Annotated in this window: 765 protein-coding genes, 15 tRNA genes, 4 other RNA genes, 50 pseudogenes and 3 riboswitches (2 of these 837 running past the window's edge); of the genes and pseudogenes, 427 read left to right on the plus strand and 407 right to left on the minus strand. The window is 60.7% G+C overall.

Annotated elements, in window-relative coordinates:
• Positions 1-199, minus strand: partial view of a DUF1107 domain-containing protein gene (locus tag ACPDZI_RS05885; protein WP_016349931.1) — the 5' portion only. The gene continues 17 nt to the left of window position 1, outside the view; the window shows 199 of its 216 coding nt (coding positions 1-199); its start codon is at positions 197-199; its stop codon lies beyond the left edge, outside the window.
• A gap of 188 nt (positions 200-387) precedes the next feature.
• Here ACPDZI_RS05885 and yfcD point away from each other — a divergent pair, with 188 nt between their 5' ends.
• Positions 388-891: an NUDIX hydrolase YfcD gene (gene yfcD / locus ACPDZI_RS05890; RefSeq protein WP_202011035.1), complete on the plus strand. Its 504-nt coding sequence runs from the start codon at positions 388-390 to the stop codon at positions 889-891.
• A 60-nt stretch (positions 892-951) separates the two neighbouring features.
• Here yfcD and ACPDZI_RS05895 read toward each other — a convergent pair whose 3' ends face one another.
• Positions 952-1,878: a phenylacetate--CoA ligase family protein gene (locus tag ACPDZI_RS05895; RefSeq protein WP_207137154.1), complete on the minus strand. Its 927-nt coding sequence runs from the start codon at positions 1,876-1,878 to the stop codon at positions 952-954.
• Between the two features lie 126 nt (positions 1,879-2,004).
• Here ACPDZI_RS05895 and ACPDZI_RS05900 point away from each other — a divergent pair, with 126 nt between their 5' ends.
• Positions 2,005-2,478 carry a peroxiredoxin gene (locus tag ACPDZI_RS05900; RefSeq protein ID WP_187268172.1) on the plus strand — a complete coding sequence of 158 codons (474 nt, stop codon included), beginning with the start codon at positions 2,005-2,007 and terminating at the stop codon, positions 2,476-2,478.
• Positions 2,479-2,602: 124 nt separating this feature from the next.
• Complete coding sequence (locus ACPDZI_RS05905) at positions 2,603-3,571, plus strand: calcium/sodium antiporter (RefSeq protein WP_207137156.1); 969 nt, start codon at positions 2,603-2,605, stop codon at positions 3,569-3,571.
• Positions 3,572-3,640: 69 nt separating this feature from the next.
• Here ACPDZI_RS05905 and ACPDZI_RS05910 read toward each other — a convergent pair whose 3' ends face one another.
• Positions 3,641-4,792, minus strand: a complete 1,152-nt coding sequence (locus tag ACPDZI_RS05910; protein WP_011705184.1) for a type III PLP-dependent enzyme — start codon at positions 4,790-4,792, stop codon at positions 3,641-3,643.
• A 497-nt stretch (positions 4,793-5,289) separates the two neighbouring features.
• A riboswitch (glycine riboswitch) is annotated at positions 5,290-5,400 on the plus strand.
• A 249-nt stretch (positions 5,401-5,649) separates the two neighbouring features.
• On the opposite strand from ACPDZI_RS05910, the gene ACPDZI_RS05915 reads away from it, so the two are divergent.
• Positions 5,650-7,026 carry an alanine/glycine:cation symporter family protein gene (locus ACPDZI_RS05915; protein WP_263675816.1) on the plus strand — a complete coding sequence of 459 codons (1,377 nt, stop codon included), beginning with the start codon at positions 5,650-5,652 and terminating at the stop codon, positions 7,024-7,026.
• 108 nt (positions 7,027-7,134) lie between these two features.
• On the opposite strand, the gene ACPDZI_RS05920 is transcribed toward ACPDZI_RS05915, so the two are convergent.
• Positions 7,135-7,836, minus strand: a complete 702-nt coding sequence (locus ACPDZI_RS05920; RefSeq protein ID WP_438834181.1) for a lipoyl protein ligase domain-containing protein — start codon at positions 7,834-7,836, stop codon at positions 7,135-7,137.
• Positions 7,837-7,935: 99 nt separating this feature from the next.
• Positions 7,936-9,333 (minus strand): nucleobase:cation symporter-2 family protein, encoded by a 1,398-nt coding sequence (locus ACPDZI_RS05925; RefSeq protein ID WP_029301526.1) that lies wholly within the window; start codon positions 9,331-9,333, stop codon positions 7,936-7,938.
• 246 nt (positions 9,334-9,579) lie between these two features.
• Here ACPDZI_RS05925 and ACPDZI_RS05930 point away from each other — a divergent pair, with 246 nt between their 5' ends.
• The gene (locus ACPDZI_RS05930) at positions 9,580-10,719 is read left to right on the plus strand and encodes a GGDEF domain-containing protein (protein ID WP_077096198.1); all 1,140 of its coding nucleotides are present in this window, start codon (positions 9,580-9,582) and stop codon (positions 10,717-10,719) included.
• A gap of 34 nt (positions 10,720-10,753) precedes the next feature.
• Here the strand turns inward: ACPDZI_RS05930 and ACPDZI_RS05935 are convergent, their stop codons facing one another.
• Complete coding sequence (locus tag ACPDZI_RS05935) at positions 10,754-11,002, minus strand: YciN family protein (RefSeq protein WP_077096197.1); 249 nt, start codon at positions 11,000-11,002, stop codon at positions 10,754-10,756.
• A 139-nt stretch (positions 11,003-11,141) separates the two neighbouring features.
• Positions 11,142-12,521, minus strand: coding sequence for an MATE family efflux transporter (locus ACPDZI_RS05940; protein ID WP_187268179.1), 1,380 nt, complete (start codon positions 12,519-12,521; stop codon positions 11,142-11,144).
• 120 nt (positions 12,522-12,641) lie between these two features.
• Here ACPDZI_RS05940 and ACPDZI_RS05945 point away from each other — a divergent pair, with 120 nt between their 5' ends.
• On the plus strand, positions 12,642-13,499 hold the full coding sequence (locus tag ACPDZI_RS05945; RefSeq protein ID WP_438834182.1) for a helix-turn-helix transcriptional regulator: 858 nt from the start codon (positions 12,642-12,644) through the stop codon (positions 13,497-13,499).
• Positions 13,500-13,568: 69 nt separating this feature from the next.
• Positions 13,569-15,263, plus strand: a complete 1,695-nt coding sequence (locus ACPDZI_RS05950) for an NAD-dependent malic enzyme (protein ID WP_438834183.1) — start codon at positions 13,569-13,571, stop codon at positions 15,261-15,263.
• A gap of 140 nt (positions 15,264-15,403) precedes the next feature.
• Here the strand turns inward: ACPDZI_RS05950 and ACPDZI_RS05955 are convergent, their stop codons facing one another.
• The 4 genes from ACPDZI_RS05955 to ACPDZI_RS05970 all read right to left on the minus strand — a co-directional run bounded on the left by ACPDZI_RS05955 (position 15,404) and on the right by ACPDZI_RS05970 (position 20,043).
• Complete coding sequence (locus tag ACPDZI_RS05955) at positions 15,404-16,459, minus strand: OmpA family protein (protein WP_146062248.1); 1,056 nt, start codon at positions 16,457-16,459, stop codon at positions 15,404-15,406.
• Between the two features lie 210 nt (positions 16,460-16,669).
• Positions 16,670-17,671, minus strand: coding sequence for a porin OmpA (ompA, locus tag ACPDZI_RS05960; RefSeq protein ID WP_016349943.1), 1,002 nt, complete (start codon positions 17,669-17,671; stop codon positions 16,670-16,672).
• A 431-nt stretch (positions 17,672-18,102) separates the two neighbouring features.
• Positions 18,103-19,137: an OmpA family protein gene (locus ACPDZI_RS05965; protein WP_011705194.1), complete on the minus strand. Its 1,035-nt coding sequence runs from the start codon at positions 19,135-19,137 to the stop codon at positions 18,103-18,105.
• A 309-nt stretch (positions 19,138-19,446) separates the two neighbouring features.
• Positions 19,447-20,043: a hypothetical protein gene (locus ACPDZI_RS05970; protein WP_438834184.1), complete on the minus strand. Its 597-nt coding sequence runs from the start codon at positions 20,041-20,043 to the stop codon at positions 19,447-19,449.
• 258 nt (positions 20,044-20,301) lie between these two features.
• Between ACPDZI_RS05970 and ACPDZI_RS05975 the strand changes: the two genes are divergently transcribed.
• Both ACPDZI_RS05975 and ACPDZI_RS05980 read left to right on the plus strand, forming a co-directional pair.
• Entirely contained in the window at positions 20,302-20,568 is a 267-nt protein-coding gene (locus ACPDZI_RS05975) for a helix-turn-helix domain-containing protein (RefSeq protein WP_005298604.1), read from the plus strand.
• 205 nt (positions 20,569-20,773) lie between these two features.
• Positions 20,774-22,135: a sodium-dependent transporter gene (locus ACPDZI_RS05980; protein WP_438834185.1), complete on the plus strand. Its 1,362-nt coding sequence runs from the start codon at positions 20,774-20,776 to the stop codon at positions 22,133-22,135.
• A gap of 87 nt (positions 22,136-22,222) precedes the next feature.
• On the opposite strand, the gene ACPDZI_RS05985 is transcribed toward ACPDZI_RS05980, so the two are convergent.
• Together ACPDZI_RS05985 and ACPDZI_RS05990 are read right to left on the minus strand one after the other, a co-directional pair.
• Positions 22,223-23,089: a patatin-like phospholipase family protein gene (locus ACPDZI_RS05985; protein ID WP_011705198.1), complete on the minus strand. Its 867-nt coding sequence runs from the start codon at positions 23,087-23,089 to the stop codon at positions 22,223-22,225.
• A gap of 33 nt (positions 23,090-23,122) precedes the next feature.
• Complete coding sequence (locus tag ACPDZI_RS05990) at positions 23,123-24,676, minus strand: sensor domain-containing diguanylate cyclase (RefSeq protein WP_438834186.1); 1,554 nt, start codon at positions 24,674-24,676, stop codon at positions 23,123-23,125.
• 208 nt (positions 24,677-24,884) lie between these two features.
• Here ACPDZI_RS05990 and ACPDZI_RS05995 point away from each other — a divergent pair, with 208 nt between their 5' ends.
• The 4 genes from ACPDZI_RS05995 (at position 24,885) to ACPDZI_RS06010 (ending at position 32,005) form a co-directional block, all read left to right on the plus strand.
• Entirely contained in the window at positions 24,885-25,934 is a 1,050-nt protein-coding gene (locus ACPDZI_RS05995) for an efflux RND transporter periplasmic adaptor subunit (protein ID WP_029301519.1), read from the plus strand.
• On the plus strand, positions 25,934-29,053 hold the full coding sequence (locus ACPDZI_RS06000) for an efflux RND transporter permease subunit (protein WP_438834187.1): 3,120 nt from the start codon (positions 25,934-25,936) through the stop codon (positions 29,051-29,053). The genes ACPDZI_RS05995 and ACPDZI_RS06000 overlap by 1 nt, the downstream gene beginning before the upstream one ends.
• Positions 29,054-29,147: 94 nt before the next feature.
• A complete protein-coding gene (locus ACPDZI_RS06005; RefSeq protein ID WP_011705202.1) occupies positions 29,148-29,516 on the plus strand; it encodes a hypothetical protein in 369 nt (122 codons plus the stop codon).
• Positions 29,517-29,653: 137 nt separating this feature from the next.
• Positions 29,654-32,005, plus strand: coding sequence for a YgiQ family radical SAM protein (locus tag ACPDZI_RS06010; protein ID WP_438834188.1), 2,352 nt, complete (start codon positions 29,654-29,656; stop codon positions 32,003-32,005).
• Positions 32,006-32,177: 172 nt separating this feature from the next.
• Here the strand turns inward: ACPDZI_RS06010 and ACPDZI_RS06015 are convergent, their stop codons facing one another.
• Positions 32,178-32,993 carry a hypothetical protein gene (locus ACPDZI_RS06015; RefSeq protein WP_168966059.1) on the minus strand — a complete coding sequence of 272 codons (816 nt, stop codon included), beginning with the start codon at positions 32,991-32,993 and terminating at the stop codon, positions 32,178-32,180.
• A gap of 43 nt (positions 32,994-33,036) precedes the next feature.
• Entirely contained in the window at positions 33,037-33,894 is an 858-nt protein-coding gene (locus tag ACPDZI_RS06020) for a hypothetical protein (RefSeq protein WP_168966057.1), read from the minus strand.
• A 453-nt stretch (positions 33,895-34,347) separates the two neighbouring features.
• On the opposite strand from ACPDZI_RS06020, the gene ACPDZI_RS06025 reads away from it, so the two are divergent.
• The gene (locus tag ACPDZI_RS06025) at positions 34,348-34,575 is read left to right on the plus strand and encodes a hypothetical protein (protein ID WP_438834189.1); all 228 of its coding nucleotides are present in this window, start codon (positions 34,348-34,350) and stop codon (positions 34,573-34,575) included.
• A gap of 1 nt (position 34,576) precedes the next feature.
• Here the strand turns inward: ACPDZI_RS06025 and ACPDZI_RS06030 are convergent, their stop codons facing one another.
• On the minus strand, positions 34,577-35,617 hold the full coding sequence (locus ACPDZI_RS06030; RefSeq protein WP_438834191.1) for a helix-turn-helix transcriptional regulator: 1,041 nt from the start codon (positions 35,615-35,617) through the stop codon (positions 34,577-34,579).
• Between the two features lie 191 nt (positions 35,618-35,808).
• Between ACPDZI_RS06030 and ACPDZI_RS06035 the strand changes: the two genes are divergently transcribed.
• Positions 35,809-36,150 (plus strand): DUF805 domain-containing protein, encoded by a 342-nt coding sequence (locus ACPDZI_RS06035; RefSeq protein ID WP_438834192.1) that lies wholly within the window; start codon positions 35,809-35,811, stop codon positions 36,148-36,150.
• The gene (locus tag ACPDZI_RS06040; protein WP_438834193.1) at positions 36,147-36,629 is read left to right on the plus strand and encodes a hypothetical protein; all 483 of its coding nucleotides are present in this window, start codon (positions 36,147-36,149) and stop codon (positions 36,627-36,629) included. The genes ACPDZI_RS06035 and ACPDZI_RS06040 overlap by 4 nt, the downstream gene beginning before the upstream one ends.
• 55 nt (positions 36,630-36,684) lie before the next feature.
• Here the strand turns inward: ACPDZI_RS06040 and ACPDZI_RS06045 are convergent, their stop codons facing one another.
• Together ACPDZI_RS06045 and ACPDZI_RS06050 are read right to left on the minus strand one after the other, a co-directional pair.
• A complete protein-coding gene (locus ACPDZI_RS06045) occupies positions 36,685-37,119 on the minus strand; it encodes a hypothetical protein (RefSeq protein WP_411583555.1) in 435 nt (144 codons plus the stop codon).
• Positions 37,116-37,649: a DinB family protein gene (locus tag ACPDZI_RS06050; protein WP_438834194.1), complete on the minus strand. Its 534-nt coding sequence runs from the start codon at positions 37,647-37,649 to the stop codon at positions 37,116-37,118. The genes ACPDZI_RS06045 and ACPDZI_RS06050 overlap by 4 nt, the downstream gene beginning before the upstream one ends.
• 187 nt (positions 37,650-37,836) lie before the next feature.
• Between ACPDZI_RS06050 and ACPDZI_RS06055 the strand changes: the two genes are divergently transcribed.
• From ACPDZI_RS06055 to aqpZ, 3 genes are all read left to right on the plus strand, one after another.
• Positions 37,837-38,745, plus strand: coding sequence for a Gfo/Idh/MocA family protein (locus ACPDZI_RS06055; RefSeq protein WP_438834195.1), 909 nt, complete (start codon positions 37,837-37,839; stop codon positions 38,743-38,745).
• Positions 38,746-39,018: 273 nt separating this feature from the next.
• Positions 39,019-39,540 carry a crossover junction endodeoxyribonuclease RuvC gene (gene ruvC, locus ACPDZI_RS06060; protein WP_017766544.1) on the plus strand — a complete coding sequence of 174 codons (522 nt, stop codon included), beginning with the start codon at positions 39,019-39,021 and terminating at the stop codon, positions 39,538-39,540.
• Between the two features lie 325 nt (positions 39,541-39,865).
• Positions 39,866-40,552, plus strand: a complete 687-nt coding sequence (gene aqpZ, locus ACPDZI_RS06065; protein WP_017766545.1) for an aquaporin Z — start codon at positions 39,866-39,868, stop codon at positions 40,550-40,552.
• 124 nt (positions 40,553-40,676) lie between these two features.
• Here the strand turns inward: aqpZ and ACPDZI_RS06070 are convergent, their stop codons facing one another.
• The 3 genes from ACPDZI_RS06070 to ACPDZI_RS06080 all read right to left on the minus strand — a co-directional run bounded on the left by ACPDZI_RS06070 (position 40,677) and on the right by ACPDZI_RS06080 (position 44,354).
• Positions 40,677-41,426, minus strand: coding sequence for a lytic transglycosylase domain-containing protein (locus tag ACPDZI_RS06070; RefSeq protein ID WP_065476411.1), 750 nt, complete (start codon positions 41,424-41,426; stop codon positions 40,677-40,679).
• 172 nt (positions 41,427-41,598) lie between these two features.
• The gene (locus ACPDZI_RS06075) at positions 41,599-42,996 is read right to left on the minus strand and encodes an alpha-amylase family protein (RefSeq protein WP_438834196.1); all 1,398 of its coding nucleotides are present in this window, start codon (positions 42,994-42,996) and stop codon (positions 41,599-41,601) included.
• 194 nt (positions 42,997-43,190) lie between these two features.
• Entirely contained in the window at positions 43,191-44,354 is a 1,164-nt protein-coding gene (locus ACPDZI_RS06080) for a M23 family metallopeptidase (RefSeq protein WP_438834197.1), read from the minus strand.
• Between the two features lie 428 nt (positions 44,355-44,782).
• On the opposite strand from ACPDZI_RS06080, the gene ACPDZI_RS06085 reads away from it, so the two are divergent.
• Positions 44,783-45,262 (plus strand): GNAT family N-acetyltransferase, encoded by a 480-nt coding sequence (locus ACPDZI_RS06085; RefSeq protein WP_017408522.1) that lies wholly within the window; start codon positions 44,783-44,785, stop codon positions 45,260-45,262.
• A 4-nt stretch (positions 45,263-45,266) separates the two neighbouring features.
• Here the strand turns inward: ACPDZI_RS06085 and ACPDZI_RS06090 are convergent, their stop codons facing one another.
• Positions 45,267-45,809 (minus strand): DUF1439 domain-containing protein, encoded by a 543-nt coding sequence (locus tag ACPDZI_RS06090; RefSeq protein ID WP_026080151.1) that lies wholly within the window; start codon positions 45,807-45,809, stop codon positions 45,267-45,269.
• Positions 45,810-45,906: 97 nt separating this feature from the next.
• Between ACPDZI_RS06090 and cls the strand changes: the two genes are divergently transcribed.
• Positions 45,907-47,388 (plus strand): cardiolipin synthase, encoded by a 1,482-nt coding sequence (gene cls, locus ACPDZI_RS06095; protein ID WP_011705220.1) that lies wholly within the window; start codon positions 45,907-45,909, stop codon positions 47,386-47,388.
• Between the two features lie 95 nt (positions 47,389-47,483).
• Complete coding sequence (locus tag ACPDZI_RS06100) at positions 47,484-48,746, plus strand: DUF945 family protein (protein ID WP_049048324.1); 1,263 nt, start codon at positions 47,484-47,486, stop codon at positions 48,744-48,746.
• A 69-nt stretch (positions 48,747-48,815) separates the two neighbouring features.
• On the opposite strand, the gene purU is transcribed toward ACPDZI_RS06100, so the two are convergent.
• Positions 48,816-49,652 carry a formyltetrahydrofolate deformylase gene (gene purU / locus ACPDZI_RS06105; RefSeq protein WP_438834198.1) on the minus strand — a complete coding sequence of 279 codons (837 nt, stop codon included), beginning with the start codon at positions 49,650-49,652 and terminating at the stop codon, positions 48,816-48,818.
• A 197-nt stretch (positions 49,653-49,849) separates the two neighbouring features.
• A riboswitch (FMN riboswitch) is annotated at positions 49,850-50,007 on the plus strand.
• 102 nt (positions 50,008-50,109) lie between these two features.
• On the opposite strand from purU, the gene ribB reads away from it, so the two are divergent.
• Both ribB and ACPDZI_RS06115 read left to right on the plus strand, forming a co-directional pair.
• Complete coding sequence (ribB, locus tag ACPDZI_RS06110) at positions 50,110-50,763, plus strand: 3,4-dihydroxy-2-butanone-4-phosphate synthase (RefSeq protein ID WP_011705223.1); 654 nt, start codon at positions 50,110-50,112, stop codon at positions 50,761-50,763.
• Between the two features lie 224 nt (positions 50,764-50,987).
• Positions 50,988-51,230 (plus strand): Lpp/OprI family alanine-zipper lipoprotein, encoded by a 243-nt coding sequence (locus ACPDZI_RS06115; protein ID WP_010634682.1) that lies wholly within the window; start codon positions 50,988-50,990, stop codon positions 51,228-51,230.
• Positions 51,231-51,372: 142 nt separating this feature from the next.
• Here ACPDZI_RS06115 and ACPDZI_RS06120 read toward each other — a convergent pair.
• A pseudogene (locus tag ACPDZI_RS06120) lies at positions 51,373-52,138 on the minus strand (tetratricopeptide repeat protein).
• Entirely contained in the window at positions 52,135-52,857 is a 723-nt protein-coding gene (locus ACPDZI_RS06125; protein ID WP_438834199.1) for a 4'-phosphopantetheinyl transferase family protein, read from the minus strand. Before ACPDZI_RS06125 ends, ACPDZI_RS06120 begins: the two are co-directional and overlap by 4 nt.
• Before the next feature lie 275 nt (positions 52,858-53,132).
• Here ACPDZI_RS06125 and ACPDZI_RS06130 point away from each other — a divergent pair, with 275 nt between their 5' ends.
• From ACPDZI_RS06130 to ACPDZI_RS06145, 4 genes and pseudogenes are all read left to right on the plus strand, one after another.
• The gene (locus ACPDZI_RS06130; protein WP_005298673.1) at positions 53,133-53,621 is read left to right on the plus strand and encodes a C40 family peptidase; all 489 of its coding nucleotides are present in this window, start codon (positions 53,133-53,135) and stop codon (positions 53,619-53,621) included.
• Between the two features lie 148 nt (positions 53,622-53,769).
• Positions 53,770-54,725 (plus strand): annotated as a pseudogene (gene rlmF, locus ACPDZI_RS06135) (23S rRNA (adenine(1618)-N(6))-methyltransferase RlmF).
• Positions 54,726-54,847: 122 nt separating this feature from the next.
• Positions 54,848-55,810 carry an IS1595 family transposase gene (locus tag ACPDZI_RS06140; RefSeq protein ID WP_331412788.1) on the plus strand — a complete coding sequence of 321 codons (963 nt, stop codon included), beginning with the start codon at positions 54,848-54,850 and terminating at the stop codon, positions 55,808-55,810.
• 223 nt (positions 55,811-56,033) lie between these two features.
• Positions 56,034-56,753 carry a MaoC family dehydratase gene (locus ACPDZI_RS06145; protein WP_076361190.1) on the plus strand — a complete coding sequence of 240 codons (720 nt, stop codon included), beginning with the start codon at positions 56,034-56,036 and terminating at the stop codon, positions 56,751-56,753.
• Between the two features lie 149 nt (positions 56,754-56,902).
• Here the strand turns inward: ACPDZI_RS06145 and ACPDZI_RS06150 are convergent.
• Positions 56,903-57,902, minus strand: a pseudogene (locus ACPDZI_RS06150) (DUF481 domain-containing protein).
• A gap of 27 nt (positions 57,903-57,929) precedes the next feature.
• Positions 57,930-58,847, minus strand: coding sequence for a L,D-transpeptidase family protein (locus ACPDZI_RS06155; RefSeq protein ID WP_263675837.1), 918 nt, complete (start codon positions 58,845-58,847; stop codon positions 57,930-57,932).
• 419 nt (positions 58,848-59,266) lie between these two features.
• On the opposite strand from ACPDZI_RS06155, the gene ACPDZI_RS06160 reads away from it, so the two are divergent.
• Positions 59,267-59,356: transfer RNA gene (locus tag ACPDZI_RS06160), tRNA-Ser, on the plus strand.
• A gap of 158 nt (positions 59,357-59,514) precedes the next feature.
• Here ACPDZI_RS06160 and ACPDZI_RS06165 read toward each other — a convergent pair.
• The 5 genes from ACPDZI_RS06165 to ACPDZI_RS06185 all read right to left on the minus strand — a co-directional run bounded on the left by ACPDZI_RS06165 (position 59,515) and on the right by ACPDZI_RS06185 (position 62,953).
• Positions 59,515-59,685: an alcohol dehydrogenase catalytic domain-containing protein gene (locus tag ACPDZI_RS06165; RefSeq protein WP_438834200.1), complete on the minus strand. Its 171-nt coding sequence runs from the start codon at positions 59,683-59,685 to the stop codon at positions 59,515-59,517.
• Between the two features lie 15 nt (positions 59,686-59,700).
• On the minus strand, positions 59,701-59,865 hold the full coding sequence (locus tag ACPDZI_RS06170) for a hypothetical protein (protein ID WP_438834201.1): 165 nt from the start codon (positions 59,863-59,865) through the stop codon (positions 59,701-59,703).
• A gap of 129 nt (positions 59,866-59,994) precedes the next feature.
• Positions 59,995-61,107, minus strand: a complete 1,113-nt coding sequence (locus tag ACPDZI_RS06175; RefSeq protein ID WP_276843285.1) for an MFS transporter — start codon at positions 61,105-61,107, stop codon at positions 59,995-59,997.
• A gap of 108 nt (positions 61,108-61,215) precedes the next feature.
• Positions 61,216-61,665: a cyclophilin-like fold protein gene (locus tag ACPDZI_RS06180; protein WP_228520171.1), complete on the minus strand. Its 450-nt coding sequence runs from the start codon at positions 61,663-61,665 to the stop codon at positions 61,216-61,218.
• A gap of 82 nt (positions 61,666-61,747) precedes the next feature.
• A complete protein-coding gene (locus ACPDZI_RS06185) occupies positions 61,748-62,953 on the minus strand; it encodes an alpha/beta hydrolase (RefSeq protein ID WP_438834202.1) in 1,206 nt (401 codons plus the stop codon).
• A gap of 131 nt (positions 62,954-63,084) precedes the next feature.
• Here ACPDZI_RS06185 and ACPDZI_RS06190 point away from each other — a divergent pair, with 131 nt between their 5' ends.
• Entirely contained in the window at positions 63,085-63,978 is an 894-nt protein-coding gene (locus tag ACPDZI_RS06190; RefSeq protein ID WP_228520173.1) for a LysR family transcriptional regulator, read from the plus strand.
• A 798-nt stretch (positions 63,979-64,776) separates the two neighbouring features.
• Here the strand turns inward: ACPDZI_RS06190 and ACPDZI_RS06195 are convergent.
• The 18 genes from ACPDZI_RS06195 to ACPDZI_RS06280 form a co-directional block, all read right to left on the minus strand.
• On the minus strand, positions 64,777-65,016 hold the full coding sequence (locus ACPDZI_RS06195; RefSeq protein ID WP_374700832.1) for a phage integrase central domain-containing protein: 240 nt from the start codon (positions 65,014-65,016) through the stop codon (positions 64,777-64,779).
• 236 nt (positions 65,017-65,252) lie between these two features.
• A complete protein-coding gene (locus ACPDZI_RS06200) occupies positions 65,253-65,582 on the minus strand; it encodes a DMT family transporter (protein ID WP_010634671.1) in 330 nt (109 codons plus the stop codon).
• Positions 65,583-65,598: 16 nt separating this feature from the next.
• Positions 65,599-66,012: a DMT family transporter gene (locus ACPDZI_RS06205; RefSeq protein ID WP_076361195.1), complete on the minus strand. Its 414-nt coding sequence runs from the start codon at positions 66,010-66,012 to the stop codon at positions 65,599-65,601.
• Positions 66,013-66,031: 19 nt separating this feature from the next.
• Positions 66,032-66,724 carry a hypothetical protein gene (locus tag ACPDZI_RS06210; RefSeq protein ID WP_438834203.1) on the minus strand — a complete coding sequence of 231 codons (693 nt, stop codon included), beginning with the start codon at positions 66,722-66,724 and terminating at the stop codon, positions 66,032-66,034.
• Between the two features lie 11 nt (positions 66,725-66,735).
• A complete protein-coding gene (locus tag ACPDZI_RS06215) occupies positions 66,736-67,356 on the minus strand; it encodes a phosphate propanoyltransferase (RefSeq protein ID WP_045790354.1) in 621 nt (206 codons plus the stop codon).
• Complete coding sequence (locus ACPDZI_RS06220; RefSeq protein WP_438834204.1) at positions 67,353-67,796, minus strand: BMC domain-containing protein; 444 nt, start codon at positions 67,794-67,796, stop codon at positions 67,353-67,355. Before ACPDZI_RS06220 ends, ACPDZI_RS06215 begins: the two co-directional genes overlap by 4 nt.
• 12 nt (positions 67,797-67,808) lie before the next feature.
• The gene (gene cutD / locus ACPDZI_RS06225) at positions 67,809-68,756 is read right to left on the minus strand and encodes a choline TMA-lyase-activating enzyme (protein WP_049048312.1); all 948 of its coding nucleotides are present in this window, start codon (positions 68,754-68,756) and stop codon (positions 67,809-67,811) included.
• Between the two features lie 113 nt (positions 68,757-68,869).
• Positions 68,870-72,256: a choline trimethylamine-lyase gene (gene cutC, locus ACPDZI_RS06230; protein ID WP_438834205.1), complete on the minus strand. Its 3,387-nt coding sequence runs from the start codon at positions 72,254-72,256 to the stop codon at positions 68,870-68,872.
• A gap of 25 nt (positions 72,257-72,281) precedes the next feature.
• Complete coding sequence (locus tag ACPDZI_RS06235; RefSeq protein WP_438834206.1) at positions 72,282-73,436, minus strand: 1-propanol dehydrogenase PduQ; 1,155 nt, start codon at positions 73,434-73,436, stop codon at positions 72,282-72,284.
• Between the two features lie 15 nt (positions 73,437-73,451).
• The gene (locus ACPDZI_RS06240) at positions 73,452-73,709 is read right to left on the minus strand and encodes a EutN/CcmL family microcompartment protein (RefSeq protein ID WP_010634663.1); all 258 of its coding nucleotides are present in this window, start codon (positions 73,707-73,709) and stop codon (positions 73,452-73,454) included.
• A 26-nt stretch (positions 73,710-73,735) separates the two neighbouring features.
• On the minus strand, positions 73,736-75,322 hold the full coding sequence (locus ACPDZI_RS06245; protein WP_438834207.1) for an acetaldehyde dehydrogenase (acetylating): 1,587 nt from the start codon (positions 75,320-75,322) through the stop codon (positions 73,736-73,738).
• Positions 75,323-75,375: 53 nt separating this feature from the next.
• Positions 75,376-75,657 carry a BMC domain-containing protein gene (locus ACPDZI_RS06250; RefSeq protein ID WP_017408466.1) on the minus strand — a complete coding sequence of 94 codons (282 nt, stop codon included), beginning with the start codon at positions 75,655-75,657 and terminating at the stop codon, positions 75,376-75,378.
• A gap of 11 nt (positions 75,658-75,668) precedes the next feature.
• A complete protein-coding gene (locus ACPDZI_RS06255; RefSeq protein ID WP_011705244.1) occupies positions 75,669-75,953 on the minus strand; it encodes a BMC domain-containing protein in 285 nt (94 codons plus the stop codon).
• Between the two features lie 16 nt (positions 75,954-75,969).
• Positions 75,970-76,248: a BMC domain-containing protein gene (locus ACPDZI_RS06260; RefSeq protein WP_010634659.1), complete on the minus strand. Its 279-nt coding sequence runs from the start codon at positions 76,246-76,248 to the stop codon at positions 75,970-75,972.
• Between the two features lie 722 nt (positions 76,249-76,970).
• Entirely contained in the window at positions 76,971-77,486 is a 516-nt protein-coding gene (locus ACPDZI_RS06265; protein ID WP_438834208.1) for a FidL-like protein, read from the minus strand.
• Positions 77,486-78,295 carry a winged helix-turn-helix domain-containing protein gene (locus ACPDZI_RS06270; protein WP_438834209.1) on the minus strand — a complete coding sequence of 270 codons (810 nt, stop codon included), beginning with the start codon at positions 78,293-78,295 and terminating at the stop codon, positions 77,486-77,488. The genes ACPDZI_RS06265 and ACPDZI_RS06270 overlap by 1 nt, the downstream gene beginning before the upstream one ends.
• 21 nt (positions 78,296-78,316) lie before the next feature.
• On the minus strand, positions 78,317-78,889 hold the full coding sequence (locus ACPDZI_RS06275; RefSeq protein WP_024946438.1) for a TetR/AcrR family transcriptional regulator: 573 nt from the start codon (positions 78,887-78,889) through the stop codon (positions 78,317-78,319).
• Between the two features lie 413 nt (positions 78,890-79,302).
• The gene (locus ACPDZI_RS06280) at positions 79,303-80,217 is read right to left on the minus strand and encodes a LysR family transcriptional regulator (protein ID WP_268031396.1); all 915 of its coding nucleotides are present in this window, start codon (positions 80,215-80,217) and stop codon (positions 79,303-79,305) included.
• A gap of 148 nt (positions 80,218-80,365) precedes the next feature.
• Here ACPDZI_RS06280 and fdhD point away from each other — a divergent pair, with 148 nt between their 5' ends.
• Together fdhD and ACPDZI_RS06290 are read left to right on the plus strand one after the other, a co-directional pair.
• A complete protein-coding gene (gene fdhD, locus ACPDZI_RS06285) occupies positions 80,366-81,172 on the plus strand; it encodes a formate dehydrogenase accessory sulfurtransferase FdhD (RefSeq protein WP_323943784.1) in 807 nt (268 codons plus the stop codon).
• A complete protein-coding gene (locus tag ACPDZI_RS06290) occupies positions 81,159-83,447 on the plus strand; it encodes an FdhF/YdeP family oxidoreductase (RefSeq protein ID WP_438834210.1) in 2,289 nt (762 codons plus the stop codon). The genes fdhD and ACPDZI_RS06290 overlap by 14 nt, the downstream gene beginning before the upstream one ends.
• A 116-nt stretch (positions 83,448-83,563) precedes the next feature.
• Here ACPDZI_RS06290 and ACPDZI_RS06295 read toward each other — a convergent pair.
• Together ACPDZI_RS06295 and ACPDZI_RS06300 are read right to left on the minus strand one after the other, a co-directional pair.
• Positions 83,564-83,639, minus strand: a tRNA-Thr gene (locus ACPDZI_RS06295).
• Positions 83,640-83,724: 85 nt separating this feature from the next.
• Positions 83,725-84,465 carry a phosphatase gene (locus tag ACPDZI_RS06300; RefSeq protein WP_118881649.1) on the minus strand — a complete coding sequence of 247 codons (741 nt, stop codon included), beginning with the start codon at positions 84,463-84,465 and terminating at the stop codon, positions 83,725-83,727.
• A 467-nt stretch (positions 84,466-84,932) separates the two neighbouring features.
• Between ACPDZI_RS06300 and ACPDZI_RS06305 the strand changes: the two genes are divergently transcribed.
• From ACPDZI_RS06305 to ACPDZI_RS06320, 4 genes are all read left to right on the plus strand, one after another.
• Entirely contained in the window at positions 84,933-85,586 is a 654-nt protein-coding gene (locus ACPDZI_RS06305; RefSeq protein WP_011705252.1) for a TetR/AcrR family transcriptional regulator, read from the plus strand.
• A 48-nt stretch (positions 85,587-85,634) separates the two neighbouring features.
• Positions 85,635-87,959: an acyl-CoA dehydrogenase gene (locus ACPDZI_RS06310; RefSeq protein ID WP_168966011.1), complete on the plus strand. Its 2,325-nt coding sequence runs from the start codon at positions 85,635-85,637 to the stop codon at positions 87,957-87,959.
• Positions 87,960-88,129: 170 nt separating this feature from the next.
• A complete protein-coding gene (locus tag ACPDZI_RS06315; protein ID WP_202011126.1) occupies positions 88,130-91,192 on the plus strand; it encodes an efflux RND transporter permease subunit in 3,063 nt (1,020 codons plus the stop codon).
• A gap of 15 nt (positions 91,193-91,207) precedes the next feature.
• Positions 91,208-92,254, plus strand: a complete 1,047-nt coding sequence (locus ACPDZI_RS06320; RefSeq protein ID WP_118881646.1) for an efflux RND transporter periplasmic adaptor subunit — start codon at positions 91,208-91,210, stop codon at positions 92,252-92,254.
• A 65-nt stretch (positions 92,255-92,319) separates the two neighbouring features.
• On the opposite strand, the gene pyk is transcribed toward ACPDZI_RS06320, so the two are convergent.
• The gene (gene pyk, locus ACPDZI_RS06325; protein WP_011705256.1) at positions 92,320-93,759 is read right to left on the minus strand and encodes a pyruvate kinase; all 1,440 of its coding nucleotides are present in this window, start codon (positions 93,757-93,759) and stop codon (positions 92,320-92,322) included.
• Positions 93,760-93,922: 163 nt separating this feature from the next.
• Positions 93,923-94,777, minus strand: coding sequence for a MurR/RpiR family transcriptional regulator (locus ACPDZI_RS06330; RefSeq protein WP_005298732.1), 855 nt, complete (start codon positions 94,775-94,777; stop codon positions 93,923-93,925).
• 349 nt (positions 94,778-95,126) lie between these two features.
• On the opposite strand from ACPDZI_RS06330, the gene glk reads away from it, so the two are divergent.
• Positions 95,127-96,095: a glucokinase gene (glk, locus tag ACPDZI_RS06335; RefSeq protein ID WP_438834211.1), complete on the plus strand. Its 969-nt coding sequence runs from the start codon at positions 95,127-95,129 to the stop codon at positions 96,093-96,095.
• Between the two features lie 298 nt (positions 96,096-96,393).
• Here the strand turns inward: glk and ACPDZI_RS06340 are convergent, their stop codons facing one another.
• From ACPDZI_RS06340 to rimO, 3 genes are all read right to left on the minus strand, one after another.
• The gene (locus ACPDZI_RS06340) at positions 96,394-97,776 is read right to left on the minus strand and encodes an ATP-binding protein (RefSeq protein WP_258116249.1); all 1,383 of its coding nucleotides are present in this window, start codon (positions 97,774-97,776) and stop codon (positions 96,394-96,396) included.
• The gene (locus ACPDZI_RS06345) at positions 97,776-98,450 is read right to left on the minus strand and encodes a response regulator (protein ID WP_168965999.1); all 675 of its coding nucleotides are present in this window, start codon (positions 98,448-98,450) and stop codon (positions 97,776-97,778) included. Before ACPDZI_RS06345 ends, ACPDZI_RS06340 begins: the two co-directional genes overlap by 1 nt.
• A 221-nt stretch (positions 98,451-98,671) precedes the next feature.
• Complete coding sequence (rimO, locus tag ACPDZI_RS06350; RefSeq protein WP_011705268.1) at positions 98,672-100,000, minus strand: 30S ribosomal protein S12 methylthiotransferase RimO; 1,329 nt, start codon at positions 99,998-100,000, stop codon at positions 98,672-98,674.
• 270 nt (positions 100,001-100,270) lie between these two features.
• Between rimO and ACPDZI_RS06355 the strand changes: the two genes are divergently transcribed.
• From ACPDZI_RS06355 to ACPDZI_RS06555, 41 genes and pseudogenes are all read left to right on the plus strand, one after another.
• Positions 100,271-101,362 (plus strand): HD domain-containing phosphohydrolase, encoded by a 1,092-nt coding sequence (locus ACPDZI_RS06355; protein WP_438834212.1) that lies wholly within the window; start codon positions 100,271-100,273, stop codon positions 101,360-101,362.
• Between the two features lie 228 nt (positions 101,363-101,590).
• Positions 101,591-102,367 (plus strand): beta cell expansion factor BefA, encoded by a 777-nt coding sequence (gene befA, locus ACPDZI_RS06360; protein WP_268031384.1) that lies wholly within the window; start codon positions 101,591-101,593, stop codon positions 102,365-102,367.
• 201 nt (positions 102,368-102,568) lie between these two features.
• Positions 102,569-102,886, plus strand: coding sequence for a flagellar hook-basal body complex protein FliE (fliE, locus tag ACPDZI_RS06365; RefSeq protein WP_268031382.1), 318 nt, complete (start codon positions 102,569-102,571; stop codon positions 102,884-102,886).
• Positions 102,887-102,943: 57 nt separating this feature from the next.
• A complete protein-coding gene (gene fliF, locus ACPDZI_RS06370) occupies positions 102,944-104,656 on the plus strand; it encodes a flagellar basal-body MS-ring/collar protein FliF (RefSeq protein WP_016350050.1) in 1,713 nt (570 codons plus the stop codon).
• A complete protein-coding gene (gene fliG, locus ACPDZI_RS06375; RefSeq protein ID WP_011705273.1) occupies positions 104,649-105,710 on the plus strand; it encodes a flagellar motor switch protein FliG in 1,062 nt (353 codons plus the stop codon). The genes fliF and fliG overlap by 8 nt, the downstream gene beginning before the upstream one ends.
• 64 nt (positions 105,711-105,774) lie before the next feature.
• Positions 105,775-106,581 (plus strand): flagellar assembly protein FliH, encoded by an 807-nt coding sequence (fliH, locus tag ACPDZI_RS06380; RefSeq protein ID WP_373881128.1) that lies wholly within the window; start codon positions 105,775-105,777, stop codon positions 106,579-106,581.
• A 72-nt stretch (positions 106,582-106,653) separates the two neighbouring features.
• Positions 106,654-107,985, plus strand: coding sequence for a flagellar protein export ATPase FliI (fliI, locus tag ACPDZI_RS06385; protein WP_011705275.1), 1,332 nt, complete (start codon positions 106,654-106,656; stop codon positions 107,983-107,985).
• Between the two features lie 26 nt (positions 107,986-108,011).
• The gene (fliJ, locus tag ACPDZI_RS06390) at positions 108,012-108,452 is read left to right on the plus strand and encodes a flagellar export protein FliJ (RefSeq protein ID WP_011705276.1); all 441 of its coding nucleotides are present in this window, start codon (positions 108,012-108,014) and stop codon (positions 108,450-108,452) included.
• 91 nt (positions 108,453-108,543) lie between these two features.
• Positions 108,544-110,523, plus strand: coding sequence for a flagellar hook-length control protein FliK (locus ACPDZI_RS06395; protein WP_438834213.1), 1,980 nt, complete (start codon positions 108,544-108,546; stop codon positions 110,521-110,523).
• Positions 110,524-110,580: 57 nt separating this feature from the next.
• A pseudogene (gene fliL, locus ACPDZI_RS06400) lies at positions 110,581-111,100 on the plus strand (flagellar basal body-associated protein FliL).
• A 9-nt stretch (positions 111,101-111,109) separates the two neighbouring features.
• Complete coding sequence (gene fliM / locus ACPDZI_RS06405) at positions 111,110-112,180, plus strand: flagellar motor switch protein FliM (protein ID WP_438834214.1); 1,071 nt, start codon at positions 111,110-111,112, stop codon at positions 112,178-112,180.
• Positions 112,181-112,231: 51 nt separating this feature from the next.
• On the plus strand, positions 112,232-112,624 hold the full coding sequence (fliN, locus tag ACPDZI_RS06410) for a flagellar motor switch protein FliN (RefSeq protein WP_011705280.1): 393 nt from the start codon (positions 112,232-112,234) through the stop codon (positions 112,622-112,624).
• Positions 112,621-113,004, plus strand: a complete 384-nt coding sequence (gene fliO / locus ACPDZI_RS06415; RefSeq protein WP_017781141.1) for a flagellar biosynthetic protein FliO — start codon at positions 112,621-112,623, stop codon at positions 113,002-113,004. Before fliN ends, fliO begins: the two co-directional genes overlap by 4 nt.
• The gene (fliP, locus tag ACPDZI_RS06420) at positions 112,991-113,770 is read left to right on the plus strand and encodes a flagellar type III secretion system pore protein FliP (RefSeq protein ID WP_011705281.1); all 780 of its coding nucleotides are present in this window, start codon (positions 112,991-112,993) and stop codon (positions 113,768-113,770) included. The genes fliO and fliP overlap by 14 nt, the downstream gene beginning before the upstream one ends.
• 27 nt (positions 113,771-113,797) lie before the next feature.
• Positions 113,798-114,067 carry a flagellar biosynthesis protein FliQ gene (fliQ, locus tag ACPDZI_RS06425; RefSeq protein ID WP_011705282.1) on the plus strand — a complete coding sequence of 90 codons (270 nt, stop codon included), beginning with the start codon at positions 113,798-113,800 and terminating at the stop codon, positions 114,065-114,067.
• A gap of 67 nt (positions 114,068-114,134) precedes the next feature.
• Entirely contained in the window at positions 114,135-114,926 is a 792-nt protein-coding gene (fliR, locus tag ACPDZI_RS06430) for a flagellar biosynthetic protein FliR (RefSeq protein WP_011705283.1), read from the plus strand.
• 134 nt (positions 114,927-115,060) lie between these two features.
• The gene (gene flhB, locus ACPDZI_RS06435; RefSeq protein ID WP_060388869.1) at positions 115,061-116,191 is read left to right on the plus strand and encodes a flagellar biosynthesis protein FlhB; all 1,131 of its coding nucleotides are present in this window, start codon (positions 115,061-115,063) and stop codon (positions 116,189-116,191) included.
• A gap of 107 nt (positions 116,192-116,298) precedes the next feature.
• Positions 116,299-118,400 (plus strand): annotated as a pseudogene (flhA, locus tag ACPDZI_RS06440) (flagellar biosynthesis protein FlhA).
• A 16-nt stretch (positions 118,401-118,416) separates the two neighbouring features.
• A complete protein-coding gene (flhF, locus tag ACPDZI_RS06445) occupies positions 118,417-119,838 on the plus strand; it encodes a flagellar biosynthesis protein FlhF (RefSeq protein WP_268031376.1) in 1,422 nt (473 codons plus the stop codon).
• A gap of 1 nt (position 119,839) precedes the next feature.
• Positions 119,840-120,715 (plus strand): MinD/ParA family protein, encoded by an 876-nt coding sequence (locus ACPDZI_RS06450; protein ID WP_010634619.1) that lies wholly within the window; start codon positions 119,840-119,842, stop codon positions 120,713-120,715.
• Positions 120,708-121,427 (plus strand): RNA polymerase sigma factor FliA, encoded by a 720-nt coding sequence (locus ACPDZI_RS06455; RefSeq protein WP_017409955.1) that lies wholly within the window; start codon positions 120,708-120,710, stop codon positions 121,425-121,427. Before ACPDZI_RS06450 ends, ACPDZI_RS06455 begins: the two co-directional genes overlap by 8 nt.
• 123 nt (positions 121,428-121,550) lie before the next feature.
• Entirely contained in the window at positions 121,551-121,922 is a 372-nt protein-coding gene (gene cheY / locus ACPDZI_RS06460; protein WP_005298814.1) for a chemotaxis response regulator CheY, read from the plus strand.
• A gap of 12 nt (positions 121,923-121,934) precedes the next feature.
• Positions 121,935-122,675, plus strand: a complete 741-nt coding sequence (locus ACPDZI_RS06465) for a protein phosphatase CheZ (RefSeq protein ID WP_011705289.1) — start codon at positions 121,935-121,937, stop codon at positions 122,673-122,675.
• Positions 122,676-122,686: 11 nt separating this feature from the next.
• Complete coding sequence (locus tag ACPDZI_RS06470; protein ID WP_438834215.1) at positions 122,687-124,873, plus strand: chemotaxis protein CheA; 2,187 nt, start codon at positions 122,687-122,689, stop codon at positions 124,871-124,873.
• A 32-nt stretch (positions 124,874-124,905) separates the two neighbouring features.
• Complete coding sequence (locus ACPDZI_RS06475) at positions 124,906-126,021, plus strand: protein-glutamate methylesterase/protein-glutamine glutaminase (protein ID WP_017409957.1); 1,116 nt, start codon at positions 124,906-124,908, stop codon at positions 126,019-126,021.
• A gap of 2 nt (positions 126,022-126,023) precedes the next feature.
• Positions 126,024-126,761, plus strand: coding sequence for a flagellar motor protein (locus ACPDZI_RS06480; protein ID WP_024943899.1), 738 nt, complete (start codon positions 126,024-126,026; stop codon positions 126,759-126,761).
• Positions 126,762-126,763: 2 nt separating this feature from the next.
• Positions 126,764-127,690 (plus strand): OmpA family protein, encoded by a 927-nt coding sequence (locus ACPDZI_RS06485; protein WP_438834216.1) that lies wholly within the window; start codon positions 126,764-126,766, stop codon positions 127,688-127,690.
• Positions 127,691-127,694: 4 nt separating this feature from the next.
• A complete protein-coding gene (locus ACPDZI_RS06490; RefSeq protein ID WP_139388689.1) occupies positions 127,695-128,489 on the plus strand; it encodes a ParA family protein in 795 nt (264 codons plus the stop codon).
• On the plus strand, positions 128,486-129,358 hold the full coding sequence (locus ACPDZI_RS06495) for a chemotaxis protein CheW (RefSeq protein WP_011705295.1): 873 nt from the start codon (positions 128,486-128,488) through the stop codon (positions 129,356-129,358). The genes ACPDZI_RS06490 and ACPDZI_RS06495 overlap by 4 nt, the downstream gene beginning before the upstream one ends.
• A 69-nt stretch (positions 129,359-129,427) precedes the next feature.
• Entirely contained in the window at positions 129,428-129,916 is a 489-nt protein-coding gene (locus ACPDZI_RS06500; RefSeq protein WP_005298836.1) for a chemotaxis protein CheW, read from the plus strand.
• 18 nt (positions 129,917-129,934) lie between these two features.
• Positions 129,935-130,321 (plus strand): DUF2802 domain-containing protein, encoded by a 387-nt coding sequence (locus tag ACPDZI_RS06505; RefSeq protein ID WP_011705296.1) that lies wholly within the window; start codon positions 129,935-129,937, stop codon positions 130,319-130,321.
• 153 nt (positions 130,322-130,474) lie between these two features.
• Entirely contained in the window at positions 130,475-131,110 is a 636-nt protein-coding gene (gene ccmA, locus ACPDZI_RS06510) for a cytochrome c biogenesis heme-transporting ATPase CcmA (RefSeq protein WP_076361229.1), read from the plus strand.
• A gap of 5 nt (positions 131,111-131,115) precedes the next feature.
• Positions 131,116-131,783 (plus strand): annotated as a pseudogene (gene ccmB, locus ACPDZI_RS06515) (heme exporter protein CcmB).
• A 163-nt stretch (positions 131,784-131,946) separates the two neighbouring features.
• Positions 131,947-132,687, plus strand: a complete 741-nt coding sequence (locus tag ACPDZI_RS06520; protein WP_076361231.1) for a heme ABC transporter permease — start codon at positions 131,947-131,949, stop codon at positions 132,685-132,687.
• 2 nt (positions 132,688-132,689) lie between these two features.
• The gene (ccmD, locus tag ACPDZI_RS06525; RefSeq protein WP_011705300.1) at positions 132,690-132,896 is read left to right on the plus strand and encodes a heme exporter protein CcmD; all 207 of its coding nucleotides are present in this window, start codon (positions 132,690-132,692) and stop codon (positions 132,894-132,896) included.
• Positions 132,893-133,384, plus strand: coding sequence for a cytochrome c maturation protein CcmE (gene ccmE, locus ACPDZI_RS06530; RefSeq protein WP_011705301.1), 492 nt, complete (start codon positions 132,893-132,895; stop codon positions 133,382-133,384). The genes ccmD and ccmE overlap by 4 nt, the downstream gene beginning before the upstream one ends.
• 82 nt (positions 133,385-133,466) lie before the next feature.
• A complete protein-coding gene (locus ACPDZI_RS06535) occupies positions 133,467-135,422 on the plus strand; it encodes a heme lyase CcmF/NrfE family subunit (protein WP_060388876.1) in 1,956 nt (651 codons plus the stop codon).
• Positions 135,419-135,949 (plus strand): DsbE family thiol:disulfide interchange protein, encoded by a 531-nt coding sequence (locus tag ACPDZI_RS06540; RefSeq protein ID WP_005298853.1) that lies wholly within the window; start codon positions 135,419-135,421, stop codon positions 135,947-135,949. The genes ACPDZI_RS06535 and ACPDZI_RS06540 overlap by 4 nt, the downstream gene beginning before the upstream one ends.
• Positions 135,950-135,960: 11 nt before the next feature.
• Positions 135,961-136,440 (plus strand): cytochrome c-type biogenesis protein, encoded by a 480-nt coding sequence (locus ACPDZI_RS06545; protein WP_011705303.1) that lies wholly within the window; start codon positions 135,961-135,963, stop codon positions 136,438-136,440.
• On the plus strand, positions 136,437-137,711 hold the full coding sequence (gene ccmI / locus ACPDZI_RS06550) for a c-type cytochrome biogenesis protein CcmI (RefSeq protein ID WP_438834217.1): 1,275 nt from the start codon (positions 136,437-136,439) through the stop codon (positions 137,709-137,711). Before ACPDZI_RS06545 ends, ccmI begins: the two co-directional genes overlap by 4 nt.
• A gap of 80 nt (positions 137,712-137,791) precedes the next feature.
• Complete coding sequence (locus tag ACPDZI_RS06555; protein WP_016350065.1) at positions 137,792-138,604, plus strand: MlaA family lipoprotein; 813 nt, start codon at positions 137,792-137,794, stop codon at positions 138,602-138,604.
• 124 nt (positions 138,605-138,728) lie between these two features.
• Here the strand turns inward: ACPDZI_RS06555 and sodB are convergent, their stop codons facing one another.
• Positions 138,729-139,313 carry a superoxide dismutase [Fe] gene (gene sodB / locus ACPDZI_RS06560; RefSeq protein ID WP_011705306.1) on the minus strand — a complete coding sequence of 195 codons (585 nt, stop codon included), beginning with the start codon at positions 139,311-139,313 and terminating at the stop codon, positions 138,729-138,731.
• A 286-nt stretch (positions 139,314-139,599) separates the two neighbouring features.
• Here sodB and ACPDZI_RS06565 point away from each other — a divergent pair, with 286 nt between their 5' ends.
• Positions 139,600-139,944, plus strand: coding sequence for a Grx4 family monothiol glutaredoxin (locus ACPDZI_RS06565; RefSeq protein ID WP_168965964.1), 345 nt, complete (start codon positions 139,600-139,602; stop codon positions 139,942-139,944).
• Between the two features lie 77 nt (positions 139,945-140,021).
• Here the strand turns inward: ACPDZI_RS06565 and ACPDZI_RS06570 are convergent, their stop codons facing one another.
• On the minus strand, positions 140,022-141,233 hold the full coding sequence (locus tag ACPDZI_RS06570) for an RsmB/NOP family class I SAM-dependent RNA methyltransferase (RefSeq protein ID WP_438834218.1): 1,212 nt from the start codon (positions 141,231-141,233) through the stop codon (positions 140,022-140,024).
• 209 nt (positions 141,234-141,442) lie between these two features.
• Between ACPDZI_RS06570 and ACPDZI_RS06575 the strand changes: the two genes are divergently transcribed.
• The 7 genes from ACPDZI_RS06575 to ACPDZI_RS06605 all read left to right on the plus strand — a co-directional run bounded on the left by ACPDZI_RS06575 (position 141,443) and on the right by ACPDZI_RS06605 (position 150,854).
• Positions 141,443-143,428, plus strand: a complete 1,986-nt coding sequence (locus ACPDZI_RS06575) for a reprolysin-like metallopeptidase (protein WP_263675872.1) — start codon at positions 141,443-141,445, stop codon at positions 143,426-143,428.
• Positions 143,425-143,748 (plus strand): hypothetical protein, encoded by a 324-nt coding sequence (locus ACPDZI_RS06580; protein ID WP_076361236.1) that lies wholly within the window; start codon positions 143,425-143,427, stop codon positions 143,746-143,748. The genes ACPDZI_RS06575 and ACPDZI_RS06580 overlap by 4 nt, the downstream gene beginning before the upstream one ends.
• A 182-nt stretch (positions 143,749-143,930) precedes the next feature.
• Positions 143,931-144,569 (plus strand): pyridoxamine 5'-phosphate oxidase, encoded by a 639-nt coding sequence (gene pdxH, locus ACPDZI_RS06585; protein ID WP_146062195.1) that lies wholly within the window; start codon positions 143,931-143,933, stop codon positions 144,567-144,569.
• Positions 144,570-144,598: 29 nt separating this feature from the next.
• A complete protein-coding gene (locus ACPDZI_RS06590; RefSeq protein WP_438834219.1) occupies positions 144,599-145,213 on the plus strand; it encodes a glutathione S-transferase family protein in 615 nt (204 codons plus the stop codon).
• Complete coding sequence (locus tag ACPDZI_RS06595; protein ID WP_438834220.1) at positions 145,213-146,829, plus strand: GNAT family N-acetyltransferase; 1,617 nt, start codon at positions 145,213-145,215, stop codon at positions 146,827-146,829. Before ACPDZI_RS06590 ends, ACPDZI_RS06595 begins: the two co-directional genes overlap by 1 nt.
• Before the next feature lie 32 nt (positions 146,830-146,861).
• Positions 146,862-147,371, plus strand: coding sequence for a GNAT family N-acetyltransferase (locus ACPDZI_RS06600; protein WP_039215280.1), 510 nt, complete (start codon positions 146,862-146,864; stop codon positions 147,369-147,371).
• 615 nt (positions 147,372-147,986) lie between these two features.
• Positions 147,987-150,854 carry a hypothetical protein gene (locus tag ACPDZI_RS06605; protein WP_438834221.1) on the plus strand — a complete coding sequence of 956 codons (2,868 nt, stop codon included), beginning with the start codon at positions 147,987-147,989 and terminating at the stop codon, positions 150,852-150,854.
• A gap of 140 nt (positions 150,855-150,994) precedes the next feature.
• Here the strand turns inward: ACPDZI_RS06605 and ACPDZI_RS06610 are convergent, their stop codons facing one another.
• The 14 genes from ACPDZI_RS06610 to ACPDZI_RS06675 form a co-directional block, all read right to left on the minus strand.
• Positions 150,995-152,125 carry a JmjC domain-containing protein gene (locus ACPDZI_RS06610; RefSeq protein WP_438834222.1) on the minus strand — a complete coding sequence of 377 codons (1,131 nt, stop codon included), beginning with the start codon at positions 152,123-152,125 and terminating at the stop codon, positions 150,995-150,997.
• A gap of 165 nt (positions 152,126-152,290) precedes the next feature.
• Entirely contained in the window at positions 152,291-153,661 is a 1,371-nt protein-coding gene (gene purB, locus ACPDZI_RS06615; RefSeq protein WP_017409972.1) for an adenylosuccinate lyase, read from the minus strand.
• Between the two features lie 126 nt (positions 153,662-153,787).
• Positions 153,788-154,402, minus strand: a complete 615-nt coding sequence (hflD, locus tag ACPDZI_RS06620) for a high frequency lysogenization protein HflD (protein ID WP_060388888.1) — start codon at positions 154,400-154,402, stop codon at positions 153,788-153,790.
• A 211-nt stretch (positions 154,403-154,613) separates the two neighbouring features.
• Positions 154,614-155,720, minus strand: a complete 1,107-nt coding sequence (mnmA, locus tag ACPDZI_RS06625) for a tRNA 2-thiouridine(34) synthase MnmA (protein WP_268030314.1) — start codon at positions 155,718-155,720, stop codon at positions 154,614-154,616.
• Positions 155,721-155,878: 158 nt separating this feature from the next.
• Positions 155,879-156,346 carry an NUDIX hydrolase gene (locus ACPDZI_RS06630; RefSeq protein WP_017409973.1) on the minus strand — a complete coding sequence of 156 codons (468 nt, stop codon included), beginning with the start codon at positions 156,344-156,346 and terminating at the stop codon, positions 155,879-155,881.
• Between the two features lie 96 nt (positions 156,347-156,442).
• Complete coding sequence (locus ACPDZI_RS06635) at positions 156,443-157,378, minus strand: pseudouridine synthase (RefSeq protein WP_438834224.1); 936 nt, start codon at positions 157,376-157,378, stop codon at positions 156,443-156,445.
• Between the two features lie 77 nt (positions 157,379-157,455).
• Entirely contained in the window at positions 157,456-158,223 is a 768-nt protein-coding gene (locus ACPDZI_RS06640; RefSeq protein WP_438834225.1) for a PTS sugar transporter subunit IIA, read from the minus strand.
• Complete coding sequence (locus ACPDZI_RS06645; RefSeq protein WP_017409976.1) at positions 158,224-158,529, minus strand: PTS fructose transporter subunit IIB; 306 nt, start codon at positions 158,527-158,529, stop codon at positions 158,224-158,226.
• A 265-nt stretch (positions 158,530-158,794) separates the two neighbouring features.
• Complete coding sequence (uhpT, locus tag ACPDZI_RS06650) at positions 158,795-160,201, minus strand: hexose-6-phosphate:phosphate antiporter (RefSeq protein WP_029303556.1); 1,407 nt, start codon at positions 160,199-160,201, stop codon at positions 158,795-158,797.
• Positions 160,202-160,613: 412 nt separating this feature from the next.
• On the minus strand, positions 160,614-162,521 hold the full coding sequence (locus ACPDZI_RS06655; protein ID WP_438834226.1) for a PTS fructose transporter subunit IIABC: 1,908 nt from the start codon (positions 162,519-162,521) through the stop codon (positions 160,614-160,616).
• An 825-nt stretch (positions 162,522-163,346) separates the two neighbouring features.
• Positions 163,347-165,548 (minus strand): DEAD/DEAH box helicase, encoded by a 2,202-nt coding sequence (locus ACPDZI_RS06660; RefSeq protein WP_429120294.1) that lies wholly within the window; start codon positions 165,546-165,548, stop codon positions 163,347-163,349.
• A 1-nt stretch (position 165,549) separates the two neighbouring features.
• On the minus strand, positions 165,550-166,491 hold the full coding sequence (locus ACPDZI_RS06665; protein WP_438834227.1) for a HamA C-terminal domain-containing protein: 942 nt from the start codon (positions 166,489-166,491) through the stop codon (positions 165,550-165,552).
• Between the two features lie 460 nt (positions 166,492-166,951).
• The gene (locus ACPDZI_RS06670; protein ID WP_016350086.1) at positions 166,952-167,215 is read right to left on the minus strand and encodes a hypothetical protein; all 264 of its coding nucleotides are present in this window, start codon (positions 167,213-167,215) and stop codon (positions 166,952-166,954) included.
• 251 nt (positions 167,216-167,466) lie between these two features.
• Positions 167,467-168,504, minus strand: coding sequence for a Mal regulon transcriptional regulator MalI (locus ACPDZI_RS06675; RefSeq protein WP_438834228.1), 1,038 nt, complete (start codon positions 168,502-168,504; stop codon positions 167,467-167,469).
• A 275-nt stretch (positions 168,505-168,779) separates the two neighbouring features.
• On the opposite strand from ACPDZI_RS06675, the gene malX reads away from it, so the two are divergent.
• Both malX and ACPDZI_RS06685 read left to right on the plus strand, forming a co-directional pair.
• A complete protein-coding gene (malX, locus tag ACPDZI_RS06680) occupies positions 168,780-170,366 on the plus strand; it encodes a maltose/glucose-specific PTS transporter subunit IIBC (RefSeq protein WP_076361252.1) in 1,587 nt (528 codons plus the stop codon).
• Between the two features lie 74 nt (positions 170,367-170,440).
• On the plus strand, positions 170,441-171,643 hold the full coding sequence (locus ACPDZI_RS06685) for a MalY/PatB family protein (RefSeq protein WP_438834229.1): 1,203 nt from the start codon (positions 170,441-170,443) through the stop codon (positions 171,641-171,643).
• A gap of 27 nt (positions 171,644-171,670) precedes the next feature.
• Here ACPDZI_RS06685 and ACPDZI_RS06690 read toward each other — a convergent pair whose 3' ends face one another.
• From ACPDZI_RS06690 to ACPDZI_RS06700, 3 genes are all read right to left on the minus strand, one after another.
• A complete protein-coding gene (locus ACPDZI_RS06690) occupies positions 171,671-172,450 on the minus strand; it encodes a hypothetical protein (RefSeq protein WP_323902317.1) in 780 nt (259 codons plus the stop codon).
• A 39-nt stretch (positions 172,451-172,489) separates the two neighbouring features.
• Entirely contained in the window at positions 172,490-172,777 is a 288-nt protein-coding gene (locus ACPDZI_RS06695) for a hypothetical protein (RefSeq protein WP_438834230.1), read from the minus strand.
• Between the two features lie 201 nt (positions 172,778-172,978).
• Positions 172,979-174,865, minus strand: a complete 1,887-nt coding sequence (locus ACPDZI_RS06700; RefSeq protein WP_438834231.1) for a PTS fructose transporter subunit EIIC — start codon at positions 174,863-174,865, stop codon at positions 172,979-172,981.
• Positions 174,866-175,600: 735 nt separating this feature from the next.
• On the opposite strand from ACPDZI_RS06700, the gene ACPDZI_RS06705 reads away from it, so the two are divergent.
• On the plus strand, positions 175,601-175,750 hold the full coding sequence (locus ACPDZI_RS06705) for a hypothetical protein (protein ID WP_011705333.1): 150 nt from the start codon (positions 175,601-175,603) through the stop codon (positions 175,748-175,750).
• Positions 175,751-175,826: 76 nt separating this feature from the next.
• Here ACPDZI_RS06705 and ACPDZI_RS06710 read toward each other — a convergent pair whose 3' ends face one another.
• Both ACPDZI_RS06710 and manA read right to left on the minus strand, forming a co-directional pair.
• Entirely contained in the window at positions 175,827-176,333 is a 507-nt protein-coding gene (locus ACPDZI_RS06710) for a hypothetical protein (RefSeq protein ID WP_273775314.1), read from the minus strand.
• 239 nt (positions 176,334-176,572) lie between these two features.
• Positions 176,573-177,772, minus strand: a complete 1,200-nt coding sequence (gene manA, locus ACPDZI_RS06715) for a mannose-6-phosphate isomerase, class I (RefSeq protein WP_438834232.1) — start codon at positions 177,770-177,772, stop codon at positions 176,573-176,575.
• A gap of 129 nt (positions 177,773-177,901) precedes the next feature.
• Here manA and ACPDZI_RS06720 point away from each other — a divergent pair, with 129 nt between their 5' ends.
• Positions 177,902-178,777: a helix-turn-helix transcriptional regulator gene (locus ACPDZI_RS06720; protein WP_005298937.1), complete on the plus strand. Its 876-nt coding sequence runs from the start codon at positions 177,902-177,904 to the stop codon at positions 178,775-178,777.
• Positions 178,778-178,979: 202 nt separating this feature from the next.
• Positions 178,980-180,233: an NADP-dependent isocitrate dehydrogenase gene (icd, locus tag ACPDZI_RS06725; RefSeq protein WP_011705337.1), complete on the plus strand. Its 1,254-nt coding sequence runs from the start codon at positions 178,980-178,982 to the stop codon at positions 180,231-180,233.
• 86 nt (positions 180,234-180,319) lie between these two features.
• Here icd and ACPDZI_RS06730 read toward each other — a convergent pair whose 3' ends face one another.
• The 3 genes from ACPDZI_RS06730 to dsdX all read right to left on the minus strand — a co-directional run bounded on the left by ACPDZI_RS06730 (position 180,320) and on the right by dsdX (position 183,515).
• Entirely contained in the window at positions 180,320-180,496 is a 177-nt protein-coding gene (locus tag ACPDZI_RS06730) for a hypothetical protein (protein ID WP_011705338.1), read from the minus strand.
• A gap of 333 nt (positions 180,497-180,829) precedes the next feature.
• On the minus strand, positions 180,830-182,161 hold the full coding sequence (locus tag ACPDZI_RS06735; protein WP_438834233.1) for a D-serine ammonia-lyase: 1,332 nt from the start codon (positions 182,159-182,161) through the stop codon (positions 180,830-180,832).
• A gap of 16 nt (positions 182,162-182,177) precedes the next feature.
• On the minus strand, positions 182,178-183,515 hold the full coding sequence (gene dsdX, locus ACPDZI_RS06740; RefSeq protein WP_041217737.1) for a D-serine transporter DsdX: 1,338 nt from the start codon (positions 183,513-183,515) through the stop codon (positions 182,178-182,180).
• 213 nt (positions 183,516-183,728) lie between these two features.
• Between dsdX and dsdC the strand changes: the two genes are divergently transcribed.
• On the plus strand, positions 183,729-184,697 hold the full coding sequence (gene dsdC / locus ACPDZI_RS06745) for a DNA-binding transcriptional regulator DsdC (RefSeq protein WP_438834234.1): 969 nt from the start codon (positions 183,729-183,731) through the stop codon (positions 184,695-184,697).
• 88 nt (positions 184,698-184,785) lie between these two features.
• A complete protein-coding gene (locus ACPDZI_RS06750; protein WP_331412788.1) occupies positions 184,786-185,748 on the plus strand; it encodes an IS1595 family transposase in 963 nt (320 codons plus the stop codon).
• A gap of 72 nt (positions 185,749-185,820) precedes the next feature.
• On the opposite strand, the pseudogene ACPDZI_RS06755 reads toward ACPDZI_RS06750, so the two are convergent.
• The 7 genes and pseudogenes from ACPDZI_RS06755 to smpB all read right to left on the minus strand — a co-directional run.
• Positions 185,821-186,066, minus strand: a pseudogene (locus ACPDZI_RS06755) (M949_RS01915 family surface polysaccharide biosynthesis protein); the annotation flags it as partial.
• Positions 186,066-190,025, minus strand: a complete 3,960-nt coding sequence (locus ACPDZI_RS06760; RefSeq protein ID WP_438834235.1) for a type I restriction endonuclease subunit R — start codon at positions 190,023-190,025, stop codon at positions 186,066-186,068. The gene ACPDZI_RS06760 and the pseudogene ACPDZI_RS06755, both read right to left, overlap by 1 nt.
• Positions 190,026-190,131: 106 nt before the next feature.
• A complete protein-coding gene (locus ACPDZI_RS06765) occupies positions 190,132-191,541 on the minus strand; it encodes a restriction endonuclease subunit S (RefSeq protein WP_438834236.1) in 1,410 nt (469 codons plus the stop codon).
• Positions 191,531-193,135 (minus strand): N-6 DNA methylase, encoded by a 1,605-nt coding sequence (locus tag ACPDZI_RS06770; RefSeq protein ID WP_438834237.1) that lies wholly within the window; start codon positions 193,133-193,135, stop codon positions 191,531-191,533. Before ACPDZI_RS06770 ends, ACPDZI_RS06765 begins: the two co-directional genes overlap by 11 nt.
• A gap of 3 nt (positions 193,136-193,138) precedes the next feature.
• Positions 193,139-194,077, minus strand: a complete 939-nt coding sequence (locus ACPDZI_RS06775) for a restriction endonuclease (protein WP_438834238.1) — start codon at positions 194,075-194,077, stop codon at positions 193,139-193,141.
• A 201-nt stretch (positions 194,078-194,278) separates the two neighbouring features.
• Positions 194,279-194,638: a transfer-messenger RNA gene (gene ssrA / locus ACPDZI_RS06780) on the minus strand.
• A 179-nt stretch (positions 194,639-194,817) separates the two neighbouring features.
• Positions 194,818-195,306: an SsrA-binding protein SmpB gene (gene smpB, locus ACPDZI_RS06785; RefSeq protein ID WP_011705343.1), complete on the minus strand. Its 489-nt coding sequence runs from the start codon at positions 195,304-195,306 to the stop codon at positions 194,818-194,820.
• Positions 195,307-195,475: 169 nt separating this feature from the next.
• Between smpB and ACPDZI_RS06790 the strand changes: the two genes are divergently transcribed.
• Both ACPDZI_RS06790 and ACPDZI_RS06795 read left to right on the plus strand, forming a co-directional pair.
• On the plus strand, positions 195,476-195,910 hold the full coding sequence (locus tag ACPDZI_RS06790; RefSeq protein ID WP_011705344.1) for an SRPBCC family protein: 435 nt from the start codon (positions 195,476-195,478) through the stop codon (positions 195,908-195,910).
• Positions 195,903-196,250: an RnfH family protein gene (locus tag ACPDZI_RS06795; protein ID WP_024943861.1), complete on the plus strand. Its 348-nt coding sequence runs from the start codon at positions 195,903-195,905 to the stop codon at positions 196,248-196,250. The genes ACPDZI_RS06790 and ACPDZI_RS06795 overlap by 8 nt, the downstream gene beginning before the upstream one ends.
• Before the next feature lie 126 nt (positions 196,251-196,376).
• Here the strand turns inward: ACPDZI_RS06795 and ACPDZI_RS06800 are convergent, their stop codons facing one another.
• From ACPDZI_RS06800 to yiaY, 3 genes are all read right to left on the minus strand, one after another.
• The gene (locus ACPDZI_RS06800) at positions 196,377-197,012 is read right to left on the minus strand and encodes an NAD(P)H-binding protein (RefSeq protein WP_438834239.1); all 636 of its coding nucleotides are present in this window, start codon (positions 197,010-197,012) and stop codon (positions 196,377-196,379) included.
• 124 nt (positions 197,013-197,136) lie between these two features.
• On the minus strand, positions 197,137-197,475 hold the full coding sequence (locus ACPDZI_RS06805; RefSeq protein WP_043118793.1) for an outer membrane protein assembly factor BamE: 339 nt from the start codon (positions 197,473-197,475) through the stop codon (positions 197,137-197,139).
• Between the two features lie 135 nt (positions 197,476-197,610).
• Entirely contained in the window at positions 197,611-198,762 is a 1,152-nt protein-coding gene (yiaY, locus tag ACPDZI_RS06810; RefSeq protein ID WP_207137246.1) for an L-threonine dehydrogenase, read from the minus strand.
• Positions 198,763-199,154: 392 nt separating this feature from the next.
• Here yiaY and udp point away from each other — a divergent pair, with 392 nt between their 5' ends.
• Positions 199,155-199,910, plus strand: a complete 756-nt coding sequence (gene udp, locus ACPDZI_RS06815) for a uridine phosphorylase (protein ID WP_011705364.1) — start codon at positions 199,155-199,157, stop codon at positions 199,908-199,910.
• Positions 199,911-200,027: 117 nt separating this feature from the next.
• On the opposite strand, the gene ACPDZI_RS06820 is transcribed toward udp, so the two are convergent.
• Entirely contained in the window at positions 200,028-200,792 is a 765-nt protein-coding gene (locus ACPDZI_RS06820; protein ID WP_438834240.1) for an RluA family pseudouridine synthase, read from the minus strand.
• 151 nt (positions 200,793-200,943) lie between these two features.
• Here ACPDZI_RS06820 and rihA point away from each other — a divergent pair, with 151 nt between their 5' ends.
• Together rihA and ACPDZI_RS06830 are read left to right on the plus strand one after the other, a co-directional pair.
• The gene (rihA, locus tag ACPDZI_RS06825; RefSeq protein WP_124253124.1) at positions 200,944-201,879 is read left to right on the plus strand and encodes a pyrimidine-specific ribonucleoside hydrolase RihA; all 936 of its coding nucleotides are present in this window, start codon (positions 200,944-200,946) and stop codon (positions 201,877-201,879) included.
• Positions 201,880-201,913: 34 nt separating this feature from the next.
• Complete coding sequence (locus ACPDZI_RS06830; RefSeq protein WP_016350162.1) at positions 201,914-202,384, plus strand: hypothetical protein; 471 nt, start codon at positions 201,914-201,916, stop codon at positions 202,382-202,384.
• A 109-nt stretch (positions 202,385-202,493) separates the two neighbouring features.
• Here ACPDZI_RS06830 and ACPDZI_RS06835 read toward each other — a convergent pair whose 3' ends face one another.
• The 3 genes from ACPDZI_RS06835 to ACPDZI_RS06845 all read right to left on the minus strand — a co-directional run bounded on the left by ACPDZI_RS06835 (position 202,494) and on the right by ACPDZI_RS06845 (position 205,148).
• Entirely contained in the window at positions 202,494-202,790 is a 297-nt protein-coding gene (locus ACPDZI_RS06835; RefSeq protein WP_017779588.1) for a winged helix-turn-helix domain-containing protein, read from the minus strand.
• A 28-nt stretch (positions 202,791-202,818) separates the two neighbouring features.
• On the minus strand, positions 202,819-203,349 hold the full coding sequence (locus ACPDZI_RS06840) for a DUF1523 family protein (RefSeq protein ID WP_201886538.1): 531 nt from the start codon (positions 203,347-203,349) through the stop codon (positions 202,819-202,821).
• A gap of 176 nt (positions 203,350-203,525) precedes the next feature.
• A complete protein-coding gene (locus tag ACPDZI_RS06845; protein WP_438834241.1) occupies positions 203,526-205,148 on the minus strand; it encodes a methyl-accepting chemotaxis protein in 1,623 nt (540 codons plus the stop codon).
• 164 nt (positions 205,149-205,312) lie between these two features.
• On the opposite strand from ACPDZI_RS06845, the gene ACPDZI_RS06850 reads away from it, so the two are divergent.
• Together ACPDZI_RS06850 and ACPDZI_RS06855 are read left to right on the plus strand one after the other, a co-directional pair.
• The gene (locus ACPDZI_RS06850) at positions 205,313-205,945 is read left to right on the plus strand and encodes a LysE family translocator (RefSeq protein WP_076361270.1); all 633 of its coding nucleotides are present in this window, start codon (positions 205,313-205,315) and stop codon (positions 205,943-205,945) included.
• 253 nt (positions 205,946-206,198) lie between these two features.
• Positions 206,199-206,987 carry a DUF1460 domain-containing protein gene (locus tag ACPDZI_RS06855; RefSeq protein ID WP_438834242.1) on the plus strand — a complete coding sequence of 263 codons (789 nt, stop codon included), beginning with the start codon at positions 206,199-206,201 and terminating at the stop codon, positions 206,985-206,987.
• Positions 206,988-207,088: 101 nt separating this feature from the next.
• Here ACPDZI_RS06855 and ACPDZI_RS06860 read toward each other — a convergent pair whose 3' ends face one another.
• The 9 genes from ACPDZI_RS06860 to ACPDZI_RS06900 form a co-directional block, all read right to left on the minus strand.
• Entirely contained in the window at positions 207,089-208,297 is a 1,209-nt protein-coding gene (locus ACPDZI_RS06860) for a cation:proton antiporter (protein ID WP_438834243.1), read from the minus strand.
• Between the two features lie 34 nt (positions 208,298-208,331).
• Entirely contained in the window at positions 208,332-209,435 is a 1,104-nt protein-coding gene (locus tag ACPDZI_RS06865; protein WP_024943852.1) for a beta-N-acetylglucosaminidase domain-containing protein, read from the minus strand.
• A gap of 42 nt (positions 209,436-209,477) precedes the next feature.
• Positions 209,478-211,205: a potassium/proton antiporter gene (locus ACPDZI_RS06870; RefSeq protein ID WP_011705375.1), complete on the minus strand. Its 1,728-nt coding sequence runs from the start codon at positions 211,203-211,205 to the stop codon at positions 209,478-209,480.
• Positions 211,206-211,447: 242 nt separating this feature from the next.
• The gene (locus tag ACPDZI_RS06875; RefSeq protein WP_005298986.1) at positions 211,448-211,594 is read right to left on the minus strand and encodes a hypothetical protein; all 147 of its coding nucleotides are present in this window, start codon (positions 211,592-211,594) and stop codon (positions 211,448-211,450) included.
• Positions 211,591-212,280: a M15 family metallopeptidase gene (locus ACPDZI_RS06880; RefSeq protein WP_438834244.1), complete on the minus strand. Its 690-nt coding sequence runs from the start codon at positions 212,278-212,280 to the stop codon at positions 211,591-211,593. The genes ACPDZI_RS06875 and ACPDZI_RS06880 overlap by 4 nt, the downstream gene beginning before the upstream one ends.
• Complete coding sequence (gene dapE / locus ACPDZI_RS06885; RefSeq protein WP_438834245.1) at positions 212,277-213,404, minus strand: succinyl-diaminopimelate desuccinylase; 1,128 nt, start codon at positions 213,402-213,404, stop codon at positions 212,277-212,279. The genes ACPDZI_RS06880 and dapE overlap by 4 nt, the downstream gene beginning before the upstream one ends.
• A gap of 22 nt (positions 213,405-213,426) precedes the next feature.
• Complete coding sequence (locus ACPDZI_RS06890) at positions 213,427-213,777, minus strand: ArsC family reductase (RefSeq protein WP_438834246.1); 351 nt, start codon at positions 213,775-213,777, stop codon at positions 213,427-213,429.
• A 195-nt stretch (positions 213,778-213,972) separates the two neighbouring features.
• A complete protein-coding gene (locus ACPDZI_RS06895; protein WP_005298997.1) occupies positions 213,973-214,884 on the minus strand; it encodes a LysR family transcriptional regulator in 912 nt (303 codons plus the stop codon).
• Positions 214,885-215,199: 315 nt separating this feature from the next.
• Positions 215,200-215,514 (minus strand): hypothetical protein, encoded by a 315-nt coding sequence (locus ACPDZI_RS06900; protein ID WP_016350173.1) that lies wholly within the window; start codon positions 215,512-215,514, stop codon positions 215,200-215,202.
• 286 nt (positions 215,515-215,800) lie between these two features.
• Between ACPDZI_RS06900 and dcuC (ACPDZI_RS06905) the strand changes: the two genes are divergently transcribed.
• Positions 215,801-217,177 (plus strand): C4-dicarboxylate transporter DcuC, encoded by a 1,377-nt coding sequence (gene dcuC / locus ACPDZI_RS06905; RefSeq protein ID WP_438834247.1) that lies wholly within the window; start codon positions 215,801-215,803, stop codon positions 217,175-217,177.
• Positions 217,178-217,261: 84 nt separating this feature from the next.
• Positions 217,262-218,401: a M20 family metallopeptidase gene (locus tag ACPDZI_RS06910; protein ID WP_438834248.1), complete on the plus strand. Its 1,140-nt coding sequence runs from the start codon at positions 217,262-217,264 to the stop codon at positions 218,399-218,401.
• An 81-nt stretch (positions 218,402-218,482) separates the two neighbouring features.
• Here ACPDZI_RS06910 and ACPDZI_RS06915 read toward each other — a convergent pair whose 3' ends face one another.
• The 3 genes from ACPDZI_RS06915 to asnS all read right to left on the minus strand — a co-directional run bounded on the left by ACPDZI_RS06915 (position 218,483) and on the right by asnS (position 222,397).
• Positions 218,483-219,139 carry a hypothetical protein gene (locus ACPDZI_RS06915; RefSeq protein ID WP_438834249.1) on the minus strand — a complete coding sequence of 219 codons (657 nt, stop codon included), beginning with the start codon at positions 219,137-219,139 and terminating at the stop codon, positions 218,483-218,485.
• Positions 219,140-219,274: 135 nt separating this feature from the next.
• Positions 219,275-220,618 (minus strand): anaerobic C4-dicarboxylate transporter, encoded by a 1,344-nt coding sequence (locus ACPDZI_RS06920; protein WP_076361279.1) that lies wholly within the window; start codon positions 220,616-220,618, stop codon positions 219,275-219,277.
• A gap of 378 nt (positions 220,619-220,996) precedes the next feature.
• Positions 220,997-222,397, minus strand: coding sequence for an asparagine--tRNA ligase (asnS, locus tag ACPDZI_RS06925; protein ID WP_268030362.1), 1,401 nt, complete (start codon positions 222,395-222,397; stop codon positions 220,997-220,999).
• A 193-nt stretch (positions 222,398-222,590) separates the two neighbouring features.
• Here asnS and ACPDZI_RS06930 point away from each other — a divergent pair, with 193 nt between their 5' ends.
• The gene (locus ACPDZI_RS06930) at positions 222,591-222,941 is read left to right on the plus strand and encodes a hypothetical protein (RefSeq protein WP_438834250.1); all 351 of its coding nucleotides are present in this window, start codon (positions 222,591-222,593) and stop codon (positions 222,939-222,941) included.
• Here ACPDZI_RS06930 and ACPDZI_RS06935 read toward each other — a convergent pair.
• Positions 222,938-223,771, minus strand: coding sequence for a HAMP domain-containing protein (locus ACPDZI_RS06935; protein ID WP_226033239.1), 834 nt, complete (start codon positions 223,769-223,771; stop codon positions 222,938-222,940). The genes ACPDZI_RS06930 and ACPDZI_RS06935 overlap by 4 nt on opposite strands.
• A gap of 135 nt (positions 223,772-223,906) precedes the next feature.
• On the minus strand, positions 223,907-225,181 hold the full coding sequence (bioA, locus tag ACPDZI_RS06940; protein ID WP_226033240.1) for an adenosylmethionine--8-amino-7-oxononanoate transaminase: 1,275 nt from the start codon (positions 225,179-225,181) through the stop codon (positions 223,907-223,909).
• Positions 225,182-225,372: 191 nt separating this feature from the next.
• Here bioA and bioB point away from each other — a divergent pair, with 191 nt between their 5' ends.
• From bioB to htpX, 5 genes are all read left to right on the plus strand, one after another.
• Positions 225,373-226,461: a biotin synthase BioB gene (gene bioB / locus ACPDZI_RS06945; protein WP_438834251.1), complete on the plus strand. Its 1,089-nt coding sequence runs from the start codon at positions 225,373-225,375 to the stop codon at positions 226,459-226,461.
• Positions 226,458-227,654, plus strand: coding sequence for an 8-amino-7-oxononanoate synthase (gene bioF, locus ACPDZI_RS06950; RefSeq protein ID WP_438834252.1), 1,197 nt, complete (start codon positions 226,458-226,460; stop codon positions 227,652-227,654). The genes bioB and bioF overlap by 4 nt, the downstream gene beginning before the upstream one ends.
• Positions 227,644-228,447, plus strand: coding sequence for a malonyl-ACP O-methyltransferase BioC (gene bioC, locus ACPDZI_RS06955; RefSeq protein WP_438834253.1), 804 nt, complete (start codon positions 227,644-227,646; stop codon positions 228,445-228,447). The genes bioF and bioC overlap by 11 nt, the downstream gene beginning before the upstream one ends.
• 82 nt (positions 228,448-228,529) lie before the next feature.
• Positions 228,530-229,210 carry a dethiobiotin synthase gene (bioD, locus tag ACPDZI_RS06960; protein WP_408753965.1) on the plus strand — a complete coding sequence of 227 codons (681 nt, stop codon included), beginning with the start codon at positions 228,530-228,532 and terminating at the stop codon, positions 229,208-229,210.
• A gap of 112 nt (positions 229,211-229,322) precedes the next feature.
• Positions 229,323-230,195, plus strand: coding sequence for a protease HtpX (gene htpX, locus ACPDZI_RS06965; protein ID WP_011705391.1), 873 nt, complete (start codon positions 229,323-229,325; stop codon positions 230,193-230,195).
• A gap of 60 nt (positions 230,196-230,255) precedes the next feature.
• Here the strand turns inward: htpX and ACPDZI_RS06970 are convergent, their stop codons facing one another.
• Positions 230,256-231,968, minus strand: a complete 1,713-nt coding sequence (locus ACPDZI_RS06970) for a methyl-accepting chemotaxis protein (RefSeq protein ID WP_194760302.1) — start codon at positions 231,966-231,968, stop codon at positions 230,256-230,258.
• A 222-nt stretch (positions 231,969-232,190) separates the two neighbouring features.
• Complete coding sequence (locus ACPDZI_RS06975; protein ID WP_336989139.1) at positions 232,191-234,005, minus strand: MOSC N-terminal beta barrel domain-containing protein; 1,815 nt, start codon at positions 234,003-234,005, stop codon at positions 232,191-232,193.
• 390 nt (positions 234,006-234,395) lie between these two features.
• Here ACPDZI_RS06975 and ACPDZI_RS06980 point away from each other — a divergent pair, with 390 nt between their 5' ends.
• The 3 genes and pseudogenes from ACPDZI_RS06980 to ACPDZI_RS06990 all read left to right on the plus strand — a co-directional run bounded on the left by ACPDZI_RS06980 (position 234,396) and on the right by ACPDZI_RS06990 (position 240,996).
• Entirely contained in the window at positions 234,396-236,057 is a 1,662-nt protein-coding gene (locus tag ACPDZI_RS06980; protein ID WP_438834254.1) for an NAD(P)-binding protein, read from the plus strand.
• Positions 236,054-239,658: pseudogene (nifJ, locus tag ACPDZI_RS06985) on the plus strand (pyruvate:ferredoxin (flavodoxin) oxidoreductase). The gene ACPDZI_RS06980 and the pseudogene nifJ overlap by 4 nt, the downstream one beginning before the upstream one ends.
• Before the next feature lie 273 nt (positions 239,659-239,931).
• Entirely contained in the window at positions 239,932-240,996 is a 1,065-nt protein-coding gene (locus ACPDZI_RS06990) for a hypothetical protein (protein ID WP_202011281.1), read from the plus strand.
• A 346-nt stretch (positions 240,997-241,342) separates the two neighbouring features.
• Here ACPDZI_RS06990 and ACPDZI_RS06995 read toward each other — a convergent pair whose 3' ends face one another.
• The 6 genes and pseudogenes from ACPDZI_RS06995 to ACPDZI_RS07020 all read right to left on the minus strand — a co-directional run bounded on the left by ACPDZI_RS06995 (position 241,343) and on the right by ACPDZI_RS07020 (position 246,699).
• A complete protein-coding gene (locus tag ACPDZI_RS06995) occupies positions 241,343-241,558 on the minus strand; it encodes a YdcH family protein (RefSeq protein WP_011705396.1) in 216 nt (71 codons plus the stop codon).
• A 285-nt stretch (positions 241,559-241,843) separates the two neighbouring features.
• Entirely contained in the window at positions 241,844-242,434 is a 591-nt protein-coding gene (locus ACPDZI_RS07000) for a hypothetical protein (protein ID WP_029303482.1), read from the minus strand.
• Positions 242,435-242,445: 11 nt separating this feature from the next.
• Positions 242,446-243,792 (minus strand): MATE family efflux transporter, encoded by a 1,347-nt coding sequence (locus tag ACPDZI_RS07005; protein WP_076361292.1) that lies wholly within the window; start codon positions 243,790-243,792, stop codon positions 242,446-242,448.
• Positions 243,793-243,938: 146 nt separating this feature from the next.
• Complete coding sequence (locus tag ACPDZI_RS07010) at positions 243,939-245,762, minus strand: SulP family inorganic anion transporter (protein WP_438834255.1); 1,824 nt, start codon at positions 245,760-245,762, stop codon at positions 243,939-243,941.
• Between the two features lie 70 nt (positions 245,763-245,832).
• Positions 245,833-246,453 carry a nucleotidyltransferase family protein gene (locus tag ACPDZI_RS07015; protein ID WP_438834256.1) on the minus strand — a complete coding sequence of 207 codons (621 nt, stop codon included), beginning with the start codon at positions 246,451-246,453 and terminating at the stop codon, positions 245,833-245,835.
• Positions 246,443-246,699 (minus strand): annotated as a pseudogene (locus tag ACPDZI_RS07020) (GNAT family N-acetyltransferase). The gene ACPDZI_RS07015 and the pseudogene ACPDZI_RS07020 overlap by 11 nt, the downstream one beginning before the upstream one ends.
• Positions 246,700-246,833: 134 nt before the next feature.
• Between ACPDZI_RS07020 and cysM the strand changes: the two are divergent.
• Entirely contained in the window at positions 246,834-247,739 is a 906-nt protein-coding gene (gene cysM, locus ACPDZI_RS07025; protein ID WP_408767380.1) for a cysteine synthase CysM, read from the plus strand.
• 165 nt (positions 247,740-247,904) lie between these two features.
• Entirely contained in the window at positions 247,905-248,186 is a 282-nt protein-coding gene (locus ACPDZI_RS07030; protein ID WP_323945080.1) for a hypothetical protein, read from the plus strand.
• A gap of 33 nt (positions 248,187-248,219) precedes the next feature.
• Here the strand turns inward: ACPDZI_RS07030 and ACPDZI_RS07035 are convergent, their stop codons facing one another.
• From ACPDZI_RS07035 to ACPDZI_RS07050, 4 genes are read right to left on the minus strand one after another with little or no spacing between them, the layout of a single operon-like run.
• Positions 248,220-249,404 carry an iron-containing alcohol dehydrogenase gene (locus ACPDZI_RS07035; protein ID WP_408767382.1) on the minus strand — a complete coding sequence of 395 codons (1,185 nt, stop codon included), beginning with the start codon at positions 249,402-249,404 and terminating at the stop codon, positions 248,220-248,222.
• Between the two features lie 17 nt (positions 249,405-249,421).
• Positions 249,422-249,937 carry an SCP2 sterol-binding domain-containing protein gene (locus ACPDZI_RS07040; RefSeq protein WP_336752711.1) on the minus strand — a complete coding sequence of 172 codons (516 nt, stop codon included), beginning with the start codon at positions 249,935-249,937 and terminating at the stop codon, positions 249,422-249,424.
• Positions 249,927-250,520 carry a TetR/AcrR family transcriptional regulator gene (locus ACPDZI_RS07045; protein ID WP_438834257.1) on the minus strand — a complete coding sequence of 198 codons (594 nt, stop codon included), beginning with the start codon at positions 250,518-250,520 and terminating at the stop codon, positions 249,927-249,929. Before ACPDZI_RS07045 ends, ACPDZI_RS07040 begins: the two co-directional genes overlap by 11 nt.
• Positions 250,521-250,530: 10 nt before the next feature.
• On the minus strand, positions 250,531-251,961 hold the full coding sequence (locus tag ACPDZI_RS07050) for a coniferyl aldehyde dehydrogenase (protein WP_207137276.1): 1,431 nt from the start codon (positions 251,959-251,961) through the stop codon (positions 250,531-250,533).
• A gap of 211 nt (positions 251,962-252,172) precedes the next feature.
• On the opposite strand from ACPDZI_RS07050, the gene ACPDZI_RS07055 reads away from it, so the two are divergent.
• The gene (locus ACPDZI_RS07055; protein ID WP_005299095.1) at positions 252,173-252,466 is read left to right on the plus strand and encodes a hypothetical protein; all 294 of its coding nucleotides are present in this window, start codon (positions 252,173-252,175) and stop codon (positions 252,464-252,466) included.
• Between the two features lie 55 nt (positions 252,467-252,521).
• Here ACPDZI_RS07055 and ACPDZI_RS07060 read toward each other — a convergent pair whose 3' ends face one another.
• Positions 252,522-252,971, minus strand: coding sequence for a C40 family peptidase (locus ACPDZI_RS07060; protein WP_168965793.1), 450 nt, complete (start codon positions 252,969-252,971; stop codon positions 252,522-252,524).
• 854 nt (positions 252,972-253,825) lie between these two features.
• Here ACPDZI_RS07060 and ahh1 point away from each other — a divergent pair.
• Positions 253,826-255,692: pseudogene (gene ahh1, locus ACPDZI_RS07065) on the plus strand (hemolysin Ahh1).
• Positions 255,693-255,757: 65 nt separating this feature from the next.
• On the opposite strand, the pseudogene ACPDZI_RS07070 reads toward ahh1, so the two are convergent.
• Positions 255,758-256,665, minus strand: a pseudogene (locus ACPDZI_RS07070) (hydrogen peroxide-inducible genes activator).
• Positions 256,666-256,811: 146 nt separating this feature from the next.
• Here ACPDZI_RS07070 and ACPDZI_RS07075 point away from each other — a divergent pair.
• On the plus strand, positions 256,812-257,414 hold the full coding sequence (locus ACPDZI_RS07075; RefSeq protein ID WP_005299113.1) for a peroxiredoxin C: 603 nt from the start codon (positions 256,812-256,814) through the stop codon (positions 257,412-257,414).
• 223 nt (positions 257,415-257,637) lie between these two features.
• Here ACPDZI_RS07075 and ACPDZI_RS07080 read toward each other — a convergent pair whose 3' ends face one another.
• The 6 genes from ACPDZI_RS07080 to ACPDZI_RS07105 form a co-directional block, all read right to left on the minus strand.
• A complete protein-coding gene (locus ACPDZI_RS07080) occupies positions 257,638-258,603 on the minus strand; it encodes an alpha-L-glutamate ligase-like protein (protein ID WP_011705412.1) in 966 nt (321 codons plus the stop codon).
• A gap of 3 nt (positions 258,604-258,606) precedes the next feature.
• A complete protein-coding gene (locus ACPDZI_RS07085; protein ID WP_011705413.1) occupies positions 258,607-260,145 on the minus strand; it encodes an inactive transglutaminase family protein in 1,539 nt (512 codons plus the stop codon).
• Positions 260,146-260,148: 3 nt separating this feature from the next.
• Positions 260,149-260,907, minus strand: coding sequence for an ATP-dependent zinc protease family protein (locus ACPDZI_RS07090; RefSeq protein ID WP_016350202.1), 759 nt, complete (start codon positions 260,905-260,907; stop codon positions 260,149-260,151).
• Between the two features lie 82 nt (positions 260,908-260,989).
• Entirely contained in the window at positions 260,990-261,967 is a 978-nt protein-coding gene (gene cmoB, locus ACPDZI_RS07095) for a tRNA 5-methoxyuridine(34)/uridine 5-oxyacetic acid(34) synthase CmoB (RefSeq protein ID WP_041216623.1), read from the minus strand.
• Positions 261,964-262,713 (minus strand): carboxy-S-adenosyl-L-methionine synthase CmoA, encoded by a 750-nt coding sequence (gene cmoA, locus ACPDZI_RS07100; RefSeq protein WP_438834258.1) that lies wholly within the window; start codon positions 262,711-262,713, stop codon positions 261,964-261,966. The genes cmoB and cmoA overlap by 4 nt, the downstream gene beginning before the upstream one ends.
• Before the next feature lie 393 nt (positions 262,714-263,106).
• Positions 263,107-263,955, minus strand: coding sequence for a DUF72 domain-containing protein (locus ACPDZI_RS07105; RefSeq protein ID WP_438834259.1), 849 nt, complete (start codon positions 263,953-263,955; stop codon positions 263,107-263,109).
• A 431-nt stretch (positions 263,956-264,386) separates the two neighbouring features.
• Between ACPDZI_RS07105 and aspS the strand changes: the two genes are divergently transcribed.
• From aspS to ACPDZI_RS07120, 3 genes are all read left to right on the plus strand, one after another.
• Positions 264,387-266,153, plus strand: coding sequence for an aspartate--tRNA ligase (gene aspS, locus ACPDZI_RS07110; protein ID WP_319866511.1), 1,767 nt, complete (start codon positions 264,387-264,389; stop codon positions 266,151-266,153).
• Between the two features lie 95 nt (positions 266,154-266,248).
• On the plus strand, positions 266,249-266,989 hold the full coding sequence (locus tag ACPDZI_RS07115) for a YebC/PmpR family DNA-binding transcriptional regulator (RefSeq protein WP_076361304.1): 741 nt from the start codon (positions 266,249-266,251) through the stop codon (positions 266,987-266,989).
• A gap of 289 nt (positions 266,990-267,278) precedes the next feature.
• Positions 267,279-268,895: a phosphoethanolamine transferase gene (locus ACPDZI_RS07120; protein ID WP_438834260.1), complete on the plus strand. Its 1,617-nt coding sequence runs from the start codon at positions 267,279-267,281 to the stop codon at positions 268,893-268,895.
• 113 nt (positions 268,896-269,008) lie between these two features.
• Here the strand turns inward: ACPDZI_RS07120 and nagC are convergent, their stop codons facing one another.
• The 3 genes from nagC to nagB are packed head-to-tail and all read right to left on the minus strand — an operon-like array spanning position 269,009 to position 272,183.
• Entirely contained in the window at positions 269,009-270,223 is a 1,215-nt protein-coding gene (nagC, locus tag ACPDZI_RS07125; protein ID WP_016350209.1) for a DNA-binding transcriptional regulator NagC, read from the minus strand.
• A gap of 4 nt (positions 270,224-270,227) precedes the next feature.
• Positions 270,228-271,373: an N-acetylglucosamine-6-phosphate deacetylase gene (nagA, locus tag ACPDZI_RS07130; RefSeq protein ID WP_187267615.1), complete on the minus strand. Its 1,146-nt coding sequence runs from the start codon at positions 271,371-271,373 to the stop codon at positions 270,228-270,230.
• Between the two features lie 9 nt (positions 271,374-271,382).
• Positions 271,383-272,183 carry a glucosamine-6-phosphate deaminase gene (gene nagB / locus ACPDZI_RS07135; RefSeq protein WP_016350211.1) on the minus strand — a complete coding sequence of 267 codons (801 nt, stop codon included), beginning with the start codon at positions 272,181-272,183 and terminating at the stop codon, positions 271,383-271,385.
• Positions 272,184-272,456: 273 nt separating this feature from the next.
• Here nagB and nagE point away from each other — a divergent pair.
• The 3 genes and pseudogenes from nagE (at position 272,457) to glnS (ending at position 278,704) form a co-directional block, all read left to right on the plus strand.
• Positions 272,457-273,912 (plus strand): annotated as a pseudogene (gene nagE / locus ACPDZI_RS07140) (N-acetylglucosamine-specific PTS transporter subunit IIBC).
• Between the two features lie 121 nt (positions 273,913-274,033).
• A complete protein-coding gene (locus ACPDZI_RS07145; protein WP_194760195.1) occupies positions 274,034-276,697 on the plus strand; it encodes a beta-N-acetylhexosaminidase in 2,664 nt (887 codons plus the stop codon).
• Positions 276,698-277,042: 345 nt separating this feature from the next.
• The gene (gene glnS / locus ACPDZI_RS07150) at positions 277,043-278,704 is read left to right on the plus strand and encodes a glutamine--tRNA ligase (RefSeq protein ID WP_438834261.1); all 1,662 of its coding nucleotides are present in this window, start codon (positions 277,043-277,045) and stop codon (positions 278,702-278,704) included.
• A 243-nt stretch (positions 278,705-278,947) separates the two neighbouring features.
• Here glnS and fur read toward each other — a convergent pair whose 3' ends face one another.
• A complete protein-coding gene (gene fur / locus ACPDZI_RS07155; protein WP_011705427.1) occupies positions 278,948-279,376 on the minus strand; it encodes a ferric iron uptake transcriptional regulator in 429 nt (142 codons plus the stop codon).
• A 244-nt stretch (positions 279,377-279,620) separates the two neighbouring features.
• Between fur and ACPDZI_RS07160 the strand changes: the two genes are divergently transcribed.
• The gene (locus ACPDZI_RS07160; RefSeq protein ID WP_167297549.1) at positions 279,621-280,103 is read left to right on the plus strand and encodes a DUF4442 domain-containing protein; all 483 of its coding nucleotides are present in this window, start codon (positions 279,621-279,623) and stop codon (positions 280,101-280,103) included.
• Positions 280,104-280,163: 60 nt separating this feature from the next.
• On the opposite strand, the gene fldA is transcribed toward ACPDZI_RS07160, so the two are convergent.
• The 4 genes and pseudogenes from fldA to ACPDZI_RS07180 all read right to left on the minus strand — a co-directional run bounded on the left by fldA (position 280,164) and on the right by ACPDZI_RS07180 (position 282,084).
• Positions 280,164-280,688, minus strand: coding sequence for a flavodoxin FldA (gene fldA / locus ACPDZI_RS07165; RefSeq protein WP_011705429.1), 525 nt, complete (start codon positions 280,686-280,688; stop codon positions 280,164-280,166).
• Positions 280,689-280,727: 39 nt separating this feature from the next.
• Positions 280,728-281,024, minus strand: a complete 297-nt coding sequence (gene ybfE, locus ACPDZI_RS07170; RefSeq protein ID WP_011705430.1) for a LexA regulated protein — start codon at positions 281,022-281,024, stop codon at positions 280,728-280,730.
• A 20-nt stretch (positions 281,025-281,044) separates the two neighbouring features.
• Positions 281,045-281,266 (minus strand): DUF2788 domain-containing protein, encoded by a 222-nt coding sequence (locus ACPDZI_RS07175; protein WP_011705431.1) that lies wholly within the window; start codon positions 281,264-281,266, stop codon positions 281,045-281,047.
• A gap of 55 nt (positions 281,267-281,321) precedes the next feature.
• Positions 281,322-282,084: pseudogene (locus ACPDZI_RS07180) on the minus strand (alpha/beta fold hydrolase).
• Between the two features lie 292 nt (positions 282,085-282,376).
• On the opposite strand from ACPDZI_RS07180, the gene seqA reads away from it, so the two are divergent.
• Together seqA and pgm are read left to right on the plus strand one after the other, a co-directional pair.
• Entirely contained in the window at positions 282,377-282,886 is a 510-nt protein-coding gene (gene seqA / locus ACPDZI_RS07185; RefSeq protein WP_331413194.1) for a replication initiation negative regulator SeqA, read from the plus strand.
• A 57-nt stretch (positions 282,887-282,943) separates the two neighbouring features.
• Positions 282,944-284,593 (plus strand): phosphoglucomutase (alpha-D-glucose-1,6-bisphosphate-dependent), encoded by a 1,650-nt coding sequence (pgm, locus tag ACPDZI_RS07190; protein ID WP_438834262.1) that lies wholly within the window; start codon positions 282,944-282,946, stop codon positions 284,591-284,593.
• A gap of 84 nt (positions 284,594-284,677) precedes the next feature.
• On the opposite strand, the gene ACPDZI_RS07195 is transcribed toward pgm, so the two are convergent.
• Entirely contained in the window at positions 284,678-285,559 is an 882-nt protein-coding gene (locus ACPDZI_RS07195) for a DMT family transporter (protein WP_438834263.1), read from the minus strand.
• Positions 285,560-285,655: 96 nt separating this feature from the next.
• Between ACPDZI_RS07195 and ACPDZI_RS07200 the strand changes: the two genes are divergently transcribed.
• On the plus strand, positions 285,656-286,138 hold the full coding sequence (locus tag ACPDZI_RS07200) for a MarR family winged helix-turn-helix transcriptional regulator (RefSeq protein ID WP_438834264.1): 483 nt from the start codon (positions 285,656-285,658) through the stop codon (positions 286,136-286,138).
• A 44-nt stretch (positions 286,139-286,182) separates the two neighbouring features.
• Here the strand turns inward: ACPDZI_RS07200 and mltB are convergent, their stop codons facing one another.
• From mltB to ACPDZI_RS07240, 8 genes are all read right to left on the minus strand, one after another.
• Entirely contained in the window at positions 286,183-287,286 is a 1,104-nt protein-coding gene (gene mltB / locus ACPDZI_RS07205) for a lytic murein transglycosylase B (protein WP_011705439.1), read from the minus strand.
• A gap of 95 nt (positions 287,287-287,381) precedes the next feature.
• Positions 287,382-287,984, minus strand: coding sequence for a CDP-alcohol phosphatidyltransferase family protein (locus ACPDZI_RS07210; RefSeq protein WP_408798456.1), 603 nt, complete (start codon positions 287,982-287,984; stop codon positions 287,382-287,384).
• A 14-nt stretch (positions 287,985-287,998) separates the two neighbouring features.
• On the minus strand, positions 287,999-288,637 hold the full coding sequence (locus tag ACPDZI_RS07215; protein ID WP_146062371.1) for an ATP-binding cassette domain-containing protein: 639 nt from the start codon (positions 288,635-288,637) through the stop codon (positions 287,999-288,001).
• A gap of 23 nt (positions 288,638-288,660) precedes the next feature.
• Positions 288,661-290,337: an ABC transporter permease gene (locus ACPDZI_RS07220; RefSeq protein ID WP_438834265.1), complete on the minus strand. Its 1,677-nt coding sequence runs from the start codon at positions 290,335-290,337 to the stop codon at positions 288,661-288,663.
• The gene (locus tag ACPDZI_RS07225) at positions 290,337-291,521 is read right to left on the minus strand and encodes an ABC transporter substrate-binding protein (protein ID WP_438834266.1); all 1,185 of its coding nucleotides are present in this window, start codon (positions 291,519-291,521) and stop codon (positions 290,337-290,339) included. Before ACPDZI_RS07225 ends, ACPDZI_RS07220 begins: the two co-directional genes overlap by 1 nt.
• A gap of 20 nt (positions 291,522-291,541) precedes the next feature.
• Complete coding sequence (locus ACPDZI_RS07230) at positions 291,542-293,695, minus strand: FAD-dependent oxidoreductase (protein ID WP_438834267.1); 2,154 nt, start codon at positions 293,693-293,695, stop codon at positions 291,542-291,544.
• Positions 293,695-294,276: a carboxymuconolactone decarboxylase family protein gene (locus ACPDZI_RS07235; protein WP_207137287.1), complete on the minus strand. Its 582-nt coding sequence runs from the start codon at positions 294,274-294,276 to the stop codon at positions 293,695-293,697. The genes ACPDZI_RS07230 and ACPDZI_RS07235 overlap by 1 nt, the downstream gene beginning before the upstream one ends.
• An 11-nt stretch (positions 294,277-294,287) precedes the next feature.
• Positions 294,288-294,962, minus strand: coding sequence for a DUF1499 domain-containing protein (locus ACPDZI_RS07240; RefSeq protein ID WP_429042257.1), 675 nt, complete (start codon positions 294,960-294,962; stop codon positions 294,288-294,290).
• A 51-nt stretch (positions 294,963-295,013) separates the two neighbouring features.
• Here ACPDZI_RS07240 and ACPDZI_RS07245 point away from each other — a divergent pair, with 51 nt between their 5' ends.
• Positions 295,014-295,574, plus strand: coding sequence for a peptide-methionine (S)-S-oxide reductase (locus tag ACPDZI_RS07245; protein ID WP_438834268.1), 561 nt, complete (start codon positions 295,014-295,016; stop codon positions 295,572-295,574).
• A 14-nt stretch (positions 295,575-295,588) separates the two neighbouring features.
• Here the strand turns inward: ACPDZI_RS07245 and ACPDZI_RS07250 are convergent, their stop codons facing one another.
• Positions 295,589-295,867, minus strand: coding sequence for a peptidylprolyl isomerase (locus tag ACPDZI_RS07250; protein WP_011705448.1), 279 nt, complete (start codon positions 295,865-295,867; stop codon positions 295,589-295,591).
• A gap of 81 nt (positions 295,868-295,948) precedes the next feature.
• A complete protein-coding gene (locus ACPDZI_RS07255) occupies positions 295,949-296,323 on the minus strand; it encodes a hypothetical protein (RefSeq protein ID WP_016350230.1) in 375 nt (124 codons plus the stop codon).
• Positions 296,324-296,897: 574 nt separating this feature from the next.
• Here ACPDZI_RS07255 and tamA point away from each other — a divergent pair.
• Positions 296,898-298,673 carry an autotransporter assembly complex protein TamA gene (gene tamA / locus ACPDZI_RS07260; protein ID WP_024943793.1) on the plus strand — a complete coding sequence of 592 codons (1,776 nt, stop codon included), beginning with the start codon at positions 296,898-296,900 and terminating at the stop codon, positions 298,671-298,673.
• 79 nt (positions 298,674-298,752) lie between these two features.
• A pseudogene (gene tamB / locus ACPDZI_RS07265) lies at positions 298,753-302,536 on the plus strand (autotransporter assembly complex protein TamB).
• A gap of 142 nt (positions 302,537-302,678) precedes the next feature.
• Here the strand turns inward: tamB and ACPDZI_RS07270 are convergent.
• Positions 302,679-302,763 (minus strand) — tRNA-Tyr (locus ACPDZI_RS07270).
• A 52-nt stretch (positions 302,764-302,815) separates the two neighbouring features.
• Positions 302,816-302,900 (minus strand) — tRNA-Tyr (locus ACPDZI_RS07275).
• A 125-nt stretch (positions 302,901-303,025) separates the two neighbouring features.
• Here ACPDZI_RS07275 and ACPDZI_RS07280 point away from each other — a divergent pair.
• Positions 303,026-303,541, plus strand: coding sequence for a VC2046/SO_2500 family protein (locus ACPDZI_RS07280; protein WP_102989926.1), 516 nt, complete (start codon positions 303,026-303,028; stop codon positions 303,539-303,541).
• An 80-nt stretch (positions 303,542-303,621) separates the two neighbouring features.
• On the opposite strand, the gene hpf is transcribed toward ACPDZI_RS07280, so the two are convergent.
• A complete protein-coding gene (hpf, locus tag ACPDZI_RS07285; RefSeq protein WP_187267600.1) occupies positions 303,622-303,960 on the minus strand; it encodes a ribosome hibernation-promoting factor, HPF/YfiA family in 339 nt (112 codons plus the stop codon).
• A gap of 371 nt (positions 303,961-304,331) precedes the next feature.
• Here hpf and ACPDZI_RS07290 point away from each other — a divergent pair.
• The 5 genes and pseudogenes from ACPDZI_RS07290 to yciA all read left to right on the plus strand — a co-directional run bounded on the left by ACPDZI_RS07290 (position 304,332) and on the right by yciA (position 311,628).
• A pseudogene (locus tag ACPDZI_RS07290) lies at positions 304,332-306,844 on the plus strand (putative bifunctional diguanylate cyclase/phosphodiesterase).
• Positions 306,845-306,928: 84 nt separating this feature from the next.
• A complete protein-coding gene (locus tag ACPDZI_RS07295) occupies positions 306,929-308,845 on the plus strand; it encodes a transglycosylase SLT domain-containing protein (protein ID WP_187267598.1) in 1,917 nt (638 codons plus the stop codon).
• Positions 308,846-309,024: 179 nt separating this feature from the next.
• A complete protein-coding gene (locus ACPDZI_RS07300) occupies positions 309,025-310,023 on the plus strand; it encodes a LacI family DNA-binding transcriptional regulator (RefSeq protein ID WP_041218298.1) in 999 nt (332 codons plus the stop codon).
• 258 nt (positions 310,024-310,281) lie between these two features.
• Positions 310,282-311,092: pseudogene (locus ACPDZI_RS07305) on the plus strand (NAD-dependent epimerase/dehydratase family protein).
• A 140-nt stretch (positions 311,093-311,232) separates the two neighbouring features.
• The gene (gene yciA, locus ACPDZI_RS07310) at positions 311,233-311,628 is read left to right on the plus strand and encodes an acyl-CoA thioester hydrolase YciA (RefSeq protein WP_168965743.1); all 396 of its coding nucleotides are present in this window, start codon (positions 311,233-311,235) and stop codon (positions 311,626-311,628) included.
• 6 nt (positions 311,629-311,634) lie between these two features.
• On the opposite strand, the gene ACPDZI_RS07315 is transcribed toward yciA, so the two are convergent.
• Entirely contained in the window at positions 311,635-311,859 is a 225-nt protein-coding gene (locus tag ACPDZI_RS07315; RefSeq protein WP_005299261.1) for a hypothetical protein, read from the minus strand.
• A 111-nt stretch (positions 311,860-311,970) separates the two neighbouring features.
• On the opposite strand from ACPDZI_RS07315, the gene ACPDZI_RS07320 reads away from it, so the two are divergent.
• Complete coding sequence (locus ACPDZI_RS07320) at positions 311,971-312,816, plus strand: endonuclease/exonuclease/phosphatase family protein (RefSeq protein ID WP_016350239.1); 846 nt, start codon at positions 311,971-311,973, stop codon at positions 312,814-312,816.
• An 85-nt stretch (positions 312,817-312,901) separates the two neighbouring features.
• On the opposite strand, the gene ACPDZI_RS07325 is transcribed toward ACPDZI_RS07320, so the two are convergent.
• Complete coding sequence (locus tag ACPDZI_RS07325) at positions 312,902-314,449, minus strand: LysM peptidoglycan-binding domain-containing protein (protein ID WP_011705461.1); 1,548 nt, start codon at positions 314,447-314,449, stop codon at positions 312,902-312,904.
• 70 nt (positions 314,450-314,519) lie between these two features.
• Positions 314,520-315,284: a hydroxyacylglutathione hydrolase gene (gloB, locus tag ACPDZI_RS07330; RefSeq protein ID WP_024943786.1), complete on the minus strand. Its 765-nt coding sequence runs from the start codon at positions 315,282-315,284 to the stop codon at positions 314,520-314,522.
• Positions 315,285-315,355: 71 nt separating this feature from the next.
• Here gloB and ACPDZI_RS07335 point away from each other — a divergent pair, with 71 nt between their 5' ends.
• Entirely contained in the window at positions 315,356-316,078 is a 723-nt protein-coding gene (locus ACPDZI_RS07335; RefSeq protein ID WP_336989046.1) for a class I SAM-dependent methyltransferase, read from the plus strand.
• Between the two features lie 55 nt (positions 316,079-316,133).
• On the opposite strand, the gene rnhA is transcribed toward ACPDZI_RS07335, so the two are convergent.
• Complete coding sequence (gene rnhA, locus ACPDZI_RS07340; protein ID WP_187267594.1) at positions 316,134-316,598, minus strand: ribonuclease HI; 465 nt, start codon at positions 316,596-316,598, stop codon at positions 316,134-316,136.
• A 52-nt stretch (positions 316,599-316,650) separates the two neighbouring features.
• Between rnhA and dnaQ the strand changes: the two genes are divergently transcribed.
• Positions 316,651-317,385 carry a DNA polymerase III subunit epsilon gene (gene dnaQ, locus ACPDZI_RS07345; RefSeq protein ID WP_011705465.1) on the plus strand — a complete coding sequence of 245 codons (735 nt, stop codon included), beginning with the start codon at positions 316,651-316,653 and terminating at the stop codon, positions 317,383-317,385.
• Positions 317,382-318,647, plus strand: coding sequence for a TIGR03503 family protein (locus ACPDZI_RS07350; protein WP_438834269.1), 1,266 nt, complete (start codon positions 317,382-317,384; stop codon positions 318,645-318,647). The genes dnaQ and ACPDZI_RS07350 overlap by 4 nt, the downstream gene beginning before the upstream one ends.
• A gap of 63 nt (positions 318,648-318,710) precedes the next feature.
• Here ACPDZI_RS07350 and ppx read toward each other — a convergent pair whose 3' ends face one another.
• The 3 genes from ppx to ACPDZI_RS07365 all read right to left on the minus strand — a co-directional run bounded on the left by ppx (position 318,711) and on the right by ACPDZI_RS07365 (position 322,847).
• On the minus strand, positions 318,711-320,201 hold the full coding sequence (ppx, locus tag ACPDZI_RS07355; protein ID WP_438834270.1) for an exopolyphosphatase: 1,491 nt from the start codon (positions 320,199-320,201) through the stop codon (positions 318,711-318,713).
• The gene (gene ppk1, locus ACPDZI_RS07360) at positions 320,191-322,260 is read right to left on the minus strand and encodes a polyphosphate kinase 1 (protein ID WP_076361344.1); all 2,070 of its coding nucleotides are present in this window, start codon (positions 322,258-322,260) and stop codon (positions 320,191-320,193) included. Before ppk1 ends, ppx begins: the two co-directional genes overlap by 11 nt.
• Before the next feature lie 74 nt (positions 322,261-322,334).
• The gene (locus ACPDZI_RS07365; protein WP_016351315.1) at positions 322,335-322,847 is read right to left on the minus strand and encodes a glycine cleavage system protein R; all 513 of its coding nucleotides are present in this window, start codon (positions 322,845-322,847) and stop codon (positions 322,335-322,337) included.
• 211 nt (positions 322,848-323,058) lie between these two features.
• Between ACPDZI_RS07365 and ACPDZI_RS07370 the strand changes: the two genes are divergently transcribed.
• The 5 genes and pseudogenes from ACPDZI_RS07370 (at position 323,059) to ACPDZI_RS07390 (ending at position 329,082) form a co-directional block, all read left to right on the plus strand.
• Positions 323,059-323,928 carry a DUF2726 domain-containing protein gene (locus ACPDZI_RS07370; RefSeq protein WP_029299824.1) on the plus strand — a complete coding sequence of 290 codons (870 nt, stop codon included), beginning with the start codon at positions 323,059-323,061 and terminating at the stop codon, positions 323,926-323,928.
• A 279-nt stretch (positions 323,929-324,207) separates the two neighbouring features.
• A complete protein-coding gene (locus ACPDZI_RS07375) occupies positions 324,208-325,629 on the plus strand; it encodes a sigma-54 dependent transcriptional regulator (RefSeq protein ID WP_029303977.1) in 1,422 nt (473 codons plus the stop codon).
• Positions 325,630-325,735: 106 nt separating this feature from the next.
• Entirely contained in the window at positions 325,736-326,770 is a 1,035-nt protein-coding gene (locus tag ACPDZI_RS07380; protein ID WP_024944839.1) for a sensor histidine kinase, read from the plus strand.
• Positions 326,771-326,831: 61 nt separating this feature from the next.
• Positions 326,832-328,174: pseudogene (locus tag ACPDZI_RS07385) on the plus strand (sigma-54-dependent transcriptional regulator).
• A 146-nt stretch (positions 328,175-328,320) separates the two neighbouring features.
• Positions 328,321-329,082: a Nif3-like dinuclear metal center hexameric protein gene (locus tag ACPDZI_RS07390; RefSeq protein ID WP_016351311.1), complete on the plus strand. Its 762-nt coding sequence runs from the start codon at positions 328,321-328,323 to the stop codon at positions 329,080-329,082.
• 111 nt (positions 329,083-329,193) lie between these two features.
• Here the strand turns inward: ACPDZI_RS07390 and purN are convergent, their stop codons facing one another.
• Both purN and purM read right to left on the minus strand, forming a co-directional pair.
• Positions 329,194-329,832, minus strand: coding sequence for a phosphoribosylglycinamide formyltransferase (gene purN, locus ACPDZI_RS07395; protein WP_438834271.1), 639 nt, complete (start codon positions 329,830-329,832; stop codon positions 329,194-329,196).
• Positions 329,833-329,864: 32 nt separating this feature from the next.
• Positions 329,865-330,902, minus strand: a complete 1,038-nt coding sequence (purM, locus tag ACPDZI_RS07400) for a phosphoribosylformylglycinamidine cyclo-ligase (RefSeq protein WP_073350871.1) — start codon at positions 330,900-330,902, stop codon at positions 329,865-329,867.
• A 175-nt stretch (positions 330,903-331,077) separates the two neighbouring features.
• Between purM and upp the strand changes: the two genes are divergently transcribed.
• The 3 genes from upp (at position 331,078) to hda (ending at position 333,793) form a co-directional block, all read left to right on the plus strand.
• Positions 331,078-331,704 carry a uracil phosphoribosyltransferase gene (gene upp / locus ACPDZI_RS07405; RefSeq protein ID WP_005302745.1) on the plus strand — a complete coding sequence of 209 codons (627 nt, stop codon included), beginning with the start codon at positions 331,078-331,080 and terminating at the stop codon, positions 331,702-331,704.
• 143 nt (positions 331,705-331,847) lie between these two features.
• A complete protein-coding gene (locus tag ACPDZI_RS07410; RefSeq protein ID WP_438834272.1) occupies positions 331,848-332,876 on the plus strand; it encodes a DUF2066 domain-containing protein in 1,029 nt (342 codons plus the stop codon).
• A gap of 215 nt (positions 332,877-333,091) precedes the next feature.
• A complete protein-coding gene (gene hda, locus ACPDZI_RS07415) occupies positions 333,092-333,793 on the plus strand; it encodes a DnaA inactivator Hda (RefSeq protein WP_016351307.1) in 702 nt (233 codons plus the stop codon).
• A gap of 112 nt (positions 333,794-333,905) precedes the next feature.
• Here hda and aceA read toward each other — a convergent pair whose 3' ends face one another.
• The 4 genes from aceA to ACPDZI_RS07435 form a co-directional block, all read right to left on the minus strand.
• Positions 333,906-335,219, minus strand: a complete 1,314-nt coding sequence (gene aceA, locus ACPDZI_RS07420; protein ID WP_011706620.1) for an isocitrate lyase — start codon at positions 335,217-335,219, stop codon at positions 333,906-333,908.
• A gap of 75 nt (positions 335,220-335,294) precedes the next feature.
• Positions 335,295-336,902, minus strand: coding sequence for a malate synthase A (gene aceB / locus ACPDZI_RS07425; RefSeq protein WP_263677308.1), 1,608 nt, complete (start codon positions 336,900-336,902; stop codon positions 335,295-335,297).
• Between the two features lie 716 nt (positions 336,903-337,618).
• A complete protein-coding gene (locus ACPDZI_RS07430; protein ID WP_162837656.1) occupies positions 337,619-337,765 on the minus strand; it encodes a hypothetical protein in 147 nt (48 codons plus the stop codon).
• Between the two features lie 285 nt (positions 337,766-338,050).
• Positions 338,051-338,127, minus strand: a tRNA-Pro gene (locus ACPDZI_RS07435).
• Between the two features lie 273 nt (positions 338,128-338,400).
• On the opposite strand from ACPDZI_RS07435, the gene tadA reads away from it, so the two are divergent.
• The 9 genes and pseudogenes from tadA (at position 338,401) to ACPDZI_RS07480 (ending at position 349,520) form a co-directional block, all read left to right on the plus strand.
• Positions 338,401-338,940, plus strand: a complete 540-nt coding sequence (gene tadA / locus ACPDZI_RS07440; protein ID WP_017409854.1) for a tRNA adenosine(34) deaminase TadA — start codon at positions 338,401-338,403, stop codon at positions 338,938-338,940.
• A gap of 206 nt (positions 338,941-339,146) precedes the next feature.
• Positions 339,147-341,384: an ABC transporter permease subunit gene (locus tag ACPDZI_RS07445; RefSeq protein WP_011706617.1), complete on the plus strand. Its 2,238-nt coding sequence runs from the start codon at positions 339,147-339,149 to the stop codon at positions 341,382-341,384.
• 32 nt (positions 341,385-341,416) lie between these two features.
• A complete protein-coding gene (pstA, locus tag ACPDZI_RS07450) occupies positions 341,417-343,066 on the plus strand; it encodes a phosphate ABC transporter permease PstA (protein WP_029303969.1) in 1,650 nt (549 codons plus the stop codon).
• Positions 343,067-343,240: 174 nt separating this feature from the next.
• Positions 343,241-344,059, plus strand: a complete 819-nt coding sequence (pstB, locus tag ACPDZI_RS07455) for a phosphate ABC transporter ATP-binding protein PstB (RefSeq protein ID WP_011706615.1) — start codon at positions 343,241-343,243, stop codon at positions 344,057-344,059.
• A 96-nt stretch (positions 344,060-344,155) separates the two neighbouring features.
• Positions 344,156-344,866, plus strand: coding sequence for a phosphate signaling complex protein PhoU (phoU, locus tag ACPDZI_RS07460; protein WP_005334097.1), 711 nt, complete (start codon positions 344,156-344,158; stop codon positions 344,864-344,866).
• A 192-nt stretch (positions 344,867-345,058) separates the two neighbouring features.
• On the plus strand, positions 345,059-346,378 hold the full coding sequence (locus ACPDZI_RS07465; protein WP_146062136.1) for a hemolysin family protein: 1,320 nt from the start codon (positions 345,059-345,061) through the stop codon (positions 346,376-346,378).
• Positions 346,379-346,397: 19 nt separating this feature from the next.
• Positions 346,398-346,940, plus strand: coding sequence for a hypothetical protein (locus ACPDZI_RS07470; RefSeq protein WP_024944846.1), 543 nt, complete (start codon positions 346,398-346,400; stop codon positions 346,938-346,940).
• A gap of 268 nt (positions 346,941-347,208) precedes the next feature.
• Positions 347,209-348,111 (plus strand): homocysteine S-methyltransferase family protein, encoded by a 903-nt coding sequence (locus ACPDZI_RS07475; protein WP_076361353.1) that lies wholly within the window; start codon positions 347,209-347,211, stop codon positions 348,109-348,111.
• A 9-nt stretch (positions 348,112-348,120) separates the two neighbouring features.
• Positions 348,121-349,520, plus strand: a pseudogene (locus tag ACPDZI_RS07480) (basic amino acid/polyamine antiporter).
• 76 nt (positions 349,521-349,596) lie between these two features.
• Here ACPDZI_RS07480 and ACPDZI_RS07485 read toward each other — a convergent pair.
• Complete coding sequence (locus ACPDZI_RS07485; RefSeq protein WP_429042306.1) at positions 349,597-350,436, minus strand: sterol desaturase family protein; 840 nt, start codon at positions 350,434-350,436, stop codon at positions 349,597-349,599.
• A 229-nt stretch (positions 350,437-350,665) separates the two neighbouring features.
• On the opposite strand from ACPDZI_RS07485, the gene ACPDZI_RS07490 reads away from it, so the two are divergent.
• Together ACPDZI_RS07490 and ACPDZI_RS07495 are read left to right on the plus strand one after the other, a co-directional pair.
• Positions 350,666-351,433, plus strand: coding sequence for a substrate-binding periplasmic protein (locus tag ACPDZI_RS07490; RefSeq protein WP_411583868.1), 768 nt, complete (start codon positions 350,666-350,668; stop codon positions 351,431-351,433).
• 376 nt (positions 351,434-351,809) lie between these two features.
• Positions 351,810-352,145, plus strand: a complete 336-nt coding sequence (locus tag ACPDZI_RS07495) for a DUF2059 domain-containing protein (RefSeq protein ID WP_438834273.1) — start codon at positions 351,810-351,812, stop codon at positions 352,143-352,145.
• Positions 352,146-352,216: 71 nt separating this feature from the next.
• Here ACPDZI_RS07495 and ACPDZI_RS07500 read toward each other — a convergent pair whose 3' ends face one another.
• The 3 genes from ACPDZI_RS07500 to ACPDZI_RS07510 all read right to left on the minus strand — a co-directional run bounded on the left by ACPDZI_RS07500 (position 352,217) and on the right by ACPDZI_RS07510 (position 354,782).
• The gene (locus ACPDZI_RS07500) at positions 352,217-352,960 is read right to left on the minus strand and encodes an amino acid ABC transporter ATP-binding protein (protein WP_323995709.1); all 744 of its coding nucleotides are present in this window, start codon (positions 352,958-352,960) and stop codon (positions 352,217-352,219) included.
• Positions 352,944-353,903 (minus strand): amino acid ABC transporter permease, encoded by a 960-nt coding sequence (locus tag ACPDZI_RS07505; RefSeq protein WP_167824962.1) that lies wholly within the window; start codon positions 353,901-353,903, stop codon positions 352,944-352,946. Before ACPDZI_RS07505 ends, ACPDZI_RS07500 begins: the two co-directional genes overlap by 17 nt.
• Before the next feature lie 90 nt (positions 353,904-353,993).
• Positions 353,994-354,782 (minus strand): transporter substrate-binding domain-containing protein, encoded by a 789-nt coding sequence (locus tag ACPDZI_RS07510; RefSeq protein ID WP_168967060.1) that lies wholly within the window; start codon positions 354,780-354,782, stop codon positions 353,994-353,996.
• A 501-nt stretch (positions 354,783-355,283) separates the two neighbouring features.
• Between ACPDZI_RS07510 and ACPDZI_RS07515 the strand changes: the two genes are divergently transcribed.
• Complete coding sequence (locus ACPDZI_RS07515) at positions 355,284-356,423, plus strand: diguanylate cyclase (RefSeq protein ID WP_438834274.1); 1,140 nt, start codon at positions 355,284-355,286, stop codon at positions 356,421-356,423.
• A 4-nt stretch (positions 356,424-356,427) separates the two neighbouring features.
• Here ACPDZI_RS07515 and ACPDZI_RS07520 read toward each other — a convergent pair whose 3' ends face one another.
• The 8 genes from ACPDZI_RS07520 to ACPDZI_RS07555 form a co-directional block, all read right to left on the minus strand.
• Entirely contained in the window at positions 356,428-357,756 is a 1,329-nt protein-coding gene (locus ACPDZI_RS07520; RefSeq protein ID WP_207137001.1) for an MFS transporter, read from the minus strand.
• 27 nt (positions 357,757-357,783) lie between these two features.
• Positions 357,784-359,304 (minus strand): signal transduction histidine-protein kinase/phosphatase UhpB, encoded by a 1,521-nt coding sequence (gene uhpB, locus ACPDZI_RS07525; RefSeq protein ID WP_017409865.1) that lies wholly within the window; start codon positions 359,302-359,304, stop codon positions 357,784-357,786.
• The gene (gene uhpA, locus ACPDZI_RS07530) at positions 359,301-359,891 is read right to left on the minus strand and encodes a transcriptional regulator UhpA (protein ID WP_011706601.1); all 591 of its coding nucleotides are present in this window, start codon (positions 359,889-359,891) and stop codon (positions 359,301-359,303) included. The genes uhpB and uhpA overlap by 4 nt, the downstream gene beginning before the upstream one ends.
• Before the next feature lie 189 nt (positions 359,892-360,080).
• Complete coding sequence (gene rnk, locus ACPDZI_RS07535) at positions 360,081-360,476, minus strand: nucleoside diphosphate kinase regulator (RefSeq protein WP_011706600.1); 396 nt, start codon at positions 360,474-360,476, stop codon at positions 360,081-360,083.
• 231 nt (positions 360,477-360,707) lie between these two features.
• Positions 360,708-361,478, minus strand: coding sequence for a substrate-binding periplasmic protein (locus ACPDZI_RS07540; protein ID WP_045527420.1), 771 nt, complete (start codon positions 361,476-361,478; stop codon positions 360,708-360,710).
• Positions 361,479-361,519: 41 nt separating this feature from the next.
• Positions 361,520-362,203 carry a hypothetical protein gene (locus ACPDZI_RS07545; RefSeq protein WP_168967064.1) on the minus strand — a complete coding sequence of 228 codons (684 nt, stop codon included), beginning with the start codon at positions 362,201-362,203 and terminating at the stop codon, positions 361,520-361,522.
• Between the two features lie 50 nt (positions 362,204-362,253).
• Positions 362,254-363,660, minus strand: coding sequence for an alkaline phosphatase (locus ACPDZI_RS07550; RefSeq protein WP_236662938.1), 1,407 nt, complete (start codon positions 363,658-363,660; stop codon positions 362,254-362,256).
• An 11-nt stretch (positions 363,661-363,671) separates the two neighbouring features.
• Positions 363,672-365,063: an alkaline phosphatase gene (locus ACPDZI_RS07555; RefSeq protein WP_438834275.1), complete on the minus strand. Its 1,392-nt coding sequence runs from the start codon at positions 365,061-365,063 to the stop codon at positions 363,672-363,674.
• Positions 365,064-365,395: 332 nt separating this feature from the next.
• Here ACPDZI_RS07555 and ylqF point away from each other — a divergent pair, with 332 nt between their 5' ends.
• Together ylqF and ACPDZI_RS07565 are read left to right on the plus strand one after the other, a co-directional pair.
• On the plus strand, positions 365,396-366,346 hold the full coding sequence (gene ylqF, locus ACPDZI_RS07560) for a ribosome biogenesis GTPase YlqF (RefSeq protein ID WP_438834276.1): 951 nt from the start codon (positions 365,396-365,398) through the stop codon (positions 366,344-366,346).
• Positions 366,347-366,769: 423 nt separating this feature from the next.
• A complete protein-coding gene (locus ACPDZI_RS07565) occupies positions 366,770-367,918 on the plus strand; it encodes an MFS transporter (RefSeq protein WP_438834277.1) in 1,149 nt (382 codons plus the stop codon).
• A gap of 159 nt (positions 367,919-368,077) precedes the next feature.
• Here ACPDZI_RS07565 and ACPDZI_RS07570 read toward each other — a convergent pair whose 3' ends face one another.
• The 3 genes from ACPDZI_RS07570 to dinG form a co-directional block, all read right to left on the minus strand.
• Positions 368,078-368,974: a histone deacetylase family protein gene (locus tag ACPDZI_RS07570; protein WP_438834278.1), complete on the minus strand. Its 897-nt coding sequence runs from the start codon at positions 368,972-368,974 to the stop codon at positions 368,078-368,080.
• Between the two features lie 85 nt (positions 368,975-369,059).
• On the minus strand, positions 369,060-369,719 hold the full coding sequence (locus ACPDZI_RS07575; protein WP_076361368.1) for a YccT family protein: 660 nt from the start codon (positions 369,717-369,719) through the stop codon (positions 369,060-369,062).
• Between the two features lie 173 nt (positions 369,720-369,892).
• Positions 369,893-371,965, minus strand: coding sequence for an ATP-dependent DNA helicase DinG (gene dinG / locus ACPDZI_RS07580; protein WP_168967067.1), 2,073 nt, complete (start codon positions 371,963-371,965; stop codon positions 369,893-369,895).
• Positions 371,966-372,346: 381 nt separating this feature from the next.
• On the opposite strand from dinG, the gene ACPDZI_RS07585 reads away from it, so the two are divergent.
• The 3 genes from ACPDZI_RS07585 to ACPDZI_RS07595 all read left to right on the plus strand — a co-directional run bounded on the left by ACPDZI_RS07585 (position 372,347) and on the right by ACPDZI_RS07595 (position 376,006).
• Positions 372,347-373,468, plus strand: coding sequence for a porin (locus ACPDZI_RS07585; RefSeq protein WP_146062150.1), 1,122 nt, complete (start codon positions 372,347-372,349; stop codon positions 373,466-373,468).
• A gap of 230 nt (positions 373,469-373,698) precedes the next feature.
• Entirely contained in the window at positions 373,699-374,640 is a 942-nt protein-coding gene (locus tag ACPDZI_RS07590; protein WP_438834279.1) for a hypothetical protein, read from the plus strand.
• 175 nt (positions 374,641-374,815) lie between these two features.
• Positions 374,816-376,006 (plus strand): amino acid aminotransferase, encoded by a 1,191-nt coding sequence (locus tag ACPDZI_RS07595; RefSeq protein ID WP_438834280.1) that lies wholly within the window; start codon positions 374,816-374,818, stop codon positions 376,004-376,006.
• A gap of 102 nt (positions 376,007-376,108) precedes the next feature.
• Here the strand turns inward: ACPDZI_RS07595 and moeB are convergent, their stop codons facing one another.
• Both moeB and moeA read right to left on the minus strand, forming a co-directional pair.
• Positions 376,109-376,864, minus strand: coding sequence for a molybdopterin-synthase adenylyltransferase MoeB (moeB, locus tag ACPDZI_RS07600; protein ID WP_438834281.1), 756 nt, complete (start codon positions 376,862-376,864; stop codon positions 376,109-376,111).
• Positions 376,861-378,086 (minus strand): annotated as a pseudogene (moeA, locus tag ACPDZI_RS07605) (molybdopterin molybdotransferase MoeA). Before moeA ends, moeB begins: the two are co-directional and overlap by 4 nt.
• 305 nt (positions 378,087-378,391) lie before the next feature.
• Between moeA and folE the strand changes: the two are divergent.
• The 4 genes from folE to ACPDZI_RS07625 all read left to right on the plus strand — a co-directional run bounded on the left by folE (position 378,392) and on the right by ACPDZI_RS07625 (position 382,637).
• The gene (gene folE / locus ACPDZI_RS07610; RefSeq protein WP_011705496.1) at positions 378,392-379,048 is read left to right on the plus strand and encodes a GTP cyclohydrolase I FolE; all 657 of its coding nucleotides are present in this window, start codon (positions 378,392-378,394) and stop codon (positions 379,046-379,048) included.
• Between the two features lie 406 nt (positions 379,049-379,454).
• A complete protein-coding gene (locus ACPDZI_RS07615; RefSeq protein WP_438834282.1) occupies positions 379,455-381,110 on the plus strand; it encodes a methyl-accepting chemotaxis protein in 1,656 nt (551 codons plus the stop codon).
• Between the two features lie 276 nt (positions 381,111-381,386).
• Entirely contained in the window at positions 381,387-381,929 is a 543-nt protein-coding gene (abiEi, locus tag ACPDZI_RS07620) for a type IV toxin-antitoxin system AbiEi family antitoxin (protein ID WP_421322712.1), read from the plus strand.
• Between the two features lie 342 nt (positions 381,930-382,271).
• The gene (locus ACPDZI_RS07625; protein ID WP_139442479.1) at positions 382,272-382,637 is read left to right on the plus strand and encodes a hypothetical protein; all 366 of its coding nucleotides are present in this window, start codon (positions 382,272-382,274) and stop codon (positions 382,635-382,637) included.
• 105 nt (positions 382,638-382,742) lie between these two features.
• Here the strand turns inward: ACPDZI_RS07625 and ACPDZI_RS07630 are convergent, their stop codons facing one another.
• The 9 genes and pseudogenes from ACPDZI_RS07630 to ACPDZI_RS07670 form a co-directional block, all read right to left on the minus strand.
• Positions 382,743-385,376, minus strand: coding sequence for a hypothetical protein (locus ACPDZI_RS07630; RefSeq protein ID WP_438834283.1), 2,634 nt, complete (start codon positions 385,374-385,376; stop codon positions 382,743-382,745).
• 4 nt (positions 385,377-385,380) lie between these two features.
• Positions 385,381-386,223, minus strand: coding sequence for a TRAFAC clade GTPase domain-containing protein (locus tag ACPDZI_RS07635; RefSeq protein WP_104014336.1), 843 nt, complete (start codon positions 386,221-386,223; stop codon positions 385,381-385,383).
• A gap of 16 nt (positions 386,224-386,239) precedes the next feature.
• Complete coding sequence (locus tag ACPDZI_RS07640) at positions 386,240-387,256, minus strand: TRAFAC clade GTPase domain-containing protein (protein ID WP_438834284.1); 1,017 nt, start codon at positions 387,254-387,256, stop codon at positions 386,240-386,242.
• Positions 387,253-387,996: a GTPase-associated system all-helical protein GASH gene (locus ACPDZI_RS07645; RefSeq protein WP_438834285.1), complete on the minus strand. Its 744-nt coding sequence runs from the start codon at positions 387,994-387,996 to the stop codon at positions 387,253-387,255. The genes ACPDZI_RS07640 and ACPDZI_RS07645 overlap by 4 nt, the downstream gene beginning before the upstream one ends.
• A 283-nt stretch (positions 387,997-388,279) precedes the next feature.
• The gene (locus tag ACPDZI_RS07650; RefSeq protein ID WP_139442477.1) at positions 388,280-389,641 is read right to left on the minus strand and encodes a metallophosphoesterase; all 1,362 of its coding nucleotides are present in this window, start codon (positions 389,639-389,641) and stop codon (positions 388,280-388,282) included.
• Between the two features lie 708 nt (positions 389,642-390,349).
• Positions 390,350-390,982 carry a gamma-mobile-trio protein GmtX gene (gene gmtX / locus ACPDZI_RS07655; protein WP_104014332.1) on the minus strand — a complete coding sequence of 211 codons (633 nt, stop codon included), beginning with the start codon at positions 390,980-390,982 and terminating at the stop codon, positions 390,350-390,352.
• Complete coding sequence (gene gmtZ, locus ACPDZI_RS07660) at positions 390,972-393,923, minus strand: gamma-mobile-trio integrase GmtZ (protein ID WP_139442476.1); 2,952 nt, start codon at positions 393,921-393,923, stop codon at positions 390,972-390,974. The genes gmtX and gmtZ overlap by 11 nt, the downstream gene beginning before the upstream one ends.
• Position 393,924: 1 nt before the next feature.
• The gene (gene gmtY, locus ACPDZI_RS07665; RefSeq protein WP_139442475.1) at positions 393,925-395,397 is read right to left on the minus strand and encodes a gamma-mobile-trio recombinase GmtY; all 1,473 of its coding nucleotides are present in this window, start codon (positions 395,395-395,397) and stop codon (positions 393,925-393,927) included.
• A 362-nt stretch (positions 395,398-395,759) separates the two neighbouring features.
• Positions 395,760-397,489 (minus strand): annotated as a pseudogene (locus tag ACPDZI_RS07670) (formate--tetrahydrofolate ligase).
• Positions 397,490-397,555: 66 nt separating this feature from the next.
• Between ACPDZI_RS07670 and ACPDZI_RS07675 the strand changes: the two are divergent.
• Complete coding sequence (locus ACPDZI_RS07675) at positions 397,556-397,972, plus strand: hypothetical protein (protein ID WP_077095547.1); 417 nt, start codon at positions 397,556-397,558, stop codon at positions 397,970-397,972.
• A gap of 23 nt (positions 397,973-397,995) precedes the next feature.
• Here ACPDZI_RS07675 and ACPDZI_RS07680 read toward each other — a convergent pair whose 3' ends face one another.
• On the minus strand, positions 397,996-398,898 hold the full coding sequence (locus tag ACPDZI_RS07680) for a LysR family transcriptional regulator (protein WP_017409884.1): 903 nt from the start codon (positions 398,896-398,898) through the stop codon (positions 397,996-397,998).
• 110 nt (positions 398,899-399,008) lie between these two features.
• On the opposite strand from ACPDZI_RS07680, the gene ACPDZI_RS07685 reads away from it, so the two are divergent.
• The 4 genes from ACPDZI_RS07685 to ACPDZI_RS07700 all read left to right on the plus strand — a co-directional run bounded on the left by ACPDZI_RS07685 (position 399,009) and on the right by ACPDZI_RS07700 (position 401,963).
• On the plus strand, positions 399,009-399,569 hold the full coding sequence (locus tag ACPDZI_RS07685) for a YceI family protein (protein ID WP_011705502.1): 561 nt from the start codon (positions 399,009-399,011) through the stop codon (positions 399,567-399,569).
• Complete coding sequence (locus tag ACPDZI_RS07690) at positions 399,569-400,306, plus strand: hypothetical protein (protein ID WP_438834286.1); 738 nt, start codon at positions 399,569-399,571, stop codon at positions 400,304-400,306. The genes ACPDZI_RS07685 and ACPDZI_RS07690 overlap by 1 nt, the downstream gene beginning before the upstream one ends.
• 186 nt (positions 400,307-400,492) lie before the next feature.
• Entirely contained in the window at positions 400,493-401,614 is a 1,122-nt protein-coding gene (locus tag ACPDZI_RS07695; protein WP_076359897.1) for an adenosylhomocysteinase, read from the plus strand.
• Positions 401,615-401,651: 37 nt separating this feature from the next.
• The gene (locus tag ACPDZI_RS07700) at positions 401,652-401,963 is read left to right on the plus strand and encodes a SelT/SelW/SelH family protein (protein ID WP_146062159.1); all 312 of its coding nucleotides are present in this window, start codon (positions 401,652-401,654) and stop codon (positions 401,961-401,963) included.
• 63 nt (positions 401,964-402,026) lie between these two features.
• On the opposite strand, the gene ACPDZI_RS07705 is transcribed toward ACPDZI_RS07700, so the two are convergent.
• The 3 genes from ACPDZI_RS07705 to ACPDZI_RS07715 form a co-directional block, all read right to left on the minus strand.
• Positions 402,027-403,751 (minus strand): lysophospholipid acyltransferase family protein, encoded by a 1,725-nt coding sequence (locus ACPDZI_RS07705; protein WP_438834287.1) that lies wholly within the window; start codon positions 403,749-403,751, stop codon positions 402,027-402,029.
• 141 nt (positions 403,752-403,892) lie between these two features.
• Complete coding sequence (gene pepT / locus ACPDZI_RS07710; protein WP_438834288.1) at positions 403,893-405,116, minus strand: peptidase T; 1,224 nt, start codon at positions 405,114-405,116, stop codon at positions 403,893-403,895.
• A gap of 785 nt (positions 405,117-405,901) precedes the next feature.
• On the minus strand, positions 405,902-406,159 hold the full coding sequence (locus ACPDZI_RS07715) for a hypothetical protein (RefSeq protein ID WP_139329065.1): 258 nt from the start codon (positions 406,157-406,159) through the stop codon (positions 405,902-405,904).
• A gap of 27 nt (positions 406,160-406,186) precedes the next feature.
• On the opposite strand from ACPDZI_RS07715, the gene speA reads away from it, so the two are divergent.
• Positions 406,187-408,088, plus strand: a complete 1,902-nt coding sequence (gene speA, locus ACPDZI_RS07720) for a biosynthetic arginine decarboxylase (RefSeq protein ID WP_438834289.1) — start codon at positions 406,187-406,189, stop codon at positions 408,086-408,088.
• A gap of 276 nt (positions 408,089-408,364) precedes the next feature.
• Positions 408,365-408,553, plus strand: coding sequence for a hypothetical protein (locus ACPDZI_RS07725; RefSeq protein WP_438834290.1), 189 nt, complete (start codon positions 408,365-408,367; stop codon positions 408,551-408,553).
• Positions 408,554-408,618: 65 nt separating this feature from the next.
• Here the strand turns inward: ACPDZI_RS07725 and ACPDZI_RS07730 are convergent, their stop codons facing one another.
• The 3 genes from ACPDZI_RS07730 to ACPDZI_RS07740 all read right to left on the minus strand — a co-directional run bounded on the left by ACPDZI_RS07730 (position 408,619) and on the right by ACPDZI_RS07740 (position 412,678).
• Positions 408,619-408,909: a hypothetical protein gene (locus ACPDZI_RS07730; protein ID WP_411636465.1), complete on the minus strand. Its 291-nt coding sequence runs from the start codon at positions 408,907-408,909 to the stop codon at positions 408,619-408,621.
• 278 nt (positions 408,910-409,187) lie between these two features.
• Entirely contained in the window at positions 409,188-411,194 is a 2,007-nt protein-coding gene (locus ACPDZI_RS07735; protein WP_323945575.1) for a methyl-accepting chemotaxis protein, read from the minus strand.
• 188 nt (positions 411,195-411,382) lie between these two features.
• Entirely contained in the window at positions 411,383-412,678 is a 1,296-nt protein-coding gene (locus ACPDZI_RS07740; RefSeq protein WP_029303410.1) for an aromatic amino acid transport family protein, read from the minus strand.
• 248 nt (positions 412,679-412,926) lie between these two features.
• Between ACPDZI_RS07740 and ACPDZI_RS07745 the strand changes: the two genes are divergently transcribed.
• The 4 genes and pseudogenes from ACPDZI_RS07745 to ACPDZI_RS07760 all read left to right on the plus strand — a co-directional run bounded on the left by ACPDZI_RS07745 (position 412,927) and on the right by ACPDZI_RS07760 (position 416,062).
• On the plus strand, positions 412,927-413,310 hold the full coding sequence (locus ACPDZI_RS07745) for a Rid family detoxifying hydrolase (RefSeq protein ID WP_438834291.1): 384 nt from the start codon (positions 412,927-412,929) through the stop codon (positions 413,308-413,310).
• 22 nt (positions 413,311-413,332) lie between these two features.
• Positions 413,333-414,621 (plus strand): annotated as a pseudogene (locus ACPDZI_RS07750) (serine dehydratase subunit alpha family protein).
• 58 nt (positions 414,622-414,679) lie between these two features.
• Positions 414,680-415,333, plus strand: a complete 654-nt coding sequence (locus tag ACPDZI_RS07755) for a helix-turn-helix transcriptional regulator (RefSeq protein WP_017779224.1) — start codon at positions 414,680-414,682, stop codon at positions 415,331-415,333.
• A gap of 141 nt (positions 415,334-415,474) precedes the next feature.
• Positions 415,475-416,062, plus strand: a complete 588-nt coding sequence (locus ACPDZI_RS07760; protein ID WP_024943748.1) for a histidine phosphatase family protein — start codon at positions 415,475-415,477, stop codon at positions 416,060-416,062.
• Positions 416,063-416,116: 54 nt separating this feature from the next.
• Here ACPDZI_RS07760 and ACPDZI_RS07765 read toward each other — a convergent pair whose 3' ends face one another.
• A complete protein-coding gene (locus ACPDZI_RS07765; RefSeq protein WP_373881198.1) occupies positions 416,117-416,794 on the minus strand; it encodes an HNH endonuclease in 678 nt (225 codons plus the stop codon).
• Positions 416,795-417,050: 256 nt separating this feature from the next.
• Between ACPDZI_RS07765 and ACPDZI_RS07770 the strand changes: the two genes are divergently transcribed.
• From ACPDZI_RS07770 to ACPDZI_RS07795, 6 genes are all read left to right on the plus strand, one after another.
• Positions 417,051-417,518 carry a hypothetical protein gene (locus ACPDZI_RS07770; protein ID WP_323945583.1) on the plus strand — a complete coding sequence of 156 codons (468 nt, stop codon included), beginning with the start codon at positions 417,051-417,053 and terminating at the stop codon, positions 417,516-417,518.
• A 153-nt stretch (positions 417,519-417,671) separates the two neighbouring features.
• Positions 417,672-418,040, plus strand: coding sequence for a VOC family protein (locus tag ACPDZI_RS07775; RefSeq protein WP_005299484.1), 369 nt, complete (start codon positions 417,672-417,674; stop codon positions 418,038-418,040).
• Positions 418,041-418,489: 449 nt separating this feature from the next.
• Positions 418,490-419,074, plus strand: coding sequence for a radical SAM protein (locus ACPDZI_RS07780; RefSeq protein WP_438834292.1), 585 nt, complete (start codon positions 418,490-418,492; stop codon positions 419,072-419,074).
• Positions 419,071-419,505: a hypothetical protein gene (locus ACPDZI_RS07785; protein WP_438834293.1), complete on the plus strand. Its 435-nt coding sequence runs from the start codon at positions 419,071-419,073 to the stop codon at positions 419,503-419,505. The genes ACPDZI_RS07780 and ACPDZI_RS07785 overlap by 4 nt, the downstream gene beginning before the upstream one ends.
• A gap of 13 nt (positions 419,506-419,518) precedes the next feature.
• Entirely contained in the window at positions 419,519-420,550 is a 1,032-nt protein-coding gene (locus tag ACPDZI_RS07790; protein WP_438834294.1) for a hypothetical protein, read from the plus strand.
• The gene (locus ACPDZI_RS07795; RefSeq protein ID WP_438834295.1) at positions 420,547-421,080 is read left to right on the plus strand and encodes a hypothetical protein; all 534 of its coding nucleotides are present in this window, start codon (positions 420,547-420,549) and stop codon (positions 421,078-421,080) included. Before ACPDZI_RS07790 ends, ACPDZI_RS07795 begins: the two co-directional genes overlap by 4 nt.
• Positions 421,081-421,155: 75 nt before the next feature.
• Here the strand turns inward: ACPDZI_RS07795 and ACPDZI_RS07800 are convergent, their stop codons facing one another.
• Positions 421,156-422,739, minus strand: coding sequence for an alpha/beta hydrolase (locus ACPDZI_RS07800; RefSeq protein ID WP_438834296.1), 1,584 nt, complete (start codon positions 422,737-422,739; stop codon positions 421,156-421,158).
• Between the two features lie 198 nt (positions 422,740-422,937).
• On the minus strand, positions 422,938-424,284 hold the full coding sequence (gene gdhA / locus ACPDZI_RS07805) for an NADP-specific glutamate dehydrogenase (protein WP_438834297.1): 1,347 nt from the start codon (positions 424,282-424,284) through the stop codon (positions 422,938-422,940).
• 628 nt (positions 424,285-424,912) lie between these two features.
• On the opposite strand from gdhA, the gene rluF reads away from it, so the two are divergent.
• On the plus strand, positions 424,913-425,947 hold the full coding sequence (gene rluF, locus ACPDZI_RS07810) for a 23S rRNA pseudouridine(2604) synthase RluF (RefSeq protein WP_438834298.1): 1,035 nt from the start codon (positions 424,913-424,915) through the stop codon (positions 425,945-425,947).
• A 76-nt stretch (positions 425,948-426,023) separates the two neighbouring features.
• Here rluF and ACPDZI_RS07815 read toward each other — a convergent pair whose 3' ends face one another.
• From ACPDZI_RS07815 to ACPDZI_RS07825, 3 genes and pseudogenes are all read right to left on the minus strand, one after another.
• Entirely contained in the window at positions 426,024-427,904 is a 1,881-nt protein-coding gene (locus tag ACPDZI_RS07815) for an exotoxin A binding domain-containing protein (RefSeq protein ID WP_438834555.1), read from the minus strand.
• Positions 427,905-428,248: 344 nt separating this feature from the next.
• On the minus strand, positions 428,249-429,469 hold the full coding sequence (locus ACPDZI_RS07820; RefSeq protein ID WP_438834556.1) for a cyanate transporter: 1,221 nt from the start codon (positions 429,467-429,469) through the stop codon (positions 428,249-428,251).
• Positions 429,462-429,964, minus strand: a pseudogene (locus ACPDZI_RS07825) (nucleoside deaminase). Before ACPDZI_RS07825 ends, ACPDZI_RS07820 begins: the two are co-directional and overlap by 8 nt.
• A 110-nt stretch (positions 429,965-430,074) precedes the next feature.
• Here ACPDZI_RS07825 and ACPDZI_RS07830 point away from each other — a divergent pair.
• Positions 430,075-430,923 carry a LysR family transcriptional regulator gene (locus ACPDZI_RS07830; protein WP_043166442.1) on the plus strand — a complete coding sequence of 283 codons (849 nt, stop codon included), beginning with the start codon at positions 430,075-430,077 and terminating at the stop codon, positions 430,921-430,923.
• Between the two features lie 23 nt (positions 430,924-430,946).
• On the opposite strand, the gene ACPDZI_RS07835 is transcribed toward ACPDZI_RS07830, so the two are convergent.
• The 5 genes and pseudogenes from ACPDZI_RS07835 to ACPDZI_RS07855 all read right to left on the minus strand — a co-directional run bounded on the left by ACPDZI_RS07835 (position 430,947) and on the right by ACPDZI_RS07855 (position 433,804).
• The gene (locus ACPDZI_RS07835; RefSeq protein WP_438834299.1) at positions 430,947-432,146 is read right to left on the minus strand and encodes an MFS transporter; all 1,200 of its coding nucleotides are present in this window, start codon (positions 432,144-432,146) and stop codon (positions 430,947-430,949) included.
• Between the two features lie 111 nt (positions 432,147-432,257).
• Positions 432,258-432,725, minus strand: a complete 468-nt coding sequence (locus ACPDZI_RS07840; RefSeq protein ID WP_438834300.1) for a GyrI-like domain-containing protein — start codon at positions 432,723-432,725, stop codon at positions 432,258-432,260.
• Positions 432,726-432,765: 40 nt separating this feature from the next.
• The gene (gene rsmS / locus ACPDZI_RS07845; RefSeq protein ID WP_005299504.1) at positions 432,766-432,921 is read right to left on the minus strand and encodes a pleiotropic regulatory protein RsmS; all 156 of its coding nucleotides are present in this window, start codon (positions 432,919-432,921) and stop codon (positions 432,766-432,768) included.
• A gap of 81 nt (positions 432,922-433,002) precedes the next feature.
• Positions 433,003-433,472 (minus strand): annotated as a pseudogene (locus ACPDZI_RS07850) (acyl-CoA thioesterase).
• 20 nt (positions 433,473-433,492) lie between these two features.
• Positions 433,493-433,804 (minus strand): hypothetical protein, encoded by a 312-nt coding sequence (locus tag ACPDZI_RS07855; RefSeq protein WP_438834301.1) that lies wholly within the window; start codon positions 433,802-433,804, stop codon positions 433,493-433,495.
• Between the two features lie 142 nt (positions 433,805-433,946).
• On the opposite strand from ACPDZI_RS07855, the gene ACPDZI_RS07860 reads away from it, so the two are divergent.
• On the plus strand, positions 433,947-434,588 hold the full coding sequence (locus ACPDZI_RS07860; RefSeq protein WP_438834302.1) for a tellurite resistance TerB family protein: 642 nt from the start codon (positions 433,947-433,949) through the stop codon (positions 434,586-434,588).
• Positions 434,589-434,723: 135 nt separating this feature from the next.
• Complete coding sequence (locus tag ACPDZI_RS07865; protein ID WP_438834303.1) at positions 434,724-435,242, plus strand: GNAT family N-acetyltransferase; 519 nt, start codon at positions 434,724-434,726, stop codon at positions 435,240-435,242.
• Between the two features lie 33 nt (positions 435,243-435,275).
• Here the strand turns inward: ACPDZI_RS07865 and ACPDZI_RS07870 are convergent, their stop codons facing one another.
• Positions 435,276-436,715 carry a PLP-dependent aminotransferase family protein gene (locus ACPDZI_RS07870; protein ID WP_438834304.1) on the minus strand — a complete coding sequence of 480 codons (1,440 nt, stop codon included), beginning with the start codon at positions 436,713-436,715 and terminating at the stop codon, positions 435,276-435,278.
• Between the two features lie 120 nt (positions 436,716-436,835).
• On the opposite strand from ACPDZI_RS07870, the gene ACPDZI_RS07875 reads away from it, so the two are divergent.
• Genes ACPDZI_RS07875 through cydX form a run of 3 tightly spaced genes read left to right on the plus strand, consistent with a single transcriptional unit; the run spans position 436,836 to position 439,675 of the window.
• On the plus strand, positions 436,836-438,407 hold the full coding sequence (locus ACPDZI_RS07875; protein WP_017409912.1) for a cytochrome ubiquinol oxidase subunit I: 1,572 nt from the start codon (positions 436,836-436,838) through the stop codon (positions 438,405-438,407).
• Positions 438,407-439,534: a cytochrome d ubiquinol oxidase subunit II gene (gene cydB / locus ACPDZI_RS07880; RefSeq protein WP_438834305.1), complete on the plus strand. Its 1,128-nt coding sequence runs from the start codon at positions 438,407-438,409 to the stop codon at positions 439,532-439,534. The genes ACPDZI_RS07875 and cydB overlap by 1 nt, the downstream gene beginning before the upstream one ends.
• 27 nt (positions 439,535-439,561) lie before the next feature.
• A complete protein-coding gene (gene cydX, locus ACPDZI_RS07885; RefSeq protein WP_005310033.1) occupies positions 439,562-439,675 on the plus strand; it encodes a cytochrome bd-I oxidase subunit CydX in 114 nt (37 codons plus the stop codon).
• A 62-nt stretch (positions 439,676-439,737) separates the two neighbouring features.
• Here cydX and ACPDZI_RS07890 read toward each other — a convergent pair whose 3' ends face one another.
• From ACPDZI_RS07890 to ACPDZI_RS07920, 7 genes are all read right to left on the minus strand, one after another.
• Entirely contained in the window at positions 439,738-440,910 is a 1,173-nt protein-coding gene (locus ACPDZI_RS07890) for an MFS transporter (protein ID WP_438834306.1), read from the minus strand.
• Positions 440,911-441,424: 514 nt separating this feature from the next.
• Positions 441,425-442,228 (minus strand): 2,5-didehydrogluconate reductase DkgB, encoded by an 804-nt coding sequence (gene dkgB, locus ACPDZI_RS07895; protein ID WP_438834307.1) that lies wholly within the window; start codon positions 442,226-442,228, stop codon positions 441,425-441,427.
• 90 nt (positions 442,229-442,318) lie between these two features.
• Complete coding sequence (locus ACPDZI_RS07900) at positions 442,319-442,609, minus strand: putative quinol monooxygenase (RefSeq protein ID WP_139737152.1); 291 nt, start codon at positions 442,607-442,609, stop codon at positions 442,319-442,321.
• 153 nt (positions 442,610-442,762) lie between these two features.
• Positions 442,763-443,128 (minus strand): VOC family protein, encoded by a 366-nt coding sequence (locus ACPDZI_RS07905; protein ID WP_261998945.1) that lies wholly within the window; start codon positions 443,126-443,128, stop codon positions 442,763-442,765.
• A gap of 26 nt (positions 443,129-443,154) precedes the next feature.
• Positions 443,155-443,541, minus strand: coding sequence for a DUF6404 family protein (locus ACPDZI_RS07910; protein ID WP_438834308.1), 387 nt, complete (start codon positions 443,539-443,541; stop codon positions 443,155-443,157).
• A 115-nt stretch (positions 443,542-443,656) separates the two neighbouring features.
• Positions 443,657-443,878, minus strand: coding sequence for a hypothetical protein (locus tag ACPDZI_RS07915; protein WP_336988888.1), 222 nt, complete (start codon positions 443,876-443,878; stop codon positions 443,657-443,659).
• A 57-nt stretch (positions 443,879-443,935) separates the two neighbouring features.
• Positions 443,936-444,322 carry a DUF6404 family protein gene (locus ACPDZI_RS07920; RefSeq protein ID WP_438834309.1) on the minus strand — a complete coding sequence of 129 codons (387 nt, stop codon included), beginning with the start codon at positions 444,320-444,322 and terminating at the stop codon, positions 443,936-443,938.
• 190 nt (positions 444,323-444,512) lie between these two features.
• Between ACPDZI_RS07920 and ACPDZI_RS07925 the strand changes: the two genes are divergently transcribed.
• Complete coding sequence (locus ACPDZI_RS07925; RefSeq protein WP_438834310.1) at positions 444,513-445,415, plus strand: LysR substrate-binding domain-containing protein; 903 nt, start codon at positions 444,513-444,515, stop codon at positions 445,413-445,415.
• A gap of 168 nt (positions 445,416-445,583) precedes the next feature.
• Here ACPDZI_RS07925 and glpK read toward each other — a convergent pair whose 3' ends face one another.
• Both glpK and ACPDZI_RS07935 read right to left on the minus strand, forming a co-directional pair.
• A complete protein-coding gene (gene glpK, locus ACPDZI_RS07930; RefSeq protein ID WP_076359831.1) occupies positions 445,584-447,086 on the minus strand; it encodes a glycerol kinase GlpK in 1,503 nt (500 codons plus the stop codon).
• Between the two features lie 54 nt (positions 447,087-447,140).
• Complete coding sequence (locus ACPDZI_RS07935) at positions 447,141-447,989, minus strand: MIP/aquaporin family protein (RefSeq protein WP_011705540.1); 849 nt, start codon at positions 447,987-447,989, stop codon at positions 447,141-447,143.
• Between the two features lie 487 nt (positions 447,990-448,476).
• On the opposite strand from ACPDZI_RS07935, the gene glpT reads away from it, so the two are divergent.
• Together glpT and ACPDZI_RS07945 are read left to right on the plus strand one after the other, a co-directional pair.
• On the plus strand, positions 448,477-449,832 hold the full coding sequence (gene glpT / locus ACPDZI_RS07940; RefSeq protein WP_076359829.1) for a glycerol-3-phosphate transporter: 1,356 nt from the start codon (positions 448,477-448,479) through the stop codon (positions 449,830-449,832).
• Positions 449,833-449,933: 101 nt separating this feature from the next.
• Positions 449,934-450,692: a DeoR/GlpR family transcriptional regulator gene (locus ACPDZI_RS07945; RefSeq protein WP_011705542.1), complete on the plus strand. Its 759-nt coding sequence runs from the start codon at positions 449,934-449,936 to the stop codon at positions 450,690-450,692.
• A 7-nt stretch (positions 450,693-450,699) separates the two neighbouring features.
• Here ACPDZI_RS07945 and ACPDZI_RS07950 read toward each other — a convergent pair whose 3' ends face one another.
• Positions 450,700-450,909, minus strand: coding sequence for a hypothetical protein (locus ACPDZI_RS07950; RefSeq protein WP_202010692.1), 210 nt, complete (start codon positions 450,907-450,909; stop codon positions 450,700-450,702).
• Positions 450,910-451,013: 104 nt separating this feature from the next.
• On the opposite strand from ACPDZI_RS07950, the gene glpD reads away from it, so the two are divergent.
• The 4 genes from glpD (at position 451,014) to tyrA (ending at position 456,334) form a co-directional block, all read left to right on the plus strand.
• A complete protein-coding gene (glpD, locus tag ACPDZI_RS07955; protein WP_076359825.1) occupies positions 451,014-452,501 on the plus strand; it encodes a glycerol-3-phosphate dehydrogenase in 1,488 nt (495 codons plus the stop codon).
• A gap of 102 nt (positions 452,502-452,603) precedes the next feature.
• A complete protein-coding gene (glpQ, locus tag ACPDZI_RS07960; protein ID WP_438834311.1) occupies positions 452,604-453,683 on the plus strand; it encodes a glycerophosphodiester phosphodiesterase in 1,080 nt (359 codons plus the stop codon).
• 319 nt (positions 453,684-454,002) lie between these two features.
• Positions 454,003-455,076 (plus strand): 3-deoxy-7-phosphoheptulonate synthase, encoded by a 1,074-nt coding sequence (locus ACPDZI_RS07965; RefSeq protein ID WP_011705545.1) that lies wholly within the window; start codon positions 454,003-454,005, stop codon positions 455,074-455,076.
• 118 nt (positions 455,077-455,194) lie between these two features.
• A complete protein-coding gene (gene tyrA, locus ACPDZI_RS07970) occupies positions 455,195-456,334 on the plus strand; it encodes a bifunctional chorismate mutase/prephenate dehydrogenase (RefSeq protein ID WP_323932454.1) in 1,140 nt (379 codons plus the stop codon).
• A 72-nt stretch (positions 456,335-456,406) separates the two neighbouring features.
• On the opposite strand, the gene hdfR is transcribed toward tyrA, so the two are convergent.
• From hdfR to ACPDZI_RS08020, 10 genes and pseudogenes are all read right to left on the minus strand, one after another.
• The gene (gene hdfR, locus ACPDZI_RS07975; RefSeq protein ID WP_016350308.1) at positions 456,407-457,282 is read right to left on the minus strand and encodes an HTH-type transcriptional regulator HdfR; all 876 of its coding nucleotides are present in this window, start codon (positions 457,280-457,282) and stop codon (positions 456,407-456,409) included.
• On the minus strand, positions 457,282-457,644 hold the full coding sequence (gene maoP, locus ACPDZI_RS07980) for a DUF413 domain-containing protein (RefSeq protein ID WP_016350309.1): 363 nt from the start codon (positions 457,642-457,644) through the stop codon (positions 457,282-457,284). Before maoP ends, hdfR begins: the two co-directional genes overlap by 1 nt.
• Positions 457,645-457,946: 302 nt before the next feature.
• Positions 457,947-458,429: a serine protease inhibitor ecotin gene (eco, locus tag ACPDZI_RS07985; protein ID WP_005299572.1), complete on the minus strand. Its 483-nt coding sequence runs from the start codon at positions 458,427-458,429 to the stop codon at positions 457,947-457,949.
• A gap of 231 nt (positions 458,430-458,660) precedes the next feature.
• Positions 458,661-459,218, minus strand: a complete 558-nt coding sequence (locus ACPDZI_RS07990; protein ID WP_187267543.1) for a DUF1566 domain-containing protein — start codon at positions 459,216-459,218, stop codon at positions 458,661-458,663.
• Positions 459,215-460,591 carry a DUF1566 domain-containing protein gene (locus ACPDZI_RS07995; RefSeq protein ID WP_438834312.1) on the minus strand — a complete coding sequence of 459 codons (1,377 nt, stop codon included), beginning with the start codon at positions 460,589-460,591 and terminating at the stop codon, positions 459,215-459,217. The genes ACPDZI_RS07990 and ACPDZI_RS07995 overlap by 4 nt, the downstream gene beginning before the upstream one ends.
• A gap of 59 nt (positions 460,592-460,650) precedes the next feature.
• Positions 460,651-463,066 (minus strand): annotated as a pseudogene (locus ACPDZI_RS08000) (proprotein convertase P-domain-containing protein).
• A 32-nt stretch (positions 463,067-463,098) separates the two neighbouring features.
• A complete protein-coding gene (locus ACPDZI_RS08005) occupies positions 463,099-465,177 on the minus strand; it encodes a prolyl oligopeptidase family serine peptidase (protein ID WP_438834313.1) in 2,079 nt (692 codons plus the stop codon).
• Positions 465,177-467,339 carry a TonB-dependent hemoglobin/transferrin/lactoferrin family receptor gene (locus ACPDZI_RS08010; protein ID WP_438834314.1) on the minus strand — a complete coding sequence of 721 codons (2,163 nt, stop codon included), beginning with the start codon at positions 467,337-467,339 and terminating at the stop codon, positions 465,177-465,179. Before ACPDZI_RS08010 ends, ACPDZI_RS08005 begins: the two co-directional genes overlap by 1 nt.
• Positions 467,340-467,645: 306 nt before the next feature.
• Complete coding sequence (locus ACPDZI_RS08015; protein ID WP_438834315.1) at positions 467,646-469,496, minus strand: DUF3413 domain-containing protein; 1,851 nt, start codon at positions 469,494-469,496, stop codon at positions 467,646-467,648.
• A gap of 43 nt (positions 469,497-469,539) precedes the next feature.
• Positions 469,540-469,767, minus strand: a complete 228-nt coding sequence (locus tag ACPDZI_RS08020; RefSeq protein WP_011705556.1) for a DUF1414 domain-containing protein — start codon at positions 469,765-469,767, stop codon at positions 469,540-469,542.
• 73 nt (positions 469,768-469,840) lie between these two features.
• Between ACPDZI_RS08020 and yejK the strand changes: the two genes are divergently transcribed.
• From yejK to ACPDZI_RS08045, 5 genes are all read left to right on the plus strand, one after another.
• Positions 469,841-470,890: a nucleoid-associated protein YejK gene (yejK, locus tag ACPDZI_RS08025; RefSeq protein ID WP_438834316.1), complete on the plus strand. Its 1,050-nt coding sequence runs from the start codon at positions 469,841-469,843 to the stop codon at positions 470,888-470,890.
• Between the two features lie 395 nt (positions 470,891-471,285).
• Positions 471,286-472,467 (plus strand): maltose/maltodextrin ABC transporter substrate-binding protein MalE, encoded by a 1,182-nt coding sequence (malE, locus tag ACPDZI_RS08030; protein WP_011705558.1) that lies wholly within the window; start codon positions 471,286-471,288, stop codon positions 472,465-472,467.
• A 75-nt stretch (positions 472,468-472,542) separates the two neighbouring features.
• Positions 472,543-474,195, plus strand: a complete 1,653-nt coding sequence (malF, locus tag ACPDZI_RS08035; protein WP_045526271.1) for a maltose ABC transporter permease MalF — start codon at positions 472,543-472,545, stop codon at positions 474,193-474,195.
• A gap of 12 nt (positions 474,196-474,207) precedes the next feature.
• Positions 474,208-475,098 (plus strand): maltose ABC transporter permease MalG, encoded by an 891-nt coding sequence (malG, locus tag ACPDZI_RS08040; protein ID WP_005299600.1) that lies wholly within the window; start codon positions 474,208-474,210, stop codon positions 475,096-475,098.
• Positions 475,099-475,166: 68 nt separating this feature from the next.
• A complete protein-coding gene (locus ACPDZI_RS08045; protein ID WP_011705560.1) occupies positions 475,167-476,303 on the plus strand; it encodes an ABC transporter ATP-binding protein in 1,137 nt (378 codons plus the stop codon).
• Between the two features lie 113 nt (positions 476,304-476,416).
• On the opposite strand, the gene ppk2 is transcribed toward ACPDZI_RS08045, so the two are convergent.
• Positions 476,417-477,232 (minus strand): polyphosphate kinase 2, encoded by an 816-nt coding sequence (gene ppk2 / locus ACPDZI_RS08050; protein WP_146061844.1) that lies wholly within the window; start codon positions 477,230-477,232, stop codon positions 476,417-476,419.
• 112 nt (positions 477,233-477,344) lie between these two features.
• On the opposite strand from ppk2, the gene ACPDZI_RS08055 reads away from it, so the two are divergent.
• The gene (locus ACPDZI_RS08055) at positions 477,345-478,145 is read left to right on the plus strand and encodes an alpha/beta fold hydrolase (protein WP_017409933.1); all 801 of its coding nucleotides are present in this window, start codon (positions 477,345-477,347) and stop codon (positions 478,143-478,145) included.
• Between the two features lie 88 nt (positions 478,146-478,233).
• On the opposite strand, the pseudogene ACPDZI_RS08060 reads toward ACPDZI_RS08055, so the two are convergent.
• The 3 genes and pseudogenes from ACPDZI_RS08060 to ACPDZI_RS08070 form a co-directional block, all read right to left on the minus strand.
• Positions 478,234-479,036: pseudogene (locus ACPDZI_RS08060) on the minus strand (MipA/OmpV family protein).
• 39 nt (positions 479,037-479,075) lie between these two features.
• Positions 479,076-480,146, minus strand: coding sequence for an AI-2E family transporter (locus ACPDZI_RS08065; RefSeq protein ID WP_438834317.1), 1,071 nt, complete (start codon positions 480,144-480,146; stop codon positions 479,076-479,078).
• A gap of 15 nt (positions 480,147-480,161) precedes the next feature.
• Positions 480,162-480,404: a sulfurtransferase TusA family protein gene (locus ACPDZI_RS08070; protein ID WP_011705565.1), complete on the minus strand. Its 243-nt coding sequence runs from the start codon at positions 480,402-480,404 to the stop codon at positions 480,162-480,164.
• Between the two features lie 128 nt (positions 480,405-480,532).
• On the opposite strand from ACPDZI_RS08070, the gene ACPDZI_RS08075 reads away from it, so the two are divergent.
• Entirely contained in the window at positions 480,533-481,987 is a 1,455-nt protein-coding gene (locus tag ACPDZI_RS08075; RefSeq protein WP_348981351.1) for a beta-barrel assembly-enhancing protease, read from the plus strand.
• Between the two features lie 118 nt (positions 481,988-482,105).
• On the opposite strand, the gene ACPDZI_RS08080 is transcribed toward ACPDZI_RS08075, so the two are convergent.
• On the minus strand, positions 482,106-482,588 hold the full coding sequence (locus ACPDZI_RS08080) for a TlpA family protein disulfide reductase (protein WP_438834318.1): 483 nt from the start codon (positions 482,586-482,588) through the stop codon (positions 482,106-482,108).
• A 60-nt stretch (positions 482,589-482,648) separates the two neighbouring features.
• On the opposite strand from ACPDZI_RS08080, the gene arsC (ACPDZI_RS08085) reads away from it, so the two are divergent.
• The 3 genes from arsC (ACPDZI_RS08085) (at position 482,649) to ACPDZI_RS08095 (ending at position 484,750) form a co-directional block, all read left to right on the plus strand.
• The gene (gene arsC, locus ACPDZI_RS08085; RefSeq protein WP_045790161.1) at positions 482,649-482,999 is read left to right on the plus strand and encodes an arsenate reductase (glutaredoxin); all 351 of its coding nucleotides are present in this window, start codon (positions 482,649-482,651) and stop codon (positions 482,997-482,999) included.
• A complete protein-coding gene (locus ACPDZI_RS08090) occupies positions 482,996-483,391 on the plus strand; it encodes a DUF2069 domain-containing protein (protein WP_016350325.1) in 396 nt (131 codons plus the stop codon). The genes arsC (ACPDZI_RS08085) and ACPDZI_RS08090 overlap by 4 nt, the downstream gene beginning before the upstream one ends.
• A gap of 288 nt (positions 483,392-483,679) precedes the next feature.
• Positions 483,680-484,750: a linear amide C-N hydrolase gene (locus tag ACPDZI_RS08095; protein ID WP_438834319.1), complete on the plus strand. Its 1,071-nt coding sequence runs from the start codon at positions 483,680-483,682 to the stop codon at positions 484,748-484,750.
• Positions 484,751-484,786: 36 nt separating this feature from the next.
• Here the strand turns inward: ACPDZI_RS08095 and ACPDZI_RS08100 are convergent, their stop codons facing one another.
• A complete protein-coding gene (locus ACPDZI_RS08100) occupies positions 484,787-485,407 on the minus strand; it encodes an ACP phosphodiesterase (protein ID WP_408798504.1) in 621 nt (206 codons plus the stop codon).
• A gap of 175 nt (positions 485,408-485,582) precedes the next feature.
• Here ACPDZI_RS08100 and iadA point away from each other — a divergent pair, with 175 nt between their 5' ends.
• Positions 485,583-486,713, plus strand: a complete 1,131-nt coding sequence (gene iadA / locus ACPDZI_RS08105; RefSeq protein ID WP_438834320.1) for a beta-aspartyl-peptidase — start codon at positions 485,583-485,585, stop codon at positions 486,711-486,713.
• Positions 486,714-486,821: 108 nt separating this feature from the next.
• On the opposite strand, the gene ACPDZI_RS08110 is transcribed toward iadA, so the two are convergent.
• The gene (locus tag ACPDZI_RS08110; RefSeq protein WP_202010643.1) at positions 486,822-487,724 is read right to left on the minus strand and encodes a lysine exporter LysO family protein; all 903 of its coding nucleotides are present in this window, start codon (positions 487,722-487,724) and stop codon (positions 486,822-486,824) included.
• A gap of 533 nt (positions 487,725-488,257) precedes the next feature.
• Here ACPDZI_RS08110 and ACPDZI_RS08115 point away from each other — a divergent pair.
• The 4 genes from ACPDZI_RS08115 (at position 488,258) to ACPDZI_RS08130 (ending at position 491,508) form a co-directional block, all read left to right on the plus strand.
• Positions 488,258-489,028 carry an ABC transporter ATP-binding protein gene (locus ACPDZI_RS08115; protein WP_011705574.1) on the plus strand — a complete coding sequence of 257 codons (771 nt, stop codon included), beginning with the start codon at positions 488,258-488,260 and terminating at the stop codon, positions 489,026-489,028.
• 65 nt (positions 489,029-489,093) lie between these two features.
• Complete coding sequence (locus ACPDZI_RS08120; protein WP_029301292.1) at positions 489,094-489,867, plus strand: ABC transporter substrate-binding protein; 774 nt, start codon at positions 489,094-489,096, stop codon at positions 489,865-489,867.
• A 204-nt stretch (positions 489,868-490,071) separates the two neighbouring features.
• Positions 490,072-490,812, plus strand: a complete 741-nt coding sequence (locus ACPDZI_RS08125; protein ID WP_011705576.1) for an ABC transporter permease — start codon at positions 490,072-490,074, stop codon at positions 490,810-490,812.
• Positions 490,813-490,815: 3 nt separating this feature from the next.
• The gene (locus ACPDZI_RS08130; RefSeq protein ID WP_076359785.1) at positions 490,816-491,508 is read left to right on the plus strand and encodes an ABC transporter permease; all 693 of its coding nucleotides are present in this window, start codon (positions 490,816-490,818) and stop codon (positions 491,506-491,508) included.
• Positions 491,509-491,559: 51 nt separating this feature from the next.
• Here the strand turns inward: ACPDZI_RS08130 and ACPDZI_RS08135 are convergent, their stop codons facing one another.
• The 3 genes from ACPDZI_RS08135 to ACPDZI_RS08145 form a co-directional block, all read right to left on the minus strand.
• Entirely contained in the window at positions 491,560-492,201 is a 642-nt protein-coding gene (locus ACPDZI_RS08135) for an energy-coupling factor ABC transporter permease (protein ID WP_438834321.1), read from the minus strand.
• A gap of 86 nt (positions 492,202-492,287) precedes the next feature.
• Positions 492,288-493,106: a pyruvate formate lyase 1-activating protein gene (gene pflA, locus ACPDZI_RS08140; protein ID WP_011705579.1), complete on the minus strand. Its 819-nt coding sequence runs from the start codon at positions 493,104-493,106 to the stop codon at positions 492,288-492,290.
• 65 nt (positions 493,107-493,171) lie between these two features.
• Positions 493,172-496,111, minus strand: coding sequence for a sensor domain-containing phosphodiesterase (locus tag ACPDZI_RS08145; RefSeq protein ID WP_438834322.1), 2,940 nt, complete (start codon positions 496,109-496,111; stop codon positions 493,172-493,174).
• A 134-nt stretch (positions 496,112-496,245) separates the two neighbouring features.
• On the opposite strand from ACPDZI_RS08145, the gene ACPDZI_RS08150 reads away from it, so the two are divergent.
• The 3 genes from ACPDZI_RS08150 (at position 496,246) to pbpC (ending at position 505,364) form a co-directional block, all read left to right on the plus strand.
• Complete coding sequence (locus ACPDZI_RS08150) at positions 496,246-497,934, plus strand: FAD-dependent oxidoreductase (protein ID WP_438834323.1); 1,689 nt, start codon at positions 496,246-496,248, stop codon at positions 497,932-497,934.
• 166 nt (positions 497,935-498,100) lie between these two features.
• The gene (locus ACPDZI_RS08155) at positions 498,101-502,990 is read left to right on the plus strand and encodes an alpha-2-macroglobulin family protein (protein WP_438834324.1); all 4,890 of its coding nucleotides are present in this window, start codon (positions 498,101-498,103) and stop codon (positions 502,988-502,990) included.
• A gap of 1 nt (position 502,991) precedes the next feature.
• Complete coding sequence (gene pbpC / locus ACPDZI_RS08160) at positions 502,992-505,364, plus strand: penicillin-binding protein 1C (protein WP_438834557.1); 2,373 nt, start codon at positions 502,992-502,994, stop codon at positions 505,362-505,364.
• A gap of 101 nt (positions 505,365-505,465) precedes the next feature.
• On the opposite strand, the gene ACPDZI_RS08165 is transcribed toward pbpC, so the two are convergent.
• Positions 505,466-506,425: a hypothetical protein gene (locus ACPDZI_RS08165; RefSeq protein ID WP_438834325.1), complete on the minus strand. Its 960-nt coding sequence runs from the start codon at positions 506,423-506,425 to the stop codon at positions 505,466-505,468.
• Positions 506,426-506,603: 178 nt separating this feature from the next.
• On the opposite strand from ACPDZI_RS08165, the gene thiI reads away from it, so the two are divergent.
• Positions 506,604-508,052, plus strand: a complete 1,449-nt coding sequence (thiI, locus tag ACPDZI_RS08170) for a tRNA uracil 4-sulfurtransferase ThiI (protein ID WP_438834326.1) — start codon at positions 506,604-506,606, stop codon at positions 508,050-508,052.
• 76 nt (positions 508,053-508,128) lie between these two features.
• Here thiI and ACPDZI_RS08175 read toward each other — a convergent pair whose 3' ends face one another.
• Positions 508,129-508,521 carry a hypothetical protein gene (locus tag ACPDZI_RS08175; protein ID WP_039214967.1) on the minus strand — a complete coding sequence of 131 codons (393 nt, stop codon included), beginning with the start codon at positions 508,519-508,521 and terminating at the stop codon, positions 508,129-508,131.
• A 101-nt stretch (positions 508,522-508,622) separates the two neighbouring features.
• Positions 508,623-509,255 carry a trimeric intracellular cation channel family protein gene (locus tag ACPDZI_RS08180; RefSeq protein WP_438834327.1) on the minus strand — a complete coding sequence of 211 codons (633 nt, stop codon included), beginning with the start codon at positions 509,253-509,255 and terminating at the stop codon, positions 508,623-508,625.
• Between the two features lie 416 nt (positions 509,256-509,671).
• Here ACPDZI_RS08180 and flaA point away from each other — a divergent pair.
• The 7 genes and pseudogenes from flaA to ACPDZI_RS08215 all read left to right on the plus strand — a co-directional run bounded on the left by flaA (position 509,672) and on the right by ACPDZI_RS08215 (position 516,821).
• Positions 509,672-510,582 (plus strand): annotated as a pseudogene (flaA, locus tag ACPDZI_RS08185) (flagellin A).
• A gap of 579 nt (positions 510,583-511,161) precedes the next feature.
• Complete coding sequence (flaB, locus tag ACPDZI_RS08190; protein ID WP_065478065.1) at positions 511,162-512,067, plus strand: flagellin B; 906 nt, start codon at positions 511,162-511,164, stop codon at positions 512,065-512,067.
• 38 nt (positions 512,068-512,105) lie between these two features.
• The gene (locus tag ACPDZI_RS08195) at positions 512,106-512,546 is read left to right on the plus strand and encodes a flagellar protein FlaG (RefSeq protein WP_207136939.1); all 441 of its coding nucleotides are present in this window, start codon (positions 512,106-512,108) and stop codon (positions 512,544-512,546) included.
• Positions 512,547-512,572: 26 nt separating this feature from the next.
• The gene (gene fliD, locus ACPDZI_RS08200; RefSeq protein WP_146061858.1) at positions 512,573-513,982 is read left to right on the plus strand and encodes a flagellar filament capping protein FliD; all 1,410 of its coding nucleotides are present in this window, start codon (positions 512,573-512,575) and stop codon (positions 513,980-513,982) included.
• A gap of 25 nt (positions 513,983-514,007) precedes the next feature.
• The gene (gene fliS / locus ACPDZI_RS08205; protein WP_043166537.1) at positions 514,008-514,430 is read left to right on the plus strand and encodes a flagellar export chaperone FliS; all 423 of its coding nucleotides are present in this window, start codon (positions 514,008-514,010) and stop codon (positions 514,428-514,430) included.
• Complete coding sequence (locus ACPDZI_RS08210) at positions 514,427-514,726, plus strand: hypothetical protein (protein WP_323945636.1); 300 nt, start codon at positions 514,427-514,429, stop codon at positions 514,724-514,726. The genes fliS and ACPDZI_RS08210 overlap by 4 nt, the downstream gene beginning before the upstream one ends.
• 7 nt (positions 514,727-514,733) lie before the next feature.
• Positions 514,734-516,821 (plus strand): motility associated factor glycosyltransferase family protein, encoded by a 2,088-nt coding sequence (locus ACPDZI_RS08215; protein ID WP_438834558.1) that lies wholly within the window; start codon positions 514,734-514,736, stop codon positions 516,819-516,821.
• Between the two features lie 89 nt (positions 516,822-516,910).
• On the opposite strand, the gene ACPDZI_RS08220 is transcribed toward ACPDZI_RS08215, so the two are convergent.
• The 5 genes from ACPDZI_RS08220 to ACPDZI_RS08240 form a co-directional block, all read right to left on the minus strand.
• Complete coding sequence (locus tag ACPDZI_RS08220) at positions 516,911-517,732, minus strand: cobalamin-binding protein (RefSeq protein WP_438834328.1); 822 nt, start codon at positions 517,730-517,732, stop codon at positions 516,911-516,913.
• Positions 517,725-518,675, minus strand: a complete 951-nt coding sequence (locus ACPDZI_RS08225; protein ID WP_438834329.1) for a cobalamin biosynthesis protein — start codon at positions 518,673-518,675, stop codon at positions 517,725-517,727. The genes ACPDZI_RS08220 and ACPDZI_RS08225 overlap by 8 nt, the downstream gene beginning before the upstream one ends.
• Positions 518,672-519,364 (minus strand): 5'-methylthioadenosine/S-adenosylhomocysteine nucleosidase, encoded by a 693-nt coding sequence (mtnN, locus tag ACPDZI_RS08230; protein WP_024946103.1) that lies wholly within the window; start codon positions 519,362-519,364, stop codon positions 518,672-518,674. The genes ACPDZI_RS08225 and mtnN overlap by 4 nt, the downstream gene beginning before the upstream one ends.
• 107 nt (positions 519,365-519,471) lie before the next feature.
• Positions 519,472-520,230 carry a substrate-binding periplasmic protein gene (locus ACPDZI_RS08235; RefSeq protein ID WP_043118914.1) on the minus strand — a complete coding sequence of 253 codons (759 nt, stop codon included), beginning with the start codon at positions 520,228-520,230 and terminating at the stop codon, positions 519,472-519,474.
• 94 nt (positions 520,231-520,324) lie between these two features.
• Positions 520,325-521,257, minus strand: a complete 933-nt coding sequence (locus tag ACPDZI_RS08240) for a ZIP family metal transporter (protein WP_024946105.1) — start codon at positions 521,255-521,257, stop codon at positions 520,325-520,327.
• Between the two features lie 377 nt (positions 521,258-521,634).
• Here ACPDZI_RS08240 and ACPDZI_RS08245 point away from each other — a divergent pair, with 377 nt between their 5' ends.
• Positions 521,635-523,266 carry a methyl-accepting chemotaxis protein gene (locus tag ACPDZI_RS08245; protein ID WP_168965570.1) on the plus strand — a complete coding sequence of 544 codons (1,632 nt, stop codon included), beginning with the start codon at positions 521,635-521,637 and terminating at the stop codon, positions 523,264-523,266.
• Positions 523,267-523,720: 454 nt separating this feature from the next.
• On the opposite strand, the gene suhB is transcribed toward ACPDZI_RS08245, so the two are convergent.
• Positions 523,721-524,524 carry an inositol-1-monophosphatase gene (gene suhB / locus ACPDZI_RS08250; RefSeq protein WP_408754151.1) on the minus strand — a complete coding sequence of 268 codons (804 nt, stop codon included), beginning with the start codon at positions 524,522-524,524 and terminating at the stop codon, positions 523,721-523,723.
• A gap of 202 nt (positions 524,525-524,726) precedes the next feature.
• Here suhB and ACPDZI_RS08255 point away from each other — a divergent pair, with 202 nt between their 5' ends.
• Positions 524,727-525,182 (plus strand): hypothetical protein, encoded by a 456-nt coding sequence (locus tag ACPDZI_RS08255; RefSeq protein ID WP_076359740.1) that lies wholly within the window; start codon positions 524,727-524,729, stop codon positions 525,180-525,182.
• A gap of 800 nt (positions 525,183-525,982) precedes the next feature.
• Here ACPDZI_RS08255 and ACPDZI_RS08260 read toward each other — a convergent pair.
• The gene (locus ACPDZI_RS08260; RefSeq protein ID WP_438834330.1) at positions 525,983-527,527 is read right to left on the minus strand and encodes a hypothetical protein; all 1,545 of its coding nucleotides are present in this window, start codon (positions 527,525-527,527) and stop codon (positions 525,983-525,985) included.
• Positions 527,528-528,007: 480 nt separating this feature from the next.
• Complete coding sequence (locus tag ACPDZI_RS08265) at positions 528,008-528,664, minus strand: DUF6988 family protein (protein ID WP_438834331.1); 657 nt, start codon at positions 528,662-528,664, stop codon at positions 528,008-528,010.
• Positions 528,665-528,951: 287 nt separating this feature from the next.
• On the opposite strand from ACPDZI_RS08265, the gene ACPDZI_RS08270 reads away from it, so the two are divergent.
• The gene (locus ACPDZI_RS08270; RefSeq protein WP_438834332.1) at positions 528,952-529,539 is read left to right on the plus strand and encodes a recombinase family protein; all 588 of its coding nucleotides are present in this window, start codon (positions 528,952-528,954) and stop codon (positions 529,537-529,539) included.
• Between the two features lie 58 nt (positions 529,540-529,597).
• On the opposite strand, the gene ACPDZI_RS08275 is transcribed toward ACPDZI_RS08270, so the two are convergent.
• The 3 genes from ACPDZI_RS08275 to ACPDZI_RS08285 form a co-directional block, all read right to left on the minus strand.
• The gene (locus ACPDZI_RS08275) at positions 529,598-529,960 is read right to left on the minus strand and encodes a hypothetical protein (RefSeq protein ID WP_438834333.1); all 363 of its coding nucleotides are present in this window, start codon (positions 529,958-529,960) and stop codon (positions 529,598-529,600) included.
• A gap of 31 nt (positions 529,961-529,991) precedes the next feature.
• Positions 529,992-530,297, minus strand: coding sequence for a hypothetical protein (locus ACPDZI_RS08280; protein WP_290041962.1), 306 nt, complete (start codon positions 530,295-530,297; stop codon positions 529,992-529,994).
• 197 nt (positions 530,298-530,494) lie between these two features.
• Positions 530,495-530,767, minus strand: a complete 273-nt coding sequence (locus ACPDZI_RS08285) for a helix-turn-helix domain-containing protein (RefSeq protein ID WP_438834334.1) — start codon at positions 530,765-530,767, stop codon at positions 530,495-530,497.
• 107 nt (positions 530,768-530,874) lie between these two features.
• Between ACPDZI_RS08285 and ACPDZI_RS08290 the strand changes: the two genes are divergently transcribed.
• From ACPDZI_RS08290 to ACPDZI_RS08300, 3 genes are read left to right on the plus strand one after another with little or no spacing between them, the layout of a single operon-like run.
• A complete protein-coding gene (locus ACPDZI_RS08290) occupies positions 530,875-531,501 on the plus strand; it encodes an XRE family transcriptional regulator (protein ID WP_438834335.1) in 627 nt (208 codons plus the stop codon).
• A 50-nt stretch (positions 531,502-531,551) separates the two neighbouring features.
• Complete coding sequence (locus tag ACPDZI_RS08295; protein WP_438834336.1) at positions 531,552-532,322, plus strand: abortive infection system antitoxin AbiGi family protein; 771 nt, start codon at positions 531,552-531,554, stop codon at positions 532,320-532,322.
• A gap of 51 nt (positions 532,323-532,373) precedes the next feature.
• On the plus strand, positions 532,374-533,261 hold the full coding sequence (locus ACPDZI_RS08300; RefSeq protein WP_438834337.1) for a DUF2971 domain-containing protein: 888 nt from the start codon (positions 532,374-532,376) through the stop codon (positions 533,259-533,261).
• 265 nt (positions 533,262-533,526) lie between these two features.
• Here ACPDZI_RS08300 and ACPDZI_RS08305 read toward each other — a convergent pair whose 3' ends face one another.
• Positions 533,527-535,287 (minus strand): recombinase family protein, encoded by a 1,761-nt coding sequence (locus ACPDZI_RS08305; protein ID WP_438834338.1) that lies wholly within the window; start codon positions 535,285-535,287, stop codon positions 533,527-533,529.
• A 188-nt stretch (positions 535,288-535,475) separates the two neighbouring features.
• On the opposite strand from ACPDZI_RS08305, the gene ACPDZI_RS08310 reads away from it, so the two are divergent.
• Entirely contained in the window at positions 535,476-536,138 is a 663-nt protein-coding gene (locus ACPDZI_RS08310; RefSeq protein ID WP_268015440.1) for a glutathione S-transferase family protein, read from the plus strand.
• Positions 536,139-536,388: 250 nt separating this feature from the next.
• Positions 536,389-537,588 carry a multidrug efflux MFS transporter EmrD gene (emrD, locus tag ACPDZI_RS08315; protein ID WP_146061862.1) on the plus strand — a complete coding sequence of 400 codons (1,200 nt, stop codon included), beginning with the start codon at positions 536,389-536,391 and terminating at the stop codon, positions 537,586-537,588.
• A gap of 165 nt (positions 537,589-537,753) precedes the next feature.
• On the opposite strand, the gene ssrS is transcribed toward emrD, so the two are convergent.
• Positions 537,754-537,936, minus strand: a non-coding RNA gene (gene ssrS, locus ACPDZI_RS08320) — 6S RNA.
• Between the two features lie 16 nt (positions 537,937-537,952).
• Positions 537,953-538,285 (minus strand): cell division protein ZapA, encoded by a 333-nt coding sequence (zapA, locus tag ACPDZI_RS08325; RefSeq protein WP_016350376.1) that lies wholly within the window; start codon positions 538,283-538,285, stop codon positions 537,953-537,955.
• Between the two features lie 173 nt (positions 538,286-538,458).
• On the opposite strand from zapA, the gene ACPDZI_RS08330 reads away from it, so the two are divergent.
• From ACPDZI_RS08330 to ACPDZI_RS08375, 10 genes are all read left to right on the plus strand, one after another.
• Positions 538,459-539,028 carry a UPF0149 family protein gene (locus ACPDZI_RS08330; protein ID WP_011705605.1) on the plus strand — a complete coding sequence of 190 codons (570 nt, stop codon included), beginning with the start codon at positions 538,459-538,461 and terminating at the stop codon, positions 539,026-539,028.
• Positions 539,029-539,211: 183 nt separating this feature from the next.
• On the plus strand, positions 539,212-540,429 hold the full coding sequence (gene ubiH / locus ACPDZI_RS08335; protein ID WP_438834339.1) for a 2-octaprenyl-6-methoxyphenyl hydroxylase: 1,218 nt from the start codon (positions 539,212-539,214) through the stop codon (positions 540,427-540,429).
• Positions 540,430-540,517: 88 nt separating this feature from the next.
• Positions 540,518-541,753, plus strand: a complete 1,236-nt coding sequence (locus ACPDZI_RS08340; protein ID WP_438834340.1) for an FAD-dependent 2-octaprenylphenol hydroxylase — start codon at positions 540,518-540,520, stop codon at positions 541,751-541,753.
• A 478-nt stretch (positions 541,754-542,231) separates the two neighbouring features.
• Positions 542,232-543,329, plus strand: a complete 1,098-nt coding sequence (gene gcvT, locus ACPDZI_RS08345; RefSeq protein ID WP_016350379.1) for a glycine cleavage system aminomethyltransferase GcvT — start codon at positions 542,232-542,234, stop codon at positions 543,327-543,329.
• 105 nt (positions 543,330-543,434) lie between these two features.
• Complete coding sequence (gene gcvH / locus ACPDZI_RS08350; RefSeq protein WP_010634317.1) at positions 543,435-543,824, plus strand: glycine cleavage system protein GcvH; 390 nt, start codon at positions 543,435-543,437, stop codon at positions 543,822-543,824.
• Between the two features lie 252 nt (positions 543,825-544,076).
• On the plus strand, positions 544,077-546,953 hold the full coding sequence (gene gcvP / locus ACPDZI_RS08355) for an aminomethyl-transferring glycine dehydrogenase (RefSeq protein ID WP_438834341.1): 2,877 nt from the start codon (positions 544,077-544,079) through the stop codon (positions 546,951-546,953).
• 159 nt (positions 546,954-547,112) lie between these two features.
• Positions 547,113-547,463: an ArsR/SmtB family transcription factor gene (locus tag ACPDZI_RS08360; RefSeq protein ID WP_323932524.1), complete on the plus strand. Its 351-nt coding sequence runs from the start codon at positions 547,113-547,115 to the stop codon at positions 547,461-547,463.
• A 45-nt stretch (positions 547,464-547,508) separates the two neighbouring features.
• A complete protein-coding gene (gene arsB, locus ACPDZI_RS08365; protein ID WP_438834342.1) occupies positions 547,509-548,585 on the plus strand; it encodes an ACR3 family arsenite efflux transporter in 1,077 nt (358 codons plus the stop codon).
• Positions 548,582-549,013 carry a glutaredoxin-dependent arsenate reductase gene (gene arsC / locus ACPDZI_RS08370; RefSeq protein WP_438834343.1) on the plus strand — a complete coding sequence of 144 codons (432 nt, stop codon included), beginning with the start codon at positions 548,582-548,584 and terminating at the stop codon, positions 549,011-549,013. Before arsB ends, arsC (ACPDZI_RS08370) begins: the two co-directional genes overlap by 4 nt.
• 69 nt (positions 549,014-549,082) lie before the next feature.
• Complete coding sequence (locus tag ACPDZI_RS08375) at positions 549,083-549,832, plus strand: class I SAM-dependent methyltransferase (RefSeq protein WP_268029208.1); 750 nt, start codon at positions 549,083-549,085, stop codon at positions 549,830-549,832.
• 113 nt (positions 549,833-549,945) lie between these two features.
• Here ACPDZI_RS08375 and ACPDZI_RS08380 read toward each other — a convergent pair whose 3' ends face one another.
• Both ACPDZI_RS08380 and ACPDZI_RS08385 read right to left on the minus strand, forming a co-directional pair.
• Positions 549,946-550,215: a hypothetical protein gene (locus ACPDZI_RS08380; protein ID WP_438834559.1), complete on the minus strand. Its 270-nt coding sequence runs from the start codon at positions 550,213-550,215 to the stop codon at positions 549,946-549,948.
• An 86-nt stretch (positions 550,216-550,301) separates the two neighbouring features.
• Positions 550,302-551,633 (minus strand): GAF domain-containing sensor histidine kinase, encoded by a 1,332-nt coding sequence (locus ACPDZI_RS08385; RefSeq protein ID WP_187267465.1) that lies wholly within the window; start codon positions 551,631-551,633, stop codon positions 550,302-550,304.
• A 171-nt stretch (positions 551,634-551,804) separates the two neighbouring features.
• Here ACPDZI_RS08385 and ACPDZI_RS08390 point away from each other — a divergent pair, with 171 nt between their 5' ends.
• Complete coding sequence (locus ACPDZI_RS08390) at positions 551,805-553,097, plus strand: MFS transporter (RefSeq protein WP_268029206.1); 1,293 nt, start codon at positions 551,805-551,807, stop codon at positions 553,095-553,097.
• A gap of 66 nt (positions 553,098-553,163) precedes the next feature.
• Here ACPDZI_RS08390 and ahpF read toward each other — a convergent pair whose 3' ends face one another.
• From ahpF to ACPDZI_RS08405, 3 genes are all read right to left on the minus strand, one after another.
• Entirely contained in the window at positions 553,164-554,744 is a 1,581-nt protein-coding gene (ahpF, locus tag ACPDZI_RS08395) for an alkyl hydroperoxide reductase subunit F (protein WP_323932532.1), read from the minus strand.
• A 125-nt stretch (positions 554,745-554,869) separates the two neighbouring features.
• Positions 554,870-555,436, minus strand: a complete 567-nt coding sequence (ahpC, locus tag ACPDZI_RS08400) for an alkyl hydroperoxide reductase subunit C (RefSeq protein ID WP_011705621.1) — start codon at positions 555,434-555,436, stop codon at positions 554,870-554,872.
• Between the two features lie 660 nt (positions 555,437-556,096).
• Positions 556,097-556,543: a CBS domain-containing protein gene (locus tag ACPDZI_RS08405; protein WP_207136921.1), complete on the minus strand. Its 447-nt coding sequence runs from the start codon at positions 556,541-556,543 to the stop codon at positions 556,097-556,099.
• A 212-nt stretch (positions 556,544-556,755) separates the two neighbouring features.
• Here ACPDZI_RS08405 and queA point away from each other — a divergent pair, with 212 nt between their 5' ends.
• From queA to nlpI, 7 genes and pseudogenes are all read left to right on the plus strand, one after another.
• Entirely contained in the window at positions 556,756-557,823 is a 1,068-nt protein-coding gene (queA, locus tag ACPDZI_RS08410; protein ID WP_438834344.1) for a tRNA preQ1(34) S-adenosylmethionine ribosyltransferase-isomerase QueA, read from the plus strand.
• A gap of 70 nt (positions 557,824-557,893) precedes the next feature.
• Entirely contained in the window at positions 557,894-559,030 is a 1,137-nt protein-coding gene (tgt, locus tag ACPDZI_RS08415) for a tRNA guanosine(34) transglycosylase Tgt (RefSeq protein ID WP_016350389.1), read from the plus strand.
• Positions 559,031-559,080: 50 nt separating this feature from the next.
• Positions 559,081-559,416: a preprotein translocase subunit YajC gene (yajC, locus tag ACPDZI_RS08420; RefSeq protein WP_011705624.1), complete on the plus strand. Its 336-nt coding sequence runs from the start codon at positions 559,081-559,083 to the stop codon at positions 559,414-559,416.
• 18 nt (positions 559,417-559,434) lie between these two features.
• Positions 559,435-561,288: a protein translocase subunit SecD gene (secD, locus tag ACPDZI_RS08425; RefSeq protein ID WP_076359718.1), complete on the plus strand. Its 1,854-nt coding sequence runs from the start codon at positions 559,435-559,437 to the stop codon at positions 561,286-561,288.
• 9 nt (positions 561,289-561,297) lie between these two features.
• Positions 561,298-562,244: pseudogene (gene secF, locus ACPDZI_RS08430) on the plus strand (protein translocase subunit SecF).
• Positions 562,245-562,343: 99 nt separating this feature from the next.
• Positions 562,344-562,712, plus strand: coding sequence for a rhodanese-like domain-containing protein (locus tag ACPDZI_RS08435; protein ID WP_011705627.1), 369 nt, complete (start codon positions 562,344-562,346; stop codon positions 562,710-562,712).
• A gap of 90 nt (positions 562,713-562,802) precedes the next feature.
• Positions 562,803-563,750: a lipoprotein NlpI gene (gene nlpI, locus ACPDZI_RS08440; RefSeq protein WP_280940144.1), complete on the plus strand. Its 948-nt coding sequence runs from the start codon at positions 562,803-562,805 to the stop codon at positions 563,748-563,750.
• A 115-nt stretch (positions 563,751-563,865) separates the two neighbouring features.
• Here nlpI and ACPDZI_RS08445 read toward each other — a convergent pair whose 3' ends face one another.
• Both ACPDZI_RS08445 and ubiU read right to left on the minus strand, forming a co-directional pair.
• A complete protein-coding gene (locus tag ACPDZI_RS08445; RefSeq protein ID WP_076359712.1) occupies positions 563,866-564,738 on the minus strand; it encodes a U32 family peptidase in 873 nt (290 codons plus the stop codon).
• A gap of 12 nt (positions 564,739-564,750) precedes the next feature.
• Positions 564,751-565,746 (minus strand): ubiquinone anaerobic biosynthesis protein UbiU, encoded by a 996-nt coding sequence (ubiU, locus tag ACPDZI_RS08450; protein ID WP_017410222.1) that lies wholly within the window; start codon positions 565,744-565,746, stop codon positions 564,751-564,753.
• 190 nt (positions 565,747-565,936) lie between these two features.
• On the opposite strand from ubiU, the gene ubiT reads away from it, so the two are divergent.
• A complete protein-coding gene (gene ubiT / locus ACPDZI_RS08455) occupies positions 565,937-566,476 on the plus strand; it encodes a ubiquinone anaerobic biosynthesis accessory factor UbiT (protein ID WP_039214938.1) in 540 nt (179 codons plus the stop codon).
• On the opposite strand, the gene ACPDZI_RS08460 is transcribed toward ubiT, so the two are convergent.
• Positions 566,423-566,839: a hypothetical protein gene (locus ACPDZI_RS08460; protein ID WP_011705632.1), complete on the minus strand. Its 417-nt coding sequence runs from the start codon at positions 566,837-566,839 to the stop codon at positions 566,423-566,425. The genes ubiT and ACPDZI_RS08460 overlap by 54 nt on opposite strands.
• Positions 566,840-567,018: 179 nt before the next feature.
• Here ACPDZI_RS08460 and trmJ point away from each other — a divergent pair, with 179 nt between their 5' ends.
• From trmJ to ACPDZI_RS08560, 20 genes and pseudogenes are all read left to right on the plus strand, one after another.
• The gene (gene trmJ / locus ACPDZI_RS08465) at positions 567,019-567,744 is read left to right on the plus strand and encodes a tRNA (cytosine(32)/uridine(32)-2'-O)-methyltransferase TrmJ (protein WP_438834345.1); all 726 of its coding nucleotides are present in this window, start codon (positions 567,019-567,021) and stop codon (positions 567,742-567,744) included.
• A 93-nt stretch (positions 567,745-567,837) separates the two neighbouring features.
• Positions 567,838-568,341: a Fe-S cluster assembly transcriptional regulator IscR gene (gene iscR / locus ACPDZI_RS08470; RefSeq protein ID WP_011705634.1), complete on the plus strand. Its 504-nt coding sequence runs from the start codon at positions 567,838-567,840 to the stop codon at positions 568,339-568,341.
• Between the two features lie 57 nt (positions 568,342-568,398).
• Complete coding sequence (locus tag ACPDZI_RS08475) at positions 568,399-569,613, plus strand: IscS subfamily cysteine desulfurase (RefSeq protein WP_438834346.1); 1,215 nt, start codon at positions 568,399-568,401, stop codon at positions 569,611-569,613.
• Positions 569,614-569,654: 41 nt separating this feature from the next.
• Positions 569,655-570,038, plus strand: a complete 384-nt coding sequence (gene iscU, locus ACPDZI_RS08480) for a Fe-S cluster assembly scaffold IscU (protein ID WP_005299770.1) — start codon at positions 569,655-569,657, stop codon at positions 570,036-570,038.
• 15 nt (positions 570,039-570,053) lie between these two features.
• Positions 570,054-570,377, plus strand: a complete 324-nt coding sequence (iscA, locus tag ACPDZI_RS08485) for an iron-sulfur cluster assembly protein IscA (RefSeq protein ID WP_438834347.1) — start codon at positions 570,054-570,056, stop codon at positions 570,375-570,377.
• A gap of 122 nt (positions 570,378-570,499) precedes the next feature.
• Complete coding sequence (gene hscB / locus ACPDZI_RS08490; RefSeq protein ID WP_016350399.1) at positions 570,500-571,018, plus strand: co-chaperone HscB; 519 nt, start codon at positions 570,500-570,502, stop codon at positions 571,016-571,018.
• Between the two features lie 28 nt (positions 571,019-571,046).
• Positions 571,047-572,894: a Fe-S protein assembly chaperone HscA gene (hscA, locus tag ACPDZI_RS08495; protein WP_438834348.1), complete on the plus strand. Its 1,848-nt coding sequence runs from the start codon at positions 571,047-571,049 to the stop codon at positions 572,892-572,894.
• A 1-nt stretch (position 572,895) separates the two neighbouring features.
• Positions 572,896-573,234, plus strand: coding sequence for an ISC system 2Fe-2S type ferredoxin (gene fdx, locus ACPDZI_RS08500; protein WP_438834349.1), 339 nt, complete (start codon positions 572,896-572,898; stop codon positions 573,232-573,234).
• Positions 573,235-573,391: 157 nt separating this feature from the next.
• Entirely contained in the window at positions 573,392-574,693 is a 1,302-nt protein-coding gene (gene pepB, locus ACPDZI_RS08505) for an aminopeptidase PepB (protein WP_438834350.1), read from the plus strand.
• Positions 574,690-575,973, plus strand: a pseudogene (pepB, locus tag ACPDZI_RS08510) (aminopeptidase PepB). Before pepB (ACPDZI_RS08505) ends, pepB (ACPDZI_RS08510) begins: the two are co-directional and overlap by 4 nt.
• Positions 575,974-576,242: 269 nt before the next feature.
• Positions 576,243-576,671 carry a nucleoside-diphosphate kinase gene (ndk, locus tag ACPDZI_RS08515; RefSeq protein WP_011705641.1) on the plus strand — a complete coding sequence of 143 codons (429 nt, stop codon included), beginning with the start codon at positions 576,243-576,245 and terminating at the stop codon, positions 576,669-576,671.
• Between the two features lie 168 nt (positions 576,672-576,839).
• The gene (locus ACPDZI_RS08520; protein WP_011705642.1) at positions 576,840-577,943 is read left to right on the plus strand and encodes a bifunctional tRNA (adenosine(37)-C2)-methyltransferase TrmG/ribosomal RNA large subunit methyltransferase RlmN; all 1,104 of its coding nucleotides are present in this window, start codon (positions 576,840-576,842) and stop codon (positions 577,941-577,943) included.
• 12 nt (positions 577,944-577,955) lie between these two features.
• Positions 577,956-578,747, plus strand: coding sequence for a PilW family type IVa pilus biogenesis/stability lipoprotein TapF (gene tapF / locus ACPDZI_RS08525; protein ID WP_263676424.1), 792 nt, complete (start codon positions 577,956-577,958; stop codon positions 578,745-578,747).
• A pseudogene (rodZ, locus tag ACPDZI_RS08530) lies at positions 578,737-579,676 on the plus strand (cytoskeleton protein RodZ). The gene tapF and the pseudogene rodZ overlap by 11 nt, the downstream one beginning before the upstream one ends.
• Positions 579,677-579,686: 10 nt before the next feature.
• Complete coding sequence (gene ispG / locus ACPDZI_RS08535; protein ID WP_016350405.1) at positions 579,687-580,802, plus strand: flavodoxin-dependent (E)-4-hydroxy-3-methylbut-2-enyl-diphosphate synthase; 1,116 nt, start codon at positions 579,687-579,689, stop codon at positions 580,800-580,802.
• A 138-nt stretch (positions 580,803-580,940) separates the two neighbouring features.
• Positions 580,941-582,218, plus strand: coding sequence for a histidine--tRNA ligase (gene hisS, locus ACPDZI_RS08540; protein WP_101148888.1), 1,278 nt, complete (start codon positions 580,941-580,943; stop codon positions 582,216-582,218).
• 3 nt (positions 582,219-582,221) lie between these two features.
• Positions 582,222-582,872: a YfgM family protein gene (locus ACPDZI_RS08545; protein ID WP_076359689.1), complete on the plus strand. Its 651-nt coding sequence runs from the start codon at positions 582,222-582,224 to the stop codon at positions 582,870-582,872.
• A complete protein-coding gene (bamB, locus tag ACPDZI_RS08550) occupies positions 582,865-584,049 on the plus strand; it encodes an outer membrane protein assembly factor BamB (protein WP_076359687.1) in 1,185 nt (394 codons plus the stop codon). The genes ACPDZI_RS08545 and bamB overlap by 8 nt, the downstream gene beginning before the upstream one ends.
• 74 nt (positions 584,050-584,123) lie before the next feature.
• A complete protein-coding gene (der, locus tag ACPDZI_RS08555; protein ID WP_011705649.1) occupies positions 584,124-585,623 on the plus strand; it encodes a ribosome biogenesis GTPase Der in 1,500 nt (499 codons plus the stop codon).
• 103 nt (positions 585,624-585,726) lie between these two features.
• A complete protein-coding gene (locus tag ACPDZI_RS08560) occupies positions 585,727-585,960 on the plus strand; it encodes a zinc ribbon domain-containing protein (RefSeq protein ID WP_041216326.1) in 234 nt (77 codons plus the stop codon).
• Positions 585,961-586,318: 358 nt separating this feature from the next.
• Here ACPDZI_RS08560 and mltF read toward each other — a convergent pair whose 3' ends face one another.
• A complete protein-coding gene (gene mltF / locus ACPDZI_RS08565) occupies positions 586,319-587,809 on the minus strand; it encodes a membrane-bound lytic murein transglycosylase MltF (protein WP_076359685.1) in 1,491 nt (496 codons plus the stop codon).
• A 149-nt stretch (positions 587,810-587,958) separates the two neighbouring features.
• On the opposite strand from mltF, the gene purL reads away from it, so the two are divergent.
• On the plus strand, positions 587,959-591,864 hold the full coding sequence (gene purL / locus ACPDZI_RS08570; protein ID WP_438834351.1) for a phosphoribosylformylglycinamidine synthase: 3,906 nt from the start codon (positions 587,959-587,961) through the stop codon (positions 591,862-591,864).
• A gap of 303 nt (positions 591,865-592,167) precedes the next feature.
• On the opposite strand, the gene nuoN is transcribed toward purL, so the two are convergent.
• From nuoN to mepA, 21 genes and pseudogenes are all read right to left on the minus strand, one after another.
• The gene (gene nuoN / locus ACPDZI_RS08575; RefSeq protein ID WP_017410206.1) at positions 592,168-593,631 is read right to left on the minus strand and encodes an NADH-quinone oxidoreductase subunit NuoN; all 1,464 of its coding nucleotides are present in this window, start codon (positions 593,629-593,631) and stop codon (positions 592,168-592,170) included.
• Positions 593,632-593,692: 61 nt separating this feature from the next.
• Positions 593,693-595,213, minus strand: coding sequence for an NADH-quinone oxidoreductase subunit M (nuoM, locus tag ACPDZI_RS08580; protein WP_011705657.1), 1,521 nt, complete (start codon positions 595,211-595,213; stop codon positions 593,693-593,695).
• A 78-nt stretch (positions 595,214-595,291) separates the two neighbouring features.
• Complete coding sequence (gene nuoL, locus ACPDZI_RS08585; protein WP_438834352.1) at positions 595,292-597,136, minus strand: NADH-quinone oxidoreductase subunit L; 1,845 nt, start codon at positions 597,134-597,136, stop codon at positions 595,292-595,294.
• Positions 597,133-597,441, minus strand: a complete 309-nt coding sequence (gene nuoK / locus ACPDZI_RS08590; RefSeq protein ID WP_005299823.1) for an NADH-quinone oxidoreductase subunit NuoK — start codon at positions 597,439-597,441, stop codon at positions 597,133-597,135. Before nuoK ends, nuoL begins: the two co-directional genes overlap by 4 nt.
• Entirely contained in the window at positions 597,441-597,989 is a 549-nt protein-coding gene (gene nuoJ, locus ACPDZI_RS08595; RefSeq protein ID WP_011705659.1) for an NADH-quinone oxidoreductase subunit J, read from the minus strand. The genes nuoK and nuoJ overlap by 1 nt, the downstream gene beginning before the upstream one ends.
• A 10-nt stretch (positions 597,990-597,999) precedes the next feature.
• The gene (nuoI, locus tag ACPDZI_RS08600; protein WP_011705660.1) at positions 598,000-598,542 is read right to left on the minus strand and encodes an NADH-quinone oxidoreductase subunit NuoI; all 543 of its coding nucleotides are present in this window, start codon (positions 598,540-598,542) and stop codon (positions 598,000-598,002) included.
• Between the two features lie 128 nt (positions 598,543-598,670).
• Positions 598,671-599,639 (minus strand): NADH-quinone oxidoreductase subunit NuoH, encoded by a 969-nt coding sequence (nuoH, locus tag ACPDZI_RS08605; RefSeq protein WP_438834353.1) that lies wholly within the window; start codon positions 599,637-599,639, stop codon positions 598,671-598,673.
• Positions 599,636-602,365: an NADH-quinone oxidoreductase subunit NuoG gene (nuoG, locus tag ACPDZI_RS08610; RefSeq protein WP_438834354.1), complete on the minus strand. Its 2,730-nt coding sequence runs from the start codon at positions 602,363-602,365 to the stop codon at positions 599,636-599,638. The genes nuoH and nuoG overlap by 4 nt, the downstream gene beginning before the upstream one ends.
• 79 nt (positions 602,366-602,444) lie before the next feature.
• Positions 602,445-603,811: pseudogene (nuoF, locus tag ACPDZI_RS08615) on the minus strand (NADH-quinone oxidoreductase subunit NuoF).
• On the minus strand, positions 603,808-604,350 hold the full coding sequence (nuoE, locus tag ACPDZI_RS08620) for an NADH-quinone oxidoreductase subunit NuoE (protein WP_024944068.1): 543 nt from the start codon (positions 604,348-604,350) through the stop codon (positions 603,808-603,810). Before nuoE ends, nuoF begins: the two are co-directional and overlap by 4 nt.
• Before the next feature lie 61 nt (positions 604,351-604,411).
• Complete coding sequence (gene nuoC, locus ACPDZI_RS08625; protein ID WP_041218270.1) at positions 604,412-606,217, minus strand: NADH-quinone oxidoreductase subunit C/D; 1,806 nt, start codon at positions 606,215-606,217, stop codon at positions 604,412-604,414.
• 2 nt (positions 606,218-606,219) lie between these two features.
• On the minus strand, positions 606,220-606,894 hold the full coding sequence (locus tag ACPDZI_RS08630; protein WP_005299840.1) for a NuoB/complex I 20 kDa subunit family protein: 675 nt from the start codon (positions 606,892-606,894) through the stop codon (positions 606,220-606,222).
• A gap of 29 nt (positions 606,895-606,923) precedes the next feature.
• Positions 606,924-607,328, minus strand: a complete 405-nt coding sequence (locus ACPDZI_RS08635) for an NADH-quinone oxidoreductase subunit A (RefSeq protein WP_016350419.1) — start codon at positions 607,326-607,328, stop codon at positions 606,924-606,926.
• 258 nt (positions 607,329-607,586) lie between these two features.
• Entirely contained in the window at positions 607,587-608,465 is an 879-nt protein-coding gene (locus ACPDZI_RS08640; protein ID WP_175610165.1) for a flagellar motor protein MotB, read from the minus strand.
• Positions 608,440-609,198: a flagellar motor protein gene (locus tag ACPDZI_RS08645; protein ID WP_076359669.1), complete on the minus strand. Its 759-nt coding sequence runs from the start codon at positions 609,196-609,198 to the stop codon at positions 608,440-608,442. Before ACPDZI_RS08645 ends, ACPDZI_RS08640 begins: the two co-directional genes overlap by 26 nt.
• A gap of 441 nt (positions 609,199-609,639) precedes the next feature.
• A non-coding RNA gene (locus ACPDZI_RS08650) (RtT sRNA) lies at positions 609,640-609,768 on the minus strand.
• A gap of 54 nt (positions 609,769-609,822) precedes the next feature.
• Positions 609,823-609,910, minus strand: a tRNA-Ser gene (locus ACPDZI_RS08655).
• A gap of 145 nt (positions 609,911-610,055) precedes the next feature.
• On the minus strand, positions 610,056-610,673 hold the full coding sequence (locus ACPDZI_RS08660) for a TPM domain-containing protein (protein WP_073349820.1): 618 nt from the start codon (positions 610,671-610,673) through the stop codon (positions 610,056-610,058).
• 20 nt (positions 610,674-610,693) lie between these two features.
• Positions 610,694-611,425 carry a TPM domain-containing protein gene (locus ACPDZI_RS08665; RefSeq protein WP_438834355.1) on the minus strand — a complete coding sequence of 244 codons (732 nt, stop codon included), beginning with the start codon at positions 611,423-611,425 and terminating at the stop codon, positions 610,694-610,696.
• Complete coding sequence (locus ACPDZI_RS08670) at positions 611,422-612,027, minus strand: LemA family protein (protein WP_438834356.1); 606 nt, start codon at positions 612,025-612,027, stop codon at positions 611,422-611,424. The genes ACPDZI_RS08665 and ACPDZI_RS08670 overlap by 4 nt, the downstream gene beginning before the upstream one ends.
• A gap of 42 nt (positions 612,028-612,069) precedes the next feature.
• Positions 612,070-612,835: pseudogene (gene mepA / locus ACPDZI_RS08675) on the minus strand (penicillin-insensitive murein endopeptidase).
• A gap of 175 nt (positions 612,836-613,010) precedes the next feature.
• On the opposite strand from mepA, the gene ACPDZI_RS08680 reads away from it, so the two are divergent.
• Together ACPDZI_RS08680 and ACPDZI_RS08685 are read left to right on the plus strand one after the other, a co-directional pair.
• Positions 613,011-613,553, plus strand: a complete 543-nt coding sequence (locus ACPDZI_RS08680) for a hypothetical protein (protein ID WP_438834357.1) — start codon at positions 613,011-613,013, stop codon at positions 613,551-613,553.
• Between the two features lie 219 nt (positions 613,554-613,772).
• Positions 613,773-614,051: an RNA recognition motif domain-containing protein gene (locus tag ACPDZI_RS08685; RefSeq protein ID WP_026080382.1), complete on the plus strand. Its 279-nt coding sequence runs from the start codon at positions 613,773-613,775 to the stop codon at positions 614,049-614,051.
• A gap of 71 nt (positions 614,052-614,122) precedes the next feature.
• Here the strand turns inward: ACPDZI_RS08685 and ACPDZI_RS08690 are convergent, their stop codons facing one another.
• Positions 614,123-615,022, minus strand: a complete 900-nt coding sequence (locus ACPDZI_RS08690) for an aldo/keto reductase (protein ID WP_438834358.1) — start codon at positions 615,020-615,022, stop codon at positions 614,123-614,125.
• Between the two features lie 114 nt (positions 615,023-615,136).
• On the opposite strand from ACPDZI_RS08690, the gene ACPDZI_RS08695 reads away from it, so the two are divergent.
• The 3 genes from ACPDZI_RS08695 to ltaE all read left to right on the plus strand — a co-directional run bounded on the left by ACPDZI_RS08695 (position 615,137) and on the right by ltaE (position 617,437).
• Positions 615,137-615,544 carry a helix-turn-helix domain-containing protein gene (locus ACPDZI_RS08695; protein ID WP_011705676.1) on the plus strand — a complete coding sequence of 136 codons (408 nt, stop codon included), beginning with the start codon at positions 615,137-615,139 and terminating at the stop codon, positions 615,542-615,544.
• A gap of 81 nt (positions 615,545-615,625) precedes the next feature.
• Complete coding sequence (locus tag ACPDZI_RS08700; protein ID WP_438834359.1) at positions 615,626-616,327, plus strand: short-chain dehydrogenase; 702 nt, start codon at positions 615,626-615,628, stop codon at positions 616,325-616,327.
• 90 nt (positions 616,328-616,417) lie between these two features.
• Positions 616,418-617,437: a low-specificity L-threonine aldolase gene (gene ltaE, locus ACPDZI_RS08705; protein ID WP_438834360.1), complete on the plus strand. Its 1,020-nt coding sequence runs from the start codon at positions 616,418-616,420 to the stop codon at positions 617,435-617,437.
• A gap of 61 nt (positions 617,438-617,498) precedes the next feature.
• Here the strand turns inward: ltaE and ACPDZI_RS08710 are convergent, their stop codons facing one another.
• The 4 genes from ACPDZI_RS08710 to ACPDZI_RS08725 form a co-directional block, all read right to left on the minus strand.
• Positions 617,499-617,930 (minus strand): PAS domain-containing protein, encoded by a 432-nt coding sequence (locus ACPDZI_RS08710; protein WP_005346525.1) that lies wholly within the window; start codon positions 617,928-617,930, stop codon positions 617,499-617,501.
• Positions 617,931-617,938: 8 nt separating this feature from the next.
• Entirely contained in the window at positions 617,939-618,973 is a 1,035-nt protein-coding gene (locus ACPDZI_RS08715; protein ID WP_438834361.1) for a response regulator, read from the minus strand.
• Positions 618,974-619,027: 54 nt separating this feature from the next.
• The gene (locus tag ACPDZI_RS08720; protein WP_146061892.1) at positions 619,028-619,966 is read right to left on the minus strand and encodes a LysR family transcriptional regulator; all 939 of its coding nucleotides are present in this window, start codon (positions 619,964-619,966) and stop codon (positions 619,028-619,030) included.
• 73 nt (positions 619,967-620,039) lie between these two features.
• Positions 620,040-620,741: a DUF2982 domain-containing protein gene (locus tag ACPDZI_RS08725; RefSeq protein ID WP_076359648.1), complete on the minus strand. Its 702-nt coding sequence runs from the start codon at positions 620,739-620,741 to the stop codon at positions 620,040-620,042.
• Between the two features lie 166 nt (positions 620,742-620,907).
• On the opposite strand from ACPDZI_RS08725, the gene ACPDZI_RS08730 reads away from it, so the two are divergent.
• From ACPDZI_RS08730 to ACPDZI_RS08745, 4 genes are all read left to right on the plus strand, one after another.
• Positions 620,908-622,845 (plus strand): putative bifunctional diguanylate cyclase/phosphodiesterase, encoded by a 1,938-nt coding sequence (locus ACPDZI_RS08730; protein ID WP_438834560.1) that lies wholly within the window; start codon positions 620,908-620,910, stop codon positions 622,843-622,845.
• An 88-nt stretch (positions 622,846-622,933) separates the two neighbouring features.
• Positions 622,934-623,659: an oxygen-insensitive NADPH nitroreductase gene (gene nfsA / locus ACPDZI_RS08735; protein WP_438834362.1), complete on the plus strand. Its 726-nt coding sequence runs from the start codon at positions 622,934-622,936 to the stop codon at positions 623,657-623,659.
• 188 nt (positions 623,660-623,847) lie between these two features.
• A complete protein-coding gene (locus tag ACPDZI_RS08740) occupies positions 623,848-624,612 on the plus strand; it encodes a DNA repair protein (protein ID WP_146061895.1) in 765 nt (254 codons plus the stop codon).
• On the plus strand, positions 624,606-625,154 hold the full coding sequence (locus ACPDZI_RS08745) for a VOC family protein (protein WP_199796243.1): 549 nt from the start codon (positions 624,606-624,608) through the stop codon (positions 625,152-625,154). The genes ACPDZI_RS08740 and ACPDZI_RS08745 overlap by 7 nt, the downstream gene beginning before the upstream one ends.
• A gap of 52 nt (positions 625,155-625,206) precedes the next feature.
• Here the strand turns inward: ACPDZI_RS08745 and ACPDZI_RS08750 are convergent.
• Positions 625,207-626,414 (minus strand): annotated as a pseudogene (locus tag ACPDZI_RS08750) (MFS transporter).
• Between the two features lie 93 nt (positions 626,415-626,507).
• Between ACPDZI_RS08750 and ACPDZI_RS08755 the strand changes: the two are divergent.
• The gene (locus tag ACPDZI_RS08755) at positions 626,508-627,383 is read left to right on the plus strand and encodes a LysR family transcriptional regulator (RefSeq protein WP_010634255.1); all 876 of its coding nucleotides are present in this window, start codon (positions 626,508-626,510) and stop codon (positions 627,381-627,383) included.
• Positions 627,384-627,456: 73 nt separating this feature from the next.
• Positions 627,457-628,431, plus strand: a complete 975-nt coding sequence (cysB, locus tag ACPDZI_RS08760) for an HTH-type transcriptional regulator CysB (RefSeq protein WP_438834363.1) — start codon at positions 627,457-627,459, stop codon at positions 628,429-628,431.
• 78 nt (positions 628,432-628,509) lie between these two features.
• On the opposite strand, the gene ribA is transcribed toward cysB, so the two are convergent.
• The gene (gene ribA, locus ACPDZI_RS08765; RefSeq protein WP_010634253.1) at positions 628,510-629,103 is read right to left on the minus strand and encodes a GTP cyclohydrolase II; all 594 of its coding nucleotides are present in this window, start codon (positions 629,101-629,103) and stop codon (positions 628,510-628,512) included.
• Between the two features lie 249 nt (positions 629,104-629,352).
• Between ribA and cmk the strand changes: the two genes are divergently transcribed.
• The 6 genes from cmk to pyrF all read left to right on the plus strand — a co-directional run bounded on the left by cmk (position 629,353) and on the right by pyrF (position 634,609).
• Positions 629,353-630,045 (plus strand): (d)CMP kinase, encoded by a 693-nt coding sequence (cmk, locus tag ACPDZI_RS08770; protein ID WP_076359640.1) that lies wholly within the window; start codon positions 629,353-629,355, stop codon positions 630,043-630,045.
• A 93-nt stretch (positions 630,046-630,138) separates the two neighbouring features.
• On the plus strand, positions 630,139-631,809 hold the full coding sequence (gene rpsA, locus ACPDZI_RS08775) for a 30S ribosomal protein S1 (protein ID WP_011705690.1): 1,671 nt from the start codon (positions 630,139-630,141) through the stop codon (positions 631,807-631,809).
• Positions 631,810-631,904: 95 nt separating this feature from the next.
• A complete protein-coding gene (gene ihfB, locus ACPDZI_RS08780; RefSeq protein WP_011705691.1) occupies positions 631,905-632,189 on the plus strand; it encodes an integration host factor subunit beta in 285 nt (94 codons plus the stop codon).
• Between the two features lie 156 nt (positions 632,190-632,345).
• Positions 632,346-632,630, plus strand: a complete 285-nt coding sequence (locus tag ACPDZI_RS08785) for a LapA family protein (protein ID WP_011705692.1) — start codon at positions 632,346-632,348, stop codon at positions 632,628-632,630.
• A 9-nt stretch (positions 632,631-632,639) separates the two neighbouring features.
• Positions 632,640-633,806 carry a lipopolysaccharide assembly protein LapB gene (gene lapB / locus ACPDZI_RS08790; RefSeq protein ID WP_194758543.1) on the plus strand — a complete coding sequence of 389 codons (1,167 nt, stop codon included), beginning with the start codon at positions 632,640-632,642 and terminating at the stop codon, positions 633,804-633,806.
• A gap of 101 nt (positions 633,807-633,907) precedes the next feature.
• The gene (gene pyrF, locus ACPDZI_RS08795) at positions 633,908-634,609 is read left to right on the plus strand and encodes an orotidine-5'-phosphate decarboxylase (protein ID WP_168965503.1); all 702 of its coding nucleotides are present in this window, start codon (positions 633,908-633,910) and stop codon (positions 634,607-634,609) included.
• Positions 634,610-634,656: 47 nt separating this feature from the next.
• Here pyrF and rrtA read toward each other — a convergent pair whose 3' ends face one another.
• Positions 634,657-635,235 carry a rhombosortase gene (rrtA, locus tag ACPDZI_RS08800; RefSeq protein WP_429042571.1) on the minus strand — a complete coding sequence of 193 codons (579 nt, stop codon included), beginning with the start codon at positions 635,233-635,235 and terminating at the stop codon, positions 634,657-634,659.
• On the opposite strand from rrtA, the gene ACPDZI_RS08805 reads away from it, so the two are divergent.
• From ACPDZI_RS08805 to ACPDZI_RS08825, 5 genes are all read left to right on the plus strand, one after another.
• Complete coding sequence (locus ACPDZI_RS08805) at positions 635,165-635,851, plus strand: tRNA-uridine aminocarboxypropyltransferase (protein ID WP_429042574.1); 687 nt, start codon at positions 635,165-635,167, stop codon at positions 635,849-635,851. The two genes, rrtA and ACPDZI_RS08805, sit on opposite strands and share 71 nt — an antisense overlap.
• A gap of 22 nt (positions 635,852-635,873) precedes the next feature.
• Positions 635,874-636,581 carry a 7-cyano-7-deazaguanine synthase QueC gene (gene queC / locus ACPDZI_RS08810; RefSeq protein ID WP_429042576.1) on the plus strand — a complete coding sequence of 236 codons (708 nt, stop codon included), beginning with the start codon at positions 635,874-635,876 and terminating at the stop codon, positions 636,579-636,581.
• A 61-nt stretch (positions 636,582-636,642) separates the two neighbouring features.
• Positions 636,643-637,314 (plus strand): 7-carboxy-7-deazaguanine synthase QueE, encoded by a 672-nt coding sequence (gene queE, locus ACPDZI_RS08815; RefSeq protein WP_175610162.1) that lies wholly within the window; start codon positions 636,643-636,645, stop codon positions 637,312-637,314.
• A gap of 1 nt (position 637,315) precedes the next feature.
• Positions 637,316-637,546, plus strand: coding sequence for a DUF3820 family protein (locus ACPDZI_RS08820; protein ID WP_017410178.1), 231 nt, complete (start codon positions 637,316-637,318; stop codon positions 637,544-637,546).
• Complete coding sequence (locus ACPDZI_RS08825; RefSeq protein WP_011705700.1) at positions 637,543-638,106, plus strand: cob(I)yrinic acid a,c-diamide adenosyltransferase; 564 nt, start codon at positions 637,543-637,545, stop codon at positions 638,104-638,106. The genes ACPDZI_RS08820 and ACPDZI_RS08825 overlap by 4 nt, the downstream gene beginning before the upstream one ends.
• Before the next feature lie 66 nt (positions 638,107-638,172).
• On the opposite strand, the gene ACPDZI_RS08830 is transcribed toward ACPDZI_RS08825, so the two are convergent.
• Complete coding sequence (locus tag ACPDZI_RS08830; protein ID WP_011705701.1) at positions 638,173-638,577, minus strand: H-NS family histone-like protein; 405 nt, start codon at positions 638,575-638,577, stop codon at positions 638,173-638,175.
• Positions 638,578-638,898: 321 nt separating this feature from the next.
• Positions 638,899-639,070: riboswitch (Lysine riboswitch) on the plus strand.
• 86 nt (positions 639,071-639,156) lie between these two features.
• Here ACPDZI_RS08830 and ACPDZI_RS08835 point away from each other — a divergent pair.
• Positions 639,157-640,737, plus strand: coding sequence for a Na+/H+ antiporter NhaC family protein (locus ACPDZI_RS08835; protein ID WP_194758538.1), 1,581 nt, complete (start codon positions 639,157-639,159; stop codon positions 640,735-640,737).
• Between the two features lie 86 nt (positions 640,738-640,823).
• Positions 640,824-641,405, plus strand: coding sequence for a thymidine kinase (locus ACPDZI_RS08840; RefSeq protein WP_076359622.1), 582 nt, complete (start codon positions 640,824-640,826; stop codon positions 641,403-641,405).
• Positions 641,406-641,473: 68 nt separating this feature from the next.
• Here the strand turns inward: ACPDZI_RS08840 and ACPDZI_RS08845 are convergent.
• Positions 641,474-642,810, minus strand: a pseudogene (locus ACPDZI_RS08845) (flavohemoglobin expression-modulating QEGLA motif protein).
• Positions 642,811-642,968: 158 nt separating this feature from the next.
• Here ACPDZI_RS08845 and ACPDZI_RS08850 point away from each other — a divergent pair.
• From ACPDZI_RS08850 to ACPDZI_RS08995, 30 genes are all read left to right on the plus strand, one after another.
• Positions 642,969-643,424 (plus strand): YbjN domain-containing protein, encoded by a 456-nt coding sequence (locus ACPDZI_RS08850; protein ID WP_161969062.1) that lies wholly within the window; start codon positions 642,969-642,971, stop codon positions 643,422-643,424.
• A gap of 146 nt (positions 643,425-643,570) precedes the next feature.
• A tRNA-Ser gene (locus ACPDZI_RS08855) sits at positions 643,571-643,658 on the plus strand.
• Between the two features lie 1,177 nt (positions 643,659-644,835).
• The gene (gene hcp1, locus ACPDZI_RS08860; RefSeq protein WP_010634822.1) at positions 644,836-645,354 is read left to right on the plus strand and encodes a type VI secretion system effector Hcp1; all 519 of its coding nucleotides are present in this window, start codon (positions 644,836-644,838) and stop codon (positions 645,352-645,354) included.
• Between the two features lie 277 nt (positions 645,355-645,631).
• Positions 645,632-647,713, plus strand: coding sequence for a type VI secretion system tip protein TssI/VgrG (gene tssI / locus ACPDZI_RS08865; RefSeq protein ID WP_438834364.1), 2,082 nt, complete (start codon positions 645,632-645,634; stop codon positions 647,711-647,713).
• The gene (locus ACPDZI_RS08870) at positions 647,703-648,431 is read left to right on the plus strand and encodes a DUF4123 domain-containing protein (RefSeq protein ID WP_438834365.1); all 729 of its coding nucleotides are present in this window, start codon (positions 647,703-647,705) and stop codon (positions 648,429-648,431) included. The genes tssI (ACPDZI_RS08865) and ACPDZI_RS08870 overlap by 11 nt, the downstream gene beginning before the upstream one ends.
• Positions 648,428-653,122: an RHS repeat-associated core domain-containing protein gene (locus tag ACPDZI_RS08875; protein ID WP_438834366.1), complete on the plus strand. Its 4,695-nt coding sequence runs from the start codon at positions 648,428-648,430 to the stop codon at positions 653,120-653,122. Before ACPDZI_RS08870 ends, ACPDZI_RS08875 begins: the two co-directional genes overlap by 4 nt.
• Entirely contained in the window at positions 653,119-653,529 is a 411-nt protein-coding gene (locus ACPDZI_RS08880; protein WP_438834367.1) for a hypothetical protein, read from the plus strand. Before ACPDZI_RS08875 ends, ACPDZI_RS08880 begins: the two co-directional genes overlap by 4 nt.
• Positions 653,530-653,720: 191 nt before the next feature.
• The gene (locus tag ACPDZI_RS08885; protein ID WP_438834561.1) at positions 653,721-655,052 is read left to right on the plus strand and encodes a tetratricopeptide repeat protein; all 1,332 of its coding nucleotides are present in this window, start codon (positions 653,721-653,723) and stop codon (positions 655,050-655,052) included.
• A gap of 678 nt (positions 655,053-655,730) precedes the next feature.
• Positions 655,731-656,234 (plus strand): type VI secretion system contractile sheath small subunit, encoded by a 504-nt coding sequence (gene tssB / locus ACPDZI_RS08890; protein WP_005299975.1) that lies wholly within the window; start codon positions 655,731-655,733, stop codon positions 656,232-656,234.
• Between the two features lie 38 nt (positions 656,235-656,272).
• Positions 656,273-657,751 (plus strand): type VI secretion system contractile sheath large subunit, encoded by a 1,479-nt coding sequence (tssC, locus tag ACPDZI_RS08895; RefSeq protein WP_017411069.1) that lies wholly within the window; start codon positions 656,273-656,275, stop codon positions 657,749-657,751.
• A 6-nt stretch (positions 657,752-657,757) separates the two neighbouring features.
• Positions 657,758-658,189: a type VI secretion system baseplate subunit TssE gene (gene tssE, locus ACPDZI_RS08900; RefSeq protein WP_005299981.1), complete on the plus strand. Its 432-nt coding sequence runs from the start codon at positions 657,758-657,760 to the stop codon at positions 658,187-658,189.
• Positions 658,190-658,192: 3 nt separating this feature from the next.
• On the plus strand, positions 658,193-659,959 hold the full coding sequence (tssF, locus tag ACPDZI_RS08905) for a type VI secretion system baseplate subunit TssF (RefSeq protein WP_438834368.1): 1,767 nt from the start codon (positions 658,193-658,195) through the stop codon (positions 659,957-659,959).
• Entirely contained in the window at positions 659,923-660,921 is a 999-nt protein-coding gene (tssG, locus tag ACPDZI_RS08910; protein WP_128272053.1) for a type VI secretion system baseplate subunit TssG, read from the plus strand. The genes tssF and tssG overlap by 37 nt, the downstream gene beginning before the upstream one ends.
• 56 nt (positions 660,922-660,977) lie before the next feature.
• Positions 660,978-662,228: a type VI secretion system-associated FHA domain protein TagH gene (gene tagH / locus ACPDZI_RS08915; RefSeq protein WP_011705717.1), complete on the plus strand. Its 1,251-nt coding sequence runs from the start codon at positions 660,978-660,980 to the stop codon at positions 662,226-662,228.
• On the plus strand, positions 662,228-662,743 hold the full coding sequence (gene tssJ / locus ACPDZI_RS08920) for a type VI secretion system lipoprotein TssJ (protein ID WP_041215374.1): 516 nt from the start codon (positions 662,228-662,230) through the stop codon (positions 662,741-662,743). The genes tagH and tssJ overlap by 1 nt, the downstream gene beginning before the upstream one ends.
• A gap of 2 nt (positions 662,744-662,745) precedes the next feature.
• Positions 662,746-664,080 carry a type VI secretion system baseplate subunit TssK gene (gene tssK / locus ACPDZI_RS08925; RefSeq protein ID WP_213319489.1) on the plus strand — a complete coding sequence of 445 codons (1,335 nt, stop codon included), beginning with the start codon at positions 662,746-662,748 and terminating at the stop codon, positions 664,078-664,080.
• 22 nt (positions 664,081-664,102) lie between these two features.
• Positions 664,103-664,882, plus strand: coding sequence for a type IVB secretion system protein IcmH/DotU (icmH, locus tag ACPDZI_RS08930; protein WP_010634228.1), 780 nt, complete (start codon positions 664,103-664,105; stop codon positions 664,880-664,882).
• A gap of 20 nt (positions 664,883-664,902) precedes the next feature.
• Positions 664,903-667,545, plus strand: a complete 2,643-nt coding sequence (gene tssH / locus ACPDZI_RS08935) for a type VI secretion system ATPase TssH (protein ID WP_438834369.1) — start codon at positions 664,903-664,905, stop codon at positions 667,543-667,545.
• Between the two features lie 2 nt (positions 667,546-667,547).
• On the plus strand, positions 667,548-669,086 hold the full coding sequence (gene vasH / locus ACPDZI_RS08940; RefSeq protein ID WP_438834370.1) for a sigma-54-dependent transcriptional regulator VasH: 1,539 nt from the start codon (positions 667,548-667,550) through the stop codon (positions 669,084-669,086).
• Complete coding sequence (gene vasI / locus ACPDZI_RS08945) at positions 669,086-669,691, plus strand: type VI secretion system-associated protein VasI (protein ID WP_438834371.1); 606 nt, start codon at positions 669,086-669,088, stop codon at positions 669,689-669,691. The genes vasH and vasI overlap by 1 nt, the downstream gene beginning before the upstream one ends.
• Before the next feature lie 8 nt (positions 669,692-669,699).
• Entirely contained in the window at positions 669,700-671,145 is a 1,446-nt protein-coding gene (gene tssA, locus ACPDZI_RS08950; RefSeq protein ID WP_438834372.1) for a type VI secretion system protein TssA, read from the plus strand.
• 41 nt (positions 671,146-671,186) lie between these two features.
• Complete coding sequence (gene tssM / locus ACPDZI_RS08955; protein WP_438834373.1) at positions 671,187-674,672, plus strand: type VI secretion system membrane subunit TssM; 3,486 nt, start codon at positions 671,187-671,189, stop codon at positions 674,670-674,672.
• A 46-nt stretch (positions 674,673-674,718) separates the two neighbouring features.
• The gene (locus ACPDZI_RS08960) at positions 674,719-676,149 is read left to right on the plus strand and encodes a VasL domain-containing protein (RefSeq protein ID WP_438834374.1); all 1,431 of its coding nucleotides are present in this window, start codon (positions 674,719-674,721) and stop codon (positions 676,147-676,149) included.
• Positions 676,150-676,406: 257 nt separating this feature from the next.
• Complete coding sequence (locus tag ACPDZI_RS08965) at positions 676,407-676,694, plus strand: type VI secretion system PAAR protein (RefSeq protein WP_017411057.1); 288 nt, start codon at positions 676,407-676,409, stop codon at positions 676,692-676,694.
• Positions 676,695-676,704: 10 nt separating this feature from the next.
• Entirely contained in the window at positions 676,705-678,750 is a 2,046-nt protein-coding gene (tssI, locus tag ACPDZI_RS08970; protein WP_438834375.1) for a type VI secretion system tip protein TssI/VgrG, read from the plus strand.
• A gap of 9 nt (positions 678,751-678,759) precedes the next feature.
• Positions 678,760-680,943: a hypothetical protein gene (locus tag ACPDZI_RS08975; protein ID WP_438834376.1), complete on the plus strand. Its 2,184-nt coding sequence runs from the start codon at positions 678,760-678,762 to the stop codon at positions 680,941-680,943.
• Positions 680,944-681,020: 77 nt separating this feature from the next.
• On the plus strand, positions 681,021-681,911 hold the full coding sequence (locus ACPDZI_RS08980) for a hypothetical protein (protein ID WP_438834377.1): 891 nt from the start codon (positions 681,021-681,023) through the stop codon (positions 681,909-681,911).
• Positions 681,901-682,452 carry a hypothetical protein gene (locus ACPDZI_RS08985; RefSeq protein WP_438834378.1) on the plus strand — a complete coding sequence of 184 codons (552 nt, stop codon included), beginning with the start codon at positions 681,901-681,903 and terminating at the stop codon, positions 682,450-682,452. Before ACPDZI_RS08980 ends, ACPDZI_RS08985 begins: the two co-directional genes overlap by 11 nt.
• Positions 682,445-682,858: a hypothetical protein gene (locus ACPDZI_RS08990; protein WP_438834379.1), complete on the plus strand. Its 414-nt coding sequence runs from the start codon at positions 682,445-682,447 to the stop codon at positions 682,856-682,858. Before ACPDZI_RS08985 ends, ACPDZI_RS08990 begins: the two co-directional genes overlap by 8 nt.
• Before the next feature lie 1,083 nt (positions 682,859-683,941).
• Positions 683,942-684,295 carry a hypothetical protein gene (locus tag ACPDZI_RS08995; protein ID WP_438834380.1) on the plus strand — a complete coding sequence of 118 codons (354 nt, stop codon included), beginning with the start codon at positions 683,942-683,944 and terminating at the stop codon, positions 684,293-684,295.
• 444 nt (positions 684,296-684,739) lie between these two features.
• On the opposite strand, the gene ACPDZI_RS09000 is transcribed toward ACPDZI_RS08995, so the two are convergent.
• The 3 genes from ACPDZI_RS09000 to ACPDZI_RS09010 form a co-directional block, all read right to left on the minus strand.
• Positions 684,740-684,815 (minus strand) — tRNA-His (locus ACPDZI_RS09000).
• 49 nt (positions 684,816-684,864) lie between these two features.
• Positions 684,865-684,941 (minus strand) — tRNA-Arg (locus ACPDZI_RS09005).
• Positions 684,942-684,977: 36 nt separating this feature from the next.
• Positions 684,978-685,054 (minus strand) — tRNA-Pro (locus tag ACPDZI_RS09010).
• 203 nt (positions 685,055-685,257) lie between these two features.
• Between ACPDZI_RS09010 and folD the strand changes: the two are divergent.
• Positions 685,258-686,122, plus strand: a pseudogene (gene folD / locus ACPDZI_RS09015) (bifunctional methylenetetrahydrofolate dehydrogenase/methenyltetrahydrofolate cyclohydrolase FolD).
• A 107-nt stretch (positions 686,123-686,229) separates the two neighbouring features.
• Here the strand turns inward: folD and cspD are convergent.
• Positions 686,230-686,448 (minus strand): cold shock-like protein CspD, encoded by a 219-nt coding sequence (cspD, locus tag ACPDZI_RS09020; RefSeq protein WP_005300025.1) that lies wholly within the window; start codon positions 686,446-686,448, stop codon positions 686,230-686,232.
• Between the two features lie 228 nt (positions 686,449-686,676).
• Between cspD and clpS the strand changes: the two genes are divergently transcribed.
• Together clpS and clpA are read left to right on the plus strand one after the other, a co-directional pair.
• A complete protein-coding gene (gene clpS, locus ACPDZI_RS09025; protein ID WP_005337111.1) occupies positions 686,677-686,994 on the plus strand; it encodes an ATP-dependent Clp protease adapter ClpS in 318 nt (105 codons plus the stop codon).
• A gap of 59 nt (positions 686,995-687,053) precedes the next feature.
• Positions 687,054-689,305, plus strand: a pseudogene (gene clpA, locus ACPDZI_RS09030) (ATP-dependent Clp protease ATP-binding subunit ClpA).
• Between the two features lie 69 nt (positions 689,306-689,374).
• On the opposite strand, the gene infA reads toward clpA, so the two are convergent.
• The 3 genes from infA to aat all read right to left on the minus strand — a co-directional run bounded on the left by infA (position 689,375) and on the right by aat (position 691,083).
• On the minus strand, positions 689,375-689,593 hold the full coding sequence (gene infA, locus ACPDZI_RS09035) for a translation initiation factor IF-1 (RefSeq protein WP_005300033.1): 219 nt from the start codon (positions 689,591-689,593) through the stop codon (positions 689,375-689,377).
• A gap of 69 nt (positions 689,594-689,662) precedes the next feature.
• Positions 689,663-690,379 carry an arginyltransferase gene (locus tag ACPDZI_RS09040; protein WP_438834381.1) on the minus strand — a complete coding sequence of 239 codons (717 nt, stop codon included), beginning with the start codon at positions 690,377-690,379 and terminating at the stop codon, positions 689,663-689,665.
• Complete coding sequence (aat, locus tag ACPDZI_RS09045; RefSeq protein WP_187267411.1) at positions 690,376-691,083, minus strand: leucyl/phenylalanyl-tRNA--protein transferase; 708 nt, start codon at positions 691,081-691,083, stop codon at positions 690,376-690,378. The genes ACPDZI_RS09040 and aat overlap by 4 nt, the downstream gene beginning before the upstream one ends.
• Positions 691,084-691,102: 19 nt before the next feature.
• On the opposite strand from aat, the pseudogene ACPDZI_RS09050 reads away from it, so the two are divergent.
• Positions 691,103-691,571: pseudogene (locus tag ACPDZI_RS09050) on the plus strand (glycine zipper 2TM domain-containing protein).
• 110 nt (positions 691,572-691,681) lie between these two features.
• On the opposite strand, the gene ACPDZI_RS09055 reads toward ACPDZI_RS09050, so the two are convergent.
• From ACPDZI_RS09055 to ACPDZI_RS09065, 3 genes are all read right to left on the minus strand, one after another.
• Positions 691,682-692,929, minus strand: coding sequence for a response regulator (locus ACPDZI_RS09055; protein ID WP_268029156.1), 1,248 nt, complete (start codon positions 692,927-692,929; stop codon positions 691,682-691,684).
• Between the two features lie 57 nt (positions 692,930-692,986).
• Entirely contained in the window at positions 692,987-693,937 is a 951-nt protein-coding gene (gene trxB, locus ACPDZI_RS09060) for a thioredoxin-disulfide reductase (RefSeq protein WP_017409663.1), read from the minus strand.
• Between the two features lie 602 nt (positions 693,938-694,539).
• Positions 694,540-694,770, minus strand: coding sequence for an alanine dehydrogenase (locus tag ACPDZI_RS09065; RefSeq protein WP_438834382.1), 231 nt, complete (start codon positions 694,768-694,770; stop codon positions 694,540-694,542).
• 149 nt (positions 694,771-694,919) lie between these two features.
• On the opposite strand from ACPDZI_RS09065, the gene lrp reads away from it, so the two are divergent.
• The 8 genes and pseudogenes from lrp to miaE all read left to right on the plus strand — a co-directional run bounded on the left by lrp (position 694,920) and on the right by miaE (position 705,104).
• Positions 694,920-695,411, plus strand: coding sequence for a leucine-responsive transcriptional regulator Lrp (lrp, locus tag ACPDZI_RS09070; protein WP_005300047.1), 492 nt, complete (start codon positions 694,920-694,922; stop codon positions 695,409-695,411).
• A gap of 201 nt (positions 695,412-695,612) precedes the next feature.
• Positions 695,613-698,134 (plus strand): annotated as a pseudogene (locus ACPDZI_RS09075) (DNA translocase FtsK 4TM domain-containing protein).
• A gap of 77 nt (positions 698,135-698,211) precedes the next feature.
• On the plus strand, positions 698,212-698,820 hold the full coding sequence (gene lolA / locus ACPDZI_RS09080; protein WP_011705742.1) for an outer membrane lipoprotein chaperone LolA: 609 nt from the start codon (positions 698,212-698,214) through the stop codon (positions 698,818-698,820).
• A gap of 152 nt (positions 698,821-698,972) precedes the next feature.
• On the plus strand, positions 698,973-700,310 hold the full coding sequence (locus ACPDZI_RS09085) for a replication-associated recombination protein A (protein ID WP_438834383.1): 1,338 nt from the start codon (positions 698,973-698,975) through the stop codon (positions 700,308-700,310).
• A gap of 339 nt (positions 700,311-700,649) precedes the next feature.
• Positions 700,650-701,945 carry a serine--tRNA ligase gene (gene serS / locus ACPDZI_RS09090; protein ID WP_016350460.1) on the plus strand — a complete coding sequence of 432 codons (1,296 nt, stop codon included), beginning with the start codon at positions 700,650-700,652 and terminating at the stop codon, positions 701,943-701,945.
• 186 nt (positions 701,946-702,131) lie between these two features.
• On the plus strand, positions 702,132-702,620 hold the full coding sequence (locus ACPDZI_RS09095; protein ID WP_011705745.1) for a CvpA family protein: 489 nt from the start codon (positions 702,132-702,134) through the stop codon (positions 702,618-702,620).
• Between the two features lie 21 nt (positions 702,621-702,641).
• Positions 702,642-704,162, plus strand: coding sequence for an amidophosphoribosyltransferase (gene purF / locus ACPDZI_RS09100; protein WP_438834384.1), 1,521 nt, complete (start codon positions 702,642-702,644; stop codon positions 704,160-704,162).
• 183 nt (positions 704,163-704,345) lie between these two features.
• A complete protein-coding gene (gene miaE, locus ACPDZI_RS09105; RefSeq protein ID WP_263676676.1) occupies positions 704,346-705,104 on the plus strand; it encodes a tRNA isopentenyl-2-thiomethyl-A-37 hydroxylase MiaE in 759 nt (252 codons plus the stop codon).
• A gap of 154 nt (positions 705,105-705,258) precedes the next feature.
• Here the strand turns inward: miaE and ACPDZI_RS09110 are convergent, their stop codons facing one another.
• The 6 genes from ACPDZI_RS09110 to pspF form a co-directional block, all read right to left on the minus strand.
• The gene (locus tag ACPDZI_RS09110) at positions 705,259-706,044 is read right to left on the minus strand and encodes a peptide ABC transporter ATP-binding protein (protein WP_011705748.1); all 786 of its coding nucleotides are present in this window, start codon (positions 706,042-706,044) and stop codon (positions 705,259-705,261) included.
• Between the two features lie 55 nt (positions 706,045-706,099).
• On the minus strand, positions 706,100-707,098 hold the full coding sequence (locus ACPDZI_RS09115) for a peptide ABC transporter ATP-binding protein (RefSeq protein WP_438834385.1): 999 nt from the start codon (positions 707,096-707,098) through the stop codon (positions 706,100-706,102).
• Complete coding sequence (locus ACPDZI_RS09120; RefSeq protein WP_101149247.1) at positions 707,098-707,991, minus strand: ABC transporter permease subunit; 894 nt, start codon at positions 707,989-707,991, stop codon at positions 707,098-707,100. The genes ACPDZI_RS09115 and ACPDZI_RS09120 overlap by 1 nt, the downstream gene beginning before the upstream one ends.
• 35 nt (positions 707,992-708,026) lie before the next feature.
• Positions 708,027-708,986: an ABC transporter permease gene (locus ACPDZI_RS09125; RefSeq protein WP_011705751.1), complete on the minus strand. Its 960-nt coding sequence runs from the start codon at positions 708,984-708,986 to the stop codon at positions 708,027-708,029.
• A 2-nt stretch (positions 708,987-708,988) separates the two neighbouring features.
• Positions 708,989-710,584 (minus strand): ABC transporter substrate-binding protein SapA, encoded by a 1,596-nt coding sequence (sapA, locus tag ACPDZI_RS09130; RefSeq protein WP_187267918.1) that lies wholly within the window; start codon positions 710,582-710,584, stop codon positions 708,989-708,991.
• A 90-nt stretch (positions 710,585-710,674) separates the two neighbouring features.
• Positions 710,675-711,709, minus strand: a complete 1,035-nt coding sequence (gene pspF / locus ACPDZI_RS09135; RefSeq protein WP_438834386.1) for a phage shock protein operon transcriptional activator — start codon at positions 711,707-711,709, stop codon at positions 710,675-710,677.
• A gap of 196 nt (positions 711,710-711,905) precedes the next feature.
• Here pspF and pspA point away from each other — a divergent pair, with 196 nt between their 5' ends.
• From pspA to ACPDZI_RS09190, 11 genes and pseudogenes are all read left to right on the plus strand, one after another.
• Complete coding sequence (pspA, locus tag ACPDZI_RS09140) at positions 711,906-712,586, plus strand: phage shock protein PspA (RefSeq protein WP_011705754.1); 681 nt, start codon at positions 711,906-711,908, stop codon at positions 712,584-712,586.
• Between the two features lie 3 nt (positions 712,587-712,589).
• Positions 712,590-712,826 carry an envelope stress response membrane protein PspB gene (pspB, locus tag ACPDZI_RS09145; protein WP_005300084.1) on the plus strand — a complete coding sequence of 79 codons (237 nt, stop codon included), beginning with the start codon at positions 712,590-712,592 and terminating at the stop codon, positions 712,824-712,826.
• Positions 712,823-713,227, plus strand: a complete 405-nt coding sequence (gene pspC, locus ACPDZI_RS09150; protein ID WP_017409654.1) for an envelope stress response membrane protein PspC — start codon at positions 712,823-712,825, stop codon at positions 713,225-713,227. Before pspB ends, pspC begins: the two co-directional genes overlap by 4 nt.
• A gap of 131 nt (positions 713,228-713,358) precedes the next feature.
• A complete protein-coding gene (locus ACPDZI_RS09155; RefSeq protein ID WP_323932644.1) occupies positions 713,359-714,765 on the plus strand; it encodes a YcjX family protein in 1,407 nt (468 codons plus the stop codon).
• A 62-nt stretch (positions 714,766-714,827) separates the two neighbouring features.
• Positions 714,828-715,859 (plus strand): YcjF family protein, encoded by a 1,032-nt coding sequence (locus ACPDZI_RS09160; RefSeq protein WP_438834387.1) that lies wholly within the window; start codon positions 714,828-714,830, stop codon positions 715,857-715,859.
• 172 nt (positions 715,860-716,031) lie between these two features.
• A complete protein-coding gene (gene phhA, locus ACPDZI_RS09165) occupies positions 716,032-716,826 on the plus strand; it encodes a phenylalanine 4-monooxygenase (RefSeq protein WP_219312726.1) in 795 nt (264 codons plus the stop codon).
• 54 nt (positions 716,827-716,880) lie between these two features.
• Positions 716,881-717,219: a 4a-hydroxytetrahydrobiopterin dehydratase gene (locus ACPDZI_RS09170; protein WP_139750498.1), complete on the plus strand. Its 339-nt coding sequence runs from the start codon at positions 716,881-716,883 to the stop codon at positions 717,217-717,219.
• Positions 717,220-717,353: 134 nt separating this feature from the next.
• Positions 717,354-718,901, plus strand: coding sequence for a transcriptional regulator TyrR (gene tyrR / locus ACPDZI_RS09175; protein ID WP_016350472.1), 1,548 nt, complete (start codon positions 717,354-717,356; stop codon positions 718,899-718,901).
• 324 nt (positions 718,902-719,225) lie between these two features.
• A pseudogene (locus ACPDZI_RS09180) lies at positions 719,226-719,647 on the plus strand (YfiR family protein).
• Positions 719,631-720,911: a diguanylate cyclase domain-containing protein gene (locus tag ACPDZI_RS09185; protein ID WP_438834388.1), complete on the plus strand. Its 1,281-nt coding sequence runs from the start codon at positions 719,631-719,633 to the stop codon at positions 720,909-720,911. Before ACPDZI_RS09180 ends, ACPDZI_RS09185 begins: the two are co-directional and overlap by 17 nt.
• 2 nt (positions 720,912-720,913) lie before the next feature.
• Positions 720,914-721,402 carry an OmpA family protein gene (locus ACPDZI_RS09190; protein ID WP_011705764.1) on the plus strand — a complete coding sequence of 163 codons (489 nt, stop codon included), beginning with the start codon at positions 720,914-720,916 and terminating at the stop codon, positions 721,400-721,402.
• 57 nt (positions 721,403-721,459) lie between these two features.
• Here the strand turns inward: ACPDZI_RS09190 and ACPDZI_RS09195 are convergent, their stop codons facing one another.
• Positions 721,460-722,194: a TerC family protein gene (locus tag ACPDZI_RS09195; protein WP_016350476.1), complete on the minus strand. Its 735-nt coding sequence runs from the start codon at positions 722,192-722,194 to the stop codon at positions 721,460-721,462.
• Between the two features lie 118 nt (positions 722,195-722,312).
• Between ACPDZI_RS09195 and ACPDZI_RS09200 the strand changes: the two genes are divergently transcribed.
• The 3 genes from ACPDZI_RS09200 (at position 722,313) to ACPDZI_RS09210 (ending at position 725,579) form a co-directional block, all read left to right on the plus strand.
• Positions 722,313-723,428, plus strand: a complete 1,116-nt coding sequence (locus tag ACPDZI_RS09200) for an ATP-NAD kinase family protein (protein WP_438834389.1) — start codon at positions 722,313-722,315, stop codon at positions 723,426-723,428.
• Positions 723,429-723,538: 110 nt separating this feature from the next.
• The gene (locus ACPDZI_RS09205) at positions 723,539-723,817 is read left to right on the plus strand and encodes a YfcL family protein (RefSeq protein ID WP_011705767.1); all 279 of its coding nucleotides are present in this window, start codon (positions 723,539-723,541) and stop codon (positions 723,815-723,817) included.
• A gap of 97 nt (positions 723,818-723,914) precedes the next feature.
• Positions 723,915-725,579 carry an AMP-binding protein gene (locus ACPDZI_RS09210; RefSeq protein WP_438834390.1) on the plus strand — a complete coding sequence of 555 codons (1,665 nt, stop codon included), beginning with the start codon at positions 723,915-723,917 and terminating at the stop codon, positions 725,577-725,579.
• An 83-nt stretch (positions 725,580-725,662) separates the two neighbouring features.
• Here ACPDZI_RS09210 and cdd read toward each other — a convergent pair whose 3' ends face one another.
• From cdd to ACPDZI_RS09225, 3 genes are all read right to left on the minus strand, one after another.
• Positions 725,663-726,544: a cytidine deaminase gene (gene cdd, locus ACPDZI_RS09215; protein ID WP_194759565.1), complete on the minus strand. Its 882-nt coding sequence runs from the start codon at positions 726,542-726,544 to the stop codon at positions 725,663-725,665.
• 187 nt (positions 726,545-726,731) lie between these two features.
• Positions 726,732-727,418 carry an LrgB family protein gene (locus tag ACPDZI_RS09220; RefSeq protein ID WP_101149260.1) on the minus strand — a complete coding sequence of 229 codons (687 nt, stop codon included), beginning with the start codon at positions 727,416-727,418 and terminating at the stop codon, positions 726,732-726,734.
• Positions 727,415-727,771: a CidA/LrgA family protein gene (locus ACPDZI_RS09225; RefSeq protein WP_024944025.1), complete on the minus strand. Its 357-nt coding sequence runs from the start codon at positions 727,769-727,771 to the stop codon at positions 727,415-727,417. Before ACPDZI_RS09225 ends, ACPDZI_RS09220 begins: the two co-directional genes overlap by 4 nt.
• 159 nt (positions 727,772-727,930) lie before the next feature.
• On the opposite strand from ACPDZI_RS09225, the gene ACPDZI_RS09230 reads away from it, so the two are divergent.
• Positions 727,931-729,640, plus strand: coding sequence for a glycoside hydrolase family 36 protein (locus ACPDZI_RS09230; protein ID WP_438834391.1), 1,710 nt, complete (start codon positions 727,931-727,933; stop codon positions 729,638-729,640).
• Positions 729,641-729,712: 72 nt separating this feature from the next.
• On the opposite strand, the gene ACPDZI_RS09235 is transcribed toward ACPDZI_RS09230, so the two are convergent.
• From ACPDZI_RS09235 to ACPDZI_RS09255, 5 genes are all read right to left on the minus strand, one after another.
• Complete coding sequence (locus ACPDZI_RS09235) at positions 729,713-730,219, minus strand: hypothetical protein (RefSeq protein WP_167825122.1); 507 nt, start codon at positions 730,217-730,219, stop codon at positions 729,713-729,715.
• Between the two features lie 154 nt (positions 730,220-730,373).
• Positions 730,374-731,801 carry an exodeoxyribonuclease I gene (sbcB, locus tag ACPDZI_RS09240; protein WP_438834392.1) on the minus strand — a complete coding sequence of 476 codons (1,428 nt, stop codon included), beginning with the start codon at positions 731,799-731,801 and terminating at the stop codon, positions 730,374-730,376.
• A 228-nt stretch (positions 731,802-732,029) separates the two neighbouring features.
• Complete coding sequence (araA, locus tag ACPDZI_RS09245) at positions 732,030-733,529, minus strand: L-arabinose isomerase (protein WP_438834393.1); 1,500 nt, start codon at positions 733,527-733,529, stop codon at positions 732,030-732,032.
• 15 nt (positions 733,530-733,544) lie between these two features.
• Positions 733,545-734,243 (minus strand): L-ribulose-5-phosphate 4-epimerase, encoded by a 699-nt coding sequence (locus ACPDZI_RS09250; protein ID WP_438834394.1) that lies wholly within the window; start codon positions 734,241-734,243, stop codon positions 733,545-733,547.
• Positions 734,240-735,931, minus strand: coding sequence for a ribulokinase (locus ACPDZI_RS09255; protein WP_438834395.1), 1,692 nt, complete (start codon positions 735,929-735,931; stop codon positions 734,240-734,242). Before ACPDZI_RS09255 ends, ACPDZI_RS09250 begins: the two co-directional genes overlap by 4 nt.
• Before the next feature lie 361 nt (positions 735,932-736,292).
• Between ACPDZI_RS09255 and ACPDZI_RS09260 the strand changes: the two genes are divergently transcribed.
• From ACPDZI_RS09260 to araC, 4 genes are all read left to right on the plus strand, one after another.
• Positions 736,293-737,276: an arabinose ABC transporter substrate-binding protein gene (locus ACPDZI_RS09260; protein WP_438834396.1), complete on the plus strand. Its 984-nt coding sequence runs from the start codon at positions 736,293-736,295 to the stop codon at positions 737,274-737,276.
• Positions 737,277-737,348: 72 nt separating this feature from the next.
• Positions 737,349-738,848 carry an L-arabinose ABC transporter ATP-binding protein AraG gene (gene araG, locus ACPDZI_RS09265; protein WP_408754288.1) on the plus strand — a complete coding sequence of 500 codons (1,500 nt, stop codon included), beginning with the start codon at positions 737,349-737,351 and terminating at the stop codon, positions 738,846-738,848.
• Between the two features lie 48 nt (positions 738,849-738,896).
• On the plus strand, positions 738,897-739,763 hold the full coding sequence (gene araH, locus ACPDZI_RS09270; protein WP_438834397.1) for an L-arabinose ABC transporter permease AraH: 867 nt from the start codon (positions 738,897-738,899) through the stop codon (positions 739,761-739,763).
• A 279-nt stretch (positions 739,764-740,042) separates the two neighbouring features.
• Positions 740,043-740,954 (plus strand): arabinose operon transcriptional regulator AraC, encoded by a 912-nt coding sequence (araC, locus tag ACPDZI_RS09275; RefSeq protein WP_045790020.1) that lies wholly within the window; start codon positions 740,043-740,045, stop codon positions 740,952-740,954.
• Between the two features lie 94 nt (positions 740,955-741,048).
• Here the strand turns inward: araC and ACPDZI_RS09280 are convergent, their stop codons facing one another.
• Entirely contained in the window at positions 741,049-741,954 is a 906-nt protein-coding gene (locus ACPDZI_RS09280) for a LysR family transcriptional regulator (protein WP_438834398.1), read from the minus strand.
• A gap of 123 nt (positions 741,955-742,077) precedes the next feature.
• On the opposite strand from ACPDZI_RS09280, the gene ACPDZI_RS09285 reads away from it, so the two are divergent.
• The gene (locus tag ACPDZI_RS09285) at positions 742,078-742,944 is read left to right on the plus strand and encodes a pirin family protein (RefSeq protein WP_438834399.1); all 867 of its coding nucleotides are present in this window, start codon (positions 742,078-742,080) and stop codon (positions 742,942-742,944) included.
• Positions 742,945-742,994: 50 nt separating this feature from the next.
• On the opposite strand, the gene ykgO is transcribed toward ACPDZI_RS09285, so the two are convergent.
• Together ykgO and ACPDZI_RS09295 are read right to left on the minus strand one after the other, a co-directional pair.
• On the minus strand, positions 742,995-743,120 hold the full coding sequence (gene ykgO, locus ACPDZI_RS09290) for a type B 50S ribosomal protein L36 (RefSeq protein WP_005300174.1): 126 nt from the start codon (positions 743,118-743,120) through the stop codon (positions 742,995-742,997).
• Positions 743,117-743,386, minus strand: a complete 270-nt coding sequence (locus ACPDZI_RS09295; RefSeq protein WP_438834400.1) for a type B 50S ribosomal protein L31 — start codon at positions 743,384-743,386, stop codon at positions 743,117-743,119. Before ACPDZI_RS09295 ends, ykgO begins: the two co-directional genes overlap by 4 nt.
• 256 nt (positions 743,387-743,642) lie before the next feature.
• Between ACPDZI_RS09295 and ACPDZI_RS09300 the strand changes: the two genes are divergently transcribed.
• Entirely contained in the window at positions 743,643-743,891 is a 249-nt protein-coding gene (locus ACPDZI_RS09300; protein ID WP_011705785.1) for a DinI family protein, read from the plus strand.
• A gap of 135 nt (positions 743,892-744,026) precedes the next feature.
• Here ACPDZI_RS09300 and ACPDZI_RS09305 read toward each other — a convergent pair whose 3' ends face one another.
• The 5 genes from ACPDZI_RS09305 to dcuC (ACPDZI_RS09325) form a co-directional block, all read right to left on the minus strand.
• The gene (locus tag ACPDZI_RS09305; RefSeq protein WP_263676716.1) at positions 744,027-744,848 is read right to left on the minus strand and encodes a DUF2927 domain-containing protein; all 822 of its coding nucleotides are present in this window, start codon (positions 744,846-744,848) and stop codon (positions 744,027-744,029) included.
• Positions 744,849-744,872: 24 nt separating this feature from the next.
• Entirely contained in the window at positions 744,873-745,376 is a 504-nt protein-coding gene (locus ACPDZI_RS09310) for a M48 family metallopeptidase (protein ID WP_011705787.1), read from the minus strand.
• 141 nt (positions 745,377-745,517) lie between these two features.
• Complete coding sequence (locus ACPDZI_RS09315) at positions 745,518-747,161, minus strand: hypothetical protein (protein ID WP_029303209.1); 1,644 nt, start codon at positions 747,159-747,161, stop codon at positions 745,518-745,520.
• Positions 747,162-747,356: 195 nt separating this feature from the next.
• The gene (locus ACPDZI_RS09320) at positions 747,357-749,015 is read right to left on the minus strand and encodes a bifunctional metallophosphatase/5'-nucleotidase (protein WP_438834401.1); all 1,659 of its coding nucleotides are present in this window, start codon (positions 749,013-749,015) and stop codon (positions 747,357-747,359) included.
• 129 nt (positions 749,016-749,144) lie between these two features.
• Entirely contained in the window at positions 749,145-750,497 is a 1,353-nt protein-coding gene (gene dcuC, locus ACPDZI_RS09325) for an anaerobic C4-dicarboxylate transporter DcuC (protein WP_194759807.1), read from the minus strand.
• Positions 750,498-750,832: 335 nt separating this feature from the next.
• Between dcuC (ACPDZI_RS09325) and ACPDZI_RS09330 the strand changes: the two genes are divergently transcribed.
• Positions 750,833-751,432, plus strand: a complete 600-nt coding sequence (locus tag ACPDZI_RS09330; protein WP_175610096.1) for a DUF922 domain-containing Zn-dependent protease — start codon at positions 750,833-750,835, stop codon at positions 751,430-751,432.
• Positions 751,433-751,514: 82 nt separating this feature from the next.
• On the opposite strand, the gene mnmC is transcribed toward ACPDZI_RS09330, so the two are convergent.
• On the minus strand, positions 751,515-753,533 hold the full coding sequence (gene mnmC / locus ACPDZI_RS09335; RefSeq protein WP_438834402.1) for a bifunctional tRNA (5-methylaminomethyl-2-thiouridine)(34)-methyltransferase MnmD/FAD-dependent 5-carboxymethylaminomethyl-2-thiouridine(34) oxidoreductase MnmC: 2,019 nt from the start codon (positions 753,531-753,533) through the stop codon (positions 751,515-751,517).
• Between the two features lie 90 nt (positions 753,534-753,623).
• On the opposite strand from mnmC, the gene fabB reads away from it, so the two are divergent.
• Positions 753,624-754,835 carry a beta-ketoacyl-ACP synthase I gene (gene fabB / locus ACPDZI_RS09340; RefSeq protein WP_016350500.1) on the plus strand — a complete coding sequence of 404 codons (1,212 nt, stop codon included), beginning with the start codon at positions 753,624-753,626 and terminating at the stop codon, positions 754,833-754,835.
• Positions 754,836-754,899: 64 nt separating this feature from the next.
• On the opposite strand, the pseudogene ACPDZI_RS09345 reads toward fabB, so the two are convergent.
• The 3 genes and pseudogenes from ACPDZI_RS09345 to ACPDZI_RS09355 form a co-directional block, all read right to left on the minus strand.
• Positions 754,900-755,388, minus strand: a pseudogene (locus ACPDZI_RS09345) (GNAT family N-acetyltransferase); the annotation flags it as partial.
• A gap of 112 nt (positions 755,389-755,500) precedes the next feature.
• The gene (locus tag ACPDZI_RS09350) at positions 755,501-755,827 is read right to left on the minus strand and encodes a DUF4377 domain-containing protein (RefSeq protein WP_263676720.1); all 327 of its coding nucleotides are present in this window, start codon (positions 755,825-755,827) and stop codon (positions 755,501-755,503) included.
• 94 nt (positions 755,828-755,921) lie between these two features.
• The gene (locus ACPDZI_RS09355) at positions 755,922-757,208 is read right to left on the minus strand and encodes a citrate synthase (protein WP_005300205.1); all 1,287 of its coding nucleotides are present in this window, start codon (positions 757,206-757,208) and stop codon (positions 755,922-755,924) included.
• Positions 757,209-757,632: 424 nt separating this feature from the next.
• On the opposite strand from ACPDZI_RS09355, the gene sdhC reads away from it, so the two are divergent.
• The 10 genes from sdhC (at position 757,633) to ACPDZI_RS09405 (ending at position 769,463) form a co-directional block, all read left to right on the plus strand.
• Positions 757,633-758,022, plus strand: a complete 390-nt coding sequence (gene sdhC, locus ACPDZI_RS09360) for a succinate dehydrogenase cytochrome b556 subunit (protein ID WP_011705795.1) — start codon at positions 757,633-757,635, stop codon at positions 758,020-758,022.
• Positions 758,016-758,360, plus strand: a complete 345-nt coding sequence (sdhD, locus tag ACPDZI_RS09365; protein ID WP_011705796.1) for a succinate dehydrogenase, hydrophobic membrane anchor protein — start codon at positions 758,016-758,018, stop codon at positions 758,358-758,360. Before sdhC ends, sdhD begins: the two co-directional genes overlap by 7 nt.
• Position 758,361: 1 nt before the next feature.
• Complete coding sequence (gene sdhA / locus ACPDZI_RS09370) at positions 758,362-760,128, plus strand: succinate dehydrogenase flavoprotein subunit (RefSeq protein WP_011705797.1); 1,767 nt, start codon at positions 758,362-758,364, stop codon at positions 760,126-760,128.
• A 16-nt stretch (positions 760,129-760,144) separates the two neighbouring features.
• Positions 760,145-760,861 carry a succinate dehydrogenase iron-sulfur subunit gene (locus ACPDZI_RS09375; protein ID WP_011705798.1) on the plus strand — a complete coding sequence of 239 codons (717 nt, stop codon included), beginning with the start codon at positions 760,145-760,147 and terminating at the stop codon, positions 760,859-760,861.
• Positions 760,862-760,983: 122 nt separating this feature from the next.
• Positions 760,984-763,794 (plus strand): 2-oxoglutarate dehydrogenase E1 component, encoded by a 2,811-nt coding sequence (gene sucA / locus ACPDZI_RS09380; protein ID WP_043162312.1) that lies wholly within the window; start codon positions 760,984-760,986, stop codon positions 763,792-763,794.
• Positions 763,795-763,886: 92 nt separating this feature from the next.
• Complete coding sequence (gene odhB, locus ACPDZI_RS09385; RefSeq protein WP_011705800.1) at positions 763,887-765,074, plus strand: 2-oxoglutarate dehydrogenase complex dihydrolipoyllysine-residue succinyltransferase; 1,188 nt, start codon at positions 763,887-763,889, stop codon at positions 765,072-765,074.
• 222 nt (positions 765,075-765,296) lie between these two features.
• Positions 765,297-766,463: an ADP-forming succinate--CoA ligase subunit beta gene (gene sucC, locus ACPDZI_RS09390; RefSeq protein ID WP_016350506.1), complete on the plus strand. Its 1,167-nt coding sequence runs from the start codon at positions 765,297-765,299 to the stop codon at positions 766,461-766,463.
• A complete protein-coding gene (gene sucD / locus ACPDZI_RS09395; RefSeq protein ID WP_005300222.1) occupies positions 766,463-767,335 on the plus strand; it encodes a succinate--CoA ligase subunit alpha in 873 nt (290 codons plus the stop codon). The genes sucC and sucD overlap by 1 nt, the downstream gene beginning before the upstream one ends.
• A 270-nt stretch (positions 767,336-767,605) precedes the next feature.
• Positions 767,606-768,634 (plus strand): hypothetical protein, encoded by a 1,029-nt coding sequence (locus tag ACPDZI_RS09400; protein WP_273776556.1) that lies wholly within the window; start codon positions 767,606-767,608, stop codon positions 768,632-768,634.
• A gap of 373 nt (positions 768,635-769,007) precedes the next feature.
• Positions 769,008-769,463: a YcgN family cysteine cluster protein gene (locus ACPDZI_RS09405; protein WP_043118980.1), complete on the plus strand. Its 456-nt coding sequence runs from the start codon at positions 769,008-769,010 to the stop codon at positions 769,461-769,463.
• A gap of 116 nt (positions 769,464-769,579) precedes the next feature.
• Here ACPDZI_RS09405 and ACPDZI_RS09410 read toward each other — a convergent pair whose 3' ends face one another.
• From ACPDZI_RS09410 to phnR, 5 genes are all read right to left on the minus strand, one after another.
• Complete coding sequence (locus ACPDZI_RS09410; protein WP_438834403.1) at positions 769,580-770,986, minus strand: FAD-dependent oxidoreductase; 1,407 nt, start codon at positions 770,984-770,986, stop codon at positions 769,580-769,582.
• Between the two features lie 18 nt (positions 770,987-771,004).
• Positions 771,005-772,741, minus strand: a complete 1,737-nt coding sequence (locus tag ACPDZI_RS09415; RefSeq protein WP_438834404.1) for a putative 2-aminoethylphosphonate ABC transporter permease subunit — start codon at positions 772,739-772,741, stop codon at positions 771,005-771,007.
• A complete protein-coding gene (locus ACPDZI_RS09420) occupies positions 772,738-773,832 on the minus strand; it encodes a putative 2-aminoethylphosphonate ABC transporter ATP-binding protein (RefSeq protein WP_438834405.1) in 1,095 nt (364 codons plus the stop codon). The genes ACPDZI_RS09415 and ACPDZI_RS09420 overlap by 4 nt, the downstream gene beginning before the upstream one ends.
• Positions 773,833-774,116: 284 nt before the next feature.
• Entirely contained in the window at positions 774,117-775,136 is a 1,020-nt protein-coding gene (locus ACPDZI_RS09425) for a putative 2-aminoethylphosphonate ABC transporter substrate-binding protein (protein ID WP_438834406.1), read from the minus strand.
• A 120-nt stretch (positions 775,137-775,256) separates the two neighbouring features.
• Entirely contained in the window at positions 775,257-775,994 is a 738-nt protein-coding gene (gene phnR / locus ACPDZI_RS09430) for a phosphonate utilization transcriptional regulator PhnR (protein ID WP_438834407.1), read from the minus strand.
• Positions 775,995-776,239: 245 nt separating this feature from the next.
• Between phnR and phnW the strand changes: the two genes are divergently transcribed.
• From phnW to phnX, 3 genes are read left to right on the plus strand one after another with little or no spacing between them, the layout of a single operon-like run.
• Positions 776,240-777,382: a 2-aminoethylphosphonate--pyruvate transaminase gene (phnW, locus tag ACPDZI_RS09435; RefSeq protein WP_323904017.1), complete on the plus strand. Its 1,143-nt coding sequence runs from the start codon at positions 776,240-776,242 to the stop codon at positions 777,380-777,382.
• Complete coding sequence (locus ACPDZI_RS09440; protein WP_438834408.1) at positions 777,379-778,788, plus strand: aspartate aminotransferase family protein; 1,410 nt, start codon at positions 777,379-777,381, stop codon at positions 778,786-778,788. Before phnW ends, ACPDZI_RS09440 begins: the two co-directional genes overlap by 4 nt.
• Positions 778,781-779,620, plus strand: coding sequence for a phosphonoacetaldehyde hydrolase (gene phnX, locus ACPDZI_RS09445; protein ID WP_438834409.1), 840 nt, complete (start codon positions 778,781-778,783; stop codon positions 779,618-779,620). The genes ACPDZI_RS09440 and phnX overlap by 8 nt, the downstream gene beginning before the upstream one ends.
• Before the next feature lie 121 nt (positions 779,621-779,741).
• Here the strand turns inward: phnX and pflB are convergent, their stop codons facing one another.
• From pflB to sugE, 4 genes are all read right to left on the minus strand, one after another.
• The gene (gene pflB / locus ACPDZI_RS09450; protein WP_331412803.1) at positions 779,742-782,024 is read right to left on the minus strand and encodes a formate C-acetyltransferase; all 2,283 of its coding nucleotides are present in this window, start codon (positions 782,022-782,024) and stop codon (positions 779,742-779,744) included.
• Positions 782,025-782,069: 45 nt separating this feature from the next.
• Positions 782,070-782,918, minus strand: a complete 849-nt coding sequence (gene focA, locus ACPDZI_RS09455; RefSeq protein ID WP_011705812.1) for a formate transporter FocA — start codon at positions 782,916-782,918, stop codon at positions 782,070-782,072.
• A gap of 380 nt (positions 782,919-783,298) precedes the next feature.
• Positions 783,299-785,059, minus strand: coding sequence for a 30S ribosomal protein S12 methylthiotransferase accessory factor YcaO (ycaO, locus tag ACPDZI_RS09460; RefSeq protein ID WP_438834410.1), 1,761 nt, complete (start codon positions 785,057-785,059; stop codon positions 783,299-783,301).
• Between the two features lie 127 nt (positions 785,060-785,186).
• Positions 785,187-785,501, minus strand: coding sequence for a quaternary ammonium compound efflux SMR transporter SugE (gene sugE / locus ACPDZI_RS09465; protein ID WP_011705814.1), 315 nt, complete (start codon positions 785,499-785,501; stop codon positions 785,187-785,189).
• 339 nt (positions 785,502-785,840) lie between these two features.
• Between sugE and asd the strand changes: the two genes are divergently transcribed.
• Both asd and ACPDZI_RS09475 read left to right on the plus strand, forming a co-directional pair.
• Complete coding sequence (gene asd / locus ACPDZI_RS09470) at positions 785,841-786,956, plus strand: aspartate-semialdehyde dehydrogenase (RefSeq protein ID WP_016350519.1); 1,116 nt, start codon at positions 785,841-785,843, stop codon at positions 786,954-786,956.
• 588 nt (positions 786,957-787,544) lie between these two features.
• Positions 787,545-790,320 (plus strand): annotated as a pseudogene (locus tag ACPDZI_RS09475) (M16 family metallopeptidase).
• Positions 790,321-790,415: 95 nt separating this feature from the next.
• Here the strand turns inward: ACPDZI_RS09475 and ACPDZI_RS09480 are convergent.
• From ACPDZI_RS09480 to ACPDZI_RS09490, 3 genes are all read right to left on the minus strand, one after another.
• The gene (locus tag ACPDZI_RS09480) at positions 790,416-791,579 is read right to left on the minus strand and encodes a trans-sulfuration enzyme family protein (RefSeq protein ID WP_438834411.1); all 1,164 of its coding nucleotides are present in this window, start codon (positions 791,577-791,579) and stop codon (positions 790,416-790,418) included.
• Between the two features lie 91 nt (positions 791,580-791,670).
• Positions 791,671-792,741 (minus strand): isopenicillin N synthase family dioxygenase, encoded by a 1,071-nt coding sequence (locus ACPDZI_RS09485; protein ID WP_438834412.1) that lies wholly within the window; start codon positions 792,739-792,741, stop codon positions 791,671-791,673.
• Between the two features lie 443 nt (positions 792,742-793,184).
• On the minus strand, positions 793,185-793,823 hold the full coding sequence (locus ACPDZI_RS09490) for an NAD(P)-dependent oxidoreductase (protein WP_438834413.1): 639 nt from the start codon (positions 793,821-793,823) through the stop codon (positions 793,185-793,187).
• Positions 793,824-793,924: 101 nt separating this feature from the next.
• Between ACPDZI_RS09490 and ACPDZI_RS09495 the strand changes: the two genes are divergently transcribed.
• Entirely contained in the window at positions 793,925-794,830 is a 906-nt protein-coding gene (locus ACPDZI_RS09495; protein ID WP_005300262.1) for a LysR family transcriptional regulator, read from the plus strand.
• A gap of 125 nt (positions 794,831-794,955) precedes the next feature.
• On the opposite strand, the gene ACPDZI_RS09500 is transcribed toward ACPDZI_RS09495, so the two are convergent.
• Complete coding sequence (locus ACPDZI_RS09500) at positions 794,956-795,696, minus strand: SDR family oxidoreductase (protein ID WP_016350525.1); 741 nt, start codon at positions 795,694-795,696, stop codon at positions 794,956-794,958.
• Positions 795,697-795,880: 184 nt separating this feature from the next.
• Here ACPDZI_RS09500 and ACPDZI_RS09505 point away from each other — a divergent pair, with 184 nt between their 5' ends.
• The 3 genes and pseudogenes from ACPDZI_RS09505 to ACPDZI_RS09515 all read left to right on the plus strand — a co-directional run bounded on the left by ACPDZI_RS09505 (position 795,881) and on the right by ACPDZI_RS09515 (position 800,100).
• Positions 795,881-796,858 carry a helix-turn-helix domain-containing protein gene (locus ACPDZI_RS09505; protein ID WP_438834414.1) on the plus strand — a complete coding sequence of 326 codons (978 nt, stop codon included), beginning with the start codon at positions 795,881-795,883 and terminating at the stop codon, positions 796,856-796,858.
• 272 nt (positions 796,859-797,130) lie between these two features.
• Positions 797,131-799,254: a TonB-dependent siderophore receptor gene (locus ACPDZI_RS09510; RefSeq protein ID WP_438834415.1), complete on the plus strand. Its 2,124-nt coding sequence runs from the start codon at positions 797,131-797,133 to the stop codon at positions 799,252-799,254.
• Positions 799,255-799,292: 38 nt separating this feature from the next.
• Positions 799,293-800,100, plus strand: a pseudogene (locus tag ACPDZI_RS09515) (siderophore ferric iron reductase).
• 66 nt (positions 800,101-800,166) lie between these two features.
• Here ACPDZI_RS09515 and ACPDZI_RS09520 read toward each other — a convergent pair.
• Positions 800,167-801,088 (minus strand): annotated as a pseudogene (locus ACPDZI_RS09520) (LysR substrate-binding domain-containing protein).
• Positions 801,089-801,270: 182 nt separating this feature from the next.
• Here ACPDZI_RS09520 and metE point away from each other — a divergent pair.
• On the plus strand, positions 801,271-803,535 hold the full coding sequence (gene metE, locus ACPDZI_RS09525) for a 5-methyltetrahydropteroyltriglutamate--homocysteine S-methyltransferase (RefSeq protein ID WP_438834416.1): 2,265 nt from the start codon (positions 801,271-801,273) through the stop codon (positions 803,533-803,535).
• Between the two features lie 87 nt (positions 803,536-803,622).
• On the opposite strand, the gene ACPDZI_RS09530 is transcribed toward metE, so the two are convergent.
• Positions 803,623-804,744, minus strand: coding sequence for a glycosyltransferase family 9 protein (locus tag ACPDZI_RS09530; protein ID WP_438834417.1), 1,122 nt, complete (start codon positions 804,742-804,744; stop codon positions 803,623-803,625).
• A 285-nt stretch (positions 804,745-805,029) separates the two neighbouring features.
• On the opposite strand from ACPDZI_RS09530, the gene ACPDZI_RS09535 reads away from it, so the two are divergent.
• Both ACPDZI_RS09535 and ACPDZI_RS09540 read left to right on the plus strand, forming a co-directional pair.
• Complete coding sequence (locus ACPDZI_RS09535; protein WP_438834418.1) at positions 805,030-806,157, plus strand: HPP family protein; 1,128 nt, start codon at positions 805,030-805,032, stop codon at positions 806,155-806,157.
• A 71-nt stretch (positions 806,158-806,228) separates the two neighbouring features.
• Positions 806,229-807,191, plus strand: coding sequence for an IS1595 family transposase (locus ACPDZI_RS09540; RefSeq protein ID WP_438834419.1), 963 nt, complete (start codon positions 806,229-806,231; stop codon positions 807,189-807,191).
• Between the two features lie 41 nt (positions 807,192-807,232).
• Here ACPDZI_RS09540 and mfd read toward each other — a convergent pair whose 3' ends face one another.
• Positions 807,233-810,697 (minus strand): transcription-repair coupling factor, encoded by a 3,465-nt coding sequence (mfd, locus tag ACPDZI_RS09545; RefSeq protein WP_438834420.1) that lies wholly within the window; start codon positions 810,695-810,697, stop codon positions 807,233-807,235.
• Positions 810,698-810,706: 9 nt separating this feature from the next.
• Positions 810,707-811,282, minus strand: a complete 576-nt coding sequence (locus tag ACPDZI_RS09550; RefSeq protein ID WP_168967333.1) for a PilZ domain-containing protein — start codon at positions 811,280-811,282, stop codon at positions 810,707-810,709.
• A 76-nt stretch (positions 811,283-811,358) separates the two neighbouring features.
• Here ACPDZI_RS09550 and ACPDZI_RS09555 point away from each other — a divergent pair, with 76 nt between their 5' ends.
• From ACPDZI_RS09555 to lolE, 3 genes are all read left to right on the plus strand, one after another.
• Positions 811,359-812,594, plus strand: coding sequence for a lipoprotein-releasing ABC transporter permease subunit (locus ACPDZI_RS09555; RefSeq protein WP_016350916.1), 1,236 nt, complete (start codon positions 811,359-811,361; stop codon positions 812,592-812,594).
• Positions 812,595-812,670: 76 nt separating this feature from the next.
• Positions 812,671-813,369: a lipoprotein-releasing ABC transporter ATP-binding protein LolD gene (gene lolD / locus ACPDZI_RS09560; protein ID WP_175610106.1), complete on the plus strand. Its 699-nt coding sequence runs from the start codon at positions 812,671-812,673 to the stop codon at positions 813,367-813,369.
• Positions 813,369-814,610 (plus strand): lipoprotein-releasing ABC transporter permease subunit LolE, encoded by a 1,242-nt coding sequence (gene lolE, locus ACPDZI_RS09565; RefSeq protein WP_438834421.1) that lies wholly within the window; start codon positions 813,369-813,371, stop codon positions 814,608-814,610. Before lolD ends, lolE begins: the two co-directional genes overlap by 1 nt.
• An 85-nt stretch (positions 814,611-814,695) precedes the next feature.
• On the opposite strand, the gene yfbR is transcribed toward lolE, so the two are convergent.
• The gene (yfbR, locus tag ACPDZI_RS09570; RefSeq protein ID WP_011705878.1) at positions 814,696-815,286 is read right to left on the minus strand and encodes a 5'-deoxynucleotidase; all 591 of its coding nucleotides are present in this window, start codon (positions 815,284-815,286) and stop codon (positions 814,696-814,698) included.
• Positions 815,287-815,359: 73 nt separating this feature from the next.
• Positions 815,360-815,794 carry a YccF domain-containing protein gene (locus ACPDZI_RS09575; RefSeq protein ID WP_011705879.1) on the minus strand — a complete coding sequence of 145 codons (435 nt, stop codon included), beginning with the start codon at positions 815,792-815,794 and terminating at the stop codon, positions 815,360-815,362.
• A 428-nt stretch (positions 815,795-816,222) separates the two neighbouring features.
• On the opposite strand from ACPDZI_RS09575, the gene tig reads away from it, so the two are divergent.
• The 6 genes from tig to ppiD all read left to right on the plus strand — a co-directional run bounded on the left by tig (position 816,223) and on the right by ppiD (position 824,738).
• Positions 816,223-817,533 carry a trigger factor gene (gene tig, locus ACPDZI_RS09580; protein ID WP_016350912.1) on the plus strand — a complete coding sequence of 437 codons (1,311 nt, stop codon included), beginning with the start codon at positions 816,223-816,225 and terminating at the stop codon, positions 817,531-817,533.
• A gap of 86 nt (positions 817,534-817,619) precedes the next feature.
• A complete protein-coding gene (gene clpP, locus ACPDZI_RS09585) occupies positions 817,620-818,243 on the plus strand; it encodes an ATP-dependent Clp endopeptidase proteolytic subunit ClpP (RefSeq protein ID WP_005301526.1) in 624 nt (207 codons plus the stop codon).
• A 146-nt stretch (positions 818,244-818,389) separates the two neighbouring features.
• Positions 818,390-819,664 (plus strand): ATP-dependent protease ATP-binding subunit ClpX, encoded by a 1,275-nt coding sequence (gene clpX / locus ACPDZI_RS09590; protein ID WP_005301524.1) that lies wholly within the window; start codon positions 818,390-818,392, stop codon positions 819,662-819,664.
• 141 nt (positions 819,665-819,805) lie between these two features.
• Positions 819,806-822,160, plus strand: a complete 2,355-nt coding sequence (gene lon, locus ACPDZI_RS09595) for an endopeptidase La (RefSeq protein ID WP_011705882.1) — start codon at positions 819,806-819,808, stop codon at positions 822,158-822,160.
• 240 nt (positions 822,161-822,400) lie between these two features.
• Positions 822,401-822,673 (plus strand): nucleoid-associated protein HU-beta, encoded by a 273-nt coding sequence (gene hupB / locus ACPDZI_RS09600; protein ID WP_005315375.1) that lies wholly within the window; start codon positions 822,401-822,403, stop codon positions 822,671-822,673.
• A gap of 151 nt (positions 822,674-822,824) precedes the next feature.
• On the plus strand, positions 822,825-824,738 hold the full coding sequence (gene ppiD, locus ACPDZI_RS09605; RefSeq protein WP_438834423.1) for a peptidylprolyl isomerase: 1,914 nt from the start codon (positions 822,825-822,827) through the stop codon (positions 824,736-824,738).
• 226 nt (positions 824,739-824,964) lie between these two features.
• Here the strand turns inward: ppiD and ACPDZI_RS09610 are convergent, their stop codons facing one another.
• The 5 genes from ACPDZI_RS09610 to ACPDZI_RS09630 form a co-directional block, all read right to left on the minus strand.
• Positions 824,965-826,557 (minus strand): ABC-F family ATPase, encoded by a 1,593-nt coding sequence (locus tag ACPDZI_RS09610; RefSeq protein ID WP_011705884.1) that lies wholly within the window; start codon positions 826,555-826,557, stop codon positions 824,965-824,967.
• A 235-nt stretch (positions 826,558-826,792) separates the two neighbouring features.
• Positions 826,793-828,448 carry a cation acetate symporter gene (locus ACPDZI_RS09615; protein ID WP_017408234.1) on the minus strand — a complete coding sequence of 552 codons (1,656 nt, stop codon included), beginning with the start codon at positions 828,446-828,448 and terminating at the stop codon, positions 826,793-826,795.
• Positions 828,445-828,756, minus strand: a complete 312-nt coding sequence (locus tag ACPDZI_RS09620; protein ID WP_017408235.1) for a DUF485 domain-containing protein — start codon at positions 828,754-828,756, stop codon at positions 828,445-828,447. Before ACPDZI_RS09620 ends, ACPDZI_RS09615 begins: the two co-directional genes overlap by 4 nt.
• 109 nt (positions 828,757-828,865) lie before the next feature.
• Positions 828,866-829,492: a 3'-5' exonuclease gene (locus ACPDZI_RS09625; protein WP_408755264.1), complete on the minus strand. Its 627-nt coding sequence runs from the start codon at positions 829,490-829,492 to the stop codon at positions 828,866-828,868.
• 2 nt (positions 829,493-829,494) lie between these two features.
• The gene (locus ACPDZI_RS09630) at positions 829,495-831,282 is read right to left on the minus strand and encodes a putative nucleotidyltransferase substrate binding domain-containing protein (protein WP_438834424.1); all 1,788 of its coding nucleotides are present in this window, start codon (positions 831,280-831,282) and stop codon (positions 829,495-829,497) included.
• Positions 831,283-831,458: 176 nt separating this feature from the next.
• Between ACPDZI_RS09630 and ACPDZI_RS09635 the strand changes: the two genes are divergently transcribed.
• The gene (locus ACPDZI_RS09635) at positions 831,459-832,265 is read left to right on the plus strand and encodes a crotonase/enoyl-CoA hydratase family protein (RefSeq protein WP_438834425.1); all 807 of its coding nucleotides are present in this window, start codon (positions 831,459-831,461) and stop codon (positions 832,263-832,265) included.
• Positions 832,266-832,340: 75 nt separating this feature from the next.
• On the opposite strand, the gene ACPDZI_RS09640 is transcribed toward ACPDZI_RS09635, so the two are convergent.
• Positions 832,341-832,592, minus strand: a complete 252-nt coding sequence (locus ACPDZI_RS09640; RefSeq protein ID WP_438834610.1) for a hypothetical protein — start codon at positions 832,590-832,592, stop codon at positions 832,341-832,343.
• Here ACPDZI_RS09640 and ACPDZI_RS09645 point away from each other — a divergent pair.
• The 3 genes from ACPDZI_RS09645 to ACPDZI_RS09655 all read left to right on the plus strand — a co-directional run bounded on the left by ACPDZI_RS09645 (position 832,592) and on the right by ACPDZI_RS09655 (position 835,408).
• A complete protein-coding gene (locus ACPDZI_RS09645) occupies positions 832,592-832,843 on the plus strand; it encodes an ogr/Delta-like zinc finger family protein (RefSeq protein ID WP_438834562.1) in 252 nt (83 codons plus the stop codon). The two genes, ACPDZI_RS09640 and ACPDZI_RS09645, sit on opposite strands and share 1 nt — an antisense overlap.
• A gap of 540 nt (positions 832,844-833,383) precedes the next feature.
• Positions 833,384-834,022, plus strand: a complete 639-nt coding sequence (locus ACPDZI_RS09650; protein ID WP_152608366.1) for a hypothetical protein — start codon at positions 833,384-833,386, stop codon at positions 834,020-834,022.
• 360 nt (positions 834,023-834,382) lie between these two features.
• A complete protein-coding gene (locus tag ACPDZI_RS09655; protein WP_438834426.1) occupies positions 834,383-835,408 on the plus strand; it encodes a hypothetical protein in 1,026 nt (341 codons plus the stop codon).
• A gap of 522 nt (positions 835,409-835,930) precedes the next feature.
• Here the strand turns inward: ACPDZI_RS09655 and ACPDZI_RS09660 are convergent.
• Both ACPDZI_RS09660 and ACPDZI_RS09665 read right to left on the minus strand, forming a co-directional pair.
• Positions 835,931-836,902 (minus strand): annotated as a pseudogene (locus tag ACPDZI_RS09660) (replication endonuclease); the annotation flags it as partial.
• A gap of 91 nt (positions 836,903-836,993) precedes the next feature.
• Positions 836,994-838,493, minus strand: a complete 1,500-nt coding sequence (locus ACPDZI_RS09665) for an alanine/glycine:cation symporter family protein (protein ID WP_024943954.1) — start codon at positions 838,491-838,493, stop codon at positions 836,994-836,996.
• Between the two features lie 314 nt (positions 838,494-838,807).
• Between ACPDZI_RS09665 and ACPDZI_RS09670 the strand changes: the two genes are divergently transcribed.
• Both ACPDZI_RS09670 and ACPDZI_RS09675 read left to right on the plus strand, forming a co-directional pair.
• Positions 838,808-839,245 (plus strand): GNAT family N-acetyltransferase, encoded by a 438-nt coding sequence (locus ACPDZI_RS09670; RefSeq protein WP_187267325.1) that lies wholly within the window; start codon positions 838,808-838,810, stop codon positions 839,243-839,245.
• An 18-nt stretch (positions 839,246-839,263) separates the two neighbouring features.
• Entirely contained in the window at positions 839,264-840,073 is an 810-nt protein-coding gene (locus tag ACPDZI_RS09675; RefSeq protein ID WP_438834427.1) for a zinc-dependent peptidase, read from the plus strand.
• A gap of 82 nt (positions 840,074-840,155) precedes the next feature.
• Here ACPDZI_RS09675 and ACPDZI_RS09680 read toward each other — a convergent pair whose 3' ends face one another.
• The 9 genes and pseudogenes from ACPDZI_RS09680 to ACPDZI_RS09720 all read right to left on the minus strand — a co-directional run bounded on the left by ACPDZI_RS09680 (position 840,156) and on the right by ACPDZI_RS09720 (position 852,144).
• Complete coding sequence (locus ACPDZI_RS09680) at positions 840,156-840,752, minus strand: acetate uptake transporter (protein ID WP_438834428.1); 597 nt, start codon at positions 840,750-840,752, stop codon at positions 840,156-840,158.
• A 699-nt stretch (positions 840,753-841,451) separates the two neighbouring features.
• Positions 841,452-844,353 (minus strand): annotated as a pseudogene (locus ACPDZI_RS09685) (DUF748 domain-containing protein).
• A gap of 48 nt (positions 844,354-844,401) precedes the next feature.
• Positions 844,402-845,163 (minus strand): substrate-binding periplasmic protein, encoded by a 762-nt coding sequence (locus tag ACPDZI_RS09690; protein ID WP_438834429.1) that lies wholly within the window; start codon positions 845,161-845,163, stop codon positions 844,402-844,404.
• Between the two features lie 37 nt (positions 845,164-845,200).
• A complete protein-coding gene (locus ACPDZI_RS09695; RefSeq protein ID WP_016350898.1) occupies positions 845,201-845,623 on the minus strand; it encodes a MerR family transcriptional regulator in 423 nt (140 codons plus the stop codon).
• 11 nt (positions 845,624-845,634) lie between these two features.
• Entirely contained in the window at positions 845,635-846,591 is a 957-nt protein-coding gene (locus tag ACPDZI_RS09700) for a hydroxymethylglutaryl-CoA lyase (protein ID WP_438834430.1), read from the minus strand.
• Complete coding sequence (locus ACPDZI_RS09705; RefSeq protein WP_438834431.1) at positions 846,588-848,552, minus strand: acetyl/propionyl/methylcrotonyl-CoA carboxylase subunit alpha; 1,965 nt, start codon at positions 848,550-848,552, stop codon at positions 846,588-846,590. Before ACPDZI_RS09705 ends, ACPDZI_RS09700 begins: the two co-directional genes overlap by 4 nt.
• Positions 848,549-849,388 carry an enoyl-CoA hydratase-related protein gene (locus ACPDZI_RS09710; RefSeq protein WP_438834432.1) on the minus strand — a complete coding sequence of 280 codons (840 nt, stop codon included), beginning with the start codon at positions 849,386-849,388 and terminating at the stop codon, positions 848,549-848,551. The genes ACPDZI_RS09705 and ACPDZI_RS09710 overlap by 4 nt, the downstream gene beginning before the upstream one ends.
• Before the next feature lie 9 nt (positions 849,389-849,397).
• Positions 849,398-850,999, minus strand: a complete 1,602-nt coding sequence (locus ACPDZI_RS09715; RefSeq protein ID WP_438834433.1) for a carboxyl transferase domain-containing protein — start codon at positions 850,997-850,999, stop codon at positions 849,398-849,400.
• Positions 850,996-852,144: an isovaleryl-CoA dehydrogenase gene (locus tag ACPDZI_RS09720; RefSeq protein WP_438834434.1), complete on the minus strand. Its 1,149-nt coding sequence runs from the start codon at positions 852,142-852,144 to the stop codon at positions 850,996-850,998. The genes ACPDZI_RS09715 and ACPDZI_RS09720 overlap by 4 nt, the downstream gene beginning before the upstream one ends.
• 243 nt (positions 852,145-852,387) lie before the next feature.
• Here ACPDZI_RS09720 and ACPDZI_RS09725 point away from each other — a divergent pair, with 243 nt between their 5' ends.
• From ACPDZI_RS09725 to ffs, 9 genes are all read left to right on the plus strand, one after another.
• Positions 852,388-853,899 carry a CoA-acylating methylmalonate-semialdehyde dehydrogenase gene (locus ACPDZI_RS09725; RefSeq protein ID WP_438834435.1) on the plus strand — a complete coding sequence of 504 codons (1,512 nt, stop codon included), beginning with the start codon at positions 852,388-852,390 and terminating at the stop codon, positions 853,897-853,899.
• Between the two features lie 65 nt (positions 853,900-853,964).
• Positions 853,965-855,122, plus strand: a complete 1,158-nt coding sequence (locus tag ACPDZI_RS09730) for an acyl-CoA dehydrogenase family protein (RefSeq protein ID WP_438834436.1) — start codon at positions 853,965-853,967, stop codon at positions 855,120-855,122.
• Between the two features lie 140 nt (positions 855,123-855,262).
• Complete coding sequence (locus ACPDZI_RS09735; RefSeq protein WP_076360650.1) at positions 855,263-856,075, plus strand: enoyl-CoA hydratase; 813 nt, start codon at positions 855,263-855,265, stop codon at positions 856,073-856,075.
• A 59-nt stretch (positions 856,076-856,134) separates the two neighbouring features.
• On the plus strand, positions 856,135-857,238 hold the full coding sequence (locus ACPDZI_RS09740) for an enoyl-CoA hydratase/isomerase family protein (protein WP_438834437.1): 1,104 nt from the start codon (positions 856,135-856,137) through the stop codon (positions 857,236-857,238).
• A 27-nt stretch (positions 857,239-857,265) separates the two neighbouring features.
• A complete protein-coding gene (mmsB, locus tag ACPDZI_RS09745; protein WP_438834438.1) occupies positions 857,266-858,186 on the plus strand; it encodes a 3-hydroxyisobutyrate dehydrogenase in 921 nt (306 codons plus the stop codon).
• 71 nt (positions 858,187-858,257) lie between these two features.
• Positions 858,258-859,019: an SDR family oxidoreductase gene (locus ACPDZI_RS09750; protein ID WP_268015090.1), complete on the plus strand. Its 762-nt coding sequence runs from the start codon at positions 858,258-858,260 to the stop codon at positions 859,017-859,019.
• A 389-nt stretch (positions 859,020-859,408) separates the two neighbouring features.
• The gene (gene arcD / locus ACPDZI_RS09755) at positions 859,409-860,845 is read left to right on the plus strand and encodes an arginine-ornithine antiporter (RefSeq protein ID WP_011705952.1); all 1,437 of its coding nucleotides are present in this window, start codon (positions 859,409-859,411) and stop codon (positions 860,843-860,845) included.
• Positions 860,846-860,934: 89 nt separating this feature from the next.
• Complete coding sequence (locus ACPDZI_RS09760) at positions 860,935-861,723, plus strand: sulfite exporter TauE/SafE family protein (RefSeq protein WP_011705953.1); 789 nt, start codon at positions 860,935-860,937, stop codon at positions 861,721-861,723.
• Between the two features lie 102 nt (positions 861,724-861,825).
• An RNA gene (ffs, locus tag ACPDZI_RS09765) (signal recognition particle sRNA small type) lies at positions 861,826-861,922 on the plus strand.
• 560 nt (positions 861,923-862,482) lie between these two features.
• On the opposite strand, the gene ACPDZI_RS09770 is transcribed toward ffs, so the two are convergent.
• The 6 genes from ACPDZI_RS09770 to ACPDZI_RS09795 form a co-directional block, all read right to left on the minus strand.
• Positions 862,483-867,045: a putative Ig domain-containing protein gene (locus ACPDZI_RS09770; RefSeq protein WP_438834439.1), complete on the minus strand. Its 4,563-nt coding sequence runs from the start codon at positions 867,043-867,045 to the stop codon at positions 862,483-862,485.
• A 114-nt stretch (positions 867,046-867,159) separates the two neighbouring features.
• Complete coding sequence (locus ACPDZI_RS09775; protein ID WP_438834440.1) at positions 867,160-867,696, minus strand: GNAT family N-acetyltransferase; 537 nt, start codon at positions 867,694-867,696, stop codon at positions 867,160-867,162.
• Positions 867,696-868,235 carry a phage tail protein gene (locus ACPDZI_RS09780; protein WP_263678668.1) on the minus strand — a complete coding sequence of 180 codons (540 nt, stop codon included), beginning with the start codon at positions 868,233-868,235 and terminating at the stop codon, positions 867,696-867,698. Before ACPDZI_RS09780 ends, ACPDZI_RS09775 begins: the two co-directional genes overlap by 1 nt.
• Positions 868,236-868,265: 30 nt before the next feature.
• Complete coding sequence (locus ACPDZI_RS09785) at positions 868,266-868,841, minus strand: phage tail protein (RefSeq protein WP_076360655.1); 576 nt, start codon at positions 868,839-868,841, stop codon at positions 868,266-868,268.
• Between the two features lie 35 nt (positions 868,842-868,876).
• Complete coding sequence (locus ACPDZI_RS09790) at positions 868,877-869,431, minus strand: phage tail protein (RefSeq protein WP_076360656.1); 555 nt, start codon at positions 869,429-869,431, stop codon at positions 868,877-868,879.
• 925 nt (positions 869,432-870,356) lie between these two features.
• Entirely contained in the window at positions 870,357-871,259 is a 903-nt protein-coding gene (locus ACPDZI_RS09795; RefSeq protein ID WP_438834441.1) for a LysR substrate-binding domain-containing protein, read from the minus strand.
• 157 nt (positions 871,260-871,416) lie between these two features.
• On the opposite strand from ACPDZI_RS09795, the gene ACPDZI_RS09800 reads away from it, so the two are divergent.
• On the plus strand, positions 871,417-872,850 hold the full coding sequence (locus ACPDZI_RS09800) for a glycoside hydrolase family 1 protein (protein ID WP_438834442.1): 1,434 nt from the start codon (positions 871,417-871,419) through the stop codon (positions 872,848-872,850).
• A 107-nt stretch (positions 872,851-872,957) separates the two neighbouring features.
• Here ACPDZI_RS09800 and ACPDZI_RS09805 read toward each other — a convergent pair whose 3' ends face one another.
• On the minus strand, positions 872,958-874,883 hold the full coding sequence (locus ACPDZI_RS09805) for a putative bifunctional diguanylate cyclase/phosphodiesterase (RefSeq protein ID WP_168967376.1): 1,926 nt from the start codon (positions 874,881-874,883) through the stop codon (positions 872,958-872,960).
• On the minus strand, positions 874,883-875,368 hold the full coding sequence (locus tag ACPDZI_RS09810; RefSeq protein ID WP_168967378.1) for a molybdopterin-dependent oxidoreductase: 486 nt from the start codon (positions 875,366-875,368) through the stop codon (positions 874,883-874,885). The genes ACPDZI_RS09805 and ACPDZI_RS09810 overlap by 1 nt, the downstream gene beginning before the upstream one ends.
• A gap of 302 nt (positions 875,369-875,670) precedes the next feature.
• On the opposite strand from ACPDZI_RS09810, the gene ACPDZI_RS09815 reads away from it, so the two are divergent.
• The gene (locus ACPDZI_RS09815; RefSeq protein ID WP_168967380.1) at positions 875,671-876,960 is read left to right on the plus strand and encodes an HD-GYP domain-containing protein; all 1,290 of its coding nucleotides are present in this window, start codon (positions 875,671-875,673) and stop codon (positions 876,958-876,960) included.
• Between the two features lie 44 nt (positions 876,961-877,004).
• Here ACPDZI_RS09815 and ACPDZI_RS09820 read toward each other — a convergent pair.
• Positions 877,005-877,758, minus strand: a pseudogene (locus ACPDZI_RS09820) (SDR family NAD(P)-dependent oxidoreductase).
• 126 nt (positions 877,759-877,884) lie between these two features.
• Here ACPDZI_RS09820 and ACPDZI_RS09825 point away from each other — a divergent pair.
• Positions 877,885-878,808, plus strand: a complete 924-nt coding sequence (locus tag ACPDZI_RS09825; RefSeq protein ID WP_438834443.1) for a LysR family transcriptional regulator — start codon at positions 877,885-877,887, stop codon at positions 878,806-878,808.
• On the opposite strand, the gene ACPDZI_RS09830 is transcribed toward ACPDZI_RS09825, so the two are convergent.
• Complete coding sequence (locus tag ACPDZI_RS09830; protein WP_268015082.1) at positions 878,788-879,798, minus strand: helix-turn-helix transcriptional regulator; 1,011 nt, start codon at positions 879,796-879,798, stop codon at positions 878,788-878,790. The genes ACPDZI_RS09825 and ACPDZI_RS09830 overlap by 21 nt on opposite strands.
• A gap of 232 nt (positions 879,799-880,030) precedes the next feature.
• Between ACPDZI_RS09830 and ACPDZI_RS09835 the strand changes: the two genes are divergently transcribed.
• The 3 genes and pseudogenes from ACPDZI_RS09835 (at position 880,031) to ACPDZI_RS09845 (ending at position 884,104) form a co-directional block, all read left to right on the plus strand.
• Positions 880,031-882,067 (plus strand): glycoside hydrolase family 3 protein, encoded by a 2,037-nt coding sequence (locus tag ACPDZI_RS09835; RefSeq protein ID WP_438834444.1) that lies wholly within the window; start codon positions 880,031-880,033, stop codon positions 882,065-882,067.
• Positions 882,068-882,234: 167 nt separating this feature from the next.
• Positions 882,235-883,081 (plus strand): annotated as a pseudogene (gene nfo / locus ACPDZI_RS09840) (deoxyribonuclease IV).
• A gap of 33 nt (positions 883,082-883,114) precedes the next feature.
• The gene (locus ACPDZI_RS09845; protein ID WP_438834445.1) at positions 883,115-884,104 is read left to right on the plus strand and encodes a Gfo/Idh/MocA family protein; all 990 of its coding nucleotides are present in this window, start codon (positions 883,115-883,117) and stop codon (positions 884,102-884,104) included.
• Between the two features lie 105 nt (positions 884,105-884,209).
• On the opposite strand, the gene ACPDZI_RS09850 is transcribed toward ACPDZI_RS09845, so the two are convergent.
• A complete protein-coding gene (locus ACPDZI_RS09850; RefSeq protein WP_029300743.1) occupies positions 884,210-885,118 on the minus strand; it encodes a LysR substrate-binding domain-containing protein in 909 nt (302 codons plus the stop codon).
• Positions 885,119-885,217: 99 nt separating this feature from the next.
• On the opposite strand from ACPDZI_RS09850, the gene ACPDZI_RS09855 reads away from it, so the two are divergent.
• The 4 genes and pseudogenes from ACPDZI_RS09855 (at position 885,218) to ACPDZI_RS09870 (ending at position 889,625) form a co-directional block, all read left to right on the plus strand.
• Positions 885,218-886,201 carry a TDT family transporter gene (locus ACPDZI_RS09855; protein WP_049049424.1) on the plus strand — a complete coding sequence of 328 codons (984 nt, stop codon included), beginning with the start codon at positions 885,218-885,220 and terminating at the stop codon, positions 886,199-886,201.
• 267 nt (positions 886,202-886,468) lie between these two features.
• The gene (gene lpxM, locus ACPDZI_RS09860; RefSeq protein ID WP_438834446.1) at positions 886,469-887,458 is read left to right on the plus strand and encodes a lauroyl-Kdo(2)-lipid IV(A) myristoyltransferase; all 990 of its coding nucleotides are present in this window, start codon (positions 886,469-886,471) and stop codon (positions 887,456-887,458) included.
• Positions 887,459-887,628: 170 nt separating this feature from the next.
• Positions 887,629-888,623, plus strand: a pseudogene (locus tag ACPDZI_RS09865) (lauroyl-Kdo(2)-lipid IV(A) myristoyltransferase).
• A 141-nt stretch (positions 888,624-888,764) separates the two neighbouring features.
• Positions 888,765-889,625 carry a PA4780 family RIO1-like protein kinase gene (locus tag ACPDZI_RS09870; RefSeq protein ID WP_029300749.1) on the plus strand — a complete coding sequence of 287 codons (861 nt, stop codon included), beginning with the start codon at positions 888,765-888,767 and terminating at the stop codon, positions 889,623-889,625.
• Positions 889,626-889,691: 66 nt separating this feature from the next.
• On the opposite strand, the gene ACPDZI_RS09875 is transcribed toward ACPDZI_RS09870, so the two are convergent.
• From ACPDZI_RS09875 to ACPDZI_RS09885, 3 genes are all read right to left on the minus strand, one after another.
• Entirely contained in the window at positions 889,692-890,204 is a 513-nt protein-coding gene (locus ACPDZI_RS09875; protein ID WP_438834447.1) for a GNAT family N-acetyltransferase, read from the minus strand.
• Positions 890,204-891,442, minus strand: coding sequence for a GGDEF domain-containing protein (locus tag ACPDZI_RS09880; protein WP_438834448.1), 1,239 nt, complete (start codon positions 891,440-891,442; stop codon positions 890,204-890,206). The genes ACPDZI_RS09875 and ACPDZI_RS09880 overlap by 1 nt, the downstream gene beginning before the upstream one ends.
• A gap of 208 nt (positions 891,443-891,650) precedes the next feature.
• Complete coding sequence (locus tag ACPDZI_RS09885; RefSeq protein WP_438834449.1) at positions 891,651-892,145, minus strand: prolyl-tRNA synthetase associated domain-containing protein; 495 nt, start codon at positions 892,143-892,145, stop codon at positions 891,651-891,653.
• Between the two features lie 205 nt (positions 892,146-892,350).
• Here ACPDZI_RS09885 and ACPDZI_RS09890 point away from each other — a divergent pair, with 205 nt between their 5' ends.
• Positions 892,351-894,780 carry a DNA polymerase II gene (locus ACPDZI_RS09890; protein WP_438834450.1) on the plus strand — a complete coding sequence of 810 codons (2,430 nt, stop codon included), beginning with the start codon at positions 892,351-892,353 and terminating at the stop codon, positions 894,778-894,780.
• A 132-nt stretch (positions 894,781-894,912) separates the two neighbouring features.
• Here ACPDZI_RS09890 and ACPDZI_RS09895 read toward each other — a convergent pair.
• The 7 genes from ACPDZI_RS09895 to ACPDZI_RS09925 all read right to left on the minus strand — a co-directional run bounded on the left by ACPDZI_RS09895 (position 894,913) and on the right by ACPDZI_RS09925 (position 897,314).
• A tRNA-Val gene (locus ACPDZI_RS09895) sits at positions 894,913-894,989 on the minus strand.
• Positions 894,990-895,026: 37 nt separating this feature from the next.
• Positions 895,027-895,103 (minus strand) — tRNA-Val (locus ACPDZI_RS09900).
• A gap of 58 nt (positions 895,104-895,161) precedes the next feature.
• Positions 895,162-895,238 (minus strand) — tRNA-Val (locus ACPDZI_RS09905).
• Positions 895,239-895,255: 17 nt separating this feature from the next.
• Positions 895,256-895,332 (minus strand) — tRNA-Val (locus ACPDZI_RS09910).
• Between the two features lie 12 nt (positions 895,333-895,344).
• Positions 895,345-895,421 (minus strand) — tRNA-Val (locus ACPDZI_RS09915).
• 160 nt (positions 895,422-895,581) lie between these two features.
• Positions 895,582-896,961, minus strand: a complete 1,380-nt coding sequence (locus ACPDZI_RS09920; protein ID WP_323933159.1) for an MATE family efflux transporter — start codon at positions 896,959-896,961, stop codon at positions 895,582-895,584.
• Positions 896,962-897,107: 146 nt separating this feature from the next.
• On the minus strand, positions 897,108-897,314 hold the full coding sequence (locus tag ACPDZI_RS09925; RefSeq protein ID WP_005301307.1) for a YaeP family protein: 207 nt from the start codon (positions 897,312-897,314) through the stop codon (positions 897,108-897,110).
• 130 nt (positions 897,315-897,444) lie between these two features.
• On the opposite strand from ACPDZI_RS09925, the gene ACPDZI_RS09930 reads away from it, so the two are divergent.
• Positions 897,445-898,062, plus strand: coding sequence for a riboflavin synthase subunit alpha (locus ACPDZI_RS09930; protein WP_438834452.1), 618 nt, complete (start codon positions 897,445-897,447; stop codon positions 898,060-898,062).
• Positions 898,063-898,156: 94 nt separating this feature from the next.
• Here the strand turns inward: ACPDZI_RS09930 and ACPDZI_RS09935 are convergent, their stop codons facing one another.
• The 4 genes from ACPDZI_RS09935 to ACPDZI_RS09950 form a co-directional block, all read right to left on the minus strand.
• Positions 898,157-898,360, minus strand: a complete 204-nt coding sequence (locus ACPDZI_RS09935) for a CPXCG motif-containing cysteine-rich protein (RefSeq protein WP_005301298.1) — start codon at positions 898,358-898,360, stop codon at positions 898,157-898,159.
• Between the two features lie 138 nt (positions 898,361-898,498).
• Entirely contained in the window at positions 898,499-899,158 is a 660-nt protein-coding gene (gene hxpB, locus ACPDZI_RS09940; protein ID WP_113995309.1) for a hexitol phosphatase HxpB, read from the minus strand.
• 128 nt (positions 899,159-899,286) lie between these two features.
• Positions 899,287-900,465, minus strand: coding sequence for a formate-dependent phosphoribosylglycinamide formyltransferase (gene purT, locus ACPDZI_RS09945; RefSeq protein ID WP_438834453.1), 1,179 nt, complete (start codon positions 900,463-900,465; stop codon positions 899,287-899,289).
• Positions 900,466-900,550: 85 nt separating this feature from the next.
• Complete coding sequence (locus tag ACPDZI_RS09950) at positions 900,551-901,441, minus strand: DMT family transporter (RefSeq protein WP_042006472.1); 891 nt, start codon at positions 901,439-901,441, stop codon at positions 900,551-900,553.
• A 225-nt stretch (positions 901,442-901,666) separates the two neighbouring features.
• Here ACPDZI_RS09950 and ACPDZI_RS09955 point away from each other — a divergent pair, with 225 nt between their 5' ends.
• Positions 901,667-902,254, plus strand: coding sequence for an FMN-dependent NADH-azoreductase (locus ACPDZI_RS09955; RefSeq protein WP_194760270.1), 588 nt, complete (start codon positions 901,667-901,669; stop codon positions 902,252-902,254).
• Positions 902,255-902,352: 98 nt separating this feature from the next.
• On the opposite strand, the gene ACPDZI_RS09960 is transcribed toward ACPDZI_RS09955, so the two are convergent.
• From ACPDZI_RS09960 to ACPDZI_RS09975, 4 genes and pseudogenes are all read right to left on the minus strand, one after another.
• Positions 902,353-902,532, minus strand: coding sequence for a hypothetical protein (locus tag ACPDZI_RS09960; protein ID WP_202010036.1), 180 nt, complete (start codon positions 902,530-902,532; stop codon positions 902,353-902,355).
• Between the two features lie 163 nt (positions 902,533-902,695).
• Positions 902,696-902,885, minus strand: a pseudogene (locus ACPDZI_RS09965) (DUF4250 domain-containing protein).
• Positions 902,882-903,352: a MarR family winged helix-turn-helix transcriptional regulator gene (locus tag ACPDZI_RS09970; protein WP_016350842.1), complete on the minus strand. Its 471-nt coding sequence runs from the start codon at positions 903,350-903,352 to the stop codon at positions 902,882-902,884. The pseudogene ACPDZI_RS09965 and the gene ACPDZI_RS09970 overlap by 4 nt, the downstream one beginning before the upstream one ends.
• A 169-nt stretch (positions 903,353-903,521) precedes the next feature.
• Entirely contained in the window at positions 903,522-904,736 is a 1,215-nt protein-coding gene (locus ACPDZI_RS09975) for a UPF0149 family protein (protein ID WP_438834454.1), read from the minus strand.
• Between the two features lie 212 nt (positions 904,737-904,948).
• Here ACPDZI_RS09975 and ACPDZI_RS09980 point away from each other — a divergent pair, with 212 nt between their 5' ends.
• The gene (locus ACPDZI_RS09980) at positions 904,949-905,821 is read left to right on the plus strand and encodes a CvfB family protein (protein ID WP_039214397.1); all 873 of its coding nucleotides are present in this window, start codon (positions 904,949-904,951) and stop codon (positions 905,819-905,821) included.
• Positions 905,822-906,133 (plus strand): DUF1289 domain-containing protein, encoded by a 312-nt coding sequence (locus ACPDZI_RS09985; protein ID WP_016350839.1) that lies wholly within the window; start codon positions 905,822-905,824, stop codon positions 906,131-906,133. It begins immediately after the preceding gene.
• A 41-nt stretch (positions 906,134-906,174) separates the two neighbouring features.
• Here ACPDZI_RS09985 and ACPDZI_RS09990 read toward each other — a convergent pair whose 3' ends face one another.
• A complete protein-coding gene (locus ACPDZI_RS09990; RefSeq protein ID WP_016350838.1) occupies positions 906,175-906,498 on the minus strand; it encodes an HI1450 family dsDNA-mimic protein in 324 nt (107 codons plus the stop codon).
• Positions 906,499-906,643: 145 nt separating this feature from the next.
• Here ACPDZI_RS09990 and ACPDZI_RS09995 point away from each other — a divergent pair, with 145 nt between their 5' ends.
• Entirely contained in the window at positions 906,644-906,778 is a 135-nt protein-coding gene (locus ACPDZI_RS09995) for a hypothetical protein (protein WP_256681954.1), read from the plus strand.
• 18 nt (positions 906,779-906,796) lie between these two features.
• Here the strand turns inward: ACPDZI_RS09995 and mtgA are convergent, their stop codons facing one another.
• From mtgA to minC, 5 genes and pseudogenes are all read right to left on the minus strand, one after another.
• Positions 906,797-907,504 (minus strand): monofunctional biosynthetic peptidoglycan transglycosylase, encoded by a 708-nt coding sequence (gene mtgA / locus ACPDZI_RS10000; RefSeq protein WP_011705989.1) that lies wholly within the window; start codon positions 907,502-907,504, stop codon positions 906,797-906,799.
• Between the two features lie 59 nt (positions 907,505-907,563).
• Positions 907,564-907,890: an HI1450 family dsDNA-mimic protein gene (locus ACPDZI_RS10005; protein ID WP_016350836.1), complete on the minus strand. Its 327-nt coding sequence runs from the start codon at positions 907,888-907,890 to the stop codon at positions 907,564-907,566.
• A gap of 188 nt (positions 907,891-908,078) precedes the next feature.
• Positions 908,079-908,345 (minus strand): cell division topological specificity factor MinE, encoded by a 267-nt coding sequence (gene minE, locus ACPDZI_RS10010; RefSeq protein WP_011705991.1) that lies wholly within the window; start codon positions 908,343-908,345, stop codon positions 908,079-908,081.
• Positions 908,346-908,347: 2 nt separating this feature from the next.
• Positions 908,348-909,160 (minus strand): septum site-determining protein MinD, encoded by an 813-nt coding sequence (gene minD / locus ACPDZI_RS10015; protein ID WP_011705992.1) that lies wholly within the window; start codon positions 909,158-909,160, stop codon positions 908,348-908,350.
• An 18-nt stretch (positions 909,161-909,178) separates the two neighbouring features.
• Positions 909,179-909,896, minus strand: a pseudogene (minC, locus tag ACPDZI_RS10020) (septum site-determining protein MinC).
• Between the two features lie 107 nt (positions 909,897-910,003).
• On the opposite strand from minC, the gene ACPDZI_RS10025 reads away from it, so the two are divergent.
• The gene (locus tag ACPDZI_RS10025) at positions 910,004-910,285 is read left to right on the plus strand and encodes a YcgL domain-containing protein (RefSeq protein ID WP_438834455.1); all 282 of its coding nucleotides are present in this window, start codon (positions 910,004-910,006) and stop codon (positions 910,283-910,285) included.
• Positions 910,282-911,240: pseudogene (locus ACPDZI_RS10030) on the plus strand (lytic murein transglycosylase). The gene ACPDZI_RS10025 and the pseudogene ACPDZI_RS10030 overlap by 4 nt, the downstream one beginning before the upstream one ends.
• Before the next feature lie 161 nt (positions 911,241-911,401).
• On the opposite strand, the gene ACPDZI_RS10035 reads toward ACPDZI_RS10030, so the two are convergent.
• From ACPDZI_RS10035 to ACPDZI_RS10045, 3 genes are all read right to left on the minus strand, one after another.
• A complete protein-coding gene (locus tag ACPDZI_RS10035; RefSeq protein ID WP_011705996.1) occupies positions 911,402-912,772 on the minus strand; it encodes an L-serine ammonia-lyase in 1,371 nt (456 codons plus the stop codon).
• A 277-nt stretch (positions 912,773-913,049) separates the two neighbouring features.
• Positions 913,050-914,432 (minus strand): L-serine ammonia-lyase, encoded by a 1,383-nt coding sequence (locus tag ACPDZI_RS10040; protein WP_244089825.1) that lies wholly within the window; start codon positions 914,430-914,432, stop codon positions 913,050-913,052.
• A 204-nt stretch (positions 914,433-914,636) separates the two neighbouring features.
• Complete coding sequence (locus ACPDZI_RS10045; RefSeq protein WP_026080125.1) at positions 914,637-914,921, minus strand: pyrimidine/purine nucleoside phosphorylase; 285 nt, start codon at positions 914,919-914,921, stop codon at positions 914,637-914,639.
• A gap of 269 nt (positions 914,922-915,190) precedes the next feature.
• On the opposite strand from ACPDZI_RS10045, the gene ACPDZI_RS10050 reads away from it, so the two are divergent.
• On the plus strand, positions 915,191-916,292 hold the 5' portion of the coding sequence (locus ACPDZI_RS10050; RefSeq protein WP_024941711.1) for a dicarboxylate/amino acid:cation symporter. Its footprint extends 137 nt past the window's final position; only the first 1,102 of its 1,239 coding nucleotides appear in the window; the start codon lies at positions 915,191-915,193; its stop codon lies beyond the right edge, outside the window.

The following is a 916,292-nucleotide window of genomic DNA, read 5'->3' on the forward strand; positions in this document are numbered from 1 at the left end:
TGGTATGACGCAGGCCGCGAACCTCCAGATTGATCTGCCGGGCCAGACTCAGGGTCTGACGGCAGGTCAGGCTCTCTAGATTGATCTCGCCGCCGCTGAACTCGAACCGCCCGTGGGCCTCCACCATGAAGCTGCCGTGATGGAAGCTCTTGATGTAGCGGGCAATCTGGCGGGGAGACAAGTTCTTGAACACCTTCATCACAAAACACCTGTTGCGTGGACAGGGCACACTATGGCGTTGCCAGGTGACACGGATGTGACAGTTTGTGGAGGTTTGTATGAATCCGCTTTGTCTTCTGCCCGCACTGGCCGTCCATGGGAGGCGGGAGTGAAAAAAGGCTGCCATGACAAGCCGTTGCCCCGATATACTGCGGGCAGTTTAACGCCATGAACAAGAAGGGTCTGCGTGTGGAATGGGTGGATGTGGTGGATGGAAACAATCAGGTGGTCGGGGTTGCCGAGCGTGCCAAGGTGCGGCGGGAGAACCTCTGCCACCGTGCCAGCTATATCCTGGTGCTCGACGAGGCTGACCGCATCCTGGTGCAGCGCCGCACCCTCAGCAAGGACTTCTGCCCCGGCATGCTGGATGCCTGCGCCGGCGGTGTGGTCACCACGGGCGAGCAGATGGAGCCCTCCGCTCGCCGCGAGCTGGCCGAGGAGCTGGGGATCCGCGATGTGCCGCTGCAGGCATTCGGTGACTTCTATGCCGAAGGGGAGGGGTATCGGGTCTGGGGCGGTCTCTTCAGTTGCCGCTATCAGGGGCCGCTGCAACTGCAGGCCGAAGAGGTGAGCGAGGTGTGCTGGATGAGCCAAGTGGAGATCGCCGCGCGGGCCGCCGAATTTACCCCCGACTCCCTGCTCGCCATCGCCACCTGGCAGGCGCGGCGCTGACGCGTACCCAGCATGTAAAACGGGCAGCCAGTGGCTGCCCGTTTTGTTTCAGGGGGGATGTTAGACCAGCCTGAGTCGGCGGTTGGTGCGCCCGCACGGACTGGCGCCGGCGAGCCAGTGGCCCTGCCACTCGGTGATCAGACGCAGCAGCGGGTATTCCAGATCGAGCCGGGTCACCACCAGCTGACCGACGCCATCGCCGATGACCGGCTCGCCGCTGGCCAGATCGATGATCTCGATGATGTAGTTCTCGTTGACGATGAAGCCTTGGCCGGGCTGGCTCTCATAGGCGATCACCCCCGCATCCTGCAGCAACAGGCAGTTGAGCGCCCGGATACCGTGCACCGCCTGCAGCGGCCGGGTATCGGGGTGGGAGGATTCGCACAGCAGGGCGCAGCGCAGGCTGTTGCTCGGTACCTCGGCTCGCTCTGCCGCCTCCAGCAGATCCAGCAGCACCGCCAGCGGCCCGACGAAGCCGGTCGGCTCATAGCGCTGCAGTGCCTCCAGCTGGCGCCCGGTATCGTGGGGGCCGCAGGGCACCACGGGGGCACCCAGCTGGCGGGCGCCGTTGTCGAAGATGAAGGCGGTGGGGCTGATGTGGTAGTCGTGGCCGTTGAGCAATACCTCCCCGGCCTTGAAACCGGCAGCGAACAGGGCGCGTGCCGCCCCCCACCAGTCGGCACCGGCGTACTCGGGAATGGCCAGCTGACCCGGGCAGGCAAAGACCCGCAACGCCTGGCTGGCGGGGCGGCCGGTGAGGCCGGCAAAGGGCGGGTGAGCCTGCTGGGCGGCGAACAGTTCGCTGGCATTGAGCAGGGGCAGGCTGGTCAGCTCGCCCAGATCCTGCAGGCGACGCTGGCGGTAGGCACTGGAATAACCGGCGCAATACTGGCCGACATGGGTAAGCAGGTGATTGACTTGATCCAGTTGTTGCTGCTCTCGCAAGGCGGAGGGGCGAATTTCCAGTCCATCGTAATAGTGCTGCATGAGGCCTCCTTGGTCGGCTGATCCTGCTCAAGGTTAGTCCAAAAGGCGGACGGGATCGGGGTCTGTGTCACATGGCGGGAGTGGGGTAGACTGGAGCCCCTGCCATCCAGTTGAGGACGAGAGATCATGATAGCGATTGGCCAAGCCCTGCCTGCGGGCGAATTCACCTTCATCACCGCCGAGGGCAAGCAGCAGCGGGATAGCCAAAGCCTGTTTGGCGGCAAGCGGGTGGTGCTGTTTGCGGTGCCCGGCGCCTTTACCCCCACTTGCTCCAACGCCCACCTGCCCGGCTATGTGGTGCTGGCGGACGAGTTCAAGGAGAAGGGGGTCGATACCATCTGCTGTCTGTCGGTCAACGACGCCTTCGTGATGAAGGCGTGGCAGGATGCCCAGAACGCCGAGGCCATCACCATGCTGGCCGATGGCGACGGCAGCTGGACCCGGGCACTGGGTTTGGCCAAGGAGACCGGGACCTTTGGTGGCGTGCGTGCCCAGCGCTTTGCCCTCATAGCCAACGATGGCGTGGTCGAGCAGCTGTTCGTGGAGGCGCCCGGCAAGTTCGAGGTGTCGGATGCCCAGAGCCTGCTGGCGGCGCTGTGAAATATCAATCGGTGTTTGATTACACCTTGAAATAGCAAGCGGCCTCGTTACACTGAGGCCGCGTTTGGATGGAGCCAGGCAACTTGCCTGGCTCTCGTGTTTGCCGTGGATGAGATAGAACAATATGACCCTGGCTTTTGTTGCCCTGATTGCCGGACTGGCGCTGCTGGTCTGGAGTGCTGATAAGTTTGTCGATGGCGCCGCCGCCACCGCCCGTTACGCCGGCATGCCGCCGCTGCTGATCGGCATGGTGATCATCGGCTTTGGTACTTCGGCCCCCGAGATGGTGGTCTCGGCGCTGGCGGCCTCCCAGGGCAACCCCGGCCTCGCGCTCGGCAACGCCTATGGCTCCAACATCACCAATATCGCCCTGATCCTGGGGCTGACCGCCCTGATCAGCCCCATCGCGGTGGCCTCCCAGGTGGTGCGCAAGGAGATCCCCATACTGCTCGGCATCACCCTGCTCTCCGGCGCCCTGCTGCTGGACGGTCATCTGGACCGCACGGACGCCGTCATCCTTGGCGTGGTGTTCGTCGGCCTCATGGGCTGGTCGATCCGGGCCGGCATGCGCGGCAAGGGGGATGCGCTGGATGCGGAAACCGAGGAGAGCATCGACAGCGAGGGGATGTCCCTCAAGGCGGCCATCGGCTGGCTCATCATCGGACTGGTGTTGCTGATTGCGGCCTCCCGCCTGCTGGTGTGGGGGGCGGTGACCATAGCCCAGGCGCTCGGCATCAGCGATCTGGTGATTGGCCTCACCATCGTCGCCGTCGGCACCTCGCTGCCGGAGCTCGCCTCGTCCCTCATCGCCATTCGCAAGAACGAGCACGATCTGGCCCTTGGCAACGTGCTCGGCTCCAACCTGTTCAACACCCTGGCGGTGGTGGGGATCGCGGCGGGGATCCACCCGCTCGACGTGGCACCGGAAGTGCTCTCCCGCGACTGGAGCGTGATGATGGGGCTGACTCTGTTGCTGCTGGTGATGTGCCTGGGCCGCAAGGGGCTGGGGCGGATCAACCGGCTGGAGGGGGGCCTGCTGCTCGCCTGCTTCGTCGCCTACACCGGCTGGTTGCTTGCCAGCCAGTTTATCTAGCCGTTTGAGCTGGATGAAACGAAAGAGGGGAAGCCATGGCTTCCCCTCTTTGCATTCTGTTGATGGCGCTTAAGCGACTGCCACCAGCTTCTGTCCCTTCTGGCTGCTGTCCAGAATGAGGATGCTCGCCTTGGGGAAGAAGTTGAAGGTGGAGGCCGAGGCCCAGGTGTAGGCCCCCATCACCCGGCCCACCACCAGCTCGCCGATGGCCAGATCCGGCAGCATGATGCCGTCACGGATCACGTCCACGCTGTCGCAGGTGGGGCCGGAGAGCACCGAGTTGTGCAGTTCGCCGCGAGCCAGCGGGGTGCTCACCGGATAGGTGACGTGATCGTAGAGCTGGCCGTTGTAGCTGCCGTAGAGACCGTCATCCAGGTAGTACCAGATCTTGTCGCCGCGATGGGCCTTGCCCATCACGCTGGAGACCGAGGTCATGGCCGGCGCGCTGATGAAGCGGCCCGGCTCGGCAATCTTCTGCACGGTGGCGGGCAGCTTGGCCAGCGCCTCGCGGATCGGCGCGCAGAAGCCGTCGATGTCGAACTCACCGCCCTCATAATCCACCGGGAAGCCACCGCCGATATCCAGTACCCAGGGCTTGAGACCGAGCTCCCAGGCCTGCTCCATGATCTCGCGGCAGGCGTCGATGGCCTGCACGTGGCGACGGGCGTGGGGCACCTGGGAGCCGACGTGGAACGACAGCCCCATCACCTTGATGCCCTTGGCGTGGGCCAGTTGCAGCAGCGGCAGCGCCTGCTCCGGGGTGCAGCCGAACTTCTTGGAGAGATCGACCTTGGTCTCGGGGTTGGGGAAGCTGACCCGCAGCAGCAGTTTCACTTCGTCCTTGTAGGGGATGAACTTCTCCAGCTCCAGTGGGTTGTCGTAGACAAACACGGTGCAGCCGTACTCCAGCGCATAGCGGATGTCGCTGTCGCGCTTGATGGGATGGGTATGAATGCAGCGTCCCGGGCGGACACCCTGACTGCGCACCAGATCCACTTCGCCATTGGTGGCCAGGTCGAAACAGGCCCCCTCTTCCTTCAAGACAGAGACCACTGCCTCGTGGGGCAGGGGCTTGAGTGCATAGTGCAATCGTACATCGGGCAGGGCGGCCGCCAGGGCCCGATACTGTTTGCGGACGGCTGCCTTGTCGAGCAGCAGCAGGGGGGAGCCGAACTGTTCAACCAGCTGACGGTAATCTTGTGCTACCAGGGTCTCGTTCATTCTCTTTTGGTCATCCTTAGGGGGCGTGATATGCCCAAGCCATATGGGGTTGAACCGGCGACGGCCGGCTCAGGCGAGCGGTCCGGAGGGACCAACCAGGCACATTGCATAACTCCATTACAAAGTGCTTAGTTATGCGCGGGATTATCGGCTTATTGCGTTTGTGCGCAACCCTTTTGATTGGATATGTCGGCAAGTTTTTCTGGTCGAGACGAAATATCATCTTGATATGGCGGCCGTATCGGCTAGTGAAGCTGGGCCATCTGTGGCAAGTGGGAATAACTTATTGATAGTTAACGAACAAATAACAGATGGTTCGGTACGAAAAAAAACGGCGGCCGGGGTGGCCGAGTGGGAGACAGCTCACACTTTTTGGATTACCATGCCCGCTTCCTAATCCAAACTAGTTCGGATGAAGGTAGCAGGAGAGCGATGGGCAACCATCCACCGAAGAAGTGAATCTTTCAGGTACCGGGCAACCGGTGTGGACTGCTACTGGACGATACTCTGGAGAGTCCCGTTGAATCGGGCGCCGAAGGAGCAAGGCACCGTGATTGCATCGCAATCTGGCGCCGGAAACTCTCAGGCAAAAGGACAGAGGGGATGGGATGGTTGTACCTGAGCTTGGAACTGTTCACGATCTGTAGCGAGAGGTCGTCAGCAAGGCAAAGAGCAGCGCAGGAACCGGAGTGTATGTAAATACATGAGGCTTCCGAGCCGCGCATGAGCCTTGATCACGGCCTCGTAGCAAGAGTGTGAACACGTTCTTTGCCTGCATCCGATCGCCTTTGGGGATCGCGACACCTATGGGAAGATCATCCTTCTCCTCCTTAATTTCTGTTTCTTAAGGAGGATGCATGTCATCAATTCAATCGGCGCTCGCCGCCATCGATAGCTTTATCTGGGGTCCACCCCTGCTGATCCTGCTGGTCGGGACCGGTATCTACCTTACCCTGCGTCTGGGTCTGCTTCAGGTGGTGCGCTTGCCGCTCGCCCTGCGGCTGGTCTTTGGCCGCGATCAGGGTCAGGGCAAGCAGGGGGATGTCTCCAGCTTCGGCGCCCTGTGCACTGCCCTCTCCGCCACCATCGGCACCGGCAACATCGTCGGGGTGGCCACCGCCATCAAGCTGGGGGGCCCGGGCGCCCTGTTCTGGATGTGGATGGCCGCCCTGTTCGGCATGGCCACCAAGTACGCCGAGTGCCTGCTGGCGGTGAAATATCGCCAGCAGGACGCCAACGGCCAGATGGCTGGCGGCCCCATGTACTATCTGGAGAAGGGGCTCGGCTCCAGGCCGCTGGCCAAGCTGTTTGCCCTGTTCGGCATCGGCGTCGCCTTCTTCGGCATCGGCACCTTCCCGCAGGTCAATGCCATCAGTGACGCCATGAGCCTCTCCTTCTCGGTACCCCGTGAAGTGACCGCCGTGGTGCTGACCCTGATCGTGGCGCTGGTGACCCTGGGGGGCATCCAGTCCATCTCCAGCGTGTCGAGCAAGGTGGTGCCCTTCATGGCCATCTTCTACATCGTCGCCTGTCTGGGTGTGCTGGTGAACAATGCCGCTGCCCTGCCGGAGGCGATCGCCCTGGTGATCGGGAGCGCCTTCACCGGCCATGCGGCTACCGGCGGCTTCGTCGGCGCCGGCATCATGCTGGCGATCCAGTCCGGGGTGGCGCGCGGGGTCTTCTCCAACGAGTCGGGGCTGGGCTCGGCCCCCATCGCGGCGGCGGCGGCCAAGACCGATTCGTGTGTGGAGCAGGGGCTGGTCTCCATGACCGGTACCTTCATCGACACCATCATCATCTGCACCATGACCGGCCTGACGCTGGTGGTGACCGGGGTGTGGAGCGGCGATGCGAGCGGCGCGGCCATGACCAGTCTGGCCTTTGCCCAGGGGCTTGATGCCCATGTCGGCCAGTATCTGGTGAGCATCGGCCTGTTGTTCTTCGCCTTTACCACCATCCTTGGCTGGAACTACTACGGCGAGCGCTGCACCGAGTACCTGTTCGGGGTGAAGGCAATCAAACCCTACCGTCTCATCTATCTGGTGCTGGTGGCGAGCGGTGCCTTCCTGCATCTGGATCTGATCTGGCTGTTGGCCGACATCGTCAACGGCCTGATGGCGGTGCCCAACCTCATCGGTCTCATCGGCCTGCGCCACGTGGTGATTGCCGAGACCCGTGCCTACTTCAGCCGGGACCGGGATGCGGAGTCCGAGCCTGAGCCGCAGACGGCCTGATGCCGCAACCATCCATTCCAACGAAAAGCCACGACCCGGGTCGTGGCTTTTTTATGGGTGTTTTTGATGAGGGGGCCGGTTGTGGTGCCCGGCAGCAGGGCGCTGGGTTCACTCCTGGGTCAGCAGTGCGGTGAGTCGGGTTCGCACCCTCTCCACCAGCTCGTCCTCGCTCTCTTGCCAAGCGATGGCTTGCGCGATGGTGGTGGAGGTGCTGGGGAGAAAGCGCAGCTCGCCGCCCGCCAGCTCGTAGAAGCGGCTCGCCATCCGGGTGTCTTCGTCCACGTTGCCGGCCACCAGCAGCATGGCCTGGGCCAGTACGGCACCACTGTGATCCTGGCCCGGTGCCAGCCAGCGCTGGGCAGTGCCGGTCACCTTGCGACCCCCGATCACCAGATTGTACTGGCCATCGCAAAACGAGCCGGGCACGAAGTCATAGCTGCCCTCAAGACCATATTCCCCCAGCAGGGCGAGCAGCGGCGCCCCCAGCAGCCGGTAGTAGTGAGCCAGATCCGTGGTGGTGCGAGGCAGCATGAGCGACAGATTGAGGGTGCCGGCGCCATGGGGCACGGCGGTGCCGCCGCTGTCGCGCACATGCACGGGCCAGCCCTCGGCGGCAAGCTGCTCGCAGGCGGCCTGGTAGCGGGGCAAACGGGCGTCCTTGCGGGTGACGATAAGGCATTGGGGCGCCTGCCAGAGGTGGGCGCGGGGCTGGAGGTCATGGGCACACTCTCGCAGCCAGCGCTGCTCCTCGGCCAGGATCTGATCCGGGGTGTGGCTGCTGGGCAGGGGGGAAAGCAGGGTATAGGGCATGAAAGGCATCCTGAGCAGAGGCTGCCCAGCACACTACCCGTGGCAGCGAAGGAGGTAAAGCCCCGCATGGCGGGGCTTTGGTGCAAGGATGGCGGAGTGTCAGGCCTGTGCGGCGGCGCGCTTGGGCAGCAGCAGGTTCATGATGATGGCGGTGAGGCCGCCGGTGGCGACGCCGTAGGAGAGCACGCTCTTGGCCAGATCCGGCAGGTGCTGCAGCACTTCCGGCACCTGTGCCACTCCGAGGCCCATGGCTAGCGATACCGCCAGGATCATCAGGGCGCGGCGGTCGAGCTCCTCGCGGGAGATGATGCGTACGCCAGCGGCGGCGATGGTGCCGAACATGACGATGGTGGCGCCCCCCAGCACGGGCTCGGGGATCTGCTGCACCAGGCTCGCCACCGCCGGGAATAGGCCGAGCAGCGCGAGCATGGCGGCGATGAACAGGCCGACGTGACGGCTGGCCACCCCGGTCAGCTGGATGACGCCGTTGTTCTGGGCGAAGGTGGACATGGGGAAGGTGGAGAAGACCGCCGCCAGCATGGAGTTGGCACCATCGGCCAGCACGCCGCCCTTGATCCGCTCCATGTAGACCGGCCCTTCCAGCGGCTCGCCGGAGATGTCGGAGGTGGCGGTCATGTCGCCGATGGCCTCGAGCGCCGTCACCACGAAGATGATGGCGAGCGGCACGAACAGCTGCCAGTCAAAGCCGAGCCCGTAGTGGAGCGGGATCGGCACCATCAGCAGCGGGCCGTCGAAGGTGGGGACGTTGACCTTGCCCAGCAGCAGCGCCACCGCATAGCCCACCAGCATGGCGATCATGATGGCGGAGAGGCGCAGCCAGGGGTTGCGGCTGCGCTGCAGCAGCACGATGAGACCGAGCACCAGCAGGGAGAGGAAGAGGTTGGTGTGGCTGGCGAAGCTGCCATCCGACAGGGCGCCGTAGCCGCCCCCCATGCTGATGAGGCCCACCTTGATGAGGGTCAGGCCGATCAGCAACACCACTATGCCGGTGACCAGCGGGGTGATGATCCGTTTGACCAGGTGCAGGAAGCGGCTCATCACCACTATGGTCAGGGCTGCTGCCAGCATGGTGCCGAACAGGGTGCCCAGCAGATCCTCGGTGGGCATGGCCGCCTGCTTGAGGGCGAGGCCGGAGGCGATGATGGGGCCGAGGAAGTTGAAGCTGGTGCCCTGTACCGAGAGCAGGCCGGAACCGAGGGGGCCGAAGCGGCGGGTCTGGATGAAGGAGGCAATGCCGGACATGACCAGCGACATGGAGACGATATAGCGGGTGTCGGCGGCAGGGAGGCCGAGGGCGTTGGCAATGATGAGAGGGGGAGTGATGATGGCGACAAACATGGCAAGCATATGCTGCAGGGCGGCGAACAGGGTCTGGGGCAGGGGCGGGACATCCTCTATGCCGTAGACCAGTTCGCTGTGGGCTCGCCTGGGTGGATGGGCCTCTCGGGTTGCGCGTACGGCGGCAGCCTGTTCCATAAATACCTCGAATGTGTGGGGGAGGGGGCAGAAAATTGGGCGCTATTTTAGTGATTGAGAACGGGCTGACCAGCGCTAATTCGGGTTGCAACGGGTTTATTTTTTGATGGGTTGAAACGTTTGCGCGTGGCGATTATGATCCGCCGGTTTGTGTGACGACGCTCGCCCGGAAATGGGACCGGTTGCATAGGATTTTGCCGCCGCACGGCGTAGAATGAGCCCTCTGTTGCGATTTGGAGGCTCTGGATGCTGAAGCTGTCGGAGTTCTGGAGTGCCCGTGCCCACTCCGAAGATTTTACCCTGACCCGCATGGGCTTTATGACGGTGCGTCTTCGGCTGCTCACCTGTCTGTTGATGGTGGGCCTGCCCGCCTGGGCGGTGGTGGACTGGCTGACCTTGCCCTCCGCCCAGTTCGATGAACTGCTTCAGGCCCGGATCTTCTGTCTGCTTGCTCTCTCCCCGCTCATCCCCTTCTCCTACCTCATCCATTTCAGACGCGAACGCATGAAGCTGGCGCTCGGCTACCTGATGGCGGTGATGATGCTCTTCTCCCTCATCTGCCTGCACAGCTTCGGCGCGGATCAAGAGCTGCAGGCGGGCTACATGGCGTTCCCCTACCTGCTCATCAGCCTGTTTGCCATCTTCCCCATTCCGCTCTCCCTCGGCCTGCAGCTGGCGGGGGGCATTCTGGTCACCATGCTGGCCGGCAACTGGCTGCTGGTGGGGCAGCCGCTCTGGAGCGTGCAGACCCTCAACCAGATCTGGCTGCTGGGGCTGTTTGCCCTGGCCAGCAGCTGGGTGCAGTGCGGCCAGCTCAACATGCTGCTGCAGCTCTACCGGGAGTCCACCACCGACGAGCTGACCGGCATGATGAACCGCCGCCTGCTGATGAAACAGCTGGAGAAGGCGAGGATGAGCATGATCCGCAAGCAGGCGCCGTTCGCGGTGCTGTTGCTGGATCTGGACCGCTTCAAGCGCATCAACGACACCTTCGGCCATCTGGCGGGGGATGCGGTGCTCAAGGAGGTGGCGGCGACCCTGGCGGAGCAGCTGGAGCCCGGCATGGTGCTGGGCCGCTACGGCGGTGAGGAGTTTGCCATCCTGCTGCCCAACTGCGCCGAGCTGGCCCAGGCCAAGCGGGTGGCCGAACGGCTGCGGGTGGCGGTGGAGGCGCGGCTGGTGAAAAGCCCCACCTCCGACGAGCTGCTGGAGGTGACGGTGAGTATCGGCCTGACCCTGGCCCTGCGTGGCGAGGGGGTGGAGGATCTGCTCAACCGGGCCGACGAGTGTCTCTACATGGCCAAGATGGCCGGGCGCAACTGCGTGGTGGGGGAGCTGGGTGGCAAGCAGGCTCTGCCTGCCGTCATACAGACAGATGCCGCCTGAGGGCGGCATCTTGCTTGAGCGGGGTTGAGCGGGCTCAGCCCAGTTGGTACTTGCCGGAGAGCTGCTGGGCCAGCAGCTTGAACATGTTGAACACCGCCATGGTCTTGCCGGTCGGGGTGCCATCTTCGGCCAGGAAGAACTCCCCCTTGAACACCAGGATCTCCCCCTTCTGCTCCACCGAATCGGCACGCATGCCGTGGATGAAGTCTTCGTGTTCCTTGATGATCTTGTTGGCTATCTCCAGCAGGGCAGTCTCGGTGATCAGCTCTTTTTGTGGTTGCATGCTCGTCTCCTTAAACGACTACTGGGCAGGGGGCATAAGGGTCGGCCCTGCCTCTGATTGAAGAGGGGGTCAGCATACTGCAAAGCGGGATTTTCTGTCATTGATATGACCCCGCATTTTCCCGCTTTGCTCTCTTCCCTTATCCCAGCACCAGATTGCGCAGCCAGCGGCGCTGGCGGATGCGGCGCTGCACCAGCAACACCTTGCTGAGCTCTTCCAGCAACACCACCGCCACCACCCAGGAGAGGGGCCAGCCGAGCAGGTTGACCGCCCCCCAGGCGAGTGGCAGGCCGATGCACCACATGCCGACGATGTCGATGAAGATGCTGTAGTTCACATCCCCGCCCGAGCGCAGCACCCCTATGATGCCCACCATGTTGAACACCTTGAGCAGCATGCCCAGACACATGATGGCGAGCACCTGGCCGGCTTCCGTCATCAGCTCGCCCGGCAGGTTGCCGACCCACTGCAGCAGGTGGGTCTGCAGCAGCCAGACCGCGATCCCCACCAGCAGGGCACCGATGGGGGCGAGCAGCAGGAAGAGCTGAGAGTGTTGCCAGGCAATCTCGTACTCTTCCGCCCCGAGCCGGTGGCCGAGCAGGGTGGAGCAGGCCACCGCCAGCCCGAAGAAGAGGGAGATGAGGATGCTCTCCAGCGTGCCAAGGGTGGTCATGATGGCCAGCGAGTCGGTGCCAAGGTGCGCGTAAAGAAAGCCGTAGAGCAGCATGCCGAAGGCCCAGAGCCCGTCGTGGAACAAGAGCGGCAGGGCGATCAGGGTGAAGCGCACCACCTCCTTGCGCTTGAAGGCGGCCAGCCAGTCATCTTTTTGCGGGATCAGGCGCGCCTCGTAGCGTCTCACGTAGAGCAGCAGCAGGGTCGTTTGCAGCAGCCGGGAAAGGGTGGTGCCCCAGGCCGAGCCGGCCACCCCCATCGCCTCGAAGCCGAAATGGCCGAAGATGAGGGCGTAGTTGAGGATGACGTTGGCGATGATGGCGATGATGCCGATGCGGGTGGGGGCGGCGGCATTGCCGACCGAGCGCAGCGCCGACTCCAGCGGCACCACCACGGCGGTGCAGAGGATGGTGGCACCGGTGATCATCAGAAACTGATCGGCCAGCTCGCGCAGCGCGGGCTCCTGGCTGGCAAAGCCGAGCACGCTGCCCGGTGAGAGCACGTAGACCAGGGCAAACGGCAGGCTCACCAGCAGGGCCCCCACCAGCGCCAGCGCCAGCGAGCGGCGCACCCCGGCCATCTCGCCACGACCGTAATACTGTGCCGCCAACACCGAGACCCCGCCCGAGAGTCCCGCTATCACCAGCAGATTGAAGAAGAAGACCCGGTTACCCAAGCCGACCGCCGCCACAGCCGTGGTGCCAAGCTGGCTCACCATCATGATGTCGATGAGGCCGAGCAGGGAGAACATCATGGATTGCAGCGAGACCGGCAGGGCCAGCCGCCACAATCGGGTCATGAACTCACGATCGGTGGTTTGTTTTAAAATCGCTTGCCAATAATTCATTTATGTTAACCGGGTAGATAAAAAGCAAGGTTTGTCATGGGTATGATAGGGGGAGTGGCGGGCGGCTTCACTGTGAGCCTCTCTCGGCTTTCTTGTGTCAAACTATCCTGTTGAGGTGTTATGCCGTTTGTCAGCGAGTGTCTGGAAATTGCCCCGGCCTGCGAGGAGCGAATGCTAGGGCGCGAAGGGCTGCCGCTGCTGGGCGAGGCGGGCATCTTCCTGACCGGGCTCTCGAGCATCCGCGATCACTACCTGATCCGTCGCAACCGGCCGGAGTTCCACATCCTGATGGTGAGCCACGACGAGGGGGGCGCCCTGCTCACCGATGGCGGCGAGCAGCCCATTCCGGCCGGTTCGCTCATCTTCCTGCCGGCGGCTGTGCCCGGTGGTCTCAAGCTGGTGGGGGGGCAGTGGCGCACCAGCTGGATCCTGCTGGATGACGTGCCGCGCTGGCAGCACCTGCACCGGCTCGGCCACCGTATTTGGCAGGGGGAGGAGGGGGAGCAACTCTATCACCTGCTCAGCCTGATGCAGGGGGAGGGCACTCGTTCACCGCTGCAGCCCCAACTGCTGAGCCTGCTGCTGGCGCTCTTGGAGCGCACCCTGCAGGGGGAGGTGCGTGGCACGCCGGAGCTGCGCCTGCAGGCGCTGTTTCGCCGGGTGGAGGCGCGCCTCGACGAGCCCTGGAGCGTGGCCCAGCTCGCCGACCAGATGGCCTGCTCGGTGCCTCATCTGCACCGCCTCTGTCAGCAGCACTTTGGCATGGGGCCGATGGCAAGGGTGACCGAGCTCAGAATGAACAAGGCGCGCCAGTTGCTGCTTTATACCAATTGGCCGCTCAGCGAGCTGGCCGCCCGGGTCGGTTATAGCGATGGCGCCAACTTTGCCAACTCGTTTCGACGCCTGACTGGTCAGACCCCGGGGGCATTTCGTCGACTCGGTCGCAAACCTTTTGCAACGGATATGCAAACTCTTTGAAATTAATGACACAAGCCCCTAGGATCGGCGGATTCCTGCGTCTAGCTAACCGTTTAGGTATCAAGATCCATGTTTGAAGATAATAACCAGAAACGTCCTCTCTACATTCCCTACGCCGGTCCCGCCCTGCTGGAGACCCCGCTGCTCAACAAGGGCAGCGCCTTCACCAGCGAAGAGCGCAGCAACTTCAACCTCGAGGGGCTGCTGCCCCAGAATATCGAGACCATCGAAGAGCAGGCCGAGCGTGCCTATCGCCAGTTCATGGCGTTTGGCAACGACATGGACAAGCACATCTATCTGCGCAACATCCAGGACACCAACGAGACGCTGTTCTACCGGCTGCTGCACAACCATCTGACCGAGATGCTGCCCATCATCTACACCCCGACCGTCGGCAAGGCGTGCGAGGAGTTCTCCAACATCTATCGCCGCGCCCGTGGTCTGTTCATCTCCTATCCGGACAAGGATAGGATCGATGACATGCTGCAAAACGCCACCAAGCAGAACGTCAAGGTGATCGTGGTCACCGACGGCGAGCGGATCCTGGGTCTGGGTGACCAAGGGATCGGCGGCATGGGCATTCCCATCGGCAAGCTGTCGCTTTACACCGCCTGTGGCGGCATCTCGCCCGCCTACTGCCTGCCGGTGGTGCTGGACGTGGGCACCAACAACCAGCAGTTGCTGAACGACCCCTTCTACATGGGCTGGCGCAATCCGCGCATCTCCGGTGAAGAGTATGCCGAGTTCGTCGATGCCTTCATTCAGGCGGTCAAGCGCCGCTGGCCCGATATCCTGCTGCAGTTCGAGGACTTCGCCCAGAACAATGCCATGCCGCTGCTCAACCGCTACAAGAACGAGCTCTGCTGCTTCAACGACGACATTCAGGGTACCGCGGCGGTGACCCTGGGCAGCCTGATCGCCGCCTGCAAGGCCTCCGGCGCCAAGCTCTCCGAGAAGCGGGTTGCCTTCCTCGGGGCGGGCAGCGCGGGCTGCGGCATCGCCGAGCAGATCGTGGCGCAGATGAAGGCCGAAGGGCTGACCGATGCCCAGGCACGCAGCCGGGTCTTTATGGTGGACCGCTTCGGTCTTATCACCGACAAGATCCCCAACCAGCTCGACTTTCAGCGCCGCCTCTCCCAGCCGGTGGAGCGCATTGCCGACTGGCCGGTGGGGGACAACATCTCCCTGCTGGAGGTGATGGAGCACGGTCGCCCGGACATTCTGATCGGGGTCTCCGGCCAGCCGGGGCTGTTTACCGAAGAGGTGGTCAAGACTATGCACAAGCACTGTGCCCGTCCCATCATCTTCCCGCTCTCCAACCCCACCTCCCGGGTCGAAGCGACGCCGGCAGACCTCATCCGCTGGACCGACGGTCAGGCGCTGGTGGCCACCGGCAGCCCGTTTGCACCGGTGGAGTACAAGGGCAAGCGCTACGTCATCGCCCAGTGCAACAACTCCTTCATCTTCCCGGGGATCGGCCTTGGCGTCATCGCCTCCGGCGCCACCCGGGTGACCGACGCCATGCTGATGTCGGCCAGCCGTGCGCTGGCGGAGTGCTCTCCACTGGTGAAGGGGGAGGAGGGCTCCTTGCTGCCGGATCTGGCGGACATACACCAGGTCTCCCGTTACATTGCCAAGATGGTGGCCAAGACCGCCATGCTGCAGGGCAAGGCGGTACAGACCCCGGACGAGGTGATCGATCAATCCATCGAGGCCAACTTCTGGCGCCCCGAGTATCGTCGCTATCGCCGTACCTCCTTCTGATTTCGGCGGGAAGACGCAAAGCAAAAGGGATGCCTCGGCATCCCTTTTTTGTACATCGCGTTGTGGGTGGGCTTGCTCTCCACCTGTTGTTATCTGCACCTCTTCACACGTCTGGCACTGTGCTCTCTTCGTGGCTGGAATTACTGCTCGGCCGGGGCGGCGGCGGCCTCAGGGGCACCCTGAGTGCCGGTGACCCTGATTTCTACTCGGCGATCCGGTGCCAGGCAGTCGATGAGGGCGGCCCTGGCCTTGATGGCATCACACTGGCTGCCGGTGACCGGGTTGCTCTCGCCATTGCCCTGGATGCTCACCTTGTCAGCGGGCAGCCCCTTGCCGATCAGGAAGTTGGCGACCGTGCTGGCGCGGGCCTCCGACAGCGCCTGGTTGTTGGCATCCGACCCGATACGGTCGGTATAGCCCATCACCACGGCACTGCCATCCTTGGGCTTGACGTCGGCTATTTGCTGATAGAGCGACTCCAGCGCTTGCATCCCCTCCGGTTTCAGCTCCGCCTTGCCAAACGCAAACAGCACGTCCGAACTCAGGTTGAAGGTCTGATCCACCGGCTCGGGAGCGGGCGGTGGTGGGGGAACGACCATGGGCGCGGGGGCCGGCTCAACCGGTTTGCTGCGGTTGGGATGGATCACCAGCTCCAGAGTGGCGGTGCTGATGTCGCTGACCCAGCGTTGGGTACCGCTGCCTACCTTGTCATTGTCGGGATCGTCGCCGACCCGGACCATGTAGCGGTAGCGGGCCTGGATATCGACCCAGTCGTGCAGCTTGGCGGTGAGGCCGAGGCCGGCCAGCGGAGCCAGGTTGTTGTCGCCGCCGTTGATGGACTTGACGTGGTAGACATAACCGCCGCCCTCGGCGAACACCGAGAAGATATCCCCCAGCGGCAGTCGACCAATCACCGACAGGGTGGCGCCCTGGCTGCTGAAGTCGTTGCCCTGCACGTCCCAGTCACCGGTCGACAGGTAGCCGAGCTCGGCCCCCAGATTTTCGGTGAAGTTGTAGCCGCCGAACAGAGAGAGCGCGGTGGCGTCCTTGCTCGCATCCTTGCCAAAGTCACCCAGATCGTGAGCGATGGCCCAGCCACCCCCCACCCCGGCGTACCAGTCGTTGTCCGGCGCCGCCTGTGCGCCCGTGGCTGCCAGTGCCAGTGCAATCCAAACAGGTTTTACTCTTATGTTCATCGCGTATCCTCGTCGATGTCTGGTGTAGTAGGGCGCAAGCCCTGTTGTGTACAACCACCACTATTTATAGGCGATGCAGGTTTTTTAACCACTTAGGTGGTATCGAGGATGGCAATGAGCGGGATCTGCTGGTCAGCCGAGGTGTTCAGGGTGAGCGCCAGGCAATAAAAAAGGAGGCCAGATGGCCTCCTTTTCGGTCACCAAGGTGACTTACTGGGTGACTTGCTGTACGCCGGTGACGCGCACTTCTACGCGGCGATCCGGGGCCAGGCAGGCGATCAGCTGGGCCTTGGCCTTGATGCCGTTGCACTGGGTGCCAGTGACCGGGTTGGCTTCGCCACGACCTTCGATGGCTACCTTGCCGGCAGGCAGACCCTTGCCGACCAGGAAGTCGGCCACGGTACGGGCGCGGGCTTCAGACAGCTTCAGGTTGTAGGCATCGGAGCCGATGCGGTCGGTGTAACCGACGACCACGGCGCTGCCATCTTTCGGCTGTACGTCGACGATCTGCTGATACAGGGTGTTCAGGGCAGCCACGCCTTCCGGTTTCAGGGTGGATTTGCCGAAGGCAAACAGCACGTCTGAACTCAGGGCGAAGTTTTTGTCGACCACGACCGGCTCAGGAACCGGCTCGGGAGCCGGGGCTGCTACCGGTGCCACGTAAGTGGAGCGGTTCGGGTGCATCACCAGTTCCAGGGTGGCCACGCTCATGTTGGTTTCCCAGGTCTTCTGCTCGTCACCCAGGTTCCACATGTAGCGGTAACGGGCCTGCAGATCGATCAGATCAGAGAGCTTGGCGGTCACGCCCAGACCGGCAAGCGGCGCGGTACCGTTGTCGCTGCTGCCGTTGCCGTTGACGTGGTTGAAGTAGGCGCCGCCTTCTGCAAACACGGAGAAGATGTCGCCGAGCGGCAGACGAGCCAGACCGGACAGGGTTGCGCCCTGGGTCTTGAAGTCAACGCCATCGACGCCACCCTTGCCGGCGTAGAGATAACCCAGCTCGGCGCCGAAGTTATCGTTGAAGTTGTAGCCGCCAAACAGGGAGAGCGCGGTGGCATCCTTGTCGGCATCTTTGCCAAAGTCGTTCAGGTCGTGGCCATAAGCCCAACCAGCACCGATACCTGTGTACCAGTCGTTGGCAGCCTGAGCGGTGGAAGTCCCCATGGCCGCGATGGCCAGAGCAATCAGGGCGGGTGCCATTTTCATTTTCATCGTTTTATCCTCGTTGAGTTTGCCGTGCTAGGGCGTACTGCGCACTCTTCAGTTATACCGGTCACAAGTGACAATTCAGCTGTGACCTCCATGGTGAACCACGGTTGGCCTGAATGAAAAAAGAGATGGTTCCTGGATACTCACGAAGCCTTGGCTCCATGGACAACTAACCGGGCCGGAAGCACTTTTAATAGTTCATCCAATGCCTTACAAGCGGAGTTACTGTATTCTTTTGACTCGTGTTGATCAAGTTTCTGTACAGATATCCAGCGCTGGCGCGGCTCTGCACGAAGTAGCAGAAAGCCGGAAGAGGGAAATGATTTGACAGAAAGTGACGCGCCTTGCTGTGTTTTTGGTCAGTTGGTGGCGGGGAGACAAACAAAAGGGGATGCCGTGGCATCCCCTTTTCGCATCATCTGAACGGAGTCAGATTACTTCTGAACTTCTTGTACGCCGGATACGCGAACTTCAACGCGACGGTCCGGAGCCAGGCAGGAGATCAGCTGAGCTTTGGCTTTCACGCCGTTGCACTTGGTGCCGGTAACCGGGTTGGCTTCACCACGACCTTCAACAGCAACTTTGCTGGCGGCCATGCCTTTGCTGACCAGGAAGTTGGCAACAGTGCGAGCGCGGGCTTCGGACAGCTTCTGGTTGTAAGCGTCGGAACCGATGCGGTCGGTGTAACCAACGACAACAGCGTTGCCATCTTTCGGCTGGAATTCAACGATTTGCTGGTACAGACCGTTCAGGGCAGCAACGCCTTCCGGCTTCAGGCTGTCTTTGCCAAAGGCAAACAGCACGTCGGAGTTCAGGGCGAAGTTCTTCTCGACAACTTGCGGAGCCGGAGCCGGCGCTTCTTCAACAACAGGGGCCGGAGCCGGGGCTACGTAGGAAGTGCGGAACGGGTGGTAAACGGCTTCCAGGGTCGCAACGCTCTGGTTGGACTTGTAGCGTACGTCGTCCGGGGCATCGCCTGCGTGCAGGTCAGCCACGTCCCACATGTAGCGGTAACGAGCTTGCAGATCCAGCGCGTCGTTAACCTTGTAGGTCACGCCCAGGCCGGCCAGCGGGGATACTTTGGTGTCGCTGGTGCCCAGACCATCGGTGTGAGCCCAGTAGGCGCCGCCTTCAGCGAAGGCAGAGAAGTCGCCGCCCAGCGGCAGACGAGCGATACCGGACAGGGTGGCACCCTGGTTCTCGTAACGCAGACCGTCGGTGTTGCCGCGGCCAGCGTACTGGTAGCCGAACTCGGTACCGAAGTTTTCGGTGAAGTTGTAACCGACGAAGGCGTTGGCAGCAGCAGCGTCTTCAGTACCAGCGTAACCGCCACCACCGATCTTGTTCAGACCGTTGAAGTGGGCAGCACCGGCACCGGCACCGAAGTAGATGTCGTCAGCGGCGTGAGCTGCAGTTGCACCCATGGCAGCCATGGCGATGGCGATCAGGGAAGGAGCCATTTTCATCATAAAAAAATCCTCGTTGAGATGGCACGTTGTTCACGTGCTTCGCACTTTTTAATTTATGTAAGCTGCAGGCTCTGCCGAACAACAGCGTTGAGTCTGGCAGGGATCCCGGATCCATCCGGGAGGCACACATTCCTGGTGCACAAGCGAGCGGGTGGCAGTGTTAAGCAATGCCTTCAACCCTTCACGAACAGCCGATGTCATTCCGATGACGTGGCGCACTCTATGCCGATTTCAAAACATGATCAAGCTCACACATAATCCATATGGCAAATTGTGTCGTGTGGATAACTGGCTGTTTATCCAAATTAATTAGTGATCCAAATAGGCTCGGTGCAGTCTCTTCTCGAGTTTCATATAGGCCTGAACCCAGTCAGATTGCGCCATGGCGGGAAATTCCCTCGCCTGGAACACGGCCAGGTAATCGGCCTCGGTTGCTTCGCACAGTAAGGGTGTAAAACTGCACAAAAAATGACGGGCCAGGTAGGGATCGAGCGGCCAGATGTTGAGGATGGCCCGCGCCACAGGCTGTACCGCAGCTGAACAGCAGAAATGCAGGTGGCCTGCTTCGAGCCAGTTTGCCATCTCGGCCAGCCCTTTGACGGGGACCAGTCCGCCATCGCCCGGCTCTTTGGCCAGCGCCAGATGCTGGCCATTGCCAAGCAGCAGGGTGCCATCTTCCTGCATGACGCCGTCGTGACTGCGCAATGGCAGCCCGGTTGCGGGCTGCTCAAGAAACAGGCTGCTCTTGTCATCGAGCGCAGCCAAAACTGCTGTCGCCTGATCGTGCAGCGCTGTGGGCAACCAGAAGGCTTCGGCACGAGTCTGCTGGCCTTGCTGCAGTTGACGAGCGAGTTCTGCGGGGGAGGTGACTGGGTGTAAACAGGAGATTATGCCGGGAAGCGCCATGAGTTCTTACTCTTAAGGGATAGCCGGCGAATTATACGAGTTATTCCTGTGGCAACAATAAAGGTTTCTTTTCGAGACTGTTTACCTGAGGCGGTTGAGCGATTACCATCCCCGATGTTTGCAAGGGTTGTCGTCGAAAGACGCTGATTAAAGATAGAGGCTCGACCATAACGAGTCCGTTCAAAACTGATACACTTGACTACGAGTCGTCGCGAAAAATAAAGGTGGAGTCAATCCGCCGTACGGAGTATGGAACACATGAATTCAAATATCGTAACTGTTGGCAAGAAGATCCGTCAGATCCGTGAAGCGGTCGGCCTGAGCCGTCCCAAGTTTGCAGATCTGCTGGGCGTTCCCCCGACCACCCTGAAGAACTACGAACTGGGTTATCGTGAAGTTGGTGGCGCCTTCCTGGTGGCACTGGCTCATCACCCGGAACTGCACAAGTTCACCCTCTGGCTGCTGGCTGACAAAAAAGTCGCCGAAATCGGTCAGATCGGCCCGGACGATATTGCCAAGGCTTGATTTGATTGAGCTTTGACAAAAATGCCGCCATCGAGGCGGCATTTTTTTATCCATCAAACAACCCACGAAATTAATTAAATTTGGCTAATTGTGCTCTCACCAAGGCTTTTCACGAAAATACCTTGGCAAGCCGGATTAATCCTCAGAAAATTCTGACCGCTAAAATTAGCGGTATCCCTCGCATGATGCGCACAGTGAGACAAGCATGAGTCAAATCACCCCCAAGGCCAGAGATGGCTTTACCAGCAAATTCGGCGTCCTTGCCGCCACCCTGGGCTCAGCCGTCGGGCTGGGAAATATCTGGAAGTTTCCCTACCTGACGGGCGAAAACGGCGGCGCCGGTTTCCTGCTGGTCTATGTCATCGCGACGCTGCTGGTCGGTCTGCCGGTGATGATCTCCGAGATCATGCTGGGGCGCAAAGGCAAGTCCGATGCCGTCACCACCCTCAGCAAGCTGGCCCCCAAGGGGCAGCCCTGGTGGTTGATTGCGGCCATGGGGGTGTTGGCTGCCTTCCTTATCATGTCCTTCTATTCCGAAGTGGCTGCCTGGGTCTTTGCCTACATCTTCAAGGCCGTGGACGGCTCCATCCTGTCGATCGATCCCAAGGTGACCGGGGCGGCCTTCGGAGCGCTGATAAGCGACCCACTGCAGAGCCTGCTCTGGCAGTGGCTGGTGCTGGCCCTGATGGGTGGCATCCTGCTGATGGGGGTCTCCAAGGGGATCGAGGCGGTGACCAAGAAGCTGATGCCGGTGCTCTTTATCCTGTTGCTTGTTATCGGCATCCGCAGCCTGACCCTGCCGGGTGCGAGCCAGGGGCTGCATTTTCTGTTCTCACCGGATTTTTCCAAGATAACGGCCGGGGTGGTGCTGACCGCCATGGGGCTGGCCTTCTTCAAGCTCTCCATCGGCATGGGTTGCATGATGACCTATGGCAGCTACTTTCGGGATGATCAGAACATCCCGCTGACCACTTTCCGGGTGATGTGTGCCGACCTGTTCGTCTCCATGCTGGCCGGCATCGCCATCTTCCCGGCGGTGTTCGCCTTCGGTTTTGAGCCCACCGCCGGTCCCTCCCTGCTGTTCATCACCATTCCGGCGGTCTTCGCCAGCATTCCGTTCGGTCACCTGTTCATGGTGCTGTTCTTCGTGCTCTCCGCCATCGCCGCCACCGGCGCCATGCTCTCCATTCTGGAAGTGCCGGTCTCGGTGGTGTCAGAGCGATTTCGCATGAGCCGCCCCAGGGCGACCCTGCTCAACCTGTTGGTGCTGGGGGCGGTGGGGTCGACCTGTGCGCTCTCCAACAGCTCGCTGGCGGAGGTTCATATCGCCGGCAAGACCTTCTTCGACCTGTTCGATTTCGTCTCCTCCAACGTATTGATGCCCCTTGGCGGCATCTTCCTCTGCCTGTTCGTGGGCTGGGTGTGGGGCTTCGAGCGAATGAAGGAGGCGCTGACCAACGGCGGTGAACTGGAGCTGGCGATCCTCAAACCTCTGTTCTTCATCATTCGTTACGTGTCGCCGCTGTTGATCCTGATCGTGATGCTCAAAGGGTTGGGGCTGTTCTAGCCAGCAAGGTTGGGCTCACAGTTTCCACAGCAAAAGAGCGCCATAAGGCGCTCTTTTTGTTGGGGAGGACGAATCTGGTGAACCGTACTAGAGCACACCGAGGCGGCCGAGTTCATCCTTGAGCTGGTCGAGGTTGCGCTCGACGCAGGCTTCGCCCTCGTTGATGGCGTCGCTGGCGCGGTGGAAATCCATGATGGAGAAGCTGCCAAGGCGCGGGCAGAGCTGGATCTCGGGCGGGTCGCCGGCCATCCGGGCGCGGGTGATGCGCTCCTGCATGATGTTGATGGAGCCGGTCATCACGCTCCACATGCCCGGTGTGTTGGGGCTGTCGCCCCGGTTGAACCACTGGCTGAAGCGGTTGCCGCCACTCGGTTCATCCGGCTCGTCGGTCCAGGGCTGGTGCATGTCGGCGTTGAGGTTGACGGCGATCACCACCTCGGCCCCCATGGCGCGGGCCAGCGAGATGGGCACCGGATTGACCACGGCGCCGTCCACCAGCCAGCGATCCTCGACCCGGGTCGGGGTCAGGATGCCGGGCATGCCGCAGGAGGCACGCACGCACTGGCGCAGCGGCCCCTGCTGCAGCCAGATCTCGCGGCCGGTGTCGAGCTCGGTGGCGACGCAGGCAAAGGGGAGCGGCAGCGTTTCGATGGCGGGATCGCCTAGGTGGTTGGCGGCGATGCCGAACACCTTCTCGCCGCGAAACAGGCCGCCGGAGAGGGCCGGATCGAGCAGGCTGACCACCTGCAAGCGGCTGAAGCCGCGCACCCAGCTCTCCAGCTTGTCCAGTTCACCGGCGGCATAGGCGGCGCCGACAAAGCTGCCGATGGAGCATCCCGCCACCAGATCCGGTTTGACGCCGAGTCGCTCCAGCGCCCGTATGATGCCGATGTGTGCCCATCCACGGGCCGCGCCGCTGCCAAGAGCCAGTCCCACACGGGGTTTTCGTGCCACTTTGTCTCTCCAGGAGTGAGTGAGAAAGCCAGCTTACCCGCAGTTGCCGACGCCGTCATCCTGCCAGCGTTCGCTGCGATTGCGACCGTTGGCCTTGGCCTGATAGAGCGCCACGTCGGCCCGCCGAATGGCCTCCTGCAACTGGGTATCGGTAGTGCTGTGGTGGTAACCCAGGCTGACGGTCACCGCCAGGGCCGGCGCCAGCTCCTGCCAGGGGTGGCGGGCGATGCGCAGACGCAGCTGCTCGGCCAGCTGGTCGAGTGGTTCGCCCCCTTTGGCCGCCAGCAGCAGAAACTCCTCGCCGCCCCAGCGGATCAGGGCGTCTTCCCGCCGCAGGTGCTGCTGGCACAGGCGCACCAGCTGGATCAGCACCTGATCGCCCACCTCGTGACCAAAGCGGTCGTTGACCTGCTTGAAGTGATCGCAGTCGAACATGATCACCCCGACGCTGCCCCCGCGCTGCTGATGGCGGCGCTCAAACTCGTCGAAGTAGTGGCGGTTGAAGGCACCGGTCAGGGCATCGTGGCGAGAGAGGTAGTCGAGCTGCCGGTTCAGGCGGCGGGACTTGAGATTGGCAAGCACGGCCCAGGCCATGAAGAACAGGGCGATCAGGGTCGGGGCGGACTGGCAGAGCAGGGCCCACAGCAGCGAGGATAGGGGGATGCGGTGAAGCAGGGTGAGCTCGGTGTCAGGAATGTCGTACTGGAACTGAAAGGCCCCCTGCTGCCAGTGGTAGCCATCCCGAGCCTTTGACGGCTTTGGGACCAGCCCCTCCTCCTGTGCGTTGCTGGCCAGGATCTGCTGATGCTGGTTGATCAGAAACAGGCAGCCGATACCTGGGGTGGATTCGCGCAGCAGCTGCTTCAGCCGGGAGAGCAGCACATCGATGCTGATGACCCCCACCAGCACCTGATCCTTCACGATGGGCTGTGACAAGGTGATCATCTGGCCCGCGCCGGCAAAGTCCTCGTAGGGGCGCGAGACGGTGGCGCGCAGGCTCTTCTCCTTCTGCTTCAGGGCATCCTGCCAGTAGGACTTGAGATAGATGTTGCGCCGAAAGTGAAACTGGCTGGTGGGAACCCAGGGGTAGAGGTAGATGAAGTCATCGACCCCGGTGAAGTAGATCCAGCCAACCTTGTCCCCCAGCAGCTTGCTGGCGGTGGATAGCAGGGGGGAGAGGCTCAGCGCCAGGTGCAGCCTGGCGGCGCGTGGGCTGCCGGGGGCTGGCAGCGGTCCCAGCCCGGTCAGGTTGCCGCTGAGCCCCTTGGGCAGGTTGGCGGGCACCCGATCCAGCGCAAAGCCCTGGTCGCCATTCTCCCGCAGGGCGCCGTAGAGCTGCTGGGTGAGGGCGGATTGCGGGTTGCTGCGCAGCCGCTCTTCTGCCTGACCGCGCATGGCCTCGAGAAAGGTTTCCATCTGCTGAAACTGGGATTTCAAGCGGGAGGCGGTGCTGAGGGTATCGCTCTGATAATGGTCGGTGACCTGGGTCAGGGTCAGCTTGAGAGTGATGGCCAGCAGCAGGGCGACGAAGGCGCAGAGCAGCCATTGCAGACGATAGGTAACAAAATGAGATCTGGGTTCAGGCATAGGCGTTAGGCGGGATCCGGACAGGTTCGGAGCATCAGTTTAGGGCACAATCGTGAAGCCCGTCTTCTGCTACTGCTATTTCAATCAAATATCGCCGTTTCTGTTACGTTTTGTCACATTTATACATAGTCACGGCATAGTCAGGGGGTAACATGGTGACCATCATTGATGAAGTGCCCTCTTTTCTCTTAATTTCATGGATTGCTTGATGAAAATGCGTATATGGCTGGTGCTTGCCTGCCTCTCTCTGCTGATTTCCGCCGGCTGGTATTACCGCCACTCCGCCCCTGCCGGCAAACCCCAGCCACGTCAGGTCAACATCAGGGCGCAGACGGTCAGCCAGAGTCTGGCAGAACCCTCCATCAAGCTGGTGAGCAAGCTGGCCGCCAATCGCTCCGTGGTGATAAGCCCGGAGGTGACCGGCCGCATCGTCAAGATCGCGGTGCGCTCCGGCCAGCAGGTCAAGCAGGGGGACGTGCTGATCGCCCTCGACGCCGGCAAGCAGCAGGCGGAGCTGGCCGAGCAGAGCGCCAGCGTGCGCGACGAGAGCCGCAAGCTGCGGGACATGCGCCGGCTGGTGGCGCGCGGTGCCATCACTACCTCGGAGCTGGAGGGGCAGGAGGCCACGGTCGCCCAGGCTCAGGCCCGGGCCGATGCCGCCAAGTACGAGCTCTCCCTGCGGACCCTGCTGGCGCCATTCGACGGCTCGGTCAGCCTCATCGACCTGAGTGAAGGGGCCCTGGTCAACAGCGGCGATACCCTGCTCCACCTGGACGAGCTGGCCAAGCTGCGGCTCGATCTGGCGGTGCCTGAGCGCTACCTCTCGCTGCTGCGTCCCGGCATGGCGGTGACGGCGACCAGTTCGGCCTGGCCGGATCAAGCTTTCCGCGGCGTGCTGGAGACGCTGGACAGCCGCGTCTCCAACGATACCCAGAACATCAAGGCGCGGGTGATCATCCCCAATCCTGACGGCCAGCTGCGCCCCGGCATGCTGCTCAACGTCGAGCTCTCCCTGCCGCCACAGAAGATGACCCTGATCCCCGCCCAGTCGGTGGAGTATGCCGGCGAGCAGCGCTTCGTCTATCGTCTCGAACCCAATGGCAAGGTCAAGCGGGTGCCAGTGGTGCTGGGGGATACCCATGGCGAAGAGGTGTGGGTGACCGAAGGGCTCAAGGTGGGCGATCGCATCGTGGTCGAGGGGCTGGTCAACCTGCGTGACGGCGTCAGCGTGCACGATCTGGCGGAGGTCAAAGGCTGATGTGGCTCTCCGATATTTCCGTGCGCCGCCCGCTGGTGGCGGTGGTGCTGAGCGCGCTGCTCACCGTGTTCGGTCTGGTGGCATTTTCCAAGCTGACTGTGCGGGAGATGCCGGACGTGCAGACCCCGTCCGTCTCCATCACCACCATGTACGAGGGGGCCGCCCCCGCCGTCATGGAGAGTCAGGTCACCAAGCCCATCGAGGATCAGCTCTCCGGCATCAGCGGCATCAAGAACATCAACTCGGTGACCCGCAAGGGGCGCTCTGTCATCACGGTGGAGTTCAAGCTCGGCTGGAACATGGTGGAGGGGATCTCCGATGTGCGCGACGCCATCTCCCGTGCCCGTCCCAAGCTGCCGGACGAGGTGGACGAACCCCTGGTCACCAAGGACAACGGCAACGGCGACGTGGCGGTCTGGCTCAACTTCAGCAGCACCCAGATGGACCGCACCGCCATGACTGACTATGCCAACCGGGTACTGGTGGATCCCTTGAGCCTGGTGGACGGGGTGAGCGAGGTGTCGCTCTCCGGCGATCTGACCCAGGTGATGTACGTGCGGCTGCGCCCAGCCGACATGGCGGCGCGCGGCGTCACGGTGGCGGACGTGCAGGACGCCCTCAAGCGCGAGAACATCGAGCTGCCGGGCGGCGAGATCCGCAACAACAGCATGACCATGGCGGTGCAGATCGCCCGCCTCTACCACACCGCCGCCGATTTCCAGGCGCTGCAGGTGCGCACCGCCACCAACGGCCAGAGCATCTATCTGGCCGACATCGCCGATGTGGAGGTCGGGGCCAAGAACGAAGACAGCGCCTACCAGCGCAACGGCCGCGAGAGCCTGGGGATCGGCATCGTCGCCCAGTCCACCGCCAACCCGCTGGCAGTGGCGCAGGGGGTCGAGAAGAAGATGGCCGAGATGCAGCGCTTCCTGCCAGAGGGGGCGGCCCTGGAGGTCGACTACGACTCCACCATCTTCATCAAGCAGGCCATCGACGAGGTGTACGAGACCCTCGCCATCTGCGCCGTGCTGGTGGTGGCCGTGCTCTACCTGTTCCTGGGGCAGGGGCGTACCACCCTCATTCCGGCCATCACGGTGCCGGTCTCCCTCATCTCCGCCTTTATCGGAGCCTGGTATCTGGGCTTTTCCATCAACCTCATCACCTTGCTGGCGCTCATTCTCGCCATCGGTCTGGTGGTGGATGACGCCATCGTGGTGGTGGAGAACATTCACCACCATCTGCAGCGCGGTGAGCCGCCCCTGCTGGCCGCCTGGCACGGCACCCGCGAGGTGGGCTTTGCGGTGATCGCCACCACCGCCGTGCTGGTGATGGTGTTCGTGCCTATCGCCTTCATGGATGGCATGGTGGGCCGGCTCTTTACCGAGTTCGCCATCCTGCTGTCGCTGGCGGTGCTCTTCTCGTCGCTGATCGCGCTCACCCTGACCCCGGCCATGGGCTCCTGGCTGATGCGCTCGGTGGATCGGCCCAACCGGCTGACGGCGGCGCTCGATCGCGGCCTCGGTTGGGTGGAGACCCACTACCGCCGGCTGCTCGGCTGGATGCTGCACCACTCGCGCTGGACCCCGCTGGTGCTGGTGCTCTGCCTTGGCGGTATTGGCGCCCTGTTTGCCCAGCTGCCCACCAGCCTGACCCCGACCGAGGATCGGGGCGTGCTCTACGTTTTCGTCAAGGGGGCCGAGGGCACCAGCATCGAGCGGATGAAGCGCAACATGCAGCAGGTGGAGGCGGCCATCATGCCGCTGCTCGGCAAGGGGGTGGTGCAGGCCATGAGCTTCAGCACCCCGGCCTTCGGCCGCGGCGGCGATCAGACCGGCATGGCCATCATCCAGCTCACCGACTGGGCCGAGCGGGATGAAACCGCCACCGAATTTGCCAAGTCCCTGAGCGGGCGGCTGGCCGGTATTCCGGACGTGATGATCCGCACCTTCCAGCCGGGCTTTCGCGGCGGCTCCACCGCGGCGGTGCAGTTCGTGCTGCAGGGCTCCGATTACGCCGAGCTCTATCAGCAGGGGCTGGCCCTGAAAGAGGCGGCGGCCCAGAGCGGCCTGATGGAGACGCCGGATCTCGACTATGCCGAGAAGACCCCGGAGCTGCAGGTGACCATAGAGCGGGATAGGGCCAACCAGCTCGGCATCCCGGTCTCCACCGTGGCGAGTTCCCTGCAGGCCCTGCTCGGCGGCATCAGCCAGACCACCTATGTCGACAGAGGGGAGGAGTACGACGTCTACCTGCGCGCCAACCAGCGCGACTTCAACGGCGTCTCCGACTTGAGTCGCATCTACCTCAAGGCAGCCAACGGCGAGATGGTGACCCTCTCGACCCTGGCCACTGTCAAGCAGGTGGCGAGCCCGCAGCGCCTCAACCACTACCAGCGTCAGAAGGCGGTGACCCTGACCGCGGATCTGGCGCCGGGCCACACCTTGGGCGAGGCGCTGGATTACCTCGACGGCTGGGCTAGCGCCAACCTGCCAAGCGGCATGACGGTGGACTATGCCGGCGAGTCCAAGGACTATCGTGACAACCAGGGCGAGATGGTGATGGTGTTCGCTCTGGCCTTGCTGGTGGTCTATCTGGTGCTGGTGGCCCAGTTCGAGAGCATGCTGACCCCGGCGGTGGTGATGGTGACGGTGCCGCTCGGCATCTTCGGTGGCCTGCTCGGCCTCTGGCTGACGGGGCAGGAGATGAGCATCTACAGCCAGATCGGCATGATCATGCTGATCGGCATGGTGACCAAGAACGGCATCCTGATCGTCGAGTTCATCAACCAGTTGCGCCAGCGCGGCGAGGGGTTCGACGAGGCGATCATCGCAGGTTCGGTGCGTCGCTTGCGCCCGATCCTGATGACCTCGCTCACCGCCATCATAGGGGCCGTGCCGTTGATGCTCTCCATGGGCGCGGGCTACGAGAGCCGGATGTCGGTGGGGACCGTGGTCTTCTTCGGCCTCTCGCTCGCGACCCTGGTGACCCTGCTGCTGGTGCCCGCCATCTACCATCTACTGGCCAAGCGGGCCGGCATGACCGGGGCGCGGGATCAACTGGTGGACGAGGCGCTGGCGGCCAGCGAGGCCGCTTCGCAGCAGGACAAACCGGCGGCCTGATGCCTACACCCATATAGGTGAAAAGCACTGCAAGCTGATGGCATCCTCGGGTGAGCAGGTTAATATGCAGCTAGTTTAACGTTGAGGTGAACATATGTTGCCATCAGCCATTTATGAACCGCTGCCCTTTGCCTATATGGGCAGCGGTTTGCTGTTGTTGGGGATTGCCGATCAGCCGGGGCTGTTGCTGGCCGGGTTGGCATTCTATCTGGCCGGTTCGCTGGCCTGGTTTCGACGCGGCGCCTATCGCCGGCCCGACAAGCAGCAGCTGCGAAAGCAGGGATGGCCGCTGTGGCTCTACGAGAGCCGGCCGTTCGCGCTGATCCTGCTGGGCCTGCTGATGCTGCGCTTGGCCACCCACCCGGTGTTCCTGGCGCCCGCCCTGGTCTGGTGCCTGCTGGGTGGCTATCAGCTGCTGCAGCGTCACTACAATCGCATCGTGCTGGCCCGCGTCCTGGCCTGAGCCGACAATTGACCCGCACTTTTCAGGCGAGCCCCGCTGGCTCGCCTTTTCCGCATCTATCGTAGGGGCAAAAAGCCGTCGCCCCCGCCTTGCTCTGCCGGTATAATGCGCGACCCGAATTGTTCCAGGTGGTCAAAATGCAGCCGGTTACCAACCTCTTCTCCTATCCCCGTTACTGGGCCGAGTGCTACGGCACGGCGCCCTTCCTGCCCATGTCCCGCGCGGAGATGGACAAGCTCGGCTGGGACAGCTGCGACATCGTGCTGGTGACAGGCGACGCCTACGTGGATCACCCGAGCTTCGGCATGGCGGTGATCGGCCGCATGCTCGAATCCCAGGGCTATCGGGTCGGCATCATCGCCCAGCCGGACTGGTCATCGAAGGATGACTTCATGCGCCTGGGCAAGCCCAACCTCTTCTACGGGGTGACGGCGGGCAACATGGACTCCATGATCAACCGCTACACCGCCGACAAGAAACTGCGCCACGACGACGCCTACACCCCGGGGGATGTGGGCGGCAAGCGGCCGGATCGCGCCACCCTGGTCTATACCCAGCGCTGCAAAGAGGCCTATAAAGAGGTGCCGGTGGTCATCGGCGGCATCGAGGCATCCCTGCGCCGCATTGCCCATTACGACTACTGGTCCGAGACCATCCGCCGCTCCATCCTGATCGACGCCAAGGCTGACATCCTCATCTACGGCAATGCCGAGCGGCCGCTGGTGGAGGTGGCTCACCGCATCGCAGGCGGCGAGACCATCGACACCATGCAGGACATTCGCGGCACCGCCGTCATCCGCAAGGAGCCGCTGCCGGGCTGGCGCGGGGTGGATTCGAGCAAGCTCGACCAGATTGGCCGCATCGATCCCATCCCCAACCCCTATATGGAAGGGGCGCCTTGCTCTGATGACGAGGGTACCGCGCCGGTGGAGCAGGAGGCCAAGCCCATCCTGGTGCAGCCCCCTAAGCAAAAGCCATGGGAGAAGACCTACGTCAAGCTGCCGGCGTTCGAGCGGGTGAAGGAGGACAAGGTGCTCTACGCCCATGCGTCCCGCATCCTGCACCACGAGACCAACCCGGGCTGCGCCCGCGCGCTGTCGCAGGCCCACGGCGATCGCATCATCTGGGTCAACCCGCCCGCCTTCCCGCTCGAAACCGACGAGATGGATGGGGTGTTCGGCCTGCCTTACCAGCGGGTGCCGCACCCTGCCTATGGCAACGAGAAGATCCCGGCCTACGACATGATCAAGACTTCGGTCAACATCATGCGCGGCTGCTTCGGCGGCTGCTCCTTCTGCTCCATCACCGAGCACGAGGGGCGCATCATCCAGAGCCGCTCGGAAGAGTCGATTCTGAAAGAAATCGAAGAGATCCGCGACAAGGTGCCGGGCTTTACCGGCGTCATCTCGGATCTGGGCGGCCCTACCGCCAACATGTACAAGCTGCGCTGCAAGAGCCCCAAGGCCGAGCAGACCTGTCGGCGCGCCTCCTGCGTGTGGCCGACCATCTGCCCGCACATGGACACCGACCACAGCCCGACCATCAACCTCTATCGCAAGGCGCGCGACCTCAAGGGCATCAAGAAGATCCTGATCGCCTCCGGGGTGCGTTACGACATCGCGGTGGAAGATCCGCGCTACATCAAGGAGCTGGCCAAGTACCACGTCGGCGGCTACCTCAAGATCGCGCCGGAACACACCGAAGAGGGCCCGCTCTCCAAGATGATGAAGCCGGGCATGGGCAGCTACTACAGCTTCAAGGAGCTGTTCGACAAGTACTCCAAAGAGGCGGGCAAGCAGCAGTACCTGATCCCCTATTTCATCTCCGCCCACCCAGGCACCACGGATGAAGACATGGTGAACATGGCGCTCTGGATCAAGTCCAACCGCTTCAAGCTCGATCAGGTGCAGAACTTCTACCCGTCGCCGCTCGCCAACGCCACCACCATGTATTACACCGAGAAAAACCCGCTCAACAAGGTGAGCCGCCAGGGCGGGGACGTGTTCGTGGTGAAAGGGGAGCGTCGCCGTCGCCTGCACAAGGCGCTGCTGCGCTATCACGATCCGGCCGGTTGGCCGATGATCCGCGAAGCCCTGCTGGAGATGGGCAAGGGTCACCTGATCGGCAACGGCCCCGACTGCCTGGTGCCGCCGGAAGGCCGTGGCGAAGCCAAGGCCGAGCGCAGCCGCAGCAAGGGCCTCAAGCCCGCGTTGACCCGCCACAGCGCCATCACCCATCAGCGCAGCAACGGGGCTAGTAAAGGCAATGGCAAACCAGTGGGATCCCAGCTCCAGAAAGGGGCTGGCAACGGCAAGTCCAGTTCGCAAGGTACAGGTCAGGGCGAAGCTCAGGGGAAATCGGCCGGCAAACCCGCCCATAAGGGCAAGGCACCGACCCGCGCAGGCTCAGCCAAGCCGGGTGCCAAACCTGCCACTCAGGGCGGCAAGCCCGCGGCCAAAGGCAATGGCGCCAAGCGACCTGCTCGGTGATATTTGCTGATTAGCAAAGCGATAGAAATAAAAAGGCGACCAAATGGTCGCCTTTTTTATTTTTTCCGTATGGGAACGTTTCGTTTTTATTTTCTGGAAAGAACCATCTATGTCATAAATATGGTGTATTTAGTACAATACACCACATCTTCATGGTTCATAAACGTCGATACTATATCTTTGTTAAAATTGGTTCTATTTCAAGGAGTTTTCCTACTTCTTCTATTTTCTTTTTTGAAAAATTCCACGCGGAACTACCATCTCGAGTTTTGATCCATTTTCCACCGAGGGATTTTAACTCTTCTTTTTTTGACTTAGTGTCACCACGAACAACAAAGGATTTTTCTGTGTAGTCCTCAAGATAAATGGCTAAGTCTCGAGCGCTTTGTGTATTTTTTGCAATCGGTGATGGAATTGTCGATACAGATTTCGTTGATTCCTTTGCTTCTTTAACTACAGAGGCAGCAACCACAGTTCCCACAGAGATGCCTCGTGTTACAATAGTTAGATGACGAGATAGTTTTGTTTTGAGTTCTTCAACGGTGGAATAGCTTTCTTGAATACCTTGATTGCGAATGCTTGTTTTAAATTCTTCAAGCTTTTCTAGTTGATTATTATCTATTTTGCTTGGCTGAACGGGGGCGTCAGAGTAATAAAGCATTACAGGTTTTTTATTTTTCAGAAACCATTTTATTTCTTCGACAGTTCCACTGTTCTCGACACCTGTTGGTGAGCCAATGCGAGTCCAGAACGCACCAATTAACATATCGCAGGACTTAACAACTAACTCATTAATAATGCCTTGAGGGCGGTCCCCCATGCTAGGAGCGCTGTGAGACTCCCACATAACGGGCAAGAGTACCTTTCCAGTGCTTTCTGAATGAAGTGAATTCCATTCATGCAAACTTTCTGCTATCGCTTGGCGTTCATTCGGCACATCAGATGGTGATGCAATTAATACATTAAAAACTGTTGCTGAGTATGGCATTTTTTCTCATCTCATATGTTCGACTAACGGCCGCTAATTTTACTTATAGTTCAGACTCAAAATTGTAGCGGCGTAATACGATAAAATCTAAATTTGCACACCAAATTACAGGTTTTCCTTTACCGGTATAATAGCAATCACCAATTATTAATGCATGACAGCCTTCAAGTTGCTCTAATGACTCTGTAACCTTGAAGTACTCTCTAAAAGGTTCTGTGATGTCAGGGTTAATTGCAACACTTAGTCCATCTGTTCGACGACCAGCATTCAACCATAATTTGCCATCTGGAGTGTACCCTGCATCACTAATGAATCCCCAGTAGATACGTTTTTTTTGATTGAGATCTTCGCTAACATCTTTAAAGTTAACAAATAGTTTGTTGGCTCTATCTGGCAGCTCTGGAAATCTATTGTCAGGGAGAATGACTTTTGTATCAGACAAATAAAGCTTGTCAGAGCGAACTAATTTATAAAGTATGTTTTTTAACGTTAAGTGTGCTGGATAATCTATTCCACCAGCATTCGTAATTTTTATTGGGGCTCTTTGCTGGCCCGTGGCAATATGAAGGTCAACATCTTTTTGTTTTACATCTATTGAGTAATTCTTATCCAAACCTAAATCGATAATAATTCCACTATCTGGTTCAGCCGCAGGTTGCCCATCTCCACCATCGCCCTCACCTACAACTTCATAATTTGTTGCCTCTATACATTGGTCAATATGGTGGGCACAAAAGTGAGGTGATTTATTTCCATAGCTTGATTGCCTAAACCAAGCGTCACCACCACATGTAGAACACACAAGATTGCGTCTGCGTGTTTGTAGCTCGGCATCGCTTAGTGCAAAGAATTCTGATGCTTTCCAATGTGAGTTATCCAGAGTACATAAAGCGGTATCCATACATTATTCTCCTCACGAAATTTATTTTCTCTCTGGTTTCTAGGCTTCTAATTTCATGCTTAGGAAACACTGTATTAGCGAAAATATGTAGCAGCTCAGGAATTACAGCTTCCAATATGCACTCTTGGCCCGCGCTGGCAGCAACCCATCGCAGTTCAACAGGTTCTGGATGGCTATGGTAAGCCAAACGAAACTGCGGATGTGAGTATCAAATTGACTTAACAATCAGAAAAGTTTCGTTTTTTGATCGGTATCAAACTCTCTTGGCTCCGGATCCTTCACATCACCCAGCAGAGGTCAGCCCCTAGCAGTTGGCCATCGAGCGGTAGTGATAAGGATTGGATGTCCAAGCTCAAAAGATGACTGTCTTCATCGGGGGAGGCTTTGTTATCTTGCCGGGAATGTTCAGGGGCGATAGGTGCCCCTTTATCTCACTCCAACAGGAGCAATCAGATGGCAATAAAAACGCGATCCCGCAGGGAGAAGGTGGGCAGTGGCCTTGGGTTGCTGCTCGGGATCATCGGCTTCAACCTGCTGGTGCCTTTTTTGTTTGAAAAGCAGGTGGGCTTTGATGGCAACCAGATGCTCTGGGCCTCCGTGACGGCGCTGGTCTGCGCCGAGCTGGGGGCCAGAGTGGGCAAGTGGCTGGATCGCCGGGAGCAAACGAGAGCCGGAGACTGACTCAGGAGGCGGCCAACAGGTCGCGCGTTGCTCTGAACTGGCTGGGAGTCAGGCCGGTGATGCGTTGAAACTCGCGATTGAAATTGGATTTGGTCTGAAAACCGGCGTTCATCAAGATCTGGGTGATGCTCTCATCCGTGTTAAGCAAGGCTTGCCTGGCATGGGCAATCCGATATTCGTTGATGACCCTGGGGATGCTCTGCTGGCGCACCAGATTTACGGCACTGGAGAGCTGCTTGGCGGGAATGCCCAGTTTGCGTGAGAGGCGGGCCAGGGTCAGCTCAGGATCCAGATAGCAAGCTTTCTCTTTCATCAGGTTATCGAGCAGGGCCACGATTTCCCGGGCGCGATCGTCGTTCAGCAGCGGTGCTTTCTCCGCAGGCTCGGGTTCGGAGGCTGGCATCTCCTCCTCTTCTGCGTCAGGGGCATTGACCCCCACCATCACCACGGCCGCCGCCAGCATGGGCACCAGCATCAGGTGACCCAGCGACAGGATATAGGGCGCCAGCTGGCCTTGATTGAAGGCGAAGTCGAGGGAGACGGCGGCATCGATGGCCGCCGAAAACAGCAGCATCCAGCCTGCGATATGTTCCGCCCGTCTGACCCCCTCCCACTCATTGAACGAGACATACAGCAGCAGCTGGGTCTTATCGGAAAAACGCACCAGCGCGATGCCGTAGCAGAGATAGATGGCGGTCAGCAGGCCATCCAATGGCAGTGGCAACCAGTTGTGGGTCAGCATGCCGAGGGCAACCAGCGCGGGACCGATGCCGTGCAGCCAAGAGACGCGGGCCCCTGGCGTCTTGGCCCGGCTGAAGATATGCCAGGCGGCCACCGGGATAAGTGAGGCAAGGATCGGCTGCGCGAGAGTGAGCAGCGCCAGATCGAAGGTCCAGCGCAGCCCCACCACACCGGTGGTGATGGCGCACAGCAGTAAAAAGAGGGCGGTCGTTCTGGCCGCCCGGCCGAGGCGCGCCAGCAGCACGGCGGCCAGCAGTGCCAGCAGCAAGGAGACGATAAAGGGTATGGGTATGGCCAGCATCATGTATCCCGTGTGCAAAGAGAGGCCGTTGACCGGCGGCGGCATGCCAGCATAACGGCTTGGGTCAGGCGAATGAAGCCCATGGTGGCGCAGGCGTGGTTCGAGGACGACCTGAAACCGGTTTGAGGACGCCTGGGGGCGCTTTGCTCCCCATGATAAGGGCTCCCAATCACCATACAAGGCAGGTATCCATGTTCTCTTTCTACTGGCTGGCGTGGCAACGCGCCCTGGATTTTTCGGGTCGCGCCACCCGGGCTGAATGTTGGTGGTTCATGTTGTGCCACCTGCTGGTCACCCTGATCTGCATCTGGCTGGACGTGCTGCTTGCCAACCTGGGCTGGCTGGATCTGAGCTACGGCCTGGTGAGCAGCGTGCCCCTGATTGCGCTGATCGTGCGTCGCTTGCACGACACCGGTCGCTCCGGTTGGTGGGGCTGGGTGTTTCTGGTGCCGGCCGTGGGGCCCTTGCTGCTTATCTATTTGCTGGCGCAGCAAAGCGGGGCAACCCATGTTGGCAAGGAGGCATCGGCATGAGACACGCACTCGGGTTGTTTATGCTGTGCTGCTCGCTGGCGGTGGTTGCCGTCGACAATCCCCACGATTTTCCCAAGGGGGCGCTGGGCCTGCTGCAGGTCGACAGCCTGACCCGTGGCGAGCTGCTGTGGATGCAAGGGCGGGTGGGGGAGGGAACCTATACCACCACGGATGCCGAGGGGCGTCACTGCGCCATCCGGGTGCCGGTGGCGGTCGGCAAGGTGGCGAGCAGCGGCCTTGGCATCGACTCCGCCGGGGGGCTTGCCATCATCGTCATGACGCCGCGGCTCGATGCGGCGCTCAGCAAGGGTGAGCGGGTGAACAGCAGCGACTTCATCTTCTCCCGCGAGGCCGCTGACCCGGCGGCTGACGGCTATATCGTCAGCGGGATCGCGGCCGACGAAGGGTTTGTGCTGAACTCGCGGCGGCGCTGGATAGCCTGGCTGCTGGAAGACAAACCGGCGCTGCGCTGTCAATGAGGCCTCCCTCGTCAGAAGGATGCGCCGGCCAAGGAAGGTCCACTGGCCGGTGTGCCTACTGCCACACTTCCTGGCCCTTGGCATTGAGCAGGGTGTGAAACAGATAGTGATCGTCCCGGTCGTAATAGACGGTGAGGGTGTGGCGCTGGGTGTAATCCGCCGCCACGCCGGCCACCGTCATGGGTATCAGGATCAGCTCCCCCAGCCCCATTGTCACGGCGCTCGCCGTGGCCTGGCCATTGCCGTCAGCGCGCTTGTGGATCTTGCCGAGCACGGTAAAGCGATCGCAGCCTTGCACCTTATCCTCGGTCAGAAAGGCGGCCTGCTGGCAGAGCTGGGGCTTGCCCAGCTCGGTGCGAATGGTCGTGCGGGTCTGCCCCGCTGCCAGGGTGTTGCGAAAGCGCCCCGAGTAGTGATCGATGGCGGCGGCGCAGCCGCTCAGCAGCCCGATCAGCAGCAGTGGCGTGAGCCGCAGACCGGCGCGTTTCATGGGCGGGCCTCGTTATCCGCCGAGGGGGCATAGCCCCGTCGCCCGGGTTCGCTGCGATGCAAAAAGGTGGTCAGGGTATCGCGCGGCGGCGTGATGCCGCACTGCACCAGAATGCGCCCGATCGCCCCCCTGTGATAACCGCCGTGGGTGACCAGGTGCAGCAGCATCTCGGCGCGGCTCATCTGCCCCTTGTCACCATCCACGAAGTTGAACGAGAGCACAGCCTCGCCATCTGCCTGGCTCAGGCCGGCGACGTAATCCAGATACCAGGCATCCAGCTTGCCGATGGCGCCGTGCAGCATCGCCAGGGTCGGTGTCTCGGGGGTATTGGTGGCGGTAAAGCCGTGCCGTTCCCCCAGCAGATTGGCCTTGAAGATGGCATCGACCACATGGATATGGTTGAAGATGCGCAGGGCCGTGTGGTGAGCCTCGCCATATTGCGCGGCATCCAGGGTGGCGAGGGCATTCAGCAGTTCGCCATCGGCCCAGGCCTTGTAGCGAAACAGCGAGAGCAGGGTTGAGCTTGGCATGGCACTCCTTGGCGCGTCTTATGGCCAAAAGCGGTCATCTTAGCCAGATGAAGCCAAAAATGACACTCCCCCGGCAAAGGGGGCGGTTGGGCCAGCCATCGGCTGTGTCCAGGTCGGCGGGGATGCTACCCTGTCAGCCGTTGCCGGATAAAACGGCGCCCATAACCCGCCGCCACAAGGAGTCCCCATGCGCATTGCCCTCGTAGGTCTTGGTGATATCGCCCAGAAAGCCTATCTGCCGCTGCTTGCCAGTGACGAGCGAGTCACCCCGCTGCTCTGTACCCGCAATCCAGCGGTATTGGACAAGCTGGCTCGCCAGTACCGGATCGCCGAGTGCTTCACCGGGCTGGGCGACTTGCTGGCAAGCCGCCCGGATGCGGTGATGATCCATGCCGCCACCGCGGTGCACCTTGAGCTGGCCGCCCAGTGCTTGCGCGCCGGCATCCCCACCTTTGTCGACAAGCCGCTGTGCGACACTCTTGCCGGGGTAGAGGAGCTTGCCAATCTGGCGCTGGCACAGAACCGTCCGCTGTTTGTCGGCTTCAACCGCCGCTATCTGCCCGCCATGAGCGCGGCCCGCGGCCAGCTGCTTACCGAGCTCAACTGGCAAAAGCACCGCCACGCCCTGGCGGGGGCGCCACGCTCGTTTCTGTTCGACGACTTTATCCATGTGCTCGACAGCCTCTGCTTCTATGGCGGCGCGCCGGATGGGGATCTGCATGCGGTGCTGCGGCGCTGTGCCCGTCAGCCGGCGCTGCTGGCCGGGGTGAGCGTCGCCTGGCAGAGCGGCCAGACGGCGGTGAGCGGCAGCATGAACCGCAGCGCCGGCCTTACCGAGGAGCGTATCGATGCCTATGGCGACAACCTCTCCCTGCATATCGAGAACTGCACCCGGGGCACCCTGGCCCGCGATAAAACCGTGCAGACCCTGGCCCCCGACGACTGGCAGTCGGTGCTTACCCAACGGGGCTTTGCCGCCATGCTGGCCCACTGGTATCAGCAGATTGAGGCGGGGCGGGCCGACGGTGCGCTGATTGAGAGTTACCTGCACGGCCACCGGCTGGCAGAGCGACTGGTGGCTCTGGCGGGGGAGTGAGGGTGAGCACCGCGCCGGTTTGTTCGGGCCATGGGCGGGGCGGCGGGCGAAAAAATCGCCTGACCACTGTATGAGATGGCGCATCCCTGCGCAGTTGATTGGCGGGGGCGCTGCCGCGCAAGCCAAGCGGGCGCTTGTTTGCTATCTTGGCGGCCATGAACTGCCAGCAGAGCGACAGAGTGTGATGAACCAGCTATTGAAACGGGGTGGCCGGCTGGCCACCCTTGCCAAACGGGAGCGGATCCCCGCCATGATGGCCAGGGTGGCCCGTCCATGAGCATCATTTTGGGGATAGACCCGGGTTCGCGCATCACAGGTTACGGGGTCATTCGCATCGTGGCGGGCAAGGCGGAGTACCTGGGCTCTGGTTGCATCCGCACCGATTTGGGCGAGCTGCCGTCGCGCCTCAAGCAGGTCTATGACGGGGTGAGCGAGATCATCACCCAGTTCAAGCCGGACGAGTTTGCCATCGAGCGGGTCTTTATGGCGCGCAATGCCGATTCGGCTTTGAAGCTGGGTCAGGCTCGCGGCAGCGCCATCGTGGCGGCGGTCAATGCCCTGCTGCCGGTGAGCGAATACTCGGCCACCCAGATCAAGCAGGCGGTGGTGGGCACCGGCGGCGCCGCCAAGGAGCAGGTGCAGCACATGGTGACCCACCTGCTCAAGCTCTCGGCCACCCCTCAGGCGGATGCGGCGGATGCCCTCGGGGTGGCGCTCTGCCACTTCCATACCCGTCAGATCCTGATCAAGATGGCCGGGCGCAGCACGGGAGCGGTGCGTGGTCGTTACCGCTGAGCCGACATTGCCGGTGTGATACCGGCAATCTCAGGCAAGCGGCCATGTGCCGGCCGGTTGCCCCTCTGGTTGCGGCGGCTGTCGGCAAAAGCCTCAACAGAGTCACAAGCTGTCGCACATCCTTTCCGCCTCATGTTGCTGCTCATTCGGGCGCTAACGATAATCTTCTCAGTTAATCAACGGCTTGTGATGCAAGTCACGTTTTTAGGCCTTCATCGCTTCCCTTCGCTTGCCCGATCGGGACTCCCATAATGTGCGCCGGCCGCGTGGTGCGGCCCGGTGAGCCGCAGGCTCCCGCTTCATCCATCATTGGGAGAGTTGAGAAGTGAAACCTTTTGCAGCTGAATTCATGGGCACCTTCTGGCTGGTGCTGGGGGGCTGCGGCAGCGCCGTGCTGGCCGCCGCCTTTCCGAACGTCGGCATCGGCCTGCTCGGCGTGGCGCTGGCGTTCGGTCTGACCGTGCTGACCATGGCTTACGCCATCGGCCATATCTCTGGCTGTCACCTGAACCCGGCCGTGACCATTGGTCTCTGGGCCGGCGGTCGCTTTCCGGCCTCCGGCGTGCTGCCCTACATGGTCGCTCAGGTATTGGGCGGGATTGCGGCAGCGGCGGTGCTCTATGTGATTGCCAGCGGTCAGGCCGGTTTCGATCTGGCGGCGGGCTTTGCCTCCAACGGCTATGGCGAGCACTCCCCGGGCGGCTACAGCATGCTGGCGGCGCTGGTGTGTGAAGTGGTGATGACAGCTTTCTTCCTGTTCGTCATCATGGGCGCCACCGACAGCCGGGCCCCGGCCGGCTTTGCCCCCATCGCCATCGGCCTGTGCCTGACCCTCATTCACCTCATCAGCATTCCGGTGACCAACACCTCGGTCAACCCGGCGCGCAGCACGGGCGTGGCCTTCTTCGTAGGGGACTGGGCACTGGGCCAGCTGTGGCTGTTCTGGGTTGCGCCCATCGTCGGTGCCATTCTGGGTGCATTGGCCTATCGCGCGATCGCGACCAAAGCCTGATCCGTCAGGGCAACAAAGTGTGGTATCGACACGCCCCCGGGCGTGTTTTTTCGTTTCTGGCGGGCACGAAAATGGGCCGCAAGGGCCCGCAGGGTTGTTTGGTCGTCAGAAAGAGGGGAGGGGCTTACAACCCCTTGGCGCTCAGCATGTCTTTGTAGCGCTGGCGCAGCAGTTGTACCCGCTCTACGTAGGCGCGAGTTTCAGCATAAGGGGGGATGCCCCCATGTTTTTGCACTGCGCCGGCGCCGGCGTTGTAGGCCGCGGTGGCCAGTGCCACGTTGCCGCCATACTGCTTGAGCAGCCCCGCCAGGTATTTCACTCCGCCAAAGATGTTCTGCTCCGCCAGCAGGGCGTTGCCCACCCCCAGCTCCCGCGCCGTGGCCGGCATCAGCTGGGTCAGCCCCATGGCCCCCTTGCGGGACACTGCCAGCGGGTTGAAGGCGGACTCGGCGTGGATCAGCGCCCGGATGAGGGCTGGCTCCACCTGATAGGCCTTGGCCGCCGCCTGGATGGTGCTGGCGTAGTCATAGAGAAACAGGCCGGTGGTGTGCCAGTTGACCTTGGAGTCGGGGTCGCAGGCGTAGCAGTCGTTGAACAGCAGCAGCTCGTAGTGACCCTGTTCCGGCATCATGTCGGAGTAGCGCACCACGCCATTTTTCTGCACCGATTTGTAGACCTGGATCTGGCGGGTGCCGGGCGGCAGCGGAGGGCTGGCCGGCTCGGGTGGGGGCAGCACCCCCGGGGTGTGCAGGGTGACGGGGGGCGCCGCGGGGGGCGGTGCCGGCGGCTCGGCGGTGAGGATCACCACCTCGGCCGGGGCGGGTGTCTGGCTCCAGCCGGGTGCGGAAAACAGCGGGATCAATCCCATCAACATCCATGCTTTCAACGGCTTGCTCCTTCAGCCTCGTTAGCCTTGTTGAGTAAAGCATCACGGCGCGGGCAGAACAAGCCCGCCCTGACCGACCCGTACACTCGGCCGAGAAAATAGCGGTGGCAGAGCAAATAAAGAGGCCGCCCGGTGGCGGCCTCGCGCGGCAGTGGCCGGTTTACTCCTGCAGCCAGAGGCGGGCGCTGCGGGCGGGAATGGCGACCCGGACCCACTGGCTCTGCACGTTGATCACGGCGTTTTGGTCGAGCACGTCCCGGTAGTTGCGATACCAGTTCATCTCGAATTTGGCGGTATCGAGCCAGTACTCCTGCTCGTAGTCGCACTTGTTGATGCCGACCAGCCCCTGCTTGCCGCGCTTGAACAGCACGAAGCAGTCGCCGCTGCCGACCAGCTGCATGGGCTGGCCCTGCACCGCGTTGTGGAAGCGGATCATCCCCTTGAGGTCGCTGCGCAGGTAATAGTCCTGCCAGCGCAGCCCGTCCTTGGCCTGGGTCTCGCCGTGATCCGAATAGACCAGCGGCGAGCCACCGTCGCGACCGAGCAGGTAGGCATAGGCCAGCTTCTCGTCGGTCGGGTTCAGGATCTGGTAGCGAAAGCCGTCGTTGGTGGGGATGTCGTGGGTGATGGCGAAGGTGACCGCCCGGCTGCCCGGTAGCGCTTGGCCATAGGCCCCCGGATCCGCCAGCTGGTTCATGCTGCCACCATAGCCGAGGGCCCCGCGCAGGGAGGCAAACAGCGGGAAGTCATAGGCGCCCTGACCGCTGCTGTCGAGATAGGGCTTGAGGAAGCGCTCGTAATCGTTGCTGCCGGCGCCGCCGGTGGTGATCACCTCGCCGAACACGTGCATCCCCTGCTTTATCTCGGGGGTGAACACGGCGTTGATCTGGTAATCGCTCATGTGCTTGACCGCATCGACCCGAAAGCCCTTGATCCCCATCCCCTTGAGCGCCTTGAGGTAGGCCTGCTGCTGGCTCACCACCCAGTTGTTGGGGTCAAGATCCGGCAGCCCCTTGTCACCGGCGCCACCGCACAGCCGCCAGTACTGCACGTTGCCCGGATCGTTCCAGTCGCTGATGCACCCTTCCGGGTGGAAGTCCTGACTGGCGAGCAAGTTCTGGCCCAGATCGCCAAACAGCTTCTGCCGCTCGAAGTAGCCGGGGTTGGCGGCATAGCTTTGCAGCAGCTCGCTGCCGGGGTAGTTGAGATCGCTGCGTTTCCAGCTCTCGTTGGCCATGTGGTTGAGCACCACGTCCGCATAGACGGCGATGCCCCGCGCCTGCATGGCGGCGATCAGCTGTTCGAGATCCTGCTTGTTGCCAAGGGGGGTGTCGATGAGGCGCAGATCCTGCGGTTGGTAGCGTGCCCACCACTCGTTGCCCGATGACTTGAGGGGCGGCGAGATGAGCACCTGTTTGTAGCCGGCGGCCTTGATGAGATTGGCCTTGGCGGTGACTTCACTGTATTTCCAGTTGAAGGCGTGCAGTATGACGTCGGCATGTGCCAAAGGAGCGATCAGCATGCCTGCGATCGCCCAGATTCCCGCTGTGTGTTTCATTATTGTCAGTCCTTGTTTTGGGTGCCCAGATGGGCACCCAGAGCCTCACACCGGCCTGTCTTGCCAGCAATCGCCGTGCGGCGATTTTGTGAGCACTTTCAAAGCGGACTGTGCGGATCTGTGACGGCTTGCAAAAAACCGCGCAGGCCGCGTCATTACTGACTTTTCAATCACTTCACCGGGCTTTTTTCGGCTCAGTCAATCCCGTTGTTGTAGAGTGGCTGCCAGGCGCAGTAGCGCTGGCCATTGCGCTGGTTGTAGAGCCAGAAGCGGTTGCAGTTGTCGTCGTAGTTGCTGGCGCCGACGTTGACGGCATAGCTGCTCAGCCGCTGCCCCTGCAGAGACTGGAACACCCCGTTGTAGAGCAGGGAGAAGTGCAGGTGCGGGCCGGTGGAGGAGCCGCCCTCGCACAGCGCCTCGTTGCGGTTGCTGGCATAGGTGCCGATGGGGGTGTCGGCGGCCACGTAATCGCCGCTGCGCACCGAGATCCCGCTCATGTGGTAGTAGTTGGTGGCCCAGCCGTTGGGGGCGGTGATGCGCACCTGGCAGCGGGAGAAGACGGTGACGGTGCCGCTGTTGGCGGCGGTGACCGTGTAGGTGGCACCGCCCCAGCCCGGCCAGTCGTAGGAGACATCGATGGAGGAGTAGGGATAGCCGGAGCCGGTATGGGAGTGGGCGCCATTGGCCTTCCAGCTGTAGCCCTGGCGCCAGGGCAGCTGGAACTGGCCGCCGGCCAGCGGTGCGGCGGGGGCGGCCGCGCCGCCTCTGGGGGAGGTCATGGCGTCCTGACCGAACAGGGTCTGCCACTGCTCACCGAGCTGGTGCTGCATTGATGTGCTCAGCAGACTGGCAATGGCGGCCTGGTGCGCGGCCTGTGGTGCCAGGGTGGGGGCGCTGCGCTGCATGATTTTTTGCTGGGCGCGGGCCTGATAGAAGCGCTCGGAAAGCTGGCGCGCCATCAGCTCCAGCTGATTGTCAAAGCCTTTGGCTTTGACCAGCTTGGCGAACGGTGCCGCCATGGCCTGCTCGGAGGGGGCCGAGATGAGCTGGCTGCTCGCCTCCATCAGGGCCAGCAGCAGCTGGGGGTTGAGGCTGGTGATGCCGCTCCAGTGCAGGATCACCTCCTCCTTGGGCAACAGGTGGGGCGCCTGTTGCAGCAAAAAGTCGTGCAGATCGAAGGCCATGGCCGCCTCGCCGAACACGAAGTGGGCCTCATCCAGGGGGAGGACAGGGGTCTGACTGGCGGCAAGCTGCTGCGCCGTGAAGTGATAAGGGGCAAGCGGGGCATGGATGTCGCCGGCCCAGCCGGCGGCGGGAAACAGGGCCAGCATCAGCAGGGAGGGGATCGGTCTGGACATGATAACTCCTTGGCAAAGTGGTGAGGTGTCGGTGTGGGGATGGACCCACGCGGGCAACAACAGCGCAAGGCTATGCCAAGGCTTCACCATAGGGGCAAATGCCAAGTTTGCTATTCGAATGGGGCTTTTCATGCCGAGGGATAGCGGTATTTCTTTGTTAACAAATGTTTACGAAAAGGGTTTGTAGAGCCAAATCAGTGAGTTGCGGGCCATGAAATGGCGGACTGCCGTAAAGGGCGGGGAAGAGGCGCAAACAGTGTCTGCCACTGGCTTGCCGTGATAGGATCGCCACTGGCCAGACCGGCTGACGGCATGTTAAAAAATATGCAACTCGGTGTGGTTATTGGCTTTTTTGTTATTAAAGGCCGTGATATCGTCAATCTGGTCGGATCTCTGCGACCGACTTCAATGTAAGAGGACCGGGCCGAATGGCCATGGATGGAACGGGTGTGATAGGCAAGCGGGCGATGGAACTCACGTTCGAAGAGTACTGTGATGCAGACCTTTCCCTGATCAGGGATTACTACGAAACCACTTTCTCCCACTATGTGCCGGATCTGGCCGAGCGGATCTTCGTGGTACGCGACGCCCACTGGCTGGTGGGGGCCGTGCGTCTGCGCGACGAACAGGATTACTACCACCTGTGCGGTTTTCGTCTGCTGCCCCACTACCAGTCGCTGGGACTGGGCTCGCGCCTGTTGCAGCACGCCTGCAGCGATCTGCAGGACAAACCTGTGGTGTGTCAGGCCTTGCCGTTTGAAAAGCCGTTCTACCTCAAGGCCGGCTTTGCCGACCTGCCCCTGCATGAACTGGAGGGGCCGCTCTTCTCGCTTTATGACCAGCAGCGCGAACAGGGTTACCAGATCGAGCTGCTGGTGCGCCAGGCCAAGGCCCCGGTCTACAACTGACGACTCACTGGGGCTTGGTCAACAGATGGATCTTGCCCGGTGACAGCTCCAGCCCCAACAGATTCTCCTTCAGCCAGGCCTGGTTCGGATCCTTGTCGTTGAGCCGATAGACCGGCTGAGTCTCCAGCCGCTTCTCCATGCTCTGCAGCAGCATGCCGAGCATGAAGCCGAACTTCTGCTGCGCCGCCTCCGGCTCCAGCTTGTATTCAATCAATTTCATGTTGTCGAGGAACAGCGCGCTCTGCGCCTTGTCGTAACGCGGTCTCGCCTCATAGGTCATGTTCAGCCGCGCGTCGTACTCGGTCTGATCCGGCAGGGCGATCTTGAGCTTGCCCTTGCCATAGACCCGGGCGGTGTCCGGGCTCTGGCGCCCGATCTGGACATCGCTCTGTTCGAGCTGCACATGAGCCTTGATGATGCCGGGCAGTTCCAGCTGTTTGTTCACTTGCACCTGGGATTGCAGGTACTGGTTTATCTGTTGCTCATTGATGTCATATGAGCCTTGACCTAGCATGGCCAGACTGAGCAGCATAGATTGCAGGATCATACTAACGACCTGATAGAATGGGTGTGTTTTACAGCATACCATCCCGGCTTCGCGGGATCTGCCCACCGCATTTCACTCGTCTGTAAAAGGAGTTCTCGTGATCAACGGTCTGGAGCACGACATCCAACTGCTGTTTTCCCAGTTCCTCGGCTGGTTGCTGCTGCTGTTTCACACCGTGATCGTGGCGGGGGTCTCATTTCGGGTGGTGATGAAGCGGCGCCCCATCGGGGTCTCGCTGGCCTGGCTCGCCCTCATCTATGCCATTCCGTTTGCCGGGGTCGGCTTCTACGTGCTGTTCGGCGAGATCCGCCTCGGCCGGCGCCGCGCCGAGCGGGCGCAGGCCATGTACCGCCCTTACGCCATCTGGATCCGCCAGCTGGCCCGACTCTTCCCCCAACACTGCTGCGAGGTGGGGGAGAAGGCCCAGCCGCTGCACGATCTGATCCAGGGCCGATTGGCTATGCCCATGCTCTCCGGCAACCGGATGACGCTGCTGAGCAAGCCGGAAGCCATCCTGCGCGAGATCGTGCGCGACATCCGCCAATCCTCCCAGTCCTGCTACCTGGAGTTCTACATCTGGCACCCGGGCGGCGACACCGACGAGGTGTGCGAAGCGCTGATGGAAGTGGCGGCGCGCGGCGTGGATTGTCGCTTGCTGCTCGATTCCATGGGCAGCAAGACCTTCTTCCGCTCGTCCTGGCCGAAAAAGCTGCGCAAGGCCGGGGTCAAGCTGGTGGAGGTACTGCCGGTCGGGGCCTGGCGCATCCCGTTCCAGCGCCAGGACCTGCGCATGCACCGCAAGCTGGTGGTGATCGACGACCGGGTTGGTTACACCGGCTCCATGAACATGGTGGATCCCCGCTTCTTCAAGCAGAACGCCGGGGTCGGCCAGTGGGTCGACATCATGATCCGGGTGCAGGGGCCCATGGTGCCGCTGATGTGGTCCATCTTCGTATGGGACTGGGAGATGGAGACCGGCGAGCGGCTGCTCGACAGCCTGCAGCACGAGCCGGAGGCCTGGCCCCAGAGCAACTACCGGGCCCAGCTCATTCCATCCGGCCCCTTCGTCGGCGGCGACTGCATCCAGCAGAGCCTGCTGCTGGCCATCTACCAGGCCCGCCACCATCTGGTGCTGACCACGCCTTACTTCGTGCCGGACGATCCGCTGGCTGCGGCGCTCTCCTCGGCGGCGGCCCGCGGCGTGCAGGTGCAGCTGGTGCTGCCGGCGCGCAACGACTCTCTGATGGCCAATTACGCCTGCAACGCCTTCATGGAGGAGCTGCTGGAGGCGGGGGTGGAGGTCTATCGCTACGACGCCGGCCTGCTGCACACCAAGAGCGTGCTGGTGGATGACGACTTCGCCCTGGTGGGCACGGTCAACCTGGACCGGCGCAGCCTCTGGCTCAACTTCGAGGTGACCCTGCTCATCGACAACCCGGTGTTCGTCGCCGAAATGACCCAGCTGGTGCAGGGCTACATGATAGAGGCGACCCCCATGTCGCTGGCCAAGTGGCGGGCACGCCCCTGGTACAAGAAGGTGATGGAGAACATGTTCTACCTGTTCAGCCCCTTGTTGTGACATCACTTAATTGCGGCAGGCGCCGAATTGCGCTTGCCTAGCCCCAAGCTGGCCCCGTAGAGTGCGGCAATCACTCCCTGGAGAAACAGAAGAAGATGAAGAAGCGAGTAGCGCTGGCCGTCACGGCGGCCTTGGTGGTGGGTGGGCTGGGTGCCTGCTGGTACACGGGCAACACGTTCGATCGCATCATGGCCGAGCAGATCGCCAAGGTGAAGCAGGAGAGCGGCGTCGAACTGAGCTGGCAGCCGAGCTCGAGCAACCTGTTCGCCCGCGATGGCGTGCTGAAGGTGGTGGTCACCCCGCAGACCCTGGCCAGCCTGGATGGTCAGCTGGAGGGGAGCGAGCCGGTCGAGGCGCAGTTCATCGTCACCAGCCGCATCCTGCCGCTCTACATCAAGAGCCACATGCTGCTCGACACCAAGCAGGGTTCGCTGGCGCCGGTGTTCAACGCCTTCAAGATGGAGCAGTGGCAGTTCGGCATCGAGTCGGTCAGCAGTCTGTGGACCGCCAGCAACAGCAGCCGCTTCTGGGCCAACGAGTTCAAGATCAAGCAGGGGCTCGACGAGTTCAACTTCCTGCCGATGAAGGGCGACTATCACGGCGATCTGGAAGGCAATGGTCACGTCACCTTCCACTGGCAGGGCATGACGGTGCACGAAGAGCAGAACAAGATGGACATGGTGCTGGCCGAGCTCAAGGGCAGTGCCGACATGGCCGAAATCAGCGGGATCTGGCTCTCTCCCCGCAGCGACATGACTCTCTCCGCGCTGTCGGTACAGCTGCCTGACAGCGTCAAGGTCTCCCTGAAGGGGCTGACCACCGAAACCCAGCTGGCGGGGGATGATGCCCAGACCCTCTCCAGCAGCTACCAGATGAAGGTGGACACCCTCAATCTGGAGAACGAGACCGACAACCTGGCGTTGACCCAGAGCAAGCTGGCCCTCAATCTAAAGGGGCTCGATCTGGAAGGGTATCAGGCGCTGCAGGCCTCCAGCGGCCAGGGCGTGGAAGAGGAGGCGATCCAGCAGGCGCTGGACAAGATGCTCAAGCGTGGCGCCACGCTGGAGCTGGTGGACTTGAGCTCCCACCTCAATGGCGAGCCGGTGGCCATGAAGGGCGATATCAAGCTGGCGGCCACCTCGCTCGAGCAGCTGTTCAACAGCGAAGAGGGGATGCACGCCCTCTCCGGCCTGCTGCACGCCAACCTGAGCGGCAAGCTGGGCAAGGCGGTGCCGCAGCTGGCGCCCATGCTGGATCAGTTCGCCGCCATGGGTTACCTCAAGGCGGACAAGGAGCTGCTGACGGCCGAGCTCAAGCTCGACAAGGGCGCCATGACCGTCAACGGTCTGCCGCTCTGATTGACGTTGCTTTAGTGCACATACAATAAAGGCTCCCGTGGGAGCCTTTGTTGTTTTCAGTGGCCGGGATTACTTGAATACCACCGTCTTGTTGCCGTAGACGAACACCCGCTCGTTCAGCACCAGCTCCAGTGCCCGGCTCAGCACCGATTTCTCCACGTCGCGGCCAGCCTTGGCCATGTCGTCGGCGCTGAAGGTGTGATCGACGTGGATCACGTCCTGCTCGACGATGGGGCCCTCATCCAGATCGTCGGTGACGAAGTGGGCGGTGGCGCCGATCAGCTTGACCCCGCGATCGAAGGCCTGACGATAGGGGCGGGCACCGATGAAGGCGGGCAGGAAGGAGTGGTGGATGTTGATGATCTTGCGCGGATAGGCCTCGACGAAACTCGGGGTCAGCACCCGCATGTACTTGGCCAGCACCACGTAGTCGGGCCGGTAGCCGTCGATGATGGCGCGCACCTGCTCTTCATGCTCGGTGCGGCTCAGATCCTCGTGGCTGACGGTGTGGAACGGAATGTCGAACTTGCCGGTCAACTCGGCGAGGGTGTCGTAGTTGCCGATCACCGCGACTATGTCCATGTCCAGCGCACCGGCGTAGTTCTTCATCAGGATGTCGCCGAGGCAGTGGGTCTCCTTGGTCACCAGGATGACGATGCGCTTCTTGCCGGCCTTGACCAGGCGGCGCTGGGCACCGGCGGGCAGGGCATCATCGAGGTCGGCCAGCAGGGTCTCGTCGTTGAAGCGTCCCTCCAGCTCGGTGCGCATGAAGAAGCGGCCGTTTTCGTGATCCACGAACTCGTCGTTCTTGTTGATGTTGAGCTGGTGCTTGTAGCAGATGTTGGTGATCTTGGCGATGAGGCCCTTGGCGTCCGGACAGTCCGTCAGCAGTATTTTCTTTTCCATCTCTGTCATGATTCCGTTTGTGTTGTTGGCGCCTGAGTCTGCGCAGGCAGCGCGTTTTTTCAGGCACTATGCCACAAACAAAATCAGAAAAGACAGTGCGCCGTGCGCCCTGATGCAATGCGGCCACAAGCGGTCCGCTATTCATCTTTGATGGGTTTTGGGCTGGTATCCGGCGTTTTTTTCTTTACGCTGTCTGCGCTTATTCTCAGGGCGGGGTGAAATTCCCCACCGGCGGTATCCCGATGTGATTCGGGGAGCCCGCGAGCGCCCGACCCGGTATTGCACCGGGACGGGGTCAGCAGATCCGGTGAGATGCCGGAGCCGACGGTCATAGTCCGGATGAAAGAGGATAAGACAGATATTGCAGGCAAGCCCCATGGGCCGGCCGCTGCATACCTATCTCTGTCTGCCTTTCCATGCCCTGATTCTGGTCCTTGTCTTGTTTAGGAGTCTTACCATGAATCAGTCTCTTCTCAGTGAATTTGGTGATCCCATTGCCCGTGTCGAAGCGGCGCTGGCGGCTCTGCGTGCCGGCCGCGGCGTGCTGGTGGCCGACGATGAAGATCGGGAGAACGAAGGGGATCTCATCTTCGCCGCCGAATCCATGACCAACGAACAGATGGCGATGATGATCCGCGAGTGTTCCGGCATCGTCTGCCTCTGCCTGACCGATGAGCGGGTACGCCAGCTCGAACTGCCGATGATGGTGGAGGCCAACTCCAGCCATTATCAGACCGCCTTCACCGTGACCATCGAAGCGGCGCAGGGGGTGACCACCGGCGTGTCGGCGGCCGATCGCATCACCACCATCCGGGCCGCCATCGCCGACGGTGCCAGACCGTCCGACCTGCACCGCCCGGGCCACGTCTTTCCGCTGCGGGCCCGCACCGGCGGGGTGTTGACCCGTCGCGGCCACACCGAAGCCACGGTGGATCTGATGCAGCTGGCAGGACTCAAACCGTTCGGTGTGTTGTGCGAACTGACCAAGGAAGATGGCTCCATGGCACGGCTGCCGGATCTGGTGGCATTCGGTCGCCAGCATCAGATGCCGGTGCTGACCATTGAGGATCTGGTGCAATATCGTCAATTGCTGTCAGAACGTTCAGCCTGAGCCTCATACGAAATTGTAATAAGCCCAAAATTTGGTTACGCTTTGTGCGAACCTCATCCAGAGACCCTCATTTTTGGCTTAACTTTGCACAAAAAGTGTACGTTTAAAAAAAAATGAGGGTTTTAATGCATTTATCTGTGATGGGGCCTATCCAAACTATGATTTTTTTGTGCCATAATCACGCCGCTTGCTAAACGTCTGGCGAGTTAAAGGGAGCTTTTAAAATGAAAAAAATGTTGTTGGTAGGTGTTGTTGGTCTGTCCGCTCTGCTGGGCGGTTGTGCAAACACCAGCGAACTGGAAACTTCCGTTCAGAATCTGTCTAACAAAGTTGACCAACTGGCTCAAGATGTTAGCGCTGTTCGTGCTGATCAATCCAAGATCGCTGCTGATGTTGCAGAAGCCAAGCAAGAAGCTATGCGTGCTAACCAGCGCATCGACAACATGGCTACTTCCTACAAGAAGTAATCCATGCGAAAAAAATGGCGCAGTTATGCGCCATTTTTTTTTGCCTGTAATTCGTCAAATCCTCGCATTTTCCTCTCTGATACCCGCCTGACAAGGCAATGCCGAACACTCGGCATCACCCCGTTTTTCATTCCCGCATCGATCAGTAGAGCAGGCTGTAGAGCTTGCGACGGTAGCTCTGTGCCGCCGGGTTGCTGCCCATGGTGGTCAGGATGTCGAGATAGGTCTTCTTGGCATCACCGAAAGCGAGATCCCGCTTGAGGATGGTAAACAGCAGCGTCAGCGCCTCTTCCTGCCGGCCGGCCTGGCTGTATTGCACCGCCAGCTCCTGGGCCAGGGCAAAGTTGTCCGGCTCCTGCTGGTGACGGACTTCCAGCGCCCGCAGTTCCGGGCTGTCGGCGGCCTGCTGGGCCAGTGCCAGCCGGGATGTCAGGGTCTGGTAGTGATCGTCCTGGGCGATCATCGGGATCTTGCCGAGGCGCTCCTGCGCTTCGTCCAGCAGATTGAGATCGAGCGCCGCCTGAATGAGCCACAGGCTGATGTCCCTGTTCGAACAGCAACTCCTCCTCCTTGGGGGCGAAGGCGGCAAAGTAGTGGCGCAGGGTGGCTTCGTCCTGCGGGCCTTCCAGAATGGCCTGCTCGTCAGGGCGGCCCTGATGGAACAGCACCAGCGCCGGCAGGGCGCGCAGGCCGAGCTGGCCTGCCAGCGGCTGCAGCTGCGGATCGTTCATGTCCACTTTGGCCAGGGTCACCTGGGGATTGGCCGGGCCGACCAGCGCTTCCACCAGCGGGGTCATGGCCTGACACTCCGGCATCTGGGGGGCGTGGAAATAGATGACGATCGGCTTTTTCATGGAAGCATCGATCAGGGCGCTTTGGAAATTCTGGGGATGGATGTCGACGATCATGAGGCTGACTCTTGGAAAATGGTGTGAGTTAACATGGGGTTGATAGGCACAGAATTCAAGCTGCCGTCGAGCAGCCAGCCGTTGACGGCGAGGGTCGGTGCGGCCAGGCTGAGCCAGCCCCGGCCGATGGGCCAATCCTGTACTTGGTAATCCTGTTCATCGAGTTGGTTGTCGAGCCGCCACGCTTCCTCTGGCACGAAGCGTACCTTGTCGAGGCCGGCGGCGATGCCGGCGCCTTGGGCCTTCAATACCGCCTCCTTGCGCGACCAGAGCCGATAGAAAGCCGACTCTTGCTCCGCCTCGGGCAGGGCGAGCAGCCACTCATATTCACTATGCGCATAAAAACGGCGGGCCAGGGACAGAGTTTGGCGGCGCCGTTGACCCATCTCTATGTCCACTCCGAGCGGGCCGGCGGCACAGAGGGCAATCGCCAGCCAGTCACCGCTGTGACTGAGGTTGAACTGCAAGCGCCCGTCGCTCAGTGCCGGCTTGCCATGCGGGTTGCTGCAAAACTGCAGCGCCTCGGGGCGGCACTGCAGGCGATCGGCCAGCAGCCGTCGCAGCAAGCCACGGCTGAGCAGGTACTCCTGGCGGCGTGCCAGCTGACCGATGGACTGCCATATCAGCCGTTCTTCGGGGGAGAGCAGGGTTTGCAGCAGGCTCAGCTGGTCGGCGTCCGTGTTTGCCGGTTTTAACAAATAGAGATCCACAGAGATCATAATTTTTCACTTAAAAAGCATGCTGAAACAGCGATAAAAGTCAGTTTGATCCGGCCTGGGTGGCCCCTTTCGAGATTGTATATTGTTTGGCCACGATCACATTAATCAGGAAAAATAATGCATTTCCTTGCAAAAATGTGAGGTCGATAGGGATTTTCGCTTGCCTCGATAGAATTCTTGGATATAGTCGGGTGCTGTTGCCTTATAAATTGCCCGTTCGGGCCGTATTTTAACAAGTTTTACTATTTTGCGGGGATAAAGGATTGCGCCACCTGATGCTACTGCTGGTCGCGCTCGGAATGGTGGGTTGTGCCTCGGCACCCCAGCCCGAGGTCGCGAGCAAGATCGAAGTTTCCATGATGGAACCCGTAATTGAACCGGAAGCTTCGCAAACCCCAGATGTAAACGAAATCCTGACAGTATACAAAGAGTGGCGCGGTGTTCCTTACCGCATGGGCGGCAGCAGCCAGCGCGGCATCGATTGTTCCGCCTTCGCCCGTGAAGTGTTCCGCAACGCCGTCGGCATCGAACTTCCCCGTGATACCCGCTCCCAAGTCCATGAAGGCACCCGCGTTTCCAAGCAGGATCTGGTCGAAGGTGACTTGGTCTTCTTCAAGATCAATCGCCGTCTCAATCATGTCGGCATCTATGTAGGCAATGGTGAATTCATTCACGCCTCCACCCGCGCCGGGGTGACGCGCTCCAAGCTAGACAGCTCCTACTGGCGCAGCAAATTCTGGCAGGCACGCCGGATCGACATCTGAGTCAGGCTGGACAAACGGCTCGCAGTACGGACTGTTTTTCCAACCTCACTTGAACCGGGCTCGACAGCCCGGTTTTTTATGGCCGTCATTTAGACTTTCCGGGGCCAAGTCACTATAGTGTGGGCCCGTTTTCCTCGGCAGGCCCAGCATGAAGACCCATTCCGACCGCAAATCCGGATTGCATCCACGCAATCGCCATCAGGCTCCCTATGATTTCGATGCGCTCTGCCAGCGTACCCCCGAGCTGCAATCCTTCGTGTTCGTCAACGAGCACGGCACCCAGACCCTGGACTTTGCCGATCCGGCCGCCGTCAAGGCGCTGAACAAGGCGTTGCTGGCGCTGCACTATGGCATTGCGCACTGGGATCTGCCGGCCGGCTATCTCTGCCCGCCCATCCCGGGGCGGGTGGACTATCTGCATCGGGTGGCCGATCTGCTGGCCGAGAGTGCCGGCAAGGTGCCGACCGGCAAGAGTGTGCGGGTGCTGGATATCGGGGTCGGTGCGAACTGCATCTATCCGCTGCTGGGGGCCCGTGAATATGGCTGGCGCTTCGTCGGCTCCGACATCGATCCGGTGTCGGTCAAGGCCGCTACTCTGCTGGCCAAGAGCAACGGGCTGGGCAGCCAGATCGAATGCCGTCTGCAGTGCAAGGCCGGCGACATCTTTCAGGGGATTGTGGCGCCGCGCGAGCGTTTTGCGCTGACCCTCTGCAATCCTCCCTTTCATGCTTCACTGGCAGAGGCGAGCAAGGGAACAGAGCGCAAGCTGCGCAACCTGGGCAAGGTGGTGACGGCCAAGCCGGTGCTCAATTTCGGCGGTCAGAAGGCCGAGCTCTGGTGCGAAGGGGGGAGGCCGCCTTTCTGGCGAGCATGATCACTCAGAGCAAGGCATTCGCCAGCCAGTGCCTCTGGTTCAGCTCGCTGGTGTCAAAAAAAGAGAACCTGCCGGCGGCCAAGCAGGGGTTAAGCCGGATCGGGGCCCGTCAGGTGCGGGTGCTCGAGATGGCCCAGGGCAACAAGATCAGCCGGGTCCTGGCCTGGTCTTTCCTGGACGAGGCGGCCAGCAGGCAGTGGTGGTCGCCAATGGCGCACGATAACGCCTGAACCGGCTGAAGCGGGACGACGACAAGGGGCATGCCGATGGTATGCCCCTTTTTTTGGCTCTGTCCCAGTTATGTGTTGAAAGGCTAATCTTGAAGTAGGTCATCACCTTGAGGGCCTCCACCATGGATACCCAAGCCTTTCAACACCTACTGTCCCTCTTCCCATTACTCACTTTGCGTCAGCGTCGTCTCGCGCAACATGAACTCACCACCCCTCACCCCATCACCTCGTTGGCCACTCAACTGCCCGCATGCCAATGCTGCCCTCACTGTCAGGCCGAGGCCACACAGTTGGCTCCCTGGGGCTGGTCTCGCGGGCTGCGCCGTTATCGCTGCAAGCAGTGTTTGCGCACCAGTTCCGTTCTCACCAACACGCCTCTCGCCCGACTTCGCAAGCCACAATGCTGGGAAGACTATGCTCAGGCCCTCATCGAAGGTCTGACCGTCCGGCAGGCGGCGCTCCGCTGTGGGGTCGGTAAAAACACCGCCTTTTTATGGCGCCACCGCTTCCTGAAGGCCATGGCTAGCCACCAGGCGGTACGGGAAGAGGGTATCGTCGAGGTCGATGAGACCTTCTTCTTAGCGTCGTTCAAAGGACAGCGCGGATTGCCCCGCCCGGCCCGCCATCGTGGAGGCAAAGGCTGTACCCGAGGCACAGGGCCGGATTACATCCCGGTGATGGTGGTGCAAGACAGAGCAGGTCACCTGGCTGACTTCCAGTTGGAGCAGCTGAATGCCAGGGCAGTTAAGGCGGTGCTTGAGCCGCTTATCGCCCCGGATGCCGTCCTGTGCAGCGATGGCGCTGGGGTGTATGCCAGTTTCAGCAAGTCGCAGGGCATGACCCACCAAGTGGTGCACAACCGTGCGGGAGAGCGAGTGGTAGGTGCATATCACATCCAACATGTGAACGGGTACCACAGGCGATTGAAGGAGTGGATGGAACGGTTCCATGGGGTCGCGACCCACTATCTGAGGAATTATCTGGGTTGGCGAAGGATGTTGGAGCGCTATGGGCGGGAAGTGAATATCTCATGTTGCTTGCATGAGGCGCTGGGGCGCCCCATGCAACACGTAATTGGGACATAGCCTTTTTTTGGGGAGCGTCAGTGGCTAGTCTGGGTCGATACCCGGCACCCATGACAATCGTTTTTCCCCTTGTGGCATCAGGGTTGGCGCCTGCATGTTAGTGATCACTTTCATCCTCGGTACAGTTGTACGCTGAGATTTTTTTGCACTTGCAGTTGAAACTTTCATAAAATAGGACTGGTTAGACCTCTTTACAGGCTTTGAATCGAATAGGGATCGGTACATGAAAGTTGTCGATTTTCTGAAGCGTAAGCGCGAAATACTGGCGCAGCACCCCTTTGAGCTCAAGGATTGGCTCTCTCCGGCGATCCGCGACTACTGGCGTGAGTTTCAGCAAAAGGCACACCTCCACCCTCTGCTGGGCCGGGTGCTGGATTTGCAGAGCGACAGCCAGTCCACGCAGCAACAGCAAGGCGCGGCGCAAGCCGTCAACGGCCAGCCCGCGTCGCTGGATACCCCTGCCGTCGAACTCAGCGGCGAGGCAGCCGCTCTGTTTGCCACCCTGCAGGAGCGCATCGGCGAAGAGACCCATGTCGGTGAGTGGTTGCTGGTCAGCCAGCAGATGATCAACGAGTTTGCCGCCGTGACCGGCGACAATCAGTGGATCCACACCGATCCGGAGCGTGCAGCGGCCGAGTCACCGTTCAAGACCACCATTGCCCATGGCTTCCTGACCCTGGCGTTGTTGCCGCGGTTGACGGGCAGCATCAACGAGGCCGCTCCCGAGTTTCCGACCGCCCGCATGGTTGTGAACTTCGGCTTGGATCAGGTGCGTTTCCCGTATCCCATCAAGGTGGACAGCAACATCCGTGCCCGCACCAAGCTGGCTCGGGTTACCCCGATCAAGGGTGGGCTGGAACTGCTCAAGGAGATCAAGGTCGAGATCGAGGGTATCCGTCGCCCAGGCTGCGTCATTGAATCGGTCACCCGGATCTACTTCTGACGGGGTGACGGTGTCACTCGCGGGCATGAATCGTATTGAAAAAAACAGGCTCACCTCGGTGAGCCTGTTTTGTTTATGGCGCTTGCTGTACTTGCCTATGTCGCCTCTATGTTGCCGCCACTCGCGGCATCCATGAGTTGTCCCGAGTACTAGAAGCTGGCTCCCAGGCTTATCAGATGACGCCACTCTTTGCCTGATAAGGGTGCCTGAACACCTTGATAATCCAATCTGGAGTCTTCCCAATCGAGCTCGCTCGACCAGGAGAGGCGCAGGTGATCGTTGAAGTAGTAGCGCATCCCCAGGCTGCCTTTTACGGCCTGCTCCCGGGTGATGTAGGGCGAGGGCTGGTCCAGATAGCGCTTGTAGGTGCCCTTGCTGAACAGCTCCAGTTGCTCCGACCAGAGCGCGATGGGTTGGCGGTAGTCCCAACCAAGGCCCATCAGGGGATAGTTGATGATCCTGTCGTTGAACAGATCGATGATAAAAATGGTGTTGATGTCATCCGGCCGGAAATAGGAACGCTCCAATCCCGCCTGGCTGATCAGCTCCAGCCGTCGCCGCTTGTCGTTCCAGAACCGGTAACCAGGCCCGGTCACATAGCCCACATCCATGTATTCGGGGCTTAGCATCTGGTATTCAAAGTCGACGGCGGAGCGCAGAAACCAGCGCTGATCGAAAAAGAAGTCCAGCATGGGCTTTAGCCGGTACTCATGGCTGTTGGTGACGTTGTTGGCAGTCTCGTAGATATACTCCCCATCCAGCGTATAGCGCCAGTCTCAGGTTGGCCACCTCGGTGGAGGCCTTCAGGTTGACGTTGTTGGTCTGCTTGTCGCTGTGCTTGAGCTTGACGTTCAGATCGCTGCTGCCGCTCCACAGCCAGGCTTTCTGGTCATCCGGCGTCAGGGCCAGCAGGGTAATGCCGGTCTTGACGGTCGGTTTGGGTTTGTCCTGCTTCTCGATGCGCCAGCGCTTTACCGCCTCGCGCTTGACGGTGACGGGCCCGCTGTAAGGGAGCGCGATGCGCACCTGCTGGTCACCTATCTCCTCTATGGTGCCGGTCAGCCGGTCACCGTTGTCCATCCAGAGGATGTCGGCTGATGCCGCCTGGCTCAGCAGCAGGGCCAGCAGACAAAAAATGCGGTAGCTCATGAAGATCCTCGTGAACATGGTTGGCCATCAGCCGCTGACGGGACGGGGGATACCGTTCTTGCTGTTTAGCACGCTGGCGGCCTTGTCACCATCGACTTCCGGTTTGGCGATGAAGGCCTCCACCTCAGGGGAGAGGATCAGCGGGGCGCCCTGCTCCAGCTCCAGTTCGGTGCGAGATAGCGGGGAGTGCACTTCCAGCCAGTGGTGGCCATCAGGCTCGATGGCGGTTTTGACCGGCTGGTTGATGACCCGCACCTGAGTGCCAATGGGAACAATCTTGAACAGGGCCTCGATATCGTCGGGGCGCAGCCGAATGCAGCCGGCGCTGACTCGCAGACCGACGCCAAAATCCTTGTTGGTGCCGTGGATGAGGTAGTCCTGCTTGCCATAACCGAGGCGCATGGCGAACTTGCCGAGGGGATTGTCGGGACCGGGTGGCACTACCGCCGGCAGGGTGATCCCTTTTTGCTCCAGCCAGGACTTGCGCACCATGGGGCCGGGCACCCAGGTCGGATTGGGGTTCTTGGCGATGACCGTGGTGGTCATCTCCGGCGTCTCCCGCCCTATGTCACCGATCCCGATGGGCAGCACCATCACCTCGTTTTTGCCTTTCGGGAAATAGTAGAGGCGCAGTTCCGGCAGATTGATGACGATGCCTTCGCGAGGCACGTCCGGCAGCAGCATCTGGGTCGGCAGGGTCAGCCGGGTGCCCGGCTTGGGCAAATAGGGATCGACCCCAGGATTGGCTTCGAGCAGCGCCAAAAAACCAATCTGGGTGTGCTTGCCGATGAGCTCAAGATGTTCATCTGGCTGGACTATGTAGTCCTCCAGTTCGCCGATCAGGCGGCTGCCAGCCGGGGGCAGCGGATAGGTGGTGGCGAGGACGGGAGCCGTCAGCAGGCTGGCGGCCAGCGCCAGCAATGAGAGGGTTCGTGCTATGAACATGTACTTCCTGTCTGATTGAGATGAGGGGGCCGCGAGGCGACCGCCTTGGGTAAAAGGGGGAAATTGTCAGTCAAACGGGTGACGATTGCCAGCTTGGCCGACCAGGGGTACAGCCGGGTCCCGACGTGGCAATCCATCATTTTGACCGTTTCTTGCCCGTTTTTAATGCAAAGCAGCATAACCTGCAATGAACAGCGTGCTTGGCGTGCGGTGGGAGAGGGGATGAGTGGTGAGTAGCGCCGGCGACCCCCATACAGGGGGCGTCTCTCGGCGTCGGTACTGCATCGACAGCAGGCACGACCGCGGTGAGCATCTCGCCACCGGGCGTGCTCATCTGCTGGTTTTATGTGCAGTTGTTTGATCTTTAAAGAGATTCAAGTTGATTTCCAGAGGCGGCTCCGGTAACAATGATGCCCCGTGGAGAGATGCCGGAGTGGCCGAACGGGATTGACTCGAAATCAATTGTGGCAGCAATGCCACCCAGGGTTCGAATCCCTGTCTCTCCGCCAAACACCAAGCCCAACCTATTGATTAGGTTGGGCTTTTTTCATTTTTTTATTTTCTGGTATGCCATTTGGTGTTGGCTGACATACTACCCGGATGGATTACATTGGACATCGATCCAGCCAAGTGTCCACGTATTGATGATGTTGCCCTCTCTTAGCGATTATATCAACCAAGGCAACGTAGTCTTGGCACTATCCGAGATAGCTCCCGTCAGCTCCGGCCTATTTTTCAATTCGACCATGCTGCCGACCCCGACCTGATCCCCCAACTTGAATTTGCTCACCTGGCTACCGATGGCCACCACTCGACCGATGATTTCATGACCCGGCACGATGGGATAGTGGGTCTAGCCCCAGTCATTGCGAGCGGTGTGCAGATCGGAGTGGCAGACGCCGCAATGAAGAATGTCGATCTCGACATCATCGGGGCACGCTGGTCGGCGAGTGATGGGGTACAGCGCCAGTGGCGCCGTTGCCGAGGTGGCGGCATAGGCTTTGACGGACTTGATCATGGTTGTCTCCTGTGAATTGGCATCGGATGCCAGCTTTTCTTGTTTTGGCCTGCTTGTGCCTCTGGGGGCCAGGTGCAGGCTCGATTGCACTGTGCGATGGCGAATGGATTTGCTAACGGATGGGTCAACTTACTGGCCAAGCGTGACGGGTTTGAGCCGGCTGCCATTGCCGACCACTAGGGAGGCTGCGGTCAGCAACAGGGCGCTGCCCATAAAGGTGGCGCTGATAGAGAGAGAGTCCAGCAACCAGCCTCCCACGGCGGCCCCCAACGTGATGGATAGCTGAATGGCGGCGACCATCAGACCACCGCCGCTCTCTGGCGTGTCGGCGATGCCCTGGGTGATCCAGGCGGACCAGGCGACCGGAATGGCGGAGTTGAGCGTCCCCCAGAGGATCAGCATCAGGGCCACCCCCCAGAAGTGATGCGCCACCGTCAGCAGAGCCAAGGTGATGACGCCGAGCGCCAGCGGCAACCAACGCAACATCCGGTAGAGATGACGGTGCAGCAGCAAGCTCACCGCCGTGGTACCTGCAAAACCGGCCAGCCCCAGCGCCAGCAGCAGCGCCGAGAGTTGTGGCAGGTCGACCAGGGTACGCGTCTCAAGGAAGGGGCGAAAATAGGTAAAGGCACTAAAGGCGCCGGCAAAGGTCAGGGTCACTCCTATGATGGCAATGACGACATTGGGCCTTTGCATCAGGCGAAATGCGCTTTGCGGGCGCGCTTGGGAACGCATAGAAGGCAGGCAAAGTGCCATCCACAGCAGATTGATCACTACTAGTGGCACCAGCAGCCAGAACACCCCCCGCCAGCCGATCAACCCTCCAAGGTAACTCCCAATGGGGGCCGCAAAGGCGGTCGCGACCGCATTGCCGGTATACAAGATGCCCAATGCTTTGGGGACGGATTGGCTGCCGACCAAACGCATGATGGTGGCCGTTGCCAATGCCCAGAACCCGCCGATGACGATCCCGAGCAGAGCGCGTGCCACCATCAGCACGGTAAAGTTGGGGCTAAGGGCAATCACGATTAAAGAGGTCAGCATCACAACGGCTAGCCCCAAGAGCACATGACGTCGGTCCAGCCTGTGAGACAGGGGGGCGATCAGCAAACTGGTCGGGACGGCAAACAGGCCGGAGATGGCAATAGCAAGACCGGCCATGCCATTGCTGGCACCAAGATCGGTGGCGATCGGCGTCAGCAGGCTGACCGGCATAAACTCGGCGGCAATTAGCAGTGCCACACACAGGGACATGGCGGCAACCGCAGACCAGTGTTCGTTGACGACAGCGGGTGTATGTGATGATAACGATGTTGCGTTCATGGCATGACCTGAAAGTGAAATATGGGCTTATTCGATTGCTTCGATCGTGATGCTGGCGACCGAGGTTGTGGTCAGGTGGGAGAGACCCGACTCAATGCGCCCCAACTTAATCAGTCCGGTTGAATAGCCAAAGTCCCGATAGAAGATCGCCAGATTGCCCCATGGGGCGTAATAGGTTAGATCCCCCATGTTCGGGTCAATGCCCTTTGGGGCGCCCTGCGTGGTCAATTTGCGGGGCAGATAAGCAATCTTCTCTGTGTCGGCGTAATCCTCGAGGGCCAGCGTCAGGGGGAGCATGGCAAAAAAGTCCCGGGCGCTGTGACTATCGTCCAAGGTGGCCGTGATGATCTGGCCGGCTATCGTCATCTTGATGTTCATACTATCTGCTTTGTTCTGAGCCTCAGTACTTGTAGCTGTTGCTGTGCTGGTCACCCCCAGCAACAGGGCCATCACGCTGACAAACACTCCTCTGGTCATTGCTCTTCTCCCTATGTGACGTGAATGGTGGCGTCGAAGCGAGTGAGAAAACGCGGCGAAGAGGCCGCCGCATTTTCGACGCTTACTTCAGGTTTGTTTTGAAGAACTGCTCGAACTTGGCGAACGGGATCTTGCCAGCCTGGTTGTCATACAGGTCGACATGATTGGCGCCAGGCACAACGACCAGCTCTTTCTGCTTGCTGCCAATGGCCTTGAAGGCATCTTCGGCAAAGTAACGAGAGTGAGCCTGCTCACCGGTCACGATCAGAGTGGGAATGGATATTTCGCTTGCATAACTCAGCAGCGGCATATTCATGAATGACAGCGGCATGGTAGTGGTCCAGGCCCCGTTGGAGTTCACCGAACGTGCATGGAAACCACGCGGTGCACGGTAGTAATCGAAGAACTCCTTGAGTACCGGGGGCGGGTTTTCCGGCAGCACCTCTGGCAGGGTGCGGGCAGCCGCTGTGACATTTCCCTTGTCATCGACATAGAGGTCGTGATTGCTATGGGCATAGGTGCCACTTTCCGCGTCTTTCCAGCGTTGTTCATTCAGGTATGCCAGAACGGCGCGGCGATCGGCGGTGGAATATCGATCCTTGCCATCGCCTACCCCGTGCCCCATGGCCCGACTCATGTCATACATCACGCTGGTTGCCACCGCCTTGATGCGGGTGTCGCCGGCGGCGGCATTGAGGGCCATGCCACCCCAGCCGCAAACCCCCAGCAGACCGATACGGTTGCGGTCGACCTCTTTTTGCAGGCCGAGAAAATCGACGGCGGCGCTGAAATCTTCGGTGTTGATATCTGGCGAGGCCACATCACGCGGCTGGCCGCCACTCTCACCGGTGTAAGAGGGGTCAAACGCCAGCGTGACAAAACCACGCTCAGCCAGGGTCTGGGCATAGAGGCCGCTCGATTGCTCTTTTACGGCACCAAATGGACCGCTCAGGGCAATGGCCGCCAGCTTGGCGTCTCCCCGGTTTTTCGGCAGATAGAGGTCAGCCACCAGAGTGATGCCGTAACGGTTCTTGAAGGTGACCTTGCGATGATCGACCTTGTCGCTTTGGGCAAAGGTCTTATCCCATTCGGTGACCATGGAGACAGGTTCAGTGGGGTTGCTGGTTTGGGCATGACTCAATGTCGAGACTCCGGTTAATGCGGCGCCCAGCAGCAGGGCAGACGCGATTGCTGTCAGTTTTTTGGGGAGAACATTCATGGCAAAGTTCCTCGAAATCGGATTTCTGATGCGTGGTCCTGGTGGTGGGGGGCTGGTTTTGTGACCCACGACACACAGTCTAGTTAGAACCATTAGTGATGATTAGAGGCGGTTTTTTGATAACATTAATGCGTATCAGTTCTGAATAAAGGCGTCTGATGCGGACCTGACTCAGGTCGTGGCGGACAGGAACATAGGGGATGAACAAAATGACAGGCCGTGAGAATTACAACGATCTCCACGTCTTTATGCTGGTCGCTCGGGAAGGGAGCTTTACCAAGGCAGCAGCTAGGTTGGGGCTTGCCCAGTCCGGGGTCAGCCGAACGATTCGGGATCTCGAGGCCCGGCTCGGGGTGCAGCTTCTGATGCGCACCACCCGCAGCCTCTCCCTGACTCAGGCAGGTGAGCAGTTGTACCGTACGGCGCAGGGCTGTTTTCAGTCCCTCGATGCAGGTCTGGCCACGCTCGCCCACTATCGTGATACCCCTTCAGGCACGGTACGGATCAACGCCAGCCAGCACGCCATCGACAAGGTGCTGCTTCCCAAGCTGGCTATCTTCAGGCAGCGTTATCCGGATATTCGGCTGGAACTCATCAGTGAAAGCCGCTTCGTGAACATCATCGATGAGCGCTTTGATGCCGGCGTGCGGCTGGGTGACGAGGTGGATGAGGGGATGGTAGCCGTGCGCATTGCGCCCGATCTGGAGATGGTGATGGTGGCCACACCAGATCATTTTCTTCAATACGGATTTCCCCAGACGCCGGCCGATCTGGCTGGACATCCCTGTATCGCTTACCAGTTTGCCGATGGCAGCCTCTATCAATGGGAACTGTGGCAAGAGGGCAAGGCGATTAAGCATCGACCACAGGGGCAGTGGGTCTTCTCTGACAGTTACATGGAGGCGGCTGCCGCCAAAATGGGGCTGGGACTGGCCTATGTGCCAGAAGAATTGGTGAGCGATGAACTTGAGCGCGGTACCTTAATCCAGGTATTGAAACCCTATGCTCACCGACTGGCCGGACAGTACCTCTACTATCCCCACCGCAATGTTTCACCCGCATTAAGAGTGGTTATTGATGCATTAAAATTATGAAAAAATTCATTCGTGGTGGTCTAACCATTCCGGGCACAGTTTTAGGTGGTACAGTCGTAATCATTACTAGGTTGTCAAACCTACGAGGACAAAACCATGAGCTACCAAATTCTCTCTGCTACTGTGACCGCCAGACCCAATATCGAATGGGCACACTGCGAGATGAAGGCCTGGGGGCTCTTTGTAACCTGGTGCATGCCTATGCCTGGCTCTCACTGGTTGCCACTGAAGGAATGCTGGAGGCTGTTATGAACTCGAGGCAACGATGACAAAGCCAGAAGTCAAAAAAGCACCGAAACTCTCTGAGCACTTGTTTGGCAAGATGTCATCAAAGGTTAAGAAAAACTCAAAAAAACATAGAAGGAAGCGGCCTTGGTGGACCACTTCCTTCTTATTTTGTTGGTAAATTGCCAACCACAAACTCAGCCCAATCATCCATCATGGGTCGACGCTGATCCAGCAAATCAGTTCGGTGGTATGCAGCTTCAACCTTGTTCTGCACCGTGTGAGCTAATGCTCATTCAGCGAGGTCGCGTGCATAGCCTTGCTCGCTTCTCCAGAGCGACAGGCTGTCAATATCACAAATGGAAGCAAGGCATGGCTAACATCAAATCTTGCCGAGTTGGCCAAATATTCCTTGTAGAACGCAGGAAGAAGACGCCTGTCCATGGCTGGCTGATGCTGGGTTCTAATTGCGTTGCCAGGTTGTTGCGGCAGGAGTTTGTCTACCACATCGACTGGATTGGCAGGGCAAAACCCATGAGCCCAAGCCAAGACGGCATGCAGCCGCTGTTTCACTCAGGGTGCGGTTTCCGGGATCGTTAACCAGATAGGCTGCAGTACACGTGCAATCTGGGCTGGAGTAATTGAATAAATAGGCTGTTGCCCGATAACTGGGAAAGCGTATTGCTCTAGGGTGGAGAGCCACTGCTTACCGTGTTTGGGATTGCGCCATCCAGGGAGTAACTGTTGGTGAACCTGGCGAGCCGCAATTTCGACAGTGGGTATCGCTGGCTTAGTGGCTTCTGCTTTCTTCATATCTAAGGGTCTAGCCCCTGGGATAATTGCTCACGCATCAGGCGAGCCTGGTTATCTGCATCTGCAACCGTGACTTCCTGTCTCTACGCTATCTTCAAGGCCCAAGCTGCCAGGCAGCTTGGGCCTTTCTCTTTGCAACGCTTGCCGGCTTGTTGCGAGGCAGGGCGTGTCAGGGCTGGCATGCCGGCGCGCGGATGGCAGGGGCAGAGCGCCACTGCCAGGGGCTTGTCACGGCGTTACATGCTGGAGAAGACATTCATGATCACCCCGCCCGAGATGATCAGCGCCATCGCCAGGATGGCGGGCAGATCCGGTTTTTGCTTGTAGAGGAGCATCGAGCAGATGGTGACCCCGACGATGCCGAAGCCGCACCAGAGCGAATAGGCCACCCCGACCGGAATGGTGCTCATGGCGCGGGTGAGGGCGAAGTAGCACAGGCTGTAGGCGCAGACGACCAGTATGGATGGCCCCAGTCTGCTGAAACCGTTGGTCTTCTTGATCATCGAGGTGCCGGTGATCTCAGAGCCGATAGAGAGCGCCAGCCATAAAAATCCGAAATTAAACATGGGTCATTCCTTTTTGTCAGTTGGCGATGTTGTTGTTCATGGGGGGAGAGAGAGGCTCGGCGGAGGCATCGGCGCCCTCTTCGCTGCCCATCTTGGAGAACAGGTTCATGATGACGATGCCGCTGGCGATGACGGCCATGCCGATCATGGCGGCGGTGTCCGGGTGCTGGCCGTAAAACGCCATCCCCAGCGTGGAGACCACCAGAATGCCGGTGCCGGACCAGGTGGCGTAGGCAAGCCCAACGGGGATGTCTTTTACCGCGCGGGAGAGGGAGTAGTAGCAGGTGCAATAGAGCAGCACGAGCAGACCGAGCAGTAGCATCTTGGTGGTTCCTTCACTGCTGCCAAACATCTTGAGAGTGGAGGTGGCCGAGGTTTCGGACACGATCACTAGCAGCATCCATAGCCAACATTTTGTTTTTGAAGACATAAGTTAAACTCCGGGTTTGTTATTTAAGGTAAGGTTGTTTTTCTTTTCTTCTGCTTTTCAAAAAATCGATGGCGGCATCGGTCAGCTGGGCCTCGGCCGTCTGTGCCAGCGTCGGATCTTTCTCAACATCGCTGACCGTGAGATAACGGCGCGCCGCGCCCGCCGGTACCGGGGCCGCGTCGTTCGCCGGTGCCAGCTTCTCCAGCAGCTCATTCATGGTGCACAGCACCACACCGATCTCGCCCAGACGGCTGAGCGCCGCCTGCATGTGCCCGGCGTATGGCGCGCCCGGTTGCGCCCCCAGCAGTTGGTTCAGCTCGCTGGCGGGATCGCAGTGATAGCGCAGCGCCAGTACCGGCAAGCCGCTCAGCAGGGCATCGTGCAGCAGCCGGGCGACGGGGCTTTGCAGTGAGCCGCTCAGCAGATCCATCGCCAGCGGGTAGTCGAGAAAGGGCAGCACCAGTGCGCGATAGGAGGCGGGCGGCAGGGCCTGTTGCCAGATGCTCGCCGGCACTGTCTCCCCCAGCGGTTGCCACAGCGCGACATCCTCGATGTCTGCTGCCAGCGCAAGCTGCAGGGGCTGCCCACAGCCGGCCAGACGGTTTCGAATGACCTGCCGATAGCCCTGGGCCGCGGTCACCATCACCAGCAGTGGCGGCTGCAGGCGCCTGAGTATCTGTTCGACCAGGCGTTCAATCTGTTGGTCGGTCATGGGGATCTCCGTTAGCCGAGCAGCCTGACCTGCGCGCCGTTTTTCAAGCCGGCGGCGTTGGCCTCTTCGGTATCGATGTGAAATTCCAGGGCGAAATCGTCGCGCACCCGCACCACCACCTCATCGAAGGTCAACTGGCGCTCGCCGTCGCTGCGTACGCTCACCTTCTGGCCGTGGGTCACGTTCAGCTGGCGGGCGTCTTGTGGCGAGAGGTGGATATGGCGCCAGGCGCAAATCACCTGGGAGCGCAACTCCACGTGGCCGGCGGGGCCGATGAGCAGGGCGCTGCCGGTATTTTCCAGCTGGCCTGACTCACGGACCGGCGCCTTTATGCCGAGGGTGAAGCAGTCGGCGCGGGAGATCTCCAGCTGTGAAACCGGCCGGGTCGGGCCGAGTACCCGCACCCGGGTTAGCGAGCCCTTGGGGCCGACCACGGTGACGCACTCTTCGGCGGCAAACTGGCCCGGCTGGCGCAGCGGTTTGAGCGGCGTCAGGGTGTAGCCCTTGCCAAACAGGGCCTCCACATCCTGTTGTGCCAGGTGAACGTGGCGATTCGAGATACCGACCGGGATCGCCGGGCTGACCAGGCTCAGACGGGCGGCGATCTTTTGATGCAGCTGGGGATCGATCATGCTTTCTTCCCTTTTCTTGCCGCGGCCTGTCGGTCTTCCGCCTGTTCGGCGGCAGGCTGGCTGGCCGGTGGGGTGGCCGGTTCGGTATCGGTACCGCTTGGCGGTGGCAGGGCCGGGGCTGCGGCCGTCAGCTCGGTCCTGGTGCTGGCCGGTACACGCGGCGGGTAGCCCTTGAGGTTGCCGAGCGCCGCTACCGCACTTGGCTCAGGACGGGCAATCACCAGAGAATGGACCTGCTGGTCAATGGTGGCGGCCACCGCGACGCCACGCTCGATGGCGGTGTGGATGGCGCTGATCTCCCCTTCGAAGCAGACACTCACCAGCCCGGAACCCACCTTGCGATAGCCGATGCAGCTGACGCCTGCCGCTTTGCAGGCAGCGTCCACCGCCTGAATGGCGGCGACCAATCCTCGTGTTTCAATTACGCCCAAACTTTTCATCGTCGACTCCTGTTAATGGCGGACCAAGCGAATATCGAAATCAAATTGTGCAAAGAAGGCCTCCAGCCGATCCAATTCGTCCGGCGTGTAAGAGGGGTCTTGCGCAATCGGGTAGGGCATGTCCAGCCGCTCATATTTCTTGCGGCCCAGCTGGTGGTACGGCAGCATGTCGATCCGCAAGATATTTCCCCGCTTTGCCAATTTCTGTACGTATTCGATGGCACCGGTAATGGCATCCCATGAATCGTTATATCCACGGATGAGCGGCATGCGCACAATCACCTTGGCGCCGTAATCAACCAGCCATTCCAGATTGCGGCGAATACCTTCATTGCCGATACCCAGCATCGCCTTATGCTGTTCGCTGTTGATTTGCTTGATGTCGAACAAAAAGGTATCGGTGACGGGAGCCAGCTGCTGGTAATTGGCCAGCGAGGTGGTGCCCTGGGTCTCGATGGCGGTATTGATCATCATCTTCTTGCATTCGCTAAACAGCGCGACGGCAAAGTCGGTCTGCAGGCTCATCTCGCCGCCGCCGATGGTGACGCCACCGCCGGAGGAGATGTAAAAGTCATAGTCCTGCATGATGATCTCCATCAGCTCGCTGACGGTGACATCCTTGCCCATGATGTCCAGCGCATGCTGGGTGCAGACCTCTTCGCATTTGCGGCAGCCGATGCAATCCTTATTGCGATCGACGAAGTGTTTCATGCTGCCGTTCTCTTCGGCCCGGTAATGGACTCCGGCCGGACAGACATTCACGCAGTCACCGCAGTTGATGCATTTGTCGTGGGAAAACATCACCTGAAATTGGCTGCTGAGCCCTTCAGGGTTGGCGCACCAGGGACAGCGAAGGTTGCAGCCCTTGAAAAAAACCAGCGTGCGAATGCCATCGCCGTCATATATCGAATATTTCTGGATATTGAATATGCGGCCGGTTAATTCATTATTTGCGATCACGCTTGCCTCCTCTCCGGATGTGGCAGGCCGCAGTCGCATTATTTGCGACCTGCCATTGCGGAGTACTTCCGGTTATTTTGGCGATTAAGAAAGACGGGTTATCAACACATCGATCAGAACTTCTCAATCACGGTGCGGCTGATGATCTCGTCCTGCACCTCTTTGCACAGCTCGACGAAATAGGCGCTGTAGCCGGCGACGCGCACGATGAGGTCGCGGTACTTCTCCGGCTCCTGCTGCGCCTTTTTCAGCACTTCGTTGTCGACATAGCTGAACTGCATCTGGCCATTGCCGAGGATGGAGGCGGTGCGCAGCAGGGTGATGAGGCCATGGCGGCCCTCCTGGGTATCCAGCAGCCCCTTGAGGAACTTGAAGTTATGCACCATGCCGATGTTCATGGTCTCCACGTTCATCTTGCTGACGGACTTGATGATGGCCGTCGGCCCCTGCTTGTCTGCCCCCTGGGTCGGGCTGATGCCGTCGGAGAGCGGCATCCAGGCCAGGCGTCCGTTCGGCGTGGCGTTGGTCAGCTCGCCGATGGGGGTGTTGTTGGAGATGGAGAGGGTGCCGTGGCTCAGGGTGGAGTAGAGCATCTTGTACTTGCGGCACTCTCGCTCGGTCCACTCGGTGATATCCAGCGCGTACTGGTCGACGTAGTTGTCGTCGTTGCCGTACTTGGGCGCATTGAGGCAGTCGCGGCGCAGCGCTTCAAACCCTTCGAAGTTGGCCAGCAGGGCATCGCGAATTTGTTCGAGAGTGTATCTTTGCTCCTCGAACACCAGCTTGCGGATTGCTGCCATGGAGTCGATATAGGTCGCCAGCCCCGAGAAGATGAGCCCCGGACCGTGGTTGACCACGGCGCCACCGGCGGCAACGTCCTTGCCCTTCTCCATGCAACCTTCCACCAGCAGTGACATCAGCGGTTTCGGCGCCACGTCGCGATGCACGCGCTGGCTGATCACGGTGCCGATGGCCGACAGGCGAACGATGTGGGCAATCTGCTGTTTCACCGCCGCATCGAACTGCTCGAAGGTGCGCAGATCGCGCAGATCGCCGGTATCCAGCCCCTGATGGCTGTCGAACAGCACCATGCGTCCCCGGTTGAGCACGAACTCGATGGCGATGGGCCACTGGGTGTAACCGGTGGAGGTCCACTGGTAGATTCGCCCCGATTTTTGCGGCTCGACGCAGCCCATCAGGCAGTAGTCGCGGGCGTCTTCAAAGTCGAAGCCCTTGCGCAGCATCATCTTGATGTGGGAGTCATCGAAGTGGCAGGCCGGGAAACCCATCCCCGCCTTCACGACGTCGACGATCTTCTCCATGTATTTCTGCGGTGACTGGTTGTGAATGCGGCAGGCCAGCGACGGCTGGTAGACCTTCACGAACCGCACGGCATCCATGATGAGGTAGGTCAGATCGTTGCAGGCATCGCCGCCGCTGCGCTTCTGGCCGCCCACGGTCAGGTTGATGAAGGGCTGATAGCCGGCGAAGTATTTCGCCCCCAGCTCGCTCGACATCCACATCAGCTCGGCACACTTGATGATGAAGGCCTGCATCAGCTCGAGCGCGCTTTCGTGGGTCAGACGACCCTCGCGGATATCCGCTTCGAACATGGGGTAGCAGTACTGGTCGACCCGACCGAGTGACAGGCCGGTCTGGTTCTCTTCGATCTCGAACAGCGACTCCACCGTCCAGATGCTCTGCAGCGCTTCTTGCAGGGTCTTGGGCGGGTTGGCCGGCACGTTCTCGTTCACCTCGGCGATGGTCAGCAGCTCGGTGCGGCGCTGGGCATCCTGCTCTTTGGCCGCCAGTTCGCGGGCATGGGCCGCGATGCGGCGGGCGTAGTTGACCACCCCTTCACAGGTTTCGACCGCTGCCTTGTAGTAGTAGATGCGATCGATGTCGTCCGGGTTCTCCATGCTCAGCTGATCGAGATGGGCCTGGGCGTCGGCCTTGATGCCGTTCATCCCCTTGGTGAACAGCAGCACGTCGTAGCCCGGGCAGGTGTCGCCGCCCCCGTTGATCTGGTGGTAGGAGAGGTCGCTGACGAAGGTCTCGCCACTGAAAGCCCAGACGCCGGCTTCCCGGTACTGCGCTTCGCAAATCTCGTCCAGCGAGCGACCTTCCCAGAACGGCACTATCTCTTCGCGGATGGTTTTCTTGTCCGCTTCGCTGATTTCAAAGGGATCTTGTGGGCGGGTGCTCATGGTATCGAGCTCGTCGCGTACCCAGCGCCAGGCAATGTCTGGCGAGAAGGCGCCGGCACGCGGCTTGCCGCATGGGTGGCCGACGATCAGCTCGTCGTCCTGGATAAGGATGGGGGCGGTTTCGCAGGCGTGGCGGAACGCTTTGGCCCGCAGCAAGATGGTCGGCATGCCTGGGTTGGCCTTGACGACCTCGGTAAAGGCCAGTGCCCGGTAGATGGAGACGCTGGGGCGCACGGTCAGATAGTGGTTGCGCAGGCGCTGCAGGCGCGGCGTCAGCCCCTCCATCACCGGCGTATCGGCACAGGCGGCAAACGGGACGGCGGAGACGTGCTGCACCGCGCGAAAGAGGCGAACCGGCAGCTTGAGGGCGCTCAGGTTTTGCTGGGCGCAGAGGAACATCTCGGAGAGCGGGTTGATGCTCGCCTGCTCCAGGCTGGCGCCGTGCAGCAGGGCATCAAACATGGGGTAGCCATCGATGGCGCAGGTGGCGCGCACTTCGCTCAGCTCTGCCAGCTTGAACCACAGGCACTCGACGATCTCGTACGCCTGCTGCTCGGTCAGCGCGCCGTTGGCGATGTCGCGCTGGAAGTAGGGCAGCAGCGCCTTGTCGGCCCCTTCCGGGTTGACCGCATAGCTGCCGTTGTCGAGTTGAAGCGCCAGCTGGAACAGGTAGAACGACTGGCAGGCCTCTTTGAAGTTGCGCGCCGGATGGGCCGGTACATGGTGCAAGATGGCGGCGCTGTCGCGCAGCTCGGCCTGGCGGAACGGGTTGGTTTCGGCGGCGGCCAGGGTTTCGGCGCTGTTGGCCAGGTTTTGCGCCAGCGCCATCAGGGCATCGCAGGCGTGGATGGCGGCGCGACAGCCGTTGACCTCGTCCATGCCGCTGCGGCTGACGGCGCTGCCCAGCGCGCGGGTTTTCTCTTCCAGCTGCTGCCTGATGGCCAGCACGCCCTTCTCCACCACCAGCTTGTAGTCGGGGGAGTCGATGGCGCTGTTCAGATTCAGGAACTGGAAGGTGGATGGGCGCTGCCCGGCACTGTCATCGTGGAAAATGGCGCCGTGCGGGGTGCGGGTCTGGTTGCCGACAATCAACTCGTCGGCACTGATGGTCAGCGGCAGCTGGCGCATCAGCTCGTAAAAGCGGCGTGCCGGTTTGACGGCGGCGGGAATGCCCGCGATGTCGCCATCCAGCCCGCTCAGAATCGTGGCGTGTTCAGTGCACAGGGTGCTGGTGTGCGCCAGTAAACGTTCAGCCAGCACGTTGACGCGCGGCGTTAAGCTGTAGTGTGCCATGAGGTAGGTTCTCCAGTTCTTGTTCTTAGTGGCCGGCGGCGAGAGTGCCGCACCATGCCTTGCGATAGAGTTCGGTCAATGCCCGGGCATCCGGTGCGCGCGGGTTGGTCGGGGTGCAGTTGTCGCGCAGCGCCTGGCTGACCATCTCCGCCAGCCGCTGGTCGAAATCGGCAGCGAGGAGGCCGGTATCGCCAATGCCGGCCGGCATCTTCATCTCCTCTTTGAGCGCCTGGATGGCCACCAGCAGGCTGTTGACCCCCTCGCGCGGCGTCTGGGCAGGCAGGTCCAGCAGGTGGGCCAGGCGGGCATACTTGTGGGCGGCTTGGGTATAGCACTGCCCGTCGTGGTCGGCGTTCCATGCCACCACCTGCGCCATCAGGAGCGCGTTGGCACGCCCGTGCGGGACGCGGAACACGCCGCCGAGGGCATGGGCCAGGCTGTGGGTGATGCCGAGCGAGGCGTTGGTGAAGGCCATGCCCGCCATGCAGGAGGCGTTGTGCATCTTCTCCCGCGCCAGCAGATCGTGACCGTCGCGCCAGCAGGCGGGCAGGTAGCGAAAGACCTGCTGCACCACCTTCTCCGCCAATGCGTCGGAAAAGTCGCTGGCCGCCCGGGAGACATAGGCCTCCAGCGCATGGCACAGCACATCCATCCCGGTGTCGGCGGTGATGGCGGGCGGTACCGATGCCACCAGCGACGGATCGAGAATGGCGATATCTGGCAGCAATGACGGGTCGACCAGCACCAGCTTCTCGCTGCGGGCCTTGACCACCGAGAAGCTGGTCACTTCCGAACCGGTGCCGCTGGTGGTCGGGATGGCCACGAAACAGGGGCGCTCGCGCCCCAGGTTCGGGCGGGTTTGCGCCAGGGCGAACATGACCGCTTTGGCTGCATCAATCACCGAACCGCCGCCGAGCGCGATCACCAGATCCGGATAGCAGCTGTCCATGAGCTTCATGCCGCGCACGACCGTGGTGATGTCCGGATCGGCCACTACATCGTCCCAGCACTGGAACGGGATGCCGCGCTGGCGCAGGATCTGCGTCACCCGCTCGGCCAGGCCAACTTTCACCATCATCTGGTCGGTGACCAGCAGTGCCTGGCGGGCGGGCACTTCGGCCAGGGCGGACAGGGCGTCCTGACCGAAGCGGATCCGGGGTTTCAGCAAAAATTCACTCATTGGGTCATTCACTCCTCAAGCGTCCCGAAACACCTTCTCGACAATGGCGACCACCGACATGGCCTTGTAGCGGTCTCTGTTGAGCGCGAGGTACTCCTCGGCCAGTACGACGTCGTGCATGCCTGCGCCGACGCTGTCGACGGCGACCCAGGAGCGGTCCTTCATCGGTTGCTGCTGATCGTCCAGCTGGGTGATCAGCAGCAGGTTGCTGCCACGCAGCTCATCGCACTTCTGGGTGGCGACCACATGTCCGGTTACCTTTGCGAGAATCATGGTTCTTATCGCCTTATCTCAATGGGTTACTTGCCAAGGCGCTCAAGCACCTGACGGATGACCCGCTCCACGTTCTGCTCGCTGATCTCGCCGCCGACCTCGGCGCTGGCGCCGGCAAAGCGGTCGTCGGCGCTGTGGCAGGCCGGCGCCGGGGCACTGAAGCGGGCATCGTCGAGGATGCTGCAGGGCTGGGGCGCGGCCGGGGCGGCGCTGGCGGGCTGCACTGCAACCGGCTGGATGGGGGCGCGCAGCTCTTCGATGGTGCGCACGCCATAACCCACTTTGCGGATATTGAGCAGGTTCATCGGGCCGACGTTGTCGGAGCTGGAGCCGCCGCCGACGGCGCCGCAGCCGAGGGTCAGTGCCGGCGTGAGGTTGGTGGTGGCCCCGATGCCGCCGAGGGCGGCCGGGGTGTTGATCAGGATCCGGTTGACCGGTTTTTCCAGGCTGAACTGGCGGATCACATCCTGATTGCGGGTATGGATCACCAGGGTGTGGCCCAGCCCTTCGTTGGTCAGCAGCTCGACCACCCGATGACAGGCGGCGCGCCACTCCTCTTCCACGTAGAGGCCGAGCACCGGGCAGAGCTTTTCACGGGAGTAGGGGTTGCTGTGGGAGACGGTGGTCTGTTCGGCCACCAGCACGCGGGTGCTGGGGGGGACGCTGAAACCGGCCAGCTGGCTGAGATGGAGCGCCGTCTTGCCCACCACTTTCGGGTTGATGGTGCCGTTCGGGCGTAGCAGCAGGGCAGCCATCTTGGCGGCTTCGTCTTCGTTCATGAAGTAGGCGCCCTGGGCCGCCAGCTCGCGATGAACCTCGTCGTAGATGCAGCGTTCGACGATGATCGACTGTTCGGAGGCGCAGATCACGCCGTTGTCGAAGGTCTTGCTGGTGATGATGTCCTTCACCGCCTGGTGAATGTCGGCGCTGCGCTCGATAAAGGCCGGGCCGTTGCCCGGGCCGCCACTGATGGTCGGGGTGCCGGAGGCATAGGCCGCGCGCACCATGCCTTCGCCACCGGTTGCCAGGATCAGCGACACGTCCTTGCTGTGCATCAGCTCGGAGGTGGCCTCCAGGGTCAGCTGGGTGACGCCATCCACGATGCCCGCCGGGGCACCGGCGGCTTCGGCGGCGCGCTTGACGATCTCGATGGCTTTCCAGCTGCACTGGCGTGCGCCCGGGTGCGGCGAGAAGATGATGGCATTGCCGGCCTTGAGGGCGATCAGGGTTTTGTAAAAGATGGTGGAGGTCGGGTTGGTGGAGGGCACCAGCGCGCAGATCACGCCCAGCGGCACGCCCACGTCCATCACTTTTTTCACCTGATCGTCATGAATGATCCCGACGGTCTTCATCTCTTTGATGGCATCGTAAACGTGCAGCGAAGCGAACCGGTTTTTCAGCACCTTGTCTTGCCAGTTGCCAAAACCGGTCTCTTCTGCGGCCATTTTCGCCAGCGTTTCGGCATGGCGCGCGGCTTCTTCGGCCACGTTCTTCACGATGGCGTCGATTTTCTGCTGCGAAAAGGTGGCCATAATCACCTGCGCCTGTTTGGCGTTGCGCACCAGTTCTCTCGCGTTTTGGCGGGAGAGCAAATCGGTATCGAGTTCAATCATGAATCTATCCTTCATCAGACTAAAAAAGTGCGGGCGGGGCGTGCCCTCTCAGGTCATGCCTTGTGCTGCGCCGCGATTTTTTCGATGTCGTTGTGTGGGCGTGCGATGACGCGAGAGGTGACCACTTCGCCAATGCGTTTCGCCGCTTCCACACCGGAATCCACCGCCGCATTAACCGCGCCGACGTCGCCTTTCACCATGGCGGTGACCAGGCCAGAGCCGACGTTCTCATAGCCGATCAGCTCGACGTTGGCGGCCTTGCACATGGCATCTGCCGCTTCGATGCAGGCCACCAGGCCTTTGGTCTCAATCAGACCAAGCGCTTCTTTCATCATGTTCTCTCCCGTTATTCGGCAATTTTGTAGTGGGCGACAATCTTGCTGATGTCGTTGTGCGGACGGGCGATGACCAGCGAGGTCACCACTTCACCGATGCGCTGTGCGGATTCCACGCCGGAGTCCACCGCGGCTTTCACGGCCCCTACGTCGCCTTTCACCATGGCGGTGACCAGGCCAGAGCCGACGTTCTCATAGCCGATCAGCTCGACGTTGGCGGCTTTGCACATGGCATCCGCCGCTTCAATGCAGGCCACCAGGCCTTTGGTTTCAATCAAACCCAATGCATCACCCATTTGCGATCTCCCGGCCTCAAGCCTTGTGTTTAATGACGATTTTGTTGATGTCGTTGTGCGGACGGGCGATGACCAGCGAGGTCACCACTTCACCGATGCGCTGTGCCGACTCCACGCCGGAATCCACCGCCGCTTTCACCGCGCCGACATCCCCCTTCACCATGACGGTGACCAGGCCGGAGCCGATGTTTTCATAGCTGATCAGCTCCACGTTGGCGGATTTGCACATGGCATCCGCGGCTTCAATGCAAGCCACCAGACCTTTGGTTTCGATAAGCCCCAATGCATCACCCATGGTGATCTCCTCAGAACAGATATGTGTGGTGTGGTTAAGGAACTCCGTCCGTGTCACGGCGTTGAGCCACGGTTGCGGCGTTCAATCGCCACTATAGGTATTGGCAGTATTTGTGGAATTTGAATCTGTAAAATTGAGATATTTAGTTTGTTATTCTGAATTTACTGTTTTTATAAGCCGTATTTATCTATTCATGCTGCGGCCACGAGGCTATTTTATGCCTTGCATAAGGCCGAATTCAGGCCCGGGAAAAGATCGTCGGTCGATGTTAATGAGTTGTTGGGTAATGGGGGTCGAGAGGTAATTTGGCCGGCAGCTAACTGTGGCGGAGCTCATGTTTTGCTGGCGACGCTAAATGTAAAAAGTGAGCCGGGTGTGACGGGAAGGAGAGATAAAGGTAGTGACGGCGGGCCAGACGGGGGAGGTTGCATTGAGAGCGGGCGCGAGTCATGTGGATGCCGGCGTGAGGGGGGATGGGACGGGCTGGAAAAGTAGCGGGAACCGGTCCTGCCTGGTGATGCGCAAGGGGCGTCTTGTCGGCACGGATGTGTAGTCGGGGGAAGGGATGGCCGGCAGTCACCACGGCACTGCCTTCAGGGCAAACAGGCGGACAGGTCACATTGGGGTGGCGTCATAGGGGCTTGCGCGGGTCAGCTTGTGGGGCAGGGCGATATGTGCGCGTCGTCGACGCTTGGGTCGGGACTGCCGCCGTATTGCCGGAACTAGTTCAGTTTGCTGCCGGATTTGAGGGTGCAGATCCAGAGCGGCGAGTTGATGGAGCTCAGCAGTATGGCCTGCTGATTGAGCCGCTGGGCACTCAGAAACAGCCCATCGTGACTGTCGGACATCTCGCGCATGAAGTAGTCGAAGATCACGTCCGGCGACTGATCGATGGAGGAGGCGCTCGCTTCCCATTTGTTGATGCGGTACTGACGCTCGGTGGTGGAGACCCGGTTGCTGCTGTAGGTAAACGTGACGTAGCGCTGGAGGTAGAGCCAGCCTGCGGCCGAATCGGTATAGCCTTCAACCACCATGGAGCCTTTCCCCTGGCGGCCGAAATTGAAGTGGATGTTGCCGTTGACGTTCTCTTTGTTCATGTCCTCAAAGCGCATGATGCCTTTGGTGGCGCAGCTCATGATGCCATCATTTTCGGTCGGCAGCTGATAACAGGCATAGAGTGCCGCGGCGAGAAACAGGGTGCAGGAGAAGAGAAAGAAGGGACGCGGCGCAAGTATCATCACGGCTTCCAGGAGTAGTAGAAATAGTTGTCGCAGTAGCTGAACGGGTTGTCTTCGTGCATGGCGCAGTGGGCCAGAAATACCCGGCCCAGGCCGTTGGTTTCCAGTCTGTCCCCGTAGAAAAACAAAAAACGCTCGCCCGGTTTGCAGCTGACGTTCAAACGCTGGCGCACCTGTTCGAAATGCTCACCGTAGGTCGTGGCGCTGACCGAGCGCAGCATCTCGTCGCTGGCCAGCAATTCGCACTGGCTGTTGGGGATCCCGCTCAGGGTGACGGGGCGCGGCTCACGGCCATTCAAGAGACCAAATGCCAGCAGCATGAGGGCAAACGCGAGCATGCAGCCCCCTGCGATGTACCAGCAGATGCCGCGTGAATGGGAGGTGAGGGGAAGTGGCCATTCGGCAGGCTCGAATGCCGGCTCGGCGGCGGCCAGCGTGGAGGGCGAAGGCACTATTTCAATGGCCGGTGCAGGCGCATGCTCAATAGGCTCGATGATGACCTCGGGATTGAGCTGCAAATAACCGCGTGACACCGTGACGATGATATTGTCGATATCGTAGTGGCGAAAAGCCTTGCGCAATATGCTCAGGTATTGGTTGAGGTTGCTGTTCGATGAGGTTAATCCGTTATCGTCCCAGACTTTTTTAAGCACTTCCTCGCGGCTGACTATCCCGGTATTTCGCAAGAAAAAATAAAACAGCGCATTGGCGGTGATGGATAATTGGCTGTCCGGCTCAACGCTTTCCCGCTGAGTCAGGGAACCATCGGTCGCGTCATAAATGAAGCGGGCATTGATGTGGTAGCGCATCTCGGCCTCAATCCATCCGCTTCACGTGGGGAGCGTCATATTATGCAGGGTCTTGACCAGCGCCTGACGGTGCTCGGTGCTCATGGTGCGCCCTTCGGTCAATTCCGATAGCCAGATGCCGTCTGCGGCATAACGCACCAGGGTGCCGGTATGGCCATTATCCAGCTCATCCCCTTGCGCCAGATGCGCCAGCATCCAGTCACGCCAGCATTGTCGCAGTACCGGCTCATCCGGCATGGCCAGCGAGAGCACCATCAGCTGGCGGCTCTCCTGGGTGTCCGTCAATTCTGGGGCAGAAAGATAGTGCAGGTAAGCACGGGTAAAGCGGCCGTAGGCGGTCTTGTCTGCCGCCATCAGTGCTGAGATGGCCTCTTCCATGATGGCCAGCAGACGCGCAAACAGGGCAAAGATCAGTGCCTGCTTGTTGGGGAAGTGGTGCAGCAAGCCCCCCTTGCTTACCCCGGCCTCAAAGGCAACGGCGTTCAACGACAGGGCGGCGATACCATCCCGGCCGGCGATGGTGGCGGCCGACTCCAGCAGTTGTCGATAAAGACGTACAGGGTCTTTTTTTCTATGTTGGGTTTCAATGTTCATGGCCCAATCATACCGACCAGACGGTATGATCATTCTTGATCGCCATCAATATGAGGAAATGGGGGGCGGGAGGAAAAGTCGTTATTGTGTGGTGCTTCACAAATAACCTTGAAATAAAGATGAAAGAGTCGCTTTAAATATTTTGGCTGGATTTGTTTGAGAACTTTACTTGTCAATTAATCACGACTTGTTTATCTCCTGCTTAAAGTCGTTATTAATAATAAATAACTATTTTAAGGAGTCGGAATAGGGGTTAAGTTGTCATTTATTTACCTCATTGCAGCAATCATTTTTCTGAGGGTTTATCTCTTCTCTTTAACCACGGCGCGGTTTTTTTAGTGGGAAGGTATATATTTCTGCCACCTTTGGTCGTGGCAGAAATATAAAAAAGCAGAGTGTTTGTTGGCGTCACCTTATTTTTCAAGGGGGGCGTCTGCCTCTTGCACCAGTTCGAGGAAGGCGCGCATGGCGGGGGTGATGCTGTGCTGGCGGGTGATGAAGGCGGTGTGGCCGATGTCGCGTTGCGGTGCCAGCGGCAGGCAGACCAGATCCGAGAGCTTGCTGGCGGAGCGGGCGAGGCCGGCACTGACGATGGCCCAGCCCAGCCGGTGGCGCACGGCGCTCACCAGGTGAAACAGGGAGTCGGTTTCCAGCACCACGTCAAGCCGGACGCCGGCCCGCTCGGCGGCGCGGTCCAGGTACTTGCGAAACTGCATGGTGCGGCTGGGCAGTACCAGCGGCTGCTGCTGCAGTGCGGTCAGGGTCAGCTCGTCGCCGGGGAGGCGCTGATCCGCCTCGTCGAGGTTCATCAGCACCGCCATCTGGTTGTTGCCCTGGGGATAGAGGTGAAAAGTCTGTTTGGCGGCGCCGGTGAGCGGCTCGTCAAACCCCAGCCCGATATCGCACTGGTGCAGCTCCAGCTGTGACAGCAGGGCTTCGTTGCTGAGCACCGAGAGACGAATGACGATATCGGGGTAGCGCTGCTTGCAGCGGGCGATGAGCGGCATGATGTCGACATTGGACTGGGGCACTATGCCGATGCGCAGGGTGCCGGAGAGCTCGCCATGAAATAGCGCCAGCTCCTGCTTGAGCGCCTCCTGTTCCAGCAGCATTCGTTCGGCATACTGGCGCACCAGCTCGCCCGCTTCGGTGAGGGCGACGAACTGGCTGGTACGCACCACCAGATCGGTGCCGAGGTTCTTCTCCAGTGCCGTGATGCTGGCTGAGAGGGTCGGCTGGGTGATGTGGCAGGCCTTGGCCGCTCTGGCAAAATGCTGGTGTTTGGCCAGTTCGTGGAAATAGTGCAGCTGCTTGATGTTCATGATCATTGGGGAGGTGAGGATGAACCTAAAAATTAATCAATTGAAAAAACGCCGTCAATAGAACAACTCTATTGCCATATAGATTTATTTCATTGGTTTTGCGTCTGCCGCCTCTCTAAACTTGAATGCAGTTTGCATTTTTAGGCCAACCTGCATGCCTGCCTACACGCCTGTCGACATCCCCGTCAATTTGCCTGCCTCGCCTTCACTGGATCATCTGGTGGAGGAGGTGGCCGTCGCCATCAACATCAATGGCATCAACCATGCGGTGATGATGGCGACCCCGGACGATCTCGACGACTTTGCCGTCGGCTTTCTGTTTGGCGAGGGGATCATCCGGCACAACCACGAGGTCCACGACATCCAGGTTGCGCCAGCCGAACAGGGTATTGTGCTGGATGTGACCATCGCCAACCGTTCCCTGGCTGCTCTGGCCCAGCACAAACGCCGGCTGACCGGGGCGACCGGTTGCGGCATCTGCGGCGTGGCGGCGGTGGAGCAGGCGCTGCCCGCACTGCCGGTGTTGCCGCTGACGCCGCCGCTGGATGGGGCCTTGCTGGCGGGGCTGCGCCCGCAGATCGCCCAGTGGCAGCTCAAGGGTCAGCAGCATGGCGCCCTGCATGCGGCGCTGGCGCTGGATGCCGAGGGCCGGATCCTGCATTGCCGGGAAGATATCGGGCGCCACAATGCCCTCGACAAGCTGATCGGCCTGCTGCTGCGTCAGCACAGTGCGTGCGACACCCTGGTGGTGACCAGCCGTTGCGGTAGCGAGCTGGTGCAAAAAGCCGTCCGCTTTGGTGCCCGTCATCTCATCTGCCTGGCATCGCCCAGCCAGCTGGCGGTCAGGCTGGCCCTCAAATACAACCTCAACGTCGTTCATATTCCCAAGTTTGATGCCCCGGTCAGCTATTCGAGCTATCGCCCGGCGGATCCCATCGGAGAGTGCCATGAGTCATATTGAAAAGCCCGCCAAAGCCGGCGGTTTTTCGTCCCTGCAATCCACCATGAAACAGGTGCTGCGCAGCCAGAAGACCCGTCAGAACATCAAGAACCTGCTGCGGGTCAACCAGACCGACGGTTTCGACTGCCCGGGCTGTGCCTGGGGTGACAACGACCACGGCACCTTCCAGTTCTGTGAGAACGGCGCCAAGGCGGTGGCCTGGGAGTCTACTGGCAAGACGGTAGGGGCCGAGTTTTTCGCCGCCCACTCGGTGCGTCAGCTGGCCACCCAGAGTGACTACTGGCTCGAGTATCAGGGGCGGCTGACCGAGCCGATGCGCTACAACCCGGCGACCGATCACTATGAGCCAACAAGCTGGGACGACGCCTTCACCCTGATCGCCGACACCCTCAAGGGGCTGAATAACCCGGACGAGGTGGAGTTCTACACCTCGGGGCGTGCCAGCAACGAAGCTTCCTACCTCTATCAGCTGTTTGGCCGCCTGTTTGGTACCAACAACTTCCCCGACTGCTCCAACATGTGCCACGAGGCGAGCGGGGTAGCGCTGATCCAGTCGGTCGGTATCGGCAAGGGGACTGTGGTGCTGGATGATTTCGATCAGGCGGATGCGGTGTTCGTCTATGGCCAGAATCCGGGTACCAACCACCCGCGCATGATGAATGCCCTGCGCCAGGCGGCACGTGGCGGCTGCAAGATCGTCAGCTTCAACAACTTGAAAGAGGTGGCGCTGGAGCGCTTCGCCAGCCCGCAGAGCCCGCTTGAACTGCTGACCCCGGCTGCCACCACCATCAGCCACCAGTACCTGACGCCGAAACTGGGTGGCGACATGGCCGCCATCCGCGGCATGGCCAAGTACATACTGGAAGAGGCGCCTGAGGCGGTGGATCGCGATTTCATCGCCCGCCACACCCACCACTTTGCCGACTACGAGGCTCAGGTGCGTGCCACCGATTGGGCGGCGATTGAGCAGCAATCCGGCCTGACCCGCGCCGACATCGTGCAGGCGGCCCGGGTCTTTGCCGCCAGCCAGCGCATCATCAGCTGCTGGGCCATGGGGGTGACCCAGCATCTGCACTCGGTCGATACCATCCGTGAAATCGTCAACCTGCACCTGATGCGCGGCCAGATTGGCAAGCCGGGAGCGGGACTCTGTCCGGTACGGGGCCACAGCAACGTGCAGGGCAACCGCACCATGGGGATCAACGAAAAGCCCACCGCCGCCTTTATCGACCGGCTCGAGCGTCACCTGCAGCTGAGCCTGCCGCGGGCCCGTGGCCACAATGTCTACGAGGCGCTCAAGGCGTTGCACGAGGGCAAGAGCAAGGTGCTCATCTGCCTGGGTGGCAACCTGGCGGCAGCGGCGCCCGATACCGACTTCACCTACGGGGCGATGAAAAAGGCCGAGCTCAACGTGCAGATCAGCACCAAGCTCAACCGCAGCCATCTGCAGGTGGGCAAGGCGGCGCTGATCCTGCCCTGCCTTGGTCGTACCGAGCTCGATATCCAGCGCAGCGGTAACCAGAAGATCACGGTGGAGGACACCTTCAGCATGGTGCACGCCTCGACCGGCGCAGCCGAGCCGGTGTCGCCGCTCTGCCTCTCCGAGACCGACATAGTGGCGCGGATGGCTCATGCCACCGTGGGCAGCGAGCGGGTCGACTGGCTGGCTCTGCGCGATGACTATGCTCGTATTCGCGATCTTATCGAGCAGACCATCGCCGGCTTTGCCGATTTCAATGCCCGTATCCAGCAGCCGTGCGGTTTTCATCTCGATAACTCCGCGGCGCTGCTGACCTGGAATACTGCCAGCGGCAGCGCCGAGTTTCGTGCCAGCACCCTGCCGCACTCTGTGCTGCCGGAGTGTACCCGCCATGCCGAGCAGATGGTGGATCAGCCGGTATTGCTGCTGCAGAGCCTGCGCTCTCACGATCAGTACAATACTACTATCTACGGCATGGATGACCGTTATCGCGGCATCAAGGGCCAGCGCAACGTGGTGTTCATGAACGAGGCGGATGCTCGCCAGCTTGGCTTTGCCGAAGGGGATCGGGTCGACATGGCGGCCATCTGCAACGATGGACGCGAGCGTAGCGTGACCGGTTTTGTGGTGGTGATCTACGAGATCCCGCGTGGCAACATCGCGGCCTACTATCCGGAGACCAACCCGCTGGTGCCCATCGACAGTATCGGCGCCGGTTCGTTTACCCCCACCTCCAAGTCCATTCCGGTGCTGGTGACAGCCTCCCGCCAGCAGGAGAATCTGTTGCTGCTATGAACTGGGAGGTTTGCAGGCGTGAGCCGGTTCAAGCCTGCCAGCCCAATGCAGTAGAGCCCAGACATCCTATAAACAACAACGCCGCATATCTTATGCGGCGTTGTTGTTTGCGTGATTGGTGCCGGTAAGAGGAGTTGAACCCCCGACCTTCGCATTACGAATGCGCTGCTCTACCAACTGAGCTATACCGGCGTGCCACTAGATTCCCGAAAACAGCGGGGCAAGTCAATGAGCTGTGCTCAGTTTTATGAGTGGGCTCATGGAGTTACGGTCAATGTCAGAGGTCGGCGAACTCCGGAATATGGGCCCGGCCGCGGCTTTCGAGAAAATCGAGCAGCGCACGGGGGGAGCGCGCCAGGATCCGCTCTGCCGGGAAGCCGGCTTCGGTGACCAGTCGGTGGCAGTGCTCGAAATCCCCGAGGCTGAATGCCACGTGGGAGTCGGAGCCGAAGGTGAGGTAGGCACCCATATCCCGCGCTGCCTCGACGATGGCGCGGCAGTTGTTTTCACTGCCCGGGCGGGAGTGGCTGAAGGAGGAGTTGTTGAGCTCCAGCGCCACCCGATACTCTGCCGCTGCCTTGACCACGGCCTGGATATCGATGGGGAAGGCGGGATTGCCGGGGTGGCTTATCATGTCGACCCGGCCGCTCCTGATGGCGTTGATCATGGCCTGGGTGTGGGTGGCCTGGTCGCAGGGGGGAAACACCGGCTCGTGAAAGCCCGCCATGATCATGTCGAGCCGCGACTCGTAGCGCTCAGGGAAGTCTATTTCACCGTCGATGTTCTTGATGTTGGCTTCGATACCGCGCAGGATGCCGACCCCGTCGACTACCCGTGGCAACACGTGCAGATTGACGAAGTGCCAGAAGTGGGGGGCATCGGCCATGTCGGGGCCATGATCCGTGGTAGCGAACAGCTTGATCCCCTTTGCCTTGGCGATGGGCAGGTAGTCGTGAATGGTGCTGTAGGCGTGGGTGCTGGCGACGGTGTGGGTGTGGGTATCGACCGTGTACTTCATCTTATCTTCCCCTCTGGCGTGAGGCGCCAGCATAGCAAAGGCGGCGGGTCGAGACCATGTCGTGGCTTGTCATACTTTGTCACAAATTGGGGTCTGGCTGACAAAGTTTGAACACGCTTGGCGGTCATGATGGCGTCATCGATGAAAGCCTGAACTCGCATCGATGGGTTGGATCAGGATGGTGCAACCTAATTTCCCCGCCGTCGCGCCCTGCGACGGTTTTTTTGCCTGTTTGCCAGCACGCTGCGAGGTTACCGGGCAAAAAAATGCCCAACTAGCATGAAGCAGGTTGGGCGAGACTTAATGTTTAATTGCAGTGGCATAGATATAGAGTCCGATTCGTCCGTGAAGTTCCCGCCTTGTTCCCCATTTTCAACAAAAACATTTCACTAACACCTGTTCACATTCTCTTGACACAAAAGGTTGTGAAACGTACTTTTTAAACATTCGTTTAAGTGAGGTGTCCTGTGAGTAAAATCGATACCAAAAACCGCATTCTCGATGCCGCTGAGGTGTTGTTTGCCGAACGGGGGTTCGCCGATACCTCTTTGCGTCTGATCACCAGCGAGGCCGATGTCAACCTGGCGTCGGTGAACTACCACTTCGGCTCCAAGAAGGAGCTGATCCAGGCGGTGCTCGATCGCTATCTGAGCCTGTTCATGCCCGAGCTGGATGCACGCCTCCATACCCTGATGGCGCAGGAGCAGCTCACCCTGCTGCAGGTGTTCGAGAGCTTCGTCGACCCGCTGATGAAGCTGGTGGCGGTGCGCACCAACGGCCCGGCCATCTTCATGCAGCTGCTGGGACGCGGCTACATCGACAGCCAGGGTCACCTGCGCCGCTTCATCACCGCCCACTACGGCCCCATTTTGCAGCGGATCACCCAGGCCATCTCCAAGGCCAACCCGGCCTTGTCGCCGGCGGATCTGTTCTGGCGGCTGCACTTCACCCTGGGCACCGTCGTGTTCACCATGGCCTCGGCCGATGCGCTGCGCGACATCGCCCAGGCAGATTTCGGCCAGCAGCTCGATGTGGAGGGGCTGGTACGCAACGTCATTCCTTATCTGGCGTCCGGAGTCGGGGCACCAGTGGAGTCGACCAGGCTCTCCCTGGCCGTGTAACAACCAACAATAAATCAACGGAAACAGTGAAATAGAAGGAACTTCGGTATGATCACATTGCTTATCCTGCTGGTGCTGGCGATAGCCGTCGTGCTCGGCGTGCCCTCCATCCGTAAAAAGGTGGTCACCCGCCCGGTGTTCGGCATCTTCAAAAAGATACTGCCGCCCTTGTCTGCCACCGAGCGGGAGGCCATGGAAGCCGGCTCCGTCTGGTGGGATGGGGAGCTGTTTCGCGGCAACCCCGACTGGAAAAAACTGCACGGCTACGGCAAGGCGACGCTGACCGCAGAGGAGCAGGCCTTTATCGACAACCAGGTCGAAACCCTGCTCGCCATGGTTGACGACTTCAAGATCGTCAACGAAACCAAAGACCTGCCGGAGCCGGTGTGGGACTATCTGAAGAAGGAAGGCTTCTTCTCCCTGATCATCCCGAAATCCTACGGCGGCCGCGAATTTTCGGCGATTGCCAACTCCACCATCGTTACTCGTATTGCCACCAAGAGCCTGAGCGTGGCGGTCACCGTCATGGTGCCGAACTCCCTTGGCCCGGGCGAGCTGCTGATGCACTACGGCACCCAGGCCCAGAAGGACTTCTGGCTGCCGGGGCTGGCCAACGGCAAGGAAGTACCCTGCTTCGCCCTGACCGGGCCGGAAGCGGGCTCCGATGCGGGCGCCATTCCTGACAAGGGGATCGTCTGCAAGGGGATGCACAAGGGTGAAGAGGTGCTGGGTATTCGCCTCAACTGGAACAAGCGTTACATCACCCTGGCGCCCCGTGCCACCGTGCTGGGCTTGGCGTTCAAACTCTATGACCCGGAAAAACTGCTGGGTGACAAGGAAGAGCTGGGCATCACCTGCGCCCTCATCCCCACCAGCCACCCGGGCGTGCGTGTTGGCGATCGCCACTACCCCATGGGTCTGGCGTTCCTGAACGGCCCGACTTTCGGCAAGGATGTGTTCATTCCGCTCGACTGGATCATCGGTGGCCCGGATTACGCCGGTCGCGGCTGGCGCATGCTGGTGGAGTGCCTCTCCGCCGGTCGCGGCATCTCGCTGCCTGCTCTGGGCACCGCTTGCGGTCACATGGCGAGCCGCACCGTGGGCGCCTATTCCTATGTGCGCAAGCAGTTCGGCATGTCCATCGGCAAGTTTGAAGGGGTGCAGGAAGCGCTGGCCCGTATCGGCGGCCTCACCTATCAGCTGGAAGGGGCCCGTCGCATGACCGCAGGTTCCCTGGACTTGGGTCAGGCTCCGGCCATCGTCACCGCGATCTCCAAGTACCACATGACCGAGATGGCGCGCCAGATCATGGATGATTCCATGGATATCCACGCCGGCCGCGCCATCCAGCTGGGCCCGAAAAACTACACCGGCTACGCCTACATGGGTATTCCGGTGGCCATCACGGTGGAAGGGGCCAACATCCTGACCCGCAACCTGATGATCTTCGGGCAAGGCGCCACCCGCTGTCACCCGTACGTGTTTGCCGAGCTGGAAGCGGCGGCCGATACCGACGTGGAGCGCGGTCTCGAGAAGTTTGACGCCCTGCTGATGAAGCACATCGCCTTCGGCGCCGGCAATTTCTTCGGTTCCCTGTTCCAGGGGCTGACCCTTGGCCAGTTCAACAGCGCGCCGGTGGCCGGTGAAACCGCCCGTTACTACAAGCAGTTGTCTCGCATGAGTAAAGGGCTGGCCCTGTGCGCCGACGTCTCCATGCTGATGCTGGGTGGCGATCTCAAGCGCAAGGAGATGATCTCCGCCCGTCTGGGTGACGTGCTGAGCCACCTCTACCTGGCCTCCGCCACCCTCAAGCACTACGAGGATCAGGGCCGCATGGTCTCCGATCTGCCGTTCGTGCAGTACGCGGTGGAGCGCAACCTCTACCTGATTGGCAAGGCGTTCGAGGGCTTCTTCCAGAACTTCCCGAACAAGGTGGTGGGAGCAGTGCTCAAGCGGGTGGTGTTCCCGTTCGGCGTCGGTTACAAGATGCCGGCCGACGATCGTTGCCACGCCATCTGTCTGGCCATGATGAAGCCGGGCGAGTTTCGCGACCGTCTGACGGCGCTGTGCTACGTAGGCAAGGACGAGGCGGATCCGGTCGGCCTGATGGAGCGTGCCTTCCAGGCCATGGTCTCGGTGCAGCCCTACGAGAAGAAACTGGTGCAGGCCCAGAAAGAGGGCAAACTGCCCCGCAAACTGGCGCTGCCGGAGCTGGTGGCCGCTGCTCTGTCTCAGTCCATCCTGAGCAAGGACGAGGCGGACAAGCTGCTGGCCGCCGATGCCCTGCGCTACGAGGCGATCCAGGTGGACAACTTTGCCCCGGGCGAGCTGGAGGGGTTATCCCAGCAAAATCCGGTGGTGCACGCCGCCTGAGAGAGCGCTCCCTCCTGAACCTGAAACCGGCCGTCATGGCCGGTTTTTTTGTTTGTTAACCCTGCATTTACAACCTCGATTAATTCCAGTTTAATGCAATGGCCCCCCACCCTTGGGGCAGGAAGCAAGGCCAGCGGAATGGCCGACAACAACAAACTCAGGAAGAGTGAATGAATCTCGCCAAAACGGCGATCGAACGCCCCATCTGGGTGGCGGTCTCGATCGTGCTGATTTTTCTGCTGGGCCTGCTCAGCATCCGGGGGCTGCCGATCCAGCTGTTTCCCGACATCGATCGCCCGCACCTCAACATCTCGGTGGACTGGCGCTCGGCCTCGCCCCAGGAGATGGAGTCGGAGATAACCGACCCCATCGAGCAGGAGATGCAGGGGGTGCAGGGGCTCAAGAACCTCACCAGCAACAGCTTCCCCGGCTTTACCGAAATCGACCTGGAGTTTGCCCTTGGCACCGACATGCAGCGGGCCCAGCTCGACGTCATCTCCCGTCTGAACCGGGTCTCCGGCCTGCCGGACAAGATTGGCGGCCCCTACGTCAACAACTACAGCAGCAACGACACCCTCACCTTCTTTTTCATCCAGCAACTGCCTGGTGCCAAGGGGCAGATTGACGATCACCAGGCGCTGATCGAGGCGCGGATAAAACCTGAGCTGGAGCGCATTCCCGGGGTGTCGACCGTCGATATTCAGGGGATCAATGAGCGCCAGATCCAGATCCGTTTCGACCCTTACCGCGCCGCCGAGCTGGGGGTGGAGATCCCGGTACTGGCCAGCCGGGCCAGCACCGGTTGGGACGTCTCCGCCGGTACCCTCGACATCGGCCGCTGGGAGTACAAGCTGCGCTTTGCCGGCCGCTACGACGTGGCGACCCTGGGAGACAAGGTAGTGGACTGGCGCGACGGCCTGCCTATCTATCTGCGGGACGTGGCGGAGATCCAGCTGGCCCGGGAGGAGAACCCGGTGCTGCGCATCCAGAACGGCAACACCGCCATCGCGGCCCAGATCTTCAAGGAGAGCGGTGCCAACGCCCTGGCGGCGCTGGAGGCCATCAAGCTCAAGGTGGGCGAGCTCAACCGCGAGGTGCTGGAGCCGGTCGGCCTGCACATGGAGCAGTCATTTGACGCCTCCCTCTACATCAACCGGGCGGTGAGCATGGTGACCGCCAACCTGGGGCTCGGCGTGCTGCTCTCCTGCGCCATCCTCTGGGTCTTTCTGCGCCAGCTCAAGGCGACCCTGATGATCGCGATCGCCATTCCCATCAGCATCATGCTCACATTCTGCCTGCTCAAGGTGTTGGGGCGGACCCTCAACGTCATCTCGCTGGCGGGCATCGCCTTTGCGGTGGGCATGGTGCTCGATGCTGCCATCGTGGTGCTGGAGAGCATCTACCGGCGCCACGAGCGGGGTGATCTCAGCAAGGCGGAGGCGGCGCTGGAAGGCACCAGCCGGGTGTGGACCGCCCTGGTGGCTTCCACCCTGACCACGGTCGCTATCTTCCTGCCGGTGCTGCTGCTCAACGACGTGGAGGGACAGCTGTTTGCCGATCTGGCGCTCACCATCGCCTGCGCGGTGACCGTCTCCATGCTGGTTGCGGTGACCGTGCTGCCGGCGGTGGCGGCGCGCTGGATGGGGCGTGAGCGGCTGATCGATCCCTATGAGGGGCTGTGGCAGGGCGCCACCCGACGGGTGATCCGTTGGACCGGCACCTCCCGCCAGCGCTGGACCGTCATCACCCTGATGATGAGCCTGCCGGCGCTGGCCACCTGGGCTCTGTTGCCGAAGATGGACTATCTGCCCGACGTGAAGCGCGATGCGGTGGATGTCTGGATGAATTTCACCCCGGGTTTCAACCTGCAGGCCCAGCGCGAGGAGGTGATCGACACCCTGATCGCCCGTCTCGCCCCCTACATGAAGGGGGATCAGGAGCCGGCCCTCAAGAACTACTACATCCTGCGCTACCCGGGTGGCGCCCAGATCGGGGTGCGGCCGAAAGAGGAGGATCAGATCAAGGTGCTGGAGCAGCTGTTGATGAAGCAGCTGCTGGTGGGGATCCCCGACACCCAGGTGTTTGGCGGCCAGGGGTCGCTGTTCGGCGGCTTTGACAGCGAGAACGGCATCTCCCTGCTGCTGCAGGGAGGCGATCTGGCCGAGCTCTACCAGGCGGCGCGGGCCGCCATGGCCATCGTCAAGCAGGATCTGCCGGGCGCTCAGGTGAGGCCGCAGCCGGATCTCGATTTCACCGCCCCCGAGCTGCGGCTGGTGCCGCAGGACAGGCGTCTCGCCGAGGTGGGCTGGGATCGTACGCCCATGCCTGCCATCATCCAGACCTTCGGCGACGGGCTGCGGGTCGGCGAGTATTTCGACGGGGAGGAGCGGCTCGACATCATGCTGATGGGGCAGACCTCGGCCAACCCGGACGAGCTCAAGGCGGTGCCGCTGGCGACCCCGTCCGGGCGCATCGTGCCGCTCGGCGAGCTGCTGCGGGTGGAGCACGACATGGGGCCGGCCAGCATCTTTCGGGCCGACGGCCGGCGCAGCATCAGCCTGCAGATCTCGCCCCCGGCGGGGATGAGCATGGAGCAGGTACTCGATACCCTGCAGAGCAAAAGCTTTGCCGCCATCCGGCCACTGCTGCCCGCTGGCGGCGAGCTGCGGGTCTCCGGCAATGCCGACAGCCTGCAGCAGGCGCTGGGCAACCTGGGGGCCATCTTCCTGTTTGCGGTGATGATCCTGCTGATCCTGTTGTGGGGGGTGTTTGCCTCCCTCAAGGATGCCGTGCTGGTGCTGCTGACCCTGCCACTTGCCACCGTCGGCGGCGTGCTGGCGTTGCACCTGAGCGGCCTCTTGGTGCCGCTGCCGATGGATCTGCTGACCATCATCGGTTTCGTGATTCTGCTGGGGTTGGTGGTCAACAACGCCATTCTCCTGGTGCATCAGACCCGCACCGCGGAGCGGGAGGGAATGAGCCGCCAGCTGGCGGTGGCCGATGCCCTGCAAAGCCGGATGCGGCCCATCGCCATGACCAGCCTCACCAGCATCTTCGGCATGCTGCCGTTGATGCTGAGCCCGAGCGAGGGCAGTGAAATCTATCGGGGGCTGGCCACCGTCATCGTTGGCGGCATGAGCTGCAGCACCCTGTTTACCCTGATCCTGTTGCCCGCCTTCCTGCGACTGGGAGAGCGGGCCGAACCACCGCTCGCCCTGCGCCAGCGGGCCTGAGCAAGGAGCTCATCGATGACACACGGTTTTACAAGGATGGTAGTGGGCGCGGCGCTGCTGGCGGGGAGCGTGTTCCCCGCGCTGGCGCAGGGCAAGATGGTGACCCTGGCGGACGTGACCCGGGGGGAGGCGGCGGCCAGCATCTGGGTCAGCGGCACGGTGGCGAGCCGCCAGCAGGCGGCGCTCAGCGCGGAGGTGAGCGGCCGGGTGGAGTGGATCGCCGAGTTCGGCAGCCGGGTCAGCAAGGGGGATGAGCTGCTGCGCCTCGACAGTGCGGCGCTGCGGCTCTCGCTGGAGCAGGCTCAGGCCGAGCAGGCCAAGTGGGAGAGCAACGTGCGCTTCGCCCGCGCCGAGTTTGGCCGGCTGGCGACGCTGCACCGTCAGAAGAGCACCTCCCAGAGCCAGTATGACAAGGCGCGTTATGACGTGGAGCAGGCTGAACTGGCCGAGCGGCTGGCGCGGGTGCAGGTGCGCCAGATTGAGGAGCAGCTGCGCAGAAGCCACATCTTCGCGCCGTTCGACGGGGTGGTGAACAACCACTTCATTCAGCCGGGGGAGCACGTGGATGCCGGTGAGCAGGCGCTGGAGCTGGTCAATCCCGATCAGCCCGACATCCGCCTGCAGGCCCCCATCGTCTGGGCCGGTCAGCTGGCGCCCCAGACCCGGCTGCGGGTGGAAGGGGAGCAGCTCAGCGGCCACGGTGTCTATTACCAGCGGGCGGCGAGCGCCGACCCCAAGTCGCGCCTCATCGAGCTGCGCCTCAAGCCCGAGGCGGGGCGCTTCATCATCGGCTCGCCGGTGCGGGTGGCGTTGCCGCTGGCGGAGCAGCAGACCATGCTGCTGCCGCGCGATGCCCTGGTGCTCAACACCGAGGGGAGCGTGGTCTATCAGGTGGAGCAGCGCGGTGAGGAGCTGACGGTGAACCGGGTGCCGGTGACAGTGCTGTTCGGCGACAGCCGGCAGGTTGCGGTGAGCGGGGCGCTCAAGCAGGGCGACAGGGTGGTGGTGCGCGGCGCCGGCAGCCTGCAGGACGGCGACAAGGTCGAACTGTTTCGCGGCTGAGGCGGCGGTTTCGCCATAAAAAAACGGCTCCCGCGGGAGCCGTTTTTGGTGCCGGTGAAGGGCGATTACTCGACCATCATCACCTTGCAGGTGTTGGTACTGCCGACGGTTTCCATCTTGTCGCCGTGGGTCAGCAACACCATGTCGCCGCTTTGCAGCAGCCCCTTGGCCTTGAGCACGTCCAGCGCGTCGCGGCACACCTCGTAGACCGGTTTGGTCTCGTCGCCGTCGAACAGCACAGGGGTGACGCCGCGGTAGAGGTTGGTCCAGGCCAGGGTCTTGTTGTGCGGTGACATGGCGAAGATCGGCAGGCCGGAGCTGATGCGGGACATCAGCAGCGGGGTGGTGCCCGATTCGGTCAGCGCCACGATCGCCTTGACCCCTTCCAGGTGGTTGGCTGCATACATGGTGGACATGGCGACGGCCTCTTCCACCGAAGTGAAGGTGTAGCTCATGCGGTGGTTGGAGACGTTCAGGCTCGGGTGCTTCTCGGCACCGACGCAGACGCTGGCCATGGAGGTGACGGTTTCGATGGGAAACTGACCGGCGGCGGTTTCGGCGGAGAGCATCACCGCATCGGTACCGTCCAGCACGGCGTTGGCCACGTCCATTACTTCGGCACGGGTCGGCAGCGGCGCGTTGATCATCGACTCCATCATCTGGGTAGCGGTGATGACGACGCGGTTCAGGCGACGGGAGTGGCGAATGAGTTTTTTCTGCACGCCGACCAGCTCGGGATCGCCGATTTCGACGCCCAGATCACCACGCGCCACCATGACGGCATCGGAGCCGAGGATGATGTCTTCCATCGCCTCGTCGGTGGCGACGGTTTCGGCGCGCTCGACCTTGGCCACGATCTTGGCGTTGGAGCCGGCTTCGCGGGCCAGCTCGCGGGCGTAGCGCAGGTCATCACCGCAACGGGGGAAGGAGACGGCTAGGTAGTCCACGTTCATGCGGGCGGCGGTCTTGATGTCTTCCTTGTCCTTTTCGGTCAGGGCCGGGGCGGAGAGGCCACCACCCTTCTTGTTGATACCCTTGTTGTTGGAAAGCGGACCGGCCACGGTGACCGTGGTGTGGATGCGGGTGCCTTCGACCTGCTCCACCTTCAGCTGCACGCGACCGTCGTCCAGCAGCAGGATGTCGCCGGCGATCACATCGCCCGGCAGGCTCTTGTAGTCGATGCCGACCTGCTCCTGACAGCCTTCACCCTTGCCGAGGGCGGCATCGAGGATGAACTTGTCGCCGACGGCCAGATAGATCTTGCCGTCCTTGAAGGTGGAAACGCGGATTTTGGGGCCCTGCAGGTCGCCCATGATGGCGACGTGACGACCCAGCTTGGCGGCGATGTCACGCACCTGGTTGGCGCGCAGGATGTGGTCTTCAGCAGTGCCGTGGGAGAAGTTCATCCGCACCATGTCGGCGCCGGCACGGATGATCCCCTCGAGGATCCCTTCGCGATCGGTGGCCGGACCGAGTGTGGTTACAATCTTTGTACGTCTTGGCATGAAAGACTCCAGTTTTGAAGTTGATATGACTTGAGATACTGCCCCGTCAAGCGCATGACCCATTGCACCCGCTTGCAAGCCATCTGGGTGGCTTTTGTTACTAAATTACAATACTACACCAAGGAAGGTGGCAGAGACAGCCGGGGGCCGAGGCCCCCGCTGCTTACGAAGAGTGGGGTGTATCAAAGCGGGATTCGCGCAAACCTTCTTTGACTTTCTTCAGGTTTTCGCGAAATTTCATGCCGCGGCGCAGGGTGAAACCGGTTGCCAGCACATCCACCAGGGCGAGCTGGGCGATGCGCGAGGCCATCGGCATGTAGACGTCGGTGTCTTCCGGCACGTCCATGGAGAGCACCAGGTTGCACTCGCGCGCCAGCGGGGAGTCCTTGGCGGTCATGCCGATGACGGTGGCGTCGTTCTCGCGGGCCAATGCGGCAATCTCCACCAGCGCCTTGGTGCGGCCGGTGTGGGAGATGAGCACCACCACGTCCCCTTCGCTGCTGTTGATGCAGCTCATGCGCATCATGACGATGTCATCGAAGCTCACCACCGGGATGTTGAAGCGGAAGAACTTGTTCTGGGCATCGCGGGCGACGGCGGAGGAGGCGCCAAGGCCAAAGAAGCTGATCTTCTTGGACTGGGTCAGGATATCGACGCAGCGATTGATGGCGGAGATGTCCAGGCTGTTCTTGGCAGCATCGAGGCAGGCCATGGTGGATTCGAAGATCTTGGCGGTATAGGTATCGGGCCCGTCTTCCGCCTCCACGTGGCGGTTCACATAGGGCGTGCCGTTGGCCAGGCTCTGGGCCAGATGCAGTTTGAAATCGGGAAAGCCTTTGGTATCGAGACGGCGGCAGAAACGGTTGACGGTCGGCTCGCTGACGTCAGCCATCTTGGCGAGGGTGGCGATACTGGAGTGGATGGCCGTCTGCGGAGAGGCCAGGATGACCTCGGCGACTTTACGCTCTGATTTACTGAAACTTTCCAAATTATTAGTAATTTTATCAAGGGTATTCATCATCACCACCAGGCGTTTTTGTAATTTAGCTTCAGTGTCTTTGCACTAAATTCATGGCTAAGCAGGTTTCCAATCAACTTGATGACTATACAAGACAAGCTCTTATCGAAACTAATCTCGGCCCTGCAAAGTATGACTCATGTCTAATTATTTCGTTGTTTTGGTTACAAACTTCCAGTGATTCCGTGAAAGCGCTTACAAATGTTGCAAAGCAACAACACTGTGAGCGGGCGCACAGTTGCACCCATCAAACGCGCCGCAAGGGGAGGGGCTCGGGTAGAATTGGCACCAAATAATAATTGCGGGACGGTAACGGCCGCCCCGACCCCAGTAACGAAGGAGTTGTTTTATGCAGCATACCCATGCGCTGGTCGGCGACGTAGGCGGCACCAATGCCCGGTTGGCCCTGTGCGAGCTGGCAACCGGCACCATTTCCCAGGCCAAGACCTATTCCGGGCTGGCTCATCCCAGTCTGGAAGCCGTGGTTCGCCTCTATCTGGATGAGCACAAGGTGCAGGTGGGCGAAGCCTGCATCGCCATCGCCTGCCCCATCAACGGCGACTGGGTCGCCATGACCAACCACAGCTGGGAGTTTTCCATCAGCGAGATGCAGGCCAATCTGGGCCTGACCCGGTTGCAGGTGATCAACGATTTTACCGCCGTCTCCATGGCGGTGCCGGTGCTGGACGCGGCTGACTGCATCCAGCTGGGGGGCTCGGCGCCCGTGGCCGGCAAGCCCATCGCCATCTACGGGGCTGGCACCGGCCTTGGGGTCGCCCATCTGGTGCACACTGGCGAGCAGTGGCTGAGCCTGCCGGGCGAGGGCGGCCACGTGGACTTTGCCGCCAACAGCGAAGAAGAGGATGCGGTGCTGCAGGTGATGCGCGCCGAGCTGGGCCACGTCTCGGCCGAGCGGCTGCTTTCCGGCCCCGGCCTCGTCAACATCTACCGTGGTTTGGTGAAATCAGACGGCCGCGAGCCGCAGGCGTTCGAACCCAAGGACATCACCGAGCGCGCGCTGGCGGGCGAGTGCCTGGACTGCCGCCGTGCCTTGAGCCTGTTCTGCGTGCTGATGGGCCGCTTTGCCGGCAACCTGGCGCTCAACATGGGCACCTTCGGTGGCGTCTACATCGCTGGCGGCATAGTGCCGCGCTTTCAGGAGTTCTTTATCGGCTCGGGCTTTCGGGTGGCCTTTGAAGACAAGGGGCGTTTCAAATCCTACCTCAAGGATATCCCCGTCTTCCTCATCACCCACGAGGGACCGGGTCTGCTCGGCGCCGGCGCCTATCTGCGCCAGTCGCTCGGCATCAAGTTATAAGCCGGCGGCTTGGCGGGGGACGGATCGGCCATGGTTCAGCCTTGATTCAGTGACCATGGCGTAGAGTGTCAACACGTACTCAAGAAGGCAGGGCTCCATAAGGAGTTGGGACTTGTCTTCATCCGCTGGGTGCGTTTGTCACCTGACAAGCCTGAACTGTTTCACCGGCCCTCGCGGCCGGTTTTTTTATGCCTGCGGTTTGCCGGCTGGATGGGGATGTCGTCCTTTGCGAAAGGATGGGTCGGTGCCGCAATGCACTGCGCCTGCCGGGTGGCAGGCGCAGTGGGCAGGGATGGGCTCAGGGCAGGTCGAGGGTGAAGCGGGCGCCCCCGAGTGGGGACTCATCCACCATGATCTGGCCGCCGTAGCTGTGCACGATTTCGGTGACCACCGCCAGCCCGATGCCCTGGCCGGGGGAGCTGTCGGCGCGCACCCCGCGCTGGAAGATCTGCTGCGACTTGCCGGGGTCGATGCCGGGACCGTCGTCCTCGATCTCGATCCGCAGCCGGTCGAGCCGGCGGCTCACCGTCACCCTGATCTCGCTGATGGCGAACTTGAAGGCGTTGTCGAGCAGGTTGCCCATCAGCTCCATCAGGTCCCCCTGCTCGCCGGCGAAGAAGACATCGTCATCGAACTTGAAGCGGGTCTGCAGCTTCTTGTGGCGATAGACCTTGGCGAGGCTGGCCAGCAGCTTCTCGATGAGAGGCACCGGCTCGGTGCCTTTGCTGGCGAGGCGCTGGCGGCCGGTAACGGCGCGGCGCAGCTGGTACTGGATGATCTGATCCATGGTCAGGATCTGCTCATTGATGTTGTCGTGGATGTCGCGTCCCAGCTTGACCTCCTGCGCCGTCATCTGGATCAGCGCCAGCCGTGTTTTCAGGCTGTGGGCCAGGTCGTTGAGGGCGTGCTGGTAGCGCTGGGTCTGCTGCCGTTCGTTCTCCAGCAGCTGGTTGACCGACTCGGTCAGCGGCGTCAGTTCCCGTTCATAGTCGTTGGAGAGTGCATCCCGCTTGCCGGCTCGGATCTCGTCCATCTGGCGCGCCATGGTGCGCAGGGAGCCCAGGCTCCAGAAGCTGGTGAGCAGCAGCAGGGCACCGAGCATCAGATAGGCCAGCAGGGCTTGACGAATACGCTGGTGGAGATAATCACGGGTCTGGGCCAGATAGCGCTTGGCCGAATCGACCATCACCACGTAATAGGTGGTGGGTCCGTCGCCGTGATTGCGCAGAAAACGCAGGCTGTAGATGAAGTAGCTCTCGCCATTCTTGATGGTGTGGAGCTTGAAGAAGTAGTCCTGATCCAGCCCACCCAGATACTTCATCAGATCCTGGCAGATGGTGTCCTTGGCCTGGATCACCTCTGGCATATGCATGCTGGACCAGCTCAGCTGGCCGTCGGCCCGGCAGATCAGGGTATCCAGATTGGGGTCGACGGCATCCGGGGTGATCCGGCCGAGATCCGTGGTTGCCCGGGCTTCCGGCAGCTTGGAGGAGAACAGCTTGGAGAGGTTCTCCTGCATGCGGGTGCTGGCTTTCTGGGCCTGCTCCTCGGTGTGACCCAGATAGAGGATGTAAACCGAGAAGGCCATGATGAGCGCGATGACCAGCATGGCGCTCAGCATCAGCTTGATGTGCAGCGAGCGGCGGATGAAGCGCATGGGGCGCAGCAGACGAACGTCCATCAGCTGCACGACAGGTTGAAGATGTAACCCTGGCGGCGGATGGTGGAGATGGGCTGGATGGTCCCCTCCGGATCCAGCTTCTTGCGCAGCCGGCTCACCATCACCTCGATGGTGTTGGGGTCCCCCTCGCCATCGCCATAGAGCTGGTCCAGCAGCTGTTGCTTGGAGACCACCTGGCGGGCGTTGCGCATCAGGTATTCGAGGATCAGGTATTCAAAGCTGGTGAGCACCACCGGGGTGCCGGCGATGGTCAGCTCCTTGCGGGAGAGATCCAGCTCGTAGTCGCCGGCCTTGACCCTGGGGGAGATGAAGCCGGCACTGCGACGCACCAGGGCGTTGAGGCGGGCCAGCAGCTCGTCCTTCTGGAACGGCTTGACCAGGTAGTCGTCCGCCCCGGCTTCCAGCCCTTCCACCTTGTCCTGCCAGTTGCCGCGCGCGGTCAATACGATGATGGGGAAGGGGATCTGCTGCTCGCGCAGCTGGCGGATGAGCTGCAAACCGTCCATGTCCGGCAGACCCAGATCGATGATGGCCACGTCGATGGGATAGTCGGCGGCGTAATGCAGGGCCACCTGGGCGCTGTCGGTGCTGTGTACCTGATTCTGGGCTTCGGTCAGCAGGGTGCTGAGGTGGTGATTGAGCAGCTTGTCGTCTTCGACCAACAATATTTTCATAAGGTGCGCGATCATGGGGATCCAGGCTGTCAATTAGAGGGCTTATGACGGGGAGAGTCAATCCGGATCCTAACAGCCCTGGCTGTATCGGGACTGAATCAGCACTCTATTGGTTAATTCCCTTTAACCCATTGCAGCAACGGTATTTATCCGCCAAGTGGCGCCAACAAAAAAGCCAGTCAGGGTCACTGACTGGCTTTTTTGTTGGCGCTTGTCGCGGGTCAGTCGATGAGACTGGCCCACAGGTCGTACTCGTCCGCTTCATCGATGCGGACCTTGACCATGTCGCCGGGCTTGAGGCCGGTTTCACCGTTCAGGTAGACCAGGCCGTCGATTTCGGGGGCATCGGCGGCGGAGCGGCCAGTGGCACCCTCTTCGTCCACCTCGTCGATCAGCACCAGCATCTCCTTGCCGACCTTGCGGGCGAGCTTGCGGATGGAGACCTGCTGCTGCAGCTCCATGAAGCGCTGGAAGCGCTCTTCCTGCACCTCTTCCGGTACCGGATCCGGCAGCTCGTTGGCCTTGGCACCTTCGACCGGGCTGTATTTGAAGCAGCCGACCCGATCCAGCTCCGCCTTGTCGATGAAGTCCAGCAGCATCTGGAACTCTTCTTCGGTTTCACCGGGGAAGCCGACGATGAAGGTGGAGCGCAGGGTGATCTCGGGGCAGATCTCGCGCCACTTCTGGATCCGCTCCAGGGTGCGCTCGACCGTGCCCGGGCGCTTCATCAGCTTGAGGATGCGCGGGCTGGCGTGTTGCAGCGGGATGTCGAGGTAGGGCAGTACCTTGCCGTCGCGCATCAGCGGGATGACGTCATCCACGTGCGGGTACGGGTAGACGTAGTGCAGGCGCACCCACATGCCGAGCTTGGCCAGCTCTTCGCACAGGGCCACCATGCTGGTTTTGACCGGCATGCCGTCGTAGAAACCGGTGCGGTGCTTGACGTCGACACCGTAGGCGGAGGTGTCCTGGGAGATGACCAGGATCTCTTTCACACCGGCCTCTTTCAGGCGCTTGGCCTCGGCCAGCACTTCGCCGATGGGACGGCTCACCAGATCCCCGCGCATGGAGGGGATGATGCAGAAGGTGCAGCGGTGGTTGCAGCCTTCGGAAATCTTCAGATAGGCGTAGTGGCGGGGGGTCAGCTTGACGCCCTGGGCCGGTACCAGGCTGGTGAAGGGGTTGTGGGTCGGCTTCTCGACGTACTTGTGGACGTGGCCCAGCACCTCTTCATAGGCGTGGGGACCGGTGATCTCGAGCACCTTGGGGTGGATCTCGCGGATCTGGTTCTCTTTGGCACCGAGGCAGCCGGTGACGATCACCTTACCGTTCTCGGCCAGGGCCTCGCCAATGGCTTCCAGGGACTCCTGTACCGCGCTGTCGATGAAGCCGCAGGTGTTGACCACCACCACTTCCGCATCGTCATAGCTGGGCACCACGTCGTACCCTTCGGTACGCAGCTGGGTCAGGATGCGCTCGGAATCGACCAGATTTTTGGGGCAACCCAAGGAGACGAATCCTACTTTGGGGGCCTGTTTTGTGTTGGACATCGCTCAATCACTCTTAGGTGGCTCTAGTTTTAGGGCGCGGATTTTACCGGAATGGCTAACCAAAAACTATACAGCCGGCACGGCGGAATCGAACAATATCTCCGGCGAGGCAGGATTGTGCCAAGGCAGGCCCGTTTTGAGCCGATACGGGCCGATGACGGCACCCTTGCTCCGTCAGTTCGCTGGCTGTTGAGTTTCAACTCAATTTTGCGAGAGCGGGAAGACGGGGGTCACTATACTCCCTGCAGGCAGACTGGAAGGAAGGACGGGATGGACAGCTCATTTGGCGAGAGAATGCAGAACGTGCACGCTACGCTCAGGCAGCGGTTTGACAAGTTGAGCCGGGTGGCCATCGCAATTTATGACCAGCACACGGACAGGCTCAAGACCTTTGCCCACAGCACCGAGGGAAGTTCCCCGCTGGTGCAGTACGAGGTCAAGCTGAGCGACGTCCCCTCTCTGCGCTATCTGGCCGAACACCGGCAAGCAAGGGTGCTCGACACGCTGGATTCGCTGCTGGGCTCCCCCTCCGAGCACAGCCGCAAGCTGCTGGCGGCCGGTTATGAATCCAGCTACACCGAGCCGCTGTTGTTCAACAGCAAGCTGTTCGGTTTTCTGTTTTGCGATGCCAGGGAGCCTGGCTACTTCGCCCCCGCCATCCGTGGCGAACTGGCGGCATACGCCCAGATCCTGGCGGCCATCATCGCGGTGGAATTTTTCTCGATTCAGACCCTGAGCGGCGCGCTTACCACGGCGCGGGAGTTCAGCCGCTACCGGGATGAAGAGACCGCCAATCACCTGCACCGGATGTCGGCCTATTCGCGGCTCATCGCCCGCGCCGTGGCCACCCGTTATCCCTTGAGCGACGAGGAGGTGGAGTTCATCTATCTCTTCTCCGAGCTGCACGACATCGGCAAGATTGCGGTGCCCGACGCCATCTTGCTCAAACCCCGCAAACTGACGCCAGAGGAATACGGGGTGATGAAGATCCACCCGCTCAAAGGGCGGGAGATGATCGCCCTGATGATCAGCGAGTTTGGCCTCGACGGCATCCATCACACCGACATGCTCAAGAACATCATCGCCTATCACCACGAGCGCTTCGATGGGAAGGGGTATCCGGAAGGATTGGCGGGGGAGGCGATCCCGCTGGAGGCCCGCATCGTCGCGGTGGCCGACGTGTTCGATGCGCTCACCAGCGAGCGGCCCTACAAACAGGCCTGGACGTTTGAAGCTGCTTTTGCCTACCTCGAAACCCACGCCGGCAACCAGTTCGACCCCGCCTGCGTCGCGGCGGCGCTGTGCAACAAGGAGGCGTTTCGCGCCATCCATCAGCAATACCGAGAGCCCGCCGCCAGCTAGACGGCGGGCCTGGTGTCATGACTTGCCCTACCTCGTTTTGTCCTGTTGCGACTCTACGCGAGATAGCGTGAGAGCGGCGGCGGGCTTTGCCCCATCGAGGCCGTCAATGGGATGGAGCCCATCATGACGAGCGTCACTGATTGACCCGCCTCGTGCCATTGGGCTTATCCGGCTTAGGCCAGATCTGCTACTGTGACCATCAACTCATCACAAAGGGTGGAGCACAGCATGAAGATTCGATTCCTGGTGATAGCAACGACCATGGCGCTGGCATCGGCCCCCAGCCTGGCTGACTGGGCCAAGGTGAAAGCGGCCGCGAGCGAGCTCGGCAGCGCGGTGAGCGACACCAGCAAGGAGGCGTGGCAGAGCGTCACCGACTTCTCCAAGGCGACCTGGGCATCGGTTTCCCTGTGGGGATCGGAGGCGTTCAACACCGCCGGCGCCTGGACCGACAAGAGCGTGGCGACCGGCAAGGAGTGGCTGACGGTGGCCGACAAGAAGCTCGACGAGATGCTCGAACCCAAGACGGCCGACGAGGCGCGTCTTGCCCTCGATACCATGGCCGACACCGCCCTGGTGCGGCTATTCAACCAGCAGCCCTCGGCCAAGCTGTTGTTTGACAAGGCCTATGGCTATGCGGTGTTCGACTCGCGCAAGTTCTCCCTGATGCTGCACACCAACCAAGGGGCCGGGGTGGCGGTCAATCGTACCAGCGGCAAGCACACCTACATGAAGATGTTCGGTGCCGGGCTCGCGGCCGGGCTCGGCGGCAAGTTCTACCAGCAGGTGATCCTGTTTGAAGACAAGGCCAGGTTCGATGCGTTCGTGAGCCAAGGCTGGGAGGCCACCTCCGAGATGGGGGCCGTGGCGGGCAAGGAGAGCGCCGAGCTCAGCGCCAAGTACAACGGCGGCATGGCCATCTACCAGATCGGCGAGAAAGGCTTGCTGCTGGATGCCAACATCTCTGGCTCAAAATATTGGGTGGACAAGGATCTGACCCGCTAGTCACCCGCTTTCCGGCCTTTTCCGTCGGCCCGCATCTTGCTGGCTGACGGGAAGGCCGTCACTTGGCAAATAATCTGCTCTCGCATCACCTGTTACGGGCTGCTTATCCACCCTCATCCCGCTTGCCTTGTGGTTTTCTACTTGTTGGCACCCTAATTGCTTACACCCTGACAGCGTCAATGATTTGTCTGGGGATGGAATATGGAAATTAGTGCAAGCAGCCTGATGCAAGAGATGCAGGCACTCAAGGTCGAAGCCGGCGCCACGCCGCTGACCCAGCCCGGCCATCAGGTCACGTCCGACTTTGGCCAGTTGCTGCAACAGGCCCTTGGCAACGTCAACGAGTTGCAGGGGGCCGCCAACGATCTGCGTACCCGTTTCGACATGGGCGACAACTCGGTCGACTTGTCCCAGGTGATGATCGCCGGCCAGAAATCCTCCATCGCCTTCGAGGCGACGGTGCAGGTACGCAACAAGATGGTCGATGCCTACAAGACCATCATGAACATGCCGGTATAAGCGCGCTCACCATGGCAACTGAACATCATGAACATGTCAGCAATAAGGACATAAATCGTGGCTAATGACCAAAACGGCGAACTGCTGATGAACGATGAGGGCAGTGCCGCCCTCGATGAGAATGAGCAGAAGAGTTCAGCACTCGGCTTTCTGTCCAACACGGATGTGCTGCGTCAGATCACCCTGATCCTGGGGTTGGCCATCTGTCTGGCGATCGCCGTTTTCATCCTGCTGTGGGGCAAGGAGCCGGACATGCGGCCCTTGGGCACCTACACCACCCAGGAGCTGGTCAAGACCCTCGACTACCTCGATCAGCAGAAGATCCCCTACCAGGTGGATGGCAAGAGCGTGCTGGTCAGTGCCGAGAACTACTCCAGCATCCGGCTGGCGCTGACCCGTGCCGGGCTGGCCAACGCCACCGATACCACCAGTGACGGGGAAGACATCCTGCTCAAGGACTCCAGCTTTGGCGTCAGCCAGCGGATGGAGAGCGAGCGCCTCAAGCTGAGCCGTGAGCGCCAGCTGGCCAGCGCCATCGAGCAGTTCCAGAACGTGGCCAAAGCCCAGGTGCTGCTGGCCATCCCGAAAGACAACGTGTTTGCCCGCAACGAACGCAAACCGAGCGCGACTGTGGTGCTGAGCCTCAAGGGCAATGCCCTCGGCCAGGGGGAGGTGGATTCCATCGTCGACATGGTCGCCTCCGCAGTGCACGGTCTGGAGCCGACCCGCGTCACCGTGACCGACCAGAACGGCCGCCTGCTCAACTCGGGCTCCCAGGATCCCGTCTCTGCCCAGACTCGCAAGGAGTTTGCGATGCAGCAGAAGCAGGAGCTGGAATACAAACAAAAAATTGACGCCATCTTGATCCCGGTACTCGGCGCCGACAATTATACGGCGGAGGTCGATCTCTCCCTCGACTTCTCCCAGCAGGAGCAGACCCGCAAGACCTACAACCCGGACTTGCCGGCGGTGCGCTCCGAAATGACCATGGAAGAGAACAGCGCCAACGGCAGCAACGGCGGCGTGCCCGGCGCCCTCTCCAACCAGCCGCCTGCCGCCTCCAACATTCCGCAGCAGGCGACCGGCCCCAATGCCGAAACAACTGCGTCTTCTTCCGGCCGCTCCCGCAAGGAGGCGACCCGCAACTTTGAACTGGATACCACCGTCAGCCATATCCGGCGCCAGATGGGTGGCATTCGCCGCATGACCGTCTCGGTGGCGGTGGATTACAAGGCGTCTACCGCTGCCGATGGCAAGGTGACCCGCGAGCCCCGTACCCAGCCCGAACTCGATACCCTGCGCCGTCTGCTGAGCGGTGGCCTTGGCTTTGATGTGACCCGTGGTGATACTCTGGAGGTGGTCGCCATCCCGTTCAACCGGCCCGAGCTTGAAAGCGTGGCAGAAGCGCCGCTCTACGAGCAGCCCTGGTTCTGGCGTGCGGTGCGCATCGCCGCCTCCGTGCTGGTCATCATAGTGTTGATCGTCACCGTGGTGCGGCCCATGCTCAAGCGCCTGCTTTATCCGGATGCCAAGCCGGAAGGGGAACTGGACTTCGACAACCACACCGTCTTGGGTGGGGATGACGAGCTCAGTCTGCTTGCGGCTCAGGCTGAATCCGAGCCGGTGTTCGGGGTACGTGACGGCCATCTGAAACTGCCGGATCTGCACCGTGACGAGGACTTGCTCAAGGCGGTACGTGCGCTGGTGGCGAACGAACCGGATCTGGCCGCACAGGTCATTAAAGAATGGGTAGCGAACAAAGATGGCTGACGAAAACAAGACACAGGTCACCGGCAATGACATCACAGACAGTCAGCGCCAGATCCTGGATCAGATGAGCGGTATGGAGATGGCGGCGGTATTGATGCTGAGCCTCAACGAAGAGGATGCCGCCCAGATCTTCCGCCATCTCGAGCCCAAGCAGGTGCAGCGGCTCGGCATGTCGATGGCCTCCATGTCGGATTTCAGTCACGACCGGGTGGCGGCGGTCCACCGTCAATTCATCGACGACATCCAGAAGTACACCAACATTGGTATCGGCAGCGAAGATTTCGTACGCAAGGCGCTGGTGGCGGCCCTTGGCGAAGACAAGGCCAGCAACCTGGTGGACCAGATCATCCTGGGTTCAGGTGCCCGCGGCCTCGACTCGCTCAAGTGGATGGATGCCCGCCAGGTGGCCAGCATCATCCAGAACGAACACCCGCAGATCCAGACCATCGTCCTTTCGTATCTGGAGCCGGAACAGTCGGCCGAGATCCTGAGCCAGTTCCCGGAGCAGGTGCGCCTCGATCTGGTGATGCGTATCGCCAACCTGGAAGAGGTGCAACCGGCGGCACTGCAAGAGCTCAACGACATCATGGAGAAACAGTTTGCCGGTGCGGCGGGTGCCCAGGCAGCCAAGATGGGTGGCCTGAAGGCGGCAGCCAACATCATGAACTACCTCGACACCAACATCGAAGGCCAGCTGATGGACTCCATCCGCGAGTCGGACGAGGAGATGAGTCAGCAGATCCAGGATTTGATGTTCGTGTTCGAAAACCTCATCGATGTGGACGATCGCGGCATCCAGACCATGCTGCGGGAAGTGCCGGGCGATCTGCTGCAACGGGCGCTCAAGGGCTCCGACGATCAGATGCGCGAGAAGGTATTCAAGAACATGTCCAAGCGGGCCGCCGAGATGCTGGCGGACGATCTGGAGGCCATGGGGCCGATCCGGGTCTCCGAAGTGGAAGCAGCCCAGAAAGAGATCCTCTCCATCGCCCGCCGTCTGGCGGATGCCGGCGAGATCATGCTGGGTGCCGGTGGCGGCGAGGAGTTCCTGTGATGAGTGGTCACGTCGGCGTGAATAGCAGAGCGGGCAGCGTTATGGCGAGGAGTGCGGCAGACAGATGAACAACAACAAGCTGCGCGGTTATGTCAGACCTGACGGGGATGAGAGCCAGGTCCAGACCTGGGGCTGGCCCGAGATGGAGGTCGAGGCCGAGGTCGAGACCAACGCCCTCGGGCTGACGCCGGACTGGTATCGGCAGGAAGAAGAGGTCCCGGTCGAAGAACCGGTGGAGGAGCCTGCCCCCAGCATCACTGCCGAGGAGCTCGAAGCAATTCGCCAGGCCGCCTGGGAAGAGGGAATGGCCGAGGGGCGTGACGCCGGTTACGCCAAGGGGCTCGAAGAGGGCAAGCTGGAAGGCCTGCAGCAGGGCCATGCCGCCGGGCTGGAGCAGGGCAAGGAGGAGGGGCTGGCCCTCGGCCGCGAGCTGGTGGATCAGCAGATGAGCCACTGGCAGGGGCTCATCGATCGCCTCGCCAACCCGCTCAAGGAGCTGGACGGTGCGGTAGAGCAGCAGCTCATCGCCCTGGTGATGCAGCTGGCCCGCGCCCTCATCCGTCACGAGGCGGAAACATCGCCCCGGCTGTTGCTCGAAGCGCTCAAGCAGGGGCTGGCGCTGTTGCCGGCCGCCGAACTGGGGGTCACCCTGATGCTGCACCCGGACGATCTGGCCCGGGTCGAGCAGGCGTTCGGCGCCGAGGAGTGCGCCAAGCGCCACTGGCGGCTGCAAAGCGATCCCACCCTCTCCCCCGGCGATCTGCAACTGGCCACCGAACTCTCCAGCATCGATCTAACCCTCGCGGGGCGCATCGATCAACTGCTGCGCAACTTCCTGCGCGACAATGCATCGCAGGATGCCCGCAGCTAAGGGCATGCGGGCCGCCAGGGGGCGGCCCGTCTGCTTTCTCTACCCATTCAACGTCATATCTCAGGAGGCCGGATGAGCGGCTCGTTACTCAATCGGTTGCAAGGGTATCGGGTTCGCGATATCGCCCCGAAACCGCCGGTGGCCGGCAAGCTGACCCGGGTGGTGGGGCTGACCCTCGAAGCCATCGGCTGCCGCGCCGCCATCGGGGCACTCTGTCGCATCGATACCCAGGATGGCTCGCTGGAGGCCGAAGTAGTGGGCTTCTCCGGCGATCGGCTGTTTCTGATGCCGAGCGAGCAGCTCAAGGGGGTCATTCCGGGTGCCCGGGTGGTGCCCATCACCGAGGAGCACGGCATCCCGGTCGGCATGAACCTGCTGGGCCGGGTCATCGATGGCATCGGCCAGCCGCTGGACGGGCTCGGCCCCATCCTCTCTTCCCAGACGGTGCAGTTTGCCCAGCACCGCATCAACCCGCTCTCCCGCCGCCCGATCCATCAGCCGATGGACGTGGGGGTGCGCGCCATCAACGCCGTACTGACGGTAGGGCAGGGCCAGCGGATGGGGCTGTTCGCCGGCTCCGGCGTCGGCAAATCCGTGCTGCTCGGCATGATGACCCGCGGCTCGGTGGCCGACGTGGTGGTGGTCGGGCTCATCGGCGAACGGGGCCGCGAGGTGAAGGAGTTCATCGAGGAGATCCTGGGGGAGGAGGGGCGTGCCCGCTCCGTGGTGGTGGCGGCGCCGGCTGATGCCTCGCCGCTGATGCGGCTCAAGGGGTGCGAGACGGCGCTGGCCATCGCCGAGTATTTCCGCGATCAGGGGCTCAACGTGCTGCTGCTGATGGACTCGCTCACCCGTTACGCCCAGGCCCAGCGCGAGATCGCCCTGGCGGTGGGCGAGCCGCCGGCCACCAAGGGCTATCCGCCCTCGGTGTTCGCCAAATTGCCGGCACTGGTGGAGCGGGCCGGCAACGGCAGCGACGGCCAGGGCTCGATCACGGCCTTCTTCACCGTGCTGACGGAAGGTGACGATCTGCAGGATCCCATCGCCGATGCGGCGCGGGCCATCCTCGACGGCCACATCGTGTTGTCGCGGGAGCTGGCCGATGCGGGCCACTACCCGGCCATCGACATCGAGAAGTCCATCAGCCGGGTGATGCCCATGGTGACCTCGCCGGAACACATGGAGCTGGCGCGCACCCTCAAGCAGTTCTACTCCCTCTACCAACAGAACCGCGATCTCATCACCATCGGTGCCTACAGCCAGGGCTCCGACCCCCGCATCGACCGCGCCATCATCCAGAAACCCTATCTGGATCAGTTCTTGCAGCAAGGCATGCGCGAGGTCATTCACTACGATGCGGGCCTGCAGGCCCTGCAGCTGGTGGCCATGCCGCTGATGCGTTGACGAGAAGATAAGAGGGAGGCGTGCCCATGAGTAAAGGCTTGGTAATGTTGTCGGAGCGGCTGGTGGAGGCCGAACAGCAGGCGGCGCTGGCGCTGGCCAAGGCCCAGCAGGATCTGAAAATCTTCATGGAGCAGCAGGACGCGCTCAACCAGTACCGCCAGATCTACCACCAGCAGTGGACCGACCGCGGCCTGCAGGGCATAGGTGCCCAGCAGAACAGCCAGTATCACGCCTTCATCAACAAGCTCGAGCAGGCCGCCACCCAGCAGTACGAAGGGGTGTTGCAGGTACGCCAGGCGCTGGAACTGCGCCGTGAGGAGTGGCTGGCCGCCCAGCAGCGGCGCAAGGCGGTGGAGTTGCTGCTGGCCAAGCAGGCGGGCCGCGAGCAGCAGAAAGCCCAGCGTCAGGAGCAGAAGATGCTGGACGAGTACGCCATGTTGCGCCGTTTCCACCATTCTGGCCTGTAACTTGCTTTCTTCTTGCCATCCCGTGTGCGCCTCACTTCCCCCGGGGAGCTGAGGATAAACCCGAAGCCGAATGTCGCCAGGAATCTTCACCATGATGCAGACACTGTTAACCAATTCCCCCGCCGCGCCGACAGCTGCCGCTGCCGACAAGAGCGCTGTGCTGACGGCGAGCCAGGATGGCGGTGAAGGGGCGTTGCTGAGCGACGGCAAGGCCGGCTTTTCCGAGGTGATGAACCGGGTGCAGCAGGCTGACAAGGTCAATGCCAAAGCCGATGGCAAGGCCCCGGCCCGGCCCGGCGCCGAGCAGGGGAGTGCTGGTGCATCGGAGAGCAACAAGCCGGTGCCGACCGCCAAGGGCGAGGTTGCCAAATCTTTGGCGAATGAGGCCGAAGAGGCCGCTGGCGCCGACGACAAACCACAGAAGGGAAGCGAGCCCGACCCCGCTCTCGCCCCCAACGATTTCTTGCAGCGTCTGCAGGATGCCCTCAAACAGGACACCTCCCTGGTCGCCCCGGCGGCCATCAATCTGGTCGCCACGGCTCCCGTCGTCGAGACGGACGGCAAGATGTTGCCGCAGAAGGGCCCGGACGCCGAGTCGGCCGAGGCAGCGGCCACCCTCACCCAGCCGCTCGCCGGCAGCGGTGAGAAGCAGGGGGCGACGACCAGTGCCGCCGCGCTGGCCCGCCAGGCTGCCAGCTTGCTCACGGGCGAAACCAGTGTGCCGGTTGATGCGAAGGCCGCGCAGCCGGATGCTGTCATGACGGATGACGCCGCCTTGGCGGCTCAGCTGCAGGAAACCGGGAAAGAGGGAAGCGGCAAGAAGAGCGGTGCCAATGCCGACCAACATGCCGATAACAATGGCAAAGAGACCAAGGGGAGCAAAAGCGAGCTCTCCGCCGCCGAGCGGGCGGCCTTGCTGAGCAAGGTGCCCGCCGCCGCGTTAAGCGAACAGGGTGAGAATGACACCAGGATCCAGCTGGAAGGCGCCGACAAGGGGGCCAAGCCTGTAGTGCCGCCCATGGCGGGCAAGGAAGAGCCGGTAAAAACCGCTCCGCTGCAGGCCACCCACCAGGCCGTAGCCACTCAGCCCGGTGCCGCCAGAGCGTTTGAAGAAGGGGTGACCCGCACCGATGGCGGCTCGAGCAGCGCCGCCGCTGACAAGGCGCCGACGCAGACCGCCGCCGAGGGGGATGGGCAGTCCAAGCCGGTGGCCGCCAAGGCCGAGGGCCAGCCCGCTCCTGCCGCCAGCAGCGGCGCACCGGCACCGGCCACCGCCCCCGCCAGCGAACCCGTGCTGGTGGCGCCACAACAGGTGCTGGCCAGCAGCGAGCCGCAGGGCCCGCAAGCGTCCCTGGCCAGTTTGTCAGCCGGACTCAAGCAGATGGAAGCCACCGAGCGCAGCGAAGCCACCAGAGCTCGCAGCGAGGTGAAAGTCGACGTGAAGCAGAAGGTGGCAGAGCTGGCTCGCGGCGGCGCCCAGGAGAGCAGCGAGACGACCACCACCCCGGAGAGCAGCCGCAGCCAGCAGGTCCAGCAGAACAGCCAGCCCCAGGCGGTGGGTCATGACAACCGGCCGGCGGCCACCGAAGCGACTGCGCGGCGCGAGCCCGCCAACCTGCCCCACCTCAAGCTGGCCGATCCGGAGGCGCCGGCCCAGTTGCATCAGAAGGTCAATCTGATGCTGGCGGACAAGCTGCAGCAGGCGGAGATCCAGCTCGATCCCCTCGGCCTTGGCAAGATGAAGATCCAGATCCAGATGGGGGCAGACAGCCAGGCCAACGTCCATTTCGTGGTGCAGCACGGCCAGACCCGGGAAATGCTGGAGCAGGCCATGCCCCGGCTGCGTGATATGCTGGCCGGGCAGGGCATCCAGCTGGGGCAGACCCTGGTGCAACAACAGCCGCAGCAGCAGTCACAGGGTCAGTCGGCGTTTGCCGGTCAGGGCCAGCAAGGCCAAAAAGGCAGCGGATCTTTTGCCGAAACAGGCCAAACTGAGGCAGAGGTCACGGGCGCTGGCATGCGTTTGTCGACGGAATCGACAAACGACAGCGGAATTGATTTCTATGCTTGATGCCAGCCCGAGTAAGTTTATGATATCGAACAAGTTTGAGACTAGGGTGGACAAGGGATGGCAGACGATAACGAACTGACGCTGAAAGATCCGGCGGCAGGCAAGAAAAAGAAGCTGATCATGATTATTGCCCTGGCCGTGATTGTGCTGGGTGGCGGTGGGGCCGGCGCCTGGTTCATGCTGTCCGGCGGCGACAAACCGACGGGCCGAGGCCGCGGGGGAGGGCAAGGATGCCAAGCCCAAGGAGGCGGCACCTCAGCCTTCGCTCTACGTGGGCATGCCGCGCCCCTTCGTGTTCAACGTCTCCGGTGGTCAGCGTGACCGGCTGGTGCAGATCAAGATCCAGCTGATGGTGCGCGGCACCGCCGACGAGACGCTGGCCAAGCAGAATATCCCCCTCATCGAAGGCACCCTGCTGCGGGTCTTCAGTGCGGCCACTAGCGAGCAGCTGATGACCTTCGAGGGCAAGGAGAAGCTGCGCAAGGATTCACTGGAAGAGTGCCGTCGGGTGCTCAATGACCTGGTCTCTTCCCCCGTTATCGAACAAGTGCTGTTTACCGGCTTTGTCATGCAATAAGGGTGAAGCGTGAGCGATCTGTTAAGTCAGGACGAAATTGATGCCCTCTTGCACGGGGTCGATGATGTCGAAGAGGAAGAGATAGGTGCGGCGGGAGATCCCGGCGTTGCCCAGTTCGACTTCTCCTCCCAGGACCGCATCGTCCGTGGTCGCATGCCGACCCTGGAGCTGGTGAACGAGCGTTTCGCCCGCCACATGCGGATCAGCCTGTTCAACATGATGCGCCGCACCGCCGAGGTCTCCATCAACGGCGTGCAGATGCTCAAGTTCGGCGAGTACGTGCATACCCTGTTCGTGCCGACCAGCCTCAACATGGTGCGCTTCCGCCCGCTCAAGGGGACGGCGCTCATCACCATGGAGGCGCGACTGGTCTTCATCCTGGTGGAGAACTTCTTCGGTGGTGACGGCCGCTACCACGCCAAGATTGAGGGGCGCGAGTTCACTCCCACCGAGCGGCGCATCATCCAGATGCTGCTCAAGCTGGTGTTCGAGGATTACAAGGACGCCTGGGCGCCGGTGATGGACGTGGGCTTCGAGTACCTCGACTCCGAGGTAAACCCGGCCATGGCCAACATCGTCAGCCCCACCGAGGTGATCGTGGTCAGCTCGTTCCACATCGAGCTGGATGGCGGTGGCGGTGACTTCCATGTGGCCATGCCCTACTCCATGCTGGAGCCCATCCGCGAGCTGCTGGATGCTGGTGTGCAGAGCGACAAGGGCGACACCGACGTGCGCTGGAGCAAGGCGCTGCGCGACGAGATCATGGAAGTCAAGGTGGAGCTGCGAGCCAAGTTGCTGGAGACCGAGCTCACCCTGCGCGAGCTGATGGAGCTGCAACCCGGCGACATCATCCCGGTAGATATGCCGGAGAACCTGCTGGTGTTCGTGGAGGACTTGCCGACTTTCCATGCCAAGATGGGGCGGACCAAGGACAATGTGGCGCTCAAAATCACCGACAAACTCAAGCGCCCGGAAGGGGTCAAGACCGAGATGCATCTGGTGACCCGGGGCGGTGTACGCATCGATGGCGAGGCCGAGCTGGAAGAGCTCGAGCGCAGCATCGAAGATCAACAACGATAAACGGCGATCTGCGCTGGCAGGCCGTCAAGAAAGCAGCATAAGGAATTCAAGATGAGCGGAACTGATGAAGAGGATCTGATGGCGGATGCCTGGGCTGCCGCGCTGGAAGAGCAGGTGACTGCCGAAGCCAAACCCGCTCCCCTCGAAGAGCTCAAGGATGATGCCCCCATCAGTGCCGAGGAGCGGCGCAAGCTGGATACCATTCTGGATATTCCGGTGACCATCGCCATGGAAGTGGGCCGCAGCCAGATCAGCATCCGCAACCTGCTGCAGCTCAACCAGGGCTCGGTGGTGGAGCTGGATCGGGTGGCGGGCGAGCCACTGGACGTACTGGTCAACGGCACCCTGATCGCCCACGGCGAGGTGGTGGTGGTGAACGACAAGTTCGGCATCCGGTTGACCGACGTCATCAGCCAGATTGAACGGATCAAGAAACTCAAATGATCCGCGTCTCCCCATTGCTGCTGTTGTCCTTCCCCGCACTGGCTGAACCCGGTGCGGGTGCCAATCCGCCCAGCCTCACCTCCTGGCTGCTCTCCAGCCTGATGGTCATCGGCCTCATTCTGGTGCTCGGTTTCCTGCTCAAGAAGAGCAAGATTGCCACTGCCATGGGGGGCGGCCAGATGCGGGTCATCGCCAGCCTGCCGGTGGGCTACAAGGAGAAGCTGCTGGTGGTCAAGGTGGGCGAACAGCAGCTGTTGCTTGGGGTGACGCCGCAGCAGGTCAACTTTCTCTATCGTCTGGAAGAGCCGCTGGACGAGAGCCAGCCCCAGGCGTTCTCCCAGCAGCTTGGCAAATTGATGGGCAAGCATGAAAAAAGCTAACGGCTCACGGCCGCACGGTGGGCTGCTGGTCGGCCTGTTATCCCTCCTGATCCTCTGCTCGCCGCTGGCGCTGGCCCAGGACGGCATGTCGGCAGTCACCATCAAGACCATGGCGGACGGCAGCCAGGAATACAGCCTGACCCTGCAGGTGCTGGCGCTGATGACGGCGCTCTCCTTCCTGCCGGCCATCGTCATCATGATGACCTCCTTTACCCGCATTATCATTGTGCTCGGCATTCTGCGCCAGGCCATCGGCCTGCAGCAGAGCCCCTCCAACCAGGTGTTGATCGGCATTGCCCTGTTCATGTCGTTCTTCATCATGTCGCCGGTGCTGGATCGCATCAACAACGAGGCGCTGCAACCCTATCTGGCCGAGACCATCCAGGCCAAGGAGGCGCTGGAGAAGGCCGAGCTGCCCATCCACCAGTTCATGCTGGCCCAGACCCGGATCAAGGATCTCAACACCTTCATGGAGATAGCGAACGTGCAGGTGGACAAGCCCGCCGACGTGCCGCTGCGGGTGTTGATCCCGGCGTTTGTCACCAGCGAGCTCAAGACCGCGTTCCAGATAGGCTTCATGCTGTTTCTGCCGTTCCTGGTGATAGACCTGGTGGTGGCCAGTATCCTGATGGCGATGGGGATGATGATGTTGTCGCCGATGCTGGTCTCCCTGCCATTCAAGCTGATGTTGTTCGTCATGGTGGATGGCTGGAATCTTATCCTGGGATCCCTGGCCAACAGCTTCGGGCTGGGTGCCGGTGGTTAAGGGCGAGCAACGCAAGGAGCGAACGGCATGAGTCCTGAAACCTTTATCGACGTGTTTCGCGAGGCGCTCTGGCTGGTCACCATCATGGTGTGTGCCGTGATCCTGCCGAGCCTCTGCGTCGGTTTGCTGGTGGCCATCTTCCAGGCGGCCACCTCCATCAACGAACAGACCTTGAGCTTTCTGCCCCGTCTCATCGTCACCCTGTTTGCACTGGGGGCGGGGGCGCACTGGGGCTTGCAGAGTCTGATGGACTTCTTCCTGCTGATGGTGAGCCAAATTCCGGAGGTGGTGGGATGAGGGGCCCGCTCGATCAGAGCGGCCTTCTGTGCCCGTTGCTGGCCTCGCTGGTCCACAAGGTGCCGGGATGACCTACACAACTGCTCTCATCATGGAGTGGTTGTCTTCCATCGTCTGGCCATTGGCGCGGGTGAGCGGGCTGCTGATGGTGATGGCGGTGTTTGGAAGCCGCCTGACACCGGCTCGCGTGCGCATCAGCCTGGCGCTGGCGCTGACACTGATGATTGCCCCTTTGCTCCCCCCCATGCCCAAGATCGAGCTGTTCTCGGTCGGCAGTTTTCTGGTGCTGGGCCAGCAGTTGCTCATCGGGGTCGCGCTCGGCCTCATGACCCAGTTCCTGATGGAGAGCTTCGTGATGGCCGGCCAGATCATCGCCATGCAGACCAGCCTGGGTTTTGCCACCCTGGTGGACCCCATGAACGGCCAGTCGGCGCCGGTGGTGGGCCAGTTCTACCTGATGCTGGCGACATTGGTGTTTCTGGCGGTGGATGGTCACCTCATCATGCTGCGCATGGTGGTGCTGAGCTTTGATACCCTGCCGGTCTCGGACAGCGGCCTCAGCCTGCCCTCCATTCGCGATCTGATCGGTTTTCTCGGGGTCATGTATCAGGCCTCGCTGGTGATGGCGCTCTCCGCCATCGTCGCCCTGCTGCTCATCAACTTTGCCTTCGGCGTCATGACCCGTGCCGCACCCCAGCTCAACATCTTCAGCATCGGCTTTGCGGTCAGCATGATGTCGGGCCTGCTGATCCTCTGGTTGACCATAGGTGGTTTCCTCGGCCATTTCGACAGCATGTGGGAGCGGGTGCAGGAGACCAGTTGCACCCTCATCGGCACCCAGTGTCTGGGGGGCCAGTAAGATGCCGGCGGCAGGTTGGGGGCTCCATTGCGCGGAGCGGACTGTCTGGGTTTGCCCTATTGGCTGCGTGCGACTCAACAACGGCGCTCAGGCGGCTTTGATGCCTGATTGCCTCGACCTGTACGGGGGTCAGCATGGCTGATACCGATCAGGAACGTACCGAACAACCCACGGGCAAACGACTGCAACAAGCCCGGGAAAAAGGGCAGATTGCACGATCCAAGGAGCTGGGTACCGCCAGCGTCCTGCTGGCGGCCGTGTTTGGCCTGCTGATGGTCAAGGAGAGCCTGGCCGGCGCCATGGTCAAGGTGCTCACCATGGGCTTTACCCTGGATCGGGAGCAGGCGTTCGATCCCAATGCCATGATGACCATGTTGCCGGCCCTGCTGCGTGAGCTGCTGCACCCACTCGGTCTGCTGTTCATGCTGGTGGCCATCGCCGCCTTCGTCGGCAATACCCTGATGGGGGGGATGAACTTCTCCTCCGAGGCCATGCTGCCCAAGTGGAGCAAGCTGAGCCCGCTCAACGGCATCAAGCGGATGTTCGGGGTACAATCCCTGGTCGAGCTGGTCAAGTCCATCGCCAAGGTGGTGTTCATCTCCCTGTTCGCCTGGTGGATGCTCTCCAGCCAGTTCAACCATCTGCTCAATCTCTCCCTCGAGGGCTACCCGGGCGGCATCATAGACGCGCTGGATCTGCTGTTGTGGATGCTGATCATTCTCTGCTGCGCCCTCATTCCCATCGTGGCCATCGACGTGCCGTTCCAGCAGTGGAACCACATGCGCCAGCTCAAGATGACCAAGCAGGAGGTCAAGGATGAGTTCAAGGACAGCGAAGGCAAACCCGAGGTGAAGGGGCGGATCCGCCGCTTGCAGATGGAGATGGCGATGCGCCGCATGATGGGGGATGTGCCCAAGGCGGACGTGGTGATCACCAACCCGACGCACTACTCGGTGGCACTCAAGTACGATACCGCCAAGCCGGGCAGCGCGCCCAAGGTAGTGGCCAAGGGCACCGATGAAATCGCGATGAAGATCAGAGAGATAGCCAGGGAGTACGAGATCCCGGTGATGCCGTCCCCGGCGTTGACCCGCGCCATCTTCCACGCCACCGAGATTGGTCACGAGATCCCGGAAGGGCTGTTTGCCGCCGTGGCCCAGGTGCTGGCCTATGTCTATCAGCTCAAGAAGTTCCGCCGTGGCCGTGGTCGCCGTCCCAATCCGCTGGCCAAGGATCTGCCCATTCCAACCGAATTCCGCAAATGACAAACTTCTGACACAGTCAAAATAAAATCATTATATTTCAATATCTTGTATTATTGGCTTGATGTTTGCTTTAATCTGGCATCAGCGGTTTGAGATTGAGAAAAACGATGAAACTCCAGGCATCATTGGGCCGAATCAAAGAGTACAAGTGGCTGTTGACCAAGGGCCTTGGGACGCCGCTGCTGGTGCTGGCCTCTCTTGGCATGGTGGTGCTGCCCATTCCGCCGCTGATGCTGGATATCCTGTTTTCCTTCAACATCGCGCTCTCCATCGTGGTACTGCTGGTGGCCGTCTACACCCGCCGCCCGCTCGAATTTGCCGCCTTCCCGACCGTGCTGCTGATCGCGACCCTGCTGCGGCTGGCGCTCAACGTCGCCTCTACCCGGGTGGTGCTGCTGGAAGGCCACAACGGCAGTGCGGCGGCCGGCCACGTGATCGAAGCCTTCGGCAATGTGGTGATCGGCGGCAACTACACGGTCGGCATCATCGTCTTCATGATCCTGATGATCATCAACTTCGTGGTGGTCACCAAGGGTGCAGGCCGGATCTCAGAAGTCAGCGCCCGCTTTACCCTGGATGCCATGCCCGGTAAACAGATGGCCATCGATGCGGACTTGAACGCCGGCCTCATCAATCAGGAAGAGGCCAAGAAGCGCCGCCAGGACGTGACCCAGGAAGCCGACTTCTACGGCTCCATGGACGGTGCCTCGAAATTCGTGAAAGGGGATGCGGTGGCGGGGATCATGATCCTCTTCATCAACATCCTGGGCGGTTTCATTATCGGCATGGTGCAGCACCAGCTCACCTTCGGCGAAGCGGCCCAGATCTATACCCTGCTCGCCATCGGTGACGGTCTGGTGGCCCAGATCCCGTCGCTGCTGCTCTCCATTGCTGCCGCCATCATAGTGACCCGCCAGAACACGGATCAGGACATGGGCACCGCAGTGCTGGGGCAGTTGTTCGACAATCCCAAAGCCCTGGTCATCTCGGCCGGTATCCTGCTGATGATGGGCAGCGTGCCCGGCATGCCCCATCTGGCGTTCCTGAGTCTGGGGGCCATCGCCGCCGCCGGTGCCTGGTGGCTGCTGCGCCGCGAGAAACAGCTGGCGGCCAAGGCGGCCAAGGGCGAGCTGATGCCGGCGAGCACGGAGCAGACCCACGAGCAGAAAGACCTGAGCTGGGACGACGTGATGCCGGTGGACATCATCGGGCTGGAGGTGGGCTATCAACTCATCCCGCTGGTGGATCGCAACCAAGGTGGGGAGCTGCTCAACCGGATCAAGGGAGTGCGCAAGAAGCTCTCCCAGGAGCTGGGTTTTCTGGTGCCTGCGGTGCATATCCGCGACAACCTGGATCTCGCCCCGAACCAATATCGCATCACCTTGATGGGAGTCAGTACCGGCGAGGCCAATGTTTACCATGATAAGGAAATGGCCATCAATCCGGGCCAGGTGTTCGGCCAGATCCAGGGGGTTGCGACCCGGGATCCCGCTTTCGGGCTGGAGGCGGTGTGGGTTGCCAAGGAGCAGGTCTCCCAGGCGCAGACCCTTGGTTACACGGTGGTGGATACCGCGACCGTGGTGGCCACTCACCTGAGCCAGATCCTCTCCAACCATGCCGCCTTGCTGCTGGGCCATGACGAAGTACAACAGTTGCTCGACATGATTGGGAAGCACCAGAACAAGCTGGTGGAAGGGTTGGTTCCTGAGGTCATCACCATGGGTAACCTGGTGAAGGTATTGCAGAATTTGCTCAATGAAGGCGTGCCAATCCGCGATATGCGCACTATCCTGCAGACCCTGGTGGAATATGCCCCGCGCAGCCAGGATCCGGAAGTGCTGACGGCGGCCTGCCGTATCGCCCTGCGCCGGCTGATCGTGCAGGAGATTGCCGGCCCGGATCCCGAACTGCCGGTGATCACCTTGGCACCGGAATTGGAACGTATATTGCATCAATCCCTGCAGGCAGGGGGTGGTGATGGCGCCGGCATCGAGCCGGGTCTGGCGGAGCGGATGCAACGCTCGCTGGTGGAAGCCACTCAACGACAAGAACTGGAAGGCCAACCGGCGTGCTTCTGACATCAGGGATACTGCGCAATACCCTGGCGAAATTTGTCAAGAATGCCATTCCTGGATTGCGCGTTCTGTCTTATCAGGAAGTGCCTGATGACAAGCAAATCCGCATCGTCAGTGCGGTAGGGCAGAACTAGTTAGCGGAGATGACGGGTGAAGATTAAGCGGTTTTTTGCCAAGGACATGCGAACGGCTCTGGCCGAGGTCAAGGAGACTCTCGGGCCCGATGCCGTCATCATGTCCAACAAGAAGGTCACCGGTGGGGTGGAGATAGTCGCCGCTGTCGATTATCAATCCCAGGTTCCGGGACCCAAAGATGCGCCGGTTCGCCGTCAGTTGAACGATGAGAGCGTCAATATCTCGTCTGCCGGACGGCAGATGACCCGCCCTGCACCGAGTCCGGCCCAGGAGCAGAACGAACATTATGCCGACACCCTGGCCGCCTTGCTGGCTCGCCAGCAGAAGTTGAACCCGGCCCAGAATGGTCAGGCGGGCCTGAACGGCGCCCCGTCGGCCGCTGCCAGCGGCGCGCCCCGTACTCTGGCCGAGCAGGGGCAGTGGGGGGCCGCTCCCGAGCCCGCCAAACCGAAGGCGAGAGCCGCCGCGCCCGGCCGTGCTCCCCAATCCCCCCAGCGGGATCAGGAGATGGAGGGAATGCGCAAGGAGATGGCCAGCATCCGCAAGCTGCTGGAGCACCAGATCTCCGGTCTGATGTGGCAGGAGGTGGAGCGTCGCGAGCCGATGCGTGCCCTGCTCATCAAGGAGCTCAAGAAGATAGGGTTTGACGATGCCTTTGCCGATCAGTTGGCCGGCCTTATCCCCGAGGATATGTCCATTCATCAAGCTATGGCCCAGTTGGCCGAGGTGTTGACGGCCCAGCTCAAGATCAGTGAAGACGAAATTCTGCGGCAGGGTGGGGCGGTTGCCCTGCTCGGGCCGACCGGGGTGGGCAAGACTACCACTATTGCCAAGCTGGCGGCGCGGTTTGCCATGAAGTATGGCGCCGAGCAGGTGGCGCTCATCACCACCGACAACTACCGGATCGGTGCCCATGAGCAGTTGCAAACCTATGGTCGCATCATGGGCTGCCCGGTGCGGCAGGTGCGGGATGCCGAGGAGCTGGCCAATGCGCTTTATCAGTTCCGCCACCGCCGGCTGGTGCTCATCGATACCGCCGGGGTAGGGCAGCGCGATATCCGGCTGACCGAGCAGCTCGATACTCTGGTCAAGAATGCCAAGGTACGCATCCGCAGCTACCTGGTGATGTCGGCCACTTCCCAGCGTCGGGTGATGCAGGAAGCGGTGGACCATTTCCGGCGTATTCCATTGAGCGGCTGCATACTTACCAAATTGGATGAGAGTCTGAATCTGGGCGAAGTGATTAACGTGTGTATCCAGAATGCGCTGCCCATCAGCTATATCACTGATGGACAAAGGGTTCCGGAAGATATTCAGGTCGCCAATGCGGCACAGCTCGTCGGAGCTGCCATGGGCTCGCTGGAGCGGGAAACAGAAGAACCCTATTTCTGGGGCACAGGCTTTGGCGAGGCCGAAGATTCGGAGTTTTATGAGTAACATGTATATGGATCAGGCGAGTGGTCTGCGCAAAATGCGTCAAAACAATCGAGTAAAAGTGATCGCCGTGTCTGGTGGCAAGGGTGGCGTCGGCAAGACCAACGTGACCCTGAACGTGGCGGGAGCCATGGCCGCCCAGGGCAAACGGGTGATGGTACTGGACGCCGACCTTGGCCTGGCCAACGTGGACGTCATGCTGGGGCTGCGGGTGCATCGCAACCTGTCCCACGTGTTGGCCGGCGAATGCACCATCGACGACATCATCGTCGAGGGCCCGTACGGCATGATGATAGTGCCGGCCACCTCGGGTACCCAGTCCATGGTCGAGCTCTCGCCGGTGCAACACGCCGAGCTTATCCGCGCTTTTAGCGAGATGAAGACCCAGGTCGACATCCTGCTGGTGGATACGGCGGCCGGCATCTCCGACATGGTGCTGAGCTTCACCCGTGCGGCCCAGGACATCATGGTGGTGGTGTGCGATGAACCGACCTCCATCACGGATGCCTACGCCCTCATCAAGATCCTCTCCAAGGAGCACGGCGTCTTCCGCTTCAAGGTGGTGGCCAACATGGTTCGCTCCTTGCGTGAAGGGCAGGAACTCTATGCCAAGCTGACCCGGGTCACCGATCGTTTCCTGGATACCTCGCTGGAGCTGGTTGCCTGCGTCCCCTATGACACCAATTTGCGAGCCGCCGTGCGCAAGCAAAAGCTTATTGTCGAAGCCTTCCCCAAGTCACCGGCCGCGCTGGCGTTCAGAGCGCTGGCCAACAAGGCGGCAAGCTGGCCCATTCCTAACCAACCCGGTGGTCATCTCGAATTTTTCCTGGAAAATTTGCTGCAAAAGCCGGTCATAGCACAGGAAGGTTCCCGTGAATAAAGCCCAAGCGTACTTGCGTCATCAGGATTCCTATGTGCTGGTCGAGCGTCATGCTCCGCTGGTGAAACGGATCGCCCAGCATTTGTTGGCTCGCCTGCCAAGCAGTGTCTTGCTGGATGACCTGATCCAGGCAGGTATGATTGGATTGCTCGAAGCCTCCCGCAATTTTGACGGCAGCAAGGGGGCGAGCTTTGAAACCTACGCCGGGATCCGCATCCGCGGTTCCATGCTCGACGAGATCCGGCGCGGTGACTGGGTGCCGCGTTCGGTACACCGCAACAGCCGCACCATCGCCGAAGCCATCGAAAATGTTGAACAAGCCCATGGCCGTGATGCTCGCGATAGCGAAGTCGCCGCCCAGATGGGGGTCAGCCTTGGTGAGTATCACGCCATGCTGCAGGATGTCTCCTGCGGCAAGATCATCGGCATCGAAGATCTTGGCGTCAGCGAGGATGTCATCGGTCATCCCGATGACGAGCCGGGCAGCAATGGGTTTGATGAACTGGCCGCCGAGCGTTTTCAAGGGGCGCTGGCCGAACACATCGGCCGCTTGCCGGAGCGGGAAGCGCTGGTGCTCTCCCTTTACTACGATGAAGAACTGAACTTGCGTGAAATAGGCGAGGTATTGAACGTCAGCGAGTCTCGCGTGAGCCAGATACACAGTCAGGCGATGCACAGATTACGCGCGCGTTTAAGAGATTGGCATGTATAAGTGTTTGTACTGGCTACACTGAAACAAAACTCTAAGGCATAATCCGCAAAACAAAACCTGCGATCTGCATCATGTAAGTGAGCCGCTCTGGCGGCTATTTAGGAGGGAATTTTGGACAAGAACATGAAAATCCTCATTGTTGACGATTTTTCAACGATGCGCCGGATTATCAAGAACTTGCTGCGTGACTTGGGATTCAACAATACCCACGAAGCAGACGATGGCAACACGGCCTTGCCAATGTTGAAAAATGGTGATTTTCAATTTGTCGTGACCGACTGGAACATGCCTGGCATGCAAGGCATCGACCTGCTCAAGGCTATTCGCGTCGATGACAAACTCAAACACCTGCCGGTACTGATGGTGACTGCCGAAGCGAAACGCGAGCAGATCATTGAAGCTGCCCAGGCGGGCGTCAATGGTTATATCGTCAAGCCTTTCACTGCTGCAACGCTCAAAGAGAAACTCGACAAAATCTTTGAACGAATCGGCTAAGGAGCAGCAGGGATGAAGGCCAAAACGAGTGCAATGATTTCGCTCGATCAGGCAAGGATGCTTGTTGCCCATCTTGAGCAAGGTGAATTTGAACAGGCCGACACTCTCATTGCCGATGCGTGTGCCCCCAATGCGGCGGCCCTGTTTGACAAAGTGGGTCAGTTGACCCGACAACTACATGATTCCCTACAAGATTTTCGGCTAGATCCCCGGATCCCCGATCTGGCCACCCACGAAATCCCCGATGCGCGGGAGCGACTCAGTTATGTCATCGACATGACGGACAAGGCTGCCAATCGCACCATGGATGCCGTGGAAGCCAGTCTACCGATTGCCGATCGACTAAATGACAATATTCAGCTTGTTCTGCCCAACTGGAATGCCCTGATGAGCAGAGAGATGAGTGTTGGGCAGTTCAAGTCTTTATGTCACCAACTGGATGATTTCATTAAGGCTTCTGAATCTGATGCCGATAAATTACGGCAACTGCTGACAGAAATCCTGATGGCGCAAGATTTTCAGGATTTGACCGGCCAGATGATCCGCAAGGTCATCAAGTTGGTTCAGGAAGTTGAAACTAAATTAATAGAAATGCTGACTATGTTTGGTGAGGCATCTGCTGAGCATTCTTCTCGCAGCCTTCCTGTAAGCGGGATTGAAGCTGAAGGCCCCATCATGAACCCTGAGACTCGTTCCGATGTGGTCAATGGTCAGGATGATGTGGACGATCTGCTGTCTAGCCTGGGATTTTAATGGAGTGACGCATGGCCTTCGAAGTTGATGAAGACATACTGCAAGACTTTTTGGTCGAAGCATCCGAAATATTGGAACAGTTGTCTGAACAACTGGTCGACTTGGAAAAGCGACCCGATGACAAGAATCTGTTGAATGCCATATTTCGCGGCTTCCATACCGTCAAAGGCGGTGCCGGCTTTCTCTCGCTGACCGAGTTGGTGGATGTTTGTCACGGTGCTGAAAACGTGTTCGATATCTTGCGCAATGGCAAGCGGACCGTTACTGCCGAGTTGATGGATGTCATTTTGCAGGCGCTGGATGCCATCAATGTGATGTTTGCCCAAGTGCAGAATCGCGAACCGCCAAGCCCGGCTTCCGCTGAAATCCTGCACGACCTGCATGAGCTCTGCAAGCCTGAAGGGGAAGAGCAGCTGTTGACCGCCTCTGTGGGTGGCAATGTGGCGTCCGAAGAGATGGCTCCTGCCATTGAGGAGGTGGTCGAGGTGGCCGCAGCCATCCCGGAACCTATCGCCGATCCTGTCCCCGCGTCTTCCGTCGTCAGCGGTGGGGGTTCCATTGATGAGATCTCTGCCGATGAGTTCGAACGCCTGCTCGATGAACTGCATGGGGTGGGAGGTGCTCCGACTGCTGCCGCCAGCCCTGTGGTGGCAAGTTCCGGAGATATTACCGACGATGAGTTCGAGGCCCTGCTTGATCAGTTGCATGGTCAGGGCCAACATGGCGGAGCCCCCGAAAGCAATCCATTGAAATCAGTACAAAAAGAAGTCGATGAACTTATCGATGATGATGAATTCGAGCGTCTGCTGGATGAACTGCACGGTCGTGGCCAGGGGCCGCAAACCAGTATTACGCCACCACCAGCCACGCCTGTGCAGGCCGCAGTAGTACCCTCTGCCACCACGCCAGCTCCGGCAGCCAAGCCTGCCCCGGCCGCCGCCAAACCGGCTGCTGCACCGGCAAAACCGGCACCAGCCCCTGCGCCAGCCAAGCAACCGGCCCCTGCTCCTGCAGACAACGCAGTACAAAGCGATACCACTGTACGGGTTGATACCAAGACGCTGGACGTCATCATGAACATGGTGGGTGAGCTGGTATTGGTGCGCAACCGTCTGGTCAGCCTTGGTATTGCCAGCAACGATGAAGACATGTCAAAAGCGGTTGCCAACCTGGATGTGGTGACGGCAGATCTGCAGGGTGCGGTCATGAAAACCCGCATGCAGCCCATCAAGAAAGTGTTTGGTCGCTTCCCGCGCGTCGTTCGTGATCTGGCTCGAACCCTCAAGAAAGAAATCGAGCTGGTGATGGTGGGGGAAGAGACGGATCTGGACAAGAACCTGGTTGAAGCGCTGGCTGACCCGCTGGTTCACCTGGTGCGCAACTCCTGTGACCATGGGGTTGAAATGCCGGATGTCCGTGAGAAAGCAGGCAAGCCACGGCAGGGTACCATTACCCTGAGTGCTTCCCAGCAGGGCGATCATATCTTGCTGTGCATCGAAGATGATGGTGCTGGTATGGATCCTGAGAAGCTAAAGTCCATCGCTATCAGCCGTGGTGTGCTGGATGCCGATACGGCGGCGCGGATGAGCGACAACGATGCCTACAACCTGATCTTCGCCCCCGGTTTTTCTACCAAGTCCGAGATCTCGGATATCTCCGGCCGTGGTGTCGGGATGGACGTGGTGAAGACCAGTATCGTCAGCCTCAATGGCTCGGTGCATATCGATTCGACCTGGGGCAAGGGCACCCGGCTTGAAATCAAGGTGCCGCTGACCCTGGCCATTCTGCCGACCCTGATGGTGGAAGTGGGTGAGCAGACCTTCGCGCTGCCTCTGGGCTGCGTGAACGAAATTTTCCACTTGGACCTCAAGAAGGCCAACATGGTGGATGGACAGCTCACCATCATAGTGCGCGAAAAAGCCATCCCGCTTTTCTATCTGTACAACTGGCTGGTCAGGGGCAAGCACAAGAAGTCACGGCAGGATACGGGTCATGTGGTCATCGTACAGATTGGCACGCAGCAGATCGGCTTTGTCGTGGATAACCTGATTGGCCAGGAAGAAGTGGTGATCAAGCCGCTGGACAGCCTGTTGCAAGGTACCCCCGGCATGGCGGGAGCCACCATCACCAGCGATGGTGGTATTGCACTCATTCTGGATGTGCCGAGTCTGCTCAAGGCGTATGCCCGTAGACATTGATAGCCCAGGCCCAAGGAGTTAGAAAAATAACAATGGCAGTCAAGGTATTAGTTGTCGACGATTCGAGCTTCTTCCGTCGTCGGGTCAGCGAGATCATCACTCAGGATCCCATGCTGACGGTGATCGATACGGCTCAAAATGGACGCGAGGCCGTGGACAAGGCGATCCAGTTGCGCCCGGATGTGATCACCATGGACATCGAGATGCCCGTGATGGATGGCATCAGCGCCGTACGCGAAATCATGGCCAAGTGTCCGACTCCGATCCTGATGTTCTCCTCTTTGACCCATGAAGGGGCCAAAGCGACGCTGGATGCGCTGGATGCCGGGGCGCTCGATTTCCTGCCCAAGAAATTTGAAGATATCGCCCGTGACAAGGATGAAGCTGTTCGTCTGTTACAGCAGCGAGTCAAGGAGATTTCTCGAAAGCGTTTCCTGATGGCGGCTCCTGCTCGTCCCAAAGCGCCTGAACCTGCCGCCCGTTCCCCGCTGGGCAGCTCAATCGCCCGGCCGGCAGAGCGTCAGGCCGAGCCGCCGCGCGCCATGCCAGCAGCTGCCTTCAAACGCAGTGGCAAGAGTTATCAGCTGGTGGCCATCGGTACCTCGACGGGTGGCCCGGTTGCGCTGCAGAACGTGTTGACCAAATTACCCGGTGATTTCCCTCATCCCATCTTGTTGATCCAGCATATGCCGGCAACCTTTACCGCCGCGTTTGCCGCTCGACTCAACGGTCTGTGCCAGATCGGAGTCAAGGAAGCGGAAGATGGCGATGTGCTCAAACCTGGCCATGCTTACCTGGCGCCGGGCGGCAAGCAGATGCTGCTGGAAGGGCGTGGTGCGGGTGCCCGCATCCGGATTGTCGATGGCAATGACAAGGTGAATTACAAGCCATGTGTCGACATCACCTTTGCGTCTGCTGCCAAAACCTATGCCGACAAGGTGCTTGCCATCGTGTTGACCGGGATGGGGGCGGATGGTCGGGATGGTGCGCGTTTGCTCAAGGAGCAGGGCTCTACCATCTGGGCACAGGATGAAGCCTCCTGCGTGGTATATGGCATGCCGCAAGCGGTTGCCAAAGCCGGCATCGCCACGGAATCACTGCCGCTTGATCGGGTTGCACAACGAATCCTGGTTGAGCTGGGCCGCTAACGATGGGCATGTTCGGCCTGATCCTGGCACTGGGAGCCATCGCCATTGCCCAGTTATGGCATGGCGGCAACCTGCTTACCCTGCTTGATGGGCCTGCTTTCGTCATCGTGGTGGGTGGAACCTGGGGGGCGGTCATTTTGCAGACGCCACGCAAGTTTCTGCTGGAAGCGATAAGACAGACCCGTTGGATGCTGTTACCTCCCGCCTGGGATCTGGTCGCCCAAGCTGAACGACTGCAAGCCTGGGCCGTGTTTGCACGTCAGCAAGGGTTGCTGGCGCTGGAGAACCAGGCTGATCAGGAGAGTGACGAATTTACCCGGCAGGGGCTCACCATGATAGTGGACGGGGTGTCGATAGATGATATTCGCATGCTGCTCGAAGCGGATATCGACATCGAGCAGGAGCGAAACGAACACTCCGCCAGAGTCTTTGAAGCCATGGGGGGTTACAGTCCGACCATAGGTATCATCGGTGCCGTGATTGGACTTATCCAGGCCATGTTTCATCTGGAAGAACCCGCCTCGCTGGGTGCCGGTATTGCCGTTGCGTTTGTCGCCACTATTTACGGGGTTGGCTTTGCCAACCTGTTATACCTGCCGATTGCCAACCGGTTGCGGGCTTTTCACTATCATTACGCCCTGTTTCAGGAGATGACGCTGGAAGGCTTGATGGCAATCGCCCATGGCGAAAATGGTCCTCAGGTTGAACGGCGGTTGAAGGCTTATCTGAAGGGAGAATAGCCATGCGCAAGCGCTACCGTTTGCATCTGCAAGGTCGGGAACATCTCGATCGCTGGCTGGTTTCCTACGCCGATTACATGACGCTGATCTTTGCCCTGTTCGTGGTGCTCTATTCGGTGGCGCTGGTCAACAAGGACAAGTATCGCGCGGTCATCGATGGCATGACCCAGGCATTCAACGTCATGCAGCCACGCAACGACGGTTTGCTGGAAGGGCAGGGAAAGTCGTTGTTGAACAACGAGGTATCTGCCGCCTCCTCGGTTCTGGAGAGCGCCACAGCCCGCTCACCCTCTTTGGCTCCCATCTCAGGTGTTCCCATCGTGCAAGATGGTATGACTCTTGCGAAGATCGATACGCAATTGCAGGAGAGCATGGGTTCTCTGGTCGATGCCGGGGTAGTCAAGTTGACGCTCAATGACAACTGGTTGACCGTCGAGCTGAGCTCGGGTCTGTTGTTCGGCAGCGGCAGCGCCTTCATGAGTACCAATGCCGATCCCGTGCTAAATACTCTTTCAAGTATTCTGAAGCAGGTCGATAACTATGTAAGAGTGCGCGGTTATACCGATAACCAGCAGATAAATAATGAAATTTTTCGTTCCAACTGGACGTTGTCTGCGGCAAGGGCGGAAGCCGTGCTCACCGCGCTCATCGCCAAAGGGATCGCGCCGCAGCGGTTGGCCTATGAAGCTTACGGGGAGTTTTCTCCCTTCACGGACAACAGTACCGAGCAGGGGCGCTTACAGAATCGCAAGGTGGTGGTCGCTATTTCCAAGTTCGCCTGGGTGCCACCCGTACCGGTATCAACTCCCTCGGTGCAGCCTGTAACGGAGACACCAGTGCCGGCAGTGCAACAGGCGGTCGAGGCAGGAGAGGTCAAGGTGATCACGCTGCCAGGTGGTGGCATACGCATAACAACGAGGCAGGATTGATACAGTGATTGTTTGGACGGTTGCCAACCAAAAGGGTGGGGTCGGTAAAACCACCACAGTGGTCTCGCTGGCCGGTATTCTGGCCCAGCGCGGTCAGCGGGTGCTGTTGATTGACACCGACCCTCATGCCTCCCTGACCTCTTATCTCGATTTTGATTCCGACCGGCTGGATGGCACTCTTTATGAGCTGTTTCAGGCGGTCAAACCAACGGCAGAGCTCGTCAATAAACTGACGCTGCGCACCAAGTTTGACAACATTCATCTGCTGCCCGCGTCAATCACCCTGGCGACCCTGGATCGGGTGATGGGCAATCGGGAAGGGATGGGGCTGGTACTCAAGCGGGCGTTGCTGCGCATTCAGGAGCAGTACGATTATGTGCTGATCGACTGCCCGCCTGTCTTGGGGGTCATGATGGTCAATGCGCTGGCGGCGTGTGACCGGATCCTGGTACCGGTGCAGACCGAGTTTCTGGCGCTCAAAGGGCTGGAGCGGATGATGAAGACGTTTGAAATCATGCAGCGCTCCAAACGGGAGAAGTTCCGTTATACCGTCATTCCCACCATGTTTGACAAGCGAACCCGTGCCTCGCTGATGACTCTGCAGTCCATCAAGGAGCAGCACGGCAATGCGGTATGGAATGCCGTCATACCCATAGATACCAAGTTCCGGGATGCCAGTTTGCTTCACATTCCCCCCTCCATCTATTCGCCGAGCAGCCGTGGCACCTATGCCTATGAGACCCTGCTCAACTATCTTGATGCGCAAGAGCGTCAGCGTGCTCATGAGGTGACATCATGAGAGATACCACCCAAGTTCGGGCCATGGATGATTACTTCCATTCCCTGTTGCTGGATGATGCGCTGCTGCTGGATTCGTCTGACGAGCCCGACTCTGCCCCCGTCATCCAGCTGCAGCGTCAGCCCCAGCCGGTTGCCGATAAGGTGGCGCAACCCTATCTGGAGGCGGATCAACGGCTGGAGCAGTTGAGTGAATTGCTGGCTCAGGTCGGTCAGGTTCAGTTTGAAATCGACGCGCTGAGTCATGAAGAGGTCGTCAGCGAGCCGCTTCAGATTGAGGCCGAGGATGCTCTGCTACCCGTCGAGCCAGTGTGGCCCGAGGTGATGCCTGAGCCTGCAGCTGCGGATCCTGCCACGCTGGTGGTGACAGAGACCGATGTTGCATTGGCGCCGCAGGAGGAGGTTGCACCCTCCACCTGGGAGAATATCGATACCGGCAAGGAGTTTCAGGCGCTGTTCTTTGAGGTCGCAGGTGTCACCTTTGCGGTGCCGTTGACCGAGCTTGGCGGTATTCATCAACTGGGAGAAGTGAACACCCTGTTTGGTCAGCCAGGCTGGTACAAGGGGATCATGACTTCCCGCGAACAGAAGATGAACGTGGTGGACACGGCGCAGTGGGTCATGCCTGGCCAGCATCTGGAAGTGCCCGATTACAAGTATTTGATCATGCTGGGTGAATCTCCCTGGGGACTTGCCTGTCATCATCTGAAGGGAACGGAGTTATTGCATCGTGACCAGGTCAAATGGCGCCATCAGGAGGGCAAACGCCCCTGGCTGGCGGGCATGGTCAAGGAGAAGATGTGTGCCCTGCTGCACGTGAAGGAATTGCTCCTGTTGCTGGAGCGCGGGGTCAACATAGAAGGTCGCTGATAACTTCTGCACTCGGGCTGTTTTATTGCTAGTTTTACCAGTAGACGTTTTCATAAAAGGAATAAAAACATGACAGAAAAGCGCAATATTGCACAGAATCTGGCCGAAGATGAAGTGCTGCAATGGGTCACCTTCCAGCTGGAAAATGAAACCTACGGCATCAACGTGATGCAGGTGCAGGAGGTGCTGCGCTACACCGAGATCGCCCCTGTGCCCGGTGCTCCCGAGTATGTACTGGGCATCATCAACCTGCGCGGCAACGTGGTCACCGTCATCGATACCCGTTCCCGTTTCGGCCTGCCCTCCGGCGATGTGAGTGAAAACTCGCGCATCGTTATCATCGAGGCGGAAAAGCAAGTGATCGGCATCATGGTCGATAGCGTGGCCGAGGTGGTTTATCTGCGCTCCTCCGAGATCGACGCGGCCCCGGCGGTGGGTACCGAAGAGAGTGCCAAGTTCATTCAGGGTGTCAGCAACCGCGATGGTCAGCTGTTGATCCTGGTCGATCTGAACAAGCTGCTCTCCGATGAAGAGTGGGAAGATATCGGTTCCCTCTGATAGGAAGATAATGTGTTGATGATTGAAATTGCCGCCTTGGGGTTGTCCTTGCTGGCGTTGGTGCTGGCCCTGTATGGGGTGATTGGCAGCCGACGTGGCCAGCGAGAGTCCGAGGCCAGGGTGGAGACGCTGCAAGGGCAGCTCGAGAGCCTGCGCAAGCAGATGATGGAGCTGCATACCGGGGCCATCGGCATGGGCCAGCGTCTGCAATCCGTCGAAGGGGCCATGCAGCAGATCAACGATCGCCAGCAGGAGCTGACCCTGCAGGATCCGGAACGGCGCCTGTACAGCCGCGCCGCCAAGATGGTGGAACTCGGTGCCGACCTCGATGAGGTCATGAACGAATGTGAATTGCCTAAGGCCGAGGCTGAACTGTTGATTTCATTGCGAAAAGGCCGCTCATGAATGTTCGGGAAGGCATCCGCCTTCCTGATTTTTTCCCCTCCCTTCAAGGCGGGATCTCCCCCACAAATCCTGCTGATAATTGGCATCTTTGAAAAGACGCTTCCCGATACTGTGTTAATATGCAGGCCGCTTCTTTTCACTGATTACATCCTCATGCTGCTTCAAATTCACAATCTGAGCTGCGTGCGTGAAGATCGCACTCTGTTTGAACATCTCTCCTTTGCGGTGGCTCCTGGTGATCTGGTGCAAATTGAAGGCCCCAACGGGGTAGGGAAGACCAGCCTGCTGCGCTTGCTGACCGGCTTGTCCCAACCACTCGCCGGTGAAGTGTGCTGGAATGGCGAAAATATCCGCAGTTGCCGCGATGAATATCACGCCAATCTGCTCTATCTCGGTCATCAGCCTGGCGTCAAGGCTGCCCTGACACCGCTCGAAAACCTCGCCTTCTACCAGAAACTGCATCATGCGGCCGATACCAGCGTGGATCTGTGGCGGGTGCTGGCCCGGGTCGGTCTGGCCGGGTTTGAAGACAACCCCACCGGTCAGCTCTCTGCCGGCCAGCAGCGCCGTGTCGCGCTTGCTCGCCTGTGGCTCAGTGACAAGCCGGCGCTCTGGATCCTGGATGAGCCGTTCACCGCTATCGACAAGCAGGGGGTGAAGGTGCTGGAGCGGCTGTTCCTGACCCACGCCGAACGAGGGGGCATGGTGATCCTCACCACCCATCAGGACATGACCCTGATGCAGGGACGGTTGAAGACCCTCTCTCTCACGCCCTTGCTGCAGGAGTAGTTCTGATGTTGCGCGCCGTAATGTACCTGATCCACCGCGAGTTGTTGATGGCCCTGCGCCAGCGCTCCGACATCCTCAACCCGCTCTGGTTTTTCCTCATCGTCATCACTTTGTTTCCGTTAGGGATCGGCCCCGAGCCCAAGCTGCTGGCCCGCATCGCTCCCGGCATCATCTGGGTGGCCGCTCTGCTGGCGGCCATGCTGTCGCTGGAGCGGCTGTTTCGCGACGATTTTGGCGATGGTGCGCTGGAGCAGATGATGCTGATGCCCCATCCGCTGGGCTTGCTGGCGCTGGCCAAAGTGATCGCTCACTGGTTGCTGACCGGCCTGCCGCTGCTGCTCATCTCCCCGCTGCTCGCCATTCTGCTGTCACTGGACATGAACACCTATCTGGCGGTGGTCGCCACCCTGGCGCTGGGGACGCCCGTGCTGAGCCTGCTCGGGGCGGTCGGCGTCGCGCTGACGGTCGGTCTGCGCAAGGGGGGGTACTGCTCAGCCTGCTGATCCTGCCGCTCTATATTCCGGTACTGATTTTTGCCACCTCCGCCATCGATGCGGCGGGGATGGGGCTGCCCTATTCGGGGCAGCTGGCGATTCTGGGGGCCATGCTGGCCGGTGCGTTGACCCTGACCCCGCTGGCGGTCTCGGCGGCGCTACGAGTCAGCGTGAATTGACGAAAGCGTCTGAAAAAGTGGCCATGGAAGGGCCGTTATAAAAAATATAATTGAGATAGATCAAGAGGATGGCTGCTTATTGCTTTCGGGGGATGTGATGTTTTCCGGCAGTGGGTATGGTAGGCCTCGCCACGATATTAATAACAGAAAGGTTTTGTGAGCTATGTGGAAATGGTTGCACCCTTACGCTAAACCCGAGCGCGCTTACCAGCTGGCAGGGACCCTGCTGCCCTGGTTTGCAGTGACAAGCCTGCTGGCATTCATCATCGGCACCCTCTGGGGGCTGGCCTTTGCACCTGCGGATTATCAGCAGGGCGACTCCTTCCGGATCATCTACATCCATGTTCCGGCCGCCATTCTCTCCATGGGGGCCTACTCCACCATGGCGGTGGCCGCCTTCATCGGTTTGGTGTGGCAGTTGCGGATGGCGGACATGACGGTGGCCGCGGTCGCGCCGGTCGGCGCCGTGTTCACCTTCATCGCACTGTTTACCGGCGCCGCCTGGGGCAAACCCATGTGGGGCACCTGGTGGGTGTGGGATGCACGACTCACCTCCGAGCTGATCCTGCTGTTCCTCTACCTCGGCGTCATTGCTCTCTACAACGCCTTCAGCGACAAGGTGCTGGCCGGTCGTGCCGCCGGCATCCTGGCGCTGGTGGGGGTGATCAACCTGCCCATCATCCACTACTCGGTGGAGTGGTGGAACACCCTGCACCAGGGCGCCAGCATCACCAAGTTTGACAAGCCTTCCATCTCCCCCGAGATGCTGTGGCCGCTGCTCATCATGATCCTGGCCTTTGCCGCCTTCCTCGGGACCCTCTCCCTGATGCGTTTTCGAAACGAGCTCTTGATGCGGGAGTGGCACCGCCCCTGGGTCAAAGAGATAGCCGAGCAGGAGAAGTAAGCATGCACTTTGCCTCATTCAGTGACTTTCTGGCGATGGGCGGTTACGCCTTCTACGTCTGGCTCTCTTTCGGTCTGACCCTGCTCTGCCTGGTCGGCATCGTCATTTCCACCCGTATGAAAACCCGCGCCCTGCTCGGTGAACTGCGCAACAAGCAGGCGCGTGAGGCCCGCCGCAAGGCGGCCCAGCAGATGGAGAACACCCTATGAACCCGAGACGCAAGAAACGCCTCACCATCATCCTGGCGATCAGTGCCGGGCTTGCCGCGGTGATCGGCCTGGTGCTCTATGCCCTCAGCCAGAACATCGATCTCTTCTATACCCCGAGCGAGCTGGTGGAGGGCAAGGGCCCGGACAAGATCAAGCCGGAAGAGGGACAGCGCCTGCGCATCGGCGGTCTGGTGGTACCGGGTTCGGTACAGCGGGATCCCCAGAGCCTCAAGGTGGCCTTCAAGCTGGTGGACAACGGCGGGCATCTGGTGACCGTCGAGTTTGACGGCATTCTGCCGGATCTGTTCCGCGAGGGGCAGGGCATCGTCGCCCAGGGCACCCTCAAGGATGCAACCACGGTCGCCGCCTTCGAGGTGCTGGCCAAGCACGATGAGAACTACATGCCGCCGGAAGTGGCCGATGCCACCAACGGCATGCACTTCAAGCCGGAATATACCGAGGCGCAGCTGAAGGGGAGCAAGCAATGAGCCCGGCAGCATTTGCACCGTTTTCACCTTTTCAAACCGGTTTACAGGGTCGTGCTGCGGCTCATTTGAAAGGAGTTCAGCCATGATCCCTGAATTGGGACAGTTTTCACTGATCCTGGCCTTCGCCACCGCCTTGTTGCTGGGCAGCTATCCGCTGCTTGGGGCCAAATGGGGGCGCCTTGGCATGATGTCGGCGGCCCGTCCGCTCGCCTATGCCCAGTTCCTGCTGCTGTTGCTGTCGTTCCTGTGCCTGACCTGGGCCTTTATCGACAACGATTTTACCGTGCAGTACGTGGCCACCAACTCCAACAGCTTGCTGCCGCTGGCCTATCGCATCTCTGCGGTGTGGGGCGCCCACGAGGGCTCTCTGCTGCTGTGGGTGCTGACCCTGGGGGGCTGGACTGCGGCCGTCGCCATGTTCAGCCGTCGCCTGCCGCTCGACGCGGTGGCGCGGGTGCTCGGCGTGCTTGGCCTCATCTCGGTCGGCTTTACCGCCTTCGTGCTGTTCACCTCGGATCCTTTCACTCGCACTCTGCCTTACTTCCCGGTGGATGGGCGTGACCTCAACCCGCTGTTGCAGGACCCGGGTCTCATCTTCCACCCGCCCATGCTCTATATGGGCTATGTGGGCTTCTCGGTGGCCTTTGCCTTTGCCATCGCGTCCTTGATGACAGGTCGGCTCGATGCCACCTGGGCGCGCTGGTCGCGTCCCTGGACCATGGCGGCCTGGGTCTTCCTCACCCTGGGTATCGTGCTGGGCTCCTGGTGGGCCTATTACGAGCTCGGCTGGGGCGGCTGGTGGTTCTGGGATCCGGTAGAAAACGCCTCCTTCATGCCCTGGTTGGCGGGTACTGCCCTGCTGCACTCGCTGGCAGTCAGTGAAAAACGTGCCACCTTCAAGGCCTGGACCGTGCTGCTGGCGCTCTCCGCCTTCTCCCTGAGCCTGCTGGGTACCTTCCTGGTGCGCTCCGGCGTGCTGGTGTCGGTGCATGCGTTTGCCTCCGACCCGACCCGTGGCCTGTTCATTCTGGGCTTCCTGCTGGCGGTAATCGGTTCATCCTTGCTGCTGTTTGCCTTCAAGGGTTCCCAGGTGAGAAGCCACGGCAAGCACGAGTTGTGGAGCCGCGAGACCCTGCTGCTGTGCAACAACATCATGTTGGTGGCGGGTCTGCTGACCGTGCTGCTCGGCACCTTGTTGCCGCTGGTGCACAAGGAGCTGGGGCTTGGCAGCATCTCCATCGGAACTCCCTTCTTCAACCACATCTACAGTTGGCTGATCATTCCGTTCGCCCTGTTGCTGGGGGTCGGCCCGCTGTTTCGCTGGCGCCGTCAGGAGCTGGGCGAGCTCAAGGGCAAGGTGGTGCTGGCGCTGGTATTGAGCCTGGCCGCCGCCATTTTGCTGCCGCTGCTGCTGGCCGAGGAGTTCAAGCCCTGGGCTGCGCTCGGTATCGGGCTTGGCGCCTGGATCATCGTGACCAGCGTGCAGGAGACCTGGGTGCGTGCCACCCACAAGCACAGCTTCGCCGTCGGCGTGCGCCGCCTTGGCAATAGCCACTGGGCGATGATCCTGGGCCACGTGGGCCTCGCGGTCAGCATCATCGGCATCGCCTGTACCCAGAACTACAGCATCGAGAAAGATCTGCGGATGCAGGCCGGCGATCGGGTCCAGTTTGCCGACTACGAGTTTGTCTTCACCGGCATCAAGGAGAAGAACGGCCCCAACTACGACGGTTTCAAGGGCGTGCTGGAAGTGCACAAGGACGGCAAGCAGGTCGCCCTGCTCAAGCCGGAGAAACGCATGTACAAGGTGACCCGGATGCCGATGACCGAGGCGGCCATCGATGCCGGCTTCACCCGGGATCTCTACGCGGCGCTCGGCGAGCAGCTCGACAGCGGCGCCTGGGCGGTGCGGATCTACTACAAACCCTTCGTACGCTGGATCTGGTTCGGCGGCGTCTTCATGGCCATCGGCGGCGTGCTGGCGATGCTGGACAAGCGCTACCGTTTCGGTCGCCGTGACGAGGAAGCCAAGGCATGAGCAAGAAGACCTGGTTGTTTCTGATCCCCTTCATCGTGTTTCTGCTGGGGGCCGTGTTTCTGTTCAAGGGGCTCTACTCCGATCCCACCAAGCTCGAGTCCGTGATGGTGGGCAAGGAGGTGCCCGTGTTCACCCTGCAGGACATCTATGACCTCAATAAACAGCATGACAGGAGCATCCTCAAGGGGCGCCCCATGTTGCTCAACGTCTGGGCCACCTGGTGCCCGACCTGCTATGGGGAGCACACCTACCTCAAGCAATTGGCGGGGCAGGGGATCTACATCGTCGGCATGAACTACAAGGATGAACGGGCCAAGGCCATCAACTGGCTGGCGGAGCTCGGCAATCCCTACCAGATCAATCTTTATGATCCCGACGGCATGCTGGGGCTGGATCTGGGGGTCTACGGCGCGCCGGAGACCTTCTTCATCGACAGTCAGGGCATCATTCGCTATCGCCACGTGGGGGACGTCAACCCCGAGGTGTGGGCCAGCACCCTCAAACCCATCTATGACGCCATGAAGTGAGGGAGAGCCTGATGAGAATGTTTATTGCGTCCCTGCTGCTGCTGGCGGGACTGGGCGGGGCAGGCCAGGCGCTGGCCGCCATCGATGTCTACACCTTTGACAGCGACGCCCAAGAGCAGACCTTTCGCGAGCTGACCAAGGAGCTGCGCTGCCCCAAGTGCCAGAACCAGGATATCGCCGACTCCAACGCGGGCCTGGCCAAGGACTTGCGTGACAAGACTTACCAGATGGTGCGCGAGGGCAAGGACAAGCAGGAAGTGGTGGACTACATGGTCGCCCGTTACGGCAACTTCATCCTGTACAACCCGCCGCTGATGGCGTCGACCCTGATCCTCTGGCTCGGCCCCCTGCTGGTGATCGTCATCGGTGTCGTCATGGTGGTGGTGCGCAGTCGCCGTCGTCCCGCGGCTGCTACGCCGGCGGATAGCGCCCTGAGCGCGGAGGAGCAGCGTCGTCTGGCTGCCCTGCTCAAAGAGGAAGAGAAACAATGACCGCATTTTGGATAGTGATCGCGGCCCTGCTGGCGCTGGTGAGTCTGGCGCTGGTGCTGCCGTTGTGGCGGGGTGAGGGCAAGCAGAGCATCAGCCGCTCGGCCCTCAACAAACAGCTTTATCGCCAGCGTCTGCTGGAGATCGGGGAAGAGCGCGAGCAAGGGGTGCTGGCGGAAGAGCATGACACCCTGATCGAGCTGCAACGCAGCCTGCTGGATGACATCCCCGACGTGGAGCAGACCGCCCGCGGCGGCAAGAGCATGATCTGGATCCCGGGTGTGCTGGTGCTGCTGGTGGTGAGCCTGGGGCTCTACTACAAGCTCGGCTCCTGGCAGGAGGTCAGCCGCTGGCAGGATGCCAACAGCCGGCTGGGCGAGCTCAGCAACCGCATCCTGGTGGAGCGGGACGCCGAGGTCACCGAGCAGGATCTGCTGGACTTCACCCTGGCCCTGCGCACCCGCCTGAAGGACGAGCCGAACGATTACCGCGGCTGGCTGCTGCTGGGTCGGCTGTCACTGGATGGCAATGATCCCGAGATGGCCCGCGAGGCGCTGGAGCGGGCCTACGGGCTGGCTCCACAGAAGGCGATGGTGGCGGTGCCCTACGCCCAGGCGCTGATGATGACAGGGGATGACGCGCAGGCCGATCAGCTGCTGCGGGTGGCCATTGCCCAGGATCCTGCCAATATCGAGGCTCGCTCCGTCTACGCCTTCATGGCGCTGCAAAAAGAGGACTTCAAGACCGCCCTGCAACGCTGGCGCGAGATGTTGCCGCTGATGGAGAAGGGTTCGACCCGTTACACCATGGTGGAGCGTTCCATCGACTACGCCGAGCAGCAGTTGAAGAAGCGCGGCATGGCCAGTGCGGTCGTGCCGGCTGAAGCTAGCGGGCAGAACGTGGCCTCTGACCAGGTGCTGGAGGTGAAGGCCGGCGAGTTCCCGCTCAAGGTGACGCTGGCCGATGGCATTGCACTGCCGGAAGATGCCCATCTGTTCGTGTTTGCGGTGATCCCAAACGGACCGCCCATGCCCATCGCGGTCAAGCGCATCCCGGGGCCGCACTTCCCGCTGACCCTGTCGCTGGGTGACGGTGACGCCATGATGGAAGGCAACAAGCTGGCTGCCTACCCCGAGCTGCAGTTCAAGGCGCGCCTCTCCCGTGGCGGCAACGTCATGAACAAGGAAGGGGCGTTTGAAGGCGTCTCCGTTCCGGTCGCGACCGGTTCGATTCCTTCAGCGCCGATTGACATCCGCATCGATCACGCCCTCTAATACGCCTTTGGCCCGGCTCCTCGATGGGGCCGGGCTGCCTATAATTCAGATTAATCACAATAAAAAGCTAGGACTTCCATATGTATGTGCGTGTAGGGGCATTGATGGTGGCCTTGTTGCTGGGCGGCTGTGCTGGCGGCCCGCCCAAGCAGGGGCCCGAGAGCCTTGACCTCAAGGAGACGCCGAGCCGGCCTGGTGCGACCAGCACGGCCAGCGATGGTCGTGACCCGTTTCAGGGCGCCAACCGGGCCATGTGGGCCGTCAACTACGATGTGCTGGAGCCCTATGTGGCCCGTCCCGTGGTGCACGGCTATGCCCGCTATATTCCGCAGGGAATGAAGGACGGCATCGAAAACCTGGTGGAAAACTTCAACGAGCCGAGCAGCATGGTCAACCATCTCATCACCGGCGATTTGAAGGGGGCGGGCACCAACCTGGGTCGCTTCACCCTCAACACCACAGTGGGTCTGCTGGGGATCTTCGATGTGGCCAAGCATGCCGGCTTGGCGCGCAACAAGCTGGAGCTCAATACCGTGCTGGGTCGTGCCGATATCGGTGATGGCGCCTACCTGATGGTGCCGGTGTACGGCCCGACCACCACCCGCAAGCTGGTGGGGGATACCGTGGATACGTTGTATTTCCCTTATGCCTTGCTGACTTTCCCGTTGAAGGTGGTGCACTGGGCGCTGGATGGTCTGGGTACCCGCTCCAAATTGATCGATCAGGAGCGGATCATCGACAACGCGCTCGATCCTTATGCCCTGACCAAGGACTTCTATCTGCAGTACAACCAGAACAAGGTGACCGGTCGTCAGACCGAGCTCAAGCAAGAGCAGCAGGAGAAGCAAGATGACAGCAATCTGGACGACTATCTGGATGAAATCGACCAGTGATGCCAGCGCATCCGGCTCGAGTAACGTAACAAAGGCGCCTGCGGGCGCCTTTTTCGTCTCTGCTGTTGCACAGGCATAAAAAAACGCCCCGCAAGAGCGGGGCGTTTTAGCAAGAACGGGGCTATCAGGCAGCCAGATTCTTGGCCACGAATTCCCAGTTGACCAGGGTCCAGAAGGTTTCCATGTACTTCGGACGCAGGTTGCGGAAATCGATGTAGTAGGCGTGTTCCCACAGGTCGACGGTCAGCAGCGGAGTGGTACCGGCTTCAGTCAGCGGGCAACCGGCGTTGGAGGTGTTGACGATGGCCAGGGAGCCGTCAGCCTTTTTCACCAGCCAAGTCCAGCTGGAACCGAAGTTGCCGATAGCAGACTTGGTGAACGCATCCTTGAACTCGGCGAAGGAGCCGAAGGCCTTGGTGATGGCATCGGCCAGGGCGCCAGTGGGCTCGCCACCGCCGTTCGGGGAGAGGCAGTGCCAGTAGAAGGTGTGGTTCCAGATCTGGGCGGCGTTGTTGAAGATGCCGCCAGTGGAGGTCTTGATGATCTCTTCCAGAGACTTGCCTTCAAACTCGGTACCCGGCACCAGGTTGTTCAGGTTGACCACATAGGTGTTGTGGTGCTTGCCGTGGTGGTATTCCAGAGTTTCCTGGGAGATGTGCGGTTCCAGAGCATTGATTGCATAGGGCAGAGCGGGAAGTTCGAATGCCATTTTCTACTCTCCATTGGCTGGCCGTGCGAAGGCGACGGTTGCAAGACATTGCGTACTCTTTTCTATCTTGAAAAGAATTGTTCTTGAAATAAGGGGGCCAGATGGCCCAAAGCCCATCGATTGTACCAGCATCAAAGATGGGCTAACAACTCTTGATTCTCGCCATGATCCGGATCAAGCTGCGGCGTATTGATTCATCACTTCTTGCACCCGAGGTGGTTTGCCAGTTTGTGGTCTGCCCGGATTGCAGTAGAATGGCCGCCGAAATCGCTCTAGTGAGGCACCTATGGAAACTATTGAAAAGATCAAACAGCAGCTGGCTGAAAACCCCATCATCCTGTACATGAAGGGTTCCCCCAAGCTACCCAGCTGCGGTTTCTCTGCCCAGGCCTCCCAGGCCCTGATGTCCTGTGGCGAGCCGTTTGCTTACGTCGACATCCTGCAAAACCCGGATATCCGCGCCGAATTGCCGAAGTTTGCCAACTGGCCGACCTTCCCCCAGCTGTGGGTGGAAGGTGAGCTGGTCGGTGGCTGCGACATCATGATCGAGATGTTCCAGGCAGGCGAGCTGCAGACCCTGATCAAGGAAACTGCCGCCAAACACAAGCAGGATGACGCCACCGCAGAATAAGGCAGCATCTGCATCATGCAAAAAGGGGAGCCGCTGGCTCCCCTTTTTTATTTCACAACTTTATCTTACAACAGGCATCAGGCGATGCGTTCGATGCGTGCCATGTAGAAGCCATCGAAGCCGGTGGCGGCCGGGCTGACGGTGTGGTCATCCCGCAGACGGTAGTTTTCATTGGCAGCGAGGAACTTGTCCACCTGCTGACGGTTCTCTTCCGGCAGGATGGAGCAGGTTGCATAGACCAGCAGACCGCCCACCTTCACCATCTGGCTGTAGCGCTGCAGGATCTCTGCCTGCAGGGCAACCAGCACCGGCAGCCGCTCGGCGGTGTCGCGCCACTTGGCATCCGGATTGCGCTTGAGCACGCCAAGGCCGGAGCAGGGCACGTCCAGCAGCACGCGATCCGCACTCTCTTTGAGGCGCTTGACGGTCTTGCTACTGGTGATCACCCGGGTTTCCACGTTGTGGGCCCCGGCGCGGCGGGCGCGCTGCTTGAGGTTTTCGAGCTTCCACTCTTCCACATCCATCGCCAGCAGGCGGCCCTTGCCCTCCATCATGGCGGCCAGATGCAGGGTTTTGCCACCGGCACCGGCGCAAGCATCGATGACGCGCATGCCGGGGCTCACTTCCAGCGCGGCTGCAACTTGCTGGGAGCCGGCATCCTGCTGCTCGAACCAGCCATCGGCAAAGGCCTTGGTACGAAACAGGGCGGCATCCGAGGTCACTTGCAGGGCTGAATCGACCCCTTCCACTGGAATGGTAGTGACCTGCTCTTTGGCCAGTGCGGCCTGCAGTTCTTCGCGGGTGCACTTGAGGCTGTTGACCCGCAGGTAACGTTTGGGCATCCAGGCCAGCGCGGCACGCTCGGCAGGCCAGGCTTCGCCCAGTTGCTCGCTGCCGAGTTTTTCCAGCCAGGTCGGGCAGCCATCCATCAGCACCGGGTTCTTCCTGGCTTCGGTCAGACGGCGACGAAACGCCTCTTCATTGAAGCGATCCAGCGTCGGATGGTTGGGTTGAGCTATCTTGTGAAAGGCATGCCAGCTGTGCAGCAGTGGCCAGACGTTCTTCTCGGCCTGACGGACCTGGATGCCGGTCAGGGCGCAATAGAGGCTGAGGCGACGCAGCAGATCGCCGGTGACCAGGGCAATCCTTGCCTGTTCTTGCGGTTTGAGTTCGATGCCGGAGAAGTGACGGGCATAGGCGCGGTCCAGGGTGAGACCCTGACCCAGCACATCGTCAACAATGGCAACGACCAGGTCCCCGAAACGGGGCAACAGTGGGGATTTGAGCATGAGATTAACCTTGGTCAGATAAAGACGAACCGTCGTCATGGTGACGCGGCTCAAAAACTGATAAATCCGCGCAATGATAGGGGCTAGACAGGGTTGGTGCAACACTCCCCATTCGGGGAATATCCGCCAGGTGGTGCTGGACTAAGCAGGGCGGCAGGCGAATGATGTCAGTTGCAGTTTGGGTGAGTGCATTTAAAAGGACTAAAAAGATGCAGTTGATGAAATTTTCTCCCTTGGCGCTGGTGATAGCCAGCCTGATGAGCTCGGGTGGCCTCGTGGCCAAGGAGTGGGACACGGTGGCGGCGCGCGCCAGCGCCGCCGACGGCTATGAAGTGCGGGCCAACCAGTTTCGGGTCGCCAAGGTGCCCATCGATTATTTTGCCGGCCTGCAGGCCGGGGCGCGTTCGCTGACCCTGCCGTTGCCCGACGGGGGAGAGGTGACCTTCACCCTCGAGGCCTATGATCTGCTGCCGGCCGATCAGGCTGCCAAATTTCCCGAGATCCTGACCTTCAAGGGCCATAACCCGGCGGCACCGGTAGAGACGGGGCGTTTTGACCTGGGGCCGCTGGGCTTTCACGCCATGTTCACCCATCAGGGCAAGACGGTGTTCGTCGACCCGCTGCGCAATGCCGACGGTTATGCCGTCTATTACCAGCAGGATGCCTACAGCCGGCTGGAAGAAGAAGCCGACAAGGTTATCGGCAGCGAGGCCAGCAGGGCGCTGGCGCACAAGGTGCAGGTGGATGGCAACGTGCGCAAGCGTTACGTCATCGCCATCTCGGCAGCGGGGGAGTACACCCAATTCCACGGTGGCTCCAAGGTGCTGGCCACCGCCGCCATCGCCACCCTGCTCAACCGGGTCAACGAGGTGTACCAGCGCGATGTGGGGGCCGAGTTTCAGCTGGCCAGCGGCAACGACAACATCATCTTTACCGATCCGGCCAGCGATCCCTTCACCAATGGTGATGCCGACGTTGACATCAACAGCGTGGTGCAGGCCAATGCCCAGACCCTGCCTAGCGCGCCGCTTGGACCGTTCGACATCGGCCATGTGGTCAATACCGGGGGCGGCGGGCTGGCCAGCCTCGGTGCGCTCTGTACCGCCACTCGTTCGCAGGGGATGACCGGCTCGGCCACGCCGGTGGGGGATGCCTTCTTTATCGACTACGTGGCCCACGAGATTGGCCACCAGTTTGGCGCCGACCATACCTTCAACGGCACCACCAACAGTTGTGGCAGCGGCAATCGGGAGGCGACCCAAGCCTGGGAGCCGGGCAGCGGCACCTCCATCATGGCCTATGCCGGGATCTGCGGGGACGAGAACATCCAGCCCCACAGCGATCCCTATTTCCACAGCAAGTCCATCGAGCAGATGCGGGCACACATGGCGACCGTGCCGGCCTGCGGCACCACTCTGAGTCTTGCCAACAATGCACCCCAGGCGGCGGCCGGGGCCAGCCGCATCATTCCGGCCAACACGCCATTCGTGCTCAAGGGAGCCGGCGCCGATCTGGACGGGGATCCTCTGACCTACACCTGGGAGCAGATCGATCTGGGCACGGAGTCGAGCAGTCCGGCCACCATGGTGGACGACGGCAGCCGGCCGCTGTTTCGCTTTGTTTCCCCCACCAGTTCACCGGAGCGGATCCTGCCGAGCCTGCCCTCCCTGCTCTCGGGTACGCTCGCCAAGGGCGAAGCCTGGCCCACCACCAACCGGGATCTCAACTTCCGGCTGACGGTGCGTGACGGCAAGGGCGGTGTCGCCAGCGACGACATGAAGGTCCAGGTGGTCAACACCGGCAGCGCCTTCCGGTTGACCGCCCCGCTTGGGGTGGCGTTGACGCCGGGGGCAAGCCAGGCGGTCAGCTGGGATGTGGCCGGCACCACGTTGGCACCGATCAGCTGCAGCAAGGTGGACCTGTTCATCACCCAGAACGAGGGAACCAGCTGGAGCAATCTGGCGGTCAGCCAACCCAACAGCGGCGCCGCCACCGTCACCCTGCCGGCGGATCTGGCCAGCGCCGCACGCCTGAAGGTGGCCTGCAGCGACAACATCTTCTTCGCCATCAGTCCGGCCAAGCTGCCGGTCGTCCAAAGCGGCGGCAGTTCGGGCAGTGGCGGCGGCGGTGGTGGCGCCCTCGGTCTCTGGACTCTGGCGCTGGCCCTGCTGGGTTGGCAACGGAGGCGCGGATGAGGGCTGGCTGGCTGGTGCTGATGTCCTTGCTTGGCGGCTGTCAGGTCGATGCTGATACCCTGGAGCAGGCGGTCAGCGCCAGTTTGGCCAAGCAGGATTACCGGCTGATCGTGCGGGCCGGGCGCGGCGAAGTGGCGCCCGGTATCGCGCCGGAGCAGCAGGCCTCGGCCAAGGCGCGCTGCGGCGTGCGCTACCTCGATGGCCTAGGGGATGTCATCAAGCCCGGGCAGGAAGAGGCCCAGGCCAAGCTGGCGGCCTATGCGGCCGATTACAACCGGCGCATGCTGGCGCATTGTCCCGCTGCCTCTGGCGAGCAATAAGCCTGCCGGCGGGCATGGCGTACCAAGAGCGTACGAAGGTTATACCAAGGGAGGGAGGCGTGAGCCTCCCTCTTTTTTGCAGCCGTCATTTGCCGGTCACAAGGCTTGTACCCATGGCGTGCTCGTCGCACAATGCCAGCACGCATGGCCGCATGGGCGGCAAAGAGAGAAGGAAAATCAAGATGATGGATGTAGCCGATCTGCGCCGCGAATACACCCGGGGTGGATTGCACCGGGCCGATCTGCCGGCCGAGCCTCTTGCCTTGTTCGAGAAGTGGTTGGCCCAGGCGTGCGAAGCCAAGCTGACCGATCCCACCGCCATGGTGGTGGGCACCGTCGATGCCGACGGCCAGCCCTGGCAGCGCACCGTGTTGCTCAAGCACTACGATGCCGAGGGCATGGTGTTCTACACCAACATGGGGAGCCGCAAGGCGCATCAGCTGGAGGGCAACCCCCGCATCAGCCTGTTGTTTCCCTGGCACACGCTGGATAGGCAAGTGCATGTGACCGGCCGGGTGGAGAAGATGAGCACCTTCGAGGTGATGAAGTACTTCCACAGTCGCCCCAAGGACAGCCAGATCGCCGCCTGGGTTTCCCAGCAGTCGACCCGTATCTCGGCGCGCGGCGTGCTGGAGGCCAAATTCCTCGAGCTCAAGCAGAAGTTTGCCAATGGCGAAGTGCCGCTGCCGAGCTTCTGGGGCGGTTTTCGGGTGCGGATCGACACAGTCGAATTCTGGCAGGGGGGCGAGCATCGCCTGCACGACCGTTTCTACTACACCCGCGAGGGGGAAAGCTGGCACATCGAGCGGCTGGCGCCCTGAGTGCCCGCTGCCGCTGACAAGGAGTCTGTATGCGTCTGTATGGTGACCTGAAGTCCGGCAACTGCTACAAGCCCTGGTTGCTGGCGCGCTGGCTTGAACTGCCCCTCGACTGGGTGCCGGTGGATGTGCTGGCGGGGGAGACCCGTACCCCCGATTTTCTGGCCATCAACCCCAACGGCAAGATCCCGGTGCTGGAGCTGGCCCACGGCGATACCCTGGCGGAATCCAACGCCATCCTCTTCTATCTGGCGCAGGGCTCGCCCCTGTGGCCGACCGAGCCGCGTCAGCAGGCCGAGGTGCTCAAGTGGCTGTTCTTCGAGCAGTACAGCCATGAGCCCTATATCGCGGTAGCCCGTTTCATCGTGCACTATCTGGGGCGGCCGGAGTCTCAGGAGGCACGCCTCGACGGGCTCAAAGCCGGCGGCGAAAAGGCGTTGGCGGTGCTGGAGCAGCAGCTCAAGCAGAGTCCCTACCTGTGCGGTGATTCCCCGACCATCGCCGACATCGCGCTTTACGCTTACACCCATGTGGCGGAGGAGGGGATCTTCTCGCTGCAGGGCTGGCCTGCCATCCGGGCCTGGATCGCCCGTATCGAGGCGCATCCCCGTCACCTGAGCCTGCCGGCTGCCTGCCAGGCCGGCTGATGGAGCTGCTGATCGAGCGGGCCCTGTGGCAGCCCCACTGGGCGCCGGTGCTGCAGGCCTGGCAACGGCAGGGCGGCCGCTGGCTGCTGCTGCAGAGCAAGGCTGATGAGGGTTTGCCGAGCGACATCAGCGGACTCTGGTCCTGTTGTCCGCCCGATGGCGTGCGTTCGGCCAGCGCGCTGCTGGCCGCTTGGCTGGATGGTGACTTGCCTGCCCAGCCCGCGAGGGATCCGAGCCGCCAGATCCTCATCAGCGGCTCGGCCTCCCTGCTGACCCTGGCCCGGGAGGAAGGGCTGCTGACGCTGGGGCCACAGGGCGCCGATCTGACGCTGACGGCGCAAGACGATCTGGGCGCGGTGCTCAACCGCCTGCTGGCCCGCCGCCTGACGGTGCCGGTGCTGGCCGAGCCCGCCTCGCCATCGGGGCCAGCCCTGCAACTGCGTCTCCTGCTGGCGCGCGATGAGGCCGACGTGGTGCGCTATTGCAGCGATGCGGCGCTCGCCCGCTACACCCTCAACATCCCCCATCCCTACCCGCCGGAGGCGGCCCGCGACTGGCTGGCCGGCTGTTGGCGCAAGGCGGCGCTTGGGCTGGGCTGGAGTTGGGCGCTGACCCTGCCGGGGGGAGAGGGCCAGGCGCCGCTGGTGGGGGTGATCTCGCTGCACTGGAATGGCGAGCTCGCCTGGTGGGTGGGCGTGCCCTGGCAAAATCGCGGGCTGGCGACCCGGGCCGCCCGGCTGGTAAAGGTCTTTGCGTTTGAGCGGCTGCAATTGCCAGTGCTGACCGCCCGCCATATGCCTGGCAACCTGGCCTCCGGCCGGGTGATGGCCAAGCTGGGCATGCGCTATTGCGGTCGGCGCGAGCTGAGTGGTCAGCCGCCGTGCGAGGTGAGCTACTGGCAGTTGGAGCGAAGCCAGACGCTGGCGGCGCCGCTGACACGGCAGTTGGCCCCTCTGCTGGCCGACAAACGGGTGGTGGCGGCCATCCTGCAAGCAGGCGCTGAGGAGGATGAACCGAGGCGGTTGGCCCTCTTTCTGGCGCAGCCGGAGCCAGAAAGCGGACTGGCTGTCGACTCCCTGCCCGAGCCGGAGAGTGACGGGCCGCTGGCGGTGGAGTATCACGACCAAGAGGCGCTGGCGCAGGCCGAGCCGGACCAGCTCTATCTGTACCGGGGACTGCTGCTCAAGGACTTTGAAGAGCAAGGGCTGGCTTATCTGCAGCAGCTGGCCAGCCTGCAGCGCCAGGGGCCGGCGCCGCTCACGCTGTCGGAGCGGCGTCAGCGGCTCGGCTGGCTGGGCACCTTGGCCCGCCGGGCGAGCGGCGAGAACAAACAGGGGGAGGGTGTCAGCCGCCGTTATCACCAGCTCTGGCTGCTGGTGGAATTGCCCGCCCTCATCGATGAGCTGGCCGGACGCTGGCATCGCGGCCCAGACCAGACGCTGAGCGGGCTGGAGCAGACGGATGCCGAGCTGTTTGCGGCCTATCGGGCGGCCATGACCACCCTGCAATCGAGCGATCTGCAAACCGTGCTGCACCTGCTGGCCGTGCGGTTTCCTGAGTCCACCCTCCCATTTCTCGACAAAGGTGCTCAGGGCGGCGGTCAGTTTGTGGAATAATGCCCGCTCTGCTGTACGAGGAGTAACGCTGTATGCTGAGAACCGAGCGCCCCGGCGACATGCTGCCGGTCTATGACCTGGTGAGCGCCGCCTTTGGCCGTTCCGACGAGGCCGAACTGGTCAACCGCCTGCGCGAATGTGGCGCCGCAGTGGTGACCATGGTCGAGGAGGAGGAGTACGAGTTCATGGGGCACCTGATGCTGAGCCCGATCACCATTAACGGCATGGAAGGGCCCTGGCTCGGTCTTGCGCCCGTGGCGGTCCATCCCGATTGGCAGGGGCAGGGCATAGGGTCGGATCTGGTACGCGAGGGGCTGGACACGGCGCTGGAGATGGACTGGAAGGCGGTGGTGGTGCTTGGTGACCCGACCTATTACAGCCGCTTCGGTTTTCGCCCCGCCAGCGAGTTCGGCCTTCACTGCATCTACGAAGTGCCCGCCGACTGCTTCATGGCGATGGAGCTGCAGGAAGGCGGCCTGACCGGGATGCAGGGTGAAGTGCTCTACCACCCGTTGTTTGATGAGCTTCCCGAAGAACAATGAGCAATGCAAACGGCAGCCCGCGAGCTGCCGTTTTGTTATCTGCATGAACAGCAGGGGCTGCGCCTTTCCCCTTGAATAGCGATGAGTCGTTGTGCTCCTCCACTCCATCATCCTGGGCGTATCCGCGCCCATGTCATTGAACAAACATCTCTTGAATCCGTGTCGGGATATATGGAGCGCGCCACCATATTCTTTGAATATGGAGTCTGCTGCCTGAGGGCTGGCCGTTGCTTTTTCCGGAGTATTCTGTTGCAATTTCTTGTTACAATTTTTTTATCAGAAAGATCTTTTTTTGTCTAGCGGGTAACATTTTTTGGTTTGACCTCATTATTAATGTTTGACTCAAATGAGGATGTAAAGGTAGGTTGTTGAATATATAAACAAGGAGGCCTGGTGCGATTGCCATGGCTTTAATTATTCATACCCATCCTTGTCTTATATATCGATAGAGTTGCTCTCGTTTGCATATCAATAATGCTGACGTGGTAACCTGTCTTCATCTTACATCCAAGAACAACAACCATATGCTCGGTCATGATGATATGGCCTGCCCAGCTATTGCCTGAAAATATCGGGCAATCTGGAAGAAATTGAGCACTGATAGGGATATATTATATGAAAAAACTTTCAGAAATAATCCATCGTGAGGTTTCACAAGGACGTCGTGATTTTCTGACGTTTTCCTCCATGTCGCTGATTGGTCTGGCTGCCAGCAGCGTTTTCCCTGCCCCGGTGAAGGCAGCCATTGCTGTCTTGAATAATGGCAATTTTGCTGAACTGGATGCGATAAATTTTTATGTGATGGCGTCTAACCAGCCCGCCATTGATTCAAATCGGGTCAACTTTGTACAAGAAACAGATGAAGCGCAATATCTTGCCCAGGTGATGTTTCAAGAGTTGATGAAGTACGAATTCCAGTATCAGAACAGCTCATTAAGCGAAGCATTAGGTCCTGGCATGAAGCCTAATAATAATGTGCTGACAATGAGTGATGGCATCAGCTCGGTCAATGCTATTTACAGCAGCAATCGACGCTATTTTACCGATAATATGGTTGAGTACGTGAGTGGCCTGTTACAGAACTCATATAGCAAGCAAACCAATGTCACAGTAGCTGACCGGAAGCTGTATAACTCTTGGGATATGGTGAAGGTAAATGCGAATATCAAGCAAGCAGAAAAGGGGGCGCAGTTTAAGGAGATTATCGATCAGCTATATTCTGTCGCCACCCATTATTGTCAAAATGGAAAGTTAACCGCCTACAAAGCAGGAGGAGAACTCTGGGCTCGTCAACTTATCGAGCACTACTCCAAGAATGAGGTGTTAGACGAGCTTATCAGTTCTTTTAAAGTTCAGGAGTATCTGGGGTCAGGCTCATCGTTTGAAAAGGCGATGTGGCAAGTGTACAACACCATCAACAAAGTAAGAGCGCTCAATATTTCATCCGGTCGTCGCATCACCGAAGATGAGCTGAAAAAATTTGAACGTACCATGACGGGATCTGTTTATAGCGGGTTTGCCATGAACATGAGCTGGGGTCACCAAAGCGAGAAATACACTGTCCTGGCCAACAGGAGAAATTTTGATGATGTGGTGACCTTGCTGAGAAATGAAAGCGGTACTCAGCGCACCTTCTGGAACAGTTTCTTCAACCAGAATAGTCCGGATAGCTTCTGGAATGAACTGAATAATATGAGCTTGAGAACGAGTACCTTGCAGGATGAAGGGGCTCGGCAGCGTATTCTTCAACGATATCCTGCTCTGGCAGGGACGACAGGCAGTATGGCTCCCACAGCCTTCTCCGGTGTGGCTCCCGCTGCCTTCCCCATAGATTCGTTCCTTTCCATGTTCACCTTGTTGCTGGGGGTGGGCAACTTTACCTGGTTGACGGCGACCGATCGAGAGGAATGGAACAACCCTGTTCCTTTGATGGAGTTGGGGGCAGCCCTTTTTGATGTGACCTTGAATCTGATCCAGCTCGGCCGGTTCCTTGATAAAGTGACCATGTTTATTTATGGCAATGGTGAAGGCATCATCAATAGCATTGCCATTAATATGGGGAAATTCAGTCAATTCTTGAGCAACCTTACCGCCAAAGGTCAGCATCTCACGAATGTGGTAGAGCGACAGATCGCCAGCAAGATGTTTCTCGCCACGCAAAATATTACTCGAGTCATCAATATATGTTTTGTTGGCTTGGCGGCACTGGGGGCGGCCCTGGCCGCGTATAACCTGTATCAGGCTGTCGAGGGCGGCGATATTGGGGATATTATATTTGCGGCAATCAATATGTTGGTCGCCACGGTGGCGTTTGGTGTCGCCATTGCCTCTTTTATGGGGTTTGCCATTGCCGGCCCCTTGGGTATCATTGTCGCGGTGATAGGCATAGTGGTGGCAATTGCCCAGTGGATCTACACGTTACTTAAAAAAGAAGAGATCAAACCTACACCGATCGCGAGATATACCAACGAATATATTAAGCCACGGGGACTTGAGTATGAAGATCTTGGTGCATATATTTGCCGGGTATCCAGTTACTGGAAGCGTACTCTGGTGTGCGCATTCGATGCAAGGACCATGAATACCGATTGGGATTATGTCCCAAGTATCGCTGATCATGATAATCCGATTTATACTCAGCCAGGGGCTCTGGTAACCTCGCCGAGAAATGGCAGGATTTATAACTTTGCCAATATTCAGAAGCCAGGTTACGGAAATATATCGAATTTCTTCACTGCGGGAGCCACCACACCAATCAGTAACTGGCGGCCAGGGAGTGATTTGCAGACCTGTTTGCATGCCGTTGAGAGTCAGTCAAGCAATAATAGTCGCGCCGCGATATTTGTGGCGCTGGGAAACAACTCAAGCTTTTCGCGCGCTTTCTTGACGTCTCACCTGGAAGATGCCCCGACAAACAGCAATGAGCTGACGAGTCAATTAAATCTGGAGTGGCAAGAATATCCGCTGGATGTGGTTGCCATCAATGGCCTTGATGAGACCATGTTCCTTATCTTCACTACCCGACATATCTATCAAGTGAAAGGTGGTGTAGCGCGCAGGATAATCTCTGACTTTGTCGGTCAGCGCGATGCACCGATAACCTACGGCCTGAATGCACTGGCACTCGGTACCAACGTGAATTTGATCTATCGGTTAAATGGTCTGCAGGCTCCCGAGACCCGCTACCATTATCTGCTGACCCGGGATGACAATGGTGACTATTCCCGTATGAAATTACTGCGGACCATCAATAATCCCCTGTCCTCAGACTCGCCGATTGTTGGCAGGTTGTTCAAGAAAACCAGCGATCTGGTTTCGCGGATGGATTTTATGTATCACGACGGCAAAAGTGGTTATGCCCGCTATGGCGCAATTATGAGTAAGACTGATGATGCCTCATTGTCATTGTACAACGGGGTTGAGTTTCAGGTACCGGACAATGGATTCCGATCCTTCTACAAGAATGCATTTATTCCGAAATAGGGGAGGTGACGCCCTTGTCCATTGCTTTACCATGAGTCGTCATTATTGAAGCGGCCATGTACGAAAACCAGGTGCATCCAAATAGGCTGCAAATAACAAAAAGGCGCCCTCGGGCGCCTTTTTTATCTCTGTCCGTCAGCTCAGCTGAAGAACCAGTAGCCGCGGTTGACCAAGCGGGTCAGCAGTTGCAGGAAGCCGGCCTGATCGGCAAGCTCCACCATGTCGGCCTGGGTGACCATGTCCTTGTCGCACAAGAGCGAAATGGCGGCCGCATCTTCGCTTGGCAGGGTCCAGGCTTCGCCGTCGATATAGCACTGCTGGCTCTCGCCGCTGAACCAGACGGTGCGCAGACCCGGCACCTTGATGGCGGGCTCGCCCTGGGTCAGCAGGTCGGCCACTTCCTCGGCGCTGTAGTCCGGCTCCACCGGATTGACGTCCAGATCGTGCTTGGCCTCGGAGATCATGGTGCCGAACCACTCCTTGAACAGGGTCTCGTCATCTAGGGCCTGCTGCATCAGCTCGCGCAGACGGTGCAGCTCGTGGGGCTGGATCTCGCCGTGGCGGGTGCGGGGCTTGAGGTCGGCATCGCCGTAACGCTCGGTGCGCACCTCGTTGTCTATCAGGTGATCGGCAAAGGAGGAGATAAGCGCCTTGGCATCTGGTGCGCGGAAGCCCACCGAGAAGTTCAGGGAGGGCTCGATGGCGTAGCCCTCGTGGGGGAATCCAGGCGGGATGTAGAGGATGTCGCCCGGCTCCATGATGACGTCGATGATCGCCTCGAACGGCTCGCAGTGCAGCAGGGCCGCATGGGCGGCAAACTCGTTCAAGGGCTTGGCATCGCCGACGCGCCAGTGGCGTTTGCCCTGGCCCTGGGTGATGAAGACGTCGTAGTTGTCGATGTGGGGACCGACCCCGCCGTGAGGGGTGGAGAAGCTCACCATCACATCGTCAAAACGCCAGCCCGGGATGAACTGGAACGGCACTGCCAGCTCGTTGACCTCGGGAGCCCAGTGGTTGCAGGCCTGCACCAGCACGGTCCAGTTCTCTTCACCCAGGTGATCGTAGGATTCGAAGGGGCCGTGGGCTGCCTCCCACTTGTTGTTGAAGCGGGTGACGAGGCGCGATTCAATCACCTCTTCCATGGCCAGACCCGCCAGCTCGTCCGGGCTGATGGGATCCTGAAAGTCGGTGAAGCCGCCCTTGATGAGCAGTGGGCGCTTCTGCCAGTAGTGCTCGAGGAAGTGAGCGATATCCAGATTGAGTTGGTACATAGATCTTCTCGTCAAAGGGTTCGACAAAGGTCAAGAGAGGTCTTGCCAGAGGCGGTGGCTGGCCTCGGGCAAGACCTCTTGCAAAGGGTGTATAGGGTGCCACATAAAATAACCGGGGCCCTGTTGCAGATCATGCACAGGGCCCCGGTGGTGTCACTTATCCGCTTATTTCAGCAGATCGACCAGACGCTGGGCGTCGCCGATGTAGTTGGCCGGGGTCAGCTTCTTCAGCTCTACCTTGACCGCTTCCGGCAACTCCAGGGTGTCGATAAAGGTACGCATCCCTTCGGCGTCGACGCGGCGGCCACGGGTCAGCTCCTTGAGCTTCTCGTAGGGCTTCTCGATGCCGTAACGGCGCATCACGGTCTGGATTGGCTCGGCCAGTACTTCCCAGTTGGCATCCAGATCGGCAGCCATGGCGGCGTCGTTGGCTTCCAGCTTGGAGATACCCTTGAGGGTCGCCTGATAGGCAATCAGGGAGTAACCCACCGCCACCCCCAGGTTGCGCAGCACGGTTGAGTCGGTCAGATCACGCTGCCAGCGGGAGATGGGCAGCTTGCTCGCCAGATGCTGGAACACGGCATTGGCCAGACCCAGATTGCCTTCGGAGTTCTCGAAGTCGATGGGGTTGACCTTGTGCGGCATGGTGGAGGAGCCAATTTCGCCGGCGATGGTGCGCTGCTTGAAGTGGCCCAGGGAGATGTAACCCCACACGTCGCGGTCGAAGTCGATCAGGATGGTGTTGAAGCGGGCCATGGCGTCGAACAGCTCGGCGATGTAGTCGTGCGGCTCGATCTGGGTGGTGTAGGGGTTCCAGGTCAGACCCAAGGAGGTAACGAACTCCTCGGAGAACTGGTGCCAGTCCACATCCGGGTAGGCGCTGATGTGGGCGTTGTAGTTGCCGACCGCGCCGTTGATCTTGCCGAGGATCTCCACCGCCATGATCTGCTTGTACTGGCGCTCCAGCCGGTAGGCGACGTTGGCCATCTCCTTGCCCATGGTGCTCGGGGTGGCCGGCTGACCGTGGGTACGGGACAGCAGCGGCATGTCACGATACTCGTGAGCCAGGCGCTTGAGCTCGGAAATCAGCTTCTCGCAATAAGGCTTGATGACCTCTTCGCGGGCGGTTTTCAGCATCAGGCCGTGGGAGTTGTTGTTGATGTCTTCCGAGGTGCAGGCGAAGTGGATGAACTCGCTGACTGCGGCCAGCTCCGGGTTCACTTCGACTTTCTCTTTGAGGAAGTACTCCACCGCTTTCACATCATGGTTGGTGGTGCGCTCGATCTGTTTGATGCGGGCGGCATCCTGCTCGTTGAAGCTCTGGACTATGCCGTCGAGCAGGGCACTGGCGGCCGCGCTCAGGGCAGGGACTTCCGGTATCCCGGCGTGGCTGGCCAGTTTTTGCAACCAGCGCACCTCGACTTCGACGCGAAAACGCAGCAGGCCGAATTCGGAGAAGATAGGGCGCAGGGCATCGGCCTTGTCGCCATAACGACCGTCAATCGGGGAAACAGCAGTCAGCGCGGACAGCTCCATGGGGTGAACTCCTGATGATTGGTGTGGGGGATCCGTATCCACTCATGCGTGGGCCCAGGGTGTCAGCAAGGGGATGTGCGGCTGCCCGCCTTGCTGTCGTCCCTCGGCCTGCGCGCGAGTCGATGATTAGTAACGTTTGGCCAGCTCCACCATCTTCTTGCGAGCGAAGATGATCTGGGTGCGGCTGCCACCGAGCTGACGCCACAGCACGCAGGCCCGGATGCCTGCCAGCAGCAGGGCGCGCACCTTGTGCTGCACCAGCGGCTGCTGCAGGAACAGCGGGGTACCCGCCACCTGGATGCGCGGCCCGATGGGGCTGATGAGATCGCTGTAGATGCTCGCCATGTTGGCCAGGATCTGCTCGTCGAGCAGATCGAAGTGCTGTTGCTGGCGGCCAATCTGGCTGATCCGCTCACCCAGCATGTTGAGGATGTCCTTGCGCTTGGCCAGCTTGCGCTCCAGCGCAATCAGGCTCACCACGTAGCGGGTCAGCTCGGCATTCTTCTGGTTGCCATCGGCGCCCAGCTGCTCGACCAGTGCGCGGTAGCCGTCGCGAATGGCCAGGTGGGTGTTGTTGAACACCTCGAGCGGCTGGCTCGGGTTGGTCACCAGAATGCTGGAGAGGCTCTCGCGCAGGGCCGCCTCGTCGCAGCTGCCGTCACGGGCCACCTTCTGCACCAGATAGGCGGCCTGGCAGATGCCGGCAAAGGCCATGGTTCTGTCTTGGAATTTGTCGCTCATATCTTCACAGCCCTGTTCTGTTCATTCACCGGCCGATGCCATGATCCGGCCCGGAAGTTGCCAATCATGTATCGCTGCCTTGTGCTGTTTTGTCTTTGTCCCCTCTCCCTCAGGGAGAGGGTCAGGGTGAGGGTGGTTACCCCCTCACCCCAACCCTTCTCCCGCGAGGGGAGAAGGGAGTACAGCGCGGACGCTCGTGAGCGCCCAGCCCTTAGACCGGATGGCTGAAACGCTGCTCGATGATGCCGCCGCCCAGACACACTTCCCCGTCGTAGAAGACGGCGGATTGACCCGGGGTGACCGCAGCCTGTTTCTCGTCGAAGATGACCCGGATGGTTTCATCATCGATGGGCTGGATCAGGCAGGGAATATCCTGCTGGCGGTAGCGGGTCTTGACGGTGCATCGACGCGGCTCGCGGATCGGGGTGCGATCCACCCAGTGCAGCTGGCTGGCAATCAAACCATCGGAGTAGAGGCGGGGATGTTCGCCCTGCGCCACCACCAGGGTGTTGCGCTCGACCTCTTTGTCGACCACGTACCAGGCCTCTTCGGTGGCATCTTTGCGCCCACCGATGCCAAGCCCCTTGCGCTGGCCCAGGGTGTGATACATCAGGCCCTGATGCTCGCCGATCACCTTGCCATCGACGGTTTCGATGGGGCCGGGTTGGGCGGGCAGGAACTTGGCCAGGAAGTCCTTGAATTTGCGCTCACCGATAAAGCAGATACCGGTGGAGTCTTTCTTCTTGGCGGTGATGAGATCGAGCTGCTCGGCGATGCGGCGCACCTCGGGCTTTTCCAGATCGCCAACCGGGAACAGGCTCTGACCCACCTGAGCTTCGCTCAAGGTGTAGAGGAAGTAGCTCTGATCCTTGTTGGTATCCAGGCCACGCAGCAGGCGCGGGCGGCCTGTGCTGTCGTCACGGCGCACATAGTGGCCGGTGGCGATGTAGGTGGCCCCCAGCTCTTCGGCGGCAAACTCCAGGAACGCCTTGAACTTGATCTCCTTGTTGCACAGGATATCGGGGTTCGGCGTACGGCCGGCCTTGTACTCTTCGAGGAAGTGCTCGAACACGTTGTCCCAGTACTCGGCGGCGAAGTTGATGGTGTGGAGTTTCATCCCCAGCTTGTCGCAGACGGCCTTGGCATCAGCCAAATCCTGGGCGGCAGAGCAGTACTCGTCCGTGTCGTCTTCTTCCCAGTTCTTCATGAACAAGCCTTCGACCTGATAGCCCTGCTGCTGGAGCAGGTAGGCCGAGACGGAAGAATCCACGCCGCCGGACATGCCGACGATCACCTTGATTTGGCTGTTGTCTGTCATTAGTCGAAGTTACCAGTTCGTTTAAACGGGGCGTATTCTACCAGAATTTCGCGCCCCCGGTCACATATCCATGCCGCCGTTCCCATCAGGAACCCGGCAGCAGGAAATCGTTTTTCTTGTCTCGGCCCCATCGCGTCAAAAAGAGCTTCCAACGGCTCTTAAATGAAGGCCTTGAGGGCCGACAGTGGCAGCCTGGTGCCGGCCAGATAGTCCTGAATGCACTGCCACACCAGAGGGCTTCTCAGGGCCGCTTTGCACTCGGCGATCTCCGCCAGGGTGAGCCAGTGGCAGGCCAGCACGTCGCCGTCAGGATCCTCTGGATGGTGCTGACCCGGCGCCTTTTCAAGGTCGAAGATGACGGCGGTACGCACAAAGGTGGCCTCGCTGTCCGCCGGCTTGTAGAGATAGACCCCGAGCCAGCCGGTGGGGGCGGCGGTGAGCCCGGTCTCTTCCTTCAGCTCGCGGCAGGCCGCCTGGATGAGATCTTCCCCCGGCTCCACATGGCCGGCAGGCTGGTTGAAGCGGCGCTGGCCCTTGATCTCCTCTTCCACCAGCAGGAAGCGGCCCTGCCAGTGTACCAGGGCGGCCACGGTGAGGCGGGTGGGCAGCGGTGGGTGATCGCTCATAGGGACTCCTTGTCTGGTTGGCTGTGCCCCGGCGGGGGCGCTGGATTCAAGTGTGCTGTTCATATGACGGCACGCTGGCCAAATGGCTTACTCGTGTCATTCCGACGGCTTGCTGCGGGCCGGGCGACGGGCGGTGCCGCGCCCGCCGCTGCGATTGCCGGGGCGCGGCGCGGCCTCGCGGCTGCCCCGCCCTTGGCCGGGTGCCAGCTCTTGGCCCTGATGCTGGAGGCGGCGAGCCGCTCGCGGTGCACTGTTGCTGCCTGTCCCTTGCGGCTTTCGTGCTTTACCTTGCGTGGCAGCTGGCCGCGGCGTCGGTGCCAGTTCAGGAGCGGGCAGGGCACGGCTCTCCCCCGGTGCCAGCCCATCGAGGGTCCAGTTGCCGATGGCGTAGCGGATAAGGCGCAAGGTGGGGTGACCGATGTGGGCGGTCATCCGCCGCACCTGGCGGTTGCGCCCCTCGACAATCTTGATCTCCAGCCAGCAGGTGGGGATCTCCTTGCGCTCGCGAATGGGCGGGTTGCGTGGCCACACCGCAGGTTCATCCATGATGCGCGCCCCGGCGGGCAGGGTCATACCGTCGTTGAGCTCGACCCCGGTGCGCAGAGCAGCCAGTTTCTCCTCGCTCGGCACTCCTTCCACCTGCACCCAGTAGGTCTTGGGGGTCTTCTCTCCCGGCTGGGTGAGGCGCGCCTGCAGCTTGCCGTCGTTGGTGAGCAGCAACAGCCCCTCGCTGTCGCGGTCGAGCCGGCCTGCGGCATAGATGCCGGGCTCTTTGATGTAATCCTTGAGGGTCTCGCGGCCTGCCTCGTCGGTGAACTGACAGAGCACCATGTAGGGCTTGTTCAAGAGCAGCAGCTTGCGATCGGCCGGGGCGGGGGCCGGTTTGCGCCCGCCTTCCTTGTCTCTCGTGGCGTGTTGCGCCTCCCGGTGTTGGGATGGGCGCGCCGTGGCGGCGGGTCTGCTGGCTGAACGTTCGGCGTCAGGACGGGCGGAGAGGGAGAGACGGGGGCGGGTTGATTTCATCGCATGCATACCAAAAACAGGGGAAGGGCGAGTGTACCACAGGGGGCTGTCGCGGGCATGAACGACGGGGACGGGAGGCCAGCCGCTCAGCCGAGCAGGCCATCGATGACGATGGCCTGACGGGCGGGAGCCGAGCTCGCGTGCCGCAGTGCGGTGCCTACCTGCTCGTCCATCAGTGCGCGGGCCAGCCGGGTGAGGGGGCGCAACCGCTCGGGAGCCAGGCCGGTGGGCACCGCCAGCAAAATCAGGGTCTGCACCGGCCCGAGTACGGAGCCCCACTCGATGGGCTCGCTGCTGCTGAGCAGCGAGAGCGCGGGGCGGCTGATGGCGGGGCAGATGACGTGGGGCATGGCGAGCCCGGGCCGGATGATGGTGGCGGCCAGCTGCTCGCGCGCGGCGATGGCCTGCTCCAGCGCTGGCCTGTCGCTTATCAGCGCGGCGGGCAGCAGATCTACCAGCACCGCCAGTGCCTGGCCCTTGTCGAGGGGCGCCGTGGCATGGCCAAGTTGAGCCAGGGTGAAGCAATAGTCGGGCAGCGCCTGGCCGAGGCGCAGCTCGGCCAGGGCGGCGCTGCCGGGGCGCCCCAGCGGCTGGCCCAGCTCCACGCACCAGCAGGTGAAGGCCATGTGGGCGAGCTCGGCATCCAGCCCCTCGATCAGCAGCAGACAGAGATCGCCGGGCTGGGTGGCCAGGGTGAGCAGGGAGAGCTGGTTGGTTGCCTCCACCGCCTGATGGCGGGTGACGTTGATGAACTGGATATGGGACTTGAACAGCCCGGCCAGCCGGCTCAACTGCTTGGCCTGGGTGATGGTGAGCCCCAGCCGGCAGTGAAAGGAGATCTCGCGGATCAGCATTCAGACGCCGGGGGCGGCGGTCTTGAGCACGGCCACCGCATCGAGCAGCACCGCCTCCAGCGCGACCTGGTGGATGGGACAGCCGAGGAAGCGATCTTTTTGCTCAATCTCGATATCGGAGGCGATCAGCACCAGATCGGCGCCGGCGATGTCGCGGGCGGTGAGGATGTTCTCCAGCCCCATGGCCCCCTGGGTTTCGACCTTGATCTTGAGCCCCAGCTTGTCGGCGGCTTTTTGCAGCGCCTCGGCGGCCATGTAGGTGTGGGCGATGCCGGTGGGGCAGGCGGTGACGGCGAGGATCTTCATGGGCTCTCACGGCAAATTCGGGTGGGGCAACAAGATAGCGCCAAGGGGCGGCCTTGCCAAAGAGACGGAGGCAAAAATGGGATCCCGACTGCGCTCTACTGAGGGGATGGGCAAGGGGTGAGCGCTTTTGCGGCCCCAAAAGGGACAAGTGGGGAAAAGAGGGGATAAAAAACGGCCCGCCAGAGGGCGGGCCGAATGCACACTACGGAGTGAAACCGTGCGACCGGGCAGTGGCTGCCCGGTCTGCTTGGGCGGATGCCTGGGCTCAGGCGGACTGGGTCGCCAGGGTTGCTGCTTTTAGCTCCCGCTTGATGCGGCGGATCTTGCGCTCTTCGGCAACCGCGACGCAGGCCATCAGCACCAGACAGGCGGCGGCGGCCATGTCCAGCGCCGCGAAGGTGCCGGTCCAGCCGGTCAGGCCGAAGATGGGGGTACCGTCGGCAATCATGCCCAGACCCAGCTTGGCGAAGCTGTCACCGATAAGGTAGGCGAAGGTGCCCTTGACGCCATCGGCCACGCTGATGCCCTGCTTGGGCACGAAGCCCACGGCGGCCACGCCGATCAGCAGCTGCGGACCGAACACCAGGAAGCCAAGCAGGAACAGGGAGCCCAGGAACATGAACTGGGTGGTGGCGTGCTGGTAGAGCCCCAGGGTGGCGATGATCAGCGCCAGCGCGATACAGGCCACCAGACCACGGCGACCGTTGGCCAGATCCGAGAGATAACCCCACATCAGGGTACCGACCAGGGCGCCCACTTCGAAGAAGGTAAAGCCCTGAATGGCGACTTCCTTGGAGAAGCCGAGCTCCTGGTGGGCATAGACGGTGGACCACTGGTCGATACCGATACGCACCACGTAGAGGAAGATGTTGGCAAAGCAGAGCAGCCAGATCACCTTGTTCATCAGCACGTACTTGACGAAGATCTGCCACTTGGTCAGCTGCTGCTCTTCGGTGGCGATATCTTCTTCGCTGGCCACTTCGTCAAACAGCTCTTCCACTTTGCCCAGGCCATAGGCTTCCGGCGAATCGCTACCAAAGCGCAGGCCGATGAAGCCGACGATCAGCGCGATGATGGAGGGGAAGATGAACATGCCAAGCACGTTGCCATCGAACAGGTAGTTGGCACCGAACAGCGCCACCCCGGCCGCACCGGCCCCGCCCACGTTGTGGGAGAGGTTCCACATGCCGAGGTAGGTGCCGCGCTTGTTGCGGGGCGTCCACTTGGTGATGGTGGAGTAGCTGCAGGAGCCGCCACAGCTCTGGAAGAAACCGCTGGCCGCGTAGAAGAAGATCATCAGGTAGAGGCTAAAACCGGTGCCACCCATGCTGGCACTGAAGCCCAGCATGCAGAGGGAGGAGAGGATCAGCATCAGTGGCAGGAACTGCTTGGTGTTCTTGCCATCGGCATAGTAGGAGACGATGGTCTTGCCCACCCCGTAGGTGATGGAGAAGCCAAGGCCGATCATGCCGAGCTCGGTCATGGAGAGACCGTACTCCTGGATCATGTCGTTCTGCGCAATGTTGAAGTTCTTGCGGATCAGATACATGGTCAGGTAACCGATGAACACAACCAGATAGGATTGCATAAACGGTTTGAACCAGAGCTTGCGCCGGGCTTCGACCGGCAGGTTCAGGGTGGGGACCCGGACCTGTTCGAGCAGTTTAAACATCTTCGTTCATCCTCTGCGAGATAGACGCTGTTTCCGCCGCGTTCCTCCCTTTTTGATTGGAGTTGGAGGTCACGCCACGGAAAGAACAACAGGAAGCGGGCGCGGTGCACGGCGAGCCCCTGTCGATTGAACCCATGCCCGTCCCTTGCGCCATGGCGCGGGTCGGGTAACCACATCAGGTAGCGTGACTTTAATGAGGCGCGCTGCAAATGGCGTGAGAGCCATCCCTAGGGGGGTAGGAAAATTTCCTAGTTTGGCGGGATCCGGGCCGCGAAGCGTGAAGAGGATCACAAGCCGGCGTCGTACAGCAGAGGTGAACGGGCTCTCTCGAACCCGACAAAAGAGGAGGCCACCCGCAGGTGGCCTCGTCCGGTTTGGTCGCTCCCAGCAGGGAGGCTTGGTTGGGCGGGGATCAGGCGGCCTTGGCCAGGGTCACCTCGTCACTCTTCTTGACCCGCAGCTTTTTCAGGGCAACTGCCACCACGCCAGTGACGATGGCGCCGCAGATCATGCAGAGCAGCGCCAGCAGCGGCTTGTTGACGGCGCCGAGCAGAGCCACGATGGGGCCACCGTGGGCGACGCTGTTGGTGATGCCAAACAGGAAGGCCATCACGGCGGCGGTCATGCTGCCCAGCACGTTGGCCGGGATGACGGCCAGCGGATCACGGGCGGCGAACGGGATGGCGCCCTCGGAGATCCCCACCAGGCCCATGGCGCCGGCAGCCTTGCCCGCTTCAATTTCGGTGGCGTCGAAGATGCCGAGCTTGCGACCGAGCACGGTGGCCAGCGACATGCCAAGGGGGGCAGCCGGGATGGCGCAGGCCATGGAGCCCATGAACTGGGTCTGGCCGGAGGCGATCATGCCTACCGAGAACAGGAAGGCCACCTTGTTGACCGGGCCACCCATGTCAAAGCCGGCCATGCCCCCCAGCACGATCCCCAGCAGTACCAGGCTGCCACCGCTCATGGAGAGCAGCATGGCGTTCAGACCCGTCATCATGTCGGCAATGGGGGCACCGATGATGAAGATGAAGACCGCAGCGATAAACAGGGAACCGACGATGGGGGCGATCAGGATCGGCACCAGCGGCTGCACCATCTTGTGGTAGTGGCGGGTTGCAATCCAGCGCACCAGATAACCGACCAACAGGCCCGCGATGATGGCACCGATAAAGCCGGTACCGGCGTCAGCGCCGTAGAAACTGCCGTTGTTGGCGATCCAGCCACCGATAAAGCCCGGTGCCAGCGCCGGACGGTCACCGATGGCGTAGGCGATATAGCCCGCCAGAATGGGGATCATCAGGGTAAAGGCGGCCACGCCCACGTTGAGGATCTGGTTCCACATGCTCCCTGCCGGGATCTGCATGCCGCTCGGGGTCGGATCGCCGCCGATAGCCAGAGCCAGGGCGATCAGCAGACCCCCCGTGACCACAAACGGGATCATGTGGGAGACGCCGTTCATCAGATAACGGTAGAGATCCGAGCTGCCGCCTGCGCTCTTCTCCTCGCTCTTGCGCTCATCCTTGTCCGCCACATAGGCGGGGGCCTTGAGCGCCTGCTCGATCAGGCCCTTGCCATCCTTGATGGGGGCCTTCACGCCTGTCTTGATGAGCGGCTTGCCGTTGAAGCGGGCCATGTCCACCTGCTTGTCACAGGCCACCACGATGGCGCTGGCACGGGCGATCTCGGCCGCAGTCGGGCTGTTCTTGACGCCGATGGAGCCGTTGGTCTCCACCTTCACCTCAAAGCCCAGCTCCTTGGCGGCGCGCTCCAGAGATTCCGCCGCCAGATAGGTGTGGGCAATGCCGGCGGGGCAGCCGGTGACGCCGATGATCAACCCCTTGTCGGCGGCCGGGGCGGCCACTGGCGGCTCTTTCTTCTCGAGCAGCAGGGCCAGCGCATCAGTAGGCGTCTTGGCTGCCAGCAGGGCATCGATAAAGCCCTCTTCAATCAGCTTGGCGGAGAGCTCGGCCAGCACCTCGATATGGTGGTTGGCGCCACCGGCCGGGGAGGCAATCATGAAAAACAGCCGGGAGGGCTTGCCATCCTCGGCGCCGTAATCGATACCGGCGCGGCTGATGCCGATGGCCACCGCCGGGGTGCTCACTGCCGCACTTTTGGCGTGGGGCAGGGCAACGCCCTCTTCAAAGCCGGTGTTGTCCAGCTCTTCCCGGGCCCACAAGTCCTTGATGAACTGCTGCTCGTCGCTGACCTTGCCTTGCGCCGCGAGCAGACGGGTCATCTCGGTGAAGACCTCCTCCTTGCGCGTGGCCTTTAAATCGAGCGCGATCAGCTGCTCGTTGATAAGGGTGGTGATCATGGCGTTCTCCCTGCTCCTGGCCGGAGCCTGTTGGCATCTTTTCCTGGGCTACCGCCCAAGAGATGCAGACAAAAGTGACCCCACTATTATCCCGCCCGCAGTGCCGCGCACCTATCGGACAAAACTGCGAAATACTGGATTTTTGTGCGACATCACCTCGAGTGTGACCCTGATCGCAAAGCTGAATAGCTGCTGAAACGGGGGCGGATTGAATCGCTAGTATTTTAATTAATGATTAAAATCAATTGGTTGTGTTTGTGTGTGGTTCAGCGCCTTGGCCGTGTGGTGAGTTTTTACTTAGTGGATGGGAGCGCTCTTTCTGTAAATTTGTGAGGTGAAAAACGGCTGCGGGATGTGAGCCAACGCACAGAAATGGCTTCGTTGGCGGGAAGCGAGAGGGGGCGCAGGGGAGACGTGAGCAGAACAAGCTGGATAAATGGGTTGCACCATCGGTGCCAGACAGCCCACCGCAACGGGCAAGAAAAACCACAGCCATAGACGCACCGTAGGGTGCAATGAACAAAGTGAATTGCACCGCCTGTTTGTACAGATAGGGTGGTAAGAGAGGGGATGGCTGAAAAGATAGAGGTGATAACGCGAACGTCCGAATACGCTCCGCTATTCGAACCTACGGGCTCTTTTCTGGAACAGATATCTGGGGACTAGAAAGTAGAGGTGCAATGAGCTGTGCTTATTGCACCCTACCCATTTTCAGAGCGTCCAGCCACCGATCCTACTAGTGGTAGCTAGGGGAATGCAGATAAATATGCGTGTATGGTGTTTGTAAATACCTCAGAATATACGATTGCGATTATGTATTATTGGTCATGACTTATTTCTTTCGTTATAGTTTGATATTAATTTTTCTCGTTCGTAATTTAAAAATTCAGGCTTGTCATATATTTTTTTATGAAATATTTCTTTCAGTACCAAGTCTTGGTTTATATCCTTGCTTATATATTTCTCAATCTTTTCAATTGCGGATCTTGGAATTCCATATTCAGCAAGAATTGTAAGGTTCTCACGTATGAAGTCGCTTTCAATAGATGTAGCATAAAAGGTGTAATTACCCGCTTTTATGCCAAGCTCACTACACACAAACTTTTGAAGCTCATTTACGACAAGTAACCATTTTGGAATTTTGTATTGAAACCAATGCCTAAGTATTTGAAAACTATCCTTTATTGATTCATCTAGAATTTCATCATCAGTTACATTTTCCTTTGATTCAAGGCCGCGTTTATATTGAAAACTGCTTTTAACTAACTCGAGTATGCTTTTATTAAACCCATAGTCGAAAGTTACTTTGACTATTTTTTTCTTAGTCATAGGTTTTACATTCTCGCCTGGTTTTATCAAGTAATCCCATGCTAGTTCGAGACAATACTCAAGTTGCTTATATGTCGGGGTCGCATCCCAGCATATTAGATGATATTTTTCTAGAATATCAGCACGCAGCTTAGATATTAATGAAACTTGACCTTTTACATATAATGAATTTCGTGAAAATAGCTCACGCTCTTTTGGTGGAAGACTAGATATATATGAATATTGTTCACTTGTCTTATCAAGTACATCCTCATTTTCTATATTTATAAGAATTTCATCAGATATAGGGTTTTGTTCAAAAAAAGGGATGTCAATATATGTTTTGTTATGCTTCGGGGGTGGGTTGAAATTATATATGTTACCAACGTAATGAACCATTAGTCGTCCTGCCCTTCCTTTGATGTTTGAGTAATCGAAATAATCAATGGGAGTGCCACTTCCTTTTGTTGGGTCAAAAAAGATAACATTCTTCGCTGTTGTATTTACACCTTCAATAATTGTTGCAGTGCAAAAAAGAAAATTAAGTTCGCCATTGTTAAAGTAGTCTATTACAGAGGATGTAATATGCTTCTGTAAAGCACCATCATGAACCCCAATGCCATATTTTAAGCAATTAATTAATGACCACTGTGTTGATATGTATTTCTCTATCCATTCAATAATGGACAACTCTTTGTTTTTTATGCGTTCTTTTTTGTTGGTTAGGTATTTTAAAAATTGAACTGATAAGTATCTGGCTCTAGTCGGGGATGAGCAGTAAATAATTGTGCTTTCATTTTTAAGATTGAAAAGTAGGTCGAACAGCACATGTTCTTTATGAGTTTTCTTATTTCCTCTTACACCAAAAAGGCCATCGTGTTCTTTATATATATTTATTTCTTCACAGCTTACCAAGTTGTACTTTGTTTGATAAAAAATAGCATTGTATTTATCCGCAAAGCCATCTGATATTCCATCTATGTTCGGACCAAGTAGATAAAATTGTGGATTGAACCGGACGAGTATATTTCTAAAAGCATTATTTAATGAGTCAGCTCTCTCATCATCTCTCTTTGAGCTTAATTTATAGAACTCATCTAAAACAATAAAGTCAATCTTTGGGATGTTATTATATTCATTAACTCGCTCAGATGTTAAAAGGAATAAGTTGCCTTTTTCATTAGTAGCTTCCTGAGATGTTCTTACAATTATTTTATAATGTTCTTCATACTTTGACAGTTTTTTTCTTGTTTCATCTAGAAGCGCTAATGTAGGTTGTATGACAACAATATTTTTATACTTTAATGAGGCGACCACTTCTTCTATTAACAAGCTTTTGCCAAAGCTGGTTGGTGCGCTAACAATAACATTTTTACCGGACTCTAATAACTTTAAAATATGTTTCTGCTCATCATGGAAGATTTTGTTTACTATATTTGAAGAAATGTTTGTTGCTCGCCTTATCTTCGCACTTGTTGAAGATAGATTAAGATCTTCTTTTTCAAGATATGGATAGAATCCAACCGATTCGATTAAATCAGCCAGCATATTGTCTAAGGATGAAGACAGTTTACTTTTTGAGTTAAGTATCTTTATTAATGTATCAATGCCAGAAGTTTCATTTTGGATCAGTTGTGATGCACATTCACGATAAATATTAAATGTTTCTGAAAAATCAAATGATTGCTTCTGGTTGAGTTTATATACGATATCACTCATGTTAATCTCCAATAGCTTGTAATAACGATAGCTTGTTATGTAGTTTTTTGACTAAAGTTAATTTACATTGCACCGGGAATAATATTATTATTATTTTTAGCTTTGATTTTAAAGGATGATTGTTCTTACTTTCAAAGTATGCATTTAAGCTGCGTATTTTCTTTTCATATTCATCAATAAAATTAATGTCAGTTTCATCATTATACTTTGTAAACAAATCACAACTATATGTACACAATAATGGGATGTAAATTTCATTTAACTTATCTTTTAGTTTGGAAGATGATGACAATAACATTTTCCAGTGTTCAGACTCAGGTATGTTATCAAAGTGCTTTATTTTCTTTGCAATTAAACTAAATTCAGCATCTAGATAGTCAACCTTGAAATGCTCTTCAATATCATTTATTAATTCATTTAAACCCCGTTTAGGGTCGAGATAGAGCTTTGATTCACCTAACCACAGAGTCTTGCTCTCTGGTTCAATATGAACGCAATCAAAACCATGAACAGTATGACCTAAAGAGTCTTTGAAATAAATTTTGGATAGTAGTGGTATGGTATTAAATTGGTCTCTTAAAATTAAATGAAGAATTAACTCACCAAATTCACCTCTTCTTAAATATTTGTCATTAATATCATCATCTATACTACCATTATTATTATATATATCCCTGACCCGTTGAAATTCGTCTATTTTATAGATTGCATTCGCTGCTTCAACTATTTTATCAACAGTTTCTGTGTTATGGGTTACTGTACCTTCGTGAAAGCCAAAAGAAAATTCATGAATAACATTTATTATTTTGTTGATAAGTAAGCGCCATCTATATTGAGATGTGCCATCACTATCTAGGTCGAATCCGACTAAGAAACTTCGTAGTTTCTCTTCTGATATTATGGATTCAATAACGTTCCGTGAGCCGAAAGGACTATTATCCATGTGGTGAAATCCTTTGCTAGTATTAAATTACATTAATTAATGGTGGCTTAAGATTTAATATTGTTTCCAGCCGTTCTTAATAACTCTAATAGATATTCTTGCTATTAATGACGTCAACTTTTTGCTAAAGAAGATTAATAATTTTCCCTTGCACGATTCTACTACCTACTTATTAAGCCGAATAAATAAACCAATCTCCACGCTACCGCCCGTGGATTACAGCCTCCAGCCTGCTGCTGTTATCCGGCGATGTGGTGGATGGCGAAACGGCTGCACAGGGTTATCTCTGCAAAAGTGGTTGCCAAGTGGGGCATATTAATCGAGAGAGAGGCAGGGTAAAACCGCAGTCGGGCAAAAACCTGCCAGAGATCAATAAATTGCTCATTAGGTGGGTGTTATATGTCCGCTTGGCGCGGCGACCGCAAGCTGAGCTTTGCCTCTTGTCAGGGGCAGCAGCCACTCAATACTCCAGAAACTTCTCCCCGCAGCGCTCGCAGATCAGGTGCTTTACATGGGTGGCCTGGTAAGCCAGCGTTTCGCCAAACGCCCAGTTGGTGATGCTGCTGGAAGTAAAGGCTTGCCAGAAGGCTTTGCGCGGATCCTTGGGCATGATGTCCTGAGTGTGATCGCGGGCGACCAGCACCACGATATGGCGGGTGCGCTCCCGGCATTTGTCACAGCGATGGATTTCACTCGGTGGATTCTGGTCGTGCGGGTTGCTCATACAGGGGCTCGTGAAGAGAGTGGGCGCCCATCATATCCCTCTCCACTTGGCTCTCAATCTCTCCTTGCTAACCCAGTGAGCAGGCTCACATTTTTGCGCTCGCGCTTTTCTGCTTGACCACAACAACCCCTTGCCTGCGCACTACAACTGTGTGCCTCAGGCCAATGCCCGCTTTTGAGGTTTGTTGGTGAGCGGTGATGATATGGCGGGTGGAGCAACTTTCCGGGCTGCAGCAGGCTTGCCCAGCCAGCTTAGGCCGATGCCCGCTTTTGCAGGCTGGGGATGATGAGATGGCGGGTGGGGGCGAGCTCGGGTTGCTGCAATCGGGCCAGCAGGCGCAGGGCGGCCTGGCGGCCGATGTCGCGGGCCGGCGAGCTGACGAAGGTAAGGGCGGGGAAGGTGAGCTCGGCCTCCGCCACGTCGTCAAAGCCGAGCAGGGCCACCTGCTGGCCGACGTAGTTGTCCTTGCCTACGCTGCGCCCGCTCGCCTCGACGCCGTAGATGGCGCCGAGGGCTACCTCCGGGTAGTGACAGAGCACGGCGGTCACCTTGGGGTGCCGGTGCAGCAACTGGGCGATGGTGTCGGCGGCGCTGCGCTGGGTGCGCTCGCACTCCAGTACCCACTCCGGTTTGAAGGGCAGGCCGTATTGCAGCAGGCTGGCACAGTAGCCGCCGATGCGCTCGGCGCGGGTGAGGGAATCGGCCCGCCCGCCGACGTAGGCGATATGGCGGTGGCCCTGCTCGATGAGATAGGTGGTGGCCTGCTGGGCGGCGTGGGTGTTGTCCGGGCCGATAAAGTCTACGTCGTCTCGATAGTAGGAGCGGGCGGCGCACACCAGCGGCAGCGCCGAGCCGAGCAGGTGCTCCAGCGGCTTGGCGGCGGCGCCGCGCACCGGGTTGAAGATGATGCCCGCCACCCCCTGGCGCGACAGGGACTGGATGCTCTGCTGCAGCCGCTCTGGGCTGTGGCCGCACTGGGTCAGAAACAGCAGATAGCCCTGCTGCTCCAACACCTCGCTCACCCCGGCGGTCACCTCGGTATAGAAGGGGTCGGTGATGTCGCGCAGGATCAGCCCCACCAGGTTGGATTGCTGGCTGCGTAGGTTGGCGGCGGCGCTGTTGGGCACGTAGTCGAGCTCCCTGATCGCCTGCTGCACCCGCTCGGCGGTGGCCGGCGAGATGCGCCCCTTGCCGCGCAGCACCATGGAGACGGTGGTGACCGAGACCCCGGCCAGCCGGGCCACGTCGGTGATCTTGGGGTTGTTGGCGAGCAGCGGTTTGGGCGACATAGGCAGGCGGTGGCGATCAAGGCGAAGAGACGAGGTGCACAGCATACCCGCTTGGGTTGCCGAGTGAAACGTTACATCCCGCGCCCATGGATCTGCCTCACAAATTTGAGGAACAGCGTCCAGCAGGGCGGTTGAACTGTGATCCTGTCGGCACTTGTGAGTTGATAAAACGTTTTATCATCCAGCAAAACCAGATACGCCTCGCCGTTGCCATCCGTCAGGGAGGCTACCGGGCAGGCGTATCGAATGACCCTCACCTCACAAGGATCTGACACATGGCCAAGTCCCCCGCCAAATCCACCATCTGGGAGTTCCTGCAGAGCCTCGGCAAGACCTTCATGCTGCCGGTCGCCCTGCTGGCCTTCTCGGGCATTTTGCTCGGTGTCGGCAGCTCGCTCACCAGCGATGCGGTCAAGCAGAGCATGCCCTTTCTCGACAATACCGTGCTGCAACTGCTGTTCCTCTGGATGACCAAGGTCGGGCTGGTGGCCTTTATCTACCTGCCGGTGATGTTCGCGGTGGCCATTCCGCTGGGACTGGCGCGCGAAGAGAAGGGGGTGGCGGCCTTTGCCGGTTTCGTCGGCTATGCGGCGCTCAACCTCTCCATCAACTTCTACCTGACCGTGGCCAACGTCATCGGTGATGGGGCGGCGGAGAAGGCCTACGGGGTGAAATCCATCCTCGGCATCAGCTCCATCGACACCGGTATTCTGGGGGCCATCATCGTCGGGGTGATCGTCGCCAAGCTGCACGCCCGTTTCTACACCTACCAGATGCCCGATGCGCTCGCCTTCTTCGGCGGCGCCCGCTTCGTGCCCATCATCACCGCCATCGTGCTGGGGGTGGTCGGTCTGGTGGTGCCCCTGGTCTGGCCCTGGTTTGCCGCCGGCATCAACGGCATCGGGACGCTCATCTCCCACGCCGGCCCCTTCGGTCCCTTCCTGTTCGGTACCGGTGAGCGGCTGCTGCTGCCGCTCGGCCTGCACCACATTCTGGTGGCGCTCATCCGCTTTACCGAGGCGGGCGGCACGTCGCTGGTGTGCGGCAACGAGGTGAGCGGCGCGCTCAACATCTTCTATGCCGAGCTCTCCTGCGCCGACACTACCCAGTTCTCGGTGTCGGCCACCTCCTTCCTCTCTCAGGGCAAGATGCCGGCCTTCCTGGGCGGCCTGCCGGGAGCGGCGCTCGCCATGTATCACTGCGCCCGCCCGGAAAATCGCGGCAAGATCAAGGCGCTGCTGGTCTCCGGTGTGGTGGCCTGCGTCATCGGTGGCATCACGGAGCCGCTGGAGTTCCTGTTCCTGTTCGTGGCGCCGGTGCTCTACGTCATTCACGCCATCCTGACGGGTTTGGGCTTTATGACCATGGGGCTGCTCGGCGTCACCATCGGCAACACAGACGGCAACCTCATCGATTTTCTGGTGTTCGGCGTGCTGCAGGGCACCGCCACCAAGTGGTATCTGGTACCGGTGGCGGCCGCCATCTGGTTTGCCATCTATTACGGGGTGTTCCGCTTTGCCATCGTGCGCTTCAACCTCAAAACCCCTGGCCGTGAAAAAGAGAGCCGCGAGATTGAAGCCAGCGAGGCTGCCCAGCCCGCAGGCAAGAAGGCTGGCAACAGCGGCTACAACGGTGAAATCATCCTCAACGCCCTGGGCGGCGCCGACAATATCCTGGCGCTCGATAACTGCATCACCCGCCTGCGGATGTCGGTGCAGGACATGAGCCGGGTCGATGACAAGGTATTGAAGGCGAACGGCGCCATCGGGGTGATCAAGCTCGACGAGCACAACCTGCAGGTAGTGATCGGGCCCCAGGTCCATCTGGTGAAAAACCAGCTGCAGAGCCTGATGGGGGCCTGAGTCGGCCCTCTGTTACCCTGCGTCGGGGGGCGCCATGCTCCCTTGTTCATTGCTGTTTTACTGGTGAGAAAGAGATGCCCAATACCGACTTCTTTGATTTTGATCGCGTCGTCGATCGCCACGGCACCTACTGCACCCAGTGGGACTATGTGGCCGACCGCTTCGGCCACGCCGACCTGCTCCCCTTTACCATCTCCGACATGGATGTCGAGACTGCCCCCTGTATTCGCCAGACCCTGGCCAGGCGCCTTGAGCACGGGGTCTTTGGTTACAGCCGCTGGAATCACGATGACTTCAAGGGGGCAGTGAGCGACTGGTTCGCCCGCCGTTACTGGGCGCAGCTTGACCCAGACACGCTGGTCTACGGCCCCTCGGTCATCTACATCATCGCCCAGCTGGTGGGCCTCTGGTCAGCGCCCGGCGAAGGCGTGCTGGTACATACCCCCGCCTACGATGCCTTCGGCAATATGCTGGCCGCCAACGACAGGGTGCTGCTGCATTGCCCGCTTAAAAAAGAGCAGGGGATCTACCAGATAGACTGGGCCTGCTTCGAGCAGCAAGCCGCTCGCCCCGATTGCCGCATCCTGCTGCTGTGCAGCCCCCACAACCCCACCGGCCGGGTCTGGACGCGGGATGAGCTCGGCCGGATGGCCACTATCTGTCAGCGCCACGGGGTCAAGGTCATCTCGGACGACATCCATATGGATGTGAGCTTTGCCCGCTACCTGCCGTGGAGCGAGGTGGCGCAGGATGACAACTGGGCGCTGGTGAGCTCGGGTTCGAAATCTTTCAATATCCCCGCCCTTGGTGGCGCCTACGCCTTTATTGCCAACGCAGCGGCGCGGGCCGGCTATCTGCAGCGGCTCAAGGCGGCCCACGGCCTCTCATCGCCCCCCATTCTCGGGGTGCTGGCCCATATCAGCGCCTATCGGGACGGCGCTGCCTGGCTCGATGCCCTGAAAAGCTATCTGCACGGCAACCTCACCCAGGTGGCGGTGCGGCTCAACGCCGCCTTCCCCGCCATCGACTATCGGGTGCCCGAGGGGACCTATCTCGCCTGGATTGACTTGAGCGGCCTTGGCATCGACAACACCGAGCGGATGGATGCGCTGCAAACCTTGCTGGTGGAAAAGTACCGGGTCGCCATCATGCGCGGCGACACCTATGGCGCCGAAGGCAAAGGCTATCTTCGCCTCAACGTCGGCTGTCCTCGCTCAAAAGTAGATAAAGGCCTCGATGCCCTGATCAGCGCACTGCAAGAGCTGCTGGCCAGATAGCGCACCGCCGCCCTCGGGCGGCGGTTGCTATTTCGAGACGGCCTTGTCAGGCCGATAGCGGGTCTCTTCTATCTGATCGAAGCGCAGGATCAGAGTATCACCCCCCTTGAGGCGATAGGCGCAGTGGGAAGCGTTGCAGGCGATGCGGATATGGGGCTCATCCCCCAGCAGGGGAGACTGACTATGGGCCTCAGTCTGCGGCCATTTGTCTTGCCCGAGGCGGGTGATCTGTGTTTGTGCCTCTTCAACACCTTTCACAAAGAACCAGAGCGCACCCATGACGGGGATCAATACGGATAACGACAAGAAGGCAAATTTGTAATAGTTATTCCCCATCCAAACAAATGCTCTGAAAAGAGAGGGGGCGGGGTAACGTCGGCGTTTTTTGGCTCGTGTTACCAGCCAGCGGTATAAACACGACGTTTGCCATAACCAGGTGAGGTGGAGTCTGCCGCGGGAGCAAGTGATGAGGGTAAAAGCCATAAAGAAAATCGTGAATATGCTACCCAATACAGGCCACATCCAGGGTTTGAGCATATTGAGAGTCGTGAGAAGGCCAAAGGCCAGCAGATAATCTGCCGGCGGAGAAAATTCGGCATAGTCGAGGTTAAACGCCAGGGTATAGCCATAGTGATAGGCCATCCCCAGGAGGTAGGTCGCTGCTGTCAGGGCAGGAATGGCCGCCACGAGCAATCCCGCAAAGCGCCAAGTCGTCCCCTTTTCTTCGGGTTCCAGCTCAGCATTGCGCAATGTTTTTATATGTTGGCGAAGCCAGCGCCAACGGGCGGCTGCGGTTCGGTCACTCACTGGGCGTCCCTTCACTCATCTAGTTGATATATGAATCTGTCAGAGAATGGCGCGGCTGCGAAACAGCACCTTGCCGCAGGCCAGGCAGGTGTGGCGCAAACGGTAATCGCCGGCGCCGGTCAGCGGGTTGAACAGCACCTTGTGCGAACCGCAGGCACAGCAGCTGGCGTTTTCACTATCGTCGGTGGCGCATTCGGGATGGCGGGCAAGGTACTCGGGCAGGGTAGGCAGCTTGTCCCAGTCGGGCTGGGTCACCGCGCGATTCTTGAGAATGATGCCGGCGGTCATCAGACCCGCCAGGGTGAGCAGTACGTCCGTCAATTCCATGTTTTGCAAGGCTCCGTCCAGGTGCGGTCGCGAGGCCGGCTGGCAGGCGAAGGCACAATATGACTCCTATCTTATCGATCCTGAGGGGGAGGGTGCTATCCCCGTTCGGGCGGCTGCCGAACGGGGTTTGCTGCTGCCTGATGCCGAGATAAAAGAAGGGGCCCTTGGCCCCTTTTGTCATATATCTCTCAACTGCTGTTGTCAGGCCACCTGGCGCCCCGGCTGGGTGCGGGCCAGCAGCCCTTCCGGGTTGTGGATGGCCTCCCGGGTCTTGACGTCGATGACCTCGATATGGGCGAAGCGTTCCTTGTTCTTGATGGCCACGTCGTGGGCCAGGATGACGCAGCGGGCGTTGGCCACGTCTTTGGGCGTAATGCGGTTGATGATGCCGTTGGCGCCCTGGGTTTCCACTTTGAGCTTGATGCCGGCCTTGGCGGCCGCTTTTTGCAGGCTCTTGGCGGCCAGGAAGGTGTGGGCCACGCCGGAGGGGCAGGCGGTGATGGCCAGCACTTCGGCTTCCCCTTCCGCCTCGATGATCTGGTACTCCTCCTGGCGCTCGTTGCTCTCTTCGGTGTCGCTGACCGGCTTTTTCAGCAGGTTGACGATAAGAGCCGTGGTGAGGGCGCCGAGCAGGGTGCCGAGGATATAACCCATCTTGCCTTCCACCACCGGCAGCACGATCCAGCCGCCCCAGGGTGCGTGGTTGATGCTGTGCATCATGAAACCGGTGATGTTGCCGACGATGCCGCCTGCGACGATGGCCGGGATGACGCGCACCGGGTCGGCGGCGGCAAACGGAATGGCCCCCTCGCTGATGCCGATCATGCCCATGATGGCGGCTGCCTTGCCCGCTTCACGTTCCTCTTTCTTGTAGCGCTTGGGTGAGAGCAGGGTGGCCAGCGCCATGCCGAGCGGCGGCACGCAGATGGCGATGCCGACCCCGCCCATCAGCCAGGGCTGGGTGTTGACCTGGGTCTGGGCGAACAGGGTGGCCACCTTGTTGATGGGGCCGCCCATGTCAAAGGCGGTCATGCCACCGAGGATGGCCCCCAGCATCACCTTGCCGGAGCCCGCCATGCCGGAGAGCCAGTGGTTCATCCCTTCCATCATGGCGGCGATGGGCGCACCTATCACCCACATGACGATGCCGCACACCAGGAAGGTGCCGATGAGGGGATAGATGAAGATGGAGCCGAGCGAACTCATGGAATCCGGCAGCTTGATCCGTTTGAGCTGGTTGACGATGAGGCCGGCGATAAAGCCCACCAGGATGGCGCCGAGAAAACCGGTATGAAACTGCTGCACTGCAATCCAGGAGCCGATCATGCCGGGGGCCAGGCCCGGTTTGTCCGCCATGGAGTAGGCGATGTAGCCGCCCAGCACGGCGGTAAACAGGGTGAGCCCGGCAATCCCCATGTCGGCCATGTCCTTGAGCACGCCCGCCTCGGGCACGGCGCCCTTGCCGCTGATCATCACCGACAGCGACAGCAGCACGCCCCCCGCGACGATGAAGGGGATCATGTGGGAGGTGCCGAACAGCAAATGCTGTTTGAGGGTGTTGAGCTGGGCCTTGATGCCGCGCTCCTGCGGCTCCGTCGGCTGGGCGGATTGCGGCTGGGGGGCGGCTGGGGTAGCGGACGGCCCTGGTGCGGCCAGCAAGGCGAGTACCTCGGCGCGGCTGGTGGCCGCCTGCATGTTGGCGATGAAACCGGGTTCCAGCAGCTTGGTGGAGAGCTCGGCCAGCACTTCGATATGATGGTTGGCGCCGCCCGCCGGGGAGGCAATCATGAAGAACAGCTTGGAGGGCTCGCCATCTTCGGCGCCGTACTCGATGCCCTGGCGGCTGATGCCGACCACGATGGCGGGCTCTCGCACCGCCTCGCTCTTGGCGTGGGGCAGGGCGACCCCCTGCTCGAAGCCGGTGTTGTCGAGTTTCTCCCGCGTCCAGAGGTCGCGGACAAACTGATCCTGACTGGCTATCTTGCCGCTGGCCTTGAGCCTGGCGGCCAGTTCGACAAACAGCGCCTGCTTGTCGCGGGCTGCAAGATCGAGGCAGATCAATCCTTCATCTATCAGGGTGGTGAGCATGGTTCTCTCCTGGCTGGTGCCGTCCGAATGGAAGTGGTCCTGTTGAAAACGGTGGTGCAACTGGTTGACCTGCCTATTGTTTCTCCCAAGTGCCTCGGCTGAAATCGGAGATATGTGCCCTTTACTGGATTTTTGTGTCGATGCTGCCGGCCTGTGACCCTGCTCGCATTTTGTCCTGCCTGAATGAACGACCTCATTTTTATAGAAATACATTTTAAAACAGAAGGTTATTTTTAATCCGAGTAAGACTGATGACCAATAAGTGGTGAGCCTGAATGCTGTCGGCAGGCAGCGGGATGGAGATTTGTGTGCTCGAGCGGGCGGGAAAATTGTGAGCCGGTCGGCAAAAGCGGCGGCCTGGCTTTGGGGGATGCTCATGGTGGCGGGGTGGCAGGAAACGCAAGAATGAGGGGATGAAAAATCAGTGCATAATCGGCCGATTGAAAAGGGTGTGCGAATTTGTAGTGGTGTGCATTTAATTATTTGATAATTAATATGTTTTGGTTTCTTGAACGGAGCGGAAGAGGCGGTTTTGACCTCCTTTTGATGGCCTTCTGGGAGACGTTTAATCATTTTTTAGATTGCTTTTTGCATATCCAATCGTTTATTTAGTTGGACAGTTTTGGCAAACCGGAAGTCAAACCTGATGAACCGACAGGCCAACGCCCTTGATGCGGAGTGTGCCGTCAACCCGTTTTACTTGTCATGTTCACCCAGATGTAAGGAGACATCCCGATGGAAAAACTGGTCCAAGAGATCGACACCATGCGCGAAGAGTTCAAGCAACAGGAGCGCAAACAGGCCCACGACAAATGGCAGGCCAGGGTCGAAGAGCTGCAGCAGATCCGCGCTGAAGAACCTCAGCCGGAGGCAGTGGAGGAGTGACCCCTTGGCCAGCCCGGCGCTGAGGCGCACGCGGCCCGGCAGAATGCAAAACCCCCGCCAGCACGGCGGGGGTTTTTTATTGCGGCTCGATGGCGTTGTGGCTCTGCCACTGGCGCAGGCGCTGCTTGAGCGAGCCATCGCCGGGCGGAATGAAGTCATCCATCAGGTAGCAGCGATTGTCGCCGCTCTTTTGAAAATGAAGGCTGACCGTCTGCGGCTCTTTCTGGCTGTCGGAGAGGGCGAACAGATACTGCATCCTGACCGTTACTCCTTGCTCTTGTGCGTTGGCCAGGGTGAAGCTGACGGGTTCGCTTACCTCGCCATCCTGGGCATTGATCCAGGGGTCGGCATCGATGGCACACACCTCGCCGTCGGCGTTGCAGGCGGCCTCGCTGCTCAGCACGGCGAAGAAGTCGGGGGTGAGCAGCGCCTTGAGCGGCGCCGGGTCGGCGTAATAGAAATCCTTGTGCTCGCTCCAGAACGCCTTGGCCAGCCTGAGCGCCACTCCCTTGTCACAGGCGGCATGCACCGGGCTGCCCAGCAGCGCCAGCAGTAAAACGGATAGTCCGCAGTAGCCTTTCATGATGTTCTTCCTGAACTGGTGCCGGATGACTGTGGTGGCCCCGGCGAGGGTCAAGGCGCAGTGATAGCCAGACGGGCATGATAGCCAACCCGGCAGAGGACGACAGCAGGATCTGATGAATTTATGCCGCACATCAAGAAATTTGTCGGCAGAAGGCAGGGGGACGCGGTGGCTGAGACCGCCAAAAAACAAGGGCCATCATGGATGGCCCTTGTGGTCGTGGGTCGATGCAGACCGGTTTAGCAGCGGTTGCCGGCGCGGGCGACCCGGCCCTCGGCCAGCAGCTGGTAGCGGCCGGTGGCGGCCGGGATAAAGGCGGACTGACCCTTTTCGAGACGCAGGGTGTCGTCACCGCGCTTGAGGATCACGGCCTCGTCGATGGCAAACAGGATCTCGGCGCTGGCGGTGGTAAGCTGGTGCTCGCCCGCCGGGTAGACGCTGAAGGTGAAGTCCGGCACCGGCACCTCGAAGTGCTGCACCGCCCCTTCCATGCGGGGAGCAAGCAGGATCTGGTCGTCCGGCTTGGGCAAGCAGCGGGTACAGGCCAACAGCTCGGCCACATCTATGTACTTGGGGGTGAGCCCGGCGCGCAGCACGTTGTCGGAGTTGGCCATGATCTCGAGGCCGGTGCCGCGCACATAGGCGTGCGGGGTGCAGGCATCCAGATACATCGCCTGACCGGGCTGCAGGGTCACTACGTTCAGCAGCAGCGGCGAGAACAGCCCCACATCCCCCGGGTACTGGGCGGCCAGGCTGGTGATCAGCGCAAAGGTCTCTTCATCCTGATGGGCGGCTGCAAAGGCCAGCAGGCCCGCCAGTGCCTCTTCCTTGCGCGCCCCTTCCAGTACCAGCAACTGGTGGAAGAAGTGTTGCAGACCTGCTTCGTTCTGGCTGGCTGCGAGGGCGGCGACCAGCTCGGCAAGGGCGGGCAGCTTGACCCGCTCGAACAGTGCCAGGATGGCCGGGATGGCGCGAAAGCCGTTCATCGCCTGATAGGGGGTGAGGGCAAACACCAGCTCGGGCTTGTGGTTGGGATCCTTGTAGTTGCGATTGGCGGCCGTTGGCGAAATGCCGGCGGCCTCTTCCTTGGCAAAGCCCGCTTCGGCCTGCGCCTTGCTCGGGTGCACCTGAATGGAGAGGGCCTTCTCGGCGCACAGCACCTTGAACAGGAACGGCAGGCTGCCGAAACGGGCCTGGGTGGCCTCGCCCAGCACGGCGGCGGGGGCGTTCTCTATCAGGGTCGAGAGCTTCTGCGCCTGCCCGGCCAGCACGACCTCGGAGCAGCCATTGGGGTGGGCACCCATCCACAGTTCGGCCTGGGGTTTGCCCGCCGGATTGGGGATGCCGAACAGGGTGGTGAGGGCGTCATGGCTGCCCCAGTCGTAGCCTTGAATCGGATTTTGCATTGACAAAAAAGAGGGCAGATCGCGACTGCTCATAAGGGATGCCTCATTTGGTGTGCAGAAAATCGGGTGCAGAAAAGGGTGGCATTGCTGCCGTGGACCGGACTATAACATGGGCGGTCGCGGGCACCGCAACCGCTTGCCTCTCTCTTGATCAGGATCAGCATGTCTCTTGTCTTCAGCCAGTTGCTCGATGGCGCCCTCCACGAGCAGGCCCCCTTCGACCAGATCTGGTTCGCCCAGGATCAGGGGGTGCCGCCTGGTTTCAGCTATCAGGTCAACTTTCCCCGCCTCGAGCTGGTGTTCAGCGGCGAGTACCGCAACCAGATCTGGGACAGGGAGCAGGGCTGCCAGGAGATCTGCATCGCCCCGGGGCAGGCGCTCTACATCCCCCCCAACGGCTGGAACAAGCCGCTCTGGACTACCGACTGCTCGGTGCTGAGCCTGCTGTTCGGCAAGCGCCAGCTGGGCTTCAGTCTGGTGAGCAAGCGGCGGGAAGACCCCGATTTCTTTGACGTGCAAAAGCACAGCATCATGGCCCGGGCCGGCCATGTGAACGAACACATACTGGCGGCGCTCAACGTGCTGACCGAGGATCCCGCTCGCTCCCCCACCGACAATCACCTGTTGCAGGCGCTGCTCACCAGCGTGCGCCAGCTGCTGGCCGAGTCCACCTTCGAGCGGCCGCGGGGGGCCGAGCTGTTTCACGGGATCTGCATCTATATCCAGGAGAACTTTCACCGCCCCATCAGCCGGGATTCGATCGCCCATCGCTTCAACGTCTCGGCCAGCCACCTATCCCACCTGTTTCGCGAGCAGGGGCATATGCGCCTGGCCGATTACATCAGCTGGGTGCGCATCGATCGGGCCAAGTTCATGCTGAAAAAGTACCGGTTTCGGCTGGAAGAGGTGGCCAGCCGCTGTGGTTACAGCGATGTGAACTATTTTTGCCGGGTGTTCAAGCAGAAGACCGGGCTGACCCCCTCCCAGTACCGGGCACTCAGCCAGCCGCAGGGGCAGGCCGAGGGGCTGGCGGGATAAGCAGGGATGCTGCTGGAGCCTGTCCGAGTCAGGCGCTGGCGGGGCTGCTTCGGATCCGGAGCTGGCTGAATGGACGCATTGTGATCCAGTGCGCGACTATGGTCTGACATGCGTGCTCGCCATTTGATTCTGCAAATGGATGGGCTTAAGATGGCCGCGCGCAACTTACAGATTGATAACAAACGGAAGTTAGGAGATGCCGATGGAAAGCAAAGTAGTTATCCCGACCCAGGGCCAGAAAATCACAGTCGATGCCAACGGCAAGCTGCAGGTTCCCAACCATCCGATCATTCCGTTTATCGAAGGGGATGGCATCGGTGTGGACGTGACCCCGGCCATGTTGAATGTGGTGAATGCCGCGGTCGAGAAAGCCTACAAAGGCGAGCGCAAGATCGCCTGGATGGAGATCTACACCGGCGAGAAATCGACTCATGTCTATGGCGAAGGTGCCTGGCTGCCGGCCGAAACCCTGGATTTCATTCGTGAATACTGCGTGGCCATCAAGGGCCCGCTGACCACCCCGGTCGGTGGCGGTATTCGCTCCCTCAACGTGGCCCTGCGCCAGGAGCTGGATCTCTACATCTGCCTGCGTCCGGTCCGTTACTACGAGGGCACCCCGAGCCCAGTCAAGCGTCCTGATCTGACCGACATGGTGATCTTCCGCGAGAACGCCGAAGACATCTACGCCGGCATCGAGTGGAAAGCAGACAGCGACGAAGCCAAGAAGGTGATCGCCTTCCTGCAAAACGAGATGGGCGTGAAGAAGATCCGCTTCCCCGAGACTTGCGGCATCGGCATCAAGCCCATGTCCAAGGCCGGTACCGAGCGTCTGGTCCGTGCCGCCATCGAGTATGCCATCGACAACGATCGCGACTCCGTGACCCTGGTGCACAAGGGCAACATCATGAAGTTCACCGAAGGTGCCTTCAAGGATTGGGGCTACGCCCTGGCCCAGAAAGAGTACGATGCCCAGCTCATCGACGGCGGCCCCTGGTGCTCCTTCAAGAACCCGAAGACCGGCAAGACCATCGTGGTCAAGGACGTCATCGCCGACGCCTTCCTGCAACAGATCCTGCTGCGCCCGGCCGAGTATGACGTCATCGCCTGCATGAACTTGAACGGTGACTACATCTCCGATGCGCTGGCGGCCCAGGTGGGTGGCATCGGCATCGCGCCGGGTGCCAACATCGGCGACGGCGTGGCCCTGTTCGAAGCAACCCACGGCACCGCGCCGAAATACGCCGGTCAGGACAAGGTCAACCCGGGCTCCCTCATCCTCTCTGCCGAGATGATGCTGCGTCACATGGGCTGGACCGAAGCGGCCGACCTCATCATCAAGGGGATGGAAGCGGCGATCCGCAACAAGACTGTCACCTATGACTTCGAGCGTCTGATGGAAGGGGCCACCCTGCGCTCCTGCTCCCAGTTCGCCCAGGACATGGTCGACCAGATGTAATTTGGTCCCTGAAATGCAAAACCGGCGCCATGAGCGCCGGTTTTTTTATGGGTGATGGGCGGGTGCCGAGGGGGGCACCCAATGGGTCAGGTGGTCTTTTCCACGTGCTGCTGGTAGATCTGCTGCCATTTGCTGAACTCGGCCTCGTCTCCCTGGGCCTGCCAGAACTCGCAGATGGAGCTGGCGAGTTCGGATGCCATGGCGTGATCCCCATCGCGGCGACTCATCAGATATTGTCCCAGCCAGCTTTGATATTGTTTCATTGCCCGATCTCCTTATCTCGTGTGTCTTGCTGACCGCCGCCAGGCTTTGTGCCGGACGGGGCCATCAGGCCACGGTTTTTCTGCATGCCCGTGATGGTTGTGATCGGCGGATTGGGTCGCGATCTCGCCGGATCAGGGCGCCAACGTGGGTGCAGATGTCAAAAAACGGCCACTATCGTATCACAAAATAACCAGCTTGGGGGGATTGTCGGCAATTCAGGGTGTCCAGCTGTCTGGCCGTCTGATGTGTGGGATGATGAGCAGAGGCGCCATCTTGCTGATCCCACACGAGAAAAACCCGCCAGTCTGGCGGGTTTTATGGCTGAAAAAAGATCAGCGGCGGGCGCTGGCGAGGTACTTTTCCATCTCCTCGGCGGGCACCATGCCGCCGCCGGTGGCCCACACCAGGTGGGTGGCCCGAGCCATTCTGGCGGTATCCAGCCCCTGACCGGCCTGCCACTCAAGGTTGGCCGCCACGCGCCATGGGCCTGCCATGCCGGCCAGCGCAGAAGGTTCGAGCTTGATCTGCTCAGCGCGGGCCAAGAGTCCGAGCAGGTCGTACATCTCCTGATCGCTCAGGGTGTAGAAACCTGCCAGCAGCCGCTCCATGGCGCGGCCGACAAAGCCGGAAGCGCGCCCTACGGCGAGGCCGTCGGCCGCAGTGAGGTTGTCGATGCCAAGGTCTTGCACCGAAATGGCATCGTGCAAGCCGGTGTGCACCCCGAGCAGCATGCAGGGGGAGTGGGTCGGTTCGGCGAACAGGCAGTGGACGTTGTCCCCAAACGCGAGCTTGAGGCCAAAGGCCACCCCGCCTGGGCCGCCACCGACACCGCAGGGCAGGTAGACAAACAGCGGATGGTCGGCGTCCACCACAATCCCCATGTCATTAAACTGCTTTTTCACCCGCTCACCGGCCACCGCGTAGCCGAGGAACAGGGTGCGGGAGTTCTCGTCATCGATGAAGAAGCAGGCCGGATCGCGCTCGGCCTCCTTGCGGCCCTGCTCCACTGCGACCCCATAATCCTCGGCGTATTCCACCACGATGGCGCCATGTTCGCGCAACTTGCGCTTCTTCCACTCCCGCGCATCGGCCGACATGTGGACGGTGACGCGAAAGCCGAGGCGGGCGCTCATGATGCCGATGGACATGCCAAGGTTGCCGGTGGAGCCCACCGCGATGCTGTACTGGCTGAAGAACTGGCGGAACTCGTCTGTGAACAGCTTGCGATAGTCGTCCTCTTCGCAGAGCAGACCGGCCTTGATCGCCAGCTGCTCGGCGTGGGCCAGCACCTCGTAGATGCCGCCGCGCGCCTTGATGGAACCCGAGATGGGTAGATGGCTGTCTTTTTTCAGCAGCAATCGACCGGTGACCTCAAGGCCGTAACGCTGGTTGAGAGTGGCCTGCATCGCTGGAATGGCGGCGATCTCGGACTCCAGAATGCCCTTGCTGGCGCGGGTCTCGGGGAAGGCTTCGCACAGGTAGGGGGCGAAGCGGGCCAGGCGGGCGGAGGCATCCGCCACATCGCTGCCATCGAGCCCCACATAGGGAAGACCTTCCACCAGGGGGGTGGCCTTGGGGTTGAACCAGCTGACCGGTTCCAGTTCGATCAGGGATTGCAGCAGCGGAAACTGCTGGGTGAGTTGTGATACGTCGATGTTTTTCATGGTGTTCTCGGCCTCGTTACACGATACAGGAGAGCAGGAAAGTGCCGGCCAGCGCCATCAGGGAGGCGACGAAGGTGGCGGTAGTGTAGTACTTGAGCGTTTCGTTCAGGGTGGCGCCGCAATACTGCTTGACCAGCCAGAACAGGGAGTCGGTGACCATGGTGCAACCAATGGCGCCGGAGCCGATGGCGAGCGTCATGATCTCCGGGCTGATGTTCGGGTAGTGCACCATGATGGGGGAGACGATGGCGGTAGCCCCCATCATGGCGACGGTGGCGGAGCCCACGGCGGCGTGCAGCACGATGGCCACCAGCCAGGCCAGCAGGATGGGATGCATGTCGAGCTGGGAGAGAATGGTGGCCAGGCCGTCCCCAAGGCCACTGGCCTTGAGTACCCCGTTGAAGGCGCCGCCGGCACCGATGATCAGCAGTATGTTGGCAATGGAGGAGAAACACTGCTCGGTCTGGTCCAGCAGCCCTTCCATCTGCATGCGCCGGCGGATCCCCAGCACGTAGTAGGCGGTGAAGGCGGCGATGAACATGGCGGTGATGGGGTTGCCGATAAACTCCAGCAGGGTATAGAGGTGGCTGGCGTGATCCATGTTGAGCTCGGCCACCGTCTTGACCAGCATCAACAGGATAGGCAGCAGCACGGTGAAGAGAGAGGCGCCCAAGGTCGGCAGCTCGTCCTCGTTGCGGGCCTGGATGTCGGCAAAGGCGGCAGGCACCTCCTTGAACGGTACCCGCTTGCCCAGCAGCTTCAGAAACAGCGGGCCGCCTACCAGCGAGGCAAACAGCCCGACCGCGAGGCCATAGACGATGACGGATCCCACATCGGCACCCAGCTGGTTGGTGACATAGAGGGCGGCGGGGTGGGGCGGCACTATGCAGTGCACGGCCATCAGGGCGGTACAGAGCGGAATGGCCAGGGTAAGCAGCGAGGTGTTGGTCTTGCGGGCGATGGAGAAGGCCAGCGGAATGAGCAGCACCACCCCCACCTCCACAAACAGGGTGATACCGCACACCAGCCCGACCAGCACCATGGTCACCTGGGGTGACAGCCAGCGGCACTGCTGCAGGGCGAGGCCGATGCGCTCGGCGGCGCCCGACACCTCCATCATCTTGCCGAGTATGGTGCCAAGACCTATGACGGCGGCCAGAAAGCCCAGGGTGCCGCCTATGCCTTCCTCCATGGCATTGACCATCTTGAGCGGGTTCATCCCCATCAGGGCGCCCACATAGAAGCTTGCCAGCAGCAGGGCGAGGAAGGGGTGGACCTTGCCCTTCACTATGGTGACGACGATCAGCAGTATGCTGGTCAGCAGGGTTCCGACGATCCACATTTCTGAATTCATGGCGTGCCTCTGTCATGGGAATGATGTTGGCGTTATTGAATGAAAATGCAGGTTCCCTGACAAATGATGAAATTGGCAGCTTGGATGAGCTGGGTTGATGCAAAGGTGCCACATTCATCACATTTATGGTGTGAAGGTGGTTTTGCATGGTGTGAGCTGATGCAGAGGGCCACTTTTTCGGTATCATCGGTGCCGGTTTCGCAAGGGGGGCATATGTACGGCGAAGAGAACTATGTGGCGAGAAGCAGTGTTGCGGGAAACAAACTGCTCAACGGCTATCAGCTGGCCAGACTGCACACCTTCGAGGCGGCAGCCAGACACGGCTCCTTTGCGCTGGCCGCCGACGAGCTGGCGCTCAGCCCGAGTGCGGTGAGCCACCGGATAAGCGCCCTGGAGGAGGATCTCGGCTTCAAGCTGTTCCAGCGCTTTCACCGCAAGGTGGCGCTGACGGCAGACGGGCAGCGGGTATTCTGGGCGCTCAAGTCATCGCTGGAGTTCATCAACCAGGAGATCCTGGAGATCCGCCATCAGGAGCTGTCGGGCACCCTGACCGTCTACTCGCGCCCCTCCATCGCCCAGTGCTGGCTGGTGCCTCGGCTGGCGGATTTCTCCCGCCTGCATCCCCAGATCGAGCTCAACATCATGACCGGCAACGAGAACATCAATCTGCATGGTTACGGCATCGATCTCACCCTCTATTTCGACGACAAGACGCCTGCGCGGCTCGCCATCCATCCGCTGATGGACGAGTACATGGTGCCGGTGTGCAGCCCGGAGTATGCCGAACAGCACGGGCTGCTCGGCAACCCGGCCAACCTGGCGCACTGCCGCCTGCTGCACGATCGGCAAGCCTGGGGCCATGACTCCGACGGCGACGAGTGGTCCGGCTGGGCCGAGCAGTCCGGCGTGTCGCTTTCGGCATGCAGGGCCAGCATGGGGTTTGATCGCTCCGATCTTGCCATCATCGCCGCCATGAATCACGCCGGGATCGCCATGGGACGGCAGAACCTGGTGAGCAAGCGGCTGGCACGGCGCGAGCTGGTGGCCCCCTTCCCGGACATGGCGGTGCGCTGCGCCCAGCGCTACTACATCGCCACCCTGCCCAATTGCCAGAACCCCAAGGCGCAAGCCTTCATCGACTGGGCCTGCCAGCAGGCGGGGGAGAGGGCGCCGGTTTTGTAGATAAGGGCTGGCAAATAGAAAGGCTCTGTCCCAGTTATGTGTTGAAAGGCTAATCTTGAAGTAGGTCATCACCTTGAGGGCCTCCACCATGGATACCCAAGCCTTTCAACACCTACTGTCCCTCTTCCCATTACTCACTTTGCGTCAGCGTCGTCTCGCGCAACATGAACTCACCACCCCTCACCCCATCACCTCGTTGGCCACTCAACTGCCCGCATGCCAATGCTGCCCTCACTGTCAGGCCGAGGCCACACAGTTGGCTCCCTGGGGCTGGTCTCGCGGGCTGCGCCGTTATCGCTGCAAGCAGTGTTTGCGCACCAGTTCCGTTCTCACCAACACGCCTCTCGCCCGACTTCGCAAGCCACAATGCTGGGAAGACTATGCTCAGGCCCTCATCGAAGGTCTGACCGTCCGGCAGGCGGCGCTCCGCTGTGGGGTCGGTAAAAACACCGCCTTTTTATGGCGCCACCGCTTCCTGAAGGCCATGGCTAGCCACCAGGCGGTACGGGAAGAGGGTATCGTCGAGGTCGATGAGACCTTCTTCTTAGCGTCGTTCAAAGGACAGCGCGGATTGCCCCGCCCGGCCCGCCATCGTGGAGGCAAAGGCTGTACCCGAGGCACAGGGCCAGATTACATCCCGGTGATGGTGGTGCAAGACAGAGCAGGTCACCTGGCTGACTTCCAGTTGGAGCAGCTGAATGCCAGGGCAGTTAAGGCGGTGCTTGAGCCGCTTATCGCCCCGGATGCCGTCCTGTGCAGCGATGGCGCTGGGGTGTATGCCAGTTTCAGCAAGTCGCAGGGCATGACCCACCAAGTGGTGCACAACCGTGCGGGAGAGCGAGTGGTAGGTGCATATCACATCCAACATGTGAACGGGTACCACAGGCGATTGAAGGAGTGGATGGAACGGTTCCATGGGGTCGCGACCCACTATCTGAGGAATTATCTGGGTTGGCGAAGGATGTTGGAGCGCTATGGGCGGGAAGTGAATATCTCATGTTGCTTGCATGAGGCGCTGGGGCGCCCCATGCAACACGTAATTGGGACATAGCCAATAGAAAGGGCCACCTCTTGGGAGGTGGCCCTCTTTCCGTTCAAGCTGATGGTTGGTAAATCGCACCTGTCACTGGATCACAACGGTGGAAAGCTCAGGCCATTTCTTCATCATGTAGCGGTAGAGTTCTGGGTGCTTTTTAAGATTTTCTCCTGCAACAGGTACAGGCTTTTCCTCTGGGTACAGGGGCTTGTCATCCGCGACAAAATGTTCAACACCACGCAGGGCAAACTTTTTGCCATCTCGGTAAGCAAAATATTTCACATCACCGGGATCGAGCCCGCCGCGACAGGTCATTGAATAAGAGAGCAGCATTATTGTAGTCGCCCTTTTTCTTTTTCATTGAGAGCTTGACGAAATGAAACATCCAGAACGATCACTGATTCGGTGGTAGCGTTTGGATTCTCTTTTGGGCTCTTCCAGCGCTTGGTCAAATCGGCCTTTAATCTGTCAAAACCATCAGAATATGCTGGATATTTTTCAATAAACTTCAATATGGGCATAGCTATGGAGCTGAAACTTCCCGCCATCAGACAGACCTGTAACCACAACTCGGTACTACCAGCTTTGGCTTTTTCGAGCGCGAAAATAAGCTCCAGGCCATTCTCTGTGGCAAGGTCTTTCTCGGGTTTCAGTATGGAGTCAAGATATGCTAAACACGTCATCACGGTATCCAGCGTTTCTGGTGATTTAATGCCGGAATGCATCAAGTCTTGAACATCATTCATCAAGCTCATTGCGGCAAAATTTTCACTGTAGGGGATATCGAGCTTTATGTTGAGAACCCCAAGATGATGCATATCTTCAGCTTGCTCTATACGTTGAGCAAGGTAGAGTCTCTTCTCTCCAATGTCGATATAACTGCGTCCGTTTCCTTTACCTTTAAGGCGTGCGCCACGACCAGATATGGTATTGATTGTGGGTGAGAATTGCTTGAAATTCTCCGCCTGCTCCAGGACGCTCTTGTAGACCTCATCGTTGGCGACCGGCGGAAAGCCGAAGCTGTGTAGCAGCAGGATCAGGTCAACCTTCAGCTTGGCCTTGATATCGTCGCGGTTGCTCCAGTCCGGGTACTGGGTGGAGTCATCCACCGTCACCTTCATCGCCTTGGCTAGCTCCAGCATCCTCTCCTGGTCGTAGGTGAACTGGTACTTCACGCACATATGCTCGAGGATATCGAGAAACGCCTTCTCCTCCATATCGATACCTAGGTTGGCAAACGACATAATCTCGCCCTTGATATCGAGGATCATGTTCGCCATCTGCTCGGTAAAGGCGTCGAACTCCTCGCCATTGAGCACATCGTTCTCTTTGCGCTCGTTGTACTGCTCCACCAAGGCCCGAAAACGCTTGGAGAAGTTGATCCCCTGCAGCTGGTTCACCTTCTGAAAGTCGCTGATGGCTTTTTCCAGCATCTTCTGCAGCAGCTGCATCCGGGTGTTGGGCAGCTTGATCTTGTTGACCCGCGCCAGATATTCCTCGTCGAAGATGTCGATGGTCTCGGCCTGCTTATCCCCCAAGGCAAAGATCTCCTCCACCCCATCGGCCTTGAGCGCCTCGGCGATCATCTCGCGTACCCGCTGGTTCATCTGAGCCGTGTCGGGGGCATCCCCCTTGGTGAGCTTGTAGACGATGGAGCGCACCGCCAGATAGAAGTGAACCCATTCGCGCTCATCATTGATCAGTTCTTCGCTGCCCACACAGACGTCATAAGCGGCCTTGAGGCGCTTGACCAGCCCCATAAAACGCAGCTCCATCTTCTTGGTCTGCAGGGCAAACTCGGCACCCCGGCGCAGGCACTCCAGCTGCTTGGTCGGCTCGCCAGAGAAGTAATCACGGCTGTCGAATTTGTGGAACAGGGTACGCAGCAGATCCAGGTGGTTGCGTACCTCGGTGAGTGACTGGCGGATGTCTTCGAAGTTGACCTCATCGCTCTTGGAGTACATGGCCAGCGCCATATTCATCCGACTCTTGATGCCGATGTAATCGACCACCAGTCCCTTCTCCTTGCCCTCAAACTTGCGGTTCACCCGCGAGATGGTCTGGATCAGGTTGTGCTTTTGCAGCGGCTTGTCGATGTAAATGGTGTCGAGCTCGGGCACATCGAAGCCGGTCAGCCACATGTCCACCACGATGGCAATCTTGAAGTTGGACTTGGGATTCTTGAACTGCTTGTCGAGCTCCTTGCGGTACTCCTTGTTGCCCAGCAGGTCATACATCTCCTGCTCGTCATCCTTGCCGCGGGTCATCACCAGATTGACCATCGGCAGCGCCATCAGCTCCTTTTTATCCTTTTCGCTGAGATCCACCCCGTCGATGGCCTGCTTGGCCTCAAACCACTCGGGACGAAGCACCTTGATGCAGCAATAGAAGTCATAGGCAATCTCGCGGCTGGCGCAGACAAACATCGCCTTGCCCTTGACGCTTGCGCCCTCACTCACCCGATCTTCGTAATGGGCGACAAAGTCTTTGGCAAGCTCGGCTAGCCTGCCCGGGTCGCCCAGGATTGCGTTCATATTGGCGCTGGCTTTCTTGCTCTCTTCAATCTGGTATTCGCTCGCCCCTTGCGTCTCGCACTCCTGATAGTACTTCTCTATCTCGTCGAGCTTGCCGTTATCGAGCACCACCCTGGCGGCGCGTCCCTCATAGACAATGCGCACCGTGATCTCGTCATTGACCGCCTCGCTCATGGTGTAGCTGTCGATGGCCGGGCCAAACACATCCAGCGTGGCGTCGATCGGCGTGCCGGTAAAGCCGACATAGGTGGCGTTGGGCAAGGAATCGTGCAGGTACTTGGCAAAGCCGTAGGTCTTCTTGATGGTGCCGCGTTCAAGATCCATCACCAGCTTCTGATCCAGATTGACCTGGCTGCGGTGCGCCTCATCCGAGATACAGATGATGTTGCTGCGCTCCGAGAGCTGCTGGATATCTTCGGTGAACTTGTGAATGGTGGTGAGAAACACCCCGCCACTGGCGCGACCGGCCAATTTATCGCGCAGATCCTGGCGGCTGGCGACCGGCTCAATCACCGCATCGCCGATAAAGGCGGTGGCGCTGCAAAACTGCTTGGCGAGCTGCTCGTCGAGATCGGTGCGATCTGTGATGAGCACGATAGTCGGGCTCTCGAAATCGACACTCTTCATCAGCAGGCGCGCCAAAAACTGCATGGTGTAGCTCTTGCCACAGCCGGTGGCACCAAAGTAGGTACCGCCCTTACCGCTACCACCCTGGTTTTCTACCACCATCACCCCGGTGCTATCCGGGCGGCTCACCAGCTGTCTGCGCTCTTTTTTGATGTTGTAGTAGAGCTTGCGCGCCGCATAGTACTGGGGATAGCGGCAGCAGATCTTCAGATCAAATTTGGCGTTGTCGGGGAAGAAGACGAAGTTCTTCAGCACATCGAGCAGGCGTAGCGGGTGAAACAGCCCCTGAACCAGAGTGTAGAGCCCCTTGATCCCCTGGGCTTCGTTCTCCTTTTCGGTGGACTCGCAGCCGCTCACCTTGCGCCAGGCGTAGTAAAACTCGTAGGGGGCAAACAGGTTGCCAAGCTTGTTGTTCACCCCGTCGCTGATGATGCAAAGCGCGTTGTAGACAAAGAGCTTGGGGATATCGCGCTTGTAGCGCACACAAAGCTGGCGCCAGGCGTCATGGAGGCTGGCCGCCTCTTCTCGCACCGCCGATTTAAACTCGAATACCACCACCGGCAGGCCGTTGAGGTACAAGATGGCATCCGGGATGCGCAGTTGTACCCCGCCATCCTTGGTTTGTCCTTCTATCTCCAACTGATTGACCAGCCGCAAGCGGTTGCAGTCGCTAAGATCGTGCAGTTCGGCTTCACCGGCCATCCGTGCGGTGCTATTGCTGGCATATTGGTCGGCATTGGCAAACAGCACGGCCAGTTGGGCGGGCAGGGTGCGGCTGTCGAACAGCTCGATATAGAGATCTTTTTGGGTGCGGTCTTCGCGCTTTAACAAAAAGCCATTGCCGAGCCAGTGGCAGAAGGTCTTGTTGCTCTGGTAGAGATCGCTTGCCGGCAGAGTCTCGAGCTTGCGCACGATGTCGGCGATCTCCCCTGTCGTGATCCCCTCATCCCGATAGCGCACGGCCAGATAGGCGCGCAGATCCTCCGTGAGCAGCACCTCGCTCTTCTCTTTGCGTGGCAAACTGCTGCCAAGGACGTGGGGGTAGCAGGGCTTGCCCCCTTGATCGCGGTGTTCCCCTAGCAGGTCGATAATGGCCTGCTCCAGCTTGGCTTCAGTAAAGAGATGGCTCATGGCAATGGCTTCTTGTTTTATAAGTGATGGTTATCCATAACGGGGTTGGGCGAGTCTGATGATTTATCGCCTGGTTGGCAAGGGGCGGCACTGTACCGCCCCTGCATCAGGCCGCTCCCTGCTGGGTCGTCAATTCGACATCCTCGAGGGATAGCTCGCCGGAGATTAGTTTCGGAAGTAGAGTCTCTCGGAGATGTTCTAACGCTGTTCTTTCTAAAACATTGAGTTCCATTTTATTGAGATAACTTTTTGCGATAGCTGAAAATCTCTCAATCGTTTCGTTGTTTGGTACAAGTAGAGGAATGTTGTTGAATGTTTTTTTGCTTATTTCGGCGAAAGTTGTGCCACCGGCAATTCCTTTGATTTCCTCCATAGAGGAACTTAGCCAATATAGTACATATTCCTGTGACAGTCTTTTTGTGGAAGGAATGGCAATATAACCTTGATTAATCGCAAGTGGTATTTTTGTAAGTGTCAGGTAACCAATAGGAGCCCGTGAAGACATCAGCACTGTTTCAACGGGTAGCAACCCAGATGTTATTTTATTCAAGCCAGAAGTGGTGATTTTTCTCTCTGTGTCGAGCATCACTTTTTCTTGGCTTCCAGAGAGATCTTTAGGTGATGTCCAGTGAATATGTCCACCTTCCCAAAACTCAGGATTTGCGGTGCTGGGGGTTGATCCCCCCTTAACTGTCAGCTCATCACCAGTTGTCGATACACTCCACCCCTTCGGCACCCAGCCGCCGAGGCCAAGGGAGGGCTCATCGCACGTTTCAAAGGCGGCGGGGAAGAGCTGGCGAGTAGCTGCTGGCAAGGGCTTAAAGCCCACTTGCGCCCGCACGGCTTTGCGCGCCTCTGCGCGGCGCAGCAGCTCGTCGGGGAGGTCCAGCTCCTGCTCAAAGAAACCTGCATCCAGCGCGTTATCGACCACGGGATCAAAGTCCACAAACCACGACTTAAATAGCGTCTGCGCCATCTGTTCCAAGGTTTGGCTGATTTTTTGACTGAGGGTAATTTTGTTATCAATATCCTTCAAATGCTTTGCAATTCGTTTTTGTGCTGTGATCGGAGGAAACGACAGAATCACTTCTTTCAGCTCTGACTGTTTTATCCCCTTAACGGTACTGCCTGTTCCTCTTCCATCAAGTTGATGTTGGACATCATGGGATTGCAGCAGATAAAGGAGAAAATCGTTGTCTAGTAATCCTTTCTTGCCTCGGAGAGTAATAACCCGTTGTGCTAACGCTATTTTGCTAGCATCTAGTTGAGCTACTTCGCCTAAAGGGGCTTCTGTAGTTAGTACCACATCGCCTGATTGTGGAATGCCTCGACGCATCCAAGATGCATAGTCATCTTCTGCGATGAATTCGGTAGCATCTTGAATTCGACCATTCTTGATTATCTTTGCGGTAATCAAGGGAATACCAGATGTCGTTTTAGTCGGGGTTTTACCTCGATAATCGATTATTGCATCCATGCAATCTTCAAGACGCATTGAGGTCAAATTAATTGCCATAACCCAGCGCCTCCATATTGGCTCGGATCGCCTGATCCAGCGCTGCCGCCTCGTCCAGTTGGCGATAGAGGGTTTGGGTTAACTCCTGCATCTTTGTCTCAAAGGCAATACCATCATCTGCCACTTCGGCAGCCCCCACATAGCGGCCAGGGGTCAGCACATAGTCGTTGGCGGCGATGTCAGCCAGGGTCGCCACCTTGCAAAAACCGGCTTGGTCCTCATAGCGCTCGATGCTGATCGCCTGCGTCTTGATGCGGCGGGCCAGTTCGTCTTCACTGCTGCGCCAAGCGTGGAAGGTGTCGCTGATCCAGGCGATATCGGCGGCGGTCAGTTCCTTGCTGGTGCGACTCACCATGGTGCCCAGCTCGCGGGCATCGATAAACAGGGTCTCGCCACGGCGATCCCGATAGCCGTGCTTGATGCTGGCCCCCTTGTTCTTGCTCATAAACCAGAGGCAGACCGGGATCTGGGTGGTGAAGAAGAGCTGGCCCGGCAGGGCGATCATGCATTCGATGCGGTCATCTTCAATCAGCTTTTGGCGGATCTCCCCTTCGCCGCTGGTATTGGAGCTCATGGAGCCGTTAGCCAGCACAAAGCCGGCGGTGCCGTCTTCCGACAGTTTGGCGAGCATATGGAGGATCCAGCCGTAGTTGGCGTTGCCGGTGGGCGGGGTTTTAAAGCCATCAAAGCGCGGATCGTCGGTGAGCTCCGACTCGCCACGCCACCCTTTCAAGTTGAACGGCGGGTTGGCCATGATGTAGTCGGCCTTGAGGTCCGGGTGCTGGTCGTGAAAGAAGGTATCGACGGCACGCTCGCCCAGATTGCCTATCAGGCCCCTAATGGCCAGGTTCATCTTGGCCAGCTTGTAGGTGGTGGAGGTGAGCTCCTGCCCGTAGATGGCGATATCCTTGCTCTTGCCCTGATGGCTTTCGACAAACTTGAGGGACTGCACAAACATGCCACCTGAGCCGCAGCAGGGGTCGTAGATCTTGCCCTGATAGGGCTCGAGCATCTCGGCCAGCAGGGTGACAACGGATTTTGGGGTATAAAACTCACCGCCGCCCTTGCCCTCGGTGGCCGCAAAGCGCCCGAGGAAGTATTCATAGACCCGCCCCACCAGATCCTCTTCGGTGAGGTGGCACTCGTTGGCCAGGGTGTCGATATTCTCGATGGTATCGATCAGCGACGAGAGGCGGGTGGCCTCAAGCCCCAGACGGGAGAAGTAGTTGTCCGGCAAGGCACCGGCCAGCGCAGGGTTGCGCTTCTCGATGGTGGCCAGCGCCGTGTCGATCAGTACCGCCAGGTCATCTTGCTTGGCGCGGGCCTTCACATAGCTCCAGCGGGCCACTTCGGGCAGGAAGAAGACGTTGTCTTGCTGATAGAAGACATCCATCTCGACAAAGGCTTCCTGACCGCTGGCGATCAGCTGCTTGCGCTTGGCCTCGAACTTGTCGCTGATAAATTTGAGGAACACCAGGCTCAGCACCACGTGCTTGTATTCAGAGGATTCCACGTTGCCACGCAGTTGGTTGGCGGTATCCCAGAGGGTTTCTTCAAAGCCTTTGCCGGCTTTCTTGGCGGGTGTTTTAGCCACGATTTAGTCTTCCAAAAAGTAATCTGAATCCAGGGTTTTAATGGTAAGGGTCTGGCGAATGGTGACGCCAACCCCATATTCGATCATCAGGGCGGCCAGATGCGCGCCGTCAATCAGCACGATACGTTTCTCAATCAACCCCACATATTCATGCGCCTCACGGCTAAAGCAGGAGGTGGTTATAAAGACTCCCTTGCGGGCCTTGTGCAGATCCAGGGCTCCTGCGAAGGATTGGAGCTCGGGACGCCCGACGGTTTTGTCGGTGTAGCGCTTGGCTTGCAGGTAGATGGAGTCGAGCCCCAATCGGTCTTCCTTGATGATGCCGTCAATCCCGCCATCGCTGCTGTAGCGAGTGGGGCGGGCAGCATCTTGCTGGTTGCCGCCATAGCCCATGGCCACCATCAGATCGACGACCAGCTGTTCGAAGAAGCGAGGGGAAAGGCCAAAGATCTCGGCAAGCAGGTCATCGGCAAGGGATTGATTGATGGCGGCCAGCGCTTGCTCAATTTGCTCTTGTGGTGTACTGGCTTGCACGTTATGTGGCTCGTCCGCGGCATCGGTTGTGCCTTGTGGCAGCTTACCTGTGCTTTCACTGGACGCCAGAGTAAAGGTCACGAACTCCTTGAACTGAGCCAGATAGTGGTTGTCAATGGTCTGGCCCGATGCCAAAGCAGCCTTACCTCGTGCGGTGATAAGGCAGATGCCCCGCTTGGGCTGCTTGATGAGCCCCGCCTTGACCAAGTAGGTCTTGGCCCAGCCGACCCGGGAGCGAACCGTGGTTTGCCGCCCGCTAGGCAGGGTGTGAGCCAGTTGTTCAGGAGTAAAAGCATAATGAGCACATACAGCTTCATACACTTGTCGAAGCGTATAGCTGTTGCCGTCTTTCAATGAAAAAAGCACGGCAGGCATCATGTGCTCATAGCTGGGAATGGCGTCGATCATGGACGATAAATCCAGAAACAGTATTGTGCTGAATCATCTCACAAAGTCTGCTTGATTAGGTTGAACCAAGACTCAAAAGATCTCGTTTCCCCCCTATTGTGCAGATGCTCTTTGCGCCGTGAGGCTTGCTGAATGATCCACTGCAAAGAAAGCCCAAATAAAAAAGGGCCACCTCTTGCGAGGTGGCCCTTTCCAAACGTTTGGTGGAGCTGGGGGGATTTGAACCCCCGTCCAAAATTACTACATCCTCGGCACTACATGCTTAGTCACTCTTTACATTCGCCAACCCGCTGCGGAGAGACACGCCACGAATTGACTAGCTCGATTGGTTTTAATGCTTCCGCCCCGAGCAGGACTTCCACACGATCCTGTGAAGGATGACCTTCCGATTCCCTAGGACACAGGCAAGCTAGGGTAGAAGGGCTCAGCGCAGGTTATTAAGCTGCGAGTGCGTAGTTTTCGTCGTTTGCGACTATTTTTTTGCGGTTTATTAACGAGGCCTACCGCACCTCGGCATGCACCTTGGGTTTCGTGAATCTTGTCGAATCCAGAATCAGCCCCAAGTTGTTAAGAGGGATTGTACGCAAAAATCCTGCCATGGCAAGGCGTTGATGGTCATTCCCGCAGGGAGCCGCTTCGTTTGCCGATTTATTGTGCGCTCGCCTGGCGGGGGCGGGTAAGCGGCGGGCCGGAAAAGAAAAAGTCCGGGCAGGAGCCCGGACCTTGCAGCATCAAGCGGATTAACCGCGGTGCTTGTTCTTCATGATGCGCGCTTTTTCCCGATCCCATTCGCGGGCCTTGGTGTCTTCACGCTTGTCGTGTTCTTTCTTGCCCTTCACCAGGCCGATCTCGACCTTGACCCAGCACTGTTTCCAGTAGAGGGCGAGGGGAACGACGGTGTAGCCCTGGCGGGCGATCAGGCTCTCGAGCTTGTCGAGTTCGCGACGGCTCAGCAGCAGTTTGCGGGTTCGGGTCGGGTCGCACACCACATGGCTGGAGGCCGCTTGCAGTGGCAGGAAGCTGGAGCCGAACAGGTAGGCCTCACCATCGCGGAAGATGACATAGGCTTCGCTGATGTTGGCCTTGCCCGCCCGCAGAGATTTGACTTCCCACCCTTGCAGGGACAGACCCGCCTCGATCTTCTCTTCGATGAAGTATTCGTGGCGCGCGCTTCTGTTGAGTGCAATGGTGTTGGACCCGGCTTTGTTTTTACTGTTTTTTTTGCTCATGACGGGCGATTTCCGGCAATGACTGGGAGGAGGGCATTATACGTGGGCAAGGGCGGCTGTAAAACGCGCAGCGGGTCAACTGATGGCTTTATGAGCAGTTTGACCGAGGTTTTACCTCCACAAGATGAAACATGATGATAAAATCGCGGCGATTGGATGAGGAAAAGCCATGCCCCGTATTACTCGCAGTGCCCTGGTGATGTTCAGCGCCGAACAGATGTTCAGGCTGGTCAATGATGTTCACGCTTATCCGGAGTTCCTGCCCGGTTGTGTCGGCAGCCGTGTACACGAAACCGGCGATGACTATATGACTGCCTCGGTCGATGTGGCCAAGGCCGGGATTGCCAAGACCTTTACCACCCGCAATCTGCTCGATGCCAACCGGCAGATCAAGATGGAGCTGGTGGAGGGGCCCTTCAGCAAGCTGGCGGGCTGGTGGACCTTCACGCCGCTGGACGTGGATGCCTGCAAGGTGGAGTTTGATCTCGACTTCGAGTTCACCTCCAAACTCATCGAGCTGGCCTTCGGCCAGATCTTCCGCGATCTGGTGAGCTCCATGGTGCTCGCCTTCTCCAACCGCGCCAAGGTGGTGTACGGTGCCTGATCAACTCAACATCGAAGTGGTTTACGCCCTGCCCGAGCGGCAGACGGTGCTGCGGCTACGGGTGCCTGCACAGACCTCGGTGCTGGCCGCCCTCGAGCAATCCGGCATAGTGCAAAAACACCCCGAGATCGATCTGGCGGTCAACAAGTTCGGCATCTACAGCCGACCGGTCAAGGGCTCCGAGTTGCTGCAAGATGGCGATCGCATCGAGATCTACCGTCCGCTCATCGCCGATCCCAAGGAGATGCGCAAGAAGCGCGCGGAAAAGGCCAAGGAAGAGGGGCGTGCCGATGTGGTCACGGGTGGCCGTCCCAATGCCAATCGCAAACAGTCTGACTAAATGCCTGCATTGGCAGGCATGATACTTCGTATAAAAAGTGTCAGCACTGGCACGATACCTCATATAAAAAAGGCGCCTTGGCGCCTTTTTTGATCCCGTCATCCACCCGCCAGTCGAGGGACTTCACTACAGCTGGAGCAGCTGCTCGTTCTCGACCACTTCGCAGCCAGCGGGCTGGCGGGAGAGGGCGATCATGGCGCGGGCCACCTGGCCGGCCTCGATGGCGCGCCAGCGGCGCAACCTGCCAACCAGGAGCGGCTTCAGCAACGGGTAGATGGCCTGGAAAAACTGCTCCGAGCGGCGCGGTGGCTGGCGATCGCCCAGCAACATGGCGGGGCGCACGATGGCGAGCCTCTGCCAGGGCTGGGCCAGCAGAGCCTGCTCCATCTCCCCCTTGGTGCGCGGATAAAGGGCCGGGGAGCGCGGGTTGGCCCCCAGGCTCGAGACCACCACCAGCCGCTGGCAGCCGTGGCGGCGGGCCAGCTCGGCAAAGGCCAGCACATAGTCGAGATCTACCCGGCGAAAGGCCTCGGCCGAGCCGGCTTCCTTGCGGGTGGTGCCAAGGCAGCAGAAGGCGAGATCCACCGGTTCGGGCAGATTCACCTCGGCCAGCATATCGAAATTGACTGGCAGCCAGTGGTGGGCGGGTTGCGGCTGCCCGGGCTTGCGGCAGAGCAGGGTCAGTTGGTGCTCTGCGGGTAGTTGTCGCACCAGCTCGCGGCCGATGAGGCCGCTGGCTCCGGCGATCAGGATCCGGCTCATGCTGCTCTCCCTGTGTGATGAAAGTGACGCCGGCATCCGGCGAGGTGCCACCCTCTGCCAGCGGGGTGTTCGTGGCTGGCGGCGTTAAAACAAAACCGGCGCGAGGCCGGTTTTGTGGATTGGATCAGAGCGGGGTATGGAAGGCCGCTGGCAGCGGGAAGTCGCCGGTGACCGTGGCCAATCTGTCGTTGGCAAAGGTCAGGGTGAGCTCCTTGCGCTCTTTATCGCCGCGGCCCGGCTGGAATTCATAGAGGTAATACCAGGTGTTCGGGTCAAAGCCATCGCGCAGCATGGCGGAGCCCAGCACGAACTCGACCTGCTCGCGGGTCATGCCCTGGCGCAGTTTGTCGACCTGTTTTTGTTCCACATAGTTGCCCTGAGGAATATCGATGCGATAGACCAGGCTGCAACCAGACAGGGTGAGGGCGGTCAGGGCCGCGGCAATCAGGTGTTTCATCCGCATATCGAGTTCAGATCATCCATTCAAGTCTTTTTAAGCTCGGCAAATCATACCGGCTCCCTCTACGGAAGTAAAAAGCCATTGATCCATCAGCCAATAAAAAGGGCCGCCATGCGACCCTTTCTGCCGATTGCCCCCTTACATGGCGGCGCGGAAGATGGCGACGATCTCTTCGTGGCTCGCCTGTTTCGGGTTGGTGAAGCCACAGGCGTCTTTCAGGGCGTTCTCGGCCAGCAGGTTGAAGTCATCGGCTTTGACGCCGAGCTGCTCCAGCCCGGCCGGGATCTTGACGTCGCGCGCCAGCTGCTGGATGGCGGCAATGGCGGCGGCGGCCCCTTGCTCGTCATTCATGGCGCTCACGTCCACCCCCATATGACGGGCTACATCCTTGAGCCGGCCGGCGCACACCTGGGCGTTGTAGGCCTGTACGTGGGGCAGCAGCACGGCGTTGCAGACCCCGTGCGGCAGGTCGTAGAAGCCGCCCAGCTGGTGGGCCATGGCGTGCACGTAGCCGAGGCTTGCGTTGTTGAAGGCCATGCCGGCCAGGAACTGGGCGTAGGCCATCTGCTCGCGGGCGTGCAGATCGTCGCCCTGATTGACCGCGGTGCGCAGGTGCTTGGCGATGAGCTGGATGGCCATGATGGCGCTGGCATCGGTCACCGGGGTGGCGATGGTGGAGACATAGGCCTCGATGGCGTGGGTCAGCGCATCCATGCCGGTAGCGGCGGTGAGGCCGGCCGGCTTGGCCAGCATCAACTCGGGGTCGTTGACCGACATCAGCGGGGTGACGTGCTTGTCGACGATGGCCATCTTCACGTGGCGGGCCTCGTCGGTGATGATGCAAAAACGGGTCATCTCGGAGGCGGTGCCGGCGGTAGTGTTGATGGCGATGAGCGGCAGCTGCGGCTTGGCGGAGCGATCCACCCCTTCGTAATCCTTGATGCTGCCACCGTTGGCGGCCACCAGGGCGATGCCCTTGGCGCAGTCGTGAGGCGAGCCTCCGCCCAGCGAGATGACGCAGTCGCAGCCATTGGCCTTGAGCATGGCCAGGCCCGCTTCCACGTTGGTCATGGTCGGATTGGGCTTGGTCTCGTCGAAAACTGCGCTTTCAATGCCATGTTCTGCCAAGAGGGCGGCGACCTTGGCGACCACGCCGATCTGATTGAGGATCTTGTCGGTGACGATCAGCGCCTTGCGATGGCCATAACCCTTGATATCGGCTGCCGCCTCTTGCAGACAGCCTGCTCCCATCAGGTTGATTGCGGGAATGTAGAACTTGAATGTCGCCATGATGGACTCCGTTTTATTAGCCATTAAGTGGTATACGGACGCCAACATAACATCGTCAGAGGGGATGAAAAGGGGTCAATGGTATCTGCTTTGCAACTTTATGGACTCGATCACGTACCGGAAACATGGGTCGCGACAGGGATTGACAAGGGCCCTTGCCCGTTCGCGGGCAGAAAAACGTTTTTCAATTAATTCATCAGGTTAGCAAACGTTTTGCGCCGAATTTGTCACTGTCAATGCAAGGAAGTGTGAGATGCTTCAAGGAATTGGAAAGCGCTTTCGACCATAGTTGGCGCCTCCCCGACGAGGGGAGTGAAGGCTTGAAAGTACCATAAAGAATCATCTTAACTTGCGCCCTGACCATGCTGGTGGGGAGCAACCAGGAGTCCACTATGTCTGATGTATTTCACTTGGGTTTGAAGAAAGCGGATCTGCAAGGCGCCACCCTGGCGATCGTCCCTGGTGATCCCGAGCGCGTGAAGCGCATCGCAGAGCTGTTGGATAACCCGGTGCACCTGGCCAGCCATCGTGAATTCACTACCTGGCGCGGCGAGATGGACGGCAAGGCCGTGATCATCTGCTCCACCGGTATCGGCGGCCCGTCCACTTCCATCGCGGTGGAAGAGCTGGCTCAGCTGGGCATCCGTACCTTCCTGCGCATCGGCACCACCGGCGCCATCCAGCCGCACCTGAACGTGGGCGACGTGATCGTCACCACCGGTTCCGTGCGCCTCGACGGTGCCAGCCTGCACTTCGCGCCGATGGAGTTCCCGGCCGTGGCTGACTTCGACTGCACCACAGCGCTGGTCAACACCGCCAAAGAGCTGGGTTCCAAGCTGCACATCGGTGTGACTGCCTCCTCCGATACCTTCTACCCGGGTCAGGAGCGTTACGACACCGTATCCGGCCGCGTCGTGAGCCGGTTCCAGGGTTCCATGAAAGAGTGGCAAGCCATGGGCGTGCTGAACTACGAGATGGAATCTGCCACCCTGCTGACCATGTGCACCAGCCAGGGCCTGCGTGCCGGTATGGTGGCTGGCGTCATTGTCAACCGTACCCAGCAGGAAATCCCGAACGCCGAGACCATGGCGAAAACCGAATCTGATGCCATCAAGATCGTACTGGGCGCCGCCCGCAAGCTGATCTGATAGCACCACACCGAGTGGGGGGTGGGGGCCGTTGCGAAAGCACGGCCCCTATCTTTATCCGCCGTTTACCGTTTTGCTCCTCTTCTGCTTGCCTGCCCCTTGTTTCCCTGCTTCGGGTTACCCCGGTTGCCCCGTCATGGCCGCCAGCGCCTGCGCAAAGGGGGCCTCACAGCTGATCTGCATCAGTTCGCCGCTGACCGGATGAACAAAATCGAGTTCACAGGCGTGCAGCATCAGCCGCGGCGCCTGTTCGCAGCCGGGCGGCAGCAGGCCGCCATAGAGATCGCAACCAAGGATGGGATGGCCCAGCTGCTGGCTGTGGATGCGCAGCTGATGGGTGCGGCCGGTCTCCGGCACCAGTCTGACCCAGGTCAGCGGCACTGTCTGTCCCTGAATCTGCTGCTCCAGCCGCTCAATCACTTGATAGCGGGAGCGGGCGGGTTTGCCGTTGACGGTGCAGATGCTCATCAGCGGAAACAGCGCCGGATCCTTGGCGATAGGGGCATCGATCACCCCTTCGTCTTCGGCCAGGTGGCCGCACAGCAGGGCGCTGTAGGCCTTGCTCACCGTGCGCTGGCTGAACTGGCGGCAGAGCAGGGCGTTGATAGCCTTGTTCCTGGCCACCAGCATGATGCCCGAGGTACCAAAGTCGAGGCGATGGACCAGGGCGCTGCCGGGATAATCCTGCACCAGACGATGGTGCACCGAGTCGAGGTTCTGCGGGTTCTTGCCCGACAGGCTCAGCAGGCCGCTCGGCTTGTTGATGAGCAGCAGGTGCTCATCCTCGAACAGGATCTCGATGGTGGCCGCACAGGGCGGGGCGATGAAGGTGTCGACGATGACGGACATGGGGCGCACGGTTAGAAAAGGGAGGGGGATCATACCCGAACCGGCGAAGCGCGGCGAACTGACTTGAGTGCCGTTGGCAAGTGATTGATCTGTTTGGCCAAGGCGTTTTGTGACTCCCTCCAGAGTTAATCCTGCCGCAGCTTGCTAAGGTATGGCTCCCTGTCATGTTGTAAGGAGTCCGTCCATGGTGTTGCCTGTTATTCTCGATTGCGATCCCGGCCACGATGATGCCATCGCCCTCATCCTGGCGCTGGCCAGCCCCGAACTCAAGGTGCTGGCGGTCACCACCAGCGCCGGCAACCAGACGCCGGACAAGACCCTCAACAATGCCCTGCGCATCCTCACCCTGCTGGGGCGTGACGACATTCCGGTGGCGGCGGGGGCGCCCAAGCCGCTGGCCCGGGAGCTGATCATTGCCGACAACGTCCACGGCGAATCGGGTCTTGATGGCCCCAAACTGCCGGATCCGGGCTTTGCCCCCGTGGCCATGACCGCCCTTGAGCTGATGGCCAAGTGCCTGCGCGAGAGCCCTGAGCCCGTGACCCTGGTGCCGACCGGCCCGCTCACCAACATCGCCCTGCTGCTGGCGGCCCACCCCGAGCTCAAATCCAAGATCGCCCGCATCGTGCTGATGGGCGGCGCAGCGGGAGCAGGCAACTGGACCCCAGCGGCGGAGTTCAACATTTATGTGGACCCGGAAGCGGCCGATATGGTGTTCAAGTCGGGGCTCCCCATCACCATGTGCGGGCTGGACGTGACCCATGAGGCGCAGGTGATGGACGAGGATATCGAACGGGTACGCGCTATCACCAATCCGGTGGCCCAGTGCGTGGCCGGTCTGCTCGACTTTTTCATGATCTACCACCGGGATCCCAAGTGGGGATTTGCTGGCGCGCCTCTGCACGACCCCTGTACCATTGCCTGGTTGCTGGCCCCCGCACTGTTTCACGGGGTCGAGTGCCGGGTCGATATCGAGACCGGCGGCACCCATACTAGCGGCATGACGGTGGTGGATCGTTACGGTCTGACCGGCAAAGCGGCCAATGCGCTGGTGTTGCTGGGGTTGGATCGGGCCGGTTTTATCGATCTGCTGGTCACGCGGCTGCGGGCCTTTGACTGAACGCAGTTCCACTCTTGCAAGAAGGGGCGAAGCGATGTGGAAGACAGGGCTGGCACTGCTGGCCGGGTTGCAACTGACGGGGTGTGCCACGCCGTTCGAATCGATGTGGCAGGGACTGGCGACCTGCGAGCTGGACGATCTTTATCTCGACAGCGAGACCGGCCAGCCGGTGCATCCGCAGCTCAAACACTTCACCCCCTACAAGGTGACGGACGGCTTTGCCTGGTACAAGACCCGCCAGGATCTGCACGGTCTGCCCATCAGCGGCTTTCTCATCCCCTCGTCCACCTTCGAGGTGCATGCCCTGTTTGTGGATACCCCCATCGCCAATGCGCGGCGTCTGACCCACAACGCCTATGGCAGCGAGTTTTCCGACGAGCAGCAGCACGACGCCGGGCTGGCGCCCCTGCTGCTGCGCGACCCCAACAACCCCAAGCGCTCCATCATCGACTGCACCAAGGGGGAGACCCAGGATCCATTGCCGGAGGAGCCGTTCCCCGAGTGAGGGCTCTGTCAGCCGGGCCACTGATACAAGAAGGGCCAGCCTTGTCGGCTGGCCCTTCTTTATTTGACGGATTGGCTTGCCCCAGTCACAGACGATCAAGTCCGCGGCTTCAGGGGTAACCCAATGTCTCCTTGATGGCCGGCAGTTGGGCCTTTATCCAGGCAGGATTGATGGGTCCCCAGTCACTGATGCGATAGTGCCCCTGCAGATGACGAGCCCCCTCGGTCTGCTCGAAGCCGCAGCTGATGTCCAGCTCGGCCAGGGCGCTGAGCGTATCCTGCGCGGTGCGGCGCGGCATGCCGGTCGCCTCCATGATGGCTGGCACCGTATCCGTGCCCTGGCTGATGAGCCAGGCCACGTAGAGCCGGCGATAGAAGCTGGTGCGCGTCTTGCTCGGCTCACTCATTGTCCGTTCCTCCGGCAAGCGGCGTCGCTCATATCTCATCCTCGAGCCGATCGAAGTAGCGCCAGGTGGTGATGGCGGCTTTGCCCATCACCAGAGCCCAGATGCCGAACCAGAACCAGCGGAAGAAGCTCCAGGTGGAGGCGTCGGGCTCGGTGCTCTCAATCTTGGTGACGTTGGGGAACATGGAGAACATGTTGATGCGCCAGCCGTAGGAGGTAATGATGGCCAGCCGTTTTTCGAACTCCATCGACTTGGCCTTGGCCTGCACGTCGGCGGCGTTGAACTTGAAGTAGAAGGGCCAGCCCCACTCGGTGTCTTCGTTGCGGAATACGCGGATCTTCTCGCCGGGCCGTTCGGTATAGATGTAGTAGACGTCGGTGGTGGGACCGTCGGCCGGGTTCTTCTGGCTGATGGGGCCATCCTTGTCGGTGCGTTTCACCTCGACCCCGGTGATGGTGGCGATGGTGTGCTCCGGCAGATAGAAATCGAGCCAGATGGCGGAGACGAGGGCGATGAGCCCGAGGCCGATGAAGGCCGGTTTCTTGAAGGACAGCTTCATGATGATCTCGCATGAGGGGGAGTGACGTGCCTCTACCATACCCACATTTGGCGAGGTAGCCCAGCCCCTAATGAAGCCATGTTATAAAAAGAGCGTTTAAAACAACAACAAGCCGTCAGCTTCATTAACAGCAAGGCCCCGGATCCGGGGCCTTGTCTGCACTCACGAGGGCGTGGTTACAGCTGGAACTGGGCCAGTTGCTTGCGCTGCTGCTCGGCGAGCTGTGACAGTTCGTGACTGGCGGCGGCACTCTGGCTGATGCCGGCCGCGTTCTGATTGACGATCTCGTGGATGTTGGTGATGTTGCGGTTGATATCGGCGGTGACGCAGGACTGCTCCTCGGCGGCGGTGGCCACCTGGGCGTTGGCGCCGTTGATCTGGTTGACTGCTTCGGTGATGCCACCCAGCAGCGCCTGCACTTCGCCGGAGAGTTGCTGGTTGTGGGCCAGGATGGCGAGGGTCTCCTGCACGCCGCAGTTGGCCGACTGGGACTGGCTCTGCAACTGCTCGATGATGGCCTGGATCTCCTTGGTGGAGTCCTGGGTGCGGGCTGCCAGCATGCGCACCTCGTCGGCCACCACCGCAAAGCCGCGGCCGGTTTCGCCGGCGCGAGCGGCCTCGATGGCGGCGTTGAGGGCCAGCAGGTTGGTCTGCTCCGAAATCCCTTGAATGACCTCGATCACCTTGCCGATCTGCTCTGACTGGGACTTGAGCTGGGCCACCTGCGCGGCGGCGCTCTCGAGGCTGCCCGCCATGCGGCTGTTGGCCTGGATGCTCTCGGCAAACAGCGTCAGCCCCTGCTCGACCCTGTCGTTGGCATCGCGCGCGAGTTCATCGGCCAGGGCGGCGTTGTGGTTGACGTTGTCGGCGGTGCTGGCCAGCTCGGTGACGGCGGAGGCCACCTGCTCGGTCTCGCTGCGCTGCTGCTGGGCGTTGGCTTCGGACTGGGTCATCACGGCGGCGAGCTCGGTGGCGGCGGAGGCCACGTTGCCGCTGATGCCGGTCAGGGTCTGGATGGTGTTGCCAAGCTGGGTCAGGGTCTGGTTGATGTCGGCGGCCAGTTGGCTCAGCTCGTTGTCGCCGTCGGCGGCGGCGCGCACGTTGAAGCGGCCCTGGGCCACGGCGCGCATCACCTGCTGCAGCTGGCCGATGGGGCGCACGATCCGGCCGGAGAGCCACCAGCCGCCGAACAGGGCGGCCAGCAGGGCTGCCCCCATCAGCAGCAGGGTACGCAGTAGGGTGGCGTGGTAGTGGGCCTGCTCCTGGGCGATCTCATCCTGGATCAGCTGGTTGATATGGGCCGACATGGCATCGATCTGCTTGATGAGATCTTCCCCCAGTTCGCGAAAGCGCAGGCGGGCCTGCTCATAGGCGGCGGGATCGCCGCTGCCCTGGTGCTTGGCGGCCAGCAGCGGCAGCATGTTGTTGCGGGTGTGGCCGAGGTAGGCCTGCAGGGCGGACGCCACCCGGCTGTTGTCCTGCTCGGCGCCGGCGATGGCCAGTCTGGTCAGGATGGCGCCGATCTCCTGTTCGGCGGCGGTCAGGTCACCTGGCAGCGTGGCAAAGCGTTCGGGGTCGTAGAGGCCATAGATGGCGGTGGTGCGCAGCCGGTAGGTGGCGTGGATCAGGGTGGCGATATCGTCCTTGTGACGGGTTACGCTGACGGTGGTGTCGTTCATGTCGCCGATGGCGCTGTCGATGTCCTGCTTGCCGATCCCGATCATCAGGAGCATCAGCAGGCTGGCGAGCAGGAGAGGAATGAGGACTTGCAGACGGATAGAGAGGTTGTTCAATGACATGAAAGATCCTGACCCAGAAGAGGAACAAGGCGGCATCTTACACAGGCGCGACAAACCTTGTCACAGGTTTTTATGGCTGAAATCATGCTGAACGAAAAGGTTTTTTCTTGTGTTAAATGAATGTGATAGGCAAGATCGTCGGTCTGTTACCATGGAGGTGTAGTGTGTCCGACTGGATCGATCCTGCCATTTTGGCGCTGTTTATTCCCACGTTCTTTTTTGTCTCCGTGACCCCCGGCATGTGCATGACCCTGGCGATGACCCTCGGCATGAGTCTGGGGGTGCGCCGAACCCTGCACATGATGTGGGGGGAGCTCATCGGGGTCGGCCTGGTGTCGGTACTGTCGGTGATTGGGGTGGCGGCCGTCATGCTCAACTACCCGGCGCTGTTTGCCGCCTTCAAATACGTGGGCGGGGCCTATCTTATCTGGCTCGGCATCCAGATGTGGCAGGCCAAAGGCAAGCTGGCGATCCCGGCGGATCTGTCGGCGGCCCAGGAGACCCGTCCCCTGGCGCTGGCCATGCAGGGTTTCGTTACCGCCATCGCCAACCCCAAGGGGTGGGCCTTCATGGTCTCCCTGCTGCCCCCCTTCATCAACGCGGCTAAGCCGATGGCGCCGCAGATCAGCGCCCTAGTGGCCCTGATCCTGATCATCGAGTTCTCCTGCCTGCTGCTCTACGCCAGCGGTGGCCGCACCTTGCGCCACTTCCTCGCCAAGAGCGGCAACGTCACCCTGATGAACCGGATCGCCGGCTCCCTGATGTTTGGCGTAGGGGTCTGGCTGGCGCTGGGTTGATGCCATCGCTTGCCAGCTGGTCTGATTCTGCCGAAAAGCCCCGCCCAGCGGGGCTTTTTCGTGATGCCTGCGGATACAAGGAGCGAGCATGAATGCGGCCGTTGGGACGGGATGGGGGAGGCTGGCCACATTTGCTTACATTTATCCGGTTTGCAAACGGCCGCAATATCGTCAGTCTCGAATGGCATTCGCTTGCAGCCGCACGAGGATGCAAACGGTCCGTTTTTAACATTCTGAGCAAGGAGAATTAAGGATGATGAGGCTAACCAGCATCGCATTGCTCCTCTTTGCCGGCGCGGCGGTCGCCGACAAAGAGAGGAACCTCGATTTTTACAACATCAAGGAGCCGCAGCTTATCGAGTTGTTTGCCCGGCAGCAGGGCTCGCCGGGTCAGTCGATCAGGGATTTTTCCGGGCTCTTTCTGGGCAATCCCTACGTCGCCAACCGGCTGGTCGGCTCGAGCGATACCCAAGAGCAGCTGGTGGTGGATTTTGGCGGGCTCGATTGCTTCACCTATCTGGATTACGTCGAGTCACTGCGTCGCGCAACGAGTGTGCATCACTTCATCGAGAACGTGATGCACACTCGTTACGTGAATGGTGAGGTCAACTACCTGACCAGAAAGCACTTCTTCTCCGACTGGGTGCACGGTGACAACAAGGTGAACGACGTGACCCATCTGGTGGGGGGCGCCGTGGTGACCACGGCCAAGCAGCTCAACCAGAAGGCGGACGGTGGCCACTACATTCCGGGGCTGGGGGTGACGGCGCGGGACATCACCTACATTCCCTCCGCCAGCATCGACGAGAACACCCTGAGCCTGCTGGAAGAGGGCGACTACATCGGCATCTATACCGATCTCGCCGGGCTCGATGTGACCCACACCGGCATCTTCATCCGTGGCGAGAATGGCCCCGTGCTGCGCAATGCCTCCTCCCTCTCGAGCAAGATGCAGGTGGTGGACTCCCCCTTCCTGGAGTACGTGCAGAACAAGCCGGGGATCCTGGTCTACCGGGCCCAGGCCGACGGGTCGAGCTCCTAGGGCAGGCTTGGCTGGGCGCGCCTGGTGCCTGATAGCCTCATAAAGAAAAGCCCCGGGGTGATCCCGGGGCTTTTTCGTTGGCGGCGCATCCCCTCAATGGATCAATGGGGCTTGAAGCGGGCGACCCAGGGGTTGGCGGTCAGGCCGTGCAGGATGACGCTCAGGATGATGGTGCAGAGCACGGTGGCGATGATGGGGCGCTGGCCGAGGAGGGCTGGCTCGTGCTGCAGCACCATCACCGCAAAGACGATGCTGGCCAGTCCCCGCGGGCCGAACCAGCCGATGAAGAGCTTGAGCTCTGGCTTGAGGCCGGTGCCGAGCAGACTCAGCCAGACTGGCAGCATGCGCAGCAGGGTGAGGCTGGCGGCGGCATAGAGCCAGTATTGCCAGTGCAGCAGCTCCGTCAGCATGGGCATCAGGGTGGCGCCGAACACCATCCAGATCACCACCGAGAGCAGATCGCCATACCCCTCGCAGCTGTCCATATAGGCGTGCTTGTGTTCCCCCAGTTTGCGACCCATCAGCAGGCCGCCGACGAAGGCGGCGATGAAGCCGCTGCCGCCCAGGGTCTGGGCCAGCGCGAAGCAGAGCAGGGCCAGTCCTGGCATGGTGAGCTGGCGCCAGAGCGGCAGCTGCCAGCCGTTGAGGTAGGAGGTCTTGAGCAGGCGCAGGGTGAGGCTGGTCAGCCCCCAGGCCACCAGCAGGCCGATGCCGATCTCCTCCAGCAGCAAGGTGAGAGCCAGCGTCGCGGTGCCAGTGTGCTCCTCGGTAGGGGCGATGAGGGCGAGCAGCAGGAGCAGCACAGGCACGCAGATGCCGTCGTTGAGGCCGCTCTCCTGGTTGAGCCCTTCCCGGATGGGGGCGGGCACCGCCGGGTTGCTCACCACGGCTTTGCCGAGCGCCGCATCGGTGGGGGCGAGTATGGTGGAGAGGATGGCCATCTCCAGCAGCGGCAAGTCGGGGAAGAGCCAGTGACCGAACAGAGAGCCGGCTGCCAGGGTGAGCGGTAGACCGATCAGCAGCAGCCGGATGGGCAGGGCGCGGTTGGCTTGCAGCACCTGCCAGTTGGTGTTGGCGGCGTCACTGAACAGCACGATGACCAGGGTCAGCTCTGCCAAGAGCTTGATGCTGTCGCTGTCGATGGAGAGGGAGATCAGCTCGATGCCGCCCGGCCCCAGCAACCAGCCCATCAGCAGAAACAGCAGGGGACCGTTGACGAGGCGCGATTCAAAGCGCCCGGCGATCAGGCTGTAGACCAGCAGAAAGGCGGCGATCACCGCCAGGTTCTGGTAAATCAGGGACGCATCCATACAGCCTCCTGTGGCAGGGTCTCTGTGGTGGGGGTCAGTCGGTCAGGCAGTCCGGGTCGAACACGTATTCGCCATCCAGCCAGCGCAGGATCTCGCCGACGCAGGATTGGTCGCGAAACGGCAGGTAGCGGGCCTTGAGATGGGCCACCTGCTCAGGGGTCAGCTGGGCCAGCCCTATGTCCTGAAACAGCGGCAGATCGGCCTGGATCATGGCGGAGATCTGTGGGCCGCAGGTGGCATTGAGAGAGGCGTGCAGCGCCTTGTCCGGATCGTACTGCTTGCCGAGCTTGTAGCTCATCGGCAGGGTGGCCAGCGGCAGCACCGACAGCGCCGCCTGCTTCATGGGGTTGACCGCATGGCCTGAGGTCAGCTCGGCGAGTTCCGCCGGGCGGTTCTCGAAGGCGCGCAGGTGCAGGAAGCTGCTGGCCTTGCTGCCGTCGTTGACCGGGTAGTTGTCCCACAAGAACGGCTTGCGATGCAGCCACTCGGCCACCTGCTTGAGGTGGGCTGCCGGATAGTCGCTGGAGCAGACTTTGGGGCCGGTCCAGAAGATCTCGAAGCGCTTGTCCAGCCCCTGACCCAGATCCTGCAGATAGTGGGGTGGCATGGCGCCGAACACCTTCTCCAGCACGGGATCCGTGCTGTAGTAGCTGGGGCAGAACAGCAGTCGGCCAGCACGGGTGTGGGCCGCAATATCGTGGGCGATGGTGAGCTGCCAGTGGGCGAGATCCGGGGTATCCCCTTTCATGTCGTCAAACAGCACGGCCAGGATGTCGGGTTTGAGCTCCTCCTCGATGAGCCGCACCTTTTCCAGCAGGGCTGGCCGCTGGCGGGCATAGTCGTGGTGCGCGCCCATGGGGCTCAGGCCCACCCCGAAGGCGAGGCCGTTGTCGCGGCACTGGCGGGCGAGCTGGCGCAGCGCCTCGAGCTGGGCTGCAGGCCAAGGCTTGGCCCAGTGCTTGCGCAGATAGCCATCTTCCTTGGGGGCATAGAGATAGAAGCCGTAACCGTGGCGGGGCAGCCACTGGGCGTAGCGGGCGCGGGCTTCCCAGCTCCAGCCCTTGCCAAAGAAGCCCTCGATCACCCCCAGCTGGGGCGAAGGGGGTTGCAAGCCGGACAACAGGGTTTGGTAAGGCATAGGTAACTCCCTTCTCGCAGAGGACGAGGCAGACAACGACGATCAGACCGGATCTTCTTCCAGAAAGCGCACCCCGATCTTGCGGGGCTCACCCTCGTCCATTTCGGCCACGGTCCAGATCAGTCCCTGCCATTCGACGTGGTCGCCGACCACCAGATTATCGCCCAACTGGTGGGCAATGAAATGGCCAAGGGTCTGATCCGCCACCTCGCTCACATCCAGCCCGTACAGCGGGGCGAGATCCACCAGGTTGGCGGCCGCCTCCAGCAGGAAGTCGCCGAAGAAGCGGGGGCCCAGATCCTGCTCCGGCGCCTGGCTGAACAGCTGGCCGAGGGCGGGCAGGTCGCGCTCGTGGCCGATGACACAGAGGATGTCATCGGATTGCAGACAGGTACTGCCCGAGGGGTGCAGCAACTCCTGATCCCGGAACAGGGCGCAGATGCGGGTGCCCTTGGGCATGCGCAGATCCCGCAGCGGCGAGCCGATGCACCACTTCTCGTCGCTCAGGCGATAGACGAAGGTCTCCCACTGGCTGTCGAGATCGATCTCGAGCCCGGAGCGGTTGATGGGCGAGGGGGGCGCCGGTACCTCCACCCGCGCCAGCCTGGAGGCCAGCGGCAGCGAGCTGCCTTGCAAGATGAGCGAAACCAGCACCACGAAGAAGGCGACATTGAAGTAGAGCTGGGCGTTGGGCAGCCCCGCCATCATGGGGAATACCGCCAGAATGATCGGCACCGCGCCGCGCAGGCCGACCCAGGAGATGAACCAGCGCTCGCGCGGGGCGAAGTTCTTGAACGGCAGCAGTCCGATCCAGACCGAGATGGGGCGGGCGAACAGGATCATCCACATGGCCAGCGCCAGCGCCGGCAGGGCGATGGGCAGCAGCTTGTGGGGGGAGGCGAGCAGCCCCAGCACCAGGAACATGCCGATCTGGCTGAGCCAGGTCAGGCCGTCCAGCACCGACAAGGTGGTGCTGCGGCTGCGCAGGGAGAGGTTGCCGAGCAAGAGGCCGGTGAGATAGATGGCGAGGATGCCGCTGCCCCCCACCGCCGTGGTGAGGGCGAAGATGAGCAGGCCGCCGCTGACGGTGAGCAGCGGGTAGAGGCCGGGGGCAAGCTTGGCGCTGTTGATGAGCTTCCACAGCAGCCAGCCGCCGCCAAGGCCGATGCCGGCGCCCAGCCCGAACTGCTTGAGTAGCTGCAGCAGCAGAAAGCCGGCGTTGAGGTCTTGCTGGGCGCTGGCCAGCACCTCGATCAGGGTGACGGTGAGAAACACCGCCATGGGATCGTTGCTGCCCGACTCTATCTCCAGGGTGGCGCTGACCCGCTCGTTGAGGCTGCGCCCGCCAAGCAGGGAGAAGACCGCGGCCGCATCGGTGGAGCCGACAATGGCGCCGATCAGCATCCCCTGCATCAGGTTGAGATCAAACAGCCAGGCGGCGGCCAGGCCCGTCAGGCCGGTGGTGATGGCCACCCCGACCGTGGCCAGCGAGAGCGCGGGCCAGAGCGCCACTCGAAACGAGGAGACCCGGGTGCGCATGCCGCCGTCGAGCAGGATGATGGCAAGCGCCAGGTTGCCCACCAGATAGGCGATGGAGTAGTCGGCGAAGTGGATGCCGCCGGGGCCATCTTCACCGGCCAGCATGCCGACGGCGAGGAAGATCACCAGGATGGGGATACCGAGACGGGAGGAGAGCGCGCTCAACAGGACACTGGCGCCCACCAACAAGGCCGCGACGAGGAAAAAACTGTTGATGGTGACGGCATCCAATGGCGAACTCCTTCTGTCAAAATGCAAATCAGGCACATTATATGCAGTTTGTTGGGCTCGGTGTGGCTTAATTGTGCATTTATTTGCAGTTTTTTACATTTTTAGTGTCATGGCTGCGAAGGGTTCTGGCCGTCGAAAGGGGGTCGCCGGTGTCGCCAGCGCGATGAGCAACGTGATGATGTTCACAAAGTGGGCAGATAGCGACAGGGGCACCCGTGGGTGCCCCTGTCGGCGGACTCGAGTCAGTCGTCCTCGTCGTCCTTCACTTCCCGGATCTTGTCCTTGTAGCGGGGCAGCTCTTTCTCCAGTCGCTTCATGTCCTTGATGGCGTTGAGAAACAGGCCGAGCAGGAAGAGCAGTGGCAAGCCTATCCAGAGCCAGAGGTTCATGTGCTACTCCTTTCGTCGGTGGCCAGGGTGACATAGCGGGCCAGGATCTCGTCGAGGTTGGCCAGTATGGTCGCCTTGCCTTCAATATCCACCTGTTGCAGGCAAAGTGCCAGCGCGGCCGGGTCGAGCCGCTGCTCGCGTGACTCAGGCGCAAAGCTGAGGTGCCAGGGCTCATAGGCAACCCCGCTGCCGGCACCGACCGGTTTGGCGTAAGGCAGGAAGAAGCCGAAGTCGTTCATGCGATCCTCAAGCCACTCGCTCAGGTCGGCGAACCAGCCCCCGGCTTCATACTCCCAGGGCTCCAGCGCCAGCCTGGTGCCGGCGGGCAGGCAGTCCGGGTCGTAGATGTCGAGATCGGTGCCCCAGTGGTGGCGGCTGGTGCCGGGCAGGGCGCTCCAGCGGAGGATGGCGTGGAGGCGCTCCTCGTCGCTCAGTTGCAGGGCATCGATGGGCTGGCTGTGGGCATCGAGCAGCGGCCGCTCGCCGCGCCACTTGCCGTTCCAGATGGCGAGCTGGCGATCAAAGCCGCGCCAGCTGGAGGCGGGCTGCAGGTTGAAACCGGCGTGGGCGGCGGCCACCTGCATGTCGTTGAAGGCCGCCGCGGTGGCGGCCGTCAGCCGGTGCGGGCCTTGCCCCACCAGGATGAGGTGACCTTCATCCAACCCCAGCAGTTGCTCCTGGGTCATGCCAGCAACCTCGCGAGCACCCCTTGGTACATGTCTGCCAGCAGATCCAGATCGTCCGCCTTCACGCACTCGTTCACCTTGTGGATGGTGGCGTTGACCGGGCCCAGCTCGATCACTTCGGCGCCGGTGGGGGCGATAAAGCGTCCATCGGACGTTCCCCCGGTGGTGAGCAGGGCTGGCTGCTGGCCGTTTACCGCCTCGATGGCAGAGACCGCTGCCGCCAGCAGCTTGCCAGTGTCGGTGAGGAAGGGCTGGCCGGAGAGGGTCCAGCTGATCTGGTAATCCAGACCGTGCCTGTCCAGCAAGGCCTCGACACGCTCGCGGATATCCTGGTCGGTCAGTTGGGTGCTGAAGCGGAAGTTGAACTGGACGTGCAATTCGCCAGGAATGACGTTGGAGGCGCCGGTGCCCGCCGAGATGTTGGCTATCTGGAAGCTGGTGGGGGGGAAGTAGGCGTTGCCCTCATCCCACACGGTGGCGGCGAGCTCGGCCAGCGCCGGCGCGGCTTTGTGGATCGGGTTGTCCGCCAGATGGGGGTAGGCGACGTGGCCCTGCACCCCGCGCACCAGCAGATCGCCGGTGATGGAGCCGCGCCGGCCGTTCTTCACCACATCGCCGACCACGGCAGTGGAGGAGGGTTCGCCGACGATGCACCAGGTGATCTTCTCGTGGCGCGCTTCCAGGGTGTCGATCACCCGGGTGGTGCCATTGATGAAGGGCCCCTCTTCATCGGAGGTGATCAGGAAGGCGATCGACCCTGTGTGATCCGGATGTTCGGCGACAAAGCGTTCGACCGCCACCACCATGGCGGCCAGCGAGCCCTTCATATCGGCGGCGCCACGGCCGTAGAGCACGCCATCCTGGATGGTCGGCTCGAACGGCGGGGTATGCCATTTGTCCAGTGGGCCGGCGGGCACCACGTCGGTGTGGCCGGCGAAGCAGAACAGCGGCCCCTCGCTGCCGCGGCGGGCCCAGAGGTTGGTGGTGTCTTCGAACACCATGGGCTCGATGACGAAGCCGAGCTTGGCGAGGCGCTCCGCCATCAGGGTCTGGCACCCTTCATCCAGCGGGGTAACGGAGGGGCGGCGGATCAGATCCTTGGCCAGTGCGATGACATCCGACATCAGCGTTCCTTAGCAAAAAAGTTTAACGAGAGAAGAGGGATTGGTACTGATCGGCCTTGAAGCCCAGAGTCAGCTCGCCGTCCCGGTCCAGCAGCGGGCGCTTGATCATGGCCGGGTGCTCCAGCAACAGGGCACGCGCCTTGGCGGTGTCGAGCCCCTGCTTGGCCTCGTCCGGCAGGGCGCGAAAGGTGGTGCCGCGGCTGTTGAGCAGCGCTTCCCAGCCGAGCTGGCTTAGCCAGCGGTCGAGATCGTCCGGATTCAGGCCGTCGGCACGGTGGTCGTGAAAGCGGTAGTCGATGCCGGCCTGCTCCAGCCACTTGCGGGCTTTCTTGATGGTGTCGCAGTTCTTGATGCCATAGAGGGTGGTGGCCATGGGGAGTCCTTGTCTGCGGGCATGGGCCCGGAAAGCTGAAACTTGAGTCCTGAAACGGGAAATCAAGAAGAGGCCCGATTCTGGCATTGTGGCGATCTCAAGGCAACGCCGATGCGCATGGGGGAGGTGGGGCGAGGCGCTGGTCGGGCCTGGGGGGAGGGGAAAAGTGCCCGGCGCGGGACGCGCCGGCGGGCATCAGAGTTCGCTCTGGGTGCGACACCAGAGGTGCAGTTCGGATTCGAACCAGTTGAGCATGGCGTTGTTGTCGTCGCGACGATGGCGAATGAGGCTCACTTCGAAGGTGGGCAGGGCGAAGCGGGTCTCGTACTCCACCAGATCCAGCAGCGGCATCAGCGGGCGCAGCACCCGGGCAGGGGAGGTAAGCAGCAGAGGCGCGCACGGCAGGATGAAGGGGGCCGCCAGAAAGCTTTGCACTATCAAGGGGGTGTGCCGGGTCATGCCGTGGGCGGCCAGCAGATCATCGACGATGCCCCCTTCGCTGCCGCGGGGAGCGACCAGCAGGTGCTGGGCCTGGGCGAAGGATTCTATGCACAGCACCTGGCCCTGCAGCGGGTGGCTGCGGTGGGCGGCGCAGATCAGCTTGTCTTCGAACAGCGGGATGCGGCGAAAACGACCGGGCACCTCGTCCTGCTTGCTGATCACCATGCTGATGACCCCTTCGTCGAGCTGGCTCTCGTAGTCCGCATTGAGCGGCACCATGTGGATGCGCAGGTTGGGGGCCTGTTGCTGCAGCCGGGCCAGCAGGCTCGGCATCATCACGTACTCCACATAGGTGTGGGCCCCGATGCGCAGCACTCCCTCGAACTGGGCGGGGTCGAGCTGCTCGGGGGGGCTGAAGGTCTGCTCGATGTCGTGCAGGATCTCCCGCAGTGGCAACAGCAAGGCCTCCGCCCGGGCGGTGGGTTCCATGCCCTGGGGAGTGCGGATCAGCAGGGGATCGTCATAGAGCAGACGCAAGCGGGCCAGTGCCCGGCTGACGGCTGGCTGGCTCATGGCGAGCCGTTCGGCGGCCTTGGTGGTGTTGCGCTCCTCCAGCAGTGCCTTGAGCACCACCAGCAGGTTGAGGTCGACGCCTCGTAAATTCATTCTGTGCATAATGGAATACTAATAAATCATTTCCTTAAGCAGGGCCTTCACTTTAGTCTCGTTTCCCGTCGATGGTCAGCATGAAGCTTGGATAAATCAGCGATTTATGCAAACCCATGTTGTCCTGTTACCTCTTTCGCGTGGTGCCGGAGGTGGCAAGATTCGACAGCCTGAACTCTTTACTCTGGTCATCCAGAGCGTTGCTTGCTTAGTACCCGCCGTCTCGGCGGGTTTTTTTTGCCTGCGGTTCAGGAAAAGGGGCCCAAAGAAGTACAAAACGCGCCGGCGGGCGCGTTATTGTGAGGGGTGGATGACTCAGGGCGCAACCGGCCACTGGTAGTCAAACACCTTGGCACGCTCCCAGGGGGCCTCCGGCAGACTGGAGGAGAGGCCGGTATATTTGCCCACATCGTCCACCACGATGGCGGAGAGGATCGGCAACTGGTGCTCGGTGCAGTACATGCGGATGCGTTGCAGCAGCGTGCGCAGCTCATCCTGGCAATTCTCCAGCCCGGCCTGCCTGGCCAGCTTGGAGTAACGAATGGTGGTGCGTTCCTTTGCAGACTCGACGAGGATATCCCATAGCTTGTAGTCGCAGGTCGTCATGCCTGCGTTGGCTCGGTCTGTCATAACTCTCTCCGGCGCGAAACGGTCGCTGTGTGTCGATGCGCATCTTGGCCAGTTCACTGGCCCCTGACGTTGATCCAAAGCAAAAAAGCCTGAGGTTATTCGCCAGAACGCGTGGCAAAGGGATTCTAAAGGTTTGTCTTTAGTTTAAATTGCTGTTTTTTGTTAATTGAGTAGCATTTTGTTTCATTGAAAAGTGATCAAGCCATCTTTCTTGACGGGGATCAATGGGAAAGCGCGGTCAGACCACTAGATTTCGCTCCTCGATAACTTTATCAGGAGTGAATATTTGGAACTCGTCTTCGTCTTGCTCGTACTGCTGGCCGTGGTCTACGGCATCGTCAAGGATTACAACCCGCAGGCGGTGCTGGCGCTGGCCGGCATGGCCATCTTCACCGTCGCCTACTGGCTGGGACTGCACCCGATTCTGCCCGCCGACAAGAGCACCGGCTTCGCCCTGTTCGACCTGTTCGAGGTGTTCAAGGGGATCTTCTCCTACCGGGCGGCGGGGCTCGGCCTCACCATCATGGCGGTGGCCGGCTTTGCCACCTACATGTCCCATATCGGTGCCTCCCAGGCGCTGGTGCGGGTGGCGGTCAAACCGGTGGCGGGCATCCAGTCCAGCTACCTGATGCTGGCCATCTGCTACCTGGTGGCGGTCTTCGTCTCCCTGTTCGTTACCTCCGCCACCGGCCTTGGCCTGCTGTTGATGGTCACCATGTACCCGGTGATGCGCAACCTCGGCATCAGCCCGGCCTCCGCCTGCGGCGTCATCGCCACCTCCCAGGCGTTCGAGATTGGCCCGACCCAGACCAACGCCATCTTCTCCGCCGGCCAATCCGGCATGGATCCCACCAGCTATTTCGTCGATTACCAGATCTGGCTGGTGGCCCCCATGCTGCTGGTGACCATGGTGTTGCACTTCTTCTGGCAGCGGCACTGTGACCGCCAGGATGGTTGGGATCCGGCCCTGCATCGCGGCGAACACGCCGAGCTGGACGAGCAGGGCACCGAGGCGGTAGCGGCGCCCACCTGGTATGCCCTGCTGCCCATCATCCCCTTCGTGCTGATGATGACCTTCTCCAAACTACTGGTGACCACCATCAGCGTCAGCGTGGAGGTGGCCATGCTGCTGTCCGTCTTTATCGGCATGCTGTGCGAGCTGCTGCGAACCCGCTCGGTGCGCACCGCCTTCGCGGGGCTCTCCAGCTTCCTCGACGGCATGGGCAAGGTGTTCGGCCCCGTGGTGGCGCTCATCGTCTGCGCCGAGCTGTTCGCGGAATCCCTCAAGGCCATCGGCGCCATCGACACCCTGCTGCACTCTGCCAGCAATGCCGGTATCGGCAGCGGTCTGATGACGCTGGTGATGGTGGGACTCATCATGGTGGCGGCGGCCATCATGGGCTCTGGCAATGCGGCGTTCCTCAGCTTCTCGACCCTGGCACCGGCGGTGGCGGCCAAGTTCGGCGTACCTGCGGTGACCATGCTGCTGCCGATGCAACTCGCCTCCAGCATCGGTCGCACCGTCTCCCCCATCGCGGCGGTGCTTATCGCCTGTGCGGGCATCGCCAAGGTCTCCCCCTTCGTGGTGGTCAAACGCACCTGCGTGCCCATGGCCGGCGCCTTGGTGACCGCGCTCACCCTCAACTATCTGCTGTTTATGTAACCGGGTGGCGGACGGCCCGGGTCGTCCGCCCCTTTCATTCGGCCGTCGGGCGGGAGGTGTGTCCTCCCGTCCCAGGAGATGACAATGACAGACTCTCGCAACGCTTTTTCCCTGGACGCCTACCTGGCGGATCTGGCCCCGCTCATCAATCTCGATTGCGGTACCCGCACCCCGGCCGGGGTGGCTCGGGTCGCCGATATCATGGCCGAGAAATATGAAGCCATCGGCTGGCAGGTGACCCGCCACCAGTTTGCCGCCGAGTGCGGCCCCTGCCTCGAGGCAACCAATGCCCCCGGCGCCAGCCACTACGACGTGATGCTGGTGGGCCACATGGACACCGTCTTCCCCGAGGGGACGGCGGCCAAGCGCCCATTGAAAATCGAAGGCAATCAGGCCTTTGGCCCCGGCGTGTCGGACATGAAGAGCGGCCTGCTCTCCACCTGGTATGCCCTCAAAGAGATGGAGCCCGCCGTGCTGGCCAAGCTCAAGGTGCTGGTCTGCTGCAACTGCGACGAGGAGATTGGCTCCCCCTGGTCCAAAGAGTGGCTGGTGGAAAAAGCCAAGCAGAGTGGCTGCGTGCTGGTGGCCGAAGCGGCGCGCCCGAGCGGTGATCTCATCAGCGCCCGCAAGGGCAATGCCAAGTACCGCATTACCTTCCACGGCAAGGCCTCCCACGCCGGTTCGGCGCTAACCGAAGGGGTCTCAGCCATCACAGAGCTGGCTCATTGGGTGCTCGCCATCAACGAACAGGTCAATATGGAGACTGGCACCACCATGAACGTCGGCGTGGTACAGGGCGGTACCGGCGTCAATGTGGTGCCCGACTTTGCCGAGGCGATCGTCGATCTGCGCTTCTGGAGCAATGCAGAGGCGGCAGCGGTGCACGAGCGGTTCACCTTTATGGCCAACAACCCCTTCCTCACGGGCTGTCGGGTCGAGGTGGATCGCCAGAGCTTCAAGCCGGCGATGCGCCCGAGTGGCGACACCGAGGCCGTGATGGCGCAGGTGGAGGCGGCAGCGAAAGAGGAGGGGATCTCCTTCAACTGGCTGGAGGCCGGTGGCGGCTCCGATGCCAATTTCACCGCCGCTGCGGGTGTGCCGTCGCTGGATGGCTTCGGCCCCATGGGCGGCGGTTTCCACTCGGAGGCGGAATTCCTGCTGCTCGATAGCATCGAGCCGCGCATCCGCCTGTTGCAGCGGGTGCTGGGCAAGCTGGCCAACTAGGTCGTCGTCAAAGACAAGCAAAACGGGAGGCCATCGCCTCCCATTTTTTATCTGGCATGCCGGTTCAGACGAGCTGTCCTGCTACCCCTCATCCTCCAGCAGATAGGCGAGCTGCTCCTGACGGGCAACCTGCCAGTGGCCGAGCACCAGCGGCGCCGCAAAGCCCGGGCCGTCGGTCACCATGGTGTGGTACTCCCCCTGCTCGCCGCAGGCATCGAAGCCCTGGCTTGCCGCCAGCTGCTGCAACTCGGCGAGGGTGGTGGCATCGAGGGTGCGCCCCACCCACTCGGAGGCCAACACTTTGGTATCGACGCAGGAGAGGTGGGCGACGATGCCGCGGGTCAGCAGATCCGCCAGCAGCGCCTCGCGGCTTTGCTGCCAGAGCGGGGTGTGGACTTTGATACCAAGCGGGCGGCAGCGCTCGCGGATCCAGTTCGGCGCGCCCCCCACGCTGTCGATATCGCCGGTGACCACTCCATCCAGGCGCCACTCCTCTTTCAATGCCGCCAGCGCCGTTTCATAACCGAGATCGAACGGCGCTTCGATGGTGAGCAGCAGATGGGGCAGCCCGAGGGCCGCCGCCTGCCGACGCACCTGCGACAGGGGATGGGCCAGAAAGCGGGGTTCGGGCGGGGCAAAGGTGGCCAGTGCCACCACCTGATGACCCGCCTCGCGGGCATGGCAGAGGGCCTGCATGGCATCCTTGCCGCCGCTCCAGAGCACGATGACGCGAGACATGGGGGAGATTCCGCAAAGAAAAGAGGGGTCATGCTACCCAGAGTGCGGGCGGTTGGCAAAGCGGGATAGGGCAGGGGGCAAAACAGCAGGCCCCCGGGTGGGGGCCTGCTGGACTGGCTAAGCGGTGCCTGTTGCTTAGAGCAGTATGCTGGTCAGCAGATAACCCAGGGTACAGGAGGTGGCGACCCCGATCAGACCCGGAATGATGAAGCTGTGGTTGATGATGAACTTGCCGATGCGGGTGGTGCCGGAGCGGTCGAAACCGATACAGGCGAGATCGCTCGGGTAGGTCGGCAGCACGAAGTAGCCGTAGCTCGCCGGCAGGAAGGCGATCAGCAGCTTGGGCTCCACACCCAGCGCCAGCCCCATGGGAGCGATGGCGGTCAGGGCTGCAGCCTGGCTGTTGACCAGCTTGGAGATGAGGAACAGCACCAGGGCATAGGTCCAGGGCTGGGCCTGCACCACGTGGGCCAGGGTTTCTTTCAGCAGCGGCATGTGGGCCTGGAAGAAGGTTTCGCTCATCCAGGCGACCCCGAATACCGAGAAGATCGCCACCATGCCGGCCTTGAACACGGCGCCGTTGGAGATGTCACCCGGCTTGACCTTGCAGCGCATCAGGATGATGGCACCGGCAATCAGCATCATCATCTGGATCACCAGGTTCATGGAGAGCGGGCCTGTCTTGCCGCCCATCTCGAACACCGGGCGCAGGGAGGCGTCGGCCCCCAGCACCACCACGGCGGCGATGGCGGCGAAGAAGATCCAGGTCGACCAGTAGGCCTCTTTCGGGAACTTGGTGTTGAGCAGGGTCTCACCACCGCCGTAGACGAAGGCACGCTGTTCCGGATCCTTGATCTTGGCCTGAAACTCTTCGTCTTTGTCCAGATCCTTGCCGCGACGCAGGCTCCAGAGGGCCGCGACTATGACCCCGGTGAGCGAGGAGGGGATGGCTACCATCAGGATGTCGAGCAGGCTGTAGGCCTGACCGATGCCGTGACCGGCCGCCAGGATGGAGACCATGGAGACCACGGCAACGGAGACCGGCGAGGCGCAGATCGCCATCTGGGAGGCGACGGAGGCGACAGCCATCGGGCGCTCGGGGCGGATGTTCTTCTGCAGCGCGATGTCGGCGATGATGGGGAACATGGTGTAGACCACGTGGCCGGTACCGCACAGGAAGGTGAGGGTCCAGGTGGTGAGCGGTGCCAGGATAGTGATGTATTGCGGGTGGCGGCGCAGCAGACGCTCGGCCACCTGCATCATCAGGTTGAGACCGCCGGCGGTCTGCAGGGTGGCAGCACAGCCGATCACCGCCAGTATGGTCAGCATCACCTGCACCGGCGGTTCGCCCGGGGTGAGACCGAACACGAAGGTCAACAGGAACAGACCGATACCGCTGATGAGACCCAGCCCCATGCCCCCAAACCGGGTACCCAGCAGCAAGCAGCCGAGTACCACCAAAAACTCCATCAAGATCATTCCATTACCTCGCGTTATTTAATCCATGTCTGTGCTGTGTTGGGCTCATGGACCGGGATTGTCTGTTTTTTATTTAGCCCTAAAGGGTTAGTGGTTATTGTGCCTGCCAAAAAAGGGCAAAAATTTGAGGTACTTCAATAACTCATCGATTTTTGATTTAACGTCATAAAAACCACGTATTAACGTTTTTGTTATTTCGAGGGCAATAAGTGGCAGCGTATGGGGCTCAACGGCTGGCGCGGGGCGGGTGTGTCAGCAAGGTGGCGTGACGGAGGGGGGGCAAGAGTGATTAATTGTGGTGCTGGCAAGGCCGTCCGGCCGCCGGACGGGCAACAAAAAGCCGACCCTGAGGTCGGCTTTTAAGGCAACGTCCTGTAATCAGAACTCGGCGGTGCGCGGGGTGCGCGGGAAGGGGATCACGTCGCGGACGTTGCCCATGCCGGTCACGTAAACCACCAGGCGCTCGAAGCCCAGACCGAAACCGGAGTGCGGGACGGTACCGTAGCGGCGCAGGTCGCGATACCACCAGTAGTCTTCCTTGTTCAGACCCATCTCGGCCAGACGGGCATCCAGCACGTCCAGACGCTCTTCACGCTGGGAGCCACCAATGATCTCGCCGATACCCGGGGCCAGTACGTCCATGGCGGCGACGGTCTTGCCGTCGTCGTTGAGGCGCATGTAGAAGGCCTTGATGTCTTTCGGGTAGTTCTTCACCACCACCGGGGACTTGAAGTGCTCTTCGGCCAGGTAGCGCTCGTGCTCGGAGGAGAGGTCGATACCCCAGGAGACCGGGAACTCGAAGCTCTTACCGCAGTTTTTCAGCACTTCGATGGCGTCGGTGTAGTCAATCTGGGCGAAGTCGGAGGCGACGAAGCGCTCCAGACGACCGATGGCGTCCTTGTCCACGTGCTGGGCGAAGAACTCCAGATCGTCGCGGCGCTCACTCAGCACCGCGTTGAAGACATACTTCAGCATGGCTTCGGCCAGGGCGGCGTTGTCTTCCAGATCGGCGAAGGCCACTTCCGGCTCAACCATCCAGAATTCGGCCAGGTGGCGGCTGGTGTTGGAGTTTTCGGCGCGGAAGGTGGGCCCGAAGGTGTAGACCTTGGACAGCGCACAGGCGTAGGTTTCGACGTTGAGCTGGCCGGATACGGTCAGGAAGGTCTCTTTGCCGAAGAAGTCCTTGTCATAGTCCACCTTGCCTTGCGGGGTGCGCGGCAGGTTTTCCATGTCCAGGGTGGAGACGCGGAACATCTCGCCTGCGCCTTCGGTGTCGGAGGCGGTGATGAGTGGCGCGGCGATCCACAGATAGCCCTGCTCGTGGAAGAAGCGGTGGATGGCCTGGGAGAGGCAGTTGCGTACCCGGGTCACGGCGCCGACGATGTTGGTGCGGGCGCGCAGGTGGCCCTGCTCGCGCAGGTATTCGATGCTGTGACGCTTGGCGGACATGGGGTAGGTGTCCGGATCTTCGACCCAGCCCACCACCTTGACGTCGGTGGCCTGCAGTTCGAACGCCTGGCCGCTACCCTGAGACTCGACTACCAGACCGGTCACTTCCACCGAGCAAGCCGTGGTCAGACGCAGCACTTCATTCTCGTAATTGGCCAGGGTATTGGGGACGACTGCCTGTACCGGATGGAAACAGGAGCCATCGGAGATGGCCAAAAATGAGATCCCCGCCTTGGAATCGCGGCGGGTCCGGATCCACCCTTTGACTGTCTGGGTGGTGCCGACCGCATACTTACCGGTCAGCACATCTACTACGGATGCGTGCGTCATCGAAATATTGTCTCCAGCTTGTTCTTGCAGCGCTATTTGCAACACTTGGGGTCTGGCCCGGGCAATCTTGGCCCATCATGGCAGACTAAGCCGTCAATCTTACCCGCGCAGGTTTGATAAACAAGCAAAAATGTCGGACTCTGGGGGGGATTTCGGCGCCTATCGGCGGATTGGCAGGCCAGTTGGACGGGGGATGGACGTGAAAGAGCTGCGACGGGGGCCGGACCGGCTGACACGGGTGTTGCAGGGGCTGGTGATGCTCTGCTGGGGCGGCTTCATCGTCCTGCTCTCCCTCTATCATTTCGCCAGACCACAGACGGCCTACGGTTTTCTGGTCTATGGCGGGGTCAGGGTACGCCAGAGCTGGGATCCCCTGCTCACCCCCTGGCTGCTGCACGGGCTCTGGGGATGCTGCCTGCTGACCCTGGCGGTGCTGCTGGCGGAGCGCCGACGCTGCCGGCGGCAGGAGGACACGGGGCGGGTGCACCTGACCATCTTGCTGCTGATCCTGATGGCCAGTCTGCTGTTCTACTACCTGGGCTAGTCCTCTTTTCTTCTCTCTGTCGCCTTCTGCTCGCTCCCCTCCACCGGCGCGGCGGGTCGTTTGCCGAGCTGACGCTCCACGCTGTCGAGCATCTGGTTGTAGGCGAGCGCCACCCGGCCAATCTCGTCCCCTTCATCCCCTTCCAGCCGGTGGCCGAAGTCGTGCAGGTCGGTGGCCTCCTCCATGGAGCGGGTCAGCTGGTTGAGGGGGCGGACGATCCAGGTGCGGATGACCCAGAGGGTCAGCAACAGACCCAGGCCGAAGATGACGGTGAGGCTCAGCGCCGAGGTGAGGATGTTCTGCTCGACCCGGGTAAACAGGGTGTCGAGGGAGTAGTCAAAGCGCACCGCCCCCAGCACGGTATTCTCCGGCACCAGGTGGCAGCTGGTGCAGTCGGTGCCGCGAAAATCCTTCTTGGCCAGCAGCGGGCGGGTCACCACCAGCTTGCTGTGCATGCCGTCGTGCACCACCTCCAGGCTGCCCTTGCCGGCCAGTGCCAGCTCATCAAACCTGTCCTTGGGCTGCTCGCTCTGGTGGCCGCCCCCGTACTGCTTGCTCACCGCCTCGCTGCGCACGATGCGGGCATCCTCCACGTGGGCGTGTTCGAGAAACTTGCCGCGCAGGGTGTCGCGGGCATCCATCTTGCCGGTCAGCATCAGCATGTTGAGGCCATCGAAGTAGGCCTCGGTCTGCTCGCGGCTCTGCTCCTTGATGAGGGTCAGGATCAGGTCGCGTTCACGCACCGCCTGATAGGCGGCGGAGAACACCAGCACCATGGAGAAGATGAACAGCAGGAAGAAGTTGATTTTGGCAGCAATGGAGAGGCGCATGGGAACGGTACATCTGTTGGGTAAAACCCGCGCAGTCTACGCGTCTTGGCCGCCCGGGTCTGGTGTCTTGCTCACATTCTGATGAAAAAGAGTCAAAAGACCCTGCCTGGTCGGGCAGGGCCTGCCACGTCTGACTCAGAACTCGCCGCTGTGGATGGCGGCGGTGATGGCGTTGGTCAGCACGGTTAATTGTGCCGGGCTGATGACGAAGGGGGGCATCAGATAGACCAGCTTGCCAAACGGCCGGATCCAGGCACCCAGTTCGACGAACTTGCGCTGGATGCGCGCCACGTCCACCCGCTCCTTCATCTCTACCACTCCGATGGCGCCAAGCACCCGCACGTCCGCCACCGCCGGGTGCAGGGTCAGTTCCACCAGTTCGGTTTTGAGTTGGTGTTCGATGGCGCGCACCCGCTCCTGCCACGGCGAGGCGAGCAGCAATTCGATGGAGGCATTGGCCACGGCGCAGGCCAAGGGGTTGCCCATGAAGGTCGGTCCATGCATGAAGACGCCCGCCTTCCCATCACACACGGTGCGAGCCACATGCTCGGTAGTGAGCGTGGCCGACAGCGTCAGATAGCCGCCGGTGAGCGCCTTGCCCAGACACATGATGTCGGGGCTGATGCCGGCCCAGTCACAGGCAAACAGCTGGCCGGTGCGGCCAAAGCCGGTGGCGATCTCGTCGGCAATCAGCAGCAGGCCGAACTCGTCGCACAGGGCGCGCACCCACTGCAGGTAGCGGGGATGGTAGAAGCGCATGCCGCCGGCGCCCTGCACGATGGGCTCGAGCACGATGGCGGCGATTTCCTCGTGATGGTCTGCCACCAGGGTGGCGAGCTCCACCACGCACTGCTCGTCCCACTCGGCGTGGAAGCGGCAGCTGGGCGCTTCGACAAAATGGTGCTCGGGCAGAAAGCCCTTGTAGAGCTCGTGCATGCCGCCATCCGGATCGCAGACGCTCATGGCGCCGAAGGTGTCACCGTGATAGCCGCCGCGCAGGGCGACAAATTTGGCCCTTGGCGTCCCCTTGGCGTGCCAGTACTGCTGCGCCATCTTGAGCGCTACTTCTACCGCTACCGAACCCGAGTCCGCCAGAAAGACCCGATCCAGCTTGGCTGGGGTGATCTCCACCAGCTTGCGGCACAGATCGACGGCGGGGGCGTGGGTGAGGCCGCCAAACATCACGTGGGACATCTTGCCGAGCTGGGCAGTGGCGGCTGCATCGAGCTCCGACACTTGATAGCCGTGCACACAAGCCCACCAGGAGCTCATGCCATCCACCAGTTCGCGGCCGTCGCTGAGGGTGAGGGTCACTCCCTTGGCACTGGCCACTTCATAGCAGGGCAGGGGATGGGTGAGGGAGGTATAGGGGTGCCAGACGTGGTGTAGGTCGAATTCTTGGTTGGTCATTTTATATTCTGTTGTCAATTAATTTGATCTGGTTGGTGTTGACAGTCTACGCGTGCTCTCTACACTAGCCAACAATTTCAGCCACTTGGCTGCGTGCAGCCCGACTCGGGTGCAGGCCGGGTGGCGGCTTCTGCGTTTGCCCATGCAAGCTGGCGGCGCAGGATCCCACTTATAACAATTGGAAGCCATGTATGAATGCTCTCACCGCGGGCGCTCACGCCCTTCGTCACGACTGGACCCTCGCCGAGGTTCAGGCCCTGTTTGCCCTGCCATTCAACGATCTGCTGTTCCGGGCCCAGACCGTCCACCGCGCCCATTTCGATCCGAACGAAGTACAGGTGAGCACTTTGCTCTCCATCAAGACCGGTGCCTGCCCGGAGGATTGCAAGTACTGCCCCCAGAGCGCCCGTTATCACACCGGCCTTGAGGCCGAGCGGCTGATGGAGGTGGAGAAAGTGCTGGAGCGGGCCCGCGAAGCCAAGGCCAACGGCTCGTCCCGCTTCTGCATGGGGGCCGCCTGGCGCAACCCCAAAGAGAAGGACATGCCCTATATCCTGCGGATGATCGAGGAGGTGCGCGGGCTCGGCATGGAGACCTGCATGACGCTCGGGATGCTCACCGCCGATCAGGCGGCGCGCCTCGGCGCCGCCGGCCTTGACTACTACAACCACAACCTCGACACCTCGCCGGAGTTTTACGGTGACATCATCACCACCCGCACCTATCAGGACCGGCTTGATACCCTGGAGCATGTGCGCGGCGCCGGTATGAAGGTCTGCTCCGGCGGCATCGTCGGCATGGGCGAGCAGGCGAAAGATCGGGCCGGCCTCTTGATGGCGCTCGCCAATCTGCCGCGCCACCCGGAGAGCGTGCCCATCAACATGCTGGTCAAGGTGAAGGGCACGCCGCTGGAGAACCAGGAGAACCTCGATCCGTTCGAATTTATCCGCACCATTGCCGTGGCCCGCATCATGATGCCGGCTTCCCACGTGCGCCTCTCCGCCGGGCGGGAGAAGATGAACGAGCAGATGCAGGCCATGTGCTTTATGGCTGGGGCCAACTCCATCTTCTATGGCTGCAAGCTGCTGACCACCCCCAACCCGGACGAAAACAGCGATATGCAGCTGTTCAAGCGGCTCGGCATTCGTCCTGCCCAGCGGGCCCAGAAGCCGGATCAGGTCCAAGAAGAGGCGCTGCTGGCCGAGGTGAGCCGTCAGAGCGAACCAAGCGATCTCTTTTATGACGCCACCCGCCCCCGAGCTGGAGCCGCGCAGTCATGAACGGCCCTGCAGTAACGGGCCCCTTTGGGTTGGGCATGGCGCTGGCCGAGCGCGAGCTGGCGGGTCTGCTGCGCAGCCGCGTCGCGACCGACGGGGCGAGTGGCGGATGGCTCAGGGTGGCCGGGTGCGATTACCTCAACTTTTCCGCCAACGACTATCTGGGGCTTGCCGGTCACCCCGCCATCAAGACTGCTTTTCAGGAGGGGATTGACCGTCATGGTGCGGGCGCCGGCGCCTCGCCGCTGGTGACTGGCTACAGTCGTGCCCACCAACAGCTGGAAGAGACGCTTGTTGACTGGTTGGGGGTGGAGGCAGTGCTGCTGTTCAACTGCGGTTTCTCGGCCAATCAGGCGGTGCTCAAGGCGCTGCTTGGCAAGGATCACCTGCTGTGGCAGGACAAACTCAACCACGCCTCCCTGCAGGAGATGGGCAGCCAGTTGCCCTGCAAGATGAAGCGCTTCAGCCACAACGACATGACGGCTCTTGAGCGGCAGCTTGAGCCAAGCCGCGGCTTGATCGTCTCGGAGGGGGTGTTCAGCATGGATGGGGATCAGGGCCCCTGGCGCGAGCTCGCCGCCCTGGCTGCCCAAAGCGGCAACTGGCTGATGATCGACGATGCCCACGGCCTCGGCGTGCTGGGGCCACAAGGGCGGGGCACCCTGGCGGCGCAGGGGGGTGCTCCTGCCAGCGTACACATCCAGATGGGGACCTTCGGCAAGGCGCTCGGGGTGGCCGGCGCCTTTGTGGGCGGCAGTCGCGAGCTGGTGGAGTACCTGGTCAATTTTGCCCGCCACTATGTCTACAGCACCCATATGCCCGCCGCGCAGGCGTGCGCCGTGCGCCAGAGCATCGAGCTGGTACGCGTAGCCGACGAAGCCCGTGCCCACCTGGCTCGCCTTGTCGCCCGGTTCCGGCAGGGGGCGCAGGCGCTAGGCTGGCGGCTTGGGGCAAGCGATACCCCCATCCAGCCGCTGCTGGTGGGGGAGAGCGTCTCTGCCCTGCAACTGGCCGAGCGTCTGCGGAAGTGCGGTGTCTGGGCTGGTGCCATCCGCCCGCCCACGGTGCCGGTCGGCACGGCGCGGCTGCGTATTACTCTGAGCGCGGCTCACCGCGAACAGGATGTGGATCGCCTGCTCGAGGCCCTGGGACCCCGCCCATCCACTGACGAGAGAGGGGGCGCCCATGGTGCATGAGCGTTTCCAGTCGGTGGACAAGGCGCAGCTCGCCCGCCGCTTCGGGGCGGCGGCCCGCCACTACGACGCCCACGCCCGCTTCCAGCAGGAGGTGGGGCTGGCGCTGCTTGAGCGGATGCCGGACAGGCAGGTTGGCACAGATCTGACCGTGAGCGGGCTGGATCTGGGCTGCGGCACCGGTTTCTTTCTGCCAGCTTTGGCCGGGCGCTGCAGCGAGCTGACCGGGCTGGATCTGGCTCCCGGCATGCTGGCGCAGGCCGCCCTTCGCGGCAGCGGCGCCCGTCTGCTGTGCGGTGATGCCGAGCAGCTCCCCTTTGCCGACGAGACGTTTGACTGGGTCTTCTCCAGCCTGGCACTGCAGTGGTGCGAGCGACCGGCCCAGGCCTTCGCCGAGCTGCACCGGGTGCTCAAACCCGGCGGCCGGCTGCTGTTCTCGACCCTGCTGGCCGAGTCGCTTTGGCAATTGCGTGAGGCCTGGCGCACGGTTGACGAGTGTGATCATGTCAATCGCTTCCTCAGCCTGCCACAATTGCAGCATGCCATCGCCGCCGGCGGTTTTGCCGCCCCGACGTTGGAGAATCTGACCTGGTCGCTCGGCTACCCCGAGCTCAACGGCTTGCTGCGCGATCTCAAGGGGATCGGTGCCAGCCAGGTCAATGACGAGCGTCATACCGGACTGAGCAGTCGCCAGCGTCTGCAGCGCCTGAGCCAGGCCTATGAAGCCCATCGCCAACCGGATGGCCTGCTGGCCGCCAGTTATCAGGTGTGCCTCGGCCAGCTGATCCGCCGCTAACCGATCTCATGGGCCGAGAGAATTGAGAAGCCGCTGCCCGCCATTGCGAGCCCGGGCAGCGGCCCCGTATTGAGGAGTCATCATGGTTAAATCCTTCTTCGTCACCGGCACCGATACCGATGTGGGCAAGACTCTGGTCGCCCGCACCCTGTTGCTGGAGTTCGCCGCGCACGGTCTGCGCTGCGCCGGTTACAAACCCATCTCCGCCGGCTGTGCCCGCACCCCGGAGGGGCTGCGCAATCTTGACGCCGTGTTGCTGCAGGAGGCGGCGAGCCTGCCGCTGCCCTACGATCTGGTCAATCCCTACGCCTACGAGCCGCCCATCGCGCCCCATATCGCCGCCAGCGAAGCGCGCGATGCCATTACCCTGAAGGGGCTGTCCGACGGGCTGCGCCAGATTGAACAGGCGGGAGCCGAGCTGGTGGTGGTGGAGGGGGCAGGGGGCTGGTTCCTGCCGCTGGATCGCAAACATCTGCTGTCGGACTGGGTCAAGCAGGAGAACATGCCGGTCATCATGGTGGTGGGGGCCAAACTGGGCTGTCTCAACCATGCCCTGCTCACCTTCGCCGCCATTCGCAACAACAACCTGCCGGTGGCGGGCTGGGTCATCAACCGGCTACACGGCTCCATGAGCCACTATCAGGAAAACCTGGACACCCTGCGGGGCTTGCTGCCGGCTCCGTTTTTGGGTGAAATACCCTTTGTAAACAATCCGCTCGAGGCTGATCTGCGCGGGCGACTCGATATTTCGCCCCTGCTCTGAATCCGACATTCAGCGAACATTCATAGAAACTGTCTATTATGCGTGACAGGTGTGGTCCGACCGGCAGCGAACTGGTGACGGGCCACGCGTCCATATCTCACAAGGAGTCAATATGAAGCGAATTATGCTATTCCTGGTGACCAACCTGGCCGTCATGCTGGTGCTGGGGGTGGTACTCAATATCCTGTTCTCGGTTCTGGGGATCAACAAGTCCAGCATTTCCGGTCTGTTGGTGTTCTGCGCCGTGTTCGGTTTTGGGGGTTCCTTTATCTCCTTGCTGATGTCCAAGTGGATGGCCAAGCGCAGCTATGGCGTCCAGGTCATCGAGCAACCCCGTAACGAGACCGAGCACTGGCTGGTCAGTACCGTGGCCCGTCAGGCCCGTGAAGCAGGCATCAAGATGCCGGAAGTGGGGATCTACGACTCCCCCGAGATGAACGCCTTCGCCACCGGCGCCCGCCGTGACGACTCGCTGGTCGCCGTGTCGTCCGGTCTGCTCTACAGCATGAGCCGTGACGAGGCGGAAGCCGTGCTGGCCCACGAGGTGAGCCACGTGGCCAACGGCGACATGGTGACCCTGACCCTGATCCAGGGGGTGGTGAACACCTTCGTGATGTTCTTCGCCCGCATCGTGGCCGGCGTCATCAGCAACTTCTTCAGCTCCAACAACGACGAGGAGAGCAGCAGCACCGGTGGTTTTGCCTACATGATCACCGTGTTCGTGCTGGAGATGCTGTTCGGCGTGCTGGCCTCCATAATTGTCATGTGGTTCAGCCGTCAGCGTGAATTCCGCGCCGACGCCGGTGCCGCCAAGCTGGCCGGTCGCGACAAGATGATCGCCGCGCTGCAGCGCCTCTCCCGCGGTGCAGAGCCGCAACTGGAAGGCTCCATGATGGCGTTCGGCATCAACGGCAAGCGCTCCATGAGCGAGCTGTTCATGAGCCACCCGCCCATCGAGCAGCGCATCGCCGCCCTGCGCGGTTAAGCGTACCGTGCCAATGAAAACGGCTGCCTTCGGGCAGCCGTTTTGTTTTGTGCGCGCAGGCTACAGCTTGAAGTGGGCCATCTCCTGGCGCAGCAGCCGTGACAGCTGCTTGAGCTTGGCCGCCTCCTGCGAGACATGGCGGGCAGCGTCCCCCGACTGCTCGGAGAGGGAGGTGATGTTGCCGACGGTGGAGACCACCTCGTTGGCGGCGGTGGACTGCTCGCGCAGGGTGTGGCTGATCTCCCCCATCAGGCCGGTCAGGTTGGAGGCGTGGTTCTGGATGCTGGCGATGGCCTCGCCGGTCTGGCTGGCCAGACTTACCCCGCGGGAGACGTTGTTGACCGTGTTCTCCATGCTGCGGATGGAGGCATCCGCCCCGCTCTGGATTTTGCCGATCATGCCGGTGATCTGCTGGGTGGAGGCGGCCGAGCGGCTGGCGAGGTTGCGCACCTCGTCGGCCACCACCGCAAAGCCGCGCCCTTGTTCGCCGGCCCGGGCTGCCTCGATGGCGGCGTTGAGTGCCAGCAGGTTGGTCTGATCGGCGATGCCGCGGATCACCTCGATGATCTCCGAGATCTGCTGGGTGTGGCTGTTGAGATCCGCGATGCTGCTGGCGGCGTTGGAGACGGTATCCGAGATGCTCTGGATGCTGTCGAGGGTCTGCTTGATGACCCCTGAGCCCTCTTCCAGGGTGTTGGCGGAGACCTTGCTCAGCTCGTCGGCGTGGGTGGCGTTGTCAGAGAGGTGGCTGATGCTCACCACCAGCTCCTCGATGGCAGCCGCCATGGTCTGGGTGCTGGTCTGCTGGGAGGTGGCGAACTGGGCGGTCTGCTCCGCTATCTGGGCGATGCTGTCGGCCGAGCCGGAGAGCTCCTCGCTGGAGTGGGAGACCTGGGCGATGATCCCCTTGAGGGTGCCCTGCATGGTGGCGAGCAGGCCGATCAGGCTCTCCTTGGCACCGGCCGGCACCTTGATCGGCTGGGAAAAGTCTCCCTCGGCCAGGCGGTTGAGATCGCTTCTGAGCTGGCTGACCGAGGTACCGACCAGATCGAGCAGTGCCTTGTAAGTGCGCCAGAGGAAGAACATCAACACCAGGCCCAGCGCGATGAACAGGTAGCGCAGCATGGCGGACTGGCTGGTGGCATCGTCCACCGCCTGCTGGGTGCGGTGTTCCATCATGGCGTAGAAGTCGTCGATGGGGGACATGATGCGTCCCTTGTTCTGGTGATAGGCCTTGTCATGCATCATGGCGATGGCCTTTTGCTGGTTGGCGGCCAGATCGCCGTCCGTCTGTTGTACCAGCTTGAAGGCGGCCACCTCGGTGTTGACCAGGGCATCCGAGTTGTTCTTGGCCTCGTTGAGCTTGGCCAGCTCGTCCTCGGTAAAACCGGTGTCCTTCATCAGGTCGATGAGGCCACGGCGTACCTGGCTGTCGGGCCGCGGGTTCTGGCCGTTGGCGGCGACGAAGTCCCAGTAGATGCGGTTGTAGCCCTGCGGCCGGTTCTGCTCCCCGTTGCGAATGGCCAGGATCCGCATGTACTGCTGTTCGTAGGCCGGATCCTTGGTGATCACGTAGGTACGGCCGAGACGGGTCAGATCGTCAGAGGATTGTCGCAGTTCATCGGCCAGCAGATAGGATTGATAGCGCTGTTGATAGCTCTGCTCCACCTTCTTTTCTGACCAGCTGTAGGCAAAAAATACCAGCGACAGCAGGATCAGGGTAATGACGGAGAGCAGCAGGTTGAGCTGAAAGGCGGGTCTGTTCTGTTCCATGGTTTGAGCGTCCTTATTCTCACCAGATAACCCCCTTGGTCAGACGGCAAAGGCCGCTACGTCGGAGGGGTTTTGTTGTTGTTGCTGTGAGTATAGGAGCGGGGCCCGGCAAGGTTGCGCCGGGGGGACGAAAAGGGGCGAGAAAGAAAAAACGGGCCGCTGACGGGACGTGAAGACCGGTCGGGCAAGTAGCCCGGCCGGCCTTTTCAAGACTCGATCATCTTATTTGATGACAAGGTCGGTGAGTGGCACGGCGCAGCATGTGAGGATCTTGCCCTCGGCACGTTCGGCGGCGGTGATGGCCGGGGCATCGGGGTGATCCACCTCCCCCTCGAGCAGGGTCTGCTTGCAGCTGCCGCAGATGCCGGCGCGGCAGCTCCAGGGCAGATCCACCCCCTGCTTGTGGGCCTGATCCAGCACGGTGCCCTGATTGTTGCCGGCAAAACTCTGCTTGCCGATGCGCAGTTGCACCGCCTGGTGGGGGCGAGCCACAGAGAGGATGGCGCCGCCAAAGCTCTCCTGGCGGATGCGCTCGGCAGGCACGCCAAGGGCGGCCAGTCTGGCGGCCGCATCGGCCATAAAGCCGTGGGGGCCGCAGATAAACACCTCCCGTTCGGTGAGCTGCTTGACCTGCTTGAGGTGCTCATCGCCGAGTCGTCCCTTGAGCCCCTGCCAGTGCGAATCGGGCTGGCTCAGGATCAGGGTGAGGGCCATCCCCTGCTGCGCCAGGGCGTGCAGTTCGCTGGCGGCGGGAATGTCCGCCTCGCTGCGGCACAGGTGCATGAAGTGCACGTCGCCGAGCTCCCCGCGCAAGGCCAGAGTGCGGGCAATGGAGAGCATGGGAGTGACCCCCGAGCCTGCCGAGAGCAGCAGCAGGGAGCGCCCGGCACCAAGGTGAAACTCGCCGGCTGGCGCTGCGGCCAGCAACCGGTCACCGGGTTGCAACTGCTGGTGCAGCCAGTGGGAGATGCGACCGCCCCCCACCTTCTTGACGCTGATGCTGTAACGTTCGGGCCGCTCTGGCGTTGAGCTCAGGGTATAGCGGCGCTGCAGGCGCTCGCGCCGCAGACCCAGGCCAATGTCCAGGCTGATGGGCAGATGCTGGCCAGGCAGATAGTCGGGCAGGGGCTCGCCATCGGCCGCTTCGAACCAGAAGGTCTCCAGATCCCGCGCCAGCGGCTCGCGGGCCACGCACACCAGCTCCCGTTTTTTCGGGGCCGCGTTGGGGTAGACGGGGGGACGGGCGCGCTCCAGCACCTCGATCTCGCTGCCCGCCTCAATCCAGCCCTCGTTGAGGGCCACCAGGTTCTGGCCGAAGTAGACCTCGCCATCCTCGCCGCGCCGGTAGCGGGTGAGGGTAGCCAGCGGCTCCTTGAGGGCATTGAAGCGATCCGTACCCGGCTCCACCGTGGTCATGATACAGCGGCTGCAGGGCTTGGCGACCCGAAACTCCACCTCGCCGATGCGGATCCGCTTCCAGCCGTCCTCCTCGAAGGGGAGGGTGCCGCTCGCCACCAGGTTGGTGCGAAACTGGCTCATCTGGTGCAGCGCGTCGGATCTCAGGTTGAGATCCTCAAGCGAGGCCTGGCTTATCAGCAGCAGCGGATAGCCGTCGGCAAAGCTGACTCGGGTGCCGGTCTTCTCCCGAAAGCGGGCGGACTCTTCACCGAGCCAGAGCAGCTGAACCGGCTCCGCCGCCACCTGGCTCAGCCACTGATCGGCCTGGGGCTGGGTCTGCAGGGCGCTGAAGCTGTCGCTCCAGACCCCGGTGGCCCGGGGCGTGCGGGAAAAATCCCGCTCTTGCAGGATGAGAGGGTCAAGGCCCGGATAGCGCAGCTGCAGACCGCCCTCGATGGGGGTGGCCACTACCTGCTGCAACTGGGGATGGGTGCGGGCGGTGATGAAGCTGCCGTCCGGCTTGACCACCATGTAGCGGCGATCCCCTTGCAGCCCCTCTTCGGTGACCAGGGCGCGGGTCAGTGGCATGCCTGCCGTCGACTTGATGGGGTAGAGATGAATGCTGGCGAGCTTGGGCATGGCCGGGTCCTTGTGCTGTGGTGGTTCCAGTGCAGGAGACAAGATAACGGGAGCTGTTCCGTGCAGCAATCGTTGCAGGAGGACGGCCTGATGCGCCCGGCTCACGGGGCCGGAGAACGGCGTGGCGTTGCTTGCGGGGCGCGAGCCCGATCGGTGACTCCAGCAGATGGGCAAGATGTTACACGGGTCACGTTGTGCACTCCATACCTCATAAAGTGCAACATTTTTTGATCCTGATCCGTCATTCGGTACACAAATCAGTCCATTATCGAGTCAGCTTCCAGTTTCTAACGCTTTCGCTTCTTCCCCCTCCGGCCACCGTCTGCCCAGGCAAAACGGTATCAAGCGCCATCGGATGGGGCCTGTCACACAAAAAGAAGAAAGCAATGTATGAGCAAACAACTGGATATGACCCCACAGCCGGATCTCTCCCAGAAAACGGGAACAGGCCCGGTCCGTACTCGGCTACCCGTTTGGCGGCCGGCCCTGCCACCTTGCAACCATGCCTGCCCGGCTGGCGAGAACATCCAGGCCTGGCTTGCCCTGGCCGAAGCGGGCCGCTTTGAAGCGGCCTGGCAACGACTGATCGAAGAAAATCCCCTGCCTGCAGTCCACGGGCGGGTCTGTTATCACCCCTGCGAAACGGCTTGCAACCGTGCCCAGGTGGATGATGCCGTCTCCATCCACGCCATCGAGCGCTTCCTCGGTGACGAAGCGCTGGCCAAAGGTTGGCAGCCTGCGCCCCCCGCACCCGCCAGCGGCAAGAAGGTGCTGGTGATCGGTGCCGGTCCCTCCGGCCTCTCCTGCGCCTGGCACCTCAACCGGCTCGGCCATCAGGTGGAGATCCGCGAAGCGGGCCCGCTCGCCGGCGGCATGCTGCGCTTCGGTATTCCCGCTTACCGTCTGCCTCGCGATGTGCTGGATCGGGAGGTGGCCCGCATCGTCGCTGCCGGGGTGACGCTGACTCTCAACCACAAGGTGGAAGATGTGCTCAAAGTGCGCGACGAGGGTGGCTTTGACGCCGTCTTCATGGCCATCGGCGCCCATCTGGCCAAGCGGGTCGACATTCCGGCCCGGGAGGCGGGCAAGATCCTCGATGCGGTGAGTTTCCTCGAGCAGGCCAGTCTGGCGGAGGAAAAAGGCTTGCCGCCGCCCAAACTGGGGCGGCGGGTGGCCATCTACGGCGGCGGCAACACCGCCATGGACGCGGCCCGTACCGCCCGTCGCCTCGGGGTAGAGGAGGCGATGATCATCTACCGCCGCGACCGCGATCATATGCCGGCCCACGCCTTCGAGGCCGACGAGGCCGAGGAGGAGGGGATCAAGATCAACTGGCTGCGCACCATCCGCCAGCTCGACAGTACCAATATTGAAGTGGAGGTGATGGCGCTGGATGCCGAGGGCAAGCCGGTGCCCACCGGCCAGTTTGAAACCCTCGAAGCGGACTCCCTTATTCTGGCGCTGGGTCAGGAGGTGGACTTGAGCGTGCTGGAGAGCATTCCCGGCGTGCGGGTCAACAAGGAGGGGGTGGTGCAGGTTGGCGAGAACCTGATGACGGACGTGCCGGGTCTGTTTGCCGGCGGTGACATGGTGCCCTCCGAGCGCACCGTCACCATCGCCACCGGCCACGGCAAGAAGGCGGCGCGCCATATGGATGCCTGGTTGCGCGGTCGCCTCTATCACAAGCCGCTCTCCCATTTACAGGCAGGGAAGCCGCTGGTGGGGCCGGAGCAGTTGCAACTCTGGTTCCAGACCCATGCCCCGGCCAGCAGCCAGCCGGTCAAACCGCCCTCGGCGCGGGACGACTTTGGCGAGATCATCGGCGGGCTGGATGAGGTGGCCGCCCGTTACGAGGCGGCACGCTGCTACTCCTGTGGCAACTGCTTCGAGTGCGACGGCTGTTACGGCAGCTGCCCCGAGCAGGCCATCGCCAAGCTGGGGCCTGGTCTGGGGTATCAGGTAGATGCCGAGCGCTGCACCGGCTGCGGTGCTTGTCATGACCAGTGCCCTTGTCACGCTATCGAGCTGCGCCAACCGGAGGAGTCCCAATGAAACATGAACTGATCATGGTTGACGGCAACGAAGCCGCGGCCCGGGTGGCATACCAGCTGAGCGAAGTGTGTGCCATCTACCCCATCACCCCGAGCTCGACCATGGCCGAACTGGCCGACGCCTGGGCGGCGGAGGGGCAGACCAACCTGTGGGGCAACATCCCCACGGTGGTGGAGATGCAGAGTGAAGGGGGGCGGCCGGCACGGTGCACGGCGCCCTGCAGGCGGGGGCGCTCGCCACCACCTTCACCGCCAGTCAGGGGCTGATGCTGATGCTGCCCAACATGTACAAGATCGCCGGCGAGCTCACCTCGGCGGTCTTCCATGTGGCGGCCCGATCCTTGGCGGCGCAGGGGCTGTCGATTTTTGGCGACCATCAGGATGTGATGGCAGCGCGCAGCACCGGCTTTGCCATGCTCGCCTCCGGCTCGGTGCAGGAGGCGCAGGACCTGGCCTTGGTCGCTCACAGTGTCACCCTGCAGTGCCGGGTGCCTTTCATCCACTTCTTCGATGGCTTTCGCACCTCCCACGAGGTGAACAAGATCACCGCGCTGCATAAAGATGAGATCCGGGCGCTGATCGACAACGACTGGGTGCGCGCCCACCGTTCGCGGGCCCTCAACCCGGATCATCCGGTGATGCGCGGCACAGCCCAGAACCCGGATACCTATTTCCAGTCCCGCGAGAGCGTCAACCCCTTCTACGAGGCGGTGCCGGCGCGGGTGCAGCAGTGCATGGAGAGCCTCGGCGAGCTGACTGGCCGCCACTACCGGCTGGTGGAGTATCACGGCGCGCCCGATGCCACCGATGTCATCGTGCTGATGGGCTCGGGGGCCGCCACCGCCCGCACGACGGTGGATTGGCTCAACCGGCAGGATCGCAAGACCGGGGTGCTGGTCATTCGTCTCTATCGTCCCTTCCCGGTACAGGCGCTGCTCGATGCCCTGCCCGAGAGCGTGCGGCGCATGGCGGTGCTGGATCGCACCAAGGAGCCGGGCGCCGGTGGCGAGCCGCTGTTGCTGGATGTGCAGAGCGCCCTCATCGACGGCTTGCAGCGCGGCCTTATCAAGCGGCTGCCGTGGCTCAGTGGCGGCCGCTATGGCCTCTCTTCCAAAGAGTTCACCCCCGCCATGTGCGCGGCGGTATTCGAGGAGCTGGCATCCGATGCGCCGCGCCCCCGCTTTACCGTGGGGATAGTGGATGATGTGTCGGGCCTCAGTCTGGCTTGGCACCCCATCGGCGATCTGGAACCTGCCAGCCGGGTGCGGGCGCTCTTCTTCGGCCTTGGTGCCGACGGCACAGTCGGCGCCAACAAGAACAGCATCAAGATCATCGGCGAGCTGGAGGGCTTCCACGCCCAGGGCTACTTCGTCTACGACTCCAAGAAGTCGGGCTCGCGCACCGTCTCCCACCTGCGCTTTGGCCCCGAGCCCATCGACGCCCCCTGGCTTATCGAGCAGGCGAGCTTTATCGGCTGCCACCAGTGGGGTTTTGTCGAGTCGGTTGATCTGCTGGAACACGCCGCGGAAGGGGCGACCCTGCTGCTCAATGCCCCCCATGAGCCCGACCGGGTCTGGGCCGAGCTGCCCGAGCGGCTGCGTGCCCGCATCCGCGCCCTCGATATCCGCCTCTACTGCATCGATGGGGATCGGGTGGCCGAGCGCAACGGCATGGGTAATCGCATCAACACCATCATGCAGACCTGTTTCTTCGCCCTGGCTGGCATCTTGCCGCGGGATGAGGCGATTGCGCTGATCAAGGAGAGCATCGAGAAGAGCTATGCCCGCAAGGGGCCCGAAGTGGTCGAGCGCAACTTCGCGGCGGTGGATGACACCCTGGCTCATCTGCACCGGGTGGCCATCCCGGCCGGTGAGGAGCAGATCAGCGACTATCCGCTGCCGCTGGCACCGGGCGGCAGCGAGTTTGTCCAGCGGGTCACTGGCGAGATGCTGGCGGGGCGCGGCGATCTGATCCCCGTCTCCATGCTGCCGGTGGATGGCACTTACCCCACCGCCACCAGCCGCTTCGAGAAGCGGGATATCGCCCGCGAGATCCCGATTTGGCACTCCGATATCTGCATCCAGTGCGGCAACTGCGTCTTTGTCTGCCCCCACGCGGCGCTGCGGGCCAAGTTCTACCATCAGGACTGGCTGGCAACCGCCCCCGAGGCGGCGCAGTCGGTACCCGTCACCGCCAAGGGTTTCCCCGACAGCCGCTACACCTTGCAGCTCTACCCGGAGGATTGCACCGGCTGCGGTCAGTGCGTGCAGGCCTGTCCGGTGCGGGTCGGAGCGGATGCCCGTCATCAAGGCGAGAGTGCAGAAGGAGAAAGCCATGAAGGCGAGCGAGCCATCGCCATGAGGGACAAGGCCCCCCATCTGGCTGGTCAGAAACAGGCGCTGCGCTGGTTCGAGAGCCTGCCCTGGCCTGCTCGCGAGCGGGTGGACTTCTCCACCGTGCGTGGCACCCAGTTCCTCGAACCCCTGTTCGAGTTCTCCGGCGCTTGCGCCGGCTGTGGCGAGACCCCCTATCTCAAGCTGCTGACCCAGCTGTTTGGTGACCGCATGCTGGTGGCCAACGCCACCGGTTGCTCCTCCATCTACGGCGGCAACCTGCCGACCACGCCGTGGGCCAAGAACGGCGAAGGGAAGGGGCCGGCCTGGTCGAACTCCCTGTTCGAGGACAACGCCGAGTTTGGCTTTGGTTTTCGCCTCACCGCCGATCAGCACCACGGTCAGGCGGTGGCAGCCTTGCAGGCGATGAAGGGGGAGATCGGGGTCGAGCTGGTGGAGACACTTGTCAGCGCCCCGCAGCGGCTGGAATCGGAGATCCGCGCCCAGCGTACCCGGGTGGCGCAAGTGCGGGAACGGTTGGAAGAGGTGAAATCCGGCAAGGCCCGCGAGCTGCTGTCGCTTATCGATCAGCTGGTGCGCCGCTCGGTCTGGATCATCGGCGGCGATGGCTGGGCCTATGACATCGGCTCGGCGGGGCTCGATCACGTGCTCGCCTCCGGCCGTGATGTGAACGTGCTGGTGATGGATACCGAGGTCTACTCCAACACCGGCGGCCAGATGTCGAAATCGACCCCGCTCGGCGCCGTTGCCAAGTTTGCGGCGGGAGGCAAGACGCTGGCCAAGAAGGATGTGGCGCTGCAAGCCATCTCCTACGGCAACGTCTATGTTGCCCGCATCGCCTTTGGTGCCAACCCGCAGCAGGCGCTGCAAGCCTTGCGTGAGGCCGAGGCCTATCCGGGCCCGTCGCTTATCATCGCCTACAGCCACTGCATCGCCCACGGCATCGACATGGAGTTTGGCCTGACCCAGCAAAAACGGGCCGTGGCCTCCGGTCACTGGCCGCTGATGCGCTACAACCCGGTACTGCGCAGTGCGGGGCAGAACCCCTTCAGCCTCGACAGCCTGCGTCCCTCCATTCCGCTCGCTGAATATCGCCAGGAGGAGACCCGTTATCGGGTGCTGGCCCAGAGCCATCCACAGGAGGCTGAGCGGCTGATGCAGGTAGCGCAAAAAGTGGCTTGGCAGAAGTGGGCCACCTACGAGGAGATGGCCACTCGCGAAGCCAGCCAGTTCCATCCGCCGGTGTGATGATGGGGCGAAATAGGTATGATAAAGCGGGCCATTGGCCCGCTTTATCATGAGAGAAACTCTGATTATTTAAAGGGAAAGGAAATTGTTCCATCCGTTTAAAAAGTATTTTTAAAAAACACACATTTAAGTAAAGCGTTAGCGTGAGGCAAATTTATTGTTTATGGCATCTGGATGTCATTGCCTATTATATAGTGGTAGATTATTCTTCGGTGTTGGTGATGATGAGAGTTATAGAGCAACCTGAAGTTAAATTTAGCGATAGGATGACAAATGGAAAATAATGAAATGTTTAGACGGTTGGTAGATAATGCTTTCGACTTTCTAAATAAAGCTGTCGTGGAATTGAATGTTCATCCTAAGTTTTCAGTTATTAACTTCCATGCAGCTGTTGAATTGTTCCTGAAAGCTAGATTAATGAAAGAAGATTGGTCCTTGGTTGTTTCTAATAGACAGGAACCCAACTGGGATAAATTTATATCTGGCAACTTTCAATCAGTTTCACTTGATGATGCAGTCGATAGACTTGAAAAGATTGTGAGGAGTGGACTGACGAAGCCAGAGTTTAAATCATTTAAAGAAATAACAAGGCACAGAAACAAAGTTGTACATTTTTACCATGAAGCGCACTCGGCTACGGAAAATAGCGAGCAAATAAGAAGCATTGTTAAACAACAGCTGACTGCATGGTATTACCTCCACAACATATTAACTAACCGCTGGAATGATGTTTTTTGTAAATGGAGAGACCCTCTATTAGAAGTAGACAAAAAACTACGTTCGTTACATACATTTCTACAGATTGTTTATGATCAAATTAAGCCTGATATAGAAAAAAGAAAACAAAATGGTGAACTGTATTCAGTTTGTCCATCCTGTGGCTTTGAAGCTCAAAATCATCAGGTGGAGCTGAATGAAATATATGAGGCAAATTGTTTTGTATGTGGTCTGACTGATAATGTGCTAAAGGTCTCATGTCCTTCTTGTTACAGTGAAGTGATTTTTATAAATGAAGGATTTGGTAATTGTAGTTGTTGTGGTGAAAGTTTTGAACCAGAGAACTTGGCTGAGATGTTGATGGATGAGGGTTCTGCATATGTAGCGATTAAAGAGGGTGATTCATCGTGGGATCTAGGTAATTGTAGTAACTGTGATGGTTATCATACAGTGGTGAGAACAGAATCAGACGAGTATATCTGCACTAGTTGTTTCCTGACGCAAGAGCAGGTTGAGTACTGCCAATGGTGCAATGAACTCAATACAGGAGACATGGGAAATAGTTATTGGGCGGGATGTAGCCATTGTGACGGAAAAGCTGGATGGGATCGCGATGAATAAAAAACAAAATACTTTCACCTTGCCGGCATTTATCTATCTGCAGGCCAAGGCTTTCTTTTTATTCCAAGGCAGGTAAGCTGCGGGGCAAATAGTGTCAAGCAGGAGAAGGGACGATGACAGAGCAACATTTCGCCGGGACGATCGGTATTCTGGGGGCGGGTTGGCTCGGGCTGCCACTGGTGCGGACTTTGTTGGCGGTAGGCAGCAGATAGTTATCACGGCCAGCAGCGGCGAGAGTGCCGCCTGATATGGCTTGTTTAGCGTTGTCGTTAGCTGCCAATAAAAAAGCCCGGCGTCGGGCCGGGCTGGCAGGATAAGTTGCTTATCCAGGTATTCGTCGAGGCGTCTATTGTGGATGTTGTTTGAGGATGTCGTAGATCTCCTCTTTCAGTTTAAGTTTCTGTTTTTTCAGATCCTTCACCTCGGAGCTGTAGTCGCTGGCGTGATGCTTTTCCAACTTTCTAATCTCCACATCCAGGTCGTTGTGCAAGTCAAACTTCTTTTGGAAATGGACATCACTGCTCTTCAGTTGCGAGATGAGCTCTCTGTACTCTGGGAACATGTAATGCGGCCTCCTTGGTTTCGTTTGATTGTGCCTGCAAGACCAAACTACCGCGTCCCCCGCGAGATAAATGTGATCCGGCTCCAATTCGGGACCAATGATTTGCTGTATTCGACGGGCGATTTTTAACTGTTTGAATCACAAGCTGATAAGACTTTTATCGGTAAGCAGAGAGTCTGAAAAGTGCCGGATGGATCACAATTGTGACGGCCGGATGACAGCTTGTGGCTGCCAGGCGGGCAGCAAAAGGGGCGCAGGGCCCCTTCTTGGTAACAGGTGTGGCGTTTACTCTTTTTTCTTTTTCTTCTCGGGCAGCGGCTTGCCATCGCGGGCGATCACCTTGCCCACCTCGAAGCCGATCTGCGCCGCCAGCTCTTCCAGATCCGCGGCCTTGGCTTCATTGCCGATGGCGTACTGATAGTTGGCGATGGTGATCTTCTCGGCCACTGGGGTACCCGGGACGATGGGCTCGCGCCAGCCCTGACCCACATGGGCCACCAGGGTGCCGTTCATGATGAGCTCGCCGACGATCTCCTGGGTGGGGATGCCCTTGCCGTAGGTGAGACCCTGCGGGTGCTTCTTGCCGACCAGCGGTTCTTGGCTTGCGGGCATCAGCTTGGTGCGGATCAGCCACTTGGGCGATTTGGTCTTGCCCACCGCCTTGCCGGTCTGGTACTCGTTGATCTTGATGGTCTTGATCATCTGGGCCATGAAGTCCTTGGTCAGCGCTTTTTGCGCTTCACTGGTTTCATCGATGGCGATGGGGGCCACGTACCAAGTCTGGGCCGCCTGTGCCTTGGGGGCGGCGGGGGCGGTTTGCGCCATGGCGAGCGGGCTGAGCAGGATGGCCGCCAACAAGAGTCCTATCTTCTTCATTGTGATTCCGCTTATGTTTCAACAAGAATTTTGTTTTGCCAGCGACGACTGCGCCAGCGCCAGAACATGGCCAGACCGCGCACCCACTCGTCGCAGGCGAGCGCCAACCAGATACCGACCAGTCCATAACCCTGCATGATACCAAGGAAATAGGCCAGTGGAACGGCAATCCCCCACATGGAGACGAGCGCCATGTAGAGCGGGAAACGGGCGTCCCCGGTGGCGCGCAGGGCGTTGATCACCACCAGATTGAAGGTTCGGCCGGGTTCCAGAATGAGGCTTATCAAGAACAGCTGCGCCACCTGGGTGATGATGTCGGCGTCATCGGTGAACAGGCTGATGATGGTGCGGCCGTTGAGAGCCGCCAGCAAGGCGATGAAGGCGGTGACGATGAGCCCCAGCTTCAGGCTTTTGAGCAACTGGCGGTAGGCCTGCTCGAAGCGGCGGGCACCCGCCAGATGGCCGATGATGATCTCGTTGCCAAGTCCGATGGAGAGGCCGAACAGCAGGATGAACAGGCAGATCTGGAAGAAGTAGGACTGGGTTGCCAGCGCCTTGTCGCCGAGCAGGCCGACGAAGGCGGTCACCACCATGAACTGCAGCATCCAGGAGAGGTTCTCGCCGGCAGCCGGCAGGCCGATATGCAGTACCTTGCCCAGCATCAATCGGCTGGGTTTGACGATCTCCGGCAGGCGCAACCGGATGCCGGTCTTGCGCGCCACCAACCATATCAGCAGCACCACCCCGACGATGCGACCCGCCACCGTGCTGATGGCGACCCCGGCCACCCCGAGCTGGGGCAGGCCGAACCAGCCGTAGAGCAGCAGCAGGTTGCCGACGAAGGTGATGAGGTTGACGATGAGGGTCACGTACATGGCCTGACGGGTGTGGCCGTGAGCGCGCAGGGTGGCGGCCAGGCAGAGCGCCGCCGCTTCCGGCAGCAGGCACAGGCCGATGATCTGCAGGTAGAGGGTGGCATCGCTCATCAGGTTGGCGGGCAGGTTCATCAGCGCCAGCATGGTACTGGCACCGGCGATGACGCCGACGGCGGCCACCAGCCCCACCAGCAGATTGAAACCGATGGCGGTGTGGATGACGACGCGGGCCTTCTCCTTGTCACCGGCCCCCAGATACTGGGTGATCACCACGCTGGTGCCGATGCTGACGAAGCTGAACAAGGTGATGGCGAGATCGAACACCTGGTTGCCGACCGCGAGCGCCGCTACCCCCTGATAGGAGACGTGACCCACCATGAAGGTGTTGAGGGCCCCGGTCAGAAAGTGCAGGGCGAGATCGATAAACAGTGGCCAGGTCAGGGAGAAGAGGGTGCCCGGACCTGCGTGGGATTGAGTTTGCATGGAGTGTCCAAATACTGGGGATGGCCCTCGTCAGCGCCATCTGGACGGGCATTTAACACCAAGCGGGTGCGAGGCGCAATCGCGGTGGTGACCAAGCAGGGGAAGAGAGCGTTGGCCCTGCCACCATGGGCAGGGCCAGCACTGGATCAGGCCGGGGTGGCGCCCGCCTCCTGTTCGCTTGGCAGGGTGAGGCGCGCCGAATCGGGCAGGGCGTCATCCTGAGGCCAGCGCGAGAGGATGGCTTCAGTGGTGCTCTCCACCACCTCGTCATCCTTGAACACCGGCTCGCGGTAGCAGCGGGTCATCCGCAGCGCCTGGTACATGTCGGGACAGAGGATGATCCCCTCGTCGCCAACCCGGATCCCGGCCTGCTTGAGCCACAGGCTCATCTGGCCGAGGCGACCGGCCATCACCATGTGGATACCGCGCCGTTTCAGATCCTTGTGCAGCTCCCCCAGCATGCTCATCACGCTGATGTCCTGATGGGTGAAGCAGGCCACCGCATCCACCACTAGGCATTTGGGGCTGTGGGGATCCTGTACCAGCAGCGCCAGTACCCGCCGTTTGAAGTAAGGGGCGTTGAAGTAGGTGAGCGGCGAGTTGAAGCGATAGACCAGGATGCCGGGAATGGCCTTGGCCTGCTCGTTGTCACCCAGGGTACGTACGACCCCTTCGTCGTCCATGCCGAGCAGCTGGTCGGTGGGGCGCATCACGTTGCGCAGGAACTGGAACAGCCCCAGCAGCACCGCGAGGGTGATGCCCGGAATGACCCCCATGGCCAGCACGCTGATGAAGGTGATGAGCGCCAGCCAGAAGGCGGCGCTGTCTGAGTGGCGCAGGGCCCACAGGCCGCGAAAGTCGGTGAGGGACAAAGACGCCATCACCAGTACCACGCCGAGGGCGGCGGTGGGGATGTATTGCAGCGGCGCCGTCAGGTAGAAGGTGACCAGGGCGATGACGGCGGCGGCGATGATGGAGACCAGCTGGCTCTTGCCGCCGTTGGCGTCGTTGACCGCGGTGCGCGAATCCGCGCCGCTGATGGCAAAGCCCTGAGAGGCTGCCGCCGCCAGATTGGCCATGCCGAGGGCCCGAAACTCCTTGTCTGCATCGATCTCGTAGCCGTTCTTGGCGGCGAAGCTGCGGGCGGTCAGCATCATGGAGACGAAGCTCACCATGGCCAGGTTGAGTGCCGGCAGCACCAGTTCCCGCATCAGACCGGGGGGAAACTCCGGCATCTGGAAGGCGGGCAGGCCCGAGCCGATGGCGCCCAGGGTGGCGATGCCGAACTGGCCGAGATCGAGCGCCCACACCAATCCCGCCGTCACCACCATGGCCACCATGGAGGAGGGCCAGGCCGGCTTGAAGCGCTTGGCCAGCAGCAGGGTGAGCAGGGCGGTCAGGCTCATGGCCAGGGTGGGTAGATGGGTCTGGGTGATGTAGCTGGCGCCGCCAGCGATCCGCTCGATGAGGTAGCGTTCGCTGAAGGTGAAGCCGAAGATCTTGGAGAGCTGGCCCACCATGATGGTGATGGCCACCCCGTTGAGCAGCCCCATCAGGATCGGGCGGGAGAGAAAGTCCGCCAGCACCCCCAGCTTGAAGCGGCTGGCGATGAGGCACCAGAAGCCGGTCATGGCGGTCATGGTCATCACCAGCTGCCAGTGGCGGGTGGCATCCCCGGCGGCGAGCGGGGTCACCACGGCGGCGATCACCGCGCAGGTGGCGGCGTCCGGGCCGACGATGAGCTGGCGGGAGGTGCCGAACAGGGCATACACCAGCATGGGCAGGATGCAGGAGTAGAGGCCGACCAGCGGCCCCACGCCGGCCAGCTCCGCATAGGCGATGGCCACGGGCAGGGCCACGGCGGCCACCGACAATCCAGCGCGCATATCCGGCATCAGCCAGGCCCGCTGGTATTGCAGCAGGGCGGCGAGGCCCGGTAGCCAGCGTTCGAGTGAGAAGAAGTCGCGCATTATTTAACCCATTGAGTTACAAACAGCTTTTCCTTAGTGTGCCCAAGGTTATCGAAACATTGCAATCAGGTTATGGCCAGTTCACCACCAGGTCAGGCCACAGCCGTTGCCACTCCTTGGCCTTGACCCGCTCGGTAAAGACCCGGCGCTCCTGGCGGCAGCGCGGGTTGGGATCCACCTGCAGGGACCAGTTGGGGGCAAAGCCGTAGGGGGCCAGCCACTCGAATGAATCGTCAGCCAGCAGCCGGACTCCGATGCAGGTGGGCACCTCCACCCAGTGGCTGAGGGCCGAGAGCGAGCTGGTGAAGGGGGGCACCAGCTGGCGCACATGCATGCGGGCCTGGTTGCGCACCTCCCACTGCTGGCCCGGCATTCTGGTGGCGAGCCAGGCTTCGTGTTCGGCCTCCGCCAACCCATCCGGGTCGGCGCTATCCAGATAGATAAGGTCGATGTCGTTGAGGGCGGTCGGCACCGATTTGCGGTGCAGGTGATCCCAGATGAGGTTGCGGATAAAACCGGCCCCCAGCGCCCAGTCGGGCAGTGCCAGTTCACGGGCTGCCCGCAGGCAATCCATGCGCTGATCATCTGCCCGCAGCAGGGCTTCGGTCTGCGCCTGCAGGTTGGCTTCCTGGGCGCTCAGGCGAGTGTGCGAGGCTGGCGTGCTGTGGCGCGTCTGGGTGTCAGCCGGCATTGCGGCGCAACCAGACGTCGATGTAGCTGCAGCTCGGCACTATTGTGAGCCCTTCTGCCTGGGTCCAGCTGTAGAAGGTGCGCGCCAGCTGATCGGCGATCCCCTGTACCCTGAGCTCGGGCGGGACGAAGGTGCTGTAGGCGTCGATGGTCTTGGCGTCGAGCCGCCGGTAACGCAGCCTGGACTCCTTGCCATCCACCACACAATGAATTGCTGCTGGTTGGCCTGATGAATGATCTCGCTCATGCTTGCTCCTCGGTACGGGGGATGGGGTTATCTGACCATGTTGGCGCCCCTTTGCCAACTGTTCGGGGTCGCTTACACTGCGAGCCCGGCCGGGTACATACCCGCTAGCCAAGGTATAGAACAGTTCACGAAGGATGGATCCCATTATGGCTTTTGCCACGCTGGAAGAGTTGATCGGCAATACCCCCCTGCTGGCGCTGCGTCGCATCAATCCCCACCCCGGTGTCACCCTGCTGGTCAAGCTGGAGGGTAACAACCCGGCCGGCTCGGTCAAGGACAGGCCGGCGCTGAACCTCATCAAGTGCGCGGAGGCGAGTGGTCACTTAGCGCCTGGGGCGCGGCTCATCGAGGCGACCTCCGGCAACACCGGCATCGCGCTGGCCATGGTGGCGGCGGCGCGGGGCTACCGGATGCGGCTCATCATGCCAAATACCATGAGCCAGGAGCGGCGCGATGCCATGCAGGCCTATGGCGCCGAGCTGGTGCTGGTGGATGGCGGCATGGAGGCCGCGCGCGACCTCGCCCTGGCGATGCAGGCACGGGGCGAGGGGCTGGTACTCGATCAGTTCAACAACCCGGCCAACCCGGATGCCCATTACCTCTCCACCGGCCCCGAGATCTGGCGCCAGAGCGAGGGGGCGGTTACTCACTTCGTCTCGGCCATGGGCACCACGGGCACCATCATGGGGGTCTCCCGCTACCTCAAGGAGCAGAACCCGGCGGTGCAGGTGATCGGCCTGCAACCGGCCGAGGGGAGCCAGATCCCGGGGATCCGGCGCTGGCCTGCGGCCTATCTGCCGGCCATTTTCGAGCCTGCCCGGGTCGATCGGGTGCTGGACGTGACCCAGCAGGAGGCACTCGCCATGATGCGCCGGCTGGCGCGGGAGGAGGGGATCTGCTGCGGGGTCAGCTCGGGGGGCGCCGTTGCAGGCGCCTTGCGGGTGGCGGCAGAGATCAAACAGGGGGTGGTGGTGGCCATCATCTGCGATCGGGGGGATCGCTACCTCTCCACCGGGGTGTTCAGCGACGAGCAGGCGTAAGAGCGCTGCGTCAGCGCGTGATTAACATGTTACGTATCAACAGCTTGCTGATACATTTCGCGATGTACACCTTGTAACAATCAACTCTGCTGGCAGGGTTGATTCCATTTGCCTCCTGTTTGACACTCGGCGCCCTTGGTTGACCGATGCAAACAGGAGTGTCCCATGATCTTGCCTTCCTCTCTTCGTCTTTCTCTGTTTGGCCTCTGTCTGGCCACGGCGGGTTGTACCGTCGAACCCTATGCCTATCAGTGCGGCGACAAACAGTGCTCGGTGATGGATCACCAGGGAAAGAAACACGAGCGGCCGCTGGACGAGGTGAAGCCCATCTGGGAACGCAATCAGGAGCGGGAAGAGGCCGTGCGCCGCAACAAGGAGTCCATCTGGCGCGAAAAGACGCCCGAAGCGCGCGACAACTACGGCGCTGGCGCTACCATCAGCTGGTAACAGGAGGCCCCGCGATGCGGGGCTTCTGTCTGATTACTCCCAGGCGAGCTCAAGCAGGCCGAGCAGCTGGGTGCGGTTGGCATCCTTGCGGTTGTAGAGCAGGGCACCGTCGTTGATGGCGAGATCGCGGATCTCGGGCAGCAGCGCCTTGTCGGTGACGCCGGCCTCGCGCAGGGTGCGCGGCAGCTTGACCGCCTGCCACAGGGTATCGCGCAGCGCCTGCAGCGCCTCGATGGCGGCCTGGGCCCGCGCGGCGGCCGGGGTTGCGGCAAAGCGCTCGGCCCCCACCAGCGGCAGCAGCAGGCGGGCCAGCTCGGGATCGATGCCCGGCCGGTTGTAGTCGAGCACGGTGGGCAGGAAGAGGTTCATGCACAGGCCGTGGGGCAGGTGGCAGCGGGCCCCCAGGCTGTGGCCGAGGGCGTGCACCAGCCCCACCATGGAGTTGGAGAAGGCCATGCCCGCCAGGGTGGAGCCTTCTGCCAGCTGCAGTCGCAGCCGCTTGTCCTGCGGGTTGCTCAGTACCTGGGGCAGGGCATTGGCGATCTTCTCCACCGCCATCAGGGCCAGGGCGTCGCTGACCGGGTTCTTGGCATTGCCGATGAAGGCCTCGATGGCGTGGGTCATGGCATCCATGGCGGTGGCAGCCGTGATGTTGAGCGGCAGCCCCTGGGTGAGGCGTGGATCCAGCACCGCCAGCTGGGGCAGCAGGAAGGGGGAGGTAAAGGGCACCTTGCGCCCGCTCGCCTCGTCCTTGATCACCGCCACCAGGGTCACTTCCGAGCCGGTGCCCGCCGTGGTGGGCACTACTGCCAGCGGTTGCAGCGGCCGGGTCAGGCAGCCGGCGCCGGCGTAATCCAGCAGCCGCGTCCCCCCCATGGAGGCGAGAATGTTGACCGCCTTGGCGGTGTCGATGACGGAGCCGCCGCCCAGCGCCACCAGGCTGTCACAGCCGAGCTCCCGGTGACGGGCCGCAATCCGCTCCACCACGGCGGTGGAGGAGTCGGCCGGGATCTCGTCCCAGATGGCGGCCACCGGCAGCTCCCCTTCGGCCAGCACCCCGGCCAGCAGGGTGGCCAGACCGGTGCCGCTGACCCCCTTGTCGGTGAGCAGCAGCGGCCTGCGCGCCCCCAACCCCGCCAGCTCGCCGGCCAGTTGCTCCAGCGCCTGCTCGCCCGCCATCAGTTTGACCGGACAGAAAAAATCGTAATAGCGACTCATGGTGCTCATCCTCTCGTTCAGCCGGTCAACAGACCCAGGTAGATGTGGCAGGCCCGGCTCAGCTTGTGGCGTGGGCTCGGATAGCGGCGCAGCAAGGGGCGGGCGATGAAGGCCGGCAGGATCAGCGCCTGCAGCTGCTCCAGGGCCCGCACCAGGTGCATGGCGACGGTGAGATCCCCCTCCACCAGCAGACGGTTCTCGCTGAACGCCTGATTGACCCCGAGCCGAAAGCTGAGGGCGCGAAAGGCGATGGCGGGATGCTTGAAGCGCACCCGCAGCGGATGCAGCCCGCCGGTATCGGGCGCGGGGCCGCTCTGCCAGCGGCCGGCCGCCTTGTGAATGGTGAGGCCGTGGGTCATGCCGCTCACCTCCAGCCGGATGGTGAGCCCGTCCGGCAGGGGGGCGAGCTCCTGGCGCACCGCCTCGTCGATGCGGGCGGCGCGGCACAGGGTGCGGCCGATGATCCAGAGCAGGCAGCTGATCCACAGGCGACGACCCAGCGCCGCCAGGGTATCAAGGTGTCTATTGTGCATAGGCGTGAACTCCCGAGATGGCTGACCAGAACAGGGCGAAGGCGCTGGCTTGCCAGTGGCCGTCCCGTCCCAGTTCAGGTTGGTCGACAAACAGCGAGGCGCAGGCCAGGAACTGGCCCTGGCATACCTCCAGCATCAGGGCCGGTGGAGCTTGCATCAATTCGCCGCTGGCCTGGCCCTGGGCCAGCAGGCGGGGTAGAAAACGCAGGGTGTCGCTCAGGATCTGGCTGCGCAGCGGACGAGCCAGCAAGGGGGAGTGAAAGAAGCCCAGCACGAACTTGAGCTCGTGGGGGTGGGCCTGCATCCAGGCCATCGCCTGGCTCCAGTAGTGGCATGCCTGCTCCTTGAGGGGCAGGGCGGCGTCGGCCTCGGTGATGGCGGCGCCAAGGCGCAGCTTGATGTCCTGGTAGAGGCTCTGGATCAGCACCTCCTTGCTGGGAAAGTGGTGAAACAGGGTGCCATTGGCCACCCCGGCTGCCTTGGCGATGCGGGCGGTGGCGGCGCCCTGCAAGCCATCTTCGGCACACAGGGCAAGGGCGGCATCCAGGATCTGGCGGCGCTTGTCGGTCACGGATGTGTTCATGCTGGTCTCGTCAGCGCAAAAACAGGGCCATCATCAGCCGCTGGTGCCAGCGCCGATAGGGAGGGTGCACCATGGTGCCAGTGCTGAAGCGTCCCCGGCTCAGCACGGTCTTGGCCTTGGAGAAGGTGAGAAACCCCTCGTGGCCGTGGTAGTGACCCATGCCGGAGGCTCCGATACCACCAAAGGGCACGTCGTCGGCCGCCACCTGGAACAGGCTGTCGTTGATGGCCATGCCGCCGGAGTGGGTCTCCCGGATCACCTTTTGCTGCAGGGCGGGATCCAGGCTCATCAGGTAGAAGGCGAGCGGGCGGGGCCGCGCGGCTATATAGGCGAGCGCCTCGTCCAGCGAGTCATAGGGCACGATCGGCAGCAGCGGGCCGAAAATCTCCTGCTGCATCAGCTGGCAGTGACTGGGCACTTCGGTCAGCAGATGGGGCAGCAGGCGGTGGGCGCCATCGTCCCGGGCCGGGCTGCCACAGGGGTGGATCTGGGCGCCTGCCCGCTCGGCTTCGGCCAGCCAGCTGGTGAGCCGTTCATATTGGCGGCCATTGATGATGGAGCCGTAATCCTGGCTCCCCAGCCCCTGGGGATAGAGGCGGGCGAAGTGATCGCGATAGGCCTCGACAAAGGCTTGCTCCTGACCGCGTGGCAGCAGCACATAGTCGGGGGCGACACAGATCTGGCCGGCGTTGAGGCTCTTGCCGAAGATCATCCGCTCCACCGCCAGCGCCAGCGGCATGTCGGGGGCGATGAGGCAGGGGCTCTTGCCGCCGAGCTCCAGGGTGAGCGGGGTGAGCTGGGGGGCCGCCGCTGCCATCACCAGCCGGCCCACGGCGGTGGAGCCGGTAAACAGCAGGTGATCGAAGGGCAGGGCGCTGAAGGCGGCCGCCACCTGGGCGTCACCTTCAATCACCATCACCTCGCGCTCGTCGAAGACGCCGTCCAGCAGCTCGCGCAGCACCCGGTTGGTGTGCGGGGTGAATTCGGAGAGCTTCAGCATGGCGCGGTTGCCGGCGGCGATGGCGCTGATGAGGGGGCCGAGGCTCAGCATCACCGGGAAGTTCCAGGGCACTATGATGCCGACCACCCCGAGCGGCTGATAGAACACCTCCACCCGGGCCGGTGCCAGCAGCAGGCCGGTGTGGCGGCGGTGCGGGCGCATCCAGCGCTTGATCCGTTTCTGGGTGTAGTTGATCTGCATGACGCAGGGGAGGATGTCGGCAATCATGCTGTCGTAGTCGCTGCGCTGGCCATAGTCTTTGGCCAGGGCATCGCACAGCGGCTGCTTGTGGGCGATCAGGGCGCGCTTGAGCTGGCTGAGGTGGGCTCTGCGCTCGCTCAGGCTCGGCATGGGATGTTGCTGACAGGCGTCTCTGAGTCTGGCCAGTCTGGCCGGGAGCGACAACTTGTCGGTGGCCTCCTGCAACTGCATCGCTTCCATGGCATACCCCGCTGGTTAGGGACCGACTGATTGGTCGGTCTAAATCTAGCGTCTTGTTAACTGGCTGTAAAGTTTTGCCCGTTGGCTTAGGATGGGGCGCGGATGACTCACCCGGCGACTGTGCTGGCCTCCACACTTTCGTGGATTTGGGGTTGGTGAATTATCCAATAAGGGGTAGTTTTTGGCTATCAACCGACAAGGAGAAAGAGTTATGACCAGGGAACTGAACAGCTTGTTGGCCCGCCTGGAAGATGTGGTCGAGCGGATGCCGGATTGCTTCAACACCTATGAATTTGCCCAGAAGCTGGCGCTGCAGCATCAGCGCGAGTTTTTTGCCGCGGGCCACTCCCTGGCCGAACAGGAGGGGCGCCTGCTGCGGGTGCTGCATGAGAAGATTGCCGAGGCCCTGGCCGGCAGCGACAAGGTGATCGAGGGGGCGCTGTTGCCCTGCGTGACCCCCTGGGGTGAGCGGGCCACCTCGCCGCGCTGGCATCGCAAACACTGAGCCATCCGTTGAATCAACAACAGGGCCCGTCGCGGGCCCTGTTGTTTTATGGCGGTCACTGGGTGAGGCGGCGCGCCTGCCAGTAGCGACTGTTCCAGTAGACGTTGTCGAGGCGTGAGCGGATCACCCCCTTGCTGGTGGAGGCGTGGATGAACTCCCCGCCGCCGGTATAGACACCGACGTGGTATTGCTGCCAGCCGGTCTTGAAGAAGACCAGATCGCCGTGCTGCAGCCGGTAGCGATCGACCGGCCTGCCCAGGTTGGCCTGGGATTCGGTGGTTCTGGGCAGGTTGAAGCCCATCACCTGCTGGTAGGCAAGCTGGGTAAAGGCGGAGCAGTCGAGGCCGGCCCGATCCGAACCGCCCATGCGATAGGGTACGCCGCGCCACTGCTGATAGAAGCCTTCAAAGGCGCTGCTCTGCTGGCGCGGCGGGGCAGGCTCGGGTGTGCTGGAACAGGCGGCCAGCAACAGGGTCAGCAGGGGTAGCAGCCATTTGCAATCCATGGGGGCTCCTTCGAGACGACAACGTCTCCATCATAAACGGGGTTCGGGGCTCGAACATAGCCTTGCTTGCAAGAAACAGCCTCTGGCTATCTCAAAAGAGGCGCAAATGCAGAGGGTTATAATATTATTTGTATTCATTTGAATAATATTTGCCGATTATCTTGAATGAGCATTTCAATATTAAAGTAGTTATTCCAATCAACCTTGGCATGAAATAATAATTAACCTTGTTGACACCGCCTCGTGATCTGTGTCACGTTCTGTCTCAGGGTTAATTCGTTATGATGGCGCCATCAAATAAATGGCAAGGGACCCCGCCATTTTCACCGCCAATATGATGGCAGCACCACAAGATATCTCTGGGTATATTCCCGCAACTGGTTCACATAATAATATTCGGCCAATGACTGGCGTCGGCTGACAATATCACCAGACAGAGGAGGGCCATCCCATGATATCCGGTCCATAGCAGTGAGTGTTCCCTCGCACCTGGAGGCCTGCGGCATCAGGCTGTCGCACCATCGTTCAGGCCGATGGGCGCTACCGCCAAGCCAACGGGCACAGTGCGAGATGCAAGGCGCAATCAGGCGACCTTGAGGGAAGATTGCCATCAGCGCGCGACTCCCGTGTAATAGCCTCGGCGCATGCCGAATCATTCACCTTAGATCGCATCGCGATCCTTGTTCTGTCAGCAATAAATGCATTCACCGCAACGCTGTTAATTCACGGCGAGAATAATGAATGTCATGACAGGCAAGTAGAATAACGCCCCGGAATATAACCGTGAATAATATGGTTATGCCATATTCGTTCATTGTTTAAATAGCTTGGCGTGATTCGACAAGGAGATAACTATGAAAAACAAAAAACCACGCAAATTCATCACGCAAGCCCCCACTCTCAGTCTGCTCGCGCTGGCCTTGTTGGCAGGCAGCGTGCATGCCGAAGATATTGGCGAACGTACCGACCAGGGCACCGCCATGCTGGCCAGCCTGCAATCCGAACAGGGTCTGATTTACCTCAATGCCGACGTCTGGCTGAAGGGGCAGGGGGCGACGCCGCTCATGACCCGGGATCAGCTGCGCGAGCGGGTGCTGGAACGGGGCGAGCGTCTGTTCATCGATTTCAGCGCCGTCACCGACAAGAATGAGCGACAGCAAGCCAGAAAAGCCATGGAGCAGCTGGCCGGCATCTCTTTTGATGCAGACTGGGTGCTGGTGTCAGGCTACAAGGGGGAGCTGCTGTTCACCCCGCTGGGGGGCGTCGATGACCCGGCCTTCTATCAGGTGATGGAGCGGGTCGAGAGCCTGGAAGGGCAGGGCAAGCGCCACAAGCGCTCGCTGACCCAGCCGCCCGCCGCCGAGGCCGGTCTGCCCCACGTGGCCTTCTACCTCAACGTCAACCGCAAGATCAGCGATGCCGAGTGTACCTTCCCGCGCTCGCGCACCTGGAGCCGGGGCGACCGGCTGTTCTGCGATTCGCCGAACATCTCGCTGGTTTACCGGGTCAACCTGGAGCGCTCCCTGCAATTTGGCAACACCGGCTCCGCCACGCCGGATGCCAAGATAGTGCGGATCTCGCTGGACGAAGAGTCGGGCCGGTGCCGGTATCCAGCTCAACGAGGATCTGAGCTGGAGCGAGAACATTGCGGACTATCTGCTGCTGGACGGCTGGGCCCGCGACTATGCCACCGATGCCATCGCCCAGGATTACCGCTTCAGCATCGAGGCGTCCAACACCAAGGCTGCGGTGCTCAAGAGCCTGCCGACCAACCTCAACAGCAAGTACGAGCATCGCGAGATCTCGGGTTTCGAGGTGGGGGTCACCGGCGGGGTCGAGGTGAACAAGGATGGGCCCAAGGCCAAGCTGGAGGCGTCGGCCAAGTTCAGCCAGCAGCGCCAGCTCGCCTACAACACCCAGGATTACCGGGTTGAACGCTCGGCGCCGAGCGCCCAGAAGGTGAGTTTCAGCTGGGTGCGCGATCAGTACGCGACCGCGGAGTCCCTGCTCTCCTCCAAGACGGCCACTGTCTGGGGCATGGGCTACGACGTGGATCACAACCGCATCCAGCCGCTCAGTTACAAGGGGTTCGTGCCGAATCTGGATGTCATCTACAAGGCGGCACCGGACGAGACGGGCAGCACCGAGTTCAAGATCGACTCCTCGGTCAACATCCGTCCCATCTATACCGGTATCTACAAGCACTACTACGTGGTGGGGGCCCATGTCTCCTTCCAGGGCTTCGAAGATACCGACAAGCGCAGACGGGTGACGGCGTCCACCAGCTTCAAGGTGGACTGGAACCACCCGGTGTTTACCGGCGGTCGCCCGGTCAACCTGCAGCTGGGGGGCTTTGACAACCGCTGCCTGAGCGCGGATGCCAACCATGGTCTGAGCGCGGTGACCTGTGACGAGACCTCGGCTGCCCAGTCCTTCATCTATGACCAGTACGGCCGCTATGTCAGCGCGCAGGATACCCGCCGCTGCCTTGACGGCAACAACCTCGGCCAGCTGCAGAGCTGCAGCCTGAGCCTGGGTCAGCGCTGGGAGTGGAAAGCGGACAGCGATGCGCTCAGCAACCTGAGTGCCCACCAACTGCTGGGTCATGACAAGCAGAGCGGGGCGCTGGGGCTCTACGACGAGAACGGCAATCCGCAGAATGTGAGCGTACGGACCCTGACCTCCTACACCCGCATCTTCGGGCCACCGGCCAGCCACTGACAGAGCAGGGCCTTGCGCCCAAGATAACAACGCCGGCAAGTGCCGGCGTTTTTACGGATGGTGGATCAGGCCTTGTTCTCGATGAGCGGGGCGAGCAGCTCCGCCAGCTTGTAGAAGGTCTGCACTCGGGTGGTGCTGGGGCGCCACACCAGCCCTATCTCACGGTAGGGATGTTCTCCCGGCAGCGGGATGGCCACCAGATCCGTGTTGTCGAGGATGCCGGCATTGATGGCCATCTGCGGCAGGAAGGTGGTGCCGAGCCCGGCGCCGACCATCTGCACCAGGGTGTGCAGGCTGGTGGCGGCAAACGGGTTGATCTTGCTCTTGTCCCGCAGCCGGCAGGCGCTCACCGCGTGTTCGGTGAGGCAGTGCTCCCGTTCCAGCAGGAAGATGCTCTGGTTGGGCAGCTCCTTGTAGTCGAACGGGGTGTGCAGGCTGGCCGCCATGCTGGCGGGCATCACCATGTGGAAGGGATCCTGGCCGACCGTCTTGCAGTGAAAGCCGCCGATCTCCACCGGCAGCGCCAGGATCAGCAGGTCGAGCTGACCCTGCTCCAGCTGCTTGAGCAGGTTGGTGGTGGTGTCTTCACGCAGCAACAATTCCAGCTCAGGATAGGTCTTGCCGCACACCTGCAGCAGCTTGCTTAGCAGGAAGGGGGCGATGGTGGGAATGCAGCCCAGGCGTACCGTGCCGTGCATGACCCCCCTTGATGCTGACCGAGTTCCATCAGATCCCGCGCATCGGAGAGCAAATTGCGAGCTCGCTCGACGATTTCCATGCCGACCGGGGTCATAATGAAGCTCTTGTGGTCCCGTTCCACCAGTTGCAGGTTCATCATGTCCTCCAGCGTCTGGATCCCGGTACTCAGGGTCGACTGGCTGACATGACAGGCCTTGGCGGCGCGGTTGAAGTTCTTGTGCTCGTCGAGAGCAACCAGATATTGCAGTTGTTTCAGGCTGGGCCAACGTTGCATAGGAAAACCCGATTAATGCTATCTATTTAATTTGATTTAACTAATCTACCATCGGGGCTATAGTTTGTCGCTTTAATTAGACGGACTTGGCTCTAGGTAGCCTGATCCTGACAGGATTGTTCACTTCACATAAAGAGGAATTGAATATGGTATTGGTAGGCCGTCCCGCACCCGATTTCACCGCTGCTGCCGTTCTGGGCAATGGCCAGATCGTTGACTCCTTCAACCTGGCATCCCACATCAAGGGCAAGGCAGCCGTCCTGTTCTTCTATCCGCTCGATTTCACCTTCGTCTGCCCGTCCGAGCTGATTGCCTTCGATCACCGTCTGGAAGAGTTCAACAAGCGTGGCGTGGAAGTGATCGGTGTTTCCATCGACTCCGAGTTCTCCCACAACGCCTGGCGCAACACCAAGATCGAAGACGGCGGCATCGGCCCGGTCAAGTACCCGCTGGTTGCCGACATCAAGCACGAGATCTGCAAAGCCTATGACGTCGAGCACCCGGAAGCCGGCGTTGCATTCCGTGGCTCCTTCCTGATCGACAAGAACGGTGTCGTTCGTCACCAGGTTGTCAACGATCTGCCGCTGGGCCGCAACATCGACGAGATGCTGCGCATGGTCGACGCCCTGCAGTTCCACGAAGAGCACGGCGAAGTGTGCCCGGCTCAGTGGGAGAAAGGCAAAAAAGGCATGACAGCCTCTCCGGATGGCGTTGCCAAGTACCTGTCCGAGAACGCCGCTTCCCTGTAATCGGGTCAGCAAACCGGATAGTGAAAAACCGATGCCCAGGCATCGGTTTTTTTATGGCCGTGATTCAACACTCTCGTTTCGCAACGGTGTCCAGCAACCTTTGTCCAGAAACCCTTGTCCAGCAACCCTTGCTCAGCAGGATTGCTGTTGCCGGCAGATTGCCGATAAACGGCAGGCATAAAAAAGCGCGCCCTTTGGCGCGCTTTTGTCATGGGTGGCCGGACTACTCGTCAAAGATACCGAAGTGATCCTTGGCGAAGTTGACCCGCTGCTCCACGTTCATCTTCACCTGGCCCAGCTTCTCGATGGTCTTGAGGTTGGGCACCAGACCACGGCCGTTGGCGATCTGGATGGCAAGACCGGGACGGGCGTTGAGCTCCAGCAGCATGGGGCCGCGGAACTTGTCCAGCACCATGTCGGTCCCGATGTAGCCCAGGCCCGACATCTCGTAGCAGGAGGCCGCCAGGGTCAGCAGGGTGTCCCAGTGGGGCACCTTGAGCTCATAGAGATCGAGGCCTGTGTCCGGGTGGTGGCGCAGCGGATTGCCGAACTGCACCGCTCGCAGCGCACGGCCGGTACGCAGGCACAGACCCACCCCCACGGCGCCCTGGTGCAGGTTCGCCTTGCCGTCGGATGCAGCGGTAGAGAGGCGCATCATGGCCATCACCGGGAAGCCCTTGAAGATGATCACCCGGGCATCGGGGACCCCTTCGAACGAGTAGCCGTCGAACACGTCATCGAAGTTGATGAGGCCTTCCACCAGCGCCACGTCGGGCTTGCCGCCCAATGAATAGAGCCCGGCCAGGATGTTGGAGACATGGCGTTCCAGATCCTGCCCGTTGGAGGCGCTGCCATTGGGCTTGTAGAACAGGCCCTCTTCCTGGCGCAGGATCACCAGGATCCCCTTGCCGCCGGAGCCGCGCGCCGGCTTGATGCAGAAGCCTGGCCAATCCTTCACCAGCTCGGTGATGCGGCTCACGTCGTGCTGGGCACGAATGGTGCCGATCAGTTCCGGTACCGTGACGCCGGCATCCAGCGCAATGCGCTTGGTCTGCAGCTTGTCATCCACCAGCGGATAGAGGCTGCGCGGATTGTAGCGGCTGATGTAGGAGTGGTTGCGCTTGTTCATGCCGAGGATGCCTGATTGGGACAGGCTCCACGGGGTGGTGTACTTTTCCCAGAACCACATCTGTTACTTGTCCTTACCCGGAGTGGCACCCGATTTGATCTCGTCCACCAGCGGCTTGAAGCGCTTGAGTTCGCTCAGCTTGTAGCCGGTGTAGTTACCCATCAACAGCACGGTCGCCATCAGCACCAGCTGCAGGCCGAGGAAGTTGAAGGTGAGGTGACGGATCAGTTCGTTATCCATGGCCAGATAGGCGATGACGGCCACCAGCAGAGAGCCGCCACCCTGGCGGAACACCTCTTTCGGACCCTCTTCTTCCCACAGGATGGACATCCGCTCGATGGTCCAGGAGAGGATGATCATCGGGAAGAAGGTGATCTTCATGCCGTCGGTCAGCCCCAGCTTGAAGGCAAACGCGGAGAAGATGCCGATCATCGAGATCACCATGATGATGATGGCCGATATTCGGGCGACCAGCAGCAGGTTGAGCCGCGACAGGTAGGAGCGGATCACCAGACCGGTGCCGACGATCAGCAGGAAACCGATGAGACCGGTGACCAGCGAGGTCTGGATGAAGGCGACCGCGATCAGCACCGGCATGAAGGTGCCCGAGGTCTTGATCCCCACCAGTACCCGCAGGAACACCACCATCAGCACGCCGATCGGGATCAGCAGCAAGCCCTTGAACAGGGTCTGCTCTTCCAGCGGCAGGCTGTGGATGGAGAAGTTCATCATCTCCGATTTTTCAAACTTCTGGGCCAGCGCCACGCTGACCGGCTGTTCCTGTTCGATCATCGAGAAGCTGACGCGGGAGTTGTGACCACCGGTCACGTCCAGCAGGGCGCCGGAGTTGTATTCCCACAGCAGCAGGTTGGCAGGGCGCCCCTGTTCACCGGTCTGCGGGTTGAACAGCTTGTAGTCGGTCGGGCTGTTGAACACCTGCAGGTAATCCACCAGCTCCTGACGACGGCGGCCATCTTCCAGGCTCAGGGCGTGCACGACACGGGTCGGCACGTCGGCGTTGTTGAGCAGTTCGGCTATCAGGTTGGCACGGCTCTTGTGCTTCTTCAGCAGCTCGGCGTTCTGTTCCTGCTTCTCGATCTCCTTGATGATCTCGCGGGTCAGGGTATAGCCGTCGGCGGAGCGCTCCTGGGCACGTTCCAGGATCTGCTTCATGGCGGTGGCGTAGGGTTCGCTCTCGATCTGCTTCTCGATGGCCGGCGGCAGCGGGTTGGCAGCCGGTTTGGCATGGGCATCGGCCATCATGTCGACGCGGTAGTAGAGCTCCTGACGACCGGAGGCGCTGCGGATGGACCACTCGGCGCGGGCATCGCCATCCTTCTCGACGAAGGAGAGGCCGTAGCCCGGGCTCGCGGCGTTCTCGTTCATCAGGGTGAAACCGGGCTGGGTGCCCGGAATGGCCAGGGAGGCGATCACCGGCTCGCCGGTGGCCTCGAACTCCAGCTTGGCTTCGATGGACCAGATCTGGCGTTTTTCACCTGGCGTGAGCGGTACGTCCAGCGCGATGTGGTGATAGAACGTCATCCCCAGGCCGACAATGTACAGCAGGGCTACCAGCAAATAGAACGGCTTACGGGAAACCATGGATTATTTCACATCCTTGAGCTTGGGTTTGGGTTGGATATATTCGCGGGCCACATCAACCACGGCGATGTCTTTCAAAAACTCACGGCCGAGCAGCACGGGGAAGGCCATGTCGCTGCGGTCTTTGAGGGTAAATTCGGCCTTCTCGGTCATGTCGCCGATGCGTACCGCGAGGCGCACCACCGGACGGCGGTCGAGATCGTCGGCGGAAGCCTGACGCACCCGCACGTGGCGCACCAGCGGCGCTTCAATCTGGATCTTGTCGTCCATCTCCTGATGGCTCAGGAAGAAGCGCACCCAGTTCTTGCCGTTGCGCTCGAAGATGGTGATGTCCTGGGCGCTGATGGAGGAGGTGGTGGCACCGGTATCGACCCGTGCCTGGAAGGCGTCGTTGGCCGCGTCAACCCAGATCCACTCCGCCTCGCCGACCAGCAGCTTGCCGTCGACGGTGTGACCCTGGCTCGGGGCCTGGCACTTCTCGGTCGGGATCGCCATGGGTTTGGGCGGCTCGGGCGGCAGGGATTCGAGCTTGCTGCCGACTTTGTTCACGGACTCTTTCATGTTGTTGACATCAGTGTTGAGCTGAACCAGCAGGTGCTGTTGCTGCACATACTGCTTCTGTTGCTGTTCCATGGATGTTTGCAGGCGCTGCTCGCTCAGATTGATCTCGTTGCGAAGCTCGGCCAGCGTCAAGGTAGGTACAGGGGGCGCTTTCTCCATACTGACACACCCGCCGAGACTGAGCAGGGAGAGCAGGGTCATTCCTTTTAATTTGCTTTTCATGTCATTCATTTAACTGTGCTTCCTGGAATTGGGTCAGTGTAACTTCCACAGCCGCCATCGGCTAGTCTTTGGCCTTTCTGGCAATCAGTACGGCACGTTTGGGTGCCGGGTGTCCTTCTACCGTGAGTGCGGGATTGGTTGGATCCAGATAATCACTCAGGGATTCATTAATCATCCAGTCGGTACGACGCTGTTCGTCGGTGCTGGTCATATTCTCGTCGACAATCCGCACATCGGTAAATCCGCAGCGCTCGACCCACAGCTTGAGGGCCGCGCTGGAGGGGATGAACCAGACGTTGCGCATCTTGCCGTAGCGATCGGTGGGCACCAGCACGTCGTTGACGCCGCCGTCGATCACCAAGGTCTCCAGCACCAGCTCGCCGTCGTCTTTCAACTGGTTGCGCAGCTGTTCGATGTGCTCGATGGGAGACTTGCGGTGATAGAGCACCCCCATGGAGAAGACGGTGTCGAACGCCCGCAGCTCCGGCAGCTCCTGAATGCCGAGCGGCAGCAGGTGGGCGCGCTGGTCGTTGCCGGCGAAGTGGCGGATGGCCTCGAACTGGCAGAGGAACAGCGGGCTCGGGTCGATGCCGACTGCCAGCTTGGCTCCTTCACCCACCATGCGCCAGAGGTGGTAACCGCTACCGCAGCCCACGTCCAGCACGTAGCGACCGGCAAGCGGGCTGATGTGGGGCAGTACCCGATCCCACTTCCAGTCGGAGCGCCATTCGGTATCGATGTGGATGCCGTGCACCGTGAACGGTCCCTTGCGCCAGGGCATGAAGTGGCGCAGCAGGCTCTCGACCTTCTTGCGCTCCCCTTCGCCAAGGCTCTCGGCCGAGCCGATTTCGACCCGGCTGTGCAGCTCGATGTGGCCGGGGGCCACCTGCGGCAGCTTGTTGAGGGCGCGGTTCCAGCGCGGCAGATCGCCGTGCTGGTTGTCGTGCTGCCAGGCGTGCAGCTGGGCGGGCAGGGTATGCAGCCAGTGGCTCAGCCGATTCTTGGCGATCAGCTGATAGAAGTTGGCAAAGTCGATCATGGCTGGGCAGGCTCGCTCGATTTGATGGCAATCATGGAGCCGAAGTTGAAGCACTGGAACCAGAGATCCTGATGGGCGAAGCCGGCGTCGCGCAGGCGAGTCTGATGCACCGGCAGGCTGTCGGTGCGCATCACGTTCTCAAGGGCGGTGCGCTTCTGGCTGATTTCCAGCTCGCTGTAACCGTTGGCGCGCTTGAAGTCGAGGTGCAGGTCGATGAGCAGCTCGTTGACCGGCGCATCTTCGAAGCGGAATTTTTCGCTCAGGATCAGGATCCCGCCCGGGCGCAGCCCATCAAAGATGCGCTGGATCAGGGCGGCCCGCTTTTCGGGCTCGACGAACTGCAGGGTGAAGTTGAGCACCACCACGGAGGCGTTCTCGATGGCGATGTCGCAGATGTCAGCCTCCACCAGCTCCACCGGTACCTCGGACTTGAAGCCGGAGAGGTGGGCGCGGGCGCGCTCGATCATGGGGTGGGAGAGATCCACCGCCGTGATGTGGCAGCCGGGCTGGCTGACGTGGCGACGCATCGCCTGGGTGGCAGCGCCGAGCGAACAGCCGAGGTCGTAGAGCCGACTCTGTGGCTGGGCGTAACGGGCGGCCATCATGCCGATGGCGGAGATGATGTTGCTGTAACCCGGCACCGAGCGCTGGATCATGTCGGGGAAGACATCGACGACCTGTTCGTCAAAGCAAAAATCCCCCAATCGAGCGATAGGGGCGGCAAAAATCTGATCTTTGGTATGCATGCTGGCGCAACCTGACAGCCGGTGCGCGAACCGACTGTTTTGTTCAATTGAATCGTTGGGTGACACCGGTCTGGGCCGGGTCGTCACCGGTTTACGAACGGGGTGGCGGGCCTTGAGATCCATCGGGCCGGTTCCGTTCGCAATGGACCATCATCCTGGTCCTTTCTGAGGGCGGCACCATCAGCGGCAACGAGTTGCAGCGCACTGGCGTCTGGGCCCTGTTTATGGCGCCGGAGGCCTGCTTGCATCGGATTGTGCTGGGCTGGCGGTCCGGGTCCTTACTTGGGGCGCTAGTGTAGAGGAAAGGTCGGCGTTTGTCTTGACGCCAAGCCCCGTCCAGCCACAAAAAAACGGCTTTTTTTCGCGGCAGGGAAGACGGGGTGAGGCGGCTGACTAAAAGGGCAGCACGCCTTGGTGTGCGCGATCGTTTTCCCCCGGCCAGGGGGCCATCTCTTCCCCCAGCAGGCGGGCAACCTGACGGGCCAGCTCGGGGGACAGTGCGTTGTCGGCTGTATGTATAAAGAGGTAGAGATCTTTTCCCTCCGCCAGCCACTGGCGCCAGTGGGGGAGCCAGCCTGGTAGGAAGGGGTGGTTGGCGGCCGGATCCGGCAGGCCGATGAGCCGCACCACGGGTGCATTGGCGGTGGCCAGCAGGTGCACCGGCAGCCTCGGCTTCTTGCCCTGGGCATCGATCATGGCTGCCGTGGTGGCTGGAACCGAGAACAGCGGCCGGCTGTCGAGCATGATGCGGTTAATGTCTCTCTCCATCAGCAGTCGGTTCAACAGCCGCTCTGCCTCGCCCTTGGCGAAGAAATCGGGGTGGCGCACCTCGAGGGCATAGCGAAACGCCGGTGGCAGCCGTTCGAAAAAGGCCGCCAGCCGGGGCAGCCCCTGTGGGCCGAAGCGGGCGGGCAACTGCAGCTTGAGCAGCCCCAGCTTGTCATGCAAGGGCTCCAGCAGGCGGATGAAGTCGCTCACTTGCTTGTCGGCGCTCACCAGATCGCTCTGGTGGCTGATGGTTTGCGGAAACTTGAAGCTGAAACGAAAGTGGGCGGGCACCGCATCGGCCCAGCGCCGGACCGTGTCGGGGGTCGGCGAGGCGTAGAAGGTGGTATTGCCTTCCACCGTGTTGAATACCCGGGCATAGTGGGCGAGGTGCTCGGCGGGCTTGGCGCCCACGCCCAGCAAGTGACCTGGCCAGGCCGGGTGAGACCATTGTGGCAGGCCCAAAAAGAGGCTCATGAGGGATCCTGTCTGCGGGTTTATCTCGTTTTACCCCCTTTTTTGCCCCGGGATGTAAAAAACAGGGCAAAGGAGGCTGCTGGCCATTTTACCCAAATGGGGGTTTTCCTCTATAATGCCAGCCCTTTTGTTTGCCAATTTGTTGTGACTCACGCCGCTGTACGCATATTGTGACGACGGCAGCGGCCATGATGCGGCCAAACAACAATCGCTTGCCGATGCCCTCCGCCCGACACCCCGGCCGCTTGCCAGCCGCCTCTGGTCGAGCCGATATCGGCGGCAGGTGTCCGATCCTGGCGGTCGGACGGTACGAGACAGATTTCAAACCGGGCAAGAACAGGATCTGGCCAGCTGTGAGACAGACGGTGCTTGCCAGTCGTGCCCGGCGACCCAGGTTAACCGTCTCTCTACAAATTCGAAGGAAGAAGTCCATGCGCTCTATCTATTGCGGACAGGTCAATGAGGCCCATGCAGGGCAGACCATTACATTGTGCGGTTGGGTCCATCGTCGTCGCGATCTGGGCGGCCTCATCTTTATCGACATGCGCGACCGGGAAGGGATCGTGCAGGTGTTCTTCGATCCGGACAAACCGGACGCCTTTGCCCTGGCCTCCGAACTGCGCGGCGAATTCTGCATTCAGGTCTCCGGCGTGGTGCGCACCCGTCCCGACTCCCAGCGCAACAGCGACATGGCCACCGGTGCCATCGAGGTGTTTGCCCACGAGCTGACCATCATCAACCGTGCCGAGCCGCTGCCGCTGGACTTCAACCAGGTCAACAGCGAAGAGGTGAGCCTCAAGTATCGCTACCTGGATCTGCGTCGCCCCGAGATGGCCAAGTACCTGAAGACCCGCGCCAAGGCCAGTGCCTTCGTGCGCCGCTTCATGGACGAGCACGGCTTCCTCGATATCGAGACCCCGATGCTGACCAAGGCCACCCCGGAAGGGGCCCGCGACTACCTGGTGCCGAGCCGCGTGCACAAGGGCAAGTTCTACGCCCTGCCGCAATCTCCGCAGCTGTTCAAGCAGTTGCTGATGATGTCCGGGTTCGATCGCTACTACCAGATCGTCAAGTGCTTCCGCGACGAAGACCTGCGTGCCGACCGCCAGCCGGAATTCACCCAGATCGACGTGGAGACCTCCTTCATGACCGCGCCGCAGGTGCGTGAAATCATGGAAGAGATGATCCGCAAACTGTGGCTGCACATCCTGAACGTGGATCTGGGCGACTTCCCGATCATGACCTTCGACGAAGCCATGCGTCGCTACGGCTCCGACAAGCCGGACCTGCGTCTGCCGATGGAGCTGGTCGATGTGGCTGATCTGCTGACTGCGGTCGAGTTCGCTGTGTTCGCCGGCCCCGCCAACGATCCGAAAGGCCGCGTGGCAGCCCTGAAAGTACCGGGCGGCGCCGAGCTCTCTCGCAAGCAGATCGACGAGTACACCAAGTTTGTCGGCATCTACGGTGCCAAGGGCCTGGCCTGGATGAAGGTCAACGAAGCCGCCAACGGCATCGAAGGGGTACAGTCCCCGGTAGCCAAGTTCCTCTCCGACGCCATCGTGCGCGAGATCCTGGCCCGCACCGGTGCAGCTGACGGCGACATCATCTTCTTCGGTGCCGACTCCAAGAAGGTGGTGTGCGATGCCATGGGCGCCCTGCGCCTGAAAGTGGGCCGCGATCTGGGTCTGTTGGAGAACAGCTGGAAGCCGCTGTGGGTCATCGACTTCCCGATGTTCGAAGAGGATGGCGAAGGTGGTCTGGCTGCCATGCACCACCCGTTCACCGCGCCGAGCGGCCTGACCCCGGAGCAGCTGAAAGCCAACCCGGTAGGCGCTTACGCCAACGCCTACGACATGGTGATCAACGGCTACGAAGTGGGTGGCGGTTCTGTCCGTATCCACAACAGCGAGATGCAGGCCACCGTGTTCGACATCCTGGGTATTACCCCGGCCGAGCAGCGCCTGAAGTTTGGCTTCCTGCTGGATGCCCTGAAGTACGGTACCCCGCCGCACGCCGGCTTGGCCTTCGGCCTGGACCGTCTGAGCATGCTGCTGACCGGTACTGAAAACATCCGGGACGTGATTGCCTTCCCGAAAACCACGGCGGCCGCCTGTCTGATGACGGACGCCCCCAGCTTTGCCAACGCCGCCCAACTGGGCGAGCTGGCGATTGCGACCACCGTCAAGGGTGATGAATAAGCCGTTACCGGCAGTAAAGGCCGCAGCAATGCGGCCTTTCCCTTGCATTAGTCATGACCAGTGTTACTGAAATTCAAAAATAACGGAGAGTCCCTATGGCAGGTCACAGTAAATGGGCCAACATCAAACACCGCAAGGCGGCGCAAGACGCCAAGCGCGGCAAGATCTTCACCAAGCTGATCCGCGAAATCACTACCTCCGCGCGTCTGGGTGATGCTGATCCTGCCAACAACCCGCGTCTGCGTGCTGCGGTAACGGCCGCCCTGACCAACAACATGACCCGCGACACCATCAACCGTGCCATCCAGCGTGGCGCCGGCGGTGGAGATGGCGAACAGCTCGAGACCATCGTGTACGAAGGTTACGGTCCGGCCGGCTCTGCGGTCATGGTGGAGTGCCTGACCGACAACCGCAACCGTACCGTTGCCGAAGTGCGTCACGCCTTCAGCAAGTGCGGTGGCAACCTGGGCACCGATGGCTCTGTTGCCTATCTGTTCAGCAAGAAAGGGCTGCTGACCTTCGTGGGCGTCGATGAAGATGCCCTGATGGATGCCGCCCTGGAAGCCGGTGCCGACGACGTGGTGACCGAAGAGGATGGCTCCATCGAGGTGTATACCACCCCGAACGATTTCGGCACCGTGCTCGATGGTCTGGAAGCCGCCGGCTTCAAGCCCCAGAGCGCCGAAGTGACCATGATCCCGTCCACCGAAGCCGAGCTGGATGCCGAGACCGCGCCCAAGCTGATGCGCCTCATCGACATGCTGGAAGATCTGGACGACGTGCAGGAGGTGTACCACAACGGCTCCATCTCCGACGAAGTTGCCGCGACCCTGTAACTCGGTTCGTGAACACCCAGGTGGCGATGCTCTGTTCGCCCCCGCTAAAACGGCAGCCTCGGCTGCCGTTTTTCTTGTGATGGCCTGACGCCTGACGCCTGAAGGCCGTGCCGGCCATGGCATTGCCCGCCTTAATTTTCCCTTAAGTTTGGCTTTTTAAGCTGCCTGCCGTGTCCGGGCCTCGCTGCCCCTTGCCGCCATCACCTCGGGAGGAGGGATCGGCAAGCGAGACTGCAACAAGAGGTGCCCTGTGTGGCCCCTGTCCTGCCTGGTTTGTCGGAGTATCGTTATGCGCATCACCCTGGGTGTGATGAAGGTGAATCTGTTGCTGGTGCTGTTGTTTGCACTGGTATTCAACTGGCCCATTTTCCTGCACTTTTACACCATTCTCACCAAGCTGGAACACGTCAAGACGGGCTTTGCCCTCTCGATCCCCTTCGTGCTGCTGGCCGCGCTCAATGCGGTGTTCCTGCCTTTTACCTTTCGCTATCTGCTCAAGCCCTTCTTCGTGCTGCTGATCCTGATGGGATCCGTGGTCAGTTACGCCATGCTGAAATACGGCGTCATCTTCGACGTGAGCATGGTGCAGAACATCGTCGAGACCAACACGGGGGAGGCGACCTCCTACTTCAATGCCTCCATCCTGCTCTGGTTCGTGCTGACTGGCCTGCTGCCGGCGCTGGCCCTGCTGTGGGTGAAGATAGAGTATCCCCGTCCCTGGTATAAGGGGCTGGGCCTGCGGCTCGGCTCCATCGCCCTGTCGCTGCTGTTTCTGGTGGGGGTGGCGGCGCTCTATTACCAGGATTACGCCTCGGTCGGGCGCAACAACAAGTCCCTCGGCAAGGAGATAGTGCCCGCCAACTATGTGCACGGCCTCTATCGCTACGCTACCGACATCCTGTTTGCCACCCCGATCCCGTATCAGCAGCTGGGCACCGATGCCAGGGTGGTGGGGCAGGGCGGCAAGCCGACCCTGATGTTTCTGGTGGTGGGGGAGACGGCGCGCAGCCAGAACTACTCCCTCAACGGTTACGGCAAGGCCACCAACAGCTTCACCGCGCGGGAATCGGGCATGGTCTCGTTTCGCAACGTGCGCTCCTGTGGCACCGCCACCGCGGTCTCGGTGCCCTGCATGTTCTCCAACCTGACGCGGCGCGGCTATGACGACACCCTGGCCCAGTCCCGCGACGGCATGCTGGATGTGCTGCAGCACGCCGGCGTCTCCGTGCTCTGGAAGGAGAACGACGGCGGCTGCAAGGGGGTGTGCAAGAACGTGCCCACCATCGAGATCGAGGCCAAGGATTTTCCCCAGTATTGCCAGGGAGGTTCCTGCTACGACGAGGTGATGCTGGAGGGGCTGGATCGGCAGATCGCGCAGATGAAGGGCAACAAGCTGGTGGCCTTCCACCTGATGGGCAGCCACGGTCCGACCTACTATCGCCGCTATCCCGCCAGTGAGCGGACCTTCGTGCCGGATTGCCCGCGCAGCGACATCGAAAACTGCACCAATGAAGAGCTGGTCAACACCTATGACAACACCATCCGTTACACCGACAAGGTGGTGGCCCGTCTCATCGACAAGCTCAAGACGCTGGAGCAGGATTACAACGTGGGGCTGGTCTATCTGTCGGATCACGGCGAATCCCTGGGGGCCATGGGGCTCTACCTGCACGGCACCCCCTACAAGTTCGCCCCGGACGATCAGACCCGGGTGCCGCTGATGACCTGGTTCTCCCCCCAGTTGCAGGCCGATCGCCAGCTGGATATGACCTGTCTGCAGCAGGAGGCGGCCAGCAAGCGCTTCTCCCACGACAACTTGTTCCACTCCATGCTCGGCATCATGGATGTGCAGACCCGGGTGTATGACGGGACGCTGGATCTGTTCAAACCGTGCCGGGCGGGGTGAGTCACCGCGTCCGATTACGCCGCTACGCGGCTAATCGAACCTACGCTCGAAGAATCTATCAATAAAAAACGGCAGCCAGTGGCTGCCGTTTCTCATTTCGCAAGGCCTCGGCCCTACTTCTGCTCCATGATGATCTGGAGCAGATCCCCTTCCAGCAGGGCCCGCTTCACCAGCGCGAAACCGCCGACGGTGGGCTGATTCTGGAAGCGCGCCTTCACGATGGGCAGGCCACGATGGAAGCTTGGCAGCGACTGGTGCTCCACACAGCGGCGGATGGCGGGGAACAGGATCTCTTCGGCGGCGGTGATTTCGCCCGCGATCAGCACCTTCTGCGGGTTGAACAGGTTGACCGTGATGGCAACTGCCCGTCCCAGATGCTCACCCACGTTCTCAATTACGCTGCGGGCCAGCTCATCACCGGCCATGGCCGCCTTGCACACCTCCTGGATGGTGATGTGCTTCTCCTGCAGCGAGCTCAGGTGGCCGCGGCTGATGAGCTCCTTCACCTTGTCGACGATGGCCTCGTTGGAGGCGATGGTCTCCAGGCAGCCGAAGTTGCCGCAGTGGCAGCGCTTGCCGAGCGGTTCGACCTGGATGTGGCCGATCTCGCCGACATTGCGGTTCTGGCCGAGGAACACCTTGCCCTTGGTGATGATGCCCGAGCCTGCCCCCTGGTGGACGCTCACCAGGATGGAGTCCATGCAGTCGCGGGACTCGCCGAAGAAGTGTTCGGCCAGTGCCAGCGAGCGGGTATCGTTGCCCACGTAGCAGGGCAGGTTGAAGTGGTTTTCCAACAGCTTGGCCAGCGCCAGATTGCGGATCTGGTACTTGGGGGTGTAGATGACCATGCCCGATTCCGGATTGACCAGACCCGGCATGGTCAGCGCGATGCTGATGAGGTTGCGGCTGCGATCCTGCTGGGAGTCGATGAAGGCACCGATCTCCCGCAGCAGCATGTCGACCACCGGTTGTTGCTCGATCTCGGTCACCTGGGTGATGTGCTGATCGAGCTCCTTGCCGTCGAGGTCATACAGGGCGAGCTGCAGGTAGCCGCGGCCGAGCTTGGCGGACACAAACTGAAAGCGATGCTTGATGGTGGTCAGGGAGATGGCGCGCCGTCCGCCGGTGGAGGCTTGCGGCGAGGTCTCCTTGATCAGGCCATGCTCGATCAGTTGCCGGGTTATCTTGGTCACGCTGGCAGGGGCCAGCTGACTCAACTCGGCAATTTTGACCCGCGAGATGGGCCCCTGCAGGTCGATGAGCCGATACACGGCTGCACTGTTGACCTGCTTGATAAGATCTACGTTTGCTATTTGTCCGCCAGTCATAGTGTCACTGTGTTGTGTAGTGTCCGTTAACCACGGTCCCGCAGACCGTGAAGGCCTGATCAAAGACAGTCAGGTTGGCTATTTTTCCGACCTGGATACTACCGAGACGTGAGTCCCATCCAATGGCGCGAGCAGGGTAAAGGGTGGCCATTCTCAGTGCTTCATCGAGCGGTAATCCGACCTGTTTGACCAGATTCTCCACCCCTTCAATCATGGTGAGGGCAGAGCCGCCGAGTGTACCATTCTCGTCGACGCACTGACCATCGCGGAAATAGACGGTTGCGCCACAAAAATCAAACTTCTCAAAGCCTTCCGGTGCCCCTGCCGGTGCGGTCGCGTCGGTGACCAGCACCAGTCGCTCTCCCAGCATCTTGTGTGCAAGGCGCACGTTGGCCCAGTGCACGTGATGGCCGTCGACGATGACGCCGGCGTAGACATCCTTGCGATCGTAGATGGCACCGACCACGCCCGGCTCGCGGCCGTTCACGGTCGGGGTCATGGCGTTGTAGAGGTGGGTGGCAAAGCGGATGCCGTTGTCGAATCCGGCCATGGCTTGGTCATAGTTGGCGGCGGTATGGCCCGCGGAGACCAGAATGCCGGCCTCCACCAGCCGGCGGATGTGCTCCGGCTTGTTGCGCTCCGGCGCCAGGGTGATCTTGGCGATGGCATCCGCGTTGGCGCAGAAGAAGTCGATCATCTCGTCGGCGGGCTGGCGGATCTGCTCGGCCGGGTGGATCCCCTTGCGCTTGAGGTTGGTGTAGGGCCCTTCCAGATGGACGCCCAGTACCTCGTTGGGGTGCGCAGCCATGTAGTCGCGGGTGACGGCGACGGCCTGCTTCATGTCCGCATCCGGACTGGTGATCAGGGTCGGCAGGAAGCTGGTGGTACCGGATTTGAGGTTGGCGGCCTGCATGGTCGCCAGAGTCTGGGTGGTGATGTGGCCGTTGAACATGACGCCGCCACAGCCGTTGAGCTGCACGTCGATGAAACCGGCGCTCAGGTTGGCACCCTTGAGATCAATGTGTTCGATACCGGCCGGCAGTTCGGCCAGGCGGGAGATGGCGACAATCTTGTCGCCCTCGATGACCACCCCGTAACCGGTCAGCACGCAGCTGCCGGTGTAGAGGGTGCAGTTGGTCAATGCGTACATGGTGACTCCTTACAGACGGCCGATGTTGGCGGCTTCGAGCTGCTGGAAGTAACGCACGGTCTTGACCTTGAGCTCCATGGTGGAGGGCTCGTCACACACCATCATTCCCTTCGGATGCAGTTGCAGGGTGGAGATGGTCCACATGTGGTTGACGCTGCCTTCCACTGCGGCCTGCAGGGCCTGAGCCTTGCCGTGACCGGTCACCAGGATCATGATCTCCTCGGCATCCATCAGGGTGCCGACACCCACGGTCAGTGCCAGCTTGGGCACCTGCTCCATGTCGCCGCCAAAGAAGCGGGAGTTGGCGATGCGAGTGTCTTCGGTCAGGGTCTTGACCCGGGTGCGGGAGGAGAGGGATGAGGCCGGTTCGTTGAACGCGATGTGGCCGTCGTTGCCGACACCGCCCATGAACAGGTGGATCTTGCCGTAGGACTTGATCTTCTCTTCGTAGCGCTTGCACTCGGCCACCAGATCCGGCGCGTTGCCGTTGAGGATGTTGATGTTCTCGGGGCGAATGTCGATGTGGCTGAAGAAGTTGTTGTGCATGAAGCTGTGGTAGCTCTCCGGGTGATCTTCCGGCAGGCCGACGTACTCGTCCATGTTGAAGGTGACCACGTTCTGGAAGCTCACTTCACCGGCTTTATGCAGTTCAATCAGGCGCTTGTAGGTGTTGAGCGGGGTGCCGCCAGTGGGCAGGCCCAGTACGAAGGGGCGCTCGGCAGTGGGTTTGAACCCATTGATACGGTCAACGATGTAACGGGCAGACCACAGGCCCACTTGGCTGGCAGATTTCAACGGGATCAGGCGCATTGTAGATACCTCTGTACGGGTTGCTGCCGGGATGTCGGCGGCAAATAGACTGGGACGGATTCAAGTTGTTTTATAGCGTAAATAAAGATTGCGAACTAAGCCACATCTATCCGCCACCTTTATCTCGTTTGGGTGATAATGATCACGATTACAGGTTTATTAATTTGCGCAGCGAAATAAAAGCCCTAGACTGCCAATCAAGCCTTGATGGCTTATGCGTCAAACGTGATAAGCACTTAATTTCTAGAAAAACATTAACTAAGGAGAGGAACCGTGAACATTCTCGGTTATTTGCAAAAGATCGGCCGTGCCCTGATGGTGCCGGTAGCGGTATTGCCTGCCGCCGCGATCCTGATGGGGATTGGCTACTGGATTGACCCGAATGGTTGGGGTGGTGGCAGTCCTGTCGCCGCGTTCCTGATCAAGGCCGGCGCAGCCATCATCGACAGCATGCCCGTGCTGTTCGCTGTCGGTGTTGCCTATGGTATGTCCAAAGACAAAGACGGTTCTGCCGCGCTGGCCGGTCTGGTCGGTTTCCTGGTAGTGACCACGCTGCTGAGCCCGGGCGCCGTTGCCCAGATCAAGGGTATCCCGGCCGATCAGGTCCCGGCTGCCTTTGCCAAGATCAGCAACCAGTTCGTCGGTATCCTGTGTGGTGTCATCGCCGCCGAGCTCTACAACCGCTTCAGCAGCGTGGAACTGCACAAGGCGCTGGCCTTCTTCTCCGGGCCGCCGTCTGGTGCCGATCGTAACCTCCGTGGTGATGATCGTCGTCTCCTTCATCCTGATGGCCGTCTGGCCGGTCATTTACGGCGGTCTGGTGAGCTTTGGTGAATCCATTGTCAGCCTGGGCTCCACCGGCGCCGGTATCTACGCCTTCTTCAACCGCCTGCTGATCCCTGTCGGTCTGCACCACGCCCTGAACTCCGTGTTCTGGTTTGACGTGGCCGGCATCAACGACATCCCGAACTTCCTGGGCGGCCAATCCTCCATCGACGCCGGCAAGGGCATCGTGGGTGTGACCGGCATGTATCAGGCTGGCTTCTTCCCGATCATGATGTTCGGTCTGCCGGGTGCCGCGCTGGCCATCTACCACTCCGCCAAGAAAGAGAACAAAGAGAAAGTTGCGTCCATCATGATCGCAGCCGCCTTTGCCGCCTTCTTCACCGGGGTGACCGAGCCGCTCGAGTTCTCCTTCATGTTCGTGGCGCCGGTGCTGTACGTCATCCACGCCCTGCTGACCGGTCTGTCCGTGTTCATCGCTGCCTCCATGCAGTGGATTGCCGGCTTCGGCTTCAGTGCCGGTCTGGTGGATATGGTGCTCTCCAGCCGCAACCCGCTGGCGACCCACTGGTACATGCTGCTGGTACAAGGCCTGGTGTTCTTCGGTCTCTACTATGTTGTGTTCCGCGCTGTCATCGTCAAGTTCAACCTGAAAACCCCGGGTCGTGAAGATGACGAAGCGGTACCGGCACAGGCTCAGACCACCGACCGTACCGAACTGGCACGCCAGTATCTGGAAGTGCTGGGCGGTCAGGAGAACCTGGTGACCATCGATGCCTGCATCACCCGTCTGCGTCTGACCCTGAAAGACCGCAGCATCGTTGACGAGCGCAAGCTCAAAGCCCTGGGCGCGGCCGGTGTGGTCAAGCTCGGTGAGCAGAACCTGCAGGTGATTCTGGGCCCATTGGCCGAAATCATCGCCGGTGAGATGAAGGCCCTGCGTTAATCGGGCGCCAAGCTCGCCTCAAGTCTAAGTCCATTGTTGACATAACTAAGGGCCCCGCCTCGGGGCCCCATATAAAAAAGCCAAGAAAATCCAACCTTTACTTCAAATGAGAGCAGCAGTTATGAACTTGAAACATTCTCTGTTAGCCATTGCCATGTCTACCGTTTTCGTCAGCCAGGTACAGGCAGCCGATGCCGCCAAGCAAGCCGTGGTCGATTCCCTCGCCAGCAACCTCGTCGTCAAGTACGAAGTCGTCACCAACGACGGTGCCGGTGCCGGCCTCGACTGCCAGGCGCTGGGCTCCGAGTGGGCGAGCTGCGGCGTTGCCAAGCTGCACCTGACCAATACCGGTGCTGACGTCACCTCCAAAGACTGGAGCATCTATGTCTCCTCCATCCGTCGTATCCAGCGGGTGGACAACGACCAGTTCACCATCACCCACCTGACCGGTGACCTTTATCGTTTGACGCCAACCGAGAAGTTCCAGGGCTTTGCCAAGGATGCCACGGTCGAAGTGCCGCTGGTGGTGGAGTACTGGGTGCTGTTCGAATCCGACATCATGCCGAACTGGTATGTCGCCAGCGAAGGTGCTGAGCCGAAAGTACTGGCCAGCATGAGCAACATCGACGATGCCAGCACCTACGAGAAGCCGATGCCGGCCGATGGCTGGAAGCGTACCAAGGATGACAAGAACATCCTGATGAACAGCGAAACCCGTTTCGCGGCCAACCAGACCAGCACCCTGCTGCCGGCTGGCAAGGTCGACAACCAGATCCTGCCGACCCCGATGAAGCAGGTGGTCAAGGCCGGCCCGCAGGTCGACTTCTCCACCATCAAGCTCAATGCCCTGGATCTGCCGAGCGATCGCGCCGAGGCCCTGAAGGCTCAACTGACCAAGCTGGGTGTTACCCTCTCCGACACCGGCTACCCAGTGACCATCAAGCTCGGCAGCAAGCTCAAGCAGGCCGAAGGCTACGACATGACCATCGGCCAGAAAGGCACAGTAGTTCAGGGTCATGACATCGAAGGCGCGTTCTGGGGGGCCCAGTCCCTGATTTCCCTCTTGGGGGTCAACGACAAGCTGGTCAGCCAGATGCACGTCGAGGATGCGCCGCGCTTTGAATACCGTGGCATGCAGACCGACGTGGCCCGTCACTTCAGAAGCCCCGAGACTCTGAAGAAGCTGGTTGACCAGATGTCGGCCATGAAGCTCAACGTGTTGCATCTGGGGCTGACCAACGATGAAGGCTGGCGTCTGGAGATCCCGGGCCTGCCGGAGCTGACCGACGTCGGCAGCCAGCGTTGCCACGACGAGTCCGAAACCAAGTGCCTGATGCCGCAGCTGGGCTCCGGCCCGACCAGCGACAACCAGGGTTCCGGTTTCTACAGCAAGGCCGACTACATCGACCTGGTACGCTATGCCAAGGCCCGCGGTGTGACCGTGATCCCGGAGATCAACATGCCGGCCCACGCCCGTGCTGCCGTGGTCTCCATGGAAGCGCGTTACAAGCGTCTGATGGCTGAAGGTAAAGAGACCGAAGCCAACCAGTTCCGTCTGACCGACCCGGCCGATACCTCCAACGTCACCTCGGTGCAGTTCTACGACAAGATGTCCTTCATCAACCCTTGCCAGCCGGGCGCTGCCACCTTCGTGGCCAAGGTGATGGATGAAGTTGCCCAGATGCACCAGGCCGCCGGCCAGCCGCTGACCGCATGGCACTACGGTGGTGACGAGGCGAAGAACATCATGCAGGGCGGTGGTTATCAGGATCCGGCTGTCACCAAGAAAGAAGAGCTGGTGGCATGGAAAGGCAACGTCGACTCCAGCAAGCAGGACAAGCCGTTCGGCAAGTCCCCGATGTGCCAGAAGATGATCGACGATGGCAAGATCAAGGACGTAGCCGAGCTGCCGGTTTACTTCGCCAAGGAAGTGGGCGAGATGGTCAAGGGCCACGGCTTCTCCACCCTGCAGGCCTGGGAAGATGGTCTGAAATACGCCAACAGTGCCAAGGACTTCGCCACCGACAACACCCGTGTCAACTTCTGGGAAACCCTCTACTGGGGTGGCTTCAATGAAGCGATGAAGTGGGCGCACAAGGGTTATGAAGTGGTGCTCTCCAACCCGGATTACCTCTACTTCGATTTCCCGAACGAGGTGCACCCGGCTGAGCGTGGCTACTACTGGGCAACTCGTTTCAATGACACCCGCAAGGTGTTCGCTTTCGCCCCGGAAAACCTGCCGCAGAACGCCGAGACCTCGGTTGACCGCGACGGCAACGCCTTCGTGGCCAAGGGTGACCAGGATCCGGTCAAGTTCAAAGGGATCTCCGGTCAGCAGTGGAGTGAAACCGTGCGTACCGACGCTCAGTACGAGTACATGGTCTACCCGCGTATCTTCTCCATGGCCGAGCGTGCCTGGCACAAGGGCGGCTTCGAGCTGAACTATGTGAAAGGTCGCGAGTTCTCCGGCGAGACCAAGCATGTCAACAAGGCCACCCTGAACAAGGAGTGGAACCAGTTCGCCAACGTGCTGGGTCAGCGCGTGCTGCCGAAACTGGACCAGGCCGGGGTGGAATACCGCCTCTCCGTACCGGGCGCCAAGGTAGTGAACGGTGTGCTGGAAGCGAACGTGGACCTGCCGGGTCTGCCCATCCAGTACAGCCTGGATGGCAAGAGCTGGAGCGCCTACGACGCTGCCGCCAAGCCGACCGTGGATGGCAAGGTCTACCTGCGTACCACCAGCTTCGATGGCAAGCGTACCAGCCGCGTCACCGAGCTGAACTGATAGTCCTCAATCCATAACGCAAGGTGGGTCGCAAGACCCGCCTTTCCCAAGGGCGATGGCCATCGGGCTTGGGAAAGGTTGACTGTGCGTGTGAGCCTTTGTTGTGTGTGTATTGTCTGTTTTTGTTTTTCATCACCTTGAACCCCGCCTCGCGCGGGGTCTTTTTTTCGCCAGTCCGTCAAACCGGCTACCAGTACGGGTCGTTTTGCGGCGCCAGTACCCCGAAACGGGCAAATTCAGGTTGAGACAGGGCGCGTAATGAGGGATCATATCCGGCTTGACGGCGGGGGTATGAGGGTGCCAGCCGGCACAACTTCCGCCAGTGACGCATTTTTGAGGTGAGCCATGAGTCAGGCGAACAGCCCAACTAACTTTATTCGTCAGATCATTGATGAAGATCTGGCCAGCGGTAAGCACAGCAGCGTGCATACCCGTTTTCCACCCGAGCCGAACGGTTATCTCCATATCGGTCACGCCAAGTCCATCTGCCTGAACTTCGGCATCGCCCGCGACTACCAGGGCCAGTGCAACCTGCGCTTCGACGACACCAACCCGGTGAAGGAAGATATCGAGTACGTTGAGTCCATCAAGCAGGACGTGCAGTGGCTCGGCTTCCAGTGGAACGGCGAGATCTGCTACTCCTCCGACTATTTCGACAAGCTGCACGGCTACGCCGTTGAGCTGATCGAAAAGGGTCTGGCCTATGTGGACGAGCTCTCTGCCGAGCAGATGCGCGAATACCGTGGCACCCTGACCGCGCCGGGCAAGAACAGTCCGTTCCGCGATCGTTCGGTGGCCGAGAACCTGGCCCTGTTCGAGAAGATGAAGAACGGCGAGTTTGCCGAAGGCGCCGCTTGCCTGCGCGCCAAGATCGACATGGCCTCTCCTTTCATGGTGATGCGTGATCCGGTCATCTATCGTATCAAGTTTGCCCACCACCACCAGACCGGTGACAAGTGGTGCATCTACCCGATGTATGACTTCACTCACTGCATCTCGGACGCCCTGGAAGGGATCACCCACTCCATCTGTACACTGGAGTTCCAGGACAACCGTCGCCTGTACGACTGGGTGCTGGACAACATCACCATCGACTGCCACCCCCGTCAGTACGAGTTCTCCCGGCTGAACCTCGAATACACCGTCATGTCCAAGCGCAAGCTGAACCTGCTGGTGACCGAGAAGCACGTGGAGGGTTGGGACGATCCGCGCATGCTGACCGTCTCCGGTCTGCGTCGACGTGGCTACACCCCGGCCTCCATCCGCGAGTTCTGCAAGCGCATCGGCGTGACCAAGCAGGACAACATCGTCGAGATGAGCATGCTGGAAGCCTGCATCCGTGAAGACCTCAACGAGAACGCGCCGCGCGCCATGGCCGTGCTGCACCCGGTCAAGGTGGTCATCGAAAACCTGGCCGCCGACGAAGTGCTGACTGCCCCGGCCCACCCGAACAACGCCGAGATGGGCACCCGCGAGCTGAACTTCACCCGCGAGATCTTCATCGATGAAGCGGATTTCAAAGAAGAAGCCAACAAGCAGTTCAAGCGACTGGTGCTGGGCAAGGAAGTGCGCCTGCGCAATGCCTACGTCATCAAGGCCGAGCGGGTCGAGAAGGATGCCGATGGCAAGGTCACCTGCATCTACTGCTCTTACGATCCCGAGACCCTGGGCAAGGATCCGGCCGATGGTCGCAAGGTGAAAGGGGTGATCCACTGGGTCAGCGCCACTCACTCCCTGCCAGCCGAAGTGCGCCTCTACGACCGTCTGTTCAAGGTGCCGAACCCGGGCGCCGAAGAGGACTTCGAAGCGGCCCTGAATCCGGACTCCCTGGTGATCATCGAGGGTGCCCGTGTCGAGGCTTCGCTCAAGAACGCCAAGCCGGAGCAGGCTTACCAGTTCGAGCGTGAAGGTTACTTCTGCGCCGACAACAAGCTCTCCAGTCCGGAGCATCTGGTGTTCAACCGCACCGTGGCCCTGCGGGACGTGTGGGGCAAGGCCGAGGCCTGATAACAGAAGAGGGCAGGGGAGACCCTGCCCTCTCTTGATCTGGGAGCTTGCTTACGATCTGTGACGAGAGGTTATCAGCAAGGTGAAGCCGCACAGGAACCGGCGCGTATAGAGAGATGTGAGGGGTCCGAGCAGCAGATGAACCTTGATCACGACCTCGGAGCAAGAGCGTAAACGGCTTCTAAACGACGGACACAAAAAAGCCAGCGTGATGCTGGCTTTTTATTGTCTCTGTCTGGCGGGTCAATCTTCGTGCTTGCACTCGCCGGCGGCGCAGTGGCCGTACAGATAGAGGCTGTGATTGGTCAGCCGGATGTTGTGCTGCTGAGCGATATCGCGCTGGCGCTGCTCGATCACCTCGTCGGAGAACTCGATCACCTTGCCGCAGTCGAGGCAGACCAGGTGGTCGTGGTGTTCCTGGGTGGCCAGTTCGAACACCGATTTGCCCCCTTCGAAGTGGTGACGGGTAACAATACCGGCATCATCAAACTGGTTGAGAACGCGATATACGGTAGCGAGACCAATCTCTTCACCCTGGTCGATCAGTCGTTTGTACAGATCTTCCGCACTGGTGTGCTGGCAGTCCGGCTGTTGCAGGATTTCCAGGATTTTGACACGGGGCAAGGTGATCTTGAGCCCGGCCTTTTTTAACGCTTGGTTGTTGTCTGCCATATTCTATTTATTCGCATTCTCGAAGGTGTGGTTATTCTGATTGACTGCCGCTGGAATGGCAACCACGAACTCGCTTGGCCTGTCATTATAGGTCGTAGCTCACCTAAAAATAAACCCAGTAATTCAAGGGCTTTAGCGCAGATGGCGCCATCCGGTGGAATTGGACGGATTCTCGTGACGGCTTGCTCGTTTGGTGAATGTTGATAAAATGTAACCTTCTTCACTGTCTGGTCGGATGAGATCCATGGATTGGCTTTTTGACAATGCGGCCTGGGTGCGCCGCGCCCTCAACGCCTGGCCTCCTTTCTGGGGCGCCGGTATCAAGATAGAGACATTGAGCGATGATTTTCGCTTCTGCCGGGTCACCCTCAAGTCCCGCTGGTGGAACAAGAATGCCAACCGTACCCAGTTTGGCGGCAGCATGTTTGCGATGACCGATCCCATCTATCCGCTGATGCTGATGGGCTATTTCAAGAACCGCTATTACGTCTGGGACAAGGCGGGCAGCATCAACTACATCAAGCCGGGCAAGGGCAAGCTGGTGGCCGAATTCAACCTCACTGACGGCAAGCTGGCCGCCATCGTGGCGGCGACCGATGGGGGAGACAAGCACTTCCCCGAGTTCGAGGTGACGGTGCAGGATCAGAGCGGCGAGCTGGTGGCCCAGGTCAAGCGCACCCTCTATGTGCGGGCCAAACCGGAGCACCGAAGTGGCGAGAAAGCATGAGCCAGAAAACAACAAGGGCCCCGCGGGGCCCTTGTTGTCAGAGAGGTTGGCGAGGCTGGGTCACTCCAGCTCGGCCAGGCACATCTCTTCGTGCAGCTGTTTGCACCAGCCCTTGACGCGCTCGGCGGTCAGCTCCGGCTGGCGATCTTCGTCGATGCCCAGACCCACGAAGTGTTTGTCATCGACCAGCGCTTTGGAGGCTTCGAATTCGTAGCCGGCGGTTGGCCAGTTGCCGATGACGATGGCGCCTTTGGCTTCGACGATGTCACGCAGGGTGCCCATGGCGTCGAGGAAGTACTCTGCATAGTCTTCCTGATCGCCGCATCCGAAGATGGCGACCAGCTTGTTGGTGAAGTCGATCTCTTCCAGCTCGGGGAAGAAGTCGTCCCAGTCGGCCTGGGCTTCGCCATAGTACCAAGTCGGGATACCGAACATCAGCAGATCGAAGCTGTCGATGTCGGCCTTGCTGCTCTTGGCAATGTCACGGACTTCAATCAGTTGTTTGCCCAGTTCTTTCTGGATCATCTTGGCGACAGCTTCGGTATTACCGGTATCGCTGCCGAAAAACAGACCTACACTAGCCATAGTGTTTAGTTACCCGTATCTGGTGTTAATGCTTAACGGTCAGATTGTGATGCCTGCAGCATGTGCAGACTCAATCTGTTGCTTCAGGATAGATTGGATCAGCTCGGCTCGGCTGACGTTCTGTTGTAACGCAAGTTGGTTCAGGCGTTCCAGCAACTCGGCCTCCACCTTTAACTCTACCCGCTTCAAACCGTTCTCCCGATCGCGCTTGAGCTGGTTGCGCTTGTTGATCTTGAGCTGGGTCTCGCGGGGGAGTGGGTTGGTCTTTGGCCTGCCGGGGCGCTTCTCATTTGCGAACAGATCCAATGTTGTTCGATCAGTTTGCTGTTTGGCCATACATCACAGATGAAAATAAGTTAGCCGATGCCTGAGCCTTCCCAGCCCAGTTCGATCAGCCCCTTGGCGACAAAACCTGCACAACCCAGGAAGAGTACCAACCAGACGATGAGTCGGCCGAAACGGGGCACGTTGCCACGTTTGAGCACGTCCTGAATGGCCAAGCCAATCAATACGAAAATGGCCACAAAGAATAACTTCAGGCCCAGACTCTCGATGAGATCGATATGTTCACTTAGCATGGATTGCGCACACTCCTTATGACGGGCGCACTATATCACAAAGGATTTGAAACTGTTAACCGCCTGTCGACAGGAAATCCACAACCAGTTTGTTGAACAAAACCGGCTTTTCCGCGTGCAGCCAGTGACCAGTACCGGCGATGACCCGGGCCTTGGCGGCGGGGAATTGTGCCATCACAGTATCGGTATGTTCAGGCTGCATGTAGTCGGAATCCCCCCTTGATGAACAGCGAAGGGCCCTCGAAACGGCTCTGTACATCGGGCCAGCCCATGATGTTGGCGTAGTTGCGCTCAAGGGCCGGGACGTTGAAACGCCAGCCCCAGCCGTGCCCGGTTTTGGCAAACGACTTGAGCAGGAACTGGCGCACGCCGGCGATCTCGATGTGCTGCGCCAGGATGGCTTCCGCCTCGCTACGGCTGTGCGGAGCCTGTTCGAGGGTGGCGTTGAGACCGGCGAACACATTCTGGTGGCGGGCGTGAGGGTAGGCGACCGGCGCGATATCGGCTACCACCAGTTTGGCAACGCGCGTTGGCGCGAGCTTGGCCAACTGCATGCCTACCTTGCCCCCCATGGAGTGACCCACAATGGCCACCTGCTCAAGCCCGAGCCGATCCAGCAGGGCGAGCAGATCGGCGGCCTGGGCAGGGTAGCTCATCTCGTCGGAGTGAAAGGAGGCGCCGTGGTTGCGCAGATCGACGCTGATGACCCGGTATTGTTCGCTCAGCGGGCGCGCCAGCAGGCCGAGGTTGTCGAGGCTGCCAAACAGCCCGTGGATCAGCATGACGGGCTGGCCCTGGCCCTGCTCCTTGAAGTTCAATAATGGGTTTTGTTGCAAAATGACACCTTGTCGGTCGTGAGTGTGTTGCGCGTTGTGATTTAACACACTGGAAAGAAAAGGATTTCACTCATTGCGGAGCAAAAATGTGTGGTTTTTTTTCTAAAAAAAGTCTGCCAGATCGGCTATCAGTGCGACGGATCACACACTTGGCCCGCTATTATGCCGTATTCTCGATGAGATTCATGCACATCTGTCCGCCCCTTGCTTGGGCTGCCGGGTTTGCCTATGTATAATCGCCGCATCCGAATTTCGACGAGTCCAGCGCATCCCTATGAAAACCATCGAGCTTGATGACGATCTCTACTTCTATATCGCCAGCCAGACCCGGCACATCGGCGAGAGTGCCTCCGATATCCTGCGCCGCCTGCTGGAACAGCCCGCCAACCAGGCTACGCCGGTTGCCGAGCCGGTGACGACGGCCCAGCCGCATGCCGTGGCCGATGCCATGGGGCTGGAGGCGCTGCTCGACTCCGGCGAGCTGCAAAAAGAAGAGAAGTCCATCAACCGCTTCATGCAGGTGCTCAGTACCCTCTACCGGGATGACCCGGTCGGGTTTACCCAGGCCACCGAAATCAAGGGGCGCAAGCGCGTCTATTTCTCGCGGGATCCCGATGCCCTGCGCGCCAGCGGCAGCACCACCAAGCCAAAGCCGGTGCCACAAACCCCGTTCTGGGTGATCACCAACACCAACACCAGTCGCAAGCAGAACATGGTGGCCCAGCTGATGACCAGCATGGGGTATGGCGACGAGGTGATCGCCCGGGTGTGCGGCGCAATTTAACGGTTCATCAGACTCAGGCCTTGCTGGGCAAGGCCGCCATCAAGCAAGGACAACGCCATGGCACAGCATTCCCACGCCGGTCAGCCGGCCCGTTTGAGCGACCTGACCAACATCCCCCGTCTGGTCAGCGCCTACTACCTCAACAAGCCCGATATGAGCCGCCCCGAGCAGCGAGTTGCCTTCGGCACCTCTGGTCACCGCGGCAGCGCCCTGCACTATGCCTTCACCGAATCCCACATCCTGGCGGTGACCCAGGCGTTGGTGGAGTATCGCCAGCAGGCCGGCATCACGGGTCCGCTGTTTGTCGGCATGGATACCCACGCCCTGTCTGAATCCGCCTTTGCCAGTGCGGTGGAAGTGCTGGCGGCCAACGGCGTCGAGACCCGCATTCAGGCTGGCCTCGGTTTTACCCCAACCCCGGTCATCTCTCACGCCATCCTGCGCCACAATGCAGGCAAACCGGCTGCCCGTGCCGACGGCGTGGTGATCACTCCGTCCCATAACCCGCCGGAAGACGGTGGCTTCAAATACAACCCGCCCCACGGCGGTCCCGCCGAAGGGGAGATCACCAAGTGGGTGGAGGATCGCGCCAACGCGATTCTAGAGGCGGGTCTGGCCGGCGTGAAGCGCATGCCGTTCGCCGAGGCCCTCAAGAGCCCGTTCGTGGCCGAGCACGATTACGTCACTCCCTATGTGGATGACCTGAAGAACGTGCTGGACATGGAGGCCATCAAGCAGGCTGGCATCAAGATCGGTGTCGATCCGCTGGGTGGCTCCGGCGTCGCCTACTGGGACGTCATCGCCAAGACCTATGGTCTGAACATCGAAGTGGTGAACTACAAGGTCGACCCGACCTTCTCCTTCATGACCCTGGATAAAGACGGCAAGATCCGGATGGACTGCTCCAGCCCGTTCGCCATGGCCAGCCTGATTGCCCTCAAGGACAAGTTCGACATCGCCCTTGGCAACGACCCTGACTACGACCGTCACGGCATCGTCACCAAGTCCGGCCTGATGAACCCGAACCACTACCTGGCGGTGGCAATCCAGTATCTGTTTACCCATCGTACCGGCTGGTCCAAAGAGTCTGCGGTCGGCAAGACGCTGGTCTCCTCTTCCATGATCGACCGGGTGGCCGGCGAGATTGGCCGCACCCTCAAAGAGGTGCCGGTCGGCTTCAAGTGGTTCGTGGATGGCCTCTACAGCGGCGAGTTCGGCTTTGGCGGCGAGGAGAGCGCGGGCGCCTCCTTCCTGCGCAAAGACGGCACCGTCTGGACCACCGACAAGGATGGTTTCATCCTGGCGCTGCTGGCGGCGGAAATTCTGGCGGTGACCGGCAAGGATCCGCAGGCCCACTACGATGCACTGGAAGCCAAGTTTGGTCGTTCCAGCTATCGTCGCATCGACGCCCCGGCCAACAGCGCCCAGAAGGCGGTGCTCTCCAAGCTGGATCCGGCGCTGGTGGAAGCCTCCACCCTGGCCGGCGAGCCCATCATCGCCAAGCTGACCAAGGCGCCGGGCAACGATGCCGCCATCGGCGGCCTCAAGGTGGTGACCGAGAACGGCTGGTTCGCGGCGCGCCCCTCCGGTACCGAGTCCATCTACAAGATCTACATGGAGAGCTTCAAGGGCGAGGCGCACCTGGACCTCATCCAGCAGGAAGCCCAGCAGATCGTCTCCGCCGCCCTGGCCAAGGCCGGGGTCTGAGTTCGACTCAAGCACCTGCGGAATATGAAAGAGGAGCCTTGATGGCTCCTCTTTTTTTATTGCGCTTGAGCTGGAGGGTCGTGCTCACGGCCTGCCGCACTGGCCGGTGCTCGCCCGGCGGGCCTGCCAGCGTTTGAAGAAGGGGCGGGCCGGCAGCTTCATCAGGAACAGGGAGAGCAGGATCACCCCGATGCCGAGCCATTGGCGAGCATCCAGCGTTTCCCCCACCATCAGTACGCCGCAGGAGACCGCCACCATGGGGTTGGTGAGGGCCAGCATGCCCATTACCTCCGGGCCGTGGCGCTTGAGCCCCCACAGCCAGGCCCAGTAGGCCAGCGCCGTGTTGAGCAGGATCAGCCAGAGCAGGCCTGGAGCGCTTGCCGGTTGCGGCAGCGGCATGGGGCCGGCCAGCCACCAGGCGAGCGGGATCAGCATCAGGCCGCCCAGCAGCAGTTGCCAGGCGGTCAGCGCCAGCAGATCGCTCACCGGCCAGCGCTGCATCCAGCGGCTGGACTGGCCGATGAGCAGGGTCGCCAGCAGGGCGCAGGTCACGCCGACAGGGTCCAGATTGGCGGAAGGGTTGAGCAGCAGCAAGACTCCAACCAGCCCCATCAGGCCCAGCAGCAGCCATTTCAGGGACGGCCTGACGCCATCTTGCAACCAGGCCAGCAACATCAGGACCAGCGGCAGGGTGGCACCCAGGGTGCCCGCCACGGCCCCTGGCAGCCGGAAGGCGGCCACGAACAGCAGAGCAAAAAACGCAGCGATGTTGCAAAACGCCAGCAGGCACTGCTTGCCCCAAGGCAGGGGCGGCAGACGCGGGCGTACCAGCAACAGGAGCAATCCGGCCGGCAATGCCCGCCACACCGCCACCCAGTAGGGGGAGTAGTCGGTCAGATAGAGGCTGACGACGGCATAGGTGCTGCCCCAGAGCAGGGGGGCCAGCAGGGCGATCAGCATGGGCATCAATTTGTCTCTTTATAAAGTATCTTTAAGTGAAGATAAATTAGCCTCAAATTGGTTTACCATCAAGTATCTCGATAAAAAGATAAGTGGCCGAAGATGGAATCAGATCATGTAGACCTGCTGCTGGCCCAATGGGCCCGGCAGCGACCGGATCTCGACTGCTCTCCCATGGGCGTGCTGGGGCGGGTGGCGCGGATGGCGGCGATCGCCGGACGGGAGGTGAGCGAGGAGCTCAAGGAGTGCGGCCTGCTCGGCAGCGACTTCGACATTCTGGCGACCCTGCGCCGGGCCGGCGAACCGCTCACCCCGACCGTGCTCTATCAATCCGCCATGTTGAGCTCGGGGGCCATGACCGCCCGCCTCGACAAACTGGCAGAGCGGGGCTTGGTCGAACGCCAGGCGGCCCCGAGCGATCGACGTAGCCTGCTGGTCTGTCTGACCGACGCGGGCCGCGAAATGGTTGATCGGGCGGTGGAGCGGCACGTGGCCAACGAGCGGCGCCTGCTGGCCCCATTGACCCCGGCCGAGCAGGATCAGCTGGCCGCCCTGCTCAAGCGCTGGCTGCTGGAAAACGAATAAAAAACGGGCCCGCGGGCCCGTTTTTGGTGTTGCCAAGTTTTGGATCAGTAACCGCCGCGGGCATCCTTGACCGCTAGCCCCAGCTGCCACACCGCCATGGCGTAGTGGGTGCTGTGGTTGTAGCGGGTGATGGTGTAGAAGTTGGGCAGGCCGTACCAGTACTGATAGCCGGTGCCCACATCCAGGCGCAGCAGGCTCGCCTCGCTGTGGTTGCCAAGGGTGCTGGTGGGGGTCAGCCCTGCGCGGCGCAGGGAAGCGACCGGGTAACGGGTCTGGAAGCCGTGCTCATAGCCGGGTAGTTGGCCCTGACCGCGCACAGCCACCGGTTGCCCCTTCTCCCAGCCGTGGGCCTTGAAGTAGTTGGCCACGCTGCCGATGGCATCCACCGGATCCCACAGGTTGGTGTGGCCGTTGCCGTTGAAGTCCACCGCGTAGCGCTGGAAGCTGGAGGGCATGAACTGGCCGTAACCCATGGCGCCGGCGTAGGAGCCCTTGGGTTCGGTGGGATCCATCCCCTCGTCGCGGGTCATCACCAGGAAGGATTCCAGCTCGCTGGTGAAGAACTCGGCCCGGCGCGGGTAGTCGAACGCCAGGGTCGCCAGCGCATCCAGGATGCGGGTCTTGCCCATCACCCGGCCCCAGCGGGTCTCCACACCTATGATGCCGACGATGATCTCCGGCGGCACCCCATACACCTGCTGGGCACGGTTGAGCTCGTTCTCGTACTCACGCCAGAAGCTGACGCCGTTCTGTACGTTGTCCGGGGTGATGAACTTGGCGCGGTAGCGATTCCAGGCGCCGGTCGGGCCGGTGGGCGGCGTGGTGGTGGGGGCCTGGGCATCCATCAGGCGGATAATCCAGTCATAGCGCTCGGCCTGGGCCAGCACCCGGTGCAGCTCGGCGCCGTCGAAACCGTGCTTTTGCACCATCCGCTGCACGAAGTTGTCCACGTTGGCGCGATTGGCGAAGTCTCCCTTGCTGACACCCGGCTGGCTCACCTGCCCGTAGAAGGGTTTGCTCGGCGGCGTCTGGTTGATGAAGGCGCTGTTGGGCTGGGGCTTGACCACGGGCTTGGCAGCCGGCGTGCTGCTGCAGCCATAGAGCATGGGAAACAGGGAGAGGGTGAGCACGGAGACAAGGCGACGCATAAGGTTCTCATGAGCCTGAAAAAGAGTGTCGCCATGGTAAAACATTGTCATCCATGCGCAAGTGTTCCGTAGCGGCCCCCTCCCGCCGTCCTGCCTCAACGCAGGGTGTGATAACCGCTCCAGAGCCGGGTCAGGGTGGTGATGGCGCAGAGCAGGGCAAAGCCGTAGGCGAGCGGGGCGAAGGCGGCGGGCCACAGGCACATCAGCACGAACAGGGCGATGGTCTCGCTCCCCTCGGTGAGGCCGCCCAGATAGTAGAGGGACTTGTGGTGGTAGACCGGATTGTCGATGCCCCGCTTGCTCGCCATGATGGCAAACGCCAGAAAGCTCGCGCCGGTGCCCATGAAGGCAAACAGCAGGGTGGCGGCGGGCAGCGCATTGGCGGGGGCTGCGAGGGCAAAGCCCAGCACCACGGCGGCGTAGAAGATGAAGTCGAGCGTGATGTCGAGAAAGCCTCCGCAGTCGGTGATGCCGGTTTCCCGCGCCACGGCGCCATCGAGCCCGTCCAGCAGCCGGTTGAGCAGGATGGCCGCGAGCGCCCACTGATAGCAGCCAAAAGCCAGCAGCGGCAGCGCCAGCATGCCGATGGCAAAGCCGGTGAGGCTTATCTGGTTGGCGCTGATCCTGGCGCGGCAGAGCGGTCTGGCGAGCCGGGTGAGGGGGCTGCGGATAACGGGGATCAGGTGGCGATCAAACAAGGTGAACTCCTCGGTCAAAAACGGGCTTCGGTGAGCTGAAGTATGGTGCCCGGCGCGTCCTCTTCGTCGTGGGTCACCAGAATGGCGGGGATGGCCAGCGCCTTGATCTGCGCGAACACCAGTTCGCGAAAGGCGGCCCGCAGCGGCTTGTCGAGGCGGGAGAAGGGTTCGTCCAACAACAATGCCTCGGGTTCGGCCAGCAGGGCTCGCAGCAGGCTGACGCGGGCCTTCTGGCCGCCTGAGAGCGCCCCCGGCAGCTTGTCTGCCTGACTTGTCAGATCCACCTGCGCCAGCGTAGCCACCGCCTTTTCTCGCCTCGCCCTGTGCCCCTTCACGCTGGCGGGCATGCCAAACATCAGGTTCTCCGCCACCGTCAGGTGGCCAAACAGCAGATCATCCTGAAACAGCATGCCGATGCGCCGCGCCTGGGGCGGCAGCTGGGTGAGCCGGCGCTCGCCAAGGATCACGTCCCCCTCCAGCCGGATCGGGCCGCTTGCTGGCAGTACCCCCGCCAGCGCCGCCAAGAGCGAGCTCTTGCCACAGCCGCTGGGGCCCATCAGGGTCAGCACCTCACCCGGCGCCACCTGCAGGGCGGGCAGCGAAAACAGCAGGTTTTCCTCCAGATAGAGGCGAAGAGGTGTGGTGCTCAGCATATGGCCATTTCCATCATGAGAGTTCATCGTGAGCTGCCCCCCTTGAGCGCCGGATTGAGTCGGGCTGGCAGCCAGAGCGCCAGCAGATAGATAACGAGCGGCAACAAGAGTTGCAGCAGGCCGTAGAGGCCCGCCAGCCGCCGGTTGAGGCCGCTGCCGATGGCCACCGCCTCGGTGGTGATGGTGACCACCCGGCCTGCGCCAAACAGCAGGGTTGGCAGGTATTGGGAGAGGCTCACCGCAGCCCCTACCGCAAAGGCAAACAGCAGCGGGCGTGCCAGCAGCGGCGCTTTGACCTGCCACCAGGCTCGCCACGGCGTTGCCCCCAGCAGCAGGGCGCTTTGGGTGATCCGCGGGTCAAACTGGCGATAGGGGCCGTGCAGGCAGAGATAGACATAGGGAGAGACAAACAGCAGCTGGCTCCAGAGCACCCAGCTCCAGCCGATGCCATCGCCCTCCCATCCGAGGCTGAACCAGTCCACCCCGAGACGGATGCCGAACAGCAGGCTGGCCTGCGGCAGCAGAAGTGGCAGGCAGATGAGCCAGAGCGGCCAGGGGCGACGGCCCGCCTGTGCCTCCAGGCTCAGCACCGCCATCACCAGCGCTATGGCCCCGCTCGCCAGCGCCAGCAGTATGCTGGTGGTCAGCAGCGACGACAGGGTCGGCAGCAGTTCGAGCCAATAGCGGCCGCTCCACTGGCTCGGCCAGAGGGTGGGAAAGGGCCAGCGCCGGGCCAGTGACCAGAGCAGCAAGGCCCCCAGCACCGCCAGATTGAGGACGATCAGGGCCATCACACTGCCGGTGGCAAGGGTGTGGCCAAGAGCGCTTGGTTTTGAGCGTCTGCCATCGAGCCAGCCGGGTTTGCCAAGGGTTCGATGGGCCAGCTCCAGCAGCCGCAACAGGGCCAGCAGCAGCGCCGTGATGGCGAGCAGCAGCAGGGCGCCGCTGGCAGTGGCACCGCGCCAGGCCAGATCCGGGTCCTGATACCAGAGCCACAAGCGCACCGCCAGCGGGGCGGGGGCATCGGGCCCGAGCAACTGGGCCAGATCCACCACCGCCACCCCGTAGGCGGCCACCGCATAGAGGGGCAGGCGCAAGGCAGGCCAGAGCGCCGGCAGCAGCAGGCGCCACCAGATCTGTGGGGCGCTGAAGCCAAGGCTCGCCCCCAGCCACTGCTGGTGCGCCACCCTGGCGGGGTCTTGCGCGCCGAGCGCCATCAGCAGCAGGAAGGGGGTCTCCTTGAGGGTCAAGGCGAGAATGAGCCCGAGCCCGGCGGGATCGCGCAGGGTCTGCCAGTCGGGGGGCAGTTCAAATCCGGTGAGGGTCGGCGAAAACAGGCGCAGCAACCAGCCGGAGGGAGCGAGCAGAAAGGCAAAGCCGATGGCAAAGGCGACATGGGGCAGCGCCAGCAAGGGTGAGAGCAACCGGCGCAGCCAGCCGAAGGCCCGGCTGTCACTGTGGGCCAGCAGCTGGGCGGTCAGCAGCAGGCTGAGCAGGGTCGAGGCGGCGCCAATCCACAGGCTCAGCAGTGCCGAGTGCCACAGGCCCGGTTGGGCCAGCAGCAATTGCAGATGGGGTCGGGTCAATCCCTCAGCCAGTAGCTGCCAGCCCCCCGCCAGCAGCGGAAGGCCAAAAACCAGGGCGCACCCTGCCGTGAACAGGGGGCGCCAACCGAGGGAATCGTAGCCAAACCGGCTCATCAGTGGCCGTAGCGCTCGGCCCAGGCGGCTTCGAGCCTGAGCTGCCAGCTGGGGTGGGGCTCTGCCACGGCCTTGAAGCGCAGTGCCGGCACCGGCTGCTGGGTGGCGGGCAGGGCATCGGCCCGCAGCACGCTGGGATCGCCCCAGAAGGCGGGCTCGGCCTTGCGTGCCTGGGCGGCGGGGCTCAGCAGGAAGTTGGCCACCACCTTGGCGCCGGCGCGGGCGTTGGCGTTGAAGGGGATGGCGAGGAAGTGGCTGTTGGTGAGCGCCCCTTTCGCCATGGCCACCGCCATCACGCTGGGGGGCAGGGTGCCATTTTGTACCGCGCTCTGCGCCTCCTGCGGATTGAAGCTGATGGCCATGGCCAGCTCGCCGTCATCGAGCAGCTGGCGGGTCTCGGCGGCACTGGTGGGGAACAGCTTGCCCTTGCGCCAGAGAGTCGGGTGCAGCTCATCCAGCCAGGCCCAGAGCGGGGCGGTAACTTTGGCAAAATCGCTCTCGGTCGCCTCCTGATAGAGAGGGGCGGGATCCGGCGTCAGCTCCAGCAAGATCTGCTTGAGAAAGCTGGAGCCGTGAAACTGGGGCGGCTTGGGGTAGGTGAAGCGGCCGGGGTGGGCCTTGGTCCAGGCGAGCAGGGCTGCCGCAGAGGTAGGCAGCTGTTTGACCTCTTCGCCATTAACCATCAGGTTGAGCTGGCCGATTCCCCAGGGGGCTTCCAGCCCCTCCACCGGCACGGTGAAGTCCTCACTCACCGGCAGGGTACGGTCGACCAGCGCCATGTTGGGCAGCTCACGGGTAAAGGGGGCGCCGAGCAGCCCCTGCTCCTTGAGCGCCTTGAAGTTCTCGCCGTTGACCCAGAGCAGGTCGATGGGGCCGCCACTGTGCTTGCCGGCCTGCTTGTTGGCCAGCAACTGGCTGACGCTCTGGGCGATGTCATCCACCTTCACCTGCACCAGTTTGACCTGGTATTCGCGCGCCAGCTCCTGGCCGGCCCACACCAGATAGGTGTTGATCTCCGGGCTGCCGCCCCAGGCGTTGAAGTAGACGGTCTGCCCCTTGGCCTCCTCAAGGGTCTGCTGCCACTGCGGGTTGTCGGCGGCGTAGGCCTGGGTGAAGAGGAGGCTGCCTGCCAGCAGAGGCAGGGCGCGCAACAGCTGTTTGAACGAGGGCAATGAGTGTCGCATCTGGGTTACCTGGAGTTGGGTCAGGCGCCGCGGCGCCAGCGGTGATAACGGGTCAGCAGCGCCAGCAGGGTGGCGGGCTGACGGGCCCGTCGCCACTCGCCCGCCAGATACTTGTTCCCCTCCATCAGGGTGGGATAGGCATGGATGGTGGCGAGGATCTTGCCAAGCCCCAGTCGGTGGCGCATGGCGAGCACGAACTCGGCGATCCGCTCGCCGGCGTGAGTGCCCACCAGGGTGGCACCCAGGATCTGATCCTTGCCGGGTACGGTGAGCACCTCGATAAAGCCCTGACGCTCGCCGTCGGCGATGGCTCTGTCCAGCTCGGCCAGCTCGAAACGGGTCAGCTCGAAGGGGATGCCCTGTACCCTGGCCTCTTTCTGGTTGAGGCCGACCCGGGCGATTTCTGGCGTGGTGTAGATGGCGGCCGGCATGACCCGATAGTCGGCCCGAAAGCGCTTGAACGGGCTGAACAGGGCATTGACGGCGGCATACCAGCCCTGATGGGCAGCGGCATGGGTGAGCTGGTAAGGGCCCGCTACGTCCCCCACCGCCAGAATGCTGGGGTAGTTGGTGGCAAGGAAGCCATCAACCGCCACCGTGCCGCGCGGCGTCAGCTCCACTCCCAGCGCGTCGAGCCCGAAGCCGCTGACGTTGGCGACCCGGCCCAGCGCCAGCAGCAATTGATCCCCTTCCACCACCTGCATTTCTTCGCCTCGGCGCAGTTGCAGCCGGATGGGGAGTTCCCCCGCGGCCGCGGGCAGATAGTCGGCTTGCTCGGCGCGCCAGCCGGTGAGCACCCGCACGCCATCGCGGGCCAGCTGTTCCGCCAGCAGCTCGGCCACCTCCCGCTCTTCGCGGGGCAGCAGCTGATCCGAAAGCTCTACCAAGGTAACGGGAATGCCGAGCAGGGCAAAACTCTGGGCCAACTCGCAGCCGATGGGGCCACCGCCCAGCACCAGCAGCTGGCGCGGCGCGGTGCGCAGTTGCCAGAGGGTGTCGGAGGTGAGCCAAGGCACCTGCTCAAGGCCCGGTAGCGTGGGCACCAGCGGCCGGGCGCCGGTGGCGAGCACGATATGGCGGCTGGCAAGGCGCTGGCCGTTCACCTCGACCTCCCAGGGGGAGACAAGCTTTGCCTCCCCTTCGATGCACTCCACTCCCAGCCCCTGATAGCGCGCCACCGAGTCGTGGGGTTCGACCTCCTTGATGACGCGAGCGACCCGCTCCATCACGGCTGCGAAATCGGCGCTGGTCTGGCTTGGGCCAAAGCCCAGTTCACTGGCCCGGCGCTGCTCGGCGGCAAAGCGGGCACTTCGGATCAGCGCCTTGGAGGGGACGCAGCCGCTGTTGAGGCAATCGCCCCCCATCTTGTGCTTCTCGATGAGCACCACCTTGGCCTTCACCGCCGCGGCGATATAGCTGGTCACGAGGCCGCCGGCTCCCGCGCCAATCACCAGCAGGTTGTAATCATAGTGCTTTGGCTTGCGGTAGGGGGCGTGCAACCGATGCAGGGCGAGGCGCCGCTGCAGCCCCTTGAGCAGCATCGGCATCAGCCCGAGCAGGGTCAGCGCCACCATCAGGCCGGGGGAGAGGATATTGCCGGTGCTGGTGAGGTTGGCAAGCTCGCTGCCCGCCAGCACGTAGACGAAGGTGCCGGGCAGCATGCCAAGCTGGCTCACCCAGTAGTAGGTGCTGACTCTGATGGGGGTGAGCCCCATCAGCAGGTTGACCAGAAAGAAGGGGAAGATGGGGATGAGGCGCAGGCTCAGCAGATATAGCGCCCCTTCCTTCTTCATGCCGGCCTGCAAGCTGGCCAGCTTGTCGCCAAAGCGCCGCTCGACCCAGTCGCGCAGCAGAAAGCGGGCGCTGAGAAAGGCCAGGGTCGCGCCAATGCTGCTGGCAAAGGAGACCAGCAACAGCCCCCAGGCAACGCCGAACACGGCGCTGCCAGCCAGGGTGAGCAGGCTGGCGCCGGGCAGGGAGAGGGCGGTGCTCACCACGTAGACGGCGACGAACAGCAGGACGGCGCTGACGAAATGGCGCTCGACCAGGGCGGCCAGCTCGGCCTGACGGGCCTGCAGCTGGGGCAGGCTCAGGTAGTGACCAAGGTCGAAGGCGAAAAAGGCGCCGATGAGGCAGCCCATCACCAGCACCAGCAGCAGGCGGGAGCCTCTCATCAGGCGTCCTTGTTATCCGGCCGGGCTGGCCGTTCGGGTTGCACCGGCAGCTGGCAGAAGCCCTGCGGGGCGATATCGAGGGCGGCGTTGAACTTGGCCGACATGTTCTGGAAGGCGATGAGGCCGGTCAGCTCCACCATGGCGTCGTCATCGAACCAGGGCTTGAGGCGGGCGGCCTGCTCGTCGCTGACCCCATCGAGGCCCGTCATCGCCTCGGTGTAGTCGAGCACGGCTCGCTCCCGCTCGTCGAACAGGGGGCTTTCGCGCCAGTTGGCGAGCGCCTCCACCTTCTCGCTGGAGCCTGCTCTCTTTACCAGGGTCATGGCGTTGATGTCGACACAAAAGCGGCACCAGTTGAGCTGGGAGACCCGCACCGTCACCAGAGAGCGCAGCACGGGGTCGATGGGGGAGCGCTTGCGGTTGATGACGCCATAGAGGGTGGCGACGGCGGCAAACAGGCGCGGCGAGCGGCCCCAGCACTTGCCCGGGATCAGCACCTGGCCGTAGTTGCGTTTTTGCAGCCAGAAAAAGGGGCGGATGAACCAGGCATATTCCCGATCGGGCTTGACCTCGACGCGCATGGATGACCTTCTTATTGCTTCAAGTTGGGTTTGTAGGCCTGACCCAGCCGCTCGTTGAGGCGGATCAGAAACTCCTCTATGCGGGCCCGGTTGGTGCCCAGGTCGCTCTGCCCCTGACGGGAGGCGGAGCGCATGTCGATGCGGGTCTCCTTGGGGCCGGCAAAGACCCGCAGCGCCACGTCATCCTGAAAACCGAACCAGCCGGTGGTGACCACCGCCTCGAGTCCTTCCGGGCTTGGCCGCACCTGCCAGCCGAGCTGCTCCATCAGGGCGTGGGCCTCGGTGATCACCTCGACCGGGGAGGCGCTGGTAAAGAGAGGACCGGGCTTGCCGTCAATTGCTTTCAAGGGGGCCGGATTAATCGGCAGATCCTGCGCCGTTCTGAGTTCGCTGGCCCAGTGCAGCTGGGGCGGGTTGTTGGGATCCGTGCTCACATCGTTGACCAGCGGCGTGCGCAGCGCCTGCACCACGAAGGCGAGGGGCAACAGCAGTGGCGCGGCGCCCCAGCCATTGGCGCAGCGGTTGCGGCACCAGGGCAGGCGAGCCAGCAAGACGAGGGAGACGAGGGCCCCGAGCAGGCAGAGGGCGAATCCCAGCCACCAGGGCCAGAGGTGAACACGGCTGCCGAGGGCGCCGGCGAGCGGCAGCAACCAGGCCAGCAGTGGCCACCACAAATAACTGGGCATAACGGTGATCCCCTGGTTATGATGAAGAAGTGCCCAGAAGGATAAACTTAATTGACTGATAACGTTAGTAAATTTATCTCAATCCTGCTGCTTTTCCCAAGTGTTCCGTTGTGGGCGGACAGCGCCGTGCTGGCGGCGGGGGACATGTGGCGCGCCGAGGCCGTCTACGAGACCCTGCCCGGGGTCAGCCGGGTGGAGCCGGGCTACGTCAGCCAGCTGGCGGCATCGGGGTCGAGCTGGCGGGAAGTGCCGCCGCGACGCCAGGCGGTGCGCATCGACTATGACCCGGTCAAAGTGGGGTACGGCGATCTGCTCAACGTGTTCTGGCAACTGGTGGATGGACGCGATGGCGACGGCCAGTATTGCAACCGGGGGCTGGCATTTGCGCCGGCCCTGCTGCCTAAAGATGACTATCAGTGGCGCTTGGCCCAGGTGAGCCTGACGCGCTGGCAGGCGCTGCACGGGCGGCCGAGCCGAGTTGCGCTCTGGCCGCAGAGCCGGTTCACCCCGGCGCTGGAGATGGAGGACTGGGCGGCGCGCCACCCCTGGCGTTTCGGCTTCTATGCCCGCCGCTGCGGCGGCTGGCCGGTGGAGTTGAACCCAGAACCCTGAACCGGGCCCTGAACTCAGTTGCGGTAGAGCACCTTGATGAGGTGGAAGCCAAACTTGGTGCGCACCGGGCCGAGTACGGTCAGCAGCTCGCCCTTGAACACGGCATCGTCAAACGCCTTGACCATGTCGCCTTTTGAAAACTCCCCCAGATCGCCGAAGCGCTTGCTGGAGGCGCAGGTGGAGAAGCGCTTGGCCATCTGGCCGAAGTCGGCTCCCTTGGCAATCTTCTCCTTGATCTCCAGACACTCTTTCTCGGTCTTGACCAGGATGTGCTGGGCACAGGCTTTTCTCATCGGGACGCTCCTCGGCGGTGGGCAAATCGGGGGCGCAAAGAGTACTCCAATTCCTGCCGCGCGTCAGCCGTCATGGCAAATTCAGCTGCGGACACGGGCAGCAAGCCGGGTTTTGGGCCGTGCCTGCCAGAGGATCTCCAGCCCGAGCAGGGCGTGCAGGCTCCAGATGGCCAGCGGGTTGAGCCAGTTGCCCCCCAGTTGCAGGGTCGCCAGGGCGCTGCCCGCCAGCAGCAAGGTGATGCCCGGCAGGCGCCAGTGGGTCGGCAGCGGTGCCAGCATGGCCATGCCCAGCAGGATAGCGAGCCCGAATGGCAGGTTCAGCGCGGTGAAGGCGAGCGCCTGCTGGCCGTTCATGCCGGTCAGCAGGGCCAGCAGGGCGCTGCAACAGGCGAGAAAGGTGATGAATTCGAGTCGGTCGGCGATGTAGTCCGCCATCTGTTCGCTGCGTGCGTGCATACGGTGTCTCCTCTGGTGGGATGCGAGCCTTGGTGCAATAAGCCCAGTGTGGACGAGAAGTGAGCAGGGGGGCAGCGGGATAAATCGATTGGGTTGAACGAGGCTTTGATTGCGTGATGGCAACTGCTTGATCCTGCAAGATAAAATGCACTACCTCTGCTGGCTTGGTGCAAGGCGGGCGGCCCAATGGCAGCCAGGATGCAGCTGGCGGGCCCGGCGAGAGGGGCGGTTGCCGTTATCTTGAGCAGTTGCCGACAGTTGATGTCGCGGCCATCGGCAAACAAGGGATGGCGCGATACCGAGCCGGATGGGCCGGCAGGGGCCATCTGGCATGGCCGTACTGGTCATGGATTGCCCTTTTTGGCCCGCAGTGGCATAAGTCTGCGGGGGAAAGTGTGAAAAATACGCGGCCTGCGCGGGCAAAGGCTTCAATAATATGGCGAAATTCGGTGTTACCCCGCTCTGATGTCAGGCCGGGGATATGCTAGGATGAGGCGCGTTTGCGATCGAGTGAGCCTCATATTCGTTCTGAATATCGCATTATTTTAATCATGTTCTTCGGGGAAATTGACGTTTGACAGGATGCAATCCGCCCCTGCCTGCAGGGATCTCACCGCCCGCACGGGCCTTTCGTCGTGGGCTTCGCGCGCTGGGACTGAGCCTCTGTCTGCTGCTGTTCGTCACGCCTGCCATGGCGGCCAAACTCACCTATCAGATCAAGGGACTGAAGGGGGAGAACAAGGACAACGTCGAGGCCTACCTCAATGCCCTGCCGGTCTATCAGGAGCGCCAGTACCGTCCGGCCCGCGCCAAGATCACCGAGAGCGTGCAAAAGGCGCTGCAGGTCTATGGCTACTACCAGCCCAAGATCACCCTGAGCCGTGACAAGAAGGCGCCCGCCAAAGTGATCATCGAGGTGGAGCCGGGCAAGCCGGTCATCATCTCCCGTCTCGACATCCTGCTGGAAGGGGATGCCAGCAGCGACGAGCTCTACAGCGAGCTGTTGGACAAGCTGCCCCTGAAAGAGGGGGATCCCCTCAACCACGGCAAATACGAATCCATCAAGGCGGATCTGGGCAGTCTGGGGCTGGCGCGCGGCTACTTCGACGCCAAGATCAGCAAGAGCCAGGTCAAGGTGTTCCCGGATCAGGGCACCGCCGAGATCTATATCCTGTTTCGCTCCGGCCCGCGCTACCACTTCGGCGAGATCCACTATGACGCCACGCCGGAGGCACTGCGCCTCATCCGTCCGCTCATCAACATCAAGAGCGGCGACCCCTATCTGGCGATCCGGCTGGCAGAGATGTCGCAGGATGTCTCCTCTACCAAGCTGTTCAAGCAGGTAGACATCAAGCCGCTCATCAGCCAGGCCGAGGGCAACCGGGTGCCGGTGCAGGTGACTCTTTCCAACCGGGTCGATCACGAGATTGAAACGGGTATCGGCTATGCCACCGACGTGGGGCCGCGCATGAGCGCCACCTGGGAGAAGCCCTGGGTCAACCGCTACGGCCACCGGCTCAACGCCACCGCTAAGGTCTCCCAGCCCGAGGCTGAGCTCAGCTTCGACTACCAGATCCCGGTGGGCAACCCGCTGCGGGATTACTACTCGCTGCAGGCCGGTTATCAGTACAAGGACAATAACGATACCCGCTCCGACCTGACCACCCTCAGCGTGCACCGCTGGAAGCGGCGGCCGGAGAGCTGGGACCGGGACGTGTTCATCCGGCTGGAGAACGAGATCTATACCCAGGGCGCCGACGAGGGCAACAGCTTGCTGCTGATCCCCGGTGTCTCCTGGTCGCGGCTGCGGGTGCGCGGCGGTCTGGTACCCGACTGGGGCGATCGCCAGCAGCTCACCCTGGAGTTTTCCGACCCCTACTGGGGCTCCGACATCAGCTTCGTGCGGGTGTGGGGGCGCAGCAAGTGGCTGCGCACCCTGGGGGAGGATCACCGCTTCCTGCTGCGGGCCGAACAGGGGGCCATCATAGGGGACAGCTTCTCGCTGGTGCCGCCTTCGCTGCGCTTCTTCACCGGTGGTGACCAGACGGTGCGCGGCTACGGCTACGAGACCATCTCGCCGCGTGGCAGCGACGGCAAGTTGCTGGGGGGCCGCTACGTGAGCGTCGCCAGCGCCGAGTACAACTACCGCTTCAGCGACAAGTGGCTGGGAGCCCTGTTCGTCGACAGTGGTACCGCCACGGTCGACTACAGCGAAGCCTGGAAGATAGGCACCGGGGTCGGCGTGCGCTGGGTCACCCCCATCGGTCAGGTCAGGCTCGATCTGGCGGTGGGCATTTCCGAGGAGGAGAAGCCGCTGCGACTCCACTTCGCGCTGGGGCCTGAACTATGATCCGGCCGCGCTCCACTCTTCTTCTCTTCTGTTCTCCTGACCGGCCGCTGCGGCTGCATCTTTCGCGGGGGTCTGCACTGTGATCTGGGTAAAACGCATCTTTCTCTGGCTGATGGGGCTCATCTTCCTGCTGCTCATCGGCGTCAGCCTGCTGGGCTTCACCCATCAGGGCAACAAATGGCTGTGGCAGCAGGCCAAGGCCGCCCTGCCTTCCCTCAAGGGGGAGCTGGTGGCGGGCCAGCTTGGCTATGGCTGGACCCTGGAAGGGGTCGGCTGGCAGGACGAGCTGGTGGACGTCACGGTAGATCGCGCCGTGCTGGACTGGGATCTGGGCAAGCTGCTGCAGGGCAAGCTCTGGATCAAATCCCTGAACGTCACCCACCCGGTGGTCAAGGTGGCCGACTCCGAGCCGACCCCGGAAGAGCCGTCAGAGCCCTTCGTCTGGCACCCGCTGCCCCTGAAAATTCAGGTCGACAGCCTCCAGGTGGCGGATCTCGATGTGACGGTGCCCGGGGTGGGGGTGAGCCTCAAGTCCCTCGACATCGGCGCCACCCTCAGCCGCAAGGGACTGATCGTGCAGGGGCCGGTGCTGGATGGCCTCAAGGTGACCCTGGCCGAGACGCAGGCCACCGAGGCTGCCAAACCGGCCAACCCCAAAGCAACCTCCCAAGACAAGGCTGCGGCCAAGTCGCCTGTCACCGCCAAAGCGAAGCCGGCGGATGAGAGCAAAGCGCAGCAGGCAACCAAGGCGGCCCCCATCGAGCTGCCCGCCATCCGGCTGCCGTTCCCCATCCAGCTGGAAGGATTGCAAGTCACGGCGTTTCGCTATCAGCAGGGTGAACTGGTAGAGGGGCTCGACAAGCTGCTGCTGTCGGCCAGTGCCGAGGGGAGCGACATCGCGCTGCGCGAACTCTCTCTGCGCCACGCCATGGCGGATCTGGCGCTCAAGGGCAAGATCCAGCTCAAAGACGATTACCCGCTCGCCCTGACCCTGGATGCCAAGGCCCGCAAGGGGCTGCTGGATGGCGAACTGCAGGGGCAACAGGCCAGCCTGACCCTCGGCGGTTCGGTGGGCAAGCTGGCATTGGCGCTGCAGGCCAAGGGGCCGGTGGCCGCCAACCTCAAGGGCTCTCTGGCTGCCCTCGACCCCGACTTGCCCTTTGATGCGGGGCTGGAGTGGAAGAGCCTGGGGTGGCCGCTGCACAAGCCCGCCAAAGATGAGCCCAGCTACCGGCTGGACAAGGGCAGTTTGAGTGCCAAGGGCAAGCTCTCCGGCTACCAGTTTGCCTTGAATACCGCCGGCAAGGGCACGGACGCCCCCCTTCAAGCTGGCGCTGACGGGCAAGGGGGATCTGACGCAGCTGAACCAGATCAACCTGCTGCTCAATGCCCTCAAGGGGGAGCTCAAGCTGGACGGCAAGATCGCCTGGGACAAGGGGGTGCGCTGGCAGGGCACCACGGAATTCAAGGGGATCAACCCGGCCGAGCTGGTGCCGGAGCTCAAGGGGGCGCTGGCGGGCAAGATTACCAGTCGTTTCGAGCTTGATGAGGCCGGCCACTGGCAACTGCAACTGCCCGAGCTGAAGGTGGACGGCAAGCTCAACCAGTATCCGCTGGCCATCAAGGGCAGCGCGAGTGGCAACGACAAGATGGAGTGGACCATCCCGGCGTTGGCGCTGCAAAGCGGCCCCAACCAGCTGCAGGCCAAGGGCAGCCTGAGCCAACAGGCGTGGAAACTGGATGCGGATCTCAATGCCCCCAACTTGGCCGGGCTCTACCCCGGCCTCAAGGGGGACATCAAGGGGCAGGTACGCCTGACCGGCAATCAGCAAGCGCCGCGGGTCACCACAGATCTAGCTGCCAGCCGACTCTATTATGCCGGCACCGATCTGAAGGGGATCGCCATCAAGGGCAATGCCCTGGTCGGTGACAAGCCGGCAGGAGAAGTGGCTCTGACGGTAGCCAGCCTGGTACAGGGGGCAACCAGCCTCAGCCAGCTGGCGCTCAATCTGAGCGGCGATCTCAACCAGCACGCCCTGTCGCTCACCATGAAGGGCAACCCGGTGGCGGCCAACCTCAAGCTGAGCGGCGGTCTGCGCGGGGATCGCTGGCGCGGCGCCCTCAGCGAGCTCAAGTTGAAGACGCCGCTGCGGCGCTGGGAGCTGAACGCGCCCTGGGCCCTCGATCTCGACCTGCCGCGTCAGCGGCTGACCATGGGGGATCTCTGCCTTGGCTCCCAGGGGGCCAGCCTCTGCGTCAAGGGCAGCCAGGTGTCGGCCCAGCAGGGCAGCCTGGAGTTTGCCCTCAACCAGTTCGACCTCAAGCGCCTGCGGCCCTGGCTGCCGGACAACTTCCGCTGGCAGGCGGTGCTCTCCGCCGACGGACGGGCCAGCTGGCGCGGCAATCAGCCGACCCTGCATGCCACCGTGCGCACCACACCGGGTACCTTCGTGGCCGACGAGCTCAAGACCGACTACCAACGCCTCGAGCTCGGGGTGGACTTCGAGCGCCAGCAGGCGGCGATCCGGCTCGACTTTGCCTCCGAGCAGATCGGCAACATCGACACCAAGCTCTATATCCGGGATCCGTCCGGTCGCGGCAATCTTTCCGGCCAGCTCAAGTTTGACGACCTCAAGCTGACCACCTTCGCCCCGCTCATCCCCGAGGTGCGCTCCCTGCAGGGGGTCATCTCGGCCGATGCCCGTTTCGACGGCACCCTGGCCTCGCCGCTGCTGTTTGGCCAGCTCAACCTGCTGGATGGGGAAGTGCAGACCCACTCCGACATGGTGACCCTCTCCAAGCTGGTGACTCGCCTCAAGATTGAAGGCAACCGGGCCGAGCTGGATGGCACCATGCTGGTGGGCAAAGGGCCGTTGGCACTGGGGGGCTGGCTGAGCTGGGCACAGCTGCCGGTCACCGGCAGCCTCACCATTCAGGGCAAGGAGCTGGAAGCCCAGTATCCAGGCATGGGCCGGGTGCGGGTCTCCCCGGACATCGCCATCTCGCTGGGGGAGGAGACCCGGATCACCGGTCAGGTGGACATCCCCTGGGCGCGGATCCTGGTCAAGAGCCTGCCCGAGAGCGCGGTGGCGGTGTCGGACGACGTGACCGTGGTCTACGACGATCTGCCGCCGGTGCCCAAGGCGGCGCCGCTGCCGATGGCGATCAAGCTGGCCATCCGGCTGGGTGACGACGTGCGGCTGGAGGCGATGGGGCTCAAGACCAAGGTGGGGGGCGGCATCAACATCCGCCAGGACCCCTCGCGGCCGCTGGCGGGCAACGGTCAGCTGGTGCTCAACGACGGGCGCTTCAAGGCCTATGGTCAGAACCTCATCATCAAGGATGGCCGCATCCTCTTCTCCGGCCCCCTCGATCAGCCGTTCCTCAACATAGAGGCGTATCGGGATCCCGATACCATCGAAGACAAGGTGACGGTGGGGGTGCGGGTGACCGGACCAGCCAGCAAGCCCAAGATCACCGTCTACTCGGAGCCGCAGCTGGCCCAGTCCGAGCAGCTCTCCTACTTGCTGCGCGGCAAGGGGCTGCAGACCAGCGGCGAGGATGGCGGCTTCAACGGCCTGCTGGTGGCGGGCGCGGTCAGCCAGGCCAACGGCGTGGTCTCCAGTCTGGGGGAATCCCTCGGCATGAGCGATGTGGCCCTCGACACCGCCGGCAGTGGCGACAACACCCAGGTGACTCTGTCGGCTTATCTGCTGCCGGGGCTGCAGTTCCAGTACGGGGTCGGGGTGTTCAGCCCCATCGCCGAGTTCAAGCTGCGCTACGAGCTGATGCCCAGGCTCTACCTGCAGGCCATGAGCGGGGTGGCCCAGGCGGTGGATATCTTCTATCGCTTCACCCTGTAGCGGGCGGGAAGAGACAACAACGGGAGGCACAAGCCTCCCGTTTTTATGGGTGGCGTTGATGCGGCTGACGCTGATGAACAATAAACAGAGGGGGGATGCTGAAAAGCGAAAACCCGGCGCGAGGCCGGGTTTTCTTGAATGATGGTGGAGGGAGAAGGATTCGAACCTTCGAAGGCAGAGCCGTCAGATTTACAGTCTGATCCCTTTGGCCGCTCGGGAACCCCTCCACGGGGTATTGCCAATTTTTATCCACGGCAGTTGCCGTGATTGCACTTGAAATGGTGGAGGGAGAAGGATTCGAACCTTCGAAGGCAGAGCCGTCAGATTTACAGTCTGATCCCTTTGGCCACTCGGGAACCCCTCCACAAGTGCGAGGCGCATACTAACAGATCTGCCGGGGTTGTGAACCCCTTGGCGGGATTTTTCCTGCTTAAAGGATCGTATTTGCGGCCGATAAAGGATGAAACCACCGTTTCCAAGAGTTATCTCATGCTACCCAGCGCCATTCGTGAGCAGTGGCTGGTGGACGAGGCCCAGCTGGGGCAACGTCTCAACCAGGATCTCCAGCACGGAGACAGGGCTGACTTTCGCCTGCATCTGGCCCTGCTGACCGATGCGGTGGAAGAGCAGCCCTGGTTCGATCCCAGGCAGCCAGCAAAGGCAGAGAGCCGGGTCTGGCGCAGCCGCTTTGAGCTGCCGCCTGCCACGCCCCTGCAGGGCAGTGCAAATGACGAAGAGGCCGCTCAGGTCAACGAGCGGCTGCAACAGGGGGGCTCCATGGTGGATGTGCGGCTCTGGCTGGCGCTGCGCTCACCGCCGCTGCTTGGCACCCCGCCGGCGCTGGAGCCCGCCGTTTATGACAACCTGTCGCCGCTTGGACGGGAGCGCTGGCAGGGCAAGCTGGCGGATCAGCCCAGACGCGACGATCCCCTGCTGATGCTGCCGATCCTCGATACGCTCAAGGCGGGGGTGGATGCCAGGCTGCACTGGCTCAGTGGTTGCTGAAAGCGACAAGCGCCGGTATTCGGGCAGCAAAAAGGCGGGAGATCCCGCCTTTGTCGTTGTTGGCTGTGCCGTGGCGCAGTTTAGGCGTCGGCTTCATCCTCTTGCGGCACTTCCTTGCCAATCGCTGCGGCGCGACGGGCGATAGGTTTCTCGGTATGGCGGTTGATCTGGCGCTCCAGCTTTTGCCCCAGTTCGGTGATGGCGGCGTACAAGTCCTCATGTTCTGCCTGGGCAAACAGCTTGCCGTTGGGGATGCCAGCAGTGGCTTCAACGATGAACATCAGACGCTCTTTGGAGACAATCACATGGGGTGTGATAAGAGGCACCTGAAGACGCTCGAGCTTGTCAAAACGGGATTCAATGCGCTCGCGGATAGCCGGGGTGATGTCGATGATTTTGCTGGTAATTTCGATTTTCATATTGGCCCCCTTCGGGTCGTCTTGCTTGTGTCTTCACCTTCAGATTACTCATGGCTGAACATTAAAATGTGATCTGCGTCACGAAGTGTGGCCTTGCTTCCGAGGGGAGGAATAAATTGTGATCTTTTCCCGTTCTGCACCAAAAAGCGCTTGAGCTCCACGAAACTGGCAGGCAGTATGGAGAAACTTGGATCGTTTCTGTCCCTTCGTGGCAGCGCCGCATGTCGACCTCATGTCCGGTTTTCACCGCTTAGTCTCGCATCTTTTGCACTTTCTCCCCGCACCGCCCTTGCCGACGTGCGCGCTGTGAATGTGGGCGCTGCCAAGTCGTCAGGGACTTGAACGTGGTTGTTGTGGTGTTGGAGTAGTACATGAAACAGCAGGCCACTCAGATGATGTGGTTTTATAATCGGCAACACGCCCAATGGAGTCTGTCCGATCATGCCTCCTACCAGCTCTGGCAAGGAGAGGGTCCTCACCCCTGGTTCGGGCAATTGGCGGCAGATGACGAGGCCGGCTTTGCCGACTTTCTCGCCAGACTTTACCACTCACAGCAACCGGCCCAGTTCATCGGTCACCTCTGCGAGGAGGGGGGCGAGGTGCGCCACGTGCTCTGGAGCGGCCAGTACGTGCCGGCCCAGCAGATGTGCTGCGGCTGGATTGCGCCACTCGACACCACCCGCAGCACCCAGCTGCCTGCCGACCTTTCCCAGCAACTGCCGCTGCTGCAAGACCCCTTGTTGACTCAGTTGGCGCAGGCGCTCTCTGCCCGGACCGGGCTCGATTTCTTCAATACCCTGGTCAATCAGCTCGCCCACATCCTGGTGGCGGACGCGGTCTGGCTGGCGGAGCGCACCGGCAGCGGACGGCTCAAGGTGCTGGCCTGCCACGGCATCGACCTCAAGGAGTACGAGCTCGATGGCATGCCTTGCCAGCAGGTCTATCTGGCGGGGGAGACCTGCGTCATTCCCCTGGCGAACGATCTGCCCTCCTGTACCGGTTTCAAGGCGGGGCAGGGCTACTACGGCCTGCCGCTGTGTGATCGCAACGGCCAGATCCTGGGCCACCTGGCGCTGATCTTCTCCGATGAGAGCGCGATCCCCAATCTGGGGTCGGTACTGACCACCTTCTCCATGCGCATGGTGGCGGAGCTGGAGCGGTTGCAGAGCGATGCCCAGCTACGCCTGTCGGCTGTGGCGTTTGAAACCCATGAAGGGATCATCATCACCGACCCCGATTTCAAGATTTTGCGGGTCAACCACGCCTTCAGCCAGATCACCGGCTTTGACAGTCAGCGGGTGATCGGGCTGCATCTGGGCAACGATCTCTGGTGCGGGTTGGGGGGCTTGGCTACGAGCTCGGCACCCTGAGCCGCTGGCAGGGGGAGACCCAACGGCTGCACGCGGACGGCTACCCCTATCCGCAGTGGGAGATAGTCACCCCGGTGCAGGATGACAGGGGGGGATCAGCCACTTCGTCATCTGCTTCGAGGATATCTCCGAGCGCAAGGAGGCCGAGCGCCGCATCCAGGATCTTGCCTATTACGACGAGCTGACCGGCCTGCCCAATCGCCGCCAGCTGCACGAAACCCTGGCCCACGCCTTTGACGAGGCAAGCCGCGACTATCTGATCGGTGCCCTGCTGTTCATCGATCTGGATCACTTCAAGACCATCAACGACTCCCTCGGCCACGCTACCGGTGACTGGCTGCTCAAGGAGGTCGCCAGCCGGCTCAAGCGGCTAGTACGGCAGGGGGATTGTCTGGCGCGGCTCGGTGGCGACGAGTTCGTGCTGCTGCTGCCCTCGCTCTCGGCGAGCCCCCCCAGGCTGAAATGCAGGCCGACCTCATTGCCGAGCGGCTCATCAGCGAGATTGCGGCCCCCTACAACCATGCGGGCCAGGTGCTGCACATCGGCGCCAGCGTCGGCATCACCCTCTTCCCCGGTCGGGAGCAAGGGGTGGACGATCTGCTCAAGCAGGCGGACACCGCCATGTATCAGGCCAAGTCGGCCGGCCGCAAGACCCGGCGCTTCTTCGATGCCTCGATGCAGTTGCAGGCAGATCGCAGGCTGCTCATTCACAACGAGTTGCGCAGCGCTCTCGACCAGCAGGAGCTGACCCTCTACTACCAGCCCCAGCACATGGTGGAGGGGGGGACATCATCGGCGTCGAGGCGCTGATCCGCTGGCAGCCGCCCGGCCGGGCCCTGGTGTCGCCCGCCGAGTTCATCCCCATCGCCGAGGAGACGGACCTTATCGTCGACATCGGCAACTGGGTGTTGTACGAGGCCTGTGCCCAGTACGTGCGCTGGGAGGAGAACGGCATTCACATCCCGCAGCTGTCGGTGAACGTCAGTGCCAAGCAGTTTCACGCCACCGATTTCGTCGACCGGATCCACGACGTGCTGGCCTCTACCGGCATGGATCCCGCCAGTCTGAATCTGGAGATCACCGAGTCCGTGGTGCTGGGGCACGCGGAAGACACCATCAGCAAGATGAGCGAGCTCAAGGCGCTCGGCATCAGCTTTGCCATCGATGACTTCGGCGCCGGTTACTCCTCCTTGAGCTACCTCAAGCGGCTGCCAGCAGACGAGCTCAAGATCGACCGCTCCTTCATCCAGGATATCCCGCGCGATGGCGACAACATGGCCATCGTCGAGGCGGTGATCGCCATGGCGCGCCACATGGGCTTCAACGTAACGGCAGAAGGGGTGGAGTCGCGTCAGCAGCTGGAGTTTCTGCAGGCCCAGGGCTGCCACTTCTACCAGGGCTACCTGGCTTCCAAGCCGCTGCCGGTGCCCTATCTGGAGCGCTACGTGCAGCGCCTTGCCCGCAGTGAAAGCCCGCTGGCCGGGGGTAAAAATAGTCTCGCCGGCGAGCTGTAGCCCCTCGGGTTAACGGGTAGAATGAGGGAATATGACACCACCGCCAACGGGCGGTGGCATTGCCTCTCAATGGAGACGTCTCTCGTGAAAGCCGTGCAGGGAATCATTTTATCGGCGCTGTGCGTGCCGGGGCTGCTGACGCAGGTTGCGGCGCAGACTCTGGAACAATCTCTCTATCGCCAGGCTTATGACGCGGTGCGGGCCGACGATCAGGCCCGTTTTCAGCAAATTCGCGCCCGTTTGACCCATTATCCGCTGCTGCCCTATCTCGATTACTACCAGTTGGCCTTTCGGCCCGGGGCGGCGGAGTATGACGACGTGACCCGCTTCATCCGCGAGCACGGTGACACCCCCCAATCCAACCGGCTGGAACGCAGCTACCTCACCTATCTGGCCCAAAGCCAGCAGTGGTCCCAGTTCCTGCGCTTCTATCCGGCCAAGCCGAACTCCACAGATCTGCTCTGCATGCACTATCAAGCACGCTACTACACCGGCCAGCAGAGCCAGGCACTGCAGGAGGCGGGCAAGCTCTGGCTGAGTGGCCAGTCTCGCCCCGATGCCTGCGATCCCCTGTTCCAGCTCTGGCAGCAGGCCGGCTTGCGTACCCAGGAGAAGATCTGGACCCGCATGACTTTGGCCTTTGAGGCGGAGAACCCGAACCTCATCCGCCACCTCGGTGCCCAGCTCGGCGGCGGCATGAAGGCGTACGGGGATCAGATGATTACCCTGTTCGAACAGCCCGCCAAAGCGATGAACACGGCCTATTTCACTACCGCCGCACCCTCCAAAAAATTGCTGCTGCTAGGGCTGGCCCGCTATGCCAACCAGCAGCCGGAAGCGGTGCTGGGGCAGCTCGGCTATCTGCGCTCGCGTTTCGCGCTGAGCGCCGCCGAGCTCAAGCCGGTGGAACGGGCGGTGGCCAGACGGCTGCTGCTGGATCGCTCAACCGCCCAGCGCAACTGGCTGGATGCTACCGTGGTGCGCCAGGCCGACCCGGATCTGCTGGAGCTGCGGGCCCGGCTCGCCATCTGGGAGCAGGACTGGAAAGGGCTCTCCGGCTGGGTCAAGCGCATGCCCATGGGTTTGCAGAAGGAGGATCGCTGGCGCTACTGGCTGGCTCGCTCGCTGGAGGTGCAGGGTCAGCAGAAACCGGCGCGGGATCTCTATCTGGAGACCGCCAATCTGCGTGGCTTCTACGGCTTCATGGCGGCGCAGCGCAGTGGCGTGCCCTATCGGATGAAGAATCAGAGCGTGGCGAAGAAGGTGCCGGACTGGCGCACCGCCAGCAGCCGCTGGCCCTTCCTGCTGCGGGTGCGTGAGTTGCTCGACATGAACGAGATCACGGCGGCGCGGGCGGAGTGGATCCACAACATGGATCGCAATCCGGTGGCCCAGCGCCTCGAGTTCGGCCACATCGCCCTCAACCAGGGCTGGCATGAACTGGCCATTCTGGCCAGCATCCGGGCCGAGGCCTGGGATGCCCTCGATTTGCGCTTCCCGCTGCCGCTCAAGCACACCTTCTCCCAGATGGCGCAGGAGCGGACCATGAACACCAGCCTGCTCTACGCCATTTCCCGGCAGGAGAGCGCGCTCTACCCGCTGGCACAATCGCCGGTCGGGGCGAGGGGGCTGATGCAGCTGATGCCGACCACCGCCAAAGAGACGGCCAGCAAGCTGGGAGTGCCCTATCGCAACGAACAGCAGCTGTTTGATCCCGCCATGAACATCCGCCTTGGCAGCGCCTATCTCAAGCGGCTGCTGGATGTGTACGACGGCAACCGGATCCTGGCGGCGGCGGCCTACAACGCCGGCCCCGGCCGGGTCAAACGCTGGCGCGATCAGAGTGCGGACAAGCCGATGGATGTCTGGGTCGAGAGCATCCCCTACAAGGAGACGCGCAACTATGTGCAGAACGTGCTGTCGTTCGATCTCATCTATCAGCACAAGCTGCAGCAGCCGCTGCGCTTCATGTCCGAGCGCGAGCTGAGTCACGCTTATTGAGACGGCTGCCGCCCTGGCGGCAGCCGGATTCCCATTCCCTCCCCAAAATGGTTATTATCCCATAAGGTTTTGTTACAAAAGGAAACCTGCCAGGTGATCGGGCGCCATCTCTTGGTCTGGCAGGTTCGTTATAATCGCCCGTTCAACACAGACAGGCTCCCCCAACAAAGGAATTGATAGTGGCAACGATTAAAGACGTTTCCCGGTTGGCTAATGTGTCCATTTCAACTGTGTCGCGAGTCATCAACAACACGGCGCAGGTGGCACCAGAAAAGCGTGAGGCCGTCATGGCGGCCATGAAGGAACTCAATTTTCGTCCCAACAGCTTTGCCCAGGCGCTGGTCAGCAAGCGCTCCAACTGCATCGGTGTGCTGGTGGGGGATCTGTGTGGTGGCCCCTTCTTCGCCCAGATGATGCGCGGCATCGAGAGCGTGGTGGACAAGGCAGACAAGTTCACCATCGTCATGTCCGGCAACCACGACGAGGTGCGCGAGCGCCACGCCATCCAGGCGTTGCTGCAGCGCCAGTGTGATGCGCTGATCCTGCACAGCAAGGCGCTGCCCGACGAGGAGCTGAGCGAGCTGGTGGCGGGCAGCACCCCGGTGGTCTTCATCAACCGCCAGGTGCCAGGCGCCGAAGATCGCTGCGTCTGGCTGGACAACCAGGCCGGCATCACCACCGCCTGCCAGCACCTGCTGGATGCGGGCCATCGCAAGATTGCCTTCGTAACCTCGGACGATGAAGAGTTCGTCGATGGCCAGCAGCGGATGGCAGGCTATCATCACGCCCTGCAGCGGGCCGGCATCGCGATCGATCCCGCCCTCATCGGCCGTGCCTTTGCCGACGAGAACGGCGGTTATGTGGCGATGGGCGAACTGCTTGATCGGGGGGTTGAGTTTACCGCCGTACTCGGCTTCAACGACGCCATGGTGGCGGGTGCCATCTCTTGCCTGCTGGAGCGGGGATACAAGATCCCGCAGCAGATCTCGGTGGTGGGTTTTGATGACATTCCCTATGCCCGCTACATCTATCCCAAGCTCACCACGGTGCGCTACCCCATCGAGGAGATGGGCGGCCGGGCTGCCGAGTTGGCGCTGAGCCTGCTGGATCACAAGCCGGCCGAGGGGCTGGAGCTCAAGTTCGAGGCCGAGCTGGTCAGACGGGAATCCGTCGCCTGAGTGAGCGACATTGGCCCTGAATGGGCCAATGTCGCTCCCCTATTTTGCGGAAAAATTGAAAGCGTTTTCAGAAATCCTTTTCAACTGTGATCCGCTTCAAAGCTTTTTGGACTGCCTGCCACTAGCATAGGCTCCACGAATTAGGAGCCTGCGCTCCCGATTTTCCCGCTGTGGGAGGTAACTGGTTAATCCAGCTATTTCCTTCGTTACTTTCGACGGTCATCATGGATGGCCGTTTTTTTTTGCCAGGATTTTGTCATGACAACAGAGAGTGAATACCAGACGGGGATTGTGGGCGCTGGCTGGCTGGGGTTGCCGTTGGCCCGGACACTTCAGGCCGAGGGCCGCGAGGTGGCGGTGACGGTCAGCTCGGTCGAAAAAGCCGCGCAGCTGACGGCAGAGGGACTGCAGGCCTGGCCACTGCAACTGGGCACCGGGCTGACCGCCCTGCCGTTTCGCTGCCGCGAGCTGGTGATCTGCGTGCCGCCGAGCAAGGTCGAGGATTACCCGGCCGCCATCGGGCGGGTGGCCGAGTTGGCGCAGGCCGCCGGCGTGCAGCGGCTGCTGTTCGTGAGTGCCACCTCGGTTTGGGCGCCGGGGCAGGAGGAGGATGAACACCCCATGCCTGCCCACGAGCGCGGGATGCGGATGCTGGCCTCCGAGCAGGCGGCGATGGGGGCCGGCATTCCCTGTGCCATGGTGCTGCGTCCGGCCGGGCTGTACGGGCCACAGCGTCATCCCGGCCGCTTCCTGGCGGGCAAGACCCTGGAAGGGGGCGGCCAGGCGGTGAACCTGGTGCATCTGGATGACGTGGTGGCCGCCTGTCAGCTGCTGCTGGCGCAGGGAAAGGATGGGGATGCCTACAACCTGAGTGCGCCGGTGCACCCGCGCCGGGAGCAGTTCTACCCCTTTGCCGCGCGCCAGCTGGGCCTGCCGGCCCCGGTCTTCATCGAGCCGGCGCCGGTTTGTCCCCGTCGAGGGGCTGCGCATCTGCGAGCATCTCGGTTTTGTATATCGCTGGCCCGATCCGGCGCACTGGTTTGCCGAGCTGGCGGCTCGGGGTCACTGAGCATCCCGCCTAGTGTTATGCGTATGCATGGTGGTGAGGTACAGGCGGCTCCAATGGTGTTGCGCGGCGGGCAATTGAGGTTTGCCAAGGGGGGGCTCGCCCCCTATCATGCCGCCATCCATATAGAGAGAGCGGTAAAGATGGTAGATACAAAACGTCACCCCGATGGGGAACTGTTGCTGAGAACCCTGGCAATGCCAGCCGATACCAACCCCAATGGCGATATCTTCGGGGGTTGGATCATGTCCCAGATGGATATAGGTGGGGGCATCATGGCCAAGGAGCTGGCAAAAGGACGTATTTGTACCGTATCCGTCGAGGGCATGACCTTTCACAGCCCGGTCAAGGTGGGCGACGTGGTGTGTTGCTACGGGCGCTGCCTGAAGATCGGTCGCAGCTCCATGCGGCTGAAGCTGGAGGTGTGGGTCAAGCCGGTGCTGCGTGAAAACGAGGCCCAGCGCTACTGCGTGACCGAAGGGATCTTCACCTATGTCGCCATCGACGAACAGGGAAAATCCCGTCCGGTACCGGTCTGATCCGGCTCAGATAAGCCGGGCGTTGATGATGGATATTTCCTGCTCAAACCCGGTTTTTTGCCGTATCATGCGTTCCAGCATCTCTTCCGAGCCGACGCACTGCTGGGTGTCGAACAGGCAGAGATCGCACTGGGGATCCCGTCTGATCTGATAGACGGTGGAAAGCTCCACTTGATGACAATTTCCTTGTTGATCATAAAATGTCACGCGGTACTGGTGCTGTCTCGCCATCGTTGAATTCCTTCTGGATGAGCCGGGCCGGACACGAGCTATCAGCCTAGTCGGCAGCGATGACATTTGTGATGGTCAGGACACAATGCAGAGGCAGGTGGTTGTTAGCCAATGAAAAATAGTTATCGCATTCTGGGTACGTCGCTGCTGACGTTGGGACTGGTCGGTTGTTTCGAGGTGCCGGATCAGGATCACCTGGTCACGGCGCAGGGCATCATTCCGGGCGCCAACTGCCAGAAGCCGCCGCTGGTGGCGCTGGCCTCCACCGCCTTGCCACGCGAGTTCGGCATTACCGTCTGGAATCTCTACAAGGGTCAGCGTAAAAACTGGCGCGAGGGGCTGGACGAGTATGCAAAATCCCAGGATCTGGTACTGCTGCAGGAGTCGGCGACCCGCCCCGACATGCTGGAATGGCTGAAGGCCGGTGATTTCCAGTGGCAGCAATTGCAAGCCTTTACCCAGGGCGGTGTCTCCTTCGGCGTGATGACGGTCGCCAAGACGCCACAGGCGTTCGTGTGCGGCGTGCGTTCCCCCGAGCCGCTGCTGCGCATCCCCAAATCCGGTCTGGTCAGCCTCTACCCCTTGCAGGGGGATCCTGACGGCGTGCTGGTGGTGAACCTGCATGCGGTGAATTTCGAGCTGGGGATGGCGACCTTTCGTGAGCAGCTCAACGATCTGACTGCCCTCATCCATCGCCATCAGGGCCCGGTCATTCTGGCCGGAGATTTCAACACCTGGAGCGACAAGCGCGAATTCTGGCTGAACAAGCTGGTGGGTGAACTGGGGCTGCAGGAGGCGATCCCGGTGCCGGATCTGCGCCGGACCGCCTTCGGCCGACCGCTCGATCACCTCTACTACCGCAATCTGGACCTGGTGGAAGTGAGCAGTCCGGCGACCGATGCCTCGGATCACAACCCCATCATGGCCCGTTTCGCGGCCCAGGCCATCACTCCCTGAAGCCGTACTGGTCACCAGGGTGGCCTGTTCCAGATAAAAAAATACCCCGCTTTTGGCGGGGTATTTTTTATGAAGCGATGAACGATCAGCTGTTGTTCTTCACGAACAGGGTCAGCTCCTGACCAGGCTTGAGGTAATCGCTCTTGCCCAGCTGATTCCAGCGCATCACATCCATCACGGCAACCTGAAAACGGGCTGCGATGGAGGAAAGGGAATCGCCGCGGCGCACCTGATAGACCATGGACTTGTTGCTGCTCTTGCCCTGCTTGGGCCAGACCACCAGCTTCATGCCAGGCTTCAAGGCCGACTTGGCGTTGAGACCGTTCCACTTGGCCAGCTCGTCATGGGTTACCCCGTGTGCCTGGCTGATGCTCCACAGATTGTCACCGGCACGTACCTTGTACTGGATCTTGCCGGCACTGCGGCTGGCGAGCTGCTGTGGCTTGCTCTGGGCGCTCTGACTGACCACCGGCTTGCTGCCGCTGGTCGGGATCATCAGGGTCTGGCCACGGCGCAGGTGGTTGCCACTCAGGTTGTTGGCCAGCTTGAGCTGCTGCACGCTCACCCCGTGATTCTGGGCGATGCGAGAGAGGGTGTCGCCGCTGGTGACCTGATAGGAGCGGGTGCGGATGCGCTCGCTCTGGGGCAGATCGGCCAGGGCCAGCTCCAGGGTATCGGCATACTCGACCGGTACCAGCAGGCGATAGGGCCCCTTGGGTGAGGTCGACCAGCGCGTCAGGGCCGGATTGACCTCTTTCAGCTGAGCCGGACGCAGGCCTGCCAGCTGGGCTGCCACGTTCAGATCGATCTGGCCGCCGGTGTTGACCACCCGCAGCTGAGGCTTGTTGGCCAGTACCGGCAGGGTGACATTGTACTTGTCCGCGTTGCGGATCATGTCGGCCATGGCTAGGATTTTGGGCACATACATCCGGGTTTCGCGGGGCAAATCGAGTGACCAGTAGTCGGTCGGTCGGCCTGCCTTCTGATTGCGGGTGATGGCGTTGCGCACCCGTCCTTCACCGGCATTGTAAGCCGCCAGCGTCTGCAGCCAGTCGCCGTCGAAGAAACGGTTCAGGTACTCCAGATAATCCAGCGCGGCATTGGTGGAGGCCAGTACATCGCGGCGGCCGTCGTACCAGTTGTCGTGGCGCAGGCCGAAGTTCTTGCCGGTCGCAGGAACGAACTGCCACAGACCCACCGCATTGCTGCGGGAACGGGCGTGGGGATCGAACATGCTCTCGATCATGGGGATGGTAATAAGCTCCATTGGCAGCTCACGCCGTTCGATTTCCTCTACCATCAGATACAGGTAGGGCTCAGCCCGGCTGGCAATGGTCGCCAGATGCTTATCATTGCGCAACAACCAATCACGCTGCTGACGGACACGGTCGTTCTCCTGCGGATCAAACTGCATATCATCGCTGATACGCACCCACAGGTTATCGGTGTCATCCAGTTCGTCGATCTGTTCGTCTCCGAACAGGAAGCGCGCCGAATGTTTTTTATACGCTTTTTTGTTGACTTGGGGGGACTTGATCGGCTCGATTGCCGTTAGCGCCCGGTCATCCTGATGGCTCAGGTTTTGGCAGCCGCTGAGAAACAGCGCCGCCAATAAGGCCGTTCGTACCTTCATCTCGCTCAGGTCATCTTTAGGAAAAACAGCTCGCATCATAAGGGGCAATGGCCCCCTGATCAAGGTTTGTTCAAAAAACGTCCTTCCAGGATCGCAGCACGGTGAAGGTATCCTCTGGATTTTCCAAGCATTTTAAGGCGTGTTTCTCAGCAGAAAATTTCACGGAATCCTGTTCGCATCGCAGAAAAACGTTGAACTCCCGCTCATCCCCCAGCCGTGATGGCAGACTCGGCAGACCCTGCTGGCGCAGCTTGCTGATCAGCCCGATCCGCTGCTGGATCGCCTGGTTGTCCGGCTCGACCGCGTAGGCAAAGCGCAGGTTGGAGAGGGTGTACTCATGGGCACAATAAATGAGGGTGTCGTCGGGCAGGGCGGCGAGTCGTTGCAGTGAGGCGTGCATCTGGGCCGGGGTACCTTCGAACAGGCGGCCGCAACCGGCACTGAAGAGGGTATCGCCACAAAACAGCATGCCGTGGCCGTAATAGGCGATGTGGCCATGGGTATGGCCGGGCACATGGATCACCTCGAGACTCAGACCGTGCCAGTTGATCTGATCCCCGTCATCGAGCCACTGGCCGTGATGAGCGGGCATGGGGTCAAGTTTGGGCCCATAGAGTCTGGCATGGGGGAAATGGCCGAGCAGGGCGGTGACGCCTCCCACATGATCGTGGTGGTGATGGGTCAGCAGAATTGCGTCGAGCTGCAGCTCCAGTGCGGCCAGTCGCTCCAGCACGGGTTCGGCATCGCCCGGGTCGACGACCAGGCAGTGATTTTCGTGTCGGATCAACCAGATGTAGTTGTCGTTAAAGGCAGGAACTGTGATCACTGGATACATGAGTCTGCTTCTCTTTATGGAGGGTATCTTATATAACTGGATGGCGTTCGAACCCCAAGTTGAGCCCTATTATGCAGGTGGCACGTACCGAACAACAAATCGAGATCCCGACCAGCTGGTCGGCACTGCCCATGGGGGACTGGGTAGCGGCCGAGATCCAGGAGCGGCTCGACAGCTGGTGTCCACATCTGTTTGGTTATCATCTGCTTAAAGTCGGGGCGCTGAGCGCCGAACTCTCCTGCGGCTGCTCTTCCATTCGCCACCAGATAGGGGTTGCCCCCAGCGGCAGATTGCTGGATCTCAAGGGTGATCCACTGGCCCTGCCGGTGCGCACCGGCAGCGTGGATGCCTGCCTGCTGGCCCACTGTCTCGACTTTTCGCCAGACCCCCACCAGGTGCTGCGCGAGGCGGAGCGAGTACTGACCGACGATGGCTGGCTCATCGTCAGCGGCTACAATCCGCTCAGCCTGGTCGGCATCGGCCACTGCCTGCCTTTCCTGCGCCAACATCTGCCCTGGTCGGCCCGCATGTTCACTCCGGCGCGGGTCACCGACTGGCTGCAGCTGCTCGGGTGTGAAGTGATGTTTGACGAGCGCTTTGGCTACTCGTTCATGGGCAAGCAGAGCCGGATCGGCTGGTGGCGGGAGAGTGTGGGGCGAGATTATTGCAGGCCGTTTGCGTCCGTCTACGTGATAGCGGCGCGCAAGCGGCGCTTTCCGCTGACGCCGGTGCGCCGCCGCTGGCGCTTGCCCGAGTCGATAGTGACGCCGGGCATGGCGCGCCAGGGCTGGTAGTCAGTCTCAGGCGCTCTGGTTGGCGAGTGACCCTGATGGGTGAGGCTGACTTGGATCAGGGTTGGTAGCCGGTATCCTCGGCCAGCTGCTTGCCGCTGGCGGCCTCGCGGGCCAGCTCGTCACAGCGTTCGTTTTCCGGATGACCGGAGTGCCCCTTGACCCAGAGCCATTCGATCTGATGGCGCGTCACTTCCGCATCCAATGCCTGCCAGAGATCGACGTTCTTGACCGGCTGGCGGCTGGCAGTCACCCACCCTTTCTTCTTCCAGCCGATGATCCACTGGGTGATCCCCTGGCGCACATACTGGCTGTCGGTGGTGAGTCTGACCTGGCAGGGCTCGTTCAGGGTGCGCAGCCCCATGATGGCGGCCATCAGCTCCATCCGGTTGTTGGTGGTGAGGCGAAAACCGGCGGCGAGCTCCTTGCGGTGCTTGCCATAGACCATGACGGCACCATAGCCGCCAGGGCCCGGGTTGCCGAGACAGGAACCATCCGTATACAAATCGATCTTTTTTAGCATGAGTCTTGGGGTAAACTAGCGGGTAAAGCCGAAGTTTGACATAGATTGGATCATGAACACACCCCAACTGAATCGCCAGATCATTCTGGATACTGAAACCACAGGTATGAACACCGCCGGTGGCCCCGTCTATCTGGGACACCGCATCATCGAGATCGGCTGTGTGGAGGTGATCAACCGCAAGCTGACCGGTAACCACTTCCACGTCTACATCAAGCCGGATCGGCTGGTGGACCCCGAGGCCATCCAGGTGCACGGCATCACCGACGAGTTCCTGCGTGACAAGCCGTCGTTCAGCCAGATCGCCGACGAGTTCATCGAGTTCATCCGCGGTGCCGAGCTGATTGCCCACAACGCGCCGTTTGACGTGAGCTTCATGGACTATGAGTTCGGCAAGCTCGGCCTCAATTTCAAGACTGCCGACATCTGCGGCATCACGGATACCTTGGCGATGGCGCGGGACCTGTTTCCGGGCAAGCGCAACAACCTCGATGTGCTGTGCGATCGCTACGGCATCGACAACTCGCACCGTACCCTGCACGGGGCTTTGCTCGATGCGGAGATCCTGGCGGACGTCTACCTGCTGATGACGGGTGGCCAGACCAAGTTGAATCTGGCTACTGAGAGCAGTGAGAATGAGAGCAATCAGGATACCAGCATCCGCCGGCTGGAGAGCAATCGCCCACCGCTCAAGGTGATCCGTGCCAGCGCCGAGATTGAGGCGGTGCACGAAGCGCGGCTGGATCTGGTGCAGAAAAAGGGAGGAGCCTGCCTGTGGCGGCAATGAGCAAGCTATGGAGTGGCCTGCTGTTATTGGCCTCGCTGACGGCCTCGGCCAACGAGGTGTTTGCCCCCTCCGACATTCCCCTGCTCGACAATCGCTTTCGCATCGATTACGGCGTGAAAGAGATCACCTTCATCGTGACGCGCAAGCCGGGTACCCCGTCGGTGATCCTGGTGCGTCCGGACGGCAGCAAGCTCTATGTGGGCAAGGTGACGCCCCCCGATGTGGGCTGGCTGGCGCTCAAGGATCAGGATCTCATCACCATTCGTGATCCTATGCCGGGCCCCTGGCAGGCCATCGGCGAGGTGGACCCGGATAACCGGGTGCGCCTGCTGTCGAACATCAGGCTGGAAACCGAGCAACTGCCGACCCAGCTCTATCAGGGGGAAAGGGTCAAGCTCAAGTCTTGGCTGCTGATCGACGATGCACCACCCAAGGCGGGTTATTACCTGACCGACCTTGGCATGACGGTGCGATTGCAGCGTTTCAACGACGCCAAGCAGGAGGGTGAGCCCATCGTTGACGAAGTGCTCGGCCACTATCGTGACGATGGCAAGGGGCTCGACGAGGTGCCGGGTGACGGCATCATGACCGCCGAGGCGGTGCTGGATGTGGCTGCGGGAAAATACCGGGCCATGTACAGCACGGGCAATCAGGTGTTCTCCCGCGCTCGCTACCAGGATGTGCTGATCTACCCGTTGCCGGTCAGCTATACCCTGGCGCCTCCCTCGCAGGAGTTTGGCGCCAAACTCTCCTTCCTGATCGATGCCGATGAGCTGGATCCGGCCTCCGTGGTCATTGAGGGCAAGGCGACAAACACGGTGGGAGCCAGCATGGCGTTCAATGCGGTGGCGACCGAACCCCGGGTGGAAGTGGATCTCTCCGCCATCAAGGAGGTTGGCCAGTATGAGGTGACTGCCACCCTGTTTGGCACCACCCGGCTGGGCCGCGAGATCCAAGTCACGCTGCCGGTGAAATCGTTCAATATCTTCCCGGTGCTGGCGGTTGAGCCATCGGCGGCCTCTGCTGCTTCTGAAACCTCGGCTGCAGTGCCCAATCAGGTAAAATTCGAGGAAGAACAGAGCAGCGGCTGGCTGATCTGGTTGCTGGGTGGGGTCGGCATCCTGCTGGTCTTGCTGGGCGGTGTCGGTTTCATCTTGCTGCAAAAGCGGCGAGCACTGAAAAAAGCGATGGCGGCGCAGAAGGCCGAGAACGAAAGCGCCAAGCCGGAAGCCAAATTGGATCTGAACCTGCCGGAACAATAACCGGGTAACCGCATGAAAAAGCCGCCTGTGGAGGCGGCTTTTTTATTTCTGGGTAACTAAGAGTCAGCCGAGCTGGAACAGCAGTGGCCAGCCCTGTTCCTGACAGTAGCGGTGCTCCTTCTCCAGATTCTGCATCAGCAACTTGTTCTCGTCGCACCAGTCCAGTGGCAGAGTGACCACCAGCTGATCGCCAGCGGCCTGCACATGCCAATCGGGCAGCAGGTTGTCCTGGCGCCTGTGGTGGGCGGCAACCGCGAGGCGCAGGATGCGGATGCAGCGCAGCACCGTCTGTTCGTCGTGGTTGGGCAGAGAAGGGAGCTCGGAGAGCTTGAGCCCCTTGCGGTGAAAGCGCACCAGCGCGGCCAGCAGGGCCTGATCGTCCTGGTTGAAGCCGGGCAGGTCGGTGTGCTGCAGGATATAAGCGGAGTGGCGGTGAATGCCGCTGTAGTTGATGGCAAGGCCGATCTCGTGCAGTCGCGCCGCCCAGCCGAGGATGGCGCGATAGGGCTCCTCCGGCATCTCCCAGGGGCCGCTGAGCAGATCGAACAGGGTCAGCACGCTCTGTTCGACCCGGCCAGCTTGACGCTTGTCGATGCGATAGTGGGTGGAGAGCGCCAGGGCAGTGCGCTCGCGGATGTCGTGATGCTGCAGGCGCTCCTCGAACTCGTACAGCAGCCCCTCACGCAGGGCGCCATCGGAATAGTCCATCCGCTCGATGGGCAGGGAGGTGAAGAGCCCGAGCAGGATGGCCACCGCGGCGGCAAACACCTCCTGACGCTCCTCGGTGAGGCCGGCCAGCTTGAGATCGCTGACTCGCTTGTGCCTGATCATCTCCTGCTTGAGCCGCTCCAGCCCGGCCAGGGTGATGGCGCCATCGGTCCACTCTTCCCCCTGCAACACATCGCGCACGGTGCGAATGGAGCCGGAGCTGCCGAGACAGCTCTGCCATCCCAGCTTGCGGTACTGGTTGATGATGGGGGCGAGCTGGTGCTGGGCTTCCAGCACGGCATTGTTGAAGGCTTTTTCGCTCAGCTTGCCGTTGGCAAAGAAGCTCTGGGTGAAGCTGACGCACCCCATCTTGCGGCTGGTGAGCGCCTTGTGATCGAAGCCCTCGCCGATGATGAGCTCGGTGCTGCCGCCGCCAATGTCCACCACCAGTACCTGGCCTTCGATGTGCTGGGTATGGGCGACCCCCTGATAGATGAGGCGCGCCTCTTCCTGGCCGCTGATGATCTCGATGGGGTGGTTGAGCACCTTGGCCGCCTCGCGCACGAAGTCGCGAGCGTTGCTGGCTCGGCGCAGGGTATAGGTGCCGGCGATGCGGATCTGATCCGGCTTGATGTTGGTCAGCCGCTCGGCAAACAGGGCGAGGCAATCGAGGCCCCGGGTCATGGCTTCGGCAGACATGCGGCGCTGGCCGTCCATCCCTTCTGCCAGCCGGACCCGCTCTTTTATCCGATCGACGATCTGCAGCCGTCCTTCGGTGAGGCGGGCGATGACCATGTGAAAGCTGTTCGAGCCGAGATCCACGGCGGCGTACAGGCTATTGTCCATTGTTTGACTCTATGCGTTTGAGGTAGTCGTAAATCGCGACCTGGGAACGGATCTTGCGGCGGTTGCCCCGCTTCACGTACTCGTTCTTCTGGTCGGCATCGATGACCCGCGCCTTGCAGGTGTCACTCAGTTGTAGCTCGAGAATGTCGAGGATGCGCTGCTTGAGCCGCTCGTCATAGATGGGGGTGCCCACCTCGATGCGGCCGTCGATGTTGCGGCTCATCCAGTCGGCGCTGGAGATATAGAGCTGGGGATTGCCCTTGTTGTGGAACACCATCACCCGCGGGTGCTCAAGGAAGCGGTCGATGATGCTGATCACCCTGATGTTGTCACTGAGGCCCGGCACGCCCGGACGCAGGGCACACATGCCGCGGATGATCATCTGGATGGGCACCCCGGCCTGACCGGCGGCATAGAGCCGGTTGATCAGATCCTTGTCCACCAGGTTGTTGATCTTGAGGGTGATGCCACTCGGCTGGCCCGCCTTGGCGTTGGCCAGTTCATTGTCGATGAGCCGGTAGAGCTGGCGGCGGCTGTTGATGGGGGAGACCAGCAGGTGGTTGAACTTGTAGCGCCGATAGGGGTATTCGATGTACTCGAACACCCCCTCCACCTCGGCGGTGATGTCTGGGTGACGGGTCAGCAGGGAGAAGTCGGTATAGATCTTCGCCGTCTTCTCGTTGAAGTTGCCGGTGCCGATGTGGGCGTAGCGCACCGCCTCACCCTGCTCGTGGCGGGTGATGAGGCAGAGCTTGGAGTGGATTTTGAGGCTCGGCACTCCGAACACCACCTTGACGCCGGCATCGGTCAGGATGTTGGCCCAGTCGATGTTGGCCGCCTCGTCGAAGCGGGCGCGCAGCTCTACCACCACGGTCACCTTCTTGCCGTTGTTGGCGGCGTCGATGAGAGAGTGGATGATGCGCGACTTCTTGGCTACCCGGTAGATATTGATGCGAATGGCGCTGACCGCCGGATCGAACGCCGCCTGACGCACCAGCTCGGTGAAGTGGTGAAACTTGTGGTACGGGTAGTAGAGCAGTATGTCCTGCTTGGTGATGGCGTCGAAGGCGTTGACGAAGCCGTCAAAATCACGGCAATCCAGCGCCGGCAGCTTGGGGTTTTCCAGATAGTCCCGGCCCACGTTGGGGAAGCCGATGAAATCCTTGAAATTGTGATAACGGCCGCCCGGCATGATGGCGTCGTAGGAGCTGATCTGCAGCTTGAGCTTCAGGAAGCTTATCATCGCAGCCGGCATCTCCCGCTCGTAGACGAAGCGCACCGGCATGGCGGTGAGACGCTGCTTCAAGCCGTCACTCATCTTGTCCACCAGGCTCAAGTCCAGCTGGTCGGAGAGATCGTATTCGGCATCCCGGGTCAGCTTGACCGCGTAGGCGGCTATCTCGTCGTAGTCGAAGAAGCCCTTGAAGATCTCGTCGAGACAGAAGCGGATGACGTTGTCGAGGATGATGATCTGCTTCTTGCGACGGGTCCCTTCCGGCGGCAGCTGGAAGAAGCGGGGCAGATCGTCGGTCGGTACCTCCACCAGCGCGTACTGGATCACCTGCCCGTTCTTCTTCATCTCTATGGCCAGATAGGTGTACTCGTCTTTCAGGAACTTGACCGGGTTGACCTCTTTGTTGAGCAGGATCGGGATGATGTGGCGCAGCACCTTCTCCTTGAAGAAGACCCGCAGCCACTGCTGGATGGACTCGGAGAGCTGGTACTCGTTGACCAGGAAGATGTTGTGGCGGGCTAGCGCGATCAACAGCTCCTTGTAGGTGTTGTCGAACGCCTCGCCGAGCGCCATCACCTTCTGCTGGATAGCGCGCAGCAGCACCTTGGCCTCGTCGTCGCCGCCGTGCACTTCGTTGATCAGGATGCGGCGCTTGACGTCCGACACCCGCACCTTGAAGAACTCATCCTGGTTGGAAGAGAAGATCCCCAGAAAACGGACCCGCTCGATGAGGGGCACCGTCTTGTCCATTGCCTCTTGCAACACCCGTTCATTGAATGAGAGCCAGCTCAGCTCTTTGTCTTCATACTGCTTGTCGGTGCTCATCTTGTGCCTCTGTTTCAGGTCGCGTCTGCGCGGCAGTTATGGCGTGGAAATATGACAGATTGATGACCATCCGCTCAGTCGATGATGGCTTGATCGATGTCGACCACCAGATCGTCCGACAGCGACTCCAGCGCGCTGATGAGATCCCCCAGTTCGAGTCGGGGCGGCAGCGCCACCAGGGCATGGGCGTAGAAGAGCGGGGCGCCGGAGTGGGGGGCCGGTTCGCAGCCGGTGGTGAGGTCGGCCACGTTGATGTTGAGCTGGCGCAGGATGCTGGCCACCTCGTGGACGATGCCGGCCCGGTCGTTGCCGGTGACGCTGACCATCACCTGCCGTTCCGGTTCCTGGCTGAGCTGACCTTCGGCGAAGCTGACGGTGAGACCGGGCAGCATCACCAGCGCCTCGCACAGGCTGCGGTAGTGTTCGTCAGGCACACTCACGTGCAGGATGCCGGCAAATTGTCCCGCCAGCTCGCTCATGGAGCTGGCCAGCCAGTTGCCCTGCTGGTGGGTGATGACGTCCGCCAGACTCTCGACGATACCGGGCTTGTCAGCGCCTATCACGGTCACGACCAATTGCTTTTGCATCCTGCTCTCCTTGGAAAATGGGTACTCCGTAGCATTGTGCCTGCTGTCACAGGCCATATGAAGCCCCGCCCACCGCAAATATGGCGAAAAAGCGCCGCCGGGAGGGGGTTAGCGCCATTTCTGCACTGCCTGCGCCCGCTGCACCGTGGTAGAGTGATGCCCCTGTTTTGTATTGTGAACCGGATAGCTCTTGTGAACGGGATGTGCGCGTATGAATAGCCTTGTCGTATCGGGATTGGTGTTGTTGGTGTTGCTGCTGCTGGCGATCTTCTGGAGCAGGGGCAAGAAGGGCAAGGCGCTGCCCTATGATCTGCAGGAGACCCTGTTCAGCCCCGCCGAGCGCTCCTTCCTCGGCGTGCTGGATCTGGCGGTCGGCGACCAGGCCCGGGTCTTTGCCAAGGTGCGGGTGGCCGATGTGCTGACGCCGGAGGCGGGCATGAGCAAGAGCAAGTGGCAGCAGGCGTTCAACAAGATCAGCGCCAAGCACGTGGACTATCTGCTCTGCCACCCCTCCGATCTCTCCTTCATCTGCGCCATCGAGCTCGATGACAGCTCCCATCGCCACCAGAAGCGCAAGGTGCGCGACAGTTTCCTCAAGGCCGCTTTTGACAGCGCCGGTCTGCCGCTGCTGCAGATCCCGGCAAGCAGCCATTATCAGGTCGAAGAGCTGCGCGAACAGATCCTGCCGCTGCTAAGCGGCCCCCGCCGTGCTCCGGATGAGGATCTGCTGCCAGGGGATCGCCGCGAGCCCACCTTCAGCCCCCTGCAGCTGGATCGGGTCGAGGTGGAAGAGCCTCGCCATGGCGGTCGTGCCCCGGCCGTGGCCCCCATCAAGGCGATCGTATCACCGCGCAGTGCACCGCTGCCGGCGGCCGACGCCGAGCTGGTGGACAATCTATTTGCCGAGGTGGAGGAGGAAGACGACGAGCATCCCCATCAGGTGCCGCACTGCCCGCGCTGTGATGCGCCGCTGGTGGAACGGGAAGCCAAGAAGGGCCCCCATGCCGGCCGGTTGTTCCTGGCCTGCAGCCGCTTCCCCGAGTGTCGCTACGCCGCACCCCATACTCACGCCCGCCATTGATCCTCACCGCCTGTTTGCGGCCTGTTATTGGCCGCAAACAGGCGCACCTGCTCGTGTTTCTGCCTCTCTTGCTTGCCCGCTGCCCGCCCACCATACCCAAAAAAAGAGGCGACAAAATTTATCTTGTTGCGCCGTTGGGTCGATAAACTTAGGTGAAATGCGACAAATTTTGACAATGCGTCGGAATTTTGGCACTTTGTGCATCCTGCATAAAGTGCGTGGTTTGACCACATAAGCACAATAAAACAATAAGTTACGTCGAAAATAAGAGGGATGGATATGATGGCAATGGGAGTGTTGATTGTTGACGCCGATGCGCAGCGGCGCCAGCAGTTGGGGACAGTTCTCTCGTTCATGGGGATCCCCTGGCAGGACGTTGCCGAGGGCGATCTGGATGTGGCCATCGAGTCATCCGGCCCGCTGCAGGGGGTGTTGACCGGTTCCCTCAACGGCCGCCCGCTGGGCGAGCTGCTGACCGGATTCCCCCGGGTGCCTTTCCTGTCGCTGGTGGAGGCCGACTTCCCCAACAGCAACTTCATCGGGGTGGCCGAGGCGCCTTTCACCTACGAATCCCTGACCCGCCATCTGCACTTTTGCCAGGCCTTCGTCTCCCTCCATCCTCGTCAACAGACCCACGACAAGGGGCAGGCGCTGCTGCGCCTGCTGGTGGGCAAGGGCAAGGGGATCCAGGAGGTGCGTCGGCTCATCAGCCAGGTGGCTGAGACCGATGCCAACGTGCTGATCCTCGGCGAATCGGGTACCGGCAAGGAGGTGGTGGCCCGTGCCATTCATGAACTGTCCGGCCGAAGCCAGGGCCCCTTCGTGCCCATCAACTGCGGCGCCATTCCGGCTGAGCTGCTGGAAAGCGAACTGTTCGGCCATGAGAAGGGGGCCTTCACCGGTGCCATCGCGGCCCGGCGCGGCCGCTTCGAGCTGGCGCAGGGGGGCACCCTGTTTCTCGACGAGATCGGCGACATGCCGCTGCCGATGCAGGTCAAACTGCTGCGGGTGCTGCAGGAGCGGTTGTTTGATCGGGTTGGCGGCGGCAAGCCCATCCAGGCGGATGTGCGCATCATCGCGGCCACCCACCGGGATCTGGAGGCGATGATCCGTACCCAGGGTTTTCGCGAAGATCTCTACTATCGCCTCAACGTCTTCCCCATCGAGACCCCGCCGCTGCGGGAGCGGGCCGACGATATCCCGCTGCTGCTGCAGGAGTTGCTCAACCGCCATGCCGAGCTGCATCAGGGGATGATCCGCCTGACCCAGCGCGCCATGGAGTCCCTGATGCAGTACCCCTGGCCCGGCAACGTGCGCGAGCTCTCCAACCTGCTGGAGCGGCTGCTCATCCTCTACCCGCAGCAGATCGTCGACGTGGCTGACTTACCGAGCCGCTATCGGTTGCTGCCGTGCGAGCCGCGGGACGAGCGGCTGACCGAGATGGACGAGCGCGATGCGCTGGCCGCCGTGTTCCAGGATCCGCCCGAGCTGGATCTGCCCGCCAGCCACGCCCGCGCCATGCAGCTGCCTGAGGAGGGGGTCAACCTCAAGGAGATGCTGGCCGACCTGGAGGTGGAGCTGATCCGCCAGGCGCTGGAGTCCCAGGACGGGGTGGTGGCCCGCGCCGCCGACCTGCTCGGCATGCGCCGTACCACCCTGGTGGAGAAGATGAAAAAATACGGGATGAGCAAGGAAGCATAAGGGTCAAAGCCTTGACGCCTCGCTTCAAAGCTTTGATTTTATATGTGAATTTTAGTGGCATGGAAATTGAATAAGCTGACTTAGTCGCCAGTTTGAGGTCAGCTTTATGACAGCCCAGCCGCAGGATACCCCGCTCCAGTCTCACGAGGTGAGCCAGCTTTACGCCATCTTCACGGCGCTGCCTACCGGTGTCTTGCTGCTCGATGGCGAGGGCCGGATCACCCGCGCCAACCCGGCCGCCAAGGCGCTATTGGGAGAGCCGCTGGAAGGCCAGGCCTGGCGCCAGATCATCGACCGCTGTTTCCAGCCCCGCGAGGATGACGGCCACGAAATTTCCCTGCGCGATGGGCGCCGGGTCCAGCTGTCGACCCAGCCGCTGCCGGATCAGCCGGGCCAGCTGGTGTTCATCAACGATCTGACCGAAACCCGCCAGCTGCAAGATCGCATCAACCACATGAAGCGGTTGTCCGCCCTTGGCAACATGGCCGCCTCGCTGGCCCACCAAATCCGCACGCCGCTCTCCGCCGCCATGCTCTATGCCGCCAACCTGGCCAACCGCACCCTCAAACCTGAATCCCGCAGCCAGTTCCAGCAAAAGCTGATGGCGCGCCTGCAGGATCTTGAGAAACAGATCAGCGACATCCTGCTGTTTGCCCGCAACGGCGACAACCAGGTGGTGACCCCGACGTCGGTGCAGGGGTTGCTGGCCGAGGTGCAGGCCGGCGCCGAGGCATTTTGCAGCCAGCAGGGCTGTGAGCTGCACATGGAGGCACCGGAGCCCGATCTCTGCCTGCTGGCCAACAGCAGCGCACTGGCGGGGGCGGTCAACAACCTCATTGCCAATGCCCAGCAGGCCGGCGCCACGTCGCTTCTGGTGAGCGCGGTGCGCAGCGGCACCCGGGTGGAGCTGCGCATTCTCGACAACGGCAAGGGGATGCCCGCTCACCTGCTGAGCCAGATTTTCGAACCCTTCTTCACCACCCGCTCCCAGGGCACCGGCCTTGGGCTGGCGGTGGTGCAATCCGTGGTCCGTGCCCATCAGGGCGAGGTCAGCGTGGCCTCGGTACCCGGTGAGGGGACCTGTTTTACCCTGTCGTTCCCCCTGCACCAGCAAGCGGTGCAGCTGGGGGGTGTAGCATGAGCGTCAGGCTCGTGGAAATGAATATTGCAGCGGCCAGGTTGGCTGTGGTGGGAGGTGTAGCATGACTCAGGCCCGGATCCTGGTAGTGGAAGATGACAATGGCCTGCGCGAAGCGCTGGTGGACACCCTGTTGCTCGGCGGCTATGAGTGCCGCGAGGTGGACAGTGGGGAGCGGGCTTTGCTGGCCCTGTCACGCCAGAGCTTCGACATGGTGATCTCGGATATCCAGATGGGGGGCATGGATGGCCTGACCCTGCTGGCCAACATTCGTCAGCAATATCCCCAGGTGCCGGTGCTGTTGATGACCGCCTACGCCAACATCGACGGGGCTGTGCGCGCCATGCGCGAAGGCGCCATCGATTACCTGGCCAAGCCCTTCTCGCCCGAGGTGCTGCTCAACCAGGTCAGCCGTTATGTGCCGGCCCAGAAGGTGGAGAAGCGGGCCGTGGTTTACGGCGATCCCAAGACCGCCGAGCTGTTCCAGCTGGCGACCCGGGTGGCCAGAAGCGAGGCCACCGTGATGGTGACCGGTCCGAGCGGGACGGGCAAAGAGGTGCTGGCCCGCTACATCCACGATAATTCCAGCCGTGCCGAGCAGACCTTCGTCGCCATCAACTGCGCCGCCATTCCGGAGAACATGCTGGAGGCGACCCTGTTCGGCTATGAGAAGGGGGCCTTTACCGGCGCGGTACAGGGCTGCCCCGGCAAGTTCGAGCAGGCCCAGGGGGGACCCTGCTGCTCGACGAGATCACCGAGATGGATCTGGGGCTGCAAGCCAAGCTGCTGCGGGTATTGCAGGAGAAAGAGGTGGAGCGGCTTGGCAGTCGCAAGATGATCCCGCTCGACGTGCGGGTCATCGCCACCAGCAACCGGGATTTGAAGAAAGCGGTGCAGGACGGACTGTTTCGCGAGGATCTCTACTACCGCCTCAATGTCTTCCCGCTGCGCTGGACGGCGCTGTGGGAGCGTCCCGGCGACATACTGCCGCTGGCGGAGCACCTGCTGGCGCTGCATGCCGGTCAGCAGGGACTGCCGACGCCACAGCTGACCGAGCCCGCTCGCGAGCGGCTGCTGGCTCACCCCTGGCCCGGCAACGTGCGCGAGCTCGACAACGTGGTGCAGCGGGCCCTCATTCTGAGCCCGGATGGCCTCATCGGCTGTGAGCACCTGATCCTGGAAGAGGTGGAGGAAGAAGAGATCCGCCTTGTCGGCAGTGAGCGCAGCAGCGGCAGCGAACACCTGGGCAGCGAGCTCAAGCAGCAGGAGCACCAGATCATTCTCGACACCCTGCAGGATTGCAACGGCAGCCGCAAGGCGGTGGCCGACCGGCTCGGCATCAGCCCGCGCACCCTGCGCTACAAGCTGGCCCAGATGCGCGAGGCGGGGATCGACTTGCCGGCCTGATACCACTCGGGCCCGGCCATGGACCGCAGTGCGGGAGGCATCATGGTCTTGGCGGCCGGCCTCGATTATCATGGGGCCTCGGCGTTATGAGCCCGATTCCTGTCTGCATCGCAGCACAGGGGTCGGCGCCTTTATAAGGGACCCCTATGATCTCTCATCGAAAACTCGAAACCGTACTCAACCATCTGCTCGAACCGCATGCCATCAAGGATTACTGCCCCAATGGCCTGCAGGTGGAGGGGCGTGAGCGCATTCGCAAGGTGGTGACCGGTGTCACCGCCAGCCAAGCCCTGATCGATGCGGCCGTGGCCGCCGATGCTGACGCCATCCTGGTTCATCACGGCTACTTCTGGAGCGGTGAGCCGGCCCAGATCACCGGCATGAAACAGCGCCGCATCAAGACCCTCTTGACCCACGACATCAACTTGTTTGCCTACCACCTGCCGCTGGACGTGCATCCCGAGGTGGGCAACAACGCCCAGCTCGCCAAGCTGCTCGACATCAAGGTGCGTCGTGGCCTCGAGCCCTGGAACAGCAAGAGCGTCGCCATGGTGGGCAAGCTGGAAGAGCCCATGAGCGGCAGCGATTTTGCCAAGCTGATTGCCGAGCGGCTTGGCCGTGAACCGCTCCATTGCGGCGACAGTGGCCCCGAGCTTATCCGCTCGGTGGCTTGGTGCACCGGCGGCGGCCAGAGCTACATCAATCTGGCGGCGGAGCAGGGCATCGATGCCTTTATTTCCGGTGAAGCCTCCGAGCAGACCATCCACACCGCCCGCGAGATGGGGATGCACTTCTACGCCGCGGGTCACCACGCCACCGAGCGTTACGGCGTCAAGGCGCTGGGGGAGTGGCTGGCGACGGTGCACGGGCTGGATGTCACCTTTATCGATATCGACAATCCGGTGTAGGTTCGATTAGCCGCATAGCGGGGTCATCGGACGTGGCCGCAGGGCTGGTAGATAGAAATAACAAGGGAGGCCTGGGCCTCCCTTGTTGCATTTTAATACTGCGGTTAGCGGTTACTCGCTGGCATAGCCTGCCGGGCCAAGCTGCATGCCATCGAGCAAGGCAGACCCTGCTCGCATCTGCAAGCGGCCTTCACAGAACCACTGCACCACCAGCGGGTAGATGCTGTGCTCCTGCACCTGTACCCGGGCCGCCACCTCGCCGGCATCATCCTCTTCGAAGATGGGGACGCGCGCCTGCAGGATCACCGGGCCGCCGTCGAGCTCTTCGGTGACGAAGTGGACGCTGGCGCCATGCTCGTCGTCGCCGGCGTCGATGGCGCGCTGGTGGGTGTGCAGCCCCTGATATTTCGGCAGCAGAGAGGGGTGGATGTTGATCATCCGCCCGGCAAAGTGTCGCACCAGGTCAGCACTCAGGATCCGCATAAACCCGGCCAGTACCACCAGATCGGGCTGATAGTCCGCCATCAGCGCCAACAGAGTTGCGTCATACTCCTCCCGGCTGGCAAACTGCTGCTGGGCGAGGATGGCGGTGGCCACCCCCGCCTCTTTGGCACGCACCAGACCATAGGCATCGGCTTTGTTGCTGATGACGCCGACCACCTGACCGGCAATCTTGCCGCCAGCACAGCCGTCAAGGATGGTCTGCAGGTTGCTGCCGTTGCCGGAGATCAGCACTAATATGCGTTTCATGGGGGGGGTCATTTGGCTGTTGATCCGGTCATTCATTGAATGATGACCTGCTCCTCACCATCGGCCGCCTTGGCGATATGGCCGATATGCCAGGCGTTCTCGCCTTCGGCCTTGAGCAGGGTCAGGGCTTTTTCCAGCTGATCCGCCGGCAGGGCGATGATCATGCCGACACCGCAGTTGAAGGTGCGGTACATCTCGTGGCGGGTGACGTTGCCAGCCTGCTGCAGCCAGCTGAACACCGCCGGCCACTGCCAGCTCTGCTCGTCGATCACCGCCTTGGTGTTGGCGGGCAGCACGCGCGGGATGTTCTCCCAGAAGCCGCCACCTGTGATGTGGGACAGGGCGTGGATCTCGCACTCCTTGATGAGCTTGAGCACGGGTTTCACGTAGATGCGGGTCGGCTCCAGCAGGGCGTTGGCCAGGGTGGTATCACCCAGCGGCTGCTGCACGTCGGCCTTGGAAACTTCCAGGATCTTGCGCACCAGCGAGAAACCGTTGGAGTGGGGGCCGCTGGCGGCCAGGGCGATCAGGGCATCTCCTTCGCCGACCTTGCTGCCGTCGATGATCTCGCTCTTCTCCACCACACCGACGCAGAAACCGGCGATGTCGTAGTCTTCCCCTTCATACATGCCCGGCATCTCGGCGGTCTCGCCGCCCACCAGGGCGCAACCGGACTGCTCGCAGCCGGCACCGATGCCGGTGACCACGGCCGCGGCGGTGTCGACGTCCAGCTTGCCGGTGGCATAGTAGTCGAGGAAGAAGAGGGGCTCGGCGCCCTGCACGATCAGATCATTGACGCACATGGCCACCAGATCGATGCCGACGGTGTCGTGCTTCTTCAGGTCGATGGCGAGGCGCAGCTTGGTGCCCACCCCGTCGGTACCGGAGACCAGCACCGGCTCCTTGTAGCCCGCAGGGATTTGACACAAGGCCCCAAAGCCGCCAAGACCACCAAGGACTTCAGGACGACGAGTGCGCTTTGACACGCCCTTGATACGTTCAACCAGTGCATTGCCGGCATCGATATCCACGCCAGCATCCTTGTAGCTCAGTGAGGTTTTGTCAGTCACGCGTATTCCCCGTCATTTAAAGAAGTGGAGGGTAAAATTCGGGGCGTATTCTAACAGTGGCGGTGAAAAACCAGAAAGGAAATCGTTTGCGCGTTTTTGCGTGGAAATGCTCTACAAGCGGCGGCTTTTGTTGTATGATTCCGCGATTTTTTTGCGGCAGTTAGAGGAGATAATAATGAAAGTCGTTGAAGTCAAACACCCCCTGGTCAAGCACAAGATCGGTCTGATGCGTGAAGGCGATATCAGCACCAAGCGTTTCCGTGAACTGGCCAAGGAAGTGGGCAGTTTGTTGACCTACGAAGCGACCTCTGACTTCGAAACCGAGAAGGTTACCATCGATGGCTGGAATGGGCCAGTGGAAGTTGACCAGATCAAGGGCAAGAAGGTCACCGTCGTGCCCATCCTGCGTGCCGGTCTGGGCATGATGGATGGCGTGCTGGAGCACATGCCGAGCGCCCGCGTCAGCGTGGTCGGTATCTACCGTGACGAAGAGACCCTGCAGCCGGTTCCCTACTTCGAGAAGATCGTCAGCAACATCGAAGAGCGTCTGGCGCTGGTCATCGACCCCATGCTGGCCACCGGCGGCTCCATGATCGCCACCATCGACCTGCTCAAGAAGAAGGGTTGCCAGTCCATCAAGGTGCTGGTGCTGGTTGCCGCGCCGGAAGGCATCAAGGCGCTGGAAGCCGCTCACCCGGACGTGGAGCTGTTCTGTGCCTCCATCGACCAGGGCCTGAACGAGAAGGGCTACATTGTCCCGGGTCTGGGCGACGCCGGCGACAAGATCTTCGGCACCAAGTAAGCCTCGATCACCTCATCGCGCGCCAGCAGGCGCGCAAACGGAGCCGGCATCCCGCCGGCTCCGCTGTTTCTCCCGCCCCGGCTTGCTGCCATGCGCGCCTTGCCGCTACCATAAGCACCATCTCCCATTTCGAGACTCCTCTCATGCTCAAACGTGTTGTGACCGCCCTCTGCTGCGGCTTGTCATTCATGGTGTCGGCCGCCCAGGTGACCGATCTCTATCAGGGCAAGGCGCCCACCAGCGGCGACATGGCGGCGGCCCAGTCCCAGGCTCTGGGCGAGGTGCTGATCAAGGTGACCGGCAAGCGTGACATCTTGACCCAGCCGGCGGTGGTCAAGGCACTGACGGCTCCCGGCGAGTTCGTGCAGCACTACGGTTATCAGGATGTGGGGCCGGTGAAGTTTCTCAAGGCCGATTTCGATGTGGCCAAGGTCAATGCCTTGGTGGCCGAGAGCAGGTTCGCCCTGCTGGGTCCGGCTCGGCCTCAGGTCGCCATCTGGCTGGTGATCAATGAAGGGGAGCGGCGCATTCTGCCGGATCAGTCCAGCGATGGCTGGGCCGCTGCCCTGCGAACCCAGGCCCAGGCGATGGGGCTGCCGGTCAGCATTCCGCTGATGGACTTGGACGACAACATGGCGGTCAACGCCACCGACGTCTGGGGCCGCTTCGCCGACCCGATTCTTAAGGCGAGCCAGCGCTATGGTGCCGAGATGGTGGTACTGGGCAAGCTGACGCCCGATGGCAAGGAGGAGGGCAAGTGGAGCATCGACTGGAGCCTTTATGGGGCCAAGGCCGGCGGTGAGCTGAGCGAACTGACCAAGGGCGAGGGCTCCGGCACCCAGGCCGAGGTGGCGCAGACGTTCGCCGATGCCCTGGCAGGCTGGCTGGTGCAGAACTACGGGGCGCGCATCTCGGGTGTCGCCTCCAGCCAGACACTGGTGGTGGAGGGGTTGTCCGGCATCGACGGCATGATCACGGTGCAGAAGATGTTGCAGGGGATGGCCAGCGTGACCAAGGTGGAGATTGGCAAACTGGAGGGGGACAAGGTGACCTTCAACCTGAGCCTGCAAGGGGACAAGGCCGAGCTCATTCGCGGGCTGCAGCTCGAGAGCCGGCTGCGCCAGCTGGCGGATACCCCCGAGGGGTTGAGCTATCAATGGTCGCAGCCCTGATCCTGGCGAGGATCTTGACTGGCTGTCCGCGCACAACCAGCGTGGGCCCAGAGTGCGGTTTTTCAAGCAGGCCAAGGAGTAGCCGCTTTCGTTAGCAATGGTCGCAGCCTGGATCCTTTATGAGGATCCACACCGCCCGGCATCGTCCGGGCGGTTCTCTATCCGCCTTGGCGATGATACACTTGCCCGCAAATGTCACAGTCAAAGCCCAACGAGTGAAGCAACCGGCCCAACTGTCTTTAGCCGTACAACTACCGGATGATGAAACCTTCGTCAGTTTTTATCCCGGCAACAATGCTCATCTGATCACCGCCCTCAAAAATGCGGCCATTGGTCAGGGCTCACCTTTCCTCTATTTCTGGGGGGCCAAGGGATCGGGCCGCTCCCATCTGCTGCACGCTACCTGCGCCGAGGTCAATGCCCGCGACGCCGCAGCCGCTTATCTCTCCCTCGATCAGTTCGAACAGCTGGATCCCAGCATGCTCGACGCCCTCGAAAGCTTGCCGCTGGTCTGTCTCGACAGCCTGGAGGCGATCGCCGGCAATGCGCTGTGGGAGCGGGCCCTGTTCGATTTTTACAACCGTTGGCAGGAGAAGGGCGAAGGCACCCTGGTGGTGACCGGTTGCAGCGCGCCACGCAAACTGGGGCTGCAACTGCCGGATCTCGCCTCCCGCCTCGACTGGGGAGTTAGCTTCCACCTCGACGAGCTGGACGATGAAGGCAAGCTCAGTGCCCTGCAGCTGCGTGCCGAGCTGCGGGGCTTCAAACTGCCCATCGACGTGGGCCGCTTCCTGCTCAACCGCCTCTCGCGCGACATGCGCACCCTGCTCACCACTCTCAATCAGCTCGACAACGCCTCCTTTCGCGCTAAGCGCAAGCTGACCATCCCCTTTGTCAAAGAGATCCTCGAGCTCTGAGCCCTGCGGGTGTGCTTGAGCGCGAGCAGCGCCGAGGCAATGAATAAAAAGAAACCCCGGTCAGTGGCCGGGGTTTTGCTATCTCAAGGACTCTCACAATGAGTTCCGCCTATCAGTGGAACTGATCTTCTTCGGTGGAGCCGGTCAGCGCGGTCACCGAGGACTGGCCGCCCTGAATGACAGTGGTGACTTTGTCGAAGTAACCGGTACCCACTTCCTGCTGGTGTGCCACGAAGGTGTAACCCCGCTCGGCAGCGGCGAATTCCGGCTGCTGCACCATTTCGACATAGTGCTTCATCCCTTCGCCACGGGCGTACTGGTAGGCCAGCTCGTACATGTGGAACCACATGTTGTGGATACCCGCCAGGGTGATGAACTGGTACTTGTAGCCCATGTCTGACAGCTCCTGCTGGAAGCGGGCGATGGTGGCATCGTCCAGGTTCTTCTTCCAGTTGAAGCTTGGCGAGCAGTTGTAGGCCAGGATCTTGTCCGGGTACTGGGCCTTGATGGCTTCGGCAAACTTGCGCGCCTCGTCCAGATCCGGCTTGGCGGTTTCGCACCACACCATGTCGGCGTAAGGGGCATACGCCAGACCGCGGGAGATGGCCTGTTCGATACCGGCCTGTACCTTGTAGAAGCCTTCTGAGGTGCGTTCACCGGTCAGGAAGCCAGCATCGTACGGATCGGCGTCTGTGGTCAGCAGGTCGGCGGCGTTGGCGTCGGTACGGGCGATCACCAGGGTGGTGGTGCCGCAGACGTCGGCTGCCAGACGGGCCGCGATGAGCTTCTGTACCGCTTCCTGGCTCGGTACCAGCACCTTGCCACCCATGTGGCCGCACTTCTTGACGGAAGCGAGCTGATCTTCGAAGTGTACGCCGGCGGCGCCCGCTTCAATCATCCCCTTCATCAGCTCGAAGGCGTTCAGCACGCCGCCGAAACCGGCTTCGGCATCCGCTACTATGGGCAGGAAGTAGTCGATGAAGCCCTTGTCCTGCGGGCCCACCTTGTTGGCCCACTGGATCTGGTCGGCACGGGCGAAGGAGTTGTTGATGCGCTCCACCACGGACGGCACCGAGTTGGCCGGGTAGAGGGACTGATCCGGGTACATGGTGGAGGAGAGGTTGTTGTCCGCCGCCACCTGCCAGCCGGAGAGGTAAATTGCCTCGATGCCCGCCTTGGCCTGTTGCACCGCCTGACCGCCGGTCAGCGCGCCGAGGCAGTTTACATAGCCTTTCTTGGCGCCGCCGTGGATCAATTCCCACAGCTTGTCGGCACCGCGCTGGGCCAGGGTGTGCACCGGTTGCAGGCTGCCACGCAGGTTTACCACGTCTTCGGCGCTGTAGCCGCGCTTGATCCCTTTCCAGCGGGGGTTTTCCGCCCAGTCTTTCTCGATAGCCTGGATCTGTTGCTCACGGGTCAGTGCCATATCAGTTCCCTCTTTCATTGATTTCACGTTTCCATTGACTTGTTATTGGCGAGCCCCGCTGGGGAGGCCCGTAGTTCAGAGCCGCTCGTAGCCGGGCAGCGTCAGAAAATCGATCAGAGTATCGGCGCAGGTGATCTGTTCCATCAGCTCGCTCGCCTCGGCGAAGCGGCCTGCCTGCCAGCGCTCGGCCCCCACTTCGGCTTTGACCACCTCCTGCTCCTCGGCCAGCATCTGGCGGAACAGATCTTTGGTTACTACCTTGCCATTCGACAGGCTCTTGCCGTGGCGGATCCACTGCCAGATGGAGGTGCGGGAGATCTCGGCGGTGGCGGCGTCTTCCATCAGACCGTAGATGGGCACACAGCCATTGCCGTTGATCCAGGCTTCCAGATATTGCAGCGCCACCCGGATGTTGGTGCGCATGCCTGCCTCGGTGCGTTCGCCCTCACAGGGAGCCAGCAGCTCGGCGGCGGTGATGGGGGCATCCTGCTCGCGCAGCACGCCGATCTGGTTGTTGGCGCCAGCCGGGATGGCGGCGTTGAACACCGCCATGGCGGTATCGGCGAGACCGGGGTGGGCGACCCAGGTACCGTCGTGGCCGTTGTTGGCTTCACGCTCTTTATCAGCCTTCACCTTGGCAAATACCTGTTCATTCACGGCAGGATCTTTCGCCGGGATAAAGGCTGCCATGCCTCCCATCGCCAGCGCGCCGCGCTTGTGGCAAGTCTTGATCAGCAGCCGCGAATAGGCGGAGAGGAAGGGTTTGTCCATGGTCACCACCTGACGATCCGGCAGGACCCGATCGGGGTGATTCTTCAAGGTCTTGATGTAGCTGAAGATGTAATCCCAGCGGCCGCAGTTGAGGGCGACGATGTGATCCTTCATCTGATAGAGCAGCTCATCCATCTCAAACACCGCCGGCAGGGTTTCGATCAGCACGGTGGCCTTGATGGTACCGCGGGGCAGGCCGAATTTGTCCTCGGTCCAGGCGAACACTTCGCTCCACCAGCGCCCTTCCAGATGGCTCTGCAGCTTGGGGACGTAGAAGTAGGGGCCGGAGCCCTTGGCCAGCAGCGCCTGATAGTTGTGCAGGAAATAGAGGGCGAAGTCGAACAGGCCGCCGGGAATGGGAGCTCCATCAAAGGTGACATGTTTTTCCGGCAGATGCAGACCCCGCACTCGGCAGATAAGCACGGCCGGATCGGCGTTCAGGGTATAAGCCTTCCCTTCCGGGCTGGTGTAGGAGACGGTGCCGTTGACCGCATCACGTAGGTTGATCTGACCCTCGATCACCTTGTTCCAGGCGGGAGCCAGTGAATCCTCGAAGTCCGCCATGAATACCTTGACGTTGGCGTTGAGGGCGTTGATCACCATCTTGCGCTCGACCGGGCCGGTGATCTCCACGCGGCGATCTTGCAGGTCGGCGGGAATGCCGCGCACCGTCCAGTCCCCGGCGCGGATGTGGGCGGTTTCAGGCAGAAAATCGGGCAGCTCACCGCCGTCGATGCGGGCCTGGCGCGCCACACGTTGTTTCAACAATTCGTCCCGTTGGGGAGCAAAGCGTTCCACCAGTTCGGATACCAGGGCCACCGCATCCGGCGTCAGAATTTGCGCGTAATCGGGATGCGTCTCGCCCTGGATGCGCAGACGAGCGCTGCAGTGGGTCTGGGCCGGTGCCGACATAGGGTTCACTCCTTTGAGAATTACATTTTGAACTAATTAACTACGACTAAAGTCGATCCCTGTTTTTTCAAACTTCCCGTAACAACGGGGTAACACGATTCATAAGGTGCGAAATATTGCTCTATTCGTCAACAGGTTTTTTAAAACGCACGTTTTGGTCATGATATTAAGTGTATGTTTATAAATAACTTATATGATTAGCGTAAAAACTCTATGCAGATGGTTATGCTCTTGTTTTTCATCCCCTGCCGGTGGCGGATGGTGAGGGGGGATAGGGATGCAGGGGTGTAAGTTATTACGTAATAAAATTACAAATGCAAAAACAAATCCCGACCTAACTCCAAGCTTCTAAAAAACACACGTATGAAATGAAAGATGTAAACCCAGTAGGCAAGTAACTCCTGCTAGTGTTAAGGAGAGAACGTTTGTTTAAAACTGAAATGACCAAAAGGGGTCGAATGGGATCTGGTCGGCAGAAGAGGAGAAAGTGAGGTGCAATAACGTAGGTTTGTATCACTTGGGTTGATGAGGAGCCCGGGGGCGGGGAGGGGATGTAGCAGTGGATATGACTGTTGTTGTTTATTTATTCAGCATTTTATTGTTATTTGTGTCAGCGGGCCATCCTGGCCCTCAAAGGAGGTAAAACGGGACGCCATTTCCAGTGCCACTGCCATTTTCTCCCGCTAGTTCAAGAGCGGCATGTCTGCGCCGTCGGCTCAGTAATCATCGTCCGGGGCCGCCAGATCGACGACATCGAGTCGCACCACCGGGCCGTGTTCGGTGGCATACTGATTGGTTGCGGACTCGGTAGCCGGTTGGGGCAGAGGGGCGTACTCGGGCTGTGTTTCAACTGCTTTGGTCATGGTTGCTTGCCTCATTGATTGCAAGCCGGTCGGTGACTCCATCACCCGCGCTCCCACCTCCCTGTTTGAACTGCCGGCGGAAAAGTTGCGTATCCTAGCGGGACTCTTGAAAGGTTTCAAGCGGTTCTGAGTGAAATTTGTACCACAACTATGTAGCGAATCTGCGACAGGCTCGCTCAGGAAGAGCATTCAGAGGGTCGACTGATGCGCTACAACAGTTGTGGCGGAAATATAAAGAAGCAAAAAAATAGCCCAGTCGTGAGACTGGGCTATTTTCGGGGAAATTGGTCGGTGTGAGAGGATTCGAACCTCCGACCCTCTACACCCCATGCAGATGCGCTACCTGGCTGCGCTACACACCGACGAGGTCAGTTCGAGCTGACGGAGGGAAGTCTAATGATCTGAGCAAATGGGTGCAACTCCTTTTTTATCAGGGAGATGCTGACTGCTTCTTTATTGTGCAGGCAAGATGCGACTTGGGGCTGTGGCGCAGATTTGGCATAATCGCCGCCCCGTATTGCCGGGGAGCCCGTTATCATGCTGCTTGGCTGCGCTACCCGGTTGCGGCCAATGAGCAGCAGGCAATCAAGCTGCAAGTGCATCGCCGGCAACCCGTCACAGAGAGGAACCAGGGTGTGAAACCATCAGACGTCACAGAATCAGTGAGCCAGCGCGAGCAGGATGAACGCTGGATGCGCCATGCCATGGCGTTGGCCGAAAGGGCGGAGGGGATCGGCGAGATCCCGGTCGGGGCCGTGCTGGTGCTGGGTGACGAGATCGTGGGGGAGGGATGGAACCGCTCCATCAGCGAGCACGATGCCTGTGCCCATGCCGAAGTGATGGCGATCCGGGCCGCCGGCGTTCGGCTGCAAAACTACCGTCTGCTCGATACCACCCTCTATGTCACTCTGGAGCCCTGCTGCATGTGTGCCGGTGCCCTCATCCACAGCCGGGTCAAGCGGGTGGTCTATGGCGCCCGTGATCTCAAGACCGGCGCGGCGGGCTCGGTGTTCGAGATCCTGCAGGACCCGCGCCACAACCACGGGGTCGAACTGACTGGCGGTGTGCTGGCCGATGCCTGCTCGGCCCAGTTGTCGGATTTCTTTCGGCGGCGGCGCGCCGAGAAAAAGGCCGCCAGATTGGCACTGCAACAAAGCGGCGGTCCCGCCGACTGAGAACGGCGAAGTTGGCGAGGCCGCCTTCGCGCTTTATATTTTTCTTTATCTTCTTATAAAACAGATGGTTGGCAATGCTGTTTGCCAACGGATCCTGGTCTAAATTCCCCTTCAAAATAACCTCTTCCCAGAGGGCCTTGATGTAACAAAACTGTCATGCAACCGCCATATAATGCCGCCAAGCCTAGCTCACATTGAGGTTTTGCATGTCATCGGAATCGATAAACTTAGGTATGGCGGGCAGCAGAAAGCGCCGTATCAAGGATAAGTTGGCCAAGTACGGGGTCACCACGGGTGGTGCTCTGGTGCTGGTTGCCCTGTTGCTCATTTTCTTCTATCTGCTCTATGTGGTGAAACCCATCTTCAATGGCGCCACGATGGAGCCGACTGCGTCATTTACCTTGCCCGTGGCGGGCAAGACCGCCTGGCTCGGGGTGGAAGAGCAGAACGAGATTGGCTATCGCTTCAGCGACAAAGGCCAGGTCAACTTCTTCGCCGTCCAGGGAGATGGCAAGGTCAAGGTGGGGCAGGTGCTGGGTCAGGCGCAGGTGAAGGGTGACATCACCGCTGTCGCCCCTCCCGCACCAGGCCAGAAGCTCATCGCCTATGGTTTCGCCGACGGCAAAGCCCAGGTGGTGCAGCCCTATTTCAAGGTCTCCTATCCCAACGACGTGCGGGTCATTGAGCCCAGCCTGCAGTCCCCCTTCGGCGAAGAGCCGGTAGTGGTGGACCCCCAGGGCAAGGCGCTGACGCTGATGGTGTTTGAGGCCACCAAGGACAAGATGGCCACCGCCGCCGTGACCGCCGATGGTCGTGGCGTGATGGCGGTGATGAGCGGCGAGGAGAACTTCCTCTCCGGTGACATCGAGTGGAGCGCCCAGAACTACAGTATCCCGTCCCTGCCGCGTCATGTGGATCAGATGCTGCTGACTCCCAACCTGCGCATTCTGTTCGTGCGCGAAGGCAACCGCCTCTCCGTCTACGACATTCACAACCTCAATGACATCTCCTTGCGCGATGTCATGGAGATCAACGCCCCCAACGCCAACGTGACCCGGGTCGAGCTGCTCTCCGGCGCCTCCTCCCTGCTGGTGGGCAACGACAACGGCGTCATCTCCCAGTGGTTCGAAGTGGCCCGGGATGGCAAGCGCCAGTTCACCCAGATCCGTGACTTCAAGGGCGATGGTGCCGTGGCGCAGCTGACCCCGGAACACTTTCGCAAGGGCTTCATCAGTGCCGACAAAGAGGGCACCGTCAGCTTCTTCCACGCCACTGGTGAGACCAAGCTGCTGAGCGAGAAGGTAGAGGGCGGCGCCCTGTCGGCCCTGGCCATCTCACCCCGTCACAACGTGCTGCTGATGCAGCAGGGCGATGCCTTCAAGCTGTTCGCAGTGGAGAACGAGCACCCCGAGGTGACCTGGTCGGCTCTCTGGCAACAGGTGTGGTATGAAGGCTATCCCGAGCCCCAGTACGTGTGGCAGTCCACCTCCGCCAGCAACGACTTTGAAGCCAAGCTGAGCCTAGTGCCGCTGGTGTTCGGTACCTTGAAAGCCTCCTTCTATGCCATGGTGTTTGCGGTGCCGCTCGGCGTCGCCGGCGCCATCTACACCGCCTACTTCATGTCGGCGGGGCTGCGCAAATACGTCAAGCCGACCGTCGAGATCATGGCGGCGCTGCCGACCGTTATCCTGGGCTTCCTGGCCGGTCTGTGGCTGGCACCCATCATCGAGGGGGCGCTGCCCGGCGTGGTGTTGCTGCTGATCCTGCTGCCGATGGGGATGCTGCTGACCGCCTTGATCTGGAACTACCTGCCGGAGCGCGGCAAATCCTGGTTGCCGGAAGGGTGGCACGCCATCTTGCTGATCCCGGTGCTGCTGCTGATTGGCTGGGGCGCCTTCGCGGTGAGCCCGCTCATCGAGAACGCCTTCATGCACGGGGATTCGCGCATCTGGCTGACTCACGAAATGGGCATCAAGTTCGACCAGCGCAACTCGCTGGTGGTGGGCATCGCCATGGGCTTCGCGGTCATTCCGACCATCTTCTCCATCGCCGAAGACGCGGTCTTCTCGGTGCCCAAGCACCTTACCCAGGGCTCATTGGCACTGGGGGCCACCCCGTGGCAGACCCTGAGCCGGGTGGTGATCCTCACCGCGAGCCCGGGCATCTTCTCGGCGGTGATGATGGGCCTTGGCCGCGCCGTGGGCGAGACCATGATAGTGCTGATGGCCACCGGCAACACGCCCATCATGGACTTCTCCATGTTCCAGGGGCTGCGCACCCTGGCCGCCAACATCGCGGTGGAGATGCCGGAATCGGAAGTGGGCAGCTCGCACTATCGGGTGCTGTTCCTCGCTGCCTTCGTGCTGTTCGTGTTCACCTTCTTGTTCAATACCCTGGCCGAGTTCATCCGTCAGCGGTTGCGTGAAAAATACAGCTCTCTGTGATGGGCTGCTCTGAAAGGACCGAGGAATCGACAATGGGTAAGTGGTTTAAATCGGGGGCCCCCTGGATCTGGATGACCGGCGGCGCCGTCAGCCTGAGTCTGGTAGCGGTACTGGGTCTGCTGCTGCTGATCGGCTGGCGTGGTCTGGTCTACTTCTGGCCCCATCCCATCTATGAGTGGCAACTGGAAGACGCCCAGGGCAACAAGAGCGTGCTGATCGGCGAAATCAACGACCGCGAGCTGGTGCCGGTAGAGCGGCTGCGGGCCGCCGGCCTGCCGCTGGCAGGGGAAGAGCGCGAGCTGCTGACCCGCTATCTGGTCAAGACCGGCAACCGCGAGTTCGTCGACCTGGACTTCCGTTGGGTACTGGAGACCGACATCAAGTCCCAGAGCCTGCCGACCGAGCTGGCCATGGTGGAGCGTGCCACCAATGGCAACTTCTACGGCTACATCGTCGGGGTGAAAGAGGATGGCAAGGCGCTGACCGAGAACCTGCATCCTGCCCTGCAGCGGGTGCTGGCACGGGCCAACGGTCTCTCCGAGCAGGCCGACGATCTGCAAAAAGGGGACATCGGCAGCATCAACTATCAGCTGGAGCGGCTGCGACTCAAAGAGCGCAAGGCCGAGCTGGACGACAAGCTGACCGATCAGCTTAAAGCCGAGCTGGCGAGCGAGCGTCAGGCCCTCAACGACCGTTATCAGGTGCTGGAAAAAGAACTCTTCTCCCTGCGTGCCCAGGCGGACAGAGACAGCATCACGGTCAAGGACATGCGTGGCGAACTGGTGACCATGCCCATGTCCAAGGTGCTGGATGTGGTGTGGCCCAACGACATGAGTCTGCCTGCCAAGGTGGGCTACTGGTTCCACCAGATCGGCAAGTTCGTCTCCGACGATCCGCGCGAGGCCAACACCGAGGGCGGGGTGTTCCCGGCCATCTTCGGTACCGTGTTCATGGTGTTCCTGATGGCGATCATCGTGACACCGCTCGGCGTGGTGGCGGCGGTCTACCTGCACGAATACGCGGGCAAGAACAGTCTGACCAAGATCATCCGCATCGCGGTGATCAACCTGGCGGGCGTGCCCTCCATCGTGTACGGCGTGTTCGGTCTGGGCTTCTTCGTCTACACCCTCGGTGGTTCGCTGGACCAGCTGTTCTACCCCGAAGCGCTGCCGAGCCCGACCTTTGGCTCCCCCGGCGTCATCTGGTCGGCGCTGACTCTGGCCATCCTGACCCTGCCGGTGGTGATCGTCTCCACCGAAGAGGGGCTGGCCCGGATCCCGAGCACCATCCGCCAGGGCTCGCTGGCACTGGGGGCCACCCAGGCCGAGACCCTGTGGCGCATCGTGCTGCCGATGGCAAGCCCGGCCATCATGACTGGCCTCATCCTGGCCATCGCCCGCGCGGCCGGTGAAGTGGCGCCGCTGATGCTGGTGGGGGTGGTGAAACTGGCGCCGACCCTGCCGATGGACGGCAACTTCCCGTACCTGCACGTGGAGCGCAAGTTCATGCACCTGGGCTTCCACATCTATGACGTCGGCTTCCAGAGCCCCAACGTCGAGGCGGCGCGCCCCCTGGTCTACGCCACCTCCTTCCTGCTGGTGACGGTGATCGTCGGCCTCAACCTGACGGCCATCGGGATCCGCAACCACCTGCGGGAGAAGTTCCGTTCTTTGGAACATTGATGACGATGAGCCTGATGGGCATCCGCAACCATTTGCGTGAGAAATTCCGGTCGCTGGAACATTGATAGACCAGCACCACAGAGACGGGCAGGGAACGGGGTTCCCTGCCAGCCAAGCGTTCCGGCCGCGGGCAATGAGAGTGCCCGCCGCCACCGACAGATTTTGAGGTAACAGATGATCAACGTAACGACCGCATCCAGCCAGCACACCGCGACCGACCTGCTCAACCTGAGCCCGGAGCAGACCGCGCTGGAAGTGAAGGATCTCAACCTGTACTACGGCAACAAACAGGCGCTGTTCAACGTCAACATGAAGATCCCCAAGGGCCAGGTCACCGCCTTCATCGGCCCCTCCGGCTGCGGCAAGTCCACCCTGCTGCGCTGCATCAACCGGATGAACGATCTGGTGGAGATCTGCCGCATCGAGGGCGAAATCCAGTTGCACGGCCACAACATCTACGACAAGAGCGTCGATGTATCCGCCCTGCGTCGTCAGGTGGGCATGGTGTTCCAGCGCCCCAACCCCTTCCCCAAATCCATCTACGAGAACGTGGTCTATGGCCTGCGTCTGCAGGGCATCAACGACCGTCGCACCCTGGACGAGGCGGCCGAGCGCTCCCTGCGCGGCGCGGCCCTGTGGGACGAGGTGAAGGACCGTCTGCACGACAACGCCTTCGGCCTTTCCGGCGGCCAGCAGCAGCGACTGGTGATTGCCCGTGCCATCGCCATCGAGCCGGAAGTGCTGCTGCTTGATGAACCGACCTCGGCGCTCGACCCCATCTCCACCCTCACCATCGAGGAGCTGATCAACGAGCTCAAGAGCCAGTTCACCGTGGTGATCGTGACCCACAACATGCAGCAGGCGGCGCGGGTCTCGGATCAGACCGCCTTCATGTACATGGGCGAGCTCATCGAGTACTCGGACACCAACACCATCTTCACCACCCCGGCCAAGAAGAAGACCGAAGACTACATCACCGGTCGTTACGGCTAAGTGCTGGCGATGGAGATGAGCAAGATGAGCATCAACAAACAGATTACCGGTCAGTTCAACGACTAAGGCATACTCGGAGCATCAAGGATTATTTGTATGGACAATATGAACCTCAACAAACACATCTCCGGTCAGTTCAATGCCGAGCTCGAGAGCGTGCGCAACCAGGTGCTGGTGATGGGCGGGCTGGTAGAGCAGCAGCTGACCGACGCCATCGCGGCGATCCACGATCAGGATCTGGACGCGGCGCGCAAGATCGTCGCCAACGACCACAAGGTCAACGCCATGGAAGTGGCGATCGACGAGGAGTGCACCCGCATCATCGCCAAGCGCCAGCCCACCGCCTCCGACCTGCGGCTGGTGATGGCCATCATCAAGACCATCACCGATCTCGAGCGCATCGGCGATGTGGCGGACAAGATCGCCCGCATGCTGACCGACAACGCCAACAAGCCGCAGCCGCCGCTGGTGTCGCTGGAGAACATGGGCCGCCGCACCATCAAGATGCTGCACGACGTGCTGGACGCCTTCGCCCGCATGGATCTGGACGCGGCCCTGGCGGTCTACAAGGAAGATGACAAGGTGGACCGCGAATACGAGTCCATCATTCGCGAGCTGATGACCTACATGATGGAAGATCCGCGCACCATCCCCCAGGTACTCAACGTGCTGTGGGCGGCGCGGGCCATCGAGCGGGTGGGGGATCGCTGCCAGCACATCTGCGAGTACATCGTCTATTACGTCAAGGGCAAGGACGTGCGCCACACCAAGGCGGACGATCTGGGCACCCTGCTGGGGAAAGGGTGAGTCTGAGATGAATAAAAAGGCGCTTTGAGCGCCTTTTTTGTTGCCTTTTCAGTCAGTGCAAGATATCGCCACCCGCTTGGCGCTTTTCTGCTAGAATATGCCCCCTGTGTGAGTCCCGGATTGACTCACGGTCCGGTCTCCCGGACCCAGTTTGCCGTCTTGTGCTAAGGCGGGTGTAGCAATAGGTTAATCATGAGTTTTGCCGATAGTTTATTTTTTCTGATGCTGCTGGTCGCCGGTAGCGTGTTCTTCTCTCTCTCCGAGATCTCCCTCGCCGCCTCCCGCAAGATCAAGTTGCAGGTGATGGCCGATGAGGGCAACCGCCATGCCGAAAAGGTGCTGGCACTGCAGGCCCAGCCGGGCAACTTCTTTACCGTGGTGCAGATCGGACTCAACACCGTCGCCATCCTGGGCGGTATCCTGGGCGAGTCTGCCCTGAACCCGGCCATCAAGGCGTTTATCTCCGAGTTCTATCAGGGGCCCTGGCTTGGCGAGATCAGCTCGGCAGCCTCCTTCGTGTTCGTCACCGGCATGTTCATCCTGATCGCCGATCTGATGCCCAAGCGGCTGGCCATGACCATGCCGGAGCGGATCGCCGTGGTGGTGGTGCGCCCCATGCTGCTGTGCGTCACCCTGCTGATGCCGCTGGTGTGGCTGTTCAACGGCATGGCCAACGGCCTGTTCCGGCTGATGCGCATCTCCATGGTGCGCAACGACGAGATCACCTCCGACGATATCTATGCGGTGATGGACGCGGGTGCCGAGGCGGGTGTCATCCAGCGCGAGGAGCATCAGCTCATCGAGAACGTGTTCGAGCTGCAGTCCCTCGGTGTCACCTCCGCCATGACCGCGCGTGAGAGCCTCATCTACTTCACCCTGCAAGAGGGCGAGGAGAGCATCAAGGCCAAGATCGCCGAGCATCCCCACAACAAGTTCCTGGTGTGTGACCACAACCTCGACAGCATCAAGGGCTTCGTCGACTCCAAGGAGCTGCTGATCCGGGTCATCAGCGGCCAGAGCATCGATCTCAACAGCGGCTCGCTGGTGCAGAACGTCATCATCATCCCCGATACCCTCAACCTCTACGAGGCGATGGAGTACTTCAAGAACCACAGGGGCGACTTTGCCGTGGTGATGAACGAGTACGCCCTGGTGGTGGGGATCGTCACCATGAACGACCTGATGAGCACCGTCATGGGTGAGTGGGCTACCCACGTGGTGGAAGAGCAGATCGTGCAGCGAGACGAGAACTCCTGGCTGGTGGACGGGGTGACCCCCATCTCCGACGTGATGCGCGCCTTCGACATCGAGGAGTTCCCGGAAAACCAGAATTATGAAACCATCGCCGGCTTCATCATGTACATGCTGCGCAAGATCCCCAAGCGAACCGACTCGGTCAAATATGCCGGTTACAAGTTCGAAGTGGTGGACATCGACAGCTACAAGATTGACCAGCTGCTGGTCACCCGGGTCGAGCCCACGCCGGCCGAGAAACCCGCTCAGGAATCGTAAAAGGAGCTAGTTAGCAATCATGAAGATGCAGTCTCATTCCCGTGCGCTGGCCTGTGTGGCGCTCGCCTTGGCACTCGGTGCCTGCAGCCAGAGCGCTCCGCGCAAGGCCACCACAGTCGCCAAACCGGCAGCCCCCAAGGCGGCTGTAGTCGTGCCGCAGCAGGATCCAGATGCGGTGGTGCAGAGCGCCGTGGCGGAGCCGAGTCCGGTGTTCGACGAGGAATATCACGGTCCGGATCAAGGATCGCTCGAGTCGGTGACCGCCCTGTTTGCCCGTGGCTACATCGAATCGGCCATGCGCGAGACCATGCTGGCGGCGGTGCACAGCGACTACCCGCTGCTCGGCATGCGGGACGTGCGCCTGACCGATCCGGTGGCCAAGTTCCTCACCTCCGCCCAGGCACGCACCACGGCTCACGACTACCTCTATGCCGGGGTGCAGCGCCGATTGGGCCGCCCGCTCAGCCCCGCCCAGTGGGAGCAGATCTGGCAGGGATATCCCCAGCAGGGTCGGGTGTCCGACTGGGTCAAGCAGACCAAGCGGGTACTGGCCGGGCGTTGAGCCGCCAGATCATCTGTTGCCACAAGAGGCCACCTTAGGGTGGCCTCTTGTCGTTTCTCATCCCGGTGTTGAGCCTTCAACAGCCATACCTCCCTTCCTTTGCCGTTATCTCCCTGAGCTTGTTCAGATTTGTTCGTAGCACCCGATTGCCTCTTGTTCTACTTTGGGTCATGATGAAAAGGCATTCTAGCCGTCTAGATGTTTTGATGGCTTTTTTGACTCAACACAATAAATACCCGTCACGACGGGGACACGCAGAGAGACAGAGATGGATACAAAGGATTTGTGGGTACTGGATGGTGGCATGGGACGCGAGCTGGCACGGCGGGGCGCGCCGTTTCGCCAGCCGGAGTGGTCGGCGCTGGCCCTGATGGAGGCCCCCGAGACGGTGCGCGAGGTGCATCAGGCCTATGTGGCGAGCGGGGCCCGGGTCATCACCACCAACAGCTATGCGCTGGTGCCGTTTCATATCGGTGACGCGCGCTTTGTGGCAGAGGGGGAGGGGCTGGCTGCGCTGGCCGGCCAGCTGGCCCGCGAGGTGGCCGATGAGCAGCCGGGCAGCGTGCAGGTGGCTGGCTCCTTGCCGCCGCTGTTTGGTTCCTACCGCGCCGACTTGTTCGACGCGGGCAGGGTGAGCGAGCTGGCAACCCCGCTTATTCGGGCGCTCTCCCCCCACGTGGATCTCTGGCTGGCCGAGACCATGAGCCTCATCGCCGAGCCCCTGGCCCTCAAGGCCCTGCTGCCCGAGGACGGCAAGCCGTTCTGGGTCTCCTTTACTCTGGAAGACGAGGTGCCGGGCAGCGAGCCCACCCTGCGCTCCGGCGAGCGGGTGGCGGATGCCGTGACCGCGTTGGCGTCGGCCGGGGTGGATGCCATCCTGTTCAACTGCTGCCAGCCCGAGGTGATTGAAGGGGCGCTCAAGGTGGCCGGTGCCGCATTGCAAGAGCAGGGTCGCAGCGACATTCGCCTCGGCGCCTATGCCAACGCCTTCCCGCCCCAGCCCAAGGAGGCGACCGCCAACGATGGGCTGGACGAGATCCGCACCGATCTGGGACCGCTTGATTACCTTGGCTGGGCCGAGCGCTGGCGCGCGGCCGGGGCAAACCTTATCGGCGGTTGCTGCGGCATTGGGCCGGAACACATTCAAGCCCTGGCCAGCCGGCTGCGCTAAGGAGAGCCCATGAAAGAGAGCAAGATCGGGCTCTGGTCCCTCACCGCGCTGGTGTTCAGCTCCATGGTAGGGGCGGGGATCTTCAGCCTGCCGCAGAACATGGCCGAGGTGGCTGGCGCCCGCGCCGTGCTGATCGGCTGGGGCATCACCGGGGTGGGTATCCTGGCGCTCGCCATGAGTTTTATGTATCTGTCGCGATTAAGGCCGGATCTCGACGGAGGCATCTACAGCTATGCCCGCGCCGGTTTCGGCGATCTGGTGGGCTTCTTCTCCGCCTGGGGCTATTGGCTTTGTGCCACCATCGGCGTGGTGGGCTATCTGGTGATCGCCTTCGCGGCGCTGGGCAGCTTCGTCGATACCCCGGGGCAGGTCTGGTTTGGCGAGGGCAATACTCTGGCGGCCTTCATCGGCGAGTCCTGCATCCTTTGGGCGGTACACCTGCTGGTGGCCCGTGGTGTGCAACAGGCGGCGCTGTTCAACCTGGTGGCGACCCTGGCCAAGAGCCTGCCGCTGCTGCTGTTTATCCTGTTCGCTTGCTACTGGTTCGACCCGGTCACCTTCGCGGCGGATCAGGGGGCAGCACCCTGGCGGTGCCGGTCTCCGAGCAGGTGCGCAACACCATGCTCATCACCCTCTGGGTCTTCACCGGCATCGAGGGGGCAGCGGTGCTGTCGGCCCGGGCGAGAAACAAGCGGGATGTGGGCACCGCCACCGTACTCGGTGTGGTGCTGGCGCTGCTGCTCTATGTGCTCATCTCGGTGCTGGCGCTCGGAATATTGAGCCGCCCGGAGCTTGCGGCCCTGCCCAACCCCTCCATGGCGGGACTGATGGCCCAGATGACCGGCTCCTGGGGCAAGCTGCTCATCAGCACCGGTCTCATCGTGTCGGTGCTGGCCTCCTATGTGAGCTGGACCCTGTTCTCGGCCGAGGTGCCGTTCAGCGCGGCGCACCACGGCGCCTTCCCGGCCGTTTTCCGGCGCCAGAACCGCAACGGCACCCCCATCGCATCGCTGTGGCTCACCAGCCTGACGGTGCAGGGCTGTCTGTTGCTGGTGTGGCTGCTCGGCAAGGGCTACACCAACTTGCTGCTCATCTCCACCTCGATGATCCTGGTGCCCTACCTGTTGATCGGTCTGTTCCTGTTCAAGCTCTCTTTGCGTGGCGAGGGCAATGGTCTGATGCGGGCGGTGGCGCTGGTATCGAGCGGTTACGGCCTCTGGCTGCTCTACGCCGCCGGGGTGGAATACCTGCTGCTCTCCTTGCTGCTCTACGGGCCGGGTCTGCTGCTGTTTCTCTACAGCCGCCGCCAGCTCGGTGCCGAGCTGCGGCTCAGCGTGCGCGAGCGGCTGCTGGCTGGGGTGACACTGCTGAGCCTGATCCCCGCCATTTGGTCTTTTGCCCACGTCTGACCGGGCTGTGACCAACAATGAAAGAGAGCGCCCTTGGGCGCTCTCTTTTTGTCTGCGGGTTATCTGCAGTGAGTGCTCAGCGGCCGGCGGGACCCGCCGGTTTGCCAAACAGTACCGCGAGCTTTTGCCGCCAGGGCAGGCTGCGGGCCTCTTGCAGCATGTCGCGCCACTCATGGAAGGTGAGGGTGAGCGGGTTGAAGCTGTGGATCGGCTTGGTGATGCCGAAGCGACACGGCTCGGCCGGGTCTTCTTCCACGAAGGTGCCAAACAGCCTGTCCCAGATAATGAGCACGCCGGCGAAGTTGCGATCTATGTATTTGGCGTTGCTGGCGTGGTGCACCCTGTGGTGGGAGGGGGTGTTGAAAACCCACTCCAGCCAGCCGAGCTTGCCCACCACCTGGGTGTGGACGAAAAACTGAAAACCCAGGCTGAGCAGCACTGTGGCCACTACCGCCTCGGGCGGGAAGCCGATGAGGATCATCGGGATCCAGAACAGCCACATGCCGGAGACCGGGTACATCAGGCTCTGGCGAAAGGCGGTGGAGAGGTTGAGCCGCTCCGAGCTGTGGTGCACCACGTGGGAGGCCCACAACCAACGCACGTGGTGACTGGCGAAGTGGAACAGCCAGTAGCAGAGATCCTGCAACAAAAAGAGCAACAGCAGACTCCAGAGGTTGAGATCGATATCCAGCAGCCGCCAGCCCCAGAGGGCGTCGTAGAGGTAGGCGATGGCGATGGCCGTCAGCGCGTCGCCCCCCTGATGCATCAGCGCCAGGGTGGCGTTGGCGAAGAGATCCTTCCACTGGTAGCCGGCGGTGGGATAGGCGGCGCCATGTTTGCGCAGATAGAGCATCTCCCAGCCGATGAAGGCCAGAAAGAGGGGCGAGAGGTAGAGCAGGATCAGTTGCACATCCATGTCGGGTATCCAGTCAGAGCAATTGCTCTCCAGCATAAAGGATGAATTTAATCTTTCATTAACAATTTTCACCCGATGGACGTCGCCATCTGATGCTGGCGGCAGGAGTCTGCAAGTGCATGGCCATGAAAGGGCGTGATGGCCCTCTGAGCCATGGCGCAGTGACTATGCTTGATGAGGTTTTCTACCTCTGGAGTGGCAGATGATGCGGCTGTGGTGTTGTTTGTTGATGGGAGTCTGCCTGCTGGCGCAGGCCAAGACCCGGGTCGAGATCCTGGCCGATGCCAACTATCCACCCTACTCCTGGCAGGAGGGGGAGGAGGTGAAGGGGATCTATGCCGACATAGTGCGCAGCGTGACGGCCTCCATGGATGAGTACGAGGTGGTGCTCAAGGCCATGCCCTGGCGACGGGGTCTCAGCATGGTGGAACAGGGCAGTGCCTTCGCCATCTTTCCGCCCTATTACCAGCCAGACAGCCGCCCCTGGATGTGGCCCTATTCCCAACCCCTGCTCGACGAGGAGCTGGTGGTGATGTGCGGTGCCGGGGTGGCGGTCAATACCCCGCAGGCGCAATTCCCGGCCGACTACTACGGACTGCGCTTTGGCATGAATGCCGGTTTCACCATAGGTGGTGCCTCCTTCTGGCAGGCCGTCCAGCAGCAGAAGATCGGGTTGGAGGAGGTGAAGAGCAACCGGGAGAACCTGCTCAAGATAGTGCGCGGCCGGGTGGACTGTACCGTCAACGACCGCCTCTCCCTGCTCTATGAGTTGCTCAACATGATCAAGGGCAACCAGCTGGCGGTGGCCGACATGTCCCAGCTCAAGCAAGGGCCGGTGCTCAGTAAGGAGCAGGGGTTTCTCGGCTACAGCCGCAAGGGGGAATTCGACTTCAAGCAGGACTTTGCCGAGCAGTTCGACAAGCGGCTCTACGAGCTCAAGAAGCGGGACGGGATCCGGCTCATCGTGGAGCGTTATCTGGGAAAGTCCCCGCGCTGAACTGATAAGGGAGCCAGTCAGATTCAGCCGATAAACACAGGGTTTCGGCCAACAGCAGAGGGACTGAGAGTCCCTCTGCTGTTTTTGGTGGGTTACCGGTGACGGTGGGGGGAAAGGCAGCACCACAGGGAGTTGCCGGCACAGATCCGGATGGCAATCATATACCTTGCGCGCATCACCACCATCTGGCGACTGGTCTGTTTGATGAATCAATGTAACCTGTTGTTTTTATATGATTAGCGAGGTGGTTATGCAGTGGGTGAAAAGAGGGGTTGTCATCGCCCTGGTGTGGAGTGGCAGTGTGTGAGCCGATCCCGCTCAGGAACTGGTCAACCTGCTCAACAGCGAGCAACAGGCGGAGCAGCTGCAGGCCCAGATGCAGGCACAGATGATCCCGCTGATCATTCGTGGCGCCGGTGAACATGCTCAGGAGTTGGCCCAGCACCGCGATGTACTGGAGGCCTGGGTGAGCCGTTACCTCTCCTGGGGGGCAATGAGTAGCGAAGTGGCCGCTATCTACCGCAAGCATTTCACCGAGGCTGAGCTCAAGGCGCTGATCGCCTTTTATCAGAGTCCGGTCGGGAAGAAATCTCTGGATACCATGCCGGTCATCTTTCAGGAGAGCTCGCTGGTGGGCCAATCTCTGGCCGAGCGCAACATGCCGGCACTGCAAGCCATGCTGGATGAAGCGAAACGCAAAGCGACAAAATAGATATGGTCGGCAAGGTATAAGCAGAAGAGGGAGCCATGGGCTCCCTCTTCTGCTTTTTATCACCGGCGCTATTACAGCACCTGGCTCAGGAACTGGCGCAGGCGCGGGGAGGGGGGATTGTCGAAAAAGTCCGTCGGCTTCTCGTCTACCAGCAGCTCGCCGCTCTCCATAAAGAGCACCCGATCTGCCACCTCACGGGCAAAGCCCATCTCGTGGGTTACCACCACCATGGTCATCCCCTCGCGGGCCAGCCCCTTCATCACGTCCAGCACTTCGCCCACCATCTCGGGGTCGAGCGCGCTGGTGGGCTCGTCAAACAGCATGATGCGCGGCTGCATGGCGAGCGCCCGGGCAATGGCTACCCGCTGCTGCTGGCCGCCGGAGAGCTGGGAGGGGTAGCTCTCGGCCTTGGCCGACAGGCCGACTTTGAGCAGCAGGGCCTTGGCTCTGTCTTCGGCATCGCGACGCGACAGCCCGCGCACCTTCTGCGGGGCGAGGCAGATGTTGTCCAGCACGTTCAGATGGGGGAAGAGGTTGAAAGACTGGAACACCATGCCCACCTCCTCCCGCAATTTGTTGACGTTCCCCGGCTCGGTCAGGCTGATGCCATCCACCACGATATTGCCGTCGTTGATGGTCTCCAACTGGTTGAGGGTGCGCAGGAAGGTGGACTTGCCGGAGCCACTGGGGCCGACGATCACCACCACTTCCCCCTCGGCGACCTGGGTGCTGACGTTCTTGAGGGCGTGTACCTCGGTGCCGTAGAACTTCTCTACACCACTGGCTGTGATAATGGGATCAGTTGCTGCGCGCATATTTCACCTCCAGACGACGCACCAGGAAGGAGAGAGTGCCAGTCAGCACCAGATAGAGCAGGGCCACGGTGAACCACACCTCGAACGGGCTGAAGGTGGAGCTCACCACCTCGCGCCCCGCCTTGGTGAGATCGGTGATGGAGATGACAGAGACCAGCGAGGAGTCCTTGATAAGGTTGATGAACTGGCCCGCCAGCGGCGGCAGCACCCGCTTGAACGCCTGCGGCAGGATGACGTAGCGCATGGTCTGGGCCGAGGTCATGCCGAGGCTTCTGCCCGCTTCCATCTGCCCCTTGTGGATGGAGCTGATGCCGGCACGGACGATTTCCGCCACGTAGGCGCCGGTGAAGACCGCCAGTGCCGCCACCCCGGCGGTGAATCGGTCGAGGTTCAGCACGGTGCCGATGAAGAAGTAGACGATGAAGATCTGCACCAGCAGCGGGGTGCCGCGGATGAGCTCCACGTAGGTGACCGCCAGGTTGCGCAGGGCGGGGTTGGGGGAAAGTCGGGCCAGCCCGGCCAGGGTGCCGAGCAGGATGGCGAAGATGCCTGCAACCAGCGAGAGTTTGACCGTGACCCAGACGCCCCAGGCAATGGGGCCGGCAGTCCAGCTCAGCTGGGTGTCGAGGGTGTCGCCACGAAAGACGGTGTCCCCTTCTGCTACCTGGCCGCCGCTGATGGCGATGGCTTGGCGCTGGTTGGGATCGAGATCGTTTTGCAAAAACAGCTTGCCCTTGTCGGCCTCGGTGGTGCCGGCGACCACGGTACCGTCAAATTCGGCGTAGTTTTTCTGTTCCGCCTGATAGGCGATGTACTGGGGGATCCGCTCCCAGCGCCAGGTGTAATCCACCGATTGCACGGCCTTGTAGATGCCAAAGATGGCGGCCAGCACGACCAGCAGGAAGATCCCGTGCCAGAGCAGTTGATTGGGTTGTTTTTCCATCTGTCTTGTTGGGTTGTGCACTGTCGCAACCTCGTTGTAGTTATTGTGTGGGGATCTGCGTGAAGGGGCGGCGGGCCGCCCCTTGCGAGGTTACTTGAGCTGGTTCAGCCAGGCGGTGGACTCGAACCACTTCTGGTAGAGTCGGTCGTAGCTGCCGTCACCCTTGATTTGGCGCAGGTAGTTGTTGAACCAGTTGAGGGTGTCTTGGTCGCCCTTGCGGATGGCCCAGGCCAGCGGTTCGAAGGTGAACGGCTTGTCGAGGTGCACCACGGCCCCCTTGTTCTGGGTGGCGAAGATGGCGTTGTAGGGCAGGTCGTAGACGAAGGCGTCGACCTTGCCGTTGAGCACTTCCAGCTTGGCGTCATCCTGGGTTTCAAACTGCAGCAGGGTGGCTTTCGGGATCAGACGCTTGACTGCCTGCTCGCCGGTGGTGCCGAGCTTGACCGCGATCTTGTACTTGGGATCGTTGAGGTCGGTGAAGGATTTGATCTCGCCGGCCTTGTCCTTGCGCAGGACGATGGTCTGCCCGACCACGATGTAGGGGTCGGCAAAGTTGACGCGCAGGTTGCGCTGGGGAGTGACGGTCATGCCGCCCATGATGACGTCGAACTTGTCGGTCAAGAGGGCCGGAATGATGCCATCCCAGGCGGTGTTGACGAACTCGACCTTCACGCCCATCTCCTTGGCGACCATCTTGGCCAGATCCACGTCAAAGCCGATGTACTGGCCCTGCTTGTTGGTCATTTCGAAGGGTTGATAGCCGGCGTCGAAACCGACCCGCAGCACGCCGCGCTCCAGCACGGCATCCAGGGTGGAAGTGGGCGCGGCGTTGGCCAGCCCGCACAGCAGCAGGGTAGAAAGAATGAGTTTTTTGATCATAAGTGACGTCTCTGTCAAAAGTGTGTTCGGCCTTGAACCTGATCCCGTGCGACTCCGTGGCACAAGAGACTGCTGCATCCGGCAACAGGGCAAGACAGGATTATTGTCTTGATTGAGGCAAAAGCCCCATATGAGATTCTATTTGCTGCCGGCTGAGTGAAAAATGTACCAAATTCCGATTGTGCCAGACGACTCAATAGGTTAGTGGCGCTTTTTCCCCGTGGCGGCACTCATAAAATCACACGAAAACAACATATCTATCTAATGAGGCGGGTTCAAGCCAAAAATGTATTCAGCACATTTTGTTACAAGCCAGCCCGCCATCAGTAGTGTCAATTGTTGCTCACCTGGCCGCCAAGCGCCAAAAAACAGATTCGAATGAATTTAGTGTGTGCGATTGCCGCCCACTAAATGGTTTTTAATTGAGGATTTAGTCAGACACCGCTGGGTCTTGTTTTGCGCTTCAAATATACTCAGTTACCTTCGTTTAGTGGCACTGGTATGGACGCCTCAATACTGCTCAAGCTGGATGTATTCACTCTGATGATCATGGCGCTGGGTGGCTACAGCCTCGGCTTCATCACTCTCTCCATCATCTGGTCGACCCACAGGGAGATCCCCGGACTCGGATACTGGTGGTGGTCCAGTCTGTTCGCACTGGTGGCCCAGAGCCTCTTTACCCTGCAGGCCTTCATGCCGAGTCTGGCGGGGATCTGGCTGGCCAATCTGCTGATCACCGTCTGCATCGCCCTGATGCCGCTGGCGCTGCAGCGTTTCTTCGGCCAGCCCCTCAGCTGGTCTGCCAGCGGCTGGTTCATGCTGATCTATGTGCTGATCCTGAGCTGGAGCATTGCCTTCAACGATCAGATGGCCCCCCGGGTGCTGCTGGCCTGCCTGAGCTACATGGTACTGGGGGCGGTGATCGTCTTTCTCATCTGGCGGTACGGTTATCCCGCCTATCTGCCCGCCGTACTGGTGTTCACCGTGGTCAACATCCTGCTCTATGGCTTCAACCTGCTGCGCATGGCATTTCTGCTGCAGGGGGATGCCAGAGTCTTGATGGATCAGAGCGGTGTCAACGTGCTGCCCTTCCTCTCCATGCTGATGGGCAGTTACCTCTCCACCTTCGGGGTGTTGCTGCTCTGCACCCAGTACCGGGCACTGGCCCTGCGCCAGCAGGCGAGCCACGATCCGCTCACCGGTCTGCTCAACCGGCGCGGCTTCATGGAGCTGATGGCCCGGCGCCGGATGACCGAATTCGGTGCCCTGGCGGTGCTGGATCTCGATGACTTCAAGCAGATCAACGATCGCCATGGTCATGAGATGGGGGACAAGGTGCTGGCGGCGGTGGGGGCCTATCTCGGCGCTCAGCAAGAGCTGGTGGCCAGTCGCTTTGGCGGCGAGGAGTTCGTGTTGCTGCTGCCGCAGGAGGATGAAACGGCCCAGCAGCAGCGCTGCGAGCAGATCATCCGCTCTCTGGCGGCGCAGGACATGCACGGGATCGGCATCACCGTCAGCATGGGGCTGGTGCGCTGCCAGCACAGCTGGCACTTCGACCCCCTGTTCAGCCAGGCGGATCGCGCCCTCTATCAGGCCAAGCGGGAGGGCAAGAATCGGGTCTGCCGGCTGGCGCAAGCCTAGCCGGTCAATCGGCGTCGCGGGGACGCGGCGCCTGCGCCTTGAGGAAGGGGAGCAGCAGCAGGGCGGAGACGCCGGCGGCCACCGAGATCACCACGAAGAAGCCCTGCCAGTGCCAGATCTCCAGCACCCTCGCCAGCGGATAGCCAGAGAGCGCCGCCCCCATGTAGGCAAACAGGCCGACGAAGCCGGTGGCGGCCCCCGCGGAATTCTTGTGGGAGCACTCCGCCGCCGCCATGCCGATCAGCATCTGGGGGCCGAACACGAAGAAACCGATGGTGAAGAAACAGGCCGCCTGCATCACATAGCTGAAGAAGGGCATCAGCCAGAGCGATCCCACCGCCAGCAATATGCCCACCGCAAAGATGAGGTTCATCGGCCCGCGGTTGCCGTTGAACAGCTTGTCCGATCCCCAGCCCGCCACCAGGGCACCGATAAAGCCCCCCACCTCGAACATGGAGATGGCCGAGTTGGCGCTCATCAGATTGAAGCCGCGCTGCTCGGTCATGTAGAGATTGCCCCAATCGTTGATGGCGGTGCGTACCACGTAGACCAGCACGTAGCAGCAGGCCAGCAGCCAGATATAGGGGTTGCCGAGCACGTATTTGCGCAGGATCTGGCGATGGGATAGGCCGGCATCCTGAGTCTGCTGGGCCAGCTCCATGGCATCGTTTCGCCACTCGCCCACCGTGGGCAGTCCCATTGCGGTCGGGGTATCGCGCAGCCGCCAGCAGAGGAACAACCCCGCCAGGATGGCGATCAGGCCGGGCACTATCATGCCGTAGCGCCAACCGTGCTGCAGGGCCAGGGTGCTGACGATGAGGGGAATGAGTGCGCCACCCACGTTGTGGGCCGTGTTCCAGGCTGACCACCAGAAGCCGCGTTCGCTGCGCGAGTACCAGCTGGTGAGCAGCTTGGAGCAGGGGGGCCAGCCCCAGCCCTGGAAGAAGGCGTTGGCCACCCAGAGGGCGGCGAACAGCCACAGCGACGACGAGAGCCCGAACAGGATATTGATGACTCCGGTCGCCATCAGCCCGAGGCCCATGAAGTAGCGCGGATTGGCGCGGTCGCTGATGATGCCGGAGAAGAATTTGGAGCAGCCGTAGGTGATGTAGAACAGGGTCCACAGCATGCCGATGTCGGCCTTGTTCAGCATGCCGCTGGCCAGCATGTCCGGCATGGCGAAGTTGAAGCTCTTGCGGGTGAAGTAGAACACCGCATAGCCAAGATACATGGTCAGCAGGATGTGCAGCCGCCAGTGGCGATAACAGGCGTCGATCTCGGCCTGATCGCGGATGAGGGGCTGGGGCGGTGCGCTTCTCATGAAACTGAGCATCAGGCGGTCCTTCCCTGCAGCAGGCTGTTACTCATGACTCTCCTCCCGTTTGCGGCCGGGCAGGGTCACGGTCAGCTGGGTGCCGTGCACGCAGGAGAGCTGCAATGCGCCTCCCAGTGCCTGCACCCGCTCGCGAATGCCGAGCAGGCCATAGCCCTGGGGCGTGCGGTGTTCGGGCAGGCCGCAGCCATCGTCTTCCAGCAGCAGAGTCAGTCGCTCGCCCTGGCGGTGGGCCCGGATGGTGACCGAGCTGGCGTTGGCGTGTTTCACCACGTTGTTGAGCCCCTCCTGACAGACCCGAAACAGGGTGACCCGCTGGGCATCGGAGAGGCCGGCGTCCGCCAGCTGCCACTCAAGCCGGGTGACGATGCCGCGGCGCTCCAGCTCCAGCTCCCGCAGCAGGCCGCGTACCGCCTGCTCCAGGCTCATGTCGTCAAGCTGGCGGGGGCGCAGCCGGCCGAGCAGGCCGCGCACCGCATCGTAGATGCCCAGCGACAGCGTCTCGATGAGGGCGCTGCTCTGGCCGACCCCGGCATTGTCCGGGGCGAGGCGGCGCACTATGCCGGCCTGGGTACGGATGGCGGTGATGGTCTGGCCGATGTCGTCGTGCAGCTCGCGCGCCACCTCCTTGCGGATGCTCTCTTCGGTCTCCAGCAGCCGTTCGGTGAGCTGGCGATTGTGGGCAAGCTGGCGGGTCAGCGCCTGGTTGAGCTCGCGCTGGCGCTGGATGCCGGCGCCGAGCAGCAGGCCGGTGAGGCTCTGGGCCAGCAAGGAGAGCAGCAGATCGAGCGGATGATCGTGCCAGGCCTGGCCGGCCATCAGCGCCACCGTGTTCATCAGGGTGGCGAGCAGGGCCCCCTGCCAGCCGTAGCGCCAGGCCATGGCCATGATGGGAATGGCCAGACAAAACGGGGTGAAGCGCACCAGCGAGTCCGGCAGACCGAGCTGCAGCCAGAGGCTCAGCACGAACAACAGCAGATACCAGACCAGATGGCGAAAACGCCAGTCCACCGGTTGATCCACCAGGGTTGGCCCGAGCGGTACCCAGGTGGCGCGGGTGAGGTAGTGCCAGATCAGCATGCAGGTGGAGGTCAGCGTCAGCCCGCCGGTGAGGGTGAGCAGCAGCGCGGTGAGGCCATCCTCGCCAGCCAGATGCCAGAGCAGGGATTGCAGCCCCGCCGCCACCGTGACGGTAGCCAGCAGCACCAGCAGCTGCTGCCAGTCGTTGCGCACTGGCTGGCGGCGGGCGATGAGCAGCGGCAGCAGGGTGAGCAGGCTGCCCGCCTGAATGAGCGGCCACAGCGGCAGCCCCACCTCCTGATTGAGCCAGTAGAGCAGCAGGGATTCGCACAGCAGCAGCGGCGGCCAGTAGGCGATCGGGCTTTGCAGCAGCAGCCCCAGACGCAGGCCGAAGGGGAACAGCAGGGCCGCCAGCATGGGCGATCCCGCCAGGTGCAGGCCGATGCTCCACAGGCAGAACCAGCCGGCAGCAAAGATGAAACAGGCCGCCAGCGAGATGGCGACATAGCTGGCAAGACGGGGGATCACCAGCTGTCCAGCATGCGGTGGGCCAGCTCCACGTTGTTGCTGACCTTGAGTTTGTCCATCAGGTTGGCGCGGTGCACGTGCACCGTCTTGGGGGAAAGACCAAGCTGCTCGGCGATGGCCTTCACCTCCAGTCCCCGCGCCAGCAGCTGGGCCACTTCCCGTTCCCGGTTGGTGAGCGGATCCTGGCTGTTGCAGGCCAGCTTGTGGGCAATGTCCGGGGTGAGGTAGCAGCCGCCGTGGGCGGCGGTACGCACCGCGGCGATCAGTTCGTCCGGGCTGCAGCGCTTGGAGAGGAACCCCTTGGCGCCAGCTTGCAATGCCTGCTCGATCAACGCCGGGCTGTCGTGCACCGACAGCATCACCACGGCGAGGCCGGAAGGGAGGCGCTTGAGCAGATCCAGCCCGGACTGGTCCGGCATGGAGATGTCGCACACGCACAGCTGCACGCCACTGCCGGGCAGTCCCGCCAGCGCCTCGGCGGCGGAGCCAAATTCGGCCACCACCCGCAGGTCGGGTTCGAGATTGAGCAGTTGAGCAAAGCCGGAGCGGACGATCTGGTGATCGTCGATGAGGGCAATCTTTATCATGATGTCAGCCTGAAATCTGCGGCCAGGGTGCTGGCGCGGCCAACAAGATACCTGCCGCCTCGCCCGGGCTCAAGAGAAAGCAGGGCATGTGAGCGGGATTGGCGGCGCTTCTGTGGCAAAGCTTGATCGGGATCAGGGGCGGGCACGTGCGCAGGCCTGCGCCAGCGGCTTGGCACGTACCCGGGAGGATTAGCGGTGCAGCTCGCCGGCACGCTCCGGCTGATAGACCACTTCCAGGATCTCCACCTCGATGGTGCGACCGGCCGGGCCGGGCCAGGCGATGCTGTCGCCTACCTTCAGGCCGAGCAGGGCGCTGCCGACCGGGGCCAGCACGGAGATCTTCGACTCGTCACCCTGCACGTCCTTGGGGTAGACCAGGGTCAGGCAGAACTCGTTGCCGCTGCTCGGCATCTTGAAGCGCACCGTGCTGTTCATGGTGACCACGTCCGGGGGCATGTCGGCCGGCTCGCGCATCTCGGCGCGATCCAGCTCCTCCTGCAGGGCCAGGTGCTGGGGATGGTTGCCGAGCAGTTGCTCGATGCGGTCGAGATCCAGGCTGGAGATCACGAGATGAGGTTGTTTCATAAGATATTCCTTATCAATGGGTTAAAGGACCAGGATGACGGGCAAGCTGGTCGAAAAAGATTGTGCGATACGAAAAAACAGATCGGGAATGCGACGCCCCCGAACGACTCGCTGTCGGAGGCGAGGGCGGGGGCTCAACGGGGTGTGAGCTGGCTTGATAAAATAATGAGCGCTTTCATGGGGATACCATAACCATTCTGGACTGCTTTGGCAATTATCCTGACAAGCTTGTCAGGGTGCCTGGTAATCGTACTGCTTGATGATGCGCGCCAGGCTGCCATCGTCGTGCATGGTGGCGATGATCTTGCGCCAGCGGGTTGCCTCGGCGGGCGGGAAACGGGGGCTGGCAGCCAGGTAAAGCGAGGCTCGCTGCAGGGTGTCGCCGCGCACCAGATCCGTCAGTGGCAGACCGGCCTGCTGCTGGTTGTAGCGGGCGCTGTTCCAGGCCACCGCCCAGCCCTGGATACGGCCCAGCGCCAGCTTGTCGGCGTTGTGGATCTCTTCGGCCACCAGCGCCTGCTTCACTTGCGGGTAGGGCTGCAGCAGGCTCTGGCCATAGGAGCCGCGCATCACCCCGACGGTGAGGCCGGGCAGCGTGTTGGTGGTGAGAGGCGTCGGGTGGTGCTGGCGATGGCTGACCAGCACGAAGGCCTCGTCCAGCAGCGGCGCAATCCACAGGAACTGCGGCTCGCGCTGGGGGCTGCGCACCGGCGGCACCAGCAGTACGTCCTGGCGGTGGCGAGTCTGGCTGAGGGCGCGGGCCAGCGGCATCAGCTCGATGGTCAGCGGCTCCTTGAGGCGGCGGGCCGCCTCCTCCAGCACTTCGATGGCCATGCCGCTCGGGGCGCCCTGATAGGAGCGGATGACATAGGGGGGGATCTCGGCGGCGATGACCACCACGGCCTGGGCCTGGGCGGCGGGGAAGAGCAGGGTGCAAAGCAGCAAGAGAAGGGAAGTTCGCATGGCTGGCCGGATTTGGGATGAGTACACAGAGTGTAACATCCCGTCAGCACAAATCAGCTCACCCCATTCGGGGCGTCCCGTCAGTCGAAGAAATCCCGCAGATCAAGGGTCTGGTAGCCGTCCAGCTGCTGCCAGGGCTGGCTCTTTGGCAGGGGCTTGAGGGTCACCTCCATCCGGTAGCTGCGATAACCGTCGAGGCTCGCCGACTCCACCACCAGCGGCAGCTGCCAGCGGCTCGACCAGAGGATGCGGGTGCGCTGGTTGCCCTCGCGTTTTTCATACCAGCGCGCCTGTTCGGGGGCTGCCTCGTCGAGGGGCGTCATTTCCTGCAACAGGGCCGGGTTGATGAGATGGCGGATCCGCGGCCAGTCGGGCTTGAAGGCCACCTGACCGTACTCCTCTTCAGGCACCTCCACCAGCTGGTTGTGCCAGCTGTCGGCGTAGCGCAGTTGCAGCATCCCCTGCTGGTCGCGGGTCACCCAGCGCGCCGCCATCTGGTGGGTAAAGTGCTTGTGGCCCGGGGTGGCATCGTGGGTGGCGTGATAGGCGCGGGCAAGGGGCAGCGGGATGAGCCGTTGGCTCCACACCTGATCGCCAACCCGCAGCCACTTCTCCTGCCACTGGCTCTCCTTGCTGATGCCATCGCTGCTGGTCACCCTGTCCTGATAGCGGATGCGGGCGGCCAGATCGGGGATTTCATCGGCAAGGAGGGGAAAAGAGAGGCTGCTGGCGAACAGCCATAGCGGAAGTAAATATCGCATCATGGGGGATCGCTCGAACGAGCAGGGCCCGGCACCCTGCCGGGCCCTGCCGTTTACAGGCCGAGCGCCTCCTTGAGCTTGCCGAACACCCGGGTGTTGTCCAGCGTGCCTTTGAAGCGGCTGCTGCCGGCACCGTCGGCGAACAGCATGACATCGCCGCCACCGTGGGTCTCGGAGCCGAGCTTGACCCCGGTCTCCTGCAGGTAGTCGTCCGCCATCACCTGATCGCTGGTGAGGGTGGGGCGCACATCGGGACGGTTGGGGCCGTTGCCGAACACCAGGGTGGTGAACGGCTTGCCATCCACGTCGTTCTGGGTCGAGCCATCGCCATTTTTCACCAGATCCAGCACCTTGTTGCCCTTGGCGGAGTAGCCGTTGATGGTCATGGTGTGGTCATGGTCGGCGGTGACCACGATCAGGGTATCTTTCAAATCCACCTTGCCGAGCGCCGTCTTGACCGCCTCGTCCAGTGCTACCGCATCGGTGAGCGAGCGCTTGGCATTGGTGCCGTGCAGGGCGTGGTCAATGCGGCCCCCTTCCACCATCAGGAAATAACCCTGGCTGTTCTGGCTGAGCAGATCGATCGCCTTGGCGGTCATCTCGGAGAGCGACGGCTGGGTATTGGCCGCCCCCTTGGCGACGCGGTCCAGCTCGTAGTCGAGGTGGGATTTGGCGCTGAACAGCCCAAGCACCTTGCCCGAGTTGACGCCAGCCAGATCATCTTTGGTGGTGACGTAGCGATAGCCCTGAGCGGTCAGCTCGGCGGTGAGATCCCGTCCGTCGGCGCGGCCCCCCTTGTTGCTGGTGCTGTTGTAAGGCGTCCAGTGGTTGGCGCCGCCCCCCATCAGCACGTCGACCCCGTCCCCCAGCGCCTGGTTGAAGCCGGCACCGCCCGGTACCGCCTGCGCGGCGATGGCGTAGGCAGCATCCCGGTGGCAGATGTGGGAGTAGGTGGCGGCCGGGGTGGCATGGGTCAGCTCGGTGGTGGTGACGGCCCCGACCGATTTGCCTGCCGCCTTGGCCAGCTCCAGGATGGTGGGCACCGGCTTGCCGTTGTCGCTGGCGCAGTTGTTGACGCCCTTGTTGCCGTTGGCGTCCTTGCCGGGCGCGATGGCTTTGGTGTCGCTGCTCATGGCGATCACCTCGTTGTTCATCTTGACCCCGGTGGTGTAGGCCGCCATGGAGGGGGCCGAGTCGGTGGTCTGGGCATCGTTGGAGAAGGTCTTGATGCGGGCGCTGCGAGCCAGCTTCATCATCTCCAGATTGCCCTCCTCCCCCACCTTGTAGAGGCGGGTGGCGGTGAGCACGGTGGGGCCCATGCCGTCGCCGATAAACAGGATGACGTTCTTGGCGTCGCTGGCCTGTGCCTGGGCCGCGCCGCCGAGGGCGGCCAGCAGGGCCGTGCTGACCAGGGTTTTATGCAGGTTCTGTTTCATGGATTGGTTGATGGCTCTTTTCATGGGAATGCTCCTTACAGCCCGGCCGCAGCCTTGACCTTGCCGAACACGGCGGTGTTGTCGAGTGAGCCGTGGAAGCTGTCCGCTCCCTGGCCGATGGCGCCTAGGAAGACGTCGGTGCCGCCGTGGGTCTCGTTGCCGATTTCGCCCACCTTGACCACTACCTCCTGGTGATAGTCGTTGGCGGAGACGGTGGCGTCATCCAGCGGTGCCACGCTGCTGCGCGGCCCGTCCACCCGGTTGTAGCCGTTGCCAAAGCCGATGATGGTGTAGGGCATGCCATCGGCATCCTTGCTCGGTTCGCCGGTTTCGTAGTTCTTCACCAGCCCGAGCACGCCGGGGTTGTCGGCGGTGGTCTTGCCGGTGCGCTTGGCATAACCATTCAGGACTAGCGTGTGGTCATGGTCGGCGGTGACCACGATCAGGGTGTTTTTCAGCTCGGGATCGGTTTTCTTCACCTCGTCGAGGGTCGCCTTGATGGCGTTGTCGAAGGCGAGGGTGTCCTGCAGGGCTCGCTTGGCGTTGGTGTCGTGCAGGGCGTGGTCGATGCGGCCCCCTTCCACCATCAGGAAGTAGCCCTGTTTCTGGTCTTTGAGCTGCTTGATGGCGGCCAGGGTCATTTGGGCCAGGGAAGGCTCGCTGGCGGGTCGGTCCAGGTCATATTTCATGTGGCTTGAGCCAAACAGCCCCAGCAGCGGCTTGCCCGCCTCGGCCTTGTTCAGCTCGTCCAGATTGCCGGCAAACTGGTAGCCCTTGGCCTTCATCTCATCGATGAGGTTGCGGCCATCCTCGCGCTTGCCCTTGTCGGTCTTGGGCAAAAAGAAGCTGCTGCCGCCACCGAGCACCACGTCCACCCCCTCTTTGAGGGCGCTGTTGTAACCGGCACCGCCGGGCACCAGCTGGGCGGCGATGTCGGCTTCCAGATCCCGGTTGCAGAGGTGGGCATAGGTGGCGGCCGGGGTGGCGTGAGTCACCCGGGTGGTGGTAACCACCCCAGTGCCGCGGCCGGCGGCCTTGGCCAGCTCCAGCAAGGTGGTGACCGGCTTGCCGCCGCTCTTGCTGCAGTTGCTCTCCTGGGTGGCGTCGCTGTCCATGCTGATGACGCCGTTGTTGCTCTTGACCCCGGTCATGTAGGCGGACATGGAGGGGGCCGAGTCGGTCACCTGGGCGTCATGGGAGAAGGTCTTGATGAAGGCCGTCTCCGGCAGGGTATCGATGGTGAGGCTGCCCTCTTCACCGACGCCGTAGATGCGGGCGGCAGTCAGGGTATTGAGGCCCATGCCGTCGCCGAGGAAGAAGATCACGTTCTTGGCGCCGGTGGCGGGTGCACTGCTGTCGTTGTTGGAGTTGCAGCCGGCGGCCAGGGCGGCGCCGATCATCAATGCAAGTCCTGCCATCTTTCTCATTGGGGTTCGCTCCTTGTAAAACCTGAGCGCAGCCTAGAGGTCGCAGATGACACTTTTAGTGAAACGGGATGACAATCCGATGAAGGTGTTGCGTGAATGTTATGTTGTATCAATAGCTTATATTAATGCAGCCGTAGCACGGGACGCCGGTGGGCGAGGGGGGCGGGTGGGGGAGAATCTGGCCGGATTGCGGGCTGGCGGCTAGAATGGCCTGTCAAATCAGGGCGTGTGCAGGTAAAATGCGCCCCCTTGCGACGCCCTGCGTCCGCCACCGCTCGCCGCTCGCACCACCGCAAGCCAGCGCCCGCAGTCCCTAGATGAGAGTAACGGATATGTCCATCAACTGGTTCCCCGGCCACATGCACAAGGCCCGCAAAGAGATTGCCGAGGTCATGCCCCAGGTCGATGTCATCATCGAGATGCTCGACGCCCGCATCCCCTTCTCCAGTGAAAACCCGCTGGTGCCCGAGCTGCGCGGCGATACTCCGGTGATCAAGGTGCTCAACAAGGCGGATCTCGCCGACCCCGAGATCACCGAGCTGTGGGTGGCCCACATGGAGCAGGAGAAGGGGATCAAGGCGTTGCCCCTGACCCAGCAGGAGCCGGAGAAGATCAAGCAGCTGCTGACTCTCTGCCACGAGATGCTGCCGGAGCGCAATCTGGAGCTGCGCGGCGTGCGTGCCATGATCATGGGCATTCCCAACGTGGGCAAATCCACCCTGATCAACACCCTGGCCGGGCGCATCATCGCCCGCACCGGCAACGAGGCGGGGGTGACCAAGTCCCAGCAGCGGATCAAGCTCGACAACAACGTCATCCTGACCGATACCCCGGGTTTCTTGTGGCCCAAGCTCAACCCGCCCTCCTGCGGTTATCGGCTGGCCATCACCGCTGCCATCAAGGACACGGTGTTTGACTACGCTGACATTGCCATGTTTGCCGCCGATTACTTCATCAAGGCCTACCCGGAGCGGATCCAGGCGCGCTATCAGCTGAGCGAGCTGCCGGAAACCGAGATCGAGCTGCTGGAGCTCATCGCCCGCCAGCGCGGCTTCATGCGCAAGGGCGGCCTGGCCGATCTGCACAAGGCGTCCGAGATCCTGGTCAACGAGTTCCGCTCAGGCCTGTTGGGTCGCATCTCGCTGGAGACCCCGGCGATGGTGAGCGTCGAGATTGTGGAAGCCGAGGCCGAGGCCGAACAGAAGGCCAAGGAGAAGGCGGAGCGGGAAGAGGAGCGTCAGGCACGGGCGCGTCGCAAGTACGCCAAGAAGCGTCATCGCTAACCGGCATTGTGCCTGGTACTGATGAAGAGGCGACCCTGGGGTCGCCTCTTCGTTGTTGGGCAGATTGAGCATCAGTGACGAAGCGGCTTGGCCACTGTGGTCGCGTACTTTTGTGTGTCGCTGCCCGCTGCCCGCTGCCCGCTGCCCGCTGCCCGCTGCCCGCTGCCCGCTGCCCGCCATCATGTTCATAGCGCCGCGAATGAGCTATGAGAATGATCGACCGGCCATGCCCTCACCAACACTGCCAAACTACCCGTTAATCAAGGGGATGAACCGGGCTGCCGAGCAAGCGCTGAGCGGTGCCAAATGAGGTTTTATTGCCTGCGCGAAAAAAACATCCCCTGCGCCAATTAACGCCGATTGACAATGGCATTGGCGGTGGCATGATGCGCTCGCATTTTGACTCTCCTCACGGTATTACCCATGACGACCTACACCCGGCCAGTGCTGTTGTTGCTCTGCGGCCTGCTGCTGCTCACGCTGGCCATCGCGGTGTTGAACACCCTGGTGCCGCTCTGGCTGGCCCATGACAATCTGCCGACCTGGCAGGTGGGCATGGTCAGTTCCTCCTATTTCAGCGGCAACCTGCTGGGCACCCTGCTGGCGGGGGCGCTGATCAAACGCTACGGGTTCAACCGCAGCTACTACCTGGCCTCCGCCCTCTTTGCCGCTGGCTGTGTCGGGCTCGGCATGACCCTTGGTTTCTGGAGCTGGCTCGGCTGGCGGTTCCTCGCCGGCATCGGCTGCGCCATGATCTGGGTGGTGGTGGAGAGCGCGCTGATGTGCAGCGGCAACGCGCGCAATCGAGGGCGCCTGCTGGCCGCCTACATGATGGTCTACTACCTGGGGACCGTGCTTGGGCAACTGCTGGTCAGCAAGCTGCCGACCGGCCTGATGGAGGTACTGCCCTGGGCGACCGGGCTGATATTGGCGGCTATCCTGCCGCTGTTATTCACCCGCATCGTCAGTGAGCGCAATGAGCAGCAAGGGAGCACCCGGGTCTGGCCTATGCTGCGACTGCGGCAGGCGCGGCTCGGGGTCGATGGCTGCATCATCTCCGGCATGGTATTGGGGTCGCTGTACGGCCTGATGCCGCTTTATCTGAATCACCGCGGGGTGAGCGATGCCGGCATTGGCTACTGGATGGCGGTGATGGTGAGCGCGGGCATCCTGGGGCAGTGGCCGGTGGGCCGTCTGGCGGATCGGTTTGGCCGCCTGCCGGTGCTGCGGGTGCAGGTGCTGGTGGTGATCCTGGGGTGTTGCGCCATGCTTGGCGGTGTGGCGATGGGGCCGGCGCTATTTGTGCTGGGCGCCGCCGGTTTCACTCTCTACCCGGTGGCTATGGCGTGGGCCTGTGAGAAGGTCGAGCACCATCAGCTGGTGGCGATGAATCAGGCGCTGCTGCTGAGCTACACCATCGGCAGCCTGCTGGGGCCGGCCTGTACCGCGCTGTTGATGCAGCACTACTCGGACAATCAGCTGTTCATCGTGATTGCCGGCGTGTCGTGCGTTTATCTGCTGATGTTGCTGCGCAAGCTGGGTGAACACCCAACGCCGGTGGCACACGCCTGAACGGGCAGCAGGACGCCAGTTTCGCTTCCCGACATGGGGGCAAGACGGAGCTAGGGTGCCCGGTATCAATAGGGTACCCGGTATAAAGAAGAGGCGGCCCCAGGGCCGCCTTGTTGGTTGCAACGGTTGTCAGGCAGAGATTGACGAAGAGATAAACGGCTAGCCGTAGTGCTTTTTCGCCTCTTCAAACAAGGACATATGTAGCGGGATCAACTGCTGCCAGTCACGCCGGTAGCCGCCGCCCGGCACGGCGGCGATGGGCAGCCCGTGCCGCTGTGCGCAGTCAAATACCATGGCATCGCGCTGGCGGACCCCTTCATCGCTCAAGGCGAGATAGCCAAGCTCGTCGTCCTTATGCACATCGACCCCGGCCTGATAGAGGATGAGGTCGGGGGCATAGAGCCGCAGCGCCAGGTTGAGCGCCTCTGCCAGCGTGGTGAGATAGGCATCGTCCGCCATGCCGCTTGGTAGGGGAAAATCCATGTGGGAGGCGGGCTTGTGGCGGGGGAAGTTGTGCTCCCCGTGCAGGGAGAGGGTGATGATGTCGCGCCGCCCCTGGCACAGTGCTGCGCTGCCATCCCCTTGATGGACATCGAGATCGACGATCAGTACCTGCTCGCAGCGCCCTTCGTCCAGGCACATCTGGGCGGCGATCACCAGATCGTTGAAGAGGCAAAAGCCGCTGCCAACGTTTCGATGGGCGTGGTGATAGCCGCCGGAGATCTGCAAGCCACAACCCTGCTCCAAGGCGTGGCGGCTGGCGGCCAGGGTGGCCCCCACCGAGCGCAGAGTGCGCTCAATCAACAGGGGCGACCAGGGGAAACCGAGCTGGCGAATGGCGCCGGCATCAAGGGTGCCGGCGAGGGCTGCCTCCACATAGGCGGCATCGTGCACCCGTTTGATCTGCTCAGGGGTGGCGGGGGCTGCTTCTGCCAGCTGATAGCCGAGGCGGCCGAGTCGCTCGAACAGCGCCTGGTACTTGGCCAGCGGGAAGCGATGATGCGCTGGCAGGGTCAGGGCGGAGTAGAGGGGGTGATAGAAGATGCGCAGTGACATGACGGCAAGGGCCTTGCTGGAGAGGCAGATATGAAAAAGGGGAGCCAGGCTCCCCTTGTCGCACGAAACGAGTGCTCGCGCGCCATTACTGCTGCTGGATCACCCAGATCTGGAAGGCTTTGCGAGTTTCCGCATCGGCCTTGTTGTACCAGTTTTGCAGCTGGGTCAGGGCTTCCGGGTTGCTCTGAGCCTTGCTGGGGGCTACTTGCACCGGGGCGCTGTTGGCGGCCATGACGGCGGCGGTGGAGATGGCAACAGTTTTGGGCTGATTGAAGGCTTTGCCCATGTTGATCAGTTCTTGCTGATAGTCACGGGTCAGCTGGAAGCCTTCGACTTTCGGCAGCACGAACTGCTCGCTGGCAACGACCTGGTTGCTGTTCTTGTCTTTCAGCGCGACCTTCTGCTCTTTGACGAACAACTTGGCTTCAGCTTCGTTGCGCGGCTTCTTGTAGTCCAGCACCAGCTTTTGGTTGTCGGCGGCGGTAAAGTTGATCACCAGCGGTTCGGCAGTGACCAGCTTGGTCTCGCTGCGGCTGGAGTAGTTGCCTTCAAAAGCGACAACCAGTTGGTGCTTGCCCGCTTTGATAGGATAGGTACTCGTCTTGTCGAGCAGCTTGGGATTGATGGATTGGCCATCGACTAGCTGTACGACGTAAGGGTTGGTCACTTCCAATTGAGCATCGGCCAGGGCACTACCTGCCCACAACAGACCAGCCAGGGCCGGCACCAGAACAGTCAGTTTCATTTCATCTCCTTGAACAGTCGGCGAGTGCCCACTGAAAAACAGGGGCTCATTTTTACAGGTTTGCCCAAGGGCAGCAATAGGCGTTTATGGCGCCTGGGTTGCCTCTCGGCCCCGTTGTTTAAAGCGAATGCGAGCCACGGCACGGGTTTTGACCGAGCCCATCGTCCCTTGTCTTACTCAATCCGACGGCTGAAGGGGGGCAGCGCGTCGAGCAGTCCCTTGCCATAACGCTTGGTCAATAGACGTCGGTCGAGGATGGTGACCCGGCCCCTGTCTGCCTCTTTGCGGATGAGACGACCGCAGGCCTGAATGAGCTTGCGCGACGCCTCAGGTACTGTCAGCTGCAGGAAGGGGTTGCCGCCCCGCTTCTCGACCCACTCGGCGGTGGCCTCTTCCACCGGCGAGTTGGGCACCGCGAATGGCAGCTTGGTGATCACCAGGTTGGTGAGGTAGTGGCCGGGCAGATCCAGCCCTTCCGAGAAGCTTCCGGTACCGAACAGGATGCTGGCCTGGCCGCCATCGCACTTTTGCTTGTGTAGGGTGAGCAGGGCATTGCGGGAGGCTTCGCCCTGCACCAGCAGGGAGAGCCCCTTGGCCCGCAGCCCCACCGCCACCTCGTTCATCTGCCGGTAGGAGGAGAAGAGCACCAGGCTCGCCTCCTTGCCTGCCAGCAGGCGGGGCAAGGTGCTGATGAGCTCCTGAGTGAAGGCGGGGGCGCTGGGCTCATGTTCCATTTTGGGCAGATAGAGCTCGGCCTTCTGGTAATCGAAGGGGGAGCGCAGCCGCAGATAGCGGGTACCATCGTGCTCTTTGAGCCCCACCTGGTGGCGGAAATAGCTGAAGGAGGAGAGGGCGGTCAGGGTCGCCGACACCAGCACGGCGCCAAGACACCTGGACCAGAGCCACTCTTCCAGCAGATAGCCGACTTCGATGGGGGAGGCATGCAGCCAGATGTCGCCGTCATCGCTCTTGACCATCCAGCGGGCCAATGGCGTCTTGCCCTCGGGCACATGGCGCCCCAACATCTCCCACAGGGCACAAAAACCCTCCAGCCGCTGCAGATAGAAGCCGCTCTCCGCCAGCAGAGGTTCTGCCTCCTTGCGGCGGATCTCGCCATCCTTCAACGCCTCGCCAATGGCGCCCTGCATTCTGTCCAGCGCCCGCAGCGCCTTCTTGCTCGCCTCCTTGAGGTTCTCCGCCAGCATCGGCAGAGGGTCGGGCAAGACGCCATCGGCGAAGCGATAGTGTTTTTCCTCATTGAACAGCCGGTCGTTGGCGGCGAGCCACTGCTCCAGCGCCTTCAGATCCGGCTGCAGGGAAGCCAGCGCATCCTGCAGCTTGAGCTGGGGATCGAGCAGGCTCTCCTTGTTGAGGGTTCTGGCCAGCTTGCCGGCACCTTGTGCCAGCTTCTCCAGCCAGCGGCGCGAACCCTTGACGCTGGCCGAGGCGGCGCCGTGATCGCGGGCGATGGTGGGCAAGTGATGGGCTTCGTCCAGCACATAGATACACTCGTCCGGCGGCGGCAGTATGATGCCGCCCCCCATGGTGAGGTCGGAGAGCAGCAGGGCGTGGTTGACCACCAGCACATCGGTCGCATCCATGTCGTTGCGGGCACGGTGGAAGGGGCAGTGCTGATGATGGCTCAGCGCCTTGTTGCAGGTGTGGCGGTCGGCGGCGATGCGATCCCAGCAGAGATCGGTGATGGGTTTGGGCCAGTTGTCCCGATCGCCATCCCATTTGCCGTCGGTGTAGGCCTGCCACAGCGCCTGATAGCAACTCTTGTCGGATTCTGACGGCTTGTGCTTGCTAAGGCTGCCGAAGTCGAGTTCGAAGTTGGCCATCTCGCTGCCGCTTGCGGCCTGTTCCAGCAGGTGCTCGCAGCAGTAACGCTGGCGCCCCTTGACCAGCATAAAGCGAAACGGCAGCTCGCTGTGGCGGTGGTAAAAGGGGAGGTCCTTGTGGATCAGCTGCTCCTGCAGCGCCACGGTGGCGGTGGAGATCACCAGCTTCTTCTGGGTGAGCCGTGCCACCGGGATGGCCCCCTGGGCATAGGAGAGGGACTTGCCGATGCCGGTGCCGGCTTCGGCCACCAGGATGCGACGCTGTTTGTCATACTCCCCGGTCAGTGTCTTGGCTATCTCGGCCACCAGAAAATTCTGCTCCTTGCGCGGCACAAAACCGGGTAAGCCATCGGCAATTTGTCGATAGGTATTGCGAATGGTGGTTTTGAGACGGGTAGACAGCATGAAAAAAATGACCGTTGCACAGGGTGAAGGGGAACAGGATACCTGCAACTGGCAACCCGGGTCGAGGCATGTGGCAACGCACAGATCCGACCTCCTCTTCTTTATATAGGGCGCGGCACCGCTATTGTGTGATAAATCACCAATCTGACCGAATAATACCAGCGGTTATCACTGTAAACGTTTTCCCATGACGTGCAAACAATGTGGGATTCAGGTCACAATTTTTCCGCTATGACTATGCTTTTCGTAAAAAGTTCCAAGTTTTTTCATTGCGGATTGGAAAACCCGGTGCTAGTCTCGGCGCCATAGTGATGCAAAGTACATCGCTAACACAGGGAATAACAACGACTTAGTGTTTAATTACAGTAGGCATTGGAAACTATGAAAAAGACAATTCTGGCTATTGCTATCCCGGCTCTGTTTGCATCTGCCGCTAACGCTGCAGTGGTTTATGACAAAGACGGTACCACTTTTGACGTATACGGCCGTGTTCAGGCTAACTACTACGGTGACCACAACAAATCTGTAGCTGCTACCGATGGTTCCTGGGGCTTCAGCGGAACTGGTACCCCGGAATATACTCCTGGTACCGCGGCTCATTACTCTGATGTTGATGGTGAGCTGATTGGTTCTTCCCGTCTGGGTTGGTCCGGTAAGATTGCCCTGAACAACACCTGGTCCGGTATCGCCAAGACTGAGTGGCAAGTTTCTGCTGAAAACTCCGCCAACAAGTTCGATTCCCGTCACATCTACGTTGGTTTCGACGGCACCCAGTACGGTAAGATCATCTTCGGTCAAACCGATACCGCGTTCTATGACGTGCTGGAACCGACCGATATCTTCAACGAGTGGGGCGACGTAGGTAACTTCTATGACGGTCGTCAAGAAGGTCAGATCATCTACTCCAACAGCTACGGTGGCTTCAAAGGCAAACTGTCCTATCAAACCAACGACGACAAGGCCGTCAAGGTTACTGACGTAGGTCAGGGCATCAAAGAAAACGCAGTGTACGGCAAGGATGTTAAGCGTAACTACGGTTATGCCGCGGCTGCCGGTTATGACTTCGACTTCGGTCTGGGTCTGAACGCAGGTTACTCCTACTCCGATCTGGAAAGCACTGCAACCAACAAAACTGGTGACAAGAAAGAGTGGGCACTGGGTGCACACTACGCCATCAACGGTTTCTACTTCGCCGGTGTTTACACTCAAGCTGACCTGAGCTACGACAACACCACCGGTGGTAACAAGGACAAAGGCCGTGGTTACGAGCTGGCTGCTTCCTACAACGTTGATGCCTGGACCTTCCTGGCAGGCTACAACTTCACTGAAGGTAAAGCTGCTTCCAACACCGCTGGTGCTGAGTACAAAGACATCGTTGACGAAACCCTGCTGGGCGTACAGTACGCTTTCACTTCCAAGCTGAAAGCCTACACCGAGTACAAGATCCAGGGTATCGACAAGATGGACGACGAGTGGACCGTTGCCCTGCAATACAACTTCTAATCTAGCCTCTGCGCTGATTGAGTTGATGAACGGCCAAGCTTGCTTGGCCGTTTTGTTTTATCTGCTTCCCACCTGATTGCCTCTCTTCTCCTCTGTTGATCATCCTCTCCTTCTCCTGTTTGGCTTGCGCCAGTTCACGTTGTCTCTTTTCTGTACTTGGCTCCCGGGCAGAGAATCGCTAGATTATTCAGCTCGTTGCAGGATGTTCGGCAGACAGGGAAGGATGACGCTTGATTGACTTTAGTCACCCACAGTGGCGGGAGCTGGCCCGCCAGCTGCTGGATAACCCCACCTCGGTGGTCCGCGCCCGCCAGTGGCAACCCCTGCTGGGCCTGCTCAAGGACAACCAGCTGCTGCTGGCACTGGGCAACCACCACTATGAGCTCACTCCCGCCGGTCGCCGCTACTTGACTCGAGAACTGACGCTGGCCGAGATCGCCACTGCGCCGCCAACCCCGGAGGAGTGGCTCCATGGGCAGGGGTGGCAACTGGCGGAGCAGGTCAACGAGCGGGTACTGGCCGCGCTCTATCGCAAGAGCGAGGTGAGCTTTACTCCCAACGAGCAGATCGACTTCGAAGACAAGGGGATCCGGCTCTGCGCCGATCAGCTGCTGCGCCTGCGCGCCTCTGAGCCATTCAGCCTCTTCTTCAGTGGCGGCGCCCTGCTCGATGCCGCCCCCTGGTTGCAGGCGCTTGGCGAGGTGGCACTGCCCGAACGTACCTTGGCCGGCCTCGGCAAGATCCTGTGGGGGGAGGGGGAGCTGCTGCGGGTGATCACCACCGACAGCGTCGGCGCCTTTGCCGAGCTGGTGCTGCCGGTGGGGACCCTGCTGGTCTGGGCTCCCGCCTCGGCGCAGCAGGTGCTGCAGCAAGTGATCGCCGCTCTGCCGCCCCAGGTGCAGTGGAGTCATCTTACCTCCCTCGACCCGAGTGGGGTTGATCGGGTGCTGACTCTGGCCCAGCGGCTGGGTCGTCCGGCCAGCTGGTGGCTGCCTACCTCACTGGCTCCCATCATGGCGGCCTATGCCCTGCCGCTGACCGACTCCCGCCCCTGGGAGCCGAGCCGGATCCCCAAGTCATTGTTGGCAGTTTGTAGCGGTTTGGTTGAGTCCAATGGTGGCTTGTCTGCCGAGGTGTGCGCGTTGGCGCCGCAGTGGCATGCCATCGGTTGAGATTGCCGCAGATCCGGCCGAAAAAGCTGTTTGCCCCTACTCTGCACGGTGATATAAAGAGTTGACGAAGCGCTCGCCAGATGGGCGCTTTTGTTTGCCACGTGTTTTGCGTGTCACGGACGGTGTGCCAACACGCTTTGCCAGCCAACGAACTCAACGGAATACAGGGAATACCATGTTTGAAAAGGTTGTTGCCGCCCCAGCGGATCCGATCCTGGGCCTGACCGAAGCCTTCCGTGCTGACTCTCGCAGCCACAAGATCAACCTGGGGGTCGGGATCTACAAGGATGAGACCGGTGCCACCCCCATTCTCCACTGCGTCAAGCAAGCCGAGCAGAAGCTCTTGACCGACGAGAAGACCAAGAATTACCTCGGTATCGAAGGCAATATCGAATATGGTCGCATCGTGCAGCAACTGCTGTTCGGGCAAGATTCTGCGTTGGTCGCCAGCGGCCGGGCCAAGACTGCTCAGGCGCCGGGCGGTACCGGTGCCCTGCGCATCGCCGCCGAGTTCGTGGTGCGCAACGGTCTGGCCAAGACTGTCTGGATCTCCGATCCCACCTGGGCCAACCACGTCAGCGTGTTCCAGGCTGCCGGCCTTTCCGTCAAGTGGTACAAATACTACGATGCCGCCACCAAGGGCCTCGACTTTGCCGCCATGCAGGCCTCGCTGGCTGAAGTGCAGGCAGGCGACGTGGTGCTGCTGCACGGCTGCTGCCACAACCCGACCGGTATTGACCCCACCGCTGAGCAGTGGCGTGCACTGGCCAAGCAGAGTGCTGCCGCCGGCTGGCTGCCGCTGTTTGACTTCGCCTATCAGGGCTTTGCCCGCGGTATCGAAGAGGATGCCGAAGGTCTGCGCATCTTCGCCGAGTGCCACGACGAGCTGCTGGTGGCGAGCTCCTTCTCCAAGAACTTCGGCCTCTACAACGAGCGGGTCGGCGCCTTCACCCTGGTCAGTGCGACCAAGGAGATCGCCGACGTCGCCTTCACCCAGGTCAAGACCGTCATTCGCGCTAACTACTCCAACCCGCCGTCACACGGTGCCGCCGTCGTCACCGCCGTGGTGAGCGATCCGGCCCTCTATACCGAGTGGGTGGAAGAAGTGGCGGCAATGCGGGTGCGCATTCGCGAGATGCGTGAGCTGCTGGTGGAGAAACTGGCGGCGCGCGGCGTGAGCCAGGATTTCAGCTTTATCCACGAGCAGAACGGCATGTTTTCCTTCTCCGGTCTCTCCAAGGATCAGGTTGAGCGCCTCAAGAGCGAATTTGCCATCTACATCGTCGGCTCGGGCCGGATCAGCGTGGCCGGTATCACCCGTGCTAACATAGATCCGCTGTGCGATGCGATCGCCAAGGTGTTGTAAGCACTACCATCGGCATCTGTTCAGTAAAAAGCCCGCCGGGGAGACTCGGCGGGCTTTCTTGTCTTTATATATAGCCGCATCATCATGCGAAAACGGCCTTGTTCACCCGTGCGAGCAGACCGGGCAGTCGGGGCGTTTGGGTAGCTTCATTTCGCGAAAGGTGCCGCCAAGGCCGTCGATCATCAGCAGGCGGCCGCTGTAACTGCGGCCCATCCCTGCCAAGAGCTTGATGGCTTCGAGCGCCTGCAGGCTGCCCACCAGTCCCACCACAGGTGCCAGCACCCCCGCTTCGACGCAGGTGAGCGCCTGCTCGCCAAACAGGGCGCTGAGGCAGGCGTAGCAGGGTTCCCCCTCCTGCCAGGTGAAGCTGCAGACTTGTCCCTCCAGCCGGATGGCGGCGCCGCTGACCAGCGGCACGCCGTGCTGGCGGGCCTTTTGGTTGAGCAGGTTGCGAATGGCCAGGTTGTCGGTGCAATCCAATACCAGCTGGTGCTGTGGCAGCAGGGTATCGAGCAGCGCCTCGTCGGCCACGGCGGCGTGGGTCTCCACGTTGAGCCAGGGGTTGAGGGCACGCAGGGACTGGGCAGCGGATTCCACCTTGTAGTGGCCGATGCGCTCATCGGTGTGCAGCACCTGGCGCTGCAGGTTGGAGAGTTCCACCTGATCGAAATCGACCAGGGTGAGCTGGCCAACCCCGGCCACAGCCAGATACTGGCTGGCGGCGCAGCCCAGGCCTCCCGCACCGATCACCAGCACATGAGCCTGCTTGAGCGCCTCCTGCCCCTCGAAGTCGAAGGACTTGAGGATGATCTGGCGGTTGTAGCGCAAGAGTTCGGCGTCGCTCAGGATCTCGCTCACAGCAGCAATCCCCCGAATGGTTCGACGGTGACCGTCTCGCCTGCCGCGACACGCCCCCGCTCGCGCTCCAGGACGATGTAACAGTTGGCCCGCGACAGGGAGCTGAACACGGCGGAGTCCTGCGAGCCGGTGCTGCGCACTTCGAGGCCGTTTGGCCCCTGAGTCAGGATGCCGCGCTGGAAGTCGAGCCGGCCCGGCGCCTTCTTGAGCGGCTCTGTGGCAATGGCTTGCAGTTGAAGCGGGCGTTCGAAACGTTGGCCGGCCAGCTTGGCCAGCGCCGGTTGCACCAGCTGATCGAAGGTGACCATGGCGGAGACCGGGTTGCCCGGCAGGCCGAAGAACCAGGCATGGGGCAGACGACCGAAGGCAAACGGCTTGCCCGGCTTGATGGCCAGCTTCCAGAAGCCGATTTCGCCGAGCTCCTCCAGCAGCTGCTTGGTGAAGTCCGCTTCCCCCACCGAGACGCCGCCGGTGGTGATGAGGGCGTCGGCTTCGCGATCGGCCTTCAGAAAGGCGGCGCGCAGTTGGGCCGGATCGTCCGGGATGATGCCAAGGTCGAGGCAGTCGCAGCCCATGCGATCCAGCATGGCCCGCACGCCGTAGCGGTTGGAATCGTAGATGTCGCCGTGGGCGAGGGGGGTACCGACCGGCTTGAGCTCGTCACCGGTACTGAAGATGGCCACTTTGAGCGGCCGACGTACCGGCACGCTGGCAATGCCGAGGGAGGCCAGCAGCGGCATCTCCCGGGCGGTGAGGCGAGTACCGGCAGCGAGCACGCTGGCGCCCTCGCAGATGTCTTCGCCGCGGCGGCGAATGTTCTGGCCGGGCACCGGCGTGGTCAAAAAGGTGATCCTGTCGCCGTCGGCCTGCGTTTCTTCCTGCATCACCACCGCATCCGTCCCGGCGGGCACCGGGGCGCCGGTCATGATGCGCACGCAGTGGCCGGCGGGCCACTCGCCCTGATAGGGCTGCCCGGCAAAGGCCTTGCCCGCCATGATGAGGGGGCGCCGCCGGCGAGATCCGCCAGCCGCACCGCGTAACCATCCATGGCGGAGTTGTCGAACGGAGGCACGGAGAGAGGGGAGGCGATATCCATGGCGAGTACCCGGCCAAGGGCCTCTGGCAGGGGCAGCTGTTCGCTGTCGCAGCAGCCGTCAAGCTGCGCCAGCATGCCCTGCAGGGCGTCGCTCAGGGGGAGTAGTCCGCTGGTATCAAATCCCATGTCATGACCTCATTGTGTGATGGAGGGGGAGTAGAGGGCGGATTATCCCAAAAATCCAGCTGGATGGGCAGGTTGCCGCGGGATAAAACCGACTGGCTGCACAGATAGGCAGCGACCGGAGCGAAAGGGTACCCCCGTATGGGGAGCGCCGGCGGGGTAAAATTCGCCGGATTGGCATAAAGTCAGGGAACGGGCTTGAGTTAGCTTGAATTATGACAATAATCGCCGTTTACTATTGCGCCAAAACAGAATGCCGTCATAGACAAGGCGGCCATCACAGTCCCTGAGCGTGGGAGAGGAACAAGATGACGAGCTTAAGTCGGGAAGCCCTGTTGGTCAGGGCCGCCCTCGAGGCCGAGGGCCTCGAAACACCTCTGGTGGCCAATGCACTGGACGGTCAGCAGAAGCGGGAGAAGATCGAAGGCCACATGCGCGCCATCATGGAGACGCTGGGGCTGGATCTGGCCGATGACAGTCTGGCGGAGACGCCGCACCGCATCGCCAAGATGTACGTCAATGAGATCTTCTCCGGCCTCGATTACGCCACTTTTCCCAAGGTGACGGTGATCGAGAACAAGATGAAGGTGGACGAGATGATCATGGTGCGGGACATCAGCCTCACCAGCACCTGCGAGCACCACTTCGTCACCATCGATGGGCTGGCCCATGTGGCCTACATCCCCCGTGGCAAGGTGATCGGGCTGTCGAAAATCAACCGCATCGTGCAGTTCTTTGCCCGCCGTCCCCAGGTGCAGGAGCGACTGACCCAGCAGATCCTGCTGGCGCTGCAGACCCTGCTCGGCACCAAGGATGTGGCCATCAGCATCAAGGCGACCCACTTCTGCGTGAAGGCCCGCGGTGTGATGGACTCCACCTCCTACACCACCACCACCTCCCTCGGTGGGGTGTTCAAGACCCAGCCCGATACCCGCGCCGAATTCCTGGCCGGCCTGAAGCGCTGATCTGCCCGGAGACGTGCCGCGGCGGCATGTCTCCTCGCTCTCATCTCCTTTTTCCTTCTCCTGGCTGCTCGCCGGTCACCCGACGATTTTCCTCAAGGGATTGGCAGACCCGGTCGATATAGCTTTTCATGGCTTGGGTGCGCTCTTTGGGAGTGCAGGCAAGCCGGCAAGGTGCCTGTTCCGGCGGTTCTCTCGACCGGGTCTTGCTGCCGTTTCCCTGCCATGCGCCATCGCGGCTTGGGCTCGGCTGTTGGGCAGATCGGCACTTTGGCAACACTGTTCGCCTCGTTCATGCAAGGACATAGATTCATCAAGGCTGGATGAGCCGCCATGGAGGCGGTGACCGCGGATCGTATCGCTACGGTCCAGACGAGCGTTATCTGTTCACTCATATCCAGGACACGCCATGAATACCAGTACCATGACCATTGGCAAGAAACTCACCGCCGGCTTTGCCGTGCTCGGCCTGATGATGGCCTTTATCGGCGGTTTCTCGTTGCTGCAGTTCGGCAACATGAACCGGGCGGCCATCGGCTTTACCGACAGCATACTGCCCGCCGTGGTGCGCACCAGCACCCTGGGTGAGACCATCAACACTCTGCGCCGCTATGAACTGGATGTGTTTCTGGTGGCGGCCGATCCGCAGCAGAGAGCCCACTATCGGGATCTCAGCGAGCAGAGCCTGCAAGAGGTTGCCCGCCAGGTCAAAGCCCACGACGCCACCATCTGGGCAGAGGATGTGGAGGAGCGTCGCACCTTCGACATCGTCAAGCAGGACTGGGACAAGTACGTCGGCCTGCACCAGCGCGTGCGGTTGATGCAGGATGGTGGCCAGCTGGCCGAGGCCCAGCAGCTGTTCATGAGCGAGGGGATCACCCTCTATACCAACCTGGCCAAGTCGGTGGCGGATCTGATCCGCATCAACCACGGCTACTCCGTCAACTCCCGTGCCCAGGTGGTGGAGGCGTTTGACAGCGCCAAGCTGAGCATCATCATCGCCCTGCTGCTGGGACTGGGGCTGGCGGCCGTGTTATCCACCGTGCTGACCCGCCAGATCCGCGATCCCTTGGTGATGCTGGCCCGTCAAGCGCAGCGCATCGCGAGCGGTGATCTGGGCAAGGGCGAACTGCAGGAGTGGGTCCGCGCCAGTCGCTTCAAGCGCGACGAGCTGGGTCAGCTCGGCGCCGCCATCGATCGCATGCAGGGTGCGCTTGCGGATCTGGTGAGCGAGATCGCCGGCTCGGTGAGCCAGCTCAGCAGCGCGGTGGAGGAGGTGAGCGCCATCTCCGAGCAATCCGCTACCGGCATGGCTCGCCAGCAGAGCGAAGTTTCCCAGGTCGCTACCGCCATGAACGAGATGCAGTCCACCGTCAACGAGGTGGCCCGCAACACCACGGACGCCATGAGTGCCGCCAAGGATGCCTCCCGCACCTCGACCCAGGGTAATCAGGTAGTGCGCAGCGCCATCAGCAGCATCGAGGAGGTGTCGGTGAAGATTGAGCAGGCGGGCGCCGTGGTGCAGCAGCTGGAGCAGGACAGCAACAACATCAGCATGGTGCTGGACGTCATTCGCGGTATCGCCGAGCAGACCAACCTGCTGGCGCTCAACGCGGCCATCGAGGCGGCCCGTGCCGGCGAGCAGGGTCGTGGCTTTGCGGTCGTTGCCGACGAGGTGCGCTCCCTGGCCCAGCGCACCCAGAACTCCACCGCCGAGATCAGCAAGATGATCGAGGTGTTGCAGGAGCGTACCGCCGAGGCGGGCAGCGCCATGCAGCTGAGTCGCCAGCAGATGCAGGAGAGCGTGGGGCTGGCCCGGGAAGCGGGCAGCAGCATCGACACCATCAATGGTGCCGTCACCCAGATCACCGACATGAACACCCTGATCGCCACCGCCACCGAGGAGCAGAACGCGGTGACGGAGGAGCTCAACCGCAGCATCGTCAACATCCACAATGCGGCCGACGAGAACGCCCTGGGGGCCCAGCAGACCGCCCAGGCTTGTGTGGAGCTGAGCAAGCTGGCCAATACGCTGCACCATATGACCCAGCGCTTTACCCTCTAAGGCTGACCCTTGGTCACAGATAACAGAAGGCCCCGCCAATTGTTATACCGTGTAGAAACGATACAAATTTAAGCTTAGGTATTCATTTACAGAGCATTTGCAGTAGTAACAAAACTAAACGAAACGGCCACAAATTTTTCGTGGCCGTTTTATCCTCAATTAGGCATAGGTGTCAGGGTTAGTTGGGGCAATTCACTAAAATTTATGCCAAGCTACGTTTTTGCCTCACTATAAAAACTCTATACATAAAATAATCTTTTTTATTACTATGTGTGTATGAAATCTTCTGAACTAGTCAAGCAACTTAGATACTTTGACCAGCAGCACGACTACTGGCTCTACTCTCTAAACGAATTGGCCCTTATCTTCCCAAGCGAAAAGCCGCAGCAGCTAAAAAACTCTCTTGTGAGGCAGTGTAAGGCTGGGAACCTATTGAAAGTGGGTGGAGGATTGTATGCTTGGCCGGATGCCCGCTCTGCTCCCATGTACCGCTTAGAACACCTCATCAATCGACTGCGTCCTCGTGAGCTGTCATACATAAGTCTGGAGTCTGCACTCAGCATGCACGGTTGGATCTCTCAGATCCCATTAGCAGTATTAACCGTGATGACGACGGGGCGTTCGTACCTTCAACAGACCGCCTATGGATTAATCGAATGGACCCATACAAAGCAGTCTGACACCACCATTTTAAATGGAACCATATGGGACCCATCAAGGGGGTGCATAATAGCGAAACCTGCTCTGGCATATCGGGACATCAGACGGATTGGACGAAATCTTGACCTTGTTATCCCACAATCCGATGTAGATGTGTAATAAGAGCTGATTTGCATTCCTACTCTCGTCATCAAGTGAGTAACTCGCTCTTTTCATCTCATACTGCCGGAGTTTTTTAAATGTCTGTATGCTGAGAGGTAACCCATTAACTTCCACAGTGGAAACTCTATTGTTTGGTATTACCACAGATGGCCGAAATTTTACGGCTTCAAGATACTCAGTCTTGGTAAATAGCGCTCGTACACATTCTTCGACATATCGTTGATAGGTTCGCTTGGGAGGCTACCTTTCCAAAGCGGAGACACTGGTTGTCGAAAAAATGAGGAATGGTTATCATACGAGACCTCAAGTAAGCATATGGGCTTTAACAAGGAGAGTACAATGAAAACCATTTTTGCCAAAACATTTGGAGGGCTGGATAAATCCTATTACCTTCGACAACTTTTTTTCGGGGCGTTACTTCCTGCGTTTATCATTTTCATGACTACCCAGAACCCAACCGCAAAGCCAATGCCGGTATCGGCAATGTTCTATTTAGGTTTAAATACGATACTTTACCCTTACTCTAAATTTGTGTGGGATAGCATTAAAAACTTTTTAATGGGAAGTAATATCGTCACACTCGCTCTACCATTTTTTTTGTTGGTTAAGCTGTTCACTATTGTTATTTGTTGGGGGATGGCGATCTTCATTGCACCAATTGGGCTAGCTTGGTTGTGGTGGCATCACAGTAAATCCGAGGTGTAAAATGAAAGCTAAAAAATTATAGCTTAGCCGATACAGGTGATGTGATGGTATAAAAGGGCTGAAATCCAGCCCTTTTATATTACTGAGAAATAGCATTAAATTTAATTAATATTTTTTTGATAGTTTTTCAGCTAAAAGCTCATTAATTAAATTTTTGATAAAAACTTTCTCTTCCTCATTAAAATTCTCCAGATCACCTTCGATTTTCACGAGATATTTATCACCATTATAAGTGTTAGCGATCTGTTTAAATATCTTAACAGTATCATGGCATCTAAAAGCTGTGAGAGCTAGATGTCCGGGCTTCCAATATGATGATGACATAAAAGCATTGACCAGCTCATTACGTGCTGTCTTACAGCGATCCCAATCAAAAAAGTAGAAAAATCTCATTAGTTCAGGAACCTCATGTGAGGTTGCCAATTCCTGATAGATAATAGGGAATAAGGCTGAAATCAATAATGATACCGGTTGATCTCTAGCTCGTAGCAGTGATGGTAATAGTTGGCTTGCCGCATCCACTAATATAGTTCTTGGTACTACTGTCTCTGCCTCAAGCATTAGTCTAGCACAAGCATCGTAAGCCTTTTCAGTAAGGTCTAGAACTAGCCGTTCTTTCAATACTCGCGCAATATCATCGGCAGCAGTAATAATTATATGGCGTGCAGTTAAAGGAGCCTTATCAAAGAGAATAAGGTTACGGCTAACAACCTCTTTGTTGATATTGCAATTTAACCCCTCCCTCACGACCCATGCTCCGTTAAGTTGTGCGCCGAGAATATCGAACAACATAAACAGAATTTCAGCCTCATCACCATCAAATCGGTTACGCAAAAATCTTCCAAGCACGCACCCAGAGATCTCTAACTTCGATTTATCATCAAGCTTGGGAAGCACAGCCTTTATGAGGCGGACATGCTCGTTGATCGGAAGGCTTTCTTGCAATATAGCCCGCGTAAATATATCAAAATTATCATCTGGAACAGCGGAAAGGACACGATTGGATATATCTCTGTTAGATAGCAGCGTTGTAAACTGTCTTTCATCCGCACGTCTTAGCACATCGATGAGTAGCTCAGTGGATACAGATTTTGGCAGGCCAGTCTCGCCCAAAAGCCAAAGTACATCGTCAATAACAGGCTCAATTGTTAACGCTAGCAACTTGGCTGATCTTGCTGAAACACTAGATAAAATCAAGGTATCACGAACTAATTGTAACCCACCGACTTCACGTGCACGGTCAATGAGCATTCTACTGAGCCGTGTAGCTTGGAAGTCGTTGGCATCTCTCAGCCTATGTAACTGTATTGCAACATCTTGTATGCCTAGTTTACCGAAAATAGGCACTGCTGCAGGAAGCTGTCGATCCTCAACGATAAATGGTAGCAACATCATACCAGCTTTATCCGCAAGCTCTCGGTCTACCTCGAATAGGGCAGCACCTATTGTTTCAATAAGCTCATCATCTCCTGCAACATAACGCGTCAGAGAACCTCCTTGTGAAACAAGGCATACTATAACGTCAGTAGGTAGTTGGATAAGTGCTGATTTGACGCTTGTAAGGACTCCGTTACCTAGGCCGATCGCTATGCTAGGGATCAAACTGTCTATCACCCGGTCTCGGTCGCCTTGTTGCAATAACCCCAATATCCCATCTGGGGCCTTCTCAGAAAGGTATATTACAAGTTTTTCAACAGCGATCTTGATAGCAGGCATGGAATGCGCTTGCATTTTCCGTGTAATAGCTCCCACAAATTCCCAGGCGTCGATCGGAAGTAGAAATCTCTCAGCCATACCCATACTTTCGATTAGCCGTGGTTCCAGTAACTTCAATGCTTCCACACGATTAACCATTCCCGAGTTGGCAATATCCAAAAGCCCCAATGCAGCGGTAGGAGTCTGATTCAGCTTTTCAAACAGCTCCTCCCATAATAATGCGATACGCAAGGCTACGGCGCTATCCAACTTACGGTTGCCTAACAGAGTAATCTCACTATCCGACAGTAGCCTTGGAACCTGGCCTTCGAAGCTGCGGTTCACAATCGTTCTTGTCCATCTATGTCGCTCAATTTGAGATAAGCGACCTTCAACACGACGTCCAGGCCAATCGGAGAATTTGGCCCGAACACTCGATGGAGCAAAAACAAGGTCTAGATCACGGCCTCCTATTTTTCTGGGCGACAATGCAAACGTCGAAAGTGCGAATCGCCGACGCATATCGGGCCACAATGAAGTGATCAGATGTAAGGCGATGACCTCTGGTTCAGGTGCATCAAAAACTACAACTGGTTTAGGCTCTTCAAGAAATAGCGCCTCCATCATCTCATTTACGTTGAACTTCGGAGCTGTAGGAAGGCATACCTCAAGCGTCGCCTCCAACTGAATACGGGTTGCATCCATTTCATTTGGCAACTGCGGTGAGCTAAGCAAACGAAGAAATGCGAAGGGATGAGAGCTTTGGGACCAGAGTTGAGTATCTAGTATCAAGCTTTTAGTTCGGACACAACCAGCTCTGGAAACACTTAAATCCTGCCATGTTTTAGCCACAACATAGTAGGAACCACTGGGGAGTGGATACATGGATAGATAGGGTTCTATTAGCTCCTTAGGGCGTAAAGGTCCCGCAATATCTGAGAGGCGATCAACAACAGCTTGGTCGTCTTTGGATAACTCAATGGAAGAGGCTAATAACTGGTGCCCCTTGCGATAGCCATGGATTTGAACATCGATGAAAGTCACAGTATTAAAGTCCTACTGCCCATGCAATTGGCAGTGTTACATCGGAATCTTTGCGCCATTTATCTCCATCGCGTACAGCAACCCATCCTTGTCCTTCCATACCCGCTTCTAAAAAGGCTTGTCGGTATAATTCATCATGTTTCAAATCACCACCAACAACGCTTAGACCAAATACTTGAACATCTAAGGTATCTAAGTCTGCCAATCGACCTGCAACAAGAGGATATTCACTCTGCAGATAGGCAATAGGCCCATGTTCAAATGTATCGGCATCAACAAGATCCCAAGCCGAGACCACAACGGATAAACGTGGAAGCCCACCATCCTCACGGTTAGCAAGCGAGTCTTCAAGAAAATGTATCAATTCGCACAACATCACTTGCGTTGGGAGGCCCTGATCTTCTACATCACCAATTTTTTCAAGCATATTGCGTGAAGTTACCCAATCGAGAGGTCGAACATCTTGATCAGAACAAACACGCACGAACAGTAATGCCGCATCCGCATGCTGTAGTTCGTTAACCCAGTCAGGGGCAATCTCATTGTCAATGACCGCACTGCGCCATAACTCACCTGAGACATCGGGCACAACTACTTGGGCTCGGGAACCATGTTCCCTTGCAGCGACAATGACCTTGAAATCGCGTCTTGCGTCACTGTGTTCGGTACGAGGAGCAAAACCACCTTGAAAAAGGTGATCTGTGATTTCGAGCACGAAATTAATATCCTCGGGCTGTTCTGCTGCATGCAGCGTACCTGTTTCACTGTCTAGCGCTTGCCATAAGCGACCAATATAGTTTGTTTTTCCCGAATCGGGGCCACCAAGTAGTATGATCGATCGAGTCATCGGTCTCTCCTATAGTTTAGGTAAGCTCGGCTGCCTTCACGCGGTTCACTTGATGGCCAAAAGGGGGGCGTGCTGCTGGCTCTCCAACTGTCATATCAATCAGTTTGGTAATCCCAAATCCTGCTGGCACTACATCGGGTTGATCTGAAAAAGGAGCCACATCAACTATCTCGGCGTTGGCACCTCGTCGAAGAGTTTCCCTCAGTAAACGGTCCGCGACAATGTCGTTAACAATATGCAAGTCACGATGAGTTACTACTATAAGTAACCGTGGAATGTGGCCATCCAGCATGGTGCTCAAGCGTGCTGCTAGCTGTCCAACCCTAGCAATAAGTCCCTGACGTTTCTCGAGGTCAGCAAGAGTTCGTCCATCAAGTACAATCCAAATCGTGTCAGCTGACTTAATGAAACTCAGCCGATCAGAGCGCGCTGAGGTAATAAGTGCTTGTGTCCACTCTCCTGGTACATCTGGTAACGCCAAATCGATACGGCGTCCATCTGCTTGTCTGATGAGCCTAAGGTGAAGGAAACCTGGTCGATGTTCGTCAGCTAACTCAGTATGGGTGGTCATTTGTTCCGGAACCACACCATCATTCCAATCACGCGCACCGCGAGCGATCTCCTCAAAAGCAACTAAGCTGCGGCTGTCTGCAAAAGACCATCCTTCCAACATAGCATGTGACACGAGCAAATACAGGCTTGCTAAGCATGCTGTTTTACCGGACTCGGGCTCCCCGAGGATTCCTACCACATTAAAGTATCTGCTCCCCATCATTGCATTGAGCTCTTCCAACCCGATTGATCGGCTAGAAACAGGTGCATTAGAAGGTTCTGGTTCGACAAGTACAGGAGCACCCAACAGATCAGAAGGGAGTGATAGCTCTTCATTCTCGTTGTAATTAGTAGAAGGTTCAGATATCTCGTTGGCTACTATATTGGTTACGCGATTACTGCAAGTAAGTGGATCGCCAGAGAGTGCGCAAAGCCCAGTTTCGTCAACAGTGCATCCGTCGAAACTACATGTTCCACTCATAGTTTACTTATTCCTTGAGGCAGAAATCTGACGAATGCGGTTTCCAACAATGCTCTAGCCCCCCACTCAGAAACTGGTCGCTTAATCGAAGCAGCAACTCCTTCTACCTCACCAGTCACCAAAGCGTGTAGCAGAGGGAAAACTGAGGGGTAGGCAAGAACATCCTTTTCAGCAACTACATTAAGAAGAGCTGCTCGGTCTTCTCCAATCGCTGTGAGTAGTTCCGCTAGATCGAGTTCTATATCCTGATCCAAAGTACGTAGAACTATTTCACGATGTACTTCGCAAGGAAGACGACGCAGTATCATTGCCCCTTCAATTCCAGCAGCAACTAGCCGTGTAGGCTCGTTAATATCGGAGAGTTGTTTCTTAAGTAACCTGCTACGCCCTAACTGTGCCCACCACAGATAATCTAACTCTTCACGGTCCAATGCAGCATTACTACGCAGAGTTTCAATCGTTTGAGTTATTGCCGCATTAAAATTATTAGTTACATTATTTTCATCATCAATAGTGATTTTGAGACTGGATGGGTCAGGAACATCGCTTCGTTTTCTTGCCTTATCAGCTGATGCAACACAGAAATCTGTAGCCGCGTTAAGAACTTCACGGCGGAGATTCTCGCGTCGCTCAGCATTAAGTACAGGTTGGTAAGAAAGAGAAGACCAGAGGGCTGCTGCATAAACATCAACAATGGTCCAGCCACTCCCGGTTGGAGTATTACCTAATACTGAAAGCATAGATAATCCAGCACATACACTAATGTCTAGATAGCGCTCTTCGTAAAGGAATGATGGAGACTTTTTTTGAATTGCTGTTTGGATTTCCTCTCCCAGCTCTGGAGAAGGAGTACCATCCCCCCCAGCACAGCTGCTATGTCCACAACCTTAGATATTATGTTCGAGGGGGCTCGAATTTTAGTCCAACTTGTGACAAGGCTTGTTATTGCAGTCTTTCTAGACTCGACATCACTATCGCTTACCGTAACACCTGAAATGCGCATGTGCGTTGCAAGATTATTCATTATTTGACACCATCCTTACGCTCTTCAATTAATTGTTTGATCATCTGTTCAATTTCACTCAATCGACCATTACGAACAAGCATGTCAAATAATCTACGCTCTATACCTTTTGACATCCGCTCATTAAAATTCTCCGGGATCGCATTTAAATTAACGAGTATACGAAGACGTTCTATTTCGAATAGGTCGCGGAAAAAACGGAGACGAGCAAGTTCATAACCTTGCTCCATCGGTTGCATAGCCTGCATTCCCTCGAACGCTTCTTCTGAAGCCACCTCGGATATCGACACTGCTGGAAGTGAAAGACCTTCTGTAACCAGACTATCTATTTTTTTAATAATTTTTTCTGGTGTTGGTCGATCTACTTTACGAAAAGATGGACAGGCTAATCGGAAATTAGGACGCTTTCCACCCAAGCGCTTGTGATCATCTTCGAAACAAGTACGTTGAGAATTCCATGCTCTTGGATGAATCGTAACAGAAAGCCCATCGATCTCTTCATCCCAATCGAACTCTATTATGTTGTATGTAAAGGTATATGTGTCATCTGACTTATAAGGGACCGTTGCGCCAGCAGATAACATCATAATGTCACAACCATCTTCCACTCTTTCAACCGAAACTTTTGGATTATGTTCATGTCCCGATATAAAAACCCGAGCTCTACTGCGAATATAGGTACGAACTTGCTCCTGATCTTTATACCATTGAAGAGGATGATGAACGAGGACAATATTTTCAACGCCATCTTCACGAGGGATAGCAAACTGTCGTGAGCCTATCATTAACTCCGGATTATCATCTCTTTCCTTACCGTGACAAAGGAGAGCAGAATTAAATCGGATAAAACGGATAGTTCTCCCGTGAGCAATTTTCACTTCCATATCAGAGGCATAGCTACCCTCGTTATTCAGCGGGCAGTTGTAGCCAAAACTGAAACGTTCATATTCTTCAAATCTTGCAAAAAGTGCTGCTCGGTCAGTTGGGTTGCTTAAGATAGTCTCATATTCTTGTGCTCCACCTGCCCGGATATGGTCAAGAATCGTCTGTCCAGCGAATGATAGTTTTGAGCGGTCTAGGTCATGGTTACCTGGTACCATCTGAACACAATGAATCTCTACACCAATACCAGCAGCTAGTTCATCAAGCCATTTGCCAGCATCCTCATATTCAGCGCATGTGCCAGAGTGAGCGATGTCCCCAGTGACCAAGATACCATGCGCAACTCCGCCAGCTATACCAGATATGACGTCCCTAGCGTCGGCTATGAGTTGCTTTTTTACGTCAGTGTGGATGTGAACTCGATCATCCTTTTCTTGGCCGAAATGGATGTCAGACACATGAACAAATACTGCCGACATTTGCTTCCCCAGATTTGTGATTTGAAAAATGACTCATCATTGTTGGTCCTAGAGGGTGGCAATATATCAAACTTTAAGACTCCTCGCCTTGTTGTTAGTTAAGTCAACACCTACCCTTGTTGATACCGAAACTAGTACCCTATCTTCAGGTTTAGCTTGTGGAAGTTAAACACCAAAGCCCTTGGTATCAAGGGATAGCTAGGGTTACACCTTGGGGCGGACAAGCTCGCAGTGTCGACCAACTCATCTGATGTCTCGATATGCCAAATAAGACTTCGCAACCAGTCTAACTGATACTCAATTGGTTCCACCCGAGGTAACTGTACCCAATCGTGCATGCGAGCGCTGATTCCTGACTGATGTGCGAAAGCTCTCCAGGGGGCTGTCGATTGATGTGATTATCTATCCGATACATCGGGGTTGAGCTGGTATCTGGTCAAGTATTCAACCCTCCGTCCATTTTCAGTAGGTTACCAGCCTTACACTATCTCATGAGAGAGTTTTTGGCTTCATCTGGGAAGATAAGTGCCAACTCTTGGAGAGAGTAGAGCCGGTAGCCATGCTATCGGTCAAAGAGCCTGAGTAGTTTGATGAACTCGGAGAATTGCATGGACATAGAATAACTAAAAATGATTACTTTATGTGTAGCGCTATAGAGATCTCAACCTGATCTAACCGTTACCTAATGGTCACTTGAACGCGAATTGCTCATTCAATGATCTTCCGGATTGCCGAAACAAAACCTATCTTGAAAATACAGCGTCCGTTGACGGTCAGGATTCGGCCATGCTCATCAGTTTTCCAGCCTTCGTCGTGCATAAGTTGGTCACTGACCGCATGTCTTAATGCAGCTCTTTCTGATTCGGTAAGGCCCAGAGATATCGGTAGGATCTGGATGGTCTCCGGTGAATGGCTTGATTTTTTTGCAGTCATGTCGATGACTACTTCGGTGTGTGTCTTAAGCAGGTTCACTTCGCCACGAAGCTTTTTGTTCTCGGCAAGTACAGCTCCCATAACAGCACGCACCGCTGGATCTGGGATCTTGTCTAACACTGCATAGATGGGGTTTTCACTTGTCTTGCGCAGCTTGCGGGTCATGCCACCAGTATGGTTTGCCCATGCCTTGATCAGGCCTTTAAAGTCATCTCCTGTCTTGTTGTGTATCGTCGATTTAACCGGCCCACCGCGCTCTTTAGAGAGCCTAGAGATAGTGGCAACCGTGAAATCGGTGCTGCCACGCTCATGCTGCTCCCGGCATACGTCATAAATAATATCGAGGTTCTTCGCCTTACGTGGCGTCGCATTAGCCTTAAGTTTTTCAAGAACGTCGTCAGGATGCATAACTGTCTCCATCGTATACAGTACTGCGAGCAGTATTAATGAGTTGTCTGATAGAGGTACCGGATACCTTTTCGCTGAGTACATTCCAAGTTTCTTCGACTAACCCAATCTCCTGCAGTCTGCGACGGCCTTCTGCAAATTCAAGCGCCCCTTTGAGCGAACCAGTGCGAGCCTGAATGAGCTGCATGACTGCATTGCCTACTTCCAGTTGCTGTTGAGGGCTCAGACGGAAGAAGATCGGTGGCATCTTGTTAAGCGCCAGCATGCAGTCAAGTAGTTGGGCGCGACGCAAGGAGGGTTTACGCGAATCTATCTCCGGGTAAAGAGTGGCGTTTTCACAAAGTATTTCAAGCTGATGCAACTCCGATGCAGTCTCAGTAAACACCATTTGGATATCGTCCATCTCGCCCACAGCAACAAGTTGTACCCCATCCTGGTTGGCTTGCTTCATAATCTCAAGAGATCGTCCGATTAAGTGATATGTTGCCTGGAGATCATTGATGACCTTACCCATAGCCTCTGCCTCTGCTTCATAGCGCTGCGAGAGCTTTTCCAGTTCTCGGGTTGCGGTAAATAAACGGCCATCACGTTCACATTCAGCGCGGTGATTTTCCAAATCCGTAATGGCTGCTTGCAACTCATTGTGCCTTTCTGCACGCTCGTGAGCCTCATAACTGAGAGAATTGAAATGGGCTTGCAAACCAGGCAAAAACGCGGGGCCGGATAAAAAGAAACGGCAGCGGACGCAGTTACGCTGTTCCGGGTAGCCGGGCACGGGGGCGTAGACGGGATATCTCTGGTTTTCGTTGACGCACTCACCGCCCACGGCACACAACGTTCCACTCGCTGAACAAATTCCCTTGTCCTCGAAAACGAAAGTTGCAGCCGACTTATGGCCAACTGCAGCATATACGGCATCCGAACTGATGCTGGCAAAACGCTGGCTTATCTGCTCCATCGTCGCATCCATGAGAAAGCGTCGGTGGTTGGTCTCCTCGGCAGCCAGCGCGTTGCGCTCGGCAGCACTCAGTACTTCTTTCATGTAGGCGTACCCACATTTGGTGTAGTACAGAGTCATTATGAGTCGTGCGTGGCCAGCGATCAGCTTGGAAACCACTGCCAGAGGTAACTGGAGATCGAGTACCAAGTAGCTGATAAGTGAGACTCGCAGAGCATGGAGAGGATAGAACGTTGTTGTGGGGCTGTTCTCATTGACGAACTTGATCTGCGTGCCATCGTCCAGCGTTTCAGCACGCATTAGGCAACGTTGCTCTAGCCGAGCTAGAAGTAGATACCAAATTCGGTCAAGAGCAGCACTTATAATTGGCTTTTGCCTATCATTCCCATTTCCTGCTGCATCGCGAAACAAAAAGCAAGTTGATCCCCGTTCCTCTAACACTTGGGGATGTGGTGGGGTGACACCGAAATGTTTCCACTCCAGTTCAGTCCATGCTGTCGGTGTGCTGAGTGGGTTGTATCGTTCTTGCCAGCGGCGCAGTTTCGTCAGCCAATACAAAACCGTTTCGTTAACCCAAGGTATAACATAACCCTTATCATTTTCGGCCTTGCCGTAATCAGCAGTTTTGTTGGTATTAATGAATAATCCAGCCCCGGATTCATTCAAACTTCGGTGGAAAACTCCACGCTGATAGGGCCGCGCAACACTGCCGGTAGCGAGCGGAGAATCATTCAAAACGAAATTGCCACCTTGTAGTCCATGTATATAGGACCATGTGTCAGCCTCTCCAGAATCGAGCATTCGGACCTGAAAAGTACGCAGCGGCAGTTCCAGCTTGAGATAGAGAGCAACAGCTCTCACTGGGGACCACATCTCGGTCACGAGGGAAGGAGTCTTGAAATACTTGCGTTCATATGCACTAGCTGCACGCTCTCGCCAGACGCAATCTGGGTCGTCGGGATCAATTAGATAGGGGGGGACACGAAACCAGTCACCGCCAGAGCTGCCAGCCTCCATTGCCTGTTGAGCCCAGAGCCAGTCACGGAATACCGGCCCTTCGGCAAGCATCGTACGTAATTCCTCGATATAGCGGATGGAGAGCGCGGCCTTGGTAGTTTCCGTCGGTACAATAAAGCCAATTTGGGATTGTCGTACTACTGGATTGTGTAGTGAAGGGGGGATGACCTTGAGACCATGTTCATCCTCAATCGATAGCTTATCGTTAAGTACCCAATCAAGGAATTCAGCAACAGAATTATTAAGCTTGATATCAGCACGACTTAACTGACCGATGGCCCCCTTGGTTTTGACATTTAGCAGGACATCATGAAAGTGTTGAGCGGGTGGTGATGCTCGGGACAGGTAAGTAATGGGATTACGCGCTAGTCCGCAACCTATGATGTATGCCACTAGGAATTTATCTAGAGCGACGTGCCAAGTAGGGACAGCCCTTTTTTGCTGGCTCAGCCACTCGGCTGCAAGTTTTTGCCAGTGACTCATGCGTTGGTCCTGTGCCACCACATAGTCAAAATTGAGATCGGCCCCTTTGTGGGTGATTTTAATTTTAAGGCGAGGAAAGGGGTTGTGCAGATGTTTTGGCTTCACGAGGAAACCATCGGCATCGGGTTCAGTTAGGTGGGTATGCAGCACCCATTGGAGAAAATCACTTATATGATCGTGCAGTTTAATTCCCGCACCGCTTTTGTACGATGCTAGATTCAGCGTCGTCCATAGATCCGGCAGACAAGAGCCAGCTTCAAATATAGCTACAGGGCGCTTGTCCAACTGTAGCTTATACAGGTAGCGTACGAAGAAGGCGGTAAGTGGGGCTGCGTTTGTTTGTGTACGGAAACCAGGCTGCTTCAAAAACCACTCACTGGCAAGTACCTGCCACTGCTCGAAGGCTGGATCGAGAGCAAGCAGGAAGCGAAACTCGGGGTCAAAAAATTGGTTAGTACCCTTAACTCTATTCCCTCTACCCATCTCATCTTTTCCTCGACAGTTTTGGTGCCTGGCCGCTCATTAACCCCAATGGATCAACGTCCCTGAAGCCATAAATTAGGGGATCAGGTGGTGGCAGAACGATGCCCATTTGCTCACGCACAGCAGCTTCCTCCAGAGCTCGAACTAACCTAGCGCGATCTGGCTCGGTATACACAACCTGCGATTCTAGGGACTTGTGATGTAGCGCCTTTTTGCGTAAAACAGGATCAATCCCTACATTTGTCAAAGTTTGACCATAGGCGTGGCGATGCCCATGTGGCGAGGTACCTATGGCTTTGGCGGCCACAAGCCCAATGCGCTCAACTGCTCGTCGATGTTGACGTTCAAACGAGTCGATGGCGTACGGTTTTCCGTTCTGGGTCACGAACGCAAACGGGTGGTCGCAGGCTAGCTGAGCTCGATGTGCCATATAAAGCACCCAAAGCTGCCAAAACAACTTACCGGCCCACTGCGGGAACCAGTTTATGTACATGAAGTGAGATTTCGAGTCGAGGGCGTTCCCCTTCCATCCGGCAAACAGCTGATCGCTCAAGGCGTACTCATTGCGTGGGCGAAGGCCGTACTTACCATTCAAGTAGGCCAAGCGGTTACATATCGTCGGTTTGCCATTGGCACCTAACCAGTCAGGCGGAGCAGCCCCCTGGCTAGGGTGGTAGATACGCACCAACGCGTGATCCGGGTGAATCGGGTCGGGCACTACATCTTGCACGTACAGATGAAAGGGCTCAGACATACGAACTCCGCCGTAATGCATCAGCAGCGTGATCAGGATATCCCGTATATTAAGCCGTTGTTCAAGGCGGGGACTCGCTTGCTTACCTGGCACGATGAAGCCTTTGAATAGTAAGTCCGACATATGCTCATCTGGGAAACGTTTTACTTGCTCATGGTCGATAACTGGAGTTCGCTTGAGTAAGGTGTTGCGGGCATGTGTCATGGCAAGCGATGCCTGTCCTCGATCCCATGTATGTGCTAAAAAGGCACGGTTGTGCTTCTGGTGCCAAGCGGCCCACGCAAGCATTTCCTCACTTTTCGTGGCGTCACGCCAAGGATTGAGCGACTTGGTATCTAATCCCCGCGCCATCCAGTCTGAGAACCTTGAGATGCAATTCACCAGCACCCTTACCACGGCAGGGGTGCGCCCCTGCCAATAGAGGCCACTGGGGTCAGTACCATTTTCGCCCACTGTGCCGGTATACAAGCGATTGCTGAAGACTTCGAACAATACTTTTGGGTCATCGAAGCAGGTTTGGTTCGCAGTCATGTAGTCGAGTAAGAGACCTACTGCCTGAGCTGTTTTAGTCATCCAAGCACTGCTGCGTACTTGTACGTGGGCTAAGAAGTAGTCAACCAACGGCCTTAATGGCCCATGTTCGGTCAGGATGACAGGGATTTCGGTAACCACGCCGGTATGGTCACGATACACCTTGCCACGGATGGTGGTGTGTTCCATCAATACTCCTTACGTAATAATGGGCTACGTAACCATTGATGCTCCAAAAATCAATGGCGATCTTTGGAGTACTCGAAGACAGGAACATTGCAAGATTCTGTTCTTATGAGTGATGCCCGGTCATCATTATTGAATTAGTAAGTGAGTTACAATTAGTATCAGTAATGCGCCATAGCTATACTCTGTCAAGTTAAAAAAAGGCCACCATCAAGTACTGAGGGTGGCCTTTTTGATACCTAATAGTAATGAGTACCTACACGGTATAACAATCGGTGGGGCCTTGTTGTTTCTGGCAGGTTTGCTGATCGCAGGGTTGATGAGCGCAGCGTCATCGGGCGGCGCCAGACCCTTTATCCGACCATTCAGCTCAGGCCGACTATCTCGCCGTTATCGTCGATATCGATATGACGGTAGGCCGGCAGGCTGCCAAGGCCCGGCATGGTCATGATGGGGCCCGCCAGGGCATAGACGAAACCGGCACCGGCGCACAGCTTCACCTCCTCGATGGGCACCTCGAAGTCCGTTGGCACCCCCTTGAGGGCCGGATCATGGCTGATGGAGAGCGGCGTCTTGGCCACGCAGACCGGCAAGTGATCCCACCCCTCGGCAGAGAGTTGTGCCAGCTGCTGGCGCGCGCGCTCAGAGAGCTGCACGCCGCGCCCGCCATAACCGCACTCCACCAGGGTTGCCAGCTTGGCGTCGAGGTTCATCTCGTCGGAGTAGAGCAGTTTGACTTTGCCTGGCTGCTCACAGGCGGCCACCACGACCTGGGCCAGCTCGCTGGCACCGGACCCACCCTGGGCAAAGGCGCTGGAGATGGCGCTGCCACAAGCGCCGGCTCGCAGCGCCGCGCGGGCCAGCAAGGCCAGTTCGGCTTCGCTGTCGGTGGGGAAGCGGTTGATGGCGACCACCACCGGCACCCCGTAGCGGCGGGCATTGGCGATGTGCCAGCCGAGGTTGGCGCAGCCCTGCTCGAGGGTCGGCAGATCCTCGCGCAGCAGGCTTTCCGGCAGCGGCTGGCCCGGTCGAATGTCGAGCAGGCCACTGTTGGCCTTGAGGCCGCGCACCGTCGCTACCAGCACCACGCAGGCCGGCGTGATGCCGGACTGGCGGTGCTTGATGTTGAAGAACTTCTCCAGCCCCATGTCGGAGCCAAAGCCCGCCTCGGTCACCACGTAATCGGTGAGGCCGAGGGCCATGCGATCGGCGATCACCGAGGAGTTGCCGTGGGCGATGTTGGCAAAGGGGCCGGCGTGCACCAGCACCGGGGTCTGCTCGGTGGTCTGCATCAGGGTTGGCTGCAGGGCCTCTTTGAGCAGCACCGTCATGGCCCCCGCCACTTCCAGCTGCTCGGCGGTGATGGGCTTGCCGCGCAGGTCGCGGGCCAGCTGGATGCGGCCGATGCGCGCGCGCAGGTCTTTCAGATCGCTCGCCAGCGCCAGAATGGCCATCAGCTCGGAGGCGGCGGTGATGACGAAGCGATCCTGGCGCTCGATGCCATCGGCAGCGCTGCCCTGGCCGACGGTGAGGTGGCGCAGGGCGCGGTCGTTCATGTCGAGGGTGCGTGGCCAGAGGATGTTGTCTGCATCGATATCGAGCCGTTGCAAACCGGTTCTGGCGCTGAACTGGTCGCCGAGCTTGCGCTCATGGAACAGACGGGCATCGAGGGCCGCCGCCGCCAGGTTGTGGGCGGCGGTGAGGGCGTGAAAGTCACCGGTGAGGTGCAGGTTCATCTCCTCCATCGGCACCACCTGGGCGTGACCGCCACCGGCGGCGCCCCCTTGACCCCGAACACCGGGCCCAGGCTCGGCTGGCGGATGGTGGCGATGCTGGGCTGGCCGATGTGGTTGAGCCCCATGGAGAGGCCGAGGGTGGTCACCGTCTTGCCCTCGCCAAGCGGGGTGGGGGTAATGGCGCTCACCAGCACCAGCTTGCCCGCCGGTTTGGGGAGAGACTTGAGCAGCTCGAGGCTGAGTTTGCCCTTGTAGTGACCGTAAGGATGGAGCTGGTGCGAAGGGATGGCGAGGCGTTCGGCCAGCGCGTGAATGGAGAAACGGGGGGACTGGCGGGAGATCTCGATATCGCTTAGCATCAGCACCTCGTTGGCATGTCAGGTCAAATATGCGGCGCAGTCTAGTGGAATCAACAGGGTTATCCAATGAGTAATAATATTTTGTCCGGCAATCGTGAGCTGCATCTAACGCCCATCGAGCTGGATCTAAACACCCTCTATCACCCGCCCAAACAGCCGTTGACCGCGCTGGGGGTCGTCAGCGCCTTCATTCCGCTGTTTGGTTATGGCTGGCAGGCGATGACCCAGGATCCCGAGACCCATTTTCGCCATGAACTGGGCAAGCGCATCAACAAGCACAAGACCGACGAGGCCAATCTCATCCTGACACTGCAGCTGGCCGGCATGCTCGACTGCCACTGTCTGCACATCACCTTGCCCTATGCCTTTGACGAGGCGCAGTTGGCGACCCTGCGCCAGCGCCTGCCGCGCTGGCAGCTGAGCCTGCACGACCTGCTGCTGGTGGCCGAGCTGCCGCTGCCTGCCGATAGCGTCGCCTCATAGCCATTCTGTCACCGCGGCAAAACTTAAGCCTTGCGATCCCAGTAGTGGGGGGCGAGATAACGCTCCTGCACGAATTCGATGAAACAGCGCACCTTGGCCGAGACGAAACGGCGGTGCGGATAGAGGGCATAGAGCCCCACCTGCCCCTTCTCCCACTCCGGCAGCAGTGACACCAGGGCGCCGGAGCGCAGCGCATCGCCGACGATGAAGGTGGGCTGCAGTATGATGCCCTGGTCGTCACAGGCCGCCCGGGTCAGGGCCACCCCGTTGTTGGCCCGCAGCGGCCCCTGCGGGCGCACGCTCAGCTGCTCGCCATCCCGTTTGAACACCCAGTCCGGCTGGGTCAGGGTGTAGAGCAGGCAGTCGTGCTGCTTGAGATCCTCCGGGGTGCTCGGCGTGCCTCGGCGGGCCAGATAGGCCGGGCTGGCACATACCTCCAGCCGCATCATGGCCAGCGGCTTGGCCACCAGGGAGGAGTCCGGCAGGTTGCCGATGCGCAGCGCCAGATCGAACCCCTCTTCCACCAGCGCCACCCGTCGGTCGCTGTACTCTATCTCCAGCTTCAGGTCCGGGTAGCGTTCACGAAACAGCGGCAGGGCGGGGGAGAGGTGCAGGTAGCCGAAATCCATCGGCACCGAGAGCTTGAGGGTGCCCTGGGGTTGCTGGTTGTTGCGGGTCAGCTGGCTGTGGGTCTCTTCGAGCTCCGCCAGCAGCGCCTGGGAGCGCTGGTAGTAGAACTGGCCGGCCTCGGTGGGGTTGACCTGGCGGGTGGTGCGCGACAACAGCCGGGTGGAGAGCGACTCCTCCAGCTGCTGCATCAGCTTGGAGGTCATGGCGACCGAGATGCCGAGCTGGTTGGCGGCCTTGGTAAAACTTTGACACTCCACCACCTTGATGAAGGTGCGCATGGCGGCTATCTGGTCCATCTTTCACTCTCAGTTGATAATTATTTTAATAAATCGCTGATTATCTATTCCGATATGGAGGTTAGCATCTTGGTTGTTGTTGTGAACCCCCAATATGAAGGAACGAACGGATGAAAATGACCAAGGCCCTGCTGGCCTCCTGCCTGTTTATGGCGGCCCCCCTGATGGCGGCCGATTACGATGTCGATGCGGCGCACACCACGGTGCAGTTCAAGGTGGGTCACCTCGGCTTCTCCGAACTGGTGGGCCGTTTCAATACCTTCAGCGGCACCTTCAGCATGGACGACGCCAACCCGGCGGCGGCCAAGGCGAGCTTCGAAATTGACGCCGCCAGCGTGGACTCCAACCACGAGCCGCGCGACAAACACCTGCGCAGCCCCGATTTCCTCGACGTGAAGCAGTTCCCCAAGATGACCTTCGTCAGCTCCGGCTATGAGGGCACCAAGGATAAAGGCGTACTGAAAGGCACCCTGACCCTGCACGGCGTGTCCAAGGAAGTGGCCTTCGATCTGGTCCACATCGGTGAAGGCAAGGATCCCTGGGGTGGCTACCGCAGCGGCTTCAACGCCACCACCACCATCAAGCGCAGCGATTTTGGCGTGAACTACATGGTGCCGAACATCCCCGACGAGATGAGTATCAATCTGTTCGTCGAAGGCGTGCGCAAGTAATGGGCGCGGCACTCCTGCTGCAAACCCTGGCGGCTCCTTTGGGAGCCGCTTTGCTGTCGTGGCGCTGGCCGCGGCTGGGGTATCTGTGGGGCGCCCTGGCGCTCTGGTTGGTGGGCTGTCTGCTGGGCGGAGCCTACGGGCTGCCGGTCAAAGCGTGGCAGTGGCTGCCGCTGACTCTGCTGGTGCCCGCCCTGGCGGCGCAGCTGGCCGACCAGCGGGCCGCGCTTGCGCTGTGTGCCGCTCTGGGGGCGCTGGTGTGGTGGCAGGGGCTGGCCTCGGTGCTGGCGAGCGAGCCTGCCATCTGGCTGGCGTTGCTGCCTGCCATCGCCTGGCTGGGATGGACCGGGCTGCGTGGTGACAGCCGCGAGGGGCTCGGCTTTGCCCTCGGCTTCATCTGGCTGGCGCTGGTGATCGGCATCGACGGCAGCCTGCTGATTGCCCAGCTGGCCGGCGCGCTGGCGGCTTTCGCCGGTTTCCGTGCCCTGCTCGGGGCCTTTGCCGGCTGCCAGGTGGCGCCCGCGGCGCTCGGATTGGCGCTGGCCTTCGTCCAGATGCTCGCCTGGCAATACGTGGAAGTGCCGCTGCTGGTGCTGTTGCCGGTCTGGTTGCTGCCCCTGCTGGAGTGGACCTTGCGCAGCAAGCCCTGGATCCAGCGCTGGACCCTGCTGATCCTGCTGGCGGGCGCAGGAGCCGGACTCAGTCTCTGGAAGGTGTGGCCGGAAGCCTCGTTGTACTGATTTTTAGCATAAAAAACAGACAATTAACCCGAAAGTTGCCGACTTCGTCATAGCCTGCACAGATAAAGATTGAGCCCCATAGTGCTTTCAGATAAAAAGGATTTTCAATTATCTGGACACACACAGGACCCGGTCTGACCGGGTTCTGTTTGCCTGCTTGTTTGCGGCGCGCTAAGGAGGCCACAGTTGCGCAGTCAAGGATCTGAGCATCTGTTTTTTCGCCATTTCACCGAGCAGGGACGTCTCGACGGGCTCTGCATCCTGCTGGTTACCCATCTGCTTCCCGATCGCCCCCAGTTTATCCAGGCCCTCGATCAGATCGGGCGGATTGGCGCCATCCTGCCCAAACCCAAGTCGGTGCATGGACCGACCCTGACCTGGGCCCAGCAACACTATCCGGTACTGCCCCTCAATCGCCAGTGGACCAATACCCCGCAGGGGGTGATCGAGCACATAGCCCCGCTGGTGGCGCCCCATGAGCGGCTGATCATCCTCGATATCGGGGGCTATTTCGCCAGAACCCAGGCTACCCTCAGCGAGTATTTCGGCCCCCGCTTCCTCGGGGTGGTGGAGATGACCGAAAACGGCCATCAGCGCTACGAGCAGGAGGTGCTGGCCACCCCGGTCATCTCGGTGGCGCGCAGCCCCCTCAAGCAGGCCGAGGATATCCAGATTGGTCTGAGCGTGGTCTACTCCGCCGAATCCCTGGCCCGCACCCTCAACCGTACTTTCAATGTCTGCCAGGCCGCCCTGTTCGGCTACGGTAAGGTGGGCCGCAGCATCGCCCGCGAGCTCAGATGCCGCAACCTGCACCTGGAGCTGGTGGAGACCGACGTGCTGCGCCAGGTGGAGGCGCTTTCCCACGGCTTCAAGCTGGTGGGCAAGGCCGAAGCCCTCGGTCGGGCCGAGCTGGTGATCTGCTCCACCGGCAACGGCGCGCTGGACTTGGCGGATCTGCAGCAGCTGCGCCCCGGCACCATGGTCGCTTCGGTCACCTCGGCGGACGACGAATTTGCGTTCTGCCTCTCACAGCTACCCTGGCCGAGCGAGGAGGTGTGCCCCCACGTGCTGGCACTGACCCGTCCCGACGGCAGCACCATCTTCCTGCTCAACCGGGGCGAGGCGGTCAACTTCGTCCATGGCGCCGTCATCGGCGAATATGTCTATCTGGTGCTGGCGGAGATCATCGAAGGGGTGCGTCAGCTGGCGTTGCAGCCGCTGGCCCCCGGCCTGTTCGACCTGCCGCAGTCGACCATGCGCACCATTGCCCGTCACTGGCTGGCCGACTTCCACGGTGTCGCCCAGTGAGTGCCTTTTTCTTAGCCGCCATTGATGGAGTGACCACATGAGCGAGACGACGCTTTCCAGCCCCAAACCCCGCATCGAGATCCGCTACTGCACCCTCTGCCGCTGGATGCTGCGCGCCGCCTGGCTGGCTCAGGAGCTGCTCTCCACCTTCGACAGCGATCTGGGCGAGGTGGCGCTGGTGCCGGCCAGCAAGGGTGAGTTTCGCATCCTGGTGGACGGGGTGCTGGTGTGGGATCGGGTGGCCGACGATGGCTTCCCCGAGGCCAAGGAGATCAAGCAGCGGGTGCGCGATGTCATCGCCCCCGAGCGTGACCTGGGCCATGCCGATCGCAAGCCTGCCGCCGAGTAGGCCACAGCACCAATGACTAAAGAGAGGGAGGCACAGGCCTCCCTCTCTCGTTGTGGCGTCCGGTCAACGGTCGGCAGCTGTACCCGGCTCATCTTCGGCGGGGAGGCCGATATAGCGGGCCCGCTTGTGGGGCTTGAGGCGGCTCACATCCACCCACACCAGGCCATCGATGCAGTGGTTGAAGTCGGGGTCGATGCCAAAATCCATGAACTGCACGCCACCCGGCTCGCACAGCTCGGAGTACTGCTTGTAGAGGGTGGGAATGGCGCAACCCAGGTTGTCGAGGCGGGCCTTGAGCTCCCGCAGATCCGCGCCGTAATCCAGCCCCGCAAACAGTGGCGGCGTGGCGGGGTAGGGGCGGCGCGAGGGGGCGAGTGCGAGCTCGGGGGCAAAGTGCTGGCGGTAGAAGCTCACCAGCAGATCCTTGGCCGCCGCCGGCAGGCTGCCGGAGAGCGACACCGGGCCAAACAGGTAGCGATAGCGAGGATAACGCGCCAGATAGGCGCCGATGCCGAACCAGAGGTAATCGAGCCCCCTCTTGCCCCAATAGGCGGGCTGGATGAAGCTGCGGCCAAGCTCGATGGCAAGCTCCAGCCTGGGCAGCAATTTCTCTTCAAAGCCGAACAGAGTGTGGCTGTAGAGGCCATCGAGCCCCTTGCTGGTCAGCAGTTCGGCCACCGGGGCGAAACGGTAGGCACCGATGATCTCGAGCCGGGCCGGATCCCAGAGAATGAGGTGGTGGTAGTCATCGTCGAAGACGTCGAGATCCCGCCGCCTGCCGGAGCCTTCCCCCACCGCCCGAAAGGCGATTTCCCGCAGGCGCCCCAGTTCACGCAGGATCACCGAATGACTCTGCTCGTGGCGTCGGTAGAGGTAGATCCCCTGACCGTCCGGGGTGTGGCCGAGCGCCTCGCAGGCGTCGATGGCCTGTTTGAGCTGACGGCGCTCTTCCGGCAGGGCGATGGGGGCCTCGGTGGCCAGCAAACCCCGCTTGCCGCGCCCGACTCGGTAGAGGTGGCTGCGTACCAGCCGGGCCGCGCTCTTGGCGGGCAGCTCCTGCACTCCGCTCACCGGGATGCGGGCACCGATGGTGATGCCGATGCGTTTCCCTTGCTGGCGAAACAGCTGCTTGACCAGCAACAGCCCCGCCCAGTCGTTGTGGAGCCAGGCGGCGAGATAGAAGGAGAGACTATTGCGCCCGTCCAGGTGGATGGGCACCAGCGGGGTACGGGTGCGCTGAGCCAGCTTGATGAAGCCCGCCTGCCAGGGGCCGTCCTTGACCCCCTTGGGGCCGAGGCGCGACACCTCGCCGGCGGGAAAGATCACCAGCGCCCCTTCACTCGCCAGGTGTTCTCCCATCGCCAGAATGGCGCGCCGGTCGGTCTTGCCGCCCAGGTTGTCCACCGGCAGCAGCAGGGGGCGCAGCGGCGTCAGCTGGGCCAGCAGCTGATTGGCCACTATCTTGACGTCCGGCCGGATGCGGCCGAGCAAGCGCAGCAGGGCCAGCCCGTCGAGGGAGCCGATGGGGTGATTGGCGACGATGATGACCCGGCCGCTGGCCGGAATGTGCTCGAGCTGGGCTTCGCTCACCCGGTAGTCGAAGTCGAGCTCGGTCAGCGCCTGCTCGACGAAGTCGAGTCCGCGCAGGTGAGGATGACTCGTGGCAAAGCGTTGAAACGCCTGCTCGTGCAGCAGCCAGCGAAGCCCCTGCCGGAGCAGGGGGCGCAGCAGGCCGTGGGCCGAGAGGCGGGGCAGGTGTTGTTGTAGCAGGGCATCGACACTGAACATGGGCTGGGCTCCGATGAGTCGTTACCCTAGCGTGACGCCCTTCTGTTCCCGCCCCATGGCAGCGGCATGACAGTTTGATGGCAAAGAGGGGAGCCGGTTAACCGGCTCCCCTCTTTGGTCATGGCGGTGACGATGGCCGGTTTAGCCGCGCCAGGCGGAAGTCAGACGCACCAGCTCCACTAGGGTGGTGACCGCTTTTTCCATGGATTGCAGCGGGATGAACTCGTGCTTGCCGTGGAAATTGTGGCCGCCGGTAAACAGGTTGGGGCAGGGCAGCCCCATGAAGGAGAGCCGTGCGCCGTCGGTACCGCCGCGAATGGGCTTGATCCTCGGGGTGACGTCGGCGGCCTGCATGGCGGCCTTGGCCAGCTCGACGATGTGCATGTGCGGCTCGATCTGGCTGCGCATATTGCGATAGCTGTCGGTCAGGGTGAGCTCGATGCGCGCCCTGGGCGCCTCCAGCTGCAGCGAGGCGACCCGCTCCTTGAGCTGGGCCTTGCGGGCGGCGAAGCCCTCGTCGTCGAAGTCGCGGATGATGTAGTGCAGGCTGGTCTCTTCCACTGTGCCGTTCATCTGGGCCAGGTGGAAGAAGCCCTGATAGCCGTCGGTCGCCTCCGGGGTCTCGTCGGCGGGCATGGCGGCGTGGAAGCGGGCGGCCAGGGTCTGGCTGTTGATCATGCAGCCCTTGGCGGTGCCGGGGTGCACGTTGTTGCCGATAAAGCGCACGGTGGCGCCGGCGGCGTTGAAGTTCTCGTATTCGAGCTCACCGAGCTCGCCGCCGTCTACCGTATAGGCCCATTTGGCCGGGAAGCGGTCCAGCGGGAAGCGGTCGGCGCCGCGACCTATCTCCTCGTCCGGGGTAAAGCCGAGCCAGACATCGCCACGGGGGATCTCGGGGTGGGCCAGCAGGTGGTCGATGGCGGTGAGGATCTCGGCGATGCCCGCCTTGTCATCGGCCCCCAGCAGGGTGCTGCCGTCGGTGGTGATGAGATCCTGTCCCAGATAGTTTTTCAGGAAGCGGTAATCGCGGATGGCCAGTACCTCATCCCCCTTGCCCAGACAGATGTCGCCGCCCTGATAGTTTTCGATGATCTGGGGCACCACGTGCGCCGCCTCGTAGTCGGCGGTATCCATATGGGCGATGAGGCCGATGGCCGGCGCGTCCGGCTGGTTGCCCGGCAGGCAGGCGGTGAGGTAGCCGTATTGGTCCAGGGTGACCCGGCTCAGTCCCATCTGCTGCATCTCGTCGCACAGGGCGCGGGCGAAGACCAGCTGTCCCTCGCTGCTGGGGCAGGCGGGATTGGTCGCATCGGAGCGGGTATGAAAAGTCACGTAACGCAGAAAACGCTCAAGCAAGGTATCCATTGGCAAGCCTCGTACCGGTGGGGAGGGGCCATTGTGGCCAATCTGGCGGCGCGGCTTTTTGCGTCAGCGCAGTTTTTGCCGCATTTTTTGGCGAAGATCTGGCTGTAAACGTGTAAGGTGGTTCAGGCTGTGGTTGTTGATATCAAGCGCAGCATAAAATATCCAATTGCTGACATTTTTAAGCGGCTTGTGATGTGGCTCGGCAGGCGTTCATTACTTATGGTGTCGGGGGCGACAACGGATGGCGCAAACCGGCGTTATTTTCAGGGTGGAAAAGAGGGGGTGGGCAGACTTCTTCCCCCGCTTGCCAGGCCTGCTGGCAGCAAGATTTGATCGCCTTATTAAAAGCAGTTTTTGAACACTATTTTTTATTGTCACCGCTGGCGGTAAGTGTGTACACTCCGCGCCGATCCAAGGGCAACCCTGAGCAGGCAGAGGCCGCCAGACTCCCGGAAGATCAGACGCCTATAGGGCGAGGCACGCAGCAACGACAGACACTGCTAGGGTATGGTTTCTTTAATACCGGTTAGGCTCCGGTATCAGGGAGAACAACGGACACTCAATGTCCAGCTGACCGAGTGAGCCAACGGCTCATCATCTTCCCTTGTCATGGGCGGTCACTGGTGCTGAGCTGGCTGTGGTGGTTGTTGTCGTCTATCAACACGCACGCGTGCTGACGCCTTCGCTTCTCTTCCTTGAAGCCTTCCCTTGCTGTCGTGATGGCTGCCGAATGATGAACGGACCGCGTGGCTGATGCTGTCCGTCATCAAAGTACCGCGGCGCTGTTAGCACAGCACCGCATACCGTTGAGCTTGATGTAAAGCCACCAGCCCCACATCAAGACTCGTTACTTCCCCAAGATCCACCAGGCAGCCTAGGCTTGCCGCGATGTGCAAGGGATGTGACGGAAGGGCCCGAGTCAACCCGCCGCGTAGTGCGCGCAGGTTGCAGAAGTCGCCCTTCCCGAGCCGGCAGGCCGCCTCGGCGCGCCGCACCTTGTCATCGATGGTCTGGATGTGATTGAGGGTAACGAAGGCGGCCACCGGCCGCTCATTTGCGAGGCATAGCCCATGACTAACTGGTCCAGCAAGGACTCCTTGAAGGTCTACAACGTTCCCTACTGGGGTGCGGGTTTTTTCAACATCAATGACGCCGGTCATGTGACCGTCGCTCCCGACAAATCACGCCCTGATACACAGATCGTGCTCTCCGACGCCATCGAACAGTTGCGTCAATCCGGGCTGACCACTCCGGTACTGCTGCGTTTCCCCGACATCCTCAAGAGTCGAGTCGATGCGCTGTTCAACGCCTTCGGTCAGGCCATCGAGAAGTCAGGCTATGAAGGGGACTATCTGTGCGTTTACCCGATCAAGGTAAACCAGCAGCGTCGCGTCATCGAGACCATCAGCCAGTCCTACAGCGACAAGCCCCGGCTTGGCCTGGAAGCTGGTTCCAAACCGGAACTGCTGGCCGTGCTGTCCCATCACCATGAGCAAGGCTCGGTGATCGTCTGCAACGGTTACAAAGACCGCGAATATATCCGCCATGCCCTCTTGGGCAACCTGATGGGCCACAAGGTCTACATCGTGGTGGAGAAGCCCTCCGAGCTGGAAATGGTGCTGGACGAGTCAGCTCGCCTCAACATCAAGCCCAACATCGGGGTGCGTGCCAAGCTCGCTTCCACCGGCTCCGGCATGTGGGAATCGAGCGGCGGCTCCATGTCCAAATTCGGTCTGTCCGCCTCCCAGATCCTGGCGCTGATCGAGCGTCTGCGCGGCCTGGGTAAGCTGGACTGCCTGCAACTGCTGCACTTCCATCTGGGTTCCCAGATCGCCAACATCCGCGACATCCAGGGCGGCATCCGCGAGTGCGGCCGTTTCTACGCCGAACTGCGTCGCCTCGGTGCCAACATCGAAGTGGTTGACGTGGGCGGCGGCCTGGGGGTGGACTACGAGGGAACCCGTTCCCAGAGCCACTGCTCCGCCAACTACAGCCTCTCCGAGTACGCCAACAACGTGGTGTGGGGCATCGGCGATGTCTGCCGCGAGTTCGACCTGCCGCACCCGACCATCATCAGCGAGTCCGGCCGTGCCCTGACCGCTCACCACGCCGTGCTGGTCACCAACATCATTGGTGCCGAAGGGGTGGAGATGAACGACATCAGCGCACCGGACGAGGATGCGCCCACCATTCTGCAGAACATGTGGAAAGGGTGGCTGGATCTGCGCGGCGAAGATCCCTCCCTGCTGGAGATCTTCCACGACTCGGTGGCTGACCTCGGTGACGTCAATACCCAGTACACCATGGGTCTGCTCAACCTCGAGCAACGCGCCTGGGCCGAGATGCTGCACCAGAACACCTGTCTGGCGCTCAAAGAGATGCTCAACCCGGTCAACCGCAACCACCGCGCGCTGGCTGACGAGCTCTCCGAGAAACTGGCTGACAAGTGCTTTGCCAACTTCTCCCTGTTCCAGTCCCTGCCGGATGCCTGGGGTATCGGTCAGGTGTTCCCGGTGATGCCGCTGGCCGGCCTCGAGCGTCCGCTCACCCGCCGCGGCATCCTGATGGACATCACCTGTGACTCCGACGGTCAGGTCGAGCACTACGTCGACGGTCTGGGTGTGGAAAGCACCCTGCCGATGCCGGTGTATGGCGAGAACGAAGAGTGCCACGTCGGCTTCTTCCTGGTGGGTGCCTATCAGGAGATCCTCGGCGATCTGCACAACCTGTTCGGTGACACCCACTGCGCAGAAGTGTGGCTGGACGAGGAAGGCAAGATGGACATCCGCAACGTGGTGCGCGGCGACACCGTCGACCAGCTGCTGCGTTACGTCAACATCGACCCGTCCGTCATTCGCGAGAACTATCAGCGGATCGTCTCCCACCCGGCGCTGGACGACGCGACCCGCAAGGCCCTGCTCGACGAGCTGGAGCTGGGTCTGCAAGGCTACGCCTACCTGGAAGACGAATAAGCCCAAGGCTTGTTCACCCGCCCCGCGAGACCACGTGGCGCGGAGATAAAAAAACGGCGCCTGCGGGCGCCGTTTTTGTTGCGCACGATCCGCCGCAGCAGGCGCCGGCGGGGTGAATCTTGCGCTTTGTGTGGCTGATGGATGAGGGTGTTGGGCCGCAGATTCGGCAGATATCCGGGGCGGCCGTCGCTTCCCTTGATCTGCATCAAGTTTGCAGCGGCCGGGTTATCTTACGGTCAGAGTGATGTTGAAGGGATGTAACAAAAGGATGTGCGTATGGAACTTGAAAGGGACCCGAGATGCTATACCGACGTCTGTATCGACGGTAAGTGGTGTCACTACGATCATTGCAGCACCCACGTCTACATGCTGATGGGGGGCGCCGCGCCGAGCCTGCAGCTCGCTTATGAGCCCAGCAGCGAGGAGGAGCTTATCGAGATGCTCCGCCAGCTCGCCCGCTGCTGAACTACATTGCCAGCATTGCCTGCGGCCATCGGCAGCTTGCCGATGGCCGCACTTCATTTATCAGCTCAATTGCTCCGCTTCTGCCCCTGCAGTGCCTTGCCGAGCGCCTGCACGGCGATGGCCGCGGCGTAACCGGCGTCCGACTTGCCTATCTCATCGGCTACGTAGAGGAAGTTGGAGCTATACTTCTCCACCGCCTCGCGCGGGTTGGCCGCGTCGATGAAATCCTCTTCCACCTCGAACCCCTGCGCCAGCAGCGCCGCTTTCTCGGGCAGGAAGGTGGGGGAGGCCATGTCGATAAAGGTGTACTGCTGCCGGTTGGAGGCCGGGATAGAGAAAAACTGGTACTTCGCCATTTGCGATACCTCGCTTGAACTTGTGTGTCGTGATGCGAGCTTCCTATCGTCGAACTCTTGTCGAACTGCCTCTCGGGCGTCGAACTGATCCCCGGGCCTGTGGCAGGCAAAAAGGTAATGTTCGAGTCTTGTTGTGGCTGAAGAATACCCCGCTTTCTCCTCATCGCACAATGGATCGTCGATACTTTTTTCGCCAAGAAAACAATGCGGCCCGGCCGCCTGAATTTGCAAAAAAAAGCCAGCCCGGCAAGGGGCTGGCGTGGGTGACGGGCGCCGGCTCAGAGCACGAAGCTTTGCACCATGGTACGCAGCTGCTCGGTGAGCTGGTGGATCTGGCGGGCGGCATCACGGGCGGCGTTGGCAACCTGCAGCGCCTCGTCGCTGCCATCGGAGATGCGCACCACGTTGCGCTCTATTTCGTTGACCACGGCCCCCTGCTGCTCGATGGCGCTGGCGATGACCGAGTTGGTGTCGACCATGCTGCCCACCCGTTCGGTGATGGCACCAAAGGCCTGCTGGGCCTCCTGGGCCAGACCGACCCCCTCCTGCGCCTCACGGCTGGCGGCGGACATGGCGCTGACCGAGGCGCGGGCGCCAGTTTGCAACTGCTCGATCATCTGCTGGATCTCGACCGTGGCCCCCTGGGTGCGGTTGGCCAGCGAGCGCACCTCGTCGGCCACCACCGCGAAGCCGCGCCCCTGCTCACCGGCGCGGGCCGCCTCGATGGCGGCGTTGAGCGCCAGCAGGTTGGTCTGCTCGGCGATGCCGCGGATCACCCCGATGACGCCACCAATCTGGCTGCACTGTTGCTCCAGCTGGCCGATGGTCTCGGCGGTGCGTAGCACCTCGCGGTTGATGTGGTCGATGGCCTTGATGGTACGCTCGACCACCGCCTCGCCTTGGCCCACCACGGCCTGCGCCTCCTGGGTCATGCGGGCGGCCTGCTGGGCATTGCCTGCCATGTCGTGGGAGGTGGCGGCCAGCTCCTTGATGGCGGTGGCCACCTGATGGGTCTCCCCTTGCTGATCGGCGATCACCTCCTGGGAGCGGCAGGTCCGCGCTTCGATTTCTGTGGCACTCTCCACCACGCTGACGCCGTTCTCCCGCATCCGCAGCATCAGGGTGCGCAGGGTCTGCAGGGTCACGTTGTAATCCCGGCTGATGGCCGCCAGCTCATCCTGGCCGACGATCTCGATCTGCTGGCCGAGATCCTGGGCGTTGACCCGGGCGGCGATCTCCCGCACCCGGCCCACGGTGGCGCGCAAGGAGAGGTAGGCGCCAATCATCAGGTAGAGATAGACCAGCAGGATGGCGGTCAGCGGCCCGGTCACCCACCAGAAGTGGTGTTGGTTGGCGGTCATGCGCTGATGCAGATCCGCCTCCAGCCGCTGACGCACCTGACCGGCCAGTGCCGTGATGGCGGTATCCAGCCCATCCCCCAGCGCCAGCACCTCCTTGCTGGAGAGCTGCACCTGCTGGTCTTTCATCATCTTGTTTTCCAGGGTGTCGACCCCCTGATGGGCCTGCTGCAGCAGGGCGTCGGTCTGCTGGCCCAGTTCGCTGCGATAGACGGGGGCCATTTCATAGAGCAGGGTCAGGTCGGCCTCCAGCTCCTGCAGGGTGGCGTTGATGAGGTCGAGGCGAAAGCGCAGCGCGCTATACCCTTGCGCCTGAAACAGGCCGAAGTCGGCGATGGTGGCGGCCCGATCCCGCACCTGGGCCAGCAGATCGCGCAGCTGCGGCAGCCGCTCGCTGGCGAGCACCACCATGTAGTAGGTGCCGAGCGCGGGATCCTGAACCAGGCTGCTGGCGGCGGTGATGCTCTTGTAGAGGTGGCGTACCTCGGTCAGCAGCTTGTCGTGGCGCAGGTTGCTCTGATCCACCTCGAGCCCCAGCGCCTCGCTTTGCAGGCTGGACCACTCCTGGGCGAGGGTATCGAACACGGGGTTTTGCTGTTTGGTGGCGGCAAAGGCGGCCAGGCTTGCATCGACGGCCCGGGCCGCAGCCTTGACCTCCTCTTCGCCGACCGGGTTCTGCTCATAGCCGTGCCGGGTGACCAGGTTGCGATGGGTCAGCAGGGCCTGTTCGATGGCGGGCAGCGGCGCCAGCTTGACCACGCCGGCCAGCTCCTTGCGGGCCTGGGCGTTGTCGTCCTGCAGCCGACCCAGCAGGTTGGTCATGCTGTAGGCCAGCGGCAGCAGCATCAGACAGGACCAGAGCAAAAACTTGTACTTGAAGGAGAGCTGATTGCCGAGCCGGATGGCGGGCGTGAATATCCATTTCATATGAAGCCTCGGGCCCCGACGGGGCGTGTAGCGGGATGGCTGGATATTACTCCTCGCCGGGTGGCTCGGCTGGGGGCGGGGTGGAAGTTGTGATCCCCTTGGCTTTTTCCCGTGGCGAGGGGGCTGAATGGGTCAGAAAAACGGGCCGCCCCCAGGGTGGCCCGTTGCCGATGGGAGAAGGTCGCGTCTCAGTTGAACGCCAGGAAGGGCGAGACGCAGAGCAGCAGGCCGGTGACGATGATGATGTAGAGGGAGACCCCCTTGTACTTGTGCAGCGCCGGCACCTGATAGACCAGATAGGCCGGGATGAGGCACCCCACCATGCCGAAGATGGGGCTGCAGATGGAGGTGAAGCTCAGCACTGGGGCGTTGAGCACGATAGCCCCCCAGGAGAGCAGCACGGTGAACAGCATGATGCCCTTGCCCACCAGCCCCTTGTTGATGCGATCTTCCGGCATCACCCGGCGCAGCAGGTTCATCGCCAGCCCCTGGCAGGCCTCGCGAAAGCCCAGATAGACGCCGAAGTAGGCGGTCATCACCGCGAAGATGTTGAGGGTGAGGCTGAGCAGCTTGAGGGTCTGGCCCGGCATGCCCTGGGCCACCATGGCCAGCGCCGAGATGTTCTCCTCGGAAGCCTTGACCGCCTGCTCGTGGCCCATGGCCAGAGTGAAGGAGACGGCGTAGAAGAACACCACCACGAACAGGATGCCGAAGGCGATGTTCATGGCGCGCATCGCCTTGAAGCGGGCCACTTCCAGGGACTTTTCCCGCGAGCGGTAGGAGATCACCATGGGGCTCAGGCTCTGGATGAAGAGAATGGAGGTGAGGGTGAAGGGGAGCATGACGATGGCATCCTTCAGCCAGTCACCGCTGGCCGGCATGGCGGTGATGTTGGCGGCATCCCACTTGCTCACCATCATCAGGCCGAGCACCGCCACTACGCTGATCTTGGTCAGCACCATGAAAGTGGAGATCTTGAACAGCAGGTTCTCGCCGCGCGACGCCAGCGCCACCAGGGCGCAGATCAACACCAGGCCGTAGAAGGGATTCTCGGAGAGCAGTTGCTGGGTGACCCCGAAGCTTTGCAGGAAGGAGGCGCTGTCATTGGTGATGGCGGTGGAGTAGACGAACACCCAGATCACCAGCATCACGAAGTAGAGGGCACCAAGCAGCACGCCCCAGTTCTTGCCAAGGTAACCGCTGATGACGCTGGGGTAGTCCTTGCACTCGGGCGAGGTGGCCAAGGTATTGATGAAGAGGCGCTGGAACATGTACATGGCCGGGTAGCCGATCACTGCCGACAGCAGAAACACCCACAAGCCCATCAGTCCTACCTGCACCGGCAGGAAGACGATCCCCGCCCCGATGGCCATGCCGATGCTCATGATGACCCAGCCCCAGTCGGTGCTGTCAAAACGAACCGCTTCTTTCCATTCCAGCGTGCCCATCACGGGCCGGGTGAGTGTCGTACTGTGCGCGTCCATAAAATACCTTGTTTTTGTAGGGGTAAAAATCAGGCGCAAATATAGTTGAATAAAAAGCGGCAAAACAATGCTTTTTATCGCTCTTCTACCTAAAGAGGGAGACAGATCACGCTTTCAATTTGCGCCTGCTACCGAATTTATCGCTGTTTTTGCAGGTTTTAGTTGAATGGAATGCCTAATAAGCAAATAATGTTGAACAAGACGAGACTATTGATTGCAAAAATAATTGCATTTTAAGGAGTGGCGATATGAAAAAGATCATAGTGGCGGATGCCGCACCCGATGCCATCGGTCCCTACAGCCATGGCACTGCCTATGGCGACCTCATCTTTACCTCCGGCCAGCTGCCGGTGTGCAAACAGCAGGGCGGCGTGGTGGAAGGGGGCATCGAAGCCCAGAGCCGTCAGGCGCTGGAGAACCTCAAGCATGTCTTGGAGGCCGCCGGCGGCAGCCTGGATACCGTGCTCAAGACCACCTGCTATCTCGCCGAGATCAGTGATTTTGTCGCGTTCAACGAGGTTTATAAACGCTATTTCCTGAAAGATTGCCCGGCCCGCAGCTGCTTTGCGGTGAAGGATCTGCCGATGGGTGTCAGGGTGGAAGTGGAAGCGATCGCTCACATCGCTGGTTAATGTTGATAGAAAGGGTGTTCTGATGAAGCAAGCGTGGCAGCAGTATCTGCAGATTATTCAACAGGTTGTCAAACCGGCGCTGGGTTGTACCGAGCCCATCGCCGCCGCTTATGCCGCCGCCGTCGCCGCTCGGCAACTTGGCTGCAAGCCCGTCCGGCTGGAGGTTGTGGTCTCGGACAACCTCTACAAGAACTCCATGGGGGTCTATGTGCCGGGCACCGGCAAGATCGGGCTGGCCATTGCCGCCGCCGCCGGCGCCATCGGCGGCAACGCCGAGGCCGGGCTGGAGGTGCTGGCCGCCATCACGCCGGCCCAGGTCGCAGAGGCGCAGGAGCTGATCGATGCAGGCCAGGTGCAGGTGAGCCGCACCTCGGCCCCCGAGTTCATCTATTGTCGGGTCCGGCTACTGGGCCTTGATGCAGAGGGCACCGAGCACAGCGCCGAGGTGACCCTGTGCGGTGGCCATACCCGCATCGTCGAGCAGCGCCGCAATGATGAAGTGACCTTCACGGCCGAGCAGGGCCAGGGTGGCGCCACCGGTGCCATTTGCGATGGGGTCGACATCAGCATCGCCGCCATTTATGAGTTCGCCACCCAGGTGGAGTTCGAGCAGATCCGCTTTATCCTGCAGGCCTCCGAGCTCAACAGCAAACTCTCCGACGAGGGGATGAACAACCCCTACGGCCTCGAAATTGGCCGCACCATGCAGCAGAACATCCAGGCCGGCCTCATCGGCGAGGACGTGATGAACCGCATCGTGATGCGCACCGCGGCGGCCTCCGATGCCCGCATGGGGGGGCCAGCCTGCCGGCCATGAGCAACTTTGGCAGCGGCAACCAGGGCATCGCCGCCACCATCCCGGTGGTGGTGATCGCCGAGCGTTTCGGTGCCAGCGAAGAACAACTGGCCCGCGCCCTCATCATGAGCCACCTGGGGGCCATCTACATCAAGTCCCACTATCCGCCGCTGTCGGCCTTTTGCGGCAACACGGTGACCAGCGCGGCGGCCGCCATGGCGATGGTCTATCTGGCGGGCGGCAGTTTCGAGCAATCCTGCCACGCCATTCAGAACGTGCTGAGCGACAGCGCCGGCATGGTGTGCGATGGCGCCAAGGCCTCCTGCGCCATGAAGGTGAGCACCTCCTCCGGGGCGGCGGTACGCGGCTTCCTGATGGCGCTCAACAGCCACGGGGTATCGGGGCAGGGGATCGTGGCGGGCAACGTGGAGCAGACCATTCGCAACGTGGGCCAGATGGTCAAAGACGGCATGTCTGCCACAGACAGCACCATTATTGATATCATGTCCGCCTGAGTGTCCCTGTCGGCTGCCGCCCTTGTCCGGGTCGGCGGCCCTTTTATAAGGTTTCAATGTGAAGCTGCAAGAGCTGAGTCCGACCGATTTCGAGATCCTCAAGGCGATGGAGATCATCGTGGACGGCATCGCCGCCATGTATGGTCAGCACACCGAGGTGCTGCTGCACAGCCTGGATGCGCGCAATCCGTCGATCATCAAGATTGCCAACGGCCATATCACGGGGCGCAGCGTCGGTGCCCCCATCACCAACCTGGCGATGATGAAACTCAAGAGCGGGCAGGATATCTCCAGCCCCTACATGACCAAGTGCGCCACCGGCAAGACGCTGCGCTCGCTCACCACCGTTATTCGCAATGGTGAAGGGCAGGCCATCGGTCTGCTCTGCATCAACACCGACATGGATGCCCCGCTGCAATCCGTGCTGCGCACCATGATGCCGGAGTGCCTGCACGGCCACGATGGTCATGCCACCCCGGAGGTGTTTGCTCGCAACATCGACGAGGCCCTCAACAGCACCATCGACACCGTCAGTGCCGAGGTGCGTGGCAATGAGGCGGTGCCCCCGTCCCAGAAGACCCGGGTCATGGTCAACCAGCTGCACGAGCTCGGCATCTTCGAGCTCAAAGACAGCGCCCAGATAGCGGCCCGCCAGCTCGGCATCTCGGTTCACTCCATCTACCGCTATCTGCGGGAGATCAAGAAGGGCTGAGCACGGCGCCAGCCAGCATTAACGGGTCAGCATTGACCCGTTTTGTTTTTTCCGCCCCCCGCCTGCGCCTTGGCTGCCCCGGCACATCTGTTATCATGCCTCTTCAGTTTTTGTTATCTCATTGAACCTGCTGGAGAAACCATGTCCCGTACCCTCTATCTGCTGCGCCACGGCCAGACCCGTTACAACGCCGAACTGCGGCTGCAGGGGCGCTGCAACTCCGAACTGACCGCCAAGGGTGAAGCCCAGGCCCTCGCCATGGGGGCCCGTCTGGCCAAGCTACTGGCCGAGCCTGCCGACTGGACCCTTTACGCCAGCCCCCTCGGCCGGGCGCGCCAGACCGCGGAGCGGGTATGCCAGCAACTTGGCCTGGACCAAGCGCGTATCGTCTGGGACGAGCGGCTGGTGGAGCTGGGGATGGGGGAGTGGGAGAGTCGCCGGGTGCCCGAGTTGCTGGCGGCCCACCCCGAGCTCGATCTGGAACAGCCAGACTGGTATCTGCAAGCCCCCGCGGGGGAGAGTTTTCAGAGCATTCAAGGCCGGGCCCTGAGCTGGCTGCAGGATGAGCGTATCGCTGAGCGCGCCATCGTAGTCTCTCACGGCCTGTTTGGCGCCATGTTGCGCGGTGCCTATGCGGACTTGGACTACACCACCACCTGGCTGCAGGAGCTGCCGCAAGATGCCTTCTTCAAACTGAGCGGTGGCCGCATCGAGCGGATCCCCTGCTGACCCCAAAACAGCTCGCCATCGGCGAGCCGTTTTTTTATGAGCGAAGCAGGCGCGTTATTCTCGCACCAGCCTGGGCAGCGCCTGGTAAAGGGCCTCACGCTTTTGTGCCTGGTTGACGCCATAGTGCAGCTCACGGTGGCAATTAGGGCAGAGCGCCACCGTGTTGCTAATGGTATCCGAACCCCCTTCGGCGAGTGTGCGCAGATGATGCACCTCTAAGAAGGCGTCCCCTGTGGTGGCATGAAAAGGGGCCGGTTGTGCGCAGCTTTCGCAGTGGCCCGCCGCCGTCATCAATACCCAAGCCTTCACCTTTGGATCCCGCCCATAGCTAGGGTTGGCTCCATAACGCTGCTGTGGTTCTTGGATGCCGATGGGCGTGGGGAGTGTTGGCTTGCTCTTGTAGCGGCTCACTTGATGCTCAAAGGCGGCCTTGCCGGTATAAGGTTGGCCATCGAGTTCACAGAGCAGGCGCTCTATGATGGGGGCATTGTGGGGGCCCACGTTTTTAGCCGGCTTGAGACCTGATACCCAGGTCCGTCCTAGCAGGGCGCAGATATAGGAGATGTTCTGCATTCGATACTCGAATGCCTTCTCGGTGCGGCCAAACTGGTTAGCGAGTTCGGTGTAATAGCGCTTTTTGACGAAGGGGACGCCATTTTGCTCCATGGTGCGCATCGCCAGATAGGCGCTGACCGTTGCCCTTAGTTCCTCTTCTGTCCATGTCCCGCGCAAAACTGGCTCCTCAGCCCTGTTTCTCGGTCGCCTCAAGCCCCGATTTGATCGGGATGGCCCCATCCGAGTTACCTGATATGGCGCGCATCTTAATCCAATCGACACCTTATTTCAGCTGTGTTGGCACAATAATGTGTGTATCATCAAGCAATTAGCTGATAGTAAGCAGTAGGCTAGAGTGGGTCCTTTCGTTGAGGACTGAGAGTAGGGGAGTTACAAACGTCAATTCACCCAGGTCAACCACAAGGAGGTGGTGATGGATCCGGTTTCTTATCTTTTCTCGGCTTATCTCAACCTGGTACAGCAGCAGGTATCGGATATTTATGGCACTGAGCTCAAATCGCTGGTGGTGGAGTATGAGGGGGAACAAATCCCCTTTGCCTTCCAGTTTTGGCAGTTGCAGCCGAAAAGCGTCTGCCGCAGTTACGAGCAGGATGCACGGCGCTTCAGCCAATGCACCGTCAAGGCGGCAGCGCTATTTAGCAAGCTGTGCGATCAGTTGTCCCACCAGGACGACAGCAACGCGCAGCAGCCTCAGTATCGCGCCATGTATTGCGCAGCTTCCGTTAACTACCGCCCCATGATCGCCGACATTCGTGAGAGCAAACCGGATGCGGCCCGGCAGGCTGAGCGCGCCTGCAATCAAGCCATTCTGGCCGCGATGGACAGTGATGATGACACCCTGCTGTCCCAGCGTGATCAGGCGTGTCGCACCCAACAGTGAAGGTCAACGCCACCTTCACTTAGCTAGCGGCTCTGCTCGGCCATCTTTGCGCCATTCAGCACAGATGCTGGGTGTGTGCTTGGGTATGATGAGGGTGCCCACAGGTCAGTCTGTCGGGCCAGCGCTATCGACACACATAAACCAGGAGGGGACATGATCAGCCATATCGACCATCTGGTATTGACGGTCAGCGACATCGAGCGGGCCGTTGCGTTTTACAGCTCGGTGCTCAACATGGAAGCCATCACCTTCGGGGCAGGGCGCCGGGCCCTGCGCTTTGGCAACCAGAAGATCAATCTGCAACTGCTGGGGCAGGAGCCGCGCAACCGGGCGCAGGTGGGCTCGGGGGATCTCTGCCTCATCACCCGCTGGCCGCTGGAACAGGTCATCGCCCAGCTCCATTGCCACGGGGTGGAGATAGTAGAGGGGCCAGTGACCAAGAGCGGGGCCTGCGGCCCCATCGAGTCGGTCTACTGCCTGGATCCGGATCACAACCTGATAGAGATTAGCCGTTATCCCTGATGGCGCTTGGCATCGGGCGATTGACGGTGGATGCCGCCCTGCCTGAGCAAGTGCAGAAGATCTTCCTGGTCGGCCCCATACTGCTGCACCGCCGCAACGGGCTCTAGGCTGCGTTCCTAAAGTGGTTGAAAAGCAGTCTCACCACTTTGTAGAGCCCTATCCCTCCAAAAACACAGCATTTATTCACTTCAAAACCACGTAAATCAGGCCTCTTTAGAGGCCCAGTTCATGGCTTGAAATTGCTGCACCTGAAATATGACACGTTAAGAACACAGCCTAGGAACGCGCAGCTGATACAGTCTTCGTAATGCCAGTTCTAATAAGGCTCTGACGGATTGGTCTCATTCGAAAATGAATAACATGAAAATCAAGCTCCAAATGGGCATTGTTATTATCCACATAGATGCAAATGATAATGAATTCTATTGGTATGTAGGAAGCGTTATCACATGAGTGTGGCTATCGAAGACCTAATCGTAATATCCCCTAAAACACTAACAATAATAACAACTTACCAGTGCACAGCCGCTTGTGCTGAGTGCTGTTTTGAGTGTACCCCCAAGATCACACATCGACTTAGCCTTAAAGAGATACTGGGAGCCATTGACTCTGCAATAGAAATGTATCCTGACATTGAAATTGTTGTATTCACCGGAGGTGAGTGCTTCATGCTCAAAGAGGATCTTTTTACCGCCATTAAGCATTGTACAAGTTATGGACGACAGACTCGCTGCGTTACAAATTCATACTGGGCGAAGAACGTTGACATGGCAGTCCGTTATGCACGGAAGCTGCATGACTCTGGAATCAGTGAAATAAATATCAGTACTGGCCTCGATCATCAACGTTGGGTTTCGGAAAAAACAGTACTTAATGCAGTAGAGGCATTAACTGAAAATAATATTTTCACACTGGTTACAGTCGAGAAAGATACCGACTCATCAAGTTGCTTAGAAAGCATACAGAAGAATGATTTAATAAAAAACTACAAGCAGACGATACTAAATTTAAGTTGCAGTCTAATGCGTGGATGACATTTTTTGAGGATAGTACAGCGAGAGGATATATAGACAGAGATGCTATTGATAAAGGCTGTGACCAAGTATTCGAAAACATTGTCATAACACCCAAGAAAAAAATATCAGCATGCTGCGGCCTTACTTTGGAACACATCAATGAAATGAAAGTGGGTGAAATCCATGACTTAAGTGGATATGTAGAACACCAAAGAAATTATTTCTTAAAATTATGGATTAAAGTCGATGACCCAATAAAAATAATAGATAGTCTACTTGGGGAGGGAAACAATAAAACAAAGAATGTAAGCCACCAATGCGAGGCTTGTGTAATGCTCCATAAAGATCCTGAAATTATTATAAGCCTTAAAAAACGCTACCAGCACTATATTCCATACGTGCTGAACAAATACTTATTAACTAAGTCTGCGACTACAAACCAGCAGTGAGCTAGAGGATACAATGAAAAAATACGTGGAATACGGCCTTATTAGTTTTGTTGGACTGAATGCGAACACTGTATTGGCTGAAGACAACGACAATACACTAAAGAAAAGAAAGTTTGGCGAACCTGAAAGTGTGAAACTCAGCAATAACGCTGTGACTACATCGCTACGGCTCTCTATGAGCAGGGTTCATCTTCCACCCGAAATATGGGCAGACGTTGAAAACCTATCAAATACCTGGAGTGTTCTCATTGGGGCAAAGCTCACACCAAAGGAATATACCAAAGCGGTTAAGTCGTTGAAGATATCTGATACAAGTAAAAAACACATTACCAGTTCTAAAGAATATAAAATATTAACGTCTCTAGCTTCAGAGAATAATCTTGCTCTGGCAAAAAAGGGAGACTACGAACAACTTATAAATAATTTAATGGCTGAGGGAATATTAGATAGTAATGCAGAATCGCACTTAACCAATAAAATTGAAAATCTAATTACTAAAAACAAAGTTATCAGAGCGACTATTGAGGATGGCTTCAATACAAACCAAACATTAAATGATGTTTCTCAAACAGACTTGGAGCAACTGGTCTCAGTATTTAGTGCCAGCCGAGTTGAGCCTAGGGCATGCTCAGTGGCAGCAGCGTGTGTTGCATTCATCGCAGTTGCTGTTGCTACCTATGCTGGAGCAGCAATCAACGTCGCAGCAGCGCTTAACGTAGCCGTTCAAATTTCGGTAGCTGTGAACGTAGCAGTGACTATTGATGGATGTGGTGTAAATTGCCATGAGCCATACTCAGTGGGGAGTCTTGAGAGGCCCATGAGAGATCAACTATCATTAATAGAAGCGTTTTCCAAACAATCTGAAACCCCCATGCTTTACAGTAAAGCGATTGTTGATTTCAAGAGAAAAGAAGCAAGAGCTGTTCTCCAAGCTGTAATAAATCTAGGGGTGGTAAGTATTACCGATGAACAACAAGAGACGGCACTAAGAGCTCTTGATAATATTGTTCTTGACTCCCTTGGAGTTGTAGGAGAAGTACAATGACCTATGATATTCCTTGGTCGATTCAAAGTATTGCATACGCTGTATTAATGCTGTTTATTTTACCTGTAGTATTTACCTCTGGCTCGGAATTTATTTTTACAAAGAGGTTATCCTTCGGAGTTTCAATTTTTTCCCTTGCATTAGGTGGCGTGCTCCTAATGATAGGTACACTACAAATCGTATCATCTAAAGTGATTATAGATAATAATTCGATCACATTATCTAGTCTTATGTACAATGAGACCTTCATTTTTAATGATATCGAGCACGTATCAGATGTATATGATATGACGTTACCTCGCCATGATAAACCAACTCTTCGGAAGAACGGAATTGGATTACTTGGCTATAATGCAGGTACATTCCGATTTAGTGATAATAAAACTGGATTTGTAATGATGGCAACCCCTCCATATCTAGTTATTGAGTTGAAAGGAGGGAATAGAAAGGCGGTTTTTTCAGCAGATAGAAAAGTTCATGAAGAAATTAGAGGGCACTTAACCTCATTGGTTCATGATAATCATTCTTGAATCAAAATATTAATCAAACACCGGCCTCAGGCCGGTGTCTCTCCCCTTCCTGAACAACCACTTTAGGAACATAGCCTAGAAGGGAGCCTCGCTCTCCTGCGCATCTTGTAGAAACTGTTCCCTCTCCGCCTGATAGGCGGCCTCGTCTTCGCTGTCCCAGACCGGGGTTGGCTGCTTGCCGGCCGGCGGTTGGGCAGGTGCTGTCAGCGTCTCTATCACCTTCTCCTGCAGATAGGGGTAGAAGGGGTTGGAGGAGGTGCGGGTGAGGGCGCCGGGGTTGACGATCAGCACCCCGCGCTCACCGCGCAGGGCCAGGCCCCCCAGGTTGATGCCGTATTGCTCCCGCTGCTCGGGCCGTGGCGCCATGCCGTAGAGGGGGTCATCCATCGGGAAGGGCAGGGCCACGTGGGAGAGGGAGTAGATCTCCCTGGGGTAGTCGATGTCGAGGGGCTGGATCTGCTCAGGCCCACCGCCGGCCGGCAAACTGCTGGCCTGGGTACGGGTGCTGGCGGGCGCCTGGTTGCCCACCACCGTCAGCCGGTAGGAGAGCGGTGGGCGCGGCAGCAGGTGGCTCAGCGCCAACTCAGAGGCGCTGCTCAGCAGCGGGCCGAACAGGGTGCCGCGGTTGATGTCGAACAGTACCAGCTCGCTGCCGTTGGCAGGCAGGAAGTGATAGAGATCGGCGATGATGGAGCGGGTACTGACGGTGTAGTCCATCACCGACTGGAAGGTGAGGGTGGGCGGGAAGGTCGCCAACTCGCCGCTGGCTGCTTGCTCACGCACCTGCTGCTGGATGGCGTGGGTCAGCCGGTAAGACTGGCGCGCGCCGTTGACCGGAAACGAGTTGTACTTGAAGGGATTGAACTCCGGCATGGTGTCGAGCCAGGCGGCGCTGGCAAAGGCGGGCAGCAGGGCGGGCACCGCCTTGAGGCCGGCGAAGCGGGCAAAGCGGGTCACCCCTATCATGGGGGAGATAAGCACCAGCCGATCGGGCCTTGCCAGTGCCCCTGTCTTGTCACCTTCCGCATCGAGCGCATATTTCACCGCCAGCGCGCCGCCGTTGGAAAACCCCACCAGATGCAGCGGCAGCGGGCTTGGCGCCAGTACCCTGGCCTCGCGCACCGCCAGCCGGGTGGCGGCCAGCCAGGTCTCCCAGTCGATGTCGATCAGCCCGGCCGGCACGGTGCCGTGGCCCGGGATGCGCAGCCCCAGGGCGATGAAGCCCTGTTCGCGGTAGCGCTGGGCCAGGTGGCGCAGGCTGTAGGGGGAGTCGGTCAAACCGTGCAGGAACACCGCCACCCCTTTTACCTCGCCGCTCGGGCGCAGCAGATAGGAGCGGTTCCAGTCGGTTGCAAAATGAGCCGGATTGATGGGGGCATCCCGATAGTAGCGATTGCTGTCGAGTTGCTGCTCCGGCGGCGTTCTGGCGATCACCTCCTTGGTTACCAGCTCGAACAGCTGCTGCTCGTGGGCCAGATAGGCCTGCCAGTCGCTGTGATCGAGCTGCTCGGCGCTGAGCTCGGGCGGCACCAGGGTGTGCCAGGGCTGCAGCGGCGCCGCCTGCCAGGCGAAGTAGGCGACCAGGGTCCAGCCGAGCAGCAGCAAGCCCAGCAGGCTGAGAAGAAGGCGGCGAACGAGGCGGCGGGTGCGAGCCAGCATGGGAGAGTCCTTGGCACTGATAAAAGAGGGGCGGCCCCGTGTCCACGGCGGCCGTACTAAGGGTCGAAAGCTGGCTTAAAGCCTAAGGGAAACAAGGTGATAAGTACAGACAGTGAGCGGCTCATCCACTCAAACAGAGGGCAGCCCCGGGGCTGCCCTCTGTGGTATGGGGATCCGTCTGTGCGGTTGTTGAGAGTGTCAGCAGATCCCCTGGGCCAGCATGGCGTCGGCCACCTTGACGAAGCCGGCAATGTTGGCGCCGCTTTCGTAGTTCACGTGACCCGTCTCATCCTGGCCATAGTGCACGCAGGTGGCGTGGATGCTGGTCATGATCCCCTTGAGGCGGGCATCCACCTCCTCCCGGCTCCAGCAGAGGCGCTGGGCATTCTGGCTCATCTCGAGGCCCGAGGTGGCGACCCCGCCGGCGTTGGCGGCCTTGCCCGGGGCAAACAGCACCTTGGCCTCGTGCAGGCGACGGATGGCGGCGGCGCTGCTCGGCATGTTGGCCCCCTCGGCCACCAGTTGCACGCCATTGGCAATCAAGGTGGCGGCGTCCGACTCATCCAGCTCGTTCTGGGTGGCGCAGGGCAGCGCGACGTCCGTCGGCAGGTGCCAAGGAGTGCGGCCGCTGAAAAACTCCAGCCCCTCTTCGTGGGCATAATCGGCGATGCGCTTGCGCTGCTCGTTTTTGAGCGCCATCAGCCGCGCCAGTTTCTCGGGGGTAAAGCCCGCCGGATCGTAGACGGTGCCGCCGGAGTCGGAGGCGGTGATGACCCGGGCGCCGAGGGCCATCGCCTTCTCGATGGCGTACTGGGCCACGTTGCCTGAACCTGACACAGAGACCGTCATGCCGTCCAGGGATTGCCCCCGGTTGGCCAGCATGGCCTCGACGAAATAGAGCAGGCCGTAACCGGTGGCTTCCGGGCGGATCAGGCTGCCGCCAAAAGAGAGCCCCTTGCCGGTAAAGACGCACTCGGCGCTGTTGGTGAGCTTCTTCATCATGCCCGCCATGTAGCTCACTTCGCGCCCGCCCACCCCGATGTCGCCGGCCGGCACGTCGGTATCGGCGCCGAGGTGGCGATGCAGCTCCAGCATCAGCGCCTGGCAAAAGCGCATCACCTCTCCTTCGCTCTTGCCCTTGGGATCAAAATCGCTGCCCCCCTTGCCACCGCCCATGGGCAAGGTGGTGAGGGCATTCTTGAAGGTCTGCTCGAAGGCGAGGAACTTGAGCACCGAGGTATCCACCGAGGGGTGAAAGCGCATCCCTCCCTTGAAGGGACCGATGGCGGAGCTGTGCTGCACCCGGTAGCCCCGGTTCACCTGCACCTGGCCTCGATCATCCACCCAGCTCACCCGAAACTGGATCAGCCGCTCCGGCTCCACCAGCCGCTCCAGCAGGCCGTGCTGCAGATAGCGGGGGTGGCGCGCCAGATAAGGCCAGATGGAGGCGATCACCTCGCTCACGGCCTGAATGAACTCCGGTTGGTGGGGGTTGCGGCTGGCGACCTGGGCCAGAAAATCCGCCTGGGAGAGGGAATGACTCATCTGTAACTCCTGTAGTGAAGGGTAAAGTGGCCTCTTGCCAGAGAAAAGTGCACACCCTGCAGCCAAATTTATGGTTTTTGTCAGGCCTGGATGCAGGTGAATATTTGGTGTTTTTCGCAGTTGAGCGAAAATTGTTGTGCGAATCGCCGAAAACAGCAGAAAAGAGCGTTGATAGGGGCAGATAATTTGCGCGAATCAAAATCTTTTTATGCATTTTTGATTAATAAATAGCAAGAAAATGTTGCTGTCATTTGGCTTGGGTTATCGTTTCTTGCATATTTCATGCATCTTTGTGGCGTAGCGAGAGGATCCAATGCAACGGCGGAAGTGGCCATTGCCATGCTGACTTCGGTGGCGCTGGCGGCAATCGGACGGCCGTGCATGACGATGCAATGCCGGGGGCTGGCCGCGTGACAGGGGGCGCATTTTGCGAGAAGGGGGCGGGCCGAATGCAACTATCCGGCGTGTGTCAGGGGGCAATATGTTAATGTGTCGGCGCTTTTTGCCGGACAGGTCGGTAGCGGCCTTTTTTGAAGATGGAATGATATGCACAATTTTGAGTTAGTGAACCGGCAGCGTGCCGCCCTGATGACCCGGATCCAGGCCGCAGGCCAGTGGCAGGTGACCCATGCTGGCTGATGAATCCATGCGCCTGAACAAATACATCAGCGAGAGCGGCATCTGCTCGCGCCGCGAGGCCGACCGCTTTATCGAGCAGGGCAACGTCTTCATCAACGGCAAGCGGGCCGGGGTGGGGGATCAGGTGTTTGCCGGGGATCTGGTCAAGGTCAACGGCCAGGTGATCGAGCCGCGCGAGGCGGACAGCCTGGTCTTCATCGTCCTCAACAAACCGGTGGGCATCGTCTCCACCACAGAGGCGGGCGAGAAGGACAACATCGTCGATTTCGTCAACCACAGCACCCGGGTCTTCCCCATCGGGCGTCTCGACAAGGATTCGCAGGGGCTGATTTTTCTCACCAACCACGGCGATCTGGTCAACAAGATCCTGCGGGCAGGCAACGATCACGAGAAAGAGTATCTGGTGACCGTGGACAAGCCGGTCACCGACGAGTTTATCCGGGGCATGGGCGCCGGCGTGCCGATCCTCGGTGCCGTCACCAAGAAGTGCAAGGTGAAGAAAGAGGCGCCGTTCGTGTTTCGCATCACGCTGGTGCAGGGGCTGAACCGCCAGATCCGCCGCATGTGCGAGCACTTCGGCTTCGAGGTGACCAAGCTCGAGCGCATCCGCATCATGAACGTCAGCCTCAAGGGGTTGCCGGTGGGCGAGTGGCGCGATCTCACCGACGACGAGCTGATCGAGCTGTTCAAGCTGATTGAGGACTCCTCCTCCGAGGTGAAACCGGCCAAAGGCGGGCAAGCTGCCGCCGGGCAGGGCGGTAAACCCAAGGCGTCCGCCGCGCAAGCCGGCAAGCCGGCACCGGGCAAAAAACCGCGCCGGGATGATGACCACGAGATTGGCGGGCGTCCCAACGTGCCGGGGCCGTCGGCATTCGAAAACAAGAGCCCGGCTGGCAAGGGGGCTGCTGGTAAAGGCGGCGCGGCCAAAGGTAGCGCAGGTAAAGGCGCCCCGAACAAGGGGGCCAAACCGGCCGCCGGCAAACCGCGCGCTGGCCAAGGTGGGCGGCAGAAGAAGGGGCGCTAAACCCCCTCTCACTCCCCGCGTTGACAGTAAAAAACACCGGCCACAGGCCGGTGTTTTTATATCGATGAACCGCGATTCAGAGGTCTTCGCGGGGCTGAGTGGTGTAATCAGGCAAGGCGCTGATGGCGCTCTCTTCCTGCGGTACGCTGGCAAGGTCAAGATCGCCGCCGACATTGCGCGGATCCGTCGGTATGGTGGAGGGGATCACCACCGCTTGCTCCGCCAGCCGCCAACCCAGAATGGTTTCCAGGCGTCCACCTTCCTCTTCCGGTCCTGTGATGGCTTCCAGCTGCAGCGGCAGGGGGTGACCAATCAGGCGGCCGACCTCATCGACGGCGCCGGGATCGGCCAGAGTCTGCTGGGTCGCGTAGAGGTGGGGCAGCGCGGTGCGGGGCACATACACCCGCAGCAGCACGCCATTGCGGATGCGGCCACGGGCATCCGCTTCCTGATCCTGGGCGTAACCGTAGGCGAGGGCCGGATCGCCGGCGACATAGAAGCCTTGCCAGGGGACGATGGAGGATTGATCCCGTTCATGCACCCCTTCAAACACTATGCTGTGGGCGGCTTCGAGGAAGGTGCCGTGATAACCGACGAAGAGATAACCGCGCGCCAGCAGCTGGCGATGGGCTTGCTCCAGGCGGGTCACCGACCAGTTGCGAGTACCGGCCGTGCTGAAGCTGACCTCGTCCCCGTCACCCAGGAAGCTGGCACCGTTCGGATAGTCCCGCTCCTGCAGGGCATCGGCGCTGTCGGCCGGCGCCAGGCAGTTGAGATCGGCGGCAGGGCAGGTGAGATTGACCACGTCGGCGCTGGCGGCCTGTTCTTGGCTATTGCCCGCCTGCTGGTGGCTGAAGGCGTCGCTCTGGGCGGCCGCCATGCTCAGGGCCAGCCGTGCCTGGGCCGGGTTCTCCCGAATGGCTTGTGCCAGCTGCCCTCGTGGCGTTGAACCATCCTCTGGCGTGGTGTTGGCCAGCGCCTGGGTGATCACGGTATCAAGCTGAGACCATGGCAGGCGGGTCAGCAGATAGAGGGTGATGAGATTGTGGACCGGATAACCGCACTGGCTGAGCTCTTCCCAGCCTCTGGGTTGACGGCTTCTGGCCAGGGATTCAAGCGGTATGGCGCAAACCTGATGAGTGGTGAGGGCCGCCAGACCGTCTCCCTTGGCAAAGTGCAGACGATGACTGATGGCGGTCGGCACGATATGGGTGTCGTGAGAGGCGGGTGCGCCGGCCAATACCCGGTAGACCTTGCCTTCCCAGGTATCACCCAGGTTGCAGGTGCGCTGCGACAGGTAGTTGTAGACCGCATCCAGCGGATCCAGCAGGCACAACACCTTACCGGTGTGCCACTCGCTCCAGCGCTTCTGACGGCTGTGCTGGGTGGGCGCCGCCACGAAGCCGACACCGGCCGCACTGAGGGTGAGGCTGCGATTGATCTGATTGTTTTCCACGTGCCTGACGAAGAGCGTCGAGTTGCTGGCCATGCTGCGCAGCAGGTCGTCGCTCACTTCGATGCTGTAGATGGGGGAGATATGGCTCACCTCGGATCCTGCATCCAGCTCGTGGAAGAAGACCTTGATGCTGGCGGGCGCATCGTCGCCGACGGGAACCAGCCAGTGCAGCGACCAGTTGCCGTGTCCCTGGCGGGTATAGCTGTAGGTGCGCGGGCCTTTGCCCGCGGTGGCGCTGATCAGGGTGATGGTGGTGCCATCCGTGCGCAAGGTCAGCGCATTGCCGAGGGCCAGTTTGAGGCTGTCTCCCCCTTCTTCCAATACCATGGAGTAGTGCAGTACCCCTGATCCGGCCTGTTCACCCAGCAGGCCGGCGACATCGAGCTGGCTGGCGCGCACCCCTTGGGCCAGATCCAGAGTGCAGCGGGTGGCGCACTCCTGCCACAGGTTGAATGACTCGTCGGCCATGACCGGTGAGATGGCACCGCCTAGCATGGCCAAGCCACCGAGTAGAGAAGCCCATTTTGTGTTTGTCTGCATGTGATTTCCTTTGAGTAATGGCAAAGCCACTAACGCGTGGCGTTCTCCTCCTTGATGAATACAGCCTCTTCCCTGTCAGACGAAACGAGATTAATTCTCGTCTGAGTGCCTTACCTTAATGGGCTCATATGGCGGTGCAACCCACCATATGGGACGGTTTAATATGTTATAAATCAAATAGATATGAAGTTTATTGCTGATGGTTTACTCAGCAGGCCCGATACCGGAAAGCGAGCAAGGAATGGGGAGAGGCTGGAGGGGGGTGAGCTTGCCTCCTCATTCGGGAAAGAGGAGGCAAGCACAGATCAGCTGATGGGAGTGGGGGCGGGAGACGGTGTGGCCAGCTTCATGGCGCTGGGGTAGCGGCGCGGATCCAGGCGCAGAACCAGCAGGCTCATCAGCACCAGACCGGCCAGCTGCCACTGCCAGGCGGCGGCGAAGTCACCGCTCAGGTGATGCAGGCGTGCCGCCACCCAGGGGCCAGTGGCCGCCAGCATGAAACCAAATCCCTGCATCAGGGCGCTGAGGGTGCCGGCTCGGCGCGGGTCCGGCAGGTGATCGAGCGCGATGACCATGATGAGGGAGAAGCTGCCGCCAAGCCCGGCGCCGCACAGCATGCACCAGAGGATGGGGGCGGCAGTCGGCGCCAGCCAGAGGCCGCCAAAGCCCGCCAGTTGCATGGCGATGGCCAATCCCATCCAGGGGCGGCGGTCGAGCCGGCGGGCGGCCAGCAGCGGCAGGCCGAGGCCGCTTACGGTCTGGGCCAGCGCCAGCCAGGCCACCAGCTCGCCCCCCTGCTGGGGGCTCCAGCCCTGTGCCATGTAGGCCGGCGCCAGCCAGGCAACGACGATGCCGTAACCGCTGTTGATGATGCCAAAGCAGCTTATCAGCAGCCAGCTGCGGGGCAGGCTGATGAGGCGCTGCTCGCCGCCACCGGACATTACCACCGGCGCTGCGGGCAGCCGTACCCGCCAGCCGAGCCAGCCTATGGCCAGCAGCACCGGCAGGCTCCACAGCGCCAGCGCCTGGGACCAGTCGAGCCGGGCGGCGAGCTGCGGGGTGAGGCTGGCACCCAGCGCCCCGCCCCCCATCATGCAGGCCGAGAAGATGCCCATCACCAGCGGCACCTTCTGCGCAAACGCCTGCTTGATGAGGCCGGGCAGCACCCCCTGCACCAGGGCCGAACCCAGCCCGCAGAGGGCGGCGCTGGCGATGAGCAGGGCGCCGCTGCCTACCTCAAAGCGCATGGCGCTGCCCAGTCCCAGCAGCAGCAGGGCCGTCCCCAACAGCTGACGCGGCCCGGTGCGACTGCGCAGGGCCGGGGTGAGCAGCACGCCGCCGCCGATGAGCCAGAGTGGCAGCAGGGTCAGCCAGGCCAGGGTGTCCATGCCGAGCCCGAGCGCCTCGGCAATGTCGCGGCTGAGGGGGCCGATGGCGGTGAGAAACGGCCGCAGGTTGAGCCCGATCAGGATCACCAGCACCAGCAGGGCCTGCTGCTGGCGCGTATCGATGCGGGCCTCAAGCATGGTCTTGTGCACCGTAGAGCTCGGCAGCAGCCAGCGGGCTCGGCAGCTTGATGAGTGGCAGGGGGGTGGCGCGAGGGGCAGGCCCAGCTTGTGGTAGGCGGCCGTGCTGTCAAAGCCGAACGGGGCCGCATCCTCGTTATCGAAGGCGTAATAGACGGCGGCAATGCCGTTCATCACCAGAGCGCTCAGGCACATGGGGCAGGGGTGACCGCTGGCGTAGACGATGGCGCCCGCCAGCGGTCCGACCTGGCTGGCCTGGCGCAGGGCTTCCAGCTCGGCGTGGCGGGTGGGGTCGCCATCCTGGTGCATGCCGTTGACGGCGCTGGTCACCAGCTGGTTGTCTCGCACCAGCAGGGCGGCAAAGGGGCGGCCTCCCTGCTGGCGGTTGAAGAGGGCCAGTTGCAGAGCCTGCTCCAGCCACTCCTGATGGCTGGGATTGGCGGTCAACGACGCGATCAGGCGTGCGCCGGCGGGTTCGGCAAGGGAGTGGGGCATGACGGATCCTCGAGGCAAGGGGATGGGAGGAGACCAGCCTAGCGGGGGAATCAGTCATGGGGAAATTAAATGATAGAATGACATCCAGTGGTTTTGTAAATGGAGTCGCCATGCTGGATCCCCTCTTGCTGCGCAGCTTTGTCGCCATCGTCGACAGCGGCAGTTTTACCCGCGCCGGTGAACGGGTGCACCTCACCCAATCCACCATCAGCCAGCAGATGCGGCGGCTCGAACAGCAGCTCGGCTGCCCGCTGCTGGACCGCTCTGGTCGCCAGGTGGTAACCACGGCAGAGGGAGAAAAGCTGCTGGGGCTGGCCCGCAGCATCCTGGCCCTGCTGGCCCGGGCCGAAGAGCAGGTGGCCGAGGCCAGTCTGCAACTGAGCCTGGGGGTACCGGAGGATTTTGCCGCCGGTGCCATCGCCCCGGTGCTGGCGGCCTTTGCCCGCGATTACCCGCAGGTGCGGTTGGAGGTGCACAGCGGCCTCAGCCACGAGATCTGGCAGCGCTTCGAGGCCGGCGAGCTGGACTTGGCGCTGGTCAAACAGGCGCGGGGACAGGGGGCGCCGCGCGCCTGCTGGCGCGAGCCGCTGGCCTGGGTCGACAGCCGAGCCTGGCCCGCCAGCGAGCGGGATCCCCTGCCGCTGGTGGTGTTCCCGAGCGAAGGGCTCTATCGGCGGCAGGTGACCGAGGCACTCGACGGGATGGGGCGGCGCTGGCGCATCGCCTACGTCAGCGCCAGTCTGGCCAGCCTGCAGGGGGCGGTGAGCGCCGGGATCGGGGTCAGCCTGCTGCCCCGGCGCTTGCTGCAGCCGGATCAGCAGGAGCTGACCCACTGGCCGGCAGTGGCGCCGGTGGAGCTGGCACTGCACTTGGGGGCGGAGCGCGGCGAGCCGCTCACTCGCCTCTGCGAGGCCCTCATCAGCCTGTGTGATCGGGTGATGGGGCCCGCTGAACGGTGAAGGGACGCAGGCTGGGGCGCTGCTTAGCGCCCCCCGATGCGCACGATGAGCAGGGTGATGAGCGCCAGGGTGAAGACGAGCGGAGCCCAGGCACCGTGATGGCTCACCAGGGTGGCGCCGGCGGCAGCCACCCCAGCCACCCCCTGCTGCAGGAAGCCGCACAGGGCCATGGCGTAGGCGCCGTGCTCGCGGCCATCGCTCACCGCCAGCGCCATGCTGTTGGGAAAGAGCACCGCCTGCCCGAAGATGATGAGGCAGTAGCAGGTCATCATGGCCATCAATCCACCGCTGCCCCGCAAGGCGCCCAGTGCCCAGAGCAGCAGCATGCCGCTGGCCGCCAGCAGTATGAGTGCCGCCCCCTGGCGCATCAGCTGGCGGCCTCCCACCCGGGCGACCCGCCGGTTGACCGTCATGGCGCCGGCGAAGTAGGCGATACCGATCAGCAACCCCAGGCTGCCGAAGGTGGTGACCTCGAGGGCAAACCCCTGCTGCAGCACGAAGGGGCTCACCTCCTGCAGGGTCACCGTGATGGCAAAGCCGATGCCACCGGCGCAGGCCGGCCAGAAAAAGCCGGGGCGGCGCAGCAGGTTGGCGTAACGGGCCCACATGCCGCCGCCCGTCGCCGCCGGATTGGGCCCCTGCAGCGACAGGCTGCTCATCAAGAGCAGCGCCAGCACGCCAACCCCGGCCATCAGCACGAATCCCAGCTGCCAATGGGCATAACGGCTGATGAGGCCGCCTATCCACTGACCGCCGCCGAGGGCGGTGATAAAGGCGATGGAGAGCACCGAGAGGCGGCGCGCCAGCTCATCGCCGTGCCAGTGATCCCGCACCAGGATGCGGGCGATGATGGCCGCCCCGCCGGCCGCCACCCCTTGCAGAGTGCGCAGGATCAAGAGCAGCGGCCCCTGGCTGGTGGTGGCCAGCAGCAGGCTGAGGCCGACAAACAGCAAGAGTGACAGGGCGAGGGGCAGCCGGCGGCCATAGCGATCGGCGGCGGCGCCCCAGAACAGCACCGGCAGGGCGGCGCCGATGACGAACAGCGAGATGGAGAGCTCGGCCCCTTGCCGGGTCATGGCGAGATCCGTCATCACCACGGGCAGGGAGGGGAGGTAAACAGTGGTGGCCATCTGGGCCATGAAGACGATGAGGCAGGCCAGCGTCATGATGCGGGCGGAGTGGCTCCAGAGACCGGCCTGGTCGAGACATTCCTGGTTATCCATAACAACTCTCGGGCAGTAAGGGAGCCATATCCTTGCACTGCCCGAGCGCCGAGTCAGCCCCTCGTCTGGGTTAAACCTTGCCGGTGTATCAAGGCAGAGATCGCGGGATGCTCAGGCGATGGCCTGGCGCGGCAGCACGGCGAGCCAGAGTTCGACCTCGCCGCTGCCGGTGTCCGGGTCAAAGGCGGCGCCATAGCGCTCGAAATCGGGCTTGTGGGCCGACTGGTAAGCGGACTGCGCCAGCCAGTCCAGCGCCTGCTGCCAGGTGTGCGGCATGGTCGAGACATGCCCCTGATGCAGGAAGACGGCATAGGTCTGGGGCTCGATGCGCACACGCTCCAGCGTCTTGGGCAGCAGCTCCAGCGCGGCGACCTCCACCGCACACATGTATTCGCACTCGGTGGCGGTTACGCCGCAGATGACGCCGTAGGCATGCTCGCCCAGCTGGCCCGGCAGCGGACCCAGGGCGCTGAAATCGCGCCATTGGCCGCCGAAGTCGGCGTGGGCGAAGGCATGGTGACGGCGCAGGCCGCCAAGCAGCATGGGGCGGCCGGTTTCAAAACGGATGGGATCAGTCATGACACCTCCTGTGCAAGATGGGGTGGCAAGGCAACCTTGCTCAGCACTCCTTGCCTTCGTTGAGCTTGCGCTGATAGTCCGCGGAGACGATGGCCAGCGCCGCCAGGGCGAGGGCCGGCTCAATCCGGTTGGTCTCCAGCAGTTCGATGAGATCCACCGCGAGCTGAACCTCGGGCGGGGCAGTTTCCAATGACATGACAGACTCCGTAACGGGGAAAACGCCATTATACAGGGCCGCTCCCGGATGGGGACCTGTCTGGTGTTGCGGGCAACCCGGCTAGAGGTGCTGGCGCATCTCCTGCTCAATCTGCTCGCGCAGGGCCATCAATTTGAGGGCGTACTGCTGCAGTTGCCGATCGCTCTCGTTTTGCGGTTGCCACTGGGGCACCTGGGTCGGTTTGCCGTTCTCGTCCATGGCCACGAAGATGATGATGCAGTGGGTGGTCTTGTGGCGCTCCCGGCTGGCCGGATGGCGGCTGTAGACATCCACCGCCAGGTGCATGCTGGTGGTGCCGGTGTGGATCACCTGGGCGTGTACCTCCACCAGCTGGCCTATCTGGATGGGGCGCAGAAAACGGATCCCCCCACATAGACGGTCACCGCGTAGCCGCCGCACCAGCCGGCGGCGCAGGCGTAGCCGGCCTGATCGATCCACTTCATCACCATGCCGCCGTGTACCTTGCCGCCGAAGTTGACGTCGGCGGGCTCGGCCAGAAACTGAAGGGTTAGCTCGCGGGGTGGGGTCATGGGTGCTCCTTGATTGAGGGTCATTGCCGGTAGCTCTTGCAATAGGCGTCAGCCTGCTGGCAAGGGACCAGGTTGTTGAAATCGGGCCGCTTGTTGCCCTCGCGTTGGCCAAAACTGGCGAACTCCTGCTGGCATTTGGCGGCCTTGCCGCCCGCCTTGATGCAGGCGTCGATCCGTTGCTGCTTGCCCTGCTCGACCAGCTGCTGCTGGGCCTGCTGGCAGGCGGCATCCAGCTTGGCTTGCTGGGCCGGACGATCAAGCTCGCTGGCGGCATGAGCGGGGCCGCACAGCAGGGCCAGGCCGAAGGGGATCCATGGAGTGAGGGTGCGCATCCGGTTGCTCCTTGTTGACCTGTTTCAGGTATACCGCGAATGGCGATGGGATGCACAGGCTGTGCTGCGATAATGGGGCCTCATTCACTCTTGGTTCATCGACCCGGCGCAAGCATGGGGGAGTCAATTGCGAGGAGTCATGATGAAACAGATGCTTGATCAGCTGTTGGGCGCTGGCAAAGGCTGGCTCAACGAAGGCGGCGACAGCCGCAAGGCGCAGATGAAGGGGATGGCGCAAGGGGGCCTGGCGGCCGGCGCCATGACCCTGCTGCTTGGCAACAAGAAGATGCGCAAATATGGCAGCAAGGTGGCGGCGGTGGGCGGGGCGGCGGCGCTCGGCGGGCTGGCCTACAAGCTGTATCAGGATTGGCAGGCCCAGCAGTCAAGCCCGGCCCAGCCCCTGGATACCCTGCAAGGCAACGCGCTGGATGCCAGAGCTGCGCTCCTGGTGCGAGCCATGGTGGCGGCAGCGCGGGCCGACGGCCATATCGACGGCGACGAGCGCCAGAAGATCCAGCAGTACCTGACCGAACAGGGGCAGAGCGATGCGGCTCGCTGGATTGATGCCGAGCTGGCCCGCCCGCTCGATCCCCACGCCCTGGCGCGGGAAGTAACCGACATGGAGCTGGCGACCGAGGTCTACCTCGCCTCCCTGCTCGCCATCGAGGTGGATCACTTCATGGAGCGCGGTTATCTGGACGAGCTGGCCCGCGCCCTCAAGCTCGATGACAACCTCAAAGGCAGCATAGAGCGGCAGGTGGCCCAGCTGGCGCAGCCGGCCTGAACCCCGTCAGGGACAAGGATTGTCGATGAGGCCCCGTCATGGGGCCTTGTTGTGTCTGGTCACTAGTCACTGGTCACGGCACTTCTTATTGGCGCGGGCAGCCACTATGATGACTCTTTGGCCAAAAGGGAGCAGATGAGACTGTCGCATCGCTCAGGCACATCATCGCCAGGACACAGAGGCAAGGAGCATTCATTGGAAATACGCAAGGCACAGGAGCAGGACATCGACGCCATCCTCGAGCTGAACCGGCAGATAGGAGAGATCCACTTCGAGCAGGCCCCGCAGGTCTTTTGTCCTCCATCCCCCGAGGAGCGGGCTTTCTTGCTGGCGGCCATCGCCGCCGAAGGGCGGCTGTTTTGCGTTGCCGAGCAGGAGGGGGCCGTGGTGGGTTTTCTGACTGCGCGCATCGACATCAACGAAACCATCCCGTTTCTGAGCAAACAGCCGATCTGCCGCATCGGCACCGTGGTGGTTGATGAAGGGCATCGATCCCAAGGCATCGGCAAGGCGCTGATCGCCCATTGTGACGAGTGGGGCAAGGTACACGGTGCCCACCAGATCCGGCTGGAGGTGATGGCATTCAACGAGCGCGCCAAGGCACTCTACGAATCCCTGGGGTTCACGCGCCAGTCAGAAATTTACGCCAGGTAGCCTGCTCAAGTCGGGTAAGCCAGTCGGGCCCCGTCACGGGGCCTTGTTGTTTCTGGCGGGGACAGGGCCCAGTTGACGATGGATAAGCTCGGCCAGCCGGACTAGGGCCGCCTCCAATTGCTCGCTCCAGGGATGGGAGCTGTTGAGGCGCAGGCAGTGGTTGTGCAGCCCCTTGCTGGAGAAGAGGGCGCCGGGGGCCAGTGAAAAACCGCTGGCCAGCGCCTGGGCATGCAGGGCGCGGCTGTCGATACACGGGTCAAACTCGAGCCAGAGAAAGTAGCCGCCATCGGGGGAGGAGATGCTCACTTCCCCCGGCAGCAGGCGCAGCAGGGCGGCCCGCATCTGCTGCTGGCGCTGGGCCAGGGTGTGGCGCAGCCGGCGAAAGTGGGCATCCACGCCGCCCTGGCGCAGCATCTCGGCCAGCGCCAGCTGGCTTGGCACATTGGTGGAGAGGGTCGATATCAGCTGCAGTCGCTGCACCCGCTCGGCGTGACGGCCGGCCAGCACCCAGCCGACCCGAAAGCCGGGCGCCAGGCACTTGGAAAAGGAGCTGCACAGCAGGCTGTCGCCACTGGTATCCCAATACTTGATGGGCCTTGGCCGCTCGCGGCCGAAGTAGACCTCGGCATAGACGTCGTCCTCCACCAGTGCCACCCCGTGCCGATTGAGCAGCGCCATCAGCGCCTGTTTGTGCTCATCCGGCATGGTGTGACCGAGCGGGTGCTGGACATTGCCCATCAACCAGCACGCCTTGATGGGGCGCTGGGCGAGGGCCTCCTCCAGCAGGGCGAGATCGATGCCCACCCCCGGGATCACCGGGATCTCCACCGCATTGAGCTTGAGTCGCTCGATGGCCTGCAGGGCGCCGTAGAAGGTGGGGGACTCCACCACCACCCAGTCGCCGGGCTCGGTCAGTACCTGCAGGCTGAGGGAGAGTGCCTCCATGGCGCCGGTGGTGATGATGATCTGCTGGGGGTCTACCGCCAGCCCCTCGCCAGCGTAGCGCTGGGCGATGGCCCGGCGCAGCGCCTCGTTGCCAGGTGGCAGATCTGCCACCGTGCTGAAGGGGTCGAGTCGGCGCATGCTGCTGGCCAGCGCCCGGCCGAGCTGGGGGTGGGGGAACAGGGTGGGATCGGCCACCGCCATGCCGAGCGGCACCAGTTCCCGCGACTTGCTCGCCTGCAACACCTCGAACACCAGATCGTTGATGTCTACCGAGCCGCTGTAGTGCGCCTGCTGGGGCAGACTGGCGGCCGGGCGGGAGGGGGCCGCCTTGACGTAGTAGCCGGACTGGGGCCGTGCCAGGATGAGGCCGCGGCTCTCCAGCAGTTGGTAGGCCTGCAGCACCGTCATGGGGCTGAGGCCATGGGTCTTGCAGCTCTGGCGGATGGAGGGGATGCGCTCCCCCGGCTGCCAGAGGCCGCTCGTTATCTGCTGTTGCAGCTGATCTGCCAGCTGGCCGTATAGGGACATGGGATTGTCAAACTGTTATAGGTGTATTTCACTATAACTGCATCTGTTATAGGTGTCATGGACCGTGATGTACTTAACGGGCGAAAACCTGTCTGTTAAATGCAACATAGAGAGTCATGCATGATAAGCCTGGATGATGTGGTCAGCCTCTCCCGAATGCAGTTCGGGGCGACGGCGATGTTCCACTTTCTGTTTGTGCCCCTCACCCTGGGGCTGTCCTGGATCCTGGTGATCGCCGAGTCGGCCTACGTGATGACCGGCAAGGTGATCTACAAAGACATCACCCGTTTCTGGGGCAAGCTGTTTGGCATCAACTTCGTGATGGGGGTGACCACCGGCATTACCCTGGAGTTCCAGTTCGGTACCAACTGGGCCTACTACTCCCACTATGTCGGCGACATCTTCGGCACGCCGCTGGCGGTGGAGGGGTTGATGGCCTTCTTCCTCGAGTCCACCCTGGTGGGTCTGTTCTTCTTTGGCTGGGACAAGCTCTCCCGCGGTCAGCACCTGCTGGTGACCATGCTGGTGGCGCTCGGCTCCAACCTCTCCGCGCTCTGGATCCTCATCGCCAACGGCTGGATGCAAAACCCGGTCGGCGCCGAGTTCAACCCCATGACCATGCGCATGGAGCTGGTGGACGTGGCCGCGGTGATCTTCAACCCGGTGGCCCAGGTCAAGTTCGTGCACACGGTGGCGGCGGGTTATGTGGCGGCCTCCCTGTTCGTGATGGGGGTGAGCAGCTGGTATCTGCTGCGCCGCATGGAGGTGCGCTTCGCCCTGCGCTCCTTTGCCATCGCCTCGGGCTTTGGTCTGGCGGCCATCCTCTCGGTCATCGTGCTCGGCGACGAGTCGGGCTATCGCACCGGCGAGGTGCAGCAGGTGAAGCTGGCCGCCATCGAGGCGGAGTGGCACACCGAGCCGGCGCCGGCCTCCTTCACCCTGTTCGGCTTTCCGGATCAGGCCGCCGAGACCACCCATGCCGCGGTGAAGATCCCCTATCTGATGGGCATCATCGCCACCCGCTCCCTCGATGAGCAGGTGACGGGCCTCAAAGATCTCAAGGCGCGGCACGAGGCGCGCATTCGCAGCGGCATGCTGGCCCACGAGGCGCTCGAAGCGATGCGGGCCGATGGCAGCAACCAGGCGGCGCGAGCGACCTTCGAGCGTCATCGCCAGGATCTGGGTTACGGCCTCTTGCTCACCCCCTATGCCAAGGAGATTGGCAAGGCGGACGAGGCGGCCATCGCCAAGGCGGTGGCGGACTCCATCCCCCAGGTGGCGCCGCTGTTTTGGAGCTTTAGGCTGATGGTGGGCATCGGCGTGGTGTTGCTGGCGCTGTTTGCTGCCGCCTTCCTGCAACTGTGCCGGGGCAAGCTGGTGCAATCCCCACGTCTGCTCAAGGCCCTGTTCTGGTCTATTCCGCTGCCCTGGATTGCCATCGAGGCGGGCTGGTTCGTGGCCGAGTTCGGTCGCCAGCCGTGGACCATCAGCGACGTGCTGCCGGTGTCGGCGTCCGTCTCCTTGCTGACCCCGGGCCAGCTCTGGTTCAGCCTGATCTCCATCTGTCTCATCTACACCAGCCTGCTGGTGGTGGAGTTGTTCTTGTTGCGTCATGTGATCCGCAAAGGGCCCGCCAGCCTGCAGACGGGTCGCTATCAAGGTGAAGTGTTGCAAAACGGGAGTCCTGCCTGATGGATTACGAAACCCTGAAATTGATCTGGTGGGGGCTGGTGCTGTTCATGCTGGTCGGCTTCGTGGTGATGGATGGCTTCGATCTCGGCGTGGCCATGCTGCTGCCGGTGGTGGCCAAGAACGACGAGGAGCGGCGGGTGCTGCTCAACAGCGTGGGGCCGGTGTGGGAGGGCAACCAGGTGTGGCTCATCGCCGGGGCCGGCGCCCTGTTCGCCGCCTGGCCGCTGGTCTATGCCGCCGCCTTCTCGGCGCTCTACGTGCCCTTCATGTTCCTGCTCTTCGGCCTGTTCCTGCGGCCGGTCGGTTTTGACTATCGCAGCAAGCTGGTGGACCCGGTCTGGCGCCGCTGGTGGGATCGCGCTCTGGTGGTGGGCGGCCTGCTGCCGACCCTGGTGTTTGGCGCAACCTTGGGCTTTTTGCTGCAGGGGCTGCCGTTTCGCTTCGATGCGGCCCTTCGCATTCACTACGGTGCCTTTGACTTCCACTGGCCGCTGCTGTTGACCTGCATGGGAACGGCGCTGGCGCTGCTGTTGCTGCACGGCACCAGCTTCCTGCAGTGCAAGACCCAGGGAGAGATCGCCCGGCGCTGCGCCCGCCAGAGCCTCTGGCTCGGTCCGCTGGCGAGCGGCCTGTTTGCCCTGGGCGGCGTCTGGCTCAGCCAGATGGCAGGCTACCGGGTGCTGGAGATAGGGGATATCAACGGGGCGCTCACCCCGCTGATGAAGGAGGTGGGGGTGGCCCAGCAGGGTTGGCTTGCCAACTTCGTCGCCCATCCCTGGCTCTGGAGCGTGCCGGCGCTTGGCCTGGTGCTGCCCATGGTGAGCAGCCTGGCCAGCGCCCGCGAGCTGCCGCGCACGGCCCTGCTCGCCAGTGGCGGCGCCTGCGCCAGCATGATGCTGACCATTGCCATCGCTTTGTTCCCGTTCGTGCTGCCCTCGTCGCTGGATCCGTCCAGCAGCCTGACCCTGTGGGACAGCACCTCCAGCGAGCGCACCCTCTTCATCATGCTGGGGATTGTCGGGGTGCTGATGCCCATCAACATCGGCTATACCCTCTGGGTCTACCGGGTGGTGCGCGGCAAGATGAGTGCCCAGCAGATCCGCCAGCACGGCCACAGCCTCTACTAACCCTCTTCAACCCAAGGATCATGCGATATGTGGTATTTCACCTGGATTCTGGGACTGGGCTTCGCCCTGTTGTGCGGCCTGGTCAACCTGCTCTGGCTGGAGGCGCGCTGGGCCGCCGATGAGGATCTCAAGGAGTCTTGAGACGCCTCCATGAAAAGGCCGACACAGGTGTCGGCCTTTTTGCATCTTGTTGGAGGGCTCGTTTAGGCGGGGAGGGCAACCCGGGCGGCCTGCCGCTCGCTGACATGGGTGAGGCCGTAGGCCAGCAGCACGATCAGCGCACCGATCCAGGGGGTGTGCATCAACCCCAGGTGTTCCACCACCAGGCCGCCGACGACGGAGCCCAGTGCGATGCCGACGTTGAAGGCGGCGATATTGAGGCCCGATGCCACGTCTACCACCCTGGGGGTGTGCTGCTCGGCCTGCTTCACTACCAGCACCTGCAGACCCGGCACGTTGCCAAAGGCAAAGGCGCCCCACACCAGTACGGTCAGCACCGCCAGCACCGGGTGCGGCGCGGTGAAGGTGAGGGCCAGCAGCACCAATGCGAGACCTGCAAACAGCAGCTTCAGCGCAGGCAGCGGACCCATCTTGTCAGCCAGCTTGCCACCCCAGATATTGCCGACGGCGACCGATACCCCGTAGACCAGCAGGATCAGGCTCACCGCACCGGCACTAAAGCCACTCACCTGCTGCAGGATGGGGGCGAGGAAGGTAAACGCCGTGAAGGCGCCGCCGTAACCGAGCGCGGTCTTGGCATAGACCAGCAGCAGCGGCTTTTTGGTCAGTACCGAGAGCTGTTCGCGGATGGTTGAGGCCGCCCCCTTGGGCAGGTTGCTCGGGATCAGCAGCAGGCTGCCCACCATGGCGACGAGGCCCAGCAGGCTCACCACCAGAAAGGTCTCGCGCCAGCCAAAGACCTGACCAATCCAGGTACCGAGCGGGACGCCGGTCACCAGCGCGATGGTGAGGCCGCTGAACATGATGGCGATGGCGCTGGCCGCTTTCTCCTTGGCCACCAAGCCGGTGGCGATGGTGCTGCCCACCGAGAAGAAGACCCCGTGGGCCAGCCCGGTCAGGATGCGGGCCACAATCAGGCTCTCGTAACCGGGGGCCTGCCAGGCCAGCAGGTTGCCGGCGGTAAAGAGCGCCATCAGCCCCACCAGCAGCCACTTGCGCGGCACCTTGCCGGTCAGCGCCGTCAGCACGGGGGCACCGATGGCCACGCCAAGGGCATAGAGGCTGACCAAGAGGCCTGCGGAGGGGAGCGAGACATTCAGCTGCTCGGCGATGGTGGGAATAAGCCCCACGATCACAAATTCGGTGGTGCCGATCGCAAAGGCACTCAGGGTGAGGGCAAATAACGCCAGTGGCATAACAACTCCTTGGATAGGGACTCCCGACGGGAGAATGGCGCCAGTATGCCGAGGGCGTTTGTTGGTAAAAATGACAGCAACATCAAATTACTTTTGCCAAATAAGCAGCAATGAAACCGTGGAAGGAGGAGTGGCTGAGGCAACGCGGCAAGAACAGGTCGTAGCGTGCGAGGTGGGTGCGGAGATAACGTGTACGGCAGCAATCAGTACATAGCGAACCGGGACAAAGAGGAAAGAGGTAAGAAGTAAAGGGTTGAGAGAAGGCTCTGGGGGGGGCTGCACGGGCTGCCGTGGTGCGGTGTTGGAGACAAAAAAGCGGGAGGCACAATGCCTCCCGCTAGGGGTTGGATAAATATCCCGGATCGTTCTTACCTCCCTTCTCCCCTGGCGGGAGAAGGGTCGGGGATGAGGGGGCATTCTGTATATGCAGCAAAACTAGCCTAGGGTAGTCTGCTATACCCTCACCCTAGCCCTCTCCCATGGGGAGAGGGAACAATCCGGTTGAACCTGCTGATTAGTCCCAATTCGGCGCAAAGTCCGGGTTGGCGCAGCGCTCACCCCGATCCAGGGTGGCAATCTGCGCCATCTCGTCGCTGCTGAGCCGTACCTTCAGCGCGGCCAGGTTGGCGGCCAGATTCTCCCGTTTGGTAGAACTCGGGATCACCGTCATGCCCTGGGCCAGCAGCCAGGCCAGCGACACCTGCGCCGCCGAGACGCCGTGGCGCTGGCCGATCTCCATCAAGAGCGGCTCGGCGAGCACCTTGCCATAGGCGAGCGGCATGTAGGCGGTGATGGCGATACCGTGGGCCTGGCAGAATTCCACCACCTTGCGGTTTTGCAGCAGCGGGTGGATCTCCACCTGCTGATGGGCGATGACGCCCGGCCCCAGAACCTCGATAGCTTCTTTAAGCTGGGCCACGGTGAAGTTGGAGACCCCGATCTCGCGGGTCAGGCCCCGGGCTTTGGCCTCGGCCAGCTGCTCCAGATAGACCGCCATCGGCACCTCATCCTTGGGGGAGGGCCAGTGAATGAGCGCCAGATCCAGATAGTCGGTGCCCAGTTTTTCCAGGCTCACCTCCAGGCTCGGGATCAGCTTGCCCGGACCGAACTCGCTGGTCCACACCTTGGTGGTCAGATAGATATCCTGGCGGGACACGCCGCTCTCGCTCATCAGCTGGCCCACTTCGGCCTCGTTGTCATAGATCTGGGCGGTATCGATATGGCGGTAGCCAAGTTCCAGCCCCTGGAGCAGGGAGTCGCGAAGGGGCTGATCTTTCAGGCGGAAGGTTCCAAGACCCAAGTTGGGCATCTTCATCATCAAATTCCTCAGGTTAGTGTTTCTACGCTCAATGCTTTGTCTGTTTGCCGGGCCTGCGGTGCAGATCCGGCGGGGAGGGCGCCGGCAGCCTCAGACCCTGTGATAGCGGCGCACCAGGCTGCTGGCAAACCACTCCTGGGTGTCGGCCACGAAGGCGAGAAAATGGGGCTGCTGCTGGTGGGCGCTGAGGGCTGCTTCACTCTCCCACTCCTCGTACAGCATCCAGCTATGGGGGCTCTCCAGGCTCTGGTGCAACTGGTAGCGAAGGCACCCCGGCTCTTGCAGGGTCGCGGCGATCAGCGGCTCGAGGGCAGCGCGAAACTGGGCGGCGAATTCGGGTTTGGCGTCAAGCTGGGCAATCACAATCAGGGGGGATGGCATCTGAACCTCCTCGTTAAGACGGGAGTCAGTATGCCCGCCCCAGACTGGGGGATACAGGGCAGCAGTCGCAAAACACTATTGAGGTGAGTGCAGCAATGTGGCCTCCCCATGGCTGGTCGTGGTGCAGGTGGGCCAGGGGAGGGCGGAGTATTATCAAGCGCTGGCCGGTTCGGACCAGACCGCAAATTCATTGCCGCTGGGCTCGACAAAGTGAAAGCGGCGGCCACCTGGAAAGTCGAACAGGGGGCGCACTATGGTGCCGCCATGCTGGCTCACCTTGCCCTGGGTCGCCTCGATATCGGCGCTGTAGAACACCAGGAGCGCCCCGCCCTGAGCACTCTGGCTGCACAGTTCGGCGCGGTAGAAGCCGCCATCCAGCCCTTCCCCTTCGAAGGCGCAATAATCGGGGCCGTAGTCGGCAAACTGCCAGCCAAAGGCGGCGGTGAAGAAGGCTTTGGTAGCGGCAAGATCCCTGGCCGCAAATTCCACATAGTTCAGTTTTTCATGGGCCCTGGTCATAAGGGTTTCCTTGTCGATATCGGTGGTTATTTCGGTTGCCAGCGCTTTTGCGTGGGGCTTGTGGAGTGGGGCAAGGCGTCCCAGGGGGTCAGCTTGAGCTGCTTGCGCCGAAACCAGAACCAGGTCCCCATCAGCAGACCGACCCCTATGCCAAACAGCAGGCTCTGGCGCAGGGCGAATGCGGGGCTTACCTCATGTTGCCAGCCGAAGAACCACATCAACACCCCCCAGATAGCGCCAGGGGGGATCCCCAGAGCAAGGGCATTGACCAGAAAGCGTTCGTAGTGGGGCGGCCTGATGGTGAACCCAGCCTTTCGCAGCAGCCAGGTGATCGGCGGGTTGTAGTTGAGCGTCTGCACGCCCTTCTCAGCCAGCTCCCGGTGGGCGGCCACCAGCCTGCGTTCGAACTCCATGATGTTTTTCCTTGAGATGCTTGGTGTCATACGATGCCATCTTGCCGCATTCTACTGGCAAACCATCAACGCGATGTGGGCTCGTGGTCACGTTATTTATCTATACGCTTTCCAATCACTCCAGGGCCGCCATGATGGCTGGAAGAAATCTTCTTGCGACCACCATACCAAGGATAATGGAAGCGAATAGAGGAAGAAGGTCACGACTGCGTTGATAGCTGCGCCAGTTGCCATTGTGGTAGCGGAAAAGCCGGTAGGTGAGAACCAACAAGCCAATGGCCATTGGAATGACGCAGTGAACTGAAAAACTGATAATGAATTTAACGAAATCGGGCAAGATGGGGGTCCGTGTCTATAGCTTGTATTACATCTGGTGCCAATTTGCGGCGGGGTTTCAGCCTTTTCCTGCCGCGCTTTCACGGATGGATTGGCGTGCTAACTGTTCCCATGGGGTCAAATCAAGCTGCCTGCGCTTCAGCCATAGCCTGATCAAGGTAACGAGGCCAAACAGGCCAGCGAATAGCGCTGTGCTGAACAAGGATGATACGAAAGATCTTCCCTCTGGGTGCCAAACGAACGTCCACATAATCAGACCCCAGATCGGCGCGATATTGAGGCTGGCACAAAGAAAATTGACCAGCCAGCCCGTGTAATAAGGGGGCTTGACGGTGCAGCCGAGTTTGCGCAGCCGCTTGAACATCCATGGGTTGTAGTCGTATTCCTTGATGCCTTGGTCAGCCAGAGTCTGATGGGCTATGGTCAGCCGTTCTTCAAATGTCATTGATTTACCTTATATCGCAGCAGCGTCATATGGTGCTTTTTTGCAGCATTCTACGGATTAGGCAGGCTGAGGGGTAGCAGCCATATCAGATTATTTCTCTGCTAAATACCAGCACAGCTACTAGAGCATCCTTGCCAATCCAGGGCCTCCGTGCCTATAAAGACCCATTACTCTTGTCTGGATTGCAGCAATGAAGACCCATTCTGATGAACTGACCCTGTTTGTGGCGGTGGTGGAGGCGGGCAGTTTTCGCCAGGCGGCGGAGAACCTCGGCATGGACAACTCGGTGGTGAGCCGCGGCATCAAGCGGCTGGAAGAGAAGCTCTCGACCGTGCTGCTCAACCGCACCACGAGGCGGGTCAGCCTGACCGAGGAGGGGAGCTGGTTCTATCAGCGAGCGGTGAAGATCCTGACCGAGATGAGCGAGGCGGAGGGGCTGCTGCTGATGCGCCGCGAGCAGCCGGAGGGGGTATTGCGGGTCGATGCCGCCACCCCCTTTATCCTGCACCGGCTGGTGCCCATCATCGGCGAGTTTCGCCGCCGCTACCCCGCCATCGAGCTGCAACTGCACAGCTCCGAGGGCTTCATCAACCTGATGGAGCGGCGGGTGGACATGGCCATTCGCATCGGCGAGCTGACCGACTCCTCCCTGCGGGCGCTGCCGCTGGGCCGCTCGCGGCTGCGGCTGCTGGCGTCCCCCGACTATTTGCGTGAGCGCGGTACCCCGCGCCAACCGGCGGATCTGCTGAGCGGGCACGAGCTGCTCGGTTTTTTGCACCCCGATCACCTCAACCACTGGCCGTTGCTGAGCCAGGAGCAGGGGGACCGCTTTCCCATCACCCCGACCCTGCGCGCCAGCAGCGGTGAAACCCTGCGCCAGCTGGCGCTGCGGGGGCAGGGGATCGTCTGTCTGTCGGATTTCATGACCGGGCAGGATCGGATGAGCGGGGCCTTGGTGGAGGTGCTGGCCCGCAGCAACAGCGGTGCCTCGCGCCCCATCAATGCGGTGTTCTACTCCGATGCCCAGCGTGACATCCGGCTGCGGGTCTGGCTCGATTTCCTCAAAGAGCAGCTCGGCAGCGAGAGGCTTTAGCGCCCCAATTCTGACCGGGCCACACGATAGAAAGGGCCTGCCGTGCTTGGGGTGCCTGCCGAGGCAGGATAGGGGGTGTTATCATCGGGGCTGCGCTAAAAAACAGAGAGGCCGACATCGCTGTCGGCCTCTCACATTTTTCAGCTCAGAGCTGTGTCGGTTGCCCGATCACTCCTCTTCTGCCCAGCGGCGTGAACGTTCCACTGCCTTCTTCCAGCCGTTGTAGCGCTTGGCGCGATCGTCGCGGTCCATCTGTGGGATGAACTCGCGGTCCACGCTGAACTTGTCTTCCAGCTCATCCGAGCTCTTCCAGAAGCCGACTGCCAGACCCGCCAGGAAGGCGGCACCCATGGCAGTGGTCTCGATACGGGTCGGACGCACCACCGGGGTGTGCATCATGTCGGCCTGGAACTGCATCAGGAAGTCGTTGGCTACCGCGCCACCGTCCACCTTAAGGGCGGCCAGCTTGATGCCGGAGTCCTGCTGCATCGCATCCAGCACATCGCGGCTCTGATAGGCGATGGATTCCAGCGCGGCACGGATGATGTGGTTGCGGTTGGCGCCACGGGTCAGACCGACCATGGTACCGCGAGCATACGGATCCCAGTAGGGAGCGCCCAGGCCGACGAAGGCCGGTACCAGGTAGACGCCGTTGGTGTCGCCAACCTTGGAGGCGAAGTAGTCGGTGTCGCGGGCATCGTGAATGATCTTCAGCTCGTCACGCAGCCACTGGATGGTGGCGCCACCCATAAATACCGCACCCTCAAGGGCATAATTCACTTCCCCTTTCGGGCCGATGGCGACCGTGGTCAGCAGGCCGTTGCTGGAGCGAACCGGCTCGGTGCCGGTGTTCATCAGCATGAAGCAGCCGGTGCCGTAGGTGTTCTTGGCCATCCCTTTCTCGAAGCAGAGCTGGCCGAACAGGGCAGATTGCTGGTCACCGGCGATACCGGCGATGGGGATGCGGGAGCCGCCGCCACGGGTGGTGTAGCCGTACACTTCGGAAGAGGGCTTCACTTCCGGCAGCATGGACATGGGGATGCCCAGCTCGTCCAGCATGCGCTGATCCCACTTCAGGTCGCGGATGTTGTAGAGCATGGTACGGGAGGCGTTGGTCGGGTCGGTGACGTGCACTTCGCCGTTGGTCATCTTCCACACCAGCCAGGTGTCGATGGTGCCGAACAGCAGCTCGCCGTTCATCGCCTTCTCGCGGGCCCCTTCGACGTTGTCGAGGATCCACTTCACCTTGGTGCCGGAGAAGTAGGCATCCAGCACCAGACCGGTGTTTTCACGCACGTACTCTTCCAGGCCGCGCGCTTTCAGCTCTTCACAGATGGCCGCGGTGCGGCGGCACTGCCAGACGATGGCGTTGTAGATGGGCTTGCCGGTGGCCTTTTCCCATACCACTGTGGTTTCACGCTGGTTGGTGATGCCGATGGCTGCGATCTCTTCGCTGCGAAGGCCAGTCTTGGCCAGCACTTCGGTGAAGACGGAAGACTGGGTCGCCCAGATCTCCATCGGGTCGTGCTCCACCCAGCCCGCTTTCGGGTAGTGCTGGGTGAATTCGCGCTGGGAGGTACCGACTATGTTGGCGTCCTGGTCAAACACGATGGCACGGGAAGAGGTAGTACCCTGGTCCAGAGCGACGACATATTTCTTTTCAGCAGACATGATGTTCTCCACGTTTTTATTTTCCACGTTTTTACACGTTGGGGAGGGCCACTCTTAGGCGGCGGCCTCTTCTTTGTTAGACAGCTTGGCGGCTTCTTCGGTGGCGACGCGGTTACCCGGCACACAGGGAGCCAACACTTTTACATAGAGGGCAGTACCGATCTGGGCACCGACGATGGGGCCGAGGATGGGAACCCAGAAGTAGGGGTTGTCACGACCACCGGTCATGGCTACGTCACCCCAGCCGGCCAGGAAGGCGAACAGTTTGGGGCCGAAATCACGGGCCGGGTTCATGGCGAAACCGGTTAACGGGCCAAGGGAGGCGCCGATCACCGCGATCAGGATACCGATCAGCAGGGCGGCGGCGAAGCCTTTGGGGGCACCGTTGTTGTTGTCACCCAGTGCCATGATGCCCAGCATCAGCACGGCGGTGATCACCATCTCGACCGCGAAGGCCTGCATGTTGGAGAGCAGGGCGTTCGGGTAGGTAGAGAAGATGCCGGCGCTGCCGAGGCTCTCGACGCTGCCGCGCACCACGTTGTGGGTCACTTCCCACTGGGTGAAAAGGTTACCATAGAGGAAGTAGACCAGCGCCGCGAAGCAGAAGGCGCCGGCAACCTGGGCGATGATGTAGGGCACCACTTTGCGCTTGTCGAACCCGCAGAAGGTCATCAGCGCCAGGGTCACGGCCGGGTTGAGGTGGGCACCGGAGATACCGCCGGTGACATAGATGGCGATGGCGACGCCCAGACCCCAAGTAATGGAGATTTCCCATTGCCCGAAGTTGGCTCCCGCCAGTACCAGTGCGGCCACGCAGCCGACACCGAAGAAGATCAGCAGGCCGGTTCCGATAAACTCGGCGATGCATTCGCCAAGCAGGGTATTGGGTCTTTGTATGCTCATACCGTTATTCCTTATATCCACCCAGAGTAGGTTTGATGTTCCGTTTTGTTGTTTTTCATTCCCATTATTGCGTCCGAAAACGTTTCTTCTTGTTTTTTGAGCTGACGCAAACGTTATGCTCGTTTGCGCTCGTTCTCGGACGAGAGAGAAAATAAACCTAAATCGCCCATTCACCACTCCCTCCCCGCAGGAAATGTGGACAAGATCCCACTCATTGCTAAGAAAATGTGACGGAAAGCAAGTTGATACAGTGGTTATACCACTTAGTGGGTAGCCAAAAGCCTTGCTACACAAGGGATTGCGGCTGATGAGTGATTGCTCATTTGACACTTTCTTTTGTAATAAAACTGCAATATTTCAGCCTCCATCACAGATTAAATGTTCACATGTGAGCACAATAGGCTCGCTTTCGAATCAGGACTCATCTGATTGGTCAGCATGGACAGGGCACCCTCAACCGCCCACAACAACAATAAGGAAGCAGAACATGCTTAGTCTCTTCAGGCCTGCACCACACATAGACAGGCTTCCGGCCGACAAGGTCGACCCCTTCTACAAACGCATGCGTTGGCAGGTGTTTTTCGGGATCTTCTTCGGTTATGCCGGTTACTACCTGGTACGGAAAAACTTCAGTCTGGCGATGCCCTATCTGATCGAACAGGGCTTCTCCCGCGGTGATCTGGGTCTGGCGCTGTCCGGCGTCTCCATCGCCTACGGTCTCTCCAAGTTCCTGATGGGGAACGTGTCGGACCGCTCCAACGCCCGCTACTTCCTCTCCGCCGGTCTGCTGCTGTCGGCCGGCATCATGTTCATGATGGGGACCATGCACTGGGCCACCTCCAGCATCGCCATCATGTTCGTGCTGTTGTTCCTGAACGGCTGGGCACAGGGCATGGGCTGGCCGCCCTGCGGTCGCACCATGGTGCACTGGTGGTCACAGAAGGAGCGCGGCGAAGTGGTCGCGGTCTGGAACGTGGCCCACAACGTGGGTGGCGGCATGATAGGCCCGCTGTTCATTCTGGGGATGGGCTGGTTCAACGACTGGCGCAGTGCCTTCTATGTGCCGGCTGCTGCCGCCGCCGCCATCGCGGTGATCGCCTTCTTCGTGATGCGTGACACCCCGCAATCCGTGGGTCTGCCTCCCATCGAGGAGCACAAGAACGACTATCCGAAGGACTACAACGAAAGCCACGAGCAGGAGTTTTCCGCCAAGGAGATCTTCGTCAAGTACGTGCTGCACAACAAGCTGCTGTGGTACATCGCCATAGCCAACGCCTTCGTTTACCTCATCCGTTACGGTGTGCTGGACTGGGCGCCGACCTACCTGAAAGAGGCCAAGGATTTCAGCGTCGACAACTCCTCCTGGGCGTACTTCCTGTACGAGTGGGCGGGTATTCCGGGCACCCTGCTGTGCGGCTGGATCTCTGACAAGATGTTCCAGGGCCGCCGTGCGCCGGCCGGCATCCTGTTCATGGTGCTGGTGACCCTGGCCGTGCTGGTCTACTGGTTCAACCCGGCCGGCAACCCGACCGTCGACATGATGGCGCTGGTGGCCATCGGCTTCCTGATCTACGGCCCCGTCATGCTGATCGGCCTCTATGCCCTGGAGCTGGCGCCGAAGAAGGCCGCCGGTACTGCGGCAGGCTTCACCGGTCTGTTCGGTTATCTGGGTGGCGCGGTCGCGGCCAACGCCATGCTGGGCTACACCGTTGACCACTTCGGCTGGGATGGCGGCTTCATGGTGCTGACCGCCTCCTGCGTGCTCTCCATCATCCTGCTGGCGATGACCCTCAAGCACGAGAACCAGTCGATTGCCGCCAAAGCGGCTGCCCATAAGGCATAAAACGTGATCCTGCCCTTATCGATTGGAAAAGGGATCAGGTAAACTCCCCAAGGCCCCGCATCTGCCGGGGCCTTTTTTCGTCTCATCATCGGAGTTCAAGCGTGAAGCAAACCCAACGACATCTGGAGATCCTGGACGTCCTGACGCGGCAGGGCTTTGTCTCGACCGAGGATCTGGTGACCCACTTTGACGTCAGCCCCCAGACCATTCGCCGGGATCTCAACGATCTCGCCGAGCAGAACAAGATCCGGCGCCATCATGGCGGGGCCTCCCTGCATTCGAGTACCGTCAACACCGCCTACAGCGCCCGCAAGGTGATGCAGCTCAAGGAGAAAGAGCGTATCGCCCGTGAAGTGGCCGCCAATATTCCCGACGGTTCATCGCTGTTCATCGATATCGGCACCACCACCGAAGCCATCGCCCGCGCCCTGCTCGATCACCGGGAGCTGCGCATCGTCACCAACAACCTCAACGTGGCCAGCATCCTCACCGCCAAGGATGACTTCACCGTCATCATCGCCGGCGGCGAAATTCGCAACCGGGACGGCGGCATCGTGGGGGAGGCGACCCGCGACTTCATCGGCCAATTTCGCATGGACTACGGCGTCATCGGCATCTCGGGCATCGACAGCGACGGCTCATTGCTCGACTTCGACTACCACGAGGTGAAGATTGCCCAGGCCATCATCGCCCACTCCCGCCAGGTGTTCCTGGCCGCCGACCATACCAAGTTTGGTCGCAACGCCATGGTCAACCTCGGCAACCTCAGCCAGATCCACGCCCTGTTCACCGATCAGGAGCCGCCGGAGAAGCTGATGCGGTTGATGTCCCAGCATCAGATCGAGTGCCACATCTGCTGAGTTGCCGTTAACCCGTTCCAGCACCAGGCCGCCATCGGGCGGCCGCTTCGTTTTCAGCCTTCCCGCGTTTCTGCCCGCCCTCATCCCACCGCCAATGTCGTGTTGATGTCCCCAAAAGCGCGATCTCGCTCACAGCCTTGCCCCCGTTTTCCCCAGGCGGCGCCGCTTTATCACCGACCGGCAGCATTTTTAGCATTGCCAAAACAATCGCGATCACATTTTCTCCATAAAATGTTCGTTTATCATTTTTTCATGCTCTAATATGAGCGAAATCAAACATTGCGACGGTTTCGCAAGGTCAAAATAAGAAAGTAGGTGAACATGAGCGAACATTATGATCTGGTCGTCGTCGGCGGCGGCATCAACGGGGTAGGCATTGCGGCTGATGCAGCGGGGCGGGGTCTGAAGGTTGCCCTGTTCGAGGCACGCGATCTCGCCTCTGCCACCTCTTCCAACTCCAGCAAGCTGATCCACGGCGGCCTGCGCTACCTCGAACACTACGAATTCCGGCTGGTGAAAGAGGCGCTGGCGGAGCGGGAGGTGCTGCTCGGCATGGCCCCTCACATCGCCCGTCCCATGCGTTTTCGTCTGCCTCATCGTCCGCACCTGCGCCCGGCCTGGATGATCCGCGCTGGCCTGTTCCTCTATGACAACCTGGCCAAGCGCGACAAGCTCAAGGGCAGCTGCGGCGTGCGCTTCCTGCCGCAGGATGGCCTCACCGCCGGCATCAGCAAGGGGTTCGAGTATTCCGACGCCTGGGTCGACGATGCCCGCTTGGTGGTGCTCAATGCCATGATGGCGCGCGACAAGGGCGCCGACGTGCAGACCCGCACTCGCTGCGTGAAGGCGGTGCGCGGCTCCAAACACTGGACCCTGACGCTGGAGCGGGAAGGGGGCGAGCAGTTCAACGTCACCTGCCGCGGTCTGGTCAATGCGGCCGGCCCCTGGGTCAAGACCTTCTATGACGAGAGCCTGCACGAGAAATCTCCGCGCGGCATTCGCCTCATCAAGGGCAGCCACATGATAGTGCCGCGCATCCATGAGCGCGAAGAGGCCTACATCCTGCAAAACGAGGACAACCGCATCGTCTTCGTCATCCCTTATCAGCAGGACTACTCGCTGATCGGCACCACGGACGTGGAGCACAAGGGCAGCCCGCGTGAAGCCAAGATCAGCGACGCCGAGATCAACTACCTGTGCAAGGTGGTCAACGCCCACTTCACCCGTCAGATCGCCCCCAAAGACGTGATCTGGACCTACGCCGGGGTGCGCCCGCTGTGCGATGACGAGTCCGACTCGCCGCAGGCGGTGACCCGCGACTACACCCTGGAGCTCTCCGGTGAATCCGACGGTGCGCCGCTGCTGTCAGTGTTTGGCGGCAAGCTCACCACTTATCGCAAGCTGGCCCAGGCTGCCTGCAACAAGCTCAAGCCCTGGTTCAGCCAGATGGGGGATGACTGGACCGCCAACAGCCGGCTGCCCGGTGGCGAGTTCGACTGCTCGGTGCGCGAGCTGGCGCGCGCCTTTGCGCTGGAATTTGACTGGCTCGATGATCGCAGTGCCCTGCGCATTGCCGAGGCCTATGGCGCCCATGCCCGTCTCTGGCTGCATCAGGATCGTGGCCAGCATTTTGGGGCCGGCTTGTATGAGGCGGAAGTGCGCTACCTTATCGAACGGGAGTGGGCCTGCAGCCTGGAAGACATTCTGTGGCGCCGCAGCAAGCTGGGGCTGCGTCTGTCCGAAGCCGAGCAGCAGCAACTGGCTGCCTGGCTCAGCGAACACCACCACGCCCTGCCCGAAGCCTGCTGATCACCCCCGGTGGGCGGCCCTGGCCGCCCGCCGTAAAAATGCAATAAACCTCTGTTATAACAATAACCTACATCCCATAAACAATAACAAAGAGCACCGCGCATGAAAAAACACACTCTCTCCCTGCTTGCCCTTGGTCTGGGGGCCGCCCTGGCATTGCCCACCCTGGCGGCCGATGAAGGCAAGATAGTGATCGCTCACCGGGGGGCCTCCGGCTACCTGCCCGAGCACACCCTGGAGTCCAAGGCATTGGCCTATGGCATGGGGGCCGACTATCTGGAGCAGGATCTGGTGATGACCAAGGATGACCAGCTGGTGGTGATGCACGATCACTTCCTCGATGGCATCACCGATGTGGCCGAGCGCTTCCCCGGCCGGGCCCGCCCGGATGGTCGCTACTATGTGGTGGATTTCACCCTGGACGAGGTGCGCTCCCTGCGCATGACCGAGCCGTTCCAGCTGGTGGAGGGCAAGCAGGTGCCGGTCTACCCGGCCCGCTTCCCGCTGTGGAAGTCGAGCTTCAAGATCCATACCTTCCAGGAAGAGATCGAGATGATCCAGGGGCTCAACAAGAGCACCGGCAAGAACATCGGTATCTACCCGGAGATAAAAGCCCCCTGGCTGTTCCGCCACGAGGGCAAGGACATCTCCAAGGCGGTGCTCAAGGTACTGAAGGAGTACGGTTACACCAGCAAGAACGACAAGGTCTATCTGCAGTGTTTCGATACCAACGAGCTCAAGCGCATCAACAGCGAGCTGATGCCCGCCATGGGTATGGACTTGAAGCTGGTGCAGCTGATGGCCGAGACCGACTGGAACGAGACCATGGTCTATGACGCCAAGGGCAAGGCGACCCCCTACAGCTATGACTGGATGTTCAAGCCGGGCGCCATGAAGGAGATCGCCGGTTATGCCGAGGGGATCGGCCCCTGGAAGCCGATGATAGTGCCGGAGCCGGGTACCCTGGGCAAACCGACCTTCACTGACATGGTAAAAGAGGCCCACGCGGCCGGCCTCAAAGTGCATCCTTATACCTTCCGTCAGGATGAGGGCCAGATCCCGGCCTATGCGAAAGACTTCACCGACCTGCTCAACATCTTCCTCTATCAGGCCGATGTGGACGGGGTATTCAGTGACTTCCCCGACAAGGCGGTCGAGGTGATCAAGGCTCACGGCAAATAATAAAAGAAGAGCAACACGGGAATGCAAGCGGGGCCAGGTGCCCCGCTTTTTTATGCTAGTTGGCAAGAGAAAACAGAATGAGTGTAATCATATGTTTACGATTTTGGTGTGTGGAGCATGTGCGGATCGCTACTTTCTGGCCGAAAGGGTCTCTTTTGTGGTCATTTATCCATCTGTCAGCGAATAAATCCACTGGTTTCACTTGATTGTTTGTTTTTAATTGGTAAGGTGAGGGCGGTTGCGTAACAAAGTGCTGACTTGTGTAAATAAAAATGAACAGTCAGCGCAATTGGCTTGAAACAGTAGAGAGAATGAGAACATGCAAAGAGATCCCCTGAACAACATCCATATCCAGTCCGAACAAGTGATGATCACGCCTGCCCAGCTCAAGGAGAAACTGCCCATCTCCGATCGCGCGCTGGCCTTCGTGCAAGGGGCCCGCAATACCATCGCCGACATCATCCACCGTCGCGATCACCGCTTGCTGGTGATCTGTGGTCCCTGCTCCATCCACGACATGGACGCCGCCAAAGAGTACGCAACCAGACTCAAAGCGCTGCATGACGCCTATCAGGACTCTCTCTACATTGTCATGCGGGTCTATTTTGAGAAGCCGCGCACCACGGTCGGCTGGAAGGGCTTTATCAACGATCCGAACCTGGACGGCACCTTCGACGTGGAGCTGGGGCTGCACCGCGCCCGCGAGCTGCTCTGCTGGCTGGCCGAGCTGGAGTTGCCGCTGGCCACCGAGGCGCTCGACCCCATCAGCCCGCAATACCTGGCAGAGCTCTTCTCCTGGTCGGCGATCGGTGCCCGTACCACCGAATCCCAGACCCACAGGGAGATGGCCTCCGGCCTCTCCATGCCGGTCGGCTTCAAGAACGGCACCGACGGCAACCTGGGCACCGCCATCAATGCGCTGCAGGCGGCCTCCAGCCCCCACGCCTTCATGGGGATCAACCAGCAGGGTCAGGTCGCGTTGCTGCAGACCCAGGGCAACCCGGATGGCCACGTGATCCTGCGCGGCGGCAAGCACCCGAACTACGACTCGGTCAATGTGTCGCTGGCGGAAGAGGCGCTGGAGAAGGCGGGCCTGCTGCCCGGCCTGGTAGTGGATTGCAGCCACGGCAACTCCAGCAAGGATCACCGCCTGCAGCCCAAGGTGGCGGACAACGTGATCCACCAGATCCAGGAGGGCAACCGCTCCATCATCGGGGTGATGCTCGAATCCAACCTGTTCGAAGGCAATCAGTCGAGCGAGCAGCCCAAGTGCGAGATGCGCTACGGCGTTTCCATCACCGATGCCTGCATCGACTGGGAGACCACGGATGCGCTGCTGGCCCGCTGCCACAGCCAGCTGGCGGCACCACTTTTGGCCAGAACCAAGGCATAAGCCGTGGTATCTTGTCAGCACTGATTGAACCATCGAGGTGTCACCGGCCGAGGCGGTGGCACCTCGTTGCCTCTTGAATCACAGGGCGTCGCTGCGGGCGGCGCCGCAGGGACCGGATATGGCTAAAGAGTTGAATGCCCTCAGGGACAAAATCGATGTGGTGGACAAGCAGCTAATTGATCTGCTGGCTGACCGTCTCGCCCTGGTGAGGGAAGTGGGGGAAGTGAAGAGCCGGCACGGCCTGCCCATCTATGCGCCGGATCGGGAGGCGAACATGCTAGCCCGCCGCCGCACCGAGGCCGAGGCACTGGGGGTGCCGGGAGATCTTATCGAAGATGTGCTGCGCCGGGTGATGCGCGAATCCTATATTCTGGAGTCCGCCAGCGACAAGGAGCATCACTTCAAGTGCATGAAGCCTGAGCTCGGCAAGGTGGTGATCATCGGTGGCGAGGGGCAGCTTGGTCGACTGTTCGGCAACCTGTTCAGTCTCTCGGGCTACCGGGTCGAGACCCTGGGTCAGGCCGACTGGCCGCGCGCCGACGAGATCCTGCACGGCGCCGGGCTGGTGATGGTTGCGGTGCCCATCGACGTCACCTGCGAGGTGATCGACCGGCTCGGCAACCTGCCAGCGGACTGCCTGCTGGTGGACGTCACCAGCGTCAAGAGTGAACCGCTTGCCCATATGCTGGCGGTACACCAGGGGCCGGTGCTGGGGCTGCACCCCATGTTCGGGCCGGATGTGGCGAGCCTCGCCAAGCAGGTGATCGTTTGCTGTCAGGGGCGCGAGCCCGCCGCCAGCCAGTGGCTGCTGGAGCAGATGACCATCTGGGGGGCGCGTTTGCAGCAGGTGGAGGCCAAGGCCCACGACGAGGCGATGACCTTTATCCAGGCGCTGCGCCACTTCGCCACCTTCGCCTACGGCTGGCACCTCTCCCGCGAGCAGGCCAACATCGATCGCCTGCTGGCGTTGAGCTCCCCTATCTACCGGCTGGAACTGGCCATGGTGGGACGGCTGTTCGCCCAGGATCCCCACCTCTACGCCGACATCATACTGTCGTCGCCGCAGAATCTGGCGATGATCCGTCGCTACTACCAGAACTTCGGCGAGGTGCTGGGTCTGCTGGAGCGAGGGGACCGGGAGGGCTTCATCGAGGCCTTCAGCCAGGTCTCCGGCTTCTTCGGCGAGCGGGCGGACGAGTTCCTGCGCGAGAGTCGCACCCTGCTGGCGCAGGCCAACGATCGTCGCCATCACGGCTGACGATTACGAAAAGCAAAAGGGGCCTGTCGGCCCCTTTTGCTTTTGCACTCCCTCTTGTGCGCTGCGGCGCCTTTATTCCGGCTGCGGCAAGCGCAGATCGGCGCCATCCCAGCCCAGCGGCAGGGTCAGCAACTGATCGATCAGCTCCCGGCGATCGGATTTTTCCAGATAGGCGAGGTAGAGCGGACGGCTCAAGGCCTGGGCGCCTTCCACCAGGTGCAGGCGCCCTTGCTCGAGGAAGGGGCTCACCATGCGCCGTGGCAGGTAGGCGGCGCCACCGTTGGCCAGCACGAACTGCAGCGCCATGTTGGCGGAGCTAGAGTGCAGCACCGGGGTCTTTTGCAGGCTCTGCAGCCGGCTGGGCTGGGGCTCAAAGCTGGTGCCCCAATCCAGATGAATGTGCGGCATCTGCATCAGGCTGTCGGCGTTGGCGGCGGCATCCCGGCTCACCAGCTCGAACACCAGCTCGCCGATGGGGTGCAGGGCAATCTCGTCGATCTTGGTCGGCTCGGAGAGCAGGGCGAGATCGAGGGAGCGCTCCAGCAACTGGCGGCACAGGTGCTCGCGGGAGGCGGTTTCGAGCCGCACCGCGAGGCCAGGGGCCAGGGCATAGACATGGTTGAGCCAGTCATTGAAGTCGAGCTCCCAGAACACGGCGGGGGCGCCGATGGCGAGTTGCTGGCTGAAACCGGGGGAGAGGGCCACATCCTGCTTGGCGCGGCCCAGGGTATGCAAGATGGCGTCTGCGTAGGGCAGCAGACGCTCACCGGAGGCGGTCAGGCGGATGTTGTTGCGATGGCGGGCAAACAGACTGACCCCGAGTTGCTGTTCGAGCTGGCGGATCCGAAAGCTCACCGCCGACTGGGTCAGGTAGAGATTTTCAGCTGCCCGGCCGAAGTGCCGGGTCTTGCTGACCTCGATAAACGTCCGAAGCAGTTCGGTATCCATTAATCGATGGACTCGTCGCTGCCACCACCGCTGCCACCTTCAAAGCCGCCACCGCCGGTCTCCTCGTTGGCACCGCCGGCGACGGTGCACAGACGGTGCACGCGCTTGGGACCGATCACCTTCAGATACTTGAACCATACCTTGGCGTGGGGGTTGCTGCCGGCGGCGCCGGATTTGACCTGTTCGATAAAGGCGCTTTCTACGTCATCGCGCGGGGCCAGGTTGCCCTGATAGAGCGCGAGCATGGCGGTGCCGTATTTTTCCAGACTGTCCGCTTCGGCCACAGTGAATTCGCCACTGCGACGCAGGCCACGGGGAAAATGTTTGAAGTCGTTGAAACGCTTGTCTGATTCGAAGCTCATAGTGCTCTTTTTCTGGTTAGTTTGACCTTTGCGGGCAAGTATCATCAGGCCGTCGCAGAGTGCAAAATCAATTTTTTCACTATATGGATAAATATCTTTAATCGAAAGCGGTTTAGCCATGATCCAGTGGGTCTGAGCCGGGGTTAAGTGCAAAAAAGTGAGAAAAAAAGCGGAGTTATGTCAGGTTCTGTAAAGGTTGGAGGCTCTGGTCAGACGACATTTGGCCAAAAATAAAGCGCCATTCGGCGCTCTATTTTGTTGTATTCATGAACCAAAACGGGAGGTTTGGTCTCGATGGAGACTTACTCTATCATGGCTGGCTGAGCCAGGGTGTCGGCACGCCACAGACGGTAGCGCACTTCATACTCCTGCGGTACGTAGAGCACGAATGGCAGCTTGGAGTTGTAGTTCACGAAGAAGCCCTGACCGTAGATCTGGACGAAGGTCTCTTTCTTCTGGCCATCCGGGCAGGCCATCAGGGTGCTGATGGGATCGGACACCTTGCCGAGCATCAGGTAGTTGTAGCCCCAGCCTTTGACGCTGTGCTGTTCCAGGTTGCCGGCAAAGCGCGGCACATTGCAATCGACCATCATTTTTTTGCCGACCTGCAGCTCGACCATCATGTCGGCTTCGTTCTCGACTTCCGGCAGGCGGATCACCACACGTTCCTGGTTCACTTCGGCGGCCGGGAACATGCTGATATCAAATTTTTTCGGTTCGGCGGCGAAGGCATGGCCACCCAGCAACAAGGCGCCCAGCAGGCTAAAACGCAATACGGTTTTCATCTGTACCTCATGGGGTTGGTTCAACGCCGCTAGACTAACCGCTCTGCCCGTTTCATGCCAGCGATCTGCTACGTAAAAACTGCGTAAAATGACGCAGATCCGGCACACAATGACGTGTTCTGGCTATTTTCTGACAGGACGGAAGAGAGGCTAAGCGGCAGGCCGGGTGCCAAATGCGGGTGGCCAGTCGGGATCCTGTGTTCATCAGGATCCCCTGGCCACCCGGCTTCATCAGCGCACCAGCAACACCTGCTTGGCCCAGGCGCCGGGCGCCCGCATGCCGACGGCGCCGCTGGTGATATCCAGATAGGCAACCCCCTTGCTGGCCGGTACCGGGGTCGAGGACCAGAGATAGACGTAGCCGTCGGTCACCTCTTTTCCTTCACCGGCCATGGCACGGGGGAAGATGGTTTCGTTGAGTGCCGGCTTGTAGCAGGCGGACTCAAGCACGCTGGCCAGCTCCTTGATGGTGGGCAGGCGCCAACCGCCGTGGCCGCCGAAGTTATAGAGGGCATGGCTCGGCTCGGTGCGGATCCGCTCGGCGGTCAGCAGGGCCTGCTGCCAGTAAAGCCGGGTCGGTTCGCCGCTGCAGCTCTGGTTGCGCCAGGTCTGGCCGAGCTGGCAGCGCATCCAGGTCAGGCCGGTGGATCGATCCGTGACGGTGCCGTTGCCGCGGTCGATGAAGCGGGCTGTGGGGCTGGTTCTGGGCATGCTGTCATCACAGATGGCGGTGGCCAGGGCGAGGGGGCTGCCAAGGATCAGCAGCAGGGTCAACATCAAGCGGTTCATCGGGTTACCTCCGCCACCAGCCGCAGTTGCAGACCGTTGGCATCATTGCTGTTTTGAACTGGGGTGGCGTAGTCGGTGCCTGCGTCATCGCCAAGGAAAATATGGGCAATGGCGCTGATGGGGGCGCTCTCCAGCCGGCGCGACGGGGTCAGGGTCTGGCTCCAGTAGTAGCCGTTGAACACCATGGTGGGATTGGTGCCGACATCGGGGAAGTAGCGCACGTCCATGCTCACCGGCTGGTCGTCCTGGCGGGAGAGGGAGCCGTAGTGCTGCAGGCTCATCAGCTCGCGCGAGTGGGGCATGCGCCAGCTGGTGATGCCGCACAGCTGTTGGGCGTTGAGCCACTGGCGGTACTGCTCCGTGGTGCAGATGGCCTCGCCCTCGGGGCAGGCGTAGTCACGTTCCTCCTGAGTGGGGTGATAGTCACCAAGCTCCCAGGCGAAGGTGCGGTGCAGATCGCGCGGGCTGGCGGGATCATCGAGCTTCTTCTCCCAGACCAGGCCGGTGTTGAGATCTTCCACGCACTCCCAGGCGGGGGCGTCATCGGCCAGCGGCTGCCCTTGGCCGTCGAGCTTGCGATAGCGCAGCGGCGCCTTGTTGAGGCTGGCTTCCTGTCCCGGGTGGTCGGCGGGCTCCTGGGTGAGCAGGTAGTCGACCCCGTCCGTGTAGGTGGTGACGCCGCTGCCGGTGATCAGCGGATGGGAATGCTGTTGCTGCAGCCGTGCGCGGACGTCTGCTTGCTGGCTGGCCAGCTCGCCGTGCAGGGCAAAGTGGCTGACCAGCTCGGGCAGCAGGCTGTCGATGGCCGGCCACACCAGCATATGCAGGGTGGCGGTCGAGAAGCCCTCCTGCGCCTGTAGATCGGTCTCGACGATCGCCTGCAACAGCTGGCCCAGCGCCAGGTTGAAGTCGCTCAGCTGCGACAGGGCGGCCAGCTCCTGGCCCGGTTGCAGCAGCGCCAGCGCACTCAGCAGCTGGTCGAGGGCTTGCCTCGGGGGCTGCCCCTCGGCGATGCGGTATTGCAGCAGGGTGCTGAGCGGGCTGGGGGTCAGATGCTGGCCGTCGAGCTGGGCGGCGGGGTGCAGCAGCACGGGGGCGGCCGGGTTGCTTGGCAAGAACAGCAAGGTACTGGTCAACAGGGCCGGGGCGCTGCCGCTCAACCGGTGAGTACCGGCCGCGCCGCTGACACTGGGCTCCCCCGCATCACAAGATGCATTCTGGTTGAGGTTGACGCACAGGGTGCCGGCTTCGGGCAGGGTCACGGTCAGGCTGTAGTCGGGGGCCGCCAGCGGCGCCTCGTCCGAGCCGCCACCGCCACAGGCGGTGAGCAGGGGGGCCAGCAGGCAGGCCAGGCGGGAGTAATGTGGTGTCATCTCTTGTCCTTGGGCAAGGGGGCCTTGGCCCCCTCTTCTTATATATGGATGGGGTGGATTCAGGTGCGCTGGCGCAGGCGGCGCCAGAGCGTCAGCGGCAGCAACCAGAGCAGATTGGCTGCCCCGCCGCCGCTGCCGTCGTCCACCTGGAAGTGGATGATGCCGTCATCGGGCGGTGTGACCGGCTTGCTGCACTGGGCTCCGGTGCGCTGGCTGATGCTCCAGCCGTTGATGCGGCCCCGATTGCCTGGCTTGCTGTCCACTATCTCCAGGGTCCAGCGACCGGCCAGCGGCTCCCCTTCCAGCGCGCTGAAGGGCTGCAGAGGCAGTAGCTCGGTGGGGAATACTCCTTTAAGGCGCGGCAATGGGCTGTAGCCCTTGTTCCAGATCTGGATGCGGGTGCCGGAGGGGGAGTTGAGCCAGATCTCCAGCTCATCGAGCGCCGGGTGTTGCAGATCCAGGTTCAGCTGCAGCCGGTCACTCACCCTGGCCTCGCTGCTCTCTATCAGCAGGCTGGTTTCACTGAGGCCACGTACCTCGTCGCTCATGGCATCGTTCAGGGTGAGCGGCTGGCCGCTGGCACGGCTGACGATGGGGGCGCCGATGGGCAGGGTCAGCGACTGCTGCCACTGGCGCTCGGTCGGACTGGTGCCGCTCATGGTCAGACTGACCGGCAGCTCCACCTCGTCGCCACAGGCGAGCGGGCTCTGGGCCAGCAGGCGCAGGGTGGTGGTCATGCTGGCACCCGCCGCGAGGGTCGCCGGTTGCCAGCTGTAAGGATCGGCCTGCAACCCGGTTGACAGAGTGAGGGCCAGCTCATTGAGGGTCACCGGCGCCTTGCCCTGGTTGGTGAGGGTCAGCTGCACCGACTGGCGCTGCCCCAGCTCGATGACGCTGCCATCACTCAGACCCACATTGACCGGTGCCTGCAACAGGCCGTGCTGGCGAAACGCCTGCTCCAGCAGCCTGGCATAGGGGCGCGCCGGGTAGAGCCGGGCGGCGGTATCCACCGTGATGCGGGCCAGTTGCGGCATGCGGATGGCCGGGCCGAGACCGAAGTGGGACTCGATGATCAGGCGATCAAACTCGTCCCGCGCCCCTTCGCCCTGCTCGGCGACCGCGGCCAGCAGCGCCTGGAACAGCGGGGTGCCCCATAGCTGGTCGCCATTGCTGCCGTTGATGGTGCGGTGGGCCGGGTAGTTGTAATCCGGGTGGTAGCGGGCGCGCAGATCGTCCAGCTGACGCGGAGTTCGGTCGGTGAAGCGGGCATCCCAGTTGAACACCATGGCGGGTTCGAAATGACGGGCCGGCTTCGCTGCGCTGGCGGTGGCTGGCAGCCAGGTAGTCGCTGAAGCCCTCGCCGATGGCGCCCCAGTCCGCCTCGTCCCCCAGATCCGGCACTATGTGGTGCTGCACCGCATGGCCGAACTCGTGCCAGATCACCATGGGATCCTCGGCATCGGGCACGCCACTGCGACCCAGCTCCAGCCGGCGCTCGAACGGATCGTAGAGGGAGTTGTCCTGATAGCCGGCCTCGGTGTCGATGTCGAGCGCCCCCGGAATGAGATCGGTAAAGCCGAGGTGCTTGAGGTGGCGCTGGGCCAGATCCAGGTGGTAGTAGGCGTTGATGTCGGCAAAGCCACGATCATCGCGGGTGAGGCGAAACGCCTGCGGGCTGTCGGCGCTGAAGGGAGCTGTGTTCGGTTCCATGGCATCCACCACCCGGGCGTGGGGGCCACTCAGCAGATAGCGTCCACCCGCCAGGGTGACCGGCAACGGCACCTTGTCCTGATAGGCGGCGTCCGCCAGTTGCAGGGCTTCGTGCCAGACCAGGCTGGCGTCGCGCAGCTGGGTACGGGGATCCGGATCGAATACCCGAGCCTCCAGCTGGGTGTCGCCGGCGTCGGCGACGCGGCTGGCCTGAGTGGTGGCCGCATCCATCCAGCGACCGAGCTCGCGGCTGCCGTCACAGCTGGCGAAGAGCTGCACATAGCTGGCCTTGGCGTTGCCCGCCTGATGCTCGCGTACCCGTTGGCGCAGGGCCGGCACCAGGGTGTCACCGTCGCGCCAGTACCAGGCTTCAACCGGACCAAGGGTGTCGATGTCGCTGCCGCCATCGCGCAGCTGCTCCAGCAGGGGTTCCAGATTGCCGGTGGCGTCGCAGCCGGGTTCGCTGCTCTGCAGCGGCCGGCTGTTGTGATAGATGCGCCAGGGCTTGCCGGTCGAATCGACGCTGACGGCGGCTTGAATGGTGGCCACTGGCAGGCCGTTGACCAGCTGGCGGAAGCTGTAGTGATGGCCGAGCAGGCTGGCCCGCTCGTAGTCGGGAGTCAGGCTTACGCCAAGGCGCTGTTCGAGCCACTTCTGGGGCGTGGTGGTCAGCGGTTGTTCATCGACAAACTGCAGCTCGGCCGCCAGCAGCGGCTGGGAGAGCAGGGTTGTCGCCAGCCAGAGGGCCAGGGAAGAGGGTTTCATGGTTTACTCCAACACAAAAATGAGAAAAGGGATCACCGGCGGGCGCCCGCCAGGGTGAGCAGGAAGGCGTACTCGCGGGCCGCCTGCTGGCGCGCGTTGCCCGGGCTGGTGCGGTGGCCGCCGTCGAGGGCCGTGCTGAGCAGATAGGGGCCCGCTCCCGTGCTGTGTTCCCGCAGGCGGGCCACCCACTTGAGCGGCTCCCAATAGGGCACCTGACTGTCGTGCAGCCCGGCCGTCACATAGACGGGGGGATAGGGGGCTGCATGCAGGTTGTCGTAAGGGCTCAGGCGGCGCATGGCGGCGTAATCGGCGGTAATGGCCGGGTTACCCCACTCGGCGTACTCCTGGCGGGTGAGCGGCAGTTCGGGATCGCTCATGGTGCCGATGAGATCGACAAAGGGCACCTGCAGCACGGCCCCGGCGAAGCGGGTCGGTGCCTGGTTGAGGGCCGCTGCCACCAGCAGGCCGCCGGCGCTGCCGCCCATGGCAAACAGCCGGGTGGGATCGATGGCGGGATCCCGGGCCAGCGCAGCGGCCACGGTCAGGAAGTCGTCCACGCTGTGCTGCTTGTGGCGGCCGCGTCCCGCCAGATACCAAGCATCCCCCAGCATGCCGCCGCCGCGCACGTGGGCGATGGCGTAGACGAAGCCGCGATCCAGCAGGCTCAGCACCTGCGGCTGGTAGTAGGGGCGCATGGGGGTGCCATAGGCGCCATAGCCGTAGAGCAGCAGCGCCTTAGGGGTGTGGATGTCCTTGCGCCACACCAGGGAGACCGGCACCTTGACGCCATCCTTGCCCACCACCCAGCGGCGCTCGCTCTGGTAGGGGGAGGGGAGGGCGGCCCGGGCGTCTGGCAGCCAGCGGCCGCTGGCGAGATCGAGCAGGCGCTGGTGCGGCGGCTCAGCCATGCCCTGGCGACGGATCAGGATCTGCCCGCTGGCGGGGTCGTGGGCGCCCTGGATCCAGGCCGTGCCGGCCCCCTCGGTCAGCAGCAGGCGATGGCTGAGCCGGCCGCGGCCATCCAGCACATCGAGCCAGTCATCCCCGTGATGGCGATACTGCAGCACCGTGTAGTCGGCAAACAGGCGCCACTTCTCGAGGCTTCTCTGCTCGCCAGACCAGAGCAGCTGCCACTCTCCCTTGGCCACCTGGCTCAGGTCGGCCACCTGATAGAGGCCGAGGGCACCGTCCCGGTTGCTCTTGAGCAGCACCCGCTCCCCCTGGGTATCCAGGTAGTACTCGAGGCCAGCCTGACGGGCCTTGAGCAGGGCAGGTTTTCCCTCGTCCAGCAGGTATTGCTCGGCGCTGTCGTGGTTGTTGCTCTGCAGCAGCAGGTGGCGCCGATCCGTGGTGCGATAGAGGCTGAGCAGCCAGGCGGGATCCGCCTCCTGGTGGATTTGCAGCTCCTTGCCATCGCGCCAGGCCCACAGCTGCCACGGGCGCAGGGTGCGAGGTTCGTTGGCTAGGGTGTAGAGGGTCTTGCCATCCAGGCTCCAGAGCAGATCGCTGGCCCGGTGCGTCAGGGTGGCCAGGGGCTTGCCGTCGGCCAGGTCGAGCAGGGTGATGCGGTAATCCCGATCCCCCTGCAGATCTTCGGCCAGGGCCAGCCAGCGCCCGTTCGGGTGCAGGGCCCAGCTGGCGAGCTCGTAGTAGCCGCTGGCCGGCTGGCGGGCCGCCAGCCGTTGGCGGGGCTCAGCCTGTTCGCTGTCTCGCTGCCACAGGCTGCCGTCGGCTTCCATCCGCCACTGGCTGTCCGCCTCGCTCAGCCACTCTTGTGGCATGGGTTCACCGCGTGCTTGCGCCTGCCACTCGGCCTGCAGAGCCTGCTCCAGCGGCCGCTGGCCGGCGAGCTGCTGCTCGGTCCAGCGGTTTTGCTCGCCCAGCAGGGCCAGCAGGGCGGGATCCTGGCGGCTGTCGTCGCGCCAGCCGCCATAGGGATCGAGCCGGGCCCTCTCCCCCTGCATCGGCAGCGGGCGGTGAGGGATAAGCGGGGCCGCGAGCGACGCCGATGTGGCGATGGCCTGGCTCGGGGTGCCGGCTGTCGCAATGGCAGCAGACTGGGCGGGCGCCGGATTGGCCAGCAGGCTGGCCAGCATCAAGAGTGCGTGCATCAGAGCCCCACAAAGGTGTAGCGCAGGCTGGCGCTCAGGGAGCGGCCGGTCTGGGTATAGAGGCCCTCATCCGTGCCCGCTTCCTGCCCGGCGACGTCCTGATAGCGGGTGTAGCGGGTGTCGAGCAGGTTATCGAGCTTGAGGTTGGCCTTGAGGGCGTCAGTGATCTGCCAGTCGGCGGTCAGGGCGAAGCTGAGCCAGCCGGCGGTTTTCATGCATTCACCCTGCTGCTTGGTCAGGCTGTTGCCGCAGGTGGGCACCCGGCTCATGGCGGTGGCGTAGTCGGCCTGCAGCCCCAGGCTCCAGTCGTTGGCCTGATAGCTGAGGCGGGTGTTGCCCTCAAGCGGGGTGAGGTTGCGCGGCGATTCGCCCTGGCTGGTCTTGCCGTCGACCCAGCCCAGCTTGGTGGCCAGCTCCCACTGCTGGGTCAGCCAGTAGCTGGCGGCGAGCTCGGCACCCCAGGTTTCGGATTTGGCGACGTTGCGGTATTGACGCAGCATGATCCCGTCATTCAGGCGAAAGCCCACCTGACGCCAGTCGATGAAGTTGTAGTAGCGGTTGTAGAACAGGGCCGGCTTGATGCTCCACTCATCCCCTTCGCCGCTCACCCCCCACTCGAAGCTGTGACTGGTCTCCTCCTTGAGGTTCGGGTTGGCGATGATCTCGAACGGCGGCAGGGCAAAGTAGTGGGGGATGTTGCCGTATACCTTGTCATAGGAGGGGGCGCTGAAACCGTTGGCGTAGCTCAGCCAGCTGCGCCACTGCTCGTTGAAGCGGTAGCTGGTGGCCAGGCTTGGCGAAAGGTGCCCACTGTGGTTGCTCTCGCCCCGACCGTCCTGCGGGCTCAGCCACTGCTGATCCATGCGCAGGGTCGGGGTGAACTGCCATTGGCCCAGGGTCGCCACGTCACCCAGCCAGATGCCAGCCCGATCGGTGCGGGCGCTGCTGAAGGGGGCGGACTGGCTAGGTTGGGGAATGCCGGCTTCCAGCATCAGTTTTTCTACTGGCCGCTCGTGCCGGGTGCGCTCCAGCTCGATGCCGTAGCTCAGCTTGTGCTTGATGGCACCGGTGACCAGATCGCGGCGGATATCCAGCTCGCTGCCGAGCAGGTGCTCGGTGAAGGTGGCCAGCTCACGTTCGCTGCGATAGCGGGGGTAGCCGCTCAGCTCGTCATTTTGCAGCAGGCTGCGCTTGTTGGCAGTGTTCTTGGCGTAGTTGCCGTGCAGGTTCCAGGTAAAGCGGTCGGCCAGCGCGTGGCCGAGATCCTGCGCCTCCCAGCTCAGCTTGCCGCCCTGAGAGCGTTGGGTTCCGTTCTCGCGATACTGGCGCACCTGCCACTTGCCGTCGGGCTGGGGAATTTCGTGCGGCCCCTGATCCCGCTTGGCGTTATCTTCGAAGTAGTCGAACTCAACGCGCAGCAGATGCTGTTCATTGAGGGTCAGGCTGGAGCTGGTGGAGGCGCTGAGGCCATCGAGATCCGCCGGAATGCGGTTCCGGTCGTAGTTGGCGGTCTCGTGCCCCTGCCAGCCGGAGAGGCGCAGCAGGTGGGCGCTCTCGCCCCAGCGGGCGGCGCCGGTGGCGCTCAGTTTCTGCTTGTCGCTGCTGCCATCGTGCAGCACCTTGCTGCTGAGGTAGGCATCCTGCCCCTGCAGGTAATCTTCCGGCTGCTTGGTGGTGATGACCACGGTGCCGCCGATGGCGTCAGAGCCGTGCAGGGCGGAACCGGCCCCTTTGGCCACTTCGATCTGCTTGACGTCATCGAGATCGAAGCTGAAACGGCCCACCTTGTCGTTGAGGTCGTTGGCGCCGAAGCCGTCGCTGACCCGGACCCCGTCCTTGATGATCAGCACCCGGTTGCCGCCAATGCCACGGATGGTGATATTTTGCGGCCGGCCCGCCGAGCCGGTCACCGAGACGCCGGGTTCGTTCTTGAACACGTCGGTGAGCTCGGTGGCGATTTGGCGCTCCAGATCCTCTTCGGTGATGACGGTGATGGAGCCCGAGATGTCGGACAGTTTCTGTTCGACCCGCTGACCCTTGACGACTATGGTCTCGCGCGCCTTGGGCGGGGTGGTGCCGGAGGTGTCTATTCCGGCGGGATCGCCTGCAGCCAGCGCTGTACCGGACAGCAGCATGGGCCAGTAGTGAAGTAGTGTTTTCATTGTGAGAATAATTATTATTTAAGCCTGAAGGCCGCGGATTATTGCAAAGAGGTCCAATCAGATCAACGATTGATAATCATTATCATTTTGTTTTTATGATCCTGATCAGGCTGCATTTTTTGATTGATGTGTCAGTAGCAAGGCGGGCCAACGTTTGCGCCTGCAGGGCGCTGGGTGGGTAGACAGGGGATGCGACGGGGGAGGGCGGCAACGAGCCTGCTTGGAGCTTTTCAGGTCATGCCCAGTTGCAGACGGCAATAAAAAACCCGCTGCAAGAGCGGGTTTTCAAGGGGCATGAGGCGGTTATCAGGGGGCGCGATAGAAGCGGTTCAGCTCGTTCATCACCTGGATCATGACGCCCATGTCGGGGGTGCCGTGCTTGATGGGACGGTAGCTGTTTCGCTCCAGCAGCTCGAAGTCACCCTGTTTGTTGAAGTGGGTGATGGTGTTGCCCTGATAGATGGCAAAGTCGCGCTGATCCCCCGCCAGCAGCCAGTTGCGCGGGCTGGTGTCGAACAGGTTGCGGCCGATGCTGTAGTCCCGTGGCGCATTGCGCACTCCCAGCATGCTCTGCATCAGGGTTGGCACCAGATCCAGGTGGCTGCTCACCGGGCTTGTCGGCAGGCTATCGTTGCCCGGCCAGGCCAGCACGAACGGCACCTGCACCTGATAGGGCGAGTAGTTGGTGCCATAGCCCCAGCTGTTGTTCTGGGTCTCGTTGAACTCCTGACCGTGGTTGGCGGTGACCACGACGATGGTCTGCTCGCCAAGCCCCTGCTGTTGCAGCTGGGCCAGCATCTGTTCCAGCAACTGGTCGGTATAGAAGACCGCATTCTTGTAGCGGTTCTCCAGCTTCACCAGATTCTCGGCCTGATAGGCGGTGGCCGGGTTGAACTTGGTGAGCTCCGGCTGGAAGGGCCCCTTCACGTTGGCCGGCAGCTGATAGTCGCCCGGGCTCGACAGATAGACCAGTGAGAACCAGGGTCGGTCTGGCGAGCGCTTGGCAAGCCACTGCTGCCAGTCGCCGATGAGCTGGGTGTCGTTGGTCTGCTCGGAGACGAACACCTGCTTGCGCAGGCCGGAGAGAATGCTTTGGCGGTACTTCTGGGCATCTTCCAGCGCGCCGAACAGGCCGAACTGGTAGTCCTGGCGCAGCATCTCGTCGAACAGCACCGGCGGCGTCTTGTCGTTGCGAATGTCGTCGTAGTAGTGGCCCGGCAGGCCGTAGAACAGGCTGAACATCCCCATCACATCGTCGTTGCCGCCGCTCATGTGGTTGGCAAAGTTGAGGTGCTGATCCGCATAGCGCTGCAGATTGGGCATGTTGATGTTGTTGAGCATGTCGGCCCGCAGGGAGTCGACTACCACGATCAGCAGGTTCTTGTGAGTCAGCGGGGCGTTGACGCTGAGCGGGCGCAGCGGGTAGCGCAAGCGGCTCGCATTGTCACCATCCTGTGATTCGGCCTTCTTCTCGTACTGATCCAGATCCAGCCAGCCGTGCTTGGCGAGGAAGCTCTTGGCGGTCATCGGGTAGGAGAGCGGGAAGTTGGCGCGCTGCATGGTGATGGGCTGATACAGGGTGGCATCGGCCCAGCTGTTGACCACGTGGGTCAGGATGAAGCAGACCAGCAGGGCCAGCCCCACCTGATTGCCGTACTGACGGCGCTTGCGCTTGTTGATCTTGCGCCAGACATAGGCCGACAGCAGCAGCTGCACCAAGAAGATGGTGGGCACCGCCACGAAGATGATGCTCCAGATCGAGCCCTCCTCGGTCTGGGCCTGATCCAGCAGCAACTGCCACACCTGGCCGTTCAAGTGGAACTTGAACAGCTGGAACACCTGGGTGTCGATGAGCAGCAGCACCAACGCCAGGGTGGCGATGATGGCAGAGATGAAGCGCAGCGGCTTCTCTTTGGGCAGCACGAAACTCAGGGGGAAGATCGTCAACAGATAGGTGACAAAGCTCAGAAACGAGAAGTGACCGATCCAGCTGATGATGAGATAGGTCACGCCGAGCGTGGTCGACGGCCAGCTGATTGCCCCCAGGTAGCGGGTGGCAATCAGCATGGCCAGAATGATGTTGAAGAAGGAGAACCAATGCCCCCAGGTGATCAGGCGAGAAACATTATCACGATAGGGGTTGCCGGTTTCGACCATAGTGATCCATCTGCTTGAAAAACATCAAAGAATGCGAAGAGACTCAGTGAGCATCGTGGCGATGATCCACCGAGGCGGTGAGCGCCTGGATGTATTTTTCGGTGATCGCCTGACGCTGGGCCGGGGCCATGCCATTGATGATATTGGTGGTCAGGTTGCCGAGCACCATCAGACTCAGATCTACCGGCGCCTTGTGCTTCTCCAGGGCGGTGATCAGGTCGTTCATCAGGGCGTCAAACTGCTCGTTATTGTACTTTGATACGATGGGCATAATCTTGGGTTCATCTCGGTTCAAAGCGCCTTATAATACTTCACCCTTTCGGCTAACACTATGGCTTTGTGACATGAGTCTCGATATCGACAAGATCATTCTTCACTCCCTGCGCCAGGGCGGCGATGGTCAACCTCACGCCGACACCCGCAGCCAGCTTCTGCCTGCCGATGAGGCGGTACAGGGGCTGATGGCGGAGCTGCATCGTATTTACAACGGCAAGGGGGGCAAGGGCTTCGGCTTCTTTGCCGACCCCGAGGCCGCCGTCGCCGAGCTGACGGAGGGGGAGATCGCCCCCAAACAGCCTTCTCCGCTCTTTCGCATCGCCCTCGAACGGCTGCTCGGCGAACAGACCGACTTTGTCCCCTTCTCGGTCGAGATGACCCAGCTGCTGGTCAAGCAGCTGGTGGAGCACGCCCTCGACGAGCAGGGGGTGCTGCTGTTTGCCAAATACAACTACGTGGGGGTGGATTATCTGATGATCGCCCTGCTGGAGGGCAAGGAGAGCGTCACCGTCAGCGAGGCGCTCGAGCTGCGCCACATCCAGTATCTGGATATCGGCAAATTGAACCTGGTGGCCCGCATCGATCTGACCGAATGGAAAACCCAGCCGGATTCGCGCCGTTATATCACCTTCAGCAAGGGCCGGGTCGGTCGCAAGCTGGGTGACTTTTTCATGGATCTGCTGGGTGCCCGCGAGGGGATGGATGCCAAGATCCAGAATAAGGGGCTGCTGCAGGCGGTGGACGATTATTGCGACAGCCGCCAGCTGGAGCCGGCCGAGCGCAACGACTACAAGAAACAGGTCTTCAAATATTGCACCGAGCAGGCCAGCGCCGGTGAAGAGATCGAGATCAAGGAGCTGTCGGCGGAATTGCCGGGCGATGGAGATCTCGATTTTTACAGCTTCATCGGTCAGGAATACGAGCTGGAAGATCGCTTCCCGGCCGACCGTTCGACCCTGCGCGGCTTGACCAAGTTCGTCGGCTCCGGTGGCGGGCTGACTTTGAGCTTCGAGCAGAAGCTGCTCAACAGCCGGGTGTTCTACGATCCCCAGACCGATACCCTGACCATCAAGGGGGTCCCGCCCAACCTCAAGGATCAGCTGCTGCGTCAGTCGTAATGTGATCTGCTTTCCAGTTTTGGCAAAAAGACACCGCACTTCGCTGCGGTGTCTTTTTATTTAACGGGGTAGGCAGCAGCGAAACCAACTCGGTGCTTTGTTAACAAATTAAACAGAATAATCCCCGTGAAAGGGTTTTCAGTGAGGTGAAAACCCTTTCATTCATGTTTTTTTATTTCTCTTTGGTAATTTAATTTCTTAATTTGGCGATAAATATGCCAATAAATGGCGATAACCCCCTGAAATAAGAAAATGTTTTCAGAACTTTCTGGAAGAAAATACGTAATTGCGTTTCAAAAATGCGAGTTGCGTCATGTGAGGCGGTAACGGCTTGGGATAATATTCATCTCGCACACAATGCTCTTACAGCGCGGAACTAATACAAGGAAAGGCTCATGAAAAAGAAATTGCTGTCATCCCTGATCGGTCTGGCTACTCTGGGCGTGGCTTGCTCTGCCACTGCCGCCATTGACGAAGGTCAACTGACCATCTGGATTAACGGTGACAAGGGATACAATGGTCTGGCCGAAGTAGGTAAGAAGTTTGAAGCCGAAACCGGCATCAAGGTGACGGTTGCGCACCCTGATCAGGTGGAAGTGAAATTCCAGCAAGCCGCTGCCACCGGCAACGGCCCGGACATCTTCTTCTGGGCTCACGACCGTTACGGTGAGTGGGTCAAGGCCGGTCTGCTGGTCCCCGTGACCCCGAATGCAGCCACCAAAGCCAAGTTTGAACAGTTCGCCTGGGATGCCATGACCGTCGATGGCAAGACCTACGGCTACCCGGTTGCCGTGGAAGCGGTCAGCCTGATTTACAACAAGGATCTGCTGCCGGAGCCGCCGAAGACCTTCGAAGAGATCGCCAAGATTGACGAGACTCTGAAGAAGAACGGCAAGCGCGCCATCATGTGGGCCTATGACACCCCCTATTTCAGCTACCCGCTGGTGGCTGCCAACGGTGGTTATGCCTTCAAGAAAACCGCTACCGGTTATGACGTGAAAGATACCGGCGTGGCCAACGCGGGTGCCAAGGCAGGTGTGGGCTACATCTCCGAGATGATCAAGTCCGGTCACCTAGAAAAAGGCATTGACTACGGTGTGATGGACGCCAAGTTCAACAAGGGCGAAGTGGCCATGATGATCAACGGTCCTTGGGCCTGGAGCAACCTGGACAAGAGCGGCATCAAGTACGGCGTAGCGCCGCTGCCGACCCTGAAGGGCAAACCGGCCAAGGCCTTCGTTGGCGTGCTGGGTGCCACCATCAACGCCGCCAGCCCGAACAAGGATCTGGCCATCGAGTTCCTGGAAAACTACCTGCTGACCGACGCCGGTCTGGCACCGGTCAACGCCGACAAGCCGTTGGGCGCCGTGGCGCTGAAGTCTTTCCAGAAGACCCTGGAATCCGATCCGCACATCAAGGCCACCATGCAAAATGCCCAGAATGGCGAGCCGATGCCGTCCGTGCCTGAGATGAGCCGTTTCTGGTCCTCCTTCGAAACTGCCCTCAAGAACGTAACCTCCGGCCGTCAGAGCGTTGACGAAGCCCTGGATACCGCTGCCAAGCGTATCGTTCAGTAAGCACGCACTACCCGGGAGGCCGCAACGGCCTCCCACTCTCTCAAATCTCTCTTGGCGTTATAAAGGTTAATTGGCATGGAAGTAGTACCTTCTATTGAATCCTATGCCGGTCCGAAGGATAAGCACACCTGGCTTAAGTGGACCATTGCTGCTCTGGTAGCCATCCTCAACGGTTATGCAGCCGTGATGATGTACGCCAGCGGTGAGTGGGTATTCGCTCTGCTGGACCTGGTGGTGGTCTCCGTCGGTCTGTATGTCTTCATGAACAAGAAGACCTATGCCCACCGCTATATCTTCCCCGGTGTGGCCGGCATGGTTGTTTTTATCATCTTCCCTCTTGCCTACACGATCGGCATCGCCTTCACCAACTATTCGGGATCCAACCTGCTCTCCATCGAGCAGGCGCGAGATTACCATCTGAAAAAAACCTACAAGGTGGCGGGCGGTGAATTCGATTTCACCCTCTTGGGTGGTGAGAACAATCAGTTTCAGCTGCTGCTGAAACAGGACGACCAATCCTTTATCAGTCAACCCGTTACCCTGATGAGCAACAAGGCCCGTGAACTGGCTGTCCGCGAGGGCAGAGTCCATGAGCCGGTACAGGTTGTTCAACTGCAACCCCTGGCAGGGGAGGCCGTGGACAAGGTGGCACCCATCCGGGCCATCGTTGACCATCGCACCCACCTGAGCGCACTCGATCTGGTGCTGCCGGATGGCGGAACCCACCTGACCCTGAGCAGCCTGCGCAAGTTTGCCGCCCAGAAGCAGCAGTACACCCGTCTGCTGGACGGTGCCGTGCTCAAGTCCGGGGTGGTGATCAAAGACAGCAACCTGCTGCGTGACAACCAGAGCGGCGAGCTGATGCTGCCCAACGGCGACACCGGCTTCTATCAATACATCGACGAGCAGGGCCAGTTTGTCGGCAAGAGCGTGGCGCCAGGCTTCGTGGTGAGCGTGGGCTGGAAGAACTTCGCCCGCATCGTCACCGATCCGGGTATCCAGGCACCGTTCCTGCAGATCTTCGTCTGGACCGTGATCTTCTCCGCCTGTTCGGTGGGCTTCACCCTGGCCATCGGCATGGTGCTGGCTTGTCTGGTGCAGTGGGAGTCCCTCAAGGGGCGCGGCTTCTACCGGGTCATGCTGATCCTGCCCTATGCCATCCCGGCGTTCATCTCCATCCTGGTGTTCAAGGGCTTGTTCAACCAGAACTTCGGTGAGATCAACCTGTTCCTGGAAGCGGCGTTCGGCATCAAGCCGGACTGGTATACCAACCCCTTCCTGGCCAAGGTGATGATCCTCATCGTCAATACCTGGCTTGGCTACCCCTACATGATGATCCTCTGCATGGGCCTGCTCAAAGCCATTCCGGAAGATCTCTATGAAGCGTCCGCCATGGACGGTGCCGGTCCGGTGCAGAACTTCTTCAAGATCACCGTACCGCTCTTGATGAAGCCGCTGACCCCGCTGTTGATTGCCTCGTTCGCCTTCAACTTCAACAACTTCGTGCTCATCCAGTTGTTGACCAACGGCGCGCCGGACATCATAGGCGCCAGCACCCCGGCCGGTACCACCGACTTGCTGGTGAGCTACACCTACCGGATCGCGTTCCAGGGCTCGGGTGGTCAGGACTACGGTCTGGCCAGTGCCATCGCCACCGCCATCTTCCTCATCGTGGGTGCGCTGGCCTTGCTCAACCTGAAATTGTCCAAAGCCGACAAGCAACTGTAAGGAGGCTTCAACATGGCAATCGTACAACCCAAATCAGTCAAATACCGGGTGTGGGCAACCCACCTGGTGATGTGGGGCTTCCTGGCACTGATCATCTTCCCGCTGATCATGGTCATCGCCATCTCGTTTAGAAACGGCAACTTCGCGGTAGGGGAGATCATCCCCTCCAACCCGACCCTGGATCACTGGAAGCTGGCGCTGGGCATGTCCATCACCAACGCCGACGGCAGCATCACGCCGCCGCCGTTCCCGGTGCTGACCTGGTTGTGGAACTCCATCAAGATCGCGGGCATCACCGCCCTGATGATAGTGGTGCTCTCCACCACCTGTGCCTACGCATTTGCCCGCCTGCGTTTTCGTGGCAAGTCCACCATCCTGCAGGGCATGCTGATTTTCCAGATGTTCCCGGCGGTGCTGGCACTGGTGGCCATCTATGCGCTCTTCAACAAGATTGGTGACTACATCCCCTGGCTGGGTCTCAACACCCACGGCGGCCTGATCCTGGCCTACATGGGCGGCATCGCCCTGCACGTCTGGACCATCAAGGGCTACTTCGAGACCATCGACTCCTCCCTGGAGGAAGCGGCGGCCATCGACGGTGCCACCCCGTGGCAGGCATTCCGCCTGATCCTGCTGCCCCTGTCGGTGCCCATCCTGGCGGTGGTGTTCATCCTGGCCTTCATCGGTTCCATTACCGAGGTGCCCATGGCCTCCATCCTGCTGCAGGATGTGAACAATCTGACCCTGGCGGTCGGGGCCCAGCAGTACCTCTATCCGCAGAACTACCTGTGGGGTGACTTTGCCGCGGCGGCCGTGCTGTCGGGCTTCCCCATCACAGTGGTGTTCCTGCTCGCACAGCGCTGGCTGGTAGGTGGTCTCACTGCCGGCGGCGTGAAAGGTTAAGGTTCATGGCCGGGGGAGCCGACTCCCCCGCCATCACGATTTGCAAAGATTCAAGAGCGGAGCTCGACATGGCTGAAGTAGTACTCAACAACGTTCGCAAAAATTACGACCCGGCTGTTCACAAGGACACCCTGCGCAATATCAACCTGGCCATCAAGGAAGGGGAGTTCATCGTCTTCGTCGGTCCGTCCGGTTGCGGCAAGTCCACCTTGCTGCGGATGATCGCGGGTCTGGAAGACATCACCAGCGGCGAGCTGACCATCGGCGGTCGTTACATGAACGACGTACCGCCGGTAGAGCGCAACGTGGGCATGGTGTTCCAGTCCTATGCCCTCTATCCGCACATGAACATCTACGAGAACATGGCCTTTGGCCTGAAGCTCAAGAAGATGGACAAGGAGAACATCCACAAGCGGGTGATGCGTGCCGCCGAGATCCTGGGTCTCGAGCCGCTGCTGGACCGCAAGCCCAAGGCACTCTCCGGCGGTCAGCGCCAGCGGGTCGCCATCGGCCGCTCCATCGTCCAGCAGCCGCAGGTGTTCCTGTTTGACGAGCCTCTGTCCAACCTGGATGCCGCCCTGCGGGTCAAGATGCGCATCGAGATCGCCAAGCTGCACAAGGAGCTCAACTCCACCATCATCTACGTGACCCACGACCAGGTGGAGGCCATGACCCTGGCCAACCGCATCGTGGTGCTGAGCCCCCTCAAGGGTGAGGCGACCACCAACCTGGAGCAGTTCGGCACCCCGCTCGAGCTCTACCACAACCCGGACAACAAGTTCGTGGCCGGTTTCATCGGCTCTCCCAAGATGAACTTCTTGGCCGGCGAGTTGGTGGAGATTGGCGAGCAGGAGTGCGTGGTCAAGCTGACCACCGGCGATACCGTGCGTGCCCGGGTCGATGCCCGTAGCGGCGCAGTCGGCGACAAGGTGGAGCTGGGCATTCGTCCCGAGCACCTGGTGCCGCTGGATCACCCCCATGCTGACAGCAAGGTGAGCGGGGTGGTACAGGTGGCTGAACACCTGGGGGCCGAATCCTTCGTCTACATGGACGTGGCAGGCCACGACTTCACCGTCAAGGCCAGCTCCGACGTGGACGTGGCCACCGGTCAGCAGTACAGCGTCGGTATTCCGGCCGAGGCCTGCTACCTGTTCGATGCCAAGGAGCAAGCCTTCCCGCGCACGGCCAAATACATCCGCACCTGACCAGGGGCGGCTGCCGAGGTTTTCCTTTCTTTAGTCAATGCCTTTTTGCCGGTCGCAAGACCGGCTTTTTATTGCCTGCCGTTTGGCGAAAACGGCAGGCGAGGTGGCAGGGCTCAGCCCTCGAGTGCGGCGGTAATGTCGGGCACGAAGTGCTGGCTGGCCAGCGGCGGGCGCTCATACCCCTCGGTGTTGATGGGGGGCAGGGTGATGGGCTCGTAGTGGATCGCCTCATAGGGCACCTTGCCCAGCAGGTGGGAGATGCAGTTGAGGCGGGCACGGCGCTTGTCGTCCGCCTCCACCACGAACCAGGGGCAATCCTCGGTGTCGGTGTAGGTGAACATGTCGTCCTTGGCGCGGGAGTACTCCACCCAGCGCGAGCGGGACTGCAGGTCCATCGGGCTGAACTTCCAGCGCTTGATGGGGGTGTTGATCCGCTCCTTGAACCGTTTCTCCTGCTCCTCGTCGCTGACCGAGAACCAGTATTTGATCACCGTGATGCCGGCGCGGATCAGCATCCGCTCGAACTCGGGGCAGGCGCGCAGAAACTCGCGATACTCGTTGTCGCTGCAAAAACCCATTACCCGCTCGACCCCGGCCCGGTTGTACCAGGAGCGGTCGAACAGCACCATCTCGCCGGCGGCGGGCAGGTGCGCCACGTAGCGCTGAAAGTACCACTGGGAGCGCTCGCGATCCGAGGGGGCGGGCAGCGCCGTGACCCGGCAAACCCGGGGGTTGAGGGGCTCGGTGATCGCCTTGATGACGCCCCCCTTGCCAGCGGCATCGCGCCCCTCGAACAGCACCACTACTTTGAGCCCCTCCTGCTTGACCCACTCCTGCAGCTTGACCAGCTCCTCCTGCAGATGGGCCAGGTGGTGCTCGTAGGTTTTCTTTTCCAGGCGCGGGCGCTTCTTGCTCTTGTCCTTCGGCATGTTCGTCTCCTTATTGAGTCCTTTCCAGATTGCACCAGGCAGGCGTCACTGCCAAGAGGGTCGTGCTACACTGCCGCCCCGTCAATAGTCGGCACCAGAAACAGGAGAAAACATGAAGCAATTTATGGAGATCGCGGGCCGCCAAATGGCCTATCTGGACGAGGGGCAGGGCCCGGTACTGTTGTTTGGTCACAGCTACCTGTGGGACAGCGCCATGTGGGCGCCGCAAATCGAGGCTCTCAAGGGGCAGTATCGCTGCATCGTGCCCGAGCTGTGGGGCCACGGCGACTCCGACGCACTGCCCGAGGGGGCCTGCACCCTGGCAACCCTGGCCCGCGATCATCTGGCGCTGCTCGATGCGCTCGGCATCGATGAGTTCGTGCTGGTGGGGCTCTCCATCGGCGGCATGTGGGGCGTCGAGCTGGCACGCATGGCTCCCGCACGCCTCAAGGGCCTGGTGCTGATGGACAGCTTCGTCGGCCTCGAGCCGCAGATCACCTGCGAGCGCTACCTCGGCATGCTGGCGATGATCGAGCAGCTTGGCACCATCCCGGCCCCCATCGTCGAACAGGTGGCGCCGCTGTTTTTTGCCGACCAGCCGGATGCCGACCTGATGAGCGGCTTCAAGGCACGTCTCGCCGCCTGGCCGGCCGACAAGGTGGCCGCCATGGTGGCGGTGGGCCGCAGCTTCGTGACCCGCGAGGATCGCATCGAGTGGCTGGAAGAGATGGCCGTGCCTGCGCTGGTGATGACCGGCAGTCAGGACAAGGCTCGGCCGGTGCTGGAAGGCTACCTGATGGCCGAGGTGCTGGGTTGCCCGTTCAAGGAGGTCCCGGCGGCCGGCCACATCTCGTCGCTGGAAAATCCGGCCTTCGTCAATGAGCAGCTCGGCGCGTTTCTGGCTGCGCTCTAAGGTGTGTACTGAAGATAAACAAGAAGGGAGCCGATGGCTCCCTTCTTGTTGTGCGAGTGTGTGGCCTAGTCGTTGGCTGCGGTGCCGGCTACCAGATGTAGCCGATCCCCACGCCGGCATAGAGTTCGCCAGTGTGTTGGACCAGCGGGCTGTGCTCGATGTCGCCGTCATACCATTCGTAGTTCATGGCAAACATGCCAATCCAGTTGGGGCTGAAGCGATAGCTGGTGATGAGCGCCGCCATCGGGGAGAGGGTTGACCCCGTATCCCAGGCCGGGCGCTGGGCGGTGGCCTCGCTTTCGGAGATGCCGCCGAAGTAGTAGTTGGCCAGCTTGTCGCTGCGCAGCATCAGCCCCATCCCCGGCATGATCAGCAGCTTGTCGCGCAGGATGGGAAAATCGGCCCACAGCAGCAGCTCCTGGCCCTTGCTGCGGCCGCTGATGTCGCTGCTGGCCCGCACGGTCAAGAGGGCGTAGGGCGTGATGAGGTTGCCACCGATCCCCCCTCCAGCTGCCCCTTGCGCTCGTCCATGCCGGTAAACGCCGGTTCATCGGCGGGATCCAGATTGCCAAAGCGCACCCGGCCATAACCGTAGAGGGCAACGCGCTCATCCTTGTGCAGGTAGTAGCGGGCGCGGTCTCCCAGGTACATGAATTGCTCGCCGAAATAGAGAAAGCCCGGAATGGGGTAGAGGGTGTTGTCTTGCGCCTGATAGCGGGCCTGCCCGCCGAGGAGGACGGCGCCGCCCACCAGCCCCCGTGGCACCGGGCTGCTGGGGTTGGTACTGGAGAGCAGATCCAGCGAGCCGAGGTCGATGTCGGCCCGGGCTGGCAGCACGGTGAGGAGCAGGGCCGCCAGCCCCGCCCGTTTGATGGATTGCAACACGCGCATGGACACTCCGTTGTCACTGATGGTGGGACGACTATCGCACTATTTGGTCGCGGCGGGCAGCTCTTCGCGCTTGGGCCAGGCGTTGAGCACCGCCTTGACCAGGGTGGCGAGGGGAATGGCGAAGAAGACCCCCCAGAATCCCCACAGGCCGCCGAATACCAGCACGGCGATGATGATGGCCACCGGATGGAGGTTGAGCGCCTCGGAGAAGAGGATGGGCTCCAGCACGTTGCCGGTGAGCACCTGAATAACGGTGTAGACCACCATCAGCCAGGTGAACTCCGGCGTCAGTCCCCACTGGAACAGGGCCACCATGGCCACCGGTACCGTCACCGCCGCGGCGCCTATGTAGGGGATCAGCACCGAGAAGCCGACCGCCACCGCCAGCAGCACCGAGTAGCGCAGCCCCAGCATGGCGAAGGCCACATAGCTGATCACCCCGACGATCAGGATCTCGATGACCTTGCCGCGGATGTAATTGAGGATCTGCTCGTTCATCTCCACCCAGACCCGGTTGACCAAGGTGCGGTTGCGCGGCAGGAAGCGGCGCAGTCCGCCCATCAGGATCTGCTTGTCCTTGAGCATGAAGAACACCATCAGCGGCACCAGAATGGCGTAGATGAGGATGGCCACCACGTTGATGAGGGAGCTGAGGGAGGCGCTCACCAGCTGCTCGCCCCCGGTCAGGATGCGCTGGCGGATGTTGTCGATGATGGTCTCTACCAGGGTGACGTTGATGAGCTCGGGGTACTGCTCCGGCAGGGTGCGCACATAGTCCTGGGCATGGGAGAGCATGGCCGGCGACTCCTTGGCCAGATTCAGCCCCTGGCTTGCCAGGGTCGGGATGAGCCCGAGGAACGCCATGGCGGTGAGGGCGATGAACAGCAGCAGGATGAGACTGGTGGCCAGGGTGCGCGAGAGCCCGGCCCGCTGCAGCCGGCTCACCGGCCACTCCAGCAGGTAGGCCATCACCAGTGCCACCAAGAGCGGCGCCAAGAGATCGCCGAACAGCCAGAGCACGGCGAAACAGGCCACCAGCAGCAGGAACAGGGTGACGGCATCGGGATCGGAGAAACGGGTCCGATACCAGCGCTTGATGACTTCTAACATGGCGACATCCTTAGGTTACTGGGGCTTGCCGTGGTGCTGGGCCCCGACCACCAACTGCAAAGAGAGGGTATTGTCTGGCGCCTCCTGCAACGTGAAGGCATGACCCTGGCGTTGCAGATAGGCGGGAATGTCCTGCCGGGAGCCGGCATCGGCCAGCCGGATGGACAGGGATTGACCGGCGTTGGCCTGACGCAGCCAGAGCTTGAGCCGGATCAGCGGCTCGGGGCAGCGCCAGGGGGTCAGGTCGAGGTATTCCATGGAGGCTCCATCGCGCGTGAGGCGGCTATTATGGCCGTGATGAGAGCGCGAAACAACGCTTGTAGCCCTTGATGGGCAAGGGTATTCTGCCGGTGTCCCGGTAGGGTCTGATTGGAGATAGAGATAACGTGGCACGCTTTTCCCCCCTGATGGCATCGCTCCCCCTGCTGGCTTCCCTGATGGGTGCCACTTTCCATGCCCAGGCCAACAACCAGCTTCCCGACATCGGCACCGCCGGGGTGGCCGCCCTGCCCATCGAACAGGAGGTGCGCTACGGCAACGCCTTCATGCGCTTTGCCCGGGCCGGCTTGCCGATCATCGATGATCCCGTCTTGAGCCAGTACATCGACGATCTGGGCCAGCGGCTGCTCTCCAACGCCGATGGCGTGCGTTTCCCGTTCACCTTCTTCCTTATCAACGACCCCAGTATCAACGCGGCCGCCTTCCTCGGCGGGCGGGTCAAGGTGCACACCGGCCTGTTTCTCTATGCCGACAGCGAGAGCGAACTCGCCTCGGTACTGGCGCACGAAATCACCCACGTGACCCAGCGCCACATCGCCCGCTACATGGAAGCGCAGGCGAGCAGCTCCGCCATGACCCTGGCCGGGCTGGTGGGCTCCATCGCGCTGGCGGTGATCAACCCCACCGCCGGGATCGCCGCGCTGCAGACCACGCTCGGTCTCTCCATGCAGTCGGCCATCAACTACACCCGCGACAACGAATACGAAGCGGACCGGATCGGCATGAAGACTCTCTACGACGCCGGTTTCGATCCCATGGGCATGGCCAACTTCTTCCAGAAGCTGGCGGCCGAGTATCGCTACGCCAGCAAGCCGCCCGAGATGCTGCTGACTCACCCGCTGCCGGAGACCCGGATCAGCGAGGCGCGCGCCCGGGCGGGCAGCTATGGCCGCCGGGATCTGCCGCCGAGTCTCGACTTCTGGCTGGCCAAGGTGCGCATCCAGGTGCGTTTCGGCACCGAGAGCCCGCAAGCCCTGCTCACCTATTTTGACAACCGCCTGCAGAAGGGGGACTACCCGCTCAAGGATGCGGCCACTTACGGCAAGGCGCTGGCGCTGCTGCAGCTCAAGCGCACCGACGAGGCCGACGCCCTGATGCAGGAGCTGGCGACTCGCCACCCGGAAGATCTGTTCGTGGTTGATGCCCTCACCGACATCGACTTGGCCAAGGGGCGCAGCGCCCAGGCCATCGCCCGGCTCGAGAAGTTCCGCACCCGCATGCCGGACAACGAGGTGGTGGTGGTGAACCTCGGCAACGCCTATCTGGAAGGGGGTAATTACAAGAAGTCCATCGCCATTCTCGACCCCTATGCCCGCGAGCACGAAGAGAACAACCTGGCCTGGAGCCTGCTCTCCGATGCCTATCGCAAGGCGGGCAGGATGACCGATCTGCACATGGCTCGGGCCGAGATGCTCTCCCTGCGGGGTGACTACCAGGCGGCCATCGACGAGCTGATCGTGGCGCGCGGCACCACCAACGACAAGTTGACCCTGGCCAGGTTGGAGGCGCGCATCACCGAGCTGGAGCGGGCCAAGAAGGATCTCGACAGCCTCAAGGGTTGACGGGCCAGCGGCTCTCACTCGTGACAAGGGCGCCCCAGGGGCGCCCTTGTTGTTTTATGATGGCGAAGAGAATGGCGGGAACGCCAGCGGGCTGGCTTTTTCGCAAGGATTTGGGTGCTCAGTGGCCCACTGATTTGACGGATGCCCTGAGGGCCTCGAGTCGTGATGGGTTGAGTTCGCCAACCAGGGTCTGCTGGAGCTTGCCCTCACCATCGAGCAGATAGCTGGTGGGCAGCCCGGCGGGGTGGGGGAAGGGGAGGCTCGCCTCCTGCCTGGCGATGAGCAGTGGCACCTTGATGTGGTACTGCCCGGCCAGTTTGGCGAGCTCGGCCGGGGTGGCCGGGTCGTAGTTGACCATCACCACGGCAGTTTGCCCCTCATGAGCCAGCGCCTCCAGCAGCGGTATCTCCCGCAGGCAGGGGGCACACCAGGGGGCGAAGTAGTTGACCAACAGCGGCTTGCCGGCAAAGTCGGCCAGGGCCACCGGCTGATTCTGGCTGTCGGTGAACGGAGGCGCCGGGCTGCAGGCTGTCAGCAGGCCGGCCACAATCAGCCAACAAATTCGTTTCAATTCCTGCACTCTCGCGCTTACCCTGACCATCAGTTTCCCCTACAATAGCGCCGTTTCTTGTCCCATCTTGCGATTAATCAGGGAGTTATCATGAGCGAGACCCAAATCTACCACAATCCGCGCTGCTCCAAGAGCCGTGAAACCCTGGCCTTGCTGGAACAGCACGGGATCGCCCCGGATGTGGTGCTCTATCTGGAGCAGGCTCCGAGCGAGGAAGAGATCCGCACCCTGCTGAGCCAGCTGGGGTTCAGCGATCCGCGCCAGCTGATGCGCACCAAGGAGGATCTCTACAAGGAGCTGGGCCTTGGCGAGGTGAACGGCGATGATCTCATTCGCGCCATGCACCAGCATCCCAAGCTGATCGAGCGGCCCATCGTGATCAAGAACGGTCAGGCCCGCATCGGCCGTCCGCCCGAGCAGGTGCTGGAGATCCTCAAGTGAGCACCCGCTTCGCCCGTCTGCTGACCCTGGTCGGCTTCTTCGGCCTGCTGGGTTGGGTCATCCTCTGGCATCTGTGGCTCTCGCCCCACCCGGATCTCAACCCCTGGCTGCTGCCGGTGATCTGGACGGTGCCGCTGCTGTTCCCGCTCAAGGGGATCGTGCAGGGCAACCCCTACACCCACGCCTGGGGCAACTTCGTGCTGATGCCCTACTTCCTGCACGCCCTGACCCTGATCACCACGGACGAGGGGGAGCGGTGGCTGGCGGTGGTGGAGTTGGTGTTCACCGTGCTCGCCTTCATCGGCACCATCTATTACGCCCGTCTGCGCGGCCGTGAGCTGGGCCTGAGCATTCGCAAGAAGAAGGGCGAGCCTTCGGCGCAAGACCACTGAGGCCCGCGTCAGCGCGCCTGCTATCTGCAAACCGGACCTGGAGTCCGGTTTTTTATGGGTGCGCAGCCCCGACACGACCGGGGCTGACCTGACAGCGGGTGGGCTAAAATCTTGCTGGCAACGCAGATGTCCACTGTATCTCGCTGATCTTGCAGCAACTATGTCGACGTGATCACATCTTGGCCGTTGCGAGGTGGGAGGGGGCGGGCGGCTGACTATCCTCATTAAGCTCCCATACAGCGGCAGCCGTTAGCCTGTCGTTTTCACCAGCCTTGAGTGATGCACCCTATGAAACGCCAATCCCGCCCCTTGCTCCAGAAAACCCTGTCGGCCTTGACCATGGCCCTGTCGGTCAGCTCGCTGGCCGATGCCTGCACCCGCGCCGTTTATCAGGGCGACGGCGGTCTGGTTGTGACCGGCCGCACCATGGATTGGCGCGCCGCCATGCCGACCAACCTCTGGGCCTTGCCGCGCGGCATCGAACGGAAGGGGGCGGCGGGGCCGCACTCCATGACGTGGAACGCGCGCTATGGCTCCCTGGTTGCTGCAGGGTTTGACGCGGGCACCGCCGATGGCATGAACGAGAAGGGGCTGGTGGCCAACCTGCTCTACCTGACCGAGTCCGAGTATGTGACTCCGAGTGACAAGGATCCGCGCAAGACGCTCTCCATCTCCCTCTGGGCCCAGTATGTGCTGGACAATTTTGCCACCGTCAGCGAGGCGGTTGCCGCCCTGTCGAAGGACGAGTTCTATGTGGTGACCACCCTGACGCCGGATGGCAAGCCGGGCCAGCTACACCTCTCCATCTCGGATGCCAGCGGTGACTCGGCCATTTTCCAGTACGTGGATGGCAAGTTGCAGATCCACCATGACCGCAGCTATCAGGTGATGACCAACTCCCCCGTGTTCGACAAGCAGCTGGCACTCAACGAATACTGGGAGGAGATAGGCGGGCTCACCATGCTGCCGGGCACCAACCGGTCGGCGGATCGTTTCGCCCGGGCCTCTTTTTATATCAAGACCCTGCCCAAGACGGATCAAGCCAATGAGGCCGTGGCCGGTGTGATGAGTGTGATGCGCAACGTCTCGGTGCCCATGGGGATCAGTACACCGGATCAACCCAATATCTCCACCACCCTGTGGCGCAGCGTGTCGGATCAACAGCATCGCCGCTACTTCTTCGAGCTGACCCATCTGCCCAATACCTTCTGGGTGAGCATGGACCAGCTGGACTTGAGTGCGGGCGCCCCGGTCAAGAAACTCCCGCTGACCGAGCGTCAGCTCTATGCGGGGGAAACAGCGGACAAGTTTGTGCCGGCCAAGGCGTTCACCTTCCTGCCTGCCACGCCAGGGGCCTGATGAAGCGTTGGTAGAAGGCCCCTCACGGGGCCTTTTTTATGGCCACAAGCCGGCGTGGCCGCCGGTTTCGCGATAGTGGGCCAGCTGCTGCACGCTGTGGTTCATCAGCTGGGGGTAGAAGCGCAGAAAGCCCGCTTCGCACTCATGCCATTGCGCCTCCTTGAGGGTGAGCAGCGCATCGCCGAGCGGCAGGGGGCGGCGCAGCCGGCGGCCGATGCCGTTGAGGGCCTGCGCCAGCCCCTCTTTGTGCTGATAGGAGGCGATCCAGTTCTGCTCCGCCATCCGTCGGAGGGGCAGCGGTAATCCATCCGGCAGGCTGTCTGCATCCACCAGCAGGTGCCGGTAACTCTGCTGCAGGAAGCGGGGCAGGGCCTCGTCATGAAACTGCGGCCAGTGCAGGCTGAGCCAGTGGTCGTAGAGCATGTCCACCAGGATGCCGCCAAAGCGGCGCCAGGGGGCCTCGAAGCAGGCCACCGCCGCCCTGTGTTCGGGGTGGCTGTCGGTGAAGGTGTCTATCTTGCGGTGCAGCCAGATCCCCTCGTCGAGTTCGGTGCCGAGCGTGCTCGGCAGGGCGCCCTTGACGAAATCCCCCAGCAGGTTGCCGGTGAGAGAGCTGTGGGTATGGGCTGCCAGATGCAGGTGAGCCAGATAGTTCATGAAGGGTGACGTCAGCCAGGGGAATTGTCGCTGAGCCTAGCGGATCCGGCGGCCCTTGCCTATGGGAACGGGCGCTTGGCCGTGAGGAAGTGCTTCCCTCCATGACCGCCGGCTGGGTAGAGTGCAGCATGGCTGGCGCTTTGTGGCGCCCATCATTATCACGAGGAGCATGCACATGTTGACCCTGATCGAGGGCGCCGAACTCTATGGCCCGACTGCGCTGGGCCGCCAGGATCTGCTGGTGGCCGATGGCCGCATCGCTTGGATGGGCCGGGGCTTGTCAGTCCCCGCCGACTGGCCGCTGGCGCGGGTCGATGGTCGCGGCCGCTATCTGGTGCCCGGGCTGGTGGATCCGCTGGCCCACATCACCGGGGGCGGCGGCGAGGGGGGCTTTGCCTTTCGCACGCCCGAACTCGCTGCGAGCGAGGCCCTCAAGGCGGGGGTGACCACCCTGGTGGCGGCGCTCGGTACCGATAGCCTGACTCGCAGCCCGGCCCAGGTGCTCGGCAAGGTGCGCGAGTTTCGCGCCGCCGGGGTGAGCGCCTTCATGTATACCGGCTCCTACCATCTGCCGGTCAAGACCCTCATCGGCACGGTGGAGTCCGACATCATGCTCATTCCCGAGGTGCTGGGGGTGGGGGAGGTGGCCATCAGCGATCACAGATCCAGCGCGCCGACCCACGACGAGCTGGCCCGCCTGGTGAGCGAGGCGCGGGTGGCCGGGCTGCTCGCCGGCAAAAGCGGGGTCAGCTTCTTTCATCTGGGGGACGGGCGCGGGGCGCTGGCGCCGCTGCGGGCTTTGCGCGATGGCACCGACATCCCGCTGCGCCAGCTCTATCCCACCCATTGCAACCGCAATCCCTGGCTGTTTGCCGAGGCCATCGAGTGGGGGCGGGCCGGCGGCTGGGTCGATCTCACCACCTCGAGCTTTCCGGACTTGCTGGACGATGGTGAGCTGCTGGCGGCCGATGCCCTGGTGGAGCTGCTGGCGGCCGGGGTGTCCGCCGATCGTATCAGCTTCAGCTCGGACGCCAACGCCAGCCTGCCGCGCTTCGATGGCGAGGGGCGCCTCATCGAGCTGCGTTGCGGCAAGATAGGCAGTCTGTGGCAGACGCTGGTGGAGAGTTGCGACAAGGGGGTCGCGCTGGAGGTGGCGCTGGCAGTAGTGACGGCCAATCCGGCCAGGGCGCTGGGGCTGGCGACCAAGGGCACGCTGGCGGTGGGGCAGGATGCGGATCTGCTGCTGATCGAACCCGATACGCTTATCATCGAGCGGGTGATGAGCGGCGGCCGCTGGCGCACCTGAAGGCCGCTAGTTGACGGCAGGGTTATTACGCCTAGTTCCCCCTTTTAAACGACAAGTCCGGCAGCAGTGCCGGGCTTGTCGTTGTTGACGGAGGGGGCTCAGGGGCAATCAGATAGCCAGGAAGCCCAGGATCAGGATGGGGCCGAGCAGGCTCAGGATAAAGCCGGAGACGATGGCCACCGGCACCACCTGGATGCCGCCGGATTTCTGGATGACCGGCAGGGTGAAGTCCAGCGCCGTGGCGCCGCCATAGCCGATGGCGGCGGAGGGGTGGCGGCGCATCAGCATCGGAATGATCAGGATGGCGATGAGCTCGCGCCCCAGATCGTTGATGAAGGCGGCGGAGCCGAGCACCGGGCCCAGCTTGTCGGCCACCAGGATGCCGGAGAGCGAATACCAGCCGAAGCTGGAGCTGAGGGCCAGGCCGTGGGTCAGCGGCATGCCGAGCAGCTGGGCGGCCAGCAGGCTGCCGAGCCAGCTGCTGAGGATGACGGTGGCGGCGATCTTCATGCCCCAGGGGTTGAGCAGGATCTGGCGCAGCCGCATGCCGGAGTTGCGCATCTGCACCCCGATGAGAAACAGCAGCAGCATCAGTGCCCACTCGCTCCATTTGTCGATGGGCAGGGCGCGCAGGTCGACCAGCAGCCCCAGCAAGACGCCGCCCAGCACCACGAAACAGAGCTGCAGTGACTCCCACAACAGGTGCAGCTTGCTCGGCATCGGGCCGTCGCTGGCCTCGTGGGTGGGAGGTGAGCGCCTGTCCAGCCACCAGAGGGCCAGCAGGTTACACAGGGTAATGGCGGCGAGCATCACCCCGGCCACCTTGAAGATCACCGCCAGATTGCTGCCCAGGTTCTCCACGTAGGCGAGCCCCAGCCCCATCAGGAACAAAATGAGATAGACCATCTTGCCCAGCGATTGATTGACCAGCTTGATCAAACGGGCAGAGGAGAGGGGGACCAGATAGCCGATTACCAGCGGCAGCAGGATCAGCAACACATTGAGCAACATCGGGGCCTCGATCACAAAAACTGACAAAAATGACACCTTATCATCACTTATTGGGCCTGTGTCACATATTTGTGTGTTTGCCTGCTCCATCCGGAGCTTTTTTATCAATATGTTATGTTTTTGGTGCGAAATGAGGCCCGCTGTTGGGGCGCCGGCCCATTCTGGTGCAGCCAGAACGGGGTCCGACAGGCCTATTTTTCAACAGGATGCGTGTACTGTATGGTTGAATAAAGTCAACCTGGGTGACTCGCGGAAAAAACGTAGGAATCTTCTTGCCAGCCCTGCGCTGTGGGTATAAAAAGGCGGTGTCGCCGGGCAGGGTGGATTAGCGTTTTATGCAGACAAAGTGCTGAAAAATACCTGTTTGACCAATAAAAATACAGACAAAACACCAAAGACCTCGGTTCTGTATTGTTTTTTAACTATCCGAGTGATATTTTCGCTGAAGGTTGCCATCGGTTAACTTTTTGTTAAATAAATGATGGCGTGAGTCACGCCCCAGCGGCGTCTAGGGACAGACAAGGTTGTAATGGATGAGCGACGTTGCCGCACTGGAAGTTCGTGATCTGCACAAGTATTTCGGCACCCACGAAGTGCTCAAGGGCATCGATATGACCGCCCACAAGGGGGATGTCATCTCCCTTATCGGCTCCTCCGGTTCGGGGAAGTCGACCTTTCTTCGTTGTATCAATTTGCTGGAAACACCCTCTTCCGGCACGGTTTCCCTCCATGGCGAACTTATTCGCATGAAAACCAACCGGGCCGGTGAACGGTTGCCGGAGGACGTGCGTCAGGTGGAGCGCATTCGCAGCCGCTTGGCCATGGTGTTTCAAAGCTTCAATCTCTGGTCCCACATGACCATCATGCAAAACATCATCGAGGTGCCGATCCAGGTGCTCAAGGTGCCCCGCGCCGAGGCGATGGCCAAGGCGGAACACCTGCTCAACCGGGTGGGACTGTGGGAGCGGCGCGACTACTACCCAGGTCACCTCTCCGGCGGCCAGCAGCAGCGGGCGGCCATTGCCCGGGCGCTGGCGGTGGAGCCCGAGGTGATGCTGTTTGACGAACCCACCTCGGCGCTTGACCCCGAGCTGGTGGGGGAAGTGCTCGGCCTGATGCGCGAGCTGGCCGAAGAGGGGCGCACCATGCTGGTGGTGACCCATGAGATGTCGTTTGCCCGCGATGTGTCGAACAAGGTAATGTTTTTGCATCAGGGCCGCGTGGAGGAGGAGGGCAATCCCAAGGAGATCTTCGCCCATCCCAAGTCCGAACGGTTCAAGCAATTCATCTCCTCCATCTATTGATGGCCGGGGCTGAACCCCAATAATCTGCAATTGCAACAGTCGATGACTTTATCAAGGAGAGATACATGAACAAGCTGATGCTGGCGACCGCCATAGTCACTGCCCTGTCTTCCGGCAGCCTGATGGCCAAGGAGTGGAAAGAGGTGCGGATCGGGGTGGAAGGTGCCTATCCCCCCTTCTCCTGGACCGAGCCGAGCGGCGAGGTGAAAGGTTTCGACATCGACATCGCCAACGCCCTGTGCGAGGAGATGAAGGTGAAGTGCACCCTGATCAAGCAGGACTGGGACGGCATCATTCCGGCGCTGCTGTCGCGCAAGTATGACGCCATCATCGCCACCATGGACATCACCGAAGAGCGCAAGAAGAAGGTGGACTTCACCCAGAAGTACCAGCACATTCCGGCCCGCTTCGCCGCCAAGAAGGGCACCGAGATCAAGCTCGACAAGGAGTTCATGAGTGGCAAGACGGTGGCCGTGCAGCGCGCCACCTCCATGGACACCTATATCACCGACAACTTCCCCAACGCCACCATCAAGCGTTATGGCACTGCAGACGAGGCCTATCTCGATCTGAAATCCGGCCGGGTTGACTACGTGATGGCCGATTCCGCCGCCATCAGCGACGGCCTGCTCAAGAAAGAGGGTGGCGATGGGTTCGAGTTCATCGGCCCGAAACTGACCGATCCCAAGTGGTTTGGCGAGGGTGCCGGCATCGCGGTGCGCAAGGCCGACAAGGATCTGAAAGAGAAATTCAACGCCGCCATCCTGGCGCTGCGTGCCAACGGCAAGTACAAGGCGATCAACGACAAGTACTTCGACTTCGACGTGTACGGCGAGTAACCCCGAAGGCGCGCTACCGCGGTAGCCGCCGGCGCAATTGCGGCGAATCATCACGACAGGTTGACCCTAGTCTGTAGTCATCGGGCCCGTTGTCTCTCGCCAGGGAGCGATGGGCCCGCTTAGTTGCAATGGAGCTGCATGTGTTTGGTTTGAAAGGATATTGGGTCGGAAGATTCCGCTCAATAAGTTGCAATGGAGCCGCATATGTTTGATTTGAAAGGATACGAAACCTCCCTGCTGGAGGGGGCCTGGGTCACCCTGGAAGTGGCGCTGGCCTCCCTGCTGCTGGCGCTGGTGCTTGGCATGCTGGGGGCGCTGGCCAAGCTCTCCCCTTATAAATGGGCCCGCGGTTTTGCCACCGCCTACACCACCGTCATTCGCGGCATCCCCGATCTGGTGCTGATGATGCTGCTGTTCTTCGGCGGCCAGGTGCTCATCAACAACCTCTGTACCTGGGTCAACGAGAGCTACAACAATTACCTGCTGGCGAGCAATCCCAACCAGGAGTGGGTCTCCCTGCTGCCCGATTACATCGACATCAGCCCGTTTGCGGCTGGGGTCGCCACCATCGGCTTCATCTTCGGCGCCTACATGACCGAGACCTTCCGCGGTGCCATTCTGGCGGTGGACAAGGGCGAGCTGGAAGCGGCCCGGGCCTTCGGCATGCGGGCAACCCAGGTGTTTGTGCGGATCCTGTTTCCCCAGATGATGCGCCACGCCCTGCCAGGGTTTGGCAACAACTGGCTGGTCTTGCTGAAAACCACGGCGCTGGTCTCCATCATCGGGCTCGATGACATGGTGCGCAAAGCGTCCCTGGCGGCGGGTTCGACTCAGCTGCCCTTCACCTTCTACATGGCGGTGGCCCTGATCTTCCTGATCTTCACTGCGGTCTCCACCTCGGCACTGAAATGGGCCGAGCGTCACTATGCGATAAAGACGAGGTAAGCCATGGATTTCTCAATCATTCTCACCGAATGGCCAACCTACTGGCAGGGCCTCTACACCACGGTGCTGCTGGTGGCGGCCTCCCTGATCCTCGGGCTGATGCTGGCGGTGCCGCTCGGTATTCTGCGCAACAGCCGCAACTGGCTGATCAAGGGGCCGATCTGGGCCTACATCTACTTCTTTCGCGGCACCCCGCTGCTGGTGCAGTTGTTCATCATCTACTACGGCGCCGCCCAGTGGGAGTGGCTGAAAAACAGCGTTGCCTGGGAGCTGTTCGCCGAAGCCTGGTTCTGCGCCCTGCTGGCGTTCACCCTGAACACCGGGGCCTACACCGCCGAGATCGTGCGTGGCGCCGTGCTCAACATGCCCAAGGGGCAGATTGAGGCGGCCAATGCCTTCGGCATGACCCGCTGGCAGACCCTGACCCGGATCATTTTGCCCAACTCGTTTCGTCGGGCACTGCCGGCCTACAGCAACGAGGTGATCTTCATGCTGCAGGGCTCGGCGGTGGCGGGCATCATCACCATCGTCGATCTGACCGGCGCCGCGCGGATCATCAACTCTCGCTACTACAGCCCGTTCGAGGCGTTCCTGACAGCCGGCCTGCTCTACATGCTGCTGACCTTCGTCATCGTCTGGCTGTTCAAGAAATGGGAAGCCCGCTGGCACGCCCACCTGCGCCCCCGCACCGTGTAAACGCCATAAAAAAAGCCCGCAATCGCGGGCTTTTTTGTCGCTGCGTGTTGCTCAGCGGCCTAGGTATTCCCGGTCGAAGAAGGTGTTGACCCAGTGGGGGCGGTAGATGGCGAGCAGGGTCATGGTCATGCCGTTGAGCAGCGCTTCGGGGAAGAGCAGCAGCGGCCAGATGGAAAGGTAGTCGGCGCTGATGGTGTACCAGGGGTAAGTGTCGCTAAGACCCATCAGGAGGGCGCTGGCCATCACCTTGACCGAGATGGAGAGGGCGCCGCCAAGAAAGGCCACCACGAACAGGTAGACGAACAGGTGGCGCGGCAGCCAGGCCCAGCTGGCCAGAAACAGCAGCCAGGTGGTGGCGACCGGCAAGGCCACGCCGATGAGGCCCTGCCAGCCGATCTCGGCCAGCGGGATGACGCCAAAATAGCTGAGCACCAGCAGGGTGAGGCAGGGGGCGAACAGGGCGAGACGCCAACCCAGCAGCAGGGTTAGGCTGGTGAGGCCGAGAAAGTGCACGTCCAGTCCTTCATGCAGGCCGGCCCGCAGGGTCCAGAGCGGTACCAGCACGATGGCGCCACCGAGGCAGAGATGCTGATAGAGCGAATGGTGGTAGAGGGTGCGCAGCAAAGCGCCGCGCAGGCTGAATATGAGCAGCAGTACCCAGAGCAGCAGGGCGGCGGCTTGTCCTTCACTCATGGCAGATCCTTGTCCGGTGACGGCATGCAGATGGGCGAAGCCCGATGTGAAAGGGGCCGGCGTGTTCCCGGCCAGCCCCTGAGCTATCAGTATTTGACGTTGTTGTGGTACTTGGCGAGGATGCCCTGGACGCGGTCCATGGTCTCCTTGCTGGGTGGCTTGATCCCGTTGAGATCATAGGTGTCGCCCAGTACGTCCCACTTGTGCTTGCCGAGTTCGTGGTAGGGCAGCAGTTCCACCTTCTCGACGCACTCTCCCAGTTCGGCGATGAACTGGCCGAGCCCCTCGGCGCTCTCGTCGTCGTCCGACCAGGTCGGTACCACCACGTAGCGGATCCACATGGTCTTGCCCTTGGCGGCCAGATAGCGGGCAAACTCCAGGGTGTACTTGTTGCTGACGTGGGTCAGCGGAATGTGCTTGTCGTCGTTGATCTGCTTGATGTCGAGCAGCACCAGATCGGTATTGTCGAGCACCTTGTCGAGCTGCTCGTCGTAGTGGCGCACGAAGCCGTTGGTGTCGAGGCAGGTGTGGATGCCCTTCTCCTTGCAGGCGGCGAACAGTTCGGCGATGAAATTTTGCTGCAACATGGCTTCGCCACCGGAGGCGGTGACGCCGCCGCCCGAGGCATTCATGAAGTGACGATAGCTGGTGATGTCGCTCATCAACTCCGGCACTGTCACCTCGCGGCCGCCCTGGGTGTCCCAGGTGTCGCGGTTGTGGCAGTACTTGCAGCGCATCAGGCAGCCCTGCATGAACACGATGAAGCGTATTCCGGGGCCATCGACGGTGCCGCAGGTTTCAACGGAATGGATCCGGCCAATGACCCCGGATGCATCGGCGGTCACACTGGTTTCAGCGGCGGTGGCGCTGACTTCGACAGCGGGGATCCGATTAATGACAGACATAGACGACTCCAATGATTCGAGCAGGCCGTTATTTTATTACATAAAGCCCTATAAATCCTACATGTTTAGCCCGGTACCGCGGCACCCAGAAGGCTCTCGAGGGCTTTGGCGGTGAGCGGCCGGCTGGTCAGGAAGCCTTGATAATGCTGGCATCCGAGGGATTTGAGGATGGCGAGCTGCTCTTCATCCTCCACCCCTTCGGCGGTGACGGTAAAACGAAAAACCTTGGCCAGTTCCAGGATCGCCTTGACGATGGCCTTGTCCTGTTCGCTGTGTACCAGGGTCTGAATGAAGCTTCTGTCAAGCTTCACCTCGTCCGCCGGCAGGTCGCGCAGGTAGGCGAGCGACGAGTAGCCGGTGCCGAAATCATCGATGGAGAGCAGGATGCCGAGCTCCTTGAGCTGGCGCATTCTGGCGATGCTTTCCAGCCGGTTCTCCAGCACCACGGATTCGGTCACCTCCAGCAGCAGGCGGGAAGGAGGCACCCCGGTATCGCGCAGTATGTATTCCACCTGCTGCACGAAGCCGACGGTGTGGAACTGGCGGGCACTGACGTTGACCGACAGGTGGGGAATGGCCAGCCCGCGATTGAGCCAGAAGCTGTACTGGGCGCAGGCGGTCTTCATCACCCAGTAGCCGATGTCCTGGATGAGGCTAGTCTCCTCGGCGATGGGGATGAACTCCGCCGGTGGCACCATGCTGCCATCGCTGCGTTGCCAGCGCAGCAGCGCCTCGATGCCGGACAGCGCACCATTGTCGACCCGGTATTGCGGCTGATAGTGCAACTGCAGCTCGTGGTGGCGCAGGGCGTCGCGCAGCTGGTTGTTGAGCGCCAGCTTGCTCTTCTCTTTTTCGGCCATCGCTTCGCTGAAGAACACATAATTGCCCTGGCCGGATCGCTTGGCCATGTGGGTGGCGGTGTCGGCCTGCTGCATCAGCACCAGGTGATCCTTGTCCTCGCTGGAGAAGAGGCTGATCCCCACCGAGGCGCTGCAGTGCAGCTTGTGATCCTCGATATCGAACGGAATGCGAAACAGCCCCATCAGCTCGCGGGCGAAGTGTTCGGCCAGGATCTTGGCGGTGACATAGCCCTGGCCCAGGGCGCTGAACAGCAGGGCGAATTCGTCCCCCGAGATACGGGCCAGCACCAGGTTGTCCTGCGGCAGCCCCTTGAGCCGCTCCACCACCGCCTGCAACAGCAGATCGCCGCAGGCATGGCCGAGGGAGTCGTTGATCGACTTGAAGTTGTCCAGATCCACCAGCAGCAGGGCGCCCCACTGGCCGCTGGCCTCCTGCAGAGTGCGCTGCATGATGTCGTTGAGGCTGCGGCGGTTGTAGAGGCCGCACAGATCGTCGTAGTAAGCGAGCTGCTCGATGTGGCGTGCCGCCTCCTTCTCCTTGCTGATGTCGTAGAAGCTGCAGACGTAGTGGCTGATCTCGCCGTGCTCGTCCTGCACGCCGCTTACCATCAAGCGCACCGGGAACAGGTGGCCATCCTTGTGCAGGCAGCGCTCTTCCCCCATCCAGAACTCCTGGGCCGCCACCGCCTCGCGTACATCCTGCGCCAGGTGATCGCCATAGTAGGTGGGCCTGAGCCGGACGATATGCTGGCCGATCATCTCATCGTCGGCAAAATCGGTAATGCGGACAAAGGAGCGGTTGACCTTGAGGATGATCCCTTTGTGATCCATCACCAGCAGGCCGTCGTGGGTGTTGAAGGCCACCTCGGCCAGCCGCAGTGCATCGTCGGCGGCCAATCGTTGCAACTCGACGGCGGCCCGCTCGTGCTGGCTGCTGAGGGCGTCGAGCAGTGGCATGGGGTCGGCCAGCGGTGTGTCGAGCAACAGGGTGAGCTGGCCGATGGGGGCGCCGTGCTGGCCGTGCAGCGGAATGCCGACATAGACGGGGGCATTGAGTGCCAGCAGCTGGCTGGCCTGGGGATAGCGCAGGGGCAGGTCTTCCACATAGACCGCCTGGCCGTGCTGGAACAGCTCCTGGCCGGGGCCCGGGTCCATCTGGATGGGTTTGAGTACCGAGAAGGTCTCCCCCTCCAGCACGCAGCGCGGGATCATCCAGAGATCCTGGCCACGGGGCTGGTACTCGCCAATCCAGCCGATGCGCGCACCGCTGACGCTCATGCCCCAGCGCACCAGCGCGCGGCAATAGGCGATGCCGGTCAGCAGGGCGAGCTCGGCCGGCAGGGCCAGCACAGGGTTGTGCACAGGTTCAGGGAGCGGTTGCCAGTGGCCGAGCAACTGGGCACTGTGCCGCACCAGTTGCAGCATCTCCTCGCTGAGCGGGGTGGCGTTGAGGTATTCGAGGCTCAGCACGCCGATGAGTTTTTCCTGCTCCAGCAATGCGCCGTCGAGGCGCGAGCTCACCCCCGCATTGGCCAGGTAGTAGTGCTGGCTCAGCATGGGCTGGTGCGCCGCCTCCGAAAAGCTCAGGGATTTGCGGGTGCGCAGGGCGCGGATGTAGCGGCTGTCGCCGCGAATGGCGGCCACTTCGTCGGCACCGAGAGTGAAGACCGGGGTCAGCTGTTCGCTGCCGAGGGGACCGTTGGCCTGATAGTGCCAGAGAATGAGGCGATCGGCCCCCAGGCTCTCCTTGAGGGTCTCCAGCATGGCGGCAAACTGCTGCTGGCTCGCCATCTGGCTCAGGCGCGGCAGGTGCAGCGCCAGATCGGCCACCGGCTCCTGGCGCAGGGTCTGCAGGCAGATGAGCCAGAAGGCATCTTGTTCGTGGGAGAGGGCGACGTGCCATTGCTGGCCGGCAAAGCGCAGCACCAGCTTGCCGCCATGGCCGCTGGTGAGCGCCTGCTCGATGGGCAGGCGCAGCGCATCCGGCAACTGAGCCGGCCAGGGGCCTCTGGGCTCATCGAGCCAGTAGAGCGGGGTTTGCATCACATCGGTCAGGGCGACCAGCCGCTGGCTGCGCACGTCCAGACGAAAGAACAGCGGTGTCTGGCTGGCAGAAGAAAGGTGACTGAGCGCGGTTGACGACATGAACTGATAACATCCTGTTGAACGACTGTCGGGTGGCAAGAATACTGCAAAATCGGTACAAACAAAATTTCATTGAATTCTAAATTAGAAATCGCTAATTTAATGACAATCTGTCGTTTACTGGAGTCTTGCTGATGAAACGGATCCTGATTGTAGGCGGTGTGGCTGGTGGTGCCTCTGCGGCGGCCAGAGCACGCCGTCTGAGCGAAGAAGCGGAAATTGTGGTGTTCGAGCGGGGCGAGTTCGTCAGCTTCGCCAACTGTGGGCTGCCATATCACATCGGGGGCGACATCCCCAACCGGGATGCACTGCTGTTGCAGACCCCCCAGAGCTTCAAACGCCGCTTCAACGTGGATGTGCGGGTCTTTCACGACGTCATCGAGATAGACAAGGCCGGCAAGAGCCTGCTGGTGCGCAACTTGCTGACCGGCGAAGAGCGCCGTGAAGCCTATGACGTGCTGCTGCTGAGCCCGGGGGCGGCCCCCATCCGGCCTCCGTTCCCTGGCATCGACAGCCCGGGTGTGCGCACCTTGCGCAATATTCCCGACATGGATCGCATTCTGGCGGCGCTGGCGCACGATCAGCCGCGCCACGTCACCGTGGTGGGAGGCGGTTTCATCGGGCTGGAGATGATGGAGGCGTTGCACCAGCGCAAGCTGGACGTCACCTTGCTGGAGCTCTCCGATCAGGTGATGGCGCCGGTGGATAAAGAGATGGCCAACATGCTCCATGCCCGTATCCGGGAGGAGGGCATCGATCTGCGCCTGCGCACCGGCCTCTCGGCCATCGAGAGCTTGGATGTGCTGGCGGAAAAAACCGCTGCCGTGGCCACAGAACAAAGGGGTGGATTACGCCTGACCTTGAGTGATGGCACCCGGCTCGATACCGGGCTGCTGATCCTCGCCATCGGCGTCAAGCCCGAGACGCTGCTCGCCGCCAAGGCGGGGCTGGAGCTGGGGCCGCGCGGCGGCATCAAGGTGGACGCCGGCATGCGAACCTCGGATCCCTTCATCTATGCGGTGGGGGATGCGGTGGAGGAGATCGACTTCGTCACCGGCGAGTCTGTGCTAATCCCGCTGGCGGGCCCCGCCAACCGGCAGGGGCGCATCGCCGCCGACAACATGCTGGGTCGAGCCGAAACCTACAAGAAAACGCAAGGGACCGCCATCTGCAAGCTGTTCGATCTGGCGGTAGCCAGCACCGGCCTCAATGAGAAGCGGCTGCTGCAGCTGGGGCTGCCGTTCGAGAAGGCCTATGTCCACCCGGGCAGCCACGCCGGTTACTACCCCGGTGCCCACCCGGTCAGCCTCAAGCTGCTGTTTGCCCCCGATGGCAAGATTTACGGCGCCCAGGCCATCGGCAAGGACGGGGTCGACAAGCGCATCGACGTGCTGGCGGTGGCCCAGCGCGCCGGTCTCACCGTGTTTGATCTGCAGGATCTGGAGCTCACCTATGCACCGCCCTTCGGCTCGGCCAAGGACGTGATCAACATGGCCGGCTTCGTGGCCAGCAACCACTTGAAGGGGGATACCCTGCTCTGCCACGCAGCCGAGGTAGCGGCCCGTCACCCCCATCAGAAGGTGCTGGACGTGCGCAATGGTCCCGAACTCGACAAGCTGGGTCGCATCCCGGGCGCCTTGCACATCCCCCTCGATGAGCTGCGCGGCCGCCTCCATGAGCTGCCCAGGGATAAAGAGCTGCTCATCAGCTGCCAGGTGGGTTTGCGCGGTCACGTGGCCTGTCGCCTGTTGAGCCAGCACGGCTTCAAGGTCAAGAACCTCTCCGGCGGCTTCAAGACCTGGCAGATGGCGGTGATGGAGTAACCCGCCACAGCCGCAAGAGAGCGCTGACCCCAGGGTCGGCGCTGTTGCATCTGGCGGAGGCTGCTGGCGTTTTAAATGCAATGAGTTTTGTGTCAAGCGAGCCTGATCCCTTATCCTGTTGGCTATTGCGCTGCACTGGCAGCGAGCCAATCAGGGATGACATTTTATGCGCCGCGTCGACTCTCACCCTCGCCTCTCTTGTTCCTCACCGCAACAGATGACCGCCCCCGGGCGCCGCTGGTCGGCCCTGCTGCTGTCCGGGTTGGCCGGTTTGCTGCTGGCCGGTTGCGGCCCCGACAAACCTGTCGCCAGTGGGCAGAACACAGAATCCACAGCCCGGCAGGAGGCCGGGGCGCCAACTTCTGTAGTGCAGGCCAATGCCCGTCAATATCGGGATGCCCCGGCGCTGGCGCTGGTCTTCTCCGGCCCCCTGGCGCCCAAGGCAAACTGGCAGAGTTGGCTCGGGGTCAGTGAAGGGGGCAAGCAGGTGCAGGGGGAGTGGATCCTGGCCGACGATGGTCGCACCCTCTATTTCCCGAACGTGCAGCCCGACAAAAGCTATGAGGTGAGCCTCAAGGCGGGGCTGGGCCCATCCCCCCAGAGCTGGACCCTCAAGACCCGGCCGCTGGAGGCGGGAGCCTCTTTTACCGCCAGTGGCATGGTATTGCCGCTGCGCGACGAGCTGCGCCTGCCCATCAGCGCGGTCAACGTGGATGAGGTCAATATCGACTTCTTCCGGGTCGATGCGGAATACCTACCCCGCTTCCTGGCCGAGTATCGCCCCGGTGCCGGCATGGGCAACTGGGAGCTTGAGCAGATCACCAAGCGGGCCAAGCGGGTGTTCAGCGGCCGTTACGCGCTGGAGCTTGATGCCAACCGGCGCGAGACCCGCCTCATCAATGTGAAGGAGCCGCAGCTGGCGGAGGCCGGCGTCTACTTTGCGGTGATGTCGCCCCTTGGCAACTACGACTGGCGCAAGGAGACCACCTATTTTGCGGTGAGCGACATGGGGCTCAGTGCCCGCCGCTACCGCGATCAGCTGGAGGTGTTCGTGAGCTCCCTGGCCAGCGCCGACCCGCTCAAGGATGTGCAGCTCTCCCTGCTCGACGAGAAGGGCAACCGGCTGCAGATGCAAACCACTGATCCGCAGGGCCATCGTCGCTTCGATCAAGTGCAGGGTGCTCGCTTGTTGCTGGCCGAACAGGGCAACCATCTGGCGGTGCTGCGCCTCGATGGGGCTGCGCTCGATCTCTCCACCTTCGATCTCGGCACCCAGCCCTGGCAGGCCCAGCAGCTTTATCTCTTTAGCGGGCGCGATCTCTATCGCCCCGGCGAGCGGCTCGACAGCGAGATCCTGCTCAAGGGGCAGGATGGCCAGCTGCTGCCGGGCATGGCGGTGGAGCTGGAGGTGAAGCAGCCGGACGGCCAACTGCTCGAACAGAAACGGCTGTTGCCGGACAATTTGGGCGCCGCCCATTACGGCTTGCGTCTGCCGGACGATGCGCCGCTCGGGCGCTGGACCATCAACCTCAAGACTGCCGCTGGTAGCCGCTTCGAGTGGCCTTTTCTGGTGGAGGAATTTTTGCCGGAACGGTTGAAACTGCAGCTTGGCAAGGGGCCGGATGGGGAAGTGACGAGTCTGGACGCCGCCCTCAGCCTGCAACTGCAGGGGGACTATCTCTACGGCGCGCCGGCCAGTGCCACCAAGGCCAAGGCGGAGGTGAAGTTAAGCCGCGCCACCATGCCTTTTACCCAGTGGCAGGAGTTCACTCTGGGTGACGTGCTGCTTGCCGAGCAGGGCAAGGATCTCGAGCCTCTCAATCTCACCCTCGATGCGCAGGGGCAGGGGACTTTTTCGCTTGCTGATGAACTCGATGGGGTGCGCGCCCTCGGGCCGCTGGAGGTGGCCTATCGGGTGTCGCTCGCCGAGCCCGGTGGCCGCGCCGTCAATCGCAGCCGCACTCAGTATGGCTGGCCCGCGGGCAGCCAGTGGCCGGCGCTCAAGGCCGATTTTGTGGCTGATCGGGTAGAGGGGGGCAAGCCGCTCCCCTTCCAGATCCTCAACCTCGATGAGCAAGGCCAGCCGGTGGCGGGGGCGGTGAAGGTGCGCCTCATCAACGAATACCGCGACTACTACTGGCACTACGCCGATGGCGAGGGGTGGAAGTACGAGTTCAACAGTCAGCCCTATCTGGAGCAGGAGCAGGCCCTGCAGCTGGATGGCAAGGGGCCGACCCCGCTCACGCTGCAACTGGCGGCGGGCTGGTATCGGTTGGAGGTTGAGAACAGTCAGGGCCATCAATCCAGCCTGCGGGTGGAGATAGGCAGTTACGCCTGGGGCGGTGGTGGCGAGCAGGCACGGCCTGACAAGATTGCCATCACTCTCGACAAACGCGCCTATCAGGCGGGCGACAAGGCCAAAGTGACGCTGGTAGCCCCGCGCCCCGGCAAGGGCTTGCTGCTGGTGGAAGATGGCGACGGCCTGCGCTGGTGGCAGCGTATCGAGCTCAAGGGGGCCGGTGGCGATGCCAAGGATGCCCGCGGCGAGTTCGAGATCCCGGTCAGTCCCGAGTGGCAGCGCCACGATCTGCATATCTCGGCCCAGATCGCCGCGCCAGACAGCGCCTCCAAACCGGTCAGCAGCCAGCAGGGACAGAGCCTGCGCTCGGTCGGGCTGGTGCCGCTCACCCTGGATCGGGAAGCGCGCCGTCTGCCACTCACCCTGAGCGCGCCTGATAAAGCGGTGCCGCTCACCCGGCTGGAAGTGACCGCCACTTCCACCCCCAACAGTCAGGGACGGGTGGTGCTGGCGGCGGTGGATCGGGGCGTGCTCAATATCAGCGACTACCAGCCCCTCGACCCGTTCGAGATCTTCTTTGGTCGCAAGCGCTTCGCTCAAGATTTGTTCGACAACTACGGCCAGGTGATCCCGCCGCAAGATGGCAAGCTGGCCCGCCTCAACTACGGCGGCGATCGGGCGCCGCTGAAAAAGGGCGGCGCGCTTGAGAGCCGGGTCGAGATCGCCGCGCTGTGGAGTGGCGAGGTGAGTTTTGATGAGAGCGGCAAGGCGGTGATCCCGCTCGATCTGCCCAACTTCAACGGCGAGCTGGCACTGATGGCGCTGGCCTGGAACGAACAGCAAGTCGGGGAGGCCGAGCGCGCCGTCAAGGTGGTGGCGCCCTTGGTGGCCGAAATTGGCTGGCCGCGCTTTGGCGCCAGAGGCGATGAGACCCGGGCGCTGGTGCAGCTGCGCAACATGAGCGGCGAGGATCAGACCCTCTCCCTTGCCTGGACCCTCAACGGCGGGCTCAAGGCAAATGGCGAGCTGCCCGGCACCCTTTCCCTTAAAAACGGCGAGGAGCAGTGGCTGACCCTGCCGCTCACCGTGACCGGGGCGAGCGGTGTGGCGAGCCTGCAGTTGGCGGCCAGCGGCAAGGATTTTGCCATCAGCCGCGACTGGTATCTGCCGCTGCGCTCCCCCTGGCCGGCCGAGACTCGCCAGCGCTATCAGATGCTGTCCCCCGGCCAGCAGATGAGCTTTGCGCCAGCTGAGCTGGCCGGGCTGGATCGCGCCAACCTGCAGGGGCTGCTCAGCCTCTCCGGCACTCCCCTCTGGGATCCGGCAGCCCAGTGGCAGGCGCTGGCCGATTACCCCTACGCCTGTCTGGAGCAGACCCTGTCCCGTGCCTGGCCTTACTTGCTGACCACGGCGGATGAGCGGGTCGCCTGGAGCAAACCCGCAGAGGGCAAGAAAGCGGCGAGCGAGGCGGATGTGCAACGCGCCCTGCTGCAACGGCTGCAGCGGTTGCAACTGCCAAGCGGCGGCTTTGGCCTCTGGGATGGCCGCTCCGACGAGGAGCAGTGGCTCACCGCCTACGCCGCCGATTACCTGCTGGCGCGCAAGGAGGCGGGCGACGCAGTGCCGGAGGCGATGCTCAATCAGGCGCTGAACCGGCTGCAGAGCTATCTCACCGACAGTCAGTATGGTGAGCGCTGGAGCAGTGCCCCCGAGCACAGCCGGCTGGCCTATCAGGCCTACAGCGCCTATGTGCTGGCCCGGGTGGGCAAGGCACCGCTCGCTACCCTGCGCCTTGTCTGGGAGCAGCAGGCCGATCACGCACGCTCAGGTTTGCCGCTCTTGCACCTCTCGCTGGCGCTCTCGGCCATGGGGGATGAGCAGAATGCAGCCAAAGCCCTCAGCCGGGCATTGGCGAGCGAGCGCGGGGACGACTATCTCGGGGATTATGGCTCACCGCTGCGTGACCAAGCCCTTGAGCTCTCCCTGCTGCGCCAGCACAAGCTGGCGATGGATCGCTGGCCAGCCCTCAGCGCCAAGGTGGCCGATACCCTGGCTCACCGTCAGTGGCTCAGCACTCAGGAGCGGCTCGCCCTGCTGCGACTCGCCCGCTTCGATCCGGCCGCCGACTGGCAGGCCAAGGTAACTTCCTCTCTTGGCAGTGGATCCCTGAGCGGTTCGGCTCCGCTGCAGCAGGGCGCCCCCGAGGCGCTGGCGGCGAGCACCGTCACCAACGAGGGCAAGGGATCCCTCTATGTGCAGCGCACTCTGGTCGGTTACCCCGAACAGGCACCGGCACGGATCAGCAAGGGGATGAGTGTGACCCGCAGCTGGTTCAACAGCGACGGTCAGCCGTTTGATCCCGCCAAGGTGAAGGTCGGCGATCTGGTGGTGGTGCGGCTCAACGTCAGCAGCGAATCGGCGGTGCCCGATGCCCTGCTGGTGGAGATGGTGCCCGCCGGCTTCGAGCTGGAGAACCCGGCCCTTGGCAACAGCATCAAGCTCGAAGAGCTCTCCATCGAGGGGAAACCGGCGTGGCAGAGCGAGTGGAACGACTATCTCAAGCATCAGGAGTTTCGCGACGACCGCTATACGGCAGCGCTGGATCTGAGTGAGGGGAGCAACCAGCAACTGGTCTACCTGATGCGGGCGGTGACGCCGGGTCGCTATCAGGTGCCGCCGACCCAGGTGGAGGATATGTACCGACCCGAGCTGCGTGCCGTGGGTGAGGATATCCATGAGGTGATCATCTCTGAGTAACATTCCCTCCCTTGAGCGGGTTCGCCCGCTCACTTTCTGGCAGCGTGGCTGGCTGAGCCTGGGGCGCACTGGCCGCGCTGGCTGGCACTGGCTTGGTGGCCTGCAACGCTGGCTGCGCTTTTCGGTGCTGGGCGTTGTAGCACTGCTCCTGTCATTGCTGGCGCTGGATCGATTGTTCCCGCCGCCGCCACTCGACCCTGCCTACGCACGGGTGGTGCTCGACATGAAGGGGCGGCCGCTGCGCGCCTTTGCCGATACCAGCGGCGTGTGGCGCTACCCCGTGACCCTGGAGCAGGTCTCCCCCCGCTATATCGAGGCGCTGCTGGGCTACGAGGATCGCTACTTCTGGCGTCATCCCGGGGTCAATCCGGTGGCCATGGTGCGCGGCATCGGTCAGTGGCTGCGCTATGGGCGCGCCGTGTCGGGGGGCTCGACCCTCACCATGCAGGTGGCCCGTCTTATCGAGCCCTACCACAGGAGCGTGCCCGGCAAGCTGCGCCAGATGGCGCGCGCACTGCAGCTGGAGTGGCACTACGACAAGCGCACCCTGCTCACTGTCTATCTGAACCGGGCGCCCTTTGGCGGCAATCTGGAGGGGGTGCAGGCGGCAAGTTTTGCCTATCTCGGCAAGAGCGCCGCCAAGCTGACCTATGCCGAGGCGGCGCTGTTGGCGGTGCTGCCGCAGGCTCCCAGCCGCAACCGACCGGACCGGCATCCCGAGCGGGCCCGCACCGCCCGTGACAAGGTGATGCAGCGGCTGGTAGCGCAAGGTGTCTGGCCCGAACAGGTGTGGCTGGAGGGGCGCATCGAGCCGGTGCTGGCCCGCGGCCACTTTACGCCGATGGAGGCGCCGCTCTTTGCCCGTCTCGCCGCCGACAATCAGGCCGGAGCGCTGGTGCACACCACCATAGACGGCGATCTGCAGCGCTGGCTGGAGGGGCGGGTGGCAAGCTATATCCGGCGCTTCCCCGAGCAAACCTCAGCGGCGTTGCTCCTGGTCGACAACAAAACCATGGCGGTGCGCGCCTATGTGGGAAGTGCCGAGTATGGCAATTTGCGCCGCCACGGTTATCTGGACATGGTGCAGGCGATCCGCTCTCCCGGCTCCACCCTCAAGCCCTTCATCTACGGTCTGGCCATGGACGAAGGGTTGGTGCACTCGGCCTCCCTGCTCTCCGATGCGCCAAGGCTGGGCTCGGACTATCGCCCCGCCAATTTTTCCGGCGCCTTTCAGGGGCCGGTAACCCTCGCCCAGGCGCTGCAGCAATCCCTCAACGTGCCGGCGGTGCAGGTGCTGGAGGCGCTGGGGCCCGACAAACTGGTCAGCCGTCTCGACAACGCCGGGGTGAGGCTGGCCCTTTCCGACAAGCCCAATCCGGCCATAGCGCTGGGTGCGGCGGGAATTCGGCTCGAGCAACTGGTTGCCCTCTACAGCGCACTGACCCGGCAGGGGCAGGTGGCGATGCCGGTTTGGCTGGCGGGGCAGCAGGCGGTGTCGCGCCCCTTGCTGAGTCCGGGAGCGGCCTGGATCATCTGGCAAATATTGAGCGCGCAGGGACGGGCGGACCAACCCTTTGCCAGCGAGGCGACCGGCCGGGTCAATCGACTGGCCTGGAAGACCGGCACCAGCTATGGCTACCGCGACAGCTGGGCGATGGGGGTCTCCGGCCGCTGGACCATCGGCGTCTGGCTTGGGCGCCCCGACGGCACCCCCATGCCCGGTTTTTACGGCCAGAGCGCGGCGGTGCCGCTGCTGCTTTCGGTCTACTCGCGGCTTGCTGACAACAGCCCCCTGCCGGCACAACCCAATACGGTGAGCGAAGCCGAGATCTGCTGGCCGCTGGGGCGCAAAATGAGCTCGACCTTGCCAGAGGCCTGTTTGCAGCGTCAGAGCGCCTGGTTGCTGGAAGGGCGCGATCCTCCCACCTTGCCGGACCCCATGGATTGGCCCTCGCCGCTGCGTCAAGTTGCATTGACCGCCGCGGGCAAGCCGACTCTGGCCCGCTGCCAAGATGCGGCGCAATCCGGCTTTCGGGCCCTCTGGCCATTGTCGCTGGAGCCGTGGCGAACACCCGGCGAGCGGCGGCAGGCGCTGCTGGCCAGCGGCTGCGCGGGGGAGGGGCAGAGCGCCGAGCTGCAGGCTCCCATTCGCATCGTGGCGCTGGGGGAGGGCAGCCTTATCCGCAGCCAGCGTTACCGGCTGCAGCCCAAGGTGCTCGGCGGTGTCGGCAAGCCAGCCTGGTTTCTCAACGGCCAGCGGCTGCGCAGGGATGGGGATCAGGTGCTGAGTGTGGCGGGGCGCTATCAGCTGGTGGTGGTGGATGAAGCAGGCAACAGCGATCGCATCGAGTTTCGCTTGGAAAATCCCTCCTGAGGGGAGGCGCCTCTCTTTGGGGTGTCAGAATATTGACGACATCGGGGGATGGCTCCGATGCCGTCAGCAGATTGTCGATTTCCTAGCAGGGCGTCGCGGACTCAGGGCTTGACCTGACCCAGTCGGGTGAAGAAGTGCTGACTCTTGCGCTGGTGGAAGTGGCTCTTCTTGATGGAGTGAAACACCAGCTTGCTGTCTGGATGGCTTGCCTTGAGGCGATGGATCATCGCCATGGCAGGCAGGCCGGTACTCACCAGGGTAGTGAGCGGCAGGCTCTGGGTCTGCGGCCCCAGCAGCTGGTTGAGCCCCTGCTGGGCCTGCTCGAAGCGGGTCAGAACGGCGGGCTCTGCGTAGCCGCTGCCCAGCATGGCGAGCAGGGCATCGAGCGCCTGATTAAACTCGGCCAGCTGCTGGCGAAAGCCGCTGCGACTGCGCAGGGCAATGAGCTCTGCAAACGGGATGTCGACCAGGTGAGTGGGCACTTGCAGCGGGATCTCGAGGTGGAAGCAATCCTGCCCCCCCCGGTTGTGATAGCGGGATTCAAGCAGGTGCAGCAGCCGGTCCAGATAGTCGTGATCGGTGATGAGGGCCCCCTCATTGGCGAGTGCCCACTCGCGGGCGAGCCGCATGGAGAGCAGGTTGGCAAAACGCCGTGCCATCCTGAACCCGCCCTCTTCCCGGCTGGCAAAACCGTGTGCCAGGCAAAAGCCGTGCAGCCGCTCCAGCCCTGCCTGGGCCGGGCAGAAGCAGTCGTGGTTGGCTGGCGTGCGCCAGCGACCGATCAACTCCTTGTTGCCAAACACCTTGTGACGCACGAAGTCGGGGGCGAGCAGGCTGCTCAGCTGACTCTCCAGCTGGGGAGTGATGGCGGCAAAGAAGGCGGCATCCGGCCGCTCGGCCAGCAGGTCCGTCTCCTGTTCGAGCGTCTGCAGCAGGGCGGTGAGGCCGCTCTTCTCACTGACGGTGAAGACGAAGGCGAGCCGCTCCAGATAGAGCAGGGCAAACTTGAGCCAGAGCTCGTCGCGCACTTCCATGCCGGGGTAGTAGATGTAGGTCTTCATCGAATGGGTCTGTGGTCAGGAATGTTGCCGGGACGCAGGTTCGGGAATATACGCAAGATTGCCTTGGTGCGGCAAACATTGCGTGGGGGAATGTGAGCAAACGCTCATCCAGTAGGCGCTGGCCACAAAGTTCTGATATAATTCGCGCCCTTAAATCAAGGTCACCCGAGTCATTACCATGAAGTTCATTATCAAGCTGTTCCCGGAAATCACCATCAAGAGCAAGTCGGTTCGCCAGCGTTTCATCAAGATCCTGCAGGGCAATATCCGCAATGTCCTGCGCCGCTTCGACGACGATGCCCGGGTGCGGATGGATTGGGACAAGCTGATCGTGAGCTCGCGTAATGACCAGTTCCGTGAACAGGCCATCGAAGCCCTGGCCTGCATTCCCGGCATTCAGGCCTTCCTTGAGGTGCAGGCCAGCAAGTTTACCGACCTGCACGACATCTTCGAGCAGGTGAAAGCCGTGTGGGGTGACCAACTCGAGGGGAAAACCTTCTGCGTGCGCGCCAAGCGCCACGGCAAGCACGAGTTCTCCTCTCTCGAGATTGAGCGCTACGTGGGAGGTGGTTTGAACCAGCACTGTGAAAGCAACGGCGTGCGCCTCAAGAATCCGGATGTGAAGATCAACCTCGAGATTGACGGCGAAGAGCTCTTCATCGTCAGCGCCATCCATCAGGGGCTGAGCGGCATGCCCATCGCTACTCAGGAAGATGTGCTGAGCCTCATCTCCGGCGGTTTTGACTCCGGTGTGGCCTCCTTCCAGTTCATCAAGCGCGGCTGCCGGGTGCACTACTGCTTCTTCAATCTGGGTGGCGCCGCTCACGAGATCGGTGTCAAGCAGGTGGCCTATCACCTGTGGAACCGCTTCGGCTCTTCCCACCGGGTGCGTTTCACCGCGGTGGACTTTGAGCCGGTGGTGGCCGAGATCCTCGAGAAGATCGACAACGGCCAGATGGGGGTGGTGCTCAAGCGGATGATGATGCGTGCCGCCGCCAAGGTGGCCGACGAGTTCCAGATCCCGGCGCTGGTGACCGGCGAGTGCGTGGGTCAGGTTTCCAGCCAGACCCTCACCAACCTGAACGTCATCGACCGGGTGACCGACAAGGTGATCCTGCGCCCGCTTATCACCTGGGACAAGCCGGACATCATCAGCGAAGCCCGTCGCATCGGTACTCTGGAGTTCGCCGAGACCATGCCGGAGTATTGCGGTGTTATCTCCAAGAAGCCGACCGTGAAGGCCGATTTGGCGCGCATTGAAGAGGAAGAGGGGAACTTCGACTTCGCCATTCTGGACAAGGTGGTGGCCGAGGCCCGTTACCTCGACATTCGTCGCATCGGTGAAGAGACCGCTGCCGAGGTGCAGGAAGTGGAGACTACCGCCGAGAGTGGCGACAACGAGGTGATCCTCGATATCCGCGCCATGGACGAGCACGACGAGAAGCCGTTGCAGGTGGAAGGGCGTGAGGTCATGCATATCCCCTTCTTCAAGCTGGCCACCGCCTTTGGCGATTTGCCCAAGGAGAAGACCTACCTGCTCTACTGCGATCGCGGCGTGATGAGCAAGCTGCAGGCGCTCTATCTGAAAGAGAAGGGCTTTGCCAACGTCAAGGTGTACCGTCCGTAATGTGACGTTCAAGCATGCATAAAAAATCCGGCCAATGAGCCGGATTTTTTATTTCACTCGGTAGAGAGGGCCTGCGTTAAGGGCAGGGTACCGGGGTAAAGGTGGATTGCCCCTGGCAGCGCCACCCCATCTCAGCCTGGCGCATCTGCCACAGGTTGTTGCTGCGAAACAGGGTCAGGATGTAGATCATGTCGCTCTTGGTGCCGTCAAGGGCAACGGAGAGCACCAGATCGTTGTCCAGCTGTTGTGCCTGGATGCGACTGGGGATGTCGCTATGGCCAACAAAACGCAATGCCACTTCACGATAGTCATTGACCCAGCTCTGCTGGGCAGTGCTTGCCTGTCGGATCTGCTGGTTGAACTGCTGCACCGGGGTGGAAGCCAGCCGTCCAAATAGTACCTGCGCTTCGGCCTGCGCCGTTGCCACATTCATCAAGAGCAGTGATGTGATGAGTCCAAGTTTTTGCATGAGGGATTCCGGCTTACAACACTGAATCCTATGACAACAGAAAAGCCTGCTTGGTTCAACGCAACCTGGCCAGGAGTGCGACTCGCCCCCTGGCCACGGCATCAATTGCGCTGCAGGGAGAAGGTGGGCAGTGACAAATGCCAATAGATGGCCGCCACCCGCAAACCGAACACCGCCGTCATGCAGATGAGCATGGCGGTCACCCGATCCACGTTTATCTCCAGTGCCAGGGTATAGAGGATGCCCCCCAGGATGCAGGCGGTGGCATAGATCTCTTTTTGCAAGACCATGGGCACTTCCCGGGCCAACACGTCCCTGATCATGCCGCCAGCCACCCCTGTCATGGTGCCCATCAATACAGCTATCAGCCCTGATGTACCAAAGTTGAGGGCCTTTTGCGCCCCGATCACGGTAAAGAGTGCCAGCCCGAAGGCGTCGGCGACCGGCAGCACGTACCAGGGCATGCGGCGGGGCAGCTTGACCATCCACATGCCGATGAGCGCCGTGGCAATGATCACCCAGATATAGAGAGGGTCGCGTACCCAGAAGACGGGGGTGGCCCCCAGGATCATGTCGCGGATGGTACCGCCCCCGATGGCGGTGACTGCCGCCAACACCATGACACCAAAACCGTCCATCCTGAGGCGGCCCGCCACCAAAACCCCCGAAAACGCGAATACCGCAGTACCAAACATGTCGCTGATGTAAACAATCTGCTCAACCAGTGTCTGCATGGAGAACAACTCACGTCCAATTGTTGATGGGGCCGCGATTTTAGGGGGGATTGTGGCGTCTGACCAATGGCTGCCTGCAAGAAGTGGGAGCCAGACCAAGTTTTTGCTGGCGGTGATGTTGCTGGCCGTCGTCATGGTATCTGAACGGTACCAGATGGCCAGCCAGGTTCACGCTGCCTCGCCTATCGCCCTCTGTTGCTTGCCTAGTGAACTTAGCGGGAAGAACAGAGCATTTTTTTCCTCAAGTTCAACGAGAACATGCCGATAAATAGGGTAAGCGGCGTTAATGCGATGAAGCGTTGAAAATAATGCTAAAGACATCGAAAGAGAGGCCGTTAAATAAGACGCATCGAACAGGAAAGACAATAAAGTTCGAGCAAATTAGATAGTAAATTTAATAGCTTAGGAGAATGGTCATGGGTCTTTATATCAATACGAACGTTTCATCGCTTAACGCTCAGCGTAACCTGATGAACACCAACAAATCTCTGGATACATCCTACACCCGTCTGGCATCTGGTCTGCGCATCAACAGCGCCAAAGACGATGCTGCCGGCCTGCAGATTTCCAACCGTTTGACCTCCCAGATCAATGGTCTGGATCAGGGCAACCGCAACGCCAACGACGGCATTTCCGTCGCCCAGACTGCTGAAGGCGCCATGGATGAAATCACCTCCATGCTGCAACGGATGCGTACTCTGGCACAACAGTCCGCCAACGGCTCCAACAACACCGATGACCGTACCGCGTTGCAGCAAGAGTACTCCCAGCTTATGACAGAAATCGACCGGGTGGCCAAAGATACCACTTTCGGTGGCCAGAACCTGCTCAAGGGGGTTATGTAGGCTCCTTCCAGGTGGGCGCCGATGCCGGTCAGACCATCACGTTCCGGATGACCACTGCGTTCAGTATTTCGGGTATGGCCTCTGCGACCAGTGGTAGTGCAACTGTAGCGACCACGACTACCGGCGAGCCTTATACCATCACCAAGACGGCAGGGACTCCGGTCAGCTCTACCAGTATGTCGACCATTACTGCGGCAAGCTCTGCCCAGTCGGCCATGGCCAACCTGGATTACATGATCAAGGTGGTGGACAGCAAGCGTGCGGAGCTGGGTGCGGTGCAGAACCGGTTCGATTCGACCATTCGCAACCAGGCGAACGTCTCTGAAAACGTCAGTGCCGCGCGCTCACGGATCCGCGATGCCGATTTCGCGACAGAGACCGCCAACCTGACCAAGCAGAACATTCTGCAACAGGCTGCCTCGACCATACTGTCCCAAGCAAACCAGCGTCCGCAGTCAGCACTCTCCCTGCTGCAGGGCTGATAAAAGAAAACAGGGCGGTTGTTCAGGCCGCCCTGGTCAAGAGATGGAACAAAGGGGTGTTCGGTTCGCACTCTGTTCTATCGGGAGAGAATCTATTCTCTACTAGTAAAGCCAAGTGTTGTACAGCTGTTCAGTTCTGTCACGCTTGGTCATATTCTCCTGAGCGTATGCTCGTTTTAGGCCGGATTTTCCGGCCTCTTTTTTATTGTGCCGTCAAATTGACGCCACTCCCCCATAGCAAAGCACAAACTGTGCCAAATATGTTCATTCATCCCTCCAAGTTGGTTTCAGGTCTGGTGCCGTGTCCAAGGACATGGGGGGCCTGCCGTTTGCCGCTTGCCGGATAAAACTTGCCGCCTTCGGCAATTATTTTCCTAAAGCTTGTCGCTCTGCAGCCGTTAAATAAAGTGAAGCAATCGAGGGGTGTTCGGAATCCAACGTTTGCACTACTGCGGGTGGCCTGTCCGTTCAAACAGACACCCGCCAGAAGAATCAGGCTCGTTCAACCTGTTCTTCTAACGGTGGGACGCCGCTTTGGCGGCGCAACCCGCAGTCGCATGTTCTTCGGGAGAATATTTTATGGCCATGTATATCAACACGAATACTTCATCACTGAACGCCCAGCGTAACCTGATGAACACCAACAAGTCCCTGGATACGTCCTATACCAGACTGGCTTCCGGTCTGCGTATCAACACCGCCAAGGACGATGCCGCCGGTCTGCAGATCTCCAACCGTTTGACCTCCCAGATCAACGGTCTGGATCAAGGTAACCGCAACGCCAACGACGGTATCTCTGTTGCCCAAACGGCAGAAGGGGCCATGGATGAGGTGACCAGCATGCTGCAACGCATGCGTACGCTGGCACAACAGTCCGCCAACGGCTCCAACAACACCGACGACCGTACTGCGCTGCAGCAAGAATTTGACCAGCTGACTACCGAGATCAACCGTATCTCCAACGACACCACCTTTGGTGGTCAGAAGTTGTTGGATGGTAACTACAAAGGTTCGTTCCAGGTAGGTGCTGATGCGAGCCAAACCATCACCTTCAAGATGACCTCTGCTTTCACCATCAGCGGTATTGCATCATCAACCAAGGGCAGTGCGACCGTTGCGACCAGCGCCACTGGCGAGCCTTACACTGTGACCAAGGGTACGACAGCCGTAACCTCTACCAGTGTGAGCAGCATCAAGGCAGCAAGTTCGGCTCAGCTGGCCATGGCGAACCTTGATTTCATGATCAAGGCAGTTGACAGCAAGCGGGCAGAGCTGGGTGCGGTGCAGAACCGCTTCGACTCGACCATTCGCAACCAGTCCAACGTTTCCGAGAACCTGAGCGCAGCACGCTCTCGTATCCGCGACGCAGACTTTGCGACCGAGACGGCCAACCTGACCAAGCAGAACATTCTGCAACAGGCGGCGTCCAGCATCCTGGCGCAAGCCAACCAAAGACCGCAATCTGCTCTGTCCCTGCTGGGTTAACAGAAACGCAGTGATGAGATAGAAAGAGGAGCGACGATATGGCCAATGAAATTGGGATCCCGTCATCGGTCACTCCTTCTTCTCTTCAGTCAAGTAGCAAGAGCGGCCAATCGGCCGCTCAAGTGCTATCTGGCACGACGGAAGAGCAGCGGGTGACGGCACAGGATGTGAAAAAACAGCAAGCGGGACAGCCTGGTGAAAAAAACGCCAAACAGGATGTGCCTCAAGCAGACATTGAAAATGAGGTCCAAAAGTTGCAAGAGTTCAGCAAGTTGCAAGGCTGGACCGTCAATTTCAGTGTTGAAAAGGATCTGGATCAGGTGGTGATCAAAGTTGTCGACGCCGAAACCAAGTCAATGATCCGGCAAATCCCGAGTGAAGAGTTGCTGGCTATCAGCAAACGAATTAAAGATCTGCGTGAGAGTGATGCGACCGGAGGCGGTTCACGCGCCGGGTTGCTGCTCGATAACGAGATCTGATATGAAAACTTAAGAGGAGAGTGAGTATGCCCACCATTACGTCTGCAGGTGCCGGCTCCGGACTCGATTTGGAGTCAGTGATTGCTGCCAGCGTCGATGCCAAAAAAGCACAGCTGATGCAGCCCATCACCACCAAGAAGACCAACACTCAAATCACTCTCTCCGGTGTGGGGCAGCTGAAATCTGCCATCGCCTCTTTCGTGACTACCCTGCAGGCGATGGCGAAAGATGATGCGTTCAACAAACGCTCCATCAACATTACCCAGGACAAGGACAAGCCTGTGCTCAAGGTGGAGAGCAAGGCAGGGGCCTCGAATGGGCAATATGACATCAGCGTCGAACAGCTGGCAAAAACCAGCAAATTTGACGGTACCTTCGACTCGTCGACCACACCTCTTATCACCCAAGACGGAAAATTGACGTTCAAGGCTGGCGACAAGACCTTTGATGTTGATGTCAAAGCTGGCGATTCGCTGCAATCCATTCGAAAACGCATCAACAATGACGCAGACAACTTCGGTTTGAGCGTCAACATCATGAATACCTCCGATGGTAAATCCAAGCTGATGATCGATTCCGGGGTCAGCGGCAGTGGCAAGGATCTGCAGATCACCGGCAACACCACGGAATTGACCGACAATCTGGTCTCCAAGTTGACCAAGCGCCAGGATGCTCAGGATGCCAAGATCAAGGTGGATGGCAACACGCTGACCAGCGCGACCAATACCTTTGATGGCACCATCGTTGGGCTCAAGCTGACTGTGCTCAGAGAGTCGGACAGTACGACCTCTACCGATGCAGATGGCAATCCGGTCAAGAACTACAGCTCGAACAAGGTTGATGTGAGCACCGACAAGGCCGGCATTAAAGACATGGTCAAAAGCTTTGTCGATGGCTACAACGCCCTGGTGAAGAAGAGCAATGAGCTGGGCAAACGCAACTCCATCGTGGCGGGAAAAAGCCAGAATGATGGCGGGGCCTTGGCTGGTGACGCGACAACACGCGCCGTGATCAACATGATGAACGGTGCCATTACCGAACCCTCAAAAAAATCCTCAACCTATTCCACGATTTTCCAGATGGGTGTGAAGATGGACAACAAAGGGGTTCTCTCCATTGATGACACAAAGTTCAGCGAGGCCATCGACAAAAACTTCGATCAGGTGGTGGCCGTTTTTGGCGGCAAGGATGGGGTGGCAGGTAAACTGGCCGGACAATTGGAAACCTACTCCAAAACCGGGGGCTTGTTGGCCAAGCGGGAAGATACGCTGAATTCGGATTTGCGTGAAGTGAGCCGAAAGGAGTCGGATGTCGCTTCCCAGCTGACCAAGTATCAGGAGACCCTGCGTGCCCGTTATGGCAGCCTTGACACTATGCTGGCCAAGATGAACAAGTCGGCTTCTTATCTCAATCTGCTCAATACCAAATCGAATTAATACGTAGTCAGGAGTCGTGTCTCGTATGTATCGGAAAAATATCAAGGCCTATACCACCCAGAATCTGCAGTCCGAGCTGGCAGTAGCAGATCCCTACCGGGTGATCCAGCTGTTGATGCAGGGCTGTCTCGAGCGACTTGCCCAGGCCCGTGGTGCCATCGAACGCCGTGATTTCGAGGCAAAGTCCCAGTCCATCTCCAAGACTATGGCGATCATCAACGGTCTACAGGACTCGCTGGATCTCTCCTATGGCAAAGTGCCTGAAGATCTGTTTGCACTTTACGACTATATGAAGGTGCGCATGATGGATGCCAGCCGCGATATGGACATCGCAGCCATTGATGAGGTGATGACCCTGATGCTGACCGTCAAAAGCGGCTGGGATGCCATTCCGGTGGAAGAGCGTGACAAGGCCATTGCCCAGCAAAAAGCGGGCAGGACGGAATGAGCGATGCCATTTTGTCCGGATTGATGGCTCACGGTAACCAGCTGTTGCTGCTGCTGGAGAGAAATGAGTTGTCGGCAGCTGAGGTACAAATGGATCACTATCTTGATGCTTTCGATGGCGTGTTTCGGCAGTTCCCCGTGGAAAGCCACCTTGATATGGAACAGCAGCAGGCTCTGTTGCAGTTTCAAATGATCCATGAGCGAATTGCGAGCGCCAGGAGTCTGGCAGAAGATGAATTGCGCCAATTCTCCAAGGCTGGGCGAGCAACAAGCCTTTACAAGTCGAATGCGGGTTAAATATCGAATGGATTTTAATAAAAACATAGAAAGTGCAGAGGAAGAGCTGTCCCGTCTTGCAGTTCAAAAAGAACAGGAGGCCGCCATGCTGACGGTGTTGCCTGTTCGTCATCAGCTTAATATGGCCGCCTTTGAAAAATACATGCCAGGGATCCATGCATTTTTCAAAGAGTACCAGCCAACCAGACCTTTTCGGTTTTTCTGTAATGAAAATGGCATTCCAAATATTTTGTGGCTTGATGACAAGGTTTCCCTGTATGGGGATGATCCCTTTGCCGAAGCACAAGCCCAGATTGCCGAGGTGATCGAACAGAGCGTATTGCAATGCATCGACTTTGTCCCCCAATGGTATCTGGAAGGCCAAATTCATATTGCCTACAACAATGCCATTTCAGAGCTCAAAGAGAATGCTTCCCTTGAGGGATTACCGCTTCGCAAGGCGCTGGATGCTGATATTCCCTTGTCATTCATGTACGGGATCGGACTGGGTTATCAGCTTGGCTATCTCTATGAGAAATGCAGGATCAGAAATCTGTTTGCCTTAGAGCCCGACCTCGATATGTTTTATGCCTCGCTTTATTGTTTCGACTGGCACCAACTTCTCGAATATATGGAACAGGAGTCGCTGAGCCTGCATCTTTTCATCGGTGTGGATGAGCAACTGCTGGTGGCAGACATGATGGAAGCGTTGCATCGCAAGGGGGCATTCTGGTCGGCGAGCTATTTCTCATTCTGTCATTATCACTCACCCAAGCTGCATGCCTTGATCGATAAGGCTGAGGGGGAGCTTTATCTGCTCAAAACGGGCTGGGGCTTCTTCGATGACAATATTTATGCGCTGGCCCACAGCCACACTCATCTGCAGGATGGTACGCCGTTCCTGAAGCGGGAGCGTGATACCTCACTGGCCGAGCAGGTACCGGTATTCGTGGTCGGTAATGGGCCGTCGCTGGATCAGAGCATCGATTTTATTCAGCAGCATCAGGGACAAGCCATCATCATCGCCTGTGGTACCGCCGTCAGTGCCCTGCACAAGGCGGGCATCAAGCCTGACATATACGTGGCGGTGGAGCGAACCAAGAGCTCGGCAGATTTCCTGCGCATTCTCGGTGCGGATGATTTTCTCAAGAATGCAGTATTCCTCAGCGTCGATGTGATCCACCCTGAGTGCAAGACCTTTTTCCGCAAAACGGGGCTGACTTTCAAACCTAATGAACCCATGTTTGCCATGCTGGCCAGCCGTTTGGGGCAGGCTTTCGAATATGAGTCCATTGAATTTTCCAACCCCTTCGTTGGCAATACCGGTCTCAACTATGCAGCCCTGCTCGGTTTCAAGCAGGTATACCTGTTCGGGATAGACAATGGCTACAAGTATGCAGACAAGCATCACTCCAGTCTGAGCCTCTATTACAACGAGAAGAAAGAAGCCAAGTACGACGAAAATCTGAAGGATACTTTCCCGGCTCCGGGTAATTTTGGCGGGGAAGTGCGGATCAACCACCTGTTTGGTCTGGCCATTCATAATATGGCGCGTGTGCTGACTGGCCATCCGGATATACGCTGCCTGAATTGCAGTGATGGTGCTTATATTGACGGTGCCATCCCCCAACCGGTTGATGCTCTGCAAATCAGCGGCCCTGAGCTGGATAAAATCGCTCTGCTGGATGAACTGATGGCGCGCAGCTTCCAACCGTTCGATATGACCAGTATCGACTTCAATGCCGCACTCAACGTACCGCTGTTTGACGATTTGCTGGAGAAGTTACGTACCGACTGGCAAACGGTCAAATACCAACACAATGAGATATTGGCCATGATGCAGCGTCATCACGATTATCTTCTTTATTTGCTGATGAGCCGTGATTGTCATCTTTATCGCATTTTGATTGGCTCGATGAACTATTTCTACGCCAACATCATTGGTTTGATGATGACCCTGCTTGACGCTACTCCTGAAAAGTTCGAAGCCAAGATAAAAGAGGCCGAGACTATCCTGGAGCGGTTCTTTGATGATGCGAAGCCGATTTATGCCGATGCCTTCCAGCGTCACGATTCTGTTTATTTCGTCGGGCTGGATATCTTCAAGCAGAAGTAACGGCTATCCTTCATCACATCTCTGCTGAATAAAAAAACACCGGCTCTGGCCGGTGTTTTTTTATTGCGAAAATGACCAAGCTGCGCGTTTTACAGGCTTGGCAATTGTGCCTCTTCAATGGCATGGCATATCTGCTCCACGGCGTTGAGCGCTCTTGGGGTGAAACGGTGCAGCTCATCCGAGTTGATGAGCTGCAGGCGCTGATGGCGGACGGCGTCCAGATTGGGCCACTGTTGCCAGTGGCGCAGAGCGTCGGGGTCTTGACTCCCAGCCAGGATCAGTGCCGGATTGGCCTTGATCACTTGCTCTAGGCTGACCTGAGGGTAGGGCGTGCGGGCAGTTGCCATCACGTTTTCCCCGCCGCACAGTTCGATGGCCTGGGCGGGCCAGGCCTTGCCGCTAACGCTGGTGAGCGGTGGATACCAGAGCTGATAAAACACCTTGATATGTTTGGGCTTGCCGTAGCGCTGCCCAAGTGCGGCCAGGCGAGCAAGATAGGCATCGGCCTCGGCATTGGCGGTTTGTTCCACCCCCAAGGTTTTTCCCAGCGCCCGCATCTCGGTGGCGAGGGAGGCAAAGTCGGTCGGTTCTGAATAGAACACCGGGATCCCTAGCTGCTTGACAGGGGCCAGCATACGGGATTGGGCGGAGCGCCAGGCGACGATCAGGTCGGGCTTTTGGGCCAGCAGGGCTTCCAGATTGATGCTGCGGTAATTGGCCACCTGGGGCAGGCGTTTGACCTCGGGCGGATAATCGGAGGCATCGTCGGTGGCCACGATGCGATCGCCGGCGCCGATGGCAAACAGCAGTTCGGTCAGATGAGGAGTGAGGCTGACGATGCGTGTCGGTGTCCCGGCCAGCAAGGCGGGCGACACGCACAACAGGCAGAGCAGGGGGAGCCATCTAGCCATGCAGGTGTTCCAGCACAGTGAGCAGCAATGCCAGCGCCAACCAGCCCCAACCGGCTTGTTGCAGGCGGTTGAGCAGGCGCAGGGCCGTGCCGGCATCCGGCTCGGCGGCGGCGTCAAACACGGGGAAACGGATCAAGCAGCCCTGATAGTAACGGGGGCCACCGAGCTTGCAGCCCAACGAGCCGGACAGCAGCGCCAGCAGAATTCCCATGGCGGGATAGGGCCAGCGTATCGCCGTGCGCAGCCGGCTTGCCAGCTGGCGCAGCTGGGTCAGGCACAAGGGCAGTGCCAGCAACAAGATGGCAGGGGTGCACAGAGCCTGATAGAGCACGGCGGCGGCCCGGCCAAAGTGGGCAAAGGCTGGCTGTTTCGGGCTCCAGCCCTGATTCATCAACTGGGCGAGGCGCCACAGCAGGGCGCCTTGAACTCCCGCCAGGGCAAATCCCAGCAGAGGGCCGGCCCACTGTCCTATCAGGCGCAGGGCGCAACTTTCGCTGACAGCCTTGGCAAGCCCCATCAGAGAGAGCTTGCCGGTATCGCGCCTGAGCCAGGGGGAGGCCTGCAGCCGGGCCACCACCAAGGTATCCTGGTCTGTCAGCGAGCGAGTGGCACGGGCCAGCTCCCGCAGCGGACGCGATTCCAGCATCAGCAGCAGAAACAGCAGGTCGAACAGCGGCTCCGAGAGCGAGAGATTGCGCACCGCCCAGAGTCCGGCGGCGCAAGGCAGCCAGACAATCAGCATGGCCAGCAGACCGGCCTGCAATTGCTGCCCGGGGGCACCGTCGGGGCGGCACACCTTGTGACCCAGCCGGGTCAGCAGCGGCACGACGGCGGAGAGGCGATAGTGGGCCGGCCAGGGCACGATGGCCTCCAGCAGGGCGGCACCGAGCAAGATGGCCGCCGGAGTGGCGACCATCTGTTCCAGCGTGGTGAGTGGGATCACAGCTTGCCGAGCATCTTGATGATTACTTCGGCGGAGTGCTTGCCGGCCACCTCGATGAAGGCATCGAAAGATTCAACCTGTTCCTTGCCGGCGATATCGGACATGGCGCGCACCACCAGATAGGGCACCTTGAACATGTGGCACACCTGGCCGATGGCAGCGCCTTCCATCTCGACTGCCAGCATCTGCGGGAAGTCTGCACGGGCTTTGGCGATGGCGTCCGGCTTGCACATGAACTGATCGCCGGTGCAGATGAGGCCGACTTTGGTTTGATGCTTGCCCTGCTCGGCGATGCAATCCTGGGCGACAGCGATGAGCGTCTCGTCGCAGGGGAAGGCGGCCGGTTGCTGCGCCATCTGGCCCATCTCGTAGCCAAAAGCGGTGACATCCACATCGTGGAAGCGCATCTCGCTGGCGATCACCACGTCACCGATGTGAAGGTCCTGGGCAAAGCCGCCGGCAGAACCGGTATTGATGACGTAGTCGGGGGCGAATTTTTCCAGCAGCAGGCTGGTGGCGACGCTGGCGGCCACTTTACCGATGCCGGAGCGGGTCAGGATCACTTCTTTGCCTGCCAGGGTGCCCTGATAGAACTCGCAGCCGCCCAGTTGCAGGGTGGTCGGGTTGCTCATCTGGCTGCGCAGCAGGGCCACTTCCTGTTCCATGGCGCCGATAATACCTACTTTCATCACTCACCTCGTCTTGATGGCCATGCGGCCGAATAAGTTGCTGTGGATCATAACAAAAGTTGGCAATGGCGCCGAGCATTCCGATGCTGCGCGATGTGAAGGGGCGCTTAAGGGTAGCGCTTGGCCAGATCCGCCAGCTCGCCGCTCTCCGCCAGCCGTTGCAGGGCATTGGCGAACAGGGCCAGCCGGGCAGGGGAGGTGCGCTGGTAAAACAGGATATAGAAGGGGATGGTTTCCATGGCGGTGGGGAGGATACGAATTTGGCCGCTCAGATGGTGGCGCAGCAAGTCGCCCTCGAAGCCGGGTGAGCGGTAGTAGACGAAGCGCCCTCGTTTCATCAACAGCTTGTCGTAATTGGCAGCACTGTTGATCCCGCCGCTGTCGATGATGAGCCCCTGCAGGGCCTGCAGCCGTTCGATGGCGCCGCTGCCGTGATTGATGAGGATGATGCCCTTCTCGCCAAGGGCCCTGACGTCATCCCACTGGTGGATCTCGACCGGATCATCGCTGCGTACCGCCAGGTGGTAGCGCACGGTGAAGATGGGGGGCTGCAGATAGAGGAAGTGGTTGCGACGGCCCGGGTTGTCGCCCACGCCGCAGATGAAGTCGAGCTGGCCGAAACGCACCTGTTTCTCCAGCCGCTTGAGGGGCACAAAGCGCTGATCGCCCTGGATGCGCAGGGCGGGCTCCTGGCGTTCCAGTAGCCGAAACAGCTCGACGCAGAATCCTCCGATGCGGCCATCCGCCATCTGGGTGTATTTGGGGGCGGATTCGGGTTGCGCCGCCGTGCGATATATTTCGGTGGCAGAGACGACCCGATGAGCGACTGCCAGCAGACAACCCAGCATCATCACCCGGAATATCATGTCATGCTGGCCCTCGACCTGTGGGGAAATGCGACGTTGCCCGCCGATGTCACGGCGCTAGTGCTGAAACATTACGCCATATATCAGAATCTTATCAACCAAGCGCCGTATCGAGGGTCATCATCAAGGCAAACCCGGCCATCAGGCCTAGGGTGGCGTGGGTCTGGTGGCCGTTGCGGTGAGTCTCGGGGATCACCTCGTGGGAGACCACGAACAGCATGGCACCGGCGGCCAGTCCGAGGCCAATGGGATAGGCGATGGCCAACCCGCTGGAGAGGCCGACGCCGAGCAGCGCCCCGAGCGGCTCAAGCAGGCCGCTGCCGATGGCGACCAGCACGGCTTTGCCGGGGCGAAAACCGGCGGCGCACATGGCGAGCGCCACCGCCAGCCCTTCCGGAATGTCCTGCAAGGCGATGGCAGTGGTGAGCGGGAGACCTACCGACATGTCACCCTGCGAGAAGCTCACCCCGATGGCCATCCCCTCCGGCAGGTTGTGCAGGGCGATGGCGAACACGAACAACCAGACCCGGGAGCAACTCTCGTGACCGGGACCACAGGGGCCGGTCTTGTCATGCTCATGGGGCGTGAATTGATCGAGCCCCAGCATGAGGAGCACCCCGAGGGTCATGCCTGCCACCACCACGGCCGCGGCGAGAAAGCCGTTGCCGGTGAGCCCCTCTGCCGCCTCGAGCCCTGGCAGCAGCAGGGAGAAGGCGCTGGCCGCCAGCATCATGCCGGCGGCAAAGCCCAGCATGCTGTCTTCCACCCGTTGGGGGACCGAGCGCAGAAAGAGGGCAGGCAAGGCCCCGAGCGCGGTGGCGGCAAAGCCGGCCAGGCCGCCGAGCAGGCCGTAGCGAACGCCGGGGCTGATGTCGCCGGCGGCCAGCATCACCAGGCTCTGCAGCAGCAACAGCACGACGGCCGCCAGTGCAACGAGCAGGCCGATGGCGATCACCGGGCGTGCCCGCAGTTGCTCGCGCAGCTGGGCAGACCAGGAGGAAAGGGGCAGGGCCGACGCGTTATCCATGAAGATCACCTCTCTTGCTTGATGGCGGGGACGGCGAGGCGCCATCCGGGGACTCTTGCATTACAGCGAGCCGGGCCTGACTTGTCCATGCCGGTGCATCGATTGCATTCATCGGCTAACTATTTGAAATGATTTGGTCGCCTTGAATAGTTTGTGATGAAGATCAGGTTGTATGGAAAAACAACTTGCTTTGTTGCGGCAAAAGCTGGTGAAGGAGTAGGCAGGTTTGTGGTAAAGTGCCGCCCTCGCGAAACCCACCCTTCCCTTGGTCTTTCGCAACGTCCCATCTCCCGTCAGGAAAGTCCGGGTTACCAGTTCATACGGATGTGATCGCCACTGTGCACCTGCTTGTCAGCAGTCGAGGATCACCAGCCACCATGTTTTACAAAAATCTGTCTATCGGCAAAAAGATTGCCGTGGTCTTTGCGGTCATTGCCGCCGTCAACGTGATATTCGGTATTTTTCTCTCCAGCGAGCTGCGCGGCGTGCGCGATCGCGTGCTGAATTTTACCGACTCCACCCTGCCGAGCGTGCTCTCGGTCGAGAACCTGCTCTACGACGTATCCTACGTGCGCCGTGCCCAGTTTGCCCTGCTGATGGTAGATGACGCCACCGATCTGCAAGCCCGTCGCGGCCGGATCCAGGCCAGCGTCCAAAAGGTCGAGCAGGCCTTTCGTGCCTATGAGGCCACGGTCGGTGCCGACCATGAGCGCCAGGTGTTCAACCGCGCCAAGCAGGAGTGGCAACGCTATCTGAACTCGGTCAATGTGGTGGATCAACTGCTGGTGCAGGGTCAGCTGGCCCAGGCCAAGGATCAGCTGTTCCAGTCCAACCCCATTTATGGCGAGTTGGAGCAGGCGGTCAACGGTCTGGTGGCAGTGAACCTCGGTTTCGTGAAAGAGAACCGTGGCAGCCTGCTTGACAGCGTCAACATGGTGACCAGTTTTGCCATGGTGAGCATCGGCAGCCTGCTGCTGTTCATGGTAGCCATGACCTGGTTCCTGACCCGCCAGATCTGCCTGCCGCTGCAGGCCGTGGTGGCGCAGGCCAACGCCATCGCAGCCGGCGATCTGACCCATCAGCTGGATCGCCAGCACATCGGTCGCGACGAGCTGGGCATGCTGGCCAAGGCCTCCCTCAAGATGCAGGACAACCTGCGCGGCCTGATTGAAGAGGTGGTGGCGGCTGTGACTCAGCTGGGTGCCGCCATTGAAGAGGTGAGCGCCGTCTCCGAGCAATCGGCACAGGGGATCCAGAGCCAGCAGCAGGAGATCTCGCTGGTCGCCACCGCCATGGCTCAGATGAAGGCCACCGTGGCCGATGTGGCGGGCAACACCGAGACCGCATCCGAGTCGGCCAGCTCCGCCAATGCCTTGGCACGCCGTGGCAATCAGGATGTGCAGAGCTCGCTGATGTCCATTACCCGGGTTGCCGAAGAGATTGAACAGGCGGGCACCCTGGTTACCGAACTGGAGCGTGAATCCGCTCAGATCAACGTGGTAGTTGACGTGATCCGCGGCATCGCCGATCAGACCAACCTGCTGGCACTCAACGCCGCCATCGAGGCTGCCCGCGCCGGCGAGCAGGGCCGCGGTTTTGCGGTGGTGGCCGACGAGGTACGTACCCTGGCGGGGCGCACCCAGGCCTCCACCGGCGAGATCGTAGCCATCATCGAAACCCTGCAGGCACGTGCCAACCAGGCCAAAGAGGTGACCGGCCAGAGCTGCGAGATGATCCGCCAGTGTGTGGAGCAGAGCGAGCAGACCAGCAACGGCATCCAGCAGATTGAAGAGGCGGTGGCCCAGATTGCCGACATGGCCATTCAGATCGCCAGCGCCTGTGGCGAGCAGGATGCGGTCTCCGATGAGCTGGGTCGCAACGTGGAGCGGATCAACGAATCTTCCAACGAGGTCGCCGTTGGGGCCGATCATACCGCCCGCGCCTGCCTGGAGCTGAGCCAGCTGGCCGCCGGTCTGCGTCAGACCATCGGTCGTTTCCGTCTGGCGTAATGCTGCTGCGCGCCAGGGAGGGCGACACAACCGCTGCCTGCATGGGCAGGCACCCAGACAACCCGGCTCAGGCCGGGTTGTCTGTTATTGGACGGTGGCCACGCTCTGGGACATCTGGTTTGCAATGAAGGGAGAGCAAAGCGAGTTCCGTGAACGGTGCGGCAAGCTCGCGACGGCAGAAGCCGACAGCCAGGTCGATGTGAGAGCAGCCTGAGGGGCGAGGCCGGATGGTGGCGCTGCGCGGTTCGGAGGGGGTCGCATCCTCGTGCCGTGTTGAAGATATAGCTAGCAAAGGGCCACCCTGGCTGGGTAACGGATGCTGCCACCCCGATGGAATAGGTAGGGCAATGGCGTTTAGGGATATGGGCGTACACAGGCACGCGTTCCTTGCTGGCGGCCATAAAAAAACCCGGCCTTGGCCGGGTTTGTGGTACGTGCGCTGCGCGAGGCTGGCTTATTTGGCCAGGGACTCCGGCAGGTTTTCACGGATCTTGCCGAGCATCTCTTTCAGAACGCGCGGGTTGGCAACCACGATGTTGCCGGAGTTTTCGTAGTTGTGACCACCGATGAAGTCAGTGACGATGGCGCCAGCCTCTTTGGCCAGCAGCTCACCGGCTGCGGTATCCCAGGGCTTCAAGCCGATTTCCCAGAAGCCGTCGACGCGACCGGCAGCTACGTAGGCCAGATCCAGCGCGGCAGAGCCGGCACGACGGATGTCGGCACACTCGATGAACATGCTCTGGAACATCTTCAGGTACGGCTCGATGTGGTGCTTCTGCTTGAACGGGAAACCGGTGGCCAGGATGGTGCCGGCCAGTTCTTTGGCCTTGCCGACACGGATGCGATAACCGTTCAGCTGGGCACCGCTACCACGGGTAGCAGTAAACAGCTCGTCACGGATCGGATCGTAAACAACGGCTTGTTCAGTCTTGCCCTTCACGCGCAGGGCGATGGAGACGGCAAAGTGCGGAATGCCTTTGACCAGGTTGGTCGTGCCATCCAGTGGGTCAATGATCCATTGGTAGTCCGGATTGGTACCGGTAATCTCGCCAGACTCTTCAGCCACGATGCTGTGTTCCGGGTAAGATTTTTTGATGGTGTGAATGATGGCCGCTTCGGCTTCACGGTCAACGTTGGTCACGAAGTCATTGCTGCCTTTCTGGATAACCTCGATGTTCTCGGGTTGAGAGAAGGCTTTTACTACTACTTGACCGGCGTTGCGCGCAGCGCGCACGGCGATATTCAGCATCGGATGCATAGGTTCACCACTGGATGTTAAAGAACGGGGGAATAAAAGGACGCGGTATAATACCAGTCTTCGCGAGAATGGCAACCGTTATACGCCATCCCCCCAGCCTTGGCGACTGCCAGATCTGACGGCTCCAATATAGGCTCCTTTTGGTCTAGTCTTATGGGCAGCAGCCGAATAACAGGCTGCATTGAGCATAGGGACGTGGATCATGAATTTGTCATTAGTCAGTCAAAAACCGTCGGCAATCACTACCCAGGGGCTGCTGGCTGCCTTGCGCGCATCGACCGGATATGGCGACTACTTCAACGAGGTGAGCATTGCCCAGCCTTGCCAATGGCAGCCAGGCAAGGAAGAGGCGGCGATCTTGCTGCTCGATGGCGATGCGGCCTGGCCGGAATTTGCCTGGCAGCGCAACAGCGATACGTTCGGCTTGCCGGTGTTGCCGCTGCTGATGCGCAAAGGCGATGCGACTCTCACCATTCAGGGGCCGGACGTGCGTGACCCGCGCTTCTACTTCGTCTCAAACGGCATAGTGCTGGACGAGTCTGAACTCGCCGATCCCGCCTGCAGCCGGGTGCTGCTGAGCAAACTGGAATCCTACTTCCCGCTCTTGTCCCGCCTGATCCTGCTGCGCCAGCGCCAACCCATGGGGCTGTGCAACTAGTCGCGCTCTTCCCTGCGTCCGGGCTGTTCAAGCGGCACAATATTTGTCATAAGGGGCAGGGAAACATTTTACGCCAGTCGTTGGCATGAATGTTCCAAGAAACAGGGAGGCATTTTACACCAGACTCAACAGTAACGAGAATTTCAAAAGGCTCTCTTTGGAGCTTTTTTCGAGGTAACAATTAGTTACCTATAGATGGCTTACTGGATGTTCATGGTAGCAATATGGATCGAGACGAGATTTATATGAAAACATGGATGAAGTCGATGAGGCTGATTTATATACAAAATGACCCTTTTGGATCTCTTTGTGTTGGTGAGTTCCGTGGAGCCTTCCTAACTTGAAGCCATTATGTAAGATCCTGGGCCTCCGATGGGCTTGATCGCCCATTCGTCGCATGCAGTAGAACTAACAACACCAAAGGCATTTTTGGATCTAGCTAATCAGTTTATTTTCATTTAAAAAACAGTTGCTTATGCATTTTGTAGAAGAGAGTGAAAAGCCGCAACTGCAAGCAGTTGAGGCTTTCCCACGTAGTCACGAGTCCGCGAGTGACTACTGATGTACGTATGTATAAGCAGGTATCTGTTGAATTTCTGTATTAAAAATGTACTGCTACAGAAAGTCGGCAGTAGTCAATCGTACTCGCTGCACTCGTTACTCATGACTACATGGGAAGAACTCCTTACCGCAAGCGGCAGCGGCGTTCTTCATTGCCTTTTGATTGATCAGAACTGAAAAGGTGGGAATAACTCCCTATAATATATAAGGTATTAAATCCCACTCATTCCTCGTATCCACTACGCAGCCTTCCTCAGTCCGGCTGTAGACTGGTGCTTCTCGTACCTCTCCATGAAGATCTCCCGTTCCCAGTCAGTACAGCTAGCATTGGCTCCTTTGAACATCCACTTCCTGAACTCCTCCAAACTTGGGTTCTTTTGGAGCTTCCTTCTACAGCGTTCAGAAGCGGCGGCGTCCAGCTTGAACTGCTTCACAGGTGCACCGACAGGTTTCTTGATGGGGTTATCTGATGGGAGCTGTAGGTCAATGTGCTTGATGTTTGTCCCTAGTGCTTCTGCTTGATCGCGGTCGAGAACATAGACTCGTTGAGTTTGGGTTGAACTGTACTCCCTGCTACACCCCCTCAGTACGAATTGATGCATAGCCTCGTGTTCCCTAGAGCTAATGAACTCGTTATAGGTAATGCCGAATAAATGTTCAATGTGTGCAGCTTCGGCGGGACTCGGTTTGAGAGTCGCAAGCCAGACACAGGCTTCATATTTTCTAAAGTCATTCAAGCCACGAGCTTCTACACTGATTTTTTGCCCTAGCAGCTCGTATGCCTCCCCGCGAACGTTCTTGCGTTTGTCGTCAGAGTTGTTGTGGGTGTAGTAGTAATCAGCACCTAAATTTGTGCGTAAGTAGTCATAAATTTTGGTTAAGCACTCATTGTTATCATTCTTCCAGGTCGTTGATGCTCGTGTGTGCTCCAGAAAGTAGAAGATTTCTAGGCGATCATCCAAAGGGACAGTTCTTTCTTGTACATAGGGTAGTGTGATTTGTCTGAATAAGTGCTTGTGTGCCTTGTAGATCATGGAGTTAGTGAAGTTCGCTCCAATGAAGGTCATATCTAGGTCAGCATCTATGTACTTCTGCAAATCTCGCCAAGCAGTGATGTTCAATTGGGACTTTGAACTGTCATAAAACCAGCTCGAATCCATGAAGAACTGGTCATTATCCTGAATAATGTCGAGAGTTTTTCCCACTGTAGTTGTTATATCGCCCGAAAAATCACGCTTTGTTCCTATGCAGTACTGCTCGCTGGATTGTCCCTTTTTCGCTTTCTTACTGGTGGTCATGTCATAGGGGGCCAGCTTCAACAACTCATCTTGGACTAGTCGCTTTGCTGCTGGTGTGGCGTCGTTGAGAGTTATATGAGAACTGAAAGTTACAACGTCATCCAGATAGATTTTGAATTTTTTCAGTAGCTTAGGATCTAGTTTAAAGAAGATTTTATCACTAATTATCAGTGCTTTGTGGCTGATCTGGGGGGCTCGTAGGTAGTCCAGAACTGCTTGTAGAATGTCATGGCAGTAGTTCTGCGAGTCCTTATCGCTGACTAAGGTGTGGGCTCCATCGATCTTTGACGCCACATACTCTTGCATCTTGTTAGTGCCGAAAACGAGAATGAAAAATTGATCGGGTTTTGAGCTGTTTATCTCTTTGATCAGGGCTGTTGTTTTGCCAGCTCCACAGCCATAAGCCGCAAACTTAAGCTTATGAAGGTGTGGGAACAGTAGATCGAAATTTATTAGAATGGAGTGTTTTATTGTTTTTATTTTCATGAGATACCTTTTTATACATCCCAGTAAATCATTGTTTACTGGTGATTTTTCACTCATGCATACGCATACAGAGAAACTGTAGGGCTGGAGGCTCTAGGGTTTGATATGGCGTAGCATGGGTGCCATTAATTTGTAACACATGCAGGGGGGAGGATTTCAAAAATCACAGATAGTCGCGTTAATGCGATGGTCTTGATAGAAGGAAGAGTAAGGGAATAGGATGAATTCCCTCTGAGCCCTGCTTGTTGTGTTGACCTAGACTGACTGGCCTTCACTCCCCAAAAGTATCAGACCCCAGCCCCACGGCTGTTGAATTGAAAAGTCCAAGGAATCTCATACTTAGAACAGAAATCAGCCTGTTTTTATCTGCACTGGTTAAAAATCATCTGAGCCACTGGAATCACATTTGATGTGGCACAACTGGAAAATGTCAAGATATATTTTATCTTTTTGTGATTACCCACGAGTCTCAGATGTGAATTAGTAAGATGGCTCAGTGGTTCGCGGGTAAGGTGAATCGGCCGGGGGAAAGCAGTCTTGAAACTCAGTATATATGCCAGCCATTTTACCGGCCTCTGCTGGTACGCCAGCCAGGATCAAAAGCAGATTACCTGCAATCCCCAGCAGCCCATTCGAGAGTCGGATTTGCATCAGAACCAGCTCAGGCGGGAAGCCTTTGCCATGACGATTCACTGCATGGATTCCACCGTGCACAAAAGAGCTCAGAGGCCGCCACGAGTAATGTTTGAACTCCTTGAGATGAGCCACTGGTGCATGTGGTGCCTTCTCTTCGATTGCTTCTAGCATTTGGCTGAGCATCGGAATTTTGTTGGCTTGCTTAGCAGTATCCTGCGTGAGCTCAGCGAGCATCAATTCAGCTTGGCTGTCTGTTGCAACATAAAGCACCCAAAGAGAACGAACCAGCGACTCATACTGCACGCGAAGTAGGGCTGCGGCTGATGTATGTAGGCCTGCTGCCACTAGATACTTCAAGCTTTGAGCATGTTCAAAGCTAAGGCTAGCAAGTGCCCTAGCAGCCTGTAGACGACTGGAATCATTTACCAGCGGTAACGAGATGAAGTCAGCTAGTCGCTCCTCCAATACCGCAGAACGTGCAAGCAACTGATTAAAAAGCATATGGGCCTACCTAAAACATTTTTTAACAGATCATTTGCAAATTTAAGGCTATCCCAACTCTCAACAGCAGAAAAGCGTTTCGTGATAACCCATCAAACTCAACCATTCTGAGTAAACGGCAATTACTGATTTGATAGAGTGTGATCCCGGTTGAAAAAGACACTAGAGGAAAATCTCTTTTGAGTACTCCCTAGTGATACCGATCTGCCGAGTCTCGTTTAGTATCATTTAGATATTGAAACAATCTATACGATACAGTATCATTTGCCTAATTTAAACGATACTCAATGGCCGACAGGGGTAAGAACATGATTTTTGGGTATGCTAGAGTCTCAACAAAAGATCAAAGCCTTGAACGCCAATTAGCAGTCTTGGAACCTGTTTGCGATAAGATCATTTCTGAGAAGGAATCGGGCAAGTCCACCAGCGAAAGGCCAGAACTGCTGAACCTACTTTCACACCTCCGTGAAGGCGATACCCTTGTTGCCCATTCCATTGACCGCCTTGCACGCAATACCCGTGATTTACTGGAAATGATAGATAACCTTGTTGATCGAGGCATTGTCGTTCGCTTCCTGGCTAACGGGATGAGCTTTGACAACTCCCCGCAAAGTCGTCTGATCCTGACCATGATGGGTGCTGTTGCGGAGTTCGAGCGAGGCATGATTGCTTCAAGGCGTAATGAAGGCATAGCGATTGCTAAAGAGGCTGGTCGGTACAAGGGAAAGCAGAAGAACAGGGAACTACACAGCAAGATCACTGAAATGCTCTTGGCTGGGAAGAACACACCTGATGAGATCGCGAAGCTGTGCGACTGCGGTAGAGCAACAGTGTTTCGTGTCAAAAAGGAAATGATGAGTACAGAACAGGGATGATATCTAAAGAAAAAGGATATGTGGAAAAGTAACCACATATCCTTTTGTTATTTGAGTGTTAACTTTCGGATCTATCAAGAACTAAGTAGCTTGGCTGGCACATACTTCCACGTTCTTGGAGCCAGTAATAATCCATGTCAGCCACTCGAACATTTAGCCCAGAATCCACACGGTTAATTTGTAAGCGTAGACCTGCCATTTCATTGTAGGACAATCCCGATTTGACGATGTACTTGTACTGAACACCGCTTTCCTGTTCGAAATTTTTTAAGAAAGGAGTCATGTGCTGCTGAACTTCTTTTAGGCACACAACCTCATTGCCAATCTTGAATGGTGGTTCAATTTTACCAGATGGTACAGTCGTTGCTAATGCATTACACGATGCTGATATGGTTAATGAAAGTAAAAGTCTTTTTATCACAATGTGTGCTCCATTGGGATCGGATTTGAAATTATGAATATGAATTCTTGTCCCTGAATATATAATGGATTATCCAGACAAAAATCCAAATCCCCCCAGTGAGTAGAGCCATAATGCCATGAGCTATGTGTGGGAATTTCTTTGCTTGGGATGATGAATTTTGTAAGTTGTTGTTATTGCTAACCACGATATTGGAGTTGTTCTTTTCCCTCATGAGTCTTTCAATGTCTCGCATCTGGGGATCTATTATCTCACCGCAGTGCTTACATTTCTTTGCCTTAGCTGCGATCAATTCATTGCAGTAGATGCAATTGATCTGGTTTTCATTTTTATCCATATCTTAAGTCCAGTTAGTAAATGCAGTTTTCCCTAAGAGACTTTGATTACATTACCTTTTCCATCGACGGTAACTTTTATGTTCTTCGAACAATTTCGGCATTGACCAATACCTGTTCCACTCTTAGCGACACCAGTCTGAACGGTGGTGGTGCTGCGGCAGTGTGGGCAAGCGATAGTGAAATAATTTGCCATAGTTTATTCCTTGTGATGGTCGAATGATTTATATCTTTCAGGCCAAATGATATGAGAAGCCACACCTATATAGTCAGCGATAATCTGCTCACCTTTAGGCCAGTGCCGCTCAAGTGCGTTATACAATGTCCTTTCATGCAGACCATTTGTCCTAGATAGCTGTGCCAGCGTTCCCCCCTTCTTCTTAATTGCTGCAAGTATGTCTGCTCTATGCCAGTTCTTGGTACTGGCATCCTGCTCCTTTTTCTGCGATTCTTTAGGATTATGAATACTCATAATGATCACTCGTTACTTACATTGAGCACATGATTGATCATCATATGGAACATGTCAAACCCAAATAAGGAACTTTTGTTCCCTTTGTTGCGGTGATAGGTGGTAGTATGGCGGATAAGAAAGAGAGCGTTTTGCAGTTCAGCGAGAGGCTAAAATCAATTGTCCCTGCGGGCTCTGGCCGCGACTTTGCTAAGAGGGCTGGGATTGGCTACAGCACTGTCCATAACTACCTACAAGGCGTCTCAAGCCCGACCCTAGAGAATCTTGTTTCGCTTGCTAGAGCTGGGAATGTCTCCGTGGAGTGGCTGGCGACAGGTGAAGAATTTAGAGGGGCGGCTCTGGCTATAGCTCAGGAAGCAGAAAATGGCAGAGTGCTGAATATTCCTTTTATAGATAAAGGAGGGTTCCTTCTTCTGGACTCTGAAGCCTTCCCGACTCTCCAGGAGAAAGCTGGCCGTCTTGCTGCTCTGCAAGTAGATAGCGATGTGATGGAACCTACGTTTGGCGTAGGGAGCATTCTAGTCTTAGATCAGGGCCAGAAAGACCTCAGGGATAGCAAAGTCGTTGTGCTCCGTAAGGGAGGAAGCTACTTGTACAAGAGGGTTCAGATAGTTTCTGAAGGGTATCTATTGAGTAGTGATAACAAGCTGTACAGTGAAATGATTGTTACTGATGAGTCGCTAAGCACCTTCGAGATATTAGGAGAAATTATACTTGTTTTTAATATGTTATAGAGATGAAATAGTCAAATAGAGTCATGAACATGTTCCTTAGGATTAATTAAATGAAGGTTTCAAGTGAAAGAAGTTTATATCCGAGCACTCTAATTCATTTTACTAGAGAATATAGTACATTAATCGAAATTTTAAAATGTTCCTATTTTAGAGCCTCTCATTCCAATGAAGAAATTTATGGTTCTGTTAAGGTGAAATCACGGAAATTTGCAATTCCAATGGTTTCATTTTGCGATATCCGTATATCTCATCTTATGGAACACACATCTAAATATGGAGGTTTTGGCATTGGATTAAAAAAATCATGGGGGGTAAAGAATGGATTAAATCCTGTTTTTTATATTAATAGTGACTGCTCAATGATAGATTATTTCAACGAAACCTTGCGTACGTTCAAAGAAAAATATCTGTCAGACCTTGACGACGAGAACTATTATGCTCAGAAAAAAATATATAGAGCCTTGATCAATCCTTTTCGTTATATGAAAAATTACGAAGGAACTTTAAATAGAAAAAATCAAGAACCAATCTTAGACTATCGATTTGCAAATGAAAATGAATGGCGATATGTTCCTGATATCCGCTCTAACATAGCTCCAATTCGATTTAGAAGAAATAAAAAGAAAGGTGATGAGAAAATAAGAGATTGTAAAGAGGCTATTCTTCATTTTTCTTACGAGGATATAAAGTATATTTTTGTTGAAGATGAATCATATTTAAATGAAATTGTTAAGGATATAAACACAGCCTATTCTGGAGAAATAAAAAATAAGTTGCTTTCAAAGATATTTGTAACATCAAATATCTTCAATGACTTGTGATGCATAGGCACTTTATATTCTGGCATGTTAGTTGGTGATATGAATAACGATATGAAAAATTCTAATCTTAAAGCACTCAAAGATAATCAGTTTTTTAAAGATGAATTGCATAAAATATCATATGTATATCATTTTTATCGCAACAATGATTACAATTTTGATAGTATTGAGAGCGATTACATTTGGTTTTCAGAGTTAAGTGATTTCAATGATCCATTTGAAGTTATTGTGAGGGATGGTGATTTTGATTTTAATAATTTAACTAAAGAGCAATTCACGGATTTTTTAATGTGTAACCCATTAATTTCACTTGCAGATCCAGACTCTGATATGGAAATTATTCCAAGCGAAATGCCTAAAGACGTTGTTAGTGATCTGGTTAATATTTTTTTTAAAGACCTAACAGGGCCAATTAATAAAATTGTTATGGATGTGATTGATGAGAAGCAAAAAAATAGATTTCAGTGTTTTTCTCATGATATAAAAAACGACCCATTACAAAGTAGGCTAATGTGGTCTCATTATTCTGATGGTTTGAGAGGATTTGTAGTTGAGTTCAAGTTCGATGAACTACTTGACTCCCTAAGTAAAAAAAATGAGAACTATTTTGGGGGGTATACTTTAATGAATTATACAGATCTGGGTTTCAATGATTATATTAAGGATATTGTTGGTAAGAATGAACCTTTGTTTATAGATAAAATGTTGTTTACAAAGCATATAGATTGGAAGTATGAAGATGAAATTAGAGTTTTGTGTTCTAGAGATAAAGGGTTTTATGATCCATCTTGTATTTCTCGAATAATAATTGGTAAAAAAATGCCTCAAGAAAGACAAGATGAATTGACCAGCATACTAAAGGGTAAGAACTTATTATCAAAAACTTACATTGCAAATTTTGATAGAAATAGTTTCGGTATTATACTCTCAAAATATTAATTAAGCTGTAAAGTACTAATTATTAATTTAATTTTAAAAGTTATTTAAGTTAATACTATCCCAATGCATTACATTTGTAATGCATTGGGACAGTCTATATAATATATTCAGAGGTTCCTCGTTATGCACCTATGATTTGGGTTTAATTGATTCTTTCTGCTTCTCGGTCGCTACCCCAACAATATATCCTGTTATGACGGATACATTAGGTCAAAGAGCGTATTCTAGCATAATGCAACGATAGAGTACCATTTACGGTGGTTAACTATGGGGATATGTTGTTTCCTAGATTAGCTTCAATTTCATTAGTTGCTTCCTCAAGCATTTTTACCCAGAGGTTAAATGCGATTTGATCTTCCTCTTTAAATTTTACTCCAGTAATAGATATTTTACCTGTACGAATATCAATACTACCCGAATCAAAATGAAATGTTAAATTATCTGAAATATGAGACTTACTTATCACATCATTTTTCTTTATGTCATATATGAACAGATGGCTAATGGAATCTGTGTAGTACTTAATCCAACACTGAACCAAGTTGTCATCACGAACAATAGCTATCTGTTTTATAACTTTTCTTAAGGCAACATTGGTATCTTGTCTGAGATATGTATTAGCCTGATCATGGACTAACTCCAAGTCAGGATTGAAGTCAATATAGGTATCAGTACTAGCCATAAGACCATTTAACTCTGAGACTAATCCATTTAGAGTCTCCTTGTTCTTTTTTATTATACGAATAATCCGAAGCTCAAGGTCGTTATCATCTAAATCAACAAGTTCTTTATTGAAGTTGCTAATTCTTCGCTCAATATCAACTATCTTTAAACGACATTCATTAATATAGTTGGTCTTATCATTCTCACCCGTATAGATAGCACTCCAGTTCAGTTCTTTGATGTGCTTTAAGATAGAGGTTTCAAACTGAGTGTAGTTTACTCCTATATTTGTGCAGGTTTTTTCAGAACGGCGGCCTAGGCAGGTATAGAATAGGTTTCCACGCCCATTAGAACAAACAATAAATGGGTTTCCACATATTCCACAAGTACTAATACCATTAAATAAGTTTCGCATTAACTTGGTTGTCTTGGGTTTCTGTGTTCCATGTTTTGATGAGTTTATTTTAGTTTGGACCCGATTGAATAACTCCTGGTTAACAACAATAGGGAACGCATCATCAACACTAATGAGATTATTTTTTATTTCTTCTCTTTGCTTACTCTGTTCTTCTTCGCTTTTATTTGTATCAACAATCCTTTGTTTACCAATAACCATCTTCCCAGTAAGACGCTCATCTTTTAGTACTTTATGAAGCGTGAGGGTGTTCCAAAGTTTGCCATTGTTTAGTTTACCCTCATCATTCAGTCGGCGAACAATCGCGGAGCTTCCATGACCATCTAGATATTGCTGATGAATGGAAAGCAATATCGCTGCTTGCTCAGTATCGAGTATGTACTTACCGTCTTGTACTGATAGCCATCGTGGGCAGATCTTAACGCTCGCCTTACCCTCATCCCTCAACTTAGTGATTCTGTTAGCCCAAGTTTTCTGGCCCATATTGGACTTACGCTTGGACTCGTTATGAGCCCGTGAAATGCTAATGTTCAGGATTGAGTTCGATTCGGGTATCCGGTCAGAGAAACATGTGCCTGACTCAACTTCGATGATATCTATCCCATGGGTGATCAAGGTGGTGAGTTTATGTGCTGCTTGGTAGTTAGAAAGGCGGGTCAGACGGTCGATGTTCTCAACGATCAGGGCACCTTGCCGGATTCGACCGCTGACCACAGCATCGTAAAACCTGCCAAGGTTGCTATCTGGCTTCCAGTTGTTACCTCTGAAAGCTGATCTACCTATGTCAGATTCAAGAATCTCATAATCGTTCGGGTTGAGCTGGTAGCCCAAGCGGCTATCGAGTACTGCATTCTCTAAAAAGTCTGTTACAGTCTGAATCTGTCGGTCGATGCCAAACCCTTGCACTTGTTGAAGGCTACTGATGCGGGTGTAAAGGTATGATTTCACTAGCGATAGTCCTACTGATTATATGTCTTAAATCATATCACAGTTACAACTGACCAGTATTGTGCCGCTTTGCCATGCAGGCGCCGGAGCAAATGCCGGTGCGGCATCCGATCTGTGTCCGTTGTCGTCTCGCATGAGTGAGGCTGTGGCCGTCTTTGCACCAATGTGTGAATCACAAGGAGTTCATGATGATCGATTTTTACACCGCCGCTACGCCAAATGGCTTCAAGGTGGCGATTGCCCTGGAAGAGCTGGGCCTGTCCTATCGGGTGATCCCGCTCGATCTGTCGGCGCTGGATCAGAAGAAGCCCGAGTTTCTGGCCATCAACCCCAACGGCCGTATCCCGGCAATCGTCGATCGGGATAATGGTGACTTCGCCGTGTTCGAGTCCGGCGCCATCCTCCTCTATCTGGCGGAGAAGGCGGGCAAGCTGCTGCCGGCAGATCCCAAGCGCCGCTCCCAGGCCATCCAGTGGCTGATGTTCCAGATGGGCGGGGTCGGTCCCATGATGGGGCAGGCCAACGTCTTCTATCGCTACTTTCCGGAGAAGATCCCGGCCGCCATCGAGCGCTACCAGAAGGAGGGGCGCCGTCTGTTCGAGGTGCTCGACAGCCACCTAGCTCATCACGAATATCTGGCCGACGAGTACAGCATCGCCGACATCGCCACCTGGCCCTGGGTGCGCATTTATGACTGGAGCGGCATCTCCATCGAGGGGTTGCCCCATCTGCAAGCCTGGATGGACCGGATGGCCGAGAAGCCCGCCTGCCAGAAGGGGATCACCATACCGCCGCGCAACGAGAAGCCGGAGGACCTGGTCAAACAGGCCCAGCAGATGGTAACACGTTGATTTTTATTGCTGACGGGGCTAAAAACCCCGTCACATTAGAAAAACTAGGGAAAGCTGATTATAAAGATTCGTTCGTTTTTCGTGATCTGAATCACTAAGATCACCGCAAGCCTAGGGGGTGTCCTGCTCCCGGCCGGTGCGGGTTCTCCGCCTTGTATTTTCACCTTTGATTGACTCTGTGTTTTTGGATCCCCTCTGCAGGTTTCTGCCAGGGGTGCGGCAGCTTTTTGATGATTTTCGGGACTGAGATATGTATCGGCACAGTTTTTATCCGCTGTTTTTTCTGACCATTCTGATGGTCGCTGTGGGCCAGATGACCCAGACCCTGTATGTGCCCTCCATTCCCATGATGGCGGGGGACTTCAACGTGGCCTCCGGCCAGTTGCAGGCGGTGATGGCCTGTTACCTGATCCCGTACGGGCTCTCCCAGTTTGTTTACGGCCCGCTCTCGGATCGCATAGGTCGTCGCCCCATCCTGCTGATCGGCATGATGGTGTTTCTGGTGGGCACCCTGACCATTCAGTTGATCCCAAGCTTCATGGCGCTGCTGGTGGGCAGCTTCATTCAGGGGCTGGGCACCGGGGCAGGCGGCGCCATGAGCCGGACCGTGATGCGCGATCGCTACAGCGGCGCCGAGCTCAACCGGGCCAACAGTCTGGTGAGCATGGGGGTGATCTTCTCCCCGCTGTTGGCGCCGGTACTGGGCGGCTGGTTGACCGAGCTGTTCAACTGGCGTGCCGGGTACTGGTTCCTGTTCGGCTTCGGTGCGGTGACGACCCTGGCGCTGCTGGCCTGGTTTGCTGAAACGCTGCCGGCGACAGCGCGCCAACAGCCGCTGCGAGTCGGCGCCGCCTATCGTCACGTGCTCGGCAATCCGCGTTTTCAGGGCAACCTGCTTTGCCTGATGGCGACCTTTGCCGGTCTGGCGGTGTTTGAGGCGGCGGCCGGCGTGCTGCTCGGCGATGTGCTCAAATTGAGTGCTCGCACCGTCAGCGTGTTGTTCGTGCTGCCGCTGCCCGGTTATCTGTTCGGTGCCTGGCTCTCTGCCAAGCTCAGTTTTCGCCTGAGTCAGGGCAAACTGATGCGCCTTGGCATCGTCTTCCTGGCGCTGGGGTCGTTGATCATCCTGTTGCCGGGTCTGTTCGGGGTAGTGAGTGCGGCCTCCCTGGTTGGCGGCGCCGCCGTCTACTTCATCGGCAGCGGCATTCTCTATCCGACAGCCACTTCTTGCGCCATCGAACCCTTCCCGGGTCAGGCGGGCACCGCCGGTGCCATCCTCGGTGGCATGCAGAACCTGGGGGCCGGTATCGTGACGCTGCTGGCAGCCTGCTTCCCGATGAAAGGGCAGGTGACCCTGGGGGCCATCATGACGCTGATGGTGCTGATCGTGGCGCTGAGTTTCCTCTGGCTGCGCCACCACGGCTCACCCCATCAACAGATGGCTGTCTGAGCCGAGCGCATAAAAAAGACCCGCCCAAGCCGGCGGGTTTTTTATGTGCCGCTTCTGGTGTGGTTGGTGGCGCGGGCAGTGCTGAAGGGTTGCAGCGGCAGGGGAGAGGGATGGTGCAGGAGATAAAGAAAAAGCCCGTCACGCTGGTGACGGGCTTTTTGCTATTGGTACCCCGGAGATGCCGTTGCCGGTTTGGGCCCTTGAACCGTCGGTTCAAGGCGGGGATCGGATCTGACCGCAGGCTTCTCGGTCGTGCCGAGCATGCGCAATAGCCAGAAGGCAGATCCCCTGTTTGGTATGAATATCGGCTCGGGGACTTGAACCGGCTGACAAACACCCCAGGGAATTTTAAAACGGTGGACGATTAGGGCTGCAGGCCTTCGTCGCTGGATTCGCCATATTGTCCGTGCTCGATCAAGGCCGCTTCGATGGTGCGTTGCAGCATCTTGATCCGCTTGTCCATGGTCTCAGAGTATTGGTGATTTTTCTCTTTTTCAAGGCAGAGCTCATGGCAAAAATTGAGCGCTGCCATCACCGCCAGCTGTTCGTTGCTGGAGACCTTGGAGCGTTGACGCAGCTCGATGAGTTTATCAGTCAGCTGGTCGGCGGCCTGGCGCAGGGCATCCTGCTGTCCCAGGGGACAGGATACCTTGTAGGGACGTCCCAAAATGACGATTTCTACGGCCTCTGTGCTCATGCCTTCCTCAATACGGCGGAGCTGATTTCCGCCTTTATCCACGTGGACAACTGGGCGGGACTATATAGCGCAGATGCAGAAGTTTCAAGGCCTTGCTGGCTCTGGAAGGGGGAGAATGCTAGGATCCTGACCATTAATTCTGCATATTTGCCTGAACTTTGAGCGGATCTTCGATGAGCAAAACGAACCCCCTGAAATACGCGGCCGTGGCCGACCTGATGGAGCAGCATGAGCTGATGGCGACGGCTGTAGAGGCCCATGGCGTGATCTGCGGTCTGGTGTGCGGTGGTGTGGCACTGGACGACAAGAGCTGGCTGCCCCATTTCAATGATCTGGTCAACGACGGTTTCGGTCTGCCGGCCCCGGTGCGCCAGGTGATGACCGATCTCTATCACCAGGTGATCGAGAGCCTGATGGCCCAGAAAGGGGTCGAGCTGCTGTTGCCAAGCGACGAAGCGCCGCTTGACGAGCGCATCGACTCGCTGGTGGATTGGTCCCAGGCTTTCCTGGCCGGTTTTGGCGTGGTGCAGCAGGAGCTCTCCAAGGCTTCCGAAGAGCTGCAGGAGATGATCCAAGACATCGCCAGCATCACCCAGGTCTCCGCCGAGTTCGATCAGGAAGATGAAGAGAACGAAGCCTCCTTCCTGGTGCTCTACGAGCACGTGCGCCTCGGGGTGATGATGAGCTTCGAGGAGTTCGGCAAGCGGCCGGATGCCCCGAGCACGCCGCCGACCCTGCACTGAGTCGGTCGAACCCTAAAAAGAGCGCCTGGTGGCGCTCTTTTTACATCTGGATGTTGCCCGCGCCAGACCGCCGTGATGAGGCAAGTGACGACAGGGACTGCGCTTTTTTGCCCGTGGCTTCGCATCCCGACCCCACGCTTTGTGTTAGCATGACCCCACGTTTTCAGTCTTTCCCCTCATCTCATGTCTCAATCTGATCTGAACCACGTCGATGTGGCCATCGTCGGTGGTGGAATGAGCGGCGCCGTGCTGGCGCTCTCCCTCGCGACCCTGCCAGGGCCCAAGCCCCTGCAGATCCTGCTGCTGGAGGCGAGCGCTCCCGAGCTCAATGCGCATCCCGGTTTCGATGCCCGCGCCATCGCGCTCTCTGCCGGCACCTGCAAGGCGCTGGCCCGACACGGGCTCTGGTCCCGTTTTGCTCCCCATTGCAGCCCCATCAGCCAGATTCATGTGTCGGATCGGGGCCACTTCGGCCAGGCCGGCTTGACGGCGGCGGAGTATGGCCTGCCAGCCCTCGGCCAGGTGATCGAGTTGTCGGCGGCGGGCATTGCGCTGCAGCAGGCGATTGCCGCCAGCCCGCAGATCCGCATGCTGTGTCCGGCCCAGCTCGAGCGCGTGGAGCCATTGGCGGAGGGGGTGAACCTGACCCTGGCCAGCGGCGAGCGTTATCAGACCCGCCTGCTGGTGGCGGCCGATGGCGGCAACTCCTTCGTGCGCCAGCAGTGCAAGCTGGCGGTAAGTCGTCACGACTACGGTCAGAGCGCCATCATCGCCACCGTCAAGACGGCCGAAGACCCGGCCGGACGGGCTTTCGAGCGTTTCACCCAAGGGGGGCCGCTGGCCCTGCTGCCGATGCAGGGCGGGCTCTCCTCCCTGGTCTGGAGCGTGGCGCGGGATGAGGCGCCGGCCTTGATGGCGCTCGATGACGCCGCGTTTCTGGCCCGCCTGCAGCAGGCTTTCGGCTGGCGCCTCGGCCGCTTCCTGCAAACCGGTCAGCGCCACGTCTATCCGCTGGTGCTGACGGTGGCCGACTACCCGCTGGCCCAGCGCACCGTGCTGGTGGGCAACGCCGCCCATCTGCTGCATCCCATCGCCGGTCAGGGATTCAACCTCGGCATGCGCGATCTGGACCTGCTCACCCGGGCGGTGGGCCGGGCGCTGACGGCGGGGGAGGATATCGGCAGCTTTGAGGTGCTCAGCGGCTACTGGCAGCTGCGCAAGGGGGATCAGGCCCAGACGGTCTGGCTCACCTCCTCGCTGGCCCAGCTCTTCTCCAATGATCATGACCCGCTGGTAGCGGGCCGCAACCTGGCACTCTCCCTGATGGGGCGGCTGAGCTGCCTCAAGGCGCCGCTGGCCTCCCGCACCCTGGGCTTTGTCGCCGATGTGTGCCGCCCCTGAGGCGGATGACGTCATGGGTATTGAACGGGTGCGCCTGCGGGCGTGCCCTCGCTGATCCCGGCGATCAGCCCTGAAAGGATATAGAACGATGCAGATGCAAAACGTGGATGTGGTGATTGTGGGGGGCGGCATGGTGGGCCTGGGGCTTGCCGCCGCGCTCAAGGGAAGTGCGCTCAAGGTCGCCGTGGTCGAGGGCCAGCTGCCGGAGCCCGTGCTTGATGAGGCGCCGGACAACCGGGTCAGCGCCTTGAGTCTGGCCAGTCAGCGTATCCTGCAGCAGGTAGGTGCCTGGGCCGGGGTCGAGGTCCGTCGCCTGCAGCCCTATGGGCAGATGGAGGTGTGGGAGCAGGACAGCTTTGGCCGGATCGCCTTTGATGCCGCCAGCCTGCGCCAGCCCGAGCTCGGCCACATCGTCGAGAACCGGGTCATCCAGCTGGCGCTGCTGGAGGCGATCCTCGATGGCGACAATATCCAGCTGCTGAGCCCGGCCCGGGCGAGCAGCCTGCAAAGTGGCGAGGCGGGCTCCCTGCTGCTGCTGGAAGATGGCCGCGCGCTGTCGGCCAAGTTGGTGGTGGCGGCCGATGGCGCCCACTCCTGGGTGCGCCGGCAGGCCGACATCCCGCTCACCAGCTGGGATTACGGCCACCACGCGCTGGTGGCGACGGTGCGTTGTGCCGAGCCCCATGAGGCGGTGGCGCGTCAGATCTTCACCCCCGAGGGGCCGCTCGCCTTCCTGCCCCTGTGGCAACCGGATCTCTGCTCCATCGTCTGGTCGGTGCCCGCCAAACGGGCCGAGGCGCTCTGTCAGTGCGATGAAGAGCAGTTCAACCGCCAGCTCACCACCGCGTTCGACGGCCGGCTGGGTCTGTGCAAGGTGGCAGGGGCGCGCAGCGCCATCCCGCTCACCGCCCGCTATGCCCGCGACTTTGCCCGCGAGCGGCTGGTGCTGGTGGGGGATGCCGCTCACACCATCCACCCGCTGGCGGGGCAGGGGGTCAACCTGGGGCTGCTGGATGCCGCCGCCCTGGCCGAGCAGATCTTGCGCAATCAGGCGGCGGGCAAGGACATCGGCCGGCTCGCCAACCTGCGCGGTTACGAGCGCTGGCGCAAAAGCGAGGCGGCCAGCATGCTGGCGGCGATGGAGGGGCTCAAGCGGCTGTTCGCCGGCAGCAACCCGCTCAAGAAGCTGGTGCGTGGGGCCGGGCTGTGCGCCTTCGATCTGTTGACGCCGCTCAAGCAAAGCGTGATCCGGGCTGCCATGGGGTTAGAGGGTGAGTTGCCGGCCTTGGCCAAGGGGAACAATTTGCCAACCTGGCCGAAGTAAGAGGGTGATCCGGGCCGCCATGGGGCTGGAAGGTGAGCTGCCCGCCCTGGCCAAGGGTGAAAAAATCTAATAATACCCGGCTGTTTTCACAACAAAACTAATGTGATGAGGCTGATGACCCGGTTTGGGCATCAGCCTTTAATCTGGGCGGCCAGCGAAACGTTTTTCTCCAAATTGTGACGAAACGGTAAAAATCGAAATTTAATATCGCCATTACCGGGTTTGGTCTGTTTTTATCACTGTTTTTACCTTAGTGTCTGGGGTCTGTTTACTGGCGGTGGATTAGTTTTTTTTGAGCGGCATGTGCGTCCGCTTGGCTTATAATCCGCTGCGTTCAAGGAATCACTCTTGCCCTGCGGGGCCGGAACGAGCACAGACTCAGGCACGTTGCTTGCTGCCACCCAGGTAGACAACCGGATGGTGGCTGCCGGGCGAGCGATGCGTGAGTGTTGTCGCGAACGCTTAAGGAAACACAGCGATGATCCAGACTACAGTACTGCATCCCAAGCACCTGGAAGCCGGCGCCAAGATGGTGGACTTCCACGGTTGGGAAATGCCCATCAACTACGGCTCACAGCTGGAAGAGCACCATCAGGTGCGCACCGATGCCGGCATGTTCGACGTTTCCCACATGACCATCGTCGATTTGACCGGCGAGCGGGTCAAAGCCTTCCTGCAACACCTGCTGGCCAACGACGTGGCCAAGCTCACCGTCTTCGGCAAGGCCCTCTACAGCGGCATGCTGACCCCGGAAGGCGGTGTCATCGATGACCTCATCACCTATTACCTTGGCGAGACCTTCTACCGCCTGGTGGTCAACTCCGCCACCCGCGAGAAGGATCTGGCCTGGATCCGCCACCACGCCCAGGACTTCGGGGTGACCGTGACCGAGCGCCCCGAGCTCGCCATGATCGCGGTGCAGGGCCCCAATGCCAAGGCCAAGGCGGCCAAGGTGTTCAGCGCCGAGCAAAATGCCGCAGTGGAAGGCATGAAGCCCTTCTTCGGCGTGCAGGCCGGCGAGCTCTTCATCGCTACCACCGGCTACACCGGTGAAGACGGCTACGAGATCGTGGTGCCGCAAGAGCAGGCGTGCGATCTGTGGCAGGCGCTGCTGGACAACGGCGTGGCCCCTTGCGGCCTGGGTGCCCGTGACACCCTGCGCCTCGAGGCCGGCATGAACCTCTACGGCCAGGACATGGACGAAACCGTCTCGCCCCTTGCCGCCAACATGGCCTGGACCATCGCCTGGGAACCGAGCGATCGCCAATTCATCGGCCGCGCCGCGCTGGAAGCCCAGAAAGCCGCTGGCAGCCAGCCCAAGCTGGTGGGTCTGGTGATGGAAGAGAAGGGCGTGCTGCGCAGCGGCATGCCGGTCACCTTCACCACCGCCGCTGGAGAAGAGCGGGAAGGTGTGATCACCTCCGGCTCTTTCTCGCCCACCCTGGGGTACAGTATTGCGTTGGCGCGGGTGCCCCGTGATATCGGCGAGCAAGCCTCGGTGGAGATCCGCAAGAAGCTGGTCACCGTCAAAGTGACCAAGCCGGCTTTCGTGCGCAACGGCCAGAAGCTGGTGTAACGACCCATTGCGGCGAAGGGGCTGCCCTTCGCCAGACCCCCTTGCCCCGGCAACGTCTGTCGAACGCGCCGGGACAAGTGATCCAAGTGAATAAAGGAAGCACAAATGAGCCATATCCCGAGCGAACTGAAATATGCCACCTCCCACGAGTGGATCCGTGTCGAAGCCAACGGCGAGGCCGTGGTCGGTATCACCGAGCACGCCCAGGAGCTGCTGGGTGACATGGTGTTCGTCGATCTGCCGGAAGTGGGCAAGCAGGTCGGTGCCGGTGATGACTGCGCCGTGGCCGAGTCGGTCAAGGCCGCCTCTGACATCTACAGCCCGGTGAGCGGCGAGATCCTGGCCGTCAACGAAGAGCTGGAAGGCAGCCCCGAGCTGGTCAACTCCGACCCCTACGGTGCCGGCTGGCTGTTCCGCATCAAGCTGGACGACGCGGGCGAGCTCGCCAATCTGCTGGATGCCGAAGGCTACCAGAACGTGGTGGACGAAGAGTAATGCCCCCGGGCCCTGCCAATGCGCAGGGCCTGTTTGTATAGGTGCCCGTCGGCCTGGAGGCCGGCCGGCGAGGGTGAAGTCGTCCGCACCGGTTTGCCCGCGGCCAACCGGTCAGCCGCAAGACGACCCCCTGTCGCTATGAGCGACATCCGGTGCTGGCAGGGGCTACCCTGCCAGCCGAACATGAGTGAAGCCGGCCTAGGCCGGCTGTCAGGCACTTAGTTATCAGGACTTTTTATCAGGAATAGGGAAATGACCCAGTCACTGTTTGAACTCGAGCAAAAAACCGATTTCATCCGCCGCCACATCGGGCCGGGTGAGGAAGATCTGCGGGCCCTGCTGGCCGTGGTGGGCGCCGAGAGCCTGGATGATCTGATTGAGCAGACCGTCCCCGCCGCCATTCGCCGGCCGGGTCCGCTCGGCATCGGCGCCTCCATGACCGAGGTGGAAGCGCTGGCCAAGCTCAAGGGCTATGCCGCCCAGAACAAGGTTGCCAAGAGCTACATCGGCATGGGCTATCACGATACCCATGTGCCCCACGTCATCTTGCGCAACGTACTGGAAAATCCGGGCTGGTATACCGCCTACACCCCGTACCAGCCCGAGCTGGCGCAGGGCCGTCTCGAAGCCCTGCTCAACTTCCAGCAGCTGACGCTGGATTTGACCGGCATGGATCTGGCCAGTGCCTCCCTGCTGGATGAAGCGACCGCCGCCGCCGAGGCGATGGCGCTGGCCAAGCGGATGGCCAAGTCCAAAGCCAACCTCTTCTTCGTGGCCGACGACGTGCACCCCCAGGTGATCGACGTGGTCAAGGAGCGGGCGGTCCACTTCGGCTTTGACGTGGCAGTCGGCCCGGCCGAGCAGGCCTGCGCCGAAGAGGTGTTCGGTGCCCTGTTCCAGTACCCCACCACCACGGGTGAAGTGAAAGATCTGCGGGCCCTGATTGCGGCAGTGCAGGCCCAAAAAGGGCTGGCCTGCGTCAGCGCCGATCTGCTCTCCCTGCTGCTGCTCAAATCCCCAGGCGAGCTGGGTGCCGACGTGGTGCTGGGCTCGGCCCAGCGCTTTGGCGTGCCCATGGGCTACGGTGGCCCCCACGCCGCCTTCTTCGCCACTCGCGATGCCTACAAGCGCTCCATGCCGGGCCGCATCATCGGTGTCTCCAAGGATGCCCGTGGCAAGGCCGCCCTGCGCATGGCGATGCAGACCCGCGAGCAGCACATCCGCCGCGAGAAGGCCAATTCCAACATCTGTACCGCTCAGGTGCTGCTGGCCAACATGGCGAGCTTCTACGCCGTCTACCACGGCCCGGTGGGACTGAAAACCATCGCCTCCCGCGTCCACCGTCTCACCACCATTCTGGCGCTCGGCCTCAAGGCCAAGGGCGTGGCCATCAAGCACGCCAGCTGGTTCGATACCCTGACCGTGCAGACTGCCGACAAGGCCGCGCTCATTGCCAAGGCCGAGGGGCTCGGAATCAACCTGCGTGCGGATCTCGATGGCGCGGTAGGGGTGTCGCTCTCTGAAACCACCACCCGTGGCGATGTGGCCGAGCTGTTTGAACTGTTCCTGGGCGCAGGCCACGGCCTGGAGATCGAGGCCCTCGACCAGGCGGCGCAGGCCCATCACGCCATCCCGCAGGATCTGCTGCGCACCGATGCCGTGCTGACCCACGAGGTGTTCAACAAGTACCACTCCGAGACCGAGATGCTGCGCTACATCCACCGTCTCGAAGCCAAAGATCTGGCCCTCAACTACGCCATGATCTCCCTGGGCTCCTGCACCATGAAACTCAACGCTACCGCCGAGATGATCCCGGTGACCTGGCCCGAGTTTGGCAAGCTGCACCCGTTCGCTCCGCTGGCTCAGGCCAAGGGTTATCAGCTGCTGCTGGCCGACCTCGAAAACTGGCTGGTGAAGGTGACCGGTTACGATGCGGTCTGCATGCAGCCCAACTCCGGTGCCCAGGGCGAATACGCCGGCCTGCTCGCCATCAAGAAGTACCACGAATCTCGTGGCGAGGGGCATCGCGACATCTGCCTCATTCCGGCATCCGCTCACGGTACCAACCCGGCCTCCGCCCAGATGGCGGGCCTGCGGGTCATCGTCACCGCCTGTGACAAGTCGGGCAACGTGGATCTGGACGATCTGCGCGCCAAGGCCGCCGAGGCGGGGGAGAAGCTTAGCTGTCTGATGGTGACCTATCCCTCCACCCACGGGGTGTACGAGGAGACCATCAAGGAGGTGTGCGACATCGTTCACCAGCACGGTGGTCAGGTCTATCTGGACGGCGCCAACATGAACGCCCAGGTGGGCCTCACTGCACCGGGCTTTATCGGGGCGGACGTGTCCCACCTCAACCTGCACAAGACCTTCGCCATTCCTCACGGCGGTGGCGGCCCGGGCATGGGCCCCATCGGCGTGAAGAAACACCTGGCACCGTTCGTGGCCGGTCACGCCGTGGTCAAGACCGACAAGGAGAGCCGCAACAACGGCGCCGTGTCGGCGGCACCGTTCGGCTCGGCCAGCATCCTGCCCATCAGCTGGATGTACATCGCCATGCTGGGGGACGAGGGGCTGAAGAAATCCACTCAGGTGGCCATCCTCAACGCCAACTACCTGGCCAAGAAGCTGGGTGAATCCTTCCCCGTGCTCTACTCCGGTCGCAACGGTCGGGTGGCTCACGAGTGCATCCTGGATATCCGCCCGCTCAAAGAAGCCTCCGGCATCAGCGAGATGGACGTGGCCAAGCGGCTGATGGACTACGGTTTCCACGCGCCGACCATGAGCTTCCCGGTTGCGGGTACCCTGATGGTCGAGCCGACCGAGTCGGAATCCAAGCGCGAGCTGGACCGCTTCGTCGAGGCGATGACCGCCATTCGCGCCGAGATCGCCAAGGTGCAGGACGGGCAGTGGAGCCTCACCGACAACCCGCTGGTCCATGCCCCGCACACCCAGGATGACGTGATGGACGCTGAGTGGTCTCGTGGCTACAGCCGCGCCGAGGCGGTGTTCCCGTCGGACGCCGTTCGCGCCGCCAAGTTGTGGCCGTCGGTCAACCGCATCGACGACGTCTACGGCGATCGCAACCTGTTCTGCTCCTGCATCCCGACCGAGGATTACGCCAAGTAAGGGCAGCGTCGCTTCGACCCGAACAGAGAGACCAAGGGCCTTGCATGCGCAAGGCCCTTTTTATTAGCGGGGAGGATGGCGCTGAAATGGCGGGGGAGTTTTGGTTATTTCAATGATTCTTGTATAGTTGAATTCATGCAGAGATAGACGGAGGTTTGCATGAACAAAGCGATCGCTACCAAGGTGTTTGAGTCCCTCGCGTCCGGCATTCGTCTCGATGTGTGGCGCCTGCTGGCCAAGGCAGGTCTGGAAGGCATGGTGGCCGGCCAGCTTGCCAGCGAGCTCGACATCGCCCCGAATACCCTCTCGTTTCACCTTAAGGCCATGTTGCACGCGGGCCTGCTTTCGGTGGAGCAGGAGGGGCGTTTCTTGCGCTATCGAGCCAACATCCCCCTGATGCTGGATCTTATCGGTTACCTCACCGAGGAGTGCTGCGCCGGTCATCCAGAGGCCTGCGGGGTGGCAGGTGGCGAGTCCCTCTGTGCGCCTGCCTGTTGTGATAAAGAGTAAGGGCGCTGTCTGCCCGCCATTCGTTACTCTTCTGGGAGTTTCTCCATGAGTACCAATGCCTGCTGCGATCTGCCCGTCAGCAAAAAAATGCGCTTTCTAGACCGCAACCTCACCCTCTGGATCTTCGTCGCCATGGGCATCGGGGTTGGGATTGGTTATCTGTTCCCTCAAGTTGCCCAGTGGAACGAGGCGATGTCGGTCGGGACTACCAATATACCTTTGGCCATTGGCCTCATCCTGATGATGTATCCGCCGCTGGCCAAGGTGAATTACGCCACCATGGGAACCATGACCCGGGATCGCCGCGCCATCACCCTCTCGCTGGTGATGAACTGGCTGGTGGGCCCCATCTTGATGTTCGTCATCGCGCTGGTGTTTTTGCACGATCAGCCGGGCTATATGGTGGGGCTCATCTTGATAGGTCTGACGCGCTGCATCGCCATGGTGCTGGTGTGGAACGATCTCGGCGGCGGCAGCAAGGAGTACGGCGCCGGCCTGGTGGCGCTCAACAGTGCGTTCCAGATCCTCACCTACAGCTTTATGGCCTGGTTGTTTATTACCGTGCTGCCGCCGCTGTTTGGTTTGCAGGGCTTTGCAGTGGATATCACCATGCTGGATATCGCGCAAAGCGTGCTGATCTATCTGGGCATTCCCTTCTTGGCAGGCTTCTTGAGCCGTCACTATCTGGTCAAGGCGAAAGGGGAGAAGTGGTACACCGAGCGTTTTATTCCGGCAATTTCCCCCATCACGCTGATCGCTTTGCTGCTCACTATCGTGCTGATGTTCAGTCTCAAGGGAGAGATGATCGTCGAACTGCCCATGGATGTGCTGCGGGTCGCGGTGCCCCTGGTGGTCTACTTCGTGCTGATGTTCTTCACCAGCTTCTTGGTGGGCAAGAAACTGGGTATCCCCTATGACAAGAACGCTTCCATTGCCTTTGCCGCCACTGGCAACAACTTCGAGCTGGCTATCGCCGTCGCCATCGCGGTGTTCGGGCTGAGCTCGGATCAGGCCTTTGCCGGGGTGATCGGCCCGCTGGTGGAGGTCCCCGTACTGATCGCCCTGGTCAATGTCGCCCTGCGCATGAAACGCTCTTACACCACCCCAGAGAACCCATCATGATTGACGCCCAAATCACCATCTACCACAACCCGGCCTGCGGCACTTCCCGCAATACGCTGGCCCTTATCCGCAACTCAGGCGTTGAGCCGACCGTCATCCACTATCTGGAGACTCCGCCCAGTCGCGATACCCTGCTGGCCTTGATTGCCGCCATGGGGATGCCGGTTCGCGACCTGCTGCGCCAGAACGTGCCCCCTTATGAGACGTTGGGACTGGCCGAGAACAAGTTCAGCGATGATGAACTGGTCGATGCCATGCTGGCGCACCCCATCCTGATCAACCGGCCCATCGTGGTGACCCCGCTTGGCACCAAGCTGTGCCGCCCATCAGAAGTGGTACTGGGTATTCTGCCGAGCCCCCAGCAAGGGGCCTTCAGCAAGGAAGATGGGGAGCAGGTGGTGGATGCACAAGGCAGGCGCATCGGCTGACCCCGGCGCTCAGGTGCGTGGCGACTGTCTCGGCCCTGATTTCGTACAGATTCAGCACAAGGAGTGGCCATGGACAGTACCCAGCGATTCTCGACCCGGGTCGAGGCTTATGTGAAATATCGGCCAAGTTATCCTGCCGCCATGCTCGATTTTCTGGCCAGCGAGTTGGCCATGGGGCCGGCTGCCCGGGTGGCCGATATCGGGGCCGGCACCGGCATCCTGACCGCGCTGCTGGCCCCCCGGGTGGCGCGGGTCTGGGCGGTCGAGCCAAATGCGGAGATGCGCGGGGCGGCCCGGCACCAGCTGCAGACAGTGACCAATATCGAGTGGCAGGATGGCAGTGCCGAAGCCACCGGTCTGGCAGACGGGTCGGTGGATCTGGTGACGGTGGCGCAGGCGTTTCACTGGTTTGATCGCGCCGCCTTCAAGCAGGAGTGCCGGCGGCTGCTCAGACCCGGTGGCCGGGTTGCCCTCATCTGGAACGACCGGCTGACCGACACTCCATTTCTCAAGGCTTATGAGGCGGGCCTGCGCACCTATTCGGGAGATTACGAGGAGGTCAATCACCGCAATCTGGGCGAAGGGGACTTTCAGGCCTTCTTCGAGGGGGAGTACCGGCTCGATCGTTTCGCAAACCGCCAGTTGTTCGATCTTGACGGGGTGCTGGGGCGGCTCAACTCCTCTTCCTATGCCCCGGTGGCCGGCTCGCAAGCCCATGCCGCGCTGACGGCGCTGATCGCGCGGGAATTTGCCCGCCATGCGGTCGATGGCGTGATTGCCTTCAACTACGACACCCTGCTCTACAGCGGCCGGGTGTAGCCGTCGGGGTAGAAACAAGGAGCCCAGATAAACAGCGGGCCCTTGCCACCGGTGGCGAGGGCCCGCAAGGGCATGGCTGATCCTGTTCGCAGCCGTGGGCTGTGGTGCCTGCGCTAACTCTTGTTCAACCCCAGCATGGCCATCGCCTTGGCCAGGGTATCGACGGACTCCTGATGCTTGCCAGCCTTGTGCAGGACTTCCCCCTCGGCGCGCAGCTTCTTCACCTCGGCCAGTTTGTCGGCGCTGAGGGCGGGTTTGGCGGCGAGGGCATCATCGATCTTCTTCATGTCGGCGGGGCAGTGAAAGGCGAGGGTGCTGCCGGTAAAGAGCAGGCTGGCCAAAAGCAGGGCTGGTTTGATCTTGATTACCTCGTTGGTGGACATCAGCAAGGATAGAACTCACCGCCGCCCTTGTGTTGGCCGGTATCACAACTCGGTTCGCCCTGCGAGAGGGGGCTGACGCCAGCCCCTCAGACGCGGCCAGGGGCGATGCGGGGAAAGGAGAGGGTAAAGCAGCTGCCTTTGCCCGGCGCCGAGCGAGCCGTCAGGCCGCCACCCAGCACCGAGGTGGCGATGCGGCGACAGATGGAGAGCCCCAGTCCGGAGCCCCCTTTGCCCAAGGTAGTGGTAAAGAAGGGATCGAAGATGTGGGCTAGTACGTTGGGCGCCATGCCGCGACCGTTGTCCAGCACCTCCAGGTGGACGGATTGTTGGTCCTGATGGGCCCGGATCTCGATACGTCCATCTTGGCGATCCCCGATGCCATGGAGGAGGGCGTTGTGGATCAGGTTAAGCAGCACCTGACCAAGGGGGCCCGGGTAGCTGTCGCAGAGCAGCTCCTCGTCGATGAGATTGTGCAGCACGACCTGATCAAACCCGGGGCCGGATTTGAGGCTGGCCAGATTGTCGTCGATGAGACGCCTGAGATCGAAGCTGCGCCTGCTCTCCGAGGTCTGCTCGATGGCCACCTGCTTGAAGCTGCTGATCAGCTTGGCCGACTGGGTGATGGCCTGCAGGGCCAGCTCGCTCATCTCTTGGCTGGCATGAACAAACTCTTCCAGCGTGGTACGACGGATAGTCTGAGCCCCCAACTGGGCGGCCAGCTGCCGGGTTTGCTCCTGCAGGGCCGTGGTGGCGATCAGGGCGTTGCCGATGGGGGTGTTCAGTTCATGGGAGATGCCTGCCACCATGGCCCCCAGTGCCGCCAGGGTTTCGGTGTGGATGAGCTCCTCCTGGGTTTTTTTCAGGCTGTCGAGGGTGTGGGTCAACTGCGACTTGTGCTGCTCGAGCTCTTCTTGCGTCTCCTGCAGACGAATATTGTCGTAGAGGGTGTGCATGCCCTGCTGCACCGAATCACGAAACTGCAAGAGTAGTTGCCGGTAGAGGCCGCCGTAGTCGTTTTCCTCCCGGCTCAGTACGCAGATGGTGCCGAAGAGTCTGCCATCTGGCCAGCAGAGCGGCAGACCGCAATAGGAGATCATGCCGACTTTGATGTCCGGATTGTGCTGCCATTCGGGATCCTTGAGGGCATTTGGCACCAGGAGCTCCTGGCGGGTATCCATGACCCGTTCGCAATAGAGGCCGGAGTCGAGGTGTTCGCGGGCACCGGCCGGATAGCAGTTGTCCGGCGTCTGGCTGGTGATGAACACTTCTATCTCGCGAGGGTGTACCCGCATGATGAGTCCGGCCGGCACGTGAAACAGCTCAGCCATCAGGTTGACGGTCTTCTGCCAGGAGAGACGCAGGGAGTCCGGGATCTCGAACTCGGGGGCGATCGGGTATTTGGATAGGCTCGCAGACATGAAGGCGTTCCTGTTTGCTGGGGCTGGGGTGAGTGGACTCTATTCCTATTCTAGTTGTCCGGTGTGGGCCCTGCGTGTCATGAGTTGACTGATCCCGAGAGGTTGAAGAGGGCAGGAAGCAGACGGTACCATGGTTGTTTTGCTCACGATTGAGCCAATCAGGGAGACCCCATGACACTCGCAAGGTTCCTCTCACCCCTGACCAGTTTGGTGATCTTCATTCTGGGCCACGGCATGTTCAACACCCTGCTGACGGTGCGTCTCTCTGCCGAACAGGTATCGGCCCAGGCCATCGGCCTGGTATCGGCCGCCTACTTCGGCGGGCTGGTGCTGGGGGCCTTCGTCAACGCCCGCCTCATCATCCGTGTGGGTCACATTCGGGCTTATGCGGCCTATGCCTCCCTGCTCTGCTTTCTGTTTCTGCTGCATGGCATGGTGGTGGAACCACTGAGCTGGGCGGCGCTGCGGCTGGTGGGGGGCTTTGCCACCGGGGGCCTGTTCGTGGTGCTGGAGTCCTGGATGCTGGTCTCCAGCACGCCGGCCAACCGGGGCCGGCTGATGTCCCTCTACATGATCCTGCTCTACGGCTCCCTGGCCATGGGGCAACTGCTGCTCAAGTGGGTGGATCCCATGGTGTTGACCCCGTTCGCCCTGTGCGCCATGGCGGCGACCCTGTCGGTGATCCCGCTGGCCATTTCCCGGGTAGCGACCCCGGCCATGGTGGCGCCCCAGCCGGTCGGCGTGCTGGAGCTGGTGCGCCTCACCCCGGCGGGGATGGGCAGCAGCTTTACCTCCGGCCTCATCCTCGGGGCCATCTACGGCCTGCTGCCGCTCTATTTTACCGACAGCGGTTCGTCGCTCTCCAAGGTGGCGGACATGATGGCGCTGGTGATCCTGGGGGGGATGTGCCTGCAGTACCCCATCGGCCGTCTCTCCGATCGTTACGACAGGCGGCTGGTGATCCTGCTGCTCGGCGCCGTGCTGGCGCTGCTGGCCCTGTTGATGGTGCTGTTGCCCGCCGGCTGGCGCGAGCCGCTGATGGGGGGGCTGGTGTTCCTGCTGGGCGGCATGGCGTTCTCCATCTACCCCTTGAGCCTCAGCCACGCCTGCGACGAGCTGCGCCCGGATCAGGTGCTGGGGGCCAATCAGGGGTTGCTGCTCGCCTACAGCCTGGGGGCCATGACCGGGCCGTTGCTGGCGCCTTTTGTCATGGCGCAGTTTGGGCCAGAGGGGCTGTTCGTCTATTTCGCCCTCTGTGGCCTGCTGCTGGCGGGGTATCTTGGCTGGCGCAAGCGGCAGCGGGCACCCATTCCGCTGGCCGATCATCAGGTCTTCATCCCGGTGCCGCCCAATACCCCCATGACGGCGGAGCTGGAGCCGAGAACGGATCTGGCTGGGGAGGCGGTGCCCGCCAGCTATGCCACTCCCGGATCGGAGGAAGGCCAGCAGGCGAAGGTCGGCTGAGTCGTGGGTGCGTAGCAACAAAAAAAGCCGACTCTGTGAGTCGGCTTTTTGTTCATCTGGTCGCTATCAGGCGGTGACGGCGTCAGCTTTGGTCGCTTCCGGCGCCGGATTGCGAATGAGGTAATCAAACGCTCCCAGTGCGGCGGTCGCCCCTGCGCCCATGGAGATGATGATCTGCTTGAACGGCACCGTGGTGGCGTCCCCTGCGGCGTAGACGCCGGGCAGGGAGGTGGCGCCCTTGGTGTCGATCTCGATCTCGCCAAAGCGGGTCAGGGCCACTTCGCTCTCCTTGAGGAACTCGGTGTTCGGTACCAGACCGATCTGGACGAAGATGCCGGCTACGGCCAGATGCTTGATCTCGCCGGTGGTGCGATCCTCGTAATCCATGCCCACCACCTTGCTGCCATCACCGATCACTTCGGTGGTGCGGGCGCTCATGATGATGTCGATGTTGCCCATGGAGCGGGCCTTCTTCTGCAGCACCTCGTCGGCACGCAGGGTATCGGCAAACTCCACCACGGTGACGTGCTCGACGATGCCAGCCAGATCGATGGCCGCCTCGATACCGGAGTTACCGCCACCTATCACCGCAACCCGCTTGCCCTTGAAGAAGGGGCCATCACAGTGCGGGCAGTAGGCCACGCCCTTGGTGCGGTACTCGAGCTCGCCCGGCACGTTCAGGTCGCGCCAGCGGGCACCGGTCGCCAGGATCACGGCGCGGCTCTTCAAGGTGGCGCCAGAGGCGAGATCCACGTTGACGTAGCCATCCTTGCTGATGGCGGCAGCGCGCTGCTCGGTGATCACTTCCACGCCGTACTGCTTGACGTGCTGCTCCAGGCTCGCGGCCAGCTTGGGGCCTTCGGTGTAGGGCACGGAGATGAAGTTCTCGATGCCGACGGTGTCCATCACCTGGCCACCGAAACGCTCGGCAACGATGGCGGTGCGAATGCCTTTACGAGCTGCATAGATGGCGGCGGCGGCGCCAGCCGGGCCACCACCGACGACCAGCACGTCGTAGGGATCTTTCTCATTCAGCTCGGCGGCTTTGCGCTCGGCGGCACCGGTGTCGAGTTTGGCGACGATCTCTTCCAGCGAAATGCGGCCCTGGCTGAACGGTTGACCGTTCAGGTAGACGTTCGGTACTGCCATGATTTGACGTTCAGCGACCTCTTCCTGGAACAGGGCTCCGTCGATCATGGTGTGGGTGATGCCGGGGTTCAGGGTCGCCATCAGGTTGAGGGCCTGCACCACGTCCGGGCAGTTGTGGCAGGAGAGCGAAATGTAAGTCTCGAAGTGGAACTCACCCTTGAGATTGCGGATCTGCTCCTGCACGGCCGCATCGGCCTTGGAGGGGTGACCGCCGCTTTGCAGCAGGGCGAGCACCAGCGAGGTAAATTCATGACCCATGGGGATACCGGCAAAATGAACGCGCGGGGCCTGGCCCTTCGGCGCGACGCTCATGGAAGGCTTGCGGGCATTGGTGCCAGAGGTCTGGGTAATCTTGGGGGACATCTCTGCGATCTCGCCGGCCAAGGCCAGCAGTTCTGCGGATTTGTCGCTGTCGTTGCCGGACACGCTGATCTCGATGGGATTGACGATGTACTGCAGATAGGTGTTCAGCTGTTGTTTGAGGTTGGTATCCAACATCTTCGAATTCCTTCTTGTGATTGCGGGTCGGCGCGAAATGTAAGCCGGTAAGCAGACCGGCGCCTTTTCTGAGGTCCGTAAATAAAACCGGCCCTTGAATGGGCCGGTCTTCAGAGCGGGGAGGCTTAGATTTTGCCTACCAGATCCAGGGACGGGGCCAGGGTGGCGTCGCCTTCTTTCCACTTGGCCGGGCACACTTCACCCGGGTGAGCGGCAACGTACTGGGCAGCTTTGACCTTGCGCAGCAGTTCCAGTGCGTCACGACCGATACCGCCGGCGTTGATTTCAACGATCTGGATGATGCCTTGCGGGTCGATGACGAAGGTACCGCGGTCAGCCAGACCGGCTTCTTCGATCATCACGCCGAAGTTGCGGGTGATGGTGCCGGTCGGGTCGCCGATCATCGGGTACTGGATCTTCTGGATGGTGTCAGAAGTGTCGTGCCAGGCCTTGTGAGTGAAGTGGGTGTCGGTGGAGACGGAGTAGATCTCGACGCCCAGCTTCTGGAATTCGGCGTAGTTGTCAGCCAGGTCACCCAGCTCGGTCGGGCAGACGAAGGTGAAGTCAGCCGGGTAGAAGAACACCACGGACCACTTGCCTTTCAGGTCAGCGTCAGACACCTGAACGAATTTGCCATTGTGGTAGGCGGTGGCGTTGAACGGCTTGATTTCAGTGTTGATGTAGGTAGACATGTATTTGCTCCTTGGTGATGTACATATGCCTGTCTGGGTTTGAAGAGTCGTGCCGGACGAGGCGTTTAACTTTCGATGGATTCATCATAGGGACTTTTCCTAATCGATCAAAGCCGCATTTTTGAATCACTTAAATCTACTTATTAGATAAACCATGGCTGCTGTACCTAACATGAATATCACCGGCATGCCGGGATAACTCCTTGTCGAGGTTCAACATCTGTGCGCGGCTTCGGCTTTTCAAGGGGGCGGGTGGCAGTCTGCCAACCGCAGAGAAGTGGGGGTTGCCGCCTTGCGATGTGCAGGCACCGGTACGCACGGGGGCGAGGGGAGGGAAAATACGCGGATAAAAAAATCCCGGCGTCGTCGCAAGGACAAGGCCGGGTCATCAAACAAGGAATGGCTATATAAACAAAAGCTTTACAGCAAAGACTAACTACGGGGTGTGCAAACTTGCAGACATATGAGAGGAAGAGGACGGGTGCACAATCCCTCGTCTTCCGCTCGGCAACTATTGCATGACGGTCATGATAGTGTGATGCAGATCACAAAGCAAGGTTGTGGTGTAATTTTTCAATCAAAATGAAAGGGTTTCAGCTTTTTTGCCGATCAAGTACGCTGAAAACGCTTTTATTGTAATTTTATTACATGAAATCAAGATCAAAATTCGCCAGGCGGCTCCTGCTCCTCCATCAGTTCCAGCAGGTTGATGGCGACGGCAATGAAGTCCGACTCGGTGACGATGCCGATCAACTTGCGCCCTTTGAGTACCGGCAGGCAGCCGTATCTGTGTCGTTGCAGGTAGAGCGCCGCCTCCTTGATGCCGGCGTGGGGATCCACGCTGGCCACCTGGCGGGTCATGATCTCGTCGAGCTGCACGCTGTCGGTGAACTCCGCCTCCCGCTCCGGATTGATCAGCAGCAGTTTGGACTCGCGGGTGGCCAGGATGTCGGAGAGGGTGACCAGGCCCAGCAGATGATGCTGTTCGTCAACGATGGGGATGTGGCGGATCCGCTCCTGCTGCATCAGATCCATCGCCTGTTTGACGCTGTTTTCCGGACCCAGGGTGAAGGGGTGTTCAGTCATGATCTCGGATAGGGTCATCATGGTGGGCCTCCTTGTGTATCTGCTTTCACCCTAGCCCAGCCCCCCTCGGTAAAACATGATCAGGGTCAATACAAAACCTTAAAGGTTTTTTAACCGGCCCTGCTTCACATAATTGCTCGCTATCCCTTGTCTCCCTTGGGTTTTTGGTCTTTTGGGTTGCCTTGGAAGAAGGGGATAACTAGACTAGCCGCCGATTCCCCCCGAGGTGAAAGATGCAAGTATCCGATTTTCATTTTGATCTGCCAGACGAGCTGATTGCCCGCTATCCCATGACGGAACGTACCGCCAGTCGTCTGTTGCAGCTCGATGGTCAAACTGGCGCACTGTGCCACGGTCAATTTGTGGATGTGCTGGACCAGCTCAACCCCGGCGATCTGCTGGTGTTCAACAACACCCGTGTCATTCCGGCGCGCATGTTTGGCCAGAAGGCCAGCGGCGGCAAGCTGGAGGTGCTGGTGGAGCGGATGCTGGACGAGCACAGCGTGCTGGCTCATGTGCGCTCTTCCAAATCGCCCAAGCCCGGTACCCGGCTCATTCTGGATGGCGGGGCCGACGGCGAGAAAGTCGAAGCCGAGATGCGTGCCCGTCACGATGCCCTGTTCGAGATCCATTTCCTCGACCCTCGCCCCGTGCTGGAGATCCTGGAAGCCATCGGCCACATGCCGCTGCCTCCTTACATCGACCGTCCCGACGAGGATGCCGACAAGGAGCGCTACCAGACCGTCTACAACCAGAAGCCGGGTGCCGTAGCGGCGCCGACTGCCGGCCTGCACTTCGACGAGCCGCTGCTCGAGAAGATCCGTGCCAAGGGGGTGGAAACGGCGTTCGTCACCCTGCACGTCGGGGCGGGCACCTTCCAGCCGGTGCGGGTGGACAAGATTGAAGATCACCACATGCACTCGGAGTATGCCGAGGTGCCGCAGGAGGTGGTGGACGCCATCGCCGCGACGCGCGCCCGCGGTGGCCGGGTGATTGCGGTGGGGACCACCTCGGTGCGATCGCTCGAGAGCGCGGCCAAGGTGAGCCTGGCCCAGGGCAAGCCGCTGGCGCCGTTCTTCAGCGACACCGACATCTTCATCTTCCCCGGTTACCAGTTCCAGGTGGTCGATGCCATGGTCACCAACTTCCATCTGCCGGAGTCGACCCTGATCATGCTGGTCAGCGCCTTTGCAGGCTACGACAACGTGATGGCGGCCTACCAGGCGGCCGTGGCCGAGCAGTACCGTTTCTTCAGCTACGGGGACGCCATGTTCGTCACCCGTCGCCGGGCGCAGGCATAAGCCACACCCTTTATACCGGGCCCTCGGGCCCCCTACTGTCAGACTGTTTCTCTGACGCAACGAGGTAGCAATGAAATTTGAACTGAAAACCACTGACGGCCGTGCCCGTCGCGGCCAGCTGGTATTCGAGCGCGGCACCGTGCAGACCCCGGCCTTTATGCCGGTCGGCACCTACGGCACCGTCAAGGGGATGACCCCGGAAGAGGTGCGTGAGACCGGTGCCCAGATCCTGCTCGGCAACACCTTCCACCTCTGGCTGCGGCCGGGGCAGGAAGTGATGCGCGCCCACGGCGATCTGCATGATTTCATGAACTGGCAGGGCCCGATCCTGACCGACTCCGGTGGTTTCCAGGTGTTCAGCCTGGGACACATTCGCAAGATCACCGAAGCGGGGGTGCACTTCCGTCACCCCATCAACGGCGAGAAGATCTTCCTCGACCCCGAGAAATCCATGGAGATCCAGTACGATCTGGGCTCCGACATCGTGATGATCTTCGACGAGTGCACGCCGTACCCGGCCACTTACGAAGAGGCGCGCAAGTCCATGGAGATGTCCCTGCGCTGGGGCAAGCGTTCGCGCGACAAGTTCGATGCGCTCGGCAACAAGAACGCCCTGTTCGGCATCATCCAGGGTTCCGTGTACGAAGATCTGCGGGATGTGTCGCTGGAAGGTCTCTTGGAGATCGGTTTTGACGGTTACGCGGTCGGTGGTCTGGCGGTGGGTGAGCCGAAAGAGGACATGCATCGCATCCTCGAGCACGTCTGCCCGAAAATCCCGGCCGACAAGCCGCGCTACCTGATGGGCGTGGGCAAGCCGGAAGATCTGGTGGAAGGGGTGCGCCGCGGTATCGACATGTTCGACTGCGTGATGCCGACCCGCAACGCCCGCAACGGCCACCTGTTCACCACCGACGGGGTGGTCAAGATCCGCAACGCCAAGTATCGCGAGGACACCAGCACCCTGGATGCCGACTGCGATTGCTACACCTGCAAGAACTACACCCGCAGTTATTTGTACCATCTGGACAAGTGCAACGAGATCCTCGGTGCCCGTCTGAACACCATTCACAACCTGCGTTATTACCAGCGTGTGATGCAGGGTTTGCGGGACGCGATCGAGCAGGGTAAATTAGACGACTTTGTAACTGAGTTTTACCGTCGGCAAGGGAAGCCCGTGCCTCCGTTAGCTGAAAATGACGTGAAATAACAACGATATATAAGCTAGTTTTCAAATCTACATCAATAAGAGGTTGTTAAATGAGCATTATCTCCAAGGCGTATGCAGAAGGCGCAGTTCCGGGTGCACAGGGTGGTGGCATGGAAATGATCATCATGCTGGCCGTATTCGGCCTCATCTTCTACTTCATGATCTATCGCCCCCAGGCCAAGCGCGCCAAAGATCACCGCAACCTGATGAGCTCCCTCTCCAAGGGTGACGAAGTACTCACTTCCGGTGGCCTGGTCGGCAAGATCGCCAAAGTATCCGCCGACAGCGAATACCTGGTGCTGGCCCTGAACGATCAGACCCAGGTCACCATCAAACGTGACTTCGTCTCTGCCGTTCTGCCCAAGGGTTCTATCCAGTCCCTCTAATCTCCCGAGGAGCACAGCGTGTTAAATCGCTATCCGCTGTGGAAATACCTGATGGTGGTCGTGGTGATCGCCATCGGTTTTCTATATGCAGCCCCCAATCTTTACGGCGAAGACCCGGCCTTGCAGATCTCTGCCAGCCGGGGGGCCGAAGTCAAGCTGGACACCCTTGACCTGGTGAAGGAGACGCTCGATGCGGCTCAGATCCCGGTCAAGCATGCGGCGTTCGAGCACGGCTTCATCCTGGTTCGTTTCAAAAATACCGAAGAGCAGCTCAAGGCGCGTGACATCGTCGCCAACAAGCTGGGCGACAACTTCATTACCGCTCTCAACCTGGCGCCTTCCACGCCTGCCTGGCTCGAAGCCATCGGTGCCAACCCGCTCAAGCTGGGTCTGGACCTGCGCGGCGGTGTGCACTTCCTGATGGAAGTGGACATGGCCGAGGCGCTGACCAAGCAGCAAGAGCAGATGGTGCAGGATTTCCGTTCCGAGCTGCGTACCCAGAAGATCCGTTATTCTGGCGTGCGCCGGGCCGGTGATCAGGTACAGGTGCTGTTCCGTGACGAGGCCGATCAGGCCAAAGCCATCTCTCACCTGCGTCGTCAGAACCCGGATCTCGTCTTCACCACCGAGCAGAAGGGGGACGAGTTCGTCCTGCTGGCCTCCTTGAGTGAAGCCAAGATCAAGGAAGTGAAGAAGTACGCCCTTGAGCAGAACATCACCATCATCCGCAACCGGGTGAACGAGCTGGGCGTGGCCGAGCCGCTGGTACAACAGCAGGGTGCCGAGCGCATCGTGGTGGAACTGCCCGGTATCCAGGACACCGCCCGTGCCAAGGAGATCCTGGGCGCGACCGCGACCCTGGAATTCCACATGGTCGATGAGACTGCCGACATCCAGGCCGCGGCCGATGGCCGGGTGCCGCCGAGCTCCAAGGTCTACAACGATCGCAACGGACGTCCGGTGGTGCTGCAAAAGCGCATCATCCTGACCGGTGACCACATCGTGGGTGCCCAGTCCGGTTTCGACGAATACAGCCGTCCCCAGGTCAACATCAAGCTTGATGGCCAGGGTGGCAACAAGATGGCCAACTTTACCAAGGACAACGTTGGTAAAGGGATGGCGACCGTCTTTATCGAGTACAAGCCGGTCGGTCAGCCTGGTCCGGACGGCAAGCGCAAGTTCCGCAAGCAGGAGGAGGTGATCAACGTCGCCACCATCCAGTCGCGCCTTGGCAGCCAGTTCCGCATCACCGGCATCGACAACGCCAACGAAGCCCACAACCTGGCGCTGCTGCTGCGTGCCGGTGCGCTGATCGCCCCGATCCAGATCGTGGAAGAGCGCACCATAGGCCCGAGCCTGGGTCAGCAGAACATCGACAGCGGTATGGAAGCCATCGGCTGGGCCATGCTGGTGATCGTGCTGTTCATGGGGATCTACTACCGTGCGTTCGGCTGGGTGGCCAACATCGCCCTCACCATGAACCTGGTGCTGATCGTCGGTATCATGTCAATGATCCCGGGGGCCACCATGACCCTGCCGGGCATCGCCGGTATCGTCTTGACGCTGGGTATGGCGGTGGATGCCAACGTGCTGATCTACGAGCGTATTCGTGAAGAGATCCGCAACGGTCGCGGGGTGCAGCAGGCCATTCATCTGGGCTTTGATCGGGCATTCTCGACCATTGCCGACTCCAACGTCACCTCGCTCATCACCTGTGTGATCCTGTTCGGTATCGGTACCGGCGCCATCAAGGGCTTCGCCCTGACGCTGGGGATTGGTCTGAGTGCTTCCATGTTTACCGCCATCACGGTATCCCGCGCCATCATCAACCTGGCCTGGGGTGGACGGCGCCTCGACAAGCTGCCGATCTAAGGAAGAGACATGTTTCAGATTCTACATTTTGAAAAGCCCATTCCCTTCATGCGCTATGCCAAGCCGGGTGTGGTCTTCTCTACCCTGCTGATGGTGATCTCCCTGTTCTTCCTGTTCGACCGGGGCCTGAACTGGGGCCTGGACTTCACCGGCGGTACCACCATCGAGGTGGGGTTCCAGCAGTCGGTGAGCCTGGACAAGGTGCACCAGGTGCTGGATGAGCAGAAGATTGAAGGGGCGACCCTGCAACACTTCGGTTCCAGCCGTGACGTACTGTTCCGCCTGACCCCGAAAGAGGGGGTCAAGGTGGAGCAGCAGGGCAACGAGGTGCTGGCTGCGGCCAAGCTGATCGATCCTGCGGCCGTGCTCAAGCGCGTCGAGTTCGTCGGCCCTTCGGTGGGTGACGAGCTGGCGACCGACGGTGCGCTGGCCATGCTGGCCTCCATCATCTGTATCCTGATCTACGTGGCGGTGCGCTTCGAATGGCGTCTGGCCATGGGGGGATTCTCTCCCTGGTGCACGACGTGGTGATCACCCTCGGCGTCTTTGCCTACTTCCAGTACGAGTTCGACCTGACCGTGCTGGCGGCATTGATGACCCTGGTGGGTTACTCCCTGAACGACACCATCGTAGTGTTCGACCGGTTGCGGGAGAACTTTCGCAAGGTGCGCAAGGGGGATACCGAGTACATCCTGGATCTCTCCATGACCGAGACCCTGAGCCGGACCATCATCACCTCAGGCTTGACCTTCGTGGTGGTGCTGGCGCTGCTGCTCAAGGGCGGTCCGCTGATCCACGGTTTCTCGGTGGCCATGGTGATCGGTGTCGCCTTCGGTACCTACTCCTCCATCTATGTGGCTAGCTCGTTTGCCATGTTCTTCGGGGTCAAGCGGGAGCACATGCTGCCGACCCAGGTGGAAAAAGAGGGCGCGGATCAGCAAGAGATCCTGCCGTAAATGACAAGGGCGCCGCGAGGCGCCCTTTCTCTTATCGTCCGGGTGAGTCATTATGACGGTTTCACCCACGGCTGTTGGCCAACAGGCAAGGAGCAAGCCATGCAACACAATCCCCGTTTTCTGGCACTGGTAGAGGCCATTCGTCCCCATGTGAGGGAGACCGACGTGCACCAGATCAAACGCTGGCAGGATGAGGGGCGTACCTTTCACCTGGTCGACGTGCGGGAAGAGAGCGAGTGGGCCAGGGGCCATCTGCCGGGGGCAACCTACCTCGGTCGCGGGGTGATCGAGCGGGACATCGAAACCCGTTACCCGGATCCCGACACCGAGCTCTACCTCTATTGTGGTGGGGGATTTCGCTCCATTTTGGTGGCGGAGAACCTGCAGAAGATGGGCTACGGCCGGGTGGTCAGCGTCGATGGTGGCTTTCGGGGCTGGTGTGATGCCGGATACCCTGTCGAATCCTGATTTATTTGAGGGAGAGAGGCTCAGCCACATGACAAAGTGTCGGCTGACCTTTACCATATGCCGGGTCAAGCGTAAGCGTCGGAGTGTTCATTGAACGTCAGGAAAGGGATTGGATACCTCCTTGGTATCCTGTTGCTGCTCCCCATGTGGGGTTGCAGCAGTAGCAGTCAGGTTGAAGCGCCTCAAGTTCCCAAGCCGCAACCCGCTTCACTGGTATTGGCGACCCCCCTGCAGGTCTCTTACCAGAGCGAGTTGGCGTTGGCGCGACTCGGGCAGATGCTCAGTGAGATGGAATTGACCACGGAGCAACGGGCTGAACTGTTTTATGAGCGTGCTGTCGTGTTTGACCGGGTAGGCTTGCGCTCCCTGGCGCGGCTGGATTTCAACCGCGCTCTGCGGGAGAAGCCGGATTTTGCCGAAGCCTATAACTTCATCGGTGTCTATCTGGTGCAGCAGCAGAATTATGACGAGGCCTACGAGGCATTTGATTCCGCCCTCGAGCTGGCTCCCGATTATGACTATGCCTACCTGAACCGTGGCATTGCGCTCTATTACGGCAATCGTCCCGAGCTGGCCGCGGCCGATATGAAGCGCTTCTACGAGGCGCAGCCGGAAGATCCCTACCGGGTGATCTGGCTCTATCTGGCCGAACAGAAGCTCAATGCACCGGCCGCCATGAGCCGGATGCGCGAGCGGCTCAACAAGTACGATGACGATGCCTGGAACTGGGATCTGGTGCGCCTCTATACCGGCGAACTCAATGCCACCCAGTTGATGGGCAATGTGGTGAAAGGGGTGAAGGACAACCGGGAGCTCGCCGAGCGCCTGTGCGAAACCTACTTCTACCTCGGCAAGTTTGAACTGGCCAAGGGCAACCGCAAGGAAGCCATCAGCTACTTCAAGCTGGCGCTCGCCAACAACGTGTATGACTTCATCGAGCACAGATATGCCCTGCTCGAACTGGAGCTGATGGCGCGCAAACCCCTGCCGCCCGGTGCCCAGAGTGCCCAGGGCAAGAGCAGCAAGCAGGCATCCTGAGCTTGCCCTGTTGCCGGTTTGAATGATGTAGAAAAGGCCTCATTGCGAGGCCTTTTTGCTGTCCGGGTGTGATGCTAGGGTGTGAGTTACCCCCGTCAGATGGTACACCGCCGGCTCATTGGGCCAGCATCATGCCGGGGATCTGGCGCCAGTAGCCGTTGCAGTCGCGCTCCTGCTGCAGGGGCAGGGGAGCCTGCCCTTGTTCATTGGCCTTGAAGCGCTCCAGCATCATCAGGGTGTCCAGCCCCTCGGGGGAGAGGCGCACCACATCCACCAGACCTTCCATCCCGGCCAGATCGTTGCCCAGGTTATAGCAATAACCGGACTGGGTCTGGATGCCGTTGAGGTTGAACACCTTCTGCCCCTCGCGGCTGCTGGCGAGCCGGCCGGTGGGGTAGTCGATGCAGGCCAGTTCGCAGTTGTCCTTCGGCCGGTCGAGGGAGCGGGCGGTGAAGCAGCGCGCCGAGTAGGCGAGCGGCAGGTGGCCGTAGGCGAACACCTCCACCTCGAACTGCTGGCGGGCACTGCCCAGATCCTGATTGAGCTGCACCAGCCAGTCGCGGGATAGCTCCACCGGCATCACCCAGCGCTGCATCCCCTGTTTGAGCAGCATGCGCAGCACGTCGGCGTTGTAGGCGTTGATGGCGGGGCCGCAGACGAACGGCAGCCCGGCTTCACTGGCGAGCTGGACCGCTCCCAGATCGTTGGCCTCGATCATCAGCTCGCCGTTGTCGACCAGCCGCTTGACCTCCTTGAGCTCGGAGGGGGCGGAGATGAGCGCCAGCGTGGAGAGCACCGCCTGCTTGCCCGAGCCGGCCACCTGACGGGCGAGGGCAATCCAGTCATCCACTTTCAGTTCGCGGCGCTTGCTGCAGACGGTTTCCCCCAGATAGACGATGTCGGCCTGGCTGGCGGCGGCCGCCTGATAGAAGCCCTGGGTGTCGGCCTTGGGCCAGTAGAAGAGCAGGGGGCCGAGAGAGAATTTCATGAACAGGGCTCCTTATTGCCACTGGCGATGATAGGCACCGAGGGTGGTCTGACTCCCCTCGGAGACGCGGGCGAGCTGGGCATCCCACTCGGCCTTGACCTGATAGGCTTCCGGATTGGCCTGATAGGCGTCGATGGCGGCGCGCCAGACCCGGGTGACCTGCTCCACATAGGCGGGGCTGCGTTGGCGTCCTTCAATCTTGACCGACTGGATACCGGTCTGGAACAGCTCGGGCAACAGGCCAAGGGTATTGAGGCTGGTGGGCTCCTCCAGCGCGTGGTAGGTCTGGCCATCCACCTCGAAGCGGCCCTTGCACAGGGTCGGGTAGCCGGCGTTTTCCCCGGGGCCGTAACGGTCGATCAGCACCTCGTTGAGGCGAGACTCGAGGCCGCTCGGGGTCTCCTCCCAGCGCACGAACTTGGCCGGTGAGCAGGCGCCGACGGTATTGGGGCTCTCGCCGGTCATGTAGGAGGAGAGGTAGCAGCGCCCCTCCGCCATGATGCAGAGGCTGCCGAAGGCGAACACCTCGAGGCCGACGTCAGTCTCGCGGGCCAGCTGCCTCACCTGATGCATGGAGAGGACGCGCGGCAACACCACCCGACCGACGTTGAAGTGCTGTTGGTAGAAACGGATGGCGGCGGCGTTAGTGGCACTGGCCTGCACCGAGACGTGCAGTTCCAGATCCGGGTAGCGGCGGCTGGCATAGTCGAGCACGGCGAGGTCGGCGATGATCAGGGCATCGGCACCCAGTGCGGCGCCCTTGTCCACCGCCTGCTGCCAGCGGGCATCGGAGCCCGGGTGGGCGAAGGTGTTGATGGCGATGTGGAGTTTGCGGCCATGCTGGTGCACATAGTCGACCGCTTTCTCCAGCTTGCTGTCGGTGAAGTTGAGCCCGGCGAAATGGCGGGCGTTGGTGTCATCCTTGAAGCCGATATAGACCGCATCGGCCCCGTTATCCACGGCTGTTTTCAGTGCCGGCAAACTGCCTGCCGGACAGAGTAATTCCATCGGGTACGCTCCGAGAGGGCAAAAAATGCAAAAGTGGCCCGATTGTATTCACCGGCGTCTTTCCACTTTTTGACCTGAGGCAGCTTTGTGTGGCTTTACCCTTCTTGAGGTAAGTGGGCACAAGTTTGATTTCCAACAGGATCATGGCTGCGGCCCTGTGCTTGAATGCGCAAAAAACTGGGAGTTTATCGTGTTTCAACAACTGCAACGTCGCCTGGTCGAACAGGCTCCCCGCATTCTGCGCCATCCCCTCAAACTGGTGCCATTTTCCTTGCAGCAGAGCCTGATGGAGCGCCTGCTGGCCAGCGTGTTCAAAGAGGCCATCGCAGATGGCGACTTTGAATTTCTGGCGGGCAAGTGGCTCAAGGTCGAAGTCTCGGATCTGGAGCTCTGCTGGTTCATCAGCGAGCAGGATGGCAAGCTGGTGGTGGCTCGCCACTGCGAGCAGGCCGATGTCTGTTTCAGCGGCACCACCAACGACCTCATCCTGATTGCCGGACGCAAGGAAGATCCCGACTCTCTCTTCTTCCAGCGCAAGCTGAAGATTGAAGGGAACACCGAGCTGGGGCTGGAGGTGAAAAACCTGATGGACAGCCTGGATCTGGACGGTTTGCCAAGCCTGGTACGTTATCCCTTGCTGGATCTTGCCACCTTCATCGAGCGGGCGAAGGCGGGATCAGCGCAAGAGGCGCACTCTGCGCCGGCGGGTGGGGTTGCGCCTCAGTTGTGAGACCAGCCCATCGGCATGGTGGCGGTAGTGATTGCGAGCCCACAGGCAGCGACAGGCCCACAGACAGGGCAGCAGTGCCAGCAGGGCGCCGGCGTTGGGAAGGCGCGAGAGCAGCAGACCCAGCGCCAGCCAGATGAACGGCTGGGCCTCGTAGAGCCACTCCGGCTGGAACCAGCGTTTGGTCGGGAAGATGACCAGATCGGTACGCCGATAGCTGGATCGCATCATCCAGACGGTGGCACCGGCGACAAACAGCAAGGTGCCCGCCAGCCAGAGCAGCGGGGAGTGGCTGAGCAGGATGATGCCGACCGCCACCAGCAGATAGCAGACCGGCAACCTCTCATAAAGCCAGCGTGGGCACATGTTGCCTCCACTTTTCACCTTCCCATCCTTCAAGTCTAGCCAGTCAGCGCACCCGTCTCATACCGCTTTGTTCTGCAAAACGGCGTCATTGTTGTGAATTGGCGCGCCATTTACGGTGCCAAAATAGCGATTGGCTATGTTACAATTGCGCGCCATTTTTGACTGAAGATTGACTGGGCATGTTGGATCAGATTCGTATCGTGTTGGTAAACACTTCTCACACCGGCAACATGGGCTCTGCGGCGCGCGCCATGAAGACCATGGGCTTGAGCCAGATGGTGCTGGTTGATCCGCAAGCACAGCCCGATGACAACGCCTATGCGCTGGCCGCCGGTGCCAGCGATCTGCTGGCCAATGCCCGTATCGTGTCGACCCTGGATGAAGCTATTGCGGATTGTGGTCTGGTCATCGGTACCAGTGCCCGCTCCCGCACCCTGAGCTGGCCCATGCTGGACCCCCGCGAAGCGGGCGAGAAGCTGGTAACCGAGGGGACGCAGCATCCGGTGGCGCTGGTATTTGGTCGTGAACGCACCGGCCTGACCAACGACGAGCTGCAAAAGTGCCATTACCACGTGGCCATTCCGGCCAACCCTGAGTACAGCTCCCTCAACCTGGCCATGGCAGTGCAGACCCTCTGCTATGAGGTGCGAATGCACTGGCTGCAGCAGGAACAGGTCGGCGAGAGCGACATGGCTGTGGATTATCCCAGCGCCGAGCAGCTGGAAGGCTTCTATCAGCATCTGGAGCAGACGCTGCTCAAGACCGGCTTCATCGCCGATGACCATCCGGGACAGGTCATGAGCAAGCTGCGCCGCCTGTTCAACCGGGCTCGGCCGGAGGCGGTGGAACTCAACATCCTGCGCGGCATATTGACCTCGGTACAAAAACCGAGACCGCAGGATTAAACCCGACTGGATTACTCAACCATATACTTGACTGATTTAGTCGGGTATGTGACCATATGCCCATATTGATTGGTTCGCAAAACGGTAAGGCATATGAGACTGACCTCAAAAGGACGTTACGCTGTGACTGCCATGCTCGACGTGGCGTTGCATGCTGAGCAGGGGCCCGTGCCCCTGGCTGATATTTCGGAGCGCCAGGGCATCTCCTTGTCCTATCTGGAGCAGCTGTTTGCCCGCCTGCGCAAGCATGGCTTGGTGAGCAGCGTGCGTGGCCCGGGCGGCGGTTATCGCCTCGGTTTGGCGCCGAATGCCATCTCGGTCGGTCAGGTGATCACCGCGGTCGACGAATCGGTGGATGCCACCAAGTGCCTCGGCAAGGGCGGCTGCCACGGCGGCACCCAGTGCCTCACTCACTCCCTGTGGCGTGACCTGAGCGAGCGGATATCCAGCTTCCTGGGGGACATCACCTTGGCCGAGCTGGTTGATCAGGCCGATGTGCGCCGGATTGCCGGCAAGCAAGATGAACAAATGAAAACCGTGTTGTCCCTGGTAGATCGGGCAGAACGCGGCGATGTGAGCTTGAAAGTCCAACTATAAACAAACGTGCTTTCCACAGCTGGTCGATGTATGACCTTGGCTGTAACGGAGAAAAACATGAAACTGCCTATTTACCTTGATTATTCGGCAACCTGTCCGGTGGACCCGCGTGTCGCAGAAAAAATGATGCAGTGTCTCACCATGGATGGCCTGTTCGGCAATCCAGCTTCCCGTTCCCACCGCTTTGGCTGGCAAGCCGAAGAGGCGGTCGATCTGGCCCGTAATCAAGTGGCAGAGCTGATCGGTGCCGACCCGCGCGAGATCGTCTTCACCTCCGGTGCGACTGAATCTAACAACCTCGCCATCAAGGGCGTCGCCCATTTCTACGCCGGCAAGGGCAAGCACATTGTTACCTCCAAGACCGAACACAAGGCGGTACTGGATACCTGTCGCCAGCTGGAGCGCGAAGGCTATGAGGTAACCTACCTCGAGCCGATGCCCAATGGCCTGTTCACCCTGGAACAGATCGAAGGCGCCCTGCGTGATGACACCATCCTGGTCAGCATCATGCACGTCAACAACGAGATCGGCGTGGTACAAAATATCGCCGCCATCGGCGAGCTGTGCCGCTCCCGCAAAATCCTGCTGCACGTGGATGCAGTACAGAGCGTGGGCAAAATCCCGGTGGATGTGGAAGCGCTCAAGGTTGACCTGCTCTCCATGTCCGCCCACAAGGTATACGGCCCGAAAGGCATTGGTGCCCTCTACGTGCGTCGCAAGCCGCGTGTGCGCCTGGAAGCCCAGATGCACGGTGGTGGTCATGAGCGCGGCATGCGTTCCGGCACCCTGCCGACTCACCAGATCGTCGGCATGGGCGAAGCCTTCCGCATCGCCAAGGAAGAGATGGTGAGCGAAGGTCAGCGCATCATGGCGCTGCGTCAGCGTCTGTGGGACGGCATCAAGGATATCGAAGAGGTCTACATCAACGGTGACCTGGAACAGCGGGTGCCGGGCAACCTCAACGTCAGCTTCGCCTATGTGGAAGGGGAATCCCTCATCATGGCGCTGAAGGATCTGGCGGTCTCTTCCGGTTCTGCCTGTACCTCGGCCAGCCTGGAGCCCTCCTATGTGCTGCGCGCACTGGGCCTGAACGACGAGCTGGCGCACAGCTCCATCCGTTTCAGCATGGGTCGCTTCACCACCAAGGAAGAGATTGATTACGCAATCAAGCTTATCCGTGACTCCATCGGTCGTCTGCGCGAGATGTCTCCCCTGTGGGAGATGTACAAGGACGGCGTCGATCTGAACACGGTCGAATGGGCTCATCACTGATCCGCGGGATCGGTGTTCAACGGAATTAGCAGGAGTTAGATATGGCTTACAGTGAAAAAGTAATCGACCACTACGAGAATCCCCGCAACGTAGGCGGCTTCGACAAGAACGATCCCAGCATCGCTACCGGCATGGTCGGTGCACCGGCTTGTGGTGACGTGATGAAGCTGCAACTGAAGATCAGCGACGACGGCATCATCGAAGATGCCAAGTTCAAGACCTACGGTTGTGGTTCCGCCATTGCCTCCAGCTCCCTGGTGACCGAGTGGGTCAAGGGCAAGACTCTGGATGAAGCGGCCGGTATCAAGAACACCGACATCGCCGAAGAGCTGGCGCTGCCACCGGTGAAGATCCACTGCTCCATTCTGGCCGAGGATGCCATCAAGGCCGCCATCGCCGATTACAAGCAGAAGAAAGGTCTCTAAGGTCAGGAGCGCAGTATGGCCATTACCATGACAGATGCCGCAGCGGCACGGGTTTCCTCGTTTCTGACCAACCGGGGTAGGGGCATCGGCCTGCGCCTCGGCGTCAAGACCACCGGCTGCTCGGGTCTTGCCTATGTGCTCGAGTTCGTCGATGAGCTGGCAGATGAAGATCAGGTATTCGAGCAGGATGGGGTCAAGATCATCGTCGATGCCAAGAGTCTGATCCACCTGGATGGCACCGAACTGGATTTCGTCAAGGAGGGCCTCAACGAGGGCTTCCAGTTCAATAACCCCAACGCCAAGGGCGAGTGTGGTTGTGGCGAAAGCTTCAGTGTCTGAGATGTGTGCAACACATGATCGCTTGTCCGTTGAACTGGCCGGCCACGGCCGGTTCAACCATGCCACTTCGCCCACCTGAGCGCGAGCGGCATGGGGGCAGCATCAGTGTCTAAGAGGTCTGCATGAATTATTTCGAGCTGTTTGGGCTGGTTGAAGGCTTCGAGCTCGATACCCGTCAGCTGGCAGAGACCTACCGCCAGTTGCAAACCCAGTTTCATCCCGATCGTTTTGCCACCGCCCCCGAGCGGGAGCAGCTGGCTGCGGTGCAACGTGCCGCCCAGATCAACGATGCCTTCACTACCCTCAAGGCGCCCCTGCGCCGAGCCGAGTACCTGCTCTCCCTGCGTGGCACCGAACTTCGTGGCGAGCAACAGACGTTGCAAGATACCGCGTTTCTGATGCAGCAACTGGAGTGGCGCGAGCGGCTGGCCGACCTGAAAGGGGAGACTGACCCTGAGCGTGCCATCAAGGATTTTCGCCAGGAGATCAGGCATGATCACCAGTTGTTGATGCAGCAGCTGACCCAGGCCCTCGCCACAGGCGAGGATCCGCGCGCGGCTGATTGTGTTCGCAAACTCAAGTTTGTCGACAAGCTCCTCGAGGAGCTGGAACGATTCGAAGACTCGCTGTTCGAGTCTTGATCCTTTAACGCTGGAAGTTTGATTACCCATGGCATTACTGCAAATCGCCGAGCCCGGCCAGAGCGCCGCACCTCATCAGCACAAACGTGCCGTTGGCATCGATCTTGGCACTACCAACTCGCTGGTCGCCGCCGTGCGCAGCGGTCAGGCCGATACCCTCTGCGACGAGCAGGGGCGTGATCTGCTGCCCTCCGTCGTGCATTACCAGGCTGATACCATCCGGGTCGGCGTCGATGCCAAGCGCGAGGCCGCCCTCGACCCGCACAACACCATCGTTTCCGTCAAGCGGATGATGGGCAAGGCGCTGGCCGACATCGATACCCGCCAGCAACCCTATCAATTTGTGGCGGCCGACAACGGCATGCCGCAACTGCAGACCCGTCAAGGGCTGGTCAACCCGGTTCAGGTCTCGGCCGAGATCCTCAAGAAACTGGCCGAGCGGGGCGCTGCCGCCCTCGGTGGCGATCTCGACGGCGTGGTCATCACAGTGCCCGCCTATTTCGATGACGCCCAGCGCCAGGGCACCAAGGATGCGGCCCGCCTGGCCGGTCTGCACGTGCTGCGCCTGCTCAACGAACCGACCGCCGCCGCCATCGCCTATGGCCTCGACTCCGGTCAGGAAGGGGTGATCGCCGTCTATGACTTGGGCGGCGGTACCTTCGATATCTCCATCCTGCGTCTGCATCGCGGGGTGTTTGAAGTGATGGCCACCGGCGGCGATTCGGCCCTCGGCGGCGATGATTTCGATCACCTGCTGGCAGACTGGTTGAAAGAACAAGCCGGTTTGACTGGCGAGCTGGATGCCCGTCTGCAGCGCGAGCTGCTGGATGTGGCCGCCGCGGTCAAACACGGTCTGACCGACGCCGACACCGTTCCCTGCACCTTTGCCGGCTGGCAGGGCTCTGTCACCCGCAGTCAGTTTGACGAGCTGATCCAGCCGCTGGTCAAGCGCACCCTGCTGGCCTGCCGCCGCGCCCTGCGCGACGCGGGGCTCGAGCAGGAAGAGGTGCTGGAAGTGGTGATGGTCGGCGGTTCGACCCGTGTACCGCTGGTGCGCGAGCTGGTGGGCGAGTTCTTCCAGCGTCCGCCCTTGACCAGCATCGACCCCGACAAGGTGGTGGCCATCGGTGCCGCCATCCAGGCCGACATCCTGGTGGGCAACAAGCCTGACGCCGAGATGCTGCTGCTGGACGTCATTCCGCTCTCCCTGGGTCTTGAGACCATGGGTGGCCTTGCCGAGAAGGTGATCCCGCGCAATACCACCATTCCGGTGGCCCGCGCCCAGGAGTTCACCACCTTCAAGGATGGCCAGACCGCGATGGCGATCCACGTGGTGCAGGGCGAGCGCGAGCTGGTGGCCGATTGCCGATCCTTGGCCCGCTTCACCCTGACCGGCATTCCGCCCATGGCGGCCGGCGCCGCCCACATTCGCGTCACCTTCCAGGTGGATGCGGACGGTCTGCTGTCGGTCAGCGCCATGGAGAAATCCTCCGGCGTGCAGGCCGAGATCCAGGTCAAGCCCTCCTATGGACTTGGTGAGGATGACATCCTCAACATGCTGAGCGCCTCCATCGCCAATGCCCAGCAGGACATGGACGCCCGCATGCTGGCGGAGCAGCAGGTTGAGGCCGACCGGGTGGTCGAGAGCCTGAATGCCGCGCTGGCTGCCGATGGCGATGCACTGCTCAATGCGGCAGAGCGCGCTGAAATCGACGCCGCCATCGCCCATCTGCTGACCATGCGCAGCACGGGCACCACCAACCAGATCAAAGAGGCCATCGAGGCGGCGGACGCTGCCAGTGGCGAATTTGCAGCCCGCCGGATGGATGCCTCCATCCGCAAGGTGCTGACCGGACAAAACGTCAACAAGGTGTAATATGCCAAAACTGATTATTCTGCCCCATCCCGAGCTCTGTCCGGACGGCGCGGCCCTCGAAGGCGCGATCGGTGAAACCATTCTGGACATCGCGCTGCGCAACGGCATCGAGATCGAGCACGCCTGCGAGAAGTCCTGCGCCTGTACCACCTGCCACTGCGTGGTGCGTGAAGGCTTCGACTCCCTCGAGCCGAGCGACGAGCTGGAAGACGACATGCTGGACAAGGCGTGGGGGCTGGAGCCGGAATCCCGTCTCAGCTGCCAGGCCAGACTGGCGGACGAGGATCTGGTGGTGGAACTGCCCAAGTACACCCTGAATCTGGCGTCTGAGCGCCACTGATGACCCCTTAATTACACATGAGTGAATTGCGCGTGCAGCATCTCGTGGTGCAGTAATGATATGGTGAAGGCCGTGACCCTTGAGGGAGCGGCCTTTTTTGTGCCCGTGATTTCCCTATTCGTTGATGAAAGTGCCAATAAAAAGGAAGCAAGAGAACATGGCTGACATGATGAACGTACGGTTGTCTTCCCAGGCTGCCGCCGCCCACTGGGGCGAGGGTGCCCTGCTCAGTTTCAACGGCGACGAAGCCCATCTCCATCTGGGCAGTGGCCAGGAGAAGGAGGCGCTGCGCGCCATCCAGCGCGCTGCCAGACGCCTCGAGTCGAGCGGCATCAAGCGCGTCAAGCTGGTGGGTGAGGGCTGGAGTGGGGAGCGTCGCTACGCCTTTGCCCAGGGCTTCTATGCCGCCAAGGGGGTTCGCGAGCTCGATTTCGGCGAGCAGAGCGACCAGGAGGCTGCCGAGCTGGCGGCTTTGCTCAAAGCGACCCGCTGGGTGCGCGAGGTGACCAACGGGTGCCCGCAGGAGATCTACCCCATGAGCCTGGCGGAATCCGCCCTGCTGCTCATCCGCAGTCTCGCCGGTGACAAGGTGACCGCCCGCATTACCGCCGGGGAGGCGCTGCAGGAGGCCGGTCACATCGGGATCTGGTCGGTGGGCCGCGGCAGCGAGCGCGAGCCGGTGCTGCTGGAGCTCGACTACAACCCGACCGGAGATGCCAATGCCCCCGTGCAGGCGGCGCTGGTGGGCAAGGGGATCACCTTCGATTCCGGCGGCTACTCCATGAAGTCCTCCGACAACATGCTGCCGATGAAGTCCGACATGGGCGGCGCTGCCATGGTGACCGGCGCGCTGGCGCTGGCCATCAGCCGCGGCCTGAACAAGCGAGTGAAACTCATCCTCTGCTGCGCCGAAAACCTGGTTTCCGGCCATGCCTTCAAGCTCGGCGACATCCTCACCTATCGCAACGGCATCTCGGTCGAGATCCAGAACACCGACGCGGAAGGTCGCCTGGTACTGGCTGATGGCCTGCTGGCCGCCAGCGAAAGCGGGGCTGCCTACATCCTCGACGCCGCTACCCTGACCGGCGCCGCCAAGACCGCGCTGGGTCGCGACTACAACGCCGTGTTTGCCCTCGATGAGGCCGAGCAGGTACGCGCGCTGGCTGCCGCCAAAGCCGAAAACGAGCAGGCCTGGCCGCTGCCGCTGGAGCCCTGGCATGCGGGCCAGCTCAACTCTGCGTTTGCCGAGCTGGGCAATGTGGCGTCCGCCGAAGGCACCGCCGGTGCGACCACGGCGGCGGCCTTCCTGTCGCGCTTCGTGCGTGACGAAGGCAAGGGCTGGGTGCACCTGGATCTGGCCGCTTCCTATCAAAAATCGGGCAACGATCTGTGGGCGACCGGTGCCAAGGGCCACGGCCTGCGCACGATTGCCCGCTGGCTGCAGGAGGTGAGCGCATGAACGTCTGGTTGAGCCGAGAGTTTGCACCGGCCGAGTGGGGGGAGGGGGCGCTGCTCTCCCACCGCGCCGACGGCATGGTGATCCATCTGGTGACCGCCAGCCCCTTGCTGGATATCCAGCAGGCGGCACGGCGTCTGTGCAGTCAGGGGATCCAGCAGGTGGTGCTGGCCGGTCACTGGGAGCGCGAGCAGCAGTGGGCCTTTGCCCAAGGGCTGCAGACCCCCAAGGTGGAGGTCGAACTGCAGTGGGCCACTTCGTCTGAGGAGGATCGAGAGGAGCTGGAGGCGCGCTGGCTGTGCGGACGCTGGGTGCGGGAGATGACCAATGCCACGCCGGAACAGCTGGGGCCGCTGGAGCTGGCGGTCGAAGCTGCCGCCTTCATCACCGAGCTGGCACCGGACCGGATCAGTCATCGCATTCTCAAGGGGGAAGCCTTGCAGCAGGCGGGCTGGGTCGGTCTCTATCAGGTCGGGCCGTGGCAGCGAGCGCGAGCCCGTGATGCTTGAGCTGGACTTCAATCCGGGCAAGGATCCCAAAGCTCCGGTGGCGGCAGCGCTGGTGGGCAAGGGCATCACCTTCGATTCCGGCGGCTACTCCATGAAGACCTCTCAGGGCATGCTGACCATGAAGCACGACATGGGCGGTGCCGCCATCGTCACCGGCGCCCTGGCACTGGCCATCCTGCGTGGCCTCGACAAGCGGGTGAAGCTCATCCTCTGCTGCGCCGAGAACCTGGTCTCCGGTCACGCCTACAAGCTGGGTGACATCCTCACCTACAAGAACGGCACCACGGTGGAGATCGTCAACACCGACGCCGAGGGGCGGCTGGTGTTGGCCGATGGCCTGCAGCTGGCCGGGGATTCCGGCGCGCCGCTGGTCATCGACGCTGCAACTCTCACCGGGGCGGCGGTGATGGCGCTGGGGGGCGTTACAATGCCCTGTTCGGGCTGGACAAGGGGCTGGTGAGCCGTGCCATGGGCTATGCGGATGCCGAACAGGAACCCGCCTGGCCGCTGCCGCTGGAACCCTGGCATCGCCAGCAGTGCCCGTCCCACTATGCCGACACCGCCAACAGCCGGCCCGTGCCTGGTGGCGGTCCGGGTGGTGCCTCCAACGCGGCGGGCTTCCTCTCCCGCTTCGTCGCCAACGAGGGGCAGGGCTGGCTGCACGTCGATCTCGCCGCCTGTTTCAGCGAGAACGGCGACAACCTGTGGGCGCCGGGGGCCAATACCCTGGGGATGCGCACCATCGCCCACACCCTGCTGGCGGAGGTCCGCTGACCGGCAACGACAAGGGCTCCTGCGGGGGCCCTTTCGACAGGGGGAGGGTGAGCAATAGCCTGGGTTTCAGGGGGTTAACACGACTATCGTGCACAAGCGCACATTTTTTCCTGCCGGCCTGGGCCAAGATGAGTGGTGATGTTGTTTTAGGGAAGAATTTGTTTAATAAAAAGTTGCTTTTCTGTGTGTTATTTCGCTTTTTGTTTACGTATAATCGCCGCCGAACATGGATTCTAACAATAAATCTCTGTAGTTAAGGAAAGATCTCAATGGCCATCGAACGTACCTTCTCCATCATCAAGCCGGATGCCGTCAGCAAGAACCTGATCGGTGCCATCTACAACCGTTTCGAGAGCGCTGGCCTGAAAGTCATCGCCGCAAAAATGCTGCACATGAGCAGCGAGCAAGCCGCCGGTTTCTATGCCGAGCACCAGGGCAAGCCTTTTTATGACGGCCTGGTCAGCTTCATGACCTCCGGCCCCGTCATGATCCAGGTGCTGGAAGGCGAAGAGGCCATCCGCCGCCACCGTGAAATCATGGGCGCTACCAACCCGAAAGAGGCCCTGGCCGGCACTCTGCGCGCCTGCTTCGCCGAGAGCATCGACCGCAACGCCGTACACGGCTCCGATGCACCGGCCTCCGCTGCCCGTGAAATCGCCTACTTCTTCTCCGACGCCGAGATCTGCCCGCGCGGCTGATTTCTGTCGAAAGAACCCCAAGGGAGCCTCGGCTCCCTTTTGTTTTTTGGTCATTCGGTCAATATCCACTTATTCTCCAGGTGGAAAGCCGGACCCATAATTTGTACAATGCCGCCCCCTGACGTAGGTCAGCCGATAATTTATGAAGTGTGTGAGCTGAGGCCCTTGATGAGCGAAACAAAAACCAACCTGCTGGATCTTGATCGAGATGCCATGCGTGCCTTCTTCGTCGAACTGGGCGAGAAGCCGTTTCGGGCAGATCAGGTGATGAAGTGGATCTATCACTTTGGTTGTGATGATTTCGATCAGATGAACAACGTCAACAAGGTGCTGCGCGAGCGCCTCAAGGCGATCGCCGAGATCCGGGCGCCGGAAGTGAGCCGCGAACAGCGCTCCTCCGACGGCACCATCAAGTGGGCGCTGCAGGTTGGCGGTCAGGAGGTGGAGACCGTCTACATTCCGGAAGAGGATCGGGCGACCCTGTGCGTCTCCTCCCAGGTAGGCTGCGCCCTGGAGTGCAAGTTCTGCTCTACCGCCCAGCAAGGCTTCAACCGCAACCTGAAAGTTTCCGAGATCATCGGCCAGGTATGGCGCGCCGCCAAGATCGTCGGCGGCAAGCGTCCCATCACCAACGTGGTGATGATGGGGATGGGTGAGCCGCTGCTCAACCTCGCCAACGTGGTACCGGCCATGCGCCTGATGATGGACGACTTTGGCTACGGCATCTCCAAGCGCCGGGTGACCATCTCCACCTCCGGCGTGGTGCCGGCGCTGGACATGCTGGGCGACCAGATTGACGTGGCCCTGGCCATCTCTCTGCACGCTCCTAACGACAAGCTGCGCTCCGAGATCATGCCGATCAACGACAAGTACAACATCGAGGAGTTCCTCGCCGGTGTTCGTCGCTACCTCGGCAAGTCCAACGCCAACGGCGGCCGGGTGACCGTGGAATATGTGCTGCTCGATCATATCAATGACGACATGCAGCACGCCCACGAGCTGGCCAAGGTGCTCAAGGATACCCCGAGCAAGATCAACCTGATCCCGTTCAACCCCTTCCCGGGCAACCCCTACGGCAAGCCGAGCAACAGCCGTATCGACCGTTTTTCCAAGGTCTTGATGGAGTACGGCTTCACCGTCATCGTGCGCAAGACCCGTGGCGACGACATCGATGCGGCCTGTGGCCAGCTGGTGGGGGAGGTGATCGATCGCACCAAGCGCACCATGAAAAATCGGATGCAACAGGATGGGATTTCCGTCAAAATGGTTTAACTTGCTAAGCCATTGTATAGTCAGGGAATGGATACACGTACATTGATCGTAGTGGCAGCGCTCTGCGCGCTGCCCGGCTGTGTTACCGAGACCACTTACGCTGGCCAGAATTCCACCCAGCGTGAAGTGGGGCCTGATCTCAAGGCAGCAGCCCAAACCCGTCTGGATCTGGGTATTCAATATCTGCAACAGGGCAACGCCGAGCAGGCCAAGTTCAATCTTGACCGCGCACTGCAGTATGACCCTGCCAACCCTCAGGTTTACGTCGGTTTTGCCTACTTCTACCAGCAGGTGGAAGATTTCAAGGCGGCCGAAGAGAGCTACAAGACAGCCCTTGCCATGGATCCGTCCAATGCTGACGCGATGAACAATTATGGCGCCTTCCTTTGCAATCGTGGTCGCTTCGACGAGGCAGAAAAGGCCTTCCTGCAGGCTGTCAGCCAGCCCAACTACATCAAGATTGCCGATACCTATGAAAACGCGGCACTTTGCGCCGCGCAAAATCGCAGAAATGATAAAGCAAGCGAGTATTATCGCTTGGCCTTGGGGTATAATCCCCGCAATCCAAGGTTATTGCTGGACATGGCTGAGCTTTCCATGAAAGATGGCAAGCTGCCTGATGTGCAGGCCTATCTCGCCCGTTTTGCCGATGTGTCAGACGAGAACGAGAACAGTCTCTGGTTGAGATTGCGGCTGGCGCAGGCCATGGACAAACCGGCATTACTTCACCAATTCGGGACTGAGCTGGTAAGGCAATATCCCACTTCGCAACAAGCCAAGCGTTACTTAGCCAATGACTACTGAACAGCCACACGATTTTCAAGACGACTCCCAGGCAGTTGGCCCAGGCCAGCTGCTGCGCAACGCCCGTGAACAGCTCGGCTGGACGCGAGAACAGGTTGCGTCTCGCATTCACCTTCGTCTGACCCTGATTGCCGCGATCGAATCGGATACGTATGACAAGCATACGTCCCATACCTTCATTCGCGGCTATCTGCGTACTTATGCCAAGCTGGTCGGTATCCCGGAAGAGACCATCCTCGCGGCTTATGACAAGCTGGGGCTGACTCCCCCCGACAACATCGACATGCAGAGCTTCTCCCGTCGCTCCCGTCAGCAGGCCAACGACAGCCGCCTCAAGGTTGTCACCTGGCTGGTGATCCTGGTGCTGATCGCGCTCTCCGTCGCCTGGTGGTGGCAGAGCACGGCGCGTCGCTCCGCCGGTGACGAGGCCCTGGCCGCGACTGAAATGGGCGCAACCAGCAACACCCCGAGCGCCACCGTGCCGCCGGCGGTGGACGTGGCTGACCCTGTGGTTGCTCCGGCAACTTCCGCTGCGGCCGCGACCTCGGTTGACCCCGTGGCGAGCGCCGCCGTGACCACGATGCCGGTCGATGCCAGCAGCGCCGTGGCGACCACGGCTGTTGCGACCTCTGCCGCCACTGCCACGCAACCGGCTGCCGACACCGCCGCGAGCGAGCCGGCCAAGGTGCCCCAGCTGAAGATGAGCTTCACCGCCGACTGCTGGCTGGATGTCAAGGATGCCAAGGGCAAGACCCTGTTCAGCGGCCTCAAGAAGGCCAATGACGAACTGGTACTGGAAGGACCCGAGCCGCTCAAATTCATCATTGGTGCGCCCATGGCCGTCAATATCGAATATCAGGGCAAGTCCATCGACATGAGCCGTTACAACAACGGCCCGGACTGCTCGCCTCTCACTGCCGCAGGAGTAATCTGTCCGCCATGTCCGCTCACGAATCTCCCATCATTCGTCGTAAATCCAGGCAGATCATGGTCGGTAATGTACCGGTTGGGGGCGATGCCCCCATCACGGTGCAGACCATGACCAACACCAAGACCACGGACGTGGCCGCCACCGTCGAGCAGATCCAGCGGATCGAGCGGGTTGGCGCCGACATCGTGCGGGTCTCGGTGCCCACCATGGAAGCGGCGGAAGCCTTCAAGCTCATCAAGCAGCAGACCCGTATTCCCATCGTCGCCGATATCCACTTCGACTACCGTATCGCCCTGAAAGTGGCCGAGTACGGTGCCGATTGCCTGCGCATCAACCCGGGCAACATCGGCAACGAGGAGCGGGTCCGCGCCGTGGTCGACTGTGCCCGTCACTACAACATCCCGATCCGCATCGGCGTCAACGGCGGCTCGTTGGAGAAAGACATTCAGGAGAAGTACGGCGAGCCGACCCCGGAGGCGTTGCTCGAGTCAGCCATGCGCCACGTGGACTATCTGGATCGCCTGAACTTCGACAACTTCAAGGTGAGCGTCAAGGCGTCCGACGTCTTCCTGGCAGTCGGTGCCTATCGCCTGCTGGCCAAGCAGATTGAACAGCCGCTGCATTTGGGCATCACCGAGGCGGGCGGTTTTCGCGCCGGCGCGGTGAAGTCCGCCATCGGTCTTGGCATGCTGCTGAGCGAAGGCATCGGCGACACCTTGCGCATCTCGCTGGCGGCCGATCCGGTGGAAGAGATCAAGGTGGGTTTCGACATCCTGAAATCCCTGCGTATCCGCTCCCGCGGCATCAACTTCATCGCCTGTCCCTCCTGCTCCCGCCAGGAGTTTGACGTCATCGGTACGGTCAACGCCCTGGAAGAGCGACTGGAAGACATTATCACTCCGATGGATGTCTCCATCATCGGTTGCGTGGTGAACGGCCCGGGCGAGGCGCTGGTCTCGGATCTGGGGCTGGCGGGGGCGGCTAACAAGAGCGCTTTCTACGAGGGTGGTCAGCGGGTGGACCGGCTCGACAACAAGGATCTCATCCCGACCCTGGAGCGCCGCATTCGCGCCCGGGCCGCCATGCTGGATCCGGCCAACCAGATCCAGGTGGACGAGGGTTGAGCAACCAAGGGCCACTCAGGGTGGCCCTGTCTTTAGGTTGCTGATTTTACATCCCGCATTGGAATACCCTGATTTTACCTCGGGGTCGAAAATCCCTATAATGCGGCCAAATTTTACCTCTTTTTCTCGAGTATCAACGTGGCAAAACAGATCCAAGCTATTCGCGGTATGAATGATTGCCTGCCGGAGCAGAGCCCGGTATGGCAGAAAGTAGAACAGATCCTGCGCCAGGTCGTGGCCAGCTATGGCTACAGCGAAGTGCGCATGCCGATTGTCGAGCAGACCCATCTGTTCAAGCGCGCCATCGGTGAAGTGACCGACGTGGTCGAAAAAGAGATGTACACCTTTGAAGACCGTAACGGCGACAGCCTGAGTCTGCGTCCGGAAGGCACCGCCAGCTGCGTGCGGGCCGGCATCGAGCACGGTCTGCTTTACAATCAGGAACGCCGGATGTGGTACATGGGCCCCATGTTCCGTCACGAGCGTCCCCAGAAGGGCCGCTATCGCCAGTTCCACCAGTTCGGGGTCGAGCTGTTCGGCATCAACGGGCCGGACATCGATGCCGAGCTCATCATGCTGACCCACCGCCTGTGGCGTCTGTTCGGCATCAGCGAACACGTGACCCTGCAGCTCAACACCCTCGGTCAGAGCAGCGAACGCGCCGCCTACCGCGATGCGCTGGTGGCCTACCTGGAGCAGTACAAGGATCAGCTGGACGAAGAGAGCCAGCGCCGTATGTACAGCAACCCGCTGCGGGTGCTGGACTCCAAGGACGAGAAGGTACAAGCCATTCTGGTGGGTGCCCCGCGTCTGTTCGATCACCTGGGCGAAGAGAGCCTGGCCCACTTCGAGGGGCTCAAGCGCCTGCTCGAATCCGCCGGCATCCAGTATGAAGTGAACGAGCGGCTGGTACGCGGCCTCGACTACTACAACCTCACCGTGTTCGAGTGGGTCACCAACAGTCTGGGCGCTCAGGGCACCGTCTGTGCCGGTGGTCGTTACGACGGTCTGGTGGAGCAGCTCGGTGGTCAACCGACGCCGGCTGTGGGTTTTGCCATGGGCATGGAGCGACTGGTGCTGATGCTCGAGACCCTCGAACTCAACGCTGATATCCGCCCGGCGGTGGATGTCTACCTGGCCATGGTGGGCGAGGGCACTGAACAGGCCGGTTTCCAGCTGGCCGAGCGGCTGCGCGATGCCCTGCCTGACTTGCGCCTGATGAGCCACTGCGGCGGCGGCAACTTCAAGAAACAACTCAAGCGTGCCGACAAGAGCGGCGCGGCCATTGCCCTGATCCTTGGCGAGACCGAGGTGCAAAACGGGGAGATCACCATCAAATATCTGCGTGGCCAGGCCGAGCAACAGACCGTCACGGTCGACGCCGCCATTGCCCTGCTGGCAGCCAAAGGAGAGTAAGCTGTGGAAGTTTATACCACCGAAGAACAACAGGTTGAGGTCATCAAGAGCTGGTGGAAAGAGAACGGAACCTCGGTGATCGCAGGAACTGTTATCGGTCTGGTTGGACTCTTTGGCTGGCGCTACTACAACGAGCATCAGCAGACCAGCCAGGAGGCCGCCTCCCAGGCTTACAACGAGATGGCCGCCCAGCTGGCCAAGGGCGATGCCGCCGGCTTCGAGCAGGCGCAAAGCTTCATCAGCGCCCACAAGGGTGACTCCTATGCCGAACTGGCTGCCCTGCAGCTGGCCGCCGCCGCCGTCAAGGCTGGCAAGCTGGATCTGGCCGCCGAGCAGCTGACCCAGGTGGCCACCAGCGGTGACGAGAGCATTCGTCCCATCGCTGCCCTGCGTCTGGCCCGGGTTTTGAATGATCAGGGCAAGGCTGACGAGGCGCTGGCCCAGCTTGGCAAGATCAACAACGATGCCTTCAAGGCTCAGGTTGCGGAAGTGCGCGGCGACGTGCTGCTCAAGCAGGGCAAGGCCGAAGAGGCGCGCGATGCCTATCAGGCGGCGGCCGATGCCGGCGGCCTGCAGGGCAGCGCCGAGCTCAAGCTGAAAATGGACGATCTGGCGTTGCCAGCGGTGACCACGGGTGAGGCTCCGGATGCGTAATCTGTTCAAGATGGTGGTGTTGGGGGCTGCGGTCTCCTTCGCCCTGCAGGGGTGCTCCCTGTTCAGTTCGGAAGAGGATCTCAACCCGATGGCGCCACTGCCCAAGGTCGAGTCCGCCTTCACGGCCGATACCAGCTGGTCCTCCTCGGTGGGTGACGGCATCGGCGACTTCTACTCCCAGCTCAAGCCGGTGGTGGAAGAGGAGCGCATCTATGCGGCGGCCCGCGATGGCGACGTGACCGCCTTTGACCGCGAAAGCGGCAAGGAGCTGTGGAGCGTGGATCTGGCTGACTTGCCGATCAATGCCGACAAGCGCAGCGCCCGCCTCTCCGGTGGCCTAGTATCCCGTTACGGCAAGCTGTTCCTGGGTTCCGAGAACGGGGTGGTGTACGCCCTGAACCAGGAGAACGGTGAAGTGCTGTGGCAGACCACGGTCCCGGGTGAAGTGGTGGCGAGCCCTGCCGTCGAAGATGGCCGGGTGGTGGTGCTGACCACCTCGGGTCGTCTGGTGGCGCTCGATACCGATGAAGGCAAGCTGCAGTGGACCCTGGCGGAAGAACAGCCGCCGTTGACCCTGCGCAGCGCCGGCGCCCCCATCATCACCAACGGCGCCGTGCTGTACGGCCGCGCCGATGGCAAGGTGGGCATCGCCCTGCTCAGCAACGGTCAGCCGGTGCGCCAGTCCAAGGTCGCCGACCCGCGCGGTGCCACCGAGCTGGATCGGATGGTCGACGTGGACGCCACCCCGCTGATCGCCGGCGATGAGCTCTATGCCATCGCCTATAATGGCCAGCTGATGGCGCGCAAGCTGATGACCGGTGACGAGGTATGGAAGCGTAAGTATTCCGGCTACCGCGACATGGCGGTGACCGGCAATGCCATCGTGCTGACCGACAGCCGCAGCCACCTGTTTGCGGTCGACCGTCGCAATGGTCTCGAGCTGTGGTCCAATACCCAGCTGGAAAACCGCACCGTGACCGCCCCCGTCATCCTGGGTGACTATGTGGTGGTCGGTGATGTGGAAGGTTACCTGTATTGGCTGGATCGTACCGACGGTACCATCAAGGCCATGCAGCAGCTCGACAGCAGTGGTCTGTACGCCGCCCCTCTGGTGGACGGTGACACCCTGTATGTGCAGAGCCGTGGCGGCAAGTTGTACGCTTTGCAGCGTCCCTGATCGCCCGTCAATCTGAATATCCGGCTCCTGGTCTTCGGACCCGGAGCCTTTGTCGTCTTGAGAATGAGGCTTTTATGACTCCTGTAGTAGCCCTGGTGGGCCGCCCCAACGTGGGGAAATCCACCCTGTTTAACCGCCTGACCCGTACCCGGGATGCCCTGGTGGCTGACTTCCCCGGTCTGACCCGGGACCGCAAGTACGGCCAGGCGAAGTTGGGCGAGCTGGAATTTATCGTGGTGGATACCGGCGGTATCGATGGCACCGAAGAGGGGATCGAGCTGAAGATGGCCGAACAGTCCCTGCTGGCCATCGAAGAGGCCGACGTGGTGCTGTTCATGGTGGATGCCCGTGCCGGTTTGACCGCGGCGGATCAGGCCATCGCCGAGCACCTGCGCAAGACCCACAAGAAGGTGTTTCTGGTGGCCAACAAGACCGACGGCATCGACGGTGACTCCGCCGTGTCCGAGTTCTACGGTCTGGCCCTGGGCGAGGTCTACCAGATGGCGGCCGCCCATGGTCGTGGCGTACTGAGCCTGCTAGAGCTGGCGCTGGCCCCCCATCTGGAGACCCTGGTCGACGCCGCCACACAAGAAACCGCGCAGGATGAGGAAGAAGAGGACTTCGACGAAGAAGCCCTGCTGCGCATGGTGGCTGCCGGTGAACTCGACACCAAGGAAGACACCAAGGAGACGCCGTTCGCCGATCTGCCCATCAAGTTTGCCATCGTCGGTCGCCCCAACGTCGGTAAATCCACCCTGACCAACCGCATGCTGGGTGAAGATCGGGTCATCGTCTATGACATGCCGGGTACCACCCGCGACTCCGTCTATATCCCGATGGAGCGTGACGAGCAGAAGTACGTCATCATCGACACCGCCGGCGTGCGTCGTCGCGGCAAGGTGCACGAGACGGTGGAGAAGTTCTCCGTCATCAAGACCCTCAAGGCGATTGAAGATGCCAACGTCTGCCTGCTGGTGATCGACGCCCAGGAGACCATCACCGATCAGGACTTGAGCATCCTCGGTTTCGTGCTCAACACCGGCCGTTCCGTGGTACTGGTGGTGAACAAGTGGGATGGTCTGGATCAGAAGGTGAAAGAGGACGTCAAGAACGAGCTGGATCGTCGTCTGGGCTTCATCGACTTCGCCCGCGTGCACTTCATCTCCGCCCTGCACGGCAGCGGTGTTGGCCACCTGTTTGAATCCATTCAGGAGGCCTACCAGTCCGCCACCCGCCGTACCAGCACCGCCATGCTGACCCGCATCATGCAGATGGCGCAGGAAGACCACCAGCCGCCGATGGTGAACGGTCGCCGGGTCAAGCTCAAATATGCCCACGCCGGTGGCTACAACCCGCCGCGCATCGTGATCCACGGCAACCAGCTCAACGACTTGCCGGATTCCTACAAGCGCTACCTCATCAACTACTTCCGCAAGTCGCTGAAGATCATGGGGACGCCGGTCCGGGTCGAGTTCCAGGAGTCGGCCAACCCGTTCGAGGGCAAGAAAAATACCCTGACCCTGAGCCAGGAGCGGCAACGCAAGCGCCTGCTCAAGGCCAAAGCCAAGAAATAAGGCCCAGCGGCTGCCCTCACCGGCAGCCGTTTTTTCTGAGGCCAGGGGAGGGGAATGTGCAGTGGGTGGGCCCACTGCACATTCACTTTGCAAGGAGCCAACCATGAGCCACCTTCACTGCCCTGCCTGTCAGGGCGAGCTGGACAGTCGCAGCCGCGAGACCACCTGCAGCCAGTGCCAGGCCCGTTTCCAGATCCGGGCTCTCTGCCCGACCTGCCGGCAGGAGCTGGAACGGCTCAAGGCTTGCGGTGCGGTGGATTACTTCTGCAATCACTGCAACAGCCTGGTATCGAAGCGGGCAGTGGTCTTTGAGGTGAGCCCGCAGGCGGGGAATTGAGGCGATAAAAAACCCGGCAATTGCCGGGTTTATGCTGTGTGTTCTGCTATCAGCAAGGTGAAGGAGCGGTTTCTCCGCCATATCTTGCGTTTGATGTCATTGAGCTTGAGTTTGCGTCTGGGGCTCCAGCCGCACTTTGCTTTTCTGACCAGTGTCGTTCTTCTGCGAGCTCGCATCTTGGTCTCCTCCCATTGGGTGGCCATCCCGGCCTTGGGTGATGATGGGAGCCTATCTGAAAGTGCTGTCATCCCGAGTACAAGTGGATGAAATAGCGCGATAAAAACAGTTTCGGATAGGCTCCGGTATGGGCGGATGGTAACAGAGAAACCACCCGAAAAACAAACCTGTCAACAAGGGCTCAGCGCAGGGTGATCTGCTTGACCACTTCGGCGATGACGGTGGGGCGCTCGGCACTGGGCGGCTCGCTGCTGTCGTCATCGTCCAGCTCTTCACGGCGGTGGGCTTTCTGTTGCTCGTTGTCGAGCCAGAGCAGGCTCTGGTAGTACTGGCGCACGTTGTTGACGTAGTTGCGCGCCTCGCCGCCACGGGCATAGCCGTAGCGTACCTTGCGATGCCAGCGCGACTGCTGCAGCAGCGGCAGCACCTCTTTCACATCGCTCCAGGCATCGGGATTCTTGCCGAGCTCCTTGGTCAGGCGGCGGGCATCCATCATGTGGCCGTAACCGATGTTGTAGGCGGTGAGGGCAAACCACACCTTCTCGTCATCGGGCACCGAGGCGGGCACCTTCTCCATCATCTGCTCCAGATAACGGGCGCCGCCCTTGATGCTCTCCTCCGGGTGCAGCCGGTTGTTGACCCCCATCGCCTTGGCGGTGGGCTCGGTCAGCATCATCATGCCGCGCACCCCGGTGTAGGAGCGCGCCTCCGGATCCCAGTGGGATTCCTGATAGCTGATGGCGGCCAGCAGGCGCCAGTCCACCACGTTGGCGTGGGTCTTGAACAGATCCTGATACTTGGGCAGCAGGCTCTTGGCCCGCTGCAGGAAGGTGCGGGTGTCGACGAAGTCGAAATTCTGCACGTGGCCAAAGTACTTCTCGTCGAGCTTGGCGATGGCGCCGTCCATGAAGCGCTGGCCGAAGAAGTCGATGATGCTGGCGTAGAGGCTGTCGTCCGGCAGCTTGGTCATGGCCCAGGCCACGGTCTGGTTCTTGGCCAGGGTCATCCCTTCGGTGAGCTCGGGGTAGTAGCGCTGGGTGCGGGCCAGCACGGTATCCTGCACTACCGTGTAGTCAATCTTGCCGTCGGCCACCTGCTTGAGCAGCTCCTCCACGTCGGCATCCCGATTGGTGCTCCACTTAAGGTTGGGGTACTGCTTGGCCAGCTCCTTGAGCAGATCTTCGCCGGTGGAACCGGCCGGCACCACTATGTTGCCCTTGAGATCGCCGATGTCCTTGGGCTTGGGAGAACCGTTGCGATAGACCAGCTTGGGGGAGACCTGGTAGAAGCCGGGGCCGAAGCGAAACAGCTGGCGTCGCTCCGGGGTGACCACGATGGCGGCGGCAGCCAGATCCAGCTTGCCCTTTCTCAGCAGTTCCACCAGTTCGGCGGTGGAGTAGACCGGCACTATGGTCAGCTTGACCCCCAGCCAGTCGGCATAACTCTTCGCCAGCTCGTAATCGAACCCCTGGGCGGTGTCGTCACGTTGGTAATAAGAGGTGGGGCCGTAGATGGTGCCAACCCGGATCTCGCCTCTCTGGCGGATCTGCTCCAGCTGGCTGGAGGGGGTGTAGAAGTCGCAACCGACCAGGGTCAGCAGCAACATCAGCCCGATAAACAGTCGAAAAATGCAGCGCAAGTAGGTGAGTACCCTTGTTGAAAAAATCGGCATTTGTCAAAAAAGAGGCACCTTTATACCAGAGAGTGTGCACCGAGTCACACTGGGTAAAACAAGAAAAACGTTTGTCCGGCATGGGCCTGATCCCTATAATACGCGCGTCTCAATTCCCCCCCACTTCAACACTTGGTGAGAAAGGTCATATGGATATCTTGCGTGGTGCCCCCGCACTGTCTGAGTTTCGTGTCCAAAAACTGCTGCAACGCTTCGCGCAGATGAAACAGGAGAGAGGAGTAGAGATAGAGGATGTCTATGCCGAATACGTGCACTTTGCCGAGCTCTCGAGCCCGCTGTCGCCCCCGGAGCGAGCGACCTTGGGCCAGCTCCTGCGCTACGGCCCGACCATCCCCGAACACACCCCCAGCGGTCAGCTGTTTCTCGTTACCCCCCGCCCCGGCACTATCTCCCCCTGGTCTTCCAAAGCAACCGACATCGCCCACAACTGCGGCCTGAATCAGGTCAAGCGGCTCGAACGCGGCATCGCCTATTACGTGCAGGCCAGGGGGGAGCTGAGCGCCGCCCAGCGTGCCGACGTGGCCGCCGTGCTGCACGACCGCATGATGGAGACGGTGTTTGGCGAGATGAACGAGGCCTCCGCCCTGTTTGCCCATCATGAGCCGCGCCCCTTCACCCAGGTGGATGTGCTGGGCGGTGGTCGCGCCGCACTGGCCGACGCCAACGTGGCGCTCGGTCTGGCGCTGGCCGACGACGAAATTGACTATCTGGTGGAGAATTTCACCAGGCTGGGTCGCAACCCCAACGACATCGAGCTCTACATGTTTGCCCAGGCAAACTCCGAGCACTGCCGCCACAAGATCTTCAACGCCGACTGGACCATCGACGGTGAGCAGCAGCCCAAGTCGTTGTTCAAAATGATCAAGAACACCTTCGAGCAGACGCCGGATCATGTCCTGTCTGCCTATAAAGACAACGCCGCCGTGATGGAAGGAAGCCAGGGTGGCCGCTTCTTCCCAAGCCCCGCCAGCGGCGAGTATCACTATCATCAGGAGCGCGTCGACATCCTGATGAAGGTGGAGACCCACAACCACCCGACCGCCATCTCCCCCTTCCCGGGTGCAGCTACCGGCTCCGGCGGTGAAATTCGCGATGAGGGGGCCACTGGTCGCGGTGCCAAGCCCAAGGCGGGTCTGGTGGGCTTCTCGGTCTCCAACTTGCGTATCCCCGGCTTCGAACAGCCCTGGGAGCAGGATTTCGGCAAGCCGAGCCGCATCGTCAGCGCGTTTGACATCATGCAGGAGGGGCCGCTCGGCGGCGCCGCCTTCAACAACGAGTTCGGCCGTCCGGCCATTCTCGGCTACTTCCGTACCTTCGAAGAGCAGGTGCCGAGCCACAACGGCGTCGAGGTGCGTGGCTACCACAAGCCCATCATGCTGGCGGGCGGTATCGGCAACATCCGCAGCGAGCACGTCCAGAAAGGGGAGATCCCGGTCGGGGCGGCCCTCATCGTGCTGGGCGGCCCGGCCATGAACATCGGTCTGGGCGGTGGTGCGGCATCCTCCATGGCTTCCGGCCAGTCGGCAGAAGATCTCGACTTTGCCTCGGTGCAGCGTGACAACCCCGAGATGGAGCGCCGTTGCCAGGAGGTGATCGACCGCTGCTGGCAGCTCGGGGACGACAACCCCATCGTCTTCATCCACGACGTGGGGGCCGGTGGCCTCTCCAACGCCATGCCGGAGCTGGTGAGCGACGGCGATCGCGGCGGTCGCTTCGATTTGCGCGCCATTCCGAACGACGAGCCGGGCATGAGCCCGCTCGAGATCTGGTGCAACGAATCCCAAGAGCGCTACGTACTGGCGGTGGCCAAGGAGAAGCTGCCGCTGTTCAAGGCGCTGTGCGAGCGCGAGCGCGCGCCCTATGCCGTCATCGGCACCGCCACCGAAGAGAAGCATCTCACTCTCTCGGATGAGCACTTTGACAACCACCCCATCGACTTGCCGCTGGACGTGCTGCTGGGCAAGACCCCCAAGATGCACCGCGAGGTTGCAAGCCTGCCGGCCCAGGGCAAGCCGTTGGCGCTCGATGGCATCACCCTGGGTGAGGCTGCCGAGCGGGTGCTGCGTCTGCCCACCGTGGCGGAGAAGTCCTTCCTCATCACCATCGGCGATCGCAGCGTAACGGGCCTCGTCAACCGCGACCAGATGGTCGGCCCCTGGCAGATCCCGGTGGCCGACTGCGCCGTCACTGCCGCCACCTACGACAGCTACCACGGTGAAGCCATGTCCATGGGCGAGCGCACCCCGGTAGCGCTGCTCTCCCACGCCGCCTCCGCTCGCATGGCGGTGGCGGAAGCGCTCACCAACCTGGCGCCGGCCCACATCGGGTCTCTGAAGCGGGTCAAGCTCTCCGCCAACTGGATGGCCGCCGCCGGTCACCCGGGCGAAGATGCCGGCCTCTATGAGGCGGTCAAAGCGGTGGGCGAGGAGCTCTGCCCGGCCCTTGGCATCACCATCCCGGTGGGCAAGGACTCCATGTCCATGAAGACCCGCTGGCAGCAAGATGGCAAGGAGCACAGCGTCACTTCGCCGCTCTCCCTGCTCATCTCGGCGTTTGCCCGGGTCGAGGACGTGCGCAATACCGTCACGCCGCAGCTGCGTACTGATCTCGGTGAGACTGACCTTATCCTCATCGACCTTGGCAACGGCAAGCAGCGCCTCGGTGCCTCTGCGCTGGCACAGGTCTATCGCCAGCTGGGTGACAAGGCCCCGGATCTGGACAACCCGGTCCAGCTCAAGGGGTTCTTCAACGCCATTCAGGCGCTGGTGGCGGATTGCAAGCTGATCGCCTATCACGACCGCTCCGACGGCGGCCTGTTCGTCACTCTGGTGGAGATGGCCTTCGCCGGTCACTGCGGCCTCGACCTGCAGCTGGATCGCATCGGTGGTGAGCTGCTGCCGGCCCTGTTCAACGAAGAGCTGGGCGCCGTCATCCAGGTGCGTCGTGAAGACAAGGAAGCGGTGATGACCCTGCTGGCCGGTCACGGCCTGGCGGCTTGCTCCCACGTGCTCGGCACGGTGCGCGAGGGGGATCTCATCACCCTGCAGCGGGCCGGTCAGGAGGTTTACCGCGCCAGCCGCACCGCCCTGCGTACCATCTGGGGCGAGACCAGCTGGCAGATGCAGCGCCTGCGCGACAACCCGGAGTGCGCGGATCAGGAGCATGCCGCCCGTCAGGACGCAGCCGACCCTGGCCTGCAGGCCAAGCTCAGCTACAACCCGGCCGAGGATGTGGCTGCACCCTATATTGCCCGTGGGGTCTCCCCCCGTCTGGCGGTGCTGCGCGAGCAGGGGGTCAACTCCCACGTGGAGATGGCGGCGGCGTTTGACCGCGCCGGCTTTGCGGCGGTGGACGTGCACATGAGCGACATCCTCTCCGGTCGCATCAAGCTGGAGGAGTTCCAGACCCTGGTGGCCTGTGGCGGTTTCTCCTACGGTGACGTGCTGGGGGCGGGCGAAGGCTGGGCCAAGTCCATCCTGTTCAACGACGGTGCTCGCGAGCAGTTCCAGCGCTTCTTCGAGCGCGGCAACACCCTCTCCCTGGGTGTGTGCAACGGTTGCCAGATGATGTCCAACCTGCGCGAGCTGATCCCGGGTGCCGATTTGTGGCCGCGCTTCGTGCGCAACCGCTCCGAGCGCTTCGAGGCCCGCTTCAGCCTGGTGGAAGTGCAGGACTCCCCGTCGGCCTTCTTCGCCGGCATGGCAGGCTCGGTGATGCCGATTGCCGTCTCCCACGGGGAGGGGCGAGTGGAGGTGCGCGATGCCGCTCACCTGGCGGCACTGCAACAGAGCGGGCTGGTGGGGCTGCGTTTCGTCGACAACCGCGGTCAGGTGACCGAGCAGTACCCGGCCAACCCGAACGGCGCTCCGGCGGGGATCACCGCGGTCACCACCACCGACGGTCGCGCCACCATCATGATGCCGCACCCGGAGCGGGTGTTCCGCACCGTGGCCAACTCCTGGCACCCGGACAACTGGGGTGAGGATGGCGCCTGGATGCGGATGTTCCGCAACGCCCGGGTACGTCTGGGTTAAGCGCGCATTGCAAACAAAAAAACCGGCCCAAGTGGCCGGTTTTTTTATGGGAGTGAGACCAGTAAAGGGCGTTGCAGGGCGAAGGGAAGCGGGGAAAAGGGCGAGGCAGATAGCGCGCTGCTGCTTCATGGTGCCGCCACTTCGAAGATGAGAGGGGGGCGGTGGTTGTAGCGGGGCATGGGGCTGTGGGCCGACGGTCGAGAAAGATAACGCTCCGTCCCGCTTCAGGTTCCCGAGAGGCGAGGCGCGTTGGGCAGATAAAAAAACCGGCCACTTGGGCCGGTTTTTTTGGGTGGCGTGAAATCAGTGCAGCACCACGTTCTGGAAGCCCTGCACCAGGCTGATGACCGGCTGGGGATAGAGACCCAGTGCCACCACCAGCGCGGCGGAGAGCAGCACCACCAGGCCACCGGAGGTGATGGCCCAGTCGCCCTTGGCGTCGCGCAGCTGCATGCCGGGTTCGCGCAGGTAGAGGGTGACCATGACCCGCAGATAGTAGTAGAGACCCAGCGCACTGCCGAGCACGATGGCGCCGGAGAGCCACCACAGCTTCGCATCGACGGTCACCCCGATCAGGTAGAACTTGCCGATGAAGCCGAGCGTCATGGGGATACCGGCCAGCGAGAGCATCATCACGGTCAGCACGGCGGTCAGGTAGGGACGACGCCAGAACAGGCCGCGGTAGCTGTGCAGGGAGTCCGCATCCTTGCCGCGATAGGGGCTGGACATCATGCTGATGACGCCGAAGGCCCCCAGGCTGGTGAACAGATACATCAGCAGATAGACGCCGGCCGCTTCCACCGGCATCTGGCCGAGACGGCTCGCCACGATCACCGCCAGCAGGTAACCGAAGTGGGAGATGGAGGAGTAACCCATCATCCGCTTGATGTTGGTCTGCAGCAGAGCCAGCAGGTTGCCGATGACGATGGAGACCACCGCCATGGCGGCCAGCAGCCAGTGGATCATGGGATCCGCGGCGGCAGGCACCGCCAGATAGAAGCGCAGCAGCACGCAGAACACCGCGATCTTGCTGACGGTGGCTAGGAAGGTGGCTACCGGGGCCGGCGCCCCTTCGTACACGTCCGGGGTCCAGAGGTGGAACGGCGCCAGAGAGAGCTTGAAGGCAAAGCCAACCAGCATCAGACCCAGACCGCCCATCAGCAATGGGTGGTGGGCCGGGGTGGTGGCCAGGGTCAGCCCCAGATCGCTGAAGCTCAGGCTGCCGGCCTGGGCATAGAGCAGCGCCATGCCGAACAGCAGGAAGGCGGTGGCGGCGGCGGAGAGCACCATATACTTGATGCTGGCCTCCAGCGAGTGGCGCTCGCGATAGGCGTAGCCCACCAGACCGAACATCGGCAGGGTCAGCATCTCGATCCCGATGAACAGGGAGGCGAGGTGACGGGAGCCAGCCAGCACCAGGCCACCGGCGGTGGCGATCAGCAGCAGCAGGTAGAACTCTTCCCGGTTGTCCGGATAACCCTTGAGCCAGGAGCGGCCGAAGGTACAGGTCGCCAGGGCACCGATAAGCACCAGGCCCATGTAGAAGACGGCGTAGCCATCGATCTGCAGCAGCGGGGTGACCCCTTGATCTCCTTGCGCCATCACGATGGGCAGGGAGAAAAGCGCCAGGTTGAGACCGGCGATGGTGACCACGAAGGCGGTGTCATCGCACCGTTTCCAGGCGATAGCCAGCATCAGGGCCACCATGGCCCCGGTTGTCAGCAACAAGGGCAGCAGGGCCAGCAGTTGCGAAGCGGTGAAGGTCATTGCAGTGCTCCTGTAATGGACAAGGAAGGCAACAGGGCCAGCGGTTTAACAGCGGTCACTCTCATTGCAATGCTCCTGCGAAGGGCAGGGCGTACCAGTGCAGCACGCTCAGCAGGCTGTTGCCCGCGGTGTCGAGCACAGGTTGGGGATAGACACCTAGCAACACCAAAAGACCGGCAATGGTCATCATCATCACCAGCTCGCGACTGTCGAGCCCCTTGAGGACGCTCTCGTCCTTGGGGGTACCGAAGCAGGCGCGCTGCAGCATGATGAGGGAGTAGACCGAGGCCAGCACCAGGCCGAAGGTGGCGATGATGGTGAGCACGGGGGCAACCTGGAAGCTGCCGATGAGGATCAGGAACTCGCCGACGAAGTTGCCGGTGCCCGGCATCCCCAGAGAGGCGACCGAGAAGAACAGCATCACGCCGGGCAGGTAGCGCAGACGACCCCACAGCCCGCCCATCAGGCGCAGGTCCCGGGTGTGCAGCCGCTCGTAGAGCTGACCGCACAGGATGAAGAGGCCGGCGGCGGAGAGGCCGTGGGCGATCATCTGCACCACGGCGCCCTGCAGGGCCAGTTCGCTGCCAGAGTAGATGGCGATCATCACGAAGCCCATGTGGGAGATGCTGGTGTAGGCCACCAACCGCTTGATGTCGGTCTGGGCGAACGCCACGATGGCGCCGTAGACGATGCCGATGAGACCCAGCACCATGGCGTAGGGGGCAAATTCGGCGGACGCCTCGGGGAACAGCGGCAGGGCGAAGCGCAGCAGACCGTAGGCGGCGGTCTTCAGCAGGATCCCCGCCAAGTCCACGGAACCCGCGGTCGGTGCCTGGCTGTGGGCATCCGGCAGCCAGCCGTGCAGCGGCACCAGCGGCATCTTGACCGCGAAGGCGATGAAGAAGCCCAGCATCAGCAGCCACTGCACACCCTTGCTCATCGGGGTATTCAGCAAGTCCTGATAGTCAAAGGTGAACACGCCGGTGGCGGCATGGTGAGTCAGCACCAGGCCCAGGATGGCGACCAGCATGATGAGGCCGCTGACCTGGGTGTAGATGAAGAACTTGGTGGCGGCGTTGATCCGGGATTTGCCGTCGGTGACCGAGTGGCCCCACAGCGCAATCAGGAAGTACATCGGTACCAGCATCATCTCCCAGAAGAAGAAGAAGAGGAACAGGTCTAGCGCCATGAAGACGCCGAGCACGCCACCCAAAATCCACAGTAGGTTGAGGTGGAAGAAGCCGATGCGCTGCACGATTTCCTTCCAGGAACAGAGGATGGCCAGCACGCCGATGAAGCAGGTGAGGATCACCATCAACAGCGACAAGCCATCCACCGCCAGGTGCAATGAGATGCCGAAGCGGGGGATCCAGGGCAGTTGCAGTTCGGCGGCCCAGACGGGCACGCCGCCCTGGGCTGCCAGGGTGAAGTCTCCGCTCCACCAGACGGCGCAGGAGAGCAGCAGGCAGGCGCTCATCGACAGCAGGGCGACCCAGCGTACGAAGTACTCGCCGAATCGCTCGGTCTGCCAACAGAGCAGACCGCCGATGAAGGGTATTAACAAGATCCAGAGTAAGGTCACGATATCAGCTCTCGTCTATGTTCTAGTCACTGTGCAGGCCCGTGGGCTTGCTGCGAGTTCAGGGGCTGCATCACGGGATCAGCCGAGCAGCAGGGCCAGGATCAGGGCGGCGCCCATCCCCATGGAGGCTGCATACCAGCGCAACTTGCCGGAAACGGTCCAGGCCAACAGCTGGTGGCCACTCTGTGCCAGCCAGGCCGGCAGGTTCATCATCCAGTCCAGCGGATCCTTGCCGAGCAGCCGGGTCGCCAGCAGATACGGCTTGACCCACAGCTGATCGTAAAGCCAGTCAAAGCCCCAGGCATTGAACCAGAGAGTGCTGAGCAACTTGCCCGGTGCGCTGTTGGCCACGCTGCTGGCCAGACGGCGCTCGCCCAGGAACAGGAAGGCGGCCAGGGCAATGCCGGCGATGGCGATGATGGCGGAGGTGATCTCCAGCCCATGACGCCCCTCTTCGATGTGATCCCCAGGACCAGCCGGCAGTACGCCCGCCAGCGGCGGCACGATCAAGGCGCCGATACCGGTGGAGAGCACCAGCAGTACCAGCAGCGGCAGCTGATGGGCCAGACCGTGACCGGCGTGAGCCTGGGTCTGCTCCTTGCCGTGGAAGGCGATGAAGATCAGGCGGAAGGTGTAGAGGGAGGTGAGGAAGGCACCGCCCAGACCGGCCCACAGCAGGGCGCTCTGGCCACTGGCCTGCACCTGCCACAAGATGGCGTCTTTACTGTAGAAACCGGCGGTCACCAGCGGCAGCGCGGCCAGGGCCGAGCCCCCCACCAGGAAGCAGGCATAGACCAGCGGCAGGCTCTTGCGCAGGCCCCCCATCTTGAAGATGTTCTGCTCGTGGTGGGTCGCGACGATCACGGCACCGGCGGAGAGGAACAGCAGCGCCTTGAAGAAGGCGTGGGTCATCAGGTGGAAGATGGCCCCTTCCCAGGCGCCAACACCGAGGGCCAGGAACATGTAGCCGATCTGGCTCATGGTGGAGTAAGCCAGGATCCGCTTGATGTCGGTTTGCACCAGGGCGGCAAAGCCTGCCAGCACCAGGGTGATGGCACCGACCAGCGCCACCAGATGCAGGATCTCGGGGGCCAACAGGAACAGGCCGTGGGTACGGGCGATGAGATAGACACCGGCGGTCACCATGGTGGCCGCGTGGATCAGCGCCGAGACCGGGGTCGGGCCCGCCATCGCATCCGCCAGCCAGGTCTGCAGTGGCAGCTGGGCCGATTTGCCGACGGCGCCGCCAAGCAGCATCAGACAGGCAAACGACAGGGCAGGGGAGCCCTCGGCAAACATCAGCGGCGCACGTACCAGCAACTCGTGAATATTGAGGGTGCCGAGCTCCCGGTAGAGGACAAACAGACCGATGGCGAGGAATACGTCGCCGACTCGGGTCACCACGAACGCCTTGAGGGCGGCGGCGCCGTTGGCCGGGTTGCGGTAGTAGAAGCCGATCAGCAGGTAGCTGCACAGCCCCACCCCTTCCCAGCCGAGGTAGACGAACAGCAGGTCATCGGCCAGCACCAGGAACACCATGCTGGCGATGAACAGGTTGGTGTAGGTGAAGAAGCGCGAATAGCCCTCTTCCCCGCGCATGTACCAGGAGGCGAACAGGTGGATGAAGAAACCCACCCCGGTGACCACGCCGAGCATGGTCAGCGACAGGCCGTCCAGCGCCAGGCGGAAGGTCGGGGTGAAGTTACCCACCGTTATCCACTGCCACAGGGTCTGGGTATAGACGCCGCCTGTTGGCATGGTGTTGAGGAAATCGATGCCGACCCACAGGGTAGTGAGGGCCGACAGCCCTATGCTGCCGACGCCGATGAGCGCAGCAGTGCGCTCGCCGAAACGACCGATGGAGAAGGCCAGCACCAGCCATCCCAGCAGCGGAAATAGAAAAGTCAGGTATAGGAGGCTCATCCGCGCATCTCGCTCACAGTGTCCACGTTGAGGGTGTGGTAACGACGATAGAGCAGCAGTAACAGGGCGAGGCCGATACTGGCCTCCGCTGCCGCCAGAGAAATCACCAGTATGTACATGATCTGGCCATCAGCCTGGGCCCAGCGGCTGCCAGCCACCACGAATGCCAGTGCCGACGCGTTCATCATGATCTCGATACTCATGAGGATAAACAGCAAGTTGCGACGTATCAGCAGGCCGCACAGGCCGATACAGAACAGCACGGCAGCCAGCAGCAGGCCGTGTTCCATCGGGATTCCGTTCATCATTGACCTCCTTCTTGAGACGGATGTGCCGAGGCTTTTGGCACGGAGAGCACTTCCCCGCTCTTGTCTTCACGGCCCAGGTGATAGGCGGTGACCAGACCCGCCAGCAGCAGGATGGAGGCAAGCTCCACCGCCAGCACGTAAGGACCGAACAGGGCGATGCCGACCGCTTTGGCACTGACGTCGGTCAGACCGAGTTCACCGCCGGTGACCCCGAGAATGCCGTAGGCCAGAAAACCCAGCAGAATGAGCGAAAGCAGGCCGGGGCCCACCCAGGTGGTGGGGGTGAGCCAGTTCTTTTCCTGATCCTGGGCCGAGCCCAGGTTCAGCATCATCACCACGAACACGAACAGCACCATGATGGCGCCCGCATAGACGATCACTTGCAGGGCGCCCGCGAAGGAGGCGCCCAGGCAGAAGAAGATCATGGCCACGGCGATGAGGGAGATAATGAGATTGAGCAGCGCGTGCATCGGATTGCTGGTGCTGATCACCCGCAGCGTGCTGTAAATGGCGACCAGGGCCGCGGCATAGAATGCCAGTTCCATGATTGACTCCTCAGGGCAGCAGGCTCTTGACATCGATGGGCTTGGCTTCGTTCTCGGCATCCCCTTTCGGCTTGCCGTCGATGGCCATCCCGCTCATGCGGTAGAAGTTGTAATCCGGATACTTGCCGGGGCCGCTTATCAGCAGATCTTCCTTCTCGTACACCAGATCCTGGCGGCGGTACTCGCCCATCTCGAAATCCGGCGTCAGCTGGATGGCGGTGGTGGGGCAGGCCTCTTCGCACAGGCCGCAGAAGATGCAGCGGGAGAAGTTGATGCGAAAGAACTCCGGGTACCAGCGACCATCTTCCCGCTCGGATTTCTGCAGCGAGATGCAGCCGACCGGGCAGGCCACCGCACACAGGTTGCAGGCCACGCAGCGCTCGTCGCCGTCCGGATCGCGGGTCAGCACGATGCGGCCGCGATAGCGGGGCGCCGCATAGACTGCCTGTTCCGGATAGTTGAGGGTCTCGCGGGGGCTCCAGGCATGGGAGAAGACCATGCCCAGGCTGCGCAATTGGGTGCCGACACCCTTGATGATGTTAATAATTTTCATAGTCGTGCCTCACTGCACATTCATCAGCACCACAGCCCGTACCGGCTGCATCCCGAGCGGGATGCAGGGCGGCGGGCAAGCAGACGTTCCAGCCAAACGGCATCACAATTTTTCTGTCCATTGCGGCCTCACTGCGCATTCAACAGCACCACGGCGCCGGTGACCAGCATGTTGAGCAGGGTCAGTGGCAGGCAGACTTTCCAGCCAAACGACATCACCTGGTCAAAGCGCGGGCGGGGCAGGGAGGCCCGCAGCAGGATGAAGAACACCATGAAACAGGCGGTCTTCAGGGCAAACCAGATGAAGGGCGGCAGCCAGGGGCCGTGCCAGCCACCGAAGAACAGAGTCACGATGAGCGAAGAGATCAGCACGATGCCGATGTACTCGCCCACGAAGAACAGACCCCATTTCATGCCCGCATACTCGATGTGATAACCGTCGGCGAGCTCTTGCTCGGCTTCCGGTTGGTCAAACGGATGGCGGTGGGTGACGGCGACGCCGGCAAACAGGAAGGTGATGAAGCCCAGGATCTGGGGGATCACGTTCCACAGTCCTGCCTGGGCTTCCACGATATCCCGCAGGTTGAAGCTGCCGGTCTGGATGACGATACCCATCAAGGAGAGGCCCAAAAACACCTCGTAGGAGAGGGTCTGAGCCGAAGCGCGCAGGCTGCCGAGCAATGAGTACTTGTTGTTGCTCGACCAGCCTGCGAACAGCACGGCGTAGACCGCCAGCCCCGCGATGGCCAGGATGTAGAGCAGCCCCACGTTGAGGTCCGCCACGCCCCAGGTGGGGGTGATCGGCACCACCGCAAACGCCAGAATGAAGGCGGTAAAGGCGATGATGGGGGCCAGCACGAAGATCCGGCGATCGGCGAATGGCGGGATCCAGTCCTCCTTGAAGAACATCTTGATCATGTCGGCCGCCAGCTGCAGCAGGCCGAAGGGGCCTACCCGGTTGGGGCCGTAACGATCCTGCCACAGCGCCAGCAGACGGCGCTCGATGAAGCTCATGAAGGCGCCGGCCCCCACGATCCCCACCAGCACGATCAATGCTTTGCCGATTTCCAGCAACAGATCGATCAGAGAGTCACTCATGCGATGGCCTCCTGCAGGTTAGCGAGATATTGCTGGTGCAGGGCGGTCGGCAGACCGTTGATACCGAGCGGCAGACCCACCAGACCCGCGGTCAGATGCTCGCTCAGACGCAGGGTCAGCCGCCAGTGGTGGCCACCCCAGGAGAAAGCGACCTGGCTGCCGGCATTGAGGGCTAGACGGTTGGCGTCGGCCGGGTTCAGTACCAGCACGGGCTCGCTCATGCGGGCCTGGATGACCGGGCTTCTGGCAGACAGCTCTTCGCCGCCAAACAGTTGGTCATAGCTCACCACCTGCAGCGCCTCTTTGGCGCTGAACGGGGCGGGGACGGCGTCGAACCAGCCGAGGCTGTCCTCGCCCGCTTCCAGCAGACGGCGACCGGGATCCCCGGCGCGCAGGTTGCCACCCACTTCATCCTGGAACTTGTTCCAGGCGGACGGGGAGTTCCAGCCCGGCGCCCAGGCGAACGGTACCTGTTGCAGCGGCTGGCGGGCACCGGCGTAGCCTTCCATGGAGAAGTTGAAGGGCGAGTCGGGATCCTGAGCGACTCTGGGCTCGCTCACGTTCTGATCCGCCAGCATGGAGGTGCGGCCACTGTAGCGGTGCGGCTCGCGGGCGAGCTTCATGCCACGGATGCGCAGACCCGCGTTGGGTGCGGCTTCGCGCATGCTGGTCAGCAGCGGGGCGCTGGCGGCGCAGGCACTGCTCACCTCGTCGAAGGTGTTCCAGCGCAGCGGTTTGCGATCCAGCACGCCTTGCAGGGCGGCCAGCCAGCGCCAGCTCTCGCGCACCTGGATGTCGGCGTTGTAGAAGGCGGGGGCATAGACCTGGAAGAAACGCTGGGCGCGGCCTTCCATGTTGATGAGGGTACCATCGGCCTCGGCGAAGCTGGCGGCAGGCAGCACCAGGTTAGCCTTCTGGGCGGTGCCGGTATCCTGATGGTCGATCACCAGCAAGTGCTGAAGATGGTCGATGGCGGCATCGACCCGGCTGCGCGGTGCGCGGCGGTAGAGATCGTTCTCGAGCATCACCAGCGCGAGCTTCTCTTCTCTTTCGATACGATCAAAAGCCGCTTCCAGCGGGGCGGCATTGCCGGCCAGCATGGCCAGCCCCAGGCTGTTGGTCTCCTGGGCTACCAGAGCGAGCTCCACGGCCTGGCCACGGCCCTTGAGGGCGCGGGCGATGTTGCTGGCCGCCTCGAGCAGGGCCTGGCTGCGGGCACCGGTGCCGGCGATGATGAGCGGCTTCTTGGCGTTGCCGAGCAGCGCGGCCCAGCTGGCGGCCAGGGCCTGTTGTTCGGGGGCGAGATCGGTCAGGGCAGGGGCGCTGCCATCGAGCAGATGGGCGATGGCGAAGCCGAGGCGCGCCTGATCCGCGTGGGGGGCGTGCAGGGTGCCGCTCGCCACGTCGTCCAGTCGGGTGCTGTCCAGGCTGGTGATCAGCAGCGGGTAGCGCTCGTTCTGGGCCAGTGTCTGCACCGCGGCGACCTGCCACAGGTCCACCTTCAGCTTGCGGGCGATTTCGCGGCCCTTGCCCTTGACTGCCTGACGCAGGGCCAGGGCAATGCGGGCGGCGGTCTGGGTGACATCCTCGCCGAGCACCAGCACGGCGTCGGCCTCTTCCATGTCACGCAGGCTGGGGGTGCGCAAACCACCGTGCTGCAGGATCTGCAGCATCTTCTGCAGGCAGTTCCATTCGCTTTGCTCGACACCGCTGTAGAAGTTGGCGGCACCCACCAGCTCGCGCAGGGCGAAGTTGCTCTCCAGCGACGCGCGGGGCGAGCCGATGCCGATGACGCCGGCGGCGGTGCGCAGGGCATCGGCAGCCCGGTTCAGGGCACCGTCCACCGTGATTGCCAGCTTGTCACCGCCATCCTGCAGCAGGGGCTGGCGCGGGCGGTCGGTCAGATTGACGTGACCGTAGCCGAAGCGGCCGCGGTCGCACAGGAAGTAGTGGTTGAGGGCACCGTGATAGCGGTTCTCGATGCGGCGCAGCTCGCCATAACGCTCACCCGGGCTGATGTTGCAGCCGACCGAACACCCTTGGCAGATGCTGGGGGCGAACTGCATGTCCCACTTGCGGTTGTAGCGCTCGGAGTGGGTCTTGTCGGTGAACACGCCGGTGGGGCAGACCTCCACCAGGTTGCCGGAGAACTCGCTCTCCAGGGTGCCGTCCTCGACCCGGCCGAAGTAGACGTTGTCGTGGGCGCCGTAGACCCCGAGATCCTCGCCACCGGCGTAGTCCTTGTAGTAACGGACGCAGCGATAGCAGGCGATGCAGCGGTTCATCTCGTGGTTGATGAAGGGGCCCAGATCCTGATTCTGGTGGGTGCGCTTGGTGAAACGGTAGCGGCGGCTGTTGTGGCCGGTCATCACCGTCATGTCCTGCAGGTGGCAGGAGCCACCCTCTTCGCACACCGGGCAGTCGTGGGGGTGGTTGGTCATCTGCCACTCCACCACCGTCTTGCGGAACTCCTTCGCCTCTTCATCCTCGATGGAGATATAGGTGCCATCGGTGGAGGGGGTCATGCAGGACATGACCAGGCGGCCGCGCTTGTCGTCGGCATTCTGATACTGCTTCACCGCACACTGGCGGCAGGCGCCGACGCTGCCGAGCGCCGGGTGCCAGCAAAAATAGGGGACGTCCAGACCAAGGGACAGACAGGCTTGCAGCAGGTTATCTGCCCCGTCTACCTCGTACTCTTTACCGTCTACATGAATGGTGGCCATACAACTTCCCTGACTTCAATGAGATAAATTCTTTGGCTCGCGCCGGTTCAGCGGGCCCGCGGCGGGCGCACTGCGCGCCTTACCAGCGCTCGCCCAGCAGGTTGGGCTGGATACCCTTGAGCTGCTTGCGATTATCCTGCGGCGCCTTGACGCCGGCCTCGAATTCGGACCGGAAATACTTCATCGCACTGCCCAGCGGCTCGATGGCGCCAGGGGCATGGGCGCAGAAGGTCTTGCCTGGGCCGAGGAAGCTGACCAGCTGCTCCAGGGTGGCGAGATCCCCTGGCTGACCTTCACCCCGCTCCAGCGCGCGCAGCAGCTTGACGCTCCAGGGCAGGCCATCGCGGCAGGGAGTGCACCAGCCGCAGGACTCGCGGGCGAAGAACTCTTCCATGTTGCGCAGCAGGGAGACCATGTTGATGCTGTCATCCACCGCCATGGCAAGACCCGTGCCCATCCGGGTGCCGACCTTGCCGATGCCACCGGCGTACATCTGGGCATCCAGGTGCTCGGGCAGCAGGAAGCCGGTACCGGCGCCGCCCGGTTGCCAGGCTTTCAGGCGATAGCCGGGCTTCATGCCACCGGCATAGTTTTCGAACAGCTCGCGGGCGGTGATGCCAAACGGCAGCTCCCACAGGCCGGGGTTGTTGACCTTGCCGGAGAAGCCCATCAGCTTGGTGCCGTGATCTTCCGAACCCGGCAGCGCCAGCCCCTGATACCAGGCCACACCGTTGCCGATGATGGCGGGCACGTTGCACAGGGTCTCGACGTTGTTGACGCAGGTCGGCTTGCCCCAGACACCGGAAACGGCGGGGAAGGGGGCTTGGCGCGCGGGTTGGCGCGGCGCCCTTCCAGGGAATTGATGAGCGCCGTCTCTTCGCCGCAGATGTAACGACCCGCGCCGGTGTGGACGAACAGCTCGAAGTCAAAGCCCGAGCCCAGTATGTTCTTGCCGAGCAGACCGGCAGCCTTGGCCTCGATCACCGCCCGGCGCAGGTTGGCGGCGGCATCGACGTACTCGCCGCGCAAAAAGATGTAGCCACGGTAGGCCTTGAGGGCCTTGGCCGAGATGATCATCCCTTCGATCAGCAGGTGGGGCAGTTGCTCCATCAACAGCCGATCCTTGTAGGTGTTCGGCTCCATCTCGTCGGCGTTGCAGAGCAGGTAACGGATGTTCATGCTCTCGTCTTTGGGCATCAGGCCCCACTTCACGCCGGTGGAGAAACCGGCGCCACCGCGACCCTTGAGGCCAGCATCCTTGACGGTGCCGACGATCTCGTCCGAGCTCATCTGGCTCAGTGCCTTGCGGGCCGCATCGTAACCCTGCTTGCTCTGGTATTCATCCAGCCAGACCGGCTGGCCGTCGTCGCGCAGCCGCCAGGTGAGTGGATGGGTCTCGGCCGCGCGGGCGATGCGGTTGGCGGTACCAAGGGATGCCAGACTCATGGGTAAGCCTCCAGGGTCTTGAGCAGGCTGACGGCGTCGAGCCCACCGTAGGTGTCATCGTCGATCATCAGCGCCGGCCCCTTGTCACAGTTGCCGAGGCAGCAGACCGGCAGCAGGGTGAAGCGGCCGTCGGCGGAGGTCTGGCCGGGGGCCAGGTCCATCACCTCTTTCAGCCCGGCCAGCAGTTGTTCGTGGCCGTTGATGTAGCAGACCATGCTGTCGCAGACGCGGATGATGTGGCGACCGACCGGCTGGCGGAAGATCTGGCTGTAGAAGGTGGCGACCCCCTCCACGTCGCTGGCGGGGATGCCGAGCTCGGCGGCGATGGCGTGGATGGCACCGTCAGGTACCCAGCCGCGGGCCTGCTGCACTATCTTGAGCGCTTCAATGCTGGCAGCACGGGGATCTTCGTAGTGGTGTTTCTCATGCTCGATGGCATCGCGTTCTGCCTGGCTCAGGACGAAATCCTTCCCCTTGCCCTGGCATGAACTCTGTCCCTGCGGGGACTGATTGTGTTGGCACTGACATTGCTGGCTCATGGCTTAACCTTTTGTGGCTTGTCCTTTTTGTCGTGTAACGGGTCTTGGTAACAGCCGTTACTCAACGGTCCACATCCGACATAACAAAATCGATACTGCCCAGATAGACGATGAGGTCCGACACCATCTGGCCACGGATCACCGAGGGGATCTGTTGCAGGTGAGCAAAGCTCGGGGTGCGGATCCGGGTCCGGTAGCTCATGGTGGAGCCATCGCTGGTCAGGTAGTAACTGTTGATCCCCTTGGTCGCCTCGATCATCTGGAAGGACTCGGCGGCCGGCATGACCGGGCCCCACGACACTTGCAGGAAGTGGGTGATCAGGGTCTCGATGTCCTGCAGGGTGCGCTCTTTGGGCGGTGGCGTGGTGAGCGGGTGATCTGCCTTGAACGGCCCTTCCGGCATGTTCTTCATGCACTGCTCGATGATGCGCATGCTCTGGCGCACCTCCTCGATGCGCACCAGGGCGCGATCGTAGGCATCACCGTTGGCGCCGACCGGCACCTCGAATTCGAACTGATCGTAGCCGGAGTAGGGGCGCCACTTGCGCACGTCGAAGTTGAGGCCGGTGGCACGCAGACCACCGCCCGTGGTGCCCCAGGCCAGCGCCTGCTCGGTATTGTAGGCGGCGACGCCGATGGTGCGGCCACGCAGTATGCTGTTGCGCATGGCGGCCTTCTCATAGTCCATCAGCCGCTTGGGCAGCCAGCTCAGCAGGTTGTCCTGCACCAGTCGCTGCCAGCCGACGGGCAGATCGTGGGCCACGCCGCCGATGCGAAACCAGGCCGGATGCATACGGGCGCCGGTGATGGCCTCGATGATGGTGTAAATCCGCTGCCGGTCGGTGAAGGTGAAGAAGACCGGGGTCATGGCGCCCACGTCCTGGATATAGGTACCGATGAACAGCAGGTGACTCTGGATGCGGAACAGCTCAGCCAGCATCACCCGGATCATGTCGACCCGCTGTGGCACCTTGATGCCGGCCAGCTTCTCGACCGCCAGTACGTAGGGCAGGTTGTTCATCACCCCGCCTAAGTACTCGACCCTGTCGGTGTAGGGGATGTAGCTGTGCCAGGACTGGCGCTCGCCCATCTTCTCTGCACCGCGGTGGTGATAACCGATGTCGGGCACGCAGTCGCGGATCTCTTCGCCATCGAGCTGCAGCACCAAGCGGAAGGCACCGTGGGCGGAGGGGTGGTTGGGGCCGAGGTTCAAGAACATGTAGTCCTCGTTCTCGTTGCCGCGACTCATGCCCCACTCTTCCGGTTTGAACAGCAGGTTGTCCTGCTCCTGATCCTGCTTGACCGCATCGAGCATGAAGGGATCAAATTCGGTGGCGCGCGCCGGATAATCCTTGCGCAGCGGGTGACCCTGCCAGCTCTTGGGCATCATGATGCGGGTCAGGTGGGGGTGACCATCGAAATTGATGCCCATCAGATCCCACACTTCCCGTTCATACCAGTTGGCGTTGGGGAAGTGGCGGCTGACGGTGGGCAGCGTCAGATCACCCTCTTTTAATGGCACCTTCAACATCAGGTCGGCGTTGCGATCGATGGAAATGAGGTGATAGAAGACGGTGAAGTCGCTGTCGGGCAGATCGTGGCGATGGCTGCGCATCCGCTCGTCGGTGGCGCTGAGATCGAACAGCATCACGAACGGGGAGGGGAGCTTGCGCAGGAAGCCCATGACATCCAGCAGCAGCTCGCGGGAGAGCCAGACCACCGGCACGCCGGTGCGGGTATTCTGGATGGTGAAACGTTCGGCACCGAAATGGGCGAACAGCTCGCCGATCACCTGAGCGTCTTTGTGATCACTCGGTTGCCACTGGGCCATGGCGTAGTTGCTGGGAAATTCTCGAGTCAGTTTCATGGTCATATCTCATCCGGCGTGCGCAGGTTGGTGACGTTGATCCGCTCGCCACGCTTGCGGTCCTTCTCGGCAGGCATTTGAGGGCGATAGATGCCCTGATCGCCAACCACCCAGGAGAGCGGACGGCGCTCTTTGCCGATGGAGTCCTGCAGCAGCATCAGCGCCTGCAGGAATGCCTCGGGACGGGGCGGACAACCCGGAATATAGACGTCGACCGGCAGGAACTTGTCTACGCCCTGAACGACCGAGTAGATGTCGTACATGCCGCCGGAGTTGGCGCAGGCACCCATGGAGATGACCCACTTGGGTTCGAGCAGCTGTTCATACAGACGCTGGATGACGGGGGCCATCTTGATGAAGGGGGTGCCGGCGATCACCATGAAATCGGCCTGGCGCGGTGAGGCACGAATGACTTCGGCACCGAAGCGGGCCACATCATGAGGGGAGGTGAAGGCGGTACACATCTCTACGTAGCAGCAGGAGATGCCGAAGTTGTAAGGCCAGAGGGAGTTCTTGCGGCCCCAGTTGACCGTGTCTTGCAGCACCTCTTCGAGGCGCCCGATCATGATGCCGCGGGAGGCCTCTTGAGCAAGGGGATCCTCGACGGTCTGGCGCTGTTCCTGGGGGTAGCGCTCAACGGGCGCATCTGGGTCGATCCGGGTCAGGGTGTACTTCATGGTGCAACCTCAAAGGGATAATCAGTAATTCAGTCTGGCTTCTTGTCGGTCAGGACGCGCTTTTTCGGTGCCCAGTCGAGGGCGCCAATGCGCCACAGGTAGACGAGTCCTACCAGCAGCAGGGAGATAAAGATGGTGGCTTCGATGAAACCGACCCAGCCGCTTTCTCGAACGGAGACGGACCAGGCGAAGAGGTAGAGTGCCTCGACGTCGAAGATGACGAAGAACATGGCAACCAGATAGAACTTGGCGGAGAAGCGTAGACGGGCATTGCCCACCGAATCGACGCCAGATTCGAAGGGTTTGTTCTTGGCACGACCATAGGCTCGACCACCCAGCAGGGCGGCAAGGCCAATCATGGTCAGGCAGATGCAGATGGCCCCAACTACATAGACAGCAAAAGCCCAATGCTGGACAGCTATATCAGCAAACATAGGAGTTTTCCCTAACCGAATTAATCACGTGGCTTAACAAGGATGTTACTTATTATGCCACTTTCGTACTGATTTACATGTCATTTCAAAGGATTAATTATTAATCAGCGGGAGGAAAATCGTATTTTGCTAGCGGAGTCAATGTTCCTGTTTGAGAATCGTTTTCAATCGCTTTTATGGGGCTGTGGAAATGGCGGGATCGTTTGAAAAATAAACTAATCGTGAGAGGAGAGACCCCGCCAGGCGGGGTCTGCTTGATCAGGGTTTGAGGATGGGTAGCGCCTCTTCGGCCGCCTTGCCCTGGGAGAGGGTGATCTCGACCCGGCGGTTTGCCTGACGATGCTCAGGTGTGTCATTGGGATAGCGGGGCTGGGCATCCGCTACCCCCTGAGCGATGACCCGGGTGGCATCGAGTTTGGGGTTGGTCAGCAAAGTGTGCACGATGGAGGCAGAGCGCAATACTGACAGTTCCCAGTTGCTGCGATAGAGCTCAACCGGGGCCTGGGAGTTGTCGGTGTGGCCTGTGACCACCACCTTGCCCGGAATGTCAGCCAGAATGCCGGAGATCTTGTTGACCAGCGGGATGAACTGGGGCTGCAGGAAGGCGGAGTCGGCCGGAAACAGTGCCTTCTCGCCGATGCGGATCACCAGCTGGCTGCCCAGTTGTTCCACCTCCAGATCCTTGGATTCAATCTGTGCCTTGAGCTGCTGCTCCAGCTTCTTCTTGGTGACCTGTACCCACTCCTGTTCCTTGGTTTTGTGAGGCCATGACTCCGTTGCGCTCGGCTTTTCCGAGGCGCCGATGGTCTCGTTGAAGGGGTCCGAGGCGGCCATGGGGGCATCCTTCTCCAATACCGTCTCTTTCTTCGGGCTGCTGGGGGTGGTCTTGGACTCGGGTTCCAGGATCCCGGTACCGCCCTGCATCACGGGGGAGCCCGCGGGAGGGGAGATGAGGCCAATTTTGCCCAGCGACTCGATGAAACCCTGGATCAGCACCCGGGTTTCAGACTGCTTGGCCATGGCAAAGGAGTAGAGCACCACGAACAGGGCGAACAGCAGTGTCATGAAGTCGGCATAGGAGACCAGCCAGCGTTCGTGGTTCTCCGGCGCTTCAGCCTTTTTCTTTTTTGCCACCATGGCCTCCGAGGTAGGGTTCGAGGGTGACTTGCAGGCGTTGCTGTGATTCGCCGTCCACGATGCAGAGGATACCGGTGAGGGTCATCTCCTTGTAGTGGCGGATCTGATGGGCAAACGCTTTGTAACGGTTGCCGAAGGGCAGGAAGATCAAGTTGGCGGCCGATACCCCATAGATGGTGGCGATAAAGGCCACCGCGATGGCGCCACCCAGTTTGTCAGGGGCATCCAGCAGGCCCATGGCGTGGATCAGGCCAAATACGGCGCCGACGATCCCCATGGTCGGGCAGTAGCCGCCCATGGCTTCGTAGAATTTGACGGTCTGCTCGAGATCTTCTTGCTCGAACTCGATCTCGTTCTCCAGCACCTCGTGGATCTTGGTCTTCTCGTAGCCATCGACCATCATCTGCACCCCTTTTTGCAGGAAGGGATCCTTGATCTCGTCGATCATGCCTTCAAGGGCCAGCATGCCGCTGCGTCTGGCATTACCGGCCAGGTTTTCCAGCAGTTCGGCCTGCTGCTGCATGTCGAGTTTGAGAGGGGCCAGCAGCCACTTGAAACGCTTGAGAGTGCTGCCGACAACGGAGAAGGGGAACTGGGTCAAGGCGGCACCTATGGTACCTCCGATCACGATGAGGAAGGCGGGCAGATCGAGCAGGGCGCTGGGATGTCCACCCTCGATCATGTTACCGCCCAGGATGGCGATCAATGCCAGGACCAAGCCGATTAAACTCATTTTTTATACATCCCTGAATATTGATAATGGCTAGTGTAGCTATTTAAGTATCAGTTTTTCAAAATGATATCCAATCGATGAGCAATAAAGTCAGAGCCTTGACCTTGATGGACAGATTTCTTTCCCGGGTGGCAAGCCGCCGGGCCACGAAGGGCGTTTTACCGAAAAAAAGGGGGCTGTCGCGGGATTTTGACGAGAAGGGGGTCTGGCATATCAGACTGCAAATGCTGAAAGGTAAAAACCGGCACCTGAGCCGGTTTTTTTAGATTGGGTGATGGGGAGAGATGCGTCACTCTGCGTGATCCTTTCGGGGTGGAAGCCAGCCGTTCGCCACAGGTAACGTTGCTTGCCCCCGTGGGGGGTTGCTTTTTCTAACGGGAGTTACGCATCTGAAAACCCAAAAAGCAAAAAACCGACCATCAGGTCGGTTCTTTAAAAATTTGGCGGTGAGGGAGGGATGATTCGCCACTGCGTGGCTCACCCCTTCGGGGCGGCCTGCGGCCGTTCATCGCAGCAAGCTGCTCTGCTCCAACCCGGCGAGGGTTCTCACCCTCCCTCTGTGGGCATCAGATTTGCTGTGCTCCCAGAAGCAAAAAACCGACCATCAGGTCGGTTCTTTAAATTTGGCGGTGAGGGAGGGATTCGAACCCTCGATACGTTGCCGTATACACACTTTCCAGGCGTGCTCCTTCAGCCACTCGGACACCTCACCAAATTTTCGCTCACAGCGCCGTTGCGCTGGAACGGGGCGTAATTTAGGGGAAAGGGCTGCCTGGGTCAACCACTTTTCCCCTTATTTTTCATAATCTTTATCGAACGCCTATCCCTTGAACAGAATGCCGGTTTTTTAAACCCGCTCAGGGCTTGGGGAGGATGATCAGGCTGTCCGGCAGCTCGTTCTGGTCACGGGTAGCGGGGAAGGCGTCGGTGAGAATTGCGCTGGTCCGCTCGATGCACTCGAGGAAACCCTGCTCCACCTCCTTGTTGCGCACCCGGCGGGTGAAGTCATCGATGATCTCCTGCCACTGGCCATTGTCGATGTGCTGGGCGATGCCGTCATCCACCAGAATCTCCACGTAGTGCTCGGCCACCGAGACGAAGATCAGCACCCCCAGCCTGTCCCGGGTACGATGCAGCCCCTGTTCGACGAACTGCAGGCGTGCCATCAGGGCGGCCCTGTGCTGGCGAACCTGTTTGGGGATCAGGTACATCTTGATGGGGGTCCAGTGGAACAGGATGCTCAGCACCAGCCAGACCGACCACTGCACCAGCAGGATTTCGTACCAGCCGAGCCAGAAACCGAGCTCGAATACCAGCAGCGGGGTGAGCATGGCCAGCAGCGCCGCCCACAGGGTGGGGATGTAGCGATAGCCGTCGCTGGCGGGGGCCAGTACGGTCACCAGCTCGGCATCGGTTGCCTGCTCCGCCTGTTTGACCTTGGCCTGCAGCGTGTGAAAGAACTGTTTCGAAATCATGTGTCGTCTCTTAATCCCTGTTACCAACCACCGGAGGCACCGCCGCCGCCGAAACTGCCGCCCCCTCCGCTGAAACCGCCGCCGCCACCAAAGCCACCACCGGAACGACCGGCACCGAAGCCACCGGCAAAGTAAGCGGCGCGGCGGCGGCCACCTCTACCTCCGCCACCACCGCCACGCAGGTTGTGCAGCACGATCATCACAATCACCATCAGGATGAACAGCCAGGGCCCGCCCAGCTTATCCTTGCTGGCGTTGTCTACCGGTTTGTACTCGCCCGCCAGCGCCTGCATGATCGCCTGGCTGCCGGCGACTACCCCGGCCACCATGTCGCCGCGTTTGAACGCGGGCAGGATCCGGGTCTGGATGATGTTGGCGGCGATGGCATCGGGCAGGGCACCTTCCAGCCCGTAACCCACCTCGATCCGTACCTTGCGTTCATCCTGGGCGATCAGCAACAGCACCCCGTTGTCCTTGCCCTTCTGGCCGATGCCCCAGTGACGGCCGAGCTGATAGCCGTACTCCTCGATGGTGTCGCCCGCCAGCGTGTCGATGGAGACCACCACCAGCTGGATGCCGCTACGCTTCTCGAATGCCGCCAGCTGCTGGGTGAGCTGGTGGGCCTGCTTGCGGGACATCAGGCTGGCTTCATCCACCACCCGCCCGCTCAGCGTCGGGAAGTCCGGTGCCGCTTGCAGGGCACTGGCCCAGAGCAGCAGGCAGGGAAGTAACCAGCGCAGCATCATTTTCATTGGAAGCTGACCTTGGGCGCCTCATCGGCACCGGGCTTGGCGCTGAACGTGGGTTTGGCCTCCAGATCCGAGTAGAGCAGCTTGGACCAGATAACGCCGGGGAAGGTACGGATCTCGGTATTGAACTGACGAACCGCTTCTATGTAGTCGCGCCGGGCCACCGAGATACGGTTTTCGGTGCCTTCCAGCTGGGCCTGCAGAGTGAGGAATTGCTGATCCGCTTTGAGTTCCGGGTAGCGCTCGACCACCACCATCAGCCGGGAGAGGGCGCCGGAGAGCTGGTTCTGGGCCGCTTCAAACTCCTTGAGCTGGGCGGGATCTCTGACCTGCAGGCTGCCCACCCGGGCTCTGGCATCGGTCACTGCCTTGAGGGTCTCCTGCTCGTGGCTGGCGTAACCCTTGACGGTGGCTACCAGATTGGGGACCAGATCGGCACGGCGCTGATACTGGTTTTCGACCTGGCCCCAGCTCGCCTTGACCTGCTCATCCAGGGTCGGAATATTGTTCATGCCGCAACCGGTCAGGCCCAGCAGCAGGCTCATAACTAACAGGGACTGGGTTGCCCTCTGCCAGAGTGAAGTGGCCATCTTGTTGTTCTCCATTGACATTTTTTGCAGATAACGGCTCACCATACCAGCTTGTGGTCAACCGCCACAACGGGCGGGCAGCCTGGGTTTGTGGTAAGCCATCGAAACCTTGGGCAGTTGCGGCTTGTCCTTGAGCCAGGAGGCCAGCTCGGCGCCGCAGCCGTTGCCGGGCGGGATCGGCGCCTGAGGCTGGCAATCCGGGCTGCCGGGCCGGGCAGCGCAGACGCACATGAAAGTGGCTGAAGTGGCCGACCCAGGGGCGCAACTTGCCGACCCAGGGTTCATCAGGCGCCCGTTTGCATACCTCGGCCTTGAGCACCGGGTTGATGAAAATGCGGGCGACCTCGGGCTTGCTTGCCGCCAGACGCAGCAGGTTTAGCTGCTGGGGGCCGAAGCGCCCGGGCAGCACCTGGTAGCTGGGCTCATCGATCAGGGCCCACTCCTTGGGGGCATCCTGCTCCCATGTTGAGATGGGTTGGTTGGCCATGCGAAACCAGATGTCGGCGTCGAGGCCGGTCTGGTGGCTGCGGTGACCGGAGGTGAAGGGACCGCCGTGGGCCATGGCGAGATCGGCGATATAGAGGTCCGGCATGCCGGCCATGCGGGTCTGGTTGGCCAGGGTGGTCAGGTAGGCGATGAGCTCGGGGTGGCCGTAGTAGCGCAGTCGCTTGGTGCGGATCACCTGATAGCCGGGGCCGGTCAGCGGCAACGCTACCCCGTTCTTGAGGCAGCCGGCGGAGTAGCCGCCAATGGCTTCGGCCTGGTGGGGATGAGATTCGGCAAGAAAAGTACTGGCCATGAAGAGCAGGGTGGTGGCAAGCATGAGACTCCTGACAAGCATGAAAATGGGCTCAGATGAAGAGAATGATATCAAGAGTCCGGTGAGGCCGTCACCCGATGAGCGAGCCCGGTTGCATCCCGGTGTCGGGCTCGCGCACAATGCGCGACAAAATTGGCGCATCCAGGGCGTGTAAACCCACAGGCAAGAGGAGAAGAGAATGAAGGTCAGTGAGCTGGTGAACAAAGAGGGTCTGGTCTGGCTGATGCCCCCTGCTCGCCGTTTCTATCCGGTGATGGTTGTGCTGCTGCTGGCGAGCCTGGTCACCGTGCTGGCTGCCGTCGGTCTGGGTTATCCGCAAATGGGTTTACTGCCCTGGGTGGGGCTGGTGTTTGGCGGCATAGTACTGCTGATGATGGTACTTCCTCGCAGTTGGCAGCGCTGGCGGCTGGCGGAGCTGGCCTGGGACGAGACGCACCTTTACCTGCTCAATGGCAGCAGTGATCGGGCACAGGCCCTGCCAAGATCGGCACTGGTCGGGGTCGAGCGGGATCGCAAGGTGGGCCACGATGGTCAGTGGCTGGCCTTCAGCCTGGATCTGGCGCTCAACGATGAGCAGCTGGCGGCCGCCACCGCGCTGATGGAGTTGAGTCGGGAAGGCACCCATGTCGTGGCGCCCGGTATCTATCGCTTTGGCTTTAAGCGCGCCTGGCATGGTCGACGCACGCTGCAGGGGCTGCTGGATACTCTGCTCCCCATATGAGCTGACTATTTTCTCGACAATCTTCCCCAAAGCTCAGATACTGCCAGTGACTCGAATTGATCTTGCCCGTTCTGTTCACCCAAGAGATCAATGACTTGAGTGAACCGTACGGGGGAGTGCCCAGGCATGATGCCCTGGCAGGTCCGGCATGGGGGTTGTGCCCTTACCTTTGTGTTGGTGATTGGATAGAGAAGGCACCTTGAATCGAGAGTGGATGGCATGAAGATTTACGTAGGTAATCTGTCGTACCGGATGACGGCCGACGAACTGACAACCGTGTTCAGCCAATTTGGGCAGGTAGACAAGGTCGATATCATCATCGATCGCGATACCGGTCAGTCCAAGGGGTTTGGCTTCATTGAAATGCCTGTCAATGGCGAGGCTGAAAAGGCCATCGCCGGTTTGCATGGCACCGAAATCGGTGGCCGTACCATCACAGTCAACCAGGCCAAGCCGAAGACAGATGCACCACGTGGTCGCCCCCAGCGTCATCGCTGAGCTGCCTCGATAACGCAAAACGGCATGGGTTTCCCCCATGCCGTTTTTGTTTTTGGCGTTTACGGGATGAATTAGGGTACGTCGTAACCGAGCGCCGCCTTGCGAATGCGGAACCACTGCTGGCGATTGAGGACGATGGCTTCAGCGGCCACGGCGGCGGCGATGCGCTCCCGCTTGCCGGAGCCTATCAGCGGCAGCGGCTGGCTTGGCAGCATCATGACCCAGGCGTAGACCACCTGTTCGATCTGCTCGGCGCCCACTTCCTGGCGGATCTGCTCGAGCTCGGCGCGCAGCGGGGCATATTCGGGGGCCTGGAACAGGCGCCCGCCACCGAGGCAGGACCAGGCCATCGGCTTGATGCGCAGTTGCTGGCATTGGTCCAGGGTACCGTCCAGGGTGGTGCTCTGGTTGAGCGGCGAGATCTCCAGCTGATTGGTCACCAGCGGGAAGGGCAGGCGCGACTGCAGCAGTTCGAACTGGCGAGGGGGGAAGTTGGAGACCCCGGCATGCTTGATCTTGCCCGCCTGCTTGAGGGTAATGAAGGCATCGGCCACCTCGTCGGCATCCATCAGGGGATCCGGGCGGTGGATCAGCAGCAGATCCAGATGGTCGGTGGCCAGCTTTTGCAAGGAGGCCTCGGCACTGGCGATGATGTGCGCCTTGCCGGTGTTGTAGTGATTCAGCGCGTGTTCCGGCTTGGCGGTGAGGGCGATGCCGCACTTGCTGACGATCTCGATCCGGCTGCGCAGAGAGGGCTCAAGGCGCAGGGCGTTGCCGAAGGCCTCTTCGCACTGGTAGCCACCATAGATGTCGGCGTGATCGATGGTGGTGACCCCCAGATCCAGGTGGTACTTCATCAGGTCCAGCAGGGCGCTCGGGGAGAGCTGCCACTCCATCAGGCGCCAGTAGCCCATGATGAGGCGAGAGAAGGTCGGGCCCTGTGGATGCAGGGAGAGGCGGGATACGGGCATGGTGGCTCCTTGGCGGATAAGGGAAAAATGCTGCCAGCATCTTGGTCTCTTCTGGCTGGCAAGGCAATAATGCGGCTTTTGTTAATTCGAACTTTGGTTCTGAAGGGGAAGGAAATGGACGGTTTTGCCGAGCGCTTGCAGAGCCTGATCGGGACGGGCAGCATCAGTGCCTTTGCCCGCAAGGTGGGGTTGAGCGAGGCCCTGATCCGTAAATATCTGAAAGGGGCCGAACCCGGCCTTGGCAAGGCCAACCAGATTGCCATGGCCGCCAACTGCTCGCTGGAGTGGCTCGCCACCGGCTGCGGCTACCTTTATCGGCAGGCGGAAGTGGTGGACCGAGAAGCGCTGAGCGCCGCCGGCACCCTGTTGCAAGAACAGTTGCCGCAGCAGCGTCTGCCCGCAGAAGACGAGCTGGTTACCCTGCTCGCTTACTACCAGTTCTTGCGCAGTCACAAGCAGGCTGACGGATTTCTGGATCTGGCGCGGGCGCGCGAATTTGGCAAACACCTACATGAGGCGTGAGCCTGGATGGGGATGGCCGGGCAACGGCCGGGGATTATTCTGATACCCTCTAAAGCAGATGAGGACAGCGGGGAGAGGGTGATGGGCTATCTGATCTTGGGCAGCGGCGGATTGGGCACGGCGCTGGCACATGAGCTATCCGCCCGTGGCGAGGAGCTGGTGCTGGCCGGCAGGCAGCTGCCCAAGGGCGTGGATCCCGTCTGCTATTTCCCGTTGCAGGAGGTGGATGTGCTCTCCTTCGATGCCCTGTTCACCCTCTATGACACGGCGCCGTTGCCGAGCGTGGTGATCAACACCATCGGCCTGCTGCACGACATCAACTTCATGCCGGAGCGGCGGGTGGAGGAAGTCAACCCCAGGTGGCTGTGCGACAGCTTGCTGGCCAACGCCTGGCCGCAGCTGGCTTTAGCCACCTGCCTGAGCCGCCGGATGACGGAGGATGCCCGCCTCTGGCTTTGCACTCTCTCTGATCTTGCCGGCAGTCTTGGCGCCAACGAGACGGGCAGTCGTTACAGCTACCGGATGAGCAAGGCGGCCCTCAACATGGGGGCAATAACGCTGGCCCACGAGTGGCGGGTGCGCTTCCCCGCTGCCGGGGTTGTCACCGTGCACCCGGGGCTGATGGCTACCCCCATGAATCAACCCTTCGTCGATGAGCTGGCAGCAGAGACCTTGCAGGATCCGGCGCTGGTGGCGCCGCGTCTGCTTGATCTCATCAACCAGTTGTCGCCGGCCCAGTCCGGCGGCTTCCTCGACCTGCAGGGCCAGCCGCTGCCCTGGTAAGCCGTCACCGGCTTCACATTCCGGAAACGGCCCGCTTGCCAAGTCAGCTCCTGCTGGCTAACGTCATCCTCCTGCTTCAGGAGGGATGTCATGCGCTATATCGATTTACGAAGTGATACGGTCACCCAGCCCACGGATGCCATGCGTCAGAGCATGCTGCATGCCGAGGTGGGGGATGATGTCTACGGGGAAGATCCCGGCGTCAATGCACTGGAGGCCCGCGGGGCCGAGCTGCTTGGCAAGGAGGCCGCGCTGTTTGTTCCCTCTGGTACCATGTCCAACCTGCTGGCGGTGATGAGTCACTGCCAGCGGGGAGAGGGGGCCATCGTCGGCCAGGCGGCCCACATCTATCGCTATGAGGCACAGGGGAGCGCCGTGCTGGGCTCGGTCGCGCTGCAGGCGGTGCCCATGCAGGCCGACGGTTCGCTGGCAGTGGCCGATGTCGCCGCGGCGATCGCCCCTGATGATGCCCATTTTGTGCAGACCCGGCTGGTCTGCCTTGAAAACACCCATAACGGCAAGGTGCTTCCCCTTCATTACCTGCAGGCGATGCGCAAGTTCGTCGATGAACGCGGGTTTCAACTGCATCTGGATGGTGCCCGTTTGTTCAACGCCGCGGTGGCGAGCGGTCATGGGGTAGACGAGCTGGCTGCCCCCTTTGACAGCATCTCCATCTGCCTCTCCAAAGGGTTAGGTGCACCGGTAGGGTCGCTGCTGGTGGGCTCCCGCGTCTTCATCGCCCGCGCCAGACGGCTGCGCAAGATGCTGGGTGGCGGTATGCGCCAAGCGGGGATCCTGGCTCAGGCCGGTCTGTTTGCCCTCGAGCAGCATGTGACCCGGTTAGCGGACGATCACCGCCGTGCCAGACGGCTGGCCGAAGGGTTGGCTGCCTTGCCTGGTATAACCCTGGAGCTGGCCCAGGTGCAGACCAACATGGTCTTTCTGCAGCTGGCAAAAGAGCAGAGCGGCCCCCTGCTTGCCTTCATGAAGGAGCGGGGGATCCTCTTCTCCGGTTATGGCGAGATGCGGCTGGTGACCCACCTGCAGATCACCGATGACGACATCGACGAGGTGATCGATGCCTTCACCGAGTATCTTGCCGCACGTTAAGGTTCACCCAATAAAACAGGGCGCCAAGGCGCCCTGTTTTATTTTTTGAGAAGAAAGCGGGTCACGCCTGGCGCTGGCCGCTCATCAGCATGGCCTCGTCGGTGGCGTCGTAGATCATTACCGCGATGTGGGTCACCTGACCGCCAAAATCGGCCAGCGGCACCAGCGTCAGGTTCTGGAACATGTGGGGGGCGGAGCCGGTGATCGGGCGGTAGTTGGAAAAACGCAGCAGATAGGGTTTCTGCTCCCAAGTGCTGAAGGCGCGGTTGTTGAGCTTGAACACCATGTTGGCCTTGCGTTCGAACCAGGCCCGATCCACATCGGGGAAGAGTTCGAACAGCACGCCATCGCGCACCTCGCCGGCCAACCGGCCGCTGTGGCTCTCCATGAAGCCGTTCCACACCTGCACCTTGTACTCCTTGTCGAGCACCACCAGCCCCACATCCAGGTTCTGGACTATGTTCATCAGCCAATGAAATTCACGGATTTCCATGGTCACTCCTAGAGCATGTGCATGATTTTGTTGTTCATGGTGGCGATGGAATCTTCGGTAAACAGCAGCAGCAGATCGCACTGCACTGCGTAATCCTGGACCCGGTAGTTGATCTCGATGGCCAGGGTGCGGCGCCAGCGGCTCTTGTTGGTGTTGATGAGCTCGTTGATGGGCCTGTGCTGGCCGAGTACCACAGGATGGCCCTGACTGAAGGGGGTATCGAGCTGGCTGGCATAACCGCGCAAAAAGGCGCCGATCAGCACGTTGGCGGTATCCATCAAGAGCTCCAGCTCGGCATTGCGATCGAGCATGCCCTGATGGTTCATCAGCCGGGCCAGATCCTTGAAGCTGGAGTCGTGGAACAGGATCAGCGCCTCGCCGGCGATACCGGCTCCGATGAAGCCCTGGCAGACGGCGGAGAGAGTATCCGAGTCGGCGGCGGCCGAGAGGGCCATGTGCAGCTCGGACACTTCCAGCACGTTGACGTTGGGAATGGGCAGCACCACGAAGGCGTTGAGCAGGCGGGCCAGCAGGTCGGCAGCCTGACCCATGGAGACGTTGGCGAGTTCTTGATAGACGTCGCGTACCTCGGGACTGATCTTGATGCCGGTATCCAGACTGCCGACATCACTGACACTCTGGCCGGCGGGCCGGATGTCATGTGCCGTAGCGGTGCCTTTGGCCTGCCACAGATCATGCTGTTTCAGCAGGGCGTTGAGGGTTTCCGGTGCGGCTGGTTTCTTGATGAAATCCAGCGCTCCCAGCCCCATCACCCGCTGATAGGCTTCCGGCTGGATATCGCCAGAGACAACGAAGACCTTGTTGCGCAGACCCTCCCGCTGGAGGGTCTCCAGCACGCCGTAGCCATCCATTTCCGGCATGGTCAGGTCGAGAAAGATCAGATCCCCATGACCCATCAGCACCTGCTCTATCCCTTCCAGCCCGTTGGCGGCGTAATGCAGCGTCACATCCCAGTCTGCGGGAAGGGCACGGGCCAGCTGTTTACGGGCGAATCCTGAGTCATCACATATCAATACATTCATAGTGTTAGGCTGGCCTAGTCAACGAGGATTGCTATAAGTGTGGCCCGCCAACGGTCAGATGCAATGGGACAGGCTGGTCGCAGGTGAAAATTGATTGTCCCATTGGCGATTCCGGTAGCGCGCTGAATATTTTTCAACAAATTCAGCAAACATCTTAACACGCAGCGGAGCAAACTGAGGCTGACAGCGCAACATATAGAAGGGCCGGTTGCCGGTTTTCCAGTCAGGCAGTACCGGGACCAGTTGCTCATCCTGCAGGAAGGGGTGCACGTAGTGGAGTGGGGCATTGACGATCCCCAGGTGGCGTCTGGCTGCCCGCACGGCGGCCTGGGTCTGGTTGACGGTGAGTTTGGCGGTACGCTTGATCTGTACCGTCTGCTCGTCCCGATCGGTCAACTGCCAGTGCTGGTGTGGCCAGCAGTAGATCAGCGCGTGCTCTTCCAGCTGGGCGGGATGTGCCGGTATGCCCATCTTCTCCAGATAGAGCGGGGAGGCAAACAGGCCGTATTCGATGTGGCCAAGGCAGAGTGCATTGGGCAAGGATTGCGGCAACTCACCGTTGAAGAACACCAGATCCCGGTCGTTGTCGAACAGATGCTGGTGGTCGTTGGTCTGGGTAATGTCGAACTGCACTTCTGGGTAGTGCAGGCCAAAGTCCGCCAGCATGTCCACCAGGATGGTGTTGGAGAGGGCGATGGGGGCCGCCAGACGGATCACCCCGTTGATGTCGGCCTCTTTGCCCTGGATCTCGCCGGTGGCCTGCTCGATCGCGGCCAACGGGGTGCACAGGCGTTCGTAGTAGCGCAGCCCTTCGTCGGTGAGGCGGAGTTTGCGGGTGGATCTGTGTAGCAAGGAGCAGCCGAGCTGCTCTTCCAGCTGAGAAATACGTCGACTGATGGTGCCGGTTGGCATGCCCAGTGCGGCAGCCGCGTGGGAGAAGCCTCCCTCTTGCACCACCTTGACGAACAGATAGAACTCTTCGATGTACTTCATAAGCGGTGTTCTGGGTGTAACAAGCCAGTGACCTTAAGAAGAGGTGCCCGCCTTGGCAAGCTCAATCCGGCGTTTAATTGATCTGGATTAGATTCGACTCCCGCTGGTACTGGTGCAACAGCCGGACAAATTCGACCGGATCCCGGTCAAGGCTGTTGTCCGGCACCAGCAGATCATAGCCGAGCAGCTCGCGCAGCCGGGTCATGCGGTTGGCCAACATGGCGATCACCCCCTCATAGCGCTGGCCGGAGGGAGAGCGAAAATGGCTCTCCTCCAGCAACCCCTCGCCCTGAAAGGCACAGGAACCCCCACCGCCGCTGCAGGCCGGCTGTTCGCTACGCAGTGCCTGCAGCAAGACGCTGCGTTGCTCGGTCAGCAGGCGTACTGCCAATCTGGGTGTGATCAATGTCAAAAAATCGTCGTAATCTTTTATTTTCAAACCGATATAGGGCAGGGGGACCAGATCCCAGCCCAGATGAATGCGCGGCTGGTCTATTCGCTGAATATTTCTCCATTTCAGGATCCAACCACCGTATTTATGGTGATATTGCAGACAATCGTGACAGAGCGAGAGACTGAAGTGAGGCTCAATCAACTTCAATGAGCCGATAAATATCATCATCAGACCGGCCAGCAGGCCGGAGACGAGGGGGATTAGTGGTTGTTCACCGAATAAAAAAAGTATAAAAATCATAGCAATGGTTACTATGATGCCCAACAATACCAACGTGAGTCCGTTTTTTCTGACCATGGGTTTCACATGTAGCGTTTTCATATGAAGTCAGCCCTTTGCGCATGCTTGTTTCACATTATGGGCTGGATCCGATTTTGTACCAGCACCGGGTGCCCGGGAGGGCCCTCCGTCGCTGGGTTTCCCTGTGATCACACATCATGAATCACCATATTAGATGAATACGCTAGACGAACGGTTATTGAACGGGATGGATGTGTTGCATACCCCAATCTGGGTTTATGACATCCGGCATCACCACATCTACTGGGCCAATCGCGCTGCCTTGAGCGTGTGGGAAGCGAGCTCGCTAGGCGAGCTGCAATCGCGCGACTTCTCGGCCGACATGGCACAGGCCATCGATCTGTTGCTGCAGCGCTACCTCGGGGATTTCCAGCAGGGGCGCAGCTACAGCGAGTGGTGGACGCTTTCCCCCAAGGGCGTGAAAAAGCAGATCTACCTGCGTCTCTCCGGCATCCAGCTGGCGGGTCGGCTGATGATGATGACCGAGGCGGTGATCGACGCCGATACCCTCTATCAGGAGTCCTCGCTCGCTACCGGCGATACCCTGGCCTGTCTGTTTGACAATCAGGGCCAACTGGAGAGCGGCAACCACCATTTCGACATGTGTTTCGGCAACCAGATCCGCTACCTCTCCCAGCTCTTCTCCGGCAATGACGAGGCTTTCTACCATAAGCTCTCCCGTCTCGATGAGGTGGTGGCCGAGGGGGAGTGTCGTACCCTCAAGGGGATGCGCTGGTTTCAGTACCAGTTTCGCCACATTCAGCAGGGGGCGCAGATCCTGCTCACCATGCGCGACATCACCGACCGCAAACTGGAAGAGCTCGAACACCGCCACCTGGCGTGGCACGACTCGCTGACCGGCCTGCTCAACCGCTATGGCTTGATGAAATCGCTGGAGGCCTATTGCGGGCTGGGTGGGCGTTTTGCGTTGGTGTTCATGGACTTGGACAATTTCAAGCTGGTCAACGACAACTACGGCCACAAGGCCGGTGATCGGCTGCTGGAGCGGGTTGCCGGCCGGCTCAAGCAGATCTGTCCACGCGATGTGGAGCTGGCCCGGCTCGGTGGCGACGAATTCACTGCCCTGGTGCCGCTCAGCCACTCGAGCGATCGGGCGCAGGAGGTGGCTGACCTCATGCTCTCCCAGATGACCAAGCCGCTGCAGCTGAGCGGCGTGCCCGAGGTGACCATCGGCGGCAGCATCGGCATCGCCATCTATCCGGACGATGCGGACGACGGTGACAACCTCATCACCCGCGCCGACATGGCCATGTACCAGGCCAAGCAGATGGGCCGGCTGCGCTGGCAGCGCTTCACCCCCAGCATGCAGCAGACGCTGCATCGCAAGCTGACCCTGAAGCAGTTTCTGGCCAAGGCCATCGGGCGGGGGGAGCTGAGCCTCTGCTACCAGCCTCAGGTGGATGTGGCACAGGGCAAGCTGCTCGGCTACGAGGCGTTGCTGCGCTGGCACAATCCCGTGCTGGGTCACGTTTCACCGGTGGAGTTCATCCCGCTGGCGGAAGAGATGGGGCTGATCCGTGAGATAGGCAGCTGGGTGTTGTCGACGGCGCTGGCCCAGATGGCCCACTGGCAACGGGAGTGGCGGGTAAACGTGCCGGTGTCAGTCAATCTTTCCGGCTTCCAGCTCTCTTCCGCCCTGCCTGAACTGGTGGCCCGGCAGCTCAAGGAGTTCGGGGCGGCGGCCAGCCTGCTGACGCTGGAGTTGACAGAGACGGTATTGATGCTGGACATGAAGGGGTGCATCGAGATCCTCGACGCCCTGAGCGCGCAGGGGATCAAGATTGCCATCGATGATTTCGGTACCGGCTACTCGTCGCTGGCCTATCTCAACCGGCTGCCCATCGACACCATCAAGCTGGATCGCTCCTTCGTGGTGGGTCTCAATCTGCCGGTGATCCGCGCTACTGTCGCCATGGCCACCAGCCTGGGCCTTGGCATCATGGCCGAAGGGGTGGAGGATGAGCACGAGCTTGCCGCCCTGCGCACCCAGGGCTGCCACGTGTTTCAGGGGTTCCTGTTCAGCAAGCCGATGACGGTGACGCAGGTGGAAGAGAGCCGTTTCATGGTCAGCTGCAAGGCCGGCAGCTATCCGCTGGTAGGCTAGCGGATGACTCTGTGGCGGTGCTAATGCGAGGGGCCTTGGGCCCCTCGCTGTTTTTGGGTAGAGTGTGGGCTTCGTCTCTGGAGGCAACATGAACCTGACTCTCGACCTTATTCTCGCCCATCGCTCCATTCGTCAATTCACCGCCGAGCCCATCACCGACATTCAGCTCGACCAGATCCTGAGCGCGGCCCAAGCCGCTTCCAGCTCCAGCTTCCTGCAGGCCAACAGCATCATCCGGGTGACCGACAAGGCACTTCGCAGCCGCCTGGCTGAGCTAGCGGGGCACCAGGCCTACGTGGCCCAGGCCGCCGAGTTCCTGCTCTTTTGCGCCGACTACCATCGCCACTGCGAAGTGGTGCCGGATGCCCAGACCGGCTTTGTGGAGCAACTGCTGATCGGCGCCATCGACGGCGCCCTGATGGCCCAGAATGCCCTGTTGGCAGCCCAATCCATGGGACTTGGCGGCGTCTATATCGGCGGGATCCGCAACAATCCGGCCGCCGTGAGCGAGGCGGTGGGGCTGCCACATCAGGTGATCCCGCTGTTCGGCCTCTGTCTCGGCCACCCCGCCCAGGCACCCGAGCAGAAACCCCGCCTGCCTCGGGCTTTGGTTGTGCATGAAAACCGCTATCAGACCGAACTGGATCGGGATCTGCTTGCCGGCTACGACCAGCAGATCGAGGCTTACTACCAATCCCGCAGCAGCAACAACAAGCAGCAGAGCTGGAGCGGCCAGATCCGGGGCATCCTGGGCAAGGAGGCGCGCCCCTTCATGCAGGATTTCCTGCGATCCAGGGGGTTCAACCTCAAGTAATGGGCCCGATGGGCGATACTAAGGGGTAATGGCGGTGTCGCCAGCGCCGCGTGATCCTGGCTTTCCCTGATGCTCCTGCCCGTCTGGGCACAACAAATCGGGGGCAAGCCCTGCGCTGCGGACTACCTTAACTAGGTAAGCTGTTGTAGGATCACGCAATTGGATTGGGACAGGAGTTTGGACTTCCTATGATTTTAACCCTGGTATTGCTGTCTATTGGCGCACTCCTGTTTCTGGTCATCGCCTATAACGTGGTGCAGCAATATAAACAGAAGGCAGAGGCAGACAAGCGTCACGCCATCGCCCGCCACAAGTCGGTGGTGGATGAAACCGAAGAGATGCTGCTCAACGTCAACCTGGTGCCCTTCTCCAAGAACATAGTGTTGCTGCTGCAGCACCGGATCCTCGATGCCTATCGTGCCATCGCCCTGGTGATGCCAAGCGGCCAGCTCAAGCAGCGCATTGCCGACGTGCAGACCCAGATCAAGAACGTGCAGGAGAACTACAACAGCCAGGATGAAGGGCACTTCAAGACCCCGGAGTCGGATCGTCAGGCTATTCAGATGTTGCAGCTGGTCAAGAAGATGCGGGCTGTGCTGCGGGTTGAACACAACAAAGGCAAGATAGATCCGCAAGGCTTTGCCCAAGAGGATCGCCGCCTCGAGCTGATGCAGCTCAAGGTCAACATCGCCAACCTGGTGAAACGGGCCATGGATGCCCAGATCCAGGGGCAGTTCGGCACCTGCCGGCAGCTCTACACCAAGGGGCTCTCGGCCCTGGCCAGCGTCACCGACAAGGATCCCTACCTGATGGCTCGTGAAGAGGACATGCGGCAGGGCTTGGCCGGACTCGATGCCCACCTGCAAGAGCACAGCGAGAAAGAGCTGCAAAGCATCAAGGACAAAGAGGCGGACGAGCTGGACGTCCTGTTCCAACCCAAGAAGAAATGGTGATTATGTCGCACTCACTCGATACCACACTGGGGCCGATGGCCCCATTTGTTTGCCAGCTGTTGACCGAGCTGGAAGCCCTCGCCATCCATCCCGCCGCCATCGAGGTCGACCACCTCTGCTACCGGGCCGCCACCCTGCTGGAGTACCAGACCCTGAAGGCACAACTGGCAAGCCATGGTGACCTGCTGGTGGAGGGGATGATCGGCGGACGGCCCATCGCCACCTACCGCCTGCATCAACCGGTGCCCCACACCCACGGCATCGTGCCCTGCATCGAGCTGGCGGCGCCCAAACCGGGTCGCAGCCACCAGGCGGGGCTGGAACATATCGAACTGGTGGTGCCTTCGCTGGACGCCTTGCTGGCGGCCCATCCCGAGGTGCCCTTCAAAACCGGCAACCTGCGCGATGAGCGCAATCCTGACGTGGCGGTGATGCTGGCCTCGGGGCAGATCAAATTCCATCTGCGCACCTTGGCCGAGGTGATCGAGGAAGAACTGGTGAGCGGCGCCGTGGTGCCGGTGCCTGCCGGCTACTACGACTAGGTTTGATGCGACGGGGTAGCTTGACCGGCCCCGTCTCATAGCCGAGATAGCATCAGGGATGGCAGATGCGGGGGCGGGCGGGGCGCCCCTTCAAGTGGCCGAGCCAGAGGCTCAACCCCGCCGTGATGACCAGTACCAGCTCGATGCCGAGCACCAATCCCCCGAGCCCCCCCTGCTCCCAAAAGGGGTGCAGATAGAGCCCGCCCAGACTGGCCCCCATATAGTAACCCACCAGATAGAGCGATGAGGCGAGCGCCCGGTTGTGCTCCACGTGTTGGCCGACCCAGGCGCTGGCGCAGGCGTGGGCAAGGAAAAAGCCGAAACTCGAGATGAGCAGGCCTGAGAGGATGGCGCCGAGCGAGCCGCCCAGCAGTAAGGCGCTGCCGAGTGCCATCAGGGCTATTCCGACCAGCAACAGGCGCTGTGCCCCCCAGCGATGGGCGCAGCGGCCGCTGAGGGAGGAGGCCACCGTCCCCGACAGATAGGTCAGAAACAGCATGCCGAGCCACTGGGTAGGCAAGGAGAAGGGGGGCTGGCCAGCAGGAAGGTGAGGTAGCTGTATTGGTTCAGAAACACCATGAAGTTGAGGCCGCCGATGAGGTAGGCCCCCACCAGCAGCGGATTGCCGAGGTGGCTGGCGATGGCCTGGCGAAACTGGCCCGGCTTGGCGATGACGGGCACGAAACGGGTTTGGGGCGGCAGCAGCCAGATGACGAGGGGCAGCAGCGCCAGGCTGATGAGGCCGATGCCGAGAAAAGTGTGCTGCCAGTCGCCAAACCAGCCGGCCAGCAGACCGCCGACCACCCGGCCGGCGATGCCCCCCAGTGAGTTGGCAGCGATGTAGACCCCGACGGCGGAGAGCAGGGCCCGCTTGCTGAACTCTTCCCCCATGTAGGCGATGGCAGTGGCGGGCAGCCCCGCCAGCAGGACCCCCTGCAGGATCCGCAGCAACAGTAGCTGTTCAAACTGACTGACCAGGCTGATGAGCAGGGAGAGCAGGATGGCACCGGCCAGACTCCACAGCATGATCCGGCGCCGGCCGAAGCGATCCGCCAGCCGGGCGCAGACGAGCAGCGAGGCGGCGAGCCCTGCGGTGCAACCGGCCAGGGTCCAGCCGGCCGATAGCGAGCTGACGGAAAACACCTCGGCTAGCAGCGGCAGCAGCGGGTGGGTTTGATAGAGATTGAGAAACACCAGGAAGGAGCCCAGGCTGAGGGCCAGGGTGGCGCGGATCCATTCACGACTACCGACTTCGATCATATGCAATTGTCCTGACAGCTTTGTTGCAGGTTAGTGCGCGCCAGAACATAAATATAATATATTTAAGTTATCCATCTGATAAATTGAATTGATATGGATCTGAAACAGCTCACCTATCTGCTGGCGGTGCGGGATGCCGGCTCCTTTACCAAGGCGGCCAACGGGTTGCACGTGGCGCAGCCCGCCATCAGCATGGCCATCGCCAAGCTGGAGCAGCAGCTCGAGCTGCGCTTGTTCGACCGCCAGGATCGCAACGTGCGGCTCACCCCGGAAGGGGAGGTGCTCTGCCGCCATGCCGAGCGCCTGCTGCGCCAGATGCATCAGGCCGAAGCCGAGATGGCCGAGCTCAAGGGGCTGGAGCGCGGAGAAGTGCGCATCGGCATCCCCTACATGATGGGCTCTTATTACTTTCCGCCGATCCTGATGGCCTTCAAGCATCGCTACCCCGGCCTCAAGATCCGGGTGGAGGAGGCGGGCACTCGCGAGCTATTGAGCCGCATGGTGGACGGCTCGCTGGATCTTGCCATCCTCATCACCAGCGATCTGCCGCCAGCGCTGGAAGGGGCCCAACTGCTGCGTGAAGAGATGTTGATGGTGGTGGGGGAGGAGCATCCGCTGCGCCAGGCCCGGAGTGTGTCGCTGAGCGAGTTCTTCAGCCAGGAGCTGGCGATGTTTCGCCGCGGCTTCTATCACCGCGAGCACATGGAAGCGCTGGCCCAGGGGCTGGGCTGTGAGCCTGATATCGCCTTTGAGAGCAACCTCATCCCGCTGCTCAAGGCGGTGGTGAAGCAGGGCTTTGCGGTGACCACCTTCTTGCGGATGGCGCTGGACGAAGAGCCTGCCCTGACCGGGATCCCGTTTGCCCCCCCGATCTTCCTCGATCTCTGCGTGGCGTGGCGGCGAGGGGATCCGCTCTCCATGGCCAACCGTGCCTTGCGGGATTTTTTGCTGGCGCAGGCACAACCATAAATGGCCAAGAAGGAAGGGCTATCAGGCAAAAGTTTGTTAGTATTAGTTCAAGTCGCCTTTAGAGCCTAACATCATGAAACTCCAACAATTGCGTTATATCGTTGAGGTTGCCAACCACAGACTGAACGTGTCGGCAACGGCAGAGAGCCTCTACACCTCTCAGCCAGGGATCAGCAAACAGGTGCGCATGCTGGAAGATGAGCTGGGGATCCAGATTTTCGAGCGCAGCGGCAAACATCTGACCCAGATCACCCCGGCTGGACGGGACGTGATCAAGATTGCCAACGAGATCCTGGGCAAGGTGGAGAGCATCAAGTCGGTGGCGAGTCAGCACACTCACCCCGAGCAGGGCACGCTCCACATTGCGACCACCCACACCCAGGCCCGTTATGCGCTGCCTGACGTGATCAAGGGCTTCATCAAGCGCTTTCCCAAGGTCTCCTTGCACATGCACCAGGGCACGCCGACCCAGATCAGCGAAGCCGTGGTCAAGGGCCAGGCCGACTTTGCTATCGCCACCGAGGCGCTGCACCTGTATGAAGATCTCATCATGCTGCCCTGCTACCACTGGAACCGCAGCGTGATCGTGCCCAAGGGTCACCCGCTGACCCAGGTTGGCAACCTCTCCATCGCCGACATCGCCCGCTTCCCGCTGGTGACCTATGTGTTCGGCTTTACCGGCCGCTCCGAACTCGACACCGCCTTCAACCGGGCCGGTTTTGAGCCCAACATCGTCTTCACTGCCACCGATGCGGACGTGATCAAGACCTATGTCCGGTTGGGGGTGGGGATTGGCGTAATGGCGACCATGGCGCTGGATCCCCAGGTCGATACCGATCTGGTGGCGCTCGATGCCAGCCACCTGTTTGCCCACAGCACCACCAAGATCGGCTTTCGCAAGGGCTCTTTCCTGCGTACCTACATGTATGACTTCATGACCCGTTTTGCCCCCCATCTGACCCGGGACGTGGTGGAGCGTGCCATCGCGCTGCGCTCCAGTGACGATGTAGATGCCATGTTTGCCGATATCGAGCTGCCCATCCGCTAGCGCTGCGGCGATACGAGAGCAACAAAAAACGCCTCCCGATGGGAGGCGTTTTTCATGGCGATGAGCGGCGAGGCGGGATCACTTCTTGAACATGTGATCCAGCTTGTTGGCCTTGGTCGAGAGGTAGAACTCGTTGTGGGGATTGCGTCCTTCCTGCAGGGGCACCCGTTCCGCCACCGGAATACCGAAGGATTCCATCGCCTTCATCTTGCGCGGGTTGTTGGTCATCAACTTGAGGGATTTCACCTCCAGCTGCTTGAGCATGTCGGCGCAGATGGTGTAGTCGCGCATGTCGGCGGCAAAGCCGAGCGCCACGTTGGCCTCGACGGTGTCGGCGCCTTGATCCTGCAGATGATAGGCCCGGATCTTGTTGAGCAGGCCGATGCCGCGCCCTTCCTGACGCACGTACAGCAAGACACCGCGGCCTGCCTTGGCGATGTTTTCCAATGCAGCCTGCAGCTGGAAGCCGCAGTCGCAACGCAGACTGAACAGGGCATCGCCGGTCAGGCACTCGGAGTGAATGCGGCCCAGCACCGGCTCATCGCCCGTGATATCGCCCATCACCAGTGCGGCGTGATCCTTGCCGGTGCCGGTTTCCTGAAAGCCTACCAGCGTGAAAGTGCCCCAAGGGGTCGGCAACTTGGATTTAGCCACGAGGGTAACGCTGCTCATAGGTTGCTCCTTACTACAGCTGCTTAAAAAAGGGCGGCCAGTTTAGCGCGCCTTGTGCGGAACAACCATAAGAACAAAACCTTGCACAACTTAATGGTTTGCCTGGTGGTACACAAAGAGGACAGTTGCGACTGGTTTTGCGCAAATGTGTGCCACGACGACTGCCAGGCTCGGCACATTTGGGTATAATCGGCGCCCATTACCCCATCCCTCCCGGGATGTGTGCAACAAGTGTGCAGGAGAGACGTTATGCCGCAGATGGCCCCCGTGATGACAATTGATGGCCCGAGTGGTGCAGGCAAGGGCACCCTGTGTCAGTTGCTGGCTGAAAAACTGGGTTGGCACCTGCTCGATTCCGGCGCCATCTATCGGGTGCTGGCCCTGGCCGCCCTGCATCACGATGTAGAGCTCGATGCCGAAGCTGCGCTGGTTCCCCTGGCCGCCAATCTGGACGTGCAGTTTCAGGTCGATGCCGAGCAGGTGAAGGTCGTGTTGGAAGGGGAGGATGTCTCCCGTACCATCCGTACCGAGGAAGTGGGCAATGCCGCAAGCAAGATTGCCGCCTTCCCGCGGGTGCGCGAAGCCCTGTTGCGTCGTCAGCGAGCATTTCGCCAAGCCCCCGGCCTCATCGCCGACGGTCGTGACATGGGCACCGTGGTTTTCCCGGAAGCCGAGGTGAAGATTTTCCTCGACGCCAGCGCCGAAGAACGGGCCCAGCGCCGCTATAAGCAGTTGCAAGATAAGGGCTTTGATGTTAACTTTGAGCGTCTTTTAACCGAGATTCGGGAACGCGACGATCGCGACAGAAATCGCGCCGTTGCCCCCCTTAAACCGGCAGAAGATGCTCTCGTGGTGGATTCAACTGCCATGTCCATAGACGAAGTGCTGGTAACGGTGCTTGCCTATGCAGAGCAACAACTTGGTGATGTCAGTACAAACTGATATCAGTCGTCTGCACCATGGATGGCGCAGATAATTTAAAACAACCCCGCTTGTGCCGGATTGCAAGTGGATGTTTCATTTGTGACATAAACAATGATCGAATCTTTTGCTCAACTCTTTGAAGAGTCCCTGAACGCCGTTGAAACCCGTCAAGGTTCCATCGTCAAGGGTACTGTCGTTGCTATCGAAAATGGTTTCGTTCTGGTTGACGCCGGTCTGAAATCCGAGTCCGCTATCCCGGCTGAAGAATTCAAGAACGCCATGGGCGAGCTGGAAATCAACGTAGGCGACTCCGTTGACGTGGCTCTGGACTCTATCGAAGATGGTTTCGGCGAAACCAAGCTGTCCCGTGAAAAAGCCAAGCGCCACGAAGCCTGGCTGCAGCTTGAAAAAGCTTACGAAGAGCAAGCTACCGTTATCGGTATCATCAACGGCAAGGTCAAGGGTGGTTTCACCGTTGAACTGAACGGCATCCGTGCCTTCCTGCCGGGTTCTCTGGTTGACGTGCGTCCGATCCGTGACACCGCTCACCTGGAAAACAAAGAACTCGAGTTCAAAGTCATCAAGCTGGACCAGAAGCGCAACAACGTTGTTGTTTCCCGTCGTGCCGTGATCGAGACCGAGAACACCTCCGAGCGCGAAAGCCTGCTGGCTAACCTGCAAGAAGGTCAAGAAGTTAAGGGTATCGTCAAGAACCTGACCGACTACGGTGCATTCGTAGATCTGGGCGGTGTTGACGGCCTGCTGCACATCACCGACATGGCGTGGAAGCGCGTTAAGCATCCTTCCGAAATCGTCAACGTTGGCGACGAGATCGCAGTCAAGGTTCTGAAGTTCGACCGCGAGCGTACCCGTGTATCCCTGGGTCTGAAGCAGCTGGGCGAAGATCCCTGGGTTGCTATCGCCAAGCGTTACCCGGAGACTACCCGTCTGTCTGGCCGCGTGACCAACCTGACCGACTACGGCTGCTTCGTTGAAATCGAAGAAGGCGTGGAAGGCCTGGTACACGTATCCGAGATGGATTGGACCAACAAGAACATCCACCCGTCCAAGGTTGTTAACGTTGGCGACGTGGTTGACGTGATGGTTCTGGACATCGACGAAGAGCGTCGTCGTATCTCCCTGGGTCTGAAGCAGTGCAAATCCAACCCGTGGCAGCTGTTTGCCGAAACTCACGCCAAGGGCGACCGTGTTTCCGGCAAGATCAAGTCCATCACTGACTTCGGTATCTTCATCGGTCTGGATGGCGGCATCGACGGCCTGGTTCACCTGTCTGACATCTCCTGGAACAACCAGGGCGAAGAAGCCGTGCGTGAATTCAAGAAGGGCGACGAGATCGAAGCCGTTGTTCTGCAAGTGGACCCGGAGCGCGAGCGCATCTCCCTGGGCGTCAAGCAGATCGAAGAAGACCCGTTCAATAAGTACCTGTCTGACAACAAGAAAGGTGCTATTGTGAAGGGTAAGGTTACCGAGGTTGATGCCAAGGGTGCCGTGATCGAACTGGCTGACGGCGTAGAAGGCTACCTGCGTGCCTCCGACGCTGCTCGTGACCGCGTAGAAGACGCCACTCTGGTGCTGTCTGTTGGTGACGAAGTTGAAGCCAAGTTCATGGGCGTTGATCGCAAGAACCGCACTGTAAGCCTGTCTGTCCGCGCTAAGGACGAGGCTGATGAGCGTGTTGCTATCGACAGCCTGAACCAACAAGAAGAAGTTGTGTTCAGCAATGCCATGGCTGAAGCGTTCAAAGCCGCCAAGGGTGAATAATCCTTGATGCAAGAAAAGGGCGGCGTGTCACGCCGCCCTTTTTTATCATTGGCGTAATGAATATTGCATGTGATCGGGGAAGGAGATTTAACGTTATGACCAAATCAGATCTCATCGAACAATTGGCTGCCAGCCGCATGCATATGCCGGCCAAGGATGTCGAAGCTGCCATCAAGGAGATCCTTGAGCAGATGGCATCGACTTTGCAAAACGGCGACCGGATTGAAATCCGCGGATTTGGAAGTTTTTCACTGCACTATCGTGCCCCCCGCGTGGGCCGCAACCCCAAAACCGGGGACAAGGTTGAATTGACCGGGAAATATGTTCCCCATTTCAAACCTGGCAAAGAGTTACGCGAGCGAGTGAACATCGCTGAATAATGCAGAAAATGGCATACTTGGGTATGCCTTTTTTGTTTTTATGGTTTGCCTTGTGGCAATTGTCCGGTTTCTCCAAGTCTTTTCCCATTCGCTCTAGAGTCTGCCGGTGATTTTAAGGATAATCAGCCTTTCATTAGATACTGACAGGGAGCTCCTATGAAGCGTATCTTGGCCCTCATTCCACTGGTGCTGGTGTTTATTCTGACCCTGGCCGTCGGTTCGCAAAATGGCCAGCTGGTGCAGTTCAACTATCTGATTGCCCAGGGCGAGTTTTCACTCTCCATGTTGCTGGGATTCTTTTTTGGTGGTGGCTTCCTGCTGGGCTGGCTGGTATTCGGTCTCTTGTTCCTGCGTCTGAAGATGCAGAATCGCACCCTCAATCGCACCATGCGCCGTCAATCCCGCGAGTTGGAGCTGGCTCGGTCGGCTGCCAAGGAATAATGTCCCTCGATGCTTGAACTGCTTTTCCTGCTGTTGCCCATTGCTGCCGGCTACGGCTGGTACATGGGGCGCAGGAGTGTTCGCCAGGACACCCAGAAACAGAGTAACCAGTTTTCCCGCCAGTACGTGGCGGGTCTCAATTATTTGTTGTCCGATGAATCAGACAAGGCGGTGGATCTCTTTATCCAGCTGCTGGAAGTGGACAGCGAAACCATCGAAACTCACCTCTCCCTTGGCAACCTGTTTCGCCAGCGTGGCGAGGTTGATCGTGCCATCAAGATCCACCAGAACCTGGTCACCCGCCAGCTGACCCGGGAACAGCGCCAGCTGGCGTTGCAGGAGCTGGCGCGCGACTTTCTTGCTGCCGGCCTGCTGGACAGGGCAGAGGCGCTCTGGAACGAGCTGTGCGATGACAGCGACTATGAAGAGACTGCGCTGGCCCAGTTGTTGATCATTCATCAGCAACTGCGGGATTGGGACAAGGCCATCGACGTGGCAGTACGGCTGCAGAAGTTTCAGGGCAAGAAACTGGCCGAACCCATTTCCCATTTTTACTGCGAGCAGGCAGAGAGCGCCTTACGTGAAGGGGACAACCCCGCCGGGCTTGCCAAGCTCAAGCGGGCGCTCAGCGTCAACCCCGCCTGTGCCCGTGCCAGCCTGCGTCTGGCAGAACTGGCCATGGCAGCAGGGGAGTTCGAGCAGGCCAGCAAGGATCTCTTGAGGGTGTTCGAGCAGGATATCGACTTTGCCTCCGAAGCCATTCCCTCCCTCAACGAGTGCTATCAGCGGCTGGGTCGTGCCCACGATCTCATCCCCCTGCTGGAGCAGGCGGTGGAGGATCATGCCGGCGTCAGCGTGACCCTGGCACTGGCCAAGCTGGTGGAGGAGCGCGACGGCCTGAGTCAGGCCCGTGCGCTGGTGCTGCGCCAATTGCGCCGTCATCCCTCCATGAAGGGCTTCTATCAGCTGGTGGGCTTCCAGCTGGCAAGCGCTGAGGAGGGCCCCGCCAAGGAGAGCCTTGAGCTCTTGCAGCAGCTGGTTGGCGAGCAGATCAAGATCAAATCCACCCACAAGTGCCGGCAGTGCGGTTTTGCCACCCACTCCCTGTTCTGGCAGTGTCCCTCCTGCCGCCAGTGGGGGTCCATCAAGCCGATCCGCGGCCTGGACGGGGAGTAAGAGTCACCACAAGATCATGAGCCAGGCCCCTGCGGCCTGGTGTTTTCAGGTCGAGCCGGGGCCAAGCTCCGGGCGGCGAATAACCATCGATAGGAAGTGAGATGCTAGATCCCAAAGTACTGGTTGCGCTGGATTATCAGCGCGAGGCCGATGCCTTCGCCTTCATTGAACGTATCTCCCCGGCCCAGTGCCGTCTCAAGGTAGGCAAGGAGATGTTTACCCTGTTTGGCCCCCAGTTCGTGCGTCAGCTGGTTGCCAAGGGATTTGATGTCTTTCTGGATCTGAAGTTTCACGACATTCCCAACACCGTCGCCAAGGCGGTGGCCGCCAGTGCCGAGCTCGGCGTCTGGATGGTGAACGTGCACGCCAGCGGTGGCGAGCGGATGATGCGGGCCGCCAAGGAGGCGTTGCTGCCTTATGGCGACAAGGCGCCGCTGCTTATCGGGGTGACCGTGCTGACCAGCATGGAGCAGGCCGACATGGCGCCGCTGGGGCTCACTGTCGGCCCGGCCGAGCAGGTGATCCGGTTGGCCAAATTGACCAAGGAGGCGGGGCTCGATGGGGTGGTCTGCTCCGCCGAAGAGGCGCGTGAATTGAAGGCGCTGCTCGGTGCCGACTTCAAGCTGGTGACGCCGGGGATCCGTCCCGCTGGCTCGGCAGCCGGCGATCAACGCCGAGTCATGACACCGCTGGCGGCGGTGGAGGCGGGGGCCGACTATCTGGTAATTGGCCGCCCCATCACCCAGGCGGCCGATCCTGCCGCTATGCTGGCAGGCATCAATACAGAGCTGGCAAATCGATAATGGACAGGATGCCGGCCCGATGGGGCCGGCATTGCATCAGGGGCGGCTCACTCCTTGGGAGCGGGCTCGCGCAGGGTGATCGGGAGCAGGCCGAGCAGCAGGCCGGCGCCCGAGCCAATCAGATGTGATTCAATGTGTACCCTGGCGCCGATGAGGGCGGACACCGGGCTTTCCCCCGCACTGTAGAAGTCCACCCCGAGCTTGATCGCCACCCCTGCCAGCATCAGCCAGCCGGAGTAGCGGCGATAGTGGATATCCTGCAGCGTCCCCCAGACGAACAGGCCGTGCAGCGCGCCCGACAATCCCATGTACCATTGAGTCTGCGGACACCACCACCAGATACCGAGCCCGACGGCGGAGCCGAGCAGCAACAGCAGCAGCGGCAGCCTAAAACCGGTCAGGTATTCGCGAAACAGGCTGTAAAGTACCCACAACCCGCTCAGATTGAGCAGCAGGTGCCACAGATTGGTGTGGGCCACATTGCCTGTTATGATGCGCCACCCTTCACCCTGGGCTATCAGGGTGCGATCGAAGGAGAGCTGGTGATTCGGCACGATGAAAAAGAGCAGCAAACTGGCGAGTGAAAGCGTGATGACCCAGAGCAATCCTGATTTTTCTGACAACATGAAACAGTCCGACGACAACAAGAGCCGCTACTGTACACGTTGCACCAGAGCCCTCAAAGCCTGTCTGTGTGATTATATTCGGCAGGTGCCGCATCGCGCCCCTCTCCATATTTTGCAGCATCCAAGTGAAGTCGGGCATCCCAAGGGTACCGCTATTCTGCTGGCCGCCTCGTTGGCGCAGGCCCGCTTGCATGTAGGCGAACAGGTGGCCGACGTCCCCGAGCTGGCTGCCTTGCTGGCCGATCCCGCGCTGCAGTGTTATTTGTTGTGGCCGGATGAGGAGGCTATCTCGCTTGCCAGGGTGCGGGAGAGGGGGGCGGCTGAGCCGGCTCGCCGGGTCTGTTTTTTGCTGCTCGATGGAACCTGGCGCAAGGCCTACCGGATGTTGCACAGCAACCCTGAGTTGCAGCAGCTGCCGCGGATAAAGCTGGACGCCGTCGCGGGGCAATATTCCATTCGCAAGAAGCCGTTTCCAGAGGCGCTGTCGACCCTGGAAGCGGGCTACCATCTGTTGTCCCAGTGGGAGAGGGCGCCCGATCGCTTCGCCCCGCTGATGACCCTTTTTACCCATTTGAACCGGCAGTGGCACGATTTTGCCCAGGGCCGGCGCAGTTGAACTGCCCAGAGGAGAGTAATTCGTGAAAAAAGCCGTCGTGGTATTCAGTGGTGGTCAAGACAGCACCACCTGCCTGGTCCAGGCCTTGTCCCGTTATGACGAAGTGCACGCCATCACCTTCGATTATGGCCAGCGCCATCGGGAAGAGATCGAGACGGCGCGCCGTCTGGCCAGCCAGCTCGGCATCGCCGCCCACAAGGTGATGGACGTGACCATGCTGGGCGAGCTGGCCATCTCGGCCCTGACCCGGGACGAGATCCCGGTGAGCTTCGAGCTGCAGGACAACGGTCTGCCCAATACCTTCGTACCGGGCCGCAACATCCTGTTCCTCACCCTGGCCGCCATCTACGCCTATCAGGTGGGGGCCGAGGCCGTGATCACCGGGGTGTGCGAGACCGATTTCTCCGGTTACCCCGATTGCCGTGACGAGTTCGTCAAGGCGCTTAATCAGGCAGTCTCCTTGGGCTTGGACCGCGCCATTCGCTTCGAGACCCCGCTGATGTGGCTCGACAAGGCCGAGACCTGGGCACTGGCGGATCACTACGGCCACCTCGACACCGTGCGCCAGCAGACGCTCACCTGCTACAACGGCATTGCCGGCGACGGTTGCGGTGCCTGTCCTGCCTGCGATCTGCGTAGTCGCGGCTTGCAGCAGTACCTGGCCGACAAAGCGGGCGTGACGACGCGCTTGCACCAAAAAACCGGGTTGGGCGAGAAAAGCCGATGCTGAACCTGCGCCTCGGCCATGCTTGGGGTATAATCCGCGACTTTTGCAACCAGCCGTGACCAAGATGCACTACCCAATCAACGAGATATTCCAGACCATCCAGGGGGAGGGGGTCTTCACCGGCCTGCCCGCCATCTTCGTTCGCCTGCAGGGCTGCCCGGTGGGCTGCCCCTGGTGCGATACCCGTCATACCTGGGTGGTCGATCCTGCTCGTGAAGTGGGGGTACAGGCGGTACTCGACTGCTCCAACGAATCTGATGGCTGGAGCAAGATGAGCACGGAGCAGATCCTGGCCAGCTTCCAGCAGCTCGGTTATCAGGCACGCCACGTGGTGATCACGGGTGGGGAACCCTGCCTCTATGATCTGCAGGATCTCTCTGCCACCCTGATTGAGGCGGGTTATCAGGTGCAGATCGAAACCAGCGGTACCAGCGAGATCCAGACCCATGAGCAGACCTGGGTCACCGTATCCCCCAAGATCAATATGAAGGGAGGGCTGCCGGTGCTGGTCTCTGCTCTCGAGCGGGCCAACGAGATCAAGCATCCGGTGGCTACCGAACGCCATGTGGAGGAGCTCGATGCGCTGCTGGCCACCGCCCGCTTGCGTGAAAACGTGGTGATCGCGCTGCAACCCATCAGCCAGAAACCCAGGGCCACTCAATTGGCGATGGCAACCTGCATTGCCCGCAATTGGCGGCTCTCCATCCAGACCCATAAATATCTGGATATCGATTGAGATGGAGTGGTTGTCCGACGAGCGGGTATTGTTGTCCCTGACCAACAAGATGCCATACGGCAAATATCGGGGACGTCGCATCATCGATATTCCGGAGCCTTATCTGGTGTGGCTGGCCCGCACCGGTTTTCCCGCCGGCTCACTGGGTCAAACGCTGGCGCTGGCCTATGAAATCAAGCTCAACGGGCTTGAATCCATGATTGTTCCCATTATTAACAGGATGTCGGTATGAGGATATATACGAGGCAGGGTGACAAGGGCATGACTCGCCTGGCCGATGGGCTGCAACTGGCCAAAGACGATATGCGGGTAGAAACCTATGGTTATATTGATGAATTAAATTCTCATATAGGTCTTCTTATTGCCGAGGTGCCTGCGGCCGAAACCGGATTATTGGCTGACTTGTTATTATTGCAACAGGAATTGTTCGATCTGGGTGGGGAGCTGGCATTTTCCAGCGCCGCTCAGGAAGCAGCCATCTGGCAGGTGAATAATGAGTGGACCTTGCGGCTGGAGCAACAAATTGATGCCTACAGCGCCAATTTACCTGTGCTGCGCAATTTTATTTTGCCCAGTGGTTCCCGTGCGGCGGCGCAAGCCCATGTGGTACGAACCCTCACCCGGCGCTGCGAGCGTCTGCTGCTGACCCTGAGCCGCAGCGAGCAGCTCAATCCGGCCATTCTGCCCTACATGAACCGGCTGAGTGACTGGTTCTTCACCATTGCACGCTATCTGCTGGCCTGTACGGCGACCCCCGAAGTGCTCTGGGTCAAGGCCGCAGAGCGGGGTTGATAGCCAGGCTACAGACAATAAAAAACCTCGCGATGCGAGGTTTTTTATTGCGCCGATACGGCTTTATCAGATGGCAAATTCTTCGACAGATTTACCTTCGGCAACGGCCTTGGCAATCACGGAAGGCATACGGCCCTGGCCAGTCCAGGTTTTTTCCACGCCGTTGTCCATATAACGGTATTTGGCCGGGCGGGGAGCTCGTTTGCCCTTGCTGGCCTTGGCGGGTTCAACGGCCACGGTACCAACCAATTCGGCCGGATCGATGCCGGCGGCTTTCAGCATTTCGGCGTATTCGTTAATTTTGCGCAGATGTTCTTCGCGCGCCTGACGCTCGGCGGCTTCATCCTGCTGGCGCTCGCTTACAATAGCGGAAAGCTTTTCCAGACCTTCTTCCAATTGTTCCAGCGTCAGCTCACGGCAAGCGGCACGCAGGCTACGGACATTCAGCAGGACTTTCAAAAATTCGTTCATAGTGTTCACCACGCGAGCAAAAGAGTGAATTAAATAGATATAGTAATTTTGGCTAATTTATACGGCCATTTATGATCAAGTCAAGTCAGCTGAATTAATAAATTCATAGTGGAAATTAAGTGATCTATTTTGGATTCAGGCCCGATTCAGAAATATTGGCAACATACATACTCGACTGAGTTCTTGATAGATGAAAATAGCGACAAAATCATAATCTTTGCACCATTTGACTACCACTATGCCGTTTTAAACCGCGCCATTTGGTGATTTAATCAAAAAACTTGCTATAACGTGCCGGCACGATAAAATGTGCCTCGAATACCTTTAAGTAGAGGCGCGCTGCCTATGACTACTTGTGCGGAGGGTGATGCCTGTGATGCACGAGGAAAGGAGTCAGCGCCGAAGTGGCCAGGCCATCATACCGGGCTGCTGGTTCTGCATCTAATAGGTGCAGGACTGCCATAGTCATCCACTATGGAGCGCTACCTGAAGGGGCTGAGGAGTATTACCTCCCCATGGGTTTTGTTTCTTTATCCTCTCGGTAGATCTCCACCTGCTGTCTTTAGGTGCAAAGAGATCATGGACATCATTCACTACGCCGACTCCGGTTGGTCAATCATTCCGCCCCTGCTGGCCGTTGCCCTGGCAATCCTGACCCGTCGCGTCCTGCTGTCGCTGGGGGTGGGCATAGTCACTGGCAGTCTGCTGCTGAACCAGTTTTCTCCCCTCGATTCCCTGCATTACATGTTGAACACCGTGCTCAAGATCTTCTGGGTCGACGGGGCACTCAACCGTGACAACATCAACATGCTGCTGTTCATGCTGCTGCTGGGCGGCCTCATCAGCCTGATGAGCGTTTCCGGTGCGACCCGGGCCTTTGCCGAGTGGGCCGCCAAGCGCGCCAAGACCCGCAAGGGGGCCAAGACGCTGACCGGCATGATGGTCTTTGCCTTCTTCATCGATGACTTCTTCCACAGCCTGTCGGTGGGGGCCATCTGCCGTCCGGTGACTGACCGCTTCCAGATCTCCCGCGCCAAGCTGGCTTACTTGCTGGACTCCACCGCCGCACCGGTCTGCGTGCTGATGCCCATCTCTTCCTGGGGGGCTTATATCATCGCCCTGGTAGGCGGCATCATGGCGGCTCACGGCATCACCGGGCAGAGCCCCATCTCCGCCTTTGTCGAGATGATCCCGATGAACCTCTATGCGGTGTTTACCCTGATCATGGTGCTGGTGGTGATCGCGTTCCAGCTCGACATCGGCCCGATGCGTCAGCACGAGCAGTGGGCGCTGGAAGGCAAGCTGTGGGATGAGTCCAAGGGGCGCCCCATCGGCCTAGACATGGAGAGCCCGGAGGAGAGCAACGGCGGCATGATCGACATGGTACTGCCGATCCTGACCCTGACCGCGGCCACCGTCTATTTCATGATTGACTCCGGCGCGGCCGTGCTGGCCGCCAATGGCGAGCCGTTCAGCGTGCTCGGCTCGTTCGAGAATACCAACGTCGGCTCGTCCCTGGTATATGGTGCTCTGTGCAGCCTGGTGGTCTCCATCGGTCTGGCCATGCGTCTCAAGCTCGGTGCCAAGAACTGGATCAAGGCTGCGCCGCAGGGGGTCATGGCCATGTTGCCGGCCATCAATATCCTGCTGTTTGCCTGGACCATCGGCTCCGTGGTGCGTGACGTCGAGACCGGCAAGTACCTGGCATCGCTTGCCAACGGCAACCTGCCCATCGAAGTGCTGCCTGCCGTGGTCTTTATCCTCTCCTGCGCCATGGCGTTTGCCACCGGCACCAGCTGGGGCACCTTCGGCATCATGTTGCCATTGGCCGGTGACATGGCTGCGGCCAGTGACATCACGCTGATGCTGCCGATGCTGGCCGCCGTGCTGGCCGGTTCCGTGTTCGGTGATCACAGCTCGCCCATCTCCAGCACCAGTATCCTGTCGGCCACCGGTGCCGGCTGCCACCACATCGACCACGTGATGACCCAGCTGCCCTATGCTCTGGCCATCGCTTTCGGCGCCGCCCTCGGCTATCTGGTGATGGGGCTGATGCACTCGGTGCTGGCAGGTTTCAGCGTCAGTGCACTCTGGTTCGTCATCTTCTCCAGCTACCATTTGCGCAAGGCAAGGTCCCAAGCGGCCCTGGCCATCGCATAAAAAATACAAGGGGCCGCCAGGCCCCTTGGTTTTACTGGGGGCTTTGGTTAGCATGCGCCCCATAAATTCAGTTTCGGAACAGTACCATGGCTTCACTGCACTACAAGTTTGCCACCATGAATTCAGGCAAATCGACCCAGCTCATTCAGGCGCACTTCAATTATCTGGAGCGGGGCATGCATCCCTTGGCCATGACACCCGCCATCGACGACCGCTTCGGGGCCGGTGTGATCAGTGCCCGGGTAGGGTTGGAGCTGAGAGTCGAAGTGTTCAGCGATAGCTGCGATCTGTTCGAGATGGTAAAAGCCCGCCATGCCGAGCGACATATCGATGTGTTCATTGTCGATGAAGCCCAGTTCCTGACCAAGGAACAGGTCTATCAGCTGGCCCGTCTCGTCGACGAGCAAGACATTCCGGTGATCGCCTACGGCCTCAAGACCGATTTTCGCGGTGAGCTGTTTCCCGGCTCCTACCACCTGCTCTGCCTGGCCGACAAGTTCGAGGAGCTGAAAAGCATCTGCTGGTGTGGCAACAAGGCGCACATGAACTCCCGGGTCAATGAAGCAGGGCAAGTGATGCGCGATGGTGAGCAGGTGGAGATCGGCGGCAATGATCGTTATGTCTCCCTGTGCCGCAAACACTATCTGGAAGGACGGGCCTTCAAATAATTCCCTCTTCATTGCGATGAGTGGATAGAAAAAGGCGCCAATCTGGCGCCTTTTTTGTTGCTGGCGGTTCAGTCAATCTCGATGTCGACGGGGGCTATGATGGGATCGGCCACCGGCAGGCGGTGGAACAGCTGGCGAAAGTGCTGCTGCACCCGGCCGATATCCACCAGCGACATGCCAGAGGCGAAGCCAAACCAGACATAGAGACCGGTGAGATCGCGAAACATGGGGGGCAGATAACGGGGCGCACTGATGAGCCCCTCCAGATAGTGCTGATAGAGCACCGGGATGTCGTCCAGGGTCACCTTGCCGACAAACAGCATGGGCAGGATCTCGGGAACCCCCTCCAGCACGGCGCTGCGGATGAAGTTGACCGTCTCCACATAGCCCTTCACATAGGAGAGATCCTTGGTGAAGCAGGCTCCCCCTCGACCATGCCGCCGCGAAACACCCGCTGGGTGATCTTGTAGGCGTCGTGTTCGCTGGTGCCCTGGCCGACGAAGTGCTGGAACACCTCGATGAAGTCGGCGCCGCGCTCCGCCATGTCGATGGCCATCACCCGATCCGAGATGCGCTTGGCCCGGTCCGGGAAGGAGCTGAAGGTGAGGGTTTCTATCAGCACCGCCAACCCCTCCTGACAGGCGGTGATGCGCGGCGAGCCCGCACTGAGCCAGGTGGCATAGGGTTGCTGGCGGCCGTTGAGGGTGGTGCCCACGTGTACCCAGCCCTCGTGGACCTCCAGCACCTGCAGATCCAGCTCGGAGAAGCGGGCGTTGGAGTTGAGCTTGATGTAATCGCCGCCGGCCGCCGCGTCCGAGACGATGCCATCGCTCAGCTTGACCTGCACGGTGCCGTCACTGAAATAGTTCGACAGCTTGCCCTGCAATTTGGCCACCGCCGCTTCCCCCTCGAACTCTTTGGGGTAGGGGCGGACCAGGTGGCGGGCGCCGGGCAGGGAGAAGATGTCGCACAGCCTCGCGCCCAGCTCCTTGAGGGTCTTGCGATCACCGCGCAGGTGATCGCCGGCCGAACCGTACAGCAGCTGGCTGTAGCGCAGGAAGTCCGGTTGGCCGCGCTGGCGCAGCATCTCGATGACCACCATGTATTGATCCACCGTCTCCTGCAGGATGCGACCAAGCTCGTCCTGGGGACCGAGTCGGCGGCGGATCCTGTCCCGCAGCTCCTTGAGCTCCAGATACTTGTTGCGGGGATCGAAGCCGAGGGGGAGCCTATCATAGAAGGCTTTGTTGACGGCCGGCAGCGTGCGTCTTCCACTGGCCAAAAAGTCGGCCTGCAGGTGACGGGGCCACTTGATGGCATCCAGAATGCGGATGGGCTTTTGCAGGATCAAGAGTTCATCCGAGAGGGATTTCAGATGCAGGCGGTACTTTTCTTGGATGGTCATTTAGCCCCCTGTGGGGCGAGTGTGGCGCTGGAATGGGCTGAGTATATGCAGGCGGCTTGCCAAAAAGAAGCGAGGCATGTGCTTATCCGGCCAGTGCGCTTTTGGTTGCCGGAAAATTGGTTTAGACTGCGCCCCTTGATCCCAATTGTGTCGTGGAAATGATGAATATCCCCAGCTCCGAAATGATAATGCGTTGGTTGCAGCAGGCTCGTATCGAGCACTACGTCTGTGATCAGTGCCACGGTATCCACATTGTCTCTCTGCAGTCCGTCGAAGGCATTCAGGAGAGCCGGATCTTCGTCGAAGAGGAAGGGCTGCTGTTTTCATCGGAGCTGGAGGTGCGTCCCTCCGCCTTGCTGCCGTTGGTGGCCGAATTGGGTCGTCTCAACATGCAGTACCCGTCGCTCAAGGTGTTCCTCGACATCATCGATGACAACCTGCCGCGTCTGGTGGTGGGCCACACAGTCTTCACCAAGGCCGGTCTTTCGGTCGAGCAGTTCCTGCTGTTCGTCGAAAGCACCATCGCCACCACCCATGAGGTGGTCTCCGAATGCGAGCGGTTGGGCTTCCTGAATCTGCCGGAAATGCAGGTTGCACCGGAGTCTGTGCACTGATTTGTGCGTTAAATGTGCGAACGGTTCGCCTGATGCAAAAAGCCGTTGACGCCGGCGGGGCTTTCCCCTAAATTACGCCCCGTTCCAGCGCAACGGCGCAGCGAACACCGTGCTTGCTGAGCACGTTAAACAACAGACCAAAATTTGGTGAGGTGTCCGAGTGGCTGAAGGAGCACGCCTGGAAAGTGTGTATACGGCAACGTATCGAGGGTTCGAATCCCTCCCTCACCGCCAAATAAAACAAAAGGGCCTGTCTTGTGACAGGCCCTTTTGTTTTATTCGGTGACGGGCGGCGCGGTTCGGGCCCTGGACGGCCAGAGGCCGCCCGCAGGGCGAGCGCCATGGATGGCGCGAGTCAATCCCGACCCAGCGTACAAATTGAAAAACCGACCTGATGGTCGGTTTTTTGCTTCTGGGAGTACAGTAAAACTGATGCCCACAGCGGGTAGGTGAAAACCCTCGCCGGGTTCGAGCAGAACAGCTTGTTGCGATGAACGGCCGCAGGCAGCCTCGAAGGGATGAGCCACGCAGTGGCGAATGATCCTCTCCTCATAATACCCAAACAACGTAAAAGGGCCTCTCTTGCGATAGGCCCTTTTACTTTATCGGCTGAAGACTGCCTGCCCGGTTCTGACCCAGGCTCGACCTGCGGGCAGGGTAGCCCGGCTGGACGGTCACAGCCCTCCCACAGGGTGAGCGTCAGGGATGGCGCGAATCAATTCTGAGCCACTTGCCCACTTTAAAAGCCCGACCTGCTGGTCGGGCTTTTTTGTTGCTGGCCGGTGATACATCTGTCGATGCGAAGGGCAGGGAATATAGAGCCAAAGCCATGTAGTCAGTGGCAGTCATAGATTGCCCCGCGATGCTCCTTCCTCGCTAGCCATATCACACTATCCAAGTAACCGGCCTGATGGTCGGTTGCTTGGCTATATGGGTGATGCTGTGCTTTGTGCAAGGAAGCTTGCCAAGCTGCCCCATTTTGTTGAGCAGTGCGCTCATCACGTTGCTTCTCTTCTTCTTTGTTACTCTGACGCCAAGAGGCCTGACTTTCGAAGACCTCTTGGCGCGCTTCTTTCTGTTTATCTTTGCCACGGTGAGAGTCTGTGGTGTCCCGCTATTTAACTGGCAAAGAGCCTCTTGCTCAGTGAGTGAACCCTGGGTAATTGGTGATGGGAATAGATATAAACTCTGCCTTGCGCAATGGATTGCCATTTATTGAGTGATTAGTGCTGGTTGTGCAAGGAATAGTGGTTTTATGTGCCAACTACGCAACTTGTTGCGCCGCATGGCGGCTGTGCAAGTGAGAGTTTATTTTAATCGTTTGTTTTTTAAAGAAAAAACTGTTTGGCATGGTCACTGCTAACGGATTCGGTCGAGTGTCATTACCGTTCAACCAATCAGGAGCATACCCATGCCAACTCCATGTTATATCAGCATCGAAGGTAAAACCCAGGGCAACATCACCGCCGGTGCCTTCACCTCTGACTCCGTCGGCAACATCTTCGTGCAAGGTCACGAAGACGAGATGCTGGTACAAGAGTTCCAGCACGTCGTGACCGTGCCGACTGACCCGCAATCCGGTCAGCCTGCGGGTCAGCGTGTCCACAAACCGTTCAAGTTCACCGTTGCGCTGAACAAGGCCGTGCCGCTGATGTACAACTCGCTGGCGTCCGGCGAAATGCTGCCGAAAGTGACCCTGAAGTGGTACCGCACCTCTGTCGAGGGCAAGCAGGAGCACTTCTTCTCTACCGTGCTTACCGATGCAACCATCGTTGACATCGACTGCCAGATGCCGCACTGCCAGGATCCGGCGAAGTCTGACTTCACCCAGCTGATCCAGGTCTCTCTGGCCTACCGCAAAATCGATTGGGAACACACAGTTGCCGGCACTTCCGGTGCGGACGACTGGCGCGCGCCGATCGAGGCGTAATTTGCCAATCAGGGGCACTGCGTGCGGTGCCCCTTGTTTTCCTCACCCATAGCCCGTTGCTTTCAACCAAGTCAGCTTATTTCTCCCTCATTTTTCTTATGTCCGTTTGCCTGGCGTGAGCGGGTACAAGAAAAAATCCGGGTTTACGTCTTGCCGCACGCCGTCAAGGGCGTGCGGTAGCCATGGTGTCAGAAAAACCGGGGCGAAGGCGGATCTCTCACCCGGCTTGCAGTGTCCCACCCGATGGGGCTACACGACATCTCAGAGGCGCGCAGCGATGGCAGACAGCACAGGATTACAATTTACCGTCAAGGTGGGGGCCCTGCCCGAGAGCACCTTTGTGGTGGCCGAGTTTGCGCTGGAGGAAGCGCTCAACCGGCCGTTCAGCCTGCGCCTGGAGCTGGCGAGTGCCCAGCCCGACATAGACTTTGGTGCCGTGCTGGACCAGCCGTGCGAGCTGATGGTGTGGTACAACGGCGAGCCGCAGCGCCGGGTGTGCGGGGTGGTCAGTGACTTCGCGCAGGGTGACAGCGGTTTTCGCCGCACCCGCTATCAGCTCATGGTACAGCCGGCGCTGTGGCGGCTGTCACTTCGCCAGAACTCCCGCATCTTTCAGGCGCAAAAGTCCGATGAAATCCTCTCCATCCTGTTGCAAGAGCACGGCATCACCGACTATGCGTTTGCCCTGAAAAACGAGCACGCCAAGCGGGAATACTGCGTCCAGTACCGGGAAACTGACCTCGATTTCGTGAACCGGCTCGCCGCCGAAGAGGGGATGTTCTACTTCCACGAGTTTGAAGCGGGCAAGCACCGCATCGTGTTTGCCGATGACGCAGCCGCCCTGACCGCCGGCCCCGAGCTCTTTTTCAACCTAGGCAATCGTTCCCTCGAGCAAGGCCCCTATGTCCGCCAGTTCCACTACCGCGAGGCGGTACGCCCCTCGGATGTGGAGCTCAAAGACTACAGCTTCAAGACGCCGGCCTATGGTCTCTCCCACAAGAAACAGGGCGCAGAGCTCGAACACCAGCGCGATACCTACCAGCACTTCGACTATCCGGGTCGCTACAAGCAGGATGGCAGCGGCAAGGCCTTTGCCCAGCACCGGCTGGATGCGCTGCGCAACGACGCGGTGGCGGGCCAGGCTAAGTCCAACTGCGCGGCCTTGCAGCCGGGGCAGAGCTTCTCGCTCACCGAACACCCCAACGGCAGCCTCAACACCGACTGGCAAATCGTGCGCATCCAGCACACCGGCTTGCAGCCGCAGGCGCTGGAAGAGGAAGGCGGCAGCGGCCCCACTGTCTATCACAACGAATTCGGGGTGGTGAAAGCGAGCACTACCTGGCGAGCACGCATCGGCAGCCCCGAGGCCCCCCACAAGCCCATGGTGGATGGCCCGCAAATCGCCATGGTGGTGGGTCCCGAGGGGGAGGAGATTTACTGCGACGAGCATGGCCGGGTCAAGCTGCAATTCCCGTGGGACCGCTACGGCTCGAGCAACGACCAGAGCTCCTGCTGGGTGCGAGTCTCCCAGGGCTGGGCCGGCGGTCAGTACGGCATGATTGCCATCCCGCGCATCGGCCACGAGGTCATTGTCTCGTTCCTGGAGGGGGACCCCGACCAGCCCATCATCACCGGTCGTACCTACCACGCCACCAATCGGCCGCCCTACGAGCTGCCGGCCAACAAGACCCGCACCGTGCTGCGCACCGAAACCCACCAGGGGGAGGGTTTCAACGAACTGCGCTTTGAAGACCAGGCGGGGCAGGAAGAGATTTATATCCACGGTCAGAAAGATCTGAACGTGCTTATCGAGAACGACGCCGCCTGGCACATCAAACACGACGAGCATCGGGATATCGACAACGAGCGGGTGACCCGTGTCAGGAAGGTACCGGGTGAGGAGGGGGCCCCGCCCAGTCTTGGCAACGATCATCTGACCGTTGAAGGAGAGAAGCGGGACCATATCAAGGCTGACTACTCGCTGACCGTGGATGCCTCCATGCATCAAAAACTTGGTCAGCGCTGGCTCACCCAGGCGGGGCAGGAAGTGCATGTAAAAGCCGGTGCCAAGGTGGTGTTGGAAGCTGGCTCTGAAATTACCGTCAAGGTAGGTGGCTGCTTTATCAAGGTTGATGGCGGCGGCGTCACTCTGGTCGGCCCCACCATCAAGATGAACTCGGGTGGCAATGCCGGCTCGGGAACTGGGTGGTCTGGAAAATCGCCACTAGGGCCCTTGGGAGTCAGTGTACCCCCTATACCCAAAGTACCGCTTAGCCCTGCCCAACTGGCCACCATGAAGAGTGCCGCCCCTTTCTGTGAAGAGTGCGAAAAATGCAAGGAGAGTGGTTGTGAAATTTGAGACCACAGCACTGAAGGAATGGGTGCAGATGCAATCTGCTCCCCTTTACGCCTTACTGGGGGCGGCGAGTGACGCAGCGCCTTTGCAGCATTATTACCAGCTGGATGGTCGAGACACACCACGAGGGCTATATCTGGGCACACCTTACCATGATTGGTTGTCTGTGATGCCCTATCTGGTAATGCTCGACAAAGACAGCCCATTCATCGATTGGGCGGAGACGACGGATGCGCATGACTGGGGTTGGCTCGTTGCAAGCGATCAGTCTATCGATTCCCTTTATGCTCATCTGCAGGGACTGACCCAGGTCTGGCATCAGGGGGATGCGGTCTTCTTTCGTTATTGGGATGGGAAGTACCTGTCGAGCATTGTCAATCAGCTTGGTGACGGTGTGACTGCACTGCTGCCTGAGATGCGGAGCTTGTGGTGTCTTGGGCGTGCATTCTCATGGGCTCCTACGGAGCCGCGTGCTGCGCGTCCTTTTCCCTGGTGGGCGCTGCCCCCTGCCATTGCCGCGACATTGGCGAGGCAGGATACCGGCCCCCTCGTCAACAACCTGATGCAGCAATTGGCGGATCAAAACGGTCAGCTCTACTGGTCATTTCCAGAGGCGAACCTGCGCTGCAAGGTTGCTCGCTTTGTCTCCCGTCATTCATCCCCTGATATCGATCTATTTCCGGCGCTGGAAGCGGCGCTGATCAACGAGGTTCAAGCATGAGCAATGCCGGCCAGGCCGTCTTCAACGAAGTGATCGCCGATTATCGCAACGTTCTGAATGCCTATCGCAAGGATGCCGAGTGTTTCTTTCTGGGCGACATGCTCAGCATGGACATGGAGCAGACCATCAAGGTGGGCGACAAAACCATCACGGCATCGTCCAACAGCAAGAAGGCGCAGTCCGTGGTGACGCAATGCCCGCTAAGCGGCACCTTGCGCCTGGTTCATCTGTTTGAATCCGTACGTTTTATTCCTATCGGCAATACCCCGTACAAGGTAGAGGCGGGGAAACTGGTGCGCGGACGATTTGTCAGCGAGGCGGTAGCCAAGGAGGGAACCCTGGATGGCAAGGGCATTGCCGAGGTCGGTAAGCTAACCCCAGGCAAGTCCTATCGAGTGACCTTCTACCCCAATGTGAAGAAGAGCGATCTGGATACCTTGTTCACCTCTTATGTGCCCGTTCAAAAAGACCTGGAGGCATGGCTTACCAAGGAGTGGAACAGTGAGCACAAGGCTGCTTGGGCTCGTTACAGCGGTACTGGTGGTGGGTTTGGCAGCCATGCTCTGGCGGCAGCAAGCGGTATCGGCAAGGCACTGGTCGGGGTGTGGGACGATCTTAAAACCATCTACAACCTGCTGGCCGATCCGGTAGGCAACGCCAAAAAGCTGGCCGCCTTCGGAGTGGACGCAGCGGCCATGGCCAAGGCTGGGGCCTCCCAGATGGAAGCTGCCATGTTGGTACTGCAAGATGAAGCGCTGCTTTATCTTTATGCCTATGCCTTGGTGTGCTGGGTCAAGATGTTGCCCCCTGATCAGCAAACCGAGTTTGGTGCTCAGGTGATTTCGTCGGTGCTGATTGATGTGATCATCGGTGTGGTGCTGACCGGAGGAGCTGGCCTCGCGGCGCGCTATGGTGCCAAGGCTGCCTCCATGGCCAAGAACAGTGACCGGGTTATGCGACTAGTCACCTCCTTGGTCAATCTCTCCAAAAAGCACAATTTGGCCCAGCACGCCCAGAAGGCGAAGAAGGTACTGGTCGCGGGGGCGGCGCCGTTGAGCCCGGCCAAAAAAGCGGATCTCAAGTTGGTCGATGGCAATGCCAAAACGTTGGTGGAAAAAGGAACGGCGGCCAAACGCCGGTTCCAGGGGCACACCGAGATCAAGCAGGTGAACAAGACTCCGGATGCCTCCAAACAGGCGGTTACCCCGGCCAATCGCCCCCATCAACCTGAAGCCAAAACCTGCAAAAACAACTGCCCGGTCTCCATGGTGACCGGGGAAGAACTGCTGGCCCTGCAAGATGGCGAACTGCCCGGTTTGCTGTCCTTTGTCTTTGGGCGCCTCTATCGCACGTCCGCCGTCTCGCAATCCTGCGGCATGGGGATCGGCTGGACTCATGCCCTTGCGCACCGGCTTGAACGTCACGGCGATACCCTGACCTGGTGGGATGAGGAGTCCTTGGCAACTGAGCTGCCATTGCCATCGGTAGCCAGACCCATGGCGACCAACCTGCTGTCGGAGGCGGCGGTCTACCTCGGTGACGAGACTGATGAGGTCATCGTAGCCAAGGCCGGTTCACCATTCCTGCATTTCACTTGGCATGGCGACAGCGGGCGGCTGACCGGTTTTTCCGATCCCTATGGCAATCGACTGACGGTGCGTGCGGACCGTCAAGGACGCCCCGCCTGGGTGGAAAACGAAGGGGGGCTGGCCCTTCGTCTCACCTATGAGGGCGACCACATCATGGCGCTCGAGTTGCAGCGCTTTGATGGCATTGCCTGGCAGTCCCAGGCCACGCTGCAACACTACCACTACGATGACCATGGTCACCTGGTAGCGGCCGAGAATGGGACCGGGGAGTGCGAGCAATATCGCTATCGTGATGATGGGGTTATTGTGGAGCGCCGTCTGGCTGGCGGTGCCGCCTTCTTCTGGGAGTGGGAAGGGGAGGGTAAGGCCGCCCGAGCCATCCGTCACTGGAGCGATGTGGCGGGTTTTGATGTCATCTATGACTGGGATGATGACAAGGGCGAGGTGACGGTCATCAATGCCGATGGCAGTCAGGAGGTGTATCAGCACGACAGTCAGGCGCGTCTTGTTCGCCAGAGAGATCCGGATGGTGCCATTACCGAGTCTGCCTACAATGCCAAAGGGCAGAAAGTGCTGGTCCGTGATCCGCTGGGTGCCGAGACCCATTATCACTATGACGAAGAGGGGCTGTTGGCCCTCGAAGTGGCTCCCGATGGCACTCAAACTGCCTATCAATACTGGGATGGCCGGGTTCGCAAGATAGTGCAGGGGGAGCGCGAATGGCGTTTCGAGCACAACCTGCAAGGCGATCTGATTGCCAGGCGGGATCCTCTGGGGAGCGAAACCCGTTATGACTATACCCCCCAGGGCAAGCTCTGCGCTGTGGTTCACCCAGACGGGAGCCGCACCGAGCTGGTGTGGAACCGCCTAGGCCAGTTGATCGAAGAGAAAGGGGTCGATGGCGGGATAAGCCGTTGGCGCTATGATGAGCGGGGCCGCCAGATCGTGCGGCAAGACCCGCGTGGCGCAATCACACGCTATGAATGGGACGCGGCCGATCGTCTGAGTACCGTTCATTTGCCCGGAGGCGGCATTCGCCGCTATGAGTACAACGCCTATGGCAAGGTCACGGCGCAGTGGGACGAGCAGGGACGTGAGACACGTTTTGAATATCACCCCGGTCTGCATCTGGTGAGTCGGCGCATCAACCCAGATGGCAGCGAGCTCAAATACCGCTATGACAACGCCAAGCTCTTCCTCAGCGAGATTGAGAACGAGCATGGGGAACAGCATCGTATCCACTACCATCCCAACGGGCTGGTGGCACGGGAAACCGGTTTTGATGGGCGCACCACTGCCTATCGTTATGACCTCAACGGACGTCTGAGCGAAAAGGTGGAGTTCGGCAAGCAGGAGACCGAACTGGTCACTCGCTATGAGCGCGACCCCATGGGGCGCTTGTTGACAAAATCCCTGCCAGATGGCCGCGAGTTCGCCTTTGAGTACGACTCCCACGGTCAGCTCATCCGGGTCGATGATGGTGCCTGGCCCCTGGCATTTGACTACGATAGCGCCGGCCATCTGGTGGCCGAGCATCAGGGGTGGGCCTCAAGCTATTTCCAATACGATGCCATGGGGCGGCGGTCACATTGGCAGCTGCCTGACGGCAACCAGCTTGGCTATCACTATCAGCACGGCGCGCTTGGCGGAATTGATCTCAACGGCGCCGAGCTCACGCGCCACCAAGTGGTGGGTGGGCTTGAGCTGCGCAGGCAGCAAGGGGCGCTCACTCAGCAGTATGAATATGACGAGCAGGGGCGCCTGACGGCATTGCGTCTGCAGCGGGGCAAACAGGTCTCCCGCGAGCGGCGTTACGGTTATGACAGAACGGGCAACCTGCTACGTATTGATGACAGTGTGCAGGGAGAAGTGCACTACCGCTACGATCCGCTGGACCGCTTGCTGGAGGTGCGGGGCGAGTTGACCGAGCGCTTCCTGCATGACCCTGCCGGCAACCTCCTGGGTGAAAGCTCGGGTGGTCAGTTCGATGGTGCCCGTACCCAGGGGAACCGGCTGCTGTTGAGTGGGGATCGTCACTTCGAGTACGACGAATTTGGCCGATTGGCAGTAGAGCGGCGCGGCAAGGGCCAGCAACTGGTGACCCGCTATCACTACGACTGTCAACATCAACTGGTGAGGGCCGAGCTGCCCGATGGCAGCAACGCCTGTTATGACTACGATGCCTTTGGTCGTCGCATTCGCAAGACGGTGAGTGGAGCAAAAGGCGGGCAGGTCACCGAATTCTTGTGGCAGGGCAACAACCTGATTGCCGAGAGCAGTTATCAGCTCGGTGATGATCAGCGCCGTACTGACGAGCAGTACCGCAGCTTTATCTATGAACCAGGCAGTTTCAAACCCTTGGCACAACTGGAAGGGGAAGGGCAGAAGGCCGAGGTATTCCATTACCAGCTTGACCACCTTGGTACACCATTGGCACTGACCCGCACAAGCGGGACTACCGCCTGGCAGGTGCGCTATCGAGCCTATGGCAATGTCTGGCGCGAAGAGATCGCCGAGGTGGCCACGCCCTTGCGTTTCCAGGGGCAGTATTTTGACGCCGAGACGGGACTTCACTATAACCGCCACCGCTACTATCAGCCCGGTACGGGTAGATTTATCACCCCCGACCCGATAGGCTTGGCCGGTGGGCTGAATAACTATCAGTATGCCCCTAATCCTATAGGTTGGGTTGACCCGTTAGGACTTCAAAATATCCAGATGGTTTGTCCTGGAGTGAAGGATGCAATAGCTAAGAGTGACTCAGCAAAAGAGTGGGGAACACTGCCTGATGGAACCAACCAAGGCGTCAAGCACTTTGTAGATTATTGGGATAAATATCCGGAAAGAATACCGTCTCTTGAGCAGCGACTTGGTTTGCCAGAGGGGACGTTTAGTCCATCTGTAGAAGGTTTTGAAGCTTTCACTAAGTCGGCCAAAAGTGTTGTTTCATCTGGAGTTGAAAAAGTATTGCCTGATGATAAAAAAATATATTTTAGGCCTGGTGCACAGAAAGAGGCGAAAGGTGTTGTTGTTGTGTTACGACATGGGAAAATACAATCGATGATGCCTAGTGATCCAAAGTCTTTTGGGAAAATGCAATGAAAGTTATAGCAGCCAACGCTCTAGGGTATGAAAGAGAACTAGAAATTATCCTTGGTGGTTTAGTTATATATTGTACGACAACAGTCTTCAGTAAATATGCTGATGTACCATGTGTTGACACTGAGATATTAAATGCAACTATAAAAGATAATTCATTTAATATTGAGTATGCGGTGTTGTTGCGAAATTTGGATGTGATGTTTGAGCAGCCGATTGTTCGTTCGCCAAGTACTATACTGAGTGGGGTTTGTATTGAGAGAGTTGAAGATGACTTATTTTTAATTAGTAATGATTTATTAGGCGTAGTTTCTGTTTCATTTGAGAAGTCAACTGGTTTGTCAGTGGGGGAAAGAATATCTCTGCGTGGGGAGTTATGTATTAATAGTGAGTGTATAGTCTCAATGTGAATTATTATAGACTAGTCTCAGTATTAATTAACTGTTATTTCCGTTTGTATGCACAATGGCGGGTTTTTACACCGACAGGTTTTTAGTTGCTAGCTATTAATAGTGGTGTGTGAAATTATTTTTGGATATTGATGGATTACATAGCATTATTTATGAAAAAAAATAACTTACTGTGTGCGGTTTCATTGTTAATGTTTGGTTGTTCAGTATCGCCAGTAAATGTCTCTGAGTCAGAATTGACTCAAGCTGCCCAGCAGGGCCAGGGTAAGGCGCAATATGAGCTAGCCAACCGTCTGGCGGCCAAGCCGGATTATCCCGAGGCGATGCGCTGGATGAAGCAGGCTGCCGATCAAGTCGGTCCGCTGGCGGCGGATGCCGATATTAGGGGCAAGGCTGCGCTACAGGTGGGAAGTTGGTATCAGGCGGGGTTGGGAGAACCTAAAAATCCTGTACTGGCCAAGCAGTGGTGGCAGCGCTCCGCCAAGTTGGGCAATTCGGAGGCCAGCTATCAACTGGGTCAGGACTGCCGGCAACGGCACAAGGGCAAGCTGGCCAGTGAGTGCCTTGACTGGTTCGAACAAGCTGCCAAGCGCGATCATGCGAATGCCCAGTTGGCTCTGGGGCAGTGGTATGCAGGTCAGGCGGGGGCTGATGAAGATGCCGTCAAGTGGCTGGAGAAAGCCGCCGAACAAGGTAATCGTGATGCCCAATTCCAGCTTGGCGCTCGCTATGAACAGGGGAAAGGGGTGAGCAAACGCCCTGATCTTGCCCTGCGCTGGTATGAGAAAGCCGCCGCTCAGCAACAGCCGGATGCTTTGTTGGTTCTGGCGCGCAAGGCGCCATCTGAAGAGGCATTCGGCCTCTATCAGCGAGCTGCCAATGCGGGGGCTGTATCGGCTCAGCTGTGGTTGGGACAAGCCTACCTGGTCGGTGACCTGGTTGCCCAGGATCTTGCGCTTGGCCGTTATTGGCTGGAGCTGGCAGCAGGCAGTGGTTCCCACGAGGCCGAATATCAATTGAGCCTGCAACAGAGCGATAGCGCCGCGCGAGAACATTGGTTGACACGTGCCGCAGAAGGGGGATTCAGCGAAGCCCAGCTAGCATTGGCGCAATGGCAGAAAGAGCAAGGGGATCTCGTCACAGCGCGCCAGTATTTTGCTTTGGCAGCAGCACAGGGCAACGTCGATGCTCACTATGCCTATGGCGAGATGCTACGGCTGGGATTGGGCGGCAAGGAAGACTACCCGCAGGCGCTTAAACAGTATCGGCTGGCCGCCAATGCCCTGCACCGATCAGCCCAATACCGCATGGGCATGATGCGAGAGCAGGGGTTGGGAGCTCCACGCAATAGACTGCATGCTTATGCGTGGTATCTGCTTGCTGCCACGGATGGAAATAGTGAGGCTTCTGAAGCACGTGACGAGCTTGAAAAAGGTATGACTGAAAAAGAGAAGAGCGCAGGGCAAAAACTTGCTCAGCATTGGTTTGTAGCGCTTTCCCAAGGGAAGAAATTGAACAGTTAGTCTATTTTTTGTCAACAATGATGAGTTTACAATCTACCTGAACGGTCGATGACCCAGAGCGCTTGATATAAGCCGCCTTATCCTGGTGATATCGTCGTGCATATTATGTTCTTCAGTCCCTTCATTGTTTGGCATGGTGAAGGGATTTTTTGTTCTTGAATTGTCATTTTTTGTTACATATTTTTGTCTGGTCGCGACCATCTTTGTCGCACTGGCTCATGGTGAGATGTATGGATCACTAACATTCAAATTTATTGACTCTGGAATCTATTTTTCCGAGAGTGAGGTCTAGTTTCAAGAGTCACATGCGACTATCTTGATTTGATTGTAACTGTCTGTTTTTACTTTACTTTTATATTTCATTTCCTCTTCGTTGATAAATAATCAATTGACTATCTGTGCCACACGCATATACCATGCGGCGCAAATGGCTCTTAGGCCAATATGACCTCTAACAAAGAGTAGAGGCAAAATCGGATTGTATAGATAACAAGATGCATACTGCGTTTTTGGTTATTAGAGCTTCTGCTTTGGTATATCGGAGACGCATCGTCAGCTGATGAACTTCTCACTGAATCCATCGGTGGTTCAGTCAACTGTCATTTTTGACAGTTGTTGGCAAGGGCGTTGGCTATAAGCTTTAGGGTCTTGGTTGACCCTTAACTTGGTATTTAGAGCATGGGAAAAGGAATTGACGGCGGCACTGTTGCGCCCAAAGAACGTATCAACATCAAATATGTACCGGCAACCGGTGGTCAGCAGGCGGAAATAGAGCTTCCGTTGACCATGATGGTGGTCGGCAATATGAAGGGCCGTACTGAAGACACTCCGATCGAGGAGCGTCAGACCGTCTCCATCGACAAGAATAACTTCTCGTCTGTCATGAAAGAATCCGCGCTGGAACTGAAGTTTTCCGTTCCCAATCGTCTGGAAGAAAACAGCCAGGATGAGCTGCCGGTTTCGATCAAGATCCAGTCTCTGGAAGACTTCACCCCTGACAGCGTGGCACAGCAAGTGCCCGAGCTGCGCAAGCTGCTGGAACTGCGCGAGGCCTTGGTTGCCCTGAAGGGGCCGCTGGGCAATATCCCCGCCTTCCGCAATCGTTTGCAGGATCTGCTGTCCAGTGATGACGCTCGTGAGCAGCTGCTCAAAGAGCTGGATTTGATTAAGCCTGCCGAGTGATCGCCGGGTTGGATTGACTGAACGAGAAAGGAACAAACATGTCTTTGGTCGAAGAACAGGTTCAAGCGGGGGCGGGTGCCGCCTCCTCGTCCTTGCTGGACGAAATCATGGCGCAGGCTCGTATCACCCCGGTGGATGAAGGTTACAGCGTTGCCAAGCAGGGGGTTGCAGCCCTGATCGCCAACATTCTGGACAGCGGTACCACCAGCGAGCCAGTCAACAAGGCGCTGGTGGACAGCATGATTGTCGAGCTCGACAAGAAGCTCAGCAAGCAGATGGACGTCATCCTGCATGCCAAAGAGCTGCAGGAGATGGAGTCCTCCTGGCGCTCCCTGAAGCTCTTGGTGGATCGCACCGATTTTCGCGAGAACATCAAGATCCAGGTGCTACATGCCACCAAAGAAGAGCTGCTGGAAGATTTTGAGTTCTCGCCCGAAATCACCCAGTCCGGCCTCTACAAGCATGTCTACTCGACTGGCTACGGTCAGTTCGGTGGCCAGCCCGTCGGCGCTGTAATCGGTGATTACGCCTTTACCCACAGCTCACCCGACATCAAGCTGATGCAATACGTCAGTGCGGTGGGTGCCATGGCCCATGCGCCGTTTATCTCTTCCGTCGCACCAGCCTTCTTCGGCGTCGACAGCTTTACCGATCTGCCTTCCATCAAGGATCTGAAATCGGTTTTCGAAGGGCCGGCCTACACCAAGTGGCGCTCCCTGCGTGAATCGGAAGATGCCCGTTATCTGGGGCTGACCGCACCGCGCTTCCTGGCGCGTCTGCCCTACGACCCGACCGAAAACCCCATCAAGGGCTTCAACTATCAGGAAGACATCAGCTCGGATCACGACCACTATCTGTGGGGCAACACCGCCTACCTGATGGGTACTTCCCTGACCGACAGTTTCGCCAAGTATCGCTGGTGCCCGAACATCATAGGCCCGCAGAGCGGTGGTGCCATCCACGACCTGCCGGTGCACGTCTACGAGGCCATGGGTCAGCTGCAGGCGAAGATCCCGACCGAGGTGCTCATCACCGACCGTCGCGAATACGAGCTGTCGGAAGAGGGTTTCATCACCCTGACCATGCGCAAGGACAGCGACAACGCCGCCTTCTTCTCCGCCAACTCGGTGCAAAAACCCAAGGTGTTCCCGAACACCAAGGAAGGCAAAGAAGCGGAAACCAACTACAAGCTGGGTACCCAGCTGCCCTACATGTTCATCATCAACCGCCTGGCGCACTACATCAAAGTGCTGCAGCGCGAGCAGATCGGTTCCTGGAAGGAGCGTCAGGATCTGGAACGCGAGCTGAATGGCTGGATCAAGCAGTACGTTGCCGATCAGGAAAACCCGCCGGCAGACGTACGTAGCCGTCGTCCGCTGCGCGCCGCCCAGATCAAGGTGCTGGATGTGGAAGGGGAGCCGGGCTGGTACCAGGTTGCCATGGCCGTGCGCCCGCACTTCAAGTACATGGGGGCGAGCTTCGAGCTCTCTCTGGTAGGTCGACTGGACAAGGAATAAGGCCCGATGCCGCATCTCTCTTCCTGGGATAGAGGAAATGCGGCCAGCCTGTTTGATCGCATCCGGGGGGAGGGGCTTGGCTCCTCCCCTCGTTCGGAAGTTGATGAACTGGTCGACTCTGTCAAACGGCAGCTCGACCAGATCCTCAACACCCGCCCCGGCAATTGCCGCAGTGCACCCGATCTGGGGGTCATTGATCTCAATGACGCCACTCAGGGCAGTGCGGATATCAAGGGGCGGATCCGGGAGGCGATCCGGCAATGCATCCGTCGTTATGAACCACGGATCATCCATGTGGATGTTCGTTCACCCGACTATCAGGCGAGTCCACTTGAGATGTCGTTTCAGGTGACGGCCCACGTTCGGCTGGAGCATATCGAGCAAGTTACCTCGTTCAACGTCCATATGGACAGTCACCGTCATTACCGCATGGTCTGATCAATGTCGCTGGAACATTACTTCAGGGATGAACTGGCATTTTTGCGCCTGCAAGGGCGCGAATTTGCCGACGCCTATCCCGAGCTCACCCGCTTTCTGTCGGAGCAGAACACCGATCCGGACGTGGAACGCCTGCTGGAGGGGTTCGCCTTCCTCACGGGCAACCTGCGCGCCAAGATTGAGGATGAGTTTCCCGAGCTGACTCACGGTCTGCTTAACATGCTCTGGCCCAACTACCTGCGTCCCGTGCCCAGCATGACCATCATGCAGTTTTCGGTCATTCCGGGCGCCATCGCCCAGCCGGCGCTGGTCAGGCAAGGTTGTCAGCTCGACAGTCTGCCCCTGGACGAGGTGACCTGTCATTTCCAGACCTGTCACGATACCTGGGTCTATCCGGCCGATATCCGTCATATCGCGGCCCAGAGCGGCAACGATCTCTCTACCATTTCGCTGGATATCGTCCTGCATGCTCCTTTGCCGCTGAGCGAGTTGCAGCTGGACAAGCTGCGCTTCTTCCTTGGTGGTGACAGCTACACCGCCTATGAACTCTACTTCTGGCTCTCCAACCAGCTCTCCCATATCGAGCTGGAGATCGACGGCAAGCGCTTTCGCCAAGGGGCCAAAGCCCTCAAGTCGGTCGGCTTCGAGCGCGATGACGCGCTCTTGCCCTATCCGAACAACGTCTATTCCGGCTACCGGATCCTGCAGGAGTACTTCTGCTTCCCGGAAAGCTTCCTCTTCTTCGAACTCTCCGGTGGCGAGTGGCCCAAACAGCCGCTGCCGGTGAGCGAATTCAAGGTGCACTTCTGCTTCGACCGGCCATTGCCGGCGGAGCTCAAGATCCGTCCCGACTCCTTCATGCTCAACTGTGTACCGGCCATCAACCTGTTCCAGCACGACAGCGAGCCGGTCAACCTCAACGGTCGTCAGGCGGAGTATCCCCTCAAGGCGAGCTATCGCCATGCCGACAGCTTCGAGATCTTCTCGGTGGATCAGGTGGAGGGCTGGGTCGAGGGGAACCTCGGCCGCTCCCGCGGTACGCCGCGCATCTATCAGCCGTTCGAGAGCTTCCAGCACCAGATCGAGCGGGCCAAGCAGCGGCTGGCGCTCTACTACCGGGTGCGGGTCAAGGAGGCGGTGAGCGGGGATGGCTTCGAGCACAGCCTCTCATTCGTGCGCGGGGATGAAACCACCACGGTCGAACTGGATGAATCCATCTCGGTGACGCTCACCTGCACCAACCGCTCTCGCGCTGCCCGTCTCAAGGTGGGCAGCGTCTGCGTACCGACCGGCAGCTCGCCCTCGTTTGCCACCTTCCGCAACCTGATCCGGCCGACCCGGCCGCTGCGCCCGGCGCTGGACGGCAGTCTGCACTGGACGCTGATATCCAACCTGTCGCTCAACTATGTCTCCCTGCTGCGCCGCGATGCCCTGGTGCAGGTGCTGCGCACCTACGACTTTCCGGCGCTGCACGACAAGCAGGCGGAGCAGGCCTCGCGCAAGCGGCTGGCGGGGATCGAGGAGATCGAGACCAAGCCGGTGGACCGGCTGGTGCGCGGCATGCCGGTGCGGGGGCTCAAGTCGGTGCTCTCCATCCGCCAGTCCGCCTTTGGCAGCGAAGGGGAGCTCTATCTGTTCAGTACCGTACTGGCCCACTTCTTCTCGCTCTATGCCAGCGTCAACGCCTTCCACCTGCTTGAGGTGGTCAATCTCGACAACAAGGAGCGCTATCAATGGCCAGTCCAGATCGGTCAGCACTCCCTGATGTGAGCGCCGCCCGGGAGGCGCCCCGCTTCAACTTCTTCCAGCTGGTTGAGCTGCTCAATCGGCTCGATGGTGCCGATCAGGAGCGGGGGCTCGACTACCTGCCCGGTGACGAGAACATCCGCTTCAAGGCGACCGCCTCCCTGGGGTTTCCCACCAGCGACGTGCTGCAGATTGGTCGGGACGGGCAGGGGCGTCACGAGTTGGAGGTGGCCTTCCTCGGCCTGCACGGCAGCCAGTCGCCGATGCCCGGCTATTACCTCGATTCGCTGGCGTGGGAGTACGCCCAGGGGGAGCAGAAGCTCGGCCTGTTTCTGGACTTCTTCCACCACCGTCTGCTGACCCTGCTGCACCGGATCTGGCGCAAGTATCGCTACCACGTGCGGTTTCAGGACAACGGCGAGGATGGTTTCTCCCGCCTGATGTTCGCCCTGGTGGGGCTTGGCAATGAGGCGGTCTGCCAGAGCCTGCCGGTCAACCGGGCCAAGATGCTCTCCTACGCGGGCATGCTGGCCAGCCCCAGCCGCTCCCCCGAGGTGGTGGCCGGTCTGGTGGCCCACTGCTTCGATCTGGCCGACGTGCAGGTGAGTGCCTGGCAGTGGCGCAAGGTGCCTATTCATGAGGATCAGCAAAATCGCCTCGGCGGCGCCTGCGCCACCCTGGGGAGCGATTTTGTCATCGGTGACAAGGTGAATGACTGTGCCGGCAAGTTCTTGTTGAAGATCAACAACCTGAGCTTTGGCCAGTTTCTCGGCTTTCTGCCGAACGGGGAGCACTTTCATGCCCTGGTGACCTTCGTCTCCTTCATCCTGCGCGATCAGCTGGCCTGGGATCTACGTCTGGGATTCGGCCAGGAGCAGGCGAGGGGGTTGAGGCTGGGGGAGGAGCAGAGTGCCCGCCTGGGGTGGAGTACCTTTCTCGGCCAGCCGCCGAGTGATCCGTTCGTGACCATCTGCGTGCAGGAATGAGTGCAGACATCAGCAGCGCAGAAAATTTAACTACAGGAATCAGTGCAGGAGTAACTGTGGACGATTTTAACCAGCAACTTTCCCTGGTGGTGCTCAACAGCGAACAGCTCGACGGCAGCCAGCAGGTGCAGTACCGCTTCGACGAGATGGGGGGGACCCTGGGGGCCTCCGAACAGGATGACTGGCAACTGCGCGACAGGCTGGGGGCCGTCATGCCCGCCCACGCCCGCATCGAGCTCAACGACGGTCGCTTCTGCCTGTGCGATCTGAGCGGCCAGACCTATATCAACGGGGCCACCTCGCCCATCGGGCGGGCCCGCAAGGTGCATCTGGAGCAGGGGGACGAGCTCGTGGTCGGCCCGTTCCGGTTGCGCGCCTACCTGGGGGCCATCACCCCCGAGCAGAGCCTGCAACAGGTGCTGGGCAACCGTCCCACCGAGCAGCTCGACGAGTGGCTGACCAGCGATGAGCCGGTCGTACCGGCTGACGATCCGCGCACCCTGGCGGCCGATCCCTTGCTGGCATTGCAGCAGGAGCGCAGAGCGCCCAATCCGTTGATGGATGGTCCGCTGGCGGACGGTCGCCTGCAGGCTTCACTGCGTTCACAACCGGATGTGGACGTTCCCCCTCTTGCCCCTTTTTCTGCTGTCGAGAACACCATGAACCAAGAATTTCTGGATATGCCCGCCATCGAGAACCATCCCGATTATCAGCTGTCGCTGGACGGCGTCGACCACGTGGCACTGACCCCGCTGATGCGTGGCCTGGGCCAACCCTTGCAACTGCAGGACACCCAGCAGGCCCACGACATGCTCGAAGAGATGGGCAAGACGGTGCGGGCCATGGTGGAGGGGCTGCTGCAGCTGCAAAACGAGCAGGCGGCACTGGCGGACAAGCACCTGCGTCCCATCGAGGACAACCCGCTGCGCCTGGGCCTTGATTATGACGAGACCCTGGCGGTGCTGTTTGCCGAGCAGAAGAGCCCGGTCCACCTGAGCGCACCGGCGGCGGTGGCCGAGAGCCTGCACAACGTGCGCATCCACCACGTGGCGAACCAGCAGGCCATCGGCGCGGCGCTCGACAGCATCTTGCAGGCGTTTTCGCCGCAGGCGCTGCTGGGGCGTTTCGAGCAATACCGCCGCAGCGGTGCACCGGGCACGGCCGACGAAGGCTGGGCCTGGGACATGTACCAGCACTACTACCGCGAGCTCACCTCCGCCCGCCAGCAGGGGTTCGACAAGCTGTTCCACCAGGTGTATGCCCAGGCCTATGACCAGGCCGTGCGTCAGCAACAGGGACTGATTTGATGATACGAGCGCTGATGCTGGGCGCCGCGCTGCTGGCCCTGGCAGGTTGTACCACCATGGGCAAGATGGCAGACGTGGCCATGAACCCGGATATCCAGGTGGGCAGCAACAATGATCAGCCCTCTACCCTGGGGCTGAGTCTGCTGGCGGAGCCTGACGTCAATCCCAATGAGAGCGGGGAGGCGGCGCCCATCGAGTTTCAGGTGGTGTTGCTGGCGGAGGATTCCAAGCTGCTTGCCACCGACTACGACCAGGTGACCGCGGACGTGGAGAAGGCCCTTGGCAAGAACTACCTGGACCATCAGGACTACACCCTGCTGCCGGGCCAGTTCAAATACCTGCCCCCCATCAAGCTCGACGAGAAGACCCGCTACATCGGGGTGATCGCACGCTACGCCGACCCCGACAGCGCCGAGTGGCGCAAGGTCATCAAGATCAAGAGCAAGGGAACGGCTTATCAAATCCTGGTGCACCTGCGCCTGGATGAAGTGGAACTGCAAAAAGAAGAAGAATAACCATGTCGAGTCGAAATCGGGTTATCTGGCGTGAGGGGCTGTTCATCAAGCCTCAGCACTTCCAGCAACAACAAAGACATTCGGATTACGCGCTGCACGCTCGCCTGAGCGCGCTGTCCGACTATTTCTACGGCTTGCAGTCGCTTGCCATCAACGAGGACTACCTGGGCTTTGGTCGCATAGCCCTGGTGGGGGCCACCGGCATTCTGCCGGACGGTACCGTGTTCAACATCCCCAATGACGACGTGCTGCCGACCCCGCTGGAAGTCACCGACGCCTCGGTGGCCAACCAGAAGGTCTATCTGGCGCTGCCGCTCTCGGTGAGCGGCGTCAACGAGGTCAATCAGGGCGGTCAGGTCGCTACCCGGTTGCAAGCCCATCGCCACGACGTGCGCGACTTGCACAGCGAAGGGGGGGACGTGGTCTCCCTCGAGGTGGGGCGGGTCAGCCTGCGGCTGATGCTGGAGCGGGAGGATCGCAGCGCCTACGCCTCGCTCGCCATCGCCCGCATTCTGGACAAGCGTCCGGACGGCGGCCTGGTGCTGGATCCCAACTTTATGCCCTGCAGCATCAGCGTCTCCGCCATCCCGACCCTCAAGCGCTTCCTCGGCGAATCCGCCGGCCTCGTGGCCGAGCGGGCCCGCAGCCTCTCCCAGCGCATCGCCGCGCCGGGTCAGCAGGGGGTGGCCGACGTGGCCGAGTTCATGATGCTGCAACTGCTCAACCGGGCCCAGCCCCAGCTCTCCCATCTGGCGCGCCTTGGCACCCTGCACCCCGAGCGGCTGCATGAGGCGCTGGTGCAGATCTGTGGCGAGCTGATGACCTTTACCGACGAGTCCCGTCTGCCGCCCGAGTTCCCCGCCTATCGGCACGACGATCAGCAGGTGAGCTTCGAGCCGGTGATGCTGGCCCTGCGCCAGGCGCTCAGTACCGTGCTGTCGCCGCGCGCCGTCTCCATCCAGCTGCGCAAGCACCAGTACGGCATCATGGTGGCCATGGTCAACGAGAGCGAGCTGATGACCAGCGCCGACTTCGTGCTGGCGGTGCGTGCCCGCATGCCGCAGGAGCAGCTGCGCAAGCAGTTGCTGCAGCAGACCAAGGTGGCCTCCAGCGACAAGATCCGCGAGCTCATCAGCCTGCAACTGCCCGGCATTCCGCTGCTGCCGCTGCCGGTGGCGCCGCGCCAGCTGCCCTATCACGCCGGTTACAGCTACTTCCAGCTCGACCGGCAGAGCCCGGCCTGGCAGATGCTGGCGGTGGGCAACACCCTTGCCTTCCACATCGCCGGCGACTTCCCCGAGCTCGACATGCAGCTCTGGGCCATTCGCAGCCAGTGATCGCACCAAGGAATAAGCAGAGATGACCACGGACATTATCAAGAACGAGCAACTCAGCGACCTGCTGTTCGATCATGCCGAGCAGCTGGACATGGATTCGGACTACTGGTTCCGCCTGCGCGGCCAGAGCATCAACCCGATGATCGATGCGGTGACCCCCTTGCTGGGGCTGGTGCAGCGGGTGCGCCTGCTGTCGCGCTACGACCGGGTGCCCGAGCTCTACCAGCGGGTGGTGACCGAGATCCAGGCCATCGAACAGGAGCTGATGGCCCAGGGCTACGAGAACGGGGTGGTGCTGTCGTTTCGCTACATCCTCTGCACCTTCATCGACGAGGCCGTGATGGGCCGCGACTGGGGCAGCCAGAGCGAATGGTCCGAGCACTCCCTGCTGACCCGCTTTCACAACGAGACCTGGGGCGGCGAGAAGGTGTTCGTGCTGCTGGCCCGCCTGCAGGAAGACCCGGTGCGTTATCGCGACATTCTGGAGTTCATCTACCTCTGTCTGTGCCTCGGTTTCGAGGGGCGTTACAAGGTGATGAGCAAGGGACAAGGGGAGTTCGAGCGCATCGTGCGCCAGCTGCACAAGCAGTTGGCCCCCGAGGCCGGTGGCGAGGCGCCCAGCGTGTTTCACCTCGATCTGGGCCAGCAGGCCTCCCGCTACCAGCTGCGCAAGCAGGTCTCCCTGCGCAGCCTGTTCATGGGCGGCGCGCTGATCCTGGCGCTGATCTTTGGCCTATATCACCACCAACTCAATAACCAGACCCAGGACGTACTGCGTCAACTGGGCGAATTATTAAAATAAATACCTAAGGAGAGCACGCCTTGATTCGTATAGAGCTACCGGTACTGGTGGAAAGACTCAACCCCATCTGCCGTCACATGCTGGAGGAGGCTGCAGCCCTCTGCGTCAATCACCAGGGAGCCGAGATCCGCATCGAGCATTTGCTGCTCAAGATGCTGGAGATCCCGCTGAGCGACGTGCGCCAGATCCTGAAGGTGGCCGAGGTGGAGGTGGAAGAGCTCAAGACCCTGCTGCAACCGTCCGCTGCCGACAGCAGCTATGGCCAGGGTTACCCCTCCTTCTCGCCCATGCTGGTGGAGTGGCTGCAAGACAGCTGGCTGCTCGCCTCCGCCGAGCTGCAACATGTCCAGCTGCGCAGCGGCGTCATGCTGCTGGTGCTGCTGATGACCCCCCAGCGCTACCTGCCGGGCTCGGTGACCCGCCTGCTCGCCAAGGTCAATCGCGAGCTGCTGCGCCAGCAGTTCGACGAGTGGGTCAAGGAGTCTGCCGAGACACAAGTGACCATCGCCTCCGGCGGCAAGACGGCCCAGGCCGCCCTGCCGGCCGATGCCAGCCTGCTGGCCCGCTTTACCGTCAACGTGACCGAGCAGGCCCGCCAGGGCAGCCTGGATCCCGTGCTCTGCCGGGATCACGAAATCGACCTGATGATCGACATCCTCTCCCGTCGTCGCAAGAACAACCCCATCGTGGTGGGGGAGGCCGGTGTCGGTAAAAGTGCCCTCATCGAGGGGTTGGCCCTGCGCATGGTGGCGGGTCAGGTACCGGAGAAGCTGCGCGGGGTCGAGCTGATGACCCTGGATCTCGGCGCCATGCAGGCCGGCGCCTCGGTCAAGGGGGAGTTCGAGAAGCGCTTCAAGGGGGTGATGCAGGAGGTCAAGGACGCCGTGCAACCGGTCATCCTGTTCATCGACGAGGCGCACACCCTGATTGGGGCCGGCAACCAGGCCGGCGGACTGGATGTCTCCAACCTCATCAAGCCGGCGCTGGCCCGGGGCGAGCTGCGCACCATCGCCGCCACCACCTGGGGCGAGTACAAGAAATACGTGGAAAAAGACGCGGCCCTGTCGCGCCGCTTCCAGCTGGTGAAAGTCGGTGAGCCCGATGCCGACGAGGCCACCGTGATCCTGCGCGGCCTGCGCAGTATCTACGAGAAGGCCCACGGAGTGCTGATCGACGAGGAGGCGCTGCAGGCCGCCGCCCAGCTCTCCGCCCGTTACATCTCCGGCCGTCAGCTGCCGGACAAGGCTATTGACGTGCTCGATACCGCCTGTGCCCGGGTGGCCATCAACCTCACTACCCCGCCGCGTGCGGTCAGCCACCTGCAAAACTCGCTGCGCCAGCGCGAGCTGGAGATCCGCCAGCTGGAGCGCCAGAGCCTGATAGGTCTTGGTGACAACGCAGAGCGCTTGGCCGAGTTGCAGGCGGCCCAGCAAGCTTGCCGTGAAGAGCTGGCCGAGCAGGAGGCCCGGTGGCAACAACAGCAGGGGCTGGTGCACCAGATTGTCGAGCTGCGCGCAGCCCTGCTGGCCGATCAGCAGGATGAGATGCTGGCCAGAGAGGCGCTGGATCTCGCCGATGCGCCGCTCGATCCGCAGGCCGCTGCCGAGCAGCTGGCCACCCTCGAGCGCGAGCTGACCGAGCTGCAGCAGGGGGAAGTGCTAGTCTCCGCTCACGTCGACAAGACCCAGATTGCCGCCGTCATCGCCGAGTGGACCGGGGTGCCCCTCAATCGCATCTCGCAAGGGGAGCTGGATGTGGTGACCCGTCTGCCGGAATACCTCGGCGAGCTTATCAAGGGGCAGGATGTGGCGGTGGCTCACCTGCACAAGCACCTGCTCACCGCCCGCGCCGACCTGCGCCGTCCCGGCCGTCCGCTGGGGGCCTTCCTGCTGGTGGGCCCGAGCGGGGTCGGCAAGACCGAAACCGTGCTGCAGATTGCCGAGCTGATGTTCGGTGGTCGCCAGTATCTGACCACCATCAACATGTCCGAGTATCAGGAGAAGCACACCGTCTCTCGTCTCATCGGCTCGCCGCCCGGCTACGTCGGTTTCGGCGAGGGGGGCGTGCTGACCGAGGCCATTCGCCAGAAGCCCTACTCGGTGGTGCTGCTGGATGAAGTGGAAAAAGCGCACCCGGATGTGCTCAACCTCTTCTATCAGGCGTTCGACAAGGGCGAGCTGGCGGATGGGGAAGGGCGCATCATCGACTGCAAGAACGTGGTCTTCTTCCTCACTTCCAACCTCGGTTTCCAGACCATCGTCGACCATGCCGAGCAGCCCGACGTGCTGCTGGATGCCCTCTATCCGGAGCTCGCCGCCTTCTTCAAGCCGGCCCTGCTGGCGCGCATGGAGGTGATCCCTTATCTGCCGCTGGGTCACGATACCCTGGTGCAGATCGTCGGCGGCAAGCTCAACCGGCTGGTCAAGCTGCTCAAGGAGCGCTTTGGCGCCGAGGTGGTGCTGGACGGTGAGGTGGCGGAAGAGATCCTGCTGCGAGCCAATCGCAGCGAGAACGGTGCCCGCATGCTCGAATCCGTCATCGACGGCGCCCTGCTGCCGCCGGTCTCCCTGCAACTGCTGCAGCGCCTCTCGGCCGGTGACCCCATCAAGCGCGTCCACTTTTCCGTGGCTGATCACCAGTTCGTGGCCGAGGTGGGGGCTTGAGTATGGAGCAAGCCCTCGCATTTGCCCTGGCCCTCACCGCCCAGCGCGATGAGCCGCACCTGTGCCACTGGTGGAGCTCGACCCTTCATGCCAGCTTCCAGCCCAAGGGGCTGCTGCTCGGCATGCTGGATGTGAGCGGCCGTCAGCTGGAGTGCCAAGGCTGGGTCAGGGGGAAGGAAGTGGCGCTGGGGCTGGCGGTGGACGATTTTTCCCACCCCCTTGCCTATGTGCTGCACAAGGCCCAGTCCCGCACCTGGGACTCCCTCTACGGCGGTGCTCGCATCGAGCACGCTGGTTTTCGCGCACTGCTGGCCAACCTTGGCCAGCAGTGCGGGCTGCACGCGTATCCGCTGCTGGATGGCAACGGCAAGCCGTTTGCCGTGCTGGCCCTGATGGATGAAGGGGAGGTGCTGCGGGCCTGGGCCGACGGCCCCGAGCTGGCCCAGCTCTCCCAGGTCTTTTGCAACCAGCTCACCCTTATTCGCGATCTCGGTCGCAGCCGGCGGGATCAGGGGGTACTGCGCGACTCCCTGCGCCAGATAAAGGGCGAGGGGGAGCGGCTGCGTCAACACGAGAAGCTGCTCGGCGATCAGCTGGTCGGCCAGTCGGCGGTGATCCGCGGGCTGCGCGAGCAGATCAATCAGGCCGGCCAACACAAGCTGACCGTGCTGATCCAGGGGGAAACCGGCAGTGGCAAGGAGGTGGTAGCCCGGCTGGTGCACCAGTGCTCCGAGCGCGCCAACAAGCCGTTTGTCGCCATCAACTGCGCCGCCATCCCGGAGAACCTCATCGAGAGCGAGCTGTTCGGTTACCAGAAGGGGGCCTTCTCCGGCGCCCTTGCCAACAAGACCGGGCTGGTGGCCCAGGCCAACGGTGGCACCCTGTTTCTGGACGAGGTGGGGGACATGCCCGCCGCCATGCAGGCCAAGCTGCTGCGGGTGCTGGAAACCCGCAGTTACCGGCCGCTCGGGGCCGAGCAGGAGTATCACTCCGATTTTCGCCTCATCGCCGCCACCCATCAGCCGCTCACCCGCCATGTGGAGGAGGGGCAGTTTCGGGCGGACCTCTACCACCGCCTCTGTCAGTGCCTGCTGCTGATCGCCCCCCTGCGCGAGCACATGGATGACGTGCCGCTGCTCTGCCAGCACTTCATGGCCCAGTTTGCCGCCCAGGATGGCAAGACGCTCGCCGGCTTGCAGCGCAAGTTCTTGAAACAGCTGCAGACCTATGACTTCCCCGGCAACGTGCGCGAGCTGCGTAACCTGCTGGAGGTGGCCTGCGCCCATACCCGTCACGGGGAGGAGGTGGGGCTGGAGGCGCTGCCGCCGGAGCTGCGCGAGCGGGTCTGCGTCGAGTTGCCCGGCGCCATGGACGACTACAACCACATCCGCGATCTGCGCCGGGCCATGCAGCAGTACGAGGCTTCCGTCATCGAGGCGCGGCTGCGCCACTTCCAGGGCAATCGGATGCTGGTGGCCGAGAGCCTCAACATTCCCAAGCGCACCCTGGATCACAAGTGCCAGAAACTGGAGGTGAACTGATGAGCATCCTCGGCTTGTTACCGCTGCTGCTGGCCACCAGTGCGGCCGAGGTCCCGCTGGACATGGCGCGCTGGCAGGCCTGCCGGCAGGAGCCCTCGCCGCTGGTGCGGCTCGCCTGCTATGACGCCATCGGCAATGGCGCGGCCAGTGCCGCCGAAGGGGCCGCCCCCAAGTCGGCTGCCTGGCAGGCCATCTGGGCCCAGGAGCAGGCCCGCATGCCAGCGAGCGCGCCCTTCCTCTTGCAAAGCGATGAAACGCGCGGCAGTGAAACCCTGACCCGCCCGGCACTGCGCGGGGCGACGCTCTCCATCGGCTGCGTCGACAGCATCACTCATATCCGGCTGCGGCTGGACTCTCCCTGGAGCGGCGAGAAAGTGCAGGTCGAACTGGATGGTCAGCCGAGTGCCGGTTCCCAGAGCTGGTTTATCCGGGATCAGGGTCTGCTGCTGGAATATGGCCGCGGTCTGCCGGCCATCGAGGAGCTCAAGCGCTGGCTGGGCCATCGCGAGCTGCAGGTGCGGGCCGACAGCGGCGCCCTCTTGCGGGTCGACCTGAGCGGCCTGAAAGAGGCGCTGGCACCGCTGCGTCAGCAGTGCCGCTGGTAGGAGGGACTATGAGCTATCAACACCCCTGGTGTGCACGCCTGCTCACCAGCCTGCCGGATGAACAGATCAGAGGCGCCGTGCTGGCTGACGAGCCGCGCTGGGACTACGTGGAGACCGAGCTGGTCAAGCTGGGATCCCTCGCTCACAGCCAGGTGGATCTCAATGCGGTGGCCGAGGCCTGCCTTGGCTTGCTGGAGAGCCGCACCAAGGACATGCGGGTGCTGGCCCAGCTGCTGCGCTGCCTGCAGCACCCGGCCAAGGCGACTCCCTTGGGGGCTGCGATCAGCCTGCTGGAGGCCTGGATCCAGGCCTACTGGCTGCTGGCCTGGCCCGGCAATGCCAGCCAGAAACAGCGGCTGATGGTGCAAATCGTCAAGCGCTTCGAAGGGGCCCTGCCGCGCATTTGCGAGAGCGCCTCGGCGGCCGAGCTGGCCCAGTTGCTGGCCCAGGCCGAGCAACTGGAGCGGGTCTGGCTGGCCCAGTGTCCCGACAAAGGAGAGCTGCTCGACCCGCTGGTGATGGGGCTGAAGCGGGCCCAGCGCCAGCAGGTGGCACAGGCCGAGGCGAATGCGGCAGGACAGCCCCAGAGCAGCGACGCGGCGGCAGCGGGCCCCCCGGCCTCGGTGGCATCGACCGCCAGCGGTGCCAGCGCCATGGTACTCAGCGGCGGTGGCAGCAGTGCTGGCGTCGACATCGACAGTGCCAACGATCGCGCCTGGCGCCAGACCCAGCTCAAGGTGGCGGAACTCCTCATCGAGCGCCAGCCTGATGCTGCGGTTGGCTATCGGCTGCGCCGTCACGCCGTCTGGTCCGGGATCACGACGGTCCCCATGAGTGGGCCGGGCAATAAAACCCCGCTGGCACCCATGTCGGCGGACATGGTGGACGAGTACCGCGCCGCCATGAACGCTCCTGATCAGGGGCTCTGGCAGCGCATCGAGCAGAGCCTGACCCTGGCGCCTTACTGGTTCGAGGGACACAGGCTCTCGGCCGAGGTGGCCCAGAAGCTCGGCTTTGGGACTGTGGCCCAGGCGATCGCCGAGGAGCTCGGCGCTTTCCTGCAGCGCCTGCCGGCCCTGCGGGAGCTCGCTTTTAGCGACGGCTCGCCGTTTCTCTCCCCCGAGTGCGGCCGCTGGCTGCAACCGGCCAAGGGCGGCAGTGCGGGCAGTGGCGAGGCGGGGCTGGCCGAGGAGGTCGCCCAGCGCCACGGCGAGCAGGGGGTCGCGGCGGCGCTCGCCCTGCTCGATGAGCGGATTGCGCAGTTGAAAGAGCCAAGAGATCGCTTCCACGCCTTGCTGGTGCAGGCGGAGCTGTTGGCGCAGGAAGGCATGGAGGCGCTTGCGCGCCAGCACTATCAACACTTGTGGCAAGAGGCCAGTCGCCTCGGGTTGTCGCACTGGGAGCCCGGGCTGGTCAACCGCCTGGAGAGCCTGGCGGCGCCGTTGTCGAAATGAATGCCGAAATGAGTCATTGAGTCGGAGTTGGATCACATTTTATGTTCAAAACCATTTTTACTTTTCTGCGGCAACAGCTGCCGAAATTGAAACCCTCCTGGCCCCTGCTCGGTGCTGTGCTCTGGGTGCTCGCCCTCATCCTGGTGTGGTGGCTGGGCCCTCGTTTCGAGGTGCGCGGCACCAAACCGTTCGAGCCGCTGTGGGGGCGGGTGGTGTTCACCCTGCTCTGGCTCTGGTTGCTGCTGGGGGTGGCCTCCTGGCGGGTGTGGCGCAAGATGCAGCAGCTCAAGGCCGAGCGCCAGCACGAGGTGGTGCTGGAACAGGACCCGGTCAAGGGGCTCATCGACCGGCAGGCGCTGTTCCTCGATCGCTGGCTGCAGGCGTTGAATACCCATCTGGGCAAGGGGGCGCTCTACGCCATGCCCTGGTATCTGGTGCTGGGCCTGCCCGGCAGCGGCAAGAGTAGCCTCATTCACCGTGCCAACCCGGCCAACAAGCTCAACCCGAGACTCGACACCGAGCTGCGCGACGTAGCGCAGGATCAGCTGGTGGATTGCTGGTTGGGGGAACAGGCAGTGATGCTGGATCCCGCCGGTGTGCTGCTCTCCCAGAGCGAAGCCGAACTGGATCCGCAGGCCCGCAAGCATGAGCGGCTCTGGCTGCATCTGCTTGGCTGGCTCAATGAACACCGCCGTCGCCAGCCCCTCAACGGCCTGGTGCTGACCGTGGATCTGGCCTGGCTCTCCCACGCCAGCGTGGCCGAGCGCAAGGCCTATGCCCAGCTGATGCGCTCGCGCCTGCAGGAGGTATCGGCCACCATGAATACCCGGTTGCCGCTCTATGTTACCTTTACCAAGCTCGATCTGCTGCGCGGCTTTGACGTTATCTACCAGCAGCTCGACAAGGAGGCCCGCGAGGCCGTGTTGGGGGTGACCTTCAAGCCGGGCGCCGACTGGCAGCAGGATCTGGCCCTGTTCTGGGATCAGTGGGTGGACAACCTCAACCAGAATCTGCCCGAACTGATGCTGAGCCGGCTCGATGCCGCCCAGCGCAACGCGCTGTTCTCGTTCGTGCGCCAGCTGGCGGGCCTCAAGGATTACGTGAGCAGCCTGCTGGCCGAGACCCTGGCCATTGAGGAGAGCAAGCCGCTCTTGGTGCGCGGGGTCTATGTCAGCTCCGTCTATCAGCAAGGGGTACCGTTCGATGCGTTTGCCCAGGCGGCCTCCCGCCGCTACAACCTGCCAGAGCCCATCCACTCGGCCCTGCGCGGGGAGTCCAACACCTACTTCGTGCGCCAGCTGTTCTCCTCCATCATCTTCCCGGAGGCCCATCTGGCGGGTGAAAACCGGCTGCACACCCTCTATCGCCGGCGTCGCATGGCCATCGGTCTGAGCTGCCTGTCGCTCTTCTCGGCCGCCCTCATCGGTGGCTGGCACTACTTCTACCGGGTCAACGAGGAGGCGGGCCGCAACGTACTGACCAAGGCCCAGGCCTTCATGGAGACCAACGAGGTGGCCGATGCCCACGCCTTCGGGGTGAGCCAGCTGCCGCGCCTCAACCTCATTCGCGAGGCGACCCTCTCCTTTGGCAACTACCGCGAGCGGATGCCGCTGGTGGCGGATCTCGGCCTCTATCAGGGGGACGAGATTGGTCCTTATGTGGAAGGATCCTACCTGCAACTGTTGAGCCTGCGCTTCCTGCCGGCCCAGATGCAGGGATTGCTGGCGGATCTCAACCAGGCGCCTGCCGGCAGCGAAGAGAAGCTTGCCATCCTGCGGGTGATGCGGATGCTGGACGATGCGTCCGGTCGCAACAAGGAGCTGGTGGCGCAGTACATGGCGAGCCGCTGGCAGAAGGCCTTCCCGGGGCAGGGGGCGGTGCAGGAGCAACTGATGGGGCACCTGGACTATGCCCTCGATCACACCAACTGGTATGGCGCCAGGGCCGAGCGGGATCAGGCCGCCATCACCGCCTTCGTGCCGTTCAAGGAGCCGGTCTACGGTGCCCAGCGCGAGCTCGGCAAGCTGCCCATGTATCAGCGGGTCTACCAGAACCTGGTGGTGAAGGCGGGCGATGTGCTGCCGCCGGATCTCAACGTGCGTGACGAGGTGGGCCCCACCTTTGACACCGTGTTTGCCCTGCGCAGCGACAACGCCGGTCAGGTGCCACGGCTGCTCACCTGGCCCGGTTTCAACGACTTCTTCCTCAAGCAAGACAAGGCGCTCATCGATCTCACCGCGATGGATGCCTGGGTGCTGGGCCAGCGCAAGCTGAGCCAGCTGAGCGAGGCGGATCGCAAGGAGATCACCCGTCAGGTCAATGACCGCTACGTCACCGATTACGTCAACCAGTGGCAAAAACTGCTGACCAATCTGGACGTGCAGACCCTGGAGAGCCCGGAGCAGGCGCTGGACGTGCTCGCCGCAATCACCGGCAACGATCAGCCGTTCCAGCGGGTGCTGGCCTCGCTGGATGACAACACCCGCATTCGCAAGATCTCCGATGTGGAAGGGGACCCGGCCCAGGCCATCAGTGCCCGCATCGGTCGCCCCTTTATGGCCACTAATGGATTATTGGCTGGCCGTGGCGAGCAGGGACCGCTCATTCAGGAGGTCAACCAGAAGCTGGTGGAGCTGCAGCACTATCTCGAGCTCATCGTCAACGCCACCGAGCCGGGTCAGTCCGCCTTGAAAGCGGTGCAGCTGCGCATGACCAACAAGTACGCCGATCCGGTGTTCGCCCTGCAGCAATATGCCCGCAGTCTGCCGGCTCCGCTCGATCGCTGGGTGGGTCAGCTCTCCGAGCAGAGCTCGCGGCTGGTGATCGACCTGGCCATGTCCTCCCTCAATCAGGAGTGGCAGGACAAGGTGCTGACCCCCTTCAACAGCCAGCTGGCCGATCGTTATCCGTTTGATCCGAGCTCGAACAAGGACGTGCCCCTCTCGGAGATGGAGCGCTTCTTCGCACCTAACGGGACGCTGGACAGCTTCTATCAGGTCAACCTCAAACCCATGGTGGAGAGCGGCCTGATGGAAGGGGAGTTCAGCTCGCCCATCCAGGCCGAGCTGGTCAAGCAACTGGACCGTGCGGCTCGCATCCGTCAGATCTTCTTCAGTCAGCAGGGCAACCTGGAGGTACAGTTCGCCCTCGAGCCCATCGAGCTCACTGCCAACAAGCGGCGCAGCGTGCTGAACCTGGATGGCCAGCTGCTGGAATACGCCCATGGCCGCCGTACCAAGATCCCGCTGGTGTGGCCCAACACCATGCGCGACGGGGCCGAGAGCAAGATCACCCTGGTGCCGGCCGCCCGCGAGCGCTCACCGCGCAGCGAAGGCTTCGTCGGCCCCTGGGCCATGTTCCGCCTGATGGACAAGGGGGAGCTGACCCAGGTCAATGACGCCACCTTCGATGTGCGCTTCCCGGTGGATCAGGGTGCCATGACCTATCGCGTCTACACCGACAGCGCGCAAAACCCCTTCACCGGCGGCCTGTTCAGCCAGTTCAGACTGCCCGAATCCCTCTATTGATCGCGTCGGGGGCACGTTGTGCCCCCTTCCTGCGTTGGAAGTCCATATGTCACAGAATCAACAAGGTCAGCAGGCCCTGAAAGTGGGGCGCGACCCCAGGATGCTGCCGGAGTACGAGGCGCTGCGGGCCGAGATCAACAAACTCAGCCACGCTTCGCGCCCCGAGGTGGACTGGCAGCGGATCCATCAGCTCGCCAGCCTTATCTTCGAAAAACACGGGGTGGATCTGCAGACCGCCATCTACTTCACCCTGGCCCGTTCGCGCCAGCAGGGGCTGAGTGGTTTTACCGAAGGGTGCGAGTTTCTCGCCAATCTCATCGTCACCCAGTGGGAGAGCTTCTGGCCGCCGGTCCATCAGGAGCGGGCCCGCATCGAGATGCTCGACTGGTTCATCGCCCGCATCAGCGACGTCATTCGCCAGTACCAGATCAGCCACGAGGACAAGCGGCTGATCTATCGCTGCGAGCGCGCGCTGCAGCTCATCAGCGAGAAGCTGCACAACGCGGATCTGAGCCGCATTCCCCGGGTCGAGAATCTGGTGCACTTCATCGAGGGGTATACCCACCTGTTCGATGAGACCGAGATCGTCATCGTCTCCGACGAGCCGGGCCTCAAGGAGGATCTGCAGATCCCGCCCATGGTGTTCTTCAAGTCCGACATGGAGAGTGATCACGGCGGCACGGTTTCGGCATCGACCCCGCACCTGCCTCAGGGCAGCATTCTGGTGGGGCGAGAGAAGGGGCAGGTCAAGCCTACCGTGCTCAAGATTGAGCAGCACCGCCGGCAGCGTCCGGCCTGGTTCTGGTTTGGCTGCGGCCTGCTCAGCTGCGCCCTGCCGGGGATGGGCTGGCTGGGCTGGCAGCAACATCAGCAGGAGAAAACCGTGGCGGCCCAGCGTCTGGTGCAGCCGGCCGCCGAGCTGCCCCGAGCCCTCAGCTATGACGACATTCGCCAGGCGCGCATCGTGCTGGGGGAGCAGACCCTGCAGAACATGGAGAGCGATCTGGTGGCCCGCTACCAGAACCAGTTGACCCGGCTCGAGCAGACGTCGCCGCTCTACTGGTATCGCTACGGCGAGGGGCTGCGCAACTCGCTCTCGATGCTCTATCCCGACTCGCTGGCGGTCAAGGCGCTGGACAAGCAGTGGCAGGCGCAGCTTGGCGGTCAGCAGGGGGATGTCATCAGCGTGCCCACCTACCTGGATGCCCGCGCCGGGGTGGATGCCCTGCTCGATCAGCTGCTGGAGTTGGAGCGCCAGCGCAAGACGGTGACCATCTCCTACCTCAAATCCCAGCTCTACGAAGTGCAGAAGAACCTGATGCAGAACATCCCGTTCAGTCTGCGCCTCGGTGAACTGGAGGCGAGAAAAGCCTCCCAGGAGCCCATCACGGCTGCCGAGCTCAAGAGCTTGGAAAATGATCTGAAAGCGCTCAACATCCGCCTCTATCAGCTGCAACAGGGCGTTTCTGGTAGCTGAAAATGCCGCCCTGAGCAAAAAATTGCGCAAGGTGTGGTGAGTTTGACTGGCAAGGCAAGGTTTGCCGGGAAACTTGCCCTGTCTTGCGCAATGGATTGCAGCAGATTGGTCTGATGCCGCGAGCTTGAATCGTAATTGACTGATTTTTAATGTGATTGTGGGCGACTTTGCCATGGCATGGAGGCTGCTGGGTCGCCGCTTCAACTGTCTCTGCACCAGGCTGCGCTTGCACCATGGTTGCCCCACGGAGAATCCAGATGTGCCCTTCTATTGCATTGCTCGGTGACATCGGCACCGACCACGATGGTTTCCACCCATCCCCCGTGATTGCCGCCAGCCCAGATGTGTTCCTCGATGGCAAGCCGGTGGCCCGCCAGGGTGATCCGCTGGCCCCCCACGACAAACCCAACAATCCACCCCATCCGCGCAGCATCTCGGGCGGCGTCGGCTCTGTGCTGGTCAACGGCAAGCCCATCGCCGTGACCGGCACTGCCGTCGGCTGCGGCGGCGTGGTGATTGGCTCAGGCAGCGGACAGGCAGGTTAAGGAGCGCTTCATGGCAGACAGCACAGGATTACAATTTACCGTCAAGGTGGGGGCCCTGCCCGAGAGCACCTTTGTGGTGGCCGAGTTTGCGCTGGAGGAAGCGCTCAACCGGCCGTTCAGCCTGCGCCTGGAGCTGGCGAGTGCCCAGCCCGACATAGACTTTGGTGCCGTGCTGGACCAGCCGTGCGAGCTGATGGTGTGGTACAACGGCGAGCCGCAGCGCCGGGTGTGCGGGGTGGTCAGTGACTTCGCGCAGGGTGACAGCGGTTTTCGCCGCACCCGCTATCAGCTGCTGGTGCAGCCGGCGCTGTGGCGTCTGTCGCTTCGCCAGAACTCCCGCATCTTCCAGGCGCAAAAGCCCGATGAAATCCTCTCAATTATCCTGCAAGAGCACGGCATCACCGACTACGCCTTTGCCCTGAAAAACGAGCACGCCAAGCGGGAATACTGCGTCCAGTACCGGGAAACTGACCTCGATTTCGTGAACCGGCTCGCCGCCGAAGAGGGGATGTTCTACTTCCACGAGTTTGAAGCGGGCAAGCACCGCATCGTGTTTGCCGATGACGCAGCCGCCCTGACCGCCGGCCCCGAGCTCTTTTTCAACCTAGGCAATCGTTCCCTCGAGCAAGGCCCCTATGTCCGCCAGTTCCACTACCGCGAGGCGGTACGCCCCTCGGATGTGGAGCTCAAAGACTACAGCTTCAAGACGCCGGCCTATGGTCTCTCCCACAAGAAACAGGGCGCAGAGCTCGAACACCAGCGCGATACCTACCAGCACTTCGACTATCCGGGTCGCTACAAGCAGGATGGCAGCGGCAAGGCCTTTGCCCAGCACCGGCTGGATGCGCTGCGCAACGACGCGGTGGCGGGCCAGGCTAAGTCCAACTGCGCGGCCTTGCAGCCGGGGCAGAGCTTCTCGCTCACCGAACACCCCAACGGCAGCCTCAACACCGACTGGCAAATCGTGCGCATCCAGCACACCGGCTTGCAGCCGCAGGCGCTGGAAGAGGAAGGCGGCAGCGGCCCCACTGTCTATCACAACGAATTCGGGGTGGTGAAAGCGAGCACTACCTGGCGAGCACGCATCGGCAGCCCCGAGGCCCCCCACAAGCCCATGGTGGATGGCCCGCAAATCGCCATGGTGGTGGGTCCCGAGGGGGAGGAGATTTACTGCGACGAGCACGGCCGGGTGAAGCTGCAGTTCCCGTGGGACCGCTACGGCTCGAGCAACGACCAGAGCTCCTGCTGGGTGCGAGTCTCCCAGGGCTGGGCCGGCGGTCAGTACGGCATGATTGCCATCCCGCGCATCGGCCACGAGGTCATTGTCTCGTTCCTGGAGGGGGACCCCGACCAGCCCATCATCACCGGTCGCACCTACCACGCCACCAACCGGCCGCCCTATGAGCTGCCAGCCAACAAGACCCGCACCGTGCTGCGTACCGAGACTCATCAGGGGGAGGGTTTCAACGAACTGCGCTTTGAAGACCAGGCGGGGCAGGAAGAGATTTATATCCACGGTCAGAAAGACCTGAACGTGCTTATCGAAAATGATGCCGCCTGGCACATCAAGCATGACCAGCACACCGATATCGACAATGAGCGGGTGACCCGCATCAAGGCCAACGACCACCAGACGGTGGAGGGCGAGAAGCGCGACCAGATAAAAGCCGACTACTCGCTGACGGTGGATGCCAGTTTGCACCAGAAGCTGGGGCAATCCCTGCTGGTGGAAGCCGGGCAGGAAGTGCATATCAAGGTGGGCGACAAGCTGGTGCTGGAGGCAGGTTCCGAGATCACCCTCAAGGGAGGCGGCAGCTTTGTGAAAGTGGACCCGAGCGGCGTCAAGCTGGTGGGCCCCGCCATCAAACTCAACGCTGGCGGCAGCGCAGGTTCAGGCTCTGGCTGGGGTGGCAAGGCCCCCGTAGTGCCCAAGGGAGTTGAGGTGGTAAAAGCCCCTGAACTGGTTGAACTGGTCAAGGCCATCCCCACCGAGAAGGCGATGGAGGCGCTCTTGAAAGAAGAGAAGCCCGGTGCGTTCTACCTCTTTTCTGAATAAGGAAACAGCATGAAGTTTGCATTTCCCATCCTCACTGCCAAAGGGGAAGAGTTCAAAGATGCCAAGGCATTGACGGCGCTGATCAATGGCGAGCAATCGGGTCACTATCTTCTTGGCAATCACAACAAATGGCATGGTGGCATTCATATCAGCGACAAGAGTGCCCCTTGGTGCAAGGATAAGTATCCTGTCAGAGCCATGGCCGATGGCAAGGTGGTGGCCTTCCGGATGATGAAGGATTACCTGACCTCTGAATTTCAGGGTGAGTCCTTGCGTTATTCCAACTGCTTCTGCCTGGTACAGCACGAATATTGTGAAATCAATGCAGAGACCAAGGCGAAAAACGAGTTCACTTTCTACTCGCTCTATATGCATCTGCTGCCTTGGGATCAGTACCAAAGTACCGAGAAGCTGGTACTGAAGAAGGGATGGAATGCGCGCAATTCCGTTCCCCATGCCAATCCTGATGCCGAGCAGCCGCGTGTTGATGCCGCCTTGCCGCGCTTCACGCTACCTAAAGATACCGAACTGGAAATGGACAGTAACACGCCTCCTCAAAAGGGGATCATTGGGGGCAAGGAGTATGATTTCATCAAGGTGACGATCAAGAGCCAGCTGTCCAATACCCAGATGAAAGAGGCCGAGAAGGCCGGTGTTGTGGTCAGTCAAGGGAGTTCGGTCTGGATCGCCAATAGCCCGGAAGCAGTGACCTTTATCAAGCCCAATGTGCCAACCTGGCTATTTGACCAAATAGATGCCGAGCTACTGACGAATATGGTTGGTCGTGCGGATCCTGTTCTCAATGGGCCTACAGGCCGTCTGATGGCGGGAGACCGAAGCGTTGCTCTGCCTGCAGGAACAAAAGTGAAGTATGATGCCCACCGACTCGAATTCCATTGGGTGGGTGACAAAGCACGCAAGATGGCCAGATGCGAATATGTGACACCGAATGCAGATGGTGCTGCGGGTAGTTGCGGCATGGCCTGGGTGTGCGTCGAAGATGAGTTTATCAAAGTAAATGTGCGTACACCTTCCCATCTCGGTGAGTTATATGTGTTGCCATCTCCCGTGGTCATTGCCGCAGGTGAGACTATAGGCTATCTCGGCTTGGTGGAAACGCCAGGCTCTCTGATTGGAGGCAAAAAGAGCAAGCATCAAGTTCATCTTGAAGTCTTCACCCAAGATCCTCGTCTTGACGATGTGCTGGCCAACAAGGCGGGAACAAAAGGTGGTGCCACCTATGCCAAGGTCCCGGCGGGACTCATCTTGCACGAAAAGAAAAAGCAGGATGGTAAAGATCTCTGGGTAGCGACTGCTGACAAAAGCCAAGAAGAACTGGTTGAATCACCCAAGCTTGAAAAAGACACTGCCAAGCAGGAGTGGCTCAGCGTATCGTCAGGAAAGTATGTCAAGAAAGAGCAAGTGGAGCTTTTGAGCCAGCATGACTGGTTGAAGATTGGTTTTAAAAAGGTCGATGGTTCCAGTTCCGATGGGTATTTGGATCCTGACACGCCACCCACCTTCTTTACCGAATTGGTAAAAAGTTTCGATACTGATAAGAGTGGTGAGCTTAGCAGTGAGGAGATACAGGCGGCTCTGCAAAATAGCAGCAATGCAGAAAAACTTCAGAAGCTCATCGTCAAGCACCCCAGCGAATGGTATGAAAAATCATCAGCCAGCAGTTATCTTTGGTTAGATAAATTAATGAAAAAAATTGGCTTGCCTGATTTTGATCTCTTGGTGGATCACGAGAAACAGCGTATCGATAAGCTGGAGTGGATGCAGAGTGCTGCCAAGCTAAAGCTTGATAAGGAGGTCTGGCATTTTAATCCATTGTCAGTATTGATTAATGAAAAAGTCAGTTCATGTTATCGATTACTTTGGGGGCAGAAAGTAACAGTTTCATTAGGAAGCGAAAAAGCTTGTGAGTTTAGACGCAGAGTTGTTGATATATGTGCTGAAGTTTGGGGTGAGAATAAAAAAATTGAGTATGCAAATGTTTTAATGGCTTGTATGGCTGTTGAAACATCAAGGATATTCACTTCTTCTGTGGTTCTTCTTAAACCACTTAGGGATACTAATGGTGCATATATATATAATAAAAATGGTAGGATTAAGAAATCATATCAACCTATACCTAAAGAAGAAATTATAAACGATGTAAGTATTGCTAAAAAAATCCGGTTGGCTTAATACAATTTACTGGGCCTGCGGTCCAACAAATTAACAAAGTTCATTCTACCAATATAACCAAACAAGATTTGGCGTTAATGGATGAGCTTGAACAGTTGGATTATGTAAAGAAATACTTCACATCAAGAAAAGACCTTATCGAAAAATTCAAGGGACCGGAAGATATATACCTTTTTATTTTCTGTCCTGAAGGTGTTGGAAAAGACGATGATTATGTTCTTTATAGTAAGCAAGATGATGATGAATTTGGGGTTGATTATTATAAGAGCAACAGTAGCTTAGATTCAAATCTTCATGGTAATGAAGGTAACAATGATCAGAAAATCCAAAAGAAAGAACTATTGTCAAGGTTGAGAAAGTTAATGGTTGAGGGGGAGGAGTACATTAACGAGTGTTGTTGTGGTATCTCTAAAAAAGAACTCTCTCGTTTGGAATTGAGCGGCGAAAAATGGGTAAGCCGTTATCCAACAAGCAAGAGTATAGATGACCTTGAACTTGGGTTTTCTAATAATGTAAGGAAGTTTATATCTGCGATCGAGTCTGCTGGTGGGCAGGTTAGAATTTCTGCAACCTATCGGCCAGTTGAACGTGCTTACTTGATGCATTATTGTTGGCGAATTGCTAAAGAGGGGTTTGCTCCCGACAAAGTACCAAAGATTCAAGGTGTTGATATTGACTGGGAGCATAATAATGAAAATGGTATACCAGATAAGCAAGCTGCAATCATGGCAGCTAAAAAAATGGTATCAGCATACAACATAATATATAAGCCATCTTTAACCTCTCGACATACAGAGAAAAAAGCCATAGATATGACAATCACTGGAGTTCGAGGTCTATTTATTAAAACGAATAATGGGAAACTTATTGAGATAAAAAATAGCGATGACCTGCACCGTGTTGGAGCAAGTTATAATGTCTTTAAGTTGGTAAGTGACCCTCCGCATTGGTCCGTTGATGGGAGATGATATTTTGAAGTATATTTTATTTTTCTTTATAAGTTCTATCGCGTGGGGGAGTTATGCTTCTAATTCTTATCAACCCGGAATATTTGTAAAAAATTCTAATGGTAAATATAATTTTCTTGTAAGCGGCGGTATTAATAGTGGAGGGGTACTGCTAGTTGCTGATGAATGTGAAGGCTCTAAATGTTACAAGAAAGTAGACTCTTCGTATATTCTTAATAAAGGGGAGGATTTAAATTCTAGCGATGAGATTAACTTCAACAAAGTTTACAGATACGAGGTTTCAGGTATAAATATTAAAAATGAAATTACAATTGCATATTATTTTTTGAATAAGGAAGCTTTATCCATAACAAGCTTAATAAAAAATGGAAGGCAATACCTTATTAATGTTGGCGGGGATATCAATAAAGGATTTGTTTGTAAGTCTGAAGAGGGGGTTCACTTGTATATACTCTCTACAAACAATAACATTAATAGTCATGTGTATTATTCTTTGGGATATAGTGTTAAACCAGATTGCGATAGGTTTATGTATGAATAAATTACTTTCAGTAAAAGCAATGGTTTTAATTTTTGTTTTTTCTTTTATTTTTCCAGTAGAGGTTTTTTCTAGTGTATTTAATAAAAAATTAATCCTAAATCAAAAACAAGAGGAATTAATTGATGGTGGTATGGCTAGCCAAACTTATATATTTGATTTCGACGGTGATAAAGCCTTTCTAAAGATAAAGTCATGGCATTCTATGTATTCCTGTGATGGGAACTATGTCGCTATAAATGAAAATGGCACTATATCGCTTTCATGGAATGTATCAGTCAATGGGAAAGACTATTTTTGTGACTCTCCATCTCCACAGTTTAAAATTAAAATTAAAAACAATAAATTTTATTTAAATAGTCAGTTATTAAAAGATAAAAATGAATGGTATCTCATGACTGAAAAGTAACTTTAAGTTTATAGCGGTAGTGTTGATAGCGTTTCCAACTGGGTGTAACAATAGAGCGAATAGCTGTAAAATAACACTGGCCTAACGCCGGTGTTATTTTATTATCATTAGTAATGAAATCGGTAGAGTGGTCTGGGAATTTCTGTATCAAGATGATGGCTTGTAGTGAGGATGGATTGAAGTTGGAGCTCAAAAAATGAAACTAGCCATGGGTGGGGGAAGGATTGCAACACTTGTACTGTTCTAGTTATTACCTGATGAAGGAGTCAAATCGGAGCCTTGTTTACACAACTTCAGTGTGTACAGTTCTAGTTATCACCTGACATCGGCCTCAGACTGGTGTCTTTTCATTTTTCCTCAGTGTTTACAAGCATTTTCCAGAATATAAACTCAAGGGCATGCTTGTAAAAGTGGAGGAAAGAGAATCATCAGTTAATGGTGGCTAAAATGCTTGTTTAGCAATGTGGTATTTGAAAAGTGAAATGTTAATAAATGCTATCTACTTGCATTCTGTATTTTATCTGTGTGTGATTATTTTTTTGAAAATTTCAGGGTAAAAGAAATGCTAATGCAATTGAATATTTCTTTAATTTACATCGGTTTTATAAAGCCGACCATAGATATCTTCTTTATGTTAGGCGTAATTAATGAAAAACATTCTCTGTGCCGTCTTTTTTCTTTATCCATTTAGTGAGATAACAGCATGTGAAAACGCAAGATTCAATGAAGTTCAGAAGGGTAATAAAGTTGCGTATGATGTGTCAAATGTTGTCGTCACATCGAAAGGTCGCACTTTTTTTATGACATTCCTCTTGATGAGTGTAAGTCGAAAAAATTCATTATTAATGGTGATAAGGCAATTTCATATGCATCATACAATGGATTTCAATATGTTAGCTATCTAGACCGAAAAGGTGAAGCTCATACGGGGTGGGTTGATTCATCTCGTATCACAAAAAAGAAAAACAACCTGAATATTTCAATGTTCAAAGAAGTGACTTTGCCATTCACTTCAATGGTTATGATATAAAAGTTGGTGGTGATTATAGTGAGGTTGTCGGATCTTTTAACGGACTCACTGAAATGGATAGTGGAAATGACTTCGTCGATGTTTTTAAAAACATTAACGGTGTAGATTATAAATTTTACCCCCATGACTTTGGCTTTATATATAGAGAGTCATTAAACCTTGACTATAATAAATTAAAAAGAGGCTTTGATGATTATAGAATAACTAAAGTCATTCTTAAGAAAGATGTGGGATTTAGTAGTAGAGGGATCTATGTAGGAAGCAAGATGCTTGATGTCATAAAAGTATATGGAGTACCTGTGTCTAAAAAAGACGGTGCTTTAACATATATAAGTGATAACTACATGATGAAATTTTTTGGTTCTGAAGTAGTCAATGAAATAGAGATATCTATCAATCCAATGTAAAAACTTTTAATTAGTATTTATATACAGCTCTACTGATTGTACAGGTCTGGTTATCACCTGACACCGGTTTCAAACCGGTGTCCTTTTATGCTGCTTTAGTGTGCTCTTCTTTCGGTACCAAAGTCAGAACCTTTTTGAAAATGCGGTAGGGGGGGCATTTCAATTATTCTGCTCTGATGTGGCAGCTGGTTGCGTGGTGTTCCAAATAGCTGTCTAGGTCTGACTACAGCCCCACCGAGTCATGCCAAGTGGTTCCCCCTTTGATGTCCACAAGGTCTGATACGGGTTACTGGCAACCGCCATCATCAATGCTGATGCCTTTTAGAGTGTCGCCTGTGCGACCAGTTACTGGCATTTTTTCAGCAACGGGCAGGGCATTGGAAGGGCGGTTTATGTCTACCGGATTTAAACAGATAGGATTGAATGTTTTCTGAAAGGAGATAATGGGGTGGCTGATGGGGCTCGAACCCACGACAACCGGAATCACAATCCGGGACTCTACCAACTGAGCTACAGCCACCACTGAAAATATCCATTAATGCCTGCATCGGAGAGATGCATATCATCAATGGCGCGCCCTGCAGGATTCGAACCTGCGACCCACGGCTTAGAAGGCCGTTGCTCTATCCGACTGAGCTAAGGGCGCATTGCCTCGACAAGCCTGGCGGCATGTCGAAAAACCTGGTCGGTGATAAAGGATTCGAACCTTTGACCCTCTGGTCCCAAACCAGATGCGCTACCGGGCTGCGCTAATCACCGAAAATCTCGTCTCCAGCATAGCGACAGTGGCTGTACTGGACAACGGGCCGGCATCATACCCAAGCGGGAAAGCCAGCGTCAACGAATTTTTCCACCAATGAATTCAAATGCCTACTTATTGCCCTCCATGCGAGAGCCGCTAACACCCGTGGCAAAAAAATGCGACAATGCGCGGCAGTTGAACACATGGTGAGTGAAGAACGATGTCTGCCAAAATCATTGATGGAAAACAGGTTGCGCAAACGATTCGCAATCAGGTCGCAGCGCAAGTCCAACAGCGGTTGGCACAAGGGAAACGGGCACCGGGCTTGGCGGTGATCCTGGTCGGGGTGGATCCTGCCTCGCAGGTCTATGTCGGTAGCAAACGTCGCGCCTGTGAAGAGGTGGGTTTTATCTCCCGCTCTTACGATCTGGACGCGACGGCAAGCCAGGAAGAGTTGCTGGCACTGATCGATAAGCTGAATGAAGACGCAGACGTTGACGGTATTCTGGTACAGCTCCCCTTGCCGGCTCACTGCGATACGACTCAGGTATTGGAGCGTATTCGCCCCGACAAGGATGTGGATGGTTTCCATCCCTACAACGTGGGTCGGCTGGCACAGCGTATCCCGGCACTGCGTCCCTGTACGCCCAAAGGCATCATGACCCTGATTGAAGCGACCGGTGTGAAAACGCACGGTCTGCATGCGGTAGTAGTCGGGGCATCCAACATCGTCGGTCGGCCCGATGACGCTGGAGCTGCTGCTGGCAGGTTGCACTACCACCACCTGTCACCGTTTCACCCAGGATCTGGAAGATCAGGTTCGCCGTGCCGACCTGCTGGTGGTGGCGGTTGGCAAACCCAACTTCATTCCGGGTGAGTGGGTCAAACCGGGGGCACTGGTGATCGACGTGGGTATCAATCGGTTGGCAGACGGCTCTCTGGTCGGTGACGTGGAGTTTGAGACCGCGCGCAATCATGCCTCCTTTATCACGCCCGTACCGGGCGGCGTTGGCCCCATGACGGTTGCCAGCCTGATGGAAAATACCCTGAGTGCCTGTCAGGACTATCACGACAACGCGCAATGATCTCCTTCTAGTCTGCTCGGGGGAACGAACTTCTCCTGTAAATTGCAGCAATAAAAAAACCGGCAACCTTGCGGCTTGCCGGTTTTTTTATTTATCCAGTTCGACTCTTACATGTTCTGTGCTTCGTTTGGCACAATGACAGAGGCGTGATTGCCTTTCGGCCCCTGCTGCAGTTCAAAGTTGACTGCTTGACCTGCTTTCAACGTCTTGTAGCCTTCCATTTGTATCGTGGAGTAGTGGGCGAAGATATCTTCACCACCTCCTTCCGGACAGATAAACCCAAATCCTTTTGCGTTGTTAAACCACTTGACTGTTCCGGTTGCCATACATCTACATCCTTTTATTGATTACCTTGAAGTCGTTGAGTAACCTGCGCCAGCCCTTTATAACTAGTAACATAGCCCATAGCAGACGGGCGCCGATTAGCAAGTAACCAATCTAGTCTAACTTTTGAGCGAGTCAAGGAGTTGTTAACAACTGATGTGATCTGGTTAACAAGTCTATTGACAATCTTGTGTTAGGCGGTAGTAATCTAGAGGTACCAAAGCGCGATTATGAGCAAGCAGAAAGAACTCTTTGCTAATGAAGAGATTGCAGAAGCAGAGAAAACCAAGCTGCAACCGCCACCCATGTACAAGGTCGTCCTGAACAACGACGACTACACACCGATGGAGTTCGTGGTGGAGGTGCTGCAAAAGTTCTTTGGTATGGATTTGGACAAGGCCACTCAGGTGATGCTGAGCGTGCATTATAGTGGTAAGGGAGTCTGTGGCATGTTCACCGCCGAGATTGCCGAAACCAAAGTGGTCCAGGTCAACACCTATGCACGTAACAACGAACATCCACTGCTGTGTACCATGGAAAAGGCTTGAATCTGATGACTTGATGGCGATGACGACACCACATTGTTGCTGTACTAGGGGAGGTGCCTATGTTGAATAAAGATCTAGAAAAGACGCTGAACGAGGCTTTCAAACTGGCCCGTGACGAGCGCCACGAATTCATGACTGTCGAGCACCTGTTGTTAGCCCTGCTGGATAACAGCTCAGCCCATGAGGCACTGAGTTCTTGTGGTGCTGACGTGGAGCTGATGCGCAAAGAGATCAGCGCATTCATCAGTCAAACAACCCCGCTTATTCCCCGTGACGATGAAGATCGTGAAACCCAGCCCACACTGGGCTTCCAGCGGGTGCTGCAACGCGCCGTGTTCCATGTCCAATCATCGGGCAATACGGAAGTCAGTGGTGCCAACGTGCTGGTTGCCATTTTCAGCGAGCAGGAGTCCCAGGCCGCTTACTTTCTGAAAAAGGCCGAGATCAGCCGATTGGACGTGGTCAACTTCCTTTCCCATGGCGTGCGCAAAGACAGCAAGCCGGACAACAGCAGCAACAATGCCGAGTCCGACGATGATGTGTCTGCCGCCCAGATAGAAAGCTTTGCCACCAACCTCAATCAGCTGGTGCTGGAAGGGCGTATCGATCCGCTCATCGGGCGGGATCAGGAGCTCAACCGTACCATCCAGGTGCTCTGCCGCCGTCGCAAAAACAACCCCTTGCTGGTCGGTGAGGCCGGGGTAGGCAAGACGGCCATCGCCGAAGGGCTGGCCTATCGTATCGTCAAGGGCGATGTGCCCGAGGTGATTGCGGGCAGCACCATTTATTCTCTGGACATGGGATCGCTGCTGGCGGGGACCAAGTATCGCGGCGATTTCGAGAAGCGCCTCAAGGTGCTGCTCAAGCAGATCGAGCGCCAGGAAGGGGCGATCCTGTTCATCGACGAGATCCACACCATCATAGGGGCTGGTGCTGCCTCTGGTGGTCAGCTGGATGCGGCCAACCTCATCAAGCCGCTGCTCTCCAATGGCTTGCTGCGTTGTGTCGGCTCCACCACCTATCAGGAATACTCCCAGATCTTTGAGAAGGACCGTGCTCTGGCGCGTCGCTTCCAGAAGATCGATATCGTCGAGCCCAGTGTGGATGACACCACCCGCATCCTGATGGGTCTCAAGAGTCGCTATGAGGCTCACCACGGGGTGCGCTACACCGTCAAGGCCATCCGCGCCGCGGTGGAGCTCTCTGCCAAGTACATCAATGATCGCCATTTGCCTGACAAAGCGATCGACGTGATCGACGAAGCCGGTGCCGGGCAACGGCTGCTGCCGGCGAGCAAGCGCAAGAAAGTGATCAATGTGCAGGAGATCGAAGCCATTGTGGCCAAGATTGCCCGCATCCCGGAGAAATCAGTCTCGTCTTCCGACAAGGAAGTGCTGAAAAATCTGGAGCGCAATCTCAAGATGGTGGTATTTGGTCAGGACAAGGCCATCGAGGTGCTGACTGATTCCATTCGCTTGTCACGTTCGGGCCTTGGCAATGAGCGTCGCCCGGTGGGTTGCTTCCTGTTTGCCGGCCCGACCGGGGTGGGCAAGACCGAGGTCACTCAGCAGTTGGGCAAGGCGCTCGGCGTCGAGGTGCTGCGCTTTGACATGTCGGAGTACATGGAACGCCACACTGTCTCCCGCCTGATCGGGGCACCTCCCGGTTATGTGGGCTTTGAGCAGGGAGGCCTGCTGACCGACTCGGTACTCAAGCACCCGCACTCAGTGGTATTGCTGGACGAGATCGAAAAAGCGCACCCGGATGTATTCAACCTGCTGCTGCAGGTGATGGACAACGGCACCCTGACCGACAACAACGGACGCAAGGCGGATTTTCGCAACGTGATTCTGGTGATGACCACTAACGCCGGCGTGCAGGAGACCCAGCGCAAATCCATCGGCTTCCAGCAGCAGGATATGAGCCACGATGCCATGGCGGTGATCAACAAGACGTTCAGCCCGGAGTTTCGCAACCGGCTCGATCACACCATCTGGTTCAACCATCTGGATATGCAGGTGATACATCAGGTGGTCGACAAGTTCATCGTCGAGTTGCAGGTACAACTGGATGCCAAGGGCGTGTCTCTTGAAGTGTCCGAGGGTGTCCGCCACTGGTTGGCCGAGAAGGGATATGACAGGGCCATGGGAGCGAGACCCATGGGGCGGGTCATCCAGGAACACCTCAAGAAACCCCTTGCCAATGAGATCCTGTTCGGATCCTTGGTCGATGGGGGGTAGTGAAGGTTGAGTTGATAAATGACAGCCTCAGCTTTGACTATCAGGTCAATGTTGAAGCTGTTTCCCACTAAGCTTAACGCTGTTGGAAAACCACAAAAAACCCCAACCGGAAGGTTGGGGTTTTTTGCTGAATTCCTGGCTTAGCGAGAGCGGAAAACAATACGTCCCTTGGAGAGATCGTACGGAGTCAGAGCTACCGTTACTTTGTCCCCAGTCAGGATACGGATGTAGTTTTTGCGCATCTTGCCGGAAATATGAGCGATAACCACGTGACCATTCTCCAGTTCCACACGGAACATGGTATTGGGCAGGGTTTCGAGAATAGTGCCCTGCATCTCAATACTGTCTTCTTTAGCCATTGAATCCTCTTGATAAGCCACAACAAAAAATCCGCTGGATCATGCCGGATTTAAGGCTATGTGTAAAGTTTACTCGGGCTTGCTGTCGATATTTTTCCATTCCCCCTGTATCAACCGTTCATGGGGCAGATACTGGCGCTTGTAATTCATCTTGCGGCACTCCTCCACCAGATAGCCCAGATATAGCCAGTTCCGACCGGTTCTTCTGGCCAGTTCCAACTGACTCAGAATGGCGAAGGTACCGAGGGAACGATCCGCATGGGCCGGGTCAAAAAAGGTGTACATGGCGCTGAGGGAATGGGGCAGCAGATCCGTGGTTGCGACCCCGATGAGCCGGTTATCCTTGCGCATTTCCAGATAGAGGGGCGGCATCCAGTCACAGTGCAGGAAGCCCTTGTACTGGGTGCGGCTGGGGGGATACATGCTGCCGTCATGATGGCGTTCGCGAATGTAGCGCTCATAGAGCTGATAGTACTCGGGCTTGTCGTCGTAGCTGAGCACCAGCTCGATATCCTGATTGAGCAGGCGGATCCGCTTCTGGCTGCGGCTCGGCACGAAGCGCTCGCTGTGGATGCGCAGGGACTGGCAGGCATTGCAGGCCGGGCAGTGGGGACGATAGATGTCGTTGCCGCTGCGCCGAAAGCCGGCCGTCAGCAGGCGTTCGTAGCCGCTGGCATTGAGCAGGCTGTGATCCATCAACACCAGCAATTGCTCCTGCTCATGACCCAGATAGCTGCATTGGTGCTTCGGGGTCAGCCCTACCTTGAGGATCACTTCTTCGGTCATAACAGAATGCTCCCCGTTTGCCAGCAATTGGCCGCCAGCGGTTGTCGGCTCAGTTGCGCCAGCGTCGTCAAAAATTGGCGTCTCGGCCACTCTTCTATTCCCAGGGTGGCCAAAAAATCGTTCTGCATCTGGCAATCGATCAAGGCGCCATCATGGCGGGCGAAGTGTCGGCAGAGGGCTACCATGGCCAGTTTGGCGCCGTTGTCGATACGGCTGAACATCGACTCGCCGCAGAATACCCGGCCGAGGGAGAGGCCATAGAGGCCAGCTTGCAACTGGCCCTCCTGCCAGATCTCGATGGAGTGGGCATGGCCAAGGCGGTGCAATTGTCGATAGGCGTCGATCATGGGTGTGCTAATCCAGGTTCCACTGGCACTGCGACGGGGCGCGGCGCAGGCCGTTATAACCTCATTAAAGGCGCGATCGATGGAAATATCGAATGAGGTACCACGGATAAATTTGCGCAGGGTGCGACCGATATGCAGCTGTTCCGGCCGGATGACGCCTCGGGGATCCGGTGACCACCACAGCAGCGGCTGGTGGGGTTCATTCCACGGGAAGATCCCCTTGTGGTAAGCTGCCAGCAGGCGGGCAGGGGAGAGATCTCCGCCGATCGCCAGCAGGCCGTTGGGTTCCTCCAGGGCATGCTCGGGGTCGGGAAACCAGCACAGCTCATCATCCAATTGGGTAAGATAGCGAGACATAAGGTAACGAGGTTCACAGATGAAGGCCATTATCCTGATAGTATCCAGCTTGTTTTGCTTTGTCACTGCGCCCGCCTGGGCGCAGGTCTACGAGCGCAATACGGCAAGACCCGTGAATCAGGTGGTGTTTGGCCAGGTCGAGACGGTGCGCAACATCACCCAGCGCCAAATTCTGGAGTCAGAACACTCCGGCTGGAAAACTCTGGGGGGCGCCGTCCTGGGGGGCTGCTTGGCAACCAGTTTGGTGGCGGTCATGGCCGTGAAATCGCTACTGCGGTCGGTGCATTGGCGGGGGCGGCGCGGCGCAGCAGTATCAATCGGGTGGCACCGTGGTGGAGAACAAGCTGGTGGAGCTGCTTATTCGCAACGAGCAAAACGGGCTGGTCAACGTCATTCAGGACTACGATCCGGCCATGGTGTTCATGAACGGCGACAAGGTGCGCATCCTCTATTTCGACGATGGCGTGCGGGTCGACAAGACCTATTGAAGCTGGCGCTGGCTCAGACGGTCATCAAGGGGGGAGAAGTGACCCGACACGCTGCCGGCTGGGCAAGCGGTCGGGCGGGTACTACACGGAGAACATCTGGCCAGGTAACGTCAGGCCGATGAGTCCTGCGACACTATCTTGTCACGGCCGGTGTTCTTTGCCTGATAGAGCAGGCGATCTGCCTCGCTCAGTGCCTCGTCCATGGAACCGCGCCCGACCTTGATCACCCCGAAACTGGCGCGAACAAACAGCGGCGTCTCCCTGGACAGCGGCTGCTGGCGCATCTGCTGGCGCAGCCCCTCCAGCCGTTTGAGCAGCACCGGCACGGTGCAGTGGGGCACCATCAGGGCAAACTCCTCGCCACCAAAACGGGCGATCATGGCATCGGGGAAGAACTGGGTGAGCAGCCGGGTGAGGTGGCAGAGCAGCTGATCGCCGATGGCATGACCCCAGTGATCGTTGACCTGCTTGAAGTGATCCACATCGAGTACGCACAGCGCAAGGGGCGTCTCCTGACGCTGGTGCTCCTCGAACCATTTCTGTCCTTCATTGAACCAGTAGCGCCGGTTGTAGAGCCCGGTCAGGTAGTCGCGATTGGCCGACTCCTGGATGCTGTTGAACTGCTCCAGCGCTTCCAGGTTGTGGCTGACCCGGCATTGCAGCTCTTCCGGTTCGAACGGCTGGTTGAGGAAGTCGTTGGCGCCCTGCTTGAGGTAGCGGGCGGAGAGGCCGCGCTTGTCCGACACCGAGATGCCGATGATGGCGAGTTGCTGCTTGCTGTAACGCTCGCGCAGCATGCGCACCAGGCTGATCCCGTCAATTTCTGGCATGTAGTAGTCGACCAGTACCAGCCGAATGGTCGGGTTCTGTTCGAGCTGGGTCAGGGCCTCGCGGGCGTGGCTCGCCTCATGCACCTGCAGCAGCTGCTTGCGCAACTGGGCCATGGTGCGGTGGCGGGAGGTGCGTGAATCATCGACCACCAGGACTTCGATGCGCTGGTTGAGGTAGAGGCGATGAACCAGGCTGACGGCGTATTGCAGGGAGTGGCGTGAATCCTTCATCACATAGTCCAGTACCCCTGCCTCCAGCCAGGCTGCGCGCTTCTCCTCGCTGATATCGGCAGTGAGGATCACCACCGGCAAGCCTCGCTCCAGCAACACCTTGACCGCTTCTCCGCTGGGGGCATCCGGCAGGGTCAGATCCACGAGAGCCACCACGTACTCTTCTCCCCGACAGTGGCGGGCCCCCTCCAGGGTATCGAATGCATCGATCTCCAGCCCGGTTTGCTGGGCAATGGCCTGGATCAGCATCCGTCGAATGGTCAGACTGTCCTCGACTATCAATATTTTCTGTTTCATCCGGCTCCTTAAAGTAAAAAGGCATGCCTCGCGGCATGCCTTTTATATCCCTTGTGCTTATTGCGCGTCCAGATAGCGCTCGGCATCGAGGGCGGCCATACAGCCGGTGCCGGCCGAGGTGATGGCCTGGCGGTAGGTGTGGTCGGCCACGTCACCGGCGGCAAAGACCCCTTCGATACTGGTCTGGGTGGCGAAGCCGTCGAGGCCGCCACGCACCTTCAGATAGCCGTTCTGCATATCCAGCTGGTCGGCGAAGATCTGGGTGTTGGGCTGGTGACCGATGGCGATGAAGACGCCCATCAGTGGCAGGTCGGTGGTGGTGTCGTTCTGGGTGTTGCGCAGACGCACGCCGGTCACCCCCATGTCGTCGCCCAGCACTTCGTCCAGAGTCTGGTGGGTGTGCAGCACGATATTGCCGCTGGCCACCTTGTCGTGCAGACGCTTGATCAGGATCTTCTCGGCACGGAACTCGTCGCGACGGTGAATGAGGTGCACCTTCTTGGCTATGTTGGCCAGATAGAGCGCCTCTTCCACGGCGGTGTTGCCACCGCCGACTACGGCCACTTCCTGATTGCGATAGAAGAAGCCATCACAGGTGGCACAGGCGGAGACGCCGCGGCCCTTGAAGGCCTCTTCGGAAGGCAGGCCCAGATACTTGGCGGAGGCGCCGGTGGCGATGATCAGCGCATCACAGGTGTATTCACCGTTGTCGCCCTTGAGGCGGAACGGACGCTGGGTCAGCTGCACTTCATTGATGTGATCGAACAGGATGCGGGTGTCGAATTTCTCCGCATGCTCTTTCATGCGCTCCATCAGGGCCGGACCGGTCAGACCCTCGGGGTCACCGGGCCAGTTCTCCACTTCGGTGGTGGTAGTCAGCTGACCGCCTTGCTGCATGCCGGTGATGAGCAGCGGATTGAGGTTGGCACGGGCGGCATAGACGGCGGCAGTGTAACCCGCCGGGCCTGACCCCAGGATCAGCAGTTTGCTATGAGTGACTTGGCTCATGATGTGATTTCCGAGACGTGATGAGTTTGCGCGATTGTAGGTAATTCGTGATAAGGGGTCAAAGGCCAGTGAGTCGATTGCATCAATCGGTTGGCGGGGTGGCAGGGGGGTAAGAAAGTGCTGAAAACCTGCTCTGTCTCGGAAGGCTCCTCAACCAGGCCCAGGGCTCCTTGATAAGGAGCACAACGGCTCTCTCACCATGATGATGTGAGAGGTGGCGCTTGGTATCCGTTGGCGCTTCCCGAACGTGGTGCGCATTTCTATCGATAAGGTGGGGAAGGGCGCTTGCAGTCGCGTTTGCCAGCGGGTGTTGCCCGCCAGGCTGATCCTGTCCGCTGGTGTGGCGGCGATATAGGCGCGATTGACAAGTTTTGGCGCAGTGGCCCTCGCTGCCGGTGCTTTGTAATGCAGTGCATCAGGCCAAGCCTGCCCCATGAGGGTGGGGTGCACACATGATCAGGCCGCGTACTGACAGGAGGTGGTACCTCGCTGGGGTGGCCGCTCCCCGATGGGCACATTCATGATGGCGACCTCCCGTTATCCTGCAGGGCGAATGTCAAATCATTGCCGGGCTGCCGCGACGAAGACGCAGGGGGGAGTCGTTATGTTTTGAGTCTGATGGATACGCCGGGCGCGGTGAAAATTGCTGCAACGCAGGACAAAATAGCGACAGTGGCAGCGCGATAATCTGCACCACCTGAATCAATGCCGCTTCCTGCGCCGCTTTGGGCGAAAACAGTATGGTTTCGTGCTGTCAGTTCACGTACACTGGCCACAGCCATGCCTACGCGGTATTCATGGTTTTTTATTTCTTTAGGTACACCGATAATCATGCTATCCCTCGACTATCGATTGGTGGTTTATGTTGCAAGCTAGTTTGGCAACATTTGCACCTTGTATATTCAGGTATTGACAGGATTTGTGACCATAATTATAAAATGACTGGTGATTCTTACCAAAAAATAGCCAAAGGATGGAATAAATGATGGAAGCTAAGAGTCGGCTAAAGGATTTGGACAGGATTGACCGCAACATTCTGAATGAGCTGCAAAAGGATGGCAGAATTTCGAACGTTGAGTTGTCCAAACGAGTTGGCCTGAGTCCTACACCGTGTCTGGAACGGGTTCGTCGCCTCGAGCGACAAGGGTATATCGAAGGGTATGCCGCCATTCTGAACCCTCATTATCTGGACGCGTCTCTGCTGGTATTCGTGGAAATTACCCTCAATCGCGGTGCCCCCGATGTGTTTGAACAGTTCAACAAGGCTGTTCAGGTGCTCGAGGAGATCCAGGAGTGCCATCTGGTCTCCGGCGATTTCGACTATCTGCTCAAGACCCGAGTCAGCGACATGTCGGCCTATCGCCGTCTGCTGGGGGAAACCCTGCTGCGTCTGCCCGGTGTCAACGACACTCGCACCTATGTGGTGATGGAAGAGGTCAAACAGAGCAGTCGTCTGGTGATCAGCACCCGTTGAGTCGGGTTATGCTGTGGCTTGCCAGCCTTGCGACAAGTCACGACATTCAGAAACGAGCGGCCGGTCCGCTCGTTTCTTCTTATCGAGTCGGTTGTGAATATGGCCGCCACGCCAGGCACTGGCTGACAACCGGTGGGCTTTTCAGGGATACTAGGCCCCCTTATCCCCCTGCATTACATGTTTTCAGAAAGGAGCCGGAGTTTGGCCGATAAAAAGCTGTTTACTCCTTTATCAGGTACACAACGGATCTTCGAAGCCGTCTTGATCGCCATCACCCTGATGGCTGCCTATCTCTTGCTTGCCCTGTTGTCCTACCACCCCGCCGATCCCGGTTGGTCCCAGACCTCCTGGCAAGGGGAGGTGAAAAACCTCGCCGGCAGCGCGGGGGCCTGGCTCGCCGACATCACCATGTTTACCTTCGGGGCGTTTTCCTATCTGGTTCCTCCCCTGGTCGTGCTGCTGGGCTGGAGCCTGTTCTGGCGTCCAAGCCGGCTGCTTGATGTGGACTACCTCACCCTGTCGGTGCGCATCGTCGGCTTCGTGCTGACCGTGCTCGGCATGTCCGCCATCGCCAGCATGAACTTCAACGATCTGCAGAATTTTTCCGCCGGCGGTCTGGTGGGGGACGTCATATCCTCCGCCGTGGTGCCGCTGTTTGGCGGGGTTGGTGCCAACCTGATGCTGCTCTGTTTCGTGGCCACCGGCATCACCCTGTTCACCGGCTGGTCCTGGCTGACCATCGTCGAGCGGATCGGCGCCGCCTGCACCGGTTCGGTCAGCGCCGTTTACCATTTTCCCACCACCCTCGGCCGCTGGTTGACCGGTGGCTGGCGCCAGCCGCGCGTTGAGGGACCGGATCCCTTGCTGGAAGGGGGCGTGGGGGCCATAGAGCTCGATGACGAGGAAGATGAGCCGCACTCCAGCTGGACCCGTCGCCCCAAGGAGAAGGCCGCAGCCAAGAGCCAGAAGGCCAAGTCCGATGAGTGGCTGCCCGAGCTTGATGAGGATACCTTCCAGTTCGACCCGCAGTTTGACGATGAAGATGACGAGCCGGCCCCCGTGGCCAAGGCCAAGCGAGCAGCCACCAACGGCGCTCGTCGTCAGCCAGCCCTGGTCACGGCCGATGACGAAGACGATGATCTGGACCTGCCCTGGGCGGAAGGGGATGAGGAAGCGCCAGCACCGGCGGCTCCCACGCCCGGCAAGCCCAAGCGCCGCCTGCAACCTGGGCTGCCCCCTTGCCCAGCATCGAGCTGCTGGACCGTCCGCCCGCCAAGACCCAGATGATGAGCAAGGACGAGCTGGAGCGCATGGGCCGACTGGTGGAGGCGAAACTGGCCGACTACAACGTGCAGGCCAAGGTGGTGGGTGTCTATCCGGGCCCCGTCATCACCCGTTTCGAACTGGATCTGGCGCCTGGCATGAAGGCGAGCAAGATCACCAACCTCTCCCGCGATCTGGCCCGCTCTCTGTCGGCCAGCAGCGTGCGGGTGGTGGAAGTGATCCCGGGCAAGACGTTCGTCGGGATCGAGCTGCCCAACCGGGTGCGTCAGACCGTCTACTTGCGCGAGACCCTCGACTGCGACGCCTTCCGCGACAGCCGCAACCCGCTCACCATGGGGCTGGGTCAGGACATCGCCGGCGAACCCGTGGTGGTGAACCTCGCCAAGATGCCCCACCTGCTGGTGGCCGGTACCACCGGCTCCGGTAAATCGGTGGGGGTGAACACCATGATCATCTCCATGCTCTACAAGTCGACGCCGGACGATCTGCGCTTCATCATGATCGACCCCAAGATGCTGGAGCTGTCGGTCTACGAGGGGATCCCCCATCTGCTGACCGAGGTGGTGACCGACATGAAGGACGCCGCCAACGCCCTGCGCTGGTGCGTGGGCGAGATGGAGCGTCGCTACAAGTTGATGTCGGCGGTCGGGGTGCGCAACCTCAAGGGCTACAACGACAAGGTGCTGGCGGCCATCGAGGAAGGGGAACCCCTGCTGGATCCGCTGTGGCGTCCAGGCGACTCCATGGATCAGATGCCGCCTGAGCTGGAAAAACTGCCCCACATCGTGGTGGTGGTGGACGAGTTTGCCGACATGATGATGATCGTCGGCAAGAAGGTGGAGGAGCTGATCGCCCGTATCGCCCAGAAGGCGCGGGCGGCCGGTATTCACCTGATCCTCGCGACCCAGCGTCCGTCGGTGGATGTCATTACCGGTCTCATCAAGGCCAACATCCCGACCCGTATCTCGTTCCAGGTGTCGAGCAAGATCGACTCCCGTACCATCATCGATCAGGGCGGCGCCGAATCCCTGCTCGGCATGGGCGACATGCTCTACATGCCGGCCGGTACCTCCAACCCGACCCGGGTGCACGGCGCCTTTGTCGACGACCACGAGGTGCACAAGGTGGTGGCGGACTGGAAACTGCGCGGCGAGCCGAACTACATCGAGGAGATCCTCTCCGGTGAATCCGGCGGCGAGGGCGGCAGCGGCGAATATGGCGGTGGTGACGACGAAGAGCTCGACCCCCTGTTCGACGAGGCGGTGGCCTTCGTGGTGGAATCGCGCCGCGGCTCGACCTCCAGCGTGCAACGCAAGTTCAAGATTGGTTACAACCGGGCGGCCCGTCTCATCGAGCAGATGGAAAACCAGGGCATCGTCAGCGCCCCGGGCGGCAATGGTCAGCGCGATGTGCTGGCTCCGCCACCGGTACGTGACTAAGCCTCACCCCTCTATCATCCTGGCCATGCCCCCTGCGGGCGTGGCCTTTTATCGAGATAGCCGTTATGAAAAGCATGATGAAAAAACAACTGTTGATGGGCACTGTGCTGCTGGTTGCCAGTAGCCAGGTGTGGGCCGACGCGGCCAGCGATCTCAAGCAGAAGCTGGCGGGGGTGAGCCTCTTCTCCGCCAAGTTTGCCCAGACCGTCTATGACAGCAAGGGCAAGGAGCTGCAGCGCGCCGGTGGCGATCTGCTGGTGCAGCGCCCCAATCGCTTCAACTGGCACACCACCTCGCCGGACGAAAGCCTGATCGTGGCCGATGGCAAGGATGTCTGGGTCTATGATCCCTTCGTCGAGCAGGTGACCGCTCTCAAGATGAAGGATGCCGTGCTCAACACCCCCTTCGTGCTGATCGCTGGCAACGACAACAGCCTCTGGAAGAACTATGACGTGACCCAGGAAGGGGATGTCTATACCGTCACCAGTCGCAATCAGGACGAGCTGATCGCCTCATTCCGCATCACCTTCGACAGGCAGAACAACATCAGCCGCTTCGACGTGAAAGAGGCCCAGGGCCAGTGGAGCGAGTTCACCCTGAGCAACTTCAACCGCAAGCCGGTGCTCAAGGGCAACGAATTTGTCTTCAAAATCCCGAAGGGGGTCGCGCTGGACGATCAGCGCTGATGAGCAGACGGTCGCTGGATTTCTGGTCGGTCCGTCGGTCAATGTCAACGGACATGACGCTGGGGGTCAATACCGATGAGTAACCTCTTGTTGGATGTCTCGTCGGGCCGTTTTTCCATGGCGGTATGCGTGATACTGAACGGTCAAAACAGATGAGCAACTTGTCGCTGGATTTTTCGTCGGACTTTCGTCCGCTGGCGGCCCGGATGCGGCCGCAAACCCTCGAGCAGTACATAGGTCAGCAACATATCCTGGGGCCTGACAAGCCCCTGCGCAAAGCGATCCTGGCCGGCCACTGTCACTCCATGATCCTGTGGGGGCCTCCCGGCACCGGCAAGACCACGCTGGCCGAACTGATGGCGCACTACTGCCAGGCCGAGGTCGAGCGGCTCTCGGCGGTCACCTCTGGCATCAAGGAGATCCGCGCCGCCATCGACAAGGCCAAGGAGAACAGCTGGCGCGGGGTGCGCACCATCCTGTTCGTGGACGAGGTACACCGTTTCAACAAGAGCCAGCAGGATGTGTTCCTGCCTCACATCGAAGACGGCACCATCACCTTTATCGGCGCCACCACCGAAAACCCCTCGTTTGAACTCAACAACGCGCTGCTCTCCCGGGCCCGGGTCTATCTGCTCAAGCGATTGGAGGAGGAGGACATCCTTACCCTCATCGATCAGGCGATGCAGGATGCTCGCGGGCTCAATCATCCGGCGCTGACCTTCGCCCCCGGGGTGAAGGAGGCGCTGGCCAAGGCGGTGGATGGGGATGGGCGCAAGTCCCTCAACTACCTGGAGCTGCTGGCCGACATGGCCGAGCCCGACGGCAGCGGCCACAAGCTTATCGACAGCACCCTGCTGGCCGCCGTGGCGGGGGAGCACGTGGCACGCTTCGACAAGGGGGGTGATCACTTCTACGACCTCATCTCGGCGGTGCACAAATCCATTCGCGGCTCGGCGCCGGATGCGGCGCTCTACTGGTATGCCCGCATGGTGAGCGCCGGTTGCGATCCGCTCTATATTGCGCGCCGGCTGCTGGCGATTGCCTCCGAGGACGTGGGCAACGCCGATCCCCGTGCCATGCAGGTGGCGCTCTCGGCCTGGGACTGCTTCCACCGCATCGGACCGGCGGAAGGGGAGCGGGCCATCGCCCAGGCGATCGTCTATCTCGCCTGCGCGCCCAAGAGCAATGCGGTCTACACCGCCTGGAAGGCGGCGCTTCACGACGCCAAGAATCTGCCGGACTTCGAGGTGCCGCCGCACCTGCGCAACGCACCGACCAAGCTGATGAGCGAGCTGGGCTATGGTGCCGAGTACCGTTACGCTCACGACGAGCCCGGTGCCTATGCCGCCGGCGAGCAGTACTTCCCGCCCGAGCTGGCCGGCAAGCAGTACTATCAGCCCACCGAGCGCGGTCTTGAAAAGCAGATAGCCCAGAAGCTCGACTATCTGCATGAGCTGGATCGGCAGAGCCCGCGGCAACGGGACAAATAGTGGTGCGATGGCGGCTGGTAGCGAGGCTCTCCCGGGTCTGTCTTGCCTGGTTGCGTGTTATTTGGTCAGCCGATTTGATCCAGGTCGTCATCCCCCGGAAAACAGGGCAAAACGGGCGCAATAGTCCCTGTTCGGGCGGGGGGGCGGTCTGATACACTGGCCCTCTGACCCCGCTTGTCTTGGCCTGGTGCCATCTTCTTGATTTCGAAGGCCTGCTCACCATAGGCCCGATTCTGAAAGACGACAGGGGGGCGCCAACCGATGTTAACTTCCGGATCTGTTTTCCAGCCCGTCATGATGACTCAGGCCCAGATCCCATTTTAAAAAAGTAGGTAAACCATGCTGGATCCCAAATATCTGCGCAGCGATATCGCCGAAGCTGCCGCTCGTCTGGCGACACGTGGCTACGTTCTGGACGTAGCGGCTGTCAATGCTCTGGAAGAGAAACGCAAGGATCTGCAGTCCCGTACCCAGGAGCTGCAGGCCGAGCGCAACGCCCGCTCCAAATCCATCGGTGAGGCTGCCCGTCGCGGCGAAGATGTTGCCCCGCTCAAGGCCGAGGTCACCAAGATCAACGAAGAGCTCGAGACCAGCAAGGTCGAGCTGGATGCCCTGCTGGCCGAGCTGAAGGTCATCGCAGACGCCATCCCCAACCTGCCGAGCGACACCACCCCGGTTGGCCGTGACGAGAACGACAACGTGGAAGTGCGCCGCTGGGGCACCCCGCGCGAGTTCAGCTTCCCGGTACGCGATCACATCGATCTGGGTGAAGCGGCCAAGGGCGTTGACTTCAAGAACGGCGTCAAGCTCTCCGGCTCCCGCTTCGTGGTGATGAAGGGCCAGATTGCCCGTCTGCACCGTGCCCTGGCCCAGTTCATGCTGGACCTGCACACCCTGCAGCACGGTTACACCGAGTGCTACGTGCCCTATCTGGTCAACCCGGACAGCCTGTACGGCACCGGCCAGTTGCCCAAGTTCTCCCAGGACCTGTTCAATACCGGCATCGACGGCGAAGGGGAAGAAGAGGGCAAGGTACGCAAGTTCTCCCTGATCCCGACCTCGGAAGTACCGCTCACCAACATGGCCCGCGACGAGATCTTCGACGAGCAGGAACTGCCCATCAAGATGACTGCCCATAGCCCCTGCTTCCGTTCCGAAGCCGGTTCCTACGGCCGTGATACCCGTGGTCTCATCCGCATGCACCAGTTTGACAAGGTCGAGATGGTACAGCTGGTTCACCCGGAGAAATCCTGGGAAGCGCTGGAAGAGATGGCGGGTCACGCCGAGAAGGTGCTGCAGTTGCTGGAGCTGCCGTATCGCGTGATGGCACTCTGTACCGGTGACATGGGCTTCTGCGCCGCCAAGACCTACGATCTGGAAGTGTGGCTGCCGGCCCAGAACACCTACCGCGAGATCTCCTCCGTCTCCAACTGCACCGACTTCCAGGCGCGCCGCATGCAGGCTCGCGTGCGCATCGATGGCAAGCCGCAGCTGCTGCACACCCTGAATGGCTCCGGCCTGGCGGTGGGTCGCACCCTGGTGGCGGTGATCGAGAACTACCAGCAGGAAGACGGCCGCATCGCCATTCCGGCGGCGCTGCAATCTTACATGGGCGGCCTGACCCACATCGGGTAAGCGCTCATTGCAGACGACAACGCCATGGCATGCCATGGCGTTGTGCATTCTGGCGTCGGTCAACCGTTTCAATGGGCCGTGAATGCGCTGGTTCGCCGCCTATTTGGACCGTTTACACATTTTTATCAAGCATTGCGCAATCGTTTTTGTTAGACTGCGCCGCAATTTCGCAGGACATCTTTTTCTATGGTCTGGATTGATTACGCCATCATCGGCATCGTCGGTTTCTCTGCTCTCATCAGCCTGGTGCGCGGCTTCGTCAAGGAGGCCATGTCCCTTGTCACCTGGTTCGTCGCCTTCTTCATCGCCAGCCATTTCTATTCGGATCTCGCCATCTACTTCACCTCGTTCAGCGACCCGCTGGTACGCAACGGCCTGGCCATCGCCGCCCTGTTCGTGGCGACCCTGATCCTCGGCAGCGTGGTGAACTACGTGGTGGGGCTGCTGGTGGACAAGACGGGGCTGTCCGGGACCGATCGGGTGCTTGGCATCTGTTTTGGCGCTATTCGCGGGGTACTGATCGTCAGTGCCCTGCTTTTTTTCATGGATACCTTCACCAACCTCTCCCAGAGCGACTGGTGGACGGCGTCCAAGCTGGTGCCTGAATTCAAGCCGGTCATCCAGTGGTTTTTCGGGTTCATGTTGAACTCATCGAGTTTTCTTAAACAGGTATAGTGACTTCGAGGTAGCAAAGACATGTGTGGTATTGTCGGTATAGTTGGCACCACCCCCGTCAATCAGGCCCTCTACGACGCCTTGACGGTGTTGCAGCACAGGGGACAGGATGCCGCCGGGATCGTGACCATTGACAGTGGAAACTTCCGGCAACGCAAGGCCAACGGCCTGGTGAAGGACGTGTTTGAAGTGCGTCACATGCAGCGCTTGAAAGGGCATATCGGCATAGGACATGTCAGATATCCCACCGCAGGCAGTTCCAGTGCCGCTGAAGCCCAACCTTTTTACGTGAACTCCCCCTACGGCATGGTGCTGGCCCACAACGGCAACCTCACCAACGCCAAGGAGCTTAAGGAGCAGCAGTTCAAGGTGGCCCGTCGCCACATCAACACCACCTCGGATTCCGAGGTGCTGCTGAACGTGCTGGCGCACGAGCTGGATCTCTGCGACAAGATGGCGCTGCGCCCGGAAGACATCTTCTCGGCAGTGCGCAAGGCGCACCAGCAGATCCGCGGTGCCTATGCCGTGGTCTCCCTGGTGATCGGCCACGGTCTCATCGGGTTCCGTGATCCCAACGGCATTCGCCCGCTGATCCTGGGTCGCCGGGTCGACGAGCAGGGGCAGGTGGAGTACATGCTCGCCTCCGAGAGCGTGGCACTTGACGCCATCGGTTTCGAGACGGTGCGCGACGTCGCGCCGGGGGAGGCCATCTACATCACCGAGCAGGGCCAGCTCTTCTCCGAGCAGTGTGCGGAGAACCCGCAGATGAGCTCCTGCATCTTCGAATACGTCTACTTCGCTCGCCCTGATTCGTGCATCGACAAGGTGTCTGTCTATGCTGCCCGCCTCAACATGGGCCGCAAGCTGGGCCAGAAGATTGCCCGCGAGTGGGAAGATCTCGACGTGGACGTGGTCATTCCCATCCCCGAGACCTCCTGCGACGTGGCGCTGGAGATCGCCCACACCCTGGACCTGCCGTACCGTCAGGGCTTCGTGAAGAACCGATACATCGGCCGTACCTTCATCATGCCGGGCCAGACCCAGCGCAAGAAGTCGGTGCGCCGCAAGCTCAATGCCATCAGCTCCGAGTTCAAGGGCAAGAAGGTGTTGCTGGTTGACGACAGCATAGTGCGCGGCACCACTTCCGAGCAGATCATCCAGATGGCCCGTGAGGCGGGGGCAGCCAAGGTCTACTTCGCCTCGGCGGCGCCGGAAATTCGCTTCCCCAACGTCTACGGCATCGACATGCCCACCGCCAACGAGCTGATCGCCCACGGCCGGGAAGTGGAAGAGGTGTGCAAGCTGATTGGCGCCGACGGCCTTATTTTCCAGGATCTGGAAGATCTGGAAGCAGCGGTGCGGGAGATCAACCCCGAGCTGCGCCACTTCGAGACCTCGGTGTTCAACGGCCACTACGTCACCTCCGACGTGGATCAATCCTATCTTGACCACCTCAACGCCATGCGCAGCGATGACAACAAGGCGGTGCGCGAGTGGCAGGAAGGCACCAGCAATCTGGAAATTTTTAACGAAGGTAGTTAAACGTTTTCCACGCTGGCGTGTTGCAACGAGATGGGGGCCCTGGCCCCCATTGTTGTTTTCGATCGCCGAAAGGGCCCGCATCTGCTTGAAAAAGCAGCGTTTGTGCCCGCAGCTATGGGCAGTAGCGGCGGGATCCGCTAGCATGGGCCGCCGCCGTATCAACCCGAACAGACGAGAATTCAGATGGATGACCTGCTAGCCCCTGTGCGCCAGTTTTTGCACTGCGAGACCCCGGGTGCGTGGATCGAGATGGCGCGGGATCCCGCCTGGTTGCCGACCCTGCTCATTGATCACGCCAACTGCGAGAACAAGGCCGCGCTCACCGCCCACAGCCTGGTGCGCCGCTACTGCCTGCCCAAGGGCAAGCGTCATCTGTTGCCCAAGCTGGAGTTCTATCGGGAGCTGGATGCGATCCCGGAGAAGGCCGAGATCCTGGGCAAGCGCAGCATGGGGGAGTCTGAACGCTCGGTTTTTGCCGAGCTGGAGCGCAATCCGCTGCTGTTTCCCATGGTGCGGCTGATCCAGGAGGAGCTGCACCACTTCGAGCAGGTGCTGGAGATCATGCAGGCCCGCGATATTCCCTACGGCCCGGTGACCGCCTCTCGCTATGCCCGCAACCTGATGCAGCATGTGCGCACCCACGAGCCCGCCACCATCGTCGACAAACTGATCATCGGCGCCTATATCGAGGCGCGCTCCTGCGAGCGGTTTGCCAAGCTGGCGCCCCATCTGGACGAGGAGCTGGGCCGTTTCTATGTCTCCTTGCTGCGCTCCGAGGCGCGCCACTACCAGGACTATCTGGCACTGGCCGAGCAATATGCGGGGGAGGACATCAGTGAACGGGTGGCCTTCTTCGGCCAGGTGGAGGCGGAGCTGATCCGTTCGCCGGATCCGCAGTTCCGGTTCCATAGCGGTCTTCCTGTCAGATCTGACAGTTGTTGACGGGCAGGGCGCTGCCTACCATTGCAGCGTTCCTACTACGAGCGACGCATTCATTTTTGAGCGCAATTCCCGGCCCCTGAGCCGGGATTTTTTTGTCTCTTTTTCAGGCGTGAAAGTAGCGGGCAAGGGCCGGCGGCGAGCCGCCGGGCACGGATCAGCGGCGGTATTCGTTGTTGTAGTTCTGGATGAGACGACGGGTCACCTCGTGCTGGGGATCGGCGAACACCTTGAGAGTCTTGCCGCGCTCCACTACCCGCCCTTCGTGCATCACCAGCACCTCGTCGCTGATGTGGCTCACCACCCCCAGATCGTTGGCCACCAGCACATAGCTCAGCCCCATGGTCTCCTGCATCTCCAGTAGCAGGTTGATGATCTGGGAGCGCACCGAGATATCCAGGGTAGAGAGCGCCTCGTCGGCCACCACGATCTTGGGGTTGAGGATCAGTGCCCGTGCCAGCGCCACCCGCTGCTGCTGACCGGCGGAGAGCATCTGCGGATAGAAGAGGGCGTGGTCCGCCAGCATGCCCACCATGCGCAGGGTCTGCACCACCTTGTCGCGGCGCTCCTCCTCGGTCATCTCGGTGTTGAGGCGCAGCGGCGTCTCCAGGATCTGGCCGACCCGGATCTTGCGGTTGAGGGAGGAGTTGGGGTCCTGGAAGATCATCCGCAGCAGCTTGCAGCGGGTCTGATAGTCGCCGTGGATCATCGGCTGCCCCTCGATGGCGATCTCGCCCCCGCTCGGCTCTATCATGCCCGCCAGAATGCGGGCCAGGGTGCTCTTGCCGGAGCCGGCCTCGCCGACGATGGCCAGGGTCTGGCCCACCTCGAGATCAAAGGAGAGCGGCTTGATGGCTTCCACCGCCCGGCGTCGAAACAGGCCGGTGCGGTTCTGATAGGTCTTGCACAGGCCCCTGACCTGCAACAGGGAGGGTTCGATCACTGTCCTGGCTCCTTGGTGAGAGGGCATGCTGCCACGCTCTGATACGGGATTGAATTCACTTTTTGGGTTCTTCCATGTTCAACGGGAAGTGGCAGCTGAACTGGTGCCCCTTGATCTTGCTCATCAGCGGGGTCTGCACGCACTGCTTCTGGGCGTAGGGGCAGCGGGGGCCAAGCCGGCAACCGATGGGCAGGTGCTGCAGCGGCGGAATGACGCCGGGCAGGGTTTCGAGCCGCGACTTGTGGCGCACCAGCTTGTCAAAGTCGGGGATCGACTTGAGCAGCGCATCGGTATAGGGGTGGTGCGGCGTCTCCAGGATCTGCTCCCGGGTGCCCACCTCCACCATCTGGCCGCAATACATCACGTTGATGGTGTCGGTCAGGTTGGCGATGGCGGCGATGTCGTTGCTGATGATGAGGATGGTGGTGTTGCCCAGCTTGTTCATCTTGTCCAGCAGCCGCAGGATCTGCGAATGAGTGGTGGACTCCATGGCACTGGTGGGCTCGTCCGCCACCAGCAGGCGCGGCTGGTTGGCGATGGCCATGGCGATCATCACCTTCTGGCACATGCCGTCCGACAGTTCGTGGGGGTAGGCCCGCATCACCTTGCGGTGATCCTTGACGCCGACCCGGTGCAGCAAGGCGATGGCCTTCTTCTTGCGCCACTGGAAGCGCTGCCAGAACTGCCCCTCGAAGGAGTTGGTCGGGATCGCCTCTTCCAGCTGGGTGCCGATCTCCTCGGAGGGGTCGAGACAGCTGATGGGGTCCTGGAAGATCATGGCGATCTCGCGGCCCATGATGCGGCGCCGCTCGCGGGGCGCCATGGTCAGCAAATCCATGTCGTTGAAGCGCATCCGGTCGGCGCGCACCGTCCAGTTGTCCTTCTGGATGCCGACGATTACCTTGGCCACCAGGCTCTTGCCGGAGCCGGATTCGCCCACCAGGCCGCGGATCTCCCCCTCGGCCAGGGTCAGGCTCACCTTGTCCACCGCCTTGACCTTGCCCTGCGGGGTGTCGATCTCGATGGTGAGATTGCGTATGTCGAGCAGAGGCATTAGTCGTTCCCCTCTTTGAGTGCTTCGCGAATGCCTTCACCTACTAGATTGGTGACCAGCACACTGAACAGGATGGCCATGCCCGGCAGGGTCACGGTCCAGGGGGCGAGATAGATGAGATCGCTCGAGTCGGCCAGCATGGCGCCCCATTCCGGTTGCGGTGACTGGGCGCCGAGGCCGAGAAAGCCCACCGCCGAGATGTCGAGGATGGCTGCCGACAGGGTGCGGGTGGTCTGGGCCACCAGGGTCTCGACGATGTTCGGCAAAATGGCCAGCCGCATGATGCGCAAGGGGGGCGAGCCATCGAGCCGGCTGGCGATGATGTACTCCTTTTGCATCTCGGTGTGGACCGCGTTGTAGGTGGCCCGGATGAAGGGAGGGATCAGCGCCAGGGTGATGGCGATCAGGGTGTTGAACAGACCCGGCCCCAGGATGGCGACCATGATGATGGCCAGCAGCAGGGAGGGGATGGAGAGCAGGGTATCGAGCAGGTGGTGTAACACGCTCGACTTGAGCCCCTTGCTCATGCCGCCGAGGATGCCGATGGCGGTGCCGACCACCATGGCGATCACCACTACCAGCAGGGCGTTGCCAAAGGTGAGCCGGGCGCCGACCACCAGCCGGGAGAGGATGTCGCGGCCCAGATCGTCGGTACCGAGGAAATAATCAATGTTGCCGCTGTTGGCCCAGGAGGGTGCCAGCAGCAAACGGGCGCTGTGCTGTTCGTCGATGCCGTAGGGCACCACCAGGGGGCCGAACAGGGTGATGAGCAGCAGGATCACGAAGCACCAGAGCCCTGCCATCGCCAGCGGATTACGGCGATAGGAGGCCCAGGTCTGCTCCAGCGGCGAGAGGATCTTGAGCTCGGGGTAGAGGCTAGTCTTGTCTTGCATAGGATTCCTGGCTCCGGGTCATGCCATGAGCACGTTCAGTCTTGTTTTGCATAGAGTTCTTTGCGCCGCGCCGGGTAGATGATGGTGGTGAGCAGCTCGGTGCTGACGCTGATGAAGATGACGAAGCTGGCCACCACCAGGGTGGCACCGCGGATGGCGGCGTAATCCTGCAGGGCGATGCTGTTGATGAGCCAGCGGCCGATACCGTGCCACTCGAACACCACCTCGGTGATCATGGCGGAGGTGAGCACGCTGCCCAGCTGCAGGCCCAGCAGCGGCAGCACCGGTGGCAGGGCGTTCTTGAGGCCGTGACGCCAGACGATCTGGCGACGGGAGAGGCCGCGGCTGGCCGCCGCCTTGATGTAGTTCTGCTTCATCACGTCGATGAGGGAGCTGCGCACGTGGCGGATCACCTCGGTGGTGGGCACCACCGCCAGCACCAGCGAGGGCAGGATCAGGTGGCGCAGAGCGTCGTGCAGGGCGGCCTGGCGCCAGGGCTCGTGGCTCATCAGCACGTCGATGAGGGCGATGCCGGTGATGGAGGGCACGTCATAGAGCAGGCTGATCTGGCCGGAGGCGGGCAGCCAGCCCAGATCCAGCGAGAAGAACATCACCACCAGCAGGGCTAGCCAGAACACCGGCACCGCGTAGCCGATGAGGCCGGCGGTCATGATGGTGAGATCGAGCGGTTTGCCCTGGGAGAGGGCCGCCAGGGTGCCGAGCGGAATGCCCACCAGCAGCGAGATGGCGAAGGCCGCCACGCAGAGGATCAGGGTGGCGGGAAAGTAGTGACGGATCTCGTCCAGCACTGGCAGGCCGGAGACGCTGGAGAGCCCCAGATCCCCGTCCAGAATGCGGCGCAGGAAGTCGGGGTAGCCGCTCCAGAAGCTGGCCTGCTGGCCGATGAGGCGCACGTCCAGCAGGTAGGCGACGAAGGTCAGCGCCAGCAGGGTGATGAGCAGCAGATTGATGCGACGCAGGATATAGAGAAACATGCTTACTCCCGATAGGCCTGGTTGAAGACGGTGCCGCCAAAGGGCATCAGGGAGAGCCCCTCGATGTCGCTGCGGCTGACCTGGGTGCGCAGGGCATGGGCCAGCGGAATGAGCGGCATCTGCTCGTTGAGCAGGGTCTGGGCGTAGTAGTAGTTGCGCAGCCTAAATGCCAGCTGGGGCGTGGTCACCGCGTCGTCCAGCAGCTGATCAAACGCCGGGCTGCACCAGCGGCTGTAGTTGTTGCCGCGCTCGACGGCGGCGCAGCTCAGCAGCTGGCGAAAGAAGTTGTCTGGGTCGGCATTGTCGGCAATCCAGCCGGAGAGCAGGCTGTCGTACTGGCCCTGGGCGAGGCGGGCCTCGATGACCGGCCACTCCTGCTGCACGATTTTGAGCTTGATGCCGACCTTGGCCAGATCGCTTCGCATCAGCTGGGCGGTTTTGAGGGCATCCGGGTTGTAGGCGCGCGAGCCCGGCTGCACCAGTACCTGCATCTCGAACCCCTGTTCGAGACCTGCCTCCTTGAGCAGCTGGCGCGCCCGCTTGAGATCCGGCTGGCGCATCGGCAGGGAGGGGTTGTAACCCCAGGAGAGCGGCGGCAGCAGGCTGTTGGCGGGCTGGCCCGTTTCGAAATAGACCGCCTGCAGCAGGTTGTCGATGTTGATGGCGCTGGCGATGGCCTGGCGCACCTGCACTTTGTTGAACGGCGCCTTGCGGGTATTGAGGGCGAGGAAGGCGACGTTCATGCCGGACTGCACCGCCAGGCTGAGGTCGGGATCCTTGTCGATCACCGACAGCTGGCTGGCGGAGGGGGTGCTCATCACGTCGCACTCGCCGGTCAGCAGCTTGGCCAGCCGCTTGGACGATTTGGGGGTGATGTCGTAGATGAGTTGCTCAATCTTGGCCTCGCCGCCCCAGTAACCGGGGTGGCGCAGGTAGCGCACGTATTCGTTGTGGCGATACTCCTTGAAGCTGAACGGCCCGGTGCCCACCGGGCGGCTGTCGATGAGCCCCGGGGTGCCGGCCTTTTGCAGCTGCCCGGCATACTCGGCGGAGAGCACGATGGCGTAGTCGCTGGCCAGGGTGGCGAGGAAGGAGGCATCGGGTCGGTTCAGCTCGAATACCACCTGATCCGTGCCCTTCTTGTAGACCCGCTTGATCAGCTGATCCAGCCCCAGGCTGTAGAAGTAGGGGTACTCGCCGCCGGAGACGTCGTGATAGGGGTGCTGTTTGTCGAGCAGCCGCTGCCAGGTGAACACCACGTCGTCAGCGTTGAGGGGGCGCGAGGGGTTGAACCAGGGCGTGTGGTGAAAGGTGACTCCCTTGCGCAGGGTCAGGGTATAGAAGAGGCCGTCTTCGCTGGCGGTCCAGCGGGTGGCGAGTCCTCCCTCCAGCGCCAGGGTGTTGGGGTTCACCTCCAGCAGACGGTCGTAGAGCGGGCGTGAGCTGGCGTCCAGGGTCACCCCGGAATTGGAGACCTGGGGATTGAAGGTCTGGGGGGAGCCTTCCGCACAATAGATGAGTCCCGTCCTGGACGCGTCGTCTTGTTTCTGACAACCGGTGAGCAGCACCAGCATTCCAAGCAGCAAGGGTTTGAGCATTCTCATTGTCGAACCATGTTTTTATACGAAGTTGCCGGCAACGGGGCCGGCAAGGGGTGGGCGCCGCTCTGGGGCAGGCTGCCCGGGTGATTAATCCGCATCGTTGTCACTGTCCAGCAGCTGGTATTTGCGCAGCATGCCGCGGAACTGGTGATAGCTCAGGGCCAGCAGTTGGGCGGCTTTGCGCTGATTATACTGGGATTGCTGCAGCGCTTGCTTGAGTAAATTAATCTCGTAGCCCGCCACCGCCTGTTTGAGATCCAGCGGCAAGGCGGAGGAGTCCGGTGCCACCGCCGGCGCCTGCTCCAGCTGAACAGTGGTCGTGACCGCCACCGGGGCCCGGGGGCGCCAGGGGGAATCGAACGGGTTGAGCACCAGCTCGGCCAGCGGCAACTGGGGGTTGCCCTGGCGGTAGATGCTGCGCTCCACCACGTTTTTCAGCTCCCGCACGTTGCCGGGCCAGGGGTAATCCAGCAGTAACTGGGTCGCCTTGCGCGAGAAACCGGCAAACAGCGGATAGCCGAGCTCCCGGGTCATGCCGTGGGCGAAGTGCGCCGCCAGCATCAGAATATCTTCGCGCCGCTCCCGCAGGGGGGGCAGGGTGATGACGTCGAAGGCGAGCCGATCCAGCAGATCGTGGCGAAACTGCCCCTTGTCGGCCAGCGCCGGCAGATCCTCGTTGGTGGCGCACACCAGTCGCACATCCACCTTGAGGGCCTTGGCGCCGCCCACCCGCTCGAACTCGCCGTACTCGATGACCCGCAGCAGTTTTTCCTGCACCCTTGCGCTGGTGGTGGCCAGTTCGTCAAGGAAGAGGGTGCCGCCGTCGGCCCGCTCGAAGCGGCCCTGGTGGCGTTTGGCGGCGCCGGTGAAGGAGCCCGCCTCGTGGCCGAACAGCTCGGTCTCCAGCAGACTCTCGCTCAAGGTGGCGCAGTTGACGGTGACAAAGCTTTGATCCCAGCGCGCCGAGAGATAATGTAGGCGGTGGGCGATGAGCTCCTTGCCGGTCCCCCGTTCGCCGATAATCAGCACGGGCTTGCGCAGCGGCGCCAGGCGGGAGGCCTGCTCAATGATCTCGAGAAATGCGTTGGATTCCCCCAACAGGCTTTCCGTGGCCGTGGTCATAGTCATCCCCGTGAAGCGTTGAAATCTGGTCAATCTTACCAAAATTTAGTGATTCTAATCATTACTTGTGTGGTGCATCTTGAAACTCGACTTATCTGCCCCATATAAATCAACAAGTTAAATTCTGTTCCAGATTGGCACACAAGTTGCCATTGTCAATGGAGAAACAACGTATGCCAACCACAGGAGTACAATCATGAGTATTTTTTCCCGCCTGGCCGACATCATCAATTCCAACCTGACGGCCCTGCTCGACAAGGCAGAAGATCCCCAGAAGATGGTGCGCCTGATCATCCAGGAGATGGAAGACGAGCTGGTGAAGGAGCGCTCCAATCTGGCTCGCTTCCTCGCCAACCAGAAAGAGATCGGCCGCCAGGTCAGCCGCCATCAGGAGCGGGTCGCCGAGTGGCAGGGCAAGGCCGAGCTGGCCCTGAGCAAGGGACGGGAAGACTTGGCCCGCGCGGCGCTTATCGAGAAGAAGAAGCAGGCCGAGCTGGCCGACGGCCTCGAGCGCGAGCAGCAGGCGGTGGACAGCGGCATCGCCAAGCTGGGGGAGGAGATCCGTCAGCTGGAAGCCAAGCTGGAAGATGCCCGTGCCCGTCAGAAGGCGATGGCCATTCGCAGCGAAGCGGCCAGCAGCCGTCTCAACGTGCAGAGCCAGGTCGCCCGTGGCGACAGCCAGGCGGTGGTGAGCAAGTTCGAGCGCATGGAGCGCCGCATCGACGAGATGGAGGCCCGCGCCGATCTGGGACAATCTGACAAGGCGCTGGCCCAGCAGTTTGCCGAACTGGAAGCGGACGATCAGATCAGCAAAGAGCTTGAGGCCATGCGCCAGAAGCTGGGTCAAGGCGATACCACGCCGAAACAGGGGGAGTAACAGATGGAAGATCTGCTGGGTGTATTGATGGTTCCCATGGTGGTCTTCATGGTGGTGGTGGCCCCCATCTGGCTGGTGCTGCACTACCGCGCCAAGGGGCGCATTGGTGCCGGTCTCGCCGATGGTGAGCGTGAACAGCTGCAGGGGCTGCTGGTACGTGCCGAGAAGATGCAGGAGCGGGTAGGCGCCCTGGAGTCGATTCTGGATGCGGAAGTCCCGGGCTGGAGGAACAAGGTATGAGCAGCATCAGTCGTGAAGGGCGCAACCTCTATCGTGACCCCCAGCGCGGCAAGATAGCCGGGGTCTGTGCCGGTCTGGCAGAGTACTTCGGGGTGGAAACCTGGATCGTGCGGCTGTTGGCCATCAGCGGCCTCATCTTCGCCGGTTTCATCACCTTCACCGCCTACGTGGCCGCCTGGTTTCTGCTCGACAAGAAGCCAGTCACCCTCTACGCCCAGGAGGATGCCGACTTTGCCGAGGTGCGGATGAAGGCACGCAGCTGGCAGGCGGGCATCACTCCTCATCAGGCCCTTGTCCGCATTGGCCAGGAGCTGGATGGGCTGGAGCCCAGATTGCAGCGCATCGAGAAGCTGGTGACCTCCAAGGAGTTCACCCTGCAGCGGGAGTTTCGCAACTTGTAACCCTGAGCGGCGCGATGGCCCCGCCGGCACGTCCTGGCCTTTGATGGCGGGCACCGCGCCAGGGGGCCATGGCGCGGGGTGGCAGCGGCCATCCCCCTTCGCTCTGGATGAACGGGAGAACAGGACAAGCCTTGATACTCAATAAACTGGAACAGCAGTTCAATCGCCTGCAGCACAGGGCGAACGATGTGGTCAACCGGGTACGGGATCGCCACATCCGGCTGGCAGTCACCGGCCTCTCTCGCAGCGGCAAAACAGCCTTCATCACGGCGCTGGTCAACCAGCTGGAACACGCGGCCATCGACGGCCGCCTGCCCCTGTGGGATGCCCTGCGCCAGGGGCGCATCCTCGGTGCCCGCCGGGTGCCCCAGCAAAATGCCCACATTCCCACCTTTGCCTACGAACGCGGCCTCGACGCCCTGTTTGGCGATCCGCCGGCCTGGCCCGAGCCGACCCGCGGAGTGGCCGAGGTACGCCTCGAAATTCGCTATCGCACCCGCCATCCCCTGCGCAAGCACCTGGGGGAGATCTCCACCCTCTACGTGGATCTGGTGGACTATCCCGGGGAGTGGCTGCTCGACTTGCCGCTCCTGGAGATGAGCTACGAGCAGTGGAGCGAGCAGGTGCGCGAGCAGCTGCGTCGCCCCGAGCTGCAGGCCCTTGCCGCCGGCTGGCTGGCACCTGAGTGGCAGGCGGATCAGGGCTTCGAGGAGCGGCCGGTGGCCCAGCTCGCCGAGCGCTACACCGACTATCTGCATGCCTGCAAACAAGAGCTGGGATTGCACCTTATTCAGCCCGGTCGCTTCGTGCTGCCGGGGGAGTATGCCGGCGCCCCCATGCTGCAGTTCGTGCCCTGGGTGTGGGCGACGCCTGCCGGCGAGCCCGCCGATGGCACCCTCTACGCCACCCTCAAGCAGCGCTTCGAGCAGTACAAGCAGCATCTGGTGCAGGGTTTTTATGAGCAGCATTTTGCCGGTTTCGATCGCCAGATCGTGCTGGTGGATTGCCTGCAGCCCCTCAACGCCGGGGCGGCCAGCTTTGGCGACATGCAGCAGGCCATTGCCCGCATCATGGAGAGCTTTGCCTACGGCAAGAGCAACTGGTGGCGGCGGCTCTTCTCGCCGCGCATCGACAAGCTGCTGTTCGTGGCGAGCAAGGCCGATCACGTCACCCCGGAGCAGCATGGCCCCATGGTCTCCCTGCTGCAGCATCTGGTACGTAGCGGCCGCGGTCAGGCCCGCTTTGAGGGCATTGCCACCGAGTGTCTGGCGCTGGCCGCCATCAAGGCGACCGAGGTGGGCAAGGGGGTGGCCGATGGCCGCGAGTTCCCCGCCATCCGTGGCACCAGCCTGAGCGGTGAATCGCTGCTGCTGTTTCCGGGCGAGGTGCCGTCCCATATTCCCCCCGCCCAGTGGTGGAACAATCAGGGCTTTGATTTCCAGGCGTTTCGCCCGCTGCCCATGAGCCCCCATCAGGCGTTGCCCCATATCAGGCTCGATGCGGCGCTGGAGTTTCTGCTCGGGGATCACCTCGAATAACCGGTGTGCGGGACGGGTTTGTTGCCTGCGCCGTACCCGGGAGACTGTTTTCAGGAGAAGCGATGAACGATCAGATAAAAGAGCGGCCACCGCTGCAGGGCAAGATGATCCTGGAGCCAGCGTTGACGGCAGCTGAGAAGGAGCGGGCGCCGGCACCGGCCCAGCGGCTGGAGGAGGCGAGCTTCGAGCGCCTCGATGAGCTGGAAGAGCTCACCGAGGTGGAGAGCGCCCTCGTCATCAAGCCGCGTCGCCGTCATCGGCTGCTGGCGTGGGGACTGGGAGCAGTTGGTCTGCTCTCCTTGGGCCAGTATGCTGCTTTTCTTTACGATCAATTTCTCACCATCCCGCTCTGGGGCGGCGCCTGGCTGGCGGCCTCGGTGCTGGTGGCGGCGGGCACCGCCGGCGTGGTGGGGCGCGAGTGGCTGCGGCTGCGCACCCTCAAACGGCGCCAGGATGTGCGCTCGCGAGCCGAAGATTTGCTGGCTCATCAGGGGGTCGGCCAGGGCCAGGCCTTTTGCGAAGGGCTGGCCGAGCGTAGCGGTGACAAGGGGCGCGAAGGGTATCAGACCTGGCTGGCCCAGCTCGACGAGAGCCACAGCGATCGGGAGGTGTTGACCCTCTACAGCCAGCTGGTGCTCGGCGAGCGCGACAAGCTGGCCCAGGCGCGGGTGGCCAAATGGTCGGGGGAGGCCGCCGTGCTGGTGGCGCTAAGCCCGCTCGCCACCGTCGACATGATGCTTATGCTGTGGCGCAACCTGCGGATGATCGAGGACATCGCAGATGTCTATGCCATCGAGCTCGGCTACTGGAGCCGCATTCGCCTGATCCGTCAGGTGTTTCGCAACATGCTCTACGCCGGAGCCACCGAGCTGGTGACCGAGGTGGGGATGGACTTGCTGGGGGCTGAGCTTACCGCCAAGCTCTCCGCCCGCGCCGCCCAAGGGGTAGGGGCCGGACTGCTCACCGCTCGCCTCGGCCTGCGCACCATAGAGGCGTGTCGCCCGCTGCCCTGGTGCGCGGACGAGAAACCCAGGCTTGGTGAGCTGCGCAAGCGGCTGATCGGTCAGCTGGCGGGCTACCTCAACAAGGGGTGAGCGGCAGGCCAGGGGTTTGATTGTGGTTGTCACAAATTATTTACAATTGTCCGCCGCAGCCGACCCTTGGGTCGGCTGCTTTTTTAGGGGGCAAACCGTTACAGTGATCCCATCGCGCAATGGCGCCACACCGCCCGGATGGCGGGTCGCAACCCAGAGGATGGAGTCACCCATGGCAAGTCTCTACACCGCCCACCAGCCGGACGAAGCGGGCACGATCCACTACTCGGACGAGGAGCACGGCACCTGGCAGATCCTGATCGCGCGCCAGCTGGCGGCGCTCGAGGGCAAGGCCTGCGACGAGTACCAGGCCGGGCTGGCGCGGCTCGACCTGCCCCGGGATCGGATCCCCCAGCTGGCCCAGATCAACGCCGTGCTGCAACCGGCCACCGGCTGGTCGGTGGCGGCGGTGCCGGCGCTCATCTCCTTTGACCGCTTCTTTGCCCTGCTGGCCAATCGCCAGTTTCCGGTGGCCACCTTCATTCGCCGTCGAGACGAGCTCGACTACTTGCAGGAGCCCGACATCTTTCACGAGATCTTCGGCCACTGCGCCATGCTGACCAACCCCGCCTTCGCCCACTTCACCCATGTCTACGGCCAGCTTGGCCTGCGGGCCGGCAAGGAGGAGCGGGTCTTTCTGGCACGGCTCTACTGGTTCACGGTGGAGTTTGGCCTGCTGGCCACGGCAGACGGGCTGCGCATCTATGGCGGCGGCATTCTCTCCTCCATCGGCGAGACCGCCTATGCCCTTGGTGGCCAACCCGTGCTGCAACCTTTTGATCCTATCGAGGTACTGCGCACCCCGTACCGCATCGACATCATGCAACCCACCTATTTCGTGCTGCCCGAGCTTGGTGAGCTCTATCGTCTGGCGGAGCTGGACATCATGGCCATGGTGGCCGAGGCGCGCCGTCTGGGGCTGCGTCCTCCCCGTTTTGCACCGGCCGGCGGCAAGCAGGCGAGCTGAGTCGCCCGCCGGTGTTTGATTACCCTCTTTTCATCGATACACAAGGAGAGTCCCATGTCCGAACTGGCCAGCCAGCAGTGTGAAGCGTGCCGTGCCGATGCCCCCAAGGTGAGCGAGCAGGAGCTGAACGAACTGATGCACCTCATCCCCGACTGGCAGCCGCTGGTGGTGAAAGGTGAGCTGCAACTGCGGCGCGAATTCACTTTTCGCAACTTCAAGGAGGCGCTCGCCTTCACCAACCGGCTGGGTGAACTGGCGGAGGCGGAGTTTCATCATCCCGCCATTCTCACCGAATGGGGGAAGGTGACGGTCAGCTGGTGGACCCACAAAATTGGTGGATTACACCGCAATGACTTCATCATGGCGGCGCGCACCGACCAGCTGCTCAAATAAACGTCTGTAGATGGCGCGGGCCTGCCCGGTGAAAACGGGGCGGGCCCGCATTTTTATGGGCTGGCGCTCGCACTGGCGGGATCGAGTCTGTATTATCCGGTCATTCATAGAGTTAGCTAGGAAGTGTGTCCCGAATGCGTCTTGAAGTCAGCTGTGAAGACCGCCTGGGCCTGACCCGGGAACTGCTCGACCGTCTGGTGGAGCACAACATCGATCTGCGCGGCATCGAAATCGATACCTCAGGCATCATCTATCTCAACTTTCCCGAGCTGGAGTTTCGTGATTTCCAGCACCTGATGCCGGAGATCCGCCGCATTCCCGGGGTCTATGACGTCAAGACTATCCCCTACATGCCCTCCGAGCGCGAACATCACGAGATTGAGGCGCTGCTCAAGGCGCTGCCGGATCTGGTCTTCTCTCTCGATGCCAAGGGCAAGGTGACCCAGGCCAACCAGTCCGCCCTCACCACCCTGGCCCTGCCGGTGGAGGAGGTGCGTGGCGCGGCGCTCGGCTCCCTGGTCAAGGGCTTCTCCTTCAGCCGCTGGCTGGAAGCGAGCGAGATCCGGCCGCAGACCTGCAAGCTCAGCATCAATGGCGAAGAGTATCTGGCGGATCTGATGCCGCTGTTCGTGGCCGAAGAGAAGGGCAGACAGGCCCTGGCCGGCGCCGTGGTGGTGCTCAAATCTGCCCGTCGGGTCGGCATGCACTTCAGTGCGCTGCACGCGGTGGAAGTAGGGGGCTTTGAACACCTGCAGGCCGAGAGCCAGAAGATGAAACAGGTGCTGGCCCAGGCGAGCAAGCTGGCGATGCAGGATGCCCCGCTGCTCATCGTCGGCGAGACCGGCACCGGCAAGGAGCTGCTGGCCCGCGCCTGCCATGGTGCCAGCCTGCGCTCCAGCCATCCCTTCATGGCGCTGAACTGTGCGGCCATGCCGGACAACGTGGCCGAGAGCGAGCTGTTTGGCTACGCCCCCGGCGCCTTTGGCAACAACACCGAGGGCAAGCGCGGGGTACTGGAGCTGGCGAGCGGCGGCACCCTGATGCTGGACGAGATCGGCGACATGTCCCCCCATCTGCAGACCAAGTTCCTGCGGGTGCTGCAGGATGGCGTGTTCCGCCGGGTCGGTGACGAGCAGGAGGTGAAGGTCAACGTGCGCTTCATCTGCACCACCCAGAAGCAGCTGCTGGATCTGGTGCACGAGGGCAAGTTCCGGGAAGACCTCTACTATCGCCTCAACGTGCTGAGCCTGGCGCTGCCGCCGCTGCGCGAGCGCAAGGCGGACATCATGGCGCTGGCCCAGCAGTTCGTCTCCCGCTTTGCCAGTGAACTGCAGCGCCCGCGCCCGCGCTTTACCCGCAACATGGCCGAATACCTGACCGCCTACCGCTGGCCGGGCAACGTGCGTCAGCTGCGCAACTGCCTCTACCGCGCCATGACATTGCTGGAAGGGGACGAGATCGGCCCTGAGCACGTGGATCTGCCGGTGGCAGCCGACGCCATGCCGCTCATCGACGAGTGGTTCGAAGGGGGGCTCGATGAGGCGGTTAAGCGCTTCGAGAGCCGGCTGCTGGAGCGGCTCTACCCGGCGTTCCCCTCCACCCGCCAGTTGGCCAAACGGCTGGGCGTGTCGCACACCGCCATCGCCAACAAGTTGCGGGAATACGGGATCAACAAGAAGTAACCCCATGAATACACTTTATTGCAGGGCTCACGCACGGGTGGGCCCTCGTCATTATTGTGATGCCGGCCCGCTCAGCCCCTTGCTCTGTCGGCTGCGCCTTGTCATGCTGCTGATAAGTTCAATACTATTTCCATCCGGCTCACCCCTCGCGGGCAACCGCCCTTCTTGGGTGCTGATGTGGGCTTAAGCGCAGGCATGATGCACTCTTTTTCACTGATCCGGATCCTGGTGTGGTTGGCGCCGCTGGTTTGCACGCTGGCTCTCTCCACCGAGCCGCCCCCCTTGACCTCGGCCGAGCTGCGGGCCGAGCAGGTGCGCCAGACCGTGCTCGACATTCTCAGCTACACCCGCTGGCCGAGCGAGCCGAGCGAGCTGCGCCTGTGCGTGGCAGCGCCGACGGAGTATGCCACGGCACTCTTCTCCATCAAGCAGCAGGCCAACGGCCGCCGGTCAGCGTCCATCGCTACGACGTCGAGGACAAGGCAATCGGCCCCCAGTGTGACGTGCTCTATCTGGGGGTGTTGTCCCCCGAGCGACGGCTGCCGCTGTTCGAGCATCTGCGCGGCTATCCCATTCTCAGCATCAGTGAACACAGCACCGAGTGCGTTGCCGACTCCGTCTTCTGCCTGCAGATCGGCAAGGAGCGGATCCGTTTTCGGGTCAATCTGGATGCCCTGGCCAGGAGCGGGGTGCGGGTACACCCCGCCGTGCTCAAGCTGGCCAAGGCCAATGAGGGGGGCTCATGATAGGCTTGTTCCGCCCCCCAACCAGCGCCTCACCTTGCGACAGAGTCTGGGACGCACCCACCTGGTGACGTCCCTGACGGCAGTCTGCATGGCCGGTTTGCTGCTGACTGGCATCGCCCTGCTGGCGCTGCGGCTCTATGCGGATCACAACCTGGAGCTGGTGGCGCGGGCTATCAGCTATACCAGCGAAGCGGCCGTGGTGTTCCACGACGAAGAGGCGGCCCGCGAGGCGCTGCAGGCCATCACCACCCACGAGGATGTGGCGCGGGCCAGCATCTATCTGCCGAGCGGCCAGCTGCTGGCCAGCTGGAGCCGGGCCATGAGCACCCCCTGGTCCGGTCTTGAGCAGTATCTGGCGCGGCTCATCCTGCCGGGGCCGGTGGATCAGCCCATGCTGCGGGGCGGGGTGGAGATCGCCCGCATTCATCTGGTGGGGCACGGCCAATACCTGCTGCTGTTCCTGTTGCAGACCCTGCTGGCCATGCTGCTCTGCCTGGTGTTCAGCACCCTGGGGGCCCTTTACGTGGCGCGCCGGATGCAAAACTCCCTCACGGCCCAGCTCAAGGAGCTGGCCCAGGTGGCCCACAGCGTCAGCCGCCAGCGGATCCTCGCCATGCGGGTGCCCGAGGCCAACATCGCCGAGCTGCACGCGCTCGGCCAGGATTTCAACTCCCTGCTCGACGAACTGGAAGCCTGGCAGGCTCACCAGCGGCGGGAGAATGCCAGCCTGCTGCACCAGGCCACCCATGACGCCTTGACCGGCTTGCCCAATCGTGCTCTGTTTGAGGCTCGTCTGGATCAGGCGGTGACCACCGGCCGGCTGCATGATGAGCGCTTTGCACTGCTCTACCTCGATTGTGATCGCTTCAAGCAGATTAACGACACCCTGGGCCATGCCGCCGGGGATGACGTGCTGATCGCCCTGGCCAGACGGGTACAACATCAGCTGCGGCCGATGGATCTGGTATGTCGTCTGGGGGGTGACGAGTTTGCCATCCTGCTGACCCCCTTGTCCCAGGTGGGCGAGGCGGAAGATGTGGTTGCTCGCATCCAGCAGGCCATGGCAGACCCCGTGGTACTGGGGGATGGCAGCCAGCTGGTGGCTGCCGTCAGCATCGGGATCGCGCTGTATCCGGATCAGGGGCTGACCGCCGCCGATCTGCTGCAGCAGGCGGACCATGCCATGTACCAAGCCAAACGGCTGCGTCGGGAGCTTGCGCTCCATGACCAGCTGGAATTTGATGTCTCTGCTGAGGAAAAATAACAATGAAGATCCATGTCCTGATGAAAACCGGCTTGATCGGCCTGCTGTTGAGCGTGCTGGCGGGGTGCCAAAGCGCCCCCCACGGCCTGACCGCAGAGCAGATCGCCGTACTCAAGGAGCAAGGCTTTCGCCTGACCGACGAGGGTTGGACTCTGGACTTCTCCAACCGTGTGCTGTTTGCCAACAACGCCGATGCCCTGACCCCCAAGACCCGTGTGGTGGTGGAAAAACTGGGCAAGACCCTGCAGGAGGTTGGCTTGAACCGGGCGCGGATCGATGGTCATACCGACTCCAACGGGGCGGCGGACTATAACGATCAGCTCTCGTACAAGCGGGCGCAGTCGGTGGCCGACGTGCTGGTCTCGGTGGGTATGCCGCAGGCCAACCTTGACATCCGGGGCCGTGGTGAACGCGATCCGATCGCCGACAACAAGACGGCTGCCGGTCGGGCCGAGAACCGCCGCGTGGCGATTGTCATCAGCAATGAATGACATGGTTGTGTAGATAAAAAAAGAGCGCCTGATGGCGCTCTTTTTTGTGGCTCGCAGTTATTCCTGCTTGAGCTTTTCGCGGTCGTGGTGACTGCGCAGGCGGATGTTGATCATCTCCACCGTCAGCGAGAAGGCCATGGCGAAGTAGATGTAGCCCTTCGGAATGTGCAGATCCATCCCCTCGGCCATCAGCGCGAAACCGACCAGGGTAAGGAAGGAGAGGGCCAGCATTTTGATGGTGGGGTGGTTGTCGACGAAATCACCGATGGCCTTGGCGGCGAACATCATGATGAAAACGGCGATCATGATGGCCAGCACCATGACCGGCACGTGATCCGCCATGCCCACGGCGGTGATGACCGAATCCAGGCTGAAGACGATGTCGAGAATGGCGATCTGGATCAGGGTGCTGATGAAGCCGGACGCGGCGGCGCTCACGCTCTCAGGCTCGGCGGCGCCCTCCAGGGTGGCATGGATCTCGTGGGCACTCTTGCCGATGAGGAACAGACCCCCCAGCAGCAGGATGAGATCGCGGCCCGAGATGGCCTCGCCCAGCACGGTGAACAGCGGCTCGGTGAGACGCATCACCCAAGCCAGGGAGAGCAGCAACAGGATGCGGGTACCCATGGCGAGACCCAGCCCCAGGATCCGCGCCTTCTGGCGCTGTGCCTCCGGCAGGCGGCCGACCAGGATGGAGATAAAGATGATGTTGTCGATGCCCAGTACGATCTCGAGCAGGGTCAGGGTGGCGAGCGCGACCCAGGCGGAGGGGTCTGCAATCCATTCCAGCATGATTGAACCTTGGTTGAACTTTGATTGAGGGTTGAAGCCGCGCATTCTAACAGGGGGTTATGGCTTGTCCCAGTGGCAGGAAAAGATAAAAATGGCGGCCATCCAACGGGAGGGACACATGTTTCGTTTAGGACTTATCATCAATCCGGTCGCCGGTATCGGCGGCGCGGTCGGTCTCAAGGGCAGTGACGGCATGGTGGCCGAGGCGCTGGCCCGTGGCGCCGTCCCCAAGGCCCGCGAGCGGACCCGGCAGGCGCTGCTACCGCTGTGTGAACTGGCGGGCCGCTTCGAGCTGCTGACGGTGGCGGGCGAGATGGGGGCTGAGCTTGCCGGCGAGCTCGGCCTGCCTTGCCGCATCGTTTATCAACCCGCAGCAGAAGATACCACGGCGGCCGATACCCGTATCGCCGCCGAACGGATGCGCGAGGCGGGCGTCGATCTGCTGCTGTTTGCCGGCGGTGACGGCACCGCGCGGGACATCTGCGCGGCGGTGGGAGAGGCGTGCCATGTGCTCGGCATTCCGGCCGGCTGCAAGATCCACTCCGGGGTCTATGGGGTGACGCCCGCCGCCAGCGGTCGGGTGGCGGCCAGGATGATTGCCGGCGAGCTGCTGAGTCTGGTGGATGCCGAGGTGATGGACATCGACGAGGAGGCGTTTCGCGCCGGCAAGGTGCGCGCCCGTCATTACGGCCAGCTGCAGGTGCCCGGCGATCTGCGCTATGTGCAGGCGGTCAAGCAGGGGGGGCGCGAGTCTGAAGAGCTGGTGCTGGCGGACATCGCCGCCGGTGTGGTCGAGCAGATGGAGCCCGATACCCTCTATCTGATGGGCTCCGGCAGCACGGTGGCGGCCTGCATGACGGAGCTCGGCCTCGAAAATACCCTGCTCGGTGTGGATCTGGTGGAAAATGGCCGGCTTATCGGGCAGGATCTGTCCGCCGCCGAGATCCTGACCCGGATCCGTGGCCGTCGCTGCCGGCTGATCATTACCCTGATCGGCGGTCAGGGACATCTGTTCGGGCGCGGAAATCAGCAACTGAGTCCAGAGGTGTTGCGGGCCGTCGGGCGGGACCAGATCCAGGTCCTGGCCACCAAAGCCAAGCTGGCGGCCCTTGCGGGCAGGCCCTTGCTGGTGGATACCGATGACCCGGCGCTGAACCGGTCGTTAAGTGGTTATCTGCGGATCACCACGGGATACAAGGATCAGGTCATCTACCCGGTGGCCAACCCGGAATAGGACATCAAGGATGCGGCTGGCCTGGCGCCAGAGAGCCGTGATCAACCGGATCGCGGTTCCACTCCCCCGAATTATTTTGCCGGCAACCCCGGAAAATGAGGCTGCGTTAAATGACGATTCATGATTTTGAGCACAAGTTGTTGGGACTGATAGACGGCATGGTGGCCACGGCGACCGACGATGAGCTGTTTGCCGGGGGTTATCTGCGTGGCCACATCTCTCTGGCGGTGGCGCGGGCCGAGCTGGAAGGCAAGACCCTGGTGCGGGATGTAAAGAGTTATGTGCTGCGCAGCCTGAACGAGGCCATCCTGCAGGGTGAACTCTCCGAGCAGGATGAGAAGCTGGTGCAGGCAATGTGGATTCGTTTGCAACAACAAGCAGAAGCTTGATCGGTTACACAGTTCAAACAGAAGTTTGAGTTTATTCTTCCCTGAGGTTAGTGAAAGGTTAATAATAAGTTTCGCCTTTTGTTTCAGGGATTAAACTATGGCTTCCTCCTCGCGTATTGCCAATAAACTGCCGCTCGAAATGCTCTATCAATGGGAGCGGCAGTGTCCTGACCGAGTCTATCTGCGTCAAACCATCAACCGCGAATACCTGGACTTCACCTGGGGTGAGGTCGCTGACGAGGCCCGCCGCATGGTGACCGCGCTGCGTCAGCTGGGGCTGGTGGCCGGCGACAAGGTGGCGCTGCTCTCCAAGAACTGCGCCCAGTGGTTCATCGCCGATCTCGCCATGCAGATGGGGCAGTACGTGAGCGTGCCCATCTATCCCACCGCCAACGTGGATACCATCGAATACGTGCTGCGCCACAGCGAGGCCAAGGCGATTTTCGTCGGCAAGCTCGATGACTGGAAGAGCCAGGAGGCGGGGGTGCCCGCCGAATTGCTGCGCATCGCCTTTCCCTATGACACCATGCCGGCGGCCCACCAGTGGGACGATCTGCTGGAGCAGCACGAACCCATTCCGGACAGCCCGGTGCAGGCTCCGGACTCTCTGCTGAGCCTGGTCTACACCTCCGGCAGTACCGGCAAGCCGAAAGGGGCCATGCTGAGCGTCGAGCGCTACGCCTGGTCGTGCGAGAAGCTGGTGGAGGCGGTCGGGCTGTGCGAGCAGGATCGCGGCTTCTCCTACCTGCCGCTGGCCCACATCACCGAGCGAGTCTATGTCTATGGCGGCAGCCTCTATGGCCGCGCCGAGATCGCCTTCCCCGAATCCCTCGATACCTTCATCGAGGACGTCAAGCGCTGCCGTCCCACCGTGTTCATCTCGGTGCCAAGGCTGTGGGCCATGTTCCGCATCAAGATCCACGAGAAGCTGCCCCAGAAGAAACTCGAGCTGCTGCTCAAGATCCCGTTCGTGTCGGGCCTCATCAAGCGCAAGCTGCAAAAGGGGCTGGGGCTGGATCAGGCGCGGGTGCTGGGCTGTGGCTCGGCGCCGGTGGCACCGGCCCTGCTCGAGTGGTACCACAGTATCGGCATCGAGATCACCGAGGCCTGGGGCATGACCGAGAACCACGCCTTCTCCACCCTCAACTACCCGTTTAGGGCCGACAAGATAGGCACGGTCGGCAAGGCGGGGCCGGGGGTCACCATCAAGATCTCCGACGAAGGGGAGATCCTCTGTCGCTGCGAGGGGATGATGCTGGGTTACTACAAGGATCCCGAGCACAGCCGTGAAGCCATCGACGAGGATGGCTGGCTGCACACCGGCGACATGGGCAAGCTGGATCGGGAGGGCTATCTCACCATCACCGGCCGCATGAAGGATGTGTTCAAGACCGCCAAGGGCAAGTATGTGGCGCCGGTGCCCATCGAGGGGCTGCTCGGCCAGGAGCCCATCATCGAGCAGCTGTGCGTGATTGGCTACGGCATGCCGCAGCCGGTGGCGCTGGTGCAGCTGGCGGAGAGCGCTATGAAAGGGGATCGCAATCAGGTCAATGCCCAGCTGGAGGCGGCCCGCAACCGGGTCAACGAGCAGCTGGAGTCCCACGCCAAAATTCGCGGCATCCTGGTGGTGAAGAGCCCTTGGAGCATCGAGAACGGGGTGCTCACCCCGACCATGAAGATCCGCCGCCACCTGCTGGAGCAGAAGTATGCCGACCTTGGTGACGCCTGGTCCTCTTCCCAGAGCATCATCTGGGAGTCCTGACGCGCCCGGCAGGCTTGCTGATGATCACCATAAAACAACAAGGGGAGCCACTGGCTCCCCTTGTTGTTTCAGGCAACGGCAGGTCAGACCGCCTGATACTCCAGCTCGACCGAACCGAGCGCCTTGAGGGTAGCGCGGGCGGAGTCCTGTTGGCTGATCTGGCCATCCTTGCTCTCCAGCAGCACGGCGCGGCGGATGGTGGCGAGATCTTCGCCGCCCAGCACCGCGTGGGCACAGGCCATCTGCATCGGTGGCAGGCTGGGGTTGAAGGCGGCGTTTTCGGCGTAGCGACCGCAGAAGATGCGACCGTCGGCGAACTGCAGCGCCACCGCGGCATAGCCCTGGCTGTAGGGGGCGTAGCTCTGGCGGGCAGCGGCCAGCGCGGCCTGCCACAGCGGATCGTCGCTCTCAAGCGTGAGTTCGTCGTGGGCCTGCGGGCTCATCAGCGCGTCCGTGATGTCCAGATCCGCCGGGCCGAACGAGTGGGGCAGGAAGGATTGCAGGGCGCTCAAGTCATCCGGCAGAGAGACCTTGAGGGTCTTGGCGGTGCTCAGCTCGTTCATGAACTGGCGGCAGTGACCGCAAGGGGTGTAGTTAACGGTGATTTCAGAGATGCCGGTCTCGCCGCCCAGCCAGGCGTTGGAGATAGCGGACTGCTCGGCATGGACCGAGTGGAACAGACCCTGACCGGCAAACTCCATATTGGCGCCGAAATACCAAGTGCCGCTCAGGCCGCAGGCGATGGCACCGACGAAGAACTTGGAGATGGGGGCCACCGAGCAGGCGGCGGCCAGCGGCAGCAGGGCCAGGCGCAGGGCGCGATCGTCAAGACCGGTGGCGGCCTTCAGCGTGGCGACCTGATCCGGGGTGAAGCGAGCCTGGAAATCATCGCCCAGCATGGGCAGCAGCGCCGCCTTGAGCGGGGCGGACAGGGTATCGAGTGGCTTGGCAAAACGGGGATGCATAGTGTGTCCTCAAAGGCCAATTGGGGGGCCATTGTAGGGAGCAAGCTCTGCTAAATGTGTGAGCGTGCTCACGCCCTGACGGGCAAACGGAGTGGGATGGTAATGGAAACGTTTGTCTTGTGCAAATTGTGCGGCAGGTCGCACATCGGCGGGCCCGCAGGCCCGCCATCGCGGAAAAGGGTGCTCTTCAGCTCAACCAGTGGTAAATGGCAAACAGCAGGGGGGCGACGGCGGCGGTGAGGATGCCGCACACCACCATGGCCAGCGAGGCAAAGGCCCCCTGGGTGATGCCCTGCTCGGCGGAGGTGGCGGTGCCGATGGCGTGGGCGCAGGCCCCCATGGCCAGCCCCTGGGCTTCGGGGTCGGTGACCCGCATCAGTTTGAGCAGGGGGAAGCCGATCAGGGCGCCGACGATCCCCACCACCACCACCACGGCGGCTGCGATGGCGGGAATGCCGCCCAGGGACTGGCTGACGCTCATGGCGAGCGGCGTGGTGATGGATTTGGTGGCGAGCGAGGCCAGCAGTGCCGGATCGGCGCCCATAAAATGACCGATCAGCAAGGTAGTGCAGACCGAGATCAAGACCGAGCTCAGGGTACAGATTAGGATGGGCTTGAGCCTGGCCTGGATCTGGCGGGCCTGCTGATAAAGGGGCAGTGCCAGCGCCACCACCGCCGGCTCCAGCAGCGCCGTGATGGGGCGGGTGCCGCTCTCGTACTGCTCCAGCGGCAGATCGAACCAGAGCAGCAGGCCGATGATGACGGCGGTGGGCACCAGCACCGGGTTGATGATGGGCCAGGGCAACTTGCGATAGAGGGCCCGAGTGGCGAAATAGAGCACCAGGGTCAAGGGAATGGCCAGCCAGAAGATCATTTGTTCATCCTCTGGTAGAGGCGGCCGACGGTGCCGAGGATCAGCACGATCCCGAGCACGATGCAGAGCATGATGAGGCCGAAGGATTGGCGCAGGGGCTCCAGCCAGGCCACCAGCCCGACTGCCACCGGCACGAACAAGACCCCCATGTGGCGCAGCAGCAGGCCGGCACCGAGTTCTACCCAGTGCAGTTTCACCAGTTGCAGGGAGAGCAGCACGAACAGCAGCAGCATGCCGATGATGCTGCCGGGGAAGGCGAATGGCAGGATGGCTGCCAGGGTTTTGCCAGCCAGCAGGCAGGCGACGATGACCAGAAAGTCACGAAGGTACAGCAAGGCACGTTGCGCGATCACAGTAGCCCCATCTTGGTAACGGTGAACTAAGGAATACGCCAGTCTACCAGAGAGGCCGGGTCGCGGCATTAAAACAATAACAGCTGAAATCAGTTCGTTTGAGGCTGATTTAATTGAAGATTTTCAGATAGAACCCTTTTCGAACCACAAGGAGTCGCCATGACATCTCTCTTGTCCCGCCTGCGCCAGCTGGCGGACGACCACCATCTGCCCCCTTCGTTGCTGCAAACCCGCCAGTGGGAGGGGCCCCTGTGCCGGGTGCGGCTCGACAACACCGGCGGCAGCGAAGCCCGGGTCGGGCACTGGACGCTGTTTGACGGCAAGCTCGGCCTCTCGCCTGCGTGCGCCATCTACGGCGAAGGCTTCCAGATGCTGGCCCAGACCATGGGCAGCTGGCAAGCGCCGCAACCGGTCGGTCGCTGCCCCGATGCCGGTGTCTATCGGATCACCGATGATCAGGGTTATCACACGGTGCACAACCTGCTGCTGGTGGAGCATGACAAGGGCTGGCTGCTGCTCGCCTTTGCCAGTTGTCAGCGCTTTGGCGGGGAGTTTCGGCTCTACCCCGATGGCCGGCTGCAAATCCTGATGAACGGTGAGGGGCGTGCGCTCCCGGCCGGCCAGTACTGGCAGAGCGAGGCGCTGCTCTGCCTCGAGGGGAAAGATCGGGAGGCGCTGCTGGCCGAGCTGGCACAGCGGATCGAGGCCGAGCATGGCTCGCTGATCGGCCGAGTCGGCGAGCGCCCCAGCGGCTGGTGCTCCTGGTATCACTACTATGCGGACGTGAGTGCCGCCGACATTCGCGAGAACCTGCAGGTGCGTGCCGAGCGTTTCCCGGCGCTGCGCTACGTGCAGATTGACGACGGCTATCAAGCGAAAATGGGTGACTGGCTTACCCCGTCGGCCAAGTTTGAGCAGGGGGTGGCGTCCCTGGCCGCCGAGATCAGAGGCGCCGGCTGCGAGCCTGCGCTCTGGGTGGCTCCCTTTATCGCCGAGCTTGGCTCCCAGGTGTTTCAGGAGCACCCCGACTGGTTCGTGAAGGGGGATGACGGGCTGCCGCTGCCCTCCGAGCGGGTTACCTACGGCGGCTGGCGCTGCACCCCCTGGTATGTGCTGGATGGCACCCACCCCGAGGTGCAGGCTCACCTCGAGCGGGTGTTTCGTACCCTGCGCGAGCAGTGGGGCATCCACTACTTCAAGCTCGACGCCAACTTCTGGGGCGCCATCCACGGCGGCCGCTTCCACGACCCGGCCGCCACCCGGGTGGAGGCCTACCGACGCGGCATGGCCGCCATCCTGCGCGGGGCGGGCGAGGGGGCCTTTCTGCTTGGCTGCAACGCCCCCATCTGGCCAAGCCTTGGGCTGGTGCACGGCATGCGAGTGAGCGATGACGTGGAGCGCAATGGCCATCGCTATCGCCAGATCGCTCGCGAGGCGTTCTGCCGCGCTTGGCAGAACGACCGACTGTGGATGCTGGATCCCGACTGCATCTGCCTGCGGGATCTGCCGAGCCAGCAGGCGAGCCCTGCCGAGTTCCGTTTCCATCTGGCGGCGCTGGTGGCAAGCGGCGGCATGATGCTGGCCGGGGACCGGCTGCAGGATCTCGACGAGGTTCAGGCGGCGCAACTGCGCAAGCTGCTCGAGCTTTGCGCTGCGCGAGCCCCTGGCGCCCGTTTCGAATCGATGGACTTTGCCTGCGGTGAGGTGAGCCTGCCCGAGGGTGGCACCCTGCTCTGCCTGTTCAACTGGGAGGCGCAGCCTCAGGAGTTCCTGCTGCCGGCAGGGGGCGAAGATTTCTGGGATGAGGGGGCCGTCGGTACCGCGCTCACCCTGCAGGGGGGCGAGGGGCGGGTGATCCGCTACCGCTGAGCAGGCTGGCAATCATGATTCAGGCTCCCACGGGAGCCTGAATGTATTGCGAAAGGCGCGGCTATACCTGAGTCAGTAACGCCACTCGAAGCCGATGGCGTAATTGGCGGCGCCATAGCCCGGGATCTCGTTGCTGGAGAGCAGGGCCTTGAAGGTGAGCTGCGTTGTGAGCGGAATGCCGAGCCCCATGCCGAGGGCCACCTCGTCGTTGGTGTTGCCCATCATGTCGGCCCGGATCATCCGATAGAGCGACATGTCCTGGCTCATGTGCACATAGCTCTGGGAGGCACGGTTGTAGAGCTGGCCAAACACTTCCAGCTGGAAACCGGCCTGGGGGGTGATGGCCAGGGGCACGCCGACGAAGTTGTAGAGATCGGAGCGATTGAAATAGCTGTTGGTGATCTGGGGGGTAAAGTCGGTCTGCTGATAGAGGCGGCTGAAGTTGCTCTCGATCAGCTGATAGGTCTGCTGCGGCAACTGCAGCAGATAGTCGGGGACATCAAAACGCACACCCGCCATGCTGGCCGATGGCAGCAGGGCGCAGATGAGCAAACCAAAACCGGATAATCCTGAACGCATCGGATGAGGCATCCCCAAGGGTCGATAGGCCAACCGGCCGTGAGTGCAATGTTAGCGCACAAATAATTGAAACATCAGGAGTCTTTGCTCCCCTTCCCATTATGTCGCGGGGCGGGGGAGCGTACAGTCATTTAACCGTGAGGCGGGTCACATCTCACAGATTTTCGAGGTAGTGATAGAGGCTCTTGAGGATGGTAAAGTTCCGATCGTTACCCTGATTCTGCTCGGCCAGCGCCTCGAGGCGCGGTACATAGTCGGGCAGACGGCGGCTGAAGTAGTCGCTGCAGTGCAGTCGCCAGCGCTTTTGCTCCGTTTCGCTCAAGGTGTGCGGCCAGTTGCGGGCACGGTAGCGAAACAGCATCTCCGGCAGCCGTGCGTCGGTGAAGGCAAACTCCCGCTCGCCCAGCAGATCCGCCGGGGTGGCGCGCACCAGATCCATGGTGGACTTGTCGCCGTGACCGAAGAAGCCGGCGTAGAGCTGGGTATCCGGATCGCCGTCATTGTTGCCGGCAAACTCCTGATTGAACACTTCCACCAGTTTCTCCCGCACCTCGGGGTGGGCGCGCAGCAGATCCAGGCTCTTGCGGCACTGCTCCCGGTCGATGCCAAGCTGGTCGGCGCGCTCCGCCGTCAGGGTGGCGGCCGGCGCCAGCACCGGGCACTTGTTGATGTGCACCAGCTTCACCGGAATACCGGCCAGATCCCCCAGCTCCTCTTTCTTGGTATAGAGGCGCTCGCGGATCTCCTCGCTGGTGAGCTCGATGAGCGGGGTGGGGTCGCGGGTCAGATCCACCATGATCACCGCGTTCTGGTTGCTGGGGTGCCAGGCGAGCGGCGAGACCCAGCTTGCGCACCCCTGCCAGGGGGAGAACATGCCGGAGATGTGCACCAAGGGCTTCATGGTCACCACGTCGATGAGGGCCTTCACCTTGCTTTTGTTGCGAAGGTCAAACAGGTAGCCGAACAGCTTGGGCTGGGCCTTTTTCACCAGCTTGGCCATCTCGATGGTGGCCAGAACGTCCGAGAGCGCATCGTGGGCATTGGCGTGGGCCACGCCGTTGGCGACGGTGAGCTTCTCCAGCTTGAAGCTTGGCTTGCCCTCTTCATCAAACGCCCACTCGATCCCCTCCGGGCGCAGGGCGTAGCAGGCCCGCAGCATGTCGAGAATATCCCAGCGGGAGTTGCCGTTCTGCCAGGCGTAGGCATAGGGGTCATAGAAGTTGCGATAGAGGGTGTAGCGGGTCACCTCGTCATCGAAGCGGATGCTGTTGTAGCCCAGCACGCAGGTACCCGGGGTGGCGAACTGTTCGTGGATCTGACGGATGAAATCCGCCTCGCACAGCCCGTCCTTCATCGCTTTTTGCGGCGTGATGCCGGTGATCAGGCACGCCTCCGGCTCCGGCAGATAGTCCGCCGGCGGCTTGCAATAGATGACCAGTGGCTCGCCGATGAGGTTGAAATCCCCGTCGGTACGAATGCCGGCAAACTGCGCCGGTCTGTCCTTGGCCGGGCTGATGCCGAAAGTCTCGTAGTCGTGAAAGAAAAATGTGGGCTCGCTGCCGGCGTGTGCTGTTTTGCTCATGTTGCTCGAGAGGGATATCCGATGACGGTGGCGCCTGGCGCCAGGGTGGGGGTGCCATGCACCTCGGTTGCCTGCATGGTAAACCATAGCGCAGGCAGAACGAAGGGTAGACCGGCCGGCTGCCGCTTTATTGGGCAGGCCTGCATCAATGGAAGATGAAAAGGAGGGGAGCAGAGTAAAAAGAGACAGCCCCGCTGGCGGGGCTGTCCAGCTTTTCTGATGGCGGGCTCAGTGACAGAGCTTGTAGTAGACCTCGTTCCACTGCAGGGTCTGCTTGAGTTCGGGGATGCGGGTGTGCTCGTCAATCACCACGCACTCTATGCCCATGAGGTCGGCGAAGGTACGCAGCTGCTCGATATCCACCGACTGGGTGAACACCGAGTGGTGGGCGGCGCCCGCCAGGATCCAGGCCTCGGCGCTGGTCTGCAGGTCCGGCAGGGGTTTCCACAGGGCGCTGGCCACCGGGAGTTTCGGCATGGCCTCTGGCAGGTCCACCACCTCCAGCTGATTGACCACCAGGCGGAAGCGGTTGCCGAGATCGATGAGGCTGGCGTTGACCGCTTTGCCGGCGGGGGCCGCGAACAGCAGGCGGGCCGGATCGGCCTTCTTGCCTATGCCTAAGTGCTGGGCGTCCAGCACGGGTTTGCCTGCGGCGATGGAGGGGCAGACCTCCAGCATGTGGGCCCCCAGCACCAGGTTGTTGCCCGCCTCCAGATGGTAGGTGTAGTCCTCCATGAAGGAGGCGCCCCCCGCAAGGCCTGCACCCATCACTTTCAGGGTGCGCAGCAGGGCCGCGGTCTTCCAGTCCCCTTCTGCCCCAAAACCGAAGCCTTGCTGCATCAGGCGCTGGCAGGCGAGGCCCGGCAGTTGGTGCAGACCATAGAGATCTTCGAAGGTGGTGGTGAAAGCGCCAAAGCCGCCGTCGGTGAGGAACTTCTTCATCCCCAGCTCCTGGCGCGCCGCCTCATACAGGGAAGCGCGAAGCCCCCCGCCCGCCTGCACCGCCTCGGTCAGGGTGTAGGTCGCCTCATATTCGGCCAGCAGCGCCTCGATGTCGCTGTCGGGCACGGCATCGATCACCTTGACCAGATCGCCGACCGGGTGGTAGTTCACCTGATAGCCGAACTGGATCTGGGCCTCAATTTTGTCGCCCTCGGTGACCGCCACGTTGCGCATGTTGTCGCCAAAACGGGCGATCTTGAGGTGGCGGCTGTCGTGGATGGCGGCGGCGATGCGCATCCAGTTGCCAATCTTCTGTCTGGCCTCTTCATCCTGCCAGTGACCCACCACCACGGTGCGTGGCAGCCGCAGGCGGGCCCCCATGAAGCCGAACTCGCGTCCGCCGTGGGCGGTCTGGTTCAGGTTCATGAAGTCCATGTCGATCTCGCTCCAGGGGAGATCCCGGTTGAACTGGGTGTGGAACTGCAACAGGGGTTTTTGCAACTGACTCAGCGCCGGGATCCACATCTTGGCGGGGGAGAAGGTGTGCATCCACACCATGAGACCTATGCAGCGCTCGTCGTGGTTGGCATCCCGAGCCACCGCGCTTATCTCGTCGAGGGTGGTGCCGGTGGGCTTGAGCACGATCTTGACTGGCAGGCCGGCGCGCTCGTTGAGCTGGCTGGTGATGGTGTGGGCGTGATCGGCCACCTGCTTCAGGGTGGCGGCGCCATACAGGTGCTGGCTGCCGACCAGGAACCACACTTCCAGCTGTTTCATCAATTCCATCTTGGTGTCCTCTGTTTATGCTTTTGTCTGGCCGTAATAGGCGTGTTTGCCATGTTTGCGCTGGTAGTGCTTCTCCAGCAGGTAATCGGGCAGGGGGCGGGCTGCGGGGTTGATCTGGCCGGTGAGCCAGGCCATGCGCGCCACCTCTTCCAGCACCACGGCGTTGTGTACCGCGTCCTCGGCGCTCTTGCCCCAGCTGAAGGGGCCGTGGTTGGCCACCAGCACCCCCGGCATGGCGAGGATGGGAGTCTGCTTGAGGGTCTCGACGATGAGGTGACCGGTCAGCCCCTCGTAATCCTCCTCCACTTCACCCGGGGTGAGCAGGCGCGAGCAGGGGATCTCGCCGTGAAAATAGTCGGCCTGGGTGGTGCCGAAAATGGGGATGGCGCGCCCCGCCTGGGCCCAGGCTGTGGCGTGGGTGGAGTGGGTGTGCACCACGCCGCCAAGCTCTGGATAGGCGCGATAGAGCACCAGGTGGGTAGCAGTGTCGGAGGAGGGGCGCAAGGCGCCCTCCACCTGCTTGCCCGCCAGATCCAGCACCACCATGTCTTCGAGCAGCATTCGCTCGTAACTGACGCCGCTTGGCTTTATCACCACCAGATTGCGCTCTCGGTCGATGCCGCTGACGTTGCCCCAGGTGAAGGTCACCAGCTCGTGGCGCGGCAGATCCAGGTTGGCGACGAGCACCTGCTCTTTGAGCATCTTGAGGTTCATGCCGGTACTCCCCGGTTGTAGAGCGGCTCGGCGGCGGCGCCCCAGGCGAGGTAGCGCTGGTAGAGAAGCTCGTATTCGGCGACCCGCTCAGGGTCAGGCTGGTGGGTGCGCTCCACGGCGCTCGCCATGTGGCGCTGGGCCTTGGCCACATCGGCGTGGATCCCGGCCGCCACGGCGGCAAAGATGGCCGCCCCCAGGGCGCAGCACTGATCCGAGGCCACCACCTGGATGGGCCTGTTCATCACGTCGGCGCAGGTCTGCATCACGGTGGCGGACTTGCGGGCGATGCCGCCAAGGGCGATCACCTGCTCCACCGGCACCTGCTGGTGGGTCATGCACTCCATGATGCTGCGGGCCCCGAAGGCGGTGGAGGCCACCAGGGCACCGAACAAGTCGGGTGCATCGGTGCCGAGGTTGAGCCCGGTGACGGTGCCCTGCAGGCGCTGGTTGGCGTATGGGGTGCGGCGGCCGTTGAACCAGTCGAGCACCACCGGCAGGTGGGCGAGATCGCGCTGCTGCTCCCAGGCGGCGGCAAGTCTTGGCAGCAGCTCCCGCTTGTGGGCCTCGATGGCGGTGCGCAGCTCCGGATACTGGGCTGCGAGGCTCTCCAGCGGCCAGCCGAGCTGGCGCTGATACCAGGCATAGATGTCGCCGAACGCCGATTGTCCCGCCTCCAGCCCCACCATGCCTGGCACCACGCTGCCGTCCACCTGGCCGCAGATCCCGGCAATGGCGCGATCACCGATGGTGGCTTCGTCGGCGATCAGGATGTCGCAGGTGGAGGTGCCTATTACCTTGACCAGCGCATTGTTGCCGGCCCCGGCCCCCACCGCGCCCATGTGGCAGTCAAAGGCGCCGCCGGCGATCACCACTTCGCAGGAGAGATGCAGCCGCTCCGCCCACTCGGGGGTCAGGGTGCCGACCGGCAGATCGGCGGTCCAGCTGTCGGTAAAGAGGGGGTAGTCGAGATCCTCGGTCAACAGCGGATCCAGTGCGTTGAGAAACTCGGCGGGGGGCAGGCCGCCCCAGCTCGGGTGCCAGAGGGACTTGTGGCCGGCGGAGCAGCGTCCGCGCCGGATGTCGGCCGGGGTCTGGGTACCGCTCAGGATGGCGGGAACCCAGTCGCACAGCTCGATCCAGTTGCAGGCTGCGGCGCGCACCGCCGCGTCACTGCGGGAGATGTGCAGGATCTTGGCCCAGAACCACTCGGAGGAGTAGACCCCGCCGATGTAGCGGCTGTAGTCGGGGAACTGGCCGCCGTGGCACAGGGCGGTGATGGCCTCGGCCTCCTCGATGGCGGTGTGATCCTTCCACAGCACGAACATGGCGTTGGGGTTGTCGGCAAACTCCGGACGCAGGGCCAGCACACGGCCCTCCTCGTCGATGGGGGCCGGCGTGGAACCTGTGCTGTCCACCCCGATGCCGCGCACGGCGGTGCGCTGACTCGGGGTGAGCTGGCTCACCACCGCGACCACCGCCTGCTCCATGGATTCCAGATAATCGAGGGGGTGGTGGCGAAACTGGTTGGTGACCGGCTGACAGTAACGACCGGCCTGCCAGCGCGGGTAATAGACGACCTGGGTTGCCAACTCGGCGCCGTCGTGGCAGCGCACGGCGAGTGCCCTGACCGAATCGCTGCCGAAATCGAGTCCGATGGTGATCTGCTCGGACCTGGGGTACTCAGACATAAGTGCTCCTGACCATCAATGAGGGGTGACTGGTGAGGAACCATAGGAGATGGACCGGACGGGCGGTTAGCCATTGGCTGCTGGAAATATGGATTTAAACGCTATGCCGGCAAGAGGGTGACGGCCATCGAAGATCCGCTATGTGATTATTTTGCTGAAAACATAGACAAAACGGCTGCAATTTCATGGCGTGATCCTGCTCTCCATTTTTCCATGTGAAAACGATTACAACTTGGTTCGCTCAACTAGCAACAACAATAACGTCCTGTTTAAGCATGTTTTTATATGGCTGCGACTTGATTGACTCAAGGAGCAGCACTGCGTGGATACATGGATTGATAGAACACCTGGAGACACTCGCATGAACAAAATCGTTAACAGCATGATCGCAATGGGGTTTGCCCTTGGTATGGCAAATGCTGCTTTCTCGGCCGAGGCGCTGAAGCTGGGCTACCTGGTCAAGCAGCCGGAGGAGCCCTGGTTCCAGACCGAATGGAACTTCGCCGACAAGGCGGGCAAGGATCTCGGCTTCGAGGTGATCAAGATCGCCGTCCCCGATGGCGAGAAGACCCTCAATGCCATCGACAGCCTGGCTGCCAACGGCGCCAAGGGCTTCGTCATCTGCACTCCGGATCCCAAGCTCGGGGCCGCCATCATGGCCAAGGCCAACAGCATGGATCTGAAGGTCATCACGGTGGACGACCAGTTCGTCAACGCCAAGGGCCAGCCTATGGAGCAGGTGCCGCTGGTGATGATGGCCGCCACCAAGATTGGTGAACGCCAGGGCCAGGAGCTCTACAAGGAGATGCAAAAACGCCAGTGGGACGTGAAGGCGACCGGGGTGCTCGCCATCACCGCCGACGAGCTCGACACAGCCCGTCGCCGGGTCGAGGGCTCCTTGAGCGCGCTCAAGGCCGCCGGTTTCCCCGAGGGGCAGATCTACCGCTCGCCGACCAAGGCCAACGACATTCCGGGGGCGCTGGATGCCGCCAACTCCATGCTGGTGCAGCACCCCGAGGTGAAGAACTGGCTCATCGTCGGCATGAATGACAACACTGTGCTCGGCGGCGTGCGCGCCACCGAAGGGCAGGGCTTCAAGGCCGAGAACGTCATCGGCATCGGCATCAACGGGGTGGATGCGGTGAACGAGCTCTCCAAGTCCAGCGCTACCGGCTTCCTCGGCTCCCTGCTGCCAAGCCCGGACGTGCACGGTTACAAGAGCATCCAGATGCTCCATGACTGGGTAGTCAACGGCGCCGAACCGGCCAAGTTCACCGAGGTGACCGACGTGGTGCTCATCACCCGCGACAACTTCAAGGTCGAGCTGCAGAAGAAAGGTCTGTGATTGACGCCATTTAAACCCTGACATCGAGACCGGCATGGCGCAGTGCGCCATGCCGGTCGGCTGGAGTGAAACATGAATCAGTCAGTTCCTTATCTGGAGTTTTGCGGCATCAGCAAGGAGTTTCCCGGCGTCAAGGCGCTGAAGAATGTCTCCTTCTGCTGCCAGCAGGGCACGGTGCACGCGCTGATGGGGGAAAACGGCGCGGGCAAGTCCACCCTGCTCAAGATCCTGAGCGGCTTTCAATCGCCCACCACCGGGGTGGTGAAGCTGGCCGGTCAGGAGCGGGTCTTTCAAAGCACGGTCGATGCGCTGGAGAGCGGGATCGCCATCATCTATCAGGAGTTGCACCTAGTACCCGAGATGACGGTGGCCGAGAACATCTATCTCGGTCAGCTGCCGACCCGGCGCGGGGTCATCGATCGGGAGAAGCTCTATCAGGATGCGGCCAGGCAGCTGGCGCGCCTCGGCATGGACGTCTCCCCCGAGACGCCGCTCAAGTACCTGTCGCTGGGGCAGTGGCAGATGGTGGAGATCGCCAAGGCGCTGACCCGGGATGCCAGCGTCATCGCCTTCGACGAGCCGACCAGTAGCCTGTCGTCGCGCGAGATTGAACAGCTGTTTCGGGTCATCCGCCAGCTGCGTGACGAGGGCAAGGTCATTCTCTACGTCTCCCATCGGATGGACGAGATCTTCGCCCTGTGCGACGCCATCACGGTGTTCAAGGATGGCCAGTTCGTGCGCACCTTCGCCTCCATGGCCGAGGTGGACCGGGATCTGCTGGTCAAAACCATGGTGGGGCGCGAGCTGACCGACATCTATGGCTACAGCCCAAGGCCGCTCGGCGAGGCGGGCCTCAAGGTAGATAACCTGATGGGGCCGGGGCTCAAGGCGCCGGTATCGCTCGAGGTCAAACGCGGGGAGATCCTCGGCATCTTCGGGCTGGTGGGGGCCGGGCGCAGCGAGCTGATGAAGCTCATCTTCGGCGCCGACAAGATGCACAGCGGCGAGATAGCGGTGTTTGGCAAAAAGGTGGTCATTCAGAGCCCCATCGACGCCATTCGCAGCGGCATCATGCTCTGCACCGAAGACAGGAAGGCGCTCGGCATCATCCCCATTCACTCGGTGCAGGAGAACATCAACATCAGTGCCCGCCGTCACCACGCGTGGGGGGGCTTCTGGATCAACCAGCAGTGGGAAGACGAGAACGCGAGGCTGCGGATCCGCGACATGCGGGTCAAGACCCCGTCTCCCCAGCAGGCCATCATGAACCTTTCCGGCGGCAATCAGCAGAAGGCCATTTTGGGGCGCTGGCTCTCCGAGGACATGAAGGTCATCTTGCTCGACGAGCCGACCCGCGGCATCGACGTCGGGGCAAAGAACGAGATTTACAACGTGATTTACGATCTGGCCAAGGTGGGCATCGCCGTGGTGGTGGTATCCAGCGAGCTGCCGGAAGTGCTGGGCATCGCGGACCGGATCATGGTCATGCGGGAGGGGGAGATCGCCGGCGAGCTTTCCCACGACGAGGCCAACGAGGTCAAGGCGCTCAATCTGGCCATGCCGGCCCGTTGATCTGCTGACCGCAACGAGATAGCACCCGGAATTTTCAGGAGAAATACCATGACAACTACTACCTCAGTCGGCCAGGCCGCCAGCGCCGCGACGGCCAGTGGCTCCCGCCTGCAACTGGCCCGCGTCTGGGATCAATACGGCATGCTGGTGATCTTCGCCATCCTGTTCCTGCTGGCCTGCGTGCTGGTACCCAACTTCGCCAGCCTGATCAACATGCGCGGGCTCGGGCTCGCCGTCTCCATGTCGGGCATGGTGGCCTGCGGCATGCTGTTCTGCCTCGCCTCCGGCGAGTTCGACATGTCGGTGGGCTCAGTGGTGGCCTGCTCCGGCGTCACCTGCGCGGTGGGCATCAACGCCACCGAGAGCATCACAGTGGGCATCCTGGCCGGCATGTCGGTGGGAGTGCTGTTTGGCCTCATCAACGGCATCGTCGTGGCAAAATTCAAGATCAACGCCCTCATCACCACCCTCGCCACCATGCAGATGGCGCGCGGGGTGGGCTACATCATCTCCGACGGCAAGGCGGTGGGCATCGTCGAGGAGCGTTTCTTCGAGCTCGGCAACTCCGCCCTGCTCGGCATCCCGATCCCGGTCTGGCTGACCGCCGTCTGCTTCGTGCTGTTCGGTCTGCTGCTCAACAAGACCACCTTCGGCCGCAACACCCTGGCCATGGGGGGCAATGAGGAGGCGGCGCGCCTGGCCGGGGTCAACGTGGTGCGCACCAAGATCATCATCTTCACCATGACCGGGCTGATTGCCTCCATCGCCGGCATCATACTCGCCTCGCGCATGACCTCGGGCCAGCCGATGACCTCGATCGGCTTCGAGCTGGTGGTGATCTCCGCTTGCGTGCTGGGAGGTGTTTCCATGAAGGGGGGATCGGCAAGATCTCCTACATCATCGCCGGGGTGCTGATCCTGGGGCTGATGGAGAACGCCATGAACCTGCTCAACATCTCCCCGTTTGCCCAGTACGTGGTGCGTGGCCTCATCCTGCTCGCCGCCGTGCTGTTCGACCGCTACAAGCAGGTACGCAAGGCGCGCATCTGATCCCTGTCCAACCGGTGCAGGCCCGCGTGCTGCGGGCCTGCAGAGGGTTACTTCATGGCTTACGACACATCCCGTTGTGAGCCAGTTCACCAATTTCACACGGCGCCATGCGCCGGATAGCGCGTTCCCAAGGTGAGTCTTTACAATGGCCCAAGCCGATTTTTTTACCCAAGCGCTGTTTTCCGCCATGTCCTCGATGCAAAAAGAGAAGCCGAAACAACTCAACCCCCTGCTGCCGGGCTACGCCTTCGACGTCTTCTTGGTCTCGGGCATGACCCCTATCGAGCAAGGGAGTGCGCTCGACTTCATCATCGACCGGCCCCAAGGGATGAAGGGCTTCATCGTCAATCTGACCATCAGGGGCAAGGGGCAGATCTTTCAAGGGGAGCAGGCCTTCACTGTGGAGCCCGGTGACCTGCTGTTGTTCCCGCCGGCGGCGGTGCACCATTACGGCCGGGCGCCGGATGCCCAGGCGTGGTACCACCGCTGGGTCTATTTCCGGCCGCGGGCCTACTGGGCCGACTGGCTCAAGTGGCCGCAGGTGACGGAGCGGGTGGGGCGCCTGCAACTGGCGGACGCCGCCTTGCTCGCCGAGTTCGATGCCCTGTTCCTCGACATTGAAGAGACCCACCAGCAGCTGCGGCCCATGTCGGAGCAACTGGCGATGAACTTGCTGGAGCGGCTGCTCATTCGCTGCTACGAAGCCTCCTCCCTGGATGCCTATCCCGCCATCGACCACCGGGTTCACCAGGCGTGCCAGATCTTAAGCGAGTCGCTCTGCGCCGAGATCTCGGTGGAGGCGCTGGCGGAGCAGGTGTTCTTGTCCCCCTCGCGCCTCGCCCATCTGTTTCGCGAGCAGGTGGGGGTGAGCATAGTGCGCTGGCGCGAGGATCAGCGCATCATGCGGGCCAAGTTGCTGCTGCAGACCACGCCGCTGTCGGTGGCCACCATCGGCCAGCAGGTGGGCTATGACGATCAGCTCTACTTCTCGCGGGTGTTTCGAAAGCGGGTGGGGGTCAGCCCCACCGAATACCGCAAATGTGCCACCCCGCTGTGACCCCACTTACCTGAGGCCGCGGCCTATCCTGTCACTTCAGCGTCCACCCCATGATGGGGTGGCTGCCTGGGGCAGGGGGCCGCTGCTTTCTTCATCACTCCTCGTCGATGGCGGCGAAGCGCTCCACCAGATAGTCGATCAGGGCCCGCACTGAGGGGAGCAGGCCGCGCCGGGAGGGGAACACGGCGTGGATGAGTTCGGGCTTCGGCTCCCAGGCAGGCACTACCTTGACCAGGGTGGCGGCGGTCAGCTGCTCCTGCACCATCAACAGCGGCAACTGCACCACCCCGACCCCGGCCAGCGCCGCACTGCGCAGCGCCACCATGTCGGTGGTGACGAAGCGGGGCTGGTGGGTGAGGTCGGCCTGTGCCCCCTGCGGCCCGAACAGTGACCAGAGGTAGTGCTGCCGCGGCGTCCCCAGCCCCATGCTGGGCCAGCCGTGCAGATCTGCCGGTGCGGTGGGCAAGCCCTGCTGTGCGACGAGTGCCGGGCTGGCCACCAGGCACTGGCGACGCTGCGCCAGTATCCGGATCACCAGCTCGCTGTCCTGCAGCGGTGGCGGCCTGACCCGGATGGCCACATCGACCCCTTCTGCGATGGGATCGACCCGCCGATTGGTCCCTTCCAGCTCGACCCTGATCTGGGGGTGACGGGCCATGAAATCCGCCAGCATGGGGCCGATATGGGTGTGCAGCAGGGCGATGGGGCAGCTCATGCGGATCAGCCCGCAGGGCTCGGCCCGTGTCATCTCGATGGCGGCCTGCGCCACCTCGGCCTCCACCAGCATCGCCTTGCAGTGCTCGTAATAGGTGCGGCCCAGCTCGGTCACCGCAAACTGGCGGGTCGAGCGCTGGAGCAGCCGCACGCCGAGCCGCTCTTCAAGTTGTGCTATCCGGCGGCTGAGCCGGGATTTGGGCATGCCGATGGCGCGGCCAGCGGGGGCAAAGCCGCCGTGATCCACCACCTGGACGAAATAGTAGAGATCGTTCAGATCCTGCATAGGGTGCTCTCATCGTTCCAAAAATAGGACGCTGATGCCCAATTTAGCAGTCTACCCACCTATTCGTCTCGAAACTATGCTGTCTCCAGTGTTCAATTCCACCGGATATGTCAGGAGCGACAGATGAAAAAGATCCTCGGCGTTTACAGCGCCCCCCGTCCTCACTGGGTAGGTGACGGCTTTCCCGTCCGCTCTCTCTTCTCCTACAGCAGCCACGGCAAGCAGCTGAGCCCCTTCCTGCTGCTCGACTATGCCGGCCCGGCCAACTTTACGCCGACCAGCCAGCCGCGCGGGGTGGGTGAACATCCCCATCGCGGTTTCGAGACGGTGACCATCGTCTACAAGGGCGAAGTGGCGCACCGGGATTCGACCGGTCGGGGCGGCGTGATAGGCCCGGGTGACGTGCAGTGGATGACCGCCGGCGCCGGTATCCTGCACGAGGAATTTCACGCCCCGGCCTTCAGTGAGTCGGGTGGTGAGCTGGAGATGGTGCAGTTGTGGGTGAATCTGCCGAGCCGGCACAAGATGACGCCGCCCGGCTACCAGCCCATCCTGGCGCGCGATATTCCGACGGTGGCACTGGCCAGCGACGCGGGGTTGGTGCGGGTCATCGCCGGCGAGTTTGAGGGGGTCCGTGGCCCGGCCCATACCTTCAGTCCGCTGCATGTCTGGGATCTGCGTCTGGTGCAGGGCAGCGTCAGCACACTCGAGTTGCCCGAAGGCTGGACCGGCGCGCTCATCGTGCTCAAGGGGACCGTGCAGGTCAACGGCAGTGCCATCGCCCGGGAGGCGCAGATGGTGGTGCTGGACCGGGCAGGTCGGCAGGTCATGATCGAGGCAAACAGCGACGCCACTATGCTGCTGCTGGGCGGTGATCCCATCGAGGAGCCCATCGTGGGGCACGGCCCCTTCGTGATGAACAGCCATGAGGAGATAGTGCAGGCCATCGATGACTTCAACAGCGGCAGATTCGGCGTGATGCCGGAGTGATAAATGGACAAGGCCCTCGCATGAGGGCCTTGTTTTTATGAGGCTGCGGATCAGCGCTGACGGGCCTTGAACCTAGGGTTGCTCTTGCAGATCACGAACAGCTTGCCGCGGCGGCGGACAATCTGGCAATCGGGGTGGCGCGACTTGGCTGATTTGAGGGAGGAGAGGACTTTCATGACTGCGCTTTTCCTCTGTTGAAGAACTGACCGAAACGCTGGCCGAAGCGGGCGACCTGACCTTCCTTGCTGACCTGCTTCTGCTTGCCGGTATAGAAGGGGTGTGACGCACTGGAGACATCCAGCGTCACATAGGGGTAGGTGTTGCCGTCTTCCCACTGCTTGGTGCGATCGGTCTTGAGGGTAGAACCCACCAGAAAATAGGTGTTGGCGGTCAGGTCGTGGAACAGAACCTGACGGTACTCGGGGTGAATGTCGGGACGCATGATGCTGGCCTTATAATTTAGTTGTTATAACATAACAAATAAATCATGCCTTTGTTGAGAATAGATATCAACAATTTTTTGTCTTGTGTGATGATGGGATGATATTGCCCAAGGGAGCTCTGCCTCTCCGGCAAGAGGGGTAGCCAGCCGGGTTTGGTGATGTCGCAGCAGGGTTGGCAACAAGAGGTGGATGACGCGCTTTACTTTTGATTTTTACTGTATAAAAATACAGTTATAAATCATGGAGAAGTATCCTATGCGTCTGGAAATCATCATCGACAAAAAACATCAGGTGCCCACCTCGACCATGGAGGCGCTGCGTCAGGAGCTGCTCAAGCAACTGGGCGAGAAGTTCCCCGACCTGCATGTGCGGGTCGCCCCCGGCAGCGCCATGGCGCTGACGGTCAGCCGCGCCAGCAAGGAGGACAAGGAGCTGGCAGAAGCCATGGTGCAGGAGGTGTGGGAAAATGCCGACAGCTGGATGCCGGAGAGTGTTGCCTCCTGAGCCTGGTTGCCGGGCTCTCATCTAGCAGCTTTCTTGCCGAACAAAAAACGCAGCCCAAGGCTGCGTTTTTTGTTGCTGGTGGAATGAGATCCCGAGCTGATGGTGCGTCAGCACTCAGCTTTTAATCCTCAACCGTCAAAGCCCGGCCCAGCGTTTGAGACTGTTGACCTGCACCCGCTGATCGGCCTGGGCGATGTCGCCGCTGGCGCGCAGTGCCTTGAGGGCGACGGGAAGGGCGGCACGCACTTCGCTGGCCGTCATGCCGGCCTGCAGGGCCGGGTGATAGGCAAGCTTGAGCAGCACGTAATCGAGCCCGGTCGGGAAGCTGTCGATGCTGTTGTCGTTGAAGATGGAGGGGAACACCTTGTCCGAATCGTTGGGCAACCCCATCACCTGGGTGAGCTCCTCCACCACGCAGTCGAGAAAGCGCCCCTTGGCCCGGCTGTAATCCACTGGAATGATGATGGTGGCGCGGGCCATCTCGCGGCGGGCATTGGTGGTGAAGTTGGCCATGCAGAGCCCCTCCTTGAGCGCGGTCTTGACGGAGGCATCCTGCCCCATGGTGCGCTTGGCCCAGCTCGCCATCTTGGCGCGTTCGGTCATGATCAGGGTGATGTTGGGTCGCTCGCTGACCAGGGCGATGGGACGACCTATGATGCCGGCCAGATGCTGGCTCTGTACTCTGACCACCTCGCTTTGCAGCGCCTTGTCGCCAAATTCGTTGACCAGCTTGAGACGGATGGGCTGTTCCCAGCGGGAGAAGTGCACATTCTGTTCGTGGCCGTACTCCCGCTTCATGGCGACCTCGAAGAAACTCTCGGTGAGATAGGCATCGCTCTGCCAACGCTCGGCGGCCTGCAGCCAGGGGCTCAGCAACAGGAGCGCCACCAGCCAGCGGCCGAGCGGCCGGCGCCAGCCTGAGTGGCGCACGGCAAGGTAACGGCGCAATGAAGTCATGTCTCCTCCTTGAAACAGTCGGGATCAGCGCGTGGCCCGTTCGAGATCGCGCCAGGTGAGCCAGAGCCGCAGATCAAACTCCAGTTGATGATAGTCCGGCTCCATATGCTGACAGAGCTGATAAAAGCCCTTGTTGTGATCCTTCTCTTTCAGGTGGGCCAGCTCGTGCACCACGATCATCTTCAGGAAGGCTGGGTGGGCCTCCTTGAACAGGGCGGCGATGCGGATCTCGTTCTTGGCCTTGAGCTTGCTGCCCTGCACCCGGCTCACATAGGTGTGCAGGCCGAGGGCATCCTTGATCACATTGATCTTGCCATCGAAGATCACCTTGGAAAGTGGCGCCGAGCTTTTCAGGTAGCGGTTCTTCAGCTCCATGGTGTAGGCGAGCAGTGCCTTGTCACTCTGGATGAGGTGGGTCTCTGGATAACGCTTTGCCAGCACGTCCCCCAGTTTGCCCGCCGCGATCAGCTGTTGCACCTGGGCCTTGAGGGGCTCGGGGTAGCCACCGAGGTAGGTCAGTTCCGCCATGTCTGCATTACTCGTCATATCAAAAGAGCGCCATTGTAGTCAGCGCGTCGCCGCTTGCCTACCGTTTCGGGCCTTGCCAGCGTTGGCGCAATGAAAAGGGCCGTCATCGCGGGATGACGGCCCTGTTCGGTCAAGGGTTGCTCAGCGCCTGCGATAGAGACCCGGATCCACCTCTTCATACTGGCTCACCAGATATTGATAGAAGGCGAGACTGGAGGGGGAGCTTGGCTTCTTGAGCTCATCGGCCACCCGATCCGGCTTGGCGATGATGAACTTGGGACTCTGGCGCTTGAGGTCGGCCAGCACCCGTTCACGCACGTCGTAGGGTGGGTTGACGTTGGCAAAGAACAGGTAGGCGGAGGCCGGCTGGCGATCGGTCCAGAGGTAATATTGTGGCTGGATGCCGTCCACCCAGATCTTGTCGGTGGGGCTGGTCTCGGCCTTGATCCGATCGACCCGCACCTGGGCCGGCGGGTTGAACGGTGTGCCCTTCAGGGTGCCTTCCCAGGCATTGTTGAGCAGCAGGGCCAGCATGGCGAGCGAAGCGAGCCAGGGGGTGGCGCTGCGCACATCCCAGGCGCGCCACAGGGGCACCAGGATGAGCACCGGCAGCGCCCACAACAGGCTGTTGCCGAGCACTTCACGCACCCGCTCCAGCGACCACTCCTTGGTGCTCCAGCCGTAACCCAGCTGCTGGGCCAGCAGCCAGCTGGCGGTCAGCACCACCAGCGAGATGCAGAGCAGGCCGAGGCCATCGGCCTGCTGTTCGCTGCGATCCAGCAGGCAGGCCAGCGGCAGCAGGGCCAGCGGCAGATAGAGCACATCGTAGTGATCGAACACGTGGCCGGAGACCGAGTTGGCGATCAGGGTGAAGATGACCCCAAACAGGGTGGCGCACAGGGCCGGCAGATACCACTCCTGACGGCGCCCCATCATCAGCACGATGAAGGCGGGCAACAGCATGATGAGGCCGGTACGCAGCAGGCCGACACTGCCCACATCCGGCGAGAAGCCGTTGCCGTAGCTCCCCTCGAAGAAGATGTCGAAGGCGTAGTATTTGAATTCGGCCAGCAGGTTGTGATGCTGGAAGTAGGCGAGCAGCGGGCCGCCAACCAGTGCCAGCCCCAGCAGGCTGGAGCAGAGCAGGGAGAGGGCGCAGCGCCACTGTTCGCGCAGGCACCAGTGGCAGAACAGCACCAGATACCAGGCCCCCCAGAAGGCGCCGTTGTTGGTGCGCATCCAGGCGACGATGGCAAAGGTGAGCGCGGCCACCAGCGCCGGTCCCCAGCTGCAGCGCTTGTCCAGCAGCATGGTGATGAAGGCCCACTGGGCGATGAGGGCCAGATGGAACGTCCAGTCCTCGGTCATGTTGCCGTAGTAGTAGCGGGTGCCGTAGAGCGCCAGCACCGCCAGCATGCTGCCGAGCCGGGCCCGCAGCGAGAGGCCGAGCTGACCGAACGCCTGCCAGCTGGCCAGCAGCCCCAGCCAGCAGAGTGCCCACTCCAGCAGCCAGATCCCGAAGAAGCCGCCAAGGCCATAGCCGAGGGCGTCGAGGGCGAAGATCATGGGGCCCTTGATGTCGATCATGTCCCGGTAAAGCACGCCCCCTTCGCTCCACATCTTGCCCATCACCGCAAACAGCGAGGCGTCAAAGCCTGGCGCCATGCCGTGGAACAGCGGGTTGCGCAGGCAGAACAGCAAGGCCAGCAAGCCGGTGAGCAGGATCACCAGCGGCCGCAGGCCCGGATTGACGCGAGGAGGGGTAAAACGGATGGCATGATTCATGGGTGACCTGTTCCTGCTGGGAAGTCTCGAAAGCGGGCCTATCTTGCCGAGCCTGACAGCACGATGCAATGGGCGAGGGGAATGTGCTTGAAATAATTTGTAAAAGTGCCGCTTTACGGCATGAAAGCGGCACGTTTTCTGACAAAACCGGCTAAAGCGACCTGGAGTGCCACCGCCAAGTGGCCCGCCAGGTCATCAACGGGTAGACGGCCCCTGATACTCCACCAGTGCCGGCGCAGCGGCGAGCTCGGGCAGATAGCGGGCCCAGCGGATGAAGGCATCCGCCAGGGTGATGCCGAGCTCCTGGTTGTGCTGGGTCAGGGTGCGAGCCAGTGCGGTATAGCCCTCCTTGCCGGAGGCGGTGTAGGCGCTGGAAACCCCCCGATAGATGGCATCGGCCTCGACCGGCTGCCACTGGCCGGGGGCGCGCTCCCACTCCAGCCGGGTGATCCGGCGCCCCTTGGGCTGGTCCGCCTGATAACAGAAGCGCACGCCGGCGGTATAGGGGAAGCTGCCGCTGCCATTGCCCGTCACGCCGTTGTTGGTGGCGTTGTCGATGGCCCCCTCCAGCGCCTCGGCCAGCTCATGACCGTGCACCCGATAGAGGGTGAGCGGGATGGCGAAGGGCAGCAGGCGGCCGGCGATGTCTGCCTCGCTGAGCGGCCCGGGCTCGAGGGAACAGCGTACCCCGCCGGCATTGTGCAGGGCGAAGTCCACCTGACCGACCTGCTCGCGGGCCCCGGCCAGCATGGCGCTGGCCACCAGGGGCGCCACCTGGCTGCCGGCCGGCAGGCTGGCATCGGGCAGCCGCTGATGGTGCAGCGGCCCGCCAAGGCGGGTCACGATGCGCTGGGTCATGGTCTCGAGCTCGGGCCGGTAGCGTTTGGCCAGCAGTTGCTCGAGCTCGGGCGCCGGCTCGCAAAAGTGCAGCCCGGCCGGCGGCGTCGAGGCAAACGGCCAGGGCTGCCAGGGCAGCCACTCCAGCTGGCCACGGCTGCGTTCTACCCGGCCGTGCTGGTCAAACGTCAGTTCGCACACCCCGAGGCAGAGGGCGCTGTGGGCGGCGTGCAGGATGGCGACGCCGTTTCGCATCAGCGGATAGCTGCCCTCGCTCGCCAGACCGAGCGGCGCCAGATCCCCGAGCAGGCTGTGGGTGTGGCCGCCGATGATGAGGCTGAGCTCGGGAAAATGCTCGGCCAGCAGTTTGTCCTGCTCCAGCCCCAGGTGGCTCAGCAGGATGATGTGGTGGATGCCGGCGGCCTTGATCTCTGCCAGCGTGGCCTTCAGGGTCTGCTCGATGCCGTGAAAGCGGGTATGGGGATCGGGGCTGGCGATGGCCGCCATCTGCGGCAGCGTGATGCCGAGCAGGGCGAAAGGCACGCCGTCGATACTGCGCTGGTGCCAGGGACGGCTGGCGTCATACAACTGGGGCAGACCGCGCAGTCGCAGCGGGGCGTCGGCGGGCTCCTGACTGCTGTCGAGGTTGGCGGCCAGCACCGGAAAGTCGAGCTGGCGCAAAAACTCCACCAGCGGCCCGTTGCCCAGATCGAACTCGTGATTGCCGATCACCATGGCGTCCGGTCGCAGCAGGCTCAGCAGGTCGGCGTTGGCGCGCCCCTTGAAGCGGTTGAAATAGAGCGAGCCCTGGAAGGTGTCACCGCCGTGCAGGAACAGGCAGGTCTGGCCCGCCGCGTCGGCCTGCCGGCGCAAGGCGTTGAGCCGGGTCAGGATGCGGGCGTAGCCACCACACTGGGTGCGCCACTCGGACTCGCCTGCAGGGGCGAAGCGCATGGGGGCGCCATCGAAATGGGAGTGACAGTCACTGAAGTGGGCAAGTTGAACCGTAATACTCATCTCGGTCCTCCTTAGAGAAAAAAGAGCACCGAGTCTACTCCAATGGCGGGGGGAGATACCAGCCCGGCGGCAGGCCGGGCTGGTAGAGTGAGGTAGAAGCAGGGCATCCGCTCAGGGAGCCCCGTCCCTTCAGGCGGGTACCATGATCTGGGTAGCTAGGATCACCACCAGCAGGCCGACCGCGACCGGCACCGAGGTGCGCTTGACCACTTCGAACGGAGAGAGGTTGCCCATCCCCGCACAGGCGACCACCACCCCGGAGACCGGCGAGATGGTGCGGCCCAGGTTGGAGGCCTGCAGCATGGGGATCACCAGATAGGCGGGGTTGACGCCGAGGCTGGTGGCCAGATGGGGAATAAGCTCCACGAAGGCGTAGAAGGGGGCGTTGCCGGACCCCGTGGTAAAGGCGGCCAGGGTGGTGATGACCACCAGCACCAGCATGATGACGATGCCGCCGGTACCAAAGCTCTGGGCCAGATCCAGGAGGTTGGCGATGAAGCCGAGCCCCATCAGCCCCTGGGCAAACACCCCGGCTCCCACCAGCAGCATCACCACGCCGGCGAAGGCGTCGGCCATGCTGCGCCAGCACACCTGCAGCCCGTCCAGCAGCTCTTTGCCATTGCGTTTGCGGGCCAGCTCCAGCAGGGCGGCCAGCACCAGGCAAATGACGATGATGGTAACGATGTCGAGCTTGGGCCCGAGTTTGCCGTCAAACAGCAGCACCCCGATGATGGGGGTGAACGGCAGGATGGCGTAGAAGCCGGGGGCATCGGTGATGAGATCGCTCGGGGCGACCGCCTCGTTGTGCTCGCCGGCCTTCTGATCCAGATAGCGCTGCCAGAAGAAGTGGGTCACCGCCATGGCGGCGATGGCCACCAGCGAGATGGGCAGGGTCAGCTTGAAGGCAAAATCGAGCAGCTCCATGTTGGCGGCCTGGGCGGCCATCACCACGTCCCCGGAAGTGGGGGCCAGGATGATGGCGGCCGGCGAGGCGCACACCGCAGCCGCGGCGCCACGGGAGATCCCCATGTTGACCATCAGCGGGAACAGGGTGGCCATCAAGAGCACGCCGAGGCCGGTGGCGGAGCTCACCGCCAGCGACATGGCGCAGGCCACCAGATAGGCGGCAACCAGCAGGATGTAGGGGGACTTGATGATGCCAAGCGGCTTGCTGGCCAGCTTCACCAGGATGGTGTTGGCGCCGATGTGGCTCATGTAGCCGGCGAAGCCGCACAGCACCATGATCAGCATGCCGAGGCCACCGCCCCGATCCACCAGCAAGAAGCGCACGTATTCGAAGATGTCGGTGGCCACGTGGCCGGTGGAGGTGACGCTGGTGGGCAGCACCGCCTTGCCCATCAGGGCAGTGATCGCCAGCAGCAGCAAGCCGCCGCTGAGCAACACCCCGGTGGCCGAGTAGCCCTTGAAGATGTAGCGACCCACAGCCACGGTGACCAGGGTGCCGATAAGGAGTTCCATCATAGAGTGAGTTCCTGAGTACGAATGAAGGTGGATGCATTCCTGGCGTCAACTTGGAGGTTAATCTGGCCAATCCCGAAATGTATCGACATAAAACTCGGCGATTATTATCCAATAAGGGGTATCTCACCATGATGTTGCGCATCACTTGTGATCTTGCTTGCAAATCAATGGCGGTGCGGGGTTGCGACTTGTCAACCTGACACTTAGGCTTTGTGACGGGAGCAGGTGACAGTCGCGGGGATCGCGGTTAATCTCCTGCTTCGAGTATTAATGCGTTGATTATTAATTAAAATAACAACCCCGCCAGCAACGAGGTCAAGGCAGCAGAGATGGGAATGGTCAGCAAAGTTTTCATGGTGGCATTGATGTTGTTCGCCGCCACGGCCGGGGCCGAGAGTTCCCATTACACCGGTATCAAGGCGGTGCCTGACATCAAGGTCGACTTTCAGTTTTATCGGGTTTCCGGGCCGGACGTGGCGAGCCTGGCGCGCCAGATGATCGGCGCGGGCACAGCCCGGGCCAACGGCCACATCGGCATGGCCAGTTACCAACTATCCTGGCAGTTGCAGACCCGTCCCGAGGCGCAGCGCTGCGAGCTGGAACAGGTCAAGGTTACGACCCGGATCAAGGTGATGGTGCCGAACTGGATGGACAAGGCCAGGGCCTCCGCCGCCGAACGTCAGAAGTGGGACAAGCTGGTGGCGGCCATGTTCGATTACGAGAGCCGTCACAAAGACATACTGCTGGAGAGCGTTAGCCAGCTTGGCATCCAGCTGGCGCAGCTGCCGGTGGAGCGCGACTGCGCCGCCCTGGAATATCAGGCCTGGCAGCGGGGGCAGGGGGTGTTGGCCAGCTCGCGCCAGCGTTTCAGCCAGTTGCAGCAGCAGACCGATCACGGTCGCAAACTGGGGCTTAACTGGCCAAAGGGCATCTGAGCCCGACAGGATTTGAGCGAACAAAAAGGGCTCCCGCAGGGGAGCCCTTTTTGTTGTTGCACCTTGCCGAGCATCTGGGCGCTCACTGGAGCGGCTTGCCCTTGAGCAGCTTGCGCACCCAGTAGCGGGCCGGGTGGAGCGCCTCCAGCAGATCGGCGGCCAGCGGCAGCGGATCGCCGCAGATCTCGCTGGCCAGCAGCTCGCCGCAAAGGGGCGCCGAGCAGAGTCCCCGCGAGCCGAGCGCCCCCAGCACATAGAGGCCGGGATGCAGCGGCAACTGCGCTGCGTTCTGCTGATCGCCTTGCAGTCCGGCGTAGTGATCCGCCAGGTTGGCCAAGCTGGCGACCGGCCCCGCCACCGGCAGGTGATCCCGGCTGGCACTGCGCACGCCGACCCGGGCCTGATTGCCACTCACATCCACCTCGGCGGGCCAGGCTTGCTGCGGCAGGCAGGCTTGCAGTCGCGCCTGGTTCTGGGCCTGCTCGTCGGTGCGAAACGCGAGGTCTGTCTGGTTGCGGCCATAGCTGGCGCCGATGCAGTGGTGATCGTGGTGAGCCGGAGTGAGGTAGCCATCGTAGCAGAGCACGGTGTTGAGCTTGCTCAAGCTCGCCGAGGTCGGCACATGGCTCACCTGGCCGCGCACCGGATAGAGCGGCAGCTCGGCAAAGGGGATGAGCGCAGGCAACTGATGGCCGGCAGCCACCACCAGATTGGGGGCTTGCCAGCGGCGCCCGTCACGAGACTCGACCTGCCAGCCATCGGCCTGTTCGGCAATGGCGACCACCTCGGTATTGAACGCCAACTCAAGCAGCCCGCTGGCCTGCGCCTCCTGGATGACGGCGCGGGTGAGATCCGCCGGGCAGAGCCAGCCCCCCTGCGGATAGCTGACGCCACCGTGACCGCAGGGCAGGCCGACCACTTGCTCAACCTCCGGCTCGGAAAGTACCTGCATCAGTTCGGGCGGGAAGGGGCCTTGCGCCATCTTGGCCAGCTTGGCGGCGGACTTGTCGTCATAGCCGAGCTGGGTGACGCCGCACAGCGAGAAGGCGACAGGGTGGCGCTCGGCCAGGGATAACAATCGGTTTCTGGCAAAGCCGAAGGCCAACGAATAGAAGCGCGACAGGGCATCGTGCTCGCCGTTGAGCAGCGGGTAGAGGGCTCCCTGCCGATTGCCGGAGGCGCCGGTCGCCGGCTCGCCATCCTGGCACAAGAGCGTCACCTTGCGGCCCCGCTCCACCAGCGAGAGCGCGGTCATGGCCGAGGCGATGCCGCCACCGATGATCAGCACCTCGCCCTCCCGGCCAGCAGGTCTGGCATACCAGGGGGCGATGGTCTGCTGTGGCTGTTTCTCTGCACGCTCCCCGGCCAGCATCTCCCGCTTGCTGCCGTGTCCTTTCACCTTCTGCATGGTAAAACCGGCGGCAATCAGGCCGCGGCGCACGAAGCCGGCACAGGTAAAGGTGGCGATGGTGGCGTGGGGACGCGCGAGGCGGGCCAGGCCGTCGAACAATTCTTGCGTCCACATCTCCGGGTTCTTGGCAGGGGAGAAGCCATCCAGATACCAGGCGTCCACCAACCCGTCTGCCGGGTGGGGTACCTGGGGCAGCATCTCCTTGATGTCGCCAAACCAGAGGTCGAGCCGGATCCGGCCGCCGGCAAAGAGCAGCCGATGACAGCCTGCGACGGGCAGCGGCCACTGCGCGATGAGGGGCTGGCTGAAGGTGGCGAGCTCGGGCCAGGCGGCCAGCGCCTTGCTCAGATCCTCCCGGGTCAGCGGGTATTTTTCGAAGCTGATGAAGTGGAGGCGGGCACCGTTGCCGGATTGGGGCGCCTGTTCCAGAAAGGCGGCCATTGTCGCCAGAAAGTTAAGACCTGTGCCGAAACCTGTCTCACCTATCACGAAAATGTCACTATCGTGATGCGAAAATCGCGCTGGCAGCCGATTTTGCTGCAAAAAGACGTAGCGGGTTTCACTTAGACCGTTATCATTGGAAAAGTACACATCCCCGAACTCACTGGAGACTGGAGTTCCCGCTTCATTCCAGTCCAATCGGGCATGATGTAAGGATGTTTGACTCACGTTTTCCTCTGCTCGCGTCACAAAATCGCGGGCATTCTACGTGAAAGCAGACCAGTTTGGCAGCCGAAAGCGGGTAGACTTGGCGCCAGTTTTTCCAGACGAGATGAATTAATGAGAAGAGCAGTGATCACCGGTATCGGCGTCATCTCCAGTATCGGCAACAACAAGGAAGAAGTGCTGGCCTCCCTGAAAGCAGGCAAATCTGGCATCACCTATTCCGAGCAGTTCGAACAGTACAACCTGCGCAGCCGTGTCTGGGGTAACATCAAACTCGACCCGTCTGAACTGATCGACCGTAAAGTCATGCGTTTCATGGGCGATGCAGCGGCTTATGCCTATCTCTCCATGCAACAGGCCATCGAAGACGCCGGTTTGCCGGAAGAGATGGTGTCCAACGAGCGTTCCGGTATCGTGACCGGCTCCGGTGGCGCCTCCGGCAAGAACACCTCCGAGTCTGCGGATATCGCTCGTGAGAAGGGCGTCAAGCGGGTGGGCCCCTACATGGTGCCGCGCACCATGTCCTCCACCACCTCCGCCTGCCTGGCCACCCCGTTCAAGATCAAGGGTGTCAACTACACCATCAGCTCCGCCTGCGCCACCTCTGCCCACTGCATCGGTCACGCTCTGGAACTGATCCAGCTTGGCAAGCAGGACATCGTCTTCGCCGGCGGCGGCGAGGAGCTGGACTGGTCTTCCACCATCCAGTTCGATGCCATGGGCGCTCTGTCCACCAAGTACAACGACACCCCGGAAAAAGCCTCCCGTACCTATGATGCGGATCGCGACGGTTTCGTCATCTCCGGTGGCGGCGGCATCCTGGTGGTCGAGGAGCTGGAACACGCCCTGGCCCGTGGTGCCCACATTTATGCCGAGATCACCGGTTACGGTGCCACCTCCGACGGCTACGATATGGTCGCGCCGAGCGGTGAAGGCGCGGTGCGTTGCATGAAGATGGCGATGCAGGGTGTCGGCAAGGTGGATTACATCAACACCCACGGTACCTCCACTCCGGTCGGTGACACCAAGGAACTGGAAGCGATCCAGACGCTGTTTGGCAGCAATGCGCCCAAACTTTCCGCCACCAAGGCCATGACCGGTCATGCCCTGGGTGCTGCCGGCGTGCACGAGGCCGTCTACTCCCTGCTGATGATGGAACACGGCTTCATCGCCCCCAGCATCAACATCGAGACCCTGGACGAAAAGGCCGAAGGCCTGCCCATCGTGCGCGCGTACGAAGAGGCGGATCTCAATACCGTCATGTCCAACAGCTTCGGCTTCGGCGGGACCAACGCCTCCCTGGTGTTCAGCAAGTTCAAGGCTTGATGAGCCCACCATGAGTCGAAAAAAGGCGCCGCAAGGCGCCTTTTTCATTGGGTGATCGTCAGCCCCGTTGCGGCAGTGGCAGTCGCATGTAGGTCGCGCCCTCGCCATATTCGGTGAGGGACTTGCGGGTAGTGGCCGGCTGGAAGCCCTGCTTGCGCCAGAAGGCCGGCGCATCCTGCACCGCCACCAGACCGGCGTGCTCAAACCCTTCGTCTGCGGCAAACGCAAGGGCGGTGGCGAGCAGCCGCTGCCCTATGCCCTTGCCGCGAGCCTGCCGTGAGACGGCGAGATCGTGCAGATAGAACTCGTCGTTGCCGGCCAGGCGCTGAATGGGGACGGATAGGGGTGGGGGCTGGTGGGCACGCCAGGGGTGGCAGAGCAGATAGCCCAGCACCTGGCCCTGATGTTCGGCCACCCAGCAGCAGGCGGGGGCCAGTTCGGCCTTGTTGCTCATGACTTCGATGGGTTCAGGATCCAGCTGGTGATAACACTCGTCCTGAATGGCCATGATGGCGGGCCAGTCGTTGGCCCGGGTCGTGCGGATCTTGATCATAGTGGTAGGGCATGGCTGCCCGAAAACGCTGATTAAACAATGGATTCGTCAACCAGCGTACCAGAACCGGGTCATGAACTGAACAGGCATCTCCAAATGATGCCTTTTTTGATCAGCGCGCCGCCTGTTTGCTGACGACCTTGATGAGCTGATAGCGCAGGGAAGGGGCATCTGCCGGCACATCGGTGAGTTGCTCCTTGCTGACGGTCAGCTGATAGCGGTAGCCAGGTTCAAACTGAAAGCCTTCAATCTGCTGATAGAACAGGGTCCAGGGCTGCTGCTCGTCACTGCGCACCTGCATGCACTGCATGGGGCCGACGCCGACGCAAGGTACCAGCTGGCTGTTGACATAGAGGGTCTCGCCTGCGGTTGGCGTGGGGGCACTTTGACAGGCGCTGAGCAGCAGGGCGGCACCGGCGCTGAGGAACAGTGGTCTCATGATGAACTCCTTCGATGGAAAGGGGGGCATTAGAGCGGCAAATAAAAAGGCGGTCAATGACCGCCTTTGTAACAAAAAAACTGAAGCCTGTGACTCAACGCTGGTCGAGCGGGGTGAACTCGCGCTGCGGCTGACCGGTATAGAGCTGACGCGGACGGCCGATCTTCTGATCCGGATCCGAGTGCATTTCGTTCCAGTGGGCAATCCAGCCGATGGTACGGGAGATGGCGAAGATCACGGTGAACATGGACATGGGGATGCCGATGGCCTTCATGATGATGCCGGAGTAGAAGTCCACGTTCGGGTAGAGCTTCTTCTCGATGAAGTAGGGGTCGGAGAGCGCGATGCGTTCCAGCTCCATGGCCACGTCCAGCAGCGGATCCTTGATCTGCAGCTCGGTCAGTACCTCATGACAGGTTTCGCGCATCACGGTAGCACGGGGGTCGTGGTTCTTGTAGACCCGGTGGCCGAAGCCCATCAGACGGAACGGATCGTTCTTGTCCTTGGCCTTGGCGATGTACTCAGGAATGCGGTCAACCGAGCCGATCTCCTCGAGCATCTTGAGGCAGGCTTCGTTGGCACCGCCGTGGGCCGGTCCCCACAGGGAGGCGATCCCCGCGGCGATACAGGCAAACGGGTTGGCGCCGGAGGAGCCGGCCAGACGCACGGTGGAGGTGGAAGCGTTCTGCTCGTGGTCCGCATGCAGAGTGAAGATGCGGTCCATGGCACGTTCGACGATGGGGTTGACCTTGTACTCTTCGGTCGGCACGCCAAACATCATATGCAGGAAGTTGCCGGCATAGGAGAGGGCGTTACGCGGCTGCATGAACGGCTGACCGATGGAGTACTTGTAGCACATGGCGGCCAGGGTCGGCATCTTGGAGAGCAGACGGAAGGCGCAGATCTCGCGGTGCTCTTCGTTGTTGATGTCGAGGGCATCGTGATAGAAGGCGGAGAGCGCACTGACCACGCCGCACATGACGGCCATGGGGTGGGCATCGCGACGGAAGCCGCGGAAGAAGAAGGCAATCTGCTCGTGCACCATGGTGTGGCGGGTGACCAGACGTTCGAATTCCGTGTACTGCGCCTTGGTGGGCGCCTCGCCGTACAGCAGGATGTAGCAGACTTCCAGATAGCTGGCCTGGGTGGCCAACTGAGCGATGGGGTAACCACGGTGCAGCAAGACACCCTGATCGCCATCTATGTACGTAATGGATGATTTGCAAGAACCGGTTGCCATAAAACCGGGGTCGAAGGTGAAGTACCCTTGCGCGCCCAGTTTTCTGACATCGATCACGTCGGGTCCGACAGTTCCTGACAGGATCGGGAGTTCTACCGGGTCTTTACCGGGCAGATGTAGGGTGGCTATCTTATCAGCCATAGCACGTCTCCTTTGCTCTTTTATAATTTGATTCCAGCTCTACTTTATTACGAGTTTGATGACGCTGGCAAAGGTTCTGACCCGTACCAGGGCGGCTGGAGCGCCTTATTTGAAACAGAGTTCAGGGCTGTTGTCAATTTTGCTGGATGATCATTAATGATTTGTTAAATGAGTTGTGAGATCTGGTTTACGGTTTTGGGTTTTCTTTGTAGCTAATTGATTGTCATTGGTTAAGCCCGCCGATATACTGCGCCTCGTGGGTGATGGCTGTCGGTGTTTGAAACGCTTTCGCAAAGCTAGATGTGATATTGAAAATGTTATTTTTGGCTTTCCTGAGTTGTTTTGGTAACAAAAACCTAACAAATGCCACTCCATGCCCTCATAAGCGTGTAAAAACAATAACTAACGTGCTCAATGGAGCTGAGTGGGCAAAGCCGTGAAAAATAAACAGAGACCTGTAAACCTCGACCTACAGACGATCAGCTTTCCTGTCACCGCCATCGCTTCCATCTTGCATCGTGTCTCAGGGGTCATCACCTTTGTGGCGCTCTCAATCTTGCTGTGGATGCTTGGTACTTCACTCGCCTCTCCCGAAGGATTTGAGACCGTGGTGTCCATCATGGACAACTTCCTGGTCAAATTCGTGCTGTGGGGGATCCTGACTGCGCTGGCTTACCACATTGTGGGCGGACTGCGTCACCTGGTCATGGACATGGGCTATTGGGAAGAGCTGGAATCCGGTAATCAGAGTGCCCGTGTGGCCTTCGTGATCACCGCGGTTTTGGCGGTATTGGCGGGGGTACTGGTATGGTAACCAATTCTGCAACCTTCGGGCGCAGCGGCGTTCACGATTACATCCTGATCCGCGCCACCGCCCTCATCATGACCTGTTATGTCCTCTACCTGGTGGGCTTTGTCGCGTTCAACGACATCAGCTACGAGGTGTGGACCGGCTTCTTCGCCAAAACCTTCACCAAGGTGTTCACCCTGTTGGCGCTGCTGTGCGTACTGATCCACGCCTGGATCGGTCTGTGGCAGGTGCTGACCGACTATATCAAGCCGGTGGGGTTGCGCGGTGCGCTGCAATTTGCCCTGGTAGTGGTGCTGTTCGTCTACCTGATGACCGGCTTCGTTGTACTGTGGGGGGTGTAAGGTGACTATTCCAACTCGTGAATTTGATGCGGTCGTGATCGGTGCCGGTGGCGCCGGCATGCGCGCCGCGCTGCAGATTGCCCAGTCCGGCAAGAGCTGCGCTCTGTTATCCAAGGTATTCCCGACCCGTTCTCACACGGTTTCTGCCCAGGGCGGGATCACGGTTGCGCTGGGCAATGCCCACGATGACAACTGGCAGTGGCACATGTATGACACCGTCAAGGGCTCCGATTACATCGGTGATCAGGAAGCCATTGAATATATGTGCAAGACCGGCCCCGAAGCTGTCTATGAACTGGAGAATATGGGTTTGCCCTTCTCCCGCTTCGATAACGGCACCGTCTATCAGCGCCCGTTTGGCGGCCAGTCCAAGAATTTCGGTGGTGAGCAGGCGGCCCGTACCGCGGCGGCAGCCGACCGTACCGGTCACGCCCTGCTGCACACCCTCTATCAGCAGAACGTCAAGAACAAGACCACCGTCTTCTCCGAGTGGTATGCGCTGGATCTGGTGAAGAACCAGGACGGCCACATCGTTGGCTGTACCGCCATCGACATGGAGAGCGGTGAAGTCGTCTACTTCAAGGCCAAGGCCACGGTGCTCGCTACCGGCGGTGCCGGTCGCATCTACCAGTCCACCACCAACGCCCACATCAACACCGGTGATGGCGTCGGCATGGCGCTGCGCGCCGGGGTCGGCGTGCAGGACATGGAGTTCTGGCAGTTCCACCCGACCGGCATCGCCGGGGCAGGGGTGCTGGTGACCGAAGGTTGCCGCGGTGAAGGCGGTTACCTGCTCAATAAAGACGGCGAGCGCTTCATGGAGCGTTATGCGCCGAACGCCAAGGATCTGGCCGGTCGCGACGTGGTGGCTCGTTCCATCATGATCGAGATCCGCGAAGGTCGTGGCTGCGACGGTCCCTGGGGCCCGCACATCAAGCTCAAGCTGGATCACCTCGGCAAAGAGGTACTGGAATCCCGTCTGCCGGGCATCTGCGAGCTCTCTCGCACCTTCGCCCACGTGGATCCGGTGAAAGAGCCCATCCCCATCATCCCGACCTGCCACTACATGATGGGCGGCGTGCCGACCAACGTGAACGGCCAGTGCCTGACCCAGGACAAGGACGGCAACGATGTGCCGGTAGTCGGTCTGTTTGCGGTGGGCGAAATCGCCTGCGTCTCGGTGCACGGTGCCAACCGCCTGGGCGGCAACTCGCTGCTGGATCTGGTGGTATTTGGCCGCGCCGCCGGCATGCATCTGGTCAACACCCTGAGCGAGATGGAGCACGGCCGCGCCGCCTCCGACGCCGATATCGACGCCGCGCTGTCCCGCTTCAATCGCTGGGAAAATTGCCGTGACGGTGAAGATCCGGTGCAGATCCGCAAGGACCTGCAGCGCTGCATGCAGAACAACTTCTCCGTATTCCGGGAAGGCGATGCCATGGCCGAAGGGCTGGCCGAGCTGAAACTCATCCGCGAGCGCCTCAAGAACGCCCGTCTGGACGACACCTCCAAGGAGTTTAACACCCAGCGCATCGAGTGCCTGGAGCTGGACAACCTGATGGAGACGGCCTATGCCACCGCGGTGGCTGCCAACTTCCGTACCGAGAGCCGGGGCGCCCACAGTCGCTTCGATTTCCCGGAGCGTGACGATGAGAGCTGGCTGTGCCACAGCCTCTATCATCCGGACACCGAGTCCATGACCCGTCGCGCTGTCAACATGTCACCCAAGACCCGTGAGGCGTTCCCGCCCAAGGTCCGGACTTACTGATTGCGGAGCTAGCCCTATGAACGTCACATTCTCTGTCTACAGATACAATCCGGATGTTGATAACGTCCCCCATATGAAGGAATATCGTCTTGATATTCCTGAAGGTTCCGACATGATGGTGCTCGACGCACTGATCCAGCTCAAGGAGCTGGATCCCACGCTCGCCTTCCGCCGCTCTTGCCGCGAAGGGGTCTGTGGATCTGACGGTCTCAACATGAATGGCAAGAACGGTCTTGCCTGCATCACCCCGCTCTCCGATCTGCTGAAGAAGGGCAATAACGTCGTTATCCGCCCCTTGCCAGGCCTGCCGGTGATCCGTGATCTGGTGATCGACATGACCCAGTTCTACACCCAGTGGGAGAAGGTCAAACCCTTCCTCATCAACGACGAAAAATTGCCGCCCGTGCGTGAGCACCTGCAATCCCCCGAAGAGCGCGCCAAGCTGGATGGCCTGTACGAGTGTATTCTCTGTGCCTGCTGCTCCACCTCTTGCCCCTCCTTTTGGTGGAACCCGGACAAGTTCATCGGCCCGGCCGGTCTGCTCGCCGCCTATCGCTGGCTGGCGGACAGCCGTGATACCGCTGCGACCGATCGACTGGGTAATCTGGATGACGCCTTCAGCGTGTTCCGTTGCCACGGCATCATGAACTGCGTGAACGTCTGTCCCAAGGGCTTGAACCCGACCAAGGCCATCGGTCAGATCAAGTCGATGCTGCTCAATCGGGCTGTTTAGTATCAGGGCCAGGGCGTCACGCGCCAGGCCCGACCTCTGGATAGCCATCCGTCACCATGGCTGGATGGCTATTTAACCCCTACAAGCTGCGCTGCAGTGAACAAGATGTACAAGGGATAGAAATGCATAACGGCGTGATGAAGGCCTGGTTGGAGTCATCTCACCTGGCTGGTGCGAATGCAAGCTATATTGAGGATTTGTACGAATCCTTCCTGGAAGACCCTGAGTCCGTAGCCGAAGAGTGGCGCAGCCTGTTTAGCTCGCTGCCCCAGGTCAATGGCCATGCGATAGAACAACCTCACTCCCGAGTCCGCGATTATTTCCGTCGCCTGGCCAAGGATCCCTCCCGCTACAGTGCCCCCGTCTCCGATCCGCAAGTGGATGCCAAGCAGGTGCGCGTACTGCAGCTGATCAACGCCTTCCGCTTCCGTGGCCATCAAAACGCCAATCTGGATCCGCTCGGCCTCTGGGCGCGTGAAACCGTTGCCGAACTGGATCCCGCGTTTCACAACCTGCAGGGCGCAGACATGGAGGCCACCTTCAACGTGGGCTCCTACGCCATCGGTCGCGAGACCATGGTGCTCTCCGATCTGTATGCCTCGCTGAAGAAAACCTACTGTGGCAGCATCGGCGCCGACTACATGCACCTCACCTCCACCGAGGAGAAGCGCTGGCTGCAACAGCGTCTCGAATCCATCGAAGGGACGGGCAGCTACACCCTGGAAGAGAAGACCCGCTTCCTCGAGAGCCTGACCGCCGCCGAAGGGCTGGAAAAATACCTGGGCGCCAAATTCCCGGGAGCCAAGCGTTTCTCCCTGGAAGGGGGCGATGCCATGGTACCCATGCTCAAGGAGCTTATCCGTCGCGCCGGTGAGCAGGGCTGCAAAGAGGCCGTCATCGGCATGGCCCACCGCGGCCGTCTCAACGTGCTGATCAACGTGCTGGGCAAGCGTGCCCAGGACCTGTTCGACGAGTTTGCCGGCAAGCACGGCGAATCCTGGGGCACGGGTGACGTGAAGTACCACATGGGCTTCTCGTCCGACTTCGCCACCCCGGGCGGCAACGTCCACCTGGCGCTCGCCTTCAACCCGTCTCACCTCGAGATCGTCAACCCTGTGGTCATCGGCTCGGTCCGTGCCCGCATGGACCGCCGTGGTGACAAGGACGGCTCGACCGTACTGCCCATCACCATCCACGGCGACTCGGCCATGGCCGGTCAGGGCGTGGTGGCCGAGACCTTCAACATGTCCCAGACCCGTGCTTATGGCGTGGGCGGGACGGTGCGCATCGTCATCAACAACCAGGTGGGTTTCACCACCTCTTACATCCGTGACCTGCGCTCTACCGAATATTGCACCGACATCGCCAAGGCGGTGCAGGCCCCCGTGCTGCACGTCAACGGTGATGACCCGGAAGCTGTGGTGCTGGTGACCCAGATTGCGCTGGATTACCGCAACACCTTCAAGCGCGACGTGGTGATCGAACTGGTCTGCTACCGTCGCCACGGTCACAACGAGGCCGACGAGCCGAGTGCGACCCAGCCCTTGATGTACCAGAAGATCAAACAGCACCCGACCCCGCGCAAGATCTACGCCGACCAACTGGTGGCGGAAGGCAGCATCAGTCAGGAGCTGGCCACTACCCTGGTCAACGAATATCGCGAGACCCTGGATCGCGGTGAGCGGGTGAGCAAGGAGTGGCGTCCGATGGAACTGCACTCCGTCGACTGGACCCCTTATCTCGGCCACGACTGGGCCATGGCCTATGACAGCACTGTGCCGATGGATCATCTGAAGTCCCTCGGCGAGCGGATCAGCCAGTACCCGGCCACCCACGTGCTGCAGCGCCAGGTCGAGAAGATCTACGAAGACCGTCGCCTGATGGCCGCCGGCGAGAAGCTGCTGGACTGGGGCTTTGCCGAGACCCTGGCCTACGCCACCCTGGTGGACAAAGGCTCGCGCATCCGCTTCACCGGTGAAGACTCAGGCCGTGGCACCTTCTTCCACCGCCACGCCGTGCTGCACAGCCAGACCGATGCCAGCACCTACACCCCGCTGTGCAACCTGCACGACGAACAGGGCCCGTTCGAGGTGTACGACTCGGTGCTGACCGAGAACGCGGTACTGGCGTTTGAATATGGTTACGCCAGCGCCGAGCCAGCCGGCCTCACCATCTGGGAAGCCCAGTTCGGTGACTTCGCCAACTGTGCCCAGGTGGTGGTGGATCAGTTCCTCTCTTCCGGCGAGCAGAAGTGGGGCCGGATGTGCGGCCTGACCATGCTGCTGCCGCACGGCTACGAAGGGCAGGGCCCGGAGCACTCCTCCGCCCGTCTGGAGCGCTATCTGCAAATGTGTGCCCAGCACAACATGCAGGTGTGCGTACCGTCCACCCCGGCGCAGGTGTTCCACATGCTGCGTCGCCAGGTGGTGCGCCCGATGCGCCGTCCGCTCATCGTGATGACGCCCAAATCCCTGCTGCGCCACCCGCTGGCGGTGAGCAAGCTCGAAGAGCTGGCCGAAGGCACCTTCCAGAACGCCATCGGCGAGATCGATGCGCTGGATCCGAAGGGCGTCAAGCGCGTGGTGTTCTGCTCCGGCAAGGTCTACTACGACCTGCTCGATGCCCGTCGCAAGGCCGAGCAGCAAGATGTGGCGCTGGTGCGAATTGAGCAGCTCTACCCCTTCCCGGAAGAGGAAGTGCGCGCCATCCTGGCCGACTACAGCCATGTCACCGACTTCGTCTGGTGTCAGGAAGAGCCGCAGAACCAGGGCGCCTGGTACTGCACCCGTCATCACTACGACAGCGTGCTGCCAAGCCATGCCCGTCTGCGTTATGCCGGTCGTCCGGCGTCGGCTTCACCGGCCGTCGGTTACATGTCAGTCCACGCCAAGCAGCAAAAAGCCCTGGTGGAAGACGCGCTGACCCTGGAATAAACCCGTTGCGAAGGAGAGGGCACGCGGTTGCGCCGACCCTCTCCGACTCTGGAACAAGCCTGCTGGCCAAGAAGTAACAAGGAACTGATTAGATGACTATCGAGATCAAAGTACCGGACCTGCCGGAATCAGTGGCGGATGCCACCATCGCCACCTGGCACAAGAAACCGGGTGATCTGGTTGCCCGTGATGAAGTGCTGGTCGACATCGAGACCGACAAGGTCGTGCTGGAAGTGCCGGCGCCGGAAGCCGGCGTGCTGGGCGACATCCTGCAAAGCGAAGGGGCCACCGTGCTCTCCCGCCAGCTGATCGCCATGCTCAAGCCTGCCCCGGTGGCCGGCGAAGAGACCAAGGAGAAGCCGGTCGAAGCGGTGGCCGATGACGCTGCCGATGGTCTGAGCCCCTCCGTGCGCCGCCTGGTGGCCGAGCATGACATCGACGTCGCCAAGCTGACCGGTACCGGCAAGGGCGGTCGCGTCACCAAGGAAGACGTGGAAGCCTTCATCAAGGGTGGCAACAAGCCTGCCGCCGCCCCGGTTGCCGCTGCAGCCCCGGCTGCACCGGTCGCCCCGCTGGCCGGTCGCACTGAAAAACGCGTGCCCATGACCCGTCTGCGCAAGCGCATCGCCGAGCGTCTGCTGGAGGCCAAGAACACCACCGCCATGCTGACCACCTTCAACGAGATCAACATGGCGCCCATCATGAAGCTGCGCAAGCAGTACGGCGAGATCTTCGAGAAGAAGCACGGCATCAAGCTCGGCTTCATGTCCTTCTACGTGAAGGCGGTGGTGGAATCCCTCAAGCGCTACCCGGAAGTGAACGCGGCGCTGGACGGTGACGACATCGTCTACCACAACTACTTCGACGTCAGCATCGCCGTCTCCACCCCCCGTGGTCTGGTGACCCCGGTGCTGCGTGACTGCGACAACATGAGCCTGGCCGACATTGAGAAGGCCATCAAAGACCTGGCCGGCAAGGGCCGTGACGGCAAGCTGACCGTGGATGAACTGACCGGCGGCAACTTCACCATCACCAACGGCGGCGTGTTCGGCTCCCTGATGTCCACCCCGATCATCAACCCGCCCCAGAGCGCCATTCTGGGCATGCACAAGATCCAGGACCGCCCCATGGCCGTCGACGGCAAGGTTGAGATCCTGCCGATGATGTACCTGGCGCTCTCCTACGATCACCGCATCATCGACGGCCGCGAGTCGGTGGGCTTCCTGGTCTCCATCAAGGAACTGCTGGAAGATCCGACACGTCTGCTGCTGGACGTCTAAAGAAATCGGCCGGACCGGCAAGCCCTCGGCTTGACGGCTCGCGCCACAAGCTTGCCGCCGGACTTCCCGTTCGGCGGCAAGCGGGGGTCAACCCGGCCCCGACGGAACGTCTGAGTGAAAGTGAAATTAGAAAGATAACGAGGGGCCGCCTTGGCCCCTTTCACAGGGGATTGAGAAACACGAGCCCCGGACGGAAATACCTACAACACGGATAGAGCATCTATGAATCTGCATGAATATCAGGCAAAACAGCTGTTTGCCGAGTATGGCCTGCCGGTCTCCGAAGGTTATGCCTGTGCCACCCCGCAGGAAGCGGCCGAAGCGGCCGACAAGATTGGCGGCAACACCTGGGTCGTCAAGTGCCAGGTCCACGCCGGTGGCCGCGGTAAAGCGGGCGGCGTCAAGCTGGCCAAGAGCAAGGACGAGATCCGTGCCTTCGCCCAGAACTGGCTCGGCAAGAACCTGGTGACCTATCAGACTGACGCCAACGGTCAGCCGGTCACCAAGATCCTGGTGGAATCTTGCACCGACATCGCCAAGGAGCTCTATCTGGGCGCCGTGGTTGACCGTGGTTCGCGCCGCGTGGTCTTCATGGCCTCTACCGAAGGTGGCGTGGAGATTGAAAAAGTCGCCCACGAAACCCCGGAACTCATTCACAAAGCCGCCATCGATCCGCTGGTAGGCCCGCAGCCTTATCAGGCCCGCGAGCTGGCCTTCAAACTGGGTCTGGTTGGCGAGCAGATCAAGCAGTTCACCAAGATCTTCATGGGTCTGGGCCAGATGTTCCTGGACTGCGACTTCGCCCTGCTGGAAATCAACCCGCTGGTGATCACCGCCCAGGGCAACCTGCACTGCCTGGACGGCAAGATCAACATCGACGCCAACGCCCTGTACCGTCAGCCCAAGCTGCGCCAGATGCACGATCCGTCCCAGGATGACCCCCGCGAAGCGCACGCCGCCCAGTGGGAGCTGAACTATGTGGCGCTCGATGGCAACATCGGCTGCATGGTCAACGGTGCGGGTCTGGCCATGGGTACCATGGACATCGTCAACCTGCACGGCGGCTCACCGGCCAACTTCCTGGACGTCGGCGGCGGCGCCACCAAGGAGCGGGTGACCGAGGCGTTCAAGATCATCCTCTCTGACAGCAAGGTACAAGCCGTGCTGGTCAACATCTTCGGTGGCATCGTGCGCTGCGACATGATCGCGGAAGGCATCATCGGCGCCGTCAAGGAAGTGGGGGTGAAAGTGCCCGTGGTGGTGCGTCTGGAAGGCAACAACGCCGAACTGGGTGCCCGTAAACTGGCCGACAGCGGCCTCAATATCATCGCCGCAACGAGTCTGACTGACGCAGCTCAGCAAGTGGTAAAAGCAGCGGAGGCCAAATAATGAGCGTTCTGATCAACAAAGACACCAAGGTGATCTGCCAGGGCTTTACCGGCGGTCAGGGTACCTTCCACTCCGAACAGGCGATTGCCTACGGTACCCAGATGGTTGGCGGCGTCTCCCCGGGCAAGGGCGGCACCACCCACCTGGGCCTGCCGGTGTTCAACACCGTCCGTGACGCCGTGGAAGCCACCGGCGCCACCGCCTCCGTCATCTATGTTCCGGCCCCGTTCTGCAAGGACGCCATCCTGGAAGCCATCGATGCCGGCATCAAGCTCATCGTCACCATCACCGAAGGCATCCCGACCCTGGACATGCTGGACGTCAAGGTGAAGCTGCAGGAAACCGGCGTGCGGATGATCGGGCCGAACTGCCCGGGCGTCATCACCCCGGGTGAGTGCAAGATCGGCATCATGCCAGGCCACATCCACAAGCCGGGCAAGGTGGGCATCGTCTCCCGCTCCGGCACCCTGACCTATGAAGCGGTCAAGCAGACCACGGACGAGGGCTTCGGCCAGTCCACCTGCGTCGGTATCGGTGGCGACCCCATCCCGGGTTCCAACTTCATCGACATCCTGGAGATGTTCCAGAATGACCCGCAGACCGAAGCCATCGTGATGATCGGCGAGATCGGCGGCAACGCCGAGGAAGATGCGGCGGCCTACATCAAGGCCCACGTCACCAAGCCGGTGGTCTCCTACATCGCAGGTGTCACCGCCCCGGCTGGCAAGCGCATGGGTCATGCGGGCGCCATCATCGCCGGTGGTAAAGGCACCGCGGCCGAGAAATTTGCCGCCCTGGAAGATGCCGGCGTGAAAACCGTGCGCTCCCTGGCCGATATCGGCAAGGCCCTGCGTGAAGTAACCGGCTGGTAAGTTATTTTGCCTGTTATCTCTGATAAAAATGCCGCCCTTGGGGCGGCATTTTTTATGGGGATAGTTTGCTTTTTTGCCTGCGTAACTTAATTCAGTACAAATCTCAGCTCAAAGGGGCGCGATGAAGGCACTGGTCTCTGCGTGCGATGAATTGAAGACTATCATGTAAACGATAGAGTCATAATAATAAAATTTGCACATGCTGAATGGCGGACTATATTCTTATGGTTTGCAAATGATATCAATATCAATGCTGCTGGAGAGGGTAATATGATGACTTCTAAAGGTATGTTTTTCTTTTGTGTTTCTTCTGCACTTATTTCCGGCTGTTCTAGTAATCTAAGTGCAGTAGATAAACTGACTAGCTCGACTCAAAATGATGGCGGTATTTCATCTTACTTTAATGACATTCCATTTCAAAGTCGCTTTCTTGCAATCAATGGCCAACTTCCTATAGATACTGTAGGAATGCCTTGCGTTGCGAGTAGTTATCGAGTGCCATATTCAATGATATGTCTGAGTACAGATAAGTCGAAAGTCATCGAATATGACTACCCCGTGACAGGAAATCCTGGTAAAAAAATAAAAGACATTAAAAACAGCCTCACTAATTTAGAGAAAAAATCACAAGACTTAGTTACCAAATTGCTTGTTAAGGCTACTTGCAAAAATGCAGGAAAAGAAGAGTGCACAGCGGAGATTGAGAGTGCATCTACTGCTCAGTCAGAATTTCAATCTTTACAGGCGGAAGTATTATCAAAGTTGTCAGATGGTAATACGTTTATATTTCAGTGGAGCAGCACTGCCGGTGGTGGATTCGATGTAGAAGCTGACCCCTATGGGAAAATTGATGGGCAGGGTGGCTATCAGAATAGTGGAATTACAATCGTGTCTGGTTTACGCATATCCCAATTTTTAGTGGGAAATGATATCAGCAGTATTTATCGGAATTTACCAAAGGATACTAAATTAGCAACATTTGTCATGCAGGCACAAGGAATTGCATACATAAGCACTAGAAGCATTAGTGCTACGGTGCAAGCTCGTTTAGGGCTAACGCCCACTCAATTTAGTGACATAATAAGCACTTTGTCTGGCGCTCAGAAAATACAACTGGCAGCAGCTTTCAATTATGTAAGCAGCCTGAGTAATGAAGGTCAATTTCACACTGTAAATAAGAACATTAAAGATGTGCCGACGTGGAGCGCAACAGGTAAGATAGAAGACCATGGATATCAAACTTTCTATGCAACCATGACAAAATTAGATGAGCTTAAAAAAATGATTGAGAGAAAATAGTAAATTAGTTACAGACCATATCTGCATATGCAGTGTGGTTGTATTATGACAGTGTAATTGGATGCTTGAAAAACATTGTTAATGCTTTCCCATTTATTCGAGTGAAATGCCATTTTTGACATTGCAATTGTTTGATGTGGCTACTGATAGAGTAATGCCTTGACCAAGAAAGTCTGATACTCAATAGGGCAATTCAACCCATCATGGGAACATTAGAATTTCAAAATTTATTGTCTTGTATCTATTTGTCTCCCCTTGTTTTACCGATAGCTACTAGTGAGTAGGCGAGCAAGGTTCTTCCACCAACCTTGAAAAATCGGGCCATAGGGCGTATAACCACGCGCTTGTCAGTGTATTGAGTGAGCCAATTTTTATGCAGCAGAGTGAACCCGTGCAGAACGCCCCCTTTTGGCAGGTTAAAAGCCTGCAACAGATGACCATGACGGAGTGGGAGTCCCTGTGCGACGGCTGCGGCAAGTGCTGCCTGAACAAGCTGATCGACGAGGACACCGAGGAGCTGGTGTTCACCAACGTGGCCTGCAACCTGCTCAATACCAAGACCTGCCAGTGCTCCGACTACGGCAACCGCTTCAAAAAAGAACCGGACTGCCTGCAGATCACCCACGACAAGATTGCCGAATATGACTGGCTGCCGTCGACCTGTGCCTACCGCCTGCTGGCGGAGGGGCAGGGCCTGCCAGAGTGGCATCCGCTGATCACCGGCAGCCGCAGCGCCATGCACCAGGCCGGCCAGTCGGTGCGCGGCAAGGTGGTGCACGAGGTGGATGCCGGCGACTGGATCGATCACATCATTACCTGGGCCAGCTAACGCCAGGCCTGTCTATCGGGCCAGTCGCGAGCTGTACCAACTGCGAAGGGGCAGGGGAGTCATCACTCTCCTGCCCCTTCGGCTTTCTGGTGCTTTCCGAAGCGCTGTGAAGGCGCCTATTTGTCCGCCTTGCCAGCGGCATCGGCCAGTTTGGCCAGCTGTTTGTCATACCAGGCCACCGGACGGTTTTCATCTTCCGCCCGCTCTTTGCGCCTGATGGCATTGCGCACCGCCATGGCGCCCAGCCAGCGAAAGGGTTCGGACGGGAAGTAGCCACGCGGGCCGCTGACCAGCGAGCATTCACGCCACGGTTTGTCCGCTTCCCGCACTTCATCGCGCACCAAGGCCGCCAGGATCTGGCCGCCCATCCAGCTCTGCGCCACCCCGTTGCCGGAGTAACCGAGGCCATAGACGATATTGGGCTGCCCTCGCCAATGGCCGAAGAAGGGGAGGCCATCCACCGAGCGGTCGGAGGCGCCGCACCAGCTGGCGGCGATGGGCACCTCCTTGAGCGCCGGAAAGAAGCGGCGCAGGGTGCGGGTGAGAGGGGCAAGATAACGGCTAGGCGCATCGAACTCGGCCAGATGGCGGTTGGCAAAGGCGAAGGTGTTGCCCCCCTTGCCCAGCATCAACCGCCCTTGCGGGGTGGAGCGATAGTAATGGACAAAGGTGCGGCCATCCACCACGGAGCGGCCGTGCGCAAGCTGCTGGGCGGCCAGTGCATCCGGCGCGGGGTCGGTTATCACCATATCGGAGGAGACCAGCACTATGCTGCGGCGAAACTCGCGAAAGTGCTGCACCATGGCGCTGTTGAGGGCCAGCACCACCTTGCGGGCACGCACCTCACCCTGCGGCGTTTGCACCCGTGCCGGCAGGCCCGCCTCAAGGCGTTGCATGGGAGAGTGCTCATAGACCTCGACCCCCAGCTCCCGCGCCACCCGCAGCAGGCCACGCACCAGCAGCGCCGGTTGCACCGAACCAGCGTGGGGGCTGTAGAGCCCCTCCAGATGAACGTGGGAGCCGCTCTGGCTCGCCAGTTCACCCTCTTCAATCGCCTGCCACTGGTTAAGGTCGGCGCGCTGTAGCTCCCGCAATACCGGCTCCATCAGGCCGCGCTGCGCCTCGCTGGTGGCGGTGTAGCAGGTGCCCTCGACCCTCAGCTCTGCCTCTATGTTGTGCGTTTCGCAGAAGCGGGCGATCTCGTGTACCGCCTGTTCGGATCTTTGCAGCAGCCAGGCGGCCTGCTCTTCGCCAAAGAGGCGCTTTAAGGTCAGGTATTTGGCCGACCAGGTGAGCAGGCAGCCGCCGTTGCGCCCGGAGGCGCCGCTGCCGCACAGGTCTTTTTCCAGCACCATGATGCGCAAGTGTGGCTCGGCCTGTTTAAGGGCGATGGCGCTCCACAGCCCGGTAAAGCCGCCACCGACGATGCAGACATCGGCCTCGTGGTGGCCGTGAAGGGGCGTGGGCGGCGCGGGATGTTCGGCGGCGAGCGCCTCGGCCAGCCAGAAGGGGAGAGTGGACATGATGACTCCTCGATAAGGTTATGGGTGGCGCCAGCGCTGGGTGCGATCCAGCAGGGCGCGGCTCAAAAAGAGCTGGAGCAGCTTGACGGTGGTGGCGGCCAGCAGGATCAGGGTGGCCATGGCGGCGGCCGCGGCGGTATCGCCGGAATCCTCCATGTTCAGCACGGCGATGGAGGCGAGCACGCTGTCGCTCGAATAGAGGAAGATCACCGCCGAGGTGGTGGTCATGGCGTTGACGAACAGATAGATGAAGATCTCCAGCAGCGCTGGCAGGGAGGCGGGCAGGGTGACCCGCCAGAACGCCTTCCAGAGTGGAATGCGCAATGAGATGGCTACCAGCTCCAGCTCCTTGGGCAGTTGCTTGAGGCTGGTTAGCGCCGTCATATGGCCCACGGTGTAGTAGTGGATGGCGCAGGAGAGCACCATTAGTGGCAGGGTGCCGTAGAGGCCGCCAAACAGCGGATTGCCGTTGAAAAAGAAGATGTAGCCCAGCCCCAGCACCATGCCGGGTACCGCCAGCGACAGCATGGCGAGCAGATGGAGCAGCTGGCGCAGCGGCGCGAAGTGGCGCCCCTTCTCCTGCGCCCAGGCCAGCACCATCACCAGCACGGTGCCGATAAGCGCGGTATAGAGGCCCAGCTGCAAGGTGTTGGTAAAGGGCTGCCAGCCGTAGACGCTGTTGCTGTCAAAGGCGTAGTGATCCAGCGTCAGCCCGAGGTTGTAGGGCCAGAACTGTACCAGGGAGCCGTAAACGGCCATCCCCACCAGCGCCAGAAACAGCAGGGCCCAGAGGGTACACCAGCCGAGCGCCAGCAGATCCCGCAGCCGATGGGGTTTGGGCTGATAGGGCACCACCTTGGTGCTGCTCTGCTCCTGTATCTTGCTGCGCACTCTGTGCTCCAGCGCAAAGCTCAACAGTGCCGGCAGCAGCAGGGTGACGCTGGCAACGGCGCCCAGCGAGAAGTTCTGCATCCCGATCACCTGCCGGTAGATGTCGGTGGCCAGCACGCTGTACTGGCCGCCAATCACCTTGGCCACCCCGAAGTCACAGATGGTGAGGGTGAAGACCGCGATGGCGGCGCTGAGCAGGCCATAACGGGCGGTAGGCAGGGTGACGGTGACAAAGGTACGCCAGCCGCTGCTGCCCAGCACCCGGGAGGCTTCATAGAGGCGGGCGTCGCTCTGACCGAGCGCCGTGATAAGGATCATCAGGGCGTGGGGGAAGCACCAGAAGCCCAGACCAATGACGATGCCGATGGGGCCGTAGATGCTCTCGCCGCCGAGCAGCCCTTTGGCGATCCCCTGATTGCCAAACCAGTAGACCAGACTGATGGCGGGCAGCAGGGAGGACATCAACAGTGGAATAAGGCCGATGAGACGAAACAGGGGCTTGCCTGGCATGCAGGTGCGGGTGAGGGCATAGGCGTAGCCAAAGGCGATGGTCACCACCAGCGCGGTGATCAGCACCCCGAGCCAGAGGGTGTTGCCGATGGTGCGCCCCAGATGAGGGGAGTCGAAGTAGGCGCTGAAGTTGGCAAGGCCCACCCAGAGGCCGTTCTCATCCTGCAGGCTCTTTTGCAGCATGGTGAGCAGCGGCAGCAAGAGGCCCCCCACCAGCAGGGCGATGCCGAGCACTAGTAGAGTCAGTTGCAGCAGCTGATCACGGCTCCAGCCGCGACAGAGCCGCTGCCAGCGGCCGTCTTGCCGGGCTGTCGCTGGCGGCAACAGGGAGGAGGTCGCAAAGGGGGTTGTCATGGGCGCTCTCCTTCAAACAGCTGCATCGCCCCGGCAGGCCAGTGCAGCGAGCAGCGCATGCCGCTGCGCCAGCCACCCTGTTCGTGGCGGGGCAGCTCGTGGGTCGGGCGCTCCACCAGGATCTGCTGCGGGCCCAGATAGGTGTCGGCGGTGCAGATCAGGCGCTGGGCGGCGCCGAGAAACTCCACCTGATCGATGGTAGCTTCAATGCCATGTTGCCCAAGATACGGCTCGCTCGGTGCACTCAGGGTGATTGCCTCTGGGCGGATCGCCACCTGCAATTTGCTGCCGGCGGCGGCCCGGTTGGCAAGTGTCAGCGGCTGCTCGTTGAGGCGCACCTGAGTGGGGCTCAGCACCAGGGTCTCGAGGAAGTTCATGGTGCCGACAAAGCTTGCCACGAAGCGGCTGGCAGGCTGGTGGTAGATCGCCTGTGGAGTGCCCACCTGTACGATGCGGCCGCCTTCCATCACCACGATGCGATCGGCCATGGTCAGCGCCTCTTCCTGATCGTGGGTCACCATGATGGTGGTAATGCCAAGGCGCTGCTGCAGGGCGCGGATCTCGCTGCGAAGATGGGTGCGCACCAGCGCATCCAGTGCGCTGAGGGGTTCGTCGAGCAGCAGCAGGCCGGGGGAGAGGGCCAGCGCCCGGGCCAGCGCCACCCGCTGCTGTTGGCCGCCGGAGATCTGGCTTGGGTATTTGTGGGACTGGGCAGTGAGATCCACCAGCCCCAGCCAGTGATCGACCCGCTCCTTGATGAGATCCCGTGCCAGCCCCTGATTCTCAAGGCCGAAGGCGATGTTCTGGGCCACCGTCAGGTTGGGGAAGAGGGCATAGGACTGAAACACGATGCCAAAGTCGCGCTGCTGGGGCGGCAGCCGGGAGATATTGCGCCCCCCTTGCCAGATCTCGCCGCTGTCCGGCAGATCCAGCCCGGCGATGGCTCTGAGCAGGGTGGTCTTGCCGCAGCCGGAGGGGCCGAGAAAGCAGATAAACTCCCCCGGCTCAATGGTCAGAGAGATCCCCTTGAGGGCCTGAAAAGCACCGAACTGCTTGTTGAGATGTTGAATGTCCAGATAGGGCTGGGTCATGGTTCGACTCGCTACTGATTTGGTATATACCAGTTTGCAGGTGAAGTGTGACGGTCAGGTGATCGAGGGATGACAGCTTGATGACAGTCAGATGAGATCGGGTCGCCAGCAAGTGGCTAGGCCCTGTGTGGATGGGCGAAGCGTCGCTAATTGGGAGTGAAACAAAAAGTGAAACGAAAACAGTGAGCGCAACCCAAAAAGGGAAGGCCAACACCTGTTGGCCTTCGACTGGCAGTTTATTGGTGGCGGTGTGTGGGGCGTGAACAAACCGCCGCCCTTCACGCTTACTGCTTGGCTTCGGTCTTGCCGTCGAAGCTGGCGCTCCACTGGGCCAAAATGGTATTGCGCTCGCGGGCGGCCCAGCCAAAGTCGTTGTCGATCATCTGGCCTTTGATATCCGCCGGATAGCCCGCTCTCGGTTGGGCTACATCGGGGATGGCGACCACTGCGAACGACTTGTTGTAGAGGGCGTTGGCCTGTTCGGTGGCGGCAAAGTCGAGCAGCTGTTTGGCGGCTTCCAGCTTGGGGGTGCCCTTGATGATGGCGGCGGCTTCCATGTCCCAGCCCGACCCCTCTTTCGGGAATACCACCTCGATGGGGGCACCCTTGGCCTTGAGGCTGGTAGCCGGGAAGTCGAAGGAGATACCGATCACCGTCTCGCCGCTGGCGGCAAGCTTGCAGGGGGCGGAGCCCGAGTGGGTGTAACGGTCGATGTTCTGGTGCAGTCCGTTCATAAATTGCCAGCCCTGCTGCTCGCCCATGGTCTGCAGCCAGCCAGCAACGCTCAGGTAACCGGTGCCGGAGGAGCTGGGGTTAGGCATGATCACCTTGCCCTTGTAGACGGGCTTGGTGAGGTCGGCCCAGCTGGTGGGGGCCGGGATCCCCTGTTTCTCCGCCTCTACCTTGTTGAAGCAGATGGCGCTGAAGAAGGCGTCCAGACCGATCCAGTGCGGCTTGGCCTTGCTGTCGCGAAAGCGGCTGTCGAGCTTATCCAGTCCTTTCGGTGCATAGGCACTCAGCATCTGCTGCTGATCGAGCTGCATCAGGCTGGTGGCGGCCAATCCCCATACCACATCCGCTTTGGGCTGGGCTTTTTCTGCCAGCAAGCGGGCGGTGACCACGCCGGTGGAGTCACGCACCCACTTGATGTTGATGTCCGGATGCTGGCGTTCGAACGCGGTTTTCAGCTCGTTGAGCTGCTCCGGTTCGAAGGCGGTGTAGACGGTGAGATCGGTGGCGGCCAGTGCCGGGGCGGTCATGGCAGCCAGCACGGCGGCGGCCAGCAGATGGGTTCCCTGTTTCATCCTCTTCTCCAGTTAAATTGGTTTGGTATAAACCAGATTGGTCGAGAGAGAGGCTAGGGGATCTTTATGACGTGACCGTGACAGCCCCGTGACGTTTTGCCGTTCCTGATTTATCCGTGACTAATCCTGGGTATCCACCTCGATCTCCAGACTGTCGTGGCGCCAGTACTCCAGATCGAAGTCGAGTACCCGGCCGTGCTGATCGAAGTTGAGTCGCTCGAGGCGCAGGGCGGGCAGACCGGCGGTGGCCCCCAGCGCCTTGGCCACCGCGTCCGGCAGGGCGGTGGGGAAGAAACGCACCTGCATGCGGGCGTAGTGGAGATCGTAATGGGCCTGGTAGATCTCGGTCAGGCTGCCGTTGAGATCCAGCTCCAGCAGGCCGGGCACCCGCTCAGGCAGGCAGTGGTTCTCGCAGTAGCAGATGGCGCGCCCGTTGGCGTAGCGCAGCCGCTTGAGCAGAAACAGGCTGTCGAACGGCTTGAGCTGCAACTGCGCCATCAACGCGGGCGGTACTGCCTGGCGGCTTTTCTCCAGCAGCTCGGTGCGCGGCTCGCCACCTTGCTCCCGCACTATCTGGTGAAAGTTGGAGGTGCGTCTGGGGTTGAGACTGAAACGCGGCGGGGTGACGAACCAGCCGCGGCGATCCTCCCGATAGATAAGGCCGTTTGCCTCCAGCTGAACCAGTGCCTCGCGGATGGTGACCCTTGTGGTGCCATAGAGTTCCCCCAGCAGCCGCTCGGAGGGGAGCTTGTCGTTGGGGGCCAGCCCCCCGCCAGGATCTGGTTGGCGAGGGCATCCTTGATCTGCAGATATTGCGGTTTGCTCATGAAAATCCTTAGTTATGCAATGAGTGTGCAATGAGTTGGGCAATGAGTTGGGCAATGGGCTGGGCACAGGGCTGGTCATTTGCCCGGTCGTTAAACGGCGACATCAACATGCATTGGTAGATACCAGAATCGCCCCTGCTGTTCAGGCTTCCTAGATTATCGCGATCCCGGCGCTGAAAATGAATTTTTTGTTGCACGTAGCGCCACCCCTTTGACCTTGGCGGGGCAGTTACCCACAATGCGCTCATTCTGGTATATACCAAAAGGAGCGAAGTCATGACCCATATTCCTGCGGCCCCTGCCGCCGTCGATTACCTGCTGCTGACCCCTGGCCCCCTCTCGACCACCGCGACTGTACGCGCCGCCATGCTGCAAGACAGCTGCACCTGGGATGCGGATTACAACCAGGGTGTGGTGGAGCCCATCCGCCGCGAGCTGGTGCGCCTCGCCACTGGCCCGGAATATCAAAGTGACTACAGTGCCGTCTTGCTGCAGGGGAGCGGCAGCTATGTGGTGGAGAGCGTGCTGGGCTCGGCGATCGGTGTCGATGAGTGTCTGCTGATCATCAACAACGGCGCCTACGGTGCCCGCATGGGGGAGATGGCCCGCTGCCTTGGCCTGCGTCACCACGAGCTCGACTGCGGCGAGACAACCCGCCCGGAACCTGCCGCCATTGAGGCGATGCTGGCGCGCCACCCCGAGATCACCCACTTGGCCATGGTGCACTGCGAGACCACCACCGGCATGCTCAATCCGCTCGATGAGGTGGCTGCGCTCTGCCTGCGCCGCGGCATCCGCCTGATCGTCGATGCCATGAGCAGCTTTGGCGGCATCCCCATCGACATGGGCCGCCTTGGCATCGAGTTTCTCATCAGCTCGGCCAACAAATGCATTCAGGGGGTACCGGGCTTTGGCTTCGTCATCGCTCGCCGCGCCGCGCTGACGGCCTGTGCCGGTCGTGCCCGCTCGGTCTCCCTTGACCTGCACGCCCAGTGGCAGACCATGGAGCAGCAGGGGGGCAAGTGGCGCTTTACCTCCCCCACCCATACCGTGCTCGCCTTTGCCCAGGCCCTGCGCGAGCTGGATGAGGAGGGGGGCATTGAAGCCCGTCATCAGCGCTACAGCGAGAACCAGCGCACCCTGGTGGATGGCATGGCCGCTCTTGGCTTTGCGCCGCTGCTGCCCGAGCAGTGGCAGTCTCCCATCATCACCGCCTTCTACTCTCCGGCCCATCCTGATTACCGCTTTGCCGACTTCTACCAGCGGCTCAAGGCGCAGGGCTTTGTCATCTATCCGGGCAAGGTCTCCCAGGCCGACTGCTTCCGTATCGGCAATATCGGTGATGTGACCCCAGAGCGGGTGCGCTGCTTGCTCGCCGCCATGGCCAGCGCCTGCTACTGGCAAGGGGACGCGCGATGACCTGCATGGTGCCTCAGGGTTGCGATCAGCACGACCATAAGCTGCACGGCAGCGAAGGGGATATCAACCTCGGCGAGGGGCGCTCACGCTGGTGGGCAGGTCAGAGCGAGGCGGTGCAGGCGGGATTGGCGGAGGATAGCCGCTACTTTCTCCATCAGGCCCTTTCCACCCCCTGTCTCGATCTGCTTGAGGGCGCGCAGGGGAGCTGGCTGACCAGCGTATCGGGCAAACGGTATCTCGATTTTCACGGCAACAGCGTCCATCAGCTGGGCCACGGTCACCCCAGGGTGGTGGCCGCGGTGCAGCAGCAACTCGCCGATCTGCCGTTTGCACCCCGCCGCTACACCCATCAGGTTGCCATCGACTGTGCCCGCACCCTGGCCGAACTGGCCCCCGGCGATCTCAACCGGGTGCTGTTCGCCCCCGGCGGCAGCGAGGTAGTGGGGATTGCCCTGAAGCTCGCCCGTTTCATCACTGGCAACAGCAAGGTGGTGTCCCTCTGGGATGCTTTTCACGGTGCCTCCCTCGATGCCATCTCGGTCGGCGGTGAAGCCTGTTTTCGCGCCGGCATGGGCCCCTTGATGGCCGGTGTGGAGCGCATTCCTCCCCCCACCCGTTATCGCGGTGTCTGGTATCGCGGGGAGGGGGATGACCTGCACTACGCCGATTATCTGGAGTACGTCATCGAGAAGGAGGGAGGGATCGGCGCCTTTATCGCCGAGCCGATCCGCAACACCGACGTACAGGTGCCCTCGAAGGCCTACTGGCAGCGGGTGCGGGAGATCTGCGATCGCCATAAGGTGCTGTTGATCGTCGACGAGATCCCCAATGCCCTGGGGCGCACTGGCCACTGGTTCAGCTTTGAAGAGTTCGGCATCGAGCCCGACATCATCTGCCTGGGCAAGGGGCTGGGGGGCGGGGTGGTGCCGTTTGCGGCTCTCATCACCCGCGACCGTTTCAATCAGGCCGCAGCCATCTCGCTCGGTCACTACACCCACGAGAAGAGCCCCATCGGCTGCGCGGCGGCCCTCGCCACGATAGAGACAATCCGCGAAGCGGGGTTGCTGGCAAAAGCGCAGGAGGATGGCCACTTTATGGCGGCCGAGCTCGGCAAGTTGGCTGAGCGTCACCCGCTGATCGGGCAGGTGCGCGGCATCGGTTTGCTCTGGGCGCTCGATCTGGTGGTCGAGCACCAGAGTCGCACCCGCAATAGCCAGGCCGCCGAGCGGCTGCTCTACCGCTGTCTGGAACTGGGGCTCAGCTTCAAGGTCTCCCAAGGCAACGTTATCCAGCTCTCGCCGCCGCTCAACATCGCTCGCACCGATCTGGTGCGCGCCATCACCATTCTCGATCGCGCCCTTGGCGAGATCGCACTTTCACCGAAACAGGAACATCACCATGACTGACTTGCAGATTGCTGTAGACCCGACCACCGACGTGGAGGCGCTGATCCTCGACTGGGCCGGCACCGTCGTCGATTTCGGCTCCTTCGCCCCCACCTCCATCTTCGTCGAGGCCTTCGCCCGCGCCTATGACTTTGCTGTGACCCTGGATGAGGCGCGCCAGCCCATGGGGCTGGGCAAATGGGACCATATCGCCGCGCTGGGCTGTCTGCCCTCGGTGGCTGCGCGCTGGCAGGCCCGCTTCGGTCACCCCATGAGCCACGCCGAGGTGGACCACCTCTATCACACCTTTATGCCGCTGCAGATTGCCGCGGTGACCCGCTTTGCTGCCCCCATTCCCGGCGTGTTGCCGGTGCTGGAGACACTGCGGGGGCAGGGGATGAAAATCGGATCCTGCTCCGGTTATCCCCGTCCGGTGATGGAGGCGCTGGTACCTGCTGCGGCCGATCACGGCTACCGCCCGGATCACTGGGTCGCCACCGATGATCTCAAGGCAGGCGGTCGCCCCGGCCCCTGGATGGCGCTGGCCAACGTGATTGAGCTGGGAGTGAGCGCGGTGCATCGCTGCATCAAGGTGGATGACGCCGTGCCGGGTATCAGCGAAGGGGTGAATGCCGGCATGTGGACGGTGGGATTGTCGGTTTCCGGCAACGAGTTCGGCGCCACCTGGGGAGCGTTTTCCGCCATGAGCGAGGCGGAGATCGCTGCCCGGCGTAGACCGGCGGAGGCTAAACTGCGAGCGGCGGGGGCGCACTACGTCATCGATACCCTGGCGGATATCGCCCCGGTCATCGCCGACATCAACCGCCGTCTGACTGTGGGTGAGCGGCCCTGAATAAGGCGGGAGAGAGGAGGGGAGTGCCGGCCTTGCCGGCAGGTTTTCAGGCCGATACTCCCTGACTATCAGGTATAAAAAACCGGCGCTTTGGCGCCGGTTTTTGTTCACCGAGACTCTATTACAGAGAAGCGGTGAAGGTACGGGTGATGACGTCTTGCTGTTGCTCTTTGGTCAAAGAGTTGAAGCGAACGGCATAACCGGATACGCGGATGGTCAACTGCGGATATTTTTCCGGGTTTTCCATGGCGTCCAGCAGCATTTCACGGTTCATCACGTTGACGTTCAGGTGCTGACCGCCTTCCAGGTTGGACTCATGGTGGAAGTAACCATCCATCAGACCGGCCAGGTTGGCTTTCTGGGCTTCCATGTCTTTACCCAGCGCGTTCGGCACGATTGAGAAGGTATAGGAGATACCATCTTTGGCGTAAGCGAACGGCAGCTTGGCAACGGAAGTCAGGGAAGCAACGGCACCCTTCTGGTCACGACCGTGCATCGGGTTGGCACCCGGGCCGAACGGTGCACCAGCGCGACGGCCATCCGGGGTGTTACCGGTCTTCTTGCCGTACACCACGTTGGAGGTGATGGTCAGCACGGACTGGGTAGCCACGGCACCACGGTAGGTGTTCAGCTTCTGAATTTTCTTCATGAAGCGCTCAACCAGGTCGCAGGCGATGTCATCGACGCGAGCGTCGTTGTTACCGAACTGCGGGTACTCGCCTTCGATTTCGAAGTCGATGGCAACGCCATCTTCGTCACGAACCGGCTTGACCTTGGCGTACTTGATAGCAGACAGGGAGTCAGCTGCTACGGACAGACCCGCGATACCACACGCCATGGTGCGATATACGTCACGGTCGTGCAGCGCCATCAGAGAGGCTTCGTAGCTGTACTTGTCGTGCATGTAGTGGATGATGTTCAGCGCAGCAACGTATTGCTTGGCCAGCCAATCCATGAAGTGATCCAGTCTGTCCATCACGTCGTTGTAGTCGAGGTACTCGGACTTGACCATTTCGGTTTTCGGACCGACCTGGATCTTGAGCTTCTCGTCCATACCGCCGTTGATTGCATACAGCATGGTCTTGGCCAGGTTGGCACGAGCACCGAAGAACTGCATCTGTTTGCCGACGATCATCGGGGACACACAGCAAGCGATGGCGTAGTCATCGTTGTTGAAATCCGGACGCATCAGATCGTCGTTCTCGTACTGAACGGAAGAGGTCTCGATGGATACCTTGGCACAGTACTTCTTGAAACCGACCGGCAGCTTCTCGGACCACAGGATGGTCAGGTTCGGCTCAGGGGACGGGCCCATGGTGTACAGGGTGTTCAGCATACGGAAGCTGTTCTTGGTGACCAGGGTACGGCCGTCAACGCCCATACCAGCCAGGGTCTCGGTAGCCCACATCGGGTCGCCGGAGAACAGTGAATCGTATTCCGGGGTACGCAGGAAGCGAACCATACGCAGCTTCATGACCATGTGGTCCATCAGCTCCTGGGCTTCTTGCTCGGTGATCAGGCCTTTCTTCAGGTCACGCTCGATGTACACGTCCAGGAAGCTGGAGGTACGACCGAAGGACATGGCGGCACCGTTCTGGGACTTGACTGCCGCCAGGTAGGCGAAGTAGGTCCACTGGACGGCTTCTTTGGCGTTTTTGGCCGGTACGGAGATATCGCAACCGTACTTGGCAGCCATCACCTTCATCTGTGCCAGGGCACGGTGCTGCTCGGAGATCTCTTCGCGTAGACGGATGGTGGCTTCCAGGTTGACACCGTTTTCCAGGTCAGCCTGCAGGGACTTGAACTGGGCCAGTTTGTCGGCCATCAGGAAGTCGATACCGTACAGGGCAACACGACGGTAGTCACCGATGATACGGCCACGGCCGTAGGCATCCGGCAGACCGGTGATGACGCCGGACTTGCGGCAGTTCAGGATGTCTTTGGTGTAAACGTCAAACACGCCCTGGTTGTGAGTCTTGCGGTACTCGGTGAAGATCTTCTCGACCATCGGGTCCAGCTGACGACCGTACACTTCGCAAGAGGTCTTGACCATCTTGATACCGCCGTTGGCGATGATGGCGCGCTTGAGCGGCTTGTCGGTCTGCAGACCAACGATTTGCTCCAGGCTCTGATCGATATAGCCGGCATCGTGAGCGGTAATGGTGGAGGGCAGGTCGGTATCAAAATCGACCGGCGCGTGGGTGCGGTTCTCGATCTTGATGCCTTCCATGACCTTGTCCCACAGCTTGGTGGTAGCTTCGGTCGCGCCAGCCAGGAAGGACTCGTCACCTTCATACGGGGTGTAGTTCTTCTGGATGAAGTCACGGGTGTTGACAGAGGTCTGCCATTCACCGGCCGCGAAGCCTTCCCATGCTTTTTGGAACTGTTCGTTAAGTTCTGCCATTTTCATTACCTCACACGGTATTGATGTAGTATCCCGCAATCATCCTTAATGATGACGACGGAAGATAAACCAGTAAGTCAGACCAACCATGACGCCACCACCAATGATATTACCTATGGTGACGGGAATGAGGTTGTGTAGGACGAAGTTGGATACGGTCAGGTCGGCAAAGGTCGCCGGGTCCTGGCCGATGGCCTGCCAAAATTCCGGGCCTGCTACCGCATGGATAGCGATACCGACCGGGATCATAAACATGTTTGCGATGCTGTGCTCAAAACCGGAGGCCACGAACATGGCGACGGGGAGCAGCATGACCATCACCTTGTCGGTCGCACTGCGGGCGCCGAACGCCATCCACACGGCGAGACACACCATGAGGTTGCAGAGAATACCGAGGGCAAGGGCCTCGAAGAAGGTATGGTGGATCTTGTGCTGGGCCACCTTGAGGGCGTTCAGACCCCACTGACCATCTGCCGCCATGTATTCGGCCGACATGATGATGAGGCCGACGATGATGAGACCGCCGATGAGGTTGCCGAAGTAGACCAGTCCCCAGTTCTTGAACAGCTGGGCCCAGGTGATGCGGTTGGCCGCCTTGGCCACCAGGGTCAGGGTGGTGGAGGTGAACAGCTCGGCACCGAGCAGCACGCAGAGGATCAGACCCAGTGCGAAACAGAGACCGCCGACCAGCTTGCTGAGGCCCCAGGCCACATTGCCGGCACCGGTCGTCACCGTGATGAAGAAGACGAAAGCAATGGCGATGAAAGCGCCTGCGGTGATGGCCAGGGGGATGACCTTGTATGCAGGCTTGGTGGCCTTGGCATAGGTGATATCTTCTGCCAGTGCAGCGATGGCTTCTGGCTTGAGACAATCAAAGGGAGATTCTGCTTTCAATTCTCATGTACCTGATGTTTTGCCTGTGGAAATCATAACAAAGGGCCAGATCGTCAAAATTGACTCCGATCAAGAATTGCAGATTGTGAATGTAATTTTACTACAAAAATTTGAGTCCTCCGGCAGCGTGGCTTTACACCAGGTTTCAGCTGAAACATAAATGCTGATTTTTTAATGCAATGATTTTAAACAATTTATTTTTCATCGCCTAAAAATGGTACTGGCAAGGCATCTTTGCATCTCCCCAGCATTCTCTGCCCCGGCTTGGCAACCCCCTAAGAGGTATTTTTTGTTTTTTATTTCATCTTTGAATAACAAACCGCCTCTCTGGCGACCATAAAGCAAAAGGGGCCATCAGGGCCCCTTCACATACTACCATATCAGCCCCATGAGTGGGTTCGCTTGGCCTTCTGCAGCTTCTCATAGGCTGCCAGCAGCTTCTGATGCAGCGGGAACTGGCTGAGGGACAGGTCGGCAGCTTCCAACCCGTGGAAGCGGGCTTCGCCACTGGCGTGGGCCCAGGCCTGTGCCAGCGTCTCTTCACCATACATGCGGGTGAACACGGCGCGGTACTGCTCGGGGTCGCGATCCTCATCCAGGAACAGCTCGACGCAGGCGCGCAGGGCACGGTAGTAGTTGGCACGATCGGCCGGGAAGACCGACTGGTTGAACTCCATGGTCCAATCGATGAGATCGAGCGCCGTGTCGAGTTCGCCAGCGGCCAGCGCCAGCATGGCTTTGAGCTCGCCCACCCGCAGGGTGTGCAGGGCGGTGCCCTTGGCGGCGGCGATGCCGAGCAGCTCGCGCACCCGGGTGCGCTCGTCGTGACCCTCTTCATCCAGCTGGTCGAACAGCGCCATGTACTGCTCCGCGTCCCACTCCAGCGCCGGCAGCGCCAGGATGGTCTCCCGCAGGTGGGCACCCATGGTGTTGTTGGCCAGCAGCAGGTCTTCGGCTGGATAGATGTCGGACATGCCGGGCACCAGGATGCGGCAGGCGTAGACGCCCAGGTGCTCGTAGTCGGCGATGTAGACCGGCTGCTCCAGCTCGTGGAAGATGCCGATCAGGTGGTCGAACTCCTCTTGCGAGGTGCCGCGGAAGTCCCAGTCGGCAAACTCGAAGTCCGCATCCTGCTTGAACAGATCCCAGCTGATGAGGCCGGAAGAGTCGATGAAGTGGGTTTCCAGGTTGTGGTGATCCGCCACCTGCTCGTTGTCGAACGAGGGCGGCACGAACACGTCCAGATCCTTGAGGCTGCGGCCCTGCAGCAGCTCGGTGACGGTGCGCTCGAACGCCACTTCGAAGCGCGGGTGGGCGCCGAAGGAGGCAAAGCAGGTGCCGTTGCTCGGGTTGAGCAGCACCACGCAGATGACCGGGTAGCGACCGCCGAGCGACGCGTCGAAGCTGTAGATGGGGAAGCCTTCGGCTTCCAGCGCATCGATGGAGGCCTTGATGCCGGGGTAACGGGCGATCACCTCATTCGGGATCAGCGGCAGGCTGAGGGCCTCGGCGATGATCTTGTTCTTCACGTGGCGCTCGAACACCTCGGACAGCCCCTGGGTGCGGGCTTCGGTGCGGGTGTTGCCGGCGCTCATGCCGTTGGAGACATACAGGTTGCCGATGATGTTCATCGGGATGTAGACGGTCTGGTGATCAGACTGGCGCTCGAAGGGCAGGGCGACGATGCCGCGCTCTTCGTTGCCGGATTGCAGATCCACCAACATGTCGGCGGTCACTTCACCGTCCGGGTTGTAGAACTTGCGGGTGAAGCTGTCGAGCAGACCGGCGGGCAGCTGATCTCCCTCGATGGGGAACCACTTTTCGTTCGGGTAGTGAACGAAGTCGCCATTGGCGACCTGCTCGCCCAGATAGAAGTCGGCGAAGAAGTAGTTGGTGGAGAGACGCTCGAAATATTCGCCAAGGGCGGAGGCGAGCGCCGCCTTCTTGCTGGCACCCTTGCCGTTGGTGAAACAGAGGGAGCACTCCTTGTCCCGGATGTGCACGGACCAGACGTTGGGCACGGGGTTGAGCCAGGAGGCCTCTTCGATATCAAACCCCAGGGCTTGCAGCTTGGTCTGGAAGCGTTCGATGGAGTCTTCCAGCGCAGCGTCCTTGCCGGGAATAAAAGTGTGGTCGGTCATCACGATATCCTGATTTTTATTGGCTCATGTTTGGCCGCAGATAATAGCAGGGGTCGGCGCGTTTGGCAGGCAAAAAACGGGACCCATGCCCCGTTTTGCTCTCCATTCAGCCGAGGTCGGTCACGGCTCAGCCGATGAATTTCAGACCCAGGATCCCGCCGATGATCAGCAGCAGGCAGAGCACCCGGGCGAGGGTGGCCGGTTCGTTGAACAGCCAGATCCCCATCAGCACGGTGCCGACCGCGCCGATACCGGTCCAGACCGCGTAGGCGGTACCAAGGGGCAACTGTTTGACCGCCATGGCGAGCAGCAGCACGCTCACCCCCATGGCGATCAGGGTCAGCAGGGTGGGCAGGGGACGGCTGAAACCGTCGGTGTATTTGAGGCCGATGGCCCAGGCGACCTCGAACAGGCCGGCCAATAGCAGGAGCAACCAGGACATAAGGCAGATTCCGCAGGAAGCAGGGTCGTCCCTGCGTATCAGGAGGCCTCGAGGTCGTCCCCGAGGAGCAGCTGGGCTGCCGGTCGGTCTCAATGATGCCCTAAGTTGTAGCGGGATGCCAACCGGCTGGCCGCAGGTCGGCCAGGCTGACGGATATTGCAGCGAACGGCACAGAATATTGCGCAATTCGACTTGCGCCCGCCGTCACAATCCGTAATGTGGACAGACGCATTTTTCGCAACCCATATTTTGTGAACCGCTTGTAAACGGCCCGCGCCGGACAAGGGATCACGGGTATCACACTCGGTTTCTATAAGCAGCTATCCAGGGTAGGACATTATGAAAAAAGTAGGTTTGGTCGGTTGGCGTGGCATGGTGGGTTCGGTGTTGATGAGCCGGATGCAGGAAGAGAAGGATTTTTCCCGCATTCAGCCCACCTTCTTCACCACCTCCCAGGCCGGTGAGGCCGCCCCCAATTTCGGCGTCGATGCCGGCACCCTGCAGGATGCCTTCGACATCGAGGCGCTGGCCGCACAGGACGTCATCATCACCGCCCAGGGCGGCGACTACACCAAGGATGTCTATCCGCGTCTGAAAGCCGCCGGCTGGCAGGGCTACTGGATTGATGCCGCCTCCTCCCTGCGTATGGAGAAGGACGCGGTCATCATCCTGGATCCGGTCAACGGCGACGTCATCGAACATGCCCTGAACAACGGCATCAAGACCTTCGTCGGCGGCAACTGCACCGTCAGTCTGATGCTGCTGGCCCTGGGTGGCCTGTTCAAGGCCGATCTGGTGGAGTGGGTGAGCGTGGCCACCTATCAGGCCGCCTCCGGTGGCGGTGCGCGCCACATGCGTGAGCTGGTCACCCAGATGGGCATGCTGCGCGATGAAGTGGCGGTGGAGCTTGCCGATCCTGCCTCCGCCATCCTCGACATCGAGCGCAAGATCACCGAGAAGACCCGCTCCGGCACCCTGCCGGTGGACAATTTCGGCGTGCCGCTGGCCGGTGGCCTCATTCCCTGGATCGACACCAAGCTCGACAATGGCCAGAGCCGTGAAGAGTGGAAGGGCCAGGCCGAGACCAACAAGATCCTCGGCATCGAGAACGCAGCCATTCCGGTGGATGGTCTGTGCGTGCGCATCGGCGCCCTGCGCTGCCACAGCCAGGCCTTCACCATCAAGCTGAAAAAAGACGTGCCGCTGGCCGAAATCGAAGCCCTGCTGGCTGCCCACAACGACTGGGTCAAGGTGATCCCCAACGATCGCGACATCACCGCCCGCGAGCTGACCCCGGCTGCCGTTACCGGCACCCTCAGCATCCCGGTCGGTCGTCTGCGCAAGCTCAACATGGGTCCGGAGTACCTGGCCGCCTTTACCGTGGGTGACCAGCTGTTGTGGGGCGCCGCCGAGCCGCTGCGCCGCATGCTCAACATCCTGCTGGATCGCGGTTGATCCGGTTGCACCCAGCATGAACAGGGGGCCGCGGCCCCCTGTTTTTTTTGCGCTTTTGCCACCCAGGCCGGCCGTGAGTGCAAAAAGGGTGGGCTGGCGGGTGATGCCTGCCATCCGCTTGTTATTAATGGAATCAATATTGACTAATCGCCTGGCTTATTTTTGCGTGACTCAGTAACGGCAGACTTATTTCCCAGCTGCGGGCGTAACGTCAGGTCGACGATATTTTCTGGCACTGTTAATCGGCACGGTTAACACGGTTAAATAGTGCCGTTCAGGCTATTCAACAGCGCTGACTGATGGGCCAGATATATACCTTGTTACAAAAGCATGTCTGTTGCTGATATCCCTCTTGGGTATGATTGATTACACTGGCGACCACGGCCGGGTTGCAGGCTGCCAGCCTTTGGTAGCCCCATTGGCCTACTCGGGGCCGACTTTGCTGCTGGCAATAATATTATTCATGTCATCAATAATGCGAGGCGTCTGCAGGGTGCTGTCGCCATTTTTTCGTTGTTGCGCGCTGGATATGGACGATGCGCAGTGGCCGCCAATAATAATGTTCAGGTTTGAAAATTGGGAAATAACATGAGAATCGTGTGGAGCTTGCTCTATTTCTTCAGTGTCTTGGCCTTGGCTGGCCCTGTGCTGGTCAAGGAGCAGAAAAAAGTGGCTGATCCGCTGATCGTGCCCTATCAGCAATATCGGCTCGACAATGGCCTGACGGTGATCCTGACTCAGGATCACTCCGATCCTCTGGTGCACGTGGCGGTCCACTATCGGGCGGGGTTGCCGGAAGAGGCCCAAGGCCAGTCCGGGCTCGCCCATCTGTTCGAGCACATGATGTTTCAGGGCTCGGCCCACGTGGGGGAGGAGGGCTACATCCGGCTGCTGCAACAGGTGGGTGGGCGCAACATCAATGGCCTGACCTCCCGGGATCAGACCCGCTATTACCAGACGCTGCCAGCCAATCAGCTGGAGAAGGTGCTCTGGCTGGAAGCGGATCGCATGGGGTTTCTGCTCGATACCCTCTTCCAGCAGAAATTGGAGGCCAAGCGCGATATTGCCAAGAACGAGCGTGCCACCCTGGTAGATGCAGCTCCGTATGGCAGGGTGCTGGAGGTGCTCAACCGCACTCTCTACCCCCCAATCACCCCTATTTCAACACGCCGTTTGGTCGGGTGGCTGACCTGGATCGCCTCACCCTGGAGGACGTGCGCCAGTTCTTCCTGCGCTGGTATGGACCCAATAACGCCACCTTGGTGATCGGTGGCGATATTCAGCCGGCCCAGACCCTGGCCTGGGTCGAGCGCTATTTTGCCGCCCTGCCTCCATCACCGGCTCAGACTCGGCCGGTAGTGCGCCCGGTGGCGCTGAAAAAGAGCCGTTATCGCACTCTGGTCGATCGGGTCAGCGAGCCCATGCTGGTGCTGGCCTATCCGACCGTTTCCGCCCGCGAGCCCGACTTCGAGGCCCTCGATCTGCTGGCGGATCAGCTGGGGGCTCGGCCAGCGGCCTGTTGCAGCGACAACTGCAGCAAAGCGGCCGGCTGGTCTCGGTGACAGCCAGGCAGGAGTGCGGCGTGCTGGCCTGCATGCTGGTGATTGAGGCGGTGCCCAATCTGGCCAAAGGGGGCGAGCTGGGTCCCATCAAGGCGGAGATCGATCGGATCGTCGGCCAGCTCGCCAGCGAGGGTGTCTCCCGCGAGCAACTGGCCCACTCGGTCAATGCCCAGCGGGCCCAGCGGATCTGGCCGCTGGACAGCGTGGCTGGCAAGGTGGAGCAGCTGGCCACCGGCCACACCCTGTTTGATGACCCCAACTTTCAGTACCGCAACCTCAAGCGCATCGCCCGGGTGACACCGGCCGATCTGCAACGGGTATTGACGCGCTATGTGCTGAACAAGCCCAGGGTGGTGCTGAGCGTGGTGCCGGCCGAGCACCCTGAATGGCAGGCGGGCAGCCCCAACTTTGTCGAGCCGCCCCCCTTGCCGCTGGCCCGGCCGACCCCGCCTCTGACTCCTCATGTCATCAAGGAGGCCCTGGACCGACGCCAGGAGCCGGCCAGCGGTGGCGCCTTGCCGGTACCCATGCCGACACTGTGGCAGGCCAAGCTGGGTGAGCGGATCTCCCTGCTCGGTCACTACAGCGATGAGGTGCCGGCCTTTGCCATGAGCATCAACTGGCCGGGCGGTGAGCGTGCCGAGCCGGAGGGTAAGGGTGGGGTCGCCACCCTGGCCGACGCCATGCTCTCCCTTGGCAGCGAGCAGCTGCAGGCGGCCAGCATCGAGGAGCGGGCGCGTCAGCTGGGGGCCAATATTCGCTTCAATCATGGGGAGGGGCGCAGCTACATCGAGATCCAGGGGCTTACCTCCCATTTTGACGAGACGCTGGCCCTGGTGCGGGAATTGGTGCAGCAGCCCGCCATGCGCCTGGCCGATTTTGAGCGCAGCCGATTTGATTACAGCCAGTGGCTGCAGCAGCTTGCTCGCGATCCCGAGTGGCAGGCGGACTGGCAGTTCGGCGCCCTGCTTGAGGGGAACAAGCGGCCGGATCTGCTGGCCAGTGTGCGAGCGCTGACCCTGGACGATGTGCGCCATTTTTACCAGTCGGTCTATCGCAGCGGGGAAGCTCAAGTGGTGGTGAGCGGAGATCTGGCTCAGGAGCGGGTGATGAAGGCCCTCGGGTTTCTGGTCGAGCCAGCAGGTCAGCCCGCGGCCCTGCACTCTCTGGATTGGCGCGGTCAGCAGGCCAAACGGGCCATCTATCTGCTGGACAATCCCGGGGCGGCGCTCAGCCAGATCCGGGTGGGGCGGCGCGCCATGGCGGAAGATGCCTTCGGCGAGCACTACCTGACCCGGCTGATGAATGTGTCCCTCGCCGAGCGGCTGCACATCCGGCTGCGCGAGGAGCTGGGTTACACCTACTTTATCGACGCCGCCTTCGACGGCAACGCCGATGCTGGCCACTTCATGCTGCAAAGCAGCGTGCGCAGCAGCGTGACCGGGGCGGCCCTGCGGCAGATCCTGCAGGAGCTCGACAAGTATCAGCGGCTGGGGCCGACCCGGCTGGAGGTGCGCACCCTGCGGGATCGGGTGCTCAATGGTCAGGCGCTCGATTACGAAACGCTGCCAAATGAGATGGAGTACATGCTGCCCATCTTGCTCAAGGGGTGGCCAGAGGATTATGTGGAGCAGCGGGTGCAGCAGGTGAGCCGGCTCTCTCCCTTTACCCTGCGTGAGCTGGCCCGTCGCTGGCTCGATCCCGACGACATGGTGATCCTGGTGGTGGGAGATGCCAAGACGCTGGCTCCCGAGCTGGCCGCGTTGGGCTGGCCGGTGCAGCGCCTCTCTGCCACGCCTTAAGCGGGTTTGCCCCTATTGGGCAACGGGCCGCAAGCAAAACAGCCCGCCCCCTGGCAGGGGGCGGGCTGTTTTTTTGCGCTCAAAAAGGTGAACGGTCAGATGAGGGCCAGGGCGGCGGCCAGATCGGCAATCAGATCGTCGGCGTCTTCCACCCCGATGCTGAAGCGGATGAGGTCGTCATTGACCCCGGCGGCGAGGCGGCTCTCCTCGTCCATGGCGGCGTGAGTGGTACTGGCCGGATGGCAGGCGAGACTCTCGAGATCGCCCAGACTCACCGCCTGCACAAACAGCTGCAGGTTGTCGAGCAGGGTGGCACAGCGCTCAAACCCGCCTTCCAGCTCGATGCTCACCATGCCGCCAAAGCCGCTGGCGAAGGCGCCGAGGGCATCGTGGCCCGGATGGTTGGCAAGGCCCGGGTAGATCACCTTCTTCACCGCCGGATGGGCGGCCAGGAAGTCAGCCACCTTCTGGGCGTTGTGCAGGTGGGCATCCATGCGCAGGGGCAGGGTCTTGACCCCGCGCTGCAGCAGGTAGGCCTCCTGCGGACCGATGGGGGAACCGATGTGCTTGAGGGCCACGGTGCGAATCGACTTCATCAGCGCGTGAGAGCCCGCCACCACCCCGGCGATGATGTCGCCGTGGCCGCCCAGGTACTTGGTGCCGCTGTGCATGACGATGTCGATGCCAAGCTCCAGCGGGCGCAGCAGGTAGGGGGTGAGGAAGGTGTTGTCACACACCGTAATGGCGCCCACCTTGCGGGCCGCTTCCACTACCACCCGCGGGTCCACCACCTTGAGGGTGGGGTTGGTCAGGGTTTCAAACAGTACCACCTTGGTGGCGGGGCGGATGTTGGTCAGCAGATCCTGATCGCTCTCATAGGCGGTGACCTTGATGCCGGCGCGGCTGAAGGTCTGCTTGAGAAACGCATCGGTGCCGCCGTAGAGCGGGCCGATATAGGCCACTTCATCGCCGCTGTCGGCCAGGGCATACATGATGGCGCTCACCGCCGCCATGCCGCTCGCCACTACCAGCGCTTCGTCGGCCCCTTCCAGTGCCGCCAGCTTCTGCTCCAGTTCGGCGGTGGTGGGATTGCCAAAGCGGCTGTAGATGAAGCCGGGAGCCTGACCGGCGAAGCGCTCCTTGCCCGCCTGGGCGTTGAAGTAGCTGAAGGTGCTGCTCTGATAGAGCGGGGTGGTGAGGGCGCCGGTCTGGGGATCGATCCGCTGGCCGCTGTGCACGCTCATGGTTTTGAATTTCATTGTATTGCTCCGTCATTGCCAGGCTGTGGCCCAACTGCTTGTGTCATCTGAAGGGCGCCGTGGCGCCCCTCGTCTATTAGGTATGGCAGCCTCAGGCGGGTTGTGGTTCGCGCCGATCGCGCTTTGCCATCTGTTCGCTGCTTGTCTGCGCATTGGCGGACGCAAGGTCGACGCCATAGTGGCGGGCCGCCACATCCGGGTGGGAGCGCAGCCTCCCTTTGAGTACGTTCTCCCCCACCTGATAAAAGAGCGGGTTGGTCGGGTCGCTCTCGGGCCCCTGTGCCTGCGCCGCCAGCGCGGGGGAGAGGCTGAGCAGCGGCACGGTCGCATCCAGCCGCGCCGCCATGAAGAAGGCGCAGGAGAGGCGCGATACCCCGGGCGGCGGGCTCTGCACCCGGTGCAGGGTGGCCTTGAGGTAGCCGTTGGAGGCGAGCTCCAGCAGCTCGCCGATGTTGACCACCAGGGCGCCCGGCAGGGGCGGCGCAGAGATCCAGCCGTCGGCCGTCTCCACCTCAAGCCCGGAGTGATGGTCCTGCATCACCAGGGTCAGGTAGCCGGGATCCTTGTGGGCACCTACCCCCTGACCGCTGCCCCCTTCGGCTTGCCCCGGGTAGTGGATCAGCTTCATGTGCTGATGGGGCGCCCCGCTAATACTGTCGTCAAACACCCCTGCCGGCTGCTCCAGCACCTCGGCGAAGGCGGCCAGCAGGGTGAGGGTGATGGCGCTCAACCTATCTTGCCACGCCAGCAGCTGCGCCTGCATACCGGGCAGGGCGGTGGGCCACTGGTTGGGGCCGATGAGCCGCTGCCAGGGATGCTGAAGGCTGGCGGCATCGAGGGCGGCCTCTTCATTCATGATGTCGAACTGCTCGCGCAGATCCGGCCGCGCCCGGGTGAGCTCGGCCCCCACCTGGTTGTAACCGCGAAAGTGGGGGGAGTGCACCATCTGTACCGCCAGCTTCTCCTGCTGTGGCAGGCCGAAGAAGCGGGCCGCCAGCGCCAGGATTTCCTGCTGTTCTTGCTCGCTCAGGCCATGGCCGATCAGATAGAAAAAGCCCACCTCACGGGCCGCCCGGCCAAGGGTGGCCAACATCTGGCGACGGGTCTCGGGGGCGCCGTCGAGCGCGGCGAGATCGATGATCGGCAGTGGTGAATGTTCCATGTGCACCTCCTCACTGGCCAGGGGCGGGATGTTACCCGCACACCTGACATGAAAACGACGACGCCCTGACCGATAAACCAGCCAACGCCCTGTTGCCAGGGCTGGCGCCATTTGGATTGAGGGAGATGCTACTGTTCGGAGTTATAAGACGGAAACAACAAATTATTCTTAGTTATATACAAAAATCGAAATAGAATTCGCCACCCATCCGGGTGGCTGCCGATTGAGCGGCGATAATGGCAATATACCGGCGCACTTGACACCCATGTTGGCCTGACTCGGCATATACCGGCTTGAGCGCCATGTGAGCTCAACTTGAGCCAAAAAGAGGCGAGCATCGCTGGCTGTACAGAGATGCGGAAAATGCAGAGATGCAAAAAGGGAGGCTGATGCCTCCCTTTGTGTGACGGGCGTTGCGGTCCTGTGTGGTGCCTGGCTCAGGCTCAGTAACCCAGGGTAAAGCGCTGGCGCAGGTGGGCTGGTTTTTCCGCTTCGTTGAGCACGCCGTCGGCCAGATCGCCAACCGTGATCCCGGCCGGTTGTTCACCGCTGAACAGCACCTGATCGGCACCGAGCCGGTAGCCGCCGCGCTTCTCGCCGGGTTCCAGGAACACGGGCGGGGAGACGAAACGCCAGTCGAGGGTGGTTTCACGGCGCAGGGCGGTGAGGCCGTCGCGGGCGGCCAAGGCCCCCTGTTTCCACTCGGCAGGGAATTCCGGGGTATCCACCAGTTGCACGCCCGGGGCAATTTCCAGACTGCCGGCACCACCGACCACCAGCAGCCAGCTGTTGGCCGCGAAGGCAGCGGCCACGATGGCGCTGGCCCCCTTGAGGTACTGGTCGTAGATGTCCGGGGCAGTCCAGCCCGGGTTGTAGGCGCTGATCACCCGATCGTGCCCCTTGAGCACCTTGGCCAGCGCCTGGCTGTCCTGGGCATCCACCGCCACGACGGTGACCTGCGGGTGAGCGGCGACCTTGCTCACGTCACGCACGATGGCGGTGACGTGATGGCCGCGGCTGACGGCTTCATTGAGGATGGCTGTACCGACAAAACCGCTGGCACCGATCAGGGCAATTTTCATGGGAGATTCTCCTTCACTGTTGGAATGGGGCTATCCTACGCCCCCGAATGTGATTTAATAATCCGTTGTAAATTGCATTCACTTATAAGCTGGATTTAATAATGGAACAGCTCAAGCGTTACGCCATCTTCGCCGCCGTGGTCGAGGCGGGCAGCATGACCGGCGCCGCCAAGGCTCTCGGCATGACACCTTCCGCCGTCAGTCAGCATATCAGCCAGCTGGAGAGCCTGCTCGGCCTCACCCTGCTGCACCGCTCCACCCGCCGCCTCAACCTGACCGAGGCGGGGGAGGTGGTGTGGCAGGGGTGCCAGTCCCTGCAGCAGACCCTCAACCAGACCGAGCTGCGCCTCTCGGAGGTGCGTGACAGCCTGCTCGGTGAAGTTCGGATCACCGCCCCGGTGGGGATGGCCGGCCAGCCGCTGGCGCGGGCTCTCTCGCCGCTGCTGCAGGCTCACCCCGGCCTGTGCATCCAGATCATCGCCGACGACGAGAAGCGGGATCTCATTGCCGAGCGCATCGACGTGGCGCTGCGGGTCGGCACGCTCTCGGACTCCACTCTGGTGGCGCGCAAGCTGGGCCAGACCCGGATGCTGTTGTGCGCCTCGCCCGCCTATCTGGCGCGCAAGGGTACCCCGCGCAGCCCGGAGGCGTTGCTGGATCATGACTGGCTGGCCGCCGATATGCTGAGCGGCGGCCTGACCTTCTTCGACGAGAAGGGGCAGGGGCACAGGGTCAAGCCCAAGCCGCGGGTGGTCTGCAACAACGTGCTGCCGCTGCGCCAGTTCACCCTGGCGGGGCAGGGGGTGTCGCTGCAGCCGGAGGGGGAGATCGCCGAAGATCTCGCCTCGGGTCGCCTGCTGGAGCTGCTGCCGGGCTTTCGGGTGCCACCCATGGAGATCCACGCCATCACCCCGCAGCGGGAGATCCCGGAGAAGGTGCGCCGGGTGATCGCCGCCCTGCGCAGCCACTTCGCCGAACCGGTGGGGGCCGCGGCGACACGTCCGTAGTCCGGGCAAGGAAGAAGGCCGTTCCGGTTGGCCGGAGCAAACGAAGAGCAAACAAGGATCAAACAAAGAGGGCAGCCCGCGGGCTGCCCTCTGTCGATGCAATGCCGGTGAGACCAGGCCCGGCCTCACTTCATGTAGAGGCCGCCGTTGATGGCCAGGGTCTCACCGGTGATATAGGCACCCGCCTCGCTGGCAAGAAACACCACGGCGGCGGCGATCTCTTCCGGCTTGGCCAGTCGGCGCATGGGGATGTCGGCCTTGATGCTGTCCAGGATGTCGGTGCGGATCGCCTCCACCATGGGGGTGGCGGTGTAGCCGGGGGCGATGGCGTTGACCGTCACTCCGAAGCGGGCCCCTTCCGCCGCCAGCGCCTTGGTGAAGCCCAGCATGCCCGCCTTGGCGGCCGAGTAGTTGACCTGGCCGAACTGCCCCTTCTGGCCATTGACCGAGGAGATGTTGATGATGCGGGCATCGCGCTGCTCGCACATGGCGTCAAACAGCGGCTGGGTCACGTTGTAGAGGCTGCACAGGTTGGTGTGGATCACCTCGAACCACTGCTCCGGAGTCATCCGCTTGAAGGCCCCGTCCCGGGTGATGCCGGCATTGTTGACCAGCACATCCACCCGCCCTTCATCCTGCAGCAATCGGCCCAGGGTGTCGCGGCACATGGCGGTGTCGGCCACGTCCAGCGCCAGCAGCCGCACCTGATCCGGCCGAAAACCCTGCTCCCCGTACCAGTCGTGCGCCGCCGCCCCGTTGGCGCTGGAGTGGGTGGCGATGATGCGATACCCCTGGGCCAGCAAGGCGGTGGTGATGGCGGATCCGATGCCGCCACGGGCTCCGGTGATCAAGGCAACTTTCTTCATCTTGGCTCTCCCTGCGTAAAGGATTCGAACGAGGACTTTATGGGCTTTTTGAGGTAATTGATATATTTGTTTTCAAACAATCTGACAGGGTAACGCGTCACTTTTGTGACAGTCTGCCAAGCTGGCTTGACGCGCTGGCCTAAGGGGTGGGCAAGGGGGCCGGGGTGAGCGCAGCGGCCAGCGCTTGCCGCCAAGGTCGCGGCCATGTTTAATGGGGCCCTTGCGCGTAGCGCCTTGCCGACAGCCCAGATCCGATCTCGTCATGACCATCTTGTCCACCATTCCGGGCGCCGTGCCCCAGCCGCACAGCCAGCTGACCCGTATCGAACGGGTACTCGACTACATCCACGCCAATCTGGATCAGCCGCTGGCGCTGGCCGAGCTGGCGGAGCAGAGCTGCTGGTCGCGCTGGCAGCTGCAGCGGGTGTTCCTCCATGAGACGGGGCTGACGGTGGCCCACTATGTGCGCGAGCTCAAGCTGAGCCAGGCGGCAGAGGCGCTGCTCTCTGGCCGCCAGCGGGTGCTGGATCTGGCGCTCTGTTACGGTTTTGGCTCAGAGGTGAGCTTCAGCCGCGCCTTCAAGCAGCAGTTCGGCTGCTCGCCGCTGGCCTATCGCAAGCGCGGCCTGCGGCTGGGGCTGCGTACCCCCCTGGTGCGGGCTACCCTGCCGCAACCCATGCCTGCCAGGCTGGTACAGGTGCGGATCGAGAGCCAGCCGGGCTTTATCCTGCAAGGGGTGAAGGGGCAGATCCGCGGGCTGTTTGCCACCGTCCCCGACTTTCAACAGACGGTGCCCGCCATCTGGCGTGCCCTGCGCACGGCGGGCGGTTTGCCACCCGGGCAGGAGCGGGTGGGGGTGGTGGATGTTTCTGGTGCCGGCGAGTTGCTCCCCTACTGGGCGGGCAGCGTGATGGAGGCGGGGGCCAGTTTGTCCGCCGGTCTGGCGCACCTCCCGGTGCCGGCCCAGACCTACGCGGTGCTAAGTCACGTGGGCCCCGTCAGCCAGCTGGGGCAGACCCTCAACTGGTTCATCCTGCACTGGCTGCCAAGCTCCGGCTATCGCGGTGTGGACGGTTTCGAGCTTGAGCGTTACGCCCCCGATTTTGACGGCAACCAGCCGGATGCCCGCATGGAGTATTGGCTGCCCGTCTCGCCTCTGTGAGCCGGCACCTCTTGCCCGGCGGATGCCGGGCGCTGCTATCTCTCTTTCCCTTTTTGCTGCGCCAGGCTTTGCTATCCATTCGGCATCGCCTGTGTTGCTGCCGTCAGTTGAGGTTGCCGGATGGGGCCAGAGTGGCCTCATTTTCTCCCTTTTCAGTGCCAACATGCCCCAAATTGTTAATTCAAGGGCAAAATGACCCAATAAAATGCAAATGAGATTTGTTACTATTCACTCATTGCATTCGAGGATCAGATGTACGCCACTCACCCCCTTTGACCCTGGTCGCCGCGACTATCTCCGCCCTGTTGGCTGGCCCTGTGCAGGCAGCTGCTGCCGAGCGCCCGACACAGACCCGGGTCGACGAGACCCTGACCGTGCTCGGCGAGACCTATCGCAACACTGCGACCAAGACCCGGCTCGACCCCCTGGAGACGCCCCAGGCCATTTCGGTGGTGGAGGGGGAGACCCTGGAACAGCGCGGCGTCAGCTCGGTGAGCGAGGCGCTGCGCTACGTGCCCGGCGTCAACACCGAGCTACGGGGCGGGGCGGTCAACCGGCTGGATCTGTTCAACATCCGCGGCTTTGACAACTACCAGAACTTCTACGACGGCCTGCTGCTGCAGTACAACGACTGGAACCTGCAGCCCCAGATCGATCCGGTGGCCATCGAGCAGCTGGAAGTGTTCAAGGGGCCCACCTCCGTGCTATACGGCAGCATGCCCCCCGGCGGCATGGTCAACCTCATCGCCAAGCGCCCCCAGCGGGAGAGCAGGCACAGCGTCAGCGTGGCGAGCGGGACGGGCACCCTCAAGGAGCTGACCCTTGACAGCACCGGTGCCCTCAACGAGCAGTTTGCCTATCGGCTGGTGGGGCTGGCCCGCCAGAAAGAGGGCCAGGCGGTGACCTCAGAGGAGGAGCGCTACGTGCTGGCGCCCTCTCTCGACTGGCAGTTGAGTGATCGCACTCTGCTAAACCTCAACCTCTATTACCAGAAAGACCCGCAAGCCGGCATCTACACCACGGTACCGGCCAGCGGCTCGGTCAAATCCAACCCGCTGGGCCAGCTGGGCAGCGATACCTTCCTTGGCGATGAAAACTGGAACCACTACAGCCGGGAGGTGACCCTGCTCGGCTACAAGCTGAGCCACGACTTCAACGCCAACTGGCAGCTGCTGCAAAACGCCCGCTACATGGATGCCTCGGCCAACCAGCAGAACACCTACAACGCGGCGCTGGCGGCCGATAACCGCACCCTGGCCCGCAACGCCTACCTGACCGATGAAGACTCTCGCGGCTTTGTCATCGACAACCAGCTGGCGGGCAAGGTGCAGACTGGCAAGGCCCAGCACAACCTGCTGCTGGGGGTGGATTACCAGTATCTGGATGCGCGCATTCTCTACCGGGATACTCTCGACTACTCTGCCCCGGCCATCGACATCTTCAACCCGAACCACCAGCAGATAGTGCCGGCAGACCTGGCCTTCAACTATCAGGACAACCGAACCATCCGCCAGTATCAGAGCGGCCTCTACCTGCAGGATCAGGTGCGCCTCGATCGGTTGGTGGCCATCGGCGGCGCCCGCTACGACCGCTACCGGATGGACACCGACAGCCGGACCCTCTATCAGGGGGCGGCGAGCAACACCCTGGCACAGATTGATCAGGACAACCTCTCGCTGCGCCTCGGTGCCCTCTACGAGCTGGATCACGGCCTCTCGCCCTATGTGAGCTATGCCGAGAGTTTCGAGCCGGTGGCGGGGGCGGACAAGCAGGGCCAGGCGTTCAAACCGGCCACCGGCCGGCAGTGGGAGGGGGGGCTCAAGTTCCTCTCCGAGGACATGAGCAAAACCGCCACAATCTCGGCGTTCCACATCACCAAACAAAATGCCCTGGTGACGGATCCAGACAATGTCTACGGGCCCAAGTTGCAGACCGGCGAGATGGTCTCCAAGGGGGTCGAGCTGGAGGGGCGCGTCGACCTTACCAGCCGCTGGGATCTGGCGCTGAGCTATACCCGCCAGGAGATGGAGATCACCCGCGACACCACCAGCCTGCAGGGCAAGACTCCGGTCTGGGTGCCCAAGCAAATGGCTTCGCTCTGGAGCAACTACCTGCCGGCCGGTCCGCTGGAAGGGGGGCGCCTGGGGGCCGGTCTGCGCTATGTGGGGGAGGCCCAGCTTGATGCCGCCAACACCGATACGGTGCCGGATTACCTGCTGATGGACATGGCTGCCTCCTACGATCTGGCCCAACTCAGCCAGCGCCTGCAAGGGGTGGAGGTGTCACTCAGTGCCAGCAATCTGTTCAACAAGACCTACTACTCCTGCTACGACCAGAACAACTGCTGGTTCGGGGCAGAGCGCAGCGTGGAGGCGCGACTCAAATACGCATTCTGACCCTGCGTCCCGGGCCGCGCCCGGGACTCTCTCACCCCATGACCGGCGCCGGTCGCCGTGCCCGCACTCCGGGCGCACGGCGCGAGCCGGATCTGCAGGCGCTGGCGGATCACTGCGCCCTGTTCGCGGCCGCCGCCGGGCTTATCCCTTCCCTCAAGGGGCGGCTGGTGGCTGCCGGCGAGGCTGCGGCGCTGTTGACGGCGACCAAGCAGGCCACGTCGGCCGAGGTGGCGGCCGCGCTGCACGAGTATTGGCGGCTGGCCCATCCGGAGGCGGGTCCCGCCTACTGGCTCACCCGCAGCTGGGGCATGCTCTGCTGGCAATCCATCTATCTGGCCATGGTGGCCGTCTATCGGCTGCGGGCCGTGCCGGCGCTGGAGAGGCTGGGCCAGGGCTATCAGGATGGGCTGGTATCGGGCTTTACCCTGCCGGGCCGAGCCTATGATCAAGGGGGAGCTGGAGCTTTTGATCAAGGTGGCGGGCGAGCGGCTGCAGGCCCATTGGCAGGCACTGTTCGCAGCGCTCGGGCAGGTGCAGCGGCTGCGGCCGGGCTTCGTGCGTCCGCTCTTGGCGGACGATCTGCTGGCGGCGCTGGTGCGGGTACCGGCGTTCTTTGACGAGATAAGCCACGCCGAGGTGGCGGCCCATGCACCGCACTGGCTTGCTGCCTGCGGCCTGCCGGCCGAGCATCTGGCGGGATGGCAGCCGGCGCCCTGGCCGCCAGCGGCCGGCTTGGTCGGTTATGTGCGCCAGCGCTGCTGCCTGCACTACAAGCGCCGCGATGGTGAGCTGTGCGCCAACTGCCCGCGGCGACGGGGGGCGGCGAGCGGTGAAGAGGGTGCATGAACAGAGAAGCCCTGCGTGATGACAAGCCGCCCTCAGGCGGCTTTTTATTGCGCCTCGCTGTGTAGATTACTGCGCTTTTGCGTCGCCCATCTTGCTGCGAATGCGCTCGAACAGGCTCTGCAAACAGGCTTGATCCCGATCGGCGGCGCGCACGGCACCATACATGTGGCGGCGCACCCCCTCGGCGAGCGGGCGCGCCTCGAGCAGCCCCTGCCGCACGAACTCCTCGCAGGCCCAGCGCGGCAGGGCGGCGACGCCAAGGCCGGCGGCGGCCATCTGCAGCATCACGGAGGTGTTGTCCACCGGCTTGCAGCGGGCGGGCTCGATGCCGGCTGGCTGCAGGAAGCGGCTGAACACGTCCATCCGCGCCCGCTCCACCGGGTAGACCAGCAGCACCTCGGGGCGCAGATCCTCAGGCTTGATGGTTTGCTGCCCACAGAGGGGGTGGTCCGGCGCCATCACCAGCACCAGCTCGAAGGCGAACAGCGGCTCGAAGTGGAGATCGCCGCGCGCCTGCACGTCCGAAGTGAGCAGCAAGTCGAGCTGGCCGCCGAGCAGGGCGCTGATGGCATCAAAGCCCGGCACCGACTCCACCTCCAGATCCACCCCCGGCCACTGGCGGCGAAAATCGGGCAACAGCGGCAGCAGCCACTGGATGCAGCTGTGGCAATCGAGCGCCAGGTGGAGGCGACCGGCGTCGCCGCTGTGTAGGGCCTGCAGCTGTTTTTCGGTCTGTGCCAGCGCCGGCAGCACCTGGTGGGCTAGCCCCAGCAGCTGGTTGCCGGCCCGCAGTCAGCACCAGGGGGCGGCTCTTGCGCAGATAGAGCTCCAGATTGAGGCGGGTCTCCAGCTCCTTGAGCTGGTGGGAGAGGGCGGACTGAGTGAGGTTGAGGGTCAGCGCCGCACCGGCCAGCGAGCCCTGCTCGGCCAGCGCGCTCACCGTTTTCAGGTGCTTGATGTCGATCCCCGGGTTGCTTGACACCGCCATGGTATCCCTCCTTGTTGTGCCTGGGCGGCGGCTTGGCGCCAGCCTTGAGAATTTCTTGAGAGCCAGTTGAAAAGGATTCAATAGCCAACGCCACCTTACCTTGTCATTTTGGATGTGTAAACATCTGGATGGCCAAATCATCCAGTTCACCATCAGATGAATGAGCATAAGGAATGGAACCTATGACCTGCGCACACACCCTGGGCTTTCCCCGTATCGGCGCCAAGCGCGAGCTGAAATTTGCCCTCGAATCCTACTGGCGCGGTGAGACCAGCCAGGCCGAACTCATCGCCACCGGCAAGAGCCTGCGTGAGCGTCACTGGCAGGCCCAGCAACAGGCTGGTGTGACCCTGCTGCCGGTGGGTGACTTCGCCTGGTACGATCAGGTGCTCGGCACCAGCCTGCTGGTGGATGCCATCCCCGCCCGCCACCGTCATGGCGATACCGATCTCGATACCCTGTTCCGGGTCGCCCGTGGTCGTGTGCCGACCGGCCCGGCTGCGGCCGCCGCCGAGATGACCAAGTGGTTCAATACCAACTACCACTACCTGGTGCCCGAATTCAGCCGCGACCAGCGCTTCAAACTGGGCTGGAGCCAGCTGTTTGACGAAGTCGAAGAGGCAAAAGCACTGGGGCTGCCGGTCAAGGCGGTGTTGCTGGGGCCCGTCTCCTACCTGTGGCTTGGCAAGGAGAAAGAGAGCGGCTTCTCCCGCCTCGAACTGCTCGACCGTCTGCTCATCGTCTATCAGGAGATCCTGGCGAAACTGGCTGCCCAGGGGGTGGAGTGGGTGCAGATCGACGAGCCGGCGCTGGCGCTGGACCTGCCGGACGAGTGGCGTCTCGCCTATCTCAACGCTTACGAGCGTCTGGCTGGCCCCTGCAAGCTGCTGCTCACCACCTATTTTGGCTCTGTTGCCCATCAGCGCGACATCATCACCAGCCTGAAGGTGGATGGCCTGCACCTGGATCTGGTGGCGGCGCCCGAGCAGCTGGAGACGCTAGTCCCGCACCTGCCGGCCCAGTGGGTCATCTCGGCCGGGGTCATCAACGGTCGCAACGTCTGGCGTGCCAACCTGGCCAAGCTGGTACCGACTCTAAAATCGCTGAAGGATAAGCTTGGCGAGCGGCTCTGGGTCGGTTCCTCCTGCTCCTTGCTGCACAGCCCGGTGGACTTGACCCTCGAGCACGAGCTGGATGCCCAGACCCGCAGCTGGTTCGCCTTTGCCCTGCAAAAATGCTACGAGCTGGGGCTGCTGGCTGACCATCTCAATGGCGGGGAGCTGGACAAGATCAATGCCTACAGCCAGCCCATCGTGGATCGGGAGTCCGACAGCCGGGTCCACAAGAAGGCGGTGCAGTCACGGCTCGCCAGCCTGACCAACAGCGATTTCGATCGCCACAGTGCCTACCCGGTGCGGGCCGAGGCACAGCGCTCGGATCTCAAGCTGCCGCTGTTGCCGACCACCACCATCGGCTCCTTCCCGCAGACCTCGGAAATTCGGGTGCTGCGCCAGGATTGGCGCGCCGGTCGCATCGACGACAGTGCCTACGAGGCGGGCATTCAGGCCCAGATCAAGGATGCCATCCTGCGCCAGGAGGCCATCGGGCTGGACGTGTTGGTGCACGGCGAAGCCGAGCGCAACGACATGGTGGAGTATTTCGGTGAGCTGCTGGACGGCTTTGCCATCACCCGCTTCGGCTGGGTACAGAGCTATGGCTCGCGCTGCGTCAAGCCGCCGGTGATCACCCGTGACATCGACCGACCGACCCCCATGACCCTTGAGTGGACGAAGTTTGCCCAGAGCCTGACCGACAAGCCGGTCAAGGGCATGCTGACCGGCCCGGTGACCATCCTCTGCTGGTCCTTCCCCCGCGAAGACGTGAGCCGCGAGCAGTCCGCCCTGCAGATTGGCCTGGCCATTCGTGACGAGGTGGCAGATCTCGAAGCTGCCGGCATCAAGATCATCCAGATCGACGAGCCGGCGATCCGTGAAGGTCTGCCGCTGCGCAAGCAGGATCATCAGGCTTATCTCGACTGGGCGGTACGGGCTTTCCGTCTGAGCGCAAGCCCGGTGGCGGACAGCACCCAGATCCACACCCACATGTGTTACAGCGACTTCAACCTCATCATCGAGGCGGTGGCGGCGCTGGATGCGGACGTGATCACCATCGAGACCAGCCGCAGCCAGATGCAGCTGCTCGAAGCGTTCGAGCGCTTCAACTACCCCAACGAAATCGGCCCGGGCGTCTATGACATCCACTCGCCGAACGTGCCGAGCCAGAGCTGGATTGAAGGCCTGCTGCGCAAGGCGGCCAAGCAGATCCCGGCCGAGCGGCTGTGGGTCAACCCGGATTGCGGCCTCAAGACCCGCGGCTGGGAAGAGACCGAGGCGGCCCTCAAGGTGATGGTCGATGCCACCAAGGCGCTGCGCGCCGAACTGGCCTGAAAAGCATCAGCAAACAACAAGAGAGTTCGGGCATAACGAACGAGGGAAGGCGCAAGCCTTCCTCTCTTTTTTGTAGTTTGAAGCCCCTCAGAGGGTGACGACAAAGGCGCCGCTGGCAAGCCCTGGGCTTGGGACGGGCGAGGGGGCGCTCGGCAGCTGCTGCGGCTGGGGTTCCCTTGCCAGCGCCTCGGCCAGCCAGTGGTGATCGAGGGGGATGGCATTGCGATCACCGATCACCATATTGAGGTGCTGGGCGCCGAGGCAGCCGTAGCGGGCGGGATCGGTCTGGGTAAAGAGACCGAGGCAGGGCACGCCGCTGGCGGCAGCCAGGTGCAGAGGCCCGGTGTCGCCGCTGATGAAGAGGGAGAGGCCACCGGCAAAGCGGGCCAGCTCGCTCAGGCTGGCGAGGGAGACTTGCACGTCCCCGAGCCGGGGCTGGGGGTCGGCGGGATCCTCGAGCTGGATCAGCAGGGCGCTGGGGTAGTGGCGGCGCAGATCCCCGAGCAGTCGTTGCCACTGGGGCAGAGAGAGCCCTTTGCCTTTGCGGGCGCCAGTGAAAAAGCCGATGAGCGGCCGCGCCGGGTAGTCATGCCTGAGTGCCACCAGCCGTGGGCTGGCGCTGTGCAGCAAGCTGCCGAGCTCAATCTGATCGGCGAGATGGCCGTGCATGCCGAGCAGTTGCAGCGGCTGGTGGGCGTAATGGCAGTGCTGGTTGGGAGTGAGGGGCTGGGGGAACAGGGCATCGCCCTTGGCATCGTCAAAGCCCAGCTTCTCGCGGGCCTTCACCCAGCCGGCGATCAGGTGATCGGTGCTGGAGGCAAAAGGCACGTAGACCCGATCGTAGTGCTGACGGCGCAGCCGCCAGAGCACCGACAGGGAGGCCAGCAGCCGCTTGCCCTGCAGCTTGACCGGATGAATGCGCTGCAGCTGCAGATCGGCCAGAAAGGGGAGCAGCTGGCCGCCGCTGCACACCAGCTCAATCTCGGCGTGGGGGTGGGCGCTGCGCACCTTTTGCAAGAAGGGCAGCAAAAACAGGTTGTTGCCGATGCGGCAGGTACTGCGAATGACCAGGATCCGCCGGGGAGGCTGGCTGCTCGCCGGCAGTCGGCCTTGACGCGCGAGCCAGGCGAGGGCGGCCCGCTCCAGCCCGGCGGTCCAGCAGCGGCGCTGGCCGTCGAAGCGGCGAAGGGCATCTCTGATGGTGCTCATAAGTAGTGGCTCCGTGCATGAAGATGAGCTCAAGATGACACTGCGATTCTTAAGGGCGTGTTAAGAGAAGGGGGAAAGGGGTGCGTCAGCGGCTTTTTTGTAAGAATTTGTTGCTGCATCACAGTTTCGTGACGAGCGCGGGGAGCAGAGGGATGGCGGTGTGACTCCCATGAGGCCGCGCGTCACCAAATAAGAGGGGCCTGGCTGCATCTGACGGTGGTATTGGGCGAGAGGATGCCGTTAAAATTGCGCATTTGAAATAAATGTTATCCGCGCAGGAGCCCCATGCAGTTCAGGGATTTTTTTCCGGTATCCACCAATACCAGTATCAAAGAGAGTTGTTACGGCGCCCTGGGCGCCTTCGTCGGGTTGCTGGGTACCGCCCTCTTGTGTCGCTGGGGGCTGGGGCTTGAGGTTCATTGGCTGATCGCCCCCATGGGGGCCTCCGCCGTGCTGCTGTTTGCCGCGCCCGCCAGCCCGCTGGCCCAGCCCTGGTCCATCGTGGTGGGCAACGGGGTCTCGGCGCTGATGGGGGTGCTGAGTGCCAGCCTGGTGGCGGATCCGGCGCTGGCGGCGGCCCTTGCCGTGATGCTGGCCATCGCCGCCATGTTTCTCACCCGCAGCCTGCATCCGCCCGGCGGCGCCGTGGCCTTGACCGCGGTCATCGGCGGCGAGGGGATCCGCCAGCTCGGGGTCGGCTATGTGCTGCTGCCGGTGCTGCTCAATTCGCTCTTGTTGCTGCTACTGGCGCTCTGCTACAACCGGCTGCTGGGGCGCCGTTATCCCAACAGCGGTCAGGCCCAGCCCAATCGCCATCAGACCGCCGATCCCCAGCCGAGCGAGCGGGTGGCGACCCAGGCGGCGGACATCGACTTTGCGCTGGAAAAGCACGGCGAGCTGCTCGACATCAGCCGCCAGGATCTGCAGGTGCTGCTGCAGGAGGCCCAGCTGCACGCCCTGCGGGCCAGGGTGGGCACAGTGCGGGTGCAGGAGGTGATGTCGCGGGATCTGATCCTGATAGCGGCGCAGCAGCCGGCCATGGCGGCCTGGCAACTGCTCTCCCACCATCAGGTGAAGGCGTTGCCGGTGGTGGATGAGGCCGGCCGGCTGACCGGCATCATCACCCTGCACGACCTGATGATCGATCGGACGCTGCAACAGCCGCGAGGCGCCGCGGATCTGGCCGAACTGCGGGTCGCGGACCTGATGACCCGCAACGTGTCGATCGCCCGCCGCTATCAGCCGCTCTACGATCTGGTGGGCGCCTTCTCCGATGGCGGCCTGCACCACATGCCGGTGGTGGATGGCGAGCAGCTGGTGGGGATCCTGACCCAGTCGGACATGGTGGCGGCGCTGTTCAACCTGGTGCTGCACCCGGCGCAGGGTGAAACCGGCGCGCCGGCCAGCCCATAAAAAAGGCTCTGTCCCAGTTATGTGTTGAAAGGCTAATCTTGAAGTAGGTCATCACCTTGAGGGCCTCCACCATGGATACCCAAGCCTTTCAACACCTACTGTCCCTCTTCCCATTACTCACTTTGCGTCAGCGTCGTCTCGCGCAACATGAACTCACCACCCCTCACCCCATCACCTCGTTGGCCACTCAACTGCCCGCATGCCAATGCTGCCCTCACTGTCAGGCCGAGGCCACACAGTTGGCTCCCTGGGGCTGGTCTCGCGGGCTGCGCCGTTATCGCTGCAAGCAGTGTTTGCGCACCAGTTCCGTTCTCACCAACACGCCTCTCGCCCGACTTCGCAAGCCACAATGCTGGGAAGACTATGCTCAGGCCCTCATCGAAGGTCTGACCGTCCGGCAGGCGGCGCTCCGCTGTGGGGTCGGTAAAAACACCGCCTTTTTATGGCGCCACCGCTTCCTGAAGGCTATGGCTAGCCACCAGGCAGTACGGGAAGAGGGTATCGTCGAGGTCGATGAGACCTTCTTCTTAGCGTCGTTCAAAGGACAGCGCGGATTGCCCCGCCCGGCCCGCCATCGTGGAGGCAAAGGCTGTACCCGAGGCACAGGGCCGGATTACATCCCGGTGATGGTGGTGCAAGACAGAGCAGGTCACCTGGCTGACTTCCAGTTGGAGCAGCTGAATGCCAGGGCAGTTAAGGCGGTGCTTGAGCCGCTTATCGCCCCGGATGTCGTCCTGTGCAGCGATGGCGCTGGGGTGTATGCCAGTTTCAGCAAGTCGCAGGGCATGACCCACCAAGTGGTGCACAACCGTGCGGGAGAGCGAGTGGTAGGTGCATATCACATCCAACATGTGAACGGGTACCACAGGCGATTGAAGGAGTGGATGGAACGGTTCCATGGGGTCGCGACCCACTATCTGAGGAATTATCTGGGTTGGCGAAGGATGTTGGAGCGCTATGGGCGGGAAGTGAATATCTCATGTTGCTTGCATGAGGCGCTGGGGCGCCCCATGCAACACGTAATTGGGACATAGCCTTTTATTTGGGTGAGCGGCTGGCCGCCTCATCACCCCCCTCAGGGGTTGGCGTGGCTGGCGAGATCCGCCAGCAGGCCATCCACCAGCTTGAGGCGCATGGCCCTGTCTTGGGTCGGCACCTGGAAGCGCAGCCGGGTCGGCCCGTCCATCTTGTAGATGCGCGGCTGCTCGGAGAGCAGCTTGACCAGATAGGCAGGGTTGACCTTGGTTTCTTGGGTAAAGTCCAGATAGCCACCGCGCTCGCTCATCTCCACCCGGCGAATGCCCAGCGCCGTGGCGCGCTGACGGAAGGCGGCCAGCTCCAGCAGGGTTTTGGTCGGCTCCGGCAACAGGCCGAAGCGATCGATAAGCTCCACTTTCAGTTCGCGCAGCTCCTGCTCGTCCGCCGCGCTGGCGATCCGTTTGTACATGGAGAGCCGCATGTTGACGTCAGGGATGTAGTCGTCCGGGAGCAAGGCAGGCAGGCGCAGTTCCACCTCGGTGTGCTGGCTCATGAGTTGTTCGAGCGACGGCTCCTTGCCCGATTTCAGCGCCTCGACCGCCTGCTCCAGCATCTCCATGTAGAGGGTGAAGCCGACCGATTCAATCTGGCCGCTCTGATCGTCGCCGAGCAGTTCGCCGGCGCCGCGGATCTCCAGATCGTGGGTGGCCAGCGCAAAGCCAGCGCCCAGATCTTCAAGGGACGCAATGGCCTCCAGCCGCTTGGCCGCATCCTTGGTCATCAGCTTGGGATGGGGGGTGAGCAGGTAGGCATAGGCCTGATGGTGGGAGCGACCGACCCGGCCCCGCAGCTGGTGCAGCTGGGCCAGACCGAGGTGATCTGCCCGATCCATGATGATGGTGTTTGCGCTCGGCACGTCGATGCCGGTCTCGATGATGGTGGTGCAGACCAGCAGGTTGAAGCGCTGGTGGTAGAAGTCCGACATCACCCGCTCGAGCTCGCGCTCACGCATCTGGCCGTGGGCGATGCCGATGCGCGCCTCCGGCACCAGCTCGGCAAGATCCGCCGCGCACTTCTCGATGCTCTCCACGTCGTTGTGCAGGTAGTAGACCTGGCCGCCGCGTTTCAATTCCCGCAGCACCGCCTCGCGGGTGACCGCCGGCTCCTGCTGGCGCACGAAGGTCTTGATGGCGAGCCGCTTGGCGGGCGGGGTGGCGATGATGGAGAGATCCCGCATGCCCGACATCGCCATGTTGAGGGTACGTGGAATGGGGGTGGCGGTGAGGGTGAGGATGTCCACGTCGGCCCGCAGCGCCTTGATCTTCTCCTTCTGGCGCACCCCGAAGCGATGCTCCTCGTCGACGATGAGCAGTCCCAGATCCTTGAAGGTGAGCTCGGCGCCCAGCAGCTTGTGGGTGCCGATGATGATGTCCACCTTTCCCTCGGCCAGCTCTTTCATCACCGTGGTCTGCTCCTTGGCGGAGCGGAAGCGGCTCAGTACCTCGACCCGCACCGGCCAGTTGGCGAAGCGGTCGCGGAAGTTGTCGTAGTGCTGCTGAGCGAGCAGGGTGGTGGGCACCAGCACGGCCACCTGCTTGCCGCCGTGCACTGCCACAAACGCCGCCCGCATCGCTACCTCGGTCTTGCCAAAGCCCACGTCGCCACACACCAGCCGATCCATGCTCTTGGCCTGGCACATGTCGCCGAGCACCGCATTGATGGCGTTGAGCTGATCATCGGTCTCCTCGAACGGGAAGCCGGCGGCAAACTGGCGATAGGCCTCGCGATCGTGCTTGAAGGCAAAGCCGTGACGGGCCGCCCGCATGGCATAGACATCCAGCAGTTCGGCTGCCACGTCGCGCACCTTTTCGGCCGCCTTGCGCCGGGCCTTGACCCAGGCCTCGCCGCCGAGCTTGTGGCTGGGCGGGTTGTCCGAGCCGGTATAACGGCTGATCAGGTGCAAACTGGTGACTGGCACGAACAGCTTGTCGCCGCCGGCATATTCCAGGGTCAGAAACTCGGTGGGCAGGCCGCCGGCGTCGATGGTCTCCAGCCCCAGATAGCGGCCGACCCCGTGATCCAGGTGCACCACCGGCTGGCCCTGGGTCAGCTCGCCGAGGTTGCGGATCACCGCATCCGAGCTCAGGTTCTTGCTCTTCTCCCGTTGCCGTTTGCTGCGGATCTTGCCGCCCAGCAGTTCGGTCTCGGTGATGAGCGCGAGCTCCTCCTGCCCTGGCTCTCGCAGCAAGAAGCCGCGCTCGAGCGGTGCCACCAGCAGGCCGTGACGGGCCTTGCTGGTGATGAAGGCATCGAGTGATGCGAACTCCTTGGGCTGCAGCGCGATGCGGGCCAGCAGATCGCCCAGTACCTCGCGCCGCCCCTCGGACTCCACCGCAAACAGGGTGCGGCCGGCAAAGCCTTGTAGGAACTGGTTGAGGGCCAGCAGCGGCTGCTCCTTGCTGTGATCGAGCTGCAGCTCGGGCAGCGCCGAGATGGGCAGGTCGTGCTGGCCCGCATCACCGGCGGTGGGCGCCTCCTGCAGTCGCACGGCCGCGTACTGGCCGAGCGCCGCAAACAGCTGCTCCACCGGCAGATAGATCTGCTGGGGTGGCAACAGGGGACGGGTATTGTCCCAGCGCCTGTCCTCGTAGCGCTGGCTGATGTCGTTCCAGAAGCGCTGGGCGGCGGGGTAGATCTCTCCCACGGTCAGCAGCAGGGTGTTCTCTGGCAGGTGGTCAAACAGGCTGGCGGTCTGCTGGAAGAAGAGTGGCAGATAGTACTCGATGCCGGCCGGCCAGCGCCCCTTGCTCACCTCCTGATAGACGGAGCCCTCGGCGCGGGAGATCTCGAACTGTTCGCGATACTGGCCGCGAAACAGCTCGATGGCACCCTCGTCGGTGGGAAACTCCCGGGCCGGCAACAGGCTGACGCTCTTGACCGGCTCGCTGGAGCGCTGGGTCTCGGGGTCGAACGGGCGGATGGAGTCCACTTCGTCGTCGAAGAAGTCGATGCGATAGGGGCTGCTGCTGCCCATGGGGAAGAGATCGAGCAGGGAGCCGCGGGCGGCAAATTCGCCGTGCTCCAGCACCTGCTCCACTGCCACATAGCCCGCCTCGGCGAGGCGCGCGCGCAGCTGCTGCAGATTGAGGCGCTGGCCGCTTTTCACCATCAGGCTGTATTTGTCGAGATAAACCCGGGGCGCCGTGCGCAGCATCAGGGTAGAGATGGGCACGATCAGCACGCCGCTGCTCATCTGCGGCAGCTTGTAGAGGGTCTCGAGCCGCTGGGAGATGATGTCCTGATGGGGGGAGAAGGTGTCGTAGGGCAGGGTCTCCCAGTCCGGGAACAGCAGCACCGGGCAGCCAGTGTCGGCCAGCAGGTATTGCAGTTCCTGTTCGAGGCGCAGGGCGCTCGGGGTATCGGCGGTCACCAGCAGGACGGGGCGATGAGCCTCCTGCGTGAGGCGGGCGGCCATCAGCGAGAGGCTGCTGCCTGTCAGCTGGCCGAGCGTTAACTTTTGGCCCGCCTTGGCGGGCAAGGCGGGAAGCTTCATTGGCATCATTCGATTCTTTTAACGTTGACGGTCTTGCGCACGAAGTTTGAGCTGTTTGGACTGGATATGCAGGCTGGCGCGTACCAGCAGTTCACGGTCATCCTCGCGGAGCCGCACATAGTCGAGCATCACGTGGGTACCGTGCTCGCTCGGTTCCAGCTGCTTGACCTGGCCGTAGCAGTAGACGGCGGACGCCTCTTCGCGCAGGAAGATCTTGAGCCGCACTATCTGGTGCAGGTGTGGCACCTCGCCGTGGCCCTGATGGGGATGCAGATAGGTCAGCTGGCCAGCACCAAAGCGCAGAGTGTGAAAGCGATGTTCCGGGTGATCCTGTACCGACAGCACATAGCCCATGATCATGTCGATCTTGCGCGACTGCTGGTTGATGATCTCCACCAGATCGTGCATCGAATCGTTCTGATTGCGGATCAGGCGGCTGGTCACCATGTCGATGGAGGTAATGGCGGAGGCGATGCGAAAGGGTTCGGGCAGCTCGGCCTCCAGTGCTTCCAGCGAGGGCAGATGAAAGTCACCGGGCATGGGGATCACATTGACCGGTGTGGCATGGGTGACACTGAAGAACTGTTCCTGCATGGAGGCTATCCCTTGTTGTCATAGACGGTTTCCCTTTATTATCCGGTATCTTATTTTGTTGGCAATGTAGATATCCTTGAAGACTGGACTTTTTCAGCCACTGTCGCTGGCCATCGGCCTGCGTTATGCAGGCTCGCGACGCAGCAATCGCTTCGTTTCATTTATCTCCCTGTTTTCCACTTTCGGCATCGCCATCGGGGTCGCCGCCCTGATGGTGGTCATCTCGGTGATGAACGGTTTTGAAGGGCAGCTCAAGGGGCGCATCCTGGGGGTGATCCCCCATGTGGTGGTGACCAGCCCGGCGGGGCGCATCGATGCCGCGCCGCAGGGCCTGCCGGACCTGGCCAGGCTGCCGCACGTGATTGCCCATGCCCCCATGCTCGACAGTGAAGGCATGCTGCAAAGCCCCGGTCAGCTCACCGGCGTCAGTGTGCAGGGTATCGATCCCGCCCAGTGGCCCAAGGACGACATCCTGCACGCCCAGATGCAGATGGGGCGTCTGGACAGCCTGCAGGCCGGCGAATACCACATAGTGCTGGGGCAGGGGGTGGCCAATCGCCTCAAGGTCTCCATGGGCGACCAGGTCCGTCTGATCCTGACCGAAGGCACCCGCTTCACCCCGTTTGGTCGGGTACCGGCCCAGCGCCTCTTTACCGTCTCCGGCATCTTCGGGGTCGGCGCCGATGTGGACAGCCAGGTCGCCCTGATTGCGCTGGGGGATGCCCAGCGGATGCTGCGCCTGCCTGCGGATCAGGTGGGCGGCATCCGCCTCTGGCTGGATGACCCCTTCGCCGCCGACGAGGTGGTGAAGACGGCGCTGCCGGACGGGCTGGAGTGGCAGGACTGGCGCCGCGAGCGCGGCGAGCTGTTCCAGGCGGTGGCCATGGAAAAACGGATGATGGGATTGATGCTGGTGCTGATCATCGCGGTTGCCACCTTCAACATCCTCTCAGCCCTGGTGATGGTGGTGACCGACAAGGAAGGGGAGGTGGCCATCCTGCGCACCATGGGCATGAGCGAGGCGGGCATCGTCAAGATCTTCATGGTGCTGGGGGCCTCCAGCGGCGTCATCGGCGCCCTGTTCGGCGGTCTGGCTGGACTGGCGCTCTCCATGGGGCTCAACCCCTTGCTTGATGCGGTGGGGCTCAACCTCTACATGACGGCCGGCGGCTCGGGCCTGCCGGTCATCGTCGAACCCGCCCAGGTCGTGACCATTTTGCTGGGTGCCGTGCTGCTCAGCTTCAGCGCCACCCTCTACCCGGCGGCCCGTGCGGCCCGGGTCAAACCGGCCGAGGCGCTGCGTTATGAATAATTCATCTTCTGTTGTTACTGGTACCGGCGTTGCTGCCGGCGCCAGCGTTGTTACAGGTGCAAGTGGAGCCTCCTTTATGAATCAATCCGTCTCCTGCGAGCCGCTGCTGCGCTGTCAGGCCCTCAACCATGTCTACAAAGAGGGCGATCTGGAGACCCAGGTACTCAAGGGCATCGATCTTAGCGTGGCGCCCGGCGAGATGCTGGCGGTGGTGGGCAGCTCGGGTTCCGGCAAAACCACCCTGCTGCACCTGATGGGGGCGCTCGACAACCCCTCCAGTGGCGCCGTGCTGTTCAAGGGGCAGGACATCCATCGCTGGGACAGCCGTACCCAGGCGAAGTTTCGCAATCAGGAGCTGGGTTTCGTTTACCAGTTCCACCACCTGCTCTCCGAGTTCAGCGCGCTGGAAAATGCCGCCATGCCGCTGCTGATCGCCGGTGAGTCGGTGGCCAGCGCGACCGACAAGGCGAGCCGGATGCTGGGGCGGGTAGGGCTTTCCCACCGTCTCAACCACAGACCGTCCGAGCTCTCCGGTGGCGAACGCCAGCGGGTGGCCATCGCCCGTGCTCTGGTCAACGAACCCAGCCTGGTGCTGGCGGACGAGCCCACCGGCAACCTGGATCACGCCAGCGCCGCCGCCGTCTATGAGCTGCTCTGCGAGCTCAACCGCGAGCTCGGCACCGCGTTCGTGGTGGTGACCCACGATCTCAGCCTGGCTGCCAAGCTTCATCGCCGGGTGACCCTGGTGAGCGGCGTGATGGCGGAGGTCGCCTGATGTTCAAACCGCTGCCCCTGTTTCTGGGCCTGCGTTACAGCCGCTCTCGCCGTCGCAACGGCTTCATCGCCTTTATCTCCGCCTCCTCCCTCATCGGTATCGCCCTCGGGGTGATGGCGCTGATCCTGGGGCTCTCCGCCATGAATGGCTTTGAGCGAGAGCTCAAGAACCGGGTGCTCTCCGTGGTGCCTCACGGCGAGCTGATGGGAATGGAGGCACCGCTCCCCAACTGGCCCAAGCTGCGGGACTACCTGCTGGCCCAGCCCGGGGTGGAGGCTGCCGCCCCGGTGATCCGGCTCGACGGCCTGCTGGAGCACGGCAGTGCCCTCAAGGGGCTGCAGGTGCGCGCCGTGTTGCCGGAGCTTGAAGCCAATCTGTCCGATGCGGGCAACTATATGACGGGGCGTGGTCTGCGCGAGCTGGAAGCCGGCGAGCACGGCCTCATCCTCGGCAAGACCATCGCCGACAAGCTGGGGGTCAAGATAGGGGACACTGTCACCTTGTTGCTGCCCCAGGGCGGCGATGCAGCCGGCATCAAGAACCCGAAGCGCGAGTCTCTCAAGGTGGTGGGGCTGCTCGAGATCGGTGGCCAGCTTGATGGGGTGCTCGGCTTCATGCATCTGGTTGATGCCCAGGCCATTACCGGCATGGGCAGTGCGGTAGAGGGCTTCAGCCTCAAGGTGAACGACGTGCTCAAGGCGCAGTCCATCACGGTGGCAGCCGCCCAGAAGTTCCCGCACTACGTCTACATCAGCAGCTGGATGAGCCGCCAGGGTTATCTCTACCAGGACATCCAGATGGTGCGCACCGTGATGTACGTGGTGATGCTGATGGTGGTGGCGGTGGCCTGTTTCAACATCGTCTCCACCCTGGTGATGGCAGTGAACGAGAAGCGCAGCGAAATCGCCATCTTGAAGACCATGGGGGCGAGCCCGGGCCAGATCCGGCTTACCTTCGTCATTCAGGGGATGGTGAACGGGGTGGCGGGTGCCTTGCTCGGCGCCCTGCTGGGCGGCCTGCTCTCCAGCAAGCTGACCCAGATCCTGGGTGTTATCGAGAAGCTCATTGGCCACCGCTTCCTCAACCCGGACATCTACTTCATCGACTTCCTGCCGACCGAGCTGCACATGCAGGACTTGGTCATCGTGACCGGCGCCGCCATCCTGATGAGCCTGCTGGCCACCCTTTACCCCGCCTGGCGGGCAAGCGGGCTGGTGCCGTCCCGGGAGTTGGGGCACTGATACGCAGCATCTGTCTGCTGATAAAAACGAAGGGCCCGCCGGTGCAAACCGGCGGGCCCTGCTGTTTTGAGGGGCGCTGGCTGGTTTAGTGGGCGTTGAGTTCATCCAGCGGCAGCGAGAAGCTCGCCACGAAGATGTCGATGAAGTAGCGCATCTCGTCGCTCATCCGGGCCGCCAGCATCTGCTCGAGGCGCTTGCGCGCCGGCTCGAACTCCCGGTTGCCGGCATTGATCTCTTCCAGGCACTTGGTATAGGCGCAGAGGGTATCGGCATCCTTCACCAGCCTGGCCAGCTCGCCATCCTGGGCTGCCGAATCGAGCAGCGGGCGAAAGTCCTCGACCAGCTCCGGCGGCAACATGCCCAGCAGGCGCTGCTCGGCGGCCAGCTCAATCTTCTTGTATTCGCGGGCAATCTCGGGATTGAAGTACTTGACCGGGGTGGGCAGATCGCCGGTCAGCACCTCGCTGCTGTCGTGATAGAGGGCCATGACGGCGGCGCGATCGGCATCCACGCTGCCACCAAAGAGCCGGTTTTTGATGAGGCCGAGGGCGTGGGCAACCATGGCTACCTGCAGACTGTGCTCGGCGATGTTCTCGGGCTGGATGTTGCGCATCAGCGGCCAGCGGTAGATGAGCTTCATGCGGGCGAGATTGGCGAAGAAGTGGCTGGGCAGCATGGATGACCTCGAAGATGGCAATGAAAAAGGGCAGACCCTAGTCTGCCCTTTTTTACGGCTGGCGGCATCGCCTTCAGCGAATATAACGGCCGGATTCAGCCTCCTGATTGGTGACGATCATCTGGCCGATAGGGGCCAGGCTGATGAGCGCCAGCTTGAGGTGCTGGATGCCGAACGGGATGCCGACGATGGTGACGAAGCAGGCCAGTGCCGAGGCGATGTGGCCGATGGCCAGCCAGATCCCGATGAGCACGAACCAGATGATGTTGCCAATCAGCCCCATGGTGCCGGTGCCCATGTCGCTCAGACCGGTCATGGTCTTGCGGTTGACCGCCTGCTTGCCGAACGGGAAGAAGGTAAAGGTGCCGATGACGAAGCAGGCACGTCCCCAGGGGATCCCGATGAGGGAGATAAAACAGATCAGCCCGGCCAGCCACCAGGCCAGCCCCATGAAGACGCCTCCCAGTACGAACCAGAGCAGATTGAACAAGAAGCGGAAAAAGGCCATGTCGGTGACTCCAGACTTATCAAGATGGCTGCCACCATAACGAGCGATGGTCATGGACGCAATGGTTGAAGGGGCGGGGTGGACAATTTGGGTCGCAGGGGGCGAAAAGAGACCGTTATGGAGGGATGTGAGGTGAAAAAGTAGGCTCTTGCACGAAAAAAGGTGAGCAAGTGCAAATTCTTGCGGCTTGCGTGCTTGAAGTCGGCCCCGCTATTCCCCATATAAGGGGCAGTTTGGCGGGAATTGTGCCATCCCCTGCCCGGTTGGGGGACGTGTGGCTCGACTCGATCAAAGTGCGCCGCTATAATGTCGCGTCATATTTTCTCATCACAAAGACAGTCGTTGTCTTTATAAACAGGAAGACTCCGGGCTTTGCCCAGGGGCAATAAAGGGTCAGCACGCAGTGCTGAGTTGAACGAGGTAGAAGAATGCAAGTTTCTGTAGAGACAACCCAGGGTCTGGAACGCCGTCTTACCATCACCGTACCGGCCGCTACCGTTGACGCCGCCGTGCGCAAAGAATTGAACGGCCTGGCCAAAACCCGTCGCATCGACGGTTTCCGTCCTGGCAAGGCTCCGGTTGCCATCATCAAGAAGATGTTCGGCGCCATGGCTCATGCTCGCGTTGCTGACGAAATGATGCAGAGCAACTTCATCAAGGCCATCATCGAAAACAAACTGAGCCCGGCCGGTGCCCCGACCATGGATCCGAAAGAGATCCAGGAAGGTCAGGACTTCGAATTTACCGCGACCTTCGAAGTGTACCCCGAGTTTGAAGTGGCTGGCCTCGAGACCATCAAGGTCGAGAAGCCGGTTGCTACCGTGAAGGATGAAGATCTGGCCAACATGATCGACACCCTGCGCAAGCAGCATGCAACCTGGAGTGAAGTGGACGCCGCCGCTGCCGATGGCATGCGTGTGACCATGGACTTCGTCGGTTCCATCGACGGTGAAGAGTTCGACGGCGGCAAGGCCGAAGGCTTCAACCTGGTACTGGGTGCCGGTCGCATGATCCCGGGCTTCGAAGACGCCATCATGGGCAAGAAAGCTGGCGACGAGTTCACCATCGACGTGACCTTCCCGGCTGACTACCACGCTGAAAACCTGAAAGGCAAAGCCGCCAAGTTCGCTTCCAAGCTGAACAAGGTTGAAGAGCAGATCCTGCCTGAACTGACCGAAGAGTTCGTCAAGCGTTTTGGCATCGAGAGCGGCAACGTTGAAGAGCTGAAAGCCGAAGTGCGCAAGAACATGGAGCGCGAACTGGCTCAAGCCCTGAAAAACAGCGTGAAAGAGCAGGTTCTGAATGGTCTGGTTGAAGCCAACCAGATTGATCTGCCGAAGGCTGCCGTTGCTCAGGAAATCGATGCCCTGCGTCAGCAGGCGCTGCAGCGTTTCGGCGGCTTCCAGGGCGGCAACGCTCCTGAACTGCCGGCAGAGCTGTTCCAGGGCCAGGCCGAGCGTCGTGTACGTGTAGGTCTGCTGCTGGGCGACGTGATCCGTACCAACGAGATCAAGGCTGATGAAGCGCGCGTCAACAGCATCATCGAATCCATGGCCACTGCCTACGAAGATCCGAAGGAAGTGATCGAGTACTACCAGAAGAACGAACAGATGCTGAACGGCGTTCGCAACCTGGCAGTTGAAGATCAAGCCATCGACCTGATCCTGTCCAAGGCCCAGGTGACCGAGAAGGAAGTTGCATTTGACGAAGTGATCAACAAGTCCGGTGCCGCTGCCTAAGAACATTTGACTTAAGGTCAAGACTGTTAAGTATAATGGCTCGTGTGATCTCCACTCGGGCCATTTTATTTTAGGGACAATGCCTTATGTACAAGAACTATAACGATGTGACTGAATCCCCACGCAATGCGCTCATCCCGATGGTGGTAGAGCAAACCGCGAAAGGGGAGCGTTCCTACGACATCTATTCTCGTCTGCTGAAGGAGCGGGTGATCTTCCTGACCGGTCAGGTTGAAGATCACATGGCGAATCTGGTGGTGGCTCAGCTGCTGTTTCTGGAGTCTGAAAATCCGGATCAGGACATCAGCATCTACATCAACTCTCCGGGTGGGGCCGTCACGGCCGGTATGTCCATTTATGACACCATGCAGTTCATCAAGCCGGACGTCAGCACGGTGTGCATGGGGCAGGCTTGCTCCATGGGTGCCTTCCTGCTGGCCGGTGGCGCCAAGGGCAAGCGTTTCTGCCTGCCCAATGCCCGCGTGATGATCCACCAGCCGCTGGGCGGTTTCCAGGGCCAGGCATCTGATATCCAGATCCATGCCCAGGAGATCCTGAAGATCAAGAATACCCTGAACGAGCGTCTGGCCTTCCATACCGGTCAGGACATGGCCACCATCGAGCGTGACACCGACCGTGACAACTTCATGTCGGCCGAGCAGGCTGTGGCCTATGGTCTGGTTGATGGTGTCCTGAGCCGCCGCGGCTGAGCCACGAGCTAGCCCGTACCATCGTCGAGGGCATCATCTGGTTTGATGATGCCCTCAATCGGCAGATCAGGCATGGGCAGGGTGTTCCGGACTGTTGTAAACTCAACAGGACAATCCATCCTCTATTGATAAAACGAGGTTGCTGAATGACAGAAAAACGCAAGGGTGAGGGTGATAAGCTGCTCTACTGCTCTTTTTGCGGCAAAAGCCAGCATGAAGTGCGCAAGCTGATCGCTGGCCCTTCCGTCTACATATGTGATGAGTGTGTCGAGCTGTGCAACGACATCATCCGCGAAGAGATCCGCGAGATCTCGCCCAAGCGCGATGGTAGCGAGCTGCCGACCCCTCATGAAATCCGCGCTCATCTGGATGACTATGTGATCGGGCAGGAGTACGCCAAGAAGGTGCTGGCGGTAGCCGTCTACAACCACTACAAGCGGCTGCGCAGCGGCAGCGAGTCCGGTGGTGTAGAGCTGGGCAAATCCAACATCCTGCTGATCGGTCCGACCGGCAGTGGCAAGACCCTGCTGGCTGAAACCCTGGCTCGTCTGCTGGACGTTCCCTTCACCATGGCCGATGCCACCACCCTGACCGAAGCCGGTTATGTGGGCGAGGACGTGGAGAACATCATCCAGAAGCTGCTGCAAAAGTGCGACTACGACGTAGAGAAGGCCCAGCGTGGCATCGTCTACATCGACGAGATCGACAAGATCTCCCGTAAGTCGGACAACCCCTCCATTACCCGCGACGTGTCCGGGGAAGGGGTGCAGCAGGCCCTGCTCAAGCTGATCGAAGGGACCATCGCTTCCGTACCGCCGCAAGGTGGTCGCAAGCACCCGCAGCAGGAGTTCTTGCAGGTTGATACCTCTAAGATCCTGTTCATCTGTGGTGGCGCCTTTGCCGGTCTGGACAAGGTGATCGAGCAGCGCTCCGTCAAGGGCACCGGCATCGGTTTTGGTGCCGAGGTCAAGTCCAAGAGCGCCAAGGCGACCTTGAGCGAGAGCTTTGCCAAGGTGGAGCCGGAAGATCTGATCAAATACGGTCTGATCCCCGAGTTCATCGGTCGTCTGCCAGTGGTAGCGACCCTGACCGAGCTGGACGAGGCTGCCCTCATCCAGATCCTGAAAGAGCCGAAGAACGCGCTGACCAAACAGTATGCCGCGCTGTTCGATCTGGAAGGGGTGGAGCTGGAGTTCCGTGACGACGCGTTGAACGCCATTGCCCGCAAGGCGATGGAGCGTAAAACCGGCGCCCGTGGTCTGCGTTCCATCGTGGAAGCCGTGCTGCTCGATACCATGTATGACCTGCCGTCGCTGGACGGTGTCAGCAAGGTGGTGATCGACGAAACCGTGATCAAAGGGGACTCCGCGCCCTTGATGATCTACGAAAATCCCGAGACCCAGGCCGCCGCATCAGAGTAAATGTCTGATTTTTAATCAAATGAAAGGGGCTTTTTGCCCCTTTCATGCTTTTTGCGGTTTCGGCGATTGAATCTCATCTAAGCGCCCCCATATACTCAGCCAAGCGCTTTGCCAACGGTATAACAAGCCGAGAGGACATATATGAACCTAGAGCGTTCAGAACGCATCGAGATTCCCGTCCTGCCTCTTCGTGACGTGGTGGTTTACCCCCACATGGTCATTCCACTCTTTGTGGGGCGGGAAAAATCCATTCGCTGTCTGGAAGCGGCCATGGAGCAGGACAAGAAAGTTCTGCTGGTGGCCCAGAAGGATGCGTCAACCGATGAGCCGACGGTGGAGGAGATCTTCTCCGTCGGGACAGTGGCCAATATTCTACAGATGCTCAAGCTGCCCGATGGCACCGTCAAGGTGCTGGTGGAAGGGGGCCAGCGTGCCCGTCTTGAGCGGATGATCGACGACCGGGACTTCTTCGTTGGCGAGGCGCAGTACATCGCCTCCAAGGCGATTGAGGAGAAGGACCAGGATGTGCTGGTGCGCTCCGCCATCGGTCAGTTCGAAGGCTATATCAAGCTCAACAAGAAGATCCCGCCCGAGGTGCTCACCTCGATTTCGGCGATCGATGATGCGGCGCGCCTGGCCGATACCATGGCCGCCCACATGCCGCTCAAGCTCGAAGACAAGCAGAAGGTGCTGGAAATCGCCTCCGTGTCCGAGCGCATCGAGTTTCTGATGGCCATGATGGAGTCGGAGATTGACCTGCTGCAGGTCGAGAAACGCATCCGCTCCCGGGTCAAGAAGCAGATGGAGAAGAGCCAGCGCGAGTACTATCTCAACGAGCAGATGAAGGCCATCCAGAAAGAGCTGGGTGAGCTGGAAGACAGTCCGGATGAGTTCGAAGCCCTCAATCGCAAGATTGAAGAGGCCGGCATGCCGGAAGATGCCCGTGAGAAGGCGCAGGCCGAGCTCGCCAAGCTGAAGATGATGTCGCCCATGTCGGCCGAGGCCACCGTGGTGCGCAGCTACGTCGACTGGATGGTGCAGGTGCCGTGGAAGGCGCGTTCCAAGGTCAAGAAAGACCTGGGCAAGGCGCAAGAGGTGCTGGATGCCGATCACTATGGCCTGGAGAAGGTCAAGGATCGCATTCTCGAGTATCTGGCGGTGCAGGCGCGCGTCAACAAGCTCAAGGGGCCGATCCTCTGTCTGGTAGGGCCTCCCGGCGTGGGTAAGACCTCGCTCGGTCAGTCCATCGCCAAGGCCACCGGTCGCAAATATGTGCGCATGGCGCTCGGCGGGGTGCGTGATGAAGCGGAGATCCGTGGTCATCGCCGTACCTATATTGGCTCCATGCCCGGCAAGCTCATCCAGAAGATGGCGAAAGTCGGGGTGAAGAACCCGCTGTTCCTGCTCGATGAAATCGACAAGATGAGCTCGGACATGCGTGGCGATCCCGCTTCAGCCCTGCTGGAAGTGCTGGATCCCGAGCAGAACAACAGCTTCAACGATCACTACCTGGAAGTGGATTATGACCTGTCGGACGTGATGTTCGTGGCCACCTCCAACTCCATGAACATCCCGGGTCCGCTGCTGGACCGGATGGAAGTGATCCGCCTCTCCGGTTACACCGAAGATGAGAAGCTCAACATCGCCAAGCAGCATCTGGTCTCCAAGCAGATCCAGCGCAACGGCCTGAAAGAGTCCGAGATCACCATCGAGGATTCCGCTCTGGTCGGGGTGATCCGTTACTACACCCGCGAGGCGGGGGTGCGGAGTCTGGAGCGTGAGATCTCCAAGATTTGTCGCAAGGCGGTCAAGCGCATCCTGCTGGACAAGAGCATCAAGCATGTTCAGGTCAATCAGGCCAACCTCAAGGAGTTCCTCGGGGTGCAGCGCTTTGACTACGGCAAGGCCACCGATCAGAACCAGGTGGGTCAGGTGTGTGGTCTGGCGTGGACCGAAGTGGGGGGCGATCTGCTCACCATCGAGACCACCAACATGCCGGGCAAGGGCAAGCTCACCTACACAGGTTCCTTGGGTGACGTGATGCAGGAGTCCATCCAGGCCGCCATGACGGTGGTACGGGCCCGTGCCGAGAAGCTGCGCATCAATGCCGACTTCTACGAGAAGCGCGATATCCACGTGCACGTACCGGAAGGGGCGACCCCGAAAGACGGTCCGAGCGCCGGTATCGCCATGTGTACCGCCCTGGTCTCCAGCTTGACCGGTAATCCGGTTCGTGCTGATGTGGCCATGACGGGGGAGATCACCTTGCGCGGCGAAGTGCTGCCTATTGGCGGCCTCAAAGAGAAGCTGCTGGCAGCCCATCGCGGTGGCATCAAGCGGGTGCTGATCCCGAAAGAGAACGAGCGTGACCTCGAGGAGATCCCGGACAACGTCAAACAAGACCTTGAAATCTATCCGGTTCGCTGGATTGACGAGGTGCTGGAATTGGCGTTGCAGGACAATCCGCAAGGGTTTGAGCGCGTTTCTGTCGTGTAAATGTTGATGCGCCGCAAATTTGGCGCATTCGGGGGGTGGTTAAGGCTTGCATGCGCCGGATAACGGAAGTAGCCTTGACCACCGATCGGGTACTCATGATGAGTCGCAATGCGTGATGTGGCGCGGGTTTGCGCTAGATTGTCACTTGCAACTGATCAGGAGGCTTGCTATAAAACCTCCACTTGTTGTGGCCAGGGAAATCGGCGCCGCAGCGATGTTCGATAAAAGGGGAATATAAGAGTGAATAAATCTCAACTGATTGACAAGATTGCAGACGGTGCTGATATCTCCAAAGCCGCTGCTGGCCGTGCGCTGGATGCTTTCATTGACGCCGTGGGTGAAGCCCTGAAAGAGGGTGACCAGGTTGCTCTGGTAGGTTTCGGTACTTTCGCCGTGCGCGAGCGTGCTGCCCGTTCTGGCCGTAACCCGCAAACTGGCGCGACCATCGAAATCGCCGCTGGTAAAGTTCCTGCCTTCAAAGCCGGTAAGGCCCTGAAAGACGCTGTCAACTAAGCCGGGCGCTGATATCACATCGGCCACCGTCCTTGGTCACAGACCAGACAAGTGAGAGGGCTCTCCCTCATACTGATTGACCAAGGCGCATCGCAATCGGTGCGCCTTTTCATTATTTACGCCCATCGAGTTCGGGAGCATAAGTACAAACATGATGTTGGATAAACTACGCGAAGGGGCGCAGGGCAAGGTAGCCAAGGTTATCTTGGGCCTGATCATCCTCTCCTTTGCCTTGGCCGGTGTAGGTAGCTACCTCAACGGCCCGGCTCGTACCGCCCCCGCCACCGTCAACGGCAATGACATCAGCTCCGCTGCGCTGGAAAATGCCTATCGCAACGAGCGGGCCCGCATGGAATCCCAAATGGGGGAGTCTTTCAGCCAGTTGGCCGCCAATCCTGACTATATGAAGCAGTTCCGCCGTGGCGTGCTGGACCGTCTGATCGATCAGGCCCTGTTCGACAGCAAGGCCCGTGAACTGGGTCTGCGCGTCAGCGATGAGCAGATCAAGCAGGCCATCGTCGCCATGCCCGAGTTTGCCGAAGATGGCAAGTTCAACAACGATCGCTATCTGCAGCTGATCCGCCGTGCCGGCATGACCCCGGAGATGTTCCGTGACTCCCTGCGTCAGGACATGGTTCGCCAGCAACTGATGGGCGCCCTGCTGGGCACCGAATTTGCACTCAAGGGTGAAGCCGAGCAACTGGACAAGCTCTACAACCAGACTCGCGATCTGCGTCTGGTGCGCCTGGCCGCTGCTGCGTACCTGGGGGACGTGAAAGTCTCCGATGAAGAGGTGGAGCAGTACTACAAGGCCAACAGCAGCCACTTCATGAATGACGAGCAGGTCAAGGTTGACTACCTGCTGCTGGACGCCGCCACCCTTGGCAAAGACGTCAAGGTGAGCGAGCAGGATGCCCAGGATTACTACGATCAGCACCAGGATCTGTTCCAGCGTGCCGAGCGTCGTCATGTGGCTCATATCCTGATCCCGTTCGGCAAGGACGAGAAAGCCGCCGAGCAGAAGGCCGAGGCCGTGCTGGCCAAAGCCAAGGCCGGTGAGGATTTCGCCGCGCTGGCCAAGGCTGACTCTTCCGATACCTTCTCCGCCAAGAAAGGCGGCGAGCTGGATTGGTTCGAGAAAGGGGTGATGGATCCGGCGTTCGAGAAGGCCGCGTTTGCGCTGGCCAAGACCGGCGATCTCTCCACCGTGGTGAAGAGCCCGTTCGGTTTCCACGTCATCAAGCTGCTGGGGGTTGAACCGGCCCAGACCAAGCCGTTTGCCGATGTGAAAGCAGAGACCATCAGCCGTTTGCAGGCAGACAAGGCCAAGGAGCTGTTCTTTGCCGAGCAGCAGAAGATGGCCGACAGCAGCTTCGAGAACCCGGATTCGCTGGACTTGACCGCCGACACCATGGGTCTGAAGGTGCAGTCCACCGGTTACTTCAGCCAGGCTGATGCACCGGCACCGCTGAACGATCCCAAGGCACTCTCCGCCGCCTTCTCCGAGCAGTTGCGCGATGACAACACCAACTCCGACGTGATCGAACTGGCAGATGGCAAGGCGCTGGTCATGCACATCACCGGTCACCAGCCGAAAGCGGCCAAATCGCTGGCGGAGGTGAAAGACCAGGTGATTGCTGCCATCAAGCACGACAAGGCCAGTGAAGTGGCCCGTGGCAAGGCGCAGGGTCTGCTGGACAAGCTCAAGGCTGGCGAGAATATCCAGGCCGAGCTGACCGCGCTGGGTCTGAAGGTGGAGAATCATGACGGGGTAGCCCGCTTCGCTCAGGATCTGGATCAGAACCTGGTGGCGCAGGCCTTCCGCATGCCTCATCCGATCGATGGCAAGCCGAGCGTCGAGCTGGTGACCGAAGCCAATGGCGACCGCGTAGTGGTTGCGCTGGACAAGGTGACAGTCGCCAAGGAGCCGTCTGGCATGGCCAAGCTGCTGCAAGGCCAGCTGGGTCAGGGCAAGGCTCAGGTGAGCTACAAGTCTCTCATCGACGAGCTGCGCAAGTCTGCCAAGATCGAGTACTTCACCGATGTGGAAGCCACGGTCGAATAAGTCGAACCGACTCCAATCCATGTGAAAACGGCCCCTTGATGGGGCCGTTTCTTTATCTGCGAGGCGCCGTTCAGTTTCCTTTCTGGCGGGATGACAACCGGCCCTGGCAGGGGGAAGGGCATATGGCACACGGGATGATCTGTATCGTCCGGCAGATATCACAGGCATAAAAAAACCGGCACTCAGGTGCCGGTTTTCATTGACGGGATGTGCGGGCAGGAGGGGGTTACACCACACCCTGAGTACGCAGGTAATCCTCGTAGGTGCCGCCGAAATCGCGGATGCCATCTTCAGTCAGCTCCAGGATGCGGGTCGCCAGGGAGGAGACGAACTCACGGTCGTGGGAGACGAAGATCAGGGTGCCTTTGTACATCTCCAGCGCCAGGTTCAAGGATTCGATGGATTCCATGTCCAGGTGGTTGGTCGGCTCATCCATGATCAGGATGTTGGGGCGCTGCATCATCAGCTTGCCGAACAGCATGCGGCCCTGCTCACCACCGGACAGTACCTTGACCGGCTTCTTGATGTCGTCCTGGGAGAACAGCAGACGGCCCAGTACGGAGCGTACCGCCTGCTCGTCTTCGTTCTCCTGTTTCCACTGGGCCATCCAGTCGAACACGTTGAGATCGGTGTCGAAGTCCTCGGCGTGATCCTGGGCGTAGTAACCGATCTGGGCGTTTTCGGACCACTTGATGGTGCCGGTGTCCGGTGCCAGCGCGCCCACCAGGGTTTTGATCAGGGTGGATTTACCGATCCCGTTGGTACCCAGAATGGCGACCTTCTCGCCCACTTCCAGCATCATGTTGAGGCCCTTGAACAGCGGAGCCTCGCCATAACCTTTGGATACGCCTTCGATCTCGAGGATGTTGCGGTAGAGCTTCTTCTCCTGCTCGAAGCGGATGAAGGGGTTCTGCCGACTGGAGACCTTCACTTCCTCAATTTTGATCTTGTCGATCTGCTTGAGGCGGGAGGTGGCCTGGCTGGACTTGGAGGCGTTGGCGCTGAAACGGGAGACGAAGGATTGCAGATCGGCGATCTGGGCCTTCTTCTTGGCGTTGTCGGCCAGCAGGCGCTCACGGGCCTGGGTGGCGGCCGTCATGTACTCGTCGTAGTTGCCCGGATAGACGCGCAGCTCGCCGTAGTCCAGATCCGCCATGTGGGTGCAGACGGAGTTCAGGAAGTGACGGTCGTGAGAGATGATGATCATGGTGCTCTCGCGATCGTTGAGCACCTGTTCCAGCCAGCGAATGGTGTTGATGTCCAGGTTGTTGGTCGGTTCGTCCAGCAACAGGATGTCGGGGTTGGAGAACAGCGCCTGTGCCAGCAGCACCCGCAGTTTCCAGCCCGGTGCCACTTCGCTCATCGGGCCGTTGTGCTGCTCGATGGGAATGCCGGCACCCAGCAGCAGCTCGCCTGCGCGGGATTCGGCGGTATAGCCGTCATACTCGGCGACCAGACCTTCCAGCTCGGCGGCCTTCATGTAGTCATCGTCGGTCGCTTCCAGGTTGGCGTAGATGGCATCGCGCTCGGCGATGGCGGCCCACAGCTCGGTGTGACCCATCATGACCACGTCCAGTACGCGCATCTCTTCGTAGGCGAATTGATCCTGACGCAGCTTACCGATGCGTTCGTTGACGTCCAGGCTCACATTACCGCCAGTGGGCTCCAGATCGCCGCCGAGGATCTTCATAAAGGTGGACTTGCCACAGCCGTTGGCACCGATAAGGCCGTAGCGGTTGCCGCCGCCAAACTTGACGCTGATGTTCTCAAACAGCGGCTTGGCGCCGAACTGCATGGTGATGTTATTGCTTGAAAGCACTGGAATGTCCCGGTTGGTCTGTCAAATGGCGCGCATTATGGCACAGATCCCCCGAAAGTTTTAGCAAGAACTGTGATCCGGGCCTATTGCAGAGGGAAGAGAGATAATGATGACGAGCGCTCGCGCACCCTGGCGGTCATGGCCGCGTCGATCGGATTGCAACGGGCGCTGACCGCTGCCTGTCGGCATGAAAAAAGCCGGCCCTGGGGCCGGCTTGCAACCGTCAATCGAAGGTTCAGTGGGAGCTGGCGCTGGCTGCCCCCAGTCCGGTCTGGGAGCGGACGAACTGCGGGAAGAACTTGGCGTGCTCATCGAGCGCATTTTGTGACTTGTCGGTGACCGAGAACAGCCAGATCCCGACGAAGGCCACCGCCATGGAGAAGAGAGCGGGGTACTCGTAGGGGAAGATGGCCTGAGCATGGCCCAGCACCTTCACCCACACGGTCGGGCCCAGGATCATCAGGCTGACCGCGCTCACCAGCCCCAGCCAGCCACCGTAGACGGCGCCACGAGTGGTCAGGCGAGACCAGAACATGGAGAGAAACAGCACCGGGAAGTTGCAGCTGGCGGCGATGGAGAAGGCCAGGCCCACCATGAAGGCGATGTTCTGCTTCTCGAACAGGATGCCGAGACCAATGGCGACCACACCCAGCACCACAGTGGTGTACTTGGAGACGCGCAGTTCGTCGGCTTCGTTGGCCTTGCCCTTCTTGATGACGCTGGCATAGAGATCGTGGGAGACCGCAGAGGCGCCGGCCAGGGTCAGCCCAGCCACCACCGCCAGGATGGTGGCAAACGCCACGGCAGAGATGAAGCCGAGGAACAGGCTGCCGCCCACCGCATCGGCCAGGTGGATGGCGGCCATGTTGGTGCCGCCCAAGAGGGCGCCGGTGGCGTCCTTGAAGTCCGGGTTGGTGCTGACCAGCAGGATGGCGCCAAAGCCGATGATGAAGGTCAGGATGTAGAAGTAGCCGATAAAGCCGGTGGCATAGAACACGCTCTTGCGCGCTTCCTTGGCGTCACTCACGGTGAAGAAACGCATCAGGATGTGGGGCAGGCCGGCGGTGCCGAACATCAGAGCCAGACCCAGCGAGATGGCGGAGATGGGATCGGCGACCAGGCCGCCCGGGCTCATGATGGCGATGCCCTTCTCGTGCACCTTGACCGCCTCACTGAACAGAGTGCCGATGTCGAAGTTGACCGACTTCATCACCATGATGGCCATGAAACTGGCACCGGAGAGCAGCATCACCGCCTTGATGATCTGCACCCAGGTGGTGGCCAGCATGCCGCCGAACAGCACGTAGAGCACCATCAGAATGCCGACCAACACCACGGCCACATGGTATTGCAGGCCGAACAGCAGTTCGATCAGCTTGCCGGCGCCCACCATCTGGGCGATCAGGTAGAGGGCGACCACCACCAGCGAGCCGCTGGCGGAGAGGGTACGCACCTCGGTCTGCTTGAGGCGGTAGGAGGCCACGTCGGCAAAGGTGTACTTGCCGAGGTTGCGCAGCCGCTCCGCGATCAGGAACAGGATGATGGGCCAGCCCACCAGAAAGCCGATGGAGTAAATCAGGCCATCGTAGCCGGAGGTGTAGACCAGCGCGGAGATGCCGAGGAAGGAGGCGGCTGACATGTAGTCACCGGCGATGGCCAGGCCATTCTGGAAGCCGGTGATGCGCCCGCCGGCGGCGTAGTAGTCGGAGGCGGAGCGGTTGCGCTTGGAGGCCCAGTAGGTGATGAACAGGGTGGCCGCCACGAAGATCACGAACATCACGATGGCGGAGATATTGAGCGGTTGGCGATGGACCTCGCCGGTCAGCGCATCGGCTGCCAGCAGGGGGGAGGAGGCCAGCGTGGCCAGCAACAGCAGAGACTTGCCTTTCATGATTTGGCTCCCTTGAGGATCTTCTGGTTCAGTTCGTCAAACTCGCCGTTGGCCCGAAACACATAGATGCCGGTCAACACGAAGGAGGAGACGATGAGGCCGACTCCGACCGGGATACCGCGGGTAATGGTGGACCCTTCGCTCAAGGGGGTGCCAAGCCAGCCGGGGGCGAAGGCGATGAGCATGATGAAGGCCAGATAGAGCCCCAACATCAGGATGGAGAGGGACCAGGCAAAGCGCTGGCGCTTGGCTACCAGCTCCTGGAAGTTGGGATCTTGCTGGATCCGAAGATACGGTTGCTGTTCCATTGCAGTGCTCCATGACATTGAGTGTCGACGGTGAATGAAGGGAGGTCCCTACCGAGCAGCAGGACTGCTCATGTAAGCAAAATGTGAATCAAATGTTATTTGTGGACAATTAGACTTTGGGATAAGCCAGTGGGCCGCCCCGGGTGAGGCGCAAGAAGATGAGGGCCGCGGTGATGGCATCGCTCAGGGCGTCGTGGGCGGGCAGGGCCGGCAGACCGATGTGGCTGCTGATGGCGGCCAGATGCAGGTCGATGGCGGCATCGGGATAGCGGCGATAGAGGTGATCGTGGTAGAGCCGACTCACCTCTATTCCGCGCTGCGCCAGGGTCAGTCCCCAGTATCGCTGGCAGGCGAGATTGAGGATCCGCAGGTCGTAGGCGATGTGATACCCCACCAGTTCGCGCGGGCCGATAAAGGCCAGAAGCAGGCGCAGCGCGGCTTCCAGCGTCATGCCCTGTTGCAGATCCTGATGGCGCAGACCGTGGATCACCACCGAGTGTTCGCTCAGGCTGGCCGGCGCTTGCACCCGGATGGACAGTGCCTCGCCGGTCAGCACCCGGTTGCCCTGAATGCGCACCGCGCCGATGGCGACGATCTCGGCCTGGGCGGGATCCAGGCTGGTGGTCTCGAAGTCGAGGGCCACCCACTCGTCGGCGGGCGGGTCGGCATAGAGCGGGGCAAACGCCGGGTCTTTAACACGGCGACTATGCCAATGACGGCGCAGACGGCTCAACATGGCTATTGCCTCAGACGAAAGTGCAAGGTGAGCCACTGCTGGAACTTCTTCACCTGATGCAGCGCCTGGCGCAGCAGATCCCGCTCACCGTGGCTGAGATCATTGACCTGCACCCGGCTCTCTCCCTCCTTGAGCTGGCTGCGCAGCCGCAAGCGGACGAACAGCCTGAACGCCTCCGCCAGATTGTCGCCAAAGCCGGCGCTGAGCCGTCCGGCCGTCACCAGCGCTTCGATCCGTGCCAGAGTAGAGGTCTCCAGAATGGCGGCTTCCAGCGCTAGCATGCGAATGCCGTGTACCAGTGGGAAGAGGCCGCCACGTTTCAGATCCAGCCCCTCCGGCGCCCGTTCCAGACGACCAAACAGGGTGAGCGGCGCATGAAACGCCACCGCCGGTCGCACCATCTCCGCCAGCAGATCTCGCCGCTCGGCCAGCTGCTCGCGCAACTTGCGGGCGAGAGGAGGAAGCAGGGCGCGATCGCCAGCGATGGGGTGGGCGTCGGCCAGGGTGGCGAGCCAGAGCAAGTCTGCTTCACTGGCCTCGACGCAGACCCGCTCGATCTCCTGCTGCCAGAGCGCCAGGGGCTTCACCCAGGCAGGATTGTTGACCATCACCCGGCCGGGGCAGGGCGGGTAACCGAGCCGGGCCAGCAGATCGCTGAAGGCGGCCAGGTCGGCCTGCTGGGTCGGCCAGTGCAGGTCGGCGGGCAGGATCAGGGCATTGTCCTGATCGGTTTTGAGGATCTGCTCGCTGCGCCCCTCCGAGCCCAGCATCAGCAGGCAGACCCGCTCCTGCACCGCGGGCGGGATCACCAGGGCAAAGGCCTTGGCGATCAGCTGCTCGTTGATGGTGGCGATTAGCTTCATCAAAAAGGCGGTGTGGATCCCCTGGCCGAACAGCGAACGGGTCAGCTGTTGCTGCTCCCGGGCCACCGCTTCCAGCGCCGGCAGGGTGTCGGCGCGGGCGATACGCAGGGTCAGCACATGGGAGTGGGTGGAGAAGAGGCCGAGCACCTGGGTCAGGTGCAGGATCCCCGCCACCTCCTGCTCCTGCCAGACTACCAGCCGCTTGATGCGATGGCGGGTCATCAGCAGCAGGGCATCGAACAGATAGCTATCCAGCGGCAGGCCGATGAGCGGGGTCGGATCCAGCACCGCCAGCGGCGTCGTCAGCGGCAGCCCCTTGAGCGTCAGGGCGTGCAGCAGGGTCTTGCGGGTCGCCAGACTCAGGCTGCCATCCGTGGCCGGGTAGAGCAGGCAGTCGGTGCCCTTGGCCACCATAGCCTCGGTGGCGGCCAAGAGCGACAGGCGGCTGTCGACGATGAGCGGCGGCTGCAAATGGCCGGACTCGATGCGGGTCAGGATGAACTCCGCCAGATTCTTCTGTCCCAGCTGGGCGCGCTGCTCCTGCTGTTGTTGCCGCTGTGCCAGGCTGGCGGTGAAGTAGCGGGCGAAGGCGGGATTGCCCTCGCACAGCTCGATGAAGGTGCCTCTGGGGATCAGCTGGCAGAGCAGATCTTCCAGCGCACTGAACTGGTGGCGGCAGTGGCCGTCGAACTGGGCGCGTACGTCGAACAGGTCCCCTTCGCCATAGTCGCCAAACTGGTGATGGGGGCTCGACTCCTCCACCGCTCCCTTGAGGACGAGATAGAGGCCGGGGGGCGCATCACCCGCCTTGAGCACTGGCTGGCCGGCGCGAAAGTAGCAGATGGAGAGGTGCTGCTCGAGCCGTTGGCGCTCCTCTGCGCTCAAGCAGTCAAACGGCGGGCGGGCAAAGTTGAACAGGCTGGTCATGGCAATCCTTGGCCGGTGGCGTCAAGCCAGTCTGACAAAGCGGCGCCTGACCAGCCAGCCGACTTTAGTCGCACGCGCCGTAGCTGTGGGAAACCGGGCTCCTCGCTGTACCTGGCGATAACACTCTGATAACGTGGTGGTATGACCAGTGTGAGCTCAGGAGAGGACAGAGGAAAATGGAAAAACCAAGGGTCAAATTCGAGATCCGGGACGGCATCGCCGAGGTAATGCTGGCACGGGGCGACAAGCTCAATGCGCTGGACAGGGCCATGTTCAGCGCCATCGACGGGGTACTCGACCAGCTGCGCCAGCACAAGGGGCTGCGGGCGGTGATCCTGCACGGGGAGGGGCGGGCCTTTTGTGCCGGGCTGGATGTGAAATCCATGCTCAAGCAGCCGGTGGCGGCGCTTGAGATTTTAAAACGCGAGGCGGATGAAGCCACTAACCTGGCCCAGCGGGTGGCTTATGGCTGGCACGAGTTGCCGGTGCCGGTGATCGCCGTGACCCAGGGGGTCTGCTTTGGCGGCGGGTTGCAGATCGCGCTTGGCGCCGACTTTCGCTTCAGCACCCCCGACTGTCGCTTCTCGGTGATGGAGATCAAGTGGGGCATCATCCCCGACATGAGCGGCAGCGTCACCATGCGCAACCTGATGGGGGTGGATACCGCCATGGAGCTGGCCATGAGCGGACGCGAGCTGCCGGCGCCGGAGGCCAAGTCCCTCGGGCTGGTGAGCCGGGTCTGCGACGATCCGCTGGCCGAGGCGCGGGAGTTTGTGAAGACCCTCATCACCAAGTCGCCGGACGCGCTGGCGGGGATCAAGCAGCTCTACAACCAGGCCTGGGCCCGCAGCGACGAGGCCATGCTCAAAGAAGAGACCCGGCTGCAAAAGCAGATCCTGGGACGCCCCAACCAGTGGCGCGCCACCCTCAACAGCCTGTTTCGTTGGCGTCTGCCGTTCGGGCCGCGCCGCAACGCGCTCTGACAGGCAGGGATATGGTATCGATCTTGGTGCCAAGGCCATTGAGGGCCCCCAGCATCTGATCGAACCGTTCTGGTTTCATTTCCTTATCCGCGGGTTGGGCTCATCGGTGACGCCGAGGCCCAACGGGTAGGCATGCCCCAGGTAGGCGAATTGCTTGATCGGCTTGAGCTTGCCATTGACCACTTCGGTCTTGAGCGACTGCACTGTGCCATGGCCGGACCCGCGATCGTGCTTCGGCCAGATGACGGCGGTGTAATAGGTCGGATCGCAGGCCTCAGCGTTTGCTGTGGCAAGATAGGCTGTTGATTTGGATAGCAAAGGGGGCAATACGGGTTTATTACAAAGTGTGTGGCCAGCGGGGCCGTATTATCAAGACTAACCGACTGAGTGATGATGTCTCGGATCTCTATTGCCAGTGCACCGATACAGAATGTGGTCACAGTTGGGTGGCCACCTTGTCGTTCGCCCACACCCTAAGCCCCTCGGCCAAGACCACGAACCAACTGGTGCTGAGCTTGATGGGGTCACTTACGCCAGAGGGACGGCAGATGGTACTGAAAGGACTGGGGGCGCAATAGCGCCCCCAGTTGTTTTCCTGCTCTTGCACGATGGTTCGTCATCAGGGATATCCTCCTCTGTTACGGTTGCCACTGCCTATCTTCTCTTTGTGCCTCCCACAAGGCTGACTTTAATCAAAAAATGAGAGAAAAATCAGACTGATGGATAACTTTTAGCTGACTGCAATGGTCTACGTTTGATACCCTGTTTATTCGGCTCGCACAGTTCTAATGGCAGGCAGTTGAGATGCTTGATGATTGCCCCCTCCAATCCAGTTTTAAAGCAGCGCGTTGGGAGCTGAAACCCTATGCGGTAGCTATCTTGTTTACTAGTAAAGAGAGACAAGTACGGGGGGCGGCATTGAGGCTCGTGGTCGGATGATAAGGAAAGGTTCCACATATCCACTGCGTGGGCCAAGTTGGTTAACGTAGGATTTTGAGATCTCAGCAATATCTTCAATGTATAAAAAGTGTGTTGGATATATACGAAAAAGAGGTTTGTTACTATGTGGAAACCTTTCGCATAATAAATTGTCAGGCTTTAACTATCCCGGTAATTTTATGAAAGATAAAGAAAAGCCATGGTATAAAAAGACATGGACAGTCATTTGTGTCATTGCAGGTATTATTTACGCTGCTGTCACAAATGGACCTCAGTTTTTTGAAAATGTCCAAAAGCTACCTGAAGCCATAGAATCTACCTATGATAAGTTTTCTATATGGTATTTTGATGATGCAAGTTGGTCTGGTTTTTGGAGTTCTGATACTGAATTCAATGTAGATTGGCAAGATTTACATTTATCTGATACTGATCTAGTAATTGATATGGAATCATATCACGGTACAATATCCGGCGTCATATTCACTAAGAATGTCTGTGATACTATACCTTTGCTAGGTATGCTTATGCTTGATGCGAAAGTTTCACTATTTAGTCAGACCGCTGATGGGATTTTATTTGAGTATATAAATGGTTCACGTCGAAACTTATCCGAGATAAAGTTGACGATGGACGGCTCCATCCTTGAAGTATCACCAGTTAATGATCGTTGGAAATTCATTCCAACCACTGCAAGAATAATAAAGCAGACAGAAGCAGAGAAAAAGAAGTTGCTACAAAGTAATGGGAAGGGTTTTGTTGATGTTTGTAAAACACAAAGGGATGAATTAATTAAAAAGGTCAAGGCGACGTCTGGATAATAATTTGGGGGGCAGCTACGATCCAAAATCGAAGATGCATTTTGGTCGTTTTAAATATCAACTTATGAAGTTTCATTAAATACTAAATAAAGAGGGGTAGCTCATGGGGTCTTGGCATAAAACTGAGTACATTACAGAGTGTGAGAAGTGTGGTAAGAAATATAATACGGTTAAGTTTGAACAACCAGTTAGAGAAAAGGGGCAATTTCATTGCAAATGTGGTCATGAGCTTGAGCGTTGGAATGGGGGAGTAGATTATACATTCACTGAAATTGAAGAGTAAAAATATAACAAACAAAGTCAGTCGATGCTTACCGCGCGGTTGCCTTGAGGTTGGCCAGTTAAAATGGAAGAAATACAATGTCAGCAAATGTCACTTTTATTGAACAAAATGCACCAATAGATGAATATGGACGCGCCCTTTACGCTGTTTGCAGATCTGTGCTTAGAGCACTTATTGATTCTATTTCAGATGAGGATCTGAGGGATATCAACACACCATTAGATCAGGTGAGGATGAGACAACTGGCGAAAATTGCTCGGCTTGAACGTGACAAAGGAATGCGAGGCGATGGCTTTGAATGGGCAGTGCACGAAGCGATCCTTGGTAAGGAACCGAGTGTAATAAACCCAGTAAGCAATGCGATGCGGCGAGCATCTAAATACGTTAAAGACACTGAGCCAACCTCATTATTATTTGGGCAGGAGCGAGCTAAATATTTAGGCTTTCTTGATGCAATGGTAGATGAAGCTGGCACCGACTCTTACCTACTGCCACAAGGGAGTGGAAAACCTTTTCGATTTGGTCCTTGGGTTCAAGTCGCTGCTCGCGGACATACCGCGGAGTCAGAATTAAATGATAGAATTAAAAAAATATGGAAAACAGATCTTTTTCTATCTGCCTCAGATGATCCTCGTTATTTCGCTGCCACGATAAAGTCTAATTTTGCTCAACTAGAAGGGGGAGCTGGTCTTAGAATTGGCATAGTTCCTGAGTCTACACATTTCAATAATACTGGTGGCGTTAAATATAGTCAAAAACATGGGCTGTGGCTCGTTACTTTGGCTGATCCCAACGGATTTATGGGACTATTTAATGATGCATATCATGCGGTTGCTAGAGCTATCTGCACATTAGGAAAACAAGAACAGCCACCATATTTCATCAAGCCAAGCGCTAAAGCTCAGAAGATACAAGAGCAAATTGAAAAATATCCGGATGCCAAAGCTATAGACATTGAAGGAGCATTGAATGATGCAGCCCAACAAGACTTGGTAGCTAGTACACATAAGCTTATAAGCGTGAATGCCCCTGACTGGCTTCATGTTAAGAAAATGGCACCCAAAATAATTTCGCCCAAGCCAAAATTCATTAAGTTGGATTAATGACTCACAAGGCGCAAAACCCGACCAAAAACTGCTTTGTGTTTTTGTCAGGTTAGCTAAACGTTAGGGCTTAAGTCCCGAGTTTTCGGTACCAGAATAAGAGAGTCATACTCGGGAATGATGACTTGGGCCTCCCAACTACCACGGCGGCGCAGATCACTAATGACTGCCTTCTGGTACTAATTTATCTGTGGTTAGCCACCACCTGGTACTGTGCTGGCATGTACGATGGGTTGAGCTGTTCTGCTGTGCCTGGGTTGGTTAGGTTGGTAGGGCTGCCTGGGACCGTCCATAGGGTGCGCTCTGTTTTGGCGCAGTGGATGGTGCCGCAATGGTCGTTCTACTGGGGGGAGCCATTCCGCGATATGGCGTAGGCCCATTGGCCAGCCATCAGCGGAACGCACAGTTACTGTAGTGCGGTAAGCTCGGGTCTGATACGTGGTCGGTATCCCGGCGGCTAAGTCTGGCTGTGTCAGTAATGCAGGATGGGCGCAGGAGCCCTTGCTTTGCACCTGATGCCTTACACTCTTGTTCGCTGTAGTCGCCCTGTTCCTGCATCCACTCTGGCGTAGCCAGCTCCTCTAGCACACGCCACATCTCTGACTGATAGGGCTGGGGCAGCATCTCGATCCAGCGGTGCGCCCCGGTATGCCCCTGTACTTGGTAGACCTTGCTGCACAGCTCAACCAGCATCGGCCAGTCCTCATCCCCCTCTGGTACCGCGTACTCATCCGGCAGGTCCTGTTCGGCTGGCTGTAGCCCATCCAGTTGCAAATCTGGCTCGCTTGGAAGCGATCGGCTCGACTGCACCTGCCCGTTCTCCAACCATAGGGTGAAACCGTCGGCCCTGACACTGGCACCCGACCGTAAACGGTCAATGGAGAAGGGCGATAACCCCCATTGTTCCTTCATGATCTGGTCAGCGAAAGCTTCTGGATCCGGCCGCGTACAGTTATTGTCAGAGCTCCAAGGTGCCGGGCTGTCGCCCGTTTGAACCCCAACCCCCCTCGCTACAGCCTCGGCGGCTTTCTTGGCTTCATGGGTGCCGGCGGGAATAATTTCCCACCCTTGCAGGCGGGTCTTGATGCCAAGGCGAGCGGAGGTAATGCCCATCAGGCGCTTGATGTCTTCGCCTTGAGCATTGGCCTGCTCCTCGATAAGGTGGGTCAGCTTGATGGGGTGTTCGGCACGGGTGGCCAGTGCGCCGCCCATGGCGTGCTGGTAGCAGCGAAAGATGCCGTTATCTGCGGCAAAGCGGGCGGCCTCAAAGCGCGGGTCTTGCAGCACGGGCTTGGGGCCAACCAGATCGGCATGCTGCTTGGCGTTGCTGATGCGGCGCAGCTCGCGCCATACCCCGACCGGGGCGCCGCCGATCTGCTGGAAGGTGCAAATACCCCACCAACTGGCCCAGGCAACGGCATGCAGAGAACCTTCATCGGCGGCAGTGTCAGCCTCTTCGCTATCGTCCAGGTAGGCGCCGTCGATGCTTTTGGCACGCAACTAATTGAGTTAACACAAGGTATTGAATTTAAAGAAACAAAAATGGCAGCCGAGGCTGCCATTTTTGTTGGGGAGTGGTGCGCGATCAGGAGATCTTGCGATCCTGGTCCGGTTCGAAGGGGTGACCGGATTTCTCCTGCTCCAGGTTCTCTTCGGAGCGGTGACCGGCCCAGTAGTCGGCGTTCTTGATGCCGAGCTTCTCCGGGTGGAACACCGGATCCAGCCCCTTGGCTTGCTGCGCTTCATAGTCGCGCAGGCAGGCAAAGGCGGTCTTTTGCAGCAGCAGGATGGCGATGATGTTGAGCCAGGCCATCAGCCCGACGCCGATGTCACCCATGCCCCAGGCGAGCTCGGCGGTCTTGACGGTGCCATAGACGGTGGAGGCCATCAGGGTCAATTTCAGCACGAAGGTCAGCCAGGGACGGTTCACCTTGCGGTTGATGTAGGCGATGTTGGTCTCGGCGATGTAGTAGTAGGCAACGATGGTGGTGAAGGCGAAGAAGAACAGCGCGATGGCCACGAACATGCTGCCAAAGCCAGGCATCATGCTCTCCATGGCGGTCTGCACGTAGCCCGGGCCTGCAGCCACGCCGGCGATGCCGGTGTAGAGGGCGGCGCCGTCCGGACCCTGCACGTTGTAGAGGCCGGTGATGAGCAGCATAAAGCCGGTGGCGGAGCAGACGAACAGGGTGTCGATGTAGACCGAGAACGCCTGCACCAGGCCCTGTTTGGCCGGGTGGCTCACCGCTGCTGCGGAGGAGGCGTGCGGCCCGGTACCCTGACCCGCTTCGTTGGAGTAGACCCCGCGCTTGACCCCCCACATGATGGCCAGACCCAAAATGGCGCCAAAGCCGGCATCAAAGCCGAAGGCACTCTTCCAGATCAGCAGGATCACGCCGGGCAGGGCGTGGATGTTGAGGGCGATGATGACGCAGGCGACGATGATGTAGCCGAGCGCCATGAAGGGCACCACGGTACTGGCGAAGTTGGCGATGCGCTTGACGCCGCCGAAGATGATGAAGCCGAGCAGCAGTGCCAGACCGGCGGCGGTGACGTTCGGATCGATATCAAACGCAGTCTGCAGGCTGGCACCGATGGAGTTGGCCTGTACCCCCGGGAGCAGCACGCCGCAGGCAAAGATGGTGGCGATGGCGAACGTCCAGGCGTACCACTTCATGCCGAGCCCCTTCTCGATGTAGAAGGCCGGGCCGCCGCGGTATTCGCCGTTGATCTTCTCCTTGTAGACCTGACCCAGGGTGGACTCCACGAAGGCGGAGCTGGAGCCGAGGAAGGCCACCATCCACATCCAGAACATGGCACCCGGGCCGCCAAAGGTGATGGCGGTGGCGACCCCGGCGATGTTGCCGGTACCGACCCGGCCAGCCAGGGTCATGGCCAGCGCCTGGAAGGAGGAGACGCCCGCATCCGTGCTCTTGCCATCAAACATCAGCCGGATCATCTCCTTGATGTGACGCAGTTGCAAAAAGCGGCTGCGCAGGGAGAAGTAGAGGCCTACCCCCAGACACAGATAGATGAGCGCCGGGCTCCAAATCACACCATTGATGGCATTGACGATCTCATTCATGTACAACAACTCCTTTGTTGTGCTGTCTTGTTGGCGGGGTCTGTGCCCCGCTCCCTCAAATTGGTGGTGACCCTCGGGTCACTCGTTATGGTGTGGGACGGGTCGGTGGATGTTTCCACTGGCCAGTCCGCGGGTTTTAACATATCGATTTGTGCTGGGGCTTCCCAGCGAAATATGTTGTTATCTTGTTAATTTGTGAATTGACATTAACAAATGGCCGGTGCAACTGGACAGATTGCGGTGCCGGCCCGGTATCATCTCCTCTTTCGTCGGCGCTCTGCGGTGGGAGAGGGAGAGCAAAATCAAGGCCAAGGATGAAGATGGAGCAAGAAATAGCGATGATCCGCCCGGCGTGTGCCGAGGATACGGCCGCCATGGCCGACCTGCTCGGCCAGCTGGATTACCCGGTCAGCCCGCAGGTGCTGGGCGAGCGCTGGCTGGTGCAAGATCCGGCCCGCGAGGTGCTGGTGGCCTGTCTGGGGGAAGAGATAGCGGGCGTGCTGGTGTGGCACTGGCTCAGCCCGCTGCACGTTGCACCAGCGTGGGGCCTGATCTCGGCGCTGGTTGTCGATGAGGGTGCAAGGGGACGCGGCGTTGGCGCCGCCCTGCTGGTGGCGGCAGAGGAGCGGGCGCGAGCGCAGGGTTGCAGCCAGCTGGAGCTTTCCAGCAGCCTCAAGCGGGAAGGGGCTCATCGTTTCTATCTGGCACAGGGGTATGTCGAGCGTCCGAAACGGTTTGTGAAAACAGTCTGATCAGCAAGAGGAGTCCGCGTGTTCTGGTCCCGCTTACGAAGTGTGTTTGGTGGTGCGTCCCGGCAAGATGACAATGGGCCTGGCGCGCTGGAGTGGCAGCAGGCCCTGGCTGCGGTGCCCATTTTGCAGGGCTTTTCCCAAGAGGAGGAGCAGACCCTGATCGGGTTGGCGCAGCAGCTGCTGGCCCGCAAGACTCTGACCCAGCTCGGGGTATCGCTCACACCCCGTCAGCAGGCGGTGCTGGCGTTGCAGGCGGCGCTGCCCATTTTGCATCTGGGGCTCGACTGGTATCGGGGCTTTCACGAGATCATCCTGATCCCCGAACCGGTGGTGCGCCGACAGCAGGTGCAGGACGAATTCGGGCTGGTGAGCGAGGTTGAAGAGGAGAACGCCGGCGAATCCTGGCCGCAGGGGCCGCTGGTGCTGGCCTGGAGTGAGCTGCAGCAGGACGGGGATTGGGACGGCTTCAATCTGGTGATCCACGAGCTGACCCACAAGCTCGACATGCTGGGAGGGGAGGCCGACGGGGCGCCGCCGCTGCCTGCGGGCATGGATCCGCGCCAGTGGACCGATGCGCTACAGGCGGCATTCGATGCGATGCAGGGTCAGCTGGATCGTAATGAACCCACAGCCATCGATCCTTATGCCGCCTCGCACCCGGCCGAATTTTTTGCGGTGTGCAGCGAGTGCTTTTTCACCGATCCGCTGCGCCTGCGCGACACCTATCCGGCGGTGTATCAGCAGTTTACCCGCTTCTTCGGCCAGCAACCGGCAGCGCGTTTTCCTGCCACCCGGCTGCTGGCGGGGGAGCCCGAGTATTACGGCTAGTCGGGTGAACCTGGCAAATCGCGCCCAACAAAAAGGCACCCCGCAGGGTGCCTTTTTCGTGACAGCTGTGTCGGCCGGGTGCTTAGGCAGCGGCTTTGAGCTGAACGGCGGCGGCTTTCTTGTGATCGCCAATGGGCATCACGGTGCGGCCGAACTGCTCGTTGATCACGGTGGCCATGGCCAGGTAGATGGCGCTGGCGCCACAGATGATGCCTTCGAAACCGGCGATGGTGCCGATCAGGGTGCTGCCGGTGAAGTCACGGGCGGCAAGCAGGAAGAACAACACGGTCAGGGAGGCGAACACGAACTGCTTCACGCGCGGGTAGTTGACGGTCCCGATCAGCATGAACAGGGTGAACATGCCCCACATCAGCAGGTACCAGCCCATGTAGGTGTGCGGGGTGGCTTCGGCCAGACCCATGGTCGGCATCACCAGCAGGAACACCAGGCTCCACCAGAAGGTGCCGTAGGAGATGAAGGCAGTCACACCGAAGGTGTTGCCGCGCTTGTACTCCATGATACCGGCGATGATCTGGGCCAGACCGCCATAGCACAGGCCCATGGCCAGGATCATGGCGCTGATGGGGAAGAAACCTGCGTTATGGATGTTCAGCAGAATGGTGGTCATACCGAAACCCATCAGACCCAGAGGGGCAGGGTTGGCCAATTTTTCGCTCACGTGGCGTTCTCCAAAAATAGAGGTGGGGGTTGATAAAAGACGCGCGATTTTAGGCAGGCTCTTGGCGCTGGGCAAGGGGGGGAATGGCCGAAACGGTAAAAAAATAACGGGATTTTTTACCTGACTGACCATTCGTGCGATCCAGGTAGATGGCAGGTGAATGAATGGTGCTGACAAGGTTGAAAAATTGTATTGAACAGCACGATTCTGAAAGTTTCATACAAATCTGGCCGATGGGCTGAGCAGTGCCGTCAACGGGATGCCCATTGCCAAGCCCGAGTACATTCGAGGCTAAAAAATGCTCTCATATGCCATCAGACAATAGGCGTTCATTGCTTGATTAAGGCAAACGGCCAAGCTGTCTGCTAGCAGCACCCTCAAGGTCGAGCAGGGATCTTTGTGCCGGACTTGTTAGGCGCCTGACTGGTTCGCTTAGGGAGTTGAGGTGTGAAACGGCCAAAGGCAAAAGGGGATGAGTGAGAGAATTCTGGGCCAGTAAGTGGCTGTGGCTGTGTCACCGCGCGCAGGCTTGACCGTGCGGTGGCTGAATTGCCGAGAGAGTCAGTGGCTGGCCGAAGAAGGTGGAAAACAAGGGTACGGCGAGACGATGGATTTGGCGGCTAGCGGCAGGAGATGAAGAGCGTGCAACGTGCAGGATGAGAGAGATGGCATCCCCCTCATCCTGCTGATGTCACCGGCTCAATCGTCCAGGGTCAGCACCACCTTGGCCTCCTTGTCGGCCTCCTTGACCTGGCTGTCCAGCACGAACAGCCGCTCCGGTGCGATCCCCTGGCGATCCACCAGAAACTCCTTGGTGTTCTGGGCGCGGCGCATGGCCAGATTGCGCAGGGACTTGGCGGTGATGAGCTGCTGATCCCGCAGCAGAAGAACCGCCTGGGCGCGCAGGGCCGGGCTCTCTTCATCGAGCTTCAGCCGATCGGCCAGATCCCCGAGATCTTCGTTGAAACGGGCTTCATAAGCTTGTGCCAGCGCCGATTGCATGGCGAGGTCCTGCTCCAGTAGCTCGAGGTCCACCGGGCCGCCGCTGATCTTGGCCAGCACTCGCTCGAGCTTCTGGCGCTGCAAGATGGGGCGCTCCTCGTTGAAGTTGACCTTGCCGCGAATGTTCATGCTGAGCTTGGGCCTGTCCTTGAGGGCCTGTGCCAGTTTGGCCAGCTTCTCCTGCTGGGTGGGGGTGAGATCCGGCTCACCGGGCAGGAAGGGCAGCTCATCGAGATCCTCGCTGCCGCCCGCCAGGGAGGCGAGCAGCGAGAAGGGGGAGGTGACCGCCTTGCGCAGGGTGTTGCCGAGCACGTCCCAGAAGATGTTGCCGAGGCTGAAGTCCGGCTGATCCAGGTTACCCTTCACCTTCAGGTTCATCTGGATCACGCCGTTGGCATCGCTCAGCAGGGCGACCGCCAGCCCCAGCGGCAGATCCTTGGCCTGCTCGCTTTTGACCTTTTCCCCCAGCTGCAGCTTCTTGATGGTGATGTCGTTGTCCCCCTCCAGCCGGTTGCCCTGCAACTGGTAGTTGAGCTTCATGGAGAGCTGGCCCTTGTCGATGGCATAGCCAGCGTAGGTACTGGAGTAGGGGGTGAAGGTGGTGAGCTCCAGATTGTTGAAGGTGACGGCCACGTCCAGCACCGGCTGCTCGATCAGCAGGTTGGTGCCGCCGCGGATGGTCACCGGGGCGTAGCGGTCCACCTTGCCGTTGAAGGCCAGCTCGGAGCGCTGGCCGGGGATGTTGCTGATGTGGCGGCTCTGGCCGCTGAGGGCCGCGATGTCCACCACGAATTCCGGGCTCAGGCTGCGATCGGCAAAGCGCAGGTTGCCTTGCTCGGTGCGGACCTGGGCGATGCTGACGCGAGGGGCTGGCCCGCTGCTGGCGGACTTGGCCGTGGCGGGTTGCGGCAGCAGCAGTTGCTGCACGTTGGTGACCCTGTCTTCGTTGATCTCGATGCGGGCGAAGGGTTTGCGCAGCAGGATGTCGTCGATCTTCACCTGCTGGCTGATGCCGTCGTAGTGCAGGCCGCTCAGTTGCAGCTGCTCAATTTGCAGCAGGCGCTGATTGTCGGCCCGATCCAGCACGTTGAGCCGCTCGATATCGAGCCCGCCGCTCAGCTCCAGCTTGCTCAATGCCCCCTTGGTATCGGTGGCCAGCACCAGCTTGGTGCGACTGGCAAGCTGGCCGTCGCGCACGCTGATGCGCAGCAGATCCTGCAGATAGGGCTGGGCCCAGCTGAGCGGCAGGCCCTGTTGCTTGATCTCGCCGTTGAGGCTGAAGGGGGTGAGGGAGAGGTCACCGTCAAAGTCCAGTTTCGCCTGGTTGTTGAGCGCCCCGCTCAAGGTCAGCGGGCTGGTCTGTCCGCTCTGGCTGCCCAGCGGACCCAGCGCCAGCGTCAGGGCGGAAAGCTCGCGCAGCAGCGGTTTGCCGCTGCTCGATTCGGTCAGTTTGAGCTGGCCCTGTTCGATGCGAGTCTGCTTGAGGTTCCAGCGCCAGGGTTTGCCCGGCGCCGCCGGTTTGGCGGCTTTACTGGTGTTGACCGGCGGCTGGGGGAGCAGCAGAGTCGCCAGATCCAGCTGCTGGTTGGCATCGAGCACCGCGCTGACGGGCCGGGGCCTTGAGCGCCAGCCGGTCGATCTGCAGCGCCTGCTTGTTGCCGTCGAGCGCGATGCCGGTCAGCGCCAGCTGCTTGAAGCGGGCAAATTCGCCGCCCTTGCGGCGCTGGAACTGCCAGTCATTGAGGGTCAGCTTGCCCTTGGATAGTTGCCAGCTCAGCCCCTGCTTCCCCTCGGCTATCTGGTAGGCAAGCTCGGCGTTGGCCTCGCCCTTGGCCAGCTTGACGTCGAGATAAGGCGCCCAGAGCGGGGCGAAGGGGGCGAGCGCCAGCTTGCCGAGGCTAATCTTCCCCTTGCCGGCGCCGCTCATGATGTCGAGCTCACCGCTCGCCTTGAGCGGGCTCTGCTGATTGAGGGTGGCGGCAAGCACGAAGGGGTTGGCGTGGCCAGGGGCGGTGGAGAAGGTCGGCAGTTGCAGGTCGAGCCCGCTCAGGGTCAGGGTGGGCACCCAGCCGGGGCTGCTCTGCTTGCGGCTGTCCTGATAGGCGATATGACCCTGCTCTGCCGCCAGTTGGTTGATCTGCACCAGCAGGGGGGCCTTGTTGCTGGTGGTCGGTACATCATCTTGCACGAGCAGTCTGGCCAGCGCTTCGGTCAAATTGAAGCGAACGGTTTTGCCTTGATCCGCCAGTCGCACCAGGTTGACGGTTGGCTTGACGAGGCGCGCCTCGTTGAGGATCAGGGCGCGTTGGCGCCAGCTTTCCCCTAGCAAGGGGGTGAGCTGCAGGCGTTCAAAGGCGACGAGGGGCTGCTGCTGGTCATCGAACAGGGTGGTGGGGCCGATGGCGAGGGAGGGGTGGCGCAGGCCGACGTCGATCTCCCCTAGGCTCAGGTGCAGGCCGTAGTGTTTGGCCAGCCAGCTTGGCAGGTGACGCTGGGTCAGCGTGGGGGCTTGCCATAACAGAATAAGCAGGGAGATCAGCAGGGCGGCGCAGAGGTAGAGGGCGTAGCGCAGCAGACGGGCACGCAGAGGCTTGGGCATGAGGGTCTCCAATTGATGCGCATAGGGTAACAAACTTTCAGGGCATGATCATGGTGCCACTTGATGCTGTACGCCGTACTTTGTCCAAAGGCTTGCCAATTTCCCGCTCTCTTTCAACTGCGCCAGCCACTGTTCCAGCTGCTGTACCGAGATCCCTGCGTCCGGGCTGAGCAGGGCGCGCAGTTCATACTGTTGATCCCACCGGTTGGAGCGCAGTAGCTGGCTTGCCTGCTGGGGGTAATCCTTGTCGAACTGGTTGAGGTAGGAGAGGTTGAGGATGGCCACCTCGCCGCGCCCCTTGAACAGTCCCTGCAGGGCGCTGATGTTGTCCTTGACCAGGGTGATATTGAAGCGCTGCTTCAGGGTGCTCGCGGTGGCGTCGAAATCGGCGATGCCGTAGTGATAGCCACTGACCCCGATCAGCTGGCGCTGGGCCAGGTTGTCAAAGAAGGATTGATCCCGCCCCTGTGCCTTGAGGGCGACGTAGCGCTCGCCGCCCAGCAGCAGCGGACGGCTGATGCGCACCTGATCGGCATTCCAGTCCCAGCGGATATCTTCGAACAGCATCAGCGAGAAGCGACCGAGGGCCAGCGCCTTGTAGCGGTGGGGGGCCGAGGTGGGCACGAACACGAAGTGCACATCTTGCTGGATGTCGTTGAGCAGGGCAATGAGATCCAGAGTCAGCCCGCGATAGCGGCCGCTGTCGTCCTTGACGACGAAGGGAGCATAGGGGTAGCCACCGACCCGGATCAGCGGGTGGCCCCATGCCGTACAGCAGAGCAGCAGCAACAACCAGCACCAGCGTTTCATGGGGTCTCCCAGCAGGCAGAGATGATCCCAGATTCGGTTAATCTGCGCTGGTTTTCAAGCTGTTAAGGGAATTAACACAGCGCTGCTCGGCTGCCTCCAGCTCAGCCATCACCATCTGGATGTCCTCCAGCTGCTGGCGCAGGGAGTGACGCTTGGCCTCGATGAGCTGGATCATGGAGTTGAGCTGGGTCTTGCTGGAGCGGTCGGTGTCATACATGTCGAACAGCTCGCGGATCTCCGCCAGGCTGAAGCCGAGGCGCTTGCCGCGCAGGGTCAGCTTGAGCCGGATCTTGTCCTTGTGGCTGTAGATGCGGGTCTGCCCCTCCCGGGTCGGGGTGATGAGCCCCTCGTCCTCGTAGTAGCGGATGGTGCGCGGCGTGATGTCAAACTCGTGGGCCAGCTCGGAGATGCTGTAGGTCACCTCCTTGCCGGCGAGCCCGTGGGCGAGGGTATTGGACATGGCAGGGCTCCTTATTGCGGGGATGGCTGGCACAGCCGGGTACGCAGCCGCTCGGCATTGGTGTGCAGGGCCCGGCCGACCCGTGAGCCGTTGGGGCGGCCGAGCTGCTCGCTGACCCACTGGCCGGTGGCAGCCAGCTGGTCGAGATCGACGCCGGTGCTCATGCCAAGGCCGTGCAGCAGGTAGACCACCTCCTCCGAGGCGACGTTGCCGGAGGCGCCGGGGGCATAGGGGCAGCCGCCGAGGCCGGCCACCGAGCTGTCGATGGTGCGGATGCCGCGCTCCAGCGCCGGCAGCAGGTTGGCCAGCCCCTGGCCATAGGTGTCGTGAAAATGGACCGCGAGCCGGCCGGCCGGGATCTCGTGCAGCACCGCATCCAGCATGGGGGCCACGGTGCCCGGGGTGCCGACGCCGATGGTGTCGCCGAGCGATATCTCGTGGCAACCCAGATCCAGCAGCCGCTCAGCCATGGCGGCGACCCGCTTGGGCCGGGTCGGGCCATCGAACGGGCAGGCGATGACGGTGGAGAGGTAGCCGCGCACCTTGATGCCGAGGCTGCGCGCCTCTTTCACCAGCGGGGCGAAGCGTACCAGCGACTCCTCCACGCTGATGCCGATGTTGGCCCGGGTAAAGCCGTCGGAGCAGGCGGTGAAGAGGCCTATCTCGTCGGCGCGGGCGGCAATGGCGGCCTGCAGACCCTGCAGATTGGGCACCAGGGCGCCATAGCGGGTCGGCCCCCTGCGCGGCAGGGCGTTGAACAGTGCGGCGGAATCCGCCATCTGCGGCACCTTCCTGGGTGACACGAAGGCGCCGACCTCGATGCGCTGCAGCCCGCTCTCGGCCAGGCGGGCGATGAGCTCCAGCCGCTGCACCAGCGAGAGGGTGGCGGCCTCATTTTGCAGGCCGTCCCGCGGCCCCATCTCCACCAGGCTGACCTTGTCGTCCCGGCTCTCCTGTGCTCGGCTCATGAGCGCTCCTCCTGCGCGGTATGCTGCTCGGCAAAGCGCACCAGCAGGGCGCCCTGACTCACCTGTTCGCCCTGGCGGCACTGCAGCGCCTCGATCACCCCATCCCGATCGGCCTTGAGGACGAGCTCCATCTTCATCGCCTCCAGCACCAGCAGGGGCTGCCCCTTGCTGACCGGCTGGCCGGCCTTGACCTGCAATGCCACGACGATGCCATGCATGGGGGCCATGATGCCGGGGGCATCGCCGGCCTCGTGATCATGGTGCAGCTGATGATGCTGATCATCGGCCGAAAAGCGGATGCGCCTGCCCGCCAGGTGCAGCAGATAGTCGCCCTCGCCGAGGGTGTGTAGCGGGTAGCGCTGCCAGCTGCCGGCCTGCTGCAGGCGGATCTGATCCGCCCCGAGCTCGAACGGGATCTGCTCGCCCTGCCAGAGCAGGCTGCCTGCCCGCTCGGCGAGGGTCAGCACGCGGGCCTCCTCGCCGATGCGCACCGCTGCGCTAAAGCTGCGGGTGGGGCCCAGCCGAAAGCCTGCGGCCTGCTGCCAGGGGGAGGCGCCGTGCTCGCGACTGGCGAGCCAGAGGGCGGCGAGCGGCCAGGCGAGCGCCGGGACGGGCAGAGTGTCGGTGGGAATGGGCCACTGGGTGTGGTGGCCCATGGCCAATACTTCTGGCTCTTCGCACAGGCGCAGCAAGAGCGGGCCGTTGTGCACCAAGGGGCCGAGTTCCAGCGCCGCCAGCGCGTCGGCCAGGCAGGCAAAGGCCTCGCTGCGGCTCGGTGCGTGGGCGATCAGCTTGGCGATCATGGGGTCGTAATAGGGGCTCACCGCATCGCCGGCGTCGACGCCGGTGTCGATGCGCACGCCATCTGGCCAGTGAAGCCAATTGATGGGGCCGCTGGCGGGCAGAAAACCGGCCGCCACGTCCTCGGCGTAGAGGCGCGCCTCCACCGCATGGCCGCGCAGCACCACCTCATCCTGAGTGAGCGGCAGCGGCTTGCCTTCGGCCACTGCCAGCTGCCAGGCCACTAGATCCTGACCGGTGACAGCCTCGGTGACCGGGTGCTCCACCTGCAGCCGGGTGTTCATCTCCATGAAGAAGAACTCTTCTCCGCACAGCAGAAACTCGATGGTGCCAGCCCCCCGATATGTGATGGCCCGGGCGGCGGCGACGGCGGCCTCGCCCATGGCGCGGCGCAGCGCCGGTACGATGTCGGGGGCGGGGGCCTCCTCGATCACCTTCTGGTGACGGCGCTGCAACGAGCAGTCCCGATCTCCCAGATAGATGGCGTTGCCAAGGGTATCGGCAAACACCTGCACCTCCACGTGGCGGGCGCGGGCGAGATAGCGCTCCAGCAGCACGTGGTCGTCACCGAAGGCGGCGCTGGCCTCCCGCTTGACCGCCGCCAGGGCGTCGTCAAAGTCGGCGAGCTGATCGACCCGGCGCATCCCCTTGCCACCGCCGCCGCTGGCCGCCTTGATAAGGAGCGGGAAGCCCACCTGGCTCGCCTGATCGCGCAAAAAGTCGGGGTGCTGATCCGCGCCGTGATAACCGGGCAGCACCGGCACGCCGGCGGCCTGCATCAGCGCCTTGGCGCCCGACTTGTCGCCCATGGCGAGGATGGCGGCGCCGCTTGGGCCGATGAAGCGCACACCACGCTGCTCGCAGGCGGTGGCAAAGTCGCTGTTCTCGGACAGAAAACCGTAGCCCGGGTGGATGGCGTCGGCCCGCGCCTCTTTGGCAATCTTCAGCACCTTGCCGGTGTCGAGGTAGCTCTCTCTGGCCGGTGCGGGTCCCAGATGCCAGGCTTCGTCGGCTTCCCGCACATGCATGGCGTGGGCGTCGGCGTCCGAGTAGAGGGCGATGGTGTGAATGCCGAGGCGCCGAGCGGTCTTGATGATGCGTACGGCGATTTCGCCGCGGTTGGCGATCAGCAGGCGCTTGATGGGGTGGTATTGAGTCATGCTTCGTCCTTGAAACGGGAGCGCCAGGCGGGGGGGCGTTTGTCGAAGAAGGCTTGCATCCCCTCCTGGGCTTCGAGACCGACCCTTACCCGGGCGATGGTCTCGACGGTTTTCTCTTCGTGCAGGCTGGCGCCGTGGCTCTCGAGGGCGGCCAGCAGCCGCTTGGTCTCTTTCATCGCTTCCGGCCCGTTGCGGCACAGGCGCAGGGCCTGCGCACGCCCTTCGGCCAGCAGCTGATCCGGCGGGCAGCGCCGGTGCGCCACGTTGAGGCGGCAGGCGGTCACCGCATCGAACGGTTCGGCGCAGAGCATCAGGGCGCGGGCTTGGCGCATCCCCATGGCGCGCACCACGTAGGGGCTGATCACCGCGGGCACCAGCCCGAGGCTCACCTCGGAGAGGCAGAAGCGGGCGTCATCGGCGGCCAGCACCAGATCGCAGGCGCAGATGAGGCCCAGCGCTCCGCCGTAGGCGGCGCCCTGTACCAGCGCCACCGTGGGGAAGGGGAGCTCGTCCAGGGTTTGCATCAGCCGGGCCAGCACTCGGGCGTCTTCCCGGTTGTGCTCGAAATCGGCGTGGGCCAGGTTGCGCATCCAGTTGAGATCGGCGCCGGCGCAAAAATGCTTGCCTTCGGCCCGCAGCAGTAAGGCGTGGGGGCGATCGGCGAGGGCCTGGCCGTGGGTGTGGGCCAGCTCGTCGAGGCAGTCGAGCAGCCCCAGCATAAGGTCGGCGTCAAAGGCGTTGTGGCGGGCCGGGTGGTCGAGCACCAGCTCGGCCAGCGGGCCGTGTCGCTCCAGCCGAAAACCGGGCTGGAGAGCGTGACTGAGTGGATCGGACATGTGAACTCCTTACATCCGGAAGATGCCGTACTGTTCCGGGCCGGTCTCGGCCCCCTGACAGGCCGCCAGCGCCAGCGCCAGCACGGTGCGACTCTGGGCCGGGTCGATGACGCCGTCATCCCACAGGCGGGCGCTGGCGTAGTAGGGGTGACCCTGACGCTCATACTGCTCGATCACCGGTGTGCGGATGGTGGTTGCCTCCTGCTCGCTCAATGGCTTGCCCTCGGCCGCCAGCTTGTCTCGGCGCACCTGCACCAGCACCCCGGCCGCCTGCTCGCCCCCCATGACGGAGATGCGGCTGTTGGGCCAGCTGAACAGAAAATCGGGGTCGTAGGCGCGCCCGCACATGCCGTAGTTGCCGGCACCGAAGCTGCCGCCGACGATCAGGGTGATCTTGGGCACCCGGCTGCAGGCCACGGCGGTGACCAGCTTGGCGCCGTGCTTGGCGATCCCTTCGCGCTCAGCCTGGTTTCCCACCATAAAGCCGGTGATGTTTTGCAAAAAGATCAGCGGGATGGCGCGCCGGTTGCAAAGCTGGATGAAGTGGGCCCCCTTCTGGGCGCTGTCGCTGTGCAGCACGCCATTGTTGGCGAGGATCCCCACCGGCATGCCGCAGATCCGGGCAAAGCCGGTGACCAGGGTAGTGCCGAACAGCGCCTTGAATTCGTCAAAGTCAGAGCCATCCACCAGCCGGGCGATCAGCTCCCGTGCGTCATAGGGGCGCTTGAGGCTGGTGCCCACCAGGCCGTAGAGATCCTCGATGGGGTAGCAGGGGGGCTCATGGCCGGGGCTGGTCTCTACCGGTTCGCTCCCCAGGTGGGTCACCAGGGTGCGGGCGATGACCAGTGCGTGGCCATCGTCACGTGCCATGTGATCTGCCACCCCGGAGTGGGCGCAGTGTACCTCGGCGCCGCCCAGCGCCTCGGCGCTGATCTCCTCGCCGGTGGCGGCCTTGACCAGCGGCGGCCCCGCCAGAAAGATGGTGGCCTGATCCCTGACCATGATCGACTCATCCGCCATGGCGGGCACGTAGGCTCCCCCGGCGGTGCAGAGCCCCATCACCACCGCCAGCTGGGGAATGTTCTGGGCCGACATGCGGGCCTGGTTGTAGAAGATACGGCCAAAGTGATCCCGGTCGGGGAACACCTCGTCCTGCATCGGCAGAAAGGCGCCGCCGGAATCCACCAGATAGAGGCAGGGGAGGCGCAGCCGCTCGGCGATGGCCTGGGCGCGCAGGTGTTTCTTCACCGTGAGCGGGTAGTAGGTGCCGCCCTTCACGGTAGCGTCATTCACCACCAGCATGCACAGGCGCCCAGAGACCCGGCCGATGCCGGTGATGAGGCCGGCGGCAGGCACTGGCTCGTCATAGACCTGCCAGCCGGCCAGCGCCGAGAGCTCGAGAAAGGGGGAACCTGGGTCCAGCAACTGGTTGATGCGCTCGCGGGGCAGCAGCTTGCCGCGGGCCTGATGGCGGGCGTTGTTGGCAGCGCCCCCGCCCAAGGCTATCTCCTCCAGACGGGCATTGAGATCGTCGACCAGTGCCTGCATGGCGGCCCGATTGGCCTCATAGTCGGGACTGGCGGTGTCGAGGCGGGAGTGGATCCTGCTCATGCGTTATCCCCCATCAGCTCGCGGCCGATGAGCCAGCGGCGGATCTCCGAAGTGCCGGCACCTATCTCGTAGAGCTTGGCGTCCCGCAGCAGGCGGCCGGTGGGGTATTCGTTGATGTAGCCGTTGCCGCCGAGCAGCTGGATGGCATCGAGCGCCATCTGGGTGGCGTTCTCGGCGGCAAACAAAATGGCGGCGGCGCAATCCTTGCGGCTGGTGCGGCCCTGATCGCAGGCGCTCGCAACCGAATAGACCAGTGCCCGGCTGCTGGCGAGGCGGGTATACATGTCGGCGAGCTTGCCTTGCACCAGCTGGAACTCACCGATGGGGTGGCCGAACTGCTTGCGCTCGCGCACATAGGGCAGCACCACGTCCATGCAGGCCTGCATGATGCCAAGGGGACCGGCTGCCAGCACCACCCGCTCGTAGTCGAGCCCGCTCATCAGCACCTTGACGCCTCCGTGCAAGGGGCCCAGCAGGTTCGCTTGCGGCACCTGGCAGTTGTCAAACACCAGCTCGCAGGTGCTGGAGCCGCGCATGCCGAGCTTGTCGAGCTTCTGGGCGGTGGAGAAACCGGGAGTCCCCGCCTCGACGATAAAGGCGGAAATCCCTTTGGGGCCGGCGGCGGCATCCGTCTTGGCATAGATGACGAAGGTGTCGGCATCGGGCCCGTTGGTGATCCACATCTTGTTGCCATTGAGCACGAAGTGATCCCCCTCGTGCACCGCGGTGAGGCGCATGCTCACCACGTCGGAGCCGGCGCCCGGCTCGCTCATGGCCAGCGCCCCCACGTGTTTGCCGCTGACCAGATCAGGCAGATATCTCGCCTTCTGATCAGGGGTGCCGTGGCGGTGGATCTGGTTGATGCAGAGGTTGGAGTGGGCGCCGTAGGAGAGGCCAACCGAGGCGCTGGCGCGGCTCACCTGCTCCATCACCAGCACATGGGCCAGATAGCCGAGGTTCACCCCGTCATACTCCTCCGCCACCGTGATGCCGTGCAGACCCAGCTCCCCCATGCGGGGCCAGAGATCGCGGGGGAAGACGTTGCTCTGATCGATGTCGCCCGCTCGCGGCGCAATCACTTTCTGGCAGAAGGCCTCGACCTGCTCGGTCAGGGCGCACAGGGTCTCGTCCATCACTGCATGCATCCTTGCTCTCCTCATATGAAGGGTGACAGCTTGGCGGCCGAGCTGAAACAGGGGGCCAAACTGGTCAGTCCATTTGTGATATAAGTTTACGTTAGCGTAAACGTAAGTTGATTGTTAGTCTAAGGTAAATTTGTTGCGCCATGACGGCAAGGACGATTGCCCGGTCGTGATGGCCCCCGTCACAGGAGTGCCCATGGTCCGTCCGCAAGCGGCCCATGATGTGCCAGCAAGGAGAGAGTGCCCATGAACAACCATCAGACCCGGTTCGGCGACGTGCCGCTGCACATCGGCGGGGAGGCGTATCCTTCCGCGAGCGAGCAGTGGATCGAGGTGACCGACCCGGCGGATCAGAGCCTGCTGGCGCGGGTGCCGAAGGCCACCTCGGCGGAAATTGAACTGGCGGTGCGCACCGCCCACGACGCCTATCTACTGTGGCGGGAGGTGCCGGCTTCCGAGCGGGCCCGGGTGATGTTCAACTACCAGCATCTCTTGAAGACGCATCACGACGAGCTGGCGGCCCTGCTGGCCCAGGAGACCGGCAAGAATCTGGCGGATGCCAAAGGGGATGTGTGGCGCGGCATCGAGGTGGTGGAGCAGGCCTGCGCCATCGCGAGCCAGACCCTGGGGGAGACCATGGGCAACGTGGCACGGCGGGTCGACGGTCACTCCTGGGTGCAGCCGCTCGGGGTCTGCCTTGGCATCACTCCTTTCAACTTTCCGGCCATGATCCCGCTCTGGATGTTCCCGCTGGCGGTGGCCTGCGGCAACGGCTTCGTGCTCAAGCCCTCCGAGCAGGATCCGCTCACCCCCATGCGCCTGGCCGAGCTGTTTGCCGAGGCGGGGGCCCCCAGGGGCATTTTGTCGGTGGTGCATGGCGGCGCCGAGCAGGTGGATGCGCTGCTGGCCCATCCCGACATCAAGGCGGTCAGCTTCGTCGGCTCGGCCCGGGTTGGCGGTCACGTCTATCGCAGCGCCACTTCGCAGCTCAAGCGGGCCCAGTGCTTTGTCGGTGCCAAGAACCACATGGTGATCATGCCGGATGCCAACAAGGCGCAGGTGCTGAGCAACCTGGTGGGGGCCGGGGTCGGCGCCGCCGGTCAGCGCTGCATGGCCATCAGCGTGGCGGTGTTCGTGGGCAGTGCCCGGGAGTGGATCCCCGAGCTCGCCGCCGAGTTCGCCAAGGTGAAGCCCGGCGTCTGGCACGATCCCGAAGCCGCCTACGGCCCACTCATCAGCCCGGAGGCGAAAGTCAGGGTGGAGGGGCTCATCGAGGCGGGGATCGCCGAGGGGGCCGAGTGCCTGCTGGACGGCCGTTTTTGCGATGTGCCCGGCTACCCGGTGGGCAACTGGGTGGGGCCGACCCTGTTTCGCGGGGTGACCCCAGAGATGCGCATCTACCAGGAGGAGATCTTCGGGCCCGTGCTGGCCTGTCTCGAGGTGGCGAACCTCGATGAGGCGCTCGCCCTCATCAACGACAACCCCTACGGCAACGGTACCTCCATCTTCACCGGCTGTGGCGCGGCTGCCCGCAAGTTTCGTCACGAGGTGGCGGTGGGCCAGGTGGGGATCAACGTGCCCATCCCGGTGCCGCTGCCGTTTTTCTCCTTCACCGGCTGGCGCGGCTCCTTCTACGGGGATCTGCACGCCTACGGCAAGCAGGCGGTGCGTTTTTACACCGAGACCAAGACAGTCACCGAACGCTGGTTCGACGAAGACATTCCCAGCGGCCCCAACATGACCATTCAGCTGCGCTGATGGCAGGTTGCCCGGGCGCACCCACTGACAGAAACGGATCGAACAAGTACAAGGAAGCGAACAAGATGGATTTTAACCTGACCCCGGATCAGCAGGCCTATGTGGAGGCCGCCAGCGCCTTCGCCGAGGAGGCGCTCAAGCCCCACGCCGCGCGCTGGGACAAGGAGCATGAGTTCCCCATCCCTACCATCAAGCAGGCGGCGGCGCTCGGCTTTTGTGGCCTCTACACCCCGGAGCAGTACGGCGGCCTCGGCCTGCCGAGGCTCGATGCCAGCCTCATCTTCGAGCGCCTCGCCATGGGCTGTACCTCCACCACGGCTTATCTGACCATCCACAACATGGTGAGCTGGATGCTGGGCAGCTGGCTGCCTGCCGAGGTGGCCGAGGAGTGGGTACCTAGGCTGGCCAGCGGCGAGCAGCTGGGCTCCTACTGCCTCACCGAGCCGGGCGCCGGCTCCGATGCCGCGGCCCTCAAGACCCGCGCCGTGCGCGATGGCGAGGATTACCTTCTCGACGGCAGCAAGGTGTTCATCTCGGGCGCCGGCAGCACCGACGTGCTGGTGGTGATGGCCCGCACCGGTGGCGAGGGGGCGAAGGGGATCTCCGCCTTCATGGTACCGGCCCAGACCCCCGGCGTGAGTTACGGCAAGGCGGAGGAGAAGATGGGCTGGAACAGCCAGCCCACCCGGGAGGTGAACTTCAGCGCCGTGCGCATCCCCGCCCGTTACCGGCTGGGGCAGGAGGGGGAAGGGTTCAAGTTCGCCATGCAGGCGCTCGATGGCGGGCGCATCAACATCGCTACCTGCTCGGTCGGCACTGCCCAGCAGGCCCTCGACGATGCCCTGGCCCATGTGCAGCAGCGCCAGCAATTTGGCCACCCGATCAGCGAATTCCAGAGCGTGCAGTTCCGCCTAGCCGACATGGCCACCGAACTGGCGGCTGCCCGGCTGCTGGTACGCCAGGCGGCCGCCAGGCTCGATGCGGGGGCGCCAGACAAGAGCGCCTGGTGCGCCATGGCCAAGCGTTTTGCCACCGACGTGGGGCACCGCGTCTGCGACGATGCCCTGCAACTTTTTGGCGGCTATGGTTATATCCGCGAGTACCCGCTCGAGCGCTACCTGCGCGATACCCGGGTCCACCGCATTCTGGAAGGGACGAATGAAGTGATGCGGCTCATCATTGCCCGCCGCCTGTTGGCCGAGCCTGGGCTGGCGCTGGAGTAGCGAGATGGGGCCGCCGTGCCCGGCAGCCCGACCTGACGACGCGGTTGGCGTGACTCGTCGTCAGGCTTTGTGAGCCAGCCGCAGGTCGGCTCCATTCAACCCTGTCATCATGGGGCAGGTTTTTTGACAAGGACAACGCAATGACAAGGATCAGGCTCGAATATCACGGTCACGTGGCCTATATCACCCTCGATCATCCTCCCGCCAACACCTGGACCCTCGCCAGCCTGCAGGCCTTCTTGCAGATGATGGTGGAGCTCGACAGCCGCCCTGACGTGGTGGCGCTGGTGATCCGCGGGGCCGGGGACAAGTTCTTCTGTGCCGGTGCCGATCTCAACATGTTTGCCGACGGCAACCTGGAGCACGCCCGCGAAGTGGCCGAGGCCTTTGGCCGCGCCTTCGAGGCGTTGGCCCGCTTTCACGGGGTGAGCATCGCCGCCATCAATGGCTATGCCATGGGGGGGGGCCTCGAGGTGGCGCTGGCCTGTGACATCCGCATTGCCGAGCAGCAGGCCAAGCTGGGCCTGCCGGAGGCCTCGGTGGGGCTCTTGCCCTGCGCCGGCGGCACCCAGCGCCTGACCGAACTGGTGGGGCCGGGCTGGGCCAAGCGGATGATCCTCTGCGGCGAGAAGGTGAGCGCCACCCTGGCCTACGAGATGGGGCTGGTGGAGGAGGTGGTGAAGGAGGGGCACGCCTGGGAGGCGGCGCACCAGATGGCCCAGCTGGTGGAGCGCCAGAGCCCGAGCGCGCTGCGCGCCTGCAAGACCCTCATCAATCAGGGGCGCAGCGGCCATCGGGACGCGGCACTGCCGCTCGAGCGCCGCCTGTTTCTCACCCTGTTTGATGATGCCAACCAGCGTGAAGGGGTGGCCGCCTTCCTCGAGAAGCGGGCTCCGCACTGGCATTACGACCAATCCAAGCCGGTAAAGAGTGAGGGAGTGAAGGATGAATGAGGTAATGATGGCGGCCCGCCATGTCGCAGGGGCTCGCACCCTGTCTGCGGGGGCTCGCCATGAGTGAGCCTGTGCGTATCGAGACCCACCCCACGGCGGATGGTCGTCATATCGGCATGCTGACCCTGGACAGCCCCGCCTCCCTCAACGCCCTGAGCCTTGAGATGATCCAGTTGTTGCAGGCGGCGCTGACCCGCTGGGAGCAGGATCCGGCCATCGTCTGCGTGCTGCTGCAGGGGGCCGGTGAGAAGGCGTTTTGCGCCGGTGGCGACATCCGCTCCTTCTACTACCGCAAACAGGAGGCGAGCGAGTCGGCACTGTTTGGCTATGCCCGCGACTTCTTCGAGCAGGAGTACCGGCTCGATCACCACATCCATCGCTACAGCAAGCCCCTCATCTGCGTGGCGGACGGCATCTGCATGGGCGGTGGCATCGGCCTCTTTGCCGGAGCTGGTTTTAGAGTGGTGACAGAAAAAAGCCTGTTCGCCATGCCGGAGGTGACCATAGGCCTCTATCCCGATGTGGGGGCCAGCTGGTTTTTGAGCCGCATGCCGGGGCTGCTCGGGCTCTGGCTCGGCCTCACCGGGGCCCGCTTCAACGGGGCGGACGCCATCGGCCTGGGTCTGGCGGATCACGCCATGGCGAGCCGCGAGCGGACCGAATTGCTGGCGCGCCTCGCCGCCCTCGACTGGTCTGACTCTACCGATACTGGCGAGCAGATTGAGGGGCTGCTGGCCGGTTTGCAGCGATCCCTTGGCCAGACGCTGCCGACCCCCGTGCTCTTGCCCCACCAGGCTTGCATCGATGCGCTGTTGGCCGGCCGCTCCCTGCAAGGGGTGTTGGCACGCCTCGCGGGCGCCGAGCTGGATGAACCGGCGCTGGCCCTGGCGCGGGAGACTTGTCAAAGCGGCAGCCCCATCAGCCGTGCCATCCTCTGGCGCCAGTTCTGGCAGGCAGGGCGCCAGTCGCTGGCCGAGGTGTTTGCCGACGAGTTGGCCCTCTCGGTCAACTGTGTACTCAAAGGGGATTTTGTGGAAGGGGTACGGGCCCTGCTCATCGACAAGGACAAATCACCCCGCTGGCAGGCCCCGCAGGCGGGCGAGGCTTGGCTGGATGACTTCTATCGTTGGCCCGAGGGGAACAACCCCCTGCGTCCCTGCTGACGGGCGATCACACACAAGGAACAGACCATGACAAGGATTGGATTTATCGGGCTTGGCAACATGGGGGGCCCCATGGCCGCCAACCTGGCCAGGGCGGGGCACACGGTGCAGGTGTTTGATCTGGTGGCGGAGAGCCTGACCCGAGCCATCGAGGCCGGCTGCATCGCCGCCGGTGATGCCCGCGAGGCGGTGAGCGGCTGCGAGCTGGTGATCAGCATGCTGCCGGCGGGGGAGCATGTGCGCAGCCTCTGGCTGGGCGAGGGTGCCGGTGAGCGGGGCGGGCAGGATCTGCTGGCGGCCCTGCCGCTCGGCGCCCTGGTCATCGACTGCTCCACCATCGACGTGGCCTCGGCCCGTCAGGTGGGAGCGGCGGCGCAGGCGCGCGGCATCCGTTTTCTCGATGCCCCCGTCTCGGGGGGCGTGGCCGGCGCGGCGGCGGGCACGCTCACCTTCATCGTCGGTGGCGAACAAGCGGATTTTGAGGCGGCCAAACCCGTGCTCGCCTGCATGGGGCAGAACCTGTTTCACGCCGGGGCGCTCGGCGCCGGCCAGATCGCCAAGATGTGCAACAACATGCTGCTCGCCATCCACATGGCGGGCACCGCCGAGGCGCTGGCGCTCGGGGTCAAGGAAGGGCTGGATCCGAGCGTGCTCTCCACCATCATGGGCAAGAGCTCGGGCAACAACTGGAGTCTCGAGCGCTACAACCCCTGGCCCGGGGTGATGGAAAACGTACCGGCGTCGCGCAACTATCAGGGGGGCTTCATGACCCGATTGATGGTCAAAGATTTGGGGCTCGCCATGGCCCTGGCCGAGCATGCCCACAGCGCCGTGCCCATGGGAGCCCTGGCCCGCAACCTCTTCAACCTGCACGCCACCAAGGGGCAGGGGGCCCGGGATTTTTCCAGCATCGTCGAACTCTATCTGGACAAGACAGAGGCGGGTTAAGGGCCGCTATCTACCTTTTTGCCCGATAGTCTTTGACTCGACAGTCACCGGCCATCACACCAGGAGCATTTATGGATATCACACAGAAAGTCATCGCCATCACGGGGGCGGGCAGGGGGCTGGGCCGCGCCATCGCCCTGAGTCTGGCGGAGCAGGGGGCGCAACTTGCGCTCATCGACGTCAACCGCACCGATCTGGAGGTGACCGAGGCGGAGGTGCGCAGCCGTGACGGCCAGTGCACCTTGTTCGTCTGCAACGTGGCGAGCGAGCCGGAGGTCGAGGCGACCTTCGCCGCCATCAAGGGGCAGCTCGGTGCCCTGCACGGCCTCATCAACTGCGCCGGCATTCTGCGCGACGGCATGCTGATCAAGGTGAAGGAGGGGGCGCTGACGGAGAAGATGAGCCTGGCCCAGTGGCAGAGCGTCATCGACGTCAACCTTACCGGCACCTTCCTGTGCGGGCGCGAGGGGGCGGCGCTGATGGCCACCGGCGGGGAGGGGGGCGTCATCATCAACATCTCCTCCATCGCCCGCGCCGGCAACATCGGCCAGAGCAACTATGCCGCCAGCAAGGCGGGGGTGGCCTCGTTGGTGGTCACCTGGGGGAAGGAGCTGGCTCGCCACGGCATTCGGGTGATGGGCATCGCTCCTGGAGTATTTGCCACCGACATGACGGCGGCGATGAAACCCGAAGCCATGGCCCGCATGCAGCAGGCCATCCCGGTGGGGACCCTCGGGCAGGCGGGGCAGCTGGCCCAGACGGTGCATTTTATTCTCGCCAATGACTATTTGTCGGGGCGGATGATCGAGCTGGACGGCGGCCTGCGCCTCTGAATATCGGCTCTCTGTTGCAGATGCCCCTGGCCCTCGGCGCAGGGGCATTTTTATTGAAACGTTTGTCAGCAGCCGGGTTTGCCGACCTCGGCTGCAAGCTGCATTCTCATGCAGGTCTGATCCATAAAAACGGGGCTCAGGTCATGGAAAAATGTGAAATATCAACGGGTCTTTCTTAATTTGAACCAGCTCACAGGCCCTCGGGGTCAGTGCTGTAAAATTGCGCGCGGTCAAGACGGTGCATGATTGACGGTACGAGGGATTGCGGTCGGAATAGTCATGCAATATAGTTGCCGCCTTTTTCACGGGGTACGGATTTCTAGCCCCTCCCATATTGCGCGCAGTATGAATACGGACGCTCTGCCGCCGCCTAATTAAACAGGATTGAGATGGACAAGAAACTGGGGCTTGGTGCCCTCATCTCGCTGGTGATCGGCTCCATGGTCGGTGCCGGAGTCTTCAGTCTGCCGCAAAACATTGCCGCTCATGCCAGTGCCGGGGCCGTCGCGCTGGGATGGGCCATCACCGGTATCGGCATGATCTGCCTCGCGCTGGTGTATCAGAACCTCTCCATGCGTCGCCCGGATCTCGATGGCGGCATCTTCAGCTATGCCAAGGCCGGTTTCGGCGATTTCATCGGCTTCAACGCCGCCTGGGGCTACTGGCTCTGTCAGCTGCTGGCCAACGTCTCCTACGCCATCGTGGTGTTCAGTGCGCTGAGTTACTTCTTCGACACGCCAGACAAGGTCATCTTCGGTGACGGCAACACGCCGGTGGCCATCACCTTGGCGTCCATTCTGATCTGGTCGGTGCACGCCCTGGTGCTGCGCGGCATTCAGGTGGCGGCGCTGGTGAACATCGTCACCACCATCGCCAAGATGGTGCCGCTCATCGTGTTCTGCGTGGCCATCCTGCTCGCCTTCAATATGGAGACCTTCACCCTGGATATCTGGGGTCAGGGCACCCCTGAACTGGGTTCGGTGATGGATCAGGTCAAGTCCACCATGAAGGTGACGCTCTGGGTCTTCATCGGCATCGAAGGGGCCGTGGTGGTCTCCGCCCGTGCCCGTCATCGCAAGGACGTGGGCCGCGCCACCGTGCTGGCGCTGCTGGGTGCCCTGGCGCTCTACGTCATGGTGACCCTGTTCTCGCTGGGGGTCATGAACCAGCCGCAACTGGCGGCCCTCAAGAACCCCTCCACCGCCATGATCCTGGAGGCCGTGGTCGGCCCCTGGGGCGCCTGGCTCATCAACATCGGTTTGGTGATCTCGGTGATGGGAGCCCTGCTGAGCTGGACCGTGCTGGCGGCGGAAGTGCCTTACATCGCGGGCAAGACCGGCGTGTTCCCCGGCTGGTTTGCCAAGGAGAACAAGAACGGCTCGCCGCAGGTGTCGCTCTGGTGCTCCACCTGCCTGGTGCAGACCTTCCTCATCATCATCTACTTCCAGAGCAGCACCTATCTGGCGCTGGTCAACATCGCCACCTCGGCGGCGCTGGTGCCCTACGTCTTCTCCGGTGCCTACGGGCTGAAGCTGGCGCTGAAAGGGGAGACCTACGCAGGTCAGCCCCATCAGCGCAAGCGCGACCTGTTCCTGGCACTGGTGGCCACCGGCTACGGCTGCTGGTTGGTCTATGCCGCCGGGGTCGAGTACCTGCTGCTGGTGGCGCTGCTCTACAGCCCCGGCATCTTCATCTACTGGAAGGCGCGCCAGCACCACGGGCTGCGCGGCCTCAACCGGCTGGAGCAGGGGATGACGGCGGCCCTGCTCGGTTGCGCGGTGCTGGCCTTCTACAAGGTGATGGACGGTACCATTCCCTTGAGTTAACCGGCACAATAAAGAGATGGCCCTTGGGCCATCTCTTTTTTTATGTGCAGCGCGCTTTTGTTCGTTGCACCGCCTCGGGAGGAATTTTTATGCTGTTTATGGGTTATCTGCTGCTGGGGGCGTTCGCCGGCATGCTGGCGGGATTGTTCGGTATCGGCGGCGGTCTCATCATAGTGCCCGTGCTGGTGCTGAGCTTTCACGCCCAGGGCGTTGCACCCGACATCATTACCCATCTGGCACTCGGTACCTCGCTGCCCACCATGATCTTCACCGGCTTCAGCTCGCTGCGCGCTCACCAGGAGGCCGGCGCGGTCGACTGGGTGATGATCCGCCGGCTCGGTGCCGGCATGCTGGTCGGGGCCTGGCTCGGCGGCATGACCGCCAACCTGCTCAGTGCCAGCACCCTCAACATCATCATCGGCTGCTTCGCCTGGACCATGGCGCTGCAGATGGGGCTCAACCTCAAGCCCAAGGCGGAGCGTCATCTGCCGGGGGCGCTCGGGACCGGCATCGCCGGCACCGTCATCGGCTGGATGTCGGCCTTGTTCGGCATCGGTGGCGGCTCGCTGACCGTGCCTTATCTGAGCTGGAACAGCGTGCCGATGCGCAACGCCGTGGCGGCCTCCGCCGCCTGCAGCATGCCCATCGCCCTGGCGGGCAGCCTCAGCTACCTCTACGCCGGCTGGAACAATCCAGACCTGCCAGAGTGGAGCCTGGGATTCATCTACTTGCCGGCGCTGCTCGGCATCGTGCTCACCAGTACCCAGTTTGCCCGGGTCGGGGCCAAGCTGGCGCACCGACTCTCTCCCCAGCGGCTCAAGCAGGCGTTCGCCCTGCTGATGCTGCTGGTGGGTGCCAAATTCATGCTGTTTAGCTGAACCCTTGGCCAGATTGTTGAAAAATAAGGCGAACAGCATGAGCGAGGGCAGAAAGCCGTTGCATTGAGAGGCCAGTTTGCCTATTCTCCTCGCCGGTGGTCCTATTGGTCCTCTCGCATTGATAACCCGTCGACCTGGTCAGGACCGGAAGGTAGCAGCCAAGGCGGGGAACTCGAGTGCCGGGATGTGGCTGGTAGGGCCACCACTTGTTTCTGCAATTCAATAAGTTACAGCTAATTATCCCCTTCAGACCTCTTGGTAATCCACTTTGTGTGGATGAATCAGGAGTCTTCTCTGTGAATCTCTGGTTCAGCCCTCAAGGTATCTGGTACTACCGCAAGGTGACAGTGCTCCCCTGTGGTCGCCGCAAAGACATCAAGAAATCTCTCCGTACTCGGGACAAGCTGGTCGCTCGTGAACAGGCGGCTAAGATGCTTGCCTGCGCTCGCTCTCGGGTAAAGTCTGTGGCTGTCCAGTCAGAGCCTCAGTCACATTCCCTGCCGGAGCTTCAGCAGCTACCGCAACAGACACTCTCAGCGGCCAATCCTGCCCCTAAGGCTGTTTCTGCGGCTCCGTCTGCCACTTCATCCCCTGTGCCTTCAGAACTCAGTGAGCGTTACCTGATAGAGAGGGCTGTCTTGGTCATCCAAAGAACTCAACAACTCGAAGCACTACATCGGTTAAGTCATCACAGCAAATGCACAACACTTAGCAGGGGCGCGGAGTGTTGTGCATTGTTGTTATCTCTTGGAGCTGGGTTCAGAAGCTGCCATTTAAACCCAGACGGAAAGAGTCGTTGCGTTCATTTGAACCAAGGTTGGTTTTGTATGAAATTCCTAGTAACCAAGCGTGTCCCAGGTTGAAATCAAGACCCATATCCAGGCTTGCTAAATCGCTCTCCCGATCATCGGGCTTGAGGTTGTAGAGGATGCCTTCGTCCCCCTGGTCGGTATAGCGCATCTTGTAGTCGCTGCTACGACTGAAGTTATGGCCCCACGCCAGGCCAATCTTTGGTGTTACCACCCCAAGCGGGGCCATCAGGTCATAGCTGGTACGCACCCCGAGGTAAGATGTGAAATTCTCTTGGCGGTGACCTTCGTAGGACAGACCGTAAATACCGCCACCATTTTCACGGTAAGCCTCCATGAGGGTTGTGCTGGCATTCAAGCGGCTGTAGGGGGCCAGTGACAGAGGCCCATTGCGATATTCATAGCTGGCAGTCAGGGATGCGAAGAATTGATCTGCACCCCGTGAGCCACTGGCAAATTCATCATCACTGCCGGTGATGTAGCGGTACGAGTCCAAGCTGATGCGGTTGTAGCCCAGCAGGCCATCGACATACACCTGCGGCACCTGACTCAGGCTTAGATAAGTGGCAATACCGATGGCATCCCCATCGCTGCGAGTGTTGTTCTTGCCAATATCACTGCGGTCGTTACCGATACCGATACCGATACCGACAATCGCGGTTGGTGATATGCGATAGTCAAAACCAGCGCTCAGGCCCAGTGTCGTGAAGCTATTGTCTTGCGCGCCCAGCGCATGGGTCGAGCCAACGTTAACGAAGCCATCGCTCCAGAATGCCAAGGCATCCTGTTTGCAACCATTCTGTACAGAGGTTACGGCCTTGTCTTTTTCCAGTTGTGTCTGATAGGTGGGTTCTCCCTGCTGACTCTGGATAGCTTTGGCGATCTCGCCGAGAGGCATATCACGGTCATCCTTGCGCAAACTGGCATTGAACGAAGTGCGGTCGCAATTTGTTTGATGCAACTGCTCAAGACGTCGGTTGAAGTTGTCCATCTGAGTGCTGGCGAAGCGCTCTGCTGTTCGGGTCTGAGCGTTAAGCAGGCCGATAACTTCGGCATCTTTGGTCGGGTCTGGACGTTCCTGAATGACGAAACTGATGGTGCTTGCTGAGCTGGCTCCGCTACCGTTTCGCAGCCTGAAGCTGACGATTGCCGTCCCGGCGAAGGCGACTGACGGTACAAAACGCATCGAGAATGGCCCCATCATCATTGCTCGCCCGGCGGAAGCTGGGGTGACCGAACCCAGTGTTGCTTGGGTGAACGGGCCACCAGTGGCACCTTGGGTCAAGTCGACAGTGGCAGATTGCCCCGCCGCCAGGGTCTGGCTGGATGCTGGTACGGAGATCTCCATGGCAGATATGGTGATCGAGAAGTTTTGCAAGCTGGTAGCTCCGTTGGCATCAGTTACTGTGATGGCCAGCTCGGTAGTACCGGCTGTGCTTGGCGTACCGCTAATGAGGCCGCTGGTTGCATTCAGGCTCAGCCCTTCAGGCAGGGCACCGGCGGTGATCGCATAGGTGTAGGGCGCGCTGCCGCCAGAGGCGGTGATGGTCTGGCTGTAGGCAGTGCCGACGCTGCCGTTGCTCAGGGTGCCGGGGTTTAGGGTAATGCTCGGTGTGCTGACAGTGATGGACACCGTCGCCGGGCTGGAGGTACCACTGGCGTTGGTGGCGGTGTAGGTAAAGCTGTCGGTGCCGGAGAATCCGGCGCTCGGGGTGTAGGTGATGCTGGTACCGCTGGCGGTGGCGATGCCATTGCTGGCGGTGCTGGCCACGGCCACGCTGGTGGCTGTGCCGGTGATGTTCAGGGTGATCGAGTTGGCGCTGCTGTTGGCCGCTACCGTGGCGCTGACGGCGCCTGCTACCGGCGCCAGGCCGTTGATCACCAGGCTGTAGGCCTGGAACCCGCTGGCGCTGTTGGCGTCGGTGGCAGTGACGGTCAGGTTGAAGGTGCCGCTGGCGCTCGGTGTACCGCTGATCATACCACTGCTGGTGTTCAGACTCAGGCCGGCCGGCAGGCTGCCAGCGGTGATTGCATAGGTGTATGGCGCGCTGCCGCCGGTGGCGGTGATGGTCTGGCTGTAGGCCATGCCGACGCTGCCGTTGCTCAGGGCGCCAGGGCTCACGACGATGCTCGGCGCGCTGACGGTAATGGTCACGGTGGCGGGGCTGGAGGTGCCGTTGGCATTGGTGGCGGTGTAGGTGAAGCTGTCGCTGCCGGCGTAACCGGCGGCTGGGGTGTAGGTGATGCTGGTGCCGCTGGCGGTGGCAGTGCCATGGTTGGCGGCGCTGGCAATGGCCACGCTGGTGGCGGTGCCGGTGATGTTCAGGGTGATCGGGTTGGCGCTGCTGTTGGCCGCTATCGTGGCGCTGACGGCATTGGCCACCGGTGGCAGGCCGTTGATCACCAGGCTGTAGGCCTGGAACCCGCTGGCGCTGTTGGCGTCGGTGGCGGTGAGGGTCAGGTTGAAGGTGCCGCTGACGCTCGGCGTACCGCTGATCACGCCGCTGCTGGTGTTCAGGCTCAGGCCGGCCGGCAGGCTGCCGGCGGTGATCGCATAGGTGTAGGGCGCACTGCCGCCGGAGGCGGTGAGAGTCTGGCTGTAGGCCATGCCCTGGGTGCCGTCGGGCAGTGTCGTCGGGGTTATCGCCAGGGTGGGCGTGCTGACAGTAATGGTCACCGTGGCGGGGCTGGAGGTGCCGCTGGCGTTGGTGGCGGTGTAGGTAAAGTTGTCGCTGCCGGCGTAACCGGCGGTCGGGGTATAGGTGATGCTGGTGCCGCTGGCAGTGGCAGTGCCATGGCTGGCGGCGCTGGCCACGGCGACGCTGCTGGCAGCGCCGCCGGTGATGTTCAGGGTTATCGAGTTGGCGCTGCTGTTGGCCGCTACCGTGGCGCTAACGGCATTGGCCACCGGTGGCAGGCCGTTGATCACCAGGCTGTAAGCCTGAGAGCCGGTGGCGCTGTTGGCGTCGGTGGCGGTGACGGTCTGGCTGTAGGCCGTGCCCTGGGTGCCGTCGGGCAGTGTCGTCGGGGTTATTGCCAGGGTGGGCGCGCTGACAGTAATGGTCACCGTAGCGGGGCTGGAGGTGCCGCTGGCGTTGGTGGCGGTGTAGGTAAAGCTGTCGCTGCCGGAGTAACCAGCGGTCGGGGTGTAGGTGATGCTGGTGCCGCTGGCGGTGGCGGTGCCATGGCTGGCGGCAGTGGCCACCGCCACGCTGCTGGCGGTGCCGCCGGTGATGTTCAGGGTGATCGGGTTGGCGCTGCTGTTGGCCGCTACCGTGGCGCTGACGGCATTGGCCACCGGTGGCAGGCCGTTGATCACCAGGCTGTAAGCCTGGGAGCCGGTGGCGCTGTTGGCGTCGGTGGCGGTGACGGTAAAGTTGCTGGTACCGCTGGCGCTCGGTGTACCGCTGATGGCGCCACTGCTGGTGTTCAGGCTCAGGCCGGCCGGCAGGCTGCCGGCGGTGATTGCATAGGTGTAGGGCGCACTGCCGCCGGTGGCGGTGACGGTCTGGTTGTAGGCCGTGCCCTGGACGCCGTCGGGCAGTGTCGTCGGGGTGATTGTCAAGGTAGGCGCGCTGACAGTAATGGTCACCGTAGCGGGGCTGGAGGTGCCGCTGGCGTTGGTGGCGGTGTAGGTGAAGCTGTCGCTGCCGGAGTAACCGGCGGTCGGGGTGTAGGTGATGCTGGTGCCGCTGGCGGTGGCGGTGCCATGGCTGGCTGCAGTGGCCACGGCCACGCTGCTGGCGGCACCGCCGCTCAGGCTCAGGGTGATCGGGTTGGCGCTGCTGTTGGCGGCCACTGTGGCGCTGACCGGCCCGACGGTCGGGGCTGGCACTGTGTAGGTATAACCGTTGGTCAGGGTCGCGGTGCCGCTCGGTGTGGTGACCACCACGTTCACCGCGCCGGCTGCGTGGGCCGGGGTGGTGGCAGTGATGGTGGTGGCGTTGTTGACGATGTAACCGGAGGCGGCTGTTCCACCAAAGCTCACTGCTGTGGCGCCGGTAAAGTCGGTACCGGTGAGAGTAACGGAGGTGGCGCCAGCAGTGCTGCCGCTGTTCGGTGCAACGGAAGTGAGGGTCGGTACTGCGGAGCTGGTGACCACCAGGGTATAGGTTGCGACACCGCCCTGATTCAGGCCGTCATTCAGGGTGATGCTGAATGTGTAGGTGCCGGCTGTAGTTGGTGCGCCGTGGAGCGTAGTGGTCGAGCTACCCGGCGACGGGTCGAGGATCAGGCCGGGTGGTAGGCACGGCGTCACGCCATCGTAGTTCGGGTCGTTGGCATCGCACTCAACCCATTGGTCCAGCGGCAGGGCACCGCCAGTCGAGCTGATGGGAATACTCATGGACTGACCTACCGCCACGCTAGGTAAGGTACTGCCCGAAGCTGGACTGGTGATCACGGGAGCTGCGGCCACTGCCTGGGTGGGCAGTGCCAACATTACCAGTAATATAATGAGTGAAATCAGTGGGCCTTTTACCTTGGTACCGAGTGTGGCAACTGGTGTTTTCATGAGGGCTTCCTGCCTTGCGACCGGTTCTTGGGTCGAATCCAACGTAAATGTTGATAAAGGTCCTACGGTTACAGCGTGGTTACAGCCAGTCAAACCACCTGTTCTTGCATGCGTTCAAGGGTTATTTAGGTGCTGATTGACAGCAGCCCTGGCGGGTCGCTGCATCTGGATATAAAGGCCGCTGTCGGTACTGGTCTGGAAGCCCAGTCGTTCATAGAGCCTGCGAGCTGGGTTACCTCGTTCGACGCTCAGACTGCAGGTGTGGTGATCGGCATCCGCCTCGGCGAGCAATGAGTACAGCAACTGCGTACCTATGCCCCGGCCGTGCCAGGCCGGGAGCAGGGCAATGTCGACGATATGCACATCGTGCGCCTGGCGATTCACGCACAGGCGTCCGATGGGCATTCCTTCCTGCTCGATGATCAGGAAGTCCGCCTTGGGGTAGTGTTTTTCATAGTGCTGGCGTTGCAGCTCGGCCTGGGACGCCAGAAAGGCACGACGTTGATCGTCATGCCAGCCGGGCACTGCGCTGACCTCGGCCCAGCGGCGTGACAGGTACAGCTCATGCAAAAAAGCCCGGTCGTGGTCGTCCTGCTGTCGCAGTTCGACCACTCGGCTTGTGGTTGGGGGCAGGTGGATGAAGTGTGTCATCAGTTTCTCATCGGGTACTCGCCATCCAGGCAGATGCAATAAACCAGCGTCAGGAAGGGTTGCATGGTGTTGCGCATGATCGGCGGTATCGTAGCGTTGCCGCTCGGCATCACCGTGCCTGGTGCCAGCTTGGGGTCAGTCGCGGACGGAGTGGTGTTGTTGTACAGACGCACATTGCGTGGTTGTGCCAGGTAAGTGCTGTTGCTGGGGGTGTCCACGGCCGCTGCTGTCTCGCTGCCGTCTTTGGCCAATACCGTGTGGCTGTGAGACGAGATATTGGTGGGCACCAGCTGTATCCTGTCGGCGCCCTGTTGAGTGCCGGGGATGGAGCCTATGGTTCCTCCTGTACCCATGGCGACCCGTCCGTTGAGATTGGGCAGTTTGAAGTTCTGTCCCGGAGTGCCTCCATACAGGGTACCAATCACCGAATAGAGTGCCGGATTCTGCTGGACAAGAAGGGTCGTTCCATCGCAATAGGCCCAGTTTTGCGGGGCGAAGTTGTAGGGGAACAGTCTGATTTCACCGGTAAATGCATCCATGGTCGGTCGTTCCAGATTGAGTGATGAAAGTTACTGGGGGCGAGTCGGGTACAGGCCGACCAGGCAAATGATGTAGCTGATGCTCAATGAACCCATCAGATTCGAATGAGGGGTCGCATTGATGCTGGGGGGAATCAGTGCCGTGCCGAGAAAGCCCGAGTTCAGGCTGTGGGTCGCTGAGGTACCGCTCGACTTGCTGTACAGGCCGGTGATGATGCCCGCTCCCGGGAACTTGCCGAAGGTCATTTTTCCGGGCGAAGTGGCGGGTGACGGCTCCGCGGAGGTGGCGGCGCCGGTGTTAGCCATGAAGGCATGGGTATGGCTCGGCGTGTTCTCCGGGCGCATGGTGACTTCTGCCAGGCCTGTGGTTGTCGACAGCACCCTTGGGGTCAGGCCCGGACCAGTCCCTGCCCCCACAACGAGTCGGCCGGAGTAGTCCGGCACTGCGAATGTATTGCTGCCGTTGCCACCGTACAGGGTGCCCAGTAACGAATACAGGGCTTGATTGTCGTTGATCGACAGCAGTTTGCCGTCACACAGCGTCCAACCTTCAGGCGCGTAGTTGCCGGCGAACATGCGGATTTCTCCGACGAATGCTTCAGACATATCAATTTCCTTGCTTGAGGGTCTGTTAACTGCCGTTAAGGCCGCGGTGGGTAGTAGCCGGTCGTGGCGATGCAGAAATAGCCCACGATCGAAGGCTGCATGTTCGGCATGGGCAAGCCCTGGGTTGGAACGACAGTGGTGCTGATCAAGGACACCAGCACACTGTCCGCGGCGTCCTCCGAGGTGTAGGTCGGTTTCGAAACCGCGCCTAGGGAGTTGGAGCTGATGGCAGGGATGTTGCCGGCGGGGCCAGCGTTGCCGGGGGTGTTCGAGACATGGGTGGTATGGGTGTGGGCGAGCAGCGAGTTTTGCGGCATCGTCACGGTTTCGCTACCGCCCATGGTGCCCCGTGCATGGGTGTCCATGATCGGAGCGACAGGCGAGGCCTGGACGTTCTGCCCCAAGGCGACCCGGCCACGCAGGTCCGGCAGGCCGAAGGTGGTGCTGCCATTGCCACCATAGGTATTGCCCAGCAGGGAGGCCAGCGCCACATTGCTTTGGAACGGCAGGACCTGGCCCTCGCAAGCGAGCCAGCCTTCAGGTGCCCAGCCCCAGGGGAACAGGCGAATTTCACCGAGAAAAGGATCCATGTTTTTCTCCTTGAACAAGATAATGGCGCCTAAATCCATTTACTGCAGGAGAGTAGCAAGCGCTCTTTTAGAGAATAGACTGGCTTGGATTCATTTGGCAAGTGTGTCTTCATATTTAATAGTGCATACGACGAATCACTAATAGTTGATATAATTACTCAACATCTTTTTTCATAAAAGCCCATGTGGTGGCTTAGAGTGCATTCGCATGCTATGTCGTAAATATATTGATTGAAAATCAGTATCCATACTGCACTATCAGAGTGAAATGATCAGCTGACAGCATTGATACATAAGTAAGTATTCTTCTATAGCCACTACGATGACTTGCATCAATATCATCCAACTCGATGTCGAGCAATGAGTGGTCACCCCGGTATAGATTAAAACCGATTCATTTCAATGTGTTATGGTGCTTAATCAAAAAATATAACTGTATTGATTTAGTCATCCCGGACACAAGTTTAGATGGCAAAATCGTTTGCATGTCCAGATGTGAAAGCTACGTTGTTTATTTAAGGCTGAATTCAAACTGAAAGACAGGCTAAAAAATAGTGAGTATTGATATTTTCCTACGCCTTGACTGTTCCAGAACCCTTATCATGAAAAGAGAACTATTTTATGGCGAATCATGTGGGAGTCTGCTGCAAGCAGAAAGTAAAATTAGGTAGTCTATTACATCAATTTCGGCATCTTGGTGACTTTTGATATGGTGGGATAAGATGCCTTTTAACTGAACCAATAACCCTCTTCGCATGTTTTCCGATCCTAGTGCAAGGTGGCCCATCGTTTTCGCAATGTTGGTATGAACTTCTTGATATTGTGGCCATGGCAAAGAGATGTCAGCGCTATCACGAAGCAACGGGTTAGTTTTGAACCTATGTATCAGGTGAAGAGACAAGAGCTGGCCATAACGCCAGCTGGCTCATGCCTGCTCTGAAGAAAGCCCCGCTTGCAGCGTGGGAGTAGGCTCACTCAACTCGGCGACAATTTGCCAGAAGGCGTCGATGAGCGGGCCCTTGCTGTGGGGCGGGCGGATGAGGCCGATGATCCAGCTCGCCTCGGCATCACGCAGTGGCAGGGTCAGCACATCCGGGTGTTCTATGGTGGTGGAGGAGGGCACCAGGGTCCAGGCGATGTCGGCGGCGGCGGTGGCGACGCCGGCGGCGAAGTCGTTGACGTACTGGATATCGCGAAAGCGCAGCCCGCTCTGGGCCAGATAGTTCATCAGGTGATCATAAAACGAGGGGGCCTTGTCCCGGCGCAAAATAGCCAGCGGTTTGTCCACCAGATCTTCCAGTTCGTTCACGCCAGCGTAGCTGGCCGGCAGCACGGCGACAAAGTGCGCCCGCACCACCGGCAGACAGTGCCATCCCTTGGGCGCGGGCAGGCGGCAAAAACCCAGATCCAGCTTGCCCTCGCTCAGAGCCAGCAACTGGTGGTGAGTAGAGAGATCGTTGAGCTCTATGGTGACCTGCGGGCGTTCGGTGCGAAAACGGGCGATGGCGGCGGGCACCAGGATCTTGGTGGCAACGCCAAAGCCGATGCGCAGGGTGCCGCTGTTGCCTGCCAGCACGTCACGGGCGGTGCGACCGAGTTGCTCGCTGGCCGCCACCAACGCGCTGGCATCCTGATAAAGGGCCCGCCCCAGCACGGTGAGGCGGGTACTGCTGGCATTGCGCTCGAACAGCTCGCCGCCCAGCTCCTCTTCCAGCCGCCGTATTTGCTTGCTCAGGGCCGACTGGGTGACGTGCTGGCGCACCGCTGCCTGACCGAAGTGCAGCACTTCTCCCAGGGTAACGAAGGCTTTCAGATCCCGTAACTCCATCCCGGCTCCTATGATTCCTGTTTGGAATGTTGAATGGTTTAATTTGTCATTGGACGGAATTTTATAACTGTTCGATGCTTATGCCAATTCCATTGGGCGCCGCCAGTCGGCGCGATAGAGGTGGCAGGTGCCACCGCCGCAGAAGGAGCAACCCCAGATGCATCACCACAAGTTCAACGACTTCCCCGCCGATTTTCTGTGGGGCGCCGCCTCCGCCGCCTACCAGGTGGAAGGGGCCTGGAACGCCGATGGCAAGGGTCCCTCGGTGTGGGATCTGTTCACCAAGCTGCCGGGCAAGACCTTTGAGGGAAGTAATGGCGACGTGGCGGTGGATCACTATCATCGCATGGAGGAGGACGTGGCGCTGATGGCGGAAATGGGGCTCAAGGCCTACCGCTTCTCGGTGAGCTGGCCGCGCATCTACCCGACCGGCCGCGGCGAGGTGAACGAGGCGGGGCTGGCCTTTTACGAGAAACTCATCGACACCCTGCTGGCGCATCAGATAGAACCGGTGCTCACCCTCTATCACTGGGATCTGCCCCAGGCGCTGCAGGATGAGTACGGCGGCTGGGAAGACCGACGCATCATCGAAGATTTCGAGCGCTACTGCGTGACCCTCTATCAGCGCTTTGCCGGTAAGGTGAAATATTGGGTGTCGCTCAACGAGCAGAACTACAACCTGACCAACGCCTATCAGCTCGGCACCCATCCGCCCGCAGTGCAGGACCGCAAGCGCTTCTTTGCCGCCAACCACATCGCGTTTTTGGCCAACGCCCGGGTCATCAAGGCATTTCGCCAGTATGTACCGAACGGCTTGATTGGCCCGAGCTTTGCCTATTCACCCGCCTATCCGGCGTCGTGCGATCCCAAAGACATGCTGGCGTTTGAAAACGCCGAGGAGTTCACCAACCTCTGGTGGCTCGATGCTTACTGTTTTGGCCGCTATCCGCAGGCGGCGCTCGCTTACCTGCGGGAGAACGGCGAAGCGCCAGATATCCTGCCCGGCGATCTCGAGCTGCTGCGGGAAGGGATGCCCGATTACATCGGCGTCAACTACTACTACACCCTGACCTTCACCGACAATCCGCTCGGCGGCCAGACCCTGCAGCGCATCAACACCACGGGGCAGAAGGGCACCACCCCCTCGAGCGGCATTCCCGGCCTCTATAAGACGGCCCCCAACCCGCACCTTGAAACCAGCAACTGGGACTGGGCCATCGACCCGACCGGGATGCGCATTGCCCTGCGCCGGCTCTCTTCCCGCTACGGTTTGCCGCTGATGATCACCGAGAACGGCCTCGGCGAGTTCGACAAGCTGGCAGAGGGAGATCGGGTGCACGACGACTACCGCATCGACTATCTGCGCAGCCACGTCAAGGCGTGCCAGGAGGCGCTGCAGGACGGGGTGGAACTGCTGGGCTATTGTGCCTGGTCGTTCACCGACATTCTGAGCTGGCTCAACGGCTACCAGAAGCGCTACGGCTTCGTCTTCGTTGAGCGTGACGAGCAGGGCGGCTCCCTGCGTCGGCTCAAGAAGGACAGCTTCTACTGGTACCAGGCGGTCATAAGCTCGGGCGGCAAAACGCTCTAAGCAAATCAGCAGTACTTTGACAGGCTCCGCCTACCAGCGGGGCCTGTTGTTTTTGGTGGGAACGATACGGTGAGACGAAAGAGGGGGGCCTGCCACGGGATGTGAGGTCAGTGATAGCTGGCGTCCATACTCTCTTCGGCGTTGTGGGCCAGATGGGTCATGGCATAGATGAAGAATTCGGCAGGGGAGAGCGGCTTGGAGTAGTAGTAGCCCTGGATCTCGTCCACCCCGATATGGGCCAGTTGCTGCAGTTCATGCAGGCTCTCCACCCCCTCGGCCACCACCACCAGCCCCAGCTGATGGGATAGCTTGGTGATGGACTCGACGAACATGAATTGCCGCGGGTCGGTCTCGATGTTGCTGACGAAGGACTTGTCAATCTTGAGCTTGTCAAAGCTCAGGGACATCAGATAGGAGAAGGAGGACCAGCCGGTCCCGAAATCATCCAGCGCGATGCGCACGTGGATGTGTTTGAGCTCCTTGAAGATGCGCTGGCTGAGCGGTAGATCGTCGAGTGCGATGGTCTCGGTCAGCTCCAGAATGAGTTGTTCGGCGCGCAGCGGGCTCTGTTGCAGCATCTCGTTGACCTGGTGGAACAGGGCCGGGGTGAACATGGAGTTGGAGAGGTTGATGGCCAGCTCCAGCTTGTCCACGAAGCTGGCCGGCAGTTGCGACATGTCGTGGTTGACCCGGCTGAATATCCATTTGCCAAGCAGCTCGCCGAGGCCGTTCTCCTCCGCCATGGCGATGATGTCCAGCGGGTTGATGAAGCCGTATTCGGGGTGATGCCAGCGGATCAGCACCTCCGCCCCCATGTTGTAGGCATTGCCCGGTTTTATCACCGGCTGATAGTGCAGGTAGAGGCTGCTGTTGGAGATGATATTCAAATGTTCACGCAGCTCGGCGGCCAGTTTCCGGTTGCGACTGTAGTGCTCGAACATCTGGTGGTTGAACACCTGCAGGTGGTTCTCCTTGAGCTTTTTGGCATTGGCGAGAGCAATGTCGGCGAACAGGATCAGCTCCTCGATTTTGTGTGCCGTGATGGGGTGTTGGCTTATTCCCATGCTGACATGCACCCGGTGCGCCGGATCGGCCTGAAAGACGATGGGCTTCAATTCATCGAGCAGTCGGACAAGGTAGGGAACACGGTGTTCGATGGGCATGGCGCCATAAATGAAGAGGGCAAATTCATCGCCGCCCATGCGGGCGATGAAGGTCTGGTTTTGCGCATACTCTCTGAGCTGGTTGGCCACCATGGTGAGCAGTTCATCCCCGGCGGCATAGCCTAGGCTGTCGTTGACCTCTTTGAAGTTGTTCAGATCGATCAGGCAGATGGTCAGGGTACAGTCGTCGGGCTGCTTGCCCTTGGCCAGCCGCGTCAGCCGGGCAATGAAGGCGGCCCGGTTGGGCAGCAGGGTCAGCGGGTCATTCCAGGCCAAAAAGTGCTGCAGCTTCATCTCCCGGGAGACCACGAACAGGATGAGCAGACCAATGGCCAGCAGGGCGATCAGGACCAGAACATGGCCTTCTCTGGTCTGCTGCAGCTCCTGGCGTTGTTTGATGGCAGAGGGGCCGGTGAAGTTCATCACCATCAGATCCCGGATGGAAGGCAGCAGCTTGTTCATTCTGTTGTCCATCTCGGCCAGTCGGGGGGCATCTGGCGCAGGAGTAACGACGTCCTGCTCATACTCCTTGATCAACTCAAAGAAGGTGTTGACCTTCTCGCTGGCGTTGAAGCGCTCGCGAATGAGGGCCGTCTCCTGACCGGTCAGGAAGATGTCCAGCCGGTTCCAGGCGATGTCATAGGCCTTGTTCAGCTGCGCGGCATCGGATTCACCGCTGCGATACAGCGACAGCTGCTCTTCGAAGCTGTGTAGCTCCAGCTCCAGTTGAGCTAAAGACCAGGCAGAGAGCTGGTTGTATTTCACCAGCTCGCTGAATGCCCGATCGTAATTAAAGAGTGACCAGATGGTCACCCCCATAAAGGAGACCATGATGAAGGCAAGGGAGATGAACTTGCCCTTGATCATCATTACATCCCTTCAAGTTTGATGACTTGCCACACCATCAGGCTGTGATATTGCTCGATATCCAGCTCAGGGTGATCCGACAGGGGGTAGATGACCCAGACCGGGCCCTTGTTGCGCAGCGTCAGTGCCTTGCCATCTTCCTCGATAGCCAGCAGTACGGGGTATTTCTCGGCATCTTCTCGCGGGATCACGGCGAAGTAGTCGTTCTGAGCCATCACTTTTATCTTGTCGGCGCTGATGCCGAGGGTATCGAGTACGGTTTTGAGCAGGACGCCGCGATAGACATGGGGGCCTTTGGTCCAGGGGGTGGTGGTGGTGACGCTGGCTTGCGGCAGCGCCTGCAACTGGGCGCGGCTGTACTCCATCTTGCCGGCGTTGTTGCAGCAACCCTTGGCGGCGACGCTGAGGATGACCTCATCGGCGCTGTAGGCCTGACTGCAAAACAGTAAAGACAAGAGGTAAAACAGGGGGAGGGTTAGCGCTTTCATGTTTGACTCCTTCATGGGCAACTTATTGATATCCAGCCAGTTGAGGCCGTTTCGCTCTAACCATAGACCATTTCCGAATGAATATTACTGATGGTTTAAGGTAACCACAAAGCCTCATTTCATTTACAACCATTACACAACCGGCACGTACCTTGCCAGATTGATCCAACTCATACTTTTGTCAATTAGATGTGGGTGCCGCGGTGAGGCGCCCCCTGGGGTCCACATCCTGATTTAAATTCAAGGTGTTTATCCGGATCCAGACACAGGATGTGTCACGTTGGCAGAGGTGGAAGCGCATCATGAACAGCAACACTCCTCACACCCGCAGCGGTGAGCTTATTTCCCAGCAGGTTGACTTGCGCCAGGTGGTATATGCCTTGTCGGCGTCGCTGGATCTGGTCGGCATTGGCGATGTGGCGCATGGCAAGCGGGTAGGCATCATGGCTGCCGAGTGTGGCAAGGCACTGGGGGCGAGTGACAGCGAGCGAGCCTGCCTGTTCGAGCTGGGGGTGCTGCATGACATCGGGGTCTCTTCCACCTTTATTCATTGTCATCTGGTCAGTGAATTTGACTGGGAGTCCTCCCAACGCCATTGCGAGGTTGGTTATACCCTGCTCAAGGACTTTCCGCCGCTGGCGCCCCTGGCGGAACCCATCCGTTATCACCACACCCACTGGCACCAGCTGCTGCAAACGCCAGGATTGGCGGCCAGCGTGATGCGCCAGGCCAACCTCATTTTCCTGGTCGACCGGGTGGATGCCCTGGCGGCGCCACATTACGGCGACGGCTCCCTGTTGATGCACACCCATGAGATCCGGCAACGGATCGAGGCGTGTGCCGGCGAGTTTTTCGATCCCGAGCTGGTGGCGGGCTTCCTCTCTGCTTCCCGCTCGGAGGCGTTCTGGCTGCAACTGGAGGGGCGCGCCATCACCGACTACATGCGCGACATGCTGAGCGAGCGGGAGCCTTGTCTCACCAGCAACGGTGAGCTCAAGCAGCTGGCACGGATCTTCTCGGCCATCGTCGATGCCAAGAGCCCCTTTACCGTGGCTCACTCCCTCGGCGTGGCAAGATTGGCCCGGCTGCTGGCCGAGCTGATGGGCATTGACGAGGGACGCTGCGAGCAGCTGGAGATTGCGGGACTGCTGCACGATCTCGGTAAACTGCGGGTACCCGACGAAATCCTCGACAAGGCAGGAAAGCTCGATGAGCGGGAGCGGGCCATCATCAATACCCACAGTTTCGAGACCTATCAGATCCTGCGCCATATCGACGGCTTCGAGGCCATCGCCCTGTGGGCTTCCTATCACCATGAAGAGCCCAATGGCTGCGGCTACCCTTTCCACCTCACCGCCGAAGCGATGCCGCTGGAGGCGAGGATCCTGCGGGTGGCCGACATCTTCCAGGCCATGGTGCAGAACAGACCTTACCGGGAGGGGTTGAGCGCCGGGCAGGCGCTCGACTTTTTACAGCAACTGGCCAGTCAGAACCGGGTTGACATCGCCGTGGTCGAGACGTTGGCCACCCATCTGCCGCAGGCGCTGTGTGCCGCCTGCGGGCAGGCTCCTGAAATCAGTTCAAGCCACTGACGAGCTGCCTCTGTTGGCAGGGGGTATCCTCTGTGCAGGCAGGTTTAGAGGAACATGCCGCCCGAGGCCTCAATCCGCTGGGCATTGATCCAGCGGCTGTCAGGGGAGAGCAGGGCGGCAATCACGCCACCTATGTCTTCCGGTTGGCCCACCCGTCCCAAGGCGGTCTGACTGGCGATGAAGTCGTTGACGGCCTGATTGTCCCGCACCACCCCCCGCCAAAGTCGGTCTCGATGGCCCCCGGCGCCACCACGTTGACGGCGATGCCGCGCGGCCCCAGCTCCTTGGCCAGGTAGCGGGTCAGCACTTCGACACCCCCTTCATGGCCGCATAGGCGGCATAACCGGGCAGCGCAAAGCGGGTGAGCCCGCTCGACAGATTGAGGATGCGCCCGCCATCGCGGATCAGCGGCAACAGCTGTTGCGTCAGAAAGAACACTCCCTTCAGGTGAATGTTGAACAGGGTATCGAACTGCTGTTCGGTGGTCTGCTCTATGCTGGCGTGAATGCCGATGCCGGCGTTGTTGACCAGAAAATCGATCTGCTGGCGCTGCCATGCGCTCAGCAGCTCCTGTACCTGGCGGGCGAAGGTGGCAAAGCTGCTGCTGTCGGCCACATCGAGGGGGAGGGCGTGGGCCTGGACGCCGAGTGCGATCGCCTCGGCCACCACGGCCGCCGCTTCATCGGCCTGACTGCGATAGGTGATGATGAGATCGACGCCGCGGGCGGCGAGGGCCAGCGCCGCCTGTTTGCCAAGACCGCGGCTGGCGCCGGTGATGAGTGCGATGGGGTGGGCCATGAGGGGACTCCTGTCTGTGGGTAATGCGCTCGGGATGAGCCGGTGTGATCACTCTATTGTTCGTTGTTGATTGGATAAATGCGGCGATAATGAATGCACTGTTCCAATTGGCGAGACAATAGCGGCATGGATCAACTGGATGCGATGAGGATGTTTGTGCGGGTGGCGGAGCTGGAGAGCTTTACCCGCAGTGCCGAACAGTTAGGTATCCCCAAGGCGACGCTCTCGGCGACCATTCGGCGGCTGGAGGAGCAGATGGGCACCCGTTTGTTGCAGCGCACCACCCGGCGGGTTCAACTGACCCCGGATGGCAAGCTCTGCTACGCCCGCTGCCAGGATCTGTTGGCGGACATGGAGGAGTTCAACGGGCTGTTTCGCCAGCAAGGGCAGCTGAGTGGCCAGCTGCGGGTGGACATGCCGAGCCGGATGGCCCGCCATCTGGTGATCCCGGCGCTGCCCGCCTGGCTTGCGGCCCACCCCGACCTGCAACTGCTGCTGAGCAGCACGGACCGGCGGGTCGATCTGGTGCGGGAGGGCTTTGACTGCGTGATCCGGGTCGGGGCACTCGAGCCCTCCAGCCTGGTGGCACGCCCCCTCGGCCACTACCGTCAGATCAACTGTGCCAGCGCTGGCTACCTGGCCCGCCATGGGACACCGCGTAACCTGAGCGAGCTGAGCGGCCATCGGCTGGTGCACTACGGCGGTGGCAGCGGGCCCAGGGAGAGCGGTTTCGAGTATCTGCAGGCGGATGGCTCGCGCGCCGTGCTGTCAATGAGCGGAGCGCTCACGGTGAACGACAGCGAATCCTATCTGGCGGCGGCGCTGGCCGGGCTTGGCATCATCCAGTTGCCGCGAGTCGGGGTGGAGCCACTGCTGGCCAGTGGCGAGCTGGTGGCCATTCTGCCAACGTGGCAGGCGCCCCCGCTGCCCATTCACGCCCTCTATGCCCATCGCCGCCAGCTGGCCCCCCGGGTGCAGGCGTTCATCCATTGGCTGGCAGAGCTGCTTGCCAGGGCCCTGGCCGGGGAGTCAGAGTCGGCTGCGCCTTGAACGAAATTCCCTCGGCGAGAGGGCAAACGCCTCCCTGAAGAAGCGGCTGAAGCTGCTCTGGCTGGCAAACCCGAGGCGTCCGCCCACCTCCTGTAGCTGCAGGGTGGGGTCTTGCAGCAGACGACAGGCCTCCTCACGTCTTACCTGCTCCAGTAGGGCCGAGAAGTGGCACCCTTCCTCGCGCAGATGGCGGTTGAGGGTCCAGCGGGTCAGTCTGAGGGCGTCGCAGACCCCTGCCAGCAGGGTGGGCGAATCGACGCACTCCTGCCAGAGCCGCTGCCGGATGAGCCCAAGCACCCGCTCCCGATAGTGGCTGCTCGGGCGCAGCAGCCGCATCTGGCCATCGAGCTCCCCCAGCAGCAGGGGTTGCAGGGGAAGGTTGCACTGCCCGTGAGCGAGATCGAGCAAGGATGCGGGGAAGCGAAGTTCAAAGCGCTCTCCCCGTTGCAGCCGCTCCCCCAGCCAGCTTGCCAGCTCGCGCCATAGCTTGGGCCGCACCGGGGTGGGCAGCACCAGCAGCCCCTGGCCCGGGTGGTAGAACTGCAGCAGGGCATAAAGGTGGCCAAGGTTGGCCAGGCTGCTCATGGCGATGACGTCCGGATGATCGGACTCCGAGTGGTAACTGAGCCTGGCCTCTCCCTCTTCTTCCCGCAGGACGATTCGATCGCACTCGCCGATGAGAGGGCGGTAGGCGAGAAAGAAGTGCAGGGCCTGGCGCAGGTTGGCGGCGTTGCAGCACAGGCTCGCCAGCGGCAGGTAGTCGGCAAAGAGCCCCGAGAGCGAGGGTGGCGACCACTTGTGGGCCAGATCCATATGGGGGGCGACCTGGGTCAGCAGCCGGAAGTGGCGCTGGGCGTCGATCCTCCCATGGGGGAGCAGCAACTCTTCTCTGGCAATACCGGCTTCTTGCAGGAGCTGGGCCGGATCCCGTCCCTCTCTTTGACAGTGGTTGAGGCAGTGCAGGGCAATCCGGTTGGAAACTGTCTTCACGGCAAAAATCCTTGTCAGCGGTGGCCCACCATCATCTGCCAACGACCATGAATTGCCGTGAGCCAGGTTCGGCTTCATGTTTCTGAAATGTAACCAAGGGTAACCCTGCAACCCTTTTCACACTTTTCGATGCTGCTCCCAACCGGCAACTTCCTGCACCCGACAGGCAAGTGAGGGGGGGCCACTTTTGCATAAAGTGGCCACTCCTACACACACAAGGAAGATAACAACAATGAAACACCACTCGCTCTCCCGAATCCGTGTTGCACTCACCATCGGGGCCCTGTTGCTGGCTGGGTGCAACGACAACGACTCCACTCCCAAGCCCGAGCAGCCGGTTCTGGGCCACCGCACCGCCACCTTGATCGAGCAGGATGGCCTGCAATTCAAGGATCTCGATGGCAACGGTACCCTGACCCCCTACGAGGACTGGCGCCTCGGCGCCGCCGAGCGGGCGCGGGATCTGGTGGGCAGGCTCACCCTGGCCCAGAAGGCGGGGTTGATGATGCATGGCACCCTGGTGCTGGACAGGAAGGGGCGGGTGAACCTCGCGGCCATGGACAAGATGCTGCGCGAGGACGGGGTCAACACCTTCATCACCCGCATGGCCGGGGATCCGGCGGCCATCGCCGCGGACAACAACACCCTGCAGGCCCTGCTGGAAGGGGTGGGATTCGGTATTCCCATGACGGTGAGCACGGATCCCCGCAACCACTTCACCCATGATCCCAACGCCACCAGCATCGGTGCCGGGGCCTTCTCCCAGTGGCCCGAGACCCTGGGACTCGCCGCCATCGGCGATGCCGACCTGGTGCAGCGCTTTGCCGACATCGCCCGTCAGGAGTACCGGGCCGTCGGCATCCATGAGGCGCTCTCGCCCCAGGCGGATCTCGCGACCGAGCCGCGCTGGGGGCGCATCAACGGTACCTTCGGGGAAGACAACCTGCTCGCCAAGTCTCTGGTCAAGGCCTACATCGAGGGCTTCCAGCAGGGGAACCAGGGAATAGGCAAGGAGAGCGTGCTCACCGTGGTCAAGCACTTCGCCGGGGCCGGTCCCCAGAAGGACGGGCTGGATGCCCACAACCCCTGGGGCAAGGAGCAGATCTACCCCGGCGGCCAGTTTGCCTACCATCTGGTGCCCTTCGAGGGCGCCTTCGAGGCCAGGGTGGGGGCCGTGATGCCCTATTACGCCATGCCCCTGGGCCTGACGCAGGATGGGCAGCCCGTCGAGGAGGTGGGGTTTGGCTTCAACCGCCAGATCATCACGGATCTGTTGCGGGGCCACTTCAAGTTTGACGGCGTGGTGCTGAGCGACTGGGGCATCGTCAATGACTGTGACAGCCGCTGCGAGCAGGGATTGACCCAGGATGAAGTCAATGCCGGGGTGAGCCCCTGGACCGTGCCCTTTGGCATGTCTTGGGGAGTGGAGAAGCTCACCAAGGCCGAGCGTTATGCCAAGGCCATCGACGCCGGGGTGGATCAGTTTGGTGGCGTTGAAGACCCAGCCCCCTTGCTGGCGGCGGTGCAGAGCGGCCTGGTGACCGAGGCGGCCATCACCACCTCGGCCGAGCGGATCCTGGAACAGAAGTTCGCCCTGGGACTGTTCGAGAACCCCTATGTGGATACCCAGGCCGCGGTGGCCCTGGTGGGCAAGGCCGAGTTCCAGCAGCAAGCCCAGGCCGCCCAAGCGGCGTCCCACGTGTTGCTGAAGAACGAGGGAGCCCTGCTGCCGCTCAAGGCGGACGGCAAACGGGTCTACCTGCACAATGTCAACGCCGAGGTGGCCAGGGCCAACGGCTATACGGTGGTGACGAGCCTGGCCCAGGCGGAGCTTGCTATCGTGCGGGTCAACGCACCGGGTGAGCAGGATCCCCGTTTCCCGTTTGGCAGCATCCACTTCGGCCAGCTCGGCTTTGCCAGCAATGATCAAGTGGTGCAGGAGACTGCCCACGATGGGGTCTACCGCGGCGCGGATGACTATGCGGCCATCCAGGCCATCGAGCAGGCCGGGGTGCCCATGGTGCTCTCCGTCTATCTGGACAGACCCGCCATCCTGACCGAGGTGGCCCCGGCGGCCCGGGTGCTGCTCGCCAACTTCGGTGCCCTGGATCAGGCGCTGTTTGATGTCATGAGCGGCACCCAGAAGGCACGCGGCAAGCTGCCCTTCGAACTGCCCTCCAGCTGGCAGGCGGTGCAGAACCAGCACCCGGACGTGGCGAAGGACTCCGCGAACCCGCTCTATCCCTATGGTGCCGGTCTGGCCTATTGAGGGCTAGCTTGGCATCTGCCATCACCAAGGCGCCTGCGGGCGCCTTTTCCATTGCCGCCATCGACAATCCCGGTTTGGCGCAAGGAGGGCAGCTTGGCATAATGGCGCCCACGTTGGCCGCCCCTTTGCTGCGCGGCCAGACCCAGCAACAGTGCAGAGGAGATGAGATGAAATTTATCGGAGCCCACGTCAGTGCGGGCCGGTGGGGTGGAGAACACCATCGCCCGTGCCCAGGCCATTGGCGCCAATGCCTTCGCCCTGTTTACCAAGAATCAGCGCCAGTGGCAGGCGGCGCCGCTCTCCGAGGCCAGCATCCGCGCCTTCAAGCTGGCCTGCGAGAAGGGGGGCTTTCGCCCCGAGCAGATCCTGCCCCACGACAGCTACCTCATCAATCTGGGTCATCCCGACCCCGACGGCCTCGCCAAGTCCCGTGACGCCTTTCTGGACGAAATGAAGCGCTGCGAACAGCTGGGGCTCTGCTACCTCAATTTTCATCCGGGTAGCCACCTGAAGCAGATCCCGGAGGCGGCCAGCCTCAAGCTGGTGAGCGAATCCATCAACTGGGCGCTGGAGCGCAGCCAGGGGGTGACGGCGGTGATCGAAAATACCGCTGGCCAGGGCACCAACCTCGGCTGGTCGTTCGAGCATCTGGCCACCATCATCGACGGGGTAGAGGACAAGAGTCGGGTCGGCATCTGCTTTGACACCTGTCACGCCTTTGCTGCCGGTTATGATCTGCGTACCCCCGAGGGGTGCGAGGCGGTGTTTGCCGACTTCGACCGTATTGTGGGGTTCGAGTACCTCAAGGGGATGCATATCAACGGCGCCAAGTGCACCTTCGGCAGCCGGGTCGATCGTCACCACAGCCTGCGCGAGGGGAACCTGGGGGAGGCGGTGTTCCATCACATCATGAATGACCAGCGCTTCGACGGCATTCCGCTGATCCTGGAGACCATCGACGAGTCCATCTGGGGTGACGAGATCCGCTGGCTGCGCAGCCTGGCGAAGGCATGATGACCGACCGGCAGACAGCATAAGGAAACAGGGATGCAACAGAGATCAAGCGACCAGCCGCTGCGCTGGGGGGTTGCCGGGGCGGGGGCCATTGCCCGCCGTTTTTGTCAGGATGTGAACGGGCACGCCAGTGGCAGCCGGGTAGTGGCGATCGCCGCCCGTGATCAAGCGCGGGCGCAGGCCTTTGCCGACGAACAGGGGTTGCCCCATGCCCATGGTAGCTATCAGGCGCTGGCGGCCAGCCCTCAGGTGGAGGCGGTCTATGTGGCGGTGATCCATCCGGAGCATGCCGCCCTGATCGAACTCATGCTGCTGGCGGGCAAGCACGTGCTGGTGGAAAAACCGGCGGTGACCAGTGTGGCGGATTGGGATCGGCTGGTGCGGCTCGCCGCCGAGCGGGGCCTGCTGTTGATGGAGGCGATGAAGGTAATGTGCTTCCCCGCCATGCGCGAATTGCTGGGGCGACTTGCGGCCCTGCCGGCACCCGACAGGCTGCGGGCCGCCTTTGGTTCGGTGCAGGCGCGGGATGGCAAGCTGTTCGACCCGGCGCTGGCTGGTGGCGCTGCCTGGGATGTGGGGGTCTACTCGCTCTGGCTCTATGCCGCCCTGTGTCACCAGCTCGGGCTGACGGCGGGTGAGCCGGAGGTCACGCTGTCTCGCCAGGAGGGCGAGGTGGATGAAGCTGCCCGCTTTGATTTTGCCGGCCCGCTCAAGGCCGAACTGGCCGCCTCCATCGTCGCGGATCTCGACAAGTCGGCCTGGCTGTCCGGGCCCGGCTGGGCGCTGGAGCTGGTGGGCAAGTGGTGGAATCCCCAGCAGATAGTGTGGCGTGGTGGCGACCCCCTGCCAGCCTGGCCGCACGATATCGCGCTGCCAGTCGGGGGAGGCGGCATGCAGCACGAGGCGGATCACTTTGCCGCCTGCGTCAGACAAGGATTGAGCGACTCGCCCTGGGTGCCGCAGGCGCTGAGCAGACAAGTGCTGGGCTGGGTCGAGCGGGGATTGCAGCCCGCGAAACGCTGAGTCACAAGGCCGAATGACAAAGAGGGAGAGCCTGGGCTCTCCCTCTTCTATTGCAGCCGATACCCCGGTGGCAAGGGCAATATGTTGCCCGATCATCTCATTGGCTCAGGTGTTGCTGATCTGGCTGGAGAGCCCATCCTCTTGGGCACGGCAAAATTGCAGAAAGCGGCGCAGGGTGGCGGAGTGATACTTCTGCCGATGCCAGATGAGGGAGAGCTGACGGGGGAAGCGACGGGTCAGGGGCAGGGCCACCAGACGGCCGGCTTGCAACCGATCCGACACCGCCAGGTGGGAAATGAAGGAGATGCCAAGCCCCTTCTCGACCGCCAGCATCACCGCCTCCAGGGTGTTGAGTTCGAGCCCCGCTTGCCAGCGCGGCAGTTCAGGCTGGATCTGTTGCTCGAACTGTTCGCGGCTGCCGGACTGGGGCTCTCGCAGTACCCAGGTCTCATCGCTCAGCTGGGCGAGGGAGAGACGGCTGCGGCCGGCGAGGGGGTGAGCGGGCTGGGCCACGATCAGCATCTCGTCGTGGAGCCAGGGCTCGCTGACCAGGTCCGGGTGGTGGTTCTCCCCCTCGATCAGCGCCAGATCCAGCTCGAAGTTGGCCAGCAGGTGGCAGAGCTGGTGGGTATTGGTGATGGTGACCCGGGGCGGCTGCCCCAGCTCCTGCTTGCTGGTGGCGAGCAGGGTCGGCAACAGGTAGTTGCCGATGGTCTGACTGGCGCCCAGACGCAGCTGACCGCTCGGCTCGGCATCCGGGCTGAACAGGGTCTCGATGTCCTGCATCCGGGTCAGCAGCTCTTCGGCCGCCGGTTGCAGCAGGCGCCCCTCGTTGTTGAGCTGCAATCTGGGGTGAATGCGATCGAACAGCGGGGTGGCGAGCTGGCGCTCCAGCTCCTGCAATGATTGGGAGACGGCACCCTTGCTCAGGCACAGTTCATTGGCGGCCAGTCCCAGATTGCCGTAACGAGCGATGGTGGCAAAGACCTTGAGTTGTTGCAGGGTCAGCTTCATGTTTTGAAATCCTGAACGATTGATTTAATTCATTTAGATATCGTAAACGATGGCCGCTCATTATCCTATGCCCATCGTCTCTCACATGAGGTTTCAGACATGATCGCAAGAACCCGTCAATCCCTAGCCGCTGCTCCGACCCCCATGGCAGGACTGGCGCTCGGGATCGCCAGTCTCGGTTGGTGCTGGGAAAATGCCGGTCACTTCGATGGCCGCCTGCAGTTGCTGGGCGCCGCCATTGCCGCCGTGCTGCTGGTGATCCTGACCTTCAAGTTTCTGCTGCACCCGCGCCTGCTGTGGCAAGATCTGGCCCACCCCGTGGTCGGCAGCGTGGTGCCCACCTATGCCATGGGCACCATGGTGGTCTCCAAGGCGGTCGGCATGCTCGACGCCGGTCTGGGGGAGGGGCTCTGGCTGTTTGCCGTGCTGCTGCACCTGGCGTTCCTGGCAACCTTCGTCTGGCATCGGGCCAAACAGTTTGAAATACACCACATGGTACCGAGCTGGTTCGTGCCGCCGGTGGGGATCATAGTCGCGGACGTCGCCTTCCCGGGCGGTCAGTTTGCGGCGCTGGCCAACGGCCTGCTCTGGTTCGGCATGCTCTGCTACGGCCTGATGCTGCCGCTGATGCTCTATCGCCTCATCTTCAGCCATGAAGTGCCGGATGCGGCCAAGCCGACCATCGCCATCCTGGCAGCTCCCGCCAGCCTGTCACTGGCCGGTTACCTGACCGTGAGCGAGGAACCCTCCCTGCTGCTGGTGGCCGTACTGCTGGGGATTGCGGTGCTGATGACCGGCATCATCTATCTGGCCTTCATCAAGCTGCTGCGCCTGCCGTTCTCACCGGGCTACGCCGCCTTCACCTTCCCGCTGGTGATCGGCGCTACCGCCCTGTTCAAGGTGAGCCACCTGGTCGAGCAGTGGCCCCAGGCGGCCGAGTATGTCGAGCAGATCCGGCTGCTGGCTCACTTCGAGCTGGGCGCCGCCACCCTGATCGTCGGCTATGTTGCCCTGCGCTACCTGATGTTCTTCCTGCCGCTCGGTAGCAGCGACGAGGTGACGCACGGCATGGTTCGCCGCTAAACAGAAGACGGCGAGAGCCGGGATACGGGGCGTTGATGAGCAACCTTGCCGCAGACAGGGGCCATCAACCGGATAATGACCAAGCGCTTCACCCTCGGGTGAAGCGCTTTTTGTACCGGTTCTGGCAGCGAAAGGTGCCATTCATGCCCGTTGGCGCCCCATTTTTTGCGCCAGCGCCCAGCCTGGGGGGACAATGATGAATTTCACTGGTATTACCTGTCAGGACGAATACAATGCAGCTCCATTTTCTTTGCTTGATCCCCATCCATGTCTTCCCATGATCCCGTGTTTGACACCCGCTTCGAGGCCAGATTCCTGCATCCCCGCTATTGGCTCAGCTGGCTGGCGCTTGGCGTACTGATGCTGCTGGCCTTCGTGCCGGTCCGTCTGCGCGACCGTCTCGCCGCCGCCCTGGCACCGCTGGTATTCCGTATCTCGAAAAAGCAGATCTATATCGCCAGAACCAACCTGGCACTCTGTTTTCCGCAAAAGAGCGAGGCCGAACGCGACGCCATCCTGATGACCTCGATCCGGGTCGGTCTCAAGAGTCTGCTCGGTTTTGGCGAGTTCTCCGTGCGCAGCCCCGCCTATCTGATGAGCCGGATGCAGGTCAGCGGCTGGGAACATATCGAAGCTGAGCAGGCCGCCGGCCGACCGGTGATCCTGGTGGTGCCCCACAGCTGGCCGGTGGATGCGGCCGGTTACTACTTCACCCGGCGCGGGGTGCCCATGTGCACCATGATGAAGCGGGCACGCAACCCGGTCTTTGACTGGCACCTCAATCGGGCCCGTGCTCGCAACGGTTGCCGGGTCTATGAGCGCAGTGCCGGCATCAAGGCGGTGATCCGTACCATCAAGGGCGGTCGCAGTTTCTTCTACCTGCCGGATCAGGATCATGGCCGCGAGAAGAGCATCTTTGCCCCCTTCTTCGGGCACCCCAAGGCGACGCTGCCGGCGTTGCCACGACTGGTGCAGGTGAGCGGCGCCAAGGCGGTGCCCTTGCTGGCCTGCTATGACGAGGCCAATCACTGCTACCGGCTGGAGATCGACGCGCCGTTTGACAACTATCCCACCGAGGATGTGATGGCCGACACCTGCCGGATGAACGACATGGTGCAGCAGCAGCTCTGCCGCGACCCCGGTCAGTACATGTGGTTCCTCAAGATCTTCGATACCCGCGAGGATCAGGTCGGCCTGGATGGTCGCTATGAGGCGGGGATCCAGCGCATCCGCAGTGGCTTGCAGCCGCTGCCCTGAGGCGACACGCCTTTATGTCATATGGCCCTGCGGGGCCATTTTTGTTGGCGATGGTGACCCGTCATGGGGGAGGGCTTCCTTGCCGGCCAGCCCGGTGGCCGGGGGCATGGCCGCCAAAGTGGAAAAATTTGTCAGGATAATTAAAATAACCGTTTATTTTCTATGACTTGATGGCGGCCATGTCCTCACACGATCCGGTTTTTGATACCTCATTTCATCCCCGTCTGCTGCATCCGCGCTGGTGGGGCAGCTGGCTGGCGCTCGGTCTGCTCTGTCTGCTGGCGCTGGTGCCCCATGGCCTGCGCGACCGGCTCGCCAACCGTCTGGCGCCCACCCTGCTGCGAATGTCAAAGAAGCAGGCCTACATTGCCGAGACCAACCTCAAGATCTGTTTTCCCGAGCTGGACGAGGCAGGCCGTCAGGCCCTGCTGCTCAAATCGATCCGGGTCGGTCTCAAGACCTTCATGGGTTTTGCCGAGTTGACCCTGCGCAGCGCCGCTCATCTGGCCAGCCGCGTCAAGGTGCGTGGCTGGGAGCATATCGAGGCAGAGCGGGCCGCCGGCCGCCGGTGATCCTGGTGGTGCCCCACACCTGGGCGGTGGACATGATCGGCCGCTACTTCGCCATTCGGGGGCTGACCATGTGCACCATGATGAAGAGCCCGAAGGATCAGGTGTTTGACTGGTACATCAACCGTGAGCGGGCCAAGGGCGGCAAGGTATATGAGCGCAGCGTCGGCATCAAGCCGGCCATCAAGGCGATCCGCAGCGGCGCCAGCTTCTTCTACCTGCCGGATCAGGATCACGGCCGCGAGGCCAGCATCTTCGTGCCTTTCTTCGGCCATCCCAAGGCGACCCTGCCGGCCCTGCCCAAACTGGTGAAACTGACCGGCGCCAGGGCGGTGCCCATTCTCGCCTGTTATGACGAGGAGGAGGGCTGCTACCGGCTGGAGATCGAGCCGCCTTTCGACCCCTATCCCGGTGCGGATCTGGTGGCCGATGTCTGTGCCATGAACGGTATGGTGGAGCAGCAGCTGCGCCAGCATCCCGAGCAGTACATGTGGTTTCTCAAGATCTTCGAGACCATGGAGCACCAGCAAGGATCGGATGGGTTCTACGAAGAGGGCATTAAGCGGATCCGTGGCGATCTCCCTCCCGGGGAGTGAGGCCGGCCGACCCGGCGGCGCGGGTTATCGCACCGGGATCATCGCGGTTGCCGGCATGCTGGGTGCCGTCAGGAAACAGGGATAGGCAAGTGGCCCGGGAGGGGCTATCTTCTGATGCGCAAATAGGGTAAAAGGGCGGCCATGAAAATTCCAAATCGAATCCAACCTCTGGTTGATGACGGCCTGGTCGATGACGTCATCAGCCGGCTGATGAGCGGCAAAGAGGCCGACGTCTATGTGGTGCGCTGCGGCGACGAGATCCGCTGCGCCAAAGTCTATAAAGAGGCATCCAAGCGCAGCTTCAAGCAGGCTGTGGTCTATCAGGAAGGGCGCAAGGTGCGCGGCAGTCGCGATGCCCGCGCCATGGAGAAAGGCTCCAAATACGGTCGCAAGCAGCACGAAGAGGTGTGGCAGAACACCGAAGTCGATGCCCTGTTCAAACTGGCGGCGGCCGGAGTGCGGGTGCCCAGGCCCTATGTCTGCCTCGATGGCGTGCTGCTGATGGAGCTCATCACCGACGAAGAGGGCAATGTCGCCCCCCGTCTCAACGACGTGGCGCTCTCTGCCGAGCAGGCGGTCATCGACCATGCCAAGGTGATCCGTTATGTGGTGCGCATGCTCTGCGCCGGCCTCATCCATGGCGATCTCTCCGAGTTCAACGTGCTGGTGGACAGCCAAGGCCCGGTCATCATCGACCTGCCCCAGGTGGTGGATGCCGCCGCCAACAACCAGGCCAAAGCCATGCTGGAGCGCGACGTCAACAACATGCGCAATTACTACGGCATGTATGCCCCCGAGCTGCTCAAAACCCGCTACGCCCGGGAGATGTGGGCCCTGTATGAAGATGGCAAGCTGACCCCGGACAGCGAGCTGACCGGCTTGTTCGAGGAGAGCCGCGAGCAGGTGGATCTCGACTCAGTGCTGCACGAGATCGAGAGCGCCCAGGAGGAGGCGTTGGCCCGTCAGGCCAGGATGAAAGCCGAAGAGGAAGACAGCTACTGATCTTGATGGTGGCCGTGGTCAGTAAAAAAAGAGCGCCTTTTGGAGCTCTTTTTTATTGTCTGCCGCTCAGCCCTGGCCCGGGACCAGTCGGTAAAATCGGATCCAGCAGCGATCGCCAGTATGGTAGCGGCGATCCAGCCATTGCCCGCCGGCGGCGGCAATGACCTTGAGCGAGGTGGGATTTGCCTCGTCACAGCTGATGAGCACGGGCTCGCTCAGCACATGGCGCTGCAGCCAGCCGAGCAGGGTGCGGGCGACGCCTTCACCCCGGCGGGTGGGGCGAGTCTCATAACCGATATGGCCGAGCCACTGGTGGGTAGCAGGGTTGTCGCCGTGGCGCAGGCGCAAGGTGGCGAGGATCTCTTCCCCTTCGAGGGCAAAATAGGTGGTGGTGGGTGGGTAGCCCGGCGGCAGATGCAGCCCATCGGCATGGGCGAGCAGGTACTGCAGCCACTGATCCGGGTCGAATTGCGCCACCTGATAGAGCGGCAACCCGGCGGCGCCACACTCGGCCACATAGCGGCGGTAGGCGGGGGCATCGGTCAGCCGAGCGGCCCGGCATTCGATGAGGGGTCGCATCAGGTCTGGGTGGCCAGGGGCCACAGCAGCCTGGGCTCGCTGTGGTGCGGCTCCTGGATGCAGGCGCGCTGGCGACCGGCCTGTTTGGCGGCATAGAGTGCCCGATCCGCGCGCAGATAGGCCTGCTCGAAGCTCTCGCCCTGCTGCAGCGAAGTCAACCCGATGCTGAGGCTGATGGGGCCGCCGGCCAGCGGCCGGGTGGCGTCTGCTACCCGCTGCTGCAGGGTCTGGCAGCAGGTCGGCAGCGTTTGCGATGTCTCCATCACCAGCAGCGCCAGCTCGTCGCCGCCAAGGCGACCAGCCAGCCCCGCCGGCGGCAGGCTCTCCCGGATCACCCGGCCCACTGCCCGCAACATGGCATCGCCGGCGGGGTGACCGTGGCGGTCGTTGATCTGCTTGAAGTTGTCCAGGTCGATGAGCAGCAGTTGCCAGGGGCGGGCACTGCGACAGGTGCGCGCCGCCAGCTGCTGCTCGAAATGGTGGCGGCTGTCCAGTCCGGTCAGGGCATCCAGGTTGGCGCGCCGCTCCAGCTCGCGCTGGGTGGCGAGCAGCGCCTGCTGCTGGCGGGTGTGCACCAGGCTCAGCAAAATGAAGCTGCGGGCGATGGTAAAGAGCAGGCTGAGCAGGATCACCGGGCCGAGCAGGGGATCGGTCAGGCTGGAGGCGGCCGACTCCGGCCACCACTGATGCTTGGCCATCCTGATAAGCTGCAAAGCCAGTTGCAGCGCGAGCAGCAAGATGGCAAAGCGCAGCACCCGGTAGGCGGGCGCCAGTCGCTGATAGCGCCAGAGCTGCCACAGCAGCAGGCACATTTGCAGCGAGATGGCTCCGGAGAGCACCACGATCCGGCTGTGTATGTCATCCTGCGGCAGCTGTGTGGCGGTGACAGCAAAGAGCAGGAAGCCGGCGAGGGCAAGAAGCGGGCAGAGCCAGCCGAAACGGTCGGCCTCGCGCCGAAAGAAATGGCGCAGCCCCCGTTCATAAAGTAGCGGGGTGGTGATGATCAGCAGGTTGGTAAGCAGGATATTGGCAAGGGAGCTATCCCCCGTGAGGGTTCGCAGCAGCAGGCAGCCAAAGGCGGCGGCGATGGCCAGTTCGCTGGCCGACCAGTAGAGCAGGGAACGCAGCGGTCGCTGGGTATGCCACAGGTAGGCGAAGATGGCCGCAACCCCGATGTGCGACAGGCTGACGAACAGCACCAGACTCAGCAACTGGGCCGAGGAAAACAGACTCTGCATCAAGGGTGTGGGCTCTTCCTGCCGGGAACGGCGCTGCGACCTCAGGGCCGGGTAATTGGGCCGGATCACAGCATGAATTGTGCAGCTGAGCAATGGTTTAAGTGATCCGGGCACGATCGCGGCAACAACCGCCACAAGAGGGCTGCTGACTCGATTAATCAGGGAAGGGGTATGACGCCGGGGTGTCTATGCTTCCCTCATTTCTAGGTCAGTCGCTCACGACCGGCAGCCGCATGACGGTGGTCTCCCGGTCGAGGTGGGCCAGCAGGCGGCGCACGTCGTCGAGGCGGATAAGCAGGGTGGCGGTATTGACCAGCGGGTGGCACTGCACCCGCTCGGCCTGCCAGATCGTTTCATCCACCACCAGCTCCACCGCTTTTTCCCTGTCGCGCACCATGGCGAGCAGGGTGACCGAACCCGGGGTGAGGCCAAGCACTGCCTCGAGCCGCTCTGGCGAGCCAAAGCTCAGCCGCTTGACGCCAAGGGCGGTTGCCAGTGCCTTGAGATCGACCCGGCTCTCTTCCGGCGTCACCACCAGAAACAGCCGCTCGCTTTTCGGGTCGCGCAAAAAGAGGTTCTTGGTCTTGGCGGCGGGCAGGTCGGGCAGCAGCCGGCTGGCTTCCTCGCAGGTGAAGACGGGGGCGTGATCGATGCGCTGATAGGGAATGGCCAGCTGATCCAGCAGAGAGTAGAGCGCCACCATGACCTCCTGATGTCGGGTAAAGAGTGGGTGATAAAAGCGTGGCGAATAAAGCCACCACCGGCAGTAGCTGCGACTCTGCCCGAGCTTACCAGTTTGCGGTGTGACTCGCAGCCTGCGTGGCCATGGCGGCTGGGCGTGCTGATTGCAGCAAAGCACTGTATGAACGTACAATGGTTCCATCCCAGCGTTGACCCCAGTAGCCTGCATGACCGAGATCCAGCCTGTTCCCCCCGTTACTCTGCCACTCGATGGCTTTATCCTGACCCGTCACGGGCGGGATGTGCGTGGTCGCAACGGACAAGGCGAACACACCGAGATCGTGATGTGGCTCTGGAGTGCACAGGGGCCGGTGCGACTGGTGGTGCCAGGACAGGAGCCTGTCTTCTTCCTGCCACAAAGCCATATGGAAGAAGCCGCCGAGCTGTTCAAGGGGGCCGGGGTGAGCGGGCGGTTTCGCCGCCTGCCGATGCACACCTTTGACGGCCGCGCCGTTGTGGGCTGCTACTTTGCCACCTTGAGCTCCTTTCACCGTGCCATCGAGCTGCTGCTCATCCGCGGGCTGGAGCACTTCGAGGCGGATATCCGGCTGCCGGAGCGCTATCTGATGGAGCGTTTCATCACCGCCGGCGTGCGCTTCGAGGGGCGCACCCTCAAGAAAGGGGGCAAGCACGGCTACTGGGAGGTAAACGAGGCGCGCTGCGCACCGCAGGCGGTGACGCCGACCCTCTCCTGGGTGTCGCTGGACGTGGAGTGTGCCATGGACGGGGCGCTCTTCTCGGTGGGGCTCTATAGCGAAGAGGATGCGCGAGTCATCATGATCGGAACGCCGGAGGCGGATGCCGACAGCTGGGGGACCCAGGTCGAATGGGTGGCGGACGAAAGCGCCCTGCTGAGTGCGCTGGAGCGCTGGTTTGTGCGGCACGACCCGGATCTGGTCATCGGCTGGAACGTGGTCAACTTCGATTTTCGCCTGCTGCTGCGCCGCGCCGAGCTCAACAAGCGGCGGCTGCGGCTGGGGCGCGGCCACGAGCTCTGCTTCTGGCGATCATCGCGCAATGACCCCCAGAGCGGCAGCGTCATCATTCCCGGGCGCATGGTGCTGGATGGCATCGACACCCTCAAAAGCGCCACCTGGCAGTTCCCGAGCTACAGCCTGGATGCGGTGGCAAGCGAATTGCTCGGCCGCGGCAAGGATATCGAGGATGTGGCCAACCGGGGGGAGAAGATCACCGAGCTGTTCCACTCCGACAAGGAGGCGCTGGCCCGCTACAACCTGGAGGATTGCCGGTTGGTGTGGGAGATCTTCGATTTCTGCCACCTCATCCCCTTTGCCATCGAGCGTGCCTCCCTAACCGGCCTTGAGCTGGACCGGGTAGGGGGCTCGGTGGCGGCGTTTACCAATCTCTACCTGCCGCGGCTGCATCGCGGCGGCTACGTGGCGCCCAATCTGCCGGCCGACGGCGGGCTGGCAAGCCCTGGCGGCTATGTGATGGACTCCAAACCCGGCCTCTATCGCCACGTGCTGGTGCTCGATTTCAAGAGCCTCTATCCCAGCATCATCCGCACCTTCTGCATCGACCCCATGGGGCTCATCGAGGGGCTGCAGCATCCTGAGCACGCCATTCCGGGCTTTCGCGGCGCCATGTTCTCCCGCGAGCGCCACTTCCTGCCGGATCTCATCGCCACCTTGTGGGCGGCGCGGGATCGGGCCAAGGCTGCCAGCAACAAGGCGCTCTCCCAGGCCATCAAGATCATCATGAACTCCTTCTACGGGGTCTTGGGCTCGGGGGGCTGCCGCTTCTACGACCCAAGGCTTGCCTCCTCCATCACCTTGCGCGGTCACGGTATCATGCAGCAGACCCGGGAGTGGATCGAAGGGGAGGGTTTCGAGGTGATCTATGGTGACACCGACTCCACCTTCGTGCACCTGGGGCGGGATGCCAGCCCCGAGCAGGCGGACGAAATCGGCCGGCGGCTGGCGAAGATGATCAACGACAACTGGGCTGCGCTGATCAAGCGCGAGTTCAACCTGCCGAGCTATCTGGAGATCCAGTACGAGACCCACTATCGCCGCTTCTTGATGCCCACCATTCGCGGGCTGGAGAAGGGGAGCAAGAAGCGCTATGCGGGGCTGGTGGCAGGCCATCAGGCAGGCGAAGAGGAGCAACTGGTGTTCAAGGGGCTCGAATCGGTGCGCACCGACTGGACGCCCCTTGCCAAGGCGTTTCAGACCCGCCTCTATGAAATGGTGTTTCACGACCAGGATCCCAGCGGTTATGTGCGCACCATGGTGGACGAGACCCGGGCCGGCCAGCACGACGAGCTCTTGGTCTATCGCAAGCGGCTGCGCCAAAAACTCGAGGAGTACCAGAAGAACGTGCCACCCCATGTGCGGGCGGCGCGTCTGGCGGACGAGGAGAACTTACGCCGCGGCCTGCCCCAGCGCTACCAGCACAGGGGCTCCATCGCCTACCTGATGACTCTCAATGGCCCCGAGCCGCTGGAATACCGGCGCAGTGCCATCGACTACGAGCACTACATCGACAAGCAGCTCAAACCCATTGCCGATGCGATCCTCCCCTTTATCGGCGAGTCGTTCGAGCGGATCTGCGGTCAACAGCTCGATCTCTTCTGAGCGGCGTGGAGAGGGGAGCGGTTGACCTGCCGGACACGGTTGAGCGTATGGCGGGTTCGGCCGTGAGGATGCCGCGAGAAGCAGGAAAGGGGAAATGCAAAAAGCCCGCTCGAGGAGCGGGCTTTTCTAATCTGGTGCGTCCTAGTGGATTCGAACCACCGACCCCCACCATGTCAAGGTGATGCTCTAACCAGCTGAGCTAAGGACGCAGGGTGCGCGAGGCGACTTTATCTGATTGCGGGGGAGTGGTGGGTTTAATTGGATTCGAACCAACGACCCCTACCATGTCAAGGTAGTGCTCTAACCAACTGAGCTATAAACCCACATCTGTGCTTGAGCCATCAGCTCACACTCAATTCCTGCAACTTATTCAAACTGTTATGGTGCGTCCTAGTGGATTCGAACCACCGACCCCCACCATGTCAAGGTGATGCTCTAACCAGCTGAGCTAAGGACGCATAACAGGTTTCCATGATGGTGCGTCCTAGTGGATTCGAACCACCGACCCCCACCATGTCAAGGTGGTGCTCTAACCAGCTGAGCTAAGGACGCATCACGGAAAAGTGGTGGGTTTAATTGGATTCGAACCAACGACCCCTACCATGTCAAGGTAGTGCTCTAACCAACTGAGCTATAAACCCACTTTGCAAACCGGGTCAGAAACCCGTTTCACCACACCAGCACTGCTGGCGTGGTCGGCATACTACCCATGCCCCCCAAGGCTGTCAACAGGCCGCACGCACAAAGCAGACTGTTTGCCCAGTTCTTGCGCAGCCTGTTGATTTTGCAGGCGAGTTTGCCCTATTGCGCCTTGGAGAGGGCGCTGCAGGCCTCCGGGCTGGCAAAGCGGCCATAGATGTAGCGCAGCCGGGCTCCCAGCATCAGGGCGGCGCCGGTCAGACCGACGATGAAACCGATCCAGAAGCCCTGCGGCCCCATGCGTGGCACCACCCAGTCGGTCAGGCCCAGGATCATGCCGGTGGGTAGTCCGAGGCCCCAGTAGGCGACGATGGTGACGTAGAAGATCGCCTTGGTGTCCTTGTAACCGCGCAGAGCGGCTGCGGCCACCACCTGTACCGAGTCGGAGATCTGATAGATGGCGGCGAAGAACAGCAGTATGGCCGCGAGGGTGATCACCTGCAGGTCGTCGGTGTAGATACTGGCGATATGCTCGCGCAGCAGCACGGTGAGGGCGGCGGTACCGGCAGCCACCGCCATGCCCAGCATCAGGCCGGTGCGGGCGGCGACACGGGCGTGCGCGGGCTGACCCTCGCCGATGCTGTGGCCGACCCGGATGGTGACACCCACCCCAATCGACAAGGGCAGCATAAACACCAGGCTGGAGAAGTTGAGGGCTATCTGGTGGCTCGCCACCGTCTCTGCACCGAAGGGGGCCAGCATCAGGGCCACCACGGTAAACAGGGTTACCTCGCAGAAGATGGCCATGGCGATGGGAAAGCCCAACCGGAACAGGCGCCAGATCCGGCTGCCGTTGGGGCGCGCGAGCCGGGAGAACAGGTTGATCTCCTTGAAGTGGGAGGAGAGCTTCACATAGACGATCATCGCCAGCAGCATGGCCCACAGCACGATGGCGGTAGCCACGCCGCAACCGACCCCGCCCAGTTTCGGCATGCCGAGGTGGCCGTGGATGAAGACATAGTTGGCGGGAATATTGACCGCCAGCCCCACGAAGCCGATCACCATGGTTGGCATGGTGTGGGAGAGCCCTTCGCTGAAGTTGCGCAGCACCTGAAACATCACGAAGGCGGGCAGGCCCCACATGATGGCGTGCAAAAAGCCGGTGGTCTTGGCGGCCATCACCGGATCCACGTCCATGAGCTGCAGCGCCAGCGGGCTGAAATAGAGTGCCAGCATGGCGATCGGGATCACCATCAGCGCCAGCCAGAAGCCCTGATGGACCGCCGGACGTACCTCGTCCCGCTTGCGGGCCCCGTTGAGCTGGGAAACGATGGGAGTGAGGGCCATGATGATGCCCTGGGTCAGCAAGATGATCGGCAGCCAGAAACTGGAGGCCACCGACACCGCCGCAAGATCCACGGCGCTGACCTGGCCCGCCATCACGGTATCGACGAAGCTCATGGCGACCTGGGCCACCTGGGCCACCAGAATGGGACTGGCTAGACGAACGAGTTGCCTCGCCTCGGACCAATAACGTTGCACTGACACCTCCGAGTGGATCAGATAAAGCGTAAAAAGAACGGGTAGCGGGAAGGGCCTTTGCACTCCCGAAACGGGAATGCAAAGTGCGGGGGGGTCATTCTAGCCTGAAATTCATCCGGGACGAAACGTTTGGCGCAAGGGCCGGATCAGGCGTCCTCGTGATCGCTGATCAGCAGATTGGCGGCGGCGTAGGCGGCCTGTTCGCGCAGATCTGCCGGCACCCGCTCGTCCGATGCCACGGCGTTGAGCGCCCTGATGGTGGCGGCAATGGCCTGCGGCACATAGCCCTGCTCCCCGGAGCCAATCTGGTTGTAGGCGATGCGAATGGCCTCACAGCATTGATATACCTGCATTTTTATTTCCTTGTCAGCGCTGGTTTGAATGCCGTCACTATAGCGATCGGCCGCCTGCTTGTCAGCGGTTGCGCTTGTCTGGGTCGTGTGGCGAGGTTACCCTGCCTTTTTTCGTAGCAGGAGACGAGACATGTTCACCGGCATAGTACAGGGGACCGCCGAACTGGTGGCCATCGACGAGCTGCCCAACTTTCGTACCCACGTGATCCGCATGCCGAGCCCGGCCTGGGGCGAGGGGCTGGCGCTGGGCGCCTCCGTGGCCCACAACGGCTGCTGCCTGACCGTCACCCGGGTCGAGGGGGAGCTGGTCAGCTTCGATCTGATGCAGGAGACCCTGCGCCTCACCAACCTCGGTCAGCTGCAGCCGGGAGACAAGGTCAACGTGGAGCGGGCCGCCCGCTTTGGCGACGAGATTGGTGGCCACGCCATGTCCGGCCACATCATGGGCACCACACAGGTGGTGTCGGTCATCGATACCCCCAACAACCGGCAGGTGTGGTATCGCCTCGCCCCAACGCTTATGAAATACGTGCTGACCAAGGGTTACATCGGCATCGACGGTATCAGCCTGACGGTGGGTGAGGTGCGCGGCAACGAGTTCTGCGTCAATCTCATTCCTGAGACGCTGGCTCGCACCAACCTGGGTTGGGTCAAAGCCGGCTGGCACACCAACATCGAGATTGACCCCCAGACTCAGGCCATCGTCGACACGGTGGAGCGGGTACTGGCGGCCCGTCAGCCGGGATAAGTTGACCAACCAATGTGCCCCCGGCCATTTGCCATAGAATAAGGGCCTGCATCATGCAGGCCCTTGGCGATCTTGTGGGTGGGTTCACTCGCAGTCAGAACATCTGTTCGTCGTCTGCGTCCACAAACAGTTGCAGGCAGTCGCGCGCCTCATCCCGGTGCAGTCGCAGGTGGATGGGGTTGCAGCAGGCCATGCAATCCTCGTAGAACTCCTGATCCCCCTGGCTGGCATCCAGCTCGACCCGGGTATGATGGCCACAGTGGGGGCAGACGATGCGCTTGCTGGTGTACTCGATCATGATGACCTCCTCGGGCCCGTGGGCCGCCTCTCTCCCCTGATTCTAGTTGGTTCGCACTGTCCTGACCGCGAGCAAGCGCACGTTTATGACCGGGATCAAGGGAGGCAGGAGGTCACTCCGGCAGCACCTGCGTGCTGTTTACTTGACCCAGTTGGCCAGCATCTCGGCATCCAGCTCGCTCAGGGAGAAGAGCTGGTGATCGGCAATAGCCAGACGGGGATCGCCCACCAGCGCGGGGTCGGGTACGATCAGCGCCTTCATGGAGGCCGCCTTGGCTGCCAGCAGGCCGGTGAAGCTGTCTTCGATGGCCAGACAATGCACCGGCTCCACCCCCAGCTTCTCGGCGGCGTGGATATAGACATCCGGGTGCGGCTTGCCGAAGCGCTCCACCTCGGCGGAGTGAACCGCCAGGAAGCGATCGCGGATGCCGAGCTTGCCGAGCACCGCTTCCACCATGGCAAAGGGGGAGGAGGTGGCCAGACCCACCTTGAGGCCTTGCGCCTCGATGAGATCGAGCGCTTCCAGCACGCCGGCCTTGGCCTGACCTTCAGAGAGGATCAGCGCGTTGACCCGATCCAGGATGCGCTGCACCACCTCTTCCTGGCTGGGGCCACTCCAGGGGCGCAGGCGATACCAGTGGGCCACCAGCTGATCGATACGCACGCCGATGGTCGATTCGCAGTCTTCCACCGTGTGGGGATGTCCCAGCTCGGAGAACACGGCCATCTGGGCCCGTTGCCAAAAGGGTTCCGAGTCGATCAGAACACCATCCATATCGAAGATCACGGCAGTTAACATCTTGTACTCCTGACATAGGTGAAGGGGGGATTATAAGCGAGGCGCCTCAATGCAAAAGGGGCATTACCATGCCCCTTGCGCCGGATCACGTAGGCAAACGTTTGTTTGTGCGAGACAAAAAACAGTGGTCAGAAGAGCACGTCCACCCTGGCGGCCACGGCTTTGGTCTGCTCGACGGCGGTGAGGCAATCTTCAGCCCGGGCCAGCGCCACGCCGAGCCGGCGGCGACCGGCGATCTCCGGCTTGCCAAACAGACGCAGCTGGGCACCCGGTACCAGGGCCAATGCTTCGCCAATCCCCTGATAGCGGATGTCCTGGCTGTGACCTTCGCGCAGCACCACGGCGGAGGCGCTCGGTCCGTACTGGGTGATGGTGCCGATGGGCAGCCCCAGAATGGCGCGCACGTGCAGGGCGAACTCGGAGAGATCCTGGGAGATGAGGGTCACCATGCCGGTGTCGTGGGGGCGCGGCGAGACTTCGCTGAACCACACCTCGTCACCCCTGATGAAGAGCTCGACCCCGAACAGGCCGTAGCCGCCCAGCGCCTCAACCACCTTGGCTGCTACCTCTTTGGAGCGGGCCAGCGCCAGTTCGCTCATGGCTTGCGGCTGCCAGGATTCGCGGTAGTCGCCATCCTCCTGCCGATGGCCGATGGGCTGACAGAAGTGGATGCCGTCGACGGCACGTACCGTAAGCAGGGTGATCTCGTACTCGAAGGGGACAAAACCCTCGACGATCACCTTGCCGCGACCGGCGCGACCGCCCTCCTGGGCATAGGTCCAGCTCTCGTTAAGCTTGGCGAGATCGCGCAGCACGCTCTGGCCCTTGCCGGACGAGCTCATCACCGGCTTCACCACGCAGGGCAGGCCGATGGTGTCAACGGCGGCGACGAACTCCTCCTTGCTCTGGGCAAAACGGTAGGGGGAGGTGGGCAGGCCCAGCGTCTCGGCGGCGAGCCGGCGGATCCCCTCCCGGTTCATGGTGAGCTGGGTGGCGCGGGCGTTTGGCACCACCTTGACCCCCTCCTGCTCCAGGGCGGCCAAGGTATCGGTGGCGATGGCTTCAAGCTCGGGAATGATCAGGTCCGGTTTGACCTCGTTGACCAGGGCGCGCAGGGCGGCGCCGTCCAGCATGTCCAGCACATGAGCGCTGTGCGCCACCTGCATGGCGGGGGCATCGGCATAGCGGTCGGCGGCGATCACCTCGATGCCGAAGCGTTGCAGCTCGATGGCGACCTCCTTGCCAAGTTCGCCGGAGCCGAGCAGCAGGGCGCGGGTGGCGCCGGGGCGGGTAGCGGTTCCAAACATGTGATCTCTCCTGATGTCGTGAGTGATGGTTGATGGCCGCTATTGCGCGAATAGCGGGCAAAAAAAGAGGCACGCATGGCGTACCTCAGGAAACGGATTTGTGGGCGCGCTGCTCCAGATGGGTGAGCAGGGTGATGGCGCCGATGATGATGGCGGCCCCGAGCCACAATCGACCGGGCGGCGCCCAGCCAAACACCAGCCAGCCGGCCAGCACGTTCATCGGCAGCTTGGCAAAATCAAAGGGTTGCACGAACGAGGCCTCGGCCACGCTGTAGGCGCGGGCGATGGACATCTGGGCCAGTGCCGACAGTACGCCGGAGGCAGCCACCAGCAGCCACTGGGTTTCGCTCGGCCACTGCCACTCCGGCAGCGCCAGCATGGCGTTGAACGGGGTGCTGAAGATGAGCAGGTAGACGACGATGGTGTGGGACGACTCGCTCGCCGCCTGATAGCGCACCAGCAAGGAGTAGCCGGCCCAGAACAGGGCCGCCGCCACCGGCAGCAGGGAGGCCCAGCTGAAATCGTCGGTCCAGGGGGCCAGGATCAGCATGGCGCCGACAAAACCGGCCAGGGTTGCCAGAATGCGGGCCCGGCTCACCTGCTCTTTGAGAAAGAGAGCGGAACCCAGGGTGGCGAACAGCGGCGAGGTCATCAGCAGCGCGATGCCCTGCCAGATGGGAACGGGCACCGCCAGCGCCCACAGCCAGAACTGGATGCCGACCACCGCCAGGGCGACCCGCAGCAGGTGCAGCCGCAGCTGGTTAGTCATCAGCGACTGGCGCAGACCGTGACGAATGAGCCAGGGCAGCAGGCAGACCAGGGCAATCAGATATTGATGGAAGGCGACCTGGGTCGAAGGAAGGCCGAGCTTGAAGCTGACATACTGGCTCAGGCTGTTGACGGCGGCGAAGCAGAGGCCCGCTACCATCATCCAGACTGCACCGGCAAAGGGAGAGTGCCTGCGCGAGGGTGTCATGGGATCCGGAACGCTGAAAAAAGTGCGGCGGATCATAACGGCAATCGTTTGTTCTGCCAAGCCTTGGCGGGGCGGGGGAGCGGTGGCTGGCGAGAGAGTGAGCTAACATCAAATATTTTGAATAAGTTGAGCATCTATTTTCGCTATCTGTATAGAAGCCCAATGTTTAGAGTGACCTCCATCGACAGCACAGCTGTTCAACCGACAACCAAATGGAGTTTCACCATGGCCAATATCCTCGTACTCAAGTCCAGCATCCTGGGCCAATATTCCCAATCCAACGCCCTGATCGACGGCTTTCTGGCCGACCATCAGTCCGACACCGTCACTGTGCGTGATCTGGCGGCCCTGAACCTGCCGGTACTGGATGGCGAGCTGGCTTCTGGCCTGCGCGGTGGTGAGAACCTCAATGAGCGTCAGCTGGCCGTGCTGGCACAGTCTGACGAGCTGATCGCCGAATTGAAGGCGAGCGATCTGGTGGTGATTGCGGCCCCCATGTACAACTTCAACATTCCGACCCAGCTGAAAAACTGGATCGATCTGGTGGCCCGCGCCGGCGTCACCTTCCGTTACACTGAAACCGGTCCGGTCGGCCTGGTGGAAAACACCCGCGCCCTGGTGATCAGCCCCCGCGGTGGCATGCACGTCGGCAGCGCCACCGATCTGGTGACCCCCTACATGCGTACCGTGCTGGGCTTCATCGGCATCAAGGACGTGGACTTCATCTACGCCGAAGGCATGGGCATGGGCCCGGATGCCCAGGCCAAGGGCATCGAGCAGGCCAAAGGTCAGCTGGAGACCCTGGCACTCTGATCAAGATGGCAATGTGCCTGGCGTCAGAAAGCGACAACGCAGCCCTCGGGCTGCGTTGTCTATTTTGGGGCCTTGCGTGGCCACTGGGGCTGGGCAGGTCAATCCCGCAGAAAGCGGCGACAGCCGCTGCCAACCATCAGGCAGACCGCCACCAGAGAGCCCAGCAGCAGGGTGGTGAGCCACTGCTCGGTGCTGTCGGGCAGGCGCGGTGAGAAGAGGCTGATCATCAGCAGGGCACAGAGGGTGATCAGGCTGGTTGGGCGGGTCAGGAACATCATGGGTCATCCTTGGCTGCGGCTGGTGAGTAGAAGGCTAACCGCGGTCTGTGACAGCAAGATGTATCCATACCTCTTGCCGCAGGTCAGTTGACCGGGTTAGCCATCACCATAGCAGCTTTTGCCGCCGGAGCCAGCGGCATGGGCCGGGTTGTGATCCGGATCCCTATCTGAACTGCTTCTGATCTTCCTGATAGTGGAAATCGCCGCTGGCCAGCCTGGCGACCAGCGCTTCCTTGTCTCAGATCCTGCGACTTGCAGAGATCATCGAGATCATCGAAGCGATCACGCAGCTGCATGTTGACCAGGCTCAGCAGCATGTTGACGTCCATGGTGGCAAAGTTGTTCAGGTTCATGAGGGGCGCTCGCTATCCAGCAGGTGAAGTTGTTCGATGGCGTCGCTGACGCTTTGCAGGTGCAGACGAATGGATTGACGCGCCTCGGCCGGCAGGTAGTCGGTGAGGGTGTGCTGCCAGCTGCCCGCTTCGGTCTTGAGCTGCTGGAACAGGGTGAGCCCCGCCTGGGTGAAAGAGACCAGGCTGACCCGCTTGTCGTGCTCGCTGCTCTCGGTGAACAGGATCCCTTTTTCCACCAGCCGGTGAATTTCGCGGGAGATCCGCACCTTGTCCATCCCGCTCGCCTCGACCAGCTCTTTCTGGCTGATGGGGTAGTTGGGGCCGAGCACCATCATCAGGCGCCATTGGGGCACCGTCAGCTGATAGCGCTGCTGGTAAAACTGCTCAAAGGTGTCGCGCACCATCTCGGCGGCGTGAACCAGCTGATAGGGGGGATAGTGGGCAAGCAGCTCTATGATCTTTGACATATGACATCCTGCTGTGACGGCTGCATCGGGTGCAGTTTCTCTTGATACTTTGACCTTGATGATACGTAACACAAGGCCGTTTGTCTGAACATGCACCAGAGAAATGTGCGGTTGCGCACGTCCTCCGCCGCAACCGGGTCTGTTCGAGGCTGGTTTTGTGGCTGCGGGCTCAGCCTTTGCGCAGCCAGATCAAGGCGTTGTGCTTGAGCCAGGCCTCGCGGCTTTGCAGGGTGTAGAGCGCCGCTTCGTCGCGACTGCCCGCCTGCCAGCTGTGGGGCTCCTGTTTGGGCAGCTTGCGCTGGCCCAGCAGACAGGCCGGTACATGGGCGTTGGCCTTGATGGCGGCGCTCAGCAGCGGCTGCGCGGCCTCGGCCCCCGCGCAGACAAATGTCATCAGCGCCTTGTTGTAGAGCAGCCAGCTGGAGGCTTCATCAAAGCGCACCAGCAATGCCTGCAGCGCCTGCCAGTCCCCTTGCAGGGCATAGAGGCTGGAGAGGGGATAGCGGCAACCCAGCTCGTCGGCCACGCACAGCTCGAGCAGCGCCAGATATTCGCTGCGCGCCTGTTCCAGCCGGCCGAGACGCAGCAGGCAGTCGGCCCGCCCGGCCCGGGCGGCCAGCAGCGGGCGCGCCTCGTGGGCACTCCAGCCATGGCCGGCAATCTGCTGCCAGAAGGCGGCGTCGAACAGCGGCTCTGCGTCGGCGATCACCTTGTCAAACCAGCCGAGACGGCTGTGCGGATCGCGACTGGCATCGGCCAGTTCGAACCACTGCTGCCACTGCTCGGCCTGCTGGCTGTCCAGCGTCTGCTCCGTGCTCGGCACGGCCTGATACTCGTCCAGTTGCAGCAACTGGTTGAGGGCGGTCTTCATGTTCTGGCGCTGGCGCTTGCAGAACTCCATGAAGGGGAGGTCGCTGCCGGCGGCCGAATGCAGCATCTGCGCCATGGGTCTGTCGCGAAACAGGCTCAGCTCGGCGGCCAGGCTGAAGCGGTACTGGGTGGTCGGGTCGTTCAGATCCTCGGGCTTGGGCCAGGTGGCAAAGCCCTGGCTGAAGCCGTAGCACCACTGACCGAGCGGATGACTCTGCTCGAAGACTTGTTCCGGACTCTCGGTGGAGAGGCGGCACTGGCTCGGCAGGGCGAGCTGGGCCTCATCGGCCTGGGTTTCCAGCTCGGCGATCAGATGGTGCAGCGCGTCGCGGCTCTTCTCATCCAGCTCGGCGTCATGGGGCAACAGACCGGCCAGCGGGGCCTGCCAGTCAGGGGCATCCGGCCCTACCAGGCGAGCGCACAAAAAGCCGTGCAGCGCCGGGTAGGTCATGTCCTGCCCACTGTGGGTCTGGATCCATTGATTGAGATGACGGGTACGAGTGGATGGATTCATCGACAGTTCCTCTGGATTTTGACAGCGGCGAAGTCTACCCAAAAGTGGGGTTATTTGCAGCTAAAGGGCGGCTGACTGGCGATTATATCGCCGTGACGCTGCCAAAAGGCCCTGAAAATCACCCGCGAAGAGGGCAAGGGACTAGGCCCTGTTACCGCTCTTGGGGTAACATGCGCGCCCATACGGACAATGAAAGATTGGCCATCCGGACAATGAAAGAAGAGAACACCATGCTACAGATTGGCAAGATGAACACCCTTACCGTAGTCGAGCTCGAAGAGCGCGGCGCCTGGCTTGCGGCCGACGAATATGGCGAGCTGCTGCTGCCCAAACGCCAACTGCCGGAAGGGGTGGCCGAGGGCAGTGAGGTCAAGGTCTTCCTCTATCTGGATGCCGACTGCGAGCCGGTGATCACCACCGACAAGCCGTTTGCCATGGTGGACGACATCGTCGGCCTCAAGGTGGTCAATGCCAACAAGATCGGCGCCTTCCTCGACTGGGGCATGAAGAAGGATCTGTTCGTGCCGACCCGTGAGCAGAACAAACCGATGCAGGTAGGTCACGTCTATCTGGTGCGGCTGATGCTCGATCACGAGGGCCGCATGGTGGGCACCAGCCGCCTCGAGCGGTTCCTGCGCACCGACAAGCCCCCCTTCAAGGCGGGTGACGAAGTGACTGCCCTGCCCGGCGAGCGCACGCCGCTCGGCATCAAGGCGATCGTCAACGGCGAATACGCCGGCATGCTGTTCAAGAACGAGGTGTTCGGCCGGGTCACCACGGGCCGGCCGCTGACCGCCTGGGTCAAGCAGGTGCGTGACGACGGCAAGCTGGACCTGACCCTGCAAAAGCCGGGCATGGCGCGGATGGATGATGCCGGCGAGCTGATCCTGGCCCGCCTCAAGAAGCAGGGCGGCAGCCTGGCGGTGGGTGACAAGAGCGAACCCGAGCTCATCTACAAGCTGCTCGGCATGAGCAAGGGCACCTTCAAGAAGGCCATCGGCGGCCTCTATAAGCAGGGCAAGATTGTGCTCGAGGACAACTGCATCACGCTCGTGGCTGCCGATAACGCGCCGGATGGCGAATAAGTGCCGAGCCCCTGCATTGGCCATTGCCAGGCAAAAGACGGCCTCTGTCTTGGCTGTGGCCGTACCCTGACCGAGATAGGTCGCTGGTCCGCCATGGACAGTGATGCCCAGCTGGCGGTAATGGCGCAGCTGGATGGTTCAACCAGCACCCACCGCTGCCCCGGCTGCGGTGAGCCGGCATTCTGCGCCGTGTCAGCTGGCGCGACCATCGCCGAGTGCTGGTGCAGCCAGTTGCCGGCCCTGCCCATGGGGGAGGCCAGCGCCTGCTGGTGCCGCCGCTGTCTGGTCAAGGCCATTGCGGCCCGCCCCTGAGGGGCTCTGCAGAAAAGAGAAAGGCGCCGAGGGCGCCTTTTTCATGCCTGTTGCTGGCGGTGCCAGCGCACATGGACATCGTGCTCATTGAGATGGCGGGGCAGCAGGAAGGTGGCAAAAATCACCTCAAACTCCTCCTGATGATCCAGCAAGCCGACCCACACCTCGACCCAGCGCTCCATGTCGACCGGCACACCGAGTTCGGCTGACCAGTCGGCGTTGGGCAGGGTCGCCTCGACGGCGCCACGCTGTTCGAACTCCAGGGTGATGTCGACGATTTGTTCGGGGGCCAGCATGTCTGCGGCCTGCTCAAGAAACTGATCATAGGCCCATTCGACCAGTTGATCCGGGGTACGCTGTTCCATGAAATCACTCCAGATACATCGAGGTTCGCTACTGTAGCAATTATTGGCGGTGGCGGCCAGACCAGTGGCCATGGTGCGCCGGGTCTGGGCAAGGGCGCAGGCAAAGGGGTATGGTTGAAGGGGGCGAGGGCAAGGGAGAGGTGCCATGAAACGACGGACAAGACGACAGCAGATCAAACGGCGGCGAGAGGCCTGGTGGTGGCACTATCTGCCGCTGCATCGGGGCACCATCGGCGGCCATCTGGGCCCGCCGGCAGACGATCCGGCCGCCGGCAGTTGAGCCTTGGCGGCCAGCTCGTCAATCGGCCTGATGCACCTTGTTGAGGGTGATCTGACCCAGCTGGCCCATCTGACGGCGGATCCAGGCCGAGCGCTGCTGGACGTAGGGTGAAGGAGGCTTGACCCGGTAGCGCCAGGGATTGGGCAGGGCGGCGGCCAGCAGGGAGGCCTCATAGCGGGTCAAGCGGGCGGCCGGCTTGCCGAAGTAGTGCCTGGCCGCGGCCTCGGCGCCGTAGATGCCGGGCCCGAACTCCACGATATTCAGGTACATCTCGAGAATGCGGGACTTGTCCCAGCCCAGCTCCATCAACAGAGTGAACCAGGCCTCGATCCCCTTGCGCAGGAAGCTGCGATCGCTCCACATGAAGAGGTTCTTGGCGGTCTGCTGGCTGAGGGTACTGGCACCGCGCACCCGTTCGCTGTGCTGATTGTGCTTGAGCGCCGAGCTGATGGCATCCATGTCGAAGCCATTGTGCTCGGCAAAGCGTTGATCTTCGGCGGCGATCACCGCCAGTTGCAGCTCGCGGGAGATCTGCTCGAGCGGCACCCAGTCATGCTTGACCTCGGCCACCTTGGCCGGTGGAAACAGCGCCCGCTCGAGGCGCCAGGTCCACATGGGCGGATCGATAAAGCGCAGCAATGCCACCGAGACGATGGTGCTGAGCAGCGCCGCCAGCAGCAGTTTGCCGAGCCCGCTCAGCAGGCGTCTGGCGAGGGCGGGACGCACGGGGTCGGGCTCCGGCTCTGGCTCCCAGACGTAGTGGCTGGGATCATCGGGATCCGGAATTATTGGGGCAGCCATTCGATGTGGCAGAACTTCTCGTCAACACGGCGGGAGAGCAGCATGCGGGCGAACAGGTGCTCGTACTCTTCCTGCTCGTTGCCAAGCCCGATCCAGACTTCGGCATAGTCGGCGTCGCTGACTTCGAATCCCACGTCCGCTTCCCAGTCATCGGCCGGATCGGTTTCCGCCAGCAGGCCGCGATCGTTGAACTCCTGATTGAAGCGGGCAATCTCCTGCTCCGGCAGGTTGTCGGAGGCCAGCTCCATGAAGAGTTCCAGAGCGGTGTCGAGCAGTTCCTCGACGCTGTGCATTTCGTCGTTCAAAGACATAAGCGGTCTGTTCCAGCTGAAAATAAAAGAAAAACCCCGTCGGCAAGGCCAGCCGGTGGCGCGCGGTATTCTAGCTGGCCCCTGCTTGCTTGGCGAGTACGGCTGGCGGCGCCGTGGCAATAAAAAACCGGATCCTGGCACAGGATCCGGTCTTCATTGGGGGAAGGGGTCACGCATAGGGCGTCAGCTCATCCCTTCTTGTCATCGGCGAAGGTGATGTTGAGCTCCAACACGGACAACTCATCACTCTTCTTGTCCAGCTGGACCGTGATCTTGTCAGGGTCGATCTGCACATATTTGCGGATCACATCGAGGATATCCTGCTTGAGCTGGGGCAGGTAATCCGGCCCCCCTCTGGATGAACGCTCGTGAGCCACGATGATCTGCAACCGCTCCTTGGCCAGTTGTGCGGTGCTCTGTTTCTTGTTGGAACGAAAATAATCCAATAATGACATGCTTAACTCCCGAACAGTCGGCTAAAGAAGCCCTTCTTTTCTTCTTCCAGAAAACGAAAATCCTTGGTGTCGCCCAGCAGACGGGCAACGGCATCCTCATAGGCCTGACCGGCATCGGACTCCTTGTCCAGGATGACGGGCTCCCCCGAGTTGGAGGCACGCAGCACCGCCTGGGACTCCGGGATCACCCCGAGCAGTTTGATGGCCAGGATCTCCTGTACGTCCTGCACGCTCAGCATGTCGCCACGGTTGACGCGGGTCGGGCAGTAGCGGGTGAGCAGCAGGTGTTCCTTGATAGGGTCTTCGCCACGCTCGGCGCGGCGGGACTTGGAGGCCAGGATACCGAGGATGCGGTCCGAGTCGCGCACGGACGAGACTTCCGGGTTGGTGGTGACGATGGCCTCGTCGGCGAAGTAGAGCGCCATCAGGGCACCCGCTTCGATCCCCGCCGGGGAGTCGCAGACGATGTAGTCGAACTTCATCTCGGTCAGCTGATCCAGGATCTTCTCGACCCCTTCACGGGTGAGGGCGTCCTTGTCCCGGGTCTGGGAGGCGGGCAGGATGAACAGATTTTCGCAGCGCTTGTCCTTGATGAGGGCCTGGTTGAGGTTGGCCTCGCCATTGATGACATTGACGAAGTCATACACCACGCGCCGTTCGCAGCCCATGATAAGGTCCAGATTTCTCAGACCAATGTCAAAATCGATGACCACGGTCTTGTGGCCACGCTGAGCTAAACCGGTACTCAGGGCCGCGCTGGTTGTGGTCTTGCCAACGCCACCTTTACCCGATGTAACGACTATGATTCGCGCCATTCTCGCTTCCTTGTAACTCTATTTGATACGGTCTATACGGAGTTGTTCGTTATCCAGCCGGACATGAACCGGCTGCTGGATGAGGCCGGCCGGCAATGCATCGCTCAGCTGGAATGTGCCTGCGATGGAGAGCAGCTCGGCCTGCAATTGCTGGCAATAGATCCGTGCCTGGGGGTTACCCTTGGCACCGGCAATGGCCCTGCCGCGCAGAGTGCCATAAATATGAATACTGTCGTCGGCGATCACTTCGGCACCTGGACTGACCGAGCCCAGCACCACCAGCGAAGTGCCAGCGGCATAGAGCTGCTGGCCGGATCGCACCGGGCCCACATGTACCTTGCTCGCTACCAGCGGAGCCGGCACGGCTTTTACCTCGACGATGGGGGCCGGAGCTGGCTCTGGCTGGGGTTGCGGCTCGGCCTTGCGGCTCTTGCCGGAGGCCATCACCGCCAGTCCGGGCCGCCTTGGCCGCCGTCTTCATCGCCTCGCTCTGAGCCCCCGTGATCCCGACCAGCACGAAGTCTTCCGATTCCACCAGCTCCTTGAGCTGTTCGAAGTCGGGGATATCGGTGAGCCGTTCCACATTGATGACGAGGGGGGCACAATTAAAAAACTGGGGCGCCTGAGCCACTTTGGCCGCCAGCAACTGGCGGATCCGCTCAGGTTTGCCATCGCTGATATGCAACACAGAAATAGTGAAGGTGGTCCCTTTCAATTCGTTATCGCGCTCAACCATGAATCTTCCCCGAGACAGAGACGGTAATCCGTTATTGTTATTCAATTCCCGATGTTATAGTTTGCCATCCTCAGAGGCAATAAACCGGTTGGATTATATCAATTTCCATGTTGTGTGCAGTCTATAAAAGTCGCAAAAAAGCCGAGACCTATCTTTTTGTTGAAAGAAGAGAGGATTTTTCCCGCGTACCCGAGGTGCTGATGAGTGCATTCGGCCGTCCCGAACTGGTATTGATGACCAAACTGGACCCAGCCAAGCCCTTGGGGATCGCCTCCACCAGCCGGGTGATGGAGTCGCTGCAGAGCCAGGGCTTCTATCTGCAGGTGCCACCGCCACCGGAAAACCTGCTGGAACAACACAAGGCCCAATTAAAGGCCGAACGGGAATGAAGGGTCGGCTGGCTCTGTTATTGATAAGCGGGATCGCCAGTTACCCGCTGCAGGCCAGCCCCGATTTTGAACATTATGTGACGGGTCTCAAACAAGAGGCCCTGGCCGCCGGGATCTCGCCGGCGACGGTCACCACCGCCTTCGCCGATATTCACCTCATTGAGGTCGCCATTCGGCACGATAAAAATCAGCTGGAATTTAAACAGACCCTCGCCACTTATATTCCTCACGCCGTGCGGCAATGGAAAGTCAATCAAGCCAAACGGCTATATCGTCAGTATTTGCCGCTGCTCACAAAAATAGGGGCGGAATATGATGTGCAACCGCGTTTTATTGTCGCCCTGTGGGGCATTGAAACCAATTTCGGCAAATTGACCGGCAAATATCCGCTGGTATCGTCGCTGGCGACCCTGGCCTGGGAGGGGCGCCGTGAAGCCTTCTTCAAGGGGCAGTTGTTCGACGCCCTGCGCATTCTGGAACAGCAGAAAATGGCGCCAGCCGATCTCAAGGGGTCCTGGGCCGGCGCCATGGGGCAGGTGCAGTTCATGCCCTCGTCCTATCTCAAATATGCGGTCGATCAGGACGGGGACGGGAAGCAGGATCTGTGGGGGAATCTGGCGGATGTGTTTGGTTCGGCAGCCAATTATCTGCATCAGAACGGCTGGCACGGGGATGAAACCTGGGGTCGTCGGGTGAGGGTGCCGGCAGGGCTGGATCCTGCGCTGGTCGGGCTGGAAGAGACCCGGGGCTGTCGGCATGGCAGGCCCTCGGAGTGTGCAAAGCAGAAGGGACAGACTTGCCGCGGGCGTCGCTGCAAGCCTCGCTGGTGCAGCCCGATGGGGAGGGTGGGGCTGCTTATCTCGCCTATCCCAATTATCGGGTGCTGCGCGACTGGAATCGCTCCCACTATTTCGTGGTGGCGGTGGGCACCCTGGCCGATCGTATCCTGGAATAATCGATAATGGTGCCGCCGGATTTGTCGCCGGGGGCAAGCCGTCAGCGTGGGAATAACGATCGGAGGCGGCGGACTCGCCGGACGAGACGGGGCACAATATCCAAACGACAGGCAATAAAAACGGCGGGAATTCCCGCCGTTTTTATTGTTGCCACGCCGACTTATTCGCAGGCGACTTGCATCACCTTGATGGCCAGGCCACCGCGGGAAGTTTCACGGTACTTGGAGTCCATGTCCTTGCCGGTGATGTACATGGTCTCGATCACCTTGTCCAGCGAGACGCGCGGCTTGGAGGTGCGACGCAGCGCCATGCGGGAGGCGTTGACCGCCTTCATGGCGGCGATGGCGTTGCGCTCGATGCAGGGCACCTGCACCTGACCGGCGACCGGGTCACAGGTCAGACCCAGGTTGTGTTCCATGCCGATCTCGGCGGCTTCACAGACGTGCTCCGGGCTGCCGCCCATCAACTCGGTCAGGCCGGCGGCGGCCATGGAGCAGGAGACGCCCACTTCACCCTGACAGCCCACTTCGGCGCCGGAGATGGAGGCGTTCATCTTGTAGAGCATGCCGACGGCAGCCGCAGCCAGATAGAAGCGGGTGTAGTCATCGCGGCCAACCGGCTGGATGAACTTGTCGTAGTAGGCCAGCACGGCCGGGATGATGCCGGCGGCGCCGTTGGTCGGCGCGGTCACCACACGGCCACCGGCCGCGTTCTCTTCACTCACCGCCAGGGCGAACATGTTGACCCAGTCCACGATGTTCATCGGATCGTTGGAGAGGTTCTCGTTGGTGGTCAGCTGACGATAGAGCGGTGCGGCGCGGCGCGGTACGCGCAGCGGACCGGCGAGAACGCCTTCGGTGCGGCAGCCGCGCTCGATCCCTTCACGCATGGTGGTCCAGATCTTGCCAAGCTTCTTGTAGATCTCTTCCGGGGTGTTGAAGCACTTCTCGTTTTCCATCATCAGGGCGGAGATGGAGAGGCCGGTCTGGCTGCAGTGGGCGATAAGCTCGGCCGCGCTCTTGAACGGGTAGCTGACGGACATGTCGCCGCTGTCGGCCTTGCCGAAGTTCTCTTCGTCAACGATGAAGCCACCGCCGATGGAGTAGTAGGTCTTGCTGTAGACGGCAGCGTCTTCGATGAAGGCGGTCAGCTTCATGCCGTTTTCATGCAGCGGCAGGGCTTCGTCATGGAACACCATGGCGTCGCGCGGGAAGCTGACGGTATGGCAGTGCAGGCCGATGGGCAGACGACCGGTCTGCTCGACGCGGGAGATGAACTCGGGGATGCCGTCGATGTCGACATTTTCCGGCAGGTTGCCCGCCAGACCCATGATGATAGCGGTATCGGTGTGGTGACCTTTGCCGGTCCAGGAGAGTGAGCCGTAGACATCGACCTGGATCCGGGTGATGTCACGGATCTTGCCGCCTGCACGCAGTTCATCCACGAACTGTTTGGCTGCTTTCATCGGGCCGACAGTGTGGGAAGAGGAGGGGCCAACACCGATTTTGAAGATATCAAAAACGCTGATCATGTAACAATTACCTCAGGATAGAAGGGGGCGCCATGCCCACTCGCAGAAACGGGGTGATCCATGGGACGAGGGCGTCGTCGCCGAGGTCAATGAACCAGATAACCACAGTGTAACGGCTCAAAGCCCAAAAAAAGTTGAAATAGATCTATTTTTGTTGAATCAGAGCGGGCGAGTATAAAATTTATTTTGATGCTTATCCATTTTGTTAAGCGTTTGCCCATAAAAATACCCGACAATGCCGGGTATTTAGGAACCAAATGGAGCAAGTTACCGATTTTTAACACTCGGTGATGTTAACCGCCAGGCCACCGCGGGCGGTTTCCTTGTATTTGGTCTTCATGTCGTTGCCGGTTTCCCACATGGTCTTGATCACCTTGTCCAGCGACACCTTGTGCTCGCCGGTACCGCGCAGGGCCAGGCGCGCGGCGTTGATCGCCTTGACCGCCCCCATGGCATTGCGCTCGATGCAGGGCACCTGCACCTGGCCACCCACCGGATCGCAGGTGAGCCCCAGGTTGTGTTCCATGCCGATCTCTGCGGCGTTTTCGACAATCGCCGGGCTGCCGCCCAGGATCTCGGTCAGCGCCCCCGCCGCCATGGAGCAGGCGACGCCCACCTCGCCCTGGCAGCCCACCTCGGCGCCGGAGAGCGATGCGTTCTTCTTGTAGAGGATGCCGATGGCGGCGGCGGCGAGGAAGTAGCTCAGCAGCAGCTCGTCATCCACCTTGCGCACGAAGCGATCGTAGTAGTGCAGCACGGCGGGGATGATGCCGGCTGCGCCGTTGGTGGGGGCGGTCACCACCCGGCCGCCGGCGGCGTTCTCCTCGTTGACGGCCAGCGCGAACAGATCCACCCACTCCATCACCATCAGCGGATCCTTGTTGAAATTGGTCTCGCAGCTGAGCTGACGATAGAGCGCCGGGGCTCGCCGTTTCACCTTGAGGCCGCCGGGCAGAACCCCTTCGCTGCGACAGCCACGCTCGACACAGCCCTGCATGGCCTGCCAGATCTTGCGCAGGCCCGCCTTGATCTCGGCTTCGGTGCGAAACACCTTCTCGTTGGCCAGCATCACGCCGGAGATGGAGAGTCCGCTCTCCTGACAGTGGGCCAGCAACTGGGCGCCGCTTTCGAACGGGTAGGGAATGGGGTGGGCGGCATCGAAGCGGGCGGCCTCCTCCTTGGCGTTGGCGAAGTGGCTCTCCTCGATGATGAAACCGCCGCCGATGGAGTAGTAGGTCTGGCTAAACAGCAGTTGTTCCCCGGCAAAGGCGCGCAGGGTCATGCCGTTGGAGTGGGCGGGCAGGGTCTTGCGCCGGTTGAAGATGATGGCGCCGCTGCGGGCAAACTGGCTCGGTTGTTCACCCGCCAGCAGCAGCGACTGGCTGCGCTCCACCTCGGTCAAAAAGGCGGGGATGGCTTCGATGTCCACCGACTCGGGTTCGAAACCGGCCAGTCCCAGGATGATGGCCTTGCCGGTGCCATGGCCCTTGCCTGTCTGGCCGAGCGAGCCGTAGCACTCCACTTCTACCCGTTGGGTGCTGGACAGCACTCCCTGTTGCTTGAGCGCGTTGACAAAGGCGTAGGAGGCGCGCATCGGCCCCACGGTATGAGAAGAAGAGGGACCGATCCCGATGGAAAACAGGTCGAAGACACTGATCATGACACCACTCCGATTATGGGTTTCGTCTAAATATTGTAAATTTTTTGTAGTCGATGGAAAGCGGGAAAACCGAGGGGTGTGATGGCGGCACGCAAATGAAAGCAAGGATGGGCTGCAAAGAAGAGGGCAGTTTGCGCGGAAAAAGAAGGAGCGGCCCGGGGGCTGCTCCTTTTTGCGTGTTCTCAGGCAAGGGTTGCCGGCGGTTTAATCGAGAAACTCGCACAAATAGGCGGTGGGGGTTTTCACTTCCAGCTTGAAGGAGGAGTGGCCGGCCACGTCGAAGGATTGACCCTGCTCATAGGTGTGCCATTCGTCTTCGTCGGCCAGCTGGATGGTGAGCGCACCCTTGACTACCGTCATCCGCTCGGGGGCGGCGGTATTGAACTGGTAGTCACCAGCTTCCATCACACCCACGGTGGCTTTGTCGCCTTTTTGCTCGAAACCGATGGATTTTACATTTCCATCAAAATACTCGTTAACTTTCAGCATGTTTTCATCCCTGTATGCACGTTTGCCCAGCCAAAGTAGCACAATCTTTTGCCAGTTGTCATGAATAAAGCGTGAAAAATCGCCGTGAGCCTTTTGAATCTTTACTTTGTTGCAAACTCATCAATAACTCCCGTTAACGATTTGACGATTTAAAACAGCGCATAAATATGAGATAAAGCGCGCGCTCAGGGGAATGGACAGCGGTTCATCCCCTGTTTGGTTGATTGCACTGGGAAAGTGCGAATATTTGCTACTTAAAGGAACATTCTGTGTTAACAAAAGGACTCATTAAGAACGTTGGCTTCCAGGTCGTGGTCGCCATGGTGCTGGGGGCACTGGTGGGGGCGTTCATGGGTGAACAAGCCACCGTGTTTGCGCCGCTCGGCACTCTCTTCATCCAGCTGATCAAGATGCTGGTGATCCCGCTGGTGGCGGTCGCCATTCTGTCGGGGGCGGCCAACCTCGGCGCCAGCCCGGCTGCTGGCAAGATTGGCGTCACCACGCTGGCCTTCTTCCTCGGTACCTCGGCGCTGGCGGTACTGCTGGCCCTGGTGATGGGGCAGATCTTCAAGCCCGGCGTCGGGGTCGAGTTCGGCTCCATGGCCTCCATGTTCTCCGGTGACTATGCCGACAAGGGGGCGCTGCCCGATGCGGTCGCCACCCTGCTCGGGATGATCCCGACCAACGTCTTCCAGTCGCTCAACGAAGCCAACATCCTGCAGATCCTGGTGTTCTGCATGTTCCTCGGCATCGCCCTGGCCAAGCAACCCCGCGAGCGGGCCAAACCCCTGGTGGACGGCCTCAACACCCTGGTGGATGCCTTCGTCTGGATGATCAACAAGGTAATGCTGATCGCGCCGCTCGGCGTGTTTGGCCTGATGGCCGATGCCATCGGTACCTACGGTTTCGACGTGCTGACCCTGGTGCTCAAGCTGTTCGTGGTCTATCTGGCCGCCATCCTGATCTTCGGCTTCGTGGTCTATCCGCTGCTGATCGTGCTGTTCTCCAACACGCCGGTACGCAAGTATCTGTCTGCCATGAAGAAACCGCAGATTGTCGCTTTCTCCACCGCCTCTTCCATGGCGACCCTGCCGGTCAACATGGAGACCTGCGAGGAGGAGCTGAAGGTGACCAATGCCACGGCTTCCTTCGTGCTGCCGCTGGGCGCCACCATCAACATGAGCGGCAACGCCATCTATTACGGTCTGGTCGCCATCTTCTTCGCCCAGGTCTATCAGATCGATCTCTCCATGGGGGCCTGGGCCGCCATCATAGTGACCGCCACCCTGGGGGCCATCGGCCAGGCCGGCGTGCCGGGCCCGAGCTTCCTGGTGGTCGCCGTGCTGCTGGCAGCCGGGATCCCCATCGAGG

It is taken from the genome of Aeromonas oralensis (assembly GCF_049665575.1).
Classification (GTDB): domain Bacteria; phylum Pseudomonadota; class Gammaproteobacteria; order Enterobacterales; family Aeromonadaceae; genus Aeromonas; species Aeromonas hydrophila.

What these genes read in the sequence shown, in the direction of transcription:
- ACPDZI_RS09235 (WP_167825122.1), bottom strand. Translation starts at nt 730,219, where the DNA reads ATGCGTTCAGGATTATCCGGTTTTGGTTTGCTCATCTGCGCCCTGCTG.
- ACPDZI_RS08070 (WP_011705565.1), bottom strand. Translation starts at nt 480,404, where the DNA reads ATGGAATACCTCGACCTGACCCCCTGGCGCTGCCCCGAGCCGCTGATC.
- gmtY (WP_139442475.1), bottom strand. Translation starts at nt 395,397, where the DNA reads ATGGAACACACCACCATCCGTGGCAAGGTGTATCGTGACCATACCGGC.
- ACPDZI_RS07900 (WP_139737152.1), bottom strand. Translation starts at nt 442,609, where the DNA reads ATGCCATCCCCCCTGATTGTGATTGCCCAGCTTGACGCCAAACCCGAA.
- ACPDZI_RS06310 (WP_168966011.1), top strand. Translation starts at nt 85,635, where the DNA reads ATGATCACATTGCTTATCCTGCTGGTGCTGGCGATAGCCGTCGTGCTC.
- glk (WP_438834211.1), top strand. Translation starts at nt 95,127, where the DNA reads ATGCAGCATACCCATGCGCTGGTCGGCGACGTAGGCGGCACCAATGCC.
- ACPDZI_RS06565 (WP_168965964.1), top strand. Translation starts at nt 139,600, where the DNA reads ATGGAAACTATTGAAAAGATCAAACAGCAGCTGGCTGAAAACCCCATC.
- araH (WP_438834397.1), top strand. Translation starts at nt 738,897, where the DNA reads ATGACAACTACTACCTCAGTCGGCCAGGCCGCCAGCGCCGCGACGGCC.
- vasH (WP_438834370.1), top strand. Translation starts at nt 667,548, where the DNA reads ATGGAGCAAGCCCTCGCATTTGCCCTGGCCCTCACCGCCCAGCGCGAT.
- ACPDZI_RS09795 (WP_438834441.1), bottom strand. Translation starts at nt 871,259, where the DNA reads ATGGAGTTACGGGATCTGAAAGCCTTCGTTACCCTGGGAGAAGTGCTG.
- ACPDZI_RS07485 (WP_429042306.1), bottom strand. Translation starts at nt 350,436, where the DNA reads ATGGATGTGCAACTGATCCTGCTCTACCTCTCGCCCCTCTTTCTGGCC.
- gcvH (WP_010634317.1), top strand. Translation starts at nt 543,435, where the DNA reads ATGAGCCATATCCCGAGCGAACTGAAATATGCCACCTCCCACGAGTGG.
- ACPDZI_RS06020 (WP_168966057.1), bottom strand. Translation starts at nt 33,894, where the DNA reads ATGGATACCGCTTTATGTACTCTGGATAACTCACATTGGAAAGCATCA.
- ACPDZI_RS06990 (WP_202011281.1), top strand. Translation starts at nt 239,932, where the DNA reads ATGGAAAATAATGAAATGTTTAGACGGTTGGTAGATAATGCTTTCGAC.
- ACPDZI_RS06485 (WP_438834216.1), top strand. Translation starts at nt 126,764, where the DNA reads ATGCGCAAGCGCTACCGTTTGCATCTGCAAGGTCGGGAACATCTCGAT.
- icd (WP_011705337.1), top strand. Translation starts at nt 178,980, where the DNA reads ATGGAAAGCAAAGTAGTTATCCCGACCCAGGGCCAGAAAATCACAGTC.
- arcD (WP_011705952.1), top strand. Translation starts at nt 859,409, where the DNA reads ATGGACAAGAAACTGGGGCTTGGTGCCCTCATCTCGCTGGTGATCGGC.
- ACPDZI_RS06280 (WP_268031396.1), bottom strand. Translation starts at nt 80,217, where the DNA reads ATGATCATGAACATCAAGCAGCTGCACTATTTCCACGAACTGGCCAAA.
- infA (WP_005300033.1), bottom strand. Translation starts at nt 689,593, where the DNA reads ATGGCTAAAGAAGACAGTATTGAGATGCAGGGCACTATTCTCGAAACC.
- ACPDZI_RS08295 (WP_438834336.1), top strand. Translation starts at nt 531,552, where the DNA reads ATGAAGGTTTCAAGTGAAAGAAGTTTATATCCGAGCACTCTAATTCAT.
- ACPDZI_RS09440 (WP_438834408.1), top strand. Translation starts at nt 777,379, where the DNA reads ATGACCTGCATGGTGCCTCAGGGTTGCGATCAGCACGACCATAAGCTG.
- ACPDZI_RS06275 (WP_024946438.1), bottom strand. Translation starts at nt 78,889, where the DNA reads ATGAACATTGAAACCCAACATAGAAAAAAAGACCCTGTACGTCTTTAT.
- ACPDZI_RS07675 (WP_077095547.1), top strand. Translation starts at nt 397,556, where the DNA reads ATGAGTAATAATATTTTGTCCGGCAATCGTGAGCTGCATCTAACGCCC.
- ACPDZI_RS07995 (WP_438834312.1), bottom strand. Translation starts at nt 460,591, where the DNA reads ATGACACCACATTACTCCCGCCTGGCCTGCCTGCTGGCCCCCCTGCTC.
- ACPDZI_RS09205 (WP_011705767.1), top strand. Translation starts at nt 723,539, where the DNA reads ATGACGATTCATGATTTTGAGCACAAGTTGTTGGGACTGATAGACGGC.
- ACPDZI_RS08155 (WP_438834324.1), top strand. Translation starts at nt 498,101, where the DNA reads ATGCGCCGCGTCGACTCTCACCCTCGCCTCTCTTGTTCCTCACCGCAA.
- pspF (WP_438834386.1), bottom strand. Translation starts at nt 711,709, where the DNA reads ATGACCACGGCCACGGAAAGCCTGTTGGGGGAATCCAACGCATTTCTC.
- ACPDZI_RS06705 (WP_011705333.1), top strand. Translation starts at nt 175,601, where the DNA reads ATGGAAAAACTGGTCCAAGAGATCGACACCATGCGCGAAGAGTTCAAG.
- ACPDZI_RS07640 (WP_438834284.1), bottom strand. Translation starts at nt 387,256, where the DNA reads ATGAGTGGAACATGTAGTTTCGACGGATGCACTGTTGACGAAACTGGG.
- ubiH (WP_438834339.1), top strand. Translation starts at nt 539,212, where the DNA reads ATGTCTCAATCTGATCTGAACCACGTCGATGTGGCCATCGTCGGTGGT.
- ACPDZI_RS09495 (WP_005300262.1), top strand. Translation starts at nt 793,925, where the DNA reads ATGGAACAGCTCAAGCGTTACGCCATCTTCGCCGCCGTGGTCGAGGCG.
- fliE (WP_268031382.1), top strand. Translation starts at nt 102,569, where the DNA reads ATGGAAATTAGTGCAAGCAGCCTGATGCAAGAGATGCAGGCACTCAAG.
- ppk2 (WP_146061844.1), bottom strand. Translation starts at nt 477,232, where the DNA reads ATGCCGAAGGACAAGAGCAAGAAGCGCCCGCGCCTGGAAAAGAAAACC.
- ACPDZI_RS06260 (WP_010634659.1), bottom strand. Translation starts at nt 76,248, where the DNA reads ATGGGTGATGCATTGGGGCTTATCGAAACCAAAGGTCTGGTGGCTTGC.
- ACPDZI_RS09975 (WP_438834454.1), bottom strand. Translation starts at nt 904,736, where the DNA reads ATGAATCCATCCACTCGTACCCGTCATCTCAATCAATGGATCCAGACC.
- ACPDZI_RS08100 (WP_408798504.1), bottom strand. Translation starts at nt 485,407, where the DNA reads ATGAACTATCTGGCTCACCTGCATCTGGCAGCCCATACCCACAGCTCT.
- ACPDZI_RS09120 (WP_101149247.1), bottom strand. Translation starts at nt 707,991, where the DNA reads ATGCAAGACAAGACTAGCCTCTACCCCGAGCTCAAGATCCTCTCGCCG.
- minE (WP_011705991.1), bottom strand. Translation starts at nt 908,345, where the DNA reads ATGTCATTATTGGATTATTTTCGTTCCAACAAGAAACAGAGCACCGCA.
- dapE (WP_438834245.1), bottom strand. Translation starts at nt 213,404, where the DNA reads ATGTCGGATGTCATCGCACTGGCCAAGGATCTGATCCGCCGCCCCTCC.
- ACPDZI_RS09315 (WP_029303209.1), bottom strand. Translation starts at nt 747,161, where the DNA reads ATGAATCATGCCATCCGTTTTACCCCTCCTCGCGTCAATCCGGGCCTG.
- ACPDZI_RS05975 (WP_005298604.1), top strand. Translation starts at nt 20,302, where the DNA reads ATGAATTCAAATATCGTAACTGTTGGCAAGAAGATCCGTCAGATCCGT.
- ACPDZI_RS06155 (WP_263675837.1), bottom strand. Translation starts at nt 58,847, where the DNA reads ATGTTCATAGCACGAACCCTCTCATTGCTGGCGCTGGCCGCCAGCCTG.
- tig (WP_016350912.1), top strand. Translation starts at nt 816,223, where the DNA reads ATGCAAGTTTCTGTAGAGACAACCCAGGGTCTGGAACGCCGTCTTACC.
- ACPDZI_RS09870 (WP_029300749.1), top strand. Translation starts at nt 888,765, where the DNA reads ATGAAAATTCCAAATCGAATCCAACCTCTGGTTGATGACGGCCTGGTC.
- ACPDZI_RS06265 (WP_438834208.1), bottom strand. Translation starts at nt 77,486, where the DNA reads ATGATACTTGCGCCGCGTCCCTTCTTTCTCTTCTCCTGCACCCTGTTT.
- ACPDZI_RS07200 (WP_438834264.1), top strand. Translation starts at nt 285,656, where the DNA reads ATGGAATCAGATCATGTAGACCTGCTGCTGGCCCAATGGGCCCGGCAG.
- ACPDZI_RS05965 (WP_011705194.1), bottom strand. Translation starts at nt 19,137, where the DNA reads ATGATGAAAATGGCTCCTTCCCTGATCGCCATCGCCATGGCTGCCATG.
- ACPDZI_RS06915 (WP_438834249.1), bottom strand. Translation starts at nt 219,139, where the DNA reads ATGTCTCGCGTCATCGTGCTCTGGAGCGGCGGCAAGGATGCCATGCAG.
- ACPDZI_RS05895 (WP_207137154.1), bottom strand. Translation starts at nt 1,878, where the DNA reads ATGCAGCACTATTACGATGGACTGGAAATTCGCCCCTCCGCCTTGCGA.
- ACPDZI_RS05905 (WP_207137156.1), top strand. Translation starts at nt 2,603, where the DNA reads ATGACCCTGGCTTTTGTTGCCCTGATTGCCGGACTGGCGCTGCTGGTC.
- ACPDZI_RS08220 (WP_438834328.1), bottom strand. Translation starts at nt 517,732, where the DNA reads ATGGCTAGATGGCTCCCCCTGCTCTGCCTGTTGTGCGTGTCGCCCGCC.
- ahpC (WP_011705621.1), bottom strand. Translation starts at nt 555,436, where the DNA reads ATGTCTACCTACATCAACACTGAAATCAAGCCGTTCAACGCCACCGCC.
- ACPDZI_RS10005 (WP_016350836.1), bottom strand. Translation starts at nt 907,890, where the DNA reads ATGTCTTTGAACGACGAAATGCACAGCGTCGAGGAACTGCTCGACACC.
- zapA (WP_016350376.1), bottom strand. Translation starts at nt 538,285, where the DNA reads ATGAGCACAGAGGCCGTAGAAATCGTCATTTTGGGACGTCCCTACAAG.
- lon (WP_011705882.1), top strand. Translation starts at nt 819,806, where the DNA reads ATGAACCTAGAGCGTTCAGAACGCATCGAGATTCCCGTCCTGCCTCTT.
- ACPDZI_RS08980 (WP_438834377.1), top strand. Translation starts at nt 681,021, where the DNA reads ATGGATGAGCTTGAACAGTTGGATTATGTAAAGAAATACTTCACATCA.
- ACPDZI_RS06050 (WP_438834194.1), bottom strand. Translation starts at nt 37,649, where the DNA reads ATGCCAAGCTCAACCCTGCTCTCGCTGTTTCGCTACAAGGCCTGGGCC.
- ACPDZI_RS09930 (WP_438834452.1), top strand. Translation starts at nt 897,445, where the DNA reads ATGTTCACCGGCATAGTACAGGGGACCGCCGAACTGGTGGCCATCGAC.
- suhB (WP_408754151.1), bottom strand. Translation starts at nt 524,524, where the DNA reads ATGCATCCGATGCTGAATATCGCCGTGCGCGCTGCGCGCAACGCCGGT.
- ccmD (WP_011705300.1), top strand. Translation starts at nt 132,690, where the DNA reads ATGCACTTTGCCTCATTCAGTGACTTTCTGGCGATGGGCGGTTACGCC.
- ACPDZI_RS07220 (WP_438834265.1), bottom strand. Translation starts at nt 290,337, where the DNA reads ATGAGCCGGTTTGGCTACGATTCCCTCGGTTGGCGCCCCCTGTTCACG.
- ACPDZI_RS09775 (WP_438834440.1), bottom strand. Translation starts at nt 867,696, where the DNA reads ATGACACACTTCATCCACCTGCCCCCAACCACAAGCCGAGTGGTCGAA.
- ACPDZI_RS06865 (WP_024943852.1), bottom strand. Translation starts at nt 209,435, where the DNA reads ATGCCTTACCAAACCCTGTTGTCCGGCTTGCAACCCCCTTCGCCCCAG.
- ACPDZI_RS06600 (WP_039215280.1), top strand. Translation starts at nt 146,862, where the DNA reads ATGCTGAGAACCGAGCGCCCCGGCGACATGCTGCCGGTCTATGACCTG.
- tssJ (WP_041215374.1), top strand. Translation starts at nt 662,228, where the DNA reads ATGATACGAGCGCTGATGCTGGGCGCCGCGCTGCTGGCCCTGGCAGGT.
- ACPDZI_RS07040 (WP_336752711.1), bottom strand. Translation starts at nt 249,937, where the DNA reads ATGCACAATAGACACCTTGATACCCTGGCGGCGCTGGGTCGTCGCCTG.
- cysM (WP_408767380.1), top strand. Translation starts at nt 246,834, where the DNA reads ATGGATCCCATTATGGCTTTTGCCACGCTGGAAGAGTTGATCGGCAAT.
- dkgB (WP_438834307.1), bottom strand. Translation starts at nt 442,228, where the DNA reads ATGATGAAGATGCCCAACTTGGGTCTTGGAACCTTCCGCCTGAAAGAT.
- rrtA (WP_429042571.1), bottom strand. Translation starts at nt 635,235, where the DNA reads ATGTTGTCAGAAAAATCAGGATTGCTCTGGGTCATCACGCTTTCACTC.
- ACPDZI_RS07565 (WP_438834277.1), top strand. Translation starts at nt 366,770, where the DNA reads ATGACGACCTACACCCGGCCAGTGCTGTTGTTGCTCTGCGGCCTGCTG.
- ACPDZI_RS06840 (WP_201886538.1), bottom strand. Translation starts at nt 203,349, where the DNA reads ATGAAGCTGTCCTTCAAGAAACCGGCCTTCATCGGCCTCGGGCTCATC.
- ACPDZI_RS07470 (WP_024944846.1), top strand. Translation starts at nt 346,398, where the DNA reads ATGAAGATGCAGTCTCATTCCCGTGCGCTGGCCTGTGTGGCGCTCGCC.
- ACPDZI_RS09065 (WP_438834382.1), bottom strand. Translation starts at nt 694,770, where the DNA reads ATGATTATCGGTGTACCTAAAGAAATAAAAAACCATGAATACCGCGTA.
- ACPDZI_RS07550 (WP_236662938.1), bottom strand. Translation starts at nt 363,660, where the DNA reads ATGAAAAGAGCCATCAACCAATCCATGAAACAGAACCTGCATAAAACC.
- ACPDZI_RS08670 (WP_438834356.1), bottom strand. Translation starts at nt 612,027, where the DNA reads ATGGAGAACAACAAGATGGCCACTTCACTCTGGCAGAGGGCAACCCAG.
- ACPDZI_RS09260 (WP_438834396.1), top strand. Translation starts at nt 736,293, where the DNA reads ATGAACAAAATCGTTAACAGCATGATCGCAATGGGGTTTGCCCTTGGT.
- ACPDZI_RS06935 (WP_226033239.1), bottom strand. Translation starts at nt 223,771, where the DNA reads ATGCGCCTCTCCATTGCTGCCAAAATCAACTTCTTCCTGCTGTTCATC.
- ACPDZI_RS09730 (WP_438834436.1), top strand. Translation starts at nt 853,965, where the DNA reads ATGGATTTTAACCTGACCCCGGATCAGCAGGCCTATGTGGAGGCCGCC.
- ACPDZI_RS09280 (WP_438834398.1), bottom strand. Translation starts at nt 741,954, where the DNA reads ATGCAGGATCTGAACGATCTCTACTATTTCGTCCAGGTGGTGGATCAC.
- ACPDZI_RS08270 (WP_438834332.1), top strand. Translation starts at nt 528,952, where the DNA reads ATGGCCGACAGGGGTAAGAACATGATTTTTGGGTATGCTAGAGTCTCA.
- ACPDZI_RS06255 (WP_011705244.1), bottom strand. Translation starts at nt 75,953, where the DNA reads ATGGGTGATGCATTGGGTTTGATTGAAACCAAAGGCCTGGTGGCCTGC.
- ACPDZI_RS06675 (WP_438834228.1), bottom strand. Translation starts at nt 168,504, where the DNA reads ATGTCGCCCAAACCGCTGCTCGCCAACAACCCCAAGATCACCGACGTG.
- ACPDZI_RS09990 (WP_016350838.1), bottom strand. Translation starts at nt 906,498, where the DNA reads ATGGAACAGCGTACCCCGGATCAACTGGTCGAATGGGCCTATGATCAG.
- iscA (WP_438834347.1), top strand. Translation starts at nt 570,054, where the DNA reads ATGGCCATTACCATGACAGATGCCGCAGCGGCACGGGTTTCCTCGTTT.
- ACPDZI_RS07615 (WP_438834282.1), top strand. Translation starts at nt 379,455, where the DNA reads ATGAATACCAGTACCATGACCATTGGCAAGAAACTCACCGCCGGCTTT.
- ACPDZI_RS07860 (WP_438834302.1), top strand. Translation starts at nt 433,947, where the DNA reads ATGAAACAGATGCTTGATCAGCTGTTGGGCGCTGGCAAAGGCTGGCTC.
- ACPDZI_RS08195 (WP_207136939.1), top strand. Translation starts at nt 512,106, where the DNA reads ATGGCCAATGAAATTGGGATCCCGTCATCGGTCACTCCTTCTTCTCTT.
- lolA (WP_011705742.1), top strand. Translation starts at nt 698,212, where the DNA reads ATGAAAAAACAACTGTTGATGGGCACTGTGCTGCTGGTTGCCAGTAGC.
- ACPDZI_RS08445 (WP_076359712.1), bottom strand. Translation starts at nt 564,738, where the DNA reads ATGAAATTCTCTCTCGGCCCCCTGCTCTTCTACTGGCCCAAGGCCGAC.
- mnmA (WP_268030314.1), bottom strand. Translation starts at nt 155,720, where the DNA reads ATGACAGACAACAGCCAAATCAAGGTGATCGTCGGCATGTCCGGCGGC.
- ACPDZI_RS07935 (WP_011705540.1), bottom strand. Translation starts at nt 447,989, where the DNA reads ATGAGCATACAAAGACCCAATACCCTGCTTGGCGAATGCATCGCCGAG.
- ACPDZI_RS06215 (WP_045790354.1), bottom strand. Translation starts at nt 67,356, where the DNA reads ATGATCGATCCCCAGCTGCATCAAAAGATCGCCGCCCGTCTGAGCCTG.
- cmoB (WP_041216623.1), bottom strand. Translation starts at nt 261,967, where the DNA reads ATGATCGACTTTGCCAACTTCTATCAGCTGATCGCCAAGAATCGGCTG.
- ACPDZI_RS08280 (WP_290041962.1), bottom strand. Translation starts at nt 530,297, where the DNA reads ATGGATAAAAATGAAAACCAGATCAATTGCATCTACTGCAATGAATTG.
- lolD (WP_175610106.1), top strand. Translation starts at nt 812,671, where the DNA reads ATGAATCAATCCGTCTCCTGCGAGCCGCTGCTGCGCTGTCAGGCCCTC.
- ACPDZI_RS07085 (WP_011705413.1), bottom strand. Translation starts at nt 260,145, where the DNA reads ATGGTTTCCCGTAAGCCGTTCTATTTGCTGGTAGCCCTGCTGTACATT.
- ACPDZI_RS09695 (WP_016350898.1), bottom strand. Translation starts at nt 845,623, where the DNA reads ATGTCCAATACCCTCGCCCACGGGCTCGCCGGCAAGGAGGTGACCTAC.
- ACPDZI_RS06130 (WP_005298673.1), top strand. Translation starts at nt 53,133, where the DNA reads ATGCTACTGCTGGTCGCGCTCGGAATGGTGGGTTGTGCCTCGGCACCC.
- tssI (WP_438834375.1), top strand. Translation starts at nt 676,705, where the DNA reads ATGGCAGACAGCACAGGATTACAATTTACCGTCAAGGTGGGGGCCCTG.
- asnS (WP_268030362.1), bottom strand. Translation starts at nt 222,397, where the DNA reads ATGACGCACGCATCCGTAGTAGATGTGCTGACCGGTAAGTATGCGGTC.
- glpD (WP_076359825.1), top strand. Translation starts at nt 451,014, where the DNA reads ATGAGCGAACATTATGATCTGGTCGTCGTCGGCGGCGGCATCAACGGG.
- ACPDZI_RS09400 (WP_273776556.1), top strand. Translation starts at nt 767,606, where the DNA reads ATGATGACTTCTAAAGGTATGTTTTTCTTTTGTGTTTCTTCTGCACTT.
- ACPDZI_RS07315 (WP_005299261.1), bottom strand. Translation starts at nt 311,859, where the DNA reads ATGGCGAGACAGCACCAGTACCGCGTGACATTTTATGATCAACAAGGA.
- ACPDZI_RS09085 (WP_438834383.1), top strand. Translation starts at nt 698,973, where the DNA reads ATGAGCAACTTGTCGCTGGATTTTTCGTCGGACTTTCGTCCGCTGGCG.
- ACPDZI_RS07410 (WP_438834272.1), top strand. Translation starts at nt 331,848, where the DNA reads ATGCTCAAACGTGTTGTGACCGCCCTCTGCTGCGGCTTGTCATTCATG.
- speA (WP_438834289.1), top strand. Translation starts at nt 406,187, where the DNA reads ATGACTAACTGGTCCAGCAAGGACTCCTTGAAGGTCTACAACGTTCCC.
- ACPDZI_RS09780 (WP_263678668.1), bottom strand. Translation starts at nt 868,235, where the DNA reads ATGGATGCATTTACCGGTGAAATCAGACTGTTCCCCTACAACTTCGCC.
- fliG (WP_011705273.1), top strand. Translation starts at nt 104,649, where the DNA reads ATGGCTGACGAAAACAAGACACAGGTCACCGGCAATGACATCACAGAC.
- ACPDZI_RS09750 (WP_268015090.1), top strand. Translation starts at nt 858,258, where the DNA reads ATGGATATCACACAGAAAGTCATCGCCATCACGGGGGCGGGCAGGGGG.
- ACPDZI_RS06180 (WP_228520171.1), bottom strand. Translation starts at nt 61,665, where the DNA reads ATGACCAGAGGAGTGTTTGTCAGCGTGATGGCCCTGTTGCTGGGGGTG.
- fliS (WP_043166537.1), top strand. Translation starts at nt 514,008, where the DNA reads ATGTATCGGAAAAATATCAAGGCCTATACCACCCAGAATCTGCAGTCC.
- ACPDZI_RS06700 (WP_438834231.1), bottom strand. Translation starts at nt 174,865, where the DNA reads ATGCTCACCACCCTGATAGATGAAGGATTGATCTGCCTCGATCTTGCA.
- ACPDZI_RS10045 (WP_026080125.1), bottom strand. Translation starts at nt 914,921, where the DNA reads ATGCTGAAAGTTAACGAGTATTTTGATGGAAATGTAAAATCCATCGGT.
- ACPDZI_RS05970 (WP_438834184.1), bottom strand. Translation starts at nt 20,043, where the DNA reads ATGGCGCTTCCCGGCATAATCTCCTGTTTACACCCAGTCACCTCCCCC.
- smpB (WP_011705343.1), bottom strand. Translation starts at nt 195,306, where the DNA reads ATGAGCAAAAAAAACAGTAAAAACAAAGCCGGGTCCAACACCATTGCA.
- ACPDZI_RS06580 (WP_076361236.1), top strand. Translation starts at nt 143,425, where the DNA reads ATGAGGGCTGGCTGGCTGGTGCTGATGTCCTTGCTTGGCGGCTGTCAG.
- araG (WP_408754288.1), top strand. Translation starts at nt 737,349, where the DNA reads ATGAATCAGTCAGTTCCTTATCTGGAGTTTTGCGGCATCAGCAAGGAG.
- ACPDZI_RS07775 (WP_005299484.1), top strand. Translation starts at nt 417,672, where the DNA reads ATGATCAGCCATATCGACCATCTGGTATTGACGGTCAGCGACATCGAG.
- ACPDZI_RS08340 (WP_438834340.1), top strand. Translation starts at nt 540,518, where the DNA reads ATGCAGATGCAAAACGTGGATGTGGTGATTGTGGGGGGCGGCATGGTG.
- tssK (WP_213319489.1), top strand. Translation starts at nt 662,746, where the DNA reads ATGTCGAGTCGAAATCGGGTTATCTGGCGTGAGGGGCTGTTCATCAAG.
- ACPDZI_RS09955 (WP_194760270.1), top strand. Translation starts at nt 901,667, where the DNA reads ATGGCCAATATCCTCGTACTCAAGTCCAGCATCCTGGGCCAATATTCC.
- ACPDZI_RS07475 (WP_076361353.1), top strand. Translation starts at nt 347,209, where the DNA reads ATGGATACAAAGGATTTGTGGGTACTGGATGGTGGCATGGGACGCGAG.
- odhB (WP_011705800.1), top strand. Translation starts at nt 763,887, where the DNA reads ATGACTATCGAGATCAAAGTACCGGACCTGCCGGAATCAGTGGCGGAT.
- ACPDZI_RS06010 (WP_438834188.1), top strand. Translation starts at nt 29,654, where the DNA reads ATGCAGCCGGTTACCAACCTCTTCTCCTATCCCCGTTACTGGGCCGAG.
- ACPDZI_RS08885 (WP_438834561.1), top strand. Translation starts at nt 653,721, where the DNA reads ATGTTTGGTTGTTCAGTATCGCCAGTAAATGTCTCTGAGTCAGAATTG.
- ACPDZI_RS07005 (WP_076361292.1), bottom strand. Translation starts at nt 243,792, where the DNA reads ATGCAAACTCAATCCCACGCAGGTCCGGGCACCCTCTTCTCCCTGACC.
- ACPDZI_RS09405 (WP_043118980.1), top strand. Translation starts at nt 769,008, where the DNA reads ATGCAGCAGAGTGAACCCGTGCAGAACGCCCCCTTTTGGCAGGTTAAA.
- yiaY (WP_207137246.1), bottom strand. Translation starts at nt 198,762, where the DNA reads ATGGCGACATTCAAGTTCTACATTCCCGCAATCAACCTGATGGGAGCA.
- ACPDZI_RS08405 (WP_207136921.1), bottom strand. Translation starts at nt 556,543, where the DNA reads ATGATGACCCTATCCGAGATCATGACTGAACACCCCTTCACCCTGGGT.
- ccmA (WP_076361229.1), top strand. Translation starts at nt 130,475, where the DNA reads ATGCTGCTTCAAATTCACAATCTGAGCTGCGTGCGTGAAGATCGCACT.
- ACPDZI_RS07575 (WP_076361368.1), bottom strand. Translation starts at nt 369,719, where the DNA reads ATGAAACTGACTGTTCTGGTGCCGGCCCTGGCTGGTCTGTTGTGGGCA.
- tyrR (WP_016350472.1), top strand. Translation starts at nt 717,354, where the DNA reads ATGCGTCTTGAAGTCAGCTGTGAAGACCGCCTGGGCCTGACCCGGGAA.
- nfsA (WP_438834362.1), top strand. Translation starts at nt 622,934, where the DNA reads ATGAACCTGACTCTCGACCTTATTCTCGCCCATCGCTCCATTCGTCAA.
- ACPDZI_RS09170 (WP_139750498.1), top strand. Translation starts at nt 716,881, where the DNA reads ATGTCCGAACTGGCCAGCCAGCAGTGTGAAGCGTGCCGTGCCGATGCC.
- ACPDZI_RS09635 (WP_438834425.1), top strand. Translation starts at nt 831,459, where the DNA reads ATGGAAAAACCAAGGGTCAAATTCGAGATCCGGGACGGCATCGCCGAG.
- arsC (WP_438834343.1), top strand. Translation starts at nt 548,582, where the DNA reads ATGATTGACGCCCAAATCACCATCTACCACAACCCGGCCTGCGGCACT.
- ACPDZI_RS07625 (WP_139442479.1), top strand. Translation starts at nt 382,272, where the DNA reads ATGAAAACCATTTTTGCCAAAACATTTGGAGGGCTGGATAAATCCTAT.
- rnhA (WP_187267594.1), bottom strand. Translation starts at nt 316,598, where the DNA reads ATGCTAAAAAAGATCGATTTGTATACGGATGGTTCCTGTCTCGGCAAC.
- malX (WP_076361252.1), top strand. Translation starts at nt 168,780, where the DNA reads ATGGCCAAGTCCCCCGCCAAATCCACCATCTGGGAGTTCCTGCAGAGC.
- ACPDZI_RS08015 (WP_438834315.1), bottom strand. Translation starts at nt 469,496, where the DNA reads ATGGTCGAAACCGGCAACCCCTATCGTGATAATGTTTCTCGCCTGATC.
- ACPDZI_RS09195 (WP_016350476.1), bottom strand. Translation starts at nt 722,194, where the DNA reads ATGCTGGAATGGATTGCAGACCCCTCCGCCTGGGTCGCGCTCGCCACC.
- ACPDZI_RS09160 (WP_438834387.1), top strand. Translation starts at nt 714,828, where the DNA reads ATGAACGATCAGATAAAAGAGCGGCCACCGCTGCAGGGCAAGATGATC.
- ACPDZI_RS07685 (WP_011705502.1), top strand. Translation starts at nt 399,009, where the DNA reads ATGAAAATGACCAAGGCCCTGCTGGCCTCCTGCCTGTTTATGGCGGCC.
- ACPDZI_RS07050 (WP_207137276.1), bottom strand. Translation starts at nt 251,961, where the DNA reads ATGGAAGCGATGCAGTTGCAGGAGGCCACCGACAAGTTGTCGCTCCCG.
- ACPDZI_RS06195 (WP_374700832.1), bottom strand. Translation starts at nt 65,016, where the DNA reads ATGAAGAAAGCAGAAGCCACTAAGCCAGCGATACCCACTGTCGAAATT.
- ACPDZI_RS08725 (WP_076359648.1), bottom strand. Translation starts at nt 620,741, where the DNA reads ATGAAAACGCTACATGTGAAACCCATGGTCAGAAAAAACGGACTCACG.
- flaB (WP_065478065.1), top strand. Translation starts at nt 511,162, where the DNA reads ATGGCCATGTATATCAACACGAATACTTCATCACTGAACGCCCAGCGT.
- ispG (WP_016350405.1), top strand. Translation starts at nt 579,687, where the DNA reads ATGTCCGCTCACGAATCTCCCATCATTCGTCGTAAATCCAGGCAGATC.
- ACPDZI_RS06115 (WP_010634682.1), top strand. Translation starts at nt 50,988, where the DNA reads ATGAAAAAAATGTTGTTGGTAGGTGTTGTTGGTCTGTCCGCTCTGCTG.
- bamB (WP_076359687.1), top strand. Translation starts at nt 582,865, where the DNA reads ATGCGTAATCTGTTCAAGATGGTGGTGTTGGGGGCTGCGGTCTCCTTC.
- rpsA (WP_011705690.1), top strand. Translation starts at nt 630,139, where the DNA reads ATGATCGAATCTTTTGCTCAACTCTTTGAAGAGTCCCTGAACGCCGTT.
- ACPDZI_RS06500 (WP_005298836.1), top strand. Translation starts at nt 129,428, where the DNA reads ATGACAGAAAAGCGCAATATTGCACAGAATCTGGCCGAAGATGAAGTG.
- ACPDZI_RS09575 (WP_011705879.1), bottom strand. Translation starts at nt 815,794, where the DNA reads ATGGCCTTTTTCCGCTTCTTGTTCAATCTGCTCTGGTTCGTACTGGGA.
- ACPDZI_RS06080 (WP_438834197.1), bottom strand. Translation starts at nt 44,354, where the DNA reads ATGTCCAGACCGATCCCCTCCCTGCTGATGCTGGCCCTGTTTCCCGCC.
- ACPDZI_RS06930 (WP_438834250.1), top strand. Translation starts at nt 222,591, where the DNA reads ATGGACGTGAAAGAGCTGCGACGGGGGCCGGACCGGCTGACACGGGTG.
- ACPDZI_RS08745 (WP_199796243.1), top strand. Translation starts at nt 624,606, where the DNA reads ATGGTGATTATGTCGCACTCACTCGATACCACACTGGGGCCGATGGCC.
- ACPDZI_RS08635 (WP_016350419.1), bottom strand. Translation starts at nt 607,328, where the DNA reads ATGTTTGCTGATATAGCTGTCCAGCATTGGGCTTTTGCTGTCTATGTA.
- ACPDZI_RS06975 (WP_336989139.1), bottom strand. Translation starts at nt 234,005, where the DNA reads ATGCCCAAGCTCGCCAGCATTCATCTCTACCCCATCAAGTCGACGGCA.
- ACPDZI_RS09890 (WP_438834450.1), top strand. Translation starts at nt 892,351, where the DNA reads ATGACCGAGATCCAGCCTGTTCCCCCCGTTACTCTGCCACTCGATGGC.
- ACPDZI_RS06250 (WP_017408466.1), bottom strand. Translation starts at nt 75,657, where the DNA reads ATGATGAAAGAAGCGCTTGGTCTGATTGAGACCAAAGGCCTGGTGGCC.
- cutC (WP_438834205.1), bottom strand. Translation starts at nt 72,256, where the DNA reads ATGGCACACTACAGCTTAACGCCGCGCGTCAACGTGCTGGCTGAACGT.
- ACPDZI_RS07055 (WP_005299095.1), top strand. Translation starts at nt 252,173, where the DNA reads ATGACCAGGGAACTGAACAGCTTGTTGGCCCGCCTGGAAGATGTGGTC.
- ACPDZI_RS06910 (WP_438834248.1), top strand. Translation starts at nt 217,262, where the DNA reads ATGACAGACTCTCGCAACGCTTTTTCCCTGGACGCCTACCTGGCGGAT.
- ACPDZI_RS07865 (WP_438834303.1), top strand. Translation starts at nt 434,724, where the DNA reads ATGAGACTGTCGCATCGCTCAGGCACATCATCGCCAGGACACAGAGGC.
- ACPDZI_RS08020 (WP_011705556.1), bottom strand. Translation starts at nt 469,767, where the DNA reads ATGCCCATCGTATCAAAGTACAATAACGAGCAGTTTGACGCCCTGATG.
- ykgO (WP_005300174.1), bottom strand. Translation starts at nt 743,120, where the DNA reads ATGAAAGTCCTCTCCTCCCTCAAATCAGCCAAGTCGCGCCACCCCGAT.
- ACPDZI_RS09190 (WP_011705764.1), top strand. Translation starts at nt 720,914, where the DNA reads ATGAAGATCCATGTCCTGATGAAAACCGGCTTGATCGGCCTGCTGTTG.
- ACPDZI_RS06395 (WP_438834213.1), top strand. Translation starts at nt 108,544, where the DNA reads ATGATGCAGACACTGTTAACCAATTCCCCCGCCGCGCCGACAGCTGCC.
- ACPDZI_RS08645 (WP_076359669.1), bottom strand. Translation starts at nt 609,198, where the DNA reads ATGAGTTTAATCGGCTTGGTCCTGGCATTGATCGCCATCCTGGGCGGT.
- gmtX (WP_104014332.1), bottom strand. Translation starts at nt 390,982, where the DNA reads ATGCATCCTGACGACGTTCTTGAAAAACTTAAGGCTAATGCGACGCCA.
- dsdC (WP_438834234.1), top strand. Translation starts at nt 183,729, where the DNA reads ATGTACGGCGAAGAGAACTATGTGGCGAGAAGCAGTGTTGCGGGAAAC.
- ACPDZI_RS07545 (WP_168967064.1), bottom strand. Translation starts at nt 362,203, where the DNA reads ATGATGCGATATTTACTTCCGCTATGGCTGTTCGCCAGCAGCCTCTCT.
- ACPDZI_RS06170 (WP_438834201.1), bottom strand. Translation starts at nt 59,865, where the DNA reads ATGATCAAGTCCGTCAAAGCCTATGCCGCCACCTCGGCAACGGCGCCA.
- cspD (WP_005300025.1), bottom strand. Translation starts at nt 686,448, where the DNA reads ATGGCAACCGGAACAGTCAAGTGGTTTAACAACGCAAAAGGATTTGGG.
- ACPDZI_RS08995 (WP_438834380.1), top strand. Translation starts at nt 683,942, where the DNA reads ATGGATAGTGGAAATGACTTCGTCGATGTTTTTAAAAACATTAACGGT.
- ACPDZI_RS06495 (WP_011705295.1), top strand. Translation starts at nt 128,486, where the DNA reads ATGAGAGATACCACCCAAGTTCGGGCCATGGATGATTACTTCCATTCC.
- ACPDZI_RS07830 (WP_043166442.1), top strand. Translation starts at nt 430,075, where the DNA reads ATGCTGGATCCCCTCTTGCTGCGCAGCTTTGTCGCCATCGTCGACAGC.
- ACPDZI_RS05920 (WP_438834181.1), bottom strand. Translation starts at nt 7,836, where the DNA reads ATGCCCTATACCCTGCTTTCCCCCCTGCCCAGCAGCCACACCCCGGAT.
- eco (WP_005299572.1), bottom strand. Translation starts at nt 458,429, where the DNA reads ATGAAAACCGTATTGCGTTTTAGCCTGCTGGGCGCCTTGTTGCTGGGT.
- yajC (WP_011705624.1), top strand. Translation starts at nt 559,081, where the DNA reads ATGAGCATTATCTCCAAGGCGTATGCAGAAGGCGCAGTTCCGGGTGCA.
- bioF (WP_438834252.1), top strand. Translation starts at nt 226,458, where the DNA reads ATGAACGGCCCTGCAGTAACGGGCCCCTTTGGGTTGGGCATGGCGCTG.
- pspA (WP_011705754.1), top strand. Translation starts at nt 711,906, where the DNA reads ATGAGTATTTTTTCCCGCCTGGCCGACATCATCAATTCCAACCTGACG.
- ACPDZI_RS07730 (WP_411636465.1), bottom strand. Translation starts at nt 408,909, where the DNA reads ATGGCGAAGTACCAGTTTTTCTCTATCCCGGCCTCCAACCGGCAGCAG.
- ACPDZI_RS07990 (WP_187267543.1), bottom strand. Translation starts at nt 459,218, where the DNA reads ATGAACCGCTTGATGTTGACCCTGCTGCTGATCCTTGGCAGCCCCCTC.
- arsB (WP_438834342.1), top strand. Translation starts at nt 547,509, where the DNA reads ATGAGTACCAATGCCTGCTGCGATCTGCCCGTCAGCAAAAAAATGCGC.
- ACPDZI_RS06775 (WP_438834238.1), bottom strand. Translation starts at nt 194,077, where the DNA reads ATGATCGACGCCATTCCCAGCTATGAGCACATGATGCCTGCCGTGCTT.
- ACPDZI_RS09850 (WP_029300743.1), bottom strand. Translation starts at nt 885,118, where the DNA reads ATGAAGCTGACCCTGCAACAACTCAAGGTCTTTGCCACCATCGCTCGT.
- rsmS (WP_005299504.1), bottom strand. Translation starts at nt 432,921, where the DNA reads ATGTCATTGGAAACTGCCCCGCCCGAGGTTCAGCTCGCGGTGGATCTC.
- ACPDZI_RS06765 (WP_438834236.1), bottom strand. Translation starts at nt 191,541, where the DNA reads ATGGCAATTAATTTGACCTCAATGCGTCTTGAAGATTGCATGGATGCA.
- ACPDZI_RS08215 (WP_438834558.1), top strand. Translation starts at nt 514,734, where the DNA reads ATGGATTTTAATAAAAACATAGAAAGTGCAGAGGAAGAGCTGTCCCGT.
- ACPDZI_RS09760 (WP_011705953.1), top strand. Translation starts at nt 860,935, where the DNA reads ATGCTGTTTATGGGTTATCTGCTGCTGGGGGCGTTCGCCGGCATGCTG.
- ACPDZI_RS08965 (WP_017411057.1), top strand. Translation starts at nt 676,407, where the DNA reads ATGTGCCCTTCTATTGCATTGCTCGGTGACATCGGCACCGACCACGAT.
- ACPDZI_RS05950 (WP_438834183.1), top strand. Translation starts at nt 13,569, where the DNA reads ATGTTTGAAGATAATAACCAGAAACGTCCTCTCTACATTCCCTACGCC.
- ACPDZI_RS06790 (WP_011705344.1), top strand. Translation starts at nt 195,476, where the DNA reads ATGCCCCGTATTACTCGCAGTGCCCTGGTGATGTTCAGCGCCGAACAG.
- ACPDZI_RS06210 (WP_438834203.1), bottom strand. Translation starts at nt 66,724, where the DNA reads ATGACCGACCAACAGATTGAACGCCTGGTCGAACAGATACTCAGGCGC.
- rihA (WP_124253124.1), top strand. Translation starts at nt 200,944, where the DNA reads ATGGTGTTGCCTGTTATTCTCGATTGCGATCCCGGCCACGATGATGCC.
- ACPDZI_RS09800 (WP_438834442.1), top strand. Translation starts at nt 871,417, where the DNA reads ATGCATCACCACAAGTTCAACGACTTCCCCGCCGATTTTCTGTGGGGC.
- ACPDZI_RS07920 (WP_438834309.1), bottom strand. Translation starts at nt 444,322, where the DNA reads ATGACATTTGAAGAACGGCTGACCATAGCCCATCAGACTCTGGCTGAC.
- ACPDZI_RS06800 (WP_438834239.1), bottom strand. Translation starts at nt 197,012, where the DNA reads ATGAGCCGGATCCTGATCGCCGGAGCCAGCGGCCTCATCGGCCGCGAG.
- ltaE (WP_438834360.1), top strand. Translation starts at nt 616,418, where the DNA reads ATGCGCTATATCGATTTACGAAGTGATACGGTCACCCAGCCCACGGAT.
- ACPDZI_RS08850 (WP_161969062.1), top strand. Translation starts at nt 642,969, where the DNA reads ATGATGAATATCCCCAGCTCCGAAATGATAATGCGTTGGTTGCAGCAG.
- ACPDZI_RS07015 (WP_438834256.1), bottom strand. Translation starts at nt 246,453, where the DNA reads ATGCCGGCTGACACCCAGACGCGCCACAGCACGCCAGCCTCGCACACT.
- ACPDZI_RS06660 (WP_429120294.1), bottom strand. Translation starts at nt 165,548, where the DNA reads ATGAGTGATATCGTATATAAACTCAACCAGAAGCAATCATTTGATTTT.
- ACPDZI_RS07090 (WP_016350202.1), bottom strand. Translation starts at nt 260,907, where the DNA reads ATGACCCTGCTCTCCCTGCTCAGTCTCGGCGGGTGTGTCAGTATGGAG.
- nuoJ (WP_011705659.1), bottom strand. Translation starts at nt 597,989, where the DNA reads ATGGAACTGGCATTCTATGCCGCGGCCCTGGTCGCCATTTACAGCACG.
- ACPDZI_RS08115 (WP_011705574.1), top strand. Translation starts at nt 488,258, where the DNA reads ATGAGCGACGTTGCCGCACTGGAAGTTCGTGATCTGCACAAGTATTTC.
- nuoN (WP_017410206.1), bottom strand. Translation starts at nt 593,631, where the DNA reads ATGACCTTCACCGCTTCGCAACTGCTGGCCCTGCTGCCCTTGTTGCTG.
- ACPDZI_RS07540 (WP_045527420.1), bottom strand. Translation starts at nt 361,478, where the DNA reads ATGTTACACTCTGTGTACTCATCCCAAATCCGGCCAGCCATGCGAACT.
- ACPDZI_RS07585 (WP_146062150.1), top strand. Translation starts at nt 372,347, where the DNA reads ATGAAAAAGACAATTCTGGCTATTGCTATCCCGGCTCTGTTTGCATCT.
- ACPDZI_RS06735 (WP_438834233.1), bottom strand. Translation starts at nt 182,161, where the DNA reads ATGAAAAACATCGACGTATCACAACTCACCCAGCAGTTTCCGCTGCTG.
- ACPDZI_RS06270 (WP_438834209.1), bottom strand. Translation starts at nt 78,295, where the DNA reads ATGCGCTACCACATCAATGCCCGCTTCATTTATGACGCGACCGATGGT.
- ACPDZI_RS09535 (WP_438834418.1), top strand. Translation starts at nt 805,030, where the DNA reads ATGCAGTTCAGGGATTTTTTTCCGGTATCCACCAATACCAGTATCAAA.
- ACPDZI_RS05945 (WP_438834182.1), top strand. Translation starts at nt 12,642, where the DNA reads ATGCCGTTTGTCAGCGAGTGTCTGGAAATTGCCCCGGCCTGCGAGGAG.
- ACPDZI_RS06645 (WP_017409976.1), bottom strand. Translation starts at nt 158,529, where the DNA reads ATGAAGATCCTCGCCGTCACCGCCTGCCCCACCGGCATCGCCCACACC.
- ACPDZI_RS09630 (WP_438834424.1), bottom strand. Translation starts at nt 831,282, where the DNA reads ATGACCAGCCTGTTCAACTTTGCCCGCCCGCCGTTTGACTGCTTGAGC.
- arsC (WP_045790161.1), top strand. Translation starts at nt 482,649, where the DNA reads ATGAGCGAGACCCAAATCTACCACAATCCGCGCTGCTCCAAGAGCCGT.
- ACPDZI_RS06685 (WP_438834229.1), top strand. Translation starts at nt 170,441, where the DNA reads ATGCCCAATACCGACTTCTTTGATTTTGATCGCGTCGTCGATCGCCAC.
- ACPDZI_RS07645 (WP_438834285.1), bottom strand. Translation starts at nt 387,996, where the DNA reads ATGCTTTCAGTATTAGGTAATACTCCAACCGGGAGTGGCTGGACCATT.
- trxB (WP_017409663.1), bottom strand. Translation starts at nt 693,937, where the DNA reads ATGAGCCAAGTCACTCATAGCAAACTGCTGATCCTGGGGTCAGGCCCG.
- ACPDZI_RS07380 (WP_024944839.1), top strand. Translation starts at nt 325,736, where the DNA reads ATGACAGCCCAGCCGCAGGATACCCCGCTCCAGTCTCACGAGGTGAGC.
- ACPDZI_RS06320 (WP_118881646.1), top strand. Translation starts at nt 91,208, where the DNA reads ATGACACACGGTTTTACAAGGATGGTAGTGGGCGCGGCGCTGCTGGCG.
- ACPDZI_RS08065 (WP_438834317.1), bottom strand. Translation starts at nt 480,146, where the DNA reads ATGTTAGAAGTCATCAAGCGCTGGTATCGGACCCGTTTCTCCGATCCC.
- cysB (WP_438834363.1), top strand. Translation starts at nt 627,457, where the DNA reads ATGAAACTCCAACAATTGCGTTATATCGTTGAGGTTGCCAACCACAGA.
- ACPDZI_RS07030 (WP_323945080.1), top strand. Translation starts at nt 247,905, where the DNA reads ATGATCTTGCCTTCCTCTCTTCGTCTTTCTCTGTTTGGCCTCTGTCTG.
- ACPDZI_RS09845 (WP_438834445.1), top strand. Translation starts at nt 883,115, where the DNA reads ATGCAACAGAGATCAAGCGACCAGCCGCTGCGCTGGGGGGTTGCCGGG.
- uhpT (WP_029303556.1), bottom strand. Translation starts at nt 160,201, where the DNA reads ATGTTTAAACTGCTCGAACAGGTCCGGGTCCCCACCCTGAACCTGCCG.
- ACPDZI_RS09960 (WP_202010036.1), bottom strand. Translation starts at nt 902,532, where the DNA reads ATGATGTTCCTGACCCGCCCAACCAGCCTGATCACCCTCTGTGCCCTG.
- ihfB (WP_011705691.1), top strand. Translation starts at nt 631,905, where the DNA reads ATGACCAAATCAGATCTCATCGAACAATTGGCTGCCAGCCGCATGCAT.
- ACPDZI_RS06220 (WP_438834204.1), bottom strand. Translation starts at nt 67,796, where the DNA reads ATGAAAAGTTTGGGCGTAATTGAAACACGAGGATTGGTCGCCGCCATT.
- gcvP (WP_438834341.1), top strand. Translation starts at nt 544,077, where the DNA reads ATGACCCAGTCACTGTTTGAACTCGAGCAAAAAACCGATTTCATCCGC.
- ACPDZI_RS08435 (WP_011705627.1), top strand. Translation starts at nt 562,344, where the DNA reads ATGCAACACAATCCCCGTTTTCTGGCACTGGTAGAGGCCATTCGTCCC.
- ACPDZI_RS05915 (WP_263675816.1), top strand. Translation starts at nt 5,650, where the DNA reads ATGTCATCAATTCAATCGGCGCTCGCCGCCATCGATAGCTTTATCTGG.
- ACPDZI_RS08840 (WP_076359622.1), top strand. Translation starts at nt 640,824, where the DNA reads ATGGCTTCACTGCACTACAAGTTTGCCACCATGAATTCAGGCAAATCG.
- fliO (WP_017781141.1), top strand. Translation starts at nt 112,621, where the DNA reads ATGATCCGCGTCTCCCCATTGCTGCTGTTGTCCTTCCCCGCACTGGCT.
- flhB (WP_060388869.1), top strand. Translation starts at nt 115,061, where the DNA reads ATGGCTGATACCGATCAGGAACGTACCGAACAACCCACGGGCAAACGA.
- ACPDZI_RS09330 (WP_175610096.1), top strand. Translation starts at nt 750,833, where the DNA reads ATGGTCAGCAAAGTTTTCATGGTGGCATTGATGTTGTTCGCCGCCACG.
- ACPDZI_RS06880 (WP_438834244.1), bottom strand. Translation starts at nt 212,280, where the DNA reads ATGACCCAGGAGCAACTGCTGGGGTTGGATGAAGGTCACCTCATCCTG.
- minD (WP_011705992.1), bottom strand. Translation starts at nt 909,160, where the DNA reads ATGGCGCGAATCATAGTCGTTACATCGGGTAAAGGTGGCGTTGGCAAG.
- phnW (WP_323904017.1), top strand. Translation starts at nt 776,240, where the DNA reads ATGACCCATATTCCTGCGGCCCCTGCCGCCGTCGATTACCTGCTGCTG.
- ACPDZI_RS08460 (WP_011705632.1), bottom strand. Translation starts at nt 566,839, where the DNA reads ATGTGCCCACGCTGGCTTTATGAGAGGTTGCCGGTCTGCTATCTGCTG.
- ACPDZI_RS08110 (WP_202010643.1), bottom strand. Translation starts at nt 487,724, where the DNA reads ATGTTGCTCAATGTGTTGCTGATCCTGCTGCCGCTGGTAATCGGCTAT.
- ACPDZI_RS09200 (WP_438834389.1), top strand. Translation starts at nt 722,313, where the DNA reads ATGTTTCGTTTAGGACTTATCATCAATCCGGTCGCCGGTATCGGCGGC.
- ACPDZI_RS07075 (WP_005299113.1), top strand. Translation starts at nt 256,812, where the DNA reads ATGGTATTGGTAGGCCGTCCCGCACCCGATTTCACCGCTGCTGCCGTT.
- ACPDZI_RS09210 (WP_438834390.1), top strand. Translation starts at nt 723,915, where the DNA reads ATGGCTTCCTCCTCGCGTATTGCCAATAAACTGCCGCTCGAAATGCTC.
- ACPDZI_RS08825 (WP_011705700.1), top strand. Translation starts at nt 637,543, where the DNA reads ATGAGGATATATACGAGGCAGGGTGACAAGGGCATGACTCGCCTGGCC.
- ACPDZI_RS08985 (WP_438834378.1), top strand. Translation starts at nt 681,901, where the DNA reads ATGGGAGATGATATTTTGAAGTATATTTTATTTTTCTTTATAAGTTCT.
- ACPDZI_RS06895 (WP_005298997.1), bottom strand. Translation starts at nt 214,884, where the DNA reads ATGAATTTACGAGGCGTCGACCTCAACCTGCTGGTGGTGCTCAAGGCA.
- ACPDZI_RS07105 (WP_438834259.1), bottom strand. Translation starts at nt 263,955, where the DNA reads ATGAGCCTCTTTTTGGGCCTGCCACAATGGTCTCACCCGGCCTGGCCA.
- ACPDZI_RS06595 (WP_438834220.1), top strand. Translation starts at nt 145,213, where the DNA reads ATGGAGCTGCTGATCGAGCGGGCCCTGTGGCAGCCCCACTGGGCGCCG.
- ACPDZI_RS07280 (WP_102989926.1), top strand. Translation starts at nt 303,026, where the DNA reads ATGCTACCCAGCGCCATTCGTGAGCAGTGGCTGGTGGACGAGGCCCAG.
- ACPDZI_RS08240 (WP_024946105.1), bottom strand. Translation starts at nt 521,257, where the DNA reads ATGGATAACGCGTCGGCCCTGCCCCTTTCCTCCTGGTCTGCCCAGCTG.
- ACPDZI_RS07795 (WP_438834295.1), top strand. Translation starts at nt 420,547, where the DNA reads ATGACCTATGATATTCCTTGGTCGATTCAAAGTATTGCATACGCTGTA.
- ACPDZI_RS07650 (WP_139442477.1), bottom strand. Translation starts at nt 389,641, where the DNA reads ATGTCGGCAGTATTTGTTCATGTGTCTGACATCCATTTCGGCCAAGAA.
- iadA (WP_438834320.1), top strand. Translation starts at nt 485,583, where the DNA reads ATGTTGACCCTGATCGAGGGCGCCGAACTCTATGGCCCGACTGCGCTG.
- ccmE (WP_011705301.1), top strand. Translation starts at nt 132,893, where the DNA reads ATGAACCCGAGACGCAAGAAACGCCTCACCATCATCCTGGCGATCAGT.
- ACPDZI_RS09250 (WP_438834394.1), bottom strand. Translation starts at nt 734,243, where the DNA reads ATGAACCTCAAGATGCTCAAAGAGCAGGTGCTCGTCGCCAACCTGGAT.
- ACPDZI_RS07855 (WP_438834301.1), bottom strand. Translation starts at nt 433,804, where the DNA reads ATGCGCACCCTCACTCCATGGATCCCCTTCGGCCTGGCCCTGCTGTGC.
- pstB (WP_011706615.1), top strand. Translation starts at nt 343,241, where the DNA reads ATGATCAACGTAACGACCGCATCCAGCCAGCACACCGCGACCGACCTG.
- fliP (WP_011705281.1), top strand. Translation starts at nt 112,991, where the DNA reads ATGAAAAAAGCTAACGGCTCACGGCCGCACGGTGGGCTGCTGGTCGGC.
- ACPDZI_RS06540 (WP_005298853.1), top strand. Translation starts at nt 135,419, where the DNA reads ATGAGCAAGAAGACCTGGTTGTTTCTGATCCCCTTCATCGTGTTTCTG.
- ACPDZI_RS07010 (WP_438834255.1), bottom strand. Translation starts at nt 245,762, where the DNA reads ATGCGCGACTTCTTCTCACTCGAACGCTGGCTACCGGGCCTCGCCGCC.
- ACPDZI_RS06995 (WP_011705396.1), bottom strand. Translation starts at nt 241,558, where the DNA reads ATGTTCCCAGAGTACAGAGAGCTCATCTCGCAACTGAAGAGCAGTGAT.
- ACPDZI_RS07120 (WP_438834260.1), top strand. Translation starts at nt 267,279, where the DNA reads ATGCGCATCACCCTGGGTGTGATGAAGGTGAATCTGTTGCTGGTGCTG.
- dsdX (WP_041217737.1), bottom strand. Translation starts at nt 183,515, where the DNA reads ATGAATTCAGAAATGTGGATCGTCGGAACCCTGCTGACCAGCATACTG.
- ACPDZI_RS06290 (WP_438834210.1), top strand. Translation starts at nt 81,159, where the DNA reads ATGAGTCATATTGAAAAGCCCGCCAAAGCCGGCGGTTTTTCGTCCCTG.
- hcp1 (WP_010634822.1), top strand. Translation starts at nt 644,836, where the DNA reads ATGCCAACTCCATGTTATATCAGCATCGAAGGTAAAACCCAGGGCAAC.
- ACPDZI_RS09500 (WP_016350525.1), bottom strand. Translation starts at nt 795,696, where the DNA reads ATGAAGAAAGTTGCCTTGATCACCGGAGCCCGTGGCGGCATCGGATCC.
- araC (WP_045790020.1), top strand. Translation starts at nt 740,043, where the DNA reads ATGGCCCAAGCCGATTTTTTTACCCAAGCGCTGTTTTCCGCCATGTCC.
- purL (WP_438834351.1), top strand. Translation starts at nt 587,959, where the DNA reads ATGGATATCTTGCGTGGTGCCCCCGCACTGTCTGAGTTTCGTGTCCAA.
- ACPDZI_RS08700 (WP_438834359.1), top strand. Translation starts at nt 615,626, where the DNA reads ATGGGCTATCTGATCTTGGGCAGCGGCGGATTGGGCACGGCGCTGGCA.
- ACPDZI_RS07555 (WP_438834275.1), bottom strand. Translation starts at nt 365,063, where the DNA reads ATGAGAAAGATGGCAGGACTTGCATTGATGATCGGCGCCGCCCTGGCC.
- hpf (WP_187267600.1), bottom strand. Translation starts at nt 303,960, where the DNA reads ATGAAAATCGAAATTACCAGCAAAATCATCGACATCACCCCGGCTATC.
- ACPDZI_RS06630 (WP_017409973.1), bottom strand. Translation starts at nt 156,346, where the DNA reads ATGAGCGATCACCCACCGCTGCCCACCCGCCTCACCGTGGCCGCCCTG.
- ACPDZI_RS07510 (WP_168967060.1), bottom strand. Translation starts at nt 354,782, where the DNA reads ATGATCAAAAAACTCATTCTTTCTACCCTGCTGCTGTGCGGGCTGGCC.
- ACPDZI_RS08880 (WP_438834367.1), top strand. Translation starts at nt 653,119, where the DNA reads ATGAAAGTTATAGCAGCCAACGCTCTAGGGTATGAAAGAGAACTAGAA.
- ACPDZI_RS07890 (WP_438834306.1), bottom strand. Translation starts at nt 440,910, where the DNA reads ATGCCACTGGCGTTATTTGCCCTCACCCTGAGTGCCTTTGCGATCGGC.
- ACPDZI_RS06760 (WP_438834235.1), bottom strand. Translation starts at nt 190,025, where the DNA reads ATGAGCCATCTCTTTACTGAAGCCAAGCTGGAGCAGGCCATTATCGAC.
- ACPDZI_RS09095 (WP_011705745.1), top strand. Translation starts at nt 702,132, where the DNA reads ATGGTCTGGATTGATTACGCCATCATCGGCATCGTCGGTTTCTCTGCT.
- clpX (WP_005301524.1), top strand. Translation starts at nt 818,390, where the DNA reads ATGACAGAAAAACGCAAGGGTGAGGGTGATAAGCTGCTCTACTGCTCT.
- ACPDZI_RS09690 (WP_438834429.1), bottom strand. Translation starts at nt 845,163, where the DNA reads ATGAAACGCTGGTGCTGGTTGTTGCTGCTGCTCTGCTGTACGGCATGG.
- pspC (WP_017409654.1), top strand. Translation starts at nt 712,823, where the DNA reads ATGAGCAGCATCAGTCGTGAAGGGCGCAACCTCTATCGTGACCCCCAG.
- cmoA (WP_438834258.1), bottom strand. Translation starts at nt 262,713, where the DNA reads ATGCATACCAAAGATCAGATTTTTGCCGCCCCTATCGCTCGATTGGGG.
- fdx (WP_438834349.1), top strand. Translation starts at nt 572,896, where the DNA reads ATGCCAAAACTGATTATTCTGCCCCATCCCGAGCTCTGTCCGGACGGC.
- ACPDZI_RS06475 (WP_017409957.1), top strand. Translation starts at nt 124,906, where the DNA reads ATGGCAGTCAAGGTATTAGTTGTCGACGATTCGAGCTTCTTCCGTCGT.
- ACPDZI_RS05955 (WP_146062248.1), bottom strand. Translation starts at nt 16,459, where the DNA reads ATGAACATAAGAGTAAAACCTGTTTGGATTGCACTGGCACTGGCAGCC.
- ACPDZI_RS09550 (WP_168967333.1), bottom strand. Translation starts at nt 811,282, where the DNA reads ATGCAGGAACAGTTCTTCAGTGTCACCCATGCCACACCGGTCAATGTG.
- ribA (WP_010634253.1), bottom strand. Translation starts at nt 629,103, where the DNA reads ATGAGCAGCGTTACCCTCGTGGCTAAATCCAAGTTGCCGACCCCTTGG.
- ACPDZI_RS08175 (WP_039214967.1), bottom strand. Translation starts at nt 508,521, where the DNA reads ATGCAAAAACTTGGACTCATCACATCACTGCTCTTGATGAATGTGGCA.
- ACPDZI_RS05980 (WP_438834185.1), top strand. Translation starts at nt 20,774, where the DNA reads ATGAGTCAAATCACCCCCAAGGCCAGAGATGGCTTTACCAGCAAATTC.
- ACPDZI_RS09220 (WP_101149260.1), bottom strand. Translation starts at nt 727,418, where the DNA reads ATGATCTTCTGGCTGGCCATTCCCTTGACCCTGGTGCTCTATTTCGCC.
- fdhD (WP_323943784.1), top strand. Translation starts at nt 80,366, where the DNA reads ATGCCTGCCTACACGCCTGTCGACATCCCCGTCAATTTGCCTGCCTCG.
- yejK (WP_438834316.1), top strand. Translation starts at nt 469,841, where the DNA reads ATGAGTCTCGATATCGACAAGATCATTCTTCACTCCCTGCGCCAGGGC.
- aceA (WP_011706620.1), bottom strand. Translation starts at nt 335,219, where the DNA reads ATGGCACTGACCCGTGAGCAACAGATCCAGGCTATCGAGAAAGACTGG.
- ACPDZI_RS06535 (WP_060388876.1), top strand. Translation starts at nt 133,467, where the DNA reads ATGATCCCTGAATTGGGACAGTTTTCACTGATCCTGGCCTTCGCCACC.
- pdxH (WP_146062195.1), top strand. Translation starts at nt 143,931, where the DNA reads ATGATGGATGTAGCCGATCTGCGCCGCGAATACACCCGGGGTGGATTG.
- ACPDZI_RS09125 (WP_011705751.1), bottom strand. Translation starts at nt 708,986, where the DNA reads ATGTTTCTCTATATCCTGCGTCGCATCAATCTGCTGCTCATCACCCTG.
- ACPDZI_RS07195 (WP_438834263.1), bottom strand. Translation starts at nt 285,559, where the DNA reads ATGCCCATGCTGATCGCCCTGCTGGCCCCCCTGCTCTGGGGCAGCACC.
- ACPDZI_RS06200 (WP_010634671.1), bottom strand. Translation starts at nt 65,582, where the DNA reads ATGTTTAATTTCGGATTTTTATGGCTGGCGCTCTCTATCGGCTCTGAG.
- ACPDZI_RS09785 (WP_076360655.1), bottom strand. Translation starts at nt 868,841, where the DNA reads ATGTCTGAAGCATTCGTCGGAGAAATCCGCATGTTCGCCGGCAACTAC.
- ACPDZI_RS09715 (WP_438834433.1), bottom strand. Translation starts at nt 850,999, where the DNA reads ATGAGCAGGATCCACTCCCGCCTCGACACCGCCAGTCCCGACTATGAG.
- rnk (WP_011706600.1), bottom strand. Translation starts at nt 360,476, where the DNA reads ATGAAACAACCTCATCTCGTGATCTCCAGCCTGGATCTCGACCGCATC.
- ACPDZI_RS07240 (WP_429042257.1), bottom strand. Translation starts at nt 294,962, where the DNA reads ATGCCCAGTTATTTGTGGTGGCCACTGCTGGCCTGGTTGCTGCCGCTC.
- sucD (WP_005300222.1), top strand. Translation starts at nt 766,463, where the DNA reads ATGAGCGTTCTGATCAACAAAGACACCAAGGTGATCTGCCAGGGCTTT.
- nuoI (WP_011705660.1), bottom strand. Translation starts at nt 598,542, where the DNA reads ATGAAAATTATTAACATCATCAAGGGTGTCGGCACCCAATTGCGCAGC.
- ACPDZI_RS08990 (WP_438834379.1), top strand. Translation starts at nt 682,445, where the DNA reads ATGAATAAATTACTTTCAGTAAAAGCAATGGTTTTAATTTTTGTTTTT.
- ACPDZI_RS09670 (WP_187267325.1), top strand. Translation starts at nt 838,808, where the DNA reads ATGAAGATGGAGCAAGAAATAGCGATGATCCGCCCGGCGTGTGCCGAG.
- ACPDZI_RS09425 (WP_438834406.1), bottom strand. Translation starts at nt 775,136, where the DNA reads ATGAAACAGGGAACCCATCTGCTGGCCGCCGCCGTGCTGGCTGCCATG.
- ACPDZI_RS08830 (WP_011705701.1), bottom strand. Translation starts at nt 638,577, where the DNA reads ATGAACGAATTTTTGAAAGTCCTGCTGAATGTCCGTAGCCTGCGTGCC.
- nuoC (WP_041218270.1), bottom strand. Translation starts at nt 606,217, where the DNA reads ATGAAACTGACTCGAGAATTTCCCAGCAACTACGCCATGGCCCAGTGG.
- ACPDZI_RS06505 (WP_011705296.1), top strand. Translation starts at nt 129,935, where the DNA reads ATGATTGAAATTGCCGCCTTGGGGTTGTCCTTGCTGGCGTTGGTGCTG.
- ACPDZI_RS06145 (WP_076361190.1), top strand. Translation starts at nt 56,034, where the DNA reads ATGAAAGTTGTCGATTTTCTGAAGCGTAAGCGCGAAATACTGGCGCAG.
- gcvT (WP_016350379.1), top strand. Translation starts at nt 542,232, where the DNA reads ATGATCCAGACTACAGTACTGCATCCCAAGCACCTGGAAGCCGGCGCC.
- ACPDZI_RS07175 (WP_011705431.1), bottom strand. Translation starts at nt 281,266, where the DNA reads ATGCTAAGTGAACATATCGATCTCATCGAGAGTCTGGGCCTGAAGTTA.
- ACPDZI_RS08805 (WP_429042574.1), top strand. Translation starts at nt 635,165, where the DNA reads ATGAAAAAGAGCAGCAAACTGGCGAGTGAAAGCGTGATGACCCAGAGC.
- pstA (WP_029303969.1), top strand. Translation starts at nt 341,417, where the DNA reads ATGGGTAAGTGGTTTAAATCGGGGGCCCCCTGGATCTGGATGACCGGC.
- ACPDZI_RS09540 (WP_438834419.1), top strand. Translation starts at nt 806,229, where the DNA reads ATGGATACCCAAGCCTTTCAACACCTACTGTCCCTCTTCCCATTACTC.
- ACPDZI_RS07635 (WP_104014336.1), bottom strand. Translation starts at nt 386,223, where the DNA reads ATGACTCGATCGATCATACTACTTGGTGGCCCCGATTCGGGAAAAACA.
- ACPDZI_RS07490 (WP_411583868.1), top strand. Translation starts at nt 350,666, where the DNA reads ATGGGAGTCTGCCTGCTGGCGCAGGCCAAGACCCGGGTCGAGATCCTG.
- trmJ (WP_438834345.1), top strand. Translation starts at nt 567,019, where the DNA reads ATGTTGGATCAGATTCGTATCGTGTTGGTAAACACTTCTCACACCGGC.
- ACPDZI_RS08640 (WP_175610165.1), bottom strand. Translation starts at nt 608,465, where the DNA reads ATGGTGGCAAAAAAGAAAAAGGCTGAAGCGCCGGAGAACCACGAACGC.
- ACPDZI_RS08300 (WP_438834337.1), top strand. Translation starts at nt 532,374, where the DNA reads ATGAAAAATTCTAATCTTAAAGCACTCAAAGATAATCAGTTTTTTAAA.
- ACPDZI_RS09480 (WP_438834411.1), bottom strand. Translation starts at nt 791,579, where the DNA reads ATGAAATTCAAAACCATGAGCGTGCACAGCGGCCAGCGGATCGATCCC.
- ccmI (WP_438834217.1), top strand. Translation starts at nt 136,437, where the DNA reads ATGACCGCATTTTGGATAGTGATCGCGGCCCTGCTGGCGCTGGTGAGT.
- ACPDZI_RS08290 (WP_438834335.1), top strand. Translation starts at nt 530,875, where the DNA reads ATGGCGGATAAGAAAGAGAGCGTTTTGCAGTTCAGCGAGAGGCTAAAA.
- ACPDZI_RS08130 (WP_076359785.1), top strand. Translation starts at nt 490,816, where the DNA reads ATGGATTTCTCAATCATTCTCACCGAATGGCCAACCTACTGGCAGGGC.
- asd (WP_016350519.1), top strand. Translation starts at nt 785,841, where the DNA reads ATGAAAAAAGTAGGTTTGGTCGGTTGGCGTGGCATGGTGGGTTCGGTG.
- ACPDZI_RS06100 (WP_049048324.1), top strand. Translation starts at nt 47,484, where the DNA reads ATGAAGAAGCGAGTAGCGCTGGCCGTCACGGCGGCCTTGGTGGTGGGT.
- ubiU (WP_017410222.1), bottom strand. Translation starts at nt 565,746, where the DNA reads ATGGAATTACTCTGTCCGGCAGGCAGTTTGCCGGCACTGAAAACAGCC.
- ACPDZI_RS06300 (WP_118881649.1), bottom strand. Translation starts at nt 84,465, where the DNA reads ATGAAGTACACGGTCGATACCCACACCCACACCGTCGCCAGCACCCAC.
- ACPDZI_RS06090 (WP_026080151.1), bottom strand. Translation starts at nt 45,809, where the DNA reads ATGATCCTGCAATCTATGCTGCTCAGTCTGGCCATGCTAGGTCAAGGC.
- ACPDZI_RS05900 (WP_187268172.1), top strand. Translation starts at nt 2,005, where the DNA reads ATGATAGCGATTGGCCAAGCCCTGCCTGCGGGCGAATTCACCTTCATC.
- ACPDZI_RS07910 (WP_438834308.1), bottom strand. Translation starts at nt 443,541, where the DNA reads ATGGAGTTCGAACGCAGGCTGGTGGCCGCCCACCGGGAGCTGGCTGAG.
- malG (WP_005299600.1), top strand. Translation starts at nt 474,208, where the DNA reads ATGGCAATCGTACAACCCAAATCAGTCAAATACCGGGTGTGGGCAACC.
- ACPDZI_RS08520 (WP_011705642.1), top strand. Translation starts at nt 576,840, where the DNA reads ATGAGCGAAACAAAAACCAACCTGCTGGATCTTGATCGAGATGCCATG.
- ACPDZI_RS05935 (WP_077096197.1), bottom strand. Translation starts at nt 11,002, where the DNA reads ATGCAACCACAAAAAGAGCTGATCACCGAGACTGCCCTGCTGGAGATA.
- ACPDZI_RS07230 (WP_438834267.1), bottom strand. Translation starts at nt 293,695, where the DNA reads ATGAGAGGCTCCCGCCTGCTGCTGGTGCTGGTGATGGGCTGCCTCATC.
- ACPDZI_RS06665 (WP_438834227.1), bottom strand. Translation starts at nt 166,491, where the DNA reads ATGGATAATAGTCCTTTCGGCTCACGGAACGTTATTGAATCCATAATA.
- ACPDZI_RS07680 (WP_017409884.1), bottom strand. Translation starts at nt 398,898, where the DNA reads ATGGACCAGATAGCCGCCATGCGCACCTTCATCAAGGTGGTGGAGTGT.
- gmtZ (WP_139442476.1), bottom strand. Translation starts at nt 393,923, where the DNA reads ATGGGTAGAGGGAATAGAGTTAAGGGTACTAACCAATTTTTTGACCCC.
- ACPDZI_RS06845 (WP_438834241.1), bottom strand. Translation starts at nt 205,148, where the DNA reads ATGTCATTGAACAACCTCTCTATCCGTCTGCAAGTCCTCATTCCTCTC.
- ACPDZI_RS06970 (WP_194760302.1), bottom strand. Translation starts at nt 231,968, where the DNA reads ATGGAACAGAACAGACCCGCCTTTCAGCTCAACCTGCTGCTCTCCGTC.
- malE (WP_011705558.1), top strand. Translation starts at nt 471,286, where the DNA reads ATGAAAAAGAAATTGCTGTCATCCCTGATCGGTCTGGCTACTCTGGGC.
- ruvC (WP_017766544.1), top strand. Translation starts at nt 39,019, where the DNA reads ATGAGCATCATTTTGGGGATAGACCCGGGTTCGCGCATCACAGGTTAC.
- ACPDZI_RS07925 (WP_438834310.1), top strand. Translation starts at nt 444,513, where the DNA reads ATGAAGACCCATTCTGATGAACTGACCCTGTTTGTGGCGGTGGTGGAG.
- ACPDZI_RS06480 (WP_024943899.1), top strand. Translation starts at nt 126,024, where the DNA reads ATGGGCATGTTCGGCCTGATCCTGGCACTGGGAGCCATCGCCATTGCC.
- ACPDZI_RS06520 (WP_076361231.1), top strand. Translation starts at nt 131,947, where the DNA reads ATGTGGAAATGGTTGCACCCTTACGCTAAACCCGAGCGCGCTTACCAG.
- ACPDZI_RS06075 (WP_438834196.1), bottom strand. Translation starts at nt 42,996, where the DNA reads ATGAAACACACAGCGGGAATCTGGGCGATCGCAGGCATGCTGATCGCT.
- purB (WP_017409972.1), bottom strand. Translation starts at nt 153,661, where the DNA reads ATGGAGCTGTCCGCGCTGACTGCTGTTTCCCCGATTGACGGTCGTTAT.
- fliH (WP_373881128.1), top strand. Translation starts at nt 105,775, where the DNA reads ATGAACAACAACAAGCTGCGCGGTTATGTCAGACCTGACGGGGATGAG.
- ACPDZI_RS07495 (WP_438834273.1), top strand. Translation starts at nt 351,810, where the DNA reads ATGCAGGCACAGATGATCCCGCTGATCATTCGTGGCGCCGGTGAACAT.
- sdhD (WP_011705796.1), top strand. Translation starts at nt 758,016, where the DNA reads ATGGTAACCAATTCTGCAACCTTCGGGCGCAGCGGCGTTCACGATTAC.
- ompA (WP_016349943.1), bottom strand. Translation starts at nt 17,671, where the DNA reads ATGAAAATGAAAATGGCACCCGCCCTGATTGCTCTGGCCATCGCGGCC.
- ACPDZI_RS06875 (WP_005298986.1), bottom strand. Translation starts at nt 211,594, where the DNA reads ATGAACCTCTGGCTCTGGATAGGCTTGCCACTGCTCTTCCTGCTCGGC.
- ACPDZI_RS08665 (WP_438834355.1), bottom strand. Translation starts at nt 611,425, where the DNA reads ATGAAAATGATGCTGCGCTGGTTACTTCCCTGCCTGCTGCTCTGGGCC.
- ACPDZI_RS06355 (WP_438834212.1), top strand. Translation starts at nt 100,271, where the DNA reads ATGGACAGCTCATTTGGCGAGAGAATGCAGAACGTGCACGCTACGCTC.
- metE (WP_438834416.1), top strand. Translation starts at nt 801,271, where the DNA reads ATGACCTGCGCACACACCCTGGGCTTTCCCCGTATCGGCGCCAAGCGC.
- sapA (WP_187267918.1), bottom strand. Translation starts at nt 710,584, where the DNA reads ATGCTCAAACCCTTGCTGCTTGGAATGCTGGTGCTGCTCACCGGTTGT.
- ACPDZI_RS07465 (WP_146062136.1), top strand. Translation starts at nt 345,059, where the DNA reads ATGAGTTTTGCCGATAGTTTATTTTTTCTGATGCTGCTGGTCGCCGGT.
- mltF (WP_076359685.1), bottom strand. Translation starts at nt 587,809, where the DNA reads ATGCCGATTTTTTCAACAAGGGTACTCACCTACTTGCGCTGCATTTTT.
- ACPDZI_RS09700 (WP_438834430.1), bottom strand. Translation starts at nt 846,591, where the DNA reads ATGAGCCGAGCACAGGAGAGCCGGGACGACAAGGTCAGCCTGGTGGAG.
- ACPDZI_RS08960 (WP_438834374.1), top strand. Translation starts at nt 674,719, where the DNA reads ATGTCACAGAATCAACAAGGTCAGCAGGCCCTGAAAGTGGGGCGCGAC.
- ACPDZI_RS08385 (WP_187267465.1), bottom strand. Translation starts at nt 551,633, where the DNA reads ATGTCTGCGAGCCTATCCAAATACCCGATCGCCCCCGAGTTCGAGATC.
- ACPDZI_RS06025 (WP_438834189.1), top strand. Translation starts at nt 34,348, where the DNA reads ATGGCAATAAAAACGCGATCCCGCAGGGAGAAGGTGGGCAGTGGCCTT.
- ACPDZI_RS09880 (WP_438834448.1), bottom strand. Translation starts at nt 891,442, where the DNA reads ATGCAGAGTCTGTTTTCCTCGGCCCAGTTGCTGAGTCTGGTGCTGTTC.
- ACPDZI_RS07705 (WP_438834287.1), bottom strand. Translation starts at nt 403,751, where the DNA reads ATGTTCAGTGTCGATGCCCTGCTACAACAACACCTGCCCCGCCTCTCG.
- cmk (WP_076359640.1), top strand. Translation starts at nt 629,353, where the DNA reads ATGCCGCAGATGGCCCCCGTGATGACAATTGATGGCCCGAGTGGTGCA.
- ACPDZI_RS08095 (WP_438834319.1), top strand. Translation starts at nt 483,680, where the DNA reads ATGAAACGCCAATCCCGCCCCTTGCTCCAGAAAACCCTGTCGGCCTTG.
- ACPDZI_RS07225 (WP_438834266.1), bottom strand. Translation starts at nt 291,521, where the DNA reads ATGCGACACTCATTGCCCTCGTTCAAACAGCTGTTGCGCGCCCTGCCT.
- ACPDZI_RS08715 (WP_438834361.1), bottom strand. Translation starts at nt 618,973, where the DNA reads ATGAATGTATTGATATGTGATGACTCAGGATTCGCCCGTAAACAGCTG.
- ACPDZI_RS09040 (WP_438834381.1), bottom strand. Translation starts at nt 690,379, where the DNA reads ATGACCGAAGAAGTGATCCTCAAGGTAGGGCTGACCCCGAAGCACCAA.
- ACPDZI_RS08820 (WP_017410178.1), top strand. Translation starts at nt 637,316, where the DNA reads ATGGAGTGGTTGTCCGACGAGCGGGTATTGTTGTCCCTGACCAACAAG.
- ACPDZI_RS07080 (WP_011705412.1), bottom strand. Translation starts at nt 258,603, where the DNA reads ATGTGGTTCTGGGAAAAGTACACCACCCCGTGGAGCCTGTCCCAATCA.
- gloB (WP_024943786.1), bottom strand. Translation starts at nt 315,284, where the DNA reads ATGTATCCAGTGATCACAGTTCCTGCCTTTAACGACAACTACATCTGG.
- ACPDZI_RS05995 (WP_029301519.1), top strand. Translation starts at nt 24,885, where the DNA reads ATGAAAATGCGTATATGGCTGGTGCTTGCCTGCCTCTCTCTGCTGATT.
- purT (WP_438834453.1), bottom strand. Translation starts at nt 900,465, where the DNA reads ATGTTTGGAACCGCTACCCGCCCCGGCGCCACCCGCGCCCTGCTGCTC.
- ACPDZI_RS07160 (WP_167297549.1), top strand. Translation starts at nt 279,621, where the DNA reads ATGGATTGGCTTTTTGACAATGCGGCCTGGGTGCGCCGCGCCCTCAAC.
- ACPDZI_RS07445 (WP_011706617.1), top strand. Translation starts at nt 339,147, where the DNA reads ATGTCATCGGAATCGATAAACTTAGGTATGGCGGGCAGCAGAAAGCGC.
- ACPDZI_RS06315 (WP_202011126.1), top strand. Translation starts at nt 88,130, where the DNA reads ATGAATCTCGCCAAAACGGCGATCGAACGCCCCATCTGGGTGGCGGTC.
- bioA (WP_226033240.1), bottom strand. Translation starts at nt 225,181, where the DNA reads ATGACCAACCAAGAATTCGACCTACACCACGTCTGGCACCCCTATACC.
- ACPDZI_RS09305 (WP_263676716.1), bottom strand. Translation starts at nt 744,848, where the DNA reads ATGACTTCATTGCGCCGTTACCTTGCCGTGCGCCACTCAGGCTGGCGC.
- ACPDZI_RS06345 (WP_168965999.1), bottom strand. Translation starts at nt 98,450, where the DNA reads ATGAAAATATTGTTGGTCGAAGACGACAAGCTGCTCAATCACCACCTC.
- ACPDZI_RS07700 (WP_146062159.1), top strand. Translation starts at nt 401,652, where the DNA reads ATGAGCGAGACGACGCTTTCCAGCCCCAAACCCCGCATCGAGATCCGC.
- ACPDZI_RS08560 (WP_041216326.1), top strand. Translation starts at nt 585,727, where the DNA reads ATGAGCCACCTTCACTGCCCTGCCTGTCAGGGCGAGCTGGACAGTCGC.
- icmH (WP_010634228.1), top strand. Translation starts at nt 664,103, where the DNA reads ATGACCACGGACATTATCAAGAACGAGCAACTCAGCGACCTGCTGTTC.
- yfcD (WP_202011035.1), top strand. Translation starts at nt 388, where the DNA reads ATGAACAAGAAGGGTCTGCGTGTGGAATGGGTGGATGTGGTGGATGGA.
- ACPDZI_RS08835 (WP_194758538.1), top strand. Translation starts at nt 639,157, where the DNA reads ATGGACATCATTCACTACGCCGACTCCGGTTGGTCAATCATTCCGCCC.
- ACPDZI_RS07115 (WP_076361304.1), top strand. Translation starts at nt 266,249, where the DNA reads ATGGCAGGTCACAGTAAATGGGCCAACATCAAACACCGCAAGGCGGCG.
- fliJ (WP_011705276.1), top strand. Translation starts at nt 108,012, where the DNA reads ATGAGTAAAGGCTTGGTAATGTTGTCGGAGCGGCTGGTGGAGGCCGAA.
- mmsB (WP_438834438.1), top strand. Translation starts at nt 857,266, where the DNA reads ATGACAAGGATTGGATTTATCGGGCTTGGCAACATGGGGGGCCCCATG.
- ACPDZI_RS07595 (WP_438834280.1), top strand. Translation starts at nt 374,816, where the DNA reads ATGTTTGAAAAGGTTGTTGCCGCCCCAGCGGATCCGATCCTGGGCCTG.
- ACPDZI_RS06000 (WP_438834187.1), top strand. Translation starts at nt 25,934, where the DNA reads ATGTGGCTCTCCGATATTTCCGTGCGCCGCCCGCTGGTGGCGGTGGTG.
- ACPDZI_RS06190 (WP_228520173.1), top strand. Translation starts at nt 63,085, where the DNA reads ATGAACAAAATGACAGGCCGTGAGAATTACAACGATCTCCACGTCTTT.
- ACPDZI_RS08720 (WP_146061892.1), bottom strand. Translation starts at nt 619,966, where the DNA reads ATGAAGTACATCGAAGAGTTCTATCTGTTCGTCAAGGTGGTGCAAGAG.
- htpX (WP_011705391.1), top strand. Translation starts at nt 229,323, where the DNA reads ATGAAGCGAATTATGCTATTCCTGGTGACCAACCTGGCCGTCATGCTG.
- ACPDZI_RS07800 (WP_438834296.1), bottom strand. Translation starts at nt 422,739, where the DNA reads ATGCTGGCTCGCACCCGCCGCCTCGTTCGCCGCCTTCTTCTCAGCCTG.
- ACPDZI_RS06590 (WP_438834219.1), top strand. Translation starts at nt 144,599, where the DNA reads ATGCGTCTGTATGGTGACCTGAAGTCCGGCAACTGCTACAAGCCCTGG.
- rimO (WP_011705268.1), bottom strand. Translation starts at nt 100,000, where the DNA reads ATGTCCAACACAAAACAGGCCCCCAAAGTAGGATTCGTCTCCTTGGGT.
- ACPDZI_RS08080 (WP_438834318.1), bottom strand. Translation starts at nt 482,588, where the DNA reads ATGGTCAGGGTAAGCGCGAGAGTGCAGGAATTGAAACGAATTTGTTGG.
- ACPDZI_RS09415 (WP_438834404.1), bottom strand. Translation starts at nt 772,741, where the DNA reads ATGACAACCCCCTTTGCGACCTCCTCCCTGTTGCCGCCAGCGACAGCC.
- pflA (WP_011705579.1), bottom strand. Translation starts at nt 493,106, where the DNA reads ATGTCTGTCATTAATCGGATCCCCGCTGTCGAAGTCAGCGCCACCGCC.
- ACPDZI_RS09995 (WP_256681954.1), top strand. Translation starts at nt 906,644, where the DNA reads ATGAAACGACGGACAAGACGACAGCAGATCAAACGGCGGCGAGAGGCC.
- ndk (WP_011705641.1), top strand. Translation starts at nt 576,243, where the DNA reads ATGGCCATCGAACGTACCTTCTCCATCATCAAGCCGGATGCCGTCAGC.
- emrD (WP_146061862.1), top strand. Translation starts at nt 536,389, where the DNA reads ATGTATCGGCACAGTTTTTATCCGCTGTTTTTTCTGACCATTCTGATG.
- ACPDZI_RS05940 (WP_187268179.1), bottom strand. Translation starts at nt 12,521, where the DNA reads ATGAATTATTGGCAAGCGATTTTAAAACAAACCACCGATCGTGAGTTC.
- ACPDZI_RS08180 (WP_438834327.1), bottom strand. Translation starts at nt 509,255, where the DNA reads ATGCAGACACTGGTTGAGCAGATTGTTTACATCAGCGACATGTTTGGT.
- ACPDZI_RS07520 (WP_207137001.1), bottom strand. Translation starts at nt 357,756, where the DNA reads ATGCTCAGTTTCATGAGAAGCGCACCGCCCCAGCCCCTCATCCGCGAT.
- ACPDZI_RS07515 (WP_438834274.1), top strand. Translation starts at nt 355,284, where the DNA reads ATGGACGCCTCAATACTGCTCAAGCTGGATGTATTCACTCTGATGATC.
- bioD (WP_408753965.1), top strand. Translation starts at nt 228,530, where the DNA reads ATGGTTAAATCCTTCTTCGTCACCGGCACCGATACCGATGTGGGCAAG.
- ACPDZI_RS09735 (WP_076360650.1), top strand. Translation starts at nt 855,263, where the DNA reads ATGACAAGGATCAGGCTCGAATATCACGGTCACGTGGCCTATATCACC.
- lpxM (WP_438834446.1), top strand. Translation starts at nt 886,469, where the DNA reads ATGTCTTCCCATGATCCCGTGTTTGACACCCGCTTCGAGGCCAGATTC.
- ACPDZI_RS08475 (WP_438834346.1), top strand. Translation starts at nt 568,399, where the DNA reads ATGAAACTGCCTATTTACCTTGATTATTCGGCAACCTGTCCGGTGGAC.
- ACPDZI_RS07740 (WP_029303410.1), bottom strand. Translation starts at nt 412,678, where the DNA reads ATGGACGCGCACAGTACGACACTCACCCGGCCCGTGATGGGCACGCTG.
- glpT (WP_076359829.1), top strand. Translation starts at nt 448,477, where the DNA reads ATGCTTAGTCTCTTCAGGCCTGCACCACACATAGACAGGCTTCCGGCC.
- ACPDZI_RS06670 (WP_016350086.1), bottom strand. Translation starts at nt 167,215, where the DNA reads ATGAGCAACCCGCACGACCAGAATCCACCGAGTGAAATCCATCGCTGT.
- ACPDZI_RS06235 (WP_438834206.1), bottom strand. Translation starts at nt 73,436, where the DNA reads ATGAGTGAATTTTTGCTGAAACCCCGGATCCGCTTCGGTCAGGACGCC.
- ACPDZI_RS08360 (WP_323932524.1), top strand. Translation starts at nt 547,113, where the DNA reads ATGAACAAAGCGATCGCTACCAAGGTGTTTGAGTCCCTCGCGTCCGGC.
- aceB (WP_263677308.1), bottom strand. Translation starts at nt 336,902, where the DNA reads ATGTCGGCACCGGCCCAGACCCACTGCAGCGCTCGTCTGCGCATCCAG.
- ACPDZI_RS06140 (WP_331412788.1), top strand. Translation starts at nt 54,848, where the DNA reads ATGGATACCCAAGCCTTTCAACACCTACTGTCCCTCTTCCCATTACTC.
- pepT (WP_438834288.1), bottom strand. Translation starts at nt 405,116, where the DNA reads ATGGATACCTTGCTTGAGCGTTTTCTGCGTTACGTGACTTTTCATACC.
- ACPDZI_RS08210 (WP_323945636.1), top strand. Translation starts at nt 514,427, where the DNA reads ATGAGCGATGCCATTTTGTCCGGATTGATGGCTCACGGTAACCAGCTG.
- manA (WP_438834232.1), bottom strand. Translation starts at nt 177,772, where the DNA reads ATGAGCAGTCGCGATCTGCCCTCTTTTTTGTCAATGCAAAATCCGATT.
- ACPDZI_RS08755 (WP_010634255.1), top strand. Translation starts at nt 626,508, where the DNA reads ATGGATCTGAAACAGCTCACCTATCTGCTGGCGGTGCGGGATGCCGGC.
- ACPDZI_RS08005 (WP_438834313.1), bottom strand. Translation starts at nt 465,177, where the DNA reads ATGCACGCACTCTTGATGCTGGCCAGCCTGCTGGCCAATCCGGCGCCC.
- ACPDZI_RS06820 (WP_438834240.1), bottom strand. Translation starts at nt 200,792, where the DNA reads ATGATCCCCCTCCCTTTTCTAACCGTGCGCCCCATGTCCGTCATCGTC.
- ACPDZI_RS08660 (WP_073349820.1), bottom strand. Translation starts at nt 610,673, where the DNA reads ATGATTTCGAAACAGTTCTTTCACACGCTGCAGGCCAAGGTCAAACAG.
- seqA (WP_331413194.1), top strand. Translation starts at nt 282,377, where the DNA reads ATGAAAACCATCGAGCTTGATGACGATCTCTACTTCTATATCGCCAGC.
- fldA (WP_011705429.1), bottom strand. Translation starts at nt 280,688, where the DNA reads ATGGCTAGTGTAGGTCTGTTTTTCGGCAGCGATACCGGTAATACCGAA.
- cheY (WP_005298814.1), top strand. Translation starts at nt 121,551, where the DNA reads ATGAAAATCCTCATTGTTGACGATTTTTCAACGATGCGCCGGATTATC.
- ACPDZI_RS07255 (WP_016350230.1), bottom strand. Translation starts at nt 296,323, where the DNA reads ATGCACGCACGCAGCGAACAGATGGCGGACTACATCGCCGACCGACTC.
- ACPDZI_RS06570 (WP_438834218.1), bottom strand. Translation starts at nt 141,233, where the DNA reads ATGCTCAAATCCCCACTGTTGCCCCGTTTCGGGGACCTGGTCGTTGCC.
- uhpA (WP_011706601.1), bottom strand. Translation starts at nt 359,891, where the DNA reads ATGATAAAGATTGCCCTCATCGACGATCACCAGATCGTCCGCTCCGGC.
- purF (WP_438834384.1), top strand. Translation starts at nt 702,642, where the DNA reads ATGTGTGGTATTGTCGGTATAGTTGGCACCACCCCCGTCAATCAGGCC.
- ACPDZI_RS08285 (WP_438834334.1), bottom strand. Translation starts at nt 530,767, where the DNA reads ATGAGTATTCATAATCCTAAAGAATCGCAGAAAAAGGAGCAGGATGCC.
- ACPDZI_RS06055 (WP_438834195.1), top strand. Translation starts at nt 37,837, where the DNA reads ATGCGCATTGCCCTCGTAGGTCTTGGTGATATCGCCCAGAAAGCCTAT.
- phhA (WP_219312726.1), top strand. Translation starts at nt 716,032, where the DNA reads ATGGCAAGTCTCTACACCGCCCACCAGCCGGACGAAGCGGGCACGATC.
- gdhA (WP_438834297.1), bottom strand. Translation starts at nt 424,284, where the DNA reads ATGAGTCATTCCCTCTCCCAGGCGGATTTTCTGGCCCAGGTCGCCAGC.
- ACPDZI_RS07045 (WP_438834257.1), bottom strand. Translation starts at nt 250,520, where the DNA reads ATGAACACATCCGTGACCGACAAGCGCCGCCAGATCCTGGATGCCGCC.
- ACPDZI_RS09740 (WP_438834437.1), top strand. Translation starts at nt 856,135, where the DNA reads ATGAGTGAGCCTGTGCGTATCGAGACCCACCCCACGGCGGATGGTCGT.
- ACPDZI_RS07905 (WP_261998945.1), bottom strand. Translation starts at nt 443,128, where the DNA reads ATGACCAGGGCCCATGAAAAACTGAACTATGTGGAATTTGCGGCCAGG.
- ACPDZI_RS09420 (WP_438834405.1), bottom strand. Translation starts at nt 773,832, where the DNA reads ATGACCCAGCCCTATCTGGACATTCAACATCTCAACAAGCAGTTCGGT.
- nagC (WP_016350209.1), bottom strand. Translation starts at nt 270,223, where the DNA reads ATGACTGGCGGACAAATAGCAAACGTAGATCTTATCAAGCAGGTCAAC.
- ACPDZI_RS08120 (WP_029301292.1), top strand. Translation starts at nt 489,094, where the DNA reads ATGAACAAGCTGATGCTGGCGACCGCCATAGTCACTGCCCTGTCTTCC.
- purU (WP_438834198.1), bottom strand. Translation starts at nt 49,652, where the DNA reads ATGGAAAAGAAAATACTGCTGACGGACTGTCCGGACGCCAAGGGCCTC.
- tyrA (WP_323932454.1), top strand. Translation starts at nt 455,195, where the DNA reads ATGGCTAAAGAGTTGAATGCCCTCAGGGACAAAATCGATGTGGTGGAC.
- fliD (WP_146061858.1), top strand. Translation starts at nt 512,573, where the DNA reads ATGCCCACCATTACGTCTGCAGGTGCCGGCTCCGGACTCGATTTGGAG.
- tssA (WP_438834372.1), top strand. Translation starts at nt 669,700, where the DNA reads ATGAGCTATCAACACCCCTGGTGTGCACGCCTGCTCACCAGCCTGCCG.
- ACPDZI_RS09825 (WP_438834443.1), top strand. Translation starts at nt 877,885, where the DNA reads ATGGATCAACTGGATGCGATGAGGATGTTTGTGCGGGTGGCGGAGCTG.
- ACPDZI_RS06465 (WP_011705289.1), top strand. Translation starts at nt 121,935, where the DNA reads ATGAAGGCCAAAACGAGTGCAATGATTTCGCTCGATCAGGCAAGGATG.
- thiI (WP_438834326.1), top strand. Translation starts at nt 506,604, where the DNA reads ATGAAGTTCATTATCAAGCTGTTCCCGGAAATCACCATCAAGAGCAAG.
- ACPDZI_RS09935 (WP_005301298.1), bottom strand. Translation starts at nt 898,360, where the DNA reads ATGATCGAGTACACCAGCAAGCGCATCGTCTGCCCCCACTGTGGCCAT.
- hscA (WP_438834348.1), top strand. Translation starts at nt 571,047, where the DNA reads ATGGCATTACTGCAAATCGCCGAGCCCGGCCAGAGCGCCGCACCTCAT.
- mfd (WP_438834420.1), bottom strand. Translation starts at nt 810,697, where the DNA reads ATGATGCCAATGAAGCTTCCCGCCTTGCCCGCCAAGGCGGGCCAAAAG.
- ACPDZI_RS06045 (WP_411583555.1), bottom strand. Translation starts at nt 37,119, where the DNA reads ATGAAACGCGCCGGTCTGCGGCTCACGCCACTGCTGCTGATCGGGCTG.
- sucA (WP_043162312.1), top strand. Translation starts at nt 760,984, where the DNA reads ATGCATAACGGCGTGATGAAGGCCTGGTTGGAGTCATCTCACCTGGCT.
- ACPDZI_RS06855 (WP_438834242.1), top strand. Translation starts at nt 206,199, where the DNA reads ATGATGAGGCTAACCAGCATCGCATTGCTCCTCTTTGCCGGCGCGGCG.
- ACPDZI_RS08245 (WP_168965570.1), top strand. Translation starts at nt 521,635, where the DNA reads ATGTTTTACAAAAATCTGTCTATCGGCAAAAAGATTGCCGTGGTCTTT.
- ACPDZI_RS10025 (WP_438834455.1), top strand. Translation starts at nt 910,004, where the DNA reads ATGTTGTGTGCAGTCTATAAAAGTCGCAAAAAAGCCGAGACCTATCTT.
- ACPDZI_RS07505 (WP_167824962.1), bottom strand. Translation starts at nt 353,903, where the DNA reads ATGGAAAAACAACCCAATCAACTGCTCTGGCACGGGATCTTCCTGCTG.
- ACPDZI_RS07035 (WP_408767382.1), bottom strand. Translation starts at nt 249,404, where the DNA reads ATGAGTCGCTATTACGATTTTTTCTGTCCGGTCAAACTGATGGCGGGC.
- sugE (WP_011705814.1), bottom strand. Translation starts at nt 785,501, where the DNA reads ATGTCCTGGTTGCTCCTGCTATTGGCCGGCCTGTTCGAGGTCGCCTGG.
- ACPDZI_RS08135 (WP_438834321.1), bottom strand. Translation starts at nt 492,201, where the DNA reads ATGAGTGAAGGACAAGCCGCCGCCCTGCTGCTCTGGGTACTGCTGCTC.
- nuoG (WP_438834354.1), bottom strand. Translation starts at nt 602,365, where the DNA reads ATGGCCACCATTCATGTAGACGGTAAAGAGTACGAGGTAGACGGGGCA.
- ACPDZI_RS09720 (WP_438834434.1), bottom strand. Translation starts at nt 852,144, where the DNA reads ATGCATGCAGTGATGGACGAGACCCTGTGCGCCCTGACCGAGCAGGTC.
- befA (WP_268031384.1), top strand. Translation starts at nt 101,591, where the DNA reads ATGAAGATTCGATTCCTGGTGATAGCAACGACCATGGCGCTGGCATCG.
- ACPDZI_RS06030 (WP_438834191.1), bottom strand. Translation starts at nt 35,617, where the DNA reads ATGCTGGCCATACCCATACCCTTTATCGTCTCCTTGCTGCTGGCACTG.
- ACPDZI_RS05990 (WP_438834186.1), bottom strand. Translation starts at nt 24,676, where the DNA reads ATGCCTGAACCCAGATCTCATTTTGTTACCTATCGTCTGCAATGGCTG.
- sbcB (WP_438834392.1), bottom strand. Translation starts at nt 731,801, where the DNA reads ATGAGCAAAACAGCACACGCCGGCAGCGAGCCCACATTTTTCTTTCAC.
- ACPDZI_RS06720 (WP_005298937.1), top strand. Translation starts at nt 177,902, where the DNA reads ATGTCTCTTGTCTTCAGCCAGTTGCTCGATGGCGCCCTCCACGAGCAG.
- ACPDZI_RS07835 (WP_438834299.1), bottom strand. Translation starts at nt 432,146, where the DNA reads ATGGATAACCAGGAATGTCTCGACCAGGCCGGTCTCTGGAGCCACTCC.
- ACPDZI_RS09185 (WP_438834388.1), top strand. Translation starts at nt 719,631, where the DNA reads ATGAGGGGGGCTCATGATAGGCTTGTTCCGCCCCCCAACCAGCGCCTC.
- ACPDZI_RS09835 (WP_438834444.1), top strand. Translation starts at nt 880,031, where the DNA reads ATGAAACACCACTCGCTCTCCCGAATCCGTGTTGCACTCACCATCGGG.
- pyk (WP_011705256.1), bottom strand. Translation starts at nt 93,759, where the DNA reads ATGCCAAGACGTACAAAGATTGTAACCACACTCGGTCCGGCCACCGAT.
- pgm (WP_438834262.1), top strand. Translation starts at nt 282,944, where the DNA reads ATGGCACAGCATTCCCACGCCGGTCAGCCGGCCCGTTTGAGCGACCTG.
- aat (WP_187267411.1), bottom strand. Translation starts at nt 691,083, where the DNA reads ATGTCTCGCTATCTTACCCAATTGGATGATGAGCTGTGCTGGTTTCCC.
- der (WP_011705649.1), top strand. Translation starts at nt 584,124, where the DNA reads ATGACTCCTGTAGTAGCCCTGGTGGGCCGCCCCAACGTGGGGAAATCC.
- ACPDZI_RS09710 (WP_438834432.1), bottom strand. Translation starts at nt 849,388, where the DNA reads ATGTCCGATCCACTCAGTCACGCTCTCCAGCCCGGTTTTCGGCTGGAG.
- ACPDZI_RS09320 (WP_438834401.1), bottom strand. Translation starts at nt 749,015, where the DNA reads ATGAGTATTACGGTTCAACTTGCCCACTTCAGTGACTGTCACTCCCAT.
- ACPDZI_RS06750 (WP_331412788.1), top strand. Translation starts at nt 184,786, where the DNA reads ATGGATACCCAAGCCTTTCAACACCTACTGTCCCTCTTCCCATTACTC.
- ACPDZI_RS09725 (WP_438834435.1), top strand. Translation starts at nt 852,388, where the DNA reads ATGAACAACCATCAGACCCGGTTCGGCGACGTGCCGCTGCACATCGGC.
- yfbR (WP_011705878.1), bottom strand. Translation starts at nt 815,286, where the DNA reads ATGCTGCCCAGCCACTTCTTCGCCAATCTCGCCCGCATGAAGCTCATC.
- ACPDZI_RS06085 (WP_017408522.1), top strand. Translation starts at nt 44,783, where the DNA reads ATGGCCATGGATGGAACGGGTGTGATAGGCAAGCGGGCGATGGAACTC.
- ACPDZI_RS08710 (WP_005346525.1), bottom strand. Translation starts at nt 617,930, where the DNA reads ATGGAAATCCGTGAATTTCATTGGCTGATGAACATAGTCCAGAACCTG.
- ACPDZI_RS06040 (WP_438834193.1), top strand. Translation starts at nt 36,147, where the DNA reads ATGAGACACGCACTCGGGTTGTTTATGCTGTGCTGCTCGCTGGCGGTG.
- ACPDZI_RS06640 (WP_438834225.1), bottom strand. Translation starts at nt 158,223, where the DNA reads ATGCTGATCCGCGAGATCTCCTTTCACTGCCGGCTGGGGCTCACCATC.
- upp (WP_005302745.1), top strand. Translation starts at nt 331,078, where the DNA reads ATGAAAGTCGTTGAAGTCAAACACCCCCTGGTCAAGCACAAGATCGGT.
- nagA (WP_187267615.1), bottom strand. Translation starts at nt 271,373, where the DNA reads ATGTACGCATTGACCAACTGCACCCTCTACACCGGCAGCTGCGTGCTG.
- iscR (WP_011705634.1), top strand. Translation starts at nt 567,838, where the DNA reads ATGAGACTGACCTCAAAAGGACGTTACGCTGTGACTGCCATGCTCGAC.
- ACPDZI_RS06070 (WP_065476411.1), bottom strand. Translation starts at nt 41,426, where the DNA reads ATGTTGATGGGATTGATCCCGCTGTTTTCCGCACCCGGCTGGAGCCAG.
- ACPDZI_RS06890 (WP_438834246.1), bottom strand. Translation starts at nt 213,777, where the DNA reads ATGGCCACCACCCTCTATGGCATCAAGAACTGCGACACCATCAAGAAA.
- mtnN (WP_024946103.1), bottom strand. Translation starts at nt 519,364, where the DNA reads ATGAAAGTAGGTATTATCGGCGCCATGGAACAGGAAGTGGCCCTGCTG.
- ACPDZI_RS09875 (WP_438834447.1), bottom strand. Translation starts at nt 890,204, where the DNA reads ATGCGACCCCTCATCGAATGCCGGGCCGCTCGGCTGACCGATGCCCCC.
- nagB (WP_016350211.1), bottom strand. Translation starts at nt 272,183, where the DNA reads ATGCGCCTGATCCCGTTGAAATCTGCCAGCCAAGTGGGCCTGTGGTCT.
- tssE (WP_005299981.1), top strand. Translation starts at nt 657,758, where the DNA reads ATGCCGCATCTCTCTTCCTGGGATAGAGGAAATGCGGCCAGCCTGTTT.
- ACPDZI_RS07390 (WP_016351311.1), top strand. Translation starts at nt 328,321, where the DNA reads ATGATCTCTCATCGAAAACTCGAAACCGTACTCAACCATCTGCTCGAA.
- ACPDZI_RS07430 (WP_162837656.1), bottom strand. Translation starts at nt 337,765, where the DNA reads ATGACCAAAGCAGTTGAAACACAGCCCGAGTACGCCCCTCTGCCCCAA.
- ACPDZI_RS09665 (WP_024943954.1), bottom strand. Translation starts at nt 838,493, where the DNA reads ATGAATGAGATCGTCAATGCCATCAATGGTGTGATTTGGAGCCCGGCG.
- ACPDZI_RS06830 (WP_016350162.1), top strand. Translation starts at nt 201,914, where the DNA reads ATGTGGAAGACAGGGCTGGCACTGCTGGCCGGGTTGCAACTGACGGGG.
- ACPDZI_RS09815 (WP_168967380.1), top strand. Translation starts at nt 875,671, where the DNA reads ATGAACAGCAACACTCCTCACACCCGCAGCGGTGAGCTTATTTCCCAG.
- ACPDZI_RS07320 (WP_016350239.1), top strand. Translation starts at nt 311,971, where the DNA reads ATGAAAAATAGTTATCGCATTCTGGGTACGTCGCTGCTGACGTTGGGA.
- ACPDZI_RS06005 (WP_011705202.1), top strand. Translation starts at nt 29,148, where the DNA reads ATGTTGCCATCAGCCATTTATGAACCGCTGCCCTTTGCCTATATGGGC.
- phoU (WP_005334097.1), top strand. Translation starts at nt 344,156, where the DNA reads ATGGACAATATGAACCTCAACAAACACATCTCCGGTCAGTTCAATGCC.
- fliQ (WP_011705282.1), top strand. Translation starts at nt 113,798, where the DNA reads ATGAGTCCTGAAACCTTTATCGACGTGTTTCGCGAGGCGCTCTGGCTG.
- ACPDZI_RS09490 (WP_438834413.1), bottom strand. Translation starts at nt 793,823, where the DNA reads ATGAAAATTGCCCTGATCGGTGCCAGCGGTTTTGTCGGTACAGCCATC.
- ACPDZI_RS08695 (WP_011705676.1), top strand. Translation starts at nt 615,137, where the DNA reads ATGGACGGTTTTGCCGAGCGCTTGCAGAGCCTGATCGGGACGGGCAGC.
- ACPDZI_RS07325 (WP_011705461.1), bottom strand. Translation starts at nt 314,449, where the DNA reads ATGAAGGTACGAACGGCCTTATTGGCGGCGCTGTTTCTCAGCGGCTGC.
- ACPDZI_RS08785 (WP_011705692.1), top strand. Translation starts at nt 632,346, where the DNA reads ATGAAGCGTATCTTGGCCCTCATTCCACTGGTGCTGGTGTTTATTCTG.
- miaE (WP_263676676.1), top strand. Translation starts at nt 704,346, where the DNA reads ATGGATGACCTGCTAGCCCCTGTGCGCCAGTTTTTGCACTGCGAGACC.
- fur (WP_011705427.1), bottom strand. Translation starts at nt 279,376, where the DNA reads ATGGCAGACAACAACCAAGCGTTAAAAAAGGCCGGGCTCAAGATCACC.
- dinG (WP_168967067.1), bottom strand. Translation starts at nt 371,965, where the DNA reads ATGCTGTCTACCCGTCTCAAAACCACCATTCGCAATACCTATCGACAA.
- ACPDZI_RS09855 (WP_049049424.1), top strand. Translation starts at nt 885,218, where the DNA reads ATGATCGCAAGAACCCGTCAATCCCTAGCCGCTGCTCCGACCCCCATG.
- nuoK (WP_005299823.1), bottom strand. Translation starts at nt 597,441, where the DNA reads ATGAACGGAATCCCGATGGAACACGGCCTGCTGCTGGCTGCCGTGCTG.
- tssI (WP_438834364.1), top strand. Translation starts at nt 645,632, where the DNA reads ATGGCAGACAGCACAGGATTACAATTTACCGTCAAGGTGGGGGCCCTG.
- dnaQ (WP_011705465.1), top strand. Translation starts at nt 316,651, where the DNA reads ATGAACACACCCCAACTGAATCGCCAGATCATTCTGGATACTGAAACC.
- glpK (WP_076359831.1), bottom strand. Translation starts at nt 447,086, where the DNA reads ATGTCTGCTGAAAAGAAATATGTCGTCGCTCTGGACCAGGGTACTACC.
- ACPDZI_RS06555 (WP_016350065.1), top strand. Translation starts at nt 137,792, where the DNA reads ATGTATGTGCGTGTAGGGGCATTGATGGTGGCCTTGTTGCTGGGCGGC.
- lrp (WP_005300047.1), top strand. Translation starts at nt 694,920, where the DNA reads ATGATGGAAGCTAAGAGTCGGCTAAAGGATTTGGACAGGATTGACCGC.
- ACPDZI_RS08875 (WP_438834366.1), top strand. Translation starts at nt 648,428, where the DNA reads ATGAGCAATGCCGGCCAGGCCGTCTTCAACGAAGTGATCGCCGATTAT.
- ACPDZI_RS07215 (WP_146062371.1), bottom strand. Translation starts at nt 288,637, where the DNA reads ATGCTGAGCACCACACCTCTTCGCCTCTATCTGGAGGAAAACCTGCTG.
- ACPDZI_RS08375 (WP_268029208.1), top strand. Translation starts at nt 549,083, where the DNA reads ATGGACAGTACCCAGCGATTCTCGACCCGGGTCGAGGCTTATGTGAAA.
- vasI (WP_438834371.1), top strand. Translation starts at nt 669,086, where the DNA reads ATGAGCATCCTCGGCTTGTTACCGCTGCTGCTGGCCACCAGTGCGGCC.
- ACPDZI_RS08730 (WP_438834560.1), top strand. Translation starts at nt 620,908, where the DNA reads ATGGATGTGTTGCATACCCCAATCTGGGTTTATGACATCCGGCATCAC.
- fabB (WP_016350500.1), top strand. Translation starts at nt 753,624, where the DNA reads ATGAGAAGAGCAGTGATCACCGGTATCGGCGTCATCTCCAGTATCGGC.
- ACPDZI_RS07840 (WP_438834300.1), bottom strand. Translation starts at nt 432,725, where the DNA reads ATGACTGATCCCATCCGTTTTGAAACCGGCCGCCCCATGCTGCTTGGC.
- ACPDZI_RS07500 (WP_323995709.1), bottom strand. Translation starts at nt 352,960, where the DNA reads ATGCGCGCAGCAACTGATCCCATTATCACAGCCAGTGGTGTAGAGAAG.
- tssC (WP_017411069.1), top strand. Translation starts at nt 656,273, where the DNA reads ATGTCTTTGGTCGAAGAACAGGTTCAAGCGGGGGCGGGTGCCGCCTCC.
- ACPDZI_RS09655 (WP_438834426.1), top strand. Translation starts at nt 834,383, where the DNA reads ATGTCAGCAAATGTCACTTTTATTGAACAAAATGCACCAATAGATGAA.
- ACPDZI_RS09300 (WP_011705785.1), top strand. Translation starts at nt 743,643, where the DNA reads ATGCGTCTGGAAATCATCATCGACAAAAAACATCAGGTGCCCACCTCG.
- ACPDZI_RS07370 (WP_029299824.1), top strand. Translation starts at nt 323,059, where the DNA reads ATGAATAGCCTTGTCGTATCGGGATTGGTGTTGTTGGTGTTGCTGCTG.
- ACPDZI_RS09790 (WP_076360656.1), bottom strand. Translation starts at nt 869,431, where the DNA reads ATGGATCCTTTTCTCGGTGAAATTCGCCTGTTCCCCTGGGGCTGGGCA.
- ACPDZI_RS08235 (WP_043118914.1), bottom strand. Translation starts at nt 520,230, where the DNA reads ATGATATTCCGGGTGATGATGCTGGGTTGTCTGCTGGCAGTCGCTCAT.
- ACPDZI_RS07785 (WP_438834293.1), top strand. Translation starts at nt 419,071, where the DNA reads ATGACATTTTTTGAGGATAGTACAGCGAGAGGATATATAGACAGAGAT.
- purN (WP_438834271.1), bottom strand. Translation starts at nt 329,832, where the DNA reads ATGAAACGCATATTAGTGCTGATCTCCGGCAACGGCAGCAACCTGCAG.
- rluF (WP_438834298.1), top strand. Translation starts at nt 424,913, where the DNA reads ATGCTGGCTGATGAATCCATGCGCCTGAACAAATACATCAGCGAGAGC.
- maoP (WP_016350309.1), bottom strand. Translation starts at nt 457,644, where the DNA reads ATGAGCTTCGAATCAGACAAGCGTTTCAACGACTTCAAACATTTTCCC.
- ACPDZI_RS07690 (WP_438834286.1), top strand. Translation starts at nt 399,569, where the DNA reads ATGGGCGCGGCACTCCTGCTGCAAACCCTGGCGGCTCCTTTGGGAGCC.
- ACPDZI_RS06450 (WP_010634619.1), top strand. Translation starts at nt 119,840, where the DNA reads ATGTATATGGATCAGGCGAGTGGTCTGCGCAAAATGCGTCAAAACAAT.
- ACPDZI_RS06340 (WP_258116249.1), bottom strand. Translation starts at nt 97,776, where the DNA reads ATGGACGTTCGTCTGCTGCGCCCCATGCGCTTCATCCGCCGCTCGCTG.
- ACPDZI_RS09355 (WP_005300205.1), bottom strand. Translation starts at nt 757,208, where the DNA reads ATGGCTGATAAGATAGCCACCCTACATCTGCCCGGTAAAGACCCGGTA.
- ACPDZI_RS09925 (WP_005301307.1), bottom strand. Translation starts at nt 897,314, where the DNA reads ATGCAGGTATATCAATGCTGTGAGGCCATTCGCATCGCCTACAACCAG.
- clpS (WP_005337111.1), top strand. Translation starts at nt 686,677, where the DNA reads ATGAGCAAGCAGAAAGAACTCTTTGCTAATGAAGAGATTGCAGAAGCA.
- ACPDZI_RS09310 (WP_011705787.1), bottom strand. Translation starts at nt 745,376, where the DNA reads ATGGCGGAACTGACCTACCTCGGTGGCTACCCCGAGCCCCTCAAGGCC.
- ACPDZI_RS05930 (WP_077096198.1), top strand. Translation starts at nt 9,580, where the DNA reads ATGCTGAAGCTGTCGGAGTTCTGGAGTGCCCGTGCCCACTCCGAAGAT.
- ACPDZI_RS06545 (WP_011705303.1), top strand. Translation starts at nt 135,961, where the DNA reads ATGAGAATGTTTATTGCGTCCCTGCTGCTGCTGGCGGGACTGGGCGGG.
- ACPDZI_RS09810 (WP_168967378.1), bottom strand. Translation starts at nt 875,368, where the DNA reads ATGAAAGCGCTAACCCTCCCCCTGTTTTACCTCTTGTCTTTACTGTTT.
- ACPDZI_RS06805 (WP_043118793.1), bottom strand. Translation starts at nt 197,475, where the DNA reads ATGCGGATGAAACACCTGATTGCCGCGGCCCTGACCGCCCTCACCCTG.
- ACPDZI_RS08150 (WP_438834323.1), top strand. Translation starts at nt 496,246, where the DNA reads ATGAAACGGATCCTGATTGTAGGCGGTGTGGCTGGTGGTGCCTCTGCG.
- ACPDZI_RS07745 (WP_438834291.1), top strand. Translation starts at nt 412,927, where the DNA reads ATGAAAAAGATCATAGTGGCGGATGCCGCACCCGATGCCATCGGTCCC.
- ACPDZI_RS09255 (WP_438834395.1), bottom strand. Translation starts at nt 735,931, where the DNA reads ATGTCTGAGTACCCCAGGTCCGAGCAGATCACCATCGGACTCGATTTC.
- ppk1 (WP_076361344.1), bottom strand. Translation starts at nt 322,260, where the DNA reads ATGAGCACCGACAAGCAGTATGAAGACAAAGAGCTGAGCTGGCTCTCA.
- ACPDZI_RS09705 (WP_438834431.1), bottom strand. Translation starts at nt 848,552, where the DNA reads ATGACTCAATACCACCCCATCAAGCGCCTGCTGATCGCCAACCGCGGC.
- ACPDZI_RS07365 (WP_016351315.1), bottom strand. Translation starts at nt 322,847, where the DNA reads ATGCAAAAGCAATTGGTCGTGACCGTGATAGGCGCTGACAAGCCCGGT.
- queE (WP_175610162.1), top strand. Translation starts at nt 636,643, where the DNA reads ATGCACTACCCAATCAACGAGATATTCCAGACCATCCAGGGGGAGGGG.
- ACPDZI_RS06205 (WP_076361195.1), bottom strand. Translation starts at nt 66,012, where the DNA reads ATGTCTTCAAAAACAAAATGTTGGCTATGGATGCTGCTAGTGATCGTG.
- ACPDZI_RS09950 (WP_042006472.1), bottom strand. Translation starts at nt 901,441, where the DNA reads ATGACACCCTCGCGCAGGCACTCTCCCTTTGCCGGTGCAGTCTGGATG.
- ACPDZI_RS08690 (WP_438834358.1), bottom strand. Translation starts at nt 615,022, where the DNA reads ATGCCCGTATCCCGCCTCTCCCTGCATCCACAGGGCCCGACCTTCTCT.
- ACPDZI_RS07060 (WP_168965793.1), bottom strand. Translation starts at nt 252,971, where the DNA reads ATGGATTGCAAATGGCTGCTACCCCTGCTGACCCTGTTGCTGGCCGCC.
- ppiD (WP_438834423.1), top strand. Translation starts at nt 822,825, where the DNA reads ATGATGTTGGATAAACTACGCGAAGGGGCGCAGGGCAAGGTAGCCAAG.
- ACPDZI_RS09980 (WP_039214397.1), top strand. Translation starts at nt 904,949, where the DNA reads ATGAAAGAAGAGAACACCATGCTACAGATTGGCAAGATGAACACCCTT.
- ACPDZI_RS06035 (WP_438834192.1), top strand. Translation starts at nt 35,809, where the DNA reads ATGTTCTCTTTCTACTGGCTGGCGTGGCAACGCGCCCTGGATTTTTCG.
- nuoE (WP_024944068.1), bottom strand. Translation starts at nt 604,350, where the DNA reads ATGAGCCAGCAATGTCAGTGCCAACACAATCAGTCCCCGCAGGGACAG.
- ycaO (WP_438834410.1), bottom strand. Translation starts at nt 785,059, where the DNA reads ATGACCGACCACACTTTTATTCCCGGCAAGGACGCTGCGCTGGAAGAC.
- ACPDZI_RS09375 (WP_011705798.1), top strand. Translation starts at nt 760,145, where the DNA reads ATGAACGTCACATTCTCTGTCTACAGATACAATCCGGATGTTGATAAC.
- ACPDZI_RS06635 (WP_438834224.1), bottom strand. Translation starts at nt 157,378, where the DNA reads ATGCATGCGATGAAATCAACCCGCCCCCGTCTCTCCCTCTCCGCCCGT.
- ACPDZI_RS07735 (WP_323945575.1), bottom strand. Translation starts at nt 411,194, where the DNA reads ATGAAATGGATATTCACGCCCGCCATCCGGCTCGGCAATCAGCTCTCC.
- ACPDZI_RS05925 (WP_029301526.1), bottom strand. Translation starts at nt 9,333, where the DNA reads ATGGAACAGGCTGCCGCCGTACGCGCAACCCGAGAGGCCCATCCACCC.
- ACPDZI_RS08260 (WP_438834330.1), bottom strand. Translation starts at nt 527,527, where the DNA reads ATGAAAATAAAAACAATAAAACACTCCATTCTAATAAATTTCGATCTA.
- lapB (WP_194758543.1), top strand. Translation starts at nt 632,640, where the DNA reads ATGCTTGAACTGCTTTTCCTGCTGTTGCCCATTGCTGCCGGCTACGGC.
- bioB (WP_438834251.1), top strand. Translation starts at nt 225,373, where the DNA reads ATGAATGCTCTCACCGCGGGCGCTCACGCCCTTCGTCACGACTGGACC.
- ACPDZI_RS06575 (WP_263675872.1), top strand. Translation starts at nt 141,443, where the DNA reads ATGCAGTTGATGAAATTTTCTCCCTTGGCGCTGGTGATAGCCAGCCTG.
- malF (WP_045526271.1), top strand. Translation starts at nt 472,543, where the DNA reads ATGGAAGTAGTACCTTCTATTGAATCCTATGCCGGTCCGAAGGATAAG.
- ACPDZI_RS07725 (WP_438834290.1), top strand. Translation starts at nt 408,365, where the DNA reads ATGGAACTTGAAAGGGACCCGAGATGCTATACCGACGTCTGTATCGAC.
- ylqF (WP_438834276.1), top strand. Translation starts at nt 365,396, where the DNA reads ATGTCCATCAACTGGTTCCCCGGCCACATGCACAAGGCCCGCAAAGAG.
- ACPDZI_RS06470 (WP_438834215.1), top strand. Translation starts at nt 122,687, where the DNA reads ATGGCCTTCGAAGTTGATGAAGACATACTGCAAGACTTTTTGGTCGAA.
- nuoH (WP_438834353.1), bottom strand. Translation starts at nt 599,639, where the DNA reads ATGAGTGACTCTCTGATCGATCTGTTGCTGGAAATCGGCAAAGCATTG.
- ACPDZI_RS06730 (WP_011705338.1), bottom strand. Translation starts at nt 180,496, where the DNA reads ATGAAACAATATCAAAGCTGGCTGGGACAATATCTGATGAGTCGCCGC.
- ACPDZI_RS09770 (WP_438834439.1), bottom strand. Translation starts at nt 867,045, where the DNA reads ATGAAAACACCAGTTGCCACACTCGGTACCAAGGTAAAAGGCCCACTG.
- ACPDZI_RS07145 (WP_194760195.1), top strand. Translation starts at nt 274,034, where the DNA reads ATGAACTTGAAACATTCTCTGTTAGCCATTGCCATGTCTACCGTTTTC.
- ACPDZI_RS08630 (WP_005299840.1), bottom strand. Translation starts at nt 606,894, where the DNA reads ATGAAGTACACCCTGACCCGGATCGACCCAGATGCGCCCGTTGAGCGC.
- ACPDZI_RS08680 (WP_438834357.1), top strand. Translation starts at nt 613,011, where the DNA reads ATGAAGGTCAGTGAGCTGGTGAACAAAGAGGGTCTGGTCTGGCTGATG.
- ACPDZI_RS09295 (WP_438834400.1), bottom strand. Translation starts at nt 743,386, where the DNA reads ATGCGTCCCGACATTCACCCCGAGTACCGTCAGGTTCTGTTCCACGAC.
- ACPDZI_RS07770 (WP_323945583.1), top strand. Translation starts at nt 417,051, where the DNA reads ATGGATCCGGTTTCTTATCTTTTCTCGGCTTATCTCAACCTGGTACAG.
- ACPDZI_RS08125 (WP_011705576.1), top strand. Translation starts at nt 490,072, where the DNA reads ATGTTTGATTTGAAAGGATACGAAACCTCCCTGCTGGAGGGGGCCTGG.
- ACPDZI_RS06695 (WP_438834230.1), bottom strand. Translation starts at nt 172,777, where the DNA reads ATGGAATTGACGGACGTACTGCTCACCCTGGCGGGTCTGATGACCGCC.
- ACPDZI_RS09885 (WP_438834449.1), bottom strand. Translation starts at nt 892,145, where the DNA reads ATGGTGGCGCTCTACTCTCTGCTGGATCAGCTGGCCATTCCCTATCAG.
- ACPDZI_RS07820 (WP_438834556.1), bottom strand. Translation starts at nt 429,469, where the DNA reads ATGCTTGAGGCCCGCATCGATACGCGCCAGCAGCAGGCCCTGCTGGTG.
- glpQ (WP_438834311.1), top strand. Translation starts at nt 452,604, where the DNA reads ATGAAAAAACACACTCTCTCCCTGCTTGCCCTTGGTCTGGGGGCCGCC.
- ACPDZI_RS08310 (WP_268015440.1), top strand. Translation starts at nt 535,476, where the DNA reads ATGATCGATTTTTACACCGCCGCTACGCCAAATGGCTTCAAGGTGGCG.
- ACPDZI_RS08165 (WP_438834325.1), bottom strand. Translation starts at nt 506,425, where the DNA reads ATGAAGACCTACATCTACTACCCCGGCATGGAAGTGCGCGACGAGCTC.
- dcuC (WP_194759807.1), bottom strand. Translation starts at nt 750,497, where the DNA reads ATGATGGAACTCCTTATCGGCACCCTGGTCACCGTGGCTGTGGGTCGC.
- ppx (WP_438834270.1), bottom strand. Translation starts at nt 320,201, where the DNA reads ATGGACAATAGCCTGTACGCCGCCGTGGATCTCGGCTCGAACAGCTTT.
- ACPDZI_RS06980 (WP_438834254.1), top strand. Translation starts at nt 234,396, where the DNA reads ATGAGCAAACAACTGGATATGACCCCACAGCCGGATCTCTCCCAGAAA.
- phnX (WP_438834409.1), top strand. Translation starts at nt 778,781, where the DNA reads ATGACTGACTTGCAGATTGCTGTAGACCCGACCACCGACGTGGAGGCG.
- ACPDZI_RS07875 (WP_017409912.1), top strand. Translation starts at nt 436,836, where the DNA reads ATGATAAGCCTGGATGATGTGGTCAGCCTCTCCCGAATGCAGTTCGGG.
- ACPDZI_RS08045 (WP_011705560.1), top strand. Translation starts at nt 475,167, where the DNA reads ATGGCTGAAGTAGTACTCAACAACGTTCGCAAAAATTACGACCCGGCT.
- aspS (WP_319866511.1), top strand. Translation starts at nt 264,387, where the DNA reads ATGCGCTCTATCTATTGCGGACAGGTCAATGAGGCCCATGCAGGGCAG.
- mltB (WP_011705439.1), bottom strand. Translation starts at nt 287,286, where the DNA reads ATGCGTCGCCTTGTCTCCGTGCTCACCCTCTCCCTGTTTCCCATGCTC.
- ACPDZI_RS08330 (WP_011705605.1), top strand. Translation starts at nt 538,459, where the DNA reads ATGAGCAAAACGAACCCCCTGAAATACGCGGCCGTGGCCGACCTGATG.
- ACPDZI_RS08055 (WP_017409933.1), top strand. Translation starts at nt 477,345, where the DNA reads ATGAAGCAATTTATGGAGATCGCGGGCCGCCAAATGGCCTATCTGGAC.
- bioC (WP_438834253.1), top strand. Translation starts at nt 227,644, where the DNA reads ATGGTGCATGAGCGTTTCCAGTCGGTGGACAAGGCGCAGCTCGCCCGC.
- ACPDZI_RS07780 (WP_438834292.1), top strand. Translation starts at nt 418,490, where the DNA reads ATGAGTGTGGCTATCGAAGACCTAATCGTAATATCCCCTAAAACACTA.
- ACPDZI_RS06860 (WP_438834243.1), bottom strand. Translation starts at nt 208,297, where the DNA reads ATGGATGCGTCCCTGATTTACCAGAACCTGGCGGTGATCGCCGCCTTT.
- ACPDZI_RS09620 (WP_017408235.1), bottom strand. Translation starts at nt 828,756, where the DNA reads ATGGAACAGCAACCGTATCTTCGGATCCAGCAAGATCCCAACTTCCAG.
- ACPDZI_RS08265 (WP_438834331.1), bottom strand. Translation starts at nt 528,664, where the DNA reads ATGCTTTTTAATCAGTTGCTTGCACGTTCTGCGGTATTGGAGGAGCGA.
- ACPDZI_RS07870 (WP_438834304.1), bottom strand. Translation starts at nt 436,715, where the DNA reads ATGTCCCTATACGGCCAGCTGGCAGATCAGCTGCAACAGCAGATAACG.
- clpP (WP_005301526.1), top strand. Translation starts at nt 817,620, where the DNA reads ATGTACAAGAACTATAACGATGTGACTGAATCCCCACGCAATGCGCTC.
- ACPDZI_RS08740 (WP_146061895.1), top strand. Translation starts at nt 623,848, where the DNA reads ATGATTTTAACCCTGGTATTGCTGTCTATTGGCGCACTCCTGTTTCTG.
- ACPDZI_RS06610 (WP_438834222.1), bottom strand. Translation starts at nt 152,125, where the DNA reads ATGTACCAACTCAATCTGGATATCGCTCACTTCCTCGAGCACTACTGG.
- ACPDZI_RS07235 (WP_207137287.1), bottom strand. Translation starts at nt 294,276, where the DNA reads ATGCGCGTCGAGGTCAAGCCCGATCGGGAATATGCCTGGTTCATCCGC.
- ACPDZI_RS09485 (WP_438834412.1), bottom strand. Translation starts at nt 792,741, where the DNA reads ATGGAACATTCACCACTGCCGATCATCGATCTCGCCGCGCTCGACGGC.
- ACPDZI_RS09055 (WP_268029156.1), bottom strand. Translation starts at nt 692,929, where the DNA reads ATGAAACAGAAAATATTGATAGTCGAGGACAGTCTGACCATTCGACGG.
- ACPDZI_RS07570 (WP_438834278.1), bottom strand. Translation starts at nt 368,974, where the DNA reads ATGTCACTGCGCATCTTCTATCACCCCCTCTACTCCGCCCTGACCCTG.
- cydB (WP_438834305.1), top strand. Translation starts at nt 438,407, where the DNA reads ATGGATTACGAAACCCTGAAATTGATCTGGTGGGGGCTGGTGCTGTTC.
- lolE (WP_438834421.1), top strand. Translation starts at nt 813,369, where the DNA reads ATGTTCAAACCGCTGCCCCTGTTTCTGGGCCTGCGTTACAGCCGCTCT.
- ACPDZI_RS09115 (WP_438834385.1), bottom strand. Translation starts at nt 707,098, where the DNA reads ATGCCTCTGCTCGACATACGCAATCTCACCATCGAGATCGACACCCCG.
- yciA (WP_168965743.1), top strand. Translation starts at nt 311,233, where the DNA reads ATGGTAGATACAAAACGTCACCCCGATGGGGAACTGTTGCTGAGAACC.
- ACPDZI_RS07965 (WP_011705545.1), top strand. Translation starts at nt 454,003, where the DNA reads ATGCAAAGAGATCCCCTGAACAACATCCATATCCAGTCCGAACAAGTG.
- ACPDZI_RS09615 (WP_017408234.1), bottom strand. Translation starts at nt 828,448, where the DNA reads ATGAAAGGCAAGTCTCTGCTGTTGCTGGCCACGCTGGCCTCCTCCCCC.
- ACPDZI_RS06655 (WP_438834226.1), bottom strand. Translation starts at nt 162,521, where the DNA reads ATGATCACCACCCTTATCAACGAGCAGCTGATCGCGCTCGATTTAAAG.
- ahpF (WP_323932532.1), bottom strand. Translation starts at nt 554,744, where the DNA reads ATGTTGGATACCAACCTCAAACAACAGCTGAACACCTATCTGCAGTAC.
- ACPDZI_RS06710 (WP_273775314.1), bottom strand. Translation starts at nt 176,333, where the DNA reads ATGAAAGGCTACTGCGGACTATCCGTTTTACTGCTGGCGCTGCTGGGC.
- ACPDZI_RS07760 (WP_024943748.1), top strand. Translation starts at nt 415,475, where the DNA reads ATGTCCCGTACCCTCTATCTGCTGCGCCACGGCCAGACCCGTTACAAC.
- ACPDZI_RS09285 (WP_438834399.1), top strand. Translation starts at nt 742,078, where the DNA reads ATGAAAAAGATCCTCGGCGTTTACAGCGCCCCCCGTCCTCACTGGGTA.
- hflD (WP_060388888.1), bottom strand. Translation starts at nt 154,402, where the DNA reads ATGAGCGACAAATTCCAAGACAGAACCATGGCCTTTGCCGGCATCTGC.
- ACPDZI_RS07335 (WP_336989046.1), top strand. Translation starts at nt 315,356, where the DNA reads ATGCAGGTGGCACGTACCGAACAACAAATCGAGATCCCGACCAGCTGG.
- tssM (WP_438834373.1), top strand. Translation starts at nt 671,187, where the DNA reads ATGTTCAAAACCATTTTTACTTTTCTGCGGCAACAGCTGCCGAAATTG.
- pyrF (WP_168965503.1), top strand. Translation starts at nt 633,908, where the DNA reads ATGCTAGATCCCAAAGTACTGGTTGCGCTGGATTATCAGCGCGAGGCC.
- ACPDZI_RS08380 (WP_438834559.1), bottom strand. Translation starts at nt 550,215, where the DNA reads ATGTCCACCAACGAGGTAATCAAGATCAAACCAGCCCTGCTTTTGGCC.
- sucC (WP_016350506.1), top strand. Translation starts at nt 765,297, where the DNA reads ATGAATCTGCATGAATATCAGGCAAAACAGCTGTTTGCCGAGTATGGC.
- ACPDZI_RS08255 (WP_076359740.1), top strand. Translation starts at nt 524,727, where the DNA reads ATGAATTTGTCATTAGTCAGTCAAAAACCGTCGGCAATCACTACCCAG.
- ACPDZI_RS08010 (WP_438834314.1), bottom strand. Translation starts at nt 467,339, where the DNA reads ATGAAAACACTACTTCACTACTGGCCCATGCTGCTGTCCGGTACAGCG.
- ACPDZI_RS07000 (WP_029303482.1), bottom strand. Translation starts at nt 242,434, where the DNA reads ATGAAGAAGATAGGACTCTTGTTGGCGGCCATCCTGCTCAGCCCGCTC.
- ACPDZI_RS07350 (WP_438834269.1), top strand. Translation starts at nt 317,382, where the DNA reads ATGAGCAAGCTATGGAGTGGCCTGCTGTTATTGGCCTCGCTGACGGCC.
- abiEi (WP_421322712.1), top strand. Translation starts at nt 381,387, where the DNA reads ATGAAATCTTCTGAACTAGTCAAGCAACTTAGATACTTTGACCAGCAG.
- pflB (WP_331412803.1), bottom strand. Translation starts at nt 782,024, where the DNA reads ATGGCAGAACTTAACGAACAGTTCCAAAAAGCATGGGAAGGCTTCGCG.
- ACPDZI_RS08145 (WP_438834322.1), bottom strand. Translation starts at nt 496,111, where the DNA reads ATGTCGTCAACCGCGCTCAGTCACCTTTCTTCTGCCAGCCAGACACCG.
- sodB (WP_011705306.1), bottom strand. Translation starts at nt 139,313, where the DNA reads ATGGCATTCGAACTTCCCGCTCTGCCCTATGCAATCAATGCTCTGGAA.
- ACPDZI_RS10035 (WP_011705996.1), bottom strand. Translation starts at nt 912,772, where the DNA reads ATGATCAGCGTTTTTGATATCTTCAAAATCGGTGTTGGCCCCTCCTCT.
- ACPDZI_RS06245 (WP_438834207.1), bottom strand. Translation starts at nt 75,322, where the DNA reads ATGATTGAACTCGATACCGATTTGCTCTCCCGCCAAAACGCGAGAGAA.
- ACPDZI_RS07790 (WP_438834294.1), top strand. Translation starts at nt 419,519, where the DNA reads ATGAAAAAATACGTGGAATACGGCCTTATTAGTTTTGTTGGACTGAAT.
- ACPDZI_RS09530 (WP_438834417.1), bottom strand. Translation starts at nt 804,744, where the DNA reads ATGAGCACCATCAGAGATGCCCTTCGCCGCTTCGACGGCCAGCGCCGC.
- ACPDZI_RS06605 (WP_438834221.1), top strand. Translation starts at nt 147,987, where the DNA reads ATGAAAAAACTTTCAGAAATAATCCATCGTGAGGTTTCACAAGGACGT.
- tgt (WP_016350389.1), top strand. Translation starts at nt 557,894, where the DNA reads ATGAAATTTGAACTGAAAACCACTGACGGCCGTGCCCGTCGCGGCCAG.
- tssB (WP_005299975.1), top strand. Translation starts at nt 655,731, where the DNA reads ATGGGAAAAGGAATTGACGGCGGCACTGTTGCGCCCAAAGAACGTATC.
- pspB (WP_005300084.1), top strand. Translation starts at nt 712,590, where the DNA reads ATGGAAGATCTGCTGGGTGTATTGATGGTTCCCATGGTGGTCTTCATG.
- ACPDZI_RS09625 (WP_408755264.1), bottom strand. Translation starts at nt 829,492, where the DNA reads ATGTTGAGCCGTCTGCGCCGTCATTGGCATAGTCGCCGTGTTAAAGAC.
- hdfR (WP_016350308.1), bottom strand. Translation starts at nt 457,282, where the DNA reads ATGGATACCGAACTGCTTCGGACGTTTATCGAGGTCAGCAAGACCCGG.
- cdd (WP_194759565.1), bottom strand. Translation starts at nt 726,544, where the DNA reads ATGCATCCCCGTTTTGCCAAGCCACTCGATACCCTGTCCGCCCCGCTC.
- ACPDZI_RS10040 (WP_244089825.1), bottom strand. Translation starts at nt 914,432, where the DNA reads ATGATCAGTGTCTTCGACCTGTTTTCCATCGGGATCGGTCCCTCTTCT.
- udp (WP_011705364.1), top strand. Translation starts at nt 199,155, where the DNA reads ATGTCTGATGTATTTCACTTGGGTTTGAAGAAAGCGGATCTGCAAGGC.
- ACPDZI_RS06125 (WP_438834199.1), bottom strand. Translation starts at nt 52,857, where the DNA reads ATGATCTCTGTGGATCTCTATTTGTTAAAACCGGCAAACACGGACGCC.
- nuoL (WP_438834352.1), bottom strand. Translation starts at nt 597,136, where the DNA reads ATGAGCCTCCTATACCTGACTTTTCTATTTCCGCTGCTGGGATGGCTG.
- ACPDZI_RS06900 (WP_016350173.1), bottom strand. Translation starts at nt 215,514, where the DNA reads ATGACAGACCGAGCCAACGCAGGCATGACGACCTGCGACTACAAGCTA.
- hxpB (WP_113995309.1), bottom strand. Translation starts at nt 899,158, where the DNA reads ATGTTAACTGCCGTGATCTTCGATATGGATGGTGTTCTGATCGACTCG.
- folE (WP_011705496.1), top strand. Translation starts at nt 378,392, where the DNA reads ATGACGAGCTTAAGTCGGGAAGCCCTGTTGGTCAGGGCCGCCCTCGAG.
- ACPDZI_RS09805 (WP_168967376.1), bottom strand. Translation starts at nt 874,883, where the DNA reads ATGATGATCAAGGGCAAGTTCATCTCCCTTGCCTTCATCATGGTCTCC.
- ACPDZI_RS06330 (WP_005298732.1), bottom strand. Translation starts at nt 94,777, where the DNA reads ATGAATACCCTTGATAAAATTACTAATAATTTGGAAAGTTTCAGTAAA.
- ybfE (WP_011705430.1), bottom strand. Translation starts at nt 281,024, where the DNA reads ATGGCCAAACAGCAAACTGATCGAACAACATTGGATCTGTTCGCAAAT.
- ACPDZI_RS08685 (WP_026080382.1), top strand. Translation starts at nt 613,773, where the DNA reads ATGAAGATTTACGTAGGTAATCTGTCGTACCGGATGACGGCCGACGAA.
- ACPDZI_RS08390 (WP_268029206.1), top strand. Translation starts at nt 551,805, where the DNA reads ATGACACTCGCAAGGTTCCTCTCACCCCTGACCAGTTTGGTGATCTTC.
- pepB (WP_438834350.1), top strand. Translation starts at nt 573,392, where the DNA reads ATGGCTGACATGATGAACGTACGGTTGTCTTCCCAGGCTGCCGCCGCC.
- ACPDZI_RS06920 (WP_076361279.1), bottom strand. Translation starts at nt 220,618, where the DNA reads ATGATCTTGATGGAGTTTTTGGTGGTACTCGGCTGCTTGCTGCTGGGT.
- ACPDZI_RS06835 (WP_017779588.1), bottom strand. Translation starts at nt 202,790, where the DNA reads ATGAGTGAGCCGAGCAAGACGCGCACCAGCTTCTATCGCCGGCTCTAC.
- ACPDZI_RS06015 (WP_168966059.1), bottom strand. Translation starts at nt 32,993, where the DNA reads ATGCCATACTCAGCAACAGTTTTTAATGTATTAATTGCATCACCATCT.
- ACPDZI_RS05910 (WP_011705184.1), bottom strand. Translation starts at nt 4,792, where the DNA reads ATGAACGAGACCCTGGTAGCACAAGATTACCGTCAGCTGGTTGAACAG.
- fliI (WP_011705275.1), top strand. Translation starts at nt 106,654, where the DNA reads ATGAGCGGCTCGTTACTCAATCGGTTGCAAGGGTATCGGGTTCGCGAT.
- ACPDZI_RS07250 (WP_011705448.1), bottom strand. Translation starts at nt 295,867, where the DNA reads ATGAGAAAAGCCTGTGCCCAGCACATCCTGGTCAAGACCGAGAAAGAG.
- ACPDZI_RS08975 (WP_438834376.1), top strand. Translation starts at nt 678,760, where the DNA reads ATGAAGTTTGCATTTCCCATCCTCACTGCCAAAGGGGAAGAGTTCAAA.
- tssF (WP_438834368.1), top strand. Translation starts at nt 658,193, where the DNA reads ATGTCGCTGGAACATTACTTCAGGGATGAACTGGCATTTTTGCGCCTG.
- hscB (WP_016350399.1), top strand. Translation starts at nt 570,500, where the DNA reads ATGAATTATTTCGAGCTGTTTGGGCTGGTTGAAGGCTTCGAGCTCGAT.
- ACPDZI_RS09350 (WP_263676720.1), bottom strand. Translation starts at nt 755,827, where the DNA reads ATGAGACCACTGTTCCTCAGCGCCGGTGCCGCCCTGCTGCTCAGCGCC.
- tssG (WP_128272053.1), top strand. Translation starts at nt 659,923, where the DNA reads ATGGCCAGTCCAGATCGGTCAGCACTCCCTGATGTGAGCGCCGCCCGG.
- ACPDZI_RS09970 (WP_016350842.1), bottom strand. Translation starts at nt 903,352, where the DNA reads ATGTCAAAGATCATAGAGCTGCTTGCCCACTATCCCCCCTATCAGCTG.
- ACPDZI_RS09650 (WP_152608366.1), top strand. Translation starts at nt 833,384, where the DNA reads ATGAAAGATAAAGAAAAGCCATGGTATAAAAAGACATGGACAGTCATT.
- cydX (WP_005310033.1), top strand. Translation starts at nt 439,562, where the DNA reads ATGTGGTATTTCACCTGGATTCTGGGACTGGGCTTCGCCCTGTTGTGC.
- fliR (WP_011705283.1), top strand. Translation starts at nt 114,135, where the DNA reads ATGACCTACACAACTGCTCTCATCATGGAGTGGTTGTCTTCCATCGTC.
- queA (WP_438834344.1), top strand. Translation starts at nt 556,756, where the DNA reads ATGCAAGTATCCGATTTTCATTTTGATCTGCCAGACGAGCTGATTGCC.
- ACPDZI_RS07375 (WP_029303977.1), top strand. Translation starts at nt 324,208, where the DNA reads ATGATGGCAATGGGAGTGTTGATTGTTGACGCCGATGCGCAGCGGCGC.
- araA (WP_438834393.1), bottom strand. Translation starts at nt 733,529, where the DNA reads ATGGAATTGATGAAACAGCTGGAAGTGTGGTTCCTGGTCGGCAGCCAG.
- ACPDZI_RS09230 (WP_438834391.1), top strand. Translation starts at nt 727,931, where the DNA reads ATGACATCTCTCTTGTCCCGCCTGCGCCAGCTGGCGGACGACCACCAT.
- serS (WP_016350460.1), top strand. Translation starts at nt 700,650, where the DNA reads ATGCTGGATCCCAAATATCTGCGCAGCGATATCGCCGAAGCTGCCGCT.
- iscU (WP_005299770.1), top strand. Translation starts at nt 569,655, where the DNA reads ATGGCTTACAGTGAAAAAGTAATCGACCACTACGAGAATCCCCGCAAC.
- ribB (WP_011705223.1), top strand. Translation starts at nt 50,110, where the DNA reads ATGAATCAGTCTCTTCTCAGTGAATTTGGTGATCCCATTGCCCGTGTC.
- ACPDZI_RS09410 (WP_438834403.1), bottom strand. Translation starts at nt 770,986, where the DNA reads ATGTCCACTCTCCCCTTCTGGCTGGCCGAGGCGCTCGCCGCCGAACAT.
- glnS (WP_438834261.1), top strand. Translation starts at nt 277,043, where the DNA reads ATGAGTCAGGCGAACAGCCCAACTAACTTTATTCGTCAGATCATTGAT.
- ACPDZI_RS06240 (WP_010634663.1), bottom strand. Translation starts at nt 73,709, where the DNA reads ATGATTCTCGCAAAGGTAACCGGACATGTGGTCGCCACCCAGAAGTGC.
- fliN (WP_011705280.1), top strand. Translation starts at nt 112,232, where the DNA reads ATGAGCGGAACTGATGAAGAGGATCTGATGGCGGATGCCTGGGCTGCC.